This is a genomic window from Sphingomonas sp. OV641 (genome assembly GCF_900109205.1).
Taxonomy (GTDB): domain Bacteria; phylum Pseudomonadota; class Alphaproteobacteria; order Sphingomonadales; family Sphingomonadaceae; genus Sphingomonas.
Genome location: NZ_FNZB01000001.1, coordinates 1 through 916,784 on the forward strand (window position 1 = coordinate 1; position 916,784 = coordinate 916,784).

General features: G+C 64.9%; 817 protein-coding genes, 16 tRNA genes, 1 other RNA gene and 6 pseudogenes (1 of these 840 running past the window's edge). 428 read left to right on the top strand and 412 right to left on the bottom strand.

Features of this window, described 5'->3' with window-relative positions:
• Positions 1–16: 16 nt before the first annotated feature.
• Positions 17–93, top strand: a tRNA-Met gene (locus tag BMX36_RS00005).
• Between the two features lie 193 nt (positions 94–286).
• Here BMX36_RS00005 and BMX36_RS00010 read toward each other — a convergent pair.
• The 13 genes and pseudogenes from BMX36_RS00010 to BMX36_RS00070 form a co-directional block, all read right to left on the bottom strand.
• The gene (locus BMX36_RS00010; protein ID WP_256210579.1) at positions 287–1,051 is read right to left on the bottom strand and encodes an energy transducer TonB family protein; all 765 of its coding nucleotides are present in this window, start codon (positions 1,049–1,051) and stop codon (positions 287–289) included.
• A gap of 58 nt (positions 1,052–1,109) precedes the next feature.
• Entirely contained in the window at positions 1,110–1,445 is a 336-nt protein-coding gene (locus BMX36_RS00015) for a DUF3325 domain-containing protein (RefSeq protein ID WP_093063215.1), read from the bottom strand.
• Entirely contained in the window at positions 1,445–3,043 is a 1,599-nt protein-coding gene (locus BMX36_RS00020; protein ID WP_093063216.1) for a PepSY-associated TM helix domain-containing protein, read from the bottom strand. The genes BMX36_RS00015 and BMX36_RS00020 overlap by 1 nt, the downstream gene beginning before the upstream one ends.
• Entirely contained in the window at positions 3,040–3,387 is a 348-nt protein-coding gene (locus BMX36_RS00025) for a hypothetical protein (RefSeq protein ID WP_218142110.1), read from the bottom strand. The genes BMX36_RS00020 and BMX36_RS00025 overlap by 4 nt, the downstream gene beginning before the upstream one ends.
• Position 3,388: 1 nt before the next feature.
• Positions 3,389–5,887: a TonB-dependent siderophore receptor gene (locus BMX36_RS00030; protein WP_093063217.1), complete on the bottom strand. Its 2,499-nt coding sequence runs from the start codon at positions 5,885–5,887 to the stop codon at positions 3,389–3,391.
• 117 nt (positions 5,888–6,004) lie between these two features.
• A complete protein-coding gene (locus BMX36_RS00035) occupies positions 6,005–6,976 on the bottom strand; it encodes a FecR family protein (RefSeq protein ID WP_143058481.1) in 972 nt (323 codons plus the stop codon).
• A 109-nt stretch (positions 6,977–7,085) separates the two neighbouring features.
• Positions 7,086–7,649: an RNA polymerase sigma factor gene (locus BMX36_RS00040; RefSeq protein WP_371262762.1), complete on the bottom strand. Its 564-nt coding sequence runs from the start codon at positions 7,647–7,649 to the stop codon at positions 7,086–7,088.
• A gap of 183 nt (positions 7,650–7,832) precedes the next feature.
• Positions 7,833–8,693, bottom strand: a complete 861-nt coding sequence (locus tag BMX36_RS00045) for a LysR family transcriptional regulator (RefSeq protein ID WP_066774813.1) — start codon at positions 8,691–8,693, stop codon at positions 7,833–7,835.
• A gap of 112 nt (positions 8,694–8,805) precedes the next feature.
• Positions 8,806–10,269 carry an efflux transporter outer membrane subunit gene (locus BMX36_RS00050; RefSeq protein WP_256210733.1) on the bottom strand — a complete coding sequence of 488 codons (1,464 nt, stop codon included), beginning with the start codon at positions 10,267–10,269 and terminating at the stop codon, positions 8,806–8,808.
• 53 nt (positions 10,270–10,322) lie between these two features.
• A complete protein-coding gene (locus tag BMX36_RS00055) occupies positions 10,323–11,222 on the bottom strand; it encodes an HlyD family secretion protein (RefSeq protein ID WP_066774824.1) in 900 nt (299 codons plus the stop codon).
• Positions 11,223–11,224: 2 nt separating this feature from the next.
• Positions 11,225–11,449, bottom strand: coding sequence for a DUF1656 domain-containing protein (locus BMX36_RS00060; protein ID WP_093063221.1), 225 nt, complete (start codon positions 11,447–11,449; stop codon positions 11,225–11,227).
• Positions 11,442–12,368: pseudogene (locus tag BMX36_RS00065) on the bottom strand (FUSC family protein); the annotation flags it as partial. The pseudogene BMX36_RS00065 and the gene BMX36_RS00060, both read right to left, overlap by 8 nt.
• A pseudogene (locus BMX36_RS00070) lies at positions 12,364–13,383 on the bottom strand (glycoside hydrolase family 3 protein); the annotation flags it as partial. The pseudogenes BMX36_RS00065 and BMX36_RS00070, both read right to left, overlap by 5 nt.
• 157 nt (positions 13,384–13,540) lie before the next feature.
• Between BMX36_RS00070 and BMX36_RS00075 the strand changes: the two are divergent.
• The gene (locus BMX36_RS00075) at positions 13,541–14,635 is read left to right on the top strand and encodes a LacI family DNA-binding transcriptional regulator (protein ID WP_093063222.1); all 1,095 of its coding nucleotides are present in this window, start codon (positions 13,541–13,543) and stop codon (positions 14,633–14,635) included.
• 326 nt (positions 14,636–14,961) lie between these two features.
• Here the strand turns inward: BMX36_RS00075 and BMX36_RS00080 are convergent, their stop codons facing one another.
• Genes BMX36_RS00080 through BMX36_RS00100 form a run of 5 tightly spaced genes read right to left on the bottom strand, consistent with a single transcriptional unit; the run spans position 14,962 to position 19,976 of the window.
• Positions 14,962–15,786 carry an aldose 1-epimerase gene (locus BMX36_RS00080; RefSeq protein ID WP_093063223.1) on the bottom strand — a complete coding sequence of 275 codons (825 nt, stop codon included), beginning with the start codon at positions 15,784–15,786 and terminating at the stop codon, positions 14,962–14,964.
• Positions 15,783–17,183 (bottom strand): sugar porter family MFS transporter, encoded by a 1,401-nt coding sequence (locus tag BMX36_RS00085; RefSeq protein WP_256210581.1) that lies wholly within the window; start codon positions 17,181–17,183, stop codon positions 15,783–15,785. The genes BMX36_RS00080 and BMX36_RS00085 overlap by 4 nt, the downstream gene beginning before the upstream one ends.
• Before the next feature lie 41 nt (positions 17,184–17,224).
• The gene (locus tag BMX36_RS00090) at positions 17,225–18,085 is read right to left on the bottom strand and encodes an SMP-30/gluconolactonase/LRE family protein (protein WP_093063225.1); all 861 of its coding nucleotides are present in this window, start codon (positions 18,083–18,085) and stop codon (positions 17,225–17,227) included.
• Positions 18,085–18,870 carry a D-xylose 1-dehydrogenase gene (locus tag BMX36_RS00095; protein ID WP_093063226.1) on the bottom strand — a complete coding sequence of 262 codons (786 nt, stop codon included), beginning with the start codon at positions 18,868–18,870 and terminating at the stop codon, positions 18,085–18,087. The genes BMX36_RS00090 and BMX36_RS00095 overlap by 1 nt, the downstream gene beginning before the upstream one ends.
• 17 nt (positions 18,871–18,887) lie before the next feature.
• Complete coding sequence (locus tag BMX36_RS00100) at positions 18,888–19,976, bottom strand: fumarylacetoacetate hydrolase family protein (RefSeq protein ID WP_256210734.1); 1,089 nt, start codon at positions 19,974–19,976, stop codon at positions 18,888–18,890.
• A gap of 137 nt (positions 19,977–20,113) precedes the next feature.
• On the opposite strand from BMX36_RS00100, the gene BMX36_RS00105 reads away from it, so the two are divergent.
• The 4 genes from BMX36_RS00105 (at position 20,114) to BMX36_RS00120 (ending at position 28,087) form a co-directional block, all read left to right on the top strand.
• On the top strand, positions 20,114–22,351 hold the full coding sequence (locus BMX36_RS00105) for a WD40/YVTN/BNR-like repeat-containing protein (protein WP_256210583.1): 2,238 nt from the start codon (positions 20,114–20,116) through the stop codon (positions 22,349–22,351).
• A complete protein-coding gene (locus BMX36_RS00110) occupies positions 22,237–23,958 on the top strand; it encodes a DUF5597 domain-containing protein (RefSeq protein WP_177178963.1) in 1,722 nt (573 codons plus the stop codon). Before BMX36_RS00105 ends, BMX36_RS00110 begins: the two co-directional genes overlap by 115 nt.
• 34 nt (positions 23,959–23,992) lie before the next feature.
• Complete coding sequence (locus BMX36_RS00115; RefSeq protein WP_093063228.1) at positions 23,993–26,860, top strand: glycoside hydrolase family 31 protein; 2,868 nt, start codon at positions 23,993–23,995, stop codon at positions 26,858–26,860.
• Between the two features lie 276 nt (positions 26,861–27,136).
• Entirely contained in the window at positions 27,137–28,087 is a 951-nt protein-coding gene (locus BMX36_RS00120) for a DUF5996 family protein (RefSeq protein ID WP_093065068.1), read from the top strand.
• A gap of 38 nt (positions 28,088–28,125) precedes the next feature.
• Here BMX36_RS00120 and BMX36_RS00125 read toward each other — a convergent pair whose 3' ends face one another.
• The 3 genes from BMX36_RS00125 to BMX36_RS00135 all read right to left on the bottom strand — a co-directional run bounded on the left by BMX36_RS00125 (position 28,126) and on the right by BMX36_RS00135 (position 32,842).
• Positions 28,126–29,721 carry an alpha-L-fucosidase gene (locus BMX36_RS00125; protein ID WP_093063229.1) on the bottom strand — a complete coding sequence of 532 codons (1,596 nt, stop codon included), beginning with the start codon at positions 29,719–29,721 and terminating at the stop codon, positions 28,126–28,128.
• A gap of 144 nt (positions 29,722–29,865) precedes the next feature.
• The gene (locus BMX36_RS00130) at positions 29,866–31,683 is read right to left on the bottom strand and encodes an IlvD/Edd family dehydratase (RefSeq protein WP_093063230.1); all 1,818 of its coding nucleotides are present in this window, start codon (positions 31,681–31,683) and stop codon (positions 29,866–29,868) included.
• Positions 31,684–31,696: 13 nt separating this feature from the next.
• Positions 31,697–32,842: an aldose epimerase family protein gene (locus BMX36_RS00135; RefSeq protein WP_093063231.1), complete on the bottom strand. Its 1,146-nt coding sequence runs from the start codon at positions 32,840–32,842 to the stop codon at positions 31,697–31,699.
• A gap of 118 nt (positions 32,843–32,960) precedes the next feature.
• On the opposite strand from BMX36_RS00135, the gene BMX36_RS00140 reads away from it, so the two are divergent.
• The 7 genes from BMX36_RS00140 (at position 32,961) to BMX36_RS00170 (ending at position 40,338) form a co-directional block, all read left to right on the top strand.
• A complete protein-coding gene (locus BMX36_RS00140) occupies positions 32,961–34,280 on the top strand; it encodes a sugar MFS transporter (RefSeq protein WP_177178964.1) in 1,320 nt (439 codons plus the stop codon).
• A complete protein-coding gene (locus tag BMX36_RS00145) occupies positions 34,273–35,148 on the top strand; it encodes a 2-dehydro-3-deoxygalactonokinase (protein ID WP_093063232.1) in 876 nt (291 codons plus the stop codon). Before BMX36_RS00140 ends, BMX36_RS00145 begins: the two co-directional genes overlap by 8 nt.
• On the top strand, positions 35,145–35,759 hold the full coding sequence (locus BMX36_RS00150) for a 2-dehydro-3-deoxy-6-phosphogalactonate aldolase (protein WP_093063233.1): 615 nt from the start codon (positions 35,145–35,147) through the stop codon (positions 35,757–35,759). The genes BMX36_RS00145 and BMX36_RS00150 overlap by 4 nt, the downstream gene beginning before the upstream one ends.
• On the top strand, positions 35,756–36,748 hold the full coding sequence (gene araD1, locus BMX36_RS00155; RefSeq protein ID WP_093063234.1) for an AraD1 family protein: 993 nt from the start codon (positions 35,756–35,758) through the stop codon (positions 36,746–36,748). The genes BMX36_RS00150 and araD1 overlap by 4 nt, the downstream gene beginning before the upstream one ends.
• Positions 36,745–37,680 (top strand): Gfo/Idh/MocA family protein, encoded by a 936-nt coding sequence (locus BMX36_RS00160; RefSeq protein ID WP_093063235.1) that lies wholly within the window; start codon positions 36,745–36,747, stop codon positions 37,678–37,680. The genes araD1 and BMX36_RS00160 overlap by 4 nt, the downstream gene beginning before the upstream one ends.
• Positions 37,681–37,736: 56 nt before the next feature.
• Entirely contained in the window at positions 37,737–39,326 is a 1,590-nt protein-coding gene (locus tag BMX36_RS00165) for a DUF5597 domain-containing protein (protein ID WP_093063236.1), read from the top strand.
• 349 nt (positions 39,327–39,675) lie between these two features.
• Positions 39,676–40,338 carry a DUF2189 domain-containing protein gene (locus tag BMX36_RS00170; protein ID WP_256210586.1) on the top strand — a complete coding sequence of 221 codons (663 nt, stop codon included), beginning with the start codon at positions 39,676–39,678 and terminating at the stop codon, positions 40,336–40,338.
• Positions 40,339–40,470: 132 nt separating this feature from the next.
• Here BMX36_RS00170 and BMX36_RS22345 read toward each other — a convergent pair whose 3' ends face one another.
• From BMX36_RS22345 to BMX36_RS00205, 7 genes are all read right to left on the bottom strand, one after another.
• The gene (locus tag BMX36_RS22345; protein WP_082745997.1) at positions 40,471–40,779 is read right to left on the bottom strand and encodes a helix-turn-helix domain-containing protein; all 309 of its coding nucleotides are present in this window, start codon (positions 40,777–40,779) and stop codon (positions 40,471–40,473) included.
• 29 nt (positions 40,780–40,808) lie between these two features.
• On the bottom strand, positions 40,809–41,945 hold the full coding sequence (locus BMX36_RS00180; RefSeq protein ID WP_093063238.1) for a hypothetical protein: 1,137 nt from the start codon (positions 41,943–41,945) through the stop codon (positions 40,809–40,811).
• 36 nt (positions 41,946–41,981) lie between these two features.
• A complete protein-coding gene (locus BMX36_RS00185; RefSeq protein WP_093063239.1) occupies positions 41,982–43,709 on the bottom strand; it encodes a hypothetical protein in 1,728 nt (575 codons plus the stop codon).
• On the bottom strand, positions 43,710–45,050 hold the full coding sequence (locus BMX36_RS00190; protein WP_143058482.1) for a hypothetical protein: 1,341 nt from the start codon (positions 45,048–45,050) through the stop codon (positions 43,710–43,712).
• Complete coding sequence (locus BMX36_RS21255) at positions 45,047–45,952, bottom strand: hypothetical protein (RefSeq protein ID WP_218142112.1); 906 nt, start codon at positions 45,950–45,952, stop codon at positions 45,047–45,049. Before BMX36_RS21255 ends, BMX36_RS00190 begins: the two co-directional genes overlap by 4 nt.
• Positions 45,953–45,984: 32 nt before the next feature.
• A complete protein-coding gene (locus BMX36_RS00200) occupies positions 45,985–46,908 on the bottom strand; it encodes a hypothetical protein (protein ID WP_066777278.1) in 924 nt (307 codons plus the stop codon).
• Positions 46,909–47,194: 286 nt separating this feature from the next.
• Positions 47,195–48,601, bottom strand: coding sequence for an amino acid permease (locus BMX36_RS00205; protein ID WP_093063242.1), 1,407 nt, complete (start codon positions 48,599–48,601; stop codon positions 47,195–47,197).
• Positions 48,602–48,959: 358 nt separating this feature from the next.
• Between BMX36_RS00205 and BMX36_RS00210 the strand changes: the two genes are divergently transcribed.
• The gene (locus tag BMX36_RS00210; protein ID WP_093063243.1) at positions 48,960–49,766 is read left to right on the top strand and encodes an acyl-CoA thioesterase; all 807 of its coding nucleotides are present in this window, start codon (positions 48,960–48,962) and stop codon (positions 49,764–49,766) included.
• A gap of 172 nt (positions 49,767–49,938) precedes the next feature.
• Here BMX36_RS00210 and BMX36_RS00215 read toward each other — a convergent pair whose 3' ends face one another.
• From BMX36_RS00215 to BMX36_RS00225, 3 genes are all read right to left on the bottom strand, one after another.
• Entirely contained in the window at positions 49,939–50,733 is a 795-nt protein-coding gene (locus BMX36_RS00215) for a TerC family protein (protein ID WP_066777268.1), read from the bottom strand.
• Between the two features lie 163 nt (positions 50,734–50,896).
• On the bottom strand, positions 50,897–51,775 hold the full coding sequence (locus BMX36_RS00220) for a hypothetical protein (protein WP_093063244.1): 879 nt from the start codon (positions 51,773–51,775) through the stop codon (positions 50,897–50,899).
• Positions 51,772–52,866, bottom strand: a complete 1,095-nt coding sequence (locus BMX36_RS00225) for an acyltransferase family protein (protein ID WP_093063245.1) — start codon at positions 52,864–52,866, stop codon at positions 51,772–51,774. Before BMX36_RS00225 ends, BMX36_RS00220 begins: the two co-directional genes overlap by 4 nt.
• Positions 52,867–53,013: 147 nt before the next feature.
• On the opposite strand from BMX36_RS00225, the gene BMX36_RS00230 reads away from it, so the two are divergent.
• A complete protein-coding gene (locus BMX36_RS00230) occupies positions 53,014–54,111 on the top strand; it encodes an NADH:flavin oxidoreductase (protein WP_093063246.1) in 1,098 nt (365 codons plus the stop codon).
• A gap of 40 nt (positions 54,112–54,151) precedes the next feature.
• On the opposite strand, the gene BMX36_RS00235 is transcribed toward BMX36_RS00230, so the two are convergent.
• Entirely contained in the window at positions 54,152–54,973 is an 822-nt protein-coding gene (locus BMX36_RS00235) for an IclR family transcriptional regulator domain-containing protein (protein WP_177178965.1), read from the bottom strand.
• A gap of 248 nt (positions 54,974–55,221) precedes the next feature.
• Between BMX36_RS00235 and BMX36_RS00240 the strand changes: the two genes are divergently transcribed.
• The 5 genes from BMX36_RS00240 (at position 55,222) to BMX36_RS00260 (ending at position 64,176) form a co-directional block, all read left to right on the top strand.
• Positions 55,222–56,949: an alpha/beta hydrolase gene (locus tag BMX36_RS00240; protein ID WP_093063248.1), complete on the top strand. Its 1,728-nt coding sequence runs from the start codon at positions 55,222–55,224 to the stop codon at positions 56,947–56,949.
• Between the two features lie 72 nt (positions 56,950–57,021).
• Positions 57,022–60,078, top strand: a complete 3,057-nt coding sequence (locus BMX36_RS00245) for a TonB-dependent receptor domain-containing protein (protein WP_218142113.1) — start codon at positions 57,022–57,024, stop codon at positions 60,076–60,078.
• Positions 60,079–60,146: 68 nt separating this feature from the next.
• A complete protein-coding gene (locus BMX36_RS00250) occupies positions 60,147–61,559 on the top strand; it encodes a M20/M25/M40 family metallo-hydrolase (RefSeq protein ID WP_093063250.1) in 1,413 nt (470 codons plus the stop codon).
• Positions 61,556–62,809 (top strand): M24 family metallopeptidase, encoded by a 1,254-nt coding sequence (locus BMX36_RS00255; RefSeq protein ID WP_218142114.1) that lies wholly within the window; start codon positions 61,556–61,558, stop codon positions 62,807–62,809. The genes BMX36_RS00250 and BMX36_RS00255 overlap by 4 nt, the downstream gene beginning before the upstream one ends.
• Positions 62,810–62,823: 14 nt before the next feature.
• Positions 62,824–64,176 carry an aminopeptidase P family protein gene (locus BMX36_RS00260; RefSeq protein WP_256210590.1) on the top strand — a complete coding sequence of 451 codons (1,353 nt, stop codon included), beginning with the start codon at positions 62,824–62,826 and terminating at the stop codon, positions 64,174–64,176.
• A gap of 292 nt (positions 64,177–64,468) precedes the next feature.
• Here BMX36_RS00260 and BMX36_RS00265 read toward each other — a convergent pair whose 3' ends face one another.
• Positions 64,469–65,812: a M24 family metallopeptidase gene (locus BMX36_RS00265; RefSeq protein WP_093063251.1), complete on the bottom strand. Its 1,344-nt coding sequence runs from the start codon at positions 65,810–65,812 to the stop codon at positions 64,469–64,471.
• A 236-nt stretch (positions 65,813–66,048) separates the two neighbouring features.
• On the opposite strand from BMX36_RS00265, the gene BMX36_RS00270 reads away from it, so the two are divergent.
• Genes BMX36_RS00270 through BMX36_RS00285 form a run of 4 tightly spaced genes read left to right on the top strand, consistent with a single transcriptional unit; the run spans position 66,049 to position 70,352 of the window.
• A complete protein-coding gene (locus BMX36_RS00270; RefSeq protein WP_093063252.1) occupies positions 66,049–67,404 on the top strand; it encodes an amidohydrolase family protein in 1,356 nt (451 codons plus the stop codon).
• Positions 67,397–68,533, top strand: a complete 1,137-nt coding sequence (locus tag BMX36_RS00275) for a dipeptidase (protein WP_256210591.1) — start codon at positions 67,397–67,399, stop codon at positions 68,531–68,533. The genes BMX36_RS00270 and BMX36_RS00275 overlap by 8 nt, the downstream gene beginning before the upstream one ends.
• On the top strand, positions 68,530–69,423 hold the full coding sequence (locus tag BMX36_RS00280) for a bile acid:sodium symporter family protein (RefSeq protein WP_093063253.1): 894 nt from the start codon (positions 68,530–68,532) through the stop codon (positions 69,421–69,423). Before BMX36_RS00275 ends, BMX36_RS00280 begins: the two co-directional genes overlap by 4 nt.
• Positions 69,420–70,352, top strand: coding sequence for an ornithine cyclodeaminase family protein (locus tag BMX36_RS00285; RefSeq protein WP_093063254.1), 933 nt, complete (start codon positions 69,420–69,422; stop codon positions 70,350–70,352). The genes BMX36_RS00280 and BMX36_RS00285 overlap by 4 nt, the downstream gene beginning before the upstream one ends.
• 7 nt (positions 70,353–70,359) lie before the next feature.
• Here BMX36_RS00285 and BMX36_RS00290 read toward each other — a convergent pair whose 3' ends face one another.
• Genes BMX36_RS00290 through bamD form a run of 5 tightly spaced genes read right to left on the bottom strand, consistent with a single transcriptional unit; the run spans position 70,360 to position 75,646 of the window.
• Positions 70,360–70,716 (bottom strand): reverse transcriptase-like protein, encoded by a 357-nt coding sequence (locus BMX36_RS00290; protein ID WP_066777233.1) that lies wholly within the window; start codon positions 70,714–70,716, stop codon positions 70,360–70,362.
• On the bottom strand, positions 70,713–71,252 hold the full coding sequence (locus BMX36_RS00295; protein ID WP_093063255.1) for a pseudouridine synthase: 540 nt from the start codon (positions 71,250–71,252) through the stop codon (positions 70,713–70,715). Before BMX36_RS00295 ends, BMX36_RS00290 begins: the two co-directional genes overlap by 4 nt.
• The gene (locus BMX36_RS00300) at positions 71,249–72,865 is read right to left on the bottom strand and encodes an NAD(P)/FAD-dependent oxidoreductase (RefSeq protein ID WP_093063256.1); all 1,617 of its coding nucleotides are present in this window, start codon (positions 72,863–72,865) and stop codon (positions 71,249–71,251) included. The genes BMX36_RS00295 and BMX36_RS00300 overlap by 4 nt, the downstream gene beginning before the upstream one ends.
• A 44-nt stretch (positions 72,866–72,909) precedes the next feature.
• Positions 72,910–74,565 (bottom strand): DNA repair protein RecN, encoded by a 1,656-nt coding sequence (gene recN, locus BMX36_RS00305; protein ID WP_093063257.1) that lies wholly within the window; start codon positions 74,563–74,565, stop codon positions 72,910–72,912.
• A gap of 34 nt (positions 74,566–74,599) precedes the next feature.
• Positions 74,600–75,646, bottom strand: a complete 1,047-nt coding sequence (bamD, locus tag BMX36_RS00310; protein ID WP_066777219.1) for an outer membrane protein assembly factor BamD — start codon at positions 75,644–75,646, stop codon at positions 74,600–74,602.
• 132 nt (positions 75,647–75,778) lie between these two features.
• Between bamD and BMX36_RS00315 the strand changes: the two genes are divergently transcribed.
• The 5 genes from BMX36_RS00315 to BMX36_RS00335 all read left to right on the top strand — a co-directional run bounded on the left by BMX36_RS00315 (position 75,779) and on the right by BMX36_RS00335 (position 80,214).
• Positions 75,779–76,603: a class I mannose-6-phosphate isomerase gene (locus BMX36_RS00315; protein ID WP_093063258.1), complete on the top strand. Its 825-nt coding sequence runs from the start codon at positions 75,779–75,781 to the stop codon at positions 76,601–76,603.
• Positions 76,604–76,711: 108 nt separating this feature from the next.
• Positions 76,712–77,470 (top strand): sulfite exporter TauE/SafE family protein, encoded by a 759-nt coding sequence (locus BMX36_RS00320; protein ID WP_093063259.1) that lies wholly within the window; start codon positions 76,712–76,714, stop codon positions 77,468–77,470.
• Between the two features lie 54 nt (positions 77,471–77,524).
• Complete coding sequence (locus tag BMX36_RS00325) at positions 77,525–78,223, top strand: cytochrome b/b6 domain-containing protein (RefSeq protein WP_093063260.1); 699 nt, start codon at positions 77,525–77,527, stop codon at positions 78,221–78,223.
• On the top strand, positions 78,220–78,966 hold the full coding sequence (locus tag BMX36_RS00330; protein WP_093065078.1) for a molybdopterin-dependent oxidoreductase: 747 nt from the start codon (positions 78,220–78,222) through the stop codon (positions 78,964–78,966). Before BMX36_RS00325 ends, BMX36_RS00330 begins: the two co-directional genes overlap by 4 nt.
• Positions 78,967–78,984: 18 nt before the next feature.
• Positions 78,985–80,214 carry an SAM-dependent methyltransferase gene (locus BMX36_RS00335; protein ID WP_093063261.1) on the top strand — a complete coding sequence of 410 codons (1,230 nt, stop codon included), beginning with the start codon at positions 78,985–78,987 and terminating at the stop codon, positions 80,212–80,214.
• Between the two features lie 540 nt (positions 80,215–80,754).
• On the opposite strand, the gene BMX36_RS00340 is transcribed toward BMX36_RS00335, so the two are convergent.
• A complete protein-coding gene (locus BMX36_RS00340) occupies positions 80,755–81,540 on the bottom strand; it encodes an SDR family NAD(P)-dependent oxidoreductase (RefSeq protein ID WP_093063262.1) in 786 nt (261 codons plus the stop codon).
• Complete coding sequence (locus BMX36_RS00345; protein WP_093063263.1) at positions 81,537–82,364, bottom strand: enoyl-CoA hydratase/isomerase family protein; 828 nt, start codon at positions 82,362–82,364, stop codon at positions 81,537–81,539. The genes BMX36_RS00340 and BMX36_RS00345 overlap by 4 nt, the downstream gene beginning before the upstream one ends.
• A 120-nt stretch (positions 82,365–82,484) precedes the next feature.
• Between BMX36_RS00345 and BMX36_RS00350 the strand changes: the two genes are divergently transcribed.
• The 3 genes from BMX36_RS00350 (at position 82,485) to BMX36_RS00360 (ending at position 85,774) form a co-directional block, all read left to right on the top strand.
• On the top strand, positions 82,485–83,273 hold the full coding sequence (locus BMX36_RS00350) for an SDR family NAD(P)-dependent oxidoreductase (RefSeq protein ID WP_066777908.1): 789 nt from the start codon (positions 82,485–82,487) through the stop codon (positions 83,271–83,273).
• A gap of 113 nt (positions 83,274–83,386) precedes the next feature.
• Complete coding sequence (locus BMX36_RS00355; protein ID WP_093063264.1) at positions 83,387–84,484, top strand: acyl-CoA dehydrogenase family protein; 1,098 nt, start codon at positions 83,387–83,389, stop codon at positions 84,482–84,484.
• Between the two features lie 90 nt (positions 84,485–84,574).
• Positions 84,575–85,774, top strand: coding sequence for an acyl-CoA dehydrogenase family protein (locus tag BMX36_RS00360; protein WP_093063265.1), 1,200 nt, complete (start codon positions 84,575–84,577; stop codon positions 85,772–85,774).
• A gap of 1,101 nt (positions 85,775–86,875) precedes the next feature.
• On the opposite strand, the gene BMX36_RS00365 is transcribed toward BMX36_RS00360, so the two are convergent.
• The 4 genes from BMX36_RS00365 to BMX36_RS00380 form a co-directional block, all read right to left on the bottom strand.
• Entirely contained in the window at positions 86,876–87,061 is a 186-nt protein-coding gene (locus BMX36_RS00365) for a hypothetical protein (protein ID WP_066777917.1), read from the bottom strand.
• A 2-nt stretch (positions 87,062–87,063) separates the two neighbouring features.
• Complete coding sequence (gene tgt, locus BMX36_RS00370) at positions 87,064–88,200, bottom strand: tRNA guanosine(34) transglycosylase Tgt (RefSeq protein WP_093063266.1); 1,137 nt, start codon at positions 88,198–88,200, stop codon at positions 87,064–87,066.
• On the bottom strand, positions 88,197–88,709 hold the full coding sequence (locus BMX36_RS00375) for an EF-hand domain-containing protein (protein ID WP_256210596.1): 513 nt from the start codon (positions 88,707–88,709) through the stop codon (positions 88,197–88,199). The genes tgt and BMX36_RS00375 overlap by 4 nt, the downstream gene beginning before the upstream one ends.
• Before the next feature lie 202 nt (positions 88,710–88,911).
• Positions 88,912–88,985, bottom strand: a tRNA-Gln gene (locus BMX36_RS00380).
• Positions 88,986–89,166: 181 nt separating this feature from the next.
• On the opposite strand from BMX36_RS00380, the gene BMX36_RS00385 reads away from it, so the two are divergent.
• Positions 89,167–90,210, top strand: coding sequence for a Ppx/GppA phosphatase family protein (locus BMX36_RS00385; protein WP_093065080.1), 1,044 nt, complete (start codon positions 89,167–89,169; stop codon positions 90,208–90,210).
• The gene (locus BMX36_RS00390; protein WP_066777921.1) at positions 90,207–90,875 is read left to right on the top strand and encodes an RlmE family RNA methyltransferase; all 669 of its coding nucleotides are present in this window, start codon (positions 90,207–90,209) and stop codon (positions 90,873–90,875) included. Before BMX36_RS00385 ends, BMX36_RS00390 begins: the two co-directional genes overlap by 4 nt.
• A 119-nt stretch (positions 90,876–90,994) precedes the next feature.
• On the opposite strand, the gene rpoZ is transcribed toward BMX36_RS00390, so the two are convergent.
• Positions 90,995–91,339, bottom strand: a complete 345-nt coding sequence (rpoZ, locus tag BMX36_RS00395; protein ID WP_066777924.1) for a DNA-directed RNA polymerase subunit omega — start codon at positions 91,337–91,339, stop codon at positions 90,995–90,997.
• Between the two features lie 119 nt (positions 91,340–91,458).
• On the opposite strand from rpoZ, the gene BMX36_RS00400 reads away from it, so the two are divergent.
• From BMX36_RS00400 to BMX36_RS00495, 20 genes are all read left to right on the top strand, one after another.
• Complete coding sequence (locus tag BMX36_RS00400) at positions 91,459–92,625, top strand: phospholipase D-like domain-containing protein (protein ID WP_093063267.1); 1,167 nt, start codon at positions 91,459–91,461, stop codon at positions 92,623–92,625.
• Between the two features lie 195 nt (positions 92,626–92,820).
• Positions 92,821–94,455 (top strand): hypothetical protein, encoded by a 1,635-nt coding sequence (locus BMX36_RS00405; RefSeq protein WP_093063268.1) that lies wholly within the window; start codon positions 92,821–92,823, stop codon positions 94,453–94,455.
• 93 nt (positions 94,456–94,548) lie between these two features.
• Positions 94,549–97,389 (top strand): TonB-dependent receptor domain-containing protein, encoded by a 2,841-nt coding sequence (locus tag BMX36_RS00410; RefSeq protein WP_093063269.1) that lies wholly within the window; start codon positions 94,549–94,551, stop codon positions 97,387–97,389.
• A gap of 223 nt (positions 97,390–97,612) precedes the next feature.
• Positions 97,613–98,446: a type II secretion system protein N gene (locus BMX36_RS00415; protein ID WP_093063270.1), complete on the top strand. Its 834-nt coding sequence runs from the start codon at positions 97,613–97,615 to the stop codon at positions 98,444–98,446.
• The gene (gspD, locus tag BMX36_RS00420; protein ID WP_093063271.1) at positions 98,443–100,635 is read left to right on the top strand and encodes a type II secretion system secretin GspD; all 2,193 of its coding nucleotides are present in this window, start codon (positions 98,443–98,445) and stop codon (positions 100,633–100,635) included. The genes BMX36_RS00415 and gspD overlap by 4 nt, the downstream gene beginning before the upstream one ends.
• Before the next feature lie 128 nt (positions 100,636–100,763).
• A complete protein-coding gene (locus BMX36_RS00425; protein ID WP_305825944.1) occupies positions 100,764–102,212 on the top strand; it encodes a GspE/PulE family protein in 1,449 nt (482 codons plus the stop codon).
• 82 nt (positions 102,213–102,294) lie between these two features.
• Entirely contained in the window at positions 102,295–103,518 is a 1,224-nt protein-coding gene (gene gspF, locus BMX36_RS00430; RefSeq protein ID WP_093063273.1) for a type II secretion system inner membrane protein GspF, read from the top strand.
• Between the two features lie 8 nt (positions 103,519–103,526).
• Complete coding sequence (gene gspG / locus BMX36_RS00435; protein WP_093065082.1) at positions 103,527–103,967, top strand: type II secretion system major pseudopilin GspG; 441 nt, start codon at positions 103,527–103,529, stop codon at positions 103,965–103,967.
• Positions 103,968–103,976: 9 nt separating this feature from the next.
• Entirely contained in the window at positions 103,977–104,465 is a 489-nt protein-coding gene (locus tag BMX36_RS00440) for a GspH/FimT family pseudopilin (protein ID WP_256210597.1), read from the top strand.
• Positions 104,458–104,889, top strand: coding sequence for a type II secretion system minor pseudopilin GspI (gene gspI / locus BMX36_RS00445; protein WP_093063274.1), 432 nt, complete (start codon positions 104,458–104,460; stop codon positions 104,887–104,889). The genes BMX36_RS00440 and gspI overlap by 8 nt, the downstream gene beginning before the upstream one ends.
• Complete coding sequence (gspJ, locus tag BMX36_RS00450) at positions 104,886–105,545, top strand: type II secretion system minor pseudopilin GspJ (RefSeq protein WP_177178959.1); 660 nt, start codon at positions 104,886–104,888, stop codon at positions 105,543–105,545. Before gspI ends, gspJ begins: the two co-directional genes overlap by 4 nt.
• Positions 105,535–106,509, top strand: coding sequence for a type II secretion system minor pseudopilin GspK (gspK, locus tag BMX36_RS00455; protein WP_066777947.1), 975 nt, complete (start codon positions 105,535–105,537; stop codon positions 106,507–106,509). Before gspJ ends, gspK begins: the two co-directional genes overlap by 11 nt.
• Positions 106,506–107,588: a type II secretion system protein GspL gene (gspL, locus tag BMX36_RS00460; protein WP_093063276.1), complete on the top strand. Its 1,083-nt coding sequence runs from the start codon at positions 106,506–106,508 to the stop codon at positions 107,586–107,588. Before gspK ends, gspL begins: the two co-directional genes overlap by 4 nt.
• Positions 107,585–108,058, top strand: a complete 474-nt coding sequence (gspM, locus tag BMX36_RS00465) for a type II secretion system protein GspM (protein WP_093063277.1) — start codon at positions 107,585–107,587, stop codon at positions 108,056–108,058. The genes gspL and gspM overlap by 4 nt, the downstream gene beginning before the upstream one ends.
• Complete coding sequence (gspN, locus tag BMX36_RS00470) at positions 108,055–108,786, top strand: type II secretion system protein N (RefSeq protein WP_093063278.1); 732 nt, start codon at positions 108,055–108,057, stop codon at positions 108,784–108,786. The genes gspM and gspN overlap by 4 nt, the downstream gene beginning before the upstream one ends.
• Before the next feature lie 139 nt (positions 108,787–108,925).
• Positions 108,926–109,002 (top strand) — tRNA-His (locus BMX36_RS00475).
• 20 nt (positions 109,003–109,022) lie between these two features.
• Positions 109,023–110,072: a Glu/Leu/Phe/Val family dehydrogenase gene (locus BMX36_RS00480; RefSeq protein ID WP_093063279.1), complete on the top strand. Its 1,050-nt coding sequence runs from the start codon at positions 109,023–109,025 to the stop codon at positions 110,070–110,072.
• Positions 110,073–110,202: 130 nt separating this feature from the next.
• A complete protein-coding gene (gene ccmC / locus BMX36_RS00485) occupies positions 110,203–110,928 on the top strand; it encodes a heme ABC transporter permease CcmC (RefSeq protein ID WP_093065086.1) in 726 nt (241 codons plus the stop codon).
• A gap of 106 nt (positions 110,929–111,034) precedes the next feature.
• Positions 111,035–111,469, top strand: coding sequence for a cytochrome c maturation protein CcmE (gene ccmE, locus BMX36_RS00490; RefSeq protein ID WP_066778065.1), 435 nt, complete (start codon positions 111,035–111,037; stop codon positions 111,467–111,469).
• Positions 111,469–112,104, top strand: a complete 636-nt coding sequence (locus BMX36_RS00495; RefSeq protein WP_093063280.1) for a hypothetical protein — start codon at positions 111,469–111,471, stop codon at positions 112,102–112,104. The genes ccmE and BMX36_RS00495 overlap by 1 nt, the downstream gene beginning before the upstream one ends.
• Before the next feature lie 59 nt (positions 112,105–112,163).
• Here BMX36_RS00495 and BMX36_RS00500 read toward each other — a convergent pair whose 3' ends face one another.
• Positions 112,164–112,379 (bottom strand): DUF3072 domain-containing protein, encoded by a 216-nt coding sequence (locus BMX36_RS00500; RefSeq protein WP_066778072.1) that lies wholly within the window; start codon positions 112,377–112,379, stop codon positions 112,164–112,166.
• Between the two features lie 141 nt (positions 112,380–112,520).
• Between BMX36_RS00500 and BMX36_RS00505 the strand changes: the two genes are divergently transcribed.
• Together BMX36_RS00505 and BMX36_RS00510 are read left to right on the top strand one after the other, a co-directional pair.
• Positions 112,521–114,431, top strand: coding sequence for a potassium transporter Kup (locus tag BMX36_RS00505; RefSeq protein WP_066777966.1), 1,911 nt, complete (start codon positions 112,521–112,523; stop codon positions 114,429–114,431).
• On the top strand, positions 114,428–114,949 hold the full coding sequence (locus tag BMX36_RS00510) for a 2'-5' RNA ligase family protein (protein WP_256210598.1): 522 nt from the start codon (positions 114,428–114,430) through the stop codon (positions 114,947–114,949). The genes BMX36_RS00505 and BMX36_RS00510 overlap by 4 nt, the downstream gene beginning before the upstream one ends.
• A 64-nt stretch (positions 114,950–115,013) precedes the next feature.
• On the opposite strand, the gene BMX36_RS00515 is transcribed toward BMX36_RS00510, so the two are convergent.
• Together BMX36_RS00515 and rimO are read right to left on the bottom strand one after the other, a co-directional pair.
• Positions 115,014–115,090: transfer RNA gene (locus tag BMX36_RS00515), tRNA-Met, on the bottom strand.
• Positions 115,091–115,156: 66 nt separating this feature from the next.
• The gene (rimO, locus tag BMX36_RS00520; protein ID WP_093063282.1) at positions 115,157–116,485 is read right to left on the bottom strand and encodes a 30S ribosomal protein S12 methylthiotransferase RimO; all 1,329 of its coding nucleotides are present in this window, start codon (positions 116,483–116,485) and stop codon (positions 115,157–115,159) included.
• A gap of 117 nt (positions 116,486–116,602) precedes the next feature.
• Here rimO and BMX36_RS00525 point away from each other — a divergent pair, with 117 nt between their 5' ends.
• Entirely contained in the window at positions 116,603–117,706 is a 1,104-nt protein-coding gene (locus BMX36_RS00525; RefSeq protein WP_093063283.1) for an anhydro-N-acetylmuramic acid kinase, read from the top strand.
• 30 nt (positions 117,707–117,736) lie between these two features.
• Here the strand turns inward: BMX36_RS00525 and BMX36_RS00530 are convergent, their stop codons facing one another.
• The 8 genes from BMX36_RS00530 to aroA all read right to left on the bottom strand — a co-directional run bounded on the left by BMX36_RS00530 (position 117,737) and on the right by aroA (position 125,164).
• Positions 117,737–118,159 carry a DUF4112 domain-containing protein gene (locus BMX36_RS00530; RefSeq protein ID WP_093063284.1) on the bottom strand — a complete coding sequence of 141 codons (423 nt, stop codon included), beginning with the start codon at positions 118,157–118,159 and terminating at the stop codon, positions 117,737–117,739.
• A gap of 5 nt (positions 118,160–118,164) precedes the next feature.
• Positions 118,165–119,601: an ABC transporter substrate-binding protein gene (locus BMX36_RS00535; RefSeq protein WP_093063285.1), complete on the bottom strand. Its 1,437-nt coding sequence runs from the start codon at positions 119,599–119,601 to the stop codon at positions 118,165–118,167.
• A gap of 2 nt (positions 119,602–119,603) precedes the next feature.
• A tRNA-Leu gene (locus tag BMX36_RS00540) sits at positions 119,604–119,690 on the bottom strand.
• A 47-nt stretch (positions 119,691–119,737) separates the two neighbouring features.
• Positions 119,738–120,016 (bottom strand): integration host factor subunit beta, encoded by a 279-nt coding sequence (locus BMX36_RS00545; protein WP_066777980.1) that lies wholly within the window; start codon positions 120,014–120,016, stop codon positions 119,738–119,740.
• Between the two features lie 180 nt (positions 120,017–120,196).
• Positions 120,197–121,912 (bottom strand): 30S ribosomal protein S1, encoded by a 1,716-nt coding sequence (gene rpsA, locus BMX36_RS00550; protein ID WP_066777982.1) that lies wholly within the window; start codon positions 121,910–121,912, stop codon positions 120,197–120,199.
• A 296-nt stretch (positions 121,913–122,208) separates the two neighbouring features.
• Entirely contained in the window at positions 122,209–122,835 is a 627-nt protein-coding gene (cmk, locus tag BMX36_RS00555; RefSeq protein WP_066777984.1) for a (d)CMP kinase, read from the bottom strand.
• Positions 122,832–123,833, bottom strand: a complete 1,002-nt coding sequence (locus BMX36_RS00560; RefSeq protein WP_256210599.1) for an alpha/beta hydrolase — start codon at positions 123,831–123,833, stop codon at positions 122,832–122,834. The genes cmk and BMX36_RS00560 overlap by 4 nt, the downstream gene beginning before the upstream one ends.
• Positions 123,824–125,164: a 3-phosphoshikimate 1-carboxyvinyltransferase gene (aroA, locus tag BMX36_RS00565; protein ID WP_093063286.1), complete on the bottom strand. Its 1,341-nt coding sequence runs from the start codon at positions 125,162–125,164 to the stop codon at positions 123,824–123,826. The genes BMX36_RS00560 and aroA overlap by 10 nt, the downstream gene beginning before the upstream one ends.
• Positions 125,165–125,274: 110 nt before the next feature.
• Here aroA and BMX36_RS00570 point away from each other — a divergent pair, with 110 nt between their 5' ends.
• The 3 genes from BMX36_RS00570 (at position 125,275) to BMX36_RS00580 (ending at position 128,566) form a co-directional block, all read left to right on the top strand.
• Entirely contained in the window at positions 125,275–125,598 is a 324-nt protein-coding gene (locus tag BMX36_RS00570) for a TIGR02300 family protein (protein WP_066780281.1), read from the top strand.
• Positions 125,599–125,691: 93 nt separating this feature from the next.
• Positions 125,692–125,767, top strand: a tRNA-Ala gene (locus tag BMX36_RS00575).
• Positions 125,768–126,028: 261 nt separating this feature from the next.
• Positions 126,029–128,566, top strand: coding sequence for a PAS domain S-box protein (locus BMX36_RS00580; protein WP_177178967.1), 2,538 nt, complete (start codon positions 126,029–126,031; stop codon positions 128,564–128,566).
• 70 nt (positions 128,567–128,636) lie between these two features.
• On the opposite strand, the gene BMX36_RS00585 is transcribed toward BMX36_RS00580, so the two are convergent.
• From BMX36_RS00585 to BMX36_RS00615, 7 genes are all read right to left on the bottom strand, one after another.
• On the bottom strand, positions 128,637–130,742 hold the full coding sequence (locus BMX36_RS00585) for a TonB-dependent receptor plug domain-containing protein (RefSeq protein WP_093063288.1): 2,106 nt from the start codon (positions 130,740–130,742) through the stop codon (positions 128,637–128,639).
• Positions 130,743–131,075: 333 nt separating this feature from the next.
• Positions 131,076–131,438: a winged helix-turn-helix domain-containing protein gene (locus BMX36_RS00590; protein ID WP_256210600.1), complete on the bottom strand. Its 363-nt coding sequence runs from the start codon at positions 131,436–131,438 to the stop codon at positions 131,076–131,078.
• Between the two features lie 275 nt (positions 131,439–131,713).
• Positions 131,714–132,340 (bottom strand): nickel uptake transporter family protein, encoded by a 627-nt coding sequence (locus BMX36_RS00595; protein ID WP_093063289.1) that lies wholly within the window; start codon positions 132,338–132,340, stop codon positions 131,714–131,716.
• Entirely contained in the window at positions 132,337–132,639 is a 303-nt protein-coding gene (locus BMX36_RS00600) for a DUF3325 domain-containing protein (RefSeq protein ID WP_066780275.1), read from the bottom strand. The genes BMX36_RS00595 and BMX36_RS00600 overlap by 4 nt, the downstream gene beginning before the upstream one ends.
• On the bottom strand, positions 132,636–134,237 hold the full coding sequence (locus BMX36_RS00605; protein ID WP_093063290.1) for a PepSY-associated TM helix domain-containing protein: 1,602 nt from the start codon (positions 134,235–134,237) through the stop codon (positions 132,636–132,638). The genes BMX36_RS00600 and BMX36_RS00605 overlap by 4 nt, the downstream gene beginning before the upstream one ends.
• A complete protein-coding gene (locus tag BMX36_RS00610) occupies positions 134,234–134,548 on the bottom strand; it encodes a hypothetical protein (protein WP_066780269.1) in 315 nt (104 codons plus the stop codon). The genes BMX36_RS00605 and BMX36_RS00610 overlap by 4 nt, the downstream gene beginning before the upstream one ends.
• Positions 134,545–136,878, bottom strand: a complete 2,334-nt coding sequence (locus BMX36_RS00615) for a TonB-dependent siderophore receptor (protein ID WP_256210601.1) — start codon at positions 136,876–136,878, stop codon at positions 134,545–134,547. Before BMX36_RS00615 ends, BMX36_RS00610 begins: the two co-directional genes overlap by 4 nt.
• A 79-nt stretch (positions 136,879–136,957) precedes the next feature.
• Here BMX36_RS00615 and BMX36_RS00620 point away from each other — a divergent pair, with 79 nt between their 5' ends.
• Positions 136,958–137,170 (top strand): hypothetical protein, encoded by a 213-nt coding sequence (locus tag BMX36_RS00620; RefSeq protein ID WP_093063292.1) that lies wholly within the window; start codon positions 136,958–136,960, stop codon positions 137,168–137,170.
• Between the two features lie 14 nt (positions 137,171–137,184).
• Here the strand turns inward: BMX36_RS00620 and BMX36_RS00625 are convergent, their stop codons facing one another.
• The 9 genes from BMX36_RS00625 to BMX36_RS00665 all read right to left on the bottom strand — a co-directional run bounded on the left by BMX36_RS00625 (position 137,185) and on the right by BMX36_RS00665 (position 149,091).
• Positions 137,185–138,612, bottom strand: a complete 1,428-nt coding sequence (locus BMX36_RS00625) for an efflux transporter outer membrane subunit (RefSeq protein ID WP_093063293.1) — start codon at positions 138,610–138,612, stop codon at positions 137,185–137,187.
• A complete protein-coding gene (locus BMX36_RS00630) occupies positions 138,609–139,505 on the bottom strand; it encodes an HlyD family secretion protein (RefSeq protein ID WP_093063294.1) in 897 nt (298 codons plus the stop codon). Before BMX36_RS00630 ends, BMX36_RS00625 begins: the two co-directional genes overlap by 4 nt.
• A 4-nt stretch (positions 139,506–139,509) precedes the next feature.
• Positions 139,510–139,734, bottom strand: a complete 225-nt coding sequence (locus tag BMX36_RS00635; RefSeq protein ID WP_066780265.1) for a DUF1656 domain-containing protein — start codon at positions 139,732–139,734, stop codon at positions 139,510–139,512.
• The gene (locus BMX36_RS00640; RefSeq protein WP_093063295.1) at positions 139,731–141,749 is read right to left on the bottom strand and encodes an FUSC family protein; all 2,019 of its coding nucleotides are present in this window, start codon (positions 141,747–141,749) and stop codon (positions 139,731–139,733) included. The genes BMX36_RS00635 and BMX36_RS00640 overlap by 4 nt, the downstream gene beginning before the upstream one ends.
• A 4-nt stretch (positions 141,750–141,753) precedes the next feature.
• Positions 141,754–142,203 carry a MarR family winged helix-turn-helix transcriptional regulator gene (locus BMX36_RS00645; RefSeq protein ID WP_093063296.1) on the bottom strand — a complete coding sequence of 150 codons (450 nt, stop codon included), beginning with the start codon at positions 142,201–142,203 and terminating at the stop codon, positions 141,754–141,756.
• Between the two features lie 168 nt (positions 142,204–142,371).
• Entirely contained in the window at positions 142,372–143,808 is a 1,437-nt protein-coding gene (locus tag BMX36_RS00650; RefSeq protein WP_256210602.1) for an efflux transporter outer membrane subunit, read from the bottom strand.
• Positions 143,809–143,954: 146 nt separating this feature from the next.
• On the bottom strand, positions 143,955–147,131 hold the full coding sequence (locus BMX36_RS00655) for an efflux RND transporter permease subunit (RefSeq protein ID WP_093063298.1): 3,177 nt from the start codon (positions 147,129–147,131) through the stop codon (positions 143,955–143,957).
• A gap of 326 nt (positions 147,132–147,457) precedes the next feature.
• Complete coding sequence (locus BMX36_RS00660) at positions 147,458–148,717, bottom strand: efflux RND transporter periplasmic adaptor subunit (RefSeq protein ID WP_218142115.1); 1,260 nt, start codon at positions 148,715–148,717, stop codon at positions 147,458–147,460.
• On the bottom strand, positions 148,714–149,091 hold the full coding sequence (locus BMX36_RS00665) for a hypothetical protein (RefSeq protein ID WP_177178968.1): 378 nt from the start codon (positions 149,089–149,091) through the stop codon (positions 148,714–148,716). Before BMX36_RS00665 ends, BMX36_RS00660 begins: the two co-directional genes overlap by 4 nt.
• Positions 149,092–149,839: 748 nt before the next feature.
• Here BMX36_RS00665 and BMX36_RS00670 point away from each other — a divergent pair.
• Positions 149,840–150,796, top strand: coding sequence for an ATP-grasp fold amidoligase family protein (locus BMX36_RS00670; protein WP_177178969.1), 957 nt, complete (start codon positions 149,840–149,842; stop codon positions 150,794–150,796).
• Between the two features lie 106 nt (positions 150,797–150,902).
• Here BMX36_RS00670 and BMX36_RS00675 read toward each other — a convergent pair whose 3' ends face one another.
• Both BMX36_RS00675 and BMX36_RS00680 read right to left on the bottom strand, forming a co-directional pair.
• The gene (locus tag BMX36_RS00675; RefSeq protein ID WP_093063300.1) at positions 150,903–152,048 is read right to left on the bottom strand and encodes a CaiB/BaiF CoA transferase family protein; all 1,146 of its coding nucleotides are present in this window, start codon (positions 152,046–152,048) and stop codon (positions 150,903–150,905) included.
• Positions 152,049–152,131: 83 nt separating this feature from the next.
• Complete coding sequence (locus BMX36_RS00680) at positions 152,132–153,031, bottom strand: SDR family oxidoreductase (protein ID WP_093063301.1); 900 nt, start codon at positions 153,029–153,031, stop codon at positions 152,132–152,134.
• A 144-nt stretch (positions 153,032–153,175) separates the two neighbouring features.
• Here BMX36_RS00680 and BMX36_RS00685 point away from each other — a divergent pair, with 144 nt between their 5' ends.
• Positions 153,176–154,672 (top strand): class I adenylate-forming enzyme family protein, encoded by a 1,497-nt coding sequence (locus BMX36_RS00685; RefSeq protein ID WP_093063302.1) that lies wholly within the window; start codon positions 153,176–153,178, stop codon positions 154,670–154,672.
• Positions 154,673–154,748: 76 nt separating this feature from the next.
• Here BMX36_RS00685 and BMX36_RS00690 read toward each other — a convergent pair whose 3' ends face one another.
• On the bottom strand, positions 154,749–157,625 hold the full coding sequence (locus BMX36_RS00690; RefSeq protein WP_093063303.1) for a TonB-dependent receptor plug domain-containing protein: 2,877 nt from the start codon (positions 157,623–157,625) through the stop codon (positions 154,749–154,751).
• Positions 157,626–158,057: 432 nt separating this feature from the next.
• On the opposite strand from BMX36_RS00690, the gene BMX36_RS00695 reads away from it, so the two are divergent.
• The 9 genes from BMX36_RS00695 to BMX36_RS00735 all read left to right on the top strand — a co-directional run bounded on the left by BMX36_RS00695 (position 158,058) and on the right by BMX36_RS00735 (position 173,269).
• On the top strand, positions 158,058–158,774 hold the full coding sequence (locus tag BMX36_RS00695; RefSeq protein WP_093063304.1) for a TetR family transcriptional regulator: 717 nt from the start codon (positions 158,058–158,060) through the stop codon (positions 158,772–158,774).
• Between the two features lie 92 nt (positions 158,775–158,866).
• Entirely contained in the window at positions 158,867–160,384 is a 1,518-nt protein-coding gene (locus BMX36_RS00700; protein WP_093063305.1) for an AMP-binding protein, read from the top strand.
• Positions 160,381–161,748 carry a spinster family MFS transporter gene (locus BMX36_RS00705; RefSeq protein ID WP_093063306.1) on the top strand — a complete coding sequence of 456 codons (1,368 nt, stop codon included), beginning with the start codon at positions 160,381–160,383 and terminating at the stop codon, positions 161,746–161,748. Before BMX36_RS00700 ends, BMX36_RS00705 begins: the two co-directional genes overlap by 4 nt.
• A 30-nt stretch (positions 161,749–161,778) precedes the next feature.
• Positions 161,779–162,561, top strand: coding sequence for an SDR family oxidoreductase (locus tag BMX36_RS00710; RefSeq protein WP_066775418.1), 783 nt, complete (start codon positions 161,779–161,781; stop codon positions 162,559–162,561).
• Between the two features lie 186 nt (positions 162,562–162,747).
• Positions 162,748–164,007, top strand: coding sequence for an acetyl-CoA C-acetyltransferase (locus tag BMX36_RS00715; RefSeq protein WP_093063307.1), 1,260 nt, complete (start codon positions 162,748–162,750; stop codon positions 164,005–164,007).
• A gap of 114 nt (positions 164,008–164,121) precedes the next feature.
• The gene (locus tag BMX36_RS00720; RefSeq protein ID WP_093063308.1) at positions 164,122–165,510 is read left to right on the top strand and encodes a 2OG-Fe(II) oxygenase family protein; all 1,389 of its coding nucleotides are present in this window, start codon (positions 164,122–164,124) and stop codon (positions 165,508–165,510) included.
• A gap of 97 nt (positions 165,511–165,607) precedes the next feature.
• Positions 165,608–168,385, top strand: a complete 2,778-nt coding sequence (locus tag BMX36_RS00725) for a M14 family metallopeptidase (protein WP_093063309.1) — start codon at positions 165,608–165,610, stop codon at positions 168,383–168,385.
• A 352-nt stretch (positions 168,386–168,737) separates the two neighbouring features.
• A complete protein-coding gene (locus BMX36_RS00730) occupies positions 168,738–171,788 on the top strand; it encodes a TonB-dependent receptor domain-containing protein (protein WP_093063310.1) in 3,051 nt (1,016 codons plus the stop codon).
• A gap of 23 nt (positions 171,789–171,811) precedes the next feature.
• On the top strand, positions 171,812–173,269 hold the full coding sequence (locus tag BMX36_RS00735) for an amidohydrolase (RefSeq protein ID WP_177178971.1): 1,458 nt from the start codon (positions 171,812–171,814) through the stop codon (positions 173,267–173,269).
• 198 nt (positions 173,270–173,467) lie between these two features.
• Here BMX36_RS00735 and BMX36_RS00740 read toward each other — a convergent pair whose 3' ends face one another.
• Both BMX36_RS00740 and BMX36_RS00745 read right to left on the bottom strand, forming a co-directional pair.
• Complete coding sequence (locus tag BMX36_RS00740) at positions 173,468–174,436, bottom strand: FecR family protein (protein WP_093063311.1); 969 nt, start codon at positions 174,434–174,436, stop codon at positions 173,468–173,470.
• Entirely contained in the window at positions 174,436–175,119 is a 684-nt protein-coding gene (locus tag BMX36_RS00745) for an RNA polymerase sigma factor (protein WP_093063312.1), read from the bottom strand. Before BMX36_RS00745 ends, BMX36_RS00740 begins: the two co-directional genes overlap by 1 nt.
• 20 nt (positions 175,120–175,139) lie before the next feature.
• On the opposite strand from BMX36_RS00745, the gene BMX36_RS00750 reads away from it, so the two are divergent.
• Positions 175,140–177,680 carry a TonB-dependent receptor gene (locus BMX36_RS00750; protein WP_093063313.1) on the top strand — a complete coding sequence of 847 codons (2,541 nt, stop codon included), beginning with the start codon at positions 175,140–175,142 and terminating at the stop codon, positions 177,678–177,680.
• 1 nt (position 177,681) lies between these two features.
• Here the strand turns inward: BMX36_RS00750 and BMX36_RS00755 are convergent, their stop codons facing one another.
• Both BMX36_RS00755 and BMX36_RS00760 read right to left on the bottom strand, forming a co-directional pair.
• Positions 177,682–180,774, bottom strand: a complete 3,093-nt coding sequence (locus tag BMX36_RS00755) for an efflux RND transporter permease subunit (protein ID WP_093063314.1) — start codon at positions 180,772–180,774, stop codon at positions 177,682–177,684.
• Complete coding sequence (locus BMX36_RS00760) at positions 180,771–181,886, bottom strand: efflux RND transporter periplasmic adaptor subunit (protein ID WP_093063315.1); 1,116 nt, start codon at positions 181,884–181,886, stop codon at positions 180,771–180,773. The genes BMX36_RS00755 and BMX36_RS00760 overlap by 4 nt, the downstream gene beginning before the upstream one ends.
• A 285-nt stretch (positions 181,887–182,171) precedes the next feature.
• Between BMX36_RS00760 and BMX36_RS00765 the strand changes: the two genes are divergently transcribed.
• Positions 182,172–183,683 (top strand): arylsulfatase, encoded by a 1,512-nt coding sequence (locus BMX36_RS00765; RefSeq protein WP_093063316.1) that lies wholly within the window; start codon positions 182,172–182,174, stop codon positions 183,681–183,683.
• 84 nt (positions 183,684–183,767) lie between these two features.
• Here the strand turns inward: BMX36_RS00765 and BMX36_RS00770 are convergent, their stop codons facing one another.
• A complete protein-coding gene (locus tag BMX36_RS00770; protein WP_093063317.1) occupies positions 183,768–184,283 on the bottom strand; it encodes a Rap1a/Tai family immunity protein in 516 nt (171 codons plus the stop codon).
• Between the two features lie 432 nt (positions 184,284–184,715).
• On the opposite strand from BMX36_RS00770, the gene BMX36_RS00775 reads away from it, so the two are divergent.
• The 3 genes from BMX36_RS00775 to BMX36_RS00785 all read left to right on the top strand — a co-directional run bounded on the left by BMX36_RS00775 (position 184,716) and on the right by BMX36_RS00785 (position 187,503).
• Positions 184,716–185,444: a sensor histidine kinase gene (locus tag BMX36_RS00775; RefSeq protein WP_177178972.1), complete on the top strand. Its 729-nt coding sequence runs from the start codon at positions 184,716–184,718 to the stop codon at positions 185,442–185,444.
• Positions 185,445–185,498: 54 nt separating this feature from the next.
• Complete coding sequence (locus tag BMX36_RS00780; protein ID WP_093063319.1) at positions 185,499–185,747, top strand: sensor histidine kinase; 249 nt, start codon at positions 185,499–185,501, stop codon at positions 185,745–185,747.
• A 289-nt stretch (positions 185,748–186,036) separates the two neighbouring features.
• Positions 186,037–187,503: an arylsulfatase gene (locus BMX36_RS00785; protein WP_093063320.1), complete on the top strand. Its 1,467-nt coding sequence runs from the start codon at positions 186,037–186,039 to the stop codon at positions 187,501–187,503.
• A gap of 95 nt (positions 187,504–187,598) precedes the next feature.
• Here the strand turns inward: BMX36_RS00785 and BMX36_RS00790 are convergent, their stop codons facing one another.
• On the bottom strand, positions 187,599–188,243 hold the full coding sequence (locus BMX36_RS00790) for a response regulator (RefSeq protein WP_066775438.1): 645 nt from the start codon (positions 188,241–188,243) through the stop codon (positions 187,599–187,601).
• A gap of 667 nt (positions 188,244–188,910) precedes the next feature.
• On the opposite strand from BMX36_RS00790, the gene BMX36_RS00795 reads away from it, so the two are divergent.
• Positions 188,911–189,858, top strand: coding sequence for a SphA family protein (locus tag BMX36_RS00795; RefSeq protein ID WP_093063321.1), 948 nt, complete (start codon positions 188,911–188,913; stop codon positions 189,856–189,858).
• A gap of 7 nt (positions 189,859–189,865) precedes the next feature.
• Here BMX36_RS00795 and BMX36_RS00800 read toward each other — a convergent pair whose 3' ends face one another.
• The gene (locus BMX36_RS00800; protein ID WP_093063322.1) at positions 189,866–190,693 is read right to left on the bottom strand and encodes a bestrophin-like domain; all 828 of its coding nucleotides are present in this window, start codon (positions 190,691–190,693) and stop codon (positions 189,866–189,868) included.
• A 240-nt stretch (positions 190,694–190,933) separates the two neighbouring features.
• On the opposite strand from BMX36_RS00800, the gene BMX36_RS00805 reads away from it, so the two are divergent.
• Entirely contained in the window at positions 190,934–191,770 is an 837-nt protein-coding gene (locus BMX36_RS00805; RefSeq protein WP_093063323.1) for a porin family protein, read from the top strand.
• Between the two features lie 2 nt (positions 191,771–191,772).
• Here the strand turns inward: BMX36_RS00805 and BMX36_RS00810 are convergent, their stop codons facing one another.
• The 3 genes from BMX36_RS00810 to BMX36_RS00820 all read right to left on the bottom strand — a co-directional run bounded on the left by BMX36_RS00810 (position 191,773) and on the right by BMX36_RS00820 (position 193,508).
• Positions 191,773–192,690, bottom strand: coding sequence for a formylglycine-generating enzyme family protein (locus BMX36_RS00810; protein WP_093065097.1), 918 nt, complete (start codon positions 192,688–192,690; stop codon positions 191,773–191,775).
• Between the two features lie 75 nt (positions 192,691–192,765).
• Positions 192,766–193,146 (bottom strand): YidH family protein, encoded by a 381-nt coding sequence (locus BMX36_RS00815; RefSeq protein ID WP_066775447.1) that lies wholly within the window; start codon positions 193,144–193,146, stop codon positions 192,766–192,768.
• Positions 193,143–193,508 carry a DUF1622 domain-containing protein gene (locus BMX36_RS00820; RefSeq protein ID WP_093063324.1) on the bottom strand — a complete coding sequence of 122 codons (366 nt, stop codon included), beginning with the start codon at positions 193,506–193,508 and terminating at the stop codon, positions 193,143–193,145. Before BMX36_RS00820 ends, BMX36_RS00815 begins: the two co-directional genes overlap by 4 nt.
• A 242-nt stretch (positions 193,509–193,750) precedes the next feature.
• Here BMX36_RS00820 and BMX36_RS00825 point away from each other — a divergent pair, with 242 nt between their 5' ends.
• Complete coding sequence (locus BMX36_RS00825) at positions 193,751–194,224, top strand: DUF202 domain-containing protein (protein ID WP_093063325.1); 474 nt, start codon at positions 193,751–193,753, stop codon at positions 194,222–194,224.
• Between the two features lie 2 nt (positions 194,225–194,226).
• Here BMX36_RS00825 and BMX36_RS00830 read toward each other — a convergent pair whose 3' ends face one another.
• Together BMX36_RS00830 and BMX36_RS00835 are read right to left on the bottom strand one after the other, a co-directional pair.
• Entirely contained in the window at positions 194,227–195,306 is a 1,080-nt protein-coding gene (locus BMX36_RS00830) for a BamA/TamA family outer membrane protein (protein ID WP_143058485.1), read from the bottom strand.
• A 44-nt stretch (positions 195,307–195,350) separates the two neighbouring features.
• Positions 195,351–196,178, bottom strand: coding sequence for a hypothetical protein (locus tag BMX36_RS00835; RefSeq protein ID WP_143058486.1), 828 nt, complete (start codon positions 196,176–196,178; stop codon positions 195,351–195,353).
• Between the two features lie 247 nt (positions 196,179–196,425).
• Here BMX36_RS00835 and BMX36_RS00840 point away from each other — a divergent pair, with 247 nt between their 5' ends.
• The 4 genes from BMX36_RS00840 to BMX36_RS00855 all read left to right on the top strand — a co-directional run bounded on the left by BMX36_RS00840 (position 196,426) and on the right by BMX36_RS00855 (position 200,063).
• Positions 196,426–197,238, top strand: coding sequence for a DUF2092 domain-containing protein (locus BMX36_RS00840; protein ID WP_093065099.1), 813 nt, complete (start codon positions 196,426–196,428; stop codon positions 197,236–197,238).
• Positions 197,235–197,804, top strand: coding sequence for a hypothetical protein (locus BMX36_RS00845; protein WP_093063328.1), 570 nt, complete (start codon positions 197,235–197,237; stop codon positions 197,802–197,804). The genes BMX36_RS00840 and BMX36_RS00845 overlap by 4 nt, the downstream gene beginning before the upstream one ends.
• Positions 197,805–197,837: 33 nt before the next feature.
• Positions 197,838–198,710 (top strand): hypothetical protein, encoded by an 873-nt coding sequence (locus BMX36_RS00850; RefSeq protein ID WP_093063329.1) that lies wholly within the window; start codon positions 197,838–197,840, stop codon positions 198,708–198,710.
• Between the two features lie 165 nt (positions 198,711–198,875).
• Positions 198,876–200,063 (top strand): CaiB/BaiF CoA transferase family protein, encoded by a 1,188-nt coding sequence (locus BMX36_RS00855; protein WP_218142116.1) that lies wholly within the window; start codon positions 198,876–198,878, stop codon positions 200,061–200,063.
• 57 nt (positions 200,064–200,120) lie between these two features.
• Here BMX36_RS00855 and BMX36_RS00860 read toward each other — a convergent pair whose 3' ends face one another.
• Complete coding sequence (locus BMX36_RS00860) at positions 200,121–202,304, bottom strand: catalase (protein WP_093063331.1); 2,184 nt, start codon at positions 202,302–202,304, stop codon at positions 200,121–200,123.
• A gap of 162 nt (positions 202,305–202,466) precedes the next feature.
• On the opposite strand from BMX36_RS00860, the gene BMX36_RS00865 reads away from it, so the two are divergent.
• The 4 genes from BMX36_RS00865 to BMX36_RS00880 are packed head-to-tail and all read left to right on the top strand — an operon-like array spanning position 202,467 to position 205,700.
• Entirely contained in the window at positions 202,467–203,495 is a 1,029-nt protein-coding gene (locus BMX36_RS00865) for a glycosyltransferase family 2 protein (protein WP_256210603.1), read from the top strand.
• Positions 203,495–204,481: an acyl-CoA dehydrogenase family protein gene (locus BMX36_RS00870; RefSeq protein ID WP_256210604.1), complete on the top strand. Its 987-nt coding sequence runs from the start codon at positions 203,495–203,497 to the stop codon at positions 204,479–204,481. The genes BMX36_RS00865 and BMX36_RS00870 overlap by 1 nt, the downstream gene beginning before the upstream one ends.
• Positions 204,478–205,128, top strand: coding sequence for a PIG-L deacetylase family protein (locus tag BMX36_RS00875; protein WP_093063333.1), 651 nt, complete (start codon positions 204,478–204,480; stop codon positions 205,126–205,128). The genes BMX36_RS00870 and BMX36_RS00875 overlap by 4 nt, the downstream gene beginning before the upstream one ends.
• The gene (locus BMX36_RS00880) at positions 205,125–205,700 is read left to right on the top strand and encodes a class I SAM-dependent methyltransferase (RefSeq protein ID WP_093063334.1); all 576 of its coding nucleotides are present in this window, start codon (positions 205,125–205,127) and stop codon (positions 205,698–205,700) included. The genes BMX36_RS00875 and BMX36_RS00880 overlap by 4 nt, the downstream gene beginning before the upstream one ends.
• 36 nt (positions 205,701–205,736) lie before the next feature.
• Here BMX36_RS00880 and BMX36_RS00885 read toward each other — a convergent pair whose 3' ends face one another.
• On the bottom strand, positions 205,737–207,230 hold the full coding sequence (locus tag BMX36_RS00885; RefSeq protein WP_256210605.1) for a DUF389 domain-containing protein: 1,494 nt from the start codon (positions 207,228–207,230) through the stop codon (positions 205,737–205,739).
• A 406-nt stretch (positions 207,231–207,636) separates the two neighbouring features.
• Between BMX36_RS00885 and BMX36_RS00890 the strand changes: the two genes are divergently transcribed.
• Entirely contained in the window at positions 207,637–209,595 is a 1,959-nt protein-coding gene (locus tag BMX36_RS00890) for a BCCT family transporter (protein ID WP_256210606.1), read from the top strand.
• A gap of 88 nt (positions 209,596–209,683) precedes the next feature.
• Here BMX36_RS00890 and BMX36_RS00895 read toward each other — a convergent pair whose 3' ends face one another.
• On the bottom strand, positions 209,684–211,552 hold the full coding sequence (locus BMX36_RS00895; RefSeq protein ID WP_177178974.1) for a methyl-accepting chemotaxis protein: 1,869 nt from the start codon (positions 211,550–211,552) through the stop codon (positions 209,684–209,686).
• Positions 211,553–211,794: 242 nt separating this feature from the next.
• Between BMX36_RS00895 and BMX36_RS00900 the strand changes: the two genes are divergently transcribed.
• Entirely contained in the window at positions 211,795–212,145 is a 351-nt protein-coding gene (locus tag BMX36_RS00900; protein ID WP_093063337.1) for a hypothetical protein, read from the top strand.
• Positions 212,146–212,171: 26 nt separating this feature from the next.
• Here BMX36_RS00900 and BMX36_RS00905 read toward each other — a convergent pair whose 3' ends face one another.
• The 8 genes from BMX36_RS00905 to BMX36_RS00940 form a co-directional block, all read right to left on the bottom strand.
• On the bottom strand, positions 212,172–212,789 hold the full coding sequence (locus tag BMX36_RS00905) for a response regulator transcription factor (protein ID WP_256210607.1): 618 nt from the start codon (positions 212,787–212,789) through the stop codon (positions 212,172–212,174).
• Positions 212,786–215,503 (bottom strand): PAS domain-containing sensor histidine kinase, encoded by a 2,718-nt coding sequence (locus BMX36_RS00910; protein ID WP_093063339.1) that lies wholly within the window; start codon positions 215,501–215,503, stop codon positions 212,786–212,788. Before BMX36_RS00910 ends, BMX36_RS00905 begins: the two co-directional genes overlap by 4 nt.
• Before the next feature lie 211 nt (positions 215,504–215,714).
• The gene (locus BMX36_RS00915; RefSeq protein WP_256210608.1) at positions 215,715–216,116 is read right to left on the bottom strand and encodes a hypothetical protein; all 402 of its coding nucleotides are present in this window, start codon (positions 216,114–216,116) and stop codon (positions 215,715–215,717) included.
• A 171-nt stretch (positions 216,117–216,287) separates the two neighbouring features.
• Complete coding sequence (locus BMX36_RS00920; protein WP_093063340.1) at positions 216,288–217,139, bottom strand: flagellin N-terminal helical domain-containing protein; 852 nt, start codon at positions 217,137–217,139, stop codon at positions 216,288–216,290.
• Positions 217,140–217,384: 245 nt separating this feature from the next.
• Positions 217,385–218,161 carry a flagellar basal body L-ring protein FlgH gene (gene flgH / locus BMX36_RS00925; protein WP_093063341.1) on the bottom strand — a complete coding sequence of 259 codons (777 nt, stop codon included), beginning with the start codon at positions 218,159–218,161 and terminating at the stop codon, positions 217,385–217,387.
• 18 nt (positions 218,162–218,179) lie between these two features.
• Entirely contained in the window at positions 218,180–218,644 is a 465-nt protein-coding gene (flgA, locus tag BMX36_RS00930) for a flagellar basal body P-ring formation chaperone FlgA (RefSeq protein WP_093063342.1), read from the bottom strand.
• Positions 218,641–219,423, bottom strand: coding sequence for a flagellar basal-body rod protein FlgG (flgG, locus tag BMX36_RS00935; protein WP_093063343.1), 783 nt, complete (start codon positions 219,421–219,423; stop codon positions 218,641–218,643). The genes flgA and flgG overlap by 4 nt, the downstream gene beginning before the upstream one ends.
• A 28-nt stretch (positions 219,424–219,451) precedes the next feature.
• A complete protein-coding gene (locus BMX36_RS00940) occupies positions 219,452–220,195 on the bottom strand; it encodes a flagellar hook-basal body complex protein (RefSeq protein ID WP_093063344.1) in 744 nt (247 codons plus the stop codon).
• Positions 220,196–220,320: 125 nt separating this feature from the next.
• Here BMX36_RS00940 and BMX36_RS00945 point away from each other — a divergent pair, with 125 nt between their 5' ends.
• The 4 genes from BMX36_RS00945 to BMX36_RS00960 are packed head-to-tail and all read left to right on the top strand — an operon-like array spanning position 220,321 to position 222,765.
• Entirely contained in the window at positions 220,321–220,845 is a 525-nt protein-coding gene (locus BMX36_RS00945) for a flagellar basal body-associated FliL family protein (protein ID WP_256210609.1), read from the top strand.
• Positions 220,842–221,867: a flagellar motor switch protein FliM gene (fliM, locus tag BMX36_RS00950; protein WP_093063345.1), complete on the top strand. Its 1,026-nt coding sequence runs from the start codon at positions 220,842–220,844 to the stop codon at positions 221,865–221,867. Before BMX36_RS00945 ends, fliM begins: the two co-directional genes overlap by 4 nt.
• Positions 221,864–222,208, top strand: a complete 345-nt coding sequence (locus BMX36_RS00955; protein ID WP_066779982.1) for a DUF6468 domain-containing protein — start codon at positions 221,864–221,866, stop codon at positions 222,206–222,208. The genes fliM and BMX36_RS00955 overlap by 4 nt, the downstream gene beginning before the upstream one ends.
• Positions 222,205–222,765 (top strand): MotE family protein, encoded by a 561-nt coding sequence (locus tag BMX36_RS00960; RefSeq protein WP_256210610.1) that lies wholly within the window; start codon positions 222,205–222,207, stop codon positions 222,763–222,765. Before BMX36_RS00955 ends, BMX36_RS00960 begins: the two co-directional genes overlap by 4 nt.
• Positions 222,766–223,300: 535 nt before the next feature.
• Here the strand turns inward: BMX36_RS00960 and BMX36_RS21530 are convergent.
• The 6 genes from BMX36_RS21530 to BMX36_RS00985 all read right to left on the bottom strand — a co-directional run bounded on the left by BMX36_RS21530 (position 223,301) and on the right by BMX36_RS00985 (position 228,077).
• Positions 223,301–223,453 (bottom strand): hypothetical protein, encoded by a 153-nt coding sequence (locus tag BMX36_RS21530; protein WP_177178975.1) that lies wholly within the window; start codon positions 223,451–223,453, stop codon positions 223,301–223,303.
• Positions 223,454–223,610: 157 nt separating this feature from the next.
• The gene (locus BMX36_RS00965; RefSeq protein WP_177178976.1) at positions 223,611–224,648 is read right to left on the bottom strand and encodes a sigma-70 family RNA polymerase sigma factor; all 1,038 of its coding nucleotides are present in this window, start codon (positions 224,646–224,648) and stop codon (positions 223,611–223,613) included.
• Between the two features lie 296 nt (positions 224,649–224,944).
• A complete protein-coding gene (locus tag BMX36_RS00970; protein WP_093063346.1) occupies positions 224,945–225,889 on the bottom strand; it encodes a hypothetical protein in 945 nt (314 codons plus the stop codon).
• Entirely contained in the window at positions 225,886–226,344 is a 459-nt protein-coding gene (locus BMX36_RS00975) for a flagellar export protein FliJ (protein ID WP_177178977.1), read from the bottom strand. The genes BMX36_RS00970 and BMX36_RS00975 overlap by 4 nt, the downstream gene beginning before the upstream one ends.
• The gene (gene fliI / locus BMX36_RS00980; RefSeq protein WP_093063347.1) at positions 226,341–227,666 is read right to left on the bottom strand and encodes a flagellar protein export ATPase FliI; all 1,326 of its coding nucleotides are present in this window, start codon (positions 227,664–227,666) and stop codon (positions 226,341–226,343) included. The genes BMX36_RS00975 and fliI overlap by 4 nt, the downstream gene beginning before the upstream one ends.
• A 9-nt stretch (positions 227,667–227,675) precedes the next feature.
• Positions 227,676–228,077, bottom strand: a complete 402-nt coding sequence (locus BMX36_RS00985; protein ID WP_093063348.1) for a flagellar biosynthesis repressor FlbT — start codon at positions 228,075–228,077, stop codon at positions 227,676–227,678.
• Positions 228,078–228,261: 184 nt separating this feature from the next.
• On the opposite strand from BMX36_RS00985, the gene BMX36_RS00990 reads away from it, so the two are divergent.
• From BMX36_RS00990 to BMX36_RS01000, 3 genes are read left to right on the top strand one after another with little or no spacing between them, the layout of a single operon-like run.
• Complete coding sequence (locus BMX36_RS00990; RefSeq protein ID WP_093063349.1) at positions 228,262–229,563, top strand: flagellar hook protein FlgE; 1,302 nt, start codon at positions 228,262–228,264, stop codon at positions 229,561–229,563.
• Positions 229,564–229,592: 29 nt separating this feature from the next.
• Entirely contained in the window at positions 229,593–231,692 is a 2,100-nt protein-coding gene (flgK, locus tag BMX36_RS00995; RefSeq protein ID WP_093063350.1) for a flagellar hook-associated protein FlgK, read from the top strand.
• A gap of 11 nt (positions 231,693–231,703) precedes the next feature.
• Complete coding sequence (locus BMX36_RS01000) at positions 231,704–232,609, top strand: flagellin (RefSeq protein ID WP_093063351.1); 906 nt, start codon at positions 231,704–231,706, stop codon at positions 232,607–232,609.
• A gap of 83 nt (positions 232,610–232,692) precedes the next feature.
• On the opposite strand, the gene BMX36_RS01005 is transcribed toward BMX36_RS01000, so the two are convergent.
• Positions 232,693–234,498 (bottom strand): hypothetical protein, encoded by a 1,806-nt coding sequence (locus tag BMX36_RS01005; RefSeq protein ID WP_093063352.1) that lies wholly within the window; start codon positions 234,496–234,498, stop codon positions 232,693–232,695.
• Between BMX36_RS01005 and BMX36_RS21985 the strand changes: the two genes are divergently transcribed.
• Positions 234,483–235,250 (top strand): hypothetical protein, encoded by a 768-nt coding sequence (locus BMX36_RS21985; RefSeq protein WP_256210611.1) that lies wholly within the window; start codon positions 234,483–234,485, stop codon positions 235,248–235,250. The genes BMX36_RS01005 and BMX36_RS21985 overlap by 16 nt on opposite strands.
• 86 nt (positions 235,251–235,336) lie before the next feature.
• Here the strand turns inward: BMX36_RS21985 and BMX36_RS01020 are convergent, their stop codons facing one another.
• The 8 genes from BMX36_RS01020 to BMX36_RS01055 all read right to left on the bottom strand — a co-directional run bounded on the left by BMX36_RS01020 (position 235,337) and on the right by BMX36_RS01055 (position 245,068).
• The gene (locus tag BMX36_RS01020) at positions 235,337–236,005 is read right to left on the bottom strand and encodes a flagellar hook assembly protein FlgD (protein WP_093063354.1); all 669 of its coding nucleotides are present in this window, start codon (positions 236,003–236,005) and stop codon (positions 235,337–235,339) included.
• An 11-nt stretch (positions 236,006–236,016) separates the two neighbouring features.
• Positions 236,017–237,765 carry a flagellar hook-length control protein FliK gene (locus BMX36_RS01025; RefSeq protein ID WP_093063355.1) on the bottom strand — a complete coding sequence of 583 codons (1,749 nt, stop codon included), beginning with the start codon at positions 237,763–237,765 and terminating at the stop codon, positions 236,017–236,019.
• 74 nt (positions 237,766–237,839) lie between these two features.
• Positions 237,840–239,921, bottom strand: a complete 2,082-nt coding sequence (gene flhA, locus BMX36_RS01030; RefSeq protein WP_093063356.1) for a flagellar biosynthesis protein FlhA — start codon at positions 239,919–239,921, stop codon at positions 237,840–237,842.
• A 21-nt stretch (positions 239,922–239,942) separates the two neighbouring features.
• On the bottom strand, positions 239,943–241,286 hold the full coding sequence (locus BMX36_RS01035; protein WP_093063357.1) for a sigma-54-dependent transcriptional regulator: 1,344 nt from the start codon (positions 241,284–241,286) through the stop codon (positions 239,943–239,945).
• Between the two features lie 5 nt (positions 241,287–241,291).
• Entirely contained in the window at positions 241,292–241,636 is a 345-nt protein-coding gene (gene fliN / locus BMX36_RS01040) for a flagellar motor switch protein FliN (RefSeq protein WP_256210612.1), read from the bottom strand.
• A gap of 11 nt (positions 241,637–241,647) precedes the next feature.
• Positions 241,648–243,213 (bottom strand): flagellar basal-body MS-ring/collar protein FliF, encoded by a 1,566-nt coding sequence (gene fliF / locus BMX36_RS01045; RefSeq protein WP_093063358.1) that lies wholly within the window; start codon positions 243,211–243,213, stop codon positions 241,648–241,650.
• 149 nt (positions 243,214–243,362) lie between these two features.
• Positions 243,363–244,022, bottom strand: coding sequence for a FliH/SctL family protein (locus tag BMX36_RS01050; RefSeq protein ID WP_093063359.1), 660 nt, complete (start codon positions 244,020–244,022; stop codon positions 243,363–243,365).
• 11 nt (positions 244,023–244,033) lie between these two features.
• Positions 244,034–245,068, bottom strand: coding sequence for a flagellar motor switch protein FliG (locus BMX36_RS01055; RefSeq protein WP_093063360.1), 1,035 nt, complete (start codon positions 245,066–245,068; stop codon positions 244,034–244,036).
• A 104-nt stretch (positions 245,069–245,172) separates the two neighbouring features.
• On the opposite strand from BMX36_RS01055, the gene BMX36_RS01060 reads away from it, so the two are divergent.
• Positions 245,173–247,890 (top strand): hypothetical protein, encoded by a 2,718-nt coding sequence (locus BMX36_RS01060; protein ID WP_093063361.1) that lies wholly within the window; start codon positions 245,173–245,175, stop codon positions 247,888–247,890.
• Between the two features lie 2 nt (positions 247,891–247,892).
• The gene (locus BMX36_RS01065; protein ID WP_093063362.1) at positions 247,893–248,315 is read left to right on the top strand and encodes a flagellar basal body protein; all 423 of its coding nucleotides are present in this window, start codon (positions 247,893–247,895) and stop codon (positions 248,313–248,315) included.
• Positions 248,316–248,905: 590 nt separating this feature from the next.
• On the opposite strand, the gene BMX36_RS01070 is transcribed toward BMX36_RS01065, so the two are convergent.
• From BMX36_RS01070 to BMX36_RS01080, 3 genes are read right to left on the bottom strand one after another with little or no spacing between them, the layout of a single operon-like run.
• The gene (locus BMX36_RS01070) at positions 248,906–249,328 is read right to left on the bottom strand and encodes a flagellar protein FlgN (RefSeq protein WP_093063363.1); all 423 of its coding nucleotides are present in this window, start codon (positions 249,326–249,328) and stop codon (positions 248,906–248,908) included.
• Complete coding sequence (locus tag BMX36_RS01075) at positions 249,325–249,636, bottom strand: rod-binding protein (RefSeq protein ID WP_093063364.1); 312 nt, start codon at positions 249,634–249,636, stop codon at positions 249,325–249,327. Before BMX36_RS01075 ends, BMX36_RS01070 begins: the two co-directional genes overlap by 4 nt.
• Positions 249,636–250,700, bottom strand: coding sequence for a flagellar basal body P-ring protein FlgI (locus BMX36_RS01080; protein ID WP_256210738.1), 1,065 nt, complete (start codon positions 250,698–250,700; stop codon positions 249,636–249,638). The genes BMX36_RS01075 and BMX36_RS01080 overlap by 1 nt, the downstream gene beginning before the upstream one ends.
• Positions 250,701–250,826: 126 nt before the next feature.
• Between BMX36_RS01080 and BMX36_RS01085 the strand changes: the two genes are divergently transcribed.
• Both BMX36_RS01085 and BMX36_RS01090 read left to right on the top strand, forming a co-directional pair.
• On the top strand, positions 250,827–251,249 hold the full coding sequence (locus BMX36_RS01085) for a flagellar assembly protein FliX (RefSeq protein WP_093063366.1): 423 nt from the start codon (positions 250,827–250,829) through the stop codon (positions 251,247–251,249).
• Positions 251,250–251,355: 106 nt separating this feature from the next.
• A complete protein-coding gene (locus BMX36_RS01090) occupies positions 251,356–252,144 on the top strand; it encodes an EAL domain-containing protein (RefSeq protein WP_177178979.1) in 789 nt (262 codons plus the stop codon).
• Positions 252,145–252,197: 53 nt separating this feature from the next.
• On the opposite strand, the gene flhB is transcribed toward BMX36_RS01090, so the two are convergent.
• From flhB to flgC, 5 genes are read right to left on the bottom strand one after another with little or no spacing between them, the layout of a single operon-like run.
• A complete protein-coding gene (flhB, locus tag BMX36_RS01095; RefSeq protein WP_093063368.1) occupies positions 252,198–253,265 on the bottom strand; it encodes a flagellar biosynthesis protein FlhB in 1,068 nt (355 codons plus the stop codon).
• A 3-nt stretch (positions 253,266–253,268) separates the two neighbouring features.
• Positions 253,269–254,021 carry a flagellar biosynthetic protein FliR gene (fliR, locus tag BMX36_RS01100; protein WP_093063369.1) on the bottom strand — a complete coding sequence of 251 codons (753 nt, stop codon included), beginning with the start codon at positions 254,019–254,021 and terminating at the stop codon, positions 253,269–253,271.
• A 3-nt stretch (positions 254,022–254,024) separates the two neighbouring features.
• The gene (fliQ, locus tag BMX36_RS01105) at positions 254,025–254,288 is read right to left on the bottom strand and encodes a flagellar biosynthesis protein FliQ (RefSeq protein ID WP_093063370.1); all 264 of its coding nucleotides are present in this window, start codon (positions 254,286–254,288) and stop codon (positions 254,025–254,027) included.
• A 6-nt stretch (positions 254,289–254,294) separates the two neighbouring features.
• The gene (locus tag BMX36_RS01110) at positions 254,295–254,621 is read right to left on the bottom strand and encodes a flagellar hook-basal body complex protein FliE (RefSeq protein ID WP_093063371.1); all 327 of its coding nucleotides are present in this window, start codon (positions 254,619–254,621) and stop codon (positions 254,295–254,297) included.
• A 13-nt stretch (positions 254,622–254,634) separates the two neighbouring features.
• Positions 254,635–255,042, bottom strand: coding sequence for a flagellar basal body rod protein FlgC (flgC, locus tag BMX36_RS01115; protein WP_093063372.1), 408 nt, complete (start codon positions 255,040–255,042; stop codon positions 254,635–254,637).
• Positions 255,043–255,162: 120 nt separating this feature from the next.
• Here flgC and BMX36_RS01120 point away from each other — a divergent pair, with 120 nt between their 5' ends.
• From BMX36_RS01120 to BMX36_RS01135, 4 genes are all read left to right on the top strand, one after another.
• Positions 255,163–255,399 carry a FliM/FliN family flagellar motor switch protein gene (locus BMX36_RS01120; protein ID WP_093063373.1) on the top strand — a complete coding sequence of 79 codons (237 nt, stop codon included), beginning with the start codon at positions 255,163–255,165 and terminating at the stop codon, positions 255,397–255,399.
• Positions 255,399–255,818, top strand: coding sequence for a flagellar biosynthetic protein FliO (locus BMX36_RS01125; protein WP_093063374.1), 420 nt, complete (start codon positions 255,399–255,401; stop codon positions 255,816–255,818). The genes BMX36_RS01120 and BMX36_RS01125 overlap by 1 nt, the downstream gene beginning before the upstream one ends.
• Before the next feature lie 11 nt (positions 255,819–255,829).
• On the top strand, positions 255,830–256,558 hold the full coding sequence (fliP, locus tag BMX36_RS01130) for a flagellar type III secretion system pore protein FliP (protein ID WP_093063375.1): 729 nt from the start codon (positions 255,830–255,832) through the stop codon (positions 256,556–256,558).
• Between the two features lie 119 nt (positions 256,559–256,677).
• Positions 256,678–258,930 (top strand): putative bifunctional diguanylate cyclase/phosphodiesterase, encoded by a 2,253-nt coding sequence (locus tag BMX36_RS01135; protein ID WP_093063376.1) that lies wholly within the window; start codon positions 256,678–256,680, stop codon positions 258,928–258,930.
• A gap of 139 nt (positions 258,931–259,069) precedes the next feature.
• Here BMX36_RS01135 and BMX36_RS01140 read toward each other — a convergent pair whose 3' ends face one another.
• Complete coding sequence (locus BMX36_RS01140; protein ID WP_256210613.1) at positions 259,070–259,723, bottom strand: GAF domain-containing protein; 654 nt, start codon at positions 259,721–259,723, stop codon at positions 259,070–259,072.
• Between the two features lie 124 nt (positions 259,724–259,847).
• Complete coding sequence (gene flaF / locus BMX36_RS01145) at positions 259,848–260,234, bottom strand: flagellar biosynthesis regulator FlaF (RefSeq protein WP_093063378.1); 387 nt, start codon at positions 260,232–260,234, stop codon at positions 259,848–259,850.
• A gap of 185 nt (positions 260,235–260,419) precedes the next feature.
• On the opposite strand from flaF, the gene motA reads away from it, so the two are divergent.
• The 18 genes from motA (at position 260,420) to BMX36_RS01235 (ending at position 275,321) form a co-directional block, all read left to right on the top strand.
• Complete coding sequence (gene motA / locus BMX36_RS01150) at positions 260,420–261,304, top strand: flagellar motor stator protein MotA (RefSeq protein WP_093063379.1); 885 nt, start codon at positions 260,420–260,422, stop codon at positions 261,302–261,304.
• Entirely contained in the window at positions 261,288–261,608 is a 321-nt protein-coding gene (locus BMX36_RS01155) for an STAS domain-containing protein (protein WP_093063380.1), read from the top strand. The genes motA and BMX36_RS01155 overlap by 17 nt, the downstream gene beginning before the upstream one ends.
• A complete protein-coding gene (locus tag BMX36_RS01160; protein ID WP_093063381.1) occupies positions 261,605–261,970 on the top strand; it encodes a response regulator in 366 nt (121 codons plus the stop codon). The genes BMX36_RS01155 and BMX36_RS01160 overlap by 4 nt, the downstream gene beginning before the upstream one ends.
• Positions 261,967–264,162 carry a chemotaxis protein CheA gene (locus BMX36_RS01165; RefSeq protein WP_093065115.1) on the top strand — a complete coding sequence of 732 codons (2,196 nt, stop codon included), beginning with the start codon at positions 261,967–261,969 and terminating at the stop codon, positions 264,160–264,162. The genes BMX36_RS01160 and BMX36_RS01165 overlap by 4 nt, the downstream gene beginning before the upstream one ends.
• Positions 264,159–264,653, top strand: a complete 495-nt coding sequence (locus BMX36_RS01170; RefSeq protein ID WP_093063382.1) for a chemotaxis protein CheW — start codon at positions 264,159–264,161, stop codon at positions 264,651–264,653. The genes BMX36_RS01165 and BMX36_RS01170 overlap by 4 nt, the downstream gene beginning before the upstream one ends.
• Positions 264,650–265,534, top strand: a complete 885-nt coding sequence (locus tag BMX36_RS01175) for a CheR family methyltransferase (protein WP_093063383.1) — start codon at positions 264,650–264,652, stop codon at positions 265,532–265,534. The genes BMX36_RS01170 and BMX36_RS01175 overlap by 4 nt, the downstream gene beginning before the upstream one ends.
• Complete coding sequence (locus BMX36_RS01180; RefSeq protein ID WP_093063384.1) at positions 265,531–266,562, top strand: protein-glutamate methylesterase/protein-glutamine glutaminase; 1,032 nt, start codon at positions 265,531–265,533, stop codon at positions 266,560–266,562. The genes BMX36_RS01175 and BMX36_RS01180 overlap by 4 nt, the downstream gene beginning before the upstream one ends.
• Positions 266,563–266,578: 16 nt before the next feature.
• Positions 266,579–266,968, top strand: coding sequence for a response regulator (locus tag BMX36_RS01185; protein ID WP_066776550.1), 390 nt, complete (start codon positions 266,579–266,581; stop codon positions 266,966–266,968).
• 8 nt (positions 266,969–266,976) lie between these two features.
• Entirely contained in the window at positions 266,977–267,489 is a 513-nt protein-coding gene (locus tag BMX36_RS01190) for a chemotaxis protein CheD (RefSeq protein WP_093063385.1), read from the top strand.
• A gap of 35 nt (positions 267,490–267,524) precedes the next feature.
• Positions 267,525–267,818, top strand: a complete 294-nt coding sequence (locus tag BMX36_RS01195; protein WP_093063386.1) for a hypothetical protein — start codon at positions 267,525–267,527, stop codon at positions 267,816–267,818.
• 2 nt (positions 267,819–267,820) lie between these two features.
• Positions 267,821–268,684: a flagellar motor protein MotB gene (locus BMX36_RS01200; protein ID WP_093063387.1), complete on the top strand. Its 864-nt coding sequence runs from the start codon at positions 267,821–267,823 to the stop codon at positions 268,682–268,684.
• Between the two features lie 11 nt (positions 268,685–268,695).
• Positions 268,696–269,139 carry a hypothetical protein gene (locus tag BMX36_RS01205; RefSeq protein WP_093063388.1) on the top strand — a complete coding sequence of 148 codons (444 nt, stop codon included), beginning with the start codon at positions 268,696–268,698 and terminating at the stop codon, positions 269,137–269,139.
• A 322-nt stretch (positions 269,140–269,461) separates the two neighbouring features.
• Positions 269,462–272,314, top strand: a complete 2,853-nt coding sequence (locus BMX36_RS01210) for a monovalent cation/H+ antiporter subunit A (protein WP_093063389.1) — start codon at positions 269,462–269,464, stop codon at positions 272,312–272,314.
• Between the two features lie 2 nt (positions 272,315–272,316).
• A complete protein-coding gene (locus BMX36_RS01215; protein WP_066780215.1) occupies positions 272,317–272,673 on the top strand; it encodes a Na+/H+ antiporter subunit C in 357 nt (118 codons plus the stop codon).
• Positions 272,670–274,175, top strand: coding sequence for a monovalent cation/H+ antiporter subunit D (locus BMX36_RS01220; protein ID WP_093063390.1), 1,506 nt, complete (start codon positions 272,670–272,672; stop codon positions 274,173–274,175). Before BMX36_RS01215 ends, BMX36_RS01220 begins: the two co-directional genes overlap by 4 nt.
• On the top strand, positions 274,172–274,660 hold the full coding sequence (locus BMX36_RS01225; RefSeq protein ID WP_066780209.1) for a Na+/H+ antiporter subunit E: 489 nt from the start codon (positions 274,172–274,174) through the stop codon (positions 274,658–274,660). The genes BMX36_RS01220 and BMX36_RS01225 overlap by 4 nt, the downstream gene beginning before the upstream one ends.
• Positions 274,657–274,926, top strand: coding sequence for a K+/H+ antiporter subunit F (locus BMX36_RS01230; RefSeq protein WP_093063391.1), 270 nt, complete (start codon positions 274,657–274,659; stop codon positions 274,924–274,926). The genes BMX36_RS01225 and BMX36_RS01230 overlap by 4 nt, the downstream gene beginning before the upstream one ends.
• Entirely contained in the window at positions 274,923–275,321 is a 399-nt protein-coding gene (locus BMX36_RS01235) for a Na+/H+ antiporter subunit G (RefSeq protein WP_218142117.1), read from the top strand. Before BMX36_RS01230 ends, BMX36_RS01235 begins: the two co-directional genes overlap by 4 nt.
• Before the next feature lie 32 nt (positions 275,322–275,353).
• Here the strand turns inward: BMX36_RS01235 and BMX36_RS01240 are convergent, their stop codons facing one another.
• Positions 275,354–276,775 carry a sigma-54-dependent transcriptional regulator gene (locus BMX36_RS01240; RefSeq protein WP_093063392.1) on the bottom strand — a complete coding sequence of 474 codons (1,422 nt, stop codon included), beginning with the start codon at positions 276,773–276,775 and terminating at the stop codon, positions 275,354–275,356.
• 128 nt (positions 276,776–276,903) lie between these two features.
• Here BMX36_RS01240 and BMX36_RS01245 point away from each other — a divergent pair, with 128 nt between their 5' ends.
• The 7 genes from BMX36_RS01245 (at position 276,904) to BMX36_RS01275 (ending at position 282,102) form a co-directional block, all read left to right on the top strand.
• On the top strand, positions 276,904–277,038 hold the full coding sequence (locus BMX36_RS01245; RefSeq protein ID WP_231731802.1) for an aa3-type cytochrome c oxidase subunit IV: 135 nt from the start codon (positions 276,904–276,906) through the stop codon (positions 277,036–277,038).
• A gap of 3 nt (positions 277,039–277,041) precedes the next feature.
• Positions 277,042–278,166, top strand: a complete 1,125-nt coding sequence (locus tag BMX36_RS01250) for an NAD(P) transhydrogenase subunit alpha (RefSeq protein WP_093063393.1) — start codon at positions 277,042–277,044, stop codon at positions 278,164–278,166.
• Between the two features lie 126 nt (positions 278,167–278,292).
• Positions 278,293–278,592, top strand: coding sequence for an NAD(P) transhydrogenase subunit alpha part 2 (locus tag BMX36_RS01255; RefSeq protein ID WP_066778800.1), 300 nt, complete (start codon positions 278,293–278,295; stop codon positions 278,590–278,592).
• A gap of 99 nt (positions 278,593–278,691) precedes the next feature.
• Entirely contained in the window at positions 278,692–280,200 is a 1,509-nt protein-coding gene (locus BMX36_RS01260) for an NAD(P)(+) transhydrogenase (Re/Si-specific) subunit beta (protein ID WP_093063394.1), read from the top strand.
• Between the two features lie 125 nt (positions 280,201–280,325).
• Entirely contained in the window at positions 280,326–281,273 is a 948-nt protein-coding gene (locus tag BMX36_RS01265; RefSeq protein ID WP_093063395.1) for a winged helix DNA-binding protein, read from the top strand.
• A 101-nt stretch (positions 281,274–281,374) separates the two neighbouring features.
• Positions 281,375–281,450, top strand: a tRNA-Val gene (locus tag BMX36_RS01270).
• Between the two features lie 139 nt (positions 281,451–281,589).
• Positions 281,590–282,102: a DUF2141 domain-containing protein gene (locus BMX36_RS01275; RefSeq protein ID WP_082746179.1), complete on the top strand. Its 513-nt coding sequence runs from the start codon at positions 281,590–281,592 to the stop codon at positions 282,100–282,102.
• A gap of 12 nt (positions 282,103–282,114) precedes the next feature.
• On the opposite strand, the gene BMX36_RS01280 is transcribed toward BMX36_RS01275, so the two are convergent.
• The gene (locus BMX36_RS01280) at positions 282,115–282,456 is read right to left on the bottom strand and encodes a hypothetical protein (RefSeq protein ID WP_143058488.1); all 342 of its coding nucleotides are present in this window, start codon (positions 282,454–282,456) and stop codon (positions 282,115–282,117) included.
• A gap of 246 nt (positions 282,457–282,702) precedes the next feature.
• Between BMX36_RS01280 and BMX36_RS01285 the strand changes: the two genes are divergently transcribed.
• Positions 282,703–282,779: transfer RNA gene (locus tag BMX36_RS01285), tRNA-Arg, on the top strand.
• Here the strand turns inward: BMX36_RS01285 and BMX36_RS01290 are convergent.
• The 4 genes from BMX36_RS01290 to BMX36_RS01305 all read right to left on the bottom strand — a co-directional run bounded on the left by BMX36_RS01290 (position 282,735) and on the right by BMX36_RS01305 (position 285,449).
• The gene (locus BMX36_RS01290; protein WP_093065119.1) at positions 282,735–284,435 is read right to left on the bottom strand and encodes a recombinase family protein; all 1,701 of its coding nucleotides are present in this window, start codon (positions 284,433–284,435) and stop codon (positions 282,735–282,737) included. The genes BMX36_RS01285 and BMX36_RS01290 overlap by 45 nt on opposite strands.
• 18 nt (positions 284,436–284,453) lie before the next feature.
• Positions 284,454–284,699, bottom strand: a complete 246-nt coding sequence (locus tag BMX36_RS01295) for a hypothetical protein (protein ID WP_093063397.1) — start codon at positions 284,697–284,699, stop codon at positions 284,454–284,456.
• A gap of 82 nt (positions 284,700–284,781) precedes the next feature.
• Entirely contained in the window at positions 284,782–285,204 is a 423-nt protein-coding gene (locus BMX36_RS01300) for a type II toxin-antitoxin system VapC family toxin (protein ID WP_093063398.1), read from the bottom strand.
• Positions 285,201–285,449, bottom strand: coding sequence for a FitA-like ribbon-helix-helix domain-containing protein (locus BMX36_RS01305; protein ID WP_093065121.1), 249 nt, complete (start codon positions 285,447–285,449; stop codon positions 285,201–285,203). Before BMX36_RS01305 ends, BMX36_RS01300 begins: the two co-directional genes overlap by 4 nt.
• A gap of 461 nt (positions 285,450–285,910) precedes the next feature.
• Between BMX36_RS01305 and BMX36_RS01310 the strand changes: the two genes are divergently transcribed.
• From BMX36_RS01310 to BMX36_RS01320, 3 genes are all read left to right on the top strand, one after another.
• Positions 285,911–287,980 (top strand): ParB/RepB/Spo0J family partition protein, encoded by a 2,070-nt coding sequence (locus BMX36_RS01310; RefSeq protein WP_093063399.1) that lies wholly within the window; start codon positions 285,911–285,913, stop codon positions 287,978–287,980.
• A gap of 660 nt (positions 287,981–288,640) precedes the next feature.
• Positions 288,641–288,940, top strand: coding sequence for a DUF736 domain-containing protein (locus BMX36_RS01315; protein WP_093065123.1), 300 nt, complete (start codon positions 288,641–288,643; stop codon positions 288,938–288,940).
• A gap of 286 nt (positions 288,941–289,226) precedes the next feature.
• A complete protein-coding gene (locus BMX36_RS01320; protein WP_093063400.1) occupies positions 289,227–290,069 on the top strand; it encodes a DUF932 domain-containing protein in 843 nt (280 codons plus the stop codon).
• A gap of 161 nt (positions 290,070–290,230) precedes the next feature.
• Here the strand turns inward: BMX36_RS01320 and BMX36_RS01325 are convergent, their stop codons facing one another.
• Positions 290,231–290,458, bottom strand: coding sequence for a helix-turn-helix domain-containing protein (locus BMX36_RS01325; RefSeq protein WP_093063401.1), 228 nt, complete (start codon positions 290,456–290,458; stop codon positions 290,231–290,233).
• 157 nt (positions 290,459–290,615) lie between these two features.
• Between BMX36_RS01325 and BMX36_RS01330 the strand changes: the two genes are divergently transcribed.
• The 24 genes from BMX36_RS01330 to BMX36_RS01445 all read left to right on the top strand — a co-directional run bounded on the left by BMX36_RS01330 (position 290,616) and on the right by BMX36_RS01445 (position 310,118).
• A complete protein-coding gene (locus BMX36_RS01330; RefSeq protein ID WP_093063402.1) occupies positions 290,616–290,888 on the top strand; it encodes a DNA -binding domain-containing protein in 273 nt (90 codons plus the stop codon).
• Between the two features lie 144 nt (positions 290,889–291,032).
• Positions 291,033–291,254 carry a transcriptional regulator domain-containing protein gene (locus BMX36_RS01335; RefSeq protein WP_093063403.1) on the top strand — a complete coding sequence of 74 codons (222 nt, stop codon included), beginning with the start codon at positions 291,033–291,035 and terminating at the stop codon, positions 291,252–291,254.
• Positions 291,148–291,816, top strand: a complete 669-nt coding sequence (locus BMX36_RS22350) for a DUF2285 domain-containing protein (RefSeq protein WP_371262768.1) — start codon at positions 291,148–291,150, stop codon at positions 291,814–291,816. The genes BMX36_RS01335 and BMX36_RS22350 overlap by 107 nt, the downstream gene beginning before the upstream one ends.
• Positions 291,817–291,945: 129 nt before the next feature.
• The gene (locus tag BMX36_RS01345; RefSeq protein WP_048578566.1) at positions 291,946–292,212 is read left to right on the top strand and encodes a helix-turn-helix transcriptional regulator; all 267 of its coding nucleotides are present in this window, start codon (positions 291,946–291,948) and stop codon (positions 292,210–292,212) included.
• Positions 292,209–292,715, top strand: a complete 507-nt coding sequence (locus BMX36_RS01350) for a DUF2840 domain-containing protein (protein WP_093063404.1) — start codon at positions 292,209–292,211, stop codon at positions 292,713–292,715. The genes BMX36_RS01345 and BMX36_RS01350 overlap by 4 nt, the downstream gene beginning before the upstream one ends.
• Positions 292,712–293,257, top strand: a complete 546-nt coding sequence (locus tag BMX36_RS01355) for a S26 family signal peptidase (RefSeq protein ID WP_093063405.1) — start codon at positions 292,712–292,714, stop codon at positions 293,255–293,257. The genes BMX36_RS01350 and BMX36_RS01355 overlap by 4 nt, the downstream gene beginning before the upstream one ends.
• A 36-nt stretch (positions 293,258–293,293) precedes the next feature.
• Positions 293,294–293,629, top strand: a complete 336-nt coding sequence (locus BMX36_RS01360; protein WP_218142118.1) for a DUF736 domain-containing protein — start codon at positions 293,294–293,296, stop codon at positions 293,627–293,629.
• A 4-nt stretch (positions 293,630–293,633) separates the two neighbouring features.
• Positions 293,634–294,545 carry a lytic transglycosylase domain-containing protein gene (locus BMX36_RS01365; RefSeq protein ID WP_093063407.1) on the top strand — a complete coding sequence of 304 codons (912 nt, stop codon included), beginning with the start codon at positions 293,634–293,636 and terminating at the stop codon, positions 294,543–294,545.
• Between the two features lie 238 nt (positions 294,546–294,783).
• Complete coding sequence (locus BMX36_RS01370; RefSeq protein WP_093063408.1) at positions 294,784–296,544, top strand: relaxase/mobilization nuclease domain-containing protein; 1,761 nt, start codon at positions 294,784–294,786, stop codon at positions 296,542–296,544.
• Between the two features lie 15 nt (positions 296,545–296,559).
• The gene (locus tag BMX36_RS01375; RefSeq protein WP_093063409.1) at positions 296,560–298,533 is read left to right on the top strand and encodes a conjugal transfer protein TraG; all 1,974 of its coding nucleotides are present in this window, start codon (positions 296,560–296,562) and stop codon (positions 298,531–298,533) included.
• Positions 298,534–298,543: 10 nt separating this feature from the next.
• Positions 298,544–298,969, top strand: a complete 426-nt coding sequence (locus BMX36_RS01380) for a ribbon-helix-helix domain-containing protein (RefSeq protein ID WP_093063410.1) — start codon at positions 298,544–298,546, stop codon at positions 298,967–298,969.
• A gap of 79 nt (positions 298,970–299,048) precedes the next feature.
• A complete protein-coding gene (locus BMX36_RS01385; protein ID WP_093063411.1) occupies positions 299,049–299,324 on the top strand; it encodes a metal/formaldehyde-sensitive transcriptional repressor in 276 nt (91 codons plus the stop codon).
• Between the two features lie 8 nt (positions 299,325–299,332).
• Positions 299,333–300,268 (top strand): CDF family Co(II)/Ni(II) efflux transporter DmeF, encoded by a 936-nt coding sequence (gene dmeF / locus BMX36_RS01390; RefSeq protein WP_093063412.1) that lies wholly within the window; start codon positions 299,333–299,335, stop codon positions 300,266–300,268.
• A gap of 233 nt (positions 300,269–300,501) precedes the next feature.
• Positions 300,502–301,488, top strand: coding sequence for a P-type conjugative transfer ATPase TrbB (trbB, locus tag BMX36_RS01395; RefSeq protein ID WP_093063413.1), 987 nt, complete (start codon positions 300,502–300,504; stop codon positions 301,486–301,488).
• Positions 301,485–301,820, top strand: coding sequence for a TrbC/VirB2 family type IV secretion system protein (locus tag BMX36_RS01400; protein ID WP_093063414.1), 336 nt, complete (start codon positions 301,485–301,487; stop codon positions 301,818–301,820). Before trbB ends, BMX36_RS01400 begins: the two co-directional genes overlap by 4 nt.
• Positions 301,817–302,098: a VirB3 family type IV secretion system protein gene (locus BMX36_RS01405; protein ID WP_093063415.1), complete on the top strand. Its 282-nt coding sequence runs from the start codon at positions 301,817–301,819 to the stop codon at positions 302,096–302,098. Before BMX36_RS01400 ends, BMX36_RS01405 begins: the two co-directional genes overlap by 4 nt.
• Positions 302,095–304,584, top strand: a complete 2,490-nt coding sequence (trbE, locus tag BMX36_RS01410; RefSeq protein ID WP_093065125.1) for a conjugal transfer protein TrbE — start codon at positions 302,095–302,097, stop codon at positions 304,582–304,584. Before BMX36_RS01405 ends, trbE begins: the two co-directional genes overlap by 4 nt.
• On the top strand, positions 304,581–305,339 hold the full coding sequence (gene trbJ / locus BMX36_RS01415) for a P-type conjugative transfer protein TrbJ (protein WP_093063416.1): 759 nt from the start codon (positions 304,581–304,583) through the stop codon (positions 305,337–305,339). The genes trbE and trbJ overlap by 4 nt, the downstream gene beginning before the upstream one ends.
• Positions 305,340–305,344: 5 nt before the next feature.
• The gene (gene trbK-alt / locus BMX36_RS01420; RefSeq protein ID WP_093063417.1) at positions 305,345–305,647 is read left to right on the top strand and encodes a putative entry exclusion protein TrbK-alt; all 303 of its coding nucleotides are present in this window, start codon (positions 305,345–305,347) and stop codon (positions 305,645–305,647) included.
• Position 305,648: 1 nt separating this feature from the next.
• Entirely contained in the window at positions 305,649–306,959 is a 1,311-nt protein-coding gene (trbL, locus tag BMX36_RS01425) for a P-type conjugative transfer protein TrbL (RefSeq protein WP_093063418.1), read from the top strand.
• 3 nt (positions 306,960–306,962) lie between these two features.
• Positions 306,963–307,646: a conjugal transfer protein TrbF gene (gene trbF / locus BMX36_RS01430; protein WP_093063419.1), complete on the top strand. Its 684-nt coding sequence runs from the start codon at positions 306,963–306,965 to the stop codon at positions 307,644–307,646.
• On the top strand, positions 307,643–308,668 hold the full coding sequence (gene trbG, locus BMX36_RS01435; RefSeq protein WP_093063420.1) for a P-type conjugative transfer protein TrbG: 1,026 nt from the start codon (positions 307,643–307,645) through the stop codon (positions 308,666–308,668). The genes trbF and trbG overlap by 4 nt, the downstream gene beginning before the upstream one ends.
• Positions 308,665–309,885 (top strand): TraB/TrbI/VirB10 family type IV secretion system protein, encoded by a 1,221-nt coding sequence (locus tag BMX36_RS01440; RefSeq protein ID WP_093063421.1) that lies wholly within the window; start codon positions 308,665–308,667, stop codon positions 309,883–309,885. Before trbG ends, BMX36_RS01440 begins: the two co-directional genes overlap by 4 nt.
• Positions 309,882–310,118 carry a DUF2274 domain-containing protein gene (locus tag BMX36_RS01445; RefSeq protein WP_093063422.1) on the top strand — a complete coding sequence of 79 codons (237 nt, stop codon included), beginning with the start codon at positions 309,882–309,884 and terminating at the stop codon, positions 310,116–310,118. The genes BMX36_RS01440 and BMX36_RS01445 overlap by 4 nt, the downstream gene beginning before the upstream one ends.
• Here BMX36_RS01445 and BMX36_RS01450 read toward each other — a convergent pair.
• The 16 genes from BMX36_RS01450 to BMX36_RS01525 form a co-directional block, all read right to left on the bottom strand.
• Positions 310,091–311,002, bottom strand: a complete 912-nt coding sequence (locus BMX36_RS01450) for a LysR family transcriptional regulator (RefSeq protein ID WP_093063423.1) — start codon at positions 311,000–311,002, stop codon at positions 310,091–310,093. The genes BMX36_RS01445 and BMX36_RS01450 overlap by 28 nt on opposite strands.
• Positions 311,003–311,129: 127 nt before the next feature.
• Positions 311,130–312,374 (bottom strand): TolC family protein, encoded by a 1,245-nt coding sequence (locus tag BMX36_RS01455; protein WP_093063424.1) that lies wholly within the window; start codon positions 312,372–312,374, stop codon positions 311,130–311,132.
• Entirely contained in the window at positions 312,371–312,670 is a 300-nt protein-coding gene (locus tag BMX36_RS01460) for a DUF3240 family protein (protein ID WP_093063425.1), read from the bottom strand. Before BMX36_RS01460 ends, BMX36_RS01455 begins: the two co-directional genes overlap by 4 nt.
• A complete protein-coding gene (locus tag BMX36_RS01465) occupies positions 312,663–315,734 on the bottom strand; it encodes an efflux RND transporter permease subunit (RefSeq protein WP_093063426.1) in 3,072 nt (1,023 codons plus the stop codon). The genes BMX36_RS01460 and BMX36_RS01465 overlap by 8 nt, the downstream gene beginning before the upstream one ends.
• A 6-nt stretch (positions 315,735–315,740) precedes the next feature.
• Complete coding sequence (locus BMX36_RS01470; protein WP_093063427.1) at positions 315,741–316,868, bottom strand: efflux RND transporter periplasmic adaptor subunit; 1,128 nt, start codon at positions 316,866–316,868, stop codon at positions 315,741–315,743.
• Between the two features lie 49 nt (positions 316,869–316,917).
• The gene (locus BMX36_RS01475; protein WP_093063428.1) at positions 316,918–317,937 is read right to left on the bottom strand and encodes a sensor histidine kinase; all 1,020 of its coding nucleotides are present in this window, start codon (positions 317,935–317,937) and stop codon (positions 316,918–316,920) included.
• Complete coding sequence (locus tag BMX36_RS01480; RefSeq protein WP_093063429.1) at positions 317,934–318,608, bottom strand: response regulator; 675 nt, start codon at positions 318,606–318,608, stop codon at positions 317,934–317,936. Before BMX36_RS01480 ends, BMX36_RS01475 begins: the two co-directional genes overlap by 4 nt.
• Before the next feature lie 184 nt (positions 318,609–318,792).
• Positions 318,793–319,494, bottom strand: coding sequence for a VIT1/CCC1 transporter family protein (locus tag BMX36_RS01485; RefSeq protein WP_093063430.1), 702 nt, complete (start codon positions 319,492–319,494; stop codon positions 318,793–318,795).
• Between the two features lie 46 nt (positions 319,495–319,540).
• Positions 319,541–320,158, bottom strand: coding sequence for a cytochrome b (locus tag BMX36_RS01490; protein ID WP_235890259.1), 618 nt, complete (start codon positions 320,156–320,158; stop codon positions 319,541–319,543).
• A 120-nt stretch (positions 320,159–320,278) separates the two neighbouring features.
• Complete coding sequence (locus tag BMX36_RS01495) at positions 320,279–320,584, bottom strand: hypothetical protein (protein ID WP_093063432.1); 306 nt, start codon at positions 320,582–320,584, stop codon at positions 320,279–320,281.
• A 269-nt stretch (positions 320,585–320,853) separates the two neighbouring features.
• Positions 320,854–321,609, bottom strand: a complete 756-nt coding sequence (gene arsH, locus BMX36_RS01500; protein WP_093063433.1) for an arsenical resistance protein ArsH — start codon at positions 321,607–321,609, stop codon at positions 320,854–320,856.
• A gap of 103 nt (positions 321,610–321,712) precedes the next feature.
• Positions 321,713–322,792: an ACR3 family arsenite efflux transporter gene (gene arsB, locus BMX36_RS01505; RefSeq protein ID WP_207790334.1), complete on the bottom strand. Its 1,080-nt coding sequence runs from the start codon at positions 322,790–322,792 to the stop codon at positions 321,713–321,715.
• Positions 322,793–322,795: 3 nt separating this feature from the next.
• The gene (gene arsC, locus BMX36_RS01510) at positions 322,796–323,224 is read right to left on the bottom strand and encodes an arsenate reductase (glutaredoxin) (protein ID WP_093063434.1); all 429 of its coding nucleotides are present in this window, start codon (positions 323,222–323,224) and stop codon (positions 322,796–322,798) included.
• The gene (locus BMX36_RS01515; RefSeq protein ID WP_093063435.1) at positions 323,224–323,760 is read right to left on the bottom strand and encodes an arsenate reductase ArsC; all 537 of its coding nucleotides are present in this window, start codon (positions 323,758–323,760) and stop codon (positions 323,224–323,226) included. Before BMX36_RS01515 ends, arsC begins: the two co-directional genes overlap by 1 nt.
• Positions 323,761–323,770: 10 nt before the next feature.
• Entirely contained in the window at positions 323,771–324,103 is a 333-nt protein-coding gene (locus tag BMX36_RS01520; RefSeq protein ID WP_093065128.1) for an ArsR/SmtB family transcription factor, read from the bottom strand.
• Positions 324,104–324,249: 146 nt separating this feature from the next.
• Positions 324,250–325,599, bottom strand: a complete 1,350-nt coding sequence (locus tag BMX36_RS01525; protein ID WP_093063436.1) for an alginate export family protein — start codon at positions 325,597–325,599, stop codon at positions 324,250–324,252.
• 29 nt (positions 325,600–325,628) lie between these two features.
• On the opposite strand from BMX36_RS01525, the gene BMX36_RS01530 reads away from it, so the two are divergent.
• The 7 genes from BMX36_RS01530 (at position 325,629) to BMX36_RS01555 (ending at position 337,394) form a co-directional block, all read left to right on the top strand.
• Complete coding sequence (locus BMX36_RS01530; protein ID WP_177178983.1) at positions 325,629–326,588, top strand: chromate resistance protein ChrB domain-containing protein; 960 nt, start codon at positions 325,629–325,631, stop codon at positions 326,586–326,588.
• Positions 326,585–327,988, top strand: a complete 1,404-nt coding sequence (gene chrA / locus BMX36_RS01535; protein ID WP_093063437.1) for a chromate efflux transporter — start codon at positions 326,585–326,587, stop codon at positions 327,986–327,988. Before BMX36_RS01530 ends, chrA begins: the two co-directional genes overlap by 4 nt.
• Before the next feature lie 602 nt (positions 327,989–328,590).
• A complete protein-coding gene (locus BMX36_RS01540; protein WP_093063438.1) occupies positions 328,591–329,637 on the top strand; it encodes an NADP-dependent oxidoreductase in 1,047 nt (348 codons plus the stop codon).
• Between the two features lie 238 nt (positions 329,638–329,875).
• Positions 329,876–331,267, top strand: coding sequence for a hypothetical protein (locus tag BMX36_RS21540; protein WP_177178985.1), 1,392 nt, complete (start codon positions 329,876–329,878; stop codon positions 331,265–331,267).
• Complete coding sequence (locus tag BMX36_RS21545) at positions 331,264–331,986, top strand: class I SAM-dependent methyltransferase (RefSeq protein WP_177178986.1); 723 nt, start codon at positions 331,264–331,266, stop codon at positions 331,984–331,986. Before BMX36_RS21540 ends, BMX36_RS21545 begins: the two co-directional genes overlap by 4 nt.
• Before the next feature lie 60 nt (positions 331,987–332,046).
• Positions 332,047–332,841 carry a hypothetical protein gene (locus BMX36_RS01550; protein WP_093063439.1) on the top strand — a complete coding sequence of 265 codons (795 nt, stop codon included), beginning with the start codon at positions 332,047–332,049 and terminating at the stop codon, positions 332,839–332,841.
• Positions 332,842–333,191: 350 nt separating this feature from the next.
• Positions 333,192–337,394: a cadherin-like domain-containing protein gene (locus tag BMX36_RS01555; protein WP_093063440.1), complete on the top strand. Its 4,203-nt coding sequence runs from the start codon at positions 333,192–333,194 to the stop codon at positions 337,392–337,394.
• 149 nt (positions 337,395–337,543) lie between these two features.
• Here BMX36_RS01555 and BMX36_RS21900 read toward each other — a convergent pair whose 3' ends face one another.
• Both BMX36_RS21900 and BMX36_RS01565 read right to left on the bottom strand, forming a co-directional pair.
• A complete protein-coding gene (locus BMX36_RS21900; RefSeq protein WP_218142119.1) occupies positions 337,544–338,341 on the bottom strand; it encodes a response regulator transcription factor in 798 nt (265 codons plus the stop codon).
• Positions 338,334–340,547 (bottom strand): GumC family protein, encoded by a 2,214-nt coding sequence (locus BMX36_RS01565; RefSeq protein WP_093063442.1) that lies wholly within the window; start codon positions 340,545–340,547, stop codon positions 338,334–338,336. The genes BMX36_RS21900 and BMX36_RS01565 overlap by 8 nt, the downstream gene beginning before the upstream one ends.
• 196 nt (positions 340,548–340,743) lie before the next feature.
• Here BMX36_RS01565 and BMX36_RS01570 point away from each other — a divergent pair, with 196 nt between their 5' ends.
• The gene (locus BMX36_RS01570; RefSeq protein ID WP_093063443.1) at positions 340,744–342,099 is read left to right on the top strand and encodes a lipopolysaccharide biosynthesis protein; all 1,356 of its coding nucleotides are present in this window, start codon (positions 340,744–340,746) and stop codon (positions 342,097–342,099) included.
• On the opposite strand, the gene BMX36_RS01575 is transcribed toward BMX36_RS01570, so the two are convergent.
• The 8 genes from BMX36_RS01575 to BMX36_RS01610 form a co-directional block, all read right to left on the bottom strand.
• Positions 342,011–342,778, bottom strand: coding sequence for a LuxR C-terminal-related transcriptional regulator (locus BMX36_RS01575; RefSeq protein ID WP_082746176.1), 768 nt, complete (start codon positions 342,776–342,778; stop codon positions 342,011–342,013). The genes BMX36_RS01570 and BMX36_RS01575 overlap by 89 nt on opposite strands.
• Positions 342,779–343,081: 303 nt before the next feature.
• A complete protein-coding gene (locus BMX36_RS01580; RefSeq protein WP_177178989.1) occupies positions 343,082–344,155 on the bottom strand; it encodes a glycosyltransferase in 1,074 nt (357 codons plus the stop codon).
• On the bottom strand, positions 344,155–344,847 hold the full coding sequence (locus BMX36_RS01585; RefSeq protein WP_093063445.1) for an HAD family hydrolase: 693 nt from the start codon (positions 344,845–344,847) through the stop codon (positions 344,155–344,157). Before BMX36_RS01585 ends, BMX36_RS01580 begins: the two co-directional genes overlap by 1 nt.
• Entirely contained in the window at positions 344,838–345,824 is a 987-nt protein-coding gene (locus BMX36_RS01590) for an ATP-grasp domain-containing protein (RefSeq protein ID WP_093063446.1), read from the bottom strand. The genes BMX36_RS01585 and BMX36_RS01590 overlap by 10 nt, the downstream gene beginning before the upstream one ends.
• Complete coding sequence (locus tag BMX36_RS01595; protein ID WP_093063447.1) at positions 345,821–346,501, bottom strand: PIG-L deacetylase family protein; 681 nt, start codon at positions 346,499–346,501, stop codon at positions 345,821–345,823. Before BMX36_RS01595 ends, BMX36_RS01590 begins: the two co-directional genes overlap by 4 nt.
• The gene (locus BMX36_RS01600) at positions 346,498–347,226 is read right to left on the bottom strand and encodes a methionyl-tRNA formyltransferase (RefSeq protein WP_256210741.1); all 729 of its coding nucleotides are present in this window, start codon (positions 347,224–347,226) and stop codon (positions 346,498–346,500) included. The genes BMX36_RS01595 and BMX36_RS01600 overlap by 4 nt, the downstream gene beginning before the upstream one ends.
• A gap of 151 nt (positions 347,227–347,377) precedes the next feature.
• Positions 347,378–349,120 carry a sugar transferase gene (locus BMX36_RS21995; RefSeq protein ID WP_093063449.1) on the bottom strand — a complete coding sequence of 581 codons (1,743 nt, stop codon included), beginning with the start codon at positions 349,118–349,120 and terminating at the stop codon, positions 347,378–347,380.
• Entirely contained in the window at positions 349,117–350,343 is a 1,227-nt protein-coding gene (locus BMX36_RS01610; RefSeq protein ID WP_143058490.1) for a glycosyltransferase, read from the bottom strand. Before BMX36_RS01610 ends, BMX36_RS21995 begins: the two co-directional genes overlap by 4 nt.
• A gap of 418 nt (positions 350,344–350,761) precedes the next feature.
• Between BMX36_RS01610 and BMX36_RS01615 the strand changes: the two genes are divergently transcribed.
• The 6 genes from BMX36_RS01615 (at position 350,762) to BMX36_RS01640 (ending at position 358,680) form a co-directional block, all read left to right on the top strand.
• Positions 350,762–352,756 carry a polysaccharide biosynthesis protein gene (locus BMX36_RS01615; RefSeq protein WP_066778767.1) on the top strand — a complete coding sequence of 665 codons (1,995 nt, stop codon included), beginning with the start codon at positions 350,762–350,764 and terminating at the stop codon, positions 352,754–352,756.
• Positions 352,756–354,027, top strand: coding sequence for a DegT/DnrJ/EryC1/StrS family aminotransferase (locus tag BMX36_RS01620; RefSeq protein ID WP_093063451.1), 1,272 nt, complete (start codon positions 352,756–352,758; stop codon positions 354,025–354,027). Before BMX36_RS01615 ends, BMX36_RS01620 begins: the two co-directional genes overlap by 1 nt.
• A gap of 125 nt (positions 354,028–354,152) precedes the next feature.
• On the top strand, positions 354,153–355,457 hold the full coding sequence (locus BMX36_RS01625; protein WP_177178990.1) for an O-antigen ligase family protein: 1,305 nt from the start codon (positions 354,153–354,155) through the stop codon (positions 355,455–355,457).
• 52 nt (positions 355,458–355,509) lie between these two features.
• Positions 355,510–356,067 carry a polysaccharide biosynthesis/export family protein gene (locus tag BMX36_RS01630; RefSeq protein WP_093063452.1) on the top strand — a complete coding sequence of 186 codons (558 nt, stop codon included), beginning with the start codon at positions 355,510–355,512 and terminating at the stop codon, positions 356,065–356,067.
• Entirely contained in the window at positions 356,058–357,317 is a 1,260-nt protein-coding gene (locus BMX36_RS01635) for an outer membrane beta-barrel protein (RefSeq protein ID WP_093063453.1), read from the top strand. Before BMX36_RS01630 ends, BMX36_RS01635 begins: the two co-directional genes overlap by 10 nt.
• Entirely contained in the window at positions 357,304–358,680 is a 1,377-nt protein-coding gene (locus BMX36_RS01640) for a pectate lyase family protein (RefSeq protein ID WP_256210614.1), read from the top strand. The genes BMX36_RS01635 and BMX36_RS01640 overlap by 14 nt, the downstream gene beginning before the upstream one ends.
• Positions 358,681–358,719: 39 nt before the next feature.
• On the opposite strand, the gene BMX36_RS01645 is transcribed toward BMX36_RS01640, so the two are convergent.
• Complete coding sequence (locus BMX36_RS01645; RefSeq protein ID WP_093063454.1) at positions 358,720–359,562, bottom strand: hypothetical protein; 843 nt, start codon at positions 359,560–359,562, stop codon at positions 358,720–358,722.
• Positions 359,563–359,711: 149 nt separating this feature from the next.
• Here BMX36_RS01645 and BMX36_RS01650 point away from each other — a divergent pair, with 149 nt between their 5' ends.
• Positions 359,712–361,304, top strand: a complete 1,593-nt coding sequence (locus tag BMX36_RS01650; protein ID WP_093063455.1) for a hypothetical protein — start codon at positions 359,712–359,714, stop codon at positions 361,302–361,304.
• Positions 361,305–361,371: 67 nt separating this feature from the next.
• Here BMX36_RS01650 and BMX36_RS01655 read toward each other — a convergent pair whose 3' ends face one another.
• From BMX36_RS01655 to BMX36_RS01695, 9 genes are all read right to left on the bottom strand, one after another.
• Positions 361,372–362,367, bottom strand: coding sequence for a glycosyltransferase family 2 protein (locus tag BMX36_RS01655; RefSeq protein ID WP_093063456.1), 996 nt, complete (start codon positions 362,365–362,367; stop codon positions 361,372–361,374).
• Positions 362,364–363,317, bottom strand: coding sequence for an NAD-dependent epimerase/dehydratase family protein (locus BMX36_RS01660; RefSeq protein ID WP_066778104.1), 954 nt, complete (start codon positions 363,315–363,317; stop codon positions 362,364–362,366). The genes BMX36_RS01655 and BMX36_RS01660 overlap by 4 nt, the downstream gene beginning before the upstream one ends.
• Before the next feature lie 6 nt (positions 363,318–363,323).
• Entirely contained in the window at positions 363,324–364,547 is a 1,224-nt protein-coding gene (locus tag BMX36_RS01665) for a class I SAM-dependent methyltransferase (protein WP_093063457.1), read from the bottom strand.
• A 25-nt stretch (positions 364,548–364,572) separates the two neighbouring features.
• Complete coding sequence (locus BMX36_RS01670; protein ID WP_093063458.1) at positions 364,573–365,793, bottom strand: DegT/DnrJ/EryC1/StrS family aminotransferase; 1,221 nt, start codon at positions 365,791–365,793, stop codon at positions 364,573–364,575.
• Positions 365,784–366,944, bottom strand: a complete 1,161-nt coding sequence (rfbG, locus tag BMX36_RS01675) for a CDP-glucose 4,6-dehydratase (protein WP_093063459.1) — start codon at positions 366,942–366,944, stop codon at positions 365,784–365,786. Before rfbG ends, BMX36_RS01670 begins: the two co-directional genes overlap by 10 nt.
• Positions 366,937–367,752, bottom strand: a complete 816-nt coding sequence (rfbF, locus tag BMX36_RS01680; RefSeq protein WP_066778114.1) for a glucose-1-phosphate cytidylyltransferase — start codon at positions 367,750–367,752, stop codon at positions 366,937–366,939. The genes rfbG and rfbF overlap by 8 nt, the downstream gene beginning before the upstream one ends.
• 236 nt (positions 367,753–367,988) lie before the next feature.
• The gene (locus BMX36_RS01685) at positions 367,989–369,173 is read right to left on the bottom strand and encodes a glycosyltransferase family 4 protein (RefSeq protein ID WP_093063460.1); all 1,185 of its coding nucleotides are present in this window, start codon (positions 369,171–369,173) and stop codon (positions 367,989–367,991) included.
• 109 nt (positions 369,174–369,282) lie between these two features.
• A complete protein-coding gene (locus BMX36_RS01690; RefSeq protein ID WP_093063461.1) occupies positions 369,283–371,772 on the bottom strand; it encodes an ABC transporter permease in 2,490 nt (829 codons plus the stop codon).
• Entirely contained in the window at positions 371,769–372,500 is a 732-nt protein-coding gene (locus BMX36_RS01695; RefSeq protein ID WP_093063462.1) for an ABC transporter ATP-binding protein, read from the bottom strand. The genes BMX36_RS01690 and BMX36_RS01695 overlap by 4 nt, the downstream gene beginning before the upstream one ends.
• A gap of 26 nt (positions 372,501–372,526) precedes the next feature.
• Between BMX36_RS01695 and BMX36_RS01700 the strand changes: the two genes are divergently transcribed.
• Complete coding sequence (locus BMX36_RS01700; RefSeq protein ID WP_256210615.1) at positions 372,527–373,165, top strand: arylesterase; 639 nt, start codon at positions 372,527–372,529, stop codon at positions 373,163–373,165.
• Positions 373,166–373,248: 83 nt separating this feature from the next.
• Here BMX36_RS01700 and BMX36_RS01705 read toward each other — a convergent pair whose 3' ends face one another.
• Complete coding sequence (locus tag BMX36_RS01705; protein ID WP_093063464.1) at positions 373,249–373,527, bottom strand: DUF3861 domain-containing protein; 279 nt, start codon at positions 373,525–373,527, stop codon at positions 373,249–373,251.
• Between the two features lie 706 nt (positions 373,528–374,233).
• Between BMX36_RS01705 and BMX36_RS01715 the strand changes: the two genes are divergently transcribed.
• The 8 genes and pseudogenes from BMX36_RS01715 to BMX36_RS01750 all read left to right on the top strand — a co-directional run bounded on the left by BMX36_RS01715 (position 374,234) and on the right by BMX36_RS01750 (position 387,441).
• Positions 374,234–376,057 (top strand): PAS domain-containing protein, encoded by a 1,824-nt coding sequence (locus tag BMX36_RS01715; RefSeq protein ID WP_093063466.1) that lies wholly within the window; start codon positions 374,234–374,236, stop codon positions 376,055–376,057.
• A 223-nt stretch (positions 376,058–376,280) separates the two neighbouring features.
• A pseudogene (locus tag BMX36_RS22355) lies at positions 376,281–376,604 on the top strand (BapA prefix-like domain-containing protein); the annotation flags it as partial.
• 130 nt (positions 376,605–376,734) lie between these two features.
• Complete coding sequence (locus BMX36_RS22000; RefSeq protein WP_256210616.1) at positions 376,735–379,626, top strand: hypothetical protein; 2,892 nt, start codon at positions 376,735–376,737, stop codon at positions 379,624–379,626.
• Positions 379,596–381,572: a BapA/Bap/LapF family large adhesin gene (locus BMX36_RS22005; RefSeq protein ID WP_177178961.1), complete on the top strand. Its 1,977-nt coding sequence runs from the start codon at positions 379,596–379,598 to the stop codon at positions 381,570–381,572. Before BMX36_RS22000 ends, BMX36_RS22005 begins: the two co-directional genes overlap by 31 nt.
• A gap of 103 nt (positions 381,573–381,675) precedes the next feature.
• Entirely contained in the window at positions 381,676–383,004 is a 1,329-nt protein-coding gene (locus tag BMX36_RS01735; protein ID WP_256210617.1) for a TolC family protein, read from the top strand.
• Positions 383,001–385,220, top strand: coding sequence for a type I secretion system permease/ATPase (locus BMX36_RS01740; protein ID WP_256210618.1), 2,220 nt, complete (start codon positions 383,001–383,003; stop codon positions 385,218–385,220). Before BMX36_RS01735 ends, BMX36_RS01740 begins: the two co-directional genes overlap by 4 nt.
• Positions 385,220–386,413, top strand: coding sequence for a beta-barrel domain-containing protein (locus tag BMX36_RS01745; RefSeq protein WP_093063470.1), 1,194 nt, complete (start codon positions 385,220–385,222; stop codon positions 386,411–386,413). Before BMX36_RS01740 ends, BMX36_RS01745 begins: the two co-directional genes overlap by 1 nt.
• Before the next feature lie 77 nt (positions 386,414–386,490).
• Positions 386,491–387,441: an alpha/beta hydrolase family protein gene (locus BMX36_RS01750; RefSeq protein ID WP_143058492.1), complete on the top strand. Its 951-nt coding sequence runs from the start codon at positions 386,491–386,493 to the stop codon at positions 387,439–387,441.
• Here BMX36_RS01750 and BMX36_RS01755 read toward each other — a convergent pair.
• The 3 genes from BMX36_RS01755 to folK all read right to left on the bottom strand — a co-directional run bounded on the left by BMX36_RS01755 (position 387,380) and on the right by folK (position 392,061).
• Positions 387,380–391,240 carry a Mur ligase family protein gene (locus BMX36_RS01755; protein ID WP_093063472.1) on the bottom strand — a complete coding sequence of 1,287 codons (3,861 nt, stop codon included), beginning with the start codon at positions 391,238–391,240 and terminating at the stop codon, positions 387,380–387,382. The two genes, BMX36_RS01750 and BMX36_RS01755, sit on opposite strands and share 62 nt — an antisense overlap.
• Positions 391,241–391,491: 251 nt before the next feature.
• Positions 391,492–391,567 (bottom strand) — tRNA-Lys (locus BMX36_RS01760).
• Positions 391,558–392,061 (bottom strand): 2-amino-4-hydroxy-6-hydroxymethyldihydropteridine diphosphokinase, encoded by a 504-nt coding sequence (folK, locus tag BMX36_RS01765; RefSeq protein WP_093063473.1) that lies wholly within the window; start codon positions 392,059–392,061, stop codon positions 391,558–391,560. Before folK ends, BMX36_RS01760 begins: the two co-directional genes overlap by 10 nt.
• A 23-nt stretch (positions 392,062–392,084) precedes the next feature.
• Between folK and BMX36_RS01770 the strand changes: the two genes are divergently transcribed.
• Positions 392,085–392,744 (top strand): uracil-DNA glycosylase, encoded by a 660-nt coding sequence (locus BMX36_RS01770; RefSeq protein WP_093063474.1) that lies wholly within the window; start codon positions 392,085–392,087, stop codon positions 392,742–392,744.
• Positions 392,745–392,807: 63 nt separating this feature from the next.
• Here BMX36_RS01770 and coaBC read toward each other — a convergent pair whose 3' ends face one another.
• The 4 genes from coaBC to BMX36_RS01790 are packed head-to-tail and all read right to left on the bottom strand — an operon-like array spanning position 392,808 to position 397,453.
• Entirely contained in the window at positions 392,808–394,043 is a 1,236-nt protein-coding gene (coaBC, locus tag BMX36_RS01775; protein ID WP_093063475.1) for a bifunctional phosphopantothenoylcysteine decarboxylase/phosphopantothenate--cysteine ligase CoaBC, read from the bottom strand.
• Positions 394,040–395,149 (bottom strand): hypothetical protein, encoded by a 1,110-nt coding sequence (locus BMX36_RS01780; RefSeq protein WP_093063476.1) that lies wholly within the window; start codon positions 395,147–395,149, stop codon positions 394,040–394,042. Before BMX36_RS01780 ends, coaBC begins: the two co-directional genes overlap by 4 nt.
• A gap of 2 nt (positions 395,150–395,151) precedes the next feature.
• On the bottom strand, positions 395,152–396,687 hold the full coding sequence (gene ubiB, locus BMX36_RS01785) for a 2-polyprenylphenol 6-hydroxylase (RefSeq protein WP_066776048.1): 1,536 nt from the start codon (positions 396,685–396,687) through the stop codon (positions 395,152–395,154).
• 34 nt (positions 396,688–396,721) lie between these two features.
• Positions 396,722–397,453 carry a class I SAM-dependent methyltransferase gene (locus BMX36_RS01790; RefSeq protein WP_093063477.1) on the bottom strand — a complete coding sequence of 244 codons (732 nt, stop codon included), beginning with the start codon at positions 397,451–397,453 and terminating at the stop codon, positions 396,722–396,724.
• A 120-nt stretch (positions 397,454–397,573) separates the two neighbouring features.
• On the opposite strand from BMX36_RS01790, the gene mutM reads away from it, so the two are divergent.
• Positions 397,574–398,389, top strand: a complete 816-nt coding sequence (gene mutM, locus BMX36_RS01795; protein WP_093063478.1) for a bifunctional DNA-formamidopyrimidine glycosylase/DNA-(apurinic or apyrimidinic site) lyase — start codon at positions 397,574–397,576, stop codon at positions 398,387–398,389.
• A gap of 98 nt (positions 398,390–398,487) precedes the next feature.
• Positions 398,488–398,751 carry a 30S ribosomal protein S20 gene (gene rpsT / locus BMX36_RS01800; protein WP_066776057.1) on the top strand — a complete coding sequence of 88 codons (264 nt, stop codon included), beginning with the start codon at positions 398,488–398,490 and terminating at the stop codon, positions 398,749–398,751.
• 177 nt (positions 398,752–398,928) lie between these two features.
• Here rpsT and BMX36_RS01805 read toward each other — a convergent pair whose 3' ends face one another.
• Both BMX36_RS01805 and BMX36_RS01810 read right to left on the bottom strand, forming a co-directional pair.
• Complete coding sequence (locus BMX36_RS01805) at positions 398,929–399,786, bottom strand: SDR family oxidoreductase (protein WP_093063479.1); 858 nt, start codon at positions 399,784–399,786, stop codon at positions 398,929–398,931.
• Between the two features lie 132 nt (positions 399,787–399,918).
• The gene (locus BMX36_RS01810; RefSeq protein ID WP_093063480.1) at positions 399,919–400,662 is read right to left on the bottom strand and encodes a MauE/DoxX family redox-associated membrane protein; all 744 of its coding nucleotides are present in this window, start codon (positions 400,660–400,662) and stop codon (positions 399,919–399,921) included.
• A gap of 81 nt (positions 400,663–400,743) precedes the next feature.
• On the opposite strand from BMX36_RS01810, the gene BMX36_RS01815 reads away from it, so the two are divergent.
• The gene (locus BMX36_RS01815; RefSeq protein ID WP_066776065.1) at positions 400,744–401,145 is read left to right on the top strand and encodes a MerR family DNA-binding protein; all 402 of its coding nucleotides are present in this window, start codon (positions 400,744–400,746) and stop codon (positions 401,143–401,145) included.
• Between the two features lie 178 nt (positions 401,146–401,323).
• A complete protein-coding gene (locus BMX36_RS01820; RefSeq protein ID WP_177178991.1) occupies positions 401,324–401,962 on the top strand; it encodes a DUF2490 domain-containing protein in 639 nt (212 codons plus the stop codon).
• 59 nt (positions 401,963–402,021) lie between these two features.
• Here BMX36_RS01820 and BMX36_RS01825 read toward each other — a convergent pair whose 3' ends face one another.
• The 4 genes from BMX36_RS01825 to BMX36_RS01840 form a co-directional block, all read right to left on the bottom strand.
• Positions 402,022–402,717 (bottom strand): SGNH/GDSL hydrolase family protein, encoded by a 696-nt coding sequence (locus BMX36_RS01825; protein WP_093063481.1) that lies wholly within the window; start codon positions 402,715–402,717, stop codon positions 402,022–402,024.
• A 482-nt stretch (positions 402,718–403,199) separates the two neighbouring features.
• A tRNA-Glu gene (locus tag BMX36_RS01830) sits at positions 403,200–403,275 on the bottom strand.
• Between the two features lie 68 nt (positions 403,276–403,343).
• Positions 403,344–404,717 carry a class II 3-deoxy-7-phosphoheptulonate synthase gene (locus BMX36_RS01835; RefSeq protein WP_066781261.1) on the bottom strand — a complete coding sequence of 458 codons (1,374 nt, stop codon included), beginning with the start codon at positions 404,715–404,717 and terminating at the stop codon, positions 403,344–403,346.
• Between the two features lie 64 nt (positions 404,718–404,781).
• Positions 404,782–405,561: an SDR family oxidoreductase gene (locus tag BMX36_RS01840; RefSeq protein WP_093063482.1), complete on the bottom strand. Its 780-nt coding sequence runs from the start codon at positions 405,559–405,561 to the stop codon at positions 404,782–404,784.
• A 146-nt stretch (positions 405,562–405,707) separates the two neighbouring features.
• Between BMX36_RS01840 and BMX36_RS01845 the strand changes: the two genes are divergently transcribed.
• The 3 genes from BMX36_RS01845 to BMX36_RS21570 all read left to right on the top strand — a co-directional run bounded on the left by BMX36_RS01845 (position 405,708) and on the right by BMX36_RS21570 (position 408,313).
• On the top strand, positions 405,708–406,175 hold the full coding sequence (locus BMX36_RS01845) for a Fur family transcriptional regulator (RefSeq protein WP_066781257.1): 468 nt from the start codon (positions 405,708–405,710) through the stop codon (positions 406,173–406,175).
• Between the two features lie 69 nt (positions 406,176–406,244).
• A complete protein-coding gene (gene dxs, locus BMX36_RS01850) occupies positions 406,245–408,167 on the top strand; it encodes a 1-deoxy-D-xylulose-5-phosphate synthase (RefSeq protein WP_093063483.1) in 1,923 nt (640 codons plus the stop codon).
• Positions 408,164–408,313 (top strand): hypothetical protein, encoded by a 150-nt coding sequence (locus BMX36_RS21570; protein WP_177178992.1) that lies wholly within the window; start codon positions 408,164–408,166, stop codon positions 408,311–408,313. The genes dxs and BMX36_RS21570 overlap by 4 nt, the downstream gene beginning before the upstream one ends.
• An 88-nt stretch (positions 408,314–408,401) precedes the next feature.
• Here BMX36_RS21570 and BMX36_RS01855 read toward each other — a convergent pair whose 3' ends face one another.
• Positions 408,402–409,067, bottom strand: a complete 666-nt coding sequence (locus BMX36_RS01855; RefSeq protein WP_093063484.1) for an RBBP9/YdeN family alpha/beta hydrolase — start codon at positions 409,065–409,067, stop codon at positions 408,402–408,404.
• A 178-nt stretch (positions 409,068–409,245) separates the two neighbouring features.
• Between BMX36_RS01855 and BMX36_RS01860 the strand changes: the two genes are divergently transcribed.
• From BMX36_RS01860 to proC, 5 genes are all read left to right on the top strand, one after another.
• On the top strand, positions 409,246–409,980 hold the full coding sequence (locus BMX36_RS01860) for a TlyA family RNA methyltransferase (RefSeq protein ID WP_093063485.1): 735 nt from the start codon (positions 409,246–409,248) through the stop codon (positions 409,978–409,980).
• Positions 409,981–410,099: 119 nt separating this feature from the next.
• Complete coding sequence (locus tag BMX36_RS01865; protein WP_093063486.1) at positions 410,100–410,621, top strand: TspO/MBR family protein; 522 nt, start codon at positions 410,100–410,102, stop codon at positions 410,619–410,621.
• Positions 410,622–410,646: 25 nt separating this feature from the next.
• A complete protein-coding gene (locus tag BMX36_RS01870) occupies positions 410,647–410,913 on the top strand; it encodes an accessory factor UbiK family protein (protein WP_066778891.1) in 267 nt (88 codons plus the stop codon).
• A 46-nt stretch (positions 410,914–410,959) separates the two neighbouring features.
• Positions 410,960–411,466, top strand: coding sequence for a type III secretion system chaperone family protein (locus BMX36_RS01875; protein ID WP_066778892.1), 507 nt, complete (start codon positions 410,960–410,962; stop codon positions 411,464–411,466).
• A gap of 4 nt (positions 411,467–411,470) precedes the next feature.
• Positions 411,471–412,265 (top strand): pyrroline-5-carboxylate reductase, encoded by a 795-nt coding sequence (gene proC, locus BMX36_RS01880; RefSeq protein WP_093063487.1) that lies wholly within the window; start codon positions 411,471–411,473, stop codon positions 412,263–412,265.
• Between the two features lie 188 nt (positions 412,266–412,453).
• Here the strand turns inward: proC and BMX36_RS01885 are convergent, their stop codons facing one another.
• The gene (locus BMX36_RS01885; protein WP_066778896.1) at positions 412,454–412,960 is read right to left on the bottom strand and encodes a MarR family transcriptional regulator; all 507 of its coding nucleotides are present in this window, start codon (positions 412,958–412,960) and stop codon (positions 412,454–412,456) included.
• A 62-nt stretch (positions 412,961–413,022) separates the two neighbouring features.
• Between BMX36_RS01885 and BMX36_RS01890 the strand changes: the two genes are divergently transcribed.
• From BMX36_RS01890 to BMX36_RS01930, 9 genes are all read left to right on the top strand, one after another.
• Positions 413,023–414,114, top strand: coding sequence for a branched-chain amino acid aminotransferase (locus BMX36_RS01890; RefSeq protein WP_177178993.1), 1,092 nt, complete (start codon positions 413,023–413,025; stop codon positions 414,112–414,114).
• 46 nt (positions 414,115–414,160) lie between these two features.
• Positions 414,161–414,235, top strand: a tRNA-Gln gene (locus BMX36_RS01895).
• A gap of 191 nt (positions 414,236–414,426) precedes the next feature.
• Entirely contained in the window at positions 414,427–415,365 is a 939-nt protein-coding gene (locus tag BMX36_RS01900; protein WP_093063488.1) for a LysR family transcriptional regulator, read from the top strand.
• 62 nt (positions 415,366–415,427) lie between these two features.
• On the top strand, positions 415,428–416,900 hold the full coding sequence (locus BMX36_RS01905; protein WP_093063489.1) for an amidohydrolase: 1,473 nt from the start codon (positions 415,428–415,430) through the stop codon (positions 416,898–416,900).
• Between the two features lie 42 nt (positions 416,901–416,942).
• Positions 416,943–417,953: a D-cysteate sulfo-lyase gene (locus tag BMX36_RS01910; RefSeq protein ID WP_093063490.1), complete on the top strand. Its 1,011-nt coding sequence runs from the start codon at positions 416,943–416,945 to the stop codon at positions 417,951–417,953.
• A gap of 2 nt (positions 417,954–417,955) precedes the next feature.
• On the top strand, positions 417,956–418,663 hold the full coding sequence (locus BMX36_RS01915; protein WP_218142120.1) for a cysteate racemase: 708 nt from the start codon (positions 417,956–417,958) through the stop codon (positions 418,661–418,663).
• A gap of 310 nt (positions 418,664–418,973) precedes the next feature.
• On the top strand, positions 418,974–421,226 hold the full coding sequence (locus tag BMX36_RS01920; RefSeq protein ID WP_177178994.1) for a TonB-dependent receptor: 2,253 nt from the start codon (positions 418,974–418,976) through the stop codon (positions 421,224–421,226).
• A 13-nt stretch (positions 421,227–421,239) separates the two neighbouring features.
• Positions 421,240–422,517, top strand: a complete 1,278-nt coding sequence (locus BMX36_RS01925; RefSeq protein WP_093063492.1) for a M20/M25/M40 family metallo-hydrolase — start codon at positions 421,240–421,242, stop codon at positions 422,515–422,517.
• Positions 422,518–422,531: 14 nt separating this feature from the next.
• On the top strand, positions 422,532–425,327 hold the full coding sequence (locus BMX36_RS01930; RefSeq protein ID WP_093063493.1) for a M14 family metallopeptidase: 2,796 nt from the start codon (positions 422,532–422,534) through the stop codon (positions 425,325–425,327).
• A 50-nt stretch (positions 425,328–425,377) separates the two neighbouring features.
• Here BMX36_RS01930 and BMX36_RS01935 read toward each other — a convergent pair whose 3' ends face one another.
• The 4 genes from BMX36_RS01935 to BMX36_RS01950 form a co-directional block, all read right to left on the bottom strand.
• Positions 425,378–426,172 carry an esterase/lipase family protein gene (locus BMX36_RS01935; protein ID WP_093063494.1) on the bottom strand — a complete coding sequence of 265 codons (795 nt, stop codon included), beginning with the start codon at positions 426,170–426,172 and terminating at the stop codon, positions 425,378–425,380.
• Positions 426,173–426,281: 109 nt separating this feature from the next.
• Positions 426,282–427,730, bottom strand: coding sequence for an efflux transporter outer membrane subunit (locus BMX36_RS01940; protein ID WP_177179093.1), 1,449 nt, complete (start codon positions 427,728–427,730; stop codon positions 426,282–426,284).
• Positions 427,730–430,909, bottom strand: a complete 3,180-nt coding sequence (locus tag BMX36_RS01945; protein ID WP_371262856.1) for a multidrug efflux RND transporter permease subunit — start codon at positions 430,907–430,909, stop codon at positions 427,730–427,732. The genes BMX36_RS01940 and BMX36_RS01945 overlap by 1 nt, the downstream gene beginning before the upstream one ends.
• A gap of 58 nt (positions 430,910–430,967) precedes the next feature.
• A complete protein-coding gene (locus tag BMX36_RS01950; RefSeq protein ID WP_093063497.1) occupies positions 430,968–432,170 on the bottom strand; it encodes an efflux RND transporter periplasmic adaptor subunit in 1,203 nt (400 codons plus the stop codon).
• A 380-nt stretch (positions 432,171–432,550) separates the two neighbouring features.
• Between BMX36_RS01950 and BMX36_RS01955 the strand changes: the two genes are divergently transcribed.
• Both BMX36_RS01955 and BMX36_RS01960 read left to right on the top strand, forming a co-directional pair.
• A complete protein-coding gene (locus tag BMX36_RS01955) occupies positions 432,551–434,662 on the top strand; it encodes a BamA/TamA family outer membrane protein (protein ID WP_093065140.1) in 2,112 nt (703 codons plus the stop codon).
• Positions 434,662–438,873, top strand: coding sequence for a translocation/assembly module TamB domain-containing protein (locus BMX36_RS01960; protein ID WP_093063498.1), 4,212 nt, complete (start codon positions 434,662–434,664; stop codon positions 438,871–438,873). The genes BMX36_RS01955 and BMX36_RS01960 overlap by 1 nt, the downstream gene beginning before the upstream one ends.
• A gap of 292 nt (positions 438,874–439,165) precedes the next feature.
• On the opposite strand, the gene BMX36_RS01965 is transcribed toward BMX36_RS01960, so the two are convergent.
• Complete coding sequence (locus BMX36_RS01965; RefSeq protein ID WP_066778918.1) at positions 439,166–439,822, bottom strand: alpha/beta hydrolase; 657 nt, start codon at positions 439,820–439,822, stop codon at positions 439,166–439,168.
• A gap of 72 nt (positions 439,823–439,894) precedes the next feature.
• Here BMX36_RS01965 and BMX36_RS01970 point away from each other — a divergent pair, with 72 nt between their 5' ends.
• The 7 genes from BMX36_RS01970 to BMX36_RS02000 all read left to right on the top strand — a co-directional run bounded on the left by BMX36_RS01970 (position 439,895) and on the right by BMX36_RS02000 (position 444,987).
• Positions 439,895–441,001 (top strand): cysteine desulfurase family protein, encoded by a 1,107-nt coding sequence (locus BMX36_RS01970; RefSeq protein ID WP_093063499.1) that lies wholly within the window; start codon positions 439,895–439,897, stop codon positions 440,999–441,001.
• Positions 440,998–442,083, top strand: a complete 1,086-nt coding sequence (locus tag BMX36_RS01975) for a cysteine desulfurase family protein (protein WP_093063500.1) — start codon at positions 440,998–441,000, stop codon at positions 442,081–442,083. The genes BMX36_RS01970 and BMX36_RS01975 overlap by 4 nt, the downstream gene beginning before the upstream one ends.
• Entirely contained in the window at positions 442,080–442,382 is a 303-nt protein-coding gene (locus tag BMX36_RS01980; protein ID WP_093063501.1) for a 2Fe-2S iron-sulfur cluster-binding protein, read from the top strand. Before BMX36_RS01975 ends, BMX36_RS01980 begins: the two co-directional genes overlap by 4 nt.
• Positions 442,383–442,430: 48 nt before the next feature.
• Positions 442,431–442,528: signal recognition particle sRNA small type (gene ffs / locus BMX36_RS01985), an RNA gene on the top strand.
• Positions 442,529–442,658: 130 nt separating this feature from the next.
• The gene (locus tag BMX36_RS01990; protein ID WP_093063502.1) at positions 442,659–444,308 is read left to right on the top strand and encodes a DNA polymerase III subunit gamma/tau; all 1,650 of its coding nucleotides are present in this window, start codon (positions 442,659–442,661) and stop codon (positions 444,306–444,308) included.
• Positions 444,305–444,640, top strand: coding sequence for a YbaB/EbfC family nucleoid-associated protein (locus BMX36_RS01995; protein ID WP_066778926.1), 336 nt, complete (start codon positions 444,305–444,307; stop codon positions 444,638–444,640). The genes BMX36_RS01990 and BMX36_RS01995 overlap by 4 nt, the downstream gene beginning before the upstream one ends.
• 101 nt (positions 444,641–444,741) lie before the next feature.
• Positions 444,742–444,987: a hypothetical protein gene (locus BMX36_RS02000; RefSeq protein ID WP_093065142.1), complete on the top strand. Its 246-nt coding sequence runs from the start codon at positions 444,742–444,744 to the stop codon at positions 444,985–444,987.
• Between the two features lie 19 nt (positions 444,988–445,006).
• Here the strand turns inward: BMX36_RS02000 and mtgA are convergent, their stop codons facing one another.
• The 5 genes from mtgA to BMX36_RS02025 form a co-directional block, all read right to left on the bottom strand.
• The gene (gene mtgA / locus BMX36_RS02005; RefSeq protein ID WP_093063503.1) at positions 445,007–445,684 is read right to left on the bottom strand and encodes a monofunctional biosynthetic peptidoglycan transglycosylase; all 678 of its coding nucleotides are present in this window, start codon (positions 445,682–445,684) and stop codon (positions 445,007–445,009) included.
• 247 nt (positions 445,685–445,931) lie between these two features.
• The gene (locus BMX36_RS02010) at positions 445,932–447,164 is read right to left on the bottom strand and encodes a glycosyltransferase (RefSeq protein WP_218142122.1); all 1,233 of its coding nucleotides are present in this window, start codon (positions 447,162–447,164) and stop codon (positions 445,932–445,934) included.
• Between the two features lie 13 nt (positions 447,165–447,177).
• A complete protein-coding gene (locus BMX36_RS02015; protein ID WP_218142123.1) occupies positions 447,178–448,818 on the bottom strand; it encodes a hypothetical protein in 1,641 nt (546 codons plus the stop codon).
• 495 nt (positions 448,819–449,313) lie between these two features.
• Positions 449,314–449,390 (bottom strand) — tRNA-Pro (locus BMX36_RS02020).
• A 277-nt stretch (positions 449,391–449,667) separates the two neighbouring features.
• Positions 449,668–450,447: a CsgG/HfaB family protein gene (locus BMX36_RS02025; RefSeq protein WP_066778935.1), complete on the bottom strand. Its 780-nt coding sequence runs from the start codon at positions 450,445–450,447 to the stop codon at positions 449,668–449,670.
• A gap of 406 nt (positions 450,448–450,853) precedes the next feature.
• Between BMX36_RS02025 and lepA the strand changes: the two genes are divergently transcribed.
• The 5 genes from lepA to BMX36_RS02045 all read left to right on the top strand — a co-directional run bounded on the left by lepA (position 450,854) and on the right by BMX36_RS02045 (position 455,074).
• Positions 450,854–452,650, top strand: a complete 1,797-nt coding sequence (lepA, locus tag BMX36_RS02030) for a translation elongation factor 4 (RefSeq protein ID WP_066778938.1) — start codon at positions 450,854–450,856, stop codon at positions 452,648–452,650.
• Positions 452,651–452,842: 192 nt separating this feature from the next.
• Positions 452,843–453,058, top strand: coding sequence for a type II toxin-antitoxin system RelB family antitoxin (locus tag BMX36_RS02035; protein ID WP_093063506.1), 216 nt, complete (start codon positions 452,843–452,845; stop codon positions 453,056–453,058).
• Positions 453,028–453,300 carry a type II toxin-antitoxin system RelE/ParE family toxin gene (locus BMX36_RS02040; protein ID WP_093063507.1) on the top strand — a complete coding sequence of 91 codons (273 nt, stop codon included), beginning with the start codon at positions 453,028–453,030 and terminating at the stop codon, positions 453,298–453,300. Before BMX36_RS02035 ends, BMX36_RS02040 begins: the two co-directional genes overlap by 31 nt.
• Before the next feature lie 198 nt (positions 453,301–453,498).
• A complete protein-coding gene (locus tag BMX36_RS21270; protein ID WP_143058494.1) occupies positions 453,499–454,317 on the top strand; it encodes a hypothetical protein in 819 nt (272 codons plus the stop codon).
• On the top strand, positions 454,310–455,074 hold the full coding sequence (locus BMX36_RS02045) for a pentapeptide repeat-containing protein (RefSeq protein WP_093063508.1): 765 nt from the start codon (positions 454,310–454,312) through the stop codon (positions 455,072–455,074). Before BMX36_RS21270 ends, BMX36_RS02045 begins: the two co-directional genes overlap by 8 nt.
• A gap of 160 nt (positions 455,075–455,234) precedes the next feature.
• Here BMX36_RS02045 and BMX36_RS02050 read toward each other — a convergent pair whose 3' ends face one another.
• From BMX36_RS02050 to aroQ, 8 genes are all read right to left on the bottom strand, one after another.
• Positions 455,235–456,281: a hypothetical protein gene (locus BMX36_RS02050; RefSeq protein WP_143058495.1), complete on the bottom strand. Its 1,047-nt coding sequence runs from the start codon at positions 456,279–456,281 to the stop codon at positions 455,235–455,237.
• A gap of 280 nt (positions 456,282–456,561) precedes the next feature.
• Complete coding sequence (gene purL / locus BMX36_RS02055; protein ID WP_093063510.1) at positions 456,562–458,784, bottom strand: phosphoribosylformylglycinamidine synthase subunit PurL; 2,223 nt, start codon at positions 458,782–458,784, stop codon at positions 456,562–456,564.
• A 58-nt stretch (positions 458,785–458,842) separates the two neighbouring features.
• Positions 458,843–460,486: a calcium-binding protein gene (locus tag BMX36_RS22290; protein ID WP_093063511.1), complete on the bottom strand. Its 1,644-nt coding sequence runs from the start codon at positions 460,484–460,486 to the stop codon at positions 458,843–458,845.
• 70 nt (positions 460,487–460,556) lie between these two features.
• Positions 460,557–461,993: a phospholipase D-like domain-containing protein gene (locus BMX36_RS02065; protein WP_256210620.1), complete on the bottom strand. Its 1,437-nt coding sequence runs from the start codon at positions 461,991–461,993 to the stop codon at positions 460,557–460,559.
• Positions 461,990–462,310 (bottom strand): arsenate reductase family protein, encoded by a 321-nt coding sequence (locus BMX36_RS02070; RefSeq protein ID WP_093063512.1) that lies wholly within the window; start codon positions 462,308–462,310, stop codon positions 461,990–461,992. The genes BMX36_RS02065 and BMX36_RS02070 overlap by 4 nt, the downstream gene beginning before the upstream one ends.
• A 170-nt stretch (positions 462,311–462,480) precedes the next feature.
• On the bottom strand, positions 462,481–463,830 hold the full coding sequence (accC, locus tag BMX36_RS02075) for an acetyl-CoA carboxylase biotin carboxylase subunit (RefSeq protein WP_093063513.1): 1,350 nt from the start codon (positions 463,828–463,830) through the stop codon (positions 462,481–462,483).
• A 1-nt stretch (position 463,831) separates the two neighbouring features.
• Positions 463,832–464,320: an acetyl-CoA carboxylase biotin carboxyl carrier protein gene (gene accB, locus BMX36_RS02080; protein WP_093063514.1), complete on the bottom strand. Its 489-nt coding sequence runs from the start codon at positions 464,318–464,320 to the stop codon at positions 463,832–463,834.
• A gap of 34 nt (positions 464,321–464,354) precedes the next feature.
• Positions 464,355–464,801, bottom strand: a complete 447-nt coding sequence (gene aroQ, locus BMX36_RS02085; protein ID WP_066780859.1) for a type II 3-dehydroquinate dehydratase — start codon at positions 464,799–464,801, stop codon at positions 464,355–464,357.
• A 104-nt stretch (positions 464,802–464,905) separates the two neighbouring features.
• Here aroQ and thiS point away from each other — a divergent pair, with 104 nt between their 5' ends.
• On the top strand, positions 464,906–465,913 hold the full coding sequence (thiS, locus tag BMX36_RS02090; RefSeq protein WP_082746292.1) for a sulfur carrier protein ThiS: 1,008 nt from the start codon (positions 464,906–464,908) through the stop codon (positions 465,911–465,913).
• 605 nt (positions 465,914–466,518) lie between these two features.
• Here the strand turns inward: thiS and BMX36_RS02095 are convergent.
• The 3 genes from BMX36_RS02095 to BMX36_RS02105 all read right to left on the bottom strand — a co-directional run bounded on the left by BMX36_RS02095 (position 466,519) and on the right by BMX36_RS02105 (position 468,719).
• Complete coding sequence (locus BMX36_RS02095; RefSeq protein WP_066780858.1) at positions 466,519–467,127, bottom strand: DedA family protein; 609 nt, start codon at positions 467,125–467,127, stop codon at positions 466,519–466,521.
• 128 nt (positions 467,128–467,255) lie between these two features.
• Positions 467,256–468,209, bottom strand: coding sequence for a glutathione synthase (gshB, locus tag BMX36_RS02100; protein WP_093063515.1), 954 nt, complete (start codon positions 468,207–468,209; stop codon positions 467,256–467,258).
• 120 nt (positions 468,210–468,329) lie between these two features.
• Complete coding sequence (locus BMX36_RS02105; protein ID WP_093063516.1) at positions 468,330–468,719, bottom strand: YraN family protein; 390 nt, start codon at positions 468,717–468,719, stop codon at positions 468,330–468,332.
• 290 nt (positions 468,720–469,009) lie between these two features.
• Here BMX36_RS02105 and BMX36_RS02110 point away from each other — a divergent pair, with 290 nt between their 5' ends.
• Positions 469,010–469,918 (top strand): calcium-binding protein, encoded by a 909-nt coding sequence (locus tag BMX36_RS02110; RefSeq protein WP_093063517.1) that lies wholly within the window; start codon positions 469,010–469,012, stop codon positions 469,916–469,918.
• A 17-nt stretch (positions 469,919–469,935) separates the two neighbouring features.
• Here the strand turns inward: BMX36_RS02110 and rsmI are convergent, their stop codons facing one another.
• A complete protein-coding gene (rsmI, locus tag BMX36_RS02115; RefSeq protein WP_093063518.1) occupies positions 469,936–470,781 on the bottom strand; it encodes a 16S rRNA (cytidine(1402)-2'-O)-methyltransferase in 846 nt (281 codons plus the stop codon).
• On the opposite strand from rsmI, the gene BMX36_RS02120 reads away from it, so the two are divergent.
• Genes BMX36_RS02120 through BMX36_RS02130 form a run of 3 tightly spaced genes read left to right on the top strand, consistent with a single transcriptional unit; the run spans position 470,780 to position 473,699 of the window.
• Entirely contained in the window at positions 470,780–471,979 is a 1,200-nt protein-coding gene (locus tag BMX36_RS02120) for a penicillin-binding protein activator (RefSeq protein ID WP_093063519.1), read from the top strand. The two genes, rsmI and BMX36_RS02120, sit on opposite strands and share 2 nt — an antisense overlap.
• A gap of 46 nt (positions 471,980–472,025) precedes the next feature.
• Entirely contained in the window at positions 472,026–472,670 is a 645-nt protein-coding gene (locus tag BMX36_RS02125) for a DUF47 domain-containing protein (RefSeq protein WP_066779940.1), read from the top strand.
• A 15-nt stretch (positions 472,671–472,685) separates the two neighbouring features.
• Positions 472,686–473,699, top strand: coding sequence for an inorganic phosphate transporter (locus tag BMX36_RS02130; RefSeq protein WP_093063520.1), 1,014 nt, complete (start codon positions 472,686–472,688; stop codon positions 473,697–473,699).
• A gap of 25 nt (positions 473,700–473,724) precedes the next feature.
• Here the strand turns inward: BMX36_RS02130 and BMX36_RS02135 are convergent, their stop codons facing one another.
• Both BMX36_RS02135 and BMX36_RS02140 read right to left on the bottom strand, forming a co-directional pair.
• Entirely contained in the window at positions 473,725–474,027 is a 303-nt protein-coding gene (locus BMX36_RS02135; RefSeq protein ID WP_093063521.1) for a polyhydroxyalkanoic acid system family protein, read from the bottom strand.
• Complete coding sequence (locus BMX36_RS02140; protein WP_093063522.1) at positions 474,024–474,470, bottom strand: VOC family protein; 447 nt, start codon at positions 474,468–474,470, stop codon at positions 474,024–474,026. Before BMX36_RS02140 ends, BMX36_RS02135 begins: the two co-directional genes overlap by 4 nt.
• A 162-nt stretch (positions 474,471–474,632) precedes the next feature.
• Between BMX36_RS02140 and lnt the strand changes: the two genes are divergently transcribed.
• Together lnt and metK are read left to right on the top strand one after the other, a co-directional pair.
• Positions 474,633–476,186, top strand: a complete 1,554-nt coding sequence (gene lnt / locus BMX36_RS02145; protein WP_093063523.1) for an apolipoprotein N-acyltransferase — start codon at positions 474,633–474,635, stop codon at positions 476,184–476,186.
• Positions 476,187–476,240: 54 nt separating this feature from the next.
• Positions 476,241–477,449, top strand: a complete 1,209-nt coding sequence (gene metK / locus BMX36_RS02150) for a methionine adenosyltransferase (protein WP_066779934.1) — start codon at positions 476,241–476,243, stop codon at positions 477,447–477,449.
• Positions 477,450–477,564: 115 nt separating this feature from the next.
• Here metK and BMX36_RS02155 read toward each other — a convergent pair whose 3' ends face one another.
• Positions 477,565–478,209 (bottom strand): phosphatase PAP2 family protein, encoded by a 645-nt coding sequence (locus tag BMX36_RS02155; RefSeq protein WP_093063524.1) that lies wholly within the window; start codon positions 478,207–478,209, stop codon positions 477,565–477,567.
• A gap of 65 nt (positions 478,210–478,274) precedes the next feature.
• Here BMX36_RS02155 and BMX36_RS02160 point away from each other — a divergent pair, with 65 nt between their 5' ends.
• A complete protein-coding gene (locus BMX36_RS02160; protein ID WP_093063525.1) occupies positions 478,275–478,955 on the top strand; it encodes a tRNA (guanine(46)-N(7))-methyltransferase TrmB in 681 nt (226 codons plus the stop codon).
• 16 nt (positions 478,956–478,971) lie between these two features.
• Here the strand turns inward: BMX36_RS02160 and BMX36_RS02165 are convergent, their stop codons facing one another.
• The gene (locus BMX36_RS02165; protein ID WP_093063526.1) at positions 478,972–479,538 is read right to left on the bottom strand and encodes a CHAP domain-containing protein; all 567 of its coding nucleotides are present in this window, start codon (positions 479,536–479,538) and stop codon (positions 478,972–478,974) included.
• Positions 479,539–479,723: 185 nt separating this feature from the next.
• On the bottom strand, positions 479,724–481,664 hold the full coding sequence (locus tag BMX36_RS02170; protein WP_177178997.1) for a right-handed parallel beta-helix repeat-containing protein: 1,941 nt from the start codon (positions 481,662–481,664) through the stop codon (positions 479,724–479,726).
• 339 nt (positions 481,665–482,003) lie between these two features.
• On the opposite strand from BMX36_RS02170, the gene BMX36_RS02175 reads away from it, so the two are divergent.
• Genes BMX36_RS02175 through BMX36_RS02185 form a run of 3 tightly spaced genes read left to right on the top strand, consistent with a single transcriptional unit; the run spans position 482,004 to position 485,039 of the window.
• Positions 482,004–482,819 (top strand): polysaccharide biosynthesis/export family protein, encoded by an 816-nt coding sequence (locus BMX36_RS02175; RefSeq protein ID WP_093063528.1) that lies wholly within the window; start codon positions 482,004–482,006, stop codon positions 482,817–482,819.
• 13 nt (positions 482,820–482,832) lie between these two features.
• On the top strand, positions 482,833–484,158 hold the full coding sequence (locus BMX36_RS02180) for a GumC family protein (RefSeq protein ID WP_093063529.1): 1,326 nt from the start codon (positions 482,833–482,835) through the stop codon (positions 484,156–484,158).
• Positions 484,155–485,039, top strand: coding sequence for a CpsD/CapB family tyrosine-protein kinase (locus tag BMX36_RS02185; RefSeq protein WP_093063530.1), 885 nt, complete (start codon positions 484,155–484,157; stop codon positions 485,037–485,039). Before BMX36_RS02180 ends, BMX36_RS02185 begins: the two co-directional genes overlap by 4 nt.
• Positions 485,040–485,599: 560 nt before the next feature.
• Here BMX36_RS02185 and BMX36_RS02190 read toward each other — a convergent pair.
• From BMX36_RS02190 to BMX36_RS02215, 6 genes are all read right to left on the bottom strand, one after another.
• On the bottom strand, positions 485,600–485,818 hold the full coding sequence (locus BMX36_RS02190) for a hypothetical protein (RefSeq protein WP_093063531.1): 219 nt from the start codon (positions 485,816–485,818) through the stop codon (positions 485,600–485,602).
• A gap of 447 nt (positions 485,819–486,265) precedes the next feature.
• On the bottom strand, positions 486,266–487,612 hold the full coding sequence (locus BMX36_RS02195) for an AAA family ATPase (RefSeq protein WP_093063532.1): 1,347 nt from the start codon (positions 487,610–487,612) through the stop codon (positions 486,266–486,268).
• Positions 487,613–487,704: 92 nt separating this feature from the next.
• Positions 487,705–489,120 carry an oligosaccharide flippase family protein gene (locus BMX36_RS02200; RefSeq protein ID WP_256210743.1) on the bottom strand — a complete coding sequence of 472 codons (1,416 nt, stop codon included), beginning with the start codon at positions 489,118–489,120 and terminating at the stop codon, positions 487,705–487,707.
• Between the two features lie 35 nt (positions 489,121–489,155).
• The gene (locus BMX36_RS02205; RefSeq protein ID WP_177178999.1) at positions 489,156–490,541 is read right to left on the bottom strand and encodes an O-antigen ligase family protein; all 1,386 of its coding nucleotides are present in this window, start codon (positions 490,539–490,541) and stop codon (positions 489,156–489,158) included.
• Between the two features lie 93 nt (positions 490,542–490,634).
• Positions 490,635–491,687, bottom strand: a complete 1,053-nt coding sequence (locus tag BMX36_RS02210) for a nodulation protein NodZ (protein WP_093063535.1) — start codon at positions 491,685–491,687, stop codon at positions 490,635–490,637.
• A complete protein-coding gene (locus BMX36_RS02215) occupies positions 491,671–492,726 on the bottom strand; it encodes a right-handed parallel beta-helix repeat-containing protein (RefSeq protein ID WP_177179000.1) in 1,056 nt (351 codons plus the stop codon). Before BMX36_RS02215 ends, BMX36_RS02210 begins: the two co-directional genes overlap by 17 nt.
• Positions 492,727–492,914: 188 nt before the next feature.
• Between BMX36_RS02215 and BMX36_RS02220 the strand changes: the two genes are divergently transcribed.
• On the top strand, positions 492,915–493,610 hold the full coding sequence (locus BMX36_RS02220; protein ID WP_093063537.1) for a CatB-related O-acetyltransferase: 696 nt from the start codon (positions 492,915–492,917) through the stop codon (positions 493,608–493,610).
• Between the two features lie 128 nt (positions 493,611–493,738).
• On the opposite strand, the gene BMX36_RS02225 is transcribed toward BMX36_RS02220, so the two are convergent.
• Entirely contained in the window at positions 493,739–496,768 is a 3,030-nt protein-coding gene (locus BMX36_RS02225; protein ID WP_256210621.1) for a TonB-dependent receptor plug domain-containing protein, read from the bottom strand.
• Between the two features lie 272 nt (positions 496,769–497,040).
• Here BMX36_RS02225 and BMX36_RS02230 point away from each other — a divergent pair, with 272 nt between their 5' ends.
• From BMX36_RS02230 to BMX36_RS02265, 8 genes are all read left to right on the top strand, one after another.
• The gene (locus BMX36_RS02230) at positions 497,041–499,374 is read left to right on the top strand and encodes a penicillin acylase family protein (protein ID WP_093063539.1); all 2,334 of its coding nucleotides are present in this window, start codon (positions 497,041–497,043) and stop codon (positions 499,372–499,374) included.
• Positions 499,374–500,969, top strand: coding sequence for an N-acyl-D-amino-acid deacylase family protein (locus tag BMX36_RS02235; RefSeq protein ID WP_093065147.1), 1,596 nt, complete (start codon positions 499,374–499,376; stop codon positions 500,967–500,969). The genes BMX36_RS02230 and BMX36_RS02235 overlap by 1 nt, the downstream gene beginning before the upstream one ends.
• A gap of 70 nt (positions 500,970–501,039) precedes the next feature.
• The gene (dgcN, locus tag BMX36_RS02240) at positions 501,040–502,059 is read left to right on the top strand and encodes an N-acetyltransferase DgcN (protein WP_093063540.1); all 1,020 of its coding nucleotides are present in this window, start codon (positions 501,040–501,042) and stop codon (positions 502,057–502,059) included.
• Positions 502,043–503,035, top strand: coding sequence for an N-acetyl-D-Glu racemase DgcA (dgcA, locus tag BMX36_RS02245; protein WP_093063541.1), 993 nt, complete (start codon positions 502,043–502,045; stop codon positions 503,033–503,035). Before dgcN ends, dgcA begins: the two co-directional genes overlap by 17 nt.
• Complete coding sequence (locus BMX36_RS02250; RefSeq protein WP_093063542.1) at positions 503,032–504,282, top strand: dicarboxylate/amino acid:cation symporter; 1,251 nt, start codon at positions 503,032–503,034, stop codon at positions 504,280–504,282. Before dgcA ends, BMX36_RS02250 begins: the two co-directional genes overlap by 4 nt.
• Before the next feature lie 25 nt (positions 504,283–504,307).
• The gene (locus tag BMX36_RS02255) at positions 504,308–505,192 is read left to right on the top strand and encodes a LysR family transcriptional regulator (RefSeq protein ID WP_093063543.1); all 885 of its coding nucleotides are present in this window, start codon (positions 504,308–504,310) and stop codon (positions 505,190–505,192) included.
• Positions 505,189–506,637 (top strand): D-alanyl-D-alanine carboxypeptidase/D-alanyl-D-alanine endopeptidase, encoded by a 1,449-nt coding sequence (dacB, locus tag BMX36_RS02260; RefSeq protein WP_256210622.1) that lies wholly within the window; start codon positions 505,189–505,191, stop codon positions 506,635–506,637. The genes BMX36_RS02255 and dacB overlap by 4 nt, the downstream gene beginning before the upstream one ends.
• A 60-nt stretch (positions 506,638–506,697) precedes the next feature.
• Positions 506,698–507,066, top strand: coding sequence for a YciI family protein (locus BMX36_RS02265; RefSeq protein ID WP_256210623.1), 369 nt, complete (start codon positions 506,698–506,700; stop codon positions 507,064–507,066).
• Between the two features lie 24 nt (positions 507,067–507,090).
• On the opposite strand, the gene BMX36_RS02270 is transcribed toward BMX36_RS02265, so the two are convergent.
• Both BMX36_RS02270 and BMX36_RS02275 read right to left on the bottom strand, forming a co-directional pair.
• Positions 507,091–508,110: a serine hydrolase domain-containing protein gene (locus BMX36_RS02270; RefSeq protein WP_093063544.1), complete on the bottom strand. Its 1,020-nt coding sequence runs from the start codon at positions 508,108–508,110 to the stop codon at positions 507,091–507,093.
• Entirely contained in the window at positions 508,107–509,615 is a 1,509-nt protein-coding gene (locus BMX36_RS02275) for an MFS transporter (protein ID WP_256210624.1), read from the bottom strand. The genes BMX36_RS02270 and BMX36_RS02275 overlap by 4 nt, the downstream gene beginning before the upstream one ends.
• A 128-nt stretch (positions 509,616–509,743) precedes the next feature.
• On the opposite strand from BMX36_RS02275, the gene BMX36_RS02280 reads away from it, so the two are divergent.
• The 3 genes from BMX36_RS02280 to BMX36_RS02290 are packed head-to-tail and all read left to right on the top strand — an operon-like array spanning position 509,744 to position 512,939.
• Positions 509,744–510,667, top strand: coding sequence for a glucosamine kinase nucleotide-binding domain-containing protein (locus BMX36_RS02280; RefSeq protein ID WP_256210625.1), 924 nt, complete (start codon positions 509,744–509,746; stop codon positions 510,665–510,667).
• Positions 510,664–512,052, top strand: coding sequence for an FAD-binding oxidoreductase (locus tag BMX36_RS02285; protein WP_093063547.1), 1,389 nt, complete (start codon positions 510,664–510,666; stop codon positions 512,050–512,052). Before BMX36_RS02280 ends, BMX36_RS02285 begins: the two co-directional genes overlap by 4 nt.
• The gene (locus BMX36_RS02290; protein ID WP_093063548.1) at positions 512,049–512,939 is read left to right on the top strand and encodes an N-acetylmuramic acid 6-phosphate etherase; all 891 of its coding nucleotides are present in this window, start codon (positions 512,049–512,051) and stop codon (positions 512,937–512,939) included. The genes BMX36_RS02285 and BMX36_RS02290 overlap by 4 nt, the downstream gene beginning before the upstream one ends.
• Positions 512,940–513,025: 86 nt before the next feature.
• Here BMX36_RS02290 and BMX36_RS02295 read toward each other — a convergent pair whose 3' ends face one another.
• The 3 genes from BMX36_RS02295 to prpB all read right to left on the bottom strand — a co-directional run bounded on the left by BMX36_RS02295 (position 513,026) and on the right by prpB (position 517,801).
• Complete coding sequence (locus BMX36_RS02295; RefSeq protein WP_093063549.1) at positions 513,026–515,176, bottom strand: TonB-dependent siderophore receptor; 2,151 nt, start codon at positions 515,174–515,176, stop codon at positions 513,026–513,028.
• A 127-nt stretch (positions 515,177–515,303) separates the two neighbouring features.
• Positions 515,304–516,704, bottom strand: a complete 1,401-nt coding sequence (locus BMX36_RS02300) for a short-chain fatty acyl-CoA regulator family protein (RefSeq protein ID WP_066781191.1) — start codon at positions 516,702–516,704, stop codon at positions 515,304–515,306.
• A 179-nt stretch (positions 516,705–516,883) separates the two neighbouring features.
• Positions 516,884–517,801, bottom strand: a complete 918-nt coding sequence (gene prpB, locus BMX36_RS02305) for a methylisocitrate lyase (RefSeq protein WP_093063550.1) — start codon at positions 517,799–517,801, stop codon at positions 516,884–516,886.
• A 50-nt stretch (positions 517,802–517,851) separates the two neighbouring features.
• On the opposite strand from prpB, the gene BMX36_RS02310 reads away from it, so the two are divergent.
• Complete coding sequence (locus tag BMX36_RS02310; RefSeq protein WP_093063551.1) at positions 517,852–518,034, top strand: type II toxin-antitoxin system HicA family toxin; 183 nt, start codon at positions 517,852–517,854, stop codon at positions 518,032–518,034.
• A 9-nt stretch (positions 518,035–518,043) separates the two neighbouring features.
• Entirely contained in the window at positions 518,044–518,436 is a 393-nt protein-coding gene (locus tag BMX36_RS02315) for a type II toxin-antitoxin system HicB family antitoxin (RefSeq protein ID WP_093063552.1), read from the top strand.
• Between the two features lie 22 nt (positions 518,437–518,458).
• Here BMX36_RS02315 and prpC read toward each other — a convergent pair whose 3' ends face one another.
• From prpC to acnD, 3 genes are all read right to left on the bottom strand, one after another.
• The gene (gene prpC, locus BMX36_RS02320; protein ID WP_093063553.1) at positions 518,459–519,616 is read right to left on the bottom strand and encodes a bifunctional 2-methylcitrate synthase/citrate synthase; all 1,158 of its coding nucleotides are present in this window, start codon (positions 519,614–519,616) and stop codon (positions 518,459–518,461) included.
• Positions 519,617–519,723: 107 nt separating this feature from the next.
• Positions 519,724–520,914 (bottom strand): 2-methylaconitate cis-trans isomerase PrpF, encoded by a 1,191-nt coding sequence (prpF, locus tag BMX36_RS02325; RefSeq protein WP_066781203.1) that lies wholly within the window; start codon positions 520,912–520,914, stop codon positions 519,724–519,726.
• A 142-nt stretch (positions 520,915–521,056) separates the two neighbouring features.
• Positions 521,057–523,681 carry a Fe/S-dependent 2-methylisocitrate dehydratase AcnD gene (gene acnD, locus BMX36_RS02330; protein WP_093063554.1) on the bottom strand — a complete coding sequence of 875 codons (2,625 nt, stop codon included), beginning with the start codon at positions 523,679–523,681 and terminating at the stop codon, positions 521,057–521,059.
• A gap of 358 nt (positions 523,682–524,039) precedes the next feature.
• Between acnD and BMX36_RS02335 the strand changes: the two genes are divergently transcribed.
• Entirely contained in the window at positions 524,040–524,714 is a 675-nt protein-coding gene (locus tag BMX36_RS02335; protein WP_093065153.1) for an epoxyqueuosine reductase QueH, read from the top strand.
• 42 nt (positions 524,715–524,756) lie between these two features.
• Here the strand turns inward: BMX36_RS02335 and treY are convergent, their stop codons facing one another.
• The 6 genes from treY to BMX36_RS02365 form a co-directional block, all read right to left on the bottom strand.
• Entirely contained in the window at positions 524,757–527,060 is a 2,304-nt protein-coding gene (gene treY, locus BMX36_RS02340) for a malto-oligosyltrehalose synthase (protein ID WP_093063555.1), read from the bottom strand.
• Complete coding sequence (gene malQ / locus BMX36_RS02345) at positions 527,057–528,913, bottom strand: 4-alpha-glucanotransferase (protein ID WP_093063556.1); 1,857 nt, start codon at positions 528,911–528,913, stop codon at positions 527,057–527,059. The genes treY and malQ overlap by 4 nt, the downstream gene beginning before the upstream one ends.
• A complete protein-coding gene (gene treZ / locus BMX36_RS02350; RefSeq protein WP_093063557.1) occupies positions 528,910–531,051 on the bottom strand; it encodes a malto-oligosyltrehalose trehalohydrolase in 2,142 nt (713 codons plus the stop codon). The genes malQ and treZ overlap by 4 nt, the downstream gene beginning before the upstream one ends.
• Positions 531,051–533,153, bottom strand: coding sequence for a glycogen debranching protein GlgX (gene glgX / locus BMX36_RS02355; protein ID WP_093063558.1), 2,103 nt, complete (start codon positions 533,151–533,153; stop codon positions 531,051–531,053). Before glgX ends, treZ begins: the two co-directional genes overlap by 1 nt.
• Before the next feature lie 77 nt (positions 533,154–533,230).
• Positions 533,231–533,575: a DUF2934 domain-containing protein gene (locus tag BMX36_RS02360; RefSeq protein ID WP_093063559.1), complete on the bottom strand. Its 345-nt coding sequence runs from the start codon at positions 533,573–533,575 to the stop codon at positions 533,231–533,233.
• A gap of 116 nt (positions 533,576–533,691) precedes the next feature.
• Positions 533,692–534,111, bottom strand: coding sequence for a PilZ domain-containing protein (locus tag BMX36_RS02365; protein WP_093063560.1), 420 nt, complete (start codon positions 534,109–534,111; stop codon positions 533,692–533,694).
• A gap of 119 nt (positions 534,112–534,230) precedes the next feature.
• Here BMX36_RS02365 and BMX36_RS02370 point away from each other — a divergent pair, with 119 nt between their 5' ends.
• Positions 534,231–536,408, top strand: a complete 2,178-nt coding sequence (locus BMX36_RS02370) for a TonB-dependent receptor (RefSeq protein WP_093063561.1) — start codon at positions 534,231–534,233, stop codon at positions 536,406–536,408.
• 315 nt (positions 536,409–536,723) lie between these two features.
• Here BMX36_RS02370 and BMX36_RS02375 read toward each other — a convergent pair whose 3' ends face one another.
• The 3 genes from BMX36_RS02375 to BMX36_RS02385 form a co-directional block, all read right to left on the bottom strand.
• Positions 536,724–538,247, bottom strand: a complete 1,524-nt coding sequence (locus BMX36_RS02375; protein ID WP_066781642.1) for a TadA family conjugal transfer-associated ATPase — start codon at positions 538,245–538,247, stop codon at positions 536,724–536,726.
• 159 nt (positions 538,248–538,406) lie between these two features.
• Positions 538,407–539,444: a bifunctional DNA-binding transcriptional regulator/O6-methylguanine-DNA methyltransferase Ada gene (gene ada, locus BMX36_RS02380; RefSeq protein WP_093063562.1), complete on the bottom strand. Its 1,038-nt coding sequence runs from the start codon at positions 539,442–539,444 to the stop codon at positions 538,407–538,409.
• A 76-nt stretch (positions 539,445–539,520) separates the two neighbouring features.
• Positions 539,521–540,996 carry a tetratricopeptide repeat protein gene (locus BMX36_RS02385; RefSeq protein WP_093063563.1) on the bottom strand — a complete coding sequence of 492 codons (1,476 nt, stop codon included), beginning with the start codon at positions 540,994–540,996 and terminating at the stop codon, positions 539,521–539,523.
• A gap of 115 nt (positions 540,997–541,111) precedes the next feature.
• Here BMX36_RS02385 and BMX36_RS02390 point away from each other — a divergent pair, with 115 nt between their 5' ends.
• On the top strand, positions 541,112–541,891 hold the full coding sequence (locus tag BMX36_RS02390) for an enoyl-CoA hydratase (protein WP_093063564.1): 780 nt from the start codon (positions 541,112–541,114) through the stop codon (positions 541,889–541,891).
• A 62-nt stretch (positions 541,892–541,953) separates the two neighbouring features.
• Positions 541,954–543,483 carry a hypothetical protein gene (locus BMX36_RS02395; protein WP_093063565.1) on the top strand — a complete coding sequence of 510 codons (1,530 nt, stop codon included), beginning with the start codon at positions 541,954–541,956 and terminating at the stop codon, positions 543,481–543,483.
• 45 nt (positions 543,484–543,528) lie between these two features.
• On the opposite strand, the gene BMX36_RS02400 is transcribed toward BMX36_RS02395, so the two are convergent.
• Positions 543,529–544,206: a dienelactone hydrolase family protein gene (locus BMX36_RS02400; RefSeq protein ID WP_093063566.1), complete on the bottom strand. Its 678-nt coding sequence runs from the start codon at positions 544,204–544,206 to the stop codon at positions 543,529–543,531.
• A 136-nt stretch (positions 544,207–544,342) separates the two neighbouring features.
• Between BMX36_RS02400 and BMX36_RS02405 the strand changes: the two genes are divergently transcribed.
• The 6 genes from BMX36_RS02405 (at position 544,343) to BMX36_RS02430 (ending at position 550,055) form a co-directional block, all read left to right on the top strand.
• Entirely contained in the window at positions 544,343–544,912 is a 570-nt protein-coding gene (locus BMX36_RS02405; RefSeq protein WP_093063567.1) for a F0F1 ATP synthase subunit delta, read from the top strand.
• Between the two features lie 5 nt (positions 544,913–544,917).
• Positions 544,918–546,447 carry a F0F1 ATP synthase subunit alpha gene (atpA, locus tag BMX36_RS02410; protein WP_093063568.1) on the top strand — a complete coding sequence of 510 codons (1,530 nt, stop codon included), beginning with the start codon at positions 544,918–544,920 and terminating at the stop codon, positions 546,445–546,447.
• Positions 546,448–546,615: 168 nt separating this feature from the next.
• Entirely contained in the window at positions 546,616–547,497 is an 882-nt protein-coding gene (locus BMX36_RS02415) for a F0F1 ATP synthase subunit gamma (protein WP_066781655.1), read from the top strand.
• Positions 547,494–548,114: a hypothetical protein gene (locus tag BMX36_RS02420; RefSeq protein WP_093063569.1), complete on the top strand. Its 621-nt coding sequence runs from the start codon at positions 547,494–547,496 to the stop codon at positions 548,112–548,114. Before BMX36_RS02415 ends, BMX36_RS02420 begins: the two co-directional genes overlap by 4 nt.
• A gap of 75 nt (positions 548,115–548,189) precedes the next feature.
• Positions 548,190–549,662 carry a F0F1 ATP synthase subunit beta gene (gene atpD, locus BMX36_RS02425; protein ID WP_066781658.1) on the top strand — a complete coding sequence of 491 codons (1,473 nt, stop codon included), beginning with the start codon at positions 548,190–548,192 and terminating at the stop codon, positions 549,660–549,662.
• Between the two features lie 141 nt (positions 549,663–549,803).
• Positions 549,804–550,055, top strand: coding sequence for an ATP synthase F1 subunit epsilon (locus BMX36_RS02430; protein ID WP_066781660.1), 252 nt, complete (start codon positions 549,804–549,806; stop codon positions 550,053–550,055).
• A gap of 318 nt (positions 550,056–550,373) precedes the next feature.
• Here BMX36_RS02430 and dapE read toward each other — a convergent pair whose 3' ends face one another.
• From dapE to BMX36_RS02470, 8 genes are all read right to left on the bottom strand, one after another.
• The gene (dapE, locus tag BMX36_RS02435; RefSeq protein ID WP_093063570.1) at positions 550,374–551,504 is read right to left on the bottom strand and encodes a succinyl-diaminopimelate desuccinylase; all 1,131 of its coding nucleotides are present in this window, start codon (positions 551,502–551,504) and stop codon (positions 550,374–550,376) included.
• Positions 551,501–552,181 (bottom strand): glutathione S-transferase family protein, encoded by a 681-nt coding sequence (locus tag BMX36_RS02440; protein ID WP_066781665.1) that lies wholly within the window; start codon positions 552,179–552,181, stop codon positions 551,501–551,503. Before BMX36_RS02440 ends, dapE begins: the two co-directional genes overlap by 4 nt.
• Positions 552,182–552,355: 174 nt before the next feature.
• The gene (gene yihA, locus BMX36_RS02445) at positions 552,356–553,009 is read right to left on the bottom strand and encodes a ribosome biogenesis GTP-binding protein YihA/YsxC (protein WP_093065155.1); all 654 of its coding nucleotides are present in this window, start codon (positions 553,007–553,009) and stop codon (positions 552,356–552,358) included.
• Between the two features lie 53 nt (positions 553,010–553,062).
• Positions 553,063–554,766: a membrane protein insertase YidC gene (gene yidC / locus BMX36_RS02450; protein WP_093063571.1), complete on the bottom strand. Its 1,704-nt coding sequence runs from the start codon at positions 554,764–554,766 to the stop codon at positions 553,063–553,065.
• Positions 554,767–554,781: 15 nt separating this feature from the next.
• Entirely contained in the window at positions 554,782–554,994 is a 213-nt protein-coding gene (yidD, locus tag BMX36_RS02455) for a membrane protein insertion efficiency factor YidD (RefSeq protein ID WP_093063572.1), read from the bottom strand.
• Positions 554,991–555,311: a ribonuclease P protein component gene (gene rnpA, locus BMX36_RS02460; RefSeq protein ID WP_066781670.1), complete on the bottom strand. Its 321-nt coding sequence runs from the start codon at positions 555,309–555,311 to the stop codon at positions 554,991–554,993. The genes yidD and rnpA overlap by 4 nt, the downstream gene beginning before the upstream one ends.
• A 35-nt stretch (positions 555,312–555,346) precedes the next feature.
• Positions 555,347–555,481, bottom strand: a complete 135-nt coding sequence (rpmH, locus tag BMX36_RS02465; protein ID WP_028056723.1) for a 50S ribosomal protein L34 — start codon at positions 555,479–555,481, stop codon at positions 555,347–555,349.
• Positions 555,482–555,565: 84 nt separating this feature from the next.
• Positions 555,566–555,844 carry a hypothetical protein gene (locus BMX36_RS02470; protein ID WP_231731927.1) on the bottom strand — a complete coding sequence of 93 codons (279 nt, stop codon included), beginning with the start codon at positions 555,842–555,844 and terminating at the stop codon, positions 555,566–555,568.
• 103 nt (positions 555,845–555,947) lie between these two features.
• On the opposite strand from BMX36_RS02470, the gene BMX36_RS02475 reads away from it, so the two are divergent.
• On the top strand, positions 555,948–557,456 hold the full coding sequence (locus BMX36_RS02475) for a YifB family Mg chelatase-like AAA ATPase (RefSeq protein ID WP_093063573.1): 1,509 nt from the start codon (positions 555,948–555,950) through the stop codon (positions 557,454–557,456).
• A 15-nt stretch (positions 557,457–557,471) separates the two neighbouring features.
• On the opposite strand, the gene BMX36_RS02480 is transcribed toward BMX36_RS02475, so the two are convergent.
• Entirely contained in the window at positions 557,472–559,040 is a 1,569-nt protein-coding gene (locus BMX36_RS02480; protein WP_256210627.1) for a putative bifunctional diguanylate cyclase/phosphodiesterase, read from the bottom strand.
• A 247-nt stretch (positions 559,041–559,287) separates the two neighbouring features.
• Between BMX36_RS02480 and ffh the strand changes: the two genes are divergently transcribed.
• The 3 genes from ffh to rimM all read left to right on the top strand — a co-directional run bounded on the left by ffh (position 559,288) and on the right by rimM (position 561,892).
• A complete protein-coding gene (gene ffh / locus BMX36_RS02485; protein ID WP_066781683.1) occupies positions 559,288–560,802 on the top strand; it encodes a signal recognition particle protein in 1,515 nt (504 codons plus the stop codon).
• Between the two features lie 32 nt (positions 560,803–560,834).
• The gene (gene rpsP, locus BMX36_RS02490) at positions 560,835–561,248 is read left to right on the top strand and encodes a 30S ribosomal protein S16 (RefSeq protein ID WP_066781676.1); all 414 of its coding nucleotides are present in this window, start codon (positions 560,835–560,837) and stop codon (positions 561,246–561,248) included.
• A 200-nt stretch (positions 561,249–561,448) separates the two neighbouring features.
• Positions 561,449–561,892 carry a ribosome maturation factor RimM gene (gene rimM / locus BMX36_RS02495; protein WP_256210744.1) on the top strand — a complete coding sequence of 148 codons (444 nt, stop codon included), beginning with the start codon at positions 561,449–561,451 and terminating at the stop codon, positions 561,890–561,892.
• Positions 561,893–561,938: 46 nt separating this feature from the next.
• Here the strand turns inward: rimM and BMX36_RS02500 are convergent, their stop codons facing one another.
• Entirely contained in the window at positions 561,939–562,844 is a 906-nt protein-coding gene (locus tag BMX36_RS02500; RefSeq protein ID WP_093063576.1) for an NAD(P)/FAD-dependent oxidoreductase, read from the bottom strand.
• Positions 562,845–563,051: 207 nt separating this feature from the next.
• Here BMX36_RS02500 and BMX36_RS02505 point away from each other — a divergent pair, with 207 nt between their 5' ends.
• The 3 genes and pseudogenes from BMX36_RS02505 (at position 563,052) to rplS (ending at position 565,682) form a co-directional block, all read left to right on the top strand.
• Positions 563,052–564,569: a serine hydrolase domain-containing protein gene (locus BMX36_RS02505; protein WP_093065157.1), complete on the top strand. Its 1,518-nt coding sequence runs from the start codon at positions 563,052–563,054 to the stop codon at positions 564,567–564,569.
• Positions 564,566–565,299: pseudogene (gene trmD / locus BMX36_RS02510) on the top strand (tRNA (guanosine(37)-N1)-methyltransferase TrmD). Before BMX36_RS02505 ends, trmD begins: the two are co-directional and overlap by 4 nt.
• Positions 565,296–565,682, top strand: a complete 387-nt coding sequence (gene rplS / locus BMX36_RS02515; RefSeq protein ID WP_066782080.1) for a 50S ribosomal protein L19 — start codon at positions 565,296–565,298, stop codon at positions 565,680–565,682. The pseudogene trmD and the gene rplS overlap by 4 nt, the downstream one beginning before the upstream one ends.
• Before the next feature lie 113 nt (positions 565,683–565,795).
• On the opposite strand, the gene BMX36_RS02520 is transcribed toward rplS, so the two are convergent.
• Complete coding sequence (locus BMX36_RS02520; RefSeq protein WP_093063577.1) at positions 565,796–566,857, bottom strand: potassium channel family protein; 1,062 nt, start codon at positions 566,855–566,857, stop codon at positions 565,796–565,798.
• A gap of 213 nt (positions 566,858–567,070) precedes the next feature.
• On the opposite strand from BMX36_RS02520, the gene BMX36_RS02525 reads away from it, so the two are divergent.
• On the top strand, positions 567,071–569,302 hold the full coding sequence (locus BMX36_RS02525) for a S9 family peptidase (protein WP_093063578.1): 2,232 nt from the start codon (positions 567,071–567,073) through the stop codon (positions 569,300–569,302).
• A gap of 67 nt (positions 569,303–569,369) precedes the next feature.
• Positions 569,370–570,398, top strand: a complete 1,029-nt coding sequence (locus BMX36_RS02530; RefSeq protein WP_066782087.1) for an aspartate-semialdehyde dehydrogenase — start codon at positions 569,370–569,372, stop codon at positions 570,396–570,398.
• A 101-nt stretch (positions 570,399–570,499) separates the two neighbouring features.
• Here BMX36_RS02530 and BMX36_RS02535 read toward each other — a convergent pair whose 3' ends face one another.
• From BMX36_RS02535 to BMX36_RS02545, 3 genes are read right to left on the bottom strand one after another with little or no spacing between them, the layout of a single operon-like run.
• Complete coding sequence (locus BMX36_RS02535; RefSeq protein ID WP_093063579.1) at positions 570,500–572,086, bottom strand: DHA2 family efflux MFS transporter permease subunit; 1,587 nt, start codon at positions 572,084–572,086, stop codon at positions 570,500–570,502.
• 1 nt (position 572,087) lies between these two features.
• Positions 572,088–573,161 carry an HlyD family secretion protein gene (locus BMX36_RS02540; RefSeq protein WP_093063580.1) on the bottom strand — a complete coding sequence of 358 codons (1,074 nt, stop codon included), beginning with the start codon at positions 573,159–573,161 and terminating at the stop codon, positions 572,088–572,090.
• Positions 573,154–573,555: a MarR family winged helix-turn-helix transcriptional regulator gene (locus tag BMX36_RS02545; protein ID WP_256210628.1), complete on the bottom strand. Its 402-nt coding sequence runs from the start codon at positions 573,553–573,555 to the stop codon at positions 573,154–573,156. The genes BMX36_RS02540 and BMX36_RS02545 overlap by 8 nt, the downstream gene beginning before the upstream one ends.
• Before the next feature lie 158 nt (positions 573,556–573,713).
• Here BMX36_RS02545 and BMX36_RS02550 point away from each other — a divergent pair, with 158 nt between their 5' ends.
• Genes BMX36_RS02550 through BMX36_RS02560 form a run of 3 tightly spaced genes read left to right on the top strand, consistent with a single transcriptional unit; the run spans position 573,714 to position 576,777 of the window.
• Positions 573,714–574,157 (top strand): GFA family protein, encoded by a 444-nt coding sequence (locus BMX36_RS02550; RefSeq protein WP_093063582.1) that lies wholly within the window; start codon positions 573,714–573,716, stop codon positions 574,155–574,157.
• The gene (locus tag BMX36_RS02555; protein WP_093063583.1) at positions 574,138–574,899 is read left to right on the top strand and encodes an alpha/beta fold hydrolase; all 762 of its coding nucleotides are present in this window, start codon (positions 574,138–574,140) and stop codon (positions 574,897–574,899) included. Before BMX36_RS02550 ends, BMX36_RS02555 begins: the two co-directional genes overlap by 20 nt.
• 54 nt (positions 574,900–574,953) lie before the next feature.
• Positions 574,954–576,777 (top strand): M2 family metallopeptidase, encoded by a 1,824-nt coding sequence (locus tag BMX36_RS02560; RefSeq protein WP_093063584.1) that lies wholly within the window; start codon positions 574,954–574,956, stop codon positions 576,775–576,777.
• Between the two features lie 80 nt (positions 576,778–576,857).
• On the opposite strand, the gene BMX36_RS02565 is transcribed toward BMX36_RS02560, so the two are convergent.
• The 4 genes from BMX36_RS02565 to BMX36_RS02580 all read right to left on the bottom strand — a co-directional run bounded on the left by BMX36_RS02565 (position 576,858) and on the right by BMX36_RS02580 (position 579,749).
• Positions 576,858–577,394, bottom strand: coding sequence for a hypothetical protein (locus BMX36_RS02565; protein ID WP_093065159.1), 537 nt, complete (start codon positions 577,392–577,394; stop codon positions 576,858–576,860).
• Between the two features lie 76 nt (positions 577,395–577,470).
• Positions 577,471–578,901 (bottom strand): AMP nucleosidase, encoded by a 1,431-nt coding sequence (locus BMX36_RS02570; RefSeq protein WP_066780507.1) that lies wholly within the window; start codon positions 578,899–578,901, stop codon positions 577,471–577,473.
• Positions 578,902–578,975: 74 nt separating this feature from the next.
• Positions 578,976–579,227: a hypothetical protein gene (locus tag BMX36_RS02575; RefSeq protein WP_066780508.1), complete on the bottom strand. Its 252-nt coding sequence runs from the start codon at positions 579,225–579,227 to the stop codon at positions 578,976–578,978.
• A 42-nt stretch (positions 579,228–579,269) separates the two neighbouring features.
• Entirely contained in the window at positions 579,270–579,749 is a 480-nt protein-coding gene (locus BMX36_RS02580) for a peroxiredoxin (RefSeq protein ID WP_093063585.1), read from the bottom strand.
• A 103-nt stretch (positions 579,750–579,852) separates the two neighbouring features.
• On the opposite strand from BMX36_RS02580, the gene BMX36_RS02585 reads away from it, so the two are divergent.
• Positions 579,853–580,413 carry a YqgE/AlgH family protein gene (locus BMX36_RS02585; protein WP_066780510.1) on the top strand — a complete coding sequence of 187 codons (561 nt, stop codon included), beginning with the start codon at positions 579,853–579,855 and terminating at the stop codon, positions 580,411–580,413.
• Positions 580,414–580,450: 37 nt separating this feature from the next.
• Here BMX36_RS02585 and BMX36_RS02590 read toward each other — a convergent pair whose 3' ends face one another.
• Positions 580,451–581,392, bottom strand: coding sequence for a class I SAM-dependent methyltransferase (locus BMX36_RS02590; protein ID WP_093063586.1), 942 nt, complete (start codon positions 581,390–581,392; stop codon positions 580,451–580,453).
• Positions 581,393–581,695: 303 nt separating this feature from the next.
• Here BMX36_RS02590 and ahcY point away from each other — a divergent pair, with 303 nt between their 5' ends.
• Both ahcY and BMX36_RS02600 read left to right on the top strand, forming a co-directional pair.
• Positions 581,696–583,117, top strand: coding sequence for an adenosylhomocysteinase (gene ahcY, locus BMX36_RS02595; RefSeq protein WP_093063587.1), 1,422 nt, complete (start codon positions 581,696–581,698; stop codon positions 583,115–583,117).
• A 206-nt stretch (positions 583,118–583,323) separates the two neighbouring features.
• The gene (locus tag BMX36_RS02600; RefSeq protein WP_093063588.1) at positions 583,324–586,353 is read left to right on the top strand and encodes a TonB-dependent receptor plug domain-containing protein; all 3,030 of its coding nucleotides are present in this window, start codon (positions 583,324–583,326) and stop codon (positions 586,351–586,353) included.
• 88 nt (positions 586,354–586,441) lie between these two features.
• On the opposite strand, the gene BMX36_RS02605 is transcribed toward BMX36_RS02600, so the two are convergent.
• The gene (locus BMX36_RS02605) at positions 586,442–587,464 is read right to left on the bottom strand and encodes an alpha/beta hydrolase (protein ID WP_093063589.1); all 1,023 of its coding nucleotides are present in this window, start codon (positions 587,462–587,464) and stop codon (positions 586,442–586,444) included.
• A gap of 43 nt (positions 587,465–587,507) precedes the next feature.
• Between BMX36_RS02605 and BMX36_RS02610 the strand changes: the two genes are divergently transcribed.
• The 4 genes from BMX36_RS02610 to BMX36_RS02625 are packed head-to-tail and all read left to right on the top strand — an operon-like array spanning position 587,508 to position 592,295.
• Complete coding sequence (locus BMX36_RS02610) at positions 587,508–588,437, top strand: histone deacetylase family protein (protein WP_093063590.1); 930 nt, start codon at positions 587,508–587,510, stop codon at positions 588,435–588,437.
• A 7-nt stretch (positions 588,438–588,444) separates the two neighbouring features.
• Positions 588,445–589,794: a cryptochrome/photolyase family protein gene (locus tag BMX36_RS02615; protein ID WP_093063591.1), complete on the top strand. Its 1,350-nt coding sequence runs from the start codon at positions 588,445–588,447 to the stop codon at positions 589,792–589,794.
• Between the two features lie 54 nt (positions 589,795–589,848).
• On the top strand, positions 589,849–591,066 hold the full coding sequence (locus BMX36_RS02620) for an SAM-dependent methyltransferase (protein ID WP_093065161.1): 1,218 nt from the start codon (positions 589,849–589,851) through the stop codon (positions 591,064–591,066).
• Positions 591,063–592,295: a serine hydrolase domain-containing protein gene (locus BMX36_RS02625; RefSeq protein ID WP_256210629.1), complete on the top strand. Its 1,233-nt coding sequence runs from the start codon at positions 591,063–591,065 to the stop codon at positions 592,293–592,295. Before BMX36_RS02620 ends, BMX36_RS02625 begins: the two co-directional genes overlap by 4 nt.
• Positions 592,296–592,413: 118 nt before the next feature.
• Here the strand turns inward: BMX36_RS02625 and BMX36_RS02630 are convergent, their stop codons facing one another.
• Positions 592,414–593,124: an SDR family NAD(P)-dependent oxidoreductase gene (locus BMX36_RS02630; protein ID WP_066780195.1), complete on the bottom strand. Its 711-nt coding sequence runs from the start codon at positions 593,122–593,124 to the stop codon at positions 592,414–592,416.
• 81 nt (positions 593,125–593,205) lie between these two features.
• Positions 593,206–594,663: an amidophosphoribosyltransferase gene (gene purF, locus BMX36_RS02635; protein ID WP_066780197.1), complete on the bottom strand. Its 1,458-nt coding sequence runs from the start codon at positions 594,661–594,663 to the stop codon at positions 593,206–593,208.
• Between the two features lie 116 nt (positions 594,664–594,779).
• On the opposite strand from purF, the gene BMX36_RS02640 reads away from it, so the two are divergent.
• Genes BMX36_RS02640 through BMX36_RS02660 form a run of 5 tightly spaced genes read left to right on the top strand, consistent with a single transcriptional unit; the run spans position 594,780 to position 598,204 of the window.
• Positions 594,780–595,031 (top strand): Rho termination factor N-terminal domain-containing protein, encoded by a 252-nt coding sequence (locus BMX36_RS02640; protein WP_066780199.1) that lies wholly within the window; start codon positions 594,780–594,782, stop codon positions 595,029–595,031.
• A 52-nt stretch (positions 595,032–595,083) separates the two neighbouring features.
• Positions 595,084–595,446 (top strand): phosphoribosyl-AMP cyclohydrolase, encoded by a 363-nt coding sequence (hisI, locus tag BMX36_RS02645; RefSeq protein WP_066780201.1) that lies wholly within the window; start codon positions 595,084–595,086, stop codon positions 595,444–595,446.
• Positions 595,447–595,457: 11 nt separating this feature from the next.
• On the top strand, positions 595,458–595,952 hold the full coding sequence (locus tag BMX36_RS02650; RefSeq protein WP_093063592.1) for a hypothetical protein: 495 nt from the start codon (positions 595,458–595,460) through the stop codon (positions 595,950–595,952).
• 32 nt (positions 595,953–595,984) lie between these two features.
• On the top strand, positions 595,985–596,401 hold the full coding sequence (locus tag BMX36_RS02655) for a MerR family transcriptional regulator (protein WP_066780203.1): 417 nt from the start codon (positions 595,985–595,987) through the stop codon (positions 596,399–596,401).
• A 6-nt stretch (positions 596,402–596,407) separates the two neighbouring features.
• Positions 596,408–598,204, top strand: coding sequence for an acyl-CoA dehydrogenase C-terminal domain-containing protein (locus tag BMX36_RS02660; protein WP_093063593.1), 1,797 nt, complete (start codon positions 596,408–596,410; stop codon positions 598,202–598,204).
• A 414-nt stretch (positions 598,205–598,618) separates the two neighbouring features.
• Here BMX36_RS02660 and BMX36_RS02665 read toward each other — a convergent pair whose 3' ends face one another.
• The 3 genes from BMX36_RS02665 to BMX36_RS02675 all read right to left on the bottom strand — a co-directional run bounded on the left by BMX36_RS02665 (position 598,619) and on the right by BMX36_RS02675 (position 602,211).
• A complete protein-coding gene (locus tag BMX36_RS02665; protein WP_093063594.1) occupies positions 598,619–599,854 on the bottom strand; it encodes a cell wall hydrolase in 1,236 nt (411 codons plus the stop codon).
• A 147-nt stretch (positions 599,855–600,001) separates the two neighbouring features.
• Entirely contained in the window at positions 600,002–600,922 is a 921-nt protein-coding gene (gene cysK, locus BMX36_RS02670) for a cysteine synthase A (protein ID WP_066782201.1), read from the bottom strand.
• Positions 600,919–602,211 carry an MFS transporter gene (locus BMX36_RS02675; protein WP_066782200.1) on the bottom strand — a complete coding sequence of 431 codons (1,293 nt, stop codon included), beginning with the start codon at positions 602,209–602,211 and terminating at the stop codon, positions 600,919–600,921. The genes cysK and BMX36_RS02675 overlap by 4 nt, the downstream gene beginning before the upstream one ends.
• A gap of 128 nt (positions 602,212–602,339) precedes the next feature.
• On the opposite strand from BMX36_RS02675, the gene pdhA reads away from it, so the two are divergent.
• Together pdhA and BMX36_RS02685 are read left to right on the top strand one after the other, a co-directional pair.
• A complete protein-coding gene (gene pdhA, locus BMX36_RS02680; RefSeq protein ID WP_093063595.1) occupies positions 602,340–603,383 on the top strand; it encodes a pyruvate dehydrogenase (acetyl-transferring) E1 component subunit alpha in 1,044 nt (347 codons plus the stop codon).
• Position 603,384: 1 nt separating this feature from the next.
• The gene (locus BMX36_RS02685; RefSeq protein WP_093063596.1) at positions 603,385–604,821 is read left to right on the top strand and encodes a pyruvate dehydrogenase complex E1 component subunit beta; all 1,437 of its coding nucleotides are present in this window, start codon (positions 603,385–603,387) and stop codon (positions 604,819–604,821) included.
• A 50-nt stretch (positions 604,822–604,871) separates the two neighbouring features.
• Here BMX36_RS02685 and BMX36_RS02690 read toward each other — a convergent pair whose 3' ends face one another.
• The 6 genes from BMX36_RS02690 to BMX36_RS02715 all read right to left on the bottom strand — a co-directional run bounded on the left by BMX36_RS02690 (position 604,872) and on the right by BMX36_RS02715 (position 611,085).
• Positions 604,872–605,516 (bottom strand): TadE/TadG family type IV pilus assembly protein, encoded by a 645-nt coding sequence (locus BMX36_RS02690; protein WP_093063597.1) that lies wholly within the window; start codon positions 605,514–605,516, stop codon positions 604,872–604,874.
• A complete protein-coding gene (locus BMX36_RS02695; RefSeq protein ID WP_066782196.1) occupies positions 605,516–606,088 on the bottom strand; it encodes a TadE/TadG family type IV pilus assembly protein in 573 nt (190 codons plus the stop codon). Before BMX36_RS02695 ends, BMX36_RS02690 begins: the two co-directional genes overlap by 1 nt.
• Complete coding sequence (locus BMX36_RS02700; RefSeq protein ID WP_177179001.1) at positions 606,085–607,821, bottom strand: TadE/TadG family type IV pilus assembly protein; 1,737 nt, start codon at positions 607,819–607,821, stop codon at positions 606,085–606,087. Before BMX36_RS02700 ends, BMX36_RS02695 begins: the two co-directional genes overlap by 4 nt.
• 194 nt (positions 607,822–608,015) lie before the next feature.
• The gene (locus BMX36_RS02705) at positions 608,016–608,666 is read right to left on the bottom strand and encodes a TadE/TadG family type IV pilus assembly protein (RefSeq protein WP_093063599.1); all 651 of its coding nucleotides are present in this window, start codon (positions 608,664–608,666) and stop codon (positions 608,016–608,018) included.
• Entirely contained in the window at positions 608,663–609,247 is a 585-nt protein-coding gene (locus BMX36_RS02710; protein WP_256210630.1) for a TadE/TadG family type IV pilus assembly protein, read from the bottom strand. The genes BMX36_RS02705 and BMX36_RS02710 overlap by 4 nt, the downstream gene beginning before the upstream one ends.
• On the bottom strand, positions 609,244–611,085 hold the full coding sequence (locus tag BMX36_RS02715; RefSeq protein ID WP_177179002.1) for a pilus assembly protein TadG-related protein: 1,842 nt from the start codon (positions 611,083–611,085) through the stop codon (positions 609,244–609,246). Before BMX36_RS02715 ends, BMX36_RS02710 begins: the two co-directional genes overlap by 4 nt.
• Before the next feature lie 140 nt (positions 611,086–611,225).
• Here BMX36_RS02715 and BMX36_RS02720 point away from each other — a divergent pair, with 140 nt between their 5' ends.
• On the top strand, positions 611,226–611,888 hold the full coding sequence (locus BMX36_RS02720) for a squalene/phytoene synthase family protein (protein WP_093063601.1): 663 nt from the start codon (positions 611,226–611,228) through the stop codon (positions 611,886–611,888).
• A gap of 52 nt (positions 611,889–611,940) precedes the next feature.
• On the top strand, positions 611,941–612,408 hold the full coding sequence (locus BMX36_RS02725; protein ID WP_093063602.1) for an EF-hand domain-containing protein: 468 nt from the start codon (positions 611,941–611,943) through the stop codon (positions 612,406–612,408).
• On the opposite strand, the gene trmFO is transcribed toward BMX36_RS02725, so the two are convergent.
• From trmFO to BMX36_RS02745, 4 genes are all read right to left on the bottom strand, one after another.
• On the bottom strand, positions 612,405–613,736 hold the full coding sequence (trmFO, locus tag BMX36_RS02730; protein WP_093063603.1) for a methylenetetrahydrofolate--tRNA-(uracil(54)-C(5))-methyltransferase (FADH(2)-oxidizing) TrmFO: 1,332 nt from the start codon (positions 613,734–613,736) through the stop codon (positions 612,405–612,407). The genes BMX36_RS02725 and trmFO overlap by 4 nt on opposite strands.
• Positions 613,737–613,866: 130 nt before the next feature.
• Complete coding sequence (locus BMX36_RS02735) at positions 613,867–615,420, bottom strand: MFS transporter (protein WP_256210631.1); 1,554 nt, start codon at positions 615,418–615,420, stop codon at positions 613,867–613,869.
• An 83-nt stretch (positions 615,421–615,503) separates the two neighbouring features.
• Positions 615,504–618,959: a transcription-repair coupling factor gene (gene mfd / locus BMX36_RS02740; RefSeq protein ID WP_093063604.1), complete on the bottom strand. Its 3,456-nt coding sequence runs from the start codon at positions 618,957–618,959 to the stop codon at positions 615,504–615,506.
• A gap of 127 nt (positions 618,960–619,086) precedes the next feature.
• Complete coding sequence (locus BMX36_RS02745) at positions 619,087–619,371, bottom strand: FAD assembly factor SdhE (protein ID WP_066782188.1); 285 nt, start codon at positions 619,369–619,371, stop codon at positions 619,087–619,089.
• A 151-nt stretch (positions 619,372–619,522) separates the two neighbouring features.
• Between BMX36_RS02745 and recG the strand changes: the two genes are divergently transcribed.
• The 3 genes from recG to BMX36_RS22020 all read left to right on the top strand — a co-directional run bounded on the left by recG (position 619,523) and on the right by BMX36_RS22020 (position 623,417).
• On the top strand, positions 619,523–621,577 hold the full coding sequence (gene recG, locus BMX36_RS02750; RefSeq protein ID WP_093063605.1) for an ATP-dependent DNA helicase RecG: 2,055 nt from the start codon (positions 619,523–619,525) through the stop codon (positions 621,575–621,577).
• Between the two features lie 13 nt (positions 621,578–621,590).
• A complete protein-coding gene (locus tag BMX36_RS02755) occupies positions 621,591–622,028 on the top strand; it encodes a DMT family transporter (RefSeq protein ID WP_093065168.1) in 438 nt (145 codons plus the stop codon).
• 114 nt (positions 622,029–622,142) lie between these two features.
• Positions 622,143–623,417 (top strand): hypothetical protein, encoded by a 1,275-nt coding sequence (locus BMX36_RS22020; protein ID WP_256210632.1) that lies wholly within the window; start codon positions 622,143–622,145, stop codon positions 623,415–623,417.
• 33 nt (positions 623,418–623,450) lie between these two features.
• Here BMX36_RS22020 and tyrS read toward each other — a convergent pair whose 3' ends face one another.
• From tyrS to serS, 3 genes are all read right to left on the bottom strand, one after another.
• Positions 623,451–624,677, bottom strand: a complete 1,227-nt coding sequence (gene tyrS, locus BMX36_RS02765) for a tyrosine--tRNA ligase (RefSeq protein WP_093063607.1) — start codon at positions 624,675–624,677, stop codon at positions 623,451–623,453.
• 168 nt (positions 624,678–624,845) lie between these two features.
• Complete coding sequence (locus BMX36_RS02770; RefSeq protein ID WP_093063608.1) at positions 624,846–625,913, bottom strand: M23 family metallopeptidase; 1,068 nt, start codon at positions 625,911–625,913, stop codon at positions 624,846–624,848.
• 22 nt (positions 625,914–625,935) lie between these two features.
• Complete coding sequence (gene serS, locus BMX36_RS02775; RefSeq protein WP_093063609.1) at positions 625,936–627,213, bottom strand: serine--tRNA ligase; 1,278 nt, start codon at positions 627,211–627,213, stop codon at positions 625,936–625,938.
• 92 nt (positions 627,214–627,305) lie between these two features.
• Here serS and BMX36_RS02780 point away from each other — a divergent pair, with 92 nt between their 5' ends.
• From BMX36_RS02780 to BMX36_RS02805, 5 genes are all read left to right on the top strand, one after another.
• Positions 627,306–627,815 carry a host attachment family protein gene (locus BMX36_RS02780; protein WP_093063610.1) on the top strand — a complete coding sequence of 170 codons (510 nt, stop codon included), beginning with the start codon at positions 627,306–627,308 and terminating at the stop codon, positions 627,813–627,815.
• A 284-nt stretch (positions 627,816–628,099) separates the two neighbouring features.
• Positions 628,100–628,615: a hypothetical protein gene (locus tag BMX36_RS21580; RefSeq protein WP_177179003.1), complete on the top strand. Its 516-nt coding sequence runs from the start codon at positions 628,100–628,102 to the stop codon at positions 628,613–628,615.
• A gap of 450 nt (positions 628,616–629,065) precedes the next feature.
• The gene (dksA, locus tag BMX36_RS02795; protein ID WP_066782179.1) at positions 629,066–629,527 is read left to right on the top strand and encodes an RNA polymerase-binding protein DksA; all 462 of its coding nucleotides are present in this window, start codon (positions 629,066–629,068) and stop codon (positions 629,525–629,527) included.
• Between the two features lie 66 nt (positions 629,528–629,593).
• Positions 629,594–629,977 carry a PilZ domain-containing protein gene (locus tag BMX36_RS02800; RefSeq protein ID WP_093063612.1) on the top strand — a complete coding sequence of 128 codons (384 nt, stop codon included), beginning with the start codon at positions 629,594–629,596 and terminating at the stop codon, positions 629,975–629,977.
• Between the two features lie 261 nt (positions 629,978–630,238).
• Positions 630,239–630,323 (top strand) — tRNA-Leu (locus BMX36_RS02805).
• Between the two features lie 85 nt (positions 630,324–630,408).
• On the opposite strand, the gene BMX36_RS02810 is transcribed toward BMX36_RS02805, so the two are convergent.
• Positions 630,409–631,302 (bottom strand): LysR family transcriptional regulator, encoded by an 894-nt coding sequence (locus BMX36_RS02810; RefSeq protein ID WP_052818860.1) that lies wholly within the window; start codon positions 631,300–631,302, stop codon positions 630,409–630,411.
• A gap of 228 nt (positions 631,303–631,530) precedes the next feature.
• On the opposite strand from BMX36_RS02810, the gene BMX36_RS22025 reads away from it, so the two are divergent.
• The 3 genes from BMX36_RS22025 to BMX36_RS02830 all read left to right on the top strand — a co-directional run bounded on the left by BMX36_RS22025 (position 631,531) and on the right by BMX36_RS02830 (position 633,284).
• Entirely contained in the window at positions 631,531–632,016 is a 486-nt protein-coding gene (locus BMX36_RS22025; protein ID WP_256210633.1) for an SDR family NAD(P)-dependent oxidoreductase, read from the top strand.
• A 113-nt stretch (positions 632,017–632,129) separates the two neighbouring features.
• Positions 632,130–632,543 carry a nuclear transport factor 2 family protein gene (locus BMX36_RS02825; protein ID WP_052818858.1) on the top strand — a complete coding sequence of 138 codons (414 nt, stop codon included), beginning with the start codon at positions 632,130–632,132 and terminating at the stop codon, positions 632,541–632,543.
• Between the two features lie 108 nt (positions 632,544–632,651).
• Entirely contained in the window at positions 632,652–633,284 is a 633-nt protein-coding gene (locus BMX36_RS02830; protein WP_052818857.1) for a class I SAM-dependent methyltransferase, read from the top strand.
• Here the strand turns inward: BMX36_RS02830 and BMX36_RS02835 are convergent.
• Both BMX36_RS02835 and BMX36_RS02840 read right to left on the bottom strand, forming a co-directional pair.
• Positions 633,238–633,816 (bottom strand): peptide-methionine (S)-S-oxide reductase, encoded by a 579-nt coding sequence (locus tag BMX36_RS02835; RefSeq protein WP_218142126.1) that lies wholly within the window; start codon positions 633,814–633,816, stop codon positions 633,238–633,240. The two genes, BMX36_RS02830 and BMX36_RS02835, sit on opposite strands and share 47 nt — an antisense overlap.
• 151 nt (positions 633,817–633,967) lie before the next feature.
• Positions 633,968–635,164 (bottom strand): hypothetical protein, encoded by a 1,197-nt coding sequence (locus BMX36_RS02840; RefSeq protein WP_052819698.1) that lies wholly within the window; start codon positions 635,162–635,164, stop codon positions 633,968–633,970.
• 277 nt (positions 635,165–635,441) lie between these two features.
• Between BMX36_RS02840 and BMX36_RS02845 the strand changes: the two genes are divergently transcribed.
• Together BMX36_RS02845 and BMX36_RS02850 are read left to right on the top strand one after the other, a co-directional pair.
• Entirely contained in the window at positions 635,442–636,383 is a 942-nt protein-coding gene (locus BMX36_RS02845; protein WP_052819633.1) for a patatin-like phospholipase family protein, read from the top strand.
• Positions 636,384–636,395: 12 nt separating this feature from the next.
• Positions 636,396–637,277 carry a nucleotidyltransferase domain-containing protein gene (locus BMX36_RS02850; RefSeq protein ID WP_052819632.1) on the top strand — a complete coding sequence of 294 codons (882 nt, stop codon included), beginning with the start codon at positions 636,396–636,398 and terminating at the stop codon, positions 637,275–637,277.
• A gap of 218 nt (positions 637,278–637,495) precedes the next feature.
• Here BMX36_RS02850 and BMX36_RS22030 read toward each other — a convergent pair whose 3' ends face one another.
• From BMX36_RS22030 to BMX36_RS02885, 7 genes and pseudogenes are all read right to left on the bottom strand, one after another.
• Positions 637,496–638,365: a hypothetical protein gene (locus BMX36_RS22030; protein WP_256210635.1), complete on the bottom strand. Its 870-nt coding sequence runs from the start codon at positions 638,363–638,365 to the stop codon at positions 637,496–637,498.
• A 99-nt stretch (positions 638,366–638,464) separates the two neighbouring features.
• Positions 638,465–639,916 carry a UvrD-helicase domain-containing protein gene (locus tag BMX36_RS02860; protein ID WP_052819626.1) on the bottom strand — a complete coding sequence of 484 codons (1,452 nt, stop codon included), beginning with the start codon at positions 639,914–639,916 and terminating at the stop codon, positions 638,465–638,467.
• The gene (locus tag BMX36_RS02865; RefSeq protein ID WP_052819625.1) at positions 639,906–641,636 is read right to left on the bottom strand and encodes an ATP-dependent nuclease; all 1,731 of its coding nucleotides are present in this window, start codon (positions 641,634–641,636) and stop codon (positions 639,906–639,908) included. Before BMX36_RS02865 ends, BMX36_RS02860 begins: the two co-directional genes overlap by 11 nt.
• Before the next feature lie 85 nt (positions 641,637–641,721).
• Entirely contained in the window at positions 641,722–642,105 is a 384-nt protein-coding gene (locus BMX36_RS02870; RefSeq protein WP_082178886.1) for an XRE family transcriptional regulator, read from the bottom strand.
• 1 nt (position 642,106) lies between these two features.
• Entirely contained in the window at positions 642,107–642,475 is a 369-nt protein-coding gene (locus BMX36_RS02875; RefSeq protein ID WP_052819624.1) for a type II toxin-antitoxin system RelE/ParE family toxin, read from the bottom strand.
• Between the two features lie 12 nt (positions 642,476–642,487).
• Complete coding sequence (locus BMX36_RS02880; protein WP_052819623.1) at positions 642,488–642,790, bottom strand: hypothetical protein; 303 nt, start codon at positions 642,788–642,790, stop codon at positions 642,488–642,490.
• Positions 642,791–643,034: 244 nt separating this feature from the next.
• A pseudogene (locus BMX36_RS02885) lies at positions 643,035–644,204 on the bottom strand (tyrosine-type recombinase/integrase); the annotation flags it as partial.
• A gap of 303 nt (positions 644,205–644,507) precedes the next feature.
• Here BMX36_RS02885 and BMX36_RS02890 point away from each other — a divergent pair.
• On the top strand, positions 644,508–645,026 hold the full coding sequence (locus BMX36_RS02890) for a biliverdin-producing heme oxygenase (protein WP_093063613.1): 519 nt from the start codon (positions 644,508–644,510) through the stop codon (positions 645,024–645,026).
• A 74-nt stretch (positions 645,027–645,100) separates the two neighbouring features.
• Here BMX36_RS02890 and BMX36_RS02895 read toward each other — a convergent pair whose 3' ends face one another.
• The 3 genes from BMX36_RS02895 to BMX36_RS02905 form a co-directional block, all read right to left on the bottom strand.
• Positions 645,101–647,236, bottom strand: coding sequence for a histidine kinase dimerization/phosphoacceptor domain -containing protein (locus BMX36_RS02895; protein WP_093063614.1), 2,136 nt, complete (start codon positions 647,234–647,236; stop codon positions 645,101–645,103).
• 81 nt (positions 647,237–647,317) lie between these two features.
• Positions 647,318–648,361, bottom strand: a complete 1,044-nt coding sequence (locus tag BMX36_RS02900) for an NAD(P)H-dependent flavin oxidoreductase (RefSeq protein ID WP_331710396.1) — start codon at positions 648,359–648,361, stop codon at positions 647,318–647,320.
• Between the two features lie 281 nt (positions 648,362–648,642).
• The gene (locus BMX36_RS02905; protein WP_066779885.1) at positions 648,643–650,010 is read right to left on the bottom strand and encodes an acyl-CoA dehydrogenase family protein; all 1,368 of its coding nucleotides are present in this window, start codon (positions 650,008–650,010) and stop codon (positions 648,643–648,645) included.
• A gap of 90 nt (positions 650,011–650,100) precedes the next feature.
• Between BMX36_RS02905 and BMX36_RS02910 the strand changes: the two genes are divergently transcribed.
• The 6 genes from BMX36_RS02910 to BMX36_RS02935 all read left to right on the top strand — a co-directional run bounded on the left by BMX36_RS02910 (position 650,101) and on the right by BMX36_RS02935 (position 655,814).
• Positions 650,101–651,117: a phosphotransferase family protein gene (locus BMX36_RS02910; protein ID WP_093063615.1), complete on the top strand. Its 1,017-nt coding sequence runs from the start codon at positions 650,101–650,103 to the stop codon at positions 651,115–651,117.
• Entirely contained in the window at positions 651,114–651,458 is a 345-nt protein-coding gene (locus BMX36_RS02915) for a DUF6285 domain-containing protein (RefSeq protein WP_093063616.1), read from the top strand. Before BMX36_RS02910 ends, BMX36_RS02915 begins: the two co-directional genes overlap by 4 nt.
• Positions 651,459–651,629: 171 nt before the next feature.
• A complete protein-coding gene (locus BMX36_RS02920) occupies positions 651,630–652,814 on the top strand; it encodes an acyl-CoA dehydrogenase (RefSeq protein ID WP_093063617.1) in 1,185 nt (394 codons plus the stop codon).
• Entirely contained in the window at positions 652,811–653,953 is a 1,143-nt protein-coding gene (locus BMX36_RS02925; protein ID WP_093063618.1) for a CaiB/BaiF CoA transferase family protein, read from the top strand. The genes BMX36_RS02920 and BMX36_RS02925 overlap by 4 nt, the downstream gene beginning before the upstream one ends.
• A gap of 196 nt (positions 653,954–654,149) precedes the next feature.
• A complete protein-coding gene (locus tag BMX36_RS02930) occupies positions 654,150–655,271 on the top strand; it encodes a CaiB/BaiF CoA transferase family protein (RefSeq protein WP_093063619.1) in 1,122 nt (373 codons plus the stop codon).
• Positions 655,272–655,277: 6 nt separating this feature from the next.
• Positions 655,278–655,814, top strand: a complete 537-nt coding sequence (locus BMX36_RS02935; protein WP_093063620.1) for a (2Fe-2S)-binding protein — start codon at positions 655,278–655,280, stop codon at positions 655,812–655,814.
• Here BMX36_RS02935 and BMX36_RS02940 read toward each other — a convergent pair.
• The gene (locus BMX36_RS02940) at positions 655,801–657,060 is read right to left on the bottom strand and encodes an MFS transporter (protein WP_093065170.1); all 1,260 of its coding nucleotides are present in this window, start codon (positions 657,058–657,060) and stop codon (positions 655,801–655,803) included. The genes BMX36_RS02935 and BMX36_RS02940 overlap by 14 nt on opposite strands.
• A 153-nt stretch (positions 657,061–657,213) precedes the next feature.
• On the opposite strand from BMX36_RS02940, the gene BMX36_RS02945 reads away from it, so the two are divergent.
• Entirely contained in the window at positions 657,214–660,360 is a 3,147-nt protein-coding gene (locus BMX36_RS02945; protein ID WP_218142127.1) for an acetyl-CoA carboxylase family protein, read from the top strand.
• 6 nt (positions 660,361–660,366) lie between these two features.
• Positions 660,367–660,987, top strand: coding sequence for a glutathione S-transferase family protein (locus BMX36_RS02950; protein WP_093063621.1), 621 nt, complete (start codon positions 660,367–660,369; stop codon positions 660,985–660,987).
• A 9-nt stretch (positions 660,988–660,996) separates the two neighbouring features.
• Here BMX36_RS02950 and BMX36_RS02955 read toward each other — a convergent pair whose 3' ends face one another.
• The 4 genes from BMX36_RS02955 to hppD form a co-directional block, all read right to left on the bottom strand.
• Entirely contained in the window at positions 660,997–661,635 is a 639-nt protein-coding gene (locus BMX36_RS02955; RefSeq protein ID WP_177179004.1) for a DsbA family oxidoreductase, read from the bottom strand.
• Positions 661,636–661,646: 11 nt separating this feature from the next.
• Positions 661,647–661,994, bottom strand: coding sequence for a Rieske (2Fe-2S) protein (locus tag BMX36_RS02960; protein WP_093063623.1), 348 nt, complete (start codon positions 661,992–661,994; stop codon positions 661,647–661,649).
• Positions 661,995–662,020: 26 nt separating this feature from the next.
• A complete protein-coding gene (gene hmgA, locus BMX36_RS02965; protein WP_093065174.1) occupies positions 662,021–663,307 on the bottom strand; it encodes a homogentisate 1,2-dioxygenase in 1,287 nt (428 codons plus the stop codon).
• Between the two features lie 133 nt (positions 663,308–663,440).
• Complete coding sequence (gene hppD / locus BMX36_RS02970) at positions 663,441–664,478, bottom strand: 4-hydroxyphenylpyruvate dioxygenase (RefSeq protein ID WP_177179005.1); 1,038 nt, start codon at positions 664,476–664,478, stop codon at positions 663,441–663,443.
• Between the two features lie 78 nt (positions 664,479–664,556).
• Between hppD and BMX36_RS02975 the strand changes: the two genes are divergently transcribed.
• Entirely contained in the window at positions 664,557–664,997 is a 441-nt protein-coding gene (locus tag BMX36_RS02975; protein WP_066777503.1) for a MarR family winged helix-turn-helix transcriptional regulator, read from the top strand.
• Positions 664,998–665,891: an ROK family protein gene (locus BMX36_RS02980; protein WP_093063625.1), complete on the top strand. Its 894-nt coding sequence runs from the start codon at positions 664,998–665,000 to the stop codon at positions 665,889–665,891.
• Positions 665,892–665,920: 29 nt separating this feature from the next.
• Here BMX36_RS02980 and BMX36_RS02985 read toward each other — a convergent pair whose 3' ends face one another.
• A complete protein-coding gene (locus BMX36_RS02985) occupies positions 665,921–667,318 on the bottom strand; it encodes a cytochrome P450 (protein WP_093063626.1) in 1,398 nt (465 codons plus the stop codon).
• Positions 667,318–668,439 carry a hypothetical protein gene (locus BMX36_RS02990; protein WP_093063627.1) on the bottom strand — a complete coding sequence of 374 codons (1,122 nt, stop codon included), beginning with the start codon at positions 668,437–668,439 and terminating at the stop codon, positions 667,318–667,320. The genes BMX36_RS02985 and BMX36_RS02990 overlap by 1 nt, the downstream gene beginning before the upstream one ends.
• A 21-nt stretch (positions 668,440–668,460) precedes the next feature.
• Here BMX36_RS02990 and BMX36_RS02995 point away from each other — a divergent pair, with 21 nt between their 5' ends.
• Together BMX36_RS02995 and kdsA are read left to right on the top strand one after the other, a co-directional pair.
• Positions 668,461–668,754 carry a hypothetical protein gene (locus BMX36_RS02995; protein ID WP_093063628.1) on the top strand — a complete coding sequence of 98 codons (294 nt, stop codon included), beginning with the start codon at positions 668,461–668,463 and terminating at the stop codon, positions 668,752–668,754.
• Positions 668,751–669,572 carry a 3-deoxy-8-phosphooctulonate synthase gene (gene kdsA / locus BMX36_RS03000; RefSeq protein WP_093063629.1) on the top strand — a complete coding sequence of 274 codons (822 nt, stop codon included), beginning with the start codon at positions 668,751–668,753 and terminating at the stop codon, positions 669,570–669,572. Before BMX36_RS02995 ends, kdsA begins: the two co-directional genes overlap by 4 nt.
• A gap of 6 nt (positions 669,573–669,578) precedes the next feature.
• On the opposite strand, the gene BMX36_RS03005 is transcribed toward kdsA, so the two are convergent.
• From BMX36_RS03005 to BMX36_RS03025, 5 genes are all read right to left on the bottom strand, one after another.
• Complete coding sequence (locus BMX36_RS03005) at positions 669,579–670,127, bottom strand: histidine phosphatase family protein (protein WP_093063630.1); 549 nt, start codon at positions 670,125–670,127, stop codon at positions 669,579–669,581.
• Complete coding sequence (kdsB, locus tag BMX36_RS03010; protein WP_256210636.1) at positions 670,127–670,933, bottom strand: 3-deoxy-manno-octulosonate cytidylyltransferase; 807 nt, start codon at positions 670,931–670,933, stop codon at positions 670,127–670,129. Before kdsB ends, BMX36_RS03005 begins: the two co-directional genes overlap by 1 nt.
• Positions 670,934–670,947: 14 nt before the next feature.
• Complete coding sequence (locus tag BMX36_RS03015; protein ID WP_093063631.1) at positions 670,948–671,958, bottom strand: KpsF/GutQ family sugar-phosphate isomerase; 1,011 nt, start codon at positions 671,956–671,958, stop codon at positions 670,948–670,950.
• A gap of 150 nt (positions 671,959–672,108) precedes the next feature.
• Positions 672,109–673,251 carry a polysaccharide biosynthesis/export family protein gene (locus BMX36_RS03020; RefSeq protein ID WP_066777534.1) on the bottom strand — a complete coding sequence of 381 codons (1,143 nt, stop codon included), beginning with the start codon at positions 673,249–673,251 and terminating at the stop codon, positions 672,109–672,111.
• 108 nt (positions 673,252–673,359) lie between these two features.
• Positions 673,360–674,040 carry an ABC transporter ATP-binding protein gene (locus BMX36_RS03025; protein WP_093063632.1) on the bottom strand — a complete coding sequence of 227 codons (681 nt, stop codon included), beginning with the start codon at positions 674,038–674,040 and terminating at the stop codon, positions 673,360–673,362.
• Positions 674,041–674,087: 47 nt separating this feature from the next.
• Between BMX36_RS03025 and BMX36_RS03030 the strand changes: the two genes are divergently transcribed.
• From BMX36_RS03030 to BMX36_RS03060, 7 genes are all read left to right on the top strand, one after another.
• Positions 674,088–675,227, top strand: coding sequence for a glycosyltransferase family 4 protein (locus BMX36_RS03030; RefSeq protein ID WP_218142128.1), 1,140 nt, complete (start codon positions 674,088–674,090; stop codon positions 675,225–675,227).
• A gap of 294 nt (positions 675,228–675,521) precedes the next feature.
• On the top strand, positions 675,522–676,553 hold the full coding sequence (locus tag BMX36_RS03035) for a glycosyltransferase family 4 protein (protein WP_256210637.1): 1,032 nt from the start codon (positions 675,522–675,524) through the stop codon (positions 676,551–676,553).
• Between the two features lie 138 nt (positions 676,554–676,691).
• Positions 676,692–677,435 (top strand): ABC transporter permease, encoded by a 744-nt coding sequence (locus BMX36_RS03040; protein WP_177179006.1) that lies wholly within the window; start codon positions 676,692–676,694, stop codon positions 677,433–677,435.
• Between the two features lie 52 nt (positions 677,436–677,487).
• Positions 677,488–678,663, top strand: a complete 1,176-nt coding sequence (locus tag BMX36_RS03045; RefSeq protein ID WP_066778726.1) for a KpsE/RkpR family capsule polysaccharide export protein — start codon at positions 677,488–677,490, stop codon at positions 678,661–678,663.
• Positions 678,664–678,821: 158 nt separating this feature from the next.
• Positions 678,822–680,117 (top strand): capsular polysaccharide export protein, LipB/KpsS family, encoded by a 1,296-nt coding sequence (locus BMX36_RS03050; protein ID WP_177179007.1) that lies wholly within the window; start codon positions 678,822–678,824, stop codon positions 680,115–680,117.
• Positions 680,114–681,379, top strand: coding sequence for a capsule biosynthesis protein (locus BMX36_RS03055; protein WP_093063637.1), 1,266 nt, complete (start codon positions 680,114–680,116; stop codon positions 681,377–681,379). The genes BMX36_RS03050 and BMX36_RS03055 overlap by 4 nt, the downstream gene beginning before the upstream one ends.
• Positions 681,370–682,659, top strand: a complete 1,290-nt coding sequence (locus tag BMX36_RS03060) for a glycosyltransferase family 4 protein (protein WP_371262782.1) — start codon at positions 681,370–681,372, stop codon at positions 682,657–682,659. Before BMX36_RS03055 ends, BMX36_RS03060 begins: the two co-directional genes overlap by 10 nt.
• Before the next feature lie 12 nt (positions 682,660–682,671).
• Here the strand turns inward: BMX36_RS03060 and BMX36_RS03065 are convergent, their stop codons facing one another.
• Together BMX36_RS03065 and BMX36_RS03070 are read right to left on the bottom strand one after the other, a co-directional pair.
• On the bottom strand, positions 682,672–683,559 hold the full coding sequence (locus BMX36_RS03065; protein ID WP_093063638.1) for an FkbM family methyltransferase: 888 nt from the start codon (positions 683,557–683,559) through the stop codon (positions 682,672–682,674).
• A 56-nt stretch (positions 683,560–683,615) separates the two neighbouring features.
• Positions 683,616–684,710: a hypothetical protein gene (locus BMX36_RS03070; protein WP_093063639.1), complete on the bottom strand. Its 1,095-nt coding sequence runs from the start codon at positions 684,708–684,710 to the stop codon at positions 683,616–683,618.
• Positions 684,711–684,899: 189 nt separating this feature from the next.
• Here BMX36_RS03070 and BMX36_RS03075 point away from each other — a divergent pair, with 189 nt between their 5' ends.
• The 3 genes and pseudogenes from BMX36_RS03075 (at position 684,900) to BMX36_RS03080 (ending at position 691,079) form a co-directional block, all read left to right on the top strand.
• Complete coding sequence (locus BMX36_RS03075; RefSeq protein WP_218142129.1) at positions 684,900–686,708, top strand: glycosyltransferase; 1,809 nt, start codon at positions 684,900–684,902, stop codon at positions 686,706–686,708.
• A gap of 96 nt (positions 686,709–686,804) precedes the next feature.
• A pseudogene (locus BMX36_RS22360) lies at positions 686,805–687,071 on the top strand (tetratricopeptide repeat protein); the annotation flags it as partial.
• 33 nt (positions 687,072–687,104) lie between these two features.
• Positions 687,105–691,079 (top strand): rhamnan synthesis F family protein, encoded by a 3,975-nt coding sequence (locus BMX36_RS03080; RefSeq protein ID WP_218142130.1) that lies wholly within the window; start codon positions 687,105–687,107, stop codon positions 691,077–691,079.
• 415 nt (positions 691,080–691,494) lie between these two features.
• Here BMX36_RS03080 and BMX36_RS03085 read toward each other — a convergent pair.
• A tRNA-Arg gene (locus BMX36_RS03085) sits at positions 691,495–691,571 on the bottom strand.
• Between the two features lie 58 nt (positions 691,572–691,629).
• Here BMX36_RS03085 and BMX36_RS03090 point away from each other — a divergent pair.
• Positions 691,630–692,373 (top strand): queuosine precursor transporter, encoded by a 744-nt coding sequence (locus BMX36_RS03090; protein WP_093063642.1) that lies wholly within the window; start codon positions 691,630–691,632, stop codon positions 692,371–692,373.
• A gap of 102 nt (positions 692,374–692,475) precedes the next feature.
• Here BMX36_RS03090 and purQ read toward each other — a convergent pair whose 3' ends face one another.
• From purQ to BMX36_RS03110, 4 genes are all read right to left on the bottom strand, one after another.
• On the bottom strand, positions 692,476–693,141 hold the full coding sequence (gene purQ / locus BMX36_RS03095; RefSeq protein ID WP_093063643.1) for a phosphoribosylformylglycinamidine synthase subunit PurQ: 666 nt from the start codon (positions 693,139–693,141) through the stop codon (positions 692,476–692,478).
• Positions 693,138–693,368, bottom strand: coding sequence for a phosphoribosylformylglycinamidine synthase subunit PurS (gene purS, locus BMX36_RS03100; protein ID WP_066778738.1), 231 nt, complete (start codon positions 693,366–693,368; stop codon positions 693,138–693,140). The genes purQ and purS overlap by 4 nt, the downstream gene beginning before the upstream one ends.
• A gap of 80 nt (positions 693,369–693,448) precedes the next feature.
• Positions 693,449–694,228: a phosphoribosylaminoimidazolesuccinocarboxamide synthase gene (gene purC, locus BMX36_RS03105; protein WP_066778739.1), complete on the bottom strand. Its 780-nt coding sequence runs from the start codon at positions 694,226–694,228 to the stop codon at positions 693,449–693,451.
• A gap of 152 nt (positions 694,229–694,380) precedes the next feature.
• Positions 694,381–695,238 carry an alpha/beta hydrolase gene (locus BMX36_RS03110; protein WP_093065180.1) on the bottom strand — a complete coding sequence of 286 codons (858 nt, stop codon included), beginning with the start codon at positions 695,236–695,238 and terminating at the stop codon, positions 694,381–694,383.
• A gap of 372 nt (positions 695,239–695,610) precedes the next feature.
• Here BMX36_RS03110 and parC point away from each other — a divergent pair, with 372 nt between their 5' ends.
• Both parC and BMX36_RS03120 read left to right on the top strand, forming a co-directional pair.
• Positions 695,611–697,866 (top strand): DNA topoisomerase IV subunit A, encoded by a 2,256-nt coding sequence (gene parC, locus BMX36_RS03115; protein WP_093063644.1) that lies wholly within the window; start codon positions 695,611–695,613, stop codon positions 697,864–697,866.
• A gap of 130 nt (positions 697,867–697,996) precedes the next feature.
• Positions 697,997–699,604, top strand: coding sequence for a putative bifunctional diguanylate cyclase/phosphodiesterase (locus tag BMX36_RS03120; RefSeq protein WP_256210638.1), 1,608 nt, complete (start codon positions 697,997–697,999; stop codon positions 699,602–699,604).
• On the opposite strand, the gene BMX36_RS03125 is transcribed toward BMX36_RS03120, so the two are convergent.
• Genes BMX36_RS03125 through BMX36_RS03140 form a run of 4 tightly spaced genes read right to left on the bottom strand, consistent with a single transcriptional unit; the run spans position 699,574 to position 702,450 of the window.
• A complete protein-coding gene (locus BMX36_RS03125; RefSeq protein WP_093063646.1) occupies positions 699,574–700,764 on the bottom strand; it encodes a CCA tRNA nucleotidyltransferase in 1,191 nt (396 codons plus the stop codon). The two genes, BMX36_RS03120 and BMX36_RS03125, sit on opposite strands and share 31 nt — an antisense overlap.
• On the bottom strand, positions 700,752–701,354 hold the full coding sequence (locus tag BMX36_RS03130; protein WP_066777869.1) for a CoA pyrophosphatase: 603 nt from the start codon (positions 701,352–701,354) through the stop codon (positions 700,752–700,754). Before BMX36_RS03130 ends, BMX36_RS03125 begins: the two co-directional genes overlap by 13 nt.
• Positions 701,351–701,911: a DUF1285 domain-containing protein gene (locus tag BMX36_RS03135; protein WP_093063647.1), complete on the bottom strand. Its 561-nt coding sequence runs from the start codon at positions 701,909–701,911 to the stop codon at positions 701,351–701,353. The genes BMX36_RS03130 and BMX36_RS03135 overlap by 4 nt, the downstream gene beginning before the upstream one ends.
• A 38-nt stretch (positions 701,912–701,949) precedes the next feature.
• A complete protein-coding gene (locus tag BMX36_RS03140; RefSeq protein ID WP_093063648.1) occupies positions 701,950–702,450 on the bottom strand; it encodes a GNAT family N-acetyltransferase in 501 nt (166 codons plus the stop codon).
• Positions 702,451–702,554: 104 nt separating this feature from the next.
• On the opposite strand from BMX36_RS03140, the gene BMX36_RS03145 reads away from it, so the two are divergent.
• A complete protein-coding gene (locus BMX36_RS03145) occupies positions 702,555–702,926 on the top strand; it encodes a dihydroneopterin aldolase (RefSeq protein WP_066777876.1) in 372 nt (123 codons plus the stop codon).
• 72 nt (positions 702,927–702,998) lie between these two features.
• Here the strand turns inward: BMX36_RS03145 and BMX36_RS03150 are convergent, their stop codons facing one another.
• Positions 702,999–703,859 (bottom strand): hypothetical protein, encoded by an 861-nt coding sequence (locus tag BMX36_RS03150; RefSeq protein WP_093063649.1) that lies wholly within the window; start codon positions 703,857–703,859, stop codon positions 702,999–703,001.
• Between the two features lie 242 nt (positions 703,860–704,101).
• Here BMX36_RS03150 and BMX36_RS03155 point away from each other — a divergent pair, with 242 nt between their 5' ends.
• The 7 genes from BMX36_RS03155 to queE all read left to right on the top strand — a co-directional run bounded on the left by BMX36_RS03155 (position 704,102) and on the right by queE (position 709,404).
• Entirely contained in the window at positions 704,102–704,767 is a 666-nt protein-coding gene (locus BMX36_RS03155; protein ID WP_093063650.1) for an energy transducer TonB, read from the top strand.
• A 44-nt stretch (positions 704,768–704,811) separates the two neighbouring features.
• Positions 704,812–705,612 (top strand): MotA/TolQ/ExbB proton channel family protein, encoded by an 801-nt coding sequence (locus BMX36_RS03160; RefSeq protein WP_066781326.1) that lies wholly within the window; start codon positions 704,812–704,814, stop codon positions 705,610–705,612.
• Positions 705,613–705,701: 89 nt separating this feature from the next.
• Complete coding sequence (locus BMX36_RS03165; RefSeq protein ID WP_066781325.1) at positions 705,702–706,187, top strand: ExbD/TolR family protein; 486 nt, start codon at positions 705,702–705,704, stop codon at positions 706,185–706,187.
• A 24-nt stretch (positions 706,188–706,211) separates the two neighbouring features.
• Entirely contained in the window at positions 706,212–706,640 is a 429-nt protein-coding gene (locus tag BMX36_RS03170) for an ExbD/TolR family protein (RefSeq protein ID WP_066781324.1), read from the top strand.
• A gap of 216 nt (positions 706,641–706,856) precedes the next feature.
• The gene (locus BMX36_RS03175; RefSeq protein WP_093063651.1) at positions 706,857–707,201 is read left to right on the top strand and encodes a hypothetical protein; all 345 of its coding nucleotides are present in this window, start codon (positions 706,857–706,859) and stop codon (positions 707,199–707,201) included.
• Between the two features lie 870 nt (positions 707,202–708,071).
• A complete protein-coding gene (queC, locus tag BMX36_RS03180) occupies positions 708,072–708,770 on the top strand; it encodes a 7-cyano-7-deazaguanine synthase QueC (protein ID WP_177179010.1) in 699 nt (232 codons plus the stop codon).
• A 1-nt stretch (position 708,771) separates the two neighbouring features.
• Positions 708,772–709,404 (top strand): 7-carboxy-7-deazaguanine synthase, encoded by a 633-nt coding sequence (queE, locus tag BMX36_RS03185; RefSeq protein WP_093063652.1) that lies wholly within the window; start codon positions 708,772–708,774, stop codon positions 709,402–709,404.
• A 482-nt stretch (positions 709,405–709,886) separates the two neighbouring features.
• Here queE and BMX36_RS03190 read toward each other — a convergent pair whose 3' ends face one another.
• The 4 genes from BMX36_RS03190 to BMX36_RS03205 all read right to left on the bottom strand — a co-directional run bounded on the left by BMX36_RS03190 (position 709,887) and on the right by BMX36_RS03205 (position 713,701).
• Positions 709,887–711,275 (bottom strand): UdgX family uracil-DNA binding protein, encoded by a 1,389-nt coding sequence (locus BMX36_RS03190; RefSeq protein ID WP_093063653.1) that lies wholly within the window; start codon positions 711,273–711,275, stop codon positions 709,887–709,889.
• 17 nt (positions 711,276–711,292) lie between these two features.
• Positions 711,293–711,778 carry a hemerythrin domain-containing protein gene (locus BMX36_RS03195; protein ID WP_066781319.1) on the bottom strand — a complete coding sequence of 162 codons (486 nt, stop codon included), beginning with the start codon at positions 711,776–711,778 and terminating at the stop codon, positions 711,293–711,295.
• A 67-nt stretch (positions 711,779–711,845) separates the two neighbouring features.
• Positions 711,846–712,577 (bottom strand): phosphocholine cytidylyltransferase family protein, encoded by a 732-nt coding sequence (locus tag BMX36_RS03200; RefSeq protein WP_093063654.1) that lies wholly within the window; start codon positions 712,575–712,577, stop codon positions 711,846–711,848.
• A gap of 17 nt (positions 712,578–712,594) precedes the next feature.
• On the bottom strand, positions 712,595–713,701 hold the full coding sequence (locus BMX36_RS03205; protein WP_066781315.1) for an inositol-3-phosphate synthase: 1,107 nt from the start codon (positions 713,699–713,701) through the stop codon (positions 712,595–712,597).
• A gap of 138 nt (positions 713,702–713,839) precedes the next feature.
• Between BMX36_RS03205 and BMX36_RS03210 the strand changes: the two genes are divergently transcribed.
• From BMX36_RS03210 to BMX36_RS03220, 3 genes are read left to right on the top strand one after another with little or no spacing between them, the layout of a single operon-like run.
• Complete coding sequence (locus tag BMX36_RS03210) at positions 713,840–714,706, top strand: CDP-alcohol phosphatidyltransferase family protein (RefSeq protein WP_093063655.1); 867 nt, start codon at positions 713,840–713,842, stop codon at positions 714,704–714,706.
• A complete protein-coding gene (locus tag BMX36_RS03215; protein WP_093063656.1) occupies positions 714,706–715,158 on the top strand; it encodes a MaoC family dehydratase in 453 nt (150 codons plus the stop codon). Before BMX36_RS03210 ends, BMX36_RS03215 begins: the two co-directional genes overlap by 1 nt.
• Before the next feature lie 53 nt (positions 715,159–715,211).
• A complete protein-coding gene (locus BMX36_RS03220; RefSeq protein ID WP_256210641.1) occupies positions 715,212–715,751 on the top strand; it encodes a superoxide dismutase family protein in 540 nt (179 codons plus the stop codon).
• Between the two features lie 81 nt (positions 715,752–715,832).
• Here BMX36_RS03220 and BMX36_RS03225 read toward each other — a convergent pair whose 3' ends face one another.
• The 5 genes from BMX36_RS03225 to BMX36_RS03245 all read right to left on the bottom strand — a co-directional run bounded on the left by BMX36_RS03225 (position 715,833) and on the right by BMX36_RS03245 (position 718,746).
• A complete protein-coding gene (locus BMX36_RS03225; protein ID WP_066781339.1) occupies positions 715,833–716,255 on the bottom strand; it encodes a Fur family transcriptional regulator in 423 nt (140 codons plus the stop codon).
• Between the two features lie 57 nt (positions 716,256–716,312).
• On the bottom strand, positions 716,313–716,789 hold the full coding sequence (locus tag BMX36_RS03230) for a GNAT family N-acetyltransferase (protein WP_093063658.1): 477 nt from the start codon (positions 716,787–716,789) through the stop codon (positions 716,313–716,315).
• The gene (tsaB, locus tag BMX36_RS03235; protein ID WP_093063659.1) at positions 716,786–717,403 is read right to left on the bottom strand and encodes a tRNA (adenosine(37)-N6)-threonylcarbamoyltransferase complex dimerization subunit type 1 TsaB; all 618 of its coding nucleotides are present in this window, start codon (positions 717,401–717,403) and stop codon (positions 716,786–716,788) included. The genes BMX36_RS03230 and tsaB overlap by 4 nt, the downstream gene beginning before the upstream one ends.
• 53 nt (positions 717,404–717,456) lie before the next feature.
• Positions 717,457–718,050 carry a malonic semialdehyde reductase gene (locus tag BMX36_RS03240; protein WP_093063660.1) on the bottom strand — a complete coding sequence of 198 codons (594 nt, stop codon included), beginning with the start codon at positions 718,048–718,050 and terminating at the stop codon, positions 717,457–717,459.
• Between the two features lie 123 nt (positions 718,051–718,173).
• Positions 718,174–718,746: a NifU family protein gene (locus tag BMX36_RS03245; protein ID WP_093065182.1), complete on the bottom strand. Its 573-nt coding sequence runs from the start codon at positions 718,744–718,746 to the stop codon at positions 718,174–718,176.
• Between the two features lie 101 nt (positions 718,747–718,847).
• Between BMX36_RS03245 and BMX36_RS03250 the strand changes: the two genes are divergently transcribed.
• Positions 718,848–719,999 (top strand): winged helix-turn-helix domain-containing protein, encoded by a 1,152-nt coding sequence (locus tag BMX36_RS03250; RefSeq protein WP_093063661.1) that lies wholly within the window; start codon positions 718,848–718,850, stop codon positions 719,997–719,999.
• A gap of 37 nt (positions 720,000–720,036) precedes the next feature.
• Here the strand turns inward: BMX36_RS03250 and BMX36_RS03255 are convergent, their stop codons facing one another.
• A complete protein-coding gene (locus BMX36_RS03255) occupies positions 720,037–720,927 on the bottom strand; it encodes an aspartyl/asparaginyl beta-hydroxylase domain-containing protein (RefSeq protein WP_256210642.1) in 891 nt (296 codons plus the stop codon).
• A 171-nt stretch (positions 720,928–721,098) separates the two neighbouring features.
• On the opposite strand from BMX36_RS03255, the gene BMX36_RS03260 reads away from it, so the two are divergent.
• Positions 721,099–724,053 (top strand): M16 family metallopeptidase, encoded by a 2,955-nt coding sequence (locus tag BMX36_RS03260; protein WP_093063662.1) that lies wholly within the window; start codon positions 721,099–721,101, stop codon positions 724,051–724,053.
• 87 nt (positions 724,054–724,140) lie between these two features.
• Here BMX36_RS03260 and BMX36_RS03265 read toward each other — a convergent pair whose 3' ends face one another.
• Genes BMX36_RS03265 through BMX36_RS03275 form a run of 3 tightly spaced genes read right to left on the bottom strand, consistent with a single transcriptional unit; the run spans position 724,141 to position 728,770 of the window.
• A complete protein-coding gene (locus BMX36_RS03265; protein WP_093063663.1) occupies positions 724,141–725,934 on the bottom strand; it encodes an AMP-dependent synthetase/ligase in 1,794 nt (597 codons plus the stop codon).
• A gap of 32 nt (positions 725,935–725,966) precedes the next feature.
• Positions 725,967–727,709 carry a gamma-glutamyltransferase family protein gene (locus BMX36_RS03270; protein WP_093063664.1) on the bottom strand — a complete coding sequence of 581 codons (1,743 nt, stop codon included), beginning with the start codon at positions 727,707–727,709 and terminating at the stop codon, positions 725,967–725,969.
• Positions 727,710–727,741: 32 nt separating this feature from the next.
• The gene (locus BMX36_RS03275) at positions 727,742–728,770 is read right to left on the bottom strand and encodes a quinone-dependent dihydroorotate dehydrogenase (RefSeq protein WP_093063665.1); all 1,029 of its coding nucleotides are present in this window, start codon (positions 728,768–728,770) and stop codon (positions 727,742–727,744) included.
• Between the two features lie 143 nt (positions 728,771–728,913).
• Here BMX36_RS03275 and BMX36_RS03280 point away from each other — a divergent pair, with 143 nt between their 5' ends.
• The 14 genes from BMX36_RS03280 (at position 728,914) to BMX36_RS03340 (ending at position 746,096) form a co-directional block, all read left to right on the top strand.
• Positions 728,914–729,378: an SUF system Fe-S cluster assembly regulator gene (locus BMX36_RS03280; protein ID WP_093063666.1), complete on the top strand. Its 465-nt coding sequence runs from the start codon at positions 728,914–728,916 to the stop codon at positions 729,376–729,378.
• A 1-nt stretch (position 729,379) separates the two neighbouring features.
• Positions 729,380–730,843, top strand: a complete 1,464-nt coding sequence (gene sufB / locus BMX36_RS03285; RefSeq protein ID WP_066779033.1) for a Fe-S cluster assembly protein SufB — start codon at positions 729,380–729,382, stop codon at positions 730,841–730,843.
• On the top strand, positions 730,840–731,112 hold the full coding sequence (locus BMX36_RS21285; protein ID WP_143058501.1) for a hypothetical protein: 273 nt from the start codon (positions 730,840–730,842) through the stop codon (positions 731,110–731,112). The genes sufB and BMX36_RS21285 overlap by 4 nt, the downstream gene beginning before the upstream one ends.
• Positions 731,099–731,842 carry a Fe-S cluster assembly ATPase SufC gene (sufC, locus tag BMX36_RS03290; protein WP_093063667.1) on the top strand — a complete coding sequence of 248 codons (744 nt, stop codon included), beginning with the start codon at positions 731,099–731,101 and terminating at the stop codon, positions 731,840–731,842. The genes BMX36_RS21285 and sufC overlap by 14 nt, the downstream gene beginning before the upstream one ends.
• Complete coding sequence (locus BMX36_RS03295) at positions 731,839–732,918, top strand: SufD family Fe-S cluster assembly protein (protein WP_093063668.1); 1,080 nt, start codon at positions 731,839–731,841, stop codon at positions 732,916–732,918. The genes sufC and BMX36_RS03295 overlap by 4 nt, the downstream gene beginning before the upstream one ends.
• A gap of 154 nt (positions 732,919–733,072) precedes the next feature.
• Entirely contained in the window at positions 733,073–734,284 is a 1,212-nt protein-coding gene (locus BMX36_RS03300; protein WP_093063669.1) for a cysteine desulfurase, read from the top strand.
• Positions 734,281–734,739 carry an SUF system Fe-S cluster assembly protein gene (locus BMX36_RS03305; protein ID WP_066779040.1) on the top strand — a complete coding sequence of 153 codons (459 nt, stop codon included), beginning with the start codon at positions 734,281–734,283 and terminating at the stop codon, positions 734,737–734,739. Before BMX36_RS03300 ends, BMX36_RS03305 begins: the two co-directional genes overlap by 4 nt.
• Positions 734,739–735,092, top strand: coding sequence for a HesB/IscA family protein (locus tag BMX36_RS03310; protein WP_066779043.1), 354 nt, complete (start codon positions 734,739–734,741; stop codon positions 735,090–735,092). The genes BMX36_RS03305 and BMX36_RS03310 overlap by 1 nt, the downstream gene beginning before the upstream one ends.
• A gap of 67 nt (positions 735,093–735,159) precedes the next feature.
• Positions 735,160–737,589, top strand: coding sequence for a glycogen/starch/alpha-glucan phosphorylase (locus BMX36_RS03315; protein WP_093063670.1), 2,430 nt, complete (start codon positions 735,160–735,162; stop codon positions 737,587–737,589).
• A complete protein-coding gene (glgB, locus tag BMX36_RS03320) occupies positions 737,586–739,739 on the top strand; it encodes a 1,4-alpha-glucan branching protein GlgB (protein WP_093063671.1) in 2,154 nt (717 codons plus the stop codon). The genes BMX36_RS03315 and glgB overlap by 4 nt, the downstream gene beginning before the upstream one ends.
• Before the next feature lie 115 nt (positions 739,740–739,854).
• Positions 739,855–741,114 carry a glucose-1-phosphate adenylyltransferase gene (gene glgC / locus BMX36_RS03325; protein WP_093063672.1) on the top strand — a complete coding sequence of 420 codons (1,260 nt, stop codon included), beginning with the start codon at positions 739,855–739,857 and terminating at the stop codon, positions 741,112–741,114.
• 91 nt (positions 741,115–741,205) lie between these two features.
• Positions 741,206–742,639, top strand: a complete 1,434-nt coding sequence (gene glgA / locus BMX36_RS03330) for a glycogen synthase GlgA (protein ID WP_093063673.1) — start codon at positions 741,206–741,208, stop codon at positions 742,637–742,639.
• Complete coding sequence (locus BMX36_RS03335; protein WP_093063674.1) at positions 742,636–744,255, top strand: alpha-D-glucose phosphate-specific phosphoglucomutase; 1,620 nt, start codon at positions 742,636–742,638, stop codon at positions 744,253–744,255. The genes glgA and BMX36_RS03335 overlap by 4 nt, the downstream gene beginning before the upstream one ends.
• Before the next feature lie 125 nt (positions 744,256–744,380).
• On the top strand, positions 744,381–746,096 hold the full coding sequence (locus BMX36_RS03340) for a glycogen debranching protein (protein ID WP_256210746.1): 1,716 nt from the start codon (positions 744,381–744,383) through the stop codon (positions 746,094–746,096).
• Between the two features lie 20 nt (positions 746,097–746,116).
• Here the strand turns inward: BMX36_RS03340 and BMX36_RS03345 are convergent, their stop codons facing one another.
• From BMX36_RS03345 to BMX36_RS03360, 4 genes are all read right to left on the bottom strand, one after another.
• Positions 746,117–747,241, bottom strand: a complete 1,125-nt coding sequence (locus tag BMX36_RS03345) for a zinc-binding dehydrogenase (RefSeq protein WP_093063675.1) — start codon at positions 747,239–747,241, stop codon at positions 746,117–746,119.
• 143 nt (positions 747,242–747,384) lie between these two features.
• A complete protein-coding gene (locus BMX36_RS03350; protein ID WP_093063676.1) occupies positions 747,385–749,205 on the bottom strand; it encodes a flavin-containing monooxygenase in 1,821 nt (606 codons plus the stop codon).
• 77 nt (positions 749,206–749,282) lie between these two features.
• On the bottom strand, positions 749,283–750,038 hold the full coding sequence (gene ppk2 / locus BMX36_RS03355; protein ID WP_093063677.1) for a polyphosphate kinase 2: 756 nt from the start codon (positions 750,036–750,038) through the stop codon (positions 749,283–749,285).
• A 3-nt stretch (positions 750,039–750,041) separates the two neighbouring features.
• Entirely contained in the window at positions 750,042–751,226 is a 1,185-nt protein-coding gene (locus BMX36_RS03360) for a thiolase family protein (protein WP_066779065.1), read from the bottom strand.
• A gap of 90 nt (positions 751,227–751,316) precedes the next feature.
• Between BMX36_RS03360 and BMX36_RS03365 the strand changes: the two genes are divergently transcribed.
• From BMX36_RS03365 to BMX36_RS03380, 4 genes are read left to right on the top strand one after another with little or no spacing between them, the layout of a single operon-like run.
• Entirely contained in the window at positions 751,317–751,568 is a 252-nt protein-coding gene (locus tag BMX36_RS03365; RefSeq protein ID WP_231731809.1) for a hypothetical protein, read from the top strand.
• Positions 751,561–752,310, top strand: coding sequence for a prepilin peptidase (locus BMX36_RS03370; protein WP_093063678.1), 750 nt, complete (start codon positions 751,561–751,563; stop codon positions 752,308–752,310). The genes BMX36_RS03365 and BMX36_RS03370 overlap by 8 nt, the downstream gene beginning before the upstream one ends.
• Positions 752,307–752,750: a hypothetical protein gene (locus BMX36_RS03375; protein WP_066779072.1), complete on the top strand. Its 444-nt coding sequence runs from the start codon at positions 752,307–752,309 to the stop codon at positions 752,748–752,750. Before BMX36_RS03370 ends, BMX36_RS03375 begins: the two co-directional genes overlap by 4 nt.
• An 18-nt stretch (positions 752,751–752,768) precedes the next feature.
• Positions 752,769–754,178, top strand: a complete 1,410-nt coding sequence (locus BMX36_RS03380) for a coniferyl aldehyde dehydrogenase (protein ID WP_093063679.1) — start codon at positions 752,769–752,771, stop codon at positions 754,176–754,178.
• Positions 754,179–754,234: 56 nt separating this feature from the next.
• On the opposite strand, the gene BMX36_RS03385 is transcribed toward BMX36_RS03380, so the two are convergent.
• A complete protein-coding gene (locus BMX36_RS03385; RefSeq protein ID WP_082746196.1) occupies positions 754,235–754,390 on the bottom strand; it encodes a YdcH family protein in 156 nt (51 codons plus the stop codon).
• 184 nt (positions 754,391–754,574) lie between these two features.
• Between BMX36_RS03385 and BMX36_RS03390 the strand changes: the two genes are divergently transcribed.
• Together BMX36_RS03390 and BMX36_RS03395 are read left to right on the top strand one after the other, a co-directional pair.
• Complete coding sequence (locus tag BMX36_RS03390) at positions 754,575–754,772, top strand: YdcH family protein (protein ID WP_066779144.1); 198 nt, start codon at positions 754,575–754,577, stop codon at positions 754,770–754,772.
• 107 nt (positions 754,773–754,879) lie between these two features.
• Positions 754,880–755,314 (top strand): DUF1465 family protein, encoded by a 435-nt coding sequence (locus BMX36_RS03395; RefSeq protein WP_371262786.1) that lies wholly within the window; start codon positions 754,880–754,882, stop codon positions 755,312–755,314.
• Between the two features lie 87 nt (positions 755,315–755,401).
• Here the strand turns inward: BMX36_RS03395 and BMX36_RS03400 are convergent, their stop codons facing one another.
• On the bottom strand, positions 755,402–757,252 hold the full coding sequence (locus BMX36_RS03400) for an ABC-F family ATP-binding cassette domain-containing protein (protein ID WP_093063680.1): 1,851 nt from the start codon (positions 757,250–757,252) through the stop codon (positions 755,402–755,404).
• A gap of 174 nt (positions 757,253–757,426) precedes the next feature.
• Between BMX36_RS03400 and BMX36_RS03405 the strand changes: the two genes are divergently transcribed.
• Entirely contained in the window at positions 757,427–759,757 is a 2,331-nt protein-coding gene (locus BMX36_RS03405; RefSeq protein ID WP_371262787.1) for a TonB-dependent receptor, read from the top strand.
• Positions 759,758–759,830: 73 nt separating this feature from the next.
• Here the strand turns inward: BMX36_RS03405 and BMX36_RS03410 are convergent, their stop codons facing one another.
• The 12 genes from BMX36_RS03410 to hisB all read right to left on the bottom strand — a co-directional run bounded on the left by BMX36_RS03410 (position 759,831) and on the right by hisB (position 773,131).
• Positions 759,831–760,631 (bottom strand): LytR/AlgR family response regulator transcription factor, encoded by an 801-nt coding sequence (locus tag BMX36_RS03410; protein ID WP_066779150.1) that lies wholly within the window; start codon positions 760,629–760,631, stop codon positions 759,831–759,833.
• Between the two features lie 89 nt (positions 760,632–760,720).
• The gene (locus BMX36_RS03415) at positions 760,721–761,839 is read right to left on the bottom strand and encodes a sensor histidine kinase (protein WP_066779087.1); all 1,119 of its coding nucleotides are present in this window, start codon (positions 761,837–761,839) and stop codon (positions 760,721–760,723) included.
• A gap of 101 nt (positions 761,840–761,940) precedes the next feature.
• Positions 761,941–765,216, bottom strand: a complete 3,276-nt coding sequence (locus tag BMX36_RS03420) for a TonB-dependent receptor (RefSeq protein ID WP_093063682.1) — start codon at positions 765,214–765,216, stop codon at positions 761,941–761,943.
• A 175-nt stretch (positions 765,217–765,391) separates the two neighbouring features.
• Positions 765,392–767,518: an NAD-dependent DNA ligase LigA gene (gene ligA, locus BMX36_RS03425; protein ID WP_093063683.1), complete on the bottom strand. Its 2,127-nt coding sequence runs from the start codon at positions 767,516–767,518 to the stop codon at positions 765,392–765,394.
• A 115-nt stretch (positions 767,519–767,633) separates the two neighbouring features.
• Positions 767,634–769,211, bottom strand: a complete 1,578-nt coding sequence (locus BMX36_RS03430; protein ID WP_066779153.1) for an amino acid permease — start codon at positions 769,209–769,211, stop codon at positions 767,634–767,636.
• Between the two features lie 125 nt (positions 769,212–769,336).
• A complete protein-coding gene (locus BMX36_RS03435; RefSeq protein ID WP_066779095.1) occupies positions 769,337–769,729 on the bottom strand; it encodes a histidine triad nucleotide-binding protein in 393 nt (130 codons plus the stop codon).
• Positions 769,730–769,739: 10 nt separating this feature from the next.
• The gene (locus tag BMX36_RS03440) at positions 769,740–770,075 is read right to left on the bottom strand and encodes a phosphoribosyl-ATP diphosphatase (RefSeq protein WP_093063684.1); all 336 of its coding nucleotides are present in this window, start codon (positions 770,073–770,075) and stop codon (positions 769,740–769,742) included.
• A 31-nt stretch (positions 770,076–770,106) separates the two neighbouring features.
• Positions 770,107–770,277: a hypothetical protein gene (locus BMX36_RS21290; RefSeq protein ID WP_256210643.1), complete on the bottom strand. Its 171-nt coding sequence runs from the start codon at positions 770,275–770,277 to the stop codon at positions 770,107–770,109.
• Positions 770,278–770,325: 48 nt separating this feature from the next.
• Positions 770,326–771,087: an imidazole glycerol phosphate synthase subunit HisF gene (gene hisF / locus BMX36_RS03445; protein WP_093065188.1), complete on the bottom strand. Its 762-nt coding sequence runs from the start codon at positions 771,085–771,087 to the stop codon at positions 770,326–770,328.
• Positions 771,088–771,163: 76 nt separating this feature from the next.
• Positions 771,164–771,898, bottom strand: coding sequence for a 1-(5-phosphoribosyl)-5-[(5-phosphoribosylamino)methylideneamino]imidazole-4-carboxamide isomerase (hisA, locus tag BMX36_RS03450; protein WP_177179011.1), 735 nt, complete (start codon positions 771,896–771,898; stop codon positions 771,164–771,166).
• Entirely contained in the window at positions 771,895–772,500 is a 606-nt protein-coding gene (gene hisH / locus BMX36_RS03455) for an imidazole glycerol phosphate synthase subunit HisH (RefSeq protein ID WP_093063685.1), read from the bottom strand. Before hisH ends, hisA begins: the two co-directional genes overlap by 4 nt.
• A gap of 43 nt (positions 772,501–772,543) precedes the next feature.
• Positions 772,544–773,131 carry an imidazoleglycerol-phosphate dehydratase HisB gene (gene hisB / locus BMX36_RS03460; protein ID WP_093063686.1) on the bottom strand — a complete coding sequence of 196 codons (588 nt, stop codon included), beginning with the start codon at positions 773,129–773,131 and terminating at the stop codon, positions 772,544–772,546.
• Between the two features lie 72 nt (positions 773,132–773,203).
• Here hisB and BMX36_RS03465 point away from each other — a divergent pair, with 72 nt between their 5' ends.
• From BMX36_RS03465 to gmk, 4 genes are all read left to right on the top strand, one after another.
• Complete coding sequence (locus BMX36_RS03465; RefSeq protein WP_066779111.1) at positions 773,204–773,686, top strand: SspB family protein; 483 nt, start codon at positions 773,204–773,206, stop codon at positions 773,684–773,686.
• Positions 773,687–773,775: 89 nt separating this feature from the next.
• Entirely contained in the window at positions 773,776–775,164 is a 1,389-nt protein-coding gene (fumC, locus tag BMX36_RS03470) for a class II fumarate hydratase (protein WP_093063687.1), read from the top strand.
• A 46-nt stretch (positions 775,165–775,210) separates the two neighbouring features.
• The gene (locus BMX36_RS03475; protein ID WP_066779117.1) at positions 775,211–775,426 is read left to right on the top strand and encodes a hypothetical protein; all 216 of its coding nucleotides are present in this window, start codon (positions 775,211–775,213) and stop codon (positions 775,424–775,426) included.
• A gap of 142 nt (positions 775,427–775,568) precedes the next feature.
• Complete coding sequence (gene gmk / locus BMX36_RS03480) at positions 775,569–776,243, top strand: guanylate kinase (protein WP_066779120.1); 675 nt, start codon at positions 775,569–775,571, stop codon at positions 776,241–776,243.
• Positions 776,244–776,246: 3 nt separating this feature from the next.
• Here the strand turns inward: gmk and BMX36_RS03485 are convergent, their stop codons facing one another.
• Together BMX36_RS03485 and BMX36_RS03490 are read right to left on the bottom strand one after the other, a co-directional pair.
• A complete protein-coding gene (locus BMX36_RS03485) occupies positions 776,247–776,930 on the bottom strand; it encodes an ATP12 family chaperone protein (RefSeq protein WP_093063688.1) in 684 nt (227 codons plus the stop codon).
• Positions 776,927–777,139 (bottom strand): hypothetical protein, encoded by a 213-nt coding sequence (locus BMX36_RS03490; RefSeq protein WP_066779126.1) that lies wholly within the window; start codon positions 777,137–777,139, stop codon positions 776,927–776,929. Before BMX36_RS03490 ends, BMX36_RS03485 begins: the two co-directional genes overlap by 4 nt.
• A 178-nt stretch (positions 777,140–777,317) precedes the next feature.
• On the opposite strand from BMX36_RS03490, the gene BMX36_RS03495 reads away from it, so the two are divergent.
• The gene (locus tag BMX36_RS03495; RefSeq protein ID WP_066779129.1) at positions 777,318–777,530 is read left to right on the top strand and encodes a hypothetical protein; all 213 of its coding nucleotides are present in this window, start codon (positions 777,318–777,320) and stop codon (positions 777,528–777,530) included.
• 281 nt (positions 777,531–777,811) lie between these two features.
• Here BMX36_RS03495 and BMX36_RS03500 read toward each other — a convergent pair whose 3' ends face one another.
• From BMX36_RS03500 to BMX36_RS03510, 3 genes are read right to left on the bottom strand one after another with little or no spacing between them, the layout of a single operon-like run.
• Positions 777,812–778,900 carry an RluA family pseudouridine synthase gene (locus BMX36_RS03500; RefSeq protein WP_066779131.1) on the bottom strand — a complete coding sequence of 363 codons (1,089 nt, stop codon included), beginning with the start codon at positions 778,898–778,900 and terminating at the stop codon, positions 777,812–777,814.
• Positions 778,897–779,271 (bottom strand): fluoride efflux transporter CrcB, encoded by a 375-nt coding sequence (gene crcB / locus BMX36_RS03505; protein WP_093063689.1) that lies wholly within the window; start codon positions 779,269–779,271, stop codon positions 778,897–778,899. The genes BMX36_RS03500 and crcB overlap by 4 nt, the downstream gene beginning before the upstream one ends.
• A gap of 42 nt (positions 779,272–779,313) precedes the next feature.
• Complete coding sequence (locus BMX36_RS03510; protein WP_093063690.1) at positions 779,314–780,078, bottom strand: hypothetical protein; 765 nt, start codon at positions 780,076–780,078, stop codon at positions 779,314–779,316.
• Positions 780,079–780,158: 80 nt separating this feature from the next.
• Between BMX36_RS03510 and BMX36_RS03515 the strand changes: the two genes are divergently transcribed.
• Positions 780,159–780,380, top strand: a complete 222-nt coding sequence (locus tag BMX36_RS03515) for a hypothetical protein (RefSeq protein ID WP_066778132.1) — start codon at positions 780,159–780,161, stop codon at positions 780,378–780,380.
• Positions 780,381–780,394: 14 nt separating this feature from the next.
• On the opposite strand, the gene BMX36_RS03520 is transcribed toward BMX36_RS03515, so the two are convergent.
• Positions 780,395–781,402: an SPOR domain-containing protein gene (locus tag BMX36_RS03520; protein WP_093063691.1), complete on the bottom strand. Its 1,008-nt coding sequence runs from the start codon at positions 781,400–781,402 to the stop codon at positions 780,395–780,397.
• Positions 781,403–781,630: 228 nt separating this feature from the next.
• Between BMX36_RS03520 and BMX36_RS03525 the strand changes: the two genes are divergently transcribed.
• Positions 781,631–782,917, top strand: a complete 1,287-nt coding sequence (locus BMX36_RS03525) for an SPOR domain-containing protein (protein WP_093063692.1) — start codon at positions 781,631–781,633, stop codon at positions 782,915–782,917.
• 45 nt (positions 782,918–782,962) lie between these two features.
• On the opposite strand, the gene BMX36_RS03530 is transcribed toward BMX36_RS03525, so the two are convergent.
• The 6 genes from BMX36_RS03530 to gatC form a co-directional block, all read right to left on the bottom strand.
• Positions 782,963–784,174, bottom strand: coding sequence for a dihydroorotase (locus BMX36_RS03530; RefSeq protein ID WP_093063693.1), 1,212 nt, complete (start codon positions 784,172–784,174; stop codon positions 782,963–782,965).
• Positions 784,171–785,160 carry an aspartate carbamoyltransferase catalytic subunit gene (locus BMX36_RS03535; protein ID WP_093063694.1) on the bottom strand — a complete coding sequence of 330 codons (990 nt, stop codon included), beginning with the start codon at positions 785,158–785,160 and terminating at the stop codon, positions 784,171–784,173. The genes BMX36_RS03530 and BMX36_RS03535 overlap by 4 nt, the downstream gene beginning before the upstream one ends.
• 108 nt (positions 785,161–785,268) lie before the next feature.
• Complete coding sequence (gene gatB / locus BMX36_RS03540; RefSeq protein WP_066779841.1) at positions 785,269–786,720, bottom strand: Asp-tRNA(Asn)/Glu-tRNA(Gln) amidotransferase subunit GatB; 1,452 nt, start codon at positions 786,718–786,720, stop codon at positions 785,269–785,271.
• Positions 786,713–787,000 carry a hypothetical protein gene (locus BMX36_RS03545; RefSeq protein WP_156455461.1) on the bottom strand — a complete coding sequence of 96 codons (288 nt, stop codon included), beginning with the start codon at positions 786,998–787,000 and terminating at the stop codon, positions 786,713–786,715. Before BMX36_RS03545 ends, gatB begins: the two co-directional genes overlap by 8 nt.
• The gene (gene gatA, locus BMX36_RS03550) at positions 786,997–788,481 is read right to left on the bottom strand and encodes an Asp-tRNA(Asn)/Glu-tRNA(Gln) amidotransferase subunit GatA (RefSeq protein WP_093063695.1); all 1,485 of its coding nucleotides are present in this window, start codon (positions 788,479–788,481) and stop codon (positions 786,997–786,999) included. The genes BMX36_RS03545 and gatA overlap by 4 nt, the downstream gene beginning before the upstream one ends.
• A 73-nt stretch (positions 788,482–788,554) precedes the next feature.
• Positions 788,555–788,857, bottom strand: a complete 303-nt coding sequence (gene gatC / locus BMX36_RS03555; RefSeq protein ID WP_066779835.1) for an Asp-tRNA(Asn)/Glu-tRNA(Gln) amidotransferase subunit GatC — start codon at positions 788,855–788,857, stop codon at positions 788,555–788,557.
• A 158-nt stretch (positions 788,858–789,015) separates the two neighbouring features.
• Between gatC and BMX36_RS03560 the strand changes: the two genes are divergently transcribed.
• The gene (locus BMX36_RS03560; protein WP_093063696.1) at positions 789,016–790,116 is read left to right on the top strand and encodes a DUF3089 domain-containing protein; all 1,101 of its coding nucleotides are present in this window, start codon (positions 789,016–789,018) and stop codon (positions 790,114–790,116) included.
• Complete coding sequence (gene ruvX / locus BMX36_RS03565; RefSeq protein WP_066779831.1) at positions 790,113–790,571, top strand: Holliday junction resolvase RuvX; 459 nt, start codon at positions 790,113–790,115, stop codon at positions 790,569–790,571. Before BMX36_RS03560 ends, ruvX begins: the two co-directional genes overlap by 4 nt.
• Here the strand turns inward: ruvX and BMX36_RS03570 are convergent, their stop codons facing one another.
• The 4 genes from BMX36_RS03570 to BMX36_RS03585 form a co-directional block, all read right to left on the bottom strand.
• Positions 790,572–791,717, bottom strand: coding sequence for an epoxide hydrolase family protein (locus tag BMX36_RS03570; RefSeq protein WP_218142131.1), 1,146 nt, complete (start codon positions 791,715–791,717; stop codon positions 790,572–790,574).
• A gap of 9 nt (positions 791,718–791,726) precedes the next feature.
• Complete coding sequence (locus BMX36_RS03575) at positions 791,727–792,767, bottom strand: phosphotransferase family protein (protein ID WP_093063697.1); 1,041 nt, start codon at positions 792,765–792,767, stop codon at positions 791,727–791,729.
• Between the two features lie 125 nt (positions 792,768–792,892).
• Entirely contained in the window at positions 792,893–793,795 is a 903-nt protein-coding gene (locus tag BMX36_RS03580) for a hydrogen peroxide-inducible genes activator (RefSeq protein ID WP_066779825.1), read from the bottom strand.
• A 75-nt stretch (positions 793,796–793,870) separates the two neighbouring features.
• A complete protein-coding gene (locus BMX36_RS03585) occupies positions 793,871–794,635 on the bottom strand; it encodes a sulfite exporter TauE/SafE family protein (protein ID WP_093063698.1) in 765 nt (254 codons plus the stop codon).
• Between the two features lie 159 nt (positions 794,636–794,794).
• On the opposite strand from BMX36_RS03585, the gene epsC reads away from it, so the two are divergent.
• Together epsC and BMX36_RS03595 are read left to right on the top strand one after the other, a co-directional pair.
• Positions 794,795–795,484 (top strand): serine O-acetyltransferase EpsC, encoded by a 690-nt coding sequence (gene epsC / locus BMX36_RS03590; RefSeq protein WP_066779822.1) that lies wholly within the window; start codon positions 794,795–794,797, stop codon positions 795,482–795,484.
• Positions 795,484–795,825, top strand: coding sequence for a DUF2794 domain-containing protein (locus BMX36_RS03595; RefSeq protein WP_066779820.1), 342 nt, complete (start codon positions 795,484–795,486; stop codon positions 795,823–795,825). Before epsC ends, BMX36_RS03595 begins: the two co-directional genes overlap by 1 nt.
• 143 nt (positions 795,826–795,968) lie before the next feature.
• Here the strand turns inward: BMX36_RS03595 and BMX36_RS03600 are convergent, their stop codons facing one another.
• From BMX36_RS03600 to BMX36_RS03640, 9 genes are all read right to left on the bottom strand, one after another.
• Entirely contained in the window at positions 795,969–796,868 is a 900-nt protein-coding gene (locus BMX36_RS03600) for an SDR family NAD(P)-dependent oxidoreductase (RefSeq protein ID WP_093063699.1), read from the bottom strand.
• Between the two features lie 98 nt (positions 796,869–796,966).
• Positions 796,967–797,386, bottom strand: a complete 420-nt coding sequence (locus BMX36_RS03605) for a hypothetical protein (RefSeq protein ID WP_093065194.1) — start codon at positions 797,384–797,386, stop codon at positions 796,967–796,969.
• Positions 797,387–797,562: 176 nt separating this feature from the next.
• On the bottom strand, positions 797,563–798,255 hold the full coding sequence (gene phoB / locus BMX36_RS03610; protein WP_066779816.1) for a phosphate regulon transcriptional regulator PhoB: 693 nt from the start codon (positions 798,253–798,255) through the stop codon (positions 797,563–797,565).
• Entirely contained in the window at positions 798,255–798,929 is a 675-nt protein-coding gene (phoU, locus tag BMX36_RS03615) for a phosphate signaling complex protein PhoU (RefSeq protein WP_066779815.1), read from the bottom strand. Before phoU ends, phoB begins: the two co-directional genes overlap by 1 nt.
• Positions 798,930–798,940: 11 nt before the next feature.
• The gene (gene pstB / locus BMX36_RS03620; RefSeq protein ID WP_066779813.1) at positions 798,941–799,699 is read right to left on the bottom strand and encodes a phosphate ABC transporter ATP-binding protein PstB; all 759 of its coding nucleotides are present in this window, start codon (positions 799,697–799,699) and stop codon (positions 798,941–798,943) included.
• Positions 799,696–800,946: a phosphate ABC transporter permease PstA gene (pstA, locus tag BMX36_RS03625; protein ID WP_256210644.1), complete on the bottom strand. Its 1,251-nt coding sequence runs from the start codon at positions 800,944–800,946 to the stop codon at positions 799,696–799,698. The genes pstB and pstA overlap by 4 nt, the downstream gene beginning before the upstream one ends.
• Positions 800,939–802,315, bottom strand: a complete 1,377-nt coding sequence (pstC, locus tag BMX36_RS03630; protein ID WP_093063700.1) for a phosphate ABC transporter permease subunit PstC — start codon at positions 802,313–802,315, stop codon at positions 800,939–800,941. Before pstC ends, pstA begins: the two co-directional genes overlap by 8 nt.
• Positions 802,312–803,355 (bottom strand): substrate-binding domain-containing protein, encoded by a 1,044-nt coding sequence (locus tag BMX36_RS03635; protein ID WP_093063701.1) that lies wholly within the window; start codon positions 803,353–803,355, stop codon positions 802,312–802,314. Before BMX36_RS03635 ends, pstC begins: the two co-directional genes overlap by 4 nt.
• A 58-nt stretch (positions 803,356–803,413) precedes the next feature.
• Positions 803,414–804,628 carry an ATP-binding protein gene (locus BMX36_RS03640; RefSeq protein WP_093063702.1) on the bottom strand — a complete coding sequence of 405 codons (1,215 nt, stop codon included), beginning with the start codon at positions 804,626–804,628 and terminating at the stop codon, positions 803,414–803,416.
• Positions 804,629–804,809: 181 nt separating this feature from the next.
• Between BMX36_RS03640 and BMX36_RS03645 the strand changes: the two genes are divergently transcribed.
• Genes BMX36_RS03645 through BMX36_RS03660 form a run of 4 tightly spaced genes read left to right on the top strand, consistent with a single transcriptional unit; the run spans position 804,810 to position 807,366 of the window.
• The gene (locus tag BMX36_RS03645; RefSeq protein ID WP_093063703.1) at positions 804,810–805,211 is read left to right on the top strand and encodes a hypothetical protein; all 402 of its coding nucleotides are present in this window, start codon (positions 804,810–804,812) and stop codon (positions 805,209–805,211) included.
• A 3-nt stretch (positions 805,212–805,214) separates the two neighbouring features.
• Positions 805,215–805,478 (top strand): hypothetical protein, encoded by a 264-nt coding sequence (locus BMX36_RS03650; protein WP_066779796.1) that lies wholly within the window; start codon positions 805,215–805,217, stop codon positions 805,476–805,478.
• The gene (locus BMX36_RS03655) at positions 805,475–806,323 is read left to right on the top strand and encodes an HprK-related kinase A (RefSeq protein WP_093063704.1); all 849 of its coding nucleotides are present in this window, start codon (positions 805,475–805,477) and stop codon (positions 806,321–806,323) included. The genes BMX36_RS03650 and BMX36_RS03655 overlap by 4 nt, the downstream gene beginning before the upstream one ends.
• Positions 806,320–807,366 (top strand): nucleotidyltransferase domain-containing protein, encoded by a 1,047-nt coding sequence (locus BMX36_RS03660; RefSeq protein ID WP_093063705.1) that lies wholly within the window; start codon positions 806,320–806,322, stop codon positions 807,364–807,366. The genes BMX36_RS03655 and BMX36_RS03660 overlap by 4 nt, the downstream gene beginning before the upstream one ends.
• Here BMX36_RS03660 and BMX36_RS03665 read toward each other — a convergent pair.
• Both BMX36_RS03665 and BMX36_RS03670 read right to left on the bottom strand, forming a co-directional pair.
• A complete protein-coding gene (locus BMX36_RS03665) occupies positions 807,314–807,667 on the bottom strand; it encodes a VanZ family protein (protein WP_093063706.1) in 354 nt (117 codons plus the stop codon). The two genes, BMX36_RS03660 and BMX36_RS03665, sit on opposite strands and share 53 nt — an antisense overlap.
• On the bottom strand, positions 807,664–808,335 hold the full coding sequence (locus BMX36_RS03670) for an HAD-IA family hydrolase (protein ID WP_066779849.1): 672 nt from the start codon (positions 808,333–808,335) through the stop codon (positions 807,664–807,666). Before BMX36_RS03670 ends, BMX36_RS03665 begins: the two co-directional genes overlap by 4 nt.
• A gap of 61 nt (positions 808,336–808,396) precedes the next feature.
• Between BMX36_RS03670 and glmU the strand changes: the two genes are divergently transcribed.
• Together glmU and glmS are read left to right on the top strand one after the other, a co-directional pair.
• Positions 808,397–809,752, top strand: coding sequence for a bifunctional UDP-N-acetylglucosamine diphosphorylase/glucosamine-1-phosphate N-acetyltransferase GlmU (gene glmU / locus BMX36_RS03675; protein ID WP_093063707.1), 1,356 nt, complete (start codon positions 808,397–808,399; stop codon positions 809,750–809,752).
• Positions 809,753–811,570 carry a glutamine--fructose-6-phosphate transaminase (isomerizing) gene (gene glmS / locus BMX36_RS03680; RefSeq protein WP_093063708.1) on the top strand — a complete coding sequence of 606 codons (1,818 nt, stop codon included), beginning with the start codon at positions 809,753–809,755 and terminating at the stop codon, positions 811,568–811,570. It abuts the gene before it with no gap.
• Positions 811,571–811,683: 113 nt separating this feature from the next.
• Here glmS and BMX36_RS03685 read toward each other — a convergent pair whose 3' ends face one another.
• The 14 genes from BMX36_RS03685 to BMX36_RS03750 all read right to left on the bottom strand — a co-directional run bounded on the left by BMX36_RS03685 (position 811,684) and on the right by BMX36_RS03750 (position 825,634).
• A complete protein-coding gene (locus BMX36_RS03685) occupies positions 811,684–812,910 on the bottom strand; it encodes a M20 metallopeptidase family protein (protein WP_093065198.1) in 1,227 nt (408 codons plus the stop codon).
• 145 nt (positions 812,911–813,055) lie between these two features.
• Positions 813,056–814,063: a zinc-dependent alcohol dehydrogenase family protein gene (locus BMX36_RS03690; protein WP_093063709.1), complete on the bottom strand. Its 1,008-nt coding sequence runs from the start codon at positions 814,061–814,063 to the stop codon at positions 813,056–813,058.
• Positions 814,060–814,713, bottom strand: a complete 654-nt coding sequence (locus BMX36_RS03695) for a peptidylprolyl isomerase (protein ID WP_093063710.1) — start codon at positions 814,711–814,713, stop codon at positions 814,060–814,062. Before BMX36_RS03695 ends, BMX36_RS03690 begins: the two co-directional genes overlap by 4 nt.
• Positions 814,713–815,216 carry a homogentisate 1,2-dioxygenase gene (locus BMX36_RS03700; RefSeq protein WP_143058503.1) on the bottom strand — a complete coding sequence of 168 codons (504 nt, stop codon included), beginning with the start codon at positions 815,214–815,216 and terminating at the stop codon, positions 814,713–814,715. Before BMX36_RS03700 ends, BMX36_RS03695 begins: the two co-directional genes overlap by 1 nt.
• A 221-nt stretch (positions 815,217–815,437) precedes the next feature.
• Positions 815,438–816,685: an acyl-CoA dehydrogenase family protein gene (locus BMX36_RS03705; RefSeq protein ID WP_093063712.1), complete on the bottom strand. Its 1,248-nt coding sequence runs from the start codon at positions 816,683–816,685 to the stop codon at positions 815,438–815,440.
• A 65-nt stretch (positions 816,686–816,750) separates the two neighbouring features.
• Positions 816,751–817,866, bottom strand: coding sequence for an acyl-CoA dehydrogenase family protein (locus BMX36_RS03710; RefSeq protein ID WP_093063713.1), 1,116 nt, complete (start codon positions 817,864–817,866; stop codon positions 816,751–816,753).
• Between the two features lie 11 nt (positions 817,867–817,877).
• On the bottom strand, positions 817,878–818,225 hold the full coding sequence (locus BMX36_RS03715) for a YybH family protein (RefSeq protein ID WP_066782313.1): 348 nt from the start codon (positions 818,223–818,225) through the stop codon (positions 817,878–817,880).
• A gap of 3 nt (positions 818,226–818,228) precedes the next feature.
• Complete coding sequence (locus BMX36_RS03720; protein ID WP_093063714.1) at positions 818,229–819,458, bottom strand: FAD-dependent oxidoreductase; 1,230 nt, start codon at positions 819,456–819,458, stop codon at positions 818,229–818,231.
• Between the two features lie 317 nt (positions 819,459–819,775).
• Positions 819,776–819,851 (bottom strand) — tRNA-Lys (locus tag BMX36_RS03725).
• 82 nt (positions 819,852–819,933) lie between these two features.
• Positions 819,934–821,046, bottom strand: coding sequence for a rod shape-determining protein RodA (gene rodA, locus BMX36_RS03730; RefSeq protein WP_177179012.1), 1,113 nt, complete (start codon positions 821,044–821,046; stop codon positions 819,934–819,936).
• Entirely contained in the window at positions 821,043–823,136 is a 2,094-nt protein-coding gene (gene mrdA, locus BMX36_RS03735) for a penicillin-binding protein 2 (RefSeq protein WP_093063715.1), read from the bottom strand. Before mrdA ends, rodA begins: the two co-directional genes overlap by 4 nt.
• Positions 823,133–823,567 carry a rod shape-determining protein MreD gene (locus tag BMX36_RS03740; protein WP_231731996.1) on the bottom strand — a complete coding sequence of 145 codons (435 nt, stop codon included), beginning with the start codon at positions 823,565–823,567 and terminating at the stop codon, positions 823,133–823,135. The genes mrdA and BMX36_RS03740 overlap by 4 nt, the downstream gene beginning before the upstream one ends.
• A gap of 71 nt (positions 823,568–823,638) precedes the next feature.
• Complete coding sequence (gene mreC / locus BMX36_RS03745; protein WP_093063716.1) at positions 823,639–824,574, bottom strand: rod shape-determining protein MreC; 936 nt, start codon at positions 824,572–824,574, stop codon at positions 823,639–823,641.
• 19 nt (positions 824,575–824,593) lie between these two features.
• Positions 824,594–825,634: a rod shape-determining protein gene (locus tag BMX36_RS03750; RefSeq protein WP_066782297.1), complete on the bottom strand. Its 1,041-nt coding sequence runs from the start codon at positions 825,632–825,634 to the stop codon at positions 824,594–824,596.
• A 141-nt stretch (positions 825,635–825,775) separates the two neighbouring features.
• On the opposite strand from BMX36_RS03750, the gene mutL reads away from it, so the two are divergent.
• The 4 genes from mutL (at position 825,776) to BMX36_RS03770 (ending at position 830,911) form a co-directional block, all read left to right on the top strand.
• Positions 825,776–827,566 carry a DNA mismatch repair endonuclease MutL gene (gene mutL / locus BMX36_RS03755; RefSeq protein ID WP_093063717.1) on the top strand — a complete coding sequence of 597 codons (1,791 nt, stop codon included), beginning with the start codon at positions 825,776–825,778 and terminating at the stop codon, positions 827,564–827,566.
• A gap of 412 nt (positions 827,567–827,978) precedes the next feature.
• Positions 827,979–828,404: an organic hydroperoxide resistance protein gene (locus BMX36_RS03760; RefSeq protein WP_093063718.1), complete on the top strand. Its 426-nt coding sequence runs from the start codon at positions 827,979–827,981 to the stop codon at positions 828,402–828,404.
• On the top strand, positions 828,401–828,880 hold the full coding sequence (locus BMX36_RS03765; RefSeq protein WP_093063719.1) for a MarR family winged helix-turn-helix transcriptional regulator: 480 nt from the start codon (positions 828,401–828,403) through the stop codon (positions 828,878–828,880). Before BMX36_RS03760 ends, BMX36_RS03765 begins: the two co-directional genes overlap by 4 nt.
• Positions 828,881–829,177: 297 nt before the next feature.
• Entirely contained in the window at positions 829,178–830,911 is a 1,734-nt protein-coding gene (locus BMX36_RS03770) for an ABC transporter ATP-binding protein (protein WP_371262791.1), read from the top strand.
• A gap of 273 nt (positions 830,912–831,184) precedes the next feature.
• Here the strand turns inward: BMX36_RS03770 and rplI are convergent, their stop codons facing one another.
• From rplI to BMX36_RS03790, 4 genes are all read right to left on the bottom strand, one after another.
• Positions 831,185–831,778: a 50S ribosomal protein L9 gene (gene rplI / locus BMX36_RS03775; RefSeq protein ID WP_093063721.1), complete on the bottom strand. Its 594-nt coding sequence runs from the start codon at positions 831,776–831,778 to the stop codon at positions 831,185–831,187.
• A 12-nt stretch (positions 831,779–831,790) separates the two neighbouring features.
• On the bottom strand, positions 831,791–832,015 hold the full coding sequence (gene rpsR, locus BMX36_RS03780) for a 30S ribosomal protein S18 (RefSeq protein WP_007403456.1): 225 nt from the start codon (positions 832,013–832,015) through the stop codon (positions 831,791–831,793).
• Positions 832,015–832,383 carry a 30S ribosomal protein S6 gene (gene rpsF, locus BMX36_RS03785; protein WP_066778506.1) on the bottom strand — a complete coding sequence of 123 codons (369 nt, stop codon included), beginning with the start codon at positions 832,381–832,383 and terminating at the stop codon, positions 832,015–832,017. Before rpsF ends, rpsR begins: the two co-directional genes overlap by 1 nt.
• A gap of 142 nt (positions 832,384–832,525) precedes the next feature.
• Positions 832,526–832,900, bottom strand: coding sequence for an RcnB family protein (locus BMX36_RS03790; protein WP_066778507.1), 375 nt, complete (start codon positions 832,898–832,900; stop codon positions 832,526–832,528).
• Positions 832,901–833,094: 194 nt separating this feature from the next.
• Between BMX36_RS03790 and BMX36_RS03795 the strand changes: the two genes are divergently transcribed.
• The 13 genes from BMX36_RS03795 to trxA all read left to right on the top strand — a co-directional run bounded on the left by BMX36_RS03795 (position 833,095) and on the right by trxA (position 850,492).
• On the top strand, positions 833,095–834,588 hold the full coding sequence (locus BMX36_RS03795) for a hypothetical protein (RefSeq protein ID WP_218142132.1): 1,494 nt from the start codon (positions 833,095–833,097) through the stop codon (positions 834,586–834,588).
• 52 nt (positions 834,589–834,640) lie between these two features.
• Positions 834,641–835,576 (top strand): ACP S-malonyltransferase, encoded by a 936-nt coding sequence (gene fabD / locus BMX36_RS03800; protein WP_093063723.1) that lies wholly within the window; start codon positions 834,641–834,643, stop codon positions 835,574–835,576.
• A 78-nt stretch (positions 835,577–835,654) separates the two neighbouring features.
• Positions 835,655–836,395 carry a 3-oxoacyl-[acyl-carrier-protein] reductase gene (gene fabG / locus BMX36_RS03805; RefSeq protein ID WP_093063724.1) on the top strand — a complete coding sequence of 247 codons (741 nt, stop codon included), beginning with the start codon at positions 835,655–835,657 and terminating at the stop codon, positions 836,393–836,395.
• Positions 836,396–836,476: 81 nt separating this feature from the next.
• On the top strand, positions 836,477–836,713 hold the full coding sequence (locus BMX36_RS03810; protein ID WP_046410516.1) for an acyl carrier protein: 237 nt from the start codon (positions 836,477–836,479) through the stop codon (positions 836,711–836,713).
• A 120-nt stretch (positions 836,714–836,833) separates the two neighbouring features.
• Positions 836,834–838,093, top strand: coding sequence for a beta-ketoacyl-ACP synthase II (gene fabF / locus BMX36_RS03815; RefSeq protein WP_093063725.1), 1,260 nt, complete (start codon positions 836,834–836,836; stop codon positions 838,091–838,093).
• Positions 838,094–838,177: 84 nt separating this feature from the next.
• Positions 838,178–839,146 carry an endolytic transglycosylase MltG gene (gene mltG, locus BMX36_RS03820; protein ID WP_066778584.1) on the top strand — a complete coding sequence of 323 codons (969 nt, stop codon included), beginning with the start codon at positions 838,178–838,180 and terminating at the stop codon, positions 839,144–839,146.
• Between the two features lie 75 nt (positions 839,147–839,221).
• Positions 839,222–841,543, top strand: a complete 2,322-nt coding sequence (locus BMX36_RS03825; RefSeq protein ID WP_093063726.1) for a sensor histidine kinase — start codon at positions 839,222–839,224, stop codon at positions 841,541–841,543.
• Positions 841,540–841,992: a tRNA (adenosine(37)-N6)-threonylcarbamoyltransferase complex ATPase subunit type 1 TsaE gene (tsaE, locus tag BMX36_RS03830; RefSeq protein WP_066778517.1), complete on the top strand. Its 453-nt coding sequence runs from the start codon at positions 841,540–841,542 to the stop codon at positions 841,990–841,992. The genes BMX36_RS03825 and tsaE overlap by 4 nt, the downstream gene beginning before the upstream one ends.
• Complete coding sequence (locus BMX36_RS03835; protein WP_256210647.1) at positions 841,983–842,966, top strand: aminoglycoside phosphotransferase family protein; 984 nt, start codon at positions 841,983–841,985, stop codon at positions 842,964–842,966. Before tsaE ends, BMX36_RS03835 begins: the two co-directional genes overlap by 10 nt.
• The gene (locus tag BMX36_RS03840; RefSeq protein ID WP_093063728.1) at positions 842,963–843,715 is read left to right on the top strand and encodes a nucleotidyltransferase family protein; all 753 of its coding nucleotides are present in this window, start codon (positions 842,963–842,965) and stop codon (positions 843,713–843,715) included. The genes BMX36_RS03835 and BMX36_RS03840 overlap by 4 nt, the downstream gene beginning before the upstream one ends.
• Entirely contained in the window at positions 843,708–846,644 is a 2,937-nt protein-coding gene (gene addB, locus BMX36_RS03845) for a double-strand break repair protein AddB (RefSeq protein ID WP_093063729.1), read from the top strand. Before BMX36_RS03840 ends, addB begins: the two co-directional genes overlap by 8 nt.
• A gap of 27 nt (positions 846,645–846,671) precedes the next feature.
• Positions 846,672–850,121 (top strand): double-strand break repair helicase AddA, encoded by a 3,450-nt coding sequence (gene addA / locus BMX36_RS03850; protein ID WP_093063730.1) that lies wholly within the window; start codon positions 846,672–846,674, stop codon positions 850,119–850,121.
• 47 nt (positions 850,122–850,168) lie between these two features.
• Positions 850,169–850,492: a thioredoxin gene (trxA, locus tag BMX36_RS03855; protein WP_066778529.1), complete on the top strand. Its 324-nt coding sequence runs from the start codon at positions 850,169–850,171 to the stop codon at positions 850,490–850,492.
• A 108-nt stretch (positions 850,493–850,600) separates the two neighbouring features.
• On the opposite strand, the gene argJ is transcribed toward trxA, so the two are convergent.
• On the bottom strand, positions 850,601–851,827 hold the full coding sequence (gene argJ, locus BMX36_RS03860) for a bifunctional glutamate N-acetyltransferase/amino-acid acetyltransferase ArgJ (RefSeq protein ID WP_093065200.1): 1,227 nt from the start codon (positions 851,825–851,827) through the stop codon (positions 850,601–850,603).
• A gap of 247 nt (positions 851,828–852,074) precedes the next feature.
• Between argJ and BMX36_RS03865 the strand changes: the two genes are divergently transcribed.
• The 3 genes from BMX36_RS03865 (at position 852,075) to secA (ending at position 855,629) form a co-directional block, all read left to right on the top strand.
• On the top strand, positions 852,075–852,488 hold the full coding sequence (locus BMX36_RS03865) for an energy transducer TonB (protein WP_177179013.1): 414 nt from the start codon (positions 852,075–852,077) through the stop codon (positions 852,486–852,488).
• 55 nt (positions 852,489–852,543) lie between these two features.
• Positions 852,544–852,801 (top strand): hypothetical protein, encoded by a 258-nt coding sequence (locus BMX36_RS03870; RefSeq protein ID WP_143058505.1) that lies wholly within the window; start codon positions 852,544–852,546, stop codon positions 852,799–852,801.
• Positions 852,802–852,893: 92 nt separating this feature from the next.
• Positions 852,894–855,629 carry a preprotein translocase subunit SecA gene (gene secA, locus BMX36_RS03875; RefSeq protein WP_093063733.1) on the top strand — a complete coding sequence of 912 codons (2,736 nt, stop codon included), beginning with the start codon at positions 852,894–852,896 and terminating at the stop codon, positions 855,627–855,629.
• Positions 855,630–855,738: 109 nt separating this feature from the next.
• Here secA and BMX36_RS03880 read toward each other — a convergent pair whose 3' ends face one another.
• From BMX36_RS03880 to BMX36_RS03900, 5 genes are all read right to left on the bottom strand, one after another.
• Positions 855,739–856,344: a CC0125/CC1285 family lipoprotein gene (locus BMX36_RS03880; RefSeq protein WP_256210648.1), complete on the bottom strand. Its 606-nt coding sequence runs from the start codon at positions 856,342–856,344 to the stop codon at positions 855,739–855,741.
• Positions 856,345–856,455: 111 nt separating this feature from the next.
• Positions 856,456–857,625, bottom strand: coding sequence for a glycosyltransferase family 4 protein (locus tag BMX36_RS03885; protein ID WP_093063734.1), 1,170 nt, complete (start codon positions 857,623–857,625; stop codon positions 856,456–856,458).
• A 35-nt stretch (positions 857,626–857,660) separates the two neighbouring features.
• Entirely contained in the window at positions 857,661–859,460 is a 1,800-nt protein-coding gene (locus tag BMX36_RS03890) for a cation:proton antiporter domain-containing protein (protein WP_093063735.1), read from the bottom strand.
• Positions 859,461–860,681 (bottom strand): OpgC domain-containing protein, encoded by a 1,221-nt coding sequence (opgC, locus tag BMX36_RS03895; protein WP_093063736.1) that lies wholly within the window; start codon positions 860,679–860,681, stop codon positions 859,461–859,463.
• Positions 860,609–861,829, bottom strand: coding sequence for an NADP-dependent isocitrate dehydrogenase (locus BMX36_RS03900; protein ID WP_066778538.1), 1,221 nt, complete (start codon positions 861,827–861,829; stop codon positions 860,609–860,611). The genes opgC and BMX36_RS03900 overlap by 73 nt, the downstream gene beginning before the upstream one ends.
• Positions 861,830–861,944: 115 nt before the next feature.
• Here BMX36_RS03900 and BMX36_RS03905 point away from each other — a divergent pair, with 115 nt between their 5' ends.
• The 15 genes from BMX36_RS03905 (at position 861,945) to BMX36_RS03975 (ending at position 875,971) form a co-directional block, all read left to right on the top strand.
• Positions 861,945–862,679, top strand: a complete 735-nt coding sequence (locus BMX36_RS03905; RefSeq protein ID WP_066778540.1) for a phosphatidylserine decarboxylase — start codon at positions 861,945–861,947, stop codon at positions 862,677–862,679.
• Complete coding sequence (locus BMX36_RS03910; RefSeq protein ID WP_093063737.1) at positions 862,676–863,542, top strand: CDP-alcohol phosphatidyltransferase family protein; 867 nt, start codon at positions 862,676–862,678, stop codon at positions 863,540–863,542. The genes BMX36_RS03905 and BMX36_RS03910 overlap by 4 nt, the downstream gene beginning before the upstream one ends.
• Positions 863,543–864,041: 499 nt before the next feature.
• Entirely contained in the window at positions 864,042–864,848 is an 807-nt protein-coding gene (gene rpsB, locus BMX36_RS03915; protein WP_066778545.1) for a 30S ribosomal protein S2, read from the top strand.
• A gap of 167 nt (positions 864,849–865,015) precedes the next feature.
• Entirely contained in the window at positions 865,016–865,969 is a 954-nt protein-coding gene (tsf, locus tag BMX36_RS03920; protein ID WP_066778547.1) for a translation elongation factor Ts, read from the top strand.
• 229 nt (positions 865,970–866,198) lie between these two features.
• Positions 866,199–866,942, top strand: a complete 744-nt coding sequence (gene pyrH, locus BMX36_RS03925) for a UMP kinase (protein WP_066778549.1) — start codon at positions 866,199–866,201, stop codon at positions 866,940–866,942.
• Positions 866,929–867,486 carry a ribosome recycling factor gene (gene frr / locus BMX36_RS03930; RefSeq protein WP_066778552.1) on the top strand — a complete coding sequence of 186 codons (558 nt, stop codon included), beginning with the start codon at positions 866,929–866,931 and terminating at the stop codon, positions 867,484–867,486. The genes pyrH and frr overlap by 14 nt, the downstream gene beginning before the upstream one ends.
• Before the next feature lie 76 nt (positions 867,487–867,562).
• Positions 867,563–868,279 carry an isoprenyl transferase gene (locus BMX36_RS03935; RefSeq protein ID WP_093063738.1) on the top strand — a complete coding sequence of 239 codons (717 nt, stop codon included), beginning with the start codon at positions 867,563–867,565 and terminating at the stop codon, positions 868,277–868,279.
• 47 nt (positions 868,280–868,326) lie between these two features.
• On the top strand, positions 868,327–869,082 hold the full coding sequence (locus BMX36_RS03940) for a phosphatidate cytidylyltransferase (RefSeq protein WP_066778592.1): 756 nt from the start codon (positions 868,327–868,329) through the stop codon (positions 869,080–869,082).
• Entirely contained in the window at positions 869,079–870,236 is a 1,158-nt protein-coding gene (locus BMX36_RS03945; RefSeq protein ID WP_093063739.1) for a 1-deoxy-D-xylulose-5-phosphate reductoisomerase, read from the top strand. The genes BMX36_RS03940 and BMX36_RS03945 overlap by 4 nt, the downstream gene beginning before the upstream one ends.
• Complete coding sequence (locus tag BMX36_RS03950) at positions 870,233–871,366, top strand: M50 family metallopeptidase (RefSeq protein WP_093063740.1); 1,134 nt, start codon at positions 870,233–870,235, stop codon at positions 871,364–871,366. The genes BMX36_RS03945 and BMX36_RS03950 overlap by 4 nt, the downstream gene beginning before the upstream one ends.
• A gap of 122 nt (positions 871,367–871,488) precedes the next feature.
• Complete coding sequence (bamA, locus tag BMX36_RS03955) at positions 871,489–874,158, top strand: outer membrane protein assembly factor BamA (RefSeq protein WP_093065204.1); 2,670 nt, start codon at positions 871,489–871,491, stop codon at positions 874,156–874,158.
• A complete protein-coding gene (locus BMX36_RS03960; protein WP_066778560.1) occupies positions 874,158–874,799 on the top strand; it encodes an OmpH family outer membrane protein in 642 nt (213 codons plus the stop codon). Before bamA ends, BMX36_RS03960 begins: the two co-directional genes overlap by 1 nt.
• Before the next feature lie 8 nt (positions 874,800–874,807).
• Positions 874,808–875,284: a 3-hydroxyacyl-ACP dehydratase FabZ gene (gene fabZ / locus BMX36_RS03965; protein WP_066778562.1), complete on the top strand. Its 477-nt coding sequence runs from the start codon at positions 874,808–874,810 to the stop codon at positions 875,282–875,284.
• A gap of 104 nt (positions 875,285–875,388) precedes the next feature.
• Positions 875,389–875,616 (top strand): 50S ribosomal protein L31, encoded by a 228-nt coding sequence (gene rpmE, locus BMX36_RS03970; RefSeq protein WP_066778564.1) that lies wholly within the window; start codon positions 875,389–875,391, stop codon positions 875,614–875,616.
• 37 nt (positions 875,617–875,653) lie between these two features.
• On the top strand, positions 875,654–875,971 hold the full coding sequence (locus tag BMX36_RS03975) for a PilZ domain-containing protein (RefSeq protein WP_066778566.1): 318 nt from the start codon (positions 875,654–875,656) through the stop codon (positions 875,969–875,971).
• 89 nt (positions 875,972–876,060) lie between these two features.
• Here BMX36_RS03975 and BMX36_RS03980 read toward each other — a convergent pair whose 3' ends face one another.
• The gene (locus tag BMX36_RS03980) at positions 876,061–877,188 is read right to left on the bottom strand and encodes a hypothetical protein (RefSeq protein WP_143058506.1); all 1,128 of its coding nucleotides are present in this window, start codon (positions 877,186–877,188) and stop codon (positions 876,061–876,063) included.
• A 377-nt stretch (positions 877,189–877,565) separates the two neighbouring features.
• A tRNA-Ser gene (locus BMX36_RS03985) sits at positions 877,566–877,655 on the bottom strand.
• Positions 877,656–877,749: 94 nt separating this feature from the next.
• Between BMX36_RS03985 and BMX36_RS03990 the strand changes: the two genes are divergently transcribed.
• The 10 genes from BMX36_RS03990 (at position 877,750) to mazG (ending at position 886,535) form a co-directional block, all read left to right on the top strand.
• Positions 877,750–878,793: a lytic murein transglycosylase gene (locus BMX36_RS03990; RefSeq protein ID WP_082746148.1), complete on the top strand. Its 1,044-nt coding sequence runs from the start codon at positions 877,750–877,752 to the stop codon at positions 878,791–878,793.
• Positions 878,777–879,652, top strand: coding sequence for an SPOR domain-containing protein (locus BMX36_RS03995; RefSeq protein WP_093063742.1), 876 nt, complete (start codon positions 878,777–878,779; stop codon positions 879,650–879,652). Before BMX36_RS03990 ends, BMX36_RS03995 begins: the two co-directional genes overlap by 17 nt.
• A gap of 21 nt (positions 879,653–879,673) precedes the next feature.
• A complete protein-coding gene (locus BMX36_RS04000) occupies positions 879,674–880,849 on the top strand; it encodes a D-alanyl-D-alanine carboxypeptidase family protein (RefSeq protein ID WP_066778571.1) in 1,176 nt (391 codons plus the stop codon).
• Positions 880,846–881,472, top strand: a complete 627-nt coding sequence (tmk, locus tag BMX36_RS04005; protein WP_093063743.1) for a dTMP kinase — start codon at positions 880,846–880,848, stop codon at positions 881,470–881,472. Before BMX36_RS04000 ends, tmk begins: the two co-directional genes overlap by 4 nt.
• Entirely contained in the window at positions 881,469–882,416 is a 948-nt protein-coding gene (locus BMX36_RS04010; protein ID WP_093063744.1) for an AAA family ATPase, read from the top strand. The genes tmk and BMX36_RS04010 overlap by 4 nt, the downstream gene beginning before the upstream one ends.
• A 15-nt stretch (positions 882,417–882,431) precedes the next feature.
• Positions 882,432–883,979 (top strand): methionine--tRNA ligase, encoded by a 1,548-nt coding sequence (gene metG / locus BMX36_RS04015; RefSeq protein ID WP_093063745.1) that lies wholly within the window; start codon positions 882,432–882,434, stop codon positions 883,977–883,979.
• Entirely contained in the window at positions 883,979–884,755 is a 777-nt protein-coding gene (locus tag BMX36_RS04020) for a TatD family hydrolase (RefSeq protein ID WP_093063746.1), read from the top strand. The genes metG and BMX36_RS04020 overlap by 1 nt, the downstream gene beginning before the upstream one ends.
• Positions 884,752–885,516 carry an MBL fold metallo-hydrolase gene (locus BMX36_RS04025; protein WP_093063747.1) on the top strand — a complete coding sequence of 255 codons (765 nt, stop codon included), beginning with the start codon at positions 884,752–884,754 and terminating at the stop codon, positions 885,514–885,516. The genes BMX36_RS04020 and BMX36_RS04025 overlap by 4 nt, the downstream gene beginning before the upstream one ends.
• Positions 885,513–885,689, top strand: a complete 177-nt coding sequence (locus BMX36_RS21585; RefSeq protein ID WP_177179014.1) for a hypothetical protein — start codon at positions 885,513–885,515, stop codon at positions 885,687–885,689. Before BMX36_RS04025 ends, BMX36_RS21585 begins: the two co-directional genes overlap by 4 nt.
• Positions 885,690–885,767: 78 nt before the next feature.
• Positions 885,768–886,535 (top strand): nucleoside triphosphate pyrophosphohydrolase, encoded by a 768-nt coding sequence (gene mazG / locus BMX36_RS04030; RefSeq protein WP_093063748.1) that lies wholly within the window; start codon positions 885,768–885,770, stop codon positions 886,533–886,535.
• Between the two features lie 10 nt (positions 886,536–886,545).
• Here mazG and hflX read toward each other — a convergent pair whose 3' ends face one another.
• The 7 genes from hflX to dusB all read right to left on the bottom strand — a co-directional run bounded on the left by hflX (position 886,546) and on the right by dusB (position 895,630).
• Positions 886,546–887,850, bottom strand: coding sequence for a GTPase HflX (hflX, locus tag BMX36_RS04035; protein ID WP_093063749.1), 1,305 nt, complete (start codon positions 887,848–887,850; stop codon positions 886,546–886,548).
• On the bottom strand, positions 887,847–888,380 hold the full coding sequence (gene hfq, locus BMX36_RS04040) for an RNA chaperone Hfq (protein WP_256210749.1): 534 nt from the start codon (positions 888,378–888,380) through the stop codon (positions 887,847–887,849). The genes hflX and hfq overlap by 4 nt, the downstream gene beginning before the upstream one ends.
• Before the next feature lie 82 nt (positions 888,381–888,462).
• Positions 888,463–889,833, bottom strand: a complete 1,371-nt coding sequence (locus tag BMX36_RS04045; RefSeq protein WP_066781841.1) for a nitrogen assimilation response regulator NtrX — start codon at positions 889,831–889,833, stop codon at positions 888,463–888,465.
• A gap of 2 nt (positions 889,834–889,835) precedes the next feature.
• Positions 889,836–892,073 carry a sensor histidine kinase gene (locus tag BMX36_RS04050; RefSeq protein WP_093063751.1) on the bottom strand — a complete coding sequence of 746 codons (2,238 nt, stop codon included), beginning with the start codon at positions 892,071–892,073 and terminating at the stop codon, positions 889,836–889,838.
• A 52-nt stretch (positions 892,074–892,125) separates the two neighbouring features.
• Complete coding sequence (gene ntrC / locus BMX36_RS04055) at positions 892,126–893,571, bottom strand: nitrogen regulation protein NR(I) (protein ID WP_093063752.1); 1,446 nt, start codon at positions 893,569–893,571, stop codon at positions 892,126–892,128.
• The gene (locus BMX36_RS04060) at positions 893,568–894,632 is read right to left on the bottom strand and encodes a two-component system sensor histidine kinase NtrB (RefSeq protein ID WP_066781844.1); all 1,065 of its coding nucleotides are present in this window, start codon (positions 894,630–894,632) and stop codon (positions 893,568–893,570) included. Before BMX36_RS04060 ends, ntrC begins: the two co-directional genes overlap by 4 nt.
• Positions 894,632–895,630: a tRNA dihydrouridine synthase DusB gene (gene dusB / locus BMX36_RS04065; protein ID WP_093063753.1), complete on the bottom strand. Its 999-nt coding sequence runs from the start codon at positions 895,628–895,630 to the stop codon at positions 894,632–894,634. Before dusB ends, BMX36_RS04060 begins: the two co-directional genes overlap by 1 nt.
• Positions 895,631–895,712: 82 nt before the next feature.
• Between dusB and BMX36_RS04070 the strand changes: the two genes are divergently transcribed.
• Genes BMX36_RS04070 through BMX36_RS04080 form a run of 3 tightly spaced genes read left to right on the top strand, consistent with a single transcriptional unit; the run spans position 895,713 to position 897,894 of the window.
• Positions 895,713–896,837 (top strand): bifunctional 2-C-methyl-D-erythritol 4-phosphate cytidylyltransferase/2-C-methyl-D-erythritol 2,4-cyclodiphosphate synthase, encoded by a 1,125-nt coding sequence (locus BMX36_RS04070; RefSeq protein WP_093063754.1) that lies wholly within the window; start codon positions 895,713–895,715, stop codon positions 896,835–896,837.
• Entirely contained in the window at positions 896,834–897,364 is a 531-nt protein-coding gene (locus BMX36_RS04075; protein WP_093063755.1) for a hypothetical protein, read from the top strand. Before BMX36_RS04070 ends, BMX36_RS04075 begins: the two co-directional genes overlap by 4 nt.
• The gene (locus BMX36_RS04080; protein WP_093063756.1) at positions 897,361–897,894 is read left to right on the top strand and encodes a CinA family protein; all 534 of its coding nucleotides are present in this window, start codon (positions 897,361–897,363) and stop codon (positions 897,892–897,894) included. Before BMX36_RS04075 ends, BMX36_RS04080 begins: the two co-directional genes overlap by 4 nt.
• Here BMX36_RS04080 and BMX36_RS04085 read toward each other — a convergent pair.
• Both BMX36_RS04085 and lipA read right to left on the bottom strand, forming a co-directional pair.
• Positions 897,825–898,313, bottom strand: coding sequence for a type II toxin-antitoxin system RatA family toxin (locus BMX36_RS04085; protein WP_066774965.1), 489 nt, complete (start codon positions 898,311–898,313; stop codon positions 897,825–897,827). The genes BMX36_RS04080 and BMX36_RS04085 overlap by 70 nt on opposite strands.
• Positions 898,300–899,220 carry a lipoyl synthase gene (gene lipA / locus BMX36_RS04090; RefSeq protein WP_093065206.1) on the bottom strand — a complete coding sequence of 307 codons (921 nt, stop codon included), beginning with the start codon at positions 899,218–899,220 and terminating at the stop codon, positions 898,300–898,302. The genes BMX36_RS04085 and lipA overlap by 14 nt, the downstream gene beginning before the upstream one ends.
• Before the next feature lie 55 nt (positions 899,221–899,275).
• Between lipA and BMX36_RS04095 the strand changes: the two genes are divergently transcribed.
• Positions 899,276–899,908, top strand: coding sequence for a carbonic anhydrase (locus BMX36_RS04095; RefSeq protein ID WP_093063757.1), 633 nt, complete (start codon positions 899,276–899,278; stop codon positions 899,906–899,908).
• Between the two features lie 53 nt (positions 899,909–899,961).
• Here BMX36_RS04095 and BMX36_RS04100 read toward each other — a convergent pair whose 3' ends face one another.
• Positions 899,962–900,441, bottom strand: a complete 480-nt coding sequence (locus BMX36_RS04100) for a DUF892 family protein (RefSeq protein WP_066774969.1) — start codon at positions 900,439–900,441, stop codon at positions 899,962–899,964.
• A 39-nt stretch (positions 900,442–900,480) separates the two neighbouring features.
• Positions 900,481–902,304: an aspartate--tRNA ligase gene (gene aspS, locus BMX36_RS04105; RefSeq protein WP_093063758.1), complete on the bottom strand. Its 1,824-nt coding sequence runs from the start codon at positions 902,302–902,304 to the stop codon at positions 900,481–900,483.
• A 169-nt stretch (positions 902,305–902,473) separates the two neighbouring features.
• On the opposite strand from aspS, the gene rnd reads away from it, so the two are divergent.
• Both rnd and BMX36_RS04115 read left to right on the top strand, forming a co-directional pair.
• The gene (gene rnd / locus BMX36_RS04110; protein WP_066774975.1) at positions 902,474–903,649 is read left to right on the top strand and encodes a ribonuclease D; all 1,176 of its coding nucleotides are present in this window, start codon (positions 902,474–902,476) and stop codon (positions 903,647–903,649) included.
• Entirely contained in the window at positions 903,646–903,927 is a 282-nt protein-coding gene (locus BMX36_RS04115) for an I78 family peptidase inhibitor (protein WP_093063759.1), read from the top strand. The genes rnd and BMX36_RS04115 overlap by 4 nt, the downstream gene beginning before the upstream one ends.
• Here BMX36_RS04115 and BMX36_RS04120 read toward each other — a convergent pair.
• Genes BMX36_RS04120 through BMX36_RS04135 form a run of 4 tightly spaced genes read right to left on the bottom strand, consistent with a single transcriptional unit; the run spans position 903,908 to position 909,431 of the window.
• Positions 903,908–905,401, bottom strand: a complete 1,494-nt coding sequence (locus BMX36_RS04120) for a Ppx/GppA family phosphatase (RefSeq protein WP_093063760.1) — start codon at positions 905,399–905,401, stop codon at positions 903,908–903,910. The two genes, BMX36_RS04115 and BMX36_RS04120, sit on opposite strands and share 20 nt — an antisense overlap.
• 4 nt (positions 905,402–905,405) lie before the next feature.
• Complete coding sequence (locus BMX36_RS04125) at positions 905,406–907,571, bottom strand: RNA degradosome polyphosphate kinase (RefSeq protein WP_066780495.1); 2,166 nt, start codon at positions 907,569–907,571, stop codon at positions 905,406–905,408.
• Entirely contained in the window at positions 907,571–908,188 is a 618-nt protein-coding gene (locus BMX36_RS04130; protein WP_093063761.1) for an HdaA/DnaA family protein, read from the bottom strand. Before BMX36_RS04130 ends, BMX36_RS04125 begins: the two co-directional genes overlap by 1 nt.
• Before the next feature lie 10 nt (positions 908,189–908,198).
• Positions 908,199–909,431, bottom strand: coding sequence for a heavy-metal-associated domain-containing protein (locus tag BMX36_RS04135; RefSeq protein WP_093063762.1), 1,233 nt, complete (start codon positions 909,429–909,431; stop codon positions 908,199–908,201).
• A gap of 64 nt (positions 909,432–909,495) precedes the next feature.
• On the opposite strand from BMX36_RS04135, the gene purM reads away from it, so the two are divergent.
• The 4 genes from purM to BMX36_RS04155 are packed head-to-tail and all read left to right on the top strand — an operon-like array spanning position 909,496 to position 912,108.
• A complete protein-coding gene (purM, locus tag BMX36_RS04140; RefSeq protein ID WP_093063763.1) occupies positions 909,496–910,587 on the top strand; it encodes a phosphoribosylformylglycinamidine cyclo-ligase in 1,092 nt (363 codons plus the stop codon).
• Positions 910,584–911,141 carry a phosphoribosylglycinamide formyltransferase gene (purN, locus tag BMX36_RS04145; protein ID WP_093065208.1) on the top strand — a complete coding sequence of 186 codons (558 nt, stop codon included), beginning with the start codon at positions 910,584–910,586 and terminating at the stop codon, positions 911,139–911,141. The genes purM and purN overlap by 4 nt, the downstream gene beginning before the upstream one ends.
• Positions 911,126–911,512 carry an MmcQ/YjbR family DNA-binding protein gene (locus tag BMX36_RS04150; protein ID WP_093065210.1) on the top strand — a complete coding sequence of 129 codons (387 nt, stop codon included), beginning with the start codon at positions 911,126–911,128 and terminating at the stop codon, positions 911,510–911,512. Before purN ends, BMX36_RS04150 begins: the two co-directional genes overlap by 16 nt.
• Positions 911,509–912,108: a hypothetical protein gene (locus BMX36_RS04155; RefSeq protein ID WP_093063764.1), complete on the top strand. Its 600-nt coding sequence runs from the start codon at positions 911,509–911,511 to the stop codon at positions 912,106–912,108. Before BMX36_RS04150 ends, BMX36_RS04155 begins: the two co-directional genes overlap by 4 nt.
• Here BMX36_RS04155 and BMX36_RS04160 read toward each other — a convergent pair.
• The 4 genes from BMX36_RS04160 to BMX36_RS04175 all read right to left on the bottom strand — a co-directional run bounded on the left by BMX36_RS04160 (position 912,090) and on the right by BMX36_RS04175 (position 915,045).
• Positions 912,090–912,614 carry a GNAT family N-acetyltransferase gene (locus BMX36_RS04160; RefSeq protein ID WP_371262793.1) on the bottom strand — a complete coding sequence of 175 codons (525 nt, stop codon included), beginning with the start codon at positions 912,612–912,614 and terminating at the stop codon, positions 912,090–912,092. The genes BMX36_RS04155 and BMX36_RS04160 overlap by 19 nt on opposite strands.
• Positions 912,615–912,618: 4 nt before the next feature.
• Positions 912,619–913,041 carry a nucleoside-diphosphate kinase gene (ndk, locus tag BMX36_RS04165; RefSeq protein WP_046410620.1) on the bottom strand — a complete coding sequence of 141 codons (423 nt, stop codon included), beginning with the start codon at positions 913,039–913,041 and terminating at the stop codon, positions 912,619–912,621.
• Positions 913,042–913,132: 91 nt separating this feature from the next.
• Positions 913,133–913,573, bottom strand: a complete 441-nt coding sequence (locus BMX36_RS04170; protein ID WP_093063765.1) for a DNA polymerase III subunit chi — start codon at positions 913,571–913,573, stop codon at positions 913,133–913,135.
• The gene (locus BMX36_RS04175) at positions 913,573–915,045 is read right to left on the bottom strand and encodes a leucyl aminopeptidase (protein ID WP_093063766.1); all 1,473 of its coding nucleotides are present in this window, start codon (positions 915,043–915,045) and stop codon (positions 913,573–913,575) included. The genes BMX36_RS04170 and BMX36_RS04175 overlap by 1 nt, the downstream gene beginning before the upstream one ends.
• 142 nt (positions 915,046–915,187) lie before the next feature.
• Here BMX36_RS04175 and BMX36_RS04180 point away from each other — a divergent pair, with 142 nt between their 5' ends.
• Positions 915,188–916,784, top strand: the 5' portion of a protein-coding gene (locus BMX36_RS04180; protein ID WP_093063767.1) for an LPS-assembly protein LptD. 662 nt of this gene lie beyond the right edge of the window; the window shows 1,597 of its 2,259 coding nt (coding positions 1–1,597); its start codon is at positions 915,188–915,190; the stop codon falls past the right edge of the window.

Below are 916,784 nucleotides of genomic sequence, written 5' to 3' on the forward strand. Positions count from 1 at the left end.
GCTCAGCTAAAGGTGACGCGGGGTGGAGCAGCCCGGTAGCTCGTCAGGCTCATAACCTGAAGGTCACAGGTTCAAATCCTGTCCCCGCAACCACCGCCATAAAACCACAAACGCCGCCCCCAAAGGGCGGCGTTTTCGTTTGTCGCCAACACGATCCGGTCCGACACCTCCGCCACCACCTCACGCCGCGCGACCCCGCGTGCCGTCGGCGTTAAACGTCACGACCTCGATTCCGCATGCGTAGATGCGCGGGCGCTGAACATCGGATTGTGGCCACATCGCGAGTTCACCCTTGATCGGTGGCCAAGAAGAATTCCACCGGGACTACAAGTTCGATGGTATCTCCTTTCACTTCCTCCGGCGGTCGGGGAAGCGGTTGCGCTCGTTTCGGCAAGTTCACCGCCTCTGCGTCGAGCGAGCGGACGCGTGACGATCGCTCCAACCGAACAGAGAGAACCTTGCCCTCGCGGTTCATAACGAACCGGATGAACGGGACGCCTTCCTGGCGGCGGAGACTCGCCTCACGCGGGTAACGCCTGACCTTTTGCAACGCGGCCAGCACCCGGCCCTGCCAGGTGGGCGCGGCATTGGACGGCGTCGTCGCTGGGGGCAGGGGCTTTGCCTCGGGCGCGGTCGTTTCCTTCACCGGCGGCGCGGGGATGGGTGCGGGGACGGACGGCGCATCGCCGACCGCGACGGGGCGCGCCGTCGGCATCGGTACGGTAAGCGGCGCGTCCACGGCCGGTTCGGTACGCGGACGCTGCTGTTCTTTCTCGATTTGCTCAGGGCCAGGCTTTACCTCGCGCACCGGCTCGGGCGGGGCGGCGGGGGGTGCCACGTCGAACACGGCCAACGCGACGGCTGGCTGCGCGGCGTGGGTGTGCAGCGCGGTCCACGAGACCAGCGCGGCCATTGCCAACACGCCTGCCACGCCCGTGACCCCGCCCATGCCGAAGAGCCGGGTGCGCAGGCTGGTCGGCTGGTCGGTGTAGCGTGATGGCGCTTCCCACACCGCGGGGAGGGCTACGCCAGCGTTGGGGGTAGCCTTCACGGCCGGGGCGACCGGTGCATCATCCGGCGCTTTGGTCGCGCAGGCGCTGCGAGGGGCATCACGCGAAAGTTGCGAAAGCACAGATCATCACCCCTGCAATGCCGCCGCCGATGGCCAATCGAACGATCCATCGCGGCCGATAAGGAAGGAGCAGCGTCAGCCCCAGCGCCGCGATCATGATCGCGCCGACCCATTCCACCACGCCGAAGCGCCAGCCGGACACAGCAGCGGCGCTGGCATAAGCGGCAGCCAGCGCGGCGAGGGCCGCGACTCTCAGTCCGCGGACGTTCGTGGCGGCGAGGCGATGGCCGATCAGGTCGGGCTGATGCTTGTCCATCGCGAGGCACAGAGCGGCGAAGCCGGCGAAAGCAAAGAGCAGGGTTGCGAGATGCATCACGCGGCCGCCTTCGCTTCGACCGCCCGGCGGCGCGGCTGGCGCACGGTCGGTTTATACGCCCCGGCCTTATAGGCGCTGAAGGCGAGGCACAGGCCGAGCGCCACCAATGTCAGGTCGAACGCGACCATGCCCATATCCCCGGTCATCAGGCTGTGCAGCAGGCTGCGCTCGGGTGTCGTAATCGCGCTGACCAGCGGCAGCGCGGCGACCAGCGCCGCGGCCAGCGCCAGTCCCTCCACCCATGCCCGGCGCACCGGGCGCAGGCAGACGTAGACGATCACGAACGCCCAGACGATGAAGAAGCTGTGCATCTCCCATGTCGCGCGCCCGCGCATCTCGGCCGGCAGCAGGCGGTTCACCCAGAGCACCGCAGCCATACCGGCGGGCACGCCGGCGATCGTGGCGATGTTCAGCCGCTCGACCAGCCGGAAGCCGAAGTTTGGGCGCGCCGGATCGGGCAGGTTCTTGCGCCGCTTGACCGTCCACAGCACCAGCCCGGTCGCCACCATCGCGCAGCCTGCGAGGCTGGCGAGGAAATAGAACCAACGCAGCACGGGGGCGGAGAAGCGGCCCATGTGCAGGCCGAACATGACGTGGTTGGTCACCACCGCCGGGCCATGCTCGGGCGGCGCGGCGAGCAGTGCGCCGGTGACGCCATCGAACAGCAGCAGGCCGCCGTCATAGGCCAGCTGGTCGCCGGAGTGGCGCACGACCGAGACGCGTGCGGCGCGATCGCCGGGATTCTCGACCATGATCATGCTCGGGCGGCCGCCACCCCAGACCTGCTCCGCCCGTGCGATCGCCTGCGGAATGGAGATCAGCGGCGCGGCCTCGCCGGTACGCTCCGGCATTTTGTAACGCGGGAACATCGCGGCGTAATAGGCCTGCTCGGTCGGGAAGTTCGCCGATATGCCCCATGGCATCAGCGTGGGCATCAGCATGACCAGCCCGGTGTAGGTGATCATCAGGTGGAAAGGCAGCGCGAGCACCGCGGTGAGATTGTGCGCGTCCAGCCATGATCGCTGCGCGGCCTTTTTCGGTCGGAAGGTGAAGAAATCGGCGAAGATGCGCTTGTGCGTGATCACGCCGGAGATGATCGCGGCCAGCATGAGCATCGCCGCGGCACCGGCGAGCCATTCGCCGTAGAGCGCCGGGATATAGTGCATCTGGTAATGCATGCGGAAGAAGAAGTCGCCGCCGCGGGTCTGGCGCGGCTTGACGATCGCGCCAGTGGCAGCGTCCAGCTCGGCGCTGTTGCCGCGGCCGAACCCGCGCCCGCGCGGCCCGCGGCCTTCGCGCTCGCCGGGCTTGGGGAGAGGTCGCCACGACACGCGCGTGACGGATTCGCGATCGTCCGGCAGATTGATGGTCCAGCTGCGCGCCTTGGGCGCGACCTTCAGCAGATGCGCTTCGGCATTTGCAGCCGCTACCGCCAGCGTCGCGGGCTTGCCCGTCTCGGGCTGCATCCAGCGCGTGATCTCCGGCCGGAAGTAGCTCGCCGTGCCGGTCATGAACATGGCGAAGATCAGCCAGCCGAACAGCAGGCCGGACCAGGTGTGCAGCCACGCCATCGACTGCCGCAACGTTTCCTTCATGGCCGGGGCATCCCGTAGAGCATGGCGCAGAGCAGCGCGCCGATCACGGCCAGCACCGCGCAGAACGGCCACGTCCGGCGCGCGGCGAACGCCCAGCAGGCGATCGTGGCGTAGATGACGAAGGAGAAGGTCGCGGGGCCGATCGCCGCCTCGATCTTCGACGTGGGCAGCACGCGCGCCAGCAGCGCCGTCGCCAGCGCGCTGACCGCATAGCCGCCGACGATCGCGGCAATACTGCGCGCCACGATGTCGACGCGCTGCTGCCAGCCGCTTTTCTCTCCGCGTTGCACCGCGCGCTGCGGTGCCCCGCCGCCGGAGACGACGGGGCTGGACCGGCCGGTCACGTCAGAACCGGGCTTCGAGCGACAGCATCGCGCTGCGCGGCTCGCCGTACCAATTGCCCGAGGTGGTGCCGATGGTGCGGTAATAGGTCTGATCGAAGATGTTGTTGAAATTGGCCGAGGCCTTCAGCTCCGGGCTGATCTGGTAGCTCACCCGGCCGGACCATACCGAATAGGTCGGCTGCTCGACGAAGATCGTCGCGGTGCGCTTGTACATCGCGGTCTGGAAGTTGACGCCGCCCGCCACGGTCAACGCCGAGGCCGCGCCCGGCAGCTGGTATGACGTCCACAGCCGCAGCATGTGCTTCGGCGTGAAGGTGGACAGCGGCTGCCGCTCGTTGATCGTCGGCGTGCCGTTAGCCGCGCGATCGCGCAGATATTTGGTCACGTTGTACGTATAGCCGGCGGCGATCTGCCAGTTCGGCGTCAGCATGCCGGTCAGTTCCACATCGACGCCCTGGCTGCGCACCTTGCCGTCCTGGATGTAGCAATTGCCCAGCGTCGGCGACCCCGAGCAGGGCGAGGGATTCTCCACGTCGATCTGCGAACGACCCTTTTCGATCGTGTGAAACACCGCGATCGTGGCGTTCACGCGCTGGTCGAACAATTCACCCTTCAGCCCCGCCTCGGCATTGCCGCCGGTCGCCGGGTCGAGCGGCTCGCCCTCGGCGGTGAACAGGTTGGACTGTGAGCGGAAAATCTGGACGTAGCTGGCATAGGCCGTCCAGTTCGAGAGCACGTCATAGGTCGCCGCGACGTAAGGGGTAAAGCGCCCCTTTTGCCGATACTGGCTGGTGACCAACCCGGTGACGTTGTTCTGCGTGCGCGTCTTCCACGAGCTGAAGCGGCCGCCGAACAGCAGCTTTGCGCGATCGGTGAGCGCCAGCCGCAGCGAGCCGTACAGGCCCCATTGCTCCAGATTGTTCGTCGTGCTGGACGCGGCGCGCGCAGGAACGGACGGGACGAAGTTGAACGTATAGGGATTATAGGTGAACGGATTGTAGGCCGGGCCGCTATAGGCCTGCCCGTCATTGTCGTAATCGCGGTTCATGTAATTGCCGCCGATCAGCAGGTCATGGCTCTGGCCGAACGCCTCGAAGCTGCCGGTCAAGCTGCCGTCGAACGCCCATTGATCGCCGATCAGCGTCTGGTCGAAGGCGGAGAAGGTGGCGCCCGTCGTGGTGGACGCCGGCGTGGTGGTGAGCGCGATCGAGCAGCAGGCCGCGCCGCTGAAGCCGGTGTTGTTCTCGCGCATTTTGGTGCCGCCCAGCTTCAGCTTCCAGTTCTCGCCGAAATGATGCGTCAGGTCGGCGAAGAACGTCGTCGTATCGACGTTGAGCGTCGACCAGCTACCGTTGGTATAGGTCGACCGCGGCAGGTTCAGATCGGTGCCGTTCGCGTAACGCAGGATGCCGGTATAGAAGGGGATCGCGTCCAGTTGCTCGTAATTGATGCCGACACCCAAAGTGGTGTTCGGCCCAAGATCGGCCTCGACGATGCCGTACAGCACGGCCTTGGTCGAATCGGCATAATCGTAGAAGAATTCGCGATCCTCGTAGGACGCGACGAAGCGCGAGCGGATCGACCCGCTGGCGTTGAGCGGCACGCTGGTGTCGCCGTCGACGCGCTTGTAATCCCAGTTACCAACGCGGCCCTGCAGGTGCAGGTGGCGCTCCTTCTGCGGGCGCTTGCGGACGAGGTTGATCGTCGCGCCCGGCTGGCCGGCACCGTTGAACAGCCCGGCCGGACCGCGCAGTACCTCGACCCGGTCGTAGCTCGCGAGGTCCGGGCTGCTGAAGAAGCCGCTATTTCGCTCGGTCGGCACGCCGTCATACTGGATGGTCGTGATCTCGAAGCCGCGCGAGAAGAAGTTGCGCTCGAAACTGCTCTGCTGCTCGGCGACGATGCCCGGCGCGTTGAGCAGCGCGTCATCCATCGTGCGCAGGTTTTGATCATCGAGCCGCGCGCGGGTGATCACGCTCACCGATTGCGGCGTCTCGCGGATCGAGCGCGTGCTCTTGCCGATGGTGACGGCGTTGGTGGCATAGGAGCCGGTGTCCTCGGTCTGGCCCGGATCGGAGGAGGTGCTCGCCATTAGGCCGGCATCGCCCGCGCCCTCGACGCGCACCGCGTCGAGCCGTACTTCGTTGTCCGTCGTCTGCGGCGCGCGTTCGATCGTGAACGACCCCGCGCCGGTCTGGCGATAGGTCAGTCCGCTGCCTGAGAGGATGCGCGACAGCGCCTCCGCCGGGCCATAGCTGCCGCGCAGGCCGGCGCTGGACACGCCCTGCGTCAGCGACGCGTCATAGACGACCGCGACGCCGCTCGCCTGAATGAACCGGCCGAGCACTGACGACAGCGAGCCGGCGGGAATGTCGTAGCTCCGGCTGGCCTGAGCGGCGGCCGGGCCGGCGATGACCATGCCCGCGCCCAGCACCGTCGTCATCATCAGCGATGAGAGCGCGAGCCCGCGCAGCCCGATGGCTGTCGGTCGATTGAACATCCGCACTTAATGGACCCCCGTGTGATTATCCCGCGTGGCTCTCGCTAATGAGAACCAATCCTATCATTCTGACGTTCGGCGATGGGCGATGTAGACGTGGGTCGCGAAATTTTCTTCTCAGGCGACGAGCAGGATCAGCCAATCGGTGACGCGGATAGAGCGAATGCCGAGCGTATGCTCCAGCGTGTCGAGCGCCTGCATCGGATTTGCGATGCCGAACCCGCCGCTGACCCTGCGGGTCGCAAGGCCGCTGCCCAGCACGGTGATATATCCCGCGTGATAGCGGTTGAGTTCACGCACCACGTCACCGAGCGGCTGGTCGTTGAACATCATCGTCCCGTGCACCCAGGCGTCGGCCATGCCGGGATCGATACGATGCGCAGGCTGGACACCGGTGCGGCTATAGCGCAGCGACTGCCCCTCCGACACGGTCGATGGTGCGCCCGGTGTGGCGGTCTCGACGACGCGGACGCTGTGTTCCGTCACCGTTACATCAGTCTGGTCACCGTCCTGCCGCACGATGAAGCGCGTGCCGAGTGCCGTCGTCGATCCGCTGCCCGCCACCACGGTGAACGGCCGGTCGCGATCGCGCGCGACGGTGAACGCGGCTTCTCCCTTGAGCAGCCGGATCGTTCGTGCCGAACGGGTAAAGTCGATCGCGATGGCGCTGGCGGTATTGAGATGGACCGTCGAGCCATCGGCCAGCGCCACGCTGCGGCGCTCGCCCGTGGCGGTCATGGCGTCCGATCGGAGCCATGTGACGCCGTCGCGTGCCGAACCGCCGACGACGAGCAGCGCGAGGCAAGCCGCGAGCGCCATCGCGATCCGGGGCCGGGCACGAAACGGGGCGGCAAGTCGCGGCACGACCGCGAGCCGGGGACGCCCGCGCAGCGCAGCCTGCACCTGATCGCTGCCCATCGCGCGCCAGAACGTTTCCACCTGCGCGAACGCCTCGGCGTGACGCGGATCGCGCGCGAGCCATTGCGCCATTTCGCGCGCGTCGCTTTCCGTCAGAGTCCCGGCATCGCGCGCAGTGATCCAGCGTGCCGCCGCATCGGTCATGTCCCTGGTGATCAATCCGTCTCTCACCGCGATGTGCCCCTCCTGTCACGCGACGATGCAGATGACAGCACGGGCACGCTTATAAGCTAAGACGATCCACGGAGCGCAATGTCGACCGTCGACTGTCGATTTCAGCTCATTCGCCGACGCTGCCGACGCGTGCGAACAGATGTCGCAGCGCATTGTCCATGTGCCGCGCGACCATGCTGCGTGAGATCCCGAGGCGGGTCGCGATCTCGTTGACGGGCAATTCCTCGATCTTGCGGAGCAGGAAGACCTCGCGGCAGCGCGGGGTGAGGTCATCGACGCATTCGAGCAGGATCCTGAGCTGTTCGCGGTCAAGCAACTGGCGCTCGGCGATCGGCAGGTCGCATGGGACATCGGGCGCGGTATCGATCGCGGTGAACAGGCCATCGCGACGCTTCTGCGCCCGCAGCCAGTCGGTTGCGAGGTTGGTCGCCAGACGATTGAGGAACGCGCTCTTGTTCTGGATCGCCGCAGGGTTGTCGACGCGCTGGAGCTTGAAGAACAGGCTCTGCGTCACGTCCTCCGCCGCGACTTCGCTCCCGAGCAGGCGTGTGAGACGACGGATGAGCGAGGGTCGTTCTGTAACGAGCAAATCGGAAAGAACGACAGCGCAAGAGAGCATATCTTGAGGTGATAACGCTAATGCGAAGCTCCCGCAATATGCCCTGAGCATTCACGAAGTGCTCGAAGTTCGACCATCGTTCTAGGTGTCTGCCATACGGCGCCTAAGCAACGTGAACGAATGTCCAAAGCTGGTGAAAAGCCGCTCCGAAATGTCGACGTTGAGTCGCTATCGCGGATGGTTGGCTTGGCGGCAGGCATGGTCTTCAAACCAGGGTGGTAGGTGGTCCACGCATCATGAGGGTTCCTGTGCGATGAGTTTGGCTGCTTCACGCAGGCCCTCGCGAATTCGCTCCATCACTCCGGCATCCGCCTTCGTGGAGTGAACGACATAGGCCGAGTAGGAGAATTCAGGGCTTCCAGGGATCAGTTCCAGCCTGCCGTCTTCCAGCTGCGGACGAATAAATCCTTTGCGGAAATACCCGCTTCCACCTGTTTCAAGAATGTATTCGAGTGCCAGCGGACCGTAGCTGATCGACATAACCGGCGCGGGCTGGTCGGGAAAAGCGGCCTGATAGCTGGCGGCGAAATCGTCGCCCCAGTCGATCCGGACGTGGTCTTCGGGTGTCAGCGGTCGCTTGTTCCCTGTGGTGCGCACTTGCACCAGCTTTTCCTCAAACAGCAGTTCCGCGATGACACCCGCCCCGTGCGGAGCCGCATACACGATCGCCACGTCAAGCGCGCCGTCCTGTACCATCTCTACCAGTTGATCAGCAGTTCCGATCCGAGAGTTCACCGCAAATTGCGGGCATTCGCGCCGCATCCACAGCAGCCAGTGACGCAGCAGGGGATTCCACAGGCTCAATTCGGCCCCGATGGTAATCACCGTTTCGCGACCGGGCGGCAAGGCGACGGAGGCGCGGGCGCGATCCCATACTTGCACCAACGTAGAGGCGAAGCGCAGGAACTGTTCGCCCGCTTGGGTCAGCCGCGCGCCTGCCTTGTTGCGGATAAAGACGGGGCGGTCCAGCTGGTCCTCCAGCACGCGGATGCGCGCGCTCACTGCCGTCTGGGTGATATTAAGGTTGTTGGCAGCGCCTACGAAGCTGCCGGTCTTAACGACCTCAAGAAAAGTGCGGGCGACGCTGATGTCCACGCGGCAACAACTTTCTGCTCAATGTATGTTTAGCGCTGAACCAAGGCGGTTGAAGTACCTCGGTGAAGCGGCAGCGACAATCATAACTGCGAAGGGGTGACGGGCACCAAGGTCAACTTTCGGTCTGCTTCCAGCCTCCTCCCAAAGCGAGGAAGAGGGAGACCTGATCGTCCGCCACCTGCGCCTTTGATGCCGACAGTGCGACCTCTGCCTCGGCGACGGTTCGCTTCGCGTTCAACAGATCGAAGAGCGGGGTGCGGCCGGCGTTGTAGAGGATCTGAGCATCCTTCTGAGCCTTGAGGGCTCGATTTCGCGCTGCTTCGAAACGGGCGGCGCGATCAAGGTCGCGCCCATAGGTTGTCAGGCTGACTTCGACCTCGCGGAGCGCGGTGAGCACGGTCCCGTCGAAACTGGCCAGGGCAGCGACCGCGCTCGCATCCGCCTGGCGGATCCGCGATCGCACACCTTCGGTGGGCATGGTCCACGAGATGAGCGGACCGAGGCTCCAATGGTTGGTGGCGTTCGTTCCGAGATCTTTCAGGATGCCGAGCGTGCCCATACTGGCGCCCAGGCTGATGCGGGGATAGAGTTCCCCGATCGCGACCCCGATCCGGGCCGTGGCACCGGCGAGTTTGCGCTCGGCCTCACGCACATCGGGACGCCGCTTCAACAGACTGGCGCCATTCCCGACGGGAATGGGACGCTTCAGATGGGGCGGTGTGGCGCACGTAGCAACCTCGCTCGGGAAGTCTGCCGGGGGGCGGCCGGTCAGCACGGCCAGATGGAAGAGAGCCGTCTTGCGGCGCGCTTCGAACTCCGGCAGCGCAGCGCGACTTTCCTCCGTCTGGGCATCGGCCAGGAAGGCGTCCTTCCGCGCGATCCGGCCTGCACGCCCCAGACGGCGCAGGACGTCGGCGCTCTTGTCCTGGATGTCCACCACGGATTGATTGACGACCAGTTCTTCTCCGGCGGTACAGGCTTCAACATAGGCGCGCACAACGTTGGCGACGACGGTCACGCGCACGGAGTCCCGCAGGGCGACGCTGGCCTCGGCATCGGCCTCGGCGGCCTCGACGATGCGCTTCAACTGGCCGAACAGGTCGAGCTGATAGGAGACACGCAATCCCGCGCCGCCGACGCTCAGCGGCGGGATCGGATCCTCACGCAGGTAGGACTGCCTCGAGAACTGCCTGCGCTGGACTTCGCCCTCCACTTCAAGCTCGGGGCCGTATGTGTCCCTGGCCTCGTCGACCACGGCTTCGGTACGCGCGAGATTGGCTGCGGCAACGCGAAGGTCGGTGTTGGCAACCAGAGCCTCGCCGACAAGCCGGTCGAGCGTCGGGTCATCATACAGCCGCCACCAGTCTTGCGGCAGTTCGGTTGCCTCTACGGGCACGCCAGCGGCGCTGGCAAACGGACCCTGGGCGGCAGGGGCGTTGAGTAACTCGCTTTTCGGCCCCTTATAGTCCGGTCCCACCGTGGTGCAGCCCGCCATCAACAAGGCGCCGGCGACGGAGAGTGCCAGGCGTCTCGTGGCGTGCCAGGGCCGAGCGCGGCCGGAGGCGCGAACTGGCACGATAGCCCCGGGTCCAGCCATCAAGCCGACGGGGGGAAGCACGTCCGTACTCCTCACCATGGCAGGCTCCTGTGGATCTTCCGCTCATCGGTGCGCGGATGAATGACGACCGTCGCGGTCTGCCCGGGGATCAGGCGCACATTCGCCGGCACCTTGTCCAGCTCGATCCGGACGGGAATGCGCTGGGGCAGCCGAACCCAGTCGAACGTCGGATTCACATCGGCATACTGACCATCGACACCACCACGCTCGCGATCCTCGATGCCGCCCGCGATACTCTGGACCCGACCGCGGACTTCGTCGGCCACGCCCATGATGTAGATGCTCGCCGGATCGCCGACCTGGATGGCCGGCAGCTTGGTCTCCTCGAAATATCCCTCCACCCGGAGAGTTTTTCCATAGACCAGGGCCAGGGCAGGCTTGCCGACAACGACATAGACACCGGGCTGCAAGGTCGTATTGGTGACAGTCCCGTCCACCGGCGCGCGCACCAGCGTGCGTTCCAGGTTGAAGCGGGCGAGGTTCCGCGCGACGACCGCTTCCGCCACCGCAGCCCTTAGTTCGTCGGTCCGCGTCCGCCCCTGTTCCACGGTCTCCGCAGCGATCACCGCGCTGACCGCGCGGTTGCGGCGATCCTCGCGAACGGCCTGGGCAAGCGAGGCGCGCTGACTCGCCAATTTGGCGTCGGCCTGCTCAAGGGCGAGCTGGTAGCGGGGACGATCCACCACGAACAGCACATCGCCCTTGTGTACCGGCTGGTTGTCCACCACCCGCACGTCGGTGACGAGCCCGCCGACGTCGGCCGACACGGGCACCATGTCCGCCCGAACCTTGCCGTCGCGCGTGATCGGATCGACCTGATAGCGCTGCCACAGCACATAAATCCCGCCGAGGATGGCAAGGATGACGAGTAGGGTCGCGAGCGAGCGCCCGAGAAGATGTCGGTAAGGCATGATCAGTAGTGCAGCCGGAAGTGAGGGATAAAGTCTGCTGCCGCGCTGAGGCCCCACCAGATGAGGGTGAAGGCGGCAAGGTCTAGCAGGGCGGGTTGCCAGATGAAGCGATGAAGCGGCAGGCGCTGCATCGGCATACGAAGGAAATAGACGAGCACCACTGAAATGACCGCCGTCACGAGCGCGGTGGGAACGTAGATGCCGCCAAGGTGAACTTCTTCAATCATACGCCAATTCCATGCCCACGTGCGTCGTTGACGCCGCTCCGATGGTCAGCACCGGCGCAGCTGCTTCGGGAAACAGGTTGCAGCGCATTGCCACGAGCGCTCGCAGCGCCTGCCTGCGATGATCGTCGAGCGGGCGGGCCAGCAGACCGTCGATCGAGCGGTCGATCGGCGCCAGCAGGGCGGTGTCCGCCGGGGAGATCGCGCCACGGCGGATCCGGGCGCGGTAGTGATTGGCGATGCCCGAGAGCACCAGCCCCATGTCGTGGCGCAGGTCATGCGGGACATGGGACAGCGCCTTGCGCACCGGGATGACGTTGCGCCCGATGCGCAGGTCGGCGAGGCCGTCCGCCGCATGGAGGTCGTCGCCCGGCGGGGCTGCGACGATCCGCTGTGCGATCTGGCCGAGACGGTCGACCGAGCGCGCCGTCCAGTCCGCGGGGCGGAAGGGCCGCCGGATGTCTGCCAGCAGGGCCAACTCGGCCCAGTTGGCACGCATCACCCGGCGCAGCGTCCAGCGCACGCTTGCTGAACGGAACAGGCGCGTCACGGCCAGTGTGGTTACGATGCCGCCAAGCTGAGCGAGGCCGGTGTTCACGAACGTGGCGAAATCAGCCTCAAAGCGGGGCAGGAAGCCCATGGCGACGATGAAGCAGGAGAACATCGGCAACGCCTCAGGCGAGCGGCGCGGGTCAGCCTGGATATAGCCCATCCAGATCAGTGTCGGGGCGAGCGTGATAACCAGCATCTCGTAACCGTCCACGCGGGGTAGAACGAAGAAGAGATAGAAGGCGGCGAGCGGGAAGGTTTTGAGCGTCGCCTTCAGGTAGCGCCCGATCATCGGCGAGGGGTCATCATTCGCCGCGAACGAGCAGGTGATGAGCGCCGCAAAGGCCGCCGTGGCCGAGCCGCTGGGCCAGGCCCTTCCAGCTGTCCGGCGCCATCGCCATGTCGAGCCCTGCGTTGAATGTCGCCGGACAATCGGTGTTGGTGCAGCCCGGGATCTGCCCGTGACCGTTCCAGTCGCCGACAACGAAGCCGTCGAAGCCCATCCGGCCCTTCAGCACGTCGGTGAGCAACGACTTGTTGCCGTGCATCTTGGCACCGTTCCAGCTGGAGAAGCTGGCCATTACCGTCAGCGTGCCGGCATTCACCGCGGCCGGATAGCCGGCATTGTGGGTTGCAATCAGCGTCGCTTCATCGACCTGCGTATCGCCCTGGTCGATCCCGTCTTTGGTGCCGCCATCGCCCAGGAAGTGCTTCACGCTGGCGGCGACATGCCCCTTCTTGATACCCCAGTCTGCAGGCTTGCCCTGCAGCCCTTCCACCATCGCGCCGGCATAGGAGGCGACCAGCGCGGGATCCTCCGAATAGCCCTCATACGCGCGGCCCCAGCGATCGTCCTGCGGCACTGCCAGCGTCGGGCCGAACGCCCAGTCGATCCCCGCCGCCGCCGTCTCGGCCGCGGTCGCCTCGCCGATGCGCCGGATCAGCGCCGGATCGCGCATCGCGCCCAGCGCGCTGTTGTGCGGGAAGATCGTCGCACCAACGACATTGTTGTTGCCGTGCACCGCGTCGATGCCGAACATCAGCGGGATGGCGACATGCCCCGGCCGCTGCTCCATCGCCACTGCGTTGAACGCGCGCGAGGTCGCGACCCAGGGCGCTGCCGGCGAGCGATCGGGCGCGCCGATCGGCGGCGAGCTGCCGCCCGCCAGGATCGAGCCGAGCGGGTATTTGCGAAGATCCTCCGGCTTGATCGATCCGGTATCGCCCTGGATCATCTGGCCGATCTTCTCTTCCAGCGACAGCTTGGAAAGCAGGTCGGTAATTCTTGCTTCGGTTGCGGCGTCCACCATCGCGTCCGGGCTCTGCGCCACGGGCCAATTTTCGGGAGTGGCGACTTGCGCCGCCGTTCCGCTTGCCACCATGCCCATCAGGGCTGCTACCGTCCAAAAGCCAACGCGACGCATTCCATCCCTCTCCGGCTATGCTCTAGCTCGCATAAGAGCCATAGAGTGATAACGCTACCACCTTTTCAGATATGCTGCACTTGCGGCTTTGCAGATGCGCAACAGATGCTACGGTGGCGGAATGGCAGCAGGCTCGACGCGCAAACCCCGAAGCGGAACCTCGCGGCAAACGGGCGCACCGACGATCGCCGATGTCGCGAAGATGGCCGGCGTTTCGCTGATGACCGTGTCACGCGTCATCAACGCCGAAAGCAACGTGCGCGATGCGACGCGCGAAGCGGTTCATGCCGCGATCGCGAAACTGAACTACGCGCCCAACCGGGCCGCCCGTCGCCTCGCAGGTGCCGCGCAGCAGCGTATCGGCCTGCTTTATAGCAACCCTTCGGAATCCTATCTCAGCGCCTTTCTGCTCGGCAGCCTCGAACAGGCGAGCCGCGCGGATATTCAGCTCGTTGTGCAGAATGTCGACAGCGACAGCGACGAACGGGAAGTGGCTCAGCGCCTGCTCAACAGCGGCGTCGATGGGATCATCCTGCCACCGCCCTTGTGCGATTCGCAGCCCGTGCTCGATCTGCTGAGCGAAGCGCGCGTTCCCGCGGTGGTCGTCGCGACCGGTCGCCGGCCCCAGCACCTTGCCGCCGTCTCTATCGACGATCGCAGCGCTGCACGTGAGATGACGGCCCACCTGCTCGATCTCGGCCATCAGCGGATCGGCTTCATCATCGGCAATCCCAATCTGACGGCAAGCGGCGAGCGGCTGGAGGGCTATCGCGCGGCGCTGGCCGAGCGTGGGATCGAGATGGACGACAGCCTCGTCGCGCAGGGCCTGTTCACCTATCGCTCCGGCCTCGACGCTGCAGAGGAGCTTCTTGAGGCAAAGAGCCCCCCCTCAGCGATTTTCGCCAGCAACGACGATATGGCGGCGGCGACCGTAGCGGTTGCGCACCGCCGCGGCCTCGACGTGCCCGGGGACCTGACCGTCGTCGGTTTCGACGACAGCGCCCTGGCGACGACGATCTGGCCCGAACTGACGACCATACACCAGCCCATCGCGGACATGAGCCGTGCGGCTGTTGATCTGCTCGCCGCGATGCTGCGCGACAAGCGCAGCGGCGCGGCCGAGGTGCTGCGCCAGGTGGTGCTCGATTATACGCTGATCCGCCGGCAATCTGACGCGGCGCCGAGGCGCAGGCCGGCGGCACGGCGGGCAGGCTAAACCGATCCTCCGTTCGCCCGGAGCCTGTCGAAGGGCGTGCCCCAAGCGCTGCGCTGATTGACACGTGCTTTGACAAGCTCAGCACGGATGGGGAGGGGTGTTAACCCAGTCACCACCGTCATGCCGGGTTCGTCGCGGCATTCACCGTGCCGCGGGTCCAACGCGCAAAGGTTCGCTGCGCCCGATCAACAAACGCCCCGTCATCCCGGCCACGCCCCGGAATCCAATGCTCCGCGCACGCGGCCGCCAATAAGTATGCTGCACCCGGGATCTCGGCACGGCAGCCGGGGTGACGAGCGCCAGGTGCAGCCGCCCGCGGGGCAATCTCAGCCCGAGATCCGCATCGCTATCGTCGTCCGCGCACCCGGCGCCAGCGACGCCGCTTCGCCGCGGTTCACCGCATCGGGCATCGCTGTCACCGGTTCGGCACAGAAGAACGCCTCACCCGGCGGCACGTACACGTGCAGCGCCGACGTGCCTTCGCCCGTCAGCACCACATCGCCATCATCCCGCTCGATCGTCGCGACACCGCGCCAGCCGGTATAGCAATGGTCCACCAGATCAGGCCGCACCAGCGCACCGCCAACCGACCAATCCCCCAGCGCATCCGCCGCGGCGTGTTCAGCCGGCAGCATGTCGCCATCCGCCAGCCAAACGCGGTCAGCCACGAACCGCAACCGATCCGCGGCCGCGAAATAGGGATGAAATCCCAGAGACACCGGCATCGCCCGCTCGCCCGTGTTCTGCACCTCAAGGGTCGCCAACAGCCCTTCCGCCGACACCACCAGTCGCTGCTCGGCCGCGAACGCCCACGGCCAGGTCTCGTCACCCGCATGCTCCAGCCGCATCGTTACGCTGGTCTCATCCGTACACACGACCGACCATGGCATCAGCCAACCAGTCCCATGTAGCGGGTGCGCCTGTTCCGGGTGATTACGAGGCAGTTTAACCGCCTGACTCTCCCACAAGAAGGAACCGGCGGCAATCCGATTGGCATAAGGCACGAGCGGGAAGCAGGCTAGATCGAACGGCTCGGTGACCGCCGCCGGCGTCGGCCGCAGCACGTCGCGTCCGGCCCTGGTCAGCGACAGGATCGCCCCGCCACGCTCGGGCGCCGCCTCCAGCGCCCAATCGCCTGCAGCCAGCTTCAACCCTGCATCTCCTCGAGCTCACGCCCGCGTGTCTCGCGCACCATCGCTTTGACGAAGACGTACGACACCGCCGCCGCCACCGCATAGAAGACATAGGTCACCGCAAGGCCCGGCTTCACCGCTAGCGACGGGAACGACACGGAGATCGCCGCATTGGCGATCCACTGCGCGAAGCCCGAGATCGCCAGCGCCGACCCGCGGATCTGGTTTGGGAACATCTCGCCCAGCATGACCCACATCACCGGCCCCCAGCTGATGTTGAAGAACACCACATAGAGGTTCGCCGAGACGAGCGCGATCAGTCCCGCGTTACCCGGCAGCATCACGCCGCCCGTGCCGTCCGGCACCGCTGTCGAGAATGCCCAAGCGACCACGCCTAGCGTCACGGTCATCCCGGCCGAACCGATCAGCAGCAGCGGCTTGCGCCCGATCTTGTCGATCAGTGCGATCGCGAGAAGGCATGCGCCGATTGACAGCGCGCCCGACAGGATGTTGATCTGGAGCGCATTATCTTCGGTGAAGCCCACCGCCTCCCACAAAGTCGCGCCGTAATAAAAGACGACGTTGATGCCGACGAGTTGCTGGAAGATGGCGAGACCGATGCCGACCCACAGGATGGGTCGGATCTTGCCCGTGGTCTTGTCGACGAGGTCGGACAGCTTGGGCTTGTGATGATCCGCCGCAAGCGAGGCGCGGATCTCGCCCACTTTGCGCGCCGCCTCCGTGGCGCCGAACAGCCGCGTCAACACGTCGCGCGCGCGGTCCTCCTGGCCCTTGACCACCAGGTAGCGCGGGCTTTCCGGGATGGAGAAGAGCGCGAGCAGGTAGATCACCGCCGGGATCACCTGCAGCCCGAACATCCAGCGCCATGCCGGAATGTCGCCCCACAACGGTTCGGTCGATCCGCCTGCGAAGCGCGCCAGCACGAAATTCGCAACGAACGCACCCGTCAGGCCGGTGATGATCATCACCTGCTGCACGCTGGAAAGTCGTCCGCGCACGTTCGCCGGCGTCACTTCCGAGATATAAACCGGAGAAGTCACGCTCGCCGCGCCCACGCCAAGCCCACCAATGATCCGGGCCAGAATGAACACCTCGGACGATCCCGCCGCTGCAGCGAGGATTGCGGAGACGAGGAACAGCACCGCCGAGACCATCATCGTCGCGCGCCGCCCGATCAGGTCGGACAGCCGCCCCGCACCGAACGCGCCAATCGACGATCCGACGAGAATCGCGCCAACGTTGATGCCGATGCCCAGCCTGCCGAGGTCGAACGCCGCCTCCAGCCCCTTCTGGGTGCCGTTGATGACCCCGGAGTCATAGCCGAACATGAACCCGCCGATTGTCGCCACCGCGACGATGCGCAGGACGAGGGCCTTGTTGAACGCCGTTTCCACTCGCAAACTCTCCGGACTTGCGCCTCCACGGGCGCTTAGACTTAGCTGTTGGCGCGAACCGCCGGCGCGGCCGGCACGGTGACGCGGAAGGTGAAGACATCGCCGGCGAGCGGCTGCGCGGCCAGCGCCGCTGCGTCCAGCCCCTGTCGCGCGGTGGTGGCAAAGGCGGTGCGCCCATCCGCGCCGCCCAATGCGACTTTGGTGACGTTGGCCACGGGAAAGCGCACTTCCTCAGTCAGCTCGCCGGCGCGCGAGAAGCGCCGCGCCGCCCAGCCACCGTAGAAGCCGACCCACACCCCACCCTCGGCGTCGCAGATCGCACCGTCAGGATGGCCTTCATCGCCAGTGAAGGCGAGGAATGGTTCCGCCGATCCCAGCGAGCCGTCTTCGGCGATCGCATGCGCCACGATCGTCCGTGCCAGTGTATCGACATGGTAAAGCCGCTTGCCGCAGGGCGCAATCGCAGGCCCGTTGGTGATCTCGGTCGGCGTCACCGGCGTCTCATGCACCGCGCCGCCGTCGAGGATGTAGACGCGCCCGCTCGCGCTAGCCTCGTCATTATCCATCGTTCCGAAGAAGATCCGCCCACGCGCGTCGATCGCCGCATCGTTCAGCCGGTTGGCTGGCAGATGCGTATCAACCGATGCGATGCGATCGAACGCGCCCGTTTCCGGCGAGAAACGGTGCGGCCCGGATTGCAACCCGGCGATCAGATCGCCCTTGGCGGACGGCAGCACCCAGCCGACCATCTCGGGCGCATCCCAGCGATCGGTCTCGGCCGTATCCAGACGATGCCGATAGATATGCCGCCCCTTGATGTCGACGAACCACAAGGCGCCGTCGATCCATACCGGACCTTCGCCCAGCTCCGCGCCTATTTTCAGGAGATGCGTCGCGTCCATCAGCGCCAGCCTGCGTCCACCCAGTAATCGTGCCCCGTGCACATGCGCGCATCGTCTGCGGCGAGGAAGAGCGCAAGCGCGGCGACGTCGCTCGGCTGGATCCGGCCATTAAGGCATTGCGCCGCGACCAGCTCTGCTTCCGCCTCCGGATTGTACCAGCGCTCCTGCCGCGGCGTCTGCACGTTGCCCGGCACGATCGTGTTCACGCGGATGCCGTCGCGGCCCAGTTCGCGGGCCAGGCCGCGCGTCATACCCTCGATCGCCGCCTTGGCGGTTTGGTACAATACCAGCTCGGGCAGGCCGAGATGCCAGCTAATCGACCCGAAATTCAGGATCACGCCCTTGCCCGCCCTACGCATCGCCGGAACCACGGACTGGGCGACAAAGAATTGGTGACGCAGATTGACGTTCATGCGCTCGTCCCAGAACGCCGGCGTCACATCCTCCACCTTGTGGCGGTCGTCATTGGCGGCATTGTTGAGCAGCACGTCAACGCCGTCCAGATCGGCGATCAGCGCCGGCAGGCAGCTTGCCACCTGGTCAAGATCGGTCAGATCGCACTGGCGATACAGCGGCGCGTGCTTTGCCCCCGCACCCAGACGTTCCGCCAAGGCTCGCCCTTCGCCATCGAGCACATCGATGAAGCCGACGCGCGCGCCCTGCGCCACGAAAGCCTCGACCAGCCCCGCACCGATGCCGGACGCGCCGCCAGTGATGATAACGCTCTTGTTTTCAAGGCTCGGATAAATGGCGCGACCGGTGTCGCTTGCAGTCTGTTGCAGCACTAAGGTCTCCGAAGGGGTCATGCCGCGAGCAGGCCGCGGGAAGCGAGATTGCGGAACAGGTCGGCGATGCCGAAGCGCCAGGCGGGCGCATCGCGCGATGTGGTGACCGGATTGACCAGCGTGCCGAGGCGCGCGCTTGAGATCGTCACCGTGTCGCCGACCTTGTGGGTGAAGCCCTGGCCGGGCTCGTCGCGGTCCTGCACGGGCGCGAAGAGCGTGCCGCAGAACAGCACGAGCCCGTCGGGATAATGATGTTCGCTCAGCGCCTGCCGCAGCAATTCGGCCGGATCGCGGCTGATCTCGCGCATCGTGCTGGCGCCCTCGAGCACATAGCCGTCCTCGCCGGTGATCGTCATCGCGACATCGGCGGCGCGCACGTCGTCCATCGTGAAATTGTCATCGAACAGCCGGATCATCGGTCCGAGCGAGCAGGAGGCGTTATTGTCTTTCGCCTTTCCCAGCAGCAGCGCGGAGCGGCCCTCGAAATCGCGAAGGTTCACGTCATTGCCGAGCGTCGCGCCAACCGCCTGTCCATGCGCATCGGCGACCAGCACCACTTCGGGCTCAGGGTTGTTCCAAGTGGAGTCCGATCGAATGCCGACCGGCGCATTATGGCCGACTGTGGAGAGTACCGGCGACTTGGTGAAGATCTCCGCGTCGGGGCCGATCGCGACCTCCAGATACTGAGACCACATGCCATCGCGGATCAGCGTATCCTTGAGCTGTGCTGCCCGTTCTGACCCCGGTTCGACGCTGCGCAAATTGCCGCCGAGCGCCTGTTCCAGCCGCGCGCGCACGGTGGCCGCCTTTGCGTGGTCGCCGCGCGCCTGTTCCTCGATCACGCGCTCCAATGCGGAGACCGCAAAGGTAACGCCGGCGGCCTTGACGCACTGCAGGTCGATCGGACTTAGCAGCGCGTCGTCTGCAATGGCTTCGAGTTCGATCGGCACGCCGCCATCGAATGTCCGGTCAGCGATCAGCATGGACACGGTCGGGCGTATGCGCGCCATGTCGTAGCCCTGACCGTTTCGGATCATGAAGGGAGAAGGGCCATCCGCCGTCTTTAAACGGCCGATAAAGGTGCCGTCGCGCCAATCGGAGGGCATGGCCTCCAGCCACGTTGGACGATACTGCGACACTGGTGTCCTCCCCGGTTGTGTTAGCGGTATCGTTCATGCCATAGTTGTCGTCAAGGGCAGTGATGCTGGTCGAAAATGCGGTATGTTAAAGGGGCGGAGAGGTGATGAAGCGCAGGCAGTTCGTCCAGGCAGCCACGCTCGCGCTCGCCCTCAACGTTGGCGCTAACGTCGGGGCCGAACCGGCCGTTTCGTTTCAGGTCCCCTATACCTGGGGTAACGTCACGCTGGGCGGCGGCGGTTTCGCACCAGGCATTGTTTTCAGCACCGTCGAGCGTGGCCTCGCATACCTGCGCACCGACATGGGCGGCGCGTATCGCTGGGACGCCAAGGCGCGGCGCTGGCTGCCGCTCCAGGACGACGAATCCCAGCCCAGCTACATGGGCATCGAGAGTATCGCCCCCGATCCGGTCCATGCTGATGTCGTGTACATGGCAGCCGGCATGAACGCGCGCATGCCCGCGGCGATATTCCGCTCCACCGACCGCGGCGCGACGTGGCACAAGACGATCGTACCCTTCGCAATGGGCGGCAACGAGGACGGCCGTGGCATGGGTGAGCGGCTGGCGGTCGATCCGAACGCGCCGGCGACCCTGTTCTTCGGCTCGCGCCACGATGGGCTGTGGCGAAGCGATGATTTCGCCGCAACCTGGCATAAGGTAGCCAGCTTCCCACTTGTCGGTCTCGGCCAGCCCGATCGCCCGCGCACCACACATGGCGGCCTCTCCTTTGTCCTGTTCGACAAGGCGAAGCGCGGGCGAATGTACGTCGCTAGCGCGGATCGCGGCGCGCGGCACCTGTTCCGCTCCGACGATGGCGGCAAGAGCTGGCACGCGATCCCCGGCGGCCCGTCACTTGAGATGCTGCCCACCAAGGGTGTGATCGGCCGCGACGGCGTGCTGACCATCACCTATTGCGACTATATCGGCCCCAACGGCATCAAGCGCGGCCAGGTCTGGCGCTTCGATCCGGCAAAAGGCGAATGGCGCGACGTGACGCCGCTCAAAGGCGCGGCAGTTGTCCCCGGCGGCTACATGGGCGTCGCCGTAGCGGCGAGCGATCCGAACATCATCGCGGTCAGCACCGTCAACCGCTACATCGGCGGCGACACCGCCTGGCGCTCCGCCGACGCCGGCCGCACCTGGCAGGAACTCTCCCGCACCAGCACACGCGACGTGTCGGCCACGCCCTTCCTCGATTTCGACAAGAAGGCCGATTTCGGCCATTGGATCGCCGGTCTCGCGATCGACCCCTTCGACGCCGACCACGCCGCCTATGTCACCGGCGCGACGATGTACGCGACGCACAACTTCAACCAGCCCGCCGCGATGCGCTGGGCGCCCTGGACCAGGGGGATCGAGCAGACCGCCGTCATCACCCTTGTCAGCCCCACCGGCGGCGCACCACTCGTCTCGGGGTTCGGCGATCTCGGCGGCTTCCGCCACGACGACCTCACCGTTTCGCCGCCGCGCGTCCACCTCAACCCCTTCCTCACCAACACCAATTCGCTCGACTATGCCGGCGAAGCTCCCGCGGTGATGGTGCGCAGCGGCAACACGCACAAGCCGGTGGTGCCCGACACTTCGCTCGCCTGGTCAGGCGACGGCGGCACCAGCTGGCAGCCGCTCCGCGTGCCGCCATCGCAGCCCACGGGCAGCGAACCGCCGCCCGAGGCGACCGGCAACGCTGCGATCACTGTTTCTGCCGACGGCACGACCTTCATTGTCGAGACGGCCCAGCCGATCCTCACCCGCGATCGCGGCAAGAGCTGGACGCCGATCCACGGGCTGCCCTCGCGCGTCCGCGTTACCGCCGACAAGGCCGACCCCAAGCGCTTCTACGCGATAGATTTCGCCGCCAACCAGCTCGTCCGCAGCGATGACGGCGGTGCGACCTTCAGACCCGTCACCAGCACCGGCCTCCCGGCCGATCTCTCCGCCGCGCGCGCGATCGGCCGCGAAGCAGCGAACCCGCTCGTCGCCACGCCGGGCCGGGCAGGGGCGCTGTGGTTGCTCGTCGGACCGGACCTCTACCGCTCCACCGACTTCGGCCAGCGTTGGGAGCGCGCCACCGGCGGCATCACCATCACCCGCTACGGCCTCGGTAAGGCCGCGCCGAACGGCAAATGGCCTGCGCTCTACGCGATCGGCGAGCAGCGCGGCACCAAGGGCGTGTTCCGCTCGCTCGACGGCGGGGCAGGGTGGCAGCGTATCAACGACGACCAGCATCAATGGGGCCTGCGCCTGCGCATGGTCAGCGGCGATCCCAAGCGCTTCGGCCGCGTCTATGTCGCGACCGATGGCCGCGGGATCATGTACGGCGATCCGAAAGAGGGGATGAAGTGAACGTATTTAAGCTAGGCACGGCGCTGATCGCGCTGGCGAGCGCCACCGCTGTTTCGGCTCAAGCGACCGAACTGCCGCGTCTTGAGACGAAGAACGGCCGCCACGCCTTCATCGTCGATGGCGCGCCCTATCTGATGCTCGCGGCGCAGGCGAACAATTCGAGCAATTATCCCGCGATGCTCGATCAGGTCTGGCCGACGCTCGACCGCATCCACGCCAACACGCTGGAGATCCCGATCGCATGGCAGCAGGTCGAGGCCACCGAGGGCAAATTTGACCTCTCCTTTCTCCAGGTTCTGCTCGATCAGGCCCGCGCGCATGACAAGCGCATCGTGCTCCTGTGGTTCGGCGCATGGAAGAACACCAGCTACGCCTACACGCCCGATTGGGTGAAGCTGAACCCAGGCCGCTTCCCGCGCATGAAGACGCGCGAGGGCAAAGATCATGGCGTGCTGAGCGCACATGGCGAACAGACGCTCGCCGCCGACACCCGCGCCTTCGTCAAGGTCATGGAGTATCTGCGCGATCACGATTCTCAGAACACCGTGATCATGGTTCAGCCGCAGAACGAAACCGGCAGCTACCGCAACCCGCGCGATTTCAGCGTGGTCGGCAACCGGCTGTTCGCGCAGCCGATCCCGCCGGCGCTCGCCCGGGCCACGAAGAAGTCGGGCACTTGGACGCAGGCGTTTGGCGCCCAGGCCGATCGCGCTTTCAACACCTGGTACGTCGCCTCCTACGTCAACGCGATGGCGGTGGCGGGCAAGAAGGTGAAGCCGCTGCCGATGTACGTGAACGCCTCGCTCGCCGGCCCCTCCAACGTCCCCGATCCCGATGGCGTGGCGAGCGGCGGCCCGCAGCAGGACGTGCTCGACATCTGGAAGGCCGCGGCTCCCGCGATCGATTTCCAGGCGCCGGACATCTACGATCGCAAGAGCGCCAACATCGTCCAGTATCTCGACAAATACACTCGGCTGGACAATCCGCTGATGGTGCCCGAGATCGGCAACGGCAAGGAGTTCGCGCGCTTCTTCTATCCCACGATCGGCAATGGCGGGATCGGCTTCGCGCCGTTCGGCATGGATGACACGGGCTATTTCAACTACCCGCTCGGCTCCGACCGGCTCGACAAGGACACGCTCGACGCGTTCGCGCTGCCCTACAAGGCGGTCGGCTCGATCATGCGCGACTGGGCGCGCATCGCCGCCACCCGCCCGACTTGGGGCGCGGCCAAGCCCGATGACGGCGCCGCCGTCTCGACCACGCTAGGCGACTGGAAGATCACCGGCACCTGGGGTGAATGGCAGTTCGGTACCAAGGAATGGACCTGGCTGAAGTCCGAACCCGCGCCATGGGCGTCGCAGCCGATCGGTGGCCTCGCCGTCGCGCAGATGTCCGACAATGAATTCCTGCTGGTGGGCGATCACGTCCGCGTGAGGTTCGAGTCCGCGACGCCCGGCAACATGGTGCTGCGGATCGAGGAAGGCGGCTTCAGCGACGGCAAATGGGTGATGAAGCGGGTGTGGAACGGCGACCAGACCGACTATGGCATCAACCTGATCGATCGGCCGCAGGTATTGAAGATCACGACAGGCCGCGCGCGCTGACGCGCCGCCACGAGAGATGCAGAGGGGTAAAGTAATGAACAGGTTTTTAGTCGCGGCGCTGCTCACTGGTAGCGCTATCTCTTCGCCGGCCGCGGCGCAGGGCTATCAGGCGCTCGCTAATGGTGTGGCGGTCACGCCGACGTCCGGCCCGTCTTCGCGCGTCGAGGTGACGGTGCATGGCGACGGCATCATCCACGTCGTCGCCACCCCGCGCGACATGCCGACCGGCCCGCTCGCTGCCAGCCTGATGGCGCCAAACCCGCCCGCCGCGCCCAAGTTCACTGTGGTCGAGCAGGGCGGCTATGTGACGATCACCGCGCCCAAGTCGGTCGCGCAGATCGCGCTCGCCACCGGCGAGGTGCGCTTTCTCGACACCGCCGGCAACGTCCTGCTCGGTGAAAGCGGCGCGACCACCTTCGGCCGCACCAGCGCGGACGGCAAGCCGTTCGTTACCGTCTCGCAGCAGTTCAATCGCGGCACCGACGAGGGCATCTACGGCCTCGGCCAGCACCAGAACGGCTTCATGGACAATCTGGGCGAGGACGTCGAACTCGCCCAGCACAACATGGACATTGGCGTGCCGTTCCTTGTCTCCACCAAGGGCTACGGCCTGTTGTGGGACAACAATTCGATCACCCGCTTCGGCAACCCCAAGCCCTACCAGTTCGTCGGCGAGGGCATGAAGGTCTCGTCGGGCGGCAAACCCGGCTGGAAGGCCGAATATTTCCTCGACGGCAAGCCGGTGGTCACCCGCCAGGAAGCCACGATCAACTATCAGTATATCAAGGACCAGGCGAACTGGCCCGAGGCGGCCAAGGCCAAGACCGAGGCGGCGACCGGCGGGCAGAATACCGCCGGCAACGCCGTGCAGAAGCAGACGGTGATCTGGACCGGCGACGTGATGCCGACCACCACCGGCGAGCACCGCTTCCAGCTCTACGGATCGAGCTATTTCAAGGTCTTCGTCGACGGCAAGGAAGTGCTCAACCGCTGGCGCCAGAACTGGAACCCCTGGTACGCGAACTTCGACGTGCCGATGACCGCCGGCAAGGCCGCCAACGTGCGCATCGAATGGGAGCCCAACGCCGGCTATATCGCGCTCCTTCACAGCGATCCGCTGCCGCAGCAGGACCGCAACTCGATCTGGTTCACCAGCGAGATCGGCCAGACCAAGAACTACTGGTTCGTCCCCGGCAACGGCAGCATCGACGGCGCAATCGCCGGCTATCGCCAGCTCACCGGCAAGTCTGAGATGATGCCGAAGTGGGCCTATGGCTTCTGGCAGTCGCGCCAGCGCTACGACACGCAGGACGAAGTGGTCGGCGTCGTCGCCAAGTATCGCGAGCTCAAGATCCCGCTCGACAATATCGTGCTCGACTGGCGCTACTGGCGTGACGACGATTGGGGCAGCCACCGCTTCGATCCGACGCGCTTCCAGAATCCCAAGGCGATGATCGATCAGGTGCACGCGAACAACGCGCGCTTCATGATCTCGGTCTGGCCGAAATTCTATCCGACCACCGATACCTACAAGGAGCTCGAGGCCGCCGGCGCGGTGTACAAGGGCAATCTGGAAATGGGGAACAAGGACTGGGTCGGCCCAGGCTACCTCAACACCATCTACGATCCCTACAAGCCCGAAGGCCGCCGCATCTTTTGGAAGCAGATCGAGGACCGCCTGGCGAAGCTCGGCACCGATGCCTGGTGGGCGGACGCCAGCGAGCCTGATCTCCACTCGAACCTGTCGATCGAGGAGCGCGTCAAGGTTATGGGCCCGACCGGCATGGGTCCGGCCGCGGAATATTTTAACAGCTTCTCGCTGATGAACGCCCGCTCGTTCTTCGATGGCTGGACGTCGTTCAAGCCGGACGTGCGCCCGTTTCTGCTCACCCGTTCGGGCTTCGGCGGGCTGCAGCGTTATGGGGCCGCGATCTGGTCGGGTGACGTCGCCAGCCGCTGGTTCGATTACAAGGCGCAGATTTCCGCCGGCGTGAACGCCTCCATGTCGGGCATCCCCAACTGGACGCACGACATCGGCGGCTTCGCGCTCGAGGATCGCTATGCGTCGAAGACACCGACGCCGGCCGATCTCGACGAGTGGCGCGAGCTCAACCTGCGCTGGTTCCAGTATGGCGCGTTCAGCCCGCTGTTCCGCAGCCACGGCGAATTCCCGTATCGCGAGATCTACGAGATCAGCCCGGAAGGCTCGCCGATGCGCCAGTCGATGGTCTGGTACACTGAGCTGCGTTACCGCCTGATGCCGTACATCTACACCGTGGGCGCCGACACCTTCATGAAGGACGGTAGCATCATGCGCGCGCTCGCCGCCGATTTCCCGCAGGACAAGACCGCGCGCGACCTGACCGACGAATATCTGTTCGGCGACGCGTTCCTCGTCGCCCCGGTGACCGAGTATAAGGCGCGCAGCCGCCAAGTGTACTTCCCCGGCACCGGCACCTGGTACGATTTCTCGAGCGGCAAGACGTATCGCGGCGGCCAGACCGCGACGATTGCCGCGCCGGCTGAGCGCATGCCTTTGTTCGTCCGCGCCGGCGCGATCGTGCCGATGGGGCCGGTGATGCAATACACTGACCAGGACCGCAGCGCACCGCTGACGATCACGGTGTACACCGGCGCCGACGGCCAGTTCTCGCTCTACGAGGACGACGGCACTAGCACCGCCTACAAGCAGGGCGCGTTCAGCCGCATCCCCATTCGCTACGACGACCGCACCGGCACGGTGACGCTCGCCGCGCGTGAGGGCAAGGGCTGGAAGGGCATGCCGGCGAGCCGTCAGATCCGCGTGCGCTGGGTGAGTGAAGGCAAGCCGGTCACCGACGACAACGCCTTCGATGCACAGGCGACCTACAACGGCCGCGCGCTGACCATCGCGCGCAAGTAAAACCGACCTGCTACCCTCCCCGTCCGTGCCGGGGAGGGTAGTGCGGCGAGACCATGCACAAGGGAGTGCAGGACAAGGCTTTACGCCCGTGTCGAGAAGACAAAGGCTCGAGCTTACTTGGCGACAGACGCCCGGAGAATGGGGCCAGGTTGTGCGGGCGGTGACACAGCGTTTCCTGGTTCGGGGCTATTCTGGTGCGCAGCACCAGTCCAGAATGTCCGCAAAGAACAGGTTCTGCTTCGAAATGGCGCGGAGCCCTGGATGGGAGAAGCCGACGTGAGCAACGCATGGCCGCACCTCGACTATCTAGGTTGGCGCGACACCTGTACGGCGCTTCACCTGTTTTTGCAGGTCGTGGGTAAATATCGACTGGCGCATACGCCATGGGTCAACCATTCCTGGCACGCGACTTTCTATGTCACACCCCGGGGCCTAACCACGTCGACGATCAACGATCGCACCGACATTGAGATATTGTTCGACCTTCAAGAACATATAGTTGAAGGGATCAGCAGCGACGGGCGCAGGTCGTCTCTATCGCTTGGCCCGACGACGGTCGCTGACTTCCACCGCCGCTTTGTTGATTTGGTGGCCGATCTCGGCGGTACGCCGCGCTTCGACGGGCGACCGAACGAGGTTGCTGATCCCGTGCCCTTCGTGGAGGACAGCCTCGAGCGGCCCTATGATCGTGAGGCCGTGCAGCGGTTCCACCAGGCTCTCTTGAACATCGACCGCGTATTCAAGAAGTTTCGCAGTTCCTTTTTGGGCAAGGTCAGCCCGGTGCACCTGTTCTGGGGAAGCTTCGACCTTGCCGTTACGCGTTTTTCGGGGCGACGTGCGCCGCGCCATGGCGGTGGCGTTCCGGCGTTGCCCGATGCGGTCGCCCAGGAGGCCTATGACCGCGAAGTATCATCCGTCGGCTTCTGGCCGGGCGGCGGCGGTGTCGATTACCCGGCATTCTACGCCTATGCCTATCCTGCGCCCGATAGCTTTTCCACCGCAAGGGCGCGTCCTGATGCTGCGTTCTGGCACGACGCCCTGTCAGAGTTCATACTGCCGTACGAGGCTGTGCAGTCGTCGGACGATGGAGATGCGACGCTGCTCGCCTTTCTCGTGTCCACGTATGAAGCTGCCGCCGATCTGGGGAAATGGGATCGCGACCTGCTGGACTGTACAGCGGGCCTGCCGCGTCAGGTGCGCCCGGCCGATCCGAACCCGCCGCGCTGATCGAACCTGGCCTACATAGAGTCGTACGGGGCCATCGCTTAAAACAGTCCCGCGCCCTCCAGTTTCACGACCGGCACGAACCGGCCCCCCGCCGGCACCGTCACCGCCAGCCCGCCGGCGCGCTGCGCCACCGTCACCGGCCCGCCGCCGAGCAGCGTCGCCCGCGCGACCCGCTTGCCCGCCAGCGCCGCGATCGTCACCGGCCGCGCCGGGCGCTTCAGGAACAGCACGTACAGCGCGCCCCCATTTACGGTGAACCGCACGTCGCGTTCGTCGAAGCCCTTGAACGCGCCCTCGTTCTGCATCCCGGCGGTCAGCTGCGTCGGCCCCTCGCCATAGACCCGCCACGGCCGCGAGCCGAAGATCGCCTCGCCGTTCACCGCCATCCAGCCGGCGAGATCGTCGAGGATCCGTTCCTCCTCAGCATCGATGCTGCCGTCGCCGCCCTGCGGCACCGAGAGCAGCAAATTGCCGTTCTTCGACACCACGTCCGCCAGCCGCTGCACCACATCCTCGGCGCTTTTGTAACTCCGGTCGGTGAAGCGGCTGCGGTTGTAGAACCAGTCGCCGATGCACGTATCGGTCTGCCACGGCTCGTCCCACAGCTTGTCGGCAAAGCCGCGCTCGACATCCTGCACCACGCCGAACCGGGCATAGGGCTTCAGCTGCTTGGCGGTCAGCACCACGTCGATCTTGCCGTGCCAGTCGATCGAGCGATTGTAGTAATGCGCCGCCGCCTCCAGCCCGGTCTGGCCGAACGGCAGTTCGTGATTGTCGAAGTAACAAAGGTCCGGCTTGTACTTCTCGATCAGCTCCTGCTGGCGCAACAGCCATTGGCGCACGAAGCGGCGGTCGCCCGGCGGCGGCGTTTCGATCCACTGACCGTTGTGCTTGTCGTGCCAGGCGTTCATCGCCTCGATACTGTCGATCCCGTCGGGGGCGACGGCATGGCGGCCGGTGTAGAGCTCCTGCGGATCGAGCCCGTCCCACCACTGCCCGCGCCCGTCCGCCGCCGTCAGCCGGTACGCGTCATAGCGCTCGCCCTTGCGCGGCCCGACCGGGTCATAGCCATAGGCCGGCTGATACCAGTGCCACGCATGCGAGATATGGTTCGACACGCCGAAGCGCAGCCCCGCCGCCCGCGCCGCGCGCTCCCAAGTGCCGACGACGTCCCGCTTCGGCCCGATGCGCGTCGTGTTCCACGCATGGTGGCTGCTGTCGAAGCAATCGAGATTGTCGTGATGTGTCGCCAGCGACACGAAATATTTGGCGCCCGCCTTCACGAAGCGCTGCATCAGCGCCTCGGGCTCCCATCGGTCGGCCTTCCACAGCGGGAAAAGGTCCTTCATCCCGAATTTGGTGGGATGACCGTAGGTCTTGCGGTGGAAGTCGGCCATCGGATGGCCCTGCATGTACAGGAAGCGGCCGTACCAATCGCCCTGCTCGGGCACCGCCTGCGGCCCCCAGTGCGACCAGATCCCGAACTTCGCGTCGCGGAACCAGTCGGGATAGCGATAATGCTGCACCAGCGACGGCCAGTTCGGCTGCACCCGCTCGCCGCCCCGCGCGGCGACGAGGGCAGGGGCCGCCATCGCGGCAGCGATCACGGCACGCCGCGACGGTCCTTGGGTCATCGGTGTCCTCTCCCTCATTGCACCACCTAAGCCCCGTTCGCCCTGAGCCTGTCGAAGGGCGTGTCCCAAGCGCGCGAACCGTGTTGGGCACGTCCTTCGACAGGCTCAGTACGAACGGGGGAGGGGCGTTCCGATCACATCAGATCAGTGGTTATCCCGCGGCAGTCCCATGGTCTGGGCGATGCGCTGATACTTCTCTGCCCCCTCAAGGATCGCGCCGGTATTCAGCTGCCCCACCACCGTGCGCTGGATCTCCTGCCACGGCGTCTGCGAGGCGGGGTATTGATACCCGCCGGCCGCCACCAGCTTCTCGCGCCGCGCCGTCAGTTCCTCGTCGGAAATCAGCACGTTCACCTCACCCTTGGCGAGATCCATCCGCACCCGATCCCCCGTCTCGAGCAGCGCCAGTCCCCCCATCGCCGCCGCCTCAGGCGAAGCGTTCAGGATCGATGGGCTGCCAGAAGTGCCCGACTGCCGACCATCGCCGATGCACGGCAGCGCATGCACGCCCTCGGTGATGAGGTAAGCCGGCGGCCGCATGTTCACGACCTCCGCCGCACCCGGATACCCCACCGGTCCCGCGCCGCGCATGAACATCAAGGTCTCGGGCGTGATCCCCGTCGCCGGATCGTCGATCCGCGCATGATAATCCTCCGGCCCGTCGAAGACGACCGCCGGCCCCTCGAAGGCATTGGGATTGTCCGGATTGCACAGATAGCGCTCGCGGAACTCGTCCGAGATCACGCTGGTCTTCATCACCGCCGCATCGAACAGATTGCCCGACAGCACCAGGAAGCCGGCCTCCTCCTTCAGCGGCGCCGCGAACGGCCGGATCACTTCCTCGTCCTCGATCGCCACGTCGCGGCAATTGTCGCCCATCGTGCGCCCGTTGACCGTCATCGCGCCCTCGCGGATCAGCCCTTGGCTGATCAGCTGGCCGACCACCGCCGGCACGCCGCCCGCGCGATAATAGTCCTCGCCCAGATACTCGCCCGCCGGCTGCAGGTTCACCAGCAGCGGGATCTTGTGCCCGACATCCTCCCAGTCCTTCAGCGGCAGCTCGACGCCGACATGCCGCGCGATCGCGGCCAGATGGATCGGCGCATTTGTCGACCCGCCGATCGCGCTGTTGACCATGATCGCGTTGTGGAACGCATCCAGCGTCAGGATGTCCGAGGGCTTCAGATCCTCGCGCACCATCTCCACGATGCGCTGTCCGGTGCGCCACGCCACTTCCTGCCGGTCGCGATAGGGCGCCGGGATCGCCGCCGACCCCGGCAGCATCATGCCCAACGCCTCGGCGAGCGAATTCATCGTCGTCGCGGTGCCCATCGTGTTGCAATAACCCGTCGACGGCGCCGACGAGGCGACCAGCTTGATGAACCCCTCATCATCGATCTGCCCCGCCGCGAGCAGCTCGCGTGCCTTCCACACGATCGTGCCCGATCCGGTACGCTGGCCCTTGAACCAGCCGTTGAGCATCGGCCCGACCGACAAAGCGATCGCCGGGATGTTGACCGTCGCCGCCGCCATCAGCAGCGCGGGTGTGGTTTTGTCGCAGCCGGTGGTCAGCACCACGCCGTCGAGCGGATAGCCGTAGAGCGCCTCGACCAGCCCGAGATAGGCGAGGTTGCGATCCAGCCCCGCGGTCGGCCGCTTGCCCGTTTCCTGGATCGGATGCACCGGGAATTCCAGCGCGATCCCGCCCATCTCGCGAATGCCCTCGCGCACCCGCTCCGCCAGCACGAGGTGGTGGCGGTTACACGGGGAAAGATCGCTGCCGGTCTGCGCGATGCCGATGATCGGCTTGCCCGAGCGCAATTCCTCCAGGCTCAGCCCGAAGTTCAGATACCGCTCCAAGTACAGCGCGGTCATGTCGATATTGTCGGGATTGTCGAACCACGCCCGGCTGCGCAGCTTGGGCGGATTGGCGGGCGAGGGCGGGTTGGTCGGGTCGGTCATACGGATACTCCGGTCAGCGCGTCACGGAGACGCGATAGATCATGCTGTGATGGTAAGGCTGGCCCGGCGCGACGCGGGCCGATCCGAACGCCGGCTGGTTCGGCGTATCGGGGAATGTCTGCGGCTCCAGCGCGATGCCGTCGCCCATGCGATAGACGTGACCGCGCTTTCCCCGAAGCGTCCCGTCGAGGAAGTTGCCGGCATAGAATTGCACACCCGGCTGGGTGGAGAGCACCTCCAGCACCCGCCCTGACGCAGGATCCTCCAGCCGCGCGGCGAGCTGCGGCTCGGTGGTCTGTCCCTTGTCGAGCACATAATTGTGATCGTAGCCGCGCCCGAGCACGATCTGCGGATCGCTGCCGTTGCGGATCGCTTCGCCGATCATGCGTGGCCGGGTGAAGTCGAACGCGCCACCCGCCACCGGCTTCACCTCGCCGGTCGGAATCAGCGCGTCATTCACCGGCGTGTAGCGGGCTGCAGGAATGGTCAGGCGGTGCCCCATGGCGCCGGTGGCCGATCCTTCGCCGGCGAGGTTGAACAGCGCATGGTTGGTCATGTTCACGATTGTCGGTGCGTCGCTGGTCGCATTGAAGTCGATCGTCAGCACGCCTGCATCATCCAGCGTGTAGGTGACGCGCGCCTCGACCTTGCCGGGATAGCCCTGGTCGCCCGCCGGGCTGGTCAGCGCGAGCACGACGCGCGCTGCCGTGCCGCCGTGGAGCGACACGATCCGCCATACCCGCTTGTCGAAGCCGGCGGTGCCGCCGTGCAGCGACGCGGCCTTTTCGTTCAGCGTCAGCTGATATGCCTTGCCGTCCAGCGTGAAGCGGCCTCCGGCGATGCGATTGGCATAACGCCCGATCGTCTGGCCCCAGTAATTGGGGTGCGAAACATAGCTCGCCGCATCATCATGCCCCAGCGTCACGTCGGCCACGCGGCCGTCGCGATCGGGCGCCTCCAGCGCCTGGAGCGTGGCACCCAGCGTCATGATCCGCGCGCGCACGCCATTGGCGCCGATCAGCGTCACTGACTCGATCGCCGTACCGTCGGGCAGTGCGCCGAACGATTCCCGGTCGGCCGTCGCCGCATCTGCGGGCGCGGCGAGGATGGTAGCGCTCCACGCCGCGATGGCCGCCGTTGCTGCAAGATGCCTGTTCAACCAACCCCTCCGCGAACAAACCGGCTTTGCGAATTGACCGGTCGCTTTTTCCTTTTACGCTCATGGACAGCCGGCGCACAAGGAGGTAGCGCTACCATAAGTGTTGCGGGAGAGAGGAATGCCTCAGGTGCCGGGTTCGATGGGCAGCGCGATGGCGCAGCCGGCGGGGGCGTCATATCGTTCCGCGCTGACGCTGCTGGCCAGCCTGTTCTTCATGTGGGGCTTCATCACCGTCATCAACGGTACCTTGCTGCCGCATCTGCGCAGCGTGTTCGAGCTCAGCTATTTCCAGGCGACGCTGATCGAGGGCGTGTGGTTCATCGCCTATTTCTTCGCCTCTATCCCGTCGGCCAAGCTGATCGAGCGGATCGGATACCAGAAGTCGCTCGTCACTGGCCTGTCGATCATGGCGGCGGGCGCACTCGGCATGACGCTGGCGGCCAGCCTTCCGTCCTATGGTGTGACGCTCGCGATGCTGTTCGTGATCGCCAGCGGCATCACGCTGCTTCAGGTCGCGGCCAATCCCTATGTCGCGGTGGTCGGTCCGGCGGAGACGGCCTCGTCGCGACTCAATCTTGTTCAGGCGATGAATTCCGCGGGCACGATGCTGGCGCCGCTGTTCGGCTCCTTCCTGATCCTCGGCCGCTCGAAGGGCGGCACCGCCGCGCACGGCACGGTGCTGACCGAAGCCGAGCGACTCGCCGACGCACAATCGGTGGTGCTGCCTTACGCCATCGTCGCCGCCGTGCTGGTCGTGCTTGCGATCGTCATCGCGCGCTTCCCGCTCCCCGCGATGGGCTCGGCCACCAGCCGCGTCGCCAAGGAAGACCGCCACAACCATTCGCTGTGGAAGCATCGCAACCTCGTCTGGGGCATCCCGGCGATCTTCATCTACCTCGTCGCCGAGATCGGCGTCGGCAACCTCTTCGTGAACTTCGTCAGCCAGCCCGACATCGGCAACATGACCACGGAGCGCGCGGGCCAGTATCTCACCCTGCTGTGGGGCGGCATGATGGTCGGCCGCTTCATCGGCTCGGCGATCATGCAGAAGGTCGATGCGGCGAAGGTGCTCGCCGGCTTCTCGATCGGCGCCTTCGTCGTGATGATGATCGCGGTGGTGGCGGAGGGGCAGGCGGCGATGTGGGCGCTAATCCTCGTCGGCCTATTCCACTCGATCATGTTCCCGACGATCTTCACCCTCGCGATCAAGGGCCTCGGCCCGCTGACCGAGGAAGGCTCGGGCCTGCTCATCATGGCGATCGCCGGCGGGGCCTTGGTGCCGCTCCAGGGCAAGATCGCCGACACGATCGGCCTCCAGCCGTCGTTCCTCATCACCGTCGCGTGCGAGGTATATATCCTCTTCTACGCGCTGTGGGGATCGAAGGTAACCGTATCGCTCGACCAGCCGGTCGAGGTGGAGGCCGCCACGCGTGCCTGACGCCGCCTATCTCGCGCTCGACTGGGGCACCACCAACCGCCGCGTCTATGCGCTGGCGGCGGACGGCACGCTGCTCCACCGCGCGCAGGACGATCGCGGCGTCCTTGCCGTACCCGCCGGCGGCTACCCGGCCGAGATCGCCGCGATCCGCGCCGCCCACGGCGACCTGCCGATCCTCGCCGCCGGCATGATCGGCTCGACGCGTGGCTGGCACGACGTTCCCTATGTCGCCGCGCCCGCTGATTCCGCCGCACTCGCCTCCGGCGCGGTACAGGCCGGGCAGGGCGTCACGATCCTCCCCGGCATCTCGCGCTGCGACGAGTCCCGCGCCGACGTGATGCGCGGTGAGGAGGTGCAGGTGTTTGGGGCCATCGCCGCCGGCCTCGCCCCGGCCGACGCCTTGTTCTGCCAGCCGGGCACCCACAACAAGTGGATCGTCGCTGAAGCCGGCACGATCACCGACTTCACCACCGCGATGACCGGCGAATTGTTCGCTCTTCTGAAAGCGCACGGCATCCTCGCCGGCATGCTCGACGGCCCGGTCGCCGACGGCCCCGCCTTCCGCGACGGTCTCGCGCGCGGGCAGGCAGGGGATCTAACCGCGGCCCTGTTCGAGATTCGCGCGTCCGTCCTGCTCGGCACCCGCGCAGCCGAAGACGCCGCCAGCTTCGCCAGCGGCATCCTGATCGGCGCTGACGCCGCTGCGCGCCGCGATCTCGCCGGCCGCACCGTCCACCTGCTCGGCCGCGGCGCGCTCGCCACCCTCTACGCCGCCGCGATCGGTGAGGCCGGCGCGCGCACCATTACCATCGACAGCGAAACGGCTTTCCTCGCCGGCATCCACACGCTCCGGGAGCAACTGCAATGAATTTCGCCCAGGCTTTCGCCGCCTGTCCGCTGGTCGCGATCCTGCGCGGCCTCACCCCCGCCGAGGCGCCCGCGATCGGCGACGCGCTCGCCGACGCCGGCTTCACGCTGATCGAGGTGCCGTTCAACTCGCCCGATCCGCTCGCCAGCATTCGCCTGATGGCCGATCGCCTCGCCGGCCGCGCGCTCGTCGGCGCCGGCACCGTGCTGACGGTGGATCAGGTCGCGCAGGTCGCCGAGGCAGGCGGCACGCTGGTCGTCTCCCCTAACACCAACCCCGAGGTGATCCGCGCCACCGTCGCCGCCGGCCTCATCTCGATGCCCGGCTATTTCACGCCCAGCGAGGGCTTCGCCGCACTCGCCGCTGGTGCCACCGCGCTGAAGCTCTTCCCCGCCGACGGCACCACGCCGGCGATGCTCAAGGCCCAGCGCGCCGTCCTTCCCCGCGACGTCCCCGTGCTGGCAGTCGGTGGCATCACGCCCGACAATATGGCCGACTGGAAGGCCGCCGGCGCCAGTGGCTACGGCCTGGGCTCCAACCTCTACAAACCCGGCAAGTCAGCTACCGACGTCGCGACCGACGCCCGCCGCTACATTTCGGCGCTCGCATGACGGACCGGCTCCTCCAGCACCGCGCCGATGACGGCACCCGCTCGGTCATCCTCGCCGACGCCACCACCGCCGTCTTCCTCGATGGCGTGGCGACCACTCGCGATCTCGCGCGCCTCGCCATCGCCGAAGCCACCACACTTGCCGAAGCTGCCGCGGCGCGCCGCTCCGACCGCGCCGTCGACCTCCACGCCGAACTCGCCGCCGGCCGCCTGCTCGCCGCGATCGACCATCCCGATCCCGCCCGCCTGATGATGGCCGGCACTGGTCTCACTCATCTCGGCTCCGCCGAAGGCCGCGACGCGATGCACAAGGCTGCCGCCAGCGCCGACCATCCGACCGATTCGATGCGCATGTTTCTGGAAGGCGTTGAGGGCGGCAAGCCCGTCCCCGGAAACGCCGGCCAGCAACCCGAATGGTTCTACAAAGGCCCGGGCGATGCGCTGAAAGGCCCCGGCGAGCCACTTGTCTCGCCCGCCTACGCCCAGGACGGCGGCGAGGAACCCGAGCTCGCCGGCATCTACCTGATCGGCGAGGACGGCACCCCGTTCCGCCTCGGCGTCGCGCTCGCCAACGAGTTCAGCGACCATGTGACCGAGCGCCACAACTATCTCTGGCTCGCCCATTCCAAGCTGCGCCAGGCCGCGCTCGGCGCCGAATTGCTGCTCGGCCCGATCCCCGCCGACATCCGCGGCACCAGCCGCATCCTGCGCAACGGCGAGTGCCTGTGGGAAAAGCCCTTCCTGACCGGGGAGGACAATATGTCCCACCACATCGCCAACCTCGAAGCCCATCATTTCAAATACGCGCCCTTCCGCCGCCCCGGCGATATCCACGTCCATTTCTTCGGCACCGCCACCTTGTCGTTCACCGACGGTGTGCGGACGCAGCCGGGCGATGTGTTCGAGATCACCGCCGATCCCTTCGCCCTGCCGCTCCGCAACCGCCTCGAGATCGCGCCTACCGAATCCATCACGGTGCACCAGCTATGACCATCCGCCTCGCCCTGATCGGCTTCGGCAAGATCGCTCACGATCAGCACCTCCCCGTGGTGCAGGCCAGCCCCGCCTTCACGCTTGCAGCGACCGTCAGCAAGCACGGCCAAGGGATTGATGGCACGCCGCATTTCGACGATCTCGCCGACCTGATCGCCAGCGGCATTGCGGTCGACGCCGTCTCGATCTGCACCCCACCTCAGGTCCGCCGTGCCGTCGCATTGCACGCGATTGCGCAGGGCTGGCACGTCTTCCTCGAAAAGCCGCCCGCCTCCACCCTCGCCGAAGTCGAACTGCTCCGCACCGCCGCCGAGGAGCAGGCCGTCACCCTCTTCGCCAGCTGGCACTCGCGCTACGCCCCCGCAGTCGAACCCGCCCGCACCTGGCTGGCAGAGCGCGAAATCCGCGCCGTAAAAGTGGCATGGCGCGAGGACGTGCGCGTCTGGCACCCCGGCCAGCAGTGGATCTGGGAGCCCGGCGGCTTCGGCGTCTTCGATCCCGGCATCAATGCGCTGTCGATCGTCACCCACATCCTGCCGCGTCCGCTCGTCGTCGAACAGGCGGCGTTAGATATCCCCGAGAACCTCGCCGCTCCGATCGCGGCCCGCGTGTCGCTCCGCGACACCGCGGGCGTGCCGGTCGCGATAAACCTCAATTTCCGCCAGGAAGGCCCGCAAAGCTGGGATGTCGCGGTCGAGACCGACGCCGGCACGCTGACGCTGTCCAAGGGCGGCGACGAACTCGCGCTACCCGATGGCGACGCCACGCTCCCCGCCGTGGGGGACCATGCCGAATATACCGCGCTCTACGCCCGCTTCGCCGATCTCGTGCAGGTTGGCGCCAGTGATGTTGACATCACACCGTTGCGGCTGGTCGCGGACGCCTTCCTGTCCGGTCGACACGACAGGGTCGAGGCCTTCATCGAATAATCGACAAGAACATCGCCAGGAGAGGAAAGCTGAAAAACATTCGAGCCGTCACGGCCATGGCGCTCGCGCTCGCCGCGCCGCTGGCGGCGCAGGAAACGCCCGTGCCGCGCATCGCGAGCAGCAACGGCCGCCATGCGCTGATCGTCGACGGCGCGCCCTTCCTGATGCTCGGCGCGCAGGTCAACAACAGCAGCGCCTGGCCCGCCGCGATGGCAAAGGTCTGGCCGGTAATGGAGGCGCTCCACGTCAACACCGTCGAGGTGCCGATCGCCTGGGAGCAGATCGAGCGCGAGGAAGGCAAGTTCGACTTCTCCTACCTCGACCTCCTGCTCGCCCAGGCGCGCGAACGCGATCTGCGCCTCGTCCTCCTCTGGTTCGGCACCTGGAAGAACACCAACCCGCAATACACGCCTAGTTGGGTCAAGCTGGACAACAAGCGCTTCCCGCGCATGCGCAAGCCCGATGGCACCAACCACTACGCGCTATCGCCCTTCGGTCGCGAGACGCTGGCGGCGGACAGCCGCGCCTTCGCCGCCTTCATCCGCCACCTGAAGCAGGCCGATCCGCAGAACACCGTATTGATGGTGCAGGTGCAGAACGAACCCGGTTCCTACGGCCTGCCGCGCGATCATTCGCCCGAGGCGGATGCCGCCTTCGCCGCCCCGGTGCCCGCCGCGCTGATCAAGCAGACGAAGAAGCAGCCGGGCGACTGGACCCGCGTCTTCGGCCGCGATGCTGAGCTCTATTTCCACGCCTGGCACGTCGCCCGATACATTGATCAGGTCGCCGCGGCCGGGAAGGCGATCAAGCCGATCCCGATGTACGTCAACGCCGCGCTTCCCGGCGATCCATTCACCTGGCAGGAGCCGAAAAGCTACGCGAGCGGCGGGCCTGCCAACACCGTGATCGACGTGTACAAGGCCGCCGCCCCGCACCTCGACTTGCTCGCGCCCGACATCTACAATCCCGATCACAAGGCCTATCGCGGCTTCCTTGCCGCCTATGATCGGCCGGACAATCCGCTGATGGTGCCCGAGACCGGCCACTCAAAGGAATACGCCCGCTACTTCTTCGAGGCGGTCGGGCGCGGCGCAATCGGCTGGGCGCCTTTCGGCGTGGACGGCAATCGCTATTTGCCCACGCTGCCGCTGACCCCCAAGCTGAACGCCGAAGCGATCGCTCCGTTCGCCGCGAACTTCGCGCTGTTCCGCCCGATCGCGCGGCTTTGGGCCGAGCGCGCCTTTGCCGGCAAGACCTGGGGCGCCGCCGAGCCCAACGATCCCGCCGACCAGCACCAGCAGGTGATGAAGCTCGGCAAATATGTCGCCACCGCCAGCTTCGGCCGCTCCGACTTCGGCATGGCGCCACCCAAGGGCAATCCCGAGCCCTCGGGCGGCGTAGCCATCGCGGAACTGGCGCCCGACGAATATCTCGTCACCGGCTACCGCGCGCGCATAGACTTCGCGCTGGCGGACGAGACGCGCGCCAACATCCTCTACGACCGGATTGAGGAAGGCCATTACGACGCCGCCGGCAAATGGGTGTTCGAGCGCGTGTGGAACGGCGATCAGGCCGATTGGGGGCTGAACTTCACCGCCGCGCCGCAGCTGCTGCGCGTCAAGCTCGCCAGCTATCCGAAGCGGTAGCGGGAGGCGCTGAAGCTGGTGCTGGTGGCGGTTCTTAGGCAACCAGCTGATCGGAACCGCGGCAGAGCAATCGGATGACAGCAATAATCCGATCTGTCCGGACTCGAAAGCGCGCGCGTTGAGGTGTATACAGGCGCCATCGCCACCGAAGGTGCCGCGAGCATGATGGCGACAGAGGGATGAGACCCCCGCTTGCAGAGCGCGAGTGTCTGCCATGATCAGAGCCACCGTTCATTCGACTCATACGAGCGACACGGCTGAACTGCCCGGCGTAAGGACGATCGCACCTGCCGATCTACGCCGCGCGTTGCGGCTGGGCTGGGAAGACTTTCTCGCCAAGCGGGGCGACGTGCTGTTCGTCGGCGTCTTGTATCCGCTTATCGGCCTGTTTGTCGCTGCAGTGACGCTGGAAGGCGCCTTGCTCCCCTTGTTTTTCCCGCTGGTCGCGGGATTGTCCATTGTCGGCCCTTTGGTCGCAGCCGGGTTTTATGAGATCGCGAAACGGCGCGCCGAAGGGAAGGAAGCCGGCTGGTCCCACTTCCTGGATCCGCTTCGACCTGCGCGACGGCACGGCATCCTTGCGATTGGGGCGATGCTGATCATGCTTTTCTTCGCGTGGCTGTTGATCGCGTGGACATTGTATCAAGCCACGCTGGGCCGGCTGGAGCCTCGCGGTCTGGGCGGGTTCTTACATGCTCTGTTCACCACGCCGGAAGGGTGGACGCTAATCGTGCTCGGCAATGCGGTCGGCGCCTGTATCGCGGCACTGACGCTTGCGCTAACCGTCGTGTCCGTGCCGATGGTGGTGGACAAACCCGTTAGTGGAATAACCGCCGTGCGAACCTCGATCCGCGCCGTCTCGGCAAACCCGATGGCGATGAGCCGTTGGGGCTTGATGGTGGCGCTCATCCTCGCGGCAGCCTGTATCCCGCTGTTTGTGGGTCTGGCCGTGGCACTCCCGGTCCTCGGCTATGCCACATGGCACCTCTACGACATGCTGGTTGAACGCTGACCGAAGGCTGCGTGCCGCTAAATGCCGGTGCGTGCCGGTGGCGCCTTGTTCGAGTTCGAGTTCTTCGAGTGCATGCCGCAACCCGCCTGTGAGCCTGGATCATGTCGGTCTGGCCGCATCCTCTGGTGTACCTCACAACCGTGTGCACGTAATCACAAGTCGGCAAAGCTCAATGCGGCCGTTGATGTCCAGCTTCGCGAAGATCCGCCGCAAGTGCGTGGAAACTGTCCAGTGGCTGATCCCCAGATGGATGGCCACCGCCTTGTTGGAAAGTCCGCGCGCGACCATGTCAGCGATCTCACGCTCGCGGGGAGAAAGAGCATCCAGCGACGTGAGCGAGGGAGCCCCGAGCGGTAGCCCTGCGGGGCTCCACGGCGATCGTTCAGGCGCGGGCCACGGCTCGAACCGTTCCTGCCCTGAAAAGTGGATACCGGACCGCATCTAGCTTCCCCAGCCGCCTGTTCGCAGCCCTATGAAGGCACTCTCCGCGACGCCCGCGCCGCCGGCCTGAACGTGACCACATTGTCCCGCAAGGCGCCTGGCTGGTTTCGCAGCCCCAGCGACTCCGCGCTGGTCAGCCAATCGTCGCACGCGTCGACGATCGCCTCCAGCAAGGACTCGAAGTCGATCCTAACCGTGTTGAGGAGATAGTCCTCGGCCAGCCAGCGCAGGATCTCGCGTCCGGTGACAGCCATTCGGCTGCGCTGCGAGGTGACCGGGATCTCCTTCAGGTAGCGCTTCATGATTTCTTCCAGCGCGTCCCAGGCATTGTCGGCGCCGAAAAGATTGATCACGTCGTTCGACCCTAGAATGTCGAAGGCTTCCTGTAGCAGCGTCATCACCTCGCTGCGAAGCACGGCCACGTGGCCGTATGAAACCTGCTTAAGGTTGTGTCTGAGGTCCAGCCCGGATCGGCGCACCACCGCCATGCTACCGAAGGTTTCCCGTCCGCCATCGGGGCGGAGAACCTCGGACACCCTTTTGTCTTCGAAGAAGCGGGAGACGTGCTGGCAGAAGGTGCTGAGCAGCGCGTGAAAGGCGGTGTTGGGTTCTGCGCCATCCGGTGGGAGGGACTCGGTATACCCGAAGACCTTGCGGTACACGGAGCGGCGCTCGCGCTGCGTGTAACGCAGTACGCGTTTGCGATCGAATTGGTAGAGCGAGAGCGCTCCCGGCCCGTCCGACAGCCGCACCTCCCCCGACTGGAAAAGCTGCTGCAGCTTCAGCACGCCTCGGAACACCCCCGCCCGCTCATGCTGATAGATGTAATAGAGGTCGGCAACCGCGGTCAGCCGATCGCGGCTGATCTGATCATCATAGGTAGGGACGAGCGGCGCCGGCCTCACCTCATCCAGTCGGGACGCGACACGATCGCCAAGGCCGATCAGGCTGGCGAGCCCGCCATCGTCTTCGGGAACGCCGGGAACCGTTTTCAGGGCATCCATCAGCAGCGTTTCCGCATCGCTGATGTATTGGTTGATGAGCTCTGCCTGCGCAGGCGTCTTCGCCAACTCGTCTCGGGCGTCACGAACCATCGTGGCGCGAAGAGCCTGCAGTTTCGCGAGCAGGTCGTTCAGCTCACCTAGGGTTTGCGGATGGTCGGCCATGGTGTGCGGCTCCGGTTCGAGAACAACGCATGAAGATCAATCCTGGCTGTCGCTTGCCTGCTTTCCAGCGAGGATCCGGGCTTGCTCGCCAGCCGAGTTGAGGTAGCCGGCAAGCTCAAGCAGTTGGATTCGGGGCAAGGGGCGGGACAGCCCGAGACGGCGACTTTCGGCGAAGCGGCCCGCCGCTTCCGACAGGCTTTGCAACTCGCCAGCGAGCAATCGCGCGTGATTGCGCCGCAGTGTCGCCGCGCGGTGTTCGGCGTCCGCATAGGGAAGCGCCGTTGAACGGACCCAACGGATGAACTGGCCAATCGAGAGGCGCACGGTGCCACCGTCCTCGCTTTCGGGTTCTAATTGCACGTCCTGTTCGGGAATGTCCGTGCCGGATTGCTCCAGATAGGCCTCGAGTTGATCCACCGAGGTCAGCGCAGCGGTGAGCAGTTCCTCCAGCCGCGCTGCCGCTACGCCCAATTGCGGGCTGTTCCGACTGGCGGTCAGACGCTTGCAGATCGACTCCTGGAGCGAGATGAGGTTCGCCAGTTCGGTGCGAACTTCTTCATCGCGCACCACGCTGGTGGGGGCGCAAAGTTCGTTGTCCCGGAAGCCGGTCATGAGATCGACTTGCTTTTCCACACTTTCTGCCGCGGCAAGCGCGTCGGAGAGGCAGGGTCGGGCAGTACCGTCGATCTCGATGATCTCCGCATTGTCGAGATAGTCGCCAATCGCCTGATTGAGCCGGCGCAACTGGAAACGGGCGCGCGGCGGGTTCACGCCCATCGGGTCTCGAGCGGTTTCCACAAGCGCATCGAGTTCGGCCCGGATGATCTCCCGTTCGATTGGCCCCTCCGATCTTGAAGATGCGAGCTGGAAGCGGGCCATGCTGGGCAGGCGATCAAGGATGCCCAGGAGCGCATCGGCCTCTGCCCGCAACAGGTTTGCGTTGACCAGGCCTCGACCGCGCAGAAGCTGGCTTGAGCCATAGGTATCCCGGCTGAACGGCTGAGGGGCGGTGCGCTGGTAGATCCGATTGCCGTCTCGTTCGCGCGAGCTGAAATTGCGCGAAAGCGCCTCTACCAGGCGCGTGCGCGCGGCATCCGGGTTGCTGCCGGAGGACAGCTGAACACCGTCATGCGGCAATCCGATGGCATCGAGCGTCGCCGACATCTGATCGGAGACGGTATCGAACCGGCGCCCGGATGTGCGGCCGATCGCCGCGGATCCCCCGCCGAGCAGCGCCACCGCCGCGGCGATCTCACTCATGTCGCTGAATTGCCGCCCGACGGGATCGTCCGTGGTGCTCATGACATATGCCTCCTTCACATCCAGGCCAGGCGAGACCGCCACGATCGTTTCGGCCAGTTCTCCGCAGCTCTTCTGCAGCGCCTCGAAATGACGCTCGGTCAAAGACCATAGCGCCGCGTTCTGGCCCGCTGCTCCTTCACCCTGAAGTTCCCGGTCCAGATCATCGGAATTGTCGCGATTGAGCACGCCGTCTCGAAGCACGTCGCACAATTCCACCGCGTGGCTGACGGCTGCGCCGGGCTGGTGCTCGGTCAGGGCAGCGATCGCCTCTGATCCGCGCCGTTCCGCCACCCGCAACGCCTCGATCAGATTGGTAAGGAGCCGCGTTTCGCCGCGATGACGTAGCTTGCCGATCGGCAAGCGCGCCTGCCGGATCTGCCGCAACGTGGTTTCAAGCACGTCGCGGAAGCCGGATAGTGGCAGATCATGCGGCTCTCGCCGGGATGTGGAGGCGGCGATCATTCACCCTCTCCCCAAAGCGGCGTAGAAATTGCGGGCGAGCACGTCCGGCGACGTCTTGGCCCAGGCGAGCGCCTGGCGCACGGCGGCGATGAGGAACCGCTCCGGCAAGACGCCCGTGTCCATTCCCACCTGCAGCCGCTCCGCTGCCTCCCGTACCAGCGAGGCGTGCTTCGGTTCGAAGCGGACGACGTTGCACAATGCCTTGCCGCCATATTGATCGAAACGCTGAAAGCAGATGGCGTCGAGTACCGCGTCGATCTGTTCGTCAAGCCGCGCACGAACCCAGGCGGGCACCGGCTCCCAGGCAGCGCGCGGGTACAAGGCGTCCCAGGCGCGGCGGAACGCGCGGGCGTCTCCCCCGAAGCCGATGCGCTCCAACAATCGCAGGCCGAGCGGCACGCGAATGATTGGCGTCGGATGAACTGCTTCGTCGTTCCATGCCGCGCTGGATTCGCGCGACCGCCCCACCACATCCATCAGCGAGCCGACGTAGGCAGGGCCGATCAGCAGCACCCCGGCGAGATCGGCATAGGTTTCCTTGTGCCAGCGCTGCCACACGGCGGCATTGCGGGATGGCAGGCCCTTACGCTTGAACTGCGCACCGATGCGATCGGGCATCACCTCCCACAGTCCGAGATCACTCTGGAGGTTATGGGCCACCTCGTGCGGGACGGCGCCAAGCGACCACGGATTCAGCAGCCGGTGATAGGGTATCTTCACCAAAGGAAACGGGTTTGGCTGTCGACCGAGCCGGGCCAGCCGGACACCCCTTCGAAATGTCGCGGGTCCGAAGCCGGTCTCCATGTAGGAGAACGGAGAGGGGGAGGGGATGGAGCGGGCTCGACCAAGGCCGAGATAGACCGCTTGGTAGCAGTCGAGAGCCACCCGATCGAGGGCGCCCAGCCAGGCGGCAAACGGGCCGGTCCGTTGACCGAACATATTCAGGTAGAATTCCCAGACCTGCTCGGTTTCTCGCGCCAGAGTCTCGCTGCGTTCCTTCACGGTCAGGAGCGCATTGCGGGCGGCATCACCGCCTCTCAGTACGTCGCGGGCCTGGAGCGCCAGCTTGCGCTCCTCACGTTCCTGACGGAGCCGTGCGGCACCGATCATGCGATTAACGGCATCGAGATGGGCGGCACTGGGGGAGGATGGGCCGGAGCCAAACTCACCGGGCCTGAATGGGCGCAGGCCATCCACATAGCGGCGCGAGTTCACCGCCGTCCGCCAGGCGAAATAGGTGAGAGCTGCAGGCGGATTGGCAGGACTGAGCGTCGCACTCGTCGGTGCGATCACGCCGGCCGCATCCGGTTTGCTGCTGCGGAGGGCGGCCATGCTGGTCACGACGCCAATCCCCAGCGCAGCGACTGTTGCCCGGTATTCTCATCCAACCGGCGTGGTTCAGACTCCTGCTCGCGCATCGCCGAGGTGGCGGACAGGAACTGACTGATCAGTTTGGCAGCAGCCTCGATCGCCGGCGGGTCAATGATGCCGGCCCGGTTCGCAGCCACGGCGAGCGCGGAGGCGATGGCCGCGTTCACGACCGTGTCAGTCAGCGGGGATGATCCGTCTGCGTCTCCCAGCAGCTTGCCCATGGTTTGCACAAAGTCGCTCGCCGCGACGGAGATGACGAGTGCGACCAAGCGAAGCGGATAACCTCGGCGCACCAGGGTGGTCTCCACCCCCTTGCGAAACGCGGAGGGCGCCACGCGCCGATAACGGACCAGGAGCGCGCGGCGGTGTTCGCGCTTGCTCTGCGCGGCACGGCTGCGCATTTGAGCGCGACTTGTCCGCAGCCGATCTACCCGAATCCGTTCACGAGAAGGGGCAAGTCCGGCCCGGCGACGCGCGCCGGGCCTGAGTTCGCCGTCAGATTGACCGGACATTTGAGACGGCAGTTCGGCGTTGGCTTTCCCTTTAGGCGGACGTGCCGGCCCGATGCCCGGCAGCGTGTCCGTCCGGCCGGGCCGGGTGGCGAGCAACTGGCGGCTGTGGTTCAACATGCCGGCTACGCGAGCCAGGGCTTGCCGCCGTCCACCGTCCAGAAGGTGCATGAAGGGAAGGACAGCGCCAAATCTTCCCTGTAGCTTGGCGACGAAGTTGCCCTGCACCTCGCGCGTGGCGGCAAGCTGCCGCGCCGCATATTGCCGCGGTGTAACGGCCGCTACCGTAGCCGCGTAATGCTGGGCGTTCACCAGGGCGAGCCCCGCGTCGCTTACCAGTCGGTCGACATCCTCGACTCTCACGGCTCGTCTCCCCAGTTCGGGGTGGGAGGAGTTTAGAAGAAACGCTCCGCAGCAGCCACGGCTTTCTTGTCAATGCCGCGCTTTTTCGCCGCATTGTCCGCCAGCGCCTTTGCGATCACCTGGGGGTTGGAAAGCGTGCGGCTGGCGTGGCGTGCCATCACGCGAACGGCCGTACGTGGGGTTACGGGGCGACCGGATTGAACCTTCCGGGTCAGCGTTGCCACTGTCTTCTTCTGGATGGTCGGAAGGGTGCGGATCAGCGCCTTGGCCCTCGGATCACGGCTGGTGGCAAGGCGCCGCGCCACATCGCTTCCGGCCTTGGCCAGCACGGGCATCACGGCCTTCACCGGAAGCGGCGCTCTACTCGCGATGGTCACGGTGAGTGCCGAGCCAAGGGCGCTGGCATCCAGCGGTGTGGATCTGGCAGCCGCGGCAGCCATCGCCTCGGAAAGCTGATCGTCGGTCGCCGGGACGCGGACGGGAGCGTTCAGCTCATCCTCGGTCTCGCCCTCATCCTCCGCCTCCATGTTCTTGACGAAGCCGCCGAGCTTGCCGCCGATGGCCGCGCCGGCCGGTCCGCCCAATGCGCCGCCAATGACACTGCCGATGGCGGGGGCAAACTTCTTGGCAATGGGGGCGACAACCTTTGCGGCCTTTTTCGCCGCATTCCAGATCTTGCCGAAAAACGGGTCGCCTTCCATGTCGCCGAACTGATCGAATTGGTCGAACGGCTCGAATTGGTCGAAGCTTTCTCCCTCCCAAGCTTCCTGGTCGAACCCGTCAAACCCATCGAAGCCGTCGCTGCTGCTGCCGCCGACAAGGGCTTCATACTCGGCCAGTCCGCCGTTTGCCCCGGCGCCGGTCTCGCTCTCGGCCTGCATGAAACCGTACCCGTCCGCTTCGTTCAGCTCAAAGGGATCGGTCTCCATTTCGCCATATGTCTGGGTTTCGTACATGGTCTGGGCTCCTCCGCGCGATACGGCTTGAGCTTGGGAGCCGGACCCCTCTGGTCGACTCCAAAGTCACGCGGGAGGATCGCTCCGCAGACCTGATCTGATCTAGTCGCACCGACCAACTACCCCGCTTATGGTAGCTCATCCATGCTATAGGGCATGAACGCGCGCGACGTCTGGCGCAGCCGCGCGGTTCTTCAGTAGGACGTTTCGAGGGTACGAAAGGTCCCGCCGGTTCCGGCGGGACCTCTCGCGTTTTCAATAGCATTCCTTTGCTTCGGTTGTGCGCTCAGCCACGTGCTCCGGCTACGCTGCCGCGACGTCCAACAGTGAAGTAGATCACCAGGCCGACGACCTGCGCCACGGCGAAGTAGATCTGCGTGGTGCGGGGCAAGCTGTAGAAGAGGTAAGCACAGCCGAAGATCGCGATGGCGCCCACCAGCGCGGCGGCTGGCACGCGGAACTTGCGCTCGGCCTCCGGCGCACGCCGCCGCATGATGAGCATGCAACCGGCGACCGCGCCGAACGCCACGAGCGTGCCTGCGTTAGCCAAGGCGGCAAGCTCGTTCAGCGGGATGAGACCGGCAAGCACGGCCACGATCGCTGCGGTGAACAAGGTGACTCGCGTGGGTGATCCGCGCTCCGACACCCTTGCCAGGCTTTGCGGAAGAAGTCCGTCGCGCGCCATCACGAAGAAGATGCGGCTTTGCCCGTAGAAGAAGGCGAGGATCACGGTGGGAAGGGCGATCACGGCGGAAATGGCGAGATAGCGCGCCGCCCAAGGGTGCTGGAGTTCGCGCAGGATCAGCGCCAGCGGTTCCGGGCTGTTAGCGAAGGACGTATAGGCAAGCGCGCCGATCGCCGCGGCGGCAACCGCCATGTAGATCAAGACGCAGATCACCATGGAGCCGACAATCCCGATCGAAAGATCACGGCTGGGGTTCTTGGTTTCCTCCGCCGCGGTTGCGATCGCATCAAAGCCGTAGAACGCGAAGAAGATGATCGCCGCGGCGGCCATGACGCCTCGCTCAACTCCATCGGCGGACATCGCCTTGCCGAAGCCAAAGGGCATGAACGGATCGAAGTTCGCGCTGTTGAATGCGGGGAGCGTCACGGCCACGAACACGACGAGCGCGACAAGCTTCACCAGCACCAGCACCGCATTCAGCGTCGCACTTTCGCGCGTGCCAAGGATCAGCAGACCGGCAACGACAAAGATGATCACGACGGCGGGGATGTTCACGATCCCGCCGATCTCCGGCCCCTGCATCAGCGCCATCGGAACGCCAAACGCCTCGTGTAACAGGGGAGCAGCATAGCCGGCCCAGCCAACGGCGACTGCGCTGACGACCAGTGAATATTCCAGGATCAGGCTCCAGCCGACCACCCAGGCGAACAGTTCACCAACCACGACATAGGAATAGGTATAGGCGCTGCCCGAGGCGGGGATCATCGTGGCCATCTCGGCATAGGCGAGGGCAGCGCAGGCGCAGATCAGGCCGGCGATGACGAATGACAGGATGACGCTGGGGCCGGCCTTGTCGGCGCCAACGCCGATCAGCGTGAGAATGCCCGTGCCGACGATCGCACCGACGCCCAGCGCGATCAGATGTGGCCATGACAGGCTCTGCGTTAGACGATGTTCCGGCTTCACATCCTCGTGTGACACAGCCGATTTTCGGGAATTCCAGCTCACTATATTCTCCCCGTTCGATCGCGCTGATCGTCGATCCTAATGTCCATGCGCATGTTTTCAGGCCCGGTCCGCACCGCAGCACGCGTGCGAGCTTCGGTCATGGACGGCGACGACGCAACGAAAGCCCCTCTTGCGCGGCCCGCCTGACGGCAGCGGATCCGCTCCATGCGGTAAGTCGGCGATTGGCCTCGCTGTCAAATTCTTTGGGTGATCAGGACGATGAGGCAATGCCATAGCTTTCCACGCGGCAATGTTGCGGGTGACGATCTTCCGGGCCCGGCTGCGCGCGTAGCAGCGCTATGCAGAGCAGCAAGTGAGCTGTCTGGACAGCCGCCTGCTAACCTGTGAACGCAGAGGAATGACCGAACAATTCCTCGACGTGCAGCAAACACCCGATGCTGGAGTGTTTCGACTTCACATCACGAGGCCGATTTGCGTCGGCCCGCCTGGCAATGTCTTCATGTTCGGCGGCGTTGGCCTTGGCGCCGCGACCATTGCCGCGGAGCGCGCCACCGGGCGGAAGGTGATTTGGTCCAGCGCGCAGTTCATCTCCTATGCACGCGTCGGCGACACGCTTGACCTGACGGTGGAGGTCCTGTCCGCCGGCCGCAACGTCAGCCAGGTTCGGGTACTTGGCACCGACGCGGGCAAGCTGGTGCTCACCGTCAATGCGGCGCTTGGGGACCGGGAGGGCCTGCCGGACGGGCAATGGATAACACCGCCCGACATGCCGCGACCAGAGGATTGCAAGCCGCGGCCGCTGTGGCCCGTGCAGGATGCGGCGCTGATGGATCGGCTGGACGTGCGGCTGGCGCCCGGGCGCTATGGCGCGGGGCCGCTCGACGGAACGCCGTCCAGTGACGGGCGCATGGTGGTGTGGATCCGCACGAAGGAGAATGCACCGGTGGATACCAGCCTGCTCGCGATTTTTGCCGACTTCGTGCCATCGGGCCTGGCATCCGCGTTCGGGCGGCGCGGCGGCGGCAACAGTCTCGACAACACCCTGCGGATCGCGCGAATCGTGCCGACGGAATGGGTGCTTTGCGACGTCAGGATCAGTGCCGCGAGCCGCGGCTTTGGGCATGGGGCGATCCATATGTTCGCCGAGGATGGAACGATGATGGCAAGCGGCAGCCAGTCAGCGATCCTGCGTTTCATGGACTGAGCTGCTCGCCCTTTCACCCGGCTGAGAGCGGCCGATAAGGTCGTGCGGGCGGCGCGTTCCGGCCGCCTTTCGGCGCAGATCGGCCTCAACCGGAACCTGCCTGGCCATTTCCTTCAGCCGTGGTCTTGGACAGGCTGAGGACGGACGAGGCAGGTAGTTCAGGCGACCGGGATCAAGCCCCGGGACCGCTCGATTTCCGGTGCTGCGCCCGCCGCGCGAGGATGTTGAGAAATTCGACCAGCACCGAAAACCCCATCGCCGCGTAGATATATCCCTTTGGCACGTGAACGCCGAAACCATCGGCAATCAGAACCGCGCCGATCATCAGAAGGAAGCCGAGCGCGAGCATCACCACCGTCGGATTGCGGGCGATGAAGTTCGCCAGCGGGTCGGCGGCGAGGACCATGGCGCCGACCGCGGTCAGCACGGCGATCACCATCACCGCCAGATTGTCCGTCATCCCGACCGCGGTGAGGATGGAGTCGATCGAGAACACCATGTCGAGCAGCACGATCTGCACCAGCGCGGACCCGAAGGTGATCGCGGCCGCCTGCTTCTTGTCCAACAGGTCGTCGCTGGGGGTCGCGTCCACGTTGTGATGGATCTCCTTGGTTGCCTTCCAGATCAGAAACAGGCCGCCGGCCACCAGGATCAAGTCTCGCCAGGAGAATGCGGTCTCGAAGGCAGGCTGACCATAATCGTTCAGCGGGCCGCGCAGCCCGAGATCGAAGACGACGGCGGTCAGGCCGACCAGCCAGGCGATCATCGACAGCAGAATCAGGCGCATCGCCAATGCGAGGCCGATGCCGATCCGCCGTGCCCGCGTACGCTGTTCCTCCGGCAGCTTGTTCGAGAGGATGGAAATGAAGACGAGATTGTCGATGCCCAGCACGACTTCCATCACCACCAGCGCGACCAGAGCGGCCCATGCCGTGGGATCGGAAAAGAGCGCCAGCAGACTTTCCATCGAATATTCCTCTCCATTCCGGCCAGCCGACCCTGACGATGACGTGGCGGCTGCGTAACAATAATCCGGACGGAGGCTTTAGTTTCCCCGGCACCTGATCCGGGAGTGCGGATGCCTGAACCGTTGGCAGGCAGGAGCGTGCGACTGCCGCCCCCGCCGTCGTTCAGCGCATCGTCACCGACCATTGGTCAACCGAGAGGCTTCCCAGGCCGCGCACCGGCTCGACGCCGATCGCCAGGCCAGACATCCACTCGTCGCCGCTGATCTTTCCCTTTTGCCGCAGCCATTCGAGCGCCGGTAGCATATCGAGCGTGCCGCTGCGGAGATCCTCGGACTTCTCGGGCGCGAACATGCAGAACTTTTCCGCCATCCGCACCATCCAGCGGCGCTTCTGCGCATCAACGAACACACCGACCGGGGCGGACCGCTCGAAAAAGGCGCGGGTGCTGGCAGGCATGTGGAGGAACCAGCCGACCTCGATCACCTTGGCATTCACATCCGTGGTGCTTGAACGAAGATAGAATTCGGTCAGGACGTTGCCGTCGCCGAACCGGTTTTCCATGGTCCAGGCAAAGCGCTGACGAAGCTCGCGAAGGTCGCGCATCCGGATTTGCGGCAACGGCCGCTCCGGCTCGCCGCCATCGTAATTGCCGTACATGACCGCATCATAGCCCCAGACGCCCGGCCCGAAGCCGGCGCTGACCGGGGGCCAGCGCCAGTGAAAGGTCGTGTTCGCAGGAAAGCGATCGAGATCGACGACAAAGGAGTCGGCGTGCGGCGACCAGGGCTTCAACACGGTCACCATCTCACCACCCCATGGCTGGGCAAAGGCGAAATAGGAGCCCTTGGTGAACGGGGTTTTCGCAGGCACCACCACCTTGCCAGGGCCGGCATCGGGCCGCGTCGCCCAGACGAACACGCCAAAGGCAAAAAGCAGGAGTGCCGCGACCGCGAGCAGGATCTTGAGCCACTTCACGTTGAAATCCTGCGCGTTGCAATTGAAGCCGAACGCACCGCTATCGCCCCAGCGCGCGTGGATCAATCGGCGGTCGGCTTCATATCGGTGGTGCCGGGCGATCGCAACGGCGACCTTGGACCGCCAAGGAGCCGGCGAGCGGCGCGCGTGGCGGGGACCTCCACCCAGCGATAGGTCACGAAGCCGATGCCGATCGAGGCCGCCACGATCAGCGCGCCCAGCGGCATCGCCAGGTGCGGCGGAACCACGATCGGAATGAACATGGCCAGCAGGAGCGGGTGCGTCAGGTACAGGCTGTAGCTGATGTCGCCCAGCGCCCCGAGCGGCCCGAAGCGGCGGCGGCCGAACAGCCGTTCCAGGATCACGCTGCCAAAGACGATCAGCACCGCGGGCGGCGCGAAGAACGCGACGCGGGGAAGCGGCGGATCGAGCAGCGCGAGCGCACCAAAGCCAAGGAGGACGGCAGCGAAACCGAGCGACGCCGGCGCCCGCAAGATGCGGGCACGGCAATAGCCGATCACCATGCCCGCGACGAATTCCAGCGGGATCGGACTCGTCATCCGGGTCAGAAAAGCATGGTCGGACGGGACAAGCGGGCGAAGGCCGGTAATGATCACGAAGAGGACGGCCATCAAGGCAATCCGCTTCGCAATCGGCAAGCGGATCAGCGCGGTAAAGACCAAGTAGAAGTAGATTTCATAGTTCAGGGTCCAGCCCGGGCCAAGGATGGGGCTGGTATCCTGCACGCGTTCATTGAAGTAGAAAATGAACAGAAAGGATTGGACGACTTCGCCGATCCCGGGAAGTTCTTTGCCGCGCACGGCGAGCACCGCCACCATCGCGAGCGTGGCGAGCCAATAGATCGGAACGACGCGGGCGATGCGGGAGGCGAGAAAGCCGCGGGCAGTCACCGCGCGGTCGCTGGTCGACGCGACCATCACGAAGCCGCTGATGACAAAGAAGATGTCGACGCCCGACGCAAGCCAGTGGGGGCGGCCCTGCTCGGTGATCAGGTTCAGATCATAACCGGCGTGATAAAGCAGCACCATCAGGGAGGCGATGCCGCGGAGATATTGAATGGAGTAAAAGACGCCCTGGTGATGACCGGGAGCGAACGGCGCGTGATCGACGCCCGCGCGCCCTGGTGGGAAGGTCATCAAGGATCTCCGAATGCGTGCCGGCGGCTTGTACCCGATCGGCAATGGCTGCCAAGATTATCGGTGAACCGGCCGATGCGCGCGAAGGGGCGAGGGCGCCTGCAAGTGTCACACCCCATATGTTAGTGCGCAACCGAATCTGAGGAGATGATCGTGGGCACAGACGAGCTGTTCGAACCGCTGACGCTGCCGCGCGGACCCGCCATGAAGAACCGCTTCATGCTGGCGCCGCTGACCAACCAGCAAAGTTTCGACGACGGGCGGCTTTCGCCGGAGGAGCAGCACTGGCTGACGATGCGGGCGAAGGGCGGCTTTGCCATCACGATGACGGCTGCGGCGCATGTTCAGGCGGTCGGGCAGGGGTTTGCCGGCCAGCTTGGCGTGTTCGACGACCGACATCTGGAGGGGCTGACCCGGCTGGCGGCGGCGATCCGCGCCGAAGGATCGATCTCGTCGGTACAGTTGCATCATGCCGGCAACCGTTCTCCCAAGGAGCTGGTGGGAACGCCGGTATGTCCTTCGGATGACCCCGAAACCGGCGCGCGCGGACTGACGGGGGACGAAGTGGCGCAGCTGCGCGACGATTTCATCGCCGCCGCCAAGCGTTCGGAACAGGCGGGGTTCGACGGCGTGGAGATCCACGGCGCGCACGGTTACATCCTGGCGCAGTTCCTGTCGGCCGAGATCAACAAGCGCGACGATCTTTATGGCGGCAGCCTGGAGAACCGTTCGCGCATCCTGTTCGAGATCATCGATGGCATTCGCGCGGCCTGCGGCAGTGACTTTCAGATCGGTCTGCGGCTGTCACCGGAGCGTTTCGGCCTGAAGCTGGCCGAAATCCGGGATCTTGCGGCCGAACTGCTGCGGCAGGCGCAGATCGACTATCTCGACATGTCGCTGTGGGATGTCGCGAAGGAGCCGGTGGAGCCGGAATTCCAGGGCCGTTCGCTGATGAGCTATTTCACGGACCTGCCGCGCGGCGACGTTCGGCTGGGGGCGGCGGGCAAGGTGATGAGCGCGGCCGATGCGCGCGGCGTTCTGGAGGCCGGCTGCGACTTCGTGGTGATCGGCCGGGGCGCGATCCTGCGGCACGACTTCCCCGAGCGCGTGCGGCGCGAGCGCGACTATTTGTCGCCGGCGCTTCCCGTCACCGCGCAGCATCTGCTGGACGAGGGGCTGAGCCCGCAGTTCGTGACCTATATGCGCAACTGGAAGGGCTTTGTGGAAGAGGAAGCGGCGGCCTGAGCGTGGAAGGGCCGGCGCTGCCGTTCGCGGCGCCGGCCCGTCATTGCTGAAACCGCTCGTTGATGCTTCGCGCCGCGGTGCGCAGTTCCGGCACCAGCTTTTCGCGCATGTCCGCCACCGGAAAGCGCATGGACGGGCAGCAGGCATTCAGCGCGGCGATCACATGGCCGCTGGCGTCGTAGATCGGCACCGACAGCGACCGAACGCCAACCTCCAGTTCCTCATCGACCAGCGAATAGCCGAGCTCCCGCGTTTCGGCGATGATCGCGCGCAACTGCTTGACCGAGCTGACCGTGCTGGTGGTGTGCTTTTCCAGCTTCACGCGATCGAAATAGCGTTCAAGCGTCTCGTCGCTTTCGCCGGCCAGCAACACCCGGCCCGTCGACACCGCATAAGCGGGCAGGCGGTTGCCGATGTTGATGCTGACCGAGATCACGCGATCGGGCGTGGATCGCGCGAGATAGGTGACATCGTCGCCGGTCAGCACGGCGGTGTAGATCGATTCCTGCGTCTTCTGCGACAGATCGTTCATCACCGGCTGAACGATGTCCAGAATGCCGACCGAGGACAGAGCGGAATAGCCGAGCTGCAGCACCTTGGGCCGCAGCGAGAAGTGACGGTCGCGCTTTTCGGCATAGCCTTCACGCACGAGCGTGAGCAGCAGGCGCCGGGTGGTCGCCCGTGACATGCCGGTGACCTTGGCGACATCGCTCAGCGTCATCGACGGCGTGTCGCGCGTGAAGGCGCAGATGACTTCCAGGCCGCGTGCCAGCGAGGCGACATAGTCCCGGTCGCCGTCTTCCGCCTCGTTCGGCAGGGACGCTTCATCATCCGCCATCTGGTCGCCTTCGCTGGCTGACATTGCGTACATCCTCCGGAATAGCTGCTGCGTGGCTAACGATCCGTTGCGGAAAAGCCGGATCAGGCCAAAGAATCAAGAACGCGGCCGCCGAGACCGAGGCCAGCAGCCATGATCCGGCAATGAGCGAATGTGTGCGCTATTGCAACGTCCGTTCGCTATGCGATCAAAATTCCGTTGACAATGATTTCAGGTACGTCACATTCAACGTGCGGCGGAGCGGGGAGCTAGCCGCGACAAGGGGATGTGACATGCGAAAGACGTTCGCAGTCGGCGCTGCATTGGCGGCGCTGACAATGGGAACGCATGCGTTGCATGCAGAGGATTTTCGGGTCGAACTGTCGGCGCCGGGGGCGAAGGAGCCTGCCTATGAGGGCCGGGTGATCCTGGTGCTGGCGGCGGACGACAAGACGGAGCCGCGCTTTCAGGTCGACGCCAGCCACGACGCGGCGCAGGTGTTCGGCATCCAGGTCAAGGATTTCCGCAACGGGCAGGCCAAGGTGATCGGCACGGACGTGCTGGGCTATCCGGGCCGCAGCCTGTCCGATATTCCGGCGGGCACGTACAATGTGCAGGCCGTTCTGCATAAGTACGACACGTTCAAGCTGGGCAATGGCAAGGTGGTGAAGCTGCCCGCCGCGCGGGGCGCGGGGCAGAACTGGCGCAAGGAGCCGGGCAACATCATCAGCAAGCCGATCAAGGTGAACTTCGATCCGAAGCGCGCCGGTGAGATCAAGATCACGCTGACCGACGTGATCGGCCCGGTCGAGGAGCCGAAGGACACCGAGTTCGTCCGGCATTTCAAGTTCAAGTCCGAGCGGCTGTCGAAGTTCTGGGGCCGCGACGTCTATATGCGCGGCCATGTGCTGGTGCCGAAGGACTTCGACAAGCATCCCGAGGCCCGTTATCCCATCGCGATCTTCCACGGGCATTTTCCCGAGGATTTCGGCGGGTTTCGCACCACGCCGCCGGACGCGAACATCAAGTGCGCGCCGAACAAGCGCTTCATCAACGAGACCTGCTACGCCCGCACCGAGCAGCAGGAGGCGTATGGCTTCTACCAGAAATGGGTGTCGCCCGACTTCCCGCGGATGCTGATCGTCGAGATCGACCACTCGAACCCCTATTATGACGACAGCTATGCCGTGAATTCGGCGAATATCGGCCCCTATGGCGATGCGATCACGTATGATTTCATCCCGGCGCTGGAGAAGAAATTCCGCGGGATCGGCCAGGGCTGGGCACGGTTCCTGTACGGCGGGTCGACCGGCGGGTGGGAAGCATTGGCCGCGCAGGTCTTCTACCCCGACGAATATAATGGTGCCTTCGCCGCCTGCCCGGATCCGATCGATTTCCGGCAGACGATGGTCACGGACATCTACAAGGACAAGAACGCCTATTTCTGGACCGGCCCGTTCGGGAAGGTCGCGAAGCCGGGCAAGCGCGATTACCTGGGCCATCTGTCGCACACGATCGAGGACGAGAACCGCCTGGAGCTGGTGCTGGGCGACAAGACGCGATCAGGCGGCCAGTGGGACGTGTGGGAAGCGGTGTATTCGCCGATGGGCGAGGACGGTTATCCCAAGCGGATCTGGGACAAGGCCAGCGGCGAGATCGATCCCGCTGTCGCGACTTACTGGCGCGACAATTACGACATGCGCCACATCCTGGAACGTGACTGGCAGAAGCTTGCCCCCAAGTTGCAGGGCAAGATCCACATCTATGTCGGTGACATGGACAACTTCTATCTGAACAATGCCGTGTATCTGATGGAAGATTTCCTGAAGAAGGCACAGCCCGCTTATGGCGGGGAAATATTGTACGGCGATCGTGACGAACATTGCTGGAATGGTGATCCCACCCAGCCCAATTCCGTCGGGCGCCTCCGATACAATTGGATGTACGTGCCCAAGATCCTGAAGCGGATCGAGGCGGCGGCACCCAAGGGCGCTGACCTTACGAGCTGGCGGTACAAGTAAAAAGAACGGTTCGCCGCGCCGGCTGGGGAGCCGGCGACGTGCGGCATTCACTCGAAATCAGGGAGTTTGATGATGGCTAACAGGTCACACTTGCGTCGGTTGCTGCTCTGCTCCGCCGTGATGATAAGCGGGGCGGCCATGCCGTCCATGGCGCAGGATATCCCGGCGGATAGCACCACCAGCAGCAGCACGGGTGACGCGGACATCGTGGTCACCGGTTCGCGCATCCGCTCGCCCAACCTCGAGAGCGTCAGCCCGGTGACGACCGTGGCGGCGGAGGAGTTCGCCGTACGCGGCACGGTGCGCACCGAGGACCTCGTCAACCAATTGCCGCAGGTGTTCGCGGCGCAGGGCGCGGCGAACTCCAACGAGGCGACCGGCACCGCGCAGGTTGACCTTCGCGGTCTCAGCCCGTCGCGCACGCTGGTGCTGATCAACGGGCGCCGACTGCCTTATGGTTCGCCCAAGAACATCCCGTCGGATCTCAATCAGGTGCCGACGCCGCTGATCCAGTCGGTCGAGGTGCTGACGGGCGGTGCATCAGCGGTGTACGGATCGGACGCGATCGCGGGCGTCGTGAACTTCAAGCTGATGGACAATTTCAGCGGCATCCGTTTCACCGGCAGCATCGCCGGCTTTCAGCACACCAACGACCGCGACGAGCTGCGCGACCTGCTGGACCGCAACAATGCCAACGTGCCGGGCGCGTATCTGAAGCCCGACAAGGGGATCTGGAACGGCTTCACGACCGAGCTGTCGGCCGTCGCTGGCGGCAACATCGGCGAGGGCCGTGGCAACGTCACCGCTTATGCGACCTATCGCAAGGTGAACCCGATCCTGCAGGCGGATTACGACTACAGCGCATGCGCACTCGGCGCGAGCGGACCGGGCGGGGCCGATTTCTCGTGCAGCGGATCGGCAACGAACGCCCCGGCGAACTTCACCAATGCGGGCGGCATCCCCGGCCTGCCCACGTCTTTCCGCGCGACGGGCGACAGCCAGTTCGTGCCCGGCACGCTGACGTACAATTTCGCGCCATACAATTACTACCAGCGCCCGGACGAGCGCTACGCGCTGGGCGCAATGGCACATTACGAGGTGAACGAGAACTTCACTCCCTATATCGAAGCGTCGTTCATGGAGGACCGCTCCGTCGCGCAGATCGCGCCGGGCACCAACAGCGCCGGCATCACCGTGGGTGCGGGCAGCATCAGCGGCATCAACTGCGACAATCCCTTCCTGAGCGCGCAGCAGGCGAGCTTCTTGTGCACCAGCCGCGGGCTTTCCACCGGCAGCATCTATGACGCGTCGGGCAATTACGTCGGCCCGCAATCGGTGGCGCAGGGCGTGCTGGTGGCGCGTCGCAACGTGGAAGGCGGCAACCGCCAGGACGACATCCAGCACCAGAGCTATCGCATCGTGCTGGGCGCGCGTGGCGACATCGCCGGGCCGTTCAAATATGACGTGTACGGCATCTATTCGAAGGTGAGCTATCGCAGCCGCTTCTCGGGCGATGCGAACCGGCAGCGGACCGCGAATGCCTTCAACGCGGTGCGCAATTCCGCCGGCCAGATCGTCTGCGCGATCAACGCCGATGCAAACCCGAACAACAATGACGCGAACTGCTCGCCGCTCGACTATTTCGGGCCGCAGGCGAGCGCCGATGCGGTTGATTACGTCGCCGAGGTGAAGAGCATCACGGGCGATACCAACCTCGTCAACGTGGTGGCGGCCGTGGACGGTGACCTGGGCGAATGGGGGATCAAATCGCCGCTCGCCAACAGCGGCGTGGCCGTGGCGTTCGGCTACGAATTCCGCAAGAATTCGGTCGATTACCAGCCGGACGAAATCTACCAGGCGGCGGCCAGCCCCGAACTGCCGATCAACGGCTCGGTTTCGGTGAAGGAGTTCTTCGGCGAGTTGATCGTGCCGCTCGTCGAGCAGGTGCCGTTCGTGCAGAGCCTGTCGTTCGAAGGCGCGTATCGCTATTCGGATTACGACAGCGGGTTCAAGACGGACACCTACAAGCTTGGCCTGAACTGGTCCCCCGTCGATGATTTCCGTTTTCGTGGATCGTACCAGCGCGCCGTCCGCGCACCGAACGTGATCGAGCTGTTTTCCAGCCAGCAGCTGTTCGAGGTGGAGCTGACGGAAAATGCCGACGGCTCCTATGATCCGTGCTCGGGCGCCAACCCGATCGCGACCCTTGAACAATGCGCGCGTACCGGCGTGACAGCCGCGCAATATGGCAACATCGTCGACAATCCGGCCGGCCAGTTCAACTCGCTGATCGGCGGCAACCCGGACCTGGACCCGGAAACCGCCAAGACGCTGTCGCTGGGCGCCGTGTTCGAGCCGCGCTTCGTGCGGGGCCTGACCATCTCGGTCGATTATTTCGACATCGAAGTCGAGAACCTCGTCGGCAGCGTCAACCCAAACCTGTCGATCGCCAACTGCCTGGCGAACGGCGATCCCTATTTCTGCAGCCTGATCCAGCGCAGTCCGCAAAGCGGATCGCTGTGGCAGGGAGAGAACGGTTACTTCCGGCGCTTCAACGTCAACACCGGCTCGCTGCAGACCAAGGGTGTCGACGTGGTGGTCGATTACCGGATGAACCTGAACGACCTGGGGCTCAATGCCGGTCGCCTGAACTTCAACCTGGTTGGCACCTATCTCGACTCCTACAAGACGGTGCCGCTGCCCAATTCGCCCGAGAGCGACATCTATGAGTGCAAGGGTCTGTATGCCGGCCTGTGCGGTCGTCCGCGCCCGGAATGGCGCCACAAGTTCATGACCACCTGGGCACCGGCCGACCGGTTCAGCCTGACCGCGACGTGGCGCTACGTCTCGTCGGTGAAGATCGCGCAGACCAGCGACCAGCCGGCACTGACGGGCAGCTTCTCCGAAGTGAACCGCGAACTGGGCGCGCGCAGTTATTTCGACCTCGCGGCCTCATTCGAGGTGCGCAAGGACTTCACCTTCCGCGCGGGCATCAACAACCTGTTCGACAAGGATCCGCCGCTGACCACCACCGCGGCGATCGAGGACGGCGGCAACGGCAACACCTATCCGCAATTCTACGATGCGACGGGACGGTACCTGTTCCTCAGCGCATCGGTTGGCTTCTGAGGAAACATTGCCAACGGCCGGGGGCGCAAGGTAGCGCCTCCGGCATCTTTTTTGGGTGGGGAATAATCATGAAATTGCGTTGGTGTGCCGGTGCCGCGATGGCGCTTGTCCTGTCATCGGGTGCCATGGCGGCGTCAGCCGCGCCCGTCACCGACGCCGACCGGGCGATGGCACGCCAGATGCTGGAAGAGGCGATCGCCACGCCGACCGCCAAGGGGCGCGGGCAGGTGCCGGCGCTGATCGAGAAATATTCGGCGCGGCTGCGCGAGGCGGGCTTCAAGGCCGACGAGATCATGACCGTGCCGGTCGAGATCGATGGCGAGAAGACCGCGGGCCTAGTCGTGCGCTATGCCGGGCGCAATCCGGGCGCGAAGCCAATTGCGTTCCTCGGCCATATGGACGTGGTCGATGCGCTGAAGGAGAACTGGTCCACCGACCCCTATGTGCCGACCGAGAAGGACGGGTACATTTACGGCCGCGGCTCGACCGACAACAAGGCTGGCGTGACCGCGCTGGTCGCGAGCTTCATCCGCTTGAAGCGCGCGGGCTTCGTGCCGGAGCGTGACCTGCTGCTCGCCTTCTCGGGCGACGAGGAGACCGGCATGCTGACGACGCGGGCGCTGACCAAGCATCCGCTCGTCTCGCGCGCCGAGTTCGCGCTGAATTCCGACGCCGGATCGGGGCAGATCGGCGCGGACGGCAAATATCGCTTCAACATCCAGGCGGCCGAGAAGACCTACGCCAATTATGTGATCGCCGCGAAGAACCCCGGCGGGCACAGCTCCGCGCCGCGCGCCGACAATGCGATCTACGATCTCGCCCGCGCGCTGACCAAGCTGGAGGCGCTTCGCTTCCCGGTCGAATTCAACGAGATCACCCGCATCATGGTCGCCGACATGGCGAAGGAGAAGGGCGGCGAGCTGGGCAATGCCCTGACCACGCTGCTGGCGAACCCGAACGATGCGGCAGCGCGCACGGTGGCGGAGAAATACCCGCACCAGGCGAACATCCTGTGGACGACCTGTGTGGCGACCATGCTTCAGGCGGGCAATGCGCCCAACGCGCTGCCGCAGAATGCGACCGCGAACGTGAACTGCCGCATCTTCCCGGGCACCAAGGTGGAGGATGTGCGGGCGAGGATCGCGCAGACCATCGGTGACGACAAGCTGAGCGTGGCGCTGGTCGGCGAAGGCGTCGAGAGCCCCGTATCACCGGTCAATCCAGCGCTGTTCGCCCGGCTCCAGAAGGCTATGGACGCGACCTATCCGGGCGTGACGCTGAAGCCGAGCATGTCTTCCGGCGGCACCGACGGCCGCGAATTCCGCAGCGCCGGCATCCCGACCTATGGCGCGGGCGCGCTGGCGCTGGGGGCGGACGATTCCCGCGCCCATGGGACGGACGAGCGCGTGCCGATCGCGGCGTATCTGAAGCAGCTCGATTATTGGGACGTGCTGCTGCGCGACCTGGGAGGTCGCAAGTGATCGGCGCGCTGGCACGACGCGACGTGCTGCGCGGCGCGGCGGCGGGGAGCGCGCTTGCGGCGCTGCCGGGCGCGGCGTTCGCCGGGCAGGGCGCGGCGGCAGCGTCGCTTACTCCCGTCGCGCCGATCAGCCGGGCCGAGCGCGAGGCGCGGCTGGCGCGGATGCAGGCGGAGCTTCGCCGGCGCAACCTGTCGGCGCTGCTGGTCGAGGCGGGATCAAGCCTCGTCTACTTCACCGGGGTCGACTGGTGGCGGAGCGAGCGGACCACCGCGGCGGTGATCCCCGCCGAAGGCCCGGTGCTGATCGTCACGCCGTTCTTCGAGGAGCCGTCGATCCGCGAGATGCTGGACGTGCCGGGCGAGGTGCGCGTGTGGCAGGAGGACGAAAGCCCCTTTGCGGTGATCGCGGGGTGGCTGAAGGAGAAGAAGCGCGACGCCGGCACGCTGGCGGTAGAGGAGACGACGCGCTTCTTCATCGTCGATGGCGTCCGCCGGGTGCTGCCTGACCTGAAGACGGTATCGGGCGCCGCGCCGGTCAATGCGCTGCGCATGATCAAGAGCCCGGCCGAAATCGCGCTGATGCAGCGGGCAAACGACATCATGATCGCCGCCTATCGCGCCACTTATGGCCAGGTGCAGGCGGGCATGATCGGCAATGAGATCAACGCGATCATGGAGCGGGAACTCACCCGCAACGGTGGCCAGCGCGCGTCGAGCAGCGCGCAGGTGGGGCCGGGCAGCGCACTGCCGCATGGGTCCAAGGAGCGACTGAAGGTCTCCGAAGGCACCGTCGTGCTGATGGACTGCACCTGCAGCGTGCACGGCTATGTCTCCGACATTTCCCGCACCTTCGTCTTCGGTGAGCCGACGGCGGAGCAGCGGCGCGTGTTCGGCCATATGCGCCAGGGGATGACGGTGGCGATGGAGGCGGCGAAGGTCGGCGCGCCGGCGGGCAGCGTGGATGATGCCGTGCGCCGCTATTACGAGAAGCTGGGTTACGGTCCGCGCTACGCCCTGCCGGGCCTGTCGCATCGCACCGGCCATGGCATCGGCCTCGACGTGCACGAGCCGGTGAACCTGGTGCATGGCGAAACCACGCCGCTGGCGCCGGGCATGTGCTTTTCGAACGAGCCGGGCCTCTACCTGCCGGGCAAGTTCGGCATCCGCATCGAGGATTGTTTCTTCATGACCGAGCAGGGGCCGCGCTTCTTCACGCAGCCGCCGTCCTCGCTCGACAAGCCATTCGGATAGAAGGGGAGGGCGTGATGCCAGGATTGAAGAGCCTGTTGGGCGGCGCTGCGGCGTTCGCCATGATGGCGCTCGCGCCCGCAGCGATGGCGCAGGAAGAACAGTCCATGTCGCCGGCACTGCCGAAGATCATGAGCCTGCGCGATCAGGCGCAGCTGCGCGACGCCTGGCTGGAGCGCCGCTTCCAGACGGTGCTGCCGCAGCTGATGCGCGAGAATGGCATCGACATGTGGGTGCTGATCGCGCGGGAGTATCTGGAGGACCCGGTCGTTTCGACCATGCTGAACGCGACCAATTTGCGGGCGCGGCGTCGGACGATCCTCATCTATTTCGATCCGGGCGAGGGCAAGCCGATCGAGCGGCTGGTCGTCAGCAAGCACGGCATGGGCGCCCTGTACCAGCCGGTGTGGGACATGGAGAAGCAGCCCGACCAGTTCGCGCGCGTCCGCGAGCTGATCGCCGAGCGCAACCCGAAGAAGATCGCGCTCAACATCTCCTCGCTGACGGCGTTCGGCGACGGCCTGACGCACAGCCAGTACACCGACCTGATGAAGGCGCTGACGCCCGAGCAGCAGGGGCGGATCGTGCCGGGCTATCCGCTGGCCATAGGCTGGCTGGAGACGCGCACGCCGGAAGAGATGAAGGTCTATCCCGAGATCGTGCGCGTGGCGCATGCGATCATCGGCGAAGGCTTCTCGGCCGCGGTGGTGAAGCCGGGCGTGACGACCAACGAGGATCTCGTGTGGTGGTATCGCCAGCGCGTCGCGGACCTTGGCCTGGCATCGTGGTTCCATCCGTCGGTGGAAGTGACGCGCAAGGGCGTGCCGGGCGTGCTGCGCGAAAAGGCGAGTGTGATCCAGAAGGGCGACATGCTGCGCGTCGACTTCGGCATTCACTACCTGAACTTCAGCACGGATACGCAGCATGTCGCCTATGTGCTGCGCGACGGCGAGACAGACGTGCCGGCCGGGCTGAAGGCGGGCCTTCGCGACAACAACCTCGTTCAGGATGCGGTGACCAGCGAGTTTCGCGTCGGCGTGACCGGCAATGAAGTGCTGAACCGCGCGCGTGCGAAGGCGATCGCGGCGGGGCTGAAGCCGACGATCTATTCGCACCCGATCGGCTATCACGGCCATGGTGCGGGCAGCTCGATCGGCCTGTCGGAAGAGCAGAAGTTCGTGCCGACCGGCGAATACAAGCTGCGGCCGAACATCGCCTGGTCGATCGAGCTGATGGCGACCAAGGCGGTGCCCGAGTGGGGCGGGCAGATGGTCGACTTCAAGACGGAGGAGGACGCTTTCTTCGACGGCCAAACTGTCCGCTACATCGATGGTCGGCAGACCAAGTTTCACCTGATCGACGCGCGCTGAGGCGGCGCCGGCGGTTAACTCCCTTGCCCAAAACTGGGTCTCATCCGGCGACGGGTGAGGCCCTTCTTTTTGGTGGTAGAGCTGCGAGAGTTAGATCGAATGTCAGGATAACGGGGTATTTGTGCATCATCCGACCCGTCTTGCCGGGCTTGTCCCGGCATCCAGCGTGCCGCAGACCTTCAGCGGGAGGATGCGCGGAAACCTGGACCCCGGCACAGGGCCGGGGTGACGAAGTTCGTGATTAATATCGTTTTTGCCTGTGTTTAGGCCGCCCGGACGGGGCGTTTGTGGCCTAGGGGCGTGGTAGGAGGATGAATTCCTCCTGCCCGCCGTCGAGGAAGCGGAAGGTGCCGTCCGCTGAAAGGAAGCCGTCTTCCTCGTGCATGAAGCGGACCTTCTGGCCGCCCCATTCGGGCACGTTCGCCTGCGCATTCAGCTCGATCGACCAGGCGGTGTTCGGATCGATTCGATAGTCGCCGCGGCCGGGCGCCGGCTTCTGGCTTTCCCAGGCGCCGATCCAGGTGCCGGCGCCATGGCCGTGATAGCCGATCGGGTGCGAATAGATCGTGCCGTCGATCCCCTCGGCTTCCACCTGGCGCCGTGCGGCTGCCAGCACCTCATTGCCGGTGCGGCCGGGCTTCAGCGCCGCGATGGTGGCGGCGCGCACGCGGTTCATCGCCGCCATGCCATCGCGCAGGCCCTTGGGCGCCTGTGTCTCGCCCGGCTTCAGGACATAAGCGAGCCGCTGAATGTCAGTGTTGAGGCCGAGATAGGTGATGCCGAAATCGACGTGCAGCATGTCGCCGGGCATGATGATCGTGTCGCCTCGGTGGCCCATCTCCTGCACGCTGAACTTGCCCCCGTCGGCGCGCTGGATCGCGACGCTGGGCTGGAACCAGGTGTCCAGCCCGAGCGCGTTGATGCGATCGCGGAACCACCAGACGACATCATCGGAGGTGGTGACGCCGGGAGTGATGACGCGTTCGGAGAAGCCCTCCTCGATGATCGAATGCGAGATGCGCGAGACGATCGGATAGCTCGCCATCTCCTCCGGGATGCGGGTCTCCAGCCAGCCGAGCGCGAGCCGTTCGTGCGAGACGAGGCGCTTCGCCATGTCAGGGCCGAGTGCGCGGACGATTGCCTCATAATGGGTGGAGCTGAGGCCGTCGGCGAGCGGGAAACCCTCCGATCGGTTGAGCGCGATGGTTGCGGGATTGCGCTCAGCGATGATCCTGGCCAGCTCCGCCCATTGATCGGGCTGCTCGTCCGGGTTCCAGGCGGGCTGGAAATCGCCGACCGGATAGCGGGCGAGCGCCAGCTTCTCGATCGGCTTGCCCTCGCCCGGATCGAAGAAGACGAGGATGGTGCGGCGGCGCGCGTGGAGCCACGTGGCCGGCAGCATCGTCGCCATCACCGGATCTTCGTTATACTCGCCGGCGACCAGCACCCACATCTGCACCTTGTCGCGCCGCATCAGCGTGGGGAGGACCTGTTCGAAGCGCAGCTTCAGCCAACGGTCCTCGGTTTCAGCGCGCCGCTCGAGCGGCAGGATTGCCGGCATCTGAAGCTCGGCCGGGCGAGCGGGCGAAGTGGCTGGCGATCCCGCCAGCGCCAGAGCCAAAAGCAGTGCCGACATTGATATTCCCCCGTTGCAGATGTTCACACTTCGCACCTTTGTTCGCTAATGTGACAAAGAACAGGGGCTGAAAAGCGAAATTTCTGACCGGGCGCGGCTTGCCCGGTGCTGGTCATGCAGCCACTGCATCGGCGAGGAAGCGTTATGGCGCTGGCGCAGCGGTGCCGTACGCGCGAAGCTGGGGAAAGGGCGAAGCCGCTATCGGTGCGGTTCGCCCGGGGGAGCAGGGGGAGTAGATGCGGTTGAAGTTTCTGGTGGCGGCGTTGGCGGTGGCCATGCCGACGATGGCCAGCGCAGGTGCGCCATCCGCCGCGCCCAAGCCGGCGACCATCTATCGCCATGCCACGCTGATCGACGGCACCGGCAGTGCGGGATCGCGCGGAATGACCGTGGTGACGCGCGGCGAACGGGTCGAGGCGGTCGTGCCCGATGCGAAGGTTACGCCGGAGATGCTGAAGGGCGCGCGCATCGTTGACCTCACCGGCCGCTATCTGCTGCCCGGGCTGATCGACAGCCACCAGCATATCGCAACGCCGCCGAACCGCCGCCGCGCCGAGGCGCTGATGCGGCGGGATCTCTACAGCGGCGTCACCGGCACGCGGATCATGGCCGATGACCTGCGATCGGTGGCGGAGATCGCGCGCGCCGCCCTGGTGGGGGAGATCGCCTCGCCTGACCTTTATTACGCCGCGCTGTTTGCCGGGCCGAGCTTCTTCGATGATCCGCGAACCTTGGCCGTCAGCGCCGGGGTGAAGCCCGGAACCGGCGCGTGGATGCAGGCGGTCGATCACCAGACCGACCTGCCGCTAGCGGTTGCGCGCGCGAAGGGCACGGGTGCCACCGCGATCAAGATCTACGCCAACCTGCCGGCCGATCTGATCGCCCGGATCACGCAGGAGGCACATCGCCAGAACATGCAGGTGTGGGCGCATGGCATGGTGTTTCCGACCCCGCCGGTCGACGTGATCGCCGCCGGGCCGGACGTCGTGTCGCACAGCTGCTACCTGGCCTATCAGGCGGTGGAGCAGCGGCCCGCCACCTATCAGCAGCGCGTGGCGATCGACCCTGCGCCGTTCATGGCGCGCGACAATCGGGTGATGGCGGGGCTGTTCGCCACCATGCGCGAACGCGGCATGCTGCTGGATGCCACGCTGCGGGTGTATCAGGAGGGCGAGAAGCGCGCGCAGAAGGGCGGGGCGCCGGCCTATTGCTCGCTCGATCTCGCCGCCGCGCTGACCGCGCAGGCACACAAGGCGGGGGTCCGGATTTCCGCCGGGACCGATGGCGACACGGAAGCGGGCGCGCCCTATCCGGCCCTGTTCGACGAGATCGAGCTGCTGGTATCGAAAGCCGGGTTCAAGCCGGCGGAGGCGATCCGTTCGGCCACCCTCGTCGGGGCGCAGGCGATGGGGCAGCAAAGCGACATGGGCAGCATCGCGCCGGGCAAGCTTGCCAATATGGTGGTGCTGGCCCGCGATCCGCTGGCCAACATCGGAAACATGCGCAGCGTGGTGATGACGGTGAAGCGCGGCCGCGCGTACGCGCGCGAGGATTTCAAGCCGGTGACTGCGGAGGAGCTGGGCCGTGACTGATCGACGTTCCTTTCTTCAGCTTGCCGGCGCTGTCGTTGCCGTGAGTGCCCTGCCGACAGCGGCGCAGGCGCGCGGCAAGCGCGACATGCTGATCGTGAATGCGCTGGGCGGCTTCAGTGATCCGAACGCGCGGCGCGGCGATGGGGCGGTGCCGGTGGAGCCGCGGAGCCTGCTGAGCGACCGCGTGATCGCGGATGCGCGCGCATCGGGCATGGACGCGATCAATATCACACTGGGCCATGTGTCGGGACCGGACGAGCCCTTTGCGCTGACGGTGCGGGAGATCGGCGTGTGGGAGCGGCGCATCCGCGCGCGGCCGGAGGCGCTGATCAAGGTGACGTCCGCGGCGGACATCCTGCGCGCGCGCGACACCGGCCGGATCGGCGTGATCTACGGCTTCCAGAACACGACCATGCTGGGCGATGACGCCAGTCGCGTCGACACCTTCGCCGATCTTGGCGTGCGCGTGATCCAGCTGACCTACAATCCGGCGAACAAGGTGGGCAGCGGATCGATGGCGCCGGACAATGGCGGGCTGACCGCCTTTGGCCGCACGGTGATCGAGCGGCTGAACGCCAATCGCGTGATGGTGGACCTGTCGCACAGCGGCGAGCGTACCTGCCTGGAGGCGGCGCGCCATTCCGCCCAGCCGATCTCCATCAATCACACGGGCTGCCGCGCGCTGACCGATCTGCCGCGCAACAAGACCGATGCGGAGCTGCGGCTGGTGGCGGAACGCGGCGGCTTCGTCGGCATCTATTTCATGCCGTTCCTCAATCCCCGGAGCGTCGCCAGCGCGGCCGACGTGGTCGCCCATATCGAACATGCCATCAACGTGTGTGGCGAGGATCATGTCGGGTTCGGTACCGATGGCGGCACCACCGCGGTGGACGACATGGCCGCCTACCGCGCCGCGATCCGGCAGGAGATTGCGGAACGCCGCGCGGCGGGGATCGGAGCCAAGGGCGAGAACCCGGACACGCTTCCCTTCGTGGAGGATCTGAGCGGGCCGGGGCAGTTCGGCAAGCTCATCGGGCTGCTGGAGCAGCGGGGCCATAAGGCGGCGCGGATCGAGAAGGTCATGGGGACGAACTTCCACCGCTACGCTCGCGACGTGTGGGGCGCATGAGCCCGGAGGCGATCGCCTTCGTCAACCAGGCGCTGGTGCCGTGCGGCCTGGCGCTGATCATGTTCAGCATGGGGCTGACGCTGGCGCTGCGGGACTTTGCGGCGATCCTTTCGGGCGGCCGGGCCGCGGCGGCGGGCTTTGCCACGCATCTGCTGGTGCCGCCGCTACTTGGCCTCACCGTCGGCGCGCTGTTCGGCCTGCCGCCGGAGCTGGCGCTGGGGCTGTTCATCATATCCATCTGCCCGGCGGGCACGACATCCAACGCGCTGACGTTCGTCGGGCGGGGCAATCTGGCGCTGGCCGTGGTGCTGACGCTGATGACCAGCGTGGTTACCGTGTTCACGATTCCGATCCTGTTGCGCTGGGCGGTGCCATGGTTCCTGGGCGGGACGGGCGCGACGGTGCCGCAGCTCGATATCGTCAGCACCATGGGGCAGCTGGCGCGGATCACGCTGGCGCCGATCGCGCTGGGCATGGTGGTGCGCCGGTTCGCGCCGGAGGCGGCGGGACGCATCGCACAGCGGCTGCGACCCACCGCGTTCGTCGTGCTGGTGGCGGTGATCGGCTTTTCCGTTGTCGTCAGCTTTGACATGGTGGTGCAGAATCTGATCGCGGCGACGCCGGCGATCTATGCGCTGAACATGGCAGCCATGGCCTTTGGGCTGATGGTCGGGCGGGTGCTGGGGCTGAATGCGCGCGATCGCATGACCCTGGCGATCGAAACTGGGGTGCAGAATGCGACGCTGGCGCTGTTCCTGACGCTAACCGTGCTGGAGAGCCTGCCGCTGGCGGTGACGCAGAATATTTATGGAATGGTCATGCTGTTCAATGCCAGTCTGCTGATCCGCTGGTTCCGGGGACGGATCACGCGCGAAGCGGTGGCGGCATGAGCATCCGGTTCATCGATGCGGGCGAGGTTGCCGAGCGGCTGCGCTACGACGTGGCTGTGCCGCTGGTCCGCGAGGCGATGATCGCGCTGTCGCAAGGGCGGACGCGCCAGTTGCTGCGCGGCATCATCGACCTGGACGGAGAGAATGCCTTTGGCGTGATGCCGGGGGCGCTGGACGCCGGGCCGTTTGGCGCCAAGCTGGTCAGCGTCTTTCCCGGCAACGTCGCGCGTGGCGGCATGTCGCACCAAGGGCTGATCGTGACGTTCGACCGTGAGAGCGGTGCGCCGAGCGCAGTCGTGGATGCAGGAGAAGTGACGGCGATCCGCACCGCGGCGGCATCCGCCGCGGCGACACAGGCGCTGGCGCGTGGCGACGCGGATCATCTGGCGGTGCTGGGGACGGGCGAGCAGGCGCAGCGCCACATCCTGGCGATCCGCGCCGTGCGACCATTGCAGCGGGTGACGATCTGGGGCCGGGACGCGCGCAAGGCCGCCGCGCTGGCGGAGGAACTGGGGTGCGACGTGGCGGCATCGGTGCGCGAGGCGGTGGCGGATGCGGGGATCATCTGCACCGTCACCGCCGCGCCGGAGCCGATCCTGAGCGCCAGCGACGTTCGGCCCGGCGCGCACATCAACGCGGTTGGATCAAGCCGGGCGGGGCCGGCGGAGATTGCGACTGATCTGGTGGTGCGAAGCCGTTTCTTCGCCGATCACCGCGCCGGCGTGCTGAACCAGGGGGCGGAGTTCCTGCGCGCCAAGGCGGAAGGCCTGGTGGACGACCATCATGTGCTGGGCGAGATTGGCGAGGTATTTGCCGGGACACTCGCGGGCCGGACCTCGGGCGAGGACGTGACGCTGTACAAGTCGCTGGGCAGCATCGTTCAGGATCTCGCCTGCGCCGCCTGGCTTTGCGGGGAAAGACGCGGCTGAGGGCGGATCAGCCCTTCGCGAGCGCGATCCCGGCGAGGTTCTGCGTCCGCTTGATGTGGCGGAGGCGGAAACGCGCTGGGCGGGGCAGCGCCAGATAGGCGGCGTGATGATCGACATGCGCGCGCGGCACCTTGATGGTGCCATTCGCCTGCGCGATCACGGCGGCGGCGTCACCGAGGAGAACGGCGTCAGTGAGCGACAGGCGCTCGACCAGGCGCATGGCGGCGATCAGCGCCAGCCATTCCGCCTCCATGCTGGTGCCGGGGCCGAGGCCGCGCTCGACATGGCTGCGACCGGCAGCGACGACCGCCAGCTCCATGCCGGCGGGAGCAGGGCGCAGGCCACCGTCGAAAAAGATCTTCATGCGTGGCGAAACTGCCCCGGCGGCAGATCGGCCAGCGTCCAGTCGCCGATGCTCCAGCGCACAAGGCGAAGGGTGGGGTGGCCGACCGCGGCGGTCATTCGGCGAACCTGCCGGTTGCGCCCTTCCCGGATCGTCAGCGAAAGCCAGCAATCGGGGATGGCGGCGCGATAGCGGATCGGCGGATCGCGTGGCCACAAGGCCGGATCGTCGATCCGCTCGACCTCGGCAGGGCGGGTCGGGCCGTCCTTCAGGGTGACGCCGTCGCGCAGGCGGGCGAGGGCCTCGCCCGCGACATCGCCCTCCACCTGCACGAGATAGGTCTTGGGCAGCTTGAACTTGGGATCGGCGATGCGGGCCTGCAGGCGGCCATCGTCGGTCAACAGCAGCAGGCCCTCGCTGTCGCGATCAAGGCGCCCGGCAGGGTAGACGCCGGGCTGGTCGATATAGTCGGACAGCGTGGCGCGCGCCTCCGGCATGCTGCGGTCAGTGAACTGGCTGAGCACGCCATAAGGCTTGTTGAACAGGAGAAGCGTCATCCCCCGACGATGCTCCGGGCGACGGCTTCCGCCGTCTTGATCCCGTCCACCGCCGCCGAGAGGATGCCGCCGGCGTAGCCAGCGCCCTCGCCCGCGGGGAAGAAGCCGATCGTGTTGAGGCTGTGCCCATCCTCGCCGCGGGTGAAGCGGACCGGGGAGGACGTGCGCGTTTCGACGCCGGTCATCACCACATCGGGATGGTCATAGTCCTTGATCTGCCGGCCGAACACCGGAAGTGCCTCACGCATCGCTGCCACCGCGAAATCGGGCAGGCATTCGGCAAGGTCGGTCGGGTTGACGCCCGGGCGATAGGACGGAACGACGGTGCCGAGCGAGGTGGAGGCCCGGCCGGCCAGGAAATCGCCCACGCGCTGTGCCGGTGCCTTGTAGTTGCTGCCACCCGCGACAAAGGCGCGCTCTTCCCAATGACGCTGGAGCCGGATGCCGGCGAGGGCATCGCCCGGATAGTCGCGCGCCGGATCGATGGCGACCACGAAGCCCGAGTTGGCGTTGCGCTCATTACGGGAATATTGGCTCATGCCGTTGGTGGCGACGCGGCCCTCTTCCGAAGTGGCGGCGACCACCGTGCCGCCGGGGCACATGCAGAAGCTGTAAACGGTGCGCCCGTTCGAGCAATGGTGCGAGATGTGATATTCGGCGGCGCCCAGGATTGGGTTGCCGGCCTCGTGCCCGAAGCGCGAACGGTCGATCCAGGATTGCGGGTGTTCGATGCGGACGCCGATCGAGAACGGCTTCGCCTCCACATGGACGCCGGCGTCCAGCAGCATGGCAAAGGTGTCGCGCGCGCTATGGCCGATCGCCAGGACGACATGGCTGGCGGCGAGATATTCGCCATTGTGGAGGTGAAGGCCGCGAAGTCGGCGGTTGCCCGAACCATCGGTTTCGATGTCGAGACCGTCGACGCGGGTGGAGAAACGATACTCCCCGCCGAGTTCCTCGATTGAAGCACGCATGCTTTCGACCATGGTGACGAGGCGGAAGGTGCCGATGTGCGGGTGCGCCTCCGTCAGGATTTCGGGCGGCGCGCCGGCCTTCACGAATTCAGTCAGGACCTTGCGATTGAGGTGCCGGGGATCCTTGATGCGGCTGTAGAGCTTTCCGTCCGAGAAGGTGCCGGCGCCGCCTTCGCCGAACTGCACGTTGGATTCGGGGTTCAACTCGCTGCGGCGCCACAGGCCCCAGGTGTCCTTGGTGCGTTCGCGCACCACCTTGCCGCGTTCCAGCACGATGGGGCGGAAGCCAGCTTGCGCGAGGATCAGCGCGGCGAAGAGGCCGCACGGGCCAGCGCCGATGACAACCGGCCGGGGCGCATCGGCGGGGGCGGTGACCGGCGGGTGGTAACGGGTGTCCGGCGTGAGCTGCACGTCGCGATCCTTGCGGAACCGCGCGAGCACATTGCCTTCGTTCTTGACCGCGACATCGACCGAATAGACGAGGCTGATGTTGCTCTTGTCGCGGGCGTCATGGCCGCGCCGGGCGACCGTGAAGCGGATCAACTCGCGCGGGGTAATCCGCAGGCGGCGGCAGATGGCAGCCGGGAGCGCTTCGTCGGCATGGTGAAGGGGCAGCTTCAATTCACTGAGGCGGATCATCGGCGCGCCCTTACACCGATGACAGGCTTCGCGCTAACGCGTCCTTACGCCGTTTCGATCAGGCGATCGGCCTGGGCGCGCGCTTCCTCCGTGATGGTCGCGCCCGACAGCATTCGGGCGATTTCCTCACGCCGCTCCGCCGAAGAGAGCTGACGCACGCCGGTGCGGGTGACGACGCCGTCGTTGCGCTTGGCGATCAGCAAATGCTCCGCGCCGCGCGCGGCGACCTGGGGCGAGTGGGTGACGACCAGCAATTGAGTCTGCTGCGCCAGGCGGTGGAGCCGCTCGCCAATGGCGGAAGCCACCGCGCCGCCGACACCGCGATCGATCTCGTCAAAGATCATGGTCGCCGCGCCGCCCTCTTCCGCCAGCGCGACCTTCAGCGCCAGGATGAAGCGCGACAGCTCGCCCCCCGAGGCGATCTTGATGAGCGGGCCGAAGGGGGCGCCGGGATTGGTGGCGATCTCGAACTCGACCCGATCCTGGCCCATCGGGCCCCATTGCTCCTCCGGAAGCAGCGCGACGGCGGTGCGGAACCGGGCGGAATCGAGCTTCAGCGGGGGCAATTCGGCCGCCACGGCGATGTCGAGCCGCTGGGCGGCGGCGGCGCGTGCCTGCGACAGCGTGGCGGCGGCGGCGGCATAGGCCTGGCGCGCGGCGGCTGCCTTTGCCTCGAGCGCGGCGATGCCTTCCTCCCCGGCCTCCAGCCGCTCGCGCCGGGCGCGAAGCTCTTCGGCGAGGGCGGCGAGATCGTCCGGCTGCACGCGGTGCTTGCGCGCCATGCCGCGCAATTCGAACAGCCGCGCCTCATCGTCCTCAAGCGCCCGCGGATCAAAGGCGAGCGCCCGCATCGCCTCGCTCACCTGCTCGCCAGCATTGCCAGCCTCGATCACTGCGCGGTCGAGCGCCGTCAGCGCCTCAGCCAGTGCGGAATGATCGGCAGAGATGCGGTCCAGGATGCGCGCGGCCTGGCGCATGCGGGCAAGGGCGCCGTCCGAGCCTTCCAGCGCGTCTATCAGCGCGTTCAGATCCTCGGCGATCTTCTCGGACCGCTGCATCGTGCGGCGGCGTTCGGCGAGCGTTTCTTCCTCGCCCGGCTCTGGTGCCAGCGCATCAAGCTCGGCGACGGCGTGGTCCAGCCACTCGCGGTCGCGCGCTGCCGCCTCGATTTCCTCTCGCGCGCTGGCCAGCGTCGTTTCCGCCCCCCGCCACGCCTGCCATGCGGCGCTTGCCGTGGCGGTGTCGATCCGGGCGAACGTGTCCAGCAGATTGCGGTGGCCGCGCGGATTGAGCAGGCCGCGGTCGTCATGCTGGCCGTGGATCTCGACCAGCCGCGCGCCAAGCTCCCGCAGGAGCGCCGCGGACGCGGGCTGATTGTTGACGAAGCCGCGGCTGCCGCCATCGGCCTTCACGACACGGCGGACGATCAAGGGCTCGCCCGGCTCCGCATCGATGCCGTTCTCGTAAAGCAGGGTGGCGAGATCGGCCGGCGCCTCGAACGTGGCGGTGACGCTGGCCTGGGTGGAGCCGTGGCGGACCAGCCCGCTGTCGCCGCGTCCGCCCAGCGCAAGGCCGAGCGCGTCCAGCAGGATTGATTTGCCGGCACCCGTTTCCCCGGTGAGCACGCCAAGGCCAGCGCCGAATTCGAGGTCGAGCGCCTCGATCAGCACCACGTCGCGGATCGAGAGCGCGGTCAGCATGAAGGGGCGAACGCCCGGCGAGCCGGGCGGTGCCTCACTGATCTTGCGGCACGTCGCTCGACGACGTCGGCGGCGCGCCGGGCTGAACGCCGGTGGGCGTGGCGGTGGACGGATTGTTGCCGGCCGGCGTGGCACCGGCGCCGCCCGACGGCGTGGCCGGGGTGGGAGCACCGGGCGATTCCGCGCGCGGCGTCGGCGCGCTGTCGACCGGCAGCACCTCCACTTCCTTGCGAATCGGCGTTTCCGGCTTGGGCACCGTGGCCTGCGGGATCACCTGCTCCCCGGGAGCAAGCGGGCGAACCGTCTGCGCCGGGTTCTCGCCCAGGAGATCAAAGGCGCGCTGGTACCACCAGGTCTCCGGATAATTGGCACCAAGCACGGACGCCGCCCGCTTCGCCTCTTCACGCACGCCGAGCGCCAGATAAGTCTCGGTCAGGCGCATCAGCGCCTCGGGCGTGTGCGTCGTCGTCTGATATTCGTCGACCACGCGGCGGAAGCGCAGGGTGGCGGCAAGCCACTGGCCGCGACGCTCGTAGAAGCGGCCGATCTCCATTTCCTTGCCGGCAAGGTGATCGCGCACGAGGTCAATCTTCAGCCGGGCATCGGCGGCGTAGCGGGTGTTGGGATAGCGGCGGGTGAGCTCACCCAATGCGTCCTGCGCCTGCGCCGTGATCTTCTGATCGCGCGTAACGTCGTTGACCTGCTCGTAATAGCTCATCGCGATGAGGTAATAAGCATAAGGCGCATCGCGATTGCCGGGGTGAACCGACAGGAACCGCTGCGCACCCTGGATTGCCTCGGTATAGTTGCGCGCCAGATAGTTGCTGAACGCCCCCATCAGCTGCGCGCGGCGCGCCCAGATGGAATAAGGATGCTGGCGCTCCACCTCGTCGAACAACGCGGCGGCAACCTTATACTGGCGCTGGTCAAGCTTTTGCCGAGCGGCGCTGTACAGCGTGCCCACATCGCGCGCGACATAGGGAAGGTCGCCACCGGTGCGGTTACGGGCGCAACCGGCGATCGGCAGGGCCATGGCCGCGAGCAGCAGGGCGACGAGTGGGCGAGACGGAATGTTACGCATCGAAGGGGCCTTTAGCGCAGGGCCGCGCATGCGAACAATGCTGAAACGCGCAAGGCGTGATCTGGCGGGAAACGCATTGGTTCGGACGGCGTTCACGAGTTAGAGACAAAGCCAATCTTTGCGGGGATCCACATGACTGCAACCTTGCTGGCCACCAAGCGCGTCGAAAAGCCGTGGGGCAGACACAAATTATACCCCGGCTTTCCCGACCCGTCGCCCGAAGGCGAGCCGATCGGGGAGGTGTGGTTCCAGTCGCCGCATCCCGAAGAGCCGGAGATGCTGATCAAATATCTGTTCACCAGCGAAAAACTGTCGGTGCAGGATCATCCGTCCGACGAGGAGGCGCAGAAGCGTGGCCTGCCGCGCGGCAAGGACGAATGCTGGCTGATCCTGGATGCGGAGCCGGATTCGACCATCGCGATCGGCCCGAAGCAGAAAATGACGGCGGATGAACTGCGGGCCAGCGCGCTCGACGGATCGATCGAGGACAAGCTCGACTGGAAGCCGGTGAAGCCGGGCGATTTCTATTATTCGCATTCCGGGGTGGTGCATGCGATCGGCGCCGGGCTGACGCTGATCGAAGTGCAGCAGAATTCGGACACGACCTACCGCCTCTATGATTATGGCCGGCCACGCGAGCTGCATCTGGATGACGGCATCGCGGTGGCGGATCTTGAACCGTATGTCGCGCCGCTTCGGCCCGGCACGGTGGAGCCGGGGCGGACGATCCTGGTGGAAGGGCCCAAGTTCGTTCTCGAACGCTGGAACGGCGGCAAGCGCCAGATCAACCTGCCCGAGGGGAAGCCCGGCTGGCTGGTGCCGATCCGCGGCGAAGGCGTAGTCGGCGGCGTGGCCTGGCGCGCGGGCGAATGCGTGCTGGTGACGGGGCCTGAGCTGCTCCACGCCTCCGAAGATGCCGATCTGCTGTTTGCCTATACGGGAACGGCGCGGCTCTGATCGGCTGAGGCGGGCGGGCGCGCGCGGCGCCCGCCACGGGGGCGGCGGAAGGCGATCGCGTCGCGCCCGCAACTCGACATTCCGGCCGCATGGCGCAATGAGCCGCGCGTGCTTGATCTTACCTCAATATCGCTCGTCGCCATCGCCGGTCTGGTAGGGGGCGCGATGAATGCGCTTGCCGGAGGCGGTTCCTTTGCCACCATGCCGGCCCTGCTCGCCATCGGGCAGCCGGCGAATATCGCCAATGCGACCTCGAATTTCGCGCTGCTGCCCGGTGCGGGGATGAGCAGTTGGGCGTTCCGCAAGGAGCTGGCGCCGGTCGGGGGCGTGAGCCTGCGCGTGCTGGCCGGGGTGACATTCGTCGCCGGGCTGGTCGGCAGCCTGCTGCTGGTGGTGACGCCGAGCCGGACCTTCGACGTGATCGTGCCGTGGCTGGTGCTGTACGCCTTTGTCGTGCTGGCGTTCGGCAAGCGTGCCTCCGCCTGGCTTTCCCGCCGCGTGACGATCGGTTCAGGCACGTTGATCGCGGTGCAGGCGCTGCTGGGCGTTTATGGCGGCTATTTCGGCGGCGGGGTCGGGCTGATGATCACGGCCACTTATGGCTTGTTGGCCGGCGTACACCCACGCGCGATGTTCGCGCCGCGGACCTTGATGCTGACCGTCGCCAACACGGCGGCGGCGATCATCTTCATCGGCTTTGGCATGATCGCCTGGGCCGCATGCATCCCGATGCTGCTGGGCGGGCTGATCGGCGGCTGGGCAGGGGCGCATATCGGCAAGCGCCTGCCACCGGGCGCGGTGCGCGTGTGGACGCTTCTGGTATCGGGCGGGACCACCATCGTCTTCTTCTGGCGGGCTTATGGATAAGGTCTCGCCCAGAGCAGCGTGCGAAGCGGTCTGATCCATGATAGCCTGTCTACGATGCCAGCTGTTTTCCGACATCGCTTCACGACCCGCTTGTGGCACTGGATCAACGCGGTCGCGATCATCATCCTGATCGGATCGGGGCTGGGCATCTCCAACGCGCATCCGCGCCTCTATTGGGGCAGTTATGGCGCGAACTTCGATCCGGCCTGGCTGGAGCTGCCGCGCTTTCCGGCGTGGCTGACCATCCCCGCCAGCTACAATCTGGCGATCTCGCGGCGCTGGCACCTGTTCTTCGCGCTGGTGCTCGGCTTCGGGCTGCTGGCGTATATGGTCGTGAGCCTGCTCAACCGGCATTTCGCCCGCGACCTGCGGGTGCGGCGGCGCGAGCTTTCGCGCGTTCATTTGCTGGCGGACCTGCGCGCGCACCTTTCGCTGCGTTTCCACGATCCGGCGCATCCGACCGCGTACAATATCTTTCAGAAGCTGTCCTATGTGGCGGTGATCTTCGTGCTGCTGCCGCTGGTGATCCTGAGCGGGATCGCGCTTTCGCCAGGAATGAATGCGGGCTTTCCGTGGCTGCTCGACCTGTTCGGCGGGCGGCAGTCGGCGCGGTCGATCCATTTTCTGTGCATGGTCGGGCTGGCGCTGTTCACCCTCGTCCACCTGACGCTGGTCATCCTGGCGGGCGCGATCAACGAGACTCGGTCGATGATCACCGGCTGGTGGCGCGTGCCCGAGGAGCCGAAGCCGTGATCCTGGGACGACGCGGCGTGATCGCCGGGGGCGCCGCGACGCTTCTGGCGGGATGCGACAAGGTGATCGAGCACCCCGGCGCGCGGCGCATCCTGTTCATGGGCGAGGACATGCATCGCGGGCTGCAGCGCGCGCTGGTGAACCGCAACGCCCTGGCGCCGGAATATGCGCCCGAGGAGCGATCGCCCTTCTTCCGGCCGAACGGGACGCGCGATCCGGGGACGGCGGACTATGCCGCGCTGCGGACGGGCAGGTTTGCGGACTGGCGGCTTCGGATCGATGGGCTGGTGGCTCGGCCGCTGGCGCTGAGCCTCCGTGACCTTGGCGCCTTTCCGCAGCGCGCGCAGATCACGCGGCACGATTGCGTCGAGGGATGGAGCGCGATTGGCAAGTGGCAGGGGCCGAAGCTGGGCGATGTGCTGAAGGCGGCCGGGGTGCGCGACGCGGCCCGCTACATCGTCTTCACCTGCGCGGACTATTATGGCGGCGCGCCTTATTATGAGTCGGTCGACCTGGTGGACGCCTTTCACCCGCAGACGATCCTTGCCTGGGCGCTGAACGACCGGTTCCTGCCGGTGATGAACGGTGCGCCCTGCCGCCTGCGGGTGGAGCGGCAGCTGGGCTACAAACATGCCAAATATCTGATGCGCGCGACCGCGGTGGCGAGCCTGGCCGGAATCGGCAAGGGACGGGGCGGCTATTGGGAGGACAATGTCGATTACGATTGGTATGCCGGCATCTGATTGTTACGGGTGCGGCCGATGGCATTGATCGACTTGTTTCTCTCCCGCGCGGTCAAGCGGGGCACGCTCACGCTACACCGGCCCAAGGCAGCCACCCGCACCTTCGGCACGCCCGATCCCGCCTTTCCCGATGTGACGATCCGCTTTGCCGACAATGGTGTGGCGCTGGCGATCGCGCGCAACCCGGCGCTTGGCGCGGGCGAATGCTACATGGACGGCCGCCTGATCGTCGAGCAGGGCGACATCCGCGATCTGGTCGAACTGCTGAAGCGGAACGACGCATGGGAGAAGGGGCAGAAGAACCTGCAACCCGGCCTCGCCGCGCGCACGTTCAACGCGGTGAAATATCGCGCCGACCGGATCAACATGGAGCGTCGCTCCAAGCGCAACGTGGCGCATCATTACGACCTGTCGGGGCGGCTGTACGACCTCTTCCTCGATCGCGACAAGCAATATAGCTGCGCCTATTTCACCGATCCGGGCAACAGCCTGGAGCAGGCGCAAGAGGACAAGAAGGCGCATATCGCCGCAAAGCTGGCGCCGAAGCCGGGGATGCGCGTGCTCGACATCGGCTGCGGCTGGGGTGGCATGGCGCTGTACCTCCACAAGCATTTCGACGTCGACGTGCTGGGCGTGACACTATCCGAGGAGCAGCTGAAAGTGGCGCGCGATCGCGCCGCGGAGGCGGGCGTGGCGGACCGGGTGAAGTTCGAGCTGATCGATTACCGCCGGGTCGAGGGAAGTTTCGACCGGATCGTCTCGGTGGGCATGTTCGAGCATGTCGGCCCACCGCAATATCGCACCTTTTTCCGCAAATGCCGTGAGCTGCTGGCCGACGATGGCGTGATGCTGCTGCACACGATCGGGCGGATGGGCGGCCCCGGAATCACCGACGACTGGACCGCGAAATATATCTTCCCCGGCGGCTACAATCCCGCGCTGAGCGAGATCGTGACGGCTTACGAAGGGCTGAAGCTGTTTCCCACCGACATCGAGGTGCTGCGCGTCCATTACGCCTATACGCTCGATCATTGGTACGACCGGACGATGGCGGCGAAGGACGCGATCGTCGCGCTTTACGATGAGCGGTTCTTCCGCATGTGGACCTTCTACCTCGCCGGCGCGGCGGCGGCGTTCCGCAACGGGGGGCTGTGCAATTACCAGGTGCAGCTGACCAAGGGGCGTTATGCCGTGCCGCTGACGCGCGATTATATGATCGAGGGTGAGCGGGCGCTGCGCGAGGGTTGATGCGGTAGGCCGGGATCGTCCTGGCATCCACCGTGCCGCTGGGGCCGCTATTGTTGAGATTGCGGATGGCTGGATGCCGGGACGAGCCCGGCATGACGGTGGCACTTAGCGGATCACCTTTCGATCAATCCTCGTCATCCCGGACTCGATCCGGGATGCATGGTGCCGCGGGCGGTGTGCTTGGAGAAACAAACGGCAGCGTGCGCGGAGGGTTGGATCCCGGCGCGAGGCCGGGATGACGGTAAGGTGTTTGCGTCGCGGCTTCCTGATCAACCGTTGTCATCCCGGACTTGATCCGGGATCCATGTTGCCGCGGGCGGGGTGCTTGGAGGAACAAGCGCCAGCGTACGGGGAGGGTTGGATCCCGGCGCGAGGCCGGGGCGACGGTGCGGTTTGTACGTCGTTGGTTCCTGATCAACCGTTGTCATCCCGGACTTGATCCGGGATCCATGGTGCCGCGAGCGGTGCACTTGGAGGAACAAGCGGCAGCGTGCGCGGAGGGTTGGATCCCGGCGCGGGGCCGGGATGACGGGCGCTGGCTTAGCCGCCTCCGTGCAGGTTGATCTTCTGCCCGTTGGCATATTCACCGTCCGCCGAGACAAAATAGGCGACCGCTGCCGCCACGTCTGCCGGCGTGGAGACGCGGCCGAAGGGCGAGCCGGCGGCGAGATCGTGAATGTCGGCGACGCCGCGGGTCGCCTTTGCCAGCCGTTCACCCATGTCGGTGACGGTAAGGCCCGGGGCGACGATATTGGTGCGGATGTTGTTCGCGCGCTCCTCCTTCGACAGGACCAGCGCGAGCGCCTCCGACGCGGCCTTGCCCATCGAATAAGGTGCGCCGTTCGGGGCATGATAAAGCGTCGCGACGCTGGAGATCATGATGATGTCGCCGCGCCCCTTCTCCTTGGCGCGCTGGCGCATCGAGGGGAGGACGAGCTTCGACATATAGTGCGGCGCGAAGCAGTGGGTGCGCATGACCCGCTCGAACTCGACCGGATCGGTGTCCGCGACGCTCTGGCCACGGCTGGCGATACCGGCGTTGTTGACGAGGATGTCGATGCCGCCGAAATCGGCGACGACCGCATCGACCAGCTTCTCGCAATCCTCGAAGCGGTCGACCGAGGCGGCATAGGCCTTCGCGCGGCGACCGAGCCCTTCGATCTCGCGCACGACTTCCTCGGCGGCGTCGGCGTCACGGCGGTAGTTGACCGCCACGTCCGCGCCGTCGCGCGCGAGGCGAAGCGCGATCTCGCGGCCGATGCCGCGGCCGCCGCCGGTTACCAGTGCAACGCGCCCCTCAAGTCCCCTCTCGCTCTTGGCACTCATGCAGCCTGCTCCTTGCTCTTCTTGCTGTAATCCGGGCGGCGCTTCTCGAAGAACGCCTTGATGCCCTCGCCGAAATCCGGGGCGGTGGCGCACAGGATCTGGTTGCGATCCTCCATTGCCACGGCCGCCTCGAGGCTCGGCGCGTCGATCGACATGCGCAGGCATTCCTTGGTGAGCCGAAGGCCCATCGGCGACGTGGTGAGCATCTGCTCGATCAGCGGCGCGGCGGCTTCCTCCATCTGATCGTCGGGCACGACGCGGCTGACGAGGCCGGTGGAGAGCGCACGGTCGGCGGTGATGAAATTGCCGGTCAGCATGAACTCCGCCGCCACGCTGGCGCCGACGAGGCGGGGCAGGAAGTAGCTGACGCCGATGTCGCACGCGGAAAGCCCGATGCGGATGAAGGCAGCGTTCATGCGGACCGATTCGCCAGCGATGCGGATGTCCGAGGCCAGCGCCATGGCAAAGCCGCCGCCGCATGCCGGGCCATGGACCAGGCTGATGATCGGCTGAGGGCAATAGCGCATCTTCATCACGATCTCTGCGATCGAGCGCTGGTGGGCGAGCCGGTCGATCGTGTCGAATTCGGAGCGGCCGCCCTCCTGCAGATCGAGCCCAGCGCAATAGGCGCGGCCAGCGCCCTTCAGCACCACGACCCGGCAGTCGCGATCCTTGTGCAGCGCGCCGAAATAATGGTTCAGCTCCTCGACGTGCCGGTCGTTCAGCGCGTTCAGGACGTGCGGGCGGTTCATCGTCACCCAGTCGACTTCGCCCCGGCGCTCGACCGAGATCATCTCATATTCCACGGTGCCTCTCCCACTCATGCTTGTTGTGCACACGCCTGTTGGCGGATGTCTGTTGACGAGGCACTCTACATAACTAAAGTTATCCTGCAATCGCGGAAGGCCGACGGGGTCGCCGCCAAAGGGTGAGGGGAGAGGGGCGTGAAGCTCGGACCGGATATTGCTGCCGTTATTACCGGAGGTGCCTCAGGGCTGGGGCTGGCCACCGCCAAGGCGCTGCGCGCGCATGGCGTGAAGGTCGCGTTGTTCGACAAGAATGCCGAGATCGGCCCCGGGGTCGCCGAGGAGATCGGCGCGGTGTTCTGCGAGGTCGACGTGATGGACCAGGCGTCGGTCGATGCGGGCTTCGCCAAGGCGCGCGCCGCCAACGGGCAGGAGCGCGCGCTGGTGAACTGTGCCGGCGGCGGCTTCGGCGGGCCGAACAAGACGGTGGCGCGATCCAAGGAAGACGGATCGATCGTTCCGTATCCGATCGAGAATTTCCAGAAGACGCTCGAGCTGAACCTTGTTGGCTCATTCCGCTGCATCGTGGGGTCCGTCGCGGGCATGATGACGCTGGACCCGACTGAGGACGGCGACCGCGGAGCGATCGTCAACACCGCCAGCGTCGCGGGCGAGGAAGGGCAGATGGGGCAGGTCGCCTATGCGTCCGCCAAGGCGGGCGTGATCGGCATGACGCTGAACGTCGCGCGCGACCTGTCGAGCGAGGGCGTGCGCTGCAACACGATCCTGCCAGGCATCTTCGACACGCCGCTGCTGGCGCGCGCGAAACCGCAGGTGAAGGCCGCGCTGTCCGCCATGGTGCCGTTCCCCAAGCGGCTCGGCGCGGCGGAGGAATATGCCGCACTGGCGGTGGAAATGCTGCGCAACGGCTATTTCAACGGCGAGGACGTGCGGCTGGACGGCGCGATCCGGATGCAGCCGCGGTGAACACTTCTCCCTCTCCCCTCTGGGGAGAGGGTCGGGGAGAGGGGCAGGGACGAGCGGCTCATGACAGCCCCTCTCCCCAACCCTCTCCCCTGAAGGGGAGAGGGAGATTTTAGATGAACTTCGATTATTCCGACGACCAGAAGATGCTGAAGGAAGAGGCGCGCAAGTTCCTCTCCGCCAAATGCGACGCCAAGGTGGTGCGCGGCGTGCTCGACAATGACGATCGCGCATATGACGAGGCGTTGTGGAAGGGCGTGGCCGAACAGGGCTGGCTGGGCGCCGCGATCCCCGAGGAATTCGGCGGACTTGGTCTGGGCCATGTCGAGCTGTGCGCGCTGGCGGAGGAATTGGGCCGCGCCTGCGCGCCGATCCCCTTCGCCTCGACCGTGTATTTCGTCGCCGAGGCGCTGATGAAATTCGGCTCGCAGGAGCAGAAGGCCAAGTGGCTGCCCAAGATCGCTGCGGGCGAAGTGATCGGCGCCTTTGCCACCAGCGAGGGCAAGGGACCGGTGGCGGCGCGCTCGATCGGGACGACCGTGTCGAGCGGCAAGCTTTCGGGCGAGAAGATCCCGGTAACGGACGGCGACGTTGCCGACCTTATCGTCGTGCTGGCCAAGGACGGGCTGTACCTGGTCGAAAAGGGCGAGGGCGTTTCGGCCGAGGTGCTGACGACGCTGGATCCGACGCGATCGGCGGCGAAGCTGACCTTCACCAACGCGCCGGCCGAGAAGCTGGGCAGTGAGGACGGTATCGCCGCGATGCAGGCGGTGTTCGACCGGGCAGCGGTGCTGCTGGCGTTCGAACAGGTCGGCGGCGCGGACAAGAGCCTGGAGATGGCCAAGGCCTATGCCTTTGAGCGGCAGGCGTTCGGCCGCGCCATCGCGGGCTATCAGGCAATCAAGCACAAGCTGGCCGACATGTATGTGAAGAACGAGATCGCCCGGTCCAACGCTTATTTCGGCGCCTGGGCGCTCAACACCGATGCGGGCGAGCTGCCGCTGGCGGCGGCCACCGCGCGCGTTGCGGCGAGCGAGGCGTTCTGGTTCGCGTCCAAGGAAAACATCCAGACGCACGGCGGCATCGGCTTCACCTGGGAAGCGGACCCGCAGCTCTACTACCGCCGCTCGCGGCAGCTTTCGCTGGTGGCGGGTGCGCCCGCGACGTGGCGCGAGCGGCTGGTGAGCCAGCTCGAGATGAAGAACGCGGCCTAATTACCACCGTTCGTACTGAGCTTGTCGAAGTACGTGCCCGGAACACGCCCTTCCACAAGCTCAGGGCGAACGGGTTGAGGAGCAGGAACAATGGACTTCAACGATTCCCCCGAAGAAGCCGAATATCGCGCCACGGCGCGCGCCTGGCTTGAGAAGAATTCCGCCGAGCACAAGGCGATGAACCACGCGGATGACATGGCCGCCGGCAAGGCGTGGCAGAAGCGCAAGGCCGAGGCCGGCTATGCGCAGATCACCTGGCCCAAGGAATGGGGGGGGGCCGGCGGCACGCCGATACAGTCGGTGATCTTCGGCCAGGAAGAGGCCAAGTTCCCGGTGCAATATGGCTATTTCACCATTGGTCTTGGCATGTGCGTGCCGACGGTGATGGCCTTTGCGAACGACGAGACGAAGAAGCGCTTCGTCGGTCCCGCGCTGCGCGGCGAGGAGATCTGGTCGCAGCTGTTCTCCGAACCCGCCGGCGGCTCGGACGTGGCGGCGATCCGCACCCGCGCGGTGCGTGACGGCGACGATTGGGTGGTGAACGGCCAGAAGGTGTGGACCTCGGGCGCGCATTATTCCGACTATGGCATTGTGCTGGTGCGGACGAACCCGGACGTGCCCAAGCACAAGGGCCTGACAATGTTCTGGCTCGACCTGAAATCGCCGGGCGTCGAGATCCGGCCGATCCACCAGATGTCGGGCGGCTCGAACTTCAACGAAGTCTATTTCACCGACGTGCGCATCCCGGATTCGCAGCGGCTCGGCGCGGTGGACGATGGCTGGAAGGTCGCGCTGGTCACATTGATGAACGAGCGTCTCGCGGTTGGCGGGGCGAGCGGCGCCAGCCCCAAGGAGATCCTTGCGCTGGCCAAGGACCTGGACGCGGCGGACGGTCCGCTGGTGAAGGACAGCGCGTTTCGCCAGCGGCTCGCCGACTGGTACGTCCAGTCCGAGGGGCTCAAGAACACCCGTATGCGCACCATGACGGCGCTGAGCCGCGGGCAGACGCCGGGGCCGGAAAGCTCGATCGGCAAGATCATCGCGGCGAACGTGCTGCAGGATTTGGGTAATGCTGCGATCGAGGCGGAGGATCAATATGGGATTATCAACGATCCGGCGTTGCTGCCGCTGAAGGGGCTGTTCCAGGCGTCGGTGATGAGCGCGCCGGGGCTGCGCATCGCCGGCGGCACGGACGAAATCCTGAAGAACATCATCGCCGAGCGCGTGCTTGGCCTACCGGGCGAGATCCGGACGGACAAGGATGCGGCGTTCAAGGACCTGGCCGGCTGAGCCATCGGGTTCGCTGGCGCGCAACCGCCGGCGCGTGGCGGCGGGGAGCATAGGCGTCGACGCTGCGGCGTGATTGCAGCGGTCCGCGTCTATGGATCCCCGCAGACGCGGGGATGTCGGTTGTTTCGGGCTGGTTTTCGCGCGTGTCATCCCGGATTTGATTCGGGGTGCATGGCGCGGCGCGCGTTGTGGCTGGTAAGTGGGCGCAGCGCGTGCGGCGCGTTGGATCCCCGCGTGCGCGGCGATGACGGGTTTGGTTGAGCGGCTTTCTGCCTTGCCCCAGGTCATCCCGGACCTGATCCGGGATCCATGGTGCCCGGGTGCGTTGTGACTGATTAGTGGACGCAGCGCATGCGGCGCGTTGGATCCCCGCGTGCGCGGGGATGACGGGTTTTGGTTGAGCGGCTTTCTGCCTTGCCCCAGGTCATCCCGGACTTGATCCGGGATCCATGGTGCCGCGCGCGTTGTGACTGATTAGTGGGCGCAGCGCATGCGGCGCGTTGGATCCCCGCGTGCGCGGGGATGACGGGTTTTGGTTGAGCGGCTTTCTGCCCGGCCCAAGTCATCCCGGACCTGATCCGGGATCCATGGCGCGGCGCGCGTTGTGACTGATTAGTGGACGCAGCGCGTGCGGCGCGTTGGATCCCCGCGTGCGCGGGGATGACGGGTTTTGGTTGAGCGGCTTTCTGCCTTGCCCCAGGTCATCCCGGACTTGATCCGGGATCCATGGTGCCGCGCGCGTTGTGACTGATTAGTGGGCGCAGCGCATGCGGCGCGTTGGATCCCCGCGTGCGCGGGGATGACGGGTTTGGTTGAGCGGCTTTCTGCCTTGCCCCAGGTCGTCCCAGACTTGATCCGGGATCCATGGTGCCCGGGCGTTACGGCTGGTGAGGGAGCGCAGCGCCTGCTGCACGTTGGATCCCCGCGTGCGCGGGGATGACTGGGGTTGGGGAGGGCTTTTGCCCCGCGTTCCTGGGACTTTGTCCGGAATCCATGCCGGTGTTTGCTGAACTGCTTAGCTGTTCCGGCACGCTTGGCTTGGTGGATGCCGGGGCCAGCCCGGCTAGACCTTCAGGCGCGGGGCGCGAGTGCCCCGACCCTTCAATCCTTCTTGCGGGTGAACAGTACCGCGGCAGCGACGGCGGCGGAGCCGATGCCTACGCCAAGGCCGATCTTGCCGAGATCCCAGCCACGCTTCTGGCGTGCCTTTTCAGCGCCTTTGGCAGCGTTTTCGTGCTGCTTGGCGGCGGCTGCTGCGGCGAGGATCTCATTGGGTTCGTCGGACACGCTTACTCTCCTTTGCCGCGCTGGTACCGTGCCCGGAACGCATCGGCAAAGGCTTTGAGCCGTCCGTCGGCGATCGCCGCGCGCAGATCCGCCATCAGCGTCTCATAGAAAAAGATGTTGTGCTCGGTCATCAGCATGGCGCCCAAGATCTCGCCCGCGCGCACCAGATGGTGGAGATAGGCGCGGCTCCATGTCGAGCAGGTGGGGCAGGCGCATTCGGGATCGAGCGGCCCCTGATCCTCGTTGAAGCGCGCGTTGCGGATGTTGATCGGGCCCGAACGGGTGAAGGCCTGCCCGGTGCGGCCCGAACGCGTGGGAAGCACGCAATCGAACATGTCGACGCCGCGCTCCACCGCGCCGACGATATCGTCGGGCTTGCCCACGCCCATCAGATAGCGCGGGCGATCGGCCGGAAGCTGGCCGGGCGCGAAGTCAAGGCAGGCGAACATCGCCTCCTGACCCTCGCCCACCGCCAGACCGCCAATGGCATAGCCGTCGAAGCCGATATCGATCAGCGCATCGGCGCTGGACTTGCGCAATCCCTGGTCCAGTGCGCCCTGCTGGATGCCGAAGATGGCGTTCTGCGCGGCATGATCGCCGCCGCCGTCGAAAGCGTCGCGGCTGCGGCGGGCCCAGCGCATGGAGCGTTCCATCGCCGCGGCCTGCACCTCGCGCGTGGAGGTGGTCGGCACCAGTTCGTCAAAGGCCATGACGATGTTGGAGCCGAGCAGCCGCTGAATCTCAATCGACCGTTCCGGGCTGAGCAGGTGTCGCGTGCCGTCGAGGTGCGATTTGAAGGTGATGCCTTCCTCGGACCGCTTGGTCAGTTCGGACAGGCTCATCACCTGATAGCCGCCCGAATCGGTCAGGATCGGCTTGTCCCAACCCATGAAGCGGTGAAGTCCGCCAAGCCGGGCCACACGCTCCGCGCCGGGGCGGAGCATGAGGTGATAGGTGTTGCCAAGGATGATGTCCGCGCCGGCGGCCTCGACATCGGCCGGCTTCATCGCTTTGACGGTCGCTGCCGTGCCGACCGGCATGAAGGCGGGGGTGCGGATCGTGCCGCGGTGCATGGCGATGCTGCCGGTGCGGGCGACGCCGTCCGTCGCGGCAATGGTGAAGGCGAAACGGTCAGTCATCGGCGGGGTGGCTTCCGCTTCTTTCCATCATTGGGGGAGTGTTCATCGCCGAACACGCGCGCGCGAATCGTCAGGAGCTCCGCGCGGGTAAGGACGCCGTCGCGATCGCGATCATAGCGCGTGAAATATTCGGAGAAGCGGGTCTGAAGCTCCCGCAAAGCAACGCGATTGTCGCCGTCACGGTCGACTTCGAAGGGGCTGGGAAGGGCGTTGCGATCGCCCAGGAACCGTTCGGCCCAATCGGCGAAGTCGATATAGCCGAGCGTTCCGGCCTTGGCCCTGTCGATCGCGGCAAAGGAGGCGGCGAGGCCGTCCTCCATCTCTTCGCGGGTCACGCGGGCGTCCGCATCCGCATCGAACGTGGCGACCAGCATGGCGGCCGGTTCGTACGCCATGGTCGCCGGCGGCTGCGCCGCGCCGGGCTGCGGGCCGGTCACCACGATCGGGCCGGCCTGGAGGAGGAGGGAGAGGATCAGCATGTCACGCAGGTACCAGGAAAGCCCCGCCATCGCGGGTGAAGGGGCGGTGCGTCAATGGCGTGTCGCGATTTTGCGGTTCCGGCGAAGGCGCTTGTGGCGCGCGGCTGGCCGGAAAGTCGCCTCTCCTGGTCAGCATTAGCGATCCATCGGGCACGTCGGCGTAAAAGCCTGACGCGAGGTCAGCCGGCTATCGAGGGACCGCGTGACTGGATCTGGATGAAGCTGGTGGTGCTGGATGCCCGACAAGGATTCGAACCTTGATTGACGGAGTCAGAGTCCGCTCTCTTACCATTAGAGGATCGGGCAGCAGCCGCGTCGCAGCGGTGAAGCGGCGACAGGTCGGCGGCTCTAGTCTGGCAGATTGAACAGGTCAAGCACCTGTTTGCGCACGCGGGTTGCAGTGGGTTGCGGTGCGCGCTAGCTTCCCTGCCAAGCACCGAGCGGGGTTCATCCCGTGACGGAAGAAAAGAAGAAAGAACGACGGCACGTGGCGCATCATCACGCCGACCTGCCGTACCGGCGCGATCGCCGCGCCCGTCCGGCAAGCGAGGGCTCGCAAAACGCCCCCTTTCGCCAGCATTACGCGCGTCATTATGCCGCGCTGGATCTCGGCACCAACAATTGCAGGCTGCTTATCGCGCGTCCGCAAGGCGACGGATTTGCCGTGGTGGACGCCTTTTCCCGCATCGTCCGGCTGGGCGAGGGGCTGGCGACCAGCGGCAAATTGTCCGACGCGGCGGTCGAGCGGACGATCGCAGCGCTGCGGATCTGTGCCGACAAGCTGAAGCGTCGCAACGTGACACTGGCGCGATCGGTCGCTACCGAAGCGTGCCGCCGCGCGACCAATGGCGCGGCTTTCATCGAACGCGCCTATCGGGAGACGGGCATCCACCTCGACGTCATCTCGGCGGAAGAAGAGGCGCGGCTGGCCGTGCTGGGTTGCCATGTGCTGCTGGAGCCGGGCAATGCGCCGGCGCTTGTCTTCGACATCGGTGGCGGTTCGACGGAGCTGGTGCTGATCGATACTGCGTCAACCGTGCCCACCGTCATTGACTGGCATTCGGCGCCCTGGGGAGTTGTTTCATTGACCGAAAGCGCCGGTGGCGGAGACGGGCCGGATGGCCTTGCCGCAGCCTATGAGCGGATGCGCAATCTGGTGCGCGACAGCTTTGCGCCATTCGCGGCGCGATTGCCGCGGGTCGACGGCCCGCGCCGGCTGCTGGGTACGTCGGGCACCGTGACGACGCTGGCGAGCGTTCACCTGGGGCTGGATCGATATGACCGCACGCAGGTGGATGGCCTGATCGCCCCGGCCGATTCGATGCGCGCGATCAGCCAGCGGCTGGCGCATCTGTCGATCGGGGAGCGTGCCAAGCTGCCGTGCATCGGCCGCGAGCGCGCCGATCTGGTGGTGGCAGGCTGCGCGATCCTGGAGACAATCCTTGATCTGTGGCCGGCCGAACGGCTGGGGATCGCCGACCGCGGCATCCGCGAGGGTATCCTGCGTCGCCTGATGGCGAGTGCGGCATGAGGGGCGGGGGTGGCCTGCGTACGCGGGTGAAAACCGCGCGCGGCCGGACGGCGCAATCGACGCGCTGGCTGGAGCGGCAGCTGAACGATCCTTATGTGAAGCGCGCCAAGGCGGAGGGCTATCGCAGTCGCGCGGCCTATAAGCTGATCGAGCTGGACGAGCGCTTCAGCTTCCTGCGCGGCGCGAAGCGGATCGTGGACTTGGGCATGGCACCGGGCGGCTGGAGCCAGGTGGTGCGGCGCAAGGTGCCCGGCAGCGCGGTGGTCGGCATCGACCTGTTGCCGGTGGATCCGCTGGACGGCGTGACGATCCTTCAGATGGACTTCATGGCCGATGAAGCGCCCGAGCGGTTGATCGAGGAACTGGGCGGCGCGCCCGATATCGTCCTGTCCGACATGGCGGCGAATACGGTGGGCCATCCGCAGACCGATGCCTTGCGCACCATGGGGTTGGTGGAGGCGGCGAGCGATTTCGCCATATCCGTGCTGCGGCCGGGCGGCACCTTTGTGGCAAAGGTCTTCGCGGGCGGCGCGGATTCGACGCTGGTCGCGCTGCTCAAGCGAAACTTCAACACGGTCAAACACGCCAAGCCGCCGTCGAGCCGCAAGGGATCGGTGGAATGGTTCGTCGTGGCGCAGGGCTTCAAGGGGCGGCCCGAGGAATAAGCAGCCGTGCGTCGACCGTTATTTGGTGACGCACAAACGAAAGGCCGCAGCGGTGGCGCTGCGGCCTTTCGTTTGTTGCGGGCCGGATCGGCAAGGCGCCCGGTGACCGAGCGCCGCAATCAGCCGTCGTAATCGGCGCCGAGGTTCTGGTTGCGCGGCGGGGCAGCGGCGGTGAGGCGAAGCGCCTCCGCCGATGCGGCGAGCGAACCGACAGCATCTGCCTCTTCCTCGTCGTCGATCTGAACGCGCTGCAGGCTCTGCACCACGCCTTCCTTCAGATCTGCCGGCTTGATCGTCTGCTCGGCAATCTCACGCAGCGCGACAACCGGGTTCTTGTCGCGATCGCGATCAATCGTCAGTTCGGCGCCACCTGACACCTGCCGCGCGCGCTGCGCTGCGAGCAGAACCAGATCGAACCGGTTGGGGATCTTGTCGACGCAATCCTCGACCGTGACGCGCGCCATAGACGCTTCCTTCGCTAAACTACTGCTGGATGAAGGCAGGCGATCTAGGCGCAAGCCTCCGCCAAGTCAAGAAATCCGCATCCTTGCCGCGGTGCGTCGTCCGGTCCAAGTCGCGCGGGATGAACAGCGCCTCTTCCTTCACCGTCGCCGGCAACCGGCTGACCCTGCTGATCGAAGGTCCGGAGCGGCTTGATGCACTGATTGGCCTCATCGAGGGTGCGCGGCGCTCGCTGCGGATGCTTTATTATATCTATGCCGACGATCACGCGGGCGAGCGGGTCAACCATGCCCTGATCGCCGCCGCCGGGCGCGGGGTCGAGGTGTCGCTGATCGTGGATGGGTTCGGCAGCGATGATGCGGCGGACCGGCGCTTCTTCGACCCGTTGGAAGCGGCCGGGGTGTCCGTATGCCGGTTCGCGCCGCGCCTGGGCCGGCGATACCTGTTGCGCAACCATCAGAAGCTCGCCCTTGCCGACGCAGAGGAGGAGGCGCCCCGGATCATCATTGGCGGCTTCAACATCGAGGACGATTATTTCGGGACCGCCGGCGATCAGGCATGGCGCGACCTGGGGCTACTGGTCGAGGGTCAGGCCGCGGCGCGGATCGCCGGCTATTTCGATGCACTGAATAGCTGGGTGCGGACGCCCAAGGGCAAGCTTCGCCACCTCAATCGCGCCTTGTCACAATGGAGCGAGCAGGAGGGGGACGTGCGCTGGCTGATCGGGGGGCCGACACGCCGGCTTTCCCCCTGGGCGCGGGCGGTGCGCGCTGACATGCGACGCGCCGAGCGGATCGACCTGATCGCGGGCTATTTCACCCCCAGCCCGACGATGCTGCGCCGAATCGATCGGGCCGGGCGAAAGGGCAGGGCCGTGCGCGTGGTGACGGCGCGCAAATCGGACAATAACGCCACGATCGCGGCAGCGCGCTTCACCTATCGCGGGTTGCTGAAGCGGGGGATCAGGGTGTTCGAGTACCTGCCGACCAAGCTTCACACCAAATTATATGCGGTGGACAGCGCGGTGCACATCGGCAGCGCCAACTTCGACATGCGCAGCCTGTTCATCAACCTGGAGCTCATGCTGCGGATCGAAGACGACGCCTTCGCCGACCATGTCCGCACCTATATCGACGGCGAGATCGCGCAGTCCGAGGAGATCACCATGGACCAGTATCTCGCCGCCACCGGGCTGTGGCAGCGGGCAAAGCAGTTTGTCGCCTATCTGCTGGTCGGGGTGGCGGACCCGGTGGTTTCCCGGACGCTGAACTTCGGCATCGACGATTGAAGCGGCAGCAACGCGGCGCGATCGCCTGACGGAAGCGATTGTCACGTTACCGCAACATCTCCGTCACTTCAGAGTCTCTGAACATCCATTTGGCTGTCATCTCCCGCGCCTAGCGGCTCTTTCCGAGGGGGACGGGCGATTGGCCCGCTCGCCCGCGGTCCTGGGGAGGACCGATCAGTTCAACGGGAGTGAGACATGCCCAGCTTCAGCCGCCACCAGTTTCTTGTGGGCACCGCCTGCCTTCTGCTTGCCGGATGCGGCGCGGACGATGTCGCATCGCCGGGTGCAGGCAACATCGACGTGATCGTCAATCCGACGCCGACCCCGTCGCCGTCGCCGACCACGCCGACGCCGTCGCCGATCACGGCAGCGGAATTCGCCCTCGCCACCACGCAGAGCGGCGTCACCATCACCGCTGACGAGCAGTTCGCGCTGGTCAACGCCGGCTCCAACAACAATGTGAGCGGCGCTGCGGGCCTGAACGGCATCTATCCGGTCAGCACGACCTCGCTCGCCACGCCGACCAATGCCTCGACGCTGGGCAGCTTCTTCACGGCGACCAACTTCGTCGGCGCGGTGAACGGCCCGAACGACACGGCATTCCAGGGCTGGACCTGTAATTCCTCCTCCGCGAACTTCGGTGGCAGCACCGCAGCCTGCACCGCGGTGCCGAGCGTCGGCACGCCGGCGGCGGGCGTCGCCTGCCCGACCGGCACGACCGACGACGGCACGGTGGCGGGCTTCCGCGCCTGCCGCCTTCCGACGGTGATCAGCGCCAGCATGACGCTGCCGAAGATCGCGGGCGTGTTCTATCGCTTCCGCGGCCAGACCGAAGTGGGCACGGACGTGGGCTCGCAGGGCGCCGACTCGGGCGTCACGCTGACCATCGAGCCGGGCGTTGTGCTCGCCGCCGATACCAGCGAGGCATCGAACGACCTCCTGCTCGTGAACCGCGGCAGCCGCATCAATGCGGTGGGCACCGCAGCGGCGCCGATCATCTTCACCTCGCAGCAGAACCTGACCAACAACGGCGTGTCCGATTCGACGCAGGGTCAGTGGGGCGGCCTCATCCTGCTCGGCCGTGCGCCGACCGCGGTCTGCGCGGCAGGCACCGGCGGCAACAACCAGGGCGGCACCACCGGCAATGACGCCAACGGCACCAGCACGACGTGCCAGGCGCCGATCGAGGGCGTTCCCGGCCGCTTCTATGGCGGCACCAGCCAGGCCGACAATTCCGGCACGCTTCAGTATGTGCAGATCCGCTACACCGGCATCGCGATCAGCGAAGGCAACGAGCTGCAGGGCCTGACCCTCGGCGGTACCGGCAGCGGCACCACGATCGACCACGTCCAGAGCCACAATTCGGCCGACGACGGTGTCGAGATCTTCGGTGGCACCACCAACCTGAAGTATTTCGTGGTGACCGGCTCGGACGACGACGCGTTCGACGTCGACAACGGCTGGCGCGGCTTCATGCAGTTCATCATCGCCGCGCAGAAGGCCGGCGGCGCGACGGCTGACTCGTTCGCCACCGAGATCGACTCGAACGGCGCCGAGGATCTGCTGCCGCGGACCTATGGCCGCTACGCCAACTTCACCTTCATCCAGACGGCACCGTCGGCACCCGCCGCGATCCGCCTGCGTGGCGGTGCGGACTTCGCCTTCGTGAACGGCGTGGTGAAGACCGGTACGGGCCAGGCCTGCGTCAACCTGATCGCCGGCGCCGGTTCGGGTGATACCCGCACCACCATCCGCCCGGCGGATGCGGCCCTGCAGGATGTCGGCCCGCCGACCTTCAACTCGGTCTACTTCCAGTGCCAGGGCCGCTGATCCCCGGCCCACAATCGTGACCGTAGCGGGCCCCTGCGCGCACCATGCGCCGCGGCGGGCCCGCTCCTTGCAAAATCACCGGAAGACCTGATCATGCGCCAGCGCGCCCTTTATGCCTCCCTGCTCCTCGTGACGACGACGCTCGTCACCCCAGCCGCGCTGGCGCAGGTCGCGCCTTCGGGCGGGGCGCCGGCAACCGCCGGGCCGAGCACCGCCACCATCGCACCCGCCGAAGAGGCCACGAGCACCGACCAGGGCACGACCGCGCAGCCGGCCGATCCCCAGGCCGCCGGGGTGCCGGGGCAGCAGGAGCAGGAAGCGGAAGTTTCCGCGCCGGGCGTGGATGCCGCGGCGGGCGGCGACATCGTGGTGGTCGGCCGCAACATTCCCAACTCCGTGCGGTCCACCGCGCAGGTGATCAGCGTCCTTTCCACCGCGGACATCGCACGAACCGGTGAGGGCGACATCGCCGGTGCACTGACCCGCGTGACCGGCCTGTCGGTCGTCGGCAACGGCTATGTCTTCGTGCGCGGCCTTGGCGACCGTTACTCCTCCGCGCTGCTCAACGGTTCGCCGCTGCCGAGCCCGGAGCCGCTGCGCCGGACGGTGCCGCTGGACATCTTTCCCACCACCATCGTCGGTTCGGCGCTGGTCCAGAAGACCTATTCGGTCAATTACCCCGGCGAGTTCGGTGGCGGTGTCATCAACCTGACCACCAAGGCCATCCCGGACGAGAATTTCGTCACGTTCGGCGGCTCGCTAGGCGTCGATACCCAGACCACGGGCAAGCTCGGCAACACCTATTACGGCTCCAAGACCGACTGGCTCGGCTATGATTCGGGCGAGCGCGACGTGCCCGACTTCCTGCGCAATGCGCCGACCGGCTCGGGCGTGATCCCCACGGCGCAGGTGGCGCAGCTGTCCAACGCGCGCACCACGCTGCTCCAGCGCAACAACGACATTCCGCCGAACTGGTCGGCCGATCTGAACCTTGGTTTGGTGGGCGAGCTGGGTGCGGGCCGGATCGGCATGATCGCCACCGGCAGCGTGTCGAACACCTGGCGCACGCGCGCCACGACGCAGCAGGACACGATCAGCAACGACGGAACGCTGCGCAACGATTTCGATACGTTGATCACCGACAATCGCGCGGTGGTGAACGGGCTGCTCGGGTTCGGATATGAGTTCGACGAGAACCGCATCCGCTGGACCAACGTCTATATCCACGACACCCTGAAGCAGGGGCGCGCCTCCGCCGCGACGGTGTACAACAACTCGTCGGGCAACCCGATCTTCCAGCAGAACACCAATTGGTTCGAGCGGCAGCTGATCGAAACGCAGCTGGTGGGCGAGTTCAAGCCGATCGACGATCTGTCGATCGACGTGCGCGGTGCCTATGCCAACTCCAAGCGCAACTCGCCCTACGAGCGCCAGTTCGTTTATACCTGCAACACTGGCCTGAACGTCCAGGTGACGGAGCCGGTGAACGGCAGTGGGGTGAGCTGCCCGGGCGTGTGGCAGGCCACCAACGCCTTTGATCGCTTCGCGACGGTCGTGTTCAGCGAACTGAACGAGGATCTGTATTCCGGCCAGGCGGATGTCGCCTACAAGCTGCCGGGCGACCGGCCCTTCACGCTGTCTGCCGGCTATTACTACTCGCAGAACGAACGCTCGTCGCTGCGCCTGCCGTTCACCTATCAAACGGCGACCGGCGGGGCGATCCCGTTCCCGTGCAACCTCTTCCGCCCGGACTATCTGCTGTCACCTGACGTGCTGAACGGCTGCCCCGTGGCGACGACCGGCACGCCTGCCGACAATTCTGTGCAGCTGCGCTTCGACTCCGGCCTGAACGGCTCCTACGCTTATGACGCGAGCCTCAAGATCCATGCCGGCTACGTCCAGGCCGAAGCGGAGGCGATCGACGGCATCCGTGCGATCATCGGTGTCCGCTACGAGACGGCCAAGCAGGAGGTGACGCCGATCGGCGCGCTCTCCACCCGGCTGGACAATGATTATTTCCTGCCGGCGGCAACGCTGACCTGGAATTTCGCCTCCGACATGCAGCTTCGCCTGGCGGCGGCGAAGACCATCGCGCGCCCGCAGTTCCGCGAATTGGCACCGCAGGCGTTCCGCGATTTCGAATCGGATCGCCTGTTCTTCGGTAACCCCAACCTGCGCGACTCGAAGCTCTACAATCTCGAAGCGCGGTACGAGTGGTTCTTCGATCGCGATCAGCGCCTGACCGCGGCCGGCTTCTACAAGCGGATCGACAATCCGATCGAGCAGGTCGGCTTCTATCCGACGCCTGACGCGCGCCTGCAGACCGGCTTCACCTATCTGCCCCGCGCGACCCTGTGGGGCGGCGAGGTCGAGGTGCAGAAGTACATCCCGCTCGACTTCATTTCGGACGGCATGGCCGGCAAGCGGGCGGTGATCATCGCCAACTACACCTACACCCAGTCCAAGATCACCGCGGACGAACAGTGCGTTCCAAGCGTGCTGGGCATCACGCTGGGCGGCTGCGGCGACGGTTTCGCACCGGCTAACCTCCAGTTCCGCGACGGCGCGCCGCTGACCGGCCAGTCGGATCACCTCGTGAACCTCCAGCTTGGCTATGAGGATCGCGACAATGACCTGCAGGCGACGCTGCTGTTCAACTATGCCAGCGAGCGAGTGACCAATCGTGGCCCGTCGCTGCTGTCCGGTGTCGGGTTCCAGCCCGACATCATCGAGCGGCCGGGCATCCGCCTGGACTTCGTGGTGCGCCAGACGGTTGATTTCCTCGGCACCCGGCTCGAGCTGAAGGGCGAGGCGCGCAACCTGACGGGCACGCGCTATCAGGAAAGCCAGACCTTCGATGATGGCCAGCGCGTCTTCATCAACCGCTATGAGCAGGGTCGGATGATCACGCTGGGCGCCAGCGTCACCTTCTGACCTGCCGGCAATCGGGTCGCGATCGCGCCGGTCCGTGCCAGCATCGCGACCAATATCGCCCCGGATCCGCCCAAGCGGTCCGGGGCGAACTTGTGTCCGGACGAAGCGGCGGGCAGGGGCGCGCGTGAGGCATGGCCGGCGGGCGCGCGACATATTACACTGATGTGCAATGTCGCTGTAACATCGCGGACATAGCGGCGGCTGCGCGGGGATTGGCAGATACATGCGATTGAACTTCGACGCCCGCGCGAAGGCGATCCTGCGGCGGGTGCCCGTCGTGAACGTCTATTCGCTGGCGGAACTGGTCTTGCTCGGCGCGCTGGCGATCCAGTGCGCGCGGCTGGTGTGGACGGTGGTGACGCCGGTATCGCCACTTGGTGAGTGGCGACCGGCGGGCGTCGTGCTGCCGGCTGCGCCTGGCGAGGTGTTGCGCGGCTTCGATCCGTTCTTCCGGATCAGCGGCGCCGCGACGCAGAGCGGCGCCGGAGTCGTGACCTCGCTGCAACTCACCCTCTTTGGAACGCGGATCGACGAAGCGACCGGCCGCGGCTCGGCAATCCTTGCGGGCCCCGACAATGTGCAGCAGAGCGTGGCAGTGGGCGAGGAGATCATGCCCGGCGTCGTGCTCCGGCAAGTCGCCTTCGACCATGTCACCATCGAGCGAAGCGGCGCGCGCGAGGATCTTTTCCTCGACCAATCGGCGGGTGCCGCCACGCCAACCCCCGTGCCCGGCGAGGCCGATCAGCCCGCAGCGCCACCACCACCCAGTGCAGGAATAACAGTGCAGCAGTTTCAGCGTGAAATCGGCTTCGTGCCGCGGGTGGAAGGGGGACGGATCAGCGGACTCGTCGTGCGGCCAGTGGGCCCCGGCGCCGCGTTCCGTGCGGCGGGCCTGAAGGAAGGCGACATCGTCACGGAGATCGGCGGGCGTGCCGTTCAGGGCCCAGGCGACATAGAGCGGCTGGCCACGCAATATGCTGATGGCGGCGCGATCGCGATCACGGTGGAACGGGGCGGCCAGACGCTGCCGCTCAGCGTGCAGGTGAGCGCACAATGAAGCGCTGGATGCTCGCGCCGGCGCTGGCGCTCGTCCTTGCCGCTCAGGCGCATGCGCAAACGACGCTGAACGTGCGCGACGCCGATATCCGCGCCTTTATCGCCGATGCGGCAAAGGTGACTGGGCGGACCTTCATCATCGACAGCCGGGTGCAGGGAAAGGTGACGGTGGTCACTGACCGGCCGCTCAGCCGGTCCGAATATTTCGAGGTGTTCCTCTCCACCTTGCGGGCCAACGGGCTTGTCACCGTGCCGACGGCGAATGGCGCGCTGCGCGTCCAGCCGATCGAGAATGCCGCCTCGCAGCCGGGCCGGATCGGCTCCAGCGGCGCGGCACGTAACCAGTTCGTGACGGAGATCGTGCGGCTGCGGGCGATCGACGCGCAGTCGGCGGTCGATACGGTGCGCCCGCTTGTTTCCGCGCAGGGCTCCGTCAGCGCCAATCGCGCGGGCAGTTCGATCGTGATCGCCGATTTCGCCGACAATGTGCGCCGGGTGCGCGAGGTGCTGCGGCGGATCGACACGGACAATAATTCGACGCGAGTGATCGCGCTGAAGAACGCCGGCGCGCGCGACATCGCGACCGCGCTGCAGGGGCTGCTGGGAACGCCAGCGCAGGGGCAGACCGCCAGCGCCAGCGTGGTGCCGGTGGAAGGCGCGAACTCGATTGCCCTGCGCGGCGATCCATCCACGGTCGCACGGCTGGCACAGGTGGCGCTTGATCTCGATCAGAAGGCCAAGAGCGGCACAGAAATCCGCGTGGTCTTCCTGGAACATGCCGATGCCGCGCAGCTGCTGCCGGTTCTCCAGCAGCTTGTCGGGCAGACGCCCGATTCAGTGCCACAGAACCAGCTCAGCCAATCGAACTTCGGCGCCTCCACCAGCAGCAACGGCACGAGCGGTCAGCCCAGCGTCAGCACCGGCAGCCAGACGCAAAGCCAGAGCGCGCCCGGCGGCGGATCCAGCGGGCAGGCGGCGGTGCAGGCGCAGGGCGGCCGGGCGCCCGCCGTCGTCACGCGCTTCGTCGGCGCGAATGCAATCGTGATCGCCGCCCCGGCCGACATCCAGCGCCAGCTTGCCGAAGTGGTGCGTCAGCTCGACACGCGGCGCGAACAGGTGCTGGTGGAGGCGATCGTCGCCGAGGTATCCGACGTGACGGCGAGCCGGCTGGGATTCCAGTTCCTGCTCGGCAGCCTGTCGGGCGGTGCTTTTGGCGCAACGAGCTTTTCCAATTCGGCGCCCAATCTGCTGACCATCGCCGGCGCGATCGGCGCGCGCGAGATCGGTGGCACGACCACGACGGTGGTGGGCGCCGATGGCACGCGGACGACGACCAGCACCGGCAATACCGCCAGCGACGCACTGGCCCAGCAGGCGATCAATTCCATCCTGGGCGCAGGCGGCGGCTTTGCCGGGTTTGGCGGCAATATCGGCGGAGACACGATCTTCGGCACGATCATCAATGCCGTGAAGAGCGACACGACGTCGAACCTGCTGCAGGCACCGAGCCTCATCACGCTCGACAATCAGGAAGCGCGCATCCTGGTGGGCCAGGAAATCCCGATCACCACCGGCCAGGCGCTGAGCCAGAACTTCGACAATGCGTTTCGCACAGTGCAGCGCGAGAATGTCGGCATCCAGCTGGAGGTGCGGCCGCAGGTCAATTCCTCAGGCTCGATCAAGCTGTTCCTGCACCAGCAGGTGAGCTCGATCGCCGGGCCGGTCAGCGACGACAATTCGGATCTGATCCTGAACAAGCGCGAGGTGGAAACCACGCTGACCGTCGATGACGGGCAGATCGCGATCATCGGCGGGCTTTTGAGCGATGACGAGCGGCGCACACTGGAAAAGCTGCCCCTGCTGGGCGACATACCGGTGATCGGCAACCTGTTCCGCTCCAAGGCGCGGCAGCGATCGAAGACGAACCTCATGGTGTTCATCCGACCAACAATCCTGCGTTCCTCCGACGACAATCGCCGGGTGACGGAGCAGCGTTATGGCTATCTGCGGCTTCAGCAAGGCCAGCATGATCCGGCGCGCGAGCCGTCGATCGACGAACTGGTGCGCGATTACATGGGGGCCGCGGCGCCTATCCCCTCAGCACCGGTGCCAGGCAATATCGAGGATCCGCGAGTGAACGTGCCGGTGCAGCGCAATTCCACCGTGACCATCAAGCGACGGGACAAGTGATCAGGACCAGCCGAGACTTGTCGTCGCCTGCGCCGCTGCCGGCGACGTTGGCAGCGGAGGGCGCGATCATCCCGGCAGAGGGCGCGGGCGGCCCGTCGCCGATCAGCGGCCTGGAGAATGAGCCCGCGCTGGTCGCCTTGCCTTATGCCTTCGCGCGCAGGTTCGGCGTGACGCTGTCTGGCGAGGCGGTGGCGTTGCGGGAAGGCGCGGATCCCAAAGCGTTGATCGAAGTGCGCCGGGTGCTTGGGCGTCCGTTCGACGTGACGGTGCTGGAGCCGGCGGCGTTCGATCGGCTGCTTGGTGACAATTACGCGATGGATGGCCAGGCGACGGCGCTCGCGGCCGTAGGCATGGGCGATGAGCTGGACCTGCTGGCGGACGGCATTCCCACGGCTGAAGACCTGCTGGATACGGCGGACGATGCGCCTGCCATCCGGCTGATCAATGGCGTGATCGCCGACGCCGCCCGCAACGGCGTGTCCGACATTCACATCGAGCCCTATGAGACCGGCCTGGTCGTGCGGATGCGCGTGGATGGCGTGCTGCGCGAAACGCTGCGCATGCCGCCGCATGTCGCGCCGGTCGTGGTGAGCCGCATTAAGGTGATGGCGCGGCTGGATATTGCCGAGCGCCGGGTGCCGCAGGACGGGCGTATGGGCCTGACGCTGGGCGGCAAGCTGCTGGACGTGCGCGTCTCCACGCTACCGAGCCGCGCCGGCGAGCGTGTCGTGCTGCGTATTCTGGACAAGGACAATGCCGGGATCGACCTCGATGCACTCGGCATGTCCCGGCCGATGCACGCGATGCTGGAAGCGGCCGTCAACGAGCCCAATGGCATCGTGCTGGTCACCGGGCCGACCGGCAGCGGCAAGACCACGACGCTATATGCCGCACTACGCCTGTTGAACGACGGCAGCCGCAACATCCTGACGGTCGAAGACCCGGTCGAATATGCGGTGGAAGGGGTCGGCCAGACTCAGGTGAACGCCAAGGTGGGGCTGACCTTTGCCGCGGGCCTGCGGGCGATCCTGCGACAGGATCCCGACGTCGTGATGGTCGGCGAGATCCGCGACCGGGAAACAGCGGAGATCGCGGTGCAGGCGTCACTGACGGGCCACCTGGTGCTCTCCACGGTGCACACCAACGACGCGATCGGCGCCATTACGCGCATGCGCGACATGAAGGTGGAGCCTTTTCTGCTGGCCTCCACGCTGCGCGCGGTCATCGCGCAGCGGCTGGTGCGGCGGCTGTGCCCGGCGTGCCGGCGGCCGCTGCCGGCCGGGGAGACGGTGGCGCCGCTGCTGGGCATCGCACGCGACGCGACGGTGTTTGAACCCGCTGGTTGTGCCGAGTGCAACCACAGCGGCTTCAAGGGACGCGTCGGCGTGTTCGAGGCGGTGCGGATCGACGAAACGGTGCGGCGGATGATCAATGATGGCGCTGACGAAGCGTCCATATCGGCCCATGCCTTTGCCCGTTCCGAGACGCTGAGCGCGGCGGCCCGGCGGATGGTGGAAGAAGGCGTCACGACTCCCGAGGAAGCCGTCCGCGTGTCGCGGCGCGAAGACAATGATTGATCGTTTACAGGTTCTTGTGCCCGCATCTTGCTGCATCGTGACAGCTTCGGGCGCGATGCACGGCGATCGGGAGTGAGGCGCAGTGCCTGACTTCGACTATCTGGCGATCGACACGCGGGGGCAGGAGACGCGCGGGCATGTTGCCGCGGCCGACGCGGAGGCGGCGCGCGCCGTGCTGGACCGACGGCGACTCTACGTGGTGCGGATCGAGCCCGGCAGCGCACCGGCAGCGCGGGGGCGCCCTTTGTTCGGCCTGCAGGTCGGCCGCCCGAAGATGTCGGGCAAGCAGCTTACCCTGTTCACCCGCCAGCTCGCCACGCTTTCGCGCGTGTCGCCGCTGGAGGAATCGCTGCGCACCATCACGCGCCAGACCGAGCACGAAAAGGTGCGCACCGTCGTTCAGACCGTTCACGCAGGCGTGGTGGAAGGGCGTCGGCTGGCCGATGCGATGGGGCGGGAGCCGAAGAGCTTTCCGCCTTTGTATCGCGCGATGGTGGCCGCCGGCGAAAGCTCCGGCACGCTGCCCGCGATCCTGGAGCGGCTTTCCGCCCTGCTGGAACGACAGGCAGAAATACGTGGCAAGCTGCTGACAGCACTTGCTTATCCATCGATCCTCGCCTGTGTCGCCATGGGCGTGGTGGCGGCGCTGATGATCTTTGTTGTTCCGCAGGTGGTGGAGCAGTTCGATACCGTCGGACAGGAGCTGCCGGTGCTGACCCGCATCGTGATCGGTATCTCCGACGTGCTGGTCGGATGGTGGTGGCTGATGCTGCTGGTGATGGCGCTGATGATCGGCGGGTTCGTGGTCGCGCTTCGGCAACCGCCGGTTCGCCTGGCATTCGACACCTGGCTGCTGCGTATTCCGCTGCTGGGGCGGTTGCTGCGTGACCTTCATGCAGCGCGCATGGCGCGCACGCTGGCGACCATGGTGGCCAGCCGCCTGCCACTGCTGGAGGGACTGGCGCTGACTGCGGGCACGATCCACAACCGCCGGCTGAAGCTCGCGTCGGACCAGATCACGGAGGCGATCCGTGGCGGTGGCAGCCTTTCATCGGCGATGCGGCGGGCGGCGGTGTTCCCCCCCTTGCTCACCTATCTCGCGGCATCCGGCGAAGCGGCCGGGCGGCTGGACGAGATGCTGGAGCGTGCCGCCGATTACCTGGAGCGCGAATTCGACCGCTTCACGGCCACCGCCATGTCGCTGCTGGAGCCGGCCATCATCGTGGTGATGGGCGGCATCGTGGCGACGATCGTGCTATCTATCCTGCTTCCCATCCTGCAGCTGAACACGCTTGCCGGGCAATGAGAGACATCATGCGTAAAGAATTGAAAAAGCGTAGCAAGAGGAACGGCTTCACGCTGGTCGAGCTGATGGTGGTGATCGTCATCATCGGTCTGCTCGCCACCATCGTGGCGCTGAACGTCATCCCGTCGGGCGACACGGCGAAGGTGCAGAAGGCGAAGGCCGATATTGCCACGATCGAGCAGGCGCTCGAAATGTATCGTCTGCAGCAGAACAGCTATCCGACAACCGCGCAGGGGCTGGAGGCACTGGTGACCGCGCCCGCCGGTCTCTCCAATCCCGCGGCCTATCAGGCGGGCGGCTATATCAAGCGGCTGCCGGACGATCCCTGGGGCCGAGCCTATCTTTATGCTTCGCCGGGCAAGCACGGTGCTGCGGACATCTGGAGCAATGGTGCGGACGGCCAGGAAGGTGGCGAGGGCATCAACGCCGACATCGGTTCCTGGCAGTAAGGACGGGAGTTGGCCGCTCGTGCCGCCTTGCGCCTGTGTGACCGCCTGAAGGTGGGTCGGCGGACGGCGGAGCGTGGCTTCACCCTTGTCGAGCTGATGATCGTGATCGCCGTGATCGGCCTTGCCTCCGCCGCCGCGGTGCTCGCCATGCCCGACCCGCGCGGGCGGCTGGTGGACGAAGGCGCGCGCTTTGCCACGCGAGTCCGGGCGGCCCGCGATGCGGCGGTGATCGGCGGCCGACCGGTGAGCGTGTGGGTCACGCCTGCCGGCTATGGCTTTGACGAGCGGCGCGGCGGACAGTGGATCGCGATTGCGGAAAAGCCGCTGCGCGTTGCGCAATGGAGCGACGGGACGCAGGCGATCCTGTCGGAACGTGCGCGCGTGACGTTCGACTCGACCGGCATGGCTGACCGGATGCTGGAGGTGTCGCTTCGCCGGGATCGGACGCGGATCACGGTGACGGTGGGCGATCAGACGGGCGCGCGGGTGAATGGCTGAGCCGTATCTGCCGGCCGTCGCACGCGACCGCTGCTGCCAGCCGCTGAATGGGGCGAGCGGCTTTACCCTGATCGAAGTGATGGTGGCGCTGGCGGTGTTCAGCCTGGCCGCGCTGGCGCTGATCCGGCTGGAGGGCGCGACGATCCGCTCCACCGCACTGCTGAGCGATACGGTGCTGGCGCAGATGGTGGCGCGCAACGTGGCCGTGGAGGCGATCACGGCGCCGAGCCCGCCAGCTCTGGGTCGGGCGGGCGGCGTGGAGCAGAATGGCGGCCGGGCATGGCGCTGGATCCGCGATGTGCGACGTACCGGCGATTCGCAGGTTCTGCGCATCGACGTGGCGGTGCTGGATACGGGCGGTCGGGCGCTGGGCCGGTTGACCATGATCCGCGGGCCGCAGCCGCCAACTGCGATCGTGTCGTGAAGCGGAACAGGGGCACACGCAAGGTGCCGCAGGAGCGGGGCGAGGCTGGCTTCACGCTGGTCGAGGTGATGGTCGCCCTGATGATTTTCGGGCTGATCGCGTCGGCGGGCGTCGCGCTTCTGGCGTTCAGCGTGCGGGCGCAGGGCGCGACCACCGCGCGGCTGGACGACATGGGGGCGCTGGCGCGGCAATCGTCGTTGATGGCCGCCGATCTCGCTCAGGCGATGAATCGTCCTGCCCGCGATGAGCGGGGCACGACTTTTCCCGCGTTCGTCGGAGACGCGACCAGCGTCACCTTCGTTCGCGCGGGCTGGAGTAACATCGATTCGGACGCGCGCTCGACCTTGCAGAAGGTGAGCTATCGCCTGGCGGACGGGGTGTTCCAGCGGATCGCCTGGCCAATGGTCGATGGCGCCGAGCCGTTGCCGGCCGCGCCCGCGCTGACCGGACTTGCCGGTGCCAAGCTGCGCTATCGCATCGCCGGCGCCTGGAGCGACAGCTGGAACGGCAGCGAGGGCGCGGCTCTGCCACAAGCGCTGGAACTGACGCTGCAACGGCGGGACGGCGTGAGCTTTCGCCAGTTGTTCCTGGTGGGGACCGGCGCGCTGCCTGTGGTGAAGATTCCCAATCCGGCGGAGACGCCCGATGCGAGCTAAACGCCAAGGAGAGCGCGGGGCGGCGCTGCTGACGGTATTGCTGCTGGTGGCGATCGTTGCCGTCATGGCGGCGACCGCACTGGAACGCCTGCGCCTCTCGACGCGGCTGACCGCCAATGCGGTCGCGCTGGATCAGGCGCGCGGCCTTGCCCTGGCTGCCGAGACGCTGGCGACCGGCAGGATCACGCAATTGCTGCGGCAAAGCCCCGATCGCGTCACGCTGGCGGGCGGCTGGAGCAACCAGCCGTACACGCTTCCCTTGCCCGGCGGCGCCGCCGTCCTGCGGGTGAGTGACGGCGGAAACTGTTTCAACCTCAATGGCCTGGTGACCGAACTTGACGGCAAATATGTCGCCGACCCAACCGCGGTGGCGCAGATGGCGCGCCTCGCCCGATTGCTCAACGTGCCGGGAGGAGAGGGGATCGCTGCCGCGGCGGCCGACTGGATCGACAGCGACGATCTGGCGCTTGGCACCGGGGCGGAGGATGGCGCCTATCAGGGGCTGGCGACACCCTACCGCACGGCCGGCACGCTGATGGTCGATCCCAGCGAATTGCGCGCCGTCGCCGGCGTCACCAGCGACGCTTACGCCAAGTTGCGCCCGTGGCTCTGCACTTTGCCAGAGGCGAAGCGGGCGATGATCAACGTCAACACGCTCACCCCTGAGCAGGCGCCGCTGGTAGCCATGCTGCTGCCCGACACGCTGAGCGTGCAGGCGGCGGCCGCGGGCCTGCTGCGCCGCCCGCCCAACGGCTTTTCGGACACGCAGGATTTCTGGAAGATCTTCGCCGCGTCCGGCATTACCGATCCGCTTGCCGAGCAGCAGACGGGCGTCGTGTCGACCTGGTTCGACGTGCGCATCGACGTTACCGTCGCGGGCAGCGAGTTGCAGGAAAGGGCGTTGGTTGACGCAACAACGCTTCCGGCGCGGCTCGTCTCGCGGCAATGGGGCGAAATCCTATGAACGCGACGATCCTCTTCCTACCTGCCCATGTCGATCAGCCCTGGCGATGGCTGCGCGTGGAGAATGACGCCGTGACCGGGCGGGGCGAAGGCGCCCCGGAAGCGGGCGCGGATCCGACGATCGCAATCGCGCCAGCGGATGCGGTAACGCTCCACTGGTCCAGCCTTCCGGCCCGGTCGCCGGCGCAGGCGCAGGCCGCCGCCCGGATCGTGATTGCAGAGGCGAGCGCAGCACCTCTCGACGGGCTGCACGTGGCCGTGGGCGACGAGGCGGAGGACGAGCGGCCGATCGGCGTGGTGGCGAACGGGCGAATGCGCGACTGGCTCGGCACTCTCGCCAGCCTTGGCATCGATCCGGCCGTGATCTTGCCGGCTCCGCTGCTGCTGCCAGCGCCAGCCGAAGGATATGTTCGTGCCGAGCTGGGCGGACAATCGGTGGTTCGCGGGCGAACCAGCGGGTTTGCCGATGAGGCGCGGATCACCGATCTGGTCACCGGCGGCAGTTCGCCGGAAACCCTGGGCCGGGACGCGGTGGAAGCCGCGATCGTTGCGAACGTGGCGCAGCCGCTGCTGAACCTTCGCCAGGGCCCGTTCGCCAGGCGCAAGCGGCGGGCGATCGACTGGCCGCTGATACGCCGGCTGGCGGTTCTGGCGGGCATGATCTTGTTGGTGACGCTGGCCATCGATCTGACCAGGATCGCGCGCTACGCGATGGCGGCCGATGCGGCGGAGGCGCAGGCCGATGCGCTGGCCCGCGAAGGGCTGCCGCGCGGGGCGGATCAGGGCGATGCGGGACGCCTGCTCACCGAGCGGCTGTCGCGACTGCGGGGGCCGGGTGCCGGCTTCAGCGCGACGGTTGCGGCATTGACCAGCGCCACGCGCGAAGTTGACGGCACGGAGGTGATTGCAGTGGCGTTCGAGCCCACGGGCGAGCTACGCGCGACGATTGCGGCGAGTGGCGAGGCACAGGCCAACCAACTCATCGACCGGTTGAGGGAAGCGGGGTTTGCAGTGGCGGCGAGCACGTTCCAATCGGATGGTCAGCGCGTTCGCGGCGACGTGACCGTGGCGCTGCCATGACCGTGTTGTCGACCTGGTTTCGCGGCCGCAGCGTGCGCGAACAACGCCTGCTGATGGTGATGGCGGCCCTGTTCGTGATCACATTGGTGTTCGCCGGGATCGTGCGCCCGGTGCGCGATGGGCTCGAATCGACGCGCCAGCGCCATGCCAGTGCCGAGGTTCGGCTGGGCGAGGTGAAGGCGCAGGTCGCGCAGGTGAAGGCGATCCAGCGCGGGCGGCCGCGCACGCCGGAGGGCGCGCTGGCCGATGCGGTGCGCGCTCGTGCAGACGAAGCCGGGTTCGTACTCGCCAATCTGGAGCCCGACGGCGACAGGATCAGGATCGGGATCGCCACGGCGCGCCCGGGCCCACTGCTGAGCTGGATTGCTGGCCTCGAAGCCGATGGGCTGCTGGTGGACGCCTCCACCATCACCGGGAACGGCGACGGCACGGTCGCGGCCACGCTGACGTTGAAGGGAAGGGCGCCATGAGGCGGATCCGACTGGCCACGGGGCCGAGCGCGCTGTTTCTGGCGCTTTTCGTAGCGGCGCTGATCATCTTCCTGCCGCTTCGGCTGGCGCTTGGATGGTTCGGGCTGGCAGCGCAGGGCATGACCGCACGAGAGGTGACGGGGAGCATTTGGGCGGGAGAGCTGCGCGAAGCTTCGTTCGGCCGGATCGCGCTGGGTGATCTGTCGGCCGGAGTGTCGCCGGTACAGCTCTTCGTCGGACGCGCGCGCGTCAATCTGGAGGGGCTGGCCGACGCGCCGGAAGCGGCGGCGCGTCTTACCGGAGCGATCGGGGTCAGCCGGCACAGTTTCGGCATCGATGACCTGACCGCTTCGCTGCCGGTGGGCGGGACTTTTCGGCCCGTTCCAGTGACTCTCCTGGACTTGCAGGACGTTAGCGTCCGCTTTCGCGGTGACACGTGCGAGCAGGCGGAGGGGCGGGTGCGCGCCACCATGGGCAGCGAGATCGGCGGCATCGCCGTGCCGGCGGCGCTCAATGGCAATGCGCGGTGCGATGCCGGCGCGCTGCTGCTGCCGCTGGTGAGTGCGGCCGGGAACGAGGGAAGCACCATCCGGATCTGGCCCGACGGGCGCTATCGCGCGGAGCTGACCCTGCAACCGTCCGACCCCGCATCGGGCACCAAGCTGCAAGCGATCGGCTTCATTCAAACGCAGCGCGGCATGGAACTGGCAATCGAGGGCCGCTTCTGAGCAGGCCCCGGCCGCTTTCGGGATGATTTCGGCCTGCAATCCCCGTCGCAAACGTCCTGAACCTTCGAAAGCGCGAAGGAAATTGCTGATCGAACCTTGACGCCTCGACCCCCTAGCCGTAGGGGCGCGCTTTCTCACGGCGATCGTAGCTCAGTTGGTTAGAGCATCGGTTTGTGGTACCGAGGGTCGCGGGTTCAAGTCCCGTCGATCGCCCCATTCTTTTCCCCGGGAATGACATGACCGCGTGGGGCTTCCCCGACTTCGACGACCATGAGGGCGTCCACCTCTTCACTGATCCTGCATCCGGCCTACGTGCCGTAATTGCGGTTCATTCCACGGCGCTTGGGCCGGCAGCGGGCGGCGTCCGTTTCTGGCACTATGCCGATCACACGGCCGCGATCACCGACGCGCTTCGGCTGTCGCGCGGCATGAGCTTCAAGAACGCCATGGCGGGCCTGGAGCTTGGCGGTGGCAAGGGCGTGGTGCTGGCCGACGCGCCGGGCGCGACGATCAGCGAGGCGCAGCTGCGCGCGTTTGGCCGTGCGGTCGAATCGCTGGGCGGCCGTTATGTCACGGCGGAAGACGTCGGTATGTCCGAAGCCCGCATGAAGGTGATCTCCGAAGAAACGCGCTACGTATCCGGCCTGCCGGTGGCGAGCGGCGCGGCCGGCGGCGATCCGGGCCCGTACACGGCGCTTGGCGTCTACCTGGGCGTGAAGGCGGCGGCGCAGCGCGGCCTGGGTGCCACCGACATGAAGGGCGTGCGGGTTGCCATCCAGGGCGTCGGCTCGGTCGGCGGCGGCCTCGCCCGGCTGCTGGCGGCGGACGGCGCGGTGCTGACGCTGGCCGATGTGAACAAGGAGCGCGCCGCGGCGCTTGCCGCAGAGCTTGGCGCGACCACGGTACCGACGGAGGAGATCCTGTCGGCCGATGTCGATCTGGTGAGCCCCAATGCGCTTGGCGCGGTGCTGACCGAGCAGTCGATCGGCGCGGTGAAGGCCAAGGTGATCGCCGGTGGCGCCAACAACCAGCTGGCCACCCGCGACGACGGGCGCCGCGTTCATGAGCGCGGCATCCTGTTCGCGCCGGATTATGTGATCAATGCCGGCGGCATCATCAACGTCGGCCTGGAGTATCTGGGCCATGGCGACGAGGCAGAGGTGAAGGCGCGGATCGCCCGCATTCCGGATCGCCTGATCGAGGTGTGGGACGAGAGCGACGCAAGCGGCGATCCCGCCGCGGATGTGGCGGACCGGATCGCGCGGCGACTGATCGGCCGGGGTTGACCCCTGGGCCGTGAGCGGGGCGGCATGGATCGCCCGCCGCGGCCCATGGCTGCTGTTGAGAGAGGAGCGGGGGAACGCGCCAGTCAATCGATGACGACAGGCGATTTTGCCCATATGGGATAACACCATCGTGCCCGCGCTCCATGCCCTCGCCAATCCTGCGCGCTTCCTGAAGATCGCGCGACCGCTGACCGCCGTGCTCGGCTGGGCAGGGCTGGCGCTGATCGTGATCGGTTGCTGGGCCGGGCTGACGCAGACGCCGCCCGATTACCTGCAGGGCGAATCAGTGCGCATCATGTACGTTCACGTGCCGTCCGCCTGGCTGGGGATGGGCGGATGGAGCGGGATTGCACTTTCCAGCATCGCCTATCTCGTCTGGCGCCATCCGCTGGCCGACGTGGCGGCGCGCGCGATCGCGGTGCCGGGCGCGGCCTTTGCCGCGGTCTGCCTGATCACCGGCGCGATCTGGGGACGCCCGACGTGGGGCACCTATTGGCAGTGGGACGGCCGACTGACCTCCATGCTGCTGCTGTTCTTCGTGTACCTGGGTTATATCGCGCTGGCGCGGGCCGATCGCGAGCGCGGCGGCGACGGCCGGATCGCGGCTTTGTTCGGCATTGCCGGCACGGTGCTGCTGCCCATCATCCGCTATTCCGTGATCTGGTGGAACACGCTGCACCAGGGGCCGAGCATCGGACTGACCCGGTCCACCATCGACGCCTCCATTCTCTGGCCGCTGCCGATCATGCTGAGCGGTTTCAGCTTCCTGTTCGGGGCCATTGTCCTGATGCGGATGCGCACCCTGCTGGCGATCGCGAAGGCAGAAGCGCGGCTGCGGCGGAGGGCGACGGCGTGAACGCCTGGCCGTTCGTTATCGCTGCCTATGCGGTGGCGCTGGGCACATGCGCGATCATCGCGCTGGCGAGCCTATGGGCGATGCGGCGCGCCGAGAAGGACAGACGATGAAGGCGAAGCACCAGCGGCTCTGGCTCGCGGGCGCCGCGCTGCTGGCGGTTGCCGTGGCGGCGTTGCTCGCGCTGTCCGGCCTGAAGGATCAGGCCGCGTTCTTCTATGCGCCGTCCGATGTTACCCCGGAAGTGCTGGTCGCCGGCCGCGCCGTTCGCCTTGGCGGGATGGTGGCAGGCGGATCGGTGGTCCGGGCGGCGGATGGCGTCACCGTCCACTTCCGCGTCACGGACGGACGAGCGACGACGCCGGTCAGCTTCGCCGGCATCGTGCCGGACCTGTTCCGCGAAAATTCCGGCGTGGTGGCGGAGGGACGTTTCCAGCGCGACGGTTCGTTCATCGCCTCCAACCTGCTGGCCAAGCACGACGAGAAATACATGCCGCCCGAACTTGCGGGCAAGATGCACGAGACCAAGAGTCTGGACCAGTGATGGGCTATGTCGCCCTGGCGGTGATCGGCGCGCTGGCCTTTGCCGCCCTGCTGCTGCTTCGGCTGCCGCGGCTGGTCTGGTCCTTCGCAGGCGCGGCGCTGTTCCTCGGCGCCGCCGGTTATGCCTGGCAGGGCCGGCCGGCGCTCGCGGCAGCACCGGCAAGGCCCGCGGCGAGCCCCGTGCCGGTGGAACCGGAAAGCGTGATCCTGCGCGAGCGGCTGATGGGCCGGTTCACGGCGGACACCGCTTATCTTGTCGCGTCTGATGCGATGCTGCGCGCCGGTGATCGGCGTGCCGCAGCGCAGGTGGTGATGGGCGGCGTTCGCGCGATCCCGCGCAGCTTCATCCTGTGGACGCAGCTTGGCAGCAATCTCGTGATCCTCGATGGCGACCAAGTATCGCCGGCGGCGAAGCTGGCGTTCGGGCGCGCCATACAGCTAGCGCCCGAGCATCCGGCACCGCCTTACTATGCCGCAATCTCCTATATCCGGGCAGGCGATCTGCCGATGGCGCGGCGGCTGATGGCGCGCGCCGTGTCGCTGTCACGCGACGGCACCGAATATAAGCGGCAGCTCGCCGGCCAGTTGCTCGTGCTCGAACGCTATATGGCAGCCGTGGAGCAGACCGGACGATAGTCCCCGACCGGGCGGGACGGATCCGCCGGTCAATCTGCTCGTTCGGCAGCCTGATGCCGTTACTTGCCCCGACCGGTCTTGTCCTGAAGCGCATCGATCCGTTTCGATGCCTCGGCCTTGGTCAGCTCTTCATCGAACTGCTCATGCGCCTCTTCGCTCAAGGTCTTGAGATAGCTGGCCTGCGCGCCCGTCATCGGCTCATCGCCAGTGGTCCAATCGTCCGGGTCCTTTTCCGCGTTCGAGAACGGCTCACTCTTGGGGTTGTTGTCCGACATGTCGGTCTCCTTCAAACGTGGAACTCATCCGTTCCGGTAATGTTCCCCTTGCGGCGCAGGTGCGAAGTGCTAGGCGCGCCCAGGCTTTTACAGGATGACGGTGGTTTTCTTCCCCTTGAACCTGGCGCTGGTTGACTGTCGGTGAGCACAGTTGCTCCCCCCGTCACGCCGGCCATCACGCCACATCACCATCACGGTGATGGGCTGGGCAAGCTGGCGCTCGGCGCGATCGGCGTCGTCTATGGCGACATCGGCACCAGCCCGCTTTACGCGATGAAGGAAGTGTTTGTCGGTCACCACCCGCTTGCGGTGGACCGGCTCCACATCTTCGGCGTGCTGAGCCTCGTCTTCTGGTCGCTCGTGCTGATCGTGACGTTCAAATACGTGATGGTCATCCTGCGCGCCGACAATAACGGAGAAGGCGGGAGCCTGGCGCTGCTCGCCCTGATCCAGCGGCGGAGCGGCGCGGGCAAGCGATGGGGGCCGAGCCTCGTCATGCTCGGCGTGCTCGCAACGGCCATGTTCTTCGGCGATTGCATGATCACGCCCGCCATGTCGGTGCTGTCCGCGGTGGAGGGGCTGGCGACGGTAGAGCAGACGTTCGACAGTTTCGTCATCCCCATCGCGGTGACGATCCTGATCGGCCTGTTCTATCTCCAGTCGGTCGGCACGGCGCGGGTCGGCAAGTTGTTCGGCCCGATCATGGTGGTCTATTTCATCACCTTGTCGGTGCTCGGCCTCATTCACGTGATCGCGCAGCCGGAGATCCTGCTGGCGCTCGATCCGCGATGGGCGGTGCGCTTCGCCGCGACGGACGGGACGTTGGCGTTTCTGGCGCTCGGCTCGGTGGTGCTGGCAGTGACGGGGGCGGAAGCGCTGTACGCCGACATGGGGCATTTCGGACGCAAGCCGATCGCCTTTGCCTGGCTGTGGTTCGTCTTCCCTGCGCTGATGCTCAATTACCTGGGACAGGGCGCGTTGATGCTGGCTGACCCGGCCAGCGCCAAGAACCCGTTCTTCCTGATGGCGCCGGAGGAATGGCGCCTGCCTCTGGTCATCCTCGCCACCATGGCGACCGTGATCGCCAGCCAGGCGGTGATCACCGGCGCTTATTCGGTGGTGCAGCAGGCGGTGCAGCTTGGCCTGATGCCGCGGCTGCGGATTGACCACACCAGCGCGTCGGCGGCCGGGCAGATCTACATTCCGTCGATCAACTGGGCGTTGATGGCGATGGTGCTGCTGCTGATCCTGGGCTTTCAGGAATCGTCGAACCTTGCCGCCGCTTATGGCATCGCGGTGACGGGCACGATGTTCATCTCGACCTGCATGGTGGCGGTGCTGATCCAGCGCGTCTGGCACTGGCCGCTGGCGGCGGTGCTGCCGTTCGTCGCCAGCTTCCTGCTGATCGATGGCCTGTACCTGTCGTCGAACCTGACGAAGGTGCCGGACGGCGGCTGGTTTCCGCTGCTGGTGGCGATCATCGTCTTCATCCTGCTCACCACCTGGGCGACCGGGCGCAAGCTGATGCTGGAGCGGATGCGCGAGGGCGCGATGCCGATCAAGGTTTTCATCGGCTCCGCGGCCAACAGCGCGACCCGGGTGTCAGGGACGGCGGTGTTCATGACCTCAACGCCGGAAGGCGTGCCGCCGGCGCTGCTGCACAATCTGAAGCACAATCGGGTGCTGCACGATCGCGTGATCCTGCTGACGGTGAAGGTGACGGACATGCCGTTCTTCCCGGAGCAGGACCGGTTCAACCATGAGGCGCTGGGCGAGGGGTTCCACCGCGTGATCCTGCGTTACGGCTTCATGGAATCGCCGGATATCCCGGCGGCGCTCAAGTCCTTTGATCGCTGCGGCGGCGAGTTCCGGATGATGGAGACGAGCTTCTTCCTCTCCCGCCAGACGCTGCTGGCGTCCGCGCATCCGGGCATGGCGCTATGGCGCGAGAAGCTGTTCGCGTGGATGCTGCGCAATGCGGAAAGCGCGATGGAGTTCTTCCGCCTACCGACGAACCGCGTGGTCGAACTCGGCAGCCAGATCGAGATTTGAGCGGCCAGCCTCCGGCTCCGATCATCGTGACCGCCGTGTTCGGGCGGTCCGACCAGGCGTGGTTCGACGATCTGCGGCAACGGCACTTCCCGCCCGAGCGCAACGTGCTGGCCGCGCATCTGACGATGTTTCACCACCTGCCACCCAGCGCGGCCGATGAGCTGAAATGGCGGCTGGCAGAGGAAACGCGCGGCGTGCCCGCGCCGGCCGCGGCGCTTGCGGGCCCGTTCTCGCTGGGGCGCGGCGTTGCCTATCGCATTGACAGCGCCGGCCTGGAGGCGGTGCGCGCGCGGATTGCCGAGGCGTTTGCCGGCATGCTGACGCCGCAAGACCAGGCTGGCTGGCGGCCGCATGTGACGATTCAGAACAAGGTGGAGCCAGCAACGGCAAAGATGCTGCTGGCGGACCTCAAAGCTGCGTTCCGGCCGCGCCCGCTCATCATCGATGGGCTGGCGACATGGTGGTATCGCGGGGGGCCGTGGGAGCCACTGTCCCAGCATCGCTTCCGGCGGGATTAGCGCGCAGGCGCATCGGCGCGCCACCCCGGCGAGGGTGCGATCAGGCGTTGCTGTTGTCGGAAAATGGTAGCGGAGGAGGGACTTGAACCCCCGACACGCGGATTATGATTCCGCTGCTCTAACCAGCTGAGCTACTCCGCCCCAAGGGCATTCACCGCGACAATTCCGCCGGGCGAGGCGCGCCTGATAGCAGCGCTTTCGCCCGGGTCAAGCGGGAACGCCAAAGAGATCGTGTTCGTCCGCATCCTCGATCGTGACGCTGACGATATCGCCTTCCGAAAGATGGCCGGCGTCACGCAGGTGTACCTCGCCGTCGATCTCCGGCGCATCGGCATAGGAGCGGCCAGAAGCGCCCTCCTCACCGACCGAATCGATGATGACCTGCAGCGTGCGGCCGACCTTCGCCTGAAGCTTGGCAGCGCTGATCGCGGCCGTTCGCTCCATGATCCGGGCGTAGCGTTCTTCCTTCACCTCCTCGGGCACCGGATCGGGCAGGGCGTTGGCGCTGGCGCCTTCCACCGGCTCGAACCGGAACGCGCCGACGCGATCGAGCTGGGCTTCGTCTAGCCAATCGAGGAGATACTCGAAATCGGCCTCCGTCTCGCCCGGAAAGCCAACGACGAAGGTCGAGCGGATCGCGATGTCCGGGCGGACCTCTCGCCAGGCACGCAGCCGGGCGAGAACCTTGGCGTCATTCGCCGGTCGCTTCATGGCGCGCAGCACATTGGGTGCGGCGTGCTGGAAGGGAATGTCGAGGTACGGAAGCACCAGCCCCTCGGCCATCAGCGGGATAACCTGATCGACGTGCGGATAGGGGTACACATAGTGGAGCCGCACCCAGGGGGCGATACGGCCCAGCTCCCGGGCGAGATCGGTCATGTGCGCCCGCACCTCGCCGCCACCCTTCAGCGGATAGGCTGCGTGGCGCAGGTCCAGCCCATAAGCGGACGTGTCCTGGCTGATGACGAGCAGTTCCTTCGTGCCCGCCGCGACCAGCTTCTCCGCCTCGCGCAGGATCGCGTCCGGCCGGCGGCTGACGAGATCACCCCGCAGCGACGGGATGATGCAGAACGAGCAGCGGTGATTGCAGCCTTCGGAAATCTTGAGATAGCTGTAGTGCCGCGGCGTCAGCTTCAGCCCGGCGTCGGGCACCAGATCGATATAGGGCGACAGGTTCGCGGGCGCGGCCTCGTGCACCGCTTCGACCACCTGTTCATATTCATGAGCGCCGGTGATCGCGAGCACGTTGGGGAAGCGGGCGCGAATCACCTCGGCTTCCTTGCCCATGCAGCCGGTGACAATGACGCGGCCGTTCTCCGCGATCGCCTCGCCGATCGCCTCCAGGCTCTCTTCCTTGGCCGAGTCGAGAAAGCCGCAGGTGTTGACGAGCACGACGTCCGCACCCGCATAATCGGGAGACATGTGATAGCCGTCAGCACGCAGCTGGGTGAGGATGCGCTCACTGTCCACCAGGTTCTTGGGACAGCCGAGCGACACCATGCCCACGCGGGGCGGTGAAGGAAGACGCGTTGCCATGAGTGCGCGCGCACATAGTGCGGGACGAGCCGTTTTGCCATATGCTCGCCGAATCAATCATCTTGCGCTACCCGGTTCGCCTCGCAGGGGCGCGAGGAGTAGCGTGGGGGTGATGCGATGCTGGCGATCGGGCTGATGTCCGGGACGTCACTCGATGGAGTGGACGCGGCGCTGATCGAAACGGACGGCGAGCAATCCGTGCGCTCGATCGCGTTCCGCGGGGAAGCCTATTCGGATGCCGCGCGGGCGCAACTGGCGGCGACGACGGCGCTGGCGCTGACCTTTGAACGGCCGCGCGCCAATCCCGAAGTGATGGCGGCAGCCGAACTCATCACCCGAACCCATGTGTTGGCGGTGCAGAAGCTGCTGCGCGACGCAGGGCTGCGGGCGGGCGAGGTCGATGTTATCGGCTTTCATGGGCAAACCGTCGCTCACCGGCCGGATCGTCGCTGGACGTGGCAGATCGGCGATGGCCAGGCGCTTGCCGATGCGACGGGTATCGCGACGGTCGCGGATCTGCGCAGCGCTGACGTTGCCGCGGGCGGGCAGGGCGCACCCCTTCTGCCGGTGTATCATGCCGCGCTGACCGCCGGGCTGGATCGGCCGCTGGCGGTGCTGAACCTCGGCGGCGTGGCCAATATCACCTGGATCGGCAGCGACGGTACATTGCTCGCGTTCGATACCGGCCCGGCCAACGGACTGATCGACAGCTGGGTGGAAGCGGAGACGGGCGCACGGTTCGATGCGGGCGGGGCGCTTGCCGCCGCGGGGCGGATCGATGAGGCGGTGCTGACCGCGATGCTGGACCACCCTTTCTTCGCCCAGCCGGCCCCCAAGTCCCTGGACCGCAACGACTTCACCATCCAGCCAGCGCGCGGCCTGAGCGCAGCGGACGGCGCCGCGACGCTGACCGCCTTCACCGCCGCGAGCGTCGCCGAGGCGTTTCTGCTGCTGCCGGAGCGGCCCGAACGCCTGCTGGTCGCGGGCGGCGGCCGGCACAACCCGGTCATGCTGCGGATGATTTCGGACAAAATCGGCCTCGATCCGGAGCCGGTGGATGCCCTTGGCTGGAACGGCGACGCGATCGAGGCGGAGGGCTTCGCCTATATGGCCGTGCGGAATCTGAAGGGGCTGCCGATCTCATTCCCGGGCACGACCGGCGTGCCCGGGCCGATGACCGGCGGCGTGCTCCACCAGCCGCAAAGCCGCGCCGAGCCGTAAGCGGGCGTTCGCCGCTGCCGCCGGATCGGATCAGCGATCGACGGTGACGGTGGCGGGGTGGTGCCGATCGAGGTGGCGCTTGATTGTCTTCAAGTTGCGGGTGTTGGACCGGAAAAAGAAGTCGGCAGCGTCGCCGACGATGGGGACGAGGCCGAGCAGCGCATCGAAGCCGACGCGCGCGCCCATTCGGGTAAGCTGCAGCTTGGTCATGCCCAGATTACGCGCCTCCCAGACGATATAGGCGCCCATGGCGGCGGCTACGGCGTCGCCGATCACAGGAACGAAGCCGAGCAGCACGTCCAGCCCGACCTTTCGGTTCAAGCCCGGGACGGTGACCATGCCCTCCAGCAGCTGCTCCATCGCCTCCACGCGGCGGCGAATAGAGGCCGGATCACGGCCGAGCGGCAGGCTGGCCATGTAATCGGGCGCTGGACGGAAATCGGCGTTGGTCATGGAGATCAGTTGGGGTCGCGGCGAACCCCATTCAACGGGTGCCAAGCCCGTTCGTTCGGCTGCCAGGTGCGAAGGCGTGGCGCCACCAGCGACCAGCGCAGCGGCCGGGCGATCGGCACGAAGGCGACGTCGTCCGCCAGCAGCCGATCCGCCGCGGCAATCGCGCGCGCGCGCTCGGCCAGGGACGGGGCGAGGCGGGCAGCCTCGATCGCCTGGGTCGCGGCCTCGCTGCAGGTCTGGCACGCATGGCCGAGATACCAACGGCCGCTGTCGAACGGCGCAACGGCATCGATCAGGCGAAGGTCCGCCTCGTCATCGGGCGCCACGCGAACGGGCCGGATCCCGACGGCGTAAAGATCCGCGGCGATACGGGCCCAGAGCAGCGTGCCGCCCGCGCCGGCGGGCAAGGCGATCCGGATGGTGGGCGTGTCATTACCCGCCTCCCGCCACGCCGCCACCCGCGCGCGGGCCGTGGCCTGCCTGTCCTGCGCCGCCACCGCCTGCCATGGCGCCTTGGCCGGCGGAGACGCGGAATCAAGCGCGGCGGGCAGCAGATCCTCCGTTGCCTGCCAGCCAGGCGCGAACGCCTGCACCAGAGCGCCGCGATCGATGGCCAGCGCAATCGCCGCCCGGTTCTCCGCCGCTGCGAGGAACCCCTCAGGGCGAGAAACGGCCAGGCCGAACAGCCCCGCTGCCGGATCAAGCCGGACATCGGCATTTTCGATCCCGGCAGCGGCAACAAGCGGCCATTCGGCAATCGTGCCACCGGTAAACAGATCGGAGCGGCGCGCCGAGAAGCGGGCGATCCCGGCGGCGGGACGTTCCGCGATCAGCAGGACGTCATCCTCCGGCTGCGGCTCTTCCTGCTCGTCGGCGGCGCGATCGGGATCGGGGATCGGCCGCAGCCTGGTGATCTGGCCGCTCTTACCCACGATACGCATCGGGCCGCTGCCGATGCTGCGCCGGGGATGAACGATGGCCATGTCGGGCTGGGCGAAGAGCTTCAGAAGGTCCGGGCGCGGCCGGGACAATTCGATCTGGATCACCTCCGGCGTCATCTCAACGATCGATTCGAGCGCCGTCAGATAGGGGGACAGCGGATTGCGTGCCCGCTGCTGGAGCCGGCGACGAAGGATCGCAACCACCTCCGCGGCCCGCATCGGGCGCCCATCGGCCCAAGGCGTGTCACGAAGGCGGAAAATGTAGGTGCGCCCTTCGTCCGTGACGATCCAGCGCGCTGCCACGCCCGGCACGATCTGACCGGCGGCGTCGAACCGGACGAGGCCCTGCGCGACGCTGTCGGTGAGCAGCCGGCGCGCCATGTCGTTATCGACAATCGGCGCAAGCGACAGTTCGGGTTCCGCGCCATTGGCGCTGACGATCACCGCGCCGACATCCGGCCGGCGTTCGCATCCGGCCGTGGCCACGGCCAGCGCAAGCATGATGGTGCGGACGGCGGGACTCGAACCCGCACGCCCATACGGGCAGAAGATTTTAAGTCTCCGGCGTCTACCGGTTCCGCCACGTCCGCGCATCACGTGCGCCGAAAAGCGGCACGGAAGCGCCGCCGTCAAGCGTTCAGACGTTCAAACGCTGACGCATTTCCTTGCCCGGCTTAAAATAAGGCACCCGCTTCGCCGTGACTTCGACCACCTCGCCGGTGCGCGGGTTGCGGCCGGTGCGTGCGTCGCGCGCCCGAGTCGAGAAGGCGCCGAAGCCACGCAATTCGACGCGGCCGTCCTCCGCCAGGCGCCGGACGATCTCATCGAAGAAGGTGGAAACGATAGCCTCGACCTCGCGCACCGACAGACCAGGGTTGGTCTCTGCCAGATGCTGCACCAGTTCCGATCGGATCATTTGCCCCGCCCTTGAAGTGCCACCGAGCCTACGTGGCGTGTGGCGTTCTTAATACAGGTAAAGTTTGCGCGGAATAGGAGCGACAAGCGATTATCGACCAAAAGAATGGTTTATACCGCAAAAAAGAAGGGCCGGGCGGCTGATGCCACCCGGCCCCACGGCCCAAAAAGGCCGCAGCGATTACTGCTTGTTCTGACGAGCCTTCAGCGCCTCGCCGAGAATGTCGCCGAGCGACGCGCCCGAGTCGGACGAACCGTATTGCGCCACGGCCTGCTTCTCTTCGGCGATCTGCATCGCCTTGACCGAGAAGGTCGGCTTCTTGGAACGATCGAAGCCGGTGACCATCGCGTCAAACTTCTGGCCGACCTGGAAACGCTCCGGACGCTGCTCGTCACGGTCGCGGCCGAGATCGGTGCGCTTGATGAAGCCGGTCGCGCCATCGTCGCCCGCCTGAACCTCGAGGCCCGCATCGCGGACTTCGAGAACGGTGACGGTGACGACCTGGTTCTTGCCCAGGTTGCCGGCCGAAGCCGCTGCGCCGCCCGCAACCGGGGCACCACGCTCGAGCTGCTTCATGCCGAGGCTGATGCGCTCCTTCTCCGGATCGACGTCAAGCACGATGGCCTGAACCGTCTCACCCTTGCGGTGCAGGTTGAGCGCGTCCTCACCCGAAACACCCCAAGCGATGTCGGACATGTGAACCATGCCGTCGACGTCGTTGTCGAGGCCGATGAACAGGCCGAACTCGGTGGCGTTCTTGACTTCGCCCTCGACCGTCGTGCCGACCGGATGCTCGGCGGCGAAACGCTCCCACGGATTCTGCTGCGCCTGCTTCAGGCCCAGCGAGATGCGACGCTTGTCGGCATCGACCTCGAGCACCACCACGTCGACTTCCTGCGAGGTCGAGACGATCTTGCCCGGGTGGACGTTCTTCTTGGTCCAGGACATTTCGGACACGTGGACGAGGCCCTCGATGCCCGGCTCCAGCTCAACGAACGCACCATATTCGGTGATGTTCGTGACGCGGCCCGACAGCTTCGCGCCGACCGGATACTTCTGGCTGGCGCCATCCCACGGATCGCTCTCGAGCTGCTTCATGCCGAGCGAGATGCGCTGCGTGTCCTTGTTGATGCGGATGATCTGCACCTTCACGGTGTCGCCGATGTTGATCATCTCCGACGGGTGCTGGACGCGCTTGTAGGAGAGGTCGGTGACGTGCAGCAGGCCGTCGATGCCGCCCAAGTCCACGAAGGCGCCGTAGTCGGTGATGTTCTTCACCACGCCATCGATGATCTGACCCTCGGCCAGGCTCTGGATCAGGCCCGAACGCTGCTCGGCGCGGGTCTCTTCCAGCACGGCGCGGCGCGAGACGACGATGTTGCCGCGCTTGCGGTCCATCTTCAGGATCTGGAAGGGCTGCGGGATATCCATCAGCGGCGTGACGTCACGCACCGGACGGATGTCGACCTGCGAGCCCGGCAGGAAGGCCACGGCGCCGTTCAGGTCGACGGTGAAGCCGCCCTTCACGCGACCGAAGATCACGCCCTCGACGCGCGCGGTCTTGGCGAATTCGGTCTCCAGCTTGTCCCATGCGGCTTCGCGGCGTGCGCGGTCGCGCGACAGCATTGCTTCGCCATGCATGTTTTCCACGCGGTCGACATAGACTTCGACTTCGTCACCGATCTTGAGATCGGCCTTCTGACCCGGCGCCGGCGCGAATTCGCGCAGCGGCACGCGGCCTTCGCTCTTCAGGCCGACGTCAATGACGGCGAGGTCATTCTCGATGCCGGTGACGGTGCCGAGCACCACGCGGCCCTCGAAGCTGTCGGCGCCGCCGAACATGTCATCGAGCATTGCCGCGAAATCGTCACGCGTGGGATTTGGCTGTGTGGCCATAGAAATGGTTTGTCCTAATCAGTTCGTTTCCGGCCAAGCGGTTGGTTCCGCTGGTCTTGGCCTTCACCGCCGCGCCGGCCGCACGCCGGAGCAGCATCCAGACAGAAAGGGGAGCGAGGGCTTCGATGCGCTTACGCGAAAAGGGCGCGCGAGACGCCGCTCCGCACCATGCCTCCGCGAGCCCCAGCCCGCCGGACGGCGCGCCTTACTGCAAAGCGGCGTCTGGAGCAAGGTACACAGGCGTTCCCCAAGGAGCAGAGGCCATTCCGGTGCACGGGCGGGGAAATGCGCCCCCGTCAGTCCCGCGGGCGGCGCGACTCGACAAGGCTGATCGCCTTGTCGATCGACGCTTCGATCGACAGGAAGCTCGTATCCAGCAGCGCCGCATCAGGGGCGAGCACGAGCGGCGCGGTGGAGCGCGAACTGTCGCGCTGATCCCGGGCACGGATGTCGGCCAGCACCTGATCGAAGGTGGCGGTGGAGCCGCGCGCCTGCAGTTCGGCGTGGCGGCGGCGCGCCCGGATCGTCGGCGTGGCGCGGACAAAGAGCTTGGCGTCAGCGTCGGGTGCTATCACTGTGCCGATGTCGCGCCCGTCCAGAACGGCGCCGCCCTCCTGATGGGCAAAGCGCTTCTGCCTCTGGAGCAGCGCCGCTCGGACAAGGGGATGGGCCGAGACGATCGAGGCAAGCTTGCCGATCTCATCCTCGCGCAGCACCGGATCGGCGAGCGTCAGTTCGTCAAAGTCGCAGGCGGCCACCGCATCCGCCTCTCGCGTGGGGTCAAGGTCGAGCCGCTTCACCGTGGCGGCGACGGCGCGGTACAGCAGCCCGGTGTCGAGGTGGGGCAGGTTATAGTGTCTGGCCAGCGCTCGGGCGACCGTTCCCTTGCCGGAGGCGGCGGGGCCATCAACCGCGATGATCATGCGATCGCGTCCTGACGCGCGAGCCAGCCGCGCAGCAGGGCGATGGTTTCCGCCGGCCGATCGTTGAACAGGCCGTGCGCGGCGCCGGGCACGACGGCGAACTCGGCGCCGGGCACGCGGGCGGCAAAGGCGCCGGTGGTGACGGGTCGCGCCTCATCATACTGGCCACACAGGAACAAGGTACGCTTTCCTTCCAGCTTCGCGAGCAACGGCTCGCCATCATAATCCTTCAGCGAGCCGGAGGAGACGAATTCGCTCGCTCCCCACATCGCCTGGTACATGTCGCGATTGCCGCTGATGCCTTGGCTATAGGCGGCGACATCCGCGGCGGCGGGCAGGCGCCGGTTGAACGCGGCATAGAAGGCGCGGGTCGGCGCGTCGCATGTCACGGGCGGCTGGGCGAGGGTGAGCGCGCCGCATCGCTCAAGCTCCTGCCGGATCGCGGGCGGAAGGTCGCCGATCAGCGCCGTGGCATCGGCCAGCCAGCTTCGCGTCGAGACCAGCGGGCTGGCGAGGGCGAGCCCGGCGAGCGCGGCGGGGCGGCGGGCGCCATATTCCAGCGCGATCGTGCCGCCCCAGCTGGCGCCCAGCACATGCCAGCGTGCGACGCCCAGCGCGGAGCGGATCGCCTCCAGCTCATCGACGAAGCGCGGAACGCGCCAGTTCGCGCGATTGCCCGGGCGATCGGAGCGGCCGGTATCGAGCTGATCGTACAGGATAACCGCGCGCTCGTCGGCGAGTGGCAGCGCCTCCAGGAAGCTGGCATGCGTGCCGCCGGGGCCGCCGTGGATCATCACGATCGGCGCGCGCGGTCCGGCGAGATCGCCATTCACCCGCACATAGACCCGGCCGCCGCCCGGCACCGGCACCATTAGTTCGCGTGCGGGCGGGGCGAGCGTGCGGGCCGGCGTGCGAGCGGGCGGGCGGGCGAAAGCCGGCAAGGCGAGCAGGCTGGCGCCCGCACCGGCAATCAGCGATCGGCGATCGATCAGCCCCAAGTAGCGCGTCCCCCCAGCGTATCGAGCAGGTCGAAGAAGCCGGGAAAGCTCGTCGCGACCGGGCTCGCATCATCAATGGTGATCGCGGCACGGGCGTGAAGTCCAGCGATCGCCATGCTCATTGCGATACGATGATCGAGTTTCGAGGCGACCTGCGCGCCGCCGGCGATCGGCTCCCCGCCGCTGCCGGTGATCGTCAGCCCGTCCTCATGCTCCTCACAAGGCACGCCATTCGCTTCCAGCGCTGCCTTCATGACGGCAATACGGTCCGACTCCTTGACCCGCAATTCGTCGGCGCCGCGCGCGATCGTGCGTCCCTCGGCAAAGGCCGCGGCGACGAACAGCGCGGGATATTCGTCGATCATGGCGGGCGCGAGATCGTGCGGCACTTCGATGCCGCGCAGGGATGCGTGACGCACCCGCAGGTCGGCGACCGGTTCGCCGCCGACCACGCGCGCATCAAGCTCCGCGATGTCAGCGCCCATCAGGCGCAGCGCCGTCACCAACCCCGCGCGCGTCGCGTTCAGCCCGACATTCTCGATCACCACGTCGCTGCCCGGCACGATGCTGGCGGCGACCATCCAGAAGGCGGCGGAGGAGGGATCGCCCGGTACGACGATCGACTGAGGTTTCAGCTCTGCCTCGCCGACGATCGAGATCGTTCGCCCGCCTTCGCCCGCCTCGACCGAGATGTTCGCGCCGAACCCGGCCAGCATCCGCTCGCTGTGATCGCGCGTGGCGACCGGCTCGATCACGCGCGTGATGCCGGGCGTGTTGAGCCCCGCCAGCAGCACCGCCGACTTCACCTGCGCCGACGCCACCGGCAGCGTATAGGTGATCGGAACGGCCGGGCAGAGGCCGCGCACCATCAGTGGCAGGCGCCCGCTGGGCGACGCGGTGATGTCGGCACCCATGGTGGAAAGCGGATCAATGACGCGCTTCATCGGTCGCCCGGAAAGCGATGCGTCGCCGACGAAGGTCGCCGTGATCGGATGGCTCGCCACCAGCCCCATCAAGAGGCGCGTGGAGGTGCCGGAATTGCCCATGTCCAACGCGCCCCCGGGCTGCAACAGCCCGCCAACGCCCACGCCGTGGACACGCCAGATGTCGTCATCGCCCCGCGTGATCGTCGCGCCCATGGCGCGCATCGCGGCGGCGGTGGCGAGCACGTCCTCCCCTTCAAGCAGGCCCTCGATGCGGCTTTCGCCCACGGCCAGCGCGGACAGCATCAGTGCGCGATGGCTGATCGACTTGTCGCCGGGAACGCGGATCCGCCCGCGAAGGCCGGAGGCGGGATGGATCGTGACGGAGCGGGGATGAGAATGCGCCATTGCGCGCGGCGCCTTGCCAGCGGGGTTGCGCTATGGCAAGGCGCGCCCCACTTCGCAGGCTCAGGCTTTCTGGACCTGCTGATCCATCCATCCGAAAGGCAAGAAACGGCATGATCAAGCCGGAATGGGGCACGAAGCGGACGTGCCCGAAATGCGCGACGCGTTTCTACGACCTGCAGAAGGACGAGCCCGTCACCTGCATCGAATGCGGCTTCGCCTGGGAGCCCGAACCGATCCTGAAGTCGAAGCAGCCGCTTCCCTTCGAGGCGAACAAATCCGAGAAGCAGGCTGCTGATAGCGATCTGGCCGGTGACGACGATACCGATCTGGTCGCGGACGAAGACGAAGAGCCCAGCGCCGACGACGAGGTCGATTTGGGCGGTGACGACGATCTGGGCGTCGAGACGTCCAACGACGACGACGAGAACAACTGATCGTCGAAAAAATTTCGGGTTTTGGCAGGCGGCCGCAAAACGCCGCTTGCCAAGCCTGAAGCGCCCCGTTAGTGGGCGCCTTCCCAACGGAATGGGGCCGTAGCTCAGCTGGGAGAGCGTCGCAATGGCATTGCGAAGGTCAGGGGTTCGATCCCCCTCGGCTCCACCATTTCCAAGATCCCGTTGACCATCGAACAGGCTGGCCTGTGGCCCGGCCAGTGCGGCCCTGATTGCCTGATCCGGCAGGGCGCTGCGTAGCGCACGAGGGCGCGACAATCGGGTGGTCAGCCGCTTTGACTTTCCAGCGGCGCTCGCGAGCCTGGCGAACCTATCAGGCATGTTTCGACGATCATTCGAGCCGGCGGGAGACGAACGGGAAACTGGCGCGTTCGGTGTCCGACAGCTTGAATCGATAAGGCACGCGCATTCGGTGGCGGATCAACGGGAAGACACTTGCGGCGCGCACCAGCACAGCGCTTCTTGGGACGAAGGCGACCGGCTCGCCGCACTGGACCGCTATGCGATCCTCGATACGCCGCGGGAGGCCGAGTTCGACGACGTGGTTCGTCTCGCCGCCGATGTGTTCGGGGCGCCGATCGCGGTCGTCAATCTGATCGCGAGCGGTCGGCAGTGGTTCAAGGCCGAGGTCGGCATCGGTGCCGACGAACTTCCACTGGACGTGTCGATCTGCGCCCATGCCATCCTGCAGCAGGGCATCTTCGTCGTGCCCGATACGACAGCGGATGCGCGGTTTACCTGCAACCCGCTCGTCACGGGCGAGCCCGGACTGCGCTTCTATGCCGGCGCGCTGCTGGAAACGCCGGATGGCCTGCCGCTCGGCACCGTCTGCGTGCTCGATACCAAGCCGCGGCCGGATGGCATCACCGAACGTCAGCGGCTCACGCTGGAACTGCTCGCGCGGCAGGTGATGACGCAGCTTGAGTTGCGGCGCGAGATTGCGCAACGCGATAAGCGCGCGGCGCTGTTGCAAAGCGAGATCGACGCGCGCCGGAACTTGGAAGCATCGCTGCGCACCAGCGAGCAGCGCTATCGCGCTTTGTTCGACACGATCGATGCGGGCTTCTGTATCATCGAGGTGCTTTTCGACGGCGAGCGGCCAGTCGATTACCGCTTTCTCGAAGTGAACCGCGCGTTCGAGGCGCAGACCGGGCTGGTGGATGCCGCCGGCAAGCGGATGCGGGAGCTTGCCCCCGACCATGAGCAGCATTGGTTCGACATCTATGGCCGCGTGGCGCTGTCCGGCGAGCCGATCCGCTTCGAGAATGAAGCTGCGGCGCTTGGATTCTGGTATGACGTGCGCGCCTTTCGCATCGGAGCAGCGAAGGAGCGTCACGTCGCTGTCCTGTTCACCGACATCAGCGAGCGTCGCCGGGCCGAGCGCGCGATCCAGCAATTGAACGAAACGCTGGAAGCACAGGTCGAGGCACGTACCGCCGAGCTCAGCCTGATGTGGCAGACCTCTCCCGACCTGATGCTGGAGATCGACTTTGACGGCGTTTTCCGGCGCGTGAATCCGGCCTGGACCAAGCTGCTCGGCTTCAGCGAAACCGAGTTGGTGGGGCACCATGTCAACGAGTTCGTCCTGCCTGAGCACCATGACGACACCGTCGACGCTTATGAGACCGCGGCCGAGGGGCAGCACGCACAGGTCGAGAACCGTTACCGCCACAAGGATGGCTCGGTGCGATCGATCGCCTGGGTTGCGGCTCCGGCGGGCAGCATAACCTATGCGATCGGACGCGACATCACCAAAGAGGTAGAACAGCGCGAGCGGCTGCAGCAGATGGAGGATCAGCTCCGTCAGGCGCAGAAGATGGAGGCGGTCGGTCAGCTCACGGGCGGCATCGCGCACGATTTCAACAACATGCTGGCGGTGACGATTGGCTCCCTGGATCTTCTCAAACGGCGGATCGGCGCCGAGGATGCGCGGGCCGTGCGCTATATCGACGCTGCGGCGGACGGCGCCCGGCGTGCGGCCAACCTGACCCAGCGCCTGCTTGCCTTTTCCCGCCAGCAACCGCTCCGCCCCGAGCCGGTCAACGCCAACAGCCTGGTTGCGGGGATGTCGGACCTCATCCGCCACTCGATCGGCGGCGATATCCAGCTGGAAACGGTGCTTGCGGGTGGCCTGTGGCGCACGCATGTTGATCCAAACCAGCTTGAGAATGTCATCCTCAACCTGGCGATCAACGCGCGTGACGCGATGGCTGATGGCGGGCGGATCACCATCGAGACGCAGAACGCTCACCTGGATCAGCGTTATGTCGCTGCCCATCTTGGCGTGGGGGCGGGGCAATATGTCCTGATCGCGGTGAGCGATACCGGATCAGGCATGACGCCGGAGGTGATCGCCAAGGCGTTCGATCCGTTCTTCACCACCAAGGCCGTCGGCAAGGGAACGGGCCTGGGGCTGAGCCAGGCCTATGGCTTCGTCAAGCAGTCCGGCGGGCACGTGAAGATCTATTCCGAGCCGGGCGAGGGGACGACGATAAAGGTCTATCTGCCGCGCCTGCTGGGCGATCATCCGGAACATGAGCCGGAATCCTTAGTGCAGCCGCTGCCGCTGGGGGAAGAGCAGGAGCTGATCCTGGTCGTCGAGGACGAGCCGGCGGTGCGACAGTTCAGCGTCGATGCGCTGGTCGAACTCGGCTACCGCGTCATTTCGGCGGGATCGGCAACGGAAGCCTTGCGGCTTCTCGACGCCAATCCGGCGGTGTCGCTATTGTTCACGGACGTGGTCATGCCGGAGATCAATGGCGCGAAACTTGCTGAGGAGGTGCGGCGGCGGCGGCCCGAACTGCCGATCCTCTTCACCACCGGCTACACGCGCAATGCCGTTGTCCACAACGGCGTGCTGGAACCCGGCGTGCAGCTGATCGGCAAGCCCTTCACGATCGAGGAACTGGCCGCGCGTATCCGGGAGGCGCTCGACACTGCGACCAGTTGAGGACGTCGACAGCTTTTCGGCTGACTGGTCTCGCCTGATCGCAGATCGAAGGCAGCGCTGACTTCGGTGCTCAGTATCGGGCGCGCAGGCCGACAAAGAAGCTGCGACCCGGCTCCGGGAAGCCGTCGGTCAGCGTGTAAGAGCGATCGAACAGGTTTCGAGCGCCGGCGCTGATGCCAAGCCGGTCCGAGACGTCGAACTCGGCGTGAAATGCCGCCGTGATATAGTCGCCGGTCCGGTAATAGAGGGGTGCCAACCCGTTCGCGGATGCAGGCGTGACAGTCGTCCGGTTGGAGGCGAACTCGACGCTCGGCGTGATCGAGAGGGCGGTCAGCGGATGCCAGGTGACGAAGGCAAATCCCTTGTGATCGGGAACATCGGTGAGTTCGAAAGGGCGGATCAGGCCGCCTGCGGGGGCGGCGCCCACGTCGAAGCTGCGGTGAATATAGCTGTAGTTGACCCCGGCATCGAGCGTGGTGGCGAGATGCAGATCGACCGACAGTTCCGCGCCATAATAGTCCGCCGAGCCGAGGTTCTCTCGGCGGTTCAGGTTTTCCGGCGTGCGGACGGAAACGAGCGCGTCGGTCAGCCAGCTGTAATAGGCTGCGGCGGCCACCGTAAATGGGCCGAAGCTGCGCGATGCGCCAATCTCGGCGCTGGTGGCGCGCTCGGGCTTCAGATCGGGATTAGCCTCGGCAGTGCCGAACTGGCTGGAGAAGCGCTCGAAAAGCGTTGGAAAGCGCGCGCGTGAAGACAGGCTGGCGTGCGCCTCGATGCCATCCTGACCGCGCCAGTCGAGCCGGCCCTGAGCATTCCAGGCGGAGGCGTTGCGCAGGGGATAGCTGAAGAGGCGGCTGGCGCCGGTCGCGCCTTGCGGCACGCCGAACTCCTGCGCCTCATCCAGATCGCGCCAGTCATAGCTCCCGCCGAGCGTCAGCCGCAGCGCGGGCGTCAGGTCCAGGCGGTTCTCGATCGCGGCGCTCCACGTCCGCTCGACGCTGCGCTGGTTCGGCTCGACGGTGCGCAGCGGCGAGGTGGGCCGGCTGACCTGCGCCTCATTGTGCTCGTCCCGGCGGTAGTGGAAGGCGATGGCGAGCGTGTCAGCTTCGGCCAAGCGTAGGTCGAGCTGGGCCGAGCCGCCATACGCCTTGTCATCATACGGGCTGTCGAACGCGCGCGGCAGCGATTGCGTCGTCTGGGAGCGATTGTCGAAGGATTGCAGCAGGTTCGCGAGTTCGTTGTAATAAGCGCGCGTTTTCAGCGTCGCTTGGTCGCCGAGCGCGGTCGTTGAGAGGAAGTAGAAGCTCTCAATGTTCCACTGCGGCCATTTCCAGTTTCGCAGGGAGACGTTGCTGGTGTCGGAGAGGTGGAGCGGGGCGTTCTTCCGCCCCTCTTGCCGGGTATAGCTGAGCACATATTCATCAGTCGCGTTGGGCGTGAACCCGACCTTGGCGTTGACGCGCCAATCCTCTGCCTTGGAGAAGTCGCGCGCGCCGCCATCCTCGTTGACTGTTCCGTTGAAGCTGCCGGGCAGATCCCAATGATCGACGACGTTGGCCGTGTAGCTCGCCTGTGCGTACCATTTGTCCTGCCGGGTGCCGATCAGCCCGAAGGTGGTGAGACCGGCATAGGTGGCGTCGCGATCGAGGTTGAGCTGAGCCCGACCTTCGATCTCCAGCGCCCTGGTCGGTTTGCGCGTGACGAGATTGACCGCTCCGCCCATCGCGCCGGGTCCGTCGAGCACAGAAGCATAGCCCTTCGCCACCTGGATCTCGGCAATGTCGGGAGTGAGAAAGCGACCATAATCCAGCCGGTTGTCAGCGGGCAGATAGACGCGGATGCCGTCAATCGACAGGGGCACCTGAAACCGGTCAAATCCGCGCACGAAGAGTAGCCGTTCATTGCGCGATCCACCCGAATTGCCGGCGGTTACACCCGGAATGAGATTGGCTGCTTCATCCAGCGTGCGGCGATCAAAGGTGTAGAGCGCCTCCTGACCGACGCTGTCCTGCCCGACACTGATGCCCGGATCACGGCGGCCAGTGACGATGATCTGGCCAAGGCCAAAGGCATTGTCGTCCTCAGCCTGGGTCGCAGTGCCGCCGGGATCACGCTCCTGAGCCACGGCCGGAGTGGCAAGCGCAAGCAGGCTGGCCGTGCAGAGCAGATGACGCATGAAGGAACCCCCTTTGTGAGCGCGACGGCCCTGTATGAGCTCTGACGCCATATCGGTCTGAATATTATGCCCGTTGATATACAAATAGGGGAAGGGCGAAACCCTGAACTGTGCGCCGTCCTTGCTGCTGGGCTTGTTGCACCGGCATCTGGTTAGCGACGCTGAGGGTAACGTTCGGCTGAGCGCCTTTGGACGATAGGGACGCGTCCATTCAGGAGCGGGGCGTGCGGGCCCTGACGCAGCCATCGTGCCTTTGCAGGCTAGGTGATGTGTCTGGCGCCTGCGCGCCGCCTGCGTGACGCGGCAATGGGGGGCGCGTTCATTCTGGGTCGATCATCCGGTCGGCGCGCGCGCCGCCACTAGCCAATCAAGATCGTCGCCAACGGCGACTGCCATCATGCGCGCCTCGACGTTCCGATAGGTGTCGAGCAGCTTGCGGCCGAAGGGCGTCAGCTGCGCGCCGCCGGACTTCCCGCCGCCCACCCGTGTCTCGATCACCCGCTCGCGCCAATCGGTGTTCAGGCTTTCAGCCAGCAGCCAGATACGACGGTAACTCATGCCGATCGCCCGGCCCGCCGCGGAGATCGAGCCCTCGCGATCGATTGCCTCCAACACCAGCGCCTTGCCCGGCCCGATGGCAGGCTCGGCATCGCGCATCAGCTGGAAGGATAGCTTCACGGGTCCATCGATCGCCACGCGTCGCTCCTCGTCAGGTGATCAACCGTGCTGTGCAAGAAGGCAGGACAGCGAAAGTGTAAAGCCCCGGCGCGGTTCGGGGCAACAAGCGGGAGCGATGGAGATGGCGTCGGAACGAGGCCCTCATTTCACCGGCGAGAACGTGACTGCACATGGCCAGGAGCAAGGTGGGATCGTCCAGCGTGGGCAGAACCATTCAGGCGAGTGCCGGCCGCAGATGGCCTGCGGCCGGCCCTCGCCCGGCAAGTTTCGGCCTTGTTCGGCCTCGTTCGGCCTTATTCGGCCACGAAGCTCGTGGTGGCGATCCGGTAGACGGTTTGAACCGTTTCTCCGCCCAGTTGGTCGGCGCCTTCCTTGAGCGATGCGGTGAGAAGATGGCGGCCCGGGCCTTTGGGCACGATCGTGACAACCCCGTCCGCATCGGTGATGAGCGATGCGGTGGTGCGGTCAGGGTGGATCAGCTTCACCTCCGCGCCTGCGACCGGGCGATCGTTGCGCGACAGACGGAAGCGGTTTGCGCCGGCCGTCACCGGCGCGATTTCCATCGGCAGCGTGGCGCGGGCCTCCGCTCGGCCGGCCCGGGCATAATAAACGACGCCTTCGCGCGCGCCTTTCTCGCCCCAGGGAGCGAAGACGGCATCGTCCCAGGCGCGCACGTCGCCTGGCGGCACCGCCACCTCGATATGGCCGGCGCGCCGAACCATCGGCCCGGTCGCGGCCTGCAGGAGATGGGGAGCCTTGAGCTTCGCGAATTCGGGATCGCCGCCGGGGACCGGCGGCTGATCGGGCTCACCCAGGTAGATGCGGGCGGGACCGGCGCCATCACGCTCGATCCACACTTCATGGGCATTGGCCGTACCGGCCAGCAGCAACACGACTGCAGCGGCTAACATCTTTCTCATCGAGATCCTCCTACGGAATGCGTGCCGCGCACCCGGCGCGGGCCGAAATTGAGCGCCAGGAACACCAGCCCCGCCGCCACCATGATCGCGCCGAACCACAGCACGGGACCGAAAACCCAGCCACGTGCGGCGATCGCGGCGACAAAGGCCAGCGCAAGCATGACCCAGGCCGCCGCTCGCGAGCGCGCCTTCCAGGATGGCGTGGGGCGGCGCCCGGTGAGGCGGTGGTGGTGATCGTCGGTGGCGAAACCGAAGACGCCGAACGCCGCAAGCGAGAGAAGAAAGGCGAGCGTGGTCACGCCGTTGCCTCCTGGATTTCGGCCACCCGTGCCGCCGCCGCGCGGGAGCGCCTTGGCGCGCGCACCGGCGGTCGATAGCGCGCCACGCGACGGGCGAGATACAGATAGGCGATGGCAAAGGCGACCAGCGTCAGATCCACGCCCAGCGGAAGCAGATCACCCACCGCCAGCGATGTCGCCGCGTTCCAGCGGGTGGCGAACAGATTGTAGATCGGGAGCAGGGCGAGACACCCTCCCGTCACGGCGAACAGCGCCGGCCAGACGGTGGCGGGTCGCCGCACCAGCGACAGGATCGCTGCCGCGCCCCAGATGATGAACAGGACGTGCACTTCCCAGCGCGACCGATCCGGCATTGCCACTGGCAGCAGCCGGTTGGCCCAGAACAGCCCCGCAACGCCGAGCGGGAAGCCGCCGATCACCGCGACATTCAGCCGCTCGACCACCTTGAAGCCGAAGTGCGGGCGCGCCGGATCGGGCAGCTTTTCGCGTCGCTTGACCGTCCAGAGCACGAGGCCGCTCGCCACCATCAGCGTACCGGCGACACCGCACAGGAAATATACCCAGCGCAGCGTCACGTCCGCGAAGCGGCCGGCGTGAAGCCCGATCATCACGCCGGCAGTCGCCGCCGCGCCGCCGGGTTCGGGCGAGCGCCATTGGGGCGTGCCGGTCGTGCCATCATAAGTGATCGCGGGCGCGCGCGTGTTGAGCAGCGAGGCAGGCGTGCGATACAGCGTGACGCGTGCCGCGGCGTCGCCCGGCTGGCTCACCTCGATCGTGCCAATCGGTCCGCCGAGCCGTTGTTCGGCGTCACGGGCGATGGCCGATAGCGGCAGCAGCGGTGCGGGCCGACCCGTTCGCTCGACCGCCTCCGCCTGCGGGAAGAGATCCGCAAACATCTTCGTTTCGTCAGTGTAATTGGCGACCGTCGCCCAGGGCATCAGCAGGGCCATCAGCGTGACGATGCCGGTATAGGTGATCATCAGGTGGAACGGCAGCGCCAGCACCGCCGTGGCATTGTGCCCGTCGAGCCACGATCGCTGGCCCTTTTGCCGGCGCAGGGTGAAGAAGTCCCGGAAGATCTTCTTGTGCGTGACGATGCCGGTCAGGATCGCGACCAGCATCATGATCGCGGCGACGCCGACCAGCCAGCGCGCCCAGATCACCGGCATGTAATAGAGATCGAAATGGAAGCGGTAGAAGAACTCGCCACCGCGCGTGTCGCGCGCGTGGGTGGAAGTGCCGTCAGCGCCGATCAGCGCCTGATTGTCGCGGCGACCGCGTCCACCGCGCCGGCCGCCACGCTCCCCTTCCTTGGGCTGCGGCTGCCAAAACACCTGCGCGCCGGGCACCTGCGCATTGGGCATGGCGATGAACCAGCTCTTCGCATCGGGCGCCTTGTCGCCGAGGAAGCGCTGCGCGCCGTCAAGCACCCGCATCGGCTGTTCGATCCGGGCAAGTTCGGGCCGCATGTAGCGGTTCAGCCCTTCGCGCCAGAAGGCGATCGTTCCGGTCAGGAAAACCAGGAACAGCACCCAGCCGAGCAGCAGGCCCGACCAGGTGTGCAGCGTCGATTGAGACTGCCGGATACCTTTGCTCATGCTCGCCCCATTGTCGCGATCGACCACCAGACCAGTCCACCGGCCACTCCGCCGGCAACCGCCAGCACCCAAAGCGCGCGCCACCCGCTGCGTGCGCCATAAGCGTACATGGCGAAGAGCGCGCACAGCAGGAGGGCGACCAGCGTGCCCGTTACCGTCGCCTCGGACCGTGCCATGGGCAGCAGGCGCGCGAGTGCCGCCGCCCAGAGGCTGGCGACGGCATAGCCCAGCGGCACTGCGGCGACGAAACGCAGCGCATTGTCGGACCGGCGCCGCCAAATGGCAGCGCGTTCCGTCGCCGGCGCGATCACGGGTAAGCGAACCGCAGCGTCGCGAACACCGTCCGCGGGCTGCCATAATAGTTGCCGCGCCCGGTCGAGGAGATCCGGGCGTAATAGTTCTTGTCGAGCAGGTTGTTGACGTTGACCGACACCGACACCTGCGGGCTGATCCGATAACCAGCGCGCAGATCAACCACCGCATAGGAGGGCTGCCGGACCAGGGAAGAGATCGACAGGCCGTTCGGCGTCGCGGCCGTGACCGGGACACGGATGGAAGGATTGCCACCGGACGTCTCGCTGAACCAGGTGACGCTGCCGCCCACGCTGGCACCCATCAGCGCACCACCAGGCACCGTATAGTTGGTGAACGCCTTGATCATGTGCTTCGGGATGATCGGCGTCAGCGACAGTCCCTCATATTGTGGCTGCGTGTCCTCCAGATATTCCGTCTTCGTGTAGGTGTAGCCACCGTTGACCCGCCAGCCCGGAAGGATTTCACCGGTCGCTTCCGCCTCTACGCCGCGGGCGCGGACCTTGCCGACCTGAAGGTAGATCGTCTGATCTTCCGGCGGGTTGAACAGCCGGTTGGTTTGTTCGATCTGATAAACGGCGGCCGACAGCAGCAGGCGATCGTCCATCAGCGCCAGCTTGGAGCCGATTTCATACTGGCTGCCGATCAGCGGCTGCACCTCTCCACCGCCCACGCGGGTACGTCCGGCCGGTGCCGCCTGCGGCGTGAAGCTGTCGGCGTAGCTGCCATAGATGTTGAGGTTCTCGGTCACGTCCCAGACGATGCCGGCATAGGGCGTGAAGCGTTCGTCGATGTTCTGCGGCTGGCCGGGTTGCGGGTTCGGCAGCAGCGTGTCCAGCGTCTGCTCCCACCAGGTCAGCCGCCCGCCACCCACCAGCGTCAGCCCAGCCAGCGGTTGCAGCCGGAGCTGACCGTAAGTGCCATATTGCTCGATAACGGTGCGGGTTGCGCCCCAGTTCTGAATCACGCAATTGGCGGGTGCCGGAACGATCGGAACGGTGCTGCCAGGGCAGACCGCATTGGTGCCCTGCACCGGATAGTAAGGCAGGGGGCCATAAGGGTTGAGCGGCGGCTCCACCGGCGAAACCGGGTTGAACACGTCGACCCGCGCATAGCCGCTCAGCCGGGTATAGTAGCTGTCGTAATCCTGCGCCTGATAATCGACGCCCAGGATCAGCGTCTGCTCCTGCCCGAACAGGCGGAAGCTGCCGACCCCGTTGAAGTCGAACGAGCGGGTCTGGGACTTGCTGTCACCGTAATAAGCGACGTGGTTCGAGATGCCGCGGTTCGCCGCGGTAATCGCGGCATTCCCGACGTAGCTGTAGATGTCCGTCCGATCGACATCGGTGAACAGGCCGGTCGCGCGCAACGTCCAGCGATCGCTGATCCGGTGCGCGACCTCGGCGAAGGCGGTCCAGGTTTCCGACCGGAAGCGGTTCCAGTCAGCCCCCAGGTAGGTGGAACGGCGCACGTCCAGCAGGCGCCCCTCGCTGCCATCGGTGCCGCCGGCATAGCCAGGGAGCCCCGACTGGATCGACGGCTTGAAGCGATCGTACGAACCACCGAAGGTGACGGTGGTGCGATCGCCGATCTCGATGCTGCCGACGGCGAAGGCATTCAAGCGATTGCGATGTGCCCAGTCGAAGAACTGGTCCTGATCCTGCGCCATGACACCGGCGCGCACCCCGGCCCGGTCGCCGAGCGGCGCGGATACATCCAGCTCCAGCCGGACATTGTCATACGTGCCATAGCCGGCGGAGCCCTGAAGCTTGAACGTTTCGAGGGGACGCTTGCGGACCAGATTGATGCTGCCCGAGGGGTTGCCCGAGCCGCTGAACAAACCGGCGGGGCCGCGCAACACCTCCAGCCGGTCATAGGCGAAGAGGTCCGGCACGACGCCGGGGAAGTTGAACGACAGGGTGGGGACGCCGTCCACCAGATAGTTGGAGATCGCAAAGCCGCGGGAGAAGTAGCTGGGATCCTCGCTGCCGATCCCGTTCACGGTGATGCCGTTGGTGGCGGTCAGCGCGTCTTCCAGCGTGAACAGGTTCTGCGCCTCGATCTGCTCGCGCTCGATCACCGTGACCGTATTGGGCACGTCCTTCAGCGGCGTGATCGTCTTGCCGACCTCACGGCCATAGCTCTTGCCGACGACGACGATATCGCCCGACCTGCGCGCGCCGCCTTCTTCCACCTGAACCTGGGCGTCGCTTTCCGCTGCGTCGTAAGCCGCGGGAGACGCGGCTTCGTCCTTCACCGAGGCGAAGGCGTGGGTGGGCAGCGCCGTCACCATGGCGGTGGTGACGAGCAGCATGGTCGAAATACGCACTATTGATCCCCCTGACGTTCTTTGTGGCGCGCCCTAGCTGATCCGCAACTGCAAGTCGATATCAATAGAGATTGAGATCATGATCGCCGTTTATGAGGGTGGGAAACGCTTTTCGCTGTGGTTTCAGGATGTGGGCGGCAGACTGAGTGCGGAGTTTGATGGTCGGGTTAGCCTCGACGTCAGCGCAAGCCAGCGCGATCGCGGGCGACTCGCATTTGCAAGTCGCCCCGATGACGAATTATGGCGTCGTATTCGCGGGATCACCGGCCACGGCGGTGAGGCTTTCGGGTAGCGTTTCGAACGACGCTACCAACCACCGCCGAGTGCGAGAAAGAGCTGCACCTGCCCGGCCGCCAGCCGACTGTCGGCGGTGGCCAGCGCCTGATCCGCGCCGATCAGGGTGCGCTGCGCGTCGAGGACCGGCAGGAAGCCGGTGCGACCGGCGCGGAACAGCCGTTCGGCGTCCGTGGCGGCTTGAGCCGCCTGGGCACGCGCGGTGGCAAGGGCGGCGCGGCGATCCAGTTCGCGCGCGTAGACGGTCAGCGCCGTTTCCGTCTCCCGCAGGGCGTTCAGCACCGAACCGTCGAAGCGTGCCAGCGCGGCATCCGCCTCCGCCTGAGCGCCGGCGATCCGGGCGCGAATGCGGCCGCGGTTGGGGAATTCCCAACTGATCAGCGGGCCGAGCGAGAATTTATAGGTGTCGCTGCCCAGCGCGTTGCCGAGCAGGCCGACCGAACCGACGGAGGCGCCCAGCGTGACGCGCGGATACAGCTCCGCCTCGGCGACACCGATGCGCGCGGTGGCGGCGTGCAGCTCCAGCTCCGCGCGGCGCACGTCCGGGCGGCGGCGCAGCAGGGCGGCGCCATCACCGATGGGGATCGGCCGATCGAGCGACGGTTCCTGCGTGCAGGCAGCGACCGTACGATCGAATTCCGCCGGCGGGCGCCCGGTGAGCGTGGCGAGGCGGAACAGCGCGACCTGCCGGACGCCGCGCAGCGACGGCAAGGTGGCGCGCACCTGTTCCTCCTGCACGCGCGAGCGGTTCGCATCGAGCGAGATGCCGCGCCCGGCACGGATCAGCCGCTGCGTCAGGCTGGTCGTCCGCTGCTGCAGCGCCAGCGCCCGCTCCGCCACGGCGATCTCCCGCCCGGCGCTGCAGGCGTCGAGATAGGCGCGGGTGGTATCGGCAACCACCGTGACCCTGACGCTGTCATAAGCGGCGCGGGTGGCCGCCACATCGGCATCGGCAGCCTCCAGCGCGCGCCTGACCTGACCGACAAGGTCAAGCTGATAGGAAATGCCCGCGCGCCCCGAATAGACGGACGCGGACGGAAGGGATCGGCCGGGAAGCAGCTCCTCCTCGGCCGAGCGCTGGGCATAGCCGGGGGCAAGCTCAAGCGACGTCTGCGGGCTGCGCGCGGTTTCCGCGAGATCGAGCGCGGCGTTGGCGCGGGCGACATTGGCCGCAGCGACGCGCAGGTCGGTGTTGTGCGCAATCGCGTCTTCGACGAGCCGGTCGAGCAGCGGATCCCGGTAAAGCCGCCACCAATCATTCGGCAACGGCGCCTGCGCGAAGGCTGCTTCATCCCCGCTCACGAAGGGAGCGGCGGCGCTTGGCCGTTCGATCATCGCGTCGGGCGAGCGCCGGTAATCGGGGCCGACGGTCGCGCAGCCGGCGAGCAGCGCCGGAATCAGGGCCGCGAATAGGGCGGGGGCGGAGCGGCGCAGCATCATGCGTGCGTCCCCTGCCGCACAGCAGGGGGGGCATGCCGCGGCACGACCTCCACCGTGGCGGTGCGGCCGACCACCAGACGTGTCCCGGTCGGCATCCGGTCAATCGCGATCCTCACCGGGATACGCTGGGCCAGGCGCACCCAGCTGAAGGTCGGATTGACGTTTGCCAGGAGGTTCGCCCCCTCGCTGCTATCGCGATTTTCGATGCCGCCGGCGACGCTCTGCACATGGCCGAGGATGACGGCTTGCTCCCCCATCAGTCGGACGTGCGCCGGATCGCCGACATGGATGCGCGGCAGCTTGGTTTCCTCAAAATAGCCGACCACGTGGAGCGATCCGCGGTCGATGATCGCAAATTCGGGATGTCCGGCGGTGGCGTAATCGCCCGGCCGCAGATCCAGGTTCGTGACCGTTCCGGCCACGCCCGCGCGGACAATGGTGCGGGCGAGATCCAGTCGGGCGGTGGAGAGCGCAATGCCTGCCTGCGCCAGCGACGCCTCCAGCCGTGCCACGCGGGAGAGATTCTGTTCGCGGGTCTCGCCGGCGACAAGTTCGCCCAAGGACCGATCCCGCCGGGCTTCGCTGCGTGCCTGGGCGAGCTCCACCCGCTGTGCGGCGATGGCGGCCTGCGCGCGATCGACGGCCAGCCGATAGCGCGAGCGATCCACCTCGAACAACGGTGTGCCCGCCGCCACGGTCTGATTGTCGCTGACGAACACGGTGGTGACGAGCCCGGAGACATCGGGCGCCACCTGCACCACATCGGCCCCGACCCGGCCGTCCCGGGTCCAGGGTTCTTCCTCATAATGAACCCAGAGCCGCTGCGCGGCGATCACGGCAAGCGCAACCAGCGACAGGGTGACGAGGACACGAAGGACAATCTTCTTTTGCATATACCTAGCCAAAGACGGCAGCCAAGCCGCCGCCGGTGAGGAGCGCGGCGCAGCCGGCCCAGAGAAGGACGGTGAGGGCGACATCGAACAGGCCACGATGCCAGACGAAGCGGTAGAAGCCGACGCGGGCCAATGCCCAGCCGATCACCTCCGCGGCGACAAAGGCGAATATGGCGGCCAGCAGGAGCGGGTGAACGAACACGCCGTGAATGGAGATTTCGCCAGTCATGCCGCCCGTGCCTCCCGCGTCCAGCCGGCGGCGTCAGGGAAGAAGTTTCGCCGCAGCCCGGTCAGCGCATTGAGGCGCTCGCGGCGCCCGGCATCGTCGGCAACCATCACCGCGCAGGCGATCGCCCGATCGATCCGCGCGAGAAGGGGAGCGTCGTCCCTGGGCTCACCGGCGGCGGCGCAGCGGCGATAGTGCGCGGCGATCTCCTGACGAAGTGCGCGGATCTCATCCGCTTCCCCGCTTTCGTGCGCGGCAAGCTGACCAAGACTGAGCCCCATGCGCAGCTCGCGAAGCGCCGCCATGGCGAAGTCGCGATCCGTGCGCTCGACATCGCCGATCCGGGCGGCGAGCAGGCCCACACGATCAAGCATCCGGCTTTGCCATACCGCCAGCTTTGCCGTGGCGGACGCGGTGCCCTGTTCCGCGAGCTCGGCAAGCTCGCGCCAACCGGCACGGCGCAGCCGGCGGACGACGGTTCCCGCGCTGATGCTCCGAAACAGGCGCGTGGCGAGGATGGCCGCAGCGACGCCGACCAGCTGCGCGACGTTGCCGTTGAAGAAGGCGGTCGCATCGGGGCTGAAGCTGTTGGTCAGCGCCAGCCCGCTGGCCAGGCCGATGATCATCGGCATCATTCGCCCGTACCAATGCGGCAGCGCCATCAGCGCGCCAGGGACAAGAAGGGCCGGCGCCAGGATCAGCGCAAGGGTTTCGAAGCTGTGCACCAGCGGCAACAGGGCGAAAAGGTAGAGCGCGGTCAGTGGCAGCGACACCAATGTCCAGATCAGGAAGCCGCGCTGCGCCGGGACGGGATCGTCCATGGTGGCGAAGAAGCAGCACACCACTGCCGCGATCATCGCCGCCACCGCGCCATCGGCCCAGGCCGTGGTGATCCAGAACAGGCAGCACGCCAGGATTGCGATGACCGCAGCCGCCGCGGACAGAAGCGCCAGCGAGAGATCGCGGTGCAACGGCCGCCGCTGACGTTCGCGCAGCAGGCTCTGGATACGATCAGGCAGGGCAGTTCCCGGCGCGATCGCCTGCGCAGCGATCAGCCGGGTGGTGTCAAGCGCGTCCACAAGTTCGCGCAGCCGGGCGACGAGATTGGCGGCGAGCAGCCCGGCCCAGTCGCTTGCCACGGGCCGCGCGGCAAGTGCGTCGCAGCGGTCAATGAGTTCGCTGGGCGTGGCGCTGGCGGGATCGCCTGCCCAGCGGCGAATGTCCTCAACCAGCGCGGCAAGCGGGACGGGCATCTCTCCCGCAGCAGCGAGGCTCCGCATCCTGTCCTCCACCGCAGACACGAGCGGCAGCAGCAGCACGAACCGGTCCTGCAAGGCGGTCAGCACCGCCTGGGTGGGACGGATCGCCGCCGTGTCAAATGGCACATGCGTGGCCATCACGTGCAGCTCGGTTGCGTCAGCCGCGAGCCGGCGCCGCTTGCCGTCCGCCCGCTCCAGCGGGGCCGGGGAGAGCGCATCGACGATCCACTCTTCCGCCTCGCCAAGCACGGTGCGGATCCGACCGCCGAGCAAAGCGGTGACACTGCGCGGCCAGACGATCGCGTGAACCAGCGCCGCGCAGGTGACGCCGATGCCGATTTCCTGTGCGCGCAACACCGCCACCTCGAAGATCGCCTCGGGATGGCCGACCGCTGGAAAACCGACCAGCGCCGCGGTGTAGCCCGCCAGCATGAAGAGGTAGGAGCGCGGCGTACGATCCAGCAGCGAGACGAAAAGGCAGCCGCCGACCCATAGCGCCAGAGCGAGGGACAGGAGCAGCGGCGCGTTCACCAGCGCCGGCACAAAGACCACTGCCGCCATCGCGCCTGCAATGGTGCCGAGGAGGCGGAACACTGCCTTGGACCGCACCGCGCCGCTTAGCGGCTGGCTGGTGATGTAAACGGTAGCCATGGCCCAGAACGGCCGTTCGAGCCCGAGCCGAAAGGAGATGAAGAGCGCCAGCATGGCAGCAGCGAAGCAATTGGCCGAAAACACGACCTCCCGCAGACCGATGCGCATCGGATCAGACCGGATCCGACGTGTCGAGCGCGCGCGCCACCTGTTCCAGAACCCGCGTCGCAACGGCGAGGTCGCCCTTGTCGATATCGGCGAACAGCGCGGCTCGGACCTGTGTTGAACGTTCCTCCGCCTGGGCAGCGAGCGCGCGACCGGCCTCGGTAAGGTGGATCGTCTTTGCGCGCTTGTCCGTGGGATCCGGGCGCCGCTCCGCCAGCCCGGCACGCTCGATCTGGTCGAGCAGGGGAACGACCGACGGGCCTTCCACGCCGAGCTGCTCCGCCAGCAAGCCCTGGCGAACCCCATCCTCCATCCGACCGAGCAGCATCACGGCAAGGGCGGAGGAGTGGGAGAGGGCCAGACCGGCAAGCGCCCGGTCGATGTGCCGGCGATAGGCGCGCGCCAAGGGCACGAGCTGAGTCGTGAAGGTTCGGGCAAGAAACAGGTCGTCAGCCACGCTGAGTAGATAGATTGTTATCTATCGATCTTCAACATCGTTGAGCGACAATGATTTTGGCCGGCGATTGCGACGGTTCGCGCGGATCGGGCTTCCTCTGTGAAGCTCCTGATCACCTATGGGCTGGTGCAATGTCGCCAGTGAAGGTTTCGCGCAGGTCCGGCCTGTTCATGGACCTTCTCTGCTTGCTTCAGGGGCGTTCCGCCAGCCGCCGCCGAGCGCGCGGAAGAGGTCGATCTGGGCGCGGGCGATCTGCGCGTCGGCCAGCGCGAGGGCCGCCTCGGTGTCGGCGAAGGTGCGTTCGCTGTCGAGCTGCGAGAGGCTGTCGATCTGGCCCTCGCGGCGCTGGGCGCGGGTGATCTTGGCGGCACGTTCCGCGGCGGTGCGGGCCTGCGCCAGCGCGTTGCGGCGCTCGATCGCCTGTTTGTAGTTGGAGAGGGCGGTTTCGGTTTCCTCCAGCGCCGTGAGGACCGTGCCGTCGAAGGTGGCGAGCGCGGCCTGGGTGTCGGCCTCCGCGCCGGCGATGCGCGCGCGGGCGCGGCCTGGGTTGACCGTCCAGCTCAGCAGCGGGCCGAGCAGCCAGTTGAGTGGGCCGGCGCCGAAGAGGTTGCCGAGGCCGGTGCTCGTTTGGCCGATCGAGCCGCCGAGCGTGATGCGCGGATAGAGGTCCGCGGTCGCGACGCCGATGCGCGCGGTGGCGGCGGCGAGGCGGCGTTCGGCGGCGCGCACGTCGGGGCGGCGGGCGAGCAGGGCCGCGCCGTCGCCCACCGGGATCGGCTGGTCGAGGCGCAGCGTCGACGTGCGCTGCGCGGCGATCGGGGGCAGCTCCTGCGGCGTGCGGCCGGTGAGCGTGGCGAGGCGAAAGAGCGCGGCCTGTCGCTCGGCGGCGAGCGTGGGCACGTCGGCGCGGCGCTGGTCGCGGAGCGCGGCGATGCGCGTGGCGTCGAGCGGGGTGGTCATGCCGACTTCGACGCGCCGCTCGGTGACGCGGAGCGACTGGTCGAGCAGCGCGACGATGCGTTCGGCGACGGCGAGGCGCTCGGCGGCGGCGGCGGCGTCGGCATAAGCGCGGGTGGTGGCGCTGACGACCGATACCTTGACCGCGTCGGCGTCGGCCTGAGCCGCGTCGACGTCGCCGCGGGCGGCTTCAACGTTGCGGCTGATGCGGCCGAACAGATCGACCTCGTAGGAGACGTCGAGGCCGCCGTCGACGAGCCAGGTTTCGCTGTCGACTCCCGGCAGCCGCTGGACTTGCGAGAAGCGGTTGTACTGGCCGCTTGCGCCTAAAGTCGCCTGCGGGGTGCGGGCGTTCTGCACCTCGCGCAGGCCGGCGCGGGCGCGTTCGAGGCGGGCGACGGCGACGCGGACGTCGGTGTTGGCGGCGAGCGCGTCGGTGATGAGGCCGTCGAGGACGGGGTCATTGTAGAGGTGCCACCAATTGTCGTCGGGGGAGGCGGCGGTGGTGACCGCCGGGCTGGTGCTGACGAACGGGGCGGCTGCGGTGGTCGGGGTGGCCGGGCGGGCGTAGTCGGGGCCGGCGGCGCAGGCTGCGAGCGTGAGGGCGGAGGCTGTTACTATGAGCTTCGTCAGCCAGCTGTTCCCCACATCTTTCCGCTTCCCCGGCGAAGGCCGGGGTCCAGTTACGAAGGTCGCAGTAACGGAGCGCAGCGTCTCTCGCCGGGGTTCCCCAACTGGGCCCCGGCCTTCGCCGGGGTGCAGGGTGGTGGTGTGTGTGAACATGGATATGCTCCTTACTCGGCGGGCTGCAGCGCGGGGTCGGTGTGGCGCTCGCGCCGGCGGCCGATCCGCGCCGCCAGCCCGCGGCAGACGACGTAGAAAGTGGGGGTGAAGATCAGGCCGAAGCCGGTGACGCCGATCATCCCGAAGAACACCGCCGTCCCCAGCGCCTGCCGCAGTTCCGCGCCGGCGCCGGTGGCGATCAGCAGCGGCACCGCGCCCAGGATGAAGGCGAAGCTGGTCATCAGGATCGGGCGCAGGCGATCCTGCGCCGCGCGCACCGCGGCCTCGACCGGCGAGAGGCCGTCCTGCTCCTCGGCCTGCTTGGCGAATTCGACCACAAGGATCGCATTCTTCGCGGCGAGCGCGATCAGCACGACCAGCCCGATCTGCGTGAGGACGTTATTGTCCATGCCGCGCAGGTTCACGCCGACCATCGCCGCGAGCAGGCACATCGGCACGATCAGGATGATCGACAGCGGCAGGAACAGGCTCTCGTATTGCGCCGCCAGCACGAGGAAGACGAACACCACCGCCAGCGCGAAGACGATGCCCGCGGTGCTGCCGGCGGCCTTCTCCTGGAAGGCGATGCCGGTCCATTCGGTGCCATAGCCCTTGGGCAGCGTCTCGGCGGCGATCTTCTCCATCGCCACCAGCGACGCGCCCGAGGAATAGCCCGGGGCGGTCTCGCCATCCACCTCGACCGCGGGGAAGAGGTTGTAGCGCGTGACGCGATAGGGGCCGGTGCGGTCCTCGAAATTGCTGACCGAGCCGATCGGCACCATCGCCCCGCTGTTCGAGCGGGTCTTGAGGTTGGCGATGTCCGCCGGGGTGGAGCGGAACGGTGCGTCGGCCTGTGCGGTGACGCGATAGGTGCGGCCGAGCAGGTTGAAGTCGTTGACGAACGCGCTGCCGAGATAGACCTGCAGCGCCTCGAACACGCGCTCCGGCGGCACGCCGAGCATGTCGGCCTTGGCGCGGTCGATATCGGCGAAGATGCGCGGCGTGGCGGTGTCGAAGAAGGTGAAGACCTGCGCCAGCCCCTCGGTCTGGTTCGCCTTGGCGAGCAGCTTCTGCGTCTCTTCGCCGAGTTTGCGATAATCGCCGCCCTCGCGATCCTGCACGATCATGCGATAGCCGCCGGCCGAGCCGATGCCCTGAATGAGCGGCGGCGGGATGACGAGAATGCGGGCCTCGTCGATATCGGCGGTGGCGGCGCGCACCTTGTCCATGATGCCGGCGAAGGTGACGCCGAGATCGGCGCGCTCCTCGAAGGATTTGAGCGGAACATAGGCGGCGGCGGTGTTCGGCGCGAGCGTCTGCGACGGGCCGTCGAAGCCCGCGAGCATGACGACGCCCTTCACGCCGTCGAGCGGCAGGATGCGCCTGGCGACCTTCTGCACGACGGCGTCGGTGCGCTCGACCGAGGCGCCGGCGGGGAGCTGGACGACGGTGAGGAAATAGCCCTGGTCCTGTGCCGGGATGAAGCCGGTGGGGGTGGCGACGAAGATCGCCCCCGTCGCGGCGATGAGCCCGGCATAGGTGAGCATCATGCTCTTCGGGCGGCGGACGAGCTTGTCGGTGAGGCGCGCGTAACGGTCGCTCAGCCGCTCGAAGCTGCGGTTGAACCAGTCGCCCGCCCGGCCGATCGCGCGGGTGACGCGGTTGCCGGGGCCTTCCGCTTCGTGGCCTTTCAGGAGGATCGCGGCGAGTGCGGGAGAGAGCGTGAGCGAGACGATCAGCGAGATGATCGTCGCGGTCGCGATCGTGACGGCGAACTGCTGGTAGAAGGCGCCCGACATGCCGGTGAGGAAGAGCGTCGGCACGAACACCGCGCACAGCACCAGCACGATCGCGGCCAGCGCGCCCGACACCTCGTCCATCGAGGTGCGCGCGGCCTCCAGCGGGGTGAGGCCGGCGGCGAGGTTGCGCTCGACATTCTCGACCACGACGATCGCGTCGTCGACGACGATGCCGATCGCCAGCACCAGCCCGAACAGCGACAGGGTGTTGAGTGAGTAGCCGAAGGCGGCGAGCACCGCGAACGTGCCGACCAGCGACACCGGGATCGCCACGATCGGAATGATCGCCGCGCGCCATTTCTGGAGGAATACGAGGATTACGAGGACGACGAGGACCATCGCCTCGAACAAGGTGTGGATCACCGCGTCCACCGATTGCGCGATGAATTCGGTGGGGTTGTAGATCACGCGATAGGCGAGGCCCTTGGGGAAGGACTTGGACATCGTCTCCATCTCGGCCGTCACCTTCTCGGCGGCGGCGAGCGCATTGGTGCCGGGGCGCTGGAAGACCGCGGCGATGACAGTCGGCTGGCCGGAGAGATAGGTGTTGGAGTTATAATCCTGCGCGCCGAGCTCGACCCGCGCGACGTCGCGCACGCGGACCTGATGGCCCTCCGCATCGGTACGGACGATCACGTTTCCGAACTGCGCGGGATCGACGAGGCGCCCCTGCGTTTCGACGTTGAGCTGGAAGGCGTTGCCCTGCGAATAGGGCGGCTGGCCGAGCGTGCCGGCGGCGACCTGCACGTTCTGCGCGCGCAAGGCGGCGACGATATCGCCCGCGGTGAGGTTCAGCGCGGCGGCGCGGCCGGGGTCGATCCAGATGCGCATGGCATAGTCGCGGCTGCCGAACAGGCGCACGTCGCCGACGCCGTCGATGCGGGCGAGCCGGTCGCGGACCTGGGTGAGCGCGTAGTTCGAGATATAGCCGCGATCGAGCGAGTTATCCGGCGAGATCAGGTTGACGACCATCAGGAAGTCGGGACTGGTCTTGCGCGTGACGACGCCGAGCCGCTGCACCTCGGTGGGCAGGCGCGGCACGGCGATGGCGACGCGGTTCTGCACCAGCACCTGCGCGGCATCGAGATCGGTGCCGATCTTGAACGTGACGGTGATGGTGACGACGCCGTCGCCGGTCGACTGCGAGCTCTGGTAGAGCATGTTGTCGACGCCGTTGATCTCCTGCTCGATCGGCGCGGCGACCGTCTCGGCGACGGTTTCCGCGGATGCGCCGGGATAGGTGGCGGTGACGGTGACGGTGGGGGGGACGATGTCCGGATATTGCGCGACCGGCAGCTGCCAATAGGCGATCGCGCCGATGATGGTGATGATCACTGCGATAACGCCGGCGAAGATCGGGCGGGTGATGAAGAAGCGCGACAGGCGCATGGGATGCTCCCCGGGTGCGAGGATTAGCTTGCATCGCCATTCAGCCCATACCGGCCTGCAAATGGCAGTTTCCCGCGCTTCCGGTGCTCACGTACTGAAGTACGCTGCGCTCCGGGTCGCGCAGAACTACCATTTTCGGCTCGGTCTGAACTGAATGGCGATACAACCTAAAAGGTTGGCTTGTTTGGGCCGTGTGGGGTGGAACACCTCCACTCCGTTCGCTCTGAGCTTGTCGAAGAGCGTGTTCCGCACGAGCCGCTGGCGGCTCTAGCCGGGCACGTGCTTCGACAGGCTCAGCACGAACGGGGGGTGGAAGGAGCGGCGGGCTAGCGGCTTGCGAACGTCGCCTGGCTCGCCACCGCGACGCCCCCGGCGCCGGGCGGCGCGGCCTCGTGCACCGGCGCGATGCGGCCGGCGCGGACGTTCACCTTGGTGCCCGGCATCGCCATCTGCGTTCCGCTGATGACCACGCGGTCGCTCGCGGCCAGCCCGCGGCGCACGACGCGCAGGCCGTCGACCACTGGCCCCAGCTGCACCGCCTTTGCCGCCACCGTGCCGTCGTGCGCGACGGTCAGCAGCGTCTTGCGCGCCTGGTCGGTCTGCACCGCAGAGTCGGGTACCAGCAGCGCCGGTGCCGTGCCGCCGCTCGAAAGGCGCATGTTGCCGAACATGCCCGGCGTCAGGAACAGGTCCGGGTTACGCAGCACCGCGCGGCCACGGATGGTGCCCGAGCGCGGGTCCAGGCCGTTGTCGGTGAAATCGAGCCGCCCGTCCCAGCGATACTCGCCCTCATCCTGCAGCTTGATCTCGACCGGCGACGCCGCCTCGCCCGCCGCCTGCGCGCGCTTGGTCTTGAGGAACAGCGCCTCGGAGCCGTCGAAGGCGAAATAGATCGGGTCGAGCGCATTGATCGTGGTCAGCAACGTGCCGCTGGTATCCCCGCCGGCGACGAGGTTGCCCGGATCGATCCGCCGGTCCGACACGCGCCCGCCGATCGGTGCGCGCACCTGCGTGAACTCCACATCAAGCGACCGCGCCCGCACGCGCGCCTCGGCCGCAGCAAGCGCGGCATTGGCGGCGCGCATTTGCGCATTGAGCTGATCGAGGTCGCTCTTCGAAATGCCTTCGTCAGCCACCAGCCGATTGCCGCGTTCGAGGTTCGCGCGCGCCAGCGCCACGTCGCTGCGCGCGCTGGCGAGCCCGGCGCGCGCCTCCGCGAGCGCGGCGGTGAATGGCCGCGGATCGATGGTGAACAGCAATTGGCCCTTGTTCACGATCGCGCCGTCAGTGAAGTGAACCGCGGTCACCGCGCCCGACACGCGCGGGCGCACCTCCACCGACTTGCTGGCCTCGAACCGGCCGACATAATCGTCCCATTCGGTTATCGGGCGGACGAGCGGGGCCGCCACCGTCACGGTCGGCGGCGGCGGTGCGGCGATCGCCGGCTGCTCGCGGTTCAGGGCTGCTGCGCCCGCCAGCGCCAGCAGCACCGGCGCACCGATCAGCGCGCCCGTGCGCCAGGTTCGCTTCCTTGGTTCGGCCACGACGGTCTCCGGCGCGGCCTCGATCTTGCTGTGCATGTTCATGCGCGTTGCGCCTTGTTGAACGTCGCCGCACGGATGCTGGCGAGCATGGTGTGATACTGGCCGGTGGTGAAGCCGGCCGCGAGAAACTCCGCCATCTCCTGCGCCGGCACCGACGCCCGATCGTGCCAGACGCGTACCGCCAGGCGGCGCAGCGCCTCCAGCCTTGGATCGGCCAGCCGCGGATTGGCTTGCTTGCCGAACAGATTGCCGAGTGCGACCGACAATCGGCCCGGCTCACGCAGCGTCGCCAGCGTGTCACCCCGGGCAAGCACGACCACCGCCCATTCCAGAGGCGACAGACGGTCAATGGCCGGGCGGTCGGCCGTGGCAGCTTGCTGGACGGCACCGAACTCGTCGAATGCGAGATAGGCCATCGGTATTCCCCTTTTCTGATTTGGGCGCGCGCCATCCCCCGGCCACCCGGATGAAAGACGGACACGTGCAGGAGCGATCGCCGCCGCGCGTGACCGCGGCCGACCATCACGGCATTTGAATGATGCAGGAACAGCGCGCGGGCTACGACCCGCGGCTTGCTCCGAAAGAACAAGGAGGCATGACAGCGCCCTTTCCATGAGAGCGCCGAAGCGGCACTCGTTCGATACCACATGGTATAGAAATCGCGCTGCGCTGCGTCAACATCTGTTTTGTACCGGATGGTATTTTTCTACAAGATCCTTTCCAAGTGCTGCCGAACGGCGCCTTGGCTCGCCTGCTCCATATAGCCGGAGTGCTTGGTCCCACCGGGAAACAGGGAGGGAGATCAACAGCCGCTGGGCGAGTCGAGGCATCGCAAGCATCGGAGGAATGCCGATGAGAGGCTGCTTTGCACTCCGTTTACATCCCTATTGATCGCGCCTGCGCCAAGCCCGAAGTTGCTGGTAGCGTACGCGTGAAGCAGGGGGCCTTATGCGTCGTTTGGCGACGACAACAATAAGCGACGTCCAGCCCGCCGCGTGCCTAGGCGTTGCGGAATGCGCCGCAGACATCCTGACCTTCTCCCCGGTCGAGGGAGCCGGAGAAGCAATGGTCATAGGGCGACCAGCGGGCGGCGCGGCCGAGCTGACCCGAACGGTGAGTTCTCGCGCGGAAAGGCCGTCGCGCCTGGCGCGCCATGCGCGCGCCGTGGTTCGTCTTGCCTGGGTCGCGCTGTGCCGGCTGCTGCCTAATCATCGCGGCATCAATCGCCTGGTCGCAGGCGTCTATTTCCGGCGCGTTCACGGTCGCCGTCCGGCGCTGCCCAATGCGCCCGAAAGCACAATCAACGACTTCATCTTCCACCGCATGACGGGCAACCGGTGGAGCGATCTCGAACGGCGCTGCGTGGACAAGATCACGGCCAAGGAGGAAGCGGCTCGCCTGTCGGCGTCCGTCGGCATTCCGCGCACCCGCGGGATGATCGCGATGGACGACATGCCCAATGCGTCCGTGCTCTACGATCGCTTGAGCCGCTTTGCCGGTGAAGACCTGGTGGCGAAGCCCGCCCATGGCAGTGGCGCCACGCTATGGTTTGCGCAGGGCATCACGCGAGAGCTTGCCCACTGGGCCTTTCAGGCCTGGCGCGACGATTACTTCTGGCAGATGCGCGAAACCCAATATGCCGGGCTGCCACGGCGCATCGTGATCGAGGATGCGGTGCGCAAAGCCGACGGAGCGCCGCCGGACGATTACAAGTTCATGTGCGTTCGCGGCACGCCTGTCCTGCTTCAGGTCGATCATGATCGGTTCGGGCCCAATCACCTGCGCCGCCTCTACCGGCTCCCGCATTTCGAACCTTATCATGCCGATGATGGCACGCCCGCTGTGGGAGGCTGGCAACTTGCCCAGCCCGAGCTGTTGGCCGACATGGCGGCGTTGGCCACGGCCCTGTCGCGCCCGTTCGATTATGTGCGGATCGACCTGCTGCTGGCTGACCGGCCCTATTTCGGCGAATTTACCTTCAGCCAGGGCGCGTCGCTCGGCCGATACGTTCCGACCTTGATCGCGAGTAACCCCCCGCAACCCTATGGCCGGTATCTGCTCGATCGGCTGCGTGAGAACGCTTTCGGCATGACGGGCCAGACCCCGAGCGACGTGGTCTGACGTAGCTCTCAGGCACAGCCGGGGCCTTCGCCGGTCCGAAAGCGCCGGTGATGCAGCACTTTCAGCCCGACGGGCCAAGGAACGAGCAGCCCCCGCTATCGCCCGATCACAGCCCCAGTTCGGCGCGGATCGCAGCGCCATCGGCATCCAGCGCCGGTGCGAGCCGCGCCGACGGCGTATGCGCCTCGAAATCGATCGGCGTCGCCGGCAGACGGATCGCCGCGCCATCGGCTCCTTGCGCGTCGACGTAGCAGCCGGCCGCCAGCGCCTGGGGATCGCGCGTCGCCTGTGCCACGGACTGCACAGGACCAAAGATCAGCTTCTCCGCCTCCAGTGCCACCTGCACCTCGGCCCAGCTCATGGCGGCAAACGCCGCATCAAGGATGTCGACGAGCGCCGGGCCGTTCGTTCGCCGCGCGCGCACGCCGCTGAACCGGTCATCCTCCAGCAGCTCGGGCCGGCCGATCGCCCGGGCGATGCGCGGCCAATCGCCCGATCCCTGGCGGGGAACCATGACGAACCATTGGCCGTCCGCCGACTGGAAGAAGTTGTTGAGCGGGTTCACCGCTTCCGGCCGCGCCTTGGTGGAGGCGAGCTTGTTCATCTGAAGCTGGATCGCGTGCTCGCACGAGGCGGCATAGATGCCCATGCGCAGCAGCGACGTTTCCAGCTTCTGCCCCTCGCCGGTGCGCGCGCGATGGAACAATGCCCCCATGATGCCGGCCACAAGGCCCATCGCCGCCATGTGATCGCCAATGCCGGTGCGAAGCTGCGCCGGATCGCCACCCTTCACGGTTGTCAGCGCGCAAAGGCCCGACCGCGCCCAGAAAGCGGTGATATCGAAACCGGGCTTGTCCGCCTCCGGACCGTTCGCACCATAGCCGGTGAAATTGGCGAAGATCAGATCGGGCTTGATCGCGCGAAGCTGTTCCCAGCCAAGGCCCAGCCGCTCCAGACTGGCCGGACGGGTGTTGGTGACGAACACGTCGGCGGTCGCGACCAATCGCCGCAGCACCTCCGCATCATCGCGCGCGGTCAGATCGAGCGCGATCGAGCGCTTGCCGCGATTGTCATTATCGAACACGCGGTTTTCGGTGTTCTCCAAGCCGATCGAGCCGAAGAACTGTCGAAAGGGATCACCCGCAGGGGGCTCCACCTTGATCACTTCCGCGCCCCAGTCCGACAAGATGCCGCAGGCTCCGGGGCCTGCCACATAGCTGGCAAGCTCAACGATACGAATGCCTTGCAACATCTTCCATCTCCCTTGACGCGGCGGCGATCTGTTGTGGCCGCCCTTCTTGTGTCCTGTTCGTACCGTGCTGCCCGGCGCACCCGTCAGACGGTGCGCTGAGCCTTGTCCTTGGCCGTGGTCGCGTAAATCGACTCACGCGCCTCAGCCCATTGTTCGTCCGACCAGGACCGCATGGACGAGAAATTGCCGCCGGTCGCAAGATAGCGCGCGCCATCGATGGCGATGGTCTGTCCGGTGAGATACTCGGCCTGGCGCGACATCAGGAACGCGGCGAGGTTCGCGAGCTCCGGCATGCGGCCGACCCGACCCATCGGATAATCAGCGGTGTCGCGGAACGCGCCGTCACCTTCGGTCGGGCGCAGGCGGGCGGACATGCCCTCTGTCGGGAAGGTGCCCGGCGCGATGCAGTTCAGCCGGATGCCACGATCCGCCCATTCGACCGCCAGGCTCTGCGACATCACGTTGACGCCAGCCTTCGACATGGCGCTGGGAACAGTGAACGCCGAGCCATTCCAGACCCAGGTGGCGAGGATCGACAGCACCGATGCGGGAATGCCCTCAGCAATCCAGCGCTTGCCGCACGCCAGCGTCATGGCGAAGGAACCACGGAAAACGATGTTCGAAATGGCGTCGAAGCCGCGCATCGAGAGATCCTGCGTGCGGCTGACGAAATTGCCTGCGGCGTTGTTGACGAGGCCGGTCAACGGCCCGCCATTGGCCCAGATCCGGTCGAGCGTTTCCTCGATCGCGTCAGCGTCCCGGATGTCGCAGGCGAGGCCGACCATCTTGCCGCCATGCAGTTCCATGAGTTCGTCCGCGGTCGCATCAAGCACGCTGCCGCGCCGGCCGCAGATGAAGACCTCCGCCCCAAGGATCAGAAACGCCTCGGCCATGACCTTTCCCAGGCCAGTGCCGCCGCCGGTGACGAGGATGCGTTGATCCTTCAGCAGGCCGTCACGGAACATCAAGTCGTCACGGGTCATCAGCTCTCCCCTTTTTCACTTGGCGCCTGCTGGGAGGCGCAGCTTGCAAACGCGATTTTATGTGCGTTAAAACGCGGCAGCGCCAATCGCAAGAGCGAAAGAAGTGCGGCCTTACTGCCCGTAAAAAAGTGAAGAGGATGAGCGATGAGCACAGCATCGGTGGATACCCTGGCACTGGCGATCGAGCGCAGGGCGCGCGAGGCGCCGACGCACATTGCCGTGATCACCGGGGCCGAGACGCTGAGCTATGATGCGCTTCATCGGCTTGGCCTGCGCATGGCAGGCGCGCTTGACCGGGATGGCATCGGTGTCGGCGATACGGTTGCGGTGCTCGCCGCGAATAGTGCGCTGTATCTGGCGCTGATGGTCGGCGCCGCGCGCGCCGGCGTGGTGCTCGCGGCCATCCCGGTATCCGCCGACCGGGCAGCGCAGGCTGCCATGATCGCGGATTCGGGCGCGCGCCTGCTGTTCACCGATCAAAAAGGGGAAGTCGCCTGCGAAACCATCACGGTAGCGATGGATGAGATCGGCGCTTGGATGGCGCCGGACGAGGTGTCTGTTTCGCAAGCGCCGGTCACGCCCGATGCGCCGATGACGATCATCTATTCCTCGGGCACGACCGGCTCCCCCAAGGGGATCGTGCAGCCCTTCCTGTATCGCGCACGCATGCTCGAAAGCGGCGCGGCGCGCGGCTATGGCGCCGATGCGGTGACGATGCTGGCGACGCCGCTCTACTCGAATACGACGCTTTCATCGCTGGTCCAGACGATCGGGGCAGGGGGCACGATCGTTTTGATGGCGAAGTTCGACGCGGGTGCCTGGCTGGCGGCGGCGGAAAGGCATCGCGCCACCCACGCCATGCTGGTGCCCGTGATGTGCAGCCGGCTGCTGGCCCATCCCGACTTCGATCGCACCGACCTCAGCGCCTTTCGGGTGAAATATTGCACCTCTGCGCCATTCGCTCCGGCGCTGAAGCAGGAGATGCTGGATCGCTGGCCCGGCGGGCTGGTGGAATTCTATGGCATGACCGAGGGCGGCGCGAGTTTCGTGCTGTTCGCGCATGAGCATCGCGACAAGCTCCACACGGTCGGCACGATCGCGCCTGGGGGCGAGTTGCGCCTGCTGAACGACGAGGACCAAGACGTGCCCCCCGGCGAGCAGGGCGAGATCGTCACCCGCTCGCCCAGCATGATGATCGGTTATCACAATCGTCCGGGAGAGACCGCCGCCTGCCGCTGGACCGCGCCTGACGGCAGCATCTGGCAGCGCACCGGCGATATCGGTCGGCTGGATGAAGACGGCTTTCTCTCCATCGTCGATCGCAAGAAGGACATGATCATCTCCGGCGGCTTCAACATCTATCCGTCGGACATCGAAGCGGTGCTGATCACCCATGATCAGGTGATCGAGGCGAGCGTCGTGGGCGTGCCGAGCGATACGTGGGGCGAGACGCCGGTCGCGTTCGTCGTCGCGCCGGGCGAGGATGGCGCGGCGCTCATGACGTGGCTGAACGGGCGGCTCGGCAAGATGCAGCGGGTGGCAGATGTCTGCCTGGTGAATGAATTGCCGCGCGGCCCGATCGGCAAGGTGCTGAAGCGGCAGCTGCGCGACAGCTATGTGATGCAGCCAGTGAGCGCCTGACACGAAAAGGGGCAAGGCCATCGGCCTTGCCCCAAGTTGAGGAGGGGAGCGGCGGGCCAGCCGCCGCTCCGGATGATCAGAAGCGGATACGGCCGCCAATCGTGATGTACCGCCCGACCGTATCGTAGAGCAGCGGATCGACCACGCGCGAGGTACCGAGCGTGATGTTGTTGGTGTCCGAGGGCGGCGGATCCTTGTCGAACAGGTTGTTGATCGACACGAACAGCTCCGGCTTCGCATCGCCTGCCTCGAACTGCTGCCGCAGCGTCAGATTGGTGTAGAACACCTCCGGCACGCGATCGATATCGACCGTCACCGGCGGGATCGCGCGGCGGTGGGCCGCGATGAACCGCTCCTGGATCGAGATCGTCGTGCCGCCCGAGGTGTAGGTCGCCTGCAGATTGGCACGCCAGCTGGGGAAGGAGCCGGTGCCGGCATATTGCACCGCCGCCACGCCGCGCGCTTCCTGGGTATAATCGTCGAGGTAGGTGGCGATGCCGCGCAGGCTCAGCTTGCCGCCGGCGAGATCGGTGGAATAGCTGGCGTCGAAATCGAGGCCGGAAATCTGCACCGTGGCGATATTGAGCGCGACGCCGTTCACGTCGGTTAGGCGCCCGTCCGGCCCGCGCACGGTAAGTGCGCAGAGGCCTGCATCACCCGCGAAGCACTGATTAACCAGTTGCTGCGCCGACAATGTCGTGATCGCATCCTCGATCTTGATCTTATAATAGTCGATCGAGAAGCCGAGGCCGGGAATGAAGTCCGGCCGGTAGGAGAGACCGGCGGCGATCGTCTTGGCGCGTTCGGGCACCAGATCAGGATTGCTGCCGGTGAAGGTGAAGACGTTCTGCGTCACCTGATTGTTGTTGAACGGATCGACGATCGCGACGACGTTGCGCGAACGCGGACCGAACAGGTCGCCGATGTTGGGCGCGCGAATATCACGCGAATAGGTGCCGCGCAGACGCAGACCGGAGAAGACTTCGCCGGTCAGGCCGAGCTTCCAGGTGGTGACGCCGCCGCTGGTGCTGTAGTCAGTGCGGCGGATCGCACCGTTGAAATCGACCGATTGCAGGAACTTGTCGCCACGAAACAGCGGCACCAGAACCTCGCCGAACGCTTCCTTGACGTTGTAGCTGCCTGCGGAAGCCTGCGGATTGGTGGCGTTGAAGCCGATCACGCTGGAGATCGGATCGACACGGATGTCACCGGACATGTCACGATACTCGGCGCCGACTGCCGCTGCGACATCGCCCGCCCAGGTGGAGAACAGATTGCCGCGCACCGTGAGCGCGACGACGTCCTGCTTGGCGACCGAGCGGGCGAAGCCGCTGCCCTGCTGGTAGGCGCGCTGCTCGGCCGTCATCGGCGCCGTGCCGAACGGGTTCCACGGCACGCAGCCGTTGGTGGGATTGCTCAGCGTCGAGCGGCACACGATCTGGCCGGTTGCCGGGTTGACGACGGCGTCGGCGGCAGCGCGCGTATTGGCGTTATTCCGCTGATTTTCCGTTTCCAGCGTAAAGCGGGTCTCGCCGTGCTCGTAATAGCCGTCAACGGTGAAGCCGCCCAGGGACGCCTTGAAGCCGGTGGTGAGGTTCAGCGTCTTAGTGGTGTTGGTGACCAGGTTCTGGCCCCAGGTGCCGTCCAGCTTGCCGAGTTCAATGGAGGTGAAGCCGTTCGCCGCCATGGTCTGACGGATGTTCTCCGGCAAATAGGCGTTGTCGGCCTGGATCACCAGGCCGCCGCTGCCGATGAAGAAGGGCATCAGCAGGGGGTAGAAGGTCTTGGAATAGCCGTAGCCGCCCTCGGCGAAGACCGAAAAATCGTTGCTGAACTCGAACTCGGCATGACCGAACGCCGTCTTGGCGTTGAGGTCGGACACGATTGCCGCCGGGTAGCGAGGCCCTTCGCCGCCCACCTCGACCGTGCCGGTGAACAGATCGCCGTGCTGATAAAGCGACTGCGCGCCGCTGGCGTCGAACTGAATGTCGCGCAGCGAGCCGGCGCCGACGCGCGTTGCGCCGCGACGTGCGCCGGTGATGAGGCCGCCATAGGTGGCGGCGGCAAGGTTCACGTCCTCCCGCAGCAACAGCTGCGGCTGGCCATTGGTCTGCGTGTAAGTGGGATTTGGGATCGTTGCCCAGCCGCGCTGCGCCCAATCGCGCTGGCGGCCATCAATCGGATCCTGTTCGTTGATGCTGCCGGACAGGATCACGCTGCCGCGATCGCCAGCGAACCCGAAGCCGCCCGAGGCCTCGACTGCCCAGCTGTGCCCGTCACCATGCGTGGAGATGCCGTTGCGTGCTTCGGCCATCACCCCACGGAATTTGGTATCCAGGACAAAGTTGACGACGCCCGCCACCGCATCTGACCCGTAAGCGGCAGAGGCGCCGCCGGTGACAATGTCGACGCGCTTGATCAGCTGCTGCGGGAACATGGCGATATCGGCGGTACCGGTGACACCTGATGCAGGCGGGCGGCGGCCGTCGAGCAGCACCAGCGTGCGGGTAATGCCGAGGTTGCGCAGGTTGGCCGTGCTCGACGTACTGGATACCGATCCGCCGGGCGTGAAGCTTGGCGTGGCCGGGCCGGTCGATCCAGTCAGCTGCGGCAGCTGGCGCAACGCGTCAGTGATGTTGGGCGCGGAGTTCTTCAGGTCCTCGCTGCCGACGACGGTGATCGGAGTGGGGGCCTGGTAGCCGTTGGAGACGACGCGCGAACCGGTGACGACGATATCGCCATCGGTCGAGGATGCGGACGCGGTCGGCGCCTCGCTGGCGGGATAAAGCGCTTCGGTCTGGGACTGGCCTGGCGTGCCCTTTTCGGCTTCCCCAGCGATCGCCGCGTCCGGCACGGTGCCAAGTCCAGCGGGAGGCGTTTGGGTCTGAGCCATGGCGGGCGTCGCGCACAGCGCGATGGTGGAACAGCACGCCATAATGTTGAACAGCTTCACAGGCTTTCCTCTCCCTTGAACGCCGCGTCGATCAGCCGTGCTGCGCCGCGCCCAAATTTGGGCTTTCAGCGCACGCCCCTTGTGACGCGCTTTACAACTTCGGACTTAACGATTGGACAACTGAGCGCTTAATGCTCTTTCACTTCGCGCTTTACAAGCGTCAAAACGGCGGTGTTGTGGATGCGCGGGAGTGAAAGAACGCGGTTCTGTCACTCACCTGAGGTCAAGCGGCGCTTGGTAGTGCCGTTAAGTGAGCGCCACGTTGCGCTTCGGATAGGCATGGTTTTAACAGCCTTTAATCTCGCGTTTTACACACGTGAAAAAAGGCGTTAGAGATAGGGCAGTCGGCGTGCGACCGACGGGAGAGCAGATGAGTTCGAGGCGACAAACTTTGTTATCGATCCGGACGAACGCCTTCGTGGAGTCCGCGGCATGTCCGTGAGCGAGCGCGGGGCCGCGATTGCCGATGCGGTGGATGTTGGCGCGGTCACCCCGCTAGCCGAAGCGGCCGCGTCAGGCGCGGGAAGTGCCCGCCTTGGTGCCTCGGGACGCGAGATTCTGCTCGATGCGGCACGCGACCTGATGATCGTCCGGGGCAGCAGCGAGGTTTCGCTGCACGCCATTGCGCGTCGCGCAGGTGTGACCGCGCCGCTGATCAAATATTACTTCGGCAGCAAGGAAGGGCTGATGACGGCCCTGGTAGAGTCGGACACGGCTCGCTCGCTGGGGCAGCTGGAACAGCTGATCGACCTTGATGTCTCGCCGACGCAGAAGCTCAAGCTGCACGTTACCGGAATCATCCGCACCTATGCGCGGCATCCGTATCTGAACGGTCTGCTCAACCGGCTGGTGCGTGAGTCCGAATCCGAGGCGTCCAGCCGCATCAAGGCAAATTTCGTCGAACCGCTGATCAAGGCGCAGCGCCGGATCATCGAGGCCGGCATCGCCACTGGCGAGTTTCGCGCGATCGACCCCAATCACGCTTATTTCCTGATCGTCGGTGCCTGCCAGTATCTGTTCGCAACACGCGTGCCGTTTGGCGATCTGATGGATGGCGCGCCGTCACAGGACGCCTTTGTCCGCACCTATACCGCCGCCGCGCTCGACTTCATCCTGAGAGGATTGGGCGTTGCGCCGGAGCAGAACTGAACCGGCCAGACGGGTCATGCTGGCGGCCTGACGCACTCAAGCCACCCGTTCGCAATCGACCGGTCCGCAACGAACAAGGAGAGGTATAGCCGATGCATCCGCGTCACTTCGCCGGGGAGACGCCCGGCAAAGCCGCTTACATCATGGCTGGCAGCGGCGAACAGGTTACCTACGCCGAACTGGAAGCACGCGCCAATCAGGTGGCGCACTGGCTCCAGTCGCAGGGCGTGCGCGCCGGCGACGTGGTTGCGCTGATGGCGGAGAACCACCCGCGATTCTATGAGCTGGTTTGGGGGATGCAGCGGATCGGCGTCCACTATCTGGTGATTGCCACTGCGCTGACGCAGGGCGAAGTGGCCTACATTCTGCGCGACGCCGATGCGCGCCTGGCGATCCTGTCGGCCAAGGTTCTGGGGCGGCTGGGCGACGCACAATTGCCTTGTCCGACGACGTGCCTGGATGACGATCTCGTGGCGACGATCCGTCGCTTCCCGGAAGTCCCGGTGGACGGGGAGGCGCCCGGCACCGACATGCTCTATTCGTCCGGCACAACCGGCTTTCCAAAGGGCATCAAGTCGCCATTGCCGGCCAGTTTCGAGCAGCCGCCGCGCGCGGTGGAGATCGGTTCACGCTTTTTCGGCTACGCTCAGGACAGCGTCTATCTATGTCCTGCGCCGCTTTACCATGCAGCGCCGCTGCGCTGGAGCCTCGCGATCCACCGTCTGGGCGGGACGGTGGTCCTGATGGAGAAGTTCGACGCGGTCGCGGCGCTCTCGGCGATCGACAGATATAAGGTGACGGTGGCGCAGGTCGTGCCGACGCATCTCGCGCGGATGCTGGCGCTGCCAGAGGCGGAACGGACGCGCCATGATCTTTCCACGCTGAAGTCCGTATTCCACGCCGGTGCGCCATGCCCCGTGCCGCTGAAGCATCAGGCGATCGCCTGGCTGGGGCCGATCATCGGTGAATTCTATAGCGGGACCGAAGGGGTGGGGCTGACGGTCGCGACCTGCGCCGATTGGGTCGCGCGGCCCGGCACGGTTGGGCGGGCCATACAGGGCGAGATCCGCATTTGCGGCGAGGATGGCGAGGAATTGCCGATCGGGGAGGAAGGGCTGGTGCGCTTCGCCAACCCCAATCCGTTCAGTTACCACAATGATTCCGAACGAACCGCGGCCGCCTATAATCAGCATGGCTGGCCCACGCTTGGCGATATCGGCCGTGTCGATGCGGACGGCTTTTTGTTCCTGACCGACCGCGCCAATTTCATGATCATCTCGGGCGGCGTGAACATTTATCCGCAGGAGGTGGAGAACCGACTGCTGGAGCATCCCGACGTCGCGGACGCTGCGGTGATCGGCATGCCCGACGCGGAGATGGGCGAGCAGGTGACGGCACTGATCGAGCCACGAACATGGCCCGTGGTGAACGAGCCCGAGCTTGCCGCGCGGCTGGACGCCTTCGCGCGTGAAGGGCTGAGCGCAGTCAAGGTGCCGCGTCGCTATGTCTTTCGCCAGACGCTGGAGCGGACGGACGCAGGCAAACTGGTCAAGCGACGTCTGCGGGATGCGCTGATCGCCCAAGACAATAACGAAGGGATGGCAGCATGAGCAGTGCGGCACGTGCGTTGACCGACGTGGCTGAGGCGGAGGCTGAGGCGATCACGCCAGAGGCGACGCCCCAGGACTTTCCGCTGCCAAGCGCGATCGCGGCCCGCTACACGGTTGGGCTGCTGACGATCGTCTACATGCTCAATTTCGTCGACCGGCAGATCGTCAACATTCTGGCCGAACCGATCAAGCGCGACCTGGGATTGGCGGATTGGCAGCTCGGCGCGATGACCGGCCTTGGCTTCGCAATGTTCTATACGACGCTGGGCATTCCGATGGCGCGGCTGGCCGAGCGCTGGCATCGCGGGCGGATCATCGCCGGCTGCCTGGTCGTTTGGAGCGGCTTCACGGTGGTCTGCGGCATGTCGACCACCTTCGTGCAGATCCTGCTGGCGCGGATCGGTGTGGGCGTGGGTGAGGCGGGTTGCACGCCATCGGCGCAGTCGTTGATTGCCGACAGCGTGCCGCTCAACAAACGCGCGTCGGCATTGGGCACCTTTTCGATGGGCGTGCCAGTCGGCTCGCTGGCGGGCCTCGTGCTCGGCGGGATCGTCGCGCAAAGCTATGGCTGGCGGGCGGCGTTCATGGTGGCGGGCGCGCCGGGGGTGATCCTGGCACTGATCGCCTTTGCCACCTTGCGTGATCCGCGGCCGAGCAGCACGCCGGCCTCGCGCGCGAACCTGCTGCCGCTGAGCGCGGTACTGGCGCAGCTTCGCCAGCAGCCGGCCTTCTGGTGGCTGGCGGCGGGATCGGCGATCACCTCCTTTGTCGGCTATGGCCAGCAGGCGTTCTACGTCTCCTTCTTCCTGCGCAACTATACGCCCGAACTGGCCGCGGCGGCGCAAAGCGTCGGCTTTGCCGGACCGCTGGCATTCGTGGGCGTGGCATTGGGCATCGTTCTTGGCGTGTCGGGCGGGATCGGGACGCTGGTCGGCGGCCGCCTCGGCGATCGCTTCGCGGCGCAAGGACCAGGCGGATACGGCATGGTGGCCGCGATCTCGATGCTGATTGCCGGGCCGCTGCTCGCGGCGGTGTTCTTCCTCGGCAGCGGGCTGACGATCCTGGCGCTGCTCGCCGTGCCGCTGTTCTTCAAGAACATGTGGTTCGGCCCGGTGTTCGCCGGCATTCAGGGGATGATTCCGCAACGCTCGCGATCGACCGCCACGGCGATCTTCCTGTTCGTGCTCAATGCCGGTGGGCTGGGGCTTGGGGCGTTGCTGACCGGCCTGATCAGCGACATGTTCGCGACGAGCTACGGCGAGGCGGAGGGCGTGCGTTATGCGCTGGTCGCCACCTCGCTCGTCTCCTTCCTGTCCGCCGCCTGCTTCTGGCGCGCCGCCGTGGCGATGCGCCGGGCGGCGTGAATTCTTACATGATCAACAAGGGACCATTTCATGCAGATTACCGCTGATACCGCCGCCGTCGTGACGGGCGGCGCCTCCGGCCTCGGCCGCGCCAGTGCCGAGGCGCTCGCCGCCGCCGGCGTGAAGGTCGCCATTTTCGACCTGAACGAGGAAGCGGGACAGGAGGTCGCCGATGCGATCGGCGGCATCTTCTGCCACGTCAATATCATGAGCGAGGAGTCGGTGCTCGCCGGCTTCGAAAAGGCACGCGCGGCGCACGGCCAGGAGCGCATCCTGGTCCATTGCGCGATGGCGAACCGCAAGGGCAAGACTGTCGGTCGCAACAAGCAGACTGGCGAGTTCACGCGCTTCTCCACGGAGGATTTCGCCTTCGCCACCGACGGCATCCTGATCTCCAGCTACCGCATGGCGTCGCTCTCCGCCTTCGGCATGGCAGGCCTGGAGCCGCTGGAGGATGGCGAGCGCGGAACGATCATCATGACCTCGTCGGTCGCGGCGCAGGACGCACAGATCGGGCAGGTCGCCTATGGCGCGGGCAAGGCGGGCGTGAACGGCATGGTCCTGCCGATGGCGCGCGACCTGATGGACCTCGGCATTCGCGTCAATGCGATCATGCCCGGGATCTTCGGCACGCCGCTGCTCGGCAAATTGCCGCAGCAGGTGTTCGACAACCTCAATGCGTCGGTGCCGTTTCCCAAGCGGCTGGGCAAGCCGGACGAATATGGTTCGCTGGTGCTGGAACTGGTGCGCAATGCTTATTTCAACGGCCAGTCGATCCGGCTGGACGGCGCGATCCGCATGGCGCCTCGGTGAATTGAGGGTGCGGAACACCGACTGTTCCACCCGTCATCCCGGACTTGATCCGGGATCCATGGTTCCGCACACACTGAGGCCGATGCGTACGCGGCACGTCGGATCCCGGATCAAGTCCGGGATGACGGCGCGAGTGGGGCTGCGACCCGGCCCAAGGACAAGTCCGGACTTCAAAGAGGTACGACCATGACCACCGCCTATATCGTCGATGCCGTTCGCACCCCGCGCGGGGGTGGCAAGCTGGGCAAGGGCGCGCTGACGCATCTTCACCCGCAGCATCTCGGCGCGACCGTGCTGAAGGCGCTGAAGGAGCGCAACAATCTCGATACGTCCAAGGTGGACGACATCATCTGGTCGACCAGCCAGCAGCGCGGCAAGCAGGGCGGGGATCTCGGCCGCCTCTCCGCGCTCTACGCCGGCTATGACACCAAGGCGTCCGGCGTGACGCTGGATCGCTATTGCGGTGGCGGGATCAGCAGCGTCGGCTTCGCCGCATCGCAGATCATCGCCGGGTTCGAGGATGTCGTGATCGCTGGCGGCACTGAAATGATGAGCCACCATGCGGAGGCGGACAGCTGGGAACAGGGCACCCCCCTTGCGCAGCTCGGCCGCGCCAAAGGCAATTACGCGCTGTACGACGAACACCCGATCTCGCACGTCGGCGTCGCTGCGGATGCCATTGCCGGCATGGAGGGCATCACGCGCGAGGAGCTCGATGCCTTTGGTGCCGAGAGCCAGCGCCGGGCGGCCGTGGCGATGGAAGAGGGACGTTTCGATAAGAGCGTCGTACCCGTGTATAACGACGACGGCTCGCTCGCCCTCGATCGCGACGAGTTCCCGCGTCCGCAGACGACGGCCGAAAGCCTGGCGACGCTGAAGCCGAGTTTCGTGGCGATCAACGACGTCGCCGCCTCGCCGGACGGCACGACGATGAAGCAGATGATCCAGCGCAAGTACCCGGATCTGGATTGGAAGCCGGTGCATCATGCCGGCACGTCGTCTGGCGTGGTCGACGGCTCTGCGGCACTGCTGCTCGCATCGGAGGAAGGGCTGAAGGCGAATGGCTGGAAGGCGCGGGCGCGGATCGTCACCGCGGTGAACCATGGCGATTGCCCCACGCTGATCCTCAACGCGCCGGTTCCCGCCGCGAAGAAGGCGCTGCAGCGTGCGGGCCTGACAGTTGACGACATCGATGTTTGGGAAATTAACGAGGCGTTCGCCATCGTGACGGAGAAAGCGATCCGTGATCTGGGGCTGGACCGTGCCAAGGTGAACGTCAACGGCGGCGCCATCGCGCTGGGGCATCCGATCGGCGCGACGGGCTCGATGCTGATCGGCACCGCGCTTGACGAACTGGAGCGCACCGGCGGCCGCTATGCGCTGATCACGCAATGCGCCTTTGGCGGCATGGCGCCGGCGCTGATCATCGAGCGCGTCGAGGGCTGACGTGACTTGGGCAGGTCCGCGCGGCGTGTAGCGATGCAAAAGGTTCGTGACGGGATGGGGGTGCCGCCACGAACGCCGCTTGCCACCGGTCTTGGCTGACGGATAGTCAGGTGCATGGACCCGGCAAAGGAGCAGGATTGGAGCGCTCGCGCAGCCGCCTTGAAGGCGGCGGGGGATCTGCCGGGCGCCGCGCAGGCCTATGCCGCTGCCGTTCGGATGCGGCCGCAAAGCGCGGTCGCCGAGCACAATCTGGCGGCGACGCTTGGCGATCTGGGGGATCATGCCGGTGCGATCGCCGCCACGCAGCGCGCCATCCACAAGGGGGGGAACGCGCCTGAAACATGGCTGGTGCGCGCACGGTCGCTTCAGGCGATGGGCGATACGGCTGCCGCCGAACACGCCTATGAAGAGGCGATCAGGCGCCGTCCCGATTATGCGGTGGCGCATCGCGATCTGGCGCAATTGCGCTGGATGCTGAGTGCTTCGCCGGCGGAGGCGATGCGATCACTGGATGGCGCACCCGACACGCGGGAGCTTGCCCTTGTTCGCGCCACGGTGCTTGGCGGGATCGGCGATCATGCTGCTGCCCGGCGGGTGGTGGCGCAGGCGTTGCAGCGCGCGCCGGGCGACCTGGCATTGCAGCTGACGGCCGCGGCTCAGGCGGGGCGCGCTGGCGACGCGGCGGCCCAGCTGGCCCATGCCACGGCCGCCTTGAAGATTGCGCCCGCGTCTGTTGAGGCGGCGAGGGCGGCGGTCGAGGCGCTGCTTCATGCAGGGCGGATCGGGGAAGCTGTCGGCCTGGCCGAGCGGGTGGTGGCGGCGGCGCCAGACGACCAGGCGGCCCTGGCCCTGCTTGCCACGGCATGGCGGCTTTCGGGTGACACGCGCCACACGCTGTTGTGCGAGGACAAGGCTCTGATTTCGCACGACCTTATTCCCGTTCCGGCGGGCTGGTCCGATCGCGATGCGTTTCTGCACGAGCTGGCGGGTGCGTTGCGGGAACTGCACGGCTGGCGGTCGCATCCGCTGGGTCAGTCACTGCGGCATGGCAGCCAGACGCAGGTCGATCTGACAAAGGTGCAGGTGCCAGTGATCCAGGCGCTTTTCGCGACGTTGCCGGTGCTGATCGATGCGCACGTCGCCGGGTTGGCGCGGGGCGATGATCCTGTGCGGCGGCGGATCGGGGTGGGCTGGAGAATAGCCGGCGCCTGGTCGGTTCAGCTGCAACCGGGCGGCTTTCACACCGACCATGTTCACCCGGAGGGTTGGCTATCATCCGCTTTTTACGTGTCGCTACCAAAGGTCGTGGCGCGAGAACCAGAGGGCTGGCTGGCGTTCGGGCGGCCGGGGATTGCGACAACACCGCCGCTGGAGCCTTTCCGGCGGCTGCGGCCCGAACCCGGCATGCTTGCACTTTTCCCGTCTTACCTGTGGCACGGCACGGAGCCGTTCAGCGGCGAAGAACCGCGCCTGACCGTGGCGTTCGATATCGTGCCGGGGTGAAAATCGGAAAGTTTCGGAGAATTTCGGAAAGTGTCGGGTGCGGTTTGACCGCAAACGTGCGTCTTAGGGTTCAGCAGCGATATAAACGGGGGGTAATATGACCAGATTGGGACTTTTCTGCGGGGCGGCGGCACTGGCGCTCGCGGTTCCGGCATTGGCCGATCCGATCACCCCCAAATCCGGCACGCTGCCGTCGCCGGCGGAAGCTTTTCCGACCGAGCCTGGAAGCGATTATTACCTCGCCAACTACGATGCTTATGAGAAGTATCTGAAGACGCTGGCGGCCCAGTCCGATCGCATGAAGCTGATCGACATCGGCAAGAGCGCCGAGGGGCGGACGATGTGGACGGCCGTCGTCTCCTCGCCCGCGAACCTCGCCAAGCTGGACCGCTATCGTGAGATCGCCCGCCGGCTCGCCAAGGCAGAAGGCGTGAGCGAGGCGGAGGCCAAGACGCTGGCCGCCGAGGGTCGCGCGATCGTGTGGATCGACGCCGGGCTGCACGCGACCGAGACGGTGACGACGCAGAGCCAGATTCACGTTCTCTACCGGATGCTGAGCGGACAGGATGCCGAGACCAAGCGCATCCTGGAAGAAACCATCGTGCTGTTCGGGCACGACAATCCCGATGGGCTGCAGCTGGTCGCCGACTGGTACATGCGCAACCCCGACCCCAAGGATCGCGAGTTCCGCACCATTCCGCGGCTGTACCAGAAATATGTCGGGCACGATAACAACCGCGACAGCTTCATGTCGCAGATGCCCGAGACGACCGCAGTGAACCGCGTGCTGTTCCGCGAATGGTATCCGCAGATCATCTTCAACCAGCACCAGACCGGCCCCGCCGGCATGGTCGTGTTCGTTCCGCCGTTCCGCGATCCCTTTAACTACAACTACAGCCCGATCGTGATGACTGAGCTGCAGGAAGTCGGCGCGGCGATGCATAGCCGGCTGGTGTCCGAGCAGAAGCCGGGGTCGGGCATGCGCTCCGCGGCGCCTTATTCCACCTGGCACAACGGCATGGTCCGCTCGGTTGCGTATTTCCACAATTCGATCGGGCTGCTGACCGAGATCATCGGCGGGCCGACGCCCGAGAAGATCCCGCTGATCCCCGATTTCCAGCTCGCGCGCAATGACGAGCCGCTGCCGGTCGCGCCGCAGGAATGGCACCTGAAGGACAGCCTGGAATACCAGAACTCGCTCGATCGCGCCGTGATGGACTATGCCGCGCGCAATCGCGAGCGGCTGCTGATGAACATCTGGCGCATGGGCGACCAGGCGATCGCGCGCGGCAAGCGCGACAGCTGGACGATCACACCCAACGACGTTGATGCGGTGAAGGAAGCAGCCAAGGGCAGGACGGCCGAGGGCGGCGAAGTCTATTTCCGCGGCCCCCCTCCGGTCGATAGCGGGCTCTACAAGACCGTGCTGCAGGATCCGGCGAAGCGCGATCCGCGTGGCTATGTGCTGCCGCCGATGCAGCGCGACACGCCGACCACGATTGCCTTCCTCAACGCGCTCTTGAAGACGGGTGTCGATATCGAGCAGGCGACGGCGCCATTCACGGCGGGTGGCAAGCGCTATCCCGCGGGCAGTTATGTGGTGAAGACCGCGCAGGCCTATCGCCCGCACGTGCTCGACATGTTCGAGCCGCAGGATCACCCGCATGATCTGGAATATCCCGGCGGTCCGCCCAAGGCTCCGTATGACATCACCGGCTATACGCTGGCCTATCAAATGGGCGTGCAGTTCGACCGCATTCTCGACGGGTTCGACGGACAGTTCACGCGGGTCACGACCGATCAGCTGACCCCGCCGCCGGGGCGCTTGCTGGGATCGGGCAATGCCGGCTTCATCGTCGGGCATGAGACGAACAACAGCTTCATCCTGACCAACCGGCTGCTGAAGGCAGGCGTGCCTGTCTCCTGGCTGGACGCGCCGACCAAGGCAGGCAGCGTGACCTTCGCGCCGGGCGCGCTGTGGATCCCGGCGACGCCGCAGGCGGCCGCGATCATCGCGCAATCCGCGCCGCTGGGGGTTGACGCCCATCGCGTGTCGCGCGCCCCCACGGCGGCGAAGACCGCGTTGAAGCCGGTGCGCGTGGGGCTGGTGGATCACTATGGCGGCGTGATGCCGGCCGGCTGGACCCGCTGGCTGCTGGAACAATATGAATTCCCGTTCGAGGTGGTCTATCCGCAGACGCTCGATGCCGGGAACCTGAAGGCGAAATATGACGTGCTCGTCTTTGCCGACGGCACGGTACCGGTGCAGCGCGGCGGCGCCTATCCGGGCGGTTACCGCAATTCCATGCCCAAGCCGGCGGACATTCCGGCGGACTATCGCGCCTGGCTGGGCGATGTAAGCAAGGACAAGTCGGTGCCGGCGATTGATGCCTTCGCCAAGGCGGGCGGCACGGTGATCACGGTGGGCAGCGCCAATGCGCTCGCCTCCATGCTGTCACCGGCGATCCAGCCGGCGCTGGTGACGAAAAAGCCGGACGGGACGGTCGCCGCGCTCGATCACAAGCAGTTCTACATCCCCGGCTCGGTGCTGTCGGCGAGCGTCGATCCGACCAAGCCGCTGGCCTATGGCATGGCGCCCAGGGTGGATCTGTTCTTCGACGAGAGCCAGCCGTTCGTGCCGGCAGCGGGCGCGACCCCGATCGTTACTTTCGACAGCGCGACGCCGCTGCGCAGCGGCTGGGCCGTGGGGCAGGAGAAGCTGAAGGGCACCGTGGCCGTGGCCGAGGTGGATCTGGGCGAGGGCAAGCTGTTCGCGATGGGGCCGGAAGTGACCCAGCGCGCGCAGCCCTATGCCTCGTTCAAGCTGCTGTTCAACGGCATCCTCTACGGCCCGGCGAGCGCTGCGGCGCAATAAGGCGGGGGAGGGCGGCTCGGTTTGGCCGGCCGCCCTCAAGAAGTGATTGCTTCCATTTTGATAGTCGGCGCCGTCATGCCCGGTCCGTTCCGGCATCGACGGGAAACGGCAGGGCGCAGCTCGTGGGGAGCGACATTCGGCCTGGATTGAAGGCGCGGCAAGAGCGGCAGTGCAGAAGTGATGTGATGAAATAATGTTATGCAAACGTGGTGTTTCGCGATCTTCTGCTTCTCCGTTTCGCCACGTTTGCGTAATATTTTTTGCACATGCGAGGTGAGGGGTGATCTGGCGTCCGCGTCTTGATCCTTGAGCCGCCCGAGACGAGGCGGCGCTTCAAGGGATAAGACACGCCATGCACCAGCGCTTCGTGCTTCGCACGCTTCTGTCAGTCGGAACGGCCGGCATTGCCCTGATCGCCGCCCAGGCCGCCGCGCAGGTTTCCGTGCCAACTGAAGAAAATCCGCCGCCGGCTGCTGCCCAGGCGATTGCCGAGGCGCAGGATCCGGGCGCCCCTCCGCCGCCCTCCGAAGATATCGTCGTCACCGGTAGCCGCATCGCCCGCCCGGACTATGTCGCCAACTCGCCGATCGTGTCCGTTGGCAGCACTGCGATCGAGAATACCGGCCGTGTGACGGTGGAAAGCACGTTGACGCAATTGCCGCAATTCGCGGGTTCGTTCGGCGCCGGCAACACCGGCAGCACCTCTACCGGCCTGAACGGTGGCCAGGCCTATGCATCGCTGCGCGGGCTGGGGTCGAAGCGGACGCTGCTGCTGCTTGACGGACGCCGTATCCAGCCGTCCAATCCTGACGGTTCGGTCGACCTCAACATCATCCCCGAAGCGCTGATCGAGAATATCGAGGTAATTACCGGCGGCGCATCGACCACTTATGGTTCGGACGCGACCGCGGGCGTCGTGAACTTCCGGCTGAAGCGGCGCTTCAACGGGCTTGAACTCGCCGGACAAACGGGCGTCAGCGATTACGGCGACGGCAAGAGCTACCGCATCACGGCGACCATGGGGTCGACGTTTGCCGACGATCGCGGCAGCGCGGTGCTGTCGGTCGACTACACCAATCGCGAGCGGGCGGTGCAGGACAAGCGCGACTATTACGTGTTCCGGTCCTCGACGCCGGGCCTGTCGACCATTCCGCAGGGCACTGTGCTGTTCGGCGCCAACCTGCCGACGCTGGCCGCGGTGAACAACGTGTTCGTTGGGCAATATGGCACTCGCCCGCTTACCGGCAATGCGGCCGGACGCTATACCGGGCAGATCGGGTTCAACACCGATCAGAGCCTGTTCTCCACCGCCGGCGTGCCGGTGCTGAACTTTCGCGATCCGCAGTCCGACGAAGCCTATATCGTCAACTCGGGCACCAACTCGCAGCAGATCAACTTCGGATATAATGGCGGATCGCTGCAGGCAGATCTCGATCGCTGGTCGGTGTTCGGCAAGGTGGATTATGACGTCACCGACGATGTGAAGGCATTCATCCAGGCGACCTACACCAGCTACACCTCGCTCGGCATCACCAACCCGACGCTGGCCTCCAACGTCTATGGCCTGAACGTGCCGGTGACGAACCCCTTCATCTCCGCGGCCTTCCGCTCGATCCTTGCCTCGCGTCCGACGCCCGCCGGTGACTTCACTTTCTACAAGGCGTTCAACATCCTTGGCCCGCGCTACCAGAGCTATGATTATGAGGTGTGGCAGATCACGGCGGGCCTGTCGGGCAAGCTGGGGCTGGGGGACTGGACCTGGGACGTTTACGGTTCGACCAGCCAGGCGAAGTTCTCCAATGAGCAGACCGGCGGCGCAAGCGCGAGCGCGCTGCGCAACCTGCTCTACTCGCCAACGGGCGGCACCGAGTATTGCGAAGGGGGCTTTAACCCGTTCGGCAACCTGACACCTTCGCAGGATTGCATTGATTATATCTCGCGCCGCACGCTCAACACCAACGAGCTGAAGCAGCGCACGGTTGAGGGCAACCTTCAGGGAGCGCTCTTCTCGTTGCCGGCGGGCGAGGTGCGCCTCGCGGTGGGTGCGGACTATCGCTACAACAGCTATGGCTTCAATCCCGACAGCGCGCTGAACCAGGCCGACGGAACCAGCGACGTGCTGGGCTATAGCGTTCTGCGGCCGGCCGGCGGATCGGTCGACACCAAGGAAGTCTATGCCGAAATGCTGGTGCCGCTGCTGCGCGATCTGCCGCTGATCAAGCAGTTGGAGGTGAACCTCGGCTATCGCTTCTCCGACTATAATTCGGTCGGCGGCGTTCACGCCTATAAGGTCGATGCCAATTGGCAGGTGTTCGATCCGCTGCGGCTGCGCGGCGGCTATAATCGCGCGATCCGGGCGCCGAGCGTCGGCGAGCTGTTCGCGCCCGTCTCGACCGGGTCGGTCGGCATCGGCACGGCAACCGCGACGACGACGAACGGCGATCCGTGCGACGTGCGCTCCTCCTATCGCCAAGGGGCGAACGGCACGCAGGTGCGCGCACTGTGCCTGGCACAAGGCGTGCCGACGTCTATCATCGACAGCTATCAGCTGGGCACCGCGCAGGTCTTCGCCCTGACCGGTGGCAACCCGGATCTGCAGGAAGAAACGGCCGACACCTATTCGGCCGGCGCGGTACTGCAATCGCCGTTTGGCGGGATGGCGCGCAACATGTCGCTGTCGGTGGACTTCTACAAGATCAAGATCAGCGACGCGGTGGGGCCGCTGTCGATCGCGCAGGCCTTCCAGTTCTGCTTCAACTCGGGCGGCAACAACCCGAGTTTCGATCCGAACAATTATTATTGCTCACTGATCACCCGCAACGGCGCGTCTGGCGTGCCGCTCAATCCAACGCAGCCGCTGCTGAACCTGGGCACCTACAATGTGCAGGGCGTCGACATCCAGTTCGACTGGCGCTTCGGCCTGGACTCCCTGGGGATCGGCGGAGACTCCGGCACCATCGCGCTGAACACGGCGGTGAGCTACCTCGACAAGTTCGAGATCCAGGCGCTGCCAGGAGCGCAGGCCTATGACTATGCGGGATCGATCGGCGTGGGTGTGGAAACCACGGCGGGCACCGCGCACCCGCGCTGGAAGGCGATCACCTCGCTCAGCTATTCGCTCGGGCAGGCGAGCATCGGCTTCCGCTGGCGCTTCATCGACAGCATGGTCAACTCGGCCAAGGTGGTGACGCCGGCCAGCACGACCCGCGGTGTCGAGGCCTACAATGTGTTCGACCTCAACGCCCGCTTCGACGTGGACGACAATACGCAGTTCCGCATGGGCGTGACCAATCTGTTCAACCGCGAGCCGCCGCAGGTGGGCGATACCGAAGGCAATTATGATGCGCAGAACTATGACGTGATCGGCCGCTATTTCTTTATCGGCGCGACCAAGAAGTTCTGAGCGGGTAAGAGGGGAATAACGACGTGAAGACACGAGCCACAATCATTGCGGCGGCGCTGACCGCGGTCGCTGCGCCGGCACTGGCGCAGCAGCTGCCGGCCGCGGACAAGCAGCAGATCCTGGGCAATGTCGCCGCAAACGAGAAAGCAGTCGGCGACACCGCGCTGGCGATCTGGAAATTCGCCGAGGTCGGCTACAAGGAGACGCAGAGCACCGCGCTGCTTCAATCCAAGCTGAAGGCGGCAGGCTTTACCATCCAGGCCGGTGTCGCGGGTGAGCCGACGGCGTTTGTCGCCAGCTTCAAGAACGGAGCCGGGCCAGTGATCGGCGTGCTGGCCGAATATGATGCGCTGCCCGGCCTGTCGCAGCTTGCCCAGCCGACCAAGGCCAGTGCGGGCGGGCCGGCAGGGCATGGCTGCGGCCATAATCTGTTCGGTGCCGCCAGCACCTATGCCGCCATCGCGGTGAAGGACTGGATGGTGAAGAACAAAGTGACCGGCGAGATCCGCGTCTATGGCACGCCGGCCGAAGAGGGCGGCTCGGGCAAGGTCTATATGGTGCGTGCCGGCCTGTTCAACGACGTTGATACGGTGCTGCACTGGCACCCGGGCAACGTCAACACGGCCGCGCAGGGGCCGTCCATGGCCAATATTTCGGGCAAGTTCCGCTTCCATGGCAAGTCCGCCCACGCCGCAGGCGGGCCGGACAAGGGCCGATCGGCGCTCGACGGGGTCGAGGCCATGGACTCGATGGTCAATCTGATGCGCGAGCATATCCCCGACCGGACGCGCATCCACTATGTCATCACCAAGGGCGGCAAGGCGCCCAATGTCGTGCCGGACGAGGCGGAGGTTTATTACTATGTGCGCCACACCGATCCGGCGATCGTAAAGGCGACATGGGAGTGGGTGACCCAGGCGGCGCAGGGCGCAGCGATGGGCACGCAGACCAAGGTGGATTGGGAAGTGACTGGCGGCGTCTACTCGCTGCTGCCTAACGAAGCGCTGATGAAGGTCATGGACGCCAGCCTTCAGACCGCTGGGGCGATCAGTTGGACGCCGGAGGAAGTTGCGTTCGGCAAGAAGATCCAGGAGACGCTGGTCAACCCGCCGCCGGTGGAAACCGTGGGCAAGATCGTGCCAGCCGTGATCGTTCCCGATGCCATGGGCGGCTCCACCGATGTCGCCGATGTGAGCTGGAATACGCCGACCGTCGGGCTTTCCACGGCGACCTTCGTGCCGGGATCAGCCGGGCACAGCTGGCAGAATGTCGCAGCCGCGGGGTCGAGCATCGGCGTGAAGGGGGCGGTGCTGGCGACCAAGACGCTGGCGCTGGCGGCAGCGGACCTGTTCCGCAACCCCGCCATCATTGAGGCGGCGAAGAAGGAATTCGCCGCGCGGCGCGGTGCGGACTTCAAATATGAGGCTTTGCTGGGCAATCGCCAGCCGCCGCTGGACTATCGTGACGGCGCGGTCGACTAGAAGCTGAGTTACACGACCTGATCGACCTTCCGGTCATGGCGAGGCTTCTGCGAAGCTGCCTCGCCATAACCGGGCTTGTCCGGACATCCACCGGGCCCGAAACCTGAAGCTGTCGAGATTGCGGAAGAGCGGGCCGCCGCGGCGTTGCGGCGGACGAAGCGCTTGATTGGGCCGCGTCCCGATGCGACGCTTTCCCTGTCAGCGAGTCAGCGTAATCGTGTCGCTGGTCTTTGAAGCCACCCGCGCAGCGCGGGTGGCGACCAAGGCGGCGACAAGGGCGTCCGCGCCCCCATCGGTGGTGAAGGAACCGCTATAGGGTTGCCGCGCAAGATCGCGGTCGGCGATGATGATCCTTGTCGATCCATAGCGGCTGAGTGAAGCGGCTACGTCCGCCAGCGGCACGGCGCTGAAATCTAGCCGCCCGCTGCGCCAGCTTGTGGCGGCCTCTGCATCATGGCCCAGCATGACATGCGTGTCGCTGGCGCGCAGCGTCTCCCCCGGCTGCAGCTTGTGCGTGCCTGCACGGGTGACGACCCGCACCGATCCTTCGAGCAGCGCCACGACCGTCTCGCGCTTTGCGCGCTCCACGCTAAACTGCGTGCCAAGTGCAGTGACGCTATCGCCATTCGTTGAGACAACGAAGGGGTGCGCCTTGTCCTTCGCCACGGTGAAGAGCGCTCGGCCCTGAGCCAATGTGACGGCGCGAACCTCACCCAGCGACACGTCAGCGGCCGAGCGGGCGTCGAGCAGCATGGTCGATCCGTCGGGCAGGGCGACAGAGCGGGGTGATGCGGCAGCGGCATAATGGCGTGACGTGGCGGTGCCCTGGTCTGGCGATTGCTCGATCAGGCCGGAGGCGAATGGCAGGCCGATCGCGGCCACCAGAGCGGCGGCCAGTGCCCCGCCGATCATCCAGCGGCGCGAAGCAGGCGCGGCGACCGGTGCGCGTGCAGCGTCCCGCAGCGCGACGATCGCCGGATCCTCGCCGATCTGTTCGAGCATGACATCGAGCTTGCCCACCTGTGCCCAGGCCTGCTTGCCCGCCGCATCGTTCCTGATCCACTCATCCAGTGCCGCGCGCTCGTCGGCCGGCATGACCGGCGCATGGCTGCGCACATACCAAGCCGCCGCCGCGTCGGCGGGCGTCTTCGCCTGATTGTCGGACATCAGGCGATGGCCGCCGTCAGGATGCGAATGGCCTTCATGATATGCTTTTCGACTGCACTGACCGATATGCCCATGTGACGAGCGATCGCCGTGTAGCTCATCTCCTCAAACCGATGAAGCACGAACGCCTGGCGGGTACGTTCGGGCAAGTCGCCGATTGCTGCAACGAGCTGCGCGAGATCCTCCTTTCCCTGCAAGACGCGATCGGGCGAGCATACCTCAACGGGGTGGTGATCATTTTCCAGCGTCTGGTGGGCAGATCGGTGACGGACCTGATTGCGCCGGGCGTGATCGGTCAGCACGCTATGCGCGACCTGGAACAGATAAGCGGCAGGATTGTCGATCGTCGTATCGCTGCGCCTGGAATGAAGCCGAAGAACGACATCCTGGACGAGATCATCGACATCGGCGGCAGGAACGCGCCGGGAAAGATACCGACGGATCGTCGGCAACAATTGCGTTACCTGAAGATCAGGCCGGCAATCAGAATCGTCCCGTACTTCCGCCCTGAGCAACAGCGACCGCCCCCCGTGCCGATTGGAGTGCCCTCCTCCCCAATGCCCTTTCTTTCCAAAGGGCTGAACCGGCAGTCGATCACTTTGACGATGGATCGTCAACCCGGCTTCTGTTTGGTTGTTCCATAACCTTTGCTCAATGTTGTGCAGCGCCGCGAAGCTCGGCATGATCCAGGCGGGGAAGGCGGGTGCATACGGGCGCAGTCGGGCGGAATTTGTGGTTTATCGGCGTGGTGACGGCGCTCGCTGGGCTTCAGCCGATCGCTGTTGCCGCACAGGCCTCAGCGCGGGTGGCAGGGGACGAAGCGCGCCTCCGCCACGCGGTCGCCGCCGGCTCGCTGGACCGCGTGTTGCATGAGATTGCGGCGGCGGCGGGCGTACAATTGCTGTTCGATCCCACGATGGTGACAGGCTGGTCCGCCCCGGCCATCCCGCGCAACCTGCCAGTGACGAAGGCCTTGTCCCGCGCGCTCGCCGGCACCCGGCTGCAAGCGCGAACGGTGGCGCGGGGAATCATCGTGCTCGAACGGCTGGCGCAGGACAACGTGGCCGTTCCGTTGCCCGACAGTGACATCGTGGTCACGGCATTGCGCAGACCGACGCTGTTGCAGCGTACGGGCATGAGCCTGACGGTCGTGTCCGGCCGCATGCTGGCGGAGCGGCGCGCCTATGACCTGCGCGGGCTGACGCGGCTGGCGCCCGCCGTGAACCCGATCAACACCGGTCCGTTGCAGCAGCGCCTGTCAGTGCGCGGCGTGACGGGAACGGGCGAAAGCACCGTTGCGACCTATTTCGGCGAGGCACCGGTCAGCGCGCCTTCCGGCACCGGCTTCGACCCCGGGGCGGTCGCGCCGGACGTCGACCTGATCGATATCGATCGGATCGAATTGCTGCGCGGCCCGCAAGGAACGCTGTATGGCGCAGGATCGATGGGCGGCACGCTGCGCACGATCTTCAACCGCGCGGAGATCGCTGACTTTGATGGAGAGGGATCAGCGGAGGCCGGCGTGACCGCGCACGGCAGCCCCAGCTTCGCCGCGCATGCGATCGTCAACGTCCCGATCGTACGCGGTGCGCTGGCCATTCGGGCGGTGATTGGCCGCCGGCGGACGGGCGGCGTGATCGACAACGACAGGTTGGATCGATCCGATACGGACAGGGTGACGCGGGAGAGCGAACGGCTGCTGGCGAGCTGGACGCCGAGCGACAGGCTGGATGTCGAGGCGACGTGGCTGCGGCAGCGCAACCGTATCGATGACGCGGGCGTGGCCGAAGCGAGTGCGGCACGGCTGACAACCCGCTCGCCAGTCCGCGTGCCGAACAGCGAACGCCTGTCGCTGCTGACCACGACGCTGCACTGGGCGCCCGGCCCCGTGCGGATGACGGCCACTGCGTCCCATTACGCATGGCGCATCGTGAAGCAGCTGGATTTCACCCGCGTGCTCGCCGGCCAGCGTGACAGCACGGCTGCCTGCACGCGGTACAGCCTCTCGCTGGGTGAGGAGGGTTGCGGGCCTGCGCAGCGCACCCGCTACCAGGCGTGGCTCGATACCAGGCTGCCGGGCGCCCTGTACCAACCGATGAGCGTCGACGGCACCAGTGGCGAGCTTCGGTTCGACAATGGCGATGGCGGGCCGGACGGCTGGACGGCAGGGGTGTTCATCGAGCATCGCGCGGACGAGGTGGCGAGCTATGCCGTGCGGTCGGATGCGGGCACGGGCCTTGTTCTCGAGTCACTGGATGTGACGGGTGTGCGGCTGATCGAGACGGTGCTGGATCAGCAGGCGCTGTTCGCCGAATGGCGGCATCGGATCGCCCCCGATCTGACACTGACGTTCGGCGGGCGGGTCTATCGCTATCACCGGTCGGCCAGTGGATCGACGCCAATCCCCAACATCATCACCGGTACTGGGGCGATCACCAGCGGCGACTCCAGCAACACGGAAAAAGGGGCGAACGGCAAGATCGAGCTGACATGGGCATCCGACGGCAAGCCCACGGTCTATGTCATCGTCGCCGAAGGCTTTCGTCCCGGCGGCGTGAACATCACGCCCGAGCTGAACGACGATGAGCGTGCCTATCGCGCCGATCATCTTTGGAGTTACGAAATCGGTGTGAAGACGCCGCCGTGGGGCGGGCTGACCCTCGAGGCGTCGGCCTATCACATCAACTGGCAGAACACGATCTTCGCCACCACGAGTGCAAATGGAGCTTTCGTCTACAACACCAATCTGACCAGCGTGGCGATCACGGGCGGGGAAGGGCGGGTGGCGTGGAGCGGCGCGCGCGTGCGGCTTTCGGCCACGGCGGCCTATGTCGATGCCCGGCTGACGGCGGATACGTTGCTGGGCACCAGCGATGGCGTGGGCAAACGCGGCGATCGGCTGCCGAACGTGCCGCGAGTCACGTACGCATTGCTGTGGGACTGGGCGATTGATGCCTCGCACGATGCCGCGCATTGGACGCTGGGCGGTGCGCTGAGCGGCAATGGCGCGATGCATTCGACGTTCAGCCGGGACAGCGCCTTTCACGAACGCACGCCAGCGCGGGTGCTGGTCGATGCCTATCTGCTGTACCGGCGCGGCGCCTGGAGCGCGCGCCTCGGCGTGGACAATATGTTCGATGCGCTGGCACCGAGCCGGATCAGCTCCAGCAACTTCGGCATCGGGCAGATCTATGCCGCGCGTCCCCGCACCGTCACGCTTGGGCTCACGCGGCGCTTCCGCTGAACTATTCCGCGGGCATCTCCGCCGCGAGCCGGCGCGCGATGATGTGCGGTGACGCGGCGCGCCGGGCGAGCAGCCGGTAGAGCACGGGAATCAGGAACAGGGTGATGGCGGTCGCGATCGTCACCCCGGCGACGATCACCACGCCAATCGCCCCGCGCGCACCGGCGCCGGCCCCATGACTGAGCGCAAGCGGCACCGCGCCGAACACGGTGGCGATCGAGGTCATGAGGATTGGGCGCAAGCGGCGAATGGCAGCGTCACGCGTGGCGGCAACGAACTCCTGCCCCTCGTCGCGTAGCTGATTGGCATATTCGACGATCAGAATGCCGTTCTTGGCGGCGAGGCCGACCAGCATGACGATGCCGATCTGGCTGAACAGGTTGAGCGTGATGCCGGCGAGCCACAGGCCGATGATGCCACCCCCGGCGGCGAGCGGAACGGTGGCGATGATCACCGCGGGATGGACGAAGCTTTCGAACTGCGCGGCGAGCAGCAGATAGATGATCACCACGGTGATGCCGAAGACGACCCAGATGGCGTTGCCGGTCTGCTTGAGCGACTGGCTTTCGCCGCGATAGCCGATTGCCTGCACCTCGGGTGACTTGCGTGCCTCCTCCTCCAGAAAGGCCAGCGCCTTGCCCAGTGAGTAGCCGGGCGCGAGCCCGCCCTGCAGCGTGATCGCGCGCATCTTGTTGAACCGGCCAAGCTCACGCGCGGACGCCGCCTCGCGCACATGAACGAGGTTCGACAGGGGCACCAACTCGCCCGAGCGCGCGCGGACATAGACGCTGTCGAGGCGGGCTTCCTTGTCGCGATCCTCCGCGCCGGCCTGCACCATCACGCGGTATTCCTCGCCGCGGTCGACATAGGTGGAGACGCGGCGCGAGCCCATGACGGTCTGCAGCGCCTGGCTTACGTCATCAACCGAGACGCCGAGGTCGCCAGCGCGATTGGCATCCACGTCGATCAGCAACTGGGGCTTCGATTCGACGTAATCGGCATCGAGATTGACCAGCCCCGGATTGTCGCGCGCGGCGGCAAGGATCCGGTCCCGGGCGCGGGCGAGATCGTCATAGGTCGCTCCCGCAATGACGAAGCCGACCGGCTGGCCACGTCCGCGACCGAGCGAGGAGCGCACATTGGCGTTGCCGCGCACGCCAGGCACTTCCTGCAACGCGGCATTCACGACCCGCGCGACGTCCTTCGACTCTTCTGCGCGCTCTTCCCAGGGCTTGAGGAAGACGCTCATGCTGGACGCGTTGAAATCCTCCGCCATGCCATAAGCGAGCGGCAGGCGCGTGTTGAAGCCGCGGATCGGCCCATCCTCCGTCATGAGCGGCGCAACCTTGGCCTCGACCTGAGCGGCGTAACGGTCGAGCTCGGCAAAGCTGGTGCCTTCCGGCGCATTGAGGCGCACTTCAAGCACGCCCGTGTCCTCCGGCGGGACCAGCTCGCCATCGATCTGAACGAACAGGAAGCCGCAGCCCAGGAGAAAGAGCGCGACACCGCCCAGAACGATGCGCGGCCGGGCAAGCGCATGATCGAGCAGCCGGCCATAGCCGTGTTCCAGCCGTCCGAACTGGTGGTCCACCCAGCGCGCCAGCCGCCCACCCTCCTCACGACGAAGGAGTTTCGACGACAGCATCGGCACGAGGCTGAGCGCGAGCACGCCCGACAGGGCAATCGCGGCGATCATCGCGACCGCCAGTTCGCGAAACAGCAGGCCGGTCTGACCGGCGATGAACATCACGGGGACGAACACCGCACAGACCACCGCCGTGGTCGCCACTACCGCAAACCCAACCTCGCGCGTGCCGCGATAGGCGGCGACCAGCGGGGTTTCGCCTTTGATGATGCGGTGATGGATGTTTTCCAGCACCACGATGGCGTCATCGACGACCAGGCCGATCGCCAGCACCAAGGCCAGCAGGGTGAGCAGGTTGATCGAATAGCCGAACACCCACAGGACCGCGAAGGTGCCAAGCAGGCAGATCGGCACGGTGATCGTGGGAATGATAGTCGCCCGTCCGCTACCCAGAAACAGATAGATCACGATCACAACCAGGATCACCGCCTCGCCAAGCGTGCGCCATACCTCATGGATGGCGCGATCGATGAACAGCGAATTGTCCGAGCCCAAAGTCATGGTGATGCCGGCAGGCAGATCCGGCTCGATCTGCTTCATCAGCGCCTTTACGCCATTGGCGACTTCCAGCGTGTTGGCGCCTGACTGACGCACGATGCCCAGGCCAAGCGCGGTCTGCTGACGAAAGCGGAAGGCGGTGTATGGATTTTCCGGGCCACGCTCGACCCGTGCGATGTCGCCGAGCCGCACGAGATAGCCGTCGCCGCCCCGGCCGATGACCAGGCTGCGGAAGGATTCGGGGCTGGCGAAGGCGCGATCAACACGCAGCGAGACGTTCTGCGTCGAGGATTCGATGCGGCCGGCCGGCAGCTCGACATTCTGCCGCCGCAGCGCATCCTCCACATCGCGCGGTGTCAGCCGGTATGCGGCAAGCTTTCCGAGATCGAGCCACACCCGCATTGACGGGCGCGCCTGGCCAACGAACTGCACCTGCGCCACGCCGTCGATGGTGGAAAAGCGGTCGAGCAGGAACCGCTCCACATAGTCCGACAGCGCTACCTTATCCCAGGACGCGCCCTGCACAACGATGTACATGATGGGCTGGGCGTCGGCGTCCACCTTGCGGACTTCGGGGGGCAACACCTCCTCCGGCAGATCGGCGAGCGCGCCGGACACCCGATCCCGAACATCATTCGCCGCCGCGTCCACATCGCGGCTGGGGCGAAACTCGATTGTGATGTCCGAACGCCCGTCGGTGGACCGTGAGGTGATCGTCTCGATCCCCTCGACGCCGGCCAACCGCCCCTCCAGCGGCTGTGTGACGCGGCTTTCGACCACCGCGGCGGCTGCGCCGACATAGCTGGTCTGTACCGAGACGACCGGGGGATCGGTCTCCGGGAATTCACGGACGGAGAGGTTGAGAAAAGCGACCACGCCGACGATCATGATCAGGATCGCGCCGACCGCCGCCACGACGGGTCGGCGGACGGAAAGGTCGGACAGCATCATCCGTGCTGACCCCGGCCCGCATCTCCGCCCCGCGCCGCCCTGGTGCGCGGAGCCGGACCGCCGTCAACCTTTACCTTGATCCCGTCGCTGACCTTCACCACGCCTTCCGTGATGACACGGGCGCCTGGTGCGATCCCGCGTACTTCGATCACACCGCCGTCGCGCGCGCCGGTGGTCACCTTGGTGCGATGCGCCACGTCCTTGCCGTCGACGACATAGACGTAGCGTTCCGCACCTTCGCCGAGTACCGCCAGCTCCGGAATGGCCGCGGCATCACGCTCGCCGGTGAGCACCCGTACCGTCAGCAGCATGCCTGGCTTCAGCCTGTTGCCGGGATTGGGCAGGATCGCCCTGATACTGGCGGCGCGCGTGTTGGGATCGATCACCGGATCGATTGAACTGACCTGACCGCGGAACGGCACGTCCGGATAGGCGGCGGCATGAGCGACGACCGGCTCCCCGATCCGCATATGGGCAAGCGCGGTCTCGGGCACGGTGAAGTCGAGCTTGATGCGCGAAATGTCGCTGATCGTCGCGATCGGCGTACCGGCGGAAATGATCGTTCCGCGCGATATCGCGCGCTGGGAAGCGTAACCGGAAAATGGCGCCCGGACGATGCGGTCGGTGATCTGGGCTCGGGCGGTATCCGCCTCGGCGCGGGCCTGTTGCGCCAAGGCGCGCTGCTGATCGAGCGTTGCCGGAGTGACGAAGCCGCGCTCGTTGAGCGCGCTCATGCGGCCGAGCTGCGCCCTTGCCTGCTGCTCCGCCGCGACGGCACCAGCAAGGGCGGCACGCTCCTGCGCCTGCGCCAGTGTGGCGATCACCTGCCCGCGCCGCACGAAGCCGCCGTCGGTGAAGCTGACCTGCTCGATCCGCTCGGTGACCGGGGACGACAGCGTAACCTGCTCGTTGGCGCGCGCCGTTCCGACCGCTTCGACCTGATCCGCAAAATGGTGAATGGCGGGCGGCTCGGCACGCACCAGCGGGGCGGCCTTGGCCTTGCCCGACGGTGCCTCGCCGCCGCCGCATGCCGCCAAGGGCGCAAGCATGATGGCGAGCGCCAGCAGTCGCCCTCGCGTGCCTGAAGTGAAATGAAAGTCTCGGCCGGCCATTGTTTTATCCAGCACTATTCGGATGCGGCGACCCTCACCGCCTTGTTCGCAACAGACCACAGCTTCGTGCTGCACCGCAACGGGCAAGCCCGACTAAAAAGCATCGGTCGGGCAGAACCAAGGGTTATGCCCGAGCCAGGGCGAGCGTAGCTTCGGGGCCCATGATCGTCATCCCGCGAAGTCCGGGTTTGTTCGGAGCGAGGATGAGGTGACGGCGCCGTACAATCGGTTCGAGCGAGCGCGCCAATTCTGGCGTGGCGCCAGCCCAGAGCCGGAGACGCTTTCATGAGCAAGCCCAACATTCTCGTGATCTTCAGTGACGACGTCGGACCACAGAACCTGAGCTGCTTCAGCCACGGTCTGTTGGGCTACAAGACCCCGAACCTGGATCGGATCGCCAAGGAAGGCGGGATGTTCACCGATTATTATGCGGAGAACAGCTGCACCGCAGGGCGAGCGGCCTTCATTACCGGGCAAGCACCGGTGCGTACCGGGCTGTCCAAGGTAGGTCTGCCCGGATCGAAGCTGGGGCTATCGGACAAGGATGCCACCCTTGCGGAACTGCTGAAGCCGCATGGCTATAAGTGCGGTCAGTTCGGCAAGAACCATCTTGGCGACCGCAACGAATTCCTGCCGACGGCGCATGGCTTCGATGAGTTCTACGGCAATCTGTATCACCTGAATGCGCACGTTGAGCCTTACAACGAGGATTATCCCAAAGATCCGGCGTTCAAGGAGCGTTATGCACCGCGCGACGTGGTTCACAGCTGGGCCACCGCTGAGGAGCAAGAAGGCGAGGATCCGCGCTTCGGCAAGGCCGGCAAGCAGAAGATCGAGGAAATCGGCCCGCTCGATCTCGATCGCATCCCGATCATCGATGAGGAGTATCTTGAACAAAGCCTGCGCTTCATTCGCGCGCAGCATGAAGCCGGAACGCCGTTCTTCTGCTGGCACAACGCCAGCCGCATGCACTTTCCGACCATGTTGAAGGAGGAATCACGCGGCGTAACCGGGCAGGGCATTTTCGCCGATGGAATGGTGGAGCATGATGGCCATGTGGGGCAGTTGCTCGATCTGCTCGACGAACTCGGCATCGCCGAGGATACGATCGTCGTTTATGCGTCGGACAACGGGCCCATGTTCCTCAACTGGCCCGATGGCGGCACGACCGCTTTTCGCAGCGAGAAGAACACCAATTGGGAGGGCGCCTGGCGTGTGCCGGCGCTGGTCCGCTGGACGGGGACGATCCCGGCCGGCAGCGTGTTCAACGACCTCGTTTCCCACACCGATTGGGTGCCGACGCTGTACGCTGCCGTGACGGGCGACACCGACCTCCAGGCGAAGCTGCGCGACGGCATGGAGGTCGGCGAGAAGAGCTTCAAGATACACCTGGATGGCGTGAACATCCTGCCCTATCTGAAGGGCGAAAGCGAAGCTTCGGGACGCAAATCCTTCTTCTACTTCGGTGACAGCGGCGAGCTTCTAAATGTCCGCTATGGTGACTGGAAGTGTGTGTTTGCCGAACAGCGCGGCAAGCAGTGGATGATCTGGCGCGAACCGTTCACCCCGATGCGCGCGCCCAAGCTCTATAACTTGCGACGAGACCCATTCGAGCGCGGGTTCGAGGAATCGGTTGTGTATGAAACCTGGTTTCAGGAGCGGCAGTTCATTCTCGTGCCGATCTCGGAGTTCGTGGTGAAGATGCTTGCCACGTTCGAAGAGTTCCCGCCGCGCTTCAAGGCGCCGAGCTATTCGCTGTCCAATGCGCTCGAGATGATCGAGACTGCGCAGGGCTGATAAAGGCGAGCGGCGCCGGACAGGCGCAACAGGCCAGCCCCAGTTCCGGCTCCCGAATGAGTCGGCACTGGGGCTGTGCCTTGCCTATCGGACGGGCGTGTCGACGATTGCGGCTATAGAGCGGCGGCGGTCTGGCGACGTGTGATCACGGTGCCGCTCGTCGCCCTGCAGTTTCTGCACGCTGGCAATCAAGGCAGTGGGGGCGCGTTCGCCCTCGCCATCAGCCTCCGGCATGGCACAAGGGAAGTGGATCTCCAGTACGTTCAACAACGTGAGACTCGCGTCGTCGCCTTCTTGCTCCGGATGTTCAGTCGCGAAGTCGAGGAACATGGATTTCAGTTCAGCCACCAACAGCTTCTCAGGCGGGCAAAATGTCGGCTCTGCGTCGCTGGCGATCAATTGACCCATGATCAACCCTTCCACGGCGCCGGACAGAAATCCGGAACATGCGTGATCCACCGCAATCTCCGAATTGTCACACACCACTCTTAATTCAGCGGTGGAGATGCGAGACTCGGTGAGTTGCGCCGCGGCGGGTGCGTGCATGGAGAGGACAACCGGCATCAGGATCGGGGCGATCCAGTGGCGGCAGGTGCCCATCAGCTCTCTCCCTCGTTTGCAAGCAATCGCGTTGGTTAACGTTGAAGATGCAGGTTGCAGCGGATGCTGCCCATAAGGGTAAATCACGATATCGGCTTCGAAGCAGAGCAAAGTGCTAGCCGTCCGGGCTTATCAAAAAGATATGTGGTGAACAACCAAACAGGAAGTTGCTCGCGTCAGGGTTTCACCGGATGCAAATGCGGGCAACTTTACCTATAAGTGCACGTCCAAGTGGGCGTAAGCCATCTCGCCCCTTGGATATGGCAGGGGGTATTAACCATGTTATTTGGGGTACGCTCAGAAATCACGTCCGCGTCCGAGCCGTCAGGCGCCGCCAATGTCCAGAATTTGTCTTCTCGTTATGGATCGGAGGAAAGCGCGCTTGGCAGTGCGGTGCGCGCACTTATCGATGGGTTGCCGGGCCCTATCGCCGTGACCAGCGCTGATTGGCGTATCCTGATCGCCAATCGCGCCTGGATCGATCGCGCCGAGGAAGAGCAGAGATGTGCGCTGCTGTCGATCGGCCACAATTTCAGGTTCTACTGGCTCTGGCTGCAGATGACGGGACTGGCCGGCGCGCAGGACGCCATCGATCAGCTCGACCAGTTTACCGCCGGGGGCGGCTTGCAGGCTCAGGTTCATGGTCGTGAAGACGAACAGCAACGCTTCTGCCTCAGCCGCTTCGACTTTCTGGGTGGCCGCTACACGATCGTGGCGCGCTCCAACGCAGGGGAGATCGAACGATTGCGCCGGCAGAACCGCGCGCTGAACGTCAGCCTGATGAAGGCGGAGACTCGGCTGGTCCAGGTGCATGAGGACGAGCGCGTTCGCCTTGCGCGTGACCTGCACGACACGGCTGCTCAGCATCTTATCGGCATGAACCTGATGCTGGGGAAGATGAAGGTGATGGCGACGGATGTGGTGAGCGCGAAGGCGGTCGCCGATCTGTCGGAACTGCTCGGCCAGTTTCACAAGGATTTGCGGGGACTCACATATCTGCTTCATCCCCCGCAGATCGGAGAGCATGGCCTCCATGGTGCTATTGCGCGATTGTGTGACGGGTTCGCTCAACGGACCGGCCTCAGCATCGACGCGCGCATCTATGGCGAGGATCGGCGGCGAAACTCGCCTGCGGAGGGTGCGGCATATCGCATCGTCTAGGAAGCGCTCAGCAACGTGCATCGCCATGCCCGCGCGTCCAGGGTGCGTGTCCGGGTGAGTGACCGGCCGGATGCGCTCTACGTTTCGGTTCTTGACGACGGACGCGGGCTGGGTTGGCGCGGATCCAACGATGCGGGCTCCGACGTCGTGGTCGGTGTCGGGATCGCAGGCATGATCGGACGTGCCGCGGAACTGGGCGGCATGCTTCGGCTACAGGCGCAAAAGGGCCGCAACGGCACGGCGGTGGTCGCATGCCTGCCGCGCGATGGCGGCGGACGGTCCTTCATCCCGCCGGTCATGTAGGAGCCGATCCTGCTATCCTGATCCGCTTTTCCGGCGCGGGCGGTAGCCCGGCCGAGGTGCGGAAGTGTGCGCCTGGCGGCAAGCAATCCCGACTTGCCAATCCGACGGTAGGTGGGCGGCGCGTGAAGCGCTGGCCGCAGGTTTCCTCTCGCGCGGTGATGGGGGTTCTTCTGATCCGAAGATGGGGTTGGCCCCGATGAAGCGCCGCTGACACCCGCTTTAGAGTGCCGATGGCAGCGGGCGCGCCGGCACAAGCGAAGTTGCCCATCCTTAACGGCTGGAGCTTCAAATGGCCGAGCAGAAGAAGCCGAACATCCTCATCATCTGGGGCGACGATGTCGGCATGTGGAACATCAGTGCCTATCACCGGGGCATGATGGGCGGCTCGACTCCGAACATCGACCGCATCGCCAAAAAGGGCATGATCTTCATGGATCACTATGCCCAGGCGTCGTGCACCGCAGGACGCGCAGCTTTCATCACCGGCCAGTATCCCGTCCGGGTGGGGCTGAGCACCGTTGGCCTCGCCGGCGCGCCGCAGGGCATGCAGAAGGAGGATCCGACCATCGCTGAACTGCTAAAGCCGCATGGTTATGCGACGGGTCAGTTCGGCAAGAACCATCTGGGGGATCGCGACGAGCATCTTCCCACCGCCCATGGTTTCGACGAATTCTTCGGCATCCTCTATCACCTGAACGCAGGCGAATATGCCGAGGAATATGACTATCCCAAGGATCCCGAGGTGGCGAAGCAGTTCGCCTGGCGCGGCGCGATCCATAGCTGGGCTGACGGCAACGGCGGCCAGAAGATCGAAGACAAGGGGCCATTCGGCCGCGAGCGGCAGCGCACCATGGACAATGAATTCATGGTCGAATCCAAGCGCTTCATTCGCGAGGCTGTAGAGGCCGGGAAGCCGTTCTTCGTGTGGCACAACACGACGCGGATGCATTACCGCACGAACTTGCCACCGGAATATGACGGCGTGACCGGCTATGGCATCTATGCCGACGGCATGAAGCAGATGGACGACCATGTCGGCGAACTGCTCGACCTGCTTGAAGAGCTTGGCATCGCCGACAACACGATGGTGATGTTCTCCACTGACAATGGCGCTGCATCCAACAGCTGGCCGGACGGTGGCAACCAGCCGTTCCGCGGCGAAAAGGGTGTCGGCGGCTTCGAGGGTGGCTTTCGCGTGCCCTGCGCCGTCCGCTGGCCAGGGCGGATCCCGGAAGGCGTGAGCACGGGCGAGTTCATGGCGATGGAGGATTGGATGCCGACGATCCTCTCCGCGCTGGGTGAGCCTGATCTGAAAGAGGAACTGCTGAAGGGCAAGAAGGTCGGGGACATGACCTACAAGGTCCATCTCGACGGCTACGACCAGACCGAACTGCTGAGCGGCAAAGGGCCGACCAAGCGCAAGGACTTCTATTACTTCACCGAGTCCACGCTGCACGGCCTACGGTACGGCGATTGGAAGTTCTTGTTCAAAACACAGGATCGCTGGTTCAACGGGATACAGGAAAACCTGAACACGCCGCTCATCACCAATCTGAAGCTCGATCCGTTCGAACGCTTCCATGACGCGCGTGGCTTCGACGAGTGGCAGGAGAACCGTTCCTGGACGCTCGGCCCCGCGAAGATGCAGGTTGCGAAGTTCATGCAGTCGTTGAAGGAATATCCCCCAAGGATCGAGAGCATGAACTTCGATCTGGACGCAATGGTGTCAAAGGCATCGGAAGCGCAGTCGCGATAGACCTTGCGACGCTAAACGACTGGCTCCGCGGGCTGCCCCGCGGAGCCATTTTTCTGAGCCTGCCGTAAATCGCGCCGAGCGACGCAAGGAGCCGCTCAGGCCTCCACGATGTTGTTGCGCACCGCATAGCGGACCAATTCTGCTGTCGTACGGAGCTTCAGCTTGTGCATGACCGCCGCGCGATGCGTCTCCACCGTCTTGACGCTGATGCCAAGCGAATGGGCGATCTCCTTGTTGATCAACCCTTCGGCGATGAGTTGCACGACCTCGCGCTCGCGATGCGTAAGCGTCGCCTGGGTTGCGGGGGATGAGGCAAGGAAGCGCTCCAGCAGCGTTTCGGAAATCACCCCGGAGAAATAAGGCCGGTTGATCGACAGCGCGTCAACGGCGGCAAGCAAATGACGTTCGGTGTCGGACTTCAGCACATAGCCGCGCGCGCCGGCCCGAAGCACTTCCAGCACCAGCTCCTCACGGTCGTGCATCGTGTAGATCAGCACCTCGACGCGCGGCACCTCCCGCTTGATCGCGCGGGTGAGATCAAGGCCATTCAGTTCGGGAAGCGAATAGTCCAGGATCGCGATGTCCGGCCGCGTGCTGATCGCCTCCTGAAGCGCATCCCGCCCGTTCGTGGCTTCCGCGACGATGTGCAGGTTGGGCCGGGTTTCGAGTAGCGTCCGAACGCCGCGGCGAACCACATCATGATCATCGGCGATCAGGACACGGCGTGTGTGACTACTCATTTGTGCCTCGCAACGTCGCTGTTGTGATCACGATAGGCTCCATCCTTAGCAAGGCATCCTTCGGGTACGCGACGTAAATGGCAGGTCCTGGCGCTATCATGCCGGCATTGTTCTTCTTGTCGATAGTGCAATCGCCGGAGCCTGCGTGCCTCTGAACTTGAGAAGTTGGTTAACGTGTTGGAAGAAAACGTTTGGACAGGCTTGCTGTATTTGCCGTTGCTACGTTGAGGGCGCGGCGGAGGTGCTGTCCAAAAACTCCGCCGCGCCCGGCCAAACGGTTCGACGGCAGAGAGGGGGGATCCCTGAAGCCCATCGAGCCGCGGCGTTCGTGAAGCATCCGGTGAGTCACCGGGCACCTCTTCATTCATGCGCTACAAGCCCTTGGTCGCACGCCCGGCCGGCACAGCCTATCGGGATTAGACATGACAGACCGGGTCTGTCGTTCCCCAGTTTGCGGCGACAAATGATGGCAGGGCGCTGCCGGGAAGTGGCGGGTACACCAAGCGGGCGCCGCCGCAGAAAATGTGAGAGGTGCCTGCGGCGCGCCCAACTGGCTTACCCCGTCATTTGACCCCGAAAAGCGCAGGAAAGTCCCGATGCACAGCACGTCCGAGGCGGATCATTCTCCTTCGGCCGCACCGTCCGCGGTGGAGTTCGGGAGCAAGTCATGGCGAATCTGAAATCCCTGAAGCGTCTCGCCATTGCCGGTCTGTGCGCTACCGCGGTGCTGTCGCCGCCTGCGCTGGCCGAGGAGGGGGGTGGCAGCGTGTACGTTCCCGGCACGTTCAACGACTTTGCAGCGGGCGTGATCGGACCTCCCGGCGTCTATCTCCGCAACGACCTCACGATCTACGACGCGAGCATCGATGCGCGGCCTCTTGGCGGACGTGTTGACGCCGGCATCGACGAGGTGCTGGTGCTCAACCTGGTCAAGCTGGCATGGGTGGCCGAAGGCAAATTGCTGGGAGGAACGCCAAATCTGGCGGTGGTGATCCCGATCATTCCCCACGTTGACGCCGACGCGAGGGTCCGCGGGCCCGGATTTGCCCGCTTCGGCTCCGGCGGCACCCGCGGGTCTGGCGACATCTTCATCCTGCCGGCGATCAACTGGGCTTCGGAGCGGCACAATTTTCAGATCGGCATCGGCATCAGCGCGCCGGCAGGCCGCTATTCGGTGGATCGCGCGGTGAACCTAGGCCGCAATTACTGGGCGATCGATCCTCAGGTCACCTATACCTTCCTTGATCCCAAGACGGGGTTTGACCTGTCGGCCACCGCCGGCGTGCTGATCAATGACAGAAACAAGGCCAGCGACTATCGCTCAGGCAGCGCGGTTCATGTCGACGCGACCCTGGCGAAGCACTTCGCATCGGGGGTGGCATTGGGCGTGACCGGCTATTGGTATCAGCAAATTGACGATGACGAGGGATTTCTGCCGCCGTTCCTTCCCGAGGGCTTTCGGGGAAGCGCGGCCGGGATCGGACCGGCAATCTCGGGCACGGTGACGTCGGGCAAGTCGACCTTCAGCGTGACCGGCAAATGGCTGCACGACGTAGAAACCACCAACCGGCTGCGCGGCGACACGATCATGGTGAGCGTGGCCACCAAATTGTAGACGGTGATCAACGAAGGGCAGGCGCCGACTGGAAGGATGCGGGAGCGTTGGTACGCATCATGGCAAGCACGTCCTCGATCGGCGCCTGTTGCTCACGAATGCTGCCTCCCGTCGGCCGATCGATATCGATGATCAGTTGATAGGCGAGGGCGAACAAGGCGAGCAACACCGTCGGGGCTGGCTTCCAGCCGGAACGCGTGCCCACAAAGCCAAGGATGAAGGCGCTGATCATCATGTAGAGCAGCAGCGTCCCCATGACGCGAGGTGGAACGTGTGCCCGGCGCGCCGCGACGCGGGCAGCACCAGCATCGATGGTGGCATTCATCGATTCGATCAGCGGGCGGGAGATCGTGCTGTTTTCGACCGGGCGGACAGCCTCGATCGTGCCACGCCAGAGCTGGATCTGTGCCCGGTCTGTCGCGGCCATCAAACCATTCTGGGTGGCCGGATCCTCGGCCCGGGCCAAAGCCAGGCGGTTCGCGGCATAATCCTGCAACAGCGCGCTCAACCTGGATCGAGATGGCTCCTCGAGCATCTGGGCGCGCAGATACGATGTGCCGATCGCGTTCGCTTCCTCCAGCGTCAATGCGCGGCGATGATCATAACGATCTATCGCCAGGCTGAAGGTGAACCCGAGCAGGAGCGCCATGAGACCGAACGCGCCGGAAACGATATACCCCTCGTCGCTTGTGCCGGTGGCGGGATTGCCACTGCGTCGACGCGCGCGCCGCTCCGCCACACTGCCAAGATGCATAGCGGCGACCAGGACGGCGACGACCAGAATAGTGACAAGCAGCTGAGGCGCCTGGAGCAGAAACCATTCCACGAGATGCATCGGCACGCTCCCTTGTTGCGAACCGTGCTGACCCGGCAGCGATGTCGCGACAACCGGGGTAAACCCGCATTCGGAAGGAGATACTTCCGGTGGCGGCGGAAGACTTTTGTAAGTTCGTGTGGAATCGAGCAGTTCAATGATCGGTCAGGAATGTTCCCCCCGACGCACTCGGGGGAATCCCTATCGCGGCGCTACGCGGGGAAGCGCAGATTGCGGGATGCTTTTGCATCAGGGGGCCACATGAGCGACAGACTGAAGCGGGTGAGGTTCGCGACGCTGGCGATGGCGACCCTGGCCGCACCGGGATCGGCGATGGCGCAAGGGATCGATGACAAATATTGGGTGGAGCTGGGCGGATACCTTCCGAAGGTCGATTCCCAGGTTCGCGTCGCAACGGTTGCCGGGCCGAACCTGGCGACCACGATCGATCTTGAAGCCGATCTCGATCTCGATAGTCGCGAGCTGCTGCCACAGGTGAACGCCGGCGTGCGCCTGGGCGATGGCGGGTGGTCACTCGACGCCGAATATTACGCGCTGCGTCGGGAGGCGACCGCCTCGATCAGACGAGAGATCGTGTTCGATGACGCGACCTATCCCGTGGGCGTGAGCGTTCGCAGCAACTTCGATTCGAGCATCTACCGCGCTACGGTGGGCTATGCCTTTGTTCGCTCACCGAACACCCGCGTTGGTGCGGCGATCGGGCTGCATGCGACCGACTTCGAAGTGGGGCTGTCCGGCGAAGCGCAGCTCGGCGGGCTCACGACCCAAGCTGTTGCCCGCCGCCGCACGTTTCTGGCGCCCTTGCCTACGGTCGGAGTTTTCGTCCGCCAGCGGATCCTAGCCGACGTGACGGTGTCGGCGCGCGCCGACTATCTCTCCCTCAAGATCGACGATTATTCCGGCCGGCTGCTCAATGCGCAGGCGTCGGTCGTCTGGCAGTTCGCTAAGAACTTCGGGCTTGGCGCGATGTACCGTCACGTCGATTATCGCGTGGACGTGGAAAAGGAGCGCTGGAACGGACGGTTGAAGTATCGCTTCAGCGGGCCGGCATTGTTCGTCCGGGTGGGCTTTCCCTGAATTCAGGCGTCGCGCACGACACAGCGGAAGCCGACATGACTGGTCGATGTGTCGATCGGTTGCGCGTGGCGCGCCGCCGGCCGATAGCGCTGGCAGTAATTGGGCGCACACAGGTGAGAGCCGCCCTTCAGCACTTTTCGCGGTATTGCGATGGCAGGCATCGCAGGGTCGAAGCTCCGCTCCCGTTCGGCGCCGAGCGGATTACGCACCGCGCAGCACGGCCGGTCGGCATTCACATGATGGCGCGCGGCGTAATAGTCCTGCGTCCACTCCCAGACGTTGCCGATCATGTCGAACACGCCATAGCCGTTCGGCGGGAACGTCCCGACAGGAGAGGTGCGGGCGAAGCCATCCGTCAGCAGGTTTTCGTTCGGAAAGGCGCCCTGCCAGGTATTTGCCATTGGCTTTCCGCCCGGCATCAGTTCGTCACCCCAGGCATATTCCTTGCCCTCCAGCCCGCCGCGCGCTGCATATTCCCATTCGGCTTCGGTCGGCAGGCTCTTACCCGCCCATACGGCGTAGGCTTCGGCATCGGCATAAGCGACATGGATGACCGGGTGATCGTCCATCCCGTCGATCGAGGATCGGGGGCCAAGAGGATGTTTCCAATCGGCATCAAGGCAGTAAGTCCACCATTGCGAGATGTCGGCATGATTGGTGACCCGGTGGCGCGGCGGCTGGAAGACCAGCGAGGCCGGACGCAGCAGCGCCGGATCAGCCCCGGGGTAGTCGCGCGGATCGGGCGCGATCTCCGCGCTCGTGACATGCCCGGTGGCCTCCACAAAGGCACGAAACTGCCGATTGGTGACCGGCCGCGCATCAATCCAGAAGCTGTCGACCGCGACGGGGTGGGCCGGTGCCTCCTCGGGATAATGGTCGTTCGAGCCCATGGTGAAGCGGCCGCCGGGCACATGAACCATCTGCGCCTTGTCGACGGGCTCTTCGAACGACGGGGAGATTTTCATCGAAGGAACGGTCACCAAAGGATCCTTTGCTCAGACGAGTTTGCCGGCAATGGCGATAAACAATGCAAGCCCCGCGACCGACATGATGAGCGCCAAGAGCAGCACCGGCCGGCGCACGCGGAATTCCTCAATACGCTGCAATTCCTTCAGCGTGGCCCAATAGCCGATCGTGCCGAAGATGATGGCGGTCGTCCCGGTGCCGGCGAGGAACAGGCCGACGACCTGTGCGGTCATCGCCGCCCTGGGTGCGTCCGGCCCGGCGATGCCCTGCAGAAATTTGTAGATGGTGAAGCCGAAGCTGAGCATCGACAGCGAGGTCCGGATCCACGCCATGAGCGTGCGATCGGCAGCCAGGATCGTGCGGGTCTCACCCAAATCGCTGGGGAGAAAGGCCGGTCTGGTCCGGGTCACTTTGCCTCCGTCGGTTCGGGCACCGATTCAGGACTGGAAAATTCGTGAATGTCGCGGCCGAGGAAAAAGCCCAGTCCCGTGCGGATCGCGGCAATAGCCGCGAGTTGCCCGATATCGTCCCACGTCGGCGCGATGGCCGTTTGAACGATATCGGCACCCAGCGCGAATTCGAGCGCAATCAGAATGGCCGCTGCGAAATCGACCCAGATCCGCCGCACGGCCCGGATGGTAAGCTGTGACTGCACGGCGCGGGCAACCAGAAGAGCGAACGCCCGCGCGCTGCCCAGAAGGACGACGAGTACGACCGCAAGCTCCAATAGCAGCGCCACATGTTCCGCAACGATCTTGAGCGTGGACTCCACTATTCGTCACTCCGCGGGACCTGCGATCATCTTGATCGCGTGACGATATGCAAGGCTATCGGCGTTTTTCCCGACGCAGGGCGGCGCGAACCCCTAAATCGAAGCTGGCGGAGGTTCGGCACGTTCAATCGCCCCGGCTTGCTGCCTAAGGCATCAGGGTTTGTCGCGCGTGCCCTCCAGATTTCCCCCGGTGGCGGATCGGGAAGGGCGGGCTAGCTTGAGCCAAGCAGCCGGAGCGAACCATGGCGGGACCAGAGATCGACACCACCGGAGAATTGATCGGCGGCAGCGCATCCACCGAACTATCCTCGAACCGCACGGCCATGTCGTTCGCGCGTAGCCAGATGTCCGGCGACCGGACGCTGATGTCGGTGATCCGTACCGCGCTGTCGCTGATCGGCTTCGGCTTCACCATCTATCAATTCTTCAAGACGGTTCAGCCGGACATCTCGCCGGGGAAGCTGCCGCCGGAGGCGCCGCTGCGCTTCGGTTTGTCGCTGATCGTTCTTGGCGTGCTGTTGCTGATCTTGGGCATCATCGGACACTGGCGGCTGATCCGTTCCTTTCGTGCACGCCGCAACCGATTGTATTCGCTGCAACTAATTCATCACCAGCCAGATCACCAGATCTCGGCAGTATGGCTGATCGCGGTGTTGCTGCTGGTGATCGGCGTGGTCGCCATCTTGCGCATCGCCTTCGGGGTCGGGCCCTTCTAGGCTCAGAATGCCTCGCCAACCGCGAAGTAGATTGCATGCGAGTTCTTGCCAAAGGCGAGGTCAACGCGCGCATTGATGCCATATTGCTTCGACAGCTGATATCGCAGCCCGACTCCGCCGGCTGGGAGCAGCGTGGTATCGCCGACCCGACCCAGTGACGGCGCGATCCCGCCGATCCCGGCAAAGGCCACGCCGCCGATCCGCCGCCACAGGTGCTGCCGCAATTCCACCTGGGCCGCCCATGACGCGCGATCGCGATATTGGCCGTTCAGATATCCCCGAAGATCATTAGACTGACCGTAGTTGCACAGGTCGTAGTAAGGCGCCTCGCGGCCGGCGGCGCAGACCGAAACTCGGCCGGCCAAGCCTGTTCGATCGTTCAAGGCTCGATAGAGGTTTGCCGATGCCGTTGCGGCACTGTGGCCGAAATCGCTGCCGAGGAAGGGCAGGCCTAGCATCCAGTGCGCCTCGACCAGAAGTCCGTTGCGTGGATTGAAGGGGGCATCCGTGCGGTCAAGAATGATCGAGGGACCAGCAGAGACGATCGTTGAGCGTAGCTCCACAGGGGGAATGTCGATCGCCGACGGCTCGTCGGGATCCGTCCTGATCCGGGTCTTCACATTCTGAACACGGAAGCGAACGCCGGCGTAGAAGTTGTGGCCGACGCGCGCCAATCCCTCGACTCGCCCACCCAGCACATCCTGTTGGATGTTGATGGCCAGCCCGCGATCCCCGGCGTCTGCGCCTACGCCGTAGAAGCGCAGCGGCAGCGAGGCGTAGCCGCCAAGCACCGAAAAGCGGAAACGATCCTGATCGAGCGCCATGCTGTGAAAGCCCGCAATCGCGCGATCGTCATTCGACGTGTACATGGCGCCTGCGCCCGTGATCCAGGGCTTGCCGGCATTTTCGGGCTCGTAGATCCTGACGATCGCAACCGCGAGGCCGGTGCCAAGCGTGGGATTGGAAAGGGGTATCGGCAGGATCAGCTGCTCGGTTGCCGCGCTTGCGGCCTCAGCCTGCTCCTTCAGTTCCTCGACCGGCGTCCCACTGTCCTGCGCCGATGCCGCATGCGACGTTGCCATCAGCGAACACACGGCAAGCGTGATCAGGCGCGGCGCCCAGGTCACTAGAACAGGAACCCGACGCGCGCCTCTATCTTCCAGTCATATGGGGCGTCACGGTCGCCAATCATCTTTGCCGACCCTTCCAGCGAGGTGATGATCTGGCCTCCCCACAACTTTCCGACCGCCGCGTTGAAGGGCAGGAAGAAGCTGTCCTTGATGAAATCGTAGCGGATTTCGGTGCTGGGGAAGAGGGTGACAAAGGCCGCATCCCTGAGCGCAATATTGAGGGTCGGGCCGAACTGCAGGTTGCTGACATTTGCGCGGTCATCATCCCCGGCGAAGCTGAAATCCCAGCGCGCTGCGGCCACGAAGAAGCTGCCGGGCGAGATGGAGTTCATCGCCCAGCGATAGCCGGCGAGAGGAACCATCCTCCACTTGCCACCGCCGAACCCCACTTCCCCGGCGGTGGGCACGATCAACTGGCTGCCGACGCCAAAGGCTTCGTTGCGGTTGACGGGGTGGATATACAGCGCCTGGACCAGGACATCGCCAAAGCCGATGTCGTTCTTGCCGGTGGGATTGTCGCGCGTCACGAAATCGTTGGCGACGAACGGCAGGTCCATGCGCAGCGCGAGCTGGTCGCCGTTGGCGAGCGGAACGGGGCGGTCGTGCCGCAGGATGAAGGTCTGCGTACCTGAGCCGTCTTCACCCTCCTCATAGCCGGTACGCAGGTCGATCCGCTTGACCGGGTCGGTCACGTCCTGACCGGTATTTGGCCCCTCCACACCTGAGGTGTCGGCCGGCCCACTTTCCTGCGCATGTGCGGGAAGGCTCAACAGGAGAGCCGACAGGCCGAATATCGCATCGCGAGCAGCAGGATGGGCGCGCATGTCCGGTCTCCTTGGATCCGCCAGCAGCTTACGAGCCTGCACCGTGCCGGCGGGATCAGGTGAATCCATCACGTTGAACAGGAGCAATACCGACGACGGGTGGAGGTACCGGCGCCGCTATTGTGAGCCCCGCCACCGGGCGCTGGATGTAAGCACAGCACGGTTTTCGGGATTCATCCCGATAGAGGCCGCCTACCGTTCGTGAAGAATGGGCCTGAACCTCAGATCATCATCGACGGAGCAGGCCATGAACTTCAACCGGCATATAAGACGATCATGCGCGATCGTGTTGCTTGCTGTCGCGGCCCAGACGTCCGCCCAGACGGGTACGGCTCCGGCTCCGGCTCCGGCTCCGGGGGCAGGTACGGCTACGGTGATCGAGCCGGAAGCCCTGGAAGCGATGGATCGCATGAGCGCGGCCTTGCGTGCCATGCCAAAGCTCCGCTTCGACGCGGACACGACCATGGAGGAGGTGCTCGAAACCGGCCAGAAGCTGCAGTTTGGCGGCAAGCTGGAGATGGCTGCACGCAAGCCCAACGGGTTCAAGATCATCGCCGCGGCCGACACCGTTCACCGGGAATTCTACTACAACGGCCGGACGTTCGCGATGTATGCTCCGCGCTATCGCTATTACGCCGAGGTGCCGGCGCCGCCGTCGATCGGGCAAACCATCGACAAGGCGAAAACGGAATATGGCATCGAGCTTCCGCTGGTGGACCTGTTCCTCTGGGACAGCGACCAGACGATCCGATCGCGCATCCGCTCCGCCTTTGCGCTCCGCCCCGAGACGATCGAGGGGCGTAGCTGCTTTCACTATGCCTTTCGGCAGGAGAAGGTGGACTGGCAGATCTGGATCGAGGAGGGCGAGCGCGCGCTGCCCTGCAAGATGATCGTCACCAACACCGAAGATCCGTCGCTGCCGCAATATGTGGCGGTGCTGCATTGGCGTGACGCCAGCACGCTGGGAGATGGCGACTTCACCTTCACCCCACCGGCGGATGCGCGGCGGATCGACATGCCCGGAGTGGCGCGGGCGTCTGCTCAGGGAGAGACGAAATGATGCGGCGGTCAACGGGCATCTTCGGCCTGGCAGTAGCAGCCTTGGCGGCCGCACCGGTCGTGGCCGAGCAGACGGTGGTTGCGGCCCCTGCTACCATGACGGTGGAAGCTGGTCTCGTGGCGGCGCAGGGGCATCCTGGTGGCGGGCATCGCCCCGGCGGACGGCCCGGCGGCGGACATGCCCGGCCATCACGTCCCGGCGGCGGACAGCATTCGCGTCCACCGTCCCGGCCGAACAACCGCCCTCCGGTGCGTGGCCATTCCCACACAAACATCAATCATCACAACAATGTGAACGTGAACGTCCACCACGATTACCATCACTCCCACTACGACCACCACCATGACTGGGATGACGATTGGGACGACCACTGGCATCCGCTGCGCACGGCCACCACGGTGGCGCTGACCGCGGCCGTGGTCGGGTCGATCGTGCGCAGCCTGCCGCCTGATTGCAGCACCATGATCGTCAACGGCATCAGCTACTCGCAGTGCGGGAACACCTGGTACCAGCCGCAATATGCCGGTTCCTCGGTGCAGTATGTGGTGGTCAATCCACCCCGCTGAGCGGGACCTTCTTCAAGCAAGCGGGAGCCTGGGATGACGCTGCTTCAGTCATTGAACCTCGTCCTGATGATCAGCATCGTCTTGTCCGTGTTTTCGCTGGCGATGCGGGCGCGGATGCACGACCTGACCTACCTCCTCACGCATTGGCGGCTTGGGCTGGGCGCCATCCTGTCGATGTTCGTCGTCGTCCCGGCTGCGGCGATCGCGATGTGCCTGATCTTCACCTTCCGGCCGCCAGTGGAGATCGCGTTGGTCACCATCGCCTTCTCTCCCATGCCCCCGGTGCTGCCAGGCACACAGCTGAAGGCGGGAGGCAGGCCCTCCTATGTCGCCGGGTTGATTGTTCTCACCACAATCGCCGCCGTGGTCGCTGCGCCGATTGGTGTCGCTGTGGCCGGGGGAATATTCGGGCTCGACGTGGGCGTGGCGCCGGCGCGCGTCGCCACGCTGGTCGGCATCACGGTTGGTTTTCCGCTGGTGGCGGGCCTGATCGTGGCCTGGCTGGCGGGAAGCCATTCCGACCGGATCGCAGCGGGAACTGGTGTTCTCGGCCATGGCCTTCTGGCGATCGCAATGCTCGGTATCCTCATCTTGCTGGCACCGGCGATCTGGGCTGTCATCGGCGATGGAACAATCCTGGCGCTGGTTGCGCTCGCCGCGATCGGGTTCGGCGCAGGATATCTGCTCGGCGGACCGGATGTGCATGACAAGGCGGCGCTCTCGCTGGCGTCGGCGACGCGCCATCCGGGCGTTGCCATCGCAATCGCGACGGCCAACTTCCCGGACGAGAAGCTGGCGCCCGCGGCGATCGCGCTTGGGCTGGTGATTTCGACGCTGCTTGGCATGCCGTATATAAAGATGCTGGCGCGGCGGCCGGATAGCACCATCGGCTCGCAGCCGGCGTAGCCGGCGCTTTCAAAAGGCTGCGTTCAAGATCCTTCTCCGCCTTTTGGCAAGGCTGGCGCCGGCCGCCCCGAATGCCTTAGGAAGAGCATATCGGAGAACATGCTCACGTGCGCGGATGAGACCCGGCGAAAAACGGCCGTGCGTGGCGCAACAGGGAGAGGGATGATGGCGGAGGGGGCAGGCCCGCTTGCGGGCATACGGGTGATCGACATGACTCAGTTCGTGCTCGGCCCCTATGCGACGCAGATGCTGGGCGACCTGGGCGCGGAGGTCATCAAGATTGAGACGCCCAGCGGCGACCGGCAGCGCCGCGAGATGGGCCGGATCGCGCCAGCCCAGGACGTGTCCGCGCTGTTCCTGCAGCTGAACCGGAACAAGCAGTCCGTGGCCCTGGACCTCAAGGTGGATCATGACCGCGAGCAGCTGCGCGCGCTGATCGGAACGGCGGACGTGTTCGTGCACAACATGCGTCCGGAGGCGGTTCAGCGCCTTGGCTTTGACTATGAGGCCGTCCGGGCGATCCGCCCCGATATCGTTTATGGCTGGGCATGTGGTTTCGGCGACGGCGGTGAATATGCCGGCCGGCAGGCGTTTGACGATCTGATCCAGGGTGCGGCGGCGGCGACGGCGCTGCTGCCGCTCTATGACGGGAACCCCGAACCCAGGCCGCTTCCGACCTTTATGGCCGACAAGGTTTGCGGCCTGATGCTTCTGATCGGCATTCAGGCGGCCTTGGTGCACCGGGCGAGGACGGGAGAGGGGCAGGAGGTAAAGGTGCCGATGCTGGAGTCTTTTGCCGGCTTCCTGCTGGTCGAGCATCTTCACGGCCACAGTTACGATCCGCCGCGCGGCAAGTTCGGCCATCCGGGCGCGCTGACGCCGTTTCGCAAAGCGCTGAGAACAAGTGACGGTTACATGATGGTTCTGGCGCAGGATGTTGAGGCATCGAATCGGTATTTGGCGCTGGGCGGCATTGACGGGGCGGAGGTCGAGCGCCGCTATGCGGAGGAGGTGGACGGGCGGGGGCGAGTCAACGCCTATCACCGGATGCTGGCGGAAGTGGCGCTGACGCGGACCACGGCGGAATGGATGGCGCTCGGCACCGAGCACAGCATCCCCATCATCCGCGTCAACGATCTGCCGGGCGTGCTGACCGACCCGCACCTCAGCGAAGTGGGATTTTTCACCCCGCGGAAGATCGATGACGAGGTTGGCAGCTATCTCGCCATGGCGCCAGGCATCAGCTTTTCGGCCACGCCCATGTCGATTACGCGCGATCCTCCCCGACTGGGGCAGCATACCGCGGACGTGCTGCGCGCGCTAAAGGCAGGGCCGGCGACGGCGTCAGAATAGCGGCAGAAGAGGGGGCGGCGATCCGCTGCCGCCCCCCTCCGCCGCTTCAACAGCGTATCAGGGCTTCGCCTTCAGCGCCGCGGCGTCGAGATCAACCTCGAGCTCGCGCGGCCAGAACCGCAATTCGCGACACTTGGCGACGAAAGCTTTGGTATCCTTGGCGCCGGTCAGGGCGATGAAGCCATCGTCACGCCCGGGCAGCCCGGCCGCGTCGAACAACTGCCCTGCGGCCGCACTGTGGCCGATGAACTTGCAGTGCGCGAAGGCGTCCGCCACGAAATCCTTCGCCGTTGCATCCTTGGCCAGCATGGCCGCGCCATCTTTCGAAGGGAGCACGGCCACGGCATCGTACAGGACCGAGGGACCGCCATCGATCTTCTGCTTGGCGGCGACCTTCGTGCCATCGTCCAGCGTGACGCCGCCGATCTTGGGCGCGACCACCTCCCACATCGCGCCTTCCGCCTCGAGCGACTTGGTCAGCGCATTGAACAGATCGGCGCTGGAGCCGTCGGTCAGCAGCACGCCCATCTTGCGACCCTTGAAGTCTGTCGGGCCGTTCGCCAGGATGCTGAGCGCTGCCGATGGCGGCAGATCGAGCGTTGGCTTGGCTGCCTGCGCCGGTTCCGGCAGCTCGAGCCCGAGCCCGTCGGCAACGGTGGCGGCCAGCCCCTCATCGATCAGCCGAAGATGCGAGACGGCACGGACGCGGATGTCGACGCGTTCGACCTTGGACAGCTCGAACACCAGGGCATCGCCCAGGTGCTTCTGTTCAATCGGTTGCTGACTGATGAAGAACTGCCGCGCCTGGCTGTAATGATCCGCGAAGGTTTCGGAGCGGATGCGCTGTTTCGTTCCCTGCACCTCTGCCGGGAAGCTGCGATAGCCGATCTCCGGGTTCTCACGCGGGCCGCCATCCGGGCCCCAGCTGTTCGGCTCATAATTGGCGCGCCCCTTGGGATTGCGCATCGCCATATGGCCGTCCTGCTGGAAGTTCATCACCGGGCAGCGCGGTGCATTCACCGGAATATGGGTGAAGTTCGGGCTGCCAAGCCGCTTCAGCTGGGTATCGAGATAGGAGAAGTTGCGACCGTGAAGCAGCGGATCATCCGAAAAGTCGATGCCGGGCACGACATTCTGGGTGCAGAATGCCACCTGTTCAGTGCTGGCGAAGAAATTGTCGACGTTCCGATTCAGCGTCAGCGTGCCGATGATGCGCACCGGCACATCCTCTTCGGGGATCAGCTTGGTCGCATCCAGGTGATCGAACGGCAATTTGTCCGCCGTCTCCTGATCGAACAGCTGGACGCCCAGATCCCATTGCGGGAAGTCGCCCGCCTCGATCGCCTGCCACAGGTCGCGGCGGTGGAAATCGGGGTCGGCACCGTTGATCTTGACGGCCTCGTTCCACAGCACCGACTGCAGCCCCTGCCGCGGCTTCCAGTGAAACTTGACGAAGGTTGATTTGCCTTCCGCGTTGACCAGCCGGAAGCTGTGTACGCCGAACCCCTCAATCGTGCGGAACGAGCGCGGGATCGTCCGGTCGGACATCTGCCACATGACCATGTGCCATGCCTCCGGGCTGAGGCTGGCGAAATCCCAGTAATTGTCGTGCGCTGACTGGGCCTGCGGGAAGGCGCGATCGGGCTCCTGCTTCACCGCATGGACGAGATCCGGGAACTTGATCGGATCCTGGATGAAGAACACCGGGATGTTGTTGCCGACGATGTCCCAGTTACCCTCCCGGGTGTAGAATTTGACGGCAAAGCCACGGACGTCGCGGGCGAGGTCCATCGAGCCCTTGTTGCCGGCGACGGTCGAGAAGCGAACGAAGACTTCGGTCTGCTGGCCGACATTGCTCAGCACATCGGCGCGCGTGAATTCGGCGAGGCTCTCGGTCAGCTCGAACACGCCGTGGGCGCCATAGCCGCGGGCGTGAACGACACGTTCGGGGATCCGCTCATGATCGAAGTGGAAGATCTTCTCGCGGAGGATGAAATCCTCCAGCAGCGTCGGCCCGCGCGGACCGGCACGCAGGCTGTTTTGATCATCGGCAACGGGAACGCCCTGCTGGGTTGTCAAGGTTTGCGCAGCATCGCTCGTGGTCTGGTGAGTTTCGCCGCCATGTCCCTGCGGTCCCTTGTAGCTCGTTGGCAGGTCGGCGCCTGCGGGTACGGGCGACGTCTTCGCGGGCGATCCCCCCGGCATCTTGCCCTTTTCGCCTGTGCTGTTCTTCTTCGCCATGCCGATCCCTTTCGTATCCGGTGGTTTTCGACGTAACGCGCGGCGGCGCACATGGATCGCGGGCAAGTTGCTTGATCTTGATCAACCAGCCGCGGATAGCGAACGCCTTCCGGGACGTTAGGATGGCCAGACGCGTACGGGAGAACGGACCTGCCTGAAGCCTTGCCCGCCATCATTTGCGTTCCCGCGCGGAACGAGGAAGACGCGCTCCCGACACTTATCGCAGCCCTTTGTGATCTCGCGGTCCCTCCGATGGAGCTGGACGTCTGCATCTACCTGGACCGGTGCAACGACGGCAGTGCGGCGCTGCTGGCCGACAAGGCGGCCAAGCTCCCATTTCGCCTGGTGGTCGAGCATGGCGGCGCGAGCGTGGAGGCGAATGCCGGTGCGGCCCGGCGTGCGGCCTTTGCGATGGGCCTCGGCATGCTGGGCGGGCGAGAGGGGCTGATCTTCACGACGGACGCGGACAGTGCACCCGAGCGCGACTGGATCGCGGCTGGACAACGGGCGCTGGCGCAGGCCGATGTGGTGGCAGGGCGGATCATGCGCGTCGATGCGATGCGCGATACCGAGCAGTCGCGCCTCGAACATTATTACGACCGCCTTCACCGCTATCGACGCATGATCGATCCCGTCCCATGGGAAGCGCGTGACACCCACCATTTCAGCGGCGGCGCCAACATGGCGGTGCGCGCCTCCGCCTACCGCGCGATTGGCGGTTTCCGGCCGCTGGCCAGTGGCGAGGATGCGACGTTGCTCGATGATGCGGCGCGCGCCGGATTTCGCGTCCGCCGCGATGCCGCAATGGTGGTGGAAACCTCCTCCCGACGGATCGGGCGCGTCGCCGAGGGGCTCGCCGGGACGCTGCGTGCGCTCGATGCCGGGCGGCAGGTGCGGGTGGCAAACCCGCGCGGCGCGGCCTGGCAGTGGCAGGCGCAGGCGACGGCGCGGCGCAGCTTCCCGGCGATCGACCAGGCCGAGGTGCGTGTCGCGCTGGGCGACCTGCTGGGCCTGACGGCGGATCATGTGCTGGGCGTCGCACGGGACTGCCCCAACGCTGAGGCCTTCGCGATGCGCATCGTGCCGGCGCCGCGATGCCACGGCGACACGATCATGCTGGCGGAAGCGGAGGATTTGCTGGCGGCAATGGAGGGGGCGGTGGAAGGCGAATGGCGCGAGATTGCGGCTTGATGAGCGTCGCGGCTGGCTTGCGGGACGCGATCGCCGAGCAGGATTGGGCGCGACAGCCTCTACGTGACCCCGAGAATGGCGACGATTATGTCGCGCTGCTGCGCGCGCTATACGAGACCGGCCGGCGCGATCTCCCGCTCGGCCGGCTGCTGGAGGGGCATGTGGACGCCGTGCAGATCGTGCAGCGTTATGGTTCGGCGGTACAGGTCGAGCGGCTTCGGCAAGCCTTGTGCGACGGGGCGATGCTGGGTGTCTGGAATGCCGCGTTGCCGGGCGAGCCGCTGCGGCTGACGGGCGATGCGCTGAACGGCGGCAAAAGCTACGCATCCGGCGCGGGCGTGCTGACCCATGCGCTGGTGACTGCCGAGACGGACAGTGGCGCGCAGTTGCTGCTGCTGGATCTGAAGCGCACTGTCCCTGCGATCGATCGCGACTGGTGGCGGGTGACGGGAATGCAGCGTTCCGAGACGCACCGGGTGCGCTGGAGCGATGCGGCGATCGATCACGACGACCGGATCGGTTCGCCGGATCTTTATGCGCGCGAGCCGTATTTCAGTGGCGGCGCGCTTCGTTTCGTCGCGGTCCATGCAGGCGGGATCGCCGGGATCTGCGATCGCGCGCGCGATCATCTGGTGGCGAGCGGCCGCGCCGATGATCCGTTCCAGACCGCGCGTCTGGCCGAGCTGTTCGGGCTGGCCGACACGGCGGCGGCGATGGTGCGCCGGACCGCGACACTGTGGTTCGAACTGGACGGCGAAGCGCGGCTGGCCCGGGTCGCGGCGACGCGGCTGGCGGTCGCCGATGCCGCTCAGCGCGCGATCGTGGTGGCGCAGGAAGCGGTGGGGCTGGCGGGGCACTTCCTTGCCCATCCGCTGGCGGCGATGCTGACCGATCTTGCCGTGTATCTTCGCCAGCCGGTGCCCGACGCGCAGCGGCTTCGCGTGGGGCGAGCGGTGGCGTCGGGCGAACTGGCACCGGCGCTGTGAGGCTGCGTCTGGGGGGCGTGCGCCGTGCCGTCGTCGTCGCGCCCCATCCCGATGACGAGGTGATCGGCGCGGCCGGGCTGATCGGTGCCTTGCGGGCGCGGGGCTGCGAGGTGCGGGTGATCGTGGTCAGCGACGGGGCTGCCTCGCATCCGGGCAGCAGAAGCTGGCCCAAGGCGCGGTTGGTGGCGGCAAGACGGCGCGAAAGCCTGTGCGCACTGCGCCGGCTGTCGATCACGTCCAGCAAAGTCAGGTTCCTGGGGCTGCCCGACGGCGCGCTGACGGTGCATGGCAAGGAATGTCGGCGGAAGTTGCGCCAAGCGCTGGTGCAGATGGACGCGGATGTCATCGTGGCGCCGGCGCTCAGCGATGCGCACCCGGACCATCAGGAAGTGGCGGCGGCCCTTGCGGTGCGATGTGGCCGCGCGCGTCGGCTGAGCTATCAGGTCTGGCCACCGCGGCATCGGCGAGGTGCGCGCACGCAGACGCTGGTGGCGCCGGGCGGCGCGGCGCGCAAGCGGTCGCTGATCCGGGTACATCGGACGCAATTGGGCGTGATCACCGATGATCCGTCCGGCTTCGCCATCGCGCCGCACGAGCTGGCGTTGTTCGCCCGGCCGATCGAATGCTTTCGGGAAGAGCGCCCATGAGCGCGATCGCCCTAGACGGGTTCAGCGCCAAATTCGCGGCCGACGAGGATCCGTGGGGCACCTTCACCAGCCGCGACGAAGCGGTGAAACGCACCGCGATCCTGCATGCGCTGGGCCCGGGCCCGCTCGGGCGGGTGCTGGAACTTGCTAGCGGCAATGGATCCAACAGCCGCGCGATCGCCCCGCGCGCCCTTCGCCTGGACGCTACGGAGGGCACGCCGGAGGGCACCCGGCTGACGGCAGAGGCTATCGCCGACTGGCAGCGCAGCCGGGCAATCGAACTGTCTCTGCCGGCAAGATTTCCCAGGCGGGACTATGACGCGATCGTGGTGGCCGAGCTGCTCTACTATCTCTCGCACCGGGCGATGGGGCTTGTCGCGGCGGAGACCGGGCGGGCGTTGCGGCGGGGCGGGCGGCTCGTATTGGCCCACCACCGTGTCGACTTCTACGATTTCGCGCAGCACGCGGCCGGCATCCACACACGCTTTCTGCGTCTGACCGGCGCTCGCTGGCAGGTGCGACGCGTCCGACAACGCGCGGATTGGGATGTGCTGGTCGCCTGCCGGACTTGAGCCCGGCAGCGCGCCGGCATCATCGCCAGGCGCGCATCACGGTTGGGTGGGGGCGAGCCTGTATCGCTGCCCGGCGTCCGGCGCAGGGACAGGGTTCACCCCCTGCTCGCGCAGAACTTCGGCGATGGCCAAGGCGCGTCGCTGGTTCACCGTCGGGCTTTCTGGTGGTTCACCGTCCGGCAGACCGGGAACGCCAAGGGCCGGAATATTCCACCGGCGCGCCTCCCAGGCGGAAAGCAGCACGGCATCGCGAGCCTCACGATCCAGCGTGTCCACATTGTCGGCAAAGGCGATCTCGGGCAGTTGCCCGAGAGGCGGCACGATCGCGATCTGCCAGCCGGGGACGGCTGACGCGATGCGGCTTTCCAGAATCCGGAGCGCCTGAGGATCGGCACCCGCAAGCGCTTGAGCCGTCGCCGTCACGCGGCGGTGGTCGCGATCCACCACCACATCCTCGACCTTCACGCCGGCCGCCACGGCAACCAGTTGGGCGGCGGTTGACGCCTCTCGCTGCTCGGCAGCGACTGCGCCGGAAGCTTGCCTGAGTTCGGCGCGCTGCGCCTCCAGCGATCCGGCGCCTGAATCCAGCAGCACCTGATCCAGGCGCAGCTTCACCGGCTGTTTAATCTGACCGGCGAGTTCGCCTTCGAGCGCGTTCGTATTCTTCGCCGCCGCTCGTGGCGCAATGATGATGGAACGGACCACGATTGGGTTGGCGTCAAAGTCGATGTCGAGCTGCGTGATCCGGGCGTTCTCGCCGAACCGCTGGCTGAGGAAGGAGCGCACCTGGCTGGCGACGAGCGTTTCCCGCGCGATATGGCCGAGCGCAATCCCGAGCGGCACCGCCATGGCGACGAACACGGCAGACAGGACAATCGTCTGGGTCCAGCTCTGCCGTTCCGACAGCGCATGGCCGAAGCCGTAGAAGCGCGCCAGGATCGTCGCGGACAGCGCAATGGTGAGAAAGTTGGTGACGAACAGCGCGAGCGCCCCGCTGAGCACAGGGACGTTCATCGTCGCCAAGCCATAACCGACCACCGCCAGCGGCGGCATCAAAGCGGTCGCGATGGCGACGCCGACGATGGTATCGCCGCGTCCCCGAATGATTGCATAGGTGCCGGCCAGAGCGGCAAAGAGCGCCACCAGAAGGTCGAACAGGTTTGGGCGGGTCCGCGCCAGAATCTCTGCCGTAGGCGCCTTGAGCGGAGACACCAGGACGATCAGTGCCGTGAACGCGAGCGCGGCGCCTGCACCGATGGCCAGCGCCGTCAGCGACCGTCGCATCTCGGCGAAATCGAACAGCGCGAGGCTGAACCCAAGCCCGAGGATCGGCCCCATCAGCGGCGAGATCAACATCGCGCCGATGACGACGGCCGGAGAGGACAAGAGGAGGCCAAGCACCGCGATGCCCGCAGACATCATGGTCATGAAGGCATAGCGGCCAGTCCAGCCGCTTTCTTCCCAGATCCGCTGAACCACGCGCTCGTGATCAATCTGCGAGGTGATGGACCGGCGCCACCACCGGAACATTCGCGATTGGCGCCAAAGGGATCCTGTTCGGCGGCTTGCCAACGTGCTCGTCATCAGTGGCGTAGGTGCAAGGCGGCTGGGAAGTTCATCGCGAACGAACGAGAGCGCAACGATCGGGTTCCGGATCGACGCTGGTGAACGCGCCGGCGAAGTGGATGAACCTGTGTCATGCGGCACGTGTACGGGCGGACGATGACAAACCCATGGTGCTTGTTGTCATCAAGCGCGGGAGCCAGGCGCCGGGGCGCTTGAACCGTAAACAATCGATTCCGCATGGGAACGAGAGATCGCGCGGGCAGTTGCCGAGATTGAGATAGAGCAGAAGCAAATACCTGCCAATTTGGCTTCGCGAGCCCGATCGGTTAGCCACGCACAATCCACATGACATGTAAACAAAGGAGCTGTTTTGACGTCCAGCATGAACCCGCGTGTATTCTGGGGCGCTTCAGCCGTTATCGCCGCCCTTCTTGGCGCTACCATTCTGGCGCCGGATACGGCCGATGTTGCATTCAAGACGGCGCAGAACTGGACGATCGACACCTTTGGCTGGTTCTATATCGCTTCCGTCGCGTTTTTTCTGGTTGTGGCGCTCGCGCTTGGCTTTGGCCCGGCCGGTAAGCTGAAGCTTGGCACCGATGATGCCGAGCCAGACTTCCCCTATGTCTCCTGGCTGGCGATGCTGTTCGCCGCCGGCATGGGCATCGGCCTGATGTATTTCGCAGTGGCGGAGCCGATCCAGCATTATATTTCTCCGCCGGAGGCGCAGAGCGGCACGGTCGCGGCCGCACGCGAGGCCATGGCCATCACCTTTCACCATTATGGTGTGCACGCCTGGGCAATTTATGCCCTGGTCGGCATCAGCCTTGCCTATTTCACCTATCGCAAGAACATGCCGTTGACGCTGCGATCGGGTCTGTCGCCAATTTTCGGCAAGCGCGTCAACGGACCGTTGGGCGATGCAATCGACGTTTTTGCGGTGTGCGGCACGGTGTTCGGCATCGCGACGTCGCTTGGCTTCGGCGTGTCGCAGATGACCGCAGGCCTGAATTACAATTACGGGCTGCCCGATACGACACAGGTGAAGATCGTCGTCATCGTCCTCGTCATGGGCGCAGCAACGCTGTCGGTGCTGAGTGGCGCCGATCGCGGGATCCGGCGGCTTTCCGAGCTGAACCTGACCGTTGCGGTGCTGCTGATGGTGTTCGTGCTCGCCGTCGGGCCCACACTGTTCCTGCTGCGCGCGCTGGTGCAGAATTTTGGCCTGTACCTCGACCATTTCGTGATGCGCACCTTTACGCTCTACGCGTATGAGCCGCGCGCCTGGATGGCGGATTGGACGCTGTTCTACTGGGCCTGGTGGATCGCATGGTCGCCGTTCGTCGGCATGTTCATCGCCAGGATCTCACGCGGGCGGACCATTCGCGAATTTATGATTGGCGTGCTGTTCGTGCCGACGGCATTCACCTTCCTGTGGATGACCGTGTTCGGCAACACCGCCATTTCACTTGATCTGGGAACGGCGGCAGGCGGGATTGCGGAGGCGGTGCAGGGCAATCTGTCGACCGCATTGTTCAAGTTCCTGTCCTACCTTCCCGGAGCCGGTTTCACGACCGCGCTGGCGGTGCTGCTGGTCGCCGTTTTCTTCGTCACTTCGGCCGATTCCGGCGCGCTCGTGATCGATACGCTGGCATCGGGCGGCAAGGAGGAAACGCCGCGCTGGCAGCGGATGTACTGGTGCATCCTGCTGGGAGTGACCGCCGCGCTGCTTCTGCTTGCGGGTGGACTTGGCGCCCTGCAGGCGGCGACGCTGATGGCGGCTTTGCCCTTTTGCTTCATCATGCTGCTCCTCGCCTATGGATTGATCCGGCAGAGCAACGCCGATCTCGCCGGCGTGCCCATCGAGGATGACGATGGGGCGGCGATCGGGGAGCGCCTGCGCCGCTTGTTCCGCCCGACCAGCAGGAGGGAGGTACAGCGCCAGATCGCCGAGGTGGGGACACCGGCGCTGCGCTCGGTCTGCGAGGCCATGCGGGCGGAAGGATATGGCGCCAGCGACGTGGCGGTAGAAGACGGCCTGGCGACCCTGAGCATCGAACTGGGTGGCGGGCAGCAATTCCACTATCGCTTGCGTGCGCGGTCTCGCCCGCTGGCAGCGTACACTGCGCTGGAGGCCCCGGAGGCGCGGCGGAGCATGACCTGGGCGATGCATGCCGACACGGGTCCGGGATCGCGATCTCGGGATCTGAGCGGTTATTCCGAGGAGCAGATCGCGGCGGACGTGCTGACCCAGCTCGAGGCGTGGCGCACGCGCGCCGGCACGATGCCGAACGATGGCGGACAGAAGCTCAGCGGCCCCGCCAGCTGACGTCATCAAACCGGGCCGGCTGACAAAAAAAGGGGAGGCATTTGCCTCCCCCAAACGGCGGGCCTTGAGCGGCCGAGTAGCTTAATGATCAGAATTCGTTCCAGTCATCGTCACTTGGCCGGGTGAGCGCCGAGACAGCGGCGGGAACGAGCGGTTTGACGGGGGAGGCGTAGGCGGAGGTCTGCGGCCTGGGCTTCAGCGCCTCAACCTGAGCATGGATCGCGCGCCGCGCGCGATCATCGACCTTGAAACGACCGGCCTGTTCACTGAGCGCCTTTACCTCGCTGGTGAGGTTGCGGGCGGCAGCGGAAGTCTCCTCCACCATCGCGGCATTCTGCTGGGTGGATTGATCCATAGTGCCGACCGCGGCCGAGATCTGCGTGATGGCACAGGATTGCGCCTGATTGTCCGCCGCCATGGTGGCGAGCAGCTCGTGAACCTGGCCGACGTCATCGGAAATGTCGGCCAGCGCGCCATCGACCTTTTGCACCATCTCCACCGCGCAAACGATATCGCTTTGGGTGACGGTGAGCTGGTCTCGGGCGCGCTTGGCCTCCTCCTCCGCACGCATGGCCAGCGCGGACACGAGATCGGCCACGACGGCGAAGCCACGTCCCGCATCGCCCGCGCGCCCCGCCTCCACAGCGGCGTTCATCGCCAGAACGCGCGTCTGAAACGCAATCTTGTCGAGACCCTCGATGACGCTGTCGATGCCCTTGGCGCTTTCCGACACCCGGCCCATGGCCTGCACCGCCTGATCCGCGACCGATCGGCCGCCCGATACCGTGGTGATCGCGCCATCTGCACGCTCCACGGTAGTCGCCGCAGCCGCCGCCGACGCGCGCAGCCGTTCGTCCATCTGTGCGATCGCCGCGGAGGTTTCCTCCAGGCTGGCCGCATTGCCCTCCGTGCGGCGCGCCAGATCCTCCGACGCCTGGGCAATCTCGCCCGAACCCGCGCGGATGGAGGACGCGCTTTCCATCACCGATCCGATCAGGTCGCGAAGCGAAGCAAGTGCCTCGTTGAAGTTCGTCTTCAGTTCCGCATAAGCCGGCGGGAAATCGGTGGCGATCGGCTTGGTCAGATCGCCGACGGTGAGGGCGGCCAGGCTGTCGCGCAGCGTCGCGGTGACGACCTGCTGCTGTGCGGCGACCTGCGCATCCGCCTCCGCGCGGCTAACTGCCGCCGCCCGGAATGTCTCGACGGCCCGTGCGACCTCGCCCAGTTCGTCGCCGCGCGAGCGGTGCGGCACATCCGCCTGGCCGCCGGTGGCGAGCGTGGTGGTCACGGACGAAAGCTCCGCCAGCGGAGAGGCAACGGTCTTGCCAAGCATCCGCCAGATCCCGAACAGCGCCGCCACGGCGAGCGCCGACAGGGCTAGCGCGAAATACAGGGCGTTCTCAGCATAGCGATCGCCGTCGGCATCCGCCTGCATCGCACGCTTCTGATGCAGTTCGATCAGCGCGTCTGTCTCGTCGATTGCCGTGCGTGAGCGCTTCTTCCCCTCGCCAAGGACAAGGGGAAGCGCGGCGGCCTCGCCCTGCGTCTTCTTCAGCGCGAAGATGCGGTCGTTGACGGAGTTGAGCTTGTCGATGTCCGCGCGGATCCCGGCCAGCTGCGGCGCGAACTCGCCGGCGAGCGGCGCATATTCGTCAAGACGTTCGGCAAGTGCCGCCTTGTTCTTCTCATATCGTTCGTCGAGGCTTCGGGCTTCCGCCGCAGACGTCGCGTTCAACTGAGAGAAGACGATGATGCGATGTTCGCGCACGGCGGACATCAGCCGGCCGAGTGCCTCCGTGCCGGCAACGCCGCGGCTGACGTGCCGTGTGGCAATTTCGCTGAGCTGGCGATTGGCAACGATCCCGGTCGTCGCAACCGCGATCAACAGCGCGCCGATGAAGGCGAAGGCCAGCAACATCTTCTTCGACAATGGCCATTCATTCAGAACTTTGGTCATCCGTGCTTCCCACAAGCATTGCACATGAAGCTCCATCGCAGAGCCGCGCCAGGGAGGCTCCGAAACGCAGAGGTCAGCTTATTATAGGAGGGTCGCGTGGTGTTCTGACGCGTCGGCGGATCGACGATCTCGATCTGATACTCGGTACCTGATCGTAGGTATGTTTCCCTAGTTGGCGAGGAAGCGTCACTCCCGGAAGAAGGATCATCTCTCGTCATCACTTTCGGGAACACGGCAACACCATGGCCGCAGGCCGCGATTTCATTGTAGTTCTTGTCGGCGACGCCGGCCTGCGGACGAGCCTGATCGCGCGCCTGGGCATGACCGGCAGGACCGTGGTGACGGCACACGATCGCACGGAGCTGGCGCGGTGGCGCGAACTGGACAGTGGGTCCACATTGATCATCGACGCAGGCTTGCTGCCGAGCGACAAGCCGGTGAACGCCGAGAACCTGCGCGCCTATGTCTGGTCGGGGCGGATCTTCGTGATTGGCGGCGACAGGTTCGACGACGCGAGCAATCCGCCTGTTCGCTTCGTCAATCCAGCAACCGCGACGGTGGACATCATGACGAACCTAGCGAGCTGCCCCTAAGGTTATCAGGGTCGGCGGATGAGGCTTCAGGGGTCCGGGAACATGCCCGCTGCGAATGCCACTCTCAGCGCTTCGGACAGGCTTCGCACTTCCAACTTTTGCATGAGATTGGCGCGATAGATCTCGACCGTACGGGGGCTGAGATCCAGTTCGAATGCGATCACCTTGTTCGAACGACCTTCTATCAGGCCCCTCAAGACGTCGCATTCGCGCAGTGACAGCATGGCGATGCGCGCCGCCGCTCGATCGGCGCGTCCGGATACCGCGCATTGCTGTTCGTGGTGAAGGAACGCGGACTCCACGAGCTGCAGAAGAACGCCCGGATCATAGGGCTTTTCGAGAAAGTCCATCGCGCCGGCCTTCATCGCCTGAACGGCCATCTCGATATTGCCCTGTCCTGTCAGGATGATAGCGACAAAGCGACTGCCATAGGGACGAAGTGCGCGCAGCACGTCCAACCCGTTGCTGCCGGGCATGTTGAAGTCGAGCAGCAGGACGCCGGGGTCCAGTTCCTCGACCTGCTCGAGAAAGGCGTCCCCTGAACGAAAGCTCCTGATCAGAAGGTTCTTTCGAACGGAGAGCAAACTCTGGAGCGAGGCGCGAACGGGATCATCGTCGTCCACGATGTAGATGGTACGCATCACGAAAGCTCAAGCTCCCTTTCATCGATCATCGGCAGGGTGAAGCGGAACCGTGCTCCGCCCTGTGGCAAGTTTTCTCCGACCAGTTCGCCGCCGTGCGATTCCACGATCCGGCGGCAGATCGACAGGCCGATGCCCATGCCGGCTTCCCCCTTGGTGGAGGAGAAAGGCGTGTACATCTGATCCAGGAATGCCGGGCTGAGGCCGGGCCCGTTGTCGCAGACCGCGATCTCCAGCGTCTCCGGGTCGACCACCCTGCTTTGCACGAGAATGGTCATGTTCTCGGTATTCGCGCTGCGCATCGCTTCCAGTGCGTTGCGCAGGAGGTTGACCAGGACCTGCTGCACCTGAACCCGGTCGGCGAACATTAGAGCGGCCGCGGGGTCGAGATCGTACCGGACGTTCACGTCGAGCTGCTTCTGCCCGACGAGCACCAGCGCCATGGCGTCCTGCAGCGTTTCGTCTACCGGCTCCGCGCGCACCTCGGCATCATGCCGGGCGACGAAATCGCGCAAGCGGCGAATGATCTCGCCAGCGCGAAGCGCCTGGCTTCGGGCAAGCTCCAGCATTTCCTCAACCGATTGCGGCTCGGCGCCCTCCTTCAGCAGCAGCGAAGCCGTCGCCACGAAGTTCACGGAGGCGGCCAGCGGCTGATTGAGCTCATGCGCGAGCCCCGCGGCCATCTCGCCCATCGCCCCCAGCCGGGACAGGTGGGTCAGTTCGGATCGAAGGGTGTTGAGCCGCTCCTCGTGTTCCAGGCGCTGGCTGATGTCGCGGATGAAGCCGGTGAAGAGGCGCTCACCGGCCGTGTTCGCCTCGCCAACGCGCAGCTCGACAGGGATTTCGCGCCCATCGGCGGCCCGCGCCGTCAGCAGGCGCGTCCGCCCGATCACGCGCTTTTCGCCGGTCGCCAGATAGCGACCCATATAGCCGTCGTGCTGACCGGTATGCTCCTCCGGGGTGAGGAGGGACACGTTGCGGCCGATCACCTCCTGCGCGGTATAGCTGAACAGCTGCTCCGCCGTCCGGCTGAACGACAGGATCTGGCCGGATTCGTTGATAACGACCATGGCATCCGGCACCGTTTCGAGGATGGAGAGAAGCTGTGCCTCGCGGGCCTGCAGCCGCGCCTCGCGCTCGTTACGGTCGGTCACATCCACGTTGACGCCGGTGATGCGGATCAACTCGCCATCCTCATCATAGGAAGCGAGGGCAGAGCCTTCCACCGTCATAAGCCTGCCGCTGCCTTGCGTCAGGCGAAAGCGGAACGCGAACCGTGGCGCCCGCGTACGGGCAACCTCCTCCAGCTGTTCGTTGATCCTGAGGATATCGTCGGGGTGGATGAGCCGCTGCCAACGATGGTAGTCGCGTAGATCGCCCGGCTGCAGCCCCAGCCGATGCTCTGCCCCCGCCGACCAGTCGATCGCGCCGCTTTTCACGTCATAGTCGAAAATCGCGATGCCATGCGTTTCCAGCGCCATGGCCAGCCGCGCCTCGCTTTCCCGCAGCGCATCCTCGAACAATGTCCGCTCGGTGATGTCGACCATCGACATGACCAGCACCGGATCCTTGCCGTGCCGGTCCAGCCGGCACACTTGCTGAAGCACGCGCAGTGTGCGTCCGTCGCGGGTGAACTCGACCAGTTCGGCATTGGCGAGTGGCGCGGCGACCGCGGGATCCAGCGGAACGGAGCGGAGCAGGCTGTGCTTGCTTCGTCCGATCGCCTCTTCCGCAGTCCAGCCGTAGAGATCCTGGCATCCCCTGGACCAATGCAGGATGCGGCCTTCCAGATCGGTGAGGATCACCGCCACCGTGTCCAGCGCGTAGCTCATCTCCAGAAACGCGGCACGGCCGCGAACCAGCATGGTGGAGGACCAGAACAGAAGGCCGCCGACGACCAGCATGTTGAGCCCGGCGACGAGGAAGGTGGCGGGCAGGCCCGGCATCGTGCCCGATCGCGCAACCCAATATTCCAGCGTCGAGAAGAGAATGGGGGCGGTGAGGATGACCGGAAAGGCGTGCCGCAGGATCCGCCACTCGGCCCCCTCGCTGTTCATCAGATCAGCCCAGCCGGACTCCGCTTTCCAGGCCAGCAGCCCGATCGACATGGCCGCCGTGCTCAGCGCCGCAGGGAGCGATCCGATGAGCGGGGTTGATCCAGGGTCGATCGCGCGAATGCCCTGCACGTTGAGTGAGGCTGAAAGCGCGCCATAGGCAAGGGTCAGTGAAGCGATCACGCTCATGACCCGGCCGCTCTTCTTTCCGCGAATATTCGCGAGAGCGATGCTTGCGGAAAGAAGAAGAAAGGTAATCGCGGCGTGGTGGCCGGGACGACCCGCGTTCGGTGTTCCGGAACGGAGAAGCTGTTCGCGGAGGAGAAGAAGATCAAGGCCCGACGTAACGTCCAGCAGATGTTCGGCCAACGCAAAAAGGCCAAGGGCAGCCGGAACGCTGGCCAATGCAAAGGCGAGCCGGTGACTGCCCCTGATCGTTGCGAGCAGGCCAAACGAAAGCGCGATATAGCCGGCGCTGGTCAGCGGCCATGTCGGCCGGGCATCGACGATGAAGCGCGTCAGAGAAGGATGGTTCAGCATCCATCCGAGCAAAGGAACACTCGCGAATGCGACCGTCACTCCAATGCAGACCATCGCGGTCAGATAGCTGCGGTAAGTGGCCGATGCGGAACCATCCTGTATGAAAGTGCCGGCGACTGTCATGCCAGCGCTTTCATCTGAGGCAGGCCATGATTTTCAAGAATCCAGTCGTGGCGCCGTAATTGTGAAAGTGATCGTGAGATCACGCATATGACATTGAAAACAGCGCGCATAAGGTGGCTGTAGAAGTACATCAAAAGTTTACGTGAGGTAAACAAAACCGATTTGAAACTACGACAAATCAATGACTCTGCGTTGGCAAGGCTTATTCAACTCAATGCAGGCGGATAGCACCGCGACGATCAAATTCACGGGCGTGAGCGACCGCGATGTTCAATTCTGCATATAAACGATCCCATAGAGGTGCCGGTATTTCGAAGCGTTCCTCCGCCGCGTCGGTGAGCCGGAGCGATGGTGCGGGCTGGTGATCGAGCTGAACGCGAACAGGGTAAGCGCCTGTCACCACCTCCTCCGCCAGCTCGCGATCACCGCTTAGCCGCGCGGACATGATGTAGGCGGACAGGATCTCCGCCCCATAGGCGTCCAGCACGACGCGCGGCCGACCCCGTCGATCAGCTCGTTCCAGGGTGACGAGCCCGCCGAAAGCGTTCCGCTCCACGCCGATCCGGACGCGTGAGCCGAGCCCGTCGATGATGTCTCTTACCCTTGCACCCACCATGCTTCTCCGAGCCTGACGACGATATGGAATTGCTGTTGGCGGCCACCATGGGCAGCCAGAGTTTGGCTCCGGATCGGAGCAAAAATACCGACGAAAAAGCCGGGGCAGGACACCCACCCCGGCTTTCGTCGTCGATCCCGCCCAGGGAAGTAGGCGGGGCCGCTGCCCTTAACGGAACAGCGACGTGATCGACTGCGGCGCCTGATTCGCAATCGACAGGGCCTGAACGCCCAGCTGCTGCTTCACCTGCAGCGCCTGGAGCTTCGCGGACTCCTTGGCCAGGTCGGCGTCGACAAGGTTGCCAACGCCTGCCTCGATGACGTCGGACAGCTTGCTGTTGAACTGCATCTGACCGTCGATCTTGCGCGAAGCCGAACCCAGCGAGCTGAGGCTCGTGCTCACTTCGCTGGCAAAGGTGTCAATGAGACCCTTCAGCGTGTCGGCGGCAGCGCCGTCCGCCAGCGTGATGGCCGCACCGGCGGCACCCAGAGCAGTGGTGGACTTCGTGGTGAAATCCTGATTGGCCACTTCAAGAGTGCCGGTCGTCGAGGTCGAGCCCATCGACTGCAGCGCCGAGACCTTGCCGGTGGTGCCGGTGTCGGTCTTCAGCAGGTTCGTGCCGTTGAAGCCTGAGGAGTCGATGATCGTGTTGACCTGCTCCTTGAGCGCAGTTAGGTCCTTCGCGATCGCCGTACGGCTATTGGCATCAATGCCAGTATCCGACGCTTCCTTCGCCTTCGCCTTCATCTGGTTGAGAAGGTCGGAGACCTGCTCGGCACCAGCGATCGCCACGTCAGTCGTGCTCTTGGCACGGCTGAGCGACGAGCCGACGGCCTTCAACTCGCCCATGTCGCCACGCAGCTTCTGCGCGATGGTGTACTTGGCCGAATCGTCCTTGGCGGAGGCGACATCGAGGCCGGTGTTGATCCGGCTCTGCGTGGTCGCCAGGCCGCGGTTGGTTTCGGACAGGCTCTGAAGAGCCGCCATTGCGCCGACGTTGGTGTTAACGGACATACCCATGAGAAATTCCTTCTGGAAGTAGCGGCCGCTTCTGCAGCCCGGGCCAGATCGCTGGCCCCCGACTTGCCGCAACAGCGCGGCTCGCCCTTTATTCTGGGAAGGAATTCGGCATCGCGGACGCACTTCCGCATCTTTTTTCGTGTTGAAGGAGGCAGGCTGGTATTTTCATCGTGCGACCCGCAAAGAAGAAAGGCCGCCGCTCTCCTGACGAGAGCGACGGCCTCTATTTGACGGATGTTGGTCGATTAGAACGGGAACAGCGCGTCGTAGATCTGCTGGCCCCAACGTGCCTGTTGCGCATCGGTCAACTGCCCTCGACCACCATAGCTGATGCGTGCTTCGGCGATCTGGGAGTGGCGAATACTATTGTCACGAGCGATATCCTCCGGCCGAACGACGCCACTCACGATCAGCTCGCGCATCTCGAAGTTCACCCGCACCTCCTGGCGGCCGCGTACCATGAGGTTACCGTTCGGCAGCACATCCGTGACGACGGCAGCGAGCGTCATGTTGATCGTCTCGCTGCGGCTGCTCGTCCCGCTGCCGCTGTTCTGTGAGGTCGAGTTCGTCTTGACGAGGCTGGCAGGATCATTGTCGCCGGGAAGAACCTTGGTGATCAGGTTCTCGACCCCAAGCAGGGCGGCGACGCCGCTGTTTTCCGATCCGGTACGCGAGCGCGAGGTGTTGTTGCCGATGTCCGCCTTGTCAGCGATGTTCACGCGGATTGTCAGGATGTCTCCCACGCGCGCCGCGCGCTGGTCTCGGAAGAAGGCGCCGGCTCCCGTGCGAAACAGTGATGCGCTCTGCGCTGGCGGGGCTGCCGCAACCATCGCCGGGGCAGACGCGCCGATGCCACGGTCGGGAGCCGTGCGCGTGCCGATGGACCGTTCCAGATAGGGCGCAGTCATCGGTTCGGCTGCGGTGAACTTGGGCGCGCGGCCGACATTGGCGAGGCGACCGGCTGCACCGCAGCCCGAAAGCGTGCTGGCAGCAGCCAGCAACAGCAGGACGTTGGTCTTCATCTTGCAATCTCCAGACGATCAGGGTGCGGCAACGCGCACGGTGCCGCTCTTCTCGACGATCGCGTCGAGCGTACGGCTGGTGGAAAGGGCGACGACGCGAACGAGATCGCCAGCACCGCCGCTAGACAGCGCCTTGCCCTGCGTGGTGATGACGAGCGCGCCCTGGCGAACGGCAATCATGACCGGCTCGCCGCGCCTCACCAAGCGGGGCGGGGCGATGTCCGTCGCCTTCACCACCGTGCCGGCAGGAAGGTTTCGCAGCGCTTCCTTCCCTTGCGCATCGCGGACGGCGATGGCGCCGCGTGCCTGCACCATCGGGCGCGGCTCGGCGGAGAAGTCAGTCGCGTCCAGCAGCTCGCCGCGGGTGATGGCGCGGGCGAGCACCGGCACGTCGATGGCTTCGGCCGCGGCCAGCGGAGCGGCGGCGGCGATCCAGAGGCCACCGAGCCCGATCGCGCCGAGCAGCGCGCGCGCGACCTTCATCGCAGCTGGCTGGTGGTCGCCAGCATCTCATCGGCCGTCTTCACGACGCGGCTGTTCATTTCATAGGCGCGCTGCGCGGTGATCAGCGCGGTGATCTCCGACACAGGATTGACGTTGGACGCCTCGATGAAGCCTTGGGTCAGCATGCCAAGGCCTGGCTCCCCAGGGTTGGCGATGGTCGCCTGTCCCGATGCCGCCGTCTCGAGGAACAGATTGCCGCCCTGCGCCTCCAGCCCGGCTTCATTGACGAATGTCGCGAGCTGAAGCTGCCCCACAGTCTGCATCTCCGGCGAGCCGGCGAGCTTAACCTGAACCTCGCCGGTCTTCGAGATGACGACATCCACCGCTTCCTGCGGAACGGTGATGCCCGGCTGCACCGGATAGCCATCCGCCGTGACGAGCTCGCCCTGGTCCGACAGCTGGAAGGAGCCGTCGCGCGTATAAGCGGTCTCTCCACTGGGCATCGTGACCTGAAAATATCCACGGCCCTGCACCGCAACGTCGTAGCGATTTTCGGTCTGCTGAAGGGCGCCCTGCTCGCTGATCCGGTAGATGCCGCCGGTTTTCACGCCGGCGCCGATCTGAATGCCGGTCGGCACCTTTGTTTCGCCGCCGGTGGCCGCGCCGGGACGCGAGACATTCTGGTAAAGCAGGTCCTGGAACTCGGCGCGCTGACGCTTGTACGCGGTCGTGTTCATGTTGGCGATGTTGTGGGAAATGACGTCGACGTTGGTCTGCTGCGCGAGCATGCCCGTGCCGGCAGTCGAGAGAGATCGCATGGTGGTTCTTTCGGTTGAATGTTAGGGATCAGCTGGCGCGGCCGAGCTTGTCGATGGCGGTCTTGCGCATGTCGTTGAGTGCCTCGGACATGCGCATGCTGGTCTGGTAGGCGCGCAGGATCTCGACCATCGACGTGGTCTCCACGATCGCCTGGACATTGGAGCCCTCGACTCCGCCCATCTTCAGCTTTGTTTCGGCGGCGGGCAGCTCACGTGCGCCATCACCGGTCATCATGCCGTCGCCGCGCGGGCTCAGCGCCCGCTCGTCGTCGAAGACTGTCACGGCGATGCGCCCCAGCGGACCGTCCGGGCCAATCACGCTGCCATCGGCGCCAAGCGTGAGCCGGCCTTGCATCTCGGGCGGGATGTTGATCGGGTTGCCGCCTTCGCCAAGGATGCGCTGCCCCCCGGCAGTCGCGAGATCGCCGCTTTCCAGCACCTTGACGAACCCGGCGCGGGTATAAGCGGTGTCTCCCTCCGGCGTTTCGACCGCCAAATAGCCCGGGCCATCAATCATCAGGTCCAGCGGGTTGCCCGTAGGCTGAAAGCTGCCTGCGGCGGTGTCGTGAATGGCACCGAAATCGAGCACGAAGCTGGTGTTCCGTGCGGCCTTTACATCCGTGTCGCCGGTTGGCTCGACATATTCGCGGAACACCGGCTGTTCGCGCTTGAAGCCCACCGTGCTCATGTTCGCCATGTTGTTGGCCGCGACGTCCAATCGACGCCGCAGAGCCTGCTCATGGCTCAACAAAACATAGGAGGAGATATCCATCTCTCGCCCTTTGAAAAAAGCTGCATGATCCTGCCGCTCGGCAAAAATTGCCGGGCCACCGTCCTATAATAGAAGGGAAATCGCTGACCGGGCTCGGGCGGCGCGGAAATCACGAGGATCAGCACGTGTCGAAAAAAGCCAAGGAAGAGGCGACGGTTGTTGCGTCGGAAACGTCCGGCAGGTTCGGCAAGAAGAAGATCATCATTGCTGCGGCTGGCGCGTTTCTGTTGCTCGGCGGTGCTGGCGGCGCTTACGCGGTGATGGGTGGCAGCGCGCAGGCGGAGGGGCATGGCGAGCAAGCCGCCGCTGCCGATCACGCTGAGGCAGGCGACGGCGAGAGCGCCGAAGCCGAGTTCGTCGACGTGCCACCAATGGTGGTGAACCTGCGCAGCGCCGATGGTGCGGCCCGCTTCATCAAGCTTCATTTCATGCTGGTGCCTGCCAGCGCCGACAAGGCGGAAGGCATCAAGACCAAGCTGCCGCTGATCCTGGATGCCTATCAGCCTTTCCTGCGGGAACTAAGACCAGAGGATCTGGCAGGGTCAGCCGCCGTATATCGCATCAAGGAAGAGATGCTGGTCCGCGCCGGCGACGTGCTGGGGCGGGGGCAGGTGAAGGACGTCCTAATCCAGGATCTGATCCAACAATGAGCGGGGAATTTCAGGAGCTGGACGACTTCGATCTGCCGGAGCCGCCCGTGCTGGCGCCAGAGGGCGATCTGGCCTTCGATCAGGCCGGCATCGATGCACTCTTCGGCGACGTGGGGCAGCCGGTCGCGCCAAAAAGCGGGCTGAAGGCGGTGATCGAGTCCAATATCATCAGCCACGAACGGCTGCCGATGCTGGAAGTCGTTTATGATCGCATGATCCGCAGCTTCGCCACCTCCATGCGGAGCCTGACGACGGATGCGATCGATGTGAGCATCGATGAGATCACGTCGATCCGCTTCGGCGACTTCATGAACCGCGTGGCGCTGCCTGCGATGATTGGGGTCTTCCGCGTGGAGGAATGGGAGAATTATGGCCTGATCACGGTCGATTCCGGCCTGATCTATGCGGTGGTGGATGCGTTGCTGGGCGGCCGTCAGGGCGGCGCCTCGCCGGTGATCGATGGACGGGGCTTCACCACCATCGAGACCAATCTGGTGTCGCGCATGCTGCAGCTCGCGCTGTCGGACATGAGCGCATCGATGCAGCCGATCACGCCGAACACCATGAAGCTGGAGCGGATCGAGACCAGCCCGCGCTTCGCGGCAATCGCCGGGCCGACCAACATCTGCACCGTGGCGACCTTCCGCGTCGACATGGAAGGGCGCGGGGGCCGCTTCAGCGTGCTGCTGCCCTATGCGACGATCGAACCGGTGCGGCACAAGCTGGGCCAACGTTTCATGGGCGAGAAGCTGGGCCGCGACAACATCTGGGAAGCGCACATGGCATCCGCGATGCGGCAGACCGAGCTGCAGATCGACGTGGTCCTCGGCGAAGCCATGATGGAGCTGGCCGGGGTGCGCGGCCTGAAGATCGGCCAGACGATCGCGCTCCACAAGGCCCCGGGTGAACCGCTTGAACTTCAATGCGGCGGCATTCCGCTTGCCCGCGCCCATGTCGGGCAGCGGTGCAACAACGTCGCAATCCGACTGGTGACGGACATAGCCAAGGGTTTTCGGAAATGAGCTTTCAGATTCTGACCAGCGTTGCCACCATGATCTTCTGCTCGGCCGTGCTGGTGCAAAGCGTGCGCATGATGCGCAGCTTGCGGGCGGTGAAGGAAGGCGCGCTGACCGAAGTCGTCAGCGCGCTGGACAAGTCCACGGCCCAGGCGCGCGTCGTCCTGTCCGAGCTTCGCGAAACGCTGCACGATTGTGCGGCAAGCGGGCGGGCACTGGCGAACGGCAAGGAGATTGCCGAGGAGCTGAGCGTGATGATCGGGATCGCCAACGCCTCTGCCGAACGGCTGGTCGAAGCAGCGGGTGCGGCCAATGCCACGCGTGAGCAGGCCGAGGTGGCGGCGTGATCGGTAAGCCATCGCTGCTGATGATGACAGCGGCAGCCGCATCTTTCTCGACACTCGCGCAGGGCGTGAGCATCGCGTCTGAGGTGACGGCGCCAAAGACACGGCTTGGATCCGCCATCACCCAGGATATGGGCCGGCGCGATCAGGATGCGGCGCGACGCGCGCGTACGCTGGACCTGAGGGAAAAAGCGGCGCGCGCTACCGAGGAACGGATCAAGGCTGATCTGGCGCAGCGTGAGCAGGCCGAAAGTACGGCTGCCGCTGCGCCCGCAGAGGCGAAGGGCGCAAGTGAGGCCGACCAGTTCGAGGAACTCGCCCGCATTTACCAGGCGATGAAGCCCGCCAAGGCGGCGATCGTGTTTGAGCAGCTGGAGATGGACGTTCAGATGAAGGTCGCGCAGAAGATGCGCGAGCGCTCGACCGCGATGATCCTCGCCAGCATGACTCCCAAGGGGGCGGCCGCGCTGAGCATGGCGCTGGCGCGTCGCGGTGCGCCGGCGAGGTCACTCATTCGACCAATGACGGGCTCGCAGTCGCCGCGGAGCGCCATGCGCTGACTGCGGTTGTGCGGTGGAGGTGCAGGCGCGGCTGTCTATGTGGAGCCCAGACCTTCTAAACGTGAGATCAAGCGGGTCGGATCGCGCCATTGATGGACGCGTATTTAGGGCTCGCCGTTCGCAAGAGACTTATTGCCGTGAAGCCGGCTTCTTCGTTGCAATGGCTGATGCCAGTGCCGTCAGAGACAAACCCTGGCGCGGTCGACCGATGCGTAGTGAAGCAGCGCCTTGCGAGAATGGTAGATATGACACAAGGCACAGGCCGTTGTCCGCGACATCTTGCGTGAACGACAGGATGGTGACCGGAACGGGCGAAAGCTCTGCCGCGCGGGTGCAGCCGGCCGCGGTGTCTAGCCGGGAGATGTGGCGGTGAAGCTCCGTTCACTGTGAAGCGATCGGGGCGTTACGTGCTAGATCATGGCCGCGCCATGAGTTCGCGAGGCTTTGCGGGAAAGCCGGAATAGCAGACCTGGCCAGCCGTTCTGGCCAGCCGTCCCGCGTCTCTACTGCTGGTTTCAGAACCGCTTGGAACGCCTCATTGCTCCGCGAAGGACATGAGGATGAGCAGCGCCATGGTCGCGAGCCATGTGACAAGGCCCGCGATCGCATAGCCCCGAACAGTGCCGCCAAACTGACGTTGCGAATAGGCCAAGCTGAATACAGCGCTCCACAGCAACGCTGCACCCATTGCTAGCCCCCTCCACGTCATCGCCAGCGCATAGCCGCACCGATTGAGCGGTGCGACGGAAATCCATTTTGCGAAGTGAGCGGTCAACCGCTGCGCCGCGCGGCGCGGCCGTGGTTGAAGGTTGGTTCTCGCGTCAGGGGCGCCGATCAGCGCGCGCTCAGTTGAGCGTCTCGCCGATCAGGGCCGGGGACGCCTGCACCAGGCCGGCTTCGATCCCGTCGCCGACGTTTTCCATCGTGTCCGGCGTGATCGCCACGACGTTGGTCAACTGATTGTGCGCGGCATGCACGTCGGGGACGATGGTGACGGTCGGCTGCGCCGGGACGCGCGTGGTGCGGCGGCGCTGGGGAAGCTTGCGGGCAAGGTCGGATGCAAAGTGCGGCTCGGCCGCTGCGAGGTCCGCGATCGTCTTGGCGGCACGCTTCGCCGTCTGCCGGAGACGCTCCTTGGCGATGCCGAACTCCTGCTCGAGATCATCGAGACACGTGTCGTCGAAGATGCGGCGCTCGACGAGGTGCACGTGTTCGGCAAGCTTAGCTTCCATCTCCGCGATGTCGGCGGGGTCGACGCCGTCATTCTTCGCCTTGAAACGCGGACGGGAAGGATCGTGGGCAACCGCCGCAGGACGCTTCGCGCGGGCGGCGCGCTTGAGCTGATCCATGCCGACCTGACGGAGATGATCGACATAGCGGCCGATCAGAGCCGAGCGTAGATCGCCGGCCAGATGATCCGATGCGGCGCTCTCGGTGAGCGACAGCGCGTTTTCATCCTCGATCATGCTTTCCAGCGAGGCCTCTTCGCCCTCCGCACCAACCGAAAGGGCGTGCAGCGAGACAGTGGTTGCCTCCACCTTCTTCGCCGAGGGACGCTGGTCGGTCATCAGGCGGAAACGCAGGCTCTGCAGCTCACCGCGCAGCTGCCAGTTCACGAAGGTGGTGAACTGCGCCTTTGCGGGATCATAAGCTTCAATGGCGCGATGCACCGCGATGGCGCAGCACTGCTCCGCGTCGTCCCAATGTGCCACCAGGCCATATTGGCGGATGAAGTGGCGGATGCGCGGCGCGATCAGCTTCAGAATGTCGGCGAAGGCGCGGTCGACATTTGCCCGCTGACGCGCGGTGGAGCGAACATCCTTAGGCGAGTTCGCGATAACGGTGGCGACGGCAGCTTCCAGCGCGATCGTGATCTTGGACATCGTAAGCATCTTCCCTTGGTGAGCACCCCGGCCCGTGCCGTCGCTCCGTTGTGGGAGTGCTTTTGCCGCCAAAGGCGTTAACGCCGATAAACCTTCGACGTAGGTATAAAACCTTATGAGCTAAGGAGATATACTTATAACCGCCGGTTTTGAAGGTGAGAAGAAGATGGGTCCGATTGCTCTAGAATAGTTGTAGCACAATTTAAGGCGCGGAGTTCAGGGACTGCTTCGAAAGTCAGTATTGTATTTCTACGTAGCCCGTTCGATGCCCACGCCAATTGCGCCGGGGTGGGGAATCACGCGGCGAAGCGATCAGGCCGCACGTTGCGATCCACATAGGCCAGCAGCCACTGGCGATGTGCGGCGGTGGCGCAGCCGGCGGCGGCGATCTGCTGCCCTGCCTTGCCACGTCCGATCTGAGCGTTGAGGAGCGTCGCCGCGCGACCTGGGTTGAGCCCGTCCTTCATGAACTTGATAGCATCGCCGAGGCCGAGGTGATGACCCATATAGGCGGCCTTGGCGATGTCCTTGGCGTTGCCGCCGGTCGCCACACCAGCACGGCGCAGACTGTCCAGGTTTTTGCGCGCATAGTCTGCGATGGAGTTGATGGACGCTTCGGCGTCGTAGCGGAGCGACAGGAGCTGGGAGCGGCAGCCGGCCATCACCTGGCCGCGGTCGTTCAGCCAGCCTCGCGCGCGCGCGACGTCGTTCAGCCACGTTCCCTTGCTTTCCGCCATATGCTCCCACGTGCCGCTCAGGAACTGACCCAGACCGGCGGCGCTGGAGCGCGGATTGCGGGAATAGCATTGCCAGGCGCCGTCCCGGCCCTTGCCCGCTTCGGCATTGACGATCGCCGCCAGGGCAGTCGCGGGCAATCCGGTGCGAGCCGCCGCGCGTTGCAGCGCCGGGAGGTGCCGGGCGTTTGCGCCGAGGCCGGCGGAGCAGATCTCCGGGCCCTTTTCCGTTGCCGGAAGATCGGTGCGAGGGGACTCCAGGACCTTGTTTCGGAAGGTGAAGCCGGTCGCGCTGGGCGCGGAGGCGGGCTTTCCCTCGAACATCGCGAGCAGGGATTCGAGCCCCAGGCTGGTCGGCGCCTTGGTTTCGCCGGCCAGCGCCGGCCGATCGGTGTCGCCCAGCGCGGCGCGCCACAGACGGTCGGAGATGGCGGACCGCGCTTCGCCGTAGATCAGCTCAGCCTTCTGCGGGGCGGACATCTGCCGCAGATCAAGTTGAGAGATCATGCCGCGTCTCCAGCGGATGAAGAAAGGTGCGGACGGCGCGCGTGGCGAAGCTGCCGTGCGATCCGAGCCGACGCGAAATCGTCGATGCGTGCCTGATCGGCGTTGGCGAGGGCGCGGGTCGCATTCTCGCGATAGTCATCCGCCGCCGTTTCGACGGCGCGCAGCGAGCCATAGCTTTCGACGGCCTTGTCCCGCAGCGCGGCCAGCCGGGTGCTGGCCGCGGCGGCATCATGCGCGAGGCGCTTTCGCTCCGCCCGGGCGCGGCTGAAATAGGCGGTCGCGGGCATCGACCAGTCGCTGGATGCCAGCATCTGCTCGCTTCCAATCGACGCCGTGATCGCCGCGCGGTGCCGCTCGAGTTGGGCAAGCTGATCGGCCGCGACGCCGATCGAAGCGCGCATGTCATCCATTTCGCGCTGCAAGACGCGAAGGGCGGGGTCATAGGGGGTCTTCATTCGCCTGGCTTCATCATCTCGGCGAGCGCCGCGAAGGACGCCGCGCATTCGCCCCGATCCTGCTTGCCCTGTTTCAGCAGCGCCTCGATCTCGGGCGCGAGGCGGATCGCATCATCCACTTCCGGATTGGATCCGGCCTTGTACGCGCCTAGGCGGAACAGTTCCTCCACGTCGGCATAAGTAGACAGGATACGCCGGGCGCCGAGGCGAACAGCGTTCTCCGCCTCTGTCTGGCAATGCGGCAGCGTACGCGAGACGGACTTCAGCAGATCGATTGCGGGATAGCGGCCGCGTTCCGCAATGCGCCGCGTGATCACCACATGGCCATCCAGGATGCCGCGCACCGCATCGGCAACGGGCTCGTTATGGTCATCACCGTCCACCAGCACGGTGAACAGTCCAGTGATGGAGCCTTGCCCCGGCAGGCCAGGACCGGCCCGCTCCAGCAAGCGCGGCAGTTCGGCGAAGACGGTCGGCGTATAGCCCTTTGCTGCCGGCGGCTCGCCGCTGGCGAGGCCGATCTCACGCTGCGCCATGGCAAAGCGCGTTACGGAGTCCATCAGGCACAAGACATTGAGGCCCTGATCCCGGAAATGTTCGGCGATCGCCAGCGTCGTCCAGGCGGCCTGGCGACGCATCAGCGCCGGCTCGTCCGAGGTGGCGACCACGACCACGCTGCGCGCGAGCCCCTCCGCGCCGAGATCGTCCTCGACGAATTCCTGAACCTCGCGTCCGCGTTCGCCGATCAGGCCGATCACGGCCACGTCGCAGGCCGTCCAGCGCGCCAGCATCGACAGGAGAACCGACTTGCCGACGCCGGAGCCGGCGAACAGGCCGAGCCGTTGTCCGCGGCAGAGCGGCACGAACACGTCAAGGGCGCGCACCCCTGTTTCGATCCGCTCGCCGACCCGAGCGCGGCTTGCCGCAGGGGGAGGGGCGGCCTTGATCGGGCGCGGGTCGGCGCCGGGCGCCAGCGGCCCCTTGCCGTCTATGGGTTGGCCTAGACCATCAACCATGCGGCCGAGCCATCCAGCGCTCGGGCGAATGGCGAACTGGCCTGCGGCAAGCTCAGCGCGGGCTCCGGAAGCGACGCCCTGGGGATCGCTGAACGGCAAGCATTGGGCAAGCGCGTGATCTAGGCCGGTCACTTCGGTATCGATCAGCCCGGCGGGCGTGGAAATCGCCACGCGGGATCCGATCTGCGCCGCCCCGCGCAGCCCTTCCACCTCGATCAGCGCGCCGCGTGCCGCAACGACGCGACCATATCGTCGCTCAAGCGGCAAATCGCGGATCGCACGGGCGGCGGAGGCGAGCGTCTGCACGTCGGACCCTCAGGCGGCCAGCGGATCGCGGGAAAGTGCGGTGGCTTCGTAGCTGAGCAGGCCGCGGCACTCCTCCAGCGCACGATAGAAATCGGATAACGCCACCTTGCGCGCGAAGCTGGCGCAGGCGGCCTTGGCCTCCGGCGCTTCGAGCGCATCGAGCAGATCACTCAGCAGAGCAAGGATCTGATCCCGGTACAGGTCGATCTGTTCCGGCTGGATATAGGCCATCATGCAAGCGAAATAGAGCTTGCGCGCCGGGGTGGTCGCCTCATACGGGTTCATCACCTCACGACCACGCAAGATCGCCACGTGATTTTCCACGTGGACCTCCGTGCGACCAACGGAGCGCACGACTGCACCATTGATGACAAGCTTCTCGCCATCCCGCAGCGTGATCTTCAGCGACATTGAGCAATCCTTTTCCGGCTGTGCCAGAATTATAGAAAGGCAAGCCTGAGGGCGGGCACCGACCCCGGCAAAAACTGCCGGCTGCAGTATTTCTCCGGAGCCGAGGCCGGACCGCGCAACATCATCCTATGATGGCAGGAGCAGGCATCCGGGAAACCGATGCCATTCCTGCGGGAGATTGAAGTTGAGCCTTTATTCCGCTCTTTATTCGGGCGTTTCCGGTCTGAGCGCCGAAGCCAGTGCGATGGCCGGCGTTGCCGACAACATCACCAACATCAACACGATCGGCTACAAGGGCGTCGAAACCCAGTTCCGCACGCTGGTGACGGACGGCAACGCGCGCAGCAATTACTCGGCGGGCGGCGTTGCCGCGGCGCCCCAGTCGCTGATCTCGAAGCAGGGGCTGTTGCAGGCATCAAGCAGCAACACCGACCTGGCGATCGAAGGCGGCGGCTTTTTCGTGACCCGCAGCGGCCCCGGCGCGAACAGCGAGACCGCCTTCACGCGCGCGGGATCGTTCAAGCCGGATGACGCCGGCTTTCTGCGCAACACGAGCGGCTATTACCTGCAGGGCTGGCGCCTGGATGCTACGGGCAATTACACCAATACCGGCAATCTGAACGCGCTGGAGCCAGTTCGCCTGAGCGAGCTGACCGGCACCGCCGCGCCGACGACCAAGATCCAGATGCGCGCCAACCTGGCTTCCACGCAGGAGGTTCATGCCGGTGGCTATGCGGCTGGGGACATTGCATCGGGCGCAGTCACCCCGCACTTCTCCCGTTCGGTCGACATTTTCGATGCACAGGGGGGACCGCACCGGGTGACGCTGGGCTTCATCAAGAGCGGTCCGAACGAATGGCAGGCGGAAGTCTACTCGGATCCGGCGGCCGATGTGACGGCTGCTGGCGGCCTTCTGGCCAGCGGCACCATCCGCTTCAACGCCGACGGCAGCCTGGATCGCGCCGGATCGACGCCAGCGCTCTTCGACCAGATCACGCCGGGCTGGACCAATAGCGCCGGATCGGTGCCGATCTCGCTGGAGCTCGGCGCCGACGGCGGCCTGGACGGGCTGACCCAGTTCGGCAGCGAGTCCGCGCTGATCACGTCCGCCGTGGACGGCGGGCTGCTCGGCAACATCTCGTCGATCGACATTTCGTCGTCCGGCAAGGTCAGCGCGATCTTCGAAGATGGCACGGCGCGCGCGGTGTTTCAGTTGCCGCTTGCCACCTTCCCGAACCCGGACGGGCTGACCCGTCTGCCGGGCAACGGCTATGCCGTATCCGACGCGTCGGGCAATTTCGCGATCAACCCGCCGGGCACCTTCGGGTCGGGCAGCATCTCGGCGGGGGCGCTGGAAGCATCCAACGTCGACCTCGCAGCCGAGTTCACCAACATGATCCGGTTCCAGCGTGCCTATAGCGCGTCTTCCAAGATCATCACCACGGTGGACGACATGCTGCAGGAAGTCAGCAATCTGAAGCGTTGATCATCCTGGTTGGGCGGAGGTAGTCGGGCGTGTCACTGAGCGAAATACTTGGATCGGCTTTATCGGGGCTGGGCGTGTCCCAGGCCGCATTGCGGACCGTATCCAACAACGTCGCCAATGTGAGCACGCCTGGCTATGCCCGCCAACGCGTGGAAATCTCCACCGGCGTGACGGCGGGCAGTGTCAATGGCGTGATCGCGGGCGAACCGAGCCGGGTCGCCGACCGTTTCCTGGAAAGCACCGTGTATCGCCGCGCCGGCGACATGGGCCGGGCAGACGTGAGCGCAAGCTATCTTGATCGGCTGCAATCCCTGCTGGGCGCACCTGGCGAGGCGTCGGGCCTCCCCGCGCGGCTCGACGCGATTGCGTCATCGGCGATCGCGATGACGGCGGCGCCCGGGTCGGTGGAAAGCGCAGCGGTGTTCACCTCCAACGTGGAGGACGCGATCACCACCCTGCAGCAGCTCGACAAGGACGTCGGCAGCCTGCGCGGTGACGTAGAGGCGGAGGTCAGCTATTCCATCGACCGGATCAACGGGCTTCTCAAACAGGTTCACGACCTGAACGAGAGCGTCGCGCGCCTGTCCGGCACGGGGCGCAGCGCTGCGGGCGTCGAGGACCAGCGGATGACCGCGCTGGAGGAGCTCAGCGGCCTGATGAATTTGACCGTGCGGCAGCAGCCCGACGGCCGGATGACGCTGGAAACCGCATCGGGCACCGTGCTGCTGGACAAGAGGCTTCGGCAGCTTTCCTATCCGATTGCCGGCGATGGCGTTTCGCAGCCGGTCTATCCGGTGATCGATGTGCGCTTCGCCGATGCCTCCGCCCAGCCAGGCGCCTCTACCGGCGAAAAGATTGATTCTCCCGCGGTTGGCGGGAAGCTTGGCGGCCTTCTCGACATGCGCGATCGGGCGCTGCCCGAGTTTTCCGAAAAGCTCGGGGCGCTGTTTGCCGGCATGGCAGAGACACTGAACGCGGTGTCGAACGCCGGCACCACCGTGCCGCCGCCCGCGCGGCTCGACGGGCGTTCCACTGCCCTTGTTGGCAGTGACCGGGTGGGTTTCACAGGCGCTGCAACCATTGCCGTCGCCAGCGCCGATGGCACACTGCTCGCCAAAGCGCGGATCGATTTCGGTGCGCTTGGGGCCGGTGCGAGCGTGGACGATGCGGTTGCCGCCATCAATGCCGGACTGGGCGGGAATGGCACAGCAAGCTTCGTGGACGGTATTCTGTCGATCCGGGCGAACGCCACCAGCGCCGGCATCGTCGTGGCGCAGGATGCCAATGCGCCGTCGTCGCGCGGCGGCCTGGGCTTCTCGCAATATTTCGGCCTCAACGACCTTGTCCGGAGCGAAGGCAACACACTTGGCCCTTCCGGCTTCGTCGCTGAAGATCCGCATGGCTTCGGCCCCGGCGAGACGGCGGAGATCGTGCTGCGCGACTCCACTGGCCGGGTGTTGACCCGGCACACGCTGACCGGATCGGGCGGCTCGACCTTCGGCGATGTGCTGACGGAGCTGAACGCGAGCCCGCTTGGCCAGTTCGGCACCTTTGCGCTGGACGAGCGTGGCCGATTTCGGTTCGAGGCAGATCCTGCCGTGCCAGGCGCGACGCTATCCATCCCGTCCGATTCCACCAACCGGCTTGGCACGGGGCACTCCTTCTCGGCGCTTTCGTCGCTCAGCGGGGCGGCAAGCGGGCTGGCAAGTGGCGAAGTCCGACCCGAGATCCTCACCAATGCCGGCAAGCTCCCGCTTGCCCGTCTTCAGGCGGAGGCAAGCGTCGGTCAGAGGGCGCTTGGTGCGGCGGACATTCGCGGCGCGAGCGCCTTTGCCGAGCAGCTGGGAAAGGCGCAGGACCTCGGCAAGGACGGCGTGGTGACGCTTGATCGCTTCTCCAGCCTGCTGCTTGGCCGGGCGGGAACGCAGGCAGCGCAGGCGGCGAGCGCGCTGACCGCCGCTTCGACGCGCCGCGACGATGCCGTCAACCGCCGGGATAGCTATGCGGGCGTCAATATCGACGAGGAGCTGGCCCAAATGGTCGTGTTCCAGAACAGCTATTCCGCCGCCGCGCGCGTGATCACCACTGCCAGTGAGATGTACGACACGCTGCTCGGCATGATCCGCTGAGGATATCCTTTATGAACCGCGTCGCCACCATTCCGCTCCAGCGCACCATGTCGGACGCGATCCAGCGTTCGCAGCAGAAGCTGGCCGTTACCCAATTACAGCTCGCCTCCGGCAAGAAGGCCACCGATCTGGCGGCGCTTGGGCCCGAGGCAGTGCGTAACCTGTCCACTCGGACCTTGGTTGCCGCGCAGGAGGCGCATGGCGTAGTCACCACGCGGCTTTCCACCACGCTGTCATTCTATGACGCCAACATCAGCAGCATCGAAGAAGCTGGCCAGGCATTGTCCCAGAGCATCATGGAGGCCGTTGGCACCAACCAGAGCACGGGACTTAAGCAGGCGATCGACGATGCCTTCACGCAGATCCGCACCGCGCTGAACGCCTCGCAGGGCGGTCTGCCCCTGTTTGCGGGATCGCAGACCGAGGAGCCGTTCCGCCCGAAGAACGTCAAGGAAGCGCTGTCGACATCGCCGGAAGACGCGTTCGGCAACGACGACGTGCGCGCCTCCGCCCGGGTCGCCGACAATCTCGACCTGGAATATGGCGTGACGGCCAGGGACCTCGGCAGCGGATTGCTTCAGGCGTTTCGCACGCTTGCGGCCGCGGGAGAGATTGGCGACATGCCAACCGATCAGCAGCGCGCAGCACTCGATCAGGCGGGCGACGAACTGCGTTCGGCATTGTCGAGCGTGCGCGAGATCAACGGCGAAGTCGGGCGCAAGCAGGCGCAGGTCGAGACGCTGGGGGTGCGGGCAGAACAGCGTACCTTGCTGCTGAAGGACATCATCAGCCGGAACGAGGATGCCGATCTGGGCCAGGTGGCGATCAATCTGGCACAGGAGAAAGCGACGCTTCAGGCGAGCTATTCCGTGTTTGGCCAGCTTTCCAGTCTCAGCCTGGCGAGCTTCCTGCGCTGACGGCAGAAGTGGAGTGTTACCGAACGGAAAAGGGGCGCGACCATCGGTTCGTGCCCCTTTTTTGTTGTCACGAGGTCTGGCGTTCAGGTGTGCGTCTCGCCCAAGCCGACGGGGCGCGAGTCGAGCAGGTCGGCGATATCGCCGGCCGGGCTGGCGCTGGGCAATGCGGCCATAGCCTTGCCGATGCTCTCAGCATCGATCGTGCCGGCCGCCCGCGTGAGCATATCGAACGCAGCACGGGTCGGAAGCGAGCCAAAGGCGGCGAGGTAGCGCGTGCGCAAACGTGCCAGCGCGTCTTCCCGACTAAGCATGGCGAGCGCGATGGCGTGACGTAGGACCAGCGCCTGGTCAACGTCCGTCAGCCGTTTGGAAGATGGCAGCAGCGGGCCGACGGAATCGAGAAAGGCGGCCCAATCCTGCTGTCTCCACAGGATCTCGGTACGGATGCGATCGCCGTCCGGTACATCCTGCAGCACGGCCATCGCTTCGGCGCTTTTGCCGGTGAGGTGCAATGCCGCTGCCTCCACCCGCTTTCGCGCCCATCGCATGTCCTGCGGATAGGCCACGGCATCGGTGGAGCGCAGTGCGAGCAAGGCGCGATCCGGGCGGCCGGCCAGGATGTGCAGGCTGGCGACGCGGACGGACAAGGGACCCTGCGCCACATCGCGAGTGCGCTGGCTCAATTGATATCCAAGCAATTCCGCCGCGCGCGCGTAAAGGCCGGCAGCCTGCAGCCCGTTGGCGAGCTGGGCGACCAGCAAGTCGCCTTCTGCGCCAGCGGGGGCGAGATCGCGGAAGTCCCAGTATAGTCCTGCGGCTTGCTCGATCGGCAGCCCGGTTCCCGGCGCCAGCGCGGCCGCCAAGCGGGCGCGCAGCGCCGGAAGCAGAGCGGCATTGGATCCCGAGAGCTCGAAATAGCGCACTAGGGTGGCTCCAGCTTCCAGCGAGCGCCGGAGGTCACGCCCCTGATCGCTGATCTGTGCGGTCAGGCGAAGCGCGCGTTCCTCGATCTCGCCACCACGCCAGGAAAAGCGAACACCGTCGAGCTTCCGAAGCGCCGTTGCGGCTGGCAGGGTCCTGTTGGCGACAGCGGCCTCGATCGCGCTCAATTTCGCGTCCATTCGCTCTTCGGCCGTGCCGCTTCTCTCCACCCGCGCAAGGCGGAGCCGTGCCGCCTGCGCCTCGTTCAGAGCCAGAAGGGCCTTGCCCCGCAGCAGATTGGCGGCGGCGAGCCGATCGGGAACCTGCTGCAACCAATTGAGCGCGAGAGCAGGCTTGCCGATCATGATTGCAGCCCGCGCGGCCGACAGCACGAAGGGCGCGCGAGACGCACCGGATCGCGCGTTCAGCGCCGGAAGGCTGCAGTTGAACTGGCGCATCGCTTCGTGCGGGAGATCGTGTTGGGCGAATGCGTGCATCCGCCACAGGCAAGCCTCGGGATTTTGCGTCAGCGCCTGCCCGGTCAGGGCGTCGAGCGCATCAATTCCGTGACCTGACAGCGAGAGAGCAATTCCGTGCGCCAGTTGATTGGCGGGGACCAGCGAGAGGTCAGGATCGTCCTGGTGCATGACCTCCAGCACGCCCAGCGCCTCGGGCCCGCGGTCCGCGGCCAGCAGGCTTCGCGCATAAGTCCATCGCGCGGACTGTCGATGATCGCGATCCGCCACCGCGAGGGTTGCCCAGGCCTGTTCGTCCGGGATGGCCGTCCAGGCATCTGGCCCGGCAGGGACCGGCTGCTCGGCAAGGGCGGCGGCAAAGCCTGGCAGGCGGGCCGAGGGCAGCGGCGCTGGAGATCCGGATACCGGCGATGGCGTCGGGATGGCGAGTTGTGGTGCCGGTGCCGCGCCCACGATCATCGCGGCGGCGGCCAGCAATGCGCCCGGCTTCATCAGATCAGCCCCGACACGGTGAGGCCAATGCCTCCCGCCGCGCAGCCAAGGATGAAAAGGAGGCTGAGCATCACCGACGATCTGCTCTTGGCCGACGGAGCGACCGCGTGAACGGCAGCCCCGGAATCAAGACTGCGGGAGCCTACGACGCCTTCGGTGACGGCCGGTGCATCATCATGACGTCGCGCGGGAGCAGGCGCCCCGCTGCTGACGACGCGAATGCGTTCTGGCTTCTGATCGTGGCTCAACATCGCCTCCGGTGCGCAAGTTTCCTCTATTATAGAGGGATGGCGCTTCGTTCCGCTGATCGGCGCCGCTACTTCTGGAGAAACCGCGTGGTGCGTATCCTGACGATTGTTGCTGTGGCCTCGCTTGCCTCTGCCGTTCCGGCGACCAACGCGCTTGCCTCGAGCAGCGGCAGTGGGGCGGGCGGGGGTGGAGCGGAATTGCATCTCGTTCCGCTGGAGGAGATCCGGGTGCCGATCGTCGATGGCGCACGCGCGGACGGCATTTTGCGTCTGACACTGGTGCTGGAGGCCAGCGATGCGGCGTCTGCGGAGGCGCTGGCCGCGAAGCTTCCGGTGGTGCGTGCGTCGACGCTGGCGGCAGCACTGGAGTTCGGGCGCCTTTATGCCTCCCCGATGATGCCGGTGAACGCCGAACAGCTTGCCGGCGATCTCCAGAAAGCGCTGCAGCGCGAAGCCGGCGTTCAGCGCGTGCTGGTGACGCAAGTGGCGGCGACAAGGATGTGATCCGAGGCGCAATGCCGCTGTAAAACGAAGGCGCGGCGATCTCCCCGATCACCGCGCCCTTTCTCTGCTGGTTCGAGCCGAGACTATCACTCGTCCGGCTGTGCGACCTTCACCAGCGAGGAAGCGGGCAGCTCAATGCCGTTGACGCCCAGGTTGATGACCCCGGACGCGGTCGTCACTTCCCGCACCTTGCCGATGCTGTTGACGTTCACCTTCACGTCGTTACCGGCATTGTCCCTGCCCAGGAGGGCGAGCGCATACTGGCCTTCCGGCAGCTTCGCCCCCGTTGTCGCATTGCCATCCCAGCTGAAGCGGCCGCTCTTCTCCTCGACGGTGATCGTGCGCGTGTCCACGACCTTGCCGGATGCATCGCTGATCGTCGCGACCAAGGAGGTAATCGGCCGCTCGGCCTGGTAGCTCCAGGCAGCCGGCGTTGCGGCGGTCAGTCCGGATTGCGCCGAGGCGAACACGACGTCACGGCCGATCAGGCTTGACGCTTGCGCCATGTCCTGGGTGCTGAGGCTCGACAGGATGCTCTTCAGCGTCTCCGTCTGCTGGATCGTCTGTTCGACCTGCGAATATTGCACCAGCTGCTGGGTATATTCGGACGTTTCCATGGGATCGAGCGGATCCTGGTTCTGCATCTGCGTCGTAAGCAGTTTCAGGAACATGTTGAAATCGGCAGACGATTTGGTCAGCGCCGCGCTCTGGGCGGCGGCCGGCAAGGTAGCAGTGGTGGAGGCGATGTTGGTCATGGGCTGTATCCTCAAGCCATCAAGTTGACGCGTCCGGCGGTCCGGAGCGGGTGATAAGCGGCGTCCTGAACGACAACCGCGGCCTTGGTTCCGTCGGTGAAGTCGCCGGCCTGCTGGCGCTGCTGCTGCTGCTGCTGCTGCTGACGCTGCCAGAAGCCTTGGGCTTCGCCATTCCCGGCGCGGGTGTCGAAGCGAAAACTCTGCTGATCGGTGCGGACACCGGCGTCGGTCATCGCTCGGTTAAGGTCGGCCGTGTCACGGCGGAGCAGGTCGAGCGCGTCTGCGCGATCGGCGGCGACCACCGCACGCAGCGTCCCGCCCTCGTCGAATGCCATGCGCACTTCGATCTTGCCGAACTCGCCGGGATTGAGGCGAATGGTAAGCTCTTCGCCGCCGTTCGCGATCCGCCTTGCTATGGCGACGCCAATGTCGCGACCAATCTGATCGGTGCGGGCGTCAACCGCCGGCTCTGCCGATAAGCGCGGAGCGGCGGTGATTGCTGGGAGCGTCTTGCTGGCCTCCGGCGCAGCAGCGGGCGCCTGCACGGATTGTGTGAAGCTGCCCTCCGTCACGGGTGTGGCGGTGTCGCCAGCGACCGCTTGCCGGGCGTCGAACGTAGTGGCAGGCGTGCCCGCGGTGATCGGCGCAGAGCGCAGGTCAGGGGTATCAGCCGCTCCATCACCCCGTGACGGTACGGTTTCTCCGACCGCCCGCGTCATCGGGTCGGCGATCGCATCGGGCGCGGGTGGCGCGACATCAAGGTGCAGCGCGCGAGCGCCAATGGGGAGGGGAGCGGTCGTGGCCTGTTCGGGCAGGTTCAGCGGAGATGTCAGCAGCGCTTCCTTACGTTCGGGCTCCTCACGCGTCTGTTCGCGAGACGCAGGCTCGGAGGCGATGGCGGCGGCGGGAAGGTCGCCAAGTGGCCCTTCGCTCGCTGACGATGCTGCGGGCGCCAACCTGACTTGCTGCTCCACGGCTGCCATCGACCGCATGGGGTGGGCGCGAGGCAGCACCGACTCTGTCGTTCTGGCTTTCACGCCGGGTCGATCGATGCTGGGTGCGTCGCGCTCCCTGAGCGGTTGCCCGGTGGTGACGGTCACATCCTCGGAAACGGCTGGCGCCTCCGCGAAGCGAAGATCCGCGTCGGGCTCGACCCGGCAAGGCACTCGGCCGCTGGGCGCGGGTATGGTGTTAATGAGGCAGGGTGCTTCTGTGGCGGGAGGACGCTGGGCGTCGTCGGGCACGACGGGTTTGTCCTCCCGAGCCGCTGCCAGTGTCGGCGTAGTCGGCGCTGCCGGCGGAGGGGACGCCGGGTCGACGGAGCTTGGCTGGGTCGCGGCAAGCGGCGGCGTCTGCGCAGGTGTGGGGTTCGTTGCCAATGGCGCTTGCGGGCGCGTTTGGAACTGAGGAAAGCCCGGACTAGCGCGGCCATCGGACAAAGCGGCGGTGCCGGAGAGCGGAGTGACTGCTTCCTCGATCATGACGGGTGGCGGCTGCACCTGCGACTCTCCTGGCGCGGGCGTGGCAACGGCCGGTGCTGTGATTTGCGCGACGGGGATGACAGCAGGAACAGGCGCGACCGACGCCGCAGGCGCGGCGGCGGGCACGGGGGTGCCGGCCGAAACCAAGGTGTTGGAAGCCCTCAGAACGGCGTCGACATCCTGCGAAAAGCCCGCTGTGGTGCCCGTCAGCTGCGCTGGTTGCGAGACGGCGAGCATGCCGGTGGCCGGCGCGGAGAAAAAGCTTGCGACAATCGTCATTTAGCGCCTCGCCCGACCCGCAAAGGGCCTCATTCCTTCATTATAGAGTGTTGCAGCCGCTGCGGGCGTTCGGCTCAGCCGATCGTGCCCAAAGAGCGGATCCGCGCTCGGGAGTGGATCTCGTTCTGCGACAGAACCACCGTTGCCGGGCGAACACGTTCAATAATCGAGCGCACGAAGGGTCGGATAGACGGGTTGGTCAGCAGGCAGGGAATGTCGCCCTGCTGCGCCAGGGCATCGAGCGTGCTGCGCAGCGCTGCGATAAAGGCCTGCAGGTGCGAGGGCGCCATGGCGAGCTGCCGATCATCGCCTTGGCCGATGATGCTTTCGGCGAAGGCAGCGTCCCACTCGCCTGATAGGGTGACGATGGGAATGGAGCCGTCGCGCGCCTGTTGCGCCGAAATCTGCCGCGACAGCCTGCTGCGAACGTGCTCCGTTATCTGCGTGAGATTGGACGTCAGCGGCGCGGATTCCGCGATCCCCTCAAGGATCGTGGGAATGTCGCGAATGGAGACGCTTTCGCTCAACAAGTTCTGCAGGATCCGCTGCACGCCCGAAACGGAGATCTTGGACGGCACAATGTCTCCGACCAGCTTCTCCGATTCCTTGTGCACTTCGTTCAAGAGCTTTTGTGTTTCGGTATAGCTCAGCAGGTCGGCGATATTGTCCTTCACCAGCTCGGTCAGATGGGTGGTGATGATGGTGCCGCAATCCACCACCGTGAGGCCGCGAAAGCCGGCTTCCTCGCGCAGTTCGGGCTCGATCCACAGCGCGGGGAGATTGAAGACCGGCTCGCGTGTCACTTCGCCGGGGATGCCGACGTTGGCGCCGCCGGGATTGATCACCAGCAGCTTGTCCAGCCGGATCTCGCCACGCGCCGCCTCGGTCTCCTTGATGTAGACGACATATTCGCTGGCCTTCAGGGCCATGTTGTCGATGATCCGCACGGAGGGAAGGACGAAACCATATTCGGTCGCCATCTGCCGCCGCAGTGCGCGCACCTGATCGTCAAGGCGCGGCTCGCGCTGCGCGTCGTTGATGATCGGGAGCAGCGCATAGCCGATCTCGATGCGGCAGGCGTCGATCGCCAGGGTACGTGAGATGGGCTCTTCGGCCGGGATTGCGGCGGCTTCGGCCGCTACCTGGTCACGAACGGCCTGCGCAGCGCGCAGGTCGGACTCCTTGCTCATCTTCCACGCGACCCAGCCGCTCAGCCCGGCAAAGGCCGCAAACGGAATGAAGGGGAGGCCAGGAATCAGCGCCAGCGCACCCATCAGAAACGCGACCATCCCGAACGCCTTCGGGTAACGGCCAAGCTGCTCGCCCAGCGCCGCGCCGGTCTTGCCGGTCACGCCGCCCTTAGACACCAGCATGCCGGCCGCGATCGACACGATCAGCGCGGGCACCTGGCTGACCAGGCCATCGCCCACCGTCAGCAACGTATAGGTGTGGAACGCCTCGCCAAAGGGAACGCCGTGCACCGCGACACCCATGATGAGGCCGACCAGCACGTTGATGGCGGTGATCATCAGCGCGGCGACGGCATCGCCCTTCACGAACTTCGACGCGCCGTCCATCGCTCCGTAGAAGCCGCTTTCGGCCTCGACCTCCGAGCGGCGTTCGCGCGCCGTGGTCTCATCAATCATCCCGGCCGATAGGTCCGCGTCGATCGCCATCTGCTTGCCCGGCATGGAGTCCAGGCTGAAGCGGGCGGCGACCTCAGCGATGCGGCCGGCACCCTTGGTGATAACGACGAAGTTGATGACGATCAGGATGGCGAAGATGGTGATGCCGATCACCGTTTCGCCGCCGATCAGGAACTCGCCGAACGCGTGGATCACGCCGCCGGCGGCGGCTGGCCCTTCATGCCCGTGCCCCAGGATCAGGCGGGTCGAGGCGATGTTGAGGCCGAGCCGCAGCATCGTCACGACCAGCAGGATCGTTGGGAATGCGGAAAGCTGAAGCGGCTTTTCGATGAACAGCGCCGTCATCAGGATCATGACCGATGCGGTGATCGAGAGCGCGATGCCAAAGTCGAGCAGCCAGCCCGGCATCGGCAGGATCAACATGGCGATGATGGCGATCACGCCGACCGCCAGTGCCATGTCGCGGTTCGCGCCCATGCGCTGGAACAAGGAGGTGAGTTGTGGCGGCATGAGGATCGTCCCGATCTGAGGTCAGGCGGCAGGCGAGACGGCGATACCCGCCTCGATGAAGCTCTTGAGCTTGTTGCGCATGGTGCGGACCGAAATGCCCAGGATGCTGGAAGCCGAGGTCCGGTTGCCGTGGCAATGTTCCAGCGTCTGGAGAATCAGCTCGCGTTCGACCTCCTCCACCGTGCGGCCAACGAGGCTCTCGACCTTCGGCAGACCGAGTTCCATGCGAGGCGCGGCGGGCGCGAGCTGACGCCCGTCCGTGAGAACCAGGTCGCTCGGCTCGATCGCATTTCCGCGGGCCAGCAGAACCGCGCGGTGCATCACGTCCTGAAGTTCCCGGACGTTTCCCGGCCAGTCATAGTCAAGCAGCGCTGCGGCCGCTTCTTCCGATAAGGCGGGGGCGGGCCGCTGCTCCGCACGGGCGGCGTCTTCGATCTGCCGCAGCGCGAGGCACAGGATATCTTGCCCACGCTCGCGCAGGGGCGGGAGGCAGAGCTGCACCAGTTCCAGGTGCGACACCAGATCGGCGCGGAAGGTGCCGGCCGCGACACGATCGGCAAGGGAGGTTGTTGCGCTGACCATCAGACGCGCATCGAGCGCGATTGAAGCGGTGCCGTTCATTCGCCGGATCACACCGCTGCGCAGGGCATGGGCGAGATCGGCCTGGATCGTCGGGGGGAGAAGATCGACGTTGCGCAACAGCAGGGTCCCCTTATGCGCCTTCTCCAATCGCCCGATGCGCCGCGCGACGGCACCAGGAAACGCACCTGCCTCATGCCCGAACAGCTCGGATGCGATCACCTCCGGGGAGGCGCCGGCGCATTCCACGATCTCGAACCGTCCCGAACAGCCGGACGCGTCGTGGATGTGGCGTGCCAGCAGTTCCTTGCCCGTGCTGCGCTCGCCGCAAAGCAACACGGGAACGCGCGCGGTGGCCATGCTGAGCCCGAACGACACCGCCCGTGCCAGCGCCGGATCTTCACCGAGGATCACCGAAGAGGCGGTCGGCGCGATGGAGGCGATGGCGGCAGCGATCAGCGAGCGCTCCGGCGGCAGGGGTACATAATCGCGGGCACCGGCGCGGATGGCGCTGACCGCCTGATCCGCGGACGCGTTGATGCCGCATGCGATCACCGGCAGGGTGAAACGCTCGGCGCGCAGCTGGGCGAGGAAGCCGGCAGCATCGAGGCCGACATCGATCATCACCATCATCGCCCCATCGGATCGAAGCAGCGCCAGCGCTTGGGCGGGGGCATCCGCCATGTCGACATGCGCCCCTGCGTCCCGCGCCATCTCCGCGGCGAGCCGGAACTCGCTGCCGGGTTGGCCGACGAGAAGCAGACGAGTTGCATTCGGTTGTGTCATCCGCCTCAGCGCTCCGGCCGGGTGATTTCGGTGAGCGTCACGCCCAGCGAGTTGTCGATCATCACCACCTCGCCGCGCGCGATCAGGCGATCGTTCACGAAGACGTCGACCGGCTCACCGACGCGGCGGTCGAGCTCGATGATCGCGCCGGCCTTCAGGCGCAGCAGATCGCCGATCGGCAGGCGCGAACGCCCAAGGACGGCCTGAACCTTGACGGGCACCTCGTGAACGGCCTCGAGCCCGATCTCGTCGGGATTGTCGCTGTCGTCGGCACCGGCACCGAAATCCTCGAACAGCGGGCTGGCGGTGCTTTCCGCCGTCAGAAGCTGCGCGTGATCTTCGTTGTTCATCGACATTTCCATCATGCGTTCATCCATTGGCGGATCACGGCGGCGGCTTCAGGCGGGCTTGCCTGGATCGCGTCGCCAATCTTCTTGAGGGCGGAGCCCTTGATGCGGCCGTCGACCTGGGCGAGCGCGATTTCCTCATCGAGCATCGGCACAGCCGGGGCGGCATCCTGCAAAGCATCGAGTTGCTGGATCGCGGCCGGATCACCTTGGGCAGCCTGAGCGGTCAGCCGGGCAAGTTCCGGCCCTTCCGGATGAAGAAGCGTTTCGACCTGGCCGGGCGCGGCATCCGCGTCGGCTCGGCGCGGTTTCAGCATGCGAAGCGCGATCAGCCCGACGCCGGCAATCACCAGGAACTTCAGCAAACCAAGGATCTGATCCGTGGTGACGAGGGAGAAGACACTTTCTTCCTTGTCCGCCAGGCTGTCGTCGGCAGCGAACTGCATGCTTTCAACCACCACGCTGTCGCCGCGCTCCGCATCAATGCCGACGGCATTCTCAACGAGGCGGGTAAGGCGCTGGATCTTGGGCTGGGGCAGGCCATTGATGCCGCCATCGATCATGACCGCCACGGACAAACGGTTGATCCTGCCCGGTGCACGAACGACGACGCTGCGGGTTTGGCTGTTCGCGTAGGTGGTATCTTCCGAGGTTTCGGTGCGCGCGGCATTGCGCGTGTCGCCCTGGCCGGCGGGTTGACCCTGGTTCTCCGGCAATTGGGCGCCAACGCTCGCCATCTGGGCGGCAGCCTGATTTTCGCTGTTCTGATCGTTCGATTCCACCGTGACCTGGCGGGCGATGACCTGCTTGTCGGGATCGAAGACGTTGGACTCCTCGCGCGTTTGATCGCGGTCGATCTGCGCCGAAACTTCGGCGCGCACCTTGCCGGCGCCGACGATGGGCTCAAGCAGCGCCTCGATCTCCTCGCGCAGCTTGCTTTCGACCGCCTGCTGGCGCTCGTCTGCCGAGCCTGCGCCGGCTTCGCCCGCTTCACCCGCACGCGCCAGGAGCGCCCCCGTATGATCCACGATCGATACGGACTCAGGGGTCAGTTCCGGGACGGACGAGGACACGAGATAGCGGATCGACTGAACCGCCTCCCCGGTCAGGCGAGCGCGCGTCTTCACCGTCACCGCGGCAGTCGCCTTGCGGCTTTCGGTGGAGAACATGGCGCGTTCCGGCATGACGATGTGGACGCGGGCGCGGCTCACATTCTGCAGGCTTTCGATTGAACGGGAGAGCTCGCCCTCGATCGCGCGGGTCTCGTTCAGCTTCGCACGCGACGCGGAGATGCCGAAGGGCTCCTCCTCGTCGAGAACCTCATAACCGATCTTCCCGCCCAGCTTCTCGCCGGCCATGCTCATGCGCAGTTCGGCAAGCTTCTCCTGCGGCGCAAGGATCGAGCTGCCGTCGGCCGAAAGCTGGAACGGGATGTTCTGACTGGCGAGCTTTTCCGAAATGGTCTGGGCGGCGGCGGGATCGAGATCGGTGTAAAGAAACCCCATCGCGTCCGAGCCGCCGCGCAGTGCCATGGCCGCGAGCAGCGCGAGCAGGGCAACGGCGACCCCGCCCATGATCATCAGTCTTCGCGCCCCGATCTGGGCCACGATTGTCCGCAACTGGTTCAAGGATCGCCCCTCGTCTACAAGCCGGGGCTTCACCCCACGAGTTCATTATAGGAGGGGGAGGGGGCGGCAGATTCTGCCGCTGGGAAAAACTTGCCGGGTGTTCACGCCGCCGGCATCAGCGCCTCAAGCTCTGCAAGGATCGCCTGACGGCGCGCATCGGCGTCAAGCGCGAGTGCACCCTGATCCCATTCGATGAATGCGTCGCCGGGGGCGAGGCTCGGGTCGGACACGACCTGCAAATTCAGGCGTCGCCGATCGCTCGCCTGCCGTGCCGCGATGAGGCGCTCGACTTCTTCGATAACGGCGGGTGACACCCGCACGAGCAGTTCCTGACCGCGCGCCACCTGTTTCAACACGCGCCCGATGGCTTCGTCGATCGACAGGGCAGGATCACGCGCGATTGCCCGGCCGGCAAGAAGATCGGCAGCGGCAAGGGAAACCTCCGCGCCATCGCGCGCGACCTGGCTGGCGATCTCATCCATGCGTTCGTCCAGCATCTCAAGCGATGCCTGAAGCGCGTCAACGGCTGCCAGCATGGCGGCCTCCCGCTCGTCGCGGGCCTGCTGCAGCCCCGCCTCGAACGCCTCCGCGCGGGCGGCGGCGACCAGCGCCGCCTGATCCTGCTGCATCAGCGCGAGATCAGCCCGTAGCGCGGCGATCTCGAGGTGAAGCTCATCGGTGGACGCCTTCGACGGGTCGGTCTCCGGGAGCGCAAAGATGCTGTCGAAAATGAACGGCCGGATGTGGGAGGAGGTGTGCATCGCAGTCGTCCTCAGATGATCATGGAGTCATCGCTCTTCGGATCGACGAGCATGATCTCGCCCCGATCCGCCAGCGACTTGGCGAGGCGGACCAGCGCGCTTTGCGCTTCTTCGCAATCGCGCGCGCGAACCGGGCCCATGCCGGCCATGTCCTCGCGCATCAGCTTGGCCGAGCGTTCGGTCATGGAGCCGAAGAAGAGCTGCTTCATTTCTTCCGGCGCACCCTTCAGTGCCAGCGCGACCTGCCGCTTGTCCGCCTGACGGACGATGACCGATACCGAGCTGGGGATCAGGTTGCCGAGATCCTCGAAGGTGAACATCAGCGAGCGGATCCGTTCGGCGGAGTCCGGCGCACGCTCGTCAAGCGCGTTCAGCATCGCCTCCTCGGTCGAGCGATCCATGGCGTTGAAGATGTCAGCCATGGATTCATGTGGATCGGTGCGCTGGGAGCGCGCCAGGTTGCTCATGAACTCGCTCTGGAGTGTATGCTCGATCTGGCTGAGCACCTCCTTTTGCACCGCGTCCATGCGCAACATGCGCTGAATGACGTCGACGGAGAACTCGCGCGGCAGGACGGCCAGCACGCGCGCGGCATGATCGGAGCGCAGCTTGCTCAGGATCACCGCGGCGGTCTGCGGATATTCGTTCTTGAGATAGGATGCGAGAACCCCCTCGCTGACGTTCGACAGCTTGTCCCACATCGTTCGGCCGGAGGGGCCCCGAATATCCTCCATGATCTCCCGGACGCGATCCTCCGGCAACATGCCGCCCAGCAGTCGCTCCGTCGTCTCAAAGGAACCGTGAAGCGATGCCATGCTCGACACTTCGCCGGAGAACTGGATCAGCAGATGCTCCACCACCGTCGAGGGCACGCGACCGAGCTGCGCGATGGTGCCGGACAGCTCCTTGATCTCATCGACCGACAATTGCTCCCAGATCGCGGCGCCATGCTCCTTGCCAAGCGCGAGCATCAGCGCCGCAGCCCGCTGCGGGCCGGTGTAGCGCTTCAGCTCCGCAGGCTCCGCGATCGGCATCATCATCGTCATGGAAGAATCGCTCCGGCAGATTTCGTGGCCTGATCGCGCCCAAGCGGCCGCCACCCGCCTATTATAGGAAGAAGTGCGGCAGGGTCGGTGAGGGCGGCGGCGGAATGACGATAAATCTTTCGAACGGTCTCGTCGGGCTCAGCATGCTGACGGGCACGAACAGCTTCGACGTCTTTTCCTCCGTTTCAACGGAGAGTCGCGCGGTGCGCCAGGCGAAGGCGCTGTTCACCACCGCTGCGACCATCCCGCCCTGGAAGGAGGCCGCGAGCAGCGCGCCGGTTTCGACGCAGGTGTCCGCGATCAAGCGGATGGCCAGCATCATCGACAAGCCGACGATCGGTACCGATGCCCTTCCGCCGGACGTGGAAACGACGTTCACCGCGTACAAGGCGCTGGATCGCCTGAGGCTGCTGGCCGAAGCTGCCGCGGCCAAGACCACGTCCAGCGCCGAACGCGGCCAATTGCAATCGAGTTTCGGCAAAGGGCTGGCCGCGCTCCAGACCTATCTGGTCAGTGCGCCGTCGGAGAAGGTGAACCTGTCCTTTGCCAACCCGGCGCGACGGGCGGAGAGCGTTTCCACGATAGCGCCGGGATCGCTGAACCTGAGCGAGATTCCCGCCGTGGGCATCGTGGCGTCGCGTGACGCCGCCTTGCCGGGGCTGACCGGGAACGAGGTTTTCGAGATCCGCCTGAGCAGTGGCAGTACCGTGGACACTGTGTCGGTCGATCTTTCGGGCACGCAGCAGCCGCCGACGCTGGACAGCATGTTCAACGCCATCAACGCCGCCATCGCGGCCATTCCGCAACGGAACGCCGATGGCACGCTTTTGCTCGATCCGGATGGCGAGCCAGTGCCGCGCTGGGAGGTGAGCTTCGTTCCCGCCAAGACGGGCGAGCAATGGGGCTTTTCGATCAAGCGGTCGGGCTATGAAAAGGTGGAGATCGACCAAGTCGGCGCCAAGGATGCGCTGATGGTGGCGAGCGGACTTACCGCACTGGATGCGCCGGCCACCACCCGGATCATGCGCTTCGACGATCCGGCCGGCGCCTCGCAGCGTCGTACATTATCCTCGATCGCAGCGCTGGATACCGGCGCGACGGCCGCTGCCAAGCTGACCGCAGTGGCGGGACGAACGGCAAGCCCGGTGCTGGCCACCACAAGCAGCAGCGCGATCGCCACCGACGCAAGTGGGTTCAGCTATGTCGTCGGGACCACTTCAGGCGACCTAGGATCAAACCTGACAGCGAGCGAGGATCTGTTCCTCACCAAGCTGGACAGCGAAGGGCGCACCGTCTGGCAGCGCACGCTGGGTGCCGCCAGCGTGGCCTCGGGCGCGGCAGTGAGCATCGCTTCTAACGGAGACATCGTGGTCGCGGGCACGGTGACCGGCAATTTCGACGGCGCGACGAGCGATGGCGACATGCTGGTCGCGCGGTTTGACGCCAGTGGCGATGAGAAGTTTGCGAGCCTGGTGCGCACTCTGGGCAGCGACACGGCCAATACCGTCACCGTTGCGGAGGATGGCACCATCTTCGTCGGCGGGCGCACCTCGAGTGGCGGCGGAGACGCGTTCATCGCGCGGCTGGATGGCAACGGCAGGTTGCAGGAGCGGCGCACCATCGATTCCGGCGCGGCCGACACCGTCACCGGCCTGGCGATGGACGCAAATGGCGCGCTGCTGTCCCTGACCCGCGAGGGAGCCAGTGCCGTGGTGCGGCGGCTCGACGCCGGCGCCTTGTCGAACGATCTTGGCATGCTGACGCTCGGCTCGGCGGACGCACGTGCGCTTGCCGTGGATCCGGCGGGCAGCATCGCGATTGTTGGCGCAACAAGCGCAACCTTGACGGGCGAGCAAGTGAATGCGCGCGGTGAGGGCCGCGTTGGCTTCGTGATGCGCCTCTCCGCCGACCTGTCCGGCGCAAGCGTCAGCTATGTCGCGACGGAGGGCGACGATCAGGTCGATAGCGTCGCCTTCATGAACGGCGCGATCTATGTTGGCGGGCGCACGACGGGCGGCTTGAACGGTGCACGGCAGGGCGCGGTGGACGGGTTCGTCAGCCGGATCGATGCGACAAGCGGCGCGCTTCTGTCCACCAGCCAGTTCGGTCAAGCAGCGCAGCGGACCGAACCCGTTCGGATCGCGGCGGCAGAGGGCGGCGCAAGCACGCTTGGCGCGCTTGGGCTCCGCCGCGGTACGCTGACGCCGGAAGATTCAACAAAGCTGGTTGCGCAGACCAGCCTGCGGGCGGGCGACGAATTCGCGATAAAGCTTCCCGGTGGCAGCGCACGCAAGGTCACGATCCGAGCCGACGACACGCTGGCTTCGCTGGCCGAGCGGGTCCGCTTGCTGACCGGATCGAAGGCGATCGTGATGTCGGCCAAGACCGACACCGGATACTCCCTTCGCATCGAGGCAAAGGCGGGTTCCTCCGTCGAGTTGATCGCCGGGAGCACGGGCAAGGACGCGCTGTCGAAGCTGGGCATCGAGCCGCAGCGGATCGCAACCCCTGCCGCCGTTCCGGCCAAGGCACCCTCGGTACGTCCCGGCGGCAGCTATGGCCTAGACCTTGACGATGCGCTGAACCTTTCCACCGCCGCGGATGCCGCCGTCGCGCTGGATCGCATCAGGCAGGCGATCTCGATGAGCCAGACGGCCTATCGCTCGCTCTATTGGGATGATGGCAAGGCTGCGCTGGCCGACGGGGTGACCGGCAAGTCCGCAAGCTCCACCGCGCGCGAACAGTCCCAGCTGGCGCAATATCGCGCCGCGCTGACCCGCCTGTCTTCAAGTTCGTCCACCACCGGCTTTTCTGGATTTTGACCATGTCCAACACACCAGCCCTGATCGCCGGCATCGGGCGAGAGATGAAGCACCTCGCCGAGCGCCAGCGCGTCATTGCCCAGAATATCGCAAACAGCGAAACCCCAGGGTTCAAGGCGCGCGAGGTGGAGGCGCCGGATTTCGGCGCGCTGCTGCAGCAGACAGGCTGCAGTTCGGGGGTGCGGATCGGGCGGCCGACCGTTTCCATCACCGGCGGCATGGCCGCGCTTGGCGCGCGTTCACCGGCCGGCAGTCATGTAATCATGGACAAGGATGTTAGCGAGACGAAGCCCGACGGGAACAACGTCACGCTGGAGGACCAGCTGCTGAAGATGGGGCAGTTGCAGGCGGACTTTGCGGCGATGACCAATCTCTACCGCAAGCAGCAGGGGCTGTTGAAGGCGGCGCTGGGTAGGAGCGGCTGAAGCGGCCTGCGTCTTTTGCGATGCGGCTGCATGAGGCGGAATGGCGGAGGCCTCCCGCGATGGAGGTCGTTCGCGCTTAACGGTTGAAGTTTCGGGCACTCGCTTGCGTCGGGGCGGGGTATATCTGGCCTCGAGTAAGGCTCGTAGGACAGAGCGGCTTTCGGTTCGCTCGAGCCTCTATTCTCGTTCGTACTGAGCTCGTCGAAGTACGTGCCAACCGGCGGTGTCGCCGGAGGCACGCCCTTCGACAGGCTCAGGGCGAACGGGTCAGGTGATCGTGAAGCGCTTTAGGCTCGCTCCAGCCCGATTGAGCAACCGCCGGGGCGCGGCTTGAAGGCAAGGGTCGTGAGTGCTGCGACTGGCACGCCCGTTCCCGGCGTCAAGCGCGAAGGTGCGAGGTCACCGGCATCACTGCTCCGCACGCTCAATGGCAAAGGTTTGCGGAACCGGCGATGCCGGGACACGCCCGGGATGACGATGAATTTCGCAGAGGTCTCGCCTCGGGGACGCATACTCAGGTCAGGTGGATCAAGCGCATCGGGCCGGTCACGCGTGCGCCTGTCCGTACGAGGGTATTTCCAAGTGTCGGTTCAGAGCCTGGTGTTGAGGGAGATCGGCGCCGGAAGATCCATGCCCAGCCAGCCGCCATGGGCGCCGTAGGTGGCCTTGCGCGTGCCCATCATGCGCTGGGCTTCCTGCGCAATCGCCGCCATCAGCTCGGTGGAAAGCTCGATCTGGCGTTCCAGCACGTCCGCGTTCACCATTGATGCATCGCGCAGCACGGCGACGGTGGCGGCGAGACGGCTGCGGTCCGTTTCCTCCAGCTGCTCCATCCAGTCCGCCCGTTCGCGGGCAAGCTGGGTAAGCCGCCGCTCCAGCGAGCCGACCAGGCGGGTTTTTGCGGCGGCCATTTCGGACAGGTCCGGCACACGGCCGGGCGCAACGAGGCGATCCGATTCTTCTTCCATGATCGCCGTCAGCGACGACATGTTGTCGAGCAGTTCTTCAATCATTGGCTTCCTTCCTGCAATTTGATGATCTGCTCCAGCACCTTCGGGGCAAGGCCGATGCCACCCCGTTCGGCGATGGCACCGCCCAGTTTCTCGGCAAGCACACCGCGGAACATCTGTTCGCCGTGCCCACCGCTGAATTCGCCCTGTTCGACGCTTTCGAACATCAACTGAGTCATTTGGCCGATGAACACGGCCTCGAAATCCTTTGCCGTCTTTTGCGCGGCAGCGCCGCCCACGCCTGACGGGCGCGGTGCCGGGGAGAGGGGGGACGGGGCGGGGGGCGGGGTGCTGATCCGGAGATCGTCCATCACTGAACCTCGATCTCGGCCTGGAGCGCGCCCGCCGTCTTGATCGCCTGAAGGATGGTGATGAGATCACGCGGCGAGACGCCGAGCGCGTTCAGCCCGCTTACCAGCGACTGCAGCGAGGTGCCGCCGCCGACCATCGCCAGCGAGGCGCCGCCGCCATCGTCGACGGAAATCTGGGTGCGCGGGACGACGGTGGTCTCGCCATCCGACAGGGGTGCGGGCTGGGAGACGATTGGGCTTTCCGACACGCTGATCGTCAGCCCGCCCTGGGCGATCGCAACCGGGCTGACCCGCACGTCGGTGCCCATGACCACCGTTCCTGCCGCTTCGTTGATGACGATACGGGCGGGCTGATCGACCTCGACCGGCAGATTTTCGACCTGAGATACAAGGTTGATCAGTCCGCCGCCGCCATTCTGGGGCGCAATCTGCACCGTTGCCGGGTCGAGAACCTCGGCAGCGCCGGGAAACCGGCGGTTGATCGCGCCTGCGATATGCTGCGCGGTGGTGAAATCAGGGTTCTTCAGCGCCAGCTTCAGGCTGGTGGCGGATTTCAGCGCGAAAGGCACTTCGCGTTCGATGATCGCCCCTTCGGCAATCCGTGCGGATGTGGAGACGCCGCGGCTGACGCTGGCCGCCGCGCCGCGGGCCTTGAAGCCGGAAACAGCCACCGGCCCCTGCGCGACGGCGTAGATCTCCCCGTCGAGCGCGCGAAGCGACGACACGAGCAGCGTACCGCCCTGAAGGCTGGTTGCGTCGCCGAGCGCGGACACCTGAACGTCGATCTTCGACCCGGCGCGTGCGAACGGCGGCATGGTAGCGGTGATCGATACGGCGGCGACATTCTGCGTCCGCATCTGCGTGCCCCGCACGTTCACGCCCATGCGCTCCAGCATTGCCTGCATCGATTCCTCGGTAAAGGGCGCGTTGCGCGTGCGATCGCCGGTGCCGGCGAGGCCGACCACCAGGCCATAGCCGACCAGCTGGTTGGGCCGCACATTCTCCACATCGACAATGTCCTTGATGCGGGGGCCGGCCGTCGCCGGACCGCTTCCGGCCAGCATCGCCGCGAGCACCAGGGCTGCGGCGCCAAGTCGAGGCTTGCGCATAATCGTGGGGGTTCCGTGAGAAAGTTGCCGCTTATCTCTTATAGAGAGATCAGGGCTCCTTCTTTGGCGGTACGGTCAAAAGTGCGCATCTCTCCGCTGTCTCCCTTGCTGCAGCAGCAGATGCTGGCAGCGCTGCCCGAGGCGGCGGCGGGTTTCCGCGCCGCATTGCCCCAGCAGGAGGCGCCGGTGGCAGCCGGTGTGTCTCATCCACAGCCTGCAATGGTGCCTGCCACGTCAGTGCAGATGCTAGTGCAACTTGCCGCGGCTGACCCCGCCATCGACCGGCGTCGCAAGATGGCGGAGAAGGCGGACCGCGGTCTCGCCTTGCTCGACCGACTTCAAGCGGAGACCGTCGCGCGGCCTACCAGCATCGAGCCACTGACGGCGTTGCGCGAGTGGCTCGACACGTTCGACATGCCTGAGGATAGCGAGCTTGCCGCGCTGATGGACGAGATCAAACTGCGCGTACGAGTGGAGCTGGCGAAGCACGATATGTGGGTCTGATCGGCGCCGCGGCAAGAAGAGAGAAGCGGCCAAGCATCACCATCGTCTGGTGATTTCCGGCCGCTTGCGTCATGAAGTCTGGAAAACTTTGGGCAGAGGGAGCGACGTGGAAGAGCCGGAACATGCGCAAGCGGATGGCGGCGCCGCGAACGGCTATGCGGTGGCGTTCGCCCCCGTGGCGGAGATCGAGTCCGGCCGGATCTTCGCCTATGAGGCGCTGTTGCGGACGCGGGAGGGCGCCGCCGTCGAGGCGCGGATCGCCGGGATGGACGCGCCTTCGCTCGGTGCGTTGTACGCCCGGTTTCGCCTGGCCGCGGTCAGGAGCGCGGCGAGCCTGGGTTTCGTGAAAAGCGGTGCGCGACTGATCATCGACCTGCCGGTCGCGCTGTTGGCCGACCCATTCGAGGAACTGCGGCCGCTGATCGATGCGGCACACGGCTGCGGCATCGTGCCGCGCCGCCTGGTAATGCGAGTGAAGGCGCCCGAGCAATATGCCCCGTTCAAGCTGGCCGATCTGCTCGATGCCCATGCGAAACATGGCTGTGCCACGCTCTACGGGCCACTTCATGGCCGCGATGACGAGTTTCAGCGGCTGACGCGGCTGCCGCCCGATTTCGTGGAGATCGATCCCGGCGAAACGCAGGGCATCGCATCGAGCTGGGCGCGCCGCATCCAAGTGGAAAATCTGTCCCGGCGCATCACGGGTGCGAGCCATGGCGCCCGGCTGATCGCCAGCGGTGTGAGCGCCGACGCCGATGCCGCCAAGCTGCGCGGCTATGGTTTTCGCTACATCAGCGGTGACGTGGTGGGCGCACCCGAGCTTGGCGCATTGCCGGCATCGCGACTTGCGGTCAGCAAGGACGATGCGCCTTCGGCCGGCTCCGCCACTGCCTGAGCATCGCGACCAGAGCTAGGCCGACGCGGGCTGACCGTGCCGGGCGGATCCGCCTAGCGCCGTTCCTTCGCCAAGCGCATTACATAGCCGATAATCTCGGCAACGGCGGCATAGTGCTCCGCAGGGATGGGGTGATCAACGTCCACCGACGCGTACAGGGCGCGCGCAAGAGGGCGGTTCTCGATGATCGGTACCTTGGCCTCAGTCGCGATTTCGCGGATCTTCAGCGCAATCGCGTCAACACCCTTCGCCACGACGACCGGCGCGCCCATCTTTCCGTGATCATATTTGAGCGCCACTGCGAAGTGGGTGGGATTGGTGACGATCACGCTGGCCTGGGGCACGGCGGCCATCATCCGCTTGCGTGAGCGCTGGATGCCGATCGAGCGGATCTTGGCCTTGATCTTCGGATCGCCCTCGCTCTCCTTATGCTCGTCCTTGATCTCCTGCAGCGACATGCGCATCCGGCTGAGCCACGAGCGGCGCTGATAAACGAAGTCGAACATGGCGAACGCGCCCACCAGCACGGCCACCGTCTTCACCATGGCCGTGACCAGTCCGCCGGCGGCATTCCCGATCTCGATCGGATCGGCGCCGATCAGATGGTCCAGCCCGACCGCACGGGGCCAGACCACCAGCAGCGCGACACAGATCACGAGGACCAGCTTGGCCAGCGTCTTGGCGAACTCCACCAGCGCCTTCATGCCGAACAATCGGCTGAAGCCGGAGATCGGCGAGAGCTTGGACCATTTCGGGGCGAGCCGTGACATGGCGATGGACGGGCGTCCCTGCATCAGGCCGCCCAGGATCGCGAACGCGAACAGCGTGGCGAACAGCGGACCCATCACCGAAAACATCTGCGCCATGAGGCCGCTGGCGAGGTGGCGGGCGCCATCCGGCTCCAGTGAGAAATCCTCGGCCCGGCCCCAGAGCCGCACCAGAATGTGCGCGAGGCGCGCGAACGTCCACACGCCCATCCCGCCGACGATCACCACGGCAGCAGCGAACATGGCGGCGTGCCGCATCTCCGGCGCGGATGCGGTGTCGCCCTTGGTACGGGCGTCCTGCAGCTTCTTTTCGGTCGGATCGTGGGTCTTCTGATCCTTGTCGGTGCCGGACATGCGTCAGCTCCAGCCCGTCTGCATCCAGGCCGCCATCGCCTGGGCAAAGCCGGTCAGCATCGTCCCGAAGACGGTGGCGAGAAGTGCCAGCCCGAGCAGCAGGTTCATCGGCTGGGCAATGAAGAAGACCTGGATCGCCGGCGCGAGCCGCGCCGACATGCCGAGCGCGACGTTGAAGACGATGCCATAGACGATCAACGGCGCGGCGAGGCTGAGACCCAGCGCCATGGAGCGCGTGGTGACCGTCACTGCAAGGGCCGCGAAGTCCGGGGCTGGGGGCAGAGCGCCGACCGGGAACTGCTGATAGGATTGCACTATGGAGGCGATCCACAGATGGTGCACCGCCATCGCCATGCAGATGACGGCCGCGGCGACGCTGACGAACCGTGACAGCAGCGGAGCCTGGCCACCTTGAGAGGGATCGAAGACAATGGCGGACGTCAGGCCGATCTGCAGGCTGATGATGGAGCCGGCCATGGCCGCGGCAAGAAACATGATGCGCACGATCGCGCCAAGCCCGAGCCCGACGAGTAACTCGCCGAAAATGATGCCGGGCAGTTCCGCCTCGCCCTGAGCGACAGGAAGCGTGTGAGGCGACAGCAGACCCCAGAGGCCGGCCGCCATGCCGAACGCCATCATCAGCCGGATCCGCGGCGGAATGGAGTCTTCGGAGAAGACGGGAAGCAGCATGAGGACTGCTCCAACGCGCGCAAAGATGATCAGAAAGGCGGTAGCCTCGACCGGGATCTGGTCCATGGCTCAGCCCTGGACGATCCGGTCGCTGATCTGATGCGTGAAATCAGCCATGGCATGGCCGATCATCGGCAGGCACAAAAGGAGCACCAGACCCATCGCGAGCAGCTTCGGAACGAAGGTGAGCGTCATCTCCTGAATCTGGGTCAGCGCCTGAATGAGGCCGATCACGACGCCGACGATCAGCGACGTGATCAGCATCGGGCCGATGATCGTCAGCACGAGCACCAGCGCCGAGCGTGCGATCTCGATGGCGTCGAACGGCGTCATGCGGGGTCAGATCTGCATGCGCATGATGTCGGAATAAGCGCCCACCACGCGGTCGCGCACGGCGACCACCGTGTCGAGGGCAGTTTCCGCCGCGCCAATGGCAGTGACGACGTCGATCAGGTCACCCTTGCCGGCGACCTGCTTTGCGCTCGCCGTCTCGGCAGCGCGCAGCGACGTGGCTGTGTCCGTGACGAGCTGCGACACAAGATCGCCGAAGCCGCCGCCGGCTTCGGCCGTGCCGGTACCAGCGGAAACGCCGCCCAGACCGCCTGTTTTTCCGATCCCTATCGCACGGCCATAGGCCGTGGCGGCGTCGAGGGCACCGATGGACATGATGCAATGATCCTTATTTGAGAAGGTCGATGGTGCGCATCGTCAGGCCCTTGGCGGCCTCGATTGCGTTCAGATTGGCCTCGTAGCTGCGCTGCGCGGCCTTCATGTCGGCGGTTTCGACCAGACCGTTGACGTTGGGGCGCAACACATAGCCTTGCGCGTCCGCCGCCGGACTGCCGGGCTGATAGGCGCGTTGGAAGGTGCTCTTGTCACCCTCAATACCCTTGACGCTGACACCCATGCCGCCGCTCGAGCGATCCACTTCCGATCGGAAGCTCACGACGCGTCGACGATAGGGATTGCCGCCCGGCGCCGATGCGACGGAATCGGCATTGGCGAGATTCTCGGCGATCACCCGCATGCGCAACGATTGCGCGCGAAGGCCGGTCGCAGACACCTGCACCGAAGTCTTGAGGTCCATTCAGAAGGTCTCCGAAAGCAGCGCCCGGGCCGCTCGCACCTCCATTGTAGGCAAGAATTTCCTAGTGCGGCCGAGCCGGCGGAAAATTCTTCCTATAAATCCTCATGAAAGGAGCAGCTCATGTCTGTTCTAGAGGATATCAGCATCGAAATGTCGATCGTGCTTGGCTCGGCCCAGGTTCCGATCCGGCAGATACTGAAGATGAGCCGCGGCGCCATGATCCCGCTGGATTGCGGGCATGACGATCCGACGCTTGTCTACGTGAACAACAAGCTGGTCGCGAAGGGACGTGTGCTCGTCAACGAAGAGCAGATGTCGCTGGAAATCACCGAGATCGTGAAGCGGGGTCGCGGCTGATGGAGCTTGTCTCTGTCCTGCGCATGCTGGGCGGGCTAGGCGTCGTTCTCGGCCTTCTTGGCATCGCTCTGTGGGTTGTACGCCGCTACGATCTCAAGCTTCCGGGACGCATGTCGGGCGGCGTGGAGCGGCGGCTTGAACTGGTCGAGCGTCTGCCGCTCGACAAGCGGCGTTCGGTTGCGCTCATTCGCCGCGACGGGCGCGAGCATCTGTTGCTGCTGGCACCCGAAGGGCCGCAGCTGATCGAGGCGAGCTTCATCCGCGATTCCATCGATGACGTGGCGGCTGAGGCGCGGGCGGTCTTTCAGGAGGCGCGGCGGGCCGAGGCCAGGGCCAGTGCCGCGGCGGCGCGGCAATCCTTCGGCCAGATGGTCGAGCGGGCCAGCGGCGGATTCATCCGCTCCAGCGACACCATCTAGAAAGCACCGACATGATGAGACTGGTCCGGGCGGCGCTCGTCGCCGCCGCTTTCCTGCTGCCATCCGCCGCCATGGCGCAGAGTGCCACCGTCGATCTCGCCGGCGGATCGCTGTCCGGGCGGGCGATCCAGCTTGTGCTGATGCTGACGGTGCTGAGCCTCGCACCCGGCATTCTGATGACCATCACGTCCTTCACGCGCATCGTGGTGGCCTTGTCGCTGCTGCGCACCGGGCTGGGCGCGCAAGGCGTGCCGCCCAACCCCGTGATCATCAGCCTCGCGCTGTTTCTTTCCTTCTTCGTCATGGCACCGACTTTCCAGAAGGCGTGGGACGAGGGGGTCAGCCCCTATACCGCGGGACAGATAACGGAGCAGCAGGCGTTCGACCGGACAACGGCGCCCATCAAGACATTCATGCTCAGCCAAGTGCGGGACAGCGATCTTGGCCTGTTCACCGAGCTTTCCGGCAAGCCGCCGGTGGCCCGGGCCGAAACGCCGCTCCCCACTTTGGTCCCGGCGTTCATGATCTCGGAGCTGAAGCGTGCCTTCGAGATCGGCTTTCTGCTGCTCCTGCCATTTCTGATCATCGACCTGGCGGTCTCCGCCGTGCTGATGGCGATGGGCATGATGATGCTTCCGCCGCCGACGATATCGTTGCCGATGAAGATCATCTTTTTCGTGCTGGTGGACGGCTGGGCGCTGGTGGCTGGCTCGCTGGTACGAAGTTTCGGCCACGGTTGAGCGCTGGCGGACGGGAAGGGGCGGCGACCCGCCCCTGGGTTTGCCGAACACCGGGATTACGGAAAATACAGGGGCAGGCCAAAAGCTTGGAGTAACCGGCAGGGTGCCAAACTCCGTCCATGATCGCCGCCAAGCATCCGCTGAAGACCGCGCGCACGGCCGCCACATCCAACCGGCGCCTGCTTTGGCCGATCGCGCTCGCCACCATCATCTCGATCGCGATCGTCGGCTTTGGCCTGTTCTGGTCGGCCGGGCGGAGCGACACGATCTCCGTCGAGCGGCAGGTCCGGACGGTGCAGCGGGCCGTTCAAACGAGCCTCGCGGACATTCAGCTGCAGCAGGAAACAGTCGCCGTCTGGGACGATCTGGTCGTGAAGCTGCGCGCGCCGGAACTTGATGCGGCATGGATCGATGCGAACATCGGCCTGTGGCTGCACAAGCTGTTCGGGCATGATCGGGTCTTCCTGGTGAATGCGCAGGACAGGATCGTCTATGCGATGGTCGACGGCCGGCGAGTGCAGGAGGACCTGCGCGACCAGAACGCGCCGGGCCTCGCGCCGCTTCTTGCATCTCTCCGGGCCAAGGACCGCAATCTTCCGCGGGCACGACCGGTCATGGGAGATGGGCAGATTGACGTACCGTTCGCATCGGACCTGATCATCATCGAAGGGCGGCCCGCGGCGGTAAGCGCGATGCTGGTCCTTCCGCTGACCGGAGACGTTTCGGACCAGCCCGGCACGCGCCCGATCCTGCTCAGCGTGCGATATCTCGATGGCAGCTTTCGTGAAGCTCTGGCGCGGGACTATCTTCTTGCCAGGCCGCATTTCTCGACTGGTTCCCACGTTTCGCCTGGCGAGGCGTCATTGCCGCTGCGCAACCGATCGGGACGGGTGGTGACCTGGTTCTTCTGGTCTCCCGAACTGCCCGGCTCAGCCATCGCCGCCGTGCTCGTGCCGCTTGGCAGCGCTTCGGTGCTGGTGATCGCGGGGGTGATGTTCGTGCTTGGTCGTCGGCTGATCGCGAATACCAATGAGCTGCGCGCGGCGATCCTGCGACTGCAGACAAGCGAGGCGCAGGCGCACCACCTGGCATTTCACGACCCGCTGACCGGACTGCCCAACCGGGCGAAGTTCAACGATCATTTCGATCATGCGCTGGTGGAGGCACGGCGAGGGCGAAGCTGCGCGCTCATCCTCATGGATCTCGACCGCTTCAAGCACGTCAACGACAATTTCGGCCATCTGGCCGGAGACGTGCTGATCAAGGAGTTCGGGTGCCGCCTTTCGCGCCTGCTGGGCGAGCGCGACATGATTGCTCGGTTGGGTGGCGATGAGTTCGCGTTGCTGATCGATGGAGCCAGTAGCGTGGCAGGGGTCGACCGGCTGTGCGAGCAGATCCGGCAGACGGTGAACCAGCCATTCGAAGTGTTGAACAACCAGGCGCATGTCGGCGTCAGCATGGGCGTGATCCTAGCCCCGCTTGGCGGCACGGAACGCACCGAACTGCTGCGCAAGGCCGACATCGCCCTGTACGCCGCCAAGGGAGAGGGCAGGGATTGTCATCGGCATTTCAGCCCCGCGATGGACGCCAGCGTCCGCTTTCGCGCCGAGATCGAGGAGGATCTTCGCGAGGCACTGGCGAACGGCACCGGGCTCAGCATGAATTATCAGCCGCTGGTGAACGAGCATGGCCGGATGGTGGGCGTGGAGGCGCTGCTGCGCTGGGAGCATCCACAGCGTGGTGCCGTCTCTCCGGCGCAACTGATCCCGATCGCCGAGGAAACTGGGCTGATCAGTCCGCTGGGCGACTGGATCCTCGAGCAGGCGTGCCGCGCGTCGCTGGCCTGGCCGGACCTGTTCGTCGCGGTGAACCTTTCCCCGGTCCAGTTCCGCAGCCCGCATTTCGCCGATCGGGTGATTGGCATCGTCGAAAGCTGTGGCGCGGATCCCAAGAAGATCGAACTGGAAGTCACCGAAGGCGTGCTGATCGACGATGATGAAAACGTGCGCAGCGCGCTACGCCGTCTACGGTCTGCCGGCCTTCGCATCGCGCTTGATGACTTCGGAACCGGTTATTCGTCGCTCAGCTATCTCCGTCGCTTCGACGTCGACAAGATCAAGATCGACCGAAGCTTCATCCAGCACCTGGGCCATGCGGTGGACTCCGCCGCCATCATCACGGCGGTGATCACGCTTGGTCACGCCATGGGGCTTACCGTCACCGCGGAAGGTGTCGAGACGGACGAGCAGCTCAGGTTCCTGCGGGAGAGCGGCTGCAATGAGTTGCAGGGCTATTATTTCTCCGCACCCGTGCCGGCGGCTGATGTGGAGGCGCTGGCGGCGCGCGACAAAGCCATCGATCGCGTTGCTTGATCGTGGGGCGTGATCGCGAAGTCACGACCGCAGCCGCGTTGGCGAGCTGTCGGTCTGTGGCGGTGGAATGCGCCGCCGCTGGTTCGCCGGAGCTGGCAGGGAAGGTTGAACAAGTGGGGCCAGAGCGGCGCGGGGAAGATCAGCTCTTACGCTGACGATCACGCTCCTCCTGCCGTTCCAGCCGGCGAAGCATGGCGTCGAGCTCGTCAACGCCATCCTCCTCACCATCGCGGATCAGGACTTCGATCTGGCCGCTGATACCATCAAGGGCCTGCCGACGATCCCGCGCACTTACCTCGGGTTGCAGGATGATGTCGCCGGCATGCCGGGCAAGATCCCGTAGCCGGTCGAGATCCGCTTCCGTGACGCGCGCGCGCGATGTCACGTCAATCACACACAAGGTGCCAAGCGCCCGACCGTCCCGGTCACGGATTGGGCAGCCCAGATAAAAGCGGATATTGGTCGGTCCGGTGACGAACGGATTCGCCGAAAAGCGGGGATCGAGCGTCGCATCCAGCACGATCATGATCTGGTCGGGATGGATGACAGCGTGGGCGCAGAACGATATCTCCCGCGACGTCTGCTCCATATCCAAGCCGACGCATGCCGGAAACCATTGCCGATCGCGATCCACGATGGAGAGGGCAGCAATCGGCACCTGAAACTCGCGCGCCGCCTGCTCGACCAATTGCTGAAGCGCAGGGTCGCCCGCCATGCTCAGGACACCGGAGGCGTAAACGGCCGCCTGCCGGATGATCTCCTGCTTTGCATCAGGGCCTGAGTTCGCGAGCAAAGGGCCTGTCAGCTTTTCCTCCATGAGCCGGGTAGGTTACGCTGAGTGGATCGTGTGTTCCCTATCTTGCATGATCGAGACGATAGGCGTGTTGACGCTGCACATTGATCTACATGGTTGAGCCCTAAGCGGCTTCGGCCTGACGTGCCATTCGAAATTGCTGCGTTCCCGGGGAAAGTCCTTCCGCAATGGAGCGATTCACATCGATCAATTCCTCGATGGACTCGCGGCCGGCCATGACATCACTGGTGAAGCGATCGACCCAGATCGCGATCGAGATGATGCTGGCGCGGAGCTGATCCGGCAGTTCATTGCCGGTCGCGCCACAGGCGGAAGCGAAGACTCCCCAGACTTCACGGTTACGATGCAGCACGGGGATCAGCGCCGCGCCGGCCAAACCGGCGTCGCGCGCTTGCATCATGTCACCGGTGATCTGGCTCATCAGGCGGAACTCGGTTGCGCGGGGGCTTTCAACGATGCTCCGGGCGCGCTGATAGGCATTCAAGGACATGGTGCAGGACGCTCCTTATTGTTCCTGCGGTTATTTTAGGAAGCCGTGGGGGCAAGCGGTCCTGCGCGGCCAAATCTCTCTTCCAGCATGTCGGCGCGATGTTTCTGCCTGGCGCGGCCCGGCCCCGCCAAGACCGTTCTATAATTCGGCAAACGCTTGTTTCCCTTCAGAGTTCGGATCGCGTCATGCTGAACGGTGTTGGCTTTATCATTATCCTTGGCTGCGTCTTCGGCAGCTTCATCATGGCCGGCGGCAAGATGGACATTGTTCTCCATGCCCTGCCGCATGAGCTGATGGCGATTGGCGGCGCTGCCATTGGCGCCTTCATCGTCGGCAATTCGATGGCGACGGTGAAGAATGCGGGTAAGGGCCTGGGCCGCTCCTTCAAGGGCGCGCGCTGGAAGGACAGCGATTATCGCGATCTGCTGACGCTGATGTTCGGCCTTCTCTCCACCTTCAAGAAGGGCGGCGCCACGGCGATCGAACCGCACCTCGATAAGCCGGAGGAGAGCGCGATCTTCTCGCGCTATCCGCGCCTGTTGAAAGATCATCACCTGACCGAATTCATCGCGGATTACCTGCGGATGATGACGGTGAACTTCGAGGATCCGCATCAGATTGCGGAGGCGATGGACAATGACATCGAGAAGCATCACCACGAGGAACTGATGCCGCAGCATGCGCTGCAGGCGATGGCGGACGGCTTGCCGGCGATCGGCATCGTCGCCGCGGTGCTGGGCGTCATCAAGACCATGGGTTCGATCGACCAGCCGACTGAGGTGCTGGGCGCGATGATCGGCGGCGCGCTGGTCGGCACCTTCCTGGGCGTGCTCCTTGCTTACTGCCTGGTCGGCCCGCTTGCGGCAAAGCTTCTGGAAATCGTCGATGCGGATGCCAAGCCGTTCCACATCGTGAAGACCGCGATCGTCGCGCACGCCCAAGGCCAGCCGACGCAGGTCGCCATCGAGATTGCCCGGCGCATGACGCCGTCCAGCTACGCACCCACCTTTCAGCAGCTCGAGACTGCGCTCGACGAGGCGAAAAATGAGTTCAATGCCGTTCCCGCTTGATGCCGCAGAGGACGCTGGCCCGATCCGGCTGCTCGCCCACAACAATACCGTTGCCGCGGAGGACCTGCGCGTCCGCCTGGTTCTCGCCGCCGACTATCAGGGGCGCGTCGAAGTGGATGCGTCGGAAGTGGAGAGCGTCGGCCAGGCCGTTCTGCAGCTGCTGATCGCCGCTCGCGCGGACGCCGAGCAGAACGGCATGCCGTTCGAGATCGTCAATCCCAGCCGCGCCTTCGTGGAGCGTGTGACTGCCTGCCGCTTGGCCGACGCCTTCGGCCTCGCCACCGAAAAGGATGCCCTCCTGTGAGCAAAGTGATCCTGACCGTCGACGATTCCGCCAGCATGCGGATGCTGCTGAAGACCTCTCTCACGGCGCAGGGCTTTCGCATCGAAAGCGCGAACGACGGTGAACACGGCCTGGAGCGGATGCACGAGATTGCGCCGGACCTGCTGATCACCGACATCAACATGCCGAAGATGGACGGCTTCGAGCTGATCGAGGCGGTACGCGCGCTGCCGCAGTTCCGCGGCACGCCGATCCTGGTGCTGTCGACCGAGTTCTCCGACGAGAAAAAGGCGCGCGCCCGATCCGCCGGCGCCACGGGATGGATCACCAAGCCGTTCGAGGCGACCAAGCTGGGGGCGGCGATCCGCCGCGTGTGCCCGTGAGCGACGAACTGGATGAGATTCAGGCCATCTTCTTCGAGGAATGCACTGAAGGACTGGCCACCGCCGAGGCCGGGCTGTCGGCCATGGCCGCGGGCGACGTTTCCGCGAACGTGATCGCCGGCGTGTTTCGCGCGGTTCACTCGATCAAGGGCGGCTCCGGCGCCTTCGGCCATACGGCGCTGACCGCCTTTTCGCATCGCTTCGAAAACGTGCTCGATGAAGTGCGTGCGGATCGCATTCCCGCGACGCCGGAGGTCACGAAAGTGATGCTGGCCGCCTTTGACGTTCTGTCCGACCATGTTGCCGCCGCCAAAGGAACGGCCCCGCCGCCGAACGACGTGGCCGCGCTGGCGGCGCTGGAAGACGTGCTGACCAACAAGGGAGCTTCCGCCGCTGTCAAAGCCGCGGCTGGAGCGCCGACACCGCTGGCGGAGCCGGAGGCCGATGCGTTCGGCTTCGTTCCGGTCGCTGCCGAGATCGAGACGTTCGACCCGTTCGGGTTCGAACCGGTCGGCGTCGTGCTCGAGGATCTCGACACTGGTTCCCCCGCCGACTGGCTGGTCCGGTTTCGCCCGTCGCGCGGGGCGCTGGCCAACGCGAGCGAGCCGTTGCTGGTCATCCGCGAGCTGGAGGAGTTGGGCGGGGCGATCTCGTCCGTCGACAGCAGCGCGCTCCCCGGTCTGCGCGATCTCGATCCGGAGGACGGCTATCTGACCTGGACGCTTCGCCTGCCGGGCACGGTGGATGAGGCCGCCATTGCGGAGGCGTTCGACTTCGTGGCGCCGGATTCGCGGGTCGAGATCGAGCGTTCGGTTGAGCCGGCTGCATTGCCACTGCCGGCCGAGCAGCTGGCGGCCGAGCAAGTGGCGGCCGAGCAGCTGCGGGACGCGACTGTGCAGGAGAGCACGCCGGGTGCGGCGGTGATCGTGCCACTCACCGCTGCGGCCCGGCCGACGGAGGCCATCGCCGCACCCGCGCCCGAAGCGCGCGCAAGCGAGCCGGCAGCCCAGACCATCCGGGTCGATCTTACCAAGCTTGATCTTCTGCTCAACCTGGTCGGGGAGCTGGTGATCCGGAACTCGATCCTGTCGGACCGGCTGAGCCCAAAGGATCAGGAACGCGTGGAGCTACCGGAGCTGGCGCGGCTGACGCGTGAGATCCAGGACAATGTCATGTCGCTGCGCGCCCAGCCGATCAAGCAGGCGTTCAGCCGCGTACCGCGGATGCTGCGCGATCTTTCGGCAGAGACGGGCAAGCAATATGCGCTCGAAATCAGCGGGGAGACGACCGAGGTCGACAAGGGCGTCATCGAGAAGATCGGCGACCCGCTGACCCACATGATCCGCAACGCCTGCGATCACGGCATCGAAAGCGGCGAGGAGCGGATCGCGAAGGGCAAGCCGGCCGCGGGGACCATTCGCCTGTCGGCCGAACAACGCGGCGCGCGCATTTTCGTGCGCGTGGCCGATGACGGCCGCGGCATCGACCGCCAGCGGGTGCTTGCCAAGGCGATCGACAAGGGGATCGTGCCCGCGGACGCGGCGCTTTCCAACGAAGAGATCGATCAACTGATCTGTGCGCCCGGCTTCTCCACCGCGGAGACGATCTCGAACATTTCGGGTCGCGGCGTGGGCATGGATGTGGTGCGTTCCAACGTCGAGGCGCTGGGCGGCCGAGTGGAGATCAGCTCCGTTCCGGGTGAAGGCACCACCTTCACCATGATCCTCCCGCTCACGCTTGCGATCCTGGACGGGATGATCGTTCGACTGGCCGACCAGCGCTTCGTGTTGCCGCTCGCCAATGTGGTGGAAGCGGTGCGACCGGAAAGCGGCCAGGTGCGCCGCATGTCGCCGACGAGCGAGGTGATCGAGCTGCGCGGCAACTACCTGCCGGTGCGGCGTCTGACGGATACGTTCGGCTTCGGCACCAGGTATCGGCGGGATCCCGAGGAATCGCTGGTCATCATCGTGGAGAGCGAGACGGCAGGCAACGTCGGCCTGATGGTCGACACGATCGACGACCGCCGCGAAGTGGTGATCAAGAGCCTCGATCAAAACCTGCATCCGATCCGCGGCCTCGGCGGGGCAACCATCCTGGGCGACGGCTCCATCGCACTCATTCTCGACATCGAGGCGCTGGTCGCCTCGCCATCATCAACCGCGAAATTCGCACTCAAGGGGCTTGCAGCATGAGCAGCATCGACCGCGTCGGCGAGCGTAAAATCGTCACCTTCTCGCTCGCCCGGCAGATGTTCGGGATCGAGATGAGCGCGCTTATCGAGATCCGGGAGTGGGAGGAGCCCACGCCGCTGCCCAGCGTGGCCAGCTACATCAAGGGTGTCACGAACCTGCGCGGCACCGTGATCCCGGTGGTGGGCCTGGCGGAGCGGCTCGGATGGGCGCCCAGCGCCATTCACTCGCGCTCCTGCATCCTGGTGGTGAACATCAGCGGGAAGCAGGCCGGATTCCTGGTCGACGAGGTGGCGGACATCGTCCTCATCAAGGACAATGAGATCCAGCCCGCCCCGGACGTGGAGATCGGCGAAGAGGGGGTGATTTCGGGCCTGGTGCAGATCTCTGCCCGTACGACGGAAGGGGCGGCCGACAGCGAAGGCGCGGAGATGGTGTCGCTGCTCGATCTCAATGCCCTCAGCCTCACGCGGCAGATGGACGTCGCAGCGTGAGTGACGCCGCTGCGATCCGGCCTGACGCGACTGCCTGTGGCGATCCGATTGCAGCGGGCAGCCCGCCGCTTGGCGACGCCGAGTTCAGGGCGATCGCCGCGATCATGCAAGATGAAGCGCGGATCCATCTGTCCGACGCGAAGACGACCCTGGTGCATTCGCGCTTGAGCCGGCGCCTGCGCGAACAGGGGCTTGGCAACTTTCAGGAATATGTGCGGCTCGTGCAGAAGGACAGGGAGGAGCGTGCGGCGATGATCGTCGCGCTCACCACCAACCACACGCACTTCTTTCGCGAGGCGCATCACTTCGACCACTTTCGCGCGACCACCATGCCGTGGCTGCAACAGCGCGCCCGGCGCGGGGCGATCCGGATATGGTCGGCGGGCTGCTCCTCCGGCGAGGAGGTTCATACCATCGCGATGTGCCTGCTTGGTGAAAGCCGGCAGGTGCCCGCCTGGCTCCGTCACGCGGACCTGAAGCTGCTGGCGACCGATATCGCGCCGCATGTGGTCGAAAGCGCCAGCCGGGGCCTTTACTCCGCCGCGACGGTCGAGGCGGTGCCGGCGCGCTATCGCGAGGCGTGGATGCGCAGCTCCGGAGGCGACTACCAGATGGCAGCGGAGGCTCGTTCGCTTGTTACGGCCAAGGTCCTGAACCTGTTCCAGCCCTGGCCGATGCGGCAGTCCTACGATGTCATCTTCTGCCGCAACGTCATGATCTACTTCGATGATCAGGCGAATGCAGAGCTGCAGGCGCGGTTCGTCGAACTGCTTGCCCCCGGCGGCTTTCTCTACATCGGTCATTCCGAACGCCTGATCGGTCCCGCGGCGACGCGCATGACGCCCTGTGGCCACACGATTTACCGGAAAGAGCCGCGATGACGGCGCGTGTCCGCACGTTGATCGTGGATGACAGCGCATCCATGCGCGCGGCGCTCAACCGCATCCTCTCAGCCGATCCGGAGATCGAGGTCGTCGGCCTCGCACCGGAGCCGCACACGGCGCGCGCGATGATCAAGGAGCTGTCCCCCGACGTGATCACGCTAGACGTCGAGATGCCCGGCATGGATGGCCTTTCCTTCCTCGAACGGATCATGCGCCTCCGGCCCATGCCGGTCGTCATGTGCTCGACCCTTACCGCGCGCGGCGCCGAGGTGACGATCGAGGCGCTGCGGCTTGGGGCGGTGGATTGCGTGGCGAAGCCGTCGGGCAATCCGCTGGAGATCGTTCGCGCCGCCGAATTGCTTTGCGCCACGGTGAAGGCCGCGGCGCGATCCGCCGTTCGCCCGATCGGTCGGCAGGTGTCGAACAGCCAGGACAACCGGTCGGCCGGTGCAAGCCTTCGCGACGTGATTATCGCCATTGGCGCCTCCACCGGCGGGGTCGAGGCCCTGTTCTCGCTCCTGTCCGCGTTGCCGGCGGATTGCTCGCCCGTGCTCGTCGTGCAGCACATGCCGGCGATGTTCACGGGCAGCTTCGCCGCGCGGCTCGACCGGGAATGCCGCGTCCGCGTGATCGAAGCGGTCGATGGCCAGCCGATCCATCGTGGAACCGTCTATATTGCTCCTGGGGGGGAGCGGCACATGGAACTGGCCGGTGGGATCGACGGGCGCATCAAGCTGCGCCGTGGAGATCCGATCACTGGTCACCGCCCTTCGGTGGACGTGCTGTTCCGTTCGGTCGCCCCGCTCGGGGATGCTGCGATCGGCATCATCCTGACGGGGATGGGGGCGGACGGCGCGGAAGGGCTGCGTGCCATGCGTGATGCCGGTGCGCGGACGCTCGGCCAGTCGCGTGAAAGCTGCGTGGTCTACGGAATGCCCCGCGCGGCTTTTGGCCTGGGCGCGGTGCAGAAGGAATTGAGTTTGTCAGCCATGCCCGAGGCGATCCTCGCGGCGTGCCGCAAGTAAGGATTGGGAACGTCACATGCCCGCTGCGTCTGCAATCAAAGTGATGGTGGTCGATGATCAGACCAGCATGCGCGCGATGATCCGCAGGACCCTCCAGGACCTGGGGTTCAAGGACATCCGCGATAAGCCCACCGCTCCCGAGGCGCTGGAAGCCGTCCGCTCCGACCGCGTGCATTTGATCATCTCCGACTACAACATGCCGGAGATGGACGGACTCCAGTTCCTGGAGGCCGTCCGCAAGGATGGCGTGATCGGCAAGACGGTCTTCATCATGCTGACGGGTTCGTCCGATCGAGAGATCGTGCAGAAGGCCGCGGCACTCGGGGTGAACAACTATCTTGTGAAGCCATTTGCGCCGGCGGCGCTGAAAGAGAAGATCGAGCGCGTCTTCGGCGCGCTGGCCTGATTCACGACATGCGCCGCATCTCCATCATCCAGGGCGAACATGCCGTGGTGTCGGAACCGGGAACCGTGATCACCACGCTCCTTGGCTCCTGCATCGCGGTCTGCCTGCAGGACAGCATCACCCGGATCGGCGGCATGAACCACTTTCTGCTCGGTGAGCCCGGCAAGGACCAGCGGGTGAACGGGCAGGACCTGCACCATTATGGTCTTCACGCCATGGAGCTGCTGATCAACGCCATGATGCAGCGCGGGGCCCTGCGCACTGGTTTGCGCGCACACGTTTACGGCGGCGCAAACATCGTTCCCGGCCTGGGCCCGATCGGCAGCAGCAATGCCGCCTTCGCGCGCCGCTTCCTCGAAACAGAAGGGATCGCGTTGGGCCATGTCGACCTGGGAGGCACCCAGGCGCGCAAGGTCGAGTTCCTGCCTTTCGAGGGGAAGGCGCGTGCCACCCCGGTTGCCGAAGCACCGCCGGTCGCCGTCTCCGTCGCGCCGCGCGGCGGCGAGCTCGAACTGTTCTGACGCCAGTCTCCCCGATCCACGGAAGCGTTTACGCCATGACCCAGACCGATCATCTCGCTTCGCATCTCCACACCGCGGTGGCCGAGGAGCTGCGGCATGTGCGCGTCCTGCTGGAGCAATTGTCCATGCTCCTCGTCGCGGATGAGCATTTTGCCCTTCATCATCTCGAGAAGATGCAGATGTTTGATCTGCTGATCCAATGCACCGATGAGAGCGCTGCCGTGCTTGACCGCATGGCGGCCGGCGCCAAATCGCATGATGCGATCGAGCCGGTACGCCTGGAGGTGGTGCAGGACCGGTTGCGCGCGGCGCTCGCCAAGGCGGCTTGACCATGGCCACCCGTCCCAACGAGCGGCCGACCATCGTCATCCGCAAGATCAAGAAGATTTCCGGCGGCCATCACGGCGGCGCGTGGAAGGTCGCCTATGCCGATTTCGTGACCGCGATGATGGCCTTTTTCATGCTGCTCTGGCTGATCAGCAATCCGGACAAGCAGCAGCTGAAGGGACTGGCCGAGTATTTCTCCCCCGCTGCGCCGAGTGCGGCGGCGTCCACGGCGATGGGCGATTCGCCGGGCGACACGCTCGGTGCCGGCGGCCGGACGGTACGCAGCCGTACCGACAGCGCAGCGCCCATCGGTCAGCCGTCGGCGGAAAGCGCCACGGCCGGCGTGGCCCGGGGCGGCACCGCCAATGTGCCGGACGCGTCGCTGCGCGTGCTCGCGCAGGAATTGCGCATCGCCATCGACAGCCTGCCGCAAGGAGAGGACGCCAGGCAGAATGTGAAGGTGGCACCATCCCGCGATGGGATGCGCATCAATCTGATGGACAGCGCCAAACGATCCATGTTCCGCGGCAGCACGGCGGAACTCAATGACTTCGCCCGCCTGATGCTGCGGCAGATTTCGGCCAAGCTTGCCAAATCAGGAACGATGATTGCGATCGAGGGGCATACCGACAGCGTCGGGGGCTCGTCCGATGCGAACTGGCGACTTTCGGGAGAGCGCGCCTTGTCCGCGCGCAACGTTATGGTGGCGGCGGGCATCACCACCGACCGCTTCTCCGAGGTCGTGGCGAAGGCCGGCACCGAGCCGGTCTATCCCGATCAGCCGGATCGGCCCGAGAACCGGCGCATCACCATCGTCGTGATCGGCGAAGCGCCGTCGCTGCCGACCGACGCAAGCTTCAAGTTCTGAGGTTCAGCGCCATGAAGAAGATACTCCTGCCGCTTGCCGTGCTGATCGCGGGAGCCGGCGTTGGCGGCGCGGCCGCTTATGGCACCACGCTGATTACCGGTGGATCACCGGTCGAACAGGGCGTGTCCGTCGAGGAGCGCGGCGATACGGCATTCGTCCCGGCCACGGAGGTGGTCGCCCCTTTGGTGACGGTCGACGGTCGCCTGGCGGGCTATGTTCAGTTCGAGATCCAGCTGGAAGTAGCGGCGGGAAAGGTGGAGTTCGTCACGGCGCGCCTGCCGCTGCTGCTGCATGCCATCAACATGCGTACCTACAAGACCCCCATGGCAGCGGGGCCGGACGGCATGTTGCCTGATCTGGCAACCTTTCGCGCCATCGTGATGGCCGCCGCGCCAGAAGCGTTCGGGAAAAATGTCGTGAAAGCCGCAGCGCTTACCCAGGCGGTGCCTGCCTGAGAATAGCGAACCAAATGCGGTCGCGCAGTTGATCTGCCTTTGAAGAGGAGGCGACCGGGGAGTTCGCCTTGTGCAACTGTTCGCCCGATCGCGGCGGACCTGCGACGGGGAACGGCCCCGCCAATGCTTGCGGCGTGGCGCTGAGCGCGTAAAAGGAAGCCGGGGTGCTTGGTTCCGCGTCGGGGCGAGCAGGACGTGCGTTGGTCGGGCCGCCAGCGCCGGAGAGCCGTGCCCTGATGTTCCACGATTCGTCGCCTTTCATCCATGCTGCGTTGGAGTCTTGTCCGCTCCGTTTCACCGTATCTGGTGACGGGGGTCACCCTTGTATCTGATCCTGCTGGCTGCCTTGCCATTCCTGGGCGGCGCCTGGCTCGCAGCGCTCCCGCGGGCCAGCCGGAATCTTCAGGCCGGTATCGCGATCGGGCATGTCGTCGCTGCGCTCGGCATACTGCTGTTCATCGCGCCGCCGGTGCTTGGCGGCGTCGCCGCGCAGCTTCATCTGCCGTGGGTGCCGACGCTTGACCTGGCCTTGTCGCTGCGGCTTGATGCGCTGGGGTTGCTGTTCGCGGGGCTGATCCTCGGGATTGGTCTGCTTATCGTCTGCTATGCCCGCTTCTACCTGCCGGAGGGCGAGCCGATGGGGCGTTTCCTGTCGCTGCTGCTACTGTTTCAGGGCGCGATGCTGGGGGTCTCGCTGTCGGGCAACATCTTGCTATTGCTGGTTTTCTGGGAACTGACCAGCCTGTCCTCGTTCCTGCTGATCGGCTTCCGCAGTGACACGGTGGAGGGGCGGCAGGGTGCGCGCATGGCGCTTGCCATTACCGGTGGCGGTGGACTGGCGCTGATCGGCGGGCTGCTGCTGCTGGGCCACATCGCGGGCTCGTACGAACTGGCCGACGTGCTGACGCGTGGTGACCTTGTGCGCGCATCACCGTTATACCCGGTCGCGCTGGTGCTGATCCTGCTCGGATGTTTCACCAAGTCGGCGCAGGTTCCGTTTCACTTCTGGCTGCCGCACGCAATGGCCGCGCCAACCCCCGTCAGCGCCTATCTTCACTCGGCGACGATGGTGAAGGCCGGAGTCTTTCTGATGGCGCGGCTTTGGCCGGTGCTGTCGGGCAGCGACTGGTGGTTCTATCTGGTCGGCACCACCGGTCTGGTGACAATGGTGATCGGGGCAGCAATCGCGCTGTTCAAACACGACCTGAAGGCCATTCTCGCTTATTCCACGATCAGCCAGCTTGGCCTGATGACCATGTTGTTCGGCTTCGGCACGCCGGCGGCGGCGCTGGCCGGCATCTTTCACCTGGTCAACCATTCGCTTTTCAAGGCCGCGTTGTTCATGAACGCCGGCATCGTCGATCATGAAGCGGGCACGCGCGACATTCGTCTGCTCGGCGGCCTAGCGCGCCTGATGCCGATCACGGCGACGCTCGGGATCATCGCCGCCGCGTCCATGGCGGGCCTGCCGCCGCTCGGCGGCTTCCTGTCGAAGGAGATGATGCTGGAGGAGGCGGCGCATACCGGCTGGGCGGGCACGCCATGGGTGGTGCCGCTGCTCGCGCTGGTCGGGGCAGTCCTTTCGGTCGCCTATTCGCTCCGCTTTATTGCGCACCTCTACCTAGGCCCAGCGCGCGATGCCAATCCGGGCAAGCCGCATGATCCCCCTCTGGGCCTATGGGGGCCATCCGCCTTGCTGGTCGCGCTGACCGTGCTGGTCGGTCTGTTTCCGTCGGTGTTGACCGGCTGGCTGATCGCCCCGGCCGCGGCCGACATTACGGGCGGCACCGCGCCTGCTTTTCACCCGGCCTTGTGGCACGGCCTGACTCCGGCGCTGGCGATGAGCGTCATCGCCGTCGCCTTGGGAGCCCTGATGCTCTGGCGTTATGGTTCGCTTCAGCGGGGCTGGGACGGATTGTGGCTGCCTGAGGCCAAGCGCGTGTTCGACGGTGCCGTCGAGCGGATGGTGCAATGGGCGCGCTGGTTGAGCGATACGATCCACAACGGCTCGCTCCAGCGGCAATTGGCGCTCATGTTCCTCTTGGCGGTGGCCATCGCCGCGGAGGCGATCTGGTATGGCGGCTATACGCCAGGAACGCGCCCGCTGCTGCCGGCACCGCCAGTGGCGATCGTCGCCTGGGTGCTGCTGCTGGCCGCCACCGCCTCAGTCGTGCTTGTGCCACGGGAACGATTCCTGACGCTCATCTATATCAGCGTCGTCGGCCTCATCGTGTCGCTCGCCTTCGTCTATCTCTCCGCGCCCGACCTCGCGCTTACCCAGATTTCGGTAGAGACCGTCACGATCCTGCTGCTGCTGCTGGCGCTCAACCTGCTGCCGAAGCAGCCCGTGCAGCTGACGAGCAGGATCGAGCGGATCCGCAACGTGGTGCTCGGGCTGGCGGGCGGGGCGGCAAGCGGCCTTGCGGCCTGGGCGGTGATGACGCGTGAGCCGCGCAACCCGATCTCCTCCTATCACTGGGCGAACAGCTATTCGGGCGGGGGCGGAAAGAATGTGGTGAACGTCACGCTGGTGGACTTCCGCGCCTTCGACACATTCGGTGAAATCACGGTGCTGGGCATCGCCGCGCTGACCATCTTTGCCTTGCTTCAGCCCGCCGCTCGGGGCGTCTCCGGGCAGAGATTGCGGGAGTGGGTGGCCGACTTGCCGCGCTCGCCGGAACGCCACCCGATGATGTTCGCGGTCGCCGCGCGCCTGTTGCTGCCGCTGGCGATGGTGGTCGGCCTTTACATCTTCCTGCGCGGCCACAACTCACCGGGCGGCGGCTTTATCGCCGGGCTGATCTTCTCCATCGCGCTGCTCATGCAATATATGGCATCCGGCTTTGAATGGGCGGATCAGCGGCGGCAGATCGATGAGCATGCGCTGATTGGCTTCGGCGTGATCATCGCTGCGCTCACCGGCGTCGGCTCCCTGTGGTTCGGCGCACCCTTGTTCACCAGTGCCTTTGGCCATGTAACCCTGCCCATAGTCGGCGAATTCGAACTGGCCACCGCCATGCTGTTCGACATCGGCGTTGCCCTGGCGGTGATCGGTGCGGTGATGCTGGCGCTCGCCGAACTCAGCCACATCGCGCAGCGCGCCCAAAAGGAGTCGTTCGAGGATGACGGCCCGATGGACGTCGATCCCGCGAAGCTCCGGGAGGCGCGGCCATGAGCATCGAATTCCTCGTCGCGACCGCGATCGGCGCGCTCACTGCCGCCGGCATCTACCTTTGCCTGCGGGCGCGCACCTTCCCGGTGGTCATCGGCCTTGCCATGATGTCCTACGCGATCAACCTGTTCCTGTTCGCGATGGGGCGTCTGGTGGTCGGCCGCCCGCCGATCTTCGAGAAGAATGCCGCTGTTTATACCGATCCGCTGCCGCAGGCGCTCGTGCTGACAGCGATCGTGATCTCCTTCGGCATGACGGCGCTCGCACTGGTGCTGGCGCTGCGCACGTTTCTTGAGACCGGCACCGATCAGGTCGATGGCAAGCCCGATCCCGATTTGCTCGAGCGGGAAAACCGCCAATGAGCGCGTTGATAGCGGCGCCGGTGCTGCTCCCGGCCTTTGCCGGAACCACGGCCCTGCTGTTCCGACGGCGCCGGCGTTGGATCGGCGCGGCGGTATCGATCGGTGCGACGGCCAGCCTGCTGCTGCTCGCAATCATGCTGATGGTCAAAGCCGGCTCGGGGCAAGTGTCGGCCTATGCCCTGGGTGACTGGCCGGCGCCATTCGGCATCGTGCTGGTGCTCGATCGGCTTGCTGCAATGATGCTGGTGCTGACGGCGGCGCTGGGGCTGGCGGTCAGCGTACATGCGACGCTTACCGCGCTCGACCGGCGTGGCTGGCACTTCCACCCGCTGTTCCAGTTCCAGCTGCTCGGCATCAATGGCGCGTTCCTGACAGGCGACCTGTTCAACCTGTTCGTATTCTTCGAGGTGCTGCTGATCGCCTCGTATGGCCTGCTTCTGCACGGGCAGGGCGCGCGCCGCCTGACGGCCGGCGTGCAATATGTGATCGTCAACCTCGTCGGATCGACGCTGTTCCTGATCGCGCTGGGGCTGCTGTACGGCATCACCGGGACGCTCAACATGGCCGACATGGCGGTGCGCGGCACGACGCTGTTGCCGGGCGATCAAGGGCTGTTCCGCGCCGGCGGCATGTTGCTCATGGCGGTGTTCGCGCTGAAGGCGGCGCTGCTGCCGCTCCATCTGTGGTTGCCACGCGCCTACGCCGGGGCCGCGCCAGCTGTGGCTGCGTTGTTCGCAATCATGACCAAGGTAGGCGCCTATGCGATCATCCGCACTGGCCCGCTGATCTTCGCCGGCGCGGCGGGGCGGTACATGGTTCCTGCCGCGCTTGGCACGATGTTCCTGGGGTTTGCGGGCTTTCTCGCGGCGCGGCACCTGAGGTCGATGGTGGCTTTCGGCCTGATCGGCTCGACCGCGATCCTGCTGGTGGCGGCTGCGCTGTTCGAGGAAAGCGCCATGGCGGCGGCGCTATATTATCTGCCGCACACGACGCTGGCGGCGGCGCTGCTGTTCCTTGTCACCGACCTCGTCATCCGCTGGCGCGGGACGGAGGGCGACGCGATCGTCAGCACGGCGGGCTATGGCGGCCGGCAATTGCTGGCGTTCCTGTTTCTCGCCGGCGGCGTGGCGCTGGCCGGGCTGCCGCCGCTGTCCGGCTTCATTGGCAAGCTCCTGATCCTGGATGCCGCGCTCGCCTCGCCATGGTGGCCAGCCATATGGGCGATGATCCTGGGCACGAGCCTTGTCGCGGTGATCGGGCTCGCGCGCGTGGGCAGCACATTATTCTGGAAGCCGGTGGCGAGTGAGCAGCCCGCGCCGAGCCAGCGCCAGATCAATCCGGCGGAAGCGGCCCCAGCCGCGTTCCTGCTGGTACTTCTGGGATTGCTGACCATCGCTGCCGGTCCAGTGACGGCGTATACGGAGGCGGCGAGCAGGCAGATCTTTGATTCCGCCGATTACATCCGCGCGGTCCTGCCGTCTCTGGGGGGAGCGGGACGGTGAAGCGCATCCTTCCCCATCCCGGTCTCAGCGCGCTGCTTCTGCTGATCTGGCTGCTGATGCTCAATGCATTGAGCATGGGCGGGCTGGTACTCGGCAGTATCTTCGCGATCGTGATCCCGCTCTTCACCGCGGCGTTCTGGCCCGATCGGCCGTTGATGAAATGGGGGCTGCCGCTTCTCGGCTTTCTCCTGCTCGTGCTTCGCGACATCGTCGTTGCCAACTTCCATGTGGCGCGCCTGATCCTGTTTCGTCGCAACGCGGAGCTGCGGACCGCCTGGCTGTCGATCCCGCTGGACCTGCGGTCGGCGGAAGCGATCACCCTGCTTGCGGGTACGATCAGCCTAACGCCCGGAACGGTATCGGCCGACATCTCCACCGATGGGCGGTTTCTTCTCGTCCATGCGCTGGACGTTGCCGATCCGGAGGCCGAAATCGCGAACATCAAGTCTCGGTACGAAAGGCGATTGATGGAGATCTTCAAATGATCGCCATCGCGCTTGCCATCGCAATGGCCTGTATAGCCGCGGCGATGTTGCTCAGCCTGCTGCGGCTGTTCCAAGGGCCGACCGCTGCCGATCGCATCCTGGCGCTGGATACGATGGTGATCAACGCGATCGCGTTCATTATCCTGTTCGGGATCAAGGAAAGAACGACGAGCTATTTCGAAGCGGCATTGCTGCTCGCGATGGTCGGCTTCGTAGGAACAGCAGCCTATTCCAAGTTCCTGTTGCGCGGGGATGTCGTGGAATGACCGGCGTGGCCGTTCTTGCCGATGCGCTGATCGCCGGGCTGCTCCTGATGGGCGGTGCCTTTGCGCTGATCGGAAGCTGGGGACTGGCGAAGTTGCCGGTGCTGATGAGCCGGCTGCACGGGCCGACCAAGGCCACCACCCTGGGCGTCGGAAGCTGCCTGATGGCCTCGATGATCTATTTTCCGGTCCATAGCGGAACTTGGACGGCGCATGAGCTGCTGATTACTTTGTTCCTGTTCCTCACCGCGCCCATCTCGGCCAATCTGATCGCCAAAGCTTATCTTCACGGCTGCCGGACCGAGGAGGGGAAAGGCGCGCCGGAGATGGAGGGCATGCCTGCTCCGCCATCAGGCGAGGCTGATTGGGCGACCTTCGGCCACGACGGGGAACGATAGTCTGCCGGGCGCTCCCTGCGCCCGACCTCCCGCTATGCCGCGCTGTCAATCCCGAGCTCGCTGAGCTTCCGATATAGGGTGGAGCGCCCAATGCCGAGCCGCCGCGCCACTTCCGTCATCCGCCCGCGATAATGGCCGATCGCCAGCCGGATCACATCCGCCTCGATCTCATGCAGCGCGCGAAGATTGCCGTCCGGGTGGAACAGCGTCACGCCGCCCGAGGTGGACATATGCTGCGGCTGGGGCGAGCGTGCGCGGCGCGCGTTGAGGGTGGCGATCTGCGGGAAATCGGCGCGGGTCAGGGCATCGCCCTCGCAAAGCACCGCCGCACGGAACAGCGCATTCTGCAGCTGCCTGACATTCCCGGGCCAGTCATAATCGACCAGCAGCGCCAGCGCATCGTCGGTGATGCCAAGCTGTCGCAATCCCGGCTGCAAAGCGATCCTGGCGAGCAGATGCCGCGCCAATGCCGGAATGTCCTGTGCCCGATCGCGCAATGGCGGGATCGTCACCGGTACGACGTTGAGGCGAAAGAAAAGCTCCTCGCGAAAACGACCGGCTTCCACCTCCTCGACAAGTCGCTTGTTGGTGGCGGCGATGACGCGCACGTCGACCTCGCGCGCGTGTCGCCCGCCCTGCGGCAGGATCAATCCGGATTGCAGCGCATCGTGAAGCCGATCCTGCGTCTCTAGCGGCATTTCCGCGATTTCATCGATGAACAGCGTGCCGCCATCCGCTTCGACAAACTTGCCCACTTTCCGATCAAAAGCACCCGGGAAGGCGCCCGGCTCGTGGCCGAACAGCTCGCTGTCGATCAGGTTGGCCGGCAGGGTGCCGCAATTCACCGTCAGCATCGGCTTTCTGGCGCGCGGGCTGGCCGCATGGACCGCCTCCGCCACCACTTCCTTGCCGACGCCGCTCTCACCCTCGATAAGCACGGCGACTCGGGCGCGCGCCGCCTTGGCCGCGATGGCCAGCGCCGCTCGAAACTGCGGTTCGGACCCGACGATCTCGTCGAAGCCAAGCATCGCGGGGATCTTTTCGGTAAGCGGGCGCAATTCGCCCGCCGCCGTGCCCTCAACGGCAGCTTCCAGCGCCTGCAACAAGCGTTCGGGTGCCAGCGGCTTCACCAGGAAGTCGGTCGCGCCGGCACGCATTGCGTTCACCGCATGGGCGACCGAGCCGTTCGCCGTGACCACCAGCACCGGAAGGGCCGGGCGACGGGCGCGCAACTCGGCGATGAGCGTGGAAGCGTCCGCATCCTCGCCCCAATGATCGAACAGGATCGCGTCCAGCCGCATCCCGTCCTGGGTGCCAAGGGTGGCGATGGCGGTTTCCGCGTCACCGGCAAAGATCGTGCGCCAGCCGCCGCGAGCGGCAAGCGCCGCCACGAGGCGCCGCTGCGCAGGCTCGTCATCGATCAGCATCAGCAAGCGCTGCCCGTTGCGCGTCATCTCTGGTCCTGTCCCATCCGGTGCTCTGCTTTATCGCGTGCAAGTAAAAGCAGGCTTAAGCAGGCTTGAGGGGTGGCCGTCGAGCGGACTAAGACGCTACACAAAGCTTTTTGGGAAAGAGGATGGCTATGGCTGACCATGGTACGACCCGCGGAGACATGAAGGCGCATGCCGCCACTTACGGCCGCGTGATGGGGATGCTGAAGTGGGGAACGGTGGCATGCGTGCTGCTGGCTGCCCTTGTCGTCTGGTTGATCGCCTGAGCCATGAAGATCGCTGTCCTTAAAGAGGGGGCGGACGGCGAGCGGCGAGTGGCGGCAACACCGGAGACGGTGAAGAAGTTCATTCAGCTGGGCGCAGATCTGGCCGTGGAATCCGGCGCTGGCGCTGGCGCGTCGATCGCTGACGAGGCGTATCGCGATGCCGGCGCGACCGTAGGCGATAGGGCAGGCACGCTTGCCGGCGCCGACATCATCCTGGGCGTGCAGGGGCCGGACCCGGCTTCGCTTGCGGGGGCAAAGCCGGGCGCCTGGGTGGCGGCGGGGCTCAATCCGTTCGGTGACCGGGCGCGGGTGGATGCCTATGCATCGTCCGGTCTGGAAGCGCTGGCGATGGAGTTCATGCCGCGCATCACCCGCGCCCAGTCGATGGACATCCTGTCCTCGCAGTCGAATCTGTCCGGGTACAAGGCGGTGCTGGACGCAGCAGCCGAATATGGCCGTGCCTTCCCGATGATGATGACGGCTGCGGGTACCGTTTCGGCGGCGAAGGTGTTCGTCATGGGTGTGGGCGTGGCGGGGCTTCAGGCGATCGCGACCGCGCGCCGCCTGGGGGCGCAGGTGTCCGCCACCGATGTCCGCTCCGCCACCAAGGAGCAGATCATGTCGCTCGGCGCCAAGCCGATCTTCGTGGAGAATGTCGCCGGCATCGAAGGCGAGGGTTCCGGCGGCTATGCGACAGAAATGAGCGAGGAATATCAGAAGGCGCAGGCCGAACTGGTTTCCGGGCACATCGCCAAGCAGGATATCGTCATCACCACCGCCCTGATCCCCGGCCGCGCCGCACCGCGCCTGATCAGCGATGCGCAGATCGCCACCATGCGGCCAGGCAGCGTGATCATCGATCTCGCGGTGGAGCAGGGCGGCAATGTCGAGGGCGCCGTAGCTGGGGAGATCGTCGTCAAACATGGCGTGAAGATCGTCGGCCATCGCAACGTGCCGTCGCGCCTTGCCGCCGATGCCTCGGCCTTGTTTGCCCGCAACCTGTTCAACTTCCTGTCCGCCTTCTGGGACAAGGAACAGGGTCGGCCGGTGCTCGATGAAGAGATTGGCGATGCCGTTCGGCTGACGAAGGACGGCAAGGTGGTCAATCAGCGGCTTCTGACCGCCTGATGCCATCCTGCACGCCGCCCACCGAGCAACAGAGCAATCAGCCGGGGCGGCGAAAGTTGAGGCGTTGGAGGAAAACGCGCGAGTGTCTCAACTTTCTCAACATTCGCGTGGTGTGAGGAGGGGAAGTTGAGCTTCATCGCGATCCTGTCGATCTTTGTGCTGGCCTGTTTCGTCGGCTATTTCGTGGTCTGGTCGGTTACCCCGGCCCTTCACACGCCGTTGATGGCCGTCACCAATGCCATTTCCAGCGTCATCATCGTCGGTGCGCTGATCGCCGCCGCCGCCAGCGGCTCGGCCAGCGCCAAGTGGCTCGGCCTGCTCGGCGTCGTGCTGGCGAGCATCAACATCTTCGGCGGCTTCGCCGTCACCCAGCGGATGCTGGCGATGTACAAGAAGAAGGAACGGCCCGCTGCGGCCAAGCACTAAACACGGGCGTCGCATGGGCCGGGTCGGGCCCGAATGCCATGAAGTGGCGCCACAAAAGGGCGACCCGGCGATGGCCGGACGATTAGGGGGAAGAGGATAGTGGAACACGTCGCGGACAATCCCTGGGTGGCGCTCGCCTACCTGATATCGGGTGTGTGCTTCATCCTCGCCCTGCGGGGTCTCTCCAGCCCTGAAAGCAGCCGGCGGGGTAATCGCTACGGCATGATCGGCATGGCCATTGCCGTGATCACCACGCTCGCGACGCACGTGCCCGTGGTGCCGGTGATCGCGGTCGGTGAGGTCGCCGGCTATGATTATGCCGCATTGCTGCAGCGCGTGGATACGCTGGCCGTGTTCCAGATCCTCGCTGCGATCGCGGTGGGTGCGGTGATCGGTGTGGTCACGGCGCGGCGGATCGCCATGACGGCCATGCCGCAGCTGGTAGCGGCGTTTCACAGCCTCGTCGGCCTTGCCGCGGTGCTGGTGGCGATCGCCGCTTTCCTCAATCCGGTCGCCTTCGGCATTGCCGATGTCGTGACGCCGCTGATCGGTCAGCCCTTCGCCGCGATCCATGGTGTCAGCCGGATCGAGATGATCCTGGGCGTGGCGATCGGCGCGATCACCTTCTCCGGTTCCGTAATCGCCTTCCTCAAGCTGAACGGGAACATGGGCGGCGCCCCGATCATGCTGCCGATGCGCCATGCGATCAACCTCGGCGTCGGGCTGATGATCCTGTGGTTCTCCTTCTCCTTCTGGCTGACCCAGTCTCCGTTCGACTTCTGGATCGTCGTCGCGCTTTCCTTCGCGATCGGTTTCCTCCTGATCATCCCGATCGGCGGTGCGGACATGCCTGTCGTCGTGTCGATGCTGAACAGCTATTCCGGTTGGGCGGCAGCGGCGATGGGCTTCACCTTGCACAATACCGCCATGATCATCACGGGCGCGCTGGTCGGCTCCTCGGGCGCGATCCTCAGCTACATCATGTGCCGCGCGATGAACCGCAGCTTCATCAGCGTGATTGCTGGCGGGTTCGGTGCCGAGGCCGGGCCGAGCGGCGGTGGTGCAGCACAGATCGACCGGCCGTGGAAGCGCGGCTCAGCGGAGGACGCCGCCTTCCTGATGAGCCAGGCGGAGCAGGTCATCATCGTGCCCGGCTACGGCATGGCGGTGGCACAGGCCCAGCACGCGCTGCGCGAGATGGCAGACAAGCTGAAGGAGCATAGCGTCCGCGTAAAATATGCCATCCACCCGGTGGCCGGCCGCATGCCGGGGCATATGAACGTGCTGCTCGCCGAGGCGAACGTGCCCTATGACGAGGTGTTCGAGCTGGAGGACATCAACTCTGAATTTGCTCAAACAGATGTCGCATTCGTCATCGGTGCGAACGACGTCACCAACCCGGCAGCCAAAACCGACAAGTCGTCGCCCATTTATGGTATGCCCGTCTTGGATGTTGAGAAGGCCAAGACCGTTTTGTTCGTCAAGCGGTCCATGGGCGGTGTCGGCTATGCCGGTGTCGACAATGAGGTTTTCTATCGCGACAACACCATGATGCTCCTGGCCGACGCCAAGAAGATGGTCGAGGAAATCGTCAAATCCTTAGATTAGTCCTCGTTGATCCAATTCGGATATGAAACACGTTCCAGCATGTATACCTGCCATTTCGGATGTTAGACAATCGCTAAGTCCGATAATGGTGAACACTTGGGTTCGATCGCGGATCGGAGTGATACATGCAATTGATTGAACGAGAATATCTCGCGCAGATGAGCACGCGATTCGATGCCGTGCTGATCAACGACGCTGGAGAGGAAGAGGTCGGCGGGGCGGGGGCTGCCGCTGCGGTCGCGCTTGCTGGCGGCCGCATCGTCACCTCGGCGCCGCTGCACGACGCCGTGAAGCGGATCGCTGATCTTGCCTCACGCCCGCTCATCCTGATCGACGCGCGATCCGCCTCCGAAGATGACCTTTCGCGGGCGCTGTCCCGGCTGGACGGCCTGGCCGCGGGACGTGACCTGTCCATGGTCGTGGCGATCGATTCGGAACAGATCGATGTGACGGCAGCCGGATTGCAGCTGTCGCGACACCAGATCCTTTGTGACCCGGGCCCGTCCGACTGGATCGGGGCAATCGCCGTCGCTCAGGGAAACACGCATCTCGCGCTGCATGATCGCATCAGCGAGAATGAGGCGGCGCGGCTCGCGAAGCTGAATGCCGAAGTGGCCCGGATCGCCGATGTTCTCGCGCGGCTGTCGAAGCACGACGATCCGCCGCGCAGCGCGCTCGTGGCGGAAGCCGGGCTCGATTTCAGTTCCGAGCCGGGCGGCGAGCATCCGATCACGGCCGCGGACATCCGCCAGATCGTGCGCGCGCGCCGACTGCGCGACCGTTATGTCGGGACCGGACTGTTCGAAGATCCCGCATGGGACATGATGCTCGATCTTTACGCGGCGCACCTCGAACGGGCGCATGTGTCGGTGTCGAGCCTGTGCATCGCCGCCGCAGTGGCGCCCACGACCGCGCTGCGCTGGATCGCCCGGCTGACCGAGGCAGGCCTTTTCGAGCGTCGCCCCGATCCCTTTGACCGCCGTCGCGCCTTCATGTCGCTGACGGAACGCGGGCTTGATGCCATGCGCCGTTATGTTTCCATGGCACGCGCGCTCGGCCTTCCAGTGGTATGACACGCGCCTGCCTCATGGGCGCGCGTACAGCACCGGCGCTATGGCTTGCGGGTCTCTTGTGTAGCGCGCGCGGGGCGCCTAAGGGGCGTGCACCCGAGAGGGGGCGCTTAGCTCAGCTGGTAGAGCGGCTCGTTTACACCGAGTAGGTCGGCGGTTCGAACCCGTCAGCGCCCACCATGATCTCCCTAGCTTCGAACTTCGGTTGCCCGTCAGCACATGGCGGTCGGACATATCGGTGGGGAAGTGTCATGCCGCCGTCTCGTTTCGCCGACGAATCGCCATCGTTGCGCCATCTGCGCGTGGCAGAACCCCTAGGATGAAGTCCTTAGCCTATCTTGCATTCGCCACTGTCCTGCTCGGCAGCCCAGCCCAGGCGCAGGGCGGGGGAGCGATCCTCGGGCCTTATGCGGCGCGCTGTACGGCGGGAAACGCTCCTGCGATCCTGGTCAATGTCGTCGGGCTGAAGAGCCGGTCCGGTCAGTTGCGCGTGCGGACCTTTGGTGGTCCGTCCTCCACCTGGTTCGAGAAGAAGGGGTGGCTGACTCGCGTGGAGGTTCCCACACCGGCGACCGGCCCAATCCGGTTCTGCATGCCTGTCTCAGCGCCGGGCACCTATGCAATCGATCTGCGCCATGACGTCAGCGGCAACGGAAGCACTGATCGCTCCGATGGCGGGGGCGCGTCCGGCGATCCGAAAGTCACGCTGCTCGATTTCGTGCTCGGGCGCAAACCGTCGCCCAAGGTGACAGCCGTGCGGGTGGGTAGCGGCGTGACGGAAATCACCGTCACCGCCATGTATCTGCGCAACGGGGCGTTGCGGCCGCTCTAACCAAGGCAGCCTTCAGGCCGGCGAAAGTCGGCCTTGAAGGGATGAGATCCGCTCCGCCTGCGCCTTGATGGCGGCTCGAGCTTGATCGGCGGCCTGGGTGAGTGGTGGGTAATCGGACGCCAGCGACAAGGCGCGCTCACGTGCCAGATCGTCCAGCGTGACGGCGATGTCCGCGGTTGACGAGCGCAGTTCATCCATCTCCGCCAAGGCGACATGGGCGTTCAGCCAGGCCTCACTCCCGGCCGCCGCGCCCTTCGCAACGGTGACCAATCGTTCAGCGCGGGAACTTGCCGCCTCGAACGCGGCGGAGCGTTCCGCGAGCAATCGGGTGGCCTCTGCGATCTTAGCATCCACGGCAGGATCTGGCTTGCTTGCCTCGGTCGTTGCCGCCGCAGCCGGCTCCTCCAGGCTCTGTGATTCGGCCGGGCGCGGGAGTAGCGATGGATAGCTGGCTGGTGCCGTGCACCCCGTGATCAGCAATCCGGGGACCAAAGACGGGAGGAAAGCGCGCAAAATCATGGCTCGTGCTTACTTTTTCAAAAAGTAGCCCGCAACGCTCTTGCGCAATCTGAAAGTCGCTTCTATCAGCGCCACTCCAACGCGCCCGTAGCTCAGCTGGATAGAGCATCAGACTACGAATCTGAGGGTCGGACGTTCGAATCGTTCCGGGCGCGCCATTTCGGTTCAAAGGCACGAACGCCTAGCACCGCCGCCTCTACGCCAGAGGCGGCGGTTAGGGTTCGGAGCAGCTCGCTCCGCAGCCCACGGATGCGGACCTCTTTCCGGCTCACAACCTCGACTCGCTGCGCGACCGCGCGAACCTGATCACGGGCGAACGTGCCGTCGCCGTTCCGCAGCTTCTTGCGCAGGGCAGACGCAAACGCGCGCAGACTCTCCGGCGTGATCGCCGGGCCAATCTTCACGATATGCGCCAATGCGCGCTCGGAGTCGCCCTTGGCCTGGTCGCGAGTCGCGGTCAGCTCGGCGATGCGATCCTTCAGCGACGGGTCGCTCACGTCGATCACACCGTTCTCAATCGCGTCATAGAGGCGCTTGAGCTTTGCTTCCGCCTCGGTCGCACGCCGCTCAAGATCGGCGACATGCTCGCGGCGCTGGTTCACCCACTCGTCGCGGCGTTCGAGGATCTGATCCATCAGAACTTCGAGCCGCGCCGGGTCGAGCAGCCGGGCTTCGAGATGGCCGACCACCGCCTCATTGAGACGGTCCATCGGCACGGTGATGCCTGGACAGCCGGTCGCACCCTGCCGCGCCTTCGTCGAGCAGGTGTAATAGCGATACTCCCGCCCGACGCTGCTGGTGCCCGTGCGCAGCGTCATGGCGCCGCCGCAGCACGCGCAGAAGCAGATGCCGGTGAGCAGCGTCGGCCCACCCACCGCCATCGGCGGCATCATCTTCGGGCTGCGCGCCTTGAGCGAGCGCTGGACCGCCTCGAACTCCGCTTCCGAGACGATCGGCGGCACTTCCATGACCGCGTGCTCGCTCTCGGGCTTGGGCGTCTTCGTCTTGTGGTCGCGGGTGTTGAAGCGGTGCTGGCCGATATAGGTCGTGCGGGTGAGCACCTGATGCACCGCGCCCAAGCCCCAGCGCCCGCCGTCGCGGGTGCGGATGTTGTTCTCGTTGAGCCAGGTCGCGATCGACTTGAGGCCCATTGGCCCCCGATTATCGACGCCGTTGAGCGCCATGCGGTAGATGCGCCGCACCGTCTCGGCCTGGATCGGGTCGATCTCCAGCTTCTTCTTGATCTTCGCGCCCCGCTCCTCCGCCGCAACCACGCGATAGCCGATCGGCGCCCGCGCGCCGTTCCAGAAGCCTTGCCGGGCATTCTCCTTCATCGCGCGAAGCGTGTGCTTGCCGTTCTCCTTCGACTGATACTCGTCGAACAGCGTCATGATCTGGCGCATCATCACGCTCATCGGATCGTCGCCCAGGTCTTGCGTGATCGAGATCAGCCGCACGCCGTTCTTCGCCAGCTTGCGGACGTAGAACTCGAACTGGAATTGGTCGCGAAAGAACCGCGAGAAGCTGTGGACGAGAATGACATTGAACGTCGGCGGCTTGACCATCGCCGCTTCGATCATCGCCTGGAACGAGGGCCGACGATCATCGGTGGCGGTGTTGCCCGGCTCGACGAACTCGGCCGCGACCGACCACCCCTTGCCGACACAGTAATTCTCCATCTGGCGGCGCTGGTCGGGGATCGACAGATCATGTTCCGCCTGGCGCGGCGTTGAAACTCGCAGATAGAGCGCGGCGCGAGCGGTCGCCACGACCGGCGCCTCATCCTCATCTCGTCGCAGGGCGGCGCTGGTCATGACGCTTCACTCCTCACTTCACGGCAGCGGTCCGAACAGCTTGTCCAGCTCTTGCCGCATATGGCCTTCGATCGCGCGCAGCTCGGCGTCGCCGATCGGAACCTGCTCCGGCCAATCGTCAGTGACGACGATCGGCCCGTCATCCTCGCGCACCGGACGCGAAGCCCGGCGCGGCGCGACGCGGTTGGTGTAGTCGTGCAGGTCATGCGGGCTTTCGGCCCAGCGACGAGGCGTGCGGCGGCGGAGCTTGCGCGGAAGGGCCATTCCGACACGCTGCGTCGCGGCCGCGCCGCGTGCAAAGCCTCTGTCGCGGTGTAGCGCAGATAGGGGCGTGCTGCGGCGGGCGTCATGCTTCGCCCCACGGATCGACAACCGTAATCCCGCAATCGACGAAATCGCGGACGTTACGAGTCGCCAGCCGCGCACCGCGCGAGCGCACGATGGCGGCAATCTGCGCGTCAATCTGACTGATCGGCTTGCCACTCTGTTTCCGACCGGCGGCGATCTCGGGGTAGAAAAGCGCCGCGTCGGTATCGAACGGCAGCACGCGCCCTGCCAGATCGACATCGAACATCGGACGTGCGGCCGCGAGCAGATCATCGCGGCGGCGTCCCTCGGGAAGTAGGGCCAGACCGTAGAAGATTTCCGCCTGTGTCAGCGTCGTCGTAAACACGCCCGCCATCGGCTGCTCGGCGATCCACGCCATGACCCTGGGGTCAGGCTCGCGCCGCATCAGCTCGGAGATGACGTTGGTGTCGAGGACGATCATTCGCCGAAATCCACCGGCGGCCGGATCGCTTCGCGCGGCATGGGAGGCAGATCGACGCCGCCCAACGGGCCGAACCTTTCACGGATTGCTTGAGCGAGATTGCGGGGTCGCGCATCGTCTGTGGAGAGCGCCGAGCGCAGGATGTCGCGGGCCTCGTCTTCCATCGAGCGGCCATTGACGGCCGCGCGCACGCGGAGGCGCTTCTTGATCACATCGTCGATGTTTCGGATCGTCATCACCGCCATGCGGGCCTCCATAAGTCAATGACTTCATATTAGTCGATGCTGTTGAATGTTGCAAGCTCAGAAGGTTTGGCGCCTCCCTGCGGGACCGCCGCCCTATCTCCGCTCCGCTCCGACCGAGCCCCTCAAGGGTCTCGTCCCTGCCGGGTGACGACCGGACTGGCGTGGGGCGCTCGCGCGCCCAATCGGTCAATCCGCCATGCGGATCGGATTCTTCCCGCTGCGGAGATCGGGCCAGGGCTCCGCCAGCCCGATCGCGTTGACGGTCGTTGCACTTCCCGCGATGGGGTGGGCGTCGCTTCCCTCTAGGCCCGCCGCGCCAGGCCGCAACGCGCGCAGGCGCGCTTACCTCCTCTGCGTTCCGGTCCTGCGGATGCTGCCCGGCTCCGCCGGCGGGCCTGCCGGTCGCTCTTTCGCCGCCCACCCCATTCCGGGGTGTGTGTGGTTTTAGAAGGAGTAGTGTGATGAACGCTGTTACCGAAACCGTAGCCGCCGAGCCCGTGTCGGGCGTCGAGATTTTCGTGCCGCTCGCTAAGCTGAAGAAGTCCCCGCGCAATGCCCGCAAGGTGCCGCATGGGGAAGCCGCTATCGAGGCGCTGGCCGCTTCGATCCAGCACAAGGGGTTGATCCAGAACCTTGTCGTGGAACCGGAAGCTAAAGAGGACGGGACGCCGACCGGCTATTATCTCGTCACCGCTGGCGAAGGCCGCAGGCTGGCGATGCTGCTGCGCGTCAAGCGCAAGCAGATCAAGAAATCCGAGCCGGTGCGCTGCTGGCTGGATACGGCGAACGACCCCGCCGAGATCAGTCTGGACGAGAACGTGACCCGGACGCCCATGCACCCCGCCGACCAGTTCGAGCGGTTCGCGGAGCTTTCCAACGACAAGGGTTGGGGGGCGCAGGAGATCGGCGCGCGGTTCGGCGTGTCGGCGGGCGTGGTGAAGCAGCGGCTTCGCTTGGGCGCTGTCAGCCCGAAGCTGTTGCAGGTTTATCGGGAGGACGGGCTTACGCTGGACCAGCTTATGGCCTTCGCCATCACCGAGGACCACACCCGGCAGGAGCAGGTTTTCGAGGGTCTGCACCACAATCGCGAGCCGTGGATCATCCGGCGCGACATGACCGCCGCCAACGTGCCCGCCGATGATCGCCGTGCGGTGTTCGTCGGAGCCGACGCCTATATCGAGGCGGGCGGCAACATCATCCGCGACCTGTTCAGCGAGGACCGGGGCGGGTTCTTCGAGGATGCGAGCTTGCTTGACATGCTCGCCGCCGAGAAGCTGCGCGAGATCGCGGGCGAGGTTCAGGCCGAGGGCTGGAAATGGGCCGAGGCGCATATCGACTATCCCCACGCCCACGGGATGCGGCGCTTCTATCCGCAGACTATCGCCCTGTCCGACGAGGACGAGGCGCGGTTGGAGGCGCTGTCCGCCGAGCATGACGAGCTTGCCGAGGGTTATTCGTCCTACGACGAGATGTCCGAGGACGTGGCGGCGAAGCTGGAGGCGGTGTCCGACGAGATCGACGCCATTTCCGAGAAGCGTTCCGCCTACGACGCCAGCGTGATCGCGCATGGCGGCGCGTTCGTCGTGCTTCACCATGACGGCAGTGTCAGGGTCGAGCGTGGTTTCGTCCGTGCCGAGGACGAGGCGCTGGCGGACCCGCAACCCGAGGACGAAGCCTTCGACCCGAAGGCCGTGGAGGACGAGCAGGCCGAGGACGGCGACGAGGACGTGCAGGAGATCGAGGAAGAGGACGAGGAACCGGGCAAGCCGATTTCCGACAGCCTCACCCGCGACCTGTCCGCCCATCGGACGCTGGCCCTTCGCGTGGCGCTTGGCGAGCGGCCCGATCTGGCGCTGATCGCCCTGACCCACACGCTCACGGCGCAACTGTTCTACAGCTACGCCGAGGCCGGTTGTCTTGAGGTTCGTCCGACCGTGACGCCGCTTGGCAGCCATGCGGACGGGATCGAGGATACTCCGCTGGCCGCAAAGGCGAACGAGGCCCGCGAGGCATGGGCCGAGCGGATGCCGCGTGATGTTGCGGACCTGTGGGGCTTCATCGTCGGGCTGGACGATGAGAAGCGGCTGGCGCTGCTGGCGCATTGCGCGTCCCGCACCGTCAACGCGCTGCGCCTGCCGTGGGACCGCAAACCCCGGACGCTGCAAACGGCGGACAGGCTGGCGACCGCGCTCGCGCTGGACATGGCGAAGGACTGGACGCCCACCGTGGACAGCTACCTTGGCCGCGTCACCAAGGCGCATATCCTTGAAGCCGTCGCCGAAGGCGTTTCCGAGGATGCCGCGCGCCATATCGCGGACAAGAAGAAGCCGGAAATGGCCGAGGCCGCCGAGCAGCGTCTGGCCGGGAGCGGCTGGCTTCCCGCCGCGCTGCGGACGCCGAAGGCGGAAGCGGAGCAGCCCGCGCCCGTCGAGGTCGAAGAGGTGGGAAGCGTGGAGCAGCCGTCCGAAGCGGAGGCTCCCGATACCGAAGCGGAGGACGGCGAAGCGTCCTTCGCCGTCGCCGCCGAATAGCGGCATCAGGCCGGGGCCGCGCGAGCGGTCCCGGCCTTTCATTTCGGCCGGCGAAAAATCGCGGCCGCGCCCGTTGGGGCGCGGCCGCTTTCGTTTTGCGAACACGCGATCCTCCCAAGGGAGGCGCAACGGGTGGCGTATTGACGGGCAGCGTCTTGGCGATCGGTTCGCCGATTGAGCTTGTCACACCCTGGAGGCGGGGTCGCGTCGCGATGACGATACTGCGGTTCAGGGACTGCAAATCCCACGTCGCATTCGATGTATGTTTGTCGAGGTTGCGGGCCGTCGTTTGCGCCCGCCATCCCATGATCGCCTCCGTTGTCGGTCGTTTGCTGATCGCGGGGTTGAGCACAGCAGCCGTTTTCCGCCTGTCAAGTCGCGAGGTGCGCCAAGGCGTCTGGTTTCGGCTTCGGCATGACCGCGCGGCCTCTCGATTGGCTTGATCTAACCGGGGCCGGCTTCGCCTTGCTCGGCCTGGTGCAACGCCGCCGCGCGGCTTTTTTCCGCCGCCTTCGGCTTTGCATCGCGAAACAAAAAAGCCGCGCGTCGCCATCCTCCGCTGCGCTTCGGCCGCAAGCGGTGCGCGCCCGATCATCCCCGCTTCACCGATCGCCATCGAGGCCGCGGCGGTCGCGGCCCGAGATCGAAAGGAACTTTGACATGGCGACCATCGGCACCTTCACCCAGGCGGCCAACGGCTCCTTCACCGGAACCATCAAGACGCTCACCCTCAACGCCAAGGCCACCCTCCGGCCGATCGACAAGGAGAGCGAGAAAGCCCCCGACTACCGCCTCGCGGTCGGTTCGGTCGAGTGCGGCGCGGGATGGAAGAAGACCAGCCGCGAGAACCGCGAATACATCTCGGTCAAGCTGGACGATCCCACCTTCCCGGCCCCGATCTACGCCACCCTGTCCGAGACGGACACCGCCGGCGAATATGCGCTGATCTGGTCGCGCTGACCCCGACACGGCGCCCCGCTCCTTCGGAGCGGGGCGTCTTCGCGCGTTTGTCTCGTCGGTTTTCAAAGCGGACGGGCCAATCGGCCCGGCATGTTGTCGGAGGTGCTTGGGGCGCTGCCCCGGCGCACTTCAAGCAGCTTCCGCCCAGCTTCCTCCACGCGCGAGCGCGTTCCGTGCAGCCGGTTCCCCGCGAAGCCGCTTTCCGTTTGCACCCCCGGTCTCGCCGACGGGCAGGGTTTCAGCGCGGCGCTCCGCTGCGCGGAAACCCAAGCCCAAGGAGGCCAAAATGCACTACCAGCTTGCCACCCGGTTCGGCCGCAACGCCCATCAGATCAGCGGCCGGGAGCCGCTCGACAACGAGGCGCTCTATCGGCATGTCCCGTCCATCTTCGCCCGCGAGGCGCACGACAGCCGTTCGGAGCGGTATGTCTATGTTCCCACCATCGACATCGTGGAAGGGCTACGCCGGGAGGGGTGGTCGCCGTTCTTCGCAGTCCAGTCGGTGCCGCGCGACGGCAGCCGACACGGCCACGCCAAGCACATGCTGCGCCTGCGTCGGGATGACGGCATCGGCAAGCCCGAAGCCGCCGAAGTCATCATCGTGAACAGCCATGATGGGACAAGCGCCTATCAGATGTTCGCCGGGATGCTGCGCTTTGTCTGCACCAACAGCATGATTGCAGGCGAGCGGTTCGAGGAAGTCCGCGTGCCGCATAAAGGCAATATCGAGCATGACATTATCGAAGGCGTGTTCACTGTCGCGGAGGATTTCCCCCGGCTGGTCGACGCCAGCGAGTCTATGAAGGCGATCCAGCTTTCGCCCGATGAGCAACGCTTGCTCGGCGAAGTCAGCCTTGTCGCCCGTTATGGCGATGATGAGAGCCCGATTCGGCCCGAGCAGATCATCGAGCCACGCCGCCGCGAGGATGTGGACCGCAGCCTATGGACCACGTTCAACGTCATTCAGGAGAATGTGGTTCGTGGCGGGTTGCAGGGCCGTAAGCGCAATGCCGAGGGCCGTATCCGCCGCGCGCAGACCCGCGCGATCAACGGCATCGACCAGAATGTGACGCTCAACCGCGCGCTCTGGACGCTGGCCGAGGGGATGCAGCGCCTCAAAGCGGCCTGACCATAACTACCGCAGGGCCGGAGTTTCCGGCCCTGCGGCTTTGCCATTTTCGCGCCGATCCGCTGCGCTGGATCGGCGGCGGCCGCGCGTCCCAAGGTCCGCGCGGCCGCAACGGCGCGCTCGCCGGGCTGGTGCCCGGCTCGCGCCGAAGTTTTGCGAAGCTAGTCGGTTTCGGACGGATCGAGTTCGGCAACAAGATCGGCGGGCGTGACGCCAAGCGCGGAAGCCAAGTGAAACAAGGTGACGACGGTCGGATTGCGCCGGCCGCGCTCCAGATCGCTGACATATTGTTGGGTAAAGCCGGACGTCTCGGCAAAGCGCTCTTGGGTAAAGCCCTTATCCTTCCTCAGCTTAGCGAAGTTCAATCCCACTAGGCGGCGCATATCCATGCGCGCGAAGCTGGACGATACATCTCATCCGGTTTATCCCATATCAGTTGTATTGGCTAAATCGCACTATCCGCCGCTGCGGGAGGTGCATCTAACGATGCAAGGCTTGCGCATATCCGGTTCTGTTTTTTGAGCTAGGCTGGTTAACGGGGACACCATGAGCACCAGCCAATTCGCCGATCGCGCGCCGGAGGTATCGCAGCTCACGGCCTATGACGAAAGCCATCTCACTGTCTATTTGCGGCTGCTCGATGCGGACGAAGGAGGAGCGGACTGGCGCGAGGCGGCGGCCGTGATTCTCGGCGTAGACCCAGCCGCCGAGCCGCAACGAGCCAAGGCGATGCACGATAGCCACCTTGCTCGCGCGCGGTGGATGACGGAGGTTGGTTACGCGCATCTGCTCGGCTGCGAGCGCCCGCTAAGTCGTTAAGTTTTAATCCATTTTGGTATCAATTCATTGCTTCCGTCGCAGCGCGCGCGGCATGGTTGAACTCATCCTTGCCGCTATCATGCGTTGGGTAAGGCGGCGACTTTCATCCTCCGAAATCTGCGCATAGCGCGATTGGAGGATGCAATGCCGACGCCGCCGAGCCGGCGCCAGAGGCGCGCCGGCAATCTGTCCGACGCGCTCGGTCGCGCCGATCTAGCCGCCGAGTTTTTGCGGCGAAACCACACCTATCGCGCCGAACATGCGCAGATGCAGCAACGCATCGCGGACGGCGCCGTCGCGAAGAACGCCGCCGAAACGGCGTTCGCGCGGCGCTGGGGGTTGTCTTTTCGCCACGGCGCCGGATGACTTTTCAGACCCGGTTGTTTGGCGTCCGGAACTGACCGCCGTCACGGTCATTCTCGACGCCGCACCGGATGGATTCAAAACCGCCACTCCGGTTGATCCGCGCGCCCTCGGTGCGTTGCTCGCCGACCAAGCTGGAATTGAAGGACGCCATGTCATTGTCGCCGATGCGGCCGGCGAGCATCGGCTGTGGCTGCGCGATCCGCAGCCCGGCCGGCCGCTCGCCGCCGTTATCCCGTTGGACAAGGATTTCATCACGCGCATCGCTAGCCTGTTGCGCTTCCACCGCCGGGTGCTCGGCCGAGCGGTAGGGCCGCTGCCGCGCGGTTGGCCGCTAACCGCCTATCGGATGGCGCGGCTCAACCTGATGCTCCGCGCACTGGACCTGCGCGACGAGGGCGCGACCTACCGCGAGATCGCCACCGCACTGGGACGCGGCGATGCCGCCCGGCTGTCCGCGAGCGACTGGAAAATGTCGGCGACGCGCTCGTTCGTTGTGCGCCTGGTCCGCGATGGCATCGCGATGATGAACGGCGACTACCGCAAACTCCTCCGCATCCGCTGATTCGCAGCCCTTTTTCGACACCCTTTGGGGGTGGTCGCATCCGTGCAGCCGCACATCTTCATACCCCACCCGGCTGCGCCAATTCTGACAATTACGCCTCCTGCCGCCACTGCCCGCAGGAGCCGACACTTGTCCGATACGCCCACAAACCTGCCGCCCCGCTTCCTGCGCACCCCGGAAGCCGCCCGGTTTCTCGGCCTCTCCGGCCGGACCCTTGAGAAGCACCGCTATTTCGGGACCGGCCCGGCCTACCGCCGCATCGGCGGCCGGGTGGTCTATTCGGTCGATGACCTGCGCGCCTGGGCCGACATCGGCATTAAGCACTCGACGTCCGATCCGGGCCAGAACGACCTCATGCCGCGCGCGGATTCGGCCATCGCCCGGAGCCGGCGATGACCGTCCCGCCGTCACCTATGCGGCACCGCCAGCCGTCCGAAGACGGTATGACCCGCGTCGAGCTGACGTGGATCGAGAAGCGGATTGAGCACTGGATCAGGTTCGGCCGGGTCGCGGTGGACGAGATCGTTGATCGCCGCCGCCGCATCGTCCGCTTCCGTCCCGGCGCGATCTTCGCGTTCGTTCGCTGGGCGGCGAACGACTATGGCACGGTCAGCTCGCGCATCGACATCGTGCGCGCCGTCAACGCGGGCGAGCCGTTCACGACGCTGCCGTTCGTCCGGCCTGGCGGCGACATCCTGCTCAAGATCGAGGGCTGGCCCAAGGTCAGCCAAGTGCTCGCCGCGATCGACGCGACCGAGGCGGCCGACGTCGATCCCTGTGACGCCGCGCCGGACCATTGGCGACACGTCGCCAACCGTATCGCCGCCGGTCATCAGCCGCGCCCCTACACGCTGGAGCGCCATCGCGCGTGGCTCAAACGCCGGGAGATCGAGCGATGACCCGCCGTGGATGGGCCGTTGCGACGGCCTCCGCCGCGTCGCTGTTCGGCGCGTCGTTCCTCGCCGTGGCGGTGTTCGATCCGCTCCCGCGCATCGTCTGGAACGCCAGCGCGAGCGTGCCGATCGGGCTTTATCGGATCGAGCCGCTTCCCGATCCGCCGAACGGTGCATTGGTCGCCGTGACGCCGCCACCGGCGCTGGCGCATTGGCTTGCGGAGCGCGGCTATCTCGGAGAGCGCGTGCCGCTGTTGAAGCACGTCACGGCGCGGCCGGGGCAGATGGTGTGCCGCATCAACGCAGTGGTGAGCATCGATGGGCTGCCCTTCGTCATCGCTCGGCAGCGTGACGGCCGAGGCCGTCCGCTGCCGGTTTGGCAAGGCTGCCGCACGCTGCGCGCCGGCGAGCTGCTGATGCTCAATCCCGACCGCGCCGACAGCATGGACGGCCGCTATTTCGGGCCGCTTCCGGCCTCGGCCGTGCTCGGCCGCGCCATCCCGATCCTCACCCGCGATTCCCCGACCGCGCCGCTCGTCTGGCGCTGACCCGCTTCACCGCCCGCCAACCCAAAGGAGATCATCATGCAGATCGGCAGCTTCTTCCGCACCGCCAATGGCTACGAAGGCATCATCGAGACGGCGACGCTCGACATCCGTATCTCGATCGTTCCGGCCGAGCAGAGCGACGCCGATAAGGCGCCGGACTGGCGCGTCCACCGCGGCGATAGCGGCGAAGGCCCGGAGATCGGTGCCGGCTGGAACGAGACCGGCGAACGCGCCGGGGATTACGTCTCACTGCGCATCGACGATCCCGCGTTCGCGCAGCCGATCCGCGCCGCGCTCTTCCAGAGCACGGGCGACAAGTCGGCCTGGTCGCTGCGCTGGAACCGCCAGCCGAAGTCGCGTGAGCAGGACTGATCCCGTGCGCTTCCCACCCATCCCTTTGTTCGCGGGAAAGCCGTCTCATCCCTTCGTCCCGCTCGGTCGCAGGCCGGCCGGGGCGCGCAGCGAAGGTCAAGGGCGGCCGAAGGCCGGCGCTGCGCGCGCACCCTTTACCGCAGCGAGCACGCTGGCAGGCTGGCGGCGGAGCGGAGTCGGATCGGTGGTCGTGGTTGCCGTCGTCCTGCTGTCCGGCGGTGCTGTGTCTGCCCCGACGATGGCGCAGGATATGCCGGCTGCGCGATTAGCGGCCGTTCATCCTTACGCCGGTCATGTCGCCGAGGCAGCGCGCCGGTTCGGCATCCCCGAAGCGTGGATATGGGCCGTGATGCGCGTCGAGAGCGGCGGCAATTCCCGCGCCGTCTCGCGCGCCGGGGCGATGGGCTTGATGCAGATCATGCCCGCGACTTGGGGCACGCTGCGCACCCGCTACGGCCTCGGCCCCGATCCGTTCGATGTGTGCGACAACATCATGGCGGGTGCGGCCTATCTGCGCGAGATGCACGACCGCTACGGCAACGCCAGCGCGATGCTGGCAGCCTATAATGCGGGACCGGACCGCTACGACGACTTCGTGTCGCGCGGCCGTCCGCTGCCTCCCGAGACGGTCGGCTATCTCGCCCAGCTCGCGCCGATTACCGGCACGGCGGGCGCGGTGGAGGTGACGGCGACTGCAACGCCTGATCCCTTCGCATGGCGTCGTGCGGCGCTGTTCGTTCGCACTGCCAGCGCCGGTTCGGAAGCCGTCGCCGGACAGTCGGACGGCCAAGGAGCCGCGTCCGATCTACCCAACGACCGTCCGACATCCGGCGACGTTCACGCAGCCGAGCCTTCCGTCAATCAGCCACGCGACACGCTGTTCGTGTCCCGCGCCCGCGCGGGCCGACCGCAATGATTGCCCGGTCGCTTCCCGCATCCGTCCGAAGCAGCAAGGTGTCTGGGGAGGAGGAAAACGGCAGGGACAGACGAGGGCAAGATATAAGCAGCGCCCCGTTCAGCCGAAAAGCCAAGGCTTTTCCGTGGCTTCACGCGGGGGCGTCGGTCGGCGCGCGTGCCGCGCGGAAGGGAAAAGCCAGCAAAAACAGCGCCTCGAATGGCACCACAGGCCGTTTTCGGCCGAAAGCGGCCCGGCCGTGAGCGAGGACAGCGAGTTCCGCGTCCGGCCGGGCAAGGCCAAGCGCAGCAAGGCGCAGGGCCGCAATGCCCGCGGCCTGGTCGCCGAGGTGCTGCGCGTCGCCGCGATCCACAGCGGCGGCCGGCGCGGCGGCGCCAGCGGAGCGCGCCGGGGTGCGCAATCGACCTTCGGGCGGGGACGCACCGCCTTCGCCCGCAGTCGCCTGTTCGGCTCGGGCCGGCGCGTCATGGTCAAGATGCTGCCCGTGACCACCCGCAGCCGGGGTGACCGGCGCTCGGCGCCCCTGTCCGCGCATGTCGCTTATTTGAAGCGCGAGGGCGTCACCCGCGACGGCTCGCCTACCCGGATGTTCGACGCGGCCGGCGACAACGCCGACGATCGCGGTTTCGCCGACCGGTGCAAGGATGACCGGCATCATTTCCGGGTCATCGTGTCGCCCGAGGACGCCGCCGAGCTGACCGACCTGCGCGAATACACGCGCGACCTCATGCGCCAGATGGAAGCCGACCTGGGGACGCGGCTCGATTGGGTTGCGGTCGATCACTGGAACACCGACAATCCGCATGTCCACTTGCTCGTGCGCGGCGTTACCGATCAGGGCGCCGATCTCGTCATCTCCCGCGACTACATCAGCCACAATCTCCGCTCGCGCGCGCAAGACCTGGCCTTCGCCGAACTAGGGCCGAAGCCCGAGCATGAGGTGCAGCGCGCGCTCGACCGCGAGGTGACGGCGGAGCGCTGGACCCGGCTCGATTCCGAGATCCAGCGCTCCGCCGACGAGCTAGGCGTGATCGACCTGCGCCCAGAGCGGCCCGGCCCCGACGATCCGCGGCTCCGCCGCTTGATGATCGGCCGGTTGCAGCATCTGGAAACGATGGGGCTCGCAGCCGAGGGCGATACCGGCCAATGGGCGGTCGCGGAAGGTGCGGGGGCGAAGCTGCGCGAGCTGGGCGCGCGCGGAGACATCATCCGCACGATCGGCGCGGCGCTCAAAGATCGGGGGCAGGACCGGCCGCTCGACAGCTACGCCGTCGTCACCAGCGCGCCCGAGAAGCCGATCGCCGGCAGGCTGATCGACAAGGGGTTGCACGACGAACTGACCGCCACCGCCTATGCCGTGATCGACGGCACGGACGGGCGCACCCACCATGTTCGCCTGCCGGGCATCGAGGCGCTGGAGCATAGCCCCAAGCTCGGCGGCATCGTCGAGTTGCGCGCGGTAGGGCGGTCCGGCGAAGAGAAGCCGACGCTTATCGTCGCAACGCGGTCCGACCTCGACCTCGCCGCACAGGTGAAAGCGCCCGGCGCGACCTGGCTCGACCATCGGCTGATCGAGCGCGGCGCCGGAGTCGCGGATGGCGGGTTTGGCGCCGAGGTGCGGCGCGCGATGGACGCGCGCACCGACCATCTCGTCAAGGAAGGGCTAGCCCGCCGCTTCGGCGAGCGGACGGTGTTCGAGCGCGGGATGCTCGACACGCTCCGCAAGCGCGAGCTGGACGCGGTTGGCGCGAAGATCGCGGGTGAGACCGGGCTTGCCTATCGCCCCCCCGCGTCCGGCGAGAAGATCGCCGGCGTCGTGCGCCAACGCCTCGCGCTCACGTCAGGCCGCTTTGCCATGATCGACGACGGGCTCGGCTTCCGACTCGTGCCCTGGGCCAGCACCCTCGAACAGCAACTCGGCCGTCAGGTGTCCGGCGTGGTCCGCGCCGGCGGCGGCATCGACTGGACGCTTGGCCGCAAGCGCGGCCTCGGCATCTGAAAACAGGAGACACCCATGTCCGCGACCAAAATCCTTTGGGGCCAGATCATCATCGTGTTCCTGATCGTGCTCGCCGGGGTGTGGGGCGCGACACAGTGGACCGCCGCCGCGCTCGCCTATCAGCCCGAGCTGGGGCCGCCTTGGTTCGAGGCGTTCGGCTGGCAGGTTTATCCGCCGCCCGCTTTCTTTTGGTGGTGGTTCAGCTTCGACGCCTATGCGCCCCGCATATTCCTGACGGGCGCCTATATCGCTGCGTCCGGCGGGTTCGCGTCGATCGCGGTCGCCATCGGCATGTCGGTGTGGCGCGCGCGCGAACTGAAGAACGCCGAGACCTATGGCTCGGCTCGCTGGGCGAGCGAGCGGGAGGTGCGCGCGGCCGGGCTGCTCGGGCCGAACGGCGTTGTGCTCGGCAAGCTCGCGCGCGACTATCTCCGCCACGACGGCCCCGAGCATGTGCTGTGCTTCGCCCCGACCCGTTCGGGCAAGGGCGTCGGCCTGGTCGTGCCCTCGCTGCTGACCTGGCCGGCGTCGGCGATCGTCCACGACATCAAGGGCGAGAACTGGATGCTGACCGCCGGTTTTCGCGCGCGGCACGGTCGCGTGCTGCTGTTCGATCCGACCAACGCCGAGTCGGCCGCCTACAACCCGTTGCTGGAGGTGCGGCGTGGCCAATGGGAGGTGCGCGACGTGCAGAATGTCGCCGACGTGCTGGTCGATCCCGAAGGCTCGCTGGAGCGGCGAAACCATTGGGAGAAAACCTCCCACTCGCTGCTGGTCGGCGCGATCCTCCACGTCCTCTATGCCGAGGTGGACAAGACCTTGGCTGGCGTCGCCGGATTCCTTTCGGACCCGGCGCGCACGATCGAGCAGACACTGGCCGCGATGATGGCGACGCCACACTTGGGCGAAGCGGGCGTGCATCCTGTCGTCGCCAGCGCGGCGCGGGAGCTGCTGAACAAGTCTGACAACGAGCGATCGGGCGTGCTCAGCACCGCCATGTCTTTCCTCGGCCTCTACCGCGATCCCGTCGTGGCGCAGGTCACGCGGGCCTGCCAGTGGCGCATATCGGATCTGGTCGATGGCGAGCGGCCGGCGACGCTCTATCTGGTCGTGCCGCCCAGCGACATCTCGCGCACCAAGCCGCTGATCCGCCTTATCCTAAACCAGATCGGGCGCCGGCTGACCGAGGAACTGACCCCAAAGGGCGACCGCCATCGGGTGTTGCTGATGCTGGACGAGTTTCCGGCGCTCGGCCGCCTCGACTTCTTCGAGTCCGCGCTGGCGTTCATGGCGGGCTACGGGCTCAAGGCGTTCTTGATCGCGCAGTCGCTCAATCAGATCGAGAAGGCTTACGGCCCCAACAACGCGATCCTCGACAACTGCCATGTCCGGGTGAGCTTCGCCACCAACGACGAGCGCACCGCCAAGCGCGTGTCGGACGCGCTCGGCACCGCCACCGAGATGCGGGCGATGAAGAACTACGCCGGGCATCGCCTGTCGCCGTGGCTTGGGCATCTGATGGTGTCGCGGTCCGAGACCGCCCGCCAGCTCCTTACGCCGGGCGAGGTCATGCAGCTTCCGCCCGACGACGAGATAGTCATGGTGGCGGGCGTCCACCCGATCCGGGCAAAGAAGGCGCGCTATTATCAGGATCGCCGGCTGTCCGAGCGGATCGCGTCGGCGCCCGCGCCCGAGGCGGCCGGGGTCAGGCCCGATGACTGGACCGGGCGGCAGGCATCCGCCGATCCGAAGCAAATCGCGCGCATCGTCCGCGATGCCGAGGACGCCGCCAATGGCGGGCTGCGCCGGGAGCCCGAGCTGCCCGAGCATATCGCCATTGCGCCGGAAACAACGGCCCCGCCCGCGCAGGAGTTTTCGATCGTCGATGACGAACAGGATGACGCGGCCCGGCAAGCGGCCGTGCGCCGCCGGATGCAAGGGCTCGCGCGGCAGGCGTCGCTCGATCCGGGCGATGGCATCGACTTGTAGGAGCGTGCCCATGCGAACCCGGCTCAACGTCTATTTCCCGCCTGCGCTCGCCAAGCAGGTCGATGAGTTGGCGATCCGCCGCCGCATCTCCCGCTCCGCGATCGTGGAGGCGGCAGTGGCGTCCTATCTTTCGCCGGACGGCGCCGACCGGATGGAAGCCGCGTTCGCACGCAGGCTTGATCGCCTGTCGCGTCAGGTCCAGCGACTTGAGCGCAACACTGGCCTGACGACCGAGGCGCTGAGTCTGTTCGTCCGGTTCTGGTTGGCCGTGACACCGCCGCTTCCTGATGAGGATCAGGCGGCGGCGCAGGTGAAGGGGCGGAAACGCTATGAGGGCTTCATCGAGACGCTCGGCCGGCGCTTCGCCAGCGGCAAGACGCTGTTGGATGAGATACCGGAAGATGTCTGGCCGAAGAGTGCGACTGATCCAGACTAGCGAACCACTTGGCTTTCCCGCCTCCAATTGCGGCTGACAAACTCGACAACCCAACCCCGTTCATATAGGGGGGTGGGGTATGTCGCACATCAAGTCATCGAGCGCTGATCTGCTGGCCCGCGTCCGCCGCATTGGAGGCCAGGTCGGTGCGATCGACCGCGCGTTGCAGGCGGACGCGAGCTGTTCGGAGATTCTTCACCTGGTTGCGGCCGTCCGAGGCGCGGTGAACGGCCTGCTGGATGAGATCATAGCGGAGCATCTGGAAGCCCACGTGTCTCGGCCTGGGCTTGATGATGCCGAACGAGCGGCGGGTGCGGAGGAGCTGCTCGCCGTGATCCGTCGCTACTCGAAATAGGATAGTTCATGGCGACTTTGCCCGATCTCGACGCGCACACTCACGACCACGTTTTACTCGGCGCGGCACATGATGAGAACGCCCGCCGCACGCGCTGGGTGGTTGCGCTGACCGCAGTGATGATGGTGGGCGAAATCGTCGCCGGCTACTTCACAGGGTCAATGGCGCTGCTCGCCGACGGCTTTCACATGGCGACGCACGCCGGCGCATTGTCGGTTGCCGCGCTTGCCTATGCCTATGCAAAGCGGAACGCCCGAAACCCGGCATATAGCTTCGGCACCGGCAAGGTTGGTGATCTTGCCGGCTTCGCCTCGGCAATGGCGCTGGGCCTGATCGCAGTCGGTATTGGCGTCGAATCCGTCACCCGGTTGCTCCAGCCGATCAACGTCGCGTTCGGCGAGGCAACTTGGGTTGCGGTCGTCGGCTTGGCCGTGAACGTGGTCAGCGCCGTCCTGCTGTCGGGCGGCCACGACCATTCTCATCATCACGGCCACGATCATGGGCACCATCATCACGGTCATGCCGCGCACACGGGCGATAACAATCTGCGCTCAGCCTATCTGCATGTGCTCGCCGACGCTCTGACATCGGTTCTCGCCATCACGGCGCTCTTGGCAGGCCGCTATCTTGGCTGGGTATGGATGGATCCCGTAATGGGGATCGTCGGCGCAATCGTGATCGCGCGTTGGTCCTGGGGGCTTATGCGCGACACAGCGGAAGTGCTTCTGGATCGAACCGACGAGCATGTGGCCGAGGAGGTGCGCGAGCTGGTCGAAGAACCGGGCGATGCGAGGATCGCAGACCTCCACGTCTGGCGCGTCGGGCCGGAGGCACAAGCTGCGATCGTCAGCATCGTCGCGGCGCGTGGGGTCACGAGCGACATGATCCGCGCCCGTCTCGCGCCGGTGCATGAGTTGGCGCACCTCACAGTCGAGTGCCGCTAACCATCGACTCGATTACCGGCATCCGTAAGAAAGCCTACGCGCGCATCGCCATTTCGTAGTTCGGTTGCCGTATCTGCGGAATGCCGACGAGAGGCATTCCGCCGTCGTCCTCGTATGTGCCGCCCCCTCTACTACGCCCGTAAGTAGCTGTTGCGAGCCGAGTCTTCCTGCGTCTCTTGATGTGCCCCGACAGCCGGGCGGCGGTTCGCCCGGTCCTTTGCAGGGGCCAGTCGTTGACCATCCACCCAATCCGATCCGAGGCTAAATCACGCGGCGCGCGGATGCTGCGCACTGCGCTCGGGCCGTCGATCGCGGGCTGGCTCGACGACGCTGCCGTTATCGAAGTCATGCTGAACCCGGACGGGCGGCTTTGGCTCGATCGGCTGGGCGAGGGCGTCAGCGACACAGGCGAAACGCTGAGCGCTGCCGATGGCGAGCGCATCGTCCGCCTGGTCGCGCACCATGTCGGCGTCGAGGTTCATGCGCGATCGCCGCGCGTTTCGGCCGAGCTGCCGGAAGGCGGCGAGCGGTTCGAGGGGTTGCTGCCGCCTATCGTCGCCGCGCCAGCCTTTGCCATCCGAAAGCCCGCCGTCGCCGTGTTCACACTCGACGACTATGCGCGCGCCGGCCTCATGTCGGCGGCCGAGGCCGAGGCGTTGCGCCACGGCGTCGAGACCCGCGCCAACATCCTCGTCGCGGGCGGCACCGGCGCGGGCAAGACCACGCTGGTCAACGCGCTGCTCGCCGAGGTGGCGAAGACCACCGACCGCATCGTCTTGATCGAAGACACGCGCGAGCTGCAATGCGCCGCGCCGAACCTCGTCGCCATGCGGACCAAGGACGGCGTGGTGTCGCTGTCCGAGTTGGTCCGCTCGTCGCTGCGCCTGCGCCCCGACCGCATCCCCATCGGCGAGGTGCGCGGCGCCGAAGCCCTCGACCTCATCAAAGCCTGGGGTACCGGCCATCCCGGCGGCGTCGGCACGATCCACGCAGGCACTGCGCTCGGCGCGCTGCGCCGCATGGAGCAACTCATCCAGGAGGCCGTCGTCACCGTTCCGCGCGCTCTCATAGCCGAGACGATCGACCTGATCGCCGTGCTGGTCCGCGACGCGCACGGACGCCGGCTGACCGAGCTGGCCCGCGTCGAAGGGCTCGACCCCGCGACCGGCGACTACCGCCTCGCACCCCTCACCAACCACCAAGCCGGAGACCTGCCATGATCCATGCCCTTCGGCATGGCGCACGCCGCGCCATGCTCGCCGCCACCACCAGCGTCATCGCGTTGACATTCGCCGTTCCGGCCCATGCCGGCGGTTCGTCAATGCCGTGGGAAGCCCCGCTGCAAAGCATCCTCGAAAGCATCGAGGGGCCGGTGGCGAAGATCGTTGCCGTTATCATCATCATCGTGACCGGCCTGACGCTGGCCTTCGGCGACACGTCGGGCGGCTCGCGCCGGCTGATCCAGATCGTGTTCGGCCTGTCTATCGCGTTCGCGGCGTCGAGCTTCTTCCTGTCGTTCTTCTCGTTCGGCGGCGGAGCGCTGATCGCATGAACGGCGGGGCCGATCATGGCGAACCGATCGCGGGCTATTTTGCCCCGCTCCACCGGGCGCTGACCGAGCAGATTTTGCTCGGCGGCGCCCCTCGCTCGCTCGCCATCGTCAACGGGACGCTGGCGGGCGCGATCGGCCTTGGCCTGCGCCTGTGGATCGCCGGGCTCTTCATCTGGGCGATCGGCCACGGGCTGTCCGTCTGGGCCGCCCGCCGCGACCCGCAATTCGTGGACGTGGCCCGGCGCCACCTCCGTTACCCGACGTGGATGCGGCCATGATGAGCTTGCGTGAATATCGCAGCAAAGCTGCGACCCTTCCCGATTTCCTGCCCTGGGCCGCGCTGGTCGGCGAAGGCGTGGTGCTGAACAAGGACGGCTCGTTCCAGCGCACCGCCCGATTCCGCGGTCCCGATCTCGACAGCGCGACGCCGGCCGAGCTGGTCGCGACGACCGCGCGGTTGAACAACTCGCTCCGCCGTCTCGGCTCCGGCTGGGCGATCTTCGTCGAGGCGCAGCGCACCCCGGCGCTCGACTATCCGCTGTCCGACTTCCCCGATCCCGTGTCGTCGCTGGTCGAGTTCGAGCGTCGCGAGCAATTCCGCGAGGAGGGCGCGCATTTCGAGAGCCGCTATTTCCTCACCCTGCTGTGGATGCCGCCGGCCGAAGAAGCCGCCCGCGCCGAAGGTTGGCTCTACGAGGGCCGGTCCACCAGCGGCGTCGATCCGTGGGAACTGCTCAAGGGCTTCACCGACCGCAGCGACCGGGTGCTCAACCTGGTCGAAAGGTTCGTGCCCGAGGTCCGCTGGCTCGATGACGCCGAGACGCTGACCTATCTGCACAGCACGGTTTCGACGCGCCGCCAGAGCGTCCGCGTGCCGGAAACGCCGATGCACCTCGACGCGCTCTTGGCCGACCAGCCGCTGACCGGCGGCCTCGAACCGAAGCTCGGCGACCAACATCTTCGGACGCTCACTATCGTCGGCTTCCCGAGCGTGACCTTCCCCGGCGTGCTCGACGAACTGAACCGGCTCGCCTTCGATTATCGCTGGGCGACCCGCGCGATCATGCTCGATAAGACAGACGCGACCAAGCTGCTGAGCCGCATCCGACGCCAGTGGTTCGCCAAGCGCAAGAGCGTCATGGCGATTCTGAAAGAGGTGATGACCAACGAGGCGTCGGTCCTGATGGACAGCGACGCATCGAACAAGGCCGCCGACGCCGACACCGCCCTGCAGGAGCTGGGCGCCGACTATGCCGGCATGGCCTATGTCACCGCGACGGTGACGGTGTGGGACCGCGATCCAGCCATTGCGGCGGAAAAGCTGCGGCTGGTCGAGAAGGTTATCCAGGGCCGCGACTTTACCGTCATCCCCGAAGGCATGAACGCGATCGAGGCATGGCTGGGGAGCCTCCCCGGTCACACCTACGCCAACGTCCGCCAGCCCCCGATTTCCACTATCAATCTCGCCCACCTGATCCCCCTGTCAGCAGTATGGGCGGGGCCGGAACGGGACGAGCATTTCGGTGCTCCCCCCTTGCTCTACGGCAAGACCGAAGGCTCGACCCCGTTCCGGTTTTCCCTTCACGTCGGCGATGTCGGCCACACGCTCATCGTCGGGCCGACCGGCGCCGGCAAGTCGGTGCTGCTCGCCCTCATGGCGATGCAGTTTCGCCGCTACGAGAACGGCCAGGTCTTCGCCTTCGATTTCGGCGGCAGCATCCGCGCCGCGGCGATCGGCATGGGCGGCGACTGGCAGGATCTCGGCGGGATGCTGGCCGACGAGGCCGGCGACGGCGTGCAGCTCCAGCCGCTCGCCCGGATCGACGATCCGGCCGAGCGCGCCTGGGCGGCCGAATGGCTGGCGGCGATCCTCGCGTCCGAAGGCGTCGCGGTCGATCCGCAGGCCAAGGAGCATTTGTGGTCGGCGCTCGGCTCGCTCGCCAGCGCGCCCGTGCCGGAACGCACACTGACCGGGCTCGCCGTGCTGCTCCAGAGCCAACAGCTCAAGCAGGCGTTGGCGCCCTACTGCATCGGCGGGCCGTGGGGCCGGCTGCTCGACGCCGAGGCCGAGCGCCTCGGCGAAGCGTCGGTGCAGGCGTTCGAGACCGAGGGTTTGGTCGGCGCCGGGTCGGCCGCCGCAGTGCTGTCCTATCTGTTCCACCGGATCGAAGGCCGGCTGGACGGCTCGCCCACGCTCATCATCATCGACGAGGGCTGGCTGGTCTTAGACAGCCCGGACTTCGCCGCGCAGCTCCGCGAATGGCTTAAGACCCTGCGCAAGAAGAACGCCAGCGTCGTGTTCGCCACGCAGAGCCTCGCCGACATCGAAACCTCGAACATCGCGCCGACCATCATCGAGAGCTGCCCGACTCGCATCTTCTTGCCCAACGAACGTGCGGCCGAGCCGCAGATCGCCGCCATCTACGAACGGTTCGGGCTGAACGCCCGCCAGATCGAAATCCTCAGCCGGGCCACGCCCAAGCGCGACTATTACTGCCAGTCGCGGCGCGGCAACCGGCTGTTCGAGCTAGGGCTGGGCGAGGTCGCGCTGGCCTTCGCCGCCGCTTCTTCCAAGACCGACCAGCTCCGCATCGCCGAGCTGGTCGAGACCCACGGCCGCGAGCGCTTCGCCGCCGAATGGCTGCGCCATCGCGGCCTGGCCTGGGCGGTCGATCTTCTTCCCGAACCTCAACCCGATCCGCTGGCTGGTCGCCGGGAAGATGCCGGCCAGCTCCCCCTTGCCTTGAAGGACATGAGCCCATGAAAACCAATATCCTGCGCCGCGCCATGCTGGCCGGTGCCATCGCCACGTCGAGCATGATCGGCATCACCGCCGCCACGCCGGCGCACGCTCAGTTCGGCGGGATCGTCTATGACCCGACCAACTATGCGCAGAACGTGCTGACGGCCGCGCGGTCGCTCCAGCAGGTCAACAACCAGATTCAGCAAATTCAGCAACAGGCGACCAGCCTGATGAACGAGGCGCGTAATCTGGCCTCGCTGCCGTTCAGCTCGCTCCAGCAGTTGCAGCAGCAGGTGCAGCGCACCCAGCAGCTTCTCGGCGAGGCGCAGCGCATCGCCTACGACGTGCAGAACGTCCAGCAGGTGTTCAACGGCCGCTACAAGGGCGCGGCGCTCACCGGCACCCACGCGCAGATGGTCGCCAACGCCAATGCGCGCTGGGCGGATAGCGTCGGGGCGTTCGAGGACGCGCTGCGCGTTCAGGCCGGCGTCGTCGGCAACATCGACGGCGCGCGCACGACGATGGACGGCCTGGTCACGTCCAGCCAGTCGGCGACGGGTGCGCTTCAGGCGGCGCAGGCGGGCAACCAGCTTCTCGCGCTGCAATCGCAGCAGCTCGCCGACCTGACGGCGCTGGTGGCGGCGCAGGGCCGCGCGCAGGCGCTGGACTCGGCGCGCAACGCTGCCGTCGAAGCCGAGAGCCGCGAACGGCTCCGCCGCTTCCTGACGCGGTCTACCGGCTATCAGCCGGGCAACGCCCGCATGTTCCACGACTGATCGTCATGGACAGCAAGCTCCTCGCGCGCATCGGCGCCGTCATCTTCATCGCCATCGCCATTACGATGACGGCGATCGAGATGAGCCGTGCGCCCGAGCCCCCGCGCGCGGGGCCGGCGGCCGTCGCCGATGTCTCGGCGACGGACCCGCTGCTGATCGAGCTGCGCCGCTGCCAGTCGATCGGCGCGGCCGGGGCAAGCGACCCCGACTGCCTGCGCGCCTGGGCCGAGAACCGTCGCCGGTTCCTCGCGCCCGGTGCGCGCCCCGCCGCCCGCATCGCCGACGACACCTCGGCACAGGAGAATTGACATGGGCGGCACCGGCGTCGTCGATCGCTTTCTGGATGTCTTCACCCGCTACATCGACAGCGGGTTCGGCCTGCTCGGCGGCGAGGTGGCGTTCATCGCCACCACCCTGATCGTCATCGACGTGACCCTGGCCGCGCTGTTCTGGACGTGGGGTGAAGGCGACGACATCATCGCCCGCCTCGTCAAGAAGACGCTGTTCGTAGGCGTCTTCGCCTACATCATCGGCAACTGGAACAGCCTGGCACGCATCGTCTTCGAGAGCTTCGCCGGGCTCGGCCTCAAAGCGTCGGGCACCGGCTTTACGGCCGCCGAACTGCTCCAGCCGGGCCGCGTCGCCCAAGTCGGGCTGGAGGCGGGTCAGCCGATCCTAGAATCCATTTCAGACTTGATGGGCTGGGTCGCATTCTTCGAGAACTTCATCCAGATCGCGGTGCTGCTGATCGCCTGGGTGCTGGTCATCCTCGCCTTCTTCATTCTGGCGATCCAGCTCTTCGTGACGCTGATCGAGTTCAAGCTGGCGACGCTCGCCGGCTTCGTCCTCATCCCGTTCGGCCTGTTCGGCAAGACCGCCTTCATGGCCGAGCGCGTGCTGGGGCTGGTGATCTCGTCGGGCATCAAGGTGCTGGTGCTCGCTGTCATCGTCGGTATCGGCTCGACTTTGTTCGACGAGTTTCGCGCCGGTTTCGGCGGCGCGCAGCCCAGCATTGAGGACGCGATGGCCGTCGCGCTCGCCTCGCTCTGTCTTCTCGGCCTCGGCATCTTCGGCCCGTCGATCGCCAACGGCATCGTCTCCGGCGGACCGGCGCTTGGCGCAGGGGCCGCAGCCGGAACCGTGCTCGCAGCCGGCGGAGCGCTTGCCGGTGGCGCCGCCGCCGCCCGCCTCGGCGCCGGCGCTGCGGCGGGTGCGATCGGCGGCGCGGCGAGAGGCGCGGCCTTCACCTCGGGCGCCGCCAACAGCGCCTATGCGCTCGGTTCGGCCGGCAAGTCCGGCGCGGCCGCAGTCGCTGGCGGCGCAGGCGGCGTCGGTCAAGCCGCCGTCGGCGCAGCCATGTCGCCGCTCCGCAAGGCGGCAGCCTCGCTCAAGGACAGCTACCGTTCCGGCGGGCGCGCCGCCGTCACCGCGACCGGCGGGACCATTTCGGGCGGCAGCTCCACACCGTCGCCGGACGCGCCGGCCAGTGCGCCCGCCTGGGCGTCCGCGATGAAGAACCGCCAGACCATGACCCACGGCGCGACCATCGCCGCTCACACGCTGCGCTCCGGCGACGGCGGCGGCAGCGGCGCGTCCGTCGACACCAGCCAGAAGGATTGATCCATGTTCAAGCGACCGAGCATCCGCTACGGCCAGACGCCCGAACCGACCACGCCCTATCAGCGCGCAGCGCAGGCTTGGGACGACCGCATAGGCTCCGCGCGCGTGCAGGCGAAGAACTGGCGGCTCGCCTTTTTCGGCACGCTGGCGCTTTCGGGCGGTCTAGCTGGCGGCCTCGTCTGGCAATCGACGCGCGGCCATATCGTCCCGTGGGTTGTGCAGGTCGATCGGCTGGGCGAAGCTCAGGCGGTTGCGCCCGCCGAGGCCGGCTATCGCCCGACCGATCCGCAGGTCGCGTTCCATCTCGCCCGCTTCATCGAGCAGGTCCGCGCGATCCCCGCCGACCCGGTGATCGTCCGTCAGAACTGGCTCAGGGCTTACGACTTCACGACCGATCGCGGCGCGCTTGCGCTCAATGACTATGCGCGGGCCAACGACCCGTTCGCCAATGTCGGGCGGGTGCAGGTCGCGGTGGAAGTGTCCAGCGTCATCCGGGCATCGCCTGACAGCTTCCGCGTCGCCTGGATCGAGCGCCGCTATCAGGACGGCAGCCTTGCCGCCACCGAACGCTGGTCCGCGATCCTCACCATCGTCGTCCAGCCGCCGCGCACCCCCGACGCCCTGCGCAAGAATCCGCTTGGCGTCTTCGTCAATGCCCTCAACTGGTCGAAGGAGCTGTCGCAATGACCGGCATACCCATCCGCCGCGCGACCACTGCCGCGCTGTTCGTCTCCGCATCCGCGCTCGCCGGCTGCGCCACCACGTCGGCCAGGCCGCCCGTGATCGCTTTCGACGATCCGCCCCCTGCGATCGTCGCGACGCCCGCAGCAGAGCCGCCCCGCGCGGTCGAGATCGTCACGATCCCCGAGCCGTTGCCGCTGCCCGGCCAGTTGAAGCCGGTGACGGAGAGCGCGCGACCGCCAGAGCCCGCCGATCCGCGCCGCCGTGTCGGCGACGCCAACGACGCCGCGCGCATCCAGCCGGTGCGCGACGGCTTCCTCAACGCCATCCAGCAATATCCGTGGACCGAAGGCGCGCTCTATCAGGTCTATACCGCGCCGGGTCAGGTGACGGACATCGCCTTGCAGGAAGGCGAGCAGCTCGTGGGGCCGGGGCCGGTCGCGGCCGGCGACACGGTGCGGTGGATCATCGGCGACACGATGAGCGGCAGCGGCGCAACCGCGCGCGTGCACATCCTAGTGAAGCCCACACGGCCCGATCTTGTTACCAACATCGTAGTCAACACCGACCGCCGAACCTATCACCTCGAATTGCGCGCGACGCCTGCGACCTACATGGCGTCGGTATCGTGGACTTATCCGCAGGACGCGCTGATCGCCTTGCAAGGTCGCAATGCGGCTGCCGCCGCTGCTGCGCCAGCCGCAACCGGCGTGGACGTAACGGCGCTCAACTTCCGCTACCGCATCGAGGGCGACCGCGTGCCGTGGGCGCCGGCCCGCGCGTTCGACGACGGGCGGCAGGTCTTCATCGAGTTTCCGGCCGGGATCTCGCAGGGCGAAATGCCGCCGCTGTTCGTGACCGGCGCGAGCGGTGACGCCGAGCTGGTCAATTACCGCGTGCAGGGTCGCTACATGGTGGTTGATCGGCTCTTCGCCGCCGCTGAGCTGCGCCTGGGCGACCGCCGCAGTGAACAGCGCGTCCGCATCGTGCGCGACGGCGCGGAGACGCGCCGGAGGGGGCGGCCGTGACTGACAGCCACGATGCGCCAGCCGAAGCACGGCCGGAGCCGCAGCCCGCTCGCCCTGATCCCGCCGCGTTCCAGCTTCGCGGCGATCCACCCCGCGTCATGCGGCTCTCCCGCAAGGCGCTCGCCGTCGTCGGCGTCGCCGCCGGCCTCGGTATCGGCGGTTCGCTGATCTATGCGCTGCAACCGCCGGGCGATCGGGCCGCGCAGGAACTCTACAACACCGACAGCCGCGCCACCGCCGAGACCATCACGTCCGGCCCGCGCGATTATGCGCAGGCGCCCCGGCTCGGCCCGCCGCTTCCCGGCGACCTCGGCCGCCCGATCGTGTCGGCGCAGCAGCGCGGCGAGGACGTGCCCGTGCCGCCGATCGGCGCGCAGCCAGGTCCGCCCGATCCGCGCGCGCAAGCGGCGGAAGCCGCCCGGCAGCGCGCGGCGCAGGAACGCGATGCGGCCCGCACCAGCTCGGTCTTTCTCGGCAGCGGCGGCGCGCGTGCGGGTGCGGAGCCGGTCTCGATGCCGGGCTTGCCGGCGCCTTCCGCGCAGGAACCGGCCCAGCAGGCGGCGCAAGGCGACCAGGCCGGCAAGCGCGCCTTCATGGCGCAGGCGGCCAACCAGCGCACGGTCAGCGTCGAGCGGCTGACGGCTCCGGCATCGCCCAACATCGTTCAGGCCGGCAGCATCATCCCGGCTGCGCTCATCACGGGCGTCCGTTCGAACCTCCCCGGCCAGATCACCGCGCAGGTGACGGCGAATGTCTATGACAGCCCCACCGGGCGCATCCTCCTCATCCCGCAGGGCGCGCGGCTGATCGGCGAGTATGACAGCGAGATCGCCGCCGGACAGACCCGCGTGCTGCTCGCCTGGGATCGGCTCATCATGCCGGACGGACGCTCGATCGTTCTCGAGCGCCAACCCGGCGCGGACGGAGCCGGATTCGCCGGTCTGCAAGACCGCGTGAACCAGCATTGGGGCAACCTGCTACGGGCGGCGGCCGTTTCGACGCTGGTCGGTGTCGGGACCGAGCTGGGTGCGGACGGTGAGGACGACCTGACCCGCGCCCTTCGGCGAGGCTCACAGGACACCATCAATCAGACGGGCCAGCAGATCGTGCGGCGGCAGCTCAACGTGCAGCCGACGCTCACGATCCGGCCGGGGCACCCCCTGCGCGTGGTCATCACGCGCGATCTCGTGCTCGAACCTATCGGAGCAACGCGATGACCAAGTTGAAGCTCGGGCCGCTCGCCGACGACCGGCCCGTCAAGCTGGCGGTGGAGCTGCCTGCGGCCGTCCACCGCGATCTCGTCGCCTATGCCGCTGCGCTGGCCACTGAAACCGGCAGCGAAGCTGTGACGCCGGAGAAGCTGGTCGCCCCGATGCTAGCGCGATTCATGGCGACTGACCGGGCGTTCACCAAGAGCCAGCGTCAGGGGATGTCGAAGGATAGCGCATAGCGGTCGCGCACGAAGGCGAGGAATCGCCGCAGCGCGGGATTGCCGTTGTCTCTCCGCCAGTATCCTGAATAGCCGATGAGCACCGGCCCCTGTTCGCTATGAACGGGTCGGTAAACCACATCGGGATAGCGCGCGCCCGTCCCGCCCTCGCAGACGATCGATAGGCCGAGCCCATCACCTAGGATGCTTAGGATCGTCTCGCGGCTGGCATGGTGCATCCTGATGTCCGGCTGGACACCGACGAGCGACAGGCGGCCCAGCAGCATGTCTCGGATTTCCGGGCCGGGATCGGCGGCCGTAAGCAGGAACCGCTCTCGCCGTAGGTCCGTCCAGTGGAGCAGGTCACGCTCGGCCAGCGGATGATTGGCCGGCAGCGCGACCATTACGCGCTCGCTCCAGAGCGATTCGTGCCGGAACCCGTCATGGCTGGCGTCGCCCAACAGGATCGCAATGTCGATCTCGCCGGTATCGAGCCCGGCGAACAGCGCGCGCCGGTCCGCTTCCACGCCATCTAGATCGGCATCGGGATGCGCGTTGCGCCAGCCCAACATGGTCGCGCGCAGGTTTCCGGCGGAGACCGAACTGTAATGCCCGACCATAAGCCCGCCGGCGCGGCCTTGCCCCGCCGCCCGCATGGTCGCCACCAGCTTGTCGGCGCTTGCCACCATCGGCCGGGCGCTGCGGACGAGCTGACGCCCCGCGATCGTCATGGTGACGCCCGCGCGGGATCGCTCGAATATCTTCACCCCGACCACGCGCTCCAGCTTGAGAATGCTCCGGCTAAGTGTCGATTGATCGACATCCAATGCGCGCGCCGCTCGGTAGAAACTGCCATGATCTGCCGCCGCTATGGCGTAGCGAAGCTGACGAATGTCGAACGGCACGCATAGCCCTCTATTCTTTTTGTTAGCGCGTCTTTTCGATCAAGAGCCTTCCTGAAAGGATACTTTGCTTGATAGTCAAACGGGCACGATCCTTGGCGTGGCTTCACGCCCACGAACGACGCACGCCTCAATCATGGTCGCCCTCGGGAACCCAGATGCTGTGGGAATCGATCTGCAACTTCAGCAGCGCCCGCGATGCTTCCGATCGCGCATCAATCTCGGATCGGCGGGCGTCGTTCGCCTGCCGACGAGCATAGAGCAGATCGACCAGATCAATCTGGCCTAGCTGATAACCACGCTCCGTCCTCCCGGCAGCGTCGGATGCGCTCTGTGCCGATGCCTGCGCGCTTCGCCACGCCTCCAGCCGGGTGCGTGCGTTGGACAGGTCCGCGTCGGCAATGGCCGCGACCGATCGCTGGATATTGGCGAGTTCAAGACGGGCGGCGTTCGCCTCGGCCGAAGCCTGATCGGCTGCTGCCCGGCGATAGCCACCGCCCAGCGGGATGGATGCCACCACGCCTGCTCCTCGCTCCATGCCGCTACGCTCGCTGAACAAGCGGACACCAAAGGAGGGATCGGCGATCCGGTCTGCTCGAACCCGCCGCGCAACGACGGCTAGCCGCTGTGCCTCGCGATCGGCGGCGCGAATCTCGTGACTGCGCTCGACGACCAGCGCCCGCATGGTTTCGAGATTCTGTAGCGGCCGTTCGGGCAAGGCCAGTTCAGCCGGCTCGGGAGGAAGCGGTATCTCTGGAAACGTCGCGACCAGGATCACGCGCGCCTGCTCGCGCGCAGAGAGCGATGCAGCGGCCTGGGCTTGCGCCTGCGCCAGCGCAGCGGAAGCCTGGTCGAGATCGAGCGCCGAAGCATCGCGGAGCTGGACGCGGCGCCGCAAGGCGGTCAGCGCCGCTTCCAGCGAGCGCACCGTGTCGAGGTCGTTGCGATAATGGCTGCCGGCGGTCAGCCAGTCATGCCAGAGTCCAGACAAGACCAACGCGGCCTGGTGGCGGGCATCCTCCATCTGGTTTTCCGCAACCTCGACGCCCAGCGCGCCAGATTCTCGGTCAAGCGCAGCCTTGCCGGGAAGGCGGAACGGGCGGGACAGGGTCGCGTCGAACTCGTCATAGCCGCCTTCGCGGTCGACGCTGCGGCGAATATAGCTGCCCGCGATCGTCGCTTCATGGGTGCCCCTGCGCAGCATGTCCCCGCGCGCGCGGGCGGCTTCGACCCGGGCGGCCGCCGCCATGACGGTTGGATGGTTGTCGAGAGCTTCGTTGACTTTCTCGACCGGCGGCAGGTCGGCGCGCTGGGCGTGGAGTGTGCCCGGCGCCAGCATCAGCACCATGGCCAGGGCCAGCACGGACGCTCTCATGCGATCCTCCCGTGGCTGACGACCCGCAGGGCGTGCCAGCGCACCGGCCGTTCGCGCCGTGAGTCCGTCACCGCTCGGATCACATCTTCCTGGACAGTGTCCGCGATGATGAGTTCGACCGCACTTCGCCGAAGATTGCCCGTCACCTGTTCGGCGGTTCGCGCGTCGCTGAAATCCCGGCCACGCACCGCCTCTTCCCGGACGTGGATCGGCGCCCGCGCGACGGTGCGGATCGCTTCCACGATCGTCTCCGTATCCCGGATCGCACAATGGAAGGTCAGAAGCAGGTCAGGCATTTTCGGGTTTCCCGGCGCTCTCGCCAAAGCGCTCGAACAGGATGGGCAAAAGCACGAGCGTCAGCAGCGTGGACGTGATGAGGCCGCCGATGACGACGATGGCGAGCGGACGCTGGATTTCCGATCCGGGGCCGCTGGCGAACAGCAAGGGCACCAGGCCGAAGGCCGTGATGCTGGCGGTCATCAGCACCGGCCGTAGCCTGCGCTCCGCGCCTTGCCGGACCGCCTCGGCCATGCCGTAGCCCTCGGCCAGCAGTTGACGGAAATAGGCCACCAGCACGAGACCGTTGAGAACGGCGATGCCGAGCAAAGCGATGAACCCGACCGATGCGGGCACCGAGAGATATTCGCCCGAAGCCCAGAGCGAGACGACGCCGCCGACCATCGCGAACGGAATGTTGAGCAGGATAAGGATCGCGGCGCGCAGCGACCGCAGCGTCGCCAGCAGCACGAAGAAGATCAGCAGCAGCGCCACCGGGATGACGAGCATCAGCCGGGCCGAGGCGCGCTGCTGGTTCTCGAACTGGCCGCCCCAGACGATGCGGTAGCCGGCCGGCAGCTTCACCTTTGCGGCGACCGCCGCCTTGGCCTCATCGACATAGCCCACCAGGTCGCGGCCAGAAACGAACGCCTGCACCAGCGCGAAGCGGGAGCCGTTCTCATGATCGAGCTTGACCGGACCCTGTGTCGTCTCGACCCGAGCCATGTCGCTGACGCGCGCCAACCCTCCGTCCGGCGTGCGCAATTGCAGGTCGGCGAAACGGGCGGGATCGGAGCGCAGGCTCTCGTCACCCCGGATGACGATCGGCACGCGCTTCTGTCCCTCGGCGACGATGCCGGCCCGAACCCCCTCGACCTGAGCGCGAAGCGCATCCTGCATCTGGTCGACCGGCATCCCGAAGCGTCCGGCGGCCGCGCGATCGATGTCGAGTTGAAGATAATCAACACTGTCATTGGCGACGGTCAGGACTTCCGAGGCGCCGCTTATGCCCGAGAGCGCGTGCTGGACCTGCCCGGCAAGATCACCGAGCGTCGCCAGGTCCGGGCCGAATATCTTGACGGCAAGATCGCCGCGCGCGCCGGTCAACATCTCCGACACACGCATCTCGATCGGCTGTGTGAAGCTGGGCTGGATGCCGGGCAGTCCCTCGATCGCCTTGCGCATCTCGCCGACCACGAAGTCCTTGTCGCCGCGCCACTCGGACTGCGGTTTCAGGCGCACGAAACTGTCGGTCTCGTTCGGCCCCATCGGATCGAGGCCGATCTCGTCGGAGCCTACGCGGGCGATCACATCCTGCACCTCGGGCACGGCGCGCAGCGCGCGCTGCACCGCCAGGTCGCCCTTCACCGACTGGTCGAGGCTGATCGAAGGCAGCTTGGTGAGCTGGACGATCACCGAGCCCTCATCCATCGTCGGCATGAAGGTCTTGCCGACCGCGCCATAGGCCATGCCGGCGATCACCAGGCCCGCCGCCGCCAGGCCATAGACCACCCGCTTGTGAGCGAACGCGGTCGCCAGCAGCGCATGATAGCGCGGTGAGAGCTGGCGCATGATCCACGGCTCGCCATGATGGCCGCTCTTGAGTCCGAACGACGACAGGACCGGCACCAGCGTGAGCGCCAGCAGCAGCGATCCGGCGAGCGCGAAGACGATGGTGAGGGCCACCGGCGCGAACAGCTTGCCTTCAAGTCCCTGGAGCGCAAGCAGCGGCAGGAACACGAGTGCGATGATGATGATACCGGCCGAAACCGGCACGATGACCTCGCTTGACGCCTGGAAAATCTGATTGAGGCGCGGATGGCCTTCCTCATGCGGACGCCCGAGCCGCTCGACGATATTCTCGACCACCACCACCGCGCCATCGACCAGCATGCCGATGGCGATGGCGAGTCCGCCCAGGCTCATCAGATTGGCGGACAGGCCCATGCCGTGCATGAACAGGAAGGTGATGAGCGCCGCCATCGGCAGGGTCGCGGCCACGATCGCGGCGGCCCGCCAGTCGCCCAGGAACAGGATGAGCAGGACGACCACGAGGATCGTGGCTTCGAGCAACGCTTCCTCGACCGTGCCGACGGCGTGCCCGATCAGATCGGATCGGTCGTAGAAGACATCGACATGGGTGCCGGCCGGCAGGGTTTTCTCAAGCTCCGCCAGCCGGGCGCGCACGCCATCGACGACCATGCGGGCATCGGCGCCGCGCAGGGCGATCACCAGCCCTTCGACCGCCTCGGCTTTGCCATTCTTGGTGACCGCGCCATAGCGGGTGAGACTGCCGGTCCCGACTGCTGCGACGTCGCCCAGACGGATGATGCGGCCGTCGCGGCTGGCGATCACAAGCGACTGCAGGTCGTTGATCGTGCGGATCGCACCGACCGCGCGCACGATCAGCGATTCCTCGCCGCTGGTGAGTCGTCCCGCGCCGTCATTGCGGTTTCCGCTCTCGATCGCGCCGCGCAGGTCGGCGATAGAGAGTTTCGCGCTGGCCAGCGCCACCGGATCGGGCCTGACCTCGAAGGTCCGCACATAGCCGCCGAGCGCATTGACGTCGGCGACGCCGGGCACGGTCCTCAGCGCGGGCCGGATCGTCCAGTCGAGCAGTTCGCGTTTCTGCTGGAGGCTGAGCGGCCCCTCGATCGTGAACATATAGATATCGGACAGCGGCGTCGAAATCGGGGCGAGACCGCCGCCGACCGAAGCCGGCAAGTCGGCCAGCACGCCGGACAGGCGCTCGGCGACCTGTTGGCGTGCCCAGTAGATGTCGGTCCCATCGGTGAAGTCGATGGTGATATCGGCGATGGCATATTTGGCGGTCGAGCGCAGGATCGCCTGATTGGGGATACCCAGCATCTCCATCTCGATCGGCGTGATGACGCGGCTCTCCACCTCCTCGGGTGTCATACCAGGCGCCTTCAGGATCATCTTGACCTGCGTCTGGGCGATATTGGGATAGGCATCGACAGGAAGGTTTACGAATGCCCATGCGCCGAGGCCCGCCACTGTCAGGGCGAGAGCGAGAACGAGCAGGCGATAGGATAGGGCCGTGGCTACCAGCGCGCGAAGCATGGCCGATTACCGCGACAGGGCGAGCGCTTTGAGCGCGCTCGTGCCAGCGATGACGACCTGTTCGCCGGGCTTCACGCCGGACAGCAATACGGCCTGGCCGCCGCCCGTCCCGCTGATCTCTACGTCGCGCATGGCAAAGCCGCCGGTGGTGGCGACGAAGACGACAGTCCTGTTGTTCACCGTGGCGACTGCGGCAGCCGGCACACCAACCGCACCCGCAGGCGCTGGGCCGGCGATCGACAGGCTGGTTGCCCGCCCGGCCACGATACCTGGACCGGCGGCGATCTCGGCCTTCACGCTGGCTGACCGGGTTGCCGGATCGATGGTCGATCCGACCGCCGTCACGCGGCCCCTGATGTCTGGATCGATCCGCACGGTCATGCCAGGGTGGACCAGCCCCACCAGCCGCTCGGGCAACTGGCCGAGCACTTCGTAACGGTTCGCCGCGTCGATCACATAAGGCGCGGTCGTCCCGTCCACCGAACCTCCCGCCTGGATGCTGGCGGTCGTGACGCGGCCTGCAATCGGCGCCGTCAGCGTATAGCTGCCGCTTGCGCCATGACCGTTGACCATCCGCAGGATGCGCGCTTTCTCGGAAACGTCGGCGCTGGTTTCCACAGCCATCGCACTGGCCTCGTCGGCGCGAGCGCCGGCAATGATGCCCTCGCGGCTGAGTTGTGACAGGCGGGCGGCATTCGACCGAGCAACTCCGAGGCGCGCATTTGCCCGCGTCAGGTCCGCGCCCATCATCAGCACCTCGCGGCTGGAAATGACCGCCAGCGGCTGTCCCTGCCGCACCGTGTCGCCCTCGACGACCAGCGTGCGCATCACCACGCCGGGGAAGGTCGCTGCCACCGCCACGCGCGCATTCGCCGGAGGCTGGATCACCGCCGGCACCGTCGCCAGCGGGGCGTCTTCAACGGCGACCGCAGGAGCCAGCCGGATACCAAGCTGTGCCGCCTGCTTGCCGTCCACCCTGAGATCACCGGGGACGGCTCCAGCATTTGCCTGAACCGTCCCCGGCCGCGCCGCAGGGGGTGCCGGCGCGTTCGAGTCAGCAGCGATCCACCACAGGCCGGATACGATGCCGACCGCTACTATGGCGCCAATGGAAAGATAGGCTCGGCTGTTCATGCCCTTCGCCTAGAGGGACAAACTGACGGCTCCCTGACGGCGAGGAGATTCAGCTATTCTCCGGGAACCGCAATGTCAGTTCGCGTGCGCCCGGATCGGTGGTCAGCGCGCCGCCATGCGCGGCCATGATTCGCTCGACGATCGCGAGCCCGAGGCCCGCGCCGTCCTTGCTGGCATGGTCGGCGCGGCTGTGGCGCCGGATCAGATCATGCAGCCGATCGGAAGACAGGCCCGGCCCCTGATCCTTGACCCGGATGGCACACCCAGGGCCGACGAACACCTGCACGGCGCCACCGGCAGGCGTTGCGCGCACCGCATTCTCCACCAGATTGCGGAGCGCCGCCGCTATCGCTTCGCGCCGGCCGCGCACGATCGGCGATTCCGCCCCGGCTTCCAGGGCGATCGTCTTGCCGGCCGCGATCACACCCGGCGCCAATAGGCTAACGACATCGGTCGCTACATCGGTCAACGGCACGGCCTCGGGTGCCAGTTGCGCCGCCGCCGCCGCGTCGATCTGGGCGAGCAGCATCAATTGATCGATCAGCCGTCGCATTGCCGCGACATCGGCTTTCAGGCGACTTGCCTCGGTATGGTCGAACTGGTCGAGTTCGAGCGACAGCACCGCAAGCGGGGTGCGCAGTTCGTGCGCGACATCAGCGGCGAACGCTTCCTGCCGTGTGGCAGCGTCATCCAGCCGCGCGAGCAGATCGTTGACGGCATCCGTGAACGGCAGGGCTTCGGCAGGCATCCGCGACGTGTCGATCCGGTATCCGCGCTCATGCCCGCGCGCCGCCTCGATCTCCATGGCGGCCTCTTCCAGCGGCATGAAGGCCTGTCGGATGACCCTGAGACCGACAAACGCCATTGGCACCATCAGGACAAGGACCGGCAGACCGACATGTTCGAGCATCTCGCGGATCGCGCGATCCGTGGCCTGCTTCGCGCTGAGATCGACAAACGAAAGACGGTAGAAGAAGACGACGGCAGCGAGCAATAGGATCGAGCCGATCAATCCGACCAGACCGAGCCCTCTTGCCAGACGCCGGGAAACGGATCGCCGATGTGTCATGCTGTCTCTCGCAGCATATAGCCTATGCCCCGGATCGTATTCAGCTTTCCGCCCGCACCAGCTTCGTCGAGTTTCCGTCGCAATCGCGACATTGCGGCTTCCACCGCATTAGGCGTGACTGGCTCGTTGAAGCTGTAAAGCGCGTCCTCGATGGCGCCGCGCCGGACAACCGTGCCCGCGCGCCGCATCAGTAGTTCCAGAAGATCGGCTTCACGGCGGGACAAGTCGATCTCATTACCTTCGTAGCGCGCCGCTCTGGCCGCCGTGTCGAAACTTAGCGCTCCTATTTCGATCACGGTCTGCGCTCGTGGACCGGGACGGCGCAGCAGCGCCCGGACCCGAGCCGCGAGTTCCTCGATCTCGATCGGCTTCACGACATAATCGTCCGCGCCACCATCGAGTCCCGCAACCCTGTCCTCCAGTGCGCCGCGCGCTGTCACGATGAGCGCCGGTGCGACATGTTGTGCGCGGCGTCTTGCGCCAAGCCAGTCGACGCCATCACCGTCCGGCAGGCCGAGGTCGAGGATGATCGCGTCGTAGGCCGCTCCATCCATGGCGCTGTCCGCATCGGTGAGATTGCCGGCGATGTCGCAGGAGAAGCCACGGCGCTGAAGCCCCTCGGCCATCAGCTTTGCCAGTCGGTCGTTGTCCTCGACGATAAGCACTCGCATGAGGGGCGACTCTCTAGTCTAGAGTTCCGGCGCGGTCGTGTTCGACCTGCGTTCTCCAATCACAATGACGGAAATCGCATGGATATCTGCTGCACTTCGGGAGAAGATGATCGGCCCTCGTCGCGATACGTCCCATGGCCGAAATCACCCTGACGGTAGAGATTTCTCGATGCGATGCGAAAATTCAAAGAGATGTCCCGAAAAGGCGTCCGATACCCGCCGTCAGAGCCATCGCCAGTGCGCCCCAGAAGGTGACTCGGATCACGGCGCGGATAGGTGCAGCTCCGCCCGCCTGGGCGCCGAGGAATCCGAGCACAGCCAGGCAAACCAGCGACGTGGCGATCACTAGCGGGATCAGGAACTGTTGCGGGGCTAGCGCAATGACGGCCAGGGGCGCCGCCGCTCCGGCGCTGAAGGTGATCGCCGAAGTCAGCGCGGCCTGCAGGGGGCGCGCAGTCGAGACTTCCGAGATGCCAAGTTCGTCGCGAGCATGTGCTCCCAAAGCGTCCTTGGCCATAAGTTGATCGGCAACCTGCAAGGCGAGATCGACATCGAGTCCTCGTCCGACGTAGATATTCGCCAGTTCCTGGCGCTCGAAATCGGGTTGATCTGTGAGTTCGCGCTTTTCCAGCGCAAGATCGGCCTTCTCTGTATCCGACTGCGAACTGACCGAAACATATTCACCCGCCGCCATCGACATTGCGCCGGCAACCAACGCCGCAACGCCTGCGATCAGGATAGCGGCTTTATCCGCGCCGGAAGCAGCGACACCGGCGATCAGGCTCCCTGTCGACACTATCCCGTCGTTGGCGCCCAAGACGGCAGCGCGCAGCCAGCCGATGCGGCTCACTGCGTGGCGCTCAGGATGAGTTCGTAGTCTGCTCATCGCTTGGTCCCCACGCGATCTGACCCGGCGGCGCGGGCCGGCTGTTCTAGGCGCGCCATGGCAGCATCCTGCGCAATGTATCGTCCTTCATGACATAGTGATGGACGAGTGCAGCGAGGGCGTGAAGGCCGATCAGGTAATAGCCGATAGTCCCCACCGTTTCGTGCAGTTCCTTGATCTGGTGGGCGGCATCGCTGTTCTCTCCCATCAGCGGAGGCAAGACGAGGCCGAAGAACGGGATTGGCTTGCCCGAAGCGCTCAGAACCAGCCAACCGGCCACGGGCATGAAAATCATGAACAGATACAATGCTAGGTGGACAGAACGCGACAGGAAGCGTTGCCATGCCTTTGGTTCAGGCGTGATTCGAGGCGTGGTCCCCACTATGCGGGCGATCACGCGGATAATGACCAAGGCCAGGACTGTCAGGCCCAGCATGAAATGCAACGCTTTCATGCCTTCCCTGATGTCACTCCCTTTTGGATAATATCCGCGAAGTTCGATGCAGGCATAAACGACCGCAATCAACAGCAGCATCAGCCAATGCAGCGCGATGCTCAAGCTGCCGTAGCGTCCGGATTTCAGGCTCCCACTCATCCTTAACGCTCCACTTGTGACATCGTCCCGGTCCGGCGATGATTCAGTTCGAGTTTCGGCCTGCGCCATCAAGCTCACCGATCATTGGACTGATCGGAAGTATCGTTATTGTCAGCTTAGCCGCCTACAGGATGAACCTGACCGCATTCTGACGATGCGGTCGCGAAAAACTATTCTGGCGCATAGCCGTCAGTTGCCCAAGAATCGCTTGCGCCGTTCCTGGGCATCGGCCTTGATAATCGCTTCCTCGGCGGTGGTGCATTCGCTACCCCGCACCGAACCATTGCGGCATCCGGTAACGACCTGCCGCGCCTCGTCGATGTGGACCAAGAAATACTGGGTGCCGCGTGCATCGGTCGATGTCGGCGCGATGGGCGCCGCGTTGGCGTCCGCCACCGATTGCTGCGCTGGAATGATGATGGGCCTTAGGACGAACCCTCCGGCAAACCCGATGACCAACGCAACCAGCACGATGAGTGTCTTGCCTTGTAACATGCCATCTACCTCCGACAAGAAATAGAAATAACAATCTCGCTATTTAAATATAGTCAAAATAGACTCTTATGAATTACAGAAAAATCTGTAAACTTGAATTGACGCTATCATCACGCCATTATCCATAATACACCGTGGACGCTGGATTTGTTCTCCGTGAGTTGGCCGAAGGTTGCGACTTAGGGTTGATTCTTCGAGGTCGAGCGCGCGCCGCGCGGTAGAAACTGCCATGATCCGCAGCCGCGACAGCATATTGAAGCTGGCGAATATCAAAGGACAAGCGCCTGAGACCTGCTTGCGATGGGTGAGAGGTCTGTTTCTTGATCGACTGGCGCGCCGGCCGCCTTCCGTTCAGAGTAGCGATCAACGAGCTGGACCGTATGAGGGCGGAGCAGCACTGTGAGGCGCACCAGTTCCTCCATCACGTCCACGATGCGGTCATAGTAGCTGGACGGCTTCATGCGGCCGGCTTCGTCGAACTCTTTCCAGGCCATCGCGACCGAGGACTGGTTCGGAATCGTAAACATCCGCATCCAGCGCCCGAGCAAGCGCAGCGTGTTGACCGCGTTGAACGACTGCGACCCACCCGATACCTGCATGACGGCGAGCGTGCGCCCCTGCGTCGGACGCATCCCCTTCATCTCTAGTGGGAGGTGGTCGATCTGCGCTTTCATCAGCCCGGTTATCTGGCCGTGGCGTTCGGGCGAGCACCAAACTTGCCCTTCCGACCACATCGACAGCTCGCGCAGTTCCCGCACGGCGGGATGATCGTCACCCTTGACCTGATCGGGCAGCGGCAGCGTGGCGGGGTCGAATATCCGAGTTTCCGCGCCGAACAGGCCTAACAGACGAGCGGCTTCCTCCACCGCCAATCGAGAGAACGACCGCTCGCGTAAGCTACCGTAGAGAAGCAGAATGCGCGGCGCGGGATCGGCTGGCCCTAGCCCCAGCGCAGGCCGCTGGCGGACATAGGCGGGATTGAGCGCCGGTAGATTGTCGGAATCGGGGAGCTGGCGCAGCGGCATCAGGAGACTTTCATTAGATCGGTGGTCGGCAGCATAGCGGCGTCGAGCACGCCCGACAGTTCGCTCGGCGCGTCGGGATTGTAGCGGGCAACGGTCAGCCCCTTCACGCAGTCGCACCCCGCTCATACCAACCGCGCGACCGCTTCACGATCGCCACTACCGAGAGCATCACCGGCACCTCGACCAGCACGCCCACCACCGTCGCAAGGGCCGCGCCCGACTTGAGGGCGAACAGCGATATGGCCGCCGCGACCGCCAGCTCGAAGAAATTGGATGCGCCGATCAGTGCTGCCGGCGCGGCGACGCACCAGGCGACTCCAAACCGACGCGAGAGCCAATATGCCAGGCCAGCGTTGAAATAGACTTGGATGAGGATCGGCACCGCCAGAAGTGCGATCACCAGCGGTTGCGCCACGATTTGCTCGCCTTGGAATCCGAACAGCAGCACCAGCGTCGCCAGCAGTGCGATTAGCGATACCGGCCCGAGCCGGGCAAGCAGCCGATCAAGCGTGGGTTGTCCGCCACGGCCGAGGACCGATTGGCGCACGAACTGCGCCACGATCACCGGCACGACGATGTAGAGCACGACCGAAATGAGCAGCGTGTCCCACGGGACCGAGATCGAGGCGACGCCGAGCAACAGCGCCACCAGCGGCGCGAAGAGGAAGACCATCAGCACGTCGTTCAGGGCCACTTGCGACAGTGTATAGGCGGGATCGCCTTCGCAGAGGTTGGACCACACGAACACCATCGCTGTGCAAGGCGCGGCGGCGAGCAGGATCAGGCCTGCGATGTAGGACGGGCCTTCGCCGGCCGGGAGCAGTGGTGCGAACAGCCATCCGATAAACAGCGCGCCGAGCGCCGCCATCGAGAACGGCTTGACCGCCCAGTTGATGAACAGGGTGACGCCTACGCCCTTCCACTGCTGGCGAACCGAACCGAGCGCACCGAAGTCGATCTTAAGCAGCATCGGCACGATCATCAGCCAGATAAGCACTGCGACGATCAGGTTGACACGCGCGACCTCAGCCGAGGCGATTGAGGCGAATAGGCCGGGCAGCAGATGCCCGAGGCCGATGCCAGCGACGATGCACAGCGCCACCCATAGAGTCAGATAGCGCTCGAACGTCCCCATGCTTGGGCGGGCCGACACGGAGCCGGCAGCGGGTGCGACACTGGACATGGTTCAGGCGACCCGTTCGCCATTGGCATCGACTACCCGCTCGCCGTCCTCTTTCGCGAACGCGCCCTGTTGGCGGTTCGGGAGCAGATCGAGCACGGCTTCCGATGGCCGGCAGAGCTTCACGCAGAGCGGCGAGACTACCAGCGGACGGTTGATGAGGATCGGATGCGCCATCATCGCATCCACCAGCGCGTCGTCGGAAAGCGACGTGTCGGCAAGGCGCAACTCGGCGTAAGGCGTGCCCTTCTCGCGTAGTAGTTCGCGCGTGGTAATCCCGGCGCGTTCGATAAGCTGAACCAGCAATGCGCGAGAAGGCGGAGTTTTCAGATACTCGACCACATGCGGCTCAATGGCGGCGTTGCGGATCAGTCCGAGAGCGTTACGCGAGGTTCCGCACTCGGGGTTGTGATAGATGATGATGTCCGTCGTCATCACGCCACATCCGGGCGGGGAGAGGAGGCGCCTTCGCTCTGTCCTATCTCGCGCACCTTGGCGGTGAGCGCCGAGGTTTCGAATTTGTCGATCGGTAGCGCCGTGAACAGACTTATGCGGTTTTCAAGGTGGCGCAGCGCCGTGACGAACGCCCGTTGGCGCTCCATGTCGTTGCCCTGGACAGAAGATGGATCTTCGATCCCCCAATGTGCGGAGATCGGGTGTCCTAGCCATACCGGGCAGGTTTCGCCGGCTGCGTTGTCGCAGACGGTAAAGACGAAATCCATGACCGGCGCGCTGGGAGCGGCGAACTCGTCCCAGCTTTTCGAGCGTAGCCCCTCGGTTGGATAGCCGATCCGTTCGAGCACTGCGATTGCATCGGGATTGACCGCGCCCTTGGGGAAACTCCCGGCAGAAAAAGCGCGGAACGGCCCTCCACGCTTGTTGAGCGCACTTTCTGCAAGGATCGAGCGGGCCGAATTACCAGTGCAGAGAAACAGCACGTTGAAGATGCGAGTGGGCGAATTGTCAGACATGGTGGTTCCATCAGCAGCAGGGGGCAAGTTCGGCCAAGAGGGGCGCGCACAGCTCGGTGTTGCCGGCGCAGCAATCCTTCAAGAGAAACAGTATTAGCGCGCGCAGCCCGTCGAGATCGGCGCGGTAGATTATCGACCGGCTGTGCCGTTCGGATCGCACAAGGCTGGCGCGGGCGAGGATGCCAAGATGCGCCGACATGGTGTTTTGAGGCACATCGAGCCGGCGAGCGATTTCGCCAGCGGCCAAACCAACCGGTTCATGCCGCACCAATAGGCGGAACACATCAAGCCGTGTGCCCTGTGCCAACGCGCCTAGCGCAACGATAGCCGACTCATTTTCCATATATCCAGCATAACGGATATAATGGAAGATGCTAGGCCCATTTCCGTCCGATGGGACAACTATCGAGCATTGCCAGCCCTGCGCGACAACAACGATGTGCGGCACGCTGCGTTGCTGATAGCTGCCGGAGAAGCGGCCGGGTCGCACTAGAACGCCGCCGTCACCGCGATCGAGATATAGTGTGTATTGCCGGTTTGCGGTGCATTGGGCGCCGCTTCCAGAAACCGCCCCTTGCCAATCCAGGCGCCATTAATCTCGGCGCGAAACCGCTTCGGGACCAGCCACCAGCGCACCCGGCCTTCGATCTGGTGCCCGGCGAACGAACCCGAGCGCACGGAGGGATCGCGCACGCTCGTCGTCGAAAAAGCATCAGTCCGCTCGGCAAGCCACATCGCCCGATAAGCAACGAAGCCGTCAAGCCGGGATGTCGGTGCCATTTCCAGCCGGACGCCCGGCGTGCTGATATTGGCCCGTCCGATCTGCGCGTAGATGCCCGCCGGAGCGAGATCGGCTCGTCGCATCCCGAACAGCGTATCGAACCGTCCGAACGAGCGGCCCGATCCGTCGCCGCTGGCATGGTCATATTCGACCGACAGCCGTGCTTTAAGCGGACCGTGGAAGGTATAGCCCGCATCGGCGTGTAGGAACCAAGCCGATACGTCGAGTTCGGGCGCGGTAGCCGCCAGCGAGGAACGAGCCGAGCCGAGCTGATAGATGCCCTCGACCTCAAAATCCGCCTTGCCCGGCGCGGGATCACGGATCAGCCGCGCGCTGATATTATGGAGATGGCGGTTGCGCGTCGGCCGCCCCGGCGCATCGCGTTCCGCAAGGCCAAAATAGCCAATCTCCGCCAACGCGCCCGCAATCACGCGCGGCCTGCTCACCAGCCCGCCCCAAAGCTGCAAGTCGAAGCTCTCGCGATCGAGCCGGACCTTGTTGTCGAGAATCGCGGGCAGATCGTCGGGCAAGCGCACCTGCGGCAGCGTGTAGATCAGCGTCGCCGCCGTGCCGTCGCCCGCACGGATGTCGGCGCGCAGGCCGGTATAGCCGTTGGTGGTGTTGCGATAATCGTCGGCCGCGACCAGACGCCGCGAGCCGAGATTGAGGGTGAACCGTCCCGCCTGCACGGCCAGCGCCGTGCCCCGACCAAAGGGTTCGCGGACCTCATAGCCGACATAGGCTTGCACTGGCTCCAGCGTGTTTACCTCGGCCGTGCCGATCGCGCTGCCCGGCTCGCTGCCATATGCTCGACTGTCGTAAAGCTCGACCCCGACTCTGAACCCATCTTCCCGATATTCGGCGAGGATCGTGGTGCGGATGCTGAACAACTCATCCTCGGCACCGAACCCGGCGCGTGCCTGGCCGTCCAGCGTCTCATAGCGCACGCGCACCGAGCCGGAGAGCGTCAGGCCGTCCGGCGGCGCCTGCTGCGCCCGAGCAGGTTGGGCGAAGGTCGCGGTGAGCGCGAAAGCCGATATGAGATATATATGTTTCATCGAATCACGTGAAATGATACATATGCACTATGATTGATACAACCGGTCCCGAAAACTGGCTGGCGCTGCTGCATCAGCTCCCGGCAAAACCGCCTTATCTGCGCGTGAAAATCTGGCGCCGCTTGCAGGCGATTGGCGCGGTGCCGCTCAAGAATGCCGTCCATGTGCTGCCGCGTCGCGAGGATGCCGAGATCGCCTTTCGTGACTTGCTCGGCGAGATCATTGCCAGCGGCGGCGAAGCCGTGCTGATCGACGCGCGTCTGATCGAGGGCCAGAGCGATGCCGAGCTGCGCACGCTGTTCGATGCGGCGCGCGACGCGGACTATGACGAGTTGGCCGACGCCGCGCGACGGCTGCTCGATACGGGTCCGGCGTCCGGTCCCGAGATCGCCAAACTCCAGAGGCGGCTTGCCGAAATCGTCCGGCTCGACTTCTTCGGCGCGCATGGCCGGCAAGGCGCCGAAGCGGCGCTGCGCGAGCTGGATGCGCAGCGTTACGCGCATCCCGATGTCAGCCGGTTGGACACCCCGCCCGAGCTGACACCCGCCGATCTCAAGGGCCGGACCTGGGTCACGCGGCGCGGCGTCCATGTCGATCGCATCGCCTGCGCCTGGCTCATCCGCCGCTTCATCGACCCCAAGGCTGGTTTCAAGTTCATCGACGGCAAGAGCTATGCGCCCGAGCCCGGCGAGCTGCGCTTCGACATGGCCGATGCCGAGTTCACCCATGAGGGCGATCGGTGCAGCTTCGAGACGCTGGTGTTTCGCGCCGGGCTGGACGGCGATCCAGCGCTAGTTTCGATCGCGGAAATCATCCACGAGCTGGACATTGGCGACGGCAAGTTCGACCGGCCCGAGGCGGCCGGGCTTGACGCGATGCTGTCGGGCGTCTGCGCGTCCAGCGAAGATGATCTTGAGCGGATCGCGCGCGGCGGCGACGCGCTCGATCAGTTCCACGCCTATTTCAGCAGCCGAAAGGGCGAGCGATGAGCCCGGTCCTCACCGACTCGCTGGAACGGTCAGACGTGCCCTACAAGGATCATGGTATCCCATTCGGCGAGGCCATGCGTGTCTGGGCACGGATCGCGGCACTCAGCTTCGGCGGTCCTGCCGGGCAGATCGCCGTAATGCACCGTATCCTGGTCGACGAAAAGAAGTGGATCGGGGAGGAACGGTTCCTGCACGCGCTCAACTATTGCATGTTGCTCCCCGGTCCCGAGGCGCAGCAACTCGCCGCCTATATCGGTTGGCTGCTCCACAAGACCAAGGGCGGGCTGGTCGCGGGAGCTTTGTTCGTCCTGCCCGGCTTCCTCGCTATCCTGGGCCTGAGCTATCTCTATGTGCTGCTCGGCCATGCACCACTGATCGAAGGGCTGTTCTTCGGCCTCAAGGCGGCGGTGCTTGCTGTGGTGGTACAAGCCGTCGTGCGCGTCGGGTCGCGGGCGCTCAAGAACAACGTCATGCGCGGCATCGCCGCTGCGGCGTTCGTCGCCATCTTCTTCCTTCATGTGCCGTTCCCCCTGATCGTGCTGACCGCTGCCCTTGCGGGATACATTGGCGGCCGCAGAGGGTTCGCCGCGTTTAAGGGTGGCGGCGGACACGGATCGACAGGCGGCAATGTGGTCCATGATCGCGACACCGCGCTCGGTGAGGGGTTGCCCGATCATGCCCGGCCCAATCTCGCTTGGTCGCTCAAGATTTCCGGCGCGCTGCTGTTCCTGTGGCTGGCGCCGGTTATCCTGCTGCTCGCGCTGCTCGGCCCGGAAGATGTGTTCACGCGCATCGCGACCTTTTTCAGCCAGATGGCGGTTGTTACCTTCGGCGGTGCATATGCGGTGCTCGCCTATGTCGCGCAGGAGGCGGTGAATACCTATGGCTGGCTCCGGCCCGGCGAGATGCTCGACGGCCTCGGCCTTGCCGAGACGACGCCGGGACCGCTCATCATGGTGGTCCAGTTCGTCGGCTTCCTCGCGGCCTTCCGCGATGCGACCGGCCTGCCGCCGCTAGTCGCCGCAACGCTGGGCGCGATCCTCACGACCTGGGTGACGTTCCTCCCGTGCTTCCTCTGGATATTCGCCGGTGCGCCATTCGTCGAGCGGCTGCGCGGCAATCGGGCGCTCTCGGCAGCGCTCACCGCAATCACGGCGGCGGTGGTCGGCGTCATCCTCAACCTTGCGCTCTGGTTCGCCATCCACACGCTGTTCGGCGAAGTGCGCGAGGTCAGGATCGCAGGCGCCGTGTTCGAGACGCCGGTCCTTGCCTCCCTGAATCTGCCCGCGCTGCTGCTGGCGGCGGGTGCCGCGATCGCGGTGTTCCGGTTCAAGGTCGGTATGATCCCGGTGCTGTTCGCCTGCGCCGGCCTCGGCGCAACCTATGTCGTCCTCGCATGAATGGAGAGTTCCTGTGACGGAAGTTCGCGCAGATCGCCCGCATGGCCTGACTCCGGCTGATCGCGCACTTCATCGACGAAGCGCCGATTGTCACATAACGACGACGCGCGGCAGCGTGATGCGGGGGAAGGCGGTTCTAGAGTAGTGTAAGCGGCGACACATATTCGTTATGTTTATCCAGCGCGGGGCGCCATTCTCCCACAAGGGAGGATGAGGACTTAAGAGGGCCGGCGAAAGCCGGCCCTTTTCGTTTGTGATCAGTGCGTTACCGCGTTGGTAACAAGTCAGCGGTTGGCCCGCTCTTATGCTGGGGCGCGGACCTCAGCGGTCCTACGCTCCCTATCAGCTAATCCATCGAACAGTAGCTACGGGCCTCGCAAGCCTAGCCTCACCTGAGCATCAGCGAGGTCGTAGATGCACTCCCCCCGGATCGACCCGTAGTCTGCCTGCCGGATCGATCAGGCCGTCGTGGTGCGCCGCCTTCTGATGCTGCCAGGCGCCAGCCGATCAGAGATGGAGTGCGAACGTCTTTCCGCGCTCTACTGCGATAATGATGTCGCCTAGCCACACGCGCCGAAACAGATAAACTGACCAGAACAGATATGCGAAAGAGGGGGTGCGGTTTGATCAATCGGCAATGGACCTTGGCGTCACATCCGGGCGGCGAAGTATCGCGGGAGAACTTTTCCTGGAGTGAGGCGCCGGTATCAAATGCGCCGCCCGCTTCCGGACAGATCCTGCTGCAGACGGAGCTCCTGTTGTGTGCGCCGACCATCCGAAACTGGATCAGCGGCAATCGAAGCAGCTATTATCCCACGGTTGAGGTCGGCAGTCCCGTGATCGCCCCGGCGGTATCCAGAGTAGCGATGAGCGACAATGCGGCGTTTCCAGTCGGCGCGCGCGTGCTCGGCACCGCAGGCTGGCAAGATTATCAATGGGTCGATCCGGCGCTTGGATACCGCATCATTCCTGATGCCGTCTCTTCGGTCGATGCTTTGGGCGTGCTCGGCATGAACGCCCTGACTGCGTATTTCGGCATGCTCGATGTGGCCCGGCCGAAGCCGGGCGAAGTGGTACTCGTCTCCGGCGCGGCGGGTTCCGTCGGATCGATCGCGGCGCAGATCGGCCGCATCGTGGGTGCGCGCGTGGTGGCAATATGCGGTGGAGCGGAGAAAGCGGCCTGGCTGCGCGAGGCGTGCCGTATCGATGACGTGATCGACTATAAGGCGGAGGATGTCGCGACCCGGATCGACGCGCTCTGCCCGGGAGGCGTGGACGTCTTCTTCGACAATGTAGGCGGATCCCTGCTGCGCGACGTTGTCGCACGCCTGAACCGAGGCGGTCGTGTCGCCCTGTGCGGTCAGATCGCAACATATGATGGCGCCGCGGGCGATCCACCGCTGGACATGATGCGCATCATCTATGGTGCGATCAGGCTGCAGGGCTTTCTGGTTCCCGATTATGCCCATCGATACGAGGAAGCGATGGTGCAGCTTGGGGGATGGCTCGAGGCGGGCGAGCTGGCGCATCGCGAAGATGTTCGCGATGGACTTAGCCAGATGCCGGAAACTTTTGCCTCGCTTTTCCGAGGAGACAATAACGGCACGTTGATCGCCCGCGTTTCTGATGAGAGCGGGCGGCTCATTTAACGTAAGAAGGACGTTTGGCCGACGTTCGCGTCGGCCGAAAGGATCATGTGTCTGATCGAAGATAAGGCATGGGTGACGCACGTCATTACTTACGAATCTGTCCCTAATTTAGGTAGCTTAGGGAGATCTCCTTAATGCCTCGGCACCATAAGTTTGGCAGCGTTGGCACAGCTCCTGAGCGGGGTGTTCCGGCGCAGTGGTGACAATCACTCTTCCGTCGGAGTGACGGAGGGCGAGTATGGCCAGCAAAGCCGCTGGTGCAGTCATTGGCGAACCCGCGCATGGCACGGAGCATCCGGCGCTCGTGTGGCTGGTCCTGATCGCATCCGGGCTCCTTTATGGCCTGACGGTCACGGCAACGCCGGCGCGCTTGGCAGAACATGACGCCTTGATCGCCGTGATGAGCCTGGCGCGGGATGGAGCCCTGCCATTCGCGGGCGGCGGTTATGATCTGAACGCATTGCTGTCCTCCTTGGCAAGCTCGGCGGTTCAGCTCGGTGGCGAGCCGCCGCTGGCGGTGGTGCGGCTTCCTTCTATTCTGGCGATGGCGCTGGCCGCTGCCTGGATGTTCGTGTGGCTCCGGCGCCACGAGGGAAATGCCGCTGCGCTGACCGCAACATTGCTCTTCGCCACGTCAGGCTGGGCGCTGGAAAGCGCACATTCCTCTCAGGTGAACGCGCTACAGACCTTGCTGGTGCTTGTTGCCGCAACATGGGTGTTCGATGCCGCGCGCGCCGAATGGGGCGCCACCCGCCGACGGATTGCGGCGGCTGCGATGTTGTTGATTGCGTTCCAGCTCCAACCTACGGCCGCAGTCGCCGCTCTGGCGCTGTCGATCTGGTGTCTTCCTGGCGGCCTGCGCGCCGCAGTGGACCAGCATTTTGCGCGCAGGACCCTGTTGCTCCTCATTGGCGCCGTCTTCGTCGCTGGATTGCTGTTGGTGATCACGCCCTTCGTGTTCGCGGTCATCCGGGCCGACCTCTTCAACGCTGCGCGCGACCATGCGCTGACCGGAGAAGTGTGGTTCAGCTTGCGGGACCTATGGGTGCAGGCGCCGCTCTTGGTGGCGTTGCTGCCAATAGCGATGGTGTTCGCGTTGCGGCGCTCGTCATCACTGGCCGCATTGGCACTGGTTATGATCGCAGTGCCATTGATCGTTCACGCCGCCGTGGTGCCAACGTCGCGCGGCGCCTGCGCCTATGTCTTTCCATTCCTAGCGATCATCTATGGCCTTGCGCTCGCCACGCCGCTGGAGCGGTTGCAAGCCCGCCTCACCGGCGATCGCTCGGGAGGGGGCGGAGACCTGAGGATCGTGCAGGGATTGGCGGCTATCCTGCTCGTGCTGTTCGGCAGCGCCGTGACGATCATGGTGAACCCCACGTACCGGCACACGGCAAATGTCGTTCAGAAAACGACCGACACCATGGTCGGGCTTCGGCGACCGGCATTGATACACCCACGTGCGCCATGGAGCGACCACGCAGCCGTTACCCCGCTCAACGCTGGTCGTCAGCTGAAAGTCGGGGCGCGGCATCGGTCCGGCACGCTACCCCCGGTCGGTCATCACAGGGTGCCGATGATTGCGGCGAGCGATGCGCCATTTGTTTTCACGGGAGGGCACAAGGCATGACGGCACTGGATGTAACCTGGCCCGACCTCGAAACCTCCTCCGAAGCGTACGCCCACCGGTTTGAGGATGAGGCTGGCGCTTATTTTCTGGAGGTGCAGCGCCGGGGTATCGCTCATCTTCTGCCAGCCGAAGGTCTGCACAGCGTCCTTGATGTTGGCGGTGGGCATGGGCAGCTTGCCGAGCAGCTCGTTGAAACAGGCGCTGCCGTGACGGTCTATGGCAGTGATCCGCGCTGCGCCGGGCGGCTGATGCGCGATCCCGGGCTCGACAGGGTGACGTTCGATAATGGGGATCTGCTCGCCACCCCGTATGACGATGCCAGCTTCGATCTGGTGACGTCGGTCCGACTGATCGGGCATGTGAACTACTGGCACGTTCTGATCGCTGAGCTTTGCCGCATTTCCCGGCAGAGCGTCATTATCGATTATCCCAGCATGTTCAGCCCCAGCGCACTGCGTTTGCTATGGACAGGCAGGCGCCGACCGGTGGCGGGGGATCCCGGAACCTACCGGCGCTTTCGCCCCGGCCAGATAGCGGCATGTTTCGCGCGGCACGGTTTCCGCTTGTCGGGCGAGTATCGCCAGCTGACTCTGCCGTTTGGCATGCACCGGCGGTACGGCCCCGGCGCGATACGGGTGGAGGAGCGACTGCGCACCGCCGGGGCGACGGCCTGGATGGGCAATCCGGTGCTTGCGCGCTTTGATCGCGTGCAGGCGTGAGCCGCCGAAGGGGGGAGCGAGCGCGTGAAACCGTGAAGGGCGCTTCGTTGTTGGGGCGTGATGAAAAGCTCCGGAGCATCCGATCGTAGCGCCATGGGCGCGGGCCTGTTCGTCATCGTCACGGCTCTTCTCCAGATTGCGACACCGGCACTCCCGGCGCTTGGCATCGGCGAGCAGATCGGGGCGCAGTCGGATCGCGCTCAAACGCTGGTCACGCCGGCCGGATGGGCTTTCTCGATCTGGGGCGCTCTCTACACGGGATCGCTTGTCTTTGCCGTTTATCAAATGTTGCCCTCGCAGCGGCACAATCGCTTGCTGCACCGCCTGCGCCGGCCCGCCGCGTTCGCGTTCCTCGGCAATGCTGCTTGGGCGGCTTATGTGCAGACGAACGGGCTCAGCTTCGTATCGAGCGCGATTATCGTGTTCACACTGGTGAACCTGCTAATCATTCTTCGCCGGCTGAGCGATTGGCCCGCACGCTTCACACCGGGTGAGCGCTGGTGCGCGATGCTGCCGCTATCCGCGCTTGCTGCCTGGCTGAGCGCAGCCACCATCGTTAACGTCGCCGCCTCGCTACGCTTCCTTGGGGTTGAGGCAGGAGAAAGTGCGCCTGTGATCGCTGCGGCGGTCATCGTGTTTGGTGGCCTGATCGCCAGCGGCGCGTTGCTCCGCACGGCCGGAAATCCCCCATATGGCCTCGTTTTCCTGTGGGCGCTTGCGGCTATTTTCGCCGCGGGCGGACAGGAGGCTTCGCCTGTTGCATTGGCCGTCGTTGTGGCGGCGCTGCTGATATTGGGCGCGCTCGTCCTCGGTCTGCGGAGGGGCGGGGCGGTGCATTGGCTCGGTGCCCCCTGAGGAAGAGCACCGGTCGTGTGTAGCCGCACTTGAACAGGCTTGCATCTGTTCTGGTCGGATGGACCAGACCAGCGTTGAGGGCTTCACCGGCCGCCCAAAAGTGCCAAATTGCCGGTCAGTATAATGGAGCGCGGGCGGGCTCAGCGGCGAATACTCCGCCGTCGGATTGGAGGGACTTCAGTCCTCCGCTGATCGCCTTTCGGGCCGCTTGGTTCTTCCCCTTCGGACAGGTCCTACCTACCGTGGAAAGCTCAAGAATAGCGATGCTCCGGCTGTAAGCGGCGGCGTATCTTAGATCCAATGGCCGCCTGGCCAGTTGGTTCGTTCTCCCAGGCGGTTGGGGAGGAACCATGAGCACAGCCGCACTGACCGCCGACACCGTGGAAACGCAGGTAAATACCTCGGTTACGGGCACGCAGACAGACGCCACGATCGCGGCTTTGTCTACCGGCGGCTATGTGCTGTGCTGGACCGACTTCAGCCGCAATGGTGCCGATGCCAGCGGCACGGCGGTGCGATTGCGGCTGTTCAACGCGCAAGGTCAGGCGACTTCGGCCGAGATCCTGGTGAACACCAGCACCGCCAACGCACAGGATTCGGCATCGGTGGCGGTGCTTTCCAATGGCAATATCCTGGTCAGCTGGACGGACGGAAGCCTGACGGCCGACACCAGCCAGCAGGCCATCCGCGCGCAGCTTCTCAGTGCCACGGGCGCCAAGATCGGCGGCGAGCTGCTCGTAAATACCACGACGGTCGGCGGGCAGACCGCGTCTCACGTCACCGCTCTTGCCGGTGGCGGCTTCGTAATCGGATGGGTTGATAACAGCGGAACGCAGCCGGACGGAAATGGATCGGGCATCCGCGGTCAAATGTACGGCGCCGACGCGGCAAAGATCGGCGGAGAGTTCCTGATCAATTCCGTGACCGCCGGCGCTCAAGCGGCGCCCGCCATCTCGGCGCTTCAGTCCGGCGGGTTCGTGGCGACGTGGGTGGACAACAGCAAATTGGGCGGGGACGCATCCGGCTCCTCGATCAAGGCGCAGTTGTTCAGCGCCGCGGGGACGAAGACGGGAACCGAGTTTCTGGTCAATACGACGACACTTGGCGCGCAGGACCAGCCGGTCATCACAACCCTGGCGGATGGCCGGTTCGTGATCGTCTGGCGCGATGCGAGCGGGATCGGCGACAACAGCGCCGCCGGGCTCCGCGCGCAGGTGTTTTCTTCCAGCGGCGCGAAGATCGGATCGGAGATCCTGGTCAACGATTATACGCTGAACACGCAGGCCTTTGCCTCGATCACGGCGACTGCGAACGGCGGTTTCGCGATCGCGTGGCAGGACAACAGCCTGCTAGCCCATGATGCCAGCGGGTACGGAATCCGGGCGCAGATGTTCGATGCGGACGGGGCGAAACTCGGCGCCGATTTCATCATGAACGGCAACATCACCGGTAACCAGACCGCGCCTGCCATCGTGGGGCTGGCAGATGGCGGGATCGCTGCGGCCTGGGCAGACAGCGCGCCCAATGGGATCGATCCGGATGGTGGGCTCGTCAGCCGCGTATTCACGCCATATACCGGGTCCGCGACGTCAGTGGACCTTGTGGGGCCAGGCGTGGTTCAGGGAGCGATCGAGCATAGCGGCGTCGGCCGCCTGGTGCCCGAGGGTGCGCTGAATGCGCTCTACTCGTTCAACATCATCGATGACTCCACCGGCGGTGCTTTCCGCATCGATGGCGATATTCTCACCGTCGCCGATACGGACCGCCTCGACTCGGCGGCAGGCGGAAGTGCGTCCCTGACGCTGGAGGTGAACGACGGACTGGGCCGGATCTTCACATCGACGCTGACCTTTGCCGTGGCGGCCACCACCGACACGCATCGCTTCAGCGCGGGATCCGAAGCGCGGCTCAACATCGAGACGACCGGCAATCAGCAGCAGCTTGCGATGGCGCGCCTGGCAGACGGGCGGATGATCTCCGTCTGGTCGGATGCCAGCCTGACCGGAGATACAAGCGGCACTGGATTGAAGGCGCGCCTTCTGGACGATGAGGGGAAGCCGGTCGGCACGGAATTCCTCGTGAATGGCCAAACGGCCGGTGCGCAGGACTCCCCAGCCGTGGCAGGCCTCGCCGCGGGTGGGTTCGTGGTGGCATGGACGGATGCGAGCGGTAGCGCCGATACCTCCTCGACCGGAATCAAAGCCCGGCTGTTCAACTCAGACGGCGTCGCGAGCGGCGCCGAATTCCTTGTCAACACGGCGACAGCAGGGATCCAGGCGCAGGCTTCCGTTGCGGCCCTTACCGATGGCACGTTCGTCGTCACCTGGCGCGACGATAGTCTGACCGGCGGCGACAACAGCGTCTCCTCAATCAAGGCGCGGCATTACAGTGCGACGGGGCAGGCGCTTGGCGGCGAGTTTCTGGTCAACACGGCGACCGATAGCCGGCAGGAAGCGCCTGACATAACCGCGCTGGAATCCGGCGGCTTCGTGATCACATGGTCGGACAGCAGCCGGGTCGGCGGAGATACCAGCAAGGACGCAATCAAGGTCCAGGTCTTCGATGCGCAGGGCGACAAAGTCGGTTCGGAGCGGCTGGTCAACGTTGCCACCGCGAACAATCAACAGCAGCCAGCGATCACCGCAACCGTCGGAGGCGGCTTCGTGATCGCCTGGATGGATGGCAGCTTCGTGGGCGGCGATAATAGCGGGTTCGCGATCAAGGCGAGGCGCTTCGATGATGACGGCGACGCGCTGGGCGGTGAAATCCTGGCGAACACCACGATCGCCGGCAGCCAGATCGCGCCGACGATCACCGCATTGCCCGGGGGCGGCTTCGCCGTGGGATGGGCCGATTACGGCGGCAGCGGCCTTGAGTACGGCACGTCGGGGATCAAGACGCAGTTGTTCGCGGCCGATGGCTCTCGCCTGGGCAGCGAGAGCGTCATTCCGATCCAGGTGCTCGGCGGGCAGGTGGAGCCGGTGCTGGTGACGCGTGCGGATGGCGGTTTCGTGGTCGGCTGGACCGATCTTTCCGGTCAGGATGGTGACGTCAGCGGCTCTTCGGTCAAGGCGCGTGGCATCGCTGCCACGGCCGCACCGACCATCACCACGAAACCGGATCAGTTCGCCGGTGTCGAGGACACGGCAATGGTGATTTCGGCTGCATCGTTGCTGACCAATGATGTGGGAAGTCACGGCTCACCCCTGAACATCACGCGCGTTTCGGCGGTGTCCGGCTGTACCGTGACGCTGAACGCAAACGGTGATGTTGTGTTCACGCCGCTTCCCAACTTCGATGGCACTGCCACCTTCACCTATGTGGTGACGGACGCCAGCGGCACGCTACAGACGGGCAACGTCACCGTCAGTTTGAGCGGCCGACCGGATGCGCCGTACAGCATCACGATGACGGGCGGCACCGTTGACGAGAATTCGGCCGGCGGCACCGTGGTGGCGGCGTTTGCGGGCGTTGATCCCGACACGGGCGATGTCCTTTCCTATTCCTTGCTGAACAATGCCGGTGGCCGGTTCTCGATCGATGCCGCGACGGGCGTGATGCGAGTGGCCGCGGGTGCGGTGCTGGATTATGAGGCTACGCCGACGTTGGGCGTCGTCGTGAAGGTGACGGACCTGTCCGGCGCTTCGTTTCAGCAGGGGTACAGCATCTCTCTGAACAATCTGCCGGAGCCGAAAAGCTACACCGGCACCAACGGCACGAACAACTTCACGGCGCCGACTGATGATCTGTGGACGATCAGCGGCCTTGGCGGAAACGACACGTTGAATGGGGCTGCGTTCCGCGACGTGATCGACGGTGGATCCGGCAACGACATCATCGACGGTCGCGGCGGCGCGGACTCGATGGCCGGGGGCGTCGGCAACGACGTTTATTATGTCGATAACACCGGCGATACGGTGATCGAATTGTCGGGTGAAGGCAGCGATCTGGTCTATGCCACGGCGAACTGGACGATGAGCGCCAACATCGAAAATCTGACCATTCTAGGCACCGGCGCAGTATCGATCACCGGCAACAGCGCGACGAACACGATCCTCGGCAACGATGCCGCCAATACGATCTTCGGCGGTGCGGGCGGTGATCTGCTTACCGGGAATGGCGGCGATGACATCCTCTACGGCGAGGACGGCAGTGACTACCTTCAGGGGGGAGATGGCAACGATCGCCTGATCGGGGGAGCCGGCGCGAACGAACTGACGGGCGGGGCCGGTGCGGACATCTTCGTGCTGGCCCTAGCAGCGTCCTCCGCTGAACGGGACAAGGTTCGCGATTTCACGGTCGGCCAAGACAAGTTCGAAATCAGCCGCAGCGCATTCACGGCCATTTCCGACGCTGTTCCGGGCGCGCTCAGCCCCTCCATGTTCATGGCCAATGGCGTGCAGGCGGCGAACGCGGACCAGCATTTCATCTATCAGCGCGCAACGGGCAATTTGTGGTACGATCCCGACGGAAACGGGGCGGCCGCGCAGGTCCACATTGCGGTGCTCAGCACGGCACCGACCCTGACGGCCGCTGACTTCATCGTCGTCTAGCGCGGACCCGCTTTCTTGAAAGCCATCTTCCCAGTGGTGGCTGGGGCGCGGCAGCGGCACAGAGGCGACTTTAGTCGATTGCGCGGCGACCAGATCTCGTTCCGGTCGCCACCACGCCGTTCGACTGGTGCCCCGCTGCCTGATAAAGCTTAGCTGTCCGAGAAGTCCGTTCCGGCGAGCTTCGCCACGATCTGGGTGCGATTCCTCACCTTCAGCCGGCGCATCAGCTCCTGAACATGCGCCTTGATCGCGCGCTCGCTGATGCCGAGGCGCGCGCCGATGGCGCGGTTGGTCATTCCCAGGCGAAGACCATCCAGCACGTGCTTCTGCCGCGCGGTCAGGCTTCCGGCGATTTCGGCACCGTACATGGCAGAGCCCAGCCGGGGCTCCTGGACCGACTGTGTGAGCCGGGGATATACCGTCCACCCCAGCCCCACGAGACGCAGCGCCTCCGCCGCGATGTTCAAGGGCGTGTCGCTCGGCAAATAGCCGAAGATGCCCGCCCTGATCGCGTCATCCAGGTGAACATCGTCACTGACGCTGGTCATGATCGCGATCCGGCCGGCGGGCTGAAGGCTGGTCAGTTGGCTCCGGATGCTTGCAAGCGTGCCTTCATCAAAGGGATCGGCCGCCAGGTTGATCAGCACCGCATCAATCGGAGGGTCCTGATCCGATCGAAGAAGCACGTCTTCGGGGCTGGGCGCACTTGCCACCATGCCGATGAGCGAATGAGCATCGAAAGCTGCAACGAGGCAGTCTCTGGTGAAGGTCCTGCGATCGATTACCAGCAGATTGGTGGCGATGCTTGCTGCCGGCGTTGTTTGTTCATCGCCGCCCAGCGAGAGGCGGACGGCTAAGCTATCTCCAACCTGCGGGATGCCATCAGTAGGACCATGGTCGGTCGACACTGCGCTTTGCTGGTCGTCCGGCGACAATTGATCAGGCACTCTCGGACCAGCCAAGACGCTGGCGCCAGCCCTGTAGCTCGCCCTTGTGATAGGGCGAGTTGCGCGGGAAGTGCTGGATCGCGTCGCCATATGAGAGACGAGCATGTTTGGCGAAGTGAACGCGATTGAAGATGATGCCGCTGATCGGCGCATCAAATGCGCTGGTGGTCGCCTGAAGTAGCTCGGGTGTCGTGTGTCCCCACCGAAGGATCAGGATGGTGGCGTCCGCATAAGCGGCGAGCAGCTCGGCGTCACCTACGGCGAGGATCGGCGGCGAGTTGATGATGACGAGGTCGAAATCCTCGCGCAGCCGGGAGAACAGCGTCGCCATTCGTGGTGAATTGAGCGTGTGTCCCGGATCTTCCGCCGCAGCCCGGACGGGCACTGCCTTCAGCCCGGCAAGGGAGGGGGATTCCACAAGGATCTCGTCCAGTTCTGCCCGGCCCTCGAGATAACCGACCAGATCCTTCTCGCACAGTGAACCATCGAACACGTCCGGCAGGCCAGGGCGCCGCAGATCCAGATCGACCATTACTGCCGTTCGTCCGCTGGCGACCGCTGCCGCAGCAAGGCTGATCGCCATGGTCGTCTTGCCATCGCCCGGGAGGGGAGAGGTGATCTGCATAACCTTGCCATTCTGGGACGCGAGATAGCGCCTGAGTTTGAGCTCGGATCGCCGGATTGCTTCTGCGAAGAGCGTGAAAGGCTCCTTTGCCACGCGCAGGTGCGCCTGCACCTGCTTGTGGCCCTGGATTTCCGGCACCATGCCGAAGGTCGGCAGGTTGACCAGCCGCTGTACCTCGCCCGCGTTCCTGACCTGATCCTGTAGCGCTTCCGCCACCAGCATTGCGATCATGCCGAGAATGAAGCTGGCACCAACGGCGACGCCGGCGATCTGCCCAGCACGCGGAAAGCTAGGCTGGGTCGGCAGCAGCGCGGCGGATGCGATCGAGGCATCCGGGCGGACCGAATCGCGTGCCTGTTCGGCCCGCTGGAGGCGCTGGGAGAGGGAGAGATAAAGGGCGCGGGTCGTTTCAGCGCGGCGTTCCAGATCGGCGAGCGCCACGGAAGCGATGCCGCGCTGCAGGGACTGGCCGCGCATCGCCCCCAGGCTTCCCGCCAGCATGCTGGCCCGGGCACCTTGGGCGCTCGCCTCGTCCATCATCTGACGTTCCATGCGCGCATTTTCGGTCGCGATCGCATTGTCGACCTCGGCGAGTTCGGCAGCGGCCTTCTTCACGTCGGGATGCTCGCGCCCGTACAAGGTCGAGAGCTCCGCGCGGCGCCGCGTGATGGTCGATTGCTGTCCGCGAAGATCAGCGAGGAGCGGGGACATTGCACTCTGACCACTGGCGCGCTGCCGCGCTTCGGCCAAGCCTGCGCCCGATGCTGCCAGTTCCGAGGCAAGGCGCGCCATCTGCGCGACGTCAGCATCCCGGCCCGGACCTGCATCGATGCGGTGATCACGGCGATAGGCGGCGATCGCCATTTCATCGCCCAGCAACTCGGACCGAGAGCGCTGCGCCAGTTCCTGAAGCTGCTTCACCGCCCGGGTGCGGCCCGCGCGACGCTCAGTCACCTGCAGGCGGACGTAATTGCCGGCGATCTTGTTGGCGATCTTGGCCGCTTTGGCAGGGCTGCGCGAGGAAACGGTAACGTTGATGAAATCCGACTGACCGTCCTGGGCGACTTTCACGGCAGACAGAAGCCGATCGGTCGTACGCTCCACCAGCTGTGGCGATGGGGTTCTTTGGGCAGGGGCCGGCGAACCCTCCTGCGTGGCGTCGGCAGCGACATTTGCGCGTGCTTTCTTGCGCTTGGTCGGATCCGCATTCGGGTTGAATTCCGGATCATCGTAGAGCGCCAGATCGCGCACGGTCTGGCGGGCCACCATGCGAGAGCCAAGGAGCTGGATCTGTGTTTCGATCTGGTGAGTGCGCAGTTGCTCCGCCTCGCGGATCGACGCCGGGTTGTCGTCGCTGTCAGGTCGGAAGTCGTCAATCACAACCCGCATGACGGTGGTCGCGTCGTAGCGGGGTTCCGCGAGCAGATAGAAAGCGAGAGCGCCCCCCATCACGACGGATGCGATCAGCAGCAGCAGGCGGGCGTGGCGCCGGAGCATCCTGATCGCATCGCGTGCCGATAGGTAGGTCGGCGCGGAAGGCGTGAACGCGCCGACTCCTATCGCTGCGCTCTGCACATTCATGTTCCACTCTCCCCAGCTCAACGTCGTCGACGCTACGCTGCCTGCGCGGCAGCGGTACGTGGCAGGGGAGTAATCAGGGGAAGCATGCGGGCGAGCGCGGGCGCAGATTGTCTGCACATTGGTCGAAAGAGCTATCCCCGATGGTGTAGCCCGGGTGAAGCATGGGAATGTGGTCCACCAGCCCTAGAAATGAGGAATGGATTTGCCTCATGAAGAAGCGAAAGAGCTGAAGAAGGAGCGCTCCCTTCGCGGCAGGCTCGTTCGCAATCTGTCACATCTGGTGGCCGGCAAAGCTGCCTCCACCGGCATCGGCCTCATCACACTCGCCCTGACGGCCCGCCTGCTCGGACCCACATCTTTCGGGATCGTCGCGCTGATCGAAAGCTATTGCCGGCTTGTCGATCAGGTTCTTCGCCTGGAGACGTGGCAGGCGGTCCTGCGATATGGCACGGGCGCGGTGATTGGTGGCGATCGCGGCAAGCTGGCCTCGTTGATCAAGCTGGGCATCCTTGTCGATGTCGCAGGAGCATTGCTGGTCACCACCGTGGCATTGGCGGCCGCGCCGCTTGCGAGTGCGTTCTTCGGCTGGACCGATGAGGCGCGAACCCTGGCGCAGATCTACGCTCTGTCATTGTTGTTCGGTGTTTCCTCGACGCCGGTCGGCATACTCCGGCTGTTCGGCCGCTTCGCGCAGGCGGCATGGATCGATCCCGTTCTGGCAGTGCTGCGCCTGGCCGGGATCCTTGTCATCACCATCGCCGACGGCGGTCTGGCGGAGGTGGTCGGACTGTTGATCAGCCTGGTGATCGCGGAGCGGCTCATCACTACAACGCTTGCCTGGCGGACGCTTCGTACGGAAGGGATCGCTGGCGTGACCGGCGCGAGCCTTGGCGGCTGGCGCCACGCCTTTCCGGGCATCGCTTCCTTTATCTGGTCTGCCAATGCATCCGTCCTGTTGCGGAAGGCCACGCAGGAACTGGACACCCTGGCCGTGGGATTGTTCCTAGGCTCAGCCAACGCCGGACTTTACCAGTTCGCGCGCCGGATTATGCAGGCCGTGTCCAAGAGCGCTCAGATGTTGCAGCAGGTTGTCACACCAGATCTGGCGCGCTTGTGGGCGCAATCAGCTTGGGTGCGCTTCATGCGTGTCGTCAGGCGGATCGAAATGGCGACGATCGGTGCGGCGATGGCAGCGATCGTCATCCTGGCGGTCGCCGGGCCACAGATCATCTTGGCGGCGGGAGGACCGGCATTCGCCGCAGCCTATTCCCCGCTTGTTGCCTACGCCGTAGCGATCGCCCTCTTCCTTGCGGGGACGACCATGAGAAGTGCGCTCATGGTCAGCGGCCATCAACATGCTGTGCTTCAGTCAGCGATGGCCGCCACCGTGATTTACCTGATTATCCTCGTGCCGAGCATCAAGATCTTTGGCGTGACCGGCGCGAGTATTGCCCAGATTGGCTTCAGTGCGGTTGCGCTTGGAGTAACGTATCGCTCGTTTCGAGCGCTGGTCGCGCGAAGCCAGGCAGAACCTCCGCCTTGTCGAGCGTGACACCCCGGCTCACTGCCCAGATCGCTGCCTGGGTACGGTTGCTGACGCGCAGCTTGCGAAGGATCGCCTTAATGTGAACCTTCACCGTGGCGTCGGAGATCTGAAGGCGCCGCGAAATGACCTTGTTGGCGTCTCCCTGAATTAGACAGGCGAGGATCTCCAGCTCACGGGAGGAAAGGTTGGCACCGTCCAGTGACCCGTACGATCCGACGGCCGGCTGCAACGAGCGTTCGGTGAAGGCACTGATCGCCTGAGAGGGGAGCAGCCGCTCGCCCATTGCGATGAGGCGGAGCGCACCAGCGAGAGGCTCGCAAGCGATAGCCTTTACGAGAAAACCGTCGATCGCGCCCGAGGCGAAAGCCGTTGCCACGTAATCTGCGCGATATTCATCCATCATGAGAACAATTCGCGTCGTGGCACAGGCATTTCGGATGATCTGGCAGGTCGACAAGCCGCTCTCAAATTCCTGCGCATCAACGATGGTCAGGTTGGGCGACCAGGTCGAAGACCAAGATACTGCGGAAGGCACCGCATTGACCACGTTGAAGCCCTGATCAACAAGAATCCGCTTCAGTCCTTCCCGAATGATCTCGTTCGGGCTGACAATGAATACATCGTTGACTGTTTCCCCCAGTGACATAACTATTCTCCCCCAAAAGTTTGCCAGCATTTCGAACATTTGACGTTCGAAGCAACGAGGCACTCCGTGCGACTATTCAATGTCGCAAGCCAGTATGTGGACTGAGCCTGCATCTACTTCCCTATGAGGAAGGTACAGGATAATTCGAGTTAATGTCTTCGTTGCGAGATCTTGATACTTGAGCAGCGCTATCGCTGCTAGCAGGTAGAAACCCGTATTGACCGGTCCTGGTACCAACAAGGGTTAGAGGGGGTCACCTTCAACTGTTTCACTATTGGACAGTGGCAGTGATCGAAGGGCACTTTGTGCTAGACGGGGGCGTGGCCAGCTACACCTTGGGGATTAGGTGTTCTCGACCAAGCGACACCATTGGCTGACGATCTGTTCGGGAGAGTAGCGTAGCATCTGCTGCGAAGCCGCATCTGCCAGACGCCTCTGCCGAGGGGGATCAAGCGCAAGGCTGTGCATAGCCGCGGCCAGCGCATCCAGGTCTTCCGCGGCGACCAGCACGCCGGTTCTATCGTTCTTGACCATCTCGGCAGCACCGAAGTCACAGTCAAAGGCGACCGCCGGCAGGCCCGCAGCAAGCGCCTCGGCCAAGGCGTTCGGCCATCCTTCGTACCGCGAGGGCAGGACGAAGATCGACGTCTGGTCGAGCCAGCTCCCTGGCACGACGGTGGCACCGGGCATGGAGACGCGATCCTGTAAGCCCAGAAGGGCAAGTTGACGCTCAAGCGCGTGCCGATCCGGGCCGTCGCCAAAGATGGTAAGCCGCCAGTCGGGCAAGCTGGGCGAAATACGCGCAAAGGCGTTCAACAGAATATCGAAGCCCTTTTGCTGGGTAAGGCGACCAACAGCGACAAACGTCTTCGTTTTGGGACGCGGTTCAACGACGCGCGATGTCACGGGATTTGGGATGATGGCGGCGCGGCGGCGACTTGCCCGCGGCAGTGCCTGCCGGCTCCTTTCGCTCATGATCACAATGCGAGCGGCACCAGCGTACAGCAATGAGGTGAGGCGGTTCCAAAGTGGATTTGCCTTCTGACGCAAGGGATTGTTGCGCTCGGAGACGATCGTCGGGCGCCCGAGCCCCCATCCAGCGGCAAGCGCGATGACGTTGATCTTCGTGAGAAAGGCGACGACCGTGTCGAACTGCCGGTCGCGAAGGACTCGGCGGAGCGCAAGGACGCGCCGGGCAGATTGTATGATCCCCCTGATGCCGCCGCCTCTACCAGGCAGCGACAGGCGGGTGCACGTGATTCCAGGGGCGAGAGGGTGATAGATCGGGTCGTCGGGCCGATCAAAGGTGATGATCTCTACCGTCCAGCCTCTTGCTGCCATCCCGGCCGAGACCTCGGCCACCACTCGTTCGGCGCCCCCTGCCTGTAGCGCGGCAAGAACGAAGGCGACGCGCATCAGGGGTGGGCATTCGACAGTTGATCTAGCGCGGCGTCCAGTTCGTTGAGCGTTGAGATGTTGAGTTCCGCGGCATGAGCGGCATCCGGCGGCGTTCGCGGGTGAACGGCATCCGGCCGGTCGATCTGGATCGTGCGCCATCCAAGCGCCTTTGGCGCCAGGAAATCCTTTGCCGGATTGTCCGCGACATAGACCATGGCTGTTGGCTCGGCGCCGTGCCGCTCCATGACCATCTCGAACGCGCGGCAGTGAGGTTTGCTGAAGCCCTCTCCGAGTTCCCCCGTTGCGATGATCGGATCGAAGCCGAAGCGAGCGAGATCCAGCGCTTCGATCTTGTTTCGCTGGGCCGAGGCAAAGCCATCGGTGATGAGCGCGATCCGGCGATCGCCCTTGCCTTCGAGAAGGTCAATGGCGTCGTTCAGCAGCGAAATGTCGGGCCGGTGGCTGCGATATACGTCGACCAATTCCTGGATAAGGCACGGCGACGGCGTTAGGCCGAGTTTCAGCAGAGCCGTGTCAAACAGGTTTCGCCGGTGCCCTTCGTCCCAGAGACCCGTGACCACGTCAGTAAAATTTGCGACACCGATCCGATCGGTGACGAACGCGCCGACCGAGACCATGCCGCTCCTGACATAGTCGCGCTCCAGGTAGAGCGTATCGTCAAGATCCAGGACGATAGACGTTATGCGCATGGCATGCTGAAGACGGCTGCATCATAGCGCAGCATCGTCATCCCCTCGACCCAGTCATCGGCCGCCTCGGAAGGGAAATGTGCAGCTTCGGCCAGCAGCCATTTCGCGAACGTCGCGCCGGCCTTGTCTGCAAGTGGGTAGCCGCCGCCGAAGCGCGCATTGATCTCGAATACGCCCACGTCGCCGTCAGCGCTCATGATGGCCTGATAGCAGAACGGCCCGGACGGGGCAGGCAAGTGAGAAACGATCAGCTCGGCAATGTCGCGAAAGGCCGGAACGCGCTCCGTAATCCCTTTTTCGACTTCACCGGCTCTCACGCCGATACGGCGGTGCGGGACGACGGTTCGCAACACGCCATGATTGTCGACAAAAGCGTTCACCGTCCATTCGTCGCCGATCAGCTGTTGCTGAACGATCATCGGTTCCGACCAAGTTGATGGCAAATTCTGTCGCGTGGCGGCTATGCTGATGCCGCGGCTTGCGCTGCCATATGCCGGCTTGACGACCGCCGGCCAGATCATCTCGGCTCCATCTCTGACCGCTTCGATGCCGTGCGTGAGGGGTACGGGGACGCCGATCGCGGCCAGCCAACGGGCGGTGTCCAGCTTGTTCGCCGACAGCGCGATCAGGTCCGGATCTACCACGACGCGCGTGCCGAGCTCCTCGAAACGAGCAATTGCACCGGCATATAGCGGCAGTTCCGGATCGATCGTCGGAACAAGTAGCGAAACGCCATATTGTGAGCACAGAGCCGCGGTCTCATCTATGAAGCGCGGGTCGCTGGCGGCAGGGACGGCAGCGGCATGGTCCGCGATGCGGCAGGCGGCGCTCCAGGCAGGGTTCATATCGGTCGCGATCACCGTGAGCTCGATGCCGAGTTCCCGCGCGCCTGATCGGAAAGCTTCCAACAGGCCAACACGCCGACCGGCCGAGCTGAGCAGCATCGTTAGATGCGTTGGCGTTTCCGACTGGGTCATCGGATTTCCCTCACCACGCAAAAGGCCTCCGCGGCCCTGCGGTAAACTGTTGCCCCGCGGAGCGTCGCCAGCGCCCGGATCGCCTCCGGCGATCGCTCATCCGGGAAGGGCCGGACCTGGGACCCGAACTCCAGAAACGCCTCAATCTTGCGGTCGAGATAGTCGCCGATGTCGATGAAGCAGTTTGGCGAGAATTGTGGATCTATCCCGGCAGCGCCCCAATTTGTTTCGGACAGGGTTTCATAGGCCATGAGGCAGATCGGCGCTTCGGCCGATCGCGGTCGTGCCGCGACAAGGCAGGAGCGGAATACCACCTGATGATCCAGGTGCAGGTCTCCTAGAAAGGGGATCAGCATGGTTGCGGGGCGGATCCGACGTACCAGGTCATCGATTGCGGCGTTAACGTCGCCATGCGCCATTTGATCAAGGGCTGCGGCAGGGAGGCCCAACCAATGGGTTTCCGCCACGCCAAGCATCTTGTGGGCACGCGCGGCTTCCGCGCGAACGCCGGCGACCTGCGCCGGATCGAAGCGGGGCGGTTTGCCGGAAGTGACGATCCCGATGTGGACGGAGGCTCCCTCCGCCGCCAAGCGGGCGATGGTGCCGCCGCAGCCGAGCACCTCATCATCGGGGTGCGGCGCGATAACAAGGATCGGACCGGGTAGAGCGTCCGTCACGATGCGGCTCGCAGGTGCGTGTGAAGCGGGGGAATGGTCGCGCCGCTGAAATCCGTAACCCGCAGCGCTTCGCCATCGCCGCAGCAAACGACAAATGTTGTGTCGTCGCGCTGGAGAACCTGGCCAGGCAGAGCGTGATAGCGATCGGCGTCGGCGAACCGCTCGGTGCTCCAGATGGTCAACTGCCCAGTCGAGCCAATCGTGTTCGCGCCCGGGTAGGGGCGGCCGACGGCGCGGACCAGCCGATCAATGTCTCTTGCCGTGCATGTCCAATCGATCCACCCATCGTTCGGCCGGCGTCTGGTGGCCCAGGTCGCAAGGCGGTCGTCCTGAACGAGTTCCGTCGCGGTTCCGGCGGCGAGCGCCGGCAGCAACTCGTCCATCATCGAAGCGAGCGCGGTCATGTGCTTGCCGTAAAGCGACGCGGCGGTTTCGTCGGGCGCCACGTGGAAGAAGCGTTGCGCGAGAATGGGCCCGCTATCCACGCCATCATCGATACGGAACAAGGTCGATCCGGTGATCTTCTCATCCAGAAGGATGGTCCAGGGGATGGTTGCTCGACCGCGAAGCCTCGGCAGTGCTGCCGTATGATAGCCGACCACCCTGTCGCCAAGCGCCTCGCGAAGCGCAGGGCCACACAGCTGGGACCAGCCAATCACAAAGGTGATATCCGGCGCGACGGCTTTTACTTGCGCGATGAACTCCGAAGAATTGCCATCGGTCACGCGGATCAATTGTGCGCCCGCCGCCGCTGCCGCTGGCGCCAGGTCGACGAAATCCGAATGTCTCGACGCGCGTTCTGTGGGTAGCGAAGCAACAGCCGCAAGCGTCCAATCGGAGGCATTTGCGATTGCATCAAGCGCTACTCGGGTACCTTCAACCGCTCCGATTAGTAGCGCCCGCATAAGCCCTCTCTATCATGTCGTTTCGCACGCGCTCCCCGAACATCAATGTTCCGAGGGTGCGCCAGATGATGGTCAGGTCGAGCTTCAATGACCGATTGGCGATATACCAGCGGTCGAGCGCAACCTTCTCTGAGTCGCTGAGCAATGTGTTGCCGTTGATCTGTGCCCACCCGGTCAAGCCTGGGCGGACTTCCCCTCGGATCCGCCCAGCTTCTCCCAGAGATTGTACCGTCGCCGGGAGCAGGGGGCGCGGGCCGACCAGCGCCATGTCGCCCCTGACGATGGCGAGAAGCTGGGGCATTTCGTCCAGCCGGGTGCGGCGGAGGAAGCGGCCGGTGGGCGTAAGTCGATCAGCATCGGGAAGCGGCTGGCCGGTGCGGTCAAATGCCTCGCGCATGGTCCGGAACTTACGGAGGGTGAATGGCTTGCCGTCACGCCCGGCGCGTTGCTGCTTAAAGAATACCGGACTGCCGAGCGACGTGCGAACAGCGGCTCCAACGGCAAGCATCAAGGGAAGGGCGGCGATCAGCGCGGTTCCGGCGACGACCTGATCGAGAGCATGGCGCCAGCGTGACCCGCGGGACTTCCCACGTCCATGAGTCTCGATCGCCTGGACGAGCATGTCGTTCACGCGGTCGACATCGTATACGTTTTCGGCCCGGGTGCGGGCTGCCTCACCCATGCGGTGTGCCAGATCCGGATCATCCTGGAAGCGCAGCATAGCCTGCGCCAGAGCATCCGCGTCGCGCGGCGGAACGAGGATACCGGTCACGCCATCAACAACGGCATTGCGGCAGCCCGGCATGTCGGTGGTAATGACAGCCCGGCCAGTCGCCATCGCCTCCAGGATCGATCGCGGCAAACCCTCGCGATAATAGGTCGGGAGCACGAAGACGGTTGAGTTCTTCAGGAAGGGGCGGACATCGCGGGTTTCGCCGAGATAGTCGACCAATCCCTCCTGTTCCCATCGCGCGATTTCCGCCCTGGTTACTCCCGTCGGGTTTGGATCGAGCGGGCCGATGATCTGAAACGTCGCGGCGGGCCACCGGCTGCTTACCCGTCGCGCGGCGGCAACGAATTCCTCAAGACCCTTGTCGCGCATCAACCGTGCGATCATCACGAAGCGAAATGGCGCTTGAGCAACAGGCTCATGCGGGAAATGCGCGATGTCGACGCCCGAGCCAGGCACCTGCAGGACCGGCTGATGCGACAGGATATGCCGGCTACGCAGTTCGCCTGCGTCGTCGCTGTTGAAGACGAACACGCAGCGTGCGTCGCGCAGGGCCTCCCGAAAGAGAATGGATACGAGCCGCCGAAGCGCACCGCCGCCGCCCGTCTCTCCATCGCTGAAGGCGTGGCCAAGGCCGCTGATCATGGCATAAAAGTCGATGTCTCGGAACAGCCTGGACGCGATGCCGGAATAGATGATCGGCTTTTGCGTGTACGCTAGGACAGCGTCTGGCCGCTCGCGCCCAAACACCGCGATCAGGGCTGTGAGGGTCGCGACATCATAGAGTGGGTTCTTGCCGGTGCGATCCATTCGGATCTTGATGAAGCGGATGTTCCATTCGGCAAGGCGATCGATGATTGCCTGATCTTGATCCGGGGCGCAGGCGACAACTTCATACCCCTCCGCAACCAGCTTGCGCAGGAGCGCGCCGCGAAAGTTGACGAGCGAATAGGCAAGGCTGGCGACGACGACGATCTTTTTCACGGCAGCGCGGCCCGAACTTGTGAGGGGAGTTGATCAGTCGGGCGCGACGCTGCGCGCGAACCGCGCAGGATTGACTGATAGAGCCGGCGATACTGGCGTGTGATCTCGCCGAGCTCGAAATGCTCTTCGATCCGCCGTCTTGCGGCACCGCCTCTCTCCGCCAGCTCCGCTTCGCCGCCGTCGCACATGCGGTTGATGGCTTCGCTCAGGGCTTCCGGGCTTCGAGGCGGGACGGCAAGGCCTGTGTCGCCCAGCACGAAGGCACTGTCGCCGATATCCGTCGCGACGCACGGGACGCCGCAGGCCATGGCCTCCCCCAAGATGTTGGGAAAAGCTTCGCCCCAGGCCGAGGATAGGGCCAGAATGTCGACGCCGGGCAGCCAATCGGCGACGTCGGTTCTTTCCCCCACAAGGGTGAAGCGATGGCGGGGCAGCAGCGCAAGCGCGTCGCGAAGACCAGGGCTGGGGTTGTCCATGCCCGGGCCGACAAGCAACAAGTGTATGTTTCGACCGCTTTCGATCACCCGCCGAGCGGCCTCGACGGCTGACACGTGATCCTTCATTGGATGATGCCTGCCGATGACCGCGACACACGTGCGGCCATCCGGAATGGCGAAGAGCTTCTGCAGCAGCGCGCGCCGTTCCCGGTCGGGTTTGTAGGTCGCGCAGTCAAAGCCGTTGGGGATGACAACGGTGCGCTCGGGGTCGAAGCCGTAGCGTTCGTGCTGTCGGGCAGAGGTTTGCGAGTTGTACAAAATGGCCGATGTCCGGCTCGACAGGCGCGAGCTCAAGGCCAGCAGCGCTCGAGTCTTGCGTGACTCCAGAGCGGGATCAGAAAGCGAATGCCGCACATTCCAGACAATCGCGCCTGGATCGGATCGCACCATGGAAGCGAGAGAGGCCGCCAGATTTCCGTGGTACATCCACCCCTGAAGGATCTCGGGCCGCAACCGATTGGAGATGCGGAACAGTCGCATCAGCGACGGGATCGTCGGCCTGCCCCCGCGCGGCATGTAGAGTGAGTAAACAGGGCACGGCGTCCCCACCGGTGAGAATATTCCAGGCGGCAGCAAAGAAACAATGGCGTGGGACAATGCGTCACGGCGCATGTCCGAATGCTCGATCAGCTTGCGCAACATCGCCTGCGCACCGCCAATGTCCAAGCTGGTGGTAAAATGCGCGATTGAACCCCCGGCGGGTTTCAATGAGTTATCGTGAGTCATCGCAAGCACATTTCCCAAAAGCGGTGAAGCTGTAGTCCGATCACGCTGAAATGAAGGTGGTTCGACAACCAACCGGAACTCAGTCACTCAACTATGATGACCGTGTCATCGCGATCGGACGGCGGTCTTCATTCTTTGAAGCGTAGAGGTACGCGAGAGGCGCGAAAATGCGGCATTTGGATCATCAGCCTTTCGGGGTAATTTTGCGCTTCGGCTGGTCAGTCGTGGGTGGAAGTCACAGCGCCACCCGATTGGATATGGCGATTCGGAGCATCCGAAATCGTCCTTTCGGACCAAAGTATTTCCAAAGGTCGAGTTCTCCGAATGCGTATGCGCTGCCCGTGTAATCTGATGCGCAGGGGCTGTTCGGAGGCGCCACCTGTAGGCTGAGGCATTGAATGCGCAATGAGGTGCCTGGATGCCTACTGACGAGCGACCCGAAGCTCTTCGCCCGCTGGCGCGCTCTTCCGCTATACTGGCCAGCGATCTGCTGGCGGCAGCGATAGCGCTGGTGGGTGCGATCGAACTACGTGTGGGCGAGCCGATCGCATCCGAGATATTGAGCAAGGCGCCTTGGTCGGTGCCGTGCTTCATGCTGGTGGCTGTGGCGACCTTCCGTATGTTCGGCCTGCAGCGCCGCCTCTGGTCCTACTCGTCCATCGCCGATCTCGTCGCGATCATAGAGGCGTCCACGGTGGCGATTGTCGCCTTTGTTGTCGGTCTGGTCGTGACCGGCCAGACGGCCTGGATGCCGCGATCGATCCCGATCATCATGTGGTTTCTGCTGGTGGTTCTGCTCGGCGGACCGCGAATGCTGTGGCGCCTGACGGGAAGCTTCCTTCGCGGCACGGTCAACCCACCGGTGCCCAGCTATAGCGCGGCAGGGTTACCGCGATCGGCGTTGATCATTGGTGCGGGCGACGATGTGGACGCGATGCTGCGTCATCTGGAGGTTCATCCCGAAAGCGGCTTCCGACCCGTTGGGGTTTTAGGAGACCTTGGCATCCATCGCCGCGCCCGGATCCGCGGCGTGCCGATCCTTGGAGGCTATGGCGAGCTGGCCAAGGTTGTTGATCGCCTAGAGTCCGGTGGAAAGCGACCGGAGTGTCTGCTGTTCGCCGGCGATGCCGATCGGCTGCGCGGGGCCGCGATGGTCGGGATCATAGCGAATGCGCAGCAACTCGGGCTGGATGTGGCCTATCCAGTTGGCTTCGCCAAACTGGACGAGCGCCGTCGGTCCGAAATCGATTTCCGCTATTTCGACATCGCCGACCTTCTTGGTCGACCGCAGAAGCAGCTTGACGGGTCCGCCGTCTCCGCAGCGGTGACCGGTCGGCGGGTGATGGTCACGGGTGCCGGCGGCACGATCGGGCGGGAGCTCGTGCGGCAGATCGCGGCGCTGAAGCCGGCCGAGCTGCTGCTGCTGGATGCAAGCGAGCTCGCCCTCTATGAAGTTGACATCGAGATGCGGGAAAACTTTCCCGATCTTCCGCGGCAATCCTTGCTTTGCTCGATCCGGCAGCGGCAACAGGTCATGCGCATCTTCGAGCGCCATCGGCCGGAGCTGGTGTATCACGCGGCCGCGCTCAAACATGTTCCTTTGGTAGAAGCGAACCTTTCCGCGGGCATGCTGACCAATGTTGTCGGCACGCGCAATGTCGCGGATGCCGTCCGCCGCTTCGGGGCGCGGGCGATGGTCCAGGTTTCCACCGACAAGGCCGTGAACCCGGTCGGGTTCATGGGCGTGACGAAGCGCTTGGGAGAGCTTTACTGTCAGGCGCTGGACCTGGCGGGTGCCGGCCGGCCCGATGCGCCCCGGTTCATGACGGTTCGCTTCGGCAATGTTCTGGGCTCCAGCGGATCGCTGATCCCGCTGTTCCAGCGCCAGTTGAGCCGGGGCGGGCCGCTGACGGTTACTCACCCGGACATGTGCCGGTTCTTCATGACGGTGCACGAGGCGGTCCAACTGGTGTTGCACAGTTCCGCGCGCGGGATGGAAGGCGAGCTTGAGCGCGGCAGGATCTACGTCCTCGATATGGGCAGTCCAGTGAAGATTATCGACGTCGCGCATCGCATGATCCGGATGGCGGGCCTTGAGCCCGAGATCGATGTTGCAGTCGAGATCGTCGGTCTTCGGCCGGGAGAGAAGTTGTACGAAGAATTGTTCGACAAGGACGAGCAGCAACTGCCCTCCACCATGCCGGGTGTGTTCGAAGCTGAACCGGACTCTCTTCCGATCAGCTTGCTGACATCTGCCTTCGACGCGATTGAGGCTGCGGCCAGCGCTGGAGATGACACGACATGCGGTCAATTGGCTCGTCAATTACTGGCCGATGATGTCCGTCCGGAGGTGATCGCCGCCAGCCCTGAACAGATACCCGCGATCCGACTGGTAAGCGTGGGGGGACAGTGATGACGATCCAGAGCGCAGTGCTGGCCGAAAGCATTTCGCCAGCTGGAACGATCGCGCTGACGGGCTTCAAACCCGCCGAGGTTCGTCGTGTCGATCAGCCCGCAATCGCAAGTCGCTGGCCGGCGTACGACGCGGACGAGATTGCCAGCGTCGTCGAGGTGCTGCGCTCGGGCAAGGTAAATTCCCTGCATCACGGGGAACAGACCGCTGCCTTCGAGGCCGCGTTCGCCAAGCTTGTCGGCATGCCACATGCGATCGCCGTGGCAAATGGCACGTTGGCGCTGGAACTGGCACTTCATGCGCTCGGCATCGGGCCGGGCGATGAAGTGATCGTTCCGGCCAGATCGTTCATTGCGTCGGCCAGTTGCGTCGCGGCTGTTGGCGCAACGCCGGTCTTTGCCGATGTCGATCCGACAACCCAGGGATTGTCGGTCAGCAGCGTCGAGGAGGCGCTGACGGCGCGGACCCGGGCGATCATCGCGGTCCACCTGGCCGGCTGGCCCTGCGACGTCGAAGGGATCGCCGAACTGGCGGCGGGGCTGGGGCTGAAGCTCATCGAAGATTGCGCGCAGGCGCATGGAGCGACGCTGAACGGCCGGGTAGCCGGATCGTTCGGCGATGCGGCCGCTTTCTCCTTCTGCACGGACAAGATCATGTCGACGGGGGGTGAGGGCGGTCTGCTTGTCCTTCGCGATGAGGCCGTGTGGGCAGCTGCCTGGTCGCGCAAGGATCACGGCAAGTCGCCGGCCTATGCCGCCGTAAAGGGCTCCCCCGGCGTGTTCCGGTGGCTACATGAGCGGCTAGGCACCAATTTCCGGCTGACCGAGATGCAGTCGGCCATCGGATTGCGGCAACTGGCGAAGCTTGATGGGTGGCTGGAGACACGACGATTGAATGCCGCCCGTCTGAATCGGGCGCTGGCGCCTCTGCCGGGCGTGCGGTTGACGGTGCCGTCGGAGGACGTGCGGCACGCCTATTACAAATATTATGCGTTCCTTCGTTCCGACCGGCTGCGGCCAGGTTGTTCGCGGGATGATGTGCTGTCGCGTTTGCTGGCGGCGGGCGTGCCGGCCGGAAGCGGGATCTGTCCAGAAATCTACAACGAACGTGCGTTCGACGGTAGCTTGTCCGTGCCGTCCCGAAGACTGCCGGTGTGCCAGCTGCTCGGTGAGACGAGCCTGATGTTCCCGGTCGATCCGACGCTCGGCGGTGAGCAGATCGAGGACATGGCCGTCCGCACTGCAGCCGTGATCGCAGAGATGACGCGCTGAACAAGATCGGGGTAGCCGACCATGAAGCCTGACTTCATCATCAATGGCGGGCACAGTTCTGGTCCGACCGTCGAGCCGCCAACGGTCGTGCCGACCGCTGATGTCCTTCCAGGATGGCTCGCGGCATGAAGGGGGAAGCGGCACCAGGATGGCAGTACCAGCGCTTCGTGATCACGATGCGCGGAACGGGAGACGGGCTCCTCCTGGCCGCGATCTTTTTCGCCGCCTACATCACCTGGCGACCCGTTCCGGACATTCTCTTTACCGCCAGCGACACCCTGTTCCTGACGGCCCTGCTGTTCAGATTGGCGGGAGGCGCGCTCAACGCCCAGCCGATGCAATCGCTGACCATCCCCTGGCTGTTCGGGCTTTTCCTCCTGCTCTCCGGGCTGCTGCTGGGCAGCGTCGTCAACGACACGCCGATGCGGTGGATGATCGTCTCACTGCAATATGCCACGGCCTATGCGGTGCTGCCGCTGGTGTGCATCGATGCCGATCGTGAGATCATGCATCGTCGCTGCATCGCTCTGGTGCTTGGCGTCGTGGCCATGGAGGGCTTCGGCGCGTTCGTCTATTTCTACACCGGCGGATCACGCGATGCCACGATGAGCCTGGCCCATGAATTCATCACCGGCGCGCATCGGCTCGGCGCCTTCATGGCGGACGCGAACTGGAATGCCGCGCTGATCGCGATGACGGTTCCGTTTGTGCTCTATCTGGGACGATTGGGGCGGATGTCGCCGCCGCTCGTCACGATCTTTCTTGCGGTGTTGATCACCGGGCTGCTGCTGTCTGGTTCGTTCACCGGCTTCACCGCAACATCAGCCGCCACCGCGACGTTCTGGGTGCTGGCGGGAGGCAAGCGCAACTGGCGGCCAATCGCTGCACTGGCGCTGCTGGGGATCGCCATCTTCCTGATCGGTGCCCCTGTGCCCGCGGTTTTCCAGGCCCGGGTAGGCGGCGCGCTCGAAAGCGGCGACATCGCGCAGGCGGGGACGTTCGTTGGCCGGTGGGAGCTGATGAAGGAAGCCTGGCTGATCGTCGATTCGCATCCGCTGATCGGCCTGGGAGTGGATCGCTATCGCGAGGTTTCCGAGAGCAAGGCGCCTGTTCACAACCTGTATCTGCTGCTGTGGGCGGAAGGTGGCCTGCCCGCGTTGCTCGGCTGGTTGATGATGATCATGGTGCCGATTGCCGCGGCGCTGCATCGCTGGAGGGACGATCGCGCCGCCTCGGCGCTCGTCATGGCGGTGGCGCTTCCGTTCATCGCCTTCTCCATGGCATCACCGCATATGTACGCCCGGAACTGGGCGGTGCCGCTCATCCTCGCCACAGGAGTCGCGCTTGCTCACAGGCGCCCCGAAGGCGTTACCCCTAACAGATTACTTCCTGCGAAACGCAAGGTGTCCGAATGGCCAGCTAGGGCCTGAATAGAAATGGCTTAGCATCGGCGCAGCATCTTCCAAATCTGGAGACTCTGTCATGCGCATGCTCGCCGCGTCGTTAGCACTTAGCTTGCCTGTGATATTCTCAGCTTGCTCGAACGGGGTTTCCCATCTTTCCACCATCGATGCGCCGGCCCAGAACAGTTATCGACTTGGGCCGGGCGACGAGTTGCGACTTGCGGTGTTCGGCTTCGACCAAATGGCGAATGTCTACACCGTGGCCGACAATGGTGACATCTCGCTTCCTTTGCTTGGTGCAATCAAAGCTGACCAACGCACGCCTGCCGAGCTGGAGTCGGCCATCAGCAGTCAGTTGCTCAGTCGTGAGCTTGCCACCAAGCCAAGCGTCAGTGTGCAGATAGTCAAATATCGCCCGATCTACATTCTGGGCGAGGTGCAGAAGCCGGGCCAATATCCCTATGTGCCGGGAATGACGGTGACCACGGCGGTCGCGATCGCCGGCGGCTACACATTTCGCGCCAGCACCAAGATGGCAGCGGTGACGCGCAGTGGCACCGATGTCGAACGCCGCGCCGATGCGGTGACCAAGATCATGCCCGGCGATACGATCCGGGTGCCGGAGGCATGGTTCTGATCATGGGATCAGTTCGGAAGCGCGGCACCGCTCGCCTCACTCTCGTCATAGCCGCCGTCGCCGCTACGCTGCCGACGACACCCGGCAGCGCACAGACGACGCGGCGCGGTGGTTCGCCAGCCAATCTGCCGCGGCCCGGATTTGAACCGATCGTTCACCATGTGGGGCCGGCGGAGATGCTGATCTCGGTCGATGGGTCGGCAATCTACGATACGAACGTCTATGCCACGTCGCGCAACGGCCAGGACGACGGTATCTTCGTCCTGCGGCCCTCGGTGGAAATGACGCTGCAGGACGCCGGCCTGTCTGCCCACGGCGTGGCGTATGCCGAAGCGCGCCAGCATATCAGCGTGACGCGCGAGGACGCTTTCCTGTTTGGACTGATGCTGGATGGCGCGGCGCGGTTTTCGGCGCAACACGGGCTGGATGCAGCGTTTAAGTTCGATCGGGCAGTGCAGCCTCGATCGGATCCGGAGGCGCGTGCACCGACGACGGTACCGCCGCGCAAGATCAACACGGTGTCAGCCGAGCTTGGCTATACCGCGCGCGCGGGCGATGTCTCGTTCCGCCTGTCCCCCGGTGCGGACCGGATCGACTTCCTCGATCCGGCGGAGCGGGACCGTGACCTGCGTGTGTATCGCGGCACGGTTCGCGCCACGTGGCAACCGGCCGCGCCGGTGGCCTTCTTCCTGCAGGGCTTCGTCACCCGCCGGGATGCGGATCTCCGCCGGGATTTCGGTGGCGTCGATCGTGATGTGACAACCTATGGCGCGCTGTTGGGCGCGAGTCGCGAAGTTAACGCGCGCATCCGCGGGAGCATGGGCGTCGGCGTGTTTCGATCAGAGCCAGACGATCCGCTGCTGAAGCCCTACACCGGCTTTGCGCTGGATGGCCAGGTCACATGGACGCCGCGCGCCCGCACGCAGATAACCTTTGCCGCCTTCCGGGGCGACGTGGCGACGGTTCGCGTCGGTGCTTCGGGGCGGACGGATACTAGGCTGTCCGCGTCGATCGAGCAGGAAGCCCGCCACAATCTGCTGCTGTCCGGTGAAGTGGGGTGGCGCCGATCGGTGTTTCGCGGCGCGGGTGACAAGCAGGACATCGTGCAAGGGCGGGTGGGCGTGGAATATCTTGCGACCCGCAGGTTCTCGCTCTTCGCAGACGCGACGCTTTCCGATCGCGCGGCGACCATCCCGCTGGATGAATTTTCCCGCGGCCTCGTTCAGGTCGGCATCCGTGCGCGCCTTTAATCGTGCGGCGAAGCGCGCCTGTGCGGCTTTGCTGCTGACGACGTCGCTGTCCAGTTGCGAAGCCCAGCCGGGGAAGACATCGGCAAAGGCCACCCTTCAGCCGCTGTCCTCGGGCGCTCCCGTGGCGTTTCCCGGCGCGGAAGGGTTCGGGCGAGCCGCGAAGGGCGGGCGCGGGGGCAGGATCATGTTCGTCACGACGCTTGCCGATGCGGGCCCGGGTTCGCTGCGGGCGTGCATCGAGGCGTCGGAGCCAAGGGTGTGTGTTTTCCGCGTGTCCGGCCTGATCCGCTATACGACGCTACGCCCCATCATCCGCCATCCGTTCATCACCATCGCCGGCGAAACCGCGCCCGGCGAAGGGATCATCATTGCTCATGCGGGTGGCAAGGGCGCGACGACACCCTTTGTGATCAAGAGCAGTCACGATGTCGTGGTGCGCCATATCCGCGTTCGCAACGACCGCGATGGAGAGCAACGGGCATCGGACAGCGCGTTTATCATCGAAAGCAGCAGGGACGTCATTCTGGATCACGTCAGCGCCAGTTGGGCGCGCGATGAGAATATCGGAGGCTATGCGCAGAATGACCGCCTGACGATTTCCTGGTCGATCTTCGCGCGCGGCACCCCGCGGCACGACAAATGCGCGCTTCTGGCCAGTGATCCCAAGGGGCCGCAGCAAGTAAGCTTTCTCCACAACCTGTGCGCGCACAACGGGGACCGCAATCCTGACGTGAACTTTCCTCCCGGCAGTTGTGTCGAGGTGGTGAATAACGTCCTCTACAATGCCGGGCTGCAGTTCACGGAAGTCTGGGAAAGCTATGGCGGTACCCCGGTGAACATCGTCGGCAACTATTATCGCAAAGGACCGAGCACGTCCGATGTCTCCTATGTGCTTGATCGGCCACGGGTGGGATCGAAGGGGGAGGCGCGAATCTTTTTCGAAGGCAATGAGGTGGACGGTGGCGGCATGGTCGTGGCGCCGGTGGCCAAGGAGGCGCGGGTGCCGACGCCGGTCTGCCCGCTGACGATTTCAGCGCGGCCGGCGCGCGATAGCTATGCCGAAGTGCTGGAGCGGGCCGGTGCCTTGCCGCGCGACGCCGTTGATCGTCAGGTCATCTATGAGGTTCGGACTCGCACCGGACGGATTGGCTTGCCCGACCGAACGCTTCCGAAGCTGGCGCCCGGCACTCCTTACCCGGATGCCGATCGGGACGGCATGTCAGACACATGGGAGCGGGCGAATGGGCTGGACCCGGCCCGGAATGACGCGTGGGAAGACCGGGACGGGGACGGATGGGCCAATCTGGAGGCGTTTCTCGACTACGCGCACAAGGCGCGCTTGGCGAGTAAGCAGATCGATTGAGCGTCGGTTCGCGGCGCCTTGGAGAGCGCCGGGATCGCCTCAGGCGGGCCGCTCCTTGCCAGTAAACAGGGCCTCCACTTCCGATCCGGCGCCGTAGCGTTCGACGATTTCCAGTTCGTCATCGGCGGTCAGCCGGAAGAGCGTGCCGTGATGGTCTGCGGCATTGAGTGTCCGCACCACCAGCAGCCAGGCGCCGGGACCGCGCAGATAGGTACGGACATTTGCGACCGCTTTCGTCATGTCCTCGGCCGAAAAATAGTGCCGGTTCAGCAGATTCGCGGCGCGGATCAGATCAAATCGGCCGATCAGCGCAGGGTTGAGCCGCGTCACGTCATCTTCGATCAGCGAGACGTTCTTCATTCGTGCGAGATGCGGCGTAACCAGCGCGACTGGCGTGCCAGCGGCAGCGTCCGGAACCTGGGGGCCGAGCAACCGCTTCGCAGCGTTGCCGATCGCCGCCATGCCGGTGACGTAATCTAGCCGGCGACGCCATGGTCGGATCGGCGCGCCCAGCACGTCATATTGAAGAACGTGGCCGCCGGGCTCCACCAAGGCGCGGCAGCCCCATGGCAGCTTTACCAATTTGGCGTGGATCAGCCGGTCCGTCGCGGTCACGTGCGGCACCTGGCCGGAGCGGCGGAGCGCATTGACCAGCTCGATCGTGGTCGTCCCCGACGATATGCCGAGATCGAGCAATTCGTCGATCCGACTGCCCGCTTCGGTCAGGCGCTGCACCAACAGGGAGTCGATGGCGGCCATCCGGCCCGCCTCCGTCCGCTTGAACGTGGCATTGCCCGTCTTGAGCGAGCCGAAGAAGCGCGCCTCGTACCGCGTGGAGATGCGATCGAGCGGTCGGCCGAAGAATTGAGTTGCGGTGGGCACGGAATCTCCGTCGCGCGGTGAATAGATTTCCTTGAAACTAGGCCGATGCGCCGCGCCGCGCGCCGGTTCGGACGGGCTAATCCGCCTGAACTCTCCATGACGGGATGTTTGCACGTAAACCAGGGGAGCAAGCCCGGGGAGCTCGACACATGCAGGACGCACCGATCATCGTAGCGGGAAGTCCGCATCTAAGCGCGAACGAGGCGAAGGTCCGCTTCATCACGGTGATGATCGCATCTGGCGCCTTGTTGCTGGTGATCGCCCGCGTCCTGACTTTCCCGCTGAAACGCGACGAACAATTCTACATCATGGGCGGCGTGCTCTTCTCGCCCGGGCTGTACGAGAACTTCGGATTCAGCCACCTTCCCAATCTTCCCTTGCTGTTCAACGTGATGTTCGAGATGCTTGGCACCACGCATTATGTGCTGGTCGCCCGCCTAATCATTGCAGCCGGCTGGATTGCGGCGACGCTTGCGGCATGGCGCATCGGGCGAGACATTGCCCGCAGCACCGCGGCAGCGGCGATCATCATGGCGGCGCTGCTGCTCAATCCCGTGTTCCTGGACCAGACCGGGATGGCAGCGACCAACAACTTCCTGCCCGTTCCACTGATCCTCTGGGGCCTGTGGGCGTTTGTTCGCTCGGTCGAGAAGGGCGGGGAGCCAAAGCTGGCGTTGCTGACGGGGCTGCTGCTCGGGACGGCGGCCGGCATGAAGGCGAATTACGCGGTCGTCATCGCGCCGATGGGGGCGGCCGCCTTGTTGATGCCCACAAGCCTCATCTTGCGTGACCGGCTTGCACGGTTCGCGCTGCCCATGGCGGCCGGCGCGATCATCGGATTGCTGCCGACCCTGTATTTTCTGGCGAAGGATCCCGCCGGGTTCTTCGTGCACACGGTCAGTTTCCACCGTGGGCCGCAGCTCGGCTTCTGGTCGCTCGTCTCGCGTGAAGTCACCCCGGCGATCACGCCCCGCGCGAAGTTCATCGTTGCGAGCGGCGTGTGGCTGGGCGGCGCCTCGCTCGTGCTGGTCGCAGTGCTGATCTACTCCGCGATACAGGCGCGGCTGCTGCGATCACGTGATGGAGTGCTGGCGACCTTGCTGGCGATGCTGGTGCTCGCGGCTGCCATTTCCTTCATCCCGACGCCCGCGTTCAGCCAATATTACACGCTGCCGATCCCGTTCCTGCTGATGGTATTTGCCGTGACGGTGAGCAGGATGAGCGATCCTGAGCGCGCGCTCTCCGCGCCGGTCTTCTGGTCCGCGGCAGCGGCGATCACGCTGGCGGGACTGCCCGTGACAGCGCCGTCGATCCTGGATGGCGTGCGGCCGCAGAAGTGGACCGGTATCGCCGTGCACCGCGAGGCGGAGAAGATCGCCGCGCTGGTGCAACGATCGGGCCCGATCGCCACGGCCGGGCCGCTGCATGTCGCCGAGGGTGGCGGCTCGGTCTATCCCCAGCTTGCGCTGGGACCGTTCGTGGTGAGGGCGATGAAGTTCGTGCCGGCAGACGAGCGGGCGCACTTCGCACATCCCGAAGCGCTGGAGGAGATGCACGGGGTTTTCCGGCGCACCATGCCTGCAGCCATCCTGACCGGCTTCGACGCGACGCTTGACCCGGTTCTGAGCGCCTTTGCCAAGGAGGCGGGCTATCGCCCAATGCCGATGCCGCTCCGCCGATCGAGCCGGGAGGAGCGGGACGGTGCGGCCGTCTATGTCAGGCCGGATGGCGCTGCTCGATAGCGTCTGCGACTAAGGCTTTCCTGACCGAGCCCCAGCATTCGCCGGGCCGCTGGTCACTTCACGTTGGTCAGGCTCCGGGAGCCTGACGCAGCGGTACGATCTCGAAATCGAGGGAGAGTGGGCCGGCGCCGTTGAGCTGCGCCTCGACGATCGGGGCGGGCCGGCCCTTAATCTCGAGGAACATGCGGCCGAGATACTCGCCGATAATGCCCAGAAACAGCGCGTTCAGCGTGATGCCGAGCAGCAGAAGGATGGTGGTCGTGGCAAAACCCGCGGGCCATTGCTGGCCAAAGATCAGCCGCCCGATGAGATAGCCGACCATCAGCAGGATGGTGACCACGCCAACCGCGATCCCGATGCCCGACGCCATGCGAAGCGGCACCAGCGAGTGGTTCAGCAAGCCGTCCATCGCCAGCGAGACCATCTTGCGCATCGGAAACTTGCTCTCGCCAGCCGTCCGTGCCGCACGATCATAAGCGAAGCCGACCTGCGAGAAGCCCATCGAGCTGATCATGCCGCGCAGATACGGGCTGGTATCGCGAACGGAGCGGAGCTCTGCGAGGATGCGCGCATCGACCAGGCGGAACTCGCCGGCATCGATGGGAAGATCATCGTCGCTCATCGCGCTGAGCCCGCGGTAGAACAGGCGGCGCGCGGCGGCGACCGCGGGCGGATCGGCCAGCGTGCGCCGGATCCCATAGACCACCTGATGACCCTGGCGCCAAAGCGACAGCATCTGCGGGATATGCTCAGGCGAATCCTGAAGATCGCAATCGATCTGTACGGAGCAGGCGCCACGCGCGTTCTGATAGGCGACCAGGAGCGAACGCTGATAGCCGTAGTTGCGCGCAAAGCGGATCACCCGCACCCGCGGATCGCGGGTGGCCAGTTCACGCAGGATCGGGAATGTCCGGTCGGTTGAGTGATTGTCGGTGAAGATGATCTCGCACGCGTAATCGGGCAAGCGATCGAACACCGCGACGATGGCGTTGTACGCCTTTTCGGCGTTGTCTTCCTCGTTGAAGGCGGGAACGAGGATGGAAACGAGGGTGGGATCGTTCATGCCGCAACCTTTTCGCTGCGCAGCGCATCGATCGTGCGCCGCAGGCCTGCCTCAAGGGAGTAGGAGGCGCGCCAGCCCAGAGTGGCGAGCGCGCGCGACGTGTCACCAAGCACTACGTGCGGCACCATGTCCGCGCCGCCGCCGCCGTGATCATCCGCGAACCGGATCAGCTGCGGATCCGATCCGCAGCAGCGTGCCACGAGATCGGCTGCTTCCGCCATGGTGCACGCAACGCCCGTCGCGAGATTGACCAGACGCGCGGCGGGATGCTCCGACCGCGCCGTCGCAATGAGGCCGCTCACCACATCGTCAACGAAGATGAGATCGCGCCGTTGCTCGGGAAAGCGAATGAACGCCGTCTCGCCGGCGAGACATTGTTCAATCAGCCAGGGGATGAGGAAGTCCGACGACTGGTTTGGCCCGTAAGTGAGGGCGAGCCGCGCGGTGCGCACCGGGAAAGCGAGATGGCGGCCCACCGCCGACGCGAGCTGCGCCGCCGCGACCATGGTGCCGGCATAAGCGCTCTTGGGCTGTTCGCGCTGCCCCTCACGCGAAGGAACGGGGCCGTCGCCATATTCCGCGAGCGTGCCGGTCCGTACGAATGACTGCGGCGGCACGGGGAGCGCGGCCGCGGCCGACAACAGGCCGAGCAAGATGTCGAGGTCGCGGACGATCGCCACCCGATCCTCCGCCACGTCGGGATGCGGCGTCCGGCCAGTCCAGGTGGCGAGATGATAGATGATGGTCGGCGCTATTTCCCCCAGTGCCTGCCGAACCGCAGAATGATCGGACAGGTCGAGCCGGTGGACCGTCGTGCCGGGCGCCAGGCGGTGAAGCGTGGTGCCCGGCCGGACGAGCGCGTGGACACAGGCACCCTCCGCCATGTGCCGTGCGGCGAGCGCGCTGCCGATGAAGCCCGCCGCGCCGGTAATGGCGATCCGCTCGACCATCTCGCGCTACGACACGAGCACAGGCTCGGGCAGCGGCACCAGGAACCGGCCGCCACGTGCCGCAAAGCCCGATTGCTGGGCGCGGATTTCATCAAAGAAGTTCCAGGCGAGCACCATCAAAACGTCGGGCTGCTCGGTCTCGATTGCTTCCGGAGAGCGCACCGGGATCTTCATCCCGGGAGAGTAAAGGCCCTGCTTCAGCGGATTGCGATCCACGAGAAAATCGAGATCGTCAGTGCCGATGTTGTAGAAATTGAGAAGAGTGTTGCCCTTTGCCGGTGCGCCGTAGCCCGCCACCTTTAGTCCCTGAGCGCGCAGATCGCCCAGCATGGCCGTGAGCCGGCGGCCGATGTCCGCCACGCGATCGGAAAAGTCGTCATAGGTGGCGGATAGCAGCATCCCGCCGGCTTCCTCTTCCTGCAGCATCTCGGCGACGGCTGGCGTCGGTGCGCTGATGCCGCTGCGCTGCAGGAACACGCGCATCGATCCACCGTGAACCGGCAGCCGCGTGACGTCCACCACCTCGAGATCGAAGAAGGCGCCGAGCTTCTGAATCGACAGCAGGCTGAACTCGGAGACGTGCTCCTGATAGACCGTGTCGAATTCGTTGCGGTCCAGCAGCTCCTTGGCCCAGGGCACCTCGATCACGAAGGTGCCGTCAGGTGCGAGGAGATGTGCGACGCCGGACATGAAGCTGTGCAGATCGCCAATGTGATTGAAGGTGTTTGTCGTGACGATCACCTTCGCCTGACCGGTCTTCTTGATCATGTTCGCCGCCGTTTCCGGCCCGAAATAAGCGACGTGCACCTCAACGCCGCGCGAGGCCGCGATCTCGGCGAGATTGGCAGCCGGATCGACGCCCAGCGTCTTGCAGCCGAGTGCATTGCACGATTGCAGCAGAAGGCCGTCATTGGCGCCGATGTCGACAATCAGCCCGTCACCGGCGCGCTCAGCCAGCACCTTCGCCAGACCGGCAAAATGGGTGTGCATGGTATCCGCGCCCGAGGGAACGTACAGATAATGGCGGAAGAAATCGGCCGGTATCTGGTCCGCCACCTGGATCAGGCCGCAGTGCAGGCAGGCCTGGGTGTTCAGGGCAAAGCTGGGCTGTTGTTCCGCAAGCTCGCTTTCGCGCACGAACATGTTGGCGGGCGGATGATCCCCCATCGGCAGGAACAGATAGGGTTGCGGTGCAAGGCAGGCACGGCAGCTGTTCAATCGGTCACTCATGTAAGCCCCCCAAGTTCAACAAAAGTCAGGCGATCTTGAGCTCCGGCGTGGCCTGGCGCGGCTGCTCGCTCGCGAACTCTTCGAAACAGGTGTGGATGTAGTCGATCTCGGCGTCGGTCAGGCCGTGATGGCAGGCGAGCAGAATGCCGCCGCGCATCACCGCGTCCGCCATGGGATAGCCACCCGCCGCCGTGCGCACCTCGACGTTCATCATCGCCGGCTGACGCAGGATGTTGCCGGTGAAGACCACGCGGGTCTGGATGTCGCGCTCCTCGAGGAAGATCTGGAGCGTGCGGCGGTCGAACGGCGCATCTTCGCGGATGGTGAGCGCCAGCGCGAGCCAGCCGGTGCGCGAGTCGGGCAGCTGTTCGGGAAGGATGAACCAGTCTGCGTAACGCTCGAAAAAGGCGCGGTGCCGGGCGAAGTTGCGTTCCCGCAGCGCGATATTGTGATCGAGCTTGTCAAGCTGGACGAGGCCGAAGGCGGCGCCGACCTCCGAGGGTTCCAGATTGTAGCCAAGTTCCTCGAAGACGAACTTTGCATCATAGGGAATTCCCTGAAGCGCCACGTCGAAGCGCCGGGAGATGCTTTCCGAATCGACGAAAAGCGACGAGGACCGGCCCCAGGAACGCAGCAGCCGTGCGCGATCCGCCAGCGCATCATCGTTCACGCAGAGCATGCCGCCGTTACCAGCGGCGTTGATGACATGGCTGCCGTAGAAGCTGGTCGTGCTGATGTCCGAGCGCGTGCCCGTGCTGGTGCCGCGCAAGGTTGCACCCAGGGTATCGGCGCTGTCCTCGATCACGATCAGGTTGTGGCGTTTGGCGATCGCATGCAGCTTGTCCCAATCGGGCAGGTTGCCGATCAGCGACGGGACCATCATCGCGCGGGTGCGATCGGTGATGAGCTCCTCAATCTGATCCTCGTTGATGTTGTACGTGCCTTCGCGCACGTCGACGAACACCGGCACCAGCCCGGCACGGATGATCGGCGCGACCGTGGTGATGAAGGTCAGCACCGGCGTGATCACTTCGCTGCCGGGCGGCAGCTTCAGCAACTCGACGGCCAGGTAATTGGCCGAGGAGCCCGAATTCACCATGATGCCGTGCTTCTTTTCGAAGAGAGCGGCGACCCGGGCTTCCATTTCCCGGACACGGGCGCCCATTTGCGTGGAGCTGCGCAGCACTTCGACAACGGCGGCAATCTCCGCCTCGCCGTGTACCGTCTGACCGTAGTTCACGCGCATGCGGCAATCTCCGTGGATGAATCGAGAAAAGGAGGGGGATTGCGACGGGCGAGGCCGGCGTCGCGGGTGTAAAGTTCGATCTGGCGCTGAGTGTAGGCGCGCATGTCGGTTTGCCCGCGCAGGTGCGCCTTGTACCAATCGACGGTCAGCGCGACGGCCGCTTCGAACGACAGGCGCGGGTGCCAGCCAAGGCCAGTGCGAGCCTTGGTGCTGTCCAGACGCAGCACGCCCGCTTCGTGCGGGGCGGCGACCTCCTGTCCGTAGCGGATGTCCGGCGCGCCGGCGCCCCAGCAATCGACAAAGGTGCGGGCAAAGGTCCCGACGTTCACCGCTTCGGCTGGATCGGGGCCGAAGTTCCACGCGCCAGCGGCGGAACGATCCCCCTCCATCAATGCGGTGGCAACCTGGAGATAGCCGGAGAGTGGCTCCAGCACGTGCTGCCACGGGCGGATCGCAAGCGGATTGCGGATGGTGAGCGGCAGGCCAGTGCTGGCCGCCCGAACGATATCCGGCACCAGCCGGTCGACGGACCAATCGCCGCCACCGAATACGTTGCCAGCGCGGACCGTGGCGACCAGCGGCGCGTCGGGGGCGCTGAAATAGGAGCGGCGAAAGGCGTCAGCGACCAATTCGGCGCAGCCCTTGGAGGCGCTGTACGGGTCAGCGCCGCCCATCGGATCGCATTCCCGGTAACCCCAGGTCCATTCGCGATTGTCGTAGCATTTGTCGCTGGTGACGATCACGATCGCGCGCAGCGACGGCATGTGGCGGGCGGCGTCCATGATCGCCGCCGTGCCCATCACGTTCGTCTGAAACGTTCCGAGTGGATCCGCATAGGACGGCCGGACGAGCGACTGCGCGGCAAGATGGAAGATTACTTCCGCATCCACCCCGGCAAGCACGGGCGTGAGCGCAGCGGGATCGCCAATGTCGGCGATACGGTGATCCAGCAGCTCAGCGATCCGCGCGCTTTCGAACAAGCTGGGTGCGCCGTCGCACGGGGGGAGCGCGACGGCGCATATGTCGGCGCCCAGCCGCCGGAGCCAGAGCGCCAGCCAACCACCCTTGAAGCCGGTGTGACCCGTCAACAAGACCTTGCGGCCGGAGAGCGCCTGACCCGCCCGGTGGTCGGCAGCCGTCGCCTCACGCATTGGCTGCGATCCGCTTGACCACCGAGCCAGCGCTTTGATCGAGGGGGCTCAACCAGGGCGCCTGCCCGGACACACATAGACCCGAAAGATGATCCCGATCGCGCACCGTATCCATTGGGTGCCAGAAGCCGTGATGGCGATACGCGAACAGTTCGCCGTCCTCCGCCAGACGGGACAGGGGACCCTGCTCCAGCGGCTCGGCATCGCCGGACAGATAATCCAGCACTTCCGGTTCGAAGACGAAGAAGCCGCCGTTGATCCACGTTTCGTGCTTCACGACCTTTTCGGTGAATTCCGACACCCGATCGCCGGTGAGCTCAAGATTGCCGAAGCGCGCCGGCGGCTGAACCGCGGTGACCGTAGCAAGACCGCCGTGGCTGCGATGGAAGCTAAGCAGCGCATCGATATCGATGTCGCCCACGCCATCGGAATAGGTGCAGAAGAAAGGCTCATCGCCGATCCAGTCGCGCAGGCGCAGCAGGCGACCGCCGGTCATGGTTGTTTCGCCGGTGTCGACCACCGACACGTTCCAGTCCATCGTCTGGCTGGAGCGCAGCGCGATCGCGCCATTGTTCACATCGATCGTGAAGTCGTTCGCCATGAAGTGCAGATCATGGAAGAACTTCTTCATGATCATTGCCTTGTAGCCACAGGCGACGACGAAGTCGTGGAACCCGGAGCGGGCGTATATGTCCATGACATGCAAAATGATCGGTCGACCAGCGACCTCCACCATGGGCTTGGGAATGCGGGTGGTTTCTTCCGCAAGACGCGAGCCGAGCCCGCCCGCAAGCAACACCGTTTTCATGGCCTGGGCCTCCACTGCCAACGGCGTAAGATTAACCGCGGCAGAGGCGAGTGCGCATGGGGGCACTCGGGTAGCGCACTAACCCGTGCGGATAGGCCCTTCGGAGCGCCTCCCTTGCTCCTTTCGGAAGCATGAAGAGGGGCATGTGTCAGGCGGCCGGACATATGGAACGCTCAGCCCGCTCAACGGGTCCATCATTATTCCTGGCGACATCGAACGGCGCGGGCCCGGGCGGCTCACGCCAGAGCGTGCACCTTTGCCGGCCCGGCCGCCACCGCAAACGGTGGCACCAGTTCGTCATACACGTTCATGACGGCTGCGGCGTGACGCCTGGCGCCGAAATGATCGAGCGCGTGTAGGCGGGCAGCATCGGCGAGCCGATGCCATTCCGCCTTGTCGGCCAGCAATCCAAGAGCCGCCCGCGCCATGGCGGCAGGATCATCCAGAGGCACGAGCGGGCCGAGCCTGCCGCCGCGCAGCGCCTCGACATTGCCGCCGGAACGAGTGGCCACAACCGGCGTGCCAACCAGCATGGATTCGATCAGCGTACGTCCAAAGGGTTCATCCTTGGCCGGCACCAGCAACAGATCACAGCCCGCGATCCAGTCGGCACCGGGCGCGCGATAGCCCATCAAGCGAATGGCGTCCGTCACGCCCAGCCGCTTCGCATGGGCCATCAGCTCATCGCTGCCGATTTCGAGTGGGGTGCCGAACAGCAACCCGCACACCGGACGGCCGGGATCGAGATCGCGCAGCCGAGCAATCGCCTCGATGAAGTGGAACGGCCGCTTGCGCACGATCATCACACCAAAGAAGCCGAGAAACTGGGTGTCGGGGGCGCAGCCAAGTTCGCCGAGCAGGGCGGCCCGGCGGGCGCGCCGATCGGCCTGCACATCAGTGTCAAAGGGGCTGTGGATCACCTGCGTCGGAACGTTGCGCGTGTCCACGTCACCCAAGGCGAAGGTAGAAACCGAAATGATCGCGTCGGCGATCCGTGGGGCGACGAGCCGCAGGCCACGCGCATCGGGGCTGCTTCGATGATGCCAGACCAGTCGCGCTCCCGCGCACTTGGCTGGCGCGGCCCAGATCGCGTGCGATCGGCCATCGTTGGTATGAACGATGTCGGCGCCCATCGCCCGGATCATCTCGGTGCAGGCGCGCGAGGCCTTTGCTATTCCGATGGCGTCGCGCAGGCCAGCCCTCTCGCCATGACGGAGCGGAGGCAGGAAGCCTGCATGTCGCACCGGCACGTCGGCGCTGCGCATCAACCGCGCGATCTCGCCATCGGGCTCCTGGACGATGACCATGGGGTCGAACCGATCCCGGTCGATATTCTGGAGCAGGCCATGCGCCGAAATGTGGCTCCCGCCCAGTGCCTCTCCGCTAAACGGGAAACAGATCCTCGTCCGTCGTCGTGCCACGTTCGTTCCTCGGGGTGGGGTCCGGTATTGATGTACCCCAAGGTGGGAGTGCTGCTCCTAGTTAATCGGAGTTACGCCGGAGTCGGCACGTCGGCGCACTGTTGCCAAATCAACCAGCGCGCAGACCGGCAGCCGGTGTGGCGCGCAAGGCGGGAAGGCTGCTTGCCACCCCCACGCCAAGGGTCATGACGATCGATACGCCGAGGGTGCCAGCGATCGTCCACGGGTCCGGCGCCCAATGAAGTTCCAGAACATAAGTGACGACATACCAACCCGCAGCCGTGCCGAGCAGCAGCGCAACTACGGCAAGAAGCAGCGCCAGCAAGCCGTATTCGATCGCCTGACCGGCAAGGAGCTGACGCCGACTGCCGCCGAGCAGCTTCAAAACGACCGTGTCATAGCGCCGCGCCTGACCGGACGCCGTCACCGCGCCGATGAGCACCACGATGCCGGCCGCCACCGTCACGGCAGCGGCGGCGCGGATCGCCAGTGCGATGCGCCCCAGCAATTCGCTGACCTGGCCGATGACGTCACCGGTGCGGAGCATGGTGACGGAGGGTAGGGCGTTGGCAACAGCCGTGGCGACCGCGCCATCGCGGGCGGGGGGCGCATAGACGCTGGCAAGCAGGCTGTGTGGCGCTTCCTCGATATAGCCTGGAGAGAAGATCAGCGCGAAGTTGAGCCCGAGCCCCTGCCAGTCGACCTTGCGTAGCGCGGCGATCCGCGCCGGTATTTCGACACCCAGCACCGCAACGGTGACGGCATCGCCGACCTTCAAGCCAAGGAGTTCCGCCGCGCGATCCTCCAGCGAGATCAGTGGTGGCCCCCGGTAGTTGGACGGCCACCATTGTCCGTCCACCACGTCGTTGCGCGGCGGCACCGTGGCGGACCAAGTAATCGTCCGGTCGCCTCTCAGGATCCAGGCGCCTTCGGGCAGCGTCTTCATGTCGGCCACCCGTTGCCCCTTGATCGCGACTATCGAACCACGCAGCGAGGGCACAGCCTCGATCGTGGCGCTCGGCGCGCCTCGGTTCACGGCGGCGCGGAAGGTTTGCTCGTCTTCGGGCTGGACATCGATGGCAAAGAAACGCGGCGCCTTGGCAGGCGCCGTGCTGGCCAGTTCGTTCGTAAGGCTGGTGTTGATCGCGGCAAGCGCCACGAAGAGGGAAAAGCCGAGACCCAGCGCGACCACCAGCCGATCCGTCTGGGCACCCGGACGATGGAGATTTGCGAGCGCCAGACGCACAAGCGGCCGGCGCGGGCGGGGGACGCGCGCGAGCAGCCAGCGTAAGGCGACGCCAAGCAGCCACAGCAGCAGGACGAACAATCCGGTCGCCGCGACGAAGCCAAATGCGATGGCACGATCGCTGGCAGTAAGGACCGCCAGTGCGATCAATGCGGCAAGGATGAAAGCCATGGCGAGCAGCACCGCGGGCGTGGGGCGACGGGCCGCCGAGACCGCATCCCGCAGCAGGCTTGCCGCGGGTACGGCGCGGGCGCGGGCGAGCGCCGGCAGCGAGAAGAGAAGTGCGACGAGCAGGCTCAGGCCGGCCGCTACGAGCAGGGGGGCGGGGTAGAGGGCGAGTTCCGGCGGGATCGGAAGCGCGCTGCCTGCAAGCGTGCCGACGATCCACGGGATTGCTGCGCCCACGGCGAGCCCTGCCGCCACTCCTAGGCCAGCGACTAGGCCGATCTGAAGCAGGAACACGGCGGCGATGGTGGCGGAGCGTGCACCCAGCACCTTCAGCGTGGCAATCATCCGTCCCTTGCGCTCGAGATATGCGCTGACGCCGCTGCCGATACCGATGCCGGCGATGGCCAGCGCTGCAAGGCCAACCAAGAGGAGGAACTGGCCGAGCTGGTCGATGCTGCGCTTCACATTGCCCGCAGCATCCTGCGGCGTGCGGGCGGACCACCCGGCGCTGGGAAAGCGCCGCACGACCGCCTCGCCGGTCTTACCCGCATCGAGCCCGGGGTGGAGCAGAAGTCGGGTGCGGCTTTGATAAAGGCTGCCGGGCTGGATCACCTGGGTGGCGTCAAGGCCGTTCATGTCGACCAGCGCGGTCGGGCCGAAGCTGAAGCCAAGGGTGTCGGGTTCGGCGGCGATCACGCCGATGACCCGCATCCAGGCGGCGCCGATGCGGACCTGATCCCCGACCTTGAGGTTCAGGCGATCGGCCAGTGCGGGGGCAATCGCAACGCTACGCCCGCGCGGGCGCATGGCAAGGGCGCCTGGCCGAAGCTCCAGTCGACCGATCAGCGGCCATGCCTGATCCACAGCGCGCAGATTGATCAACGTCGATGCACCGGCGGACCGGGTCTGCGCCATGGTGTTGACGGAAACGCTTTCCGACGTTCGACCAAAGCCGGCGAACACTGCGCTCTCCTCGACAGTCGGGCGCCGCTGCGACACGCGCAGCTCCAGGTCACCGCCGAGCAACCGGCGGCTCTGGGTGTCGAGTGCAGTCGTGATCGACGCCGACAGGCTGCCGATCCCCGCGAGCGCCGCCGTGCCGAGGAAGAGGCAGACCAGCAGGAGCCACAAGCCGCGCCCACCGGCACGCAGATCGCGGACGGCCAATCGCCAGGCGTTTCTCATGCGGCGCGACCGTCCCGGACGATACGCCCGTCAGCAAGGGAGATTACCCGGTCGCACCGGTCGGCCAGGTTCGGATCGTGCGTGATGACGAACAGGGTCGCGCCGGTGTCGGCATGCCGCCTGAACAGAAGGTCCATGATCGCGGCGCCGGTGGTGCCATCGAGATTGCCGGTCGGCTCGTCCGCGAACAGTAGCGGCGGTCGGGGTGCGAGAGCGCGGGCGATCGCGACGCGCTGCTGCTCACCGCCGGAAAGCTGCGCGGGATAATGGGTCAGGCGATGGCCGAGCCCAACGGCCTCCAGTTCCGCCTCCGCCGTGGCAAAGGCATCCGGTCGCCCCGCCAGCTCGAGGGGAACCGCAACATTCTCGAGCGCAGTCATGGTGGGCAGCAGGTGAAAGGCCTGCAGGATGATGCCGATACGGCCGCGCCGGGCTACCGCAAGTTGATCCTCGTTCAGCCGATCGAAGTCGAGGCCCGCGACGTGTACGCTTCCGCCCGTCGGCCGCTCCATGCCCGACAACACCGCCATCAGCGAGGATTTACCTGAGCCCGAAGGGCCGAGCAGCGCTACGCTGTCTCCCGCATGCACGATCAGATCTATGCCGCGGAGAATTTCCGTCCGGGCAGGCGGGCGACCAAGCGCCAGCGTCAGATTGCGTGCCTCGATGACGATGCTATCGCCAGCGGCGCGGGCGGGGGCTGGCGAGGAAAAAGCGGATGCTGTCACATAGGCGCGGATACAAGGCGATCGGGGTGGCTGTCCAACTCCTGCTTGCGGCCTTCTTGCTGGGCGGAGGTGCCGCCACCGCGCAGACGCCCGCGAGCCGGCAGACGCCGCTGATCTGGGCATTCGGCGACAGTCTGACGGCCGGCTATGGCCTGCCGCCAGCGCAGGGTTTTCCCGTGCGATTGCAGGCGGCGCTACGCCGGGTCGGCATTCGCGCCACCGTGCGTAATGGCGGGATCGCGGGTGACACGTCCGCGCAGGGACGCGCCCGTCTCGCCTGGGGCCTTCGCGGGCTGGGGCGCAAGCCGGACCTCGTTCTTGTGGAGCTCGGCGCCAACGATATGCTGCGAGGCCTGCCGCCAAGCGCGACGGAGAGGAACCTCGATCTGATCCTGCGTGAGTTGAAGCGTCGCGACATACCGGTGCTGTTCGTCGGCATGCGGGCGGCGCCGAATTTGGGTGCAGCATATCGTCGCAGTTTCGAAAGCCTGTATCCGCGACTGGCGCGACGGCATGCTGTGCCGCTCTACCCGTTCTTTCTTGATGGAGTCGCGGGCAATCAGGCGTTGTTCCAGGCCGACGGCCGGCACCCCAATGCCCGCGGGGTCGAAGTGATCGTCAGGCGCATCCTTCCGACCGTTCGCAAGGCCTTGCCCGACAGGTGAGGGCGACGACAAGACGGCCGTGAACCTTGGTTTGCCTTGCTTTGCCTTGCCAATCGTCCGATCACTTGAACGGGTGCCGCGCTTTAAGTCGTGGGCGTGGACTTCAGTGCCTTCATGAAGCTGCCGATGGCAGGTTGCAGCTCAGCGAACAGCGGATGCTTGCGATGCCGCAGCACGGTCTCAGTGAAAAGCTTCAGCCCGATGGCGAAGCTTGCCGCTTCATCATCGGGAACGATGGCCTTGCTGCGGACCCGCTCCACGATGGCAAAGAGTTCATCGTGATTGCTGGTTTCGAACACGAGCGGTCCCGCCGTATTCTGTTCGTCGAGCGCTTCGACCGTGACGCGATAGTGATGTGCCATGAATTTCCTGCTTCGTACCGGCGACGTGCGGGGGCACCGCACGCCGCCTGATGATCAAGCCACTTCCGGTAGCTTATCCAGATATTTGTCGAGAGTGATGGGATAGTCGCGCACTCTGACCCCAGTGGCGTTGTAGATGGCATTGGCGACCGCCGCGCCGACGCCGCACAGCAAACGCCCAGCGGACCGCTTAACGCGCGAGATGGGAGTTGGAGCCCAGCCTGCTGAACCGCCGATCAGATCCGCGAGCAATCACTGCAGGATGAATTGGACGGCCAGTCCGGAGAAGGGAGGACGCACATAGCAGGTCCTTGCCCGCGATCACCACACAGCGATGAGAATTGGCGGTGAGCGCGATCTGGTTGGCCGTTCCTGGATGGCGTTCATGAAACACGCAAGTCGTGCGGGGTGGAGATCGACTGATGCGCTTTCTGCAAGAATCGTATTGCGGCCATCTCGGCGCGCACCGGAGGAAGGTTCGGCTTGGATCACGGACAAACGATTTAGCGAAACTTACATAAATTGCGATGTTTTGATCTAGAATGAACTTTATCAATGTATAGGTGTGCTGCATTAAAAAGCCCGCAGTATCGGCAGGCTTGCAAAGCTGGAAAACTGCTTCAAAATACAACCTTAGTCATTGGACTATATAGCTGGTGGTGTTTGTGGCTCGAGAAGGATTACGGTGCAGCTAGGGCAAAGCCTGATGGCGGATCGTATTCGGGAGCGGGATTGGTCCTCGAGTCCGCTCGGTCCTCGTGAACAGTGGCCGCTGGAGCTTACCACGGCCCTTGGTCTGATTCTCGAATCCGCTTTCCCGCAATATCTTGTCTGGGGAGATGACCTGCTCAGCTTCTTCAACGATGCCTATATGGGCGTGCTGGGGAAGAAGCCCGACGCGCTTGGCCGATCGTTCGCCGAGGTATGGCCTGAGGTTTGGGACGAGCTCGCCCCCATCGTGCATGACGCCATGGCGGGGCAGGCGACATTTCAGGAAAACAGGCTGCTGATCCTGGATCGGGGCGCCGGGCTGGAGGAAACGTGGTGGACGTTCTCTTACTCTCCCGTGCGCGGCGCGGGAGACCGGATCTGCGGTGTCCTATGCACGGTGTGGGAAACGACCAGGCTGATCCTGGCGGAGCGGCAGGCGGTGCAGCAGGCAGACGAGTTCCGGCGCTTCAGCGCGCTTGTTCCCGAGCTGCTGTGGGTGACCAGGACACCTCACGAGGTCAACTGGGCCAATCAGCGGATGATCGAGTTTCTGGGCGTCGATCCGACCACGATCGGGGTCGACTGGCCATCACTGGTGCACCCCGACGACGTTGAGCCGATCCGCCTGCGGTTCGAGAAAGCACTTGCCACGCGCACGACGATGGAAAGTCGGCACCGGCTGCGCCGTGCAGACGGCAGCTTCCGCTGGGTGCTGGTCCGTTCGCAGCCCGTCATTGGTCCGGATGACGAGATTGAAGGTTGGTACAGTGCTGCCACCGATATTCACGATTGGCATATCGCGGCCGAATCGATGCACTTCAAAGAGGAGCTGTTCGACACATTCGCGCGATCATCTCGTAAAGTGTTGTGGATCGTCGACGTCGCAAGCCAGCGCATAGAATATCTGGGGGGCGACAGCGCGCACATCTGGGGGGAGCAGAGCGCCCCGCAAATTCGATCAAGGGGCGATTGGCTGCGAAGCGTCCATCCAGAGGATCGCGATCGGCAGGAAGACTTCCTGCCGCGGCTGCAGAATGGTGAGCTGATCCAGGAAGAATATCGGGTGATCGGCCACGAAGGGCGCATCCGGAAGGTGCGCGAGACCCTGTTTCCCGTACCCGACAGCGACGGCGCCATCCGCCGTGCCGGTGGCATCGCCGAGGCCGTCGACGCGCCCGAGCTGCCGCATGTGTATTTGGTGGTGACTGAACCTGCGGCGGCGCGCAGCCTGGCGAGCCACTTCTGGCGACGTGGCTTCAAGCCACGTACATTCGCCGGTGTTGATGAATTCCTGAAGATTGCTCCAGCGCTCCAGTCGGGCTGCGTTCTCCTGGGTGACCCCGGCGGGGCAGGCAGCGTGGGCCGCGTGCTGGGCGCGTTCGGGCTTCGGCGTCACGCCTTTCCCACGATCGTTCTCACCCCGCGGCACAGCGATGCTGAGGAGGTTCGCGTGCTGATGAAGATGGGGGCCTTTGACGTCCTTCCCGTGGGGGGCGAGTCAGAGGAGCGGCTTCTGAACACCGTGCGTGAGGCGCTCCATAACGTCGATCCGGTTCAGGCCGAGCCGCCGGCCCGCTCTGCGCGCGAGCGGCTGGTCGCGCTGTCGCCTCGCGAGCGGGAGGTTCTGGATCGCCTTGTCGCGGGGCTAAGCAGCAAGCTGATCGCCAAGGAGCTCATGCTCAGCCCGCGTACCGTTGAAGTGCATCGCGCCAACATCAAGGACAAGCTCCACGTGGCCACGATCTCCGAAGCCATGGCGCTGGCCGCTGCGGCCAAGGCATCCGCCGCGATGTCCACATCCATGGTTAATAGGAGGTAAATCCAATCCAATGGCACTAAGTAGTCACGTAGTGGCTTGCGCTAATGGCATCAGTATTCTTCCCTACTTAAATCGTTTGCGAGAAGAGGAAGTGTATCAGGGTCCGGGCTGTCTCGCGGCACCGGTAGGTGATCTCGTCTTCGTCGTAGGTAGCGTATGCTGCCGTGCAACAGTTCCGAGCTGCCGAGTGCAGTAATCGGAAGGTTTGGGGAGTCGTCGAGCCGTGACCGGACAGTCGAGTGATATCATCACATCATATGTAAATCCTGGAAGCACGAGCACCGTCAATCCAGGAACCAGCGGCATCGTCAGACTTCCCTATACGCCCACCGAAGTGGCGCAGTTCGCGCGTGAGGGAAATGCGCTTGTGGTTCGCCTCCAGGACGGCGGAACGGCGCGAGTTGAAGATTTCTACTCCTCGGCGCCGGACGGCAGCCTGAAGGATCTCGTGCTCCAGGGCAGTGACGGCCGCGTGTGGCTGGCGCGGGCACCGGCGGGCGCCACGGATTTCAGCTTCATCGAGATTGCCGCTGGAGACCAACTGGTCGGCGGCGCGGTCGGATCGGCTGCTGCGAGCGGCGTCGGCGGGCTGGCAGGCCCTCTGGCGGGCGTGGGCGCCGGCCTGCTGGGCGGCGTGGTCGGCGGCGCGGTAGTCGGCGATGAGGCGGAGGACGGCGATGCCGACGCTGATGCTGACGCCGACGCTGATGCGGATGCGGATGCGGATGCTGATGCCGACGCTGACGCTGACGCTGACGCAGATGCTGACGCTGACGCTGATGCTGACGCTGATGCTGACGCTGACGCAGACGCGGATGCCGACGCAGACGCGGACGCTGACGCTGACGCTGACGCAGACGCAGACGCAGACGCAGACGCTGACGCTGACGCTGACGCTGACGCTGATGCTGACGCAGATGCCGATGCCGACGCGGATGCTGATGCTGACGCTGACGCAGACGCGGATGCCGACGCAGACGCGGACGCGGACGCTGACGCAGACGCTGACGCAGACGCTGACGCTGACGCTGACGCTGACGCTGACGCAGACGCAGACGCTGACGCAGACGCAGACGCAGACGCAGACGCTGACGCTGACGCTGACGCTGACGCAGACGCAGACGCAGACGCAGACGCAGACGCAGACGCAGACGCAGACGCAGACGCAGACGCAGACGCTGACGCTGACGCTGACGCAGACGCAGACGCTGACGCTGACGCTGACGCAGATGCCGATGCCGATGCCGACGCTGACGCTGACGCTGATGCGGACGCTGACGCTGACGCTGACGCAGATGCCGACGCTGACGCTGATGCTGACGCAGATGCTGACGCTGACGCTGATGCTGACGCTGACGCTGACGCGGATGCTGACGCTGACGCGGATGCCGACGCTGATGCTGATGCTGATGCTGATGCCGACGCGGATGCCGACGCTGATGCTGATGCTGATGCTGATGCTGATGCCGACGCGGATGCCGACGCAGACGCTGATGCCGACGCGGACGCAGACGCAGACGCTGACGCTGATGCGGATGCGGATGCGGATGCTGACGCGGACGCGGACGCCGACGCCGACGCCGACGCCGATGCGGACGCTGACGCTGACGCTGACGCTGACGCTGATGCTGATGCCGATGCTGACGCTGACGCTGACGCTGACGCTGATGCTGATGCGGACGCTGACGCAGACGCAGACGCGGATGCCGACGCCGACGCCGATGCTGACGCTGACGCTGACGCGGACGCGGACGCAGATGCTGACGCTGACGCTGACGCTGACGCCGACGCCGACGCCGACGCAGATGCTGACGCAGACGCAGACGCAGACGCAGACGCTGACGCAGATGCGGATGCCGACGCTGACGCTGATGCTGATGCTGATGCTGATGCTGATGCGGATGCGGATGCGGATGCTGACGCTGATGCCGACGCTGATGCTGATGCTGATGCTGATGCTGACGCTGACGCAGACGCTGACGCGGATGCCGATGCGGATGCTGACGCGGATGCTGATGCCGACGCAGATGCCGACGCGGATGCGGATGCTGACGCCGACGCCGATGCAGACGCTGACGCTGATGCGGACGCCGACGCCGACGCCGACGCTGACGCCGACGCAGATGCAGATGCAGATGCTGACGCTGACGCTGACGCAGACGCAGACGCGGATGCAGACGCTGACGCTGATGCGGACGCCGACGCTGACGCCGACGCAGATGCAGATGCAGATGCTGACGCTGATGCGGACGCTGACGCTGACGCCGACGCTGACGCCGACGCTGACGCTGACGCTGACGCAGATGCGGACGCTGACGCTGACGCTGACGCTGACGCAGATGCGGATGCTGACGCGGACGCCGACGCTGACGCTGACGCAGACGCCGACGCCGATGCGGACGCAGATGCGGACGCCGACGCCGACGCCGATGCGGACGCAGACGCTGACGCAGACGCAGATGCAGATGCAGATGCAGATGCGGACGCTGATGCGGACGCCGACGCCGACGCTGACGCGGACGCCGACGCCGACGCAGATGCTGACGCTGACGCAGACGCTGACGCGGACGCTGACGCAGATGCGGATGCCGACGCTGACGCTGACGCTGACGCCGACGCGGACGCGGACGCCGATGCCGACGCTGATGCTGATGCTGACGCTGACGCAGACGCGGATGCCGACGCAGACGCTGACGCTGACGCGGACGCGGACGCTGACGCAGACGCAGACGCTGACGCAGACGCAGACGCAGACGCTGACGCAGACGCCGACGCTGACGCTGACGCAGACGCAGACGCTGACGCTGACGCTGACGCAGACGCAGACGCAGACGCTGACGCAGACGCCGACGCTGACGCTGACGCAGACGCAGACGCTGACGCTGACGCGGACGCGGACGCGGACGCCGATGCCGACGCTGATGCTGATGCTGACGCTGACGCAGACGCGGATGCCGACGCAGACGCTGACGCGGACGCGGACGCTGACGCAGACGCAGACGCTGACGCTGACGCAGACGCAGACGCAGACGCAGACGCTGACGCTGACGCAGACGCAGACGCTGACGCTGACGCGGACGCGGACGCGGACGCCGATGCCGACGCTGATGCTGATGCTGACGCTGACGCAGACGCGGATGCCGACGCAGACGCTGACGCTGACGCAGACGCTGACGCTGACGCAGACGCAGACGCAGACGCTGACGCTGACGCAGATGCCGATGCCGATTCCGACGCGGACGCTGACGCTGACGCAGATGCCGACGCTGACGCTGACGCGGATGCTGACGCTGACGCTGACGCTGACGCTGACGCTGACGCTGACGCTGACGCAGATGCTGACGCAGATGCCGACGCTGACACTGACGCTGACGCTGACGCTGACGCAGACGCAGACGCAGACGCAGACGCAGACGCTGACGCAGACGCTGACGCAGACGCAGATGCGGATGCTGACGCTGACGCTGACGCTGACGTTGTCGCCTACGACGACCTCGTCACTGCGCAGGTGGATGTGCGGGCTGTTGTTACCGAACGAGTGGCTAGTGACGGCACCTCGGTGCTGGTGAACGTCGGCAATTTTTCCGACACGTTCGAGTTCACCGTCGCCTCGGGAACAACGACTGACGCGACGTTCACGGTGACCGCTGGTGGGCTGGTGGGCGTGCTGAACAACCCAACGGCCGTGCTCGAAGTGAACACTGGCGCCGGATGGGTGCGCCTGGGCGATGCTTCCACCGGAGGGCTGCTGGATCTGCTGGGCGCGGCCAGGGGCTTCACGGTGACGGCCGAGGACCTGCAGGCCGGCGACTACCGCCTCACTTATGGCGGTGGCGGTACGCTGGGCGTGGGAACGGAAATCAACCTGACGGCGGAGCTAGCCGACGCCAGCCTGACCGAGTTCGAGCTGGTGAGCGCTGCGCCAGTGACCGGCAATATATTCGCCGCGTCTGAAGCGGGGCCTGCCGACGAACGTGGCACGGGCAATGCTGCCGTGCTGCAGGTGCTCAATGAAGAAGGGATCTACGTCGCGGTTCCGCCCGGCACCCAGGTTCTGGGTGAGTATGGAACGCTAGTCATCAATCCGGACGGCAGCTTCACCTATACGCCCAGTGGGGCGGTGGAGAGCATCGGACTGGTGGACAGCTTCCAATATCAGCTGATCGGCCCGGACGGCGCATCGCAGGCGACGCTCAACATACGCCTCGATAGTCCGGATGCCGACATCGTCTGGGATCAAACCGATCTCGGCGCGGATGGGACCACTGTTGTCGCGACCGACGACACGGACCAGGCATCCGTGCTGCTGGCGCCGAGAGTCGAGACGACCACCGTAAACAACGCGATCGACTATACCAGTATCGCCGCATTGGGAGGATCGGACACTTATCGCTTCAATGTTGCCGCCGACACCACCGCGGACCTTACGCTGAACGTAACTTCCAACTCGCTGCTCAATCTTCTGGGTCAGACGAACTTCACGCTCCAGCAGTACATCAACAATCGGTGGGTCGCGTTGACGGGCAGCAGCGGCGGGTCCCTGATCGAGCTGGCCGGGCTTACCGGTGGCGGCATCCAGGCTCAGGCCGAGGATCTCGGGCCAGGAAGCTACCGCGTGGTGGTTTCAACCGGCGGTCTGGGCGTGCTGACCGATATCGATGGCGTCGCCATCATCGAGAGAACCTACCTCAACGAGTTCGTCCCGAGCGATGTGGTGCTGGCGACCGGGAACGTCGTCGACGGTGGGCCCGGTGCCGACATTCTGGGATCCGACTCGACGGTCTTGCGTATCGAGCGGCAGGATGGCGTGTTCGTGGCACCGGGTTACGGCGGAGTATCGATCACCGGCGACTATGGCGTGCTCACCATCCAGGCGAACGGCGACTATGTCTATCGACCGTTCCTGAACGCTGCATCGCTGGGGCAGACGGATCGCTTCACTTACGAACTGATCCATCCCAACAGCGATCGGGTTGAGGCCGAGCTGGCGATCGATATCGTCGCGCCGACCAGTGGTGGCTCGCTTGCGGCAATCTCGACAGGGGATGAGGCCCCAGCGGAGGCGACCGTGGCGACGCTGCATGCCGATGTTGTGGCTCTGGACGGGCTGGTCGGGGCGGACGTCTCGATCGACGACGGGCTGCATGCGCAAATGGGCCGCCATGGTAACGGCGCTGCAGAGCTAACTGCCGAGCCTATGACGGCCGATGCGACATTGTTGGATCTGCATGGCGACACGGTGGTGCTGGCGGGGCTGGACGATCCGCAGGGTGCCTTCGACAGCGAAGACCTGGGGTCGATCGGGTCGTACGACGACGCGGTCAGCCTGCCAGCGTTCGAGGACGTGTTGGAGATTGAGCCGCAGGATGATCTGCCGAGCGATCCATCGTCGCCGGCAGGCGCTGCAACAGTCGATCATCCCGATCAGTCTGCCGAAGCCATCGAGATCGAGGCGGCCGTCCTGATCGACAATCCCTTACACGACCCGTGGACGAATGCCGTCTCACACGTCTGACGAAAGGCCATTGCAGGTCAGCAACCGCCACTGCCGGCAGCCCAAGCGCTGCCGGCGGTGGCTCGTCATATCGGCCAGCCTGGTGTTGATCGGGAACGGCACATTGGCCGGAGCTTACGCGCAGGAACGGAAATCCGGACCCTCCGCTTCGGCCGCCAACCCCGCGCCCGACCTGGTGGGCCCGCCGAGGTCGGCCGAATCCGAGCCGCTTGGCGCGCTGTCGCTCGACGTGGCGGTCCGCCGAGCCGTGGAGTGGAACCCGTCGGTAGAAGAGGCGGTGGCGAGGATCGGCGCCGACGAGGCGGAGATCCGAGTCGCGCGCGCCGGCTATTACCCCACGATCCGTGGCGGGATCGGCACGCAATATGACAATCGGTTGCGCGGCACCGCGTGGCTGCCTCGCCCGCAATTGTCCGTATCCCAGATGCTACTCGACTTTGGAAAGGTAGCCAGCGATGTCGCGGTCGCACGAGCGGGCGTGGAGATCAGTCGCGCGCGGCTGCTGCTGGCGATCGATGCCTTGGTCCGAGACACCGCGCAGGCCGTGATCGAGATACAGCGTCACGAAGCCCTGATCGATGTCGCCACCGCCCAGCTTGAAAGCGTGCTCGCCATCAACACGCTGGTGCAGCAGCGCACCCGCAACGGCGCCAGCACGCGATCGGACGCGGTGCAGGCGGAGGCGCGTGTGGAGGCCGCGCGCGTCGCCGTGCTCGATATCCAGGCGCAGCTTGACCGCTGGCGCAGCGTGCTCGGTTATCTCATCGGCAGCAAAGGGCCGGTTTCGGCTGTTCGGAGCGGTACGCCGGCTTGGCTGGACCATATCTGCGAGGGGCCCGCGCCGGATCTGTCGCAGATGCCGGCCGTGCTGGAGGCGGGAGCGCGGCGGGAAGAGGCGACGGCGCAGTTGCGCCGCGCTCGCGCCGATGCACTGCCGACGCTGTCGCTGGACGCAGGCGCGGCAGCCGACGTGCGGGATCCGATATCAAACCGGAGCAACTATAATTTCGGCCTGTCGGTCTCCAGCAATCTGTTTCAGGGCGGTGCGTCCCGGGCACGTCGTGCCGGCGCGGAGCAGTCGCTGCGCGCGGCCAATGCTGCGGTGGAGGCGAGCACCATAGAAGTGGCACGCGCCTTGGCCGAGGCGCGCCAGCAGATCCCGAGCCTGCGGCAGCGAAGCGACACGCTGGGCACTCGCGAGGCGATGATGCGGGAAACCGGCAAGCTTTACCGCCTGCAATATCTCGAGATGGGCACACGGACACTGATCGACCTGCTCAATGCGGAGCAGGAGCTGCACCAAGTGTTGTTCGACCGAGTGAACGCCGAGCACGATTTGCGGCGGCTGGGGATCGACTGCATGTTCAACAAAGGCCAATCGCGGGACCGCTTCGCCTTGAGCGGCATGCGGGTGCGTGGGGTGATCCTATGACAAGGCCCGATCCGGTCGTGGGCGATCCCATGCAGGCAGAAGATGGAGGGGAAACCTCCACCCGGCAGGAGCAGATCGAGCGGTGGGTCGCGGCGCTGAGAGAAGTTGCGGTGCAATTCCGGGTGCCCCAGTCGATGCAGGCCGCACGATTGTCCGCATCCTGGGACGGAGCGACAGACCAGCGCGCCCGGATCACCCATGTGGCATCCCGCATGGGGCTGCGCGTGAAATTTCAGGACGCATCCGCGCTGGATGGTGAGCTGTCGCCGTGGCTGCTGCCGCTGATCGTGCAAATGCGTGACGGCCAGATTGGCATATTGACCAGCGCCAATGCCGACGGCGATGGAAGCCTGCTGATTGCAGGCTCGGGCGCGTATCCTACGACCGTTCGGCTGGCTGAGCTGCGGCAGGGCACGGACATGGTGGTGGTGGCGCGGCCCACGCGCGGGATCGCTGATGCCCGCGTCGACGCCTATGTCGAGCCGTTCGAGCCCAAATGGCTGTGGAAGCTCGCATTTCAGGAGCGTGGCGAGTACCTGCCCGTGCTCGCTGCCTCGCTGCTGGTGCACCTGCTGGGGCTGACGGGCATACTTTTTTCGATGCAGGTCTATGACCGGGTAGTGCCGGCGGAGTCGATCCCGACGCTGTATGTCCTGTTCATTGGCGTGCTGCTGGCGCTCGGCTTCGATTTCGTCTTGCGACAGCTGCGTACGGGGATGATCGACCTGCTCGGCAAGCGTGCCGACCTGAGGATTTCGGACCGGGTGTTCGGACACGCGCTCCGGGTCCGTAATCGGGCGCGACCGGTATCCACCGGCAGCTTTACCGCCCAGCTGCGCGACCTGGATCAAGTACGCGAGCTGATGACCTCCAGCACGGTAGCCGCGCTGGCGGATCTGCCCTTCTTCTTCCTGTTCCTAGCTATTTTTTGGTTCATCGGCGGCTCGCTTGTTCTGGTTCCGCTCGTGGCGCTGTTCCTGTTGGTGGTGCCGGCGGCGCTCGCCCAGCCGAAGCTGCGGCAGTTCGCGGTGGAGGCGGCGCGGGAAGGATCCTTGCGGAGTGGCATGCTGATCGAGGTTGTCCAAGGTGTCGAGGACGTGAAGACGCTGCAGGCCGAAGAGCGTTTTCAGCAGCAGTGGAACCATCTGAACGCCGGCGCGGGCGAGGCTCAATTGCGGCTGCGAGGCCTGACCGCCCGCCTGGTATCGTGGACTCAGACAGTGCAGCTGGGGGTTTACGTCTCGGTCATCTTCTTCGGTGCGCCGCTGGTGATGGCCGGTGACATGACCACCGGCGCCTTGGTGGGAGCGTCAATGCTCGGTTCGCGCATGATGGCGCCGCTGTCGCAAGTAACACAGGTCCTAAGCCGGTTGCAGCAAGCGCGCACCAGCGTGAGCGGGCTGAACAAGGTAATGGAACTGCCGGTCGACCATCCTGATCACGAATCGCGCGTGCACCTGCCACGAATAGCTGGCGACATTTCGTTTCGTGAGGCCGTGTTCCGCTACGGCGACCCGCAATCGCCTGCCGCGCTGAGCGTCAGCCGACTGCAGATCACCGCCGGCGAGAAGGTGGCGATCCTGGGACGCAACGGCGCCGGCAAGTCGACGCTCCTGCAGGCGCTGTCGGGGCTGCTTGAGCCGGTTTCCGGCGAAGTGCTGGTTGACGATGTCGCCCTGTCGCAGATTGATCCGGCCGACGTTCGGCGCGACATCAGCCTGCTTTCGCAGCGAGCGCGGCTGTTCCACGGCACGATCCGGGACAATTTGCTGATGGGGGCGCCTCATGCTGGAGACGAGCAGCTGCGCGCCGTGCTGGCGACGGTGGGTGCCGACGAGTTTGTACGGCGGCTGCCGCGCGGGCTGGAGCATGTCATCTTTGAAGGTGGCGCGGGGCTTTCCGGTGGCCAGGTTCAGGCCTTGTTGCTCGCCCGTCTCCTCATCCGCGATCCGTCGGTGATCCTGCTGGACGAGCCGACGGCGGCAATGGACGAGGCGACCGAGCGTCACTTCCTTGCTCGTTTCCGGGAATGGAGTGCGGACCGCACGGTGGTGATCGCAACGCATCGCACTCGCGCGCTCGACCTGGTGGATCGCCTGATCGTGGTAGATGGTGGTCGAGTGGTGGCCGATGGGCCGCGCGACGAGGTGCTGGAGCGGCTTCGTACGCCGCGCTCGCCGGCGAAGGTGGTTCCGGTACGAAGGGATCGGGCGTGATGGCGACCAGGGCGGAAGCGCTGAACGGAAGCTGGGTGTTCGGCGATGCGGACGGGGCAAGGCTCGGACGGGCGACACGCCTTACTTGGGTGATCGCCGCCTGCCTGACGGCTCTGGCCATCTGGGCATATTTCGCGCGACTAGACGAGGTGACCACCGGCGCCGGGCGTGTCGTGCCGTCAACTCGCGAACAGGTGATCCAGTCGCTGGAAGGCGGAATCCTCGCAAAGCTGACGGTAAAACAGGACGATATCGTCCGGCCAGGCCAGGTTCTCGCCCAGCTGGACCCGACCCAGAGCGCCTCCACCTTCGAGGAGAGTGCGGCGAAATATCGTGCGGCGCTCGCAAGTGTCGCCCGGCTGGAGGCCGAGGTCGGGCAAACGACACCGGTCTTCCCTGCGGAGCTGAACGGCTTTGCGGAGCTCAAGGCAAAGGAGTTGCGGCTGTACGAAGCGCGTCGGCGCAGCCTGGACAAGTCGCTCGCCTGGATCCGCCGCTCGATCGCGCTTTTGTCGAATGAGGTGCAGATCGGCCAGCGGCTGATCGCGGTAGGCGCGGCCAGTAATGTCGAAGTACTGCGGCTACAGCGTCAGCTTGCCGAACTGGAGCTTAAGCAGGCAAATCTCACGTCCGAGTATATCGTCCAGGCGCGCGAGGAACTGGCCAAGGCCAATGCCGAAGTGACCACGCTGGCGCCCGTGGTCGAGGGTAGGGCCGACACGCTGGCCCGGCTGACGCTGCGATCGCCGGTACGCGGAATCGTCAAGAACATCGAAGTGTCGACGATCGGCGGAGTCATTCCGCCCAACGGCAAGTTGATGGACATCGTACCCCTGGATGATCGGCTGCTGGTGGAAGCGCGCATTTCGCCCCGCGACATTGCGTTCATCCATCCCAAACAGCCTGCGACAGTGAAGATTACAGCGTATGACTATGCGATCTATGGCGCGCTGAAAGGAGAGGTGGCAACGATTTCTCCGGATACGATCAAGGACGAGGCCAAGCCGGACGTCGAATATTACCGCGTGCTGATCCGCACGGATCGCGACGCCTTGTTGAACAAGGAAGGACGCCGCTTCCCGATCGTTCCGGGCATGGTCGCAACCGCCGATATCCATACCGGCAGCAAGACAGTTTTTCAGTATCTGGTGAAGCCGTTCAACAGGGGACGCGAGGCGCTGCGGGAGCGGTGAGCGCGAGCGGGCATTGTGTGTGGGCGGCGACCCTTCTCCTCTCGCTCACCGTGGAGACGCCAATGCGTCCAAGACTGATGCCCAACGAAGTTCAGCGGCCGGGGCCCTTGCGAGTGCCGCGTGGCCGACAAGGCTTTGATGGGCGCGAAGCGCTGCACGGTGCCACCAGCAACCGCCAGCGATGCACCGGCGTCCCGGACGCTTACTGGGTGCCAAGCCCCGGCGGCGGCGCCTGCATCCGCACCTATCCGGCGGGCAGCCCGCGGGCGGGCGAGCTAATGATGGTCTATCTGCCCGGTGACGTTCTGCTGCGAGGGCGCGGAGGTATACGCCTGATCGCGGGCAGCTATGCCCGGCGCTCGCCGGCGGACATCCGGCAGGAGATGACACGTTGGTCGCGCGAGGGAGGCGTGCCGGCACTGTTTCTGGCGCGGCCCGGCCTTTATGGTTCCTCGGGAAATCACGGCGCGCGGCGGCGGATTGAGGAGGTGCGGCTGGTCGATGGTGCGCTGAACCGCATCAAGACACGTTACCGGGTCAGCAGCTTCATTCTGGCTGGGCAGTCCGGCGGTGGACACCTCGTCGCATCGCTGGTGAACCGGCGCCGGGATGTTGCGGCTGCCTTCATCGGTTCTGGCCTCGTTTCCGCTGTGGAGGTGATGAAGGCATATCAGAAGCGGCGCGGCAGGGACGGCGGGCCAGTCGAGGATCCGGACGCCGTTTATGATCCGATCGGGCATGTGCAGGCGATCTCCCGACCTGCCCCCGACATCTTCGTGCTGTCAGATCCCGGCGATCGGATCGTGCCCTTTCTCAGCCAGCGGCACTATGTGGAACGGCTGCGGGCGTCCGGGCTACATCCCACCCACGTCCTGTTGCGCGGGGAGGGGCGCAGCCGTCACCTGCTGGCTGAGCCGATCAAGACAGGTGCGGCACATTACGCGCGAGGCGATCGCGGCGGCGCGATTACCGAGGCGTTGCGCGCACTGGCACCGCTACCGCATCCAGCGCTGGAAGCTCCGAACTGAGCAGTGCGCGGGCGGCGGTGTCGCGGGCGGCGCGGGTCGGTGCGCCCAGTACCGCTGCGATCCAGCGTCTCTGGTGTTGATCGGTCAACGTCAGCAGCAGATGGTGGGCACGTGCGCCCACGCTCCCGGTGCGGAGCCCATCCACGCCGGGGATCGCGCCGATCAGCCGATTGGTGTTGGGATAGGTGGCGCCTTTCCATTCGAATGATTGCCTGCCGGACAGCGCATGTACGCGCGGAGCATGTTCCAGCACATGGGCTGCCAGCCGGATTGCATCGATGCCCGTGATCGCCTGTCCCCGGCCTATGCCGCTTGGCGAGGCGAAGCGGCTGTGAGCCATGCCGATTGCCTGCGCGCGCTCGTTCATTCGCCGGGTGAACTCCTCCACCGAGCCGCTGTGCCATTCGCCGAGCGCATGCGCCGCCTCGTTCGCACCGACGATGGCAGTCGCAGCCATAAGGTTGGCGATGGTGACACGTTCGCCGGTCTCCAACCGCCAGCGGCTGTCGACGGCTGCGGCGGCAAGAGAGATCTCAACCAGCTCGTCTTCGGACGTGCCGAGTTCCTTCAAACGCTCTTCCACCAGGCAGAGGGTGAGCAGCTTTGCCAACGCAGCAGGATGATGAACAGCCTCCGGTTGTTCGGCAAACACCATCCGCGAAGCATCGACATCGTAGAGGAGGCGGCTCTGCGCCGCGGCTGGGCGAGGAACAGGCGCCTTCAGCAGTGGCGGGGCAAAGCTGGCGCTCAGAGACTTGAGCCAGACGACCAGCTCATGAATTCGCCGGCTGTTCGATCCTTTGAAGAGCACCACATCGCCATCGTTCAGGTCCGTGCGAAGCAGAGCCTGTAGATCGGCGAGCGTTTCGGCATGCATGCCGCGCTGGGCGGCCGGCAGAGCGTTCCAGAGGCCGCTCCACAGCGGCCCCGCGACATGCACGCGATCGATGCGGGGATCGATTGCCGTTGCCAGGCCGGTGTGAAGCGATGCCTCAGCTTCACCCAGTTCCGCCATCTCGCCGAGCACCGCCATACGGCGCAGACCGGGGCGCTCGGCAAGGTCGGCGAGCGCCGCCGCCATGGAGACGGGGTTGGCGTTATAGGCATCGTCGATCAGCGTCACCTGCTTGCCGTCGACCGCCAGCGTCACCGTTTCGCCCCGACCAGGTAGCGAGCGAAAACCGCCCAAGGCTTCAATAGCCGGTTCAACAGGGTGACCAAGCGCCATCACCGCGGCGAGCGCCGCGAGCGCATTTAGCGCCATATGCTCACCCGAGGCGCCCAACACGAAGCGGACGGTGCGCCCGAATACTACCGCTTCCCCTGCGCGCGAGGCTGCGTCGTAGGAGAGGAGGCGCAATTCGCAGTCTGCCGACCGGCCATAATGAATGACGCGCAGCTGCCGCTCCTGTGCAGCCGCATGGACAATTTCCCACTGGTCCATGTCGCGGTTGAGGATGGCGGTTCCACCCGGCGCCATGCCAAGGAAGATCGCGCTCTTCGTACGGGCGATGTCGGCCACGCTGCTCCCGTTGGTCAGGTGCGCGGGCGCTATGTTGGTAAAGATGGCGATATCAGGCCGCGCAAGCCGGGCGCTATGCGCCATGCGGCCCACCGCAAGCTCCAGGACGATGTGCTTTGCTTCCGGCGGCATGGAGGCGAGGTTCCAGGCAACGCCATGCGGCAGATTTCCGCTGTGAGCGCTGTGGCCGACCGGGCCGAACGGCTCTAGCGCGTGAGCGACCATCGCGACGGCAGTCGTCTTCCCGGCGCTGCCAGTGATTGCGATCACCGGCACGCGAAGGCGCTGGCGCGCCGCCCGACCCAATGCCAAAATTGCTTCGCCGGTGTCATCCACTCGAAGCACCGGCAACCCTGCGGGCAAACCCACCAGTTCACCGTCTGTGACCACCGCGGCTGCCGAAGGCGAAAGGCTGGCAAGCGCCGCTGGCCGCATGCCACGGCTGGTATCAAGCGCACGCACCACCGCGATCTGACCGGGCTGATAAGTCGGGGGATGGATGCAGACGCCGTTTGCCGACCAGCCTGCCGGCGGCGGCGCGCTCCAGCTTCCGCCGGTCGCGGCCGCGAGCCGGTCGGCATTCCACAGGGCGGCAGCCCCTGGCGTCGCGGCGGTCTGCCGCAGGGGCTGACCCGTGGTGCGATAGTGATGGTAGGCGACGAGGCCGGAGAGATAATGCTCCACATCATCGATCCGCACGCGAAAGCCCTGATGGCGGATGAAGAAGCTGCCGGCGATCCGATCGGGCCGTGCGAAATCCATGGCCAGTTCGGGCCAGAAATGCCCGTTCAGCAGATGGCGGACGCGCGCTTCCAGCGCTTCATTGAAGCGATCGGCATCCACTTCGGCCAGGAGATGGCGGTGCTCGGGAAGCTCGGCAATGCGCGACAGCATGGCATGAGCCGCCATCATCAGTTCGAGCAGGGTGGGGAAGGTCGTGATCCGGTCACGAACGAAGTCGAGATAACCGGCGATATTGTTGATACCGAAGCGGAAGTAGCGCTCCTCCGGCCGCACCAGTGTGAGCTCGTTTGTGCAATAACCCAGCCAATGGTCGTGGTGGCGCCAATGCTCGGCGGCGATGAAGTGGTCGTAGGCGCGCTCCACCACCGCGAGCCATCGCGGATCGCCGGTAAGCTGGTGAAGGCGCATCAGCGCGAAAGTCGCCTCCCCATCGTAATAAACGGTGCGGAACGGCTGCACGACCTGAAGATCCGGATAATGCAGCACATGGACGAAGGCGCCGGTCGCGGGATCCTGCATGAAGCGGATGCCGAGGGCCAGTCGATCCATCAGCGGCAGGTGGTCGCGGCAGCCGGTCACCTGTGCATGCCGAGCAAGCGCCAAGATCGCGACGGCATTGCCGCCAAGCTTGATCTCGTCACCCACGTCTACCAAGAACGCCGCCTCGCTGCCGTCCGGAAGCGTCGCAGGACCGATCAACTCGCGCAGTAAGTATCGGAGCGAGCGCTCGATTGCCGCGGCCAAATCCGGATCCCGCACCAGCTCCCACGCTTCAATCATCGCGTAGGTGGAACTGGCGTGCCGCAGCGTGTTGTACGCGTCGATCTGCCGGTCGAAGCAGGGGTGATATCCGTAGATGAAGCGACCATCGTCGCCGACCTGACGAGCGAGATGGCCCGCGCCCTCGCGAACCAGGGAGGCGACGTCTTCGGCTGCGAGCGAATCGATCCGGCGGCGGCCCCGCTCCAACCCGCTTTCGTGGAGGAGCACGCAAGTCCCAGCATCATCGGCGAAGGCACTGCGCGTCGAGAAGACGAACAGCCGTCCGTCGTCACCAAAGTCGATCTGCGGAGGCTGGCCATATTTGCGGCGGACGTAATGGTTGAAGTTGCGCTCGTTTAGCACCGCATGGGCAACCGCGTTGCCACCGTAGAGCATCGCGTTGGCGTTGAGCTCCTGCTCCAGGAAAGCGTGCTGGAAATCGGCATCGAGCGCGATCCCACAGCGGAAGTAGTTGCGCTTCGTCTGGCGCAAGCTGGCCCTGAGTTCCTTCCAGCTGGTATCTTCGAGTTGATCGACCAGATCCACGCGAAGCCACTTGATCGGCGTGAGACGGGATGCCTCGTGCACGGCCGTCACGAGGCAGGACCAAGCTTCTTCGAACGAGGGCGCCCGAAAGTTGAGCACCTGGGCACGCTGCGTCCCGGACGTGAAGGATGCGAAGAGGATCGTGCCTTGGCGATTATCTCCAAGCACGGGCGGCAAGGTCGAGATGAGCCTGTGCAGGCTGGCCAACATTTGCCCGATCGACATGCCAACTCCCCAATTTGCCACGGGAATGGGTGGTAAAGGCTTAGCGAATGCTAAAGAACGTGACGGAAGAAGTGCACTGAAATCGTGCAAAAGCATGAGGATCGTCTGCATCGCCCCGATGCAGGAGCGCACCCTCTACTTGGTTCCCCGCCGTGCCTGCCGACGCCGCAGGTTGCTCGCGCGATCGCTTTGCGTCGCCGCCGTCATGTTGAGGACAGCGCTCCTTTTCGGCGTGCTGAAGGGAGAGTCGCTGGTGGGTCCGCCGGGGCTCGAACCCGGGACCTCTCGATTAAAAGTCGCTTGCTCTACCGACTGAGCTACGGACCCTCACCAGCGACGACGCGCCTAGGCACAGAGCGGCGGCGGGTCAACCGGGCATGAAGTTGGCGCATGGTGAGCCCGGTTACGGGATCACGCCACTGGGGCGCGATTCGTGCGAGCGGTGCCAAGACGAAATCACGCGTGCGGAAGGCAGGGTGGGGGATCTTCAGCGCGGGTTTCCTGACCCGGCCGCCGGACCAGAGAATGATATCCAGATCGAGCACCCGTGCGCCCCACCGGCGTCCGCGGCGGCGCCCGAACTGCTGCTCCACTGCCTTCAGCTCGCGCAGGAGGGCGTCCGGTGAAAGCGACGTTTGAAGGAGTACGGCGGTGTTTGCGAAGCGCCGTGTCGAGGGCCCCATCGGCGCGCTGGTCATGATCGGGGCGAGTGTCAGAAGACCGGGAAGCGCCTCGATCGCTGCGGTCACCTCAGCTGCGGGGCCACCATGCCGACCACGCCGATTTGATCCCAATGCCACGACATAGGTTGAGCCCATCATGCCGGACAGCCTATCGGGCCGGGATGAACTTCGCACCTTCTCCCTTGCCGGCAACCGAGCCGCCGCGCGACTGCCCGCTTTGCCCCCGCCTGGTGGGGTTTCGTCATGCCTTGCAGGCGGAGTATCCGGACTGGTGGAATGCGCCGATACCGGCATTCGGCGACCCGAATGCCTGGCTGGTGATTGTCGGCCTCGCGCCGGGAAAGCACGGCGCCAACCGGACCGGACGGCCCTTCACCGGCGATTATGCCGGCGAACTGCTCTATGCCACGCTGGCCAAATACGGGCTGAGCGAGGGTCAGTTCGACGCGCGGCCGGATGACGGGCTTCAACTGCGTGGTACCATGCTGATCAACGCGGTTCGGTGCCTGCCGCCTGCCAACAAGCCGACGCCGGAAGAGATTCGCACCTGTCGCCCCTTTCTGGAAGCGCCCCTGGCGGCGCTGCCGAACGCTTCCATCTTCATCGCGCTGGGGCAGATTGCTCATCAGTCTGCGGTCAAGGCGCTGGGCGGAAAGTTGCCGAAGGCGAAATTCGGCCATTTGGCGGAGCATCGGATGCCGGATGGTCGCGTGCTGATCGATAGCTATCATTGCTCACGATATAATCAGAACACCGGCCGGCTCACTGCAGCCATGTTCGAAGCGGTGTTCGAGCGGGCGCTGGCGTGCCGACCTTCGTGAAGGATTAACGGGCAAAGGTTCGCCATCAACTGCCCGGGATGAGACTGGCGTACAGCCGGCCCCTTAGGCCTGCTGCGGCGCCGCTCCCAACGCTGAAGCGATGCGGTCGGCGAGCCGATCGGCGACATCTGCCTTTGGCATATGTTCCCAGGTCTCGACGCCATCGGCGGATACCAGATGCACGGTGTTCGTGTCTCCGCCCATCACGTCGCCGGACACGTCATTGGCAATGATCCAGTCGGCGCCCTTGCGGGCTAGCTTGTCGCGGGCGTGCGCCACCACATGCTCGGTCTCGGCCGCGAATCCGATCAGGAGGCGCGGGCGACGCGGGTCATGACCCAGGGTGGCGAGAATGTCGGGATTTTCGACAAGCTGGAGCGAGGGGATGCCACCGGCGGCCTTTTTCAGCTTCTGTTCGGCCGCATCCTGGGCGCGCCAGTCGGCTACCGCGGCCACCATTACCGCCGCATCGGCCGGCAAGGCAGCGTCAACCGCCCGGGCCATCTCACGCGCGGTTTCCACGTCGATCCGAGTGACCCCGGTGGGAGTGGGCAGCGCCACGGGACCGGCAACGAGCGACACACGGGCGCCAAGCGCCGCAAGCGCACCGGCGATCGCGAACCCCTGCTTACCGGACGAACGGTTGGCGATGTAGCGTACGGGATCGATCGGCTCATGCGTCGGCCCCGCGGTGACCAGGACGTGTTTGCCGGACAGTGGACGACCCTTGCCGCGGCGAGCGCCGCCGGACGTGTTCCCTGATCTTTCAGCCAGCAGCGCTTCGATCCTGGCAGTGATCACGGCCGGTTCGGGCAGACGGCCAGGGCCATATTCGCCGCAGGCCATGGCGCCTTCGTCCGGCTCCATCACCGTAATGCCGTCGGCGCGGAGCTGATCGACATTGCGCCGTGTCGCCGGATGAAGCCACATGCGCACGTTCATGGCAGGGGCGGCGAGCACCGGCTTGTCGGTCGCGAGCAGCAATGTCGTTGCGAGATCGTTCGCCAGCCCCGCCGCCATGCGCGCCAGCAGATCCGCCGTGGCGGGGGCAACGACTACCAGATCGGCCTGTCGGCTGAGCTGGATGTGCCCCATTTCCGCCTCGTCCTTCAGGTCCCAAAGGGTGGTGTGCACTTCTTCTTCGGAAAGGGCCGCCAGCGTCATGGCAGTCACGAAGTGGCTGCCGCCCTCCGTCAGAACGCAGCGAACGCCATGCCCTCCCTTGCGCAGGAGGCGCACGATCTCGCATGCCTTGTAGGCGGCGATGCCGCCGCCGACGATCAGGAGAACCCGGCTCATGCCGCCGTTCTTGTCACGGTGATACGGCGTCTGTCGAGCGCGGAGCGTGCTAAATCCCGCAATGCATCGGGAACGAAGACGAGCCCGATCGGCACGATGGGGGCGATCAGGAATGACCAGTGAACCCGATCGGGCGTGCCGAAGAACGTCATCACGAGCAGCTGAACGACGATGACGGTGAGTGCCCGGGTCGCAAGCGGGTCTCGCCAGGACGACCATCCGGCGATGGCAAGCACCGCCGCCAACGCAGCGATCACAGCGGGGGCCAGTGACAGCGCTGTTGTGGCGACGACGGACTGGACGGCAAAGCCGAACCCGGCCGCACCAATCCACCCCGTGGACGCCTCGGCGGCCGGCCCGACGGCCTGCGCGACGGCTTGTGCGTGAAAGGCGAGAACAGTCGCGAAGAGCGACAAGGCCGCCAGCCAGCCGATTGCCTCACGCCGTTGCCCCTCCAGCAGCGCGAGGATCATCATGACCGAGAGGTACAATACCGCCGTTTCGCGGATCAAGGCCGCGGACAGGCCCAGTGCGGCTGCCGTGATCCAACGTCCGGGCAAACGCGACGCTAGCGACAGAGCGATCAGCAGGCCGGCCCAGAGATCATGCATCGCAAGAAGGTGGCCGAGGATCGCGCTCATCATGCCGATGGCTGCGAGCAGCACCGCGACAACGCGGGCGCGAGAACTGGAGAAGACGCTCTGCAACCGCCGCCACCATACAAGGAGCGTAGCCAGGGCAAGACCATATAGCAGCAACGCTGCGGCAACCGGGCTGATCGCGGCCTGGAGTACGCCCAAAGTAGGCAGCCGGAAGACCAAGAGCGAATTCACCGGCGCGCCCATCGCGCGCAATGTCTGAGCAGTTGCGGTGTAGTAATCAGCGCCGTGTCGAATGTCCTCGACGACGCCCTGAAGCAGGATTTCGGTTCCCTGGATACTCGATTCTGCCATCGGTGAAGGAGCCGTATCGCTGCCCTGAACCGCCAGGGAGGCAAGCAGCAGAAGTGCCAGCAAGCCAAGCAGCCAGCGGGCGTTACGTCTGGGCCGCCCGGCATAGCGCGAGGAGATCGCGAGCCAGAGCGGCCGGGCAGCGGCGCGAGCCATGGTCAGGCAATCATGGCCCAGGTCGCGCCGATGCCCGCCGCCGCACTCGCCACTGCGACGGCGACATAACGCCAGCCGCCGCCGATGCGGACAACTTCGATCTCGCGCAGGGGCGGAGCGGGCGGCGCCCCGCCTGGCGGTGGAAAGCGCGCTTCGATCCGGCGTACCAGCTCGGGCAAGCGATACAGCGTCTTTACGTCGGCCACGATCCGGTCGGCAATGTGAGCCTCCGGACCGAGTTCCGTGCGGATCCATTCCTCCACGAACGGGCCGGCCGTGTCCCATAGGTTGATATCGGGATCGAGCGCCGTCGCGACGCCCTCGACCATCACCATCGTTTTCTGCAGCAGCAGCAGATGTGGCTGCGTGACCATGTCGAAATCGCGGGTGATGGAAAACAGCCCGTCGAGCATCATGCCGATCGACATTTCCTTGACCGGCAACCCGCGCATCGGCTCGCCCACCGCGCGCAGCGCCGTGGCGAATTCGCCCACGTCGTGATGCGCGGGCACATATTCCGCTTCGAAATGGATTTCCGCGACACGGCGGTAGTTGCCGGTGATCAGGCCGTACAGGATCTCGGCCAGCCAGATGCGGGCGCGCCGGTCGATGCGGCCCATGATGCCGAAATCTACCGCGGCGATCCGATTGCCGGGCAGTGCGAACAGGTTGCCCTGATGAAGATCGGCGTGAAAGAAGCCCTCGGCAATCGCCTGGCGCAGGAAGGCGTGAACGAGCGTTTGCGCGAGGAGCGGCAAATCAAAGCCGGCCTCGATCAACGCGGCGCGGTTTGACAGTTTGATGCCGTCGACCCACTCCAGCGTCAGCACCTTGCCCGATGTACGTGGCCAGTCGATCTCCGGTACGTGAAAGTTCGGCTCCGCCGCCATGCCTTCTGCCAACTCGCTGGCGGAGGCCGCTTCGCGTCGCAGATCCAGTTCACGCGCGGTCCACCGTTTGAAGGTGGCGATCACCAGGCGCGGCTGAAGGCGAGCGATCTCGCCGCCCATGGGCTCGATCTGGGCCGCGGCCCATTCGTAGGTTTCGATGGCGCGATCGAAGTCTGCCTCCACGCCCGGGCGAAGCACCTTCACCGCGACAGGACGACCGTCAATCGTGACCGCGCGGTGGACCTGAGCGATCGAAGCTGCGCCGACCGGCGTTTCATCGAAGCTGGCGAACATCGCGGCGATCGGCCGACCCAGGCTTTCCTCGATCTGTGGGCGGATCACGTCGAAGGGCAGGGGCGGAAGCGCATCCTGCAAACGCAGCAGATCGGCCGCGGCCTCATCCCCGACGATATCCGGGCGAGTCGCAAGCGTCTGGCCGAACTTGATGGCGGCAGGGCCGATTGCCTCGAACGCGTCCGCATAGCGCGGCTGTTCCGGCACCCGTGCCCCGAAGCGTGCCAGTCGCAGGAGCCGCCGCAGCGCCGGCGGTGTCTTCGCATCCCGCTCCAACCCGCGCAGCGCGCCATGGCGCGCGAGTGTCCGACCCCATTTCAGAAGCCGCCACGTATGAACGACGGAGTTGGTCATTCTCCGCTGCCCCGCGAGGGGCGGCCGGCAACGATCATATCTTCCAGCCCGAGTGGATCGCGACCAGACCACCGAGCAGCGGTTCGACCTTGGTCTGCACGAAACCGGCCTCGCGGATCATGCCTTCGAACTTGGGCATATCGGGGAAGCGGCGGATCGATTCGATGAGATAGCGATAGCTGTCCGCGTCATCGGCTAGCAGCTGGCCAAGGCGCGGCACCAAGCGATGCGAATAAGCGTCGTACAGTTCCTTGAAGCCGGGCCAGGTGGTGGTGGAGAATTCAAGGCAGAAGAAACGGCCACCGCGACGCAGGACACGGTGCGCCTCGCGCAGGGCGGCCGGAATGTCCGTCACGTTGCGGATGCCGAACGCGATCGTATAGGCGTCGAAGAAGCGATCCGGGAAGGTCAGCACCTCCGCATTCGCTTCGGTCCACACCAGCCCGTCGATCCCGCGTTCCTGCGCACGCTTCATGCCGACTTCAAGCATGGCCGGATTGATGTCCGCCACCGTCACCGACGCGCCCTCACGCTGCAGGCGGAAGGCGATGTCTCCAGTGCCACCGGCCATGTCGAGGACCTGTTCCCCGGCGCGCGGCTTTACGCGGCGCACGAAGCGATCCTTCCAAAGCCGGTGCATGCCGCCCGACATGGCATCGTTCATCAGATCATAACGGGAGGCCACATTGGTGAAGACGCCGCCCACACGGGCGGTCTTCTCCGATGCCGGAATGTCCTCATAGCCAAAGGAGACGGTGTCGCTCATGTCGCGGCTCTAGCGGCGGGGCGGCGGCGGGGCTAGGCCCTGATCGCGCCGCGGCTCGCACTCCTGGAAGTCGACAAGAGAGGGCGTCGACAAGCCGGGGTGGGGCGCTAAAGGCTGCTCATGCCAGAGTTGCCCGAAGTCGAGACAACCGTTCGCGGCCTGCGCCCTGTTCTGGACGGCGCGCGCGTCACGAATGTGGAGCCGCGGCGCGGTGACCTACGCCGCCCATTCCCGGCCGACTTGCGGCAGGTGATGACCGGAGCGGTGATCACCGGTCTGGGGCGCCGCGCGAAATATGGGCTGATCCATACCGATCGTGACCGGACGTTGATCTTCCACCTTGGCATGTCGGGCCGCTGGCGAGTCGATCCTGGCGAGGTGCTGCCGCACGATCATCTGATCATCGATACGGCCGGGGGCAGGCGGGTGGCGCTGAACGATCCGCGCCGGTTCGGCTCGGTCGATCTCTGGCCCAGTGGCGAGCTGGACGCCTTTCCCGCTTTTGCCGCCTTGGGGCCGGAGCCTCTGGGCCCGGAACTGAGCGCCAAATGGTTGAAGGGCGCGCTTGCGGGGCGGCGGGCCTCGATCAAGCTGATGCTGCTCGATCAACGGATCGTCGCGGGACTGGGCAACATCTATGTCTGCGAGGCGCTGTTCCTGGCGCGAATCTCTCCCAAGCGGGCGGCGGGAAGCATCAGCCTTGCCCGGCTGGACCGCCTGGTGGAAGCGATACGCGCGGTCCTGCTTTCCGCCATTGAGGCGGGCGGCTCGACATTGCGCGATTATGCCCGGCCCGATGGGGAGCTTGGTTATTTTTCCAAGCAATTTGCGGTATATGGCAGGGAAGGGCAGCCGTGCGGCTGTGGCGGCATCGTGCGGCGTTATGCCGAAGGCGGGCGTTCCACCTTCTGGTGCCCGGCCTGCCAGCGCAGTTGACCGGAAGAAGGATTGCCGTTAAAGGGCGCGGCTTCCAGGGCGATGGGTGTTCCCGCCGCCCTTTTTTCATCGACCGACTTTAGAAGCAAGGACCGTCAATGGCGAACACGCCGCAAGCGAAGAAGCGCATCCGCCGCAACCAGCGCCGGGCCGAGATCAATGGTGCGCGCGTGAGCCGCATCCGCACCTTCGTGAAGAAGGTTGAGGCAGCGCTCGCAGCGGGTGACAAGCCGGCAGCAACGGCCGCTCTTGCGGCGGTTCAGCCGGAACTGGCGCGTGGCGTGGCGCGCGGCGTTCTTCACCGCAACACGGCGAGCCGCAAGTTCTCGCGCCTCACCAAGCGTCTGTCGGCTCTCGCCTGATCAGGCGGCTGGCCGGACAGGCCGGCTTCAGACATCGTAAAGGCCGGGCGGCCATTCGTCGCCCGGCCTTTTGTCATGTCTGTCTTTGATGACGTCGACTTTGTTTTCGGCGCCTTGTGATTGCGAGCTGAAGCGCGGGGCTGCTCCGGAATCGAAAGGTCGCCCCGCGCGCTCAGATCACAGGAAGGCGCGGCCGCCCGTCACCGGGATAGTGGCACCCGTGATGTAGCTGGCCTCGTCACTGGCGAGCATCACATATGGCGGCGCAAGCTCTGCCGGCTGGGCCGCGCGCCCGATCGGCGTATTGCTGCCGAACGATTTGACCTTCTCCGGCGGCATGGTGGAGGGGATGAGCGGCGTCCACACGGGCCCGGGCGCCACGGCATTCACCCGGATCTTGCGCTGTGCGAGCATTTTGCCCAGCCCGGCCGTGAAGTTATAGATGGCGCCCTTTGTTGTGGCATAGGCGAGCAGCTGCTCGCTCGGATCCTCGGCGTTGATCGAGGTGGTGTTGATGATCGAGCTGCCCGCCTGCATGTGCGGCAGGGAAGCCTTCACCAGATAGAACATGGCGTGGATGTTGGTGGCGAAGGTAAGCTGCCATTCCTCGTCGCTGATGTCCTCTACCTTGTCGAACGTGGCCTGGTGCGCGGCATTGTTGACGAGAATGTCGATCCTGCCGAACGCGGACGCGGTCTCCTCCACGATTTTGCGGGCATGTGCGGGATCGGAGATGTCCCCGGGCAGCAGAAGTGCACGCCGCCCGGCGTCTTCCACGAGTCGCTTGGTCTCCTCGGCATCGTCATGTTCGTTCAGATAGCTGATCGCGACGTCCGCACCTTCGCGCGCATAAGCGATCGCCACCGCGCGGCCGATGCCGCTGTCAGCTCCGGTGATGAGGGCGCGGCGGTCAAGCAAGCGACCATGGCCCGTGTAGCTGCGCTCGCCATGATCCGGGCGCGGGTTCATGGCCTCGGTCTTGCCGGGCATCGGCTGCTGCTGTTCAGGCTGGGGCGGTTCTGGACGGTAGTTCATGGTGCTCCTCGAAGGTTGCTCCCATTCACAAGTCCTCGAACCATCCGACGTTCCCAGCCAGCCGGCGCTTCGTCGATGTTCGCGTCCCGGCGCGTGATCCAGGTTAGCGCGATGCCCTGTTCTGCTCGTTGATCAGCGCAGCAGCATCCAGAACGCCATTCCCACCATGAAGAGGTTCTCGGTCAGCGAGACGAAGCCCAGAGGAACCGTGCTGGAACCGCCGACGCAGGCGCATTTCAGCGCGCGGCGATCGACATAGACCGCCTTGAATACCGAGGCCGCACCGATGCCACCGAGGAACAAGGCCAGGGGAATGGAGATCCAGTCACCAACGCGCGCCGTCATCAGCACGCCCGCGAGCGCTTCACCAAAGGGGTAGAGATATGCGTACGGCACCCAGCGTCGCGCCAGCAGATCATAGTTCAGGAACATGGTGGAGAATCGCTCCACGTCCTGCAGCTTCAGCAAGGCCAGCACGCACATGGATAGGCTGATGAACCACATGGCGGCGTGCTCGGTAAGCGGGCTGCCGAACGCCGCGGTGCTTGCCGCCAGGGCCATCAGCGCCGTCATGCCAAACACCGCCGCCACCGGGCGGTAGCTCGTCGCGCCGGGTGCGGGCATATGCTTTCCGAGGAAACGGGCGAGATCGTCGTTGCCGCCGATCCTTTCGCCATCGATGAACGTCTGGGGCGTAGTGGCGACCTGATGGCGCGCCTTGAAGGCATCCGTTTCGGCGCGCGTGCGCAACGGGCGATCATCCACACGATAGCCATGACGCTCCAGGCGCCATTTGGACTTCAGACCCGACGGGCAGAGATGGTCGGGAAGGACCATGCGATACAGAATGGCGGACTTTCCCGCGCCGCTTTTCATCAAGCTACCTCCTGGCGGCAATCGCTTGCCGAAGCCTCAGGAAGGTCGGTATACCCGCCGTACCATGGTACGGAGTCAACAATGGCAGCGATGACCATCGCCGGGCTGGCGCGTGCGGGAGACGTTGGTGTCGAGACCGTGCGTTATTATCAACGTCGCGGCTTGCTTGCCCAGCCGGACCGGCCGCTCCGCGGCGTCCGACGCTACGACTCGAATGATGTGCGGCGGCTTCAATTCATCCGCAGTGCGCAGTCAGCAGGCTTCTCGCTGGAACAGATCGCCGAGCTTCTGGCGCTCGACTCGTCGCTTGATCGTCAGCGCGTACGGGCGTTGGCCCGCGAGCGGATCGAGGAACTGGAGAATCGCATAGCGAGTTTGCAGGCGGCACATGACTGGCTGAGCGAATTGGAGCGGGACTGCGCCGCTGGCGGGGAAGGGCCGTGCCCGATCCTGAAGGCGTTCAACGAACACGCCGGGGATTGAGCGTCGACCTTCATCACGCGGCGGGGTGCAAGCAGACTGATTAAGTCAATTGCCGAGAACGCGCGATTGGCTCACCAGAGGCGCAGCCACGTCGCAATCGCCATGATCATGGGGCCGCATGAGGAAGATCAGTACGTCTGCGGTAACATACGCAGCCATCGTCCCTGCTGCGTTCGCCATGCTGATCCCGTCATCTTCCCTGGCGCGGACACGGCAAGACAGGCAATTGTGGATCAACTTTTCCGCGCAAGGAAACCTGGGAAAAAAGACGCTTTGGGGCGCGGAGGTGCAGCCGCGTATCGGACAGAACATGTCGGCGCCCACCGTCCTGCTCGGGCGGCTTGCCATCGGCTTTGTCGTCAATAGGCGGCTCACCCTTCATCAAGGGATCGTCTATCAGGAATTGTTCGATGATCGGCCGCGAAACGAGAAGCGTACCTACCAACAGGCTGACCTGGATATCGCCTCGGGTGAATGGGGCGCGCTAAAGGGGCGGCTGCGCCTGGAGCAGCGCTGGTTTTCAACGGGTTCGGACATGGGCCTGAGGTTTCGCGAACAGATCCGGTTCGAAAAGCCTCTCGGCAGCGCTGGAAGATCCCCGGTGGGCGTGTTGAGCGCAGAAGCCTTCGTCAATGTTCTGAACGCCGATTATGGCGCGCGCCGTGGCTTCGAATCGACGCGCCTGTTTGCGGGCGTGCGCCTTCCACTTGCCGGCCAGGCGGTTGAAACCGGATATCAAGCGCAGATCAGTGCGCCGCCGGGCGGGGCCGATCGCATCGACCACATCCTCATGGTGACTTTCCGGCTCAGGCCATAAAACGCTGGGGAGCCGACACGCGGCTCTCCAAGTGCCCGTTCAATCAGTTGATCGGCGCCCTACCGGCCGAGCGCCTTGTCAGCGAAGGCGACGTCCAATTTGCTCATCGCTGCATAGCCAGCGTCTGACGGGTGGACGCCATCGGCGATCTCGACCTTGCCAGCGCGCTCCTCGGCATCAAAGTCGAGCACTGCGATGCCGTTTGCCTGCAGCGTTCCGTTGCGCAGCAATGCGTTGAACGCCTGACGCTCGCGCTCCTGTTCCGGGGGCAACCCATTGCGTCGCATCACAGTGCCAACGGCGACCTTCCAGCCGCCATCGTGCAGGCGGCCGGCATATTCCTGCAGCGTCTTGAACAAAGGTGCCGCCTTGCTGCCAAGCGCAAAGTCGTTCGATCCGCCATGGATGATTGCCACGTTGTTTCGTCCGGAACGGAAGTAACGCTCGACGGACGAAACCTGCCCGGCAAGAGATCCGAGCGTGATCCCATTGACGCCATCATTGGCAACAATCACGTCGTTGCCGACATGGCTCTGGTACAGGCCAGGGCGTGACTTGGTTGTCGGATCAGTGGAGGCAACACCTTCGGTGATGCTGTCACCGACGAAAACAACAAGATCTCTCTGCGGCTGGGCGCTGGAATATGCCCGAAAGGCGAGAAGGGTGACAATGATCAAAAGCAGCGCGCCCGCGAGATAGAACCAGCGGCCATCCGACTTTTTCGAGCGGGTACGGCGGCGGGATGTTACGTTCATGATGCCAATGCTCTCCGGTGCGCAAGAACCGTTACCTATTGCGAAGTTTGCTGGCGATCTAGCATCAAACGCACCCGGAACAGACTATCGAGAACGATGTGCGCACCAGCGGGGACCATCGACTATGGGTTGCGGGCGCGCGAGCTTCGTGTGCAAGGATGCGTGAGGCTTTAGGTGGGTGAAGGCATCGATCGGCGCCTGCTCACCCGTTCTCCTGATTGTCCTTCGGCTACCGACGTGACAGGGCATGCGCAGTTTTGTGGAGAGCGGCGGCCATCGCTTGAAGGTTGGCGCTCAAGTGACCCGCTGACGAACAGTTCAGTGATCAGAGCCGCGGCTAGCGTTTCAGGTTGGACGTGAGTTTGTCTGTTCACGCCAGCGCGTCGCTCACCGCTCCGCCTTACCTGAATGCGCCGGCGTTCCAACTGCGCTCCGGCAGGCCGGGCGACAGCGACTGTCATCAGCGATCGGAAATCCGCCGCTGGTGACCCCTACGGGACTCGAACCCGTGTTTTCGCCGTGAGAGGGCGACGTCCTAGACCGCTAGACGAAGGGGCCGTGCGAGCGGGAGCGGCGCCTCTACGGGGAACGCGGCGGGCCGTCAACCCGCCGCGTCGCCTTTTCTTTCAGGCGGCCGCGCGGCGGCGTTCGGCCATCTCTGCGTTCAGCATTTCTGCGAGCAGAAACGCCAGCTCAAGGCTCTGGCTGGCATTGAGGCGCGGGTCACAATGGGTGTGATAGCGATCCGCCAGGCTCTGCTCCGTCACGTCAACGGCGCCGCCGGTGCATTCAGTGACATTCTGGCCGGTCATCTCGGCATGGATGCCACCGGCGTGCGTACCCTCGGCACGGTGGATGGCGAAGAAGCCCCGAACTTCCGCGAGGATCCGGTCGAACGGGCGCGTCTTGTACCCGTTCGCGGCCTTCACGACGTTGCCGTGCATCGGATCGCAGCTCCAGATCACCGGGTGACCTTCGCGCGTGACGGCGCGCAGGAGACGCGGGAAGGCGGCCTCGATCTTGTCGTAGCCATAACGCGTGATGAGCGTCATGCGGCCAGGAATGCGGCCCGGGTTCAGCGTGTCCAGCAGGCGAAGGAGAACGTCCGGCTCCAGGCTGGGCCCGCACTTCAAGCCGATCGGATTGCCGATGCCGCGCAGGAACTCGACATGGGCCGATCCCTCAAACCGGGTCCGATCCCCGATCCACAGGAAGTGCGCCGACGTGTCGTACCAATCACCCGTCAGTGAATCCTGGCGGGTCATGGCCTCCTCATAGGGGAGAAGCAGCGCCTCGTGGCTGGTGTAGAAGCTCGTCTGGGCAAGCTGCGGCACCGTTTCGGGATCGATCCCGCATGCCGCCATGAATTCCAGCGCCTCGCCGATGCGATCGGCTGTCTCGGCATATTTCTTGGCCCAGGGCGAACGGCCCATGAAATCGTGCGTCCAGCGGTGTACCTGGGCGAGATTGGCGTAGCCGCCCTGTGCGAAGGCGCGCAGCAGGTTCAGCGTGGCGGCTGATTGCGCATAGCCCTGCACCATGCGCTGCGGATCGGGCACGCGGGACTGCGCCGTGAAGGCGATGTCGTTCACGTTGTCACCGCGGTAGCTGGGCAGCTCCACACCCTCGATCGTTTCGGTCGGGGCGGAGCGGGGCTTGGCGAACTGACCCGCCATACGGCCGAGCTTCACCACCGGCAGCTTGGAGGCGAAGGTGAGCACCACCGCCATCTGCAGGATCACGCGGAACGTGTCGCGGATGTTGTTTGGATGGAATTCGGCAAAGCTTTCCGCGCAATCGCCGCCCTGAAGCAGGAACGCTTCACCCGCGGCAACCCGCGCCAGTTCCGCCGTCAGGTTCCGTGCTTCGCCAGCAAAGACGAGCGGCGGGTGCGAGCGGAGCGTATCGGTCGCCGCTTTCAGCGCGGCGGCGTCGGGATAGTCGGGGAGCTGGCGCGCTTCATGCGCGGTCCAGCTGTCGGGGGCCCAATTGGCGGCCATGGCAAAGTTCCTTTCGGCGCGCGGACATGCGGGAAATTGCCCCGCTGCGCAAACAAGCTGTGCTTTATAGCACTCCGGGATAGGCGCCGCCATCGATCAGCAGGCTTTGCCCGGTGATGAAGCCGGCCTGGGCCGAGCAGAGAAAGGCGCAGGCGGCGCCAAATTCCGCCGGATCGCCGAAGCGCCTGGCGGGGATCCGCTCGCGTCCACGAGCTTCCGCCGTTTCCACGTCAACCGACTGCGCCTTTGCGGCGAACGCCATGACGCCGCCCAGCCGGCGAGTCGCGAAGAGGCCGGGCAACAGGAAGTTTATCGTGACATTGGCGCTGGCGACCTCGCGTGCGACGCCCGCCAGAAAGCCATGAAGGCCGATGCGTCCGCCGCTGGACAGATCCAGCCCGGCAGCCGGCGATTTCACCGACCCTGACGTGATGCAGACGATGCGGCCGAAGCGCCGCTCGACCATGCCGTCGACCACCTGCTGAACGAGCCTGATGGGGGTGACCATGTTGGCGTCCAGGCCGGCATGAATCGCTTCACCGTCAAGCTCGCGGAACCCGCGCGGAGGCGGGCCGCCATTGTTGTTGACGAGGATGTCTGGCGCACCGGCGGTCTGTACCAGTGCCTGCTGCACGCCCGGATCGCCGATGTTGCCAGCCACGATTTCGACGATGGCGCCCGTTTGCGCGCGGATCGATGCGGCGGTGTCCTCCAGCGGCCCCGCCTCGCGGCCGTTCAGGACGACGCGGCAGCCAGCCCGGGCAAGTTCTTCCGCACACGCCCGGCCTAGACCATGGCTGGAGGCGCAGATGATGGCGGTCTTGCCGGCGAGGCCGAGATCCATGGCGATTCTCCTGAAGTTCCGATGAGCATTGCGGCGGTAGCGGGCTACGCTTGGTGCGAAGCATAGCGAAGCTGCATCTGGCGGCCACCTGGTTCGTGAAGCGGAGCGTGCTTGCTGTCGGGCGGATGCGGACCTAAATCCGGATCATGGCCAATGTTCACCACCATCACGAGCCGCAGGGTGCGGATCTGGCGCAGGCTGCGCAGGCAACGCTGGAACGCGCCGGCGAGCAGTGGACGGCGATGCGCGCGAGCGTATTCGGCGCCTTGGCGGGGTTTGAAAAGCCGGCCAGCGCTTATGACATTGCGGAAGCCGTGTCGAAGTCAGAGGGGCGGCGTGTCGCGGCGAACAGCGTCTATCGCATCCTCGATCTTTTCGTGGGAGCGAACCTTGCTCGCAAGGTGGAGAGCGCCAATGCCTATGTGGCCAATGCCCACCCCGACTGCCTACACGACTGCATTTTCCTGGTGTGCGATCAGTGCGGGCAGACGACGCATCTCGATGATGATCGGCTGACCGGGGGCGTGCGCGATGCTGCTTCCGCCGCGGGATTCCAGCCGGTCCGCCCCGTCATCGAAGTACGTGGACGCTGCGCATCCTGCAGTTCCGATTGAGCATTTTCTTGGCAAACGCCGAAACGGTAGCATTCGACACGATCGATGCGCTGGAGTAAGCCCAGCAGAATGACCGATCTGCCCTCGACGCCGCTGCTCGATACCATCTCGACGCCGGCTGACTTGAGAAAGCTGGCTCCCGAACAGCTTCGCCAACTCGCCGACGAGTTGCGCACGGAAACCATTAGTGCGGTCGGCACGACCGGCGGCCATCTTGGCTCCGGACTGGGCGTGGTCGAGCTGACGACCGCGATCCATTATGTCTTTGATACGCCGCGCGACCGGCTCGTCTGGGACGTCGGGCATCAATGCTATCCGCACAAGATCCTGACGGGTCGGCGGGATCGCATTCGCACGCTGCGCCAGGGCGGGGGACTGAGCGGTTTCACCAAGCGCAGCGAGAGCGAATATGATCCGTTCGGCGCTGCCCATAGCTCAACGTCGATCTCCGCCGCGCTGGGCTTTGCCATGGCGAACAAGCTTGCCGATCAGCCGGGCAAGGCGATTGCGGTGATCGGCGACGGCGCCATGTCTGCGGGTATGGCCTATGAAGCGATGAACAATGCGCAGGCGGCGGGCAACCGGCTGGTGGTGATCCTGAACGACAATGACATGTCGATCGCACCCCCGGTGGGCGGGCTGTCCGCCTATCTGTCGCGCATCGTTTCGAGTCGCGAGTTTCTGTCCGTTCGTGAGCTGATGAAGCGGGTGGCACGTCGATTGCCGCGGCCGATCCACAATGCCGCGCGCAAGACGGATGAATTCGCCCGCGGCATGACCATGGGCGGCACGCTCTTCGAGGAGCTCGGCTTCTACTATGTGGGGCCAATCGACGGGCACAATCTTGAGCACCTCATTCCCGTTCTCGAGAATGTGCGCGATGCGGAAGAGGGACCGATCCTCGTCCACGTCGTGACGAAGAAGGGCAAGGGCTACGCGCCCGCCGAGGCCGCGTCGGACAAATATCATGGCGTGCAGAAGTTCGATGTGATCACTGGCGCCCAGGCGAAGGCTCCTCCCGGCCCGCCGGCGTACCAGAACGTCTTTGGTGACGCGCTGGCCGACGAGGCGGATCGCGATCCGCGCGTTTGCGCCATCACCGCCGCCATGCCCTCCGGCACAGGGATCGATCGGTTCGCCAAGCGCCATCCTGGTCGGGCATTCGATGTGGGCATCGCCGAACAGCATGCCGTCACTTTCGCGGCCGGATTGGCCGCACAAGGAATGCGCCCGTTCTGCGCGATCTACTCCACCTTCCTGCAGCGCGCCTATGACCAGGTGGTGCACGATGTCGCGATCCAGAACCTGCCGGTCCGGTTCGCCATCGATCGTGCGGGCCTGGTGGGCGCTGATGGCGCGACGCATGCGGGCTCGTTCGACATCACCTATCTCGCCAGCCTGCCCAATTTCGTAGTGATGGCTGCGGCGGACGAGGCCGAGCTGGTGCACATGACGCATACCTGCGTCGAGCATGATACCGGACCGATCGCCGTGCGCTATCCGCGCGGCAACGGTGTGGGGGTGCCGCTGCCGTCGGAGCCGGAGAAGCTGGAGATCGGGAAGGGCCGCATCGTTCGCGAAGGCAAGTCGGTGGCGATCCTGTCGCTCGGAACGCGGTTGGCGGAGGCGCTGAAGGCCGCCGACCAGCTTGATGCCAAGGGACTGTCGACCACTGTGGCCGATCTGCGATTTGCGAAGCCGCTCGACGAAGCGCTCATCCGCAAGCTGCTGGCCAGCCATGAGGTGGCGGTGACGATCGAAGAGGGCGCGATCGGCGGGCTCGGCGCTCATGTGCTGACGCTGGCGTCCGATGAAGGCCTGATCGACGGCGGTTTGAAGCTGCGCACGCTGCGCCTACCCGACGTGTTTCAGGACCAGGATGCGCCGCAGGCACAATATGCCCAGGCGGGCCTCGATGCTGACGGCATCGTCAGAACCGTGCTGAAGGCGCTGCGCTGGAACGAGGCCGAGGCGCTCGGCGCTCGCGCGTGAGCGGCTGGACCAAGGTTTTCCTGGCGACCGGACTGATGGTGGTGGCGCTCGCCTGCTTCAATCTGGCCCTGTGGAGAAGGCTGAAGGAGACGCGCCAACTGCGTGAGGCGAACGCCGATCAGGAGGACGCGCGCCCGCAGCCCTGAGTGGTGCTGCCGTGCCATCTCCGCGCACGCGCGGGGTTGCGCGCCGGCGGCCCGCACATCGGAGCGGGCCAACACGGGGCCGCGGCGGTCAGGCGTGTGTTGCGGCGTTCGATCTGTCGCCAGGGTGCGCCAGAATGGTACGCGCGTCTGTTGGTGTCCGTGCCTCGCCGTGCGGGCCTCCCGAGGCGGCAATTACACGATCCAGAAGCTCCTGGCCCTCTGGCCACCATCCGAGTCCACTGGCGGCATTCAGATGCCCCTGAGCGCCAGCATCAACGAAGTGGCTTCCCCAATCCGCCGCAAGGCTGCGGGCGCGCGCCAGTTCGATCCAGGGATCGTCGGCGCTCGCCACCAGAATGGACGGAAACGGCAGCGGGGCACGCGGTGCCGGCGCGAAGGTCGACAGTTCAGACGGGATATCGGGTCGGTCGACATCGGCAGGGGCGACCAGCAACGCTCCGGCAACCGGCCAGCCATAGGGCTGGGGGCTGAGCGACGCCCACCAGGATATTGCCTGGCACCCCAGGCTATGCCCGACCAGGATAACCGGCGCCTGCGCCTGGGAAATCGCCTGATCCAATTTGGTCACCCAGGCATTGCGATGCGGCGTATCCCACATGCCGAGTTCCACGCGGCGCGTATCGAGGCGGGATTGCTCCCACAGGGTCTGCCAGTGCGTCGGCCCGGAATTGCCGAAGCCGGGAACGGTCAGGATGCTCGGGTTCAACCCGAGGGTGGACGAATAATGGCCCATGAGCGGTGCTCCTCTTCGTCGGCGAGGCCGCGTTATCGGTGCTCTAGGGGGACGCCCGATATCGCGACCTCGACGCCTTTCTATACCCTACTAAATACATGGGCAATCACTTCGATCCCGCTGGAAGACGGAACGCCTGCCGCTTGCGACGAAGCGCGACGACAACGATAAGCGGGCCATGCCCAAGTGCCGTGCAGACCAGTTGCTCGTTGATCGTGGACTCGCGGAGTCGCGCACCCGCGCGCAGGCGCTGATCATGGCGGGCCTTGTGTTCACCGGCCATCGCAAGGTCGAAAAGCCGGGGCAGACGCTTTCCGAAGGCGCGACGCTCGACGTGCGCGGGCGCGACCATCCCTGGGTGTCGCGGGGCGGCATCAAGCTTGCCCATGGACTCAATCATTTCGGATGGGATGTTACTGGGGCGACGGCGATCGACGTCGGTTCCTCGACCGGCGGCTTCACCGATGTGCTGCTGACGCGCGGTGCGGCACGCGTCTATGCCATTGATAGTGGGACCAATCAGCTCGCATGGAAGCTGCGGCAGGATCCACGGGTGGTGGTTCACGAACAGACCAGCGCACGCGTCCTCACGCCGGATCACGTGCCCGAGCCGGTGGATCTGATCGTTTGTGACGCAAGCTTCATCGGCATCGCCAAGGTGCTCGACGTGCCGCTTGGCTTCGCCAAGCCGGACGCGCGGGCACTGACGCTCGTGAAGCCACAGTTCGAGGCCGGGCGAGAGGAAGTGGGGAAGGGCGGCGTGGTCCGCGACGAAGCGGTGCGCCAGCGGGTGTGCGACGAAGTGGCCGCCTGGTTTGTCAGCAAGGGATGGCAAGTTCAGGGGATCGTTGAAAGCCCCATCACGGGCCCCGAGGGGAACGTGGAGTTCTTGCTGGCGGCTGTCCGCATTTGAGCCAATCGCCTGTCACTCGGGCAATTTCATACATTTACCCGTTCCCTGCACCGGGATTATGGCGCCGCGACGGTCAGGGAGGGTTTGTGGGGGGCATTGCATCTAGAGAGCAGCTGCGGATGTCTTTCGCGCGCTGGGCGCTGTTCTGCGTGCCGCTCATCCTGCTGCTTGGATTTCTCTCCGGCCGCAGTGTTCCCGCTGGCGACGATAGCCTTTGGTATCAAAGCCTTGCCAAGCCAGCTCTGACGCCGCCGGGGTGGATGTTCCCCCTGGTCTGGGCGACGCTCTACGTCATGCTGGGACTGGCGCTCGCCATCATCCTGAATGCGCGGGGAGCGCGTGGTCGCCGGCTCGCCATCGGCCTGTTTGCGGTGCAGTTCGGCCTGAACCTGGCCTGGACTCCGCTGTTCTTCGGCGCACATCGGATCAATTCGGCCACCATCGTGCTGATCCTGATGCTGTCGCTGGCGATCGCCACAACCGTCGCCTTTGGCCGCATCCGGCCGCGCGCTGCCTGGCTGATGGTGCCCTATCTGGTCTGGATCAGCTTCGCAGGCGTGCTGACGTGGCGGATCGGGCAGCTGAACATGGATGCGCAAGCCCTTGTGCCGGGCGCCCGAACCTCCCAAGTCATCGGATGATTCTCTACCCGAAAGGCTTGGCCCCATGCAGTCCGAAAACCGGCTGTTCGACGATTTGGTGAAATTCGTGAACGGGGCCGCTGGCACGGTCGCCGGCGTTGGCCGCGAGGCGCAGGCCGGCGCGCGGGATCGTGCGCGCGAGTGGATCGGCGGTCTGGATTTCGTCAGCCGCGAGGAGTTCGAGGTCGTCAAGGCGATGGCGGTGGCGGCCCGCGACGAGGCAGATGCGCTGCGCGCGCGACTGGACGCCCTGGAGGCACGACAGCAGGGCGCTGCGCCCGCAGCCGACTGATCCGCGCGCTTTGCGTCATCACCCATTCCCGTGCGATAAGGCGTTAATGCTCGACGAAGCCGATAACGAACAAGAACCCGAAGCCCCGCTCGACATGCTCGAGAGCTATTTCTCGGCGCATGGCTGGTCTTATGACCGGCACGAAGACGAGATCAGCGCCCGCATGAAAGGCAGCTGGACCGACTATGAGCTGCGCGCGCTCTGGCGGGACGAGGATGGCGTTCTGCAGTTCCTCGCCTTTCCGGACGTGAAGGTCGCGGAGCATTCCCGTGCAGCCATTTACGAGACGATCGGTCTGGTGAACGAGCAGCTCTGGCTGGGTCATTTCGAACTCTGGTCGTCCAGCGGCATCCTGCTGTACCGGCACGCGACGCTGGTCGATCAATCGGAGGATGACGCCACCTTGTCGCTGGAAGCGGCGCAGGTGCTGGTCGAGACGGCGATCGACGAGTGCGAGCGTTTCTATCCCGTGTTCCAGTTCGTCCTGTGGGGCGGAAAATCGCCGCGCGATGCGATCGCTGCGGCGCTGATCGAGACGCAGGGCGAGGCCTGACGCCATGACATTGCCGAAGTCGCTGTGGCTGGTGGGAGCCGGCAACATGGGCGGCGCGATGCTGCGCGGTTGGATCGCCGCCGGCCTTTCGCCCGATGCGGTGACAGTCATTGATCCAGGATCGCCGGCCGTTCCCCCGGGCGTGCGCGTTCTGGCCGCGCCAGAGGGACCGGCGCCGGAGGTGGTCGTGCTCGCCGTGAAGCCGCAGTTGCTGGATGCGGTGGCGCCATCGCTGAAACAGGTTCACCCTGCGTTGCTGCTGTCGATCCTGGCTGGCGTGGAAGAGGCCGCACTTGCACAGCGTATACCGGCGGACAGCATCGTTCGCGCGATGCCGAACCTGCCGGTGGCGATCGGAAAAGGCGTGACGGCACTCCACGCGGCCGCCTCCACCGAGGAGGCGCGGGCCACGGCCGAAGCGCTGGTCGCGCCGCTTGGCCAAGTCGAGTGGATCGGCGACGAGGCAATGTTTGACGCGGTGACGGCGCTGTCCGGCTGTGGCCCGGGCTTCGTGTTTCGCTTCATCGACGCATTGGCAGCGGCTGGCACCGCGCTGGGCCTGCCGGCCGATCAGGCGGCGCGGCTCGCGCTGGCGACGGTAGAGGGCTCGGCGGCAATGGCGGCCGGGGCAGGGGAGAGCCCGGCTGTTCTGGCCGATCGGGTCGCCAGCCCGGGCGGATCGACGCGCGAAGGGCTGAACGTGCTGGATCGCGACGGGGCGTTGCAGTCGCTGTTGAAGGCGACGCTTGCGGCCAGCCGTGAGCGCAATGCGGAGCTCGCCGCGGCTGCCCGGGGCTGAGTCGTGCCAGTGCCTCGGAAAGCCGGGGCGAGGCTCGCCACGGTTTGCGAGCGCTGACAGCAAACCTCAGGCGTTCAGGTTGCGGAACAGGGGTGCCCGGCACAGGCCGGGATGACGCAGCTTGCGGGCAGTCGAGAGTGCGAGTGCCCGAATTGCGCCGTTAGACGGCAAGCTGACGGAATCCAACCCTAGCTGCGCAGGGCCTCGACCCGCAGGCGTTCCTCTTCGGGCACCAGGCCTTCCAGCACCGCCCAGAAACCGCTCACCGCGCCCTGGCCGGCTTCCGAATAGGCCGCCGCAAATCGCTCGCGCAACGCGTTGTAGAGATCAGCCTCAAATGCCTCGCCCTCCTTGGTGAGGCGCAACAGCCGCTGGCGCCGATCGCGCTCGCCCGGACGCGCTTCCACATAGCCACGATCGGTAAGCTCCCCCAGCACGCGCCCAAGCGATTGCTTGGTGATGCCGAGCAGCGCCAGCAGATCGGACACCGCCATGTCGGGCTTTCGCGCAATGAAATACAGCGCACGATGATGGGCGCGGCCCAGCCCCTTGCGCGCCAGACCCCGGTCGATCGATCGGGTGACTCGGGTGCTTCCGAAATAGAGCAGCTCAATGCCGCGGCGGATTTCGGGCTCCCGCAGGAAGAGCGGGGATGCAGAGGAGGGTGTGGCAGCCATGTTGACCGGCATTGCCATCCGCCCTACCCGACCGCAACCCTCTCAACGGTGCGCCTGTCGCACCCTCCAGGAGCTCCATCTTGTCGACCCCCGCGCCCTTCGTCTTCGAGCCCAACACCGCCTCGGTTCCGGCAACCGAGCGAGCAGGCCGCATTGCGGATCCGCTGTTCGGGCGCATCTTCACCGATCACATGGCGATCGTACGCTGGTCGGAGGAAAAGGGCTGGCATGATGCCAAGATCACCGCGCGCACGACGCTGACGGTCGATCCGGCAACGGCGGTGCTGCATTACGCGCAGGAAATCTTCGAAGGCCTGAAGGCCTATCGCCACGATGACGGCAGCGTTGCCCTGTTCCGCCCCCATGCCAATGCCGCGCGCTTCCGGGATTCGGCGCGGCGCATGGCGATGCCGGAGCTGCCCGACGACCTGTTCATCGGTTCGATCGAAGCATTGGTGAAGGCCGATGCCGACTGGTTTCCCTCGGTCGAGGGCGGCTCGCTGTATCTGCGCCCGTTCATGATCGCGAGCGAGGTGTTCCTGGGCGTGAAGCCCGCGGGCGAATATCTCTACATGGTGCTGGCCTCTTCGGCGGGTTCCTACTGGAAGGGCGGGGTTCGGCCCGTCTCGCTGTGGGTAAGCCACGATTATTCGCGCGCGGCGGCGGGCGGCACAGGCGCCGCGAAGTGCGGCGGCAATTACGCCACCAGCCTGGTGGCGCAGCAGGAAGCGATCCGCCGCGGCTGTGACCAGGTGGTGTTTCTCGACGCGGCCGAGCGCCGCTGGATCGAGGAACTGGGCGGCATGAACATCTTCTTCGTGTTCGACGACGGATCGATCCAGACGCCGCCGCTTACCGGCACGATCCTTCCGGGGATCACGCGCGATTCGATACTGACCCTGGCGCGCGATGCGGGGCTTACCGTGCGCGAGGAGCTGTATTCGATCGATCAATGGCGCGCGGATGCGCAGAGCGGCCGGCTGACGGAGAGCTTCGCCTGTGGCACCGCCGCCGTGGTGACGCCGATCGGGCAGGTGTCCGGCCCCGACTATAGCTTCACCATCGGCACTGGCGGCACGGGTCAGACGACCAAGCGCTTCCTTGACACGCTGACCGCAGTGCAGCGCGGCCAGGCACCCGATCCGCACAATTGGCTTCACCCGATCGTTTGAGGTGATTGCACTTCGCGCCGGCTCGTTATAGGGCCGCGCGCTCTGCTGGGGCGTCGCCAAGCGGTAAGGCACCGGTTTTTGGTACCGGCATTCGCAGGTTCGAATCCTGCCGCCCCAGCCACGTCTCCCTTGTTGCGATCTTTACACCCCAGGCGCTCCCGGGGTGTGTTGTTCTTCTTCAAGCCATTGCGCCGCGGAGGTGCCGCGTCTCACATAAAGGCTGGTGCCGCCGCCCGCGCATCTGTTATCGATCTGTCATAAAGAAAAGACGCGCAGGCAGCAGGGACGGATCGGGACACATTCGGGGGCGCCATGAATCTCCGTCACATCGAAGTCTTTCACGCCGTCTATTCGGTCGGGTCGATCAGCGGTGCCTCGCGCCTGCTGAACGTCTCCCAACCGTCGGTCAGCAAGATTGTGAAGCATGCCGAGTCGCGACTTGGATTTCCGCTCTTCACGCTGGTCCGCGGGCGGCTGACCCCGACCGAGGAAGCGCATATTCTGTTTCGCGAGGTCGACGATCTGCATAGCCGGATCGACACGTTCCAGCGTGCGGCGCGGAACCTGCGGTCGACGTCCGAAGGCAACATACGGGTCGGCGTGCTGCCATCGCTCGCGCTGGCGACCGCGCCGCATGCCATCGCCGCCTTCCGCCGCAAGCTGCCGCTGGTCACATTCGAGGTGTCGGCGATTCACCATGATGAGTTCCGCGAAGCGCTGATGTCGCGGGACTGCGATTTCGTGATCGGGCATCAGGCATCGAACGATCCCGAGATCGCCTCTGCGCGGCTGGGCACAGGACGTGTGGGCGCGTTGTTCGGATCGGGGCTTCCCTGCGGCGACCTGCCGGCGATCCCGCTGGAGGTGCTGCGGCAACATGAGATCATCGGCCTCGCGCCCAGCGTGGCGATCGCGGATCTCGTCTCGCCCATCCTTTCCCGCGCGACCGGCGGGGCGCCGGGCATCCAGGTCAAGTCGGTCTATATCGCCGCGGCGCTTGCCCGGAGCGGGGCCGGGGTTGCGATCGTCGACGAGTTCACGGCCGAAGCGTTTATCGGCGCGGACCTGTCATTCCGCCCGGTTGTGCCGGCCGCGACGTTCGAACTGTCGGTTCAGCACCTGGCCTCGCATCCGCTGTCGCGGCTTGCGCGGAGCTTCCTCGACCTCATGCGCGGGATGATCCAGAACCGGCCGGAAGCGGTTGCCCCGCACGTCAGTTGCCTTAACGCTATGGCCAGCTGCCAACACTGAATGCTTGTTTCCGGGCGCCGGTTCATGTGAATTTTGCCCGTCTGCTGAAAGCGGGGGAGCATATGAAAGAGCGCGCTTATTTCACCGGCATCGTTGGTGCCGCGATGCTTCTCGCCGGGCCGGCACAGGCCGGCCCGCTGGCGGCGGAGGCGCGCAATCAGGTGCTGGCCGGCGTGGATGCCAAGAAGGTCGAGACGGTCGGCCGGGCCGTCTGGGGCTTTGCAGAAACCGGATATCAGGAGCAGAAGAGCGCCGCGCTTCTGGCGAAGGAGCTGAAGGACGCCGGCTTTCAGGTGACGATGGGCGTAGTGGGCGAGCCAACCGCGTTTGTCGCCAGCTATCGCAGCGCCCCGGGGCCGGTGATCGCGATCACCGCGGAATATGATGCGCTGCCGGGGCTGGCACAGCAGGCGGTGCCGACCAAGGCGCCGATCGCGGGGCAGGCGCATGGCCATGGCTGCGGCCACAATCTGCTCGGCGCCGCCTCGGTCGCTGCGGCGATCGCGGTGAAGAAGTGGATGGTCGCGGCGAAAGTGCCCGGCGAGCTGCGTGTCTATGGCACTCCGGCGGAGGAGGGCGGCTCCGGCAAGGTGTATATGGTGCGCGACGGCCTGTTCAAGGACGTGGACGCCGCGGTGCACTGGCACCCGTCGGGGGCGAACTCGGCCGCCCAGTCGATCAGCATGGCCAATACTAACGGCAAGTTCCGCTTTCATGGGCGATCCTCGCACGCATCCGGCAATCCCGAGGCGGGCCGCTCGGCGCTGGACGCGGTGGAGATCATGAACGTCGCGACCAATTACCTGCGCGAACATGTGCCGGATCGCACCCGCATCCATTATGTGATCACGAGCGGCGGCGGGGCTCCCAATGTGGTGCCGGATTATGCCGAGGTGTTCTATTACGTCCGTTCGCCGGACCCGCAGGTGGTGCGCTCGGTAATGGCGCGGGTGAAGAAGGCGGGCGAGGGCGCGGCGATCGCGACGGACACGCGGATGGAGTTCGAGCAGGTGGGGGGTGTTTACTCCATGCTGCCGAACGACACGCTGGGGCAGATGATGGACAAGAACCTGCGCTCGCTGGGCGGCATCGAGTGGACGGCGGAGGAAAAGGCGTTCGCGGCCAAGATGCGCGAAAGCGTGCCGGACGCGCGCGGCACGATCGAGTCGGTCGCGCAGGTCCAGCCCTATGCCGTGCGCACCGATCCCGATGCCGCCGGGGGCTCGACCGACGTGTCCGACATCTCATGGGTGGTCCCGACCGTCGGCCTTGGCACTGCCACCTTCGTTCCCGGCATGCCCGGCCACAGCTGGCAGAATACCGCGGCGGCAGGGAGCAGCATCGGCACCAAGGGCGCCGTGCTTGCCTCCCGCACGCTGGCGCTGACGCTGGCCGAAATGATCACCAGCCCCGATGTCATCGCGACCGCCAAGGCGGAGATGGAGAAGCGTCGCGGGCCGAACTTTACCTATGTCGCCATGGTCGGCGACCGCGCACCCGCGCTGGATTACCGGAACAACAGTCGCGTGGACTGACGTTTCCACCTCGACAACGCGTAAGCAACAGGAGTTATCGCCATGAATCTCGCGCAATTTGCGCGCCGTCGCTACACGCCCGGCGCAACCGCGATCGAAGCCATGCCGCATCTGACCAAGGCGCTCGGCGGCGCGGAGCTGTTCATCAAGCGCGACGACCAGCTCGGCCTGACCGGCGGTGGCAACAAGACCCGCAAGCTGGAGTTTCTGGTCGCGGACGCGCTGGCGCAGGGCGCCGACACGCTGATCACGGTCGGCGCGGTGCAGAGCAATCACTGCCGTCTGACACTGGCGGCGGCGGTGCGCGAAGGGCTGAAATGCCGCCTGGTGCTGGAGCAGCGGGTGCCCGACAGCTACGATCCGCAGGCATCGGGCAACAATTTCCTCTTCGACCTTCTGGGCGTGGAGGCCGTAACCGTGGTGAAGCTGGGCGACGACCTGCAGGCGGCGATGGAGCAGGTGGCGGCAGACCTCGCGGCCGAGGGACGCAAGGGATACATCATCCCGGGCGGCGGCTCCAATGCGCTTGGCGCGCTTGGCTATGTCGCGTGCGCCGAGGAGATCCTGGCACAATCGTTCGCCAGCGGAGTGGCCTTTGACCGCATCGTGGTGGCGAGCGGGAGTGCGGGCACCCATTCCGGAATCGTCGCTGGTCTGGTCGGCAACAGTGCGGCCATTCCGGTTACCGGGATCAACGTGCGTCGCCCGCGCGCGGAGCAGGAGGGCAATGTCCACAAGCTGGCCGTTGCGGTAGCCGAGCTTGCCGGTGTGGTTCCCGAGATCACGCCGGATGTGATCGAGTGCCGCGACGAATGGGTCGGGCCGGGCTATTCGCTGCCCACGCCAGAAATGGTGGAGGCTGTCCGCATGTTCGCCTCGCTCGAAGGGGTGCTGCTGGATCCCGTCTATACCGGCAAGGCAGCGGCGGGCCTGATCGGACTGGTCCGGTCCGGCGAGATCGCGAAGGGTGAGCGCGTGCTCTTCGTTCACACCGGTGGATCGCCGGCGCTCTATGCCTATCAACCGGTGCTGACCGGCGCCGTGGCTGCCTGATCATGGACGTGCCGCTGACCATTGGCGTGCTCGGCGGCATGGGGCCGGCGGCCACCATCGATTTCATGACCAAGGTCCTGCGCCACTCCCAGGCGGGAGCGGCGCGGGAGCAGGACAATGTACGCCTGATCGTCGACAGCAATCCGGCCCTGCCGGACCGCAATGCCGCGATAGCAGGCACCGGACCTTCACCGGGGCCGGGCCTTGCCTCCATGGCGCGCGGGCTGGAGGCCGCTGGTGCGCAATTGCTCGTCATGCCGTGCAACGCTGCCCATGCCTTCGCCGACGCGGTTCTCGAAGCAACGTCGCTGCCGTTCCTGCATCTGGTGGACGAAACCGTGTCGGTGGTCGCCAACGACTATCGTTCCGCGCGGCGGATCGGCGTGCTGGCGGTGAACGGGGCAGCGCAGGCACGGCTGTACGAACGGGCGCTTCAAGCGAAAGAGCTTCTGCCGGTCGTTCCCGACCAGCCGGCGCGCGCCGCCTTCATGGAGGCGATCTGGCAGATCAAGGCAGGGGATCTGGCGGCAGGTCGCGCCGGCGTGATCGGCACGGCGAACCGGCTGATCGAAGCAGGCGCAGAGGTCATCATTGCCGGGTGCACCGAAGTACCGCTGGTGATCGGTGCCGACGACCTAGCCGTACCGCTGATCGACTCAACCGACGTGCTCGCTCGGCGGGCAGTCGCGTTTGCACGACGCGTAATTTAATTTCGGTGATTAGCCATTGTGCATGGCTATACAAACACTCGGTTGGCTTGGAGCGCAACAAAGCGTTCGTGCTCTAAAATCGTGTCGGTAGCATGACGTTCCGGGAGAGGACGGTTTTTCAAACCGACCGGCGGGACGAAAGAAAAGCGCGAAAACGCGCGGGGCAGGTGCCTGCAAGGTCATGACCAGGGGTACCTGAGCTATGCGCACGTTCGTACGTTCCTCGCTTCTGTTGTCCGTCTCCTTGCTAGCGATCGCGCCAGCCCATGCCCAAACGGCTTCGGGGCCGGAGGCAGCGGGCGCGTCGGCCATGTCGCAGGCCCCAGGTACCGACATTCAGCCGGCGCCAGCCGGCGCAAGCGAGGACAATGGCGAGATCGTCGTAACTGCCCTGCGGCGTGAGTCGACCGTCCAGTCCACGCCGCTGGCGATCACGGCTTTGGGCGATGCGGCACTGGCAAATCTGGGCGCCACGACGATTGCCGATGTCGTCCGGCAAGTGCCTGGCCTGCAACTGACCGAGAGCGACTCCGGACGTACGCGCGTTTCGATCCGTGGTATCCAAGGTGCGGGCGAGAGCACGGTCGGCCTGTATTATGGCGACACGCCGCTGACCGGCCCGTCCGGCGTGAGTTCGGATCCTGCGGGCGCGACGCCGAACCTGAACCTGTTCGACGTTCAGAGGGTGGAGGTGCTGCGTGGGCCGCAAGGGACGCTGTACGGATCGGGTTCGATGGGCGGCACCATCCGCGTGCTGTTCAACCAGCCCGACGCGACCCGGTACGAAGGCCAGGTCGAAGGGCAACTTGCCAATACCCGCTACGGCAGCTTCAGCTATTTCGCCAAAGGCGCCGTCAACGCGCCGTTGATCGAAGACAAGCTGGCGGCGCGCCTGGTGCTCTACAAGGAGCGGCAAGGCGGCTTCGTCGACATGACGTTGCTGGATCGACAGGACACCAACAAGGCGGATCTGGAGGGCGGCCGGTTTCTGCTCGCCTGGAACCCGGCCGATACGGTGAAGCTGTCCGGGATGGCGCTTTACCAGACGCAGGATATCGCGGGCACGTCGCAATGGTCCTCCGTGCTGGGTCCGTATCTGTCGGACGTGCGCGTGCATCAGCCCTGGAAGGACAAGCTGCAGCTTTACACGGGCACGGCGGAAGTGGATTTCGGCTTTGCCACGCTGGTGGCGATCACGTCCAAATATCGCTGGGACGTGGAAAGCACCAACGACAATGTGCGATCCTATGCCAATGTGATCGCGAGGGCCACATGGTGCCCGCTCTACACGAGCGTCGCGCTTGGCACGCCCACCACCACCTGTACGGCGGCGCAGCAGGCCACCTATCGCGCCTATGCCAATTCCAAGCAGCCGATCGGCGCGTTCCAGCCGCGCTATGTCTCCAACTGGACCAATGAGGCGCGGCTGAGCTCCAACGGCAAGGGGCCGATCACCTGGACGGTCGGTATCTTCCTGGAAGACCGCACCGATCGGGTCGACACGATCGTTTTCCCCGGCGTGCCGGAGACGGGCGAACCGCGCAGCCCGGTCGAGAATCTGGGCGGTCGGTATGTCACCGGATCGGTGAAGCAGACCGCCTTCTTCGGTGAGGCCGGGTTCAGGGTTCTGGATCCGCTAACGATCACCGTTGGCCTGCGGCATTATGATTATACCAAGACCGTTGGCGGCGAATATCAGGGCTACAACTTCTTCAACGGACAGGAGCCGCGCGCCTATCAGGAGACCAGCGCGGACGCGACCGGATGGGTCGGCAAGTTCAATGTCGATTTCCAGCTGTCCGACAACGTCCTCCTGTACGGAACGGCGGCGGAAGGCTTTCGCCCGGGCGGGGCGAACAACATTCCCAACCTGCCCGATGCTTATCTGGTCTACGGCCCGGACTCGCTGTGGAACTATGAAATCGGCGCGAAGACCAGTTTCTGGGATCGGCGCGGCACCTTCAACGTTGCCCTGTATCGCACCGACTGGAAGGATGTTCAGACATCGGTGTCCACGCTTCAGACCGGCGGCGGCAATTTCAGCTTCATCTACAATCTCGCCGGTGTGACGGTGGAAGGCGTGGAGGTGGAGGGATCGCTGCGCCTACCCGAAAACGTCCGACTCAATGCATCGTACAATTACAACAATGCCCGGCTGGATGGCGATCAGGTGGATCAGACCGGCTTCATCGTGGCGCCGGGCCTGGATGGCGACAAGCTGGCCTATATTCCGAAGATGACGGCCTCGGCAGGCGCGGAATGGACCCCGCCGATCAATGACGAAGTCGACGCGCTCTTCCGCCTGGACTGGACCTATACCGGCAAGATGAGCACGGAGCTGCGGCCGACCAACGCATTCTACCGCGAGGTCGGCAACTTCAGCATCTTCAACGCGCGCGCCGGGATCAACACGGAATCGGATCTCAGCGTTTCGGTGTTCATCAACAATCTGTTCGACAAGCGCGGCCTGAACCGGGTCAGCGCCGCGACCGGCGTGCCGGATTTCTATGTCTCGACGCGGCCGCGGACGGTGGGCATCAATGTACGTAAAGGTTTTCGGTGAGGGGCTCGCAGACATGAATAGATTGATGACGCTGGCGCTGCTGGCGGCCACGGCGAGTGTGCCGGCACAGGCGTTGGCACAGAACCGGGACGCTGAGGCGAAAAAGCTGCTCGCCAGCCCCAAGTTCGCCGCCGCCAAGGCAAAGCTCGCGGCTGATCACGAACGGATCATCGCCGACGTGATCAAGCTGACCGAGATCGAGGCGCCGCCCTTCAAGGAAGCGACGCGTGCCGCCGCCTATCTGGAGATGCTGCGCGCCGAGGGGCTGACGGATTTGACGACGGATGCCGAGGGCAATGTGTACGGCATGCGCAAGGGCACGGGCGGCGGGCCTCTGATCGTCATCACCGCGCATCTCGATACCGTTTTCCCGGCAGGCACGAACGTAAAGGTGCGGCGCGAGGGCAACATGCTTTACGCGCCGGGTGTAGGGGATGACACGTGCAGTCTGCCGGTGCTGCTCGCCTTTATCCGCGCGATGAAGGCGGCGAACTATTCCACGAAGGCCGACATCATCTTCATGGGCAATGTCGGGGAAGAAGGGCCGGGTGACCTGCGGGGCACACGTTATCTCTTCACCAAAAGCCCGCTGAAGGACCGCATCAACTATTTCATTTCGCTGGAACCCGGCCGAGCCGGTCGGATCACCAACGCCGGCGTCGGCTCCAAACGGTACAAGGTGACCTTCACGGGCCCCGGCGGCCATTCGATGGGCGATTTCGGCATCGTGAACCCGGCTTATGCCATGGCCAATGCAATGGTTGAGTTCGGCAAGATGAAGGTGCCGACCGAGCCGCGCACCGTCTATAACGTGGGGCTTCTGGAAGGGGGGACGTCGGTCAATTCCATTCCCTTCTCCACGGCCATGACCGTGGACATGCGATCCGCGGGCAAGGCAGCGCTGGACGCGGAGGAGCAGGCATTCCTCGCAATCCTGCCGCGCGCGGTGGATGCGGAAAATGCCGCCCGCTCCACCGCAAAGGGCAAGATCGGCTTCGAGGCCAAGAAGGTGGGCGATCGCCCGGTCGGCTCGACGGCAAAGGACGTCGACATCGTCGAAATCGCGACGGCGACGACCAAGGCAGCCGGGTTCACGCCGGCTTATGGCGTGGGATCGACCGACTCCAACATTCCGATGAGCATGGGCATTCCGGCGGTGACGCTTGGATCGGGCTTCCAGACGCAGCGTGCGCATTCGCTGGAGGAAGCCATGGTGATCGACAAGGACAAGGATGTCGACAGCATGGCGGTGAGCCTTGCCACGTTGCTGATGCTTGCGGGCGCGAAATAGGGGGAGGAATCAACATGCGTGCATGGATGCTTGCGGCGACGGGAATGTCGCTCATCATGGCCACCGGAACGTCGATCGCGCAGTCTCGCCCGATCACCGATCCGGCCGCCGTGTTCAAGGTGAAGCCCGGATCGGATTACTTCCTGGCCAATTACAAGCAAATCACGGACTGGCTCCAGCGCGTGTCGCAGGAAAGCGACCGCATCAAGCTGGTGAGCATCGGCAAGACCGCCGAGGGCCGAGAACAATATATGGCGATAGTCTCCTCACCGGAGAACATCCGGAACCTGGAGCGATATCGCGGCATCTCGCAGCAACTGGCCCTGGCCAAGGGGTTGACCGATGATCAGGCCAAGGCCATGTCAGAGCAGGGCAAGGCCGTCGTATGGATCGACGCCGGCCTGCATGCGACCGAAGTGGTCAATGCGCAGAGCCATGTTCAGCTAATCCATGAAATGCTGACCCGCAATGATGCGGAAACAACGCGCATCTTGAACGACACGGTTGGTCTGTACGTATTCGCCAACCCCGATGGACTTGATCTTGTCGCCGACTGGTACATGCGTCCGACGGACAAGGCCAAGCGGGACAGCGGCAGCATTCCGGTGCTCTACCAAAAGTATATCGGGCACGATAACAATCGCGACAGCTACGCGTCGCACCAGTCCGAAACAACCAACATGAACCGCGCCGCTTATCGCGAATGGTTCCCGCAGATCCTCTACAACCAGCATCAGACCGGGCCGGTCGGCACGGTGGTGTTCATCCCACCGTTTCGCGATCCATATAATTTCAACAACGAACCATTGGTGATCAACCAGACCGATGCGGTCGGCACGGCGATGCACGCACGGCTGATCGCGCAGAACAAGGGCGGATCGGTGTCGCGTTCCGGCGCGCCCTATTCGACCTGGTTCAACGGCGGCGTGCGGACCGTCGGTTATTTTCACAACCAGATCGGCATCCTGACCGAAATCATCGGCAATCCGACCCCGATGGAGATCCCGCTGGTGCCCGGCAAGCAGCTGGGCACCCAGGACGCGGCGATGACGATCGCGCCGCAGAAATGGCGTTTCCAGCAATCGATCGACTATGTGAAGGAAATGTCGCGCGCGATCCTCGACTATGCGTCGCGCAATCGCGAGGTCGTGCTCTACAACCGCTATGTCATGGGTCGAAACCAGATCCAGAAGGGCAGCGAGGACAGCTGGGTCGTGACGCCCAAGCGCATCGAAGCGGTTAAGGCGGCTGCGGAAAGCATGAAAAAGGACGGCGAGGGCAGTCCATTGGACGATCTGGCCGGCTATAACAGCCGCGATATCGTGCCCACCTCGCTCTACAAGACAGTGCTGCAGGATCCGCAATACCGGGCACCGCGCGCCTTTGTCATCCCGGCCGACAAGCAGGCGGATCTTCCCACCACGGTGGCGTTCCTCAACTCGCTGATCAAGACCGGCATCGAGGTGGAACAGGCGCCACAGGCGTTCAGCTACGGTGGCAAGCGCTATGCCGCGGGTTCGTACATCGTGCGGGCGGATCAGGCGTTCCGACCGCACGTGCTGGACATGTTCGAACCGCAGGATCACCCGCAGGACTTCGCCTATCCCGGCGGTCCGCCGATCCGGCCCTATGACATCACCGGCTATACGCTGGCCTATCAGATGAACGTCACGTTCGATCGATTGCTGGACGGCGCACCGCAGCACTTCCCGCCGGTACCGGACGTGATCAAGACCCCGCCCGCGGGCAAGATCATCGGCAAAGGCGCGGCCGGTTATGTCGTCAGCCACGCCACGAACAACAGCTTCATCCTGACCAATCGCCTGCTGAAGGCCGGCGCGCCCGTATACTGGCTGAAGCAGGGAACGACCGTCGGCCGCGAAAGCCTTTCGCCCGGAGCATTGTGGATCCCGGCCGGCGGCGCGGCGAAGGGGATCGTCGACACTGCGGTGCAGACGCTGGGCATCGATGCCCATGCGGTAGCCGCCAAGCCGGCCGGCGACACGGTGAAGCTGAAACCCGTTCGGATCGGGCTGGTGGATCATTACGGGGGCTCCATGGCATCCGGGTGGAATCGCTGGATCTTTGAGAAGTACGAATTCCCTTACACCCGCGTCTATCCGCAGGAGCTGGACGCTGGTGGCCTGAACGCCAAATATGACGTGCTCGTCTTCCAATCTGATGTGCTGGGGCGCGAAGGACGCCCGCCGCAGAAGCAGCCGGCCGCGGCCGACCTGCCGGCGCAATGGCGTTCCGCGCTGGGCCATGTGACGACCGAGAAGACGGTTCCGCAGCTTGCCAGCTTCGCCAGGGCGGGGGGCACCGTGATCGCCGTCGGCAATGCCACGCGGCTGGGGCCGGAGCTTGGCCTGCCGGTCTATAATGCGCTGTCCACGGTGGACGCAGCGGGGAAGCGGACGCCGCTGCCGGGCACCAAATTCTACGTGCCGGGATCGGTGCTTCAGGTGAAGGTCGATCCAAGCGACCCGCTGGCCTATGGCCTGCCCGACACGATGGACGTTTTCTACAACAACAACCCGACCTTTGCCTTTACGCCCGGCCAGTCCGGTGTGCGCCGCGTCTCGTGGTTCGCCAGCGATGATCCGCTGCGGTCAGGCTGGGGCTGGGGCCAGAAGGCGCTGAACAACACCACGACCGTGGTCGATGGCACGTTAGGGAAGGGCCACGTTTACCTGCTCGCCCCCGAAGTGACGCAGCGCGGACAGCCATTCCCGTCGTTCAAGTTCCTGTTCAACGCTGCCCTGTTCGGGCCGACACAGGTTGGCGTGACGACGGCCGCCGACGATTGAAACGGTCCTCGCGGGATACCGGTCTATCTGCCGGCGTCCCGCTTGGTCGATCAAGCGTGGCCGGAGCTCGGATAGGCGATGCTCCGCGCCAGGCCGCGCCGGTCGAACGGTTTCCAATCATCCTCCGGCTGCGCCAGTCGATCGGCAATCGCGTACAGCACCGCAGCATTGACCGGCAGGCCGAAGTGGCTGCCCGATACCTCGATGTTGTCACTGGTGGCGCAATAAGGCTCCACGCAATTGGCCCAAGGCACGATCCCTTCGTCGCGGCTCCAAATCGCGGTGGCGGGCACCGGCAACGGCATGGCGCCTTCGCTCAGATAGGATAGCGACTGATCGTCATCGATACGGTGGCCGGATAGCATTTCGTACAGCCGCCAGACACGGGTCGCGCGCGGCGTACCGGCAAAGGGAGCGCCAAGGGTGATCACCTGGCGTACCTTGTCGGGCATCCGCCGGCTGATGACCCGGGCCATGATGCCGCCAAGGCTCCAGCCGACCAGGCTGACGCGACTGTGATCACGGCCATGGATGGCCTCGATCCGCTCGATCAGCTTCTCGCCCCCGTCACCGATCGTCCGCGGCCCGCGATTGCGCCCGAGATCCCAAGTGTGCGCGTCATAGCCCATCTGACGCAGATAGAAGCGCAGAATACGGGTCGATCGATCCGATGCGTTGAAGCCGGGGATCACCAGAACCGGATGGCCGTCGCCGCGAGGCAGGCTGGCCAGCGCAGGCGCGGCGATCGGCAGCATCCCAGCTTCCATCAGGGCGCGCGGCAATTCCATAAGAGCCAGGAACGGGGAAGGTGGCTTGATCGAATAGTCCAATGCGGCCGTCGCCATTGTAGATGGATCTCCTTGAAGTCCGCCGCACAACGTGTCGGAGGGCGCAAGGTTCTGGCGGCGGTAACCTTAACTGTTACTGTACCATGACATTATGATGGAGAAAAGGTTACTGCCGGCCAACCGGCTGTGGGGCGGGAACGGCACCGGTCGCCTCCACATCAAGCTGGGAATCCCCACCAAGCGTGCGGTACAGCGTCACCAGATTGGTTGCGCGCACCAGCCGGGTCTGCAGGACCGATTGCTGGGCGGCGTAGAGCGACCGCTGGGCATCGAGCGTGGTGAGGAAGGTATCGATGCCGCCGCGATAGCGAGCCTCCGACAGGCGATAGGTATCTGCCGCCGCGGTGGCGAAGCGTTCGTTTGCCGCCAGCTCCTCGCTGATCGTGCCGCGCCGCGCCAAGGCGTCTGCCACTTCGCGAAACGCGGTCTGGATCGTCCCTTCGTAGGTGGCGAGCGCCGCGCGCTGGAGCGCACTCGCCTGCTCCACCCCCGCGCGACCGGCGCCGGCACGGAAGATCGGATAGGCGATATTGCCGGTCGCCGTCTTGGTCAGCGAATCCGCCTCCAGCAGTGAGGAGAGCGCCGTGCTCGCGAAGCTGAACAGGCCGGTGAGCGAGATCGTCGGGAACAATGCCGCGCGGGCGGCGCCGATTTCCGCATTGCTCGCGCGCAGTTCGTATTCGGCCTGGACCACGTCCGGCCGGCGCAGGAGGATGCGGCTGTCGAGCCCCGCTGGCAGTTCCGCGACCGTCTTTGCCGCTTCTTCGATCGGCGGGGGAAGCAATGCCCGGTCGATCGGCGCACCGACCAGCAATTGCAGCGCGTTCACGTCCTGCGCCAGCGCAGTTCGCTGGCTGGCAATGTTTGCCTCCGCCGTGGCGAGGATCTGTTCGGCCTGACGCAAATCGGTGCGCGGCGCGACACCGCCCGACACACGCGCCTGGGTAAGCGATACGGAACGGCGAGCCGCTGCGGCGGTGTCCTCCGCGAGCTTCAACAAACTCTGATCGGCGGCATAGGTGAGCCACGCGCCAGCGACGTCGCCGGTGAGCGTCAGGCGCACAGCGCGGGCGGCGGCTTCCTGCCCGTAATAACGCGCGAGCGCGGCGTCGGTGAGCGAGCGGTTGCGCCCGAACAGGTCGAGCTCAAACGCGCTGACGCCGATGGTCGCCTGATACGTCGTCCCGCCAACAGCGAAATTGCCGCCTGCGGCGCTGGCGCCGATCTCCCGGCGCGTGGTCGTACCGCCGGCGTCGATCTGCGGGAACAGCTCGGCACGCTGGATCCGATATTGGGCGCGGGCGGCGGCGATATTCTCGACGGTGGCGCGCAGGTTGCGATTGTTGGCGAGCGCCTGATCGATCAGCTGCTGCAAGCGCGCGTCGCGGAAGATGTCGCGGTAGGTAACGCTGGGCAGCGCCGCCTCGCTCTGCCTGAGGTATGCGTCGCCGACCGGCCAGGATTGCGGCACCGGCAGTTCCGGGCGGACGTATTTGGGCGCCATGCTGCACGCCGTCAGCGCGGACGCCAGGAGGAGAGGAGCAAGTACCCGCATCACGATTGCTCCAGATGCGGTGTGCCGCCGGGAGGTTGGTTCCGCTCCTCAGGTGGGTGAAAGCCGGGCTCCTCGCCGCGGATCTTGGCCAGACCGTCGCGGAAGCCGCGGCGAACGATGACGAAGAACAGCGGGATGTAGAAAATGGCGAGGATCGTCGCCGTCAGCATGCCGCCGATCACTGCCGTGCCGATGGCGATGCGACTGTTGGCGCCGGCCCCGGTGGAAAGCGCCAGCGGCAGCACACCGAAGATGAAGGCAAGGCTGGTCATGAGGATCGGCCGCAGACGGATGCGGGCGGCGGTGAGCGCGGCGTCGATGACGCGTGCCCCCTTCTTTTCCTCCTGTTCAGCAAATTCGATCATCAGAATGGCGTTCTTTGCCGCCAGCCCCATGGTCGTGAGCAGACCAATCTGCAGGTACACGTCATTGGTGAGGCCACGCAGCGTCACGAACACGACCGCCCCGATCAGGCCGAGCGGAATGACGAGCAGCACCGCAAGCGGGATCGACCAGCTTTCGTAGAGGGCGGCGAGGCACAGGAAGACAACGATGATCGAAAGGCCGTAAAGCAAAGGGGCCTGACCGGAGGACAAACGTTCCTGATAGGAGATGCCGGCCCAGGCGACGCTGGTTCCGGGAATCTGGCTGGCGAGTTCCTCGATCCGCGCCATTGCATCGCCCGAGCTGCCGCCGCCGGCCGCCTGCCCCTGAAATTCAAATGACTGGATGCCGTTGAAGCGGGACACGGTGGTTGGCGCTTGCGACCAGCTGGTGGTGGCGAAGCTGGAGAAGGGCGCCATCTGCCCGTTCGAGCCGCGAACGAACCATTGGTAGAGCGACTCCGGATTGTCGCGATACGGCGCGTCGCCCTGAACGTAGACGCGCTTCACGCGGCCGCGATCCAGGAAATCGTTGACGTACCGGCCACCCCACGCGGTTGAGAGTGTGGTGTTCACGTCCGTCTGCGAGATGCCGAGCGCAGCGATCCGCTGAGCATCGGTGTTCACCCGGAGCGTGCCGATATCCGGTAGCTCGCTAAGGCGCACGCCGGTGAGACCGGAATCGGCATTGGCGAGGGCGAGAAGCTTGTCACGGGCGGCGGCGAACTGTTCCGTGCTCAGGCCGCCCGTATTCTGCAGCTCCATGGTGAAGCCTTCGGACTGGCCAAGGCCGCGGATCGCGGGCGGAATGAGGGCAAACACCTGCGCATCGCGGAAGGCACGGAAGGCGGCCGCAGCGCGCGCCACGATGGCGTCCGCCGTATTTTCCTTACCCTCTCGCTCGGCCCAGTCCGTCAGGGAGATGAAGCCCTGCCCGGTATTCTGCCCTGAAGCGCCGCCACCACCGCCCGAGACGGTCAGCATGGTGCGGACGTTCGCCTTCTCATATTTCTGGAAGTAGCCCTCCACCGCCTTCTGCACGTCCTCGGTCCGCGTGCGTGTCGCGCCAGCGGGCAAGCGGAACTGGACGGACGCGCCGCCCTGGTCCTCGGTAGGAAGGAAGCCGGTGGGGAGCCGCAGGAACAGCACCGCCAGCAACGCCACAACGACGAGGTAGACGCCGAGGAACAGCCACTTGCGATCGACAACGCGCGCCACCCAGCCGACGTAGCGTTCCGTGCCACGCTCAAAATTGCGATTGAACCAGTCGCTTGCCCGTTCCAGCCGCGATGACACACCGCTGAACCGTCGTTCGAACCAGCCCCGATGCTCTTCATCACCGTTCCGGTGGTGCTGCTTGAGCACAGTCGCCGTCAGCGCTGGCGAAAGAATGATCGCCACGGCAACCGACAGCATCATCGCGGAGATGATGGTCAGCGAAAATTGACGGTAGATGACGCCGGTCGATCCGCCGAAAAACGCCATCGGCAGGAAGACGGCCGAAAGCACGAGCGCAATCGCGACGAGCGCCACGGTTATCTCGCGCATCGACTCGATCGTCGCCTCGCGCGGGGTCATCTCGGGATTTTCTTCGAGCAGTCGCTCGACGTTCTCCACGACGACGATGGCGTCGTCCACCAGCAGACCAATCGCCAGCACGAGCCCGAACAGCGTGAGCGTGTTGATCGAAAAGTCGGCGAGATAGAAGATGGCGAAGGTGCCCAGCAGCACCACCGGCACCGCGATCGTGGGGATCAGCGTCGCCCGCCAGCTTTGCAGAAAGACGAACATCACGATGACGACCAGGATGATCGCCTCGATCAGGGTCTTCACCACCTCCTCGATCGACAGCTTGATGAAGTCGGTCGAGTCATTCGCGTAAGCGACGCGGATGTTGGCGGGGTAGGTCTTCGCGATGCGCGCGATCTCCGCCTTGACCAGTTCGGCGGTCTTGAGCGCGTCGGCGCCCGGAGCGAGGAGGATGGCGATGCCGGCGCCCGGATGCCCGTTGATGCGGCTGCTGGCGTTGTAGTTTTCCGATCCCAGCTCCACGCGGGCGACATCCTCGACCCGCACCGTCGCGCCGGAAGGCAGAACCTTCAGGATGATGTCGCGAAACTGCTGGGGCGTCTGAAGCCGGGATTGCGCCGTCACCGTTGCGTTCAGCATCTGATCGGACGGCATCGGCTGACCGCCGATCTCGCCCGCCGCAACCTCGGTGTTCTGCGTCTGGATGGCGGAGACTACGTCGCCGGGCATCAGCTGGTAACTGGCAAGCCGCGCCGGATCGAGCCAGATGCGCATGGCATATTGCGAACCGAACACATTGGTGTCGCCGACGCCCTGAACGCGGCCAAGCGGATCCTGCAGCGTCGACGTCATCAGATCCGACACGTCGCGGTTGGTCATCTGATCGCTGCTGTCATAGACGCCGGCGATCATCAGAAAGTCCGGGTTGGACTTTCGAACCACAACGCCCTGTTGCTGTACCTGTGTCGGCAGGCGCGTGATGGCCTGCTGCACCTGGTTTTGCACCTGGACCTGAGCGATGTCCGGGTCGGTGCCCTTTTCGAACGTGGCGGTGATCGACACCGAGCCACGCGAAGTCGAGGAGGACGCGAAATACAGCAGCCCGTCGATGCCGGTCAGCTGTTGTTCGAGGATCTGCGTGACGGAGTTCTCAATCGTCTGCGCATTCGCGCCCGGATAAGTGGCGCGAATGGAGACCTGAGGCGGTGCAACGTCCGGATATTGGGCGATCGGCAAGCCCAGGATCGCACCCACGCCGGCCATCATGACGATGATGGCGAGCACCCATGCGAAGATCGGTCGATCGATAAATACGCGCGACACGTCAGCCCGCCTTGTCCTTGGCCTTCTGCTGCTGTTCCAGCTGCTCCGGCGAGGGTGGCTTGGGCTGCTGCGGCGCCGAAGCGGGTACCGGGCGAATTTCCGCATCCGGGCGAAGGTTTGCCGTTCCCTGCGTGATCACCTTGTCGCCCGGACGCAGCCCACCGGTAACGACCCAATTAGCGCCCTCGGCCCGGACCGCCTGAACGGTGCGCTGCACCGCCTTGTTGCCACTGCCGACGATCCAGACCGTGGCATCGCCCTTCGGATCGCGGGTCACGGCGGTCTGCGGGACGAGGAAGGCGTTGGTCTCAATCGCCTGTGCAAACACCGCGCGCACGAACATGCCCGGCAGCAGCAGTCCGTTAGAATTGGGGAAGCGCGCACGCAACGTGACGGTGCCGGTCTGTTGATCAACCACGACTTCGCTGAACTCGACCGTGCCAGTCGCGCCGTAGTCGCTGCCATCCTCCAGCTTCAGGCGCACCATGGCGCTTGCCGGCAGAACACCGCCGCTCGCCAGGCGACGACGCAGCTGAAGCAGCGCGGCCGCGGACTGCTGAATATCAACGTAGATGGGATCAAGCTGCTGGATGGTCGTCAGCGGATCCGCCTGGCTAGCGGTTACCAAGGCACCGACGGTGAATAGGGAGCGGCCGATGCGGCCGGTGATCGGCGCGGGAACAGTGGTGAAGCGCAGGTTGATCCTGGCCGTTTCAAGCTGGGCGCGGTTCTGCGCGATGGTGGCTTCGGCCTGCCGCTGAGTGGCGAGCGCGTCCGTATAGTCCTGCTTGCTGACGGCTTCGATGGCGGCAAGCGGGCGGAAACGTTCAGCCCGGACGCGGGCCGCTTCGGCGGTCGCCCTGGCGCTGGCGACATTGGCGGTCGCCTCATTCACGGCAGCGCGATAGATGCTCGGGTCAATCTGGTAGAGCGGCTCTCCGCGGCGAACGATCGTCCCTTCCTCAAAGAAGCGTTTCTGGATGACGCCGCTAACCTGCGGGCGGACCTCGGAACTTTGAAAGGCGACGGTGCGGCCGGCCAGCTCCGTGACGAGCGGCACGCTGGTTTGCTGCACCACGACGAAGCCGACCTGAGCCGGCCCGCCGCGCTCCCCTCGCGCTCCTCGATCACCCGCCTGCTCGGCCTGATTGCTGCACGCGGCGAGTGCCGCCGCGCCGACCAGGGCAAATGCGCGCGCGTTCATGCGCGATCCGAGGCTTGCTTGCTCACCAATTCGTAGACCAACCCCGCAGCGCCGGGGCGCACGAACTGTCACGCGATGCATTATAACGTGATCTCCGCAAGGTGCGATGAAGAGGAGGACGGCGGGGCGCCGTTCCGTAGGGAAGGGCGGGTAGTCACTTTTGATATGGCTTGCCACCCTCAACATGTCGCAACATGTCGCAGGCATACAGGTTCCGGTAGGAGGAAACCAATCCTCAAAGAAGGCGTTAGACGGAACGGGGTCGTATCGAAAGGTCGGGCGCCCCGAGTGGAAAAGGGGCAATCGTGAGTTTCAATTCGGGGTGTCACCGCTGGCTTGCCTTTGCGCTGATAGCCACCTCGTCCGCGGCGAACGCGCAGATGGCACAGCCAGGTACCGCGCCTGCGCGCGGGCCAGATGCGCCGCGCGAGGAGGTGAAGCGGGCGCCGACCGCCGATCCGGACGGAAACACCCCGATTGTGCCGGACGCCGCATTCGACGCTGCTCTCCCTTCCTTGTCCGACGATATCAACGCGCCGCTTGAGCCGCTGCCTTCAAGTGAGAGCCCCGGCACGCAGGCGCCCGTCGCTGGTTCGCCCGGCAGCATCCCACCCGCTACCAGCGTCGATCCCGAGCTTGCTCAGCCGCTGCAACCGCTGGCGACCACCAACACCGTGCCGTTGCAAACCGCCGAAGACGTGGCGGAGACCGATCGGCCCGAGATCCGATATGAGCTGGCGGTGCGCGGCCTGGAAGAAATCGGGCTGGAAGATGAGTTCAAATCCTTGTCCGCGCTGGAAGACGGTGACGGCAAGGCCACCAACGCCACGCAAGTGAACGCACGCGCGAAAGAGGATGAACAACTCGCTGTCCGGCTGATGAAGTCGCTGGGCTATTATGACGGGGTCGCCAGCTCCGTAATCGAGACGGTGGGCACCGAGCCCGGGCGGCTGCGGGCGGTGCTGACGGCAACGCCTGGTCAACTTTACAAGCTGGGCGCGATCAACGTCGTCGCCGATCCTACCAATCCGCCCAATCTGGTGCGCGAACAACTGCCGCTGAGAACCGGCGACCCGATCGAGGCTGCGCGTGTTCAGGGTGCGGAAGCGAACCTGGCACTCGTTCTCCCGCAGCGCGGCTACCCCTTCGTTAAGCTCGGCGACCGGGACATTCTGCTCGATGATCAGACGCTTTCGGGCGATTATACACTGCCGGTGGAAACCGGACCTCGCGCGTCCTTTGGTGTTTTGCGGACCGAAGGCGATGCCGTCTTCGATCTCGACCACCTGAGCGTCTTTCCGCGGTTCAAACAGGGTGAGTTGTACGACACGCGCAAGCGTGACGATCTGCGCGAGGCACTGGTGGCGACCGGGCTGTTCGACACGATCGGCGTGGAGCCTGTCCGCACGGGTCAGCCGGGACCCGACGGCACTGAGCAGGTCGACCTGCTGGTACGCCAAACCAAGGGCCCGTGGCGCAGCCTTGCCGGCAGCGGCGGCTATGGAACGGGCGAGGGCATCAAGGTCGAGGGAAGCTGGACGCACCGCAACCTGTTCCCGCCGGAAGGCGCCCTGATCCTCACGGCGATCGGCGGAACGCAGCAGCAGGGTGCCTCGGCGACGTTCCGTCGGCAAAATGCGGGGAAGCGTGATCGCTCCTTCTCTGCCGGTGTATCGGCCAACCATGCAAATTACGACGCCTTTGATGCATTCACGGGCACCGCGTTCGTGCGATGGGCGTATGACTCCACGCCGATCTGGCAGAAGCGCTTCACCTATGCTTATGGCGCGGAACTGACGGGCACGAACGAGCGGGTCTTCGACTTCGCACGAAACGAGGCAGTGCGGCGTACCTATGGCATCGCTGCCCTGCCGGCGCAGGCGGTCTGGGATACGTCGGACGATCTGCTGAACCCGACGCGTGGCTATCGCCTGAAGCTGAACGTCAGCCCCGAGACGTCCGTGCAGGGGTCGGTCCGCCCCTATGCGCGTACGATGATCGAAGGCACCGTCTATTATCCGGTGAATGACAAGCTTGTGATTGCCGGCCGGGCTCGGGCGGGCTCGATCTTTGGCATCGACCGGGACGATCTCGCACCCTCTCGCCGCTATTATGGCGGCGGCGGTGGATCGGTGCGCGGATATGGGTTCCAGCGCCTCGGGCCGTTTGAACCCTTGTCCTCGCTGGTCCCGAACGAGGACGGGGAGATCGACATCGGTGATCTTCGCCCGGTCGGGGGACGCAGCCTGAATGAGTTTGCGATCGAGGCCCGATACCGGTTCGGCAATTTTGGCATCGTTCCGTTCATCGACGCTGGCAATGCCTATGAAAGCACCTTTCCCAAGGGATCGGATCTTCGCTTCGGCGCCGGCATCGGTGGTCGCTTCTACACCAATTTCGGGCCGCTGCGCGTCGACATCGCGACGCCGTTGAACCCGCGTGAGGGCGACGGCCGTGTCGCGCTCTACGTCTCTATCGGGCAAGCGTTCTAATGGCTGAAGAAACCGCCCCCGTTCAGACGGTGATCGTCCGTCCGCCGCTGTGGCAGCGTATCCTCAAATGGCTGGGCATCGCCATTGCGGCGCTGCTGCTGCTGCTGCTGGCGATTGTATTCGGCATCAACACCGATCCCGGTCGCCGCTTCGTCGCGGATCAGCTTGGCGACTATAACACGGCGAGCGGCCTGAACATCAAGGTGGGCCGGATCGACGGCTCCCTATATGGGCGCATGGTGCTAACCGACGTCCGGGTCAGCGACCCCAAAGGCGTGTTCATCTCCTCGCCGCGGCTGGACGTAGACTGGCGGCCGTTCGCGTTTCTGAACAACCATGTCGACGTGAAGAGCTTGCAGAGCGAGCTCATCACCATGTCCCGCAATCCACAACTGATCCCGCAGCCGAGCGACCCAAATGCGCCGCTGCTGCCGGATCTGGACATTGATATTGACCGGCTGCGGGTGTCGCGCTTCGTCATGGAGCCACCGGTCGCGGGCAGCCGTCATATCGGCCGTATCGAAGGTGCTGCGCATATCGCCGACCGGCGCGCTCAGCTCACCGTCAATGCGGCCGCGTTGCGGGGCCCGGGCGTGGCGGGTGGCGATACGCTTCGTCTGCGCCTGGACGCCGTGCCGGAACAGAACAAGCTGGACGTGAACGCTAGGCTAGTGGCGCCCGCCGGCGGTCTGGTGGCGTCCATCGCCGGAACGAAGGCGCCGCTGACCGCGACAGTCAATGGCACGGGCAGCTGGGCCTCGTGGCAGGGCAAGGCACTCGCGACGCTGGGCGGCGGGCAACTCGCCAACCTCGACGTGCGTGCGCGCGACGGCCATATCGAGATGCGCGGTTTCACCCGGCCGGGCCTCTATCTTGAAGGGCCCGTGGAGCGCCTGACCGCACCACAGCTTGATGTTGCCGTTGATACCACCCTGCAGGAACGACGTGCCGATACACGCATCAAGCTGAAGTCCGACGCGCTTGCCGTGGACGCGGGCGGCCTGATCGATCTGGCGAACAGCCAGTTCGGCAACTTCGCCGTGGACGCAAAGCTGCTCACCCCGGGTGCCATCGCGCCCAACCTGCGTGGGCGTGACGTGCTTGCGCGCGTGGTGCTGAACGGCGCCTTTGCGACGCCCACGGTGGACTACAAGGTGCGCGCGACCGCGCTGGGCTTTGGCGCCACTACCGTCGAGAACCTCTACGCCGAGGGCCTGGCGCGGGTCGACTCCGATCGGATCCTCGTTCCCGTGAAGGCGCGTGCGCGCCGTATCGCCGGCCTCAATCCGGCACTGGGCGGGCTGACGACGAATGCGCGGATCGACGGCGATATCGCCATCGATATGCCGACGATCCTGTCCGACAATCTGCGCATCCGGTCCGACACCATCGATGCAACCGCGATCATTGCCGCAAACATGGAGACCGGCCGATACACTGGCGCAATCAAGGGACGGGTTAACAACTTCCGCGTCGACGGGGTCGGCATTATCAATCTCGATACCGATGCGGAACTGGTAACCAAGCCCAACGGCGGCTTTGGCATTATCGGACGCGTCGGCATTCAGACGCGCGAAATATTCAATGAGGGCGCGCGCACGTTCCTGGGCGGCAACGCCGTGGCGGTTGCGAACATCGGCTATGACACCGACGGGCTGGTGACATTCCGCAACCTGAGAATGACGGCGCCGTCGTTCCGGGTGACGCGCGGCAATGGCCGCTATGATCTGAACACTGGTGCCGTGCTGGTCGAGGCAGACGCCTATTCCGCCCAATACGGCCCGCTGTTCGCCCGCGTCACCGGCAGCGCAACAGCGCCCGTCGTCAACCTTCGCGCGCCGCGGCCGGGCCTGGGCGTCGGGCTGGCGAACCTCAATGCGCGCGTGGTTGGACGTGGCGGTGCTTACGCGGTGACGGCGACCGGCGGAACCACGTACGGTCCGTTCAACGCGGACGTGCTCGTGACCCCCGGCGCGCAGCTGGCGGTGGATATCCGCCGCGTCGTCTTTGCCGGCGTGAACTTCGCAGGGCGGGTCGTGCAGACGGCAGCAGGCCCATTTGCCGGACGCGTCCAATTTGCAGGCTCGGGCCTTTCAGGCGCGGCGCGGCTTTCGGCGCAGGGACAATATCAACGGGCGGACGTGGATGCGCGCGCTTATGCCGCGCAAATCCCCGGCGAGGTCGACTTCGTCATCGGGCGCGCGATCGTGAAGGCCAGCATGGTCCTTTACGACAATCCCCAGATCGTGGCGGACGCGCAGGTTGCGGACCTTCGCTACGGCCCGACCGTGATCCAGACCGGTCGCGTCAAGGTGAACTACGCTGGCGGTCGCGGCACGGCGCAAGCGGTGCTGACCGGTTCCAACAGCGTTCCCTTCCGCCTGGCGGCCAACGCTCGCCTGTCGCCGAGCGAGTATCTGATCGCGCTCCAGGGACAGGCGAACAACATCAACTTCCGCACCGGCAACCCGGCACGGATCACGGCCAATGGCGGCACCTATCGCCTGGCGCCGACCCAGATCGTCTTCGATCAAGGGCGCTTGCGCCTGGCCGGCAGCTACGGCTCGGGCGTTTCCGCCCAGATGCGCCTCGACAGCCTGGACCTGTCGATTGCCAATGCGCTGGTGCCGAACCTCGGTCTCGGTGGGAAGGCGACCGGCAGCCTTGATTTCACGCAGAGCAGCCCAAGCGCCTTCCCACAGGCGAATGCTCGCATGACGATCACCGGATTCACCCGGTCCAGCCTTGCGAGTGTTTCGTTGCCCGTGGACGTTGCGGTGGTGGGCCGGCTGGTGCAGAACGGCGGCGAGATGCGCGCGCTGGTCAAGCGTGGTGGCACCACCGTCGGCCGCGCGCAGGCGTTCCTCCGTCCGGCGGGGACAGGCGGCTCCTGGGCATCGCGGCTGATGGCGGCGCCGCTGAGCGGGGGCATACGGTACAACGGCCCGTCCGGCGTTCTCTTCAGCCTCGCTGGCCTGGCAGAGCAGCAACTGAGCGGGCCGATCGTGGTGGCCGCCGACTTTGGCGGGCGCGTCTCCGCGCCGCAGTTGAACGGCGTCATCCGGGCGGACAGCCTGACCTATGACAACGAGACCTATGGGACCCGTTTGTCGAACATGGCGATCCGGGCCCGGTTCACCGCCGATCGTCTGCAACTGGACAGCCTGACGGCGAAGGCCGGCGACGGGTCCGTCCGGGCACAAGGCTATGTCAGCCTTGCCGCCGATCAGGGCTATCCCATGCAGATCGACGCGCGACTTGATGATGCGCAGCTTGCGCGTTCCGATGCGATCGGCGCGACGGCGAGCGGCACTGTCTCGGTTACCAATGGCCGTGGCGGTGGATTGATCAAGGCGGACCTTACCATCCCCGAGGCACGCTACGAGATCATCCGCCAGGGTGCCGCCGAAGTGCCGGAGCTTACCGGTGTGCGGCGCAAGAGCGACATCAGACCGACACGGATCACCGATCGTCCTGCGCCGGCGTCCCCCCCGGGCCTGTTCCGGCTCGACATGCGCGTTCGGGCCGACAACCGGCTGTTCGTTTCCGGCATGGGGCTGGAGAGCGAATGGGAGGCCGACATGCGGATCGGCGGCACATCCGCCGCCCCGTCGATCACCGGCGGGCTGGATCTGGTTCGTGGCACCTATTCGTTCGCCGGCAAGCGCTTCGAGGTGGAGCGTGGTCGCGTTCGCTTCCGTGGCGGCGAACTGACCGATCCCGACATCGATATCCGCGCCACTACCGAGAATGATGGCGTCACGTTCATCATCAACATCACCGGCACGGGCCAGCGGCCGCAGATCGCCTTCACGTCGAACCCGTCGCTCCCGCAGGACGAGGTGCTGAGCCGTCTGCTCTTCGGCACCAATCCGGAGAACCTGTCGGCCACCGAAGCTATTCAGCTGGCCGCTGCCCTGAACTCGCTGCGTGGCTCGGGCGGCGGACTGAACCCGCTGGGCAAGCTGCGCTCAGCGACGGGCTTCGATCGCCTGCGGATCCTGGGCGAGGATGAGGCGAGCGGGCGCGGGACTGCGCTGGCCGCGGGCAAATACCTGACCGACGACATCTATATCGAGATCGTGACGGACGCCCGCGGGTTTACCGCAACCCAGCTGACGATCGCCCTGACAAAGTCGCTTAGTGTGCTGACGCAGGCGGGCTCGTTCGGCGGGTCGAACGCTCAGCTACGCTATTCGAAGGATTATTGAAGACGACGGCGGGCGCCCGATCGAACGGGTGCCCGCTGTTCGGCCGACGCCGGCATCTGCGGCGCGGTGGATGCGGGGACAAGCTCGGCACGACGAGAGTGCCTTGCGAGGGCTTCGCGAGGATTGGACGGGCGAGACGGTGATTGGCGCGCGCAACGGCAGTCGCCGTCACGCTTCAATCTGTGCCCAGCACTGACGGACTACGAACTAGATTGAGCCGTCGCGGGCCGGAACCTTGATGTGCCACCTGCGGCTGGTGCGCGGGGTCGGGCCCGGCGCACCAGCGTGCTGGTCAACGGATCGGCGAGTTCGGGTCGAGCCGCATGTCCAGGTAATTGTCGACCGACGTCATCAGGTCGCCCATCTCATGTTCGAAGAAATGGTTCGCGCGCGGGATCACGTCATGGTGAATCGTGATGTGCTTCTGCGTGCGTAGCTTGTCGACGAGCTTCTGGGTTGCCGGCGGGGTGGCTACCTCATCCTCAGCGCCCTGAATGATGATGCCCGAAGAAGGGCAGGGGGCAAGGAAGGTGAAATCGTAGAGGTTCGCCGGTGGAGCGATCGAGATGAAGCCGCGAATTTCGGGGCGGCGCATCAGCAATTGCATGCCGATCCAGGCACCAAAGCTGAAGCCGGCGATCCAGGTGGTGGACGCCTCCGGGTGGAAGCTCTGCACCCAGTCAAGCGCGCTCGCCGCATCGGACAATTCGCCCACGCCATTGTCGAACGTACCCTGGCTCTTGCCCACGCCGCGAAAGTTGAAGCGCAGGGTCGCGAAACCACGGCGCTGGAACGTCTTGTAAAGCGCCTGAACGATGTGGTTGTTCATCGTTCCGCCAGCAGTCGGATGCGGATGAAGGATCATCGCAACCGGTGCGCGCGGCTTCGGAGCGGGGGCAAAACGCCCTTCGAGGCGGCCTTCTGGGCCAGGAAAGATGACTTCGGGCATCGATACTCTGTTAGTTTGGTGCCGCGGATGTGGCGCGTGGAACGAAGCGCTATATAGGGATCGCACCCGAATATGGAACGAGTTTTGCCTCAGCGTCTCTATCTGGATCACGCCGCCACCACAGCCATGACCAGCGCGGCAAGGGCGGGGCTTCTGCGCGGCGTGGAAATCTGGGCGAACCCGTCATCTCCCCATGCCGAAGGCCGCGAGGCACGGGCAGCACTCGAGCAGGCGCGCAAGGAAATTGGCGCAGCTTATGGTTGGACGGGCGAGATCCTGTTGACCAGCGGTGCCAGCGAATCATTGTGGATCGCACTTCGCCGGAGCATCGGCGGGCGCCGCCTGGTCTCTCGCGTGGAGCATGATGCGGCGATGCGCGCGGCCGGCGAGCGAGTGGACTTTATCGACGTAGCGGCGGATGGGCGCGTCTGCTTGACCGACTTGCGCAACAGGCTCGCGCTCGGCGCTGCTGGCGATGCGATGACTGCGGCTGAACGACCGCTGGTCTGCATCCAATGGTGCAACAGCGAGACGGGCGTGCTGCAGCCGATCGCGGACATTGCGCAGATCGTGCATGAAGCGGGCGGGCTCTTGCTTGTTGATGCGGCGCAGATGCCCGCGTCTCCCGCGCTCGCCGATCTCGCCGACTTTGTAGCATTGTCCGCTCACAAGCGCGGCGGGCCGCCGGGCATTGGTGCGCTGCTGGTACGAAATCTCGCGACTCTTGTGCCGACCGGCGGACAGGAGCGCGGCTATCGCGCGGGAACGGAAAATTTGCCGGCCGCGCTGGGCTATGCCGCAGCGCTGGACGAGCCTGAGCCGGATCACACCACGCTCCGCCAGCGCCTGGATGATGCCGTACGCCGCTCTGGCGGGATCGTCGTGGGAGAAGGATCCCCACGGCATCCGGCGATCGGCAGTTATCGACTGCCCGGTGTCAGTGCCAATGCCCAGCTCATCCGCCTGGACCTGGAGGGGATTGCCGTTTCGGCCGGCAGCGCCTGCGCCAGTGGCAGTCTGAAGCCGAGCCATGTGCTGCGCGCCATGCGGTGGACGGAAGAAGACACGCGCGAAGTGATCAGGGTCAGTTTCGGCCGGAATACAACGGAGGCCGACATAGAGCGCTTCATCCAAGCTTGGCGCAAAATAGCGCGCGGCGCCCGAATGCTGGCGGCATGATCTACCTCGATTATCAGGCGACGACGCCGCTCGCGCCGGAGGTGTTCGAGGCCATGGTGCCGTGGCTTCGCGACCAGTTCGCAAATCCGCATTCCGCCAGTCGGCTGGGGCGCGCCGCCAAGGCAGCCATCGAGGTGGCACGTGAGCAGGTCGCGGCTTTGCTGCCGAGCGGCGGGCGCGTGGTATTCACGAGTGGAGCTACCGAGGCGCTCAATTGGGCGGTGAAGGGCAGCGGCGGCTCCATGGTCACCATTGCCAGCGAACATGCCGCGGTTCTCGACACCGCACGAGCCGAAAGCGGACGGGGACGCGAGATCACGGTTCTGCCGGTTCGTCCCGATGGCCGGATCGACTTGTGGGTGGCGCGCCGGGTGCTGGGGCAGGGGGCCGGATTGCTGGCCGCCATGCTGGTGAACAACGAGATAGGCGTTATCCAGCCGATCCCGGAGCTTGCGCGGATCGCGCGGCAGAACGGCGCAATGGTGCTGTGCGATGCGGTTCAGGGATATGGCCGTATCGCGGTGCCGGACGCGTGCGACATGGTGGCGATATCGGCGCACAAGATCCACGGGCCCAAGGGCGTGGGTGCGCTGTGGATCAGGGACGGGGTCACGCTTGCGCCGCTGCTCGACGGAGGCGATCAGGAACATGGCCGCTCTGGCACCTTGAGCCCCGCGCTGTGCGTTGGTTTCGGCGTTGCCGCCCGGCTGATGATGGAGCGGCGCGACGCGGACCTGGCACATGTCGACCGTTTGTGGGGCATCGCCACCGAACTGCTGGGCGGTTGGACGATCAACGGATCGGAAGAGCATCGCTATCACGGCAATCTCAACGTCCGGCGGCGCGGGCTGGACGTGAACAGGCTGATGAGTGATTGCCGAAACGTCGCCTTTTCAGCAGGTTCGGCGTGCGCGAGCGGCTCGGGCCGGCCTTCCCATGTGCTCAAGGCGATCGGCCTGCTCGATGCGGATGCCCGCTCCTCAATCCGGCTTGGCTTCGGGCGGTACACGAGCGAGGCGGACCTTCGGGAGGCGTTGGCGACTATCGTCGCAGCCGCCGATGCGCAGCAGGTCGCCGCGTGAAGGTTCGCTTCGAGACGACGGACGGCGCGATCGTCGAAGCGGAGGCTTCGCCGGGTGAGCGATTGCTGGATGTCGGCCAGCGGATCGGCATGCCGCTTGAGGGCACGTGCGAGGGGCAGATGGCCTGTGCTACCTGCCATGTGGTCGTGTCGCCCCGCGACTTTGCGCTGCTGCCGCAAGCGGCCGAGGAGGAGGAGGACATGCTCGATCTCGCGCTTAATGCGGCTCGGACCAGCCGGTTGTCATGCCAGATTGTTCTGCAACAGGAGAATGATGGCCTGACCGTGCGCATCCCCTGATGCTTCATGCTTGGGCTTGAACAGGTGGCGTCGCTCGGCCATATGGCGCGCGGGAGTCGGGCGGACGTGGTCGTCGCCAACCTGGTCAGATCCTGACGGAAGCAGCCACAACGATTTCGCCGCGGGTCGTTCCGGCTCCCACCCCGCATCTCCTCATCGATGAGACGAACGAAGCTGCCGCGATATCGTGGCGGACTTTGCCGCCCGATGCTCGCCAGCGATGCGCACTGGCTTCCCCCTTCGACAACCATGGTCGGTGCCCCTAGATAGGGAGCGATGACCGACTCCCTCCTTGGCCTAGACGAACCGGTTCAGCCGAAGCGCGGCGGCGATGCCTATCGCGTGCTTGCGCGCAAATATCGGCCGCAGACGTTCCAGGCTCTGATCGGCCAAGAGGCGATGGTGCGGACGCTGGAAAATGCGATTCGTCGGGACCGGATCGCCCATGCCTTTCTGCTCACCGGGGTGCGCGGCGTCGGCAAGACGTCGACCGCACGGCTGATCGCCAAAGCGCTCAATTGCATCGGACCGGACGGCAGTGGCGGGCCCACGATCGATCCCTGCGGAGTCTGCGAGCCGTGCCGCGCGATTGCCGAAGGGCGCCATATCGACGTGATCGAGATGGACGCGGCGAGCCACACGGGCATCGACGATATCCGTGAGATCATCGAGGCATCACGCTATGCCGCCGTGTCCGCGCGATACAAAGTGTACATTATCGACGAAGTTCACATGCTGTCCAAGGCCGCGTTCAACGGCCTGCTCAAGACGCTGGAAGAGCCGCCGGGCCATGTGAAATTCCTGTTCGCCACGACAGAGGTGAACAAGGTGCCCGTGACGGTCCTTTCGCGCTGCCAACGGTTTGACCTGCGGCGCATTCCGGCGGACAAGCTGGCGGAGCATTTCGCCGCCGTCAGCGGGGCGGAAGGCGTATCCGCCGAGGCGGAGGCGCTGGCGCTGATCGCGCGCGCCGCGGAAGGATCTGCGCGCGACGGCCTGTCGATCCTCGACCAGGCGATTGCCCATGCCGATCTGCAGGGTGGCGGCGTCACTGCCGAAGCCGTTCGTGAGATGCTGGGCCTGTCCGACCGCAGCGCGGTTCGCGATCTGCTGGCGTTATTGTTGGCGGGCGACGCGCCCGGAGCGCTTGCTGCGCTGCGTCGCCAATATGATTTCGGCGTCGACCCGCAAGGCGTGCTGCGTGCCCTGCTCGAGGCGGTGCACGGCGTTACGCTGTCCAAGGTTGGCAGCGCAGAAGATCCGGCGCAGCCTGCCGAGGAGCGTGAAGCCTATCGCGAGTGGGCGGGGAAGCTTTCCTATCCGATGCTCCATCGCCTGTGGCAGCTGCTGTTGAAGGGCCATGACGAGGTGGCGAAGGCCGCGCTGCCGATCGAAACGGCGGAAATGGCGCTGTTGCGTATCGTTCATGCGCGCAGCCTGCCGGACCCGGGCGAGCTCGCACGGTACCTCAGCGAAGGCGGGCCGACGCAGCCAGTGATGGCAGCGCCGCCCGCTGCTGTTCCAGCGCCTGCACCGACACCAATCGAGAAGCCGGCGCTGCCCACGGCCTTTACCTCGCTGGTGGAGGAACTGGAGCAGCAGGGGCATCATCTGCTTGCCGTGCGCCTGGCCCATGGTGCGCGCGTCGTGAACTATGCGCCGCCGGAGATCGTGTTCAGCGGATCACGCCCGATCGCGGCTGATACGCTGGCCGAAGTCGCCGCGGCCTTGCGGACGATGACGGGAACTGCCTGGAAGCTTTCGCTGCTGGACGCCCCCGGGGAGCCGACCTTGAAGGAGGCGGCAGACGCGGCGGCCGAGGAGGAGCGGCAGAGGGTGCTCGCGTCGCCGCTGGTGAAGGCAGCATTCGAAGCCTTTCCCGAGGCGGAACTGATAGACTGGCCAAAGAAGAGGAATCACGCGTGAAGGATATCAACGAACTTCTCGCCGCAGCCCAGAGCGCGGCGGAGAATGTCCAGAAGCAAATGGACGAGGCACAGGCAACGCTCGACACGATCGAGGTGGAGGGCGTTTCCGGGGGCGGTCTGGTGAAGATCAAGGCGACCGCCAAGGGCCGCATCCTGACGGTCGCGATCGATGATTCGCTGATCGTGCCTGCTGAGAAGCAGATGCTGGAGGATCTGGTTGCCGCAGCGTTCAACGACGCACGCGCAAAGGCAGATGCCGCGTCGTCGCAGGAGATGGCCAAGATGACGAGCGGCCTTCCGCTGCCGCCGGGGTTCAAGCTGCCGTTCTGAACCCACGTGCATAGAGGAACGGGTGGGTTCCACCCGTTCCGCCACGGGAACAACCATGTTGGACGATACGTTTCGGCTCATCGGTAACGATGGAGCGTATCATGACCGACGAACGTGTGACTGAAACGTCGACGCCAAATACCACGATTATCGAGCGGCGTAGCGGTGGCGGCAGTGGTGTCTTGATCGGACTGGCCGTTCTACTTGCGGTTATCGTGGCAGCGTTCTTCCTGTTCAATCAGTCGAAGAATGAGGGCCTGGAGACACAGGCGATCACCTCTGCCGCCCAAAGCGTCGGCGAGACCGCCGACAAGGCCGGCGCGGCGATCGACGACGCCACCAAGTAAGCGAGGCGCGGCGAGCAGGTCAGCGTAAGCAGTCGTCCAGACCCTCGCGACGGACCACGCCCACATGCCGGGCGATGGCATTGCCATGGCGCCGCACGAAGCCACTCGGATCCACGGCCTCCCGCTTCTTCGGTAGCGGGAGGACCGCGGCGATGCGGGCTGCCTCCGTTGGCGTGAGCTTTTGTGCCGAGTGGTTGAAGTAGCGGATCGCACCTGCCTCTGCGCCATAGGTGCCGATCCCGGTTTCGGCGACGTTGAGGTAAACCTCCATGATGCGGCGCTTTCCCCAGATCGCCTCGATTAGGACGGTAAACCATGCCTCGACGGCTTTGCGGAGATAGCCGCCGCCTTGAAACAGAAAGACGTTCTTGGCCGTTTGCTGGCTGATCGTAGATCCGCCGCGGATCTTTCCACCCTGAGCATTGCGGTAGGCGGCACCGGCGATGGCGCTGAAGTCGAAGCCGTGATGGCTGCAGAACTTGGCATCTTCCCCCGCGATTGCCGCTCGCGCCATGTCCGGATCGATCCGGTCGAGCGGGCGCCATTCCTTGGTGATGGAGCGGCCGGACAGGAGATCGCCGATCATCGTGAAAGTGATCGGTGGTGGGACGAAGCGGAACAGCAGCACGAGCGCCAGGGAAAGAGTCACGAACCAGAGTGCGATCTTGAGAAACAGGCGAAGGAAACGGGTGACCATCTGCCGGTGCTAGCCTTGAAGGATTAACCAAATCAACGATGGCGGAACGCTCGCGCGCGACGATCAAAGAAGTGTTTGGCGACGATCCGACCAATATTCTGCACGAACGGCTCAGCAATGTGGCCCTGCGACCGATGCGCGGAGCCTAGCCCGGCACCATTGCGCGTTCTACGATACTGTTCGCGACGCCGGGCGCGCGTTCTACAACAATATCACGCCAGACGAGGCTGACCGGAAGGTGGGATGATCAGGCGACCCTGCTGGCGACGCGCTCGAACACCGCGGCATAGCGCTCCGCCACCTCGATCGCCGTCAACGGCGTCGGCAATGCGGCTTGAAGGTGCGTGTAGAGATTTTCGTCCGAGGCTTGGATGATCCGGTCTGCGAGATCTGCGGGATCGTTGCGAGCGAAGTGCAGGCCGGTCTGGCCGGGGATGACCTTTTCGGCCATGCCGCCGATCCCGGTGCAGATGACGGGACGCCGCGCGGCGAAAGCCTCTTGGATCACGACGGGAGAGTTCTCCCACCAAGTGCTGGGCATCACAACATAGTCGCAGGCAGCCATCAGCTGCGCCACGCTGCCGTTGTTGTAGGGGCCAAGATAGGTGAGGAAGGGATATGCCTCCACTGCCGCGTTGAACCGGTCAATAAAGGCGGAGGACTGGCCGACGAAGTGGCCGTGAACGGCGATCCGCACGCTTGCTGCACGCGCCGGATCCTGCGCCAGGATTGCGCAGGCATCGAGAAGCACGCCGAGCCCCTTAAACGGGTTGATCTGGCCGAAATAGCCAAATTTCCAGGTACGATGCGGCTGTCGCGGTTGCTCTGGTACTGGTGCGGAGAGCACGCCGTTCTCGATGACGGTGATCCGATCATGCGGCACGCACTGTTCGACCATCTTCTCGGCGAGAAAGTGGCTTGGCGAAACGAATGCCGACACGTGCTCGAACGCTGCCTCGACATGCTGCTGCCGGACGGCAAACTGCTGGCGGCTGTGCTCCGGATAGCATTTGTGACACGAAGAAGGGGAGGGCCCCTGGCAAAGCATCTGCCCTTGTCGCGTCACGAGCTGCCCGTGATTGTGACAGATCGCCAAATATTCATGCAACGTGACCACCACATCGATGCCTGCCGCGGCGATATCGGCAAATGCGCCAACGCCGATGTGCAGGAAGTGGTGGGCATTGAACAACGTGACCTTCTGCTCCTGCAGCAGGCGCAGAAGTGATCGGCGAACGTCGCCCGAGGCGATGTGATAAAAGTGATCGTAGAGCCAGCCGCGCACCGGCAGCGCATATTCGTCGGGGCCCAGGCTGATTTGATCCAGAAGGTCCTCATCGCAGGCGGCGACAAGGATCGCATCCCAGCCAAGATCGCGCAGTCCGCGAAACAGATTGTAGGCCGAAATCTCCGCGCCGCCCGATGTGATGGACGGGTGCGTATGGCTGAAAATCGCAATCCGCCCGCCATCGGGGGGCATGCGCGCCTCGCTTCTATCCATGAGCACGGCGGGCAGCCTCGTTGATCTTGAGCGTGAAGGGTGAGCCGAGCGGGGGCTGGAGCCACTCGGCGGCGTGGGTCACTGCGGGCAACTCGATCGACTGCGTTGGTAGACGAACCCCACCGATCTGGGGAGGAGCTAGCGAATAGATGCGGCGCCATTCCGATATGTCTGCTACGAAGGCGTGGAGTTCCCAGCCCGGCCCAGTATCTCCGCCCATGGCGTCGTCGGTGGCGAGCAGAACCATGGCATTCGTCACGCGACCGAGTTCGTGCCAACCGCGCGCAGTCAGGGACAGGTTCCCATCGACCCATGCAAAGCGGGTGCACGAAAGCTTGGCTGCCACTTCATCAATAACGTCGGAGGTCGGCTCCGCGTTACTCATGAAAAACAGGCTGCACGGGTGCGAAGCGGTGCGCTGCAATTCCGCGAACAGCGTCAACACCAATCCGCGATTCTCATCCGCACTGGCGATGATGGCCAGGCCCCAATCGACCGGCAGCGACGCAGCATGCCGGGCGGCTCGATCAAATAGCAGAAAGATGTCCGACCTTTGCCGTGGCGCCGCGAGCAGCACGGCCGATGCGACCGGATTGATGTCATAGCCCTGCACCCCACTTGACTGGAAACGCGCCTGTGCTGCGGCTCGATAGGCGAAATCGGCAAAGAAGCGCTCCGCTTCGAGCGCCGGATAGAAGCGTCGAATGGAGTCGAGAGGCACCGTCAGCCCGAGCACCCGGACCATCGCCGGCGGTACGGAGACAATGGTGCTGGATCCGTCATCCCATTCAATCTTCAGCGTCAGTCGCTCCACTGCGTCGCGAGGGAGATCGCCTCGAAACAGCGTGACAAAGGCGGCGCTTTCCAGAGCCTGCGCCACATTCGGAAAGGTTTGGGAGATGTCGCTCCTGGCAAAGCGAAACTGACTCAACTGATCGGCCGCGATAACGTGATTGCCTGCCTTTAGGACGAAACTCTCCGCTCGCTTGCAGGGGCTGAGCGCCCATCCATTCACAAAAGCGCCAAAGCCGGGAAGGAATGCGACTTCGTCGATCTGCACTCGTTCTAAGGTGTCGTCACCTGACGGGCGGAGCCGGTTTGCCTGAAACAGCGCCCGCATGGCGGCACGATGCGGGCCAGATGAACGTTCCAGAATGTCTCGAACAATGGGGAGAACGGCCTCTGCGGATGTCACCGGCCAGGGGCGAACCGGCTCCAGAAACCGTCCGCTTCCGTCCGCAAACACAAGCTGCGGCGGCAGATCTGAACCCGCCTGCCAATCGGCCCGGAGCACGGCCACGAACGCCTTTGCGTCAGGCCCGAGATCAGCCCGCGGCGCAAAGCTTACCGCGACGCCTGCGGCGTGCCTCGCCGTGTCGAGCACGAAGACCGGACGGTCCACCACGGCGTCCTCGGTCATCCATCCAACCAGCCAGATCAGACCGGACCAATCCGCCCAGACGCCCTCCAGATAGCCGACCTGGCTCGACGGCTGCGCATCCTGCGGCTGTTGCAGCAAGCCCCGCGCCTGAGACACGTGCTGTTCCAGGCGGACAAGTAATGGCTGGGCAATCCCGTCACTTGTTGGAGCAGTCGACAAGCTCATTCGGGATTTCCATAGGAATGTGAGCACGAGCGGATCCGGCCTTCGATCATCCGGTCATCCGATCCGGTCGCCGCGGCTGCGTCGATCCTCTATCGGGACTGACTACCTGAACTGGACCTTGGATCCCGCTGTGCGCGGCGTTGAAGGAGATCGCCGGACCGGTGCGCAGCTCCGTGGGTGGCAGTGGCGCTCGGCGCTTGTCGCGAACAGTGCCTTGGGCGGGAGAGTCTGACAGCAAGTTCTGTCGAAGACAGGTGAGAGGGAAGTGAGACGGCATTTTGGCAATCGACATCCCGGCCGGTTCGGCGGTCATGCCCCCGTCTCCCTTGCGCAAGGCCGCAAACAGGAAGGCGGTGGCATATTTGTCAAGTGCTGCACACCATCACTGATTGCGAAGACGCCGGCACCTAACGAGCCATCCTGGCTCTCGCTAGCTCTATTCGCGCCCGCGTTCCAGCCGCATCGCGCGCGAATGGCGTGTGTGCCAAGCTATCAGTTGTCGCTTTCGCTGCGGGAATGAATTGGTCGGGGAAAGAGGATTCGAACCTCCGGCCCCTGCGTCCCGAACACAGTGCTCTACCAGGCTGAGCTATTCCCCGACCAGATGCCAACCGGTTGTAGCCAGCGGCAGGCGGCGGCTTATATCAGCGAATTCAGGCGCAGCAAGAGGCTTGTGGCAAGAAATGCCACTCTCGCGATATTCAGCCTGCTGGCCGGTGATTGTCCATCTGAAACATGAGCTTAGAGCATTCGCAATCTTCTGCACTGGTTCAGTATTCTGATCGCGAGACGCGTCGAGGAGTTGGAAGCCTGCTGCGGAAGGCGGAATCGGCGTGCGGTGCCGATCCCGCCCATTGTGTCACCAGATACGCGCCCTCACTGCGCGCGCGGTGCGGCAGCGGCCGCATTGTCCGGCAGACCGCCGAGTTGCGACACCAGCTTCGTATAAGCGTCGAGATAGCTCAGCACGATGATCTGGCCGATCGCCGTGTCCTGGTAGCCGCCGCCAGCGGCCCCGCCGAACGTGCCGCCGGAAAATACGCCTCCGCCCCCACCGAAGCTGATGTCCGACTTGCGGGCATAGCCCTCCGTCATCGCCTCCTCCTCGGTGGTGCGGGCATTCACCAGGCTGAGCGTGGTCTTGGCTTCACCCTTCTTCACGTTGATGCCACCCGCGATGGCGCCGATGGCGCTCCCCGCGCCGCCGAACAGGCCGCCCACACCCCCGAGTACCCCGCCCAGGCCGCCGCCGCCCGAGTTGCGGTTTGCGGTGACAATGTCGGGCTGCAGAAAGTAATCGGCGGCGCGTACCTGGCCTTTGCCCAGGTTCGAATTGGCCTGGAGCTCTCCCGAGTCGGCCATCGCGCGTTCCATGTTACGACTGGCCATCGCGCGGCCACGGTTTACCATGGTGAAGCAGCCGGATTTCTGCACGAAGATCTTGATGATGGCCTCTGGGCTGCCAAGATTCAGCTCACGCCACCATTGATTGTCGGGCTCCACGATTGCCAGCGAACCCAATCGCTTGGTGCACACGGGGATCTGCGCCTCACCCTTCTGTTGCGCCTGATGAGCGGACGAACCCTTGTTCTGCGCTGTGGCAGGAAAGCCGGCGAGCAGTGCGGCTGCTGCGGCAATAAAGATGGGCGTGCGCATCCTGTAATTCCCCCTAATTTGCTTTCCGCGATTGTTCCTGATCTGCGGTTTGCATGACAATTTCGTGTGAAGCGATCTTATCACTGCACGACATCGCTCGCCAGCGTGGACCGATCATGCGAGCTGTTGAACGAGCGGCGCTGCGCTGAAATCGGCTGATAGAGTCGGCGCGAGGCAAAGGGCGCTGGCGGTGACGGCGGCGACGAGTGAGAAGAGGGTGCGGGTCATGGCTTTGCTCCTGATTTGATGACGCGCATCTAGCGGCGGCGGTGCGGCGCGGCGTGCGCCACGCGACGGGTGTGCTTTGTGCGCGACGAAGCTGCGGGCGCGCGCGACGAAGGTGGCGCTTTGGCATTGCCGCGCATGGTGCTAACGCGCGCGGCATCACTCAAGCTGGCAGAATTTCGTGGCGACTGAGCTTTCCAAGATCCGTAACTTCTCGATCATCGCGCATATCGACCATGGCAAGTCGACCCTGGCGGACCGGCTGATCCAGCGCACCGGGGGCCTCTCCGAGCGCGAGATGAGCGCGCAAGTGCTTGATAACATGGAGATCGAGAAGGAGCGGGGGATCACCATCAAGGCGCAGACGGTGCGCCTGGAATGGAAAGGCCATGTCCTGAACCTGATGGACACGCCCGGCCACGTCGACTTCGCCTATGAGGTCAGCCGCAGCCTCGCCGCGTGCGAGGGCGCGCTGCTCGTCGTGGACGCGGCGCAGGGCGTGGAGGCGCAGACGCTCGCCAACGTGTACCAGTCGATCGAGCATGACCATGAGATCGTGCCCGTCATCAACAAGATTGACCTGCCCGCGGCCGAACCCGAAAAGGTGAAGGCCGAGATCGAGGAGGTGATCGGCCTGGACGCGAGCGGCGCGGTGCTGGCCAGCGCCAAATCCGGCATCGGCATCGAGGAAATCCTGGACGCGGTGGTCGAGCGCATCCCGGCACCCAAGGGCGACGCCAACGCGCCGCTGAAGGCGATGCTGGTCGACAGCTGGTACGACCCGTACCTTGGCGTCGTCATCCTGGTGCGCGTGATCGACGGCACGCTGAAGAAGGGCCAGCAGGTGACCTTCATGCAGGCCGGCACGCAGCATCTGGTGGACCGCGTCGGCTGTTTCCGCCCCAAGATCGAGCAGCTGACCGACCTCGGCCCCGGCGAGATCGGCTTCATCACCGCACAGATCAAGGACGTGGCGCAGGCGCGCGTCGGCGACACGCTGACCGACGCCAAGAGGCCTGCGGCCGAGCCGCTGCCGGGCTTCAAGGAAGTGCAGCCGGTGGTGTTCTGCGGCCTCTTCCCGGTCGACGCCAACGATTTCGAGAAACTGCGCGAATCGATCAGCAAGCTGCGCCTGAACGACGCCAGCTTCTCCTTCGAGATGGAGACCAGCGCCGCGCTTGGCTTCGGCTTCCGCTGCGGCTTCCTGGGGCTGCTCCACCTGGAGATCATCCAGGAGCGGCTGACGCGCGAATATGACCTGGACCTCATCACCACCGCGCCGAGCGTGGTGTATGAGATCGAGCTGACGCATGAGGGCGGGCAGATCGAGCTGCACAACCCGGCCGACATGCCCGATCCCAACAAGATCGAGATGATCGCCGAGCCGTGGATCGAGGCGACGATCTACGTCCCCGACGAATATCTCGGCTCCATCCTGAAGCTGTGCCAGGACCGCCGCGGCATCCAGAAGAACCTGACATACGTCGGCGGGCGCGCGCAGGTTACGTACGAACTGCCGCTCAACGAAGTGGTGTTCGACTTCTACGACCGGCTGAAGAGCATCAGCCGCGGCTATGCCAGCTTCGACTATCACCAGATCGGCTATCGCGAGGGCGACCTCGTCAAGATGAGCATCCTGGTGAACAACGAGCCGGTCGACGCTCTGAGCATGATCGTCCACCGCGGATCGGCGGAAACGCGCGGGCGCGGCATGTGCGAGCGGCTGAAGGACCTGATCCCGCGCCATATGTTCAAGATCCCGATCCAGGCGGCGATCGGCGGCAAGGTGATCGCGCGCGAGACGATCGCCGCGCTGCGCAAGGACGTGACCGCGAAATGCTATGGCGGCGACGCGACGCGCAAGCGCAAGCTGCTGGAGAAGCAGAAGGAAGGCAAGAAGCGCATGCGGGAATATGGCTCGGTGAGCATCCCGCAGGAGGCGTTTATTGCAGCGCTGAGGATGGGGGATGACGCGTAGCGCCCGAGGCTAGGGAGGCGATTGCGCCAGCAATCGCCGAGCTAGGCGAGGATCAGCGCAAGCGCGGCCGACGACCGCCCGGGCCCACCGGGCGTGTCGATCGACGACGCGGCTTTGCCGCGGCGCGGGGCGGATTGACCCAGGTTCGGCCCAGTTCGTTGCATTTCGCCATCGAAGGCGTACCTTGATCGCGTGAACGAACTTTCGCCCATCGTGTCCGAGTTCGACAGCGAGGAAGCGGCCGAGGCCTATGACGCCTGGTTTCGCGCCAAGGTAGCCGCGTCATTGGCAGATGATCGGCCGGTCGTCGCCCATGACGATGCCATGGCGCAGGTGCGGGCGATCATCGACGGGCACAATCGTGCAGGCAAACACGCTTGCGGCTGGTCTGGCGCGGCAGGGCGCTGAATGTTCTAAAGGCGATTGTTTCCTACATAGCCGAACGGAACGTGGCGGCGGCGCGGCGTTTGCAAGAGGACATCGAGGCGTGCGCGGAGCGCTTGCCTGATCATCCCTTCATGTATCGGCGCGGGCGTGTAGCCGGTACACGTGAGGCGGTCGTGCACCCCAACTATATTCTGGTTTATCAGGTAGGCCGCGACGCGCTCGAGATCGTAAGCGTGATGCATAGTCGGCGAAGCTATTCCTAATGGCGGCTCAGGTCGTTTTCGACGGTGGGCGGATCGTGCGTGCTCGGTTCTAGCACGACGTCATGACTTAAACGTGAGTTGTCCCGTTGCTGCTGCGGAAGTGCAAACAGATCGCGAGCCGACGAGCGGACTGGCAACAACATCTTCCTTTTCATCCGCACGCTTCGTAGTAGCATGGCGGTTAAGTAGGAGGGAAGAATGAGCAATAAACGTCGTGTGTTAGCAGAGGTGCTTTCGATTGACGCGTGGCATGAGCCAATGCGTTTCAATGGTGAGAGCTTCTCCGTTCATGTTGAGCTGAGCTTCAGAGGGGGGAGGGTAGGTGGAGATAATCCCGATTTCCCATTTACGTTTAATATCGCTCTAAAGCGCGCGCTACTTACGCTTAACTTAGAAAGGCCCCTGATCATTGAGCGTAACAGCGTTGCTAGAAGTATACCCAAGAACAAGGGGGAGCTTACTCGTATATCAAGGGCACGGGACGAGGTTAGAAGTAATGCGGAGTTGGGAGGGAAGCTGAGTCCATCTTCTATGGCGATAAGTCTATCCGGAGGTTCGAAAAAGTCTGAAGCTAAAGAAATGGAAGACAAAATAAAAGTTGTTCAGGAGGTTCCTAGGATTATAGCTCTTCCTCTTCCGTCAGGACTTAACGAGTACGCTTGGGAGCTCAAGCCGGGTCAGTCTGAGACATTAGAGGGGCAGCCTTGGGACCCAGTCGAGGAACCAAGGTTGTCAGCTAAAATAAAAACTGGTGGCCAACCAAAAATTGAGCCAATCATCAAAGCTATCGTTACATGTAAGCTTGAAGACATAGCTATTACAGAGCTAACCTTGAAAGACACGTCATTTTTGAGTTCTTTGAAGGAAGCGGCGTTTAATAACGTTAACAAAGCGGCGGCTATTCAGCACCTTAAATTCACATTGCGAGAGATGGAGTTGGAAACGGGGGAGTTTGGAGATCTGTTTTCCGCTGTTACAATTGCGGATCTTATAGTGGCAGAGCAGGACAATGATTGAGAAGCTGGAACGCGTTGTGTCTATGCTGAAAAGCGATTCACACGAGTTGCAATATCTAGTCAAGTTGTCAGGACGAGATGCGTTTAGATTCTTCAATGGTGCGGATCTGACCGGTTTAGACCTTTCATCTCAAAACCTTTCGGGAATGAACTTCGACGGCGCCGACTTGCGGTTCTCTAATCTGAGCAGCATTTCCTTCGATCCGGGTTGCTTTAACCTTAGTGTTCTTGATCGAAACCAGCAATGGTTGCGTGACGAGTACGAATTTAATGCGGAAGAGATAATAAACTTCCCCGCTAGAGACCTGTTAGTATTTGTAAAATTCAGAGCGGGTCTCATGGATGCTATAATATCTATGCTTGGGATATCTCTTGAAAACTTCTCTGTTCATGCTGGTATAAGCACATCATCACTACGCAAGGCCAGGGCTAATAAAGTGGTCGCGATAGAGACGTCGCAGTCTATTATCGCAGGATGTAGGAAGCTATTTTTTCAGGACAAAAGAGAGCCCCTGAAAAAATACATCTCTTTAATAGAGCAGCCTTGTGCGGCTCTCCTTGTGGGTGGGAACAACAAACCTTTTGAAACTATCAGTCATCAAAGGCTTGAGCACTTGCTCCTTCTTCGTCGTCTTCGCTTAAAGGACAGTGAATTAAGGCATGGTGGAAGTGTGCCGGCCTACTTGCAGCATAGGGATACTGCTGAGTATTTGAGATATTTCGAAGACTTGGTGAACCGAGTTGACCTTTACGAATAACAACGAACTTGATGATGATGAGGATTACAAAGCAGCTCACCGCCGGTGGCTGTCAGGCTGAGTTGTTTCAGGACGAGCTTCCGTCATCTCGCTTTTTGTGTACGTCACCAAATCAACGTCTAGAGGCGGTCGTCGCTGCGCGCCGCTTCCGCGACAGTCGCTAGGCTCCGCCTAGCTCCTTGAAGCGGCGCCACGTCTCCTCGTTCGCTGACGCCTCCCACACCGCCTGCGACTCCGCGATCCGCCGCTGCGCCTCGGCGCGGGCGTGCTGGCGCTCCCTTGCCGTATCCCCCTGATAGTCCATCCATGAACCGGGCAGGAACTCGCGCAGGTCGATCGGTGGGCGGGGTGGCTCGTCGGCGGCTTCCCAGATGTCGCGGCGCAGCTTGTCGAGGATGGGGGTGAGCGTGCCGCAGTTGATCTCCCGCTCGTACATGCCGTCGCCGCGCCGGGTGCGGGTGTGCATGTCGATGATGTCCATGCGCTCGCCGCAGCCTTCGAGGATCAGCTCAAAGAAGTTGAGCTGGCGCAGGTAGAAATCGGCGGCGGCCCAATTGCCGGCGAGGCGCTCGCGGCGCTCGCTCTGCACCTTGATCTGATAGGTGCGCATGAGGTGGACGAGGAATTCCTCGCTGCTCTGCTTGGCGGCCTCCGCCTCGGCAAAGGCGCGGCGTTCGTCCGCCTCGGCGCGCTCGCGGCAGGCGGGGCATTGCTTGGCCGCCTCGCGCGCGATCGTCTCGGGGTGCTTGGTGCCGGGGGCGAGCGCGGTGTTGCTGTAGCGATCGGGCAGGTGATGCTTCAGCATGAACATCAGCAGGCGATCATTGTACCAGCGGCGCTCGCCGACCTGCTCGCCCTTGTGGAAGACGGGGACGGGGACGCCCTCCATCGCGCGCTCCATGGCGATATCGGTGAGGCGCTGGACGCCGCTGGCGAGCGCGGCCTCCCAGGCGGCGCGGAAGCTTTCCGCCTCCGGCTGGCGGCGCAGGTGATAGGCGCCCTCCGTGGTCTTGCCGATGCGGCGGGCGGCGGCCTTTACCGATCCGGTTTCGGCGAGCGCGTGGATGAAGCCGCGCTGCCGCTCCGCCGTCCAGCCATCGTGCCGGTGCTTGCGGGGCACGGGGGTGAAGGCGAGCGGATCGGGAGCCGCGGGGGCGGGGGCGGGCGCGCCGGGCTGGGCGGCCGGAGGGGAGAGGAGTGGCTGCATGGCGCGGAACATAGCACGAACGTGCGGGTGTAGGACAGCGGGGGTGGTTGGGGGGTGGTCTGGGGTGTGCGCTGTTGGTTTCGTTCGTGCTGGGCGACGTCAAAGGGCTTGTGCCGGGTGTGGCGTTGCCTGGCACGTGCTTCGACTTCGCTCAGCACGAACGGGGGGGGGGATGGATGGGCCGTGGGTGTGGGGGGACGCGCGAGGGGTGCGCTGTTGTCTTCGTTCGTCCTGAGCGTAGTCGAAGGGCGCGTGCGGGGTGGGGGTGTGCGGGGGCGGATCAGCCCTCCAGCGATACCTCCGCGCCCATGAGCTTCGGGAAGAAGGCTTCGTGCGCCTCTCGCAGCGCGTCGAGCGAGACGACATCGTCGCGATCGGGCCGCTCGAAGATCAGGCGCTTGCCGCCGGTGCGGCCCATCGGCTCAGCCTCCACCCCGGCGTCGAGCGCGGCGTGGAGGAAATCGGCCAGCGCGTGATCGTGGACGGTGACGATGTAGACGCCCTGATCCTCGGCGAAGAAGCTGTGCGCGCAATCATAGGGCTGCTTGCGGTCGATCATCGCGCCGATGTTGCCGGCGAGCGCCATTTCCGCGAGCGTGACGGCGATGCCGCCATCGGAGACGTCATGGACGGCGGAGAGCTGGCCAAGGTCGATCGCCTGGCGGATGAGATCGCCGGTCGCCTTCTCCTGCTGGAGGTCGACGCGGGGCGGTGGGCCTTCCTCGCGGCCGTGCACCTCGCGCAGCCAGAGCGACTGGCCGAGATCGCCGCGGCGCGTGCCGACCGCGAGGATCACGTCGCCCGAGCCCTTGAAGGCGATGGTGGCGCTCTTGGTCCAGTCCGCCATCAGGCCGACGCCGCCGATCGCGGGGGTGGGGAGGATCGCGCTGCCGCCGCCGGTCGCCTTCGACTCATTGTAGAGCGAGACGTTGCCGGAGACGATCGGATAGTCGAGCGCGCGGCACGCCTCGCCCATGCCGTCGAGGCAGCCGACGATCTGGCCCATGATCTCGGGGCGCTGGGGGTTGGCGAAGTTCAGGCAGTTGGTGATCGCGAGCGGCTTCGCGCCGACGGCGGTGAGGTTACGCCACGTCTCGGCGACCGCCTGCTTGCCGCCCTCGACCGGGTCGGCGTAGCAATAGCGCGGGGTGCAATCGGTGGTGATCGCCAGCGCCTTGTCGGTGCCGTGGACGCGGACGACCGCGGCGTCACCGCCGGGGCGCTGGACGGTGTCGGCGCCGACCATGTGGTCGTATTGCTCCCAGATCCAGCGGCGCGAGGCGATGTCGGGCGAGCCCATCAGGGTCAGGAGATCGGCGGCAATGTCCTTGCACTCCGGCACGTTCACCAGCGCCTTGGCGGGCGGGGTGGGGACGTGCGGACGATCGTAGAGCGGGGCCTCGTCGGCGAGCGGGGCGAGCGGAATGTCGCAGACCACATCGCCCTGCCATTTCAGCACCATGCGGCCGGTATCGGTGACATGGCCGATGACCGCGAAATCCAGCTCCCACTTGCGGAAGATCGCCTCGGCGAAGGCTTCGCGGCCGGGCTTGAGCACCATCAGCATGCGCTCCTGCGATTCGGAGAGCATCATCTCGTACGGCGTCATGCCGGTTTCGCGCTGGGGCACGTCGTCCATGACCAGCTCGATGCCGACACCGCCCTTGGACGCCATCTCGACGCTGGAGGAGGTGAGGCCCGCCGCGCCCATGTCCTGAATCGCGACGATCGCGTCGGAGGCCATCAGCTCGAGACAGGCCTCGATCAGCAGCTTCTCGGTGAACGGATCGCCGACCTGCACGGTGGGGCGCTTTTCCTCGGCATCCTCGCCGAAATCGGCGGAGGCCATCGTCGCACCGTGGATGCCGTCGCGGCCTGTCTTCGAGCCGACATAGACGATCGGATTGCCGACGCCGCTGGCGGCCGAATAGAAGATCTTGTCGGTGTCGGCGACGCCGACCGTCATCGCGTTGACGAGGATGTTGCCGTCATAGGCGGGGTGGAAGTTCACCTCGCCGCCTACGGTGGGCACGCCGACGCAATTGCCATAACCGCCGATGCCATGAACCACGCCCGAGATGAGGTGGCGCATCTTCGGGTGATCGGGGCGGCCGAAGCGCAAAGCGTTCATGTTCGCCACGGGCCGCGCGCCCATCGTGAACACGTCGCGCAGGATACCGCCGACGCCGGTCGCCGCGCCCTGATAGGGCTCGATGTACGACGGGTGGTTGTGCGACTCCATCTTGAAGATCGCGGCCTGACCGTCACCGATGTCGATGACGCCGGCATTCTCGCCCGGGCCGCAGATCACCCAGGGCGCCTCGGTCGGCAGCTTCTTGAGGTGGATTCGCGAGGATTTGTAGGAGCAATGCTCCGACCACATCACCGAGAAGATGCCGAGTTCCACCAGGTTCGGCTCGCGGCCGAGCGCGTGGAGCACGCGGTCATATTCCTCGGGGGACAGGCCGTGTTCGGCGACGACTTCAGCAGTGATGGCGGTCATGCGCGCGCGATAGCGATGGAGGCGGCCGGTGTCACCACACCGACCGCCTCCAAGTGCATCAGAGTTGCAGGCTAAGCACCGACGGATCGACCAGATCAACGACGACAAGGGCGAAGTCCGCAGCCATGTCGCCATCCATATCGGCGTAGATCACGGTGTTGCCGCGATCCGCCGCGATGCGCAGCTCGCCTGCCACGCCGCTGAACGCCGCATCGCCGATGAAGGAGAAGGCCTGATCGCCCGCCTCTGCCGGATTCGAATCGATGCCCGACAGATCGATCTGATCACCGGCGGTGAAATCCACGATGCGATCGGCCGTGCCGAAGGTGGCGCCGCTGTCGTTCACGTCGGCAAACACGAACACATCGTTGCCAGCACCGCCGGTGAGCCGATCCCTGCCTTCGCCACCGACGATCACGTCCGCGCCGGCACCGCCGGCGATCACGTCGTCGCCAGCACCGCCCCAGATTTCGCCTGCGACTTCACCGTCACCGCGATAGTCATCATTGCCTTCGCCCAGATCGACATTGCCGATGATCTGGCCCTGATTGCGGACCTTGTCGTCGCCGGCGCCCGCGTCGATCGCAATCTCCGCATCGGTGGCGATGGTGCCGCTGTTGATGATGAGGTCGTCAAAATCGCCAATGAAGCGGACGGCATAGCCAAGTTCGGCCGAGACGGTGCCGTCATTGATCAACGTGGTTTCGGCATAGGCGCCGTTGCGATCGCCATCGTCGATCAGGATGCCGTTGCTCTGGCCATGAATGAGACCGCCAGCGAGATTGTTGATGCGGCCACCGCCGGCGGCGATGCCATCAGCGAAATTCTCGATAAGATCCGCCCCGATCCCCTCGATCGTGCCGGTGTTGCGGATGCTGACGAGATAGTCGACGTCCACGCCGTCTCCATCGCCATCGCCGAAGCCGTCATAGCGACCGCTGATCAGGCCGTTGTTGACGACCGTGACATAGCCGTCGCCATCGGCAGCCTCGGTATCAAAGTTCACGCCCGAACCGTTGCGGCCGATGATGACGCCGCCAGCCGCATTCTGGATCAGGGCGTCATTCGCGCCGGTGATGCCATGCTTGCCGCCTTCGATATGACCAGTCGAAAGGTTGACGACCTTGCCAGCGACACCGCCGTCCTTCGGCTGGAAATCGATCGCATCGCCGCCCGACGTTTCGCCGTCCAAGTTGCCGGCGAGGATAGTGCCGCCATTGATCACGGTGATCGCGGTCGCGGCGTCATGGCCGGGGCGGACCACATCCGAATCGCCATCGTTGGTGATCAGGCCACCCGCCATGTTGCGGAGCGTGATCGTGCTTGCACGCAGATCGCGCATCGCGATCGCATGATCATCGCCACCGATGATCGAGCCGAAGTTGGTGAACAGCACGTCGCCGGTGGTGCCGGTTTCCGACGACAGTTCCACGGCGACCGCATCGGCCGAGATGGTGCCGCGGTTGGAAAGGCGCAGATCCAGCACGCCCGAGAACTCACCAACCAATGCGGCATCGCTGCTGCCGGTCACGGAGATGGTGCCATCGTTACGGACGATCGCGTCGTTGCCGGTGATGCGCACGGCAGGCGCACCGCCGGTGCGGGCAATGGTGCCGCCTTCACGAATCCACAGCGCGTCACCAGCGCCGACGATCGTTTCCGTCGTGATCGTCTCGCCATCGCGAACCCTGATCCGTGCCATGCCCTAAGCCTCCCTGTATCGGTGCGAGAATACGCACCTCGGCAGGTCGGTTAGGCAGCGGACATGACCATCACGCGACGCGGCGGTGACGTTTCCGTTTCAATCGGGCGAGCAGGCGCTGCCGCTTGGTCAATGGCTCGAACATTTCCTCCGGACCTTCCGGATCCAGGATCTTGTTGTCGGCCAGCCACGCCTCCACGCCGGTGAGATCGGGAACCTCATAGGGCACGAGCGTCTTGCCCCGACCGCGCAGCCGCTCAATCGCGCCGATCAGGCCATAAGCGGCGATGGCTTCGGTTACGGTGGCCGGTTCGGTCCCAAGGTGCTCCGCGATCAGATCATCGCGGATCGCGGCAATCTGATCGCCGTCCTGCTCGATCGTCACGTCGCACTCCGTGTCGAGGCGGAGCGAGCGATTGTTGAAATTGGAAGAGCCGATGCGGATCACTTCCTCATCGATCACCAGCACCTTGGCATGAACGTAGATCGGCGTGCCGCCGGCGGTGTGCGGGTGGTACAGGCGCAGGCGGCCGTGGACGTCACGCTGCTTCAACGCCTGAAACAGCCGGGCGCGCGCGGTGTCCATCGCGATCGGTTCAAGCCAGCCCTGCGCGGTGACCGGATTGATGATGACGATTTCCGGCCCGTCCGGCTCATCGAGCCGCCGGGCGATCGCCTCGGCGACCCGGCGCGAGGCGAAATACTGGCTTTCAGCGTAAATGCGCCGCTTCGCCCGGGCGATCAGCGCGAGGTAGAGCTGCTCAATCTCCCGGATCGATTCCTGCGGGCCATATTCCGGCTGCGATCGGGAGATGGCGACGTCGATGTTGCGGAAATCGGGCTTCAGGTCTGCCGGCCAGCAATCAACCGGAGCGTGCGGCACCGGAATGGCTTCACCCCCCGCGATCTGCCAGCGTGTGCGGCACAAGTCGCCCAGCGCGGCGGCGATCGGCCCCTCGAGCGCCGTTGTCGCGTCATGCCACGGACCGTTGGCAAAACCTCTGGGGGAGGTGCGGTGCGGATCATCATCGAGATGCGCGCGCGTGTCCCAGCGCTCGTCCGTCATGTCGATGCCACCGCAAAAGGCGAGGCAATCGTCGATCACCACGATCTTCTGATGCTGCGACGCGCCGACCGGATGATGGCCATCGAGCTTCAGGTGGATACGCTTGCGCAGGAAACGCCATTTGGTGAGCGTCCACAGCGTCTTGCCACGAAACAGCGTCTTCAACGCGCCCTTGTCCCAGCGCAGAATATAGACGTTGAGATCGGGGCGGCGCTTGACCAGCCAGTTGATGAACTCGCCGACCTCCGTGGGAACGCCGGGCGGCTCATCCTTCCAGGCGAGGCGGATGCGCGCGTCGAAATCCCAGCCGACCAGCAGGATCTGCTTGCGCGCCTTCATCATGGCGGCGCGCGCGACGCGAAAATAGGTGTCGGCGTCGATCACCACCGCGGCGCGGCTCGCGCGTTCGATGCGCCAGCGGGCCTCTTCGGGCAGGTTCACAGGATGGTGCGGACGCGTTCGGGCGGGCGCGCGAGAACGACGCCCTTTTCCGTTTCGACCAGCGGGCGTTCGATCGTCGCGGGATCGGCCGCCATGGTGTCGAGCGCCGCATCATCGGTAGCGGCCTTGGGCGCGTCCTTGCGCATCGCATTGCCCGGCGCGATGCCGGCGCGGGCGTAGAGGCGCGCGAGTTCGTCCCGGCTGGGCGGGGATTTCAGATATTCGACGATCGTGACGTCAATGCCCGCATCGTTGAGGATCGCCAGCGTCTCGCGGGACTTGGAGCAGCGCGGATTGTGCCAGATCGTCGCCTTCAATGCCGCGCTCCCTTGTGGTTGCTGGTTTCTCGCACCGGATTGTGAAGGCGCGATGTCTCTTTCACTTCCGTCATCCCGGCCTTGCGCCGGGATCCAACGTGCCGGGTACTCAGGTGCGTCAACGTCCGCGGAACCTTGAATCCCGGCTCAAGGCCGGGATGACGGATTGGTTATTGTTGGCGAGCCAGCCATTCCTCCAGCCACTTGATCGTATAGTCGCCCTTCTGGAACTCGGGATCGTCCAGCAGCGCCTGGTGGAGCGGGATGGTGGTCTTCATCCCCTCGATCACGAACTCCTCCAGCGCGCGGCGCAGGCGGCGAAGCGCGCCCTGGCGGGTGGTGCCATAGACGATCAGCTTGGCGATCATGCTGTCGTAATAAGGCGGCACCTTGTAGCCGGCGTAGAGGCCCGAATCGACGCGCACGTGCATGCCGCCGGGGGCGTGATATTGCTTCACCAGGCCCGGCGAGGGCGCGAAGGTGCGCGGGTCCTCGGCATTGATGCGGCATTCGATGGCGTGGCCGCGGAAGACGACGTCCTCCTGGCGCAGCGTCAGCGGATGGCCCTCGGCGATGCGGATCTGTTCACGAACGAGATCGAGGCCGGTGATCGCCTCGGTCACCGGATGCTCCACCTGAAGCCGGGTGTTCATCTCGATGAAGTAGAACTCACCGTTTTCCCACAGGAACTCGATCGTGCCCGCACCGCGATAGCCCATGTCGGCCATCGCCTTCGCCACGATGCCGCCCATCCGCTCGCGCTCTTCGGCGGAGATGATCGGGGAGGGGGCTTCCTCCAGCACCTTCTGGTGGCGGCGCTGGAGCGAGCAATCGCGCTCGCCGAGGTGAATCGCATTCCCGTTGCCGTCGCCGAACACCTGGAATTCGATATGGCGCGGGTTGCCGAGATACTTTTCCATATAGACGGTGGCGTCGCCGAACGCGGCCTTCGCCTCGCTGCCGGCCTGCGCCATCAGCGTGTCCATCTCGTCCTCAGTCGGCACGACCTTCATGCCGCGCCCGCCGCCGCCGCTCGCGGCCTTGATGAGCACCGGATAGCCGATGTCACGCGCGAGGCGCTTGGCCTCGGCCGAATCGGTCAGCGCGCCATCCGAGCCGGGGACGAGCGGCAGGCCGAGCGCGCCGGCGGTGCGCTTCGCCTCCACCTTGTCGCCCATGGTGCGGATATGCTCGGGCTTCGGCCCGACGAAGATCAGCCCGTGCGCCTCGACGATTTCGGCAAACTTGGCGTTCTCGCTGAGGAAGCCATAGCCGGGGTGGATCGCATCCGCGCCGGAGATTTCCGCGGCCGAGATGATGTTGGCGATGTTGAGATAGCTCTCCGCCGCAGCGGGCGGCCCGATGCAGATCGCCTCGTCGGCGAGGCGGACGTGCATCGCGTCCGCATCGGCGGTGGAGTGCACCGCGACGGTCTTGATCCCCATTTCATGGCAGGCGCGGTGGATGCGCAGCGCGATCTCACCGCGATTGGCGATCAGGAGCTTCTTGATTTCCGGCATGTTACTCGACGACCACCAGCGGCTGGTCGAATTCGACCGGCTGGCCATTGTCGACCAGGATCGCCTTCACCGTACCGGCGCTGGGCGCGGTGATCGGGTTCATGACCTTCATGGCCTCGACGATGAGCAACGTGTCGCCGGCCTGCACCTGCTTGCCCACCGCGATGAACGGCGCGGCACCAGGCTCCGCCGCGAGATAGGCGGTGCCGACCATCGGCGAGCGCACGGCATTGGCGAGCGACGGCTCGGCCGGTGCGGGCTCGGTCGTCGGAAGCGCGGCGGTGGCCGTGCTCGGTGCCGGTGCGGCGGCCGGAGCTGGTGCGTGATACACGGCTGGCGCGGCGGCAGCGGCAGCCTTGCGCGCGACGCGGATGCGGCGATCCCCGTCCTCTACCTCAATCTCGGTGAGCTGCGTCGTGTCGAGCAGCTCGGCAAGCTGGCGGACGAGATCGACGTCGACCTTCATCGCTCCGTTTTCCTTATCGCTCATTGCGACCCTTTCCCTGAACAGGGCGCGCGCTGTGTCAGAACCGCGCCGCCGCTTCAAGCGCGAGCAGGTACGACAGCGCACCGAACCCTGCGATTGTTCCACGTGCGGCACGGCCGACGTAGGAGAGATGGCGAAATTCTTCCCGCGCGTGCGGATTGGACAAATGCACCTCGATCACCGGGGTGCGGACGGATTTGATCGCGTCATGAATGGCGATCGACGTGTGGGTGAAGGCGGCAGCGTTGAGAATCACCGCTTTGGCGCCTTCGGCCTGCGCCTCGTGCAGCCAATCAACGAGATGCCCCTCGTGATTCGACTGTCGCATGTCGACCTCCAGCCCGAGCTCACGGGCGCGATCCTCTAGCTGACCGGCGATATCATCCAGCGTGTCATGGCCGTAGATTTCCGGCTCGCGCGTGCCGAGCAGGTTCAGGTTCGGGCCGTTCAGGACGTACACGAGATTTTTCGGCGTCGACGACAAGCGAGGCTCCTTCCTTGAACGGCATGTGCGCCAAGCCTAGGTGGAAGGCAATTCATCTGACCAACGACAAATGACAAGGGCCGCGTGCGCCCGCGAAGGACATCATGCCCCATACCGACGGAACCGTATCGATCACCGTGAACGGCGCGCACCGGCGCGTCACCGCGGGGCTGACGCTGGCGCAGCTGGCGACCGAACTGGGGCTGATCCCCGAGAAGGTGGCGGTGGAGCGCAACCTGGAAGTGGTGCCGCGTTCGACCCTGGCCGAGGTGTGCGTGGAGGATGGCGACGATATCGAGATCGTCCATTTCGTGGGCGGCGGGGATCACGGTGCATCCGTTGCGACCGACAGCTGGACGGTGGCGGGGCAGACGTTCCGGTCGCGGCTGATCGTGGGCACGGGCAAGTACAAGGACTTCGCGCAAAATGCCGCCGCGGTGGAAGCATCGGGCGCGGAGATCGTGACGGTGGCAGTGCGGCGCGTGAACGTCAGCGACCCGAACGCGCCGATGCTGACCGACTTCATCGATCCCAAGCGCTACACCTATTTGCCCAATACGGCCGGCTGCTTCACCGCCGACGAGGCGATCCGCACCCTGCGGCTGGCGCGCGAGGCGGGCGGCTGGGATCTGGTGAAGCTGGAGGTGCTGGGCGAGGCGCGCACGCTCTATCCCGACATGCGCGAGACGCTGAAGGCGACCGAGGTCCTGGTGAAGGAAGGCTTCAAGCCGATGGTTTATTGCGTCGACGATCCGATCGCCGCGAAGCAGCTGGAGGAAGCGGGCGCGGTGGCGATCATGCCGCTGGGCGCGCCGATCGGATCGGGGCTGGGCATTCAGAACCGCGTGACGATCCGGCTGATCGTGGAAGGCGCCAAGGTGCCGGTGCTGGTCGATGCCGGTGTCGGCACGGCGAGCGACGCGGCGGTGGCGATGGAGCTGGGCTGCGACGGCGTGCTGATGAACACGGCCATTGCCGAGGCGAAAGAGCCAGTGATGATGGCGGCGGCGATGAAGGCAGCGGTGGAGGCGGGGCGCCTGTCGTACCGCGCCGGGCGCATGGGCATTCGTCGCTACGCCGATCCGTCATCGCCGCTTGCCGGGTTGATCTGAGGGCCGGGCTTTGGCGGCTTCGTCTGCGGCGTTGCTTACAGCTGGAGCAATGCCGGGGCGCGGTTTCGCGAATCCAGTGGGATGAGGTGCGCGGCCCGGTGGATGCCGGGACGAGCCCGGCATGACGCGGTGCGTTTGGCAGGCCGCGCCGTGTGAGCCGAGAAGGCCGGCATCGGGTGAGGCGGGCGGCGCTGTGGCTGGTTGGCGAGCGCAGCGTTTGCGGAACGTTGGATCCCCGCGTTCGCGGGGATGACGCTGGATTTCGGGCGCTGTGGCTGATTGGCTAACGCGGCCTTTGCGGAATGTTAGATCCCCACCTGCGCGTGGGTGACGCGTGTTTCAGAATTTGATCCAGCCAGATTGATCCGCCTCCCCGGCGAAGGCCGGGGCCCAGTTGCGCGACAAAGCTGGCATGCACATCGGACTTTGCCAACGCTTTCCCAGCTGGACCCCGGCCTTCGCCGGGGAGGTGCTTCGAGGAGCCTGGATCAAACCGGAGGGCGACGGTGGGTACGGGCGCTGTGGCTGGTTGGCGAGCGTAGCGTTTGCTGAGCGTTAGATCACCGCGTTCGCGGGGATGACGGTGGGGTTCGGCGGCGAGGCGATCAGCCGCGCTGTTCGCGCGGCTTCCAGGTGAAGACGCGGTAGAAATAGAGCAATACGATCGCGACCACCGTGGCGACGGCGAGCGGGCCGACGAACTTTTCCACCTGCTCCATCTTCAGCCCCAGGAACAGTCCGGCGCCGGCGAGCACCGCATTCCAGATCGCGCTGCCGACAAAGGTGAACAGCAGAAACTTCCAAAGCGGCATCTTGGCCATGCCCGCAGGGAGCGAGATCACCGTGCGGAAGGTGGGGAGGAACCGGAAGACGAAGATCACCCAATGGCCGTATTTCTGAAAAAAGCGATTCAGCTGCTCCACATCATCCCATTCCATCGTCATCCAGCGCGAATAGCGATCGACGATCGGCTTGAACCGCTGAATGCCGAGGCGGCGGCCGATCTCATACCAGAACATGTTGCCAGCGGTGGTGCCCAGCGTGGCCCAGAAGATCAGCCACCACAGATCCATCTGGCCGCGAGCGACGGCCATGCCGCCCAGGCCCATGATGACCTCCGAGGGAATCGGCGGAATGATATTTTCCAGCGCCATCAGCAGGAAAATGCCGATGTACCCCCCGCGGGCGATCAGATCGATGATGATGTCAGTCATTGAGGGTCAGCAATCGTCCAGTTGAAGCCGGAGGGTCGGCGGATTTCACACTCGCCCGCCCACGCGCTATGCCCGCTTTGTTGCAAGCGTGGTAGCGGCTGCGTAGTTTCCGTGGCGCGAGCAGAGGATCAGCGCGCCGCGACGCGCCGTTCGATGGCATCCCAGATCAGCCCGGCCACGTCCGTGCCATCGAATCGTTCGATGGCGACGATCCCGGTGGGCGAGGTGACGTTGATCTCGGTCAGCCATTCGCCGCCGATCACGTCGATGCCGACAAAGATCAGCCCGCGCCGCTTCAGTTCCGGGCCGAGCGCGGCGCAGATCTCGCGCTCGCGATCGGTCAGCTCAGTCTTTTCTGCCGACCCGCCGACCGCCAGGTTGCTGCGGATCTCGCCTTCACCGGGCAGGCGATTGATCGCGCCGGCGACCTCGCCGTCGACCAGTACGATGCGCTTGTCCCCCTTGGCCACGTCGGGAAGGAACGCCTGCACCATGTGCGGCTCGCGGTAGGCAGTGTTGAACACCTCCATCAGCGCAGAAAGATTTTCACCCTCAGGCCCGACGCGGAAGATCGCCTTGCCGCCATTGCCGTGGAGCGGCTTGACCACGATGGCACCGTGCTGGCGCAGGAAAGCGCGCGCCTCGTCGAGTGAGCGGGTGACGAGCGTGGGGGGCATGAAGCGCGCGTAATCGAGGACGAACACCTTCTCGGGCGCGTTGCGGACGCTGGCGGGATCATTGACCACCAGGGTGCGATCGCTGATCCGCTCCAGAAGGTGCGTGGCGGTGATATAGCCAAGATCGAAGGGCGGATCCTGCCGCATCAGCACGACATCGGCCGCGTCGCCGAGATCGAGGCTGACGGGGTCGCCGGCATCGAAGTGATTACCGACCTCCCGCCGTACCGTCACCGGCCGCGCCTGCGTCCACAAGCGACCGTCCGACCAGTTCAGATCCTCCGCCGCGTAATGGAACAGGCGGTGGCCGCGCGCCTGCGCCGCCAGCATCAGCGCGAAACTGGAATCACCCGCGATGTTGATCGATTCGAGCGGGTCCATCTGGACGGCGACGGTGAGACTCACGCAAACCTCCGTTCGGCCCGGCTGGAGAAAGGCGGGCACCCTTCCCTGGCCGTGCAGTGGCAATAACAGGCCGCGGGAGATGCGGCGTCTACCGGCAGGTAGGGCGGTGCGCCTGGCTTGTCACCCGATCCAGGCATTCTCGATGTGCCGCGGCGCGGCGCCGGGCGCCAAAAGGATCACATCCACGCGGATATCCTCCCCGGCGGTGGCATAATGCGGCATCAACAGCTCGGCGGCCGCCGCGACGCGGGCGAGCCGGCGCTTGTCGATGGCGAAGTCCAGCTCGGCCGCACTGGACCGCGCCTTCACCTCGACAAAGGCGATCAACTTTCCCTTTTGTGCGATCAGGTCCACCTCGCCCGCCGGGGTGCGCACGCGATGATCGAGGATGCGCCAGCCCTTGAGCCGCAGCCACCAGGCGGCGAGCCGTTCGCCGCGCCGGCCGGCGGATTCGGCGGTGCGGCGTTGATCGGGGCTGAGACGCGAGCGGGCGGGGCGCATGGCAGGCATGTCTGCGCCGTCGCCGCGCCGCGGGCAAGATGTGGGGGGAGGGCGGCGCGACGCGCGGGTCTCTCCTCGTCAATCCGGGGTCGCCCCTGAACGGGGAAGATCTCGCGCCCAGGCTGTCCGTTCGGCCTCTTGTCGCTGGTTGGCAGGCCGTTCGTCGCCGGCGCGCTACTCCCGATGCGCCTCTGGCCTGAGGCGCGACGAGGAATAGGTTTCGCCCCCGTCGACGGCGGCTCCCGCATTCGGGCCGGAGCCTCGACCGGTTCGATCCTCCAGACAGATGGAGCAACGCAATGGCGAGGACGCTGATCATCGGCTCTGCAGGCGATGATGAATTGTACGGGACTGCCGGTGACGACGACATCATCGCCGGCGGCGGGATGGATTTCGTGTTCGGCGGCGCCGGAAGCGATTTCATCCTTGGCGAGGGCGGTATCGACTATCTGGACGGCGAGGACGGCGACGATCGCCTGTTCGGCGGCGACGACAATGACGTGCTGCGTGGCGGGCAGGGCGCTGATCTCGTGTCCGGCGATGCCGGGGACGACTGGCTGTCGGGCGGCGATGGACGCTCACCGGACACCAGCTATGACCAGCTGCTGGGTGGCGCCGGCAACGACACGATCTACAGCGAGAATGCCGACCTGATCGACGGCGGCTCGGGCGATGACCTTGCCGTGTTGCTCCGCCAGGACAGCAATGTCGCATTCAAGGCCGATTTCTCCATGCCGCACCGGGCGCAGACGCTGGCGGACGGAACGGTGATCACTGGCGTGGAGCGCGTGAGCTTTTCCGGCGGGAGCGGCGCCGACATCCTCCGGGCGGGCGATGGTGCGGACGAGCTTCGCGGTGGTGGCGGGAACGACCAGCTGTGGGGCGGCGGCGGCATCGACATCCTGGATGGCGGGTCGGGGCGGGACCGGCTGGTCGGCGGGGAGGGCGGCGACATCTTCGCCTTCACCTATGGAACCAACCGGGACCGGATCATCGACTTCGCGCAAGGCGAAGATCGGATCGCCATCAACGGCCTGTTCGCCACCGTCACCTTCGACAAGATCGTGGCGGCGACCAGCCGGGACGCCGCGACGGGCATCGTCACGATCGATCTGTCGCAGATCGGTGGCGCGCCGAGCGATCGCATCGAATTGCTCACCGATCCCGCGCAGGCATTCGCCTTCACCGCGGCGGACTTCCTGCTGTAACCGCCGGCAGGCGCGCCTCAGGCTTCCTTCAGCGCGAGGGCGCGGGCGTAGAGCGCCTTTCGATCGAGGCCGAGGCGCTTCGCCACCTCTCCGGCGGCCTTGGCGGCGGGGAGGCGGCTCAGCGCCTCGGCCAGCGCGGCATCCGCGTCTTCCTCGCTGGCGGGCGGCGCCTCACCGGGCGGGGCGACGACGATGACGATCTCGCCCTTGGGCGGCGCGTCGGCATAACGCTGCGCCAGCGTGGGAAGCGTGCCGGTCACGGCCTCTTCGAACTTCTTCGTGATCTCGCGCGTGACCGCCGCCTCTCGATCGCCGAGCTGCGCCGCGAGCGCGGCAAGCGTGGCGCCGAGCCGCGGGCCGCTTTCATAGAAGATTAGGGTCGCGCGGACGGCGCCGAGTTCGTCGATGGTATCCGCGCGCGCCTTGGCCTTGGACGGCAGAAAGCCTGCGAACAGGAAGCGATCGGTCGGGAGGCCTGCAAGGGTGAGCGCGGCCACCGCGGCGCAGGGACCGGGGATCGTCACCACCGCATGGCCGGCCGCACGGGCATCGCGCACCAGCTTGTAGCCCGGATCGGAAATGAGCGGCGTTCCCGCGTCGGACACCAGCGCGATCGCCTCCGTTCCCAATCGTGCGATCAATTGCGGACGGACATGATCGGCATTGTGATCGTGATAGGGGGTCATCGGTCGCTTGATGCCGATGTGCCTTAGTAATCCAATTGTAACACGAGTGTCTTCTGCCGCGACTAGGTCCGCCCGCGACAGAATGTCGGCGGCACGTGGAGACAGGTCCCCGAGATTGCCGATCGGGGTAGCGACGATGTACAGGCCGGGGCTTAGTTTTTCCACGAGGAGTGTCATGGCAGAGGCCGCAACCGTATCGCAACGGGCGAATACCTTCGTCCGCGGGTTTGTCGCCGTGGCGGCGCTGCTCGTTTCCGCCTGCTCCACCGTGGTGCCGCGCGGCCCGGCCGGTCCGACCGGCCCGACCACTGCGCCGCCCCCGGCGGCACGGCCGGACTTGGGCGTGGAGGCCGGCATCCCGCGCGACACCGCGCGCAATCGCGTCGCCCTGCTGGTGCCGCTGTCGGGAACGAACGCGGGCGTGGGCAAGAGCCTGGCCAATGCGACTCAGCTTGCCCTGCTGGACACGCGCAACGAGCAGGTCCGCATCACCAATTACGACACCGCGACCGGCGCGGCGGCGGCGGCCCAGCGGGCTGTGGCGGATGGCGCCCAGCTGATCCTCGGCCCGTTGCTGTCCGAGGATGTGCGTGCGGTGGCTCCGATCGCGCGGCGCGCCGGTGTGCCGGTGCTGGCCTTTTCCAACGACAACAGCGTCGCTGGCGAAGGCGTGTACCTGATGGGCTACACGCCATCGCAGTCAATCGAACGCGTGGTCGAGTTCGCGCGCAGCCGCGGCGTGACGAACTTTGGCGGGCTGGTCCCCAACGCTCTATATGGCACGCGAGCATCGACTACCTTCCTGCGCGCGGTGGAAGCCGCCGGCGGCCGGGTGGTGGCGCTGCAGACCTATGATCGCACCGCCGGCGGTGTGGGCGCGGCGGTGACCCGCATGACCAAGGATGCGCCGTTCGACGCTGTCCTGATTGCCGATTCGAGCGGAACCGCGGCGACGGCCGTGCCGCTGCTGCGCAAGGCCAGCCCGAATGCCAAGGTGCTCGGCACCGAATTGTGGAACAGCGACAATGCTGTGGCGAGCCGGCCGGCGCTGAACGGCGCATGGTTCGCCAGCGTTTCCAACACGCTGTACCGGCAATATGCCGCGAAGTATCGCGCGCGCTTCGGCACGGCACCCTATCGCCTGTCGAGCCTTGGCTATGATGCCGTGCTGCTGACGGCGCGCATCTCCCGCGACTGGAAGGTCGGCGCACCGTTCCCGGATACGCGGCTGCGCTCCGGCGAAGGCTATGCCGGCATCGACGGTGCCTTCCGCTTCGGCCGCGACGGCGTGGCGGAACGCGCGCTGGAGGTGCAGGAAATCCGCAGCGGCAGCACCTCGGTCGTCTCGCCGGCGCCCGCCAGCTTCGGGCGCTGACGGGTAATCTTTCAACACGTTACCTTTCCTACAAGGATCATCTCTGATGTTCGCCTGGTTCCAGCGCCTCCTTCCGAAGCGCGGCAATTTCTTCGAGCTGTTCGATGCGCACGCAGCCGTCACGCTGCGCGCGGCGGAGGCGACCACCCGGCTGTTCGCCGGCGATACCAACCCCGAGAAGATCATCGCCGAGGTGAAGGACCTGGAGCATCAGGCGGACGAAATCACCCGCACCGTGCTGCAGACCGTTCGGATCACGTTTCTGACGCCGTTCGATCGCAGCGCGATCAGCGACCTGATCGGATCGATGGATGACGCGATCGACGCCATGGATGCCGCGCTGACCGCGGTCAGCCTGTATGGCGTGCGCAGCTTCACGCCGGACATGCACCAGATGGCGAGCAGCATGACCGAAGCGGCCGCCGTGACCGTGGAGGCGATGCAATTGCTGCGCGATGTGGCGCGCAACGGCCCCCGCATCCACCAGCTGACCGAGCGACTCGTCCAGCTGGAAGGCGAGGCGGACGCAATGCACGAGCGTGGGCTGAAGCGCCTGTTCGAGCATTACCATGGCGGCGATGCGATGCAGTTCGTCGTCGAGCGCGAGATCTACAAGCATCTCGAAAAGATCTCCGACGCGTTCGAGGACGTGGCGAACGAGATCGACGGCATCGTCATCGATCACGCCTGAGCGATCCAGCCTCACATGCATGAGCTTGCTCTCCCGCTGCTGATCGGATTGATCGCCCTGGCACTGGCGTTCGATTTCCTGAACGGCCTGCATGACGCCGCCAACTCAATCGCAACAGTGGTCGCCACCCGCCTGCTGACGCCCGTTCAGGCGGTGGTGTTCGCGGCCTTTTTCAACTTTGCCGCCTATTTCCTGACGCTTGCCGTGCCCGGTTTGCACGCCGTCGCCGAAACGATCGGCAAGGGGCTGATCGACCAGGATGTCGTGACCCCCGCCGTGATCTTCGGTGCGCTGGGCGGAGCCATGTTCTGGAACATCGTGACCTGGCAGAAGGGCATTCCCTCTTCTTCCAGCCACGCCCTGGTTGGCGGTCTGGTCGGGGCCGGCGTGACTCATGCCAGCGTCAACAGCATCCATGTGGGCGGGCTTACCAAGACCCTGCTGGCGATCGTGGTGTCGCCCACGCTCGGCATGATCCTCGCCATGCTGGTGATGCTGGCGAGCAGCTGGGCCTTGCGGCGCCGCACGGCGCGGCAGGCGGAAACCAGCTTCCGTGCGCTGCACCTCGTATCATCCGCGGCTTACTCGCTGAGCCACGGCCTGAACGATGCGCAGAAGACCATGGGGATCATCACGGTGCTGCTTTATTCGACCGGTTATCTGACCGGCGAATTCGAGGTGCCGCACTGGGTGGCGATCAGCTGCTATGTCGCGATTGGCCTCGGCACGCTGTCTGGCGGCTGGAAGATCATCGAGACGATGGGCTCGCGGATCACCAAATTGTCCCAGCACCAGGGTTTCAGCGCATCGACCGGTGGCTCGATCGTGCTGTTCACCGCATCCGCGATGGGCATTCCGGTATCCACCACGCACACGATCACCGGCGCCATCATCGGTGCCGGCGTTGCGCGGCGGACCTCCGCCGTCCGCTGGGGCACCGCCAGCAGCGTGGTGGTCGCTTGGATCATCACCATCCCCTGCTCCGCAGCGGTGGGCGCAGCCTTTTACGCGCTGACCTTGCTGTTCTGATCGACAAGGAAGCGCCCGGGCCGCCTCATTCGAGCAGCTTGGGTGCTTCCTTCTGAAGCTTGGCGCGGATCTTGTCCGAGAACATCGCCAGGAAGGCCGGCAGCTCGAACGTGGCATGGACGTTCGCGTCGCTGATATCGAGCCGGGCGGCGACCCTTTGGCCAAGCCCTTCCACCGTGAAGTGAAGCGTATTTCCCTGCCAGCGATGCTCCGTCACGGCGCCGCCGGGTATGAAGTCGGCGAGCTTGCCGAAGCTGCTACCGATGCGCTCCTTGGCGGGGGCGGTGCCGAGCGTGTGGGGAATATCAACCTCGATCGGGGCGGTCACTGAGCGGTCTCCTGCGGCGCGAGCTCCGTGGCAAAGAGCTGGGCGTCGTCGGCAAACGCCTTGAACTCAAGCGCGTTGCCGGACGGATCGCGGAAGAACATGGTTGCCTGCTCGCCGGGCTGCCCCTTGAACCGGACGTGCGGGGCGATGCCGAAGCTGATGCCGGCCTGCTCCACGCGCGCCGACAACGCTTCCCAGTCGGCCATCGTCAGCACTACGCCGAAATGCGGCACGGGCACGTCGTGGCCGTCGACCGGATTGCTGGTGCCGCCCGGGCGGGCGTTCGGATCGAGGTGTGCGACGATCTGATGCCCGCCAAGATCGAAATCGATCCAGTGATCGCTGGAGCGGCCTTCACGACAACCGAGCACGTCGCCGTAGAAGGCGCGCGCTGCGGCGAGATCGTGCACGGGAAAGGCGAGGTGGAAGGGGCGAAGTGTCATGCGGCAGTGATACACGATCCTTACCGGAAGCGGAAAGGGGCGCGACAAGGAATGCGAACGGGCTTGCGAAGCGGCGCCGGCGCGCTGACTGACGCTGGAGACGGACAAGTTTCCTCCATCGGCCATTTCCCGCGGCCCCGCATCTTTGGTAGCGGGCCGGCGATGACCTTGTCCTTCCTGTCCCGCCGGCCGGCGCTTGCCTCCCTTTTGCTGGGAGCGGCGGCAGCCTGCGGCTTTGCGCCCCTGCAACTCTGGTGGCTGACGATCGCCTGTTTCGCCGCCTGGATGGGGATCGTGCACCGGGCGCCGACCCTGAAGGCGGCCTTGTGGAGCGGCTGGGCGTTCGGCGTCGGCAACTTCACGATCAACAACAACTGGTTCCAGCACGCGTTTGATTTTCAGGACAAGATGCCGCCCGTGCTGGGCTATGTCGCGCCGCTGGCGCTGGCGCTCTACCTTGCGGTGTATCCGGCGCTCGCGGCCGGGCTTGCCTGGCGGCTGCGGGGGTTCAGGCCGGGCGCCAGCTATGTGCTGGCGTTCGCGGCGGCGTGGATCGTCAGCGAGTGGCTGCGCAGCGTGATGTTCACAGGCTATGCCTGGGATCCCCTGAGCGTGATCTGGATACCAGTGCAGCCGGTGGCGCATGGAGCCGCGTGGGTGGGTACCTATGCGCTGTCCGGCCTGACCGTACTGCTTGCCGGGACGCTGCTGCTGGTGCCGCGCCGGCCAGCGTCAGGCGTCGCGATCGTCGTCGTGGTCGCGGCGCTGCTCGGTGCGCAATGGCTGAGCTATAACGACGGCGCACCGGTTGCCGCCGTGCGTGCGGATCAGCCGCGCGTGCGCGTCGTTCAGCCCAACGTGCCGCAGGATGCGCGTGGCGAAAGCGATGGGGAGATGATGCTCGCCAAGCTGTCCCAGCTTTCGGGGACGCCCGGCCCCGCGCCACGGCTGATCGTCTGGCCGGAAGGGGTAATCCGGGACTATCTGGAGGACGGATATCCCGATTACGCTTATGGATCCGATCCGTTCTGGCTACGCTGGCGCATGGCGCGATTGCTGGGCCCGCGCGACATGCTGCTGACCGGCGGCACCGCCCTGCAGTTCGACAAGGCGGGCAACGCCGTGACCGCGACCAATTCGGTGTTTGCGGTCGACCCGCGCGCGCGGCTAGGCAAGGAGCGGTACGACAAGGCGCATCTGGTGCCTTATGGCGAATACCTCCCCATGCCCTGGTTGCTGAAGCGGCTGGGGCTGGATCGGCTGGTGCCGGGGGCGATGGACTTTGCGGAAGGGCCCGGGCCGCGTGCACTGGGAGTTCCCGGCTTTGGCGCGATCGGCGTCCAGATCTGTTACGAGATCATCTTCTCGGGGCAAGTGGTGGATCCGGCAGCGCGTCCGCGCCTGATCTTCAACCCGTCTAACGATGCCTGGTTCGGCAAATGGGGGCCGCCGCAGCATCTGGCGCAAGCGCGGATGCGGGCGATCGAGGAGGGGCTGCCGGTTATCCGCGCAACGCCCAATGGCATCTCCGCGGTGATCGCCGCGGACGGCCGGCTGATCGCCACCGTTCCGCATGAACAGGCCGGCGCGATCGAGGTACCGCTTCCCGAACCGGCGCCACCCACGCTGTTCTCCAGGTTGGGCAATTGGCTCGCCGCCATTGTCGCCATTCTGCTGGGCGGCACAGCCATTGCCATTCGCCGCCGGCCACGATAGGCATATAAAGCTATCTTTATATCCTTATCTCATCAGAACTCAGGCGGAGTGATCATGCGCCAATCGTACCTTTTCACCAGCGAATCCGTCAGCGAGGGCCATCCCGACAAGGTGGCGGACCAGATTTCCGACGCGATCGTCGATCTGTTCCTGTCCAAGGATCCCGAGGCACGCATTGCCTGCGAAACGCTGACGACCACGCAGCTCGTGGTGCTGGCGGGCGAGATCCGCTGCAAGGGCGTGTACGAGAACGGCGCCTGGGCCGCCGGTGCGGAGGAAGAGATCGAGGCCACCGTGCGCAACACGGTGAAGCGCATCGGCTATGAGCAGGACGGCTTCCACTGGGAGACGCTGCGCTTCGAGAACAACCTGCACGGCCAGTCGGCGCATATCGCGCAGGGCGTGGACGCGAGCGGCAACAAGGACGAAGGCGCCGGCGACCAGGGCATCATGTTCGGCTTCGCTTGTGACGAGACGCCCGACCTGATGCCGGCCACGCTCTATTATAGCCACCGCATCCTGCACCGCATGGCGCAGGACCGTCATTCGGGCGCGGCGCCGTTCCTGGAGCCGGATGCCAAGAGCCAGGTGACGCTTCGCTTCGAGAACGGCAAGCCGGTCGCCTGCACCGCGATCGTCGTGTCGACCCAGCATGCCAAGGGCTATGACAAGGGCGAGCAGGAAGCCGAGCTTCACGCTTATGTGAAGAAGGTGGTGGCGGACCTCCTGCCGGCCGAGCTGCTGTCGGACAGCACGGTTTACCACATCAACCCGACCGGCAGCTTCGAGATCGGCGGCCCGGACGGCGATGCTGGCCTGACCGGTCGCAAGATCATCGTCGACACCTACGGCGGCGCATCGCCGCATGGCGGCGGCGCGTTCAGCGGCAAGGATCCGACCAAGGTGGACCGGTCGGCCGCTTATATCACGCGCTATCTGGCGAAGAACATCGTTGCCGCTGGCCTTGCCAAGCGTTGCACGATCCAGCTCGCCTATGCGATCGGCGTGGCCAAGCCGCTGTCGCTCTACGTCGATACGCACGGCACCGGCACGGTGGGTGACGACAAGATCGAGGCGGCAATCGCCGGCATCGAAAAGCTGGGCGGCATGACCCCGCGCGGCATCCGCACGCACCTGGGCCTCAACAAGCCGATCTATGAGCGGACCGCCGCTTACGGTCACTTCGGCCGCGATCCCGATGGTGACTTCTTCCCGTGGGAGAAGCTTGACCTGGTGGACGATCTGAAGGCCGCTCTGGCCTGAGCCATATGTCGTCTTGCCCCGGCCGATCATGGCCGGGGCGAGAAGGTTGGCTGCTTTTACAAGTGGAATGGCGCGCGGCCGCTTCAAGCTGCGCCGACGTTCCGCCGCCTGCTCGTCAGCTTGGATGTGCCTCCGCTTCGGCCAGCGCCGCGCCCTCCGTGCGCTGCTCCCGCGCGCGATCGATCCGGCGCTCCGCTGCGTCGACGATCACGCCGGCGATCCGCTCCGCCGTCCAGCCGATGAGCGCGCCGATCGCGACATCCGTAGGGTAATGAGCGCCGCGCGGCAGCTGAACGCCGGCGATCGCGGCGGCGCTGGTTCGGGCCGGAAGCGCCAGTTGCGGTGTTGTTCGCGCAACCGCCTCCGCAACGCTCACCGCGCCGGCCGTATGGCCGGACGGGAAGGAATTGAATTCGGTATCGCTGGCGCCCTTGCCGGCGCCGACTTTGGCCTCACCGTCCATTAGTGCGCGTCCGGGACGGGCGCGATCGACCGAGCGCTTCAGGATCGTCTTGCCGCCCGTTGCCAGCGCATGGGCCAGCAGCATCCGCGCGCCGGTGCGCGTCACGTCGCGGCGACGGAGCACCAGGCCGGCCGCGATCGTCGCAAGCGACAGGGCAACGAGCGGCGGCTGATCCGCAATCTCGCTGGCGGCGCCCAGCAGGGCGATGGGCTTGCGCTCGGCCGCAGCCGCGACCGATCCCACCAGATCATGTTCGGCCTCGGCGATCTTCTTCGCCTTTTTCTTGTTCTTTCCCATGGCCAGCGGTGAACGATGCTTGTGCCGCTTTGCTCCGCGCGGGAGTGACGCTATCGCCCCCGCCGATGAACGATCCCGCTACCATCCGCCGGCTCTATGGCCGTGCCCAGGGCCATAAGTTGCGCAAGGGACAGGCGGCGCTTGTCGAAGACCTGTTGCCAAAGGTGGCGGTGCCCGAGGAAGGGCCGATCGACGCCGCTCGCCTGTTCGGCGACGATCGGCCGTTGCGGCTGGAGATCGGCTTTGGCGCGGGCGAGCATCTGGCGGGGCAGGCCGCCGCCCGACCTGAGGCCGGCTTCATCGGCTGCGAGCCGTTTCTCAACGGCGTGGTGGGCGCGCTGGGCCACATTCGCGACGAGGCGCTGAGCAACGTGCGGCTCTACATGGGTGACGCGCTGGCGGTTGTCGAACGCTTGCCCGACGAGTCGCTGGACGCCGTTTACCTGCTCCATCCCGATCCCTGGCCCAAGGCGCGCCACGCCAAGAGGCGGATGATGAACCATGGGCCGCTGGACCTAATCGCCGCCAAGCTGAAGCCGGGCGCGGAGTTCCGGCTCGGCACGGATGACCCGACTTATTGCCGCTGGTCGATGATGGTGATGGCGCAGCGACAGGACTTCACCTGGCTGGCGAGCCGTCCGGGTGATTTCCTGGAGCGGCCCGCCGACTGGCCGGAGACACGCTACGAACGCAAGGCGCGCCGGCAGGGGCATGAGGTTTGGTACTTCCGCTACCGTCGGAACTAAGCACCTCAGCGCGGGATCACCGGATCGCGCGGGATCCGGCACCGGCGCCCGGCACATAAGCGTCGATCAGCGCGCCGACATAGTCCGGGCTGTCGGACGTGAGATTTTCATGCGGCCGTCCCGGGGCGTAGATGAAACCGTGCACCTTGTAGACGGTGCCGCCGAGGCCGTTCGAGTCGCGGAACCAGACCTTCACCTCGCTCCAGTCATTGTTCTTGCTGACGTCAAAGACGGTTACGTCCTGCTCGGCGTGGCCGCGTTCCCCATCGAAGCGCGACCAATTGGCATGGGTGAGCATCAGCACGCGCGACTCGACGATCCGGCTGACCACGGCGACATGGCCCAGCGGCAGCCGGGCCTGACGCGCAAATGCGATGACGGACCCGACCCGCGGGCGCTCGCCACGATCATAGCGTTCCGTGGCCTGATCCCACCAGGTCCATGCGTCGCCATAGATCTGGATGCCCGATGCCTGCCGCGCGAAGGGCACGCACTGCCCGACATAATCCAGCAGCGAGCGGGCCTGGGCAGGCGCAGCAAGGGCACAGGCCAGTGCGGCGGCGGTCACAAGAATACGCTTCATCACGCCTCGAACTATCCGGACGAATTGTCTGACACGTTGCCGAACGCGATTAACAAAGGCTTACGGCCGCCGTTAGCATGTTGATCCGCCAGCGTAATGATCGGGCGCTCACCTAGCCTGAGTGCGCTTGGGGGCGACCGAACTTTCGCCGATCGCCCCCGGCCCGTGCGGAACGGGATCGCGGCTCAGAGAAGGAAGGCCGAGGCAGTGAGGTGATCGACCCCGGTCAACGTGATGGTGAGATCCGCCACGCGATCTCCCGTCATATCGGCCATGCACACCGCGCCCTCGCTGGTGCGCTGGTAGCGCAGTTCGCCGGCGGTGCCGGTGAAGGCGTTGGTACCGATGAAGCGGAAGGCCTCGTTCGCATCCGTGTTCGTGTTGGCATCAATCATCGACAGCGAGATGCGATCGCCAGCTCCGAAGTCGGCGATCACATCGCGATCGCCGAAGGATTCTTCGCGGAAGAGGAAGCTGTCGCTGCCCGCGCCGCCGCTCATGAAATCATTGCCGACCCCGCCTTCGATGACGTCGGCCTGAGCGCCGCCCCAGATGCGATCGCTGCCTTCGCCGCCGATGAGCGTGTCGCCGCCGGCGCCGCCGTAGATCAGATCGTTGCCGGTGCCGCCGTGCAGATTATCCTTCCCGTCCTCGCCGTGCAGCGTGTCATTGCCGTCCAGCCCTTGCATCGAGTCATTGCCGGCTCCGCCGTACAGGACATCACTTCCCGCGGTCCCCGCGACGCGATTGTCCAGCGCATTGCCGTGCCCCGTGCGGCCCGGTTCCGCCATGCGCAGCGTTTCGACATTGTCGGGCAGCGTGTAATCGATCGAGGCATAGACCGTATCCGTGCCGGCATTGCGGTCCTCAATCACCAGATCGCGACCGGTGCGCACGAAATAGATGTCGTCGCCAGCGCCGCCCTCCATGCGGGTTTGGCCATCGCCGCCCGTCAGCTGATCGTTGCCCTTGCCGCCGACCAGCACGCTGTCGCCAAAGACGGCCGCCTTCAGCCGATCGGCGCCATCGGTGCCGTCGATGTGCGCGACCGGGACAGGGGGCGCGGGCACATCCGCGAGCGCGCGCAGTTCATCGACCACCTCGCCGAGCACCGGCGATGCGTCGGCGAAACGGACCCATTGGGGATTCGCGGCAAGCCAGTCGCCAACGAAAGCGCTGCCATCGTCGTAGATCGCCTTGGTGGTGGCATTGCCTTGCGGCGCCTCCACCGTCTTGCCGTCGATGACATAGGTCTGCGCGACGTTACCGGCCATTGTGGTGACGTCGGCGACGCGGATCCAGGATGCCTGATCGAGATAGCCGGCGACAATATTGTCGGTGACGGCCAGGCCATCGGCGCGCTCGACATGGATGCCATTGTACATCCCGCCGACCACCAGATTGTCCGAAATGGTGACGTTCTTGTACGGCAGGGCGTCGGTTTCGTCGCCCATGAAGATGCCCTGGATCGCCGCTCCGTCGCCGCGATGGATCACATTGCCGGTGATGGTGATGTTTTCGGCGCTGACTTTCTGATTGGCGGTCCAGAACTGGATAGCGTCCGGGTGATCGCCGGCTTCCGGGTGGAAATCGGTGAATACATTGTCGGCGACGAGCACGTTGGAGAGACCGCCCCCGTGGAAGCCGTCCGCGCGCATGTCATGGAAATAGTTGCCCTTGATCGTCACGCCCGAATTGTCGAGCATGTTGATGCCGTAGCGCAGGTGCGTGATCTCCGAATTGGTGATGGAGACATCGCGGCTGCCGCGCACCATGAAGGCATTGGACTGGTAGCCGGCCTCACCGTCCTGCCCGCGGATCACGACCTGGTCGAAGCTGACCCCAACGGCGTTCTTGACCTCGAAATCATAAGCGGTGGACGCATCCTTGTCCGCAAAAACGACATTGCGGAACGTAATGTTCTCCACGCCGAGCGCCTTCAGCCCGGTGATCTCGGCAGGATTGCCGGGGGTGGCGGAGGTGATGGTGACCGGCGCGTCGAACTTGACGTTCCGCAGAGTGACCTTGTCGTAGGTGCCGGCGGCCAGCGCGATCGTGTCGCCGGCGCGGGCCTGTGCTGCAGCCGCCATCAGCTCCGCAGCCGAGGAGACGCTTATCGTTGCCATGTGATGTTCCTGCCTCAGATCCCGCGCGATTGGGCGGGCTTCCAACACAGCCATGCATGCACGGGAAGATTTAACAGCCAGGTTAAGGAATGGCTAAGGGCAAGTACTATGGTGCGCCGGTCTCCGCCGATCGAAGGTGACGCAATCAGAGGCAATGAGGGATGAACATCCAATCTGGACATAACCAGCGGTCCGACCGGTTGAGAAGAAGGTGAAACAGCGTACGCAATGTCTCTCGTAAGAATGACGACCCATGATGGCGGTTAATCTACTTCGGATCTAACTGCGCCGCGCCGCTCGCGCCCGACATCATAGGTCCGTCATGCCGGGAGGGACGCGATGCGGTACGGATGGACCTGTATTCTGGTAGGCGCGATCGCCACGGCGGGCGTATCTGCCACGGCGCAGCAGACGGGATCGGCAGGCGCGACGCAGGGCGAGGCTTTGTCCAACGACCAGCGGCCCCCCTATGTGCTGGGGCGCGGCGACGTGATCGAAACAGCGGTGATCGGCCGGACGGATTTCACCGCGCGGGTGCAGGTGCAGGAGGATGGGACGGTGCAATTGCCGTTCGTCGGCACCGTGCCCGCGGCGGGGCGCACGCCGCTTGAACTGCGCAATGAGCTGCGGGCGCGCCTGAAGGGCGGGAACTTCCTTGAAGATCCCGTCGTGACCGTCTCGATCGCGACTTATGGCAGCAGATATGTCACCGTTCTGGGGCAGGTGAACCAGCCGGGGATCGTGCCGATCGACCGCGCGTATCACCTGACGGAGATCGTGGCGCGGGCAGGGGGCGTGAGCTCCTCCGCGGATACCATCGTGCTGACGCGTCCTGATGGATCGTCCCGTTCCGTGTCGCTGCGCGCGATCGCTGCGGCGCCGACGACGCAGGATCCGCCGGTGGACGCGGGCGACAAGGTCTTCGTCGTGCCGCCACCGACTTTCTATATCTATGGGCAGGTAAACGCGCCCGGGGCCTTTCCGATCGACGGCCCCATGACGGTGCAGATGGCGCTGGCGCGAAGCGGTGGGCTGACGTCGCTTGGATCCGCGAGACGGGTGAAGCTGGTCCGCCGGGGTGAGGAGCTGAAAGCCGCCCTGAACGAAGAATTGCAGGCCAACGACGTGCTTGTCGTTGGTGAACGCTTCTTCTGAGCGGGAGGCGGGCGTGACTCCCATTCAGATCCTGCGCATGCTGCGGGCACGATCCTGGCTGATCGTCTTGCTGGCGGTTGTGGGTGCCGCCGCAGGCGCCATCGCGGCGAAATGGATGCCGCCACGGTATGAGGCACGGTCGCGGATCGTGGTCGATATGCTGAAGGCCGATCCGGTGACGGGTGTGACGCTGCCCCCCAAAACCTTGGAGACCTTCCTCGCGGCGCAGGTCGAACTCGTGCGCGATCCACGGGTGACGAGGCGGGTGGTCGATCATTTCGGCTGGACCCGGTCGCCTGTGCTTCGCGCGGCGCACCAGCGCGCGTTGCAGGTCGGTGGTCGTCTCGCCATGCGCGATTGGCTGGCCGAAGACGTGTCCCAGCGCACGCGGGCCACCATGATCCGAAACAGCCCGCTTCTCGAGATTGCCTATAGCTCCACCGTGCCCGAGACGGCGCGGCGGGGCGCGGACGCATTGCGCGACGCCTTCATCGCCGAAGCGATCGACAGCAAGCGGCGCGATGCTGCGCAAAAGGCGATCTGGTTCACCGGGCAAGTGACGGCGCTCAAGCGACGTCTCGTTGTTGCCGAGCAACGCAAGGCCGCTTTCGAGCGCGCCAACCAGATCGTGCTGCAGGACGACAATGTGGATGCGGAATCCGCCAAGCTGCGTGCGCTTGCGAGCAGCGCGCCGGCGGCGCCATCCATGGTGGCGGCGCCGGCGATCGCGCCCTCCTCTGGTCAATTGGCACAGGTGGACGCGCAGCTTGCCGCGGCTCGGCCGTCCATGGGTCGCAATCATCCTGAGATCATCGGTCTGGAGCGGCAGCGCGCCGCGCTTTCGGCGGCGGTCGAGCGTGAATTGGCGGCCATGCGGATCGCAAGCCAGGTGCCGGCCGCCGGATCCCCCGGTACCAGCCTGAGCGTTCAGGCGAACAAGGTTCTGGCGCAGCGTGGGCTGGTGGATGAAGCGCGGCGGCTCGCCGGCGATGTTGCGGTTCTACGCGAACAGGTGGCCAAAACCATGCAGCGGGCGGCCGAATTTGAGCTGCAGGCGCAATCGACCGAGGCCGGTTTCAGCAAGCTTGGCGCTGCTGCCCTGCCGCGCGTGCCGGTGACGCCCGGTCGCTGGATCCTCATCCTTGGCGGGCTCGCCGCGGGTTGTGTTGTCGGTGTGCTGACGGCCATCCTGATGGAATTGATCAGTCGACGCGTCCGGGGCCCCGAGGATTTGGCCATGGCGGGCGTGCCGGTGATCGGCATGCTGCCACGTTCCTCCGGCCTAGGGCTCAGCTTGGCGGGCCTGAAGCTTGGTTTGTCTCGGGGGGCGACGGCATGAGCGCGATGACGAGCAGCATTGGCGTGGATGATGGCGATCAGGATCGACGCTGGAGCAGCGCGCTGGGGCGGGCCAGTGAGACAGGCGAAGCGAAGGAGGGAATAGGCAACGATGCCCTCTCCGCCGAGCCGTCTGGTCCCGATGTCGGGCTTATGCCGGAGCGGCTGGAAGGCGGCCCGGCCACGCGTGAAGTCGCGGACCAGCATGAGGCTGTTCCGCCAGCCGACGATGGTGCTGCCACGGACTACGCCTTCTCGCGCCGCATCGTCTGCCTCTCCGCGCCAGATGGTGCGGCGGCGGCCAGCTATCGCGCGGTTCAAGCGCATCTGCTCGCCAGACATGTGGGCGATGGCCGCCGTGGACTGGTGTTATGTTCACCGCGTGCCGGCACCGGCTGTACCACGGTCGCGGTGAACCTGGCGGTGGCTTGTGCACAAGCGGGTATGAACACGCTGTTGATCGACGCGAACATGGCCCGACCCGGCGTGCAGGACTTTATCCAGCCTTCGGCACCGGCGAGCGGGCTCGCCCAGATGCTGCTGGCCAAAAGCAGCGAGCAGATCGACCAGACGCGGCAGGGTGTGCGCCTCAACCTTTCGGTCCTATTCGCAGGTGACGGTGCGGCCCGCGCGCGGGATCTCATCGCCGGCAGAAGGTTCAAGGAGATCGTCGACCACGCCATGCGGTCCTTCGACCTTACCATCGTCGACACGCCTGCGGCCTTCGGCAGCATGGATGCCCGAAATGCAGCAATGACGGTTCGCTATGCCATGATCGTTGCGCGCTATGACGTCACGCACGTGGCCGACATGCGGCAGACGCAGGAAGACCTGGTCAGTGATCGTGTGAAGGTGGTGGGAAGCTTTCTGACGGACTTTTAGGTGTCGAACGCGGGTGCTTCTGCCTCTTTGTGACGGGACGACTCTGCAGACGGTGCTCGTTTGGGTTTGCCGTCTAAAGCTCGGCCCTGCGCGGCCTTGTGGGTCCGCAATTTGCTCCAAATTTGGTCGCGCGGCCTTTCTGCGAACACCGGCCGTGTGTCACCGGCTCGTCGCGGCGCGCTCAAGCCGTACTGGCGGGACTAAGTGCTGTCGGTTGGGCGCATACGAGGTCGCGCTGCCTGCGCTGCCGTTCGAACTCGATGGGACTGAGATAGTCCGAGGTCGAGTGACTGCAGTCGGGATTGTAGAGTGGCGATGTAGGCGAACGGGTCTGTCTCGCTTGATTGCGCGTGCGATACGTCTTGCGCCAAACCGCCTGGTTTTCGGCGAGGCGAGGAAGCTCTCCGTCGCCGCTTTGTCACAGACGCTGCCGATCGGCTCATCGAGCAGGTCACGCCATCAACGGCAATCAGCCGCTGGACTGCTGGCCGATATATTGGCTGCCCTTGGTCTGGGTGGTGCAGCAGGGCATCAGGCTTGCCGCGGCGCCAGATCGCCATTCACAGCGCGTCGGCTCCGAGCTGGGCGGCCATCTTGTCGCTCACCGACCAATTGATCACCCGCCAGGAGAACAGGCCGATAATGGCGGCACGTACAGCGATCTTTCGGCGATCTAAAGGAGGCGAAGTCTGCGAGTCACCTCCGGTGAAGTGGTTGGCCGCCTCGGCCGTGTATTGGTGGCCAAGAACTTGGTCCGCAACGCCCCACCGCAGGTTCAATGCGATGCAGGCCAGATCTTCCGGTTCCGGCCGTGACGTGGATCGGAAGATCGGACCAAATTATCGGTGAATTAGATCTGGGCGTTCGATGCTTGATCCAGTCAGTTTTGATCCCACCTCTGACGAAGCCAAGGCATTTGCAGTAGTTCGTTAATCGCGCCGCATGCTGGGTCATCCCCGCCTCCTCGGCTTCCCCTGCAGCCCACTCCGGGTAGGCTTGTACCAGAATTCGATATTACGCGAATTTGGTAAAGGATTTGATATCTCCTTTCGGGCTCCGATCTAACTGTCTCAAAAAAGTCCGTGTTTATCATGTGAAGTACGACTTCATACCCAAAGGAAAGTCCTAATGAAGGAGAAGTCTTTTCCTGATCATCGCGGATGACGCTTGGGTGCCTTAGGAGAACGTAGGATGACGGTGCAGCGCCGCGACATCGCTTGACTAATTCAAGCCGCGTCACGGCAAGCGGCGTCCTGGCTGATCATCCTCACCCAGAGGTACAAGGCGATACCGTCATCTACAAACGCATAGGCGTCAGCCACGTGAACGACCGATGGTGTAATGAGGCGATAGACCTTTGACATCCTTTCCAATGTCTCGGTCGCGTTGCCCAGACCAGCGTTGGATCCACTGTTCAACTCGCGCGCGATTTCGGCGCGTGGGAGCAGGAAGCTGTTTGCCAATGCCACTTGCGCCAGACGGCTGAGCGTGCGCTCATGGCCGTCCCGGATGGCCTGCTCCATACGCTGTCGCACGTCAGGTGCGATCCGCAGGTCGAGGTGGGCGAGGACCTGGCTGATGCCGCGGTGAACATCGGCGTGGTCGATCGTGGTCGATGACCGATCAAGCGCCGCGAAGCCGGCATGTTGGCCGACCAGGCTGGCGAGATAGGGCAGGCCCAGCGCGGTCAGGTTGATGAGCTGCAAGGCCTTGGATGTAAACGTCATTCCGCTGGCGTGCTGACCGTTGCTGATCAGTTCCGCGATTCCATCCTGCGTCATGTTGGGCACGCGCAGGCCGAGTATGTTCCGGCGGATCGATGGAACATGGGTGATAATCTCTGTCAGGTTCTGGGCAACGCCGGCGATGACCAGTTGCACCTGGCTGCCCCGATCGGACACGTTCTTGATCAATTCGGCCACCGACTGGCGGAAGTCGGCCTCGCCCGCGCGATCAAATTCATCGAGCACGATCAGCAGGCGCGTGCCCGCGACCTGACTGAACAGCTCACTTGCGCGGTCAACGGTTAGCGGAGACTCGTCGAGCAGATCGGCAAAGGAAAGCCCTTCCTCGATCTCGGCAGACGCCGGGTCGTACCTGGCGTGGAACAGCAGAGGAATATCGACCATCACCGAGCGGAACAGCGGATCGAAACTGGTCCGCTCACCGCATGAGATGTAGCGCACGAGATAGCGTGACTCCCGGGCAATCCCGCTCAGCACATGCAGGATCGATGTCTTGCCGATCCCGCGCGGCCCGAAGAGGACGAGGTGCAGATATTGGTCCTCAATCGCGCGGATCATCGTGCGCAACAGATCGGTGCGGCCGGCAAGCATCGCAGGATCCATGATCGGCCGCGCGGGGGTGAAAGCGCGACGCAGGTTGAGACGAACGCGATCGTGCCGCCGTGTGCCGACGCCAAGTTGATCAGCAGCCATGCCGCGGAACCGAGGCAGGCCGCGCCCGCGCTCACTGGCTGGAGGCGGAGGCGCCAGCGCGATTTCCGCCGAGGCAGTCCCGCCTTGATCAGCGTCTCCCTCGCGCTTGCCGAACAAGGAAGAAAACCAGTTCATGTCGCCCCTTCCGGTTGTCCGGTGCTTGTCATGGGTCGGGCGCGCGCCGGGGGGCAAGGGAATGGATCCATCCCGGCGGTATCTTCCACCAATCAGGTGCGATGTGAGCGCCCCCAAGAGGTTGGCGTGAACCTGAAAATGGAGAACGGAGGCGGCAGTTGGGCCCCGGCGGCGCAGCGAAGGAGCAGGATTGCGGCGAGCGGCCCAAGCAGTAGCCAGCCGAGCGCGCTGACCCAAGTGATGGAGAGCGCTGCGACGAGGCAGAGCCCGAGCAATAGAAGGAGCTGCTGGTAATAGGCGCCGCCAATTTGGGCGTGCCGATGCGCCAGAACGCCCGCAGTGATCGCGCCGGCGAACTCTGCCACGACGCCAGCGAGGATCATCGGCTCTATCGCGCCCGTCATCGCAGCGGCGGCGATCGCGATCGGGACGCCCATTCCCCGAACAAGATTGGCATACAGCGGATTGCGGGTCTCGCCGCAGGCCATGGCGGCGATAGTGGGCGCTACCCGAAGCAATCGCAGCGCATTCATGCACGCGAGCGCGGCCAGAAACGTGGCAGCGGGCATGAACTTCGCACCGAACAACAAAGCGATGACAACATCGCCGAGGATCAACGTTCCGATGACGAGCGCGAGCGCGGTGCAGGCGGTGGCGCTGCAAACCCCGTCGTAGATGCGCTGAAAGCGAGGCGGATCGCCGTTTGCCTTGGCGAGCAGGGGCAGCGTCAGGGTCTGGAGCGATTTTGCGATCAGATTGGCCGGCGTGAGCGTCAGCATGACCGCCGCGCTGAACCAGCCAAGCGCTGCCGGCCCGAAGCGCTGGAGAACGATGATCCGATCGCCGTTCAGGATCAGGAACATCAATAGGCCATTGGCGACCAGCGGCCAGCCAAAGGCGAGCGCCGCTCGCAGCACCGCGCCGTCGAAGTCGATGCGAAATCGCTGGCGCACGTGCACATGGGTGAGGATCACTGCGGCGGATTGCTGGGCGATGATCGCGAAGAGGGCGGCGCGATGATCGCCCAGCCACCAGAAGCCGGGAAAGATGGCGAGAAGGCCGATCGGCTGCGACAAGAAAGAGCGCAACACCTGTGGCCCGAACTGGCCGTGCCGCTGCACCCTGAAGCCTTCGAGATTGAGGAAGGCATTCGCCAATGGGACGGCGGCGAGCAGGAGATAGGCGGAGGCCAGCGCCGGCGTGCCCATCGCCAGCGCAAAGGGATAGGCCGCGCCGGCGAGCAGCAGGGCTGCGGCGATGCTGACGACGAGCTGTGCGCCATGAAGGGAGGCCACGAAGCGAAGATCGTCTGCACGCGCATCCTGCACGACGAGCCTGTTGATCCCGACGTTCTGAAACGTCTCCACCATGGTCATGAGAATGGAAAAGGTGGCGGCGAGACCGAACTGATCGACGGGCAACAGGCGCGCCAGGATGATGTTGCGGAGGAGAATGGCCGCAACATCGACTAGGTTTGCAGCCAGCACCAATCCACCTGAACGGAGCATCACCAGTCGTCGCCCGTCATCGCCGGTGCATCCGCTCAAAAGCCGAGCCGACGCAGCCGCGCATGGCGATCCTGCGAAGGCTGCGGCTCGGAATTCATCGGCGTGGGACCGATCGGCTCACCATCGTCCGTGCGCGTCATCCAGGACACCGTGCCGAGCGCAAACATCAGCCAAATGTAGCTGTTGTTCCAGAGATGCACGCTGACGGCGGCGATCATCGTGGCGACCAGCGAAAAGATCACCCCACGGCGCATGTCCCGGCCCTCAACATCAGTTTCCGGATGATGAGCGATGCGCCAGATCGACACAACAAACGCCGCGGCCAGGAGGATCAAGCCGGGGAGTCCGTAACGATAAGCGATCACCAGCCAGAAATTGTCCATGCTGGCGTGCATGAACGCGGGCCGCTCCCAATCGTCGGTCCCATGGCCGAGGAGCGGCGAGTCCATGACCGCGGCCGAGCCGAACTGCCAGATCAGGATCCGATTGTAGGAGCTTTGCGCGCTGAACGTCGCATAGTCGACAAACAGGTGAAACGGCGTGCGGTCGGACAGAAGATCAGCGGCGATATAGAGCGCGATCACCAGCGAGATCAGGATCGTCCAGCGCTTCTGCACAGTCCGCAGGATCGCGTTCCACAGCATGAGGCCGAACTGGATGTTCATGCTGAGCAGTGCACCGGTGGACAGCGACGTCATCGCTGCAAGGATAACCGCGGGAGTGCCGAACCAGCGCATCAGCCGACCTTGCCGACCGGGAAACATGAAGACGGCCGCCGAGACCAGCGTGGCAGCGAACATGCCGAGCAGGATCGGGTGTTCAAACACCCCCTGAGCGCGGTGAAATCCCCAGCGTGGATCCATATGGGTGGGCAGAAGCGTGCTGCTGAACAGGGCGGCGAGATCGAGCAGCGGCTTCGACCCGGTGACCGACTCCCACAGAAGGACGGGTAGCAACACGGCGACCCCGATCATGGCAGAAGCGAACACCAGGCGGGTGGCTCCTGCATTTCGGACGAGCACACGGCCGGTGAAATACGCCCCCGCAGTTTGCAGTAGAACGACGCCGGCGGGCTCCAGTGCGTTGCCGATGTCCAGCAGGAGGAGGCGCGTGAGGAAGGCCCAGCTGGCAAAGCCGAGGACGAGCAGATCGGTCGCTGTGCGCGGGCCCGCCCGGCCACTCAGCCACGAAGTAAGCAGGGGAAGGAAGCCGATCGCCAGGTAGAGGAGGGCCGGTGGCAGTGCGATGGGACCGAGGAAGAAGACCGATGGCACGAACAGCACACAGATGAAGAGCAGGATGGCTGCGCGGGTGCTCGGCGCGACAACCTGCGCCGGAACTCCCGGCGGCTCAGCCTTTATCGAAGCGGCGGCGGCGGCAGGTGCGGAGAGACGTACCAAACGCCCGTGACGAACCGCCACGACGGGGCGGGCCGGCGCTGCCCCTCTTAAAGGCCGGCCGTCAGACGGCTGAGGCTTCATCGAAACGCCTCTATGCGCGATCCTGTCCAGCGATCAGGCAAGGGCTTGAAACCAGCGCTTGACGACCACCTTCGGATTTAAGCGGTCCACGTCGATCTGACGCTTGGCAGGGATGCCGCCGATCAGGCTTGCGGCGACGGAGAAGGTGGAATGCCGCGAGTGGATCAGCCAATCGCACTCGGCGAGCGCAAACATGTCGATTACGGCATTCTCCGCTTCCCGTAGCGGATCGCCCATCTGCGTGCCGGAATAATGAAGCGCGGCGCCATCCTCGGCCAATTGTTTGTCGATGGTGAACACACGCTTGAAGCGGCTGGCGATGTAAGCCTGCGCCTCGGCGCTGTCCGTCGCCAGGAAGATATCGCTGGCCGGTGAGCGTTCACGCAGCTTGGCGAGGGCGCGCTCGATCTTCGCCAGCGGCACCTTGCGATCGGTGAAGCGAATATGCACCCCGATGATGGGCCGGTGCCGTCCGGCGAAGAGGCGGCTGACGGTTTGCCGCACGCGATCGTTCGGCGTAAAATACCGGTGCAGCATGTCCTGCGTGATCGCATCCAGGCTTCGCCCGTCGAACCGCCGATCCGCGTGCAGCCGCCCGCGCAGACGCGCCAGCTTTGGCAGATAGGACCAGAAGACGCCCACGCGGGCGAGCGGATCGGGACCTGCTAAAGGAATGGACAGGCGCCGATAGATGAAGGGGCTGGAGTGCCTGTCGGGGAAGTGCCGGGCGATGATGCTGACCGGCTGCTCGGCGAGGCGCCCCGACCAGAGCGCGGGGGCAACACAGGTGCTGCCATCGTAGCAGGCGGGATCGATCCTGACCGGATCGCGGAACAGGAGAGGGTAAAGATTCGTGCCTTCGGGCAGGTACAAGCCGTCCCGCCAATCGATGACGGGGGTGCGGCCACCGAGCTGCGCCAGGATCACGCCAGTGACGCCAGCGAGCATACGGTTGCCGAGCCCGCCCTTCGCCTTGATCAGCAGCGGGCGAACGCCGTGCGGCAGCGGCGCCTGATCCCCGGCCGGCGCGGTGTCGTTCGCGGGGGATGGCCGCAGCGACTGGCGAGCGTCAGAGACTGTCGACATAGCGGCGGAGACTTTCGCTGTAACGATGGAGGGGGCGGCCGGCGGCCCAGGCCCGCACGGCGGCCGCGCCGGCGTCCGCCCGGGCAGGCACGACCTGGTTGTTCCTCACGCGTTCGACACGCTTGTTGCCGATGAGGTAAATCGGGGCCTTGTTGCCGCGAAGCGCGGCATGGCCGTTTACCCGAATCCAGCTCTTCTGATCGGGGTAGGCAGCGACGGTGTTGGCCGTCAGCGTTAGCGACTCCGTTTCGGAGAGAACGGCGATGCCATTGAACATGCCGCCCACCACGATGTTCTCTTCCAGCGCGATGTTCCGGTATGGCAGGCTGCCGGTTTCATCGCGCAGGAAGATGCCCTGCATCGCCTTGCCCCGCCCGCGATGAATGACGTTGCCGATGATCCTGATGTCGTGCGCGCCGGTTTTCTGGCGACTGGTCCAGAACTGGATCCCGTCCGGATGATCCTTGGCCGCCGGAGTGAAACCGGTGACGTGGTTATAGGCGATCAGGACGTTCGAGTTCCCGCCGCCACGAATCGCATCCATGCGGAGATCGTGGAAATAGCTCGACACCACCGACACGCCGGAGGTGTCGAGAAGGGACACGGCGATCACGGCATTGGTGAATTCCGCGTGCGAGATCGTCGCACCGACGCAGTCGCGCAATTGCAGGATCTTGTCCTCGGCAAGTCCGACCGGCCCGGCCCGGCCGCTGGCAAGAACATGCGTGATCGTGAGGTTGCGCACGTCGCGAAACAGGAAGTCCTCCTGCGCCGCCGTGCCTGATCCACGCAGCACGAGGTTGCGGAAGGTAAGGTTCGCGCTGCCGCGCAGGTTCACGCCCGTTAGCACCGCGCGACGCGCCGGATCCTGGGAGGTGATGACCAGTTCGCTCGCGGGCTTGATCTCCCGCAGGGCGAAGGGCGCGTAATTGCCGGGCGCGAGCAGGATGCGCTGCCCGCCGCGCGCCTGACGCAGAACCATCACGAGCTGCGCCGTGTTTTGCACGACCACCTCCCGCAGCGGTGCGGGAGCGGGCATCGCTGATCCTGAGGCCAGCGCACCGAGACCCATGGCAATCGCGGCCGAAACGGATCGAACTGAGGTGATCGGCATGGTCCCTCGCCGCGTGATGCTGCACCAGCAGGGATACCGCCTGTTGCACCGGCGATGGGAGGGGTTGCCGCAGGAATGGACCAACATGATCCGGGCGGGCGGAACATCGGGGGATGGAGATGATCGGAGCGCTGCAATCGACGATGCTGGAGAAGCTTTATGCCGGGCGGCGTTCGCACGGCTGGTTTCTGCGGCTGATGCGGCGGTGGGACGGCGGGGAGATGCGCTCACCCATGCTGCGGCAGCTGATGCGCACGCGCGAGGGCGTGACGGTGGGGGATTATTCCTATGGCGCGATCCTGCAGCGCGGGGTGCTGCCGCGCGGTACAATGGTGGGGCGGTGGTGCTCGGTCGGGCAGGACCTGATCGTCCGGCGGCGGGATCACCCGATCGAGCGGGTGACGCAGCACCCCTTCTTCTACAATGCGAAGCTGAATCTCGTGCCGTGCGACACCATCCCGCGCGATGAGGAAAATCCGCTGGTGATCGGCAATGACGTCTGGATCGGCGACCGGGTCACGATCCTGAGCGGATGCCGACACATCGGCGATGGCGCGGTGCTGGCCGCCGGGGCGGTGATCACGCGCGACGTGCCGCCGTTCGCCATCATGGGCGGCGTGCCGGCGCGGCTGCTTCGGCCACGCTTCCCGGAGCCGGTCGCTCGACTGGTGGCGCAGTCGCGGTGGTGGGATTTCGACCTGGAGACGGTAGCGACGTGGCGGTCACTGCTGTTCCAGCCGCTCACCGAGCAAGATGCCGTGGCGCTTGTGGAACAATGCGAAGCGCTACGAGCTTCGCGGGCGCGGTGAGGATCAGGAATCCGCTATCGCGTGCGGCGGGACGGCGCGGTCCGAAATGGAGCGGGAGCGCGTTGGAGGTCTGAGTGATCGCGTCAGCGGGTGGGGCGAGCGCGTAGCGCCCGCCCCGGACGTGCTGATCAGCGCGTCTCCATCCGGAGGCCGATGCGGAACTGCCGGCCGAGCAGATCCGAATAGGTGCTGTTCGCGGCCAAGCCTGTTTCCGGAAGCAGCAGCGGCCAGCGATCGAACAGGTTGGTCACGTTGATGAAGAACTGGGCGTTGGCGTCCCCGAACGTCACCTTCTTCGTCAGGTTGAGATCGGCATAGAACAGGCCGGACACGTGATTGTCGTCATAGGTCGGCGCCTGCGTGGTCGAGAGCGGGCAACCGGTGGAGCATTCAACTCCGTTCGCGACATATTTGCCCGAGCTGATTCCACGACCGACAGCGGTGATCGAGAAGTCCGGAGCGTCATAGGTGGCGCTGAAGCGATAGATCCACTTGGGCGTGGTGGCCTGCCCGCCGTTCACCCCGACCGAGTTGGTGATCACCGCGCCCGGAACGCCGGTATCGAGGATGTTGTCGATGTAGCGAGTGGCAACGCCGCGCAACGTGAAATTGCCCGCAGCGTCGGCAAAGAAACGATCCAGCGGCACGCGGTACGACGCGTCGATGTCAACGCCGCGTACCGTCTGGCTGGCCGCGTTGAACGGCTGGCTACGAACCAGCTTGTACGGCTGCCCCGGAGTCGAGCGGTTCGGATCATCGGAGATGGCGGCGCAGAAATCCTGATTGCCGACATAGCACAGGTCAAAGATGCTCTGCGCGCTGAACGTGGTGATCCCGTCCTCGATATCGATGTCGAAATAGTCGACCGACAGGTTGAAGCCCGGCAGGAAACGTGGCGTCAGCACGACGCCGGCATTCCAGGAATCGGATTTCTCGACTCGCAGGCTGGTATTGCCGGTCACAAAGCCGGAATAGCCGAAGGTCGCCGGGCCATTGGCGCCATCGCTGGTGTAGGCAGGGTTGCGCACGGAATCGCTGTTCGCGGAGCCGCCCTGATACAGTTCGTTGAGGTTTGGCGCGCGAATGTCACGCGAGCGAGTGACGCGAACCCGGATATCGTCGATCGGCTGCCAGGTGGCGCCCGCCTTCCACGTGGTGACATAGCCGGCAGTCGAATAATCGGTCGCACGCACCGCGCCGTTGAACTCCAGCCCGAAACCGAGCGGCACCACGGTTTCGAGGAAAACCTCCTTCACATTGTAGCTGCCGTTGGTGGGCAGGTAGTTGCCGACCGACCAGACGTTGGTCGTGGTCGGTTGCCCCGCCGAGTTGGTCGACGAGATCGGCTGGAACTGGGTCGGCACGAAGCCGCGAATCTTCTCTTCGCGATATTCGGCACCGGTGGCGATGCTGACGTCGCCGGCCCAGGTGCGGAACGGCGTGACCGAAAGATTGAAGGCAGCGTTATACTGCTCGACCACTTCGTCGCGGTACGGATCACCCAGCACGTAGGCGATGGCCGCCGGGTTGGCGACGCCGATGCCGAGGCGGTTCAGCGGAACGCAGTTCGGATCATTGTTCGTCGCACTGGTATCGACGTTGACCAGGCACTGGATGGAGCCTGCGGCATAGCTGCTGCCGGCCGGCGCGAAGGCAGCGGCCGTGGCGTTGTTCATCCGATTAATGTTCATGATGTTGCGCAGTTGTTCGCGCAGGTCGGCGCGGCCGTATTGACCGTAGATGTTCCAGATTGCGTCCTTACCGAACACCTCCGCGGTACCCTCGGCGCCGATCGCATAGCGCTGCACCTCGCGCTTGTTGTCGACCGCGCGGAATGGCAGGTCCGCCGCCGTCGTGGCGAGGGTTACCCCGGTGACGCCGGTCAGCGCCGACGGGCCAAGGGCGTTGTAGAGGAAGGCGTTGCATGTCACCGGCACAGGCACGGTGGTGCAACCCGTGGCGTTCAGCCCGATCCCGGTCGAGAGGTTCGGCCCGGCGTTGAAGAACACCTGCTGCCAATTGTACGAGCCTTCCGCGAAGATCTCGATATCGTCGGCGATCTCATAGCTTGCGCGGGCAAAGACGCCGCGACGATCGTCCTCCGGATCAAGACCGATGCGACGACCGGAATCGTTCACCTGCCAGCTGCCACCCTGCGTCAGCGAAGGGGCGGCCGATCCGGTGGGCGACGGGAAGGTGAGAGCGCCATATTGATATTGGTTGATCGAGCCGTTGTAGCCGAAATAGGTGCCGCGCAGCTGGTTGGCGCGAACGCCCGTGGAGCCGGTGATGAGGCCGCCGGGCGTGGAGTTCGCCGCGCCGACCTGGCGGCGGATCAGATATTGCGGCGTGGTGCTGGTCGCCGTCCAGTTCGGATCCTGGATGCGGACATAGCCCGTGGCGTTCCAGTCGCGATCGACCTCGAAGATGCCATCGCGATGCGCCAGTTCCGCGTTGAGGAGCAGGTGGCCGCGACCCTCGCTGCCCCAGGAGAGGCCGCCGGTGACCGAGAAGGAGTAATTGGCGCCGTCGCCCTCGCCGGTGATGCCGCTGTCGATCGCGACCTTCAGCCCGGTATACTTCTTGTCGAGCACAAAGTTGACCACGCCGGCCACCGCATCCGACCCATAGGCGGACGATGCGCCGCCAGTGACGACCTCGACGCTCTTGATCAGCGCCTGCGGGATCGTGTTGACGTCGACAAGGCCAGTGACGGTCGAAGCGACCGAGCGGCGGCCGTCGAGGAGCACCAGCGTGCGCGTCTCGTTAAGGTTACGCAGGTTAAGCGCGTTGATGCCGGCCTGACCGCTGGACAGGTTCAGGCGCGAGTTGGACGGACGCGTGGAGCCAGCGAGCGCGGGCAATTGGTTCACGAAATCCGCGACGTTGTTCGACGGCGAGGAATTCTGGATTTCCTCCTGCGTCAGAACGGTGAGCGGGGTCGGCGCCTGGAAACCATCACGCACGATGCGCGTGCCGGTGACGACCACGTCGGGCCCGCTGCTGTCATCGCTGGTGCCGGGCGCCGGATCGCCGATCTGCGCCGTTGCGACACTCGACGGCTGCGTTTGTGCCGCTGCTGGTGCGGCGAGGCCGGCGGCCAGGGCAATCAGCCCCGTCGTGCCGAGCATTGCCCTGGACAAGAAAATATCACGCATGTGCCGTCCCCCGAAAGCCCTTGAAACTGAACCTACCTGCCCGCGTCATGCTGTTGTCGCAGATCGCCGTTACTCTGGAACGTGCCGGTATGGGCGGAAAGGCGTCAAGAGGCGATCAGCTTACGTTTGTTTGTTGATCCATAGATCGCGCATATGGGGCGAGCATTCCGAGCACCGCATAACCGCCTTCTATGAGGTGGGACGCGCTTGTCATGGACGCGCGGCCTGGGAGGGCGTTAGCCTGCGGCGGGACCCACGACGAAAGGATCGCAATGCTCGACCGGCGCCTGTTTCTGCTTGGCTCCGCGGCGACGGCGCTGGTGTCTGTCGCATGCCGCGGCCAGACCGCTCCCGCATCAGGCAGCGTCCAGGTTGAGGGGCTGTCCGCGCCGATCGAGATCATCGACGATCGCTGGGGCGTGCCGCACATCCGCGCGCAGACCAAGGCGGATGCGTTCTTCGGACAGGGTTACGTCGTCGCGCGTGACCGGCTGTTCCAGATCGACCTGGGGCACCGGCGCGAGCTGGGCCGGATGGCAGAGGCGTTCGGGCCCGATTTCGCCAAGCACGATGCGGTGGCGCGGCTGTTCCATTACCGCGGCAACCTGAATGCCGAACTAGCCCGCGTGCCGGATGAGGTGAGGGCGTGCGTTGCCGGCTATGTCGCCGGCATCAATGCGCGCATCGCCGAGGTCGAAAAAGATCCTGCGCTGCTGCCGCTTGAATATCGCATCCTGGGCGTGATGCCGCTGCGCTGGGACATACGCGACCTGGTCCGCGCGCGCGGCAGCGCGATCGGCAATGCGGATGACGAGATCCGCCGCGCCAAGCTCGCGTCGCTGGGGCTTTTGGAGCTGGACGCGGTAGTTGCGCCGCTGCGCCCGGCGTGGAAGCTGGAGGTGCCGGCCGGGCTTGACGTGTCCAAGGTGTCCGACACGGATCTTGGCGTGCTGCAGATCGGGCGACTGCCGTTCGGTCCCGATACCCCGACGCGCGATCCGGACGAGCAGCTCGACCGGTCTCAGGCGGGGTCCAACGCCTGGACGGTCGCCGGCAGCCGCACGGCGACGGGGCGACCGATCCTGGCCAACGACCCGCACCTTGGCATCGGCGGCTTCGGGCCGCGGCACGTGGCGCATCTGACCGCACCGGGGCTGGACGTGATCGGCGGCGGGGCGCCAGGCCTTGCCGGGATCATGCAGGGGCATACCGATCGCTTCGCCTTCGGGCGCACCAACTTTCACATCGATCAGCAGGATCTGTTCGTCCTGGAGCTCGATCCGAACGACCCGGAACGCTATCGCCACAATGGCGGGTGGAAGCGGTTCGCGCGGTTCGAGGACAGGATCGCGGTGAAAGGCGGGCCGGCGGAGACGGTCGTCCTGCGGCATGCCGAACAAGGACCGGTGGTGATGCACGATCCGGCGCGCGGTCGGGCAACGGTGATCGGGTCGATCGGAATGCAAGCCGGCGGATCGGGTTCGTTCGCCATGGTGGCGATCAACCTGTCGCGCGACTGGAACAGCTTAAAGGAAGCGTTCAAGCTGCATCCATCGCCCACCAACTTCCATTATGCCGATGTGGAGGGGAACCACGGCTGGCAAGTGATCGGCTTCGTGCCGCAGCGAAAGAAGGGTGACGGGCTGATGCCGGTGCCGGGCGACGGGCGGTACGACTGGACCGGCTATCGTGATTTCCGTGCGCTGCCGAGCGAGTATAATCCGGCAAAGGGCTGGTTCGCCTCTGCCAACCAGAACAATTTGCCGGCCGGCTGGCCGCGCGATCGCATTCCCGCGTTCTCGTTCCGCGATCCGTATCGATATGAGCGGGTGGCCGACGTGCTGGCATCGCAGCCGCGGCACTCGGTGGCGGACAGTGTGGCGCTGCAGTTCGATACGCTCTCCACGCCAGCGAAGCAGTTCCTGGCGCTGCTGCCGAAGCAGCCGTCCGCAGGTGCGGCGGCTGCGGTGCGCTTGCTCGCCGGCTGGGACGCGCGGCTCGACAAGGAGAGCGGGGCCGCGGCGCTGTACGAGATCGTGTGGCGGAACCTGAGCGAGCGGATGCTGGCGGCGATCGTCCCTGAGCGGGCGAGCGATCTGGTGGACGAGATCGCGCCATCCGAACTGCTGCGCCGTGCCGCGAGCCGGCCGGCGATGGTCGACGCGGCGCTGGCAAGCGGATGGAGCGAAGCGCAACGGCTGCTCGGCCCCGATCCGGCAAAGTGGCGCTGGGGCAAGCTCCACCAAGTGCGGATCGCGCATCCGCTGTCCAGCATTCCCGCAATCGCGGCGGCTTTCCCGGCGATCGAGGGCGAGGGATCGGGCGGCGACAGCTATACGGTCATGGCGCGGTGGCTGGGCGGGGGGCCAGGCTGGCGCACCGGCGGCGGCGCAAGCTATGTGCAGGTGATCGACGTGGGGGATTGGGACAAATCGGTGATGCTGAACTTGCCTGGGCAATCGAACGATCCACGCTCGCGGCATTATCGGGATCAATATGCGCCGTGGATCAAGGGCGAGATGCAGCCGATGACGTTCAGCCGCGCGGCGGTGGATGCGGCGGCGGCGACACGCGCCACGCTGATGCCGAAGGCGGGCGGACAGTGATGGGCGGGAATGCACGCTCCGGACTGGCGCTGGCTTCGCTCTTGGCGATCGGTGCAGCGGGTCAGCCGAAGGTGGATGTCGTGATCCGCGGCGGGACGATCTACACCGGCGCGGAGACACCGCCGATTACCGGTGACGTGGAGATCGCCGGAGATCGCATTGTCTATGTCGGCCCGACGCGCGGAACGGCTGCCGGGCAGATCGTGGAGGCGAAAGGGCAGATCGTCGCGCCTGGCTTCATCGACGCGCATACGCATCCGGACAGCTACATCCGGTCCGACGATCCGAAGATGCGGCTGAACCTGCCGTGGCTGGCGCAGGGTGTATCCACCATCGTGATCGGCGTCGATGGCTATGGCACGCCAGATGTGGGGAACGATGCGCGAAAGCTGGAGGCGAGCGGGATCGGCACCAATGTGGCGCCGTTCGTCGGCTTCGGCGGGATCCGGCAGCGCGTGCTGGGCAAGGCGGATCGGGCGCCGACGCCGCCCGAACTCGCCGAGGAGAAGCGGCTGGCGGCCAAGGCCATGTGCGAGGGCGCCTATGGCCTTTCCGCCGGGCTGTTCTATCCGCCGCAGAGCTTCGCCAAAACGGATGAGGTCGCGGCGGTGGCGGCTGAGGTGGGCAAGCGCGGCGGCATGTATGACAGCCACCAGCGCGACGAATCGAACTACAACATCGGCCTGATCGCCTCCACCAAGGAAGCGATCGAGATCGGCCGGCGAGCCGGGGCGCCGGTGCATTTCGCGCACCTGAAGGCGCTGGGCGTCGACCTGCATGGCAAGGCGCCCGAACTGATCCGCACGATCGAGGAAGCGCGCGCCGCCGGGCAGGAGGTGACGGCTGATCAATATCCCTGGCTCGCCTCAGGCTCGAGCGTCGATGCATCGCTGGTGCCGGGCTGGGCGGTGGATGGCGGCTATCAGGCGATGATCAAGCGGTTCGATACGCCCGAGACCATGGCGCGGATCAAGGCGGAAATGCGCGAGAATTTGCGGCGCAGGGGCGGGGCGGAGTCGCTGCTGCTGATCTCGCAAGGGCAGCCGTGGACCGGCAAGACGCTGGCGCAGATGGCGACGACGTGGCAGCTTGATCCGATCGACGCCGCGATCCGCATCCTGCGTGTCCCGAACGCAAAGGGCACCGATCCAGCGGGAGCGGGCGTCGCGAGCTTCAACATGGCAGAGCGCGATGTCGATCTGATCATGAAGCAGCCGTGGGTGGTCACGTCATCGGACGGGTCGAACGGCCATCCCCGGCAATATGCGACCTTTCCCAAGCTTTATCAGGACTATGTCTTGAAGCGGCCGGTGATCACCATGGCGCAGTTCATCCGCCGTTCGACCGGTGCGACGGCCGACATGTATCGGATCAAGGATCGGGGATATCTGAGGGCCGGGGCCTTTGCGGACGTGGTGGTGTTCGACCCGGCCGGCTATGCGCCGCGCGCCGATTTCGTCCGTCCGCGCGAGCCAAGCGCGGGTGTCACGGCATTGTTCGTCAACGGGCGGCTGGCGCTGAAGAACGGCGCCGTCACCGGAACGGCTGCGGGCCGCGCGCTGCTGCGTTCGCGGCCGGCGAATTGCGAGCAATAGCCTCGCGTTATAGGCACAGATGCGAGCGCGATTGGCAGGGTGCCGCAAGCGCCATCTATCGTCCTGCACCATGACCATTCCGGCTCCATACCTGCTGTACCTCGGCCATTCGGACGACGAATTCGGCCTGAAGACCTCGCGCGGTCTCGCCACGTTCCGACGCGAGGATTGCGTTGGCGAGTGGCGTCACGACGATTGCCCGTTCAGCTTCGATCTGCCGCGCATGGACGCGGCGGCGGGCGCAGCGGCGGGCGCGAAGACGCTGGTGCTGGGCATCGCCAATGCCGGGGGCCGCTTCCCCGAATGGATGATGGAGGACGCACTGGCGGCAATCGCGGCCGGGATGAACCTTGCCTGCGGGCTTCACCAGCGGCTGAAAGACGAGCCGCGGCTGGTCGCGGCGGCAAAGGCAGCGGGTGTCCAGCTGTTCGACGTGCGCGATCCTCGGCCGGACCTGCCGGTCGGCAATGGCAAAAAGCGTGCGGGCAAGCGTCTGCTGACGGTCGGCACCGATTGCTCGGTCGGCAAGATGTACACCACCTTGTGCCTGCGCGATGCGCTGCGCAGCCGCGGGATCACGGCGGATTTTCGCGCTACCGGGCAGACCGGCATCCTGATCGCGGGCGACGGCGTGCCGCTCGACGCGGTGGTGGCGGATTTCATCGCCGGCGCAATCGAGGATCTGGCGCCAGCACGCGAAGATGACGGCTGGGACCTGATCGAGGGACAGGGCTCGCTGTTCCATCCGGCCTTCGCGGGCGTTTCCACCGGGCTGCTTCATGGTGCGCAGGCGCAGGCACTGGTGATGTGCCATGACCCGACCCGCCCGCATATGCGTGGCCTGCCGCATTATCCGCTGGTCGATCTCGCCGAGTGCATCGAGGCAAACCTGCGCGTCGCACGGCTGACCAGTGCTTCGGTGCGCTTTGTCGGCATCGCGCTCAACACCGCGAAACTGGAGGAAGCGGAGGCGCGGCGCCTGCTGGCGGCGACCGCTGACGAACATGGCTTGCCCTGCACCGATCCGTTCCGTTTCGGTGCCGATCCGATCATCGATCATCTGCTGGACGGCAATGCTTCGCACGCTTGACGCCCGCCACGACGGCTTTCCGCTGCATACTCCGTTCCGCATCTCGCGCGGGGTGAAGACGGTTGCCGATGTCGTGACTGTCACGGTGCGGCAGGGCGATCACGCCGGCATGGGCGAGGGTGTTCCCTATCCGCGCTACGGCGAGACGGTTGAAGGCTCGCTTGCTGCAATCGAAAGCGTTCGCGAGCTGATCGAGGGCGGCGCATCGCGCGAGGAACTGGCGACAGCGATGCCGGCCGGCGCCGCACGCAACGCGGTGGATTGCGCGCTGTGGGATCTGGAAGCCAAGCTGGCCGGGACAAGTGTCGCCGCGCTCGCCATGCGCGCCGCGCCGCAGCCGCTTGCCTCCGCGATCACGATCGGCATCGACACGCCAGACGCAATGGCGCAGGTGGCCGCGCGTCACGCGTCGGTGCCGCTGCTGAAGGTCAAGGTGAACCGGGAAGAGGCGGAGGCGCAGCTTGCCGCCGTTCGCGCGGTCGCCCCCAAACCCCGGCTGATCGTCGACCCGAACGAAAGCTGGCGTGTTGAGGATGTCGCGCGCTGGCAGGACTTGCTGGTGCAGTATCGCGTGGATCTGCTGGAGCAGCCGGTGCCCGCCGACGATGACGCGGGCCTTGAGGGGCTGGGCAGCCGTATCCCGATCTGTGCCGACGAGGCGCTGCATACGCGAGCGGACCTGCCGCGGCTGCGCGGCCGATATGATTACGTCAACATCAAGCTCGACAAGACCGGTGGTCTGACCGAAGCCCTGGCGCTGGCCGACGCGGCGCTGGGGATGGGATTTGGTTTGATGGTGGGGTGCATGGTGTCTTCCTCGCTTGGCATCGCGCCGGCGATGCTGGTGGCGGAGCAGGCGTCGTTCGTTGATCTGGATGGCCCGCTGTGGCTGGCCGCTGATCGCGCGGGCGGGGTGCGGGACGAGGCTGGCTGGATGCAGCCGCCATCACCGGGCTTCTGGGGAACGCCGGCGTGACCATCCTGCGTGGATGGTTCGCGATAACTTTGTGGAAGCGGGTGGTAGCCGGGCTGGTGCTCGGCGCGCTTCTCGGCGCGCTGTCGCCCGAAGCCGCGCCGGCGGTGAAGATCGTTGGCGACTTGTTCGTCCGGCTGATCAAGATGCTGGTTGTGCCGGTGGTGCTGATTACCATCGCTGCAGGGATCGCCGGGCTGGGCGATCCGCGCCGGCTCGGCCCGATCGGCGGGCGTACCATCGGGCTGTTCGCCCTGACGACGCTGATCGCGGTGTCGCTGGGCATGGGCGTGGGATTGCTGGTGCGGCCGGGCGAAGGCATCGCCCTAGCCGGGGTGGCGCCGCACGTGCTGGGCGCGGCCGTGTCTCCGAGCGACCAGCTGCTTTCGATCGTGCCGGCCAACATCATCGAGGCGCTGGCCAAAGGCGACATGCTGGCGATCATCTTCACCGCCATTCTGCTGGGCATCGGCAGCGTGCTGGCGGGCGAGGCTGGCAAGCCAGTCGTGGCGCTGCTCCAAGGGCTTGCGGCGGTGTTGCTGCACATCGTGCGGATCGTGATGGAGGTGACGCCATTCGGTGTGTTCGCCCTCATCGCCAATGCGGTGGCCGCAAACGGGGCGGCGGTGTTCGTCAACGTCGGATGGCTGGCGCTCTGCGTGATTGTCGCCTCACTGGCGCAGATGCTGGTGGTGCATGCCGGGCTGATCACGCTGATCGCGCGCTTGCCGGTCGTCCGCTTCTTTCGCGGCATCGTGGACGCGCTGGCGATCGCCTTTTCCACCGCATCCTCGTCCGCCACGCTGCCGGTGGCGCTGCGGGTGGCGCAGGACAATCTTGGCGTGGCGCGTCCGGTTGCCTCCACCGTGCTGCCGCTCGGAGCGGCGATCGGCAAGGATGGCACAGCGATGTATGTCGGGCTGCTCGGCCAGTTCGCGCTGCAGGCGCTCGGCATCATCCCCGATGCGCAGATGCTGATCGTGATGCTGGCGACCGGCGCACTGGCGGCGTTCGGCACCGCGCCCGTGCCTTCCGCGTCGCTCTTCATGCTGGCGGCGATGCTTTCCGCGGTCGGGGTCGCGCCCGAGCAGACGGCGCTGGTGGTCGGGCTGGTGTTGCCGTTCGATCGCCTGCTCGACATGACACGGACCGTGCCATCCGCCTCCGCCAACCTGACCGTGGCGACGCTGGTGGCGCACGCAGAAGGGGCGCTGGACGAGGCGCGGTTCCGCGGGCGGGTGGCCGAGTGAGGATCAGGGCGCTAGGAAAACGGCCGTGAACCTGCGCCATATCGAAATCTTCCACGCCGTTTACGTCAACGGCTCCGTGTCCGCCGCGGCCCGCGCGCTCAACGTGTCGCAGCCGTCGGTGTCGAAAACCCTTCGCCATGCCGAGACCTTGCTGGGGTTCGATCTGTTCCAGCGCATCGGCGGACGGCTGGTGCCGACGGAGGACGCGCACAATCTGTTCGCCGACGTGGCGGAGATCCAGGAGCGGGTGCGCGCGCTGCGCGAGGCCGGGCGCAACATGCGGACAGGCGGGGGCGGGCGGCTGCGTATTTCCGCCTTGCCGAGCCTGGCCCTGGGTGCCCTGCCTGCGGCGGTGTCGCGCTTTCTCGAGCGTCATCCCGACGTTCACTTCGATCTTCAGACCGTTCACCACGACGATCTGCTCCGCAAGCTCTACGAACGCGAGACGGACATCGCCATCGCCAGCGAACCGCCGCACGGCGCCGCGCTGAGCAACACCTGGCTCGGCGAGGGGGAACTCGTCGTCCTGTATCGCGAGGCGGAAATGCCGGACGCTCCGGCGCGGGTGGAGTTGTCGGAGCTCAGCAATCGTCGCTTCATCTCGCTGGCGGGCAGCGGGCCGATCGGCACGCTGTTGACGGATGAGCTGGATCGGCTGGGCATCGCGGTGGACGAGGCGGTGGTCGCGCGGACCTTCTACATCGCCGCCGCGCTGGTGCGCGCAGGGGTGGGCATCACGGTGGTGGACAGTTTCACGGCGGAGGCGTGGCTTTCCCCAGGGCTAGCCATGCGGCCGCTGAAGCCTTCGCTGACGTTCGACGTGCACGCCATTCATCTGCTGGACCGGCCGCCATCGGCGCTGGCGAGCGAGTTTCTGGCGGTCCTTCGAGAGGAGATCGATACCGAATGATGCTGATCCTGCTGCCGTTGCTGGCCGCCGCCGGAGCGGATGTATCTGCCTCCCCCGCGCCGGCCGTGCCACCCGCCGTAAGCGAAGCACTGGCGGGAGCCGCAACGGGCACGCGGATCGGCCTGTTGGTGGTGGACGAAAGCGGGCGCGAGGTGGTGGCGATCCGGCCGGACGACCGCTTCGTGCCGGCATCGAACACGAAGCTGTTCACGACCGCAACGGCGTTCGCCATGCTGGAGACTGCCGGACCCGATACGGCCGGCGGGACGAGCGTGCGGCTGGAACAGCGCGGGACCGTTCGCGACGTGGTGCTGGTCGGCGCCGGGGACGCGCGGCTGTCGAGCGCGGCGGATTGCACCAGTGACTGCCTTGCCGCCCTGGCCGAGGCCGTCGCGCGGGAGGCACGGACGGTGGGCGACGTGGTCGGTGACGACACGCTGTTCCCGGACGAGCGCTGGCCGGCGGGCATGAGCTGGAACAACATGGTCGGCCGCTACGGTACGGCGGTTTCTGCGCTGACGTTGGATGACAATGAAGTGGCCCTGACGCTCCGTCCCGGTCGCGCCGGGGCGGCGCCGGACGTGTCGGGAAATGGATATTATCAGGTCGACAATCGCGTGGTGACCGTCCCGGCGGGCGGCAAGCGCGCGATCGGATATATGCGCGAGCCGGGCAGCGATCTGGTGCGACTGACCGGGACTATCCCGGCCGATGCCGAACCCTATCCGGTGCGGCTGGGCGTGGACGATCCAGCGCATCGTGCGGCCTGGCGCTTCGCCGAGATGTTGCGTGCCGCGGGCGTGCGCGTAACCGGCAAGATAGGTGTTCGCCACCGCCCGATCATGCCGGCGGATGATCCCAAAGTGCGCGGGAACGCGCCGGCCGCGCGGCCGCCGGCTGTTCCGGCGCTGGCACGGCTGACCCCGCCGCCGCTCGCCCAGGATCTCGTCCATACCAACAAGGTCAGCCAGAACCTGCATACCGAATTGCTGCTGCGGCGGGTGGGCGCGGTGACGGGAAGCGGGTCGGTGGCCGATGGCCATGCCGCCATGGATGACGTGCTGTCACGCGCGGGCATTGCGCGCTGGCAATATGACTTTGGCGATGGGTCCGGCATGTCGAACTACAATCGCGTGACCCCGCGAGCCAGCGTCGCGCTGTTGCGGTGGGGCGCGGAGCAGCCGTGGGGCGCGGCATGGCGCGGGACGCTGCCGATCGCGGGCAAGGACGGGACACTGGCGAACCGGTTCAAGAATACGCCGCTGGAAGGGCGGCTGTTCGCCAAGACCGGGACGCTGAACGCATCCAATGCGCTGGCCGGATATCTCACCACCGCGAGCGGCCGTACCTTTACCTTCGCGGCCTATGCGAACGACATGCCGGGTGACGTGAGCGCGACGGCGGCGATCGATGCCGCTCTGGTGGCGGTGGCTGCGGCGAACTGACTTTCATCCAGCGTCGCTCCGAGTTGGGTCGGGCGACGCACGTGGATGCCCGGAATTGCGATGGAAGTAGGTCCCGCGCATGATGCGGGCATGACGAAATATCTGATCTCGTTCCCGAGCGAGGCGATGATGGTCTCGGATGAGGAACTGCCCGACGTGGCCGCGGCGGCGCATGCCGTGATCGAAGAGGCCAAGGCGGCCGGCGTCTATGTCTTTGGCGGGGGCGTCGCGGAGGATGTGCGCCCGGTGCTCGTATCCGAGGACGGATCCGTATCGCCGCGAATCTATCCGGCAAGTCAACTGACCGGCGGGTTCACGGTGCTGGAGATCGCCACGCGCGAGGAGGCCGTTGAATGGGCGCGCAAGATCGCCGTTGCGTGTCGCTGTTCGCAGGAGCTGCGCGAATTCATGTACGATCCGGCGAGCTGACGCGGCCGTTTCGCCTGAGCCTCATCACGTTGCCGCGTCGAATGCCGCGATCAGGGCCTCTCCCGTCTCAGGTCTGAGCGTGAAGATGCCGCTGTCGAAGTGACGCGTCGGGTGGACCCGATTGGTGAGCAGCGTCCAGGCGAGGCCGCGATCGAAATCGACCCACAATCCGGTGCCGGTAAAGCCAGTGTGGCCGATGGTGCCGGGCGAACAGGCCTGACCCCCTGACCAGCCTGGGAAGCGAATCTCCCAGCCGGCGGTGCGATGGCCTTCGACCGGGGTTCGGATCGCCTCAAGCATGGTCGGGGAGGCGCCGGAGCCGTCCAGCAGCCCGCGCGCGAAATCGAGCACGCCATCAACGGTACCGAACAGCCCGGCGTGACCAGTGCGGCCGCCCATGGCGGAGCAGTTCTCGTCATGCACCTCGCCCTTCAGGACGCGTCCACGCCATCGGCAATGCTCGGTGGCAACGGCCGGGCCAGGCGGCGGCCCCCAGCCGAGACCTGGTCCAAGCGGTTGCGCCTCAAGCCCGGCGCCGGTCAGCCGCTCGACCGCGATGCCCAGCAGGATGAAGTTGATGTCCGAATAGACCGGCGGACCGTGCCGCCATTCACGCTGCAGCACGAACGCACGCAGGCGATCGGGATCATCGCCATAGGTGTAGATCGGCTCCACGGCCGGCAGAAAGGTGCGGTGAACCAGGCAGTCGCGGAACGTCAGGCGACGCTCCGGCGCATTGGCCACATCATATTGGCGCAGATCAGGGATCGCATCGGTGAGCGGGCGATCAAGATCGAGCTTTCCTTCGTCGGCGAGCCTCAGAACGAAGCTGGTGGCGGCGACCACCTTGCTGACCGATGCGAGATCGAACCAGTGCTCGCGGGTCAACGGCTCCTCGCTTGGCACCCGCTGCGCCAGGCCGGCAAGGCGCACGGCGCGCGTGCCATCGGCGGTGACGATACCGAGGGTGGCGCCCGGGATCCGACCGGCGGCAACAGACGCGGCAGCGGGCGCGAACCCGCGCTCAACGATGGTATCGATCATGCGTTCTCTTCGGATCGTGGGCGGATGTGGGCGAGCAGCGGGAGGAACAGGATGGCGGCAAGGCTGAGCGCGCCCGAGAGAAGGAAGAAATTGTCGTAACCGATCCGGCCGACGATGCTGCCCCCCGCACCGGAGATCAGCCGAGGCAGAAGAAAGGCGAAGCCGGTCAGAAACGCATATTGCGCGCCGGGATAGCGCGGGTTCACCAGAAGCGAGAGGTACACGACGAAGACGGCACCGGCGAAGCCATTGCCGAACTGATCGGCGCCCGTGGCGATATACAGGAGCCCTTCGCTGAGCGGCTGATGGGCCAGCCAGACGAAGGCGAAATTGCCAATGGCCGCGACGATGGCGCCGATCGCGAGCATCCACGTCATCGCGCGGCGAGTGACCATCCAGCCGGCGAGGCCCACGCCGATCGCGCTGGAAACCAGCGCCACGACGCTGTCCGCGCGGCCGATCTGCGAGAGGGAATAGCCCAGATCCTTGATCATCGGCTTCGACAGGTTGAGCGCCAGAACGTCGCCCATGCGGTACAACGAGACGAAGGCAAGCAGGATCAGCGCGCCAAAGCCATAGCGCCAGAAGAAGTCGACGTAAGGCCCCAGCAGAGTGGAGCGGCGGATGGGGGCGTCCGGCGGGGTGCGGCGGATCTGCGGCAAAGCGACCGCCATGAGCAGGAACGGGAGCATGCAACAGCCAAGCACCCAGGGAGTGACGTTCGTATCGGCGTCGATCCCGGCACCGGCGGCAAGCGAGAGGATCACCCATCCAATGGCCGCGGTAATGGCCAAAGCGGCGCCAAGGATCATGACGCTGGCGACCAGGCCGGTGGCGAGGGCAGGTATCCTATCCCGCTCGCCCGATCCGCGGCCCGGCATGGCGGCCAGGATCGGGAACGGGACAAAGGCGGCGGCGGCGATGGCGAGATAGGCAATCGTCCACCCGCCCCAGTCCGCCAGCAGGAGCGCGCCGCTGCCGGCAGCAACCATCGCCCCTCGATAGCCCCAGAGATTGGCGGCGACGATCGGGCCCTGTTCGTCCTGCGAGGGGTAAAGCTCGATACGCCAGGCATCCGCGGCCACTTCCAGGGTGGTCGTCCAAAAGGCCAGCAGGACCGCGAACAGGGCAGTGATGCCGAGCGACGCGTCGCCGGCGGTCAGCGCCATCGCGACCAACGAGGTGAAGATGCCGAGCTGCGCCAGCATCATCCATCCGCGCCGCTGCCCATAGAAGCGAGCGAAGCCGGGCACCGCATAGCGATCCAGCAGCGGCGCCCAGACGAACTTCAGCGTCGGCAGCAATTGCACCCAGGCGAAGAAGCCGATGACGGCGAGCGCCACGCCATGTGCCTGCAGGCGGAGCGCCAGCACGGTGGAGAACATGTAGAAAGGCAGCCCCGCCGCGAAGCCGAGAACGCCATACAGCGCCATGCCGCGGCGATCGATGGAGGCTGGTACGGAAGGAGGCTCTGCGAGCGCCGCTTGCGCGGCCAACTGGGTCATGTCCCTGATCGTTCAACGCCTGCTCGTCCGCGTCAATCCCGCCTGCGATAACGGAAGCATTCGGCATCACTGCCGGTTATACCGAAGGGACAAGCCGATATGGGCAGTACGGTGATCGCGGGCGCAGAATGGCTGGCGCAATGGTGAATTGGTATCTCGGCGTGGATGCGGGCGGCAGCCACTGCCGCGCACGTTTGATCGACCAGAATGGCCTGGTGATCGGAACCGGACATGCAGGCCCGGCCAATATGAGGATCGGCGCGGCGGCCGTTCGGGCGGTGTTCGACGATGTGATTGATCAGGCGCTGGAAGCGGCGGGGCTGCCCGGCAGTGTGCGGCGCGAGATCTCGGCCGGCATCGGCATTGCGGGCCTTTCCCGACCCGGAAGCGCAGAAGCGCTGGGCGCGATCGATTTCGGGATGGCGCGCATCTCCTTCGCGACCGATGCAGCGATCGCTAACCTGGGGGCGCATCGCGGGCGCGATGGCGCAACACTGATCCTGGGCACTGGAAGTATCGCGCAACTGCGTGTCGGCGGCGCCGATTTCGCGATCGGAGGCTATGGCTTTCCCATCTCCGACGAGGGAAGCGGCGCGGCACTTGGCCTGTCCGCCATGCGGCATGCGCTGCGCGCTCTGGATGGGCGAACAACGCGCACCCCGCTGGCGCTCGCCATTGCCGCCCGCTTCGGCCATGCCATTCCGCAAGCGATCGCGTGGATGGATCGGGCGACGCCTGCGGACTATGCCGCGCTCGCGCCGATCGTCATCCAATATGCACAGGCGGATGACCCGATCGCCCGGTCGATCGTGGAGGATGCTGCTGGCCATGTCGAACGCTTCATCGAAGCGATCTTCGAACGCGGCGCGCCAGCCTGCGCAATCCTGGGCGGACTGGCACCGCATCTGCGACCGTGGCTGCGCGCTCGGACGGTGGCGAAGCTCAGCGAGCCGCTGGGCGACGCGCTTGACGGCGCACTGTTCCTGGCCGGCTTTGCCTTGCCTGAGGTAAAGGCGCCTGAGGTGAAGAAGCCCGAGGAGCTTGGCGAATGACCGGGCTTGCGCAACTGAGCGAGCAGATGGCCGCTCGCCTTGGCTCGCGCTGGATCACGCACGAGGCTGGTCGGGCGCAATTCATGGCAGCGGAGGGACATCACGAGGCGCGCCTGCCGGACGCAGTGGCGCAGCCGCACACCATTGAAGACGTTCAAGCTTTGATGGCGGCGGCAACGGCCGCCGGGGTACCGGTCGTGCCCTTGGGCGTCGGCACGTCGCTGGAGGGCAATGCAGGGGCGGTGGGCGGAGCCGTCTCGATCGACCTGTCTCGCATGGACCGCGTGCTTGAAGTGGCAGCGGAAGACCTGTTGTGCGTCGTGGAGCCGGGAGTGACGCGCGAGGCGCTGAACGAGGAGCTTCGCGCGACCGGCCTGTTCTTCCCCATCGATCCTGGCGCGAACGCCACCATTGGCGGGATGATCTCCACCCGCGCCTCGGGCACGAATGCGGTTCGATACGGCACGATGCGCGAGAACGTGCTGGCGCTGAAGGTGGTGCTGCCCGACGGCACGCTGATCCGCACCGGCAGCCGGGCTCGAAAATCCGCCGCGGGCTATGATTTGACCCATCTGTTTACCGGATCGGAGGGCACGCTGGGACTCGTGGTCGAGGCCACGGTGCGGCTGCACGGCATCCCGGAAGCGGTGCTGGCGGGAAGCTGGGGCTTCAGCGATCTGGACGGCGCAGTGCGCACCGTGATCGAGACGATCCAGAGCGGCATTGCGGTGGCGCGGATGGAATTGCTTGACCCCGTGGCGATCCGTGCCTGCAACGCTTATGCCGGGCTCAGCCTGCCGGAACAGCCGACCCTGTTCGTTGAGCTGCATGGATCTCCCCGCTCAATCCAAGAGCAGCGCGAGCAACTGGAGGCGATCGGGAGCAGCCATGGCGCGGCCGCGCTGACCATGTCCGCTGACCGCGACGAGCAACGGCGATTGTGGCGCGCGCGGCACGCCGCTCTACCGGCCGCCAGGGCCATGCTGCCCGATGCGGTTACCTGGTCGACCGACATCTGCGTGCCGATCTCCAAGCTGGCGGAGGCGATCAGGCACGCGCGCGCGGCGATCGATGACGCGGGTTTGCTCGCCCCCATCCTAGGCCATGTGGGTGACGGCAATTACCATGTCTTCTTCGTGCTGCGGCGGGACGATCCGGCCAGCTGGGACAAGGCGCGGGCGGTGAACGAAGGGTTGATCAATTACGCCCTGTCGGTCGGCGGCACCTGCACCGGGGAACATGGCATTGGGATCGGCAAGCGCGCGGCGCTGCTGCGCGAACATGGGGAGGATGCCGTGGCGCTGATGCGGCGGATCAAGGCGGCGGTCGATCCCGCCGGGCTGATGAACCCGGGAAAGGTGTTCATGCGGGAGGCGGGGGCATGAGCACCGAGACGGTTGATCCGCGCTATCTGGACCTTGCCGACTGGCCATCTGCCACGGCCATCGAGGCGATGCTGGAGGGGCAGCTTGCCGCCGTCGCGGCGATCAAGGGTCAGGTGGGCGCGATCGCCGCCGCCGCGGACGCTGCGGCGCGCCGGCTGGGGACGACGGGACGGCTGATCTATGCCGGCGCGGGTACCTCTGGCCGCGTCGCGGTGCAGGACGGCGTAGAGCTGTTTCCGACCTATAACTGGCCGCGCGACCGGTTGGCGTTCCTGATGGCGGGCGGTACGGCGGCGCTGATCGAGAGCGTCGAGGGCGCGGAGGACGATCCGTTGGCGGGGCGTGCAGCGGTGGCCGATGCCGCGATCGGCGCGAGCGACGTGGTGATCGGCGTGGCGGCAAGCGGGCGCACGCCATATACGCTGGCGGTGATCGACGCGGCACGAGAGGCAGGGGCGCTCACGATCGGCGTGGCGAACAATGCCGGCGCCGCGCTGCTCACGCAGGCCGAACATGCGCTGCTCGCCGATACCGGCAGCGAGGTGGTGGCGGGCTCGACGCGCATGAAAGCGGGCACGGCGCAGAAGGCGGTTCTCAACCTGCTCTCGACCACCATCATGCTGCGCCTCGGGCTGGTTCACCGCGGGCTGATGGTCAACATGCGCGTGTCGAACCGCAAGCTGCGTGCGCGGGCCGAGCGGATGGTGGGTGCGATCGCCGGGGTTGACGGGCAAGCTGCGGCGCGGGCGCTCGATGCGGCGGGCGAGGAGATCCGGCAGGCGGTGCTAGTGGCGCTTGGGGCCAGCGCCGCTGAAGCCACGGCGCTGTTGGCGGCGCACGCGGGGAATTTAGGGGCGGCGATGGCTGCCTACCGCCGTTCGTCCTGAGCTTGTCGAAGGGCGTGCCATATGGCTCGGCGCTGCATGGCACGGGCTTCGACAGGCTCAGCCCGAACGGCTGAGTGAGGCGGTACTCAATAGCGGAAGCTGACCGTCCCCAGCACCGTGCGCGGGGCACCGTAATAGCTCTGGTCGAAGGTCAGCGCGCTCAGGTAGCGCTTGTTGGTGACGTTGCGGACGTTGACGCTGAGCGCGACGTGGGGCGTCAATTCGTAGCGGCCCATCAGGTCAGCTAGGACATAGTCGCCCTGATCGAGGCGGATCGGATCGCCCGCGGGAGTGAGCCCGCCCGGCTCGAAATAGAAGTCGCTCTGGTACTGGATGGACGTGCCAACCTTCAGCTGAGGCAGCGACGGCGGCGAATAGGTGAGGTTGAGACGGCCGATATTGCGCGGCACGAAGGTGCGCTCGGGCTGGTCATCCTCGTTGCGGATCTTCATGAAGGTGAAGCCGCCGGTCGCCTGGAGGCCGGGCGCGAGCTGGCCACCGAATTCGAGCTCCACGCCTTGCGACTTGGCATCGACCGGGATGTACACGGTGCGGCCGAGCGTGGGATCGAACTGGCCGAAGGCGGTATTGTTCTGGCGCGCCTGGAACAATGCGGCGCTCGCGTACAGGCGGCCGTCGAACCATTCGCCCTTCACGCCGCCCTCGATATTGTCGCCGACGATCGGTGGCAGGATCTCGTTGGTCGCGCTCACCTCCACCTGCGGGCGGAAGATCTTGGCGTAGCTGGCGTAGAGGCTGATGTTCGAGGTGACGTCAAATGTCGCGCCGACGAAGGGCGAGAAGCGTGAGCGATCATAGGCCTGCGGCGTGCCGTAGGACGTGCCCTCGCTGGTCGCATGGGTGTAGTTGCCGCCCAGCATGATCTTGAGCGGATCGGCGGGGTTGAGCCGGACGAGGCCGTAGATCGTCTCGCGTACCGTGTGGGTGTCGAGGCTGAGGTCGTACGGTTCCGGGAAGTTCACCTGCGGGAAGGTGCCGTCGAAGAAGGTGTCGAGCGACAGCGGGATGCCAACCTGGCTGTAATCGTAGCTGGAATATTGCTGGTACTTCTCCGCGCCGCGCTGAAGCCCGAGCACCACATCATGGTCGCGGCCGCCGACGGACAGCTTGCCGCTGAGATAGGCGTCAATGGTGAGGTTGCGGGTCTGGCCGCGGAAAGCGCCGGGATAGCTGAAGATGGCGCGGGTATCGAGCGGGTCGTCAGGATCGCCGAGATCGATGCCGCCCGGCGCGCCGCGCACGGGATTGCCGTAGACGTAGAAGAGCGTGTCGTCTTCGCTCGTCGCCCGGCGCAGGACGGAAACCTTGCCCGTCCAGCCGTTGCCGAAATCATGCGTCAGATCACCAAAGATCTGGCGATCGACCACGCCCCAACTCGACCAGTCCGGCGCATAATTGGCGGTGCGATCGAATTCGATGCGGGTACCGTCCGTGTAATAAAGTGGGATCGCGCCCCACATGGCGCCTCGGCTGCGATGGTCCTGATGGCCGTAGCCGGCGCTGATCACGGTGTTGGGGCCGAGATCCGCCTCGACGATGCCGTACCCGGTCCAGCGGCGCAGGCCGTAGCGATCGAGATGGCTGTCGGTATCAAGGAAGGCGCCAACGGCGCGGGCGCGGATCGATCCATCTTTGGTGAGCGGCACGCTGACATCGGCATCGAAGCGAAGATTGTCGTAGGAGCCATATTGCGCGCTCGCCGACGCCTTGATCTCCCGGAAAGGGCGTTTGCGGATGAAGTTGACCACGGCCGATGGATTGCCGGTCGGCGACAGCAGGCCCGGCGCGCCGCGCACCACCTCGATCCGGTCGTAGATGGCGGTGTCGATCGAGCCGGTCTGGATGCCGAACGAGAACGGAAGGCCAATGCCGTCGATCTGGAACGTCTGAATGTCGAACCCACGGGCCGAGTAGTAGATGCGGTCGGTGTCGGAAGTGAGGACGCTGACGCCGGGCACGGTGGTGAGCAGCGCATTGACGTCGTTGAGTTGGAAATCCTCGATCTGCGCGCGGGTGACGACGCTGATCGACTGCGGCGTTTCGCGCTGGCTCATCTGGATACGCGTGGCGGTCCGCTGATCGGTGACGCCGTAATCATCGCTGCCTTCGCTGCGCTGGCCGGTGACGACGATGTCATCGCTGCGCTGTGTATCCGCCGCCGTTTCAGGCGCGGCAATCGCCGCTGCACTGGCGAGTAGTGCGGACATCATCGTCATTATTGCCTCCCTTGAACGAGAGGCCCGCTAGAAACGTTTTCGTGCTATTGCAAGCTAATCTCATTATCACAGATAAAATGGCTGCTCGACTTCGACGACGGTTAGCCTTCGCGCCATGGTTGCAAACCTATGCGACAGGATAGGGCGTCAATGTCGCGCGGTTTTCGTCTGCGGCGACCGGACGCCCGATCATGGGAAAGGCGCGTTGCGGGCAGGCAGCGCGCTCGCATACCTTGCATCCGACCCCAATTGGCGTGGCCGCGCGCGGATCCGTGAGGTCGAAGCCGCGCGAATACACCAGCCGGTGCGCGTGGCGAATGTCGCAGCCGAGCGCGATGGCGAAGGTCTTGCCCGGCTCCCCAAAAGCGCCGGCGGTGCGGCGGACCGTGCGGGCGACCCACAGATAGGTGCGTCCGTCGGGCATTTGCGCGACCTGACGCAGCACGCGGCCGGGCTGCACGAACGCCTCGTACACCTTCCACAGGGGGCAACTGCCGCCCACGCGCGAGAAGTGGAAGTCGGTGGCCGACTGGCGCTTGGAGATGTTGCCGGCGCGATCGACGCGGATGAAGAAGAAGGGAACGCCGCGTGCCTCGGGGCGCTGGAGCGTCGAAAGACGGTGGCAGATCGTCTCAAACCCCACGCCGAAATGGCGGCCGAGCTTCTCGATATCGTACGCCTGCGCCTCCGCCTCGGCGAGGAAATCGGCGTAGGGCAGCAACAGCGCACCGGCGAAATAATTGGCGAGGCCGATGCGGGCGAGGCGGCGCGCTTCAGGGCCGGTGAGGATCGGATCGTCGGCGAGCCGGTCGATGAGGTCGCCGAGTTCGAGAAAGGCGAGCTGGGTCGCCATCTGGAACGCCTGCTGCCCGGCGCGCAGGTCCGGCGAGATGTGGAGCGTGCGGGTGGCGGGATCGTAGCGGCGCTGCACCGCGCCGGGCTCGGACAAAGCAACAGTGATGCCGTGGCGATCCTGCAGACGTCCGATCAGCCCGGCATGGACACGGCGCGGGCCGAAGCCGGCCTCTTTGTAGAGCGCTTCGGCCGCCTGATCGAGCGGCTCGATATGGTTGTAATTGGCGTAGAAGAGCTCGCGGACCTGCTCGAACGGCATGCGCGCGCCGCCGCCCTCGATCCATTGGTCGCCAAGCTGCGCGGCCATCGCCTCGGTGCGCTCGGTGAGGTCACGCTGGCGGCGATGGAGCGCGATCAGCGTGCGCGCGACCGCGGGCATGTTGGTGGCGAGCTCGCGGATTTCGGCGAGTGCGATCGGCTCGGGCGCTTCGGTCAGGCTGTCGCGCAGGTCGGTGATGAGGCGTGCTTCCTCGTCCTCCGAGAAGAGCTGGACGTCGATGCCGAAGACCTGGTTGATCTTGAGCAGGACGGGGACGGTGAGCGGCCGCTGGTTCTGCTCGATCTGGTTGAGGTAGCTGGTCGAGATGCCGAGCGCTTGGGCGAGCTCGACCTGCTTCAGGCGGCGTTCTTCGCGCAGGCGGCGGAGGCGCACGCCCATGAAGGTCTTCCGCATTCCTTCGCACCTTTCGCTTCGGCTATGCAGGAAGAGGTAGCGGGTTGCGGATGTTGCGGAAAGTGCTGCCTCCGTCATGCGGGCCTTGATCCGGGATCCAACGTGCAGCGAGAGCTTCGGCTTCAGCGTGTGCGGGACGTTGGACCCCGGCTCAAGGCCGGGGTGACGTAAGGCAAGGATCAGGCGTTGGGCATCACCGGCACCACCGTCTTGATGATGCTCGCGTCCAGTTCCTCGAAATCGTGCAGGCCGATCGTGTCGTACAGCTCCTGGCGGGTCTGCATGCGGTCGACGTATTTGTGGGTGCCGCCGTTTTCCTTGATCGAGGCGTAGAGTTCGGCCTGCGCCTTGTTGGCGACGCGCAGGGACGAGACCGGCCAGATCACCATCTTATAGCCCATCTCCTCGAATTCGGCGGCGGTGTAGAAGGGCGTCTTGCCGAATTCGGTCATGTTGGCGAGCAGCGGCACGTTGGGCACGGCCTTCGCGAACTTTTCGAACATTTCGCGCGTGTTCAGCGCCTCGGGGAAGATCGCGTCGGCCCCCGCCTCGACATAGAGCTTGGCGCGCTCGACCGCGGCGTCGAAGCCCTCGACGCCGGCGGCGTCGGTGCGGGCGACGATGACGATGTCGCGCGCGGCCTTCTTCGCGGCGGCGACCTTGGTGGCCATGTCCATCGCGGAGACGAGGTTTTTGCCGTTCAGGTGCCCGCACTTCTTGGGCAGGATCTGGTCCTCAAGATGGACGGCGCCGGCGCCCGCATCCTCGAAGGTGCGGACCATGTGCATGACGTTCAGCGCCTCACCATAGCCGGTGTCGCCGTCGACCAGCAGCGGCAGGCCCGACGAACGGACGATCTGGCGGATGAAGAAAGCAACTTCGTCGACAGTGATGATGCCGAGATCGGGCAGGCCCATCGACGCGGTCATCGCCGCGCCCGACAGATACAGGCCGTCGAAGCCGGCATTGCGCGCCTGGATCGCGGCCTGGCCGTTGTGCGCGCCGGGCAGCTGGAAGATGCCGGGGCGCTCAAGGCCCGCGCGGAAGCGCTCGCCGGCGGATTCGGTGGGGAGGTCGGAGGCGAGAAGGTAGGGCATTGATGGTCCTTCGTATTGACCCGAGTGTGTCAGTGCGTATTTAAATACTTATGGAGCGGAACAGCCGATTGATCGTCAAGCGGCTCCGCGACGAGGGTTACGAACTGATCGGTGCGAAGGGATCGCACCACAAGTTTCGCAAGGGTGCGATCACGATCATCGTGCCGCATCCCAAAAAAGACCTGCCGCTGGCCACCGCGCGCAGCATCGCGCGAGCGGCTGGCTGGATCTGAGGAAATGCCATGACCTACTATATCGGTGTCGTCCACAAGGATGCGGACAGCAGCTACGGCATAGCCTTTCCCGATCTTCCGGGGTGCTTTTCGGCGGGGGAGGATCTGAGCGAACTGGAGCGCAACGCGATCGAGGCGATCGACCTGTTCCTGGAGGGCGAGGATGTCGCGCTCTATCCCGCGCGCGACATGAATGCGATCCGCGACGGGCTGGAGGCGGACGACCGCACCGCCATGCTGATGGCGGTGCCGTTCATGCGATCGGGCGGGCGCACCGTGCGGGTGAACTTCACCGTAGATGCGGCCACGCTTGCGGCGATCGACGCGGCGGCCAAGCGGCGTAACCTCTCGCGCAGCGCCTTTCTGGTAAGCGCTGCGCATAACGAGATTGCGGGTCACTGATGGCTGGCCGCCGCGCATAGGCTTACTTCCGCTCGGCCAGCGGCACCCACTTGAGGTCTTCGGGGCCGGTGTAGTTCGCGCTCGGGCGAATGATCTTGTTGTCCTCGCGCTGCTCGATGACGTGCGCGGCCCAGCCGCTGGTGCGGGCGATCACGAACAGCGGCGTGAACATCGCGGTGGGGACCCCCATCATGTGGTAGGAGACGGCCGAGAACCAGTCGAGGTTCGGGAACATCTTCTTCACTTCCATCATCACCGTCTCGAGCCGGTCGGCGATGTCGTACATTTTGGTCGAGCCGGCCTCGTCCGACAGCTTCTTGGCGACGCGCTTGATGACGACGTTGCGCGGGTCGCTGATCGTATAGACCGGGTGGCCGAAGCCGATGATGACTTCCTTGGCTTCCATCCGGCGGCGGATGTCCGCCTCGGCATCATCGGGATTCTGGTAGCGCTTCTGGATCTCGAACGCGACTTCGTTGGCGCCGCCGTGCTTGGGGCCGCGCAGCGCGCCGATCGCGCCGGTGATGCACGAATGCATATCCGATCCAGTGCCGGCGATGACGCGCGACGTGAAGGTCGAGGCGTTGAACTCATGCTCGGCATAGAGGATCAGCGACGTGTGCATTGCCTGCACCCAGCTGTCGCTCGGCTTCTCACCGTGAAGGAGGTGGAGGAAGTGGCCGCCGATCGACTCGTCGTCGGTCTCGACCTCAATCTCCACGCCGTTGTTCGACAGATGATACCAATAGAGCAGCATGGAGCCGAGGCTGGCCATCAGCCGGTCGGCGATGTCGCGGGCGCCAGGGCTGTTGTGGTCATCCTTTTCGGGCAGCGCGCAGCCGAGTGCGGAGACGCCGGTGCGCATCACATCCATTGGGTGGGCAGCGGCGGGGAGGGCGGCGAGAGCTTCCTTCACCGCGAGCGGGAGGCCGCGCAGCGCCTTGAGCTTGGCCTTGTACGCCTTGAGCTCGGCGGCATTGGGAAGCCAGCCGTGGACGAGGAGGTGGGCGATCTCCTCGAATTCAGCGCCCTCGGCGAAGTCGAGGATGTCATAGCCGCGATAGTGCAGGTCGTTGCCGGTGCGGCCGACGGTGCACAGCGCGGTGTTGCCGGCAGTGACGCCCGAGAGGGCGACGGACTTCTTCGGCTTGAAGGTGGGAGCGGTGGCGGTGTCGGTCATGCTCTTTCGGTCCTCTTTCTACTTTTCCGTTCGCCCTGCGTGGGGCGTGTTACAAGCGCTACCGTTCGGGGCACGTGCTTCGACAGGCTCAGCACGAACGGTTGTTTCTAGAAGCTGCCCTCCGGCACGCGGACGTGGCCTTCCATCAGGATGCGGGCGCTTCGACTCATGATCGCTTTGGTGACGGTCCATTGACCGTCGACTTGGCGGGCCTCCGCGCCGACGCGCAGGGTACCGGAGGGGTGGCCGAAGCGGACCGACTGGCGCTCGCCGCCGCCGGCCGCCTGGTTGACGAGCGTGCCCGGGACGGCCGCGGCGGTTGCGATGGCGACCGAGGCGGTGCCCATCATCGCGTGGTGGAGCTTGCCCATCGACAAGGCGCGGACGAGCAGGTCGATATCACCGGCTTTCACGATCTTGCCGCTGGAGGAGGGGTAATCGGTCGGCGGGGCGACAAAGGCGATCTTGGGCGTGTGCTGACGCTTGGCGGCTTCCTCGGGCGACTTGATGAGGCCCATCTTGAGCGCGCCGATCGTGCGCAGCGCCTCGAAGCGGCGGAGCGTGTCGGGATTGGTGTTGATCGTCTCGCGCAGCTCGGTGCCGGTGAAGCCGATGTCGGCGGCGTTCACGAAGATGGTCGGAATGCCCGCGGTGATCATCGTCGCCTTTAGCTTGCCGCCGGGGACGATTTCCTCGGGCACGTCAAGTTCGTCGACGAGATTGCCCGTGGGGAACATTGAGCCACCCTCTTCGCCGTCGTCGGCGGGGTCGACGAATTCGAGGACGATCTCGGCCGCGGGGAAGGTGACGCCGTCGAGTTCGAAGTCGCCGGTTTCCTGCACTTCGCCATTGGCGACCGGGACGTGGGCGATGATCGTCTTGTTGATATTCGCCTGCCAGATGCGGACGATGCAGATGCCGTTCTCGGCGCGGTTCGCGTCGACATAGCCGGCGTGGATCGCGAAGGCGCCAGCGCCGGTCGAGAGATTGCCGCAATTACCGGACCAGTCCACGAAATCGGTGTCGATCGAGACTTGGCCGTAGAGGTAATCGACGTCGTGGTCGGGCTGGCTGCTCGGCGAGACGATCACGCACTTGCTGGTGCTGGAAGTCGCGCCGCCCATGCCATCGATCTGCGCGGCATATGGGTCGGGGCTTCCGATGACGCGCTGGAACAGCTTGTCGCGAGCGGCACCGGGAGTGCGAGCGGACTCGGGGAGGTCCTCAAGGCGGAAGAACACGCCCTTGCTGGTGCCGCCGCGCATGTAGGTGGCGGGAATGCGGGTTTGGCCGGTCATTGGCGTGCTGCCTCGCTTTGCTTCACTTCGTCATGCCGGACCTGTGCCGGCATCCAGGGTGCCACGTATCCGGCGCCGCTAGGTTCGCGGACGGCTGAACCCCGGCACAAGGCCGGGGGGACGGTAGTTTGTGCGGCGGGCGTCACGCTGCGGCCGCTTCCGACGCCAAAAAGTCCTGGGCGAAGCGCTGGAGGACGCCGCCAGCTTCGTAGATCGAGACCTCCTCGGCCGTGTCGAGGCGGCAGGTGACGGGCACTTCGTCGGTCGAGCCATCCTTGCGGCGGACGATCAGCGTCAGCGTGGCGCCGGGACGGCGCTCACCGACCACGTCATAGGTCTCAGTGCCGTCGAGGCCGAGCGTCAGGCGGGTGGTGCCCGGCTTGAACTCGCACGGCAGCACGCCCATGCCAATGAGGTTGGTGCGGTGGATGCGCTCGAAGCCCTCCGCGACGATCGCTTCGACGCCGGCGAGGCGCACGCCCTTGGCAGCCCAGTCACGCGAGGAGCCCTGACCGTAGTCGGCACCGGCGATGATGATCAGCGGCTGAGCACGATCAAGATACGTCTCGATTGCCTCCCACATGCGCATCACCTTGCCGTCGGGCTCGACGCGGGCAAGGCTCCCCTTCTTCACCGCGCCTTCGACCACCGCCATCTCGTTGACGAGCTGCGGGTTGGCAAAGGTCGCGCGCATCGCCGTCAAGTGATCGCCGCGATGGGTGGCGTAGGAGTTATAGTCCTCCTCGGGCACGCCCATCTTGGTCAGATATTCGCCGGCCGCGGAGCTGGCGAGGATCGCGTTCGAGGGCGAGAGGTGGTCGGTCGTGATGTTGTCGGGTAGGATCGCAAGCGGGCGCATGTCCTTCAGCGTGCGCGGATGTGCCGCGAGCGCGCCGACCCCCTCGGTGTCCCAATAGGGCGGACGGCGGATGTAGGTGGACGTGGGGCGCCAGTCGTAGAGCGGGCTGATCTTCTCCGCCGAGCGCGCGCGGGCGCCGAACATCGGCTCGTACACCTTGCGGAACTGCTCGGGCTTCACGTGCGCGGCGACGATCGCGTCAATCTCTTCGTCGGTGGGCCAGAGATCCTTGAGGCGGATCTCGCGGCCGTCGACCACCCCCAGCACGTCGCGCTCGATGTCGAAACGGACGGTGCCGGCGATCGCATAGGCCACCACGAGTGGCGGCGAGGCGAGGAACGCCTGCTTGGCATAGGGGTGAATGCGGCCGTCGAAGTTGCGGTTACCTGAGAGAACGGCAGTCGCGTAGAGATCGCGGTCGATGATCTCCTGCTGGATCTTGGGGTCCAGTGCGCCCGACATGCCGTTGCAAGTGGTGCACGCGAAGGCGACGATACCGAAGCCGAGCTTTTCCAGTTCGGGAAGCAGGCCGGCTTCCTCAAGGTAGAGGCGCGCCACGATCGATCCGGGGGCGAAGCTGGACTTCACCCAGGGCTTGCGAACGAGGCCGAGCGCGTTCGCCTTTTTTGCGACAAGCCCTGCGGCGACGACGTTGCGCGGGTTCGATGTGTTGGTGCAGCTGGTGATCGCTGCGATGATAACCGCACCGTCGGGGAGGAGACCTTCGCGTTCCTCCGCCTGTGCCTTCTCGAGATCTACCGCGATGCCGCGCTCCTCCAGTGCGGAGGTCGGCAGGCGGCGGTGCGGGTTAGACGGGCCGGCGAGGTTGCGCTCTACGGTGGAGAGGTCGAACTCAAGGACGCGCTCATATTCGGCGGTCTTGAGCGCATCGGCCCACAGGCCGGTGTGCTTGGCATAGGTCTCGACCAGCTTGACCTGCTCGCTCTCGCGGCCGGTGAGCAGGAGATAGTCGATCGTCTGCTGGTCGATGTAGAACATCGACGCGGTCGCGCCATATTCCGGGCACATATTCGAGATGGTCGCGCGATCGCCGATCGTCAGGCTGTCCGCGCCCTCACCGAAGAATTCGATCCACGCGCCGACGACGCGCTCCTTGCGGAGGAATTCGGTGATCGCGAGGACGATGTCGGTAGCGGTGATGCCCGGCTGGCGCTTGCCGGTGAGGCGGACGCCGACAATATCGGGCAGGCGCATCATCGACGCGCGGCCAAGCATCACCGTCTCCGCCTCCAGCCCGCCAACGCCGATTGCGATCACGCCCAGCGCATCGACATGCGGCGTGTGGCTGTCAGTGCCGACGCAGGTGTCGGGGAAGGCAACGCCGTCGCGCAGCTGGATGACGGGCGACATCTTTTCCAGATTGATCTGGTGCATGATGCCGTTGCCGGCGGGGATCACGTCGACGTTCTGGAACGCCTCCTTGGTCCATTCAATGAAGTGGAAGCGATCCTCGTTGCGGCGATCCTCGATCGCGCGGTTCTTCTCGAACGCCTGCGGATCGAAGCCGCCGTGCTCGACGGCGAGGCTGTGATCGACGATGAGCTGGGTCGGGACGACAGGGTTGACCTTGGCCGGGTCGCCGCCCTGGTCGGCGATCGCGTCGCGCAAACCCGCGAGGTCGACGAGCGCGGTCTGGCCGAGAATGTCGTGGCAGACAACGCGCGCGGGATACCAGGGGAAGTCCAGATCCCGCTTGCGCTCGACGATCTGGGTGAGGGCGTCGGTGAGCAAAGCGGGGTCGCAGCGGCGAACGAGCTGTTCGGCCAGGACGCGCGCCACATAGGGCAGGCCGTCATAGGCGCCCGGTCGGATCGCCTCGATCGCTTCGCGCGTGTCGAAGAAGTCGACCTGGGTTCCGGGGAGTTGCTTGCGATGGGCGCGGTTCATGGCTGAATCTCTGTCTGGCTTGGCGCCGCGCACGGTTCCGAGACTCTCCCGAGTTGTGCGCGTCGCTTCGTACGATCACGGCTTACCATTTGTGCATTATCCGCAAACGCGCAACCCATGCAGGCGATCTAAAGGGCGAAGATCGGCGGATGGCATGAGGGCGAGACTGCGAAGTTTGCGAATGAAGCTTTCATCTTCGCGGCCTCGCGCCGGCGTTGAAGGCGCCGCGTGAGCAGCGGCTGGCGACGCTCGCGGGGCTCTGGATCGCGCACCAAGTCTTGGCCGGCGCTGGGTGGTTCGCGAACGTCGCGGCTCAAACGTCTGTGATCGGCGGGCGTTTTGCTATATGCGCCAGGCCATGACCAAGCCCGTCACCACTGACATCGACCGCCCGATCCTGACGCCGCCTGATGGCCACAAGAAGGTGTTGCTGCACAGCTGCTGTGCGCCCTGCTCAGGCGAAGTGATGGAGGCGATGACCGCGAGCGGGATCGACTATACGATCTTCTTCTACAACCCGAACATCCATCCGAAGGAGGAATATATCCTTCGCAAGGAGGAAAATATCCGTTTTGCCGAGAAGCACGACATCCCCTTCGTGGATGCCGACTACGACACGGTGAACTGGTTCAAGCGTGCGCGCGGGATGGAGAACGAGCCCGAGCGCGGCGTACGCTGCACCATGTGCTTCGACATGCGGTTCGAGCGTACGGCGCTTTATGCGCATGAGAATGGCTTCCCGGTGATCACGTCGTCGCTCGGCATCTCGCGCTGGAAGAACATGACGCAGATCAACGATTGCGGTGAGCGGGCGGCCGGGCGTTATCCTGACCTGAGCTATTGGACGTTCAACTGGCGCAAGGGTGGCGGCGCGGCGCGGATGATCGACATTTCCAAGCGCGAGAACTTCTACCAGCAGGAATATTGCGGCTGCGTCTATTCGCTGCGCGACACGAATGCCCATCGCATATCGCAGGGCCGGCAGGAGATCGAGATCGGCAAGCTGTTCTACGGGACTGATCAGCAGGCATAGCTGACGTTCGGGAGCGGTAAACGCCGATCGCTCGAGAGGCGCTCAGCTGACCTCGAACCACACAGGTGATGCCTCGAACAGGCGCGTAGCTTGGTGCTGGGGACCGGAGGCGAAGCGGATGATCGTTCCGTCAGGGCTGCTGTCGTCCAGCTTCACCGCGCAACGCAATGTCTTGTCGCCGTGCCGACGCTCGAAGGCGAGCAAACGCGTAGTGCCAGTGGCGCTGGCCGGCTCATAGCTGCCGCCCGTGAACAGCGCCGGGTTTTCACGTCGGGCCGCCAGCAACGCGATTATCAGTTGGAGCTTGGCCGGGGGAAGGTCGAGCGCGGCGAAGCGCGCGGGGAAATCCACCGCGCGCCGATTGTCGGGATCAACGAGGCTGAGATCCGCCAATTCTGTGCCCTGATACAGGTCCGGAACGCCGGGCAGGGTGTAGCGCAATGCGACCTGAACGAGGCTGTTCCGGGCAGCAGCGGGTGCGATCTCGGCGAGAAAGCTCTCGATGGCTGCGGTAAAGCGTGGGTCGGTGATGAGCGCGCGGGCAAGATCGTTGCAGCGCGTCTCATAGTCTTCGTTGGGTGCTTCCCAGGATGAGCGCAGCTTGGCCTCCCGCAAAGCCTTGGTCTGCCAGGCGGAGATGCGGTCGGCGAAATTGTCGGTCAGTCGATCGGGCCAGGCGCCGAGAAGCGACTGGAACAGCATGTAGCGGTCCCCGCGATCGACATCGCTGGACATCGGCTCTGCAATCGCCTCCCATTCCGCAACCGTTTCACGCCAGCGCGTAGGCATGCTGCTCAGCACTGCGAGCCGCGCGCGCGTGTCTTCGCCACGCTTGTGGTCGTGCGTCGCGGTGGTCAGCATGGCATTGGGCCAGTGCCGCGCGCGGGCGATCATGCGCTCGTGAAAGGTCGAAGGCTCCATTGTCATCCGAGCGGCATCGAAGCCTACGTCGTTTCGCGACAGCAGGCGGCCATAGCGATAGAACGCCGTGTCTTCCAATGCCTTGGCGGCGATTGGTGCGGAGAGTTGTTGAAAGCGGCGCACCGCGTCAGCTCGTTCTTCGACACTGCCCGAACCGTCACCGGCCAGCCATTCAAGGATGAGGTCCGCCACCTTCTCCTCCCCCGGTGGGAGATGCGGCGCGACCCGGCTGCGCGTTTCCTTGCGGATCGCCGCATCGCTGACGGGCGCGTCCGGGCCATAGGTGCGGTAGACGGGAAAGACCCAGAGCAATCGCTCGACCGCGCGGCGAAGCATCGCGCGGGTCACGCCATCGGGAGCAATCCGTGCAAAAGCATCGACACAGCCTTCGAGCTGACCGGTGAATTGCCACGCGAGCAGTTGCTGCCTTGCGAGCAGTTCTTCCGAATGCAGCTCAGCGGGTCGGCCGCTGACGTCATGCCACAAGGCGCCGAGCGGCGCGGCGCCGGCGGGATCGTGAAGCAGAGCTGCGACCTCCTCCATGAAATCGTAACCGCTCGTGCCATTTACCGCCCATTCTTCCGATAGCACCTCACCTGGACCAACGATCTTCTCGATGACGATCCATGCGTCGGGCCCAAGCCGTTCGCGTAGAGCACGGCAATAGCCGAGCGGATCCGTGAGGCCGTCGACATGGTCGACCCGCACGCCGTCGATCAGCCCTTCCGCATGCAAGCGGAAGTAGAGCTGATGCGTTTTCTCGAACACCGCTGGATCCTCGATCCGCACGCCGGCGAGTTCGTTGATCGCAAAGAAGCGCCGCCAGTTGAGCTCGTCGTTAGCGGTGCGCCAGAGCGCGAGACGATAGTGCTGGCGGGCAAGGAGCGCCTCGATCCGTTCCCGGTCCGGTGCATTCTGGTCTTCGTCACGAAGCGGAAAATGCTGCTTTCCATAGGCAGTTATCCACCAACGCTCGTTAGGATGCTCAACCTTGATCACGCCTTCCGCCAAGGCTTGGGTCAGCGAGGTGCCGAGGACTGGAAGAACGATCGGACGCGACCAGTCGATGTCGAAGATTTCGGCATAGTCGCTGGCGCGGCCGTGGCGGAGCACGTCGTTCCACCAGGGGTTGGTATCACCGGCCACACCCATGTGGTTGGGCACGATGTCGATGATCATGCCCATGCCGCGCGCCCGCAACACCTTGACCAAGCTGCGGAAGCCTTCCTCACCGCCGAGTTCGGGATTGATCGATGTGGGATCCACCACGTCATAGCCATGGGTCGAGCCCGGCGCCGCAGTGGTGATGGGGGAGGCGTAGATGTGACTGATGCCGAGGCGATCGAGGTAGGGCACGATCTCCTCCGCATCGGCAAAGGTGAAATCCTTATGAAACTGAAGACGATAGGTCGCGCGGGGGATCATCCGGGCCTCTTGGCGGTAAGCATCTGGGTACGGGCGGCGACGGTCGCGTCGGCGAGCAGCTGATCAGTGCCGTCGGGCATGCGGCGGCGCCAGTTGGGATGCTCGTCGACGGTGCCGGGCAGGTTGGGTTGTTCCTCAAGGCCGAGCAGATCTTCGAGCGGGAAGATGGCGAGGGCGGCGGGCGCATTGGACACCGCTGCGAGGATCTGATCCAGCGGCGCTGGCTCCGGGGCGACAGTAGCTATTCCAATAGCTTGTGCCAGGGACTTGCGTTCGTCTGTTCGACTCTCAAGGCTTGCGGCCCGACCGCTGATCTTCGCCCGCCAATCGAGATCGCGGCCCTTCCACCAGCCGGCGACGGTGGGCGTGTCGTGCGTGCCGGTCATGGCCACGGCGTCCGCATCCCATTGAGACGGCGAGACAAAATCGCCTTCTTCGTCCCGCTCAAACGGTAGGACGCGCATGCCGAGCATGCCGCGCCGGGAGAGATCGTCGCGCAGGCCAGGCGGGACGGTGCCCAGATCCTCCGCGATGACGATTGCCCCGGCCCTATGTGCCTCAATCGCGACGATATTTTTAAGGATGTCGCCGGGCATGGTGAGATATGCGCCGTCGGCCGCGGTGCCGCCGTCGGGAACGATCCAGAGGTGGTCGAGGCCGATTGCATGGTCGATACGGAGACCCCCGGCATGACGCAGCGCGGTGCGTATGGTGTTGATAAAAGGCGCAAAGCCGCTGCGTGCCAAGGCGAAGGGGTCGAGGGCGGAGATGCCCCAGTTCTGGCCGTCGGGGCCGAGCGGATCGGGGGGCGCGCCGATGGTGACGCCGGTGAGCAGGTCCTGCGGGGCGCTCCAACCGTGGCTGCCGCCACAATCGGTGCCGACGGCGAGGTCCGCAATGAGGCCGATTGCCATGTGCTCCCGGGCACATTCTTGTGCGCGTGCAAGGCCTTGGTCGGCGAGCCATTGAAGATAGGTGAAGAAGGCAACTTCATCGGCGTGCTCGGCGGCGAAGCGTTGGACCGCGGGGCTGGCCGGATCACGAAGCTCGGCGGGCCAGGCGGGCCAGCCCTGGCCGCCGAAGTGGAGGTTTATGGCGTCGAACAGCGCGTGATCGGAGACGTTTGGCCTGGTTTCGGCCACGTACGCCGCAACCTTGGCCCGAACTTCGGAAGAGGCATTCGCAAACGAAAGCCGCAGGTGGTTCAAACGAACATCGTGGGAGGTTCGCCAGTCGATCAAGTCGGGTGCGGGCTCATCCGGGAACGGCATGCCGACCAGTGATGGATCGGCGAGCATGACATTGTGGAAGAGCCGCGAGGAGGGGGCGTAGGGGCTGAAGCGGCCCGGGTCGCCGGGGAAGAGCGCGTGGGTGGGGCTGATCGCCAGCGCGGTGGCGCCGGCACGGCCGAAGGCGGCCGCGGCGCGGGCGAGGGTGGCGTATGTGCCGTAGGCGGTGGAGTGTTCGTCGCGCAGGGACGGGATCTGGACGGCAACGCCCCAGCCATGACCGGGCGGCTGCGGGCAGCGGGGCGGAGCGACGGCGATCGTATAATGGCGGCCGCCGACCTGTAGGTGGTGGTAGCCGATCGTGGTGATGGCGTCGGTGCCGAGCGTCAGCGGGTGATTGGAGCCGTCTTCCAGCGTGAGTTCGGCGATGCCGGTCGCGCTGCCGGGGATCGTGAGCGGCTGGCCGGCGGTGATCGAGAGAAGGGGCTGATCGGCGGGAGTCTGATCCAGGCAGGCGAGCAGGGTTTCGAGGACGGCATCGTCGACCTGCTGAGCGGTGCCGGTAGCATCGGTCCAATGGCGCTTGAGGCCGGCGGCGGCTGCTGCGGCGTGCAGGTTCTTCATTCGAGCCAGGCGATGAAGCGATTGTCGGTGGTGAAGAGGAGGCCGTTTTCCCCTTCGTCCCGAGCATCGTCGAGGGTTTTGTTCTGTTTGGCCCGCGCCTCGACTTCACTCGGCACGAACGGGGACGGGGTGCTTGTAGCGGGCACGGACGGGGTGGGCGCGAATGGGGGGGTGGGGAGCGGGGCGGGGGCGTCGGCGAGGTCGATGGCGATGGCCAGGACCTTGCCGTCGTTGAGGCGCCAGCGGGCGGTGACGGCGGTGTTGCCGGTCGCTTGGGCGCCGAGGCTTTCTACTGTTCCCCGGCGGAGGCCGGGGTCCAGCTGGGCGAGCGGGCTAGCTTCCACTTCGGCTTTCCCGACTGGGCCCCGGCCTTCGACGGGGTGCTGCTTTGGAGTGGAAAGGCGCGGGGCGATGTGGTCGCGGCGAAGGTGGAGGAGGGTTTGGTAGAAGGAGCGCCATGTGCCGGCATCGGGGCCGGGCTGCGGGATCGAGGCTTCGAAGGTCGATAGCGCATTGGGGTCGGGGATCGTTTCGCGCGTCTTCTCGTCGGCGAAGGCTTCGAACTTGGCAAATTCCTTACGGCGACCTTCGCGGACGGCGTCGGCCAGGTCGTCGTGAAAGTCGGTGAAGAACAGGAACGGGCTCTCGCTGCCTTCCTCCTCGCCCATGAAGAGAAGCGGGATTTGCGGCGCTAGCAGCATCAGCGCGGTGGCGGCACGGAGCTTGGCGGGATCGGTCAGACGCGTGAGGCGCTCGCCGAGGGCGCGGTTGCCGACCTGATCGTGGTTCTGGAGGAAGCTGACGAAACGGATCGGGGGGAGGTGGGCGCTCGGGGTGCCGCGGGGCTTGCCGTCGTGGTTGGGCGAGGGGTCGCCCTGGTAGATGAAGCCTTCCGACAGGCAGCGGGCGAGGCGCTCGGCGGGCCGGTCCGCGAAGTCGCCGTAATAAGCGCTGGTCTCGCCGGTGAGGAGGACGTGGAGGACGTTGTGGAAATCGTCGTTCCATTGCGCGTCGTAGGCGTCGGGGCGGAGGCGGGCGGCGTCATTCTGCTCGTTCTCGAGGACGAGGTGGACGTGGCGGTCCGGGAGGGCGGCGCGGATCTCGGCGGCCATCTTGTCGAGGAACTGGGGGTTGTCGATGGCGTGGACGGCGTCGAAGCGGAGGCCGTCGAAGCGATAGTCCTTGAGCCACATCAGGGCGTTGTCGATGAAGAAGCAGGCGACGGGCGCCTCGTCGACGGCGACCGCGCCGCCCCAGGGGGTGGCGACGTCGCGGTGGAAGAAGCGGTCGGCGTAGAGGCCGAGATAGTTACCGTCGGGGCCGAAGTGATTGTACACCACGTCGAGGAAGACGCTGAGGCCGAGTTCGTGCGCGGCGTCGATGAGGGCGCGCAGCTCGGTGGGCGTGCCGTATGCCTCGTGGACGGCATAGGGGAGGACGCCGTCATAGCCCCAGCCACGGTCGCCGGCGAAGGCGTTGATCGGCATGAGCTGGATGGCGGTGACGCCCAGCGCGGCGAGGGCGGGGAGGCGTCGCAGGACGCCGCTGAAGCCGCCGAGGGTGCCGGCGTGGAGCTCCATGACGACCATCTCGTGCCAGGGACGGCCGCGCCATTCCGGGGTGCGCCATGGGTAGCTGTGGTCGGGGACGATGCTCCAGCCGTGGACGCCGCCTTGCTGGCGGCGGGAGGCTGGGTCGGGGAATGGGGTGTTGGCGATGTGGTAGCGGTAGGGGGTGCCGGGGGGGGGCGGGAGGGTGATTTCCCACCAGCCGTTTTCGGTGGGGGTGAGGGGCACGCGGTCGGAGTTCGTGTCGTCCCCTCCGTTCGTCCTGAGCTTGTCGAAGGGCGCTTCTCCAACCTCTGTTGTGGCCTGGAGCACGTGCTTCGACAGGCTCAGCACGAGCGGGGGGGAGGGGGGCGCCACCTCATCTGCTGTTCCCCGGCGGAGGCCGGGGTCCAGTTGGGGGGCGTTGGTTGCTTTCTCGGGGGCCTTCCCAACTGGGCCCCGGCCTTTGCCGGGGAGCAGGTTTGCGTCGGTGGCGGCGTCGCCGATCTCGATCGCCACCGTGTCCGCATCGGGTGCCCAGAGGCGGAAGCGGGTGGTGCCGTCCGCAAGCGCTTCGGGGCCCCAGCGCATCACTCTTCCCATGCGCTGGTCCACATCAGGAGGACGGCGCCTTGTGGGGCGACTTCATACTCGTTGTCGATTTCGATCTCGCCCTGATCGGGCTTGGCGCTGTCGATCAGGACGGTGCGGCGGGTGTCGGGCTTGGGAAGGCGGAAGGTGATTGGCGCCTCGCTGGCATTGAGGAGAAGCGACACCGCTTCCACGTCGCCCGTCTCGGTGCGGATCGCGCGGCGCATCATCAGCGCGCGGCCTTCCGGGTTCTGCCAGTCCTCGTCGCTGAGGCGTTCCCCGCGCTCGTCCCACCATTCGACATCGTTGACGCCGTGGCCGGGCGAGTCCTGGCCGTAGAGGAAGGTGGGCGCGCGCAGCACGGCGTAGCGGCGGCGCAGTTCGGTGAGGCGGGCGGTGAAGTCGATCTGCTGCTGGCCTTCGTCGGACGCGGCGGCCTGCCAGTCTAGCCAGCTGATCTCATTGTCCTGGCAATAAGCGTTGTTGTTGCCCTGCTGCGTGCGGCCGAATTCGTCGCCGGCGGTGAGCATCGGGGTGCCGAGCGAGGCGAGCAACGTCGTCATCATCGAGCGCATGACGCGGCCGCGCGCGTCGTTGATCGCGGGATCGTCGGTGGGGCCTTCGGCGCCCCAGTTGCGCGAATGATTCTTGTCGTGGCCGTCGCGATTGTCCTCGCCGTTCGCCTCATTGTGGCGGTGTTCGTACATCACCGTGTCGGCAAGGGTGAAGCCGTCATGCGCGACGAGGAAGTTGACGCTCGCCCACGGCCGACGCGCGCGGCGGTCGAACAGGTCGCCCGAGCCCGACAGACGCGCGGCGAGATCGCCGCGGGTGCCCGCGTCGCCCTTCCAATAGCTGCGCACGGTGTCGCGGTACTTGTCGTTCCATTCGGCGAAGCCGGGCGGGAAGTTGCCGAGCTGGTAGCCGCCGGGGCCGACGTCCCACGGCTCGGCGATCAGCTTCAGCTGGCTGAGCACGGGATCCTGGCGGACGACGTCGAAGAAGGCCGCGCCGGGATCGAAGCCGGTCGCCTCGCGGCCCAGCGTGAGGCCGAGATCGAAGCGGAAGCCGTCGATGCCGAAGCTGGTGGCCCAATAACGCAATGAGTCCGCGACCATCTGGATGACGCGCGCCTTGCTCATGTTGAGCGTGTTGCCGGTGCCGGTGTCGTTGATCGTGTAGCGCGGGTTATCCTGGACGAGACGATAGTAGCTGGCGTTGTCGAGGCCGCGCCACGAGAGGGTCGGGCCGCGTTCGGAGCCTTCGCAGGTGTGGTTGTACACCACGTCCATGATGACTTCGATGCCGGCCTTGTGGAGGCGGTGGACCGCGCGGCGCAGCTCGTCCTGGTGCTCGCTGGCCATGTACGCCTGTTCGGGGGCGAAGAAGCCGAGTGTGTTGTAACCCCAGTAATTGCGCAGGCCCTTTTCCTGCAGGAAGCGGTCCTGCGTGAAGGCCTGGATCGGGAGCAGTTCGATCGCGGTGACGCCGAGGCGCTGGAGGTGGCGGATCACCGCGGGGTGGCCGAGCGCCGCGTACGTCCCGCGGTCGCGGGCGGGGACTTCCTCCATCAGCTTGGTGAGGCCCTTGGTGTGGGCCTCGTAGATCACCGTTTCCGACCAAGGGGTGTTGGGGCGGCGGTCGCGCGACCAGTCCCAGTGATCGTCGACCACGACGCTCTTGGGCATAGCGGGGGCGCTGTCGCGCTTGTCGAAGGAGAGGTCCTCGCGGCGATGGCCGATGCGATAGCCGTGGAGCGCGTCGGTCCATCTGATCTGGCCGTGGAGCTTGCGGGCGTAGGGATCGAGCAGGAGCTTGTTGGGATTGAAGCGGTGGCCGGCCTCGGGCTCGTAGCGGCCGTGCGCGCGATAGCCGTATAGGAGGCCGGGCTCGACGTCGGGCAGATAGCCGTGGAACACCTCGTCGGTGCATTCGGGCAGCCAGAAGCGCTGGATCTCGCGCTTGCCGGCCGGATCGAAGAGGCACAGCTCGATCGCGTCGGCGTTGGCGGAGAAGACGGCGAAGTTGACGCCCAGGCCGTCGAAGGTGGCGCCGAGCGGATAGGGGGTGCCGGGCTGGAGCCGGTCAACGGTGAAGTGCAAGCAGCAGCCTCGCTAGCCTGGTCGGCAGAATGGGTGCCATCCTGCCGTGGTCGATTGTGATGAGAAGAAGCGGACGCTCAGTTCGACACTTTGGCCGTGCCCTTGCCCTTGCGCGCTTTCGGAGCGGGAGCCGCCGGCTCGGCACTCGCCGCGACGATGCCGCTGGTCTGCGGCACTTCGGTGGTGTCGGGGCTGCCCTCATCGCGCGCGGCATCGGCGGGGCCGGTGTCCTCCGGCTCGCCGAAGGGCAGGTCGTCCGTGCTGTCGGGGATCAGTTCGTCGCGGTCAGCGGCGTTTGCCGCATCGCCCAGTTCCGCCTCCGCCCGGGACCAATGGTCCTGATCGCGGCCTGACGGCTCGCCCTCGTCCTGCCAGATCCGATAGGCGCGTTCCCTGATTTCCCGATCGCGATCTTCAGCCACCTTTATTCTCCTGCCTTTGCTCGTGAAACGCGCTTCCGGCGGAATCGACGCGGCGAGGCAGAGAAATTGTTGGTGCGCAAAATCGCCTGGCAAGACAGGCGGATCGCCGCCCGGATTCAGCGGCGATACGGACTGTTCAGATTGGGTACCCAGCCGGCAGTAGGACCAGCGGAGCCAAGATCGCGCGGCTGGCCGCGGAACGGCTGCGGCGCCACAGCCGCCTTGGCGCGCGCCGCTTCAGGATCGATCGGCTCGGCGAACTTGAGGCCGGCGATGCCGTCCCTGGCCCAGACCACCGTCGCACCAACAGCGGCCAGCGCGCCAACGCTGACCAGGACGGTCGCGCCGGGCCGAAGCCCCGCCGCCTGATCGATGCGAACGCCGCCGACGGACAGATCGCGCACGCGGTGCTTAGTGGGCGCCTTTGCGCCGAAATGCTCCACCGTCGCGCTCAGGAATACGCTGTGCCGTGGCGCACGCGGCTGGTGCGCTGCCGTGTCGCCTTCCGGCTCGTCCGAACGGTCTCGCTCCGTCATGTCTTTCACTTGGGGAAATCATAACCACTGTGCAAGCGGCCCCGAAAACTTCGTTTTCGCTCTTGTGACGTTATCACGTCCCCGCTAACCGGAGGGCGAGAGACAATCGGGGGTTCCGAGTGAAAGTAAACGCGATCCTGCTGGCGGGCACGGCTCTGGTCAGCATTCCGGCCTATGCGCAATCGAGCGAGCAATCGGGCGACCAGCCGAGCGCGAGTCGGACGGCGCATGTCGAGGCCTCTCCGGAAATCGTCATCACTGCCCCCTTCGTACGCGACCTGAACCTGCTCGCCGGCACGTCGGTGATTACCGGCGACGAGCTGGTTCGCGACATCCGGCCGCAGATTGGCGATACGCTGACCAGTCAGCCGGGCGTGTCGGCCACGTCCTTCGGCCCGGGCGCCTCGCGCCCCGTGCTGCGTGGCTTCCAGGGCGAGCGCATCCGTGTGCTGACCGACGGCCTCGGCTCGCTCGACGTGTCGAACACGTCCACCGACCATGGCGTGACGATCGATCCGCTCACCGCCGAACGGATCGAGGTGCTGCGCGGGCCGGCGGTGCTGCTGTTTGGCAGCCAGGCGATCGGCGGCGCGGTGAACGTGATCGACCGGCGCATCCCGCGCGGCGTGCCCGAGAAGGGCTATCACGTCGACGCGATCGGCACCTATGGCTCGGCAGCGGATGAGCGCAGCGCCGGCGCCGGCCTTGATGTCGCGCTGTCCAATCAGATCGTGGCGCATGTCGACGGCAGCTATCGCAAGAGCGACAATCTGCGCATCGGCGGCTATCAGCTGACGCCCGATCTTCGCAACGAGCAGCTGGAGATTGCCGCCGAGGAAGCCGAAGAGGGCCATGTCGAGGAGGCGGCGGAGGCGACCGAACTCGCGAACCGGCGCGGTCGCCTGCCGAACAGCGCAACGGAAACCTATACGCTGGGCGCTGGCGTGGCGGTGATCAACGAGGGCGGCAGCCTGGGCTTCTCGGTCGGCTATTACGACAGCAATTATGGCGTGGCCGAGCGGCCGGGCGCCGGCCATCATCATCACGAAGGCGAGGAAGAAGAGGAGCACGAGGAAGAAGGCCATGAGCATGGCGACGTGACGATCGCCATGAAGCAGTTCCGCGCTGACATGCGCGGCGAATTGAACACTTATGGCGACTTCATCGACAAGATCCGCTTCCGCGGCGGCTTTGCCGATTACGAGCATACCGAATTCGAAGGCGCCGAAGTGGGCACCGTGTTCAACTCGGAGGCGTTCGAAGGGCGATTGGAGCTGGTTCAGGCGGATCGCGCCGGCTGGCGCGGCGTGACCGGTTTTCAGGGCTTTACACGCGACTTCTCTGCGGTCGGCGAGGAGGCATTCGTGCCGCCGAACGTGACCGACCAATATGGCCTGTTCACCCTGCAGGAAATCAATCGCGGCAATTGGGAGTTCGAACTGGCCGGCCGGTACGAGCATACCGACGTCCGATCCAGCGCGGTGCGCATCGGGCTGGACGAGGATGTCGCGCCGGTGGCGATCAGCCGCAACTTCGACGCCTTCTCGGGCGCGCTTGGCCTGTCCTACGCCGTCGCGCCGGAGGTGAAGATCGGCATCAACGGATCACGCGCTGTGCGTGCGCCGTCGGCGGAGGAGCTGTTTTCCAACGGGCCGCATGTCGCCACGCAGGCGTTCGAAATCGGCAATCCCAACTTCAAGACCGAAAAGAGCTGGGGCGTAGAACTATACGCGCGCGGCCGCACCGGGCCGATCCGCTTCCAGGTGAGCGGCTATGCGACCTGGTTCGACGATTATATCTATGAAAATGCCACGGGGGAGGAGCAGGACGAGCTTCCCATCTTCCAATATTTCCAGGCTGGTGCGCGTTATTACGGCGCCGAAGGCGAGCTGACCGCCGATCTGGTGCGCAGCGGCTCATTCGAGCTGGATGGCAATATCGTCGCCGATTACGTCCATGCGACGCTGACGGACGATCGGGGGCCCGTGCCGCGCATTCCGCCGCTGCGCGTGCTGGGCGGTCTGACCGCACGGGTGAGCGATTTTGGCGGTCGCGTCGAGGTGGAGCATGTCACCACGCAGGATCGCATCGCCGCCTTCGAAACGCCGACCGATGACTTCACTTTGGTCAACGCTTCCGTGTCGTTCAAACCGTTCGGGCGCGAAAGCGAGACGACCTTTATCGTGTCGGCGAACAACATCTTCGACGTGGATGCACGGCGACATGCGTCGTTCACGAAGGATTTCGTGCCGCTGGCCGGGCGGGACATTCGCGTGGCGGCGCGGGTGAGCTTCTGACCCGATCCCGTCACCTCGGATCACGTCCGGGGTGACGAAGCCTGTGTGAACCCGCTCGGCGCTGCGTCGCGTCTGCACTCTCCGTCATGCCGGGCTCGTCCCGGCATCCAGACTGCCGCATACCTCAGGCTTGCGAGTTTGCGGAACCTTGAATCCCGGCACAAGGCCGGGGTGACGCTGTTCATGGGCCAGCCGAAGAGTTTCGTACGACCCCGCGGAGGCTCGGCCCGGTTCGGAGATGGTCGCTGACAGCCCCTCTGGCCTTCCCAACTGGGCCCCGGCCTTCGCCGGGGAAGCAGTTCAAACGTGTTTCGCTTACAGGCACGCCTCAAGGAAGGCTTGGTCGAAGCCGAACTGCTTGGCCTTGTCAATCGTATAGGGGCGCAGGCCCATGGCGCGATATTCGCCGATGATCTTGCCGTCGGCGGTCTCGTCCAGATATTCGAACTTGAAGAGCTCCTGTGTCACGATCACCGGGCCTTCCATGCCGATCACCTCGGTGACGTTCGTCACTCGGCGCGAGCCATCGCGCAGGCGCTTCACCTGAATGATCATGTCGACTGAATCGGCGATCTGGCGGCTGATCGCTTCCTTGGGCACCTTGATGTCCGACATCATCACCATGTTCTCCATACGCGCCAGTGCCTCGCGCGGGGAGTTGGAGTGGAGCGTACACATCGAGCCGTCGTGACCGGTGTTCATGGCGGAGAGCATGTCGAAACATTCCGCGCCACGAATTTCGCCCAGAATGATGCGATCCGGGCGCATACGCAGGGCGTTCTTGACGAGATCGCGGATCGAGATCTCGCCCTGACCCTCGAGGTTGGCGGGGCGTGTTTCGAGCGGGAGCCAGTGCGGCTGCTGGAGGCGGAGTTCGGCCGCGTCCTCGATCGTCAGCACGCGCTCGCCGGGGTCAATCATCTTCGACAAGGCGTTGAGCATCGTCGTCTTGCCCGAGCCAGTGCCGCCGGAGATCACGATGTTGAAGCGGCAGGCGCCGGCGATCTTCAGCGCGGTGGCCATCTTGGGCGACATGCTGCCGAAGCCGGCCATCATGTCGAGCGTGATCGGCTTGGCGGAAAACTTACGGATCGAGATGGCGGTGCCGCGCAAGCTGAGCGGGGGCACGATCACGTTGACGCGGGAGCCGTCCTTCAGGCGGGCGTCGGCGAGCGGCGTGGTCTGGTCGACGCGGCGGCCGACCGAGTTGCAGATGCGCTGCGCAATCTGGAACAGATGCTCCTCGTCGCGGAACTGGATCTGCGCGAGCTGGAGCTTGCCCTTCTTTTCGATGAACGTCTGGTCGGGCCCGTTGACCATGATGTCCGAGATTTCGGGATCGGCCAGCAGCTCCTCGAGCGGGCCGAGGCCGAGCAGCTCGTCGACCAGCACCTTTTCCAGCGCGAACTGCTCGCGGCGGTTGAGGGTGAGCTTCAGCTCGGCGAGCACCTCGCCGATGATCGGGCGGAATTCTTCGGCTAGCTCGTCCTTGCCGAGCGTGGCGGCGGCCTCCGGATCGACGCGTTCGAGCAGGCGCGGGAGCACCTGCTCCTTGATCTTGTGGATCGAGGATTCGAACCCTTCGACGCGGCTGTTGCCGGCCTCGCCCGATGCCGCCTGACGATCGGCAAGGCGCTGCATGGCGTCCATCTGCATGCCGGCGACGGAGCCGAAATCGTCGGGAGTCGCGATTTCGCCGGGAAGGGGAAGCGAGTCCAGCGACGGGAACTGATCACCACCCGTGTCCGGGCGCGGCGCGCCGCCCTGCATCGGGCGCGCCACGCCGAAGCCCGGCCGTGAGCCCGCGCCCGTACCACTACGACGACCGAATGCGTTCATTTGACCCACAATCCTGCTTATCTCCACCCCCAAACTAAGCGCGAAGGCTTTAGATTTACCTAAATTCGCGGTTCGTAACGGGTGTTTCGCCAGCCTCAGGGGCCGGCGGGCTTAACTATCGCCGAGCAAGAAGACGGTGGAGGGCACGGCCGCGAGGCGTCAGCCGGTCTGGTCTCGCTCCCGGTCCAGCAGCATACGCTTTCGTTCGGGGCCATAGGCGTAGCCGCCGGTCGAGCCGTCGCTTTTCGTCACCCGGTGGCAGGGGATCAGCACGGGAACGTGATTGGCGCCACATGCCGTGCCGGCGGCGCGCACGGCGCCGGGGCGGCCGGCGAGTGCGGCGAGCTGGGCATAGGAACGAGTTTCGCCGGGTGGGATGGTGCGCAACGCCTGCCAGATCGCCTCCTGAAAGGCCGTGCCGCGCACGTCGAGCGGCAGGCTGTGGTCCCGGCCGGGGCTTTCCACGATCGCGACCACTTGTGTTGCCAGCGCTGCGAGCGGCTCGCCGCCGGGCACGATCTCGGCCGCCGGAAAGCGCGCGCGCAGGGCCTGGTCATCTTCGTCAAAGGCGATGCGGCAGATTCCGCGATCTGTCGCGGCCACCAGCATCGACCCGAGGCTGGTTGGTGCGATGGCCCAGCGGATCGTGACGCCGGCGCCGCCGCGCGCCCAGGCGCTGGGTGCCATGCCGAGCCGCGGCGCCCCATGCGCGTAGAAGCGGCTGGGGGCAGAATAACCGGCCTCATAGATCGCCTGGGTAATGGTCGCGCCATCGCTCAGCGCGACTGCCGCGCGCTGCGATTTCAACGCGCGGGCATAGGCCGCCGGAGTGACGCCGGTCGCCCGCTTGAACAGGCGGTGGAAGTGATGTGGGGCATAGCCCACGGTTGCCGCGAGCTCTTCAAGGCGCGGCGCGGCTTCGGCGGCCTCCATCAACGCGATCGCGCGTGCCACCGCGACCCGATCCCGCCCTTCCTCATCGGGGCGGCAGCGCAGGCAGGCGCGATATCCGGCCGCGCGCGCGGTCGGCGGATCGACGTAGAAAGTGACGTTCTCGCGGCGCGGATGGCGCGCCGGACAGCTGGGCTTGCAATAGATGCCGGTGGTGCGGACGGCGACCACGAAGCGGCCGTCGGCGCTGCGATCGCGCGCCGCGAAGGCGTCCCATGCGGACTGGCTGTCGATCGTGTCGCTCATGCCAGCCGATGTAGTCCGTCCGCCCGCCGGGCACATCCCGCGGCTTGCGATCAAAGCGGGGCAATGTTCGTGGAGGCTAAAAGCCGGACTCCTGAATGTTGAAGTGGCGCGTGCCGCCGGCCTTGCGCGCCGCTGCCTGGACATCGGAGCGCGCCCGCAACTTGCCATAGGCGGCAACGACGGGGTCGCGGGGTAGGGCGTTGGGCGGCGCTTCGAAGGTGCTGAGCTCTTCCAGCGCGCCATGTCGCTGATCGGCATTCTCCAGCCGCGCGATCATGTCGGCCGCCGCGCCCTCCAGATCGCCACGGCATAGCAGGAGGCTGGTCAGCGTGCTGGACGAGTCCTTGGTATGGGCCCGCGCATAAGCGAGATCTTCGTCGGCGGCCGGCTGATTGCCGAGGCGATGGTTGGCGCACCCGCGGACGCCGACCACTTGCATGATGCCGTAAGGGCTTGCCGCACCGTCACTTGTATCAAGCGATGCAAGCGTCTGGATCGCCCCGGCGGAATCGCCGGTCGTCAGTTGCAGGTTGGCAAGGTTGATCGTCTGGCTGACGTTCGGCGCGTCGTCTTCCTTGATCGCACTCGCGGTGCGCAAGGCGGCGAGCGCGGCGGGGACATCGCCGTTGGTGTAGTGCGCACGCGAGATCTGATCCCACCACCAGATCACGTTATCTTCGCGGTCGCTGAGTGGCGCGTCACTCTTGATCGCCGGCTCGATCGCATGGAGGGCGGCCAGCGCTTCCTTTGGGCGGCCGAGCAGGCGCAGATCTTGCGCGACGTCGATCACCGGCCGGATCGCATTGGGAAAACGGCCGATCTGGGTGCGCGCCTGTGCAAGGTGCCGCTCCGTCGTGGCGCGCAGATCGAGTGTTTCGCCAAAGACAGGGCGGAAGCGGGGATCGAGGCTGAGCGAGATGAGCAACGATGGATTGGTGAGGAGACGCGCAATGGCATCTGCCTTGTCCTGCTCCCCCGCGTCGGCGAGCAGCAGGGCGTAGCGCATACGAAAGCCCTCGGTGCTGCCGCCGGGCTCTTCGGGCCAGTAGCTGCCATCCGCCAGCAGGGCGAGGTAGCGGCGGCGCAATGCCGTTTCGTTGGCGCGGCGCAGTTCCAGGTCGACGTAGTTCAGCCACCCCAAGGAAATCTGGTTGAGCATCAGCGGCCGCTCCCTGGCGACCGCTTCGAAGGAGGTGACCAGCGCAGGCCAGTTTTTCGCCCGAGACTCTCCGTCGAGCCGCACGCCCCAGACACCGTTGCCGGTGCCGGCCATCTCCGTCGCCCGCAGCGCGTCCGCATAAGCTGCGTCCTTGTCGCCAGCTTCTGCAAGACAAAGCGCGGAGAATTCCAGCGTCACCCGGCGAACGAAGTCATCCTGCTGGTAATCGGGCATCTTCTTCAGGCGTGTCACCGACGCGAGCACCGTCGGGCAATCCTGTTTGTCATAGGCGGCGGTGGCTTTCTGCAGCTCCGCAGATGCTGCGGATGATGGCTCAGCGGCGGCGCTCGAGGCACCCGCAAGCAATACGGCAGCCGTCAACATCTTCAGCATCAGCAATCCCCCCGACGCCGTCCGTAGCATGATTACGGCAGCGTTCCAGAGATGGAGTGGACGCTTGCTTCACCGGCGCTACGATGCGCGCAAACAAACAAGAGAAAGGCGAGGGATGACTGATCTGGTGCTGCTCGAGGTGGACGATGGCGTCGCCACGGTAACGCTGAACCGGCCAGAGGCGATGAACGCCCTGTCCACGGCGCTGCGATCACAGCTTTACCGCGTGATGACCGAGGTGGACGGCGATGAGTCCGTCCGGGCGGTCGTGCTTACCGGCGCGGGCGAGCGGGCGTTCACCGCCGGGCTTGACCTGAAGGAGCTGGGCTCGCAGGCGGGCGCGCTGGGATCCGCCAATGCGACCGGCGCCAATGAGAATCCGGTGAAGGCGATCGAACTTTGTCGCAAGCCGGTGATCGGTGCGATCAACGGCGTCGCCATCACCGGCGGCTTCGAGGTCGCGCTTGCCTGCGATATCCTGGTCGCCAGCGAGAACGCCCGGTTCGCCGATACGCACGCGCGGGTCGGGGTGATGCCGGGCTGGGGGCTCAGCCAGAAGCTGTCACGGCTGATCGGGATCAGTCGCGCAAAGGAGCTGTCGCTCAGCGGCAATTTCCTTGATGCGGTGACGGCGGAACGCTGGGGGCTGGTCAACCGGGTGGTTCCTGCGGGCGAGCTGCTGGCGACCGCGCGCAAGCTCGCGAGCGACATCGCTTCTGCCGACGCGGCGTTCATCGCGGCGTACAAGAAACTGATCGATGACGGCTTTGCCCGGCCGTTCGGCGCAGCGATGGAGCTGGAGCACGAACGATCGTCGGCTGCCAACCGGGCGGTGACGCCCGAGGCGGTGGAAGCGCGCAGGGCCGCCGTGCAGGCGCGCGGACGTTCACAATGATGCTTTGATTCGGCCGATCCCGCGCTAGTCTCGCCCCGGGGACATCCGGGGGGAAGAGGATCATGAACTGGCGCGGGCTGCTGGCCCTTCTATGCGGGCTGGCGATGGCGCCGGCCGCTCAGGCTGAGTGGCTGGAGGCGAAATCCAGGCACTTCACCTTATATTCGGACAGCAGCGAGAAGGCGCTGCGGCGCCAGTCAGAGGCGCTGGAGCGGCTCGACTGGGGGTTACGCCGGTTCCTGAACGTGCCGGACGAGCCGGACATCGCGTCGCGCAAGGTGACGGTGTTCATGGTCGATGATGGCGATGTGCGGCGGCTCTGCCGATGCACCAACGCCGCCGGCTTCTATTTCTCTCGCGTCAGCGGTTCGATCGCCTTTGGTGCCAAGGGCGGGTGGACCGAGGGCAACGATTGGGGCCGCATCGTCCTGTTCCACGAATACGCCCACCACTTCCTGCTCGGCACCTACAATATCGCCTTTCCCGCCTGGTATTCGGAAGGCTTTGCCGAATTCGCCTCAACCATGCGGATCACGGAGGAAAGCGCGACCATCGGCCATGCCGCGCAGCACCGCGCCTACGGGCTGCTCTCGGGCGAGCGTCTGACGGCGCGCCAGATGCTCGATCCGGCCACGCAGCTCGCCGGATCGCAGATGGATGCCTTTTACGGGCGCGGCTGGCTGATGACGCATTATTTCAGCTTCGATCGGGCGCGGAATACGCAGTTCCTGGCCTATCTGTCTGCGATCAACCGGGGTACGCCGGCGATCACCGCCGCCGAAGAAGCGTTCGGCGATCTGAAGCTGCTGGATAGGAAACTTTCCTCTTATCTGGGGCAGCGTCGGCTGCTTGGCATGACCATGCCGCTGGCCGGCCAGCCGGTGCCGCCCGTTGCCATCAGGCGGCTGACCGACGGAGAGGCCGACATGATCGACCTGCGCATGCAATCGCTGCGTGGAGTCGATAACGACAGCGCTGCCAAACTTTATGCCAAGGCGGCACCCATTGGGGCGCGTTACCAGAACGATCCCGTGGTGCAGGGCTGGATGGCCGAGATGGCCTATGATGCCGGGCATGATGAGGCGGCGCTTGCGGCGGCCGACAAGGCGATCGCGCGCGATCCCGCATCCGTGCAGGCGTTACTCTATCAGGGCTTCGTCAAGCTGCGCCAGGTTCGTCTCGCCAAATCGACCGACGCCAAAGCGTGGGCAGGCGTGCGTGCCAGCATCGTGAAGGCAAACCGGGTCGACCCCGATGATGCGGAGCCCTTGTGGTGGTTCTGGCAGACCTTCAAACTTCAGGGGATCGCGCCAACGCCGTCGGCGCTCAAGGGGCTGCACCGCGCACAGGAGCTTGCGCCACAGGACAATGACGTGCGCTTTGCCGCCGCCCTGGCGCGGATCGAGGCGGGCGAGATCCCGGCCGCGCAGCGCCTGCTGCGGCCGCTTGCCTTCCATCCGCACGCGCCGGCGAACAACGCCGCGAGTCGCGTGCTGGCGGCGCTGGACGCCGGGAAGAAGGGGACGGAAGCGATCTCCGCCGGGCTTGAGGCGAACGAGGAGGAGGAGCGCGCGACGGCGGCGCAGGACTGATACGGTGTGGCGGAGCCGGGGCGGGAAGGCAGTGTCGCCGCGCGGTCAGCCGCCATTCTCGCGAAACAGCGTCAGCGTGCGGTCTCGTGCCAGCTCGGCGGAAGGCTCGTGATAATCCTTGCGGCGATCCGAGTTGAAGCCGTGCCCTGCTTCATAAACGTGGATCTCGGCGAGCGGGAAGTCCTTCGCGATCACCGCCTCCACGCCCTCCATCGGAATGCCGCGATCGTAGCGCCCGAAATGGGCGATCACCGGCACGCGCGGCGGCGCCTCTTCCGCGAAGGATGGGATCATGCTGCCATAATAGGCCGAGGCCGCGGCCACCCCGCCCAGCTTCGTCGCAGCCGCCCAGGCGATCGAGCCGCCATAGCAATAGCCGACGACGAACACCGGGCCCTTGCCGCGCAGGGCATCGATGCAGGTTTGCGTATCCTTGAGCGACAGATCGAACGGGTGGAGCGTGCGGGCGAGTTCAACCGCGCGGTCGAAATCGGGGCCGGTGTAGCTCGCTTCGAATCCGGGATGCTCACGATCGAACAGGGCAGGGGACAGGACTTCATACCCCTCGCTGGCGTAATCGTCGGCCATTTCCCGGATGTGATCGGTGACGCCGAAGATCTCCTGCACCAGCACCACGCCGCCGCGGCGCACCCTCTCGGGAGAGGCATGATAAACGGCGATCGTCGCGCCGTCGCTCATCGTCATCCGGACCGTTTCGCCCATTGTGATGTCCTCGTTACAGCTTGTTGCATCAACGCTACCCCTTTGCTACGCGCCGGCCAACCCAAGCGACGGCGCCACTCGCGCGTCGTGTTTTCGCATGGGGGCTTACTCTTAGTGCGAACGGGGATCGAATCGCGTGGATGGTTCCAGCGGTAATCTAGGCAGCAGCATCCAGGCGAGCCTGGGCGGGCGTTATGCGACCGCGCTGTTCGACCTCGCCGAACAGGCGAAGACGATCGATGCGGTGGAGGCGAGCCTGGCAAAGGTCCGCGCCGCGCTTGATCAATCCGACGATTTCAAGGCGCTGACGACATCGCCGGTGGTGGCGCGCGACGCCGCGAGCAAGGCCGTGCTCGGCACGGCGGACGAGCTGGGCGTCGATCCGACGACCCGCAAGTTCCTGGGCGTGCTGGCGCAGAACCGCCGTCTGGCGCAGCTTCCCGCGATCATCCGCGCTTTTCGCTCCCTCGCCGCGCGCCACCGCGGCGAAGTCACCGCCGAAGTGACCAGCGCCCATGCGCTGACCGACGATCAGGTTGCCGAGCTGAAGCAGCAGCTGCGCCAGCGTGTCGGCCGCGAGGTTTCGGTTGACCTGTCAGTTGACCCGGCGCTGCTTGGCGGGCTTGTCGTCCGCATCGGCTCCCAGATGATCGATTCGTCGATCCGTACCCGCTTGAATGCGCTTGCCAGCGCGATGAAGGGCTAAGAACAATGGATATCCGCGCCGCAGAAATCTCCAAGGTCATCAAGGATCAGATCGCCAATTTCGGCACCGAGGCCCAGGTCAGCGAGACCGGCCAGGTGCTCAGCGTCGGTGACGGCATCGCCCGCATCTATGGCCTCGACAACGTCCAGGCGGGCGAAATGGTCGAGTTCGCCAATGGCGTGCAGGGCATGGCGCTGAACCTCGAGGCCGACAATGTCGGCGTCGTGATCTTCGGCTCGGACGCCGAGATCAAGGAAGGCGACACCGTCAAGCGCACCGGCACCATCGTGGACGTGCCGGTCGGCAAGGGGCTGCTCGGCCGCGTGGTCGATGGCCTCGGCAACCCGATCGACGGCAAGGGCCCGATCGTGTCGACCGAGCGTCGTCGCGTCGAGGTGAAGGCGCCGGGCATCATCCCGCGCAAGTCGGTGCACGAGCCGGTGCAGACCGGCCTGAAGGCGATCGACGCGCTGGTGCCGGTCGGCCGTGGCCAGCGCGAGCTGATCATCGGTGACCGTCAGACCGGCAAGTCGGCCGTCGCGATCGACACGTTCATCAACCAGAAGCAGGTGAACGCGGGCGACGACGAATCGAAGAAGCTGTACTGCATCTACGTCGCCGTCGGTCAGAAGCGCTCCACCGTCGCCCAGCTCGTCCGCACGCTGGAAGAGAATGGCGCGATGGAATATTCCATCATCGTCGCGGCGACCGCGTCCGACCCCGCGCCGCTGCAGTTCCTCGCGCCCTACACCGGCTGCGCGATGGGTGAGTTCTTCCGCGACAATGCAATGCACGCCGTGATCGTCTATGACGATCTTTCCAAGCAGGCCGTTGCGTACCGCCAGATGTCGCTGCTGCTGCGCCGTCCGCCGGGCCGCGAAGCCTATCCGGGTGACGTGTTCTATCTCCACTCGCGCCTGCTGGAGCGCGCGGCGAAGATGAACGACGCCAATGGCAACGGCTCGCTGACCGCGCTGCCGATCATCGAGACGCAGGCGGGCGACGTGTCGGCCTACATCCCGACCAACGTGATCTCGATCACCGACGGCCAGATCTTCCTCGAGACCGACCTGTTCTTCGCGGGCATCCGCCCGGCGATCAACGTGGGTCTGTCGGTGAGCCGCGTGGGTTCGTCGGCACAGACCAAGGCGATGAAGAAGGTGTCGGGCTCGATCAAGCTGGAGCTGGCGCAGTATCGCGAGATGGCGGCGTTCGCGCAGTTCGGCTCGGACCTCGACGCCTCGACGCAGAAGCTGCTGAACCGCGGTGCGCGCCTGACCGAGCTCTTGAAGCAGCCGCAGTTCTCGCCGCTGCCGTTCGAGGAGCAGACGGTGTCGATCTTCGCCGGCACCAACGGCTATCTCGACGGCGTGCCGGTGCAGGACGTGGTCCGCTACGAGGCGGCGATGCTGGCCTTCATGCGCGACCAGCATAGCGACACGCTGAAGCTGATCCGCGACAGCCGTGACCTTGGCGATGAGGCCAAGGGCAAGGTCGTGGCGGCGCTCGACGCGTTCGCGAAGACGTTTGCGTAACTGAATACTCCCTCTCCCCGCCGGCGGGGAGAGGGTAGGGGAGAGGGGCAGTCAAGGGCGTCGCGCTCTGGCACTGCCCCTCTCCCCGGCCCTCTCTCCACAAGTGGGGAGAGGGAGAAGAAGGACGGGCTCGCCCTCTCTCGGGGGAGAGGGAGTTAGAGGACTAGAATGGCAAGCCTAAAGGCCCTCAAGATCCGCATCGGCTCGGTGAAGTCGACGCAGAAGATCACCAAGGCGATGAAGATGGTCGCCGCCGCCAAGCTGCGCCGGGCGCAGGAAGCGGCCATGGCCGGCCGCCCCTATGCCGAGCGGCTGGAGGCAGTGATGGCCAGCCTCGCTTCCAAGGTGACCGTGAGCGAGAACAGCCCGAAGCTGCTTGCCGGCACGGGCAAGGACCAGGTTCACCTGCTGGTGGTCGCCACGTCGGAACGCGGCCTGGCGGGTGCGTTCAACACCAATATCGTTCGCGCCGCGCGCCGGAAGGCCGAGGAGCTGGAGCGTGCGGGCAAGACGGTGCGCTTCTATCTCGCCGGCAAGAAGGGCCGCGTGCTGCGCCGCTTCTATCCGACCGGGATCGCGGTGGATCACGAGCTTGGCCAGCACAAGGTGCTCGGCTTCGATCAGGCGCGTGAGATCGCCGACGATCTGATCGCGCGCTACGAGGCGGGCGAGTTCGACGTGGCGCATCTGTTCTTCGCCAAGTTCCAGTCGGCGCTGGTGCAGATCCCGACCGGCCAGCAGATCATCCCGGTGGCGGTGCCTGCCGGCGAAATCTCGACCGCGAACGACGGCGGCGCAGCGGTGGAATATGAGCCGGACGAGGAAGCGATCCTCGCCGAGCTGCTGCCGCGCAACGTCGCGATCCAGATCTTCCGCGCGATGCAGGAGAATGCTGCGTCCGAGCAGGGCAGCCGCATGACCGCGATGGACAATGCGACGCGCAATGCCGGTGACATGATCAAGCGGCTCTCGATTCAGTATAACCGCGCCCGTCAGGCGGCGATCACGACCGAGCTGGTCGAGATCATCTCGGGCGCGGAAGCGCTGTGATCCGGACGGGCATCCTGCTGCTGGCGGCGTGTGCCGCGGCGGGGTGCGGCGGTGCGCCCGGCGGGAACGATCAGGCGGCGGAGGCCGGCAATGCGCTGGCTGAGGCGAACAGCAGTTTTGCGTCCGCCAACCTGGCGGGTGGATCGTGGGACGGTGTGTTCGCCGATCCCCAGGCCTCGATCGACAAGTTCAACCGCCTCGGCCTGCGCGTTGGGCCCTATGCGCAAAAGGGCGACGTCTGGCGTGCGGATGCGGTGCCGGTCGCGATGACTGATCCTTCGGCGCCGAACACGGTCCAGGCCTTGTTCACCGCGACAGGCAGCGAGGCGGCGCTCGACCGCGTGACCTTCACGCTGGTGGAGCCGCTTGCCGCGAACGACCAGCAGGCGCGGGACCAGTTCGAGGCCTGGGTGAAGCAGGCCTTGTCGCAGCTTGGCGTCACGGGCGGGGACACCGCCGTGGCGGCGATCCATGGGCAGAAGCGGCTTGCCGGTTCGCTCAAGGGTGGTGCTGATTACGCAGTGACACGCGAGACAACGCCGGCAGACCGCCGTGTGGCCGTGACCTTTTCGCGCCCCACGCCTAAATTGAATGGGAACGGCCCGGCGGCGACTTGACGCTGGGACGACCCGAAGTTGCATGTAAAGACACCTCCTGCTCATCGCAGGTACGACGAAGAAGGTAGAAGCAAGATGGCCACCGTCCTCGAGGATCGCCCGACCACTTCGGGCAGCAACAATGTGGGCCGCATCAGCCAGGTGATCGGCGCCGTCGTTGACGTGACGTTCGACAACCACCTGCCGGCGATCCTGTCGGCGCTGGAGACCGAGAACAACGGCCAGCGGCTGGTTCTCGAAGTTGCCCAGCACCTGGGTGAGAACACCGTCCGCACGATCGCGATGGACTCAACCGAGGGCCTGACCCGCGGCCAGAACGTGACCGACACCGGTGCGCAGATCACCGTGCCGGTCGGTCCGGCGACGCTCGGCCGCATCCTGAACGTGGTCGGCGAGCCGATCGACGAGCGCGGTCCGGTGAACTCGGCGCATCATGCCCCGATCCACGCTTCGGCGCCGCTGTTCGTCGACCAGTCGACCGAAAGCGCGATCCTCGTGACGGGCATCAAGGTCATCGACCTGCTCGCGCCGTATGCGAAGGGCGGCAAGATCGGCCTGTTCGGAGGCGCCGGCGTGGGCAAGACCGTGCTCATCCAGGAACTGATCAACAACATCGCGAAGGGCCATGGCGGCACGTCGGTGTTCGCGGGCGTCGGTGAGCGTACCCGCGAGGGCAACGACCTGTACCACGAGTTCCTCGACGCTGGCGTTATCGCCAAGGACGCCGATGGCAACCCGACGAGCGAGGGTTCCAAGGTGGCGCTGGTATTCGGCCAGATGAACGAGCCGCCGGGCGCCCGCGCACGCGTCGCACTGTCGGGCCTGACGATCGCCGAATATTTCCGCGACCAGGAAGGCCAGGACGTGCTGTTCTTCGTGGACAACATCTTCCGCTTCACCCAGGCGGGCGCGGAAGTGTCCGCACTGCTGGGCCGTATTCCGTCGGCGGTGGGCTATCAGCCGACGCTGTCGACCGACATGGGCGCGCTGCAGGAGCGCATCACGTCGACCAACAAGGGCTCGATCACCTCGGTGCAGGCCGTGTACGTGCCGGCGGACGACCTTACCGACCCGGCGCCGGCAACGTCGTTCGCGCACCTTGACGCGACGACGGTGCTCAGCCGTGCGATCTCCGAGCTCGGCATCTATCCGGCGGTGGATCCGCTGGACTCGACCAGCCGCGTTCTCGAGCCGCGCGTCGTCGGCCAGGAGCATTACGAGACGGCCCGTGCGGTGCAGACCATCCTGCAGAAGTACAAGTCGCTGCAGGACATCATCGCCATTCTCGGCATGGACGAGCTTTCCGAAGAGGATAAGCTGACCGTCAGCCGCGCGCGCAAGATCCAGCGCTTCCTGTCGCAGCCGTTCCACGTCGCCGAGGTGTTCACCAACATCCCGGGCAAGTTCGTGCAGCTTGAGGATACCGTCCGCTCGTTCAAGGCGGTGGTGAACGGCGAGTATGATCACCTGCCGGAAGCGGCCTTCTACATGGTCGGCGGCATCGATGAAGTCGTCGCCAAGGCCGAGAAGCTGGCGCAGGAGGCGTAATTGGTTCTCCCTCTCCCCATCTGTGGGGAGAGGGTGGCCGAGCGCAGCGAGGTCGGGAGAGGGGCAGTGTGCCACGGCTCTTGACTGCCCCCCTCCCCGACCCTCTCCCCGCAAGCGGGGAGAGGGAGAAGAGAAGAAGACATGCTCCATTTCGAACTCGTTACGCCTGAACGCCTCGTCCGCAGCGAGGACGTGTATATGGTCACCGTTCCCGGCACCGAGGGCGACTTCGGCGTGCTGGAGGGCCATGCGCCATTGATGTCGACCGTCCGCGACGGCGATCTGCTGGTCCACAAGACCCAGGGCGCTGCGCCGGAGACGATCGCGATCCGTGGCGGATTTGCGGAAGTGAACGCTAACGGGCTGACGGTGCTGGCGGAACACGCCGGCTGACTTCGCGTCGCCGTTGGTAGTGAGGAAGCGCGGTCGCCGAGGGGCGGGCGCGCTTTTTCTTTTGTTCTTCCTTCGCCATGTCGGACTGGCTTCCCTCTCGCCGCTCATGCCGTGCGGAGTTGAGGCACTGGCGAGGCACTGTGACGCTGGTGGCTTGCCCCTAAACTTCGCCTGGCACGAACGGGGGAAGGATGAGGCGCGCCGCGTTGCAGTGAAGCCCAAGCACCTTCAGCCGTTCGCCCTGAGCCTGTCGAAGGGCGTGTTCCGGGCACGTACTTCGACGGGCTCAGTACGAACGGCGGGTGGGGGCCGATCCGATCAAGAACCACTCTGCGCGAAGCTGCGGCGCAGGAAGTCGGCGTAAATGTCGGTCAGCAGGTGCAGGTCAGCGACCGCGACCGCCTCGTCCAGCTTGTGCATCGTTGCGTTGAGCAGGCCGAACTCGACCACAGGGCAGAGCGCCGATAAGAAGCGTGCGTCGGACGTGCCGCCGGTGGTGGACAGCTCCGGGACGATGCCGGTTTGCGCCTCGATGGCTGCGGACAACGTGGCGGAGAGCGCGCCGGGCTGGGTGAGGAACGCCTCACCGGAAACCTTTGGCGTGACGATCGCCTCCGGCGCGTGGCGGTGGACGATTGCCGCGATGCGCGTGGCGAGATCATCGCCGCGGTGCGCGTCGTTGAAGCGGATCGAGAGGCGGGACGAGGCCTTGGCCGGGATCACGTTGGTGGCGGGATTGCCGACTGTAATATCGGTCACTTCGATGTTCGACGGCTGGAACCAGGCGTTGCCCTGGTCCAGCACGACCGCGTCGATCTCCGCCAGCGCGGCGATCAGGCGCGGGATCGGATTGTCGGCGAGATGGGGATAGGCGACATGGCCCTGACGGCCCGGCACGTCGATCCAGATGTTGACCGAGCCGCGCCGCCCAATCTTGATCATGTCGCCAAGACGCGCCGTGGAGGTCGGTTCGCCGACAAGGCAAGCGTCGGGGGTGAGGCCGCGTGCTGCCATCCGGTCCATCAAGGCTCGGGTGCCGTAGATTGCGGGGCCTTCCTCGTCGCCGGTGATGATCAGGCTGGTGGTGCCGGGACCATCCACACGGGCGGCGGCAGCGACGAAGGCAGCGATCGCGCCCTTCATGTCCACCGCGCCGCGACCGTACAACAGGTCGCCGCGCACTTCGGGCTTGAAGGGGGCGCTGGTCCAGCCTTCGCCCGGCGGCACCACATCGACGTGGCCGGCGAAGGCGACGTGCGGACCGGAGGTGCCGCGGACGGCGAGAAGATTCTCGACCGGGCCGTCCGGCGCCTCCCCGGCGACGAAGCGGTCGACCGCGAAGCCAAGCGGTACGAGCGCCGCCTCCAGCACGTCAAACACTTCGCCGCGCGCGGGCGTGACGCTTTCGCAGGCGAGCAGCGCCTCAGCCAGCGCGACGACGTCCGTCATGGCGCGGATTGGGGAGATGAAGCCGGGCGCTCATATTGTTCGAGCACCCATTCCTCCTCCTGCGCGCCGGCGATCCAGTCCTGCATGAAGGGATGGGCGAGGACCGCTGCGATGTACGGGCCGGCGAAGCGCGCGATCGGCAGCGAATAGGTGACGATGCGGGTGCAGACGGGTGCGAACATGATGTCCGCCGCGCCGAACTCTCCGAACAGGAACTCGCCGTCGCCGCCCCAGCGGGCGCGGGCCTGCGCCCACAGTTCCATGATGCGGGTGAGATCCGCCGTCACCGCCTCCGACGGGGGCTGTGGCGGGTAGATCTGGCGCACGTTCATGCTGTGCTCGCGGCGCAGCGCCACGAAGCTGGAGTGCATTTCCGCCGCCATCGAGCGGGCCATGGCGCGCGGCGCCTCGTCCTTGGGCCAGAACAGGTCGCGGCCAGCCTTGTCGGCGAGAAATTCGACGATGGCGAGGCTGTCCCAAACCACCGTCTCGCCGTCCCACAGGATCGGCACCTTGCCCGACGAGGGGGCAAATTCGGCGCCCTCTCGGCGCTTGTCCCAATCCTGATCGTACATCGGCACGACCACTTCCTCGAAGGGAATGCCTGACTGTTTGCACGCCAGCCAGCCGCGCAGCGACCAGGAGGAATAGGCCTTGTTGCCGATGATAAGCTTCATGGGCGAGAGGGGTAGAGGTTGGCAGGGCGTGAGGCAACGGGGTGCAGGAGATCCGCGCACCTGCCCCGTATCGCCCTGAGCCTATCCGCGGGCGTGTCTCGGGCGGGGTGCTTGGGGCGGTTCTTCGACAAGCTCAATCGGAACGGGGGAGGTGTGCTCCCGCGCTCCGCCCGATCAACCGATGGCTTCAATCACCGCGGCGCGGAGTTCGGGGATGCCCATGCCCTTTTCCGACGAGGTGGCGATGATGTCGGGGTGCGCGGCCGGATGCTTGCGTGCCTCGGCGATCGTGCGCTCCGTCACTTCGGCAAGTTCGGTCGCCTTGATCTTGTCAGCCTTGGTCAGGACCATGCGGTAGCTGACGGCAGCCTTGTCGAGCATCTCGAGGATCTCGCGATCGACGTCCTTGATCCCGTGGCGCGCATCGATGAGCACCAGGGCGCGCTTCAGCACCTGACGCCCGCGCAGGAAATCATTCACCAGGAAGCGCCACTTCTTCACCATGTCCTTCGGCGCCTTGGCAAAGCCGTAGCCGGGCATGTCGACCAGGCGGAACGTCAGCGGGTCGCCCACGTCGAAGAAGTTCAGCTCCTGCGTTCGGCCGGGTGTCACCGACGTACGCGCGAGTGTCTTGCGACCGGTGAGCGCGTTGATCAGGGACGACTTGCCGACGTTGGAGCGGCCGGCGAAGGCGACTTCGGGAACGTCAGCGCCGGGAAGAAACTGGAGCGAGGGTGCGGACTTCAGGAAGGTGATCGGGCCGGCAAAGATCTTGCGGGCGGATTCGATCGCCTCGGGCGAGCGGGCCGGATCATGATCCTGCGTCATCGCTTCCGCGCCAGCCTGCGGCTGGTGTTCCTCCGCAGGCTGGGATGGATCGGTCATTTCGCGGGCGCTTCCTTGAGGCCGGGGTGGCGGGCGTAGAGCAGCTTCTGCTGCAGGATGGTGAGCACGTTGGACGTGATCCAGTAGATCTGCAGACCGACCGCGAACGGCGCCATGACGAACATCAGGACCCAGGGCATCAGCGCGAAGATCTGCTTCTGCGCCTCGTCCATCGGCGCCGGGTTCAGCTTGAACTGGAAATACATGCTGATGCCGAGCAGGATCGGGACGACGCCGATCGCCAGGAACGAGGGCGGGGTGAAGGCGAGCAGGCCGAACAGGTTCACCGGGGTGAGCGGATCGGGCGCGGACAGATCCTTGATCCAGCCCACGAACGGCTGGTGACGCATTTCGATCGTCAGCATCAGCATCTTGTACAGGGCGTAGAAGATCGGGATCTGAAGCAGCGTGGGGGCGCAGCCGGCGAGAGGATTGACCTTCTCCGCCTTGTACAGCGCCATGATCTCCTGCTGCATCCGCGCCTTGTCGTCCTTGTAGCGCTCCTGGATCGCCTTCATCTTCGGCTGCACGGCCCGCATGTTGGCCATGGAGGCGAACTGCCGCTGCGCGATTGGGAACATGAGGAGACGGATCGTCAGCGTGAGCAGGATGATCGCGACGCCAAAGTTGCCGAGGTGCGTGAACAGCCAGTCGAGATAATAGAAGATCGGCTTCTCGATCAGGCGGAACCAGCCCCAATCGAGCGCATAATCGAGCCGCGGGGCGATGCCGCTGTCCGTATATTTGTCGAGCAGGCGCACTTCCTTGGCACCGGCGAAGAAGCGGCTGGTCTGACTGACCTGGCGTCCGGGCTGAAGCAGCTGAGCGTTGGAGGTGTAGTCGCCCTGATAAGCCTTGTTCGCGCCGGCGCGGAACTGGCCATCGAAGGCGCGCGACTGATCGGGGATCAGCGCCGTCAGCCAGTATTTGTCGACGAAGCCGAGCCAGCCCCCCGTGGTCGTGAACTTCTGCGCTGCCTCGTCCACGTCCTTATAGTCGGCGTCGTAATCGGCCTTGTCGTTGTGGACCGACATTGGGCCGACGTGGATCGTCCAGCTGTCCGGATCCTTGGACACGCCGGCACGGTTGACGAGACCATAAGCCGCGACCGGCACGGCGCCGGCGCCACCGTTCGCCACCGTCTGCTTCACGCTGAACATATAGCCGTCATCGACCGACAGCTCGATCGCGAAGCGCTGGCCCTGTGCGTTGGCTGCCGTGAGGGTAACGGGCTTGCCGGGGGCGAGCAGCTGTGACGAAGCAGTCCAGACGGCGTCTGCCGCAGGCGGCGACAGGCCGTCGTCGCGCCAGCCGAAGCCGGCGAAATAGGCGTCGGGCGCACCGGCGGGGGAGAGCAGGCGAACCGGCGGCGAGTCCTTCGCCACCGTTTCCTTGTAGTTCTTGAGCACGAGATCGTCGATGCGCGCGCCCTTGAGGTTGATCGAGCCGTGCATGGTCGGCGTGTCGATCTGGACGCGTGGGCTCTCGCGCAGCACCGCCGTCCGATCGCGGATCGCGGCGGGTGAATCAGCGGTGGGATCAGCCTCGGGCTTGGGCAGGACCTTGGTCTTGCCGTCCTCGATCTTCGTCACCGGGGGATTGGCCGTCGGAAAGAACCGATTCTGGATCAGCGGCCAGCCGAACAGGATCAGCGCCGCGAGCACCGCGAACAGGACGAAATTCTTGTTATCTTGCTTCACGAGCGCCCAATTCCCTTACGGCACTGGATCATAGCCGTGCCCGCCCCACGGATGACAACGGGCGATGCGCTTCGCCGCCAGCCAGCCGCCACGTGCGGCCCCATAGCGGCGCAACGCCTCGATTGCATAGGCCGAACAGCTTGGCTGATACCGGCACGACGACGGCAGGATCAGCGATGGGCCGAGTTGCCATCCACGCGCGATGAGGATCAGCAGCCGCGCGATCATCGGCTGACCTTGCGCAGCGCCTTGCTGAGTTCCGCGCGCAGGCTGGCGTAATCGCGCTCGATGCCGCCCATCCGCCCGATCAGCACATGATCGGCACCGGATACACCTTCGCCTGGCAACAGATCACGCGCCAAAGCGCGCAACCGGCGTTTCATCCGGTTACGTACAACAGCGTTGCCGATCTTCTTGGTGACAGTATAGCCGACGCGTATCGTCGGGTCGCCGTCATCCCGTGGGCGCACCAGAAGCACGAAACCGGGCATCGGCGCGCGCCGTCCAGCATTCGCCGCCAGGAAATCCCGGCGGCGAGTTAGCATGGTCAAGCTTGTATCCGTCTTGTCCTGAAAGACGGTTAGGCCGACAGCTTCTTGCGGCCGCGTGCGCGGCGCGCACGGATCACGGCGCGACCGCCGACCGTCGCCATCCGTGCACGGAAGCCGTGACGGCGTGCCCGCACCAGGTTGCTCGGCTGAAAGGTCCGCTTCATCGTTCATTCCCGAATCTGAAAAATAAAGGCCGCCACGAGGGACGGCCCGAATGGTGCGCGGCATAAGCGAAGGCGCGCGGCAAGTCAACGCGAGCCTAGCGCCCGACTTCGCGCGCGGCGACGCCGTTCACTGGGGCGGCGCATGGCGCGATCAGCGAGCCCACCGATCCGCGGCCAGCGACGCTTCAACCGGGCCCAGCGCACCTGCGCCCAACGCGAGTTGCGCAGGATGAGGACCATGCCGCCAGCGAAGAGGAAGATCCCACCGGGCCCGGGCAGCGGGCCCATCACTGCCGCGCCCAGCAGGAGCAGGCAGCCCAGGATCAGTTGCAGGATACGCATGGCGGGGTGGCGATCACGCATGCCGCCCATGTGGCGAGGGTGTGTTGCATTGGCAAGACGGCGCGAGAGAGCTTCGCAGCGCCGGCAAAGCAGGTATGAACAGGATGGGGAGCAGGGGGGATCTATGGCGGCGATTGTCGCGACGGTGGCGTATCTGGGGCTGGAGGCGCGCGCCGTTGAGGTTCAGGTTCAACTGATCGCGGGACTGCCGGCGTTCAACCTGGTGGGCCTTGCCGACAAGGCGGTCGGCGAAAGCCGCGAGCGGGTGCGCGGGGCAATCGCGGCAATGGGCCTGGCGCTGCCGCCCAAGAGAATAGCGGTCAATCTGTCGCCGGCGGACCTGCCGAAGGAAGGATCGCACTTCGACCTGCCGATCGCGCTTGGTCTGTTGGCGGCGATGGGCGTGGTGGACGCCGAGGCGATTGCGGAGTTCGTGATCGTCGGTGAGTTGGCGCTGGATGGCCGGATCGCGCCCTCTCCGGGTGTGCTGCTGGCCGCGCTCCATGCGGCCGAAATCGGGAAAGGGCTGATCTGTCCCGCGGCGCAGGGCGCCGAGGCGGCGTGGAGCGGCTCGATCCAGGTGGTGGCGGCACCGGACCTGTTGTCGCTGATCAATCACCTGAAGGGCCACGGGCTTTTGCCTGCACCCCGGACAGGCGAGGTGGAGGCGGCGGGGAGTGGGCCGGATCTACGGCAAGTACGCGGGCAGGAGACGGCGAAGCGGGCGCTGGAGATTGCCGCGGCCGGCAATCACAACCTGCTGATGGTTGGCCCGCCCGGGTCTGGCAAGTCGCTGATGGCGTCCTGTCTGCCCGGCATCCTCCCGCCGCTGGACCCTGGCGAAGCGCTGGAAGTTTCCATGGTGCAATCGGTGGCAGGCACGCTGGAGGGCGGGCGGCTGACCCGCACGCGACCCTTCCGCGCACCGCATCATTCGGCATCCATGGCGGCGCTGACGGGTGGCGGGCTCAAGGTGCGGCCGGGCGAGGTGAGCATGGCCCATCTGGGCGTGCTGTTCCTGGACGAGCTTCCCGAGTTCCAGCGCGCGGTTCTCGACTCGTTGCGCCAGCCATTAGAGTCCGGAACGGTAAGCGTAGCGCGAGCGAATGCGCATGTGACGTTCCCGGCGCGGGTGCAGCTGGTCGCGGCGATGAACCCGTGCCGTTGCGGCTATCTGGGAGATGCCGGGCTCGCATGCGCGCGGGCGCCGAAATGCGCAGGCGATTATCAGGCGAAGGTGTCCGGGCCGCTGCTCGACCGCATCGATCTGCACGTGGAGGTGCAGGCGGTGAGCGCGGCGGACCTGATGCTGCCGCCCCCATCCGAGGGGTCGGCGGAGGTCGCGGCGCGCGTTGCACAGGTGCGCGCGATCCAGACTGAGCGGTATCGTGACCATCCGGCTCGCACGAACGCGGACATCGATGGAGACCTGCTAGAGCGCTTCGCCACGCCGGATGACGGTGGTCGCGCGCTTCTTGCCCAGGCAGCGGAAGCGATGCGGCTCTCGGCGCGCGGGTACACGCGGATCTTGCGGGTGGCGCGCACCATTGCCGACATGGCGGGCAGCGCCAGCGTCGGGCGGATCCATGTCGCGGAAGCGCTCAGCTACCGCCGGCAGCCGCCGCGAAATTGAGCGCCGTTGGCGTATTCAGCTGGCGAGGCGGCGCTCTGCTGGCGCCGCGACAGTGCCGGCGGACAGCAGCCGGCGCTCCGCCAGCAGCCGCCGAGTATTGGCGGCATCCGTCGGTCGCCCGTACAGATAGCCTTGGCCCCGGGCGCAGCCGAGCGCACGCATTCTCGTCTCGGCCGCCAGATCCTCGATCCCCTCCGCCGTGACCGGCAAATTCAGGCTGGCGCCGATGCTCGCCACGGCGCCCACCAGGGCTGCGCTGTCCGGATCGGCGGCAATCGCCTGCACGAAGCTGCGGTCGATCTTGATCCGGTCGAAAGGCAACGCGCGCAGGTGGCCGAGGCTGGAATAACCGGTGCCGAAATCATCGAGCGCCACGCGGATGCCCTGATTCTTCAGGCTGCCGATGATCGACTGCGCCAGCGCGAGATTTTCCAGCAAGGCGCGCTCGGTAATCTCGATTTCCAACCGGTGCGCTGGAAAGCCGGTTTCGAGCAGCAGCTTGATGATCTTCTGCGGTAACCAGGCATCGCGCAGCTGCACCGCCGACACATTGATCGAGAGCGTCAGGGCAGAATCCCAGTCCCGTGCCGCATGAAACGCTTGCCGCATCACGGACTTGGACAGATCGGCGATCATGCCCGTCCGCTCGGCGATCGGGATGAAACGATCGGGGCTGATCTGGCCTTGCAGCGGATGCTGCCAGCGGGCGAGCACCTCGAAGCCGAGGAGCTGGCCGGTGGCGAGGTCGATCTGCGGATCGAAATGAGGAACGATCTGCCCGGCGGGAATGGCGGCGCGCAAGGCGCTTTCCAGCTCATTGCGGGCGTGCAGGGCGCGCGCCATTTCAGGGTCGAACCAACTGAAGCGGTTCCTGCCGGCTTCCTTTGCCGCATACATGGCAATGTCAGCGGCGCGGATCAGCGTTTCGATGGAGGCGCGCTCCTGGTCCGAGCGGGCAATGCCGATCGAAGCGGAGACGTGAATCGAGGTATCGCCAAGGTCGATCGGGCATGCCAGCCGGCTGACCAGCCGCTCCGCAATCCGCTGCACGGTCTGCGGATCCGCCGGATTGAAGGCGAAGATGCAGCCGAATTCGTCACCGCCGACTCGAGCGGCCAGCGACAGGGGAGGCAACTCGCTGCTGATCTCCGCCGCTACCCGGGCGAGGAGCGAGTCGCCCACGGCATGGCCGTGAAGATCGTTGATCGTCTTGAACCGGTCGAGGTCGATCATCAGCATGGCGACGGCGAGGCGGCGCTGGGCGGCGTCCTGGATCATCGCGGCGCCCTCCTCGACAAGCGCGCGGCGGTTCAGAAAGCCGGTGAGCGGATCCTTGATCGACAGTCGGCGCGCACCCTCCGTGCTGTCCAGCTGATGCCGGAGGCGCCTGGCGAGCTCGCGGTGTCGCCGGCGACCCTCCAGGATCACGGCGAGGTTCAGGAGCAGGGCGATGGTGAGTGGCCAGACCAGCGGGCCGGCGGCGGCTGGCCCGTTGCGGGTGACGACTACGATCACCGCCCCCATGACGATGACGCACAGCGCAACCGCGGCCATCGTGACGAGGCCGATCGGCAGTGTGCGCATATCGCGCCCGTCTTGGCGCGCAGGCTCGTGGGCGATCGATCCATCCATGTCGCCCCATTTTGCGGCGATAGTATGTAGAAGGCGTTAATGGCTGTCCGGCTTGCGCTGGAGGAGTGCTTCCGCTACAGGCCGCGCACGTTCCGTTGTTGAACGCTGAAGACAAGCGCCCATGTGGTGCACGCTGGCCGGCGAGGTTTCGCCCGCCGGCGCTTTTGCGTTTGGGCCGGAAGAAGGGAGTTTTGGCGCGATGTTCGACAGTCTGAGCGATCGTCTTGGCGGCGTATTTGACCGCCTGCGCGGTCGTGGCGCGCTGACCGAGGCGGACGTGCGCCAGGCGATGCGCGAAGTGCGCGTCGCGCTGCTCGAGGCGGACGTCGCGCTGCCGGTGGCTCGACAGTTTGTCGATGATGCCACCGAAAAGGCGATTGGCCAGAACGTGCTGCGCTCGGTCACGCCGGGGCAGCAGGTCGTCAAGATCGTCCATGATGCGCTGGTCGCGATGCTGGGCGGGGATGATCCGCAGGCGGCCGAGCTGAAGATCGACGTCACGCCCCCGGCGGTGGTGATGATGGTCGGCCTCCAGGGCTCGGGCAAGACGACCACGACCGCGAAGATCGCCAAGCGCCTGTCGGGCGGCCAAATGGGTCGTGACCGCAAGAAGGTGCTGATGGCGTCGCTGGACGTCAACCGCCCGGCGGCGCAGGAACAGCTCGCCACGTTGGGCACGCAGGTCGAGGTGCAGACGCTGCCGATCGTCGCCGGGCAGCAGCCGGTCGAGATCGCCCGTCGCGCGCTGCAGGCGGCGAAGCTGCAGGGCTTCGACGTGCTGATGCTCGACACGGCAGGTCGCCTCCACGTCGATCAGGCGCTGATGGACGAGATGAAGGCGGTGGCGGACATTGCCACGCCGCAGGAAATCCTGCTCGTCGTCGACTCGCTGACCGGCCAGGACGCGGTCAATGTCGCGCAGAGCTTCTCTGAGCAGGTGCCGCTGACCGGCGTGGTGCTGACCCGCATGGACGGCGATGCGCGCGGCGGCGCAGCGCTCTCGATGCGTGCCGTGACGGGCAAGCCGATCAAGTTCGCCGGCGTTGGCGAGAAGATGGATGCGCTGGAGGCATTCCATGCCGAGCGCGTGGCCGGCCGGATCCTCGGCATGGGCGATGTCGTCAGCCTGGTCGAGAAGGCGGCGGAGTCGATCCAAGCGGAAGACGCCGAGCGCATGGCGGCGAAGCTGGCCAAGGGCCAGTTCGACATGAACGACCTGCGTGGGCAGCTGGCGCAGATGCGACGCATGGGCGGCCTTGGCGCACTCGCCGGCATGATCCCGGGCATGAAGAAGGCGCAAGCGGCGATGGCCAATGGCGCCGTGGACGAGCGCATCCTGTTGCGCATGGACGCGATGATCACGTCCATGACGCCGAAGGAGCGCGTGAAGCCTGAGCTGATCAACGCCAAGCGCAAGATCCGCATCGCCAAGGGCAGCGGCACGACCGTGCAGGACGTGAACAAGCTCCTGAAGATGCACCAGGAAATGTCCACCGCGATGAAGAAGATACGCAAGATGGGCGGCATCAAGGGGATGCTGTCCATGCTTGGCAAGGGTGGCCCGGGAGGCGGCATGGCAGGCCTCGGCAATGCGCTGGGCGGGCCGGAGCTGGGCGACATGCTGGGCAAGGCTGGCGGCGGCGGTTTGCCCGGCCTGCCTGGCCTTGGTGGTGGCGGCGCCCTGCCGCCAGGATTTCCGAAGTTCAAGAAGTAACGTTTTCAGATATCTAGAAGGAAGAAGTACCAATGGCACTGAGCATTCGCCTGTCGCGTGGCGGTTCGAAGAAGCGTCCGTATTACCGCATCGTCGTTGCCGATGCGCGCAGCCCGCGTGACGGCCGCTTCATCGAGAAGATCGGCAACTACAATCCGCTGCTCGCCAAGGACGACGAGAAGCGCGTGGTGCTGGACGCAGAGCGTGCGAAGCACTGGCTGAGCAACGGAGCGCAGCCGACCGACCGCGTTGCCCGCTTCCTCGACCTCGCCGGTGTGCGCGAGCGTGAAGCCCGCAACAACCCGAAGAAGGCGGAGCCGGGCGAGAAGGCCAAGGAGCGCGCCGAGGAGCGTGCCGAGAAGCTGAAGGCGCAGCAGGAGGCCGAAGCAGAAGCGGCGAACGCCGGTTCGGGCGAGACCGAAGCCGCCGAAGCGACCGCCGAGTAAGCATCCGATCCGATCATGGCGCGTTCCTTTCGGTTGAAAGGAGCTCGCCATGATTGCCGATCCAGACCCCCGGACCGCCAGCGATGACGACGAAAAGGTCGCCAGCAACGAAGGGGTCTCCGCCCCCGACCCAGCAGAAGGACGTGACGACGCCCCCGCTGGCGACGAAGGCTCGCCCAACGGGTGAGCCTGTCGTCGTCATGGCGGCCGTGACGGGGCCGCACGGCATCGCCGGCGAAGTGAAGCTGAAGCTTTTCGCCGACGATGTTGCGGCTTTCACCTCTTTCAACGGCGGCACGCTGACGTTGCGGTCCTTGCGCGGCAACATCGCGCGGTTTGCCGAGGTTTCGGATCGCAATGCGGCCGAAGCTCTACGCGGCACCCAACTGGTGGTACCGCGATCCGCTTTGCCTCCGCTGGACGAGGGCGAATATTACCACGCAGATCTGATTGGACTGCCGGCTTCATCCGAGACGGGCACCCCGCTGGGGCATATCGTCGGGGTGGAGAATTTCGGGGCGGGCGACGTGATCGAGATCGAGCGTCCCAACGGGAAACGCTTCATGGTGCCCATGAACGAGCGCGCTGTTCCCGAATGGAGCGGCGAGCTCCTGGTTGTGGCCGAGGCATTCGCCGCCGACTGATCGGATCCGGCCGGCATCCAAGGCGATATTCCGGAGCCTTCTGAAATTAGCGGCGGAGCGGCTGTCGCTCGTTCAACTCATTACGGATCGTGGTGGCGGCTACGCCTGCTTGCCCCATGGCATGGCTGATCTGGTCCAGCCCGCGCACCACATCGCCTGCCGCATACAGGCCCGGCAGCGTCGTGCGTTGATGTTCGTCTGTGACGATGCAGCCATCGTCCGTTCCCCGGGCGCCCGCCGCCAATGCCAGGTCGGATCGGATCTGGGAGCCTAAAGCGGGATAGACGCTGTCGAACGAGAGCCGGCCGGCCGCGGTATCCAGCGCCAGCTTATCATCTTCGATCGCATAGCCTCCACAAGGGCCGTCGATGCGGGACACGCCGGCGCGGTCGAGCGCGGCGGCGCAATCCTTGTCGAGCATATGTTCTGCGTCGGGCGCGATCAGCGTCACGTCCTTGGAATAGCCGCGCAGGAACAGAGCCTCCCGCATCCCGTGAGTGCCTGTGCCGATCACGCCGACGCGCTTGTCGGTGACTTCATAGCCGTCGCAGATCGGACAATAGCGCAGCAGGCCTTGTTCAAGCGCGCTGTCATGGAGCGCGTGATCCATGTCGGGGCGGTTGTTCACCACGCCCGTGGCCAGCAGGACGGTTCTCGCGCGGACTTCATGATCGGCGCTGCGAACGAGGAAAACATCATCCTGCGGCTCGATCGCGGTGACAGTTGCCGACTGGCAGCGGACGCCGAACGAAGCTGCCTGGGTCCGCATCCGCGCGAGCAATTCCTTGCCGCTGATGCCATCGGGGAAGCCCGCATGATTGTGCGTGCACGGGATCAGGGAAGCGCGGCTCGATCCATTGTCGAACAGCAGAATGTCGAGGTGAAACCGGGCGAGATAGATAGCCGCCGTCAGCCCGGCGGGGCCGCCCCCGATGATGATGCAATCGTGCATGGGCAGCGGAGCGATCGAGGGCGCAGGTGGTTCCATGACCGAAACGGAACTGGCGGGCGGCAATGCCCTTGAGGGGTTCCAGAGGCCCGCCGCGCTTCCAAGGCGCTGCGGTCCGGAACGCGGCTTCTCCGAGAAGCGCGACCGGCCATAGTTGACGAGCGAAAGGCGGGCGGTAACGCTTGGTCCTGCTTTCAACGGGGGTTGATCATGATCCGTGCGCTATCTGCTGCCTTGCTGCTCGCCTCGCCGACCGTTGCTTCCGCCCAGGCAGTTGACCAGGCGCCAGCAGCGCAACCCGCCGCGCCTGATGTCACGGCGTTGGAGCCGCAGCTCACCAGCATCTTCGATGCCTGGATGAAACAATCCCACGTTCCTGGCCTTGTCTATGGCGTGGTCAAGGATGGCAGGCTCGTCATCGTCCGTGGGTTGGGCGTGCAGGACGTCGCCACCAAGCAGCCGGTGACGGCGGACAGCCTGTTTCGCATCGCCTCCATGTCCAAGGCGTTCACCGCCATGGCGATCCTGAAGCTGCGTGATGAGGATCGGCTGTCGCTGAGCGCGCCGGCCGAACGCTACGTGCCCGAGATGCGCGGCTGGAGCTATCCCAGCGCGGACAGCCGCCGCATCCGGGTGGAGGATCTGCTGCATCACACCGCCGGCTTCGTGGAAGACAATCCCTGGGGTGATCGGCAGCAGCCGCTGTCCGAACCGGCGTTCACGGCCATGCTGAAGGCCGGCGTGCCGTTCGCTCAGGCCCCCGGACAGCGGATGGAATATTCCAACTTCGGCTATGCCACGCTCGGCCGCATTGTCAGCAACGTCTCAGGCCAGCGCTACCAGGACTATATCCGTCGCGAGATCATGGCGCCGCTGGGCATGACCGTGACGGGATATGATGTGCTGAATGGGCCGCAGGAGCGGCGCGCGCTCGGCTATCGCTGGCAGGATGACGCCTGGGTGCGCGAGCCCGACATGGCGGATGGCGCATTCGGGGCAATGGGCGGCGTGCAGACGACCGCCAATGATTATTGGCGCTGGGTCTCATTCCTGCTGTCCGCCTGGCCAGCGCGTGACGGCGCCGATGCGGGGCCGGTGAAGCGTGCCACCGTTCGCGAGATTGTCGAAGGATCCAATTTCGTCAGCACGGTGGAACGGCCAAGCGCTTCGGGGCAGATGTGTCGCGTCGCCACGGCTTATGCCATGGGCTGGTCCGTGGTGAACGATTGCGACGTGGGTCGTATCGTGACGCACAGCGGCGGCTATCCGGGCTATGGCTCCATTGTGATGATGCTGCCCGACGCCGGTGTCGGCGTCTTCGCCTTCGCCAATCGCACCTATGCCGGGCCGAGCCGACCGGCTGCACAGGCGCTCCATGCGCTTCGCCAGGCCGGGCTGGCGGACGAGCGGCCGGTGCCCGTGTCAGCGGATCTGGCGCGCGCCTATGACCTTGCCCGAACTGTGTGGAAGAGCGGCGATCCGGCCCGCGCGCCGCTGGCGAACAATGTGCTGCTCGATCGGGATCTCAAACGCCGCCGTACGGACATTGCGGACCTGAAGCGCAAGGTCGGCGCCTGCCGCACAGACGCCCCGATCACGGCCATTTCGGCGATGGAAGGGCATTTCACCTGGACCTGCGCGAGCGGCAATGTCGCTGGCCGGGTGCAGCGTGCGCCAACTCCGGCCTTGAGCCTTCAGGTTCTGAGCTTTACCGCCGCCAACCCGTGACCTTTTCTGCCACCGTTCTGACGCTCTACCCCGAGATGTTTCCCGGGCCGCTGGGCCATGCGATCGCCGGCCGCGCCCTGTCGGAGGGGCGCTGGTCGGTGGAGGCCGTCAACATTCGCGACTTCGCCACCGACCGGCACCGGACGGTGGATGATACGCCGGCCGGGGGAGGCGCGGGCATGGTGTTGCGCGTCGACGTGCTCGCCGCCGCGCTGGACGCGCAGGGGGAGGGCAGGCCGGTGCTGGCGATGACGCCTCGTGGCAAGCCATTGACCCAAGCGCGGGTTAGAGAGCTTGCGGCGGGGCCGGGCGCCGTGATCCTGTGTGGCCGGTTCGAGGGCTTCGACGAGCGGCTGTTCGATGGGCGCGACATCGAGGAGGTGTCGATCGGCGACTATGTGCTGTCCGGCGGCGAGACGGCGGCGCTGGTGCTTCTTGACGCTTGCGTCAGGCTGCTTCCCGGCGTAATGGGCGCGGCTTCAAGCGGAGTCGAGGAAAGCCACGAAAGCGGCCTTCTGGAATATCCGCATTATACCCGACCTCAGGAATGGGAAGGGCGCACGATCCCTGAAGTGCTGCGATCGGGGGATCATGCGAAAATCGCCGCCTGGCGCCATCGCCGGGCGGAGGAAGATACACGGCTACGGCGGCCGGACCTGTGGGAGCGCCATGTCGGCGCTCGGGTCAACCGCCCTCTGGCGCGCGGCGACGAACAGGAATGAAGTCATGAACCTGATTCAGCAGCTCGAAGCCGAGCAGATTGCCAAGCTGACCGCGAACAAGAAGATCCCGGAATTCCGCCCGGGTGACACGCTCAAGGTTGGCGTGAAGGTCGTTGAAGGCGAGCGCACCCGCGTCCAGAACTACGAAGGCGTGTGCATCGCGCGTTCGAACAAGGGCATGGGTTCGTCGTTCACCGTCCGCAAGATCTCGTTCGGTGAGGGTGTGGAGCGCGTCTTCCCGCTGTATTCGCCCAACGTCGATTCGATCGAGGTGGTGCGCAAGGGCGCCGTGCGTCGCGCGAAGCTCTATTACCTGCGCGGTCGTACCGGCAAGTCGGCACGTATCGCCGAGCGTCGCGACAACCGTCCGGCCGCTGCCGCCGCGGAGTAATCCGCCGAAGCGATCAGATGAGAGGGCGTCGGTGGGATCCACCGGCGCCCTTTTTCTTGCCCGCCGGTCGGGCCGCTTCCGGCGTCATCAGCATATACAAATGACGCAGGGCGTCAGGCGCGCCTGCCGTTTGCCGGTGCACCGCATTGCAGGTCAGCGCCGCCACGCACGATTTCCACGATGCGATCGCCCAGTTGAACCGCGGCGGCCTCCGGCTGGTCGAAGCCGATGCACAGGCCATTGCGGAACATGCGAACGCCCAGGCCGGTGGAAAGGCCGGTGAGCGGCCGACCCACGTCTTCCGGCGTGGCATCGCGCTCATGCAGGGCAACGCGGCCGTAAGCGGCGGCGAGATCGGTCAGATATTCGGCGACATGCGGGCCGTTTGAGGATCCCGCCAGCAACAGCCCGGCGAAACTTGCCGGATTGATCACCACATCCGCGCCCGCTTGTCGGGCGAGTGGCTCATTGTCGTCCGACCGGATCACCGCGCTGATCCGCACGCGTTCCGAAAGGCGGCGCGCCGTCAGCACGATCAGGATTGTCGTGTCGTCCCGGCCCGCCGACACCATCAACGTCGCCGCCTGGTCGATCCGAGCGATCTGCAAGGTCGCATCCCGCGTAGCATCGCCGTCCAGCACCACCGCCCCGCATTCCTCGGCATGTGCCAGCGCCCGTTCGTCGCGATCGATCACGACGATGCTGGAGGAGTCCACCTCGCGCCGGATGAGTTCGCGAAGCGCTTCGTTGCCGCTGGTGCCATAGCCGGCGATCACGACATGGCCGCTCAATTGCCGCTGAATCACCTTCATGCGCCACCTCTGCCACGTGCGTCGCAACAGGAAATCATAAGCGGTCCCCAGGAAAATCAACCACACGAACAGGCGAATGGGCGTGACGACGAAAGTGTCGAACAGCCGTGCGCTGTCGGTGACCGGAACGATATCGCCGTAGCCCACCGTCGTGACGGTGATCATGGTGAAATACAGAACGTCCGTGAAGCTGATCGCACCGTCGATATTGTCCCGCAGACCGTCGCGATCGAGCCAGTGGCCGCCCAGCGCAACGCTGATCAGCGACAGCGCCAACAGCACCCGCAGCCCCAGGCTGGCCCATTCGGGCAAGGCGCTGCGGCGCCTCAGGTGCAGATCCTTGACGTGCTTGTTGAGACGCATCGCCGCGACCTAAGCGCGCAACGCGTGCAAAGTCGAGGCCCCGGAGAGGCCAATGGTTCAGGAGCGTTCAGGAGCGTTGCGATGTGCCACGAGGTTCGGAGGCGGATCGGACACTCGGCGCGGGAATGGCTGGACCGATATGAAGTGGCTTGGCTTTTGCTCTTCCCGGGCGGCCGGGCTAACCCGCCGGTTCGAAGCAGTTGGGAAGAGTGAATGCGCATATGGATGGCGGCGATCGGAGCCGGGCTGACGATCTGGGCGGGCACCGCAATGGCTAAGTCGACGACGCCACCGGAGAAGCTGACGCTTCAGCGTGTTTTCGCCAGCCCCGATCTCGGCGGCGGCCAGCCGCAGGCGCTGCGCCTTTCCCCGGATGGTACGTTGCTGACGTCGGTGCGCCCGCGTGATGATGAGCGCAACCGCTTCGATCTGTGGGCGATGGACACCCGAACCGGGCAGTCCCGGATGCTGGTGGATTCGCGAAAGGTCGGCAGCGGTGCTGAGCTTTCCGAGGCGGAAAAGATGCAGCGAGAGCGCGATCGCTCGAAGACCGGCAAAACGGGCATTCTCGACTACGACTGGGCACCGGACGGCAAATCGATCCTGGTGCCGGTGGATGGCGAACTGTTCGTCGCCACGCTCGACGGCAATGTTCAACGGCTGGAGGGAAGCCGGGGCGCGCTGAACCCCGTCGTCTCTCCGCGCGGCCGCTACGTCAGCTTCGTGCGCGACCAGAACCTGTGGGTCCGCCCGGCGGGCGCCGGCGTGGCACGCCAGCTGACCAGTGAAGGCAGCGGCACCGTCCATTTCGGCGAGGCCGAGTTCGTCGCCCAAGAGGAGATGCATCGGCGGACGGGTTATTGGTGGTCGCCTGACGATCGTCTGATCGCGGTCGAACGGTTTGACGAGGCGCCGGTGCGTGTCTTCACGCGCGCGTCGATCGGCGCCACCGGCACGAGCATTTACGAGCAGAAGTATCCGGCGGCGGGCACGCCCAACGTGCTGGTGGACCTGTTCATCATGAAGCCGGATGGGTCCGGCAAGGTGAAGGTGGATCTTGGCGCGGATCGCGACATCTATCTCGCGCGCGTTGATTGGTTGCCAGACGGTTCGGCGCTGCTGGTCCAGCGCCAATCGCGCGATCAGCGCACGCTCGATATGCTTCGGGTGGACCCGGCGACGGGCAAGTCTACCGTGCTGTTCAGCGAACGCGCTGGCGAGAAGAGCTGGGTCAACCTGTCGGATGCCTATCGCGCGCTGAAAGACGGCAGCCTCATCTGGCGTTCCGAGCGCGACGGGTACGGGCATCTCTACCGCTGGAAGGCGGGCGCCTGGACCCAGCTGACCAAGGGTGCATGGGTGGTCGATTCGCTGGTCTCGGTGAATGAGGCGGAAGGCCGTCTGTTCTTCACGGCAAATCGCGATGGGGTGCTCGAACGGCACCTTTACGCGCTGGACCTCTCGCGTCCGGGCGAGATCACCCGGGTGACCGAGGCAGGCTGGTCGCTGAGCGGGGCGTCAGGCGACGACACGGGAACCCGCTTCATCATCAGTCGCTCGAGCCCCACCCAGCCGAAGCAGACGTTCCTGGCTGACGCGAATGGCAAGCGGATCGCCTGGGTGAACGAGAATGCCGTGAGCGGCGATCACCCTTATGCGCCGTATCTTGCCAGTCATCGCCCGACCGAGTTCGGGACGATCAAGGCGGCCGATGGCACGCCGCTCCACTGGCAGATGATTACGCCTGTGCTGGAGAAGGGCAGGCGCTATCCGGTGTTCTTCATGCATTATGGCGGCCCCGGCAGCCAGGACGTGTGGCGCGACTGGCCGGGCAACATGCCGCTGCGCCAGTTCCTGGTGCAGCAGGGCTGGATCGTCTTCCAGATCGACAATCGCGGTTCAGACAATCGCGGCAAGGCGTACGAGGATGCGATCTGGCACGCGATGGGGACGGTCGAGGTGGATGATCAGCTCGCTGGCGCGGCCTACCTCAAATCGCTTCCGTTCGTGGATGCGGACAAGATCGCGATCTACGGCTGGTCTTACGGCGGCTATCTCACGCTGAAGATGATGGAGGCGCATCCGGGGGTGTTCGCCGCCGGCATTTCGGGCGCGCCGGTCACCGATTGGTCATTGTACGACACGCATTACACCGAGCGGTACATGGGCGATCCGACGCGCGACGCGGCCGCCTATCGGGCTGCAGGCGCGCTTGAGACGGCCGAGCGGATCAGCGATCCACTGCTGCTGATGCACGGAATGGCCGACGACAATGTCTTTCTGGACAATGCGACTGCCTTTGCTGCCCGGATGCAGGCCGCCAATCGGCGGTTCGAAATGATGCTTTACCCCGGGAAGGCGCATGGCGCGGTGCGCGACATTCATCCGTGGACGACGATACTCGCCTTCCTTGATCGTCACGTGACGAAAAATGACGTAAAGTAAACCTTTGTTGGCACTTTGTTTCGCGCGGCGCTAAGGGCCGCGCGGTTACGAGTTGAAGGACTGGTTTATGGGTTACCGGGTGGTGGTTGCTGGGGCGACGGGCAATGTCGGGCGCGAGATGATCAACATTCTCGCCGAGCGCGAGTTTCCGGCCGATGAGATCGCCGTGCTCGCCTCTTCGCGCTCGGTTGGCGACCAGATCGAATATGGCGAGACCGGCCAGATGCTGACGGTCAAGAACATCGAGCATTTCGATCCGGCCGGCTGGGACTTTGCGCTGTTCGCGATCGGAAGCGAGGCGACCAAGGTCTATGCGCCGAAGTTCGCCGCGGCCGGATGCACGGTGATCGACAATTCCTCGCTGTATCGCATGGATCCGGACGTGCCGCTGATCGTGCCGGAAGTGAACCCGGGCGACATCGACGGTTATACCAAGAAGAACATCATCGCGAACCCGAACTGTTCGACGGCGCAGATGGTGGTGGCGCTGAAGCCGCTGCATGATGTCGCCAAGATCAAGCGCGTCGTGGTGGCGACTTACCAGTCGGTTTCGGGGGCCGGCAAGCAGGGCATGGACGAACTGTTCGAGCAGAGCCGGAACATCTTCGTCGGTGATCAGGCCGAAGCAAAGAAGTTCACCAAGCAGATTGCCTTCAACGTGATCCCGCACATCGACAGCTTCCTGGAGGATGGCTCCACCAAGGAAGAGTGGAAGATGGTGGTGGAAACCAAGAAGATCCTCGACCCCAAGGTGAAGGTGACCGCAACCTGCGTTCGCGTTCCGGTGTTCGTGGGCCATTCTGAAGCCATCAACATCGAATTCGAGAATGAGATCTCGGCGGAGGAGGCCCAGAAGATCCTGCGCGAGGCGCCCGGCGTTATGCTCGTCGATAAGCGCGAGGACGGCGGCTATGTCACGCCGGTGGAGTGCGTCGGCGATTATGCGACCTTCATCAGCCGCGTGCGCGAGGATTCGACGGTCGATAACGGCCTGTCGCTCTGGTGCGTCAGCGACAATCTGCGCAAAGGCGCTGCGCTGAACGCGGTGCAGATCGCCGAGCTTCTCGGGCGGCGGCACCTGAAGAAGGCGGCCTGACGCTCCTACGCGCTTCAATCAAAGTAAATCGGGGGCGCCTCCATCCAGAGGCGCCCCCGTTTTCATTATAACACAGGGTGCGGAAGGGCGCCTGCTCCCACCTATTCGCTGTGCACCACCTCGATCTTGCCCTTCGGCTTCTGCAACAGCAGCACTAGGGGGATCGCGCCGAACGAAATCCAGCTCATCAAATAGAAATCGTCGAGATAGGCGATCATTGCCGCCTGCTTGTTCACCATGCCGTCGACCATGGACATAGCGGCGTCAGACAGCGAGCCGAAACCACTCAGCCGCGCCACGTCAAAGCCCGCAATGGCGTTTCGTGTGACATGCTGCGCCAGGTCCGCGTGGCTGATCTGGGTGTTGCGCGCGAGCAGCACGGTAACCATGGAGATGCCGGCCGACTGGCCGATCGAGCGGAACAGGTTCAGCAGGCTTGAGCCATCCGTGCGGTAGCGCCCATCCAGCGTGGCAAAGGCGAGCGCGTTCAGCGGCATGAAGACCAGCCCCATGCCAAGCCCCTGAACGAAGCCCGCCGTGATCACCGGCCAGAAATCTTGCTCCAGCGAAAACTGGGACATCTGGCGCAGCGAAACGCCGAAGATCACCAGTCCCACCATGATGACGATGCGGGTATCGACCTTGCCCATCATCTGCCCCGCCAGCCACATGGTGGCCAGCACGCCCACGCCGCGGGGCGCCATCATCACGCCCGTGTCGATCACGGGATAGCCGAACAGGTTCTGCAGCATCGGCGGCAGAAGCGCCATCGGCGCCATGGTCGAGATCCCGACCACCAGCATGAAGAACAGTCCGGTGACGAGATTGCGATTGTGAAAGAGCGCGCGATCGAACAGCGGCTTCTTCGCGGTGGCGAAGTGGAAGATCGCCATCCAGGTGAACGCCACGGTGGCGAGCGCCTCGATGATCACTTCCCAACTGTCGAACCAATCCTCGCTCTGTCCGCGATCCAGCATCAGCTGAAACGCCGCCACCGCCACGCCGAGATAGACGAAGCCGGCGAAATCGAACGACCTGACCGCCTTGGGACGGCTGGGCAGGAGGAACCACAGGATCGCGAAGGTGAGGGCGCCCACCGGCACGTTGACGTAGAAGACCCAGCGCCAATTGTAGCTTTCCGTCAGCCATCCGCCGAGCACCGGACCCATGATCGGGCCGACCATTACGCCCATGCCCCAGACGCTCATCGCCTTGGCCGCCTTGTCCGGCGGATTGATGTCCAGCATCGAGGTCTGCGACAGCGGGTTGATGAAGGCCGCGAAGATCCCCTGAAACACGCGGAAGATCACCATCTCTTCCAGGCTGGTCGCGATGCCGCAGAGCATGGAGGCGACGATGAACCCGCCAACGGCAATGAGGAAGAGATTGCGGCTCCCCAACCGGTCGGAGAGCCAGCCAGTGGCGGGCAGCGCGATCGCCGTTGCCACGATATAGCTTGTCAGCACCCAGGTGACGGTGTCGACCGTCGCGCCGAGGCTGGTCATCATGTGCGGCAGCGCCACGTTGGCGATCGTGGTGTCCAGGATCTGCATGATCATGGCGCCCATGATGCCGACGGTCAGCAAGCCGCGGTGATTGGTCTCCAGCAATGGCTTGCCGGCAGCGGGAGGGCCTGCCGCCGCTGCACCGGCTCGCGGCGCGGAAGCCGGCGCCGCCTGCGAGGCCATCTCAATGTGCTCCGGTGTCGATGCTGACGTCGGTCGAAAGGCCCGCGATCATCGCGCGCGGCGGCGTGCCGTCGATCGCGATGCGCACGGGAACGCGCTGCGTCACCTTCACCCAATTGCCATTCGCATTCTGTGCCGGAAGCACGGAAAACTCGCTGCCCGTGCCGGCGCCGATCGATTGTACCCGGCCGGTAACCTTCAGGTCGGGATAGGCGTCGAAACCCAGTTCGGCGGGCTGGCCGACACGCATGTGATCGAGATCCGTTTCCTTGAAATTGGCCTCGACCCAGGTCTGATCGCTGACCACGAGGCTGAGGGCAGGCACCCCGGATGGAGTGATGTTTCCGACCTGCAGCCGGCTTGTCTGACTGACGACACCGTCAGCCGGTGCGCGAACGGTGGTCCGCTGAAGGTTGAGTTCTGCCTGCGCGCGCTTGGCCAAGGCCACCTGAATGGCGGCGGGCTGGCCGGAGCCTCCCCCCGAGCCGACCTGCTGCTGTGCCCGAGCGGCTGCCGCCTGACCGGTCGCGATCTTCGCCCGCGCGGCGGCGACATCCTGCGTGGCCGCGTCGAGGCTGGCGCGGGTGGTGAAGCCACGCTTCATCAATTCGTTTTGCCGCTGATACGTCGCCTCCGCCAACGTAAGCTCGGCACGTGCGCTCGCGATGTCGGCCGCGGCGCTGCCGCTGTCAGTGGCCATGGTGGCGACCTGAACCCGCGCCGAGGCGAGATCCGCATTCGCTTGTGCCAGGGCGATCCGGTAAGGCTCCGGATCGATCCGGAACAGGATATCGCCAGCCTTGACGCGCTGGTTCTCCTTGACGTTCACCGCCACGATGCGCCCAGACACGTCGGGGCTGATCGAAATCACGTCCTGCCGCACATAGGCGTTATCGGTAGAAATGTAGCGGCCGGCGGTGAGATAGAAATAGCCGGCGACCACAGCGATCAGCAGCGGCAGGCCGAACATCAGCACGGGGCGGATCAGCCCGCGACGTTTGGCGGAGGGCTCCGCCACGGGCGTGCCCATGGCGACCTGCGCCTCGGCGCCCGGCTTCGGATCGGCATCAGCCATGGGCGACCTCCCGAGTTTCGCTGGCGGAAAGATTGTGGCGAATACGGTTGAGTAGCTCTGTCATCGTGTCGATCTGTGTTTCTGAAATTTCCAAAAGGGCCTGCGACATCAGCTCATCGGCAGTTTCGTGCAGTTCCTCGAGCACCGGGCCGGCTTTCTCGGTAAGGAACAATTGCCAAGCACGGCGGTCGTTGGGATCGCGCCGCCGCTCGACGAGGCCGCTTTCCTGCATGCGATCGATGAGCCGACACAAGGTGATCGGTTCCACCTCGAGCAGATCGGCGAGATTGCCCTGGTTGATCCCTTCATTCCTGCTGATGGCCAGCAGTGCCTTCCACTGGGCGCGTGTGGCGCCATGCTGCCGCGCCCGCTCATCAAAGCGCTTGCGCAGCATTCGCGCCGTGTCGCTGAGCAGGAAGCCAAACGTGTCTGTCATATGCGCACACATAATAAGCAGGCTTATATAATGGAAGTGTTGTCGCACAGTGCCGGATTAAATAGCCGTGCAGCAGACCTGAGCCTCAGGCGTTGGTCCTGCCGAGGAGCCGGTGAATGACGCTGATGACGGGAGGCTGCCAGTGCGGGCGTGTCCGCTATGCAGCCGAGATCGAGAGTGACGACGCCTACCTATGCCATTGCCGCATGTGTCAGCGGGCGACCGGCGGCGTCTCCATCGCATATGTGAACGTGCCGGCGGGCAAGTTGCGATGGGAGAGTGGCCCCGACTGGTATCGCTCGTCGGCGATCGCGCATCGGCCGTTTTGCTCGGGCTGCGGTACGCCGCTTGGCTTCGCATTTCTCCAGGATGCGGAGAACGTCGACGTGACGATCGGCAGCTTCGACGATCCCCAACGGTTCAAACCGAAACATCATTACGCAGTCGAAAGTATGCATGAAGCGTGGCTCGATACGGGGGACTTGCCACGCACGCGTAGCGAAGAGAATGAGAATGTCGTGAAACGCTGGATGGACGCTTGTGGCAAAACACCCGATTGAGACGCATCACTTCGCCAGTTTCGATGGCACCAAGCTGGCCTGGCATGAGATGGGGGCTGGCCGCCCAATTGTCCTGATCCACGGCTATTTCTCAGACGCGAATACCAACTGGATCCGCTACGGTCATGCCGACGCGATCGCCGCCAAGGGCTATCGCGTCATCATGCCGGACCTTCGCGCGCATGGCGACAGCGACAAGCCTCATGGGTCGGCCGCTTATCCGCCTGACGCGCTGGCGCAGGATGGTCATGCGCTGATCGCGCACCTGGGCCTCACCGATTATGATCTGGGCGGCTATTCTCTTGGAGCCCGCACGACCGGCCGGATGCTTGCAACCGGCGCGACGCCAGGTCGCGTCGTCTTTTCCGGCATGGGGTTGGAGGGCATCATTCATGCGGAGCGCCGGCAGGATCATTTTCGCCATATCCTCACCAATCTCGGCAAGCACGAGCGAGGAAGCCCGGCCTGGCTCGCGGAGGCATTCCTCAAGACGACTGGTGGTGATCCGGTAGCGTTGCTGGGCATTCTCGATACGTTCGTATCGACCCCGCGCGGGGCGGTAGCAGCGTTCGAGTGGCCGGCCGTTGTGGTGAATGGCCGAGAAGACGACGACAATGGGTCCGCGGCGGCGCTGGCCGATCTGCTCCCGCACGGCCGGTTGGTGGAGGTGCCGGGCAATCACATGAGTTCGGTGACAAAACCGGAGCTTGGCCAAGCTATCGCAGAGTTCCTGGCGGGTTGACCGTGCTGCGCCCGGCGCGCAGTTTCACACCATAACGACACATCAGGACACAGCATGAATCGTCAGATCGTATCGCTCGCCGCCCTCGCGGCGACGCTTGTCGCCGTTCCCGTGGCGGCCCAGCAGGCGACCTCGCCCGCAGTCACGCCTGCTCAGGCAGATGCGTTTGTCGCGGCGGCAGAAAAGAAGCTTGCGGATGCCAGCGTGGATGGCGCGCGGATCGCCTGGGTGAACGCGACCTATATCACCGACGATACCGACGCGCTCGCCGCCAAGGCCGGTGGCGAATATACCGAGCTTCAGGTGAAGCTCGCGACGCAAGCCGCCAAATATCGCGCGCTGCCCGGCCTGTCGGCGGACACCCGCCGCAAGCTCGATCTTCTGGTCGGCGGGATCACCCTGCCGGCGCCCACCCGCGCAGGGGCAGCGGAGGAGCTGTCCACGCTCTTCACCAAGATGGGCTCCAGCTACGGCAAGGGCCGCGGAACGCTGAACGGCCAGCCGATCAACGGCTCGGACATCGAGGCGGCGATGGGCGATGAGCGTGATCCCGCCAAGCTGAAGGAAATGTGGGTCAGCTGGCACGACAATGTCGGCGCGCCGATGCGCCAGGATTATGTCGCCGCGACCAAGCTGACCAACGAGGGCGCGGTTGGGTTGGGCTTCAAGGACGCAGGCGCGCTGTGGCGGTCCGGCTATGACATGAAGCCTGACGAATTCGCCGCGCTCACCGATAAGCTCTGGGGTGAGGTGGAGCCGCTGTACCAGGCGCTGCACACCTATGTTCGCTGGAAGCTCAATGAGAAGTACGGCGACGCCGTGCAGCCCAAGACCGGCCCGATCCGCGCCGACCTGCTCGGCAACATGTGGGCACAGGAATGGGGCAACATCTATGACGTCGTGGCGCCGGCCGGTGCGGGCGACTTAGGCTATGACATCGGCGATCTGCTCAAGGCGAAGCAGTACGATCCGGTGAAGATGGTGAAGACCGGTGAGGGTTTCTATTCCTCGCTCGGCTTTGCGCCTCTGCCCGAGACGTTCTGGAAGCGGTCGCAGATCGTGAAGCCGCAGGATCGCGAGGTGATCTGTCACGCCAGTGCCTGGGACGTCGACAATGTCGACGACCTGCGCATCAAGATGTGCACCAAGGTGAATTCGGATGACTTCGTCACCATCCACCACGAGCTCGGCCACAATTACTATCAGCGCGCCTACAATCAGCAGCCGTTCCTGTACAAGAACGGTGCGAATGACGGCTTCCACGAGGCGATCGGCGACTTCGTCGCACTGTCGATCACGCCGGACTATCTGGTGAAGATCAACCTGCTCGATCAGGCGAAGGTGCCGGCGGCGGACAAGGATGTCGGTCTGCTGCTGCGCCAAGCGATGGACAAGGTGGCGTTCCTGCCTTTCGGGCTGATGGTGGACAAATACCGCTGGCAGCTGTTCTCGGGCGAGATCCCCGCTGGCCAGATGCAGGCGGGCTGGGACAAGCTGCGCCTACAGTACCAGGGCATCGTTCCCCCGGTCGCACGTGACGAAACCAAGTTCGATGCCGGCGCCAAGTATCACGTTGCGGCGGGAGTGCCGTACACGCGCTACTTCCTGGCGCGCATTCTCCAGTTCCAGTTCTACGAGGCAGCGTGCAAGCAGGCTGGCTGGAAGGGGCCGCTCCACCGTTGTTCCTTCTACGGCGACAAGGACGTGGGCGCGAAGCTCGATGCGATGCTGAAGATGGGTCAGTCCAAGCCCTGGCCGGACGCGCTTCAGGCCTTCACGGGCATGCGCGACATGTCGGGGAAGGCGATGGTCGCCTATTTCGCCCCGCTGAAGAAGTGGCTCGATCAGCAGAACAAGGGAAAGCCGAGCGGCTGGTAATAGCCAGAAACAATGAACACCGCTTCATGCGACATGAAGCGGTGTTCACGTGATTGATTCGGCAAGCGCTTTAGGCGTCGCTATTCGGGTATGACGTTCTCGTCTGCGATGCCGGCTTCGAAGGATTTCGATGCATCCTCGCCGTCAGGCATGTGCGCCTTCTTCGCCTTATCATCGGGCGAGCTGCTCGTGCCGGCCGGCTTCTCGCTTGTTGCGGAGGCGGGCTGATCGTCGGCCTGCTTCTTCGGTGTCGAACCGCGTAGCGACAGCAATGCGGCCGTCGCCGCGGCACCAACGGCGGCGAGCCCGCCTGCAATGGCGGCCTTGCTCTTCCAGACGGGTGGCTTGTCCGTCTCGGCGCTCGACTGTGCCTTCGGCTTCGCAGGCCGTTTGGGTGGCGGCGTCGCACGTTTGGTCGAGCGCGGCTTCGGCGGGGCCGGTGACTTTCTGGCCGGCGCGGGCTTTGCGGCGCTTTCACTCGCTTCCGCCGCAGGCTTCCGGCGCGGCTTGGCAGCCGGCTTGTCTGCGGCCGACTTCGCCGTGGAGCTCTTGCGCGGAGCCCGCCGGGCGGGCGGCTTGGGCGCAGCGGCAGGCGGCGTTTCTTCGTTGTCGGCCAAGGTCAGCTCCCCATACTGCATGAATGGGGAGCGTAACGCAGCGACCCGATGAAACGTTTCCTCACCGCAACGTCGCTTAGCGGAATGGCGGCTCGTTGAAGGCGCGCAGCTTGCGGCTGTGCAGCTTCTGCCCCTCGCGGCGCAGCTCTTCGCAAGTCTCGATCCCGATCCGCATATGTTCGGAAATCGCCCGCTCGTAGAAGCGGTTGGCCTGGCCCGGCAATTTGAGCTCGCCGTGCAACGGCTTGTCGGACACGCACAGCAGGGTTCCGTATGGAACGCGGAAGCGGAAGCCCTGCGCCGCGATTGTTGCCGATTCCATGTCGATCCCGACTGCGCGGCTGAGCGAGAAGCGTAGCGCCGACCGGCTGTAGCGAAGCTCCCAGTTGCGATCGTCCGTCGTGACGATCGTGCCGGTGCGCAGGCGCCGCTTCAGTTCCTCGCCGGATTGACCGGAGACTGTTTCGGCGGCTCGTGCCAGCGCCTGCTGCACCTCCGCGATGGCGGGGACAGGGATCTCGGGCGGCAGCATATCATCCAGCACATGGTCGTCGCGGAGATAGGCGTGCGCCAGGACATAGTCCCCGATGCGCTGCGACGGCCGCAGCCCGCCGCAGTGGCCGATCATCATCCAGGCATCCGGCCGGGTCACGGCCAAATGATCGGTGATCGTCTTCGCGTTGGACGGGCCGACGCCGATGTTGACCAGGGTGATGCCGGCGCGATCCGGCGCCATGAGGTGGTAGGCCGGCATTTGGAGCCGCCGCCATGCCGTGTCATCCAGCATCGCGGGATCATCCCCGGGACGGAACATCACGCCGCCGGGGCCGGCCAGTGCGGTGAAGCGGCTGTCGCCATCTACCTGCGCCGTGGCCCAGCGGACGAATTCGTCGACGTAGCGGTGATAGTTGGTGAACAGCACATACCGCTGGACATGCTCCGGCGCCGTGCCGGTATAGTGCCGCAGGCGGGCGAGGCTGAAATCGGTGCGAAGCCCGTCGAAGAGGGCGAGCGGGCGCGTTCCGTCGATCGACGCCCACAATCCATCCGCAATCTCGTCACCGATATGGGCAAGTTCGGTTGCCGGGAAATGCCGGGCGAGTTCGGCCGCGGAGACTTCGTCCAGGCTGAGCGCGTGACCCGCATCAAGCACGTAGGGGAAGGGGATCTCCGTTGCGCCCGGAACCGCTTCGACCGAAACCTCATAATCCTCGATCAGCAGGGTAAGCTGCTCGATCAGGTATTCGGCGAACAAGCCGGGCTTTGTTACGGAGATGCGGTATTCGCCGGGCGTGACCAGCCGGCCGAACGAGCGCAGCGGGGCAGGGCGATCGATGCCACCCAGGAACCTCAGACGAATTTCCGGATAAGCAAACGAGCCGTCACGGCGCGATTCGGGCGAGGGCGCCACACCCTTGGTCAGGTAAAGGTTCAGTGCGGCTTGTAAGCGGGCAACAGCGTCGGTGTAGAGCCGGTCTAGTTCGGCAACGATCTCTTGTGCAGTCATCGCGGATTGTTACGCCGCGGCGGTGACACTGGCAAGACGCCGCTCCGCTGCGTGCGCGGAGCGGCCCTGGTTCATCAGTGTTTGGTTTTGCCCTTGCCGGTTTCCGGCTGGCTGCGCCGGCTGGCGGCGTAAGCGGCACCGCCCACGGCGGCAGCGACACCGGCGATGATGCCCGCTGTCGCATAGGGATGCTCCTTGGCAGCATCCACGGTCGCGGTGGTGGCGGAGTTCATCCGCGCCTGAGCGTCACCGGCAGCGTTACGTGCGCGCTCCGCCAGGGTGGCTGAGTCCTTCTGGCCCGCATCGGTGTGGGTTGCGTTGGTCATGCCATTCCTCCTTCGAAGATAGCCGACCAACGCGTGCCTTGATCAGAGGTTGCCGAGAAGGTGATCCGCCGAGCTGACCTTGAACTCGCCCGGCGCCTCGACATGGAGTTGCTCCACCACGCCGTCGTTGACGATCATGGCATAGCGTTGGCTACGCTTGCCCATGCCGAACTTCGACCCATCCATGGACAGGCCGAGCGCTTCGGCAAAGTCTCCGTTGCCATCGGCGAGCATGGTCACGTCGGAAGCGCCGGCTGACTTCGACCATGCGCCAAGCACGAACGGATCATTCACGGAGGTGCAGGCAATCTCGTCGATCCCCTTCGCCTTCAGCTCGGCGGCCTTTTCGACGAAGCCGGGCAGGTGCTTCGCGGAGCAAGTCGGGGTGAAGGCGCCCGGAACCGCGAACAGGGCAATTCGACGACCAGCGAAATAATCCTGCGCGTCAATCGCTTCAGGGCCGTTTTCCGTCGCTTTCACAAGAGTAGTCCCGGGCAGCTTGTCCCCGACCTTGATCGTCATTCGAATTCTCCTGCAGCCGCTTGTTGCGGTCAGCCTCTCCTCGCAATGCCGTGGCTTCTTTTCAAGCGTGACGACCCGGCGTCGCTCGGCTTAGAGTAACTCTATGGAGACAGCGACCTTTCTCACCGGCCAGTTCCTCCTCGCCATGCCCGGGATCGGCGATCCGCGATTTCAGCAAGCGGTGATCGCCGTTTGCGCGCATGACACAAAGGGGGCGATCGGCATCGGAATCGGCGCTCAACTCGCCGGGCTCGGACTGCACGACGTGCTGGAGCAGGTGAGCATCGATCCCGGCGAGACGCCGAATGCGCCCATTCATTTCGGTGGTCCTGTCGAGACGCGCCGCGGCTTTGTTCTGCATTCGCGTGACTGGAGCGGCCAGGACACTATCGACGTGGCCGGCAAATGGGCGCTTTCCGGAACGCTCGACGCCTTGCGCGCGATCGCTTCGGGCAAGGGGCCGGGGCGCTGGCTGGTCGCTCTTGGCTACGCCGGATGGGGCGCAGGTCAGCTCGATGACGAGATGACGCGGCATGGCTGGCTGAACGTGAACGACGACGAGGGCATGTTGTTCGACACGGGCACGGCGGACCGATGGAGCCGCGGGTTCAGCGCCGCCGGCATCGACCCCAGGCTGCTCGGCAGTGAGAGCGGGCACGCCTGAACGATCTGTATGCGCGAGACCTGCGCGGTGAGGACGGTCAACCCTGTGCGCCATGATAGACCGCGGGCATTTGCTGAGGCGTCAGACCCGTCTCGCTTTTGCGGCCCATGAGGTAGAAGCCGCTTGCGGCATCGCTCGCATAGGCTGCGGGGATGAGCGGATCGAACGCCGCCAGCCAGAAGAACGACAGCTTGGCGACCTTCCCGGCAGCGACGGAGCGAAACAGCCCACGAACGAAATAGTCGATGGACCAGAGCATCTGCGTGCCGGCGCCGCCGCAAACGCCGGTGCGGATCGCCTCAAACCGGCGGAACAGCCAGCGATGCCCGCTCGCCGTGAAGCGGAGGAAGTCATAGGCACCTTCGTGCACATGCTGAAGGAACGGCGTTTCAGCATAAGCGATACCCCCTGGCCGCAGGACGCGCCATATCTCGTCCACGACGACCTGTGGTTCCAGCACATGTTCGAGAACGGCCTGAACCACCACGCCGTCGACGCTGGCGTCGGCTAATGGGATTTGGTGCGCATCCGCGACGAGCTGTGCCAAGGGAGACGCATATACGTCCAGCGCTACCACGCGAATGGTGGGATGTTCGTAGAGCGGCGCCATTCCTTGTCCGATCGTGCCACCCCCGACGACAAGCACCACCGGACGGTCGTTGTCCCTCAGCAGCAGCCGGATGAATTCCTGAACGTTCTCGCTGGTGATTTTCTTTGGCGGCGAAAGGAGGCGTTTCACCTGCGAGCGCAGCCCATCGAAGCGCGGTCGGCGCACCTGGCTCTCCGCTTGGTTGGCGAGCAGGGCTTCCTGCGAGAAGATGGAGCGGCTGAAATCCACGAGTACCGGCGCGTGGCCGACGAAGCTGAACCTAGTGGACGTATCCGCTTCGTCCACCAGGCTTGTTTCGCAACGTGTCAGTGGCCCGCCCGTCACCGGCGAGCGCAACAGCGGCGCGATCTCTTCAAGGGAAACAAGCATGGAGCGATCGTACGCACCGCCGCACCATCCAGCGACAGTGCCTCTTGAGCTAAGGATGGAGGCATGGGGATGGGATTGTTGCTGAACTGAGCACGCCAACCCCGCAGGGTGATTATGTCAGACCTGGGTACAAAGGGGCTATGTCAATTCCTCCAACGGGTGAGGAGCGCAGCTACACAGACCGGCTTCGGCTGAGATATAAAGATATCTTTATATTTGTAATCAGGAGGGGCGGGCGTTATGTCTGGCGGTATGCCGGCCGGTGATAGGCCTTGGCCGGCGTCACTTTCCTGGAGACCCGTAGTGGCCACCGTTCTCGATCGTCCCACCACCACCGACTATGTCATCAAGGACATCGGCCTTGCCGATTTCGGCCGCGCCGAGATCAACATCGCCGAGACGGAGATGCCGGGCCTGATGGCGCTGCGCGAGGAATATGGCGCGTCGCAGCCGCTGAAGGGCGCGCGCATCACCGGCTCGCTGCACATGACGATCCAGACCGCGGTGCTGATCGAGACGCTGACGGCGCTGGGTGCCGACGTCCGCTGGGCGACGTGCAACATCTTCTCGACGCAGGACCATGCCGCGGCCGCGATCGCCGCAGCCGGCATCCCGGTGTTCGCGGTAAAGGGCGAGAGCCTGGCCGATTACTGGGACTATGTCGGCAGCATCTTCGATTGGGATGACGGCAACGGCCAGACCGCCAACATCATCCTCGACGATGGCGGCGACGCGACGATGTTCGCGCTCTGGGGCGCCAAGCTCGAAGCCGGCGCTTCCTTTGGCGAGCCGGAGAATGCTGAAGAGGTCGAGTTCCAGCGCGCGCTCAAGGCGTTCATCGCCAAGAAGCCGGGCTATCTCACCGAGACGGTCAAGAACCTGAAGGGCGTTTCGGAAGAGACCACCACCGGCGTCCACCGCCTGTACGAGATCGCCAAGAAGGGCGAGCTGCCGTTCCCCGCGATCAACGTCAATGACTCGGTGACCAAGTCGAAGTTCGATAATCTTTACGGCTGCAAGGAATCGCTCGTCGACGCGATCCGCCGTGCCACCGACGTGATGCTCGCCGGCAAGGTCGCCTGCGTCGCCGGCTTTGGCGATGTTGGAAAGGGCTCCGCGCAGTCGCTGCGTAATGGCGGCGCGCGCGTGCTCGTTACCGAGATCGACCCGATCTGCGCGTTGCAGGCGGCAATGGAAGGCTTCGAAGTCGTGACGATGGACGAGGCGGTGAAGCGCGCCGACATCTTCGTCACCGCGACCGGCAACGCTGATGTGATCACCGCCGATCACATGAAGGCGATGAAGCCGATGTCGATCGTGTGCAACATCGGCCACTTCGACAGTGAGATCCAGATCGCCGCGCTCGACAATTACGAGTGGACCGAAGTGAAGCCGGGAACCGACCTGGTGAAGTTCCCGGACGGCAAGCAGATCATCATCCTCGCCAAGGGTCGTCTGGTGAATTTGGGCTGTGCGACCGGTCACCCGTCGTTCGTGATGAGCGCGTCGTTCACCAATCAGACGCTGGCGCAGATCGAGTTGTGGACCAAGGGCGAGAACTACAAGAATGAAGTGTACGTCCTGCCCAAGCACCTCGACGAGAAGGTTGCGGCGCTGCACCTCGAGAAGCTGGGCGTGCAGCTGTCGAAGCTGACAGCTAAGCAGGCGGGCTACATCGGCGTGCCGGTCGAGGGGCCGTTCAAGCCGGATCACTATCGCTACTGATGCGCTGATCCACGGTGCAAACGGCGGTCGCTCGCGAGAGCGGCCGCCGTTTTCGTTTCGGCTCCGTGTAACCCTGGTGCAACACGTTCCAAGGCAATGTAGTTAACGCTACGGAAAGCTTGCATCCAAGGCGCAGTACGAAGAGTTGAGCCCCCCAAAATCAAGAGCGCCGAAACGGGCGCCCCGATCAGTAAAAGGGCTTAGTCATGACTACGTTGCGCCGCACGCTACTGGCATCTTCTCTCCTGAGCGGCATGATCGCTCTTCCCGCTGCCGCGCAGGTCGAACCGACCGTGCAGAGCCAGACCGCAGAGGTGCCGACCGCCGACAATGTCGCAACAGTGACCGACGATGCCAGCGGGGACGCCGACATCGTCGTCACCGGTTCGCGCATCGCCCGCCCCGAAGTCGATGCTCCCACCCCGGTGACAAGCTTCTCGGCCGCGACGCTTCAACAATCGGGCCGTGTGAACGTAACCGATTTCCTGGCGCAAAACCCCGCCCTGCTTGGTTCATCCACCAGCGGTACACAGTCGGGGTCGACCGGAGGGTTCGGCGCAACGGGCACCAACCTCCTGAACCTGCGCAATCTGGGAACGGATCGTACGCTGGTGCTGGTCGACGGTCGCCGCCACGTTGCGGGATTGCCCGGCTCGGCATCGGTGGACATCAACACCATCCCTGTCGACCTGATCGATCGAATCGACGTGACCACGGGCGGCGCATCAGCAGTGTACGGTGCGGATGGCGTGTCGGGCGTCGTCAACTTCGTCCTGAAGCGCAATTTCGAGGGGCTGCTCGCCCGTGCCCAGACCGGCATTTCGGACGAGGGCGATGCGGGCAACCGCTATATCTCGATCACCGCAGGCAAGAACTTTTCCGGTGGTCGCGGCAATGTGGCCCTGTCGTATGAGTTCCGGGAAGACGACCGGCTCAGCAGCTTCAGCCGCAGCCGCACCGGCGATCCGCAGCAGTTGTTCGGACTGGTTCGCGATCCGGGCGACATCCCGGACGATCCGAGCCGCTTCGACCGCGTGCTGACCAACAACCTGCGCTATGCCGACAGTTCGCGCGATGGCGCGGTGAACGTGCGCCAGGTGCTGAACCCCGAAACCGGAGAACTCGAATTTACCGGGACGCCAGACTTCACGGGCAGCGGACGGGTATATGATCGCGGCCGCCTCCTGCCGGGCACCGGCCTGACGCAGGGCGGCGACAGCACGCCACAGGCGGGCTATCAGGGCGATCTCCAGCCGCAGAACCGCATTCACAACATCAATCTGCTGACCAGCTTCGAAGTGTCACCGGCGCTGCGACTGTTCGCGCAGGGCAAATACACCAACACCAAGAGCTTCAGCGTCGCGCAGCCGAGTTTCGACTTCTTCACCTATCTCGCGCCGGACAATGCCTTTCTCCTGGATCGCTTCGGTGGCGCTGCACCGGCCGGCGCGCTGGTCTCGCGCGACAATTTCGATCTTGGCGTGCGGGGTGAATCGAACAAGCGTGAAACCTATCGTGCCGTCATCGGCGCGGACGGGCGGATCAGCGACCATGCCCGATATGAAATTTCCTATGTCTATGGGCGGACCGACAGCCGGTTCCTGAGCACCAACTATCGCATTGCGGACCGCTATTTCGCGGCGCTTGATGCGGTGCGCGATCCGACCAGCGGGCAGATCGTGTGTCGTTCGGATCTGGATCCCACCGCCAACATCGACCCGAACAACTTCGATGCGCCGGCAACCACCTTCACGCCGGGGGCAAGCAGCGGGTGTCAGCCGCTGAACATCCTGGGTGAGAATGTTGCGAGTGCCGCGGCGCTCAACTTCATCAATGCCGATCTGATCAACACCTATCGCGTGCAGCAGCATGTGGTGTCGGGATCGATCTCGGGCGACTTCGGCCAGTTCTTTGAGCTGCCTGGCGGGCCGGTCGATTTCGCGATTGGCGGTGAATACCGCAAGGAAATCAGCTCCTTCGTGTCGGACCCGCTGTCACAGCAAGGTGCCCTGGCCGATTTGGCGCAGATCCTGCCGGAGCGCGGCAGCTTCGATGTCAAGGAAGCGTTCGGAGAACTGCGCGTTCCCGTGCTGCGCGACCTGCCGTTTGCCGACACGCTGGAATTCAATGCCGCCCTTCGCCTGTCCGATTATTCCACGGTGGGCAGCACCACGACCTGGCAGGTCAGCGGGATCTACGCTCCCGTGCGCGACGTGCGGTTCCGCGGCGGGTATTCGGAAGCGGTGCGCGCACCGAACGTGACGGAGCTGTTCGCGCCGCAGAACGGGGCCTTCTCCTTTATTGATGATCCGTGCGATCCGGAGAATCTGCCGGAGGGCACGCAATATCGCGTCGCCAATTGCCAGGCGGCGCTGACCGCGGCCGGCCTTTCGCCCGCCCAGATCTCCGCCTTCAACCCGGTGAACGACCCGCAGGCGACCGCCACATTGCCGGGCCGTTCCGGCGGTAACAACGCTTTGGGTGAGGAAACCGCGGAGACATGGACGGTCGGCGTCGTCGTCCAGCCGCGCTTCGTGCCGGGGCTGCAGATCACCGCGGACTGGTTCAACATTAAGCTTAGGGATGCGATCAACACGCCCGAGGCGCAGCAGCTTGTCGACCTGTGCGTCGATCAGCCGACGCTCGACAACATCTATTGTGCCAACGTGACCCGCTCTTCCACCACGGGTTATGTGTCCGACTATTTCGTGCGTCCGCAGAATGTCGCCGAGTTCCGCACGCAGGGACTGGACGTGACGGCCAATTACCGGATCGACGCTGGTTCGGCCGGTGTGTTCAACCTCAAGCTGGTGGGCAATTATCTCGATCGCCTGGACTTTGTGCCGACGCCAGGTGCCGAGCGCGAGAACGAGTTGCTGCGTGCCAGCGTGACCCGGCTGGCGCCGAAATATAGCGGAACCTTCGACCTTACCTGGACCAAGGACGCGCTGACGCTGAACTATGGCCTGAACTATTTCAGCAAGCTTCGCCGGTACACGGAGGACGAGGTTGTCGCGAACCCGGACATCTCGGATCCGCAATACATCTTCTACCGCGAACGCTGGGAGCATGATGTTCAGGCGTCCATCGCCGCTAGCGACAGGTTCAACATCTACTTCGGCGTCAACAATCTGACCAACAAGGTCGGCGACGTAGCGAGCATTCGTTATCCCTATTCGCCTATAGGCCGGTACTTCTATGCCGGCGCGCGGCTGGCGCTCGACTCGATCTTCTGATCGGGTCGCCTGCTTGAATCGGAGGGGGGCTGGAACGCACATCCGTTCCAGCCCCCCTTTTGCGTGTTCGATGAGTGAAGAGCGGCGATCAGCCTGCTGCCTGCTTCATCACCCGCTGGCCTTCCGCCTGGACCACCGCGTCCTTCACGGCGGCGAGATAGCCGGCAACGTCACCGGCGCTGGACGGCACGGCCTGTCGCAACGTGATGAAGCCGTGGATGTTGCCGATCGCCTCACGGAACGTGACTGGCACGCCCGCCAGGATCAACGCGGCGGCATAAGCGCGTCCCTGATCGCGGATCGGATCCAGGCTCGCCGTGATGACCACCGCCGGCGGAAGGCCGACCAGGTTGCCGATCATCGGCGATCCGCGGAAATCGGTAAAGTCCGCCTGATAATGTTCCGCGAACCAGATCATCGTCTCGCGGGTGAGGAGGTAACCATCGGCGAAGTCGTTGAACGAGGGATATTCCCTGTTCATGTCGGCGGCCGGATACATTGGCGCCTGAACGATGACCGGCACGTCGGCGGCATTGTCCCGCAGGCTCATCGCCGTGGTGATCGTCAGCGTCCCGCCGGCGCTGTCGCCCGACAGGACCAACCCGGTGGCGGTCCGGCCCAGTTCCGACGGGCTGGAGGCGATCCAGCGTGCCGCCGCTTCGCAGTCCGCCGGGGCGGCTGGCCAGCGATGCTCCGGCGCGAGGCGATAATCTACCGAGACCACCGGCAGATCGAGCTGGCGCGACATTTCCGCGGTGAAGCTGGCATGGGTATCGATGTTGCCGATCACGAAGCCGCCGCCGTGGAAGAAGACAACAACCGGGCCCGGTTCCCGCGTGGCGCGTACGTCGAACAGGCGCGCCGGAATGTCACCGGCGGGCCCGGGGATGATGAGGTCCTTGACCGTTGCGAGCTCCCCGACGGGCGTATCAGCAACGTCCTTCATCGCGAGATACATCTGGCGCGCAGCCTCGGCGGTGCCTTCATGCGTCTTGGGGCCGGGCGTGCTGTTCAGAAAATCGAGGAAGCCGCGCACGTCGGGGCGCACATAGGGCCCATCGTTCGACGAAGCGGCGCCACCCTGCGTGTCGCGGATCAGCGTATCAGTCATTCCTCTCTCCTCAGGTTCGCTTTTGCTACCTATCTTGGCGCAGATGATCGCTGTCGTCCATCACCCCGATTATGTCGCGGAAGCGCCCGGCAGGAGCAGTTATCGCTGGGGCAAGAACGGCGCAATTCGTGATCTCCTGCGCGCCGAGGGGGCGGCGATTTGCTGGCACGAGCCGGATCTGGCGCTGCGCTCGTGGCTCGAAGCGGCGCATGATCCCGGCTATGTCGCGGAGGTGCTGGAGGTTCGCGTTCCACGGGACAAGGAACGGCGGATCGGCTTTCCTGTGACGGCGGTGGTGGCGCGGCGAGCGCAGGTGGTGCCTGGCGGCACATACCAGGCGGCGCGGCTTGCGATGGCCCATGGCTTTGCCGCGAACACGGCAGGGGGCAGCCATCACGCGCTAGCGGCGACGGGTGCTGGCTATTGCGTGTTCAACGATCTGGCGATCGCAGCACTGCAACTCGCACGCGAAGGCCGCCGCGTCCTAATTGTCGATGTGGACGTGCATCAGGGCGATGGCACGGCCGCGCTGACCGCCGGCCACCCAGCCATCGCAACCTATTCGATTCACGCGGAAAAGAACTTCCCGGCAAGAAAGGCGAGGTCTACCGTGGATGTGCCTTTGCCCGACGGCGTGGACGACGGGGGCTATCTGGATGCGCTGCGATCGACATTGCCGCCGCTGCTTCAGGAGTTCGCGCCCGATTTGATCCTGTATCAGGGCGGGGTCGATCCGTTCAGCGGCGACCGGCTGGGGCGCCTCTCGCTGACAGAGGACGGATTGGGGAAACGTGACCTGCTGGTCGCGAACATGGCGCTTGAGCGCGGGCTGCCGATGGCGAGCACGGTGGGGGGTGGGTATGGCGATGACGTGCTGGCCATCGCGCGGCGGCATGTTGATGTCATCCTGCGGCTGGGCCGGGCCTATGCCGAGCGATGGCAGGCAGGAACCCGGCTGACCCCAGCCGCGTAGAGCGGCGATGACCACCATCGTCTGGTTTCGCCAGGACCTCCGCCTCCACGACCACCCAGCGCTGCTATCGGCCGCTGCATCGGGCGCGATCATTCCCGTCTATGTGCTTGATAACGAAGGACCGGGTGAGTGGCGGATCGGCGGTGCGCAGCGCTGGTGGCTGCACCACAGCCTAGCCACGCTGGACGCATCGCTGCGGGAGAAAGGCAGCCGACTGATCCTGCGGCAGGGCCCTGCGGCGGCAACCCTGTTGGCACTGGCGGAGGAAACCGGCGCCGACGCCATCCACGCCATCCGCCATTACGAACCATGGTGGCGGGCAGCGGAAGCGGCCATTGGCGAAGGGCTTTGCTTGCACGAGGGGGGGCATCTGCGGCCGCCGGAGAGCGTGACAACGGCAAGCGGCGGCCGCTTCCGGATTTTCTCGGCCTTCTTCCGGAGTCTTTCGGCCTCGCTGCCGCCCGAGCCCCCGTGCGGCGCCCCGGACGTGTTAACCGCGCCCGAGCACTGGCCCGCGAGCGACGATCTCGCGGACTGGAATCTCCTGCCAACCCGGCCGAACTGGGCAAGCGGCTTCGAGGAGTGGGCGCCAGGAGAGGCGGGGGCACGCGGGGCCCTCGAAACCTTCGCGGATGCGATCCGGCACTATTCGACCGGGCGCAACATGCCGTCCGAGGAAGGCACGTCCCGGCTGTCGCCGCACCTTCACCATGGCGAGATCTCACCGCGCCAGGTGTGGCATAAGCTGAGCGACGGGGGCGAGGGTGGGGCCGCGTTTCGGCGAGAGCTGGCATGGCGGGATTTCACCGCGGGGCTGATCCTGGCGCTGCCCGATTATGCGCGTGAGAACGGGCGCAGGCAGTTCGATCGACTACCATGGCGAGAGGCGCCGGCGGACCTGAAGGCGTGGCAGCAGGGGCGGACCGGCTATCCCATCGTCGACGCCGGGATGCGGCAATTGTGGGCAACCGGATGGATGCACAACCGGGTGCGCATGATCACCGCGAGCTTCCTCGTGAAGCATCTGCTGATCGACTGGCGCGCGGGCGAGCGCTGGTTCTGGGACACGCTGGTTGATGCCGATTACGGCAACAACAGCGTGAACTGGCAGTGGGTGGCGGGGACCGGGATCGACGCCAACATGTTCGGCCGGATCATGGCGCCGCTGAGCCAATCGGAGAAGTTCGAGGCGGGCGACTATATCCGGCGCTGGGTGCCGGAGCTGCGCGGGCTATCCAACGAAACGATCCACGACCCGGACGAGGCAGGCTGTCGCCCCGCCGATTACCCGCCGAAGATCATCGGCCATCGCGAAGCGCGCGAACGCGCACTGGCGGCGGGCCGCAAAGTACGCTGACCGCCATCATCTTCGCCTCTTCCGCCGCGTGCCCCGCCGGTGCATGAGCGCGCCATGCACGGGAAGGTCGAACTGGCGCGGTCACATAACCGCTGGGCGCGCAGCGTCGCGCCGCTTTATCATCGCATTCTCGATCGGATCGATGCCGGGTTGGAGCAAGGAGCGATCGAGGCAAGCCTGCCCGACGGAACACGCAGGCTGCTCGGCGGAAGAGGGCCGGGCCCGATTGCGCATGTCACGGTGGTGCGCTGGCGCGCGTTGCGGCGACTGGTGACCGGCGGCTCGATCGGCTGGTACGAAGGCTGGGCGCATGGCGACTGGACCAGCCCGGATCTGGTGCCGATCTTCGTTCTGTTCATGCGTAACCGGGGCACGCTGGGCAATGTGGCGCGGGCGAAGCGCGGAGCGCGTGTCGCCGCCCGGCTGATCCATGCCCTTCGCCACAATGACCGGCGCAACGCCCGGCGCAACATTGCTGCGCATTACGATCTAGGCAACGATTTCTACGAAGCGTGGCTGGACCCGACGCTGACCTATTCCAGCGCCTTGTTCGCCGCTGGCGATACGCTGGAGGCCGGGCAGCATCGCAAGCTTTCCGCCATTCTCGACCGACTGGACGTGCCCACCGGCGGGACGATGCTGGAGATCGGCTGCGGCTGGGGATCGCTGGCGGAAGCGGCCGGCAAGCGGGGCATCAAGGTGCGTGCGATAACGCTGGCGGAGGAGCAGCAGCGGCATGTGGCGGTGCGCACCCGCGACCTGCCGGTGGCCGTGTCACTGACCGATTATCGCGACGTCAAAGGGCAATATGACGGCATTGCTTCAATCGAGATGGTCGAGGCGGTGGGGGAGCGTTACTGGAACGATTATCTGGCGGCGATTTCCCGCGCGCTGAAGCCGGGCGGCCGCGCGGCAATCCAGTTCATCAAGATCGCCGAAGACGTTTGGCCCGCCTATTCCAGCAACGTCGACTTCATCCAGGCCTGCGTCTTTCCCGGCGGCATGCTGATCCATGAGCCGCAGTTCCAAGCGCTGGCCGAGGCAAACGGGCTGACATGGCGGGGGCGACATGCCTTTGGTGAGGATTATGCCGAAACGCTGCGGCAATGGCGGGTGCGGTTCGACAATGCGGTGGCGCAAGGGCGCCTGCCGGCGCGGTTCGATCGTGGCTTCGTTGACTTGTGGCGCTTCTACCTGATGTATTGCGAAGGCGGGTTTCGCGGCGGCGGCATCGATGTCGTGCAGATCACGCTGGTCAAGGAGGGGGCATGAAGCGGTTTGCCTTTGGCGCGGCGCTGGCCGCGATGCTGCTTTGCGGATGTGCGGCCCAGCAACCACCGCAGAGCAACGCAGCCGCGCAGCCGGTGTCGGCTGCTGAGGGCAGCGCGCAGGCGATCGCTGCCGGGGTGCCGATCACCGCCGCCAATCGCGATCAGCTGAAGCAGGTGGGTGCGGCCGTTCTGTTCTGGTCCCAGCAGGAGCGCGACCAGAACTTCCCGCATATGGAAGATCACTTTCCAGTCCATGTCGTGAAGGCGGGAGGCAAGCTGCGCGACCTGCCCCAGGGCGTGCCGCTGCCGGTGCCGGCGGCCGAGATCGACGCTTATGTTCGGGATCAGAACGTCGCCGGCCTGATCGTGGTTCAGGACGGCAAGGTGCGGCTGGAACGATATGCGCGCGGGCTGACGCGCGATGGGCGGTGGACGAGCTTCTCGGTGGCGAAATCCTTCACCTCCACCCTGGTGGGAGCGGCGATCAAGGACGGCTTCATCGGTTCGGTGGACGAGCCGGTGACCCGGTATATTCCGGACCTTGCCGGCAGCGCCTATGATGGCGTGTCGATCGGCCAGTTGCTGACCATGACGTCGGGCGTGAAGTGGAACGAGGATTACACCGATCCCAAGTCCGACGTCGCGCGGATGTTTTCCATCCCGGTGCCCACCGGCATGGACCCGACCGTCGCCTATATGCGCACGCTTTCGCGCGAGGCGGAGCCGGGTGCGAAGTGGGTCTACAAGACCGGAGAGACGAACCTGATCGGCGTGCTGGTCGCCAACGCCGTGAAGAAACCACTGGCGACATATCTTAGCGAAAAGGTGTGGCGCCCGTACGGGATGGAAAGCGACGCCTTCTGGATGGTCGATGCGAGCGGCCGCGAAGTGGCGGGATGCTGCCTTTCGGTATCGCTGCGCGATTACGCGCGGATGGGTCTGCTGGCGCTGGAAGGCGGCAAGGGCATCGTGCCGCCGGGCTGGTTTGCCGACGCCACCCGTGCCCATGCCTCGATCGGACGGCCGGGCTTCGGCTATGGCTATCAATGGTGGGTCTATCCGCAGGACCGGTTCGGCGGACAGGGGATCTTCGGCCAGAGCATTACGGTCGATCCGGCGAGCCGGACGGTGATCGCAATGGTATCCGCCTGGCCCAAGGCGACCGGATCAGACCTGTCGCAGGCGCGCATGACCTTCATGGAGCGATTGTTCGCGGCAGCGCGGCAGTGATGGAACTCGGCGCGCGACTACTGCGCAGCTTGCCCGCGCTGGATCAAACGGCACCGTAGCGGAGTGCTCGGGACCGGAGTGAGTGTGCGGAACAGACGCGAGGCGGCTGGTCCGGAACTTAGCCCGGCACCCGCTCCCAAAGGCCGGTTTCGAAGCCGTTCAGGACGAGCGACGTGATGTGATCGGCCACCGCTTCGGGCGGCTTCACCGATGCGGGATCCTCGCCGGGATAGGCGCGGGCGCGCATCTTCGTGCGGGTGGCGCCGGGATCGATGATCGCGGTGCGCACGCGGCTGATCTCGGACACTTCGTCTCCATAAGCGCCCAGCAGCGTTTCGAACGCGGCCTTGGACGCGCCATAAGCACCCCAATAAGCGCGCGGCTTGCGCCCGACCGAGGAGGTAATCCCGATCACCTTGCCGGCTTCCGACTGGCGCAGCAGCGGATCGAACGCCTGGATCAGCGCTGCCTGAGCTGAGACGTTGAGCGTCAGCACGGCGGCAAGTTCCTTGGCGTCGATTGCGGGCACGGCGGCGAGCGAGCCGAGTGTGGCGGCGTTCAACACCATCACATCGAGCGCCTGCCACCGCTCAGCGACGGCCGCGGCAAGCCGTGCGATCGAATCCTTCTCTGTCAGATCCAGCGGCGCAATCGTCGCCGAGCCGCCGGCGTCGAAGATCTGCTGCTCCACTTCCTCCAGCGCCTTTGCCGTGCGCGCGGTGACGACGACATGCGCGCCCTGTGCCGCCAGAGCGATGGCAGTGGCGGCGCCGATTCCGCGGCTCGCGCCAGTGACGAGGGCGAGCTTATTCTCAAGCGGCTTGTTCATCCAGAATCCCAAGGCAGACGGTTGCGCACGGGCGAGAGGGCCCGAGACGCGCCCTCGTCAAGCGAGGGCGCGCGGCAAGGTTTAGGCGACGCGCTCCTCGAGCATCGCGAACTGATCCACGGCGGCAGTATCGTCATGGTCGGTCAGCGTGGTCGGATAGTCGCCCGTGAAGCAGGCGTCGCAATAACCTGGACGGAACTGCGACCGGCTCTTCTGCCCCAACGCCTTGTACAGGCCGTCGATCGACACGAAGGCGAGACTGTCGGCATGGATGAAATCGGTCATCGCGCCGAGATCATGCGTGGCGGCGAGCAGCTTCGCGCGTTCGGGCGTGTCGACGCCGTAGAAGCAGCTGTGCTTGGTCGGCGGACTGGCGATGCGCATGTGCACCTCTGCCGCGCCGGCCTCCCGCATCATCTGCACGATCTTCAGGCTGGTGGTGCCGCGAACGATCGAATCGTCGATCAAAACGACCCGCTTGCCGGCGATCAGCGCGCGATTGGCGTTGTGCTTCAGCTTGACGCCGAGATGGCGGACCTTGTCGCCCGGCTGAATGAAGGTGCGGCCGACATAATGCGAGCGGATGATGCCGAGTTCGAACGGGATGCCGCTTTCCTGCGCATAGCCGATCGCCGCCGGTACACCCGAGTCGGGCACCGGGATGACCAGATCGGCATCGACCGGCGCCTCGATCGCCAGCTGCTGGCCGATCGACTTGCGGACCGAATAGACCGAGTGATCGTCCACGATCGAATCCGGGCGGGAGAAATAGACCCATTCGAAGATGCACGGGCGGGGCGCGACCGGGCCGAACGGATGGATCGAGCGCATCTCGGTACCCTGGACGATCACGAGTTCGCCGGGCTCTACCACGCGGACGAACTCGGCACCGACCACGTCGAGCGCGACCGTCTCGCTGGCGAAGATGATGGACCCGTTGAGCTTGCCCATGACGAGCGGGCGAATGCCGAGCGGATCGCGGCAGGCGATCATGCCCTCCGGCGTCATCACGATCAGCGCATAGGCGCCCTCCACCTGCTTCAGCGCGTCGATGAAGCGATCGAGCAGCGTGCGATAGTTGGAGGTGGCGACGAGGTGAATGATCGTCTCGGTGTCGCTGGTCGACTGGAAGATCGAACCACGGCGGATCAGCTCCCGGCGGAGCTTCATCGCATTGGAGATGTTGCCGTTGTGCGCCACGGCGAATCCGCCGCTGGCCAGCTCTGCATAGAGCGGCTGGACGTTGCGCAGCGCCGTCTCTCCGGTGGTGGAGTAACGGACGTGGCCGCAGGCAACGGTGCCCGGCAGCGCGCCGATCACGGCCTCGCTGTCGAAATTGCCGGCGACATGGCCCATCGCCTTCTTGGTGTGGAAATGGGTGCCGTCAAAGGAGGTGATGCCGGCGGCCTCCTGGCCGCGGTGTTGCAGGGCATGGAGCCCAAGCGCAACCAGGGCAGCAGCGCCATCGGAGCCGGAAACTCCAAAGATGCCGCACTCCTCGTGCAGATGGTCGTCGTCGAAAGGATTGGTGGTCAGCATGGCGGTGGGGGCTCGCGTCGTGCGCGGCCCATATAGCGCTTGTCTCGGATTTGTCATGGGGGGGTGGAGCGATCGGAGCATCAATGGGTTGTTCGCACGCGAGAGGAGACCCGGCGATGGCCAAGGATCATGGCGCGCAGATCAAGGACGATGCGCTCTACGAGGAGCTGCGCAAGAAGGGCGAATCGAAGGAAAAGGCGGCGCGGATCGCCAATGCCAAGGCGAACGGATCGCTGGATCACCGCGGCGACAGGCTGGAGGACCGCACCAAGGACGACCTCTACGAAGAGGCGCAGGAGATCGGGATCGAGGGGCGATCCAAGATGAACAAGGCCGAGCTGGTGGATGCCATTCGCAACCATAAGTGAGGGCGGTCAAGCGGGCTGGCGATTCGCACCGCCGCGCGGATAAGAATGCGGCATGACCGATGCGCGCGAACAGGGCCTGGCCCTTGACCCGAAATATGACTCCGCAGGGCTGGTGACCGCCGTTGTCACCGATGCGAACAGCGGCGAGATGTTGATGGTCGCGCATATGAATGCGGAGGCATTGGCGGCGACTCGGGAGACTGGCAAGGCGACCTTCTGGTCGCGCAGCCGCCAGGCGTTGTGGGTGAAGGGCGAAACCTCCGGTCACGTTCTGACCGTGCGCGAGTTGCGCGTGGATTGTGACCAGGACGCGATATGGGTCATCGCCGAGCCCGCTGGCCCCGCCTGTCACACGGGCGCGCGGTCCTGCTTCTATCGCCGGATCGTATCGGGCGGGCTGGAGCGCGTTGATTGAGGGCAGGGCAGATGCGCGGCACAGTCGCGCTGGCGATCGGATTGGTGCTGGCCGGATGCGGGCAACAGGAGCGCAAGGCGTCGCCCGATGATGCCCCGGGAGCGGGCCTAGAGGAGGCGGCAATCCGCGCTGGCATCGTGATCGATCCGGCGAGGCGCGATCCTGTCGGCGCCTTCGGGTCGGCCACCGACAAGATCTGCATCGTTCCGCAGGGTGACAATTACCGGGTGGGCGCGAGTGTCGATTATGGCGATCGGCAAAGCTGTGTCGCGCGCGGCACTGCGACCGGACGCGACCGGCTGCGGCTGACGTTCGGGGAGGAATGCACCTTCGAGGCGGCATTCGACGGCGCGCGCATCACCTTTCCCGCGACCCTGCCGCGAGCATGCGACAGCCGGTGCACCGGCCGCGCGACGCTGACCGCGGTAAACGCCAGCCGGCTGAGCAGCGCCGAGGCCGAGGCCCGCGCCATGCGCGGGCCGGACGGGCAGCCGCTTTGCGGTTGACGTTCACGTAAGCGGAACGTACTGGCGCCGGCATGTCGATTGCTGGCGTCTTTGACTCGCTTCCGCCCCGAACGGATCGCTCCCATTTCAGTATCAGTGATCTCGCGGCGGAGTTCGACGTGACGCCGCGCGCCCTGCGCTTCTACGAGGACGAGGGACTGATCGCGCCGGAGCGGCGCGGCACGGCCCGCATCTATTCGCATCGCGATCGCGCGCGGCTCGCCTGGATCCTGCGGGGGAAGCGCGTCGGCTTCAGCCTGGCCGAAATTCGCGAGATGATCGACCTGTATGACATCGGCGACGGGCGACACACCCAGCGCGCGGTGACCATTGCGCGCTGCCGTGCCCGGATCGATGCGCTGACCGCGCAAAAGGCGGACATCGATGCGGCGATCGCCGAACTCGAAGATTTCGTTTCCCTGATCGACTATCCCGAACACAAGGACTGAGCCTTCATGCCGCAATATACCCCGCCAGTGCGCGACACCCGCTTCGTCCTGGAGCATGTCGTTGGCCTGTCGCGCCACGCCAACGTCCCCGGTTTCGCCGCCGCTACGCCCGATACGGTGGATGCCGTTCTGGAGGAGGGTGGCCGCTTCGTTGCCGAGGTGCTGTTCCCGATCAACCAGTCCGGCGATCAGGAAGGCTGCACGCGGCATGAGGACGGATCGGTGACGACGCCGGCCGGCTTCAAGGAAGCGTATAAGCAGTTCGTGGAATCCGGCTGGGGAACGCTTTCCGCGCCGGAGCAGTTCGGCGGCCAGGGGATGCCGCACGTCATTTCCACGGCGTTCCAGGAATATATGATCTCCGCCAATATGGCGTTCGCCATGTATCCCGGCCTGGCCCATGGCGCGATCGCGGCACTGGTGGCGAAGGGATCGCCCGAGCAGCAGGAAAAGTATCTGCCCAAGATGGTGTCGGGCGAGTGGGGCGGCACCATGAACCTGACGGAGCCGCAGTGCGGCACCGACCTGGGCCTGATCCGCACTCGCGCCGAGCCGCAGGGGGATGGCTCCTACAAGATCACCGGCACCAAGATCTTCATTTCAGCCGGTGAGCATGACTTGACCGACAATATCATCCACCTCGTCCTGGCGAAGACGCCGGGCGCGCCGGACAGCTCAAAGGGCATCAGCCTGTTCGTGGTGCCAAAGGTGATGGTGAACGACGATGGCTCGCTGGGTGAGCGCAATGCCGTTTCCTGCGGCTCGATCGAGCACAAGATGGGTATTCACGGCAACGCCACCTGCGTCCTCAACTATGACGGGGCGACCGGCTGGCTGGTCGGCGAGGAGATGAAAGGCCTTGCCGCGATGTTCATCATGATGAACGCGGCGCGCCTGGGTGTCGGCCTGCAGGGCCTGGCGGTCGGTGAGACGGCGTTCCAGAACGCGGTGCAATATGCCGAGGATCGCCGCCAGGGGCGTGCGCTGACCGGTGCAGCCGAGCCCGAGGAAAAGGCCGACACGCTGTTCGTCCACCCGGACGTGCGCCGCATGCTGATGAACGGCAAGGCATGGCTGGAGGGCCTGCGCGCCTTGTGCCTGTGGGGCGCGCTTCAGGTGGATCTGGAGCATAATGCCGAGGACGAGGCGGCACGGCAGGAAGCGGCCGACCTGATCGGACTGCTGACCCCGGTGATCAAGGGCGTCGGCACCGACAAGGGCTATCAGATCGCGACCGATGCGCAGCAGGTCTATGGCGGCCATGGCTACATCCAGGAATGGGGCATGGAGCAATATGTGCGCGATGCCCGGATCGCGATGATCTACGAGGGCACCAACGGCGTGCAGGCGATGGACCTCGTCGGTCGCAAGCTGGCGATGAACGGTGGCCGTGCGATCCAGCTGTTCTTCAAGATCGTGGCGCAGGAATGCGCGGCGGCGAAGAGCGGGCCGGCGGCCGATCTCGCAACCCGGCTAGAGAAGGCGCTGGGTGAGCTTCAGGCGGCGACCATGTGGTTCATGGGCAACATTTCCAACCCGAACAACATCGGTGCGGGCGCGGTGCCGTACATGCACCTGCTGGGCGTCGTGTCGGTCGGCCTGATGTGGTTGCGCATGGCGGTTGCCGCGGCGGCGCTGAAGGACACGGGCGAGGGCGACGCCGCCTTCCTCGAGGCGAAACTGGTGACGGCGCGCTTCTTTGCGGAGCGGGTGCTGCCGGAGGCCGGCGCCTATCGCCGCCAGATCGAAGGCGGGGCAGAGGCACTGATGGCACTTCCGCCGGAGATGTTCCGCGCGGCCTGATCGCCGCGCACAGGATCGTTCGGGTCGAACGATCCGGTAATTGACTGGTTAACCATGCCGGGGAGCGTTCGCGCTTTCCGGCATGGTCTTTTTCGCTTGGCTAACGATCCGCGCTTGATCGCTCGGTTCAGCGAGGTGTGCCGCATGAACAGGGTACTTGCCCGCGCGAGACACCTGCAAATTCTCCTCACGCCGGCCTCGTCACCGCAACCAACGCTTCGGAAGCCTCACGCCATTGAGTTTGGGGGAACAGTGGATCCCGGCACGAGGCTGGAATGACGGGCTTGTGAGGTAGGCAAAGGGGTTTCGAACGGCGCCGCTTTGCCCGGGAGGCGGATAAATCGGCGGGATCAACCTCCAGCTCGCGGCGGCAGCGGCCCTTCAAATTTCGCCGGCCCCCCACGGCTCCGATCTCTACTCAACCCCGGCCGCATTCCCCGGCACTGGTTCAGCCATGTCCCCCTTGCGGCGTATGCCGTCGAGCTCGGCAGGGCCGCGGGCGTTGTCGCGCGGGACGGGGGCGGCGCGGAGGGCGAGGCGCTTCATGCAGGGCGAGCGCGTCTTGAACTCGTCGCAGTTCCACAAGGCGCGTTCGAGATTGCTAGCGCGATCGCGGATGTAGCTGAACGACATGGCGTTCATCTGCTCGGGCGTGAGGGGCAGGGTGAAGGCCATGGCATCCGGCTCCGTCCAGCCCATGAACTTGCAGCGCGCCCGATCACCACAGGAGGCTATCGCCATGCCGTGAAAGGTATCGGCCTGCGCGGGATTGAGCATCGTCAGGAACGTGTCGCGATCGCCGGCTAGCGGCGCGGGCGTGCGGCCGAAGAAGGGGACCGTCTCGGCAAGCTGACTTTCATCAGCCAGCGGATCGCCGCCGCGATGATGTTCGGAAATGGCGGCGAGCTGGGTGATCGTGGCTTCGCCGGGCTGCTGGCCACGGTTGAAGGCAGGGCCGGTGCCCCACCAGCCCTCCCAGCGGAAGAACAGATGCGTATGGACCTCGGCAATCTTGTCGAGGCTGGAGCTCCAGTACGGCACCACCCAATCGGTGTGGTAGTGCGTTGCCCAGCCGACCGGCTTGTACACCGCGCCGCGCAAAGCCTTGGTCGCGATCTCCCGCGCGCGAGTCCAGGCGACCTCCGAAGGCGTGCGCCGAAGCGCGCCGTCGCAGGTGAAGGTGAACTGGCAGCCGGTGCTCCGCTCCGCGCCCTGAAACACGACGCCGCAAACCGTCTTGGGGAAGGCGGGGTGGCGCAGCCGGTTCAGCACCACCTGCACGACCGCGCGCTCGCCGACCGCATCGTCGCCGGCCTCGTAGTAAGCGGCGGCGGCGAGACAGTCGGTGGCGCGGGCGAAGGCACTCGCATCGCCGACGAAGCGGAACGGGCGGGCGGGCGGGACCGGGCCTTTCACGAAGGGAACGGCGGCATTGATCGCGCGCGCGTCCTCCGGCGCGATCTCGGCATATTCCACCGGCTCGACCGGCGGCGGTGCGGCCCGGGGCAGGACGCGCGGCTGGCGCAAGATGATCGGCCGGCCGACCTCGACGATCGGCTGCGGCACCAGATTTGTGACGATCAGCGGCAAGGCGATCGCGATGAGCGCGATCAGGGCAAGGATCAGGTGAAGCGGTCGAACGGTCGGCACGCGGGGGCGCTTAACCTAATTTGCCGGCGCGGCGAAGCTGGCACGCGACACCAAGCGTGTCCCTGGCTGCGACATCGGCGGAACAGGCGGCGAGGAAAGTGCTCCCGGCCGGCTGTTCCGCGATTAGGTCACCCGTCGCGCGGCGGCTTACGCCTCGGGCAGGAACTCGGGCACCGACAAATACCGCTCGCCGGTGTCATAGTTGAAGCCCAGGACGCGTGCGCCATCGGGAAGGTCGGGCAGCTTCTGCAGGATCGCCGCCAGCGTCGCGCCGGACGAAATGCCGACCAGCATGCCTTCTTCGCTGGCCGCGCGGCGCGCCATGTCCTTGGCGACGTTCGCGTCCACCTCGATCACGCCGTCCAGCGCCTGGGTGTGGAGGTTCGCGGGGATGAAGCCAGCGCCGATGCCCTGGATCGGGTGCGGGCCGGGCTGGCCGCCACCGATGACGGGGGATGCCGCCGGCTCGACGGCGAAGACCTTCAGGTTCGGCCATTCCTTCTTCAGCGTTTCGGCAACGCCCGTGATGTGGCCGCCGGTGCCGACGCCGGTGATCAGCACGTCGATCGGCGAATCGCGGAAGTCGTTCAGGATCTCCTGCGACGTGGTCTTCACGTGAACGTCGATGTTGGCAGGGTTTTCGAACTGCTGCGGCATCCAGGCACCGGGCGTGGTCTCGACCAGCTCAAGCGCGCGCTCGATGGCGCCCTTCATCCCCTTCTCGCGCGGCGTCAGATCAAAGGTGGCGCCATAAGCGAGCATTAGGCGACGGCGCTCCAGCGACATGCTTTCGGGCATGACGAGGACGAGCTTGTATCCCTTCACCGCGGCCACCATCGCTAGGCCGATGCCGGTGTTGCCGCTGGTCGGCTCGATGATCGTGCCGCCCGCCTTCAGGTCGCCGGAGGCCTCTGCCGCCTCGATCATGGCGAGCGCGATCCGGTCCTTGATCGAGCCGCCGGGGTTCGACCGCTCCGACTTGATCCAGACTTCGGATCCCGGAAACAGCCGCTGCATCCGGATGTGCGGGGTGTTGCCGATCGTGTCGAGGATCGTGTTCGCCTTCATGGCTGAGATACTCCATGCTGTGTTTCGGGCGGGATGACCGAGAGCGGTTCCTCGGGCGGATCAAAGGTCTTGGCCTGCTTCAGTTCCGGAAACAACCGCGACCAGAGGAGCGTGATGCCGATCGCGCCGACGCCCCCGACCACCACGGCGCCGACCGGCCCGAGGAGCGACGCCATGAGGCCGCTTTCCGCCTCGCCCAGTTCGTTCGAGGCGGAAATGGTGAGCTGGCTGACGGCGCTGACGCGGCCGCGCATCTCATCGGGGGTGTGAAGCTGGATCAGCGAGCCGCGCACGTACATCGACACCATGTCCGCGCTCCCCGCGACGATCAGCGCGGCGAGGCTGAGCGCGAAGCTGGTGGATATGCCGAACGTCAGGATGGCGAGGCCGAAGATCACAACCGCGATCAGCATCTTCCGGCCGACGTCCGTTTTCATCGGGCGGAAGGAGAGAAAGATGCCGGTGAGCGACGCGCCGATCCCCATCCCCGCGGCGAGCAGGCCAAGGCCGGTCGGGCCGACATGAAGGATGTCACGCGCATAGATCGGCAGCAGCGCCGTGGAACCGGCGAGCAGCACGGCGAACAGGTCCAGCGTGATTGCCGCCTGCACCAGCCGGTTGCGCTTCACATAGGAAAAGCCGTCAATAATCCGCGCCAGCGGTCGACGGTCCTTCTGCGCCGCCGGCTGTGGCACGCGGCGGATCGTCAGCAACATGACCAAGGCCAGGAGGAACATCGTTGCCATGCCGGCGTAAGCGGTGATCGGCCCGATAGCGAACAGGAGGCCGCCGACGCTGGGGCCGGCGATGAAGCCGACCTGCATGGCAATGGAGCCGAGCGCTATGGCGGTGGGCAGGCTTTCCCGCGGGACGAGGTTTGGCGCCAGCGCCCCATAGGCCGGGCCGGCGAACGCGCGCGCGACGCCGACGAGGACCGCGGCACCGAACAGCACCGGCAGGCTGATCCAGCCTTCCCAAGTCGCCAGGCCGAGCAGCATCACATTTGCGGCGAGCAGGGTGGTGGTGCCGCGCACGATCCAGCGGCGGTCGACCGAATCCGCGATTAATCCGACGATCGGCGTCAGGAGGAAAAGCGGAACGAACTGCGCCAGGCCGATCATGCCGAGAAGGAACGCGGCGTCGCGTATGTCCATCGTCTCGCGCGCCATGCTGTACACCTGCCAGCCGAGGACGATGGCGAGCGCCGATTGCGCAATCGTGCTGGCGAGGCGGGCCAGCCAGTAGCTGCGGTAATTGGCGATGCGAAGCGGGTGAATGGCGGCTGACATGCGGCTGCGGACTTAGGTCGCGCTCCTTACCGACACAACGGGCAATGCCACAGCGTTGCGCGCGGCTCGGGTTGGGGCCTATAGGCCGCATTCTCCCTTTCCCCTAGGAACCTGCGAGGTCCAGCCCCGTGGCAAGAACAGCCCGCGCCAAGAGCGCCGAACCGCCCGTACCCAATCGTGAACGTCCCAACGAGCCGCAGCCTTATGAGGCGTCCAAGGACGAACTGCTGCAATTCTACAAGGACATGCTCCTTATCCGCCGCTTCGAAGAGAAGGCGGGCCAGCTTTATGGCCTGGGCCTGATCGGCGGCTTCTGCCATTTGTACATCGGCCAGGAAGCCGTGGCCGTCGGGTTGCAGTCCGCGCTGACCGAGAAGGACAGCGTGATCACCGGCTATCGCGACCATGGCCACATGCTGTTGTGCGGCATCCCGCCCAAGGACGTGATGGCGGAGCTGACCGGCCGTCAGGCCGGCATCTCCAAGGGCAAGGGCGGCTCCATGCACATGTTCAGCGTGGAGCATAAGTTCTATGGCGGGCACGGCATCGTCGGTGCCCAGGTGTCACTGGGCGCCGGACTTGGCTTTGCGCACAAGTACAACAATGATGGCGGCGTGTGCCTGGCCTATTTTGGCGACGGCGCGGCCAACCAGGGCCAGGTGTACGAAAGCTTCAACATGGCGGAGCTGTGGAAGCTGCCCGTCATCTTCGTCATCGAGAACAATCAATATGCCATGGGCACGAGCGTGAATCGCGCTTCTGCCGAGGATCAGCTGTATCGCCGCGGCGAGAGCTTCCGCATTCCCGGCATCCAGGTTGACGGCATGGACGTGCTGGCGGCGCGTGGTGCGGCCGAGGCGGCGCTCGAATGGGTGCGCGCCGGCAAGGGGCCGATCATCCTGGAGATGAAGACCTATCGCTACCGCGGCCACTCGATGTCCGATCCGGCCAAATATCGCAGCCGTGAGGAAGTGCAGGCGGTGCGCGACAAGTCCGATCCGATCGAACACGTGAAGAGGCTGCTGGATGCCAAGGGCGTCAAGGAAGACGAGCTGAAGGCAATCGAGAGCGAGATCCGCAAGGTCGTGAACGAGTCCGCGGACTTCGCCGAGAGCACCCCCGAACCCGATCCCAAGGAACTGTATACCGACGTGCTGGTGGAGAAGTATTGAGATGGCGATCGACATCAAGATGCCGGCGCTCTCCCCCACCATGGAGGAGGGCACGCTCGCCAAGTGGCTCGTCAAGGAAGGCGACACGGTGAAGTCCGGCGACATCATGGCCGAGATCGAGACCGACAAGGCAACGATGGAGTTCGAAGCGGTCGACGAGGGCACCGTGGGCAAGATCCTGGTCGCCGAGGGCACCGACAATGTGAAGGTCGGCACCGTCATCATGCAGCTGCAGGGCGAGGGCGAAGAAGCCGGTAACGCCGACAAGGCGCCGGCTGAAACCAAGGACGACGAGCCCGAGCCCAAGGCAAAGGCCGACGCCAAGAAGGACGATGGCGTCGAAGATTCGGCTCATCCGGCGCAGGAAAAGGTGGAAACCGGCGCGCGCCAGATGTTCGAGGCCGCGAAGCACGACGCGGAGGTTGCCGACCCGGCGATCCCCGCGGGCACCGAGATGGTCAAGACGACCGTCCGCGAGGCGCTGCGCGATGCGATGGCCGAGGAAATGCGCGCGGACGAGCGCGTGTTCGTGATGGGTGAGGAAGTCGCGCAATATCAGGGCGCGTACAAGGTCACGCAGGGCCTGCTCGATGAATTCGGCGACCGCCGGGTCATCGACACGCCGATCACCGAATATGGCTTCGCCGGTGTCGGCACGGGCGCGGCGATGGGCGGGCTCAAGCCCATCGTCGAGTTCATGACGTTCAACTTCGCGATGCAGGCGATCGATCACATCGTGAACTCGGCCGCGAAGACGAACTATATGTCCGGCGGCCAGATGCGCTGCCCGATCGTGTTCCGCGGCCCGAACGGCGCCGCGAGCCGCGTCGGCGCGCAGCACTCGCAGAACTATGGCCCGTGGTATGCCAGCGTGCCGGGCCTCATCGTGATCGCGCCCTATGACGCGGCGGATGCCAAGGGCCTGCTGAAGGCCGCGATCCGCTCCACCGACCCTGTTGTGTTCCTCGAGAACGAGCTGCTCTACGGCCGCTCGTTCGAGGTGCCGAAGCTGGACGATTGGATCCTGCCGATCGGCAAGGCGCGCATCATGCGCGAGGGCAAGGACGTGACGATCGTCAGCTATTCGATCGGCGTGGGCCTGGCGCTGGAAGCCGCCGACAAGCTGGCCGAGGAAGGCGTCGAGGCGGAGGTGATCGACCTGCGCACGCTGCGCCCGCTCGACAAGGAAACGGTGCTCAAGAGCCTAGCCAAAACCAACCGCATGGTCGTGGCCGAAGAAGGCTGGCCGACCTGCTCGATCGCCAGCGAGATCATCGCGATCTGCATGGAGGAGGGCTTCGACGATCTCGACGCCCCGGTCGTGCGCGTGTGCAACGAGGACGTGCCGCTGCCTTATGCCGCGAACCTCGAGAAGCTGGCGCTGATCTCGTCCGACAAGATCGTCGAGGCGGTGAAGAAGGTGACGTACAAGGAGTAAGTGCAGGCTCCGCCCGCTCATTTGGTGGGCGGGCGGAGCGCGCTCGATGCTCAGAGATCGTAACGGGTGCAGACGCTTGGCGTGCTTCCCGTTGCGGCATTCAGCGTTTCGGAGGCGCGTTCGCGAACGGTGAACGACGCTTCCGACCGGATCACCGGCGTGCCAAGGACGACGGTCGAAAAAATCGGTTCGTACACATAGGTGACTTCGGCGAAGATCATCGCGGAACCGGCCGATGCGGCGATCTGACGCCCGGTGGCGCCCATGGCCTGAAGCGAAGCATCATTGGCACCTTTCCCCTGCGTGCCATATTGCGGCTGCGATTCAGTTCGGTTGAGCGTTCCGCTACAGCGCTGCCAGAGGATGGTCTGTCCAGCGAGCGACCCCGTCTTCCCGTTGGGCATGACATCGCTCAGAACGATCCGGCCTCGGGTGGCGAAGTTCATCGCTTCGCCCACGATCTTGCCGCCGAGCAGCACTTCGTTGACGTCTGCCTCACTGATCGATTCACGAACGCGCGCTGCATTATCGGCAGCGGTGGCCGCGATCTGATGCACGCGCAGGATGGAGATGCCATAATTGGCGATCTCCACGCCATAAAGGGCAATGGTCAGTACGATCGGCAGCGTGAAGGCGAACTCCAGCAACGCCAGCCCTCGCTGGTCGCGATGGAGGCGGCGAAGCAGATGTGGCATCAGTTGCACCGGATCGTGGGCTGCGCGCGCGACGTAAACGGCTGGTTCCGCAGAACAGTGGAAGCCACGATCTTCTGCGCCGACCCCCAGCCGAGTATCTTGTTCACCGGCATGATATTAGGATATTCCACCGTCACCGTATAGCGAACGATGTCGTCCGCCGTACCGATGCCAGTATTGTATTCGAGATCGTACACGCCATTGTTGTTGGCGTCTTCATAGCAATCCCCGACATTATATCTGCCGACTGGATCCGTATCCGACGTGATCTTTTCCGGCTTTCCGACGTTGGAGAAGTTGAAGAAGCTTTCCTTCTGGATGCTTTTGACGTTGCTCGCGTCGGAGAGCATCGCGACACGTTCCTTGATCACGTTGTCGATGGTCTCGCCGGATTGGTCGCCGACCGTCGCGAGACGTGACGCCTCCAGCAATGCGCCTTGAACGATCGCGGTGAGGTACGCTCGATAGCCGATCTCAATGCCAGCAGCCAGGATCATGCAGATTACCGGGATGATGAGCGCGAATTCGACGATCGTAGCGCCGCGGCGATCGGACCGAAGCGCTTGTATCATTGGCTGAGCCTCAGCGATCCGATCTTGGATCCGATTTCCTGGAATTTGGCGATCAGATCGGCAGAAGACGAGATACCCGCCGCCTTGCTGTCATCAGACGCACACTTCCGCATGTCGTCCGTAAGCGTGGTCGCGAATGCGATCACCCAGACTTCGGTATTCTGGCTCTTGGCCGCGTTGCACGCCATACGGAAGCGCTGAAGATGGCGGTTGAGTTGAGCGGTGCTGCCGCTGGCGGTGCCAAGAACACGCTTGTCCAGGCTTTCCACGCCATAGGTGGTGTACTCGTTCATATTGGGCGACAGGTCGCCATCCGTCATGAAGATGATGTACTTGCGCACGTTGAAGCCGCGCAACTTCACCGGGTTGTCCGGATCGTTGGGATTGTTCGTTTCCGGTGTCGAGGAAGCGAAGATCCCGTAGGGCGAAATGAAGCGGGCGCCCCAGATCATTCCAATGTCGTGATAGGTAGATCCTTGAGGATCGAGCGAGTTGAGGTAGCTCGTGAAGGATGCCTTGTCGTTGTAATATTCCCGCAGGCGAGACGCCTGACTGGCGCAGTAGCGGGTTTCTGTTGCCTGGGAGTTCTCGTTCACCCTGTACACGACTTCCGGCCACCACGGCGCCCAGCGACTTTCGTCAGAGTTCGGGATGCGATTGATGTCGAGGTCCCATGCGTCGCTCGGCGCGCTGGTGCTGCTGCCGCCATTGATCAGGACATTGTTGGTAATTCTCTCTTCGATGCAGCCCGCCCAACTGGATCGTGTTCCTGGAGCCGTTGGCGTGCTCACGGAAGATCCGGTGACGTATTGCGATATGTCGATCGGAAACTTGCCCCACGTCGGGCTGCCATTTGTGGTTGTCGTCGTCGTGATCGTGCAGATACCGAGCAAATTTCCGATGATCGCCTGGTAAGAGCCATTCGCCGCGTCGCACTGCGACTTGCTCGTGTAACGCTGTTCAGTCGACGTATTTGTTTGTGTCGGAGTAACCCGGGTGTTGTAAAGGTAGTTACCGCTCCGGATGTATGTCGGGTTCTTGGCATATACCAGGCGCCCGACATTGATCGTGGCGTTGTAGGGGACAAACCCGTAGCGCAGCCTCAGGTTATTGGAATGTAACTGATCCTGAGCGGACTTGAGGGTGTCGTAAAGAGAGGTTGCTGCGGAGCGCAGTGCGCTCATTTTCGAATTGGACGCTTCAACCTCGTTGCAGTTGCCGGAAACGCCCGGAGCGCAATTCATCGACCCCGACATGTCCAGAACAAGCATGATGTCCGTGCCGACAAAGTCCTGGGTTGCAGAACAGGTCGCCGAGATGCCGAGCGTGTTGAAGCCGAACATCTTCATGATCGTCGTCGGGATGCTGGTGGCCGCCGTCACCCGGAGGGTTCCCTGCTGCGGAATGGTGATGGCCGGTTCGAAGTTGGCGGCTTCGAAGAAGGGGACCGGCGAACGCGGAAAATTGAAATCAAAGTATTTCAGCGTTTCCGTACGCAGCGCCGTGGTGACGGTCGTGCCCGTCAGCAGTCGACGTCCCGCCAGCGCGCCGGCGTCGCACGCCTGACGAAGGCGGTTCTGCGCCATATAGGCGCGCGTCATGTCGACGCCCGATCCGATCAGCGCGAGCAGAGGGATCATCGCTGCCGCCATGATCGCCAGCGTGTTACCCCGAACATCGCGGCGCAGACGTGCGAGGAACTGCGCAGCCCCGTGTTTCTCTTCTCGCTTCAAGCCTAGCACAGACATAATCGCGTAACCGCGACGCCTTGCCCGGTAATGCCCTAAGCTATTGTAAGGTAACGTGGTTAATGGTCAGGGCCGCGCGCTACCGACCTCCTCGCCTGACGGGAAGGTTGTTGAAGGGGGCGTTTAGCAGAGAGGGGCAAAGCACCTCGCCATCGCCGGTGAGAGAGGGGCGGGTAGGGCTACAAGCCGGTTGCCGTGTTGCAGTTCTTCTTGGGGGGAAAGCGGCTGCTCGGCGTCGGGCTTTGGAAATCCTTGTTACGCGCACGGAACATCGCTGTCCGGGTGAAGCTTTCTTCGAGCCGCAGCCATTGCATGGGATAGCTGCTGAGCAGCGGCTGGTAATTGTATGTCACCTGCACGTGGAAGAGGATCTCATCCAGCGGCAGCATGCGGCTGTTCGGCAGTGTCGCCAAAGCGGTGGTCAGGTTGCAGCCGAGCGTCGGCGCCGCTGTCGTATAGGCGCCATCGAAGCGCTGCCACAGGATGCGGTTCTCGACATCGCCATTATTGTCGTTGTCGGTCCCCTTCACCGCGGTGATGATGACGCGGCCGTGATCGGCCAGATCGAATGGCTGCGCCGTCAGCTCGATCGCGCTGAACAGGTCGTAGATCTGCCCCTCGGTCGCGCCAACGCTTCCCGTGCCGCTCTGCGCGACAAGGTCGGCGGTCATTGCCGCAAGACGCTGCACGCGATTGTGCGCCATCGCATAATTGCCAAGTTCAAAGCCGCTCATGATCACCGCCAGCAGAAGCGGGGCGAACAAGGCGAATTCGAGCATTGCCACGCCGGATTTGTCGGCGATCAAGGACCTGAAGGATCGGAGCTTCACGCCGCCTTCCTCACAACCGCTTCGTTGCGCACCACGGTGGTCGCGGTGAGTGTTGTCTCATTGGGAATGCCGATCCACGACGTCAGCCCGCCGAACAGCATCCTTTTGGGGAAAACGGCGGTGTAGGACACGACATCGCCTGGTCCGCCAAGCTTGCCGGGGATCTGCACTGCCGGATCCCAGACGCCATTACGGTTACGGTCGATGTAATCCTCCCCAACGTCGTACACGCCATTGCGGTTCGCGTCGGTGAAGTTCTCGGGCGTTGCGGACGAGAAGTCGTGAAACACCTTGGTGGTGATCGTCACCGTCCGATTGGGCGCCGTGGGGAAGCCGCTCATGGCATTGATGATGCTTGCGCGGGTCACCGTTTCGCGCGCGTCCTCGCTGCTTTCCAGCGTGGCCGTCGCAGCGCGCGCAGCCTCCACGACAGCGCCTTCCAGCGCGGCGCGGGCGAACATCATGTGTCCGACTTCAAGCGTGCCGCAGATCATCGCCAGCATCACTGGCGATATGAGGGCGAATTCGACCACGGTCACGCCGCGCCGGTCGCGGCGAAGGGCTGATATCATCGTCTTCATTTCGTGAGGTGCAGGTCGACGAGTTCGGTGGCGATGTCGTCAAATGCGGACTTGAGCGACGCCGTATCGGATGTTCGATAGACGCGTCCCGGTGCGCACCGCTCGAACATGGCGAGCGTGTTGGCGTTGGTGGTCGTCAGCGCGATGATGTACACCTTGGGCGCGTTGGTCTCCGCCTGAAGCGACGCGCACGTCTTGGAGAAGCGTCGTTCGGACTGCGTCGTCAGACCGCCGGCACTGGCGCTGATCGGCGCGTCGGCATAGTTTCCGTAGAAGGTGAACGTACGATCGGTGAAGCCGTTTTGCGCCGCGCCGAGCGCCGTTTCACCATCGGTCATGAACACCAGCGCGCGCTTCGCCTCCTCGTTGGTCGGGTTACTGCGCGTGAACACGTCGTCGCGCACCAGGAGGCGATAGCCCCACAGCAGGCCCGCATGGTGCAATGTGCCATTCGCCGGATAAATCGCGCCATTCTTCTGGCCGATCACCGTGTCTACCCAATAGGATTTCGCCTTGCCGTATACGATCGGTTCGGCCTCCTCCGGACATTGCCAATTGGGGCTTGGCGGTTCCGTCTTGTTCTGAGAACCACTGTTCGTGCTGCCGCCCTTCGGGTTGATCGTGTAGGCAGTAGCAGGTTTCCAAGCTCCGAAGTTCGGAATACGATCATAGTGAACCTCGAACGGCGTGCCGCTCTGAGTGGTGAAGTTCCACGAATACATCTTGGGATCGTAGAAACCGCCACCCTTCAGCGTGATTACGTCATTGGCATTGTTGGCGGCCGTGTCGTTGAGGCCGAGATAATAATAATACATCCATCGCCGGTATGGCGAAGAGGACAAGGCCGGAATGTTGTTGAACGCGTAATTGATCACGTTCGCGTCCATGTCGGTGATCTTGTACAGGTTGAAGCCAGGTTCTACATTGGCGACCTGATAGTAATCATGTGTCGGATCGCCGGTCTTGTCTGCGGTGACATTTCCCGCCTGCATCTTCGGCACCCAGAAGGGCGGGATGAAATAGGGTGTGACCGGCGGGTGATTGTTTTCACCCGGGAGTGAACGAACAACGTCCCATGCGCCCGTTTCGGGCGTGGAGTAGTTGGTATTGATGTCCTTCACACTGTCATCGGCAAGAACGCAGCCCTTCCAGGCCATCGGGTTGCTGGGCCAGCTTCCGAAAGACTGCATGTAGCTGTCGTTGAAGCCGGGCAGCGTGCGTACGGACGAGGACCGCCACTTGGTCAGCAAGTGACCGACGTTCACCGTGATGTCATACATCACAAAGCCAAGCGCGAGCTCCTTTCGGGTCTCGGCGCCTTGATAAAGGATTTCGACGAAGCTCTTAGCGGCATCCTTCGTCGCAGTCATGCGGGTCTTCACCACGCCGTTCGCGTCTCTTGGAAGGTTGTCCTTCATGGACCCGGTGTTGTCGAGCACGACCATCACTTCCAACGGACGTGGCTGGAGTTCGGCGCGCGCTACCGCCCGCACGGGTTGCTTGTCGAAACCCAGCACGCTCATGAAGGTCAACGGCAGGTCGGCGGATGCTTCCACCGTCGTGATGTTGATGCCTTTGTCAGTCGTGAAGGTCGGCGTGACCTGCAGGTTCTGAGAATGCATGTAGCCGAGCGGAAAGTTGCCGAAGAAATAGGCCTCGACCTGTTTCGATCGGCCCTTGGCGCTCGTGTCCGTCACGGCAAAGGCACGCGCACCTGCCAGCGCCGCCGCGTCGACGCCGGCCTGCAACTGGCTTTTCGTCATGTAGATGCGGGCGGCGTCGATGCCACTGCCGATCGCGCCGATCGCCGGAATGGTAAAGGCGGCCAGGATTGGCAAGGCCGCCCCGCGTTTGTCGCGCCACAATAGGCTGGGCAGTCGCCCAGTAAATTTGCGTCCCACTCGCATTTCGCCCCAGTTGAAGCTAATTGTCCCGGAGCCGCTCTAGGCGCTCAGCCGCTAAACCCGCATCAAACGACATGGTTAACGACACAGATACCTTCGGGATCGACCCTGCTGCCGGCCATCCCGAGCGCGCGCTGGCGCTGGGCTATGCGCCGGAGGCGGTTCGGCCCGCGATCAGCGCGTTGTTCGCGCTGGACGCCACCTTGGCCAAGCTGGCGATCGGGACGCGGGACGCGATGGTCGCGCAGTTGCGGCTGACTTGGTGGCATGAGGCGCTGTTGGCGCTGGGGCAAAGCGAGCCGCCGGCACAGCCGATCCTGCGCACGCTGGCGGCGGCGAGGGTGGATGGCGCAGCGCTGGCCCGGATGGAGATCGGATGGGAGCGCTTGCTGCAAACGCCGGATGAGGAGGCGCTGATCGCGTTCGGTGAGGAGCGCGGCATGCTGTTCACCGAGGCGGCACGGCTTGCCGGCGCAGCGGACGATGCGACTGCGGCCGGCGCGGGCTGGGCGCTCGCCGATCTGTCGCGGCTGACAGTCGATACGGATCTTTCCGCACGCGCGGCGGCGCTGGCGCGGCCGCTTGTCCAGCAAGCATCGGCGCAGCGATGGAGCCCGGCGGGGCGGTTCATCGGCGCGCTGCTCCATGTCGCTGCAGCCGATCTGGCCGGCGAGCGGCCGGTGGGTGCGCCGGGCCGGGTGTTACGCCTTGCCTGGCACCGGCTGAGCGGCCGCTAGGCTTGCCGATGCGGATGAAGCCGCTAGCATGGCCGCCGGGGGAGAGCGGGGCATGTGGCGGTATCTGGCCGGCGGACTTGCGGCATTGTTGATGGTGGCGGCCGGCTGGACGTTGTTTTCCGGCCGGGCGCGTACCGATCCCGTGCTTCCGCCGGCTCCGCCGTCGTCGGGCGCGACAAGCGTGCTTCAAGATGACGCTCCGGGCGATCCTCCCGTACCGGAGGCGAGCGAGCGGACACGCGAGGAGAAACGGTTCGACCGGTACGACAAGGATCGCGACGATCGGATCGGGCGCGAGGAATATCTGGTGTCCCGTCGCAAGGCCTATGCGAAACTGGACGCGAACAGCGATGGGCGGCTGACCTTTGACGAATGGGCGGTGAAGACAACCACCAAGTTCGCCACCGCCGATCGCGATAAGTCCGGGAGCATGGACCGCGCCGAATTCGCCACCACCGCCGTCAAGCGCTCCGCCAAGCCGAAGTGCGCCTGTCCGGCAGGCAGGGACGAGGATAATTAGGCAGCCATCCATGCCGCCAGCGCGGCGCGGGCGCGATCGGTGTACATCTTCTTGCGATCGGCCTTTCTGGTGCGGCCTTCGATCGGCGGGAAGAGGCCGAAATTGACGTTCATCGGTTGATAGGTCTCCGCCACCGCAGCACCGGTGATGTGATTGAGGAGCGCGCCAAGCGCCGTCTCGACCGGGGGCGGGGCCATCGTCCCGTTGGCCAGCTCAGCCGCGGCGAAGCGACCCGCCAGCAAGCCGATCGCGGCGCTTTCGACATAGCCCTCACAGCCTGTGATCTGACCAGCGAAGCGGACGTTCGGACGCGACTTCAGCCGCAGCTCGGGATCGAGCAGCTCGGGCGAGCGGAGGAAGGTGTTGCGGTGGAGGCCGCCGAGCCGCGCGAACTCGGCATTCTCCAGCCCGGGAATGGTGCGGAACAGGCGGACCTGCTCGGCGTGCTTCAACTTGGTCTGAAAGCCGACGATGTTCCAAAGCGTGCCTGCGGCATTGTCCTGCCGCAGCTGAACGCAGGCATAGGGCCAGCGACCTTGCGGATGCTCGGGCGATTCCGTGCCGGGCTGGTCGAGGCCGACGCCCTTCATCGGGCCGAAGCGCAACGTCTCGCGCCCGCGCTCCGCCATCACCTCGATCGGCATGCAGCCTTCGAAATAAGGGACGTTCTCCCACTCGCGCGGCACGCTCTTCTCGCCGGCGAGCAGGCCTTCGACGAAAGCGTCGTACTGCTCGCGGGTGAGCGGGCAATTGATGTAATCGGTGCCGTCGCCCTTGTTCCAGCGCGACTGGAACCAAGCCTTGTCCATGTCGATCGTATCGCGGTGGACGATCGGCGCGATGGCGTCGAAGAAGGCGAGGGCGTCCTTGCCCGTCTCACCGGCGATCGCCTCTGACAGGCCGGGCGCGGTGAGCGGACCGGTGGCGATGATCGCCGGGCCGTCGGGGAGCGTGTCGATCCGTTCGCGCACGATGGTGATGTTCGGATGCGCCTCGAGCGCGGCGGTGACGCCGGCGGAGAAGCCGTCTCGGTCGACCGCCAGCGCGGATCCGGCGGGCACCTTGTGCCTGTCACCCTCGCGTAGGATCAGCGAGCCGAGCGCGCGCATTTCCTGATGGATCAGGCCGACCGCGTTGCTGTCGGGATCGTCGGAGCGAAAGCTGTTCGAGCAGACGAGCTCGGCGAGGTGATCGGTATGGTGCGCGGGGGTGTTCTCTCCCGAGCCGCGCATTTCGGAAAGGCGAACCTTGTGGCCGGCTTCGGCAAGCTGCCAGGCGGCCTCGCTCCCGGCGAGCCCGCCGCCGATAACGTGGATGTCGTGGGTCATTCGTCGCGCGATAGCCGGGCGAGAGCGGGAAGGAAACGGGCAGGACCGATGTCGCGCACTCAACCGGTGATCGTCCGAGGACGTTGACCATGGGACGACCAACGCGGCGCCGATGTCCTGGCGCACCACGTCAAATTTCGGCTTCCAGCTCCTGCAAGCTGCGGCCGTGCGTTTCCCGGCCCGCCCGCGCGACCAGGACGGCCGATAGCCCCACCGGCACGATCAGCGCGATGGCGGCGCCGCCGAGTGTCGGGATCAATCCCGCGAAGGCGCCAAGCTGGACCGCGACGCCGCCGAACTTGCTGCTCCCCGCGATCAGCCCTGTCGCACGGCCACGTACCGACATGGCGTAGCTTTCAGCGGCATAAGGAAGCAGCACGGCGATCAGGCCGTTGGTGCCGATCACGAGCAGCGCAAGCACGGCGATCAGCACTGGTGGATCGGAGAGGATTGGCGCGGGCAGGAGTGCGCCGGCAAGGCCGATGAAGGTCAGGAGAATGGTGCCGATCAGCGTGCGCTTGCTGCTCCAGCGGCTGTAGAGCAGCGCCGCGAGCAGGATGGTTGGCAACGCCACGAGGGCCGAACTGGCGATGATGCCGCTGGCAAGTTCCGCGCTGAACCCGCGGTCGCGCAGGTCGGAGGGTAGCCACAGCAACAGGCCGAAGTTGACGAAGCTCCACGAAAGAGCGGTGACGACCAGCGAGAGCGTCAGCCTGGTCTGGCTTCCATGCTGCGCCAGCTCGGGCGAGCCGCCGACAGGAAGTTTGCGCCGGACGATGCCGAACCGCCGCGTCATCATGGCCAGCTCGTCCTGCAATCCCCGGACGAGGAGAAAGCGAGGCGATTCCGGAATCCAGCGCGCCATCGCAAGCAGCAGCAGGCCAGTTGGGAAACCCTGCAGCCAGAGGCTTCGCCAGCCATAGGACGGCTCCAAAAGGCGCGCCGCGCCACTGGCCGCAAGATAGCCGCCGACGAGGCCGGTGCCGCCAACCAGAACGAGTACCCAGCTGCGATGCCGGGGCGGCATGACTTCCGCCAGCAAGGTGTAGACGACCGGCAGCATGCCACCGGCCGAGCATCCCATGAGGAAGCACATCACCAAGTTCCACTCGTAGGACGGCATCGCGCCGCAGATCGAGGTGGATACGAAAAGGATGGTGGACAGCAGGATCGAGACCCGCCGGCCGTAAACGTCGGCCAGCCAGCCCCAGAGGAAAGATCCGACGGTGGTGCCGCAGAGCGCGACAAATGGCAGCAGCGCGGCAGTCGATCGCTCGATGCCATATTCCAGCCGCAGCCCGGGCAGCACGAAGCCGAGCGTCGCAGGCTTCATCGTGTCGATCACGAGCCCCAAAGTAAGGACGACAATGACCGCCGCATGAGTGCGGGTGAGCGGGGTATCATTGGATGCCTCGAACACAATGTCTGCGCCGGCGCGCGGATCAGGGCGCGTCTTGGGCAATGCGCCGTACAGGGCAGCCGGAACGCCAACCCCGATCAGCGCCATGCCAAGGTACATCCAGCCGTCCATCGGCATTCCCGACAGATGATTGCCCATCGAGTGCGCCATCGCCAGCATCGGCAGGTGAAGCAGAACCCCCAGGCTGATGGCAGCGCACCCGACCCAGAACATCGGCCATCGTTCACCCACGACGGATCGCCGCGCGCCGATCACGTGACTCATTGGTTTGCCCCGGTCCTCATCGGCCGCCAGTAGAAGAGGAACGGGAGACAAGGAAGATGCCTGTGCCGCGCGGCACAGGCGACTCAACCAGCTGCCTTCGCCAGCCCCTTCGACAGCTGCAGCGCGCCGTGAAGCCGCGCGGCCGGATCGGCCCAGTTGCGCTGCAACGCGAGTTTCGAGTCGGGGCGCAGCTTCGCAATCGGGCCAAGCTTGTCGACATAGGCCAACAGGCCAGCGACGTTTGGCGGTGTATCATCGTGGAAGCTGACCAACGCGCCCTTGGGGCCGACGTCCATTTTCGCGACGCAGGCCGTCTTGGCGTTCATCTTGATCTCAATGACCTTGACGAGATTGTCGGTCGCTTCCGGCAAAGGCCCGAAGCGATCGATCATTTCCGCCGCGAAGGCCTCCAGCTCGCGCTTCTCGTCGAGTTCGTTGAGGCGGCGGTAGAGTGCCATGCGCAGGTCCAGATCGGGGACGTATTCTTCCGGGATCAGGATCGGCGCATCCACCGTGATCTGCGGCGAGAAGTCGCGCGGGCGGCTGGCGAGGCCGCCGGCCTTGGCATCCATGATCGCTTCTTCGAGCATCGACTGGTAGAGTTCGTATCCCACCTCCTTGATATGGCCGGACTGTTCGTCGCCGAGCAGATTGCCAGCGCCGCGGATGTCGAGATCGTGGCTCGCCAGCTGGAAGCCGGCGCCCAATGAATCCAAGTCGCTCAGCACCTTAAGGCGCTTTTCCGCGGCTTCGGTCATCTGCCGCTCGGGGGGCGTGACCATATAGGCATAGGCGCGCGTCTTGGAGCGGCCGACGCGGCCGCGCAGCTGGTAAAGCTGGGCGAGGCCGAAGCGGTCAGCGCGGTTGACGATCATCGTGTTGGCCGAGGGGATGTCGATGCCGCTCTCGATGATCGTGGTGGAGACGAGCACTTCAAACTTCTTGTCGTAGAAGGCGCTCATCCGCTCCTCGACCTCGCTTGCCGCCATCTGGCCATGGGCGATGACGTAGCGGATCTCGGGGACTTCCTTGCGGAGATATTCCTCGATGTCGGGCAGGTCGGCGACGCGCGGGGTGACGAGGAAGCTCTGGCCGCCGCGATAATGTTCGCGCAGCAGCGCCTCGCGCAGGACGACGGGATCCCAAGGCATCACATAGGTGCGCACCGCGAGGCGGTCGACCGGGGGCGTCTGGATGACGGAGAGTTCGCGCAGGCCGCTCATCGCCATCTGCAGCGTGCGCGGGATCGGCGTTGCGGTGAGGGTGAGGATGTGGACGTCGGCGCGGAGCGTCTTGAGGCGTTCCTTGTGGGTGACGCCGAAGCGCTGTTCCTCGTCGACGATGACGAGGCCGAGGCGCTTGAAGTCGACGTTCTTGGCGAGGAGCGCGTGGGTGCCGATGACGACGTCGATCGTTCCGTCGGCAAGGCCTTCCTTGACGCGCTTGGTCTCCGCCGCGGTGACGAGGCGCGAGAGGCGGCCCATCTGGATCGGGAAGCCTTCGAAGCGGGCCATGAAATTCTGATAGTGCTGGCGCGCGAGAAGCGTGGTGGGGCAGACGACCGCGACCTGCATCCCCGCCATCGCCGCGACGAAGGCGGCGCGCAGCGCGACCTCGGTCTTGCCGAAGCCGACGTCGCCGACGATGAGGCGGTCCATCGGCTTGCCGGCGGACAGGTCGGCGAGCGTTTCCTCGATCGCGCGATCCTGATCGTCGGTTTCCTGATAGGGGAAGCGGTCGACGAAGCTGGGGTAGCCGCTGGAATCGGGCTCGGCGACTTCACCCTGGCGGAGCGCGCGCAGCGCGGCGGTGGCGATGAGTTCACCCGCGATCTCGCGGATGCGCTCCTTCATCTTGGACTTGCGGCGCTGCCATGCTTCGCCGCCGAGCCGGTCCAAGCTCGCGCCCTCCTCGCCGGAGCCGTAGCGGCTGAGGACTTCGAGGTTTTCGACGGGGACGTAGAGCTTGTCGCCGCCGGCGTACTCCAGCTGCACGCAATCGTGCGGGGCCTTGGCGACGGGCACCTGCGTGAGGCCGACATAGCGGCCGATGCCGTGATCGGTGTGGACGACGAGATCGCCGGGGGAGAGCGTAGCGAGTTCGGCGAGGAAGGCGTCGGCGGACTTGCGGCGCTTGGCGCGGCGCACGAGGCGGTCGCCGAGCATGTCCTGCTCGGTGAGGACGGCGACCCTGGGCGCGGTGAAGCCATGGTCGAGGGGGAGGACGATAAGGGCGGTCTGCGTTTCCCCGACGCCCTGTGCCTCCTGCCAGGTCTCGACCGCCTTGGCGCCGGTGAGGCCGTGGTCCTTGAGGAGGTTGGCGAGGCGGTCACGAGCACCGGGAGAATAGCTTGCGAGGACAGGGGTGCGGCCGTCTTTGCGCAGCGCCTTGAGGTGATCGACGACGGCTTCGTAGACGTTGGTGTTCGCGGCGCGCTCGGGCGCGAAATCACGCGGGCCGTCGACGTTGAAGTCGATCACCGTGGCTGACTCGGGCTCGTGGAACGGAGTGGTGACGTGGGCGGTGGCGGCGGTGAGCGCTTCCTCCCACTCCTTCGGCGGCATGTAGAGCGTCTTGGCCGGGAGCGCGCGGTAGCTGCCGGGCTGGGCGGCCTCAGCGCGTTTCCGGTTCTCGTAATAGTCGGCGACGGCCTCGAAGCGTGCCTCGCCGGCCGCCTTCACGCCGCCGTCGCGGACAATCAGCGCGTCGTCGCCGAGATGGTCGAAGAGGGTTTCGAGGCGCTCCTCGAACAGCGGGAGCCAATGCTCCATGCCGGCGAGGCGGCGGCCTTCGCTGACCGCCTGGTAAAGCGGGTCGCCCGTCGCGGTGGCGCCGAAGGTTTCGCGGTAGCGGCTGCGGAAGCGCTTGATGCTCTCCTCGTCCAGCAGCGCCTCGGAGGCGGGGAGGAGGGTGAAGCCCTTGATGTTGCCGGTGGTGCGCTGGTCGGCGGGGTCGAAGGTGCGGACGCTCTCGATCTCGTCGCCGAAGAAATCGAGGCGGAGGGCCTGGGTTTCGCCGGAGGGGAAGAGATCGACCAGGCCGCCGCGGACGGCATATTCGCCGGCGTCGTGGACCGTGTCGGTCCGGACATAGCCGTTGGCGGAGAGCAGCGCGGCGAGCTTGTCGCGGGCGATGCGCTCGCCGGGTTTCAGGTTGGCGACGAGCTGGCGGATGCGGAACGGGGTGAGCGTGCGCTGGGTGGCGGCGTTGACGGTGGTGAGGACGAGCTGCGGGGTTTTCGGCTTGCTCTGGAGCTTGTGGAGGGCGCCGATGCGTTCGGCCATGACGCGCAACGTGGGGGAGGCGCGGTCATAGGGCAGGCAGTCCCACGCCGGATATTCGACGATCTCGATCTCGGGCGCGAAATAATGCGCGGTGGCGGCGATGGCGCGCATCGCGGCTTCGTCGGGCGCGATGAAGACGGCGCGGGTCTTCGCGGCGCGGGCGAGATCGGCGAGAAGGCTGGGGAGGAAACCGCTCGGCACGCCCGCGAGGGTGAGGGGGGTAGTGGCGGTGAGGATCGTCTTGAGGTCTGGCATCTACGTCCTTCTCCCTCTCCCCACTTGTGGGGAGAGGGCAGGGGAGAGGGGCAGTGTTCGGGAGATGAGGCTTTTGACTGCCCCTCTCCCCGACCCTCTCCCCGCTGGCGGGGAGAGGGAGACTTGTTCACACCCCGGATCTGGTGCCGGGTAGCGCTACGGCGAAATCCACCTTGCGCATCGTCTGCATCATCTCGCCGTCCCACTCGGCCGGGCAGGGGATCGAGCCGATCGCCCAGCCCATGATGTCGACGTCCTGCTCCTCCAGCAGCCGCTCGAACCATGCGAGCTGGTCTTCGCTCCAGCCGGCGTGATGCGCGTCGAAGAAGCCGCCGATCATGAAATCGGCTTCGCGGGTGCCGCGGTGCCAGGCGCGGAAGCGGGTGCGCTTCAGGCGGGTGTCTTGATCCATGCGGGCTCCAACGGCAGATGGCCGGCCGCGGTTTCGCGCGGTCGGCTGCGAATTCGAACACCGTTCGTCCTGAGCTTGTCGAAGCATGTATTCCGCGGCACGGGCTTCGACAGGCTCAGCCCGAACGGGTAGGGCTGACAACCAGATAGTCATGCGACCCGATATCCTCAATCCGCTGTTCGCCGAAGTCACCGCGTTAAAAGGGGTGGGGGCGACGCTCGCCAAGCCGCTCGACCGGTTGGGCCTCGCGCGTGTTGTAGACGTGGCTTTTCACCTGCCGAGCGGGTGGATCGATCGCCTGCCGCGTGACGAGCTGATGATGCAGGACGCCGGCCGGACGATTGCGATCACGCTGATCCCCCGCGACATTCGCGTGTCCTCCTCCCCACGCGGGCCGACGCGGGTGCAAGCGACCGACGCGTTGGGGAACTATGTCAGCCTCGTCTATTTCGGTCGGTCGAGCGGCATGGTGCGTAAGCTCTACACGGTTGGCGAAGCCGTGCGCATTTCCGGCAAGCTGGAGATGTATGGGCAGGAGCTGCAGATCATCCACCCCGAGGTCATCGACGGCGAGGACGCGTTTCGCGAGCGGGAAGCGATCTATCCTTTGTCGGAAGGGATCACCTCCCGCCGGGTTGCGGGGCTGGTTGCGCAGGCGATCGAGCGTGCGCCCGAGCTGCCCGAGTGGATCGAGCCGGGCCTGCTGGCGCAGCGAGATTGGCCCGCGTGGAAGGACGCGCTGGCGCGCATCCACGCCGATCCGTCCGATGCGGTGGCGCGGGCGAGGATCGCTTATGACGAGGTGTTCGCCAACCAGCTGGCGCTGGCGCTGGTGCGGCAGGATACGCGGAAGCGGCGCGGACGGGGGCTGCGCGGGGATGGACGACTTCGCGATCGGCTGAACTTACCATATGCGCTGACGGGGGCGCAGGCGCGGACGGTTCGCGAGATAGAAGGCGATCTGGCGCAGGACGCGCCGATGCTGCGGCTGCTGCAAGGTGATGTGGGGTCTGGCAAGACTTTGGTCGCGGCGCTGGCGCTGCTGATCGCGGTGGAAGCGGGCGCCCAGGGGGCCTTGTTGGCACCGACAGAGATCCTCGCGCGACAGCATTATGAGACATTGCGCGAGACGCTGGCGGGCCTGCCGATCAACATCGCGGTGCTGACCGGGCGCGACAAGGGGCGGGCGCGGGAGGGCGTGCTGATGGGGCTGGCGGATGGCTCGATCGATGTGCTGATCGGGACGCATGCGATCTTCCAGGAGGCGGTGACCTATCGCGATCTGGGGCTGGTGGTGGTGGACGAGCAGCATCGCTTCGGCGTCGCCGAGCGGTTGGCGCTGTCAGCCAAGGGCAAGACCACGCCGCATCTGCTGGCGATGACCGCGACGCCGATCCCGCGCACGCTCGTCCTCGCGCAGCATGGGGAGATGGACCAGAGCCGGCTCGATGAAATGCCGCCGGGGCGCGAGCCGGTGGAGACTTTGGTGATCAGCGAAGAGCGGCTGGACGAGGTGGTCAATGCACTCGGCCGACATCTCGCGGACGGCAAGCAGGCCTATTGGGTGTGCCCGCTGGTGGAGGAGAGCGAGAAGAGCGATCTTGCCGCGGCGGAGGCGCGGGCGACGGCGCTGGCGGCGCGGTTCGGGGATCGTGTCGGGTTAGTGCACGGCAAGATGCGCGGGCCGGAGAAGGATGCGGTGATGGCGCGCTTCTCCGCCGGCGAGCTTGGCGTGCTGGTGGCGACGACGGTGATCGAGGTGGGCGTCAACGTGCCCAATGCGACGCTGATCGTGATCGAACATGCCGATCGCTTCGGGCTGGCGCAGCTCCACCAGTTGCGCGGGCGCGTGGGGCGCGGCGGGGGGCAGTCGCGCTGCCTGCTGATGCGCGGCGGATCGCTGAGCGAGACGTCGCGGGCAAGGCTGGCGCTGATGCGCGAGACCAACGACGGGTTCCGGATCGCGGAGGAGGACCTGCGGCTGCGCGGCGGGGGCGAGTTGCTGGGCACGCGGCAGTCGGGCGAGGCGGCGTTCCGGCTGGCGACGCCGGAGCTGCTCGGCGAGCTGCTGCCGATCGCGGCGGACGATGCGCGGCTGCTGATCGATCGCGACGGCGGGCTGGCGGGGGCGCGGGGGCAGGCGGCGCGAGTGGCGCTGTATCTGTTCGAGCGGGATGCGGGCGTGGCGCTGCTGCGGTCCGGGTGATAGCCACGCCGGCATGAATGCGCTGCTGCCGATGCTGTTCGCCGTATTTGCCGGGCTGTGCGTGGCGGTGCAGTCGCCGACCAACGCGATGCTGGCGCGATCGACCGGATCGGTGTGGTTCGCCTCTTTGGTGTCGTTCACCGGCGGGGTGAGTTTGTTGCTGGCGATCTGGGCGCTGTTCGACCGGACGCCGGTGGCGGCGATCCGCAACGCGCCGCCTTGGGCGTGGGTGGGCGGGCTGTATGGCGTCGTGTTCGTGGCGGCGGTGGCTTATGCCACGCCACGGCTGGGGCTGGCGGTGACGCTGACCGTGACGCTGGCGGCACAATTATCGATGGCGGTGGTGCTGGATCACTTCGGACTGCTGGGGTTGAAGCAGGAGCCGGTGAGCGTGACGCGGCTGGCGGGATTGGCGCTGGTAGTGGCGGGGGTTTTCTTGGTGCGGCGGTGACGTTCGACAGTCAGTACGATCAACTTGGCGGCATACCTTCTTGCGCGCGCTTGCGCGCGCCGAAGCTGACAGCCAGACTGACCCATAACGATCAATCGATGACGAGTTTCGCGCATGAAGAGGGCAGTTTCCGCCGGGCTGATCGGGGTGGCGCTCGCGGCTGCCGCGGTTTCGGCTCAGGAGGTTGGGTCGGACCCAGAACCGACGCCGGTCGAGTGTCATCACACCATTATGGCGCGCGCCGTTCCGATTTCTGGCGGGCCCTATCGGCTGGCAAATGTCTATTGCCCGCCCCGCTTGAACTCTTCTACGTCGATGTCCGCGCCTGCCCTCTCGCCGGACGGGCGCCACTATCTGGTTTCTGGCTATAAGCGACTGTGGATCGGGTCGATCGGATCATCCACCCTACCACGCATGATCGAGACGCGAGAGGGCATCGCTAGCCTCGGTTACAGCAACGTGCCGCCATTCGCATGGGCGCAGGATTCGAAAACCGTTCTAGGGGTAAGGCGAGATACGGTTGAGCCGAGCGGCTTTGCGCGTGGCCCGCTTTCTCCGATCGCTATCCCGATCGAGGGAGAGCCATACTCTTTGCGCCCGATGACGTATCCGGCAGGAGGCCTCGACGGCGTCTTCTGGGTTGGGAATAGCGGGCTGGCCGTGGCGGAGTTTGGTACGAAAGGGGGCTATTACCGGCCCGAACACGATGATCCGACACCAACGCTCGGCATCATCAATGCGCGCCGTGGCAAGGTGTTGCAGGCTGTGCCCCTGCCGCTTGCGCTTGGGACGAAACCCCGGACGTTGGTCGGCCTCATCGACGCGAGGCTGGATCGGCGCGGGAAGGTGCATGCGGTGTTCAAGGTCAGCGACGATCGCTGGTTCGAGTGGCGACAAGGCATGCCCTTGCGGGAGATGCGGCTAGAAATTGGTCCGCGTGGTTCCGCGAAATTTGCGTTGTCCCCGGATCTGAAACGCATTCTGATTATGGCAGGACTGAGCGCGAAGGGCTGGATTTGCGAGCATTACAACCCACCACCCCGCAGACCTGAATGTGAGAAGCGAACGCCCCAGAGCGGTACAGTCGCAGCCCTGTGGGATATTGAAACGGGTCGCAAATTGTGGAGCATCGACGGTACGGCTTATGGCTTTTCGAGTAGCTGGAAGCCCGCGATCAGCCCCGATGGACGTCTCGCGCTGGTCTCGATGCCACCGGACAAGACGTCGCGTGAAGACACGATCGCGCTTATCTCAATGAGCGACGGACGCGAGATCCAACGGTTCAACAAACCGGAATCGTTTGATTTTGATCTGAGGTTCGGCCGCGATAGTCGGTCGTTCTCGATCGTCGGCAATCTTGCGATCATCGACTACAAGCTTTCCGAGTAACGCCGAGGGTCGCTTGGCGGTGAGAGGGGCGGGTTACCCCGCCACGAGCAACCCGTGGTTCTTCTTGCCCGCCGACACGCGCACCGGCTCCGCGCCGACCGCTACCGTCGCGGTCTCATCGGTCACTTTGTCCACGCCCACGCGCGCGCCGCCCTGCTTGATCAGGCGGCGGGCCTCGCCCTTCGAGGCGCAGAAGCCGAGGCCGACCAGCACGTCGACCAGCGGCACCTCGCCGTTCGCCGCGAACGTTGGCAGCGCGTCGCCGCTCGTGCCTTCCTCGAAGGTGCGGCGCGCGGTTTCTGCTGCCTGCTCCGCCGCCTCGCGGCCGCGGCACATGGCGGTGGCTTCGTTGGCGAGGATCTTCTTCGCCTCGTTGATCTCGGCGCCTTCCAGCGCCTCCAGCCGGGCGATCTCGTCGAGCGGCAGGTCGGTGTAGAGGCGCAGGAAGCGGCCGACGTCGCGGTCGTCGGTGTTGCGCCAGAATTGCCAGTAATCGAAGTGCGGCAGTTGGTCCTCGTGAAGCCACACCGCGCCGGCGACGGTCTTGCCCATCTTGGTGCCGTCGGCGGTGGTGAGCAGCGGGGTCGTCACGCCGAACACCTCGGTGCCGTCCATGCGGCGGGCGAGCTCGATGCCGTTGACGATATTGCCCCATTGATCGCTGCCGCCCATCTGCAGCCGCACGCCATGGCGCAGCGCGAGCTCGCGGAAGTCATAGGCCTGCAGGATCATGTAGTTGAATTCGAGGAAGCTGAGCGATTGCTCGCGATCGAGCCGGAGCTTCACCGAATCGAACGAGAGCATGCGGTTGACCGAGAAATGCTGGCCGACCTCGCGCAGGAAGGGGATGTATTCGAGCTTGTCGAGCCAGTCGGCATTGTCGACCATGACCGCGTCGGTCGGGCCGTCTCCGAAGGTCAGGAAACGTTCGAAGATGCGGCGGATCGAGGCGACGTTGTCGGCGATGCGATCCGTGGTGAGGAGCTGGCGCGATTCCTCCTTGAAGCTCGGGTCGCCGATCTTGCCGGTGCCGCCGCCCATCAGGACGATCGGCTTGTGGCCGGTCTCCTGGAGGCGGCGCAGCAGCATGATCTGGACGAGGCTGCCGACGTGGAGCGAGGGCGCGGTGGGATCGAAGCCGATATAGCCCGGCACCACCTGCTTCGTGGCCAGCGCATCGAGGGCGGCGGCGTCGGTCGTCTGGTGGATGTAGCCGCGATCGGTGAGAACGCGGAGGAGATCGGACTGATGGTCGGTCATGATGCGGGCGGCGTTACACGCCAAACCTGCCTGAGCAAAGCTTGGGGAGCGTGACCGTTCGGCGCAGGTGAGTGGTGGAGTGGCTGGCTACGGGGCGCGCTTCCGCCGAGCCAGCCGCTTCACCAGCTTCGCTGGCTCCTTTCCATCAATGATGGGGAGGATTGGAGGTCAGCGGCGCGGGAGTTGGGAGGCAGGGTCCACCGGAGTTCGGCCCTTGCGCAGTTCGAAATGGAGTTCGGGACGATCGGCGAATCCGGTGTCGCCGGACAGAGCGATCGTCTGCCCCTTCTTCACTGCCTGGCCGCGTTGCACCATCAGTTTGGACGCGTGGCCGTAGACGCTAGTCCAGTTCTCGCCATGGCGCACGATTATAAGGCCGCCGAGCGCGGCGATCCCATCACCAACATACGCCACGGTGCCGTCTGCCGCCGCCTTTACCGGCGTTTCGATCGGTGCGGCGATCTTGATGCCGTTGTTCCGTTCCCCGCTCGCCCCCGCACCGAAGCGGCTGACGATCCGCCCCTCCACGGGCCAGATGAAGCGACCTGGGCTCGAACTCGGCGCGACGACTGCGGCCGTGGCCGGCAGCACGCGGCGGGCCGTCGCGACTGGCCTCACCGGCGCCTGATTCTCGGCGATCGCCGGCTCGCCGCCGGTCAGGATGTCATCGATATCGAGCTGGAAGGCAGCCGCGCGTTCGGCTGCGCTGGGCATGGCAGCATCACCGGGGATCAGGATACGCTGGCCGGTGCGCAGAATATATGGCTCATCGAGATCGTTGGCGGCGACGATGTTCGACCATTGCACACCATAAGCGCGGGCGATCGCGATGCCCGTCTGGCCGGAGCGGACGAGATGATAGCGGCCGCCGGGAATGCGCAGCCGCTGGCCGGCGTAGATGACAAAGGGGGCGGACAGGCCGTTGGTGCGAGCGATCGCTTCCGATCCTGCGCCGGTTCGCTCGGCAATGGCGCGCAGCGAATCGCCTGAGCGGACCAGGTAGCTCTGCTCGGCGACCTCGCGCGCATCTGCCACCGCGCCGCGCGACTCCCAGGCGGGGGGCGGGGCGGGCAGCTGATCCACATCCTCCGCCGGCCGCTGACCATCCTCGAACGGTGGCCGAGCCCCCGACGGATCGGACCGGGGCGGCGCAGGCCGCGCCGGGCGCTCCACCGACGGGATGCATCCCGCCAGCGCGATTGCGAGCGGCAGCGCAAGCGGGATCCTGTTCGTCATGATCGGCGCATCAGCCCCAGGATTACCGCGGCTCCAGCCGGTTCAGGCCGCCGAGATATGGCTGAAGCGCTGCCGGCACCGCTACCGAGCCGTCCTCCTGCTGGTAGTTCTCCAGGATGGCGACGATCGTGCGGCCGATCACCAGGCCCGACCCGTTCAGCGTATGAACGAAGCGGGTCGCCTTCTCCGCATCCGGACGAAAGCGGGCGTTCATACGGCGCGCCTGAAAGTCGGTGCAGGTCGAGCAGGACGATACTTCGCGATAGCGATCCTGCCCCGGCAGCCACACCTCGATGTCGAAGGTACGCGCGGCGGAAAAGCCCATGTCGCCGGTGCACAGCTTCATGCGGCGGAACGGCAACTCCAGCCGGGTCAGCACATCCTCGGCAGCGGCCGTCATCCGCTCATGCTCCGCTTCGGACTGATCGGGCTCTACGATCGAGACCATCTCGGCCTTGTCGAACTGATGCTGGCGGATGAAGCCGCGCGTGTCGCGGCCGGCCGCGCCTGCTTCCGAACGGAAGCAGGGGGTGAGCGCGGTGAATCGCAGCGGCAGATCGGTGGCGGACAGGATCTTCTCGCGCACGATGTTGGTCAGGCTGACCTCGCTGGTCGGGATCAACCAGCGGCCGTCGGTGGTGCGGAACAGATCCTCCGCAAACTTGGGAAGCTGCCCGGTGCCGAACATCGTTTCGTCCCGCACCAGCAGTGGCGGGATCACTTCTTCATAGCCATAGTCGCGCGTCAGCACGTCCAGCCCGAACTGGCCAAGCGCGCGGGCGAGCTTCGCGACATGGCCGCGCACCAGGGTGAAGCGAGCGCCCGACAGCAGCGCGCCGGTTTCGAAATCGAGTCCCATGGCCGGGCCGATCGCGTCATGCTCGCGGATCGGAAAGTCGAATGACGGGCGCTGGCCGCGTTCATGGATCAGCTGATTGTCGTCCTCGTCTGCACCGTCCGGCACGTCGGCGAGCGGAAGGTTCGGCAGAGTGGCGAGCAGGCTGTCAAGCTCCCCGCCAAGCCGGGCCTCCTCGGTTTCCAGCTCGGGCAGGCGCTGTTTCAGCGTCGCGACTTCGGCCATCAGCGCGGCGGCCGTTTCCTCGTCCTTCTTCGCCTTGGCGGCACCGATCGCCTTTGACGCCTCGTTGCGACGGGCCTGGCCGACCTGAAGCTCGGTCACCACCTCGCGGCGGCGGCGGTCGAGATCAAGGATCGTCGCTGCATCCGATGGTTTGCCACGGCGCGCCATGGCTGCGTCAAAAGCGGCGGGATCATCTCGGATCAGGCGAAGGTCTAGCATGGCGCGGGCTATGCCGGGCGTCGCGAGGGGAGGCAACCCGTGCGGGCGGCGGCGCGTTGGTCGAACAACACGGCATGCAAGGAGGTACCAACATGCAAGTCCCGCACAATTCCGTCGTTCTGGTGGCGGACGGCCGCAAGCTGCTGTTCCTGCGCAACGAGGGCGACGATGTGCATCCGAACCTGACGGTGGAACATGCCGAGGAGCGGCCCAACCCGTCGGACCTGGATCAGAAGACCGACAAGGCCGGCAGTGCCTCCTCCACCCAGTCGGGCCCGGGAGCGCCTTCCATCGCCCGCAATGGATCGAATCACGCGCAAGGTGGCGGTGCGCAGTTCGCGCCATCGCGCGGTACACTGGGAGAGACGGACTTCCACCAGTTGGAAGAAGACCGCTTCGCGGCCGACGCCGCGGAACTGCTGAAGACGCGTGCGCTGTCCAACGATTATGAAAAGCTGATCGTGGTCGCGCCGCCCAAGACGCTTGGGGAATTGCGCAAGCATTACCACAAGGAAGTGAGTGATCGTCTCGCCGGCGAGCTTTCCAAGGATCTGACCGGCCACCCGATCCCGGACATCGAACAGGCACTGCTGAACGCCTGATCCGGGCAGCCGCGCGCCGCTTGTTCGGCGCGCGGTCGCCTTTCACATTTGGTCAGGCCTTGGTTGAAGCCTTTTTGGCAAAGCGGAAACGGGCGACGAGACCGGCGGCCGCCGCACCGAACAGGATCATCATCGGCGGCGCAGGCACCGGCGAAGGGTTCCCGCTGCTGTTGCCGCCGTGGCCGCCATTGGACGACCAGCCACCGTTCGACGACCAGTGGCCACCGTTCGAGCTCCAGCCCTGGGACGATGAGCCATAGGAGGAGCTAGACGTCGACGACGACGTGGAGGTGGACGATGAGGTCGACGAGCCGCCGGTGGAGGTGGATGTCGATGATCCTCCCGTGGAGGTGGAGGAGCCACCCGTCGACGTCGAGGTGGAGGATCCCCCGGTCGAGGTCGAGGACCCGCCAGTTGAGGTGGACGAGCCTCCCGTGGAGGTGGACGAACCACCCGTCGACGTGGAGCCGCCGCTTGAACTCGAGGTAGACGAGATCACGATCCCGCTCGACCCGCTGACACCGCCCGAGCCGCCGAAGAAGCCACCGGCAAAGAAGCCGCCGCCGCCAATGCCGCTACGGCCCCAGCCGCTGCTGACCACGGGTGCCACGTCGGCACCGCGGCTCGCCACCAGTGGCGCAACGGGCAATGGCACGGGAACAGGGGCGGCCGGCGCTGCCACGGTCACCACGCGCGGCGCGCAGGCAGCAGGAGCCGCGGCTACGCGGCGTACAACCGTGCGACGCGGCGGTGTGTGCCGGACAACGCGCCGCGGCGTCACCTTTGCCACCTTTGTATAGGAAGTACGCGCCTTCTGCGTTTCGGCGACATGCACCGCACCGCCGCCGATCACCGCTCCCCCAACGGTGCATGCGCACAGTTTCGCCAAAGCCATCCGCACCGACATGATGTCACTCTTCCATTCCTGAGCCGCACTAGAGCGGCCCGCCTGTTCTTTTCAGCGTCTGCTTGCCGCCAACGTGCAGAACAAACTCTTAAACTCAACCGGAATGACCATCGTGCCACGGGTTTTTCGTTATGGATAACTCGCAGGTCCACCGTTTCTTGCTTAACGTGCCATGGCGGGACATGTTGAAACGATCGATCCGTTCACGACCGCGCAATGCCCGATCGATTACCCACTTTTCCACGCTCGCGAATGCTTGTGAGTTTCCCGGCCCGCGTTTATAGGCGCGCCACGGGGCCCTTGGGGAACAGCGACACCCTGACGCGGGCGGGGAGACGGGTTGATGGCGACGGCTTACAATCGCGTGGATGAGATAAGTCCCAAAGATCTCGGGGCTGCGAACGACGACGGTTACCGTCCGCATCCGGACGAGCCTTTCATGAACGCTCGGCAGCAGGAATATTTCCGTGCCAAGCTTTTGGCGTGGAAGGACGCGATCCTGCGGGAATCGCTGGGTACCTTGTCACAATTGCAGCTCGATTCATTGCGGGAATCAGATCTCAATGATCGCGCCTCGAGCGAGACGGACTGGTCGATCGAACTGCGCACGCGCGATCGGCAGCGCAAGCTGATCGGCAAGATCGAGGCGGCGCTGCGCCGCATCGATGAGGGCGAATATGGCTATTGCGAGGTGACTGGCGAGCCGATCAGCCTTGGCCGGCTGGAGGCGCGTCCGATCGCGACCATGACCGTCGAGGCGCAGGAGCGCCACGAGCGGAACGAGAAGATCTCTCGCGAGGATTGATCGCGCCTGGCCGGTCGGCAGGGCTCGTTCGTAATTCGACAAGATTTGAGACGTACTTTGACGAGCATGGACTCTGCCGCCAGCGTATTCCTGGATCCGAAATCCACTGGCCCGGACGATCGCGGCCGCGACAGTCTGTCACTGCTGGCTCGCCTGAAGGTCTTGGGGGCGGACGCAACGTTCACCGTGCGGGTCCGCAATCTTTCCAGTGGCGGGTTGATGGCCGAGCTGCCCGAGCCGGTGACGCCAGATTCGGCGGTGCAGATCGAACTGGGCGAACTGGGCTGGCTGGAGGGCCGCGTGGCTTGGCAGACGGAGGGACGGGCAGGCATCGCCTTTGACACCGCCATCGATCCGCAACGGGTGCACAAGTCCGCCGGGCAGCAGCAGCGGACGCCCGACCTCCCGGCCCATCATTCGCTCGGTTTTCCGGATAGCGACAAGGTTTAAGCCTTTGCGCGTCTTGCGGGCTGGACGCGCGGACCCTGTTTGTGCCAATGCCCGCTTCCGATCACGCGGGTGTGGCGGAATTGGTAGACGCAGCGGACTCAAAAAGTGGTTTGTCTACCAATCCACAGAAAAACACGATGAATTGAAAACGTCGTGTTTTCAGGGGTTTGAGAAGGAAGGAAAAGTGGCTGGCGATATTCGGTTTTCGCTCTAGGTGCAGTATAGGTGCAGAGAGCGTCGGCTAGAATCGGCGGCAAATGTGCGGGTGTGGTGGAACTGGTAGACGCGCCGGATTCAAAATCCGGTTCCGAAAGGAGTGTCGGTTCGATTCCGACCACCCGCACCATTCTTAAATCAGGTCAAACTCAGCAGGCTATCGCGGCGGACCGGCGGCGGTGGGTCGTTCGCGTTCGACGGAGACCTGCCGGGTATCAATCGTGCGATATGAGCCCCGCGAGAAGCGGCGCGTAGGCGGCGAGCCTGCGGGATACGAACTCAGTGAAGAGCCGCACGCGCTTCGTCTTGCGCGTCTCCCCCTGTGTGAGAAGCCAGAGCGTCCCGTGCATGGGCAGGTCGGTGCCCGGCACTCTCACCAATAGAGCGTCGGCATCGCCGACGAAGCACGGCAGTTTCGTCATCCCGATCCCTTGCTGCGCGGCTACGATCTGCGTCTCGGCGTCCGGCGTCCTGAACGGAACTCCCGTGGTGTGAACCTCTCCCTCGCGCGCCCAGACCGGGAGTCCATGATTGTCTATGACGATCCACCGCATGGGATCCGGCGCGCCCGCACGCCACGCGGCTAGTCGATCGCGAGACATGTAGACGCCGCTGAACAGCTCCGGTCCCTTCAGGCCGTGAAGATTGAGCGGCAGGGTCTTGCGGTCGGCGACAATCCGGATCGCGACGTCGGCCTCTCGGTTGGTCAGGTTTGCAAGCTCGCCGGACGACGAGATCTCCATCTCGATGTCAGGATGCATACGCGCGAAGTCGGCGAGATCCGGCATGAGCAGGTGTGTGGCGACGAACGGTGGAAGCGTCACCCGCAAAAGCCCGCGCGCGCTCTGGTCACGACCGAAGACGCGCGTCTCCAGCCGGTTCGACGACGCTTCCATCTGCTCCGCGAGTTCGAGGACCTCCTCGCCCGCTTCCGTCAACCGGTAGCCCGAAGGCAGCTTTTCGAACATCTGCGCCCCCAGGCGTCCCTCAAGCTGGGCGATGCGTCGCAACACCGTCGCGTGGTTCACCCCCAGGTGCTTGGCGGCGGCGCGCACTGAGCCTCCGCGCGCGGCGGCAAGAAAGTAGCGAACGTCATCCCAGTCGATCATGGTGCATTTCCGCGCCGCGTGGCGCGGCTTCCGAAGTTCATTCTAACACAGTAAGCTAGAGGGCGCGCGATCGTCGTGGCGCTTTATGGGCTAGCCGGATCGTTTTCGCACCACCGATGTGCGCGATTCCGCACTCACCGCCTACCTCCGGCGAACCCATGTTGTGGGTCTGGGGGAACCTCCCCGCACAGCCATAGACCCGACACGGCGAAACGAAGGATGCATGACATGAACAGACTGAATGGAAAGACCGCCGTGATCACCGGCGGCGCTACTGGCATCGGCCGCGCCGCAGCGAAGCGCTTCATCGAGGAAGGCGCCTTCGTCTTCCTATTCGGCCGCCGGCAGGAAGCGCTCGACGCCGCTGTAGCCGAGCTTGGGCCCAATGCCCGCGCGGTGGCGGGCTCGGTCTCCGATGAGGCCGACCTCGACCGGCTCTACGCGGCGGTCAGCCGTCCGCAAGGGTCGTCGCGCGGGCCTTCACTGGAGCAAAAGTGGTCAAGGGCTTCAACCATCTGGTTGCGGCCGTCCTCGACCAGTCCCCGGCCGTACATGGTGGCAGAAGAGTCGTATTCCTGGCGAGCGACGACGACAATGCTGCATCGCAAATCGGTACGCTCGCGGAAAATCTCGGCTTCGCACCGATCAAGCTTGGCGGGCTTTCGGAAGGCGGGCTGCTCGTCCAGGCGCACGGAAATAGCTGGGGTCATCTGATCTTCAAGGACCTGGTCAAGTTCGGCTGACGAACAGGACGTACCCACCGGCAGGGGCACGATGCACGGATCGGATCGAGCGCGATGCGGTCCGTGCGAAATGGAGAAATTCCCATGAGCATTGAGAAGAACGTTCAGACCGTGAAGGACTTCTTCGCCGCGATCGGCCGCGGCGACAGGAAGGCACTGCTGGCACTAGTCGCCGAAGACATCGAGTGGATCATCCCGGGCGAAGACTGGCCGCTGGCCGGCATACACCGCGGACATGCGGGGCTGGCGGATTTGCTTGAGACCTCATCCAAGTCGATAGAAACGTCCACAGAACCGCGAGAGTTCGTGGCGCAGGGAGATCGAGTCCTGGTCGTCGGTTTCGCCAGGGGGAAGATCAAGGCCACGAACAGAACGTTCGAGGATGACTGGATCTTCGCCATCACGGTCCGAAACGGCAGGCTGACCAGCATCCGGGAATATGTCGATACGCAGGCACTGGCTCGGGCCGCGCAGGTGGACGCGTCCGGGCCGGCATAGCGCTGACCATCTGCGGCCATCGCATCGGAGCATACGGTGGATCAGCCTTGCATCGCCTCTCGCACCCCGCGCGCCCTCGTCGACTGCTCAAACGTAAAGGAGAGCCCGATGTACGACCAATCCAAGCTATCCGAATTAATCCGGTTCGCACGCGTCGATGCGGGCTGCACCGTCATCGACGTTTACCCAGGCGACGGCGACTGGACCCGCCTCTTCTCCGACGTCGTGGGACCCGAAGGACGGGTCTACAGCTTCGTGCCGGCCGAAGTCGCCCACTTCAAGAACGATCCGGTCGGCAGCATGCGGACGCTTGCGAAGGAGCCGGGCCGAGAGAACGTCGAGGCCGTCTCGGCGGACCTCGTGGCGATGCCGAAGGCCACGCAGCCCGCGGATGTCCTGTGGCTGCACCTGTTTTACCACGATCTCCACACCGCGCTGATCCAGGACAAGGGCGCGACGGCGGCCAACTTCAATCGAGCCGTCTACGAGCGGCTTAAGCCGGGTGGGTCCTACGTCATCGTCGACCACGCCGCCGCCGCTGGGTCGGGCACGAGCGACGCCCAGTCGCTGCATCGGATCGATCCCGCGTCCGTCCGCGAGGAGGTCGAGGCGGCCGGCTTCGTGCTGGACGCGGTAAGCACCATACTCGCGAACGAGGACGATCCGCACTCGATCAAGGTGTTCGATCCCTCGATCAAGGGCAAAACCGATCGCTTCGCCTATCGGTTCGTGAAGCCCTGACAGGCCCCGGCTCCGACTTCATGTCGATCTCCCCGACAGTCGGCTTCGCTTCAGGGAGCGCCAGTTCCGAAAAGTGCCGTCGGATATGATCCAGCTTGGGATCGATGTAGCGGCGGCAGAAGGGCCTGCTCGGGTCGGTTCGATAGTAGTTCTGGTAACGCTCGTCCGACGCCCTGAAACCTTTAAACGGGAGGACCAGGGTGTGCACCGGCTTGCCCGACGCGTCGGTGAAGCGGTCGATCGCCAGTTCGGCCTCCGGCCGCTGGCTCTCTTCAAAGATGTAGATCGCGCTGCGGTACTTGCTGCGAGGTGAGCGGGCCCTGGCAGCGGAATGCGTTCTGAGATGCACCTCGGACAGCGTCGCCAACGGAACAACCGATGGATCGAAGGTGACGATCACCCCTTCTGACCAGGTATCTGCCGGCGCGTCCGACTGGACAAAGCCCTGGTCGACCTGGGCGACGCCGCGCAACGCCTGGAACACTCCTTCTGTGCACCAATGGCATCCCCCTCCAAAGCCGGCCTTCGCCATCATCACCTCCCACGCCCAACCTCCAACCCGTCACGAAGCGAAGCGCCGCCCTCTTCCTCTAAAGGGGGCAGCGCAACGGACCGGCGAACCAGAAAGGCACGGAAGCGCAAAGCCGGAGATACGGAAAACCGCATCCCCGGCTTCGCGGAAATCAGGCGGCTCGATCGAGCAGCTTCTTCGCCTTGCCCTCCATGTCGAGGCGGGCGTCCTGATGGGGCTTGTCGCGCGCGACGGCGGTGATGCCCTGCACGAAATCGAAGATGGACTCCGGAGGGCGGCCTTCCTCGGCCAGCACTCTGTCGATGATCTTGCCAGTCTCGGCCTTGGAGAAGCCGCGCCGACGCAGGAAGTCGGTGCGGTCTTCGTCGGTCCTGGCGACGATCCGCTCGCGGGCGGCCCTGATGCCGTTGACGAACGGCAGGGGTGAGGAATTCGCGAAGTTCAGCAGCGCCGGGGCCGCCTCGTGCGCGAAGCGGTTGGCGGCATATTTGGAGTGGCGGATGGTGATTTCCTCGAAATCCTCCACGCCCCACAAATTGCGATTCTGGCAGACCGCCCGGAGATAGAAGCTCGCCATGCCGAGCGTCTTGGCGCCAACCTCGGAATTCCAACAATAGAATCCGCGGAAATAGAGATCCGGCGAGCCGTCAGGCAGGCGGCCAGCTTCGATCGGATTCAGGTCGTCGACCAGGAACAGGAAGACGTCGCGGTCGGAGGCATAGAGCGTGGTCGTATCCTTGGTGATGTCGACCCGCGGATTGTAGATGCCGGTCGACCAATCGAGCACGCCCGGCACCTTCCAGCGGGTGTCGCCCGTGCCATTGCCCGCGATACGCTGCACCGCCTCGACCAGTTCGTGGTCGAAGATCCGGCCGTAATCCGGGCCGGTGACGGCGCGCAGTTCGACGCGGCCAGTATCGGTTTCCAGCGTCTTGATCTGCTCGGCCCGACTGGAGGTCAGGCCGTATTGCAGGTTGATGGCGGCGAGCGCGGCCGGGAGCTGTCGCAAATAGGCGGCTGGTGCGCCGACCAGGCTGGCGAGCTGGCCGAAGGACCAGTGCGTCGGCGCGATTGACGCATCGGTGCCTGGCAGGATCAGCGCCAGCCGCTCCGAATCGTTGCGGTTCGCCTCGACGTGGATGAGCGCGCTTTCCACCACCCGCGTCCGGCTTCGTTCGGTGCGGTCGCGAACCGTGTGGGCCAGTTCCGACAGGGAGAGATAGCGCTCGTCGGCCGGACGCGAGAACCATTCCGACGAGACGCGGCCGATCCACTCCCCCCGGCTGACATCGACCTTGTAACCGCCGTTTGTGTCGCGGCGGGCGTCGAGGACTGAATCTTGGGACATGGGAACAATCTCCATGACGGGCGCCGGAGACCTCTTCTCCAGTCCTCAACCCGTCACGGAAATCAGTCCACTCTCTCACTCTCAGCAGGGCGTTGCGGGGCAGCCGCCCCGCAGAAGGGGTCGGTCGAGACCAGCGGGCTCGGGCGCAGGGGAAGGCTTTCCCCTCAAGGTCTAGTCCGGAGTAGAGATGCCTACTCTGGGCACGTTTCATGTCGAGCAAGTCGGATAGTGAAGAATCGTGTATTGGAAGAGTTAGTGCGATCGCAAAGGAAAACAGGTGGGCGACGTTTCAACCGAGAAAGAAACTTTCCGGGTGCTCAGCTTAGATGGCGGAGGCGCAAAGGGCTTCTACACACTGGGCGCGCTGAAGGAGATTGAAGCGCTCGCGGGTTGTAGATTGTGCGAGAAATTCGACCTGATCTACGGGACTTCGACTGGCTCCATCATCGCCGCGCTACTAGGCCTTGGGAAATCGGTGGACGAAATTGAGGCGCTCTACCGCAAGCATGTGGTGACCGTCATGTCGGCTTGGCGCCCGAGCCAAAAGACCGCGGCACTCGATGCGCTCGCAGCAGATGTTTTCCGGGAGCTGCGTTTCGACGCCTTCAAGACGGACATCGGCATTGTTGGCACGAGATGGAAGGAGGAGCGTCCCATCATCTTCAAGACGAACCGGCGTCAGGCTTTTCGTGGCAAGGCGACGTTTGAGCCCGGCTTTGGTTGTACGATCGCCGACGCGGTGATCGGGTCGTGCTCGGCGTATCCATTCTTCGAGAAGAAATTTGTAACTACCTCCGCAGGTGAGAGGATCGAGGTCCGGGACGGCGGTTTTGTCGCGAACAATCCTACGCTCTACGCAATCGTTGACGCGATTGAATCGTTGGGGATCGCGAGGAGCGATGTTCGCGTGGTGAGCATCGGCGTTGGCGAATATCCGTCACCGAAGCTTCCGACCTGGAGCGTTCGAAAATGGGCAAGCAAGCTGCCGACGATGGTCTTCCTTCAAAAGACGATGGAGATCAGCGCCCAGTCGATGGATCAGTTGCGGCGCGTGATGTTTCGAGATGTTGCGACGGTTCGGGTTCACGCCCGATATACCCAGCCAGAGATGGCGACGGACATGTTGGAAGTCGATTTGGAAAAGCTTGGCTTGCTGTGGCAGCGCGGGCGCGATTGCGCGCGCGAGGCGGAGGAGGAACTGAAGTCGTATTTGGCTTAAACGGGGGGAATTATGGCGATCGCGGAAGCGCAACTCGAGACGTGGTCTCAGCAAGGCAAGACGGGCCAGTTCACGGACACCTATAATTCAATTAGGGGGAATCTTCTCGACGGGTCGGCCTTCTATCCGGTGAAGGACATAGAAGTTCACCTGCAGGGCTCTTACGGCAACGATACGAACGTGTGGGCGGACAGCGACGTGGACGTCGTCCTCTGCCACAATGGCGCGTTCTACTACGATATTTCCGCGATGAGCCAAGCCGAACAGGATGCCTTCAAGGGCGTCTTTTCAGCAAATGCCGCATACGGTTATAACGAGTTCAAAGGCGATGCCGAGAGGTACATCAATCAACTGTACAACGGTGTCGTTGCGGGCGGAAAGGCGCTGCATGTTCCGGGAAATAATGGTCGCCGCAACGCGGACATACTCATCTGCCAGCAATTCCGGCGTTACTATTCCTATCAATCCGGCGTTCACGGCTACCATTCCGGGGTAGCGTTTTACGTGAACGGATCACGGATCGAGAATTTTCCGAAGCAACACTCGGACAACTGCACCGCAAAGCATCAGGCCACGAACCAGAACTTCAAGCGTGTGGTCCGGATCTTCAAGAACATGCGCAACACGATGATCGGCAAGGGGTTGCTCGCCGACAAGATCGCGCCCTCATACTTCATCGAGGGGATGCTTTCGAATGTGCCGAACGACAAATTCGTGGGCAGCTATCAGGATATGTTCGTCGAGTGCTTCAATTGGGTCGTGAACGCGGATCGGACGAAGTTGACGACCGCGAGCCAACTCCATTGGCTCGTAAGGGATGGTTCCTCGGTCTGCTGGTCGACGGCTAGCTTCGATGACTTCACGGCAGCGCTCAAGGAATTTTGGGAGAGTTGACGAACAGCGCGTAGTCGGGATCGGGACGAGACAGGTCGAGGATTTCGGGATCAAAGGTGTAACCGACGAAGTCGCGGACGTGCGGAGGCAGTTTACAGGCGAAGACCTGGCGGCAGGTGCAGGTCAAAGCCTCGTTTCGTTAGGAACAGGAACCGGGTGACGGCTGCGATCGCTTCCCGGCCGATGGCCGCGCGTGGACGTGTTTGCGATGCTGTCGATCAGCGTTCGTTATTGTCGTCTTCATAGTTGGACCAATCGTCGGCAGGCGCATAATATTCTGCCGCGTCGTAGGTCTGGGTTTTCTTGTAGCGATCGCTGAGACCCACGACAGCGAGTCTTGAGAGACCGGCGATCTTGAGACCGCATGCGACGCATTCGAAGTGGGTCGGAAGATACTCTTGGGTTTCGATGATTTCGTCGTCGTCGAGCTTCTGTGTTGGAGCAGAAACTGGCTCCCCCAGGACAAGAGCCGCCGAGCCGCACGATGGGCAGTCGACTCGGTGGCCGTTCTGACGGGTGGCCCACACTGCGGCCTGGGTTTGTAGCGTCGAGCGGTCGTCATCGAGCTTGGCGTTCCAGACCTTTTTGTGCGCCTCTACATCGCCCTTTACGGCCTTCGCGCTTTCGTCGTCGGCTGCGTCGATAAGCTTTTTTGCAACCTCCGCTTCGTCTTCACCTACGAACTCTGGGAGCGTCACTCCCATTGATGTCAGGAGGATCGCACAAGTCTGATAAAAACGTGGCTGCCAAGTCGACCCCTTGACGCCGTCGAATGCCAGCACGCCATCGTCTTCGCCATAGAATTCACAGAAAGGATGATGCGCGTCGTTGCCGTCCTGCCCGACGAACCGGAAGTGAGATTGCCTGATCAGCTTTTGCGTTGCGCGGGCGCGAGCCGAACGCACGACATGAGCGCCGGTGCTGCCGCACGACGAACATCGAACGTCCGAGCGAATCCAGTCGCTCCATTTGGGATCTATTTCGGGAACCTGCTCGGCGGCAATGGGCTGCCTTCCGCTCAGCAACCATGCGAGTTGCTCGACGTCGATCTCGCGAGCGTAGTGTTGCGAGTAAGCAGTGGTTGCCATAAATCCTCCTAGAATGACCTTCTATGTTCGTTGGACGTGTTGCCATTTGTCTTGGCGCAATGCTTCCACCGAGTTGTTGTTCTGAGTGAGAAGCGCGCTCTACGCCGCAGGCGTGAAGCGGACGCTCGGCGATATAATTCTTATAGTTTTCGTCGCGCGCGTGAGCGCTACATACAAATCCTTGCCGCTCATTGCGTCGGTTGATGTCACGATGGCTCGGTCGAACTCCAAACCTTTCACCAAGAGCGTGCTTCCAATACTGCGGATTCCCAATCGGCGACCGGCGTGACGACTTCGATTTTGAACCTCCCAGATCGACGCGTGGAGGCTCGGGGGTTGGGTCTTCGTCGTGGTCTGGAGGGCCGATTGCATCGCAAAGTACATTTCGCGGCGGTAGATGCGGACGCCCGGCCGATCTCGCAGCGCCTGGAGGAAGGCGAGCATCGAGTCATCGCCACCGTCCTGGATGATCGCATCGGTGAGCTGCAAAAGATCGCCGAATTTAGCCTGGCCCAAGCGGCGGCCCTGTTGGCGGGCGTCAACGGCGCGCTGGAGTTCTGCCTTGTCGGCCCCGATCATACATTTGGCGGCGAAAGCCAGGAGCATCTTGAAACGCGCTTGTCCGACCGACCCATCAATGGCTCTGGCCGTGGCGAAAAGCGTCTTGCAGCCGACCGCCTCGATATTGACGAACCCTTGCTGTGCGAGCTTCTGCGCCAGCGCCGATCGACGGTTTTCGCTAGTGCTGTCGCCGATGACTATGAGGTTTCCAAGCAGGTCATCGCGCATCGATTCGAGGCATTGCCGGACTACTGTAGCCTGCTGATGGCGCGGATCGGCGGGCAAGGCGGTCCAGGTTACGCAACTTGGACGATTGCTGAGATCAAGAATTTCGCCCTTCTGAAGCGCCAGCCGCACGGCTCGAAGCCATTCGGCGAGATCCTCGTTCCCGGCGTTCTTCCATCGCCATGGAGTTGCCAGTTCGGCTGCTTGTCCAAAGTTTGGAAAGACATCCTTCTCCCAGCTAACCGGCGTTTGGCCCCGGAAGTCGAAGATGGCCTGAAGCGGGTCGCCAAAAACGCACGTCGGCAAATGATTGGCGAGCCGTCGGATCACATCGTGCTGCTGCAGGGTGCAATCTTGGTACTCGTCAACGAAGCAGCCACCATATGAAGAATTGATCACCCCATCCACGGCGCCACTATCGAGTAGGCAGGCTCCGGCGGCATAAACTGCGTCCCACTCCGCCGTGGAGTTGGGGGCGGTCGAAAGGATGCCGGAGCGCCGAGGAAAGGAAGCCGCAAACCGGAGGCACCAGCCGGCGATCGTGTCGATGCGATACTTACCGCTAGGAATTTGAAGTTTCTTGAGGCGTCGCGTGAGCGCGTCGACGCCGGCATGCGTGTGCGTAAGAATGAGCCGGCGATGTTCGGACACGCCCACCGCACGGGCAATTTGCTCGGTTTTCCCGCAGCCAGCGGCCGCAATGATGCTCCCCCGTCGAACGCCGGCCGCCAATCGCGCAATATCTGCGTCTACCTCAGGAGCCATCGATCCATGTCCGCATGGCATCGAGCCCTTGGGCGAGTGGAGTTGCAGCCACGTTGGCCAAATGGGGGCCGACAACTGATGCCAACCCTTCGCCGCGTGAAATGTCCTTGAACCAACTCTTGTCGTTCGCGACCTTACCAATCAGCCGACGCAAATCCACGGTGTCGCGCTCCGGTCCCAGCTTGGCGGCGGAAACGGTCGGAAGGCCGGCGGCGTTCAAGGCATTGTCGAGGACGGCGATGACGCTGTCCTGTCCGACGCACTCGATTGCGAGGGCAATCAGTGCGCGTACTCCGGCCCAGGGTAGGTCGAGAAACAGCCGTTGCTCGGTCGAGCAGTTGTCAGGCCATTGCCAGAAGGCCGCGCCTTTGTCGGTCGCTCTGCGCAAGGCCTCCGCGTTTGGCGGCTGGTCGGAGTCCAGAAGAAGCCAGACCTCGTATCCAAGATCGCGAAGATGCTCGGCGATAAGTGGGGCCTTATCCTTGCCCCCGCCATCGATCGGGACCGCTCCCTGCAATGCGAACGAATCTCGGCCGCTAGTATGCCACCATCCATCTAGCCCGCGCATAAGGCCCTGTTCCGTTCGCCCCTCGCCAACAAGAACCTTGCGCGCGAGGAAGGCCTCAGGCGTTCCGCGAAGGTGACGCTGCGCCGTGTCGAGGTCTCTGGCCAGTCCCGAAACTGACGCCACGGTCGTCACACCCGCTGACGATCGAACGGCAAAAATATCCGAGGCGGTTAGCTCGCGGATGACGACTGGCGAGTGTGTCGTCACGAACATCTGCGGCTGGACGGCACCTTCCCCGCCCTTGGGCGTTTTCAGATACTTGAGCAGCCGGGCGACGCGATGCGGTTCCAGACCATGTTCGATTTCGTCGACGATAGCGATATGAGGCGGGCCGGCGTCGTGCTGAAGCGCGGACACGAGAAGGCGAGAGGACCCAGTTCCAAGTCGGCGGAGTGGAAGGTTGCCGTCATGCAATGCAATCCCGCCAGAGGTGATGCTGACCCCTTGAACGTCCAGTTCGGCTGTGAATTTCCCTCGGACGGGCACGGCGAATAGCTTGCTCAGCTCCTCTGCCCGGTCGACGGCTTTTTTGAAGATACCTTGATCGCCGGCCTTGAAGGCTGTGCGGGCCGCCCGGCCGGCTTCCGCCAGTTGAAGGCTATATCCCTCACCAGCCTCGCCGATGCGTGTCAGGACGGAGGTTCGGCCCCAGCCGAGATGTCGTTCGGCATACGGTCCCAAGCGATTGGTGCCCATCCGCTTGGCGTCTTTGTAACGTACGGTCGGTGGGTCCTTGTCGATGGCATCGATACGATCATTGTGGATCGACCATCGCGCCTCTAGCGATTGATCGATAACTACGGTGATGGATAGCGCGTCTTCCAAACCCGCGCCGGACTCGTCCTCGATTTTCGTAGCTGCCTGGTTCCAGCCCCGAAGGTGTAAACCGTATCGGTCCTCGGCTTTGAAGTCGCCGGGTAGCCCGGCCAACGTTACAGTGATCCGCAACGGCTTCTCGATATCGAGGTCGAAGAAGTCGCAATCATCGGCGAAGCTATACGAGCGGGGATTTAGACACAGCTCGATGGCATCGAGGATGGTCGTTTTTGTGGAGTCGCCGGGGCCGATCAGGCAGTTCATGCCCGCCGCAGGTGCCCAAACCAGAGATTTGATTCCACGGAAGTTCTGGACCTCCAGATAGACGATGCGCATTCCTGCCCCCAGGCCGCTGACGCAGATCGTCAGTCAAAGTTCTTTCTCATGCCAAATCGCTCACAAGGATCCTCGATCCGGGTAACTAGCGCCCACGGGCACCGCCGATCTGCGCGCCGATGCGCGGCCGACGAGCCGATTTCTGCGGTGCGGCACCGTCATCGCCGAGATGGTGAATTCGCAGAGCAGGACGCTCCGGCAGTTTGACGGTCAATTCGAGCTTACCCCCCACCGCCTCGACATAGCTGCGAAGCGTCGAGAGATACATGTCGGTCTGCTTCTCAATTTTAGAGACCGAAGGCTGCTTGATATTGAGCGCGGAGGCGATATCGGCCTGGGCCTTACCCGCTATCTGGCGCAACTCGCGCAGGCCTTCGACCTCCTGCTTGAGCTCCTGATAGCGCGTATCGATCGCGACCTGCTCCCCCGGAGGCAGCGTTGCGATGAAGTCGTTCAGGTTCCGGCCCATCTCACTTTCCCTTCTTTACGGCTTTCAGGCTTTCCAGATGCTCGGAAAACCGGAAATCCGCTTTTGCTATCAGCTTCCTATAGAAGCGTTTCTGGCTTCCGCCCGACTTGTCTCCTGCTACCAGCAGGATTGCTCTTCGTTCTGGATCGAAGGCGAAGGCTGCGCGCCATTCGCCGTCGGCCACTTCGAACCGCAGCTCCTTCATATTGGCATGGCTAGACCCCTTGAGCGTATCGGCATGGGGCCGACCAAGCTGCGGGCCGTAATCCGACAGCAGCTTGGCAACCGCGAGCAACGCCTCGCGGACATCGCGCTCAAAGGCCAAAACCTCGCCCTCAAAGGCCGGGTGGATTTGGACTTCCCACTTCATATAGCCTCCGGGCTATGTCGGGTCAATGGGAAGGATGCGCGGAGCGGCCGGCGACGCCGTGGTCACGCGACGGCAACTTTCGGCCCAAACATCGAGATCATCGACCGCGTAGCGGACCCATTTTCCAAACTTGTGAAATACGGGTCCGCCACCCAGCGAGCGGTAGCATTCCAGCGTATGCCCTTCGAGGGCGAGGTAGCGGGCGGCCGCCTCGGTATCGACGAAGCGGATCGGGCCTGCGTCATCGACAAACCTCGCGCGACGCAGGATGTCCGCCGTAGGCCACCGGCGCCGCTGGTTGGCGTCCTTACGCATGGCTCGCCTCCTTTGGCTCGTCGTGCTTGGTGCCGGGCGGAACGGCGCGATTGTCGCCGGAGCGATGACGGAACGGCCGATAGTTTCCGAGCTTGGTGCGCGAACCATACTGGCCGTCCTCGTAGCCGAGGGGTTTGCCGGTCGCGGTCAACACCGGCTCGATAACCTCGACTTCGGGCGCAACCGAAGGCACTTCCACAACCGGCGCCCGCGTAGGTGTGGGAGGCGGGCTCGCCGAGTGACCGCCAAGCAGAGCCTGCCGTCGCTGGTTCACCGCCTCCGCTGCGGCTCGCACCGGGTCGTCCTCGGTGTGGACGTACTTCATGAACATAGTCACCGTCTTGTGGGCGGTGAGCGCCATGCCGACTTTCACCGGGATGCCGGAGTTTGCAATGTCGGTCGCCGAGCGATGCCGGATGCCGTGAGTTCCGATATGCGGGAGGCCTGCACGCTCAAGGATGCGTCGCCAGCCCTGATAATAGGTGTGCTTCGACATCGGCAGGTCGGGGTCGAAGACGGACGGGCAGACGAAAGGCGATTCCTCAAGGAGAGGAGCGGTCTCGAACAGCCGCTGCGCTTCGGCACTCATGGGTTTGGACATGCCGCCGGTCTTGCTGTCGGGCCAGACGACGCGCCGGTTGTCGTAATCGACCCACGACCATTCGAGCTGGATGATCTCCGACATGCGCGCCGCGAATTCGAACTGGAGCCGGATCGCGAGGAGGATGAAGGGATGCTCAAGGCCCTCCGCCTCGGCGCGCGCAAGGTAGGCGAAGAGCTTCTTCATCTCGCTGTCGGTGATCAGCCGGGTCTTTCCCCGTTCCGGGTACTTCGGGACGTGGCGGCATGGGTTCGACCCGTCGGCGCGCATGCCCCAGACCTCGGCCATGTTGAACATCTTCCGCACGGCCGCCAGGACGCGGTTCGCGTTCGTGGGCTTGTGCGACATCTTCTTCATCAGATTCGAGATGTCGGCGCGGGTGACGTCGGGCACCTTCAGTTGGCCGAGCACCGGGATAATGTAGCGCTTGCCGTAGCCGCGGTTCGAATGAACGGTGGACGGCTTGTTGCGGCTCTCCGAGTAGTCGGTGATGAAGCGGTCGAAGAGTTCTTTGACCGTGGGTGCCTGCCGAGCTGTGGCCCGCTCGGCGCTGGGATCGAGGCCGCGGCGAACCTCGGCCAGCCAGTCCTGAGCGATCCCGCGGGCCTGCTCGACGGTGATCTCGCCGTAGCGGCCAATAGCGGGCTTTCGGCGCTGCCCGTTATGGGCGACATAGGCCACCATGAAAATCTTGCGACCGGCCGGGGTGACCTTGACAAGGAAGCCGGGTATCGTCGTATCCCGGAGTTCGTAATCGCGCTCCTGCGGGGTTGCGGCGTCTACAGCGGTCTTGGTGAGTTTGATTTTGGGCATTCCTAACCTCCGATGAGGTCGGATTTCAGGTGCAACATAGGTGCACCTAGAAAGCCAACCGTGGCGTACATCCGGTTAGGTATGGGTGACTCGATATCCGAAAAAAGCTAGTGCTGACAGTCGGTTATCGGGAAAACGGATACCCCCGGATACACAAAGGATAGGGCATCTGGGGTCTCTCAAAATCCGCCTCTGGCAACAGATTGTCGGTTCGAGTCCGACCACCCGTACCAGTCTTCGGCGTAGTGAAGGCCAATGTCATGGGGTCGACGGCGGCCCGGTGATAGGGCATCGCATCTCCTGATGTCGGCAATCGCTCTGCTTCGCTCGAAAACCGCGGCTTCGCACGAGGCGGTGGACTTCATCTTCGGCACTCATGATCTTGGTGATGCGGCTGCCTACGGGCGCTTCCTGCAGGCGCATGCACGCGCGCTTCCACAGGCGGAGGCGATGGCTGTGTCGGTCTGGCCTGCACTTCGGCGACGTACGCCGCTTCTCGCTGCCGACCTCGACGCGCTTGGCTTGCCTGCCGAGCTTGCGGTCGACTCCGGCGGAGAAGGAACGCCGGCGCACTGGGGCGCACTGTACGTGGTCGAAGGATCGCGCCTGGGTGGTGGCCTTCTGGCGAAGCGCGTGGGTCAGGGCCTGCCCGTCGCCTATCTTTCCGCAGTCCATGAGCCTGGCGAATGGCGCGCGATGCGCCAGGCGATCGATCGGGCTGCCGATGGGCAGGACAAGGGCTGGCTGGAAGAGATGGTGGCGGGTGCGCAGGCCACTTTCGCGCTATATGCGGCAGCGGCGCGCGACGAACGGGCCGTTTGAGCGGCGCGCCTTGCCGCCGCATACCAGCACCGACGTGGGCGTTGCGGTATCACCTACCCGACTCCCGCGTCTCCTCAGCGCGGCTTGTCCTCGATCGGTGCGGTGAGGATCGCCCGCAGACCGGGGCTGTTATCCGCGTGATCGAGCGTCCCGCTGATCCGCGCCATCACCGCCTGCATCATGCGGCTGCCGAAGCCGCTCCGCGTTCCGGTGACGCCGGCGCCATGATCCGCGACGATCAGCCGCAAGCGATTGCGATATTGCTCCAGCGCAATGTCGATCGGCCCGGTGCGGCCGGGATAGGCATATTTGGTCGCATTGATCACGAGTTCCGAAGCGATCAGCCCAATGCTGACCGCCCGATCGGTGGGGATCAGCATCGGCGTGAGGTCGACCGTCATCTGCGATGACCATTCCTCTCCGAGCGAGCCCTTCAGATCCTCCATCAGCTCCTCGAGATAACGCGCCAGATCAATCGCCTCGATCTGGTCATCCCGGTAAAGCCGGCGATGCACCAGCGCGACCGAAGAAAGCCGGGAGCGAGCCTCGATGAGCTGATCTGCAATCGGCCCGGGACCGGCCTCACGCGCCTGAAGCGACAGAAACGCCGATACGAGCTGGAGGCTGTTTTGGACGCGATGGTCCACCTCCTTCATCAGCACATCCTTCTGCGCCAGGGCGAGATCCTTATCGGCCACCGCCCGTTCCAGTTCGCGGAACAGGCGCTGCCGCTCGCGCACCTCATTCGCCTCCCGAAATGCGCGGCGCAGCCGGTGTGCCGATTCGGTCTGCTCCAGCGTCCAGCGACGTGAGCGACAGCGAACGGTTTCGCGCCATGTCTCGAACGACGTCCGGGGTGTCAGGACGGCCGCGGGATCATGCTCGACCCCCTTGTGCGGATTGCCCGCCCATTCGATTTCCTCCACCTGCTCGGCGCGAAACCACAAAAGTATCGCCTGTTCTTCCGGCACCGGCAGGGCGAGGATGCCGCTTGCCGTTTCCGCGAACGCGGTCGCCGGGCCAAGCTGGCCCGCGAGATGATGGGTCACGAACGCATCGGTGGTGTTGCGCTCCGCCAGCCACGTGCCGATACGGGCAATGGCGTCTTCGCCCGGGCACCGACCATAGCGATCGATGCCGTCGGGATGGATCACCGCCACGCCATCGCTGTCCATCATGCGCTGCAGATCGTCATGGCGGCTCGCCACCGCGCTGGTCAGCGGGGGCCTGAATGCGGGCACCAGCGAATCCTCGGCCGCGCGCAGCGACAGCCGCTCACGATAGCTTTCCGCTTCCTCGCGCGCACGGATCTGTCGCGCGAGGCCGCCGGCAAGCGCCGCCGCGGCAAGACGGATGTCGAGCGTCATGGCCTTGGCACTACGGTGATGACAGGCAATCAGGCCCCACAGCATCCCGTCCTTGACGATCGAGATCGAAGCCGATGCGCCAACATCCATGTTACGCAAATATTGCAGATGGACCGGCGAAACACTGCGCAGCGCGACATCGCTCAGGTCGAGCGACTGATAGTGCGCCGGGCGGATCGGGGCCGGCTGGTATTGCACATCAGGGATCACCCGGGTGCGATTGCGCACGTACAAGGCGCGCGCCTGCCGCGGAATGTCACCGGCCGGGAAATGATGGTGCATGAAACTGTCGAGCGACGGGTCGCGCGCCTCGGCGACGACACGGCCAGCCTCGTCATCGAGGAAGCGATAGACCATCACCCGATCGAAGCCGGTCAGGGTCTGAAAGGCGGTCGCAGCGCGGGCGCATAGGGTATGAAGGTTCGGTGCCCGTTCGAAACCGGCAGCGATAACGTCCATCCAGCTGAGCATCTCGCCCGCCAGCAGAGGATCGTCCGAGGCAGGCTCCAGTTCAGCGACAAGACGATCGCCGGTGCGATGAAGCGTGATGTCGTAGGAGCGTCCGGAAAGCTCGACCGAAGCTGCCCGTACCGAGCCGCCCGGACCCGCGAGGCGAGATCCCAGCCGTTCAGCGACATCCTGGTCCAGTAGTTCGGACAGCGGTTTGCCGAGCCAATCCGGGCCGAAGGTCTGTTCCAACGACCCCGCTCCGGCTTCCACCAAAAACGTGCCTGGATCAGCGACCAGGAGCAATCCGTGAGGCTGGATCGCGCCCGGAACGTGAATGGGCTCGCGATCGCATTCGGTCAGGTCGGGCGCGGCCCGCTCGTTCAGGCTCGCCATAGCCCTCCCTCAGTGCGACTGAAGGAGGGGGCATGGCGCAGAAGATCGAGCCGCGCAACTATTTGATGTCAGGGCAGTCGTTCACTCCGCCGCTTGGGCGTAGCGGCTGATCATCGATTGCAGACGGCCCTCGATGATCTCTTCCGCTTCGGCGACGATCCGGTCGACAAGTTCCTTTACCGTCGGAACGTCGTTGATCAGGCCCTGGACCATGCCAGCGGACCAGATGCCGTCCTCGGTATCGCCATTTTCCATGGCGGCGCGGCCGCGCGCGCCGGCAACGAGGTGCTGGACGTCCTTGAACTCCGCACCGCCCTTGCGCTCGATCGCGACCACTTCCTGGCTGACGCGGTTCTTCATCACGCGCGCGGTGTTGTGCAGCGTGCGGAAGATGAGATCGGTGGCGCGCTCGTCATTCTCAACCATCTGCTGCTTGAAGCTGTCGGCGATCTCCGCCTCCTGCGTCACGCAGAAGCGCGTACCCATGTTGATGCCGTCGGCGCCCAGCGCGAGCGCGGCGACGAGGCCGCGGCCGTCACCAAAGCCGCCCGAGGCGAGCATCGGCACCTTGATCTTGTTTGCGGCGGCGGGGATCAGGATCAGACCGGGGATGTCGTCCTCGCCCGGATGGCCGGCGCATTCAAAGCCGTCGATCGAGATCGCATCGGCGCCCATCCGCTCGGCCGAGACGGCATGGCGAACGGCGGTGCACTTGTGAATCACCTTGATCCCGTGCGCCTTGAAATCGTCGATATGTTCCTGCGGCTTGTAGCCGGCGGTCTCGACCACCTTGATCCCGCCTTCGATGATCGCGCGGCGATATTCGGCGTAGGGCGGGGGGGTGATGGTCGGCAGGATCGTCAGGTTTACGCCGAACGGCTTGTCGGTGAGATCCTTGGTGCGCTGGATTTCCTTGGCCAGATCCTCCGGCGTCGGCTGAGTCAGCGCCGTGACAAAGCCGAGCGCACCGGCATTGGCGACGGCGGCGACGAGCTTCGCCTTTCCGACCCACTGCATGCCGCCCTGCGCGATCGGATATTCAACCCCGAACGCCTCGGTGAACCGCGTCTTGAGCATTTCCCTCTCCCTATCCGCGCCGCTGTACGGCGGGGTAACGTAACAGATGTTATGCCGGTTTGTCGGTGGGGGCAAGTCGTCCCGCACTCACTCTGCCATGCCGGCCACGTGCTGACATCCAGTCCGCCGCGCATCCTCAGGCTTTGAACGGGCGGCTCCCTGGATGCCGGCACATGGTCGGCATGACGGATGGGCGACGGTTCCCCCACTCACCACGTCATCCCGGACTTGATCCGGGATCCATCAGTCCGCGCACGCTGCGTTTTTATACGTCGCGCAGCGCTCGCGGTACCTTGGATCCCGGCGCAAGGCCGGGATGACATAGCGACTCAGAACACCGACCCGAGCGCCTGCTTGCCCGATCGGGGCCGGATCTGGCTGTTGCGATAGTCAACGTCGCTCCAGTCCAGTTCCTTGAACTCCTGCCGCCGGGGGCCGAGATAGCCGAACAGGAATGCGGCCACCTTGCGCATCTGGATCTCTTCCGCGCCCTCGGTGATGCGGTAACGGCGGTGATGGCGATAGATGTGCTCGAACGCCTTGTGCCGCGAATATCCGATCCCGCCATGCACCTGCATCGCGCGATCCGCCGCCTCGCAGCAGAGGCGGTTGCCCCAGTAATTGCACATGGAGACCTTGTCCGAGAGCCGCTTCTCCACCTCATGGTGCGGCATCTGGTCCATTTCCCAGGCCGTCTTGCGGATCAGCAGGCGCAGCATCTCGGCCTGGGTCGCCAGCTCGACCAGCGGGAACTGGATCGCCTGGTTGCGCGCGAGATCCTCGCCGAAGGGCTTGCGCTGACGCGCGTAGCGGATCGATTCCTCGATGCAGTAGGTGGCGGCGCCCAGCGATGACGCGGCCTGCCGGATGCGGTTCTCGTGCACGAACGCCTGCGCGACCGGCAGGCCATTCTCCGGCTCGCCGAAGATCGTGGTCTCGGGCACCCACACGTCCTTGAAGCTGACGCGCGGGTGATCGGTCGGCATGTTGAAGGTCCAGAGATATTCCTCGACCTTCACGCCCTCATCGTCGGTGGGAACCAGGAAGCAGGTGATGCCACGCGCCGCGCCATCATCGCCCGTCGTGCGGGCGAACAGGGCGCAGTGGGTCGCCACGTGCATGCCCGTCGTCCACATCTTCTCGCCGTTGATGACATAGCCCGGCACGCCGTTGCGCGACTCTGGCACGGCACGCGTTTCCATGTGGGTCGCGTCGGATCCGTGATACGGCTCGGTTAGGCCGAACGTGACGCGGCGCGTGCCGTTCAGCGTGCCGTTGATGAACTCATCGCGCTGCTCCGGCGTGCCGAAATCGTCGAACATCTTGGCGAACGGGTTGTTCGCCACGATCGAATGCTCGGTCTGCAGGTCGTTGTGGAGGCCGAGCCCCTTGGCGGCGAGATATTCACGGATGACACACATCCACAGGTTCGATCCGCCCTTTCCGCCGAACTTGGGATCCATGGCGAATCGCAAATGGCCGGCCTTGTCCGCGCGCTTCTTCGCCTCCCGCATCAGCTCTTCCCATTCGTGACGCGGCAAGCCGCCGGCCTCGAAGTCGGTGCGCGCATACTCACGGCGGTGGTCGAAGAAGCGGATGTTGTCGTCCGCATCCTCCAGCGGCTTGATCTCCGCCTCGATGAAGGCGTCCAGCTCCTTGAGATAGTCGAGCAGATCCTGCGGCAATCCGAAATCCATGGCCCTCTCCCGAATTAAGTCGACTCTTTTAACTTGCGTAGCGGCCCGCCAGAGATTTTAAAGCCCCTAAATCAAACAAGCCGAGGGGCGATGGCGGAGAGGCTTTCGAAAGACGAGTTGGCGCGGCGGCTGTCGGCGCTTGCACCATGCATGGCCCCCGGGGCCACGCGGGTCGATAATCTGGTACGGCTGACCGGCGGAGCGAGCATGGAGACATGGGCGTTCGACGCAATGGGAGAGGATGGGGCGGCGACCCCGCTGATCCTTCGCCGTCGCACGCGAATGGTGGAGAATTCCGCCGTGTCAAAGCCGCCGCTGCGCCGCGAGGCCGAGGCGATTGCGCGCGCGGTGGAGGCGGGCGTACCGGCGCCGGTCGTGACCTATGTGTGTGACGAGGAGGCGGACGGGCTCGACGAAGCCTATGTCATGCACCGCGTCGCCGGCGAGACGCTTGGCAAGCGGATCACTAGCGATCCGGCCTTCGCGCCGGCGCGCGGCAAGCTTGCCCGGCAATGCGGCGCGGCGCTGGCGCGCATCCACTCGGTCGAGCCGCTGTCGGGGCTGGATCAGACCGATGCCGCCACTACGCTCGCCAATTATGAGGCGACCTGGCGCGCGACTGGCGCGGTGCGGCCTACGATCGAGGCGGCGTTCCGCTGGCTGGAGAAGCGGCTGCCCAGGGAAAAGGTGACGTCGCGCTTCGTCCACGGCGACTTCCGCAACGGCAACATCATGGTCGATCCCGACAAGGGGCTCGTCGCGGTGCTCGACTGGGAGCTGGTGCATGTCGGCGATCCGGCGGAGGACATGGGTTGGCTGTGCACCAACAGCTGGAAATTCGGTCGGCCCGATCGCTACGTTGGCGGCTTCGGTGACGTGCAGGACCTGCTCGACGGCTATGCCGAGGCTGGTGGCGAGCCGATCAGCGCGGCTCGAGTCGATTTCTGGTCCATGCTCGGCAGCTTGAAATGGGGCGTGATGACCATGGGCATGTATGCGAGCTTTGCCTCCGATCCGAGCGCCGGGCCGGAGCGCGGCGTGATCGGTCGGCGGCTGTCCGAAACAGAGGCAGATATCGTGGCGATCATCGAGAGGAACGCGGCATGATCACCCATCCCACGGCGCACGAACTGGTCGCCGGCGTCGCGCATTGGCTGCCGGTGGACGGCAGCGCGAGCGTCTTTGGCCTGCGCGTGGCGCGCAACGCGCTGGAGATCGCGGCGCGTGACATGGCGTTGAGCCCGGCGGCGGATACGCGCGCGGTGGAGCGGATGCGCGCGCTCCTGAGCCGCGACGGCACGCGCGACGAGCTGGACGCCGCGCTGGTGGAGGCGATCCGCAGCGGCGCCATCACGCCTGACGACCCCGCGCTGGTGGCTCACCTCAAGGCAACCGCGCTGGACACGATCGCGATCGACCAGCCGAAATATGCGCACACGCTTGGCTGAACCGCAGCGGCTTGCGCTTGTCGATCCTCGCGCGCCGGTCCACAGGGTTTGCAAAGGCCCTATCCTCCACGCCCGTTCGGGCTGAGCTTGTCGAAGCCCGTGCCCGGAACACGCCCTTCGATCGGTTCAGGGCGAACGGGAGGGGGCGGCCGAGGACAAGCGGAGTAGATTATGGCCGGCATGGGCGCGTTCGACTGGGCTGATCCCTTCCTCCTCGACGAGCAGTTGAGCGAGGACGAGCGGATGGTGCGCGATACCGCGCGCGCCTATGCGCAGGAAAAGCTCGCGCCCCGGATCATCGACGCGTTCGCCAACGAGGTTACCGACCCGGCGATCTTCCGCGAGATGGGCGAACTGGGCCTGCTCGGCCCGACCATTCCCGAAGAATATGGCGGCGTCGGCGCGAGCTATGTCGCCTACGGCCTCGTCGCGCGCGAGGTGGAGCGGATCGACTCGGGCTATCGCTCGATGATGAGCGTTCAGTCGAGCCTCGTCATGTACCCGATCCATGCGTACGGATCGGAGGAGCAGAAGCGGAAGTACCTGCCCAGGCTCGCCAGCGGCGAATGGATCGGCTGCTTCGGCCTCACCGAGCCCGACGCCGGCTCCGATCCCGGCGGCATGAAGACCCGCGCGGTCAAGACCGACGGCGGCTATGTCCTGAACGGCGCGAAGACGTGGATCTCCAACTCTCCCATCGCCGACGTGTTCGTTGTCTGGGCGAAGAGCGACGCGCATGGCGGCGGCATTCGCGGGTTCGTCCTCGAAAAGGGAATGAAGGGGCTGTCCGCGCCCAAGATCGAGGGCAAGCTGTCGCTCCGCGCGTCGATCACCGGCATGATCGTGCTGGAGGATGTCGAGGTTGGCGAGGAGGCGTTGCTCCCCGAGGTGCAGGGGCTGAAGGGCCCGTTCGGCTGCCTCAATCGTGCCCGCTACGGGATCAGCTGGGGCAGCATGGGTGCGGCGGAATTCTGCATGCATGCCGCGCGGCAGTACGGCCTTGACCGCCAGCAGTTCGGCCGGCCGCTCGCCGCGACGCAGCTTTACCAGAAGAAGCTCGCCGACATGGAGACGGAGATCGCGCTTGGCCTCCAGGCGAGCTTGCGTGTCGGTCGCCTGATGGACGAGGGCCGCTTCGCGCCGGAGATGGTCTCGATCGTCAAGCGCAACAATGTCGGCAAGGCGCTCGACATCGCCCGCGTCGCGCGTGACATGCATGGCGGCAACGGGATCTCGGGCGAGTATCAGGTGATGCGCCACGTGATGAACCTGGAAACGGTGAACACCTATGAAGGCGCGCACGACGTCCACGCGCTGATCCTCGGGCGCGCCATCACCGGGATTGCGGCGTTTTGACCGACGCTCATCCCTCCTCATCAGGGGAGGGGCGTCATCCTCTCGCCGGCATCAAGGTCGTCGAGCTTGCCCGTATCCTCGCAGGTCCTTGGGCGGGGCAGATCCTTGCCGATCTCGGTGCCGAGGTCATCAAGGTGCAGAGCCCAGGGGGTGACGACACGCGCACCTGGGGCCCGCCTTTCGTGGAGCATGACGGCGACCAGGCGGCCGCTTATTATCACGCGTGCAACCGCGGCAAGACGAGCATCGTCGCGAACTTCACCAATCCCGAAGACGTGGCGCGGGTGAAGGCGCTGATCGCCGACGCCGACGTGGTGATCGAAAACTTCAAGGTGGGCGGGCTCGCCAAATACGGCCTCGATTATGCGAGCCTGGCCGCCGATCATCCGCGGCTGGTCTATTGCTCGATCACCGGCTTTGGCCAGACCGGGCCGTATGCCCATCGCGCTGGCTATGATTTCATCATCCAGGGGCTGGGCGGGATCATGTCGCTGACCGGAGAGCCGGACGGCGCACCGCAGAAGATCGGCGTCGCCTTTGCCGACATCATGACCGGGCTCTACGCCACCATCGGCATTCAGGCCGCGCTGATGATGCGGGCGCGAACGGGCAGGGGGCAGCAGGTCGACTGCGCGCTTCTCGACACGATGGTGGGGGTGCTCGCCAATCAAGCGGCGAACTATTTCGCGAGCGGCGAGAACCCCGCGCGGATGGGCAATGCCCATGCCAATGTCAGCCCCTATGCCGTGTTCCCGACAAGCGACGGCTGGTTCATCCTCGCGGTGGGCAATGACGCGCAATACCACCGCTTTGCCGCGATTGTCGGGATCGGCCCGGATCCGCGCTGGGACACCAACGCCGGCCGCATCGCGCATCGCGCGCCCTTGTTCGCGTTGATCGAGGAACGCTGTCGCACGTTCGCACGTGACGATCTTCTGGCAAAGCTGGAAGCGGCGGGGGTGCCGGCCGGGCCGATCAACACGGTGGAGCAGGCATTGAACGATCCACAGGTCGTGGCACGCGGTATGGTGCTGCCGGCGAACGAGACGAGGCCGATCGCTGGCTTGCGGACGCCGATCCGATTTTCTGATGCCGAACTGTCGTTGAGCAAAGGCGCGCCAGCTCTCCGGAGCGACTAGCCACTTTCGTTTTGTCGTCCCCGGGAAGGCCGGGATCCATAACCGCCGGCTTGGGAAGGAATTCGCGAGGTCGGCGCTTCAGCATTTCGGGTCCGCGTGAAGACGAGGAAAGCAAGCGTCGCCCAGCATAACTTTTGTTGTGCTCGCGCCGCCGCCGCGATACCCCTCCCGCAAATCTAGTCAGGAGAGAGCATCCGTGAGCACGCCACCCCTCGCCGGCATCCGTATCGTTGAATTCGCCGGTATCGGCCCGGGCCCGTTCGCCGGCATGATGCTGGCCGATCACGGGGCGGAGGTGATCCGAATCGATCGGCCCGGAAAGACGCAGGGCAATGGCGTGGCGGAAAAGGACCCCTTGCTGCGCAGTCGCAAGTCGGTCGGCATGGATCTGAAGGACCCGAACGCCATCGCAGCGGTGCGCAAGATCGTGAAGGGCGCTGACGCGATCATCGAGGGGTTCCGGCCCGGTGTGATGGAGCGGCTGGGGCTCGGCCCGGATGTGCTGCTCGCCGACAATCCCAAGCTCGTCTACGGTCGCATGACCGGCTGGGGCCAGTACGGCCCGATGGCGCCAGAGCCTGGCCACGACATCAACTATATCGCCATTTCCGGGGCGCTTCATGCGTTCGGGCGCAAGGGTGAGAAGCCGACCCCGCCGATCAACATGGTTGGCGACTTCGGCGGTGGCGGCATGTTCCTGGCCTATGGCATGCTCGCGGCGCTGCTCCATGCCGCGCGCACTGGCGAGGGTCAGGTGGTCGATGCAGCGATGACCGATGGCTCGGCGGTCCTGATGACCATGATGTGGGGCTTTCGCGGGATGGGCCGCTGGAGCGACGAGCGGGGCACGAACCTGCTCGATACTGCCGCGCATTTCTACGACACCTACGAGACGGGCGATGGCAAGTTCATCTCGCTCGGCGCGATCGAGCCGCAATTCTATGCCGAGTTCCGCCAAGTGATGGGCCTGTCGGACGACAAATGGGCGGCACAGATGGATCAGCGCCAATGGCCGGCGTTGAAGGAGGAACTGACCGGGCTGTTCAAGAGCAAGTCGCGTGACGAGTGGGTTGCCGCGTTCAAGGGGCATGACGTGTGCTTCGCGCCGGTGCTCGGCTTCGACGAGGCTTATGACGATGTGCACAACAAGGCGCGCGGCACCTTTGTCGAGGCGGGAGGGATCAAGCAGCCAGCACCCGCGCCGCGCTATTCGAAGAGCGGTACCGTGACCCCGTCGCTCGGCGCCGATCGGCAGGATGCGGCGGTGCTCCGTGACCTCGGCTTCGATGATGCGGAGGTCGCCGCGCTCGGCTATTGAGCCGGGATGCCAAGACTTACCGTGAACAACGAGGCGATCGAATATCGCCTCGACCCGGCCACGCCGCTGCTATGGGCGCTGCGCGACGCGTCCAACCTGACGGGCGCGAAATATGGCTGTGGCACGGGAAGCTGCGGGGCGTGCACCGTCGATATCGACGGGCGCGCCGTCCGCTCCTGCCGGGTGACGCTGTCCCAGGTGGAGGGCAGCTTCGTCACCACCGTGGAGGGATTGTCGCGCGATCGGGCGCATCCGGTGCAGGCCGCGCTGCTCGCCGGCAATGTCGTGCAATGCGGCTTCTGCCTTCCGGGACTCGTCATGGCGGCGGCGGTGCTGATCAAGAATGATCGCGATCCGTCCGAGGCCAAGATTCGCCAGACCATCACCAATATATGCCGCTGCGGCATCTATCCCCGTCTGGTGGAGGCCATTCAGCGTGCGGCGCGGGCCGCTCGCGGCGACGAAACGCTGCCCGCCACCACGCGACCGGGCATTGACCCGGCCGAGGCGGCGCGCAGCATCCCCGCGCTTAGTCCTCGCTGATCCGGCTGGTCGTGCGTGTGTCGCGCATACGGACATAGACGATCAGAGAAACGGCGATCATCGCACTGACATACCAGTAGAACCCGCGTTCCCACCCGGCATCCTTGAACGACAGGGCGACATATTCCGCCGTGCCGCCGAAGAGCGTGTTCGCCAGCGCATAGGGCAACGCGACGCCAAGCGCGCGGATGTTGGCGGGGAAAAGCTCTGCCTTTACCACCGCATTGATCGAGGTATAGCCGGTCACGATCACCAGCGCCGCCATGACCAGCAACCCCGCGATCAATGGGCTGCCCACCGTCTCCAGCGTCGTGAAGATTGGATAGGTGGCGAGCACGCCCAGAATTCCAAAGCCGACCATCAGCGGCTTTCTTCCGATACGATCGCTAAGTCCACCGACAAGTGGTTGCAAACACATGAAAAGAAACAGCGTTGCGGCGTTGATTTGGCTCGCCGTTTTCCGGTCGAAGCCGCTGGTGTTGACCAGGAACTTCTGCATGTAGATCGAATAGGCATAGAAGGCGAGCGTGCCGCCGGCGGTCAGCAACATGACGGTTGCCGTTTCGCGCGGGTGTTGAGTGACGAGCGTCCAGAAGCCGGATTTCGGTCCGTCCGCGCGCTTGAAGCTTTCCGTTTCGGCGAGGCCGCGACGGATGCGGAAGACGACGATCGCCAGTACGCCGCCGATCGCGAACGGGATGCGCCAGCCCCAGGCGTCCAGCGCTGCCTCGCTCATGGTGGATTGCAGCACCAGCAGCACTAGGAGCGCGGTCAGCTGACCGGCGATCAAGGTAACATATTGGAAGCTCGAAAAGAAACCGCGGCGATCGCGACCAGCCATCTCCGACAGATAGGTCGCGCTGGCGCCATATTCCCCGCCGACCGACAGCCCCTGCATCAGCCGCGCGAACACAAGCAGGGCTGGGGCGAGGACGCCGATTGTCTCATACCCCGGTGTCACGGCGATCAGGAAGGAGCCAGCGCACATCAGCGTAACCGAGAGCGTCAGCCCGGCCTTTCGCCCCCGCCGATCGGCGTAGATCCCCATGATCCAGGCGCCGATCGGTCGCATGACGAACCCAACGGCGAACACCGCCGCGGCGCTCAGCAATTGCGCGGTGCGATCCTCCGCTCGGAAGAAGTGCGGAGCGAAGTATAGCGTGAAGGCAGAATAGGCATACCAATCGTACCATTCCACCAGGTTGCCGGTGGAGCCTCCGATGATCGATTTCAGTCGTGGGTTCATGCTGCCATCATTCTTCACCTGAGCGATGATCCACGCTGGCGTGGTCGATCGTGGGCTTAGCCACAGGAACGGCATGGCGAAAAGGGGTTGATGCGCGGCGCGGCTCGCCTGAAGGAGTTTGATGATAAAGGGAGAGGGGCCATCGAAAGCCTGTTGATCGCCAACCGCGGCGAAATCGCGATCCGGATCGCAAGGGCAGCGTCGGCAATCGGGTTGAGAACCGTTGCGGTTTACTCCGAGGATGACGAGGCCGCGCCCCATGTTGCAGCAGCAGATTGCGCGGTTGCGCTCACCGGCGAGGGCGCGCCTGCCTATCTGTCCATCGAGGGCATTATCGCCGCCGCCCGAGCTGAGGCATGTACGGCGATTCACCCTGGCTATGGCTTCCTCAGTGAAAATGCCGGACTGGCGCAGGCGTGCAGCGAAGCGGGGCTCACGTTCGTCGGGCCGCATGCGGATTTGTTGAAGCTGTTTGGCGACAAGGCAGCGGCCAAGCACCACGCGCGCAGCGTCGGCGTGCCGGTTCTGGCGGAAGGCAAGGATGGTGCGGGCCCCGTCATCGTGAAGGCCGTTGCGGGTGGCGGCGGGCGCGGCATCCGCGTGGTCCAGGACCGATCGACGCTAGCCGCGCAACTGGCGGCAGCTGGGGCGGAGGCGCTTGCGGCGTTCGGCTCTGACGCCGTGATGGTGGAGCGCTACATTCCTTCCGCACGGCATATCGAGGTGCAACTGGCGGCTGACGCTCACGGGCGGGTTCTGGCGCTCGGCACGCGTGATTGCACGCTGCAGCGCCGGCACCAGAAGCTGATCGAGATCGCGCCGGCTCAGGCACTGGATCCGGCGCTCGCCGATCGCATCCAGGCCGCCGCCGTCAAGCTGTTGGATGGCACGGGATATGTCGGCGTGGCCACTGCCGAGTTCCTGGTAGATCGGGACCTATCGCCTGATCATCCGGAAGCGTTCGCCTTCCTTGAAGTTAATCCTCGGCTACAGGTGGAGCACACGGTGACAGAGGAAGTCACTGGCCTCGACCTTGTTGCCCTTCAGCTCCGCCTTGCTCAGGGGAAAGCGCTGCCGCTTGCTGTGCCAGAGCCTCGCGGCGTCGCGATGCAGCTGCGGATCAACGCAGAGACGATCGGAAGCGACGGAACACCGCGCGGATCGGCGGGAACCATTACCGATCTTTCTCTTCCTGGAGGTCCAGGCATTCGCATCGACGGCGCAGCGCAAGCTGGCGTCGCGGCCAATCCGCGGTTCGACCCGCTGCTCGCCAAATTGATCGTGCACGCGCCCGATTGGGAGGGCGCGCTCGCCCGAGCCAGACGCGCACTTTCCGAATACCGCATCATGGGATTAGGCACGAACCTTCCGTTGCTCGCGCGACTGCTCGAGCGACCGGAGGTCTCTGACGTCAGCATCGACACCGCATGGTTCGATCGATACGTCGCAGATCTCATTTCCCCCACGATGCCGGCGCAGGCGACGCAGGATGCGCAAGCGATCGTTGCCCCTTTGTCGGGCGTCGTCGTCGGTATCGACGTGTCGGTGGGTGACAGCATCCATGCCGGGATGGAGGTGGGCACCGTTGAGGCATTGAAGATGCAGCATGCCGTTGTCGCTTCGCGCAGCGGGTTAGTGACAGCCATTGCAGCCGTGAAGGGAAAGGTGATCGAGGAGGGTGGCCTTTTCCTCAGCATCGAACCGACTGACGATGCAATCGGGGAGGCGACGGCCGTGCAGGAGCTGGACCTCGACTTGGTCCGCCCTGACTTGGCCGAAGTTCATGCCCGCCACGCCCTGGGACTGGATGAATATCGTCCGGACGCCATGGCCCGTCGGCGCCGGACCGGCCAGCGCAGCGCCCGTGAGAACCTCGACCACCTCTTCGACCCGGACAGCTTTGTTGAATATGGCGCACTGACGATTGCGGCGCAGCGCCGGCGACGCACCCTGGACGATCTGATGCGCAACACGCCGGCGGATGGACTCGTCGGGGGGATCGGCACCGTCAATGCGCAGGATCATGGGGAGGAGGCGGCGAAGTGCCTGGGCCTGGCCTATGACTATACTGTTCTTGCCGGAACGCAGGGCCATAACAACCATCGCAAGACCGATCGCCTTTTCGGCATCGCCGCTGACCTGAAGCTCCCGATCGTTTTCTATACCGAAGGTGGTGGAGGACGGCCGGGAGATGTGGATTCCGTCGGCGCGACGGGACTGGATGTGCCGACGTTCCGCAGCTTCGCTGCGCTTTCCGGCACGGCGCCACGAATCGGCATCACCTCAGGCTATTCCTTTGCCGGAAATGCGGTACTTTTCGGCAGCTGCGACATCACGATCGCGACGCGGGACGCGCATATTGGCGTTGGCGGCCCCGCCATGATCGAGGGGGGGGGCCTTGGCGTCTATTCCCCCAAGGAGGTCGGCCCCGTCGAGGTTCACTGGCAAAGCGGGGCAGTCGACGTGCTCGCGGAAGATGAAGCGGACGCAACCGATCTGGCGCGTCGTTTACTCTCTTTCTTCCAAGGCCGCGTGAGCGGCGGTGAGGTGCCGGACCAGCGCCTGCTCCGTCACGTCGTGCCGGAGAACCGGCTACGCGTCTTCGACATGCGGGCGGTGATCGCGGGCTTGTTCGATCAGGGCTCATTCGTCGAGCTGCGGGGTGGCTACGCCAAAGGCATGATTGCCGGGCTGGCGCGCATCGATGGCCGGGCGATTGGCATTATCGCAAATGATTGCAAGTTCCTGTCGGGCGCCGTCGATGCGGAAGGCTCTGACAAGGCGGCGCGCTTCTTCCAGCTTTGCGACGCCTTTGGCATTCCTATCGTTTCCCTTTGCGACACGCCCGGTTTCATGGTGGGCCCGGACGCAGAGAAGACGGCGCCGATCCGCCGCGGCGCGCGCATGTTCATCGTGGGCTCGGCGCTGTCTGTTCCGGTCTTCACCGTCGTCATCCGCAAGGCCTATGGCCTGGGCGCGCAGGCGATGGCGGGAGGGTCGCTGCACGCCGGCCCCTTTACCGTGGCATGGCCGACCGGTGAGTTCGGCGGGATGGGGCTCGAAGGCGCGGTTCGCCTCGGCTATCGCAAAGAACTCGAGGCGATCACCGATCCCGCGCAAAGAGAAGCGCGTTACCAGGAGCTTGTCGCCAATTCCTATGAGCGTGGGAAGGCCGTGTCCGTGGCGCAATATTTAGAGATCGATGCCGTGATCGATCCTGCCGATACGCGCAAATGGTTGCTTCGTGGCCTTGCCTCCACCCCTTCGCGGCGCTCCGGCCGCTATGTCGACACTTGGTGAGAGAAGATGATCCAGCTTTATCATTGTGCTGACGCGCGTTCCTTCCGTGCCCTCTGGGCGCTGGAGGAACTGAAGCTTCCCTACCAGCTGCACCTGCTGCCATTCCCGCCGCGCGTGCGCGAGCCGTCCTACCTGGACGCAAACCCGCTTGGTACGATCCCGTTGCTGATCGACGGCGATGCGCGGCTCACCGAGTCAGCGGCGATCGTGCAATATCTGGCGGTGAAATACGGGCCCACGCCGCTCGCGGTCGGCCCCGAAGAGGCAGACTATGGCGCATGGCTTAACTGGCTGCATTTCGGAGAGGCAACGCTGACCTTCCCGCAGACGCTGGTGCTGCGATACCGAATGCTGGAGCCGCCGGAACGTCGTTTGCCACAGGCGGCCGACGATTATGCCCAATGGTTTCATTCGCGCTTGCGGCACGTCGAGCGCGCCTTGGGCGATCGCAAATGGCTGGTCGCCGACCGTTTCACAATGGCTGATATATCCGTCGGTTACGCGCTTCTCTTGGCGAAGAGCCTGAAGATCGACGATGGCTTTCCGCCCCAGGTTGCGGCCTATTGGCAGCGATTGAAGGGCCGTGAAGGCTTCGGGCGCGCAAAGGATGCTCAGAAGTCGGGCTGATCTGATCGATTAGCGCGCGGCCAACTTGCGCAGCGCCCGTTCAATCCGATCGGGCGCCTGCGCACCGTTGATAACGAACTCGCCATCCACGACCATTGTGGGAACGGAGGCAATACCCTCCGATCGCCACTCGATCTCATCGTCATGCACCTGCGCTGCAAAGTCGCCTCGCGCCAGCACCTGTTTCGCGGCGGCTGCGTCGAGACCGGCCTCGGTCGCCGCCTCGACGAGGATGTCCGCTGACGATATGTTGCCCCCACGTTCGAAATAGGCGTCGAACAAGGCGCGCTTCATTTCTTGTTGGCGGCCCTGTTCCCGCGCCCAGGCGAGCAGTCGATGAGCATCGAACGTGTCATACAGCCGGTCGGGACGTCCGGCCATGGCAAGCCCGGCCTCGGCGGCTGCGGCGCGAACCCCGCCACCTCGCGAGCGGGCCTGCTCTGGCGTCATGCCGTATTTTCGAGCGATATTGTCGGCGGAAAGCTCTCCCTCAGGGGGAAGGCCAGGGTTCAGCTGAAGCGGGTGGAAGTCGATCGTGACCGAAATTTCGTCGCCAACCGCCTCCAGCGCCTTTTGAAGGTTCGCCAGCCCGATATAGCACCAGGGACACACGATGTCGGAGACGATGTCGATCCGCAATGTGCGCATGGTGATCTCTCCTATGCCGTGATGATCGCCCCAGCCTCCACCCGCACTGGCCATGTCGTCAAGGCTGTGCCCGGACAGGGGCCGCCGACGCACGCGCCGGAGGTGATGTCAAACAGCGCGCCGTGCCAACTACAGGCGATGTGGCCGGCGCTGACATAGTCATCTAGCTTTCGCGCGAGCGGCAGCCCCATATGGGGGCAGCGGTCAACATAGCCGAAGGCCTGGTCCGCGCGCCGGACGATGAACCCGTGAAAGCGGCCGGCGCGCAGCTCGATGACGAAGTTGCGCGCCTGGCCATCGAGGATCTGATCAAGTGGGCCCAGCGCGATACCGGCCGGCGTTGCAGAGAGTCGTTCCATTCAGAAGCGACCAGCGACGAACCGGTTCACGGAAGCCGGGCCTTGGGAAAGTCAGCCCAACAGGCATCGTAATCGGTCTGCGCATGATCCAGCGCGAAGCGGGTCGGGCGATACGGCCAGCAGCTTTCCAGCATGAAGGCCATTGTTCCGGTGATCTGGTGCGGTTTCAGCTCGGCCTGACTGGCCGCTTCCCAGCTTGCCTTGTCGGGCCCGTGACCGCTCAGCATGTTGTGAAGGGACAGGCCGCCCGGCTGGAATCCTTCCGCCTTCGCATCATAGGCGCCGGTAATCAGGCCCATCGCCTCTGACATGATGTTGCGATGAAACCATGGCGGCCGGAACGTGTCCTCCGCCACCATCCAGCGTGGAGGAAAGATCACGAAGTCCGCGTTCGCCCGCCCAGGCACGTCGCTGGGGCTGGTCAGCACGGTGAAGATCGACGGGTCGGGATGGTCGAAGCTTACCGTGTTGATGGTGTTGAACCGAGCGAGGTCATAGCGCCAGGGAGCCAGATTGCCGTGCCAGGCGACGACATCGAGCGGCGAATGGTGAAGCTTTGTATGCCACAGGCTACCAAGATATTTCTGGATGATCTCGCACGGCTTTTCCCGGTCCTCAAACCAGGCGACCGGGGTTTCGAAGTCGCGCGCATTGGCCAGACCGTTGGCGCCGATCGGTCCTAGATCCGGCAGGCGAAACATGGCGCCGTGGTTTTCCAAGGCGTAGCCAGAGGCGCTGCCGTCCGGCAGCAGCGCGCGGAAGCGCACGCCGCGCGGCACCAGGGCGATCTGGCCGGGGGACAGCTCGATGCGACCCAATTCCGTCAGCAGTTCGAGGCGCCCCTGCTGGGGCACGAACAACAACTCGCCGTCGGCATTGACGAAGGCGCGACCCTCCATGTTGCGGTCCGCGCCGTAAAGGTGAATCGCCACGCCTTCCAGATCAGCCGGGTCGCGGTTGGCGAGCATGGTTGTCATCCCGTCGATCAGATCTACGCCGGAGCGCGGCTCAACGGGATCCCAGCGCAACCGGTTTGGCGCAAGCGGCTCTCTGGTCGTTCCCGGGGCGAAGGCCGGTGCACCGTCGTAACGGGTAAAAGGGGGGTGCTCTGCCGAGGGCCTCAATCGATAAAGCCAAGAGCGGCGGTTCTCGTGCCGCGGAGCGGTGAACGCCGTTCCTGAGAGTTGCTCGGCATAGAGGCCGAATGCGGGGCGCTGCGGCGAATTGCGCCCAATCGGAAGGGCGCCATCCACCGCTTCAGTCGAGACATGATTGCCGAAGCCCGGAATATATTTGCCAGTGCTTTCGGACATCTGCATCCTCACCTTATGTCTCGTGCTGAAGAAATCGCCAGATGTCCTGACCTTTTCTCATCGCCAGCAGCAATCCTACCCCGATCAAGGCCGGCTCCGACGCAACCGGCCCTGACCTGCGCCGGCTTCACCGTTACGCGTCGACCTTGATGACGCCGCGGCGGATCTGGTCCAGCTCGATGCTCTCGAACAGCGCCTGGAAATTTCCGTTACCGAAACCCTCATTGCCCTTACGCTGGATGATCTCGAAGAAGATCGGGCCAAACATGTTCTCGGTGAAAATCTGGAGCAGAATGCCCTCGTCATTCTCCACCGAACCGTCGATGAGGATGCGGTTCTTCTTCAGTCGCTCCAGATCCTCGCTGTGGCCAGGCACGCGCTTGTCGACCAACTCGTAATAGGTCTCGATCGTGTCCTGCAGGCGCACGCCGCGTGCTCGGAGCCGCTCCACCGTGTCGTAAATGTCATCGGTAGTCAGCGCGAGGTGCTGAATGCCTTCGCCCTGATATTCGCGGATGAATTCCTCGATCTGGGAATTATCGTCCTGGCTTTCGTTCAGCGGAATGCGGATCGCCTTATCAGGTGCGATCATCGCTTGGCTGAAAAGGCCTGTCGCCTTGCCCTTGATGTCGAAGTATTTCTGTTCTTCGAAGTTAAAGAGCGTACGGTAGAAGTGGCTCCACACCCGCATCTGGCCGCGGCGGACGTTATGGGTCAGGTGGTCGAGTAGATCCAGGCCGACGTTGTTCTTTGCCTCAGCCTCTCGCCAGCCGTCGAACTCGGCCCAACCGGCATACAGATCAACATCCGACGGCACGAAATACAGATACGATCCACCAATCCCCTTGATGACAGTATCATCCTCTTCCGTCAGTTCGGCACCATGCGCGATGGCCCATTCCAGCGCCTTCTTCGGGTCTGCAACGCGAAAGGCCATGGCACTTGCAGATGCTCCGTGTTCGTTCCGGAACTGCTTTACGCGTCCGGCTTCATCCCGGTTCAGCATCAGATTGATGCGTCCCTGCTTGTACCGCGTGATGTTCTTCGTCGGATGCCGGTGTGTCGGTACGAAGCCAAGCTGCTCGAATTGCTTCGCCATCGCGTCGGGATCGGGAGAGGTGAACTCGACGAACTCGAAACCGTCCAGGCCCAGGGGATTGTCGGTCGACATGAGTAATTCCTCATCCAGTAACATTTGATACTATCATCGCGGCTTGAGGCATTCGTGTCAAATGCTACCACTGTCCGCATGACGAACCATCTCGTGCTCGACCGGTTCCTGCCGTATCGGCTGTCGATTACGTCCAATCTCGTCAGCGATCGTATTGCCCGCGCTTATGAGTCGCTGTTCGGGCTGACCATTCCGGAATGGCGCCTCATCGCTGTCATCGCGGAGGTAGAGGCGATCACGCAGGCTGACATTGGCGAGCGCACGCGGATGGACAAGGTGACCGTCAGTCGGGCGGCGATCGCGCTGGTTGAGCGGGGCTTGCTGATGCGGGCGCCCAACCCTGGTGACAAGCGGTCTCATCATCTGTCGCTGACGCCCTCCGGCCGCGATCTCTACGCGAGCGTTGCTCCCAAGGCGCTGGAATTAGAAAGCAAAATCTTTGCCCGATTTTCGCAGCAGGAGTTGAACGACTTCGTTGCGATGCTGCGGCGGATCGATTCGGCCGCGCTGGAGGCTTGAATGTCAAACATGCCGTTGATTGCTGGGCTGGAGCTTGGAGGGACGAAATGCGTGATTATTCTGGCGCAAGGCCCGGACGCCATTCACGAGCGTATCGAAATCCCTACAACGTCGCCTGACGAAACGCTTGGGTCGATAGAGCGCGTGATCGATGGGTGGGCCGGATTTGCCGCATTGGGGATTGCGAGTTTCGGGCCGGTGTCCATCGATGCAGCTGCTGCCGATTATGGCTACATCACTTCTACGCCAAAGCCGGGCTGGGCCGGCACTGACGTCGCGAGACGTCTGGCCGCACGATATTCGGTGCCGACTGCCTTTCACAGCGACGTCATCGGCGCAGCGCTTGGCGAGGCGCGCTGGGGCGCGGCGGAGGGGCTTTCAGATCTGGCCTATGTCACTGTGGGCACTGGCATCGGTGTCGGGCTCATCGCGCATGGGCGCGCGGTGGATGGGCTGACCCATAGTGAGCTCGGGCATATCCGACCGCAGCGCCTCGCCGGTGACGAGTGGACCGGCGTCTGCCCGTTTCACGGCGCATGTGTCGAAGGGCTCGCCTCGGGCCCAGCGATTGCCGCAAGGACGGGAGTAAAAGGTCAGGATCTGCCGCCCGATCACCCGGCGTGGGAAAATGTGGTGCAGGCACTCGCGCAACTCCTGCACACCGTTACACTGACCGGCGTGCCGCGCCGTATCGTCATGGGGGGAGGTGTGATGGTGGGCAGCCAGTTCCTCTTCCCACGCATTCGGCAAGCTTTGCGCCGTTCGCTGAACGGCTACGTCGCTATTGCCGAAATCGAGGACACGGAGACGTTCGTTGTGCCGCCGATGCTCGGGCACAATGCCGGCCCACTTGGCGCGATCGTGCTTGGTCAACAAGCGCTGGAGGCACGCTGACGCTTTGAGTGGCGTTCGTCGCCGCCCTTTTATCGACGTGAGAAGAGCAACTTGATGCCGCGCTTCGGCCGCAGCGTCAGCCGCGCAACCGGCTCGGGAACCGCGCCCGGTGCGGGATCGATGGTGAACGCGCGCAGCAGCGTGGCCAAGACCACAATGGCCTCCTGAGTCGCAAATCCGGCGCCCACGCAGATCCGTGGCCCCGCGCCAAAGGGCAGCCACGCCTCGCGACTTTTCGCCTTTGCTGATGGATCATCGAAGCGGGCGGGGTGGAAAGCGTGGGGGCAGGGCCAGTGTTCGGGGTTGCGCTGGATCAGCCAGGGCGAAACGACGATCATCGCGCCGGTTTCCAGTTGCTTGTCACGCATTTGCGATGGACAGCTCACCTCCCGTGGCATGAAAGCGACCGGAGGGTACAAACGAAGCGTTTCGCGAAACACGTTGCGGATCACGGGCATGCGCCGGAGCGATTCGGCCGCAATTGGCCTGTTTTCGGCCACGGACAGAACCTCCTCACGCCCGATCCGCTGCGTTTCCGGATCACCTGCCAGGCAATATAGCGCCCAGCTGAGGGCGCTCGCCGACGTTTCGTGCCCGGCCAGGAAGATGGTGGAAACCTGACCCATCAGATCCGTGAACGAGAATGGCTGACCCGTTTGCGGATGACGGGCCTCCATCAGTGACGCCAGGATGTCGTCAGGCCCGCGATCCCCGCCTGCGCGATAGGCATCAAGTCGCTGCTGAACGATTGATGCGAACACCGAGTGTATGTCCTCCGCAGCGCGGCGCGACCGCCCAACGAAGCCGAACGTCGGCATCCGATAGAAGCGCAACATGGAGGCGGACTGGGCGTGGCGCTGGAAGCGGTTGAAGGCATGGTGGATCCGGCGCGCGTCCGCGTCGCCTAGCGCCTGCGAGAACAGAGTGCGAAAGATCACATCGGCGGCGACATGCGTCATCAGCGGATCGATGTTGATCGGGTGGGAGAGATCCAGATCGCCTATCCGGGAGACGAGCGCGTCGGCCGCATCCCGCATCATCGGCAGCGTTCGCGCCAGTGCGGCCTGCTGAAACGCGGGATTGATCATCTCGCGCTGGGTGGCCCAATCATCGCCGTTAGCGGAAAACACACTGTTCCCGATCGCCGGCTCCAGCGTGCGCACGAGCAGATGGTGCTTGGGAAACTCACGCCAGTTGCTCATGATCCGCTTCACCAGCGGCAGTTCATTGGCGATATACATGTGGAGACCCGGCGTGCGGATCTCCCCCATCTTCATCGTGTAGCTCTTGTCAAAGAGCACATGAATCCAGGAATTCCATCCCCGAACGAAACGCCAGAACAGCGACGATTTCTTCGAATGTGGATCAGGGAAGGGCGGTACGAACAGCCCGTCGACGTGCTTGCCGCCGATATTCGGCAAGCCCATCAGATCGCCCGGAACTCGGCCACCGAGGCGTCGATCGGCCTTGCCGCGGTCATCAGGCTGGGAAAGTCGAGCGGGGAGCGACGATCGCCCATGCGAAGATAGTCGAAATGGATCTCGTACTTGTTCGCATAGCCCTTGTGGTAGGTTTCCGGGTTGTAGAACAGGTGAAAGCGGGGGCTGAGCAGATCCATCCGCGGCCGCGGGTCCGGGGCGACGATCGCCATGGGGTTAACCCCGAAATAGGCCGCGCCATCGGGCGGCGACCCGATATCGACCCAGCGGAAATCAGCGGTTGCGAGCCGGCGAAGCTGATCGTGGAAGTGGGTCGCATCGCGCCGGCAAGCAACGAGCGGAATGCAATGACCCATGGTGACGAGTGTGAAGTTCGGCGGCATCTGGTCGCCGCGACGTTCAAGCACGCGCACCATCAGCGGAACGGACAGGATCGAGCCGTTGCTGTGCGTGAGAAGAATGATTTCATCCCAGTCTTGATCGAGGCTGGCGCAGATTTCCTCGGCGAAATTGTCCAGCCGCGCCTCGATTTCCGGATCGGCCTCGCCCCCGCTCAGTTCGCTGTTGAACACAAAGAAGCGCAACAGCCAAGGCGCATGCCACTTCTTCAGCAACGGTGCGGATATCAGGATGGCGGCCACAAGGCCGATTGCGAAAGCGACGGACCCTGGCAGCCAGATCGCTGCCAGCCCACCGATGATCAGGGTGAGCAGCAGGGGCAGAGCGATGGACAGGATCGGGGGATAGAAGAGGGTAATCAGCGGCCCTTTGCCCAACCTCTTTCCGGTTTCGAAATCGAGGTGGGCGATATACGCGCGATAGGCTCGCCACGCGCGGGCGGCCAAGGCGAACGGACTACGGATCCAGGCCTTGCGGACGATATCGTCCCAGCGAAGGAAGCTGTATTCGGTCGATACGTCGTGTGTTGAATTGAGGATGGACCAGTCGGTCCGAAACGCTCCGGCACGACGCCGCGGGGACACCGACGCCGGCTCCCCCGTCAGTTGGGCGAAGCGGGCGACCTGTTCGGCGGCCAGCGCGTGATAAAAGCGGGCGCCCCGCGGATCGAAGCCGCCGACATAGAAGACTTTCCGCTTGAACCCCGCCATGGCGACTGCCTACACGATGGGATGGCCGATCGGGAACGGAATTACTGTCTTTTCTTGGATCACCGCAAATACAACCGGAACGTCGGCTGTCGGCGCCATGACAATCTTTACGGGATTGCCGGCGGAGGACCGGAGCGCCGACGCTGGGCCGTTGACCGCGAATTCTACCGCACGATGCGGGCGCAAGGTGATCCGATGGCGGTGCCTGCCTTTCTGGCGTGCCTGATCTTTGGTTGGTTTTTCTGGAACTATCATTCGGGCGTCTGGCCGTGGCGAGGACAGTTGCTGCGGCGGTTCGTGAAGGCGCCGCGATGAACGTCCAGGTTGGAACGATTACCTTTGGCAATGATCAGCCGTTCGTGCTGGTCAGCGGGCCGTGTCAGATCGAAAGCCGTGACCATTGCCTGCGGCTGGCCGATGCCCTGGCGGGCATGGCGCAGTCCGCGGGCGTGCCGTTCGTGTTCAAATCATCTTTCGACAAGGCAAATCGCACCTCCGTAACCGGGCGGCGGGGGGTCGGGATCGATGACGGGCTGAGAACGCTTGCCGACGTTAAATCCGCGATCGGTTGCCCGGTATTGACCGACATCCATGCGCCGGATCAGGCGAAGGCGGCGGCACAGGCCGTGGACATCCTCCAGATACCTGCGTTCCTGTGCCGCCAGACCGATCTTCTCATCGCAGCGGGCGAGACAGGCGCGGCCGTGAACATCAAGAAGGGTCAGTTTCTGGCGCCTTGGGACATGGCAGCGGTCGCCGCGAAGGTTCAGTCGACGGGCAATGACCGGATCATTCTGACCGACCGCGGAACAAGCTTCGGCTACAATACCCTGGTAAGTGACTTCCGCGCCCTCCCGATCATGGGGGAAACGGGTTTTCCCGTAATGTTCGATGCGACCCATTCAGTGCAGGCGCCCGGCGGGCTTGGAGCGTCGTCTGGTGGCGACCGGCGGTTCGCACCGGCACTCGCACGCGCGGCGCTGGCCGTGGGGGCTGCGGCGATCTTTGCGGAAGCGCATGATGATCCGGAAGCAGCGCCCTCCGATGGGCCAGTCATGCTGCCGCTGGGCGCGGTGCCCGCGATGCTCGATGACCTGCGCCGGATCGATGAGATCGTGAAGGATCGACGCTGAGCCGTCTTAGGGACGCACGTCCCACGCCGTAACCGCGCCAGCGGTGATTTCAGCATAAGCGCCGGTGCGCAAGCGGGCCGGGCCGAGACCAAGCGCGATCCGGGCGAACCGCGCCGCGCCATTGCTCGTCACGAGGAGGACGGTGCCGGTCATTCCCGCGAAAAAGGCGCGCCAGGCGGCAACGCGAGCCGACGCATCCACTATCCAGCCGGGGGGTGGAAGCGCGTGAACGTCCCAATCGGCCAGCGCCCTTGCTCCGACACGGGCGATGACTTCGGTTTCGCTCAGGCCTTCGTCCGGCCCGTGGTCGATCTCGCGAAGCCAGATCGCCGGTTCGGGGCGAAGGTTGGGAGCGATGATGGCGGCGGTCTCCTGTGTCCGGCGCAGCGGCGATGCGAGGCAGCGATCAAATTGCATACCGTTGAAGCACTCGGCGAGTGCTTGCGCTTGAAGCCTGCCGCTTTCGACGAGCGGTAGGTCGGTTCGCGCACCGATGCGACGTGGTGGTTCTCCTGGCGCGAACGTGTTGCCGTGGCGAACGATGATCGCGCGCATCAACGATAGGGATCGCCATGGGCGGCGATCAGAGCCTCCGCGCGGGCGATATCCGCCGCGGTGTCGATGCCGGATATGTCGAACAGGGCGGGAGCGACCTCGACCGTCTGCACATGCAGGCCGAGTTCCAGCAGCCGGAGCTGTTCAAGGCCTTCGAGCTCTTCGAGCGCGCTGGGCGGGGTCGATTCGAATGCCTCCAGCGCGAGACGCCGATAGCCATAGATGCCGATGTGGCGGAACACGGGGCAGGGGCGGCCGGCGGCGCGCAGCCTAGCCTCGTCGCGGATTGCCGGGATGATTGCTTTGGAGAACCAGAGCGCGCGTCCATCGGCGGCACGGGCGCAGGTGGTGCCGCTGAACGGTGCGACGGTCTTGTGAGCACGGAGCGCGTCCAGCGCTTGCCAGCTTAGGCGCACGACTGGCGTTGCCACGTCGGCCGATGCCGAAGACAGCGCCTGGATGATCGCTGCCGGTGCCTCAAGTGGTTGAAAGGGGGAATCGCCCTGCAGGTTAACGATCACATCAGGCTTGTCCGGCAGCATACACGCCGCGGCGAGCGCCCGGCCGGAGCCTGAAGTGAGCCCCGTATCCGTGATCATGACGTCGCAGCCCGTTTCAGCCGCATGGAGCGCGATGCGCTCGTCGTCCGTTGCGACCACCAGCCGGGCGCCTGGCATTTTCGACAGCGCTCCTCGCGCATAGGCGATCGTGCGGTGGAGCAGGGAAGTACCGGCAATCGGCAGCAAGGGCTTCAGTGGTAGCCGGGTCGATCCGGCCCGAGCGGGAATGACGATGAGCAGCGACACCGGGCAGAATAGCGTCAGACCACGCCCGCGCGAAGGACATCGTGCATGTGAACGACGCCGACGAGCTGCTCGCCTTCGCGAACGAAGAGCAACATCACGTTGCTTTCATGCATCAGCCGAACTGCTTCCGAGGCAAGCTCGGCCGGACCGATGCACAGGGGAGACCGGCTCATATATTGACCGACCGGATCGGTCAGGGTGCGTTCCACGGTGACGGTGCGGCGCAGGTCGCCATCGGTGAAGGCGCCTATGAGGCGGCCGTCGGAATCCACGACGGCAGTGCCGCCCAGCCGGGTTCGCGTCATTTCGATGGTCGCGTCGAGCAACGACGCGTCGGGCGTGACGCGCGGCACGTCAGCACCCCGCGCCATGACATCGCGCACCTTGAGCAGGCGCGCGCCGAGGCGACCGTTCGGATGCAATCGGTGGAAATCGTCCGCGGAGAAGCCGCAATCGGCCATGAGGGTCATCGCCAGCGCGTCGCCAAACACCAGTTGCACGGTCGTGGACGTGGTTGGGCTGAGCTGGATCGGGCACGCCTCACGCACGTCGGGCAAGCGGATGTGGAAGTCGGCTGCCCGTGCCGCGGTGGATCCGGCCTGGGTCGTGATCGTCACGATCGGAATGGCGAAGCGTTTGCAGTAGCTGAAGATCGCGGCGAGTTCGCTGCTTTCGCCGGAGTGGGAGATGACCAAGACCACATCGTTTTGGGTGATCATCCCCATGTCGCCATGGCCGGCTTCGGCAGGATGCAGGAACGTGGCGGGAACGCCGGTGGACGTCAGCGTTGCCGTGATCTTGCGTGCGATGATGCCGCTCTTGCCCATGCCGGCGAGGATGACGCGCCCACGTGAACCGGCGATCAGTCGCACGAGCCGGTCAAAATCGGAGCAGAAGCCCGGATCGTCGAAACATGCGTTCAGCGCGGCGATGCCCTCGCCCGCGAGGGCGACAGCACGTGCGGCAACCGACTTCGTCGACGTACGCAGCGGAAGGGTGATGATTTCGCCGGGCCGTGTGGTCATGTCATCGCCTTTGCGCGGAAAGGTTCGGCCGCGGCATTGGTCGCGGCGCGGTGCCTTCCCTAGGTCCTTTACCGTAGGCGAGTTGGCCGGCTCAACCAACTGAAACCGGATTGATCCTGCTTAACCGCCGCAGCGGGGCAGTGCGAGGCGTTATCGGCTGACGGCGCGTACGGCGACGATGGGCGCGAACAACTGCCCCAGGATCTGGGCAAGCTTGCCGGGGGCATTGGCCCGTGCCGTCGCGATATAGATCACGTCCTTGTCGTGCATCCCGATGCGCTGCGCCAGAAAATAGCTGTCCGGACGCATCATGTTGAGCCGGTAGATCACGGGCTGCGCCCCCGGTGCGTCGCCCGGCGCAGCGTTGTAGCGGAACAGGTACACGGCGGCGGGATCGGCGAGCCGCTCGCTCGGCCCGCCGGTACGCGCCAGTGCCTCCGCCAGCGACACGTTGTTTGCGCCGAAGTTCACCTGGCTCACCTTGTCGCTCGCGCCGAACACCAGATAGGTGCGCGGGCGATTGAACAGCTCGATACGATCGCCCGGCAGCAGCGCGATATTCTGCGGCCCGGAAGCCTCCACCGCTGAAAGGCGACTTTCCTCGAAGATGCCGCCGCGGGTGACGCGCACCACCATATCGTCCGGCTGGTTCACCGTGCCGCCCGCGCGCGCAAGCGAATCGAGCAGCCGTTCGCGCGGCAGCGCCAGCGTATAGCGCCCGGGCTGACGCACATCGCCGGAGACATAGAAGATGTTGTGCGCATTCTCCTTTACCGACACGAGCGCCTGCGGTCGCTGGGAAAGACCGCGCAGGCCCTGTTCAATCATGCGCTCGATCTCGCTGGTCGTCTTGCCGGCCACGGCGAGCCGGCCGATGTACGGCAGCTGGATATCGCCAGCGCCATCGACCTTCACGGTGCCTAGCTGAGTCCCGCGTGCGGAGGGGTTGAACGTGCCGCCCTGGGCCGGGCTGGCGCTGACCCCGGTGAAAAGGGTGACGCCGACCTCGAAGATGCTGATCTCCAGCAGGTCTCCGGATCCGACCGTATCGATGCGCCCGGCGCGCTCCAGCTTGGCAAGACCACCCACCGGCGGCGGTGTGAAGGCAAGAGCCGGCGCGGTGCCGGCATCAATGTCGACAATGGTAAAGCCGGTCTGATTGTCCTTGCGCAGCGCGTCGTTGATCTGCGCCGCCGTGGGACCCGCGCTTGGCAGCGTCGAGCAGCCGGCAAGTGCACTTCCGATCATCGCCGCCGCGATCAGCCGCGACGATCCGCTAACGCCCTTCCGCATACTTTCCCCCCCCGGGAAGCGCCCCGAAAAAGCCGGTGCGTGCCCGCCGGTTATCGCGTCAAGCAGGGCAAGACAATCCAACAGACTGATCGAAATCCGTCGCTGCCCTTAAGCGGCCTGCCCGGCGCGTGCGCCAATGGCCTGGAGGCGATGATGAACGTCCGCCGCTTCCGCAATCGTATCATAGAGCGTCACGCTGCCGCCGTAGACCACCGCGCCGCGCTTGCAGTATCGGAACAGCGTGCTCGTATCGTGCGAAACCATCACCAATGTTCCGCTATCCCGCCGGTCGTACAGAGCCTCCTCGGCGCGAACCTTGAAGCGTTCGTCGCCAGCACCCGTCACCTCATCCACCAGATAGCAATCGAATCTGATCGCGAGCGACACGCCAAAAGCGAGGCGCGCAGCCATGCCTGCCGAATAGGTTCGGATCGGTTCGTGGAGATAGGAGCCGAGTTGCGCGAAATCCTCGACAAAGGCGAGCAACTCGCGTTCGTCCGCGCCATAGATGCGGGCAACGAACCTGGCATTGTCGGCGCCGGTGAGATGCGGGTGGAACGCGGTGGAATAGCCGATCGGCCACGATACGCTCATGTGTCGCGTCACCTTACCGGTCGTCGGGCGCTCGATTCCGGCGATCAGCTTCATCAGCGTGGATTTCCCAGCCCCGTTGGCACCGCAGACCCCGATCGAGTCGCCGCGAGGGATTGTCAGGTGAACCGCGCGCAGAACCTCATTGTCCACGTTGTGACCGCGATAGACCTTTGAAACATTGTCGAGGACAATCATTCCCACCCCGTGCCAGTGTCGTGAGCGTGTTAGAGGATCGAAACCCGGTGCGACAGGTGCCAGTTTGCATTGATGGGCGGCTGGCGGACGCGGAAGCGACGGGTGTCGCATCCTATGCGAGGGCGATGAAGGAGGGGCTCGCCGCGACCGGACCCGCGCCGCTGGTGCTCACCGACGACCAGCGCGGGCGATTCGGCACCCCGAACCCTTCAATGCAAGTAATCGGGCGACGGGTGCGCGCTCGACTGCCCAAGCCAGTCCCGCTGGTCCGAGATACGTGCGCGCTGCGTGCAGCCGACATCTTTCGCCTGGCGCACGTGCGGTTCGCCACTACGGGCAAGCTCCTCAGGCTGGATGCGCCGGGCGCGCCGGGGATCATGCACTGGACCTATCCGATACCCGCGTGGATCGACGGCTGGATCAATCTTTACACGATTCACGACGCCATCCCGCTGGTTGCGCCGAGCCTGTCTCAGGTGCAGCCTGTCGCCCTGCGGCGGCGCGTAGGAGCGCTGGCAGAAGTCGCGGACCGGTTCCTGACCGTTTCCGATGCGGCGCGCCATGAGATCCTTGCCGCGTTCGACTTGCCGGCCCGCGCCGTGGTGAATGGCGGAACGGCGACCACCGGTCTGACACCGGCGAACGCGCCCTTGCCCAGCGGGCTGAAGCCGCAACGATACTTCCTGTTCTGCGGACTTGCCGAACCACGCAAGAACTTGCCGCGATTGATAGCGGCGTGGCGTGCGAGTGGTACGACCCATCCACTTGTTCTGACCGGCCCCGATCATGACGCTGCGCATGGCGAGCCAGGCCTTATCATCCTGCCGTATCAGGAAAGAGCTGCGCTGATCGACCTGATCCAGCATGCGCGCGGCCTACTGTTTCCCTCTCTGGCGGAAGGTTTCGGCCTTCCGGTGATAGAGGCCATGGCGCTTGGAACACCCGTGCTGACGTCGCGGAGTGGCGCGCTAGCGGAGGTAGCGGGTGAAGCTGCGCTGCTGGTCGACCCGATGAGCCAAGATGCGATTGCCGACGGGATCAGGCGCCTGGACGGGGATGACGAGCTGCGTGCCCGGCTGAGTTTGCGCGGTCGTGAGCGGGCGGGTGATTACACCCCTGAACGGTTTGGCGAGCGCCTTCGCCGCCTGCACGACGAATTCACTAGCGATTCTCGCTTCGACGTTTAGTCGTTCGGCGGCATGGGGGACGAGCGCACGACCATCGCAAGCGTCGGCATCGACGGGTTCAACCTGGCGCTGCCACACGGCACCGGGGTTGCGACTTATGGTTTTGCGCTGGCCGAAGCGGTCCGGTCGCTCGGCATGCCGGTCGAAGGCTTGTTCGCCATACCCGTCGGACGTGACGAGAGCCTGCGTGAGGTTTTGTTTTACGAGGCGCTTGGCCGAGGAATGCCGCCGCGGCGGGGACCCGCCTGGCTCCGGCCGATGCTTGATCGGGCAACCGTGATGCGCGGGTTGCGCGTGTCGGAGGTGCCGGAAACGTCGCGAATCGAACGCGCCGGATTTGCCGACAAGCTGCCCCGTTTTGACCGCTTGCTGAGCGGTGCGCATTTGTTCGAGCGGGCCGAGCGCCACTTCCGGCGGACTCGGCGGTTCCTCGAACTGAACATTCCCGATCCACCGGCGATCATGCACTGGACGTACCCGATCCCTGTACGTCTGATGGGTTCACGCAACCTCTACACGTTGCATGATCTCGTGCCGCTGAAGCTGCCCTTCGCAACGCTGGATCGCAAGCGCTACTATCATCGGCTGGTGGAGCGATGCGTGCGTGAAGGCGATCACATCGTCACGGTATCTGAGTCGAGCCGCCGGGATATCATCGACCTGCTCGGCGCAGGTGAGGATCAGGTCACCAACACCTATCAACATACGCCCATTCCCGACGGCCTCGTCCACGAGCCAGTCGACGTGGAGGCGATCTTCGGCGTCAAACCGCAGGGCTATTTCCTGTTCTTCGGCGCCATCGAACCGAAGAAGAACGTGGCCCGGATGGTCGAGGCATATCTATCCACCGATACGCCGCATCCGCTGGTGCTCGTCGGTGCTAGCGGGTGGCAGAAGGACGGGGAACTGCGGCTTGTCGACGCCATGGTTCGTCGTGGTGGCAAATCGGGCGCGCGCATCATCCAGCTGGAATATCTGCCGCGGCGGTTGCTGATGCATCTCGCCCGGCATGCTCGCGCGGTTCTGTTTCCATCTCTGTACGAAGGTTTTGGCCTTCCGGTGCTTGAGGCCATGCAGCTTGGCACGCCCGTGGTGACATCAAACCGAGGCTCGCTGCCCGAGGTCGCCGGCGATGCCGCGCTGATCGTGGATCCGTATGATGTGTCGGCGCTCGCGCGAGCCATCGCGCGCGTCGATCGTGACGCGGAAATGCGCGCGTTGCTTTCCCAGGCCGGGCTTCAGCAGGCCTCACGCTTTTCCCTGAGCGAGCATCGGCGCAAGCTCCACGCCCTTTATACCAGCGTGCTGGCGTCGCCGCCGCGTTGATCGCGCGGCTGCCTCGACGTGCTCCGCGCTTTACGCTAGCGACCCCTGATTAATCGGGGCGGGACCATGGCAAGCGTCAGCGAGGAATTGCCGCGACGGCGGGGCGTGATGCGGGAAGGGCTGCGCATCCAGACGCGTGTGATCGGCGCGTTGATGATGCGCGAACTGCACACAAGGTATGGCCGGGAGAATATCGGCTATCTCTGGCTGATCCTGGAGCCGTTGTTCCTGGCGACGGCGGTGGGCCTGATCCATGCGCGCGCGCCCAATCACTTCGGTGGGGACATCAAGCCGGTGCCCGCCGCGCTGATCGGCTATTGCAACTTCATGACGTTCCGCTCGATGTTGAGCCGTGCGGAGGGAGCGCTGGAGAGCAACGTCTCGCTCTTCTATCACCGGACCATCACTCCATTCGACGTCCTGCTGGCTCGGGGCCTTCTGGAACAGGCAGGGACGCTGCTCGCCTTTTGCGTGCTGATGGGGCTGGCGGTAGCGACCGGGATTGCCAACCTGCCGGAACGGCCCCTGATTTACGGGCTGGGCGTCCTCGCGATGTTCCTCCTGTCCTGGGGCTTCTCCATGGTGGTGTGCGCCATCACGCACGAGCGTCGCTCGCTGGGGCGGATCATCCATCCGATCATCTATGTGCTGATGCCGCTGTCGGGCGCCTTCTTCACAATGCACGCGCTGCCCAGGCAAGTTCGCGACATTCTTCTCACGATCCCGCTGGCGCATTGCTACGAGATCATGCGGTATGGCTGGTTTAAATCGGCCAAGACCGTCTATATCGACCTTGCTTATCTGAGCGCTTGGATTTTAGGGCTAATCCTATTGGGCCTTCTTTTGCTTTCGGTTGCACGAAAGCGTATTCAGATGCCGTGAGGGGCGGAGCCGGGCAAAGCGCCGCTGGTCGCACGATGAGGGGGAGTTACGCGTGCACGGTTTCATGACGCCGGCCGATGCGGAGGTTAAAGCCGCACCGCCACTGAGCACGCGCGCGCACCGCCTGTGGAAGCGGTATAAGTGGTTCATCCTAGTGGTGGTCGCGCCGACCCTGCTGCTGGCGACCTATCTTTATGCGATGGCGTCGGACCAATATGTGTCTGAAGCGCACTTCATCGTCCGCACACAGGGCGGCAGTGATCCCTCGCCATCGATGGGCGGAATCACCGCCGCGCTTGGTTTTGGCGCGGGTAGCGGCGCGGGCGCGGCCTCGACCGAGGCACAGAGTGTTGCCGACTATCTGACATCCCACGACGTTGTCGCGGCGCTACAGAAGCGGTTGAACCTGGTTGCGCTGTTCCGGCGCCCCGAGGCCGATCTGCTCAGCCGCCTGATGGTGGCGGAGCCGACGCCGGAGTTTCTACTGCGCTACTATCAGCAGCAGGTCGACGTCTATTTCGATACCGACAATGGCATCACGACGCTGAAGGCGCGCGCGTTCCGGCCGGGCGATGCCTATAACCTTTCGCGTGCGCTGCTCAGCCTGGGCGAGCAGCGCGTCAACGAAATGAACATTCGCGGCTTCTCCGATGCGGTCGCATTGTCGCGCCGGCAGCTGGACGAGGCGGAGCGCGCATTAGGCGACGTGCAGACGCAGCTTACGCGGTTCCGGCAGACCGGGCGGGATGTCGATCCGGCAGGCACGGCGCAGGCGCAGATCGCGCTGGTCTCCCGACTGTCGCAGGAATTGTCCGCCGCAAGGGCGCAGCTTTCCACCACCCAGTCGCTGATCGGCTCGGAAAGTCCGCAGGTACAGGCGCTGAAGCAGCAGATCCGGAGCCTGGAGGGCCAGCTTGCGGCGCAGAACAGTCGTCTCGCCGGCGGCGCCAGCACCATTGCCGAGGGACTGGGCGGCTATGAGCGGCTGCGAATCCAGCAGGAGCTGCTCGCCAAGCGTTACGAGGCGGCGGCCGCCACATATCAGCAGGCGCGGCAGAATGCTGTGCGCCAGCAATTGTATGTGGCGCGTGTTGTCGAGCCGAACATGCCGGTGAAGTCGCTGTACCCGAAGCGGGCGCTGACCTTGCTGACGGTATTTTGCGCATTGCTTGTCGTTTACGCGATCGGCTGGCTGATCGCGGCGGGCGTGCGCGAGCACGCGGCCTGATCGGGAGAGGCGTTGTGGTCGTGCCATCGGCCGCCCCACTTCTGCTACGGTCTCCCCCCTTCCCGTGGGTAGGGAGGGAGGTTGCTGCCGTGTCATGCCCCGGCCGCTCCCGTCTTGACGATCCCGATCGGCTGTTCGAGGCAATGCGGAAAAGTGGCGTGGGCGGCGCGTTCTGGCTCGGCGCGACCAGGCGAGTGGCCGGAAAGAATGAGCGCGAGCGCGCCATTTTGCGCTGGATTGCGGGAGAGGGCGAGGGCGAGGGCGAGGGCGAGGATTGTCGCGCCGACGCGATCCGGGCAATCGAGGAAGCCAGTTATCGCAATCCGTTCACCGGCGCCCCATGCGACGCGCATGAGGCCGTTCACATCCTTTCGTTGTGGCAATCGACCCTTATCGCCAACCAAAAGATCGTCGCTGCGATTGGCATGAGTGGCTGGAAGCGGGAGGCGATTGGCCGCTTTCTTTGGGATGGCGAGAAGCAACCGCCGTTCTTGTCCGCCGAGCGGGCACTCGCGCTCGCCGAACCAGGGCAAGCCGTCGCCTATTGGCCCTCCCGCACACCGGCGCATTTTCCTGCACAGGCAGAGCGGGCAGGCGTGGCGGCGTGGCAGGTTGAGGATGGTTTTCTGCGCTCGGCTGGGTTGGGTGCCGAGTGCCGGCCGCCATTGTCGATCCTGGTCGATCGGCTTGGCGGTATCCACTACGACCCCGACCGAGCGAGCGAACTCGAGCATATTCTCGCCAACGGAGAATTCACCGAGCCGCTGCTGTGCCGGGCAAAGGCATTGCGCGAACAGATCGTTGCGGCGCGCCTGGGCAAATACGGTATCGACGAGGGTGCACCGCCGCCGCCGCTACCGACCGGCAGAAAGATTGTCCTGGCGATCGGGCAGGTTGCCGATGACCTGGCGGTAACCCGCAACGGGCAATCCGGCATGAGCGATTTCATGTGCCGTGTTCGCCAATGCGAGCCAGACGCTTTCATCATCTATCGGCCGCATCCCGACGTCATGGCCGGTCTGCGCAATGGTACGGTCCCGGGGGCCGAGGATGCCGATCTTGTGCTTGGTAGCGGATCGCTGCTCGCCCTATTGGAGAAGGCCCATGCCGTTCATGTCTTCTCCTCGCTCACCGGATTCGAAGCCTTGCTGCGCGGCGTGGAGGTGACGGTACACGGCATGCCCTTTTATGCCGGCTGGGGTTTGACCCGGGACCTTTGCCCGGTTCCGGCGCGCAGAGGCCGTCCGCTGTCGCTCGACGCGCTGGTTGCCGGCGCCTTGATCCTGGCGCCACGCTACCTTGATCCCGAGACTGAGTTGCCCTGTCCTCCAGAGGTGATCGTAGAACGGCTCGGCCGAACGAGCCGGCGGCCGTACAATGTATTGACCGGCTTCCGACGCGCCTATGGCGCAGCACGCCTGGCGATGCGGCCGGCAGTGAGGAGGCAGAGATGACTGCGCCGGAGCAGCGTCGCTTCCTCTTCCTGCAAGGACCGCATGGTTCGTATTTCGCTCGTCTGGGCGGCGCCCTGTCGGCACTTGGCCACAGCGTGTTTCGGATCAACCTGTGCGGCGGTGATCGGCTGGACTGGCCAAGTGCGGCGGTCGATTACCGCGGAACTCTGCGAAATTGGCCGGTCTTCTTCGATGATTTCATCGTTGATCACGGCATCACGGATGTCGTGCTTTTCGGCGACTGCCGGCCGCATCATTCCAGCGCGCACGGAATGGCGAAAGTCCGAGGCCTCCGGGTCCACGTGCTGGAGGAAGGGTATATCCGCCCCGACTACGTCACGCTGGAAGAGGGCGGCGTGAACGGACACTCCCGAATGTCGCGAGATCCCTTGTGGTTCCGTGCAGAGGCACGGCGATTGCCGCCCGAGCCGGAACATGATCCCGTGCCATCCAGCTTTCGTCGTCGGGCGGAAGAGACGATCAGCCATCTGCTGGCAACGATGCTGCTGACCCCGGCTTACCCATTCTACCGGACGCATCGGCCGCATAATCCTCTTGTCGAAGCGGCGGGTTGGGGGCTGTGGGCGGCCAACAATAAACGTGAGCGCAAGTTGTCACGGCGAACACTGGAGCAGGTGCTGCCGGAATGGGAAGATCATCCGATCTTTCTTGCGCCTTTGCAGCTGAATTCGGACTATCAGCTTCGCGTTCATTCGCCCTTTGGCGACATGCGTGCCGCGCTGCGCTTCATCATCAAGAGCTTTGCACGCGGCGCCCCGTCCGGCAGTCGTCTGCTCGTGAAGCGCCATCCCCTCGATAATGGCCTCGTTCCATGGCGCCGGATTACCCGGAATCTGGCGCGGCATTACGGAGTGGAAGACCGGGTCTTCTACATTTCCGATGGCGATATCGCGATGCTGCTGCCGATCATGGTCGGCGCCGTGATGGTCAACAGCACGGTGGGAACGCTGGCGCTGAACCACGGCGTCCCGGTCGCGGTGCTCGGACACGCCGTTTATGACGTGGATGGCGTGGTTCATCGCGGCGCGCTGGACGATTTCTGGCCTAACCCCCCTCAGCCTGACGCCGATCTTTGGGCGGCCGTGCGCAGGGTGTTCGTTGATCGATCGCTGGTGCACGGCGGCTTCTTGAGCGAAGAAGGTCTGGCCATGCTGGTGGAGAACGCCATCCCGCGTCTGACCGCACCGGAGATGTCGCCGGCGAGCGCCGATAACGTGACTCGGATTGCCCATTGGCGCTGAAACCGTTTCGCGCGCCGGCGCAGATGCTGTTCAGCAAGGGACTGCCCGGCACCGGCCGGCATAGTCGTCGTGCGCGCCGGCCGATCGTATTCGATCTCTCGCGCTTGCTCAGCCGTGCCTATCATCTGACGCCAACCGGCATCGATCGGGTGGAATATGCCTATGCCGTCGAACTGTTGAAACGAGTTCCCGACCGGCTGCGCTTCGCGGCGGTGCATCCGGCGGGCGGCTATTACGGACGGCTCGAAATAGGCGCGGTGAGACAGTTTCTCGCTTTCACCCAGGCACGCTGGCAGACACGGGGCGAGGCACAGGCTGAAGCAGTAAGGGCGCAAGCGATCCGGCACCTTTTCGCGCTTCGCCCCCGAGCGGTTCCTGTGCCGTTAGGGCAGCGCGTGTACCTCCAGGCCTCGCCGCATCACCTCGAAGACGGCAAGCTCGTGCGCAGTATCCTGCAGACCGAGCGCGCCCGCTTCGTGAACCTGGTTCACGACGTGATCCCGCTTGCCTATCCGGAATTCGCCCGTGCGAATGGCGCTGCGCTCCACACGCGGCGCATCCGCACGATCGACCGCTTCGCCGACGGGATAGTCGCCAATTCCCAGGCCACACTGGATGAGTTGCAGCCGCATCTGACGCCGCGGGCAGGTCGGCCGACCCGCGTTGCTCATCTGGGCTGCGAGTGGAGCGATCCTGTGCCAATGATCGATGGCGAGGGTAGCGAGCGGCCGTATTTTCTTTGCATCGGCACGATCGAGCCGCGGAAGAACCATCTGCTGTTGCTCAATGTGTGGCGGCGCATGGCGGAGAACATGGGAGAGACGGCGCCGCGCCTGATCCTCGTCGGCCGGCGCGGGTGGGAAAATGAGAACGTCATCGACTTGCTGGAGCGATCGGTGGCGCTGCGCGGCCATGTGGTGGAGCAGCCGGACGTAGATGATCGACAGCTCACGCGATTGCTTGGCGGCGCACGGGCGGTGCTGTTGCCTTCCTTCGCGGAGGGTTACGGGATGCCGGTAGCGGAGGCGCTTGCTGCCGGTGTCCCGGTGATTTGCAGCGACATCAGTGCGTTGCGCGAGGCGGGCGGCGACATGCCCGACTATCTCGATCCACTCGACGGTATCGGCTGGCTTCGGACGATCCTGGATTATGCGAGCCCAGTGTCTGCGATGCGAGCGGCGCAATGTGAACGGATGCGCGGGTGGTCGCCCATGAGTTGGGCCCGTCATATGGACATCGTGCTCGATGTGGTCGAGGCGGTCGCCGATCAACGGCGGTAGTCCGCTAGCGGATCACGTCCGCTCCAGAAGCAGCATCTGATCGATCACGGGAGATGCGTTCAGGACCTGATCGCGGGTGCGATCCTGTATCCCGCCGACCAGATCAACCTCGGCAAGATTGAAACCATAGGCCAGGATTTCGTCGAGGAAGCTGGCAGGATCGGCGTATCGAACGCCGGCAAACTCCAGCAGGATCGTCAGCGGTCGCTGCTGCTGCAGAATGCCTTCAAGACCTTTCCAGATGGCCTGCTCGGCCCCCTCCGCGTCGATCTTGATAAAATCTGCCTCAGATGCGCCGGCGATCCGATCGGCCCGTTGCAGGGGAACTTCCACCATTCCGGGGCCGGCGACGCCTTGCACGACATGGGCGTTCTTCGGTTCGTTCCGGGGCACGTCGAGTATGGCCGAGCCGCCTTGGTCCCCCAACGCAACTTCATAGACGCTGGTGCGTCCGTCGAAGCCGTTGACCGCAACCGAGCGACGCAGCAGTTCCGCGATGGGCGGGTTGGGCTCAAAGGAAAGAACCTTTCCCTCCGGCCCGACGAGATCCGCCAGAAGAAGCGAAAAGTACCCGCAATGGGCACCGACATCCATGGCGGTCATGCCGGGCTTGATCAGGCCGACGATCGCCTCCGTGTTCCACATCTCCCAATAGCCATCCAGCATGAGGTGGCTGGCGACGCCGATGTCCTTGGTGTCGACGAACATCTTGTAACGGCCGAGCACGCGGCAGATCGCGGTATGATCCCCGAGATAGGCCGTTTGGCACAGCCCGCGGATGACGGCCTCATGCCGCCAGCGATCGCCGGACCTGAGCGCCCATATGTCAAAAATCGCGCCCTGTGCCTCGCCCTGGCGGCGAATGTCCGCGGGGGTTGCTTGATGATCCAGGAAGCGCATTGTTCATCCTTAGCCCGCAGGTAGCCGTTCGGAAACCTGGCGTGTCGCGCCCGATGTTACGCGATCGTCGCCTCGGTTGAGGCGCGAACGACGATGCCGAACGGGCCGGGTGCCCGTTCTAGATCGGCATGACGCACCTGAGCCGCAATATGGCCTTGAGCGGCAAGTTCCAAAACGATCCGGTTCAGACCATGCCTGTCCAGGTTCGGGCCGGTAGTGGCAAGCAGGATGACCAGGCCGCCCGGCCGAACGCGTCCGAGCAGATCATCGATCATCTTTGCAGCTCGTCCGGCGTCGGCCGATCCGAACAGATCACTGCGCGTATAGATGAAATCGAAGCCAATTCCTTCTCCCGTCGTGCTGAAATGCGCTGAACATGCAGCATCCATGGTTCCACCCGGTGCGACAAAGATGGATTGAATATTGCATCCCGCCTCGGTGGCGATCCGAGCGACGGGCTCCGCACCGGCGGACAGCGCCAGCCCCCGCGCACCGGCCTCCAGCCGGCCATATTGCTCCAAAACACGGAGAATATAGGCCGCTTCCCAGGTTTCAACCGGCGATGCGCCGGCCGGTAGCTGCGCGCCGAGGCGGGCGAAGTCCGGTTCGTGGATCTGATCCGTTGTGAACCCTTGGGACACTGGCCAGGCGAGTTGCGGCGAATCGCTGCTCACCATCGCTCCTGCCCGGCGCGCCTTGAGGCGGCCGAAGAGGCTGCGCATGCGGGCAGGATCCTCAAGCTCGGCGACGCGCCCCGAGACCGTTATGCTGAGCCCGCGCGCGTGCGCCTCGCACTCGCCAAAGACATAGCCGGTCACCGCATAGGTTGCGCCTGGCACGGCATCGAACGGCAGCTTGATGCTCCGCGGTGCCGCCGCCAACGAGGGCAGGAGAGCGGTAAGCTTTCCCCGCTCCGTAATTGGCGGCTGCCCGTCCGGCAAGTGCTGGAAGATCCGCACCGCGATCATCCCGACACTGGCGACCAGATCGTCAAACGCGATTTCCGCAAGCGCGGGGCCCGCCGGAACCGCGACATAAGCGCTGTGAAAGACGTAATTGGCGTCCGTGCTTCGCTCAGGTCCGCCAAGCGAGCGGATGCGGCTCCGCTGAGCCGGCCAGTAGCCAAAGGGATCAAGCGTTTGGACGGTCATTCGCAAACCCTAGGCGAGTGTGCGCGCACGTGGCAATCGTGCGAGCCGCCTTGTCACCCGGCAACGAAGACGCCATTCACGATGCATGCGGGGGCGATCATGACACGCAGGATGCGGCGAGATCCTCGGGCAGGTCAGCGGCCCGTCGTGCCACCGTTGGAGCCACTCCAGAGCGGGCCAAACGAAGCGATGGCGCTGCGCGATGTCGAACCGCCGCGCCATGCTCGACCGACGCTGACAGAGGAACAGCTCCGCCCGACGGAACGCTGGAGGAAAATTCGGGCGCTGGCCGAAGCCTTTGCCCATGAACGCGGGACTGGTGAAGCCATCGCCGCTGGGCTTGTCTATCCGCTGGATGCGTATGATCAGTTCCGCCGTGACGTGGCGATACGTCCGCCGCCGGCCCCGGTGCAGCCATCTCCGCCGATCAGGGTGCTGGTGGACGCCAGGCGGGCGGCGCCGTTCCTTCTGCGGGCAACCCTGCGGAGCCTGCAGGATCAGTCGATCAGTGACTGGACCGCCACTGTGCTTGCCTCCGAGGAGCTGCGCGTCGCGCCCGTTGCTTCGTTCGCCCAGACCGACGAGCGCGTTGCGTTCGCGCCTTGGGACTTGGAACAGGGTGCGGGCGAGGGGATCGCGATCCTGCTGGACGCGGGCACGGTGCTCGATCCCGAGACGCTTGCGTGGCTGTCCTTTGCCCTGCTTCGGACCGGTGCCGGAGCAGCCTATGCCGACCATGACTACGGCGTGGCAGATCCGGCCTTTCGCATATTGCGCGCCGATCCGGTCTTGTACGGCACTTTCGACGAGGCGCTCATTGCCGCGGGTCCTGCGCCGGCAGTGATTGCCGTGCCCGGCGCCATTGAGAAGATCAGCGAGAATGGAGTGCGCGATCGGCGGGCGATGCTGATCGATGCAGGTCGGCGGGGCAGCGTGGCACATGTGCCGCGACTGCTGGCCACGCAGCTCAGCCTGCCACTTGTCGCTAGAACCGGGCGAGCAGAGCCGGATGATGCAGAACCAGGTCGCCTGGCACCGCTGGTCCTACCCGAGCCCCTGTCGATCCCGTCTGTGCCGCGAGACGATCGGATCGCGGTGGTGATCCCCACGCGAGACGGGGCCGGCCTGCTATCGCGAGCGATCGCGGCGCTCCGTGCGACGGCGCGGCAGCCCGAGCGGCTGGACATTGTGGTGGTCGATAATCGAAGCATCGCCGCCGATACCGCTACTCTATTCCGCCGACTGGAGAAGGAACGCACAGCACGGATTGTGCCGTTCGACGCGCCGTTCAACTGGTCGCTGGCATCGAACCTGGGCGCTGCTTCAAGCGATGCGCCGTTGATCGTCTTCGCCAACAATGATGTGGAGATGCTCTCGCCAGATTGGGACGATGCGGTCGCTGACGCTTTGAGCGCGGCTCAGGTCGGCGCGGTCGGCGCACGGCTGCTTTATCCCGACCAAACGATCCAGCACGCCGGCATCGCCTTCGGCTTCGGGCCTGGCGGCGCGGAGCATGAGGGGCGCGGCATCCCGGCCGTGGATCCTGGCCCCGGTCGGCGCTATGCCATCAGACATGCGGTGTCCGCGCTGACGGGCGCATTTCTGGCGGTGAGGCGGGGAGATTTTTACCAGGTCAACGGATTCGATGCAGGTCGGCTGATGATCGCGCATAGCGACGTTGATTTCTGCCTGCGCCTCCGCGAACTCGGCCGAACCATCCTTTACTGCCCTGAGATCGAGGCGATCCATCACGAAGGCGCCACGCGGGGACGCAACCAGACAAAGGTGGCGATTGCCTGGGACGAAGGCGAGCGCATGGATCTGCTTGAGCGCTGGGGAGCAGCGTTGGCCGAAGATCCTGGCATCAGCCCGTATTGGCAGCGCGGTGAACGGCCGTTTGATCTGCTTCGGGAGCCGACGACGCGGGAAATCCTGGCGCAGATCGACCGGAGCGCCAGCGATTACCCATGGATGCCAAGTCGTTCTGACCCATCATGAACAAGTCTGACCGTGCGGCCGTGGGCACATGGCTTAACACCGTGTCTTATATCGATTAGCCGCTAAAGCGGGGCAGGCGTCGCAAACGGGGGTAAGATGGTCCGGAGCTTTTTCGCGCGAGCGGCAGCGACGCTTGGGCTTCCGGGCGGCTACTCAGCGTCAAGCGGCAGGTACCGCCTTCTTGGCGACAGAGCACGCGACGCAGGCGACTGGGCGGGCGCGGCGGAGCAATATCGAACGTACCTGCAAACCGACCCCTCATCCTTCGCGATCTGGGTTCAGTTGGGCCATGCATTGAAGGAGTCTGGCGACCCGGAAGGAGCCGAGGACGCATACCTTCATGCAGCGAAGCTCGACCCGGAGGATTCTGATCTCGCCCTGAACCTGGGTCATTTGATGAAGTTCATGCGTCGGCGGTCGGAGGCGGAGCGCTATTATGCACGCAGCTTTGACATCGACGGCAACCTTGCTGCTCGTGCTGAACTGGAATCGCTGGGAAAGGTCCCCGAGCGTGATCTTTCGGCGCGACGGGTGCGAAGCGACCGACAATTGGTCGGCAGCGTGGATAGGGTGGATGGTCGGGTCGTGCGCGGCTGGGCGGTTGAACCCGACCCATCGGAGGGGCCTGCTGAAATCGAGATCGTGACCGCGGACGGACGGATCATCGGCTCAGGCACGGCAACGCAGTTGCGCCCGGACGTCGCCAAGGCCGGCTATACCAAGGCTCCGACCGGGTTCACGCTGTTCGTCGATGCGGAGGATCTTGCGGGTGAGACGGTGCGGGCTGATGTCCGGCTGCGGTCCACTGGAGACGTTCTCGATGGATCGCCACTGACGATAGCCATACCGAGTTCAGCGGATGCGGAGGCAGCGCGGCGGGTTACAGCGGCGCGCCACATGTTCGCCAAGCCGCTCGCAAAGGTTGGCGGTGAGCACGCCATTTTCGTGGCTTATGCCGACACAGGAGTGCTTCAGCCATTCGTCAGGAACTTTCTGCGGCTGCTGACTGAAGAAGGCATTTCGGTGTCCCTGGTCGTTAACGCGGACCGACCAGTGATGCTTGACGATGAACTGCTGGATATCGTTTCCAGTGCCGTCGTCCGCGAGAACAAGGGGTACGACTTCGGTGCCTGGGCACATATGTTGCGTCTGGAGCCACGGCTTTATTCGGCCGACTGCCTCTATGTCATAAACGACAGCATCTTCGGCCCAAGCAGCTCGGCCGCCTTCTCTGAGCTGATCAGCCGGATCCGGAAGAACGATGCGGATCTTGTCGGCCTGACCGAATCACTTGAGCGTGGCTGGCATCTGCAAAGTTACTTCTTTCGCGTGAGCGCGGATCTGCTTGCCTCCTACGCCTTTCACTTGTTCGTCAATTCAGTTCAGGTGATTACGGACAAGGACGCCATCATCAACAGATATGAAGTGCCTTTGACGGAGCGCGTCTGCGAAGCCGGTTTCACGGCGGACAGCATCTTCAAGGTCGATGAGGCGCGCAACCCGACGTTGTTCGCGTGGAAACGTCTCCTCACGGCGGGCTTTCCGTTCGTGAAGACGTCGCTCCTTCGGAATAGCTTTGGCTATGTCAGCACCAAAGGACTGGACAGGGAATTGCGCCGCGCTCGGTTCGACCCGGACCTGCGCGATGCCACGCGTGACTATTTCACGAGCGAGCCTCTTCCCGCACCAGGGTATTCGCTGCTTGCCCGTCCGCTGCCCAGCAACGCTGCGGAAGGGTTGCCAGCCAAGCCCTATAAGGTTGCCTTTTACGGCCCGTGGAACTTCGACAACGGCTTGGGGGCTGCCAGCCGGGGCATCATTGCCGCCATCAGAAAGGCCGGCGTGCGACTGAACCTGCATCCGATCCGCAAGCCGTTCCACGTTCACAAGCCGCTCGTTCCGCCGCACGATGTCATTGACTTCGACGGGGCTGCCGATGTGGCAATCGTTCATCTGAACCCCGATTCCTGGCACCTGCTGACCGAGGATCAACGAGCGCAGATTAGTCAGGCGCGCCGACGCATCGGCTATTGGGTGTGGGAAATGGAGCAGCTGCCGCCCGATTGGCAACGCGAGTTTGCATCCGTTGACCGAATCTGGGCGCCGAGCAGCTATAACGCGGACGTGTTTGCGGCCGAGGGGCGAGCCCCTGTGGACGTCATTCCGCATGTGGTACCGGTCGCCAGCGATCTGCTTGGCAGCGGATCCTCGATCCGCGAGGCGCTGGATCTTCCTGGCGATCGCCGCATGATCCTCTACATCTTCGACGGCGCCAGCTATCTGGTGCGTAAGAATCCCGCGGCGTTGATCCACGCATTTGCAGCCTCCGGTCTGGCCCAGCGGGGCTGGACTTTGGTTCTTAAAACCAAGCACCTTCTGGATCGTCCGGGAGAGGGCAGGGCTCTCGCCTTGCTTGCCGAGCAGACCGAGGGCGTTCTGCTGCTCAATCGCTCGCTCAGCAGCCACGAAGTGTCGGACCTTGTGTCGTCGTGCGACATCTACGCCTCTCCCCATTGCTCAGAAGGGTTCGGCCTTACCGTTGCCGAGGCGATGGCGGCCGGTCGCGTGGTACTGGCCACCGATTACGGCGGGACCCGTCAGTTCCTTGACCATAGTTGTGGTTTTCCGGTGGCGGCACAGCCGTGGACGCTGGAGGAAGACTTCGGTCATTACTTCCGCGGCGGAACATGGGCTCGCATCGATCAAGCCGCGCTGGCGGAGGCGCTTGTCGCCGCTGCCGAGCGGGTCGAGGCCGGTGATGAGACGATTGGCGCTGCCGCCCGCGCCCGAGTGGCTGAAAAGTTATCAATCGAGGCGGTCGGCTCGGGCATCGCTGCAAGCCTGGATGCGCTGTTCTCTGACCGGGAGAGGGTGCGGCATATTGTTCCAAGGATCGAGGACGGCGGAATGGGCGTTCCGTTATCCAGCGCCGGTACAATCATCGATCGGCAATCCGTGGCCTTGAAGGTGCTGCCGCTCGCAGCGGGATCGCTCGTGCCGACGCGCACGGGTCTTGTCGACGTCGCGAACGAACCGGAAGACTGGCTGCTGATCGCTCCGGAAGACGCACGTATCCACCCGATGACGGCGACCATTCTGGCTCGATACGCGGCCGCCCGCCCGGACGTAGCGCTCTTCTACGCAGACGATGTCGCGTTTGGTGAAGACACGTTGCTGCAACAGGTGCGCTTGAAGCCGCAGTTCAATCGGACGCTGCTGGCAGCGCAGGATTATGTCGGAGCGCCGCTGTTCGTCCGCGGATCTGCTTTGCACGACGCTGGCGGTTTGCGGCCGGAGTTGGGAAATGCGGCATTGTTTGATCTCGTGCTGCGGTGCGCGGAACGGGGCTTTTCGATCGGCGGCATTCCCGAAGTGATGCTGGTTCAAAGCGGCCGTCGCATCCTTGCGCCCGTGGACGACCGCCGTGCCCTGCTCCAGCGTTCGCCACTTTATGCGGGCTATGAAGTTTCGGAGGGGCAGGCGGCAGGTGCCCTGCAACTCTCCGCTCGGTTCGGTGCGGAGCTGCCTCACGTAACGTTGTGCATTCCCACTCGCCGTACGTCGGTGGACGGTGACGAGGGCACCTACATCGAACGGTTGCTGCGCAGTCTCGCGCAAGTCGACTGGCCGGCCGACCGCCTGACTGTGCTGATCGGGGACGATGTCGCTGGCGAGGCGGCTTGGGCTGACGCCGATTGGCCCTTCCGCTTGCGAAGGATCGAGACCGGGCGAGCAGCGGGCGAGCCCTTCAACTTTGCAGCCAAGATGAACCTGCTATGGCAGTCTGCGGAGAGCGAGCTGATCGTTCTACTGAACGACGATGTCGTCGCGCTTGATCAAGAGTGGCTACGTGCTCTCATTGGCTTCGCGGCGGATCGCGATGTCGGTGCGGTGGGGCCGCGCCTGTTGTACGATGACGGAACGATCCAGCACGCCGGCATCTACGGTGGCATCCACGGGACCTGCGTCCATGCGTGGCTCGGCGCTAAGGCTGGAGAGCCGACCTATCAGAATTGGGCCATCACTCAGCGCGAAGTGTCCGTCGTCACGGGTGCTGTCCTGGCGACCCGCCGGAGCGTTCTTGAGCTGGTTGGCGGCTTTGACGAGCGGTTCAGCCTGGAGTTCAACGACGTCGATCTATGTTTGAAGATTCGGCAGCAGGGCTTTCATATCATCTACAATCCTGTCGCCGAACTCATTCATTCCGAAAAGAAATCCCGTGGCGAGATCGCATCCCCCGGAGATCAGCTGGCGCTATTTCTAGCGCGGTGGGGCGACTGGCTGACAGACGATCCGGCTTTGCCGCCCCGAATGCGCCGCGACATGCTCGACCTGACGCCAGCGGTGGACGGCGGTGACTGGTTCGTCTGATCGCGAAGACTGCGACGATCCGTAACCTGTTGACCACGCAGCTTTTCGCACTTTGGGGCGTCGCCGAAGCCCGTTGGCAGGAGACAATCTTACCGTGCGATTTCTGTGCGTGCTGTTTGATTGCACCTGAAGCGATGATGCGAGCGCAATGCTAACTGAACTGACAGGTGGAACGATATCCGCCTGTCACCTCACTTGGCACGGCGCGCGAGAAACAGAATGCTGCTCATTGTAGCGACGGCGCCAATGCTCGCCGCAGCGAACAGAACGGTATTAGCTGCTTCCATAACCCTCTCCTGAAAACGCCGGCTTGCCGGTCCTTATTGTCACGAGACTGACGGACGCCGATCTCTTGTGCAAGAGCTGAATGCGAAGCCATCGAGGAAGGAAACGCAAACAACGCTGCAGCCGCACATGGCGCGCCCGGCAGGAATCGAACCTGCGGCCCCAAGCTTAGAAGGCTCGTGCTCTATCCAACTGAGCTACGGGCGCGCACCGGGGTCTGTTAGCGTGGATTGCGGGAGAGTGAAACCATCGGCATGATCCTCGCATGACCGAGGGGGCAACACCGTACCGAGTTTCGGCAACCAAGTTGCATGGGCAGAGCCTGAGATATTACGATTTCGTCATGGCGGCGTTTGTTGCCGTGCTGTTGCTCTCCAATGTGCTCGGCGCGGGGAAGGTAGCCCAGATCTGGTTGCCGGGCGTTGGCTTCTGGCCGTTCGGCGCGGGGATCCTGTTTTTCCCCGTCAGCTACGTCATCGGCGATGTATTGACGGAAGTGTACGGCTACGCGCGCGCGCGACGCGTGATCTGGGCTGGCTTCGCCGCCACGGTGTTCATGGCGCTGATGGCCTGGGTGGTGGTGGCTCTGCCACCGGCGCCGGACTGGACCAACCAAGCTTCCTATGAGGCTGTGTTCGGCCAAGTGCCCAGGATAGTTTTCGCGAGCATGTGCGCCTTTTGGGCGGGCGAGTTCGTCAATTCATATGTTCTTGCCAGGCTGAAGGTCGCGACGGGAGGGCGACATCTTTGGATGCGCACGATCGGTTCAACGATCGCGGGGCAAGGGATCGACAGCCTGATCTTCTATCCGCTAGCCTTTCTTGGCGCGGAGGGCTGGACTACCGGGCTCGTCCTTACCGTGCTGTTCACACAGTGGATTCTGAAAGTGTCCTGGGAGGCGCTGCTGACCCCGTTCACCTATGTCGTGGTCGGGTGGTTGAAGCGGGCGGAGGGCATGGATGTGTTTGACGAGGAGACGGACTTCAATCCCTTCGGCACCCGCGTCTGAGGCGGCTCGCCGAGAGGGCTGAGTCAAATGCAATAACTGACGTATCGCTGCCGATGGAGCGATCGGTTGTGATCCTCGCGCGAAGAACTGCAGTGATCGCGATCAGTTGACGAGATCCAGCAACCCTTCAAACAATCGCCGCCCTTCCACGCCACCATGAGCGGCCTCGATCCGGCGTTCCGGGTGCGGCATCATGCCAAGAACATTGCCGGCATCATTCAGAATGCCAGCGATGCCGCGGGCAGAGCCGTTGACGTCCTCGGCATAGCGGAAGGCGACGCGGCCTTCGCCTTCGAGGCGATCGAGCGTTTCCTGATCGGCGACATAATTGCCGTCGTGATGCGCAACCGGGATCTTGATCGTCTCTCCGGCCGAATAGCGGCTGGTGAACGCGCTCTGCGCATTCTCTACGGTCAGGGCGACATCGCGGCAGACGAAATTGAGACCCGCATTGCGCATGAGTGCGCCGGGCAGCAGACCCGATTCGGTCAGGATCTGAAATCCGTTGCAGACGCCCAGTACGGACACGCCAGCGGCCGCCTTTTCGGACACCGCGCGCATGATCGGAGAGCGCGCCGCCATGGCGCCGGAACGAAGATAATCACCGTAGGAAAAGCCGCCCGGCACGGCGATCAGGCCGATGCCGTCTGGCAGCTCGGTGTCGCCATGCCACACCATCGCCGGCTTCGTGCCAGTGACTTCCTCCAGCGCCACGGCGAGATCGCGGTCGCAGTTGGAGCCGGGGAAGACGACAACCGCCGTCTTCATGCGCGCTCGACCCGATAGTTCTCGATCACCGTGTTCGCCAGCAACTGGCGGCACATGGCATCGATCTGCGCGTCGTCGATCGACTCGGCGACTTCCAGCTCGATCAGCTTGCCGACACGAGCCCCTTCGACCCCGTTGAAGCCGAGGCCGGAGAGAGCGTGCTCGATGGCCTTCCCCTGGGGATCAAGGACACCGGGCTTTAGCGTGACGTAGATGCGCAGCTTCATGGTGGTGCCCGCTATTCGAACCGCCCGCGGATCGCAACCTCCTCGCAGGTCGAGGAGGGGCGTCGCGGGCGACGTGGCTGTCATTTTCCGCGACGTTCGCGATGCTCGGCCATGTCGAGGATGGCCGTTTCGCCACCTTCGGGCAGAAGCCCGAGGCGACGAGCAACCTCTTGATAAGCCTCTACCTCGCCGCCCAGGTCCCGGCGGAAGCGATCCTTGTCAAGCTTCTCGTTGGTGGTCATGTCCCACAGTCGGCAGCCATCGGGGCTGATTTCGTCGGCGAGGATGATCCGGCCGTAATCATTGTCCCAGATGCGCCCGAACTCGAGCTTGAAGTCCACCAGACGGATGCCGATGCCAGCGAACAGGCCCGACAGGAAGTCGTTCACCCGGATCGCCAGGTCGGCGATGTCGTGCATCTCGTCCTGGCTGGCCCACCCGAAGGCGGCGATATGTTCGTCCGAGATCATCGGATCGCCCAGCGCATCGTCCTTGTAGCAATATTCAAGGATCGTGCGGGGCAGCTGGGTGCCTTCTTCGATGCCGAGGCGCTTGCTGAGCGAGCCGGCCGCGACATTGCGCACGATCACCTCGATCGGCACGATTTCCACCTGCCGGATCAACTGCTCGCGCATGTTGAGGCGGCGGATGAAGTGGGTCGGCACGCCGATATTGCCCAGGAGCGTGAAGATATGCTCCGAAATGCGGTTGTTCAGGACGCCCTTGCCGTTGATCGTGCCCTTCTTCTGAGCGTTGAAGGCAGTCGCGTCGTCCTTGAAATACTGAATCAAGGTGCCGGGCTCGGGCCCCTCGTACAGGATCTTGGCCTTGCCTTCGTAGATTTGCCGGCGCCGCGCCATCGCATCACCCCTGAAATGGACAGCCCCGGCGACGCGACGGATCGGCGCGGCCGGGGCGGGAATCGCCCGCCATATAGGGGACGGGGGTCCGTGGCGCAATCATGCGGCGCGTCCGCCTCTGTGGAGAAGCTTAAGCCCGCGGTATGGGCTGTTCATGGCGCTGCCTTCCTGCCGAGTGCGGCACGGATCGTCTTTTTCGCTTCGAGCCACGCGGCCGCGTCCGGCGTGACCAGCTCCACATGGCCGGTGTTCGGAACGGTGATGAGGTCTGCCTCGTCGCCGGCCGCCATCGCTCGTGCAACATAGTCGGTGGCCATGCGATAGGGGATGATGCGATCCTCGCGGCCGTTGATGAGGGTCTGGGAGGTGTTCAGGGGAAGGAGGCGGGGGACCGAGGTGTCGGCATAGGGATCCGAACGGTCGGTGCCGACGAGCTTGGCGACAACATCGACGCCGCAACCATTGTCGGGGCTGGCGGCGGTCGCCTCCAGATCGGGCAGGCCGCCGAGGCTGACGACATGGGAGATCTTCACCGGCGCTGGACTGTGAAGCGAGCTCGAGGCGGCAAGATTGTGACGGGCGGCGAGCCACAGGGCCAGGTGGCCACCGGCGGAGTGGCCGACGGCGACCACGCGAGTGAGGTCGAGATTATATTTGCTCGCGTTTCTCGCAAGTTCGTCAGCAGCCTTCGCAGCGTCCATGAAGGTGCCGGGATAGCCGCCGCCGGTGCGATCGACACCGCGATAGTCGATGTTCCATACCGCTATGCGGTCGCGGCGAAGGTCGGCGGCAACCCAGTCCATGATCGAGCGATCGGCGATGCTGGTCTGCCAGCAGCCGCCATGGACCATCAGCACGACCGGATGCGGGCCGGCGCCGGCGGGAAGCCAGACGTCGACCTTTTGCATGTTGTCGCTGCCATACGCGATCGTTGCATTCGGCTTCTCGCGCGGGCGGGCGGTGAGGTCGTCCCAGGTGAGGGGCGTGAAAGAGGGGGCTGAGCTGGTCATCGTGACCGGAGCGCATGAGGCAGCGAGCAGGGCGGCGGCAAGGAGGGGACGGCGGGAAAATTCTCGAAAGTTGCCCATGTGTAGGTGTTTTCGAGGGGGCAAGGTTTCAGAAAAGGTCGGCATTGCGGCTACCTGCGGGATTAAACGGTCGAGGCGGTTCAGCTTGTCATCCCGCCGTGATCGGGGATCCAGTGTGCCGCGAAGGTGAAGGCCAGAGTTCTAGCGACCTCGACTGCGGAGCCTTGGATTTTGGATCAAGCCCGGGGTGACATTCTGGTGATCAGCGTCGGCCCCTTGTGGCACGCACTGCGCCTGTAGGACAGTGAGCGGAACGGTTGTGGAACAAGGGCGCTCCCTGCTAGCACGCACGCCATGCCGACCGATGCGACCGTGTTGCCGCCCGACAATCCGCCCGTGGGCGTATTCGATGCGCCGTTCGATTCCGCGCTGTCGGAGCGGTATCTGGTCTATGCCTTGTCGACGATCACCGCGCGGTCGCTGCCGGATGTGCGCGACGGGCTGAAGCCGGTGCATCGCCGCTTGCTGTGGGCGATGCGGCTGCTGCGGCTCGATCCCAGCCAAGGGTATAAGAAATGCGCGCGCGTCGTTGGCGACGTGATCGGCAAATATCACCCGCATGGCGATCAGTCGGTCTATGACGCGATGGTCCGGCTCGCACAGGATTTTGCGCTGCGTTATCCGCTGGTCGACGGGCAGGGCAATTTCGGCAACATCGATGGCGATAACGCCGCGGCCTATCGCTACACCGAGGCGCGGCTGACCCAGGTCGCGATCGACCTGATGGACGGGCTGGACGAGGATGCGGTCCTCTTCCGTCCGACCTATAACGGCGAGGAGCAGGAACCCGAACTGTTCCCCGGGCTGTTCCCGAACCTGCTCGCGAATGGGGCGAGCGGCATCGCCGTGGGCATGGCGACGAGCATTCCGCCGCACAATGCGGCCGAGCTGCTGGACGCCGCCATCGCGCTGGTCGATGATCCGTTGGCCGATCCGCTGGCGTTCGTGGCCGGGCCGGACTTCCCCACTGGCGGGCTGCTGGTGGATCCGCCTGCGATCATCCGCGAAGCCTATGCGACCGGGCGCGGCGCCTTTCGGGTGCGCTGTCGCTGGACCGTGGAGCGCGAAAAGGGCGGCGGCTGGCAGATCGTGGTCAGCGAAATTCCCTATGGCGTCCAGAAGGGCAAGCTGATCGAGCAGATCGCTGGCCTGGTGAACGACAAGAAGCTGCCGATCCTGGCCGATGTGCGCGATGAATCGGATGCCGAGATCCGCCTGGTGCTGGAGCCGCGCAGCCGGACGGTCGATCCGCAGGTGCTGATGGACGGGCTGTACCGCCTGTCGGACCTGGAAACGCGCGTCCCGTTGAACCTGAACGTGCTGGACGCGCGTCGCACGCCCCGCGTGATGAGCCTGGCCGAGGCGCTGGCCGCCTGGGTGGAGCATCAGTTCGTGGTGCTGCGCCGGCGTACCGAGCATCGGCTGGCCAAGATCGCCGACCGGCTGGAGCTGGTGAAGGGCTATATCATTGCCTTCCTCAACCTGGACCGGGTGATCGAGATCATCCGTACCGAGGACGAGCCCAAGGCGGTGATGATGGCGGAGTTCGCCCTGACCGACCGGCAGGCGGAAGCGATCCTCAACATGCGGCTGCGCAGCTTGCGGCGGCTGGAGGAAATGGAGCTGAAGCGCGAGCAGGACGCGCTGGAGAAGGAGCAGGCCGACCTTCAACTGCTGCTGGGATCCGATGCGCGGCAGCGGACGCGGATGAAGAAGGACCTGAAGAAGGTCCGCGACCGGTACGGCCCGGAAACGGCGCTGGGCAAGCGACGTACGACGATCGAGGAAGCGGCACCGGCACGCGAGATCCCGCTGGAGGCGATGATCGAGCGGGAGCCGATCACGGTGATCCTGTCGCAGCGCGGTTGGATCCGCGCCATGAAGGGGCATGTGGACCTTGCCTCTGCCGAGACGCTGAAGTTCAAGGAAGGCGACGGCCCAGCCTTCGCCTTTCATGCGCAAACAACCGACAAGCTGCTGCTGGCGGCGGAGAATGGCCGTTTCTACACGCTGGCGGCGGACAAGCTGCCGGGCGGGCGCGGGTTCGGCGAGCCGGTGCGGGCGACGATCGATCTGGATGGCAACCTTGGCATCGTCCGGCTGTTGCGCGCGGACCGGGATTCCAAGCTGCTGGTGGCGGCCAGCGACGGTCGCGGCTTCATCGTGCCGGTGAACGACGTGCTGGCGGAAACGCGCAAGGGCAAGACGGTGGTGACTCCGAGGGCCGGCGCCAAGCTGGCCGTGGTCCGGCCCGTCGCCACGGACGACGATTATGTCGCGGCAGTCGGCGACAACCGGAAGATGGTGGTCTTTCCGCTGAACGAACTGCCGGAGATGACGAGGGGGCAGGGCGCCCAGTTGCAGCGGTATCGCGACGGCGGGCTTAGCGATGCGATCACGTTCCGCTATTCGGACGGGATCAGCTGGCCCATGGGGGGCGACACCGGGCGCACGCGAACCGAGGCTGATGTTTCCGCGTGGCGCGCAGCGCGGGGGGCAGCCGGCCGGATGCCGCCCACGGGCTTCCCGCGGAACAACCGGTTCGCCTGAAAGCCGTTGCAAGTTCAAGGAAAGTTAACGAGCTGGCGCTAGGACCAGCACAATGCCGTTGGTCGCCGCGTTGAGAGTAGCTGAAGAGCCAAGCCCCCCTGCATTCGACAGGACGGCGGCCGAAGTAGCGATGGATCTGCTGCCCATTGCGGCTGTGATCGTCGCGCTGGACTCGGGCAGCTTGCAGATCAGGCTGTCCAATGTCGCGTTCCGCCGCTTGGGCCTGACGACCGATCCGGCGAATTGCGCCCTTACGCGCGACCTGGGCGGTGCGCTTGCAGCCTTTCTGAACGGAAACAGCCCGCGCGAGCAGCGTAGCTGGCGCACCGGAGATGCGGTGGAGCAAAGGTGGTTCGACGTCACCTTTGCCCGGATCGACAGCGATCATTCGCCACGCTGCCTGGTGACGCTGGTCGACCAGACACGGGGAATGCGCACCGAGGCCAGTCTGCGGCGCGAGATGAACACCGACAGCCTGACAGGCCTGCCGAACAGGGCCGGGTTCGGCGACCTTCTGGAGGCGCGTATTGCCACCGGGCTGACCAATTACGCCGTGCTGGTGATCGATCTTGACCGGTTCGGCCGGGTGAATTCATGCCTTGGCAGCATGGCCGGCGACGAGATGCTGATCACTGTCGCGCGGCGTATCAAGGGCTCGCTGCGTGCCGGCGACGTGCTCGGCCGGATCGGCGGCGACGAGTTCGGCGTGCTGCTCCAGACGCGCGGGGAACGGGCGGAGGCCGACCATGCGGCGCGGCGGATCCAGGACGTGCTGGCCACCCCGATTCGGCTGAGCGACTTCGAGATCCGAATCACCTGTGCGATCGGCATGGCATTCGGCGCCGAGACGACCGATGATGCGGAGGACGTGATCCGGCACGCGCAGTTCGCCGTGCGCCGGTCCAAGGAAACGGGCCAGGCCGAGGCGTATGACACGCGCGCGCTTGATCGTGCGCGCGAACGGTTTTCGATGGAAACGGCGCTGCGCCGAGCGATCGAGGCGGAGCAGCTCAGGCTGCACTATCAGCCGATCTGCGACCTGGCGACCGGCCGAATCGTGGCCTTCGAAGCGCTGGCGCGGTGGACGGCAGAAGACGGGAGCGAGATCGCACCGGCCGATTTCATTCCGGTGGCGGAGGAATCCGGCCTGATCGTGCCGCTCGGCCGCTGGGTGGTCGATCAGGCGCTGCGCACCCTCGCCGCATGGGACGTTCGAGCAGGCCGCCCGCTCGACGTGCAGATGGCGGTAAACATCTCCCCGATCCAGTTGCAGCGCGATCTCATCCCCCCGATGGTGACGGCCGCTTTGGCGAGCCATGGCCTGGCAGGGAGCCGCCTGAAGTTGGAAATCACGGAAAGCGCGCTGATCGCCGACCCAGACGGCAATGCCGAGATCCTGCGGGCGCTGAAGGCCACCGGCGCGACCATCGCCATGGACGATTTCGGCACCGGCTATTCAAACCTCGCCTATCTCCAGAAACTGCCGATCGACACGCTGAAGATCGACCGCAGCTTCGTTACCGACATGATGGCGGATCGGGACAAGATCGCCATCGTGCGTGCGGTGCTGAGCCTGGCGGCGGCGCTGGGCATGGCGACCGTGGCGGAGGGGATCGAAAGTTCGGCCGTGGCGCAGACGCTGTCCGCGCTCGGCTGCACCTACGGGCAAGGCTATCACTTCTCGCGCCCGCTGACGGCGGCGCAGGCCTATGAGTTGCTGTCGGCGCCGAGCAACTGACCCGTGACCATGTCCGCGATCTGAGCGGTGCGGGACGCGTCGGGGAAGCCCTCCGCGATCCAGCGCGTCTCGATCTCCCGCAACGCGCGGGCCACCTCCGGCCCGCGTGCGATGCCGCGGGTGACAAGATCCCCGCCGCCGACCGGCAGGCGAGGGGGCGACCAATCCTGCAATTCCTCAACGTCCGCGCCGGCCAGCAACAGTCGATCGAGCGCGATTTCGCGCCCCACGCGATAGGCGAGACCGCGCGCGCCTTCTGATCCAGGCCCGTCATGGGCGGCGATCAGGCGCTTTCGATCGGCGTTCGACAGGCGAAGCCGGGAGCCGACCGCTTCGGCCGTTGCCGGGGGGATCAGCGCCGCCAGCCGCCGAATCGCATCGGGTGCGACGCCTGCCGCCGCCTCCGCCTCGGCCAGGGCCGTCAGCGCGGGCACGTCCACGATCTCCGGCAGTACCGGCCGGAAGATACCGCGCTCCACCATCAGCGCGACGACCGGCACCGCACCTTTTGCCACCAGCAGCTTCAGCAGTTCGGCAGCGATCCGCTCCCGCGACAATGCCATCAGGTCATTGGCGCGATCGGTGCAGGCGTCCAGGCCGGCGGAATCGGGCGTGTCGCCGAAGCGCGCATGGAAGCGGAAGAACCGCAGGATGCGCAGGTGATCCTCCGCAATGCGACGGTACGGATCGCCGATGAACCGCACCCGCCGCGCGGCAAGATCGTCCAGCCCGCCGAACCAGTCGAACAGCGTTCCGGAGACCGGATCGGCGTACAGGGCGTTCATCGTGAAGTCGCGCCGGGCGGCATCCTCCTGCCAATCGTCGGTGAACGCCACTTGCGCGTGGCGCCCGTCGGTCGCGACGTCGCGCCGCAAGGTGGTGACTTCCACGACAGTGCCGGCGGAAACCGCCGTGATCGTGCCGTGTGCCAGCCCGGTCGGGATCGCCTTGATCCCGGCGGACGCCAGGCGCGTGATCACCTGTTGCGGCGGATGGGCGGTGGCGATGTCGATGTCGGCGACCGGCAGGCCAAGGAGCGTGTCGCGCACCGCCCCCCCGACATAGCGCGCCGCGCCTTCCTCAGCACCGAGTGCCGTGGCGAGGGCATCCAGTCCGGGGCGCGTGCGCCAGGATGCCGGCGGCAGGGTCAGTCGCTCCATCGCAGGCGCCGGGCGAGGTTGACGATCATGGCCGCGGTCGCGCCCCAGATCCGGCGATCATCCCACATGATCTCGTAATAGCGCCGCTCGCGACCCTCCCATTGGGTGCGGGCCTCGACATGGTTGGCGCTGTCCAAAAGGAAGTCGAGCGGCACTTCGAAGACGCTGGCGACCTCCGCCTCCGACGGGCGGAGCGTCAGATCGGGCGGCACGACGCCGACCACGGGCGTGACGGTATAGCCGGTTACCGTCTGATAGCGATCGGCCTCTCCCACCACGGTGACGGCGGAGGGGGGCAGGGCGATCTCCTCATCCGCTTCGCGCAGCGCGGCGGTGATGGCGTCCTCCCCCGGATCGAGGCGGCCGCCAGGAAATGCCACCTGTCCCGCGTGGCGGCGAAGCGTTTCGGTGCGCTGCGTGAGGATCACGCCCGGCCGCGGCCGATCGGTGACGGGCACGAGAACCGCCGCCGGCTTCAGCGTGCCGCCGGTGGCAAGCGCCAGATCGCCGTGATCGCCCGCGAGGAGGATGGTCTGCTGCGCCATCCCCTCCGTCAGCGCCCGGCCAAGCCGGTCCACCAGCGACGTCATGGCGCGATCGGGAAAAAGGCGCCGGCGCTCCATACGCCCGGCGGGCTCTCGTCACCGGCAAGCGCACGTTCGGCGAGCTCGTAATAGAGCGGGCGCGCGATCAACGCCTCCAGCCCGCCGCGCACATGCACATAGGGGTGCGGGCCGTCTTCATGCTCCACGAAGCGGAGCGGGTGATCCGCGGATGCGGTCACCACCTCACCCGTGTTGAGCCGGAAGGCGAGCGACGCGTCCTGGCCGTCCCCTTCCGCCTTCAGCTCCACCGCCACGAAGGGGGCATCCTCCACATCGATGTCGAGCTTTTCCACCGGGGTGACGAGCACAAAGCCGCCGTCCGGCTCGCGCCGCAGGATGCGACTGAACGCGCGCACCATGGCGATACGGCCGATCGGCGATCCCTGGTGATACCAGGTGCCGTCGCGCGCGATGCGCATATCGCTATGGCCGCAGTGATCGGGGTTCCACCGCTCGACCGGCGGCAGTCGATCCGCCTCCGCCAGGCGGGCGATGTCGGCGATCGTCAGCGTATCGAAATCAGGTGAAGGTGCCATCGGCATGGCAACGACCTAGGGGAGGGCAAGGCTCCCGTAAAGGATCAGCCGGCCGCGCAAACGTGCGGGCCGATCGACCCGTCACCGGCCGGAACGCCCTCACCCTTCGCGAGCAGGCGGCGGCGCTCCACCGGGCCCGGCAAGCGCCATCCTGCGGTGTCCTGCGCGCTGAACCCGAAGAAGCGGCCATAATATTCCGGGTCGCCGATCAGCATCAGCGGGATGCCGGAGACTCGCGCCAATGCCCCCGCGACCAACAGGCGTCCAATGCCGTCGCGCTGCCGCTCCGGCACCACCGCCACGGGGCCGACGAGCGCCATGGGCACACGGCGGCCGTCATCGCCGCTGAACAGGACGGGCCAGAGCTGGATCGTTCCGAGCAACGCGCCGTCTTCCACCGCCGCGAGACTGGGGCCGAGCAGTGCGGGTACGCCAGCGCGCAGGCGATAGGCGGTTCGGCCATGCCGATCCGTCCCAAAGGCACGGTCGAGCAGCTGCTCCACCGCGCCGTTTTCCACCTGTTCAAGACCGATCAGTTCGATCACCCGCACCTCCCGCCCCCAAGATCGAGGGGTGGCGCGCTCTACCGAGTCGCAGTGGTAACGCAAGTGGCATGGCGCGAACGGCAATGTCCGGCTAAGCGCGCGGCGTGGAAGACATGCTCGAACTTGAAGTGCACGACCTGGAAGTGCCGGTGCTGACCGGCGTCTATTCCGAGGAGACGCACCTGCCGCAGCCGCTGCGAATCTCGCTGACGGTTCTGCTCGATGCGCCCGCGCGTTTCGCGCCGGATACGCCGCTTGCCGCTTCGAAAAACTATCTGGACCTGAAACATGCGGCGACTGCCGCCCTGCCGCCGGGGGTTCACTTCACGCTGATCGAAGGCGTGGCCGATCATATCGCCGAAACACTATTCCTGCAGGATTCGCGCGTTCGGCGGGTGAAGGTGAAGATCGTCAAGCTGGCGATCGCCGAAGAGGGCGAATCGATCGGGATCACCCTGCTTCGGCATCGTCGCTGAACGCCTGACGACCTGACGCCCGGTCGACGCCGGGCACATCCTTGAACGCGCGGGAGGGATCTCTCGCGGGACTCAGGCGACCGGCGGGGCGGCCCGCCGGCACGGGCCGAGCTGCTCCAGCACGAAGCGATAATCCTCCTGCGCGACGGCGGCATCCGCCGGCTCCATCGCCTGGGTGCTGCGGGCCGGCAACTGCCGTGGCAGGCTGCACGCGAGGCGATACCACAGCAGCGTGTCGCGCGGCGGCGGCCCGGCGGAATCGTCGACGATCTCGGACAGGGCGACCGCCCAGCGCGGCTGTTCGCCCGGGCGCCGCAGAATGCTGAGCGACACCGGCCGGTTGTCCTGGGTGGTCAGGAACACCTGGGTTTCGCCCTCCCCGGGAAGCGACCCCGGGACGTGAAAGGCATTGCCTACTCCGGTGACGATAGGGGGTGCATCCCCGGCCAGTATCTCGCCGGCAATGCGTCGGGTGAGGGCGTCAAGTTCCGGAGACCAGCCGCGCTGCGCCTCGGGGCCGACCAGCTGCACCTGATTGGCACTGCCGGCGACAGACCGTGCGAACAGGAGGACGCGGGCCTTCTTGTAGCGGGGCTGCCGGCCGTCCGGACCAAGCGGCGCATCCAGAACATAGCCGATGCGCGGCGGAATGGCCCGCGGGCCGCGGATCAGGGCGGTGACGTCGGCTTCCACATAATAACGGACGAATCCGGGCGGAACATTCGCGGCCTCCGCCCCCTTGATGCGGGTGGTGCTGGCAATTGTGGCATCTACCACCAAGGGAGCGTCGATCACCAGATCGACCATCTCTACATAGGATGGCGCCGGCGCTGAGATGGTGCCCGGCGCGGGCTGCTGCGCATGGATGGCTGCAGGTGAAACGGTGATCAGCGCGCAGACGAGCGCAGAGTTACGAATTGTACGAAAGGCCATGCCTTTCGGTTATCCGATCGCGCCGTGCTGATACAGAAATAAATCTCCTTTAGGACGATTGTACGTTTGTTGCGTCCGACAAAGCGTTTGCGTGTCGTTAAGGCGCAAGTTAGGAGTCGCGCTGTGCAAGGGTTCCGTTTAGCCCTTGCCAACGGACCGGCACGCCCACTCCGCCCATGCGGGGGCCGCGGCAGGCCGCCCGGCCCCTTCGGGCCATAGGGATTAGGGAGTGCTTTTGCTGAATGGCCTACTCTGACCAGAAGATGAGCGGGAGCAAGATCGTCGCGATTGTGATCGTGGCGCTCATCCATGCTGCTCTCGGCTACGCCTTCGTCACCGGCCTCGCGTTCCAGTACGTGAAAAAGGTGTCGGAGAAGCTGAATACGTTCGACGTTGAGGAACCACCGCCCCCGCCGCCGGACGAGCCGCCACCACCGCCGCCTGACGTTCCGATGACGCCGCCGCCCGTTGTGGCGCCGCCGCCCATCGTGTCCGCGCCATCGGCTCCGGTGACGATCGCCACCGTGCCTACGCCGCCGCCGGTCTACGTGCCGACGCCGGTTGCGCCGCCTGCGCCTCCGCCTCCTGCTCCGCCGGCACCGCCGGTCGTCAGCAAGGCTGCGGGTGCAAAGGGCAATCCTGCGGACTGGATCACGACCGACGATTATCCGCCGAGCTCGATCCGTGCCGAGGAAGAAGGCACGACCGTGATCAAGTGGACAATCAATGCCCAGGGTCGCGTGGAGAATTGCGTCACGACTCAGTCGAGCGGCTCCAATGCGCTTGATCAGGCAGCTTGCCGTGCGCTGACGCGCCGTGCCCGCTACACGCCGGCGTCGGACGCAGCAGGCAACCCGATCGCAACCACGCAGACGCGCCGCGTCGTGTGGAAGCTGCCCCGGGACTGATCCAGGCTTAACAGAATCGCGCTTTTCAGAGGGAAACACATCGAATGATCACCACCATCCTCGCCGCTGCCGCCGCAGCGCCGGCAGCTGCCGAAGGCGAAAACCCGTACGGCCTGGCCGCCGCGCTCGAGCAGGGCGGCATCATCGCCCAGACCGTGTTCGGCATCCTCGTGCTGATGTCGGTTGTCTCGTTCTACATCATGTTCACCAAGCTCTTCGAGCAGCAGAAGATCATCAACCAGGCGAAGCGCGTCCGCGGCTCGTTCTGGCAGACGAACTCGCTGCGCGAGGGTTCGGCGAAGCTGGAGAAGAACTCGGCCTACAAGCAGATCGTCGACGACGGCCTGCAGGCGCAGGAGCAGCACTCGAAGCTGACCGATCCGGTCGAAGCGCATGACTGGCTGCACGGCTCGCTGGCGCGCTCGGAAGCGATGATCAACTCGAAGCTCGGCACGGGCCTCGCGTTCCTCGCCACCGTGGGTGCGACGGCGCCGTTCATCGGCCTGTTCGGTACGGTTATCGGCATCTACCGCGCGCTCATCAAGATCGGTGCGGCTGGCCAGGCGTCGATCGACGCGGTCGCCGGTCCGGTCGGTGAGGCGCTTATCATGACCGCTCTGGGTCTCGCCGTCGCCGTTCCGGCGGTGCTCGGCTACAACTGGCTGCAGCGTCGCAACAAGTCGATCGCGGAAGACCTGTCGGCCTTCTCGAACGACGTGCTCGGCTACCTGGCGTCGAACGGTGCGGTTCGTCCGACCGTCGCCGGTGCGGCAAAGCCGGTTGCTGCCAAGCCGGCTGCCACCACCACGGCCGGTCAGGCCGGTGGCGTGCAGACCCGCTCGTAATGGGGAAAACGGGGCTGCCGCACCGGCAGCCCCGCTACCTTTCCCGGCCGGATCACCGGCGGGAACGAAGACATAGGATAGCCTGACTTATGGCGATGAGCGTTGGTGGAGACTCCGCCGCAGAAACCCCGATGTCGGACATCAACACGACGCCTCTCGTGGACGTCATGCTGGTGCTCCTCATCATCTTCCTGATCGCGGTGCCGGTCGTGATCCAATCGGTTCCGGTGAAGCTGCCAAGCGTGCGCTTCGACCCGACCACCACCAAGCCCGAGAACGTTTCCCTCTCGATCACGACCAAGCCGGACGGCGCCTGCGCCGTTTACTGGGGCATGACGGCGGTGACGCACGAGGAGCTGCTCGACCGTGCAGTGGCCAAGCTGAAGGCCGAGATCGAGCGTCAGGGCGGCCCGAACGCTCCGGGGCTCGAGCTTCCGGAAGCCCATGTTCGCGGTGACGTGAACGTGCCTTGGAAGTGCGTGGCAGGCGCGATCTACAACATGCAGATGGCAGGCTTCGCGCGCGTCGGCTTCATTTCCGAACCGCCGCCGGGCTCTGGCGTCGAGCGTCTGTAAGCAAAGCCACCAGGAGTAATCGATATGGCAATGAGTGGCGGCAAGGACGATGGCGAGCCGATGATGGAGATGAACACGACGCCGTTGATCGACGTCATGCTCGTTCTCCTCATCATGTTCATCATCACCATTCCGATCCAGACTCACGCGGTGAAGGTCGATCTGCCGGTCAACAACCCGGACGCGCCGAAGTCCCCGGTTGATCCGCAGAAGAACAAGATCACCATCGGCGTGGATGGCACGACCAGCTGGAATGGCGTCCCCGTGGATGCGGTGCGCCTGCGCCAGTATCTCGACGTGGCGGCGGCCATGAACCCGGAACCGGAGCTGCACTTCCAGCCCGACCCGCAGGTTCGCTACGACGTGGTCGACCAGACTCTTGCGGTGATCCGCCGGTCCAACGTGACCAAGCTGGGTTTCATCGGCAACGAGCAATATTACCGCGAATTCTGATCGCGCAGGCGATTGGAAGCATGACGGGCGGTCCGCAAGGGCCGCCCTTTTTTTGTGCCTGTCGCTCGCCGGCTGCGATCGGCATCGCCTCGAAAATGTGGCCGATCTCTTACAAGTCCTGCCAAGTTCCCGTTGCGCCATGTGACAGTTGGTGTCATACCAGTGTCACAGAACAGTAACGCAAATGAAGCGAAGCTGTAACGTAGGAGACGGACGTTGCGCACCCTGCTTTTTCTCGGCCTGGCAGCAGGCCTCGCCGCCCCCGCCATCGCCAGCGACCGCACCGGCTATCAGGCGATTGCCACGGGCGATTACCAGAAGGCGGAAGAGGAGCTGCTCGTCGAGCGCCGCATTTTCCCCCGCCGGCCAGAGCTGATGATCAATCTCGCGGCGGTTTACGCGCGCACCGGGCGCAAGGCGGAGGCCGCGGCCCTGTACCGCACCGCGCTGAACAGTGCCGCGGTTGATATGGCGCTGCCGGATGGGAATGTATCCTCGTCCCACATCGTCGCACAGCGCGGGCTGGACAGCCTGGGCGGCACCGAGATCGCTGGCCGCTGATCAGCCGGGGCGCCCATCAACGGGCCTGGTGTGCTTGTCGCGATCTGACCTAACAGGCGCACCCGGCGCGGTGACGGGGCTGAACTGATCGACATGCGTGATCGACGTGGTCGCGGCTGTGTTCTTCGGGGTTGGTTGCTGGCGTCGTGCCGCGACGTGGCGGTTGCGCCGCCAACCCCGGTGCCGTGATTGCGTGAGATGGGCCGGCGCGGCGACGGGACTGGACTGATCGACATGTGCGATCGGCGTGATCGGGGCTGTGCTCTTCAGGGTTGATTGCTGGCGTCGCGCTGCGACCGGCCTGTTGCCCCACCATTCCCTGCGCCGGTGATTGCGCGAGATGAACGAGCACCCGCCGGTGGGCGACGGCGGGTAGGCCAGCGATGCTCGTTCGGGTTGCGGGCATGTCGGGCCGCTGCCGTGGCCTCGCGAGGCGGGGTAGGTGGGCTGTCGAGGGCTTGCCCTGATAGGCGGGGTCGTTGTTGCGCACCGGGCGGATGTGGAGCGCGTCAACGGCGCCGTTCGAGATGGTGCAAATTGCCGCTCCTGGGTGCCGACCGGTTTTGAGCGTTTCGTTTCTCGGGCCGGGGGCCAGCGGAGCCTTCGCCGTGACTGCTCGTGAAGTGAATAGCCGCTGGCTGTGAAGCGGCGTGCGTCAGCGCGGGGGCGGGCGGGCGCGCGTTCGTCGCATTCACCTGTTCTTTACCTTCGCGTGGGTAGAAACAGCCCGTGCTTCTAGCCGAGCACTTCTCTCCCTAGTTTTTCTGCCCTCTAGCCAGGGCGACCTTGGCCGTTCGGTGATGCGAACGGCCATTTTCTTTGCCCAATTCCTTGCATCCGGCGGCCGATGCGCCTAGCGGGCGCGCGATCATGTCCAGCGATCAACCTTCTGCCGTCGTCCTCGTTTCGGGCGGCCTCGACTCGATGATTTCGGCCGCGCTTGCGCGTGAGGCCGGATATCGCGTCTTCGCTCTTTCGGTCGACTACAACCAGCGTCATCACGTGGAACTGGCGGCCGCACGTCGGATCGCCAGCGCATTGGGCGCCGTGCGCCATGTCATTCTTCCGATCGATCTTTCAGCTTTCGGCGGGTCGGCGCTGACGGCCGATATCGACGTGCCCAAAGACGGTGTCGGCGCAGGCGTGCCGGTCACCTATGTTCCGGCGCGCAACACGGTGTTTCTCAGCCTGGCGCTGGCCTGGGCGGAGGCGGCGGGCGCCCGCTCGCTCTTCATCGGCGTCAATGCGCTCGATTATTCAGGATACCCCGATTGCCGCCCGGAGTTCATCGCTGGGTTCGAGCGCCTGGCGGAACTCGCCACCAAAGCCGGGGTGGAAGGCGAGGCTTTCCGCATCCACGCGCCGCTGCAGCATATGACCAAGGCGGATATCGTGCGCGAAGGCAATCGGCTGGGCCTCGATCTGGGGCTGAGCTGGTCGTGTTACGATCCGACGCCGGCTGGCACGCATTGCGGATTGTGCGACAGCTGCCGGCTTCGCCACAAAGGCTTCGCGGATGCCGGGATCCCCGACCCGACGGTCTATGCGGTGACCCCGCCGGCGCCCTGACATGAGCTACGCCGTCAAAGAAATGTTCCTGACGCTGCAAGGTGAGGGCGTTCAGGCGGGGCGGCGCGCCGTGTTCGTGCGCTTCGCCGGGTGTAATCTGTGGTCCGGCCGGGAGCAGGATCGGGCAAGCGCCATCTGCCGGTTCTGCGACACCGATTTCGTCGGCATGGACGGGCTTGGCGGCGGGCGATTTGCTGACGCGGCAGCGCTGGCCGAAGCGGTGGTCCAGATGTGGGACGGCGGCGAGACGGATCGTTTCGTCGTGCTGACCGGTGGCGAGCCTATGTTGCAGGTGGACGATGCGCTCATCGACGCCCTGCACGATGCCGGCTTTTTCATCGCCATCGAGAGCAACGGCACGCTTCCGGTTCACCCGCGCATCGACTGGGTGTGTATCAGCCCCAAGGCTGGGAGCGAGACGGTGCAGCGTGCCGGAGACGAGTTGAAACTGGTGTGGCCGCAGCCGGGCAGCGACGTGGTCGCGATGGAAGGCTGGGATTTCCGCCACTTCCTGATCCAGCCGCTGGATGATCCAAACGCCGCGGCCAATCAGGATGCGGCGATGGCGCTGGTAATGGAGCGGCCGCGCTGGCGGCTGTCGCTGCAGACGCATAAAATGTTGGGATTGCGCTGAGCGTCGCCGCCGTTGGCTGAGCTGGATTGCTGATGCGACGTGCGATGGTGATCGACTCGGGCTGATTCTTCTTCCCCGGGGTAGGTGGGCTCTTTGAGAGAGGCTTCCGCTGCGCGGCGTGGAACTGGTAGTCCAAGCTGGCGAGTTCGCCCGCCCGGGATCCCGGCGCAACGCGAGAGCTCTGTGTAATTCCCCCTCGTCATGCCAGGCACATCCCGAAGTTTGCCAAGCCGCAAACCTCAAGCCGTTGCGTTCGTGGAGCATTGGATCCCGGCGCAAGGCCGGGATGACGAAGCTTGTGGGGGAGCCGCAGCGGTCCCGCACAGGGCCGTAAAGATGCAGCTTGCGGCGGGGCGCCAAGGTGCTCTCAGAAAGGCCGCGGTGACGCAGCTTGTGCGGCGACTTATCGGATCTCGCGAAAGTCTCCGGCCATGGCCGGACCGGCGCCACAGACCTCGTGCTGCAATCCTTTTGACGGGACGTTACGCCGCCGCAGCCTTGGCCGACCGCAGATCTTCGACAAAGCGGGAGAATTCACTCGTGCGCGCTGCTTCGTCGGGGAGGCGCAGCAGATAGCTTGGGTGGACCGTGATCCACGCCTCGCCGGCGTCGCCGGGCAGCCGCTTGGCTTGGCCGCGCTCGCGGCTGATCGTCATGACCTTGCCGAACAGCGAGCGTGCGGCGGTCGCTCCCAGCGCGACAGTGACTTTGGGCCGTACCAGCATCTGTTCCTGCTCGATCCACCAGCGACAGGCTTCGATCTCGCCCCCGTCCGGCTTGGCGTGGATCCGCCGCTTGCCGCGCGGCTCGAACTTAAAGTGCTTCACGGCATTGGTGACATAGGTCTGAGAGCGATCGATGCCGGCCTCGTTCAAGGCGCGATCGAACAATTGCCCAGCCGGGCCGACAAAGGGGTGACCTGACAGGTCTTCCTGATCGCCGGGCTGCTCGCCCACAAACATGATGCTGGCGGAGACGGGGCCTTCGCCGAATACGGTCTGGGTCGCATGCTTGTAGAGGTGACAGCGGGTGCAGCTCATTGCCTCATCCCGAAGCGCCTGCCAGGCGATCTCGCTGTTTCCGCCCGGCGCAACCCGTGCCTTGGCGATCATCCCGCTCTCCCGTGCCTGGGCCGTTGCCAGCAATTCCGGCACCAACGCGGTCTCCGGCATGTTTTTCCAGTATTTGCGCGGCATCTCCTTCAGCATCGCGCCGACCTTCACCCGCGCCGGATTGAAGATGGAGGCGTAATAGGTTTTCCAAACCTCCTCCGTCGGATCCCCCTCCGGCGCATCCGCCTTGGTGGCGCCCGGGCCTTCGCTGAGCGTGCTGCCGTCCCAGTGAAGCGATACCTCAGGGGTGAGGATCGACCAGCGCATGCTGGCGAAGCGGTTGACGAAAAAGGCCGCATTGGCGCGGACGATATGATGCTCCGGCTCGAACCAGGCGACATAGCGGCTGGCATCGCCCTCCTGCACCTCCCGGAAGCGGAGAAAGGCGCGCATCTTGTGAATGTCTCGCCGGACATGCTTGGCGAGCCCCTCCAGACGGCGGACCAGGGGATCGGCGTGGTCCTCGATCAGGCCGGGCTGGCGCCGTAGCCGTGCGAGCAGGGTATAGAGGAGGGAGAACCGTTCCGGATCGCGATGCAGGATCGCGTTCCGCGCGAGGTCGAGGAACGATCGTGGTACCTTGAAGCCCGCATCGACCGGATCATTGCGCGGCGTGGCGGTGGTGGCGAACAGATCGGCTGGCTGACCGCCGACCTGCCACACCACATCATCGGGCGGAACGCGGGCGCCGATCAGCCCCCGCGCTGCATCGCGCCATGTTTCGAAATCGTCCGGTTCGGAAAGCGTGACGAGCCGCATGGTGGCGTAGTGACCGTTCAGTCGCGCTCGTCGCTGCCCGGCGGATTATCGCGCGCGATCTCCAGCTCGGCGGGTTTGCGCTCCTCGTAGGTGGCCGCCATCTCCTGCTCGGTGGCGTCATCCAGTTCCTTGTCCGCGGCGGGGAACATCTCCTCCTCTTCCTCGTCGATGTGATGTTCGTAGCGATGCCGCATATGGGCGAAACGCTCCTCCCACTCACCAGACCCGAAAGGGAGATCCATCATCTCGCCGAGCAGGTCGTCGACCTCCTTATGTTCGGAGACGGAATGCCGCGCGTCATCGCGCAGATCCGGGTTGCCAAGCATCACGGCATAGAGCGACTCCTCCTCGGCAGCGGCATGGCTCTGCAATTCAAGGCGGAATGTTTCAAACAGGGTGCGGCGCTCCGACGTGTCGCCGGACTGTTCGGACAATTGCTTCAGCATCGCGCGCTGCTTGTCGTGATCGGCCTTCAGGTCGCGATAGATCTGCGGTTCGGACATGGTGGCGCTCCTCGCTATGCTCGGGAGAACCGGCGAGGGGAGTGCAGGTTGCTGTTGCGATCTGTTTTCAGGCGGTGAGCGCAGTCCGCCGAACGTCCGGCTGAGCACCTTGCATCGCGGCCTCCGCCTGGGCGAGCGCGCGGGCATCGTCCACGTCGAGCCACCAGGTGTCACCAATGTCGACGGCGACAGCCCCGCCGGTATCGGCAAGTGCCTCAACCCCGGCAGAGATCGAGCCGGTTCCGCCGGTGGCGATCACGTGCCGGAGGGCGGCGTGGAAGCGGCCGTCCACGGTGAAGACGCCGCAGTCGAACGCGTCATAGTCCGGCAGATGCTTTCCGATGGCGACGATGCGATCGCCGCTGGTGCGGACGCGGGTGACGTCGTCCAGATCCACCAGCCGGTTGTCGAGCCGCCGGTCGACCGCCAGCGCCAGCGGAGCCGGTGGCGCCGCGATCATGCGTGCGACGATTGCCGGGTCGAACAGGTGATCCGCCATCATCAGCAGGTGGCGCTCCGGCCCGATCGCATCGGCGCCCGTGAGGACGGAATGGCCGTTTGGCAATGCCCAGTCCTGCGTGACCACACAGGTGATCGCGGGATCAAGGGCGTGGAGGAAGCTGGTCAGCCGGGCGCTTTCATGCCCCGTCACCACGACAAAGCTGGTGGCGCCGCCTTCACGCGCAGCAGCGATCACCCGGGCAATGAGCGGCATGCCCGCCACACTGGTCAGAGGCTTTGAGGGTGAAACCTCGCGCAGCCGGCTGCCAAAGCCGGCTGCGACGATCAGGGCTTTCAAGACAATGCGGTCCCTGCTTACTCGGCGGCGAGCCGCGCGTCCGCGTGGATGAAATCGTCCGTCATCTGCGCGGCGATATCATCCGTAAACTGCTCGGGCGGGTGCTTGCAGAAGAAGGCCGATGGGCCGGTGAGCGCCCCTGCGGCGCCGCGCTCCAGGCCGACCTTCACGCAGCGGATCGCGTCCACCACCACGGCGGCGGAGTTCGGCGAGTCTTCCACCGACAGACGCAGCTCAAGGTTCATCGGCACGTCGCCGAACAGATTGCCCTCCAGGCGGAGGAAGCACAGCTTGTTGTCGTGCAGCCACGGAATGTAGTCCGACGGGCCGACATGGATGTTCTCGTCGGCCAGACGCTCGGAAAGGACGGCCTGCACCGCTTCGGTCTTGGACTCCTTCTTGCTCGACAGCCGATTGCGATCGAGCATGTTCATGAAGTCGGTGTTGCCGCCGGTGTTCAGCTGATAGGTGTGATCCACCGTGACGCCGCGCTGGGCGAACAGGTTCGAAAGAACGCGGTGGACGATCGTGGCGCCAACCTGCGCCTTTACGTCATCCCCGATGATCGGCAGACCAGCGTCTGCGAACTTCTTCTCCCACTCCGGGCGGCTGGCGATGAAGACGGGCATGCAGTTGACCACGCCGACACGCGCCTCAAGCGCGCATTCCATGTAGAATTCGGTCGCCTCCTGGCTGCCGACGGGCAGGAAGTTCACGAGAACCTCCGCGCCCGAATCCTTCAGCGCCTGCACGATTTCCGCCTTGGTGGCATCGCGCGTCTCGTCCATCTCGAACCCGCGATCATTGGCCGCGGTGAGCATGTGCGGGGCGACGCCGTCCAGCCGCACGCCCATCTGCACGACCGTGCCGGTTTCCGGCACGTCGGCGTGGAACACCTTGGTGCAATTCGGCTTGGCGAAAATGGCCTTGCCCAGATCGAGCCCGACCTTGCGGGAATCGACGTCGAACGCGGCGACGAATTCCAGATCCGAAACGCGGTAGCCGCCGATCTCCTCATGGATCAGGCCGTGCGCGGTGTTGCTGGCGGCGTAATGATATTTACCCTGAACCAGACTGGATGCGCAGTTGCCGATCCCGATAACCGCCACCTTGATCGTCGCCATTCTGTGAAACCCCAAAGGACCAGAGGTAAGCCCTGGCCATGACAATTGATTTGCAGCGTCGTGACAGATGCGCGACTTCTGTCAAGCGACCCGTGCGGCTGCTAAGGGGAACGCAAGGGGACGCAAAAAGTGACGACGATGGATGTGGGGCCGACAGTGACGGGAAAGCCGCGCGAGCTGCAAGGCTTTCTGAACCGCACGGTTTATCACCCCGCCGCCAAGCGGCTGGCGCGGGCGCTGGTGCCGACTCCGGTGACGCCCAACATGGTATCGGTTTTCGGCGCGCTGATGGTGATCGCGGCGGGGATCCTTTACGCGCGCGTCGGCACCACGGCGGCGATCCTCGCCGGCTTCGCGATCCACCTGTTGTGGCATGTCGTGGATGGTGCGGACGGCGACCTTGCCCGGCTGACCGGACGGGCAAGCGCCAATGGTGAAGTGGTCGACGGCCTTTGCGATTATGGCGGGCACGTCGCGCTGTACGTTCTGCTCGGCAGCGTCCTTGACGATGCATTCGGTGCGGCCGCCTGGCTGATCGTGATCGGAGCGGGGCTATCGCGCGTCGCTCAGTCCATCTTCGCCGAAAGCTCCCGGCGCAGTTATCAATGGTGGGCCTATGGCGTGCCATGGCTTCAGCATGATCGCAGCGCGCCAAAAGGTGTCGGCGGTGCGCTGGGCAGAGCGTATCTGGCGGTGTCCGGCGTCCTGACCGGGGCGACCAGCCGCATCAACGCACTGGTCACCAGCGCCGAGTTCGATCAGGCGGAACGCCAGCGGATCGCGCGACTGGCGCGGGAAGTGGGGCCGTCGTTCCTGCTGCTGCCGGGAATGCTTGGCGCCAATCCGCGCACCATCATTCTGGGGCTCAGCATGCTGGCGGGCAGCCCGTTGTGGTTCTTTCTTGTGGAGATCAGCTTGTTCAACCTGTTGCTCGTCATGGGTGTTGCGCGCCAGCATGCGCAATGCCGCCGTCTCGTCGATCTGATCGGCCGGGGGCGCTACTGATGGCCGGCCTGTGGTTCGAGGAGTTCTCGATTGGGCAGCGATTTGTTCATGAGATCCGCCGCACCGTCATCGAGGCGGACAACATGCTCTTTTCCGCACTGACCTATAATCCGGCGGCGCTGCACATCGACCATGCCTATGCCGCCACGACGGAGTTCGGAAAGCCGCTGGTGAATTCGCTCTTCACCCTTGGGCTGGTGATCGGACTCAGCGTGCAGGACACCACCTTCGGTACGACGGTTGCCAATCTGGGGATGAGCGAGACGGTGTTCCCCAAGCCGGTGTTCGCGGGAGATACCATCCGCGTCGAAACCGAAGTGAAGGGCCTGCGCCCGTCATCGTCGCGGCCGGGGCAGGGGATCGTGACGTTCGAGCATATTGGCATCAATCAGCGCGACGAAATCGTTTGCCGCACCACACGGGCCGCGCTGATGCTGGCAAAGCCTGCTTGACCCGGAACCGGCAAGCGCGGTTGCCGTTTCGAATACGAAACGGGAGACGACGTATGATTCGGTTAATGGCGACGGCTGGCGTGGCGACCTGTGCGCTGGCGCTGGGAGCTTGCGACGAAGGCAAGCTGGAAACGGGCGCGCCGGTCGCTGGCGGTGCCAGCGCGGTGGCGATGATGCGCACCGCAGCGGGCGCCGACGTGGGACGCGCGACTGCCACCGAAGTGTCGGGCGGCCTGCGTATCACGGTGGACGTGAAAGATATGCCGGCGGGTACGCATGGCGCCCATATCCATACGACTGGCAGGTGCGATGCGCCGGGCTTCGAAACGGCAGGCGGGCATTGGAACCCGACCAGCATGAAGCACGGAACGATGAACCCGCAGGGCCCGCACCAGGGCGACATCCCCAATTTGATCATCGATTCAGGCGGCCGCGGCACGGTCGCAGCGACCATTCCGAACGCGACCATGACGGGATTGCTGGACACGGACGGAGCCGCATTCATTGTTCATGCCGGACCGGACGATCTGAAGACCGACCCTTCAGGGAACAGCGGCGGCCGTGTCGCATGCGGCGTGTTCCAGCCGTCGTGAATGAGAAAGGGGCTGTGCCTTTCGGCCAGCCCCTTCATCACCGCTCATATCGTACCGGGTCAGTGACGCGGCGCTGACGTATCAATCCTTGCGAGCAAGGCTGACACCGTAAAGCTCCATGCGGTGATCGACCAGGCGGAAGCCGAGACGCTCCGCAATCTGCTTTTGCAGCAGCTCGAGTTCCGGATCGACGAATTCAATCACCTTGCCGGTTTCCACATCGATCAAATGATCGTGGTGTGCCTCCGGCGAAGGTTCGTACCGGGCGCGACCATCACCGAAATCGTGCCGGTCGAGGATGCCGGCCTCTTCGAACAGACGGACCGTGCGATATACGGTGGCAATGGAAATGCCGGGGTCGATGGCGGAAGCACGCTCATAGACCTTCTCCACATCGGGATGGTCATCGGCTTCGGAGAGAACGCGGGCGATCACCCGCCGCTGTTCGGTGATGCGCAAGCCCTTTTCCTGGCAGAGCGCTTCAAGATCGATCTTGCGTGGCATGTTGCCCATGTAGTGCCGAGAGCCTGTTGCGAAAAGCGTAAACGACTCGCAACAACCTCAGCTTAGCGCGATTGAGTAGCTGTGAGCGTCATAGACCTGGCCGCCCTTGCCCCGGTAATAGCCCCGACGCTCACCACATTTGGCGAAGCCGGTGCCGCGATAGAGCTCCACCGCATTGTTGCCGGCGCGAACCTCCAGGTGGACACGGACGGCACCGCGCTCCCGAGCGTCGGCGAGAATACTGCGCACCAGGGCCGAGCCGACGCCTTGGCGACGGAAGGCGGGCGCAGTGGCCAGCAACAGCAATTCAGCCTCGTCCACGATCGCGCGGGCAAGGGCAAAGCCGGCCGCCTCGCCGTCGACCCGCGCAAGCGTCAGCCACACGCCCGGCATGCCGAGGATCCCAAGGAGCTGGCTGCGCGTCCACGCTTCTCCGAACCGCGGATCGAACGCGCTGGCCATCACCTGCTCGACAGCGCCAAGGTCTGCGGCCGTCCCAGTCACCAATTCCACCATGTGGAGGCGGGTGCTCATGAGGGAAGTTTCGCGTCCGGTGCGCGGCCGTACAGCGGACGTGCGGGCAGAGTGGCGAGATCAACGGGCAGGAGGATGGCGTTCGCGGCCTCGGGCAATGCCTCCCGCGCCGCAACGGAGGGGTCCAGTTGGGTGAGCCAGCGAACGCCGTTTCCCACTGCAGTTCGCCCATTGAGCGCCGCGAGTGCCACATCGGGCCGTAGCGAGGCCAGCGGCTCGGTAGGCATCAGGGGCGAGGCGGTGAACCCTTGCATGAAGACCTCACCGTGCCCGCCTTCAAGCACGACCGCAAGCGGGGCATTTTCGCCAGCAGCAAAGGCGGCCGCAGCGATCAGGGACAGCGACGAATAGCCACGCACCGAAGCATTCCAGCCCACGCCCAGAGCCCGCGCGGCGGCGATCCCCACGCGGATGCCCGTGAAGCTGCCGGGCCCCACATCAACCATGATCTCGTCAGCCCGGCCACCGCCTGGAAGCTGCGCGATCATCGGCACCAGTCGCTCGGCATGACCCCGCCCGACCACATCGTGAATGGCCGCGATGACCTGTCCGCCCTCCCGCAGGGCGACGGAACAGGCGGCAGTGGCGGTGTCGATAACTAGCGTGCGCGGCATCGCGCCCCTTTGCCACCGCCGCGATGCGGCTCAACCCCTAAATCAGCCGAGCATCACGCGATGCGGTTGAACTTTTCGAACGCCGGGCGCGGGCTGCGGGCGAAGATGGTCGACGGATCGCCATAGCCGAGGGTGGAGATGAAGTTGGTGCGGACACCGGGCTGATCGGCAAAGAAGGCCTTGTCCACCTGACCTGCGTCAAACCCGCTCATCGGGCCGGTATCCAGCCCGAGCGCACGCGCGGCGAGGATGAAATAGCCGCCCTGAAGCGAGGAATTGCGGAACGCCGACGCTTCCCGCAGTTCATTATTGCCGTCGAACCAGCTCTTGGCATCGGTATGCGGAAACAGCTCCGGCAGGTGTTCGTGGAAGTTCACGTCCATGCCGATGACAACCGAGACAGGCGCCTTGCGGATCTTGTCCGCATTGCTGTCGCTGGCGCAGGCGGCAAGCTTCTCCTTCGCTTCGTCGCTGACGCACCAGACCAGCCGGGCGGGAAGCTGATTGGCGCTGGTCGGCCCCATTTTCATCAGATCCCAGATGGCGCGCAGCTGATCTTCGCCGACCGGCTGATCGGTGAAGCCGTTGTAGGTGCGGCCGGCACGGAACAGCTGGTCCAGCGCGGCATCGTCAAGCGGGGCGGCCATCTTCAGTCCTTGTCTCGATTGCAGGATGTCGGTTTGAGGGTGTCGACCGTGGGGATCAGGTGTTGGTGAGGACATCAATCCGCCGAACGGGCGCGTGCTAGGCGCACCCGCTGCGGCGCCCGATCAGATCGCCCGAACCTCGGTGACTTCCGGCACGTAATAGCGCAGCAGCTGTTCGATGCCGTTCTTCAGCGTTGCCGTGGAAGAGGGGCAGCCCGAGCAGGCGCCCTGCATCCGCAGATAGACCTTGCCCTTGTCGAACCCGCGATAAACGATGTCACCGCCATCGTTCGCCACCGCCGGGCGCACGCGCGTGTCGATCAATTCCTTGATCTGGGCGACGATTTCCGCGTCGGCGGGATCATCGTCGTAATGCTCCTCGGCGGGCGGCACGGAGAAGCCGGCCGATGCCTGACGGAACAGCGGCATCTGTGCGGTGAAATGATCCATCAGAATGGCAAGCACGTCGGGCTTCACGTCCCGCCAGTCGCTTCCCGGTGCGATCGTCACCGAGATGAAGTCCCGACCGAAGAATACGCCGCTGACATCGCCCAGATCGAACAGCGCGGTCGCGAGCGGCGAAGCCTCTGCCTCCTCCGGATTGGCGAAGTCCCGCGTGCCGGCATCCATGACGATGCGGCCCGGCAGGAATTTAAGGGTGGCCGGGTTCGGCGTCGGTTCGGTCTCGATCAACATAAACTGCATGTGGCGTGCGGGACTGGACCGATCAAGCGGGCGCACGGAAAGGAAAGGTTTCCGGTCGCGCAATCTCCCTGCGTTCGATAGCGGTGAGCGCCATGGAGCCTGACCGGATTTCGCCAGCGGCCGCGCGCCGCATCGCTCTTGCGGCGCAAGGATTTGGCGCACGTCGCCCGGATCATGTCTCCCCCGTCCATCTGCGGCGTACGCTCGACCGGCTGGCGCTGCACCAGATCGACAGCGTCAACGTCCTTGCGCGCGCCCATTATCTGCCGGCCTTTTCGCGCCTGGGCGGCTATGACCGCGATCTGTTCGACAAAGCGGCATGGGGCGCACGATCGCAGCGGCGCATGTTCGAATATTGGGCGCATGAGGCGTCGCTGCTGCCGCTGAACCTTCATCCCCTGCTTCGCTGGCGCATGGCGCGCGCCGATCGCGGGCTGCTCCGGTCCGAGGCCATGCGGCGGTTTGCGACGGAGCGGCGGCCCGAGGCGATGGCGTTGCTGGCGCGCATCCGCAGCGAGGGCGCGATGGCGGCGTCCGACGTGGAAAGCAGCCGGACGGGATGGTGGGAATGGAGCGGGGCGAAGACCGCGCTCGAGTGGCTGTTCTATGCCGGCCATGTCACGACGGCCACCCGGCGACGCGGGTTCGAGCGGGTGTATGACGTTCCCGAGCGCGTGCTGCCGAGCGCCGTGCTTGACCTGCCGACCCTGGACGAAGCGAGCGCTCATGCAGCCTTGGTGGAACGCGCGGGTCGCGCACTTGGGATCGCCACCGCGGGGGAGTTGCGCGATTACTTCCGCCTGACGCCGGCCGATGCGTCCGCCGCCATCGCGCGGTTGGTGGAGGAGGGTGTGTTCCGCCCGGTAACCGTGGAGGGCTGGCCGGCGGCGTACCTGCATCACGCCGCGAAGCGCCCGCGCCGGATCGAAACGCAGGCGCTGCTCGCGCCGTTCGACCCGCTGATCTGGGAGCGGGCCCGTACGGAAAGGCTGTTCGGATTTCGATACCGGATCGAGATCTACGTGCCGGCGGAGAAGCGCCGCTGGGGTTATTACGTGCTGCCCTTCCTGCTGAACGAGCAGATCGTGGCGCGTGTCGACCTGAAGGCGGATCGCGACGGGGGCCGGCTGCTGGTGCGGGCCTGCCATATTGAACCGGGCGCGCCGGGCACCGCGATGGACCGGCTGGAGGAAGAGTTGCAGACCATGGCGACATGGCTCGGCCTGGATGTGGTGGCGCGCTGACGCGGGGCGGGCGCCAGGCCAGGCGCGTGCCCGGCTTTCAGAAGTCCATTTGCTTGATGGCGGCATTCCAGGCGGCGATGTTGTCGCGCGCTTCCTGCACGAAGGCAGAGCGACGGACGATGCCCAGAAACATGTCCGCAATCCACTTGCCCGGGTTGCGGAGCGGCCGTTCGAACTGGATCAGCAGGACCACGCGGGTACCATCCGTCTCGTTCCACACCTCGTGATCATAGGTGTCGTCGAAGACCAGGGTTTCGCCTTCGCTCCAGCGGACCACGCGCCGATCGACGCGCATGCGCACGTCGCCATCACGCGGCACGATCAGGCCGAGGTGACAGGTGATCAGCCCCTTGGAGACGCCGCGATGCGCCGGAATGTGCGTGCCCGGCGCGAGGATCGAGAAAAAGGCGCTGTTCAGCCCCGGAATCTGCTTCACCAGCGCGCTCGTCACCGGGCAACGTGCGGCATTGTCGTCGATGCGGTAGCCGTAGCCCCAGAGGAAGAACGAGCGCCACATGCCCAGTTGCGCGATGGAGCGGTGATCGGGCGATATCGTGGCGAGGCTGGGGGACGCATCGCCCTGCAACGCCACCTGCATGGCCTCCGCCCGAATGTCCTGCCAGTGATCGCGCAGGAGCTGCGTCCAGGGAAAGGTGCGCACGTCCAGCACTGGATCGTTGGGAACGAGCGAGGATGAGGCGATCAGGCTGTCGAACACACCGCGCAGGTGCTTGCCCAGCCGGATGATGAGCGGGCGGTTCGGCTCTGCCTTCATCTCCGGTGGCAGCTTGCCCAATATCGGTGTGTCGGCGCCCGGGCGATCGGCAAAGCCGCGGGGCGGATCGCCGAGGATGGCGCCTGCCATCATTGCGGATCGCACGCCATAATCCTGACGCATCTCGTTCCGGGTCTGGATGATGGTCCCCACGTCGCTTTCCCGCTCTTTTCCTCAAGGCCGCTTGCATCTTGCTGGTGCAATTCAACCGCTCGGGCCGCGATCCTAGGGGCGATTCGGGTCTAAAACATGGCATTTAGACGGTGATCGAAAGATCGCCGCCGGGTGTGGCGGCGATGCTTCGAGCAGGCTAGAAGCCGGGCCATGATCCGCTTCCCGCGCGCACTTTCTGCGCCGTTCGCCGCTCTTCCGCTCCTTGCCATCGTTGCCGTTCCGGCCATCGGCCAGCAGGCTGCGCCAAAGGCCGGCGCCGTCGCTGCCGTCGCCCGTACCTCGCCGAAACCGCCCACGCCGACACCGCCCGCGCAGGGCACGATCGTCGATCCCGCGACGATCACGGTCGATACCGCGCCATGGCTATTCAAGGGATCGGACATTCCGCCCGATCGAGCCTGGAACTTCGGCGCTCTGCCGAACGGGCTGCGTTATGCCGTGCGCAAGAACGGCGTGCCACCCGGGCAGGTCGCCGTTCGCGTGCGGATCGACGCGGGATCTTTGAACGAGACCGATGACGAGCGCGGTTATGCGCATTTGATCGAGCATCTGTCGTTCCGCGGTTCGAAGTACGTGCCCGACGGAGAGGCAAAGCGCGTATGGCAACGGTTCGGCGCCACGTTCGGCTCGGACTCGAACGCTCAGACCACGCCGACGCAGACCGTCTACAAGCTCGATCTGCCGGCGGCGACCGAGGCAAACCTCGACGAAAGCCTCAAGATCTTCGCCGGCATGATGTCCGAACCGGGCATCAACGCGCAGGGCCTCGCGGCCGAGCGGCCGGCGGTCCTGGCCGAACAGCGCGAGGCACCGGGGCCTCAGGTGCGGCTGTCCGATGCGCGCAACGCCCTGTTCTTCGCCGGACAGCCGCTTGCCGACCGGTCTCCGATCGGGAACGTCAAGACGCTGGAGGCCGCGACGCCGGCGAGCGTGCTGGCTTTCCACCGGCGTTGGTATCGCCCGGCACGTACCGTGGTGATCATCTCCGGCGACATCGATCCGGCCACGGCCGCCCGCCTCGTCGTTAAGAATTTCGGGGGCTGGGAGGGTGTCGGCGCCGATCCGGCAGAGCCGGACTTTGGAAAGCCTGATCCGAAGGGGACGCCGACGGCGGCGATCAACGAGCCGTCCATTCCGCCATTGGTCGTCACTGCGGTCCTTCGCCCGTGGACCTATCGTGATGATACGATCATCTTCAATCAGAAGCGGCTGGTCGATCTCGTCGCGATGCGCGTGATCAATCGCCGGCTGGAAAACCGCGCGCGGCAGGGCGGCAGCTTCCTTCAGGCCAGCGTGAATCTTGAGGATGTCGCACGGTCGGCAAACGGCACCTTCGTCAGCATCCTGCCGATCGGAGATGATTGGGAGGCGGCGCTGAAGGATGTGCGCGCGGTCATCGCCGACGCGATGACCACGGCGCCCAGCCAGGCGGAGATGGACCGCGAGACGGCCGAGTTCGAAGGCGCGATGCGCAATGATGTCGAGACGGCGCGGGTCGAGGCCGGTGCAAAACAGGCCGACGACATGGTGCAGGCGCTCGACATCCGCGAGACGGTCGCGGGGCCGCAGGAATCCTACAACATCTTCCTCGACGCCAAGAAGAAGGGGATGTTTTCCGCTTCGGCAGCGTTGGAGTCGACCCGCCGGGTGTTCCAGGGTGATGCCGAGCGCGCTTTGGTGAACACCCGTGCGGCGGATCCGGGCGCGGCGGCGAAGCTGGCGGCCGCGCTGACCGCCGACGTGTCCAAGCTCGCCGGCCGCCGCACGCGGCAAACGAAGGTCAACTTCAAGGACCTGCCCAAGCTGGGGACGCCGGGCACGGTGGCCACGCGAGAGGCGATCGCAGATCCGGGCGTCGAGAAGGTGACTTTCTCGAACGGCGTGCGCATGCTGATGTACGCCAACGGATCGGAGACCGGGCGGGTGTATCTGCGCGTGCGCTTTGGCCGGGGCTATGGCGCGCTGCCGGCCGACAAGGCCACGGCTGCCTGGGCCGCGGAGAGCGCGCTGGTGCAGAGCGGGATCGGCAAATGGGACCAGGGCGACCTGGACGTGCTGACCACTGGCCGTCGCATGGGGCTGGGCTTCGACATCACTGACGACGCGTTCGTCCTGAACGCCATCACCACGCCGGGAGACTATGCGGACAATCTGGCGCTGATGGCGGCGAAGCTTGCCGCGCCGCGCTGGGATGCGGCGCCGGTGCTGCGCGCCAAGGCCGGTGCGCTGGCGGGCTATGCCGGGTTTGACTCCTCGCCCGATGGCGTTCTTTCGCGCGATCTCGAGCGCAAGCTGCGCGCCGGGGATCCGCGTTGGGGGCCGCCGACGCGCGAGGAGATCGAGGCGCTGACGCCGGAAGCGTTCCGTAAGCTTTGGGAGCCGTTGCTGGCGACGGGCCCGATCGAGGTGGACGTGTTCGGAGACGTGAAGGCGGACGAGGCAGTCGCCGCGGTCGCCCGAACCTTCGGCGCGCTCAAGCCGCGTACCGAAGCGCCGCTGGTCGCATCGGATGTGGCCTTCCCGGCCCATAACGACCGCCCCGAGGCGTTGACCCACGAAGGCGCGGACACCCAGGCTGCTGCCGTGATCGCCTGGCCCACGGGTGGCGGCACGCAGGGGATTGCCGAAAGCCGCCGGCTGGAGATCCTCGCCGCGATCTTTGGCGATCGCCTGTTCGATCGCCTTCGTTCGGTCGCGGGTGCCAGCTACAGCCCCAGTGCGCTCAGCCAGTGGCCGCTCGGGCTGAACAGCGGCGGGCGCGTGCTCGCCGTCGGCCAGGTCGCACCGGAGAACGTCGACCTGTTCTTCAAGCTGAGCCGGGAGATCGCGGCCGAACTCGTCACCACGCCGGTGACGGAGGATGAGCTGCGCCGGGCGATCGGGCCGATGATGCAGTATCTGGCGCGCGCATCCTCGGGCAACCAGTTCTGGCTGCTGCAGGTGAGTGGCGGCGCTTATGACGCGAACCGCCTAGCGGGCGCGCGAACCTTGGTCAGCGACTATATGTCGATCACTCCGCAGACGTTGCAGGCCACGGCTGCCAAATACCTGCGGCCGGAGCGGGACTGGACGCTCACGGTTCTGCCGAAAGACAAGGCCAAGTAATCAACGAGCCCGGCCGCCCCGCATGACAGGGTGGCCGGGCGCGACGGCGATCGGTCTTCGACGAGTCCGGGCGCGCGCCTGGTTCGTTCAGCCCTTGTAGAGTGCTTCGAGACGCTCGCCATAGATCTTGCGCAGCACATGGCGACGGATCTTCAGGCTGGGCGTCAGCTGCTCGTTCTCAATGGTGAAGGGCTCGTCGGCGAGCATGAAGCGCCGGACACGCTCCGTTACCGACAGATCCTTGTTCGTACGCTCAACCGCCTGCCCGATGGCGGAACGGTAAGCGGCATTCGCGGCGAGCGCCGATGGATCATTGCTGATCCCGTTGGTCGTACAGAATTCGCGCGTCCAGTCCGGATCGGGCACGATGACGGCCACCATATGCGGCTTGCGATCGCCGGCGATCATCGCCTGCATGATCTCGGGCTGCAGCGTCAGCATGCCCTCGACCTTTTGCGGCGCGACATTGTCGCCCTTGTCGTTGATGATCAGGTCCTTCTTGCGGTCCGTGATCTTGATCCTGCCGGCCGTATCGATCACCCCGATGTCGCCGGTGTGCAGCCATCCGTCCTGCAACACCCGTGCGGTTTCGCTGGGGTTGCGCCAATAACCGTGCATCACCAGTTCACCGCGTACGAGGATCTCGCCATCCTCGGCAAGGCGCACTTCCGTCATGGGCAATGGCGGGCCGACGCTGTCGACGGTGACGCCGACCTTGGGACGGTTGCAGGAGATGACGGGCCCTGCCTCCGTCTGGCCGTAGCCCTGGAGAAAGGTGACGCCCAGCGACTGGAAGAAGATGCCGACTTCCGGGGTGAGCGGTGCGCCGCCGGAAACCATCGCCTTCATGCGGCCGCCGAACTTCTTCGCGATCTTCGGCTTGAACACGGCATCGACCAGCAGCGCCTTTGGCCGATCGCTGAGCCGCAACGTACCGGCGGCACGCTTGGCCCCGATGTCCAGCGCCGCGCCGAGCAGGCGCTGCGACAGGCCGCCCTGTTTGTCGATCGCCTTGCTGATCCGCACGCGAAGCACCTCGAACAGGCGCGGCACGACGAACATGATGGTGGGGCGAACCTCCTCCATGTTCGCGGCGAGCTTCTCCAGCCCTTCGGCGTAGTAGATCTGACCACCCATGGCGATCGGCAGCATCTGTCCGCCGGTATGTTCATAGGCGTGGCTCAAGGGGAGGAAGGAGAGGAACACCTCCTCGCCCCAGCCCAGATCCTCCGAAATGACATTGGCGCAACCGGCGATGTTGTGGAGGATCGCGCCATGGTGCTGCATCACGCCGCGCGGCGCGCCGCCTGTGCCCGAGGTGTAGATGATGCAGGCGGTATCGTCCCGGCCGAAGCCTGCGCCGGCCGCGATCACCGCAGGCGGCGTGTCATGTTCCTTGATGAGGCCAGCCCAGCTGCAACTGCGCACGCCGGAGGGGCGGGGGCGAAGCTGATCAAAGGCGATCACCGTTTCGACGTGCGTGGTGCGCAGCACTGCCTTCAGCAGCGTATCGGCGAGCTTCTGCGTCGAGACGATCACCGCGCGCGCACCCGAATTCTCGATGATATGGGCGTGATCGCGTTCAGTGTTGGTGATGTAGGTCGGCACGGTGATGCACCCCGCCGCCATGATGGCGAGATCGCTGATGCACCATTCCGGCCGGTTCTCGCTGACCAGCATCACCCGATCGCCCCGGCTAAGGCCGATCGACTTGAGCGCGGTCGCCAAGCTTGCCACTTGCCGGGCGGCCTCAGACCAGCTGATCGGCTGCCACGCGCCGTCCCGCTTCGCCCAGAGGAAGGGCACATCGCCCTTTTGCTCCGCACGGGTGAAGAACATCGTCACCAGATTCGGGAAATGTTCGAGCTGGCGTGGCGCCATGTTCCTCTCCGCTTCTTTTCTTCTTGTACGGTTTACTGGCGCAGCGCCGTTCCGACGCTGCGCGGATCGGGCGCGCCGATCCATCCAGCCGCGGTCTTTTCTGCGGCATTGGCCTTGAGGCCGAGACGCCCGACCGACACCTTGTGCCCCATCGCCTCCAGCGCGGGCTTCATGGCCGGCAAGCTGGTGCCCTGTTCGAGAACCAGCCCGTCCTTGTTGAAATAGATGAGGCCAAGACCAAGGGCTTCCTTCGCCGGCAGCTTCCAGTCGAGATGGGCGATGATCGCCTTCGTCACCTGCATCAGGATCGTCTTGCCGCCTGCGGCGCCAACGGTGAAGATCGGCGCGCCGCTTCCATCATACACGATCGTCGGGGCCATGGACGAAAGCGGCCGCTTTCCGCCCTCCACGCGGTTGGCGACGGGCGCGCCGTTCTTTTCGGGCGCGAGGCTGAAATCGGTCAGCTCGTTGTTGAGCGCGAAGCCGTTGGCGATCAGCTGGCTGCCGAACGGGCCTTCGATCGTCGAGGTCATGGTGGCGATGTCACCCTTGGCGTCGATCGCGACAAAATGCGTGGTGCCGGGCACTTCCTGCTGCGGCGCATAGGTACGCGGCTTGGCGCCCGGCGGCGTGCCGGGTTCGTATGTGCCGAGCGCGCGTGTCTCGGAGATCAGACCCGACCGCTGGGCGATATAGCCCTTGTCGATCAGCCCGGCGACCGGCACGTCCACGAAGTCGGTGTCGCCGAGGTACAACTCACGATCGGCATAAGCGAGCTGCATCGCTTCGCCGATCAGATGCCAGGCGACCGGCGAGTCCTTGCCCAGCCTGGCGAGGTCGAACCGCTCGAGCATGCCCAGCATCTGGAGTACGGTTGTCGCGCCCGACGAGGGCGGTGCCATGCCGCAGATCTTGTAGTCGCGGTACGTGCCACAGACCGGCGGGCGCTCCTTGGCCTGATAGGCGGCAAGATCGGCCGCCGTCATGTCGCTGGGCGCGATCCTGGTGGCCGTGACGGCGTTGATCAGGGCCTTGGCATTCTGCCCCGTGTAGAAGGCGTCGGGACCATCGGCCGCGATCTTGCGCAGCAACTTGCCCAACGCGGGGTTGGTAACGGTTTCGCCCTCGACCAGCGGCTTGCCGTTTCTGGTGTAAAGCGCGGCCGCCTCCGGAAAGCGCCCGCCCGCCGCGCCGGTGCCGGTGGACGTGCCACCCTCGGGCCCGGCCACAGCGGTGCTGCCGCCGCCCCACAATGGCGCCAGGTTCGTGCTGGCGGCGGCGAGCGGGCGCGTCACCTTGTAGCCGCCCTCGGCAAGGCGGATGGCGGGGGCGAACAGCGCTTTCCAGCGCAGCTTGCCCCACTTCTTGTTGGCCAATGCCGCCAGCCTAACATTGCCGGGAACGCCGACCGACTTGCCGCCCGGAAACGCCTGAATGAAGGGCAGCGGCTTGCCGTCCGCGCCCACGAACCGCTGCGGCGTGGCGGCGGCGGGCGCCTTTTCGCGGCCATCGATCGTCTCCAGCGGGCCGTTCGCCGTCTGGTGCAGCATGAAACCGCCGCCGCCGATGCCGCTCGATTGCGGCTCCACCACGGTGAGCGCGAGCATCATCGCGACGGCGGCGTCCGCGGCGGAACCGCCGGCGTTCAGAATCTCGAGCCCGGCCTCGGTGGCGCGCGGATCGGCGGAAGTCACCACCCCCTGCGCCTCCGCAACGTCCGGTGCGATGAGGGCGATGGGGGCGAGCAGAGCGGTGAGCGCCAACAGGTTTTTCATGGCCGCGGACCCTATCGGCGCCTTTCCCTGCGTCAACCGGCGCCGACGGCCTCGGTTATCGACCCATAGCCGTCACGCCGAAGCAGCGCGGCGAGATCGCGAAGGATGCGGGTGGGCAGGCCGGGCCCGGCATAGACCATGGCGCTGTAGAGCTGAACGAGGCTGGCGCCGGCGCGAATTCGTTCATACGCCTCCGCCCCGCTGCCGATGCCGCCAACGGCGATCAGCGGAACGGCAGCGCCGGTCGCGACGCGGAAATCCCGGAGCTTCTGGCGTGCCAATGTGGCGAGAGGCGCACCGGAGAGGCCGCCGCTTTCGCTTGCATTGGTTGAGGCGAGCGGAGGGCGAGAAATCGTCGTGTTGCCGATGATGAGCGCATCCAGCCTGTTGTCGATCACCGCGCGGGCGATGTCATCGATCGCGGGGCCATCCAGATCGGGTGCGACCTTCAGGAACAAGGGTCGGGTGCCCGCCGCGGCACGCGTGGCGGCGAGCAGATCGCGCAGCGCGCTGCCATGTTGCAGATCGCGCAGTCCTGGCGTGTTGGGGGAGCTGATGTTGATCGTGACGTAATCGGCGACCTTGGCTGCGGCGGTTACCCCGGTCACGTAATCGGCGATGCGGTCGCCCGCGTCCTTGTTCGCGCCGACATTCAGGCCCAGCACGCCGCGCCGGCTGACCGGCAATCGCCCAAGCGCCGCTTGGAGGCCGCCATTGTTGAAGCCCATGCGGTTGATCACCGCCTCGTCTTCGATCAGCCGGAACAGGCGAGGCTTTGGATTGCCGGGCTGGGGCAAAGGCGTGAGCGTGCCGACTTCCACAGCGCCGAAGCCGAGCGCGTGCAGCCCAGCGACCGCCTCGCCGTCCTTGTCCACACCGGCGGCGAGCCCAAGTGGGTTGGCGAAGCGGATACCGGCCACGGTCGTGGCGAGCGCCGGATCGGCGACCTCGCGAGCGCCCGGCGTGCCCAGACGGCCCCAGAGCGCAAGGCCGCGGATCGTGAGGCGGTGGGCACGCTCGGCATCGAGCGCGAACAGGGCGGGGCGCATCGGAAAGGTCATTGCGGTCCGGTGCCCATGATCGGGCGCGAAGATCAAGGGGGCTGGCGCAGGGAGAACGGCCAAAATCGCGGGTTGATTTCCCGGCCTCTCACGCCCATTTGGCAATCAGAACGATTTAGTCCGATTTGAGAACCGCTCGCAATATGCGCCTGTCCAGCCTTGCCGATTATGCCGTCGTCATGATGACGGCCGCGGCGCGCCATTGCGGCGGGCTGGCGCGTGTCAATGCGACCAGTCTGGCGCAGGAGACGGGCGTGCCGCTTCCCACCGCGCAGAAGCTGGTGAGCAGGCTGTCCTCCGCCGGACTGATTGAAAGCACGCGCGGCACCGGCGGCGGCTTCCGCCTGTCGCGCCCGCCGGCGACGATCACGCTGGCTGACATCATCGAGGCGGTGGAGGGGCCGATCGCGCTCACCACCTGTGTCGATACGGCGCAGCATGATTGCGCGCTGGACGGCAGTTGCCGCGTAAAGCCGCATTGGGCGGTGGTGAACAATGCGGTGCGCGGCGCGCTCGCCGGCATTACGCTGACCCAGCTCACCGCCACCACGCCGATCGTTCCTCCGACCGAGGCACGAACCATGACCGACATGAAAGTGGACGCCTGACATGGCCACCAAGAACGCCGAGGCGCTCGCCGCGGTATCCAAGAAGTACGAATGGGGCTTCGCCACCGAGGTGGAGCAGGACTTCGCGCCCAAGGGGCTGAACGAGGACACCGTTCGCTACATCTCCGCCAAGAAGGGCGAGCCCGAGTGGATGCTCGACTGGCGGCTGAAGGCGTTTCGCAAGTGGCTGACGATGGAATCGCCGGACTGGGCGAAGCTCGACATTCCGCCGATCGACTATCAGGACGCTTATTATTACGCGGAGCCCAAGCAGAAGAAGACCATCGCGTCGCTTGACGAGCTCGATCCGGAAATTCGCCGGACCTATGAGAAGCTGGGCATCCCGATCGCCGAGCAGGAAGTGCTCGCCGGCGTCGAGGGCGCGCGCAAGGTCGCGGTCGACGCGGTATTCGACAGCGTCTCCGTGGCGACCACGTTCCGTGAGGAGCTGAAGGCCGCGGGCGTCATCTTCCTGTCGATCTCGGAAGCGATCCGCGAATATCCCGAGCTGGTGAAGAAGTGGCTCGGCAAGGTCGTGCCGCAGCATGACAATTACTTCGCCACGCTCAACAGCGCGGTCTTCTCCGATGGCACGTTCGTGTACATTCCGGAGGGCGTGCGCTGCCCGATGGAGCTGTCGACGTATTTCCGCATCAATGCCGAGAATACCGGCCAGTTCGAGCGCACGTTGATCGTCGCCGACAAGGGCGCGTACGTCTCGTACCTTGAGGGCTGCACCGCGCCGATGCGCGACGAGAACCAGCTCCATGCCGCGGTGGTGGAGCTGGTCGCGCTCGACGATGCCGAGATCAAATATTCGACCGTGCAGAACTGGTATCCCGGCGACGAGAACGGCCTGGGCGGGATCTACAATTTCGTTACCAAGCGCGCGCTCTGCCAAGGCAAGAACAGCAAGGTCAGCTGGACTCAGGTCGAGACTGGTTCTGCGGTGACGTGGAAGTATCCGAGCTGCGTCCTTGCGGGCGATGGCAGCGTCGGTGAGTTCTATTCGGTCGCGGTGACCAACAATCGCCAGCAGGCGGATACCGGCACCAAGATGATCCACCTGGGCAAGAACACCCGCTCGACCATCGTGTCGAAGGGGATCAGCGCCGGCCGTTCGGACAATACCTATCGCGGGCTGGTGCGGGTCGCGCCGACCGCAGAGGGCGTGCGCAACTTCACGCAGTGCGACAGCCTGCTGCTGGGTGACCAGTGCGGCGCGCATACCGTGCCCTATATCGAGGTGCGCAACCCGAGCGCGCAGATCGAGCATGAGGCGACGACGTCCAAGATCAGCGAGGACCAGCTGTTCTATGCGATGAGCCGCGGGCTGGATCAGGAAGCCGCCGTGGCGCTGATCGTCAACGGCTTTGCGCGCGAGGTGCTTCAGCAACTGCCGATGGAATTTGCCGTCGAGGCGCAGAAGCTGCTCGGCATCAGCCTTGAGGGTTCGGTGGGATGATCGCGCTTGCGTTCGCACTCGTGGCCGGGTGGTCCGACGTGGAGCCTGCCGAGCTCAATGATTATGTCGACTGCCTCTACAACGGCACCGAGATCCGCCAGCTCTTGACGAAGAACGGGAGACGAGCGCGGGGCGCGGCCGTTGAGGCGCAGTTACGTAGTTGTTCGCGATTGCGGGCTGCCGGAGTGAAGTCGCTCCCATTTTACCAGCCGCGATTCCAGATGATCGACGCAAATTTCAGGAAGTCGGTTTTAGATGCTAAAGATTGAAAACCTCCACGCCGAGATCGACGGCAAGCCAATCCTCAAGGGCCTCAGCCTTTCCGTGAATGCGGGCGAGATCCACGCGATCATGGGGCCGAATGGCGCTGGCAAATCGACGCTCGGTTATGTTCTTGGCGGTCGGCCGGGCTATGAAGTGACCGAGGGCAGCGTGACCTTTGACGGGGTCGACCTGCTCGAGCTGGAGCCGAATGAGCGCGCCGCGGCGGGGCTGTTCCTTGGCTTCCAATATCCGGTCGAGATCCCGGGCGTGTCGAACGTCCAGTTCCTGCGCGAGAGCCTGAACGCGCAGCGTGCCGGGCGTGGCGAGAAGCCGCTGTCGGGCGGCGAGTTCCTGAAGCTGGCGCGCGCGCAGGCCGATGCGCTGGGCCTCGACCAGGACATGCTGAAGCGCCCGGTCAACGTCGGCTTCTCGGGCGGCGAGAAGAAGCGCAACGAGATGGTGCAGATGGGGATCATCGATCCCAAGTTCGCAATCCTCGACGAGACCGACAGCGGCCTCGACATCGACGCGCTGCGCATCGTTGGCGACGGGATCAATCGTATCATGCGCAAGCCCGAAAAGGCCGTGCTGCTCATCACCCATTATCAGCGCCTGCTCGATTACGTGAAGCCGGACTTCGTCCACGTGCTCGCCGATGGCCGCATCACCCGCTCGGGCGGCGCGGAACTCGCGCATCAGCTCGAGCGTGAGGGCTATGCGGAGGTCGCGGCGTGAGCGACGCCGTGCTCGATCTGCCCTCCAGCCGCGAGGAGGCGTGGCGCTGGGCTGACCTCGGTGGGTTGGCCGCTGCGGCGGCGCTTGCGCCGATCGCGGCGCCAGAGGCCGATTTCCTCGACCTGCCGGGTGCGAAGCTGCTGTTCGTCGATGGCGTGCTGGACGAAGCGCGCAGTGATCTTCACCGCGTGACGATTGGCGCGCTCGCAGCGGACGATCACCCGCTGGGGCGGCGCGCCGGCGGCACCGGCTGGACGCTTCGTCTTGATGCGCAGGCGGTGACTCACCCGGTGCAGATCGTTCATGTCGCCACCGGGCGGCAGAACCATGTGCCGGCAGAGATCGTGCTTGCGGACGATGCGGCGGCCGAGGTGGTGGAAACGTTCGTCGGCGCCGGCTGGCAGAACCGCTTCACTCGCACGCGGCTGGGCAAGGGCGCGCGGCTGATGCGCTCGGTGCGGCTGCTGCAGCCGGCTGGCTTCGTGTCGCTGCGCGAGGCGGCAGAGATCGGCGAAGCGGCGAGCCTCGTTACCGTGTTCCTCGGCGCTGGCGGCCAGGGGAGCCGGATCGACGCACAGCTGACGATGGCGGGCGACGGAGCCTTTGCCGAATATGGCGGCGCGCTGCTCACCTCCGCCGATCAGAAGCAGGAATGCGCGGTTCGCGTGAATCATGCGCATCCCAACGGCTCCTCGCGCCAGGTGTGGCGCGCGGTAGCGGCGGATCGCTCGCAGGTCAGCCTTGCCGCGGCGGTCGAGGTGGCGCGCCATGCGCAGAAGACCGATGGCGAGCAGAGCCTGCGCGGGCTGCTGCTCGATCGCACCGCGACGGTGAATTTGAAGCCCGAGCTGGAGATCTTCGCCGACGACGTGAAGTGCGCGCATGGCGCGACGGTCGGTGAGCTTGATTCCCGGGCGCTGTTCTACATGCAGAGCCGCGGCATCCCGCGCGCCCGCGCCGAGGCGATCCTGACCCGCGCGTTCGTTGCCGACGCGCTGGAGCGGATCGGTGACGAGACCGTGCGCGACGCATTCGAGGCGGACGCAGACGCTTGGCTCGAGGCGGCGCTGGATTGATGAACCGGTCGCCCACCTCGTTCGCCCCGAACGCAGTCGAAGGACTGGCCGCAGGCGCATCGCTTGTCACGCGTTCCTGGACGATGCTCGGAGCGCACGGACCGGCCTGCCCTGCGCGACGGTGGAGCCTCATCCTCAACAGATGCGAGGTCGCATGACCGTTCTCGCCGCTGCCCGCCCGCTTGATGTGGTTGCCGATTTCCCGGCGATCCCGGCCGAATGGGCGTATCTCGATACGGCCGCCACGGCGCAGAAGCCGCGGCCGGTGATCGATGCGATCACGCGCGGCTATGATACTACCTACGCCACCGTACACCGCGGCGTTTACCAGCGATCGGCGGACATGACGCTCGCCTATGAGGCCGCGCGTCGCCGCGTCGCTGGCTTCATCGGCGGCGCGGAAGATGAGGTGGTGTTCGTTCGTGGTGCAACGGAGGGGATCAACCTCGTCGCGCAAAGCTGGGCCGGGACGCAGTTGAAGGTGGGCGACCGCATCCTGCTGTCTGCGCTGGAGCATCATTCGAACATCGTGCCGTGGCAGATGGTTGCCGAGCGGGTCGGCGCCGCGATCGATGTCGTGCCGCTGACCGAGGATCACCGCATCGATCTGGTCGCGATGGCCGCTATGCTGACCCCGGCGCACAAGCTGGTGGCGCTTGCCCATGTGTCGAACGTGCTGGGATCGGTGCTGGACGCCAAACGCGCAGCGGAGCTGGCGCATGGAGTCGGCGCTAAGATCCTGATCGACGGATGCCAAGCGGTTCCACGCCTGCCGGTCAATGTCGCTGATCTGGATTGCGACTTTTACGTCTTTTCCGCGCACAAGCTGTACGGACCGACCGGGCTTGGCGTGTTGTGGGGCAGGGCGGACCTGCTCGATGCCATGCCGCCCTATCAGGGCGGCGGCTCGATGATCGATCGTGTCAGCTTCGCCAGGACGACCTATGCCCCCGCGCCGACGCGGTTCGAGGCGGGGACGCCGCATATTGTTGGGGTGCTCGGCCTCCATGCCGCGATCGATTATGTCGAGGGTATCGGCCTCGAACGCATCCATGCGCATGAAACCGCCCTGGTGAGCCAGGCGCGCGAGGCGCTGTCCTCAATCAACTCGGTGCGACTGTTCGGCCCCGATGACAGCGCCGGTATCGTCTCCTTCTCGATCGAGGGGGTGCATCCGCACGACATCGGCACCATCTTGGACGAGGCGAAGGTTGCGATCCGCGCCGGCCACCATTGTGCGCAGCCGCTGATGGAGATGCTTGGCGTCGAGGCGACGGCGCGGGCGAGCTTCGGCGTTTACAACGGCCCGGCCGATGTCGAGGCACTGGCCAAGGGCATAGAAAGAGTAACGAGGATTTTCGGATGAGCGAGCCGATCCGGATCGAGGAAGTGGAAGCGGAGACCAAGCCGCCGCGCGCGCGCGTCGAGGATGCGGTGGAGACTTCGGGTCGCCAGCGGGACTATCTGGATGGTTTCCTGAAGCAACAGCCGCAGGGCGATGCAGCGCATGAGCCTGGTGGCGCGCTGTACGAGGCGGTGATCGATGCGCTGAAGGAGATCTACGATCCCGAAATCCCGGTGAACATCTATGAGCTGGGGCTGATCTATAACGTCGAGGTGACGGAGGGGGGCCACGCCGTAGTCACCATGACGCTGACGACGCCGCATTGCCCGGTCGCCGAGTCCATGCCGGCGGAGGTGGAGCTGCGCGTCGGCTCGGTTCCCGGGATCGCCATCGTCGACGTGAACCTCGTGTGGGATCCGCCGTGGGATCCGGCGAAAATGTCGGACGAGGCACGGCTCGAATTGGGGATGTTGTGATGGCAACGAGCGTTCGTGAGCGCCCTGCGGCGCTGATCCTCACCGACACAGCCAAAGCCCGCATCGCCGCGCTGATGGCCAGCGCGCCTGAAGGCGCAATCGGCGTGAAGCTCTCGACGCCGCGACGCGGCTGTTCGGGGCTCGCCTATTCGGTCGACTATGTCACCGAAGCCCAGCCATTTGACGAGCGGATCGTAACCGAGGGCGGCACGCTATTCGTCGATGGCGGATCGATCCTGTATCTGATCGGGTCGACCATGGACTGGGTCGAGGACGATTTCACCGCCGGCTTCGTTTTCAACAACCCTAACGCCAAGGGTGCCTGTGGTTGTGGAGAGAGCTTCACGGTCTGATCCGGGACAAGCTGCGCTGCAGCATCCCACGTGACTCCTGCGCGGCGGGCGCTAAGCTCGACGGGTGATGACTTCGCCCGAAACCGCGCCCGTCGATGCCCGCTCGCCGCTCGCTGCCCGCATCGTCGACACCCTCATTCACCGCATCGGCAAGGACGAACGCGCGGCGCGCAAGCATGACTGGCTTGCCGCGACGATCCTGACGCTGCGGGACGAGATCATCGACAAATGGATGGCATCGACCCGGCAAGCCCATGCCGCAGGTGCGAAGCGCGTCTATTATTTGAGCCTTGAATTCCTGATCGGGCGCCTGTTGCGCGATGCGCTGTTCAACCTGGGGCGTAACGCCGAGGTGGCGGAGGCGCTGGCGTCGCTGGGCGTGGACCTCGCCGAGATCGAGGAGATCGAGCCTGACGCGGCACTGGGCAACGGCGGGCTCGGGCGTCTTGCTGCCTGCTTCATGGAGAGCATGGCGACGCTTGAACTGCCCGCCTACGGCTATGGCATCCGTTATGTGAACGGTATGTTCCGGCAGCGGATCGACGACGGCTGGCAGGTCGAGCTTCCGGAAACCTGGCTGGCGCATGGCAACCCTTGGGAGTTCGAACGGCGGGAAAGCGCCTATTTCGTCGGCTTTGGTGGCGAGGTCACCGGGAATGAGGTGGGCCATGTTCACTGGAAGCCGGCCGAGGCGGTCGAGGCCGTTGCCTATGACACGCCGGTGGTGGGATGGCGTGGCAAGCGGGTGAACACCCTTCGCCTGTGGAGCGCCCGCGCGTTTGATCCCATCCGTCTCGATGCGTTCAATGCCGGTGATCACATCGGCGCGTTGGCCGGCCAGGCGCGGGCGGAAAGCCTGGTGCGTGTGCTTTACCCCTCCGATTCCAGCGCTGCGGGCCAGGAACTGCGGCTGCGGCAGGAGTATTTCTTCTCCTCGGCGTCGATCCAGGACATTGTCCGTCGCCATGTTCAGTATTTCGGCGATGTGCGGACCTTGCCCGACAAGGCGGCGATCCAGCTGAACGACACGCATCCGGCCGTTTCGGTGGCCGAGTTGATGCGGCTGCTGATCGATCATCATGACCTGCCGTTCGAAGAAGCGTGGGAGGTCACGCGCAAGACATTCGGCTACACCAATCACACGCTGTTGCCGGAAGCGCTGGAAAGCTGGCCGCTGCCGCTGTTCGAGCGGCTGCTGCCGCGGCACATGCAACTCGTCTATGCGATCAACGGGCGGGTGCTTCGGGAAGCGCGAAAGGCGGAGGGCACGACCGATCATTCGGTGGCGGCGATCAGCCTGATTGACGAGAATGGCGAACGTCGGGTGCGCATGGCCAATCTGGCGTTCGCCGGCAGCCACAGCGTCAACGGCGTTGCGGCGTTGCACACCGATCTGATGAAGCAGACGGTGTTCGCGGATCTCCACCGCCTTTACCCCGACCGCATCAACAACAAGACCAATGGCATAACGCCGCGCCGCTGGCTGATGGATTGCAACCAGGGGCTGACGGCCCTGATCCGCGACGCGATCGGGCCCGACTTCTACGATGACGCGGCCAAGCTCAACGCGCTGGATTCTTTTGCAGACGATGCTTCGTTCCGGGAGCGTTTTGCCGCGGTGAAGCGTTCAAACAAGGTGGCGCTGTCGAACTTCATCAAGGAAAACACCGGTTTGCGCGTCGATCCGGCGGCATTGTTCGACGTGCAGATCAAGCGCATCCACGAATATAAGCGCCAATTGCTCAACATCATCGAGACGGTGGCGCTTTACGATCAGATCCGCAGCCACCCGGAAAAGGACTGGATCCCGCGGGTGAAGCTGTTCGCCGGCAAGGCAGCGTCCAGTTACCACAATGCCAAACTGATCATCAAACTGGCCAATGATGTTGCGAAACGCATCAACAGCGATCCGTCGGTGGGCGGGCTGCTGAAGGTGGCGTTCATTCCCAATTACAACGTCAGCCTGGCGGAACGCATCATTCCCGCCGCAGACCTTTCGGAGCAGATCTCCACGGCCGGGATGGAAGCCTCCGGTACCGGCAACATGAAGTTCGCGCTGAACGGTGCACTCACCATCGGGACGCTCGACGGCGCCAATATCGAGATCAAGGACCATGTCGGTAACGACAACATCGTGATCTTCGGGCTCACGGCGGATGAGGTGGCGGCGAAGCGCGCAGGAGAGTACCGGCCGCGCGAGGTGATCGAGGGCAGCCGCGAATTGTCCCAGGCGGTGAATGCCATTGCGTCCGGTGTCTTCTCTCCGGACGATCCCGACCGTTATCGGGACCTGATGAACGGCCTCTACGACCATGACTGGTTCATGGTTGCGGCTGATTTCGACAGCTATGCGGCCGCGCAGCGAACGGTTGACGCCCGATGGGCGGATCAGGCCAGCTGGCGGGCGTCTGCGATCAGGAATGTCGCCCGGGTGGGCTGGTTCTCCTCCGACCGGACGATCAGCGAATATGCACGTGAGATCTGGGGCGTGATGTGAAGCCACCGGCCGGCGCTATCGAGGCATTGCTCAGGGGGCGTCACGATGATCCCTTTGCCCTGCTAGGCACTCATGCCGGCCCTGCGGGTACTTTCGCGAGAGCGCTGGTGCCCGGTGCGGAAACACTGGAGGCGTTCAGCCTTTCCGGCGAGCGGCTCGGCACGCTTGAGCAAGTCGATCCGCGCGGTCTGTTCGAGGGAAATGTTAGCGGCGAGCCGCAACCGCTCCGATATCGCGCCACGGCTTCCGGATCGGATTGGTTTGTGACCGATCCTTACACGTTCGGTCCGGTCCTAGGCCCGGTTGACGATCTGCTGATGGCGGAAGGCACGCACTTTCGGCTGCACGACAAGCTTGGCGCGCACCTCATCGAGCATGAAGGGGCGAGTGGGGTTCACTTCGCCGTCTGGACGCCCAACGCGCAGCGCGTATCAGTGGTGGGTGACTTCAACGATTGGGATGGCAGGCGCCACCCGATGCGCCGGCGCACCGATGTCGGCGTCTGGGAGATCTTCATCCCCGATCTCGGCGACGGCCGGCATTACAAATATGAGATCGTTGGCCCTGACGGCCAGCTGCAACCGCTGAAGGCTGACCCTTATGCCTTTGCGTCAGAGCTGAGGCCGGCGACCGCGTCCATTACCGCCACGCCCCTCGCGCATGAATGGGGCGACGATGATCACCGCGCGCATTGGGCCAGTGTCGATCCCCGTCGCGTGCCGATCAGTATCTACGAAGTGCATGCGGGCTCGTGGGATCGCGACGAGACCGGTTGGTTTCTAAGCTGGGACGATCTGGCCGATCGGCTGATCCCCTATGTCGTCGATATGGGGTTCACCCATATCGAGTTCCTTCCCATCTCCGAGCATCCCTATGATCCCTCCTGGGGGTATCAGACGACCGGGCTGTACGCGCCATCGGCGCGATTCGGCGATATCGAAGGATTCGCCCGCTTCGTGGATGGTGCGCATCGCGCGGGCGTCGGCGTCCTGCTGGATTGGGTGCCGGCCCACTTCCCGACCGATGCGCATGGGCTTGCCCGGTTCGATGGCACGGCGCTGTACGAACATGAGGATCCAAGGCTGGGCTATCACCCGGACTGGAACACGGCGATCTACAATTTCGGGCGGCGCGAAGTATCTGCCTTTCTGGTGAACAACGCGCTTTTCTGGGCCGAACGGTACCACGTCGATGGCTTGCGGGTCGATGCGGTGGCGTCGATGCTGTACCGCGATTACAGCCGCAAGGCGGGCGAATGGGTCCCCAATACCGAAGGCGGCCGGGAAAACTGGGAAGCGGCGTCTTTCCTGCAGTCCATGAACCGCGCGGTTTATGGCGCGCATCCCGGCTTCTTCACGGTTGCCGAGGAGTCCACGGCGTGGCCGGGCGTCACGCATCCGGCGCATAGCGGCGGGCTGGGGTTCGGGTTCAAGTGGAACATGGGCTTCATGCACGATACGCTGAAGTACATGGCGCGCGAGCCGGTGCATCGCAGGCATCATCACCACGACATCACCTTTGGCCTGGTGTACGCGTTCAGCGAAAATTACGTGCTGCCGCTCAGCCATGACGAAGTGGTGCACGGCAAAGGATCGCTGCTCACCAAGATGAGCGGCGACGATTGGCAGCAATTCGCCAATCTGCGTGCTTTCTACGCGATGATGTGGGGCTATCCGGGCAAGAAGCTGCTGTTCATGGGGCAGGAATTTGCCCAGCGGCGCGAATGGAGCGAGGATCGCGCGCTCGACTGGGATCTGTGCCAATCGACCGCGCATGAAGGTGTTCGCAAGCTCGTTCGCGATCTGAACCTTCTGTACCGTCAGAAACCGGCGCTTCATGCGCTCGATTGCGAACCCGACGGGTTCGAATGGCTGGTGGCTGACGATGCCCAGAATTCTGTGTTCGTCTGGCTTCGCAAGGCGCCGGGCGCGCCGCCCATCGCGGTGGTGTGCAACATGACGCCCGTGGCGCGGGCGCCATATCGCCTGCCGCTGCCCAAAGCGGGAAAGTGGCGCGAAATCCTCAATTCGGATGCGCACGACTATTGGGGATCCGGCCTTGGCAATCTTGGTGGAGTGGAGGCCAAGGATGGGTTCGCCATGGTGACACTGCCGCCGCTTGCCACGATCATGTTCGAGTTTGCGGAGTGAGCGGCAGACGCTTGATGTAGATGATTGTTGGTGGAGGGGCTGTCCTCCAGAGATGCCATGCCGGAGGGACTACCTCCACGAACCCTCTCGAAATGAGGGGAGAAAGAAGACGAGGATGGAACACCGGAAGGGACAGCCGCTCGCGCGTGACGCCATGGCTTATGTGCTTGCGGGGGGACGCGGCAGCCGTCTGGCGGAGCTGACCGATACGCGCGCAAAGCCGGCGGTATATTTCGGTGGCAAGAGCCGGATCATCGACTTCGCGCTGTCGAACGCCATCAACTCCGGCATTCGGCGGATCGGTGTCGCCACGCAATACAAGGCGCACTCGCTAATCCGGCATCTTCAGCGCGGGTGGAACTTCCTTCGCCCCGAGCGAAACGAAAGCTTCGATATCCTGCCCGCGTCGCAGCGCGTGAGTGAATTTCAATGGTATGAGGGCACGGCCGATGCCGTGTTCCAGAACATCGACATCATCGAAAGCTACGATCCCGAATATATGGTGATCCTGGCTGGTGATCACATCTACAAGATGGATTACGAGCTGATGCTGCAGCAGCATTGCGAGCAGGAAGCCGATGTGACGGTCGCGTGCATGGAAGTGCCGCGGATGGAAGCGGTCGCCTTTGGCGTCATGCACATAGACGAGACCGGCCGGATCATCGACTTTGTCGAGAAGCCCGCCGATCCCCCCGCCATGCCGGGCAAGCCGGACGTGGCGCTCGCATCCATGGGGATCTACGTTTTCAAGACGTCGCTGTTGATCGATCAGTTGCGACGGGATGCGGAAACCCCGGGATCGAACCGGGATTTCGGCCGCGATATCGTGCCGTGGTTGGTGAAGAACGGCAAAGCCGTGGCCCATCAGTTCAGCACGTCGTGCGTTCGCTCCTCCAACGAAGCGTCCGCCTATTGGCGCGATGTCGGGACGGTGGATGCCTATTGGAAGGCCAACATCGATCTTACCGATGTGGTGCCGGCGCTGGATCTGTATGATCGATCATGGCCGATCTCCACCTATTCGGAGCTTACGCCTCCAGCAAAGTTCGTCCATGATATTGACGGGCGGCGTGGATCGGCAGTCGCAAGCCTGGTTTCGGGTGATTGTATCGTCTCGGGTTCCTCCATCTATCGGTCGCTGCTGTTCACCGGCGTCCGCACGCACAGTTTCGCCATGCTCGATGAAGCGGTGGTCCTGCCCTATGTGAAGGTCGGGCGCGGCGCTCGGCTTCGCAAGGTGGTGATCGATCGAGGGGTTCAGATCCCCGACGGGCTGGTCGTGGGGGACGATCCGCAACTTGATGCTCGGCGCTTCCGGCGCACGGATGAAGGGATCTGTCTCATCACAAAGCCGATGATCGATCGGCTAGTATGAGGGTGACGGCGGTACGATTGATCAGCGGGCAGCGGCCGCGCGATGCGGCTAACGATCACATGGTCGCTTTGCGTTCCGCCGAGGAGAGGGGATGAAAGTCCTCGCGGTCGCTTCTGAGGCCTTCCCGCTGGTCAAAACGGGTGGCCTTGCAGACGTGGTAGGCGCGTTGCCGCAGGCGCTGGCCGCTCATGGGATCACAACGACGACGATGCTGCCCGGCTATCCGGCGGTCATGGAGGCTGCAGCCGGGCGCGTGGTTCACACCTGGCGTGACCTGCTCGGCGGGGGCACCGCGCGGCTGTTGCGGGGTGAGATCGCAGGCCAGCCGCTGATCATCCTAGATGCGCCTGCGTTCTTCATGCGCGAGGGCGGATTATATGGCGACGCCACGGGTGCAGACTGGCCGGACAACTGGCGCCGGTTCGCCGCCTTCGCGCGGGCGGCTGCGGAGATCGGGCGGGGCGGGGTGAAGGGCCTGTCCTTCGACCTGCTCCATGCCCATGACTGGCAAGCGGGGCTTGCGCCTGCCTATCTGCGCTACGCAGGTTCGCCGATCAAATCCGTCATGACGATCCACAATATCGCCTTTCAGGGACGCTTCGGCGCCGACATCTTCGGCGAACTTGGCCTGCCGGAGGACGCATGGGCGATCGACGGGGTCGAATATTATGGCGGTGTCGGCTTCCTGAAGGCGGGGCTCGAAGCGGCAGACGCGGTGACGACGGTCAGCCCGACCTACGCGCGCGAAATCCTTCGCCCGGACTTCGGCATGGGGCTTGAGGGCCTGGTTGCCCAGCGCGCGGCGCGGGTGTCGGGCATCGTGAACGGTATCGACAAGGCGATATGGAATCCCGAGCATGATGCCGCGTTGCCAGCCCGTTACTCGGCCAAGACGCTGGCGCGGCGATCGGCGAATAAGCGGGCGGTAGAGCGCGAGTTCGGCCTGGCGCCGGGCGACGGGCCGATCTTCACGGTGGTCAGCCGCCTGACGTGGCAGAAGGGCATGGACGTTCTCGCCAGCTGCCTTGACGAACTCGTTGAAATGGGCGCGCGGCTTGCCATGCTTGGCTCGGGTGATCCCGGACTGGAGAATAATTTTCTCGCCGCCGCGGCGCGCCATGCCGGACGCGTGGGTGTGCGCATCGGCTATGATGAGCCGCTGTCGCATCTTCTGCAGGGTGGTGCCGATGCGATCCTGATCCCGTCCCGCTTCGAGCCCTGCGGGCTGACGCAGCTATACGGTCTTGCTTACGGGTGCGTTCCGATCGTCGCGAGAACAGGCGGCCTCGCGGATACGATCATCGACGCGAATATCGCCGCAATGGATGCACAGGTCGCGACCGGGATCCAGTTCGACGGTGTCACGCGGGACAGCCTGTTGCATGCGATGCGGCGCGCATGTCAGCTGTTCGCGGATCGGCGTTGCTGGCAGGGCATTCAGCGCTGCGGCATGAAGGCCGATTTTTCGTGGGGGAAGAGCGGGGCTGCCTATGCCGCGCTGTATCGGGGATTGATCGACGCATGATCGAGACGGTGGCCACTGCGCCCTTTCAGGACCAGAAGCCCGGCACGTCCGGCCTTCGCAAAAAAGTGAAGGTCTTCCAGCTGCCGAACTACGCGGAGAATTTCATCCAGTCGGTTTTCGACGTGGTGGAGGATCGATCGGGTGCGACCCTGGTCATCGGGGGCGACGGCCGGTATCTGAACCGAGAGGTCATCGACAAGGCGATCCGCATGGCGGCGGCCAATGGCTTCGCCCGCGTGCTGGTCGGAAAAGGCGGCATCCTTTCCACCCCCGCCGCCTCCCACTTGATCCGCAGTTCGGGCGCGATCGGCGGGCTCGTCCTGTCGGCGAGCCATAATCCCGGCGGCCCCGACGAGGATTTCGGCATCAAGTACAATGCCGAAAACGGAGGGCCGGCACCCGAGAAGATCACCGATGCGATCTATGCGCGAACGCGAGCGATCGACGAGTATCGTATCGTAAGGGATGGTACGATCGATCTTGATCGGGCTGATCCGCAGGAACTGGGCGGGATGAAAATCGAGATCGTTGATCCGGTCTCGCTCTACGCGGATCTGATGGAGACCTTGTTCGACTTCACCGCCATTCGCGGGGCAGGGCTGACCATGGCCTTCGATGCGATGCATGCCGTGACGGGGCCTTATGCGAAGGAGATCCTGGAGCGGCGCCTCGGCTTTGCGCAGGGCACGGTCCGCAATGGTACGCCGCTGGAGGATTTCGGCGGTCATCACCCCGATCCCAATCTCGTCCATGCGCGCGAGCTCCACGACCTCATGATGTCGCCTGATGCGCCTGATTTCGGTGCCGCCTCCGACGGAGATGGCGACCGGAACCTCATCATCGGGCGCGGGATCTTCATCACGCCATCTGACAGTCTCGCGATGCTGGCAGCCAATGCCCATCTGGCGCCGGCGTATGCCGGGGGCCTGAAGGGTATCGCCCGATCCATGCCGACCAGCGCGGCGGCAGACCGAGTAGCTGCAGCACTCGGCATTCCGGCCTTCGAAACGCCAACCGGCTGGAAATTTTTTGGCAACCTGCTCGACGCGGGCAAGGCAACGATCTGCGGCGAGGAGAGCGCCGGTACCGGGTCTGACCACGTCCGTGAAAAGGATGGGTTGTGGGCGGTACTGCTATGGCTGAATATCCTGGCGGCGACTGGCAAGACGGTAAAGCAGATCGCGCAGGATCACTGGGCGGACTATGGCCGCAACTTCTATGCGCGTCATGACTATGAGGGCGTCGAGAGCGCGGCGGCAGATGCCCTGATGGCGGGATTGCGCGAGAAGCTTGCCGATCTGCCGGGGCGCGTGATCGGCGATCTTACCGTCGAGACGGCCGACAATTTCGCTTATCATGACCCAACGGATGGATCAGTGAGCGAGAACCAGGGCATCCGAATTCTATTCGTGGGTGGGAGCCGGGTCGTATTTCGCCTGTCCGGCACCGGAACATCAGGTGCGACGCTGCGCGTGTATCTAGAGCGATATGAGCCGGCTGGTGGCCAGCTCGATGCAGATACGACCGAGATGCTTTCCGGCATCGCGGCGGCGGCGGATGAGGTGGCAGGCATCGTGCGGCATACCGGACGCGCTCGCCCAGACGTCGTCACGTGATCCTGGGTGATCAAGCCGCTCGATAGCTCGTCTGTGTCAGCTATGCCGGTACTCCTGTCGCTGGATTGGCCGGGGGCCGAATGGTGAACGCCAGCGCCGATGAAGAGACGACATCACACCCGGTGATGACGCACGTGTTTCGCGTCAGGGCGCCTAAGGCGAACCAGCTGTGGCTCTGCCTGTTCGATGCCGCGGGTGAGACGCGCCTGCCGATGGTCAGAGACGGTGAGCATTGGTGCTGCGATCTGACGCTGGCGCAAGGAACGCGATACGGGCTGCGCGCAGCTGGCCCGCCTCCGTTTGATTGCAGCAAGCTGCTCGTCGATCCGGGCGCCACGCACCTCGATGGCCCGTTCACCTACCATCCCGAACTGTGCGAGCCGGGCCTGGATACGGCGGCGCTGGTGCCAAAGGCGGTCGTGACCAGGCCGTTGCCGCCGCTTCCGCCGCGAGCGCCGGTCTTCAAGGCCGGCGGACTTATCTATGAAGTGAATGTTCGTGGGTTCACCATGCTGCACCCGGACGTGCCGGAGGAGCTGCGTGGCACCGTGGCTGCACTCGCCCACCCTGCGGTGATCGCACACCTGAGGCGCTTGGGAGTGGATGCGGTCGAGCTGATGCCGGTGGTCGCCTGGATCGACGAGCGGCACCTTCCGCCACTCGGCTTGCGCAATGCCTGGGGATATAACCCGGTGGTGCCGATGGCACTCGACCCCAGGCTCTGCCCAGGCGGCATGGCAGAGCTGCGCGCGACCGTGGAGGCGCTGCGGCAGGAGGGGATCGGCACCATCCTGGATCTCGTGTTCAACCATAGCGGTGAAAGCGACCTGCATGGGCCCACGCTATCGTTCAGGGGGCTGGATGATCAGGTCTATGCGCGCGCACCGGACGGCGCCCTCATCAACGATGCGGGCACGGGCAATATCCTGGACTTCGGGCAACCACATGTTCGAGAAATGACGCTTGCGACCCTGCGACACTTCGTCACTCAGGCAGGCGTCGACGGTTTCCGCTTCGATCTCGCACCCGTGCTTGCGCGGTCACCCGGTTTCGATCCGAATGCTGCGATCTTTGCGGAGATCGCGGCGGACCCGCTTCTTGCCGACAGGATCATGATCGCCGAGCCCTGGGACGTCGGGCCGGGAGGGTATCAGCTTGGCGCCTTTCCCTCGACCTGGCTTGAGTGGAATGACCGTTTCAGGGACGACGTCCGCCGTTTCTGGCGTGGTGACGGAAGTGCGGGGGCGCTGGCGACGCGCCTGGCTGGATCTACGGACATCTTCGGGACTGAACGGACGCGCAGCGTGAATTTCGTTGCTGCCCATGATGGATTCACCCTTGCCGACACCGTGGCCTATGCCGCGCGGCACAATCACGCGAATGGCGAACAGAACCGCGATGGTCACGCCGACGAGGTGAGTTGGAACGCAGGCTCGGAAGGGGAGGGCAGGGGTGAGGACGTGCGCGCGCTGCTCGCCAGCCTTTTCGCGGCGCGGGGCACGATCATGCTGACCGCCGGGGACGAATTCGGACGCACCCAGGGCGGCAACAACAATGCTTATGCCCAGGATAATGCCACGTCCTGGCTGAACTGGAGCGCCCGCGATCGCGACCTGGAGCGCTATGTGGCAGGTCTCGCCGCCTGGCGGCGTGCGAACGCCGGCATCGGCGCGCCGGGGATCCGGCACGATCTTACATGGTCGACGATCAGGGGCGGCGCGATGAACGCCGCCGACTGGGAAGCTTCGTATGGATTGGTGATGGAACTACCCGAGGGTGCCGGCATCAGGATCGATCGCGCCAGCCGGATCGTGGACCTGCTGCCTCCACCCCGGGCGTAAGCCCAGGGCGGAGCTTTGGATCAAGCCTGCGGCAGTACGAGATACTTCTCGCCGGTGGCGCGCTTACCATAGGCGGCGATCACAGCCGGATCGAGCATCTCGGATAGCGTGATGCGCTTGGTATAGTTGCTGGCGAAAGTCGTCTTCAGTTCCTTAGCAACGCGGTCACGCAGGTTCTTCGCACTGTCCGGGCCGATATCTTCAAGGAAATAGGTCAGCAGCCACCCGCCCATGCGCCAGCGCATCCCGAAGCCGCGGTTGAACTCGGTGGGAGCGGGCGAGAGTCCACCATAAACATAGACCTGCTTCATCTGCCGCGACCCGTACGGCCCGTCCACGCGCTGCGTGCGGAGCGCCGCCTGCTCCATTGCGGTCAGGATCTGCCCGGCGAGCTTCCCGCCACCAACGGCATCAAAGGCGAGAAAAGCGTTGGTGGCTGCGATCGCGTCAATCAGGCTGGGCAGGAAGTCGTCTGCCGTCATGTTCACGACATGCTCGGCACCGAGGCTCCGCAACAGTTGCGCCTGCGCGTCGCTGCGCACGATGTTCACGAGCGGAATGCCATCGGCAGCGCACAGCTTAACCAGCATCTGGCCGAGGTTGGAGGCCGCGGCGGTATGCACGAGCCCCTGATATCCCTCGCGTTTCAGCGTGCCGACCATGCCCAGCGCGGTGAGCGGATTGACATAGGAGGAGGCAGCCTCTTCGGCGCTGGTGCCCTCCGGCACGATCATGCAATCGGCGGCGCGAACCTTGCGGTACTGGGCGTAGAAGCCGCCCCCCGCGAGCGCCACCGTCTTGCCCAGCAGCGCTTGTGCCGCCGCCGACGCGCCAGCCGCGACGACCTTGCCAGCGCCTTCGTTGCCGACCGGAAGATCGACTCCGGCGCGCGCGGAGAGCGCACGCTGCACTGCCGGGTTGAGCGGCGCGACCGATGCGTCGCCTTCGCGCTTGAACTCGGTTCCGTCGGTGAGCGCAAGCAGGACTGCCAGATCAGACGGGTTGATCGGGGTTGCCTCGACGCGAACGAGAACGTCGTCATCGTTCAATGACGGAATGGGGGCGTCCTGCAGGGCGAGCTTCACCTGACCCTCGGGGGTCACCGTCGACACGAGACGACGAAAGCTATCGGGCAGATCTGTCATGGCGGCTCCTGAATGAGACGATTGTCACGCCTGCCGTCCATCTCGCCCGCAGGGCGCGATGTCGAGACAATTAGCGCAGGGCTAGTTCATCTCGACATGGGTCGTGCGGGAGAGAAGGTCAGCCACCTTGAACCGGCGCGTGGTCAGGCCAGCTCAAGACCCTTCATGGTGCCTTCTTCACGCCAGTCCTTGATGATGGCGAAGAACGCATTGGGGCCCTTGCCATAACTGGAGAAGCTGGCGGCCTTGGGGCTAAGCTGACCCTCGCCATTGTAATAACCTGGCGTACATTCCTCCAGGAACTTGCGGCGGTCGAGCACCGCAGAGAGAATCTGCTCGGTCCAGGCATTCTCCGCTTCTTCGGTCGGCTCCACGCGCGATTTCTGCGATCGCATGGCTTCACCGATGATGTGCGCTGCATGGCCGGCCTGTTCGAGCAGGGCGTGTGGATAATTGGCGGTGAAGCCCGACTGGATGACCGAGAAGATGAACATGTTGGGAAAACCGTTGACCGTCATCCCGTGCAGGGTGCGGCCACCATCAGCCCACTTTTCCTCAAGGGTGCGCCCGCCGACCCCCCGGACATCATAGCCAGCCCGCCGGGCATAGCTGGTCCCGACTTCGAACCCAGTGCCAAAGATCAGGCAATCCAGCTTGTATTCCTTGCCCGCTACCACGACACCGTCTCGCGTGATCCGCTCCACGCCCTGACCCTGCGTGTCGACGAGCCGCACGTTGGGCCTGTTGAACGTCGCCAGATAATCGTCGTGGAAGCAGGGCCTTTTGCAGAACTGGTTGTACCACGGCTTGAGCGCGTCAGCGGTTCCCTTGTCCTCGACCACCTGATCCACGCGGGATCGGATCGATTCCATCTTCTGAAAATCGGCGAGCTGCACCAGTTCGTCAGGGTTTTCAGCGCCTTCCTTCACGGCCTTCATCCGCGCGATGACGCCCAGGTTGCGGATGATGTCCGTCCACCCGTCATTCACCAGATCCTCGTCGGCCCAGCCGCCCGAGACGAGCGTGTTGAAGTTTTCCATCCGGTGCCGGTGCCACCCGGGGGTGAGCGACTGCGCCCAGCTCTGGTCCGTCGGGCGATCGCCGCGCACGTCGATCGAGGATGGGGTGCGCTGGAAGACGAACAGTTCCTTCGCTGCGGCGCCTAGGTGAGGCACGCACTGCACCGCCGTGGCGCCGGTGCCGATGATACCGACGACCTTGTCGCCCAGCTTGTCGAGACCGCCGTTCTGGTCGCCACCGGTATAGGCATAGTCCCACCGGCTGGTGTGGAACGTATGCCCCTGGAAATCCTCAATGCCGGGGATGCCGGGAAGCTTGGGTCGGTGCAGCGGTCCATTCGCCATGACTACGAAGCGCGCGCGGATCGCATCACCCCGGTTGGTGAACACCGTCCAGCGACGTTGGTCCTCATCCCATTGCATGTCCGTGACTTCGGTCTGGAACAGGACGTCGCGGTACAGATCATATTGTTCGGCGATGCGGCGCGAATAGGCGCGGATCTCCGGCCCCTGGCTGTACTTGCGCTCCGGCATGAACCCCGTCTCCTCGAGAAGGGGAAGATAGACGTAGCTTTCGATATCGCAGGCAGCGCCAGGGTATCGGTTCCAGTACCAGGTTCCGCCGAATTCGCCGCCCTTTTCAATCAGCCGGATATCATCAACGCCTGCCTCGCGAAGCTTCGCCCCCGCGAGCAGCCCGCCAAACCCGCCACCGATGACGACCACGTCCTTCTCGTCAGAGAGCGCGGGGCGCTCAATCGGCTGTTCGATGTACGGATCTTCGAGATAGTGCGCGAACTTGCCGGTCATCTCGACATATTGTTCGTTGGCATCGGCGCGCAGCCGTTTGTCGCGTTCCGACAGATATTTGGCCTTCAGCGCCTGGGGATCGAAATTGAACTGGCTGTCAGGCGCGCTGTGCACAGCCTGCGACTCGAGTGTCATTCGCCTCTCCTCGTTCCTATTTTCTGGAACGCATTATGACTTAGTGTCGGACGGAGAGGTAGCCCGATTATGCGCCGTTAACGCTCCAGCCGTCCGTCGCCGATTGCGGACGCCTCAAACGTGAACAGCGTGTCAGGGTCCGGCGCGTCTGCCTTGGCGCCAATTTCCGAGGGGGCCAGTTCGCGCAACAGATGCTGGATGATCGCCCGGCGTGCGCGCTTCTTGTGATCGGCGCGCACGCAGGTCCAGGGTGCGACCGGCGTGCTGGTTCGTGTCAGCATCGTATCGCGGGCGGCGGTGTAATCGTCCCATTTCGCTTGCGCGACGGCATCAAGCGCGGAGACCTTCAATGCCTTCAACGGATCGCTGCGACGCGAGTCCAGCCGGCTTGCCTGCTCTTCGCGCGAGATGTCGAGCCAGACCTTGACCAACTTGATCCCATCGGCCGCCAGCATTGCCTCGAACGCGGGCACTTCATCAAGGAAGCGCGCCTGCTGCTCCGCCGTGGAGAAGCCGTTCACTACCTCCACACCGGCACGATTGTACCAGCTGCGATTAAAGATCACGAGTTCACCGGCGGCCGGCAGGTGGGCCACATATCGCTGAAAGAACCATTGCGATCGCTCATGCGCGGAAGGCTTGGGCAGGGCCACGACGCGCGTTTGCCGTACCGCCAAGTGACGGGTGATGGTTCTTATCGCGCCGTCCTTGCCGGCCGAATCGCGACCTTCGAACACAACAACGGCGCGTGAGCCGGACGTTGCAGCCCAGCTCTGGTAGCGGACCAACGCGACCTGAAGATCGTGGTCCTCCTTCTCGTGATCCGCTCCCATGGCTCAGATCAACTCCACCGCGATCGCCGTCGCCTCGCCCCCGCCGATGCACAGGCTGGCGACCCCGCGGGTCTTGCCGCGATGCTTCAGCGCCGCGATGAGCGTCGTGATGATCCGCGCGCCGGACGCCCCGATGGGATGGCCAAGCGCGGTTGCGCCGCCGTTCACGTTGATCTTCTCGTGCGGGATGCCGAGATCGCGCATCGCAAACATTGCGACACAGGCAAAAGCCTCGTTGATTTCAAACAGATCGACGTCGTCGATCGACCAGCCGGCCTTCTTCAGCAGCTTTTCGATCGCGCCGACGGGAGCGGTGGTGAAGGCGGCGGGTTCCTGCGCATGAGCCGAATGAGCAACGATGCGCGCGACCGGCTTCTGTCCCTTCGCCTCTGCCACGCTGGCCTTGCTGAGCACCAGCGCGGCCGCCCCGTCAGAGATGGACGAGCTGGTCGCGGCCGTAATCGTGCCATCCTTGGCGAAAGCCGGCCGCAGCGACGGGATCTTGTCCGGCATGCCGCGCCCGGGCTGCTCATCCGTGTCGACCACGATCTCGCCCTTTCGGGTCGCAACCGTCACAGGGACGATTTCTTCCGCGAATGCACCGGACTTGATCGCTTCCTGGGCGCGACGGAGCGACTCAATCGAATAATCGTCCTGCGCCTGACGGGTCAGCTGATATTCGTTGGCGGTATCCTGCGCGAAGGTGCCCATCGCCCGACCCTGTTCATAGGCATCTTCAAGCCCGTCGAGGAACATGTGGTCATAAGCCGTGTCGTGGCCGATCCGCGCGCCCGAGCGGTGCTTCTTCAGAATGTACGGCGCATTGGTCATGCTCTCCATACCACCCGCCACGATCAGATCGGCGGAGCCGGCAGAAATCGCCTCCGCGCCCATGATCACCGTTTGCATGCCGGAGCCGCAAACCTTGTTAACCGTCGTCGCCTCGACCGACTTGGGTAGACCAGCCTTGATCGCCGCCTGGCGCGCGGGCGCCTGACCAAGGCCAGCGGGCAGGACGCAGCCCATGTAGATCCGCTCCACATCGGCACCGTCGATCCCGGCGCGCTCAACGGCAGCCTTCACCGCCGTGGCGCCAAGATCGGTCGCGGAAACATCGGCAAGCGCGCCTTGCATGCCCCCCATGGGGGTGCGGGCATAGGAAAGGATGACGACGGGGTCGGTTGCCATGGGAATATTGCTCCGCGGGAATTTTTGTTTGTCCCGATCTAGTCACGAACAATCTCGAATACAAAGGCCACAGATTGGCGTTGGGGGGCGATGGACACGCTTACCGACATATTGAAATGGTCCGCCTCGATCAGCGGGATGATCGCCGCCTTCATGGTATCGCTCGACCTCGGGCGCCGAGTGACAGGATGGGGCTTCGTGCTCTTCGTCGGCTCGTCGATCTGCTGGATTAGCGGCTCGGCGCTGACCGGAGACTGGGCGCTGGGCACGCAGAATGCCGTGCTGTTCGGGATCAACCTGTTCGGTGTCTATCGATATCTGATACGCAAGAAGGGTGTCTGACTTCTTCTGGCCGCTCGGGCTTTCTATTCTCGGCGCGATTTTCGGCAGCTTCCTCGCGACGGTAGCGATCCGCTGGCCGGCGGGGCGCTCTGCGCTGTCCGGCCGCTCGTTGTGCGACGGGTGCGGCAGACCTGTCGCCGCGCGCGATCTCGTCCCGGTCCTTAGCGCGCTGCTCCTGCGGGGACGGGCGCGTTGCTGCGGCGGGCGGATAAGCAGGCTGCATTCTGCCGTCGAGATCGCCTGCGCCATATGTGGCCTGACGGCCGGACTGGTGGCGAGTGACGTGACGAGCCTGGTGATCGCGGCCTTCGGCTGGCTGCTCGTGCTCGTCGCGGCGCTGGACGCAACGGAGTTGTGGATACCGGATCCGCTCATCGCGGTCGTCGCGGTGACAGGGCTGGCGACCGCTGTTCTACTGCCGCCGCCGGTTTCCGATCGGCTGATCGGCGGTGCCGCCGGCTTCGGCTCGCTCTGGCTGATCGGTTTTGCCTATCTGCGTCTGCGAGGGCAGGAGGGATTGGGCGGCGCTGATCCCAAGCTGTTCGGTGCGATCGGATTGTGGCTGGGATGGCGGCTGCTTCCGGCCGTCCTGCTGTTCGCAGCGATGATCGGGCTCGGGATGGTGGCGCTGCGCCTTGCGGCGGGCCGCGCGGTTGCGCGCGACGAGGCCGTTCCCTTCGGCGCCTATCTGGCCGCGGCGGCTTACCCGGCGTTGCTGCTCATGGTACATCTCGAGACATGATGGCGTTGCTCCTTGCCCTTGCGGCTGCCGACCCGCCCAAGACGCCGACTTCGATCGACGGTCTGCCGCTCGGAGGCTTGCCGCCGCAATCCCTCCCCGCGCGCGGTTGCGCGGCTTATCTGTTCAGCACGGGGAAGACCCGCGCGCTGGTGGCGGTCGCGGGTGCTGAGCCGGGTTCTCTTCGGCTGTCCATGGGCGGCAGGACGATCGATCTTGCGCGCAGCAATCAGGCGGGAAGCGCCGGCTACGGCTTCGCACTGACGACCGACTATGCCGCGGAGCAGATGTCGGCCCGGCTTGACCTCGAGATCCAGACGCGGCGGGACTTGACGCAGGGCGCGATCGTCGATCGTGGTACTTTGCGCGTGGATCGGCCCGGGGAAGACAGTATCATTCTGCCGCTTGCAGGCCTGATCGGATGCGCAACCCAGACATCCTAAAAGGAGGGGAGAGGATAAATGAAGGGGATATTGGCCGCTCAGCGTGAAAGCTTCATGGCGGCATTGCCGGAACCATTCTCCATTCGAAAAGATCGGCTGAAGCGCGCGTCGGCGATGATCCGCGATCATGCGGATCGATTCTGCGACGCGCTCAGCGAGGATTTTGGCCATCGCAGCCGCGAGCAGTCGATGATCACGGACATCGGCGGATCGATCTCCCCCATCAACCACGCGCTGAAGAACCTGGATAAGTGGGCCAAGCCTGAGAAGCGTGGCGTGCAGTTCCCGCTTGGTCTGCTGGGCGCGAAGGCCTGGGTCGAATATCAGCCGAAAGGGGTGATCGGCATCATTGCGCCCTGGAACTTCCCGGTGAACCTCGTGATGTCGCCTCTGGCAGGTGTGTTCGCCGCCGGGAACCGGGCGATGGTGAAGACGAGCGAATATACCCCGGCGACGGCTGCCCTGTTCGAGGAACTTGCCGGCCGCTATTTCGACCCGACCGAGCTTGCCTTTGTTTCCGGCGGGCCGGAGATCGGCAAGGAATTCGCCGAACTGCCGTTCGACCATCTGTTGTTCACTGGGGCGACCGGTATCGGCCGTCACATCCTCCATGCTGCCGCCGATAACCTCACACCGGTGACGCTGGAGCTTGGCGGCAAATCCCCGGTGATCGTGGGAACAGATGCGGACACCGCCCAGGTCGCCGAACGAGTCGTTGTGGGCAAGATGTTGAACGCCGGCCAGATCTGTCTCGCGCCCGACTATGTGCTGGTGCCTTCCAATCAGGAGAGCGCCGTTGTGGAAGAGCTAAAGTCGGCCGCCACCGCCATGTACCCGACTCTGCTGTCCAATCCCGATTACACCAGCGTGGTGAACGACCGGCATTATCAACGGCTCAACGACTGGATCGCGGATGCCCAGGCCAAGGGCGCGAAGGTCGAGGTGATCAATCCGGCGAACGAGGATTTCGGCAGCACCAACAGCCGCAAGATGCCGCTCCACATCGTTCGTGATGTTACCGACGACATGACGCTGATGCAGGAAGAGATCTTCGGGCCCGTTCTGCCGGTACGCCGCTACGACACCATCGATGGCGCGATCGCCGAAGTGAACCGGCGTGATCGCCCGCTGGGCCTGTACTATTTCGGCAAGAACGAAGCGGAGCGGCGCCGCGTGCTGGATCGAACGATCTCCGGCGGCGTGACGCTGGATGATGTGATCTTTCACGTTTCGATGGAGGACTTGCCGTTCGGCGGGGTGGGCCCGTCGGGCATGGGCTCGTACCATGGGCTTGATGGCTTCCGCACGTTCAGCCACGCCAAGGCGGTGTTCCAGCAGTCGAAGTTCGACGTAGCGAAGATTGCGGGTCTGAAGCCGCCCTATGGCCCGGCTACCCGCAAGGCTGTCGCGCGCCAGATCGGCGGCTGAGGCGAGAGGTTCAAGGGAGCTCGGCGCGGGATGACCGCGCCGAACCCGGCATATCGTCAGTGCGCTGAAATCTCTTCCTTGAGGCGCAATTTCTGCTTCTTGAGGTCCGCAATCAACATGGTATCGGGCATCGGCCGATGCCGTTCGTCGTCGATGCGCTGATCGAGCACGGCATGCTTGGCCTCCAAAGCCGAACGATGCGCAGTCTGCATATCAGGAACCTCCTTGCTTGCTTGACGGGACTCAGGAGTAAATCACCAACGGCGCCAAAAGTCCCGGACGAAAAGGGTTAATGCGCGACCGATCGACCATGTTGCAGGACGTCTCGCGGGTGTAACGACAATCTGCGACGGGAAGCGGAGTCTCTGCTAGGATGCCGAATAAGGGAGCCAGGTGGTGGACGATAATCAGTTGATCGCTAGGCTTGGTGTGCTTCGGGTCGAACACCGCGATCTCGACGCCGCGATTGCGGCGCTTTCCAGCGACGGGCCTTCCGACCAGTTGCAGATCGCGCGGCTGAAGAAGCGCAAGCTGCTGCTTCGCGATGAAATCGCCATGATCGAGGATCAGCTGATCCCGGACATTATCGCGTAAGTATCGCTTTGGGACGGCTCGACCGGGCTGGCGGTGAGCAGGCGGCTGTCCTCATCCCTGCCCAGGGGTAACAGAGGCTCATGTATGCGGGCACGAAGGATTCGTCGGTGCAGCGACGGTTGATCGACTCTTTGTATGTCGAGGCGATGGTGCTCGCCGACGACGCGCGAAGCTATTTCGACGATGGCAATCGGGACGAGCGCGATTCCCTTTCGACCATGGCGCGCGTGACGTTCAGCTGCGAGTCGCTGAAGGTGACAACTCGGCTGATGCACGTGATCGCCTGGCTGCTGACGCAGCGGGCGGTATTCGCAGGAGAGCTGCGCGCGGCCGACGCGCTCGACCATTCGCGTCGGCTGGGAGAAGCGCCGGTGACCAACGAGGAGGTCGCCCTCGAGCTGCCGGAGCGTGCCCGCCGGCTCGTGCATGCGAGCGCGGACCTTCACCGCCGCGTCGCAAGGCTCGATGAAGCTCAGAAGGCCGTCGTTAGCGACGAGAGCCCGGCGCGGCAGATGTTCCAGCGACTCGCGCTGTCGTTCTGAGCCATTACGCGGGGCCAAGACCTGCGGGGGAGCGTACGACTGTTCCGGTGATGGCCTGCGATGATGCGGCCGTCACCGGAGGTGCAATCAGGCCGCCTCCAGTGCCTCGGTCGCCTCGAGCCAGCGCGCCTCAGCGGCCTCGATCTGCTCGATGAGCGTAGCGCGCCGCTTCATCAGTTCTGTCATGGTCAATCCGGCGAGCGACTTTTCGGCGCTGGAAGGGTCGAACATGGCGCGGTCCACCGCTGATCGCTCAGTGCCCAGCTTCGCGATTTCTGCCTCGGCGTCCTTTGCCGCCTTGCGCCAGAGCTTGTCGCTCTCCCGCTTTTCGGCCGCAGCCTTGCGATCTTCCTTGCGGACCTTGCCCTCGGATTTCGGCTCCTTCGCCAGAACAAGCGAGACGTAATCGTCCAGGCTTCCGTCGAACTCGCGCGCGGTACCCGCATCGACCAGGACCAGCCGGTCTGCGGTCAGCTCCACCATGTGGCGATCGTGGCTGACGATGAGCACCGCGCCCTTATAATCGTTTAGCGCGTGAACCAGCGCCTCGCGGGCATCCACATCAAGGTGGTTGGTCGGCTCGTCGAGGATTAGCAGGTGCGGCGCCTCTCGTGTGATCAGCGCAAGTGCAAGGCGGGCGCGTTCGCCACCCGACATCTTGCCGACCTTTGACGTAGCGCGATCGCCCGAGAAGCCGAACCGGCCGAGCTGGGCGCGCACCGCGGCGGGTGTGGCGCCAGGCATCACGCGGGTCATATGGGCAAGCGGCGTATCGTCCGAATCCAGTTCCTCCACCTGATATTGCGTGAAGTAACCGACCCGCATGCGATTGCTGGCCGCCATGGAGCCGTCCATCGGCGCCAGTTGCGCCGCGACGAGGCGGGCGAGCGTAGTCTTGCCGTTGCCGTTACGCCCGAGCAGCGCGATCCGGTCATCCGGATCCATGCGCAGGTTCAGCCGCCTCAAGATCGGCGTCTCGCCATAGCCGACGCTCGCATGATCCAGGGTGACCAAAGGCGGACGCAGCGGCTCGGGATCGGGGAAGGCGAAGGAAAGCGAGGGATCGTTCGCAAGTTCGGCGATCGGCTGCATTCTCGACAGCATCTTGGCCCGGCTCTGCGCCTGCTTGGCCGTCGACGCACGCGCGGAATTGCGCGCGATATAGTCCTGGAGCTTGGCCCGCTGCGCCTCCTGATTGGCCTTGGCGGCAGCGATCTGCGCCATGCGCTCCGCCCGTTGCCGCTCGAACGCATCATAGCCGCCGACGTACAGGGTGGTCTTCCCGCCCTGCAGATGGAGGATGTGATCCACCACGTTGTTCAGGAAATCGCGCTCGTGGCTGACGACGACGATCGTGGCACGATAGGAGCGAAGAAAGTCTTCCAGCCACATGACCGCTTCAAGGTCGAGGTGGTTTGACGGCTCGTCGAGCAGCAGCAGGTCCGGTTGCGAGAACAGGAGGGCTGCCAGCGCGACGCGCATCTTCCATCCGCCGGAAAAACTGTCGAGCGGCTTGTTCTGGGCCTCCTCGTCAAAGCCGAGGCCCAGCAGGATCTGTGACGCGCGGGCCGGCGCCGTATAGGCGTCGATGGCGATCAGGCGTTCATAGATGTCGCCGAGTTTCTCCGGATCGGCTTCCGTCTCGCTCTGCTCCATGAGGCGCGCGCGCTCGGTATCGGCGGCCAGCACCGTTTCGAACGGCGTGGCGTCTCCGGCCGGAGCCTCTTGGGCGATATAGCCGATGCGGGCGCCCCGAGGCATGTCGATCGAGCCACCGTCCGGCTCGATCTGCCCGGCGATGACCTTCACCATCGTCGACTTGCCCGCGCCATTGCGCCCGATCAGCCCGACGCGGCTGCCGGGGGGCAGGGATGCCGAAGCGCTGTCGAGGATCGCGCGCCCGCCCAGGCGCACGGTGATGCCGTTGATCGTAAGCATGGCGGGCCCCTAGCAGGTCCGGCGCGCGGGGGTAACTTTTCTGCGCGGATGCAAACGAACGGGTTCGTCATTAACCGGACGCAATTGGTTCGTAGCGGCGTGAGTGGGGCCGACCCTCAGACTCCCGTGCGGACGAAGACGTGGCCGGACTTGTCTGTACAAAGGGGAAAATTCGTGTCCTTCCGTGCCGCACGCTGCGCGCTGTTCCTTACTGCCGCTGCCACAATCGCCCTTCCCGGAACGTCGATCGCGCAAACATCTGCCGCAGCAGATGCGCCCCAGGCCGACGGTGGCCTTGAAGAGATCGTCGTCACGGCCGAGCGCCGCGAGGAAAACCTCCAGCGCGTGCCGGTGTCGCTTACGGCAGTTCAGGGCGACGCGCTTCGCCAGTTCCAGTCCGGCGGCGAGGACATCGTTGCGCTCGCGGGCCGGGTGCCGGGCTTGTACGCGGAGACGACCACCGGCCGTATCTTCCCCCGATTCTACATTCGGGGCCTGGGCAATATCGACTTCTACCTCGGCGCCTCGCAGCCAGTCTCCATCATTCAGGACGACATCGTTCTGGAACACGTGGTGCTGAAGTCGAACCCGGTGTTCGACGTCGCGCAGGTGGAGGTTCTGCGCGGACCGCAGGGTTCGCTCTTCGGGCGCAACACGACCGCGGGCATCATCAAGTTCGACACGATCCGTCCGTCGATGGACTTCGAGGCGCGCGGCAATTTCTCCTACGGCAGCTACAACACCGTCACGGCTGACGTTGGTGTCGGCGGGCCGATCGTCCCGGACAAGATCGCTTTCCGCGTGTCCGGGCTCTACCAGCGCCGTGACGACTGGATCGACAATGCGTTCACGGGTGTCGGTCTCGACGGAACTCGCGGCGGCGAAGACGTGATGGGCGGTTTCGAGGATCGGAACGCCCGCCTGCAACTGCTGTTCACGCCGACCGAGACCTTGTCGATCAACCTGTCAGGGCACGTGCGCGATTATGACGGCACGTCCACGATCTTTTATCGCAACGCGCTGCCCCGCGGATCGAACAACCCGAACAAGCGCCGCGACGTCATCGTGCAGGACGAAGCGTTCGACAACCCGCAGGGCTATACCACCTACGGCGGCTCGGCGAACATCGCCTGGGACTTTGGCGGTCTCACCGTTACGTCGATCACCGGCTACGAGACGACATCGGGGTACAGCCGCGGCGACACCGATGGCGGCGCCGCGGTGAATTATCCGGTCAACAACGTGCCGAACGGCTATGGCCAGAGCCAAGGCAACATTCGCGATCTGGACCAGTGGACGCAGGAGCTGCGCCTGGCGAGCGACGGCCAAGGGCCGTTCAAATGGCAGGTCGGCGGATATTATTTCGACAGCCGCGACACGACGGAATTCTATCAGCGACGCTTCTTCCTGACGGCGCCCTTCGTCGCGTCCAACGGCAACACCAACAATCCCGACAATTGGGTTCGCCTGCGCAATGTGAACACGTCATGGGCGGTGTTCGGACAGGCAAGCTATGAGTTGGGCGACCGGCTGACGTTGACGGCTGGCGCCCGCTATACCGAGGATCGCAAACGCACCACGCTGCTCAAGCCCGCGATGACGGGCGCCACGGTGAATTTCCCGGCGACCGCGCCGCGTGACGTGCGCCTGGTTGGCAAGGAACCGAGCTGGGACCTGTCGGCTCTGTATGAAGTCGCACCCGACCTGAACGTCTATGCGCGGGTGGCGCGCGGCTTCCGCGGTCCGACCATCCAGGGCCGATCGGCTGTCTTCGGTTCGGCATTCACGACCGCCGATTCCGAAACGATCATGTCCTATGAACTGGGCTTCAAGAGCGAGCCCTTCTCCAACCTGCGCTTGAATGCCTCTGCCTTCCACTGGCAGGTCGACGACATTCAGCTCAACGGCAATGACGCGGATGGCAACGGCGTGCTGTTCAACGCCGACAAGGCCGATGCCTGGGGCGTGGAGGCTGAGGTGGAATGGCGGCCGATCCGCAACATCAGCTTCTCGCTGGGCGGCAACGTCCTGAAGACCGAGGTCAAGGACGACCGCGTCTATGCGCAGGTCTGCGCGCTGAACGGGCAGGTCACCTGCACGGTGCTGGATCCGACGATCACACGCACCATCTTTGGCGCGCCGGCGGTGCTTGCGCAGATCGACGGCAATCCGCTGCCCAATGCTCCCAAGTGGCAGATCAACGCTGCGGTCCGCTATGACATTCCGCTGTGGAATGACGGAGCGTTGTTCGTTTCCGGCGATTTCAACGCACAGGGCTACACCAATTTCGTGCTGTACCGGACGCGGGAGTTCTATTCAGACGGCAACTTCGAGGCCGGTCTGAAGGTGGGCTATACCGATCCAAGTGACCGTTATGAAATTGCAGCGTTCGCGCGGAACATCACGGGCGAAAAGAACCTGAAGGGCGTGATCGAGAACTACAACGCCGCAGTCTATAACGAGCCGCGCATTCTGGGCGTCTCGTTCGCGATCAAGTCACGCTGAGAGAAGATGGAGCAGGGCGACGAATGCCCTGCTCCAGTTCCTTTTGGACGGCGTACGGCTGTCGAACGCCGTGTCAGTGGACGAAGCGTGCCACCACGTCGCGATAGCTGCGACTGACTTTCACCTGAGCGCCGGAGTCCAGCACCAGGAAGCATTCGCCGTTGGTGTGCGGCTTTACCTGTCGAACCTGATCAAGGTTGACGATGGTTGACCGATGGACGCGCTGGAACCGGCGCGGATCGAGCCGCTTTTCCAGATCCTTCATCGTCTCACGCAGGATCAGCGTGTTATCCGCCGTCTTAATGCACATGTAATCGCCCGCGGCCTCGACGATCTCGATCGTGTCGACATCGACGCGGAAGATCTGCCCGCGATCCTTGACGTTGATCAGCTTCTCGAAGCGGTTCGCCGTCGGACCATCCCCGCCGTCGACGATCTCGGCCGCGGCCTCGGGTGCATGTTCGGCCAGCGCTTCCTTCAGCTTTTCCGCCTCGTTCACGCTCGACTTCTCGGCCAAGCGCTGGCGCACGCGGTCCAGCGTATCCCCCAGCCGCGCTTCTTCGACGGGCTTCATGAGATAATCCACCGCCTGTGCTTCAAAGGCGCGCAAGGCGTGATCCGAATAAGCGGTGACGAAGACGAAGAGCGGCGGCTCCACCTCCATCAATCCCTGAACCACCGAGAACCCGTCGAAACCGGGCATTTGGATGTCGAGGAAGACCAGGTCTGGCTTGTGGGTCTTGATCGCGCTGATCGCTTCGCGGCCGTTCTGGCACTTGGCGATGATCTCGACGTCGTCGTGCGCCTGCAACCGGAGCTCAAGCCCCTGGATTGCGAGCGGCTCGTCGTCGACGAGAATGGTGCGGATGGTCATGGTCTGGTCGATCTCCGATGCGAATGCCGCCGGCCCGTGCTGTTCCGGACTGACGGTCATCAAACTTCACTACCCCCGTTTGCACCCCGTTATTCTACCTGGAACGGTATCTCGAGCTCGACGCCGAACCCGCCTGTGGGCATGGCGCGCAGCTCAAACCGGTGATCCGCTCCAAAGGATTGCTGTAGTCGCTCCCTGATATTGGCAATGCCGACGCCGGTGGAAAGGCTCGGCTTGTTCTTTGTTGGCTGCAAGCCCGGCCCGGTATCCGATACGCCGATCCGTACTCGATCGCCGTTGAGCCGCGCGGTGACGCAGATTTCCGCACCTTCCTCCTTGGGCGTAACCGCATATTTGATCGCATTCTCGACCAACGGCTGCAGCAGCAGGGAGGGGAGGCGCGCCCGTTCGGCGGCCGGATCAATCTCGAACTTGGGACGCAGCCGATCCTCGAAACGCATCTTCTCGATTTCGAGATACAGCTTCAGCGTTTCAACCTCCTGCGCCAACGTGACGTGCGCGGTGGGTTCATTGACCAGCGTATATCGAAGGAAGCTCGACAGGCGGCTGAGCATCGCGTTCGCCCGCTCCGTCTGCTTCAGCAGCACGAGCGTCGAGATCGAATTCAGCGTGTTGAACAGAAAGTGCGGGTTCAGCTGATAGCGGAGCATCGCCAGCTGCGCGGACGAGGCCTGCGTTTCGAGATGCTGGAGCTGATCAATCTGCTCCTCGACGATCAGATAGAAGTTGATTCCGAAATAGAGCGCCGACCAGCCGGCAAGCACGGTGAAGTTCAGGAAAAGCGCGCCGATCAGCAGTTTTACGTCAACGCCTGGCGCGGAAAGCTTGATGAAGCTGAACGAGAATGTGTCCAGCAAGGCATAGATGAACGTCGCTGCGCCGAGCGTCAGCACGGTCAGGATGATCGCGGTGATCCGCGGAAGCCCCCGGTAAAAGCCGTAGAGCACCGACAGCAGCAACGTGATGCAATAGCCGACGATCGTTTCGACGATCGTGCTGATCACGCCCTGGATGGTGAAGCCGTTCGAGATCGATGAAACGGTTCTGAGAACGAGATAGCCGGTCCAGCCGGCTGCCTGAAGAACCCAGAACGCGCGAGCCTTGTCCTCGAAAAAGGGTCTCACGGCCAAGTTGCTTGGCCGGATCGGGGTCGACGTAGAAGCGGGCGCGGGAAGGGTGGTCGCCATCCCGGCTCCTGTACACGGCTGTTCACCGCCGCGCAAAAAGGAAGGGCCGCCGCTCCCTGAAAGGAAGCGGCGGCCCCGAAACGGAGGTGACTAGGCGCGGATCAGAACTTGAAGCGCGCACCCAGGCGGATGAAATACAGCGACGGACGAATTTCCGCGACGCTGTCGTTGGCAGGGCGTGCCTGCGTGTAGAGGTACTGCGCGCACGGGTTGGTTGCCGACGGCACGCAAGAGACGCGAACCACGTCCTCCAGGTATGGGAAGACCGCCTGGCGGAAGCCACCCCAGTTCTTGTTGAGCAGGTTCGGCACGTTCTGGATGTCGGCGAACACCGACAGCTTCGAATTGCCGAGGAAGGTCGGAACCTCCTGCTCCAGGTGGAGATCGATGCGGGTGTAGGCGCGCGAGCGAGCCACGTTGCGCGGTGCGATCTTGCCGCGATAGTTCTTCAGCACCGACCCTTCGATGATCTGCTCGACCTGCGCCTGCGTCTCGGGGGTGTCGTAGGTCACGAGCGCATCGCTGCCCGACGTCGGCACGTAGAACAGGAAGCGGTCGTCACGACCGGTCAGGCCGAAGACCGAGCTGCGCGTCGTGCTGCCGGCGTCTTCCATCGTGTAGCTGTACGGACGGCCCGCCTGGGTTTCGCCGAACAGCTGAACAATGGTGCGGGCGTCGCCGAACAGGGCGCGATCGAAACCGACGCCATACTTGAACGACCACGCCACCTGATCATTCGACGTGCCATAGGCTGCGCGATCGCCAAGGAACGCGCCGTTCGCGTAGTTCGAGCCCGCGGTCGACGACGTCGCCGGGGTCTCGTCCTTCACGTCCTGCAGCGAGTAGGCGAAGTTCAGCATCAGGCCGAAGTCGAACGTCTTGTCGACGCGGACCACACCGACGTGGCTGCGGCCACGATCACCGTTACGCAGGACGATATCGGTGTTGGTGTTCGTGCCGACCAGCGGGCCGAAGCGCGGACGACCATCCGGCAGAACGCCGATCTGGACCGAGCGATAATCGACGAACTGGAGCGAGTCCTTGGTGCGGCTGAAGTAATAGTCCGCACCGAAACGCCAGCCACCGCCGAGGAGGTCGCGCGGAGTCCAGTCGGCCGACAGGGTCGCCTTGTACACCGACGGAATGTTGAAGTCGCGATCCAGCGCGTTGATGTTCGCCGTCGGGTTGGCGCCCGTATTCGGGATCAGCGCCTGCAGCTGGGCCGGGATGCTGTTGCCCGACACATTGTTGAGGATCGCGGCACCCGTCGCCGCGTCGAGGACGGCGCCGTTCACGGTGAACCCGGTCGGGTTCGCCGCCGTTACCGGCACGCGCTGGATGTTGACCGAGTTGATGCCAACCCCGCCGCGACCCGCACCGGCATTCGAGTAGCTGTTGGACAGGTACACGTCCGGCGTACCGCCGCCGAAGATGCCGAAGCCACCGCGCAGCTTCACATCGTCGATCGGTTCCCAGTTCACGCCGATGCGCGGCTGGAACAGGCCAAGGCCCTTGAAGTTCTTGGTGTTCGGGAAGCCGTAGCGGTCCTGGAAGCCCTGGTTGAACGGAATGTCGTTCGCACTGTCGAACAGGTCGTAGCGCATGCCGAGCGAAACGTTCAGGCGATCGGTGATCTGCCAGTCGTCCTGGATACCAAAGGCATACTGACGATATTTGAAGTCAGCAGCCGCATCGTTGACGTTGCCCGAAGCCGGACGCTGGAACGTCACCGAATTCGCACGGCGGGCCTGGAAGTCGGCCAGCGAGTCGAAGTAATAGTTGCCGGTGGTGTTCTGCAGGAACAGGTTGAAGACGCGGATTTCGTCATACTGACCGAAAACCTTCAAGTCATGCCCGTTCATGTTCAGGCGCGCGAGAACCGAGCCCGAATAGGTGTCGGTGTAGAACTCGTTCGACTGACGCGAGCTGTCCGGACCGAAGAACAGGGTCGGCTGGGTAGCGCCGCCGCCTGTCGGTGCCGTGCACTGGTTCAGCGTGCCACGCGACGTGGCGTCGGTGCAGACGCCGAACTGAGCGAACTGGTTGCCGTTGAGCGAAAGCGCGCCGCGCTCGTAGCTCTTGTAGAGGAAGCGAGCTTCGGTCGAGAAGACTTCGGTCCACTGCGAGTTCAGCTGCGCGATGCCCGCACGCAGCAGCTCGGTAGCCTTGTAGGCGTTCGACGACAGGCCATACTGCGGATTCGACGAGCTGGTGCCGCTGTTCTGCAGGAAGTTCGCTTCGTCGTAGGCGTTGATGTAGCTCAGCGACAGGCGATGATCGTCATTGATGTTCCAGGTGATCTTGCCGACGATCTTCTCGTCCTTCTCGGTCGAGGTCAGCAGCGTGCCACCGGCGTCGAAGCCGTAGACCGAATCGGCGGTGCCGACGACGGTATCGATCAGGCCCTGGGTCAGGCCGGGAACCTGGCTCGGGGTCGGCGAGAGCGGGTTGCCCTCGGTGTTCTTTTCGGCCGAGACCATGAAGAACAGCTTGTCCTTGATGATCGGGCCCGACAGCGTCGCACCATAGGTCTCGCTCTTGAAGTCGAGGTTGGTGTCGATGTTGCGACCGATCCGCTCGCCGGTCAGACCATCGGTGTTCTGGCTGTAGAAGGCGTTGCCGTGGAACTCGTTCGTGCCGGTCGTCAGGATCGCGTCGATCGCGCCGCCGAGGAAGTTGCCCTGGCGCACGTCATAAGGCGCGACCGAGGTGCTGAACTGGCCGACCGAGTCGAGCGGCACTGGGCCACGGCGGGTGGGGTTCGCGTCCGGGTTCAGGCCGAAGTTGTCGGATACGACCACGCCGTCGATCGAGAAGCGATTGTAGCGCGGGTTGATGCCGGCGAACGAGATCGAGCGGCCGCCGCTGGCGGTTTCCTCGAAGCGGGCGAACGGATCGCGGCGCGCGAGGTCGCGAATGTCGCGGTTGATCGAGGCGACACGACCGATCTCGCGCTGGGTCAGAACCGTCTGCGGACCGTCCGAAGTGACGCCGGCGCGCGACAGAGCCGAGGCGGTGACGACGATATCGCCGCCCTCCTGGCCCTCGGCCGCGGCGAGTTCGACGGTCACGTCATAGGGCTGGCCAACAACGGTGTAGACGTCGGTGACGGTCTTGCTGCCCTCAGCGCTGGTCACTTCGACGGTGTAGGGGCCGCCGGGGCGAAGGTTGGCGACGTTGAACGCGCCGTTGGCGTTCGTCGTGGCGGTGGAACGGCTGTTCGTGCCGGTATCGATCACGGCGATCGAGGCACCGGCAACCGGCGCACCATTATTCGTCACCGCACCACGAATGGAGGAGGTGGTTTCCTGTGCCATCGCGCCAGCCGGCGCGATGAGCGCGACCGCAGCCACGCCCAAAAACAGGTTATGTCGCATCTACTTTCCCCTTGAGCGAACGCCGCTGTGTTACGTCCGGTCCTGAACCGTTCGGCGAACCTTCTGGCGCGCCGTTGCGCCCCTAATATTTCTCTTCGGTTACATGCGAAGTGGGATTCGGCACGGAACCGGATTCGATCATGCTGCGTTGCAAAAAGGCGACAGGTGCGTTTTCTCAGCTGGCCGCCGCGACAATGGCTTGCCAGCCTGCTTCATCGATCACCTTTACCCCAAGATCCCCGGCCTTCTTCGCCTTCGAACCGGCACCGGGGCCTGCGACCACCAGATCGGTCTTGCCCGACACAGATCCCGAGACTTTCGCGCCGAGCGCTTCCGCCTGAGCCTTGGCCTCGTCGCGGCTCATCGTTTCCAGTGTTCCGGTGAAGACGACGGTCTTGCCCGAAACCTCGGACGCGCGGGTTTCGTGCACCACGTCTGCGGGTGTCACCTCCGTCAGCAGATCGGCGATGGCAGCGTCGTTGCGCTCCTCGGCGAAGAAGTCGATCAGCGCGAGCGCGACTTCAGGCCCGACCTGCTTGGTGTCAACAACGGTGGCGAGCTCCTTGGCGGCACGGGACAGATGCTTGTCGTCGCTCTCTCCGATCGCCTGAAGCATGGCGTCACGCGTGTCGATTCCCGTCTGCACCATGTTGCGAAAGGCGGGCCAGCTTTGCCAACGCCGAGCGAGATCGCGCGCCGTGACTTCGCCAATGTGGCGGATGCCAAGTGCAAAGAGGAACCGGTCGAGCGGCGGCTGACGCTTGGCGTCGATCGCCGCCACCAGATTACGGGCCGAGATCTCGGCCCAGCGTTCGCGGGTGAGGAGCTGTTCTTCCGTAATGCGAAAGATGTCGGCCGGCCGCGCGATCAGCCCATCGGCATAGAAGTTCTCGATATTCGTGATGCCCAGGCCCTCGATGTCGAGCGCGTGACGCGAGGCGAAATGCCGCAGCCGCTCGATCGCCTGAGCGGGGCAGACGAGCCCGCCCGAGCAGCGCCAGTCAACCTCGCCGGGTTCGCGCACCGCCTCCGATCCGCATTCGGGGCAATGGGTGGGAAAGTGCCATTCCGGCCGCTCCGCGTCTCTCGTCAAATTCTCAACGATTTGCGGGATCACGTCCCCCGCACGCTGCAGAACGACGCGGTCGCCTGGCCGCACGCCGAGCCGTGCGATCTCGTCCGCATTGTGGAGGGTCGCATTTCGCACCACCACACCGCCGACGGTGACTGGCTCCAGCTTAGCGACGGGAGTGAGCTTGCCCGTGCGGCCGACCTGTACGTCAATATCATTGAGGGTGGTCTGCGCCCGTTCTGCAGGAAACTTATGGGCGATGGCCCAACGCGGTGCCCGCGCGACAAAACCCAGCCGCTCCTGCCAGTCCAGCCGATCAACCTTGTACACCACACCGTCAATGTCGAACGGGAGATCCGCACGTTGCGCCTCGATCTGGCGATACTGCGAGAGTGCCTCCAAGGCGCTGGAAACGCGGACGAAGTCGTCCGCCACCGGAAAACCCCACTGCCGCAAAGCGGTGACGACCTCATACTGCGTTTCCCCGGGGAGCGAGCTGACCTCGCCCCATCCGTGCGCCAGAAAGCGGAGCGGCCGGCTGGCGGTGATCGCCGCATCCTTCTGCCGCAACGAGCCAGCTGCCGCGTTGCGCGGATTGGCGAATTGCCGCGGTTCCTTGCCGACGGCAGCGGCCTCGTCCGCCAGCCGCTGGTTGAGCCCGGCAAAATCCGCCTTGGCCATGTAAACTTCGCCGCGAACCTCGAAAATCTCCGGCACACCGTTCGGGAGATCGGCGGGGATGTCGGCGATGGTGCGTACGTTGGCGGTCACGTCTTCGCCGGTCGTGCCGTCCCCGCGGGTCAGCGCCTGAACGAGGCGGCGGTTCTCGTAGCGGAGCGAGCAGGACAGGCCGTCGATCTTCGGCTCGGCGGTGAGCGCAACGTCAGCGGCGTCTGGAAGGCGGAGGAAGCGACGAACACGGGCGACGAACTCCTCGACGTCTTCGTCCGAGAAGGCGTTGTCGAGGCTTGTCATCGGGCGCGCGTGCGCAACCTTGGCGAGATGCCCGGCCGGCGCCGCGCCAACCTGCTGCGATGGCGAATCCTTGCGGACCAAGTTCGGGTAGGCCGCCTCGATCGCATTGTTGCGCCGTACCAGCGCGTCATAGTCGGCATCCGAGATCTCGGGCGCGTCATCGCTATGGTACAGCCGATTGTGACGTCCGATCTCGGCAGCCAGTTGTTCCAGCTCGGCGGCAGCGGCTTCTTCGGTGTTCGGGATCGCGGTCATGGTCGTTGGTTAGGCGAGGGGAGGCGCGCCGCCAAGCCGGCGCACCCGTCGCTGAGCCAACGCAAAAGGCCGGAGCGATGCCCCGGCCTTCGTTTGTTGCGTCAACCCTTGAAGGTCAGTGTGTACCGGGCACCGACGGGTCGATGGTGTGAACCGACTCGCCCTCGTGCACCTCGACCAGGCCCCGGCCGAGGTGCGAGGCGCGGTAGCTATAGCCATAATAGATGACGAGGCCGACAGCGCCCCAGATCGGGAGCACGAGCATCGCATCCAACGGCAGGTTGAAGAACAGGAAGACGCAGCCAACGATCGTCAGCGGGCCGACCAGCCACAGCACAGGAGTGCGAAAGCTGCGCTGGCGGTTCGCTTCGGTCCGGCGCAGGATCATCACCGCGAAGGCGACCATCATGAATGCGTACAGCGTGCCCGCGTTCGCGATGTCCGCCAGCTTGCCCACCGGCAGGAACGCGGCTGCGAATGCCACGGCTGCGCCGGTGATTGCGGTAACGATATACGGCGTCTTCCACTTCGGGTGCACCGCAGACAGCGCCTCCGGCAAGAGACCGTCACGGCTCATCACGAAGAAGATGCGGGTCTGGCCGAACATCAGGATCAGGATGACCGACGGCAACGCGAGGAACGCAGCGATGCCCAGCATGTTGCCGACGCCTGACCAGCCGATCTGTCGAAGGACATGGGCGAGGGCTTCGTTCGAACATACAAGCGGCAATTCGTTCGCGGCATAGGTCGCGCACTGCCGGGCAAGTTCCTCAGAGCCGGCCGGGAACGGCACGCCGTTCGGCCCCATGATCGGCTGACCACCGACGGTGCCAATCGCACCCGCGGCGACCAGAATGTAGAATACGGTGCAGAACAGCAGCGATCCGACAAGGCCGATCGGCACGTTACGTTGCGGGTTCTTGGTCTCCTCTGCGGCGGTGGAAACCGCGTCAAAGCCGACATAGGCGAAGAAGATCGTCGCGGCCGCGCCGACCGCGCCAACGCCGGTGCCAAAGCCACCGAACACGCCGGCGGGCAGGAAGGGATTGAACCTATCGGTGCTGAAGGCATCAGACGGCAAGGTCAGGACGATGAACGCCGTCAGAGCGGTGACCTTGATCGCGACGAGGATCGCATTGACCCGCGCGCTTTCGGTGGTGCCCACCATCAGCAGCCACGTGATCAGCAGCGAGATGACAACGGCAGGGAGATTGATGAAGCCGCCTTCGACGCCGCCAAGTGCGAGCGGGGCGCCGGACAGCCATGGCGGCAGATATATGCCAAGGAACTCGTTGAGGATCGTTCCGGTGAAATATCCGGACCAGCCGACCGAGACTGCGCTGGCCGCCACGGCATATTCAAGGATCAACGCCCACCCGACGGTCCACCCGATCACTTCGCCCATGGTGGCGTAGCTGTAGGTATAAGCGGAGCCGGCGACCGGTATCATTGCGGCGATTTCAGCGTAGCACAGCGCGGCCACGATGCAGATCGCCCCCGCGATGGCAAAAGCCAGCATAAGACCGGGGCCGGCCTTTTGTGCGCCCGCCGAGGTCAGCACGAAAATTCCCGTGCCGATGACGCAGCCGATGCCGAACAAGGTGAGCTGGAACCAGCCCAAGGTTCGATGAAGCGATTTCTTCTCGGCAGTCGCCAAGATGGCGTCGAGCGGTTTTACTCGGCCAAAGATCATGCGGCCCTTTTCCCCCACGAGGCGCGGCCTTGCCGACCGCCCATTATTGAATCGCGTGAAAGTAGCGGGAGATCGGTCAGGCGCAATCCCTCACCGCATCGCCGCGCCAGATCGTGTCCGCGATGTCACTTTCGACTGTCGTTTTCGATCAGCATCGGCCCCAACGGGCGCCCGGCAAGGATGTGGACGTGGAGATGCGGCACTTCCTGGTGGCTGTGCGGACCGGCATTGGCGAGCAGCCGATATCCTGGTTCCACCAAGCCCATTTCCCGCGCGACATGACCGACGGCGCGGACGAACCCAGCAATTTCGGCATCGCTGGCCTTTGCCGAGAAATCATCCCAGCTGACGTAAGGGCCCTTCGGGATGACGAGGATATGCGTGGGTGACCAAGGCGCGATGTCATGAAACGCCAGGGCGAATTCATCCTCATAAACTTTCTTCGACGGTATCTCGTCGCGCAGGATCCGAGCGAAGATGTTCTGATCGTCGTAGGGCGTGGTTGCATCGACGGGCATATGCTCTGCCTTATTCCGGGCGGAAGGAAAGGGGGCGTCCGGCCTTCTCGTCATGGCCTGACTGCCCTTCGCGCCGTGCGAGCTCGCGCCGGACATCATCCAGGCTCAGGTTCGCGTCGGCGAGCAGGATCAGAAGGTGGAAGATCAGGTCAGCCGCCTCCGGCACGATATTCTGATCGTCGCCGGAACAGGCCGCGATCACCGTTTCAACGGCCTCTTCGCCGACCTTCTGTGCAATCTTGTGCCGTCCCTGGAAGAACAGGCTGGCGGTGTAGGAACGCACCGCCGGGCTGTCCTTGCGGGTACGGATCGTCGCTTCAAGACGCTCGAGAATGTCGTCGGCCATTCGCGCGAGGTGCCGCGCAGGCGCGCTAAGGTCAACCTTTCCGACCGCGATTGCGCAGGCTTCGCCGTGCCAGCCAGACGATGACGGCGGCAACGAGGAACAAGGCAACGTCGGACGGCTCGGGGCCGGTGCGGGGCGTGGACACGGTGGCGACGTTCGTTGCAGCGGCCTGGTTTGTTGCCGAACTTGCGAGTGTCAGCACTGTCGATCGGCTCCCATCGCAGCTGGAGCCGCCGGGGCCATGCGCCGATTAATGCGAGCGCACCGGCACGCCGGCTTGCGCCAGCGCATCGTGTGCCTCGGCAATCGTCGCTTCCCCGAAATGGAAGATCGAGGCCGCGAGAACGGCGGATGCATGACCTTCCGTTATGCCCCGAACCAGATCATTCAAGCTGCCCACGCCGCCGGAAGCAACCACCGGCACGCTCGTGCGGTCAGCCACCGCCCGGACAAGCTCGAGATCATAGCCGTCGCGTGTTCCGTCGCGATCCATGGAGGTGAGAAGGATCTCTCCGGCACCGAGATCGGCCAGGCGCAAGGCATGTTCGACCGCGTCGATGCCGGTGGCGTGGCGCCCGCCGTGGGTGAACACCTCCCAGCCGCTGCCCGTCCGCCGCGCGTCGACGCTTGCCACGCAGCATTGGCTGCCGAAGCGCTCCGCGATGTCGGCAACGACCTCCGGGCGGGTCACCGCGGCGGAGTTCACCGCCACCTTATCGGCCCCCGCGAGGAGAAGGGCGCGCGCATCATCAGCGCTCCTGACCCCGCCGCCGACTGTTAGCGGCATGAAACAGACCGCAGCGGTGCGGCGCACGACGTCCAAGATCGTATCCCGGCCCTCATGGCTGGCCGTGATGTCCAGGAAGCACAGCTCATCCGCCCCGGCCGCGTCATAGGCGCGGGCTTGCTCCACCGGATCGCCGGCATCGATCAGGTCGACGAAGTTCACGCCCTTGACTACGCGACCATTGGCGACGTCCAGGCAGGGGATGACCCTGGCCCGAACCGTCATCGGTTCTGCCCGACATTGCAGTCGCAGCGCATCAGATGGGGCTTCTGTGCCGATATTGCTGCACGCCACGTTGACCTCATGCCGCAGCCGCGAGCTGGAGGGCGGCGGAAAGATCCAGTCGGCCGTCATATAAAGCCCGACCGGTGATCACCCCTTCGATCCCGTCCACGGCGTGACGCGCCAGAATCTCGATATCGTCGATCGCCTTTACCCCGCCGCTCGCAATCACCGGAATCGCGACGGCACGCGCGAGCTCCACCGTGGCTTCGACATTGCACCCTTTGAGCAGGCCGTCGCGCCCTACGTCGGTGAACAGGAGCGCGGCGACGCCAGCGTCTTCGAAACGGCGAGCGAGATCGGCCGCGCTGGTGGTAGAAACCTCGGCCCAGCCCTTGGTAGCGACCATGCCGTCACGGGCGTCCACCGCAACCACGATCCCGCCTGGATGAGCGGAAGCCATGTCCCGCACAAACTGCGGGTTCTCGAGCGCGGCGGTGCCGATCACCACTCGCGATACGCCTGCATCGAACCACGCCTTGACGCTCTCAGGCGTTCGGATGCCGCCACCCAGTTGCACCCGCCCAGGAAATCGCTCGACGATCGCGCGAACCGCTTCGCCATTGCGGCTTTCCCCGGCAAAGGCACCGTCGAGATCAACGACGTGAAGGTGCCCGGCGCCAGCCTCCGCGAACAGCATCGCCTGCGCGGCAGGATCGTCGCCGTAGACGGTGGCGCGATCCATATCTCCTTCGGCGAGACGAACCACCTGGCCGCCCTTCAGGTCAATTGCGGGAAATACGATCAGGCTCATGGACGCCACTTCAGAAAACGAGCGAGAAGATCGAGGCCATAGCGCTGACTTTTCTCGGGGTGAAATTGCACGCCAACAATGTTGTCCCGGCCGATCGCCGCCGTGACTGCCCCGGCATGCGACGTTTCCGCGATCACGCCATCGCCAGCATAGGCATAGCTGTGGAGGAAGTAGGCTTCACCGGCCGGGATCAACGGATGCTCGCCGCGCGGGCGAACATCGTTCCAGCCCATGTGAGGCACCTTCGCGTCGGTGCCTGCTGGATCAAGCCGGCTGACGCTGCCGGCAAACCATCCGAGGCCACGGTGATGACCCAGTTCCTCGCCATGTTCGGCCAGAAGCTGCATCCCGACGCAAATGCCGAGAAACGGAGCGCCCTCATTCAGAACTCGCTGGCGCAAGGCGGCCTCAAGTCCATCCACCTCGCGCAGATTGGCGGCGCACGCGCCAAAGGCACCGACGCCCGGCAGGACGATGCGGTCGGCGCGACTGATGCGTTCGGGATCGGCCGTCACTGAGATGTCGGCCGCGCCGGCCGCGCGCAGAGCATTTTCGACCGAGTGCAGGTTGCCGGACTGAATATCCACCAGCGCAAGCATCAGCGCACCCGTGATCGGGCAACCGGGCGATCAGTGGGGCGGACGCTCACAAAACCCCCTTGGTAGAGGGGATGGAGTCGGCCTTGCGCGGATCGATCTCGATCGCCTGGCGCAGCGCCCGGGCAAGCCCCTTGAACGCGCTTTCGGCGATGTGGTGGTTGTTTTCACCGTGCAGCGTCTCGACGTGCAGCGTGATGCCGGCGGCCTGCGCGAAGCTGTGAAACCAGTGTTTGAACAGCTCGGTATCCATCTCGCCGAGCCGCTTCTGGCTGAAATCCGTCTTCCACACGAGCCATGGGCGGCCGGAGATATCGAGCGCGACTCGCGTAAGGGTCTCATCCATCGGAGAAAGCGCATCGCCGTAGCGCCGAATGCCGCGCTTATCGCCAAGCGCGCGGGCGAGCGCCTCGCCTATGGCAATGCCGGTGTCCTCCACGGTATGATGCTGATCGATGTGCAGATCGCCCTGGGTTTCCACGTCGAGATCGATCAGGGAATGGCGCGACAGTTGCTCGAGCATATGGTCGAAAAAGCCGACCCCCGTCGAGATGCGGTAGGTGCCGGTGCCGTCGAGATTGACGGTGACCGCAATCTTGGTTTCGCTGGTGTCGCGGCGGATCGTGGCGGTGCGCATTGAGCGCACATAGCGGGGCCTGTGCGTCATGCAATCTTGACCAGCCGTTTGCGACCGTTACCCATGGCGAGAATGGACGACCAAGCACCAGACAGCCTGATTCCGTATGATGAAATCGTACAGGAGGCACTGCGCGCCGTGGTGGCGCGCGTGCTTGGCTCCGTGGCCACCGGCGGCGGTTTGCCGGGCGAGCATCACTTCTACATAACGTTCAAAACCCAGGCCGCAGGAGTCGATATCCCGCAGCGACTGATCGAGCGTTTCCCGGACGAGATGACGATCGTTCTCCAGAACCGCTTCTGGGATCTGATGGTCGACAGCGAGCGGTTTTCGGTTGGCCTCAGTTTCAACCAGGTGCCTTCGAAGCTGGTGATCCCCTATTCCGCGATCACTGGCTTCCACGATCCGGCGGTGAACTTCGAGCTGCGGTTCCAGGCACAGGAAGGTCCGGGTGACGGCCCCGAACCGCACGATCCGGCAGAGAATGACGGGCCGCCGTCCTCCAGCGAGGATGGTTCGAACGTCGTCAGCGTGGATTTCAAGCGCAAGAAGTAAGCAGCGGCCCGGCCACGCGATGCCGGGCCTGCATGCAACCGAAGCACGGGTTCATTGCTTCTCTTTTCCGTCTTCCGCGGGGATGAGCCATGAACAACCGGACTGAAACCGACTCGATCGGCGCCATCGCGGTGCCGGCCGATGCGTATTGGGGCGCACAGACCCAGCGCTCGATCGAGAACTTCCCCTTTCCGCCATCCGAGCGAATGCCGATGGCAATCGTTCACGCGCTCGCGCTGGTAAAGCAGGCGGCATCTCGCGTGAACCGCCAGCACGGGCTGGAGGCGGAGAAGGCCGACGCCATCGAGGCCGCGGCCGCCGAGGTGGCGTCAGGCAGTCTGGACGATCATTTTCCGCTCGTGATCTGGCAAACCGGCAGCGGCACCCAGAGCAATATGAACGTCAATGAGGTGATTGCCGGACGCGCCAACGAGATGCTGACGGGCGAGCGCGGAGGTAAAACGCCCGTTCACCCGAACGATGACGTCAATCGTGGCCAGTCCTCCAACGACTCCTTTCCGACTGCGCTTCATGTCGCGGCCGCACTCGCCGCCAGCCGCAGGCTGATGCCGGCGCTGGAGCATCTTCAGCGCGCATTGGCTGAAAAGGCGGACAAGTGGCAAGGGATCGTGAAGATCGGTCGCACCCACATGCAAGACGCGACACCGCTGACGCTGGGCGACGAGTTCTCCGGTTATGCGACTCAGCTCGAACTCGCGCGGGGGCGACTGCAGCCGCTGATCGAAGAAGGGCTTTCGCGCCTTGCGCAGGGGGGAACGGCCGTCGGAACGGGCCTCAACGCGCCGCCCGGCTTTGCGGAGGATGTTGCGGCTGAGCTGGCGGATCTGACCGGCTTTCCGTTTAAGACGGCGCTCAACAAGTTCGAGGCGCTGGCCAGCAATGACACGCTGGTTGATCTTTCCGGGCGGTTGAACACCCTTGCCGTGGCGCTGACGAAGATCGCGAACGACATCCGGCTGCTCGGTTCGGGGCCGCGCTGCGGCATTGGCGAACTTGTCCTTCCTGCAAACGAGCCGGGCAGCTCGATCATGCCGGGCAAGGTCAATCCGACCCAGGTCGAGATGCTGACGATGGTCGCTGCACAAGTGATCGGGAACCATGCGGCGATCACGGTCGGTGGCATGCAGGGCCACTTGGAACTGAATGTTTTCAAGCCCTTGATTGGCGCAGCTGTGTTGCGCTCGATGGACTTGCTGGCGATTGGCATGGAGAGTTTTGCCGAGCGATGCGTGGAGGGCCTGGAGGCGGACGAGGGGCGGATCGCCGATCTGCTCGACCGTTCGCTGATGCTGGTGACGGCGCTCGCGCCCGAGATCGGCTACGACAATGCAGCCAAGATCGCCAAGCACGCCCATGCCGAGGGGCTCACGTTGCGGGAGGCCGGGATGGCGCTGGGCCTGGTCGATGAAGCCACGTTCGACCGGGTTGTCAGACCCAAGGCGATGCTGGGAACCTGAGTGGCATGCCCCGGGTTGATCACGGTAAGTATCGGAAAGGACGAATATGCTTCGCACCATCATCGGCGCGCTTGTTGGCAAGGAGATTGACCAGCGGGATGGGCGCGGCGGCCTGAAGGGCGCGGCGATCGGCATGCTTGCGGCGCGCGCCGTGACGCGAACCGGTCCGCTGGGACTGCTGCTTGGTGGCGGTTACGTGGCGAAGAAAATGTATGATCGCCGGCGCGCGAGCAAGGGCATGGGGGCGCGCACTAGCCGATAAGCGAGGTATGTCGTAGCGATGGCACGGCCGATCCCGGTGTACGACCAGAGCGGATCGGCCTGGATCTGGCACAGATTGGAGTATTTCGGCCACACGCGGGCTTGCCCTTGACGCTTCCGCCCGTGCCGCGGCAGTAGCGCGCATGGCCGCTTCCTCTCCAACCGACCCGCACGGCATGCGCCGTCGCGGCGTGCTGTTCGTTTTGTCTTCGCCGTCGGGTGCCGGCAAATCCACCATCGCTCGGAAGTTGCTGGCCGCAGAGCCCGAGCTGACCATGTCGGTATCCTATACGACGCGGCCGATCCGGCCGGGGGAAGTGGACGGCAAGGATTATAACTTCGTCTCGCTCGAGAAATTCCGCGCGATGGTGTCGAACCACGAGTTCCTGGAATGGGCGCACGTGTTCGACAACCGATACGGGACCCCCAAGGCCGATGTGTTCCATACCCTGAGCGAGGGCCACGACATCCTGTTCGACATCGACTGGCAAGGCGCGCAGCAATTGCACCAGCTGGCCGGGGGCGACGTGGTTCGGGTGTTCATCCTGCCGCCGTCCATGGCAACCTTGCGCGATCGGTTGCAGAAGCGCGCGACGGACAGCCAGAACGTGATCGACGCGCGCATGGCGCGGGCCGCCAATGAGGTGAGCCACTGGGACGGCTATGACTATGTCCTGGTCAACGATGACCTTGAACATTGTTTCGAGTGCGTCCGCATGATCCTGGCGGCGGAGCGGCTGAAGCGATCGCGGCAGACAGGCATTATCGGCTTCATCCGCAGCCTTCTGAAGAACGATCCGGCGACTGATCCGGCCTGAGCGTCAACCAAGAAGGCCGAGGAACCGCACCGCCGAGTCGAAATCTCGCCTGCGGACCGCACGTGCCTTCTCGGCCTCGGGATCCTCGCCCCATAATTCGGCCTGCCATGCCTCGTCGACGATGGCGGCCGACCAAAGGTCATCCGCGCTTATGGCCCGTTCCGCCAGCGCGAGCGCGCCGACCAGCGTGCCTGCGATCGTAACCAGCGGCTGGAGCGCCACCAAGGCGAACGGCGGACGACTGGCGACCGCTTCGGCGAGACGCGCAACGGTGGCGGTCGGCTGCGGACGGTGCATCACACCGCTGATCGTTTCGAAGTGGACGTCGTATCGATCGCGCGCCCAGGCGAGCAGCGGATCCCATGCCGCTTCCTCGCGCGCGACGAGTTCTGCCGGCGATTCGGCGCGGTAATAGAGAAGATCGCTTTCCGCATAGGCGGCCAGTCCCGCGGCGAAGGCTGCGGGGTCGGGCGCGACACGGTCGATCGCGGCATTGGCAAGCCCGGTGAGCGGCATAACGCGGGGATCGATCGTCTCCCCAACCGCGCGCCACTCCGCGGCGACGGCTGCTGCAAGGGCAGGGGTGGGCAGCGCGAGGGCGGCGCGGCCGGGCGTTCGCACGGGTCGGCCATCGAGCCGGATACCGCCATCTTCATCGACGGCAACCTCGGTCCAGAAACGCTTCACGGTTGTGGGCTCCGCCAGCGGCGCGCGAGCGATCGAGGAAGGACGGCCATGCTCCACAAGGCGACCAGGACGATCGCCCCGCCGAGTATCTTCGTTGGAGTATCTACCGCCCGCGCGAGCAGGACGATGCCGAGGATCGCGGCGGCAGCGGTGGCCAGGCGAACGAGCACCAGCACAAGCCAGCGCGATCGGGCGGGGTCAGTTGCCATGCTTCGCCTATGACGCAAGCGAATGACGCGCGCCAGCCACGACCAGATGACAGCGGCGCGAGCCCAGCCGGCCGTCAACCTCTTGGTTACAGATGCACTTTATGGTTTATTGCCGATAATAGCGAGAGCGGGCCCGGGGGGGCGAGCCTCACATGTCACTATCAGGAATGGTACGGCGATGGTCGGCGCGGCAGTGTTTGTTTATGGTTTGCTGGTAAGCTTCATCTTCTCGGGTGCGTCGCGCAACGCCAAGTTGCAGCGGCCTAACCCGCCGATCGTGACCTATGTCGGCTATGTACTGGTGGGTGTGACCACGGGCGCTTCGTTGCTGCTCTTCGCCCATGCCCTTGGGCTGTCGGCCGGCTTTCCCCTGATTGCACTCGCGATCTGATACGCAGGGCGCGCCTTTTCTGAAGGTGCGCGGATCGCCGCGATAACGCTGCGCGCGGCGGTGGGTCTTTGATCCCCCACGCCACGCGATCGTCACGTGGCCCGGTAGATCGCGGTTTGCGGCCGGGTGGATGCCGGGACGGGCCCGGCACGATGAGCTCGTTCCTGAGCAGGCTGCGGCCGCTCAACGGCAGCCGATTCGCATCTTAGTCAGCTGCTGACCTGCGGCGGCAGGCCCGCCATTCGAGCATCAGCCAGGGTCTTTGATCGGGGTGTCGCGGGTCACTGCGCGGACCCGCGGCCGCGCCGTTCGCCGCGCCGTGCCTTGCGGACCTGCTTGGCATGGGCGCGCGCCCTGGCCTTGCGATCCTCTCGGGTCGGCTCTGGCCTTGTGTCCATCGGCATCATTTCACCTGCCATTTCCTCGAACCCGAGCCCCTTGAGGCTTTCGGCGAAGTGCGTTGGCAGCGGAGCGGTGACGTCGATGGCACCGCCATCGGGATGATCCACCCGGATCCGCCTCGCGTGGAGGTGCATCTTGCGACTGATCCCGCCGGTCAGGAACGCGGCCGGTCCGCCATATTTGCCATCGCCGACGATCGGATGGCCGATCGCCGCCATGTGGACGCGCAACTGGTGGGTTCGACCGGTGAACGGCTGGAGTTCGACCCAGCAGGCGCGATTGCCGGCGCGCTCGATCACGCGGTAGCGGCTGCGCGAGGGCTGACCGTTTTCCTCATCGACATGCATTTTCTCGCCGCCGGTGCCCGGCTGCTTGGCGATCGGAAGATCGACGGTGCCATCATCGATCGACGGAACGCCGACGACGAGTGCCCAATAGACCTTCTTCGCCGAGCGGCTGGAAAACGCCTTGGAGAAGAACGCCGCCGCGCGAGCGGAACGGGCAACCAGCAGCGCGCCAGACGTGTCCTTGTCCAGACGATGCACCAGCTTCGGGCGCCCCTCTGCCTCGAACTGCAGAGCGTCCAGCAAGCCGTCGACATGCGCCGTGGTCTTCGTGCCGCCCTGCGTGGCAAGACCTGGCGGCTTGTTCAGGACAAGCGCAGCCTGGTCCTTGTGGATCACCATTTCACGCGCGAACGCCGCCTCGTCCTCACTGAGCGGCGGACGCTCCCGCTTTGGCTTGGGATCGACACGAACCGGTTCGGGTGGGGGCAGGCGGAGCACCTGACCGGCAGCGACCCGGTCGCCCGGGCCGACGCGTGCACCGTCCAGCCGCAGCTGACCCGTGCGGGCCCATTTCGCAACGGTGGTGAAGCTGGTGTCCGGCAGGTGCCGCTTGCACCAACGGTCAACGCGGATGCCATCGTCGTCCGAGCCAACGGTGAACTGGCGAACCGATTCGCTCATGCTGCCGACCTCGCCAGACCAAAACCAAGCGCCAGTGCGGCAATCGAACCGAGCACCGATGCGGCGACATAAGCCAGCATCTGCGCCCAGGCGCCGCGCTCCATCATCATCACGGCATCAAGCGAGAAAGCCGAAAATGTGGTGAAGCCGCCAAGCACGCCGACACCCAGGAACAGCCGCCACGGCTCCCCGCTCACCATCCGCGATAGGGTAGCGGCGAGGAGCCCCATGGCCAATCCGCCGCTGACGTTGACGAAAAGCGTACCCCAGGGCCAAGCGGCCCCCAGCGCGGACAATGCCGCGCGACCAACGAGATGGCGCAGGCCAGCGCCAAGCGCGCCGCCAGCCATCACCAGAACCAATGCATTCATCCCACCGCCCCTAGACCCATGAAGGTCAGGGCGGAAGGGCAGTCAGCGCGGCGCGTCCACCATCAGATCGACATTCGTGCCGCCATCGGCGCGCGGGCGCAGCCGCACCATGAAGGCGGCGGCCTCACGCGTACCGGCAAGAACATGCTCGCCAGCGTCCTGGCCGTGACCTCCGCGATAGCCCGCATCGGTCGTCCGCGTGTAATACCAGTCGAGCAGGCGCTGCATGGGGGCGGCGCTGGCGAAGCTGACCACGCGCAGCGCGCAGCCGTTCCCGTCGGCACCCGCCGCTTCGATCACGCGCGCGTCGGGATAGAGCGGCACGGCATCGGGCAGGCGGTTCGCCCAGCTGGTGGAATAGCGCACATTGCGGACGCAGTCGGCCGACCCGCCCTGACTGGCGGCGAGCGCGCCCAGGGTGAGCGCACGCCGGGCGGAGGCACATTGCGGACAATTGGCGGATGGTGCCGGTGCGGTGCGAAGCGCGCCTGCGACCGGCTTGTGCGCAGCGTCCGCGATGGTCTCGGGCGGCAGTGCCAAAGACTCGGGCTGGGCGGGCGGGCGGAGCGCGTCGGCATTCGCCTGCTGCACCAGCTTCGGATCAACCATGATCTGATCGCGCAGGGCGGACTCGAGCACCGGATCCGAGGCATCGTTGACGTCCTGCTTAGTTCGAGCAGCGTCAGCCCCGTTCAACGGCGCGTCCGATTGTTGACCACAGGCGCCGACGACGAGTGCCATGGCGGCGACCACGGCCAAGGAGTGAAAGCGCCCGTCGGGGACGGATTTGAAGCTCTTCAGGGTCATTCGCTTACTGCCGAACCATGGGAAGCGCTGGACTGTGTCTCGCTCTTGTAACACACCCGTTTGCTCTCCATGTTGAAACCATGCTCAACATCGTTTCGGTCCTGATCGGCCTCGTCACCCTCGTCCTCGGTCTTGTGGCGTTCATGCCGCTGCTTGGCTGGATGAACTGGCTAGTGATCCCGATCGGCATCGTCGGAGCGGCGGTTGGTGCGCTTTCCAGCAGCAATGGCGGGCGTAACCTCAACATCGTGCTGATCATCATCTTTGCGCTTCGGCTGATGCTGGGTGGCGGGATCATCTGAGCCGGGCAGGGCCGTCAGGGCGCAACCACGACGCAGCTGACGCCGGATTTCGCGCACGCGGCCTGTGCCGCGGCCTTTGATGCAAAGCCCGTCGCCTGCAGCCGGGTGACCCCGCCGCCTTTGACGTAGCTGGCGCCGCCGCCGGTACGGCTGCCGACCTTCGCCCACAAGCTGTGCGCATTGCCTTCATCGCGGAAGGCGCCAAGCTGGATCCGCCATCTCCCGCCGGCGCTGACGGAGGAGGATGCGGGCGCCGATGCGGCGGGGCGCGCGGGCGCATAGGCCGCCAAAGTCGCCGGCGGCGGTGCGGCACGGACGGCGGTTGCCTGTGCCGGGCGCGGCGGAGTCGTGACGGTCGCGGTAGCCGTCGGGATCGGCGATGTGGCGGCGACCCGCGGCAACGGCGCGCTGGAGACGGTGCCGCCGGGCGTGGATGGTGGCAAGCGCGTGGCGAGGGCGCGCGCTTCAGCCTCATATTTGCGGGCGAGCGTCAGCCCCTGCTGCCGCTGCGCTTCCGGGATATATTGATCCATCTGCGCCAGGGTTTGCGATGCTTGTGGCAGGCCCTGCTGCGACGAGCGCGTGACCAGCGCATAAGCGCGCACCCAATCGCGCGGAACGGCATCGGCGTTGAACAACATGGTGCCGAGCACGAGCTGCGTACGCCGCTCCCCGCGCGCGACCGACTTCTCCAGCCACGGCAGCGCCTCGGCCTTCTTGCCTTCCTGGAAAAGGGCAAGGCCGTAATTGTCGATCGCCTGGCTGTGGCCTTGTGCGGCGGCCTTGCGGAACCATTCAATCGCGTTGGGCAGATTTGCCGGGATGCCGCGACCAAGCTTGTACGCCTGACCAAGGTTGAATTGAGCATCCGCGTCACCACTGGCAGCGAGCGGGCGCCAGATCTCGACCGCCGCCTTATAGTCGCCGCGGCTCCAGGCATCCACACCCTGCTTCACATCAGCGCCGGCAGATCCAGCGACCAAGGCCGCCGCGATCATTCCAGCAAAATACGCACTCTTCATTCGTCTTCCCCGAATTGATCGCGACCCTTCTGCCGATGGAGCGTGATGTGAACGCCCGAGGTTACTCCATCGCTAACCCGGCCAAGCTGCGGGACGGGAGGGGTGTTTACCATTCCTTATCATCGGATTGGCATCAAACGCAGGAGATGGGGAAGCCCATGTCGCCGGCGGGTTCCCGCAACGGGACGCGGCACGGCTTCGACCAAGACGATGGCCCGGGGATCGACGATGAACAAGCGTGCAGTTGCAGGTTTCAGCCTTACGGCGCTGATGCTGGGCGGAGCGATGGTGGGTTGCGCACAGGGCGGCATCTCCACCGCCAGCACGCGCAGCGAGGCGACCCTTGCGAAACATGCCGCTCGTAATGCCGAAAAGGCTGCCGAGGCGCTGCAGAAGGGCGATCCGGCGAAGGCCGTGAGCTTTGCGGAAGCGGCGGTCGCCGCGGTGCCAAACAATGCCGATTATCGCGCCTTGCTTGGCTCCGCCTATCTGAAGGCGGGCCGCTTCACCTCCGCCCATGCCGCTTATGCTGACGTGCTGACCCTTTCGCCGCAGAACGGCAGGGCTGCGCTGAACCTGGCGCTTGCCATGATCGCCGAGGGACAATGGGACGAGGCGCGGCAGGCGCTGGAGAGCAATGCCGCCATTGTTCCGGCGAGCGATCGCGGCCTTGCCATCGCGCTGGCGGGCGATCCGGCTGGCGGTGTGGAGGTGCTGACCGCGGCTGCGCGCGCGCCGGAGGCGGACGCCAAGACCCGCCAGAACCTGGCACTGGCGCTGGCGCTGGCGGGCCGCTGGGCCGATGCTCGCCAGATGGCGGGCGTCGACATGGCGCCGACGGATGCGGATGCGCGCGTTCTGCAATGGGCTGCCTTTGCCAAGCCGACCGGGGCCGCGGATCAGGTGGCCGCGCTGCTGGGAGTGACGCCGGTGAAGGATCCCGGCCAGCCGGTCGCCCTGGCGCTGAACAAGCTCATGCCCTCGCGCGACGCCCCGGCTGAGCTTCTGGCCGAAGCGCCAGCGACGAGCCTTGTGGCCGAGCCTGAGCCGACGCAAGTGGCTGCCGTTGCGGCAGACGTTCCGGCTGGTCCCAGGATCGTGTTCGCAGAGCGCCGCGAGGTGGTTCAGTCGCTGCCGGCCGGTACGCAGGTTGCCCGAAGCGCTGGGGTGAACGCGCCGGTGCGGCTTGCGGCAGTGGAAAGCGAGGGTTCGGCGAGGGTCAGGCAAGCCGGCAAGTGGTTCGTGCAACTTGGCGCCTATGATTCGGCAGCCGTTGCCAAGGACGCGTGGGAGCGCGCCCAGCGCCGTTATGCCGGATTTGCCGGCGAGACGCCGAGCGGCATGGCGTTCAAGTCCTTTTACCGCCTGTCGGTGGGCGGCTACTCCCGTGGCGAGGCCAATGCGCTGTGCCGCGGCTATCGCGCCAACGGCGGCTCATGCTTCGTTCGCACCAGTGCGGGCGACCAGACCGCTGCCTGGGTGAAGCCGTCCCGGGTTCAGTTCGCAGGAAGGTGAGCCTGCGCGAACGCTGGATCATCGCCGGCCGATCGGCCGGGACGATCAGGCGAGTTCGCGCCCACCCTTGAACAAGCGCAACACGCGGCCCTGGACCGGAAGACCGTCAAAAGGCGTGTTGCCGGCGGTGCCGGGCAGCGTGTCCGCTGAAATCTGCCACGGTGCGTCCGGATCCACCAGCATGAGATCCGCCTCGGCGCCGGGCTGGAGCGATCCGGCCTCCAGGCCAAGTACCGCCGCAGGATTGCGCGACAGCAGAGCGGCGAGCCGTTCCAGGCTGACGTGGCCGTCGCGCGCCAGCCCGAGCGCCAGCGGGAGCAAGGTTGCCGCGCCTGCTGCACCAGCGGTTGCATCGGCGAAGGGCAGGCGCTTCTCCTCCGGTCCTCGTGGATCATGGCCGGAGCACAGCACGTCGATCGTCCCGTCGGCCAGCGCCGCCAGCGCCGCGCGCCGATCATCCTCCGACCGCAAGGGCGGGGAGAGATGCGCGAAGGTGCGGAAGTCACTCATCGCATTGTCGGACAGTAGCAAGTGTGCGGGGGTGATCCCGCACGTGACGCGCACGCCACGACGCTTGGCGGCGCGCACCATGTCGAAACCGGCTGCGGTGGTAACCTGACGCAGGTGGAGCCGGGCACCGGCAGCCTCGGCGAGCATGAGATCGCGGGCGATCGCCAGCGGTTCGGCAAGGGCTGGGGCGGCGGGTAGGCCCAGCCGGGTGGCGGTTTCGCCCTCCGTCGCCACCGCTTCACCCACCAGCCCGCTGTCTTCCGCATGGGTGACGACCGTGAGATCGAGATCGCGAGCATAGGCGAAGACCCGCGCCATGACGCCTGAGTCCGCAACCCAGCGCCGACCGGTACCAACGGCACGCGCGCCGGCCGAAACGCAGATCGCCATTTCAGCGAGATCGGTTCCGGTCAGGCCGCGAGTTGCGGCGGCGATGGGGTGGATCCACAGGTCCGGCCGGCCGATCAGCGCGGATCGCTGAACGATGCCTGGTTCGTCCAAGACCGGGTTCTGATCAGGCATGAGGCCGACCCGAACGATCCCACCGGCACGGAAGGCAGCGCGATCGATAGTTGCCACGCCCAGATCGACGATCGCCGGTGCCAGCAATGCGCCGCGGCAGTCGATCTCCGTTGCCCCGGCCGCCGAATCGACGATGTGTCCACCGGCAACGAACAGGTCGCCACGCCGCTCGCCCGCAACGGGACAGATGATCCGGGCATCCCGGAAGTGTAGCGCGCCGCTCATGCCCAGCCCTCCACCCCGCGTGACCGGCGCGTCAGCACGTCAAGGCAGGCCATCCGCACCGCGACCCCCATCTCCACCTGTTCGGTAATGGCGGATCGCTCCGCATGATCGGCGACGTTCGAGTCGATCTCGACCCCGCGGTTCATCGGCCCGGGATGCATAACCAGCGCGTCCGGCTTCGCGCGGGCGAGCCGCTCCAGCGTCAATCCGTAGCGGAGGTGGTATTCGCGGCTCGACGGCACATAGCCGCCGGACATGCGCTCGGTCTGAAGGCGCAGCATCATGACCACATCCGCGCCTTCCAACGCTGCGTCAAAGTCAGTGAAGGGCGTGACTCCCATGCGCTCGATCGCGGGCGGCATGAGGGTGGACGGTGCGCAGACCCGCACTTCTGCCGCCAGCGCCGTCAGGGCGAGGATGTTCGACCGCGCGACTCGGCTGTGCAGGAGATCGCCGCAGATCACCACGCGCTGATTATGGATCGTGCCGCGGCGGCGGCGGATGGTCAGCGCGTCGAGCAGGGCTTGGGTCGGATGTTCGTGGCGGCCGTCACCCGCGTTGAGCACGGGGCAATCCACCTTGTCCGCGATCAGGCGGACTGCGCCGGAGGACATTTGGCGGATGACGATCACGTCGGCGCGCATGGCATTCAGCGTCATCGCCGTGTCGATCAGCGTTTCGCCCTTCTTCACGCTCGATTGCGCGGCGTGCATGTTCACGACGTCTGCGCCGAGCCGCTTGCCGGCAATTTCAAAGCTCAGCAGCGTTCGGGTCGAATTCTCGAAAAACGCATTGATTTGCGTGAGTCCCGCCAGCCGCTTGTCGGGCACGCCGCGCTGCCGGTTGGCAGTGATCCAGCCTTCCGCCTCATCGAGCAGGAAAGAGATCTCGTGCGGCTGAAGCCCTTCGATCCCGGTGAGATGGCGGTGCGGAAAGACGGCGCCGCCGGGAATGAGGGAGGCGGGGCGGTGGTCCGAGGCAGGCATCGGAATGGGCAGTTAATCGGCGCAGGCGAGGGTGGCAAGCCGCACGGCATACCCGCCATCACCCTCTGTGCGGTGGATGACGATTGGGAACGCCGTGCGGATGACAGATCAGCCGAGCGCCTTCTTCAGCAGTTCGTTCACCACCTGCGGATTCGCCTTGCCGCCCATTGCCTTCATCGTCTGACCAACGAAGAAGCCGAACAGCGCCTGCTTGCCGCCGCGATACTGCTCAAGCTGACCCGGATTTTTCGCGAGAACGTCTGCGATCACCGCCTCGATCGCTCCGGTGTCGCTGGTCTGCTTCAGACCGCGCTCTTCCACGATCTTGCCGGGCGCATCGCCGGTTTCGAGCATCACTTCGAACACCTGCTTGGCGAGGCTGCCGGACAGCGTGCCATCTGCAACCAGCGCGAGCAGTTCGGCCGCCTGCCCCGGAGTGACGGGCGATTCGGTGATGTCCTTGCCGATGCGGTTGAGCGCGCCGAACAGCTCGCCAGTCACCCAGTTGGAAGCGGCCACCGGCGCGGCGCCCGCGTCAAGCAGAGTGTCGAACCAGCGGGCGGTCTCGACCTCCGCAGTCAGCACGTCCGCATTGTAAGCCGTGATGCCGAGTGCCTCGTACCGCTTGCGCTTGGTATCCGGCAGTTCCGGCAGAGACGCGCGGCATTCATCCAGGAATGCGTCATCGAGCTCGAGCGGCAGCAGATCAGGATCCGGAAAGTAGCGGTAATCATGCGCATCTTCCTTCGACCGCATGGAGCGCGTGGTCCCGGTGTCGGGATTGAACAGGCGGGTTTCCTGAACGATCTTGCCACCGGATTCGAGCACGTCGACCTGGCGGTTCGCCTCATGCTCGATCGCGGCCATGACGAAGCGGACCGAGTTGACGTTCTTCGTCTCGGTTCGGGTGCCGAACTCCTCGCCGGGCTTGCGCACGCTTACGTTCACGTCGGCGCGCATGGAGCCTTCCTCCATGTTGCCGTCGCACGAGCCAACATAGCGCAGGATCGCGCGCAGCTTGCGCAGATAGGCGCCCGCCTCAGACGGAGAACGCATGTCGGGCCGGCTGACGATCTCCATCAGCGCGACGCCGGAGCGGTTGAGATCGACATAGGAGCGGGTGGGGTGCTGATCATGCATCAGCTTGCCGGCGTCCTGCTCGACATGGATGCGCTCCACACCGATCGTCTTGACCGCCTCGCCATCTTCGATCTCGACTGAGCCTTCGCCGACAAGCGGATGATAAAGCTGCGAAATCTGATAGCCCTGCGGGAGATCGGCGTAGAAATAATTCTTGCGATCGAAGCGCGACCATTTGTTGATCTGCGCGTCGATCGCCATGCCGGTGCGGACCGCCTGACGGATGCATTCGCGGTTGGGAACCGGAAGCATGCCGGGCATCGCCGCGTCGATCAGGCTGACCTGCGAGTTCGGCTCTGCGCCGAACGCAGTCGCCGCGCCCGAGAAGAGCTTTGCGTTGGACGTTACCTGCGCGTGCACTTCGAGGCCGATCACGACCTCCCAATCGCCGGTGGCACCCTTGATGCGATAATCAGTCATTGTTGGATCCAAGCAAGTCGTCGAGCACCGCAGTCATCTCCCGCTTCATCAGCTGGTCAAAGTGCGTGTGCCCATGCACTTCAATCGTGTCGAGAAACATGACTGTCGTATCCCGATATTCCGGAAACGCCCTCAATCCTCGTATGTAGGCGATAATCACGGGAGCGAGATTGATCTCGCAGTTGATTTCGTCCCACAAACGACGGACCAGATTGGTGTAGGCCATCAGGCGAATAGTGGGGTCGCTACTCTCCTCCGAACCCGGTGACGAGTCTTTCACCACCAAGCCTGTGGCCGCGCGACGAAGCCGGCGCGCTCTTCAATCGCAAGCGCGGCGTTGAGCACGCCTTGCTCGTCCAGCGCCTTGCCGATGACCTGCAATCCGAGCGGCAGGCCATGCTTGTCGAGGCCGCCAGGTACGCTCATCGCGGGTAGGCCGGCGAGCGACGATGGCACCGTGAATACGTCGTTCAGGTACATGGCGAGCGGATCGTCGCTTTTTTCGCCAAGGCCGAACGCCGCCGAAGGAGCGGTCGGCGTCAGCAGCACGTCGCAGCTTTCCCAAGCCTTGTCGAAGTCTTGCGCGATCAGGGTGCGGACCTTCGACGCCTGGGTGAAATAAGCGTCGTAGAAGCCGGCCGACAGCACATAGGTGCCGATCAGAATGCGCCGCTTCACTTCCTCGCCGAAGCCGGCCGCCCGGGTGGCGGCGTACATCGCCTGAAGGTTTGCACCCTCCGGCAGATCGCGCTGGCCGTAGCGAACGCCGTCATAGCGGGCGAGGTTGGAAGAGGCCTCGGCCGGGGCGATGATGTAATAGGCCGGCAGTGCATATTTGGTGTGCGGGAGCGATACCTCGACCACCTCGGCCCCGGCGTCCTTCACCCATTCGATGCCACGCTGCCACAGTGCCTCAATCTCTTCGGGCATGTTGTCCACGCGATACTCGCGCGGGATGCCGACGCGCTTGCCGGCCAGGCTGGCATTCAGGCCCTGCTCCCACTGCGGCACGGGGATGTCCAGCGAGGTCGCGTCCTTCGGATCGAAGCCGCTCATCGCCTCCAGCATGATCGCGCAATCGCGCACGTCACGGGCCATCGGGCCGGCCTGATCGAGTGACGAGGCGAAGGCGATGACGCCCCATCGCGAGCAGCGGCCATAGGTGGGCTTGATGCCCGAGATGCCGGTGAAGGCGGCGGGCTGGCGGATCGAGCCGCCAGTGTCGGTGCCGGTCGCCGCCGGGCAGAGGCGGGCCGAGACGGCCGCCGACGAGCCGCCAGAAGAGCCGCCGGGTGCGAGCGCCGCATTGCCGCCGTCCTTGCGGCGCCATGGCGAGATCACGTTGCCGAACGCGCTGGTCTCGTTGGACGAGCCCATGGCGAACTGATCCATATTGAGCTTGCCCAGCATGCCCGCGCCTGCATCCCACAGGCGCTGCGACACGGTGGATTCATACTGCGGCGTGAAGCCTTCCAGAATGTGGCTCGCCGCCGTGGAGGCCACGCCCCTGGTGCAGAACAGGTCCTTCATGCCGATCGGCACACCCGCGAGCGGCTTCAGCGCCTCTCCGGCAGCGCGTGCGGCATCAGCAGCATCGGCGGCGGCGAGCGCGTGATCGGGCGTTTCCACCAGAAATGCATTAAGTTGCCGCGCGTTGCTGACAGCGGCGTTGAACGCTTCGGCCACCTCGCGCGCAGTGAATGTGCCTTCGCGGACGCCGTCGCGGATCTCGCGAATGCCAAGGCTGGTCAGATCAGTCATCAGAACACCGTCACACCGGCCTGCGCCGGCGCTTCAAGAGAAAGGAAGGGGGAGCGAGTCGCGGCCAGCATGATCACTCGATCACCTTGGGAACGGTGAAAAAGCCGTGTTCGGCCTGGGGCGCGTTGGCCAGCACCGCATCGCGCAGACCGCCTCCGGTGAGCGGATCAGCGTTCACCACGTCATCGCGCAGGCGCAACTTGTTGGGGATTACGGCCGTCATCGGGGCTACGCCGCTGGTGTCCACCTCTCCCAATTGCTCGACCCAGCCAAGGATGTTGTTGAGCTCAGGCACGAGCCGCTCGGCATGGGCATCGTCGATCGCGATGCGGGCGAGGCTCGCAACCTTCTTCACGGTGGCAATATCTACGGACATGGCGCGCGCGCTATCACTGTGGCCGGTGCGAAGGCAACAGCGCTAGCGACAGGGCGGCGCGCTTGGCGTGGCAAACGCGTGTTCGGCGAGCCAGGCAGCGCCGATCGCCACATGCAGCATGGTTGCGCGGGGCCGGCCGCTGGGGCAGGCGGGCGGGCATGGCACGCAAGTTCCTTTACGTCATTGCCGTCCTGATCGCGCTCGTGATCGCCGGAGCGGTCGTTTACCGGATTTGGGGCAATGACCTGATCCGCTGGACCTTCGTGCCTGGCCGGCCGTTCGAGGCAAAGGCTAAGGTGCGCGAAGACGTGTACGACCGTGCCGACATGTGGTTGGCGCGCCCGGACCTTGCGGGCAATCCAGCGCTGTGGACCCCCGCGGGCTACCAGCCGCGGAAGACGGCGGGCGGCGCGGCGGTCTTCTTCATCCATCCGACGTCATATCTGAGCGACGACCACTGGAATGCGCCGCTGGAGAACAAGGAGGCCAATGATCGTGCCGCCCTGTTCCTGCGTGGACAGGCCAGCGTCTTCAACGAGGCGGGCGAAATCTGGGCCCCGCGATATCGGCAGGCGACATTCGGATCATTCCTGACCGATGCGGGCGACGCCGAACGTGCGCTTGATCTGGCTTATGGCGATATCCAGTCCGCCTTCGCTGCCTTTCTGCGCCAGATCGGCGCAGACCGGCCGATCATTCTGGCCGGGCATAGCCAGGGTGCGCTCCATCTGACGCATCTGCTGAAGGACAAAGTGGCGGGCACGCCGATCGCCCGGCGCGTGGTTGCCGCTTATGTCGTGGGCTGGCCTGTCAGCCGCGAGCATGATCTGCGGGCGATGGGCTTGCCGGAATGTACCCGTGCGGATCAGCAAAGATGCCTCCTTTCATGGGAGACGTTTGCGGAGCCGGCCGATCCATCCTTGGTGCTTGATACCTATGACAAGTCGATCGGTTTCGATGGGAAGCCGCGTGGTGGATCCCGCCTGGTCTGCACGAACCCGCTTACCGGCACAGCCGACGCCCAGGCTCCGGCGAGCGGCAACCTTGGTACGCTTCTCCCCGCGGCGGATCTTGGCAGCGCGAAGATTGAGGGCGGGAAGGTGCCGGCACGGTGCGGCGAGCGCGGCTTGCTGCTGATCGGCGGGGGGCCGGATGTCGGGCCCTACGTGCTCCCCGGCAACAACTATCATGTGTACGACTACAGCCTGTTCTGGGCGAACGTACGCGCCGATGTGGCGCGGAGGCTGGCGGCGCAATGATTACGGCATCGGCACAGGATTTCCGCGGCGCGTTGCCCAACGGCGGGCGGCTGATCGGGTTGGACCTCGGGACGAAGACGATCGGGACGGCGCTGTGTGACGCGGGCTGGAGCTTCGCCAGCCCCGCAGCGCTGATCCGCCGCCGCAAGTTCACGCAGGACAAGGCGGCACTTAGCGAGATGATGGCGGCGCAGCAGGTGGCCGGCATCGTGCTCGGCCTGCCGCTCAATCTGGACGGAACGGAAAGCCCGCGCAGCCAATCCACCCGCGCCTTTGCACGCAACATTGCCGATCTCGCGCCCATCCTGCTGTGGGATGAGCGCTGGTCCACGGTCGCGGTGGAACGGGTGATGATCGAACAGGATATGAGCAGGGCCAAACGTGCCGAGCGGATCGACAGCCTGGCGGCGGCGCATATCCTCCAAGCGGCGATCGACGCGCTGGTTCGGGATTGATCAGGCAGACCGCAAGGGCCGGAAGGCCGTGCGGACCTCCTGAACGAACAATTCGGGCTGCTCAAAGGCCGCGAAGTGCCCGCCGCGGTCCAGCTCATTCCAGTGGATGATGTTGGGATATTGCCGCTCCGCCGAGCGCCGTGAGGCACGGAAGATCTCCTTCGGGAACATGCTGTAACCGGTCGGTACAGTTACCTTGTCCGTGCCGAACGATCGAAAGCTCTCCCAATACAGCCTTGCGGACGAGGCGCCGGTACCTGTCAGCCAATAGAGCATGATGTCGTCGAGCATCTCGTCACGGCTAAGCGCATTTTCCGGTTCGCCGTCGCAATCGGACCATTCGCGAAACTTCTCGTAGATCCACATCGCCTGGCCAACGGGCGAGTCGACCAGGCCGTAGCCGAGGGTCTGCGGGCGCGTCGCCTGCTGCTGGGAATAGCCGTTCCCGTCCTGCATGTAGCGTTGCAGGCTCTCAAGCGAGGCCTTCTCCTGATCGGTCGCGTTCGCCATGTCTTCGGGCGATGGACGCACGACCAGCATGTTGAGATGGATGCCGGCGACGGAGGGATCCCCGCTGGCACCAATGGCCGTCGTCACGGCCGAGCCCCAATCTCCGCCCTGCGCGACGAAGCGGTCATAGCCCAGGCGCTTCATCAGCGCGATCCATGCCTTGGCGATCCGCGGGACTGGCCAGCCCTGCTCGGGACGTTCCGAGAAGCCATAGCCGGGGAGAGACGGGCAGATGACGTGAAACGCATCCTCCGGCTTCCCGCCATGCGCGACCGGGTCGGACAGGGGACCGATCACTTTCATGAACTCCACGACGGACCCCGGCCAACCATGCGTGATGATGATGGGAAGAGCGTCGGGGTGCGGCGAGCGCCGGTGCAGGAAGTGCAGGTTCAGTCCGTCAATTTCTGTCGTGAACTGGCCGATGGCGTTCAGCGCCGCTTCGCACCGGCGCCAATCATAGTCGTTCTGCCAATGATCGATGAGCGCCCTTGCGCGGTCGAGCGGGACGCCCTGTTCCCAGCCCGGCACAGTCTCCCGTTCCGGCCAGCGCGTGCGGGACAGGCGATCCCGCAGATCCTGCAGTACGTCCTCCGGCACTGCGAGGTGGAACGGAAGGATCGCATCGCTCGACATATTCGCTCCTCAGCCGTCGCGGCGCAGCAGCGCGAGCGCCTGTTCGGCCAGCGCCGGGCAGCCGTTGATCGCCTCACCGGCATTGGGCGTGGTGCCGGCAAGCGCGCGAGCGTAAACACCCTGGCTGATCGAGGCCAGGCGGAAGACGGCGAAGCCGAGATAGAAGCTCCAGTCCTCGATCCCGCTGCGCCCCGTGCGCCGACAATAAGCGGCGACATATTCCTCCTCCGAAGGAATGCCGCTGGTGGCAAAGTCCACGCCAGCCAGTGTGCCCCAGGATGGCGAAGTCGAATGCCACATGAACCCGTTGTAGCCGAGATCTGCAAGCGGATGGCCGATCGTGGAGAGCTCCCAGTCAAGCACGGCGATGAGGCGCGGCTCCGTCGGGTGGAACATCACGTTCTCCAGCCGATAGTCACCATGAGCGATCGCCACGGCTTCATCGGCCGGGATCCGCCCAGGCAGTTCCGCGATCAATGCCTCCATCGCCGGAACGGGTTCGGTCTCTGCACCGCGATATTGCTTGGTCCAGCGCGCGATCTGCCGTTCGAAATAGCCAGTGGGCCGGCCGTAATCCTCCAGCCCGACGGCGCGGTGATCCACCGAGTGGAGGGCGGCCAAGGTTGCGTTCAACTGATCGTACACTGCGCTACGTTCGGCGGGGGTCAGATCAGGCAAAGTCGCGTCGCGGAAGATGCGCCCTTCAAGATAATCCATGACGTAAAAGGCGGTGCCGATCACGTCGGGATCGTCGCACAAGGCGCACATGACGGGTACCGGGACACCAGTATCACGGAGCGCGGCCATGACGCGATATTCGCGATCGACCTGATGCGCACTGGCCAGGAGCTGACCGGGCGGTTTTTTGCGTAGGACGTAATCGCCCGCCTCGGTGGAAAGCATGAACGTCGGGTTGGATGCGCCGCCGACGAACTGCCGAACCTGCATATTTCCGCCGAAACCTTCCACATGGCGGTTCAGCCAAGCCGCAAGGCGCGCTTCATCAAACTGGTGGCGCGATGCAACTTGGGTCAGCCGTGCGCCGCTCATGCGCGCATACCCATGATATCTGCCGACGATTTTTCCGCCATCGTCCTCTCCCTTGCGTGTGACTGGCCGTCACTTGCCGCTCACCTTGCGGAATCGCGGGCGGATTGGAAGAGACTTCGGCACGATTACCGAACAGTTGAGAAAATTTCGGCAAGCAATCGGAAATCCCGCTCGCGGGGGCTGGCGCGGCGCCAGGCGAGCGCAATCGTGCGCCTGGGATTGTCACCGCCCAGCGGCCTTGCGGCAATGCCGGTGTGGTCCAGGATGCCCGCGTTCAGCGCAATCTCGGGAAGCATGGTCACGCCAAGGCCATTGTCCACCATCTGAACGATGGTGTGGAGAGAGGTGCCCATCATGGTCGCCTCCGCCCGCAGCTCCGGCCGATTGCAGGCCGCCAGCGCATGATCCTTCAGGCAATGGCCGTCTTCCAGCAAGAGCAGCCGGGTTTCGTCAATGTCTTTCGGGGAGACCGGCTTCACCTCTTCTGGCAGCTCCCCAGTCGGAAAGGCGAGGAACAGGCGATCGTCGAACAGCGCCTGTGTGGTCACCTCTCCGCAGGAATAAGGCAGGGCAAGGAGAACACAGTCCGCACGGCCGTTCTGCAGCGATTCACACGCAGCACCGCTCGGCTCCTCGCGCAAGTACAGCTTCAGATCGGGATATTCGGCGCGCAGCCGGGGAAGGGCACGTGGGAGAAGAAATGGCGCAATCGTGGGGATGACGCTCATGCGCATTTCGCCCGACAGCGGCCGTCCCGCCGCGCGCGCCAGATCGCCGAGCTCCTCCGCCTCGCGAAGAACGCGGCGTGCCTTGGTGACGATCTGCTCGCCCAGCGGGGTGAAGCGAACGACGCGGCGGGTGCGTTCCACCAGCGTGACGCCGATCAACGTCTCCAACTCGCGAATGCCGGCCGACAGCGTGGACTGAGTCACGAAACAGCTATCGGCCGCGCGCCCGAAATGCCCATGATCGCGGAGCGCAATCAGATATTGCAGCTGCTTGAGCGTGGGCAGGTACGTGTTCGCCATTAATCGTTCCGTTCGATCACCGGGCGTCGATTAGCGGTAAACGTTCGATGATGCGAGCAGTTGCGATGGACGGTTCTACAGAACGGCGCGAATGAATCCGTAAGTGCTGGTGATCATCAGCACGATGCCGACCAGGATCAGCATCGTCTTCGTCGGAATGCGCTTCGCCATCACGGCGCCAAGGGGCGCGGCCAGCACGCCGCCGATCAAGAGGCCAACCGTGGCGGTGGCGAAATCCTTCAATCCCAGATGAGCGATGAACGTGGCGGATACGCTGAGCGTCAGGAAGAACTCGACGGAATTCACCGTGCCGACGACGCGGCGTGGCTCCACGCCCTGAACAAGGAGGTTGGAGGTGACGATCGGACCCCAGCCACCGCCGCCCGCAGCGTCAAGAAAACCGCCGACGAGGCCAAGGGGCTCCACAACCTTCGGTTTCTGCGACGTAGGCGGGAAGAGAAGCCCGCGAACGAGCAGATAGATGCCTACCGCGATTAGATATCCCAGCACGAACGGCTTCACCGTTTCGCCATCGACATTGGTGAGGAGATAGGCGCCACTGACCCCGCCGATCATGCCGGGGATCAGAAGGCGGAAGAAGAGCCGCCGATCGACATTGCCGTGCAGGACATGGCTGATGCCCGAGACGGCGGTGGTGAAGGTTTCGACAATATGGACGTTGGCCGAGGCACGTGCCGGCGCAAGACCCATCACCGCCACCAACAGCGTGTTGCAGATGACGCCGAACGCCATGCCCAGCGCGCCGTCGACAATCTGGGCGCCAAATCCGACGAGGATGAACGGCAGCAACGTTTCAATGGAGAGCAGCGAAAAATCCACGGACGGGCCCCTGATCCCTGGTGATGGGGCGATGCATGGCCCAGGAATCTAAAACCTACAAGTTTGCTATGCTTTGCACGCAGAAGCTTTGGCTTTGCCAGCGCTGGAAAAGCGCCAACGGAGGTCCTAGATCGCGCGTTCACGAGAAGGGGACGCGTGATGGCGCGATTGGCCAGTTACCTTGATTCGATTCGGGCCCGCGATCCGGCCCCGCATTCGCGGCTCGAAATCCTGACCTATCCCGGCGTTTGGGCGCTTGGGTGCCATCGCATTGCCCATCGGCTGTACCGTGCCCGGCTGTTCTTGCTTGCGCGGATGGTGAACCACTTTGCCCGGTTCATGACGGCCATCGATATTCATCCCGGCGCAAAGATCGGCCGTAACTTCTTCATCGATCATGGTTTTGTGGTGATCGGCGAGACGGCAGAGATTGGCGATGACGTGACGATCTACCAGTGCGTAACGCTGGGTGGGACCAGCCCGGACAATGGCGTCGCCGGAAAGCGCCACCCGACCATCAGCGACGGCGCGATCATCGGATCCGGGGCGCAGGTGCTGGGGCCGATCAACGTTGGCCGACGCGCGCGCGTCGGCGCCAACGCCGTGGTGACGCGTGATGTGCCCGAAGGCGCGGTCATGGTGGGTATCCCGGCACGACCCACAATGGTGGAGGGTGGGCGCGCTCCGGACCGCTCGTTCATGGCCTATGGCACGCCGTGCAGCGAGATGTTCGATCCGGCCACGCAAAAGGTGGAGATCCTTCGTTGCGAACTCGAGGCGATGAAGAAGCGCCTGGATGCAATGTTGGCGGAGCAGGACGGAGAACAGCGGGCGCGTGACCGCGCCTGATGGGGGTAGTTACACCTTTTCCTTCGGCCGGGCGGCCCAGCCAAATTGGCTTCGAGCGTATCGAACTGAACCGCATTCTGGACCTATATGGCCGGATGGTAGCGGCCGGGCATTGGCGCGACTATGCGATCGAGCTTGGCCGAGAGGCGGCGATCTTCGCTGCGTTCAGGCGGGCCGCCGAACGTCCCGAGTTTCGCATCGAGAAGCGCCCGGCGCTGCGAAACCGGCAGGGCATGTGGGCCCTGGTCGGTGAAGCGGGGCAAGTCGTGAAACGTGGTCACGAGCTCGGCCCCGTCCTGGCGCCAGTGGAGCGGCGCCTTATGAAACTGGTCGAGGATTAATGTCTGTCGCGTGCCTGCCGCCACAGGGCTGATGCATCAGTGAGTGGTCGGCGAGGGGAGCTTTAGGCCGGCGCAGGACAGAGGCCGCCGCTTCTATCAGGCAAGCGGAGTGTCGGGGCTGGCGGACCAGCCCCGAACCGTCTTCAGGCGCCCTGAAGCTTCTTGCCGATCATCATGGACTGGCCGGCACCCGAATCCGGAACGATCTCGCCAGTGCGATCAGTGATTTCCGCCCAATGCTTGGCGATGCCTTCGGGCGACAGCTCCTCGCCGCTGAGCGCGACGCCCGGCGTCAAGGTGACATAGGCCGCCTGGAAAACGCCTGCGCCAGCGCCGACGATCTGGTTGGTGGGCGCATCCTCGCTGACGAGATACAGAGCCGCCGGCACAACCTTGTCAGGCGAGAAGGCCTGGAAAAGCTGCTCCGGGAAGAGATCTTCGGTCATCCGGGTGCCCGCCACTGGCGCCAGCGTGTTGACCTTGATGTTGTTCTTCGCGCCCTCAAGATACAGCGACTTGGTGAAGCCGGCGAGACCCAGCTTCGCGGCGCCATAGTTCGTCTGACCGAAATTGCCGTACAGGCCGGTTGACGAGGCCGTCATGAGGATGCGGCCATAATTCTGCTCGCGCATCGTGTCCCAAACCGCCTTGGTGGCATTGGCGGAACCGAGCAGGTGAACCTGAACGACGAAGGCGAAGTCGGCCGGATCCATCTTGGTGAACGACTTGTCGCGAAGGACGCCGGCATTGTTGATAAGAACGTGAACGCCGCCCCAGGCTTCCTTGGCCTTTGCGACCATCTCCACCATCTGCTCATATTCGGTGACGCTGGCGCCGTTCGCCATCGCTTCACCGCCGGCAGCCTTGATCTCTTCAACCACCTTGTGCGCGGCGTCGGACGCGCCGGTGCCGGTGCGATCACCGCCGAGGTCATTCACGACCACCTTGGCGCCGCGACGGGCGAGCTCAAGCGCATATTCGCGACCAAGGCCGCCGCCAGCGCCAGTGACAATGGCTACCTTGTCGTCGAAACGGATGGACATGGAAAAGGCGCTCCCTCTCGTGAATTGGAGCGCCTTCCCATACTGGACATTCAAACGGGCGCAACTGCCCGCATCGTCACGATGATGCGATCACATGATCACTTGCCGCCGCGCTGAATGCAATTGTCGTACTGACCCTTCTTGCACACCGGATATTTGTCCATAGGCGGCGGCGGGGGATAGGCCGTGTTCGGATCAGCGGCGGCCTGGAAGCGGACGGTAGCGCCCGGTGCTGGCGTGCCCTGGATCGGCGGCGCGCTCGGCTGATAGCCGCCGGCCGGATCCGTAGCGGAAGGATCGCCCGTCGCAGCCATGCCGCCCGTCGAGCCTGTCGTGGGCGCACTCATCGTACCGCCGGTGCTGGGGGACTGGGCAGCCGGATCAGCGGGGGGCGTCATGGTGCCGGTTCCCTGCATCGACGTGTCCGGCGCGGTCTGATCAGCCGTACCGGCCGGTTGCTCCTGCGCGATGGCCGGCACAGCAATGAAAGCCGCGGCCGCAAGAAAGATCGATTTCATCTGCCATTCTCCTGTCAGAATACGCTCGAATGCGTGCAAGAACGCCGGGACAACGCGCTTGTTGTCCAAAGTATCCTTCGTTTCGCAGGCGATTCAACAGGTCGTCTGCTGGCACTTGATCAACAAGTGCCAGCAGCAAGGCATTGAAAGTTCAACGTTTGCTGGAGTGAAAGTTCTTAGTGACCAGCGTCGAGCGCGTAACCGGCAGAACGAACCGTACGTATTATATCCGGGCGACCGCCTTCATTGATTGCCTTGCGCAGCCGTCGAATATGAACGTCCACCGTTCGGCTTTCGATATCGCTGTCATGCCCCCAGACGCTGTCGAGCAGCCGCTCGCGGGAAAAGACGTGGCCGGGGTGCTCCAGGAAGTGCTTCAGGAGCCTGAACTCGGTGGGGCCGAGCGGGATCACCTCGCCGCCGCGGCGGACCTTGTGCCCGACGGTGTCCATTTCCAGATCGGCATAGGTCAGCGCCTCGCCGGCGAGCGCCGGGCGAACGCGGCGCAGAACGGCGGAAACGCGGGCGACCAGCTCTCTCGGGCTGAACGGCTTGGTGACATAATCGTCCGCGCCGGTTTCAAGGCCACGGATGCGATCCGCTTCCTCGCCACGCGCCGTCAGCATGATAATCGGAACGTTTGCGGTTTCCGCCGTCCGGCGCAGGCGCCGGCACACCTCGATACCCGACAGTCCCTCCACCATCCAGTCGAGCAGGACGATGTCCGGCACCTTCTCACGGGCCAGGAGCAGCGCTTCCTCCCCGTCGATCGTGTGAATGACTTCAAAGTCCTCACGCTTGAAGTGCCAGACGAGTAGCTCCGCCAGCGCGGCATCATCCTCGACCAGAAGCATTCGGGCCCGTGCCATCATTCCCCCTTTTCACGATCGGCAAGCTGCGTGCCGGTCGCTGCGAAATAGACCATCTCCGCGACGTTGGTCGCGTGATCACCGATGCGTTCGAGGTTCTTGGCAACGAACAGAAGGTGCGCGACCTCGCTGATCGTCTTCGGATTCTCGACCATGTGCGTGACAAGCGTGCGAAAGATCGCGTCGTAAAAGTCATCCAGCGCCGTGTCGCGCTCACAGATCTCGACGGCAGCCTCCGCGTTGCGGGCGGCAAATGCGTCGAGAACGTCATGCACCATTTCGGCGGCCATACGACCCATCGCCTGGATGACCGAAATCGGCTCAATGCGGTGTTCGCTCTCGATCATCGGCACGCGCTTGGCGATGTTCTTGGCGTAATCGCCAATGCGTTCGACCACCGCAGCGATTTTCAGCGCGGCGACCACCTCGCGAAGATCATTGGCCATGGGCGCACGCAACGCGATAATGCGAACGACCAGGCGCTCCACCTCTGATTCGATCGCGTCGATCTGCTTGTCGGCTGCGCGAATCTGGCTGGCGAGTTCGAGATCACCACGATGGAGCGAGCGCATGGCGCCTTCGATCGCCTGTTCGGCCAGCCCGCCCATCTGACTGATAAGTCCGCGCAGGCGGCCGATGTCCTCGTCGAAAGCCTTGACGGTATGTTCCGCCATGTCCTGTCCTCTCAGCCGTACCGGCCAGTGATATAGTCGGTCGTGCGCTGCTCGCGCGGGTTGGTGAAGATGTTGTTGGTATCGCCATATTCCACCAGCTCACCCAGGTGGAAGAAGGCGGTCTTCTGACTGACGCGCGCAGCCTGCTGCATATTATGCGTGACGATCACGATCGCGTAACGGCCGCGCAGGTCGTGGATCAATTCCTCGATGCGCGCCGTGGCGATCGGATCGAGCGCGCTGCATGGCTCATCCATCAGGATCACCTCGGGGTCGACCGCAATGGCGCGGGCGATGCACAGCCGCTGTTGCTGACCGCCGGACAAAGCGGTTCCGCTGTCCGACAGTCGATCCTTTACCTCGCTCCACAACCCGGCGCGGGTCAGCGAGCGCTCGACGATGCCGTCCAGTTCCGACTTGCCGCTCGCCAGCCCGTGAATGCGCGGGCCATAGGCCACATTCTCATAGATCGACTTGGGGAACGGATTTGGCTTCTGGAACACCATGCCAACGCGCGCGCGCAGCTGCACCACGTCCATCTCCCGGGAATAGATGTCCTCGCCGTCGAGCCGGATGTCACCTTGTACCCGCGCGGAGGCGACGGTATCGTTCATCCGGTTGAGGGTTCGAAGAAAGGTGGACTTGCCGCAGCCCGACGGGCCGATGAAGGCAGTCACGTCTTCCTGATCGACATCGATCGAAACGTCTCGGATTGCCTGCTTGTCGCCATAGAAGACGTTGACGTTGCGGGCCGTGATCTTTTGGGTCACCAGCGGGTCTCGAAGCGGTTGCGGAGGTAAATGGCGAGGCCGTTCATCGCGAGCAGGAATATCAGCAACACGATGATGGCGGCGGAGGTCTTTTCCACGAAGCCGCGGGCGACCTCATCCGACCAGAGGAAGATCTGAACCGGCAGCACGGTGGCGGGATCGGCCAGGCCTTCCGGCGGGGCCGCGATGAACGCCCGCATGCCGATCATCAGCAACGGCGCCGTTTCCCCCAGCGCGCGCGCCATGCCGATGATCGTGCCGGTAAGAATGCCTGGCATGGCAAGCGGCAGCACGTGGTGAAACACGACCTGCACCGGGCTTGCTCCGACGCCTAGCGCTGCATCCCGGATCGAGGGCGGCACCGCCTTGATCGCGTTGCGCCCCGCGATGACGATTACCGGCATGGTCATGAGGGCAAGCGTCAGCCCGCCGACGATCGGTGCCGAGCGGGGCAGGCCGAAGGTGTTCAGGAACACCGCCAGCCCGAGCAGGCCGAAGATGATCGACGGCACCGCCGCCAGATTGTTGATCGACACCTCGATCAGGTCGGTCCAGCGGTTCCGCGGGGCATATTCCTCCAGGTAGAGCGCGGACAGAACGCCGATCGGAAAAGCGATCACCAGCGTGACAAGCATGGTGAGCAACGAACCCTTCAGCGCGCCCCAGATGCCTGCGCGCGTAGGGTCGGAGGAGTCCGCGCCACCGAAGAAATCCTGATTGAAGCCGCCGGACAGCTTCTCACCCAGCGATCGGGCGGTTCGCTCCGCCTCCGGCGTTCCCTCGCCCTTGAAGGCCATGTCGATTTCGCTGGCGACCGGCACGTCGATCACGGCGTTCTGCCGCAGCAGCGACGGGTTGGATTTGACGGCCTCACGGACGCGCAGCCAGGCGCCGTCGGACAGCAGCTCGGCACCGCCGAGCGTGGGGAAGGCCAACCCGGCGGCTCCCTCCACGACATTCTCCAGCCCGGCGCCGGCCAACGCCAGATCGGCACGGTCGCCGCGCAACTGTTCAGCCGTGACCTCGAGCTCGGCGGCCCGAAAGTCGATCGGAAGCGCCACGCGGGTTTCGCGGAAACCAGCCGCGCCCTGAAGCACCATCGTGACGATCAGAAAGGCAAGGAAGGCCGCGGAGAGGACGATGGCGCCCAGGCCGAGCAAACGAAACCGCCGCTCCGACGCATAGCGCCGCGCGATGCGGCGCTGCATCGTGCTGGTGCGCCAGTCCGTAGGAGCGCGATCAATCATAAGCCTCGCGGTACCTTTTCACGACAACCAGTGCGACGATGTTGAGAAGCAGCGTCACGACGAACAGCGTGAGCCCAAGCGCGAACGCCGCCAGTGTCTTGGCACTGTCGAATTCCGCCTCTCCGGTGAGCAAATCAACGATCTGCTTGGTCACTGTGGTGGTGCTGGCAAACGGATTGAGCGTCAACGTGGCCACGCCGGACGCCGCCATGACGACGATCATCGTCTCACCGATCGCGCGGCTGACGGCCAGAAGGACCCCGCCAACGATACCCGGGAGCGCCGCCGGTACCAGGACCTTGCGAATGGTTTCGGAGGGCGTGGCGCCCATAGCGAGGCTGCCATCGCGCATCGAGCTGGGCACGGCTGCCAGTGAATCGTCTGCCATGGAGGAGACAAAGGGGATGATCATCACGCCCATGACGAGACCCGCGGCAAGCGCGCTCTCGCTGCTCGCCCAGCGGATTCCGATCGTCACGGCGAAGTCGCGAATAGCCGGTGCAACGGTGAGTGCGGCGAAATAGCCGTAGACCACGGTCGGCACGCCGGCGAGCACCTCGAGCAGCGGCTTCACCCAACGGCGGGTGGAGGCGCGGGCATATTGGGTCAGGTAGATCGCGCTCATCAAACCGAAGGGGATGGCGACGATCATCGCGATCACGGCGCCGATGAAGAAGGTGCCCCAGAACAGCGGCACCGCGCCGAGGCTGGCGCCGGGGTCGCGGGCGTCGATCACCTGCGGCGACCAATGCGTGCCGAACAGAAAATCGGTGATGGGAACGATCGAGAAGAAGCGGGCGCTTTCGAACAACAGGCTCGCTACGATGCCGAAGGTCGTCAGAATAGCGATAAGCGAGGCGGCCAGGAGAAGAACCATCACGATCCGCTCTACCTGCGTACGGGCAGCGAAATGCGGATGCACCCTGACGAAGGAGAAAGCGAAGCCGGCAAAGGCGAGCAGAGAAGCAAGCCCGGTGGCAATCCAGTCAAACCGGCGCTGAGCCGCGGCATAGGCCGGGGCGAGCGATTCCGAAAGCTCGTGAAAGGCGCCAAATGCCTCTCCGCGCGCGAGGTTGCGCGCTTCGGAGAGAATGGCCGAGCGCTCAAATCCTTGTGACGGGAGTGCGGACGCCATTGGCGTGGTCAGTACCGCATCAGTCACCATCGCTGGCGACACGAAGAACCACACGGCGAGAAAGAGCAGGGGTGGCACCGCGGTCCATAGTGCCACGAACCAGCCGTGATGACCGGGAAGCGCACTGAAGCGCGAGGTACCGCCTTGGCGCAGCGAAAGCGCGCGCGCGCGTGCCACGAACCAGCCGATCAGACCGAGGGCAAGGACCAGGAAGAACAGCGGACCGATGCTCATTTCAGCGCTGTCCCAGCCAGTGCCTTCTCATCCCGGACGATGGTTGCCGTCTGCTGCTGCACGGCGGCAGGCGCCGGGATCAATCCGCGGCGGGCGAGCGGGCCATTTTCACCCCATAGCCGGGTATATTGCCGGACAAACTGGCGGAGGCCGGGAACGGCGTTCATGTGCGCCTTCTTCACATAGATATAAAGTGGCCGCGCACCCGGGTATGTACCGTTGGCAATCGTCTCCTCGCTGGGAGTGACGCCAGCAATGGGCACACCGTTCACCGACCCCGCATTCTCCTCGAGATAGGAATAGCCAAAGACACCGATGGCGTTCGGATTGGCGGTCAGCTTCTGGACGATCAGATTGTCGTTCTCACCCGCATCCACATAGGCGCCGTCTTCGCGGACGCGCTGGCACCGGGCCTTGAAGGCGTCCGCATCGTCCGCCTCGAGCTTTTCGGCTTCCGGGTCACTTTCCAGGCAACCGCGCGTCAGGATGAGTTCGGACAGCGCATCCCGCGTGCCGCTGGTGGACGGCGGGCCATAGACCTGGATCGGAATGGATGGGAGCGCCGGGTTCACATCGCGCCAGGTGCGTGCAGTGTTCGGCTTGCCCTTGGGCGTGGCGGCGAGCGCCAGATAAATTTCGGTGGGGGTGAGCGCCATCTTGGGCCCGTTCCGAGCTTCGGCGAAGGCCACGCCGTCGATGCCGACCTGCACCTCCAGGATTTGCTCAGCACCATTCTTTGCGCACGTATCGTACTCGCTGCGCTTCATCCGCCGCGAGGCATTGACGATATCCGGGTGCGCCGCACCGATCCCGGCGCAGAACAGCCGCATCCCCGCGCCCGTGCCGGTCGACTCGATCACCGGCGGCCGGGCGCCGGGACTATTGGCGAGATATTGTTCGGCCACGATCGTCGTGAAGGGATAGACGGTCGAGGAGCCCACCGCCTTGATCTGCGCGCGGGCGCCTGCACCCCCGCTGGCCTGATCATGGCAAGCCGAGCAGAGCGCGATCAGCGCAATGAGCGTAGCGACGCGAATCATTGAGTCCCGACAGGTGTTGCCCCCGACGCGCCGCCTCTGTGACACACGCGTTACTGCTTCATGACACCGGCTTCGGCGATTCCTGTCCAGGAGCCCGCAGCGTGACGCTGACGCGCGTACCTTCGCCAACCCGGCTGGATATCTCCAGTCGCCCGCGATGACGCTCTACGATGTGTTTCACGATCGCGAGCCCGAGCCCGGTTCCCCCGACCGACCGGCTTCGCCCGGGATCGACGCGATAAAATCGCTCCGTCAGCCGCGGCAGATGCTCAGGCGCGATGCCTTCGCCCTGATCCGCCACGATTAGGCGGATGGCGCCATTGTCGCGCGTGATCGAGACGCGCACGGGCGTGCCCGGCTGACCATATTTCATCGCGTTGCCGATCAGGTTGTGCAGCAGTTGCGACAGCTGCAAGCGATCGCCAAGCACCGGAATGGCGCCGGCGTCATGCTCCAGAATGATGTCCCGCCCGCGACCATCGTGCGCCTCGGCCAGTTCGGCATGGGTGTCGTCCACCAATGCGCCCAGATCCACCACATCAGATGGAACGCGGAACTTCTCCGCCTCGATGCGGGACAGGCTCATCAGATCATCGACAAGCCGCTGCATGCGGCGTGCCTCGTCGAACACGATCTTGAGGAAGCGCGCCCTGATCGCCGGATCGTCGCCCGCCGTGTCGGAAAGTGTTTCGACATAGCCCAGGATCGAGGCAAGCGGCGTGCGCAGTTCGTGGCTGGCATTCGCAACAAAATCGACCCGCATCCGCTCTGCAGCGTGGCTGCCGCTGCGATCGGACAGGTGAACAAGTCGCCGACCGTCGCCGATCGGCGCGATCTGCATCTCCCACCGCTGATCGGCCGATCCCAGGCCGGTCAACGCGACCGGACCGGCGCTCGCCTCGCTGGCCAGAAGCCCGGAGGCCGCCGGGTGTCGAATGGCGATGCGGGCGTCCTCGCCGACGATATGCGAGCCGAGCAGGGCACGCGCGGCGCCATTGGCGCTGGCAATGCGCGGTCCCGAGAGGATCAGCACCGGCTCGCCGAGCGCATCCAGAACCGGTCCGAGTGGGGAGGGCGGCTCCGGCATCGTCGGCACTACGGGGTGATCGTCTTCGAGCGCGCGGCCTGCCGCGCTGGCAAAGATCGCCGCGACCGCGCCGACGATGCTGACGATGATCGCCTCCTGACTGGCGCCGACAAAGCCGAGGATCACTGCCGTCAAAGCGACGATTGCGAGCGCGATCCAGCCGCGACGAGAGAGTATCTGACTCATGTGCTTGCTGTGGCGCCGATCGTTGCGAAGCCTTCTGGGTAAGATGCCGCACGGGGGATTGTCCATCCCGTGCGCGCCTACAGGCAAACTTACCGGCAGCGTCCCAGGACGGTACGTGCCCGACGCACTTCTTGTATGCCCGTTAGGATTATGGAAGGGCGTGGTGGACGAAAGAGGCCCGATGAGCGACCCCGCCGATCATGATCAGCCAAGCCAGCCGCAGCGCCGTCGCGCGCTGCGCATCGGGGCAGTGGGTGCTGTTGCGGTGGTCTCGATCCGGCCAGCTATGGCTCAGGCTTATGGCTCGGTGCTGACCTGTGAAGTTCCGGTGCCGGATCCTGGTCGGGCGGGGAGCTATATCGACGCGGCGGGGAAGGTCGTGCCGGCGGGAACCAAGGGCGCCTTCGCACCGCCCGGCCGTCCACTGAAGGGTGAAGACATCCGGCGTGCACTGGCGGCGGGGGGAACCCTGCCCGGCGTCGATTACGAACGCAGCCGCGCTTACCTCAAATATGTTCAAAACCTGCGCAGTGGAACGACCGGCTTTACCTGCTTCGCGTCACTGCAGATGCCCCGGCGCTGATCGATGACGGCGACGCGCTATCGCGCGCCGCAGCCAGGCGAGCTGTCGTTCGTTCATCTGGACGAACTGGTCGCCATCTTCCATCGCGCCTCCGGCATCACGCATCTCGTCACCACACCGGTGCCCGAGTTGCTGGCCGCGCTCGCGGGACGGTGGATGACGTTGCACGGCATCGAGCAGGAGTTTGAGCTGATCGACGGCGACCGGGTCGGCCTTCGCGCGATCATGGATGAGCTGACCGTGGCCGGGTTGATCGAGCAGGCATGAAACACAGGTTCGGCGTGCGCGTGGGCCCGGTGACGTTCCGGATCGGTTCGGCCTGGAGCCGGCCGATTACCGAACTACGCGCACTCTATCGCGACTATCCGATTGATGATGGCGTTCCCGACTTCACGGTCCGCCTTGCGCCTCCCAAGCCCTGGCGGCGGTGGCTGCGGCCAACCATAGCCATCGAAGGCGACTTCATCATCCCCGACGCTGCGCCGCTGCCTCTTCAGCACAGCCTGCTCGCCGCGGAAATGGGCATGAACCTGCAGATGGCGCTGGGACAACGGCGGTTCCTGCTTCTCCATGCGGCCGCCGTGGAACGTGACGGAATGGCCATCGTGCTGACGGGCGAGTCCGGCGCTGGTAAGTCCACGCTTGCGGCGCTTCTTCAGTCGCGAGGTTGGCGGCTGATGGCGGACGAGTTCGTCTTGCTGGATCCCGCATCCGGGCTTGTGCATCCGTTCCCCCGACCGGTCAGCTTGAAGAACGACGCGATAGATGTTGTCGCGAGAATTCTGCCTGACGCAAGCTGGGGACCGCTGATGAGCGAAACGCCCAAGGGAACGATCCGGCACCTGATCCCGGCCCCATGCGCGCTTGCTGCCGCCGAGCAACCCGCACGGCCCGTGTTGCTGCTGTTTCCGCGTTACGGCCTTGCGGCGGACCAGCGGCCGGTTGGAGCGGGCGAAGCCTTCGTGCGGCTGACCCAAGCCTCGACCAATTACGTGATCCTGGGAGAGCGTGGTTTCACCGCCTTGACGCGGCTGGTGAGCGACGTGACGCGGGCCGCAATCGATTATTCGAGTGCCGATGAAGCAGCCGCCATGATCGAGGCGCTCTGGTGAATCCTGCTCGTACGCTCGCCGCCCTGCTAACCGACCCGGCCTTGGCCCAGTCGCTTGATCTACCGGGATGGACGGCGGTGCTTGCCGTTGCCCGTGCCGAGCAACTGATCGGCACGCTGGCCATACGGCTTGAGGGTCTGACAATGCCCCCCCAGGTCGCTTCGGTGCTGCTCGATGCCAAATCGACCGCGATCGAGGGGAGGCGGCAAGCACTCTGGGAAGCCGAGATGGCGCGGCGAGCCCTGCAGGGAGTGGCCGAGCCGTTGATCCTCCTGAAAGGCACCGCCTTTGTGGCCGCCGGGCTCGCGGCTGGGCAGGGACGGTCCATCGGTGATCTCGACATCCTCGTTCCGCGCGCGCGGCTGCCGGAAGTGGAGACGGCGCTGTTGGCGAACGGGTGGATGTGGGTGAAGCCCGATCCCTATGATGATGCTTACTACCGCCGGTGGATGCACGAGCTGCCGCCGCTGATCCATCCCGAACGCGACCGGATGATTGACGTGCATCACACGATCCTGCCCCTAACCGCACGGATGAGGCCGGACGCCGAGAAGCTGATCGCCGATGCGGTGCCGCTCGGCAACGACTGTGCCATACTTCACCCCTCAGACATGGTCGTCCATGCGGCCATACACCTGTTTGGCGACGGAGATCTTAGCGGCGGCCTGCGCAATCTATGGGATATCGACAGATTGCTGCGGGAGTTCTGCGACGAGGACGAAACCTTTTGGGCACAGCTGACTAATGCCGCTTCCTGCCACGGCGCAGCACGCGTCGTAGCGCGCGCCGTCAGCCTTTCGCATATTCTTTTCGGGACGCCCGCGCCTGCGTCATGGACGCAGAGGAGACTGGCAGACCGTTGGTACCTCAGGCGGCTGCTCGCTCGTGATGGTTGGGGGCGGCCGACGCACCATTTCACCCGCCTGACCTTCTATATTCGCTCGCACTGGCTGCGCATGCCGCCGTTGATGCTTGCCCGCCACCTTTGGATCAAGTGGCGGAAGGGCGCCGGCGGAACAGCGCCACCACCATCAGGACTGTGACGATCACCGCCGTATCGGCGACCCAGTCCATGATGTCGCACGTGCGGTTCAGGGCAGGGATGGACTGGACCACCTCGATCATGGCGCCGAGAAAGGCGAGCCGCTCGCCGATGCGGAACAGCGAGCCCTGCGGATAAGCGGTGACGGAGAGGATCGTCAGAGTGCCGAACGCCAGCATATGCTGGTATTTGTCACCCTCGATCGGCACCTTGGGCGGGTGCGGAAGAAGCGCCATGGTAACGACGAACGCGGCCGTGGCGACCAGCAGGATACGCCAGAACGTTGGGGCGCGAAGGGTCACCCGAGCCGCTCCAGCGCAGGAATGAGATCATCGAAATGATCGATGATCGCTTCGGCGCCAAGCTCCTCCACCGGCTGCATGAGGAAGCCGAAGCGACAGGCGATGGCCGGGACGCCCGCTGCGTGCGCGGCAGCCACGTCATAGATCGAATCGCCCACGAAAGCCGCGCGTCCGCCACCCGATTGTTCGATCATGGCGAGGATCGGATCGGCGGCCGGCTTGCTCCTGCCCGGGCCGAGCGTGTCGCCCCCGATCATGCACGAGAGCCGGTCCAGCAGGCCGACGTCGCGCAACACTTCGCGGGCGAAGCCCTCGAGCTTGTTCGTCACCACGGCTATTTTCACCCCGCGCTCCTGAAGCGCGTCCAGCGCGGCCACGGCGCCGGGAAAGGGGGCCGTATGGATCGACAGGTTGCGTGCATAGTGATCGAGGAGGATGCGGTGCAGCCGATCGAGCAAGGCCTCGTCGGAACCGCCGGTCGCTTCCAGCCCCTGCGACAGCATGTGCCGCGCACCGCCACCAATCATGGGCTTGATCGCGGCAACCGGTAAAGGTGAACGGCCGGCCTCCGCTAGCGCGTGATTCACAGCAGCGGCGAGATCGCCACTGGTATCGAGAAGCGTGCCGTCCAGGTCGAAGCCGACAATGTCGAAGGGAAATGGCTGCATTGTGCGAGCGGCGTGGCGCGTCGCTATGGAAATGGCAAGCATGTGATGGCACAGGCGCGCCATGACGAGCCGTCCTCTCGCCGTAATCGTGCTTGCCGCTGGCAAGGGCACGCGTATGAAATCCGCGACGCACAAGGTGCTTCACCCGATCGCCGGTAAGCCCATGCTGGCCCATTTGCTTGATCGCGCCGCAGAACTTGGGCCCGCCCAGACCATCGTTGTCGTCGGAGCGGGGCGGGAGCAGGTTGAATCGGCCGTGGCGCCACTCGGCATCAGTGTCGTACACCAGGCGGAACAGCTTGGGACGGGCCACGCCGTGCTCCAGGCGGCCGAAGCCTTGCAGGATTTTTCCGGTGATGTCCTGATCCTCTACGGCGATGTTCCGCTGGTGCCGGCAAACACGATGCGGCGCATGGTGTCGCGGCTGCATGACCCCGACGCTCCGACGGCGGTGGTGCTCGGCTTTCGGCCGGAAGATGGGGGAGCTTATGGCCGGATCATCGCCGACGAGGCTGGACGCATCCAGAAGATGGTCGAGTTCAAGGATGCATCTTCCGAAGAGCGAGCCGTAAACCTCTGCAACTCTGGCCTTATGGCGGTCGCGAGCGAGGATCTGTTCTCGCTTCTTCAGCGCGTCGGCAATGACAATGCGGCGGGCGAATATTACCTGCCGGATATCGTAATGCTGGCAGCCGCCGATGGTCGCGGATCGGCAGTGATCGAGACAGCGGCCGACGAAGTGTCCGGTGTGAACAGCCGAGAGGAACTGGCCGCGCTGGAGCAATCCTGGCAGCGCGTTCGACGGCGGCAGGCGATGGCAGACGGGGCCAGCCTTGTCGCGCCAGACACCGTCTGGTTCAGCCACGATACCCTGCTGGGCCGGGACGTCTTGATCGAGCCCAACGTTGTCTTCGGTCCCGGCGTGTCCATCGCAGACCGCGTGACGATACATGCGTTCAGCCATCTGGAGGGTGCGCGCGTTGCGGAAGGCGCTTCGGTCGGACCTTATGCGCGACTGCGGCCGGGCGCGGTGATGGAGGCAGGCTCCCGCGTCGGGAACTTTGTCGAAATGAAGAAGGCTGTCCTTGGCGAAGGCGCAAAGGCGAACCACCTGACATATCTGGGGGATGCGGAGGTCGGTGCTGGCGCCAACATCGGTGCCGGGACGATCACCTGCAACTATGACGGTTTCTTCAAGTACAAGACCGTTATTGGAACAGGTGCATTCATCGGTTCCAATTCAGCGCTGGTGGCGCCGGTGACAATTGGCGATGGAGCGATCGTGGGGGCAGGCTCTACCATTACAGCGGATGTTCCGGGCGATGCGCTGGCGCTTGTTCGTCCTCCACAGACCAGCAAGGCCGGCTGGGCCGAGCGATTTCGAAACCTGATGCGCGCGCGGAAGGAAGCAAAGTAAATGTGTGGTATCGTTGGCATTCTGGGCGGAGAACCGGTCGCGGACCGTTTGCTCGACGGCCTGAAGCGGCTCGAGTACCGCGGTTACGATTCCGCCGGCATCTGCACCATTCATGACGATCAGTTCGACCGACGTCGTGCGCCAGGCAAGCTCAAGAACCTTGCGCAGCGCCTGGCTGAGGACCCGTTGCCCGGCATGGCCGGGATCGCGCACACGCGCTGGGCCACGCATGGCGCCCCAACCGAGGACAATGCACACCCTCATATCGTGGGTGACGTGGTCATCGTACACAACGGAATCATAGAGAACTTCAAGCCGTTGCGTGATGAACTCATCGCGGAAGGGCGCGAGTTTCGCAGCCAGACCGATACGGAGGTCGTGGCGCATCTAATCGCGCGCGAGGTGGAAGGTGGCGCCGAACCGCGAGCAGCGCTCGCGGCGGTGTTGCCGCGGCTGCATGGCGCCTTCGCCCTGGGCGTGATGGTGCGGACGCATCCTGACCTGCTGCTCGGCGCGCGCCTCGGCGCACCGCTGACCGTCGGCTTCGGCGATGGGGAAAACTACCTCGGGTCGGACGCGCTTGCGCTTGCGCCTTTGACCCAACGCATCGCCTACCTCGAAGAAGGTGACTGGGTGGCGATCACCCGCGACGCCGTCGAGATTTATGATCGTGACAACAAGGCGGTGGAGCGGCCGATCGTGAACTCCGGTGCGTCCGGGCAGCTGATCGACAAGGGCAATCACCGACATTTCATGCAGAAGGAGATCTACGAGCAGCCGGTGGTCGTGGCGCAGACGCTCCGGTCGTACCTTCGGCCGCTCGAAGCGCAGGTCGCGCTGCCGGACATGGACTTTGATCTTTCCAGCATCGAGCGGGTCGCCGTCGTCGCGTGCGGCACGGCCAGCTACGTCGGGATGATCGGCAAATACTGGATCGAACAACTCGCCCGCGTGCCGGTCGAGGTCGATGTGGCAAGCGAATACCGGTATCGGGATCCTGTGCTGCTGCCAAACACGCTCGGCATCGTCATTTCTCAGTCCGGCGAAACTGCGGATACTTTGGCTGCGCTGCGCCATATGCGTGCGGCGGGTGTCACCACTGCAGGCATCATCAACGTGCCGACGAGCTCCATGGCGAGGGAGGTCGATCTTCTGTTGCCGACCCATGCGGGGCCGGAGATCGGGGTAGCATCCACCAAGGCATTTACCTGTCAGCTCGCCGTGATGGCTGCGCTCGCCACCAATCTCGCGCGGGCAAAGGGCCGGCTGGATGACGAAGCGAACGTGGTGCAGCAATTGCAGCAGGTGCCCGAGGCGATGAGCCAGGCGCTGAGCCACGACGCGGAAATCGAAGCCATGGCGCCCAAGATCGCCGTGGCGCGCGACGTGCTGTATCTGGGCCGCGGTCCGGAGTTTCCGCTCGCGCTGGAAGGTGCGCTGAAATTGAAGGAAATCAGCTACATCCACGCGGAAGGTTACGCATCAGGTGAAATGAAGCACGGACCGATCGCGCTGATTGACGATCAGGTGCCGTTGATCGTCATCGCACCGTCAGGCCCGCTGTTCGACAAGACAGTGAGCAACATGCAGGAAGCGCAGGCGCGCGGCGCTCAGGTCGTTCTAATTTCCGATGCAGACGGCATCGCACAAGCTGGCGAGAATGCGATTGCCACGATCGAGATGCCGAAGGTACACCCGCTGATCGCACCCATGGTCTACGCGGTCCCGGTGCAGTTGTTGGCATATCATGTGGCCGTCGCGAAGGGCACGGATGTGGATCAGCCGCGCAATCTCGCGAAGTCCGTTACGGTAGAATAAGCACCAATCAAGGGCGGGGCGAGATCCGCGCGGCAGCTTGCCGATGCCGATCTGCGCCCGCCCTTACAGCTTTCCTGGCGGCGCAGGCGCCGCCACGGTAGCCGCTCTGGCCCTTAATCGAAGCCGCGCTCGAGGAACCGCTCTGCCAAGGCGCAATGCATGGCAACGCCGCGCGCCATGACGCTTTCCTCAATGGTCATCCGGGTATTGTGAAGCGGCGGATTGGTGCGCGGATCGCTGTCGGGTGAAGCCACCCCGACAAAAGCCATTGCCCCAGGCACTTCGCGGAGGACGTAAGAGAAATCCTCGCCGCCCATCATTGGCGCAGGCATGACGGACCAGCCGTTTTCGCCCGAAATCGAGGTGGCGAGATCACGCATCATCGCCGTGGCCCGCGGATCGCAGAACGTGACCGGATACCCTTCGTCGATGCTGATCTCGGCCGTGCAGCCATGTGCAGCCGAAATGTTTTCCGCAATCTGGCGAAATGCCGCTCGCGCCTTTTCACGCGTGTGATCCGACAAGGTGCGCAACGTGCCCATGAGGCGCACTGCATCGGGGATGATGTTGTGGCTGCTCCCGGCATGGATCTGGGTGATCGTGAGCACGGCGGGATCCGCGACAGGAATGCGGCGCGCGAGGAACGCCTGCAGCGCTGTCACGATTTCGCACGCAACTGGGATGGGATCGATGCAATCATGGGGCATCGCCGCGTGGCCACCCTTGCCCTTGATGTTGGCGATCAACGTATCGGTGGAGGCGAGCAGGGGGCCGTCCCGCCCTACGAACACACCCGTCGGCGTATTGGGCGAGATGTGAAGGGCGAAAGCGGCGTCAGGCCGCGCGATGTCCAGCAATCCATCTTCGATCATCCAGCGCGCACCATGATGACCTTCCTCGCCTGGCTGGAACATGAAGACGATCGTTCCGGGAAGCTCGTCCTTGCGGGCGCACAATACGCGTGCCGCGCCAGCCAGCATCGCGGAATGCGCATCATGGCCGCAGGCGTGCATGGCGCCAGGAACAGTGGATGCGAAATCCAGCCCGGTTTCTTCGGTGAGGGGCAGGGCATCCATGTCACCCCGCAGGAGCACGGTTCGACCATTGTCGCCGACCTCACCGCGACTACCGCGCAGAATGGCGATGAACCCGGACGTGGACGAGCTGTCATGAATTTCAAGCGGCAGACCCGCGAGAGCAGCCTTCAGCTTGGCAGTCGTCTTGGGGCATTGAAGCCCAATTTCGGGTTCGGCGTGGATAGCACGGCGGAGCGCGATAGTGTCCGGCAGCGCGGCCTCACCCAGCGGGCGCCAGTCCTGAAGCGCGGTAGGGGCGTTCATGAGCATTCCTTTCGATGGTCAAGCTTACCCCTCGCCTGACCTGAGCGCAAAGGGCGGAGCGTGCAACGTCATAAGATCATCGACCAGATGCGAGCCGATCGCCCAGCCCGCATCGAGCCGATACGCAGCGCTTCGCTCGATTAGCTCACCAGCTTACCGCGATTTTACCGAAGTGATCGCCAGTCTCCTGGTGGCGAAACGCATCAGCCAACTCTTCGAGCCCGAAGGTCCGGTCAATGATGGGCCGGATACCGCTGGTCTCAAGCGCGCGGACGAATTCCTCCTGCTCCTGCCGGCTGCCGACGATCAAGCCTTGCAGTCGGGCCTGCTTGGCCATGAGCAGCGCAGTCGGCACATCGCCGCTCACGCCGGTCAGCACTCCGATAAGCGCGACATGGCCGCCGATGCGCACGGCCTGCAAAGATTGCCCCAGCGTTTCCGGTCCACCAACTTCGACAACGACATCCACTCCGCGGCCCTGGGTAATCTCCAGTACCTTCCGGCCCCAATTCTGCTCGCGGCGATAGTTGATGACATGGGCGGCACCCATTTCCTTGGCGCGTGCGAGCTTCTCATCCGACGAAGAGGTGACGATCACCTCAGCGCCCATCGCGTGAGCAATCTGAAGCGCGTAGATCGAGACACCTCCCGTGCCGAGCGCGAGAACTGTATCTCCCGGCTTCAGCCCAGCATCCACCACCAGCGCTCGCCAGGCGGTAAGCCCGGCCGTGGTGATGGTGGACGCTTCCTTGTGACTCCAGCCATTGGGGGCCTTGGTGAAGGCGGTTGCCGGCAGAACCACGGTGTCACGCGCGAAACCGTCGATGCCGTCGCCGGGCACCCTCTTGAAATCGCCTACCCGCGGGGGGCCGGCATGCCAATCGGGGAAGAAGCAGGAAACAACATGGTCGCCCACCGCAAAGTCAGAGACCCCTTCGCCGATCGCCTCAATGATGCCCGCGCCATCGGCCATTGGCACGCGCCCGTCTGCCGCCGGCGACTTGCCGGAACAGACAAGATAGTCGTGAAAGTTGAGCGAGGTGGCGTGAAGAGCGACGCGGATTTCACCGGCTTTTGGTTCGCCAGGGTCGGGTTGTTCCGTCAAGCGCAGCCGATCGAGGCCGCCTGGTGCGGTAAGGGTCATCGCTCTCATGAGGCAGGTCCTTCAACGACGACGGGCGTTCGACGCGCGGCATTTACCGGCACGGTTGGCTCCAGCATCTGACCTTTCATGATCCCCTCTCCCTTGGATGGCGACGTCGGCATGTCCATGATCCGGTGCACCACATCCATCCCTTGAATCACCCGGCCGAACACGGCGTAGCCTGGATTGGCGCCATCAGCGTCCATCGCCGGCGTGTTGCCGACGATGATGAAGAAGTCTCCCCGCGCGGTCCCCGGTTGCGCCATCGCCATGGAGATTGCCCCGTCGACATGGCTCAGCCCCGTCTTGCTGGTCGGTTCATGCGGAATGGGCGGAAGCGTGCGCTTTGGATCATTCTGCGTACCGAACTGAATGAAGCCGTAGCGAGGCTCGTTCTGAACCTTCACCGTTCGATAGAAGACGGTTCCGTCCAGCCTTTTGCCGTCAACATACTTCAGGAAATTCGCCGCCGTCACGGGCGCCTTTTCCGTTTCGATAGCGAGCACGATGGGCCCAACCTGCGTCTGCAGCGTCACGCGTGTGGTGGTCGCCGGTTGAGGTGCCAGGGGTGGAACCTGAGCCACTGAAGGCGGCGCGCCTGTGGTCTGCGCCGCCGCGGGCGCAGCGAAGAACAGGCCGATGATCAGGGCTGCGCGCATCACGCGATCTTCACCGCGAGTACCGCCACACTTTCTGCCTCGCTGCCGGAAAGCTGGAGCGTGTAATTGCCCGGCGACAGCACGAAATCCACCATCTTGCGGATGCCCGTGCATTTTGGCCCATGGCCATGCGCCGAGGACGACGTCACCTTGCCGTCGCGGATAAGATCGACCCAAGCGCGCTGGCCAACCGCGACGCGATAGGTACCAGCCTCAGTCACGACCAGCGTCAGCGTGCCTCCGTTCGGCCCAACCTTTTCCGGAGCCGGGGTGAGCTTCAAATGCTGCGCAGGATGCAGCGAGGCAAGGACCGCCTGCCCGGGACGGATAGTGGCACCGCCGCCAGCCTCCGTACCTGCCGCCACAGGCGCCTGCTGGCTCCAACCAGTCAGTTCCACCGGGATCGCCACCCGTACATTGGCGCAGGAGGGATCATTAGCGGGATCCTGCGCCTGGGCAGGGGCGGCGGCAAGGAGCAGGGCGAGGGCTGGTACAAATCGCATCGAAGCTCTTTCTGAGATCAGTGGGCCTTCTAAACGGGCGAAGCGCTGCTTCGGCCCATATAGGTCCACCGGATGCGCGCGAGCCTGGTGCACGTGCAACCGGATTCTGCTCAGGGGAGGCGCAGACGGGCTGCCGAGAGCAACCGGGGTCGTGCCGCCGAGGACGGTCACGAACTGCCTGCGGCGGATCAGAAGAGCTGATCCACCGCAGGCGCACTTGTTCATGCCCTTGTCGGAATCTTCTCAAACGGCACGTCCTTGTCGACGCGCACATCGCCGGGAAGGCCAAGCACCCGTTCGGCGATGATGTTGCGCAGAATCTCGTCCGTACCCCCTTCGATACGGGTGGCGGGGCTGCGCATCAGGGTCGCCTGAAAACGAGCCGCATGGGCTGCCTGTGCCGGATCGGTCAGGACGCCGGCTTCCCCCTGAAGGTCAATCGCGAAGGTCGCGATGTCCTGGCTGGTTGCGCCTGCGACCAGCTTGCCGATGGAATTTTCCGGCCCCGGTTCCTGGCCCTTCGACAAGGCGGTTAGCGCCCGCATCGAGGTGTATTTAAGGCCGCTTGCCTTGGTTGCCCAATCGGCGAGCTTGGATCGGATCGCGGGATCGTCGACCAATCGTCCGCCATCGCGACCGGGAGCGCGAACGGCATAGTCGAGCAGGGTCTCGAAACCCGTAGACATGCCCGAGCCGATCGACAGGCGTTCGTTCATCAAAGTGGTGAGCGACACCGTCCACCCCTGACCGACCGCCCCGAGGCGCTGGCTGTCCGGGATGCGCAGATCGGTGAAGAAGACCTCGTTGAAGCCGGATTGACCATGAGCCTGGAGAATGGGTCGAACCTCGATGCCGGGCGAACGCATGTCGACCCAGAACATGGTCAGCCCCTTGTGCTTCGCGACGCTCGGATCCGTGCGGGTGAGCAGAATGCCATACTGCGAAATATGGGCGGCCGAGGTCCAGATCTTGGATCCGTTGATCACCCATTCATCGCCGTCCATCACCGCGCGGGTGCGGAGGCCGGCAAGGTCGGAACCTGCCGATGGTTCAGAGAACATCTGGCACCAGATATCCTCACCGGCGGCGAGGGGAGGGAGAAGTGCCTGCTTATCCTCTTCGCTGCCCCATGCCATGACGGTTGGGCCGCACATGCCCTGGCCGATGATGAAGGTGAACGAAAGCTGGGCGTAGACGCCCTCTTCCTGGTTCCAGATCACGCGCTGCATCGGCGTGGCGCCGCGCCCGCCATATTCCTTGGGCCAGTGCAGGCATGCCCAACCGGCATCATATTTCTTCTTCTGCCACGCTTTGCTCTCGGCAAGCATGTCGACATCGGCGATGTCGCCGGCCGTGCCATGGCCAGATCCTGAAAGAATTGGCTGAAGGTGCTTGGGCGCGTTGGCGTCGATCCAGGCACGCGCTTCGGCGCGGAAGGCGGCCTCTTCAGGTGTGTCGTCAAAGTTCATGAGCGTAGATCCTTCAATCCATCCCGTTCCACCCCGGCGGGGAAGAGGGGCTCATCAGACGTAAATCAGGCCGCGAGCGGCTCGTTGGCGGCGGCAAGGCGAGTAACCAGCTTCTCTTCCCAGTCCGGCTGGCTGCCGAGAGCCAGCGCGAGCTGGTTCGCGCGGCGGTAAAAGAGGTGGCAATCCATCTGCCACGTGAAGCCCATGCCGCCATGAACCTGGATGTTGTTCTTGGCACAGTGGCGGAACGCATTGGTGGCGGACACCCGCGCCGTCGCGGCCGCGCGCGGCAACTCGGCTGCGCCCGTAGAAAGCGCCCAGGCGCCGTAATAAGCGTTGGAACGCGCGAGCGTGGCCGAGACGTACATGTCGGCCAGCATGTGCTTGATGGCCTGAAAGCTGCCGATCTGCCGCCCGAACGCCATGCGTTCCAGCGCATAGTCGCGGCCCATCTCAAGGGCGCGATCGGCGCCGCCGATCTGCTCGAACGCAACCAGCACTGCCGCCCGATCAAGCAAATTTTGCAGGTTGGCCCAGCCTTCGCCGCGCTCACCGAGGCGCTCGGCAGCCGCAGTGTCGAACGTCAGCGCCGCCTGTCCGCGGGTCGGATCGATCGTGTCGAGCGCCTTGCGGGTGACGGCCGGCTGCGACAGGTCCACCAGAACGAGGCTTAGCCCGTCGCCTTCCTTGGCCAAGACAATCGCGACATCCGCAATGTCCCCATCTAGAACAGGGGCCTTGGTGCCGGTGATCGCGCCATTGGCAAAGGCGGCGCGTACGCCCTTCTCCGTCAGGCGTTCACCCTCGCTGCTGGCGAGACATCCGATCGCGGCGCCAGCGGCAATCTTTGGAAGCCATACGGATTGCTGTTCTGGCGTGCCGAACGACTTGATCGCTTCTGCGGCGAGGTAGACGGACGAGAGGATCGGCAGCGGTGCAAGGGCTCGGCCGAACTCCTCCGCAACGGCGCACAGTTCCAGATAGCCGAGACCGAGACCGCCATGCTCCTCCGGTATGGCAATGCCGAGAAAGCCCATCTCAGCGACCCCCTGCCACAGCGAGCGATCGAACCCGCCGCCTTCCAGTGCCTTGCGCACGCGATCCGTGGAGCATTCGGCCGCAAGGAAGCGACGGGCCTCCTGTCGGAATTCGTTTTGTTGTTCGTTGAAATCGAACTGCATCGATCCCTCCCCTAATTCGATGGAAGCTGGTGGACGTAAACCTCGTTGTGGGCGATCCGATCGCCCGTCAGCAGAACCATGTCGAAGCCCCGCAAGCGTCCGCCGCCAGCAACATCGCAATACCAGCGGCCGCAGAAGCCGCCCGGGATCGGCCAGGTCTCGTCTGGCGTGTAGGTCATGGCGGGCGTGGCGCCGAACAACTGGGTCAGATAGCCGCGCAGCGCTTCGTGACCCGAGATGCCGGCTGCGGTCTGCGGATCGAAATAGGTGCAATCCACAGCGTAGAACCCGAGCAGAGCATCGACGTCCTTGGCTGTCCAGGCGGCCAGCCAGTCAGCGTTGTAGCGCGCGATGTCCATCGATCAGGCCCCCACCACACGAGCGACATGGGCTGGCTCGAAGATTTCCGGCGGCACCGCCTCAGGACCGGCGAGCGTCGCGACGCCATGCAGGCCAAGCATCGGATCGGCCGCGCTCGCCTCATGATAGCGGCGCCTGCGGGCACGTGCCTCCTCGCCGAACTCCATGTCGAGCTTGGCCTGCACCTCGGAGGCGATGCGGAGGCGGCGCATGCGCTCCTGACGTTCCTCCGCATAGGGGCGGAAGTCAGGGCTGCGCCCGATGGGCGTTTCCTTAAGAATATCGCTGACCAGGCGAACGTCACGGTAGGTGATCGACAAGCCCAGACCCAGGATCGGATCGTTCCAGCCAGCCGCGTCGCCGACCAGTACGGCGCCGGGGGCATAGGGCTGATCCGCGGCGCTGCAATTGTTGTAATAGGCCAGCAGCGGACTGGCAGGCGTTCCTTCTGCGATGGCGGCATTTTGCGGGGCCGATTTCATGCGGAAGGCCTCCAGAAAGCGCTGCGGCCCCTCCTTGCCGGCAAAACGGGTCTTCGCTGCGAGATCCCACCCGCCATATACCCGCATCCGGCCGTTGCCTTGCGGAAAGGCGAGAAAGGCGAAGTCGTCCTCTGTGCCGATCGCTTGCCGCGTCTCGTCCCAAGCCTCGACGCCATCGACCAGCAGGCCGGCGAACCAATGGTGCGGTTTGTCCTGGTGCAGGGTCAGCCCCGCAGCGCGACGAACGACGGACTGTCTACCTTCCGCACCGACGATAAGAGGTGCGTGTGCCGTGAACTGCTCTCCGTCATGGCTGTAAGTGACGCTCGGCGCATCGCCCATCTCGACTTGCTTTACGTCCACGCCGCGCAGGGCAAAAGCGCCTGCGGCGGTCGCCGCATCGAACAGAGCCTGGCAATGAACCGGGTGGCGGATGCATAGCGGGCCGGGAACATCCGGTGCGAACATGCCAAGGGGCAAGGCGCGTGCCTCGGCCTCGGCCGGATCGCGCGTTTCATCATAAGTGACATGGCTGGTGAGGTGGTGCCCCCCGGCACTCACCAGGGTGTCATACAGGCCGAGGCGCCTTGTCTCCGTCACGCCCCATGGCGCGATCCATTCGCCGCGAACCTTGTCTTCGTACACCTGGCTCTTTTCGAGCAGGAGAACGGACCGACCCGCACGCGCCATTACGGTCGCAAGTGCCGATCCGCCAATCCCACCACCTACAATGATGATGTCATATGCCATACCCGCTCTCCTACCGTCGGCAGCCGTCATGGGCGGGCGATCGGACAACTAAGTCAATTGACCTAATTAGCCGACAGGTATGAGCGCGCCGACAGGCAAGTCAATGGGGGATCGTCGTGCGGTGCTCGAACGCATTCGAACGGCTTAAACCGGTTGGCTGACGAAGTGTGCGGGCCTGCAGATCCGGACCCGCAGATTTCAGCAAGACATAGCGAGCTCGGCCACCATGTCGGTCAGCGCTTTCAGAAAGGATCCCGATCGAGGCGGGAGAGCAGGCGGCTAACCGCTCGCTCTTCACCGTCTAACTACTTGAAAAGTGGTGGACGCACTTGGGCTCGAACCAAGGACCCGCTGATTAAGAGTCAGCTGCTCTACCAACTGAGCTATGCGTCCGTGATCGTGTTGGGCGTGTGCCCCGATCGGGAGGCGCGCCATTAGCATCGGTTTTGTGCAGCGCAAACCCTTTTTCGCGAAATCACCAATTTTTTTCCCGGCGATTGCTGCGATCGATGGACATGAGAATGCCCAGGCACAGGAAGACGGTCATTTGCGCCGAGCCGCCGAAGCTGACGAGCGGCAGGGGAATGCCGACGACAGGCGCGAGGCCCATGACCATCGCCAGGTTGATGGCCACGTAGAAGAAGATGGTAGTGGCCAGCCCAGCGGCGGTCAGCTTGGCGAAACGGCTCTGCGCCTGAACGCCCACGTTCACACCCCAGCGGATCACCATCAAATAGGCGAAGATGATGAAAAGGCCGCCCAGTAAACCCCATTCCTCCGCCATGGTGGCAAATACGAAGTCGGTATGGCCTTCTGGAAGATAGTCGAGGTGGCTTTGCGTACCGTTTAGGAAGCCCTTGCCGGTGATCCCGCCCGAGCCGATGGCGATCTTGGACTGGCTGATATGATAGCCGGTGCCGAGCGGATCGCTTTCTGGATCCATGAAGATCAGCACGCGGTTGCGCTGATAATCGTGCAAAAGGAAGTTTACCGCCAGGGGCGCCGCAACTGCGAGCGCCAGCGCGCCGCCCACGAACAGGCGCAATGGCACACCGGCCAGGAACATGACGGTGATACCACCGGCCGTGATCATCAGGGCGGTGCCAAGGTCCGGCTGGAGCATGACAAGGGCGGCCGGCAGGCCGATGAGCAATGCAGGTGGCCAGATGCCGCCGAGCCGACGCGTCTCGTTCGGCGGAAGCATTTCGTAGAAACGGGCACATGCCAACACGATGGCCGGCTTCATTAACTCGGAGGGTTGCAGGCGAATAAAGCCGAAGTCGAGCCATCTCTGACTGCCGCCGCGCACCGCCCCCAGCAACTCAACCGCGAACAACAGGATGACAATGAGCGCGTAGCCGGGCAGCGCGGCTTGCCGCCAGACCTCTTCCGGCACGCGCGCGATGATGAGCGCGCCAAACAGGAAAACGCCAAATCGGACACCCTGCGACAACGCCCATGGCCTGATGCTGCCGCCCGCCGCCGAATACAGCACCACCAGGCCGAAGCTCGCGATGGCGATGACGAGGATCAGCATCCGCCAGGGCAGGCGCGCGACGGGGGCGGGAACGATCGAGGGGCCGATCACTGGGGCTCCGATGGCTCGGTGGTGCCGACGCTCGCGGGGCCAGCGCCATTGGCGATATCGCTGACCGTGGCTTCCTGTGCCGCGTTGGAGGCGTCGGTCGCCTGTTCCACCGCAGGCGCTCGTGTGGGGGCGGGGACATTGGTTTCGGTGGCGGCTGCCTGTGCGGGCGGCGGCGTGGCTGCGGTGGCGCGGTAGGCCGCCTCCTGCGCGGCCATCCGCGTCCGAATGTCGCCGCCCCAGGTTGGCTCAACCGCCGCGAGCGCCTTGAGCGCTTTCTCTCGGTCGAAGAGATAGGTCATGATGTCCCGCCCGATCATCGGCGTATCCAGGTTGCGGATGGTGTGGCCGTTATGTTCAAGCACGATTCCGGCCGCGTAACGCGGGTTATCGGCGGGCGCGAAGCAGATGAACAGCGCGTGGTCGCGCAGCTTGAACGGCAGTTGCGCATTGCTAAGCACGCCGGAGCGCCGCTCCGCCATCGTAATGCGGCGCACCTGGGCTGTGCCGGTTTTCGCCGCCAGATCGATACCGGGCAGGTACAGACGCGATGCGCCGCCGGTCCCGCCACCGTTTACGACCTGCCACATGCCTTCGCGAACGATGCGCAGGTTATCCGCGCTGAATGGAAGGGCTGGAGCGTTGCGCGCCACCTTGTCCATCAGCAGGCTGGGCTGGAGCATCCGGCCAGACCCGATGCGCATCGCCATGACGGCCAACTGCATCGGGTTGGCAAGCACATAGCCTTGGCCGATCGAGGCATTGAGCGAGTCTGCGACCGTCCACTTGGTGTTGTATTTCCGCTCTTTCCATGCGCTGTCCGGCACCGTGCCGTAACGCTGCGTGGCGAAGGGCAGATCATATTTCTCGCCCAGCCCGACGGCCTTGGCGACCGGCGCGACCCGGTCATAACCGAGCCGGCGGACCATCTCGTAGAAGTAGATATCGCAACTTTGTGCAATGGCACCGCGAAGGTCGATTGCGCCATGGCCTCGGCGCTTGTGGCAATGGAACACGCCGCTGCCCACGCGAAGTGCGCCGCCGCAGAACACCCGCTCGTCGGGATCGACTCCAGCCTCCAGCAGCGCAAGCCCGTTCATCGGCTTGACGGTCGAACCGGGCGGGTAAAGACCCTGCGTGACCTTGTTCATCAGCGGCACGTGATCGTCGGCGGATAGCATCTTCCACTCAAGATGGCTGATACCATCGGAAAAGCTGTTGGGATCGTATGCCGGCATTGATACCATGCACAGCATCTCGCCGGTCAGACAGTCGAACACCACGGCCGAACCCGAGTTGGTTCCGAGGCGCCGCGCGGCATATTCCTGCAAGCCCGCATCGATCGTCAGGCGTTGTGTCGCCCCGGGTACGTCGGGCCGCGTCTCCAGTTCGGCGACAAGCTTGCCCCGTGCGGTTACCTCGATCCGCTTCGCCCCGGGCTTTCCCCTCAGCTCCGTTTCCAGCGTCTTTTCAAGGCCGTCCTTGCCCAATTTAAAACCGGGGGTGACGAGGAGGGGGTTCTTGGTTTCCTTATATTGTTCCGCGCTCGCGCTGCCGACATAGCCGGTGAGATGGGCAACGGCAGCACCGGCTGGATAGTGGCGCGCGAAGCCCCGCGTCGGCGCGACCCCGGGGAGTTCCGGCTGTCGCACCTGAACCGCCGCGAACCGCTCCCACCCGACGTTTTCCGCCACCTTCACCGGCTGAAAACCCGCTGCCTGCTTCAGGTCAGCCCTGACGCGCAGCATATCTTCTTCGGACAACGCAAGAAGATCCCGCAGCGCGGCGAGCGTGCGCTCCTCATCCACGATGCGATCGGGGATGAGATCAACACGAAAGTCCGTCCGGTTATCCGCTATCGCATGCCCATGACGATCAACCAGCCAGCCGCGCCGGGGAGGGATCAACGTCATGTTGACGCGGTTGCTCTCGCTCAGGAGATTGTAGCGCTCGTTCTCAGCTATAGCGAGCCAACCCATGCGCCCGGCCAGCACCGTGCCGACGCCGATCTGTGCCGCACCCAGAAGCCATGCGCGGCGCGAGAAGGTGTACCCCTGCTGGGCCTCAGTTGCGATCCGCGGCGGTCGGTTCATTCAACAACGCGCCGACGATCGACCCACGCAACAATGCGGGCGGCAAAGGGGAAGAGAAGAATGGACACTGCGATTTGCGCAACTAGCACGGAATCCACGTGACCGCCGAGAGGGGTTGCGAGCAAGCGCCCTCCCACCAGGCACAGCGCGATGGCTGTCGCGGCAATCAACCAGTCCTGAGCGAACGCACGAAAAATGGTACGTTGATCAAACAGATCGATGAGGAAGAAGGATAGTGTCCATAGCAGCGTGGCGCTACCCATGGGCTGCCCGCTAAGGCAATCGTCGAATAAGCCGAGCAATGCCGGTGCCCAGCGGCGCAGCGCCAATGGTGCGAGCAGACGCCAGGCTAGAAGCATCAGCAAGCCGCACGGCGGCATCAAAGGCAAACTCGCTGCGACGGGGAAGATCGTCACCAGCGAACCCGCCATGACTGTTGCCCAGGGCAGCGCGCGTGCGCGCGATCGGGGAAGTGGCGTTTCGAACGGCGTTGAGGCGCCTGTCACTGCCGGGCCCCTGCGACAGGTGTCGGAACAGATGCAGGCGCCGGAGTCGGAGTGCCGGGAACGGACGGCGGCACAACTGCGGGCGGCGGTGGCGGCAAAAATGGTGCGCTCACGATCACGAAGTCGAACGTGTCCGGATGCGCGAAGGGCGCGGCCAATGCGCTGTCCGAGCCGGGCTTCAGCACGCGCGCCACAAGCACCCCTGGTCGGTAAAGGCCACCGGTGCCGGAGGTCACGAAACGATCGCCCGGCTGCAGGCGCGCGTTGGTCGTTCCTACCGAGCGGATGTCGATCAACCCGTCGCCGCGACCCGCGGCAAGCGCGGGCAGCCCGTCTCCGATCCGCCTGACCGGAACGACACTTTCGGGATCACTTGTGAGCAGGATGCGCGCGGTGTTCGGCCCCGTCTCGACAACGCGCCCGATCAGCCCATCGGGGCCGCGGGCCGGCATGCCCGGGCGAACGCCCTGCCATCGACCAGCGTTCAATATGCCGAACCGGCGCGTGCTGGTTGCGCTCGAACTGACAATCCTGGCTGTTACAACAGCATTGTCGGTCACGTCGCGGAGCTTGAGCAATCCTCGAAGGCGGCGATTGTCCTGAACAATGATGCGGGCCTGCAGCAATGCTTCATGCGTGCGGGCCACCTCAGCGCGCAGCGCAGCATTTTCGTTGTGGACGCGAAAATAGGTCGAAATGGTCTGGGGCACGGCCGCGACGGTGCGGACCACCGCAGAAATGCCAGAGGAGACTGGAGCGGTCATCTCCGTCGCTGTTGAACGAAGGGCTGCAAAGGCGGGCGGATTGAATTGCGACAGAACGAGCAGCACCACCCCGACCAGCGCCCCCGCGACGGCCAGGATGTAGCTCAGAAAGAGCGAATATTGCGCCCGCCGCGAGAATCCCGGGCGCCGGTCCTGCGACGCCGCCATGCGCTAAGCCCTTCTTCGATCAGCCGTTCTGAAGCACGCCGCGATACATGGGATCCTCCAGCGCACGGCCGGTGCCCAAGGCCACACAGGTGAGCGGCTCCTCGGCAACAGTGACGGGAAGGCCCGTCTCATCGCGAAGCACCTCGTCCAGCCCCTGAAGCAGGGCGCCGCCGCCGGTCAGCACGATGCCCTGATCGACGATGTCGGCCGCGAGCTCAGGCGCCGTGTTTTCCAGTGCCACGCGGACGCCTTCCACGATGGTAGCGACCGGTTCGCTCAGCGCCTCGGCGATCTGGCCCTGGTTGATCTGGATTTCCTTGGGCACGCCGTTCACGAGATCACGGCCCTTGATGTGGATGGTGACGCCCACGCCGTCGACCGGCGGCTTTGCGATGCCGACCTCCTGCTTGATTCGCTCAGCCGTCGCTTCGCCGATCAGGAGATTGTGGTTCCGACGGACATAGCTGACGATAGCCTCGTCCATCTTGTCACCGCCCACGCGCACGCTGGTGGTATAGGCAAGTCCACGGAGCGACAGCACGGCCACTTCCGTCGTGCCGCCACCGATGTCCACCACCATGCTGCCGATCGGCTCGGTCACCGGCATGTCCGCGCCGATCGCGGCCGCCATGGTCTCCTCGATCAGCCACACGCGGCTGGCACCCGCATTAGATGCGGCATCGCGGATCGCGCGACGCTCAACCTTGGTCGAGCCCGAGGGAACGCAGATCACGATCTCGGGCCAACGCATGAACTTACGCTGTCCGTGCACCTTATAGATGAAGCTCTTGATCATCTGTTCGGCGACGTCGATGTCGGCGATCACGCCGTCCCGCAACGGGCGGATCGCCTCGATGTTGCCGGGCGTCTTGCCCATCATCAGCTTGGCGTCCTCGCCGACCGCCTTCACCTTCTTGATACCGTTGATCGTCTCGACCGCGACCACGGACGGCTCGTTGAGCACAATGCCGCGGCCGCGCAGATAGACGACCGTGTTCGCGGTCCCGAGGTCGATGGCCATGTCATGCGACATGAACTTGAAGAAACGCGAGAAGGCCATGTTCAGCTAGATTCCGTCCCCGAGTCGCACATGCGACTTGCACCATTCATCCCGCGGCCACGGCCGCAAGCCGCTTCTTGGGCGCTGATTGCTGTTATCTCGGGGTCGCGGGAGGGCGTCGATTGGGCTAGGGGCGGGGCTGTGTCAATACGCCGCCTGCCCGAACATCTCATCAATCGTATCGCCGCCGGTGAAGTGGTGGAAAGACCGGCCAGCGCGTTGAAAGAGCTGGTTGAGAACGCCATCGACGCTGGAGCGAGCCGGATCGTCGTTCGCCTGGCCGATGGCGGCATCGGCCGCGTCGAAGTGGCCGACGACGGATGCGGAATGCGACCCGACGAAATGGCGCTCGCGGTGGAGCGCCATGCTACTTCAAAGTTGCCCGGAGACGACATCGATCAGGTGCTTACCATGGGGTTTCGGGGGGAGGCACTCCCCTCCATTGCGAGTGTTGCGCGGCTCACACTGGAAAGCCGGGTGCGAGGGGCTGACGGTTGGAGTCGCGCGATCGACAATGGCGTTCTCGCCGCCGAGGGCCCAGCCGCGCTCCCCCCGGGTACACGCGTCATAGTGGAGGGCCTGTTCGAACGTGTTCCGGCACGGCGCAAGTTCCTGCGATCGGGCCGGAGCGAATATGCCGCATGCCTCGATGTGGTCCGTCGGCTCGCGATGGCGCGCCCCGACATCATCTTCACCGTGGAGCATGATGGGCGGCGGGTGCTCGCCGCGTTGCAGGCCGAGGATCGTCCGGCGCGAGTGGCTTCGCTGACGGATCGGGCGCTGAAGGAGAACAGCGTCGCCATCGATATGGCTAGGGAAGGGGTGGTGCTTGGCGGTGTCGCCGGGTTGCCCACCTTCCACCGGGGCGTCGCCGACCATCAGTACCTGTTCGTTAATGGCCGGCCTGTGAAGGACCGTTTGCTTATTGGTGCAATCCGCGGCGCCTATGCCGAGATGATGCCGCGCGATCGGCATGCTGTCGTTGCGCTATTCCTTGATCTGCCCTCTGATCAGGTCGACGTGAACGTGCATCCCGCGAAGACCGAGGTGCGGTTCCGCGATCCTGCGATGATCCGGGGATTGATCGTTTCCGGCCTGCGACGCGCGCTGGATGAAGCAGGACACCGAGTGGTCCAACGCGCGCCCGAGGACGTGCTGGCGGGGTTCGCCGCCGGGTTGAGCGCGGGCGTGGGTCAGCGCTTGGTGACCGCAGATCCCTTTGGCGAGGCGGGGCAACCGGTCGGTCAGCAATTTGCCGGCAGCATGGTGCGGGACCAGCGCCCGACCTTCTTCTCCCCTCCGCCGCAGGCACGCGGAGAGCCTGCCGTGGCCCTGCCCCCCGATGTGCAAGCGCATCCCTTAGGCGTGGCGAGGGGGCAAGTCGCGAAAACCTATATCGTCGCCGAGGCAGAGGACGGGCTTGTCATTGTCGACCAGCATGCGGCACACGAACGGCTGGTGCTGGAGCGGATGCGAGCCGCGCTGGCCAACGGGCGGGTGAGCGGGCAGGCATTGCTGATCCCGGAGGTCGTCGAACTCGACGAGACCTGTTGCGACCGCCTGGAGGGCAGGATTGCGGAACTGGCGGAATTGGGGCTTGAGCTTGAGCGGTTCGGGCCCCGTGCGATGCTGGTTCGTGCCACCCCGGCCTTGCTCGGCAGCGGAGATCCCTCGGGGTTGGTGCGCGACCTTGCGGACGAACTGGCCGCCTTCGACGAGGCGCTGTCGCTGCGCGAGCGCCTGGATGCAGTCGCGGGAACAATGGCGTGTCATGGTTCTGTCCGCGCCGGACGGATCCTGTCGATTGCCGAGATGAACGCGTTGCTTCGCGAGATGGAAGTGACGCCGCACTCAGGGCAATGCAATCATGGTCGGCCAACCTGGGTCAAAATGCCGCTGGAGCAGATCGAGAAGCTTTTCGGCAGGAAGTGAGCGACGCCGCTTCAGCGATGCGATGGTAGTGCGAGTGACGGGCTGGACGTTGTGGGCTCACGCGCGGAGCGATGAACAGCGATCGGAGCAGCCGACGCATGTTCGTCGCTTTCTCGCCGCGTCGGCCTGGTAGCGCATTCGCGTGGACGGGATGTCAAGCAAGCCCCCGCGTTCATCCAAGGGAAACTTTCGACGTCGGCCGGCATTGTATGTTGAACATGTCTCCAGGGTTTTTCTCATGAAGCAGATCGTGCCCCTCGTTCTTGCGCTTATTCCACTCGCCGCGGTGGTGGGTGCGTGTGTGGCGGTGCCCTGACGCCTGGCATTAGGCTGTGACAGGATCTAAAGCGGTCCCATTGCAATATGGTTGTGCGCAACCTATTCTCCGTATCGTACAGACCGGAGATGCACGATGAGCACGCTTTACTCGACAAAGGTAACTGCAACGGGTGGTCGCAGCGGATCCGTCCGCAGTGAAGACGGCATTCTCGATCTCTCGCTCGCCATGCCGAAAGAGTTGGGCGGCATGGGTGGCGCAACCAATCCGGAGCAGCTATTCGCAGCAGGATATGCTGCCTGTTTCGAAAACGCTGTGATTCACGTGACCCGTGCTCAGGCAGACCGGGTGCGGGATGGTGACATCGAGGTGGTAGGTGAGGTTGGCCTGCTTCCGGGTAGCGGTGGCGGCTTCAACCTGGCCGTGACTTTGGACGTCACCATCGCCGGCGTGGATCAGGCGAAGGCGGAAGAAATCGTCAAGGCCGCGCATGCGGTGTGCCCATATTCGAACGCAGTGACAGGCAACGTGGACGTCACGTTGAACGTCGCGATCCGATGAGTGACAAGGTGGCGGTTAATGGGAATGATCCGCTTCGGTTGGATCGGCAAGTATGCTTTCCCCTTTATGCCGCCACCAACCTCATCAATCGGCTCTACACGCCTGTTTTGCGTAATCTGGGGCTCACCTATCCGCAGTACCTAGTGCTCCTGGTTCTGTGGGAGGAAGAACCGCAGACCGTAGGTGCCCTTGGTGCTCGACTATTTCTCGACAGCGGCACGCTCACCCCCTTGCTCAAGCGGATGGAAGGCAACGGGCTCCTCGATAGGCGCCGGGACGCTGCCGACGAGCGACGTGTCCTCATCACGCTAACCGAAAAGGGCCGCGCCTTGCGTGAGACTGCGCTTCATGTGCCGGATACGATGGCGGATGGCTATGATCCGGCGGGCCTGGAAGAATTGCGTGAGCGTGTCACAGCGCTCGTCGCGATCCTGGCACAACATGACGGACGGGGACGTTCCGAGGATGGCGCTTGAGCGATAATTGACGCAACGGCGCCAGCGATGCCACATTCAACGTTGCTCAAGCGGAGCTCGCAAGAGCGCGGCGCTTTTCAATTGCCGTGGCTCCGCCATTTGCCAGATCACGCAGCATATCTCTTGAACGTGCGTTCCGTGCGGTTGAGCAACGCAGTTTCCTGACGAGCCATGCCCTTCCTGATCAGTCCGACGCGGTTTCTGCTGCATTACGTGGCCGCGCGGCCCTGGATATTCCTGCTTCTTGGCTTGCTAGTCGCCGGCGCCTCGGTGAGTTCCATCGGCGTACAATATGCTATGAAGCTGTTGATCGATGCGATGACGAGCGCCGATCGCATTCGCTCGCTTGTTTATACTGCTTTGGCCCTGTTCCTGAGCCTCGTCGTTCTGGAAAGCCTGCTCCAGCGCCTCGCCGCGATGACCCTAGGACATGCCACCGTTGTCTCTGGGGTCGGCATCCGACTGGACATGGTGGATTACCTGACCGGCCATCAGATGCCGTTCTTCCAGAACCAGCGCGCTGGCTCGCTCGGCCATCGGATCTCCGGGCTTGCCGGTATCTTCGGCGCGATCATTCATCGGCTGCTGCAGGAAGTGACACCACCGCTGATCGCCTTTGTCGGTGCCATGATCATCTTCGTGGCGATCGACCCGATCATGGCGGCAGTGCTGGGCGGCATCTTTGTTTTCGTAACGATCGGTCTCGTGCTGCTCGGATTCCGGGGGCACGTGCACCACAAGGCGTTTGCAGAGCACGCGGGCACCGTCGGCGGCGAACTTGTGGACCTGATCGGCAACATCTGGGTCGTAAAAGCATTCGCCGCGGGCGAGCGTGAGATTTCGCGGCTGCGCGAGTTCATGGATGATGAGGCGGTGGCACAGCGCCGCGGCTGGTTCTTTGTCGAGCGGATGCGCGGTCTGCACGATCTGTCGCTGGCCATATTCGTGGGTGGCACGCTGATCTGGGCCATTGGGCGATGGTCAAGCGGCGCGATCACCACGGGCGATGTCGTGATCATCAGCACGATGACCTTCCGCATTCTTCATGGTTCGCGCGATCTGGCAATGGCGTTGATCGATGTCAGCCAACAGTTCAGCTATTTGCGCGAAACGCTCGACATCATCGGCGTGCCCCAAACGCTGAACGACGCTCCCGGCGCAGCGCGTCTCCGGGTGGGTGAGGGCAGAGTGGAATTCAGCCATGTCACATTCGGCTATGATCCGCGCCACCCCGTCCTTCATGATCTCACGCTCGAGATCCCGGCGGGGCAGAAAGTGGGCATCGTCGGTCCGTCGGGAGCCGGGAAATCATCGCTGCTTCAGCTCGCGCAACGGTTTCACGATCCGCAGGCGGGCCATGTTGCGATCGACGGTCAACGCGTCGACTCGGTGACGCAGGAAAGCCTACGCGACGCGATCGCCGTGGTGCCGCAGGAGGTTCTGCTGTTCCACCGCTCGGTGATGGAGAACATCCGCTTCGCCCATCCGGAGGCGGATGACGAGGAGGTCTTTCGCGCCGCGGAGGCGGCCGGATGCGATGATTTTATCCGCCGCCTCCCGCGCGGCTATGACAGCATCGTAGGCGAGCGGGGCACCAACCTATCCGGGGGGCAGCGACAGCGGATTGGGATCGCACGTGCCTTCCTGAAGAACGCACGCATCGTGCTGCTGGATGAGGCGACGTCGGCACTTGATTCTGAATCGGAGCTTGAAGTTCAGAACGGGCTGGAGGCGCTGATCCAGAACCGGACGGTCATCGCGGTCGCGCATCGCCTTTCGACCGTCGCGAACTTCGACCGCGTGGTGGTGCTTTCGGAAGGTCGTATCATCGAGGACGGGCCGCCGCAGCAACTGCTGCGCCGACCGGGCGGAGCGTTCCGGCAGCTCTGGGTCATGCAGGTCGAGGGAATGGATCGATCCTCCGGCATATCGGCGGCCGGGGAGCGCCTCCGTGCGCTTTCGGAACGAAGCCGTGCGCGCGTGCAGCAGATGGTGCGCAGCGCCTGGCAGAGCAGGACAGACCGGCCCTGATCCATGCACGCGAGGTGCAGGGGGGAAGATCCGCAATCAGCTTCTAAGCGGTAGACGATCTCGGGCGCTTTGCTCTCTTCGTCTCTCGTTCCGCCACGACCTGAGCTCAGAAGCGCAAGTCAAGTCACCGGATCAACCCTGAGCGGCGAAGCAAGCGGTTCGCTCACGACCTGTCGTTGAGGTAACTGATTGCAAACGGGAATGGGGGCAGAGAAAAGCCCGCCCGGCAAGGTGCCGGGCGGGCCTTGTCTCTCAAGCCGACAGGCCGGGCGATCAGCCCTGCGCCGACTCCTCGCGTGCCTCTGCGCTCGCGCCAGGCTCGGCGTTCGCGTCATAGTCCTCGGTGAAGCCGCCCTGGTCGCGACCTTCTTCGAAGACCTGCGCCATCACGTCCACGCCCTGCGACTGCAGCTCAGCCTCTTCCGGCGAACGAGCGATGTTGACCTTGACGGTAACCGAGACTTCCGGGTGCAGTGCGACGCGCACGTCGTACACGCCGATTGCCTTGATCGGGCGATCGAGCACAACGGCCGACTTGGCGACCTTGTGACCCGCTTCGTTCAACACCTCGACAAGATCACGAACAGCAACCGAGCCGTACAGCTGGCCGGCGTTCGACGCCTGGCGGATGATCGTGACCGATGCGTCCTTGAAGCTCTTGGCTTCCTTCTCGGCCTCGCCGCGGCGGTTCGCGTTCTCGGCTTCGATGCGGGCGCGGTTCGCCTCAAACACCTTGCGGTTGGCTTCATTGGCGCGCAGCGCCTTCTTGTTCGGCAGCAGGAAGTTGCGGGCGAACCCGTCCTTCACCTTCACCACGTCGCCGATGCCGCCGAGCTTCTCGACGCGCTCAAGCAGAATGACGTCCATCTGCTCTTCTCCTTACTTAACGACGTAGGGCAGCAGGCCCAGGTGACGGGCGCGCTTGATCGCCTGGGCGAGCTCGCGCTGCTTCTTGGCGCTCACCGAAGTGATGCGCGACGGGACGATCTTGCCACGCTCGGACACGAAGCCCTGCAGCAGACGCACGTCCTTGTAATCGATCCGGGGGGCGTCCTTCGCGGAGAAGGGGCAGCTCTTGCGGCGGCGGAAGAAGGGACGGGCCATTATGCGTTCTCCTCTTCACGACGGCGACCGCGCTCGCGATCCCGCTCCTGCTTGCGCATCATCACCGACGGGCCCTGCTCATGCGCATCGACCTTGACGGTCATGTAGCGGATGATGTCCTCGTTGATGGAGTGCTGACGCTCGATCTCTGCGACAGTGTCGCCCGGTGCGTCGATCTCGATCATCACATAGTGAGCCTTGCGATTCTTCACCATGCGATAGGCGAGGCTGCGCAGACCCCAGGTCTCGGTCTTCACGACCTTGCCATTGTGATCTTCTACGATCTTGGTGACGGCTTCCGCCATCGCGTCCACCTGCGCCTGTGCCAAATCCTGGCGCGCAAGGAACACGTGCTCATACAGAGCCATGTGCTTTCCTTCGTTGGCCGATCGCTGACATGGCCCCGTGCCATGCCCCTCCGACTGTCGTCCAAAACAGCGAAGGCGGGGAGGCCATGCTCCCCGCCCGTGCTGCCGGATCCCCTACTCAGATCTGGAGAAAAAGCAAGTCTTACCGCAGGGCATTCGCCAGGACGGCGGCTACGATGCCGCTGCCGACCGCGACCAGCACGGCATCGTTGCCGGAGCGCACCCACTGATGGCCGCGCGGCGGGGCGTAAAGATGGCGGCCACGATATTGGCGATAGTCGACGACTCGATAATTGGCGGCGTAGCGGCGATCGAAGCGCTGGCCCTTGCGCCAGGCGCGATTGTTGCTCTCACGGCGAACGGTCGTCGTCTTCTTTACCACGGTGCCGTTCGGGCGCTGCTTGATCGTGGTGACCTGCCGCTCCTGCTGACGCGACTGCGCCTGTGCGCTGGTGCCGATCATCGGCGTAGCGATCAGCGAGGCTGCAATGGTAGCCTGAACGATCTTGCTGAACATGGGTCAACTCCTTTGGACTTCTCACCGGCGCCGGAAGAACCGCGCCGTCGAGAACCTATCTGGGCCTCAACTGTCGCTGCCGAATGGCGGCAGGCGCGCCATTTCGTCTCAGATTGTCGCATTGGCAGCACCAGGATGAACGGCGGTTCAGCAAGGCAAGCATTTCTATACTGCACCAGCCTATGGCATCGCTGATGAAGACCAGGCCCGAGACGATCCCAGTTCATCGGTACACGACTGCGGGAAGCGGGCGTGCAGGCGCATCGTCGTGGTTGCGATTGGCTGGCTGGATCGCGGTACTCGGCGCAACCATGCTGGCTGCGCTCTTCATCGGCTGGATCGGCTTCATGGCGTCCGATGATTCGCTTTACCATGCGGGTGCGATACGGTGGCTTACCGATCCGCCGTTCCCCGGCAGCGATCATTGGTCGACGCGATTTCCGCTGACGCTGACCTTTGCGGCAGTGATCAGAGTGATGGGCAACAACTTCGCGGCATTCGCGGCTACTGCCTTGTTGTTCTACATCCTGTTGGTGGTGGTGGTCGGCGGCATCATCGCCGCCATAGACACTCCGCGGGCCGGGTGGATCGCCGCACTGCTCACCGCCACTTTCCCGGTAGTGGTCGCACATGCCAGCACCGTCAGCGTCGACCTGCTGGAGGCGACCGCCCTAGTCGTCGGAGCGTGGCTTGTGGGTTCGGCGAGTGAGAGCCGGGCAGGGCTGCTGCGAGCCGGCCTTGGCGGCGTCATGTTCGGGATTGCCGTGCTTTGTCGGGAGACGAGTGTTCTCGCACTGGCGGTTCTCGGGCCGCTTATGCTGTTGGGGCGTCCGGTGCCGCGCAGCGCAATAATGGCCTGTGGCCTTGGCGCCATGTTGGTTCTGCTGGGAGAAGCGGCCTTCCAATATACCCTCACCGGTGATCCGCTGCGGCGCTACGCCATCGCCTTCCATCACGACGAGCATATCGACCGCGCGGCAAATCATGAGGGGAACTTCCTGCTCTGGCCACCGATCGATCCGCTGCTCGTCCTGTTCGTCAACGATGACTTTGGCCTGCTGTTCTGGGCGATCGTTGTCGCTGGGCTGGGTCAGGGTTGGAAGCGGATGCTGCCGGATCGTCAGGTCCCGTTCCTGCTTCTTGCCGCCATGGCGATCGGCAGCTTTCTGCTCGTATCGGCGCTTTACACGAAGCTGGTGCTCAATCCCCGGTACTTCATGCTGCTGGCTCTTGCCGCCTCGATGATGCTGGCGATCTGGCTTGATCGTGCCGCACGGACGATACGAATGCTGGTCCTGGCCGCTCTGATCGCAAGCAATCTGTTGCTGATCAGCGTCGGGAATGCACATCCAAGGTGGTCGCTGGAGGCGCTGATGCTGGCCGCGGAGGCACATCCCGAAGCCACGATCGCTGGGGCGGCGAACGACGTAGCTCGCGCGGACATCCCGATGGCGTTTCTTCGACAAGCCAATGTCCGGTCGCTCCCCGCCCGTCCCGGTGATCTCGTTCTTGCAGCGACCGATTCGGCGCCGGCCGGGCAGGTGATCGCGCGATACCCATCTCCGCCGACGCGGCTTGGGGCGGTGATCCAGTGGCTCGGTTTGGAACCCTTTGTCCCGAATGCGATATCCAGGCGCATGTTCGCGCCAAATGCGGACATGGTGTTGGTTCGGCCGCACGGCGGTTGACCCCGCGCCCCTGACGCGCCTACCGGGCCCCTCTTCGAATTGGGAGAGGCTGATGCGAGCGTTCATCTTTCCGGGTCAGGGCAGTCAGGCCGTTGGCATGGGTCAGGCGCTGGCCGCCGCTAGTTCCCATGCACGCGAGGTCTTCGGCGAGGTCGACGAAGCATTGGGTCAGAACCTGTTCCGGCTGATGGCCGAAGGGCCCGCCGATGAACTGACGCTCACCGAAAACGCTCAGCCAGCCATTATGGCGAACGCCATCGCGACGCTGCGCGTGTTGGAAAGAGAAGGCGGCGTTCGGCTGGCCGAGAAGGCAGATTTCGTCGCCGGCCACAGCCTTGGCGAGTATAGCGCCTTATGTGCGGCGGGTGCATTCGATCTTTCCACCGCGGCACGGCTGCTGAAGCTGCGCGGGCAGGCGATGCAGGCCGCCGTGCCGGTGGGCGAGGGCGGCATGGCCGCACTGCTCGGCGCGGACCTTTCCACAGCGGAAACGATTGCCGCCGCCGCCGCCGAGGGCGAGGTCTGCACGGTTGCCAATGACAATGATCCCAGTCAGGTGGTGATCTCGGGTGCCAAGGCCGCCATTGATCGCGCCATCGCGCTGGCCAAGGAACATGGCGCCAAGCGCGCCGTGGCGCTTCCGGTATCGGCCCCATTCCACTGTCCCCTGATGCAGCCCGCCGCTGACGCGATGGAAAAGGCGCTGGCAGAGGCCCGGCTCAGCGCGCCGCTTGTTCCTGTGTACGCCAATGTCACGGCGGCACCGGCGAGCGATCCTGACACGATCCGGCGCCTGCTGGTCGAACAAGTCACCGGCATGGTGCGTTGGCGTGAGTCCGTGCTGGCGATGGTCGATGCGGGGGTCACGACCTTCGTGGAGTTCGGCGGCAAGGTACTAACGCCGATGGTGAAGCGGATCGCGCCCGATGCGACGGCGGTGAGCCTGGTAACGATGGACGATGTCGAAGGCCTGCTCAAGGAGCTGTGATGCAGGCAGCATGCCGCTTCCATCGTTTGGAGGCTACGCTGAAAGTGGCAGTGGTTCGTGTGAATTCAGGAGAATTGGATGTTTGACCTCACTGGCATGACGGCTCTGGTGACTGGAGCGTCGGGGGGCATCGGTTCTGCCATCGCGCAGGCTTTGGCCGCACAGGGCGCTCGCCTTGCCGTCTCCGGATCCAACGCGGAAAAGCTCAGCGCTTTCTGTTCGCAGCTCGGTGGCGACCATGTCGCTGTGCCGGCGAACCTGTCAGATGCGTCCGCTGTCGACGGGCTTGTTCCTGCAGCGCTCGAGGCTTTGGGTGGCCGCCTCGACATTTTGGTGAACAACGCCGGTGTCACGCGCGATAACCTGACCATGCGCATGAAGGACGACGAATGGGACCAGGTCATTCGCGTCAATCTGGAGGCCGCTTTCCGGCTCATGCGCGCCGCTGCAAAGCCGATGATGAAGCAGCGGTTTGGGCGGATTGTGTCCATCACGTCCGTCGTCGGTCAGACCGGAAATCCCGGTCAGGCAAATTATGCGGCGTCAAAAGCGGGCCTCGTCGGCATGTCCAAGGCGATCGCGCAGGAGCTTGCCAGCCGTAACGTTACGGTTAATTGCGTCGCCCCCGGCTTCATCCAATCCGCGATGACGGATGTGCTGCCGGAAGCGCAGAAAACCGCGCTTCTCACCAAGATCCCGGCAGGGGACCTGGGTAAGGGAGAAGACGTCGCGGCAGCCGTTGTCTACCTGGCATCACGAGAGGCCGGATATGTCACCGGGCAGACACTGCACGTGAATGGCGGCATGGCGATGGTCTAAAGCAGACTTGTATCGGGGCGCACCCCGTTCTACCTGCGTTCAGAATTCAACAACCCCCCGAATGAAACAAAGGGAATTTATATGAGCGAGACCGCCGACCGCGTGAAGAAGATCGTCGTCGAGCATCTCGGCGTCGAAGCCGACAAGGTGACCGAGGACGCGAGCTTCATCGACGATCTCGGCGCGGACAGCCTCGACATCGTCGAGCTGGTGATGGCGTTCGAGGAAGAGTTCGGGGTGGAGATTCCGGACGACGCCGCGGAGAAGATCACCACCGTGCGTGATGCGATCACCTATATCGACGAGCACAAGGGCTGAGCGTGAGCGCGGCGGAAAGGCCTTGAGCCTGCCGCTGTCACGGCCACGGATTTGAGCGGCTCCCCGTCCACGGCTAGAGGGCGGGGAGCCGTTTCGTTGTAACGTTCATGGAGTAGCGCAATGCGCCGCGTCGTCGTCACCGGTCTTGGCCTCGTCACCCCGCTTGGGGCGGACGTGGAAACTGCTTGGGCCAACATCATCGCCGGCAAATCAGGCGCCGGGCCGATCACGCGCTTCGACGCGTCCGACTATAAGTGCCGCATCGCCTGCGAGGTGAAGCCGGCAGACCATGAATATGGTTTCGACGCTTCAAAGCGGGTCGACCACAAGATCCAGCGTCAGGTCGATCCGTTCATCGTGTACGGCATCGATGCCGCGGGCCAAGCGCTCGAGGATGCGGGCCTGACCGAGATGAGCGAAACCGAGCGGTATCGCGCCGGCTGCTCGATCGGGGCCGGCATCGGCGGCCTGCCCGGCATAGAGAGCGAATCGATCGTTCGCCATGAGAAGGGGCCGGGGCGCGTCAGCCCGCATTTCGTGCACGGGCGCCTGATCAACCTCATCTCGGGGCAGGTCAGCATCAAATACGGCCTGATGGGGCCGAACCATGCGGTGGTCACCGCTTGCTCGACCGGCGCGCATTCGATCGGCGACGCAGCGCGCATGATCGCGATGGACGATGCCGATGTCATGCTGGCCGGTGGCGCAGAGGGTGCGATCTGCCCGCTGGGGATTGCCGGCTTCGCGCAGGCACGGGCACTCAGCACCAACTTCAACGACACGCCGGAGAAGGGCAGCCGTCCGTATGACAAGGACCGCGACGGCTTCGTCATGGGCGAGGGTGCCGGCGTCGTGGTGCTTGAGGAATATGAGCGGGCAAAGGCGCGCGGCGCAAAGATCTACGCCGAGGTGATCGGCTACGGCCTCTCCGGCGACGCCTATCACGTCACAGCGCCGCACCCGGAAGGCTCGGGCGCGTTTCGGTCGATGGAAATGGCGATGCGCAAGAGCGGACTATCGCTTTCCGATATCGACTACATCAATGCGCACGGCACCTCGACGCCGCTCGGCGATGAACTCGAGCTCGGCGCCGTACGCCGGCTGTTCGGCGATAATATCGGCTCGCTGTCCATGTCGTCGACCAAGTCGGCGATTGGCCACCTTCTTGGCGGCGCGGGCGCAGTCGAAAGCATCTTCTGCATTCTCGCCATGCGTGACCAGATCGTCCCGCCGACGCTGAACCTCGACAATCCGAGTGACAATTGCGCAGGAGTCGACCTCGTCCCGCATGTTGCCAAGAAGCGTCAGGTGCGCGCTGTGCTGAACAACAGCTTCGGCTTTGGCGGTACCAACGCTTCGCTGGTCATGAAGGCCCTCTGATTCCATCGTCCGGCCCGGTCTCGACCGGGTCGGTCCATCCGGCCCGCTTTGTTTTTGGGGCGGAGCGACGCCTGAGGTAAGATGATGCGCAAGGCGGGTTGCCTGGGACTGATCGCCGGATTGGTGCTGATTGCCCTGTTATTCTGGGTGGGTCGGGACTGGTCCGGAGAGGGACCGGCGAGCAAGCCGCTGGCAGTAGTCGTTCCGGAAGGTGCAAGTCTGGCGCGAGCGGCCGGAGAGCTTGAGAAGCAGGGTGCGATCCGCTCAGCATTGCGTTTCCGCGGGTACGCGCGCGTGTTCGGTGGCGGCAAGCCGATCAAAGCCGGCGAATATGCGATACCGGCCCGCGCCAGTGCGGCTGACATCCTGGCGTTGCTTGAGGATGGAAAGGTCCGCCAGCGTCTGGTTCCAGTACCCGAGGGCTATCCTTCCGTTCTGGTGCACGAGGCGCTGATGCGCGCGGAAGGGCTCACGGGAGAGGTGTCGGTTCCGCGCGAGGGCTCGGTGCTGCCGGACAGCTACGCCTATCAGTTGAACGACACGCGAGCGGCCGTTGTCGGCCGGATGCAGAAGGCGATGGCGGATTATCTTGCGGCTGCCTGGAAGAGGCGCAAGCCGGGGATCGCGGTCACGACCCCGCAGGAAGCCGTCGTCCTCGCGTCGATCGTCGAGAAGGAGACGGGCAAGCCGTCCGAACGGCGAATGGTGGCGGCGGTCTATACCAACCGTCTGAAGACGGGCATGCCGCTGCAGGCCGATCCCACCGTCATCTATCCGATCACCAAGGGGAAGCCGCTTGGGAGGCGGATCAAGCGATCCGAACTGCAGGCGAAGAACGGCTATAACACCTATGCGAGCGCCGGCCTGCCGATCGGCCCGATCGCAAACCCCGGCCGTGCCTCGATCGATGCCGTGCTGGATCCCGCGAAGACGTCTGCGCTTTACTTCGTGGCCGATGGCACCGGCGGGCATGTGTTCGCGGACACGCTCGATCAGCACAACGCGAATGTGGCGAAATGGTATGCGATCCGCCGTGCGCGCGGAGAGATGTAGGCTGTTCACTTTGCGGCGCGCGGGCGTAGAAGTGACGAACATCACCACGGACTCGCCGCTTTCTTGACCACGCCCATGCTGATCGCCGCCGGCGCCGTTTTGTTGTTGCTGATTGGTGCGGCTACCATGGTGCTCAACCGTGGTCTCCGGGCGCTTACCGCGGCTGCCGAGCAGCGGGATCGTCTGCACCTCGCAGAAGGGTTGCTCGCCGGTGCGCCGATGCAGCCCATCCTGGTGATGGCCAACCACCGGCTGGACATGCCGGCACGTATCGCTGACCTTTTCGGGCTGGTGCAGCCGCCGTCCGACTTCGACGGCCTGAGTGCCGCCGGGGGTGGCTTGACCCCGCTCGATGCAGAGCAACTTCTGAACGACGTGATCTCCGTTCAGCGGTCCGGCAGGCCATTCATCCGGCAGGTTCGGCCGCGGGGCGCCGCACGCACGTTAACGCTGCGCGGCGCGCGGGCGCCGGTCGGCGCCGGCAGCGCCGAGGTCGTGATCTGGGTGCACGACGCCAGTGAGGCACAGGAGGAGGTGGAGCGCCTCGCCGCAGAGCAAACGCAGGTACGAGAAGCGTTCGACGCTTTGACGGCCCTGATCGAGGCAGCGCCCCTCCCGATGTGGTATCGCGGGCCTGACTTGCGGCTGTCGATGGTCAACACCGCTTATGTTCAGGCCGTGGAAGGCGCGGATGCGGCCGATGTGGTGGCGCGCGGGCTCGAGCTGATCGAAGGTTCCGGCCAGGGTGGTCCGCTCGCGGGCGCAACAGTTGCACGTCAGACCGGTCGGCCCGAAATCCGCGTGTTGCCTGCAACGATCGGCGGCGCGCGACGGTCGATGCAGTTGTTCGACGTTCCTCTTCCCGGCGGCGGCGTCGCCGGGTTTGCCATCGACGTGGAGGAACTGGAGGAGGCGCGTGCCCGCGAACAACGCTTTGCCGTGGCACAGCGGGCCATGCTCGACCGGCTTTCCGCCGGCGTTGCGCAGTTTGGTCGCGATCGCTCCATGGTGTTCTGCAATCAGCCTTTCCGGCGCATGTTTGCGATGCGCAGTGAATGGATGGTCGATCGCCCCGAATTTGATCGCGTGCTGGAACGCATGCGCGAGGCGAACCGGCTGCCTGAGGTGCGGGACTTTCCCGGCTGGAAGGCGGAGCGGCGCGACTGGTTTACCCGAACCGATGCGGCCACGGAGGAAACGTGGCACTTGCCCGGCGGTGTCCATATCCGCGTGCTGGCGCAATTGCTTCCGGACGGCGGCTTGCTCCTGATCTTCGAGGATCGAACGGAAGAAGTTCAGCTCGCCTCTGCGCGGGATACGCTGCTGCGCGTACGCACCGCTACGTTCGACAATCTGTTCGAGGCGCTGGGCGTGTTCGCGGCGGATGGTCGGCTTCAGCTATGGAACAATCGCTTCCGCGCTTTGTGGGAGTTCGAGGAGGAGTTCCTGAGCAGTCACCCGCGCGTCGACGCGGTGGCCGAAAAGATTGCTCCCAAATTGCGGACGCCCAATCGCGCGACATTGGTGACCGAGCTGGTCCGTTCCGCGACCAGCGATCGGCAGCAGCGCAGCGGGCGCGTGGCGTTGGCGGACGGCCGCCACTTCGCCTTCGCCGCCGTTCCACTGCCGGATGGCAACGCGCTGTTCACGATGCTGGACATCAGCGATAGCCGGCGCGCTGAACAGGCGCTGCGGGATAGGGCAGCGGCGCTTGAGGCCGCTAACAAGGTGAAGACGGCTTTTGTCGCGAACATGAGCTACGAACTGCGCACGCCGTTGACGTCGATCAGCGGCTTCGCGGAAATGCTGCACGCAGGCTATGCGGGCAAGCTGACCGAGCAGGCCGATCAGTATGTGACTGCGATCCTCTCGTCAGTCAGCCGACTGGGGGTGTTGATCGATGAAGTGCTCGACTTGACGCAAGGCGAGCGGGACATGCCTCTGAGGCGCGAACTGGTCGATCTTGCCGATGCGGCGCGTGCCGCAGCAGAAGCAGTGGACCAGGCAGCGGCAGAGCGAAATATCGACTTCGCCGTGGAAATCGACGCGAGCGCCGGACAGGTGAACGGCGACGTGCGGCGCATCCGCGAAACGATGGAGCACCTGCTTCGACACGCCATTAACGCCACCATGGCTGGCGGGCGCGTGCTGCTTCATGTCGATGGCGACGCCGACAGGGCGCGCATCATCGTGTCGGACGACGGCGGCGGCATGGACGAGGATGCGGCCAAGCACGCCTTTGACCGCTTCGCCCAGCCGACCACCACGCGCGGAGTGCGTGCGCTCGATCTCGGGTTGCCGCTTGCCAAGCAGTTCGTCGAAGCACACGGTGGACAGATCTCGCTCGTCAGCGAACTTGGTATCGGTACGCTGGTGAAGGCGGAACTGCCCCGATGACGAGCGGCAGCCTGCGCCTCGCCGATGCGCGCGAGACCGAGGAGGTGGGTGCCCGGCTTGCCGACCTGCTGCAGCCTGGTGATATCGTCACGCTCACCGGGCCGCTGGGCGCCGGCAAGACCAGTATCGCGCGCGGGCTGCTCGCCGGCCTCGGTTTGGCGGGTGAGGCTCCGTCGCCCAGCTTCGCGATCGTTCAACCCTATGACCCTCCGGAGGTCCGGCTGCCGGTGCTGCACGTCGATCTTTATCGGCTGGATGGGCCGGAGGAGCTGGAAGAACTCGGGCTGTCGGAAGCGCTGTTCGATTCCGCGCTGGTCGTGGAATGGCCTGATCGGGCAGGGCCGAGTGCGTGGCCCCAGGCGTTGCGCTTCGCGCTGGCGATCGAACCGGATGGCGCGCGGCGCTTGACTTGGGAAGCGCCGGCGGCATGGGAGCGCCGATGGTCCTAGACATGACGCCGCCCGCCGAAGCGCCCGATTTCCTCGCTGCGCACGGATGGGGTGGAGCAACAGTGCTGCCTCTCGCCGGCGACGCCTCCTTTCGACGCTATTTTCGCATCGTGGATGGGGGGCGCAGCGCCGTGCTGATGGACGCGCCTCCGCCGCACGAGGACCCGCGCCCGTTCATCGCGGTCGCACAATGGTTGTCGGAACGCGGTTTCGGCGCGCCGAGGATCCATGCAATCGATGAAGCGCGCGGCCTGGTGCTGATCGAGGACTTTGGCAACGATCGCATGCGGGAAGCAATCGATGCTGATCCCGAAGCCGCCTTGGGGCTTTATGCCAATGCCGTCGATGTTCTGGTCGCCCTGCGCGATCACCCGGCTGGCGCCTGGCGCCCATATGATCGAGCCGAGCTGCAGCGCGAGGCCGGGCTGCTGGTGGAATGGTATTGCCCCGCCCTCGGCCTTGACGTCGACACGGCAGGCTATGTCACGGCGTGGGACGAGGTCCTGCAGCACGCGCGCTACGATCGCGCCGTTACGGTTCTTCGTGATTATCACGTCGAAAATCTGATGCTCGTCGGCGCATCCCGGTCACTCGGGCTGCTAGACTTCCAGGATGCGCTTGCCGGGCATGCAGCCTATGATCTGGTTTCATTGTTGCAGGATGCGCGGCGCGACGTGGATCCTGCGCTCGAACGCGCGATGCTGGATCGCTACCTCGCGGCAACCGGAGAGGGCGAGGCGTTCATGCGCGCCTATCACGTGCTCGGCGCGCAGCGGAATGCCAAGATCATCGGCATTTTCACCCGATTGTGGAAGCGCGACGGCAAGGAACGCTATCCAAGCCTTTGCCCGCGCGTCTGGGCCTATTTGGAGCGCGATCTCGCCCGTCCGGAGCTAGCCCCGGTCGCGCGCTGGTTCGATGCCAACATCCCCGCCCAACTCCGTGGTGACCCTCTGCTGCTGAGCGTACAATGACGAAACCGCGTGTTTTGCGGCCGGAACTTCCGGCGCTTATGCCGCAGACGGCGATGGTGATGGCAGCCGGCCTCGGGAAGCGGATGCGACCCCTGACGGCCACCCGTCCGAAGCCGCTGATCCAGGTGGCGGGCAAGACGCTGCTCGATCACACGCTGGATCACCTTCGCACCGCCGGCGTGAAGCGCGCGGTGGTAAACGTCCACTATCTTGCCGATACGCTGGAAGGGCATCTTCGCGCTGTCGACGGGATCGACATCACGATTTCTGACGAGCGCGCGCAACTGCTGGAAACAGGCGGCGGGCTGATGAAGGCAAAGCCTCTGCTCGGAGAGGCGCCCATCTTTGTCGTGAACAGCGATAATTACTGGCTGGATGGGCCGATCGATGCCTTGTCGCTGCTGGCGGCGCGGTGGAACGCGGCGGAAATGGACGTCCTGCTGCTGCTGGTTCCCCTTGCCCGGGCTCATTGCCATCGCGGGCAGGGTGACTTCCACATTGCCGCGGACGGACGCATTACCAGCCGACGCCGCTCCGGCCGGCTTGCGCCCTTTGTGTTCATCGGCGTGCAAATCCTGAACCCCGCCATTCTCGTCGATGCGCCGGAAGGGCCGTTCTCCACCATGCTGTTCTGGGAGCGTGCGATCGCGGCCGGTCGCGCTTACGGTGTCGTGCATCAAGGCTTGTGGGTTGATGTCGGCACGCCTGCTGCCGTCACCAGAGCGGAAGCCTTGCTGATCGATGGGTGAGCGCACAACACCCCGGCTTTTTACCATACCCGCGCACCGCGGGTTTGCGGATGCGCTGGCTGCCGGATTGATCCGGCGGTTCGGCGATGAGCCGCTCGGGCTGGCGCGCGGCTTGGTGCTTCTGCCGAACAATCGTGCGAAGCTCGCCGTCACCAACGCTTTCGTCCGCGCCAGCGGCGGTGCGCTGGTGCTGCCGCGCCTGGTTGCCATCGGGGCTGATGATCTTGGCGAGGCGATCGGCGCCGCGCTCGACCCGGCTGACGCGCCTGATCCGCCACCGCCAGCTATCGGATCGCTCGGCAGACGCATGATTCTGGCGCGACTGGTCAAGGAGGCAAAGCCGGCGCTGGACGCGACAGAGGCGGTGCGGCTGGCGGGAAATCTGGCGGCTACGCTTGACCAGCTTGTCGTGGAAGAGGTCGATCCGGCTCGCTTGTCCGCGCTGGATCTGGGCGACCTGACTGAGCATTGGCGGCAAGCGCTTGAACTGTTCCAGGTGGTGCTGGATAAATGGCCCGGCGAACTCGCGAGCATGGGCCGGATCGACGCGGCCGCCCGCAGAACGCTGTTGCTGCGGCGCCTGGCGGAACGATGGGGTAAGACGGCACCCACCGGCTTTGTCTGTGCCGCTGGCATCACGGATGCGGCGCCTGCCGTTGCCGCCCTGCTAGGCCGCGTCGCCATGCTCGACAACGGTCTGGTTGTCCTGGCGGGTCTCGACCGAGTGATGGATCAGGCGGAGTGGGACTCGCTTGGTCCGCATCAGCCCGATCCGATCACGGGGCGCACCCCGCGTGCGATCGAGGTGCACCCGCAGTTTCACCTGAAGCAGTTGCTATCGCGCATGGGTATGGCCCGCGACGATGTCGCGCCATGGCCGGATGGGAAGGATCATCAGGCGTCCGCCGCGCGAGGGCGAACAATCGCCAACGCGCTTGCCCCGGCTGAATATACCGCGCGATGGACTGAGTTGCGACCTCAGCAGCGCCAGCTTGGGGGCGTCCGCGTCGCGGAGCTCGCCAGTCCTGCCGAGGAAGCGCAGGCGATAGCGCTGGCCTTGCGCCAAGCCGTGGAGGAGCCGGAGCGCACCGCCGCGCTGGTCACGCCGGACCGGGCTCTGGCGCGGCGCGTTTCGGCGCATTGCGCCCGCTGGGGCCTCGATGTGGATGACAGCGCAGGCCGTCCTCTCTCCATCACGCCACCGGGAACGTTGCTCACCGCCATCGTGGAGGCGGCGACTGACCGCTTCGCGCCGCTCGCGCTGCTGACGCTGCTCAAGCACCCGCTCGTGCGGGCGGGGGAGCAGCGCGGCGCATGGCTCGAGCGCGTTCGCCGCCTTGACCGCAGCCTGCGGGGGCCGAGGCCCGCACCCGGTTTGGACGGGATCGAAGTGCATCTGGGGGATCGCGCGGGTGCCTGGTGGGCAGACGTACGTGCATTACTGGATCCGCTTGCCAGCGCCTTCGCGGGCGGGGTCACGCAGCTTCCTGCCCTGATCGCCGCCCTGCGAGATGCAGCAACGTCGCTCGCGGGAGACGACGCGTGGCGTGGCCCGGCGGGCCGTGGGGCAGCCGACTTGCTGGCCGAACTGGAAGCCGACGCCGTCCTGGGCCCGCCCGACGTTGCGGTGCAGGAACTCGCGCCGATGTTGCGGCTGCTGATGGATGAGGTCGCCATTCGCCCGCCTCAGGGCGGGCACCCGCGCATCGCGATTTACGGCCTGATCGAGGCGCGCCTGCAATCTGCGGACCTGATGATCCTCGCAGGTCTGAATGAGGGTGTGTGGCCGGGAAGCGCCGCGTCAGATCCATGGCTCGCCCCGCGTATTCGCGTCGCCCTCGGTCTGCCTGGGCTGGAGCGGGCGATCGGCGTGGCCGCTCATGATTTCGGCCAGGGGCTGGGCGCGCCCGAAGTGTTGATTACCCGGTCACGCCGGGATGCCCGCTCACCGGCGATCCCTTCACGACTATGGCTCCGCCTCGCCGCCATGGCGGGCGACGAGTTCGACCGCGCCCGCGATCGCAAGCTGGAAGGATGGAGCCGACTGATCGATGACGGCGGAACGCCGCGACCGGTCGCGCGCCCGGCGCCCAATCCGGCCGCCGCGTTGCGCCCCAAGGCCATGTCCGTGACGCAAGTTGATCGTTTGAAGGCCGATCCGTTCGCCTTTTACGCTCAGCGCATCCTGCGGTTGGCGGCGCTTGATCCCGTCGATGCCGATCCGACGGCTGCCTGGCGCGGTACGGCCGTGCATGGCGTGCTGGAGGCCTGGGCACGTGACGAGGACTGCCGAGTGGACGCGCTTCGACCGCTCGCGCTGTCAATGCTAGGCGATCCCGGCACGCATCCACTCGTCCGCGCGCTCTGGCAGCCAAGGCTGTTGGCGGCGGTCGAATGGATTGCCCAGCGCATGGCTGCGGAGCAGGACGTTGGCCGCAAAGTGCTGGCGGCGGAGGGCAAAGGCGGGACCGTAATCGCCGGCATCGAGCTTTCTGGCCGCTTCGACCGGATCGACTCCATGCCGGATGGCACGTTGGCGATCGTGGACTACAAGACCGGGAAGGTGCCTTCCGCGGCGGCCGTGCGCGCGGGCTTTTCCATGCAGCTGGGGCTGCTGGGCGCCATCGCCGAGGCCGGCGGATTCGCGGGAATCAGTGGCCGAGCGGGCAGCTTCGAATATTGGTCGCTCGCCAGGAACCGCGAACGGTCGTTTGGCAGTGTCAGCACGCCGGTCGACCCGACCGGCAAGAGCGATCGCATTCCGACCGCCGAATTCGTGGACCGCGCTCGTGCCGTATTCGCGGAGGCGGCGGGACGCTGGCTGACCGGGTACGAGGCGTTCGTCGCCAAACTGCATCCCGAATATGCACCCTATGCGGAATATGATCAGCTGATGCGCCGAGACGAATGGTACGGCCGTGACAACTAAGGTCTTTGATAGTCTTCAGGGGCCCCGGTGAGCAGTTCCTCGGGGACACGCCCGCTTCCACCGCTCCGGGGCGAGCAGCGCCGTGCCAGCGCGCCCGATGCCCATGTGTGGCTCTCCGCGTCTGCCGGTACCGGCAAAACACAGGTGCTGTCCGCGCGCGTCTTCCGCTTGCTGCTGCGGGGCGTCGATCCCTCAGCCATCCTCTGCCTCACGTTCACCAAAGCGGGCGCGGCAGAAATGGCGGCCCGCGTCAGCCAGCGGCTGGCCGCGTGGGTGCGGATGAAGGATCGCGACCTGTTCGCCGATCTGACGGCGCTTGGCGAAACAGGAGATCCCGAGCAGCGCGACCGTGCGCGGACGTTATTTGCCAAAGTACTGGACGCACCTGGCGGCGGTCTTCGTATTCAGACCATCCACGGTTTTTGTCAGGGGTTGCTTGCCGCCTTTCCGGCCGAGGCCGAACTCGTCCCGGGCTTTCGTCCGATCGAGGCGCGCGAGGAAGCCGTTCTGGCGCGCGCCACTCTGGCCGATCTTCTCGTCAGCGCGGAGGCGGAAGGCCGCACCGGGCCGTTGGAGGCGATCGGCAAGCTGAGCATCCGCTTGGGAGAGGCCGGTGCCGAGCGCTATTTGCATGACTGCGCCCGAGCCGCGCTTGCGCTGGAGGAACTGCCCACGGGTATCCAGCCGTGGCTTCGCCGTGAGCTGGATCTTCCGTCTGGCGATGTGGAAGAACATATCCGGCATGCTTGCGGTGATGACGAGATAGATCTCACCGCGCTGGAAACCATTAGCGCGTTGAACAGGGCCTGGGGCGGAAAGAAGGGCAGCGCGCGAGCCGCGACAATCGCGACATGGCTTGGCGCAGGCGCGGAGGAGAGGGCAGCTGCGCTCGAAGAGCTGCATATGGTCTGGGCGAAAACCGATGGCGATCCCCGGTCGTTCGTGAAGGGACAGGCGCCGCCAGATCCCGATTATGCCGATCTTGCCATGCAGATGCACACGACGTGCGCAGAACTGCTCGGATTGCGCGTACGGGCGGCGTTCGCCGATCTGCTCGCCGAGGGGCTGACCGTTGGTCGGGACTACGCGAGGGCCTATGCGGCGGCAAAGCGGCGACGCGGGGTTGTTGATTTCGATGATCTGATTGCGGCCACCGTCCGGCTGCTCGAAGTGCCGGGGATTGGCGATTGGGTCCGGTTCAAGCTGGACCAGACGACCGAACACGTCCTGATCGACGAAGCGCAAGACACTAACGTATCTCAGTGGCGCATCGTGCGCGCGCTGGTGGACGAATATTTCGTTGGCCGCGGTGTATACGCGCCCTCGGTGCGTACGCTGTTCACCGTGGGCGATCACAAACAGGCCATTTTCGGCTTTCAAGGGACCGATCCGGTCAACTTCCGAGCGGCAGAGACCTTTTTCGCGCGCAAGGCTGCCGATGTCGCTGGCGACGATCGGATGCCCGACGACGAACGCGGCTTGCCGTTCGAACAGCTGTCGCTCGTGTCATCGTTCCGCTCCACGCGGCCAGTTCTGGAGTTCGTGGACGCGGCGGTGGAAGCGCTGGGCGCCGAGGCACTCGGGCTCGACACCGACATGCCGCCCCATGCCAGCGAAGTTCCTGGGCCGGGCTGCGTTGAGCTGTGGCCGCCGATCGCAGCTGGTAGCGGCGAGGACGACCTTGGCGACGAGGAATGGATCGACGATGCGGTCCGCGCAAACGCCACCCGGATCGCGCGTCAGATCCGGACGTGGCTGGACAATGGCACCATGCTGGAAAGCAAGGGCCGCCCGATCCGCCCGGAAGACATCATGGTGCTGGTCAAGCGGCGGGGAGAGATCGCCCAATTGCTGGTGGCCCGCCTCTATGCCGAGGGCGTTCCCGTAGCGGGTGTGGACCGGCTGCGGTTGAATGCACCGCTCGCCGTGCAGGATCTGCTGTCCGCAATCCGCTTCGTTCTCCAGCCAGAGGATGACCTCAGCCTGGCGAACCTGCTGGTGTCTCCGCTGATCGGTTGGACCCAGGACGAGCTGCTCGACCGCGCCGTTCCGCGTGCCGGCAGCTTGTGGCGTCATCTTTCAGAGCACCATCGCGCGCTCCTGCAACCGCTCGACGCGATGCTCGCCCGTGCGGACTTCACGACTCCACACCGCTTTCTGGAGGAAATACTTTCGGGCCCTCTCCAGGGTCGTCGACGGCTGCTTGCTCGCCTGGGGGAGGAAGCACGCGACCCCATCGAGGAACTCCTCAGCGCGGCACTCGATTTCGAAACAACGGCAACCCCTTCGTTGCAGCGCTTCCTCGACTGGTTCGATCGCGGCGAAGTGGAGGTGAAGCGCGAGGCGGAGGGTGCCCTAAGCGCCGTCAGGGTCATGACCGCACATGGCGCCAAGGGCCTCCAGGCCCCGGTCGTGATCCTGGCCGACGCGACGGCAGATCCAGACGCGACCCGCGGCGGAACGTTGATGTGGACGCCGGAGGGGCTTACCCATCCTATCCCGGTGTTTCCGCCTCATCCGTCTGAAAGCGCCGGCCCGATTGCCGATGTCGCGTCCGAGGCCGCCACCCGTGAGCGGCAGGAGCATTGGCGCTTGTTCTACGTCGCGGCGACGCGGGCGGAGGAGCGACTGGTTATCACGGGCTCGCTGAGCCCGAAATATCGTGCTGGCCCGCCGGAGCCGAGTTGGTACGCGGCTGCGCAACGAGCCTTTGACCTGCTGGCGGTGCCTGCGGGCGAGGTACGGGCGTTCCACGGAACGACGCCGGGCGAGCCCGTGGCGCCGAAAACTGCTGACACTGCGACCCCGCAGGAGCAGGATCCTCTGCCAGATTGGGCGCGCCTGCCTGCCCCGCCGGAGGCACGTCCTCCTCGCCCGCTGGCGCCGTCTGCGATCGGGCAGGACATGGTCTCGGACCCGCCGCCTACGCCCGAGATGCGTGCGGCGGCAGAGCGCGGACGGTTGATCCACGGACTGTTCGAGCGTTTGCCCGCGGTCGCGGCAGAAGACCGCCGGGTGGCAGCGGATCGCTGGCTGGCGCAGGTCGGGCAAGTGACTGACGCAGCGGAGCGCGCCCGCCTGACCGAAACTGTCTGCGGCATCCTAGCCAACCCGCACACCGCCTCGCTCTTCGGCCCAGGATCACTGGGTGAGGCCCCGATCAGCGCGGTCGTTGAAGGTGGCCTGGTCATCGCAGGTACGGTCGATCGACTGCTGGTGACGCCTGAGCGCGTGCAGGTGGTCGATTTCAAGACGGGTCGGTTCGCGCCCGGGGGGCTGGATGCCGTTCCGGTCTATCATCTTCGGCAGATGGCCGCCTACGTCGCGGCTCTCTCGATCATCTTTCCGGACCGCCCGGTGGAGGCCTCACTGCTTTACACGTCGGCACCCGTGCTGATCCCGCTGCCTGCGGATCTGCTGGCCGCGCACAAGCCCGGCTTGACCGCCCCGGAGCAAAGCTTGGCCGCTGGTCGTTGAGTGTCTCGTTCCGCGGACCTAGATTGTGCGCAAAGGAGATTGTTGAAATGGCCACCAAGCAGATCACGGACGAAAGCTTCCACGCGGACGTCATCCAGTCGGACAAGCCAGTCCTGGTGGATTTCTGGGCGGAATGGTGCGGTCCTTGCAAGATGATCGGGCCGAGCCTTGAGGAGATCTCGGAGGAGCTTGGCGAGCAGGTCACCATCGCGAAGATCAACATCGACGAGAATCCGGATGCTCCGGGTCGTTACGGCGTTCGCGGGATCCCGACCATGATCCTGTTCAAGGGCGGCAATCCGGCTGCCACCAAGGTCGGTGCCGAGCCGAAGGGGCGGATTAAGGCCTGGCTCGAGGGCGCGCTCGCCTGAGGTCTGGTGACCGTTGATTGGTTAAGACACGGGTCCGGTCAGCCATTGACCGGGCCCGTTTCGCATTTGGTCAGCGCGCTTTAGCCTGCCGCGAGATCGCGCGACAACTCAGCTGCGATAATCGGCGTTGATGGAAATGTAGCCGTGCGTCAGATCGCACGTCCACACCGTCGCGCGTCCTTCCCCCAGTCCGAGGTCAACGCCGATCTCGATCTCCTGACTTTGCAGATGCGCCGCCACCGGCGCTTCATCATAGTCCGCGACGGCGAGTCCCTGAACCGCGACCTGCGTTTCCCCGAAGCGGATCGACAGTTTATCGCGCTCGGCCGGCTCTCCCGCTTTGCCAACGGCCATCACGACGCGCCCCCAATTAGCGTCCTCACCCGCAATCGCCGTTTTCACCAGAGGAGAATTCGCAACCGACATGGCGATGCGATGCGCTGATCGGTCGCTTTCTGCGCCTTCGACGCTGATCTCGATCAGCTTTGTCGCTCCTTCGCCGTCTCGCACGACGAGCTGCGCCAGCTGGTGGCACAGATCGGCCAGCGCCGCCCGAAACGCATCGGCACCCGCACTGTCGTCGCTCGCCAGGGGCGTGTTGCCGGCCTTGCCAGTCGCAAAAGCGAGAACGGTGTCGCTCGTGGACGTGTCGCCGTCGACGGTAATACAGGAAAAGGTGCGATCATTCGCCGCAGTCAGCGCCGCCTGAAGGAAGGGCGCCTCTACCGCAGCATCGGTAAAGATGAACCCGAGCATAGTTGCCATATCCGGCGCGATCATGCCCGACCCCTTGATCACGCCAACAAGCGTGATGTCGTGCCCATCGACCAACGCTTTGGTAACCGCGCCCTTCGGATAGGTGTCGGTCGTTCCGATAGCTTCAGCAATCTGGCGCCAGTCGGTGGGTGCGGCACCGAAGGCGGCATCAAGCCCGGCCTCTGCCTTGTCGACCGGCAGAGGCACGCCGATCACGCCGGTCGAAGCAACGAACACATCGGATGGCTGGCAATTCAGATGGGCGGCCGAACGGGCGGCGATCGCTTCGACGGCGGCGCGTCCGCGGTTACCGGTAAAGGCATTGGAGTTGCCGGCATTGACGACCAACGCCCTCGCTTGCCCCAGCACCAGCGCCTTGCGGCACCATTCCACTTCGGGCGAGGGGCATTTCGACTGGGTCAGCACGCCCGCGATGGTGGTGCCGGCGTCAAGCGTGACGAAACTCAGGTCGCAACGGTCCCACTCCTTGTATCGAGCGCGCGCCACGCGCGGCGTGGCTCCGGCAATGACCGGCAGCTCGGGAAAGGGCAGAGCAAGCGGAGAGGTAGCGTGCGACATGGCGCTCGCCATGCCGCGAGCCACGCGGAATGTCACGCAGCACTGTGCTTGACCAGGAAGGTCGACCAAGCCAGCTTGGCCGCATGACGGTCAAGGTGGATAGAAAGAAGGCGATGTTTGGCGCCACCGATTCCCGGGCGCCTGTCGTTACGGCAGAAAATGGCGTGGCCAGTTGCTCGGTGCGCCCCTCCTGACGACGATGGACCGCCGCAATCGCATCGCCTGGTTGGTCGTAAGCACGTGTGGGATGATCGGACTGGCCATATGCGTGCTGGTCATGATGTTCATCGAGCAGCAGATCGCGAGTTGGTCGATCCCCGCTGCCGAGAGCGAACGCGTTGCCGACGATGTTTCGCCGATTTCAGCGCCGTCCAGACAGGCCTCGAGCGCTGCCTGCAACAATCCGGCCGAATGGATCACGGCCGATGATTATCCTATGGAGGCGATCCGCAACGATTACGAAGGTACCGTTCGGATCAGCTGGACGGTTAAGGACAATGGCCGCATCGGTTCGTGTGAGGTGATTGAGCCAAGCGGCCATGCCATGCTAGATCTCGCAGGTTGCCAGGCGATCATCAGACGGGGCTGCTACGATCCGGCTAAGCTGACCAGCCAACGCACGTACTCACGGCGAATTGTATGGCGACTTCCGCGTGATTGAGGCACGTGACTCTTTGGGGTTGGCCGCGCCGTCAGCCACCCCTATGTCTCGCGCTGTGAACCTGCTGCTGCTCCTTTCCGCATTGCTGTCGGCGCTGACCGGCGTCGGTGGGAGCGTGCGGTCAGATGGCCGAGCACAGGCGGTTGCCGAAGGCGCTTTGAACGCTTCGCGAGTAGCCTTTGCACCCCGCATCGCAACGCTTCGTCCGCAAAACAGTGTGGCAACACTGGTCGAAGCTGCAGTCGCGAGTGACGCGCCTGCATTTTCGCTGATGCCGGGTGAGCCGGCGTTTGCCACCCGCCGGCGGGAATAGGATTCGCCCGACCGACCCTGTCGGAACAGCACCGCTTTCTCTGGCGCGCGGCCGCTTCGCTGCCGCGCCGCATCGATATCAGGATTTCCCCCATGTTCGGCAACATCGCCAAGTCGCTCTTCGGCTCGTCCAACGATCGCTACGTCCGCTCGCTCAATCCCGTCCTCGCCAAGATCGCCTCTTTTGAGACGTCGCTGCAGGCGATGGACGACGCCACGCTCGCCAACCAGACGGTGCTTTTCCGTGAGCGTCTGGCCAATGGCGAGAAGCTGGACGCGCTTCTTCCCGAAGCGTTCGCCACCGTCCGCGAGGCCGCGAAGCGCGTGCTTGGGCAGCGGCACTACGACGTTCAGATGATCGGCGGCATCGTGCTTCATCGCGGCGAAATCGCAGAGATGCGCACCGGTGAGGGCAAGACGCTGGTGGCGACCCTCGCGACCTATCTCAATGCGCTTCCGGGCGATGGTGTGCACGTCATCACCGTGAATGACTATCTGGCCGCGCGCGACGCAGACTGGATGGGCCGGGTGTATCGCTTCCTTGGCCTTACCGTTGGCGTGATCGTCCCGAACCTCAGCGACGAACAGCGTCGCCAGGCCTATGCAGCGGACATCACCTACGGCACGAATAACGAGTTCGGGTTCGACTATCTGCGCGACAATATGAAGTACGACCGTGCTTCGATGGTGCAGCGCCCGTTCGCGATGGCGATCGTCGATGAGGTCGATTCGGTGCTGATCGACGAGGCGCGGACGCCGCTGATCATCTCCGGGCCGACGGACGACAAGAGCGATCTCTACATGAAGGTCGATGCGGTGGTGAAGCAGATCACCCCCGACGATTACGAGAAGGACGAGAAGCAGAAGACCATCGTCCTGACGGAAGAAGGCACGGAGCGGATCGAGCGCCTGCTCGAAGGCGCAGGCCTTCTCGAAGGCGCAAATCTCTACGATTTCGAGAACACCCAGGTGGTGCACCACCTGAACCAGGCGCTGCGGGCGAACGTGATGTTCAAGCGTGACACCGACTATATCGTGAAGGATGGCAAGGTCGTCATCATCGACGAGTTCACCGGCCGTATGATGGACGGCCGGCGCTGGTCGGATGGCCTTCACCAAGCCGTCGAGGCGAAGGAAGGGGTGCAGATCGAGCCCGAGAACCAGACGATGGCTTCGATCACCTTCCAAAATTATTTCCGTATGTACCCGAAGCTTGCTGGCATGACCGGCACCGCCGCCACCGAAGCGGCGGAGTTCTTCGACATCTACAAGATGAACGTTGTCACCATTCCCACGAACAATCCCATTCGGCGGATCGACGAGGAGGATGAGTTCTACAAGGACACGCACGACAAGTTCCGTGCAATCGCCAAGCGCATCCGTGAACATGCCGAGAAGGGGCAGCCGGTGCTCGTCGGCACCGTGTCGATCGAGAAGTCGGAACTGCTCAGCGATTTCCTGCGGCAGGAGGGCGTCGACCATTCGGTGCTGAATGCTCGCTATCACGAGCAGGAAGCGCATATCGTGGCGCAGGCGGGTCGCCTGGGTGCGGTGACCATCGCCACCAACATGGCCGGCCGCGGTACCGACATTCAGCTCGGCGGCAATCTGGAATTCCGCGTCGAGGATGAACTGGCGGGCATGCCCGAGGGACCGGAGCGCGTTGCGGCGGTTGAACAGATCAAGGCGGAGATCGCGGCGGAAAAGGCCCGCGTGCTCGAGGCAGGCGGCCTCTTCGTGCTGGGTACCGAACGGCACGAAAGCCGGCGCATCGACAATCAGCTGCGCGGCCGTTCCGGCCGTCAGGGCGACCCTGGGCTCAGCCGCTTCTACCTCAGCCTGGACGACGATCTGCTGCGCATCTTTGGTCCGGATACGCTGTTCGCGCGCATGATGCGCAACAACATCGAGGATGGTGAGGCGATCGGCAGCAAGTGGCTGACCAAGGCGATCGAGACCGCGCAGAAAAAGGTTGAGGCGCGCAACTACGACATCCGTAAGCAGGTCGTCGAATATGATGACGTGATGAACGATCAGCGGAAGGTCATTTACGAGCAGCGCGCCGATATCATGGACGCTGACACCGTAGGCGACGTGGTGGAGGACATGCGAGCCGAGACCGTCAACACGATTGTCGGCGAGGCTTGCCCGGTCGGCTCCTATCCGGAGCAATGGGACGTCGAGGGAATGAAGGCGCGTCTCGCCGATGTGCTCAACGTGCAGCCCGCGATCGACGATTGGCTGAAGGAAGACGCCATCGACCCGGAAATGGTGACGGAGCGCGTGCGCGTCGAAGCCGACACCATGGTAGCCGCCAAGGCGGCCGAACTGGAGCCGGAGACCTGGACGCAGGTCGAAAAGTCCATCCTGCTCCAGAACCTGGATCATCACTGGAAGGAGCATTTGGCCACGCTCGATGCGTTGCGGCAGGTGGTTCACCTGCGTGCTTATGCTCAGAAGACGCCGATCAACGAATATAAGCAGGAGGCCTTCGCGCTCTTCCAACGCATGCTCGATAACATCCGGGAGGATGTGACGAAGACGATCGCGTTTGCACAATTCCAGCTGCAGGCGCCGCCGCCGCTTCCCGATCTGCCGGACTTTATCACCACCCACTTTGACCCGTTCTCAGGTGAGGATAATTCCGCCGATGTCGATGGCGGCACGCTTGGCCTCATTCAGACCCAGGTTCCCCCGATGCAGATCCCGCAGCCGTCGGCCGCGGAACTTGGGGAGGATCCGGAGAACTGGCGCGGTCAGGTGAGCCGTAACTCTCCGTGCCCATGCGGTTCAGGGCGCAAGTACAAGCATTGCCACGGCGCCGTCTGATCGAACGGGCAGGGCGGCGCGCCGGTGGGTGATCATGCCGGCGCGACGATCTTCATGATAAGTAGCGGCTGTTTTCCGCAACGCACTAAATCGAGTACGAATGCGCAGATCAGCGGCGGCGTTGCTGTTCCGGCAGGATGATCGTGGGGCCAAGCCGCTCCACCACATCGCGGGCGTTGAAAGCGCGAACCTCGCCAGCGGGCGGGGCGCCCTTGCCCATCAGGATCTCGGCAGAGGCCTCGTAGCGATCCACGGTTCGAACATCGAAGTCGTTGAAGCCGCCGCCCCATGGGCCCCAGCCGCCCCAGCCGCCCCAAGGCCGACCGTAGAAGCGCCACGACGGGCCCCAATATCCGCCCCAGCCGCCATAGCCCCAGCCTGGGCCAAATCCGGCGCCGGGGGTGGAATAGGTCCGTGCCTGGCGGTCGGTCTGCCGATCGACAGTCACGAAATAGTCGAAACCGTTCTGAAGCGTCAGCTCTGCGGCGCGGAACAGCAGGTAGCGTTCCACCGTGTCGCGATCAGTGACGGTGTTGCCCGCAAAGTTCACGAGGAAGCGATTGGCTTCAACTTGGCGCTCGCTGAAACCCGTACGGTAGAAACCCGATCCGGTTGCGGGACGATACGGCGTTTCCGTCGCGCACCCCGTCACCAGCAATGCACCAGAAACGGCCGTGGCCATCAGCAGGCTGCGGCCGGTACGCAAAATTCTCATTATGACGTCTCCGAGATCCGCCGGAACGGCGGAGTAGATCGCTTTTAGCTGTTGGTGACGGAACGTCCGATGAACGGATTGGCTCCGAAATCTACCGCTCCGTCGCTCGCGCTACGAGCCGGAGCCGCTACAGCGCTCGCCGGCCACTGCATCTCGCAAATAGGTCTGCAGGACCGCCTCGTTGATGACGTCCCAGCGGTAGGTTGAGGCCTTCGCATTCCCTGCTCGGCCGATCTTCTTCCGTCGCTCCGGATCCACGATCAGCGTCGTCAGCGCGTCCGCATAGCCGGCGATATCCCGAGGTTCGACAAGGAAGCCCGTGACTTCATCATCCACCAGCCCGACCGCGCCGGATGCCCTGGCCGCGACAACCGGCACGCCCGCCGCCATCGCCTCCAGGGTCACGTTTCCGAACGTCTCGGTGACGCTCGGATTGAAGAATATGTCCATGGAAGCAACGGCGCGGCCAAGCTCGTCGCCGGTCTGAAAGCCAGCGAAGGCCGCGTCCGGAACCTGCGCCGCAAACCAGTCCCGCGCTGGCCCTTCACCGATGACGAGAACGCGGTGCGAGACGTTGCGCCGCTTCAGCTCGGCCGTCACCGCGGCAAAGACGTCGAGCCCCTTCTCCTTCACCAGCCTGCCAAGAAAACCGATCGCCACCTCATGATCGGCGATGCCCAGCTGTCGCCGCCACGCAAGATCGCGGCGCCCTGGCGAGAAGCGGTCGTGGTTGACGCCGCGAGACCAGACGGTTGTCGGCGTTTGCACCCCCCAGTCGTGCAGGATCTCACCGATCAGCGGCCCTGGAACCAGTACCCGGTCGACGCGGTCGTAGAAGCGGGCAAGCATGCGTTCAAAAAGAGGCTCGATGAACGCCATGCCGTAATAACGGGGATAGGTTTCGAAGCGGGTGTGAAGTGACGCCACGCGGGCGATGCCATGGCGCCGTGCGTAGCTGACAGCGCGATGGCCGAGAATATCCGGCGCCGATACGTGGATCAGGTTCGGTGCGAACGTCGCCAAGTCGCGGCGCACCTTTGCGGGCAGGCCGCGCGCCAGCCGATATTCTCCGCGTTCGCCCGGCAGCGGTATGGCGGGAACGTCAACAAGGTCGCCAGTGGCCGGAAAAGCCGGCTGCGACACCGTTGGCGAATAGACCCGCACGTGCACGCCGCGGCTGAGAAGGTGACCGACCAGCAGGTTGAGCGCCTGATTCGCGCCGTCTCGCGTGTAATTATAGTTGCCGCTGAATAATGCGACACGAAGGTCCGACGGCTGCATGATCGTGGCCGAGTAACAATCGATTGCGGCGATCGCTAGGCAGATCGTCCATTAGATTCTTCGCGCGCAGCAATCTCGCTCTGGCGCGGCACGCGCCGGATGCGCGGCTCGCGGCTAAGCTTGGATTGCTGACGGATCGTCTGGCGAAGCTCGTCGCGCTTTTCGTGGATGGAGGCGATGACCGGACCCATAGCGACGCCAAGATCGACCAGCACCGCCTCCGAAAGCTGCAGTGAACTCTCCAGCGTCTCCGGCACGGCGTCAGTCACCCCGGCGCGGTAGAGCTCTGCCGCATGCGCTGCATCGCGGGCGCGCGCGATGATCGGCAGGTCGGGTGCGAGCGCCCGTACACGGCGGGCAAGTCGCACGGTAAGCACGGGGTCGTCCATCGTCAGCACCAGTGCCCGCGCCGCCGGAAGGTTCAGCCTGTCCACCAGTTGCGGACGGATCACATCGCCATAAATCACCGATCGTCCGCTCAGCCGTGCCGTCTTCACGACGTCGATGTCGGCCTCCACCGCCACATAGGGCTGCTGGTGCACGTCCAGCAGTTCTGCAACCATCCGGCCAACCCGCCCAAAACCAATGATCACGGTGTGTTTGCCGTCGTCGGGTGGTCCGGCCGAGATGTCGTCTCCGCCCTCGATTCGCTTGGAAATAGCGCTGCCCGTTTTGGCAAGAACCGGCGTGATGGTCAGCCCGATCGCGGTGACGGTCTGCCAGAATGCCGCCGTGGACGCTTGGATGAGCTGGGCCTGAGCGGCCGTGGCGAGCACGATCAGCGTGGTTTCCGACGGGCTGCCCATAAGCAGGCCTGTTTCCGCGGCTACGCCACGGCGGGCATTGGCGATGCGCAGGAAAAGGTAGGTGACCACCGTCTTCACCGCGACCACGCCCGCCACGGCGAGCAGCAGGTCCGTCCAGTTCTTTGCGATCAACCTGAGGTCGAGGCTCATACCGACGCTGATCAGAAAAACGCCCAGTGCGAGGCCCTTGAAGGGCGCAGTGATCACCTCAACTTCGGTGTGATACTCGGTTTCCGCAATCAACAGTCCGGCAAGAAGCGCACCGACGATCGGCGACAGGCCGGCGGCCGTGGTGGCAACGCTCGCCACGATGACGACCAGCAGCGAAGCGGCAAGAAACAGCTCGGGGCTCTTCGTTCGGGCGGCCTGAGCGAACAACCTCGGCAGGACCATGCGACCGCCGATGTAGATCGCCACCACAGTGATCCCGCCGCGCAAGGCCACCATGCCGATGTTGCCAAACCCGCCATCCCCCGCTGAGGGCGCCAGTGCGCCGAGAGCAAAGATGATAGGCACCAGCGCGAGATCTTCGAACAAGAGCATGGCGAAGGCGCCGCGGCCTACCGCGCTTGTTGTGCCCACGAGTGGAAGCACCAAGGCAGTGGATGAGAGCGCCAATGCGAGACCGAGCCCGATCGCACCCGGCCAGCCCTGACCCAGCAGGTGCAGCGCCGTGCCGATCAGCAATGCCGAGCCCAGCAACTCCGCCGGCCCGATGCCGAACACCAGTCGGCGCATCGCCCACAAGCGCCGGAACGACAGCTCAAGCCCGATGGAGAAGAGCAGCAGAACGATGCCGAACTCTGCAAAGGGTTCGATCGACTCCGGGTTCGAGATGGTCAGGTAATAGAGCCACGGCGCGCGTTCCACCTGGCTGCCAAGGCCCGCAGGACCGACAAGCAGGCCGACGAGGATGAAGCCGATTACCGGGCTGATGCGGAAACGGGCAAAGGCGGGAATGACGAGGCCGGCAGCGCCGAGGATCACTAGTGCATCAGAAAATTGCGGATTCTCAAGACCAATCGCCATTCAGTTCCCTTGCCCCGATCCAACCCGATTGTCAGCAACGCTTGTCATTCGGCCGGTCCTTTGTTCCTCACGATACCACCCGACCAGCGCTGTCACGACGATTGCCGCGACGATCATCAGATAATACGAAAGATAGCCACCACCTCCGCGATTCCAGGCGACTCCAAAAACATAGGTCACCACGACGCCTGCGGCGAAACAGTCCAGGCTGTGGCGGCCGATCGTGCCCAGAACCCTCATCGGCGCCGCACGAAGGAGCGGACCGGCCGCTGCGAGGAGTGCAGCATAAAGCATCAGCACGAGGACGGCGTGCCCCAGCCGAAGAACATGCAGGCCGTAACGCGGCATCAGCCAGGCCGGCAGCGCATATTCGGTCACCTTCGCTGCCGCTGCGATCAGAAAGATGGACACGAATGCGATCAGCGGGGCGCGTTTGCGCTCTAAACAAAAGAACAGGCCGACGTGGACCTTTCTCGCGCCAAGCGCCATGGGCACGAAGAACAATATCTGCCAGCTCAGCAGCTTCAGAATGCCATCGTCCGTCGCTGTGGGGGATGCAGAGACGTGAGCGATCGTGAAGATCTGCGCGGCGACATATAGCGCAACGGACACGGCGATCATGGCAGTGGGCGATCGTCGGTGGATGGCGATCGCCACCGGCGCACTTAGCATCAAGGTCACGTAGAGAAGCAGAATGTCGAGCAGCCGCGGCGCGGCCTGAAGCGTTGCCATGCGGAAGATCACCTTGCCGGGATGATCGGCAAGCTCGCTCAAGCGCCAGAAAGCCAGCTCGGCCGGGCTCATGACGAGCACAAGCGGGGCGATCACGGCGAGCAGCGCGAGATTATAGACCCACAAGGTTGCCGCACGACGCAGCACGGCGCGGGCAGGGCTAGGTCGTGCGAGATAAACCAGCCCAACCATATAGCCCGACAGAATGACGAACAGTTCCGCGGCGGTGGAATAGCCGTAGCGAGTGGGTGTCGGAACGAGCCATGTCGTGATCCCGCCAGCCTCGGCGATCTGGCTCAGGTGGTTCACGACGATGGTAACGAGCGCGCATCCGCGAAGGATGTCGATGCGCGGCTCGCGGGCAATGGTCGGTCCCGGCGCGATGCCGGGACCTCCGTTGTTTGACGAGACCGAGCTTATGCCCAGCTCGCCATCTTGTTCTCGAGATTGACGCGAACCGCTTCGAAGAACTGCTCGGTCGTCATCCACTTCTGGTCCGGCCCGATCAGGATCGCGAGATCCTTGGTCATGTCGCCGTTCTCGACCGTCTCGATGCAGACCTGCTCCAGTGTTTCGGCGAAGCGCGTCACGTCGGGCGTGCCGTCGAACTTGCCGCGGAACTTCAGGCCGCCGGTCCAGGCGAAGATCGACGCGATCGGATTTGTCGACGTCGCCTTGCCCTGCTGGTGCTGGCGATAGTGGCGCGTAACGGTGCCGTGCGCCGCTTCCGCCTCGATCGTCTTGCCATCGGGCGTCATCAGCACGGAGGTCATGAGACCCAGCGAACCAAAGCCCTGCGCGACCTGGTCGGACTGCACATCGCCGTCATAGTTCTTGCAGGCCCAGACGAACTCGCCGTTCCACTTCAGCGCCGATGCGACCATGTCGTCGATCAGGCGGTGCTCGTAGACGATGCCCAGTTCCTTGAACTTCTCGACGAACTCGGCCTCGTACACCTCGGCGAAGATGTCCTTGAAGCGGCCGTCATAGGCCTTCAGGATCGTGTTCTTGGTCGAGAGGTACACCGGCCAGTTGCGGTTGATTCCATAGTTCAGCGAGGCGCGCGCGAAATCGCGGATCGACTCGTCCAGGTTGTACATGCCCATCGCGACGCCGGCGCCCGGGAAATCGAACACCTCATGCTCGATCTCCTGACCGTCTTCGCCCGTCCACTTCATGGTCAGCTTGCCGGCGCCCGGCACCTTGAAGTCGGTCGCGCGATACTGGTCGCCGAACGCGTGACGGCCGACGACGATCGGGTGCGTCCAGCCCGGAATCAGGCGGGGAACGTTCTTGATCACGATCGGCTCGCGGAACACGACGCCGCCCAGGATGTTGCGGATCGTGCCGTTGGGCGACTTCCACATCTTCTTGAGGCCGAATTCCTCGACGCGTGCTTCGTCAGGGGTGATCGTCGCGCACTTCACGCCCACGCCATACTTCTGGATGGCCTTGGCGCTGTCGGTCGTCACCTTGTCGTCGGTGTTGTCGCGATGCTCCATGCCGAGGTCGTAATAGTCGAGCTCGATATCGAGATACGGCTTGATCAGGCGCTCACGGATCCATTCCCAGATGATCCGCGTCATTTCGTCGCCGTCGATCTCCACGACGGGCGTTTTCACCTTGATCTTCGCCATTGTCCGTTTCCTTTAAGGGAGGGTCTGGCGCGGTCGATACGGGTAAGGGGGCGGGGGATCAACCATCGGTGCGCCTGCGTTGTGCGCATCGGCTCCCCCCGCTACACGAGGCCACATGCCTTCACTACCGAAACCCGAAGAACAGGGTCTGCCCGTCACCACCACCGTCAAGTGGCGCTTCCCCGCCGTTCATCCGGAGGGGCAGAAATTCACTGCCATCGCCTTCGGCATCACGCTGCTGATGACCATCGTCCACAACGTCTTCTTCTGGCCTTTGCTGGGAATCACCATCTGGGTCGCCGCCTTCTTTCGCGATCCGATCCGCACCACGCCGCGCGGTGAAGATCTGATCGTCTCTCCGGCCGACGGTCTGGTTACGATGATCGCCGAGGTGCCGGTCCCGCGCGAACTCGCAGCGGATCTGGGCGCCACCCATCTCACCCGCGTGTCGGTGTTCATGAGTGTGTTTGACGTTCACATCAACCGCTCGCCGATTGCAGGAACGATCCGGCAGGTCGTCTATATCTCGGGCAAGTTCCTCAATGCCGATCTCGATAAGGCGTCGGAGGAAAACGAGCGCCAGCATTTCGTCGTTGAAGGTCATGACGGCCGAAAGGTCGGCTTTACCCAGATCGCCGGTCTCGTGGCGCGGCGCATCATGGGGTTCGTGAAGGTCGGGGACATGGTCGCCGCCGGTCAGCGCGTGGGCCTGATCCGCTTCGGCAGCCGCGTCGACGTGTATCTTCCCGCCGGCTATGCGCCGCAGGTCGCCCTCGGTCAGCGCGCGATCGCTGGCGAAACGGTCCTGGCACGCGCCGGAGCCGTTCCGGCCACGGGCGTCGCTCAGTGAGGCGCCCGATCCGTCCGCGACGGGGGCTTCCGCTCCGCGCGGTCGCTCCCAACGCGATCACGGCGCTCGCGCTTTGCTCCGGCCTCAGCGGCGTGCAGTTCGCCGTCAAGGCGCGCATGATGGAAAACGATCTGCCGTTATTGCGCGGGGCAGAGCTTGCCGCCTTGGCGGATCGGGTCGCCACTCACTGGCAGCTTGCAGTCGCCTTCGTCCTCATCGCTGGGCTGCTCGACGGGATTGATGGCCGCATCGCGCGGCTGCTGCATGGGGAAAGCCGCTTCGGGGCCGAGCTGGACTCGCTGGCGGACGCCATTTCCTTCGGGGTCTCGCCTGCCTTGATCCTGTACCTTTGGTCGCTGTCATCGCTGCCACGGTTCGGATGGATGGCGGCCCTGATGTTGGCGGTGTTCGCGGCGCTGCGCCTTGCCCGCTTCAACGCCAACATTGATGCCGACGATCAGCCGCACAAGTCCGCCGGTTTCCTCACCGGCGTCCCGGCGCCGGCTGGCGCGGGGCTTGCCCTGCTTCCGATGTTCCTGTGGTTCTGGACCGAGGCGTCGGCGCTCCGCTCGCCCTATATCGTGGCGCCTTGGACGGTGCTCGCCGCCTTGCTGATGGTGTCCAGCCTCGCGACCTGGTCATGGGCTTCACTACGCTTGCGCCGCAACATCCGCTTTGAAGCGCTGGCGCTGGTCGTGATCGTTGCCGCTGCTGCCGTGACTGCGCCCTGGCATACGGTTAGCGTGCTGGGGATCGCCTATCTGCTGGCGCTGCCGTTCAGCATCGCCAGCTACGCGCGGGTCAAGCGGCTGCGCGCGGCCGGTATGCAGGCGCCGGCCGTGCCTGCGCCGCCCACCGCCTGACGGCGATTCGCTGTTCGGCGCGAACCAACGCTGCGAGAGGCTGGCGGTCGGCGGCCGGTCGTTTGCACAAGGCGTCGATGATCCGGTCAACGCGCGGCCCAATCGTGGTCGCAAGAGCATAGGCTGAAGCTGCGAACGCACCGGCAAAAACTGCGAAACTCACAATCGCCATCATGATATGCCTCCATGGCACTTGCGAACCATTACGCGCAAACCGCTGAAAACGCCCGTCGTTCCAACTCCGCCATCTACGTGGCGGTATTTGCTGGAGAAAACAGGCTCAACCAGGTGTTTGTACGACCGGTTCCCCTTCTGTTCCGAAGCTTGTTCCATGTATGTTCGCGCGGGTCAAGGGGGCAGGTTGCGCTTGCCTGGCTTGAAGCATTCCTGTAAGGGCGCGGGCCTCAACTCCGCATGGGAAGTATAAACCACCGGTGCGCTGGCCTTTCAGGCTCGCGCCATCCGCTTCCCAGAGGCCTAACCGGAAGGAATAAAGACTATGGCGGCTCCTGTCGTCACGATGCAGCAGCTTATCGAAACCGGCGCGCACTTCGGCCACCAGACCCACCGCTGGAACCCGAAGATGAAGCCGTATCTCTTCGGCGAGCGCAACGGTGTCCACATCATCGACCTGTCGCAGACCGTTCCGCTCTTTGCGCGCGCGCTCGAGTTCATCAGCTCCACTGTCGCCTCGGGCGGCAAGGTGCTGTTCGTCGGCACCAAGCGTCAGGCGCAGGAGCCGGTCGCTGATGCGGCGCGTCGTGCGGGCCAGCACTTCGTCAACCATCGCTGGCTGGGCGGCATGCTCACCAACTGGAAGACGATCTCCAACTCGATCAAGCGCCTGAAGGCCCTGGAAGAGCAGCTGTCGGGCAACACCGCCGGCCTCACCAAGAAGGAAGTTCTCCAGCTGACACGCGAGCGCGACAAGCTCGAGATGAGCCTGGGCGGCATCCGCGACATGGGCGGCATTCCCGACATCATGTTCGTGATCGACGCGAACAAGGAAGAGCTGGCGATCAAGGAAGCCAACACGCTCGGCATCCCGGTTGTGGCGATCCTCGACTCCAACGTTTCGCCGGACGGTATCGCGTTCCCGGTTCCCGCGAACGACGACGCCAGCCGCGCGATCTGGCTCTATTGCGAAGCCGTGGCGATTGCCGCGACCCGTGGTAATGCGGAGCAGCAGCGCCGCGGTGGTGTCGACTTCGGTGCAATGGCCGAGCCGCCTGCCGAGGAAGCGCTGGGCAGCGACCCGGTCGTCGCCGAGGCAGGTGCAGAGGAATCGCGCCAGATCGACGCGTAAGACTGCGGCTTCGACAAGCCAGTCACCTTATTCGTGCCGAGTTTGTCGAAGCACTGTCTCTTTCCTGCAATGACGCGGAGAGAAGGGCGGTACTTCGGTAGGCTCGGCACGCGCGGTTTTTATACGGGCTGATCCCACCTCACCGGATCCACAGGAAGGATTGTACGATGGCCGATATCACGGCAGCGATGGTCAAGGACCTGCGCGAGAAGAGCGGCGCAGGCATGATGGACTGCAAGAAGGCGCTGAACGAAACGGGCGGCGACATGGACGCCGCGCTCGACTGGCTGCGCACCAAGGGCCTTGCGGCCGCCGCCAAGAAGTCCAGCCGCACCGCGGCCGAGGGCCTGGTGGGCATCGCGACCAGCGGCACCAAGGGTGCGGCGGTCGAGGTGAATTCGGAAACCGACTTCGTCGCCAAGAACGATCAGTTCCAGCAGTTCGTCCGTGAGGTGACCCAGATCGCTCTTGCGACCGGCGGTGATGTTGACGCGCTGAAGGCCGAAGCGATGCCGTCGGGCACGACCGTCGAGGAAGTGCTGACCAAGAACATCGCCACCATCGGTGAAAATCAGTCGCTGCGTCGCTCAAAGCGTCTCGAAGTGTCGAAGGGCGCTGTCGTGGGCTATGTCCACAATCAGCAGGCGCCGGGTCTCGGCAAGATCGGCGTGCTTGTGGCACTCGAGAGCGAGGCTTCGGACGAGGTGCTTCAGGGTCTCGGCAAGCAGCTTGCCATGCACGTCGCAGCCGCCTTCCCCAAGGCGCTGAACGAGGAAGATCTGGACGAGGCCGAGATCGAGCGCGAGCGTGCCATTGCCGCCGAAAAGGCTGGTGAGAGCGGCAAGCCGGCCGATATCATCGCGAAGATGGTCGAAGGTTCGATCGCCAAGTACCGCAAGGAGCACGCGCTGGTCAGCCAGCTGTTCGTCATGGACGGCAAGACCCGGATCAGCGACGTCGTGGCAAAGGCGGGCAAGGATGCCGGTACGCCGATCGTGCTGAAGGACTATGTCCGCTTCCAGCTGGGCGAGGGGATCGAGAAGGAAGCGTCCGACTTCGCCGCTGAAGTTGCCGCGGCCTCCGGCGTTCCGCAGAACAAGCAGGCCGAACCGACGGCCTGATCTGATTGGGCGGCGCCAGCGTCGCTCTGATATCGTCATCCCGGTCTCGCCGGAACTCTGGTCCAAGGTGGTCTTTGCACCGCCTTGATCTGGGGTGAAGGCACGAGGCCGGGATGATTTTTGTTTAACGGTCGGCGCTTGGACCTGACACCGCCCGCCACGTAGTGGTTGCGGCAGTTGAAGGGGTTCCCTAAGGTCCCGCCGCCCGACCTCAGCCGTATCGGATCCGATGACCAGCCCTCGTTACAAACGCATTCTCCTGAAGCTTTCGGGCGAAGTTCTGATGGGACCGGATGGCTTGGCCATCGACCCTGCCGTGACCGGGCGCGTCGCGGAGGAGATCGCGGACGTAAAGGCCCAGGGCTATGAGCTTTGTGTCGTCGTTGGTGGCGGCAACATTTTCCGCGGTCTTGCCGCTGCCGCCAAAGGCTTTGAGCGGGCGACTGCGGATTACATGGGCATGCTGGCGACCGTGATGAACGCGCTCGCCGTTCAAAACGCGCTGGAGCAGATTGGCGTCGATACCCGGGTCCAGTCGGCCATTCCGATGCAGTCGGTGTGTGAACCGTTCATCCGCCGCCGCGCCGTTCGCCATCTGGAGAAGGATCGGGTGGTGATCTTCGCGGCTGGTGTTGGCTCGCCCTTCTTCACGACGGACAGTGGCGCCGCCCTGCGTGCCGCCGAAATGAATTGCGATGCGCTGTTCAAGGGGACCAGCGTCGACGGCATCTATGACGCGGATCCCAAGAAAGTAGCCGGGGCGACCCGCTATGAAACGATTTCCTATGACACTGTGCTGTCAAAGAACCTCAAGGTTATGGATGCGAGTGCCGTGGCGCTATGCCGCGATTCGAACATCCCGATCGTCGTTTTCAACATCCGCGAACACGGCAATTTCGCTGACGTGCTTCGCGGTGAGGGCGTATCGACGGTCGTCATGAACGAACAGGAGATGATCGATGCCCGCGTATGACAAGGCGGATCTGGAGCGCCGTATGGCCGGCGCGGTGGAATCGCTGAAGAGCGATCTGGCTGGTCTTCGCACCGGCCGCGCGTCCACTGCGCTGCTCGATCCGGTGACGGTTGAAGTTTATGGCGCGCACATGCCGCTGAACCAGGTTGCGACGGTCTCCGCGCCCGAACCGCGAATGCTGTCGGTGCAGGTCTGGGACAAAAGCAACATCGGCCCCGTCGAAAAGGCGATCCGTTCCGCTGGTCTCGGGCTGAACCCGATCAACGACGGCCAAACGCTGCGCCTGCCCATTCCGGACCTCACGGAAGAGCGCCGCAAGGAGCTCGCGAAGCTCGCCGGCTCCTACGCCGAAAAGGCGAAGGTTGCCGTACGCAACGTGCGTCGAGACGGCATGGACAGCCTGAAGATCGACGAAAAGAAGGGCGTCTTCGGAGAGGACGATCGTAAGCGTCACGAAGTTGAGGTCCAGAAGCTGACCGACGCCACGATCGCGGACATCGACTTGGCCGCCAACGCTAAGGAAAAGGAAATCCTGGGCAAGTGAGCTCGGGAACTCCCGTTTCCTGCCTTTGCACGCTGCCAGCAGCGGGCGCCGCGCCATTCCTGTCGAGGAGCGTGCGATGAGCGGCGCGCCGGCCCTTCAGACGCGTGCGCTGAACCTGCCGCGCCATGTCGCCATCATCATGGACGGCAATGGCCGCTGGGCGAAGAAGCGGTTGCTGCCGCGCGCGGCCGGGCACAAGGCGGGCGTCGATGCGGTCCGTCGCGTCACGCGCCATGCTCGCGCGATCGGGATCGAGGCGCTGACGATCTACGCTTTCTCTTCGGAGAATTGGCGTCGTCCCGAAGAAGAGATCGGTGATCTGATGGGGTTGCTGCGGCTGTTCATCCGCAGCGACCTCGCGGAGCTCGTTCGAGAGAATGTGCGCCTGAAGATCATTGGCGATTATCACCGTTTCCCCGGTGACGTGGTTACCCTGATCGATGATGCCGTCTCACGCTGTTCGGCGAACACTGGGCCGATCTTGGCAATCGCGCTCAACTATGGCGCACAGGCGGAACTCGTCCGTGCCGTGCGCCGGCTGGCCGAACGGCTGTCCCCTGAACAGATCGATGCCGCGGCGATCGAGGGCGAACTCGAGACGCGGGACATGCCGCCGCTCGATCTTCTCATTCGCACGTCGGGCGAGCACCGCCTGTCGAACTTCCTTCTGTGGCAGGCAGCTTATGCCGAATTGCTGTTCGTCGATACGCTGTGGCCGGATTTCGGCGAGGCCGATCTGGACGAGGCAGTAGCGGCCTTTGGCACGCGCAATCGCCGGTTCGGAGGCTTGTGACGCCGCCTGACGCCAAGTTCCGCACGCCGTCCAACCTACGCCTGCGGATGATCGCCAGCGTGGCGATGATTGCAGTGGCCAGCGCCGCGCTCTGGTTTGGCGGCATTGCGTTCTGGCTTCTGGCCGTCGTCATCGCCTTGTTCATGATGGCGGAATGGTCGGACCTGCAGAAGGTCGCGCCGCGGGATAAGCGCATTGCGCAATATGGCTTGTCGGTGCCGCTGGCCGTCATGGCACCCGCATCGCTGGTGCTCGAAGAGCACAACTTCTTCTCGCTGGGGCTGATCGCCGGCGCGGCCTTCTTTGTCGCGATCGTCACCGGCCGGTCGGCGTTGGGGAAGGGCGTGGTCTATTGTGGATTGCCCGTACTCGCGCTCGTCTTCCTGCGCCGGCAGGAAGAAGGCCTGCTCTTCGCCTTTTGGGCATTGGCGCTCGTCTGGGCGACCGACATCGGCGCGTTCTTCGCGGGACGGACGATCGGTGGTCCGAAGCTGGCGCCGAAGCTTTCGCCCAATAAGACCTGGGCCGGGCTGATCGGGGGCGTCGCGGCGGCAAGCGTGCTCGCGCTTCTGCTGCATGTCCGCTATGGTTTGCCGTGGCGCATGACGATTGGCACGCCGCTGCTGGCTGTTCTGGCCCAGGGCGGTGACCTGTATGAGAGTTGGTTGAAGCGGCAGGCTGGCGTGAAGGACTCGGGCAACATTCTCCCAGGCCACGGCGGCGTTCTGGATCGGCTGGACGGCGTTGTGCCGGTCGCGCCCGTCGCAGCCCTGCTCGTATTGGCGCCATATCTTTTCCGATGAAAACAGTAACGATACTTGGCGCGACCGGCTCGGTCGGTACATCGACGCTCGACCTTGTCGAACGCTCGCCCGAGGCATTTCGCGTCGTGGCGCTCACGGCAAATTGCGACGTGACACGGCTGGCCGCTGCTGCGCTGCGGACACGCGCGCAGCGGGCGGTCGTGGCGGACGAAAGCTGCCTGCCCGTATTGCGTGAGGCGCTCGTGGGAAGCGGTATCGAAGCGGCCGGCGGAGAGGCAGCGGTCACCGAAGCAGCGGCACTGGGTGCAGACGTTACGGTCGCGGCCATTGTGGGATGCGCCGGGCTGAAACCGGCCATGGCTGCGGTGAAAAATGGCGGCACACTTGCGCTTGCCAACAAGGAGGCACTTGTCTCTGCCGGAGAGGTGATGAATGCCGCCGTTCAGCAAAGCGGCGCTATCCTGCTCCCCGTCGACAGCGAACATAGTGCGATATTCCAGTGCCTTGACGCCCAGCTTTCGCATCGTGTCTCGCGTATCATCCTGACGGCCAGTGGCGGTCCGTTTCGTGATCGTACGCTGAATGAGATGCGTGGCATCACGCCGGCGCAGGCGGTCGCGCATCCGAACTGGTCGATGGGAGCAAAGATCTCCGTCGATTCAGCCACTATGATGAACAAGGGGCTCGAGCTGATCGAGGCCTTTCACCTGTTCCCCGTCTCAGCGGACCAGATCGAGATCGTCGTGCATCGACAGTCGGTCATCCACTCGATGGTTGAATATGTCGATGGCTCCATGCTTGCCCAGCTCGGTACGCCGGACATGCGCACGCCGATCGCCTGTGCGCTCGCCTGGCCGGATCGGATGGCGACGCCGGGAGAGCGGCTCGACCTCGTGCGCGTCGGACGCCTGGATTTTGAAGCGCCCGATCCGGCGCGTTTCCCCGCGTTGCGCCTGGCGCGCGAGGCCTTGGAGGCTGGCGGAGCACGGCCGGCGATCCTGAACGCCGCTAATGAAGTGGCAGTAGGCGCCTTTCTGAAGGGCCGCGTCGGCTACCTCGAAATTGCCGCAATCGTCGCTGATACGTTGGATCGCTGTAATCCACCCGCTCCCTTGTCACTGGACGAGGTGCTCGAGGTGGATCGTGAGGCGAGGGCTTTGGCGGAAGAGCGTGTGAAGGATCGCGTCGCTTGATCGAAACTCCTGGCCTGCCGCTGACGCTGCTTGCCTTCGTGCTGGTCATTGGTCCGCTCGTGTTCGTGCATGAGATGGGCCATTATCTGGCTGCCCGCTGGTTCGGCGTGAAGTCTGATGCCTTCTCGATCGGCTTCGGCCGGGAAATCGCCGGCTGGACGGACAAGCGCGGCACCCGGTGGAAGATCGGTTGGCTACCGCTGGGCGGCTATGTCCGGTTTGCCGGCGACATGAACGCGGTAAGCCAGCCCTCGGCCGAATGGCTCGCCTTGCCGGCAGAGGAGCGCAACCGGACCTTTCAGGCAAAGCCGGTGTGGCAGAGGGCGATCATCGTTGCGGCCGGGCCCGTCGTGAACTTCATCGTCGCAATCGTCATCCTGGGCGGCTTTGCGGTGGCCTTTGGTGATACACGAACCCCGCCGGTTGTCGGTACGGTGGTGGAGGGGAGCGCCGCTGAGCGGGCGGGGCTGCAGGCGGGTGACCGCATCATGCGGCTCGGCGATCGCGACATCGCCATCTTCGAGGACATGCTCTCCTACACGCGCATCCATCCGGGTGAGGCGACCCAGGTGACGTTCCAGCGCGGCGCCGAGCGGCTGACCAGGCCCGTCACCATCGGCGTTCAGCAACAGACGGATCGCTTCGGCAACAGCTATCGCATCGGGATGCTGGGGATCGCCCGCGGCGCGCGCGTTACCGTGCCGGTCAGCATCGCGGAGGCGCCGGGCGTCGCGATCCAGCGTACGGGCGAGATCGTGTCCATGATGGTGGAAACGATTGGCCAGATCATCACCGGCCGTCGCTCGGTGAAGGAGCTTGGCGGGCCGCTCTCGATTGCCAAGGTGTCGGGGGAGCAGATCACGCTTGGCCCCGAAGCCTTCGTGTTTCTGATCGCGCTTGTGTCCATCAATCTGGGGTTCATCAACTTGCTGCCAGTCCCCATGCTGGATGGCGGACACTTGCTCTTCTATGCGATCGAAGCGCTGCGCCGGCGGCCGGTTGGCCCGCAAGCGCAGGAATGGGCGTTTCGCGGCGGGCTTGCGGCCATCCTCGGCCTCATGCTGCTCGTGACCTTCAATGATCTTGGGAATTTCGGCCTTTGGCGCAGCCTCGCCCGCTTGATCGGTTGACGATTCAAGGGCAGGGCGCAGCGCTCACGGGCTTGTTTGGGCTTACCGGGGTGGATTTGGTGACTGTATTGAACACTTCGTTTGCTCGACCGCGCGCGGCTGCGCTCCTGCTTGGCTGCACGATGCTGGCTGGCGTTCCGTCGGTGGCGGCAGCGCAGGAGCGTGCGGCGCGGCAGCAGACGGCACAGCAGCAGCAGACGCAGCAGACGCCGGCCGCGCCTGCGATCGCTCCGTTGGTCGAGCGAACCATTCGGTCGTTGCGGGTCGAGGGTTCGCAGCGCATCGAGCCTGACACGGCGCTGAGCTATACCAAGCTGCGTGTCGGCCAGACGTACACCAACGAGACGCTCGATCAGGCGATCAAGGATCTCTACGCCAGCGACCTGTTCGCGGACGTCACGGTGTCCGGCGCGGAATCGGGTGACATCATCCTGCGGGTGCGCGAAAACCCGATCATCAACCGGGTGATCCTCGAGGGCAACAAGCGCCTGAAAGAGGACAAGATCACCAAGGAAATCCGGCTGAAGCCGCGCCAGGTCTTCACCCGCTCCGCCGTGCGTCAGGACGTCGCGCGTATCGTCGAGCTGTACCGCCGCCAGGGTCGCTTCGCTGCCAGCGTCGAGCCCAAGATGGTGTCGCTGGATCAGAACCGCGTCGATGTGGTGTTCGAGATCAGCGAAGGCCCGAAGTCCAAGGTCCGCCAGATCAACATCATCGGCAACGAGGTGTTCGATGACGACAAGCTGCGCGAGCAGATGGCGACCAAGCAGGCCCGCTTGTTCCGCATCCTGTCGTCCAACACGACCTATGATCAGGATCGACTGGCCTATGACCAGCAGAAGCTGCGTCAGTTCTACCTGACGGAGGGGTATGCCGACTTCCGCGTGACGAGCGCGGTGGCCGAGCTGACGCCGGACAAGGAAGACTTCATCATCACCTACGTGGTGGAGGAAGGGCCTCGTTATAAGTTCGGTGACGTCACGGTCGACAGCGACATCCGTGACTTCGACGACAAGGCGCTGGCCAAGACGCTCGCCGTGAAGAAGGGCGATTGGTACAACGCCAAGCTGGTGGAAGACACGGTCGATGGCCTCAGCCAGACGACCGGCCTGTTCGGCTATGCCTTCACCGAGATCAATCCCGAGTTCCAGCGCGATCGCGAAGCGCTCACCATGTCCATCAACTTCCACATCGCGGAAGCGAAGCGGACGTACGTTGAGCGGATCGACATCACCGGCAACACGCAGACGCAGGACAAGGTGATCCGTCGCGAAATCCGCCTGGCGGAGGGCGATGCGTTCAACAGCTTCCAGGTGCGCCGCTCGCAGGATCGCATCAACAGCCTGGGATATTTCCAGGACAAGTTCGAGATCAAGCAGACGCCAGGTTCCGGTCCGGACCGCGTAGTTCTGGGCGCCAATGTCGAGGAGCGCGCCACTGGCGAGCTTCAGTTGTCGGCCGGTTTCTCGAGCCTTGAGCGGTTTATCCTTCAGTTCAACCTCACGCAGCGCAACTTCCGCGGCAAGGGGCAGGAGCTGCGCTTCGGCGTCAATTATTCGAGTTATTCGAAGTCGGTGGAGGCAGGGTTCACCGAGCCTTATCTGTTTGACAAGAATATCGCGGTTGGCGTCGACGTGTTCCGTCGCGACTATAACGCGTTCAACTTCATCAACAACAATCGCGAAACGACCTACAGCCAGGTTTCCACCGGCTTCCAGGTCCGCGCGGGCGTGCCGCTGACCGAATATTGGTCGCTTTCCGCTCGTTATGGCCTCTCCTATGACGAGGTCAGCCTGGACGAGGACCAGTTCTTCCGCGACGGCGCCTGCGATCCGCTGTTGGCCGGACGCTACCTCTGCGACGCGCTCGGCAATCGCCTGACCTCGTCGGTCGGTTATTCGCTGATCTACGATAGCCTGAACAGCCGTCTGCGGCCGTCGTCGGGCCAGCGCTTCACCTTCAGCCAGGATTTCGCAGGTCTCGGCGGCGACGTGAAGTATCTGCGCACGCGTGCCGATGCGGCGAAATATTGGGGCATTGGCGGCGGATTCATCCTCTCGGCCCTGGCCGAAGGTGGATACATCCACCCACTGGAAGACAGCCCCAGGGATGGCGTTGATCCAATCCGGATCACCGACCGCTTCTACCTCGGCGAGCCGCAGTTCCGTGGTTTCGACATTCGCGGCGTCGGCCCGCGCGTGCTGCGTCAATATTACACGACCGATGCGACCGGCGCCCAGGTGCTCGTCACCGATCGCGATCAGATCGTCGATGACGCGCTTGGTGGCACCGCATATTACCTCGGCCGTCTCGAGCTGGAGATCCCGCTTGGCTCCGGCGCGCGGGAACTTGGTCTGCGTCCTTCGGTCTATGTGCAGGCGGGCAGCCTGTTCAACATCACCCGGCCGCAGCCCACGGCCGTGTTCCCGACGACGACCGACGCGAACGGGAACACGATCTACCTGCCGCTGCCGCAGACGGACACTGCGGGCAATCCGCTCTATTATTACACCAACCCGGCGGGTAGTGTGATCTCCACCACTTGTGCGGCGGGCATTCCCGACGGCAGCGGCGCTTGCAACGGCATCATCCCGAACACGGCGCAGATTGCGTCGCAGCCGTTCAAGGAAAGCTTCCTCGGCAATTCGGCCAAGCCTCGATTGTCGGTCGGCTTCGGTGTCAACTGGACGTCGCCGTTCGGCCCGCTTCGCATCGACATCGCGCGCGCCCTGATCAAGCAGGAAGGCGACGACGACAAGCTTATCACCTTCAACGTAGGGACTCAGTTCTGATGACCAAGTTCAAGCACATGCTGCTCGCCGCAGCGCTTGCGGCTCCTGCCGCTTTCACCGCCGGCACCGCCACGGCGCAGGTGTCCGGGATCGCTGTTGCCAATCCGGAGCAGGCGGTCGCCAGTTCCAAGGCGTGGACCGCGGCCCGTTCGCAGATCCAGACACAGTACAAGGCGCAGCTCGACCAGGCGAACACCCGCCGCACGGCGATCCAGGCCGAGCTTCAGCCGCTCGTGACCGCATATCAGACCGCGGCACGCGCGCCGGGTGCTAGCGAGGCATCGCTGCGTCCGCAGGCACAGGCGATTCAGACCAAGCAGCAGGCAGCGCAGCAGGAACTCGCCCGCCTGACCCAGCCGGCGCAGCGTGCGGAAACCTATGCGATCGAGCAGATCAGCGCAAAGCTGTCCGACGCGGTTCAGGCCGCCGTGCGCGCACGCAATGTGACGCTGCTGCTTCGTCCGGAGGCCGCGCTGTTCGCCCAGCCGGCAGCCGACATCACCTCGTCAATCACCGCTGAACTCGACAAGCTGGTTCCCAGCGTCGGCATCACGCCGCCGGCCAACTGGCAGCCGGGTGGCCAGGGCCAGACCGCTGCCGCGGCACAGCCGGCGCAGCGCGCGCAGCCGCAGGGCCGCTGATCCCGGTCATGACGGATACGCCCACTTCGACGGCGCTTGGGCCTTTTGACGTCACCAAAGTGATGGCGGCGCTGCCGCATCGGTATCCGATGCTGCTCGTGGACCGTGTGGAACAGCTGGTGCCGGACGTGTCGATCACCGCGATCAAGGCGGTGACGATCAACGAAGGGTTTTTTCAGGGCCATTTCCCGGGGCGTCCGATCATGCCAGGCGTTCTGATCGTGGAGGCGCTGGCGCAAGCCGCTGGCGTCCTCGCGGTCGAAAGCCTCGGCCTGTCGGGAACCGGCAAGCTGGTCTATTTCATGTCGATCGATGGCGTGAAGTTCCGCAAGCCGGTGGAACCGGGCGTGCTGCTCCGTCTGGAGGTTTCCTTCGTTCAGAAGCGGGCACGGGTGTGCAAATTCGCTGGTCGCGCGCTGATCGGCGATGAGCTCGCGGCTGAATGTGAGTTCACCGCGATGATCGCGGATCCGCCTGCCGCCTGACCCAGGTCCACGGCGCAACGTCTGCATTGCAGGGGAAGCGCTCGTCTGCTAGGCGCGCCGCTTCCTTCAGGCTGGTCGGAACCAGCCATTTCGGAGAAGAAGACGTGAAGAAAGATACCCACCCCGACTACCACATGATCAAGGTGCAGATGACGGACGGCACCGTGTACGAAACTCGCTCCACCTGGGGCAAGGAAGGCGACACGATGACGCTCGAGATCGATCCGCTCGCTCACCCGGCGTGGACTGGTGGTCGCGGTCAGATGCTCGACCAGGGTGGTCAGGTCGCACGCTTCAACAAGCGTTTCGGCGGGCTCACGCTTCGCAAGTAAGCATCCGGATTGCCGCCGCGAACATGACTTGTACGTGATGTTCGCGGCGGAGTTCGAACCTGCGGATACGACTGGCCGGCGCCGTAACCCGCGTGCGCCGGCATCGTTTGATGTGCGGCTGGGGGACGATGCCTTCAGCCGAACTTTGTGCCGGATCGTCGATCTTTCTGTCGACGGCGCTCGGATGAAAACGCATTCCACGCTGCGCGCCGGAAACATGATCTGGCTCACCTTGCCCGTCGTGGGCACCGTCGCGGCCGAAATCATCTGGGCCGACGATTTCAGCGCCGGCTGCCGCTTCCAAAAGCCGCTTCAGCAGAAAATACTAGAGCAGCTCCGCGCGCTGCAGGACTGACGATCCATCGCCGCCTGGGCCGTCGTGTTTCACACAAACTTTGTTGGCCCGATAGTGGGCAATGTCTCGTCCGAAACGTCGCTGCGCCGCTATGCGCCGGCAACGGCATGGACATCCGGGCCGCGCAAAACGGCATAGCCCGGTGGCAGGGCGTTCTGGTGGACCAGCTCCGCCAGGTGTCGCATTAGCCCGCCATAGATCGCGCTCTGCGCCTCGAGCTGTGGATGGTTGAAGGTCTCGAATCGCTCGCCCGCATAGACGGACGTGTACACCGATTCCCAGCCACGTTTCTCCACCCAGGCAAACCCGCGATATTCCATGTCGAGGAGAAGAGTGTCGGTCTCCGCGCAAAGCTCCTGCAGCATCGAATTCCACACACGATAACTGGCAACCCCATCGACGGTCGCGCCCGACCCGTTCCAATCGCGTCTTTGTGTTTGCCGCGATGGCGGAGGATCGAGGACCGGCTCGAGGTCCGGCGCGTAATGCTGAACAACGGCCTCTAGGTCGCCCGATTGCTGGATATCACCGGCTTCGATTCGAAGCCGCTCTGGCGACAGCCGCTCAGCAATACGCAGAGTTCGTCCATCATTCAGGCCGCCGCCCGACAGAACCCTTAGCTGCGAACCCGCGCTCAGAAAGCGCCCCGGTCCGGTACTGAAGCTCCCGTCGCGGGCGACGAGGTCATTCGCGCCCTGGTCGAACCGCAGGGGGACGCGCTGATACAATGTCGCCGAACTTGCCGGCCAGGCGACGCCTTCCTGAAGCGCCGAGTTGATCGAGACTGGCGTGATCTTCTCCGGCCAGGGATGGATCGTGTTGCACAGTATCGGCCGCGCTCTGTCCTTCTTGATCTGCTGGATCAGGTCTCGCAGAATGCGTCGCGTGTAATCGGCATTGGGGCCCCGGCCGTGTACGCCGTAGGCGCTACCGCTGTTCATTCCCAGGCCGAGGAACACAAGGTCGAAGGACTGCCCCGCGACCTCGGCATATTGGGTGGGCGTGTCGTTGTCGAACGAGCCGCCGACTGCGCGATTAACTTCGCTGATCGTACCGCCGCCCCCTTGGCCGCGAAGCGCCTCTAGGCGATCGACGAAGTAGCGGACTGGCGCACGTGCCTGCATGAATGCTGCACGGTCCGGATAATTGCCTCCAACGAGATCGGCCCCCAGAAACACCGACATGCCAAGCGTCAGGACCGAGCGGAGGGCGCTCACCGGCGTCGGGACGGGTGTGGGCGTTGGAGCGGGAGCCGTAGGTGGAGCCGGAGCAGGTGATGGCGCGCCCGAGCCATCCTCTCCACCGCAAGCAGCAAGGAAAGAGGTCGCGCCAATGCCGGTAAGGACGCTGCGGCGAGTCATCGTCATATCAGCGAACCTTTTGAAAGCACGTGCTTATCGTAGGTCGCCGATGTTCACCAGTTCACCACAACAGGCAATGCCACCATTGGTCGCTCAGAAGCGCCGCATCGCCGCCAAGGTAGGTACCTCTTCGAGGGACAATTGCCATCCGGCCTCGCGCAGGCGCTCGGTCATGAGCAGGGCAGAGGTGCCGTCACCGCACGGACGACTGCCGGAGCCATGCCAGCACGTGATGGCGGATGGGGTGGGATTCGAACCCACGGTGAGCGTGAACCCACGGCGGTTTTCAAGACCGCTGCCTTAAACCACTCGGCCACCCATCCGGCTCGCACGCCCTGTGGCGTGGTGCGGCGATACGTGCAAGCCCGACGATGATTGACGGTTCCGAATAAGCGGCGGCTGTGTCACACAGAAGGGGTGAGGGGCATCAACATCACCAGCTATTTCGTTCGTATCGCCACTGCTCTGGCGGCCGGATTCGCCTTTGCGGGCGCGGCCCAGGCGCAGGATGAGGCAGGGTTTCAAGCCTATCTGCCTGAGTTAAGGGCCCAGGCGCTGCGGGAAGGCGTGCGCCCGTCGACCGTTGACGCGGTGCTGCCCACGCTGACGTACAGCGCCCGCGTGGTGGAGCTGGATCGTGCGCAGCCCGGCAACCCGGGCTCCACGGCCATCCCGCCTTTTGCACCGTATAAGGCGCGCCACGTCGATGCGGCCCGGATCTCGCGCGGTCGTTCCGCTTACACGGCGAACCGCAGCCGGCTGGCGCGTGTAGAGGCGGAGACCGGCGTGCCAGAGTCGATCATGGTCGCCATCTGGGGCCATGAGACGAACTATGGCGGCTACACTGGCAATTTCGATTTGCTGCGCAGCCTCGCCACCCTCGCCTATGAAGGCCGGCGCCGGTCGCTGTTCGCGGGTGAGTTCATCGCCACGCTCAAGATCATGGATCGCGGCATTTCGCGTGAGACGTTGAAGGGAAGCTGGGCAGGGGCCACGGGTAACCCGCAGTTCCTGCCGTCGATCTACCTCCGTCTGGCGAAGGACGGCGATGGCGATGGGCGGGCGGACATCTGGAACAGCCAGGCCGACACGCTTGCATCGATCGGCAACTACTTCGTCAATGCAGGATGGCGGCCCGGGCAGCCTTGGGGCTTTGCCGTGTCCGTCCCATCCAGCTTCAACCGATCGGGGCTGCGCAACCGGCTGGTGTCGCCGCGGTGCCCGCGCGTGTTCGAGCGGCACAGCACCTGGCGTACCATGGCGGAATGGCGCGCGCTCGGCATCGTGCCTCAGGGCCGCGCCTGGCCGGCGGACGATGTGCTCGCCACGCTGATGGAGCCGGACGGCCCCGGTCAGACGGCGTATCTGCTCACCGGCAATTACCGGGTCATCCTGGATTACAATTGCTCGAACTTCTACGCGCTGTCGGTCGGGCTGTTGGCTGATGCCGTGGAGCGTTGACCGGCCCCTGACGCTGGTCGGACTTGCCTTAGCCTCGCTGACGACAGCGCCAGCCACGTCGGCGCAGTCTCCCGGCTCAGGCGCGGTTAAGCTGCCCCCTGAGGCTGGTACGCCAACAGGCCCGGCGGGCACCTCCGGCATGGGTCAGCCTCGCTATGACGCGGTAGGTCTGGCGGTGCTGCAGCCAACCCGACCCGGATCGACAGGCAATCCGGTCACCGCTGCACATCGCCAGCTACCGCCGGGATCAGTGGCGGAGATCACCGCGCTCGCTACCGGACGCACGATCCTGGCCCTGATCGACGAAAAGACATCGCTCACGACAGACAAGGCGGAGATCGCCCTGTCGCCTGCCGCCGCCCGACTGCTCGACCTTTCCGGAGAGACCAGCGCTCCGGTTCGTGTGAGGACCACGATCGCCAGCCCGGCTGATCTGAACGCGCTAAGGAGAGGGCAGGCCGCGGCAAGGCGGCTGGATGCACCGCCGGCGCTGCTCGCCGCCCTCCGCCTACAATTGTCGCCGCCGCAATCGGTGTCCGCGGCCGCGCCCGCGAACGCTCTGCCTGTAGCGGCTACGTCGATGCGCAAACTGCCCGACCCTACGCCTGCTCCCACGCGCCCGGCTGCAACACCGCTCACCCCGCCGCAGCGCGGACAATATTTGGTCCAGGTCGCCGCCTTGTCCCACCCGGCGCGTGCGCAGGGCCTCGCACGCACACTCGGCGGCTTCGTGGAAACTGCCGGCTCGCTGCACCGTGTTCGGCTCGGTCCGTTTGCCGATGCGAAATCCGCCCAACGCGCACGTGACGCAGCCCAACGCCGCGGCTATGGCGGTGCCACGATCATTGTTCAGCCCTGAAGAAGCACCGAGTAGAGCGTCATGACCAAGCTTTTGTCCTTTCTCGCGGTGCCGGCGATTGCCCTGTCGGTCGCCTATCCGTCCGCTGCCTCTGCACCGCAGTTCCAGACCGTGGCTCCGGTCGCGTTCCTGAAGGATCTGTCGTCCGGCGCCGTGCTCTTCGCCAAGGACGCCGACCGCCGGATGCCACCGGCATCCATGGCGAAGATGATGACCGCCTATGTGGCGTTCGACCTCATCAAGCGCGGCGAGCTGAAGCTTGACCAGGAATTGGAGGTACGCCCCGAAACCTGGCAGAAGTGGCATGGCCCGGCTGCTGGCTCGACCATGTTCCTGTCTCCCGGAGAGCGCGTCTCCGTGGCGAACCTGCTGTACGGTATCGTGGTCCTTTCGGGGAATGACGCATGCGTCGTTTTGGCTGAGGGCATTTCCGGCACCGAGGAAGCCTTTACGCAGCGGATGAACGAAGCCGCCAAGAAGCTTGGGCTTTCGAACAGTCACTTCGGCACGTCCAACGGCTGGCCCGACAACGGCGTGACTTATGTCACGGCACGCGACTTGGCGAAGCTCGCCGCTGCCACGATCGAGGATCATCCCAAGCTCTACAAGCAGTTCTACTCGCGCCGGGAATTTACCTGGGGCAAGACGCTTGGCTCCGGCGATGCAATCACGCAGGCAAACCGCGATCCGCTGCTTGGCCGGGTGGCCGGTGCGGACGGTCTGAAGACAGGGCATACCGAGGAAGCAGGTTACGGCTTCACCGGGTCTGCCGAGCAGAATGGCCGTCGCCTGGTGATGGTGCTTGCCGGTCTCACCAGTTCCAACCAGCGTATCAGCGAGTCCGTCCGCTTCATGGACTGGGGTTTCCGCGCATGGCAGGCGAAGCCCGTCGTGAAGCAGGGCCGCAAGGTCACGGATGCGGACGTACAGCTTGGCGATGCCGCCACGGTCGGCCTTGTCGCACCACGCGATCTGAAGGTGGCGCTGCCCTCCGGCGCGGTGCCGGCCATGACGGCAAAGGTCGTGTATCAGGGCCCGATCAAGGCACCGATCAAGGCCGGCGCGCATGTCGCGGATCTGGTGATCACCTCGCCCGGCCTGCCTGTGCAAACGATGCCGCTCGTCGCCGAAAGCGACGTGGAGGAAGCCGGCTTCTTCGGGCGTGCCTGGGCGGGGCTCACGGGATTGTTCGGATGAACGGACGCTTCCTCTCGCTTGAGGGCGGGGAGGGGGCAGGGAAGTCGACGCAGGCTCGGGCGCTGGCGACGGCGCTCGAATCGCGTGGACTGTCCGTGCTCGTCACCCGCGAGCCTGGCGGCAGTGAAGGCGCCGAGGCGATCCGCACGTTGCTGATGCAGGGCGATGTGACTCGATGGGGGCCACGCGCCGAATCATTGCTCTTCGCCGCTGCCCGTTCGGATCACGTCGATCAGGTGATCCGTCCTGCGCTTGAAGCGGGCAAATGGGTGATCACGGATCGCTTCATCGATTCGACCCGCGCCTATCAGGGGGCGGCGGGCGGCATTGATGATGCGGCGATCATGGCGTTGCACGGCTTTGGGTCGCGCGGGCTGCTGCCGGATCGTACCTTCATTCTCGACCTGCCGGTAGCCGAAGGCGTGCGCCGCGCGGGCATCCGCGATGGTGGCATGATCGACCGCTTTTCGAAGCGCAGTGAACACTTCCATGCCGATGTGGGTCGTGCCTTCCGTACCTTCGCTGCGCGGGAGCCCGGTCGCTTCCGGATCGTGGACGCCAGCCGCTCTCCCGGCGATGTCACCGCGATGTTGCTGGCTGAACTGAGCGATCTTCTGCCGTGACGTCGCTGCGCGGCAATGCGGCGGCGCGTGGGGCATTTCAGTCGGCGGTGGCTGGCGGTACCATGCACCACGCATGGCTGTTTGCCGGGCCGCAGGGGATCGGCAAAGGCAGCTTCGCCCGCGAAGCCGCCATCGATCTTCTGGCCCGCTCCGCTGGCGATCTTGGAGCGGATCGAACGCGGGCGCTGGTGGAGGCGGGGTCCCACCCCGACTTTCGCGTCCTGGAACGGCTGGCTAAGGACGGCAAGCCAGACGGCGATCTCGCGCGCAGCATCACCATTGCGCAGGTGCGGGGGCTCCAGCCGCTCTTCGCCACCACGCCTTCGCTCGGGCCAAGGCGGGTCGTCCTCATCGATGCGGTGGATGATCTGGAACGGTCGGGTGCCAATGCACTGCTCAAGAATTTGGAGGAGCCGCCCGCAGGAACGGTTTTCCTGCTGATCAGCCATGCGCCCGGGCGTTTGCTCCCGACGATCCGGTCGCGTTGCCGCCTCCTGCGCTTCGATCCGCTCGATCGTGCGGACATGCAGGCGGCGCTCGCCGGGTTGCTGCCGGACGCGACGGATGACGAGCGTGAGTCGCTGGTGCGGGTAGGCGGGGGATCCCCCGGACGGGCGCTCCGCTTTGCAGGCCTGGAGCTCGACCGGATCGATGCGGCGCTGTCGGCGATTGCCCGCCACGGGGATCGCGACAATGCCGAACGAGTGAGGCTCATGCGCGCCTTGTCGCTCAAGGCGGCACAACCGCGCTACGAGGCTTTCCTGGACCGCGTGCCCACCTTTGTCGCGGAACAGGCACCCTATCGCTCGGGTGCTGGTCTGCGCCTGGCGCTCGACGCCTATGACGAAGTCCGCCGTATCGCCACCAGCGCGCGCGGGCTTTCGCTGGATCCGGGAACCACCGTGTTTGAGTTGGCGGGGGTGGTCGCGCGGCTCGCACGATAGTAGAGGCGGCTTCCTATGGGCGACCCCTTCTACATCACCACCGCGATCAGCTATCCCAACGGCAAGCCGCATATCGGTCACGCATATGAAGCGATCGCCGCCGATGCCATCGCGCGGTTTCAGCGTCAGTCCGGCCGCGACGTACGCTTTCAGACCGGAACCGATGAACACGGCCTCAAGATGGTTCAGACCGCGCGCGATCGCGGCGTTCCCGTTGAAGATCTTGCAGCGGAGATGTCGTCTCATTTTCGTGCGATGTGTGATGGCCTCAACATCTCTTATGATCGGTTCATCCGCACGACCGATGCCGATCATTATCGCGCCAGTCAGGCAATCTGGAAGGCGATGGAAGCGGCCGGCGACCTGTACCTCGACCGGTATGAGGGATGGTACTCGGTTCGGGACGAGGCCTTCTATGACGAAAAGGAGCTCGTCGACGGGGAAGGGGGCGTAAAGCTTTCGCCTCAGGGCACGCCTGTGACCTGGACGGCGGAGGAAACCTGGTTTTTCCGCCTATCGAAGTACCAGCAGCCGCTGCTCGACCTTTACCAAGCCAATCCCGATTTCATCCGGCCTGAATCGCGCCGGAACGAAATCATGCGGTTCGTGGAAGGTGGCCTGTCCGACCTCTCGGTTTCGCGTACCAGCTTTGACTGGGGTGTTCCCGTTCCGGGCAGCCCGGGACACGTGATGTACGTCTGGGTTGACGCTCTTACCAATTACCTGACCGGTGCCGGCTATCCTGAGGCCGAAATGCGCCATTGGCCGGCCGATCTGCACCTGATCGGCAAGGATATTGTCCGCTTCCACGCCGTTTACTGGCCGGCGTTCCTGATGTCTGCCCAGCTCCCGCTTCCTCGATCGGTGTTCGGACACGGCTTCGTCCTTCACCGCGGTGAAAAGATGTCGAAGAGCCTGGGCAACGTCGTTGATCCCGCCGACCTCGTCTCGGCCTTCGGCGTGGATCCACTGCGCTACTTCCTCCTGCGCGAAGTCAGCTTCGGGCAGGATGGCAGCTATTCTGCAGAAGCCATTGTCACCCGGGTGAATGCAGAGCTTGCGAACTCGTTCGGCAATCTCGCCCAGCGCACCCTGTCCTTTGTCGCCAAGAACCTGGGCACGCTCCCGGAAGCTGGCCGTGCGGATGAGGCGGATGGCGTCTTGATGGAGGAGATCTTCGTTGCAGCGGCAGGGCTTAAGGCTGCATTCGGAGATCTGATGTTAAGTCAGGGTATCGAGGCGTGGATGCGCGGCGTGTTCGCCTGCAATCAGTATATCGACGCCCAGGCGCCCTGGAGCCTGCGAAAGACCGATCCCGAGCGGATGAACGCTGTCCTGCGCACGCTCATTCGCGCGATCCGCATCCTTGCTATCGCCATCCTTCCCGTCGTCCCGTCAGGCGCGGCGGCCATCCTCGATCAGCTCGGCGTGGCGGAAAACGAACGCGATCACGCCGCAATCGACGATGATGGATGGTACGCGCGCCGGGCGGAAAGCGGAGCGCCGTTGCAACCGCCAACGCCGGCGTTCCCGCGGCTCGAACTGCCCGTGGAGACCGACTGATGCTGGCCGACAGCCATTGCCACCTGAATTACAAGGGGTTGGCTGAGGAACAGCAGGCCGTGCTTCAACGCGCTCGTGCGCGCGGGGTTACGGCGATGCTCAACATCGCCACACGGGAAAGCGAGTGGGACGACGTACTCGCCACTGCGGAGCGCGAGCCGGACGTCTGGGCCACCGTGGGTATTCACCCGCATGAAGCCGATCAGCATCCGCACCTCGACACGGCCAAGCTAGTAGAGCGCGCCCGCCATTCGCGGATCGTCGGGATCGGTGAGACCGGCCTCGACTATTTCTACGACCATTCCGATCGTGAACAGCAGCAATCAAGCTTTCGCGCCCATATCGCCGCTGCACGCGAAGCCGCCGTGCCGATCGTGGTGCACACGCGAGAGGCGGAAGAGGATACCGCAAAGATCCTGCGGGAGGAGTTGGGGAAGGGCGCCTTCACCGGCGTCATCCATTGTTTCACCGGAACCCGCACGTTTGCGGATATTGCCTTGGATCTCGGCTTCTACATTTCGATTTCCGGCATCGTGACCTTCAAGAGCGCACGCGATCTGCAGGAGACGGCGGCGCAACTGCCACTGGATCGCTTGTTGATCGAGACGGACGCGCCGTTTCTTGCGCCGGTGCCTCACCGCGGCAAGACTGGCGAACCGGCCTATGTTGCCGATACCGCAGCCTTCCTTGCTAATCTGCGCGGTGAAGAGGTCGAAAAACTTCAGCAGGTTACGGCACGAAACTTCCACAGGCTCTTCGCCAAGACGGCCGCGTGAAGATCCGGGTTCTCGGTTGCGGGACGTCCTCTGGCGTGCCGCGGATCGGCAATGACTGGGGCGCCTGCGATCCATCCGATCCACGCAACCGGCGGCTGCGGGTTTCCGTGCTGGTAGAGCACGAGAACACCCGGATCCTGGTCGATACTGGCCCGGACATGCGTGAGCAGCTGCTGGCTGCGAACGTCGGTACGGTTGATGCCGTGATCTGGACGCACGAACATGCGGATCATGTGTTCGGCATCGATGATCTGCGGCAAGTCTTCCATCAGCTTGGCAGACCGGTGCAGGGCTATGCGCGCCCACGGACAAAGGCGCAGCTGGAAAGCATGTTCAGCTACGTGTTCCAAGGACATGACGGTTACCCGCCAACCGTCACGCTGGAGGAATTACCAGATGAGCTGACCATTGGGTCGATGACGGTACGCGTCACAGACCAGCCACACGGGTCAATCACCTCTGCCGGCCTGCGCTTCGACGCTGATGGGAAATCCTTTGGCTATGCCACTGACATCAGCGGAATGTCTGGCGGAATGATGAACCTGTATCGAGGGCTGGACCTTTGGATTGTCGACGCTCTCCGGCGACGACCACACCCGACTCATCCTCATCTCGACCAGGCACTGACGTGGATCGACGAGCTGGCGCCTCGGCGTGCAGCGCTGACCCATATGGATCAGTCGATGGATTATGCGACACTCGCGGCCGAACTGCCGCCGGGCGTTGAACCCGGCTTCGACGGTCAGGAGTTCGTCTTATGAACAATGGTGCGGAGGCGCTGCTTCTACTCACCATGCTCGTGCTACCGCTATCTGCGCTGTTGGCGCGGCGGCTTCCGGCCAGCAGGGTGATCCGGCTCGTCGCCATCTGGATCCTCATCTTCGCTGCTGCCACCGCGGCAATCCTCCTTTTCCAGACCTGGAGGATTGGCTGATGATGAGGGGGAGGAACTCCGCCTCCAATCACGAAGGCAGCGTCGCTTAACATAATGCTTATTATCGGATAACCGCACATGGGCCAGCCAGCACCCTCCGCCATTACTCGGCTCCGATCGGTCATGTCCCGATTGCGCGATCCGGTGCGCGGCTGCGAATGGGACGTTCAGCAGACATTCGAAACGATCGCGCCCTACACCATTGAAGAGGCCTATGAGGTGGCGGACGCGTGCGCGCGTCATGATCTGGGCGACCTGAAGGATGAGCTCGGCGATCTCCTGCTGCAAGTCGTCTTTCACTCCCGGATCGCCGAGGAACAAGGCGCATTCGACTTCGATGATGTCGCGACCGCTATTTCGGACAAGATGGAGCGCCGTCATCCGCACATCTTCGGCAACGCCGACGAAGGTGGCCACCACCTCTGGGAAACGATCAAGGCACAGGAACGGGCAGCCAAGGCGGACGGCGGTGCGCTGAGCGGTGTTGCGCTGGGCCTGCCCGCATTGCTCCGCGCCGAGAAGCTTCAGAAGCGCGCTGCCCGGGTAGGTTTCGACTGGCCCGACGCGGCGGGCCCTCGGGCGAAAATCGACGAAGAGCTTGACGAGGTCGCGGCAGCAGCGACTTGCGATCGGGCCGAGGAAGTTGGCGATCTGCTCTTCGCCGTCGTGAACTGGGCTCGCCATCTCGGCGTCGATGCGGAGGCAGCGCTCCGGCAAGCCAATATGAAGTTTGAACGTCGCTTCGCCGCCATGGAAGTCGCCGCCGGAGGTTCCATCGCCGACCGCACGCTGAGCGATCAGGAAGAGCTATGGCTTGCGGTCAAGCAGCAGGAAAAGGCGGGCTAAGCCTTTCCTGCTAATCCTGTCCGCCTGACCTGCGCTCAGCGAACCTTTCGAAGTCCTTGGCGGACATTCTTACTTCATAGATGGCCTGATCACCCTCGATTGTCTGATCGAGCACTTCCCCATGCTGGTGCAACCAGGCGGCGCTGGCCCCGTCGCCCAGATCGAGCGTGATGGAAAACCTCTGATGCCCTGCTGTAAGCTGGTCGGCGAGTGACCGCACAAACGTGTCCACTCCCTCCCCGCTCAGGGCTGACAAGGCCACGACATCGCTGCGCCGGGCAGCCTCGCCGAGCAGTTCCTCGCGCGCCTCCGCGTCGAGAAGATCGACTTTGTTCCATACCTCGATCCGCGGCGTGGTATCCGAAACGCCAAGTTCCGAAAGTACGCCCTCCACGTCCACCTTCTGCGCCACGGTGTCAGCGTGCGCGACATCACGAACGTGGACGAGCAGATCGGCAGACACCACTTCTTCCAAGGTGGCCTTGAACGCCGCGACCAATTGGGTCGGCAGTTCGGATACGAACCCGACCGTGTCGGACAGGATCGCCTTGTCAATGCCGGGCAGGCTGATCTGGCGCAATGTCGGATCAAGCGTGGCGAAAAGCAGGTCTTCCGCCATCACGTGCGCGCCGGTCAACCGATTGAACAGGGTGGACTTTCCCGCATTGGTATAGCCGACCAGAGCGATAACTGGCCAAGGTGCCCGCTGCCGCCGTTCGCGATGCAGACCGCGGGTCCGGGTCACTTGATCAAGCTCCCGCCGCAGCCGTGCCATGCGATCCCGGATCAACCGGCGATCCGCCTCGATCTGCGTCTCGCCCGGACCGCCGAGGAAGCCAAAACCGCCGCGTTGCCGCTCGAGGTGAGTCCAGCTGCGCACCAGGCGGCCGGCCTGATAGTCGAGGTGCGCGAGCTCCACTTGCAGGCGACCTTCGGCCGTCGCAGCGCGCTCGCCGAAAATCTCCAGGATCAATCCCGTTCGATCGATCACCTTGGCCTCGAGCGCAGTCTCCAGGTTCCGCTGCTGGATGGGCGAGAGCGCCGCGTCGAAAACGTACAACGACGCCTCCTCCTGTCGGCCGAGGACGCCAAGCTGCTCGATCTGGCCAGAGCCGATCAACGTCGCGGCGCGCGGCGTGCGAACGCGCACGGCCTGGCGGCCAACTACCTCCACCCCGATCGCCGCGGCGAGGCCGGCGGTCTCCTCCAGACGCGCCTCTGCGTCGCGGGATGAGCCGCCCAGATCGGGATAGACTATGACCGCACGCGCGCCGCGTGCAAATTCCTCGCGATCGCGATCGAAGCCGTTGCTCAATCGTCCTCCGAACCCGAAGTCTCGTCCGCCAAGTTGAGCGGCCGTGCCGGCTGGATCGTCGACACTGCATGCTTGTAGACGAGCTGCGACGTGCCGTCCCGCTGCAGCAGCATGCAGAAGAGATCAAATGCAGCGATCTGGCCCTGCAACATCACACCGTTCACCAGGAACATCGTCACCGAGTCTTCCGACTTCCGCACGGCATTCAGGAAGATCTCCTGAAGCAGCGGCTGCTTGCGACCCTGTTCACCAAGCTGGTCGACGATCGCCTGAACGCCGATCTGCGCGCCCGGCATGATCGTCGAAATCGCATGCTTGTAAATCAGCTGGCTTTGCCCGTCGCGACGAAGCAGGACAGAAAAATTGTCGAACCATGTGACAATTCCCTGCAGCTTGACGCCTTTGACAAGGAACAGCGTGACGGGAGTCTTGGACTTACGCAATGCGTTGAGGAAAAGATCCTGCAGCGAGCTTTGCTTGTCGGCCATAGGTCGATGCCCTTTCGTTTTTGGCGAAGTTTGCTCCGCGATGCGCCGGTGCCCGGCGTCGGGTTGCGGCCCATACAGCGCGCTATGCGCTATGTAGGAGGCCGTTCGGTCGTGGTCCAGCGGCTCAATCGTCCTTGGTGTCCGTAATGCCAAGCAGCTTCAGCTTGCGATGCAGGGCAGAACGCTCCATCCCGATGAACGTCGCCGTACGGGAAATATTGCCCGAGAACCGGCGGATCTGGACCTTCAGATATTCGCGCTCGAACGTTTCGCGCGCCTCGCGAAGCGGCGCACCCATGATGGCATTGCCACCGCCCCCGCCGCCCTGATCACCCAGAACTTCGGCCGGCAGAAGGTCCACATCGATCCGGCCCAGCCGGTCTCCGGGCGCCAGGATAATCGTTCGTTCCACCACGTTGCGCAATTGGCGAACATTACCCGGCCAATCGTAGGATTGCAGCGCGACCATGGCCTCTGTCGCGACTTCGGGCGTGCTGACCCGCCGCTCGGCGGCATAATGCGCCACGAAATGCTCGACCAGCGCAGGAATGTCTTCTCGCCTTTCCGACAGTGGCGGAATGGAAACGGGCACCACGTTGAGCCGATAGTAGAGATCCTCGCGGAACCGTCCCTCGGCGATTTCCTGTGTCAGATCGCGCCCCGTGGCCGAGACGACACGAACATCCACCTTCACGATGCGCGTGCCGCCGACCCGGGTGAAGCTCTGATCCGTGAGGACGCGCAGGATGCGGCCCTGCGTCGTGATCGGCATGTCAGCGATTTCATCGAGGAACAACGTTCCGCCATGCGCCTGTTCAAGGAGGCCCGGGCGAACAAGATCACCCCCCTCTTCAACCCCGAACAGCTCCTCCTCCACACGTTCCGGGGTCATGTTGGCGGCGCTGACCACGACAAAGGGGCTGCTGGCGCGTTGGCTCCAGCCGTGAAGCAGGCGCGCGGCCACTTCCTTTCCCACGCCTGCCGGTCCGACGATCATGACACGGCTTCCCGTCGCGGCCACCCGCTTCAGCGTGGCGCGGACGGTGTTGATGGCGCCCGAGCTGCCGGTGAGATCGGTATCGCGGCCCGCAGAGACCCGCAGGCTCGCCAATTCGCGGCGCAGGCGCTCGGTTTCCGTCGCCCGCTCTACCATCAACAGCAATCGTTCGGCCTGGAACGGCTTTTCGATGAAGTCCGCCGCGCCCTGTCGAATGGCGGCAACAGCGGTATCCAGATTGCCGTGGCCGGAGATCACCAGCACCGCAATTGAGGGGTCACGCCGCTTTATTTCGGCGAGAAGGTCGAGGCCATCGAGGCGAGATCCCTGGAGCCAGACGTCCAGGATGACCAGGCTCGGACGGCGAGCGGCAATCGCTTCGAGCGCCGCGTCGCTATCGGCCGCGGTACGAGTCTCATACCCTTCGTCTTCCAAAACGCCGGACACGAGTTCGCGGATGTCGAGTTCGTCATCGACGACGAGGATATCTAGCGCCATGATTATGCAGTCCGATTTCGGGTAAGCGCGGCGAATTCCCCGCCGTCTGTGTCGCTTGCTGTGTCTTCCTGGCCGATCAGTCCGGCCAGCATGATGGTGTCAAAGGTCATCGTCACGAGCGTCCCGCCACCGGGACGGTCGGCAAAGGAAATCGTTCCGAAATGTTCCTCGACGATCTTCTTGACGATAGCGAGGCCAAGTCCCGTGCCCCGTGACCGTGTCGTCATATAAGGCTCGACAATGCGGTCGCGCTCCGGCGGTAGCCCGACCCCGTCATCCGCCACGGTGATAACGGCACGTCCCCCTGTCTCGGTCACTTCCATCAGGATTTCGCCGCCGCCGCGCCCGGCCGCTTCGATCGCCTCAACAGCGTTCTTGACGATATTGGTCAGGGCCTGGCCGATCTGGCGACGATCGCAGACGAGCATGGGTCCGGGCTCATCGTGCCGCATCTCGAAGCGGATGGCGGCATGCGCCACTTCATGAAGGAACATGGTCTGGCGCGCGACATCGACCAGAGATTCCTCCCGGAACTCCGGCTTCGGCATGCGCGCAAAGGAGGAGAATTCATCCACCATCCGTCGCAAATCGCCAACCTGCCGAACGATCGTCTCCGTCAGCCGCGCGAAGGTCGTGTCCCCCTCCTCCACCTTGCTACCGTATCGCCGTTGGAGCCTTTCCGCGGCAAGCTGAATGGGGGTCAGCGGATTCTTGATCTCATGAGCGATCCGACGTGCCACGTCCGACCAGGCGGCGCGGCGCTGATCAAGCAACTGCTGGGTGATGTCGTCGAAGGTCAGGATGGGGCCGGTGCCGTCGCGGGCGATGCGAACCGCCAACGTCCGGGCCTCGCCGGCGGCAGTCAGCTGGATGATCGCCTCGCGCGCCGTGCCTTCCAGCAGCGCGTCCAGCTCCGGCGCAACAGCCGCAAGTGGTCGGCCGATCGGCGTGTCGTTCAGTCCCAGCAGCGTCTGCGCCGAACTGTTGATGAGTCGGATGGTGCGATCCGGCGCGATGGAGATGACTCCCGCCGACACGCCCGACATCACCGCCTCGATCAGCGCACGCCGATTGTCGAGCTGCGAATTTGCCGTGACCAGCGCGGTATTCTGTTCCTCCAGCCGCTCCGTCATTCGATTGAACGCGTGGGACAGGGTACCGACTTCATCACGGGCCCGGGTTTCCGGCACGCGCGCCGACAGGTCTCCGCCTTCGACTCTACGCGCCGCATCAACAAGTTCAGCCACCGGGCGCACCAGGCGGTCCGCCACTGCCAGCGCGATCCACACTGCGACCAAGACGATCAGAAGTGACAGCAGCAGAAGCGCCGCGTTGAACTGAAGTTGCAGGGTGCGCGCACGAACCAGCAGGGTCCGATAATTGGCAAGCGCGGCCTCTGCACGCTCCGTCTGCGTCGTCATTTCCTTGGGGTTGGTCACCCGGGCCGCATACAGATACACCCGCTCGGAGCCCGGAAGCCGCGTCACGGTCTGGATCCGATCACCCGTAACGGTCACCACGCTGCGCTGGCCGCGACGCAGCTGCCCGACGGCATCGGCCGATACCTGGCGCGCGAGATCGAGATCATAAGGATTCACGAACGCCAGCGTTTGCAGCTCACCCGTTGGCGACACCTGAAATAGCAGCGCTTCCGAAAGACTGCGAAAATACGTCTGCTGGAACAGAAAGGCGCCGAACCGCGGATCGTCGATGGCGCGCTCTTCGAGTTCCCGGCTGATGTCGGTCGCCATGGTGACGGTGGCTTCTTCCCACCGTTGCAGGATCTGGTTGTAGGACGTCCGCGTCAGCGACGTGGCATTCTCGAACACGCCGCGCGCGCGATCCGAATACCAGAACTGCACGCCATATTGGAAAAGGAGCGACGCCGCGATGGTGACAAGCACCATCGGCACCGCGGCCACCATCGAGAAGAGTGCGACCAGGCGAACATGAAGCCGCCCTTCCCCGCCCACCGGCGACCGAGCGGCGCGCCTGCGCGCGATGCGTCGCCCCAGCAGCATCATCAGTGCAACGCCGGGCACCAGGTTCGCCACCAGCAGAAGCGCGATGATACCGGGCGCGATCAGGCCTTCCGATCGTCCGGTGTGCGCGATCACATAATAAGTGGCGAGTGCGATGCTGATCGCAATGCCGAGTACCCCCGCCTCCATGACGGGGGTCACCGTCAGGCGTTTCGGCGCGAGGGCCGGGTCAATCGCTGGTGCCAAACCGGCGTTCATCGAAGCAAGGCTACAACAATAGTGTTGCAGGGAAAACACATAATCGGATGGTTTATCGCAGCTCGTGCGCAGATGGTCGCGGCGCGGGATCGATGCCCAACACATCCAGCCGCTTTCGCAGCGTGTTTCGGTTCAGCCCGATGGCGCGCGCAGCCCGCAGTTGGTTCCCCCCGTGCCGCGCAAGCATGGCCTCAATAAGCGGCCGCTCGACCTCGGCGAGCAGTCGGTCGTACAGCGTGCCGTCGTCCAGCACCGCTGGCTCTGATTTGGCCAGCCTGTCGAGATAGGCCCGCACCGCCGCGTCCAGCCCGACGTCCGGCACCGGGCAGGCGACCGATTGACCGTTGCCAATCATCGCGTTGATCTCGCCGGCGGAGATCTGGTCGTCGCGTGATAGGGCGGCGAGCCGCCGCATCAGATTTTCAAGCTGCCGGACGTTGCCCGGCCAATCGTGCTGCTCCAGCGATGCCACCGCATTTCCGTCCAGCGTCTTGCGGGGCAGACCGGATTCAGCCGCCCGCTCCAGGAAATGCCGCGCCAGCATGGCGATGTCGCCCCGCCGTTCGCGCAGCGGCGGCAGGGCAATCGGCACGACGTTCAGGCGGTAATAGAGATCCTCGCGGAACTGCCCGGTCGCGACCGCCTGTTGAAGCTCGCGGTTCGTCGCCGCCACGATCCGGACGTCGGCGCGGATCGTTCTGGCACCACCGACGGTGGTGAACTCGCCGGATTGCAGCACTCGAAGCAAGCGCGTCTGGGCCTCGATCGGCATGTCCCCGATTTCGTCAAGGAACAAGGTTCCCCCGGCCGCCTGTTCGAACCGGCCGGCCGTGCGCTGTGCCGCGCCGGTGAAGGCGCCGCGCTCGTGACCGAACAGTTCCGCTTCGATCAGTTCGCGCGGAATCGCCGCCATGTTGATCGCCACAAACGGCGCCGCACGCCGGTGGCCGAGATCATGGATTGCCCGCGCGACCAGTTCCTTGCCGGTTCCCGATTCACCGGACACGAGCACCGTAAGGTCGTTGGACACCACTCGGGCGATGACGCGATAGACCTCCTGCATCGCCGGCGACCGCCCGATCAGGGGAAGGCTCTTGTCCTCGTCCTCGACATGCGTCGGCAGGTCGGCGCCTCGCCGACCCAGGGCCGCGGCCACCGTTCGGGTCAACGTGTCGAGATCAAACGGCTTCGGCAGGTAATCGTAGGCCCCCGCCTCGTTCGCCCGCACTGCCGTAGTCAGTGTGTTTCGCGCAGAAAGCACGATCACCGGCACCTCGGGCGAGGTCTCGTTCAGTCGCGCGGCGATCTCGATCCCGTCACCATCCGGCAGCACGACATCGGTCAGCAACACGTCGGGCAATCGCTGCTGCAGCTCGCGGTCCAGATCCGCTACGCTGGCAGCCGTTCTCACCTGATGGCCAGCACGACGAAGCGCATGGGCAACGACCGTGCGAATGGCGTCATCGTCATCGACGAGCAGGACGTTTCCACCGCTCACCGATGAGAAGCCCGGGGCAAAAGGATGCGGAACACCGTTTCGTTCGGCGTCCCCTCCCGCGAATATTGCACGATCCCGCCCATGTCGCGCACCAGCTTGTCGACCAGCGCCAGTCCAAGTCCCTTCCCCTCCGGCCGGCTCGACACGAAAGGATCGAACAGATGCTCGGCAATATCCTCCGGCGCACCGGGTCCGGTATCCACGACGCAAATTTCGATCGGCAACGGCAATCGCGGGCGTCCCGGCGCCGGCGCGATCGACATTCCGTGCCGGTAGGATGTGGTGAGCGTGATCCGCCGCTCTCCGCGCTCACCTAGCGCAGTGGCGGCATTTTTCATCAGGTTGATCAGCACCTGGAGCAAGGCATCGCGATTGGCGAGAACGCGCGGCAGCGAAGGGTCGAAGCGCTCCTCGATCGTGATCCCGCGCGCAAATCCCGCCTGCGCGGCGTCGCGGGCATGGGCCAGCAGTGGGTAGATGTTGAGCGGCTCCACGGCGAGCGGCCGCGTGTCCGTAAAGTCCTCCATCCGATCGATCAGAGCGGTGATGCGATCCACCTCGTCGATCACCAGCTTCGTCATGACCTGCGCGTCCACGCCGTCCGCGATCAACTGGGCCGCACCGCGGATGCTGGACAGGGGGTTCTTGATCTCATGCGCCAGCATTGCGGCCGCACCGACGGCGGATCGCGCCGCTGCCGCCCGATCCGCCGAGACGCCCAGCCGACGCGAGCTTGCGGCATTGTGGAGGGTGATCATGCGCCAGCCGGGGTGGTCGGTCAGCTCGACCGCAGCCAGATCGACGCGGAGCCGGTGTCCGCGCGCCGTCTCCAGAGCGAGATCAAACGCGCTGAATGCCCGTCCATCCTGCCCCACCGCTTCCTCGGGCAGCGCCAGCACCTCGCCGACGGACCGTCCGCGCATGGCGCGTTCGGACAGGTTCAGCAGCAATTCGCATTCCGCGTTGGCCTGCGCGATGCGCCCCTCCGCATCCACGACCATGAGCGCGACCGGAAGCGCGCTCAACAGTTCGTGCGCTTCGGGCCCCCGCCGCGTCAGCATCAGGCCGCCACGCGGCTCCGGTACGGCGCGTAGAATTCCGCGAGCATCTTCAGCACCACTTCGGCGTCCGGCTCCTTGTTCACGGCGTTGCGGAACTCCGCCGAACCGTGAATGCCCTTGGTGTACCAGCCGATGTGCTTGCGTGCCATGTTGACGCCGGTCAGCGTGCCATAATGACTGAGCATCGCCTCGTAATGCTCGACGATCAGGTGATATTGTTCATCCAGCGACGGGTCAGGCCGGACCGACCTGCCGGCCAGCGCGTCCATCACCTGGCCGAGCAGCCACGGCCGGCCATAAGCCCCGCGGCCGACCATTACCCCGTCGGCGCCCGATTGCGCCAAAGCCGTTTGGGCGTCGTCGACCGAGCATATGTCGCCGTTCACAATCACCGGAAGGGCGACGGCATCCTTGACCTTGCGGACAAAGCCCCAGTCCGCGGATCCCTTGTACATCTGGTTCCGGGTGCGCCCGTGCACCGTGATCATCTTTGCGCCGAGGTCTTCCGCAATGTGCGCAAGCTCGGGGGCGTTCAGGCTATCGTGGCACCAGCCCATGCGCATCTTGACGGTCACTGGCGCAGCGACTGCCTTGACCACGGCGTCGATGATCGCCCCGGCATTCTTGAGATCCCGCATCAGTGCCGAGCCGGCATCGCCGCTGGTCACCTTGCGCACCGGGCAGCCCATGTTGATGTCGATGATCGCCGCGCCCTTTTCCTCCGCCAACTTTGCGGCCTCGGCCATCTCATGCGGGGTGCAGCCTACCAGCTGCATGGAAACGGGCTCTTCGGAAAGGTGCCAGGCCGCCTTTTGGATCGATTGGCGCGTCTCGCGGATGGCCGCCTGACTGGCGATCATCTCCGTGACGTTCAGTCCGGAGCCGTATCGGCGGACCAGCGTCCGGAAGGGCTGATCGGTAACGCCCGTCATGGGCGCAAGAACGACCGGTTCCTCGATCCGAACGGGGCCAATCTGAATGGGGGCGAGGATACGCATCAACCGTTTGCCTGAAAAACAGGCAGGTAAGCGTTGACGGGAGCGCTGGCAAGGCGCCTCCGTTATCGCTACGGGCGCAGCGATGAAGACCGTTGCGCTGATTGTGGCCGCCGGGAAAGGCGAGCGAACTGGCGGCGCGCTGCCCAAGCAGTTCGCGCCGCTCGCCGGCAAGCCGATGCTGGCATGGAGCCATGCCGCTTTGTCCGCCCATCCCGCGATCGATGACGTTGTCGTGGTCATCGGGGCAGAGCATGAGCAGCTTCTCCGCAAAGCACTGCCCGGAGCACGCGCCGTGGTTGGCGGCGCAACGCGTCGTGCCTCGGTCGCCAATGGATTGGCGGCGGCCGGCGCGGCGGATGCCGTCCTCATCCACGATGCCGCACGCCCCTTCCCCACCGTGGCTGTTCTCGATCGTCTCGTCGCTGCGCTCAATACGGCAGATGGCGCCGTACCGGTGCTTCCGGTTACGGATACGCTGGTCGCGGCTGACGGCACCAATGTGCCCCGCGACGGCCTCTCCCGCGTTCAAACCCCGCAGGCTTTCCAACTTGATATGGTTCGCCGTGCTCATGCGGCTTGGTCCGGTGAGGAGCCGACCGACGATGCGCAGATGGTGCGCGCCCTTGGCGGATCAGTCGCACTGGTGCAGGGCGACCCGATGCTTGAAAAGGTAACCTGGCGGGGCGACTTCGCCGCGGCCGAAGCCCGGCTGGGGTGGGAAACCCGCACCGCGACCGGCTATGACGTTCATCGCCTGGAAGATGGCGAGGAGCTGTGGCTGGGCGGCGTCCTGATCCCGCACGCACAGGGACTTTCCGGCCATAGCGACGCCGACGTTGCCCTGCACGCGCTGACCGACGCCGTGCTCGGCACGATCGCTGACGGTGACATCGGCTCCCACTTTCCCCCCAGCGATCCGCAGTGGCGGGGCGCGGAGTCCGGCCAGTTCCTGCGGCATGCGGCAGAGCTGGTCACGGCGAAGGGTGGTGAAATCACGTTTGTCGATCTCACGATCATTTGCGAGGCGCCCAAGATCGGCCCGCATCGGGAGGCGATCCGTGCGCGGATCGCGGAACTTCTGCGCCTTTCGACCGATCGCATCAGCGTGAAGGCAACAACAACAGAACGCCTGGGTTTCACCGGCCGCGGCGAAGGCATCGCGACCCAGGCGGCCGCCACCATCCGCCTGCCCATGGCGCAGCTATGAGGCGCTTCCTCGCCGCTGTCGTGCTGCTCACCTTGCCGAGCACCGCGCTGGCGCAAACGCCTTGCCTCAAGAGAGCAGAAGCGGAGGCGATCACCTTGGTCGCCTTGCCGGACATCATTCTGGAAACCGGCCGGGTCTGTACGTCGCTGCCCGCCACCAGCCTGGTCCGTCGGACGTCTGGCCCGTTCCTCGATCGCTATCAGGCGGAAGCGGATCGTGCCTGGCCGGCGGCGCGTGCTGCCATTGCCAAGCTCAGCGATCCTCGCGTCTCGATGCTCCTGCTGCAATCCGAATACGCCCGTCCGTTGATCACGGCCCTGATCGCGCCACAGATCGTGGGCCGAGTACAGACGTCCGATTGCGGCACCATCGACCGGCTCGTCACCCTGCTTGAGCCCTTGTCGCCCAGGAACATCGCGGGGATCGTCGTGGCCAGTCTGCAGCATCTCAAGAGCGAGAAGGCCAGGGGAACCGCAGCGGTGCGCGATGTGCCCGATCTTCCCGTCTGCTCGGCGGCCGAGCGATGAGCGACAGCCTTCTTCCGGAAGCGCTGGTCGCCGCTGCGACCCGCGTCGTCGAGGCAAATCGCGCGGCCGGCCGCCGTGTCGCCGTGGCCGAGAGTTGCACCGGTGGCCTTGTGGCGGCGGCGCTCACCGAAGTGCCCGGCTCCTCCGATGTGCTGGAAGCTTCCATCGTCAGCTATGCCAATGAGGCAAAGATGGCGCTCCTGCATGTCTCCGGCGACGTGCTTGAAACCTTTGGCGCGGTGTCCATCGCAACTGCCTGGAGCATGGCGCAAGGCGCGCTGGAGGCGACGGGCGTCGATGTCGCGGTCGCCATCACCGGTATCGCGGGTCCGGGCGGCGGCAGTGAGAAGAAGCCCGTCGGAACAGTGGTGTTCGCGCGCGCCGAAAAGGGCGGCGATCCCGCCAATGTGGTGGCGGACCGGCGCGAATTCGGTGATCTTGGCCGCGCCGGGATCCGCCTTCAGGCGGCGCTGTGTGCGCTCGAGCTGCTGATGCCGCCTGCCGAGGCCGAGGATCCGCCCTCCCCGTAAAGCTTGCGCGCCCTTTCTTCAAAGGCGCCAATCATCTTGCGAAGCGCGACGGTGAACACCTGGCCCGCCAGCATCTCGAACATTCGGTTCTTGAACTGGAAGTCGACGGTGAAATCGACCAGGCAGCCGTCGCCGTCAGGGCGGAAACGCCAATCATTGTGCAGATATTTGAGCGGGCCATCCACATAATCGACGTGGATGCGCTCCGGTCGCTGCTTTTCCACCCGCGAGGTGAACGTCTCGCGCAGCCCTTTGAAGCCGACGATCATGTCGGCCACCGTTTCCTCCGGCTCGTCCTTGCGCACCCGCATGGCGATCACCCAAGGCAGGAACTCCTGATAGGCCTTCACGTCGGCGACCAGATCAAACATCTGTTCCGGCGTGTAGGGCATCGCCCGTGTTTCGCTATGCTTTGGCAAGCTGAGCCTCGCGAGCGGCGCGCAGCTTCGCGAAATCATCCCCCGCGTGGTAGCTCGAACGGGTCAGCGGAGACGAGGCGACCAGCAGGAATCCCTTGGCCCGTGCGATTACCGCGTAAGCGTCAAACGCCTTGGGCGTCACGAAGTCCATCACCTTGGTGTGCTTCGGCGTGGGCTGAAGATACTGGCCCATGGTGAGGAAATCGATGTCGGCGGAGCGCATGTCGTCCATCACCTGATGAACCTCAAGCCGCTCTTCGCCAAGGCCGAGCATCACGCCCGACTTGGTGAAGATCGACGGATCATGCCGCTTCACGCTCTCCAGCAGCCGCAGCGAGGCATAGTAACGCGCGCCGGGGCGGATGGTCGGGTACAGCCGCGGCACCGTTTCCAGATTGTGGTTGTAGACGTCGGGACGCGCGGCAACGATCGATTCGACCGCCGCCTGGGTCTTGTTGCGGAAGTCCGGCGTCAGGATCTCGATAGTGGTGCTGGGCGTATTCCGCCGCAGCGCCTCGATCACCTTCACGAACTGCGAAGCGCCGCCATCCGGCAAGTCGTCGCGATCGACGGAGGTGATCACGATATGCTGCAAGCCCATCTCGGCTGCCGCAACCGCGACATGCTCCGGCTCCAGCGGATCCACCGCGCGCGGCATGCCGGTCTTCACGTTGCAGAAGGCACAGGCCCGCGTGCACGTGTCGCCCAGGATCATCACCGTGGCATGCTTCTTGGTCCAGCACTCCCCGATGTTCGGGCAAGCGGCTTCCTCGCACACGGTGGCAAGGTTGAGCCGGCGCATCAGCTGCTTGGTCTCGGCGAACCCGACGGAGGTAGGCGCCTTGACGCGGATCCAATCGGGTTTGCGGGCGCGTTCCGGCCGGGCGAGCGGGGTAATCTCGGTCATGTCGCGGTGCGAGATAGCGACTGCCATCGCGCGAAACAACGCGTATAGGGCGGACATGACCGTCTTCTCCGATCTTGTCGCCGGCTATAGCCGTTTTCGTGAACAGGGCTGGGCAGAGGAACGCGAGCGCTGGGCGCGCTTGGCGGAGGGTCAGTCGCCCAAGGTCATGGTAATTGCGTGCTCCGACAGCCGCACCGATCCGGCAATGGTCTTCGACACGTCGCCCGGTGAAATTTTTGTCGTGCGCAACGTCGCCAATCTCGTACCGCCGTTTGAAACCGGCGGGGGCCGCCACGGCGTTTCGGCCGCCCTCGAATTCGCTGTCACGCAGCTGAAGGTGGAAGAGGTCGTGGTGATGGGCCACGGCATGTGCGGGGGCGTTCACGCCTCGCTGACGGACCGCTTTGCCCAGGCTGATCCGGGTGAAGGAGGCTTCATCGCGCACTGGATCGACCTGCTCGACGAGGCACGAGATCGGATCGTGGCCGAGCATGGCACTGGCGAAGACGCGGTCCACGCGCTGGAACTGGAAACGGTGCGCGTCAGCATTGCCAACCTCCGCACCTTCCCGTTCGTCAAGGAGGCGGAAGCCGCCGGCCAGCTCAAGCTGCGCGGCGCGTGGTTCTCCATTCGCCAGGGCGTGCTCTGGGTGATGGACGACAGCGGCACGTTCGCGCCCGCTAAGTGATCTATTGATCAGTCTCAGTCCCGCTGCGCGCTTCTGTTAGCCGCGGGACCCGTTCACGCTACTGGTACTTGCCCGCCGATCGTGGCGAGCAACCGGGCGAGCTTGGTCTCGATCACCCGGTCTTCGGCGTGATTGGCCGACAAGGCAGGAAGCATGGCAGGCGATTCGCTGCCGGCCAGCGCCATCGCTGTCTCGATGGAAACGATCTCTGCCGCTTTCGCCTTGCGCAGTGCGCCGATCAAAGCGGTATCGAGGATGGCCCCGCGTTGGTGGCTGCGCGCATCGCGATCGGCATCGTCAAGGATGCCGCTCATCCACAGATTGGCTGGCGCACCGTTCAGGTCGGCGATGCCGTCGAGCCGCGCAGCGTGGCGCCTGGCGTTCGCGCGATCGCGCTCGATCACCTCCTGCAGGCCGGCATCGGACGCCGTTTCCGCCAGCGGTAGCAGTCGGTCGATCAGCAACTGCTTGCCCGCGCGAAGGTCCTGGAGGGCAACGTGAAGCAAGGCGGCGCGCGATGCGGTAAGCGACATCCTCACTTAGCGCATGCGTCGCCGCCGGGTTCCCATGCTTCAGCCGGCGTCGGGCGCGACCGCCTTTGTCACGTCCTTCGGCTGCTCCGCGGTGACACGGATGTTCAGCTCGCGCAGCTGCTTCGCCGTGGCGAAGTTCGGCGCGCCCATCATCAGGTCCTCCGCCTTCTGCGTCATCGGGAAGACGATCACTTCGCGAATGTTCGGCTCATCGGCGAGCAGCATGACGATCCGGTCGATGCCCGGCGCGGAACCGCCGTGCGGCGGAGCGCCGAACTTGAACGCGTTGATCATGCCGGCAAAATTGGTGTCCACGTCCTGCTGGCTGTAGCCGGCAATTTCGAACGCCTTGTACATGATCTCCGGCCGATGGTTCCGGATCGCGCCCGAAGACAGCTCGATGCCGTTGCACACGATGTCATATTGGTAGGCGAGGATATCCAGCGGATCCTTGGTCTCCAGCGCCTCCAGCTCGCCCTGCGGCATGCTGAAGGGATTGTGACTGAAGTCGACCTTCTTGGCGTCCTCGTCATATTCGAACATCGGGAAGTCGACAATCCAGCAGAACTCGAACCGGCTCTTGTCGATCAGATCCAGCTGCTCCGCGACCCGGGTCCGGGCAAGCCCGGCCAGCTTGGCAGCCTGCGCTTCCTTGCCCGCTGCGAAGAACACACCGTCGTCAGGCCCCAGCCCCAGCGCCTCGGCCAGCTCACGCATGCCGATATCGCCATGGTTCTTGGCGATCGGGCCGCCGAATTCGCCGCCCTTGCGGGTGGCATAGCCAAGGCCGGCGAAGCCTTCGGACTGCGCCCAGGCGTTCATGTCGTCGAAGAACTTGCGGCTCTTGTCCGCCGTGTTCGGCGCTGGGATCGCGCGCACCACATCGCCAGCCTCGACGATCGAGGCGAAGCGGCCGAAGCCCGATCCCGAGAAGAAGCCGCTGACGTCCTGGATCACCAGCGGGTTGCGCAGGTCCGGTTTGTCGTTGCCGTATTTCAGCATCGATTCGCGATACGGGATGCGCTTGAACGGCAGCGGCGACACTGTGCGGCCCTTGCCCTGCCAGTTGGCGAACTCCTCGAACACGCCGTGCAGCACGGGCTCGATCGCGGCGAACACGTCCTCCTGCGTGACATAGCTCATCTCGAAGTCGAGCTGGTAGAATTCACCGGGGGAGCGGTCGGCGCGCGCGTCCTCGTCGCGGAAGCACGGCGCGATCTGGAAATAACGGTCGAAACCGGCAACCATCAGCAGCTGCTTGAACATCTGCGGCGCCTGCGGGAGAGCGTAGAACTTGCCCGGATGAACCCGGCTGGGCACCAGATAATCGCGCGCACCCTCCGGCGAGGAGGCGGTCAGGATCGGCGTCTGGAATTCGGTAAAGCCCTGGTCCACCATGCGGCGACGGATGGAAGCGATCACGCTGGAACGCAGCATGATGTTCGCGTGCAGCTTCTCGCGCCGCAGGTCCAGGAAGCGGTAGCGGAGGCGGATGTCCTCGGGATATTCCTGCTCGCCGGCGACCGGCATCGGCAGTTCCTGCGCCTGGCTCTGGATGGTCACGCCACGCGCAAACACTTCGATCTCGCCCGTCGCGAGGTTCGGGTTCACCGTCCCTTCGGCCCGCGCCTTCACCAGCCCGTCGATGGTGATGACCGATTCGACCCGCAGCCCTTCCAGGATCGGCAGCGCCGGCGAATCACTGTCTGCCACGATCTGCGTGATGCCGTAATGATCGCGAAGATCGACGAACAGCACGCCGCCGTGATCGCGCTTGCGATGGATCCATCCCGACAGGCGAACCTCGGAACCGACCTCGGCGGCGGTGAGCGCGGCGCAAGTATGCGAACGATAGGCGTGCATCTATGTCATCTCATATGCACCACCCCGGCGGAGGGCCGGGGCCCAGGGTCGGGCCGTCCGTAGCTGGACCCCTTCTTGCGTCGGGGCGGTGAGGTTTTTGGATCGGCCGCCCCTCCCCTTCCATCCCCTCTTTGTCAACCCGCGCGCGTGGGTCTATGGGGCGCCGCTTATGCACGTTCACCCGCTCATCACCGACAGCGCCACTCTCGCCAACCTGTGCGCCCGTCTCGCCGACGCTCCTTTTGTGTGCGTCGATACCGAGTTCATGCGCGAGAACACGTACTGGCCGGAACTCTGCCTGATCCAGATCGCCGATACCGAGGAAGCGGCCGCGATCGATCCGAAAGCGCCCGATCTCGATCTGCAGCCGTTGCTCGACCTGCTCGTCAACAATGAGGAGGTGCTGAAGGTCTTCCACGCTGGTGGCCAGGACATCGAGATCATCTACAATCTCACGGGCAAGACGCCGCATCCCATGTTCGACACGCAGGTCGCCGCCATGGCGCTCGGCCAGGGGGAGCAGATCGGCTATTCCAACCTTGTGGATAGCTGGCTCGGCATTCAGGTCGACAAGGGTGCCCGCTTCACCGACTGGTCGCGCCGCCCGCTTGATCAGCGGCAGGTCGATTACGCCATCGGGGATGTGACCCATCTGTCAAAGATCTTCCCGCGCATGCTGGAGCGCCTGAAGAAGACCGGACGGGGGCAATGGCTGGATCAGGAAATGGAGCGGATCTCCGATCCCGCCAATTACGCCAATGACCCCGATCTCGCCTGGAAGCGGGTGCGCATCTCCGGGCGCCGGCCTGACGTGCTGGGGCGTCTAAAGGCGATCGCCCGCTGGCGCGAGGTGGAGGCGCGGGCGAAGGATCTGCCGCGCGGCCGCATCGTGAAGGACGAAACGCTCGCCGATCTGGCCGGGCATCCCCCGCGCAAGCAGGTGGATCTCGCCAAGGTGCGCGGCCTCTCCGCCACCTGGGCGTCGAACGACATTGGCAAGCGCCTGCTGGCGGCGATTGAGGCAGCACAGCCCCTTTCCGCCGATGAGATGCCGCCGCGCGAGGACCGCAAGCCGGGGCTCGGCAAGGATGGCGCTCTGGTTGCCGATCTCCTGAAGCTGCTGCTCAAGATCCGCGCGCGCGACATCGACGTCGCACCGCGCCTGCTCGCCCGCAGCGAGGAGCTGGAGGCGCTGGCAGCCGGGCAGCGCGATCAGCTTGCAATCCTGCAAGGCTGGCGTTTCGATCAATTCGGGCGCGACGCGCTCGATCTGGTAGAAGGCCGGCTCGGCTTTGCGGTGGTCGGCGGGAAGCTTAAGATGACACGGACGGAGGATGTGGCATGAAGGCGATACTGGCTGCTGCCGTGGCACTGGCGGGCTGCACCGCCGCCGATCAGGCACCGCCGGCGGAAAACCTCCCCGCCGCGTGCAACGCTGCCACGGTGCAGGATCTCATCGGCAAGCCGCTGGCGGCTCATGAGGCGGAGGCGAAGCAGCGTGCCGGCGCACGCGTTGTTCGCAGCTACCCTAGCGGGTCGGCGCTCACGATGGATTTCCGGCCCGATCGCCTGAACATCGAAACCGACACGGCGGGCGCTATCGTCAAGCTGTCCTGCGGCTGACAGGCGCTGGCGACTGGTCCTGTCGGCGCCCGATGCGCACCGGCAGGCCCAATGCGGCGCCCAGTGCCTTCAGGCGCTTCTCGACTGCCTCGCCGCTGAGCGCGAGATCGCCGTCCTCGAACATCAGTTCGACGCCGCCGACGGTGCGACAAATACCTGTCCGATGGAGCGGCCCGGCAACCCCGCCGGAAAGCCGCTGCGCCAGCCGAATGGCCAAGCCCCAGGCCGTGGCCGTGGCGATGTCCTGTGGTCCAGCCAGCAGCGGGATTGGCGCGGGATAGGGCGGCTGCGCCCCTAGGCTCGCAGCGAGCGCGGCGGCCATCATCGCTCGCCCGCGCGCATCGATTCCGACCCAATTGCCATGCAGGGCTGTCTCGATCCCCAGTTCCACCCGGAACTCCGGATTGGCGCGCCAGCTCGTATCGGCGAGCAGGCAGGCGGCGTGGCGCAGCCGCGAATTGCGTTCCGGTTCTCCGTCGAACAAGGGGGCGATCCAGCGGTTCAGCAGATCCCCGTGTTCGGCGAAGCGGCCGAGTTGTCGCCCTTCGTCGCGCGCTGCGACGACAAGCGGATCCAGCGCTGCTTCGGCAGGGGACAGCCGCTCGTACAGCAGCCCTTCGCGCAGGCCGAAGGCGGACACGATCGTTCCGGAACAGCCAAGGACCGGCAGGATCGCGCCCAGCAGGTCGGCGGCAGCGCACAAGGTTGGGACACGCCCGGTGGACAGGTTCGGCACCGCTTTGAACCATGCCTTGTCCGCCGTCGGCAGCTTGCGGCGCAGCAGATCAACCCGTGAAATCGGCATGGCATAGCCATGAAGCACCGGCAGCGGATAATGGCGGTCGTGGATGTCGACCCGCGCCAGCGATCGCCAAGATCCACCAACGAGATAAAGCGGCTTCCCCCTGCCAACGCCGGACCAGCCGGCCTCATCCAGGATCCGTTCCACCCGGCGTGCGAAACCGCTTTTGCTGCGCAGTTCCTCGAGGCGAAGAACGCCCAAGGGGAAGGACACGTGCTCGTGAACCCGGCCTTCTGCGATTCGGACCAGCTCCAAGCTGCCGCCGCCCAGATCGCCGACGATGCCGTCCGCTTCGGGGATGGCGGATAGCACGCCCAGCCCGGCTGCCCGAGCTTCCTGCGCACCGGACAAGAGCTCGACGGAAAGCCCCAGCGTCTCTGCCATTCTGATCAGATCGGCGCCGTTCGCGGCATCGCGCACCGCCGCCGTGGCAACCGTTCGCACGTCATCGCAGTCCATCTCGCGAATTAGCGCGCCGAACCGCCGGAGCGCGGCGCTGGCCATCTCCATCGCCTCGCTGTCGATCGTGCCAGCCCCGGCAAGGCTCCGGCCTAGTCCGGCCAGCACTTTCTCGTTGAACAGGATGGCGGGCAGCCGCGGTGGCCCCTGGTAAACGACCAGCCGGATCGAATTGGATCCGATATCAACGATGGCGGTCCGCTTTCCCTCCACTCGATCAGCCTCGCAGCGACAATTTCGGCACGGCCCCGCCTTCGCCCAATGCCGCGCCGCGGCCGGAAAGCGACGGATTGGTCATAAAGTAACGATGCAGGTTGAACGGCTTGTCGCCCGGCGGCGTGCGCATGTAGCTACCATCGGCATAGAGGTCCCAGCTCTGCTCGGTGTCGATGAGATTGGCGAGCATCACTTGATCCAGCACTTGGTCATGAACGGTCCCGCTTTCCAGCGGCAGCATATATTCGACCCGACGGTCGAAGTTGCGCGGCATCCAATCCGCCGACGAAATATAGATATGGGCATCATCGTTGGGCAAAGGCGCGCCGTTGCCGAACACGGCGATCCGGCTGTGCTCCAGGAAACGCCCGACGATCGATTTCACCCGGATATTCTCCGACAGGCCGGGAATGCGCGGGCGCAGGCAGCAAATGCCACGGATCACCAGATCGATCTGAACGCCGGCGCCGCTCGCCTCGTACAGTTTCTCGATGATCGCCGGATCGACGAGGCTGTTCATCTTGGCCCAGATCGTAGCCGGCCGCCCCGCGCGCGCATGCTGGATCTCCGCCTCGATCTCTTCGATCAGGCGGGTACGCAGTGATCGCGGAGATAGGACCAGGCGCTCCATGTCCTCCGGCTCGACATAGCCGGTGATGTAATTGAACATCCGCGATGCATCTCTGCCGGTGGCAGGATTGGCCGTGAAGAAGCTGAGATCGGTATAGATCTTGGCCGTGATCGGGTGATAATTTCCCGTCCCGAAGTGGCAATAGGTACGAAACTGACCCGCTTCGCGCCGCACCACCATGGAAACCTTGGCGTGCGTCTTCCAGTCGATAAAGCCGTAGACCACCTGGACACCAGCGCGCTCGAGCGCCGAGGCCCAGAGCAGGTTCTGCTCCTCATCGAAACGCGCTTTCAGCTCGACCACCGCCGTCACCGACTTGCCCGCCTCCGCGGCCTGGATCAGCGCGTTGATAACGGCCGACTGCTTGCCCGCGCGGTACAGCGTCTGCTTGATCGCGACCACGTCCGGATCGTTGGCCGCCTGCTTCAGGAAGGCGAGCACCACGTCGAACGTTTCGTACGGGTGGTGGACGATGATGTCCTTGGCACTGATCGCGGCGAAGCAATCGCCGCCAAACTCCCGGATCCGCTCGGGGAAGCGCGGCGTGAACGGCACGAACTTAAGGTCAGGCCGGTCCTCCTCGACGATCTGGTCCAGATCACCAATCCCAAGGAACGATCCGCTTTCGCTGACCAGCGCCTGTTCGCCAAGCTCGTCGCGCAGCACCTTGGCGAGCGAGGCTGGCATCCCGTTTTCCAGCTCCAGCCGGATCACCCGCCCGCGCCGCCGCCGCTTGATGGCGTTGGCGAAATATCGAACCAGATCCTCGGCTTCTTCCTCGATCTCGATGTCGCTGTCGCGCAGCACGCGAAACTCCGCAGCGCCCTCCACCCGATAGCCGGGGAAGAGGACAGAGGAGAAACGCTTGATGATCGATTCCACCGCCACGTATCGCGCGGTCGCGCCCGGCAGTCGGACGAAACGGGACATGCCGTTGGGAACCATGACCAGTTCGCGGATCGGCTCGTCATCCGATATCCGGATGAGGTCGAACATCACGGCGAGGCCCTTGTTCGGCATGAAGGGGAACGGGTGGGCGGGATCGAGCGCCTGCGGCGTGATCACCGGAAAGATCTGCTCCTGGAAGTGCGTGCCGAGCCAGGCCACTTCATCGCGCGAGAGAACCGCGTCGATCTTGCTCGACCCCAGCACCTGAATGCCGGTGTCGCTCAGCGCATGGCGGATCTCCCGCCACACCGTCTCCTGATCGGCAAGCAGCGCGTCGGCCTCCGCCGTGATCGCGCCGAGTTGCTGCGTAGGGGTCAGGCCATCTGCCGAACGCGCTTCCACCTCCAGCAGTTGCTGGCCCTTCAGCCCCGCCACGCGAACCATGAAGAATTCGTCCAGGTTCGATCCGGAGATCGACAGGAACCGCAGCCGTTCAAGCAACGGATGCGCGGGATTGCGCGCCTCCTCCAGCACACGGCGATTGAACGCGAGCCAGGACATTTCGCGATTAAAATACCGATCCCCGCCCCGCTCCTCGAAGGGATCGTCATCAGAGTCGAGACGAGCTTGGCGGACGGATCGGTTCATCATGGCTCCGGCGATGTCGTGATCAACGCAGCTTGTGCGAGCGTCGTTCTGGCCAGAGGAATGGACAGCCGCTTGCGACGTTCCATCACCTCCTGATCGAGCGCATCGACGCATCGTATGACGGCAACATGACTCCGTTCGATCCGTGCCACCAGCCACTCGATCAGATCCGGCCGCGCGTCCAGGCTCCGGCGGCCGAATTCACGCTCCAGCAAAGCGTGCATCAAGGGATCGTCTGGGGGGCCAATCTCCGCCAGCGGCGTCGCTGAAAGACGCGACCGCAGATCCGGCAGCGCAACGTCCCAGGCTGGCGGTGCCATGTCGGCTACGAGCAGGAGCGGCCGGCGCTCCACCTGTGCCCGGTTCCAGGCATGGAACAGCTCGTCCTCCGGCCGGCTGGATGCATCATCGATGATCGTGCCCCCGCTCTTGGCGGCGAAGATACGCGCAAGCAGGCTCCTCCCCGACTTTCGCGGTCCAACAAGCAGCGATGTCATGACCGGCCAGGTCGCCCAGCGGTCAAGTGCCTGCACGGCGCGTTCGTTGGATGGGGAAACCAGAAATTCGTCGTCGCGCGGATCTGCGGGCCATACCAGGGGCAGCGCGATCTGGCTCATCGTTGGGCCATCATCCGGCCGTTGCATTGTCAGGCGTGAGTTCCGGCGGCAGCAGGCGCGGTGCGCGGCGGATGCGGATCGTCGTGCCGGATCCGAACACTTGCCAGCCCCTCGCCTCCAGCGCGGCCTTCAGTGCCTCAGGCGGGCCCGCAAAGCTGACGGTCATCACGGAAACGCCGCCAAGCGCAAGGCTGCTGGTCGTGGCAGAGGAAACACCGGGCACCGCGCGCAGCGCCGCTTCACCGGCGGTGACGGCGGGCACCCCTGGCGTGTCGAACTGGACGGCGATCGACACCACCGGCAGCACCGGCGCGTCCGTCACCAGCGTTTCACCCGCCTCGTCATCCTCGACTGGCACTTCGCTGGACGGAACATAGGACAGGCCAGGATCGCTGCGCAGATATCCCGCGCGCAATCCCGCCTGATAAGCCTCGTCCAGCCGCTTCACGCCGGCGTCCAGCAGCGCGGGAACACCCGCGACACTGCCCACCCGCAGCGTGAACTGCGAAAGCAGCCGGTTGTCCGGTCCCTGCCGCGCCTGGAACACGCCGATCACCGGCCCACCGGGCCATTGGCGATACAGCTTCACGGTCGGCATCAGCACGTCCGAGCCGCCATATTGGTCGATCACGGTGCGCCACCAGCCGCGCCCGGGCCGCTGCGTCTGTCCGAAGTTCAGCAGCAGCGGATCGGGGCCGCTGCCGGTCGGCCGGATATAGTCGATCGCGCTGCCGCCGGTTCGGTAACGAGCCCAGGCTTCCTGCCACAGCGTCCGTTGCTCGAACCCGGTCGCCACGCCGCCCGACCAGACGATCGGGATCACCACCATCGGCGGCGAGCGCATCACATAATTGGAAATGCCCAGGATCGCCCCGGCGCGATTGCGATCGAACAATATGCCGAGCCGCGCGACATAGCGCTTCGGGCCGATCTGCTCATTTTCCACCACGATGCCGCTGACGAGCGAATCGAGCGTCGAATCGGGCACCAGGCCCTTGCCCGCTCCCAGCCGCTTGGAAAGTTCCAGCCACGCCTTGCGCTGCGCCACGCGCCAGCCGCCCAGCCGCGCACTGTCGGCGTCCTTGGCGGCGACATCGACGCGCACGCCCGAAACTTCATAGTCGCTGGAGCTATCTACCGGCGCCACGCCCCGGCCACTGCCCTCGATCTGGGCGATGCTGACACCCGTACCGAGCACAAGCGCCACGGCGGCAGGAACGAGGAACAAGGGCTTCAGGCGCATAAGCTGGCGTCTTTTGGCGAAGCAGGCGTGGAAATCCAAGCGCGTTGTGGCTAGTCGGCACGACATGAGCGGAAGCGGGTACACTTACGAGCAGGCCGGCGTGTCGATCGCGGCGGGCAATGCATTGGTGCGGGCGATCGCACCGCTGGCGCGGGCAACGCGGCGCAAGGGGGCGGATGCCGACCTTGGCGGCTTTGGCGGCTTCTTCGATCTGAAGGCGGCGGGGTTCACCGATCCCCTCCTGGTCGCCGCCAATGATGGCGTCGGCACCAAGCTGAAGCTGGCGATCGAACACAATCGGCACGATGGCGTCGGCATCGATCTCGTCGCCATGTGCGCCAACGATCTCATTGTTCAAGGCGCTGAGCCGTTGTTTTTCCTCGACTATTACGCTTCGGGGAAGCTGGATGCGGCCGTTGCCGAACGCGTGATCGCGTCCATTGCGGAGGGGTGCCGAATTGCCGGATGCGCCCTTATCGGCGGTGAAACGGCAGAAATGCCGGGCATGTATGCCGATGGTGATTATGATCTCGCCGGCTTCTGCGTCGGCGCGGTCGAACGTGATCAGGTACTGACCGGAACCGAGATTCGCGAAGGCGACGTGCTTCTCGGCCTCGCCTCTTCGGGCGTGCACTCGAACGGCTTTTCGCTCGTTCGCCGACTCGCCGCGGACAAGGGTTGGAAGCTGGACCGTCCGGCCCTGTTCGATTCCGACGTGCTGCTGATCGAGGCGCTGATGGCGCCGACTCGCATTTACGTGAAGAGCCTTCTGCCGCTGGTCTCCGCCGGCCGCATCAAAGGGCTTGCACACATCACCGGCGGGGGCCTGCTCGAAAACATTCCGCGCGTATTGCCGGCCGGCGCCCATGCCCGCGTCGACGCGGATGCCTGGTCGCAGCCGCGGCTCATGGCCTTCCTTCAGGCCCAGGGCGCCATCGAGCCGGAGGAAATGGCGCGTACCTTCAATTGCGGCATCGGCATGGTTGTGGTCGTCACAGCCGATCAGGCTGATAGCGTCGCCGCCGATCTCGAATCCGCCGGGGAGCAGGTTTTCCGCATTGGCGCGATCGAGTCGGGCGAACTCGGCTGCACCGTCACCGGCTCGGCCGAAACATGGAGCGCGCGGGCACCCTGGACCGCGACGCATCACGCATGACAGCCAGAATCGGCGTGCTGATCTCCGGACGGGGATCGAACATGCAGGCGCTCGTCGCTCACGCGGGCGCGGCTTACGAGGTGGTCGTCGTCGCGTCGGATCGACCCACCGCGCCGGGGCTCGGCTGGGCACTGGAGCACGGCATCCCCACCTTCGTTCTGTCTCCCAAGGAGGTCGGCAAGGCGACGTACGAAGCCGCGCTGGATGCCGCCCTTCGCGCCGCCGGGGCCGAATATCTGGCGCTTGCCGGCTATATGCGCCTTCTGTCGGACGAATTCGTCGGCCGCTGGCGCAATCGTATCGTCAATATCCATCCCTCCCTGCTGCCGAAGTACAAGGGGCTCGATACCCATGCACGCGCCATTGCGGCCGGGGATAGGGTTGCCGGCTGCTCGGTGCACCTCGTCACGGAGGAACTGGATGGCGGCGAGGTGCTTGGCCAGGCGGAGGTACCGATCCTCCCGGACGATACGGCCGATACGCTTGCGGCTCGCGTGCTGGCCGAGGAACATCGCCTTTACCCACGCGTCCTGTCCGAATGGCTGAGCCAGTAGAAGCCGTCGAGCAGACGCTAGGGAAGGTGCGCGCGATCGCGCTTGCCCTGCCAGAAGCGGCCGAGCGCTTGTCGCACGGCGCGCCGGGCTTTCACATCGAAAACGGTAAGTTCTTCGCCTATTTCTCGCACGATCATCATGGCAATGGCGAGACAGCGGTTCTGGTGAAGACCACCGGAACGGAAGAACAAGGCATGCTGATCGAGGCGGATCCCGACCTCTACTACAAGCCGCCTTATCTCGGGCCGTCGGGCTGGATCGCGATCCGTGTCGCTGCGCAGGACACCGATTGGGACCATGTGGCAGACCGTATCGCCGCAAGCTGGGAAATGGTGGCGCCGCGCCGTTTGCTGGAGATGGGTGGACGATGAGCGACTCGCCCGGGGCGGAAAGGCGTCGCCGGCGCTGGGTGACGCTGCCCGAGATGGTGGCCGTGCTGGGGCTCGTCATCGGCGCCCTCACCCTTGGCCTGAACTGGAGTGAAAAGCGCGACGCGGCGCAGGAGAAGGCCGCCGCCAGCGCCGCGGCCGGCGCTGCCAAGGTCCGGCTCAGCCTGGACGCGGATCTTGCGCGCGGCGGCAAGGAGATCCGGCTTTCGGACGCGCGCCACGAGCTGATCGATACTGCCGTCGACTTCCCGGCCGCCCTCCGCATCGAGCGGCAGACCCCCGCAACCGCGCGCATCGACAAGGTCTGGTTTGACCGCGCCGTTCTGGCCGCCACCGACGGCGGCGCTGACGAACGCGAAGGCCGCCTGCCCGTCCTTGTCACCGCCCGTTACATGGTCGGCGATACGCCGCGTGAGGGCCATGCCGTTGTCGAAATTATCTGGCGGACACAGGGGCGTCTCGTTGGCGGTCGCAGCCTTGAGATCGAGGCCGTGCGGGTGCGCGAAACGGGTGGTGACCGCAAGCGCATCGACGCGCTCTGGACGGCCGAGATGAAGCGTCAGAGCGCGCGGGCGTAGATCACGTCGTCGTACCAGCCCGCGCCGACATTGAAGCGCCGCGTTCCGGCAAGAATGAACCCTTCCCGCTCGTAGAAGCTGCGCGCCCGGACATTGGTGCCAAGCACACCCAGCAGGACCCGTTTCGCGCCAAGCGCCGCCGCGTCGTCCAGCGCGAGCGCCATCAGCCTGTGGCCCAGCCCGGTGCCGCGCGTCAGGGATAGCGTGTAGATCCGGCGCAGCTCTACGTCGCCGGGGAGCGGATCAATCGGGAGATCCGGTGTGGTGATCAGCGAGTAGCCGACCGGCGCGAGGCCGTCGGGATGTTCCGCCACCGTCACCACGCTTGCCGGATCATCGGCCCAGACAGCGAATTTCTCCGCCGCACTGTTGCGCGCGCAATGCGCCACGATGTCCTCGCCGGGCAGAATGCCGGCAAACGTTTCAAGAAAGCTGGCGGCGGCAACCATCGCCACCGCCGGCGCATCCGCCGCTGTGGCACGGCGCAGCCGCCAGTCTTGCATCATCGGATCAGCCGACGATCTCTTCGGGCTTGAAGAAATAGGCGATTTCGATCGCTGCATTCTCGTCCGAATCCGACCCGTGCACCGAATTTGCCTCGATCGACTCGGCCAGCTCCTTGCGGATCGTGCCGGGCGCTGCGTTCTCGGGGTTGGTCGCGCCCATGATGTCGCGGTTGCGCTGCACGGCATTCTCGCCTTCCAGCACCTGCACGACCACCGGGCCGGAGATCATGAACGACACCAGATCGTTGAAGAACGGGCGCTCCTTGTGGACGGCGTAGAAGCCCTCGGCCTGCTCCTTGGTCATCTGGATGCGCTTGGAGGCGACGACGCGCAGGCCAGCTTCCTCCAGCATCTTGGTGACGGCGCCCGTCAGGTTGCGGCGGGTGGCATCGGGCTTGATGATCGAAAAGGTACGGTTGGCGGCCATGATGGTCGCTTGCTCCTGTGTTGGGGATGCTGGAAACTGCCGGGCCGTTAGCTGGGGGAAGAGGGAAGCGCAACTGCCCGGCGGCCGCGGCTCAGGCGGCCTGTTCCCAGCGCCCGGCCTCATTCTGTTTCCAATAGCGGCGCTCCACCCCCTCACGCCCGGCCAGCGCCTTCCACGCGGCGCGCGCCGCGGTGATCCGTTCTTCGTCGAAGAAGTGGAAGACGCGATCGAACGTCAGTGCCTCGTCGCGCCATTCGCCGTCGATCAGCGCGATGTGCCGCGCGGCATTGGCCGCGTTCACGTCGGCGGCGATCAGGATCGGCTGCGCGGCATCGTCGCCCGCGCCGGTGCAGGCATGCGGCAGGAAACTCTCGGGCGCATATTCCCACAACAGCCGGTCGACCGCCGCGCGCTGCCGCTCGTCAGCCCCCACGATCAGCAGTCGCTCGCCGCCGGCGAGCACGCGTTCCGCAATCCGCGGCAACGCGCGCTCGATCGGCATTTGCGTCAGGTGATAGAAATCGACCTGCATCAGCCTTCGAAGTTGCTGGCGACAAAGGCGTTGAGCAGTCGCACGCCATAGCCGGTCGCGCCCTTGCCCCACGTCGGACCGTCCTTCTCGGACCAGACGGTGCCCGCAATGTCGAGATGCGCCCAGCGGACCTCCTCTTCCACGAAGCGCTTGATGAATTGCGCCGCGGTGATCGATCCGCCGCCGCGCGGGCCGACGTTCTTCATGTCCGCGATGGGGCTGTCGATCAGCTTGTCGTAGGCGGCGCCGAGCGGGAACCGCCACAATTGGTCGCCGCTCGCCTTTGCGGCGGCAAGGAGCTGCTCTGCAAGACCATCGTCGTTGGCGAACAGGCCAGCCTGCTCATTGCCCAGGCTGATGATCATGGCGCCGGTCAGCGTGGCGAGGTCGACGATCGTCTTCACCTTGTGCGTCCGCTGCACCCAGGTCACGCAGTCGCACAGCACCAGCCGGCCTTCCGCGTCGGTGTTGATCACCTCCACCGTCTGCCCCGACATGGATGTTACCACGTCACCAGGGCGCTGGGCGTTGCCGTCCGGCATGTTCTCGACCAGGCCCATCACGCCGATCACGTTTGCCTTCGCCTTGCGCAGCGCCAGCGTCTTCATCGCCCCGGCGACAGCACCGGCGCCGCCCATGTCCCACTTCATGTCTTCCATGCCGGCGGCCGGCTTGATCGAGATCCCGCCCGTGTCGAACGTCACGCCCTTGCCGACCAGTGCGAGTGCGGGATCACCCTCCCCGGCGCCGTTCCAGCGCAGCGCGAGGATGCGGGGTGCGCGGCGCGATCCCTGCGCCACGCCGAGCAGCGCGCCCATGCCAAGGTCGCGCATCGCCGGCTCGTCCAGCACCGTCACTTCAAGGCCGAGGCCTTCGGTTTCCTTGGTGACGATCTCCACGAAGCTTTCCGGATAAAGGACGTTCGGCGGCAGCGTCACCAGCGTCTTGGTCAGCGCCAGGCCCTGCGTCACTGCGTCGCGCGTCGCCCATTCGGCATCCGTCCCATCCGGCGCACCGACGATGGTCACTTGGGCGAGCGACGGCTTCGCCTCGTCGGACAGCTTGGTGCGATAAACGTCATAGCGCCACGCCCGCTGCGCAGCCGCAGCACCAAGCCGGGCCGCGGCGGTCGCGCTCGCCCCGGCACCCGACAGGTCAACCACTGCGCTGGTCACGCCGGAGGTCAGCAGCCGCGCGGTCAGTGCGCCGCCGGCCCGTTCATAGCTCGCGTCGTCACCTTCGCCGACACCCAGGAGGATGATGCGGCTGGCGCCCGCTCCCGCCTGAACATAGGCCTCCGCCACGCTCCCGGCCTCGCCGGTGAAGCGCTGCCCGGCGGCGGCGGCGGCAACGATCGCCCGCGCCGATTCGTCCAGCCCCGCGGGCGCAATCGATCCGGCGCCCGCCTTGGTGACCGGCAGCGCAAGTACTGGCGCATCGGCCGGACGATCGGCGGCAAAGGTTACATTCATGATTGTTCCTCTTGTTTTGTCCTGCAGATAGGCATTCCGCCGCCAGTGGCAAAGCGTTGCGCCTCGCGCTTTCGATGGATAGGGCCGATGGCTGACGCGCCTTGAGGCGGCGAAAAGGGGTTCAAGCTTTGCGGGTAAGCGAGTGACGCGTCTCGACCTTCTGGCCAGTTGCGCGTTGACGGCGGCGTTCCTGTGCGGGCTATCGGGCACGGCCGCCGCGCAGGATCTTCAGGACCGGCCGGTGCCGCCGCCCGCCCCCGAAGTCGCGGCGGATCCGGCGCCCGGCACGGTCGCCGACGACCAGGTGAACTTCAACGCCGGTACGCTGGAATATGATTATGAAGGCGATGTCGTCACCGCCACGGACGAAGTCCGCATGTTCCGCGCGGGGCAGCGGTTGCGCGCCGACAAGGTCGTTTGGGATCGCAAGACCGGCAAGGTCGTCGCGACCGGCAACATCGCGGTCACCAGTCCGGAAGGCGATACCGCATACGGCGATTCGATCGAGCTCACTGATTCGCTGAAGGACGGGCTGGTGGACAACATGCTCGTCGTGCTGGAGCGCGGCGGTCGGTTGGCGGCGGACCGCGGCACTCGCTTCGAAGACGGCACCATTTCGCTGGATCGCGCCGCCTACACCGCTTGCTCGGTGGTGGACTCCGACGGCTGCCCCAAGGAGCCGACGTGGAAGGTAACGGCCGTCAAGGTTACGTACCGCCCCGATCGTGAGCGCGTCTACTACACGGGCGGACAGGTTCATCTGTTTGGCCTGCCCTCGATCCCGCTGCCGAAATTCTCGCACCCGATCGGCGAAGGCACCGCCAGTGGCCTGCTGACCCCGAACGTCAGCTATGATCGCGTGAACGGATTCGAGGTCGCAACGCCCTACCTCTTCCGGCTCGCACCCAATCGCAAGCTGACCGTTACGCCGCACGTCTATTCCGATGTGCTTCCGATGCTCGAGGCCAATTACGAGCATCTGAACGAACTCGGCGCCTTCAGCATCACCGGCTACGGCACGGTGAGCCGCCGCAGCGATGATCTGTCCAGCGGGTTCACCTCGACAACCGAACAGGCGTTCCGCGGCTACTTGGACGGGGTCGGGCGATTTCAGCTGGATGAGAACTGGAGCCTCTCCGGCTCGCTGCGGCTCGCCACCGATCGAACCTTCCTGCGCCGCTATGACATTTCCAAGGCCGATCGCCTGCGAACCACCGTCGCGTTGGAGCGGATCGATCGGGACAGCTATTTCTCTCTCGCCGGCTGGGCCACGCAGACCCTGCGCGTGGGTGAGCGGCAGGGATTTCAGCCGATCGCGCTGCCCGAGCTCGACTATCGCCGTCGCACCACCGAAGACCTGCTGGGCGGTACCGTCCAATTTCAGTTGAACACGCTCGCGCTCGGTCGAAAGGCCGGACAGGACACGCAGCGCGCCTTTGCCAGCGCCCGATGGGATCTGCGCCGGCTGACCAACTGGGGACAGGAAGTCACCTTCACGGCCTTCGCGCGCGCCGATGCCTATAACACCAACGATACTGCCGCGACCGAGATCACCAGCTATCGCGGGGTCGAGGGCTTTCAGTCGCGCGCCATCGGGTCCGTGGCGGTCGACGTGCGCTGGCCGTTCGTCGGCGCGCTGATGGGCGGGACGCAACGGATCACGCCGCGATTGCAGATCGTCGCCTCGCCGAAGATCGAGAACCTCGATCTGCCAAACGAGGATGCGCGCGCGATCGACC

Coding starts and splice junctions, on each gene's coding strand:
- BMX36_RS00015 (WP_093063215.1), bottom strand. CDS start 1,445: ATGCATCTCGCAACCCTGCTCTTTGCTTTCGCCGGCTTCGCCGCTCTG.
- BMX36_RS00020 (WP_093063216.1), bottom strand. CDS start 3,043: ATGAAGGAAACGTTGCGGCAGTCGATGGCGTGGCTGCACACCTGGTCC.
- BMX36_RS00030 (WP_093063217.1), bottom strand. CDS start 5,887: ATGTTCAATCGACCGACAGCCATCGGGCTGCGCGGGCTCGCGCTCTCA.
- BMX36_RS00040 (WP_371262762.1), bottom strand. CDS start 7,649: ATGCTCAGGGCATATTGCGGGAGCTTCGCATTAGCGTTATCACCTCAA.
- BMX36_RS00055 (WP_066774824.1), bottom strand. CDS start 11,222: ATGCCTTACCGACATCTTCTCGGGCGCTCGCTCGCGACCCTACTCGTC.
- BMX36_RS00060 (WP_093063221.1), bottom strand. CDS start 11,449: ATGATTGAAGAAGTTCACCTTGGCGGCATCTACGTTCCCACCGCGCTC.
- BMX36_RS00075 (WP_093063222.1), top strand. CDS start 13,541: ATGGCAGCAGGCTCGACGCGCAAACCCCGAAGCGGAACCTCGCGGCAA.
- BMX36_RS00090 (WP_093063225.1), bottom strand. CDS start 18,085: ATGGACGCGACGCATCTCCTGAAAATAGGCGCGGAGCTGGGCGAAGGT.
- BMX36_RS00100 (WP_256210734.1), bottom strand. CDS start 19,976: ATGCCCTCCGATTGGCGCGACGGCACCTTTATCGGCCGTTTAAAGACG.
- BMX36_RS00105 (WP_256210583.1), top strand. CDS start 20,114: ATGAAGCGCAGGCAGTTCGTCCAGGCAGCCACGCTCGCGCTCGCCCTC.
- BMX36_RS00110 (WP_177178963.1), top strand. CDS start 22,237: ATGGGGCCTGCGCCTGCGCATGGTCAGCGGCGATCCCAAGCGCTTCGG.
- BMX36_RS00115 (WP_093063228.1), top strand. CDS start 23,993: ATGAACAGGTTTTTAGTCGCGGCGCTGCTCACTGGTAGCGCTATCTCT.
- BMX36_RS00125 (WP_093063229.1), bottom strand. CDS start 29,721: ATGACCCAAGGACCGTCGCGGCGTGCCGTGATCGCTGCCGCGATGGCG.
- BMX36_RS00130 (WP_093063230.1), bottom strand. CDS start 31,683: ATGACCGACCCGACCAACCCGCCCTCGCCCGCCAATCCGCCCAAGCTG.
- BMX36_RS00140 (WP_177178964.1), top strand. CDS start 32,961: ATGCCTCAGGTGCCGGGTTCGATGGGCAGCGCGATGGCGCAGCCGGCG.
- BMX36_RS00150 (WP_093063233.1), top strand. CDS start 35,145: ATGAATTTCGCCCAGGCTTTCGCCGCCTGTCCGCTGGTCGCGATCCTG.
- araD1 (WP_093063234.1), top strand. CDS start 35,756: ATGACGGACCGGCTCCTCCAGCACCGCGCCGATGACGGCACCCGCTCG.
- BMX36_RS00160 (WP_093063235.1), top strand. CDS start 36,745: ATGACCATCCGCCTCGCCCTGATCGGCTTCGGCAAGATCGCTCACGAT.
- BMX36_RS00165 (WP_093063236.1), top strand. CDS start 37,737: ATGGCGCTCGCGCTCGCCGCGCCGCTGGCGGCGCAGGAAACGCCCGTG.
- BMX36_RS22345 (WP_082745997.1), bottom strand. CDS start 40,779: ATGCGGTCCGGTATCCACTTTTCAGGGCAGGAACGGTTCGAGCCGTGG.
- BMX36_RS00180 (WP_093063238.1), bottom strand. CDS start 41,945: ATGGCCGACCATCCGCAAACCCTAGGTGAGCTGAACGACCTGCTCGCG.
- BMX36_RS00185 (WP_093063239.1), bottom strand. CDS start 43,709: ATGATCGCCGCCTCCACATCCCGGCGAGAGCCGCATGATCTGCCACTA.
- BMX36_RS00200 (WP_066777278.1), bottom strand. CDS start 46,908: ATGTACGAAACCCAGACATATGGCGAAATGGAGACCGATCCCTTTGAG.
- BMX36_RS00210 (WP_093063243.1), top strand. CDS start 48,960: ATGACCGAACAATTCCTCGACGTGCAGCAAACACCCGATGCTGGAGTG.
- BMX36_RS00215 (WP_066777268.1), bottom strand. CDS start 50,733: ATGGAAAGTCTGCTGGCGCTCTTTTCCGATCCCACGGCATGGGCCGCT.
- BMX36_RS00225 (WP_093063245.1), bottom strand. CDS start 52,866: ATGACCTTCCCACCAGGGCGCGCGGGCGTCGATCACGCGCCGTTCGCT.
- BMX36_RS00230 (WP_093063246.1), top strand. CDS start 53,014: ATGATCGTGGGCACAGACGAGCTGTTCGAACCGCTGACGCTGCCGCGC.
- BMX36_RS00235 (WP_177178965.1), bottom strand. CDS start 54,973: ATGTCAGCCAGCGAAGGCGACCAGATGGCGGATGATGAAGCGTCCCTG.
- BMX36_RS00240 (WP_093063248.1), top strand. CDS start 55,222: ATGCGAAAGACGTTCGCAGTCGGCGCTGCATTGGCGGCGCTGACAATG.
- BMX36_RS00245 (WP_218142113.1), top strand. CDS start 57,022: ATGGCTAACAGGTCACACTTGCGTCGGTTGCTGCTCTGCTCCGCCGTG.
- BMX36_RS00250 (WP_093063250.1), top strand. CDS start 60,147: ATGAAATTGCGTTGGTGTGCCGGTGCCGCGATGGCGCTTGTCCTGTCA.
- BMX36_RS00260 (WP_256210590.1), top strand. CDS start 62,824: ATGCCAGGATTGAAGAGCCTGTTGGGCGGCGCTGCGGCGTTCGCCATG.
- BMX36_RS00265 (WP_093063251.1), bottom strand. CDS start 65,812: ATGTCGGCACTGCTTTTGGCTCTGGCGCTGGCGGGATCGCCAGCCACT.
- BMX36_RS00270 (WP_093063252.1), top strand. CDS start 66,049: ATGCGGTTGAAGTTTCTGGTGGCGGCGTTGGCGGTGGCCATGCCGACG.
- BMX36_RS00280 (WP_093063253.1), top strand. CDS start 68,530: ATGAGCCCGGAGGCGATCGCCTTCGTCAACCAGGCGCTGGTGCCGTGC.
- BMX36_RS00285 (WP_093063254.1), top strand. CDS start 69,420: ATGAGCATCCGGTTCATCGATGCGGGCGAGGTTGCCGAGCGGCTGCGC.
- BMX36_RS00290 (WP_066777233.1), bottom strand. CDS start 70,716: ATGAAGATCTTTTTCGACGGTGGCCTGCGCCCTGCTCCCGCCGGCATG.
- BMX36_RS00295 (WP_093063255.1), bottom strand. CDS start 71,252: ATGACGCTTCTCCTGTTCAACAAGCCTTATGGCGTGCTCAGCCAGTTC.
- BMX36_RS00300 (WP_093063256.1), bottom strand. CDS start 72,865: ATGATCCGCCTCAGTGAATTGAAGCTGCCCCTTCACCATGCCGACGAA.
- recN (WP_093063257.1), bottom strand. CDS start 74,565: ATGCTGACCGCGCTCTCGATCCGCGACGTGGTGCTGATCGAGGCGCTC.
- bamD (WP_066777219.1), bottom strand. CDS start 75,646: ATGCGTAACATTCCGTCTCGCCCACTCGTCGCCCTGCTGCTCGCGGCC.
- BMX36_RS00315 (WP_093063258.1), top strand. CDS start 75,779: ATGACTGCAACCTTGCTGGCCACCAAGCGCGTCGAAAAGCCGTGGGGC.
- BMX36_RS00325 (WP_093063260.1), top strand. CDS start 77,525: ATGCCAGCTGTTTTCCGACATCGCTTCACGACCCGCTTGTGGCACTGG.
- BMX36_RS00335 (WP_093063261.1), top strand. CDS start 78,985: ATGGCATTGATCGACTTGTTTCTCTCCCGCGCGGTCAAGCGGGGCACG.
- BMX36_RS00340 (WP_093063262.1), bottom strand. CDS start 81,540: ATGAGTGCCAAGAGCGAGAGGGGACTTGAGGGGCGCGTTGCACTGGTA.
- BMX36_RS00345 (WP_093063263.1), bottom strand. CDS start 82,364: ATGAGTGGGAGAGGCACCGTGGAATATGAGATGATCTCGGTCGAGCGC.
- BMX36_RS00355 (WP_093063264.1), top strand. CDS start 83,387: ATGAACTTCGATTATTCCGACGACCAGAAGATGCTGAAGGAAGAGGCG.
- BMX36_RS00360 (WP_093063265.1), top strand. CDS start 84,575: ATGGACTTCAACGATTCCCCCGAAGAAGCCGAATATCGCGCCACGGCG.
- tgt (WP_093063266.1), bottom strand. CDS start 88,200: ATGACTGACCGTTTCGCCTTCACCATTGCCGCGACGGACGGCGTCGCC.
- BMX36_RS00375 (WP_256210596.1), bottom strand. CDS start 88,709: ATGGCGGGGCTTTCCTGGTACCTGCGTGACATGCTGATCCTCTCCCTC.
- BMX36_RS00390 (WP_066777921.1), top strand. CDS start 90,207: ATGAGGGGCGGGGGTGGCCTGCGTACGCGGGTGAAAACCGCGCGCGGC.
- rpoZ (WP_066777924.1), bottom strand. CDS start 91,339: ATGGCGCGCGTCACGGTCGAGGATTGCGTCGACAAGATCCCCAACCGG.
- BMX36_RS00400 (WP_093063267.1), top strand. CDS start 91,459: ATGAACAGCGCCTCTTCCTTCACCGTCGCCGGCAACCGGCTGACCCTG.
- BMX36_RS00405 (WP_093063268.1), top strand. CDS start 92,821: ATGCCCAGCTTCAGCCGCCACCAGTTTCTTGTGGGCACCGCCTGCCTT.
- BMX36_RS00410 (WP_093063269.1), top strand. CDS start 94,549: ATGCGCCAGCGCGCCCTTTATGCCTCCCTGCTCCTCGTGACGACGACG.
- BMX36_RS00415 (WP_093063270.1), top strand. CDS start 97,613: ATGCGATTGAACTTCGACGCCCGCGCGAAGGCGATCCTGCGGCGGGTG.
- gspD (WP_093063271.1), top strand. CDS start 98,443: ATGAAGCGCTGGATGCTCGCGCCGGCGCTGGCGCTCGTCCTTGCCGCT.
- gspG (WP_093065082.1), top strand. CDS start 103,527: ATGCGTAAAGAATTGAAAAAGCGTAGCAAGAGGAACGGCTTCACGCTG.
- gspI (WP_093063274.1), top strand. CDS start 104,458: ATGGCTGAGCCGTATCTGCCGGCCGTCGCACGCGACCGCTGCTGCCAG.
- gspK (WP_066777947.1), top strand. CDS start 105,535: ATGCGAGCTAAACGCCAAGGAGAGCGCGGGGCGGCGCTGCTGACGGTA.
- gspL (WP_093063276.1), top strand. CDS start 106,506: ATGAACGCGACGATCCTCTTCCTACCTGCCCATGTCGATCAGCCCTGG.
- gspM (WP_093063277.1), top strand. CDS start 107,585: ATGACCGTGTTGTCGACCTGGTTTCGCGGCCGCAGCGTGCGCGAACAA.
- gspN (WP_093063278.1), top strand. CDS start 108,055: ATGAGGCGGATCCGACTGGCCACGGGGCCGAGCGCGCTGTTTCTGGCG.
- BMX36_RS00480 (WP_093063279.1), top strand. CDS start 109,023: ATGACCGCGTGGGGCTTCCCCGACTTCGACGACCATGAGGGCGTCCAC.
- ccmE (WP_066778065.1), top strand. CDS start 111,035: ATGAAGGCGAAGCACCAGCGGCTCTGGCTCGCGGGCGCCGCGCTGCTG.
- BMX36_RS00495 (WP_093063280.1), top strand. CDS start 111,469: ATGGGCTATGTCGCCCTGGCGGTGATCGGCGCGCTGGCCTTTGCCGCC.
- BMX36_RS00500 (WP_066778072.1), bottom strand. CDS start 112,379: ATGTCGGACAACAACCCCAAGAGTGAGCCGTTCTCGAACGCGGAAAAG.
- rimO (WP_093063282.1), bottom strand. CDS start 116,485: ATGGCAACGCGTCTTCCTTCACCGCCCCGCGTGGGCATGGTGTCGCTC.
- BMX36_RS00525 (WP_093063283.1), top strand. CDS start 116,603: ATGCTGGCGATCGGGCTGATGTCCGGGACGTCACTCGATGGAGTGGAC.
- BMX36_RS00530 (WP_093063284.1), bottom strand. CDS start 118,159: ATGACCAACGCCGATTTCCGTCCAGCGCCCGATTACATGGCCAGCCTG.
- BMX36_RS00535 (WP_093063285.1), bottom strand. CDS start 119,601: ATGCTTGCGCTGGCCGTGGCCACGGCCGGATGCGAACGCCGGCCGGAT.
- BMX36_RS00545 (WP_066777980.1), bottom strand. CDS start 120,016: ATGATCCGATCGGAACTGGTGCAGCATCTGGCAGAGACCAACCCTGGT.
- rpsA (WP_066777982.1), bottom strand. CDS start 121,912: ATGGCCACACAGCCAAATCCCACGCGTGACGATTTCGCGGCAATGCTC.
- cmk (WP_066777984.1), bottom strand. CDS start 122,835: ATGATCATCGCGGTTGATGGCCCCGCCGCCTCCGGCAAGGGAACGGTC.
- aroA (WP_093063286.1), bottom strand. CDS start 125,164: ATGGCGCATTCTCATCCCCGCTCCGTCACGATCCATCCCGCCTCCGGC.
- BMX36_RS00570 (WP_066780281.1), top strand. CDS start 125,275: ATGATCAAGCCGGAATGGGGCACGAAGCGGACGTGCCCGAAATGCGCG.
- BMX36_RS00585 (WP_093063288.1), bottom strand. CDS start 130,742: ATGCGTCATCTGCTCTGCACGGCCAGCCTGCTTGCGCTTGCCACTCCG.
- BMX36_RS00595 (WP_093063289.1), bottom strand. CDS start 132,340: ATGAGAAAGATGTTAGCCGCTGCAGTCGTGTTGCTGCTGGCCGGTACG.
- BMX36_RS00605 (WP_093063290.1), bottom strand. CDS start 134,237: ATGAGCAAAGGTATCCGGCAGTCTCAATCGACGCTGCACACCTGGTCG.
- BMX36_RS00620 (WP_093063292.1), top strand. CDS start 136,958: ATGATCGCCGTTTATGAGGGTGGGAAACGCTTTTCGCTGTGGTTTCAG.
- BMX36_RS00625 (WP_093063293.1), bottom strand. CDS start 138,612: ATGATGCTGCGCCGCTCCGCCCCCGCCCTATTCGCGGCCCTGATTCCG.
- BMX36_RS00630 (WP_093063294.1), bottom strand. CDS start 139,505: ATGCAAAAGAAGATTGTCCTTCGTGTCCTCGTCACCCTGTCGCTGGTT.
- BMX36_RS00635 (WP_066780265.1), bottom strand. CDS start 139,734: ATGACTGGCGAAATCTCCATTCACGGCGTGTTCGTTCACCCGCTCCTG.
- BMX36_RS00640 (WP_093063295.1), bottom strand. CDS start 141,749: ATGCGCATCGGTCTGCGGGAGGTCGTGTTTTCGGCCAATTGCTTCGCT.
- BMX36_RS00655 (WP_093063298.1), bottom strand. CDS start 147,131: ATGCGCCTGTCGCGCTTCTTCATCACCCGCCCGATCTTCGCCGGCGTT.
- BMX36_RS00660 (WP_218142115.1), bottom strand. CDS start 148,717: ATGAACATGCACAGCAAGATCGAGGCCGCGCCGGAGACCGTCGTGGCC.
- BMX36_RS00665 (WP_177178968.1), bottom strand. CDS start 149,091: ATGGCCTATCTCGCATTCGACGAGTTCGGTGCCGTCCAGCAAGCTGCC.
- BMX36_RS00675 (WP_093063300.1), bottom strand. CDS start 152,048: ATGTTGCAAGGCATTCGTATCGTTGAGCTTGCCAGCTATGTGGCAGGC.
- BMX36_RS00680 (WP_093063301.1), bottom strand. CDS start 153,031: ATGACCCGTGACGACTTGATGTTCCGTGACGGCCTGCTGAAGGATCAA.
- BMX36_RS00685 (WP_093063302.1), top strand. CDS start 153,176: ATGAGCACAGCATCGGTGGATACCCTGGCACTGGCGATCGAGCGCAGG.
- BMX36_RS00695 (WP_093063304.1), top strand. CDS start 158,058: ATGTCCGTGAGCGAGCGCGGGGCCGCGATTGCCGATGCGGTGGATGTT.
- BMX36_RS00700 (WP_093063305.1), top strand. CDS start 158,867: ATGCATCCGCGTCACTTCGCCGGGGAGACGCCCGGCAAAGCCGCTTAC.
- BMX36_RS00705 (WP_093063306.1), top strand. CDS start 160,381: ATGAGCAGTGCGGCACGTGCGTTGACCGACGTGGCTGAGGCGGAGGCT.
- BMX36_RS00710 (WP_066775418.1), top strand. CDS start 161,779: ATGCAGATTACCGCTGATACCGCCGCCGTCGTGACGGGCGGCGCCTCC.
- BMX36_RS00715 (WP_093063307.1), top strand. CDS start 162,748: ATGACCACCGCCTATATCGTCGATGCCGTTCGCACCCCGCGCGGGGGT.
- BMX36_RS00720 (WP_093063308.1), top strand. CDS start 164,122: ATGGACCCGGCAAAGGAGCAGGATTGGAGCGCTCGCGCAGCCGCCTTG.
- BMX36_RS00725 (WP_093063309.1), top strand. CDS start 165,608: ATGACCAGATTGGGACTTTTCTGCGGGGCGGCGGCACTGGCGCTCGCG.
- BMX36_RS00730 (WP_093063310.1), top strand. CDS start 168,738: ATGCACCAGCGCTTCGTGCTTCGCACGCTTCTGTCAGTCGGAACGGCC.
- BMX36_RS00740 (WP_093063311.1), bottom strand. CDS start 174,436: ATGTCCGACAATCAGGCGAAGACGCCCGCCGACGCGGCGGCGGCTTGG.
- BMX36_RS00745 (WP_093063312.1), bottom strand. CDS start 175,119: ATGCCGAGCTTCGCGGCGCTGCACAACATTGAGCAAAGGTTATGGAAC.
- BMX36_RS00755 (WP_093063314.1), bottom strand. CDS start 180,774: ATGATGCTGTCCGACCTTTCCGTCCGCCGACCCGTCGTGGCGGCGGTC.
- BMX36_RS00760 (WP_093063315.1), bottom strand. CDS start 181,886: ATGGCCGGCCGAGACTTTCATTTCACTTCAGGCACGCGAGGGCGACTG.
- BMX36_RS00765 (WP_093063316.1), top strand. CDS start 182,172: ATGAGCAAGCCCAACATTCTCGTGATCTTCAGTGACGACGTCGGACCA.
- BMX36_RS00770 (WP_093063317.1), bottom strand. CDS start 184,283: ATGGGCACCTGCCGCCACTGGATCGCCCCGATCCTGATGCCGGTTGTC.
- BMX36_RS00785 (WP_093063320.1), top strand. CDS start 186,037: ATGGCCGAGCAGAAGAAGCCGAACATCCTCATCATCTGGGGCGACGAT.
- BMX36_RS00790 (WP_066775438.1), bottom strand. CDS start 188,243: ATGAGTAGTCACACACGCCGTGTCCTGATCGCCGATGATCATGATGTG.
- BMX36_RS00795 (WP_093063321.1), top strand. CDS start 188,911: ATGGCGAATCTGAAATCCCTGAAGCGTCTCGCCATTGCCGGTCTGTGC.
- BMX36_RS00800 (WP_093063322.1), bottom strand. CDS start 190,693: ATGCATCTCGTGGAATGGTTTCTGCTCCAGGCGCCTCAGCTGCTTGTC.
- BMX36_RS00805 (WP_093063323.1), top strand. CDS start 190,934: ATGAGCGACAGACTGAAGCGGGTGAGGTTCGCGACGCTGGCGATGGCG.
- BMX36_RS00810 (WP_093065097.1), bottom strand. CDS start 192,690: ATGGTTCATGTGCCCGGCGGCCGCTTCACCATGGGCTCGAACGACCAT.
- BMX36_RS00825 (WP_093063325.1), top strand. CDS start 193,751: ATGGCGGGACCAGAGATCGACACCACCGGAGAATTGATCGGCGGCAGC.
- BMX36_RS00830 (WP_143058485.1), bottom strand. CDS start 195,306: ATGGCAACGTCGCATGCGGCATCGGCGCAGGACAGTGGGACGCCGGTC.
- BMX36_RS00835 (WP_143058486.1), bottom strand. CDS start 196,178: ATGCGCGCCCATCCTGCTGCTCGCGATGCGATATTCGGCCTGTCGGCT.
- BMX36_RS00840 (WP_093065099.1), top strand. CDS start 196,426: ATGAACTTCAACCGGCATATAAGACGATCATGCGCGATCGTGTTGCTT.
- BMX36_RS00845 (WP_093063328.1), top strand. CDS start 197,235: ATGATGCGGCGGTCAACGGGCATCTTCGGCCTGGCAGTAGCAGCCTTG.
- BMX36_RS00850 (WP_093063329.1), top strand. CDS start 197,838: ATGACGCTGCTTCAGTCATTGAACCTCGTCCTGATGATCAGCATCGTC.
- BMX36_RS00855 (WP_218142116.1), top strand. CDS start 198,876: ATGGCGGAGGGGGCAGGCCCGCTTGCGGGCATACGGGTGATCGACATG.
- BMX36_RS00860 (WP_093063331.1), bottom strand. CDS start 202,304: ATGGCGAAGAAGAACAGCACAGGCGAAAAGGGCAAGATGCCGGGGGGA.
- BMX36_RS00870 (WP_256210604.1), top strand. CDS start 203,495: ATGAGCGTCGCGGCTGGCTTGCGGGACGCGATCGCCGAGCAGGATTGG.
- BMX36_RS00880 (WP_093063334.1), top strand. CDS start 205,125: ATGAGCGCGATCGCCCTAGACGGGTTCAGCGCCAAATTCGCGGCCGAC.
- BMX36_RS00885 (WP_256210605.1), bottom strand. CDS start 207,230: ATGTTCCGGTGGTGGCGCCGGTCCATCACCTCGCAGATTGATCACGAG.
- BMX36_RS00895 (WP_177178974.1), bottom strand. CDS start 211,552: ATGACCAAAGTTCTGAATGAATGGCCATTGTCGAAGAAGATGTTGCTG.
- BMX36_RS00900 (WP_093063337.1), top strand. CDS start 211,795: ATGGCCGCAGGCCGCGATTTCATTGTAGTTCTTGTCGGCGACGCCGGC.
- BMX36_RS00910 (WP_093063339.1), bottom strand. CDS start 215,503: ATGACAGTCGCCGGCACTTTCATACAGGATGGTTCCGCATCGGCCACT.
- BMX36_RS00920 (WP_093063340.1), bottom strand. CDS start 217,139: ATGGGTATGTCCGTTAACACCAACGTCGGCGCAATGGCGGCTCTTCAG.
- flgH (WP_093063341.1), bottom strand. CDS start 218,161: ATGAAGACCAACGTCCTGCTGTTGCTGGCTGCTGCCAGCACGCTTTCG.
- flgA (WP_093063342.1), bottom strand. CDS start 218,644: ATGAAGGTCGCGCGCGCGCTGCTCGGCGCGATCGGGCTCGGTGGCCTC.
- flgG (WP_093063343.1), bottom strand. CDS start 219,423: ATGCGATCTCTCTCGACTGCCGGCACGGGCATGCTCGCGCAGCAGACC.
- BMX36_RS00940 (WP_093063344.1), bottom strand. CDS start 220,195: ATGGATATCTCCTCCTATGTTTTGTTGAGCCATGAGCAGGCTCTGCGG.
- fliM (WP_093063345.1), top strand. CDS start 220,842: ATGAGCGGGGAATTTCAGGAGCTGGACGACTTCGATCTGCCGGAGCCG.
- BMX36_RS00955 (WP_066779982.1), top strand. CDS start 221,864: ATGAGCTTTCAGATTCTGACCAGCGTTGCCACCATGATCTTCTGCTCG.
- BMX36_RS21530 (WP_177178975.1), bottom strand. CDS start 223,453: ATGGGTGCAGCGTTGCTGTGGAGCGCTGTATTCAGCTTGGCCTATTCG.
- BMX36_RS00965 (WP_177178976.1), bottom strand. CDS start 224,648: ATGTCCAAGATCACGATCGCGCTGGAAGCTGCCGTCGCCACCGTTATC.
- BMX36_RS00970 (WP_093063346.1), bottom strand. CDS start 225,889: ATGATCTCTCAACTTGATCTGCGGCAGATGTCCGCCCCGCAGAAGGCT.
- BMX36_RS00975 (WP_177178977.1), bottom strand. CDS start 226,344: ATGAAGACCCCCTATGACCCCGCCCTTCGCGTCTTGCAGCGCGAAATG.
- BMX36_RS00985 (WP_093063348.1), bottom strand. CDS start 228,077: ATGTCGCTGAAGATCACGCTGCGGGATGGCGAGAAGCTTGTCATCAAT.
- BMX36_RS01000 (WP_093063351.1), top strand. CDS start 231,704: ATGAACCGCGTCGCCACCATTCCGCTCCAGCGCACCATGTCGGACGCG.
- BMX36_RS21985 (WP_256210611.1), top strand. CDS start 234,483: ATGCGCCCGGCTTCATCAGATCAGCCCCGACACGGTGAGGCCAATGCC.
- BMX36_RS01005 (WP_093063352.1), bottom strand. CDS start 234,498: ATGAAGCCGGGCGCATTGCTGGCCGCCGCCGCGATGATCGTGGGCGCG.
- BMX36_RS01020 (WP_093063354.1), bottom strand. CDS start 236,005: ATGACCAACATCGCCTCCACCACTGCTACCTTGCCGGCCGCCGCCCAG.
- BMX36_RS01025 (WP_093063355.1), bottom strand. CDS start 237,765: ATGACGATTGTCGCAAGCTTTTTCTCCGCGCCGGCCACCGGCATGCTC.
- flhA (WP_093063356.1), bottom strand. CDS start 239,921: ATGCCGCCACAACTCACCTCCTTGTTCCAGCGCATGGGCGCGAACCGC.
- BMX36_RS01035 (WP_093063357.1), bottom strand. CDS start 241,286: ATGACACAACCGAATGCAACTCGTCTGCTTCTCGTCGGCCAACCCGGC.
- fliN (WP_256210612.1), bottom strand. CDS start 241,636: ATGAACAACGAAGATCACGCGCAGCTTCTGACGGCGGAAAGCACCGCC.
- fliF (WP_093063358.1), bottom strand. CDS start 243,213: ATGATCATGGGCGGGGTCGCCGTTGCCCTGCTCGCGCTGCTCGCGGCC.
- BMX36_RS01050 (WP_093063359.1), bottom strand. CDS start 244,022: ATGCACACCTCCTCCCACATCCGGCCGTTCATTTTCGACAGCATCTTT.
- BMX36_RS01055 (WP_093063360.1), bottom strand. CDS start 245,068: ATGACGATGATGATGCCGATCGCGGAGCCTGCGGAGCTGAAGCGCTAC.
- BMX36_RS01060 (WP_093063361.1), top strand. CDS start 245,173: ATGACGATAAATCTTTCGAACGGTCTCGTCGGGCTCAGCATGCTGACG.
- BMX36_RS01065 (WP_093063362.1), top strand. CDS start 247,893: ATGTCCAACACACCAGCCCTGATCGCCGGCATCGGGCGAGAGATGAAG.
- BMX36_RS01070 (WP_093063363.1), bottom strand. CDS start 249,328: ATGATTGAAGAACTGCTCGACAACATGTCGTCGCTGACGGCGATCATG.
- BMX36_RS01075 (WP_093063364.1), bottom strand. CDS start 249,636: ATGGACGATCTCCGGATCAGCACCCCGCCCCCCGCCCCGTCCCCCCTC.
- BMX36_RS01080 (WP_256210738.1), bottom strand. CDS start 250,700: ATGCTGGCCGGAAGCGGTCCGGCGACGGCCGGCCCCCGCATCAAGGAC.
- flhB (WP_093063368.1), bottom strand. CDS start 253,265: ATGTCCGGCACCGACAAGGATCAGAAGACCCACGATCCGACCGAAAAG.
- fliR (WP_093063369.1), bottom strand. CDS start 254,021: ATGGACCAGATCCCGGTCGAGGCTACCGCCTTTCTGATCATCTTTGCG.
- fliQ (WP_093063370.1), bottom strand. CDS start 254,288: ATGACGCCGTTCGACGCCATCGAGATCGCACGCTCGGCGCTGGTGCTC.
- BMX36_RS01110 (WP_093063371.1), bottom strand. CDS start 254,621: ATGTCCATCGGTGCCCTCGACGCCGCCACGGCCTATGGCCGTGCGATA.
- flgC (WP_093063372.1), bottom strand. CDS start 255,042: ATGGACCTCAAGACTTCGGTGCAGGTGTCTGCGACCGGCCTTCGCGCG.
- BMX36_RS01120 (WP_093063373.1), top strand. CDS start 255,163: ATGTCTGTTCTAGAGGATATCAGCATCGAAATGTCGATCGTGCTTGGC.
- BMX36_RS01125 (WP_093063374.1), top strand. CDS start 255,399: ATGGAGCTTGTCTCTGTCCTGCGCATGCTGGGCGGGCTAGGCGTCGTT.
- fliP (WP_093063375.1), top strand. CDS start 255,830: ATGATGAGACTGGTCCGGGCGGCGCTCGTCGCCGCCGCTTTCCTGCTG.
- BMX36_RS01135 (WP_093063376.1), top strand. CDS start 256,678: ATGATCGCCGCCAAGCATCCGCTGAAGACCGCGCGCACGGCCGCCACA.
- flaF (WP_093063378.1), bottom strand. CDS start 260,234: ATGTCCTTGAATGCCTATCAGCGCGCCCGGAGCATCGTTGAAAGCCCC.
- motA (WP_093063379.1), top strand. CDS start 260,420: ATGCTGAACGGTGTTGGCTTTATCATTATCCTTGGCTGCGTCTTCGGC.
- BMX36_RS01155 (WP_093063380.1), top strand. CDS start 261,288: ATGCCGTTCCCGCTTGATGCCGCAGAGGACGCTGGCCCGATCCGGCTG.
- BMX36_RS01170 (WP_093063382.1), top strand. CDS start 264,159: ATGAGCAGCATCGACCGCGTCGGCGAGCGTAAAATCGTCACCTTCTCG.
- BMX36_RS01180 (WP_093063384.1), top strand. CDS start 265,531: ATGACGGCGCGTGTCCGCACGTTGATCGTGGATGACAGCGCATCCATG.
- BMX36_RS01185 (WP_066776550.1), top strand. CDS start 266,579: ATGCCCGCTGCGTCTGCAATCAAAGTGATGGTGGTCGATGATCAGACC.
- BMX36_RS01190 (WP_093063385.1), top strand. CDS start 266,977: ATGCGCCGCATCTCCATCATCCAGGGCGAACATGCCGTGGTGTCGGAA.
- BMX36_RS01195 (WP_093063386.1), top strand. CDS start 267,525: ATGACCCAGACCGATCATCTCGCTTCGCATCTCCACACCGCGGTGGCC.
- BMX36_RS01200 (WP_093063387.1), top strand. CDS start 267,821: ATGGCCACCCGTCCCAACGAGCGGCCGACCATCGTCATCCGCAAGATC.
- BMX36_RS01205 (WP_093063388.1), top strand. CDS start 268,696: ATGAAGAAGATACTCCTGCCGCTTGCCGTGCTGATCGCGGGAGCCGGC.
- BMX36_RS01220 (WP_093063390.1), top strand. CDS start 272,670: ATGAGCGCGTTGATAGCGGCGCCGGTGCTGCTCCCGGCCTTTGCCGGA.
- BMX36_RS01230 (WP_093063391.1), top strand. CDS start 274,657: ATGATCGCCATCGCGCTTGCCATCGCAATGGCCTGTATAGCCGCGGCG.
- BMX36_RS01235 (WP_218142117.1), top strand. CDS start 274,923: ATGACCGGCGTGGCCGTTCTTGCCGATGCGCTGATCGCCGGGCTGCTC.
- BMX36_RS01240 (WP_093063392.1), bottom strand. CDS start 276,775: ATGACGCGCAACGGGCAGCGCTTGCTGATGCTGATCGATGACGAGCCT.
- BMX36_RS01245 (WP_231731802.1), top strand. CDS start 276,904: ATGGCTGACCATGGTACGACCCGCGGAGACATGAAGGCGCATGCCGCC.
- BMX36_RS01250 (WP_093063393.1), top strand. CDS start 277,042: ATGAAGATCGCTGTCCTTAAAGAGGGGGCGGACGGCGAGCGGCGAGTG.
- BMX36_RS01265 (WP_093063395.1), top strand. CDS start 280,326: ATGCAATTGATTGAACGAGAATATCTCGCGCAGATGAGCACGCGATTC.
- BMX36_RS01275 (WP_082746179.1), top strand. CDS start 281,590: ATGAAGTCCTTAGCCTATCTTGCATTCGCCACTGTCCTGCTCGGCAGC.
- BMX36_RS01290 (WP_093065119.1), bottom strand. CDS start 284,435: ATGACCAGCGCCGCCCTGCGACGAGATGAGGATGAGGCGCCGGTCGTG.
- BMX36_RS01295 (WP_093063397.1), bottom strand. CDS start 284,699: ATGGCCCTTCCGCGCAAGCTCCGCCGCCGCACGCCTCGTCGCTGGGCC.
- BMX36_RS01300 (WP_093063398.1), bottom strand. CDS start 285,204: ATGATCGTCCTCGACACCAACGTCATCTCCGAGCTGATGCGGCGCGAG.
- BMX36_RS01305 (WP_093065121.1), bottom strand. CDS start 285,449: ATGGCGGTGATGACGATCCGAAACATCGACGATGTGATCAAGAAGCGC.
- BMX36_RS01310 (WP_093063399.1), top strand. CDS start 285,911: ATGAACGCTGTTACCGAAACCGTAGCCGCCGAGCCCGTGTCGGGCGTC.
- BMX36_RS01315 (WP_093065123.1), top strand. CDS start 288,641: ATGGCGACCATCGGCACCTTCACCCAGGCGGCCAACGGCTCCTTCACC.
- BMX36_RS01320 (WP_093063400.1), top strand. CDS start 289,227: ATGCACTACCAGCTTGCCACCCGGTTCGGCCGCAACGCCCATCAGATC.
- BMX36_RS01325 (WP_093063401.1), bottom strand. CDS start 290,458: ATGGATATGCGCCGCCTAGTGGGATTGAACTTCGCTAAGCTGAGGAAG.
- BMX36_RS01330 (WP_093063402.1), top strand. CDS start 290,616: ATGAGCACCAGCCAATTCGCCGATCGCGCGCCGGAGGTATCGCAGCTC.
- BMX36_RS01335 (WP_093063403.1), top strand. CDS start 291,033: ATGCCGACGCCGCCGAGCCGGCGCCAGAGGCGCGCCGGCAATCTGTCC.
- BMX36_RS22350 (WP_371262768.1), top strand. CDS start 291,148: ATGCGCAGATGCAGCAACGCATCGCGGACGGCGCCGTCGCGAAGAACG.
- BMX36_RS01350 (WP_093063404.1), top strand. CDS start 292,209: ATGACCGTCCCGCCGTCACCTATGCGGCACCGCCAGCCGTCCGAAGAC.
- BMX36_RS01355 (WP_093063405.1), top strand. CDS start 292,712: ATGACCCGCCGTGGATGGGCCGTTGCGACGGCCTCCGCCGCGTCGCTG.
- BMX36_RS01360 (WP_218142118.1), top strand. CDS start 293,294: ATGCAGATCGGCAGCTTCTTCCGCACCGCCAATGGCTACGAAGGCATC.
- BMX36_RS01375 (WP_093063409.1), top strand. CDS start 296,560: ATGTCCGCGACCAAAATCCTTTGGGGCCAGATCATCATCGTGTTCCTG.
- BMX36_RS01380 (WP_093063410.1), top strand. CDS start 298,544: ATGCGAACCCGGCTCAACGTCTATTTCCCGCCTGCGCTCGCCAAGCAG.
- BMX36_RS01385 (WP_093063411.1), top strand. CDS start 299,049: ATGTCGCACATCAAGTCATCGAGCGCTGATCTGCTGGCCCGCGTCCGC.
- dmeF (WP_093063412.1), top strand. CDS start 299,333: ATGGCGACTTTGCCCGATCTCGACGCGCACACTCACGACCACGTTTTA.
- BMX36_RS01400 (WP_093063414.1), top strand. CDS start 301,485: ATGATCCATGCCCTTCGGCATGGCGCACGCCGCGCCATGCTCGCCGCC.
- BMX36_RS01405 (WP_093063415.1), top strand. CDS start 301,817: ATGAACGGCGGGGCCGATCATGGCGAACCGATCGCGGGCTATTTTGCC.
- trbE (WP_093065125.1), top strand. CDS start 302,095: ATGATGAGCTTGCGTGAATATCGCAGCAAAGCTGCGACCCTTCCCGAT.
- trbJ (WP_093063416.1), top strand. CDS start 304,581: ATGAAAACCAATATCCTGCGCCGCGCCATGCTGGCCGGTGCCATCGCC.
- trbK-alt (WP_093063417.1), top strand. CDS start 305,345: ATGGACAGCAAGCTCCTCGCGCGCATCGGCGCCGTCATCTTCATCGCC.
- trbL (WP_093063418.1), top strand. CDS start 305,649: ATGGGCGGCACCGGCGTCGTCGATCGCTTTCTGGATGTCTTCACCCGC.
- trbF (WP_093063419.1), top strand. CDS start 306,963: ATGTTCAAGCGACCGAGCATCCGCTACGGCCAGACGCCCGAACCGACC.
- trbG (WP_093063420.1), top strand. CDS start 307,643: ATGACCGGCATACCCATCCGCCGCGCGACCACTGCCGCGCTGTTCGTC.
- BMX36_RS01445 (WP_093063422.1), top strand. CDS start 309,882: ATGACCAAGTTGAAGCTCGGGCCGCTCGCCGACGACCGGCCCGTCAAG.
- BMX36_RS01455 (WP_093063424.1), bottom strand. CDS start 312,374: ATGAGAGCGTCCGTGCTGGCCCTGGCCATGGTGCTGATGCTGGCGCCG.
- BMX36_RS01460 (WP_093063425.1), bottom strand. CDS start 312,670: ATGCCTGACCTGCTTCTGACCTTCCATTGTGCGATCCGGGATACGGAG.
- BMX36_RS01465 (WP_093063426.1), bottom strand. CDS start 315,734: ATGCTTCGCGCGCTGGTAGCCACGGCCCTATCCTATCGCCTGCTCGTT.
- BMX36_RS01470 (WP_093063427.1), bottom strand. CDS start 316,868: ATGAACAGCCGAGCCTATCTTTCCATTGGCGCCATAGTAGCGGTCGGC.
- BMX36_RS01475 (WP_093063428.1), bottom strand. CDS start 317,937: ATGACACATCGGCGATCCGTTTCCCGGCGTCTGGCAAGAGGGCTCGGT.
- BMX36_RS01480 (WP_093063429.1), bottom strand. CDS start 318,608: ATGCGAGTGCTTATCGTCGAGGACAACGACCGACTGGCAAAGCTGATG.
- BMX36_RS01485 (WP_093063430.1), bottom strand. CDS start 319,494: ATGAGCAGACTACGAACTCATCCTGAGCGCCACGCAGTGAGCCGCATC.
- BMX36_RS01490 (WP_235890259.1), bottom strand. CDS start 320,158: ATGGCGCAGGCCGAAACTCGAACTGAATCATCGCCGGACCGGGACGAT.
- BMX36_RS01495 (WP_093063432.1), bottom strand. CDS start 320,584: ATGTTACAAGGCAAGACACTCATCGTGCTGGTTGCGTTGGTCATCGGG.
- arsH (WP_093063433.1), bottom strand. CDS start 321,609: ATGCCGCTGCGCCAGCTCCCCGATTCCGACAATCTACCGGCGCTCAAT.
- arsB (WP_207790334.1), bottom strand. CDS start 322,792: ATGTCCAGTGTCGCACCCGCTGCCGGCTCCGTGTCGGCCCGCCCAAGC.
- arsC (WP_093063434.1), bottom strand. CDS start 323,224: ATGACGACGGACATCATCATCTATCACAACCCCGAGTGCGGAACCTCG.
- BMX36_RS01515 (WP_093063435.1), bottom strand. CDS start 323,760: ATGTCTGACAATTCGCCCACTCGCATCTTCAACGTGCTGTTTCTCTGC.
- BMX36_RS01520 (WP_093065128.1), bottom strand. CDS start 324,103: ATGGAAAATGAGTCGGCTATCGTTGCGCTAGGCGCGTTGGCACAGGGC.
- BMX36_RS01525 (WP_093063436.1), bottom strand. CDS start 325,599: ATGAAACATATATATCTCATATCGGCTTTCGCGCTCACCGCGACCTTC.
- BMX36_RS01530 (WP_177178983.1), top strand. CDS start 325,629: ATGATTGATACAACCGGTCCCGAAAACTGGCTGGCGCTGCTGCATCAG.
- chrA (WP_093063437.1), top strand. CDS start 326,585: ATGAGCCCGGTCCTCACCGACTCGCTGGAACGGTCAGACGTGCCCTAC.
- BMX36_RS01540 (WP_093063438.1), top strand. CDS start 328,591: ATGCGAAAGAGGGGGTGCGGTTTGATCAATCGGCAATGGACCTTGGCG.
- BMX36_RS21540 (WP_177178985.1), top strand. CDS start 329,876: ATGGCCAGCAAAGCCGCTGGTGCAGTCATTGGCGAACCCGCGCATGGC.
- BMX36_RS21545 (WP_177178986.1), top strand. CDS start 331,264: ATGACGGCACTGGATGTAACCTGGCCCGACCTCGAAACCTCCTCCGAA.
- BMX36_RS01550 (WP_093063439.1), top strand. CDS start 332,047: ATGAAAAGCTCCGGAGCATCCGATCGTAGCGCCATGGGCGCGGGCCTG.
- BMX36_RS01555 (WP_093063440.1), top strand. CDS start 333,192: ATGAGCACAGCCGCACTGACCGCCGACACCGTGGAAACGCAGGTAAAT.
- BMX36_RS01565 (WP_093063442.1), bottom strand. CDS start 340,547: ATGAATGTGCAGAGCGCAGCGATAGGAGTCGGCGCGTTCACGCCTTCC.
- BMX36_RS01570 (WP_093063443.1), top strand. CDS start 340,744: ATGGATTTGCCTCATGAAGAAGCGAAAGAGCTGAAGAAGGAGCGCTCC.
- BMX36_RS01575 (WP_082746176.1), bottom strand. CDS start 342,778: ATGTTCGAAATGCTGGCAAACTTTTGGGGGAGAATAGTTATGTCACTG.
- BMX36_RS01580 (WP_177178989.1), bottom strand. CDS start 344,155: ATGCGCGTCGCCTTCGTTCTTGCCGCGCTACAGGCAGGGGGCGCCGAA.
- BMX36_RS01585 (WP_093063445.1), bottom strand. CDS start 344,847: ATGCGCATAACGTCTATCGTCCTGGATCTTGACGATACGCTCTACCTG.
- BMX36_RS01590 (WP_093063446.1), bottom strand. CDS start 345,824: ATGACCCAGTCGGAAACGCCAACGCATCTAACGATGCTGCTCAGCTCG.
- BMX36_RS01610 (WP_143058490.1), bottom strand. CDS start 350,343: ATGACTCACGATAACTCATTGAAACCCGCCGGGGGTTCAATCGCGCAT.
- BMX36_RS01615 (WP_066778767.1), top strand. CDS start 350,762: ATGCCTACTGACGAGCGACCCGAAGCTCTTCGCCCGCTGGCGCGCTCT.
- BMX36_RS01620 (WP_093063451.1), top strand. CDS start 352,756: ATGACGATCCAGAGCGCAGTGCTGGCCGAAAGCATTTCGCCAGCTGGA.
- BMX36_RS01625 (WP_177178990.1), top strand. CDS start 354,153: ATGAAGGGGGAAGCGGCACCAGGATGGCAGTACCAGCGCTTCGTGATC.
- BMX36_RS01630 (WP_093063452.1), top strand. CDS start 355,510: ATGCGCATGCTCGCCGCGTCGTTAGCACTTAGCTTGCCTGTGATATTC.
- BMX36_RS01635 (WP_093063453.1), top strand. CDS start 356,058: ATGGTTCTGATCATGGGATCAGTTCGGAAGCGCGGCACCGCTCGCCTC.
- BMX36_RS01650 (WP_093063455.1), top strand. CDS start 359,712: ATGCAGGACGCACCGATCATCGTAGCGGGAAGTCCGCATCTAAGCGCG.
- BMX36_RS01655 (WP_093063456.1), bottom strand. CDS start 362,367: ATGAACGATCCCACCCTCGTTTCCATCCTCGTTCCCGCCTTCAACGAG.
- BMX36_RS01660 (WP_066778104.1), bottom strand. CDS start 363,317: ATGGTCGAGCGGATCGCCATTACCGGCGCGGCGGGCTTCATCGGCAGC.
- BMX36_RS01665 (WP_093063457.1), bottom strand. CDS start 364,547: ATGAGTGACCGATTGAACAGCTGCCGTGCCTGCCTTGCACCGCAACCC.
- BMX36_RS01670 (WP_093063458.1), bottom strand. CDS start 365,793: ATGCGCGTGAACTACGGTCAGACGGTACACGGCGAGGCGGAGATTGCC.
- rfbG (WP_093063459.1), bottom strand. CDS start 366,944: ATGCGTGAGGCGACGGCTGCCGACCACCGGGCGGGTCAGGCGCTCTCC.
- rfbF (WP_066778114.1), bottom strand. CDS start 367,752: ATGAAAACGGTGTTGCTTGCGGGCGGGCTCGGCTCGCGTCTTGCGGAA.
- BMX36_RS01690 (WP_093063461.1), bottom strand. CDS start 371,772: ATGAGAAACGCCTGGCGATTGGCCGTCCGCGATCTGCGTGCCGGTGGG.
- BMX36_RS01705 (WP_093063464.1), bottom strand. CDS start 373,527: ATGGCACATCACTATCGCGTCACGGTCGAAGCGCTCGACGAACAGAAT.
- BMX36_RS01715 (WP_093063466.1), top strand. CDS start 374,234: ATGGCGGATCGTATTCGGGAGCGGGATTGGTCCTCGAGTCCGCTCGGT.
- BMX36_RS22000 (WP_256210616.1), top strand. CDS start 376,735: ATGCCGACGCTGATGCTGACGCCGACGCTGATGCGGATGCGGATGCGG.
- BMX36_RS01740 (WP_256210618.1), top strand. CDS start 383,001: ATGACAAGGCCCGATCCGGTCGTGGGCGATCCCATGCAGGCAGAAGAT.
- BMX36_RS01745 (WP_093063470.1), top strand. CDS start 385,220: ATGGCGACCAGGGCGGAAGCGCTGAACGGAAGCTGGGTGTTCGGCGAT.
- BMX36_RS01750 (WP_143058492.1), top strand. CDS start 386,491: ATGCCCAACGAAGTTCAGCGGCCGGGGCCCTTGCGAGTGCCGCGTGGC.
- BMX36_RS01755 (WP_093063472.1), bottom strand. CDS start 391,240: ATGTCGATCGGGCAAATGTTGGCCAGCCTGCACAGGCTCATCTCGACC.
- folK (WP_093063473.1), bottom strand. CDS start 392,061: ATGATGGGCTCAACCTATGTCGTGGCATTGGGATCAAATCGGCGTGGT.
- BMX36_RS01770 (WP_093063474.1), top strand. CDS start 392,085: ATGAACTTCGCACCTTCTCCCTTGCCGGCAACCGAGCCGCCGCGCGAC.
- coaBC (WP_093063475.1), bottom strand. CDS start 394,043: ATGAGCCGGGTTCTCCTGATCGTCGGCGGCGGCATCGCCGCCTACAAG.
- BMX36_RS01780 (WP_093063476.1), bottom strand. CDS start 395,149: ATGGCTCGCGCCGCTGCCCGGCCGCTCTGGCTCGCGATCTCCTCGCGC.
- ubiB (WP_066776048.1), bottom strand. CDS start 396,687: ATGACCAACTCCGTCGTTCATACGTGGCGGCTTCTGAAATGGGGTCGG.
- BMX36_RS01790 (WP_093063477.1), bottom strand. CDS start 397,453: ATGAGCGACACCGTCTCCTTTGGCTATGAGGACATTCCGGCATCGGAG.
- mutM (WP_093063478.1), top strand. CDS start 397,574: ATGCCAGAGTTGCCCGAAGTCGAGACAACCGTTCGCGGCCTGCGCCCT.
- rpsT (WP_066776057.1), top strand. CDS start 398,488: ATGGCGAACACGCCGCAAGCGAAGAAGCGCATCCGCCGCAACCAGCGC.
- BMX36_RS01805 (WP_093063479.1), bottom strand. CDS start 399,786: ATGAACTACCGTCCAGAACCGCCCCAGCCTGAACAGCAGCAGCCGATG.
- BMX36_RS01810 (WP_093063480.1), bottom strand. CDS start 400,662: ATGAAAAGCGGCGCGGGAAAGTCCGCCATTCTGTATCGCATGGTCCTT.
- BMX36_RS01815 (WP_066776065.1), top strand. CDS start 400,744: ATGGCAGCGATGACCATCGCCGGGCTGGCGCGTGCGGGAGACGTTGGT.
- BMX36_RS01820 (WP_177178991.1), top strand. CDS start 401,324: ATGCTGATCCCGTCATCTTCCCTGGCGCGGACACGGCAAGACAGGCAA.
- BMX36_RS01825 (WP_093063481.1), bottom strand. CDS start 402,717: ATGAACGTAACATCCCGCCGCCGTACCCGCTCGAAAAAGTCGGATGGC.
- BMX36_RS01835 (WP_066781261.1), bottom strand. CDS start 404,717: ATGGCCGCCAATTGGGCCCCCGACAGCTGGACCGCGCATGAAGCGCGC.
- BMX36_RS01840 (WP_093063482.1), bottom strand. CDS start 405,561: ATGGATCTCGGCCTCGCCGGCAAGACCGCCATCATCTGCGCCTCCAGC.
- BMX36_RS01845 (WP_066781257.1), top strand. CDS start 405,708: ATGGCCAATGTTCACCACCATCACGAGCCGCAGGGTGCGGATCTGGCG.
- dxs (WP_093063483.1), top strand. CDS start 406,245: ATGACCGATCTGCCCTCGACGCCGCTGCTCGATACCATCTCGACGCCG.
- BMX36_RS01855 (WP_093063484.1), bottom strand. CDS start 409,067: ATGGGCCATTATTCGTCCACCCTCGGGTTGAACCCGAGCATCCTGACC.
- BMX36_RS01860 (WP_093063485.1), top strand. CDS start 409,246: ATGCCCAAGTGCCGTGCAGACCAGTTGCTCGTTGATCGTGGACTCGCG.
- BMX36_RS01865 (WP_093063486.1), top strand. CDS start 410,100: ATGTCTTTCGCGCGCTGGGCGCTGTTCTGCGTGCCGCTCATCCTGCTG.
- BMX36_RS01870 (WP_066778891.1), top strand. CDS start 410,647: ATGCAGTCCGAAAACCGGCTGTTCGACGATTTGGTGAAATTCGTGAAC.
- BMX36_RS01875 (WP_066778892.1), top strand. CDS start 410,960: ATGCTCGACGAAGCCGATAACGAACAAGAACCCGAAGCCCCGCTCGAC.
- proC (WP_093063487.1), top strand. CDS start 411,471: ATGACATTGCCGAAGTCGCTGTGGCTGGTGGGAGCCGGCAACATGGGC.
- BMX36_RS01885 (WP_066778896.1), bottom strand. CDS start 412,960: ATGGCAATGCCGGTCAACATGGCTGCCACACCCTCCTCTGCATCCCCG.
- BMX36_RS01900 (WP_093063488.1), top strand. CDS start 414,427: ATGAATCTCCGTCACATCGAAGTCTTTCACGCCGTCTATTCGGTCGGG.
- BMX36_RS01905 (WP_093063489.1), top strand. CDS start 415,428: ATGAAAGAGCGCGCTTATTTCACCGGCATCGTTGGTGCCGCGATGCTT.
- BMX36_RS01910 (WP_093063490.1), top strand. CDS start 416,943: ATGAATCTCGCGCAATTTGCGCGCCGTCGCTACACGCCCGGCGCAACC.
- BMX36_RS01915 (WP_218142120.1), top strand. CDS start 417,956: ATGGACGTGCCGCTGACCATTGGCGTGCTCGGCGGCATGGGGCCGGCG.
- BMX36_RS01920 (WP_177178994.1), top strand. CDS start 418,974: ATGTCGCAGGCCCCAGGTACCGACATTCAGCCGGCGCCAGCCGGCGCA.
- BMX36_RS01925 (WP_093063492.1), top strand. CDS start 421,240: ATGAATAGATTGATGACGCTGGCGCTGCTGGCGGCCACGGCGAGTGTG.
- BMX36_RS01930 (WP_093063493.1), top strand. CDS start 422,532: ATGCGTGCATGGATGCTTGCGGCGACGGGAATGTCGCTCATCATGGCC.
- BMX36_RS01935 (WP_093063494.1), bottom strand. CDS start 426,172: ATGGCGACGGCCGCATTGGACTATTCGATCAAGCCACCTTCCCCGTTC.
- BMX36_RS01940 (WP_177179093.1), bottom strand. CDS start 427,730: ATGCGGGTACTTGCTCCTCTCCTCCTGGCGTCCGCGCTGACGGCGTGC.
- BMX36_RS01945 (WP_371262856.1), bottom strand. CDS start 430,909: ATGATGGCCGGCGTGGGTGCGATCCTGGGCTTGCCGATCGCCCAATAT.
- BMX36_RS01950 (WP_093063497.1), bottom strand. CDS start 432,170: ATGAACGCGCGCGCATTTGCCCTGGTCGGCGCGGCGGCACTCGCCGCG.
- BMX36_RS01955 (WP_093065140.1), top strand. CDS start 432,551: ATGGCACAGCCAGGTACCGCGCCTGCGCGCGGGCCAGATGCGCCGCGC.
- BMX36_RS01960 (WP_093063498.1), top strand. CDS start 434,662: ATGGCTGAAGAAACCGCCCCCGTTCAGACGGTGATCGTCCGTCCGCCG.
- BMX36_RS01965 (WP_066778918.1), bottom strand. CDS start 439,822: ATGCCCGAAGTCATCTTTCCTGGCCCAGAAGGCCGCCTCGAAGGGCGT.
- BMX36_RS01970 (WP_093063499.1), top strand. CDS start 439,895: ATGGAACGAGTTTTGCCTCAGCGTCTCTATCTGGATCACGCCGCCACC.
- BMX36_RS01975 (WP_093063500.1), top strand. CDS start 440,998: ATGATCTACCTCGATTATCAGGCGACGACGCCGCTCGCGCCGGAGGTG.
- BMX36_RS01990 (WP_093063502.1), top strand. CDS start 442,659: ATGACCGACTCCCTCCTTGGCCTAGACGAACCGGTTCAGCCGAAGCGC.
- BMX36_RS02000 (WP_093065142.1), top strand. CDS start 444,742: ATGACCGACGAACGTGTGACTGAAACGTCGACGCCAAATACCACGATT.
- mtgA (WP_093063503.1), bottom strand. CDS start 445,684: ATGGTCACCCGTTTCCTTCGCCTGTTTCTCAAGATCGCACTCTGGTTC.
- BMX36_RS02010 (WP_218142122.1), bottom strand. CDS start 447,164: ATGCCCCCCGATGGCGGGCGGATTGCGATTTTCAGCCATACGCACCCG.
- BMX36_RS02025 (WP_066778935.1), bottom strand. CDS start 450,447: ATGCGCACGCCCATCTTTATTGCCGCAGCAGCCGCACTGCTCGCCGGC.
- BMX36_RS21270 (WP_143058494.1), top strand. CDS start 453,499: ATGAGCAATAAACGTCGTGTGTTAGCAGAGGTGCTTTCGATTGACGCG.
- BMX36_RS02045 (WP_093063508.1), top strand. CDS start 454,310: ATGATTGAGAAGCTGGAACGCGTTGTGTCTATGCTGAAAAGCGATTCA.
- BMX36_RS02050 (WP_143058495.1), bottom strand. CDS start 456,281: ATGCAGCCACTCCTCTCCCCTCCGGCCGCCCAGCCCGGCGCGCCCGCC.
- purL (WP_093063510.1), bottom strand. CDS start 458,784: ATGACCGCCATCACTGCTGAAGTCGTCGCCGAACACGGCCTGTCCCCC.
- BMX36_RS22290 (WP_093063511.1), bottom strand. CDS start 460,486: ATGGCACGGATCAGGGTTCGCGATGGCGAGACGATCACGACGGAAACG.
- accC (WP_093063513.1), bottom strand. CDS start 463,830: ATGCCGGAAATCAAGAAGCTCCTGATCGCCAATCGCGGTGAGATCGCG.
- accB (WP_093063514.1), bottom strand. CDS start 464,320: ATGAGCGATAAGGAAAACGGAGCGATGAAGGTCGACGTCGATCTCGTC.
- thiS (WP_082746292.1), top strand. CDS start 464,906: ATGCCCCATACCGACGGAACCGTATCGATCACCGTGAACGGCGCGCAC.
- BMX36_RS02095 (WP_066780858.1), bottom strand. CDS start 467,127: ATGACTGACATCATCATCGATCTGATCGCCCGCGGGGGGTACATCGGC.
- BMX36_RS02105 (WP_093063516.1), bottom strand. CDS start 468,719: ATGCCTGCCATGCGCCCCGCCCGCTCGCGTCTCAGCCCCGATCAACGC.
- BMX36_RS02110 (WP_093063517.1), top strand. CDS start 469,010: ATGGCGAGGACGCTGATCATCGGCTCTGCAGGCGATGATGAATTGTAC.
- BMX36_RS02120 (WP_093063519.1), top strand. CDS start 470,780: ATGGCAGAGGCCGCAACCGTATCGCAACGGGCGAATACCTTCGTCCGC.
- rsmI (WP_093063518.1), bottom strand. CDS start 470,781: ATGACACTCCTCGTGGAAAAACTAAGCCCCGGCCTGTACATCGTCGCT.
- BMX36_RS02125 (WP_066779940.1), top strand. CDS start 472,026: ATGTTCGCCTGGTTCCAGCGCCTCCTTCCGAAGCGCGGCAATTTCTTC.
- BMX36_RS02130 (WP_093063520.1), top strand. CDS start 472,686: ATGCATGAGCTTGCTCTCCCGCTGCTGATCGGATTGATCGCCCTGGCA.
- BMX36_RS02140 (WP_093063522.1), bottom strand. CDS start 474,470: ATGACACTTCGCCCCTTCCACCTCGCCTTTCCCGTGCACGATCTCGCC.
- lnt (WP_093063523.1), top strand. CDS start 474,633: ATGACCTTGTCCTTCCTGTCCCGCCGGCCGGCGCTTGCCTCCCTTTTG.
- metK (WP_066779934.1), top strand. CDS start 476,241: ATGCGCCAATCGTACCTTTTCACCAGCGAATCCGTCAGCGAGGGCCAT.
- BMX36_RS02155 (WP_093063524.1), bottom strand. CDS start 478,209: ATGGGAAAGAACAAGAAAAAGGCGAAGAAGATCGCCGAGGCCGAACAT.
- BMX36_RS02160 (WP_093063525.1), top strand. CDS start 478,275: ATGAACGATCCCGCTACCATCCGCCGGCTCTATGGCCGTGCCCAGGGC.
- BMX36_RS02165 (WP_093063526.1), bottom strand. CDS start 479,538: ATGAAGCGTATTCTTGTGACCGCCGCCGCACTGGCCTGTGCCCTTGCT.
- BMX36_RS02170 (WP_177178997.1), bottom strand. CDS start 481,664: ATGGCAACGATAAGCGTCTCCTCGGCTGCGGAGCTGATGGCGGCTGCA.
- BMX36_RS02175 (WP_093063528.1), top strand. CDS start 482,004: ATGCGGTACGGATGGACCTGTATTCTGGTAGGCGCGATCGCCACGGCG.
- BMX36_RS02185 (WP_093063530.1), top strand. CDS start 484,155: ATGAGCGCGATGACGAGCAGCATTGGCGTGGATGATGGCGATCAGGAT.
- BMX36_RS02195 (WP_093063532.1), bottom strand. CDS start 487,612: ATGAACTGGTTTTCTTCCTTGTTCGGCAAGCGCGAGGGAGACGCTGAT.
- BMX36_RS02200 (WP_256210743.1), bottom strand. CDS start 489,120: ATGCTCCGTTCAGGTGGATTGGTGCTGGCTGCAAACCTAGTCGATGTT.
- BMX36_RS02210 (WP_093063535.1), bottom strand. CDS start 491,687: ATGTCGACAGTCTCTGACGCTCGCCAGTCGCTGCGGCCATCCCCCGCG.
- BMX36_RS02215 (WP_177179000.1), bottom strand. CDS start 492,726: ATGCCCGCTCCCGCACCGCTGCGGGAGGTGGTCGTGCAAAACACGGCG.
- BMX36_RS02220 (WP_093063537.1), top strand. CDS start 492,915: ATGGAGATGATCGGAGCGCTGCAATCGACGATGCTGGAGAAGCTTTAT.
- BMX36_RS02225 (WP_256210621.1), bottom strand. CDS start 496,768: ATGCGTGATATTTTCTTGTCCAGGGCAATGCTCGGCACGACGGGGCTG.
- BMX36_RS02230 (WP_093063539.1), top strand. CDS start 497,041: ATGCTCGACCGGCGCCTGTTTCTGCTTGGCTCCGCGGCGACGGCGCTG.
- BMX36_RS02235 (WP_093065147.1), top strand. CDS start 499,374: ATGGGCGGGAATGCACGCTCCGGACTGGCGCTGGCTTCGCTCTTGGCG.
- dgcN (WP_093063540.1), top strand. CDS start 501,040: ATGACCATTCCGGCTCCATACCTGCTGTACCTCGGCCATTCGGACGAC.
- dgcA (WP_093063541.1), top strand. CDS start 502,043: ATGCTTCGCACGCTTGACGCCCGCCACGACGGCTTTCCGCTGCATACT.
- dacB (WP_256210622.1), top strand. CDS start 505,189: ATGATGCTGATCCTGCTGCCGTTGCTGGCCGCCGCCGGAGCGGATGTA.
- BMX36_RS02265 (WP_256210623.1), top strand. CDS start 506,698: ATGGAAGTAGGTCCCGCGCATGATGCGGGCATGACGAAATATCTGATC.
- BMX36_RS02270 (WP_093063544.1), bottom strand. CDS start 508,110: ATGATCGATACCATCGTTGAGCGCGGGTTCGCGCCCGCTGCCGCGTCT.
- BMX36_RS02275 (WP_256210624.1), bottom strand. CDS start 509,615: ATGACCCAGTTGGCCGCGCAAGCGGCGCTCGCAGAGCCTCCTTCCGTA.
- BMX36_RS02280 (WP_256210625.1), top strand. CDS start 509,744: ATGGCTGGCGCAATGGTGAATTGGTATCTCGGCGTGGATGCGGGCGGC.
- BMX36_RS02285 (WP_093063547.1), top strand. CDS start 510,664: ATGACCGGGCTTGCGCAACTGAGCGAGCAGATGGCCGCTCGCCTTGGC.
- BMX36_RS02290 (WP_093063548.1), top strand. CDS start 512,049: ATGAGCACCGAGACGGTTGATCCGCGCTATCTGGACCTTGCCGACTGG.
- BMX36_RS02295 (WP_093063549.1), bottom strand. CDS start 515,176: ATGACGATGATGTCCGCACTACTCGCCAGTGCAGCGGCGATTGCCGCG.
- BMX36_RS02300 (WP_066781191.1), bottom strand. CDS start 516,704: ATGCGGAAGACCTTCATGGGCGTGCGCCTCCGCCGCCTGCGCGAAGAA.
- prpB (WP_093063550.1), bottom strand. CDS start 517,801: ATGCCCTACCTTCTCGCCTCCGACCTCCCCACCGAATCCGCCGGCGAG.
- BMX36_RS02310 (WP_093063551.1), top strand. CDS start 517,852: ATGGAGCGGAACAGCCGATTGATCGTCAAGCGGCTCCGCGACGAGGGT.
- BMX36_RS02315 (WP_093063552.1), top strand. CDS start 518,044: ATGACCTACTATATCGGTGTCGTCCACAAGGATGCGGACAGCAGCTAC.
- prpC (WP_093063553.1), bottom strand. CDS start 519,616: ATGACCGACACCGCCACCGCTCCCACCTTCAAGCCGAAGAAGTCCGTC.
- prpF (WP_066781203.1), bottom strand. CDS start 520,914: ATGACCGGCCAAACCCGCATTCCCGCCACCTACATGCGCGGCGGCACC.
- acnD (WP_093063554.1), bottom strand. CDS start 523,681: ATGAACCGCGCCCATCGCAAGCAACTCCCCGGAACCCAGGTCGACTTC.
- BMX36_RS02335 (WP_093065153.1), top strand. CDS start 524,040: ATGACCAAGCCCGTCACCACTGACATCGACCGCCCGATCCTGACGCCG.
- treY (WP_093063555.1), bottom strand. CDS start 527,060: ATGATCCCCCGCGCGACCTATCGTCTTCAGTTTCATAAGGATTTCACC.
- malQ (WP_093063556.1), bottom strand. CDS start 528,913: ATGAAGAACCTGCACGCCGCAGCAGCCGCCGCCGGCCTCAAGCGCCAT.
- treZ (WP_093063557.1), bottom strand. CDS start 531,051: ATGCGCTGGGGCCCCGAAGCGCTTGCGGACGGCACCACCCGCTTCCGC.
- BMX36_RS02365 (WP_093063560.1), bottom strand. CDS start 534,111: ATGACGGAGCGAGACCGTTCGGACGAGCCGGAAGGCGACACGGCAGCG.
- BMX36_RS02375 (WP_066781642.1), bottom strand. CDS start 538,247: ATGAACGCATTCGGTCGTCGTAGTGGTACGGGCGCGGGCTCACGGCCG.
- ada (WP_093063562.1), bottom strand. CDS start 539,444: ATGAGCGACACGATCGACAGCCAGTCCGCATGGGACGCCTTCGCGGCG.
- BMX36_RS02385 (WP_093063563.1), bottom strand. CDS start 540,996: ATGCTGAAGATGTTGACGGCTGCCGTATTGCTTGCGGGTGCCTCGAGC.
- BMX36_RS02390 (WP_093063564.1), top strand. CDS start 541,112: ATGACTGATCTGGTGCTGCTCGAGGTGGACGATGGCGTCGCCACGGTA.
- BMX36_RS02395 (WP_093063565.1), top strand. CDS start 541,954: ATGAACTGGCGCGGGCTGCTGGCCCTTCTATGCGGGCTGGCGATGGCG.
- BMX36_RS02400 (WP_093063566.1), bottom strand. CDS start 544,206: ATGGGCGAAACGGTCCGGATGACGATGAGCGACGGCGCGACGATCGCC.
- atpA (WP_093063568.1), top strand. CDS start 544,918: ATGGATATCCGCGCCGCAGAAATCTCCAAGGTCATCAAGGATCAGATC.
- BMX36_RS02415 (WP_066781655.1), top strand. CDS start 546,616: ATGGCAAGCCTAAAGGCCCTCAAGATCCGCATCGGCTCGGTGAAGTCG.
- atpD (WP_066781658.1), top strand. CDS start 548,190: ATGGCCACCGTCCTCGAGGATCGCCCGACCACTTCGGGCAGCAACAAT.
- BMX36_RS02430 (WP_066781660.1), top strand. CDS start 549,804: ATGCTCCATTTCGAACTCGTTACGCCTGAACGCCTCGTCCGCAGCGAG.
- dapE (WP_093063570.1), bottom strand. CDS start 551,504: ATGACGGACGTCGTCGCGCTGGCTGAGGCGCTGCTCGCCTGCGAAAGC.
- BMX36_RS02440 (WP_066781665.1), bottom strand. CDS start 552,181: ATGAAGCTTATCATCGGCAACAAGGCCTATTCCTCCTGGTCGCTGCGC.
- yihA (WP_093065155.1), bottom strand. CDS start 553,009: ATGACGCAGGATCATGATCCGGCCCGCTCGCCCGAGGCGATCGAATCC.
- yidD (WP_093063572.1), bottom strand. CDS start 554,994: ATGATCGCGCGGCTGCTGATCCTCATCGCGCGTGGATGGCAACTCGGC.
- rnpA (WP_066781670.1), bottom strand. CDS start 555,311: ATGCTAACTCGCCGCCGGGATTTCCTGGCGGCGAATGCTGGACGGCGC.
- rpmH (WP_028056723.1), bottom strand. CDS start 555,481: ATGAAGCGGACCTTTCAGCCGAGCAACCTGGTGCGGGCACGCCGTCAC.
- BMX36_RS02470 (WP_231731927.1), bottom strand. CDS start 555,844: ATGCGTGATCGCCACCCCGCCATGCGTATCCTGCAACTGATCCTGGGC.
- BMX36_RS02475 (WP_093063573.1), top strand. CDS start 555,948: ATGGCGGCGATTGTCGCGACGGTGGCGTATCTGGGGCTGGAGGCGCGC.
- BMX36_RS02480 (WP_256210627.1), bottom strand. CDS start 559,040: ATGCGCACACTGCCGATCGGCCTCGTCACGATGGCCGCGGTTGCGCTG.
- ffh (WP_066781683.1), top strand. CDS start 559,288: ATGTTCGACAGTCTGAGCGATCGTCTTGGCGGCGTATTTGACCGCCTG.
- rpsP (WP_066781676.1), top strand. CDS start 560,835: ATGGCACTGAGCATTCGCCTGTCGCGTGGCGGTTCGAAGAAGCGTCCG.
- rimM (WP_256210744.1), top strand. CDS start 561,449: ATGGCGGCCGTGACGGGGCCGCACGGCATCGCCGGCGAAGTGAAGCTG.
- BMX36_RS02500 (WP_093063576.1), bottom strand. CDS start 562,844: ATGCACGATTGCATCATCATCGGGGGCGGCCCCGCCGGGCTGACGGCG.
- BMX36_RS02505 (WP_093065157.1), top strand. CDS start 563,052: ATGATCCGTGCGCTATCTGCTGCCTTGCTGCTCGCCTCGCCGACCGTT.
- rplS (WP_066782080.1), top strand. CDS start 565,296: ATGAACCTGATTCAGCAGCTCGAAGCCGAGCAGATTGCCAAGCTGACC.
- BMX36_RS02520 (WP_093063577.1), bottom strand. CDS start 566,857: ATGCGTCTCAACAAGCACGTCAAGGATCTGCACCTGAGGCGCCGCAGC.
- BMX36_RS02525 (WP_093063578.1), top strand. CDS start 567,071: ATGCGCATATGGATGGCGGCGATCGGAGCCGGGCTGACGATCTGGGCG.
- BMX36_RS02530 (WP_066782087.1), top strand. CDS start 569,370: ATGGGTTACCGGGTGGTGGTTGCTGGGGCGACGGGCAATGTCGGGCGC.
- BMX36_RS02535 (WP_093063579.1), bottom strand. CDS start 572,086: ATGGCCTCGCAGGCGGCGCCGGCTTCCGCGCCGCGAGCCGGTGCAGCG.
- BMX36_RS02540 (WP_093063580.1), bottom strand. CDS start 573,161: ATGGCTGATGCCGATCCGAAGCCGGGCGCCGAGGCGCAGGTCGCCATG.
- BMX36_RS02545 (WP_256210628.1), bottom strand. CDS start 573,555: ATGCTGCGCAAGCGCTTTGATGAGCGGGCGCGGCAGCATGGCGCCACA.
- BMX36_RS02550 (WP_093063582.1), top strand. CDS start 573,714: ATGACGCTGATGACGGGAGGCTGCCAGTGCGGGCGTGTCCGCTATGCA.
- BMX36_RS02560 (WP_093063584.1), top strand. CDS start 574,954: ATGAATCGTCAGATCGTATCGCTCGCCGCCCTCGCGGCGACGCTTGTC.
- BMX36_RS02570 (WP_066780507.1), bottom strand. CDS start 578,901: ATGACTGCACAAGAGATCGTTGCCGAACTAGACCGGCTCTACACCGAC.
- BMX36_RS02575 (WP_066780508.1), bottom strand. CDS start 579,227: ATGACCAACGCAACCCACACCGATGCGGGCCAGAAGGACTCAGCCACC.
- BMX36_RS02580 (WP_093063585.1), bottom strand. CDS start 579,749: ATGACGATCAAGGTCGGGGACAAGCTGCCCGGGACTACTCTTGTGAAA.
- BMX36_RS02585 (WP_066780510.1), top strand. CDS start 579,853: ATGGAGACAGCGACCTTTCTCACCGGCCAGTTCCTCCTCGCCATGCCC.
- BMX36_RS02590 (WP_093063586.1), bottom strand. CDS start 581,392: ATGCTTGTTTCCCTTGAAGAGATCGCGCCGCTGTTGCGCTCGCCGGTG.
- BMX36_RS02600 (WP_093063588.1), top strand. CDS start 583,324: ATGACTACGTTGCGCCGCACGCTACTGGCATCTTCTCTCCTGAGCGGC.
- BMX36_RS02605 (WP_093063589.1), bottom strand. CDS start 587,464: ATGACTGATACGCTGATCCGCGACACGCAGGGTGGCGCCGCTTCGTCG.
- BMX36_RS02610 (WP_093063590.1), top strand. CDS start 587,508: ATGATCGCTGTCGTCCATCACCCCGATTATGTCGCGGAAGCGCCCGGC.
- BMX36_RS02615 (WP_093063591.1), top strand. CDS start 588,445: ATGACCACCATCGTCTGGTTTCGCCAGGACCTCCGCCTCCACGACCAC.
- BMX36_RS02620 (WP_093065161.1), top strand. CDS start 589,849: ATGCACGGGAAGGTCGAACTGGCGCGGTCACATAACCGCTGGGCGCGC.
- BMX36_RS02625 (WP_256210629.1), top strand. CDS start 591,063: ATGAAGCGGTTTGCCTTTGGCGCGGCGCTGGCCGCGATGCTGCTTTGC.
- BMX36_RS02630 (WP_066780195.1), bottom strand. CDS start 593,124: ATGAACAAGCCGCTTGAGAATAAGCTCGCCCTCGTCACTGGCGCGAGC.
- purF (WP_066780197.1), bottom strand. CDS start 594,663: ATGCTGACCACCAATCCTTTCGACGACGACCATCTGCACGAGGAGTGC.
- BMX36_RS02640 (WP_066780199.1), top strand. CDS start 594,780: ATGGCCAAGGATCATGGCGCGCAGATCAAGGACGATGCGCTCTACGAG.
- hisI (WP_066780201.1), top strand. CDS start 595,084: ATGACCGATGCGCGCGAACAGGGCCTGGCCCTTGACCCGAAATATGAC.
- BMX36_RS02650 (WP_093063592.1), top strand. CDS start 595,458: ATGCGCGGCACAGTCGCGCTGGCGATCGGATTGGTGCTGGCCGGATGC.
- BMX36_RS02655 (WP_066780203.1), top strand. CDS start 595,985: ATGTCGATTGCTGGCGTCTTTGACTCGCTTCCGCCCCGAACGGATCGC.
- BMX36_RS02660 (WP_093063593.1), top strand. CDS start 596,408: ATGCCGCAATATACCCCGCCAGTGCGCGACACCCGCTTCGTCCTGGAG.
- cysK (WP_066782201.1), bottom strand. CDS start 600,922: ATGAAGGCGAACACGATCCTCGACACGATCGGCAACACCCCGCACATC.
- BMX36_RS02675 (WP_066782200.1), bottom strand. CDS start 602,211: ATGTCAGCCGCCATTCACCCGCTTCGCATCGCCAATTACCGCAGCTAC.
- BMX36_RS02685 (WP_093063596.1), top strand. CDS start 603,385: ATGGCGATCGACATCAAGATGCCGGCGCTCTCCCCCACCATGGAGGAG.
- BMX36_RS02690 (WP_093063597.1), bottom strand. CDS start 605,516: ATGCCACATCTGCTTCGCCGCCTCCATCGCGACCAGCGAGGGCTGGCG.
- BMX36_RS02695 (WP_066782196.1), bottom strand. CDS start 606,088: ATGATACAAGCGCTTCGGTCCGATCGCCGCGGCGCTACGATCGTCGAA.
- BMX36_RS02710 (WP_256210630.1), bottom strand. CDS start 609,247: ATGAAGACGATGATATCAGCCCTTCGCCGCGACCGGCGCGGCGTGACC.
- BMX36_RS02720 (WP_093063601.1), top strand. CDS start 611,226: ATGGTTAACGACACAGATACCTTCGGGATCGACCCTGCTGCCGGCCAT.
- BMX36_RS02725 (WP_093063602.1), top strand. CDS start 611,941: ATGTGGCGGTATCTGGCCGGCGGACTTGCGGCATTGTTGATGGTGGCG.
- trmFO (WP_093063603.1), bottom strand. CDS start 613,736: ATGACCCACGACATCCACGTTATCGGCGGCGGGCTCGCCGGGAGCGAG.
- BMX36_RS02735 (WP_256210631.1), bottom strand. CDS start 615,420: ATGAGTCACGTGATCGGCGCGCGGCGATCCGTCGTGGGTGAACGATGG.
- mfd (WP_093063604.1), bottom strand. CDS start 618,959: ATGCCAGACCTCAAGACGATCCTCACCGCCACTACCCCCCTCACCCTC.
- BMX36_RS02745 (WP_066782188.1), bottom strand. CDS start 619,371: ATGGATCAAGACACCCGCCTGAAGCGCACCCGCTTCCGCGCCTGGCAC.
- recG (WP_093063605.1), top strand. CDS start 619,523: ATGCGACCCGATATCCTCAATCCGCTGTTCGCCGAAGTCACCGCGTTA.
- BMX36_RS02755 (WP_093065168.1), top strand. CDS start 621,591: ATGAATGCGCTGCTGCCGATGCTGTTCGCCGTATTTGCCGGGCTGTGC.
- BMX36_RS22020 (WP_256210632.1), top strand. CDS start 622,143: ATGAAGAGGGCAGTTTCCGCCGGGCTGATCGGGGTGGCGCTCGCGGCT.
- tyrS (WP_093063607.1), bottom strand. CDS start 624,677: ATGACCGACCATCAGTCCGATCTCCTCCGCGTTCTCACCGATCGCGGC.
- BMX36_RS02770 (WP_093063608.1), bottom strand. CDS start 625,913: ATGACGAACAGGATCCCGCTTGCGCTGCCGCTCGCAATCGCGCTGGCG.
- serS (WP_093063609.1), bottom strand. CDS start 627,213: ATGCTAGACCTTCGCCTGATCCGAGATGATCCCGCCGCTTTTGACGCA.
- BMX36_RS02780 (WP_093063610.1), top strand. CDS start 627,306: ATGCAAGTCCCGCACAATTCCGTCGTTCTGGTGGCGGACGGCCGCAAG.
- dksA (WP_066782179.1), top strand. CDS start 629,066: ATGGCGACGGCTTACAATCGCGTGGATGAGATAAGTCCCAAAGATCTC.
- BMX36_RS02800 (WP_093063612.1), top strand. CDS start 629,594: ATGGACTCTGCCGCCAGCGTATTCCTGGATCCGAAATCCACTGGCCCG.
- BMX36_RS02810 (WP_052818860.1), bottom strand. CDS start 631,302: ATGATCGACTGGGATGACGTTCGCTACTTTCTTGCCGCCGCGCGCGGA.
- BMX36_RS22025 (WP_256210633.1), top strand. CDS start 631,531: ATGAACAGACTGAATGGAAAGACCGCCGTGATCACCGGCGGCGCTACT.
- BMX36_RS02825 (WP_052818858.1), top strand. CDS start 632,130: ATGAGCATTGAGAAGAACGTTCAGACCGTGAAGGACTTCTTCGCCGCG.
- BMX36_RS02830 (WP_052818857.1), top strand. CDS start 632,652: ATGTACGACCAATCCAAGCTATCCGAATTAATCCGGTTCGCACGCGTC.
- BMX36_RS02835 (WP_218142126.1), bottom strand. CDS start 633,816: ATGGCGAAGGCCGGCTTTGGAGGGGGATGCCATTGGTGCACAGAAGGA.
- BMX36_RS02840 (WP_052819698.1), bottom strand. CDS start 635,164: ATGTCCCAAGATTCAGTCCTCGACGCCCGCCGCGACACAAACGGCGGT.
- BMX36_RS02850 (WP_052819632.1), top strand. CDS start 636,396: ATGGCGATCGCGGAAGCGCAACTCGAGACGTGGTCTCAGCAAGGCAAG.
- BMX36_RS22030 (WP_256210635.1), bottom strand. CDS start 638,365: ATGGCAACCACTGCTTACTCGCAACACTACGCTCGCGAGATCGACGTC.
- BMX36_RS02860 (WP_052819626.1), bottom strand. CDS start 639,916: ATGGCTCCTGAGGTAGACGCAGATATTGCGCGATTGGCGGCCGGCGTT.
- BMX36_RS02865 (WP_052819625.1), bottom strand. CDS start 641,636: ATGCGCATCGTCTATCTGGAGGTCCAGAACTTCCGTGGAATCAAATCT.
- BMX36_RS02870 (WP_082178886.1), bottom strand. CDS start 642,105: ATGGGCCGGAACCTGAACGACTTCATCGCAACGCTGCCTCCGGGGGAG.
- BMX36_RS02875 (WP_052819624.1), bottom strand. CDS start 642,475: ATGAAGTGGGAAGTCCAAATCCACCCGGCCTTTGAGGGCGAGGTTTTG.
- BMX36_RS02880 (WP_052819623.1), bottom strand. CDS start 642,790: ATGCGTAAGGACGCCAACCAGCGGCGCCGGTGGCCTACGGCGGACATC.
- BMX36_RS02890 (WP_093063613.1), top strand. CDS start 644,508: ATGTCGGCAATCGCTCTGCTTCGCTCGAAAACCGCGGCTTCGCACGAG.
- BMX36_RS02895 (WP_093063614.1), bottom strand. CDS start 647,236: ATGGCGAGCCTGAACGAGCGGGCCGCGCCCGACCTGACCGAATGCGAT.
- BMX36_RS02905 (WP_066779885.1), bottom strand. CDS start 650,010: ATGGATTTCGGATTGCCGCAGGATCTGCTCGACTATCTCAAGGAGCTG.
- BMX36_RS02910 (WP_093063615.1), top strand. CDS start 650,101: ATGGCGGAGAGGCTTTCGAAAGACGAGTTGGCGCGGCGGCTGTCGGCG.
- BMX36_RS02915 (WP_093063616.1), top strand. CDS start 651,114: ATGATCACCCATCCCACGGCGCACGAACTGGTCGCCGGCGTCGCGCAT.
- BMX36_RS02920 (WP_093063617.1), top strand. CDS start 651,630: ATGGCCGGCATGGGCGCGTTCGACTGGGCTGATCCCTTCCTCCTCGAC.
- BMX36_RS02935 (WP_093063620.1), top strand. CDS start 655,278: ATGCCAAGACTTACCGTGAACAACGAGGCGATCGAATATCGCCTCGAC.
- BMX36_RS02940 (WP_093065170.1), bottom strand. CDS start 657,060: ATGAACCCACGACTGAAATCGATCATCGGAGGCTCCACCGGCAACCTG.
- BMX36_RS02950 (WP_093063621.1), top strand. CDS start 660,367: ATGATCCAGCTTTATCATTGTGCTGACGCGCGTTCCTTCCGTGCCCTC.
- BMX36_RS02955 (WP_177179004.1), bottom strand. CDS start 661,635: ATGCGCACATTGCGGATCGACATCGTCTCCGACATCGTGTGTCCCTGG.
- BMX36_RS02960 (WP_093063623.1), bottom strand. CDS start 661,994: ATGGAACGACTCTCTGCAACGCCGGCCGGTATCGCGCTGGGCCCACTT.
- hmgA (WP_093065174.1), bottom strand. CDS start 663,307: ATGTCCGAAAGCACTGGCAAATATATTCCGGGCTTCGGCAATCATGTC.
- hppD (WP_177179005.1), bottom strand. CDS start 664,478: ATGTCGACCGACAATCCCCTGGGCCTGGACGGTTTCGAGTTCGTCGAG.
- BMX36_RS02975 (WP_066777503.1), top strand. CDS start 664,557: ATGACGAACCATCTCGTGCTCGACCGGTTCCTGCCGTATCGGCTGTCG.
- BMX36_RS02980 (WP_093063625.1), top strand. CDS start 664,998: ATGTCAAACATGCCGTTGATTGCTGGGCTGGAGCTTGGAGGGACGAAA.
- BMX36_RS02985 (WP_093063626.1), bottom strand. CDS start 667,318: ATGGGCTTGCCGAATATCGGCGGCAAGCACGTCGACGGGCTGTTCGTA.
- BMX36_RS02990 (WP_093063627.1), bottom strand. CDS start 668,439: ATGGCGGGGTTCAAGCGGAAAGTCTTCTATGTCGGCGGCTTCGATCCG.
- BMX36_RS02995 (WP_093063628.1), top strand. CDS start 668,461: ATGGCCGATCGGGAACGGAATTACTGTCTTTTCTTGGATCACCGCAAA.
- kdsA (WP_093063629.1), top strand. CDS start 668,751: ATGAACGTCCAGGTTGGAACGATTACCTTTGGCAATGATCAGCCGTTC.
- BMX36_RS03005 (WP_093063630.1), bottom strand. CDS start 670,127: ATGCGCGCGATCATCGTTCGCCACGGCAACACGTTCGCGCCAGGAGAA.
- BMX36_RS03015 (WP_093063631.1), bottom strand. CDS start 671,958: ATGACCACACGGCCCGGCGAAATCATCACCCTTCCGCTGCGTACGTCG.
- BMX36_RS03020 (WP_066777534.1), bottom strand. CDS start 673,251: ATGCGGAAGGGCGTTAGCGGATCGTCGCGGCTGATCGCGGCGGCGATG.
- BMX36_RS03025 (WP_093063632.1), bottom strand. CDS start 674,040: ATGATTGTCCTCGACAATGTTTCAAAGGTCTATCGCGGTCACAACGTG.
- BMX36_RS03055 (WP_093063637.1), top strand. CDS start 680,114: ATGACTGCGCCGGAGCAGCGTCGCTTCCTCTTCCTGCAAGGACCGCAT.
- BMX36_RS03065 (WP_093063638.1), bottom strand. CDS start 683,559: ATGCGCTTCCTGGATCATCAAGCAACCCCCGCGGACATTCGCCGCCAG.
- BMX36_RS03070 (WP_093063639.1), bottom strand. CDS start 684,710: ATGACCGTCCAAACGCTTGATCCCTTTGGCTACTGGCCGGCTCAGCGG.
- BMX36_RS03075 (WP_218142129.1), top strand. CDS start 684,900: ATGGCGCTGCGCGATGTCGAACCGCCGCGCCATGCTCGACCGACGCTG.
- BMX36_RS03080 (WP_218142130.1), top strand. CDS start 687,105: ATGAAGTTCATGCGTCGGCGGTCGGAGGCGGAGCGCTATTATGCACGC.
- BMX36_RS03090 (WP_093063642.1), top strand. CDS start 691,630: ATGACCGAGGGGGCAACACCGTACCGAGTTTCGGCAACCAAGTTGCAT.
- purQ (WP_093063643.1), bottom strand. CDS start 693,141: ATGAAGACGGCGGTTGTCGTCTTCCCCGGCTCCAACTGCGACCGCGAT.
- purS (WP_066778738.1), bottom strand. CDS start 693,368: ATGAAGCTGCGCATCTACGTCACGCTAAAGCCCGGTGTCCTTGATCCC.
- purC (WP_066778739.1), bottom strand. CDS start 694,228: ATGGCGCGGCGCCGGCAAATCTACGAAGGCAAGGCCAAGATCCTGTAC.
- BMX36_RS03110 (WP_093065180.1), bottom strand. CDS start 695,238: ATGACCAGCTCAGCCCCCTCTTTCACGCCCCTCACCTGGGACGACCTC.
- parC (WP_093063644.1), top strand. CDS start 695,611: ATGCCGACCGATGCGACCGTGTTGCCGCCCGACAATCCGCCCGTGGGC.
- BMX36_RS03120 (WP_256210638.1), top strand. CDS start 697,997: ATGGATCTGCTGCCCATTGCGGCTGTGATCGTCGCGCTGGACTCGGGC.
- BMX36_RS03125 (WP_093063646.1), bottom strand. CDS start 700,764: ATGGAGCGACTGACCCTGCCGCCGGCATCCTGGCGCACGCGCCCCGGA.
- BMX36_RS03130 (WP_066777869.1), bottom strand. CDS start 701,354: ATGACGTCGCTGGTGGACCGGCTTGGCCGGGCGCTGACGGAGGGGATG.
- BMX36_RS03135 (WP_093063647.1), bottom strand. CDS start 701,911: ATGCCGATGGCACCTTCACCTGATTTCGATACGCTGACGATCGCCGAC.
- BMX36_RS03150 (WP_093063649.1), bottom strand. CDS start 703,859: ATGGCCTTTCGTACAATTCGTAACTCTGCGCTCGTCTGCGCGCTGATC.
- BMX36_RS03155 (WP_093063650.1), top strand. CDS start 704,102: ATGGCCTACTCTGACCAGAAGATGAGCGGGAGCAAGATCGTCGCGATT.
- BMX36_RS03160 (WP_066781326.1), top strand. CDS start 704,812: ATGATCACCACCATCCTCGCCGCTGCCGCCGCAGCGCCGGCAGCTGCC.
- BMX36_RS03165 (WP_066781325.1), top strand. CDS start 705,702: ATGGCGATGAGCGTTGGTGGAGACTCCGCCGCAGAAACCCCGATGTCG.
- BMX36_RS03170 (WP_066781324.1), top strand. CDS start 706,212: ATGGCAATGAGTGGCGGCAAGGACGATGGCGAGCCGATGATGGAGATG.
- queC (WP_177179010.1), top strand. CDS start 708,072: ATGTCCAGCGATCAACCTTCTGCCGTCGTCCTCGTTTCGGGCGGCCTC.
- queE (WP_093063652.1), top strand. CDS start 708,772: ATGAGCTACGCCGTCAAAGAAATGTTCCTGACGCTGCAAGGTGAGGGC.
- BMX36_RS03190 (WP_093063653.1), bottom strand. CDS start 711,275: ATGCGGCTCGTCACGCTTTCCGAACCGGACGATTTCGAAACATGGCGC.
- BMX36_RS03195 (WP_066781319.1), bottom strand. CDS start 711,778: ATGTCCGAACCGCAGATCTATCGCGACCTGAAGGCCGATCACGACAAG.
- BMX36_RS03205 (WP_066781315.1), bottom strand. CDS start 713,701: ATGGCGACGATCAAGGTGGCGGTTATCGGGATCGGCAACTGCGCATCC.
- BMX36_RS03210 (WP_093063655.1), top strand. CDS start 713,840: ATGGATGTGGGGCCGACAGTGACGGGAAAGCCGCGCGAGCTGCAAGGC.
- BMX36_RS03215 (WP_093063656.1), top strand. CDS start 714,706: ATGGCCGGCCTGTGGTTCGAGGAGTTCTCGATTGGGCAGCGATTTGTT.
- BMX36_RS03220 (WP_256210641.1), top strand. CDS start 715,212: ATGATTCGGTTAATGGCGACGGCTGGCGTGGCGACCTGTGCGCTGGCG.
- BMX36_RS03225 (WP_066781339.1), bottom strand. CDS start 716,255: ATGCCACGCAAGATCGATCTTGAAGCGCTCTGCCAGGAAAAGGGCTTG.
- BMX36_RS03230 (WP_093063658.1), bottom strand. CDS start 716,789: ATGAGCACCCGCCTCCACATGGTGGAATTGGTGACTGGGACGGCCGCA.
- tsaB (WP_093063659.1), bottom strand. CDS start 717,403: ATGCCGCGCACGCTAGTTATCGACACCGCCACTGCCGCCTGTTCCGTC.
- BMX36_RS03240 (WP_093063660.1), bottom strand. CDS start 718,050: ATGGCCGCCCCGCTTGACGATGCCGCGCTGGACCAGCTGTTCCGTGCC.
- BMX36_RS03245 (WP_093065182.1), bottom strand. CDS start 718,746: ATGTTGATCGAGACCGAACCGACGCCGAACCCGGCCACCCTTAAATTC.
- BMX36_RS03250 (WP_093063661.1), top strand. CDS start 718,848: ATGGAGCCTGACCGGATTTCGCCAGCGGCCGCGCGCCGCATCGCTCTT.
- BMX36_RS03260 (WP_093063662.1), top strand. CDS start 721,099: ATGATCCGCTTCCCGCGCGCACTTTCTGCGCCGTTCGCCGCTCTTCCG.
- BMX36_RS03265 (WP_093063663.1), bottom strand. CDS start 725,934: ATGGCGCCACGCCAGCTCGAACATTTCCCGAATCTGGTGACGATGTTC.
- BMX36_RS03270 (WP_093063664.1), bottom strand. CDS start 727,709: ATGAAAAACCTGTTGGCGCTCACCGCTCTGCTCGCCCCCATCGCCCTC.
- BMX36_RS03275 (WP_093063665.1), bottom strand. CDS start 728,770: ATGACCTTTCCGATGCGCCCCGCCCTGTTCGCGCTCGATGCCGAGCGT.
- BMX36_RS03280 (WP_093063666.1), top strand. CDS start 728,914: ATGCGCCTGTCCAGCCTTGCCGATTATGCCGTCGTCATGATGACGGCC.
- sufB (WP_066779033.1), top strand. CDS start 729,380: ATGGCCACCAAGAACGCCGAGGCGCTCGCCGCGGTATCCAAGAAGTAC.
- BMX36_RS21285 (WP_143058501.1), top strand. CDS start 730,840: ATGATCGCGCTTGCGTTCGCACTCGTGGCCGGGTGGTCCGACGTGGAG.
- sufC (WP_093063667.1), top strand. CDS start 731,099: ATGCTAAAGATTGAAAACCTCCACGCCGAGATCGACGGCAAGCCAATC.
- BMX36_RS03300 (WP_093063669.1), top strand. CDS start 733,073: ATGACCGTTCTCGCCGCTGCCCGCCCGCTTGATGTGGTTGCCGATTTC.
- BMX36_RS03305 (WP_066779040.1), top strand. CDS start 734,281: ATGAGCGAGCCGATCCGGATCGAGGAAGTGGAAGCGGAGACCAAGCCG.
- BMX36_RS03310 (WP_066779043.1), top strand. CDS start 734,739: ATGGCAACGAGCGTTCGTGAGCGCCCTGCGGCGCTGATCCTCACCGAC.
- BMX36_RS03315 (WP_093063670.1), top strand. CDS start 735,160: ATGACTTCGCCCGAAACCGCGCCCGTCGATGCCCGCTCGCCGCTCGCT.
- glgC (WP_093063672.1), top strand. CDS start 739,855: ATGGAACACCGGAAGGGACAGCCGCTCGCGCGTGACGCCATGGCTTAT.
- glgA (WP_093063673.1), top strand. CDS start 741,206: ATGAAAGTCCTCGCGGTCGCTTCTGAGGCCTTCCCGCTGGTCAAAACG.
- BMX36_RS03335 (WP_093063674.1), top strand. CDS start 742,636: ATGATCGAGACGGTGGCCACTGCGCCCTTTCAGGACCAGAAGCCCGGC.
- BMX36_RS03340 (WP_256210746.1), top strand. CDS start 744,381: ATGACGCACGTGTTTCGCGTCAGGGCGCCTAAGGCGAACCAGCTGTGG.
- BMX36_RS03345 (WP_093063675.1), bottom strand. CDS start 747,241: ATGACAGATCTGCCCGATAGCTTTCGTCGTCTCGTGTCGACGGTGACC.
- BMX36_RS03350 (WP_093063676.1), bottom strand. CDS start 749,205: ATGACACTCGAGTCGCAGGCTGTGCACAGCGCGCCTGACAGCCAGTTC.
- ppk2 (WP_093063677.1), bottom strand. CDS start 750,038: ATGGGAGCGGATCACGAGAAGGAGGACCACGATCTTCAGGTCGCGTTG.
- BMX36_RS03360 (WP_066779065.1), bottom strand. CDS start 751,226: ATGGCAACCGACCCCGTCGTCATCCTTTCCTATGCCCGCACCCCCATG.
- BMX36_RS03365 (WP_231731809.1), top strand. CDS start 751,317: ATGGACACGCTTACCGACATATTGAAATGGTCCGCCTCGATCAGCGGG.
- BMX36_RS03375 (WP_066779072.1), top strand. CDS start 752,307: ATGATGGCGTTGCTCCTTGCCCTTGCGGCTGCCGACCCGCCCAAGACG.
- BMX36_RS03380 (WP_093063679.1), top strand. CDS start 752,769: ATGAAGGGGATATTGGCCGCTCAGCGTGAAAGCTTCATGGCGGCATTG.
- BMX36_RS03385 (WP_082746196.1), bottom strand. CDS start 754,390: ATGCAGACTGCGCATCGTTCGGCTTTGGAGGCCAAGCATGCCGTGCTC.
- BMX36_RS03400 (WP_093063680.1), bottom strand. CDS start 757,252: ATGCTTACGATCAACGGCATCACCGTGCGCCTGGGCGGGCGCGCGATC.
- BMX36_RS03410 (WP_066779150.1), bottom strand. CDS start 760,631: ATGACCATCCGCACCATTCTCGTCGACGACGAGCCGCTCGCAATCCAG.
- BMX36_RS03415 (WP_066779087.1), bottom strand. CDS start 761,839: ATGGCGACCACCCTTCCCGCGCCCGCTTCTACGTCGACCCCGATCCGG.
- BMX36_RS03420 (WP_093063682.1), bottom strand. CDS start 765,216: ATGCGACATAACCTGTTTTTGGGCGTGGCTGCGGTCGCGCTCATCGCG.
- ligA (WP_093063683.1), bottom strand. CDS start 767,518: ATGACCGCGATCCCGAACACCGAAGAAGCCGCTGCCGCCGAGCTGGAA.
- BMX36_RS03430 (WP_066779153.1), bottom strand. CDS start 769,211: ATGATCTTTGGCCGAGTAAAACCGCTCGACGCCATCTTGGCGACTGCC.
- BMX36_RS03435 (WP_066779095.1), bottom strand. CDS start 769,729: ATGCCCGTCGATGCAACCACGCCCTACGACGATCAGAACATCTTCGCT.
- BMX36_RS03440 (WP_093063684.1), bottom strand. CDS start 770,075: ATGGCCGACGACATTCTCGAGCGTCTTGAAGCGACGATCCGTACCCGC.
- hisF (WP_093065188.1), bottom strand. CDS start 771,087: ATGACGGTTCGGGCCAGGGTCATCCCCTGCCTGGACGTCGCCAATGGT.
- hisA (WP_177179011.1), bottom strand. CDS start 771,898: ATGAGCCTGATCGTATTTCCCGCAATTGACCTGAAGGGCGGCCAGGTG.
- hisB (WP_093063686.1), bottom strand. CDS start 773,131: ATGCGCACCGCCACGATCCGCCGCGACACCAGCGAAACCAAGATTGCG.
- BMX36_RS03465 (WP_066779111.1), top strand. CDS start 773,204: ATGGACGACCAAGCACCAGACAGCCTGATTCCGTATGATGAAATCGTA.
- fumC (WP_093063687.1), top strand. CDS start 773,776: ATGAACAACCGGACTGAAACCGACTCGATCGGCGCCATCGCGGTGCCG.
- BMX36_RS03475 (WP_066779117.1), top strand. CDS start 775,211: ATGCTTCGCACCATCATCGGCGCGCTTGTTGGCAAGGAGATTGACCAG.
- gmk (WP_066779120.1), top strand. CDS start 775,569: ATGGCCGCTTCCTCTCCAACCGACCCGCACGGCATGCGCCGTCGCGGC.
- BMX36_RS03490 (WP_066779126.1), bottom strand. CDS start 777,139: ATGGCAACTGACCCCGCCCGATCGCGCTGGCTTGTGCTGGTGCTCGTT.
- BMX36_RS03495 (WP_066779129.1), top strand. CDS start 777,318: ATGGTCGGCGCGGCAGTGTTTGTTTATGGTTTGCTGGTAAGCTTCATC.
- BMX36_RS03500 (WP_066779131.1), bottom strand. CDS start 778,900: ATGAGCGAATCGGTTCGCCAGTTCACCGTTGGCTCGGACGACGATGGC.
- crcB (WP_093063689.1), bottom strand. CDS start 779,271: ATGAATGCATTGGTTCTGGTGATGGCTGGCGGCGCGCTTGGCGCTGGC.
- BMX36_RS03510 (WP_093063690.1), bottom strand. CDS start 780,078: ATGACCCTGAAGAGCTTCAAATCCGTCCCCGACGGGCGCTTTCACTCC.
- BMX36_RS03515 (WP_066778132.1), top strand. CDS start 780,159: ATGCTCAACATCGTTTCGGTCCTGATCGGCCTCGTCACCCTCGTCCTC.
- BMX36_RS03520 (WP_093063691.1), bottom strand. CDS start 781,402: ATGAAGAGTGCGTATTTTGCTGGAATGATCGCGGCGGCCTTGGTCGCT.
- BMX36_RS03525 (WP_093063692.1), top strand. CDS start 781,631: ATGAACAAGCGTGCAGTTGCAGGTTTCAGCCTTACGGCGCTGATGCTG.
- BMX36_RS03530 (WP_093063693.1), bottom strand. CDS start 784,174: ATGAGCGGCGCGCTACACTTCCGGGATGCCCGGATCATCTGTCCCGTT.
- BMX36_RS03535 (WP_093063694.1), bottom strand. CDS start 785,160: ATGCCTGCCTCGGACCACCGCCCCGCCTCCCTCATTCCCGGCGGCGCC.
- gatB (WP_066779841.1), bottom strand. CDS start 786,720: ATGACTGATTATCGCATCAAGGGTGCCACCGGCGATTGGGAGGTCGTG.
- gatA (WP_093063695.1), bottom strand. CDS start 788,481: ATGACTGATCTGACCAGCCTTGGCATTCGCGAGATCCGCGACGGCGTC.
- gatC (WP_066779835.1), bottom strand. CDS start 788,857: ATGTCCGTAGATATTGCCACCGTGAAGAAGGTTGCGAGCCTCGCCCGC.
- BMX36_RS03560 (WP_093063696.1), top strand. CDS start 789,016: ATGGCACGCAAGTTCCTTTACGTCATTGCCGTCCTGATCGCGCTCGTG.
- ruvX (WP_066779831.1), top strand. CDS start 790,113: ATGATTACGGCATCGGCACAGGATTTCCGCGGCGCGTTGCCCAACGGC.
- BMX36_RS03570 (WP_218142131.1), bottom strand. CDS start 791,717: ATGTCGAGCGATGCGATCCTTCCGTTCCACCTCGCAGTGCCGGAGGAC.
- BMX36_RS03575 (WP_093063697.1), bottom strand. CDS start 792,767: ATGAGCGGCGCACGGCTGACCCAAGTTGCATCGCGCCACCAGTTTGAT.
- BMX36_RS03580 (WP_066779825.1), bottom strand. CDS start 793,795: ATGGCGAACACGTACCTGCCCACGCTCAAGCAGCTGCAATATCTGATT.
- epsC (WP_066779822.1), top strand. CDS start 794,795: ATGGCGCGATTGGCCAGTTACCTTGATTCGATTCGGGCCCGCGATCCG.
- BMX36_RS03595 (WP_066779820.1), top strand. CDS start 795,484: ATGGGGGTAGTTACACCTTTTCCTTCGGCCGGGCGGCCCAGCCAAATT.
- BMX36_RS03600 (WP_093063699.1), bottom strand. CDS start 796,868: ATGTCCATCCGTTTCGACGACAAGGTAGCCATTGTCACTGGCGCTGGC.
- BMX36_RS03605 (WP_093065194.1), bottom strand. CDS start 797,386: ATGAAATCGATCTTTCTTGCGGCCGCGGCTTTCATTGCTGTGCCGGCC.
- phoB (WP_066779816.1), bottom strand. CDS start 798,255: ATGGCACGGGCCCGAATGCTTCTGGTCGAGGATGATGCCGCGCTGGCG.
- phoU (WP_066779815.1), bottom strand. CDS start 798,929: ATGGCGGAACATACCGTCAAGGCTTTCGACGAGGACATCGGCCGCCTG.
- pstA (WP_256210644.1), bottom strand. CDS start 800,946: ATGATTGATCGCGCTCCTACGGACTGGCGCACCAGCACGATGCAGCGC.
- pstC (WP_093063700.1), bottom strand. CDS start 802,315: ATGAGCATCGGTCCGCTGTTCTTCCTGGTCCTTGCCCTCGGTCTGATC.
- BMX36_RS03635 (WP_093063701.1), bottom strand. CDS start 803,355: ATGATTCGCGTCGCTACGCTCATTGCGCTGATCGCGCTCTGCTCGGCT.
- BMX36_RS03640 (WP_093063702.1), bottom strand. CDS start 804,628: ATGAGTCAGATACTCTCTCGTCGCGGCTGGATCGCGCTCGCAATCGTC.
- BMX36_RS03645 (WP_093063703.1), top strand. CDS start 804,810: ATGAGCGACCCCGCCGATCATGATCAGCCAAGCCAGCCGCAGCGCCGT.
- BMX36_RS03650 (WP_066779796.1), top strand. CDS start 805,215: ATGACGGCGACGCGCTATCGCGCGCCGCAGCCAGGCGAGCTGTCGTTC.
- BMX36_RS03655 (WP_093063704.1), top strand. CDS start 805,475: ATGAAACACAGGTTCGGCGTGCGCGTGGGCCCGGTGACGTTCCGGATC.
- BMX36_RS03670 (WP_066779849.1), bottom strand. CDS start 808,335: ATGCAGCCATTTCCCTTCGACATTGTCGGCTTCGACCTGGACGGCACG.
- glmU (WP_093063707.1), top strand. CDS start 808,397: ATGACGAGCCGTCCTCTCGCCGTAATCGTGCTTGCCGCTGGCAAGGGC.
- glmS (WP_093063708.1), top strand. CDS start 809,753: ATGTGTGGTATCGTTGGCATTCTGGGCGGAGAACCGGTCGCGGACCGT.
- BMX36_RS03685 (WP_093065198.1), bottom strand. CDS start 812,910: ATGAACGCCCCTACCGCGCTTCAGGACTGGCGCCCGCTGGGTGAGGCC.
- BMX36_RS03690 (WP_093063709.1), bottom strand. CDS start 814,063: ATGAGAGCGATGACCCTTACCGCACCAGGCGGCCTCGATCGGCTGCGC.
- BMX36_RS03695 (WP_093063710.1), bottom strand. CDS start 814,713: ATGCGCGCAGCCCTGATCATCGGCCTGTTCTTCGCTGCGCCCGCGGCG.
- BMX36_RS03700 (WP_143058503.1), bottom strand. CDS start 815,216: ATGCGATTTGTACCAGCCCTCGCCCTGCTCCTTGCCGCCGCCCCTGCC.
- BMX36_RS03705 (WP_093063712.1), bottom strand. CDS start 816,685: ATGAACTTTGACGACACACCTGAAGAGGCCGCCTTCCGCGCCGAAGCG.
- BMX36_RS03710 (WP_093063713.1), bottom strand. CDS start 817,866: ATGCAGTTCGATTTCAACGAACAACAAAACGAATTCCGACAGGAGGCC.
- BMX36_RS03715 (WP_066782313.1), bottom strand. CDS start 818,225: ATGGACATCGCGCGCTACAACGCTGACTGGCTGGCCGCCTGGACAGCC.
- BMX36_RS03720 (WP_093063714.1), bottom strand. CDS start 819,458: ATGGCATATGACATCATCATTGTAGGTGGTGGGATTGGCGGATCGGCA.
- mrdA (WP_093063715.1), bottom strand. CDS start 823,136: ATGAACCGACCGCCGCGGATCGCAACTGAGGCCCAGCAGGGGTACACC.
- BMX36_RS03740 (WP_231731996.1), bottom strand. CDS start 823,567: ATGGCGGGTTCGCTGGTGACGATCTTCCCCGTCGCAGCGAGTTTGCCT.
- mreC (WP_093063716.1), bottom strand. CDS start 824,574: ATGGCGGCGTCGCAGGACCGGCGCCCGGGATTCTCGCGGCGGGCGCAA.
- BMX36_RS03750 (WP_066782297.1), bottom strand. CDS start 825,634: ATGGCCTTCTCGCGTTTCTTCAAGTTCATGTCGCATGACATGGCCATC.
- BMX36_RS03760 (WP_093063718.1), top strand. CDS start 827,979: ATGAGCACGCTTTACTCGACAAAGGTAACTGCAACGGGTGGTCGCAGC.
- BMX36_RS03765 (WP_093063719.1), top strand. CDS start 828,401: ATGAGTGACAAGGTGGCGGTTAATGGGAATGATCCGCTTCGGTTGGAT.
- BMX36_RS03770 (WP_371262791.1), top strand. CDS start 829,178: ATGAAGCTGTTGATCGATGCGATGACGAGCGCCGATCGCATTCGCTCG.
- rplI (WP_093063721.1), bottom strand. CDS start 831,778: ATGGACGTCATTCTGCTTGAGCGCGTCGAGAAGCTCGGCGGCATCGGC.
- rpsR (WP_007403456.1), bottom strand. CDS start 832,015: ATGGCCCGTCCCTTCTTCCGCCGCCGCAAGAGCTGCCCCTTCTCCGCG.
- rpsF (WP_066778506.1), bottom strand. CDS start 832,383: ATGGCTCTGTATGAGCACGTGTTCCTTGCGCGCCAGGATTTGGCACAG.
- BMX36_RS03790 (WP_066778507.1), bottom strand. CDS start 832,900: ATGTTCAGCAAGATCGTTCAGGCTACCATTGCAGCCTCGCTGATCGCT.
- BMX36_RS03795 (WP_218142132.1), top strand. CDS start 833,095: ATGAAGACCAGGCCCGAGACGATCCCAGTTCATCGGTACACGACTGCG.
- fabD (WP_093063723.1), top strand. CDS start 834,641: ATGCGAGCGTTCATCTTTCCGGGTCAGGGCAGTCAGGCCGTTGGCATG.
- fabG (WP_093063724.1), top strand. CDS start 835,655: ATGTTTGACCTCACTGGCATGACGGCTCTGGTGACTGGAGCGTCGGGG.
- BMX36_RS03810 (WP_046410516.1), top strand. CDS start 836,477: ATGAGCGAGACCGCCGACCGCGTGAAGAAGATCGTCGTCGAGCATCTC.
- fabF (WP_093063725.1), top strand. CDS start 836,834: ATGCGCCGCGTCGTCGTCACCGGTCTTGGCCTCGTCACCCCGCTTGGG.
- mltG (WP_066778584.1), top strand. CDS start 838,178: ATGCGCAAGGCGGGTTGCCTGGGACTGATCGCCGGATTGGTGCTGATT.
- BMX36_RS03825 (WP_093063726.1), top strand. CDS start 839,222: ATGCTGATCGCCGCCGGCGCCGTTTTGTTGTTGCTGATTGGTGCGGCT.
- tsaE (WP_066778517.1), top strand. CDS start 841,540: ATGACGAGCGGCAGCCTGCGCCTCGCCGATGCGCGCGAGACCGAGGAG.
- BMX36_RS03835 (WP_256210647.1), top strand. CDS start 841,983: ATGGTCCTAGACATGACGCCGCCCGCCGAAGCGCCCGATTTCCTCGCT.
- BMX36_RS03840 (WP_093063728.1), top strand. CDS start 842,963: ATGACGAAACCGCGTGTTTTGCGGCCGGAACTTCCGGCGCTTATGCCG.
- addB (WP_093063729.1), top strand. CDS start 843,708: ATGGGTGAGCGCACAACACCCCGGCTTTTTACCATACCCGCGCACCGC.
- trxA (WP_066778529.1), top strand. CDS start 850,169: ATGGCCACCAAGCAGATCACGGACGAAAGCTTCCACGCGGACGTCATC.
- argJ (WP_093065200.1), bottom strand. CDS start 851,827: ATGTCGCACGCTACCTCTCCGCTTGCTCTGCCCTTTCCCGAGCTGCCG.
- BMX36_RS03865 (WP_177179013.1), top strand. CDS start 852,075: ATGATCGGACTGGCCATATGCGTGCTGGTCATGATGTTCATCGAGCAG.
- secA (WP_093063733.1), top strand. CDS start 852,894: ATGTTCGGCAACATCGCCAAGTCGCTCTTCGGCTCGTCCAACGATCGC.
- BMX36_RS03880 (WP_256210648.1), bottom strand. CDS start 856,344: ATGAGAATTTTGCGTACCGGCCGCAGCCTGCTGATGGCCACGGCCGTT.
- BMX36_RS03885 (WP_093063734.1), bottom strand. CDS start 857,625: ATGCAGCCGTCGGACCTTCGTGTCGCATTATTCAGCGGCAACTATAAT.
- BMX36_RS03890 (WP_093063735.1), bottom strand. CDS start 859,460: ATGGCGATTGGTCTTGAGAATCCGCAATTTTCTGATGCACTAGTGATC.
- BMX36_RS03900 (WP_066778538.1), bottom strand. CDS start 861,829: ATGGCGAAGATCAAGGTGAAAACGCCCGTCGTGGAGATCGACGGCGAC.
- BMX36_RS03905 (WP_066778540.1), top strand. CDS start 861,945: ATGCCTTCACTACCGAAACCCGAAGAACAGGGTCTGCCCGTCACCACC.
- rpsB (WP_066778545.1), top strand. CDS start 864,042: ATGGCGGCTCCTGTCGTCACGATGCAGCAGCTTATCGAAACCGGCGCG.
- tsf (WP_066778547.1), top strand. CDS start 865,016: ATGGCCGATATCACGGCAGCGATGGTCAAGGACCTGCGCGAGAAGAGC.
- pyrH (WP_066778549.1), top strand. CDS start 866,199: ATGACCAGCCCTCGTTACAAACGCATTCTCCTGAAGCTTTCGGGCGAA.
- frr (WP_066778552.1), top strand. CDS start 866,929: ATGCCCGCGTATGACAAGGCGGATCTGGAGCGCCGTATGGCCGGCGCG.
- BMX36_RS03935 (WP_093063738.1), top strand. CDS start 867,563: ATGAGCGGCGCGCCGGCCCTTCAGACGCGTGCGCTGAACCTGCCGCGC.
- BMX36_RS03940 (WP_066778592.1), top strand. CDS start 868,327: ATGATCGCCAGCGTGGCGATGATTGCAGTGGCCAGCGCCGCGCTCTGG.
- BMX36_RS03945 (WP_093063739.1), top strand. CDS start 869,079: ATGAAAACAGTAACGATACTTGGCGCGACCGGCTCGGTCGGTACATCG.
- bamA (WP_093065204.1), top strand. CDS start 871,489: ATGCTGGCTGGCGTTCCGTCGGTGGCGGCAGCGCAGGAGCGTGCGGCG.
- BMX36_RS03960 (WP_066778560.1), top strand. CDS start 874,158: ATGACCAAGTTCAAGCACATGCTGCTCGCCGCAGCGCTTGCGGCTCCT.
- fabZ (WP_066778562.1), top strand. CDS start 874,808: ATGACGGATACGCCCACTTCGACGGCGCTTGGGCCTTTTGACGTCACC.
- BMX36_RS03975 (WP_066778566.1), top strand. CDS start 875,654: ATGTTCGCGGCGGAGTTCGAACCTGCGGATACGACTGGCCGGCGCCGT.
- BMX36_RS03995 (WP_093063742.1), top strand. CDS start 878,777: ATGCCGTGGAGCGTTGACCGGCCCCTGACGCTGGTCGGACTTGCCTTA.
- BMX36_RS04000 (WP_066778571.1), top strand. CDS start 879,674: ATGACCAAGCTTTTGTCCTTTCTCGCGGTGCCGGCGATTGCCCTGTCG.
- tmk (WP_093063743.1), top strand. CDS start 880,846: ATGAACGGACGCTTCCTCTCGCTTGAGGGCGGGGAGGGGGCAGGGAAG.
- metG (WP_093063745.1), top strand. CDS start 882,432: ATGGGCGACCCCTTCTACATCACCACCGCGATCAGCTATCCCAACGGC.
- BMX36_RS04020 (WP_093063746.1), top strand. CDS start 883,979: ATGCTGGCCGACAGCCATTGCCACCTGAATTACAAGGGGTTGGCTGAG.
- BMX36_RS21585 (WP_177179014.1), top strand. CDS start 885,513: ATGAACAATGGTGCGGAGGCGCTGCTTCTACTCACCATGCTCGTGCTA.
- mazG (WP_093063748.1), top strand. CDS start 885,768: ATGGGCCAGCCAGCACCCTCCGCCATTACTCGGCTCCGATCGGTCATG.
- BMX36_RS04045 (WP_066781841.1), bottom strand. CDS start 889,833: ATGGCGCTAGATATCCTCGTCGTCGATGACGAACTCGACATCCGCGAA.
- BMX36_RS04050 (WP_093063751.1), bottom strand. CDS start 892,073: ATGAACGCCGGTTTGGCACCAGCGATTGACCCGGCCCTCGCGCCGAAA.
- BMX36_RS04060 (WP_066781844.1), bottom strand. CDS start 894,632: ATGCTGACGCGGCGGGGGCCCGAAGCGCACGAACTGTTGAGCGCGCTT.
- dusB (WP_093063753.1), bottom strand. CDS start 895,630: ATGCGTATCCTCGCCCCCATTCAGATTGGCCCCGTTCGGATCGAGGAA.
- BMX36_RS04070 (WP_093063754.1), top strand. CDS start 895,713: ATGAAGACCGTTGCGCTGATTGTGGCCGCCGGGAAAGGCGAGCGAACT.
- BMX36_RS04075 (WP_093063755.1), top strand. CDS start 896,834: ATGAGGCGCTTCCTCGCCGCTGTCGTGCTGCTCACCTTGCCGAGCACC.
- BMX36_RS04080 (WP_093063756.1), top strand. CDS start 897,361: ATGAGCGACAGCCTTCTTCCGGAAGCGCTGGTCGCCGCTGCGACCCGC.
- lipA (WP_093065206.1), bottom strand. CDS start 899,220: ATGACCGAGATTACCCCGCTCGCCCGGCCGGAACGCGCCCGCAAACCC.
- BMX36_RS04095 (WP_093063757.1), top strand. CDS start 899,276: ATGACCGTCTTCTCCGATCTTGTCGCCGGCTATAGCCGTTTTCGTGAA.
- BMX36_RS04100 (WP_066774969.1), bottom strand. CDS start 900,441: ATGTCGCTTACCGCATCGCGCGCCGCCTTGCTTCACGTTGCCCTCCAG.
- aspS (WP_093063758.1), bottom strand. CDS start 902,304: ATGCACGCCTATCGTTCGCATACTTGCGCCGCGCTCACCGCCGCCGAG.
- rnd (WP_066774975.1), top strand. CDS start 902,474: ATGCACGTTCACCCGCTCATCACCGACAGCGCCACTCTCGCCAACCTG.
- BMX36_RS04115 (WP_093063759.1), top strand. CDS start 903,646: ATGAAGGCGATACTGGCTGCTGCCGTGGCACTGGCGGGCTGCACCGCC.
- BMX36_RS04125 (WP_066780495.1), bottom strand. CDS start 907,571: ATGAACCGATCCGTCCGCCAAGCTCGTCTCGACTCTGATGACGATCCC.
- BMX36_RS04130 (WP_093063761.1), bottom strand. CDS start 908,188: ATGAGCCAGATCGCGCTGCCCCTGGTATGGCCCGCAGATCCGCGCGAC.
- BMX36_RS04135 (WP_093063762.1), bottom strand. CDS start 909,431: ATGCGCCTGAAGCCCTTGTTCCTCGTTCCTGCCGCCGTGGCGCTTGTG.
- purM (WP_093063763.1), top strand. CDS start 909,496: ATGAGCGGAAGCGGGTACACTTACGAGCAGGCCGGCGTGTCGATCGCG.
- purN (WP_093065208.1), top strand. CDS start 910,584: ATGACAGCCAGAATCGGCGTGCTGATCTCCGGACGGGGATCGAACATG.
- BMX36_RS04150 (WP_093065210.1), top strand. CDS start 911,126: ATGGCTGAGCCAGTAGAAGCCGTCGAGCAGACGCTAGGGAAGGTGCGC.
- BMX36_RS04155 (WP_093063764.1), top strand. CDS start 911,509: ATGAGCGACTCGCCCGGGGCGGAAAGGCGTCGCCGGCGCTGGGTGACG.
- BMX36_RS04160 (WP_371262793.1), bottom strand. CDS start 912,614: ATGATGCAAGACTGGCGGCTGCGCCGTGCCACAGCGGCGGATGCGCCG.
- ndk (WP_046410620.1), bottom strand. CDS start 913,041: ATGGCCGCCAACCGTACCTTTTCGATCATCAAGCCCGATGCCACCCGC.
- BMX36_RS04170 (WP_093063765.1), bottom strand. CDS start 913,573: ATGCAGGTCGATTTCTATCACCTGACGCAAATGCCGATCGAGCGCGCG.
- BMX36_RS04175 (WP_093063766.1), bottom strand. CDS start 915,045: ATGAATGTAACCTTTGCCGCCGATCGTCCGGCCGATGCGCCAGTACTT.